This is a genomic window from Mycolicibacterium grossiae, assembly GCF_008329645.1.
Classification (GTDB): domain Bacteria; phylum Actinomycetota; class Actinomycetes; order Mycobacteriales; family Mycobacteriaceae; genus Mycobacterium; species Mycobacterium grossiae.
Map to the genome: position 1 here is coordinate 57,672 of NZ_CP043474.1, position 915,281 is coordinate 972,952.

The following is a 915,281-nucleotide window of genomic DNA, read 5'->3' on the forward strand; positions in this document are numbered from 1 at the left end:
GGATGGAGGAGAGTCACATGACCACCACGAGTGCCACGAACGGCGCCGACGCCACCGCCGCGAGCGGCGCCAGCAAGACCGCTCGGCGGCCGCGCCACACCGCGCTGCATTGGACACTCGTCCTGCTCACACTGCCCGGCGCCCTGGCCGTCGTCGCCTTCGCCTACCTGCAGGTGCTGGGTTCAGCCGGCTGCACTGCGGCGACGTGTTCGGGACTCGGGCCCAACGAGACGGTGTTCGGGCTCATCCTCTACGGCACGCCGGCCATCCCGATCGTCGCGATCGTGGCGTCACTGCTGGGCGCGCGACGACGTCGGGGCCTGCTCGTCCCGGCGGTGGCCTGGGCGCTGCTCGTCCTCGCTGCCGTGACGCTGGTGGTCACCTTCTAAGCAGCGCCTTGTCGTTCTCGGCAGCGCCCCGCTACTGGTTCGGCGCGTCACGCGCGGCGTTGGCCGCGGCCGCGCTGCGTGCGCTGTCGACGTCGGCTCGATGCCGGGCCGCTTCCCGCTCGGCATTCGCCGTGTCCCGCTGGACGTCCTGCTGACCATCCCGTTGCGCGTCGTCCGGCGTCGACATCGTCTGCTCCCTCGCTCGACTCGCGCCCCGGCTTCCCGCCGTGCCGTCGGATAAACCGGCGCCAGCCCTCGTCGTAGACCTGATGGGGACGGCCCGCCGGTTTCGCCCGACCGGCATGGGGAACCCCGCCGTCCATGGCCGAACCCGCGGTGCTCTTCGACATCGACGGCACGCTCGTCGACACCAACTACCTCCACGTGCACGCGTGGCTGCGGGCGTTCGCGGACGTCGACCTCGACGTCGAGGCATGGCGCATCCACCACCGCATCGGAATGGACGGCTCGACGCTGCTCGACGAGTTGGTGCCCGACGACGCCGAGGACCTCGCACCCCGGGTGAAGGAACTGCACACCAAGTACTACCGGGAGACCACCGGCCTCATCCGGCCGCTGGCAGCCGGTCGCGATCTGCTCGACGCCGTCGCCGACATGGGACTGCAGGTGGTGCTCGCCACCTCGGCCCCCGAAGACGAGCTGAAGATCCTGCGCGAGGTGCTGGACCGCGAGGACGTGGTGTCCACGGTGACGTCGTCGGAGGACGTGGAGACCGCGAAGCCGAAGCCCGACATCGTGGAGGTCGCCCTCGAACGGGCCGGCGTGACTGCCGAGCGCGCCGTCTTCCTCGGTGACACGGTGTGGGACGTGCGCGCGGCCTCGCGTGCGGGCGTCGCCTGCATCGGGCTGCGCAGTGGCGGCATCGGCCAGCGGGAGTTGGAGGCCGAGGGCGCCGTGGCGATCTACGAGGACCCCCGGGATCTGTTGAATCAGCTGCGGGACAGCCCGATCGGTCGGTTGGCCGCCGAGCGCTGAGCCCGACCTGCAAGGCTAAGACGTCGCGTAGGGCAGCGTGGATCCGATGAAGTACGCCACGACGAGCGAGATGACGACGACCAACAGCACCGTGGCCGACACCGCTGCCGCCATCGAGGCCATCCCGTCGCCGCGGGACTGACGCACGCGATACTTCGCTTCCACCGTCGTTCTCTTCCTGCAATACCGCCGTTATCGGTGCGCAACGTGTACCCACGGTCCCGTCGGCGAAAACGCCGAGGTTTGCCGGAGCCACGAAATCGGTGGATCGCCATGTGCCGCGCGTCCCGCAGCGCACCCGAACTAGCACGTCCGACGCCCGTTCATCAGCGGTTTCGACCTTTCTCGGCGGCCATTGTGCGGCCACGGGATCCGTATTAGCCTCAGCACAGGTTGAGATCCCCGCCGTGGGACACGTCATCGACGCCCGGCCATCACCGAGCGGCGGCTTTAAGGCAACAGAGCCATTCCCTGACGGAACCCCAGTCACGATCGGCACCGACTGATGGAGTTGCCCGTGTCCTCTGCACTGGCCGCCGGACCGGCCCTACGTCACCCCGCCACGGCGTTGCGCCTCACCACGTTTCGCCTCGATCCGGCCATCGCCGTCGTCGAGGCGACCGGCGAACTGGACGCCGCGAACGCACGCGAACTCGTCGACCACGTCGTCGCCCTGCGCGACCACACCGCCCTGGTGCTCAACCTGTCGGACCTCGCCTTCTTCGGCACCGAAGGACTGTGGGCGCTCAACCGCGTGAACGGCGCCTGCGCCAAGCGGCGGGCGATCGCCGCCATCGTCGCCGGCCGCGAGGTGCATCGCCTGTTGCGGATCTGCGACCCGCACGGAGGTCTGCGGGTGCACGCGTCGATGGAGCAGGCCGTGGCCGTCGCGCGCCGGCGCCCGCACCATCTCACTGCGCCGCCGCTGTAGCGCCCGGTCGGTCACCGGGCCCCGGGGACACCGGTCCGGACCGCCACCGATCGTGCCTCCCCGACGGTGTACACCGCCACGACGACGTCGTCGTCGAGGTACCCGGCCAGCCGGTGCAGAGCCGGTGTGTCCGCGACGATCCGGGTGACGGCGTCACCGGTGAGGGGATAGTCCTCGACCGGGTGCCGCCAATGGGCCGTGACCACGGTCGTTCCCGCACGCAGTCGGGGTACCTCACGCTCGAGAACGCTGCGCAGCGCCGCCGCATCGAGGTAGTACAGCAGTTCGGACAGCACGACGAGGTCGACGTCGTCCGGCCAGCCGCCGTCGATCGAGGCCTTCCGAAGCTCCACGCGGTCGAGAGCGCCGGCGTCGGCCAGACGGCGTCGGGTCGCGGTCAAGGCCCCGTCGGCGACGTCGGTGGCGGTCACCCGGTCGCAGCGCCGGGCCAGCGCCTCGGTCAGCACGCCCACCGAGCAGCCTGGTTCGAACGCGTGGCCGTACCGCTCGTCGGGGAGCACCGCCAGGGTGATGGCGTACTTGCGCCGTTCGTACCACCTCTCGGCCAGCTGCCAGGGGTCGGCGGCGGCCTCGTACATCGCGTCGAAGTAGTCGTCGGGCAGCCGCGGGCTCACGCGAACACCACCTCACCCACGGCCTCGAGGCGACGCAGCACGAACGACGGCAGCACCGGATCGGCGCCCGGCGCCGGCGGGTCGATCTGACTCGCGAACGACGCCACCGCCTCCCGCTTGCGCTGGGCGAGCACGTCGTCGATCGGGCAGCGGCGCAACGCGTGCCACGGCACGGCCGGGTCGCCGGGCCGCGCCCAGTGCCACGTCCACACCGGGAACTCGAGCAGGCGCGCCCCGGTGCGCGCGCACGCCGCCGCGGCCGCACGACCGACCGCCTCGTGATCGGGGTGGCCGTCACCGCGCCAGGTGGCCGCGCACCACGCGCCGCGCGGACCGGCGGCGAGGATGTCGGTGAGCCGCGCCGTCAGCTCCGCCTCCGCCGCTGCCACGCCGCCGTCGGGCAGGCCGAGGAACGTCGGTTCGTCCAGTCCCAGCTGCCGCGCGGCCCGACGCGTCTCCTCGCGCCGCCGCCGCTCGAGTGCGGGCCGGTCCCGGTCGGGCAGCGTGGGGTGCGCGGCGCCGCCGTCGGTCACCGTGATCACGCGCACCGGCGCTCCGCCGACGCGGATGGCGGATGCGGTCGCGCCGAAGCCGAGCGTTTCGTCGTCGGGGTGCGGCGCGACGACGGTGAGCGCGGGGCAGCCGGACGGCGCGAACTCCGGGAAGTCCCGCAGCCACTCGATCCAGTCCGCCGCGGGGGTGCCGCCCGCGGCGACCGGGCGGTCGGCGAAGCGTCGGCCGTTGCCCACCGCGGTCATCGCGCCGCCAGGAGGCCGAGCACGGCCAGGTCCCGCTCGGCGTGGCTCTGCCGGACGTAGAGCGTCAGGTCCGCGACGCGCTGAGCGTGGGTTCGGTCCAGAGCGAGCGGCGCCGGTCCCAGCGCGCGGCCGGTGCGGACGATCGCCTCGTCGACGGCGTGCTCGACGACGGCCCGGACGCGGCGCGCCAGCAGTTCGGCGCCCGGACCGTGCGGATCGTCGTCGATGGTCCGTGCCGACGCGTCGAGGACTGCACGACCGGCGGCGAGTGCCGCGTCGACGGCGCCGAGGTGGGCGTGCGCGTGCGGATCGGTCGACGCTCGGGCGTCGTCGTCGGCGACGGCGACGTAGAGTCGCCGCGCGACCGCACGGGCCCCGCCGAGCCAGCACGCGGCGACGCCGATGGCGCCGTGCCAGAATCCGGGTCGCGTCAGATACGCCTGCGGCGCGCCGACCGCCGTCGCCGCGACGTCGGTGAAGCGCACGGTGCGGGTGTCGCTTGCCGACATGCCCACGTGCTGCCACGTCGGTGCCATGGCCTCGACGCCGTCGGACGACAGGTCCACCGCGTAGGTGCCGCGGCGGCCGTCGGCGAGGCGGGCCGTGACGAGCGCGTGGGTGCAGACCGTCGCGCCGGAGCACCATGCCTTCGCGCCGTCGAGCCGGACGCCGTCCGGACCGTCGGTCGCGGCGAGGACGGCGTCGGGCGCCTCGGCGGCCCATACGCCCCACAGTTCACCGGCACCGCAGCCGCGGCCGCTCAGTTCGACGAGGATGGCCGCCGCGTCGGCATGCGCTTCGGCCAATCGTCCTGCTGCGACATCGATTTCGGTGAGCGACTCGAGCCGGGACCACCGCACCGCCGTGTCGCCGCCGCCGGGCACGGGCAGGTCCAGTGCGCCGTCTGCGAGCCAGCGTCGCACGAGGTCGGCACTCACGCCGGCTCCTCCTCCGCGGGGCGCTCGAGGGACTGCAGGTGGGTGGCGAACCCGCCGGCGGCGCGGCCCACCGGTCGTGCCGACGTCGCGACGGCGATGTCCACGGTGCGCGCGATGCGCGCCCCGACGGCGTCGAAGCGGTGCACGAGGTCGACGTCCTCGTGGACGGGCAGCGCGGCGAAACCACCGACGTTCCAATAGGCGTCGGCGCGGAAGCCCATGTTGGCGCCGTGCACGTGATCGTGTCCGCGACCGTCGGCGCGGAATTTCGCCCGGTAGGCCGCGAGGTAGCGGCGGAGCACCTCGGCCGGCATGCGGCGCCGGTCGCGGATGCGGACCACGCCGAGGACGACGTCGGCGTCCGCGTCCAGTTGCCGCCGCAGCCAGGAGCGGTCCACCGTGCTGTCCGCGTCGGTGGTGGCGAACCAGACCTGCGCGTCGCCCCAGCCGCGTTCCCGGTAGTTCTCGCGTGCACGCCGAAAACCCGCTGCGCGGGCGGCCCCGACGCACCGCACGTCCACCTCGACCGCGAGGACGTCCGCGCCGAATTCGTCGAGGACGGCGGCGGATCCGTCGGTGCACGCGTCGAGGACCACGACCACGGTCACGGGCACCGCGACGTCGCCGGCTGCCGTCAGCACCGAGCGCACGCACCGCGCGATGGTCGCCGCCTCGTCGTGGGCGGGGATGACCACCGCAATGCCGAGGATGCCCTGGGTCGTCACCCGGCGGCGCCGATGCAGAACCGTAGGGGCGTCACCAGGGCGGACTACCCCGCGCGTCCACCGCCGCAAACGTGCCGCGGCGCAGGCCGCCGGTTACGACCGTCCCGGCACGGGTACCGCTGCGGCGTCGGCCGAGCAGCGCCGGCACGACGACGAGAGGGAGCCGATGAGCCCACGAGACATCGAGCAGAGCGAAACCGACGTGGACGACGATCCGAAGGTCGCCTCCACACGTGCCAACGAGAACGACGACGGCGAGTACGTGGGCCGCACGACGGCCGACGACGACTTCGACGCCGGGGAGTCGGGCGCGGAGGCCCGGAGCGGGGATTCCTAGAGCGCGAACGCGTCAGCGCTTGGACTCGCGTCAGCGTTTGGACTTGGCCACCCGGGTGATCAACTTCCGGGTGGCCTTCTCCACGATGTTCTGGGCTTCGGCCATGTCGTCGATGCGCTCGGCCTTCTTCGCGGCCTTGGCGATCGTCAGCCCCTGCTCGTAGCCCTGCACCACGCGGGGGTCGACGTAGGAGGCCCGGGCGACGGCCGGCGTGTTGCCCAGCCCCTCGGAAACCTCCTTCATGACCGCGGATTCGACGCGCTTGATCACCTTCTTCGACACCGGCGGGTCGGCGTCGACGAAGGCCTCCGCGGCCAGCACGGTGCCGTGCCAGGTGCGCAGGTCCTTGACCGAGTAGTCCCGGCCCACCATCTCCTTGAAGCGGGCGTTGAGATCGTCGGCGTGGATGTCCGCCCACCCATTGACGGTGCGGCACACCAGGAAGCGCTCCGCGCTCCCCTCCCGGCGCAGCAGCGCCTTCGACGCCCGGACGATCTCGGGGTCCTCGATCTCCAGGGTGCGACGCACACCGCTCTTGGCGGGATAGTCGAATTCGACGGCGTCCTTGCGGACCTTGACGTGGTCGCACAGCAGCGTCGCGATGCCGTAGGACTCGTTCTCGGTGGCGTACTGCTCACCCCCGGCACGGAAGTACCCGCGGTCCAGCAGGTGCAGGGCGAGCGCTAGCACCCGGTCGCGTTCGAGTCCCTTGCCGCGCAGGTCCTCGGCGACGTGCGCCCGCCATTCGGGCAGACGCGTGGACATCCGCAGGACGCGGTCGAACTTCTCCTCCGCCCGCTCCTCCTGCCACTGCTGGTGGTAGAGGTACTGCCGCCGTCCGGCGGCATCGGTGCCGACGGCCTGGATGTGCCCGTTGCGGTGCGGGCTGATCCACACCTTCTTCCAGGCCGGCGGAATCACCAATTCCTTGATGCGGGTGAGGTCCTCGTCGGCGATCGGCTCGCCCTTCGGGCCGCGGTAGGAGAATCCCTTACCCGCACGTTTGCGCGTGATGCCCGGTGTGGTCACCACGCTGCGACGCAGTTTCACCCAACTCCTACTTCTTCTTCAGGGCACCCGGCTTGTGGACGGCGTCGTTGCCACTCTTCTCGCTCTTGACCCGGTACTGGGGGTCGTCGGAGCTGGCCTTCACCGTGCGTCCGGCCGCCTCGGTGTCCTTGGTGATCTTCTCCTCCACGGTGCCCTTCGCGGTGCTGCCGTGGCTCTTCCACTCGACGTGGTCGCCCTTCTTGAATTCCTTGTCACTCATGGCGCTCCTAGTACCCACTGTCGCGGAGAACGAACGCGCTCAGAGGCACTTCGCCGCCTCGGTCAGCTCGGTGTTCATGTTGCGCCCCATCATCCTCAGCGCAGCGTCCCCGAGGTCGTCGTAGATGTGGGCCACCGCGTCGGGCGGGACGATCATGTCGAGGTGCCGGATGTACCCGTCGAGCGCGCTGTAGAGGATGCACTGCTCGGTGACCTGACCGGTCAGGATCACGCACTTGGTCTCCAAGCGGCCCAGCAGGTAGCCCAGCGGCGTCGCATAGAAGGCGCTGTGGCGCACCTTGGTCAGGAAGGTGCAGTCTTCGCTCGGGGCGATCGGCTCGATGAGGTCGGGGCGCGCGCCGTCGAGCGCCTGGCGAACCAGGTCACCGCGGTCGGCGGTGAAGTCGCCCCGGTTGTCGTTGACGTAGATGAGGTCGACGTCCGGCCGCTCCCGTGCGCGTCGGATGAGGTCCGCCATCGGGTCGACGATCTTGGCGACGTTGTCGGCCAGCGGCTCGGCGTCGGGATGGTCGTAGGTGTTCAACATGTCGATGACGAGTAGCGCGGTCTTGCTCATGGACCAGCAGGTACCCGCCGTTCGACGACTCATGCCCCTGTCGCGTCGGGTCGCGCGTGGCCGGTGCGGGACCGGCGACGGCGGTGCGGCGTAACGCACCGAGCCCGACGATCACGGCAACGGCCCGGGGTGGGTAACGTCACACCGGTGGACTTCATCTCGCCGACCGACTCGCTGTTCCTCGTGGGCGAGACACGGGAGCACCCGATGCACGTCGCGGGGCTGCAGCTGTTCGAACCGCCGGCCGACGCGGGTCCCGACTACGTCCGCGACCTCCACCGGACGATGGTCGAGAACGACGATTTCCAGCCAACTTTCAGGAAGCACCCGGGCCGGTTGCTGGGAGCGGTGTCGAATCTGACGTGGGCCTACGACGACGACGTCGACCTCGACTACCACCTGCGCCGCTCGGCGCTGCCCCGCCCCGGACGCATTCGCGAACTCCTCGAGCTGACCTCGCGCATGCACGGCACGCTGCTCGACCGGCACCGGCCGCTGTGGGAAACCCACGTCATCGAAGGGCTCGCCGACGGGCGGTTCGCGCTCTACGTCAAGTTCCATCACTCGCTGATCGACGGCGTATCGGCGCAACGCCTGCTGATGCGTTCACTCACCCCGGACGCCGACGACCGCAATCCCCAGATCGCCTGGACGTTGAAGCCGCGCAAGCGCACCTCGACTGAGGTGCAACGCGTTTCGCCGTTGCGTGCCGTCGCGGGTACCGCCGGCTCGATGCTGTCCCTGGCACCGACCAGCGTCGCGCTGGCTCGGGCCGCGCTGCTGGAGCAGCAGCTGACGCTGCCCTTCCGGGCGCCGCGCACCATGTTCAACGTGCCGATCGGCGGTGCCCGCCGCGTCGCCGCGCAGTCCTGGCCGCTGGCCCGCATCCGCGGCGTGAAGGCCGCGACGGGCGCCACGATCAACGACGTCGTCCTGGCGATGTGCGCGGGCGCCCTGCGCGCCTACCTCAGCGAGCAGGACGCGCTGCCCGACGCGCCGCTGGTGGCCATGGTGCCGGTCAGCCTGCGGGGCGAGGACGAGCAGGACGCCGGCGGCAACATGGTGGGCACCATCCTGTGCAACCTCGCGACGCACCTGGAGGATCCCGCCCGGCGCCTCGACGCGATCAGCACCTCGATGCGCGACAACAAGCGGGTGTTCGCCGAACTGCCGCGCACCCAGGCACTCGCCCTGTCGGCGTTCCTGGTCTCCGGCATCGCCCTGAACCTGGTGCCGGGCTTCGTCTCGTCGGCCCCACCGCCGTTCAACATCGTGATCTCGAACGTGCCGGGCGCGCGGGAACCCATGTACTGGAACGGCGCCCGGCTGGACGGCAACTACCCGTTCTCCATCGCCCTGGACGGTCAGGCGCTGAACATCACGTTGACCAACAACGCCGACAACCTCGACTTCGGGCTGGTCGGCTGCCGGCGCAGCGTGCCGCACCTGCAGCGACTGCTCGGGCACCTCGAGGACTCCCTGGCTGCGCTCGAAGTGGCGGTCGGCGCCTGAGCGGGGCGGCCCGGTGAGTCACGGCCTCTACGACCGGTGCGAATGCGGCCACCGGCATCCGGAACACTCGCTGTTCGGCATCTGCCACGGCTGCCTCGACTGTCCGGTCGAGGTCCACCCCATGGACGACGAGCCGACCGCCGAAGACCCCGACGACCCCGAAGACGGCCACCCCGGGGACGACGCCGAGGACGAGGACGAGCCCGAAGACGAGCACCCCTACCGGCCGTGCGCCTGCACGCGCTTCCGTCTCGTCGAGACCGACGAGACGGAAGGCACGCCGGCACCCTGAGGGTCGGTGCGGCTAGGCCTTGCCGAATGCCAGCGCCACGTTGTGGCCGCCGAAGCCGAAACTGGTGCTCACCGCATGGCGGTAGTCGCCGCGGCGCGGCTCGCCGGCCACGACGTCGAGGTCGACGCGGTCGTCGAGGTGGCGCAGGTTCAGCGTCGGTGGGACGACGCCGTCGCGCAGCGCGAGCACGGTGAGCGCCGCCTCGATGGCCCCGGAGCCGCCCAGCGCGTGACCGAGCGCGGCCTTCGACGCGTACACCGCCGGGCGGTGGCTGCCGAACACCTTCCCCAGGGCCGTCGCCTCGGTGAGATCGCCCTCGACGGTGCCCGCGGCGTGGGCGTTGACGTGGTCGACGTCGGTCGGCGCCAGGCCGGCCATCTCCAGCGTGCGGGTGATGGCGTAGGCCTGCTGTTCGGCGTCGGGGTTGGCGCGGAAGGCGTCGTAGCCGTCCGACGTCATCGCCCCACCGAGCACCCGGGCGAGCACTCGCGCCCCGCGGGCCTTCGCGTGCTGCTCGGTCTCCATGATGAGGATGGCGCCACCCTCGCCGAGCACCATGCCGGTGCGGTCGCGGTCGAACGGCTTGCACGCCGCGGCCGGATCGGCGTCGTCGGTGGCCAGCACGCCGTCGAGCTGGCCGTAGGCGGAGATGGGGACGCCCTCGAGTTTGGCCTCCACCCCACCGCACACCACGACGTCGGCGTCGCCGAAGGCGATGTTGCGCCACGCCTGCGCGATGGCGGCCGCGCCCGAGGAGTCACCGGTGAGCGGCGCCGTCACCCCGGCCCGCGCGCCGCGCTCCAGGCCGACCGCAGCCGCGGGACCGTTCGGCATGAACATCTGCACGGCCAGCGGCGAGACCGCCTTGAGGCCCCGCTGCCGCATCTCGTGATAGGCGATGATGATGTCCTCGGTGGAGCCGAGACCGGTCCCCACCGTGACGCCGAGGCGGGCGGTGTCCACCTCGGGCGACCCGCAGTCCGCCCAGGCCCGGCGACTCAGCACCACGGCCATCTTCTGCAGGAACGACAGCCGGCGGAGTTCGACGCGCGTCAGGTCGGCCTCGACGTCCTCCACCAGCTGACCGCCGATCCGCGACGGCAGTTCCAGCCCGTCGAGGTTGTCGGCTTCCAACGGACGGATGCCGCTGCGGCCGTCCAGCAGCGCGGTCCAGGTGTCCTCGGCCTGCGCGGCGAGCGACGTCGTCATCGCGACACCGGTGATGACGACATCGGGCAGTGGGCCCAGCATCTCGGAACCGCCTCTCTGCTGTTCGCGACTCGTCCGACGATGTGGCGATTCTAGTGTCGGGCCTGACGGCGGCGACGGCCACGTCGGTGCGGACGCGGGCCGCAACCGCGTCACATATGACTTCGCTGTGCGTTTCCGGCACGCCCCACCGACCCTCACTATGTTGGATCGCAGGCGCAGCCCCCGCCTTCCCACAGCCCGTGCAACCCCCGCCAGAAGGGTGCTTGCCATGCCAGCTTCCTCGCCCCAGCCCGTAGATCGACCGGACGTCGAACCCACGGCCCGGTCCCTGCCGCATCTGAATCGCCGCACCTTCGTCGGCGCCTCCGTCGCCGCCGGCGGCGCCGTCACCGTCCTGCCGCTGCTCGGCGGGTGCGCCGACGACGCTCCCGAGGCCGCGTCGACCACCACCAGGGTGCGAATGCGGATCAATGGCACCGACCGCGAGATCGACGTCGACAACCGGACGTCACTGATCGACATGCTCCGCGAGCGCGCCGGACTGACCGGCACCAAGAAGGGCTGCGACCAGGGCGCGTGCGGCGCGTGCACCATCCACGTCGACGGGCGCCGGGTGAACGCCTGCCTGACGCTCGCGGTGATGCACGACGGCGCGGAGATCACCACGGTCGAGGGCCTGGAGCGCAACGGCAGGCTGCACCCCCTGCAGCAGGCGTTCATCGACCGCGACGCCATGCAGTGCGGCTACTGCACCCCCGGGCAGATCATGTCCGGGATCGGGTGCATCCGCGAACAGCGCGCCTCCTCGCCCGAGGAGATCCGGGAGTGGATGAGCGGCAACATCTGTCGCTGCGGCGCCTACACCAACATCGTCGCCGCCATCGGCAGCGTCGCCGCCACCGGCGAGCAGGGCGCCTGAGCCGTGTTCCCCTTCACCTTCCACCGCGCCGCCGACGAGGCCGACGCCATGGCAGCCGGCCGCGCCGGCGGCCGCTTCGTGGCCGGCGGCACCACGCTGATCGACCTCATGCGGGAGACCGTCGAGCGGCCCGAGCGGGTCGTCGACATCAACGCCCTGCCCTATGGCGACGTCGACGTGACGCCTCGACGGCTGCGCGTCGGGGCGTTGGTGCGCATGGCCGACCTCGCCGCGCACCCCGACGTCCGCCGCGACTACCCGGTGATCAGTCAGGCGCTCGAGCTGAGCGCCTCGGCGCAGCTGCGCAACATGGCCTCGATCGGCGGCAACCTGATGCAGCGGCCGCGCTGCCTGTACTTCCGCGACGTCACCGCCGCGTGCAACCGCCGCGACCCGGGCAGCGGCTGCCCCGCCATCGACGGACGCAACCGGACCCACGCCATCCTGGGCACCAGCTCGTCGTGCATCGCCACGCACCCGTCGGACCTGGCGGTCGCCCTGGTGGCCCTCGACGCGAGCGTCATCACGCGCGACGGCGACGGTGAGCGCACGACGCCGGTCGCGGCCTTCTTCCGGCTGCCCGGCGACACCCCCGACCGCGAACACGACCTCGCGCCGGGTGCGCTCATCACGGCGATCGAGGTGCCCCGCGTGGCGGGCCGGTCCGGCTACCTCAAGGTGCGCGACCGGGAGTCCTACGAGTTCGCGATCGCCTCGGCCGCGGCGGCGCTCGACGTGCGTGGTGGCGTCATCGCCTCGGCACGGGTCGCCGCCGGTGGGGTCGGCACCGTCCCGTGGCGGCTGCCGGCCGTGGAACGGGCCCTCACCGGCAAGCCCGCCACCGCCGAGGTGATCCGCGCGGCGTCGGCCCGGGCCGCCGACGGTGCCCGGCCGGCGTCGGAGAACGGGTTCAAGGTGGAGTTGCTCCGGCGCACCGTGGAACGGCAACTCGCGATCCTGGCGGGGCTGGCGTGACCGGGCCCGTGAAGACGGCCGTGACGGCCGGGCAGGCCGTCACCCGCGTGGACGGGCGGCTCAAGGTGACCGGGCAGGCGCGTTACGCCGCCGACGCGCAGGTGCCCGACGTGACGTTCGCCGCGCTCGTCGGGTCCACCGTCGCGCGTGGCAGCGTCGACCGGGTCGACGCGGCGGCCGCGCGGCGGCAGCCCGGCGTCGTCGACGTCATCACCGACTTCGGCGGGGTCACCCTGCCCTTCGACCCCCGCCGGGTCGCGGCGTTCGGCCAGGCCGTCGCCGTCGTGGTGGCCACCTCGCTCGAGGAGGCGCAGCACGCCGCCTCCCTCGTCGAGGTCTCCTACGGCGCCGCACCGCACGTCACCGATCTGGACTCGCCCGAGGCCACGGTCCGTCCCGGCACCCGCACCAAGGACTACGCGCGCGGTGACGCCGACGCTGCGCTGCGGAGCGCCGCGGTGGTCAGCGACCTGAACTACTCGATCGAGCGCAACAACCACAACCCCATGGAGATCAGCGCCACCGTGGCCCGCTGGGACGGCGGCCGGCTGACGGTGTGGGACAAGGTGCAGTCGGTCAGCGGGGCCCGCACGTCCTACGCCAAGGCCCTCGGCGTCGATCCCGGTGCCGTGCAGGTGATCTCGCCGTTCGTCGGCGGTGCCTTCGGCAACGCCGGCCAGACCTGGCCCCACCAGCTGTTGACCGCGTACGCGGCGCGGCGCGTCAACCGTCCGGTGAAGCTGGTGCTGAGCCGCAGGCAGCTGTATGCGATGACCGGCTACCGGCCCGCGAGCCGACAGCGCCTGGCGATCGGCGCCGACCGGTCCGGCCGCATCACCGCGATCGTGCACGAGGGCCGCGTCGAAGGGTCGCGGTACGACCCCTACGAGGACAACGTCACCGGGCCGGCGCGCTTCATGTACGGCTCACCGAACATGCGCTCGACGTTCCGGGTGGCCGAACTCGACGTCAATCCCGGCACGTACATGCGCGGGCCGGGAGCGACGTCCGGGGCCTTCGCGCTCGAGTCGGCGATGGACGACCTGGCTCACCGGCTGGGCATGGACCCGATCGAGCTGCGGCTGCGCAACGAACCCGTGCGCGACCTGGAGGAGGACCTGCCGTTCTCGACGCGACAGCTGACCGAGTGCTTCCGTAGCGGCTCCGCCACCTTCGGCTGGTCACGTCGCAACCCGACACCCCGGGCGGTGCGCGAGGGTTCGCGGCTCATCGGTGTCGGCACGGCCGGCGCGTCGTTCCACACGCTCGTCAGCGCGTGCGCGGCGTCGGCACGAATCGGCGCCGACGGCGTCGCCGAGGTGCGCTGCGGCACCAGCGACATGGGACCCGGTACCTACACCGCGATGACGCAGGTCGCCGCCGATGCCCTGGGACTTCCGCTGAACCGGGTGCGGTTTCTGTTGGGCGACAGCAGTTTTCCGAAGGCGCCGTCGCATTCCGGCTCGCGGACGATGGCCAGCGTCGGCTCGTCGGTGCGCAACGTCGGGGCGATGCTGCGCGACCGCTTCATCCGTACCGCGGTCACCGACCCCGGGTCGCCGCTGCACAACGCCTCCCCCGCCGACGTCGACGTGGTCGACGGGCGGATGGTCCTGCGCGGTGACCGCACCCGCGGCGAGTGGTACGCCGATCTGTTGAAGCGGCGTGGACTCGACGGCCTGGACGCCGAACAGGACTGGCAGCCCGCCGATTCGAAGGGGCTGTCGATGTATGCCTACGGGGCGGTCTTCGCCGAGGTGGCCGTCGACGAGGCCCTCGGCACGGTGCGGGTGCGACGGGTGTTCGCGAGCTACGACGCGGGCCGCATCGTCAACCCGATGCTGGCGCACAGCCAGGCCATCGGCGGCATGGTCGGCGGCATCGGCATGGCGCTGCTCGAAGGGACGCACCTGGACCACCGCGACGGCCGCATCGTCAACGCCAACCTCGCCGACTACCTGGTGCCGGTCAACGCCGACATCACCGCCCTGGACGCTCGATTCGTGCCCGGCGAGGACCTCGCGGCCGATCCGCTCGGCGTCAAGGGACTCGGCGAACTCGTCATCGTCGGCATCCCCGCGGCCATCGCCAACGCCGTCTTCAACGCCACCGGGCGACGGGTCACCGACCTGCCGATCACCATCGACAAGCTGCTGTAGCCGTCTCGTGGCCTCGATCACGGGCGCGGCGACGTCGCGACGCGTTTGAGCGACGACCGAGCGGGCACCCTTCACGCGCGGAACGCGAGTGCGACGACGCTTCGCCGCCGCACCTCCGTCGACTCCCGAAGGAAGGGCATCATGCCGCGCGGCCAGGGCATCTACGACAACACCGACGAGCCGGACGAGAACAGCCGTCGCGAGAAGGTCTCCAACAGCGGTGACGTGGACACCGAGCGCGACACCCCCGACGTCATGACCACCGACGAGGACGCCGAGCCGACGAGTTGACGGCTAGCCGCCAATTCCCATCGCCGGCACGCTCAACGTCACCAGGGCGAGGCTGAGCAGAAACCATCCCGCGCCCTGCCAGATCGGCCACGTCCGCCCGACTCGCCAGTCCCGGTAGGTCTTGACCAGAGCACCGACCGCCCCGACGAACAGGACGGCCGGCGTGGCCACCGCGCGCGCCACGTCGTACTGGCTGCCGGTGGCATACCAGACGAAGGCGGCGGCGGCGATGAGCACCACCACGGCGACGTAGCCGACGGCCGAGCGCAACGCACGCGGGTCACCCCAACGCTTTTCGACGTCGTCGACGTTCGGGTTCCGTCGTGCGGTCGGGTCCGTGGTCCTTCGCATGGCTCCCACATTCCCGGCCGCGTGGCCGCGAAACGGCCCCCGTTTCGGCGGTGCCGCGCCGGGTAGGTCCGCATCGACATTGTCTGCGACGACGAAGGGAAACACCGTGCCCACCGACCGCTTCCGCAGCCTGCTCGACCGTCGTGGACCGTTCGCCACGGCCTACTTCGACGATTCGCACGACACCGCCGACGCCGATGCGCAACTCGACGTCCGTTGGCGCGACCTCACCGCCCAACTGCACGCCCAGGGCGCGCCGGGCGACGTCACCGATGCCATGCGGGCCGCCATCGACGCGCGTCGCCCCGCCGTCGGGCGCAGCGGCCGCTGCCTGATCGCCACGTCCGACGGCGTCGTGCTCGACGAGCGCGTCGACCGCGTCCCGGAAAACTCCGTCACGCGCTACTCCGAGTTGCCCTATCTGGTGCCCCTCATCGAGCACGGCGGCCGGACGCCGTCGCACGTCATCGTCACCGTCGACCACGAGGGCGCCGACGTCGAGGTCCGCACCGCCGCGGGCACCCGCACCCACACCGTCGACGGAGGCGGCCATCCCGTGCACAAGGCGTCCGGTGCGGAGACTGCCGGCTACGGCGACCCGCAGCAGCGGACCGATGAGGCGGCCCGCAAGAACGTCCGCGCCGTGGTCGACGACGTCACGGCTCTGGTCGACGAACTCTCCCCGGCGGCCGTGTTCGTCAATGGAGAAGTGCGCTCGCGCAAGGACTTCACCTCGGCTGCACCACAGCGCGTCGCCGACCTCGTCGTGGAGGTCAATGCGGGCGCCCGGCACAGCGTCGACGAGGCCGCCCTCGACGCCGACGTCACCGCCTGGCTGCGCGACGCCGCCCGGGCCGAGGTCCGGCGTGCGGCCGAGCAGCTCGCCGCCGAACTCGGGCGCGCGTCCGGGCTGGCGACCGAGGGCTTGCACGGCGTCTGTGCGGCACTGCGCGAGGGCGCCGTCGAGACGCTCATCGTCGGCGACACCGGCGGCGCCACCGTGGTGTTCGGCGACGCCGTCACCACCGTGGCGCCCGACCCCAGCGTCCTCAGTGAACTCGGCGTCTCCCCCGACCACATCGGTCCGGCCGACGAGGTCCTGCCCCTGGCCGCCGTGGCCACCGACGCGGTCATCGTCGGCGCCGATGACGAGCTGGCCCCGCGTGACGGCGTCGCCGCCGTGCTGCGCTACGCACCCGCGACGTTGCAGCGCTGAGCGGACCGCGCGGTCGAAAAGAATGTTCGCCAAACGGCTCACCGCCGACGCTTGAGGGACCACCGTCCGGGGTATGACGGGCTGTCACGGAATCCGATGCCCCTGATCGGCCACTGGTGGGATACCGTGCGCATCGCATGATTGACGCCGACGACAGTCGGTAGGCAGTGACCACGACGCCGCAACGGCGCCGGTACGGACGAGGAGGGTCGGGGGAAGGGAGTCGGCATGACCGAGCGTGTGATGCCCACCGACGGCCGCCGAGGATTGATCCGTGACATCGCCTTCACGGTGCGCGCCATGCTGAGCGAGTCCGACCGGCTGTCACAGGCCTTCGCCAGCGCACACGGCATGTCGGTGAGCGACTTCCGTGCGTTGCTGCACGTGGTCGTCGCCGAGAACGAGGGCACGCCGCTCGCCGCAAGCGATCTACGGCGGCGGCTCAACGTCTCCGCCGGCGCCGTCACCTACATCATCGACCGCCTGGTGCGCTCGGGACACGTGCACCGTGAGGCACACCCCGCGGACCGCCGCAAGGTCATCCTGCGGTACTCCGAGCAGGGTTTTCAGCTGGCGCAGACCTATTTCGCACCGATCGGCGAGCAGTACCGCGACGCCCTGTCCGACCTACCGGACGACGACCTGAACTGCGCCGAACGCGTCCTGGGCGCATTACTCGACGCGATGCGCGGACCGGGCACGCCGGCTGCCAACAGCGGTCCTTCCGACGAACGTGCCGTCCAGTAACCGAATCATTTCCGCGTTTCACCAGTTCAGACTTTGAAGGGGTTTCGTCCGTCCGAAGAACCGCGTAGCGTGGTCGACAGGTCGAGACACGGCCTTCACACCGTTTAGTGACGAGCGGGACCAGTCAGCCGCTGGGGACTCCACGACGGAGCCGCGCTGAGGACACAACGCCTTTCCGGGTTTCACCCAGTGTTTGAGTACTTCTATCCGCCTTCGCGGATGCGATGCAGCTCGCCGCTGCATGCGGAAAGGGAGGTTCACTCCCATGAACGCCACGCTGACCCTGACCCACGAGCCCACCCACGACGTGATCGACGTAGATCTCACTGATGGGCAGGCCGAACCGACCCTTCCCACGACGGCCACCTCGGCACCGCGCGGCACGACGACGTCGCGCCGCCGCGACGACTACGCCGACGTGCTCGAAATGTTTCAGCACCTCGCCACGCTCGAGGTAGGCACCACGGCGCATCAGCGCCACCGTGACCGCATCATCGAGCGGTGCATGCCGATGGCCGATCACGTTGCGCTGCACTTCGATCGGCGCGGCGAGGCGCTCGACGATCTGATCCAGGTGGCACGCGTCGGGCTGCTGAACGCGGTGCGACGGTTCGACCCCGCCCTGGGCTCGCCGTTCATCGCCTTCGCCATTCCCACCATGATGGGCGAGGTGCGCCGGCACTTCCGCGACCACGCGTGGACGATGCACGTCCCGCGACGGATCCGCGATCTGCACGTGCAAATCAGCCGCGCCACAACGGATCTCACCCAGGTGCTGGGGCACGCCCCGACGCCTACCGAACTCGCCAAGTACCTCGACACCGACCGCGACGTCGTCGTGGAGTGCCTGGTCTCGGCCGAGGCGTACAACTTGCGCTCGCTGGACGCGCCGATCGGCGACGAGGGCGGCCGGCCGCGGATGGTGGCCGACGTGGTGGGACAGAATGACGAGCGCCTCGAGCACGTCACCAATCGGGAGGCGTTGCGCCCGTTGCTTGCCGCGTTGCCGCAGCGCGACCGCGACGTCCTGGAGATGCGCTTCTTCGAGTCGATGACGCAGAGCCAGATCGCCGAGAAGATCGGCACGTCGCAGATGCAGGTGTCGCGGATCCTCTCGCGCATTCTCGGCGAACTCCGCGAGCAGCTGCGGTAGGTGTGACGCACCTCAACCGCGCGCGAGGTTAATCCTCGGGTCGCGGAGGGCATCTAGGAAGTTCAGCCGATCGGACCAGTGAAGGAGGAATCATGGCCGCATCGACTCGACGCACCGGAGAACCCCGGTACACGGGCAACTACGTCACCCGCCGCACCGTCGTGCTCCCCGGTTCCAAGGGAACGATCTCGGGTACCGCGATCAACGACTGGCTCGACGAGAACGGCGACCCCATCTACGGACGCGACGAAGCCGACGAGCCCGTGGAGAGCACGCGCTGCTGAGCATCGAGCAGCCCTGACGCTTCGAGACTGCGGGGAGAACGCGATCCACACCGGATCCGCGATCTCCCCGCAGTGTCGTGTGTGGGGAACGCGGTGGTGTCGGCGTCAGGACGAGAGTCCAGAAGTGGAGCTATGGGGAATCGAACCCCAGACCTACTCGATGCGAACGAGTCGCGCTACCAACTGCGCCATAGCCCCTAGTGCCGGTACAGGCTATCAGCCCTGCGGCCGTGGGAGAAAACGCGAGGTCATCGGGCGGTTCACTGCCCCGCGGCGAGCGGCAGATCGTAGGTGCGGGAGAACGGCACGTAGTCGAGGTGCTCGAAGACCGGGTCCTCGTCGTCGATTTCCAACACGACCGATCCGGGCCGGCGCAGCCGCTCCGGAACCACCTCGAACTCCGGGTCGTCGGTGTTCTCCACCCCCAGCCGCGACCGGGAGAGCCGCTGCGCACGGCGCCGCCGCAACTGCTCCTCGATGCGGGTCTGCCGGCGCAGGTAGGCCAGGTACAGCACCGTGACGGCACCGACCGCGCCGCAGACGTACCACAGCGCACCGGAGACGAAGAATGCCGCGACGCCGCTGAGCAGCACCAGGGTGCCCATCGCCAGCAGCATGCGCTTGCGGAAGGCGAACTTGCGCTCCCGCACGGCGGCGGCGGTCTTGGACTCGAAGCGGTCGCGTCGCGGTGCCGCCGGACGGCCCAGGCGCGCGTCGTCCTCGCCGTCGTCGGGCGTCTCGAGGCCCGACGAGTCGTCGACGTACTCGTAATCGTGGTCGGTCCCGTCGCGGTCGGTTCCGTCCTGCGCGGTCCGACCGGCGACCGCCGCGGCGGGCTCGGCGGCCGGCGCCTCCGCAACGGGCGCGGCCGTCTTCCCGGCCGTCTCCTCTGCCGTGTCGGAGTCGGCGTCGGAGAAGTCGGCGTCGGCGGGGGTCCGGATGGCCGCGGTGACGGGACCGGCCTCGACCACCGGTTCAGGTGCGGTGCGCGGCGCGTCGAAGTCGAGCGGCAGCTGCGGATCCTCACGGCGGGGCTGGGTGGCCCCCACCGGCAGCGCCCCGGAGTCCATCTCCACGACGTCGACGTCGAGGTACTCGGACTCCTCGGACTCACTGCTGGCGGCCAGCACGATCGTCTTGCGCGGCGCCGTGACGCCGTCGTCGCCCTCGAAGTCGTCCTCGGCCTCGTCCGACGGCTGCCAGTGCGGATCGCTGTAGTGTCCGGCGGCCGGTCCGCGGCGGCGCAGCAGGCGGGCGCTGCGGCCGGTGTTGAGGACGCGGGTGGCGAGCGCGACGTCACTCGTACGGCGCACGGTGTCGCGCTTGCTGATCAGCATCGGCACGAGCACGAAGAGCCACAGCACGACGAGGGAGATCCAGAGCAGGGATTGGGGGATGCTTGGCATGGTGGCCGGCTCCTTTCCCCTTCAGGCTAGGTCTGCTGACCAGCGCATCGAGGGGAGACGCGCCGAGGACAATTACACACCTGTGATTCGTCGTTTCCAAGCACATTCGTCACTCAAGTCACAACTGCAACAGTTCACGCCCAGTCGGCCCGCCCGGCCCGCACCAGCGCGGACGTCGCCGACGTCTGCATCTCCTCGACCGTGAGCGCCACCAGCAGATGATCGCGCCACGCACCGTCGACCTCGAGATAGCGGCGCAGCAGCCCCTCCTCGCGGAACCCGGTCTTGGCCAGCACGCGGCGGCTCGGCGCGTTCTCGGGTCGTACCGTGGCCTCGATGCGGTGCAGCATCACCGGCCCGAACCCGTGATCCAGACCAAGGGCGAGTGCCGCGGTCGCCACTCCCCCGCCGGTCACCGCGCGCGCCACCCAATAGCCGATCCATGCCGACCGCAGCGCCCCGTGGGTGACGTTGCCCAAGGTCAGCTGGCCGCAGAACTCGCCGTCGAGTTCGATCGCGAACGGCAGCATGCGCCCCTTGCGCGCCTCGGCCCGCAACCCCGAGCAGATCGACGGCCACGACGTCACCGAATGCCGTGTCTCCCAGTCCACTTCGGCCACCGGCTCCCAGGGCTCGAGATGTGCGCGGTCGGTGAGCCGGATGCGGCTCCACACCGCGCCGTCGCGCAGCCGGACCGGGCGCAACCGCACCAGCCCGGCGGGGACGCGCAACGGCCCCGCCGGCCGCGGCCAGCCGGGATGCATCGCACTCGAGCGGAACACGTCGCGGTCCGGGGTCGGTCAGCCGCGCTGCGCCAGGAAGGCGACGTCGACGATCTCGCCGGTGCGGACCTCCTCGGTCTCGCTGGGCACCGTGACCAGGCAGTTGGCCTCCGCCAGCGTCGCCAGCAGGTGCGACGAGGCCCCGGGCGCGCCACCGAGCGCCTGCACCAGGTACTCGCCGGTGTCCTGGTCGCGCATCAGCTGCCCGCGCAGGAAGCCCTTGCGTCCCGCGACCGACGTGATCGGCGACAGCGCGCGGGCCTGCACGACGCGACGCATCGGCTGCCGCTTGCCCAGCGACATCCGGATCAGCGGACGCACCATCACCTCGAACACCACCAGGGCGCTCACCGGGTTGGCCGGCAGCAGGAACACCGGCACGCCGTCGCGGCCCAACTGCCCGAAGCCCTGCACGGAGCCGGGATGCATCGCGATGCGGGCCACCTCCATGTCGCCCATCTCGCCGAGCACCGTGCGGACGCTCTCGGCGGCCGCGCCGCCCACGGCGCCGGCGATCACCACGATCTCGGCCCGGTTCACCTGCCCCTCGACGACGTCGCGCAGCGTCTTGGGATCGGTGTCGACGATGCCGACGCGATTGACCTCGGCACCAGCGTCGCGGGCCGCCGCCGCGAGGGCGTAGGAGTTGACGTCGTAGACCTGTCCGTTGCCGGGCGTGCGGGAGATGTCGACCAGTTCCCCGCCGACGCACAGCACCGAGAGCCGCGGCCGCGGGTGCACCAGCACCCGCTCGCGACCCACCGCCGCCAGCAGCCCCACCTGCGCGGCGCCGATGATCGTGCCGGCGCGCACCGCGACGTCACCCGGTTGCACGTCGTCTCCGGTGCGCCGAACGTACGCGCCCGAGCGGACGCTGCGCAGCACGCGCACCCGCGCGTCGCCGCCGTCGGTCCAGCGCAGCGGCAGCACCGCGTCGGCGAGCGTCGGCATGGGCGCACCGGTCTGCACGCGCGCAGCCTGGCGTGGCTGCAGCCTGCTCGGGGTGCGCGCGCCCGCCTCGATCAGCCCCATCACGGGCAGCACGATCTCCTGCACGCGCGCCGGGCCGCCATCGTCGGCGGTGTCGCCGATCGGTTCTGCGCCCAACACGTCGACGCTGCGCACCGCGTAGCCATCGATCGCGGCCTGGTCGAAGCCGGGTAGCGGCCGTTCGGTGACGACCTCCTCGGCGCACATCAATCCCTGCGCCTCGGCGATCGCCACGCGCACCGGCCGCGGCGCCACCGCCGCCGACGCCACGCGAGCCTGCTGCTCCTCCACCGAACGCACAGTGCGCCTTTCTGCTCTACCGAGGCCCGCCGTGCACTCCTGCGCGTCGCGTCAGCGTTCGGCGAGACCCAATCGCTCGACCAGCCAGCGCCTCAGGTCGGGGCCGTAGTCGTCGCGTTCCAACGCAAAGTCAACCGCAGCCTTGAGGTAGCCGCCGGGATTTCCCAAGTCGTGTCGAGAACCGCGGTGCACCACCACGTGGACCGGATGGCCCTCCTCGATCAGCAGGGCGATGGCGTCGGTCAGCTGGATCTCGCCGCCGACGCCCTTCTGCACCCGGCGCAGCGCGTCGAAGATCGCCCGGTCGAGCACGTAGCGACCGGCGGCCGCGTACGGCGACGGTGCGTCCTCGACCTTGGGCTTCTCGACCATGCCGTTGACCTTGAGCACGTTCGGATTGGCGGCGTCGGGCACCACCTCGACGTCGAACACGCCGTATGCGCTGATCTCGTCGGGCGGCACCTCGATCGCGCACAGCACCGACCCGCCGCGCTTGGCACGCACCTTCGACATGGTCTCCAGCACGCCGGTCGGCAGCACCAGGTCATCCGGCAGCAGCACCGCGATCGCGTCCTCGTCGGGCGAGAGCTTCTCCTCGACGCAGCCGACGGCGTGCCCGAGGCCCAGCGGCTGAGCCTGAACCACCGACTCGACCTTGATCAGCGCGGGCGCGCGCCGCACCTTCTCGAGCATCACCTGCTTGCCGCGTGCCTCGAGCGTGCCCTCGAGGATGAGGTCCTCGACGAAGTGCGCGACGACGCCGTCCTTGCCCTCCGAGGTCACGATGATCAGCCGCTCGCCACCGGCCTCCGCAGCCTCGGCCGCGACGAGTTCGATGCCGGGCGTGTCGACCACCGGCAGCAACTCCTTGGGCACCGTCTTGGTCGCGGGAAGGAAACGCGTACCCAGCCCAGCGGCGGGAACGACCGCGGTGCGCGGAATCGGCACCCGAGCCTGTGTCGTCATCGGGAACACCATAACGTCATCGGCTGCATACAACCCCCTAAGCGTCGAGTTCACACCGCAGGTGACATGGTTAGCCACGTGCAACCGGGTCAAACGGCGAAGGCACGCCTCCGCGAGGCCATCCTGCACGCCCGCCGCGCCGTCGACGGTGACCGACGCCGTGCCGAGGCGGCCGCCGTCGCGACCACACTGCGCGAACTCGTGGCCGAGGGTGCCACGATCTGCGCGTACGTCCCGGTCGGTTCCGAGCCCGGGTCTCTCGACGCCCTCGACGCACTGGTCGGACGAGGGGTCCGGGTGCTCCTGCCCGTCGCCCGCGAGACGTCCGACGGACCCGCGCCGCTGCAGTGGGGCGAATACCGGGCCGGCCGCCTGGTCGCGGCGCCGTACGGATTGCACGAGCCGGCGCCGCCGCACCTGCCGCCGGAGGCGATCGCGGAGGCCACCCTGGTCCTGGTGCCGGCGCTGGCGGTGGACCGCCAGGGCGCGCGGCTGGGGCGTGGCGCCGGGTTCTACGACAGAACGCTGCCCCTGGCGGCGGCGGGGGCGCGCCTGGTGGCCGTCGTCCGCGACGACGAGGTGCTCGACGAGATTCCCGCCGAACCTCACGACGTCCCGATGACCCACGTGGTGACACCGGGCCGGGGGCTTCAGCCGCTCGGGAAGTGACCGCGCCACCACCGCAGGGGAATTCACCGACCCGCGTGGCGGTTCTAGCACTTGCACCGGTAGAGTGCTAAGCAGTCTTGACCGTCTTCGGAGGTTCCCGTGCCCACCTATTCCTACGCGTGCACCGAATGCGACAACCGCTTCGACGTGGTGCAGGCGTTCACCGACGACGCGCTGACCACGTGCCCCAAGTGCAACGGCCGGCTGCGCAAGCTGTTCGGCAAGGTGGGCGTGGTGTTCAAGGGCAGCGGCTTCTACCGCACCGACAGTCGCGACTCGTCGTCGAAGTCCTCGTCCTCGGGTGAGTCGAAGAGCAGCGACTCGTCCTCCTCGTCCTCGTCGGACTCCTCGTCGAGCACCGGCTCGAACGGCTCGTCGGGGTCTTCGGGCTCCTCGGGGTCGGGTTCCTCCGGCTCGGGTTCATCGGGCTCGAGCAGCCCGGCGGCCGCGTCGTCGAGCAGTTCCACCAGCTCCAGTTAGGAGTTGTCCACAGGCCGCGCCCCGACCGCTGTTCGCCGTCGGCGGCGCTGGCTAGCGTGACGGTGTGGGGGAAGCGCTCGATCCGACGCCGTGGCACCGCATGCTCGCACTGCGGCCGGACTGGACCAGGACGGTCGCCGCACGGCGGGCCGTGGCGGGCGCCCTGGTCCTCCTCGCCGCCGCGGCGGCACTGCGTCCCAACCCGGCCGACGGACGCGTGGACGTCGTCGTCGCCGCCCGCGACCTCAACGCCGGTAGCGCGCTGACCGCTGACGACGTCCGGCTCGAACGCCATTCGGCGGCAACGACTCCCGATGGCGCACAACACGACCCTTCGGCTCTGGTCGGCATCACCCTGGCCGGGCCAGCACGCCGCGGCGAGGTGCTCACCGACGTCCGCGTCCTCAGTCCACGCCTGACCGGTGCCGCCGCCGGACCGGACGCCCGCATCGTCGCGCTGGATCTGGCCGATGCGGCGCTGCTCGACCTGTTGCGCGCAGGGGACGTCGTCGACGTCCTCGCGACGGCGCCCGTGCCACCCGGGGACGGTGCGGCGCCCGTTCCTCGGATCCTCGCCGCCGACGCCGTCGTGGTGACCGTCTCGGAGCGGTCGACGTCTCCCACGTCGGGCAGCCAACGCGTCGTACTGGTCGCGCTGCCGGCGCGTGCCGCCACCGAGGTGGCGGGGGCTTCCCTGACCCAGGCGATCACGCTGACGCTGCGCTGAACCCCGCCGTGATTCGAGACGCCGCGTCTGGCCGGCGGTACTAACGTGACTCGCCGGGGGGAGCCACCCACCCAACCACCGATGGGAAGGATCAGCACGTGCTCAAGGGTTTCAAGGAGTTCCTCGCTCGCGGCAACATCGTCGACCTGTCGGTGGCCGTGGTCATCGGCACCGCGTTCACCGCCTTGGTCAAGTCGTTCACCGACAGCATCATCACGCCGCTGACCAGTCGAATCGGCGCGAGCGGCACCGACGTCGGCATCCTGAAGATCAGCATCGGCGGTGGCCAGACGATCGACCTGAACGTGCTGGTGTCGGCGACCATCAACTTCGTCCTGGTGGCCGCGGTGGTGTACTTCCTGGTGGTCACGCCGTACAACCGGCTGCGCCGCAAGGGCGAGGTAGAGCAGGCCCAGGACACCGAGCTGAGCATCCTCACCGAGATCCGCGACCTGCTCGCGAACGGCGCGGCCGGCACGCCTGCGGTCACGGGGCCCGGCACCGGCCCGAGCCCGGACACGGCCAAGGTCACCAGCGCCGACAAGGACTGAGCCGCGCGTAGCGCACTGGACGGCACGCGCCCCGAAGACGACACAGCCCCCCGGCCGGAAGCCGGGGGGCTGTCTCGTTCAACCGAGGATCAGTTCATGTTCCAGGGCTCGCCGTAGGTCGTGACCGAGTCACCCGTGCTCGAGATGAGCCGGGCGAACGGACGCAGCAGCACACCACCGGCGGCACCGGTCACCGTGCCGTGCGCGTTGGACACCGCGACCGCACCCGAAGCACCCGAGACGTCGACGGAGAACGTGGCGACTTCCTGGATGCCGGGGCCGTTGCCCAGGTCAGCGCTGAAGGACACACCCGGGAACAGGTTCGGGGTGATGACCGACTCCAGGCCGAACGGCGGCTGGGTGATGTTGCCGTCGTCGATCAGGATGTTCGGCGTGGTGTAGGAGAAGTTGATGCCCACGCCCAGCGACCAGGGGAAGCCGATCTGGTAGCCCAGCTCCAGCGTGCCCTCGAACTCGTCGGCACCGGGGCCGGCGACGATGTACTTGGCCTTGCCGGAGTGGAACCACTCACGGGTCAGGCGGTTGCGGTCCAGCGGGAACACGCCGTTGAGGAACGTGTCCCACTGCTGGATGGTCAGCGTGCGGTCCTTGCCGTCAACGAGGCTCAGCTCGTTGTCGAGGCCTGCGTGAGAGGTGCCCGTGCTCGCGAACAACGCGGCTACGGCCGCGACCAGCGCAACCAGCACCCGACTGATTGCCTTCATGTTCTCCCTTTGCGTCGAAGGTGATCCGGCAGGCTCACCGCTGCTGTTCGGTGTGGGCTTACGGGTAAACCACACACCTCGAAAGAGGTCCATGTGGCCTGAATTAGAAAGCCCACATGTTGCTCTTACGAATTGCTCATCGTTGACAGCAGAAACATAACGGGGAGGCATCCCCCCGGCAACGCAAGGGTGTGGCGCGCTCTCAGCGAGACTTCAGGCGGGTCCGGCTTTGCTGGATTTCGACCGGCCGAAACGGAGGACTCGGCACGACCGCCCACCACTCGGACATCGGTGCCGGTCGCGTACCGAAGGTATGCGGCCGCGTCGGTACCCGGGGCGAAGGGGGCGCGCTTCGCTCGGTGGATCGGTGCTGGTCAGCCGTGGTGCGGCGGCACGTTGTCGCGCAGCCAGCGATCGCGTTCGGCGTCGTCGGCGGGGTGGCTGTCGTCACGCTCGTCACTGGTGATATTGGGAATCGATTCGCCGAAAATCTTGTTAACTGCATCCCTCGATGGGCGGTCACCTTCGCTCACGGGACCCCTTTCGTGTGATGAACATCACAATTGGTGCGGTGTGCGGGTTCATCTGGTGTTAACGCAGGACATCAGAGTGACGCACGTGGTGCGGACAGCACGACGCCGACGGACCCGGATCGGGGCCGCCGGCGTCGGGCGATGCTTCTCAGATCTCCAGGCTGGACAGCTGGCCGATGATCTGGCCAGCCAACGGGCCCAGTGTGGCCATGCCGTCACGCACGGCGCCGCGCGAGCCGGCGATGTTCACGACCAGCGTGCTGCCCGAGACACCGGCCAGTCCCCGGGAGACGCCGGCGTCGATGATGCCGGCCGACAGCCCGGACGCCCGCAGCGCCTCGGAGATGCCGAGCAATTCGCGGTCGAGGATCGTGCGCGTGGCCTCCGGTGTGACGTCGCGGGGCGTGACGCCCGTGCCGCCCACCGAGATCACCAGGTCGACGCCTCCGATGACGGCGGTGTTCAACGCGTTGCGGATCTCGATCTCGTCGGCGGACACGACCACGACGCCGTCCACCACGAATCCGGCCTCGCCCAGCAGCTCGGTGACCAGCGGACCGCTGTGGTCCTCTTCCCCGTGTGCGGTGCGATCGTCCACGACCACGACCAGAGCGCGGCCCACCAACTCCGACGGCTGTTCCATGATGCCAACCGTATATGCCGCCAGTGACGGCGGTGCGACCATCCTGAGCCCGGGCGTTCCCGGCGCGATCGTCACTGCTGCGCCTTGCCGAGCGTCACCTGCACGGTCTGCGGCTTGCCCGACGGATCGAGGTAGGTGAGCGTCACCTGCTCACCCGGGGCCTTGGAGCGCACGGCCGCGACGAGGGCGTCGGCGCTGCCGATTGCACGGTCGTCCACCTTGGTGACGGTGACGCCGGTGGGCAGCCCCGCCGCCGCGGCGGCGCCGCCGGCCGTGACGTCGACGATCTTCGCGCCGTCGACCGTCGCGTCGTTGCCCACCTGCACGCCGAGGGAGGCGTGCGATGCGGTGCCGCTCTTGATGAGTTCGTCGGCGATCCGCTTGGCCTGGTCCACCGGGATGGCGAAGCCGAGGCCGATCGAGCCGCTCTGCGACTGACCCGCGGAGTCGCCGCCCAGGGTGGCGATCGCGGAGTTCACGCCGACCAGCTCGCCGTTCATGTTGACCAGCGCTCCACCGGAGTTGCCGGGGTTGATCGCGGCGTCGGTCTGGATGGCGTCGAGCACGGTGTTCTGGTTCTTGGCGTCACCGCCTGCCGCCACCGGGCGGTTGAGCGCGCTGACGATGCCCGTGGTCACCGTGCCCTCCAGCCCGAGCGGCGAGCCGATGGCGACGACGTCCTGGCCCACCCGAAGGTTGGCCGACGAGCCGAGGGTGATCGGCGTCAGGCCCGAGGCGCCGTCGGCGCGCACCACGGCGATGTCGCTGCTGGGGTCGGTACCCACGACGGTGAACGACGTGGTGTTGCCGTTGGAGAACGTCACCTTGGTCTGCACGGCGCCGCCGCCGGGGCCACCGTCCTTCGCGGCCGCGACGACGTGGTTGTTGGTCAGGATCAGGCCGTCGGAGGACAGGATGATGCCGGAGCCCTCCTCGGAGGCACGGCCCATGTCGGTCTCGAGCTTCACGACGCTGGGCACCACCTTGGCGGCCACCTGCTCGACCGAACCGGCGGGCAGGCTCGCGGCGGGCTCGCTGGGCGCCGCACCGCCGAGCGACGACGACAGCGACGGCCGATCGGGCTGCACCAGCGTGGCGACACCGCCGCCGATGCCGGCGGAGACGAGCGCGATGGCGAGCGCACCGACCGTCAACGCTCCTGCGCGCGAACGCTTCCGCGGTTCCTGCGTGCCCGGCATGACGCGGGTCTGCGGGCCGGCGGCATAGGGGTCGTGCGGACCCCGATAGGCGTGCTGCTGGGTACCGTGCTGCTGGGTCGCGTGCTGTTGGGTCGCGTAGCGCCAGTCGTAGCCAGGAGGTGGCGACGTGGGGCGCGCCGGGTAGCCGGCGTTCGCGGAATCGTAGGCACCGGGACGACTGCCCGGAGGCGGCGGCGGGGGTGTGTACCTCGGGTGGTTCGTCATCTGCTTCTCGGCGCTCTTCCTTCGAGTCGGTGCGTGGGTCGAACGGTGTTACACGTGGTGAACGATTCGCCGAACCCGACAGTGCCCGCCGGGGCTGAGAATCGACTTAGAGATCAATAGGCATCGCCACGGAGTTCCCCCCTCACCGCCGTCGTGGACACCGCCGGTGAGATCACCCATTCTCGGTGCCGTGGCCGACGGCGTCCACCGCTGCGTCCGCGCGTGTCGCCACGGGTCGGCCGGGAAGCACCACGTGGATGGCCGCGCCCGGATTCGGCTGGCCCGGCGCCGTGTCCTCGATCCACAGCGTCCCACCATGTTTGAGGACGACCTGCTTGACGATCGCGAGGCCCAGCCCCGAGCCGGGCATGGCGCGCGCGGGCATCGAGCGGTAGAAGCGCTCGAACACCAGGCCCCGCTCCTCGGGCGGGATGCCCGGACCACGGTCGGCGACCACCAGCTGCGCATTCACGGGATCGACCTGGATCAGCCGCACACTCACCGTCGCACCCGGAGGACTCCACTTGGCGGCGTTGTCGAGCAGGTTGAGCACCGCGCGCGACAGGCCGGCCTGGTCGCCGTACACCTGCCAGCCCTCCGCGACGACGTCGAAGTCGATGTCGTTGCGCCGGCGGCGGGCCCGCTCGAGGCTGTTGTCGATCACCACGGACATGTCGACCGGCTCGTGCACGGCGACGCCCTCGTCGTCACGCGTGAGGTCCACCAGGTCACCCACCAGCGTGGAGAGTTCCTCGATCTGGGCGATGACGTCGGCGCGCAGTCCGGCCATCTCCTCGTCGGGCAGCCGTGGCGCCCCCGGCGCCATGGCGGCCATGAGCAGCTCGACGTTGGTGCGCAGCGACGTCAGCGGCGTCCGGAGTTCGTGGCCGGCGTCGGAGACCAGCCGCGCCTGGCGCTCCCGGGACTCGGCGAGCGCACGCAACATCATGTTGAACGCCTCGGTCAGGCGCGCGAGTTCGTCGCTGCCGTGCACGGGGATCGGCCGGAGGTCGTCGGTGCGCGCGACGCGTTCGGCCGCCTGGGTGAGGCGCGCGACCGGCCGTAGTCCGGTGCGGGCCACCGTCCCGCCGGCGATCGCCGCCACCGCCATGCCGAGGCCGCCGACGATGAGCAGGATGGTGCCCAGCCGTTTGAGCACCTTGCTGGTCGGTTCCATGCTCTTGGAGATCAGCAGCGAGCTGCCGTTGTTCAAGTGATAGGCCAGTACGCGCTGGAAGTTGACCGAGCGCAGCGACATGAGGAGTTTGCCCTCGATGACGTCGCGCTCGGGTTGGCCCAGCGGCAGCGTCTGGCCCTCCTGATTGGCCGTGTAGATGGAGCGCCCCGGGTTGACCAGCATGGCGTTGACGTCGGAGTAGGCGGTGCCCTCGATCGCCTTGCCCGGATCGGCGGCCAGCGAGCCGCTCTCGATCAGCAGCCGCGCGCGGCTCTGCAGCTGGGTGTCGACCTCCTGGTACAGCGCCCGCGACACCACCACGTACACCGCGACGGCCATCAGCACGACGACCATCGCGACCATCGACATCGCGAGCAGCATCACCCGCCAGCGCAGCGAGACCGAGCTGGCGTCGTGCAGGGAGTCGCCGTGCTCGGCCGGGGTGGGCAGTCCGAGGCCGAACCGCCGCCGCGAGGTCTTCACACCCATCAGGGCGGCGTCTCGCGCAGCACGTAACCCACGCCGCGCACGGTGTGGATCAGGCGCGGCTCCCCTTCGGCCTCGGTTTTACGACGCAGGTATCCGACGTAGACCTCGAGCGCGTTGCCCGACGTCGGGAAGTCGAAGCCCCAGACCTCCTCGAGGATGCGGCTGCGGGTGAGCACGCGGCGGGGATTGGCGATCAGCATCTCCAGCAGCGAGAACTCGGTGCGGGTCAGGCTGATCGGGCGTTCGCCGCGCATGACCTCACGGGTCACCGGGTCGAGGCTGAGGTCGGAGAACCGCAGGGCCACCGACTCGGACGGCTCGTCGGGCGAGGTGCGGCGCAGCAGCGCCCGCATCCGGGCGAGCAACTCCTCCAGGGCGAACGGCTTGGGAAGGTAGTCGTCGGCGCCGGCGTCGAGGCCGGCGACGCGCTCGGACACCGAGTCGCGGGCGGTCAGCACCAGGATCGGCAGGTCGTCACCCGTGCTGCGGAGTCGGCGACAGACTTCGAGGCCGTCGAGACGCGGCATCATCACGTCGAGGACCACCGCATCCGGGCGGTCGTTGGTGATGGATTCGAGGGCTTCGACGCCGTCCTGCGCCAGGTCGACGGAGTAGCCGTTGAACGACAGCGACCGGCGCAGGGATTCGCGCACGGCGCGGTCGTCGTCGACAACCAGTATTCGCACAGGCACAGTCTCAACCCCTCGTCTGAGAGGGGGCTGAGAGGCGCGCCGCGGGAATGGTTAGCGGCGGTCCAGGTCGATCAGGCCCAGACGGGCGGCCTTGAGCAGGCGACGCGGCACCTTGTGCTGCTGGCCGGCGACCGACACGCTGACGAGACCGGTTTCCTTGGCCTTCCACTGCGCGCGCCGGCTACGGGTGTTCGCGCGCGACATCCTGCGCTTGGGCACAGCCATGACGAGCATCTCCTTGATCAGGGGTGTTGCCGCGTACACGACAGCGGCCAACGGTTGCGTCTCAGGATAGCGGTGAGCAGCGTCGTCGCCAAAACCGGCGCCGTCGGCCACGGGCGCTGCCCGACGGCGCCGACACTCCCGCGACACCCCTTGACTCGTTACCGGTGGTATCGGCTAACGTACCGCCCTACCGGTTGGTTGAACCGTCGACGTCGATGGGAGCGTGGGTGTCCGCAGGGCAGAACGGCACCGGGGCACGTCCCGGACCAGTGCGGATCGGCAATTGCTCGGGCTTCTACGGCGACCGGCACGCCGCGATGCGCGAGATGCTCTCCGGCGGCGAGCTGGACTACCTGACCGGCGACTACCTCGCCGAGCTGACCATGCTCATCCTCGCCCGCGACCGCGCCAAGTCCCCCGACCGCGGCTACGCCAAGACGTTCCTCACCCAGCTCGAGGACGCGCTCGGGCTGGCGCTCGAGCGCGGCGTCCGGATCGTGGCCAACGCCGGCGGACTCAACTCCGCCGGGCTCGCGACCGCGGTGCGCGCGCTGGCCGAGCGGCTGGGCCTCGACGTCACCGTGGCGCACGTCGAGGGCGACGACCTCGTCGCGCGGGCGGACGAGCTGGGCTTCGGTCCGGTCCTCGCCGCCAACGCCTACCTGGGCGCCTGGGGCATCGTCGACTGCCTGAACGCCGGAGCCGACGTGGTCGTCACGGGCCGCGTCACCGACGCGTCGGTGATCGTCGGTCCCGCCGCCCACCACTTCGGCTGGTCGGCCACCGACTACGACGCACTGGCCGGCGCCGTCGCGGCGGGCCACGTGATCGAGTGCGGCACCCAGGCCACCGGCGGCAACTTCGCGTTCTTCACCGAGGTGCCCGACCTGCTGCACGCCGGGTTCCCGTTCGCCGAGATCGACGCCGACGGATCGTCGGTGATCACCAAGCACCCCGGCACCGGCGGGCTGGTCGACGTCGACACCGTCACCGCGCAGCTGCTCTACGAGATCGGCGGCGCGCGCTACGCGAATCCCGACGTGACGCTGCGCCTCGACAGCGTGGCCCTGAGCCAGGAGGGCCCCGACCGGGTGCGGATCGGCGGCGTCCGGGGCGAGGCGCCGCCGCCGACGCTGAAGGTCTCGCTGAACTTTGTCGGCGGGTTCCGCAACGCGATGACCTTCGTGCTCACCGGCCTCGACGTCGACGCGAAGGCCGACCTGGTGCGGCGCCAGCTCGAGGCGTCGCTGCGCACCCGTCCCGCCGAGCTGGAGTGGACGCTGGCCCGCACCGACCATCCCGACGCGGACACCGAGGAGGCCGCCAGCGCACTGCTGCGCTGCGTGGTGCGCGACGCCGATCCCGCGGTGGTGGGACGCCAGTTCTCCTCCGCCGCCGTCGAACTCGCGCTGGCCAGCTACCCCGGCTTCACCACCACGGCGCCACCCGCCGACGGCCAGGTGTACGGCGTGTTCACGCCCGGCTGGGTCGACGCAGCCGCGGTGCCGCACGTCGCGGTGCATCCCGACGGCACCCGCGTCGACGTGCCGCCGGCCGCCGACACGCGCGCGCTCGCACCGGTCGACGAACCCGACCTGCCGCCCGCGCCGCCGGCCGGGCCCACCCGCCGGGTGCCGCTGGGCACCATCGCCGGCGCACGCAGTGGCGACAAGGGCGGTGATGCCAACGTCGGCGTGTGGGTCCGCGAGCCGGAGCACTGGCCGTGGCTGGTGCACGCACTGACCGTCGACCGGCTGCGCGAACTGCTGCCGGAGACCGCGGATCTCACCATCACCCGGCACGTGCTGCCCAACCTGCGCGCCGTCAACTTCGTCATCGAGGGCATCCTCGGGCGCGGCGTGGCCCATCAGGCGCGCTTCGACCCGCAAGCCAAGGGGCTCGGCGAATGGCTGCGCGCCCGACACGTCGACGTCCCGGAAGGACTGTTTCGGACATGAGCATCTGGACCACCCCCGAACGCGAGTCGCTGCGCAAGACGGTGCGCACCTTCGCCGAACGCGAGATCCTCCCCCACGTCGACGAGTGGGAGCGCGCCGGCGAACTGCCGCGCTCGCTGCACGTCGCGGCCGGCGAGGCCGGGCTGCTGGGCGCCAACCACCCCGAGGAGGTCGGCGGCGGGGGCGGCGACGGCGCGGACGCCGTGGTGATCTGCGAGGAGCTGCATCAGGCCGGCGTGCCCGGCGGCGTCTTCGCCTCGCTGTTCACCTGTGGCATCGCGCTGCCGCACATGATCGCCTCCGGCGACGAGCGGCTGATCGACACCTATGTGCGACCCACGCTGCGCGGCGAGAAGATCGGCTCGCTGGCCATCACCGAACCGGGCGGCGGCTCCGACGTCGGGCACCTCACCACCCGCGCCGACCGCGACGGCGACCACTTCGTCCTCAACGGCGCCAAGACCTACATCACCTCCGGCGTGCGGGCCGACTTCGTGGTGACCGCCGTCCGCACCGGCGGCCCCGGCGCGGCCGGGGTGTCGCTCGTCGTGGTCGACAAGGGCACGCCCGGCTTCACGGTGAGCCGCAAGCTGGAGAAGATGGGCTGGCGGTCCTCGGACACCGCCGAGCTGTCCTACGTCGACGTCCGCGTGCCGGTCGAGAACCTCGTCGGCGCGGAGAACAGCGGCTTCTTCCAGATCGCCAGCGCCTTCGTCTCCGAGCGCGTCGGTCTGGCCGCGCAGGCGTACGCCAGCGCGAAACGCTGCCTGGACATCACCGTGCAGTGGTGCCGTGACCGGGAGACCTTCGGCCGGCCGCTGATCTCACGGCAGTCGGTGCAGAACACCCTCGCCGAGATGGCCCGCCGGATCGACGTCGCCCGCGTCTACACCCACGCCCTGGTCGAACGTCAGCTCGCCGGCGAGACCAACCTCATCACCGAGGTGTGCTTCGCCAAGAACACCGCCGTCGAGGCCGGCGAGTGGGTGGCCAACCAGGCCGTCCAGTTGTTCGGCGGCATGGGGTACATGGCCGAATCCGAGGTCGAGCGGCAGTACCGCGACATGCGCATCATCGGCATCGGCGGCGGCACCACCGAGATCATGACCGCGCTGGCGGCCAAGACGCTGGGGTACCAGGCGTGACCGCGCTGCGGTCGGTGCTCGACACCGCCTCCCCCGCCTTCACCGAGGCCGCCGAGGTGATGGCGGCCAAGCTGGCCGACCTGGAGACCGAACACGCCAAGGCGCTGGCCGGCGGCGGCGCCAAGTACGTCGACCGGCACCACGCGCGCGGCAAGCTGACCGCCCGGGAACGCGTCGAGCTGCTCGTCGACCCGGACTCCCCATTCCTCGAGCTGAGCCCGCTGGCGGCGTGGGGCAGCGACTTCACCGTCGGCGCCAGCGTCGTCGTCGGCATCGGCGTGGTCGAGGGCGTCGAGTGCCTGATCGTGTCGAACGACCCGACGGTCAAGGGCGGCACCAGCAATCCGTGGACGCTCAAGAAGATCCTGCGCGGCAACCAGATCGCCCGGGAGAACCGCCTTCCGGTGATCTCGCTCGTCGAATCCGGCGGTGCGGACCTGCCGACGCAGAAGGAGATCTTCATCCCGGGCGGCCGGATGTTCCGCGACCTGACGCAACTGTCGGCGGCCGGCATCCCGACCATCGCGCTGGTGTTCGGCAACTCCACCGCGGGTGGCGCCTACATCCCCGGCATGAGCGACCACGTCGTGATGATCAAGGAACGCTCCAAGGTGTTCCTGGCCGGACCCCCACTGGTCAAGATGGCCACCGGCGAGGAGTCCGACGACGAGTCGCTCGGCGGCGCCGAGATGCACGCGCGCGTCTCGGGTCTCGGTGACTACTTCGCCGTCGACGAACTCGACGCGATCCGCATCGGCCGGCGCATCGTCGCACGGCTGAACTGGCACAAGCAGGGGCCGACGCCGGCGCCGGTGCGCGCGCCGCTGTTCGATCCCGAGGAACTGATCGGCATCGTGCCCGCCGACCTGCGCATCCCGTTCGACCCCCGCGACGTCATCGCCCGGATCGTCGACGGGTCGGATTTCGACGAGTTCAAGCCGCTCTACGGCGGCTCGCTGGTGACCGGGTGGGCGCGATTGCACGGGTATCCGATCGGCATCCTGGCCAACGCCCGCGGGGTGCTGTTCAGCGAGGAGTCGCAGAAGGCCACCCAGTTCATCCAGCTGGCGAACCGCTCGGACACACCACTGTTGTTCCTGCACAACACCACCGGCTACATGGTGGGCCGCCAGTACGAGGAAGGCGGCATGATCAAGCACGGCTCGATGATGATCAACGCCGTCTCGAACTCGACGGTGCCGCACATCTCGCTGCTGATCGGCGCCTCCTACGGCGCGGGCCACTACGGCATGTGCGGCCGGGCCTACGACCCGCGATTCCTGTTCGCCTGGCCGAGTTCGAAGTCGGCGGTCATGGGCGGCACGCAGCTCGCGGGCGTGCTGTCGATCGTCAGCCGGGCGGCCGCCGAGGCGCGCGGGCAGGAAGTCGACGAGGACGCCGACGCCGCACTGCGCGCGGCCGTCGAGGCACAGATCGAAGCCGAGTCGCTGCCGACGTTCCTGTCCGGCCGGCTCTACGACGACGGCGTGATCGACCCGCGCGACACCCGGACGGTGCTCGGCCTGTGCCTGTCCGCCATCGCCAGCGGTCCGATCGAAGGGACGTCGAACTTCGGCGTCTTCCGGATGTGAGTGCCCCGGTGATTTCGGCGCGCTTTCATTCGGTCAGCGGCGGTTACCGCGCCGAAATCGCGAGAAAGGTGACCCGATGATCGCCAAGGTGTTGGTGGCGAACCGCGGCGAGATCGCCCGCCGCGTGTTCAGCACGTGCCGCCGGCTCGGCATCGGCACGGTCGCGGTGTACACCGAGCCCGATGCGGCCAGCCCGCACGTGGCCGAGGCCGACGACCGCGTCCGGCTCGAGGGCCGCAACGGCTACCTCGACGCAGCGCAGCTGATCGCCGCGGCGACGGCCGCCGGGGCCGACGCGGTACATCCCGGCTACGGATTCCTCTCGGAGAACGCCGAATTCGCGGCGGCGGTGCAGGCCGCGGGGTTGACCTGGATCGGCCCGCCCGTGCCGGCCGTCCAGGCCATGGGCAGCAAGATCGAGGCCAAGAAGATGATGGCCGCGGCCGACGTGCCGGTGCTCGCCGAACTGGACCCCGAGACCGTCACCGCCGACCAGCTGCCGGTGCTCATCAAGGCCTCGGCGGGCGGCGGCGGACGCGGCATGCGCGTGGTGCACGACCTCGCCGAACTGCCCGGGCAGGTCGAGGCCGCACGCCGCGAGGCGCAGTCGGCGTTCGGAGACCCGACGGTGTTCTGCGAGCGGTACCTCGCGGCGGGTCACCACGTCGAGGTGCAGGTGATGGCCGACGCGCACGGCACGGTGTGGGCCGTCGGCGAGCGCGAGTGCTCGATTCAGCGCCGCCACCAGAAGATCGTCGAGGAGGCGCCGTCGCCGCTCGTCGAGCGCACCCTCGGCATGCGCGAGAAGCTGTTCGAGGCGGCACGGCTGGCGGCCCGGGCGATCGACTACACCGGTGCGGGCACCGTCGAGTTCATGGCCTCCGACTCGGGGGACTTCTTCTTCCTGGAGATGAACACCCGGCTGCAGGTCGAACACCCGGTCACCGAGGAGACCACCGGCCTGGACCTCGTCGCGCTGCAACTCGAGGTCGCCGACGGCGCCCGCCTGGCCCCCGAACCGCCTCCGGCGCACGGCCATTCGATCGAGGTCCGGCTGTACGCCGAGGATCCCGCGAAGGACTGGCAGCCCCAGGCCGGTCCGGTGCATCGCTTCGACGTCCCCACGGCCCGGGCGGAGTTCACCACCCTGGGGACCGTGGGCGTGCGCGTCGACACCGGCGTGGTCGACGGGTCGGAGGTGTCGATCTTCTACGACCCGATGCTGGCCAAGGTCATCTCCTACGCGCCGACCCGCCGGCAGGCCGCGGCGGTGCTGGCCGACGCGCTGACGCGTACCCGGCTTCACGGCATCACCACCAATCGCGACCTGCTGGTGAACGTGCTGCGCCACCCGGCGTTCCTCGACGGCGCGACCGACACCGCCTTCTTCGACACGCACGGGCTGGCGACGCTCGCGGCGCCGGTGGCCGCCCCGAACGCGACGCGACTGGCCGCGGTGGCCGCGGCACTGGCCGACGCCGCGCACAACCGTGGCAGCGCAACGGCACTCGGCGGCCTGCCGAGCGGCTGGCGCAATCTCGCGTCGGGGTATCAGGTGAAGCGCTATGCCGACGCGTCGGGTGACGACGTCGAGGTCCGGTATCGCTTCACCCGCGGTCGCCTCGACCTGCCCGACGATCCCGACGTCACCCTGGTGCACGCGTCGCCGCAGACGGTGGTGCTCGCCGTCGGCGGCGTCGAGCGCGCATTCCACGTCGCGACCTACGGCGCGACGTCCTTCGTCGACGGTCCGCTGGGGGCGGTGCGCCTCGCGGTGCAGCCGCGCTTCGGCGATCCGGACGCGGCCGTGGCGCAGGGTTCGCTGCTGGCGCCGATGCCGGGGTCGGTGGTCCGCGTCGGCGCCGCCGTCGGCGACCGCGTGACGGCGGGCCAGCCGCTCATCTGGCTGGAGGCCATGAAGATGGAGCACACCATCGCCGCGCCGGGTGACGGCGTGCTCGCCGAACTGAACGTCGGCGCCGGCCAGCAGGTCGACGTCGGCACCGTCCTCGCCCGCGTCGAGGACGCGTGACCCCCACACCCGAACCACACCTGAACCCGTACCCGAACACACGCCTGAACCACGAGGAGAAACGATGAGCTTCGTCGAAACCGAGGAACAGAAGGAACTGCGCAAGGCGGTGTCGCAGTTCGCGGCGGCCTACGGCCAGGACTACTACCTGGAGAAGGCGCGCGCCGGGCAGCACACCGACGAACTGTGGAGCGAGGCGGGCAAACTCGGCTTCATCGGTGTCAACCTGCCCGAGGAGTACGGCGGCGGCGGCGCCGGCATGTACGAGCTGAGCCTCGTCATGGAGGAGATGGCCGCCGCCGGTTCGGCGCTGCTGATGATGGTGGTGTCGCCGGCGATCAACGGCACGATCATCAGCAAGTACGGCACCGAGGAGCAGAAGCGGCGCTGGATCCCCGGCATCGCCGACGGCACCATCACGATGGCCTTCGCGATCACCGAACCGGACGCCGGCTCGAACTCGCACCGCATCACCACGACCGCGCGCCGCGACGGCAGCGACTGGATCCTCTCCGGCCAGAAGGTGTACATCTCCGGCGTCGACCAGGCGCAGGCCATCCTGGTCGTCGGCCGCACCGAGGAAGCCAAGACCGGCAACCTCAAGCCCGCCCTCTTCGTCGTGCCGACCGATACCCCCGGACTCAGCTGGACGAAGATCGACATGGAGATCGTCAGCCCGGAGTTCCAGTTCCAGGTGTTCCTCGACGAGGTGCGGCTGCCGTCCAACGCGCTGGTCGGCTCGGAGGACGCGGCGATCGCGCAGCTGTTCGCCGGGCTGAACCCCGAGCGCATCATGGGCGCGGCGAGCGCCGTCGGCATGGGTCGCTTCGCGCTCCACAAGGCCACCGAGTACGTCAAGACGCGGCAGGTGTGGAAGACGCCCATCGGCGCGCACCAGGGCATCTCGCATCCGTTGGCGCAGAACCACATCGAGGTGGAGCTGGCCAAGCTGATGATGCAGAAGGCCGCGGCGCTGTACGACCTCGGCGACGACGGCGGCGCCGCCGAGGCGGCCAACATGGCGAAGTACGCGGCAGGTGAGGCGTCGGTGCGCGCCGTCGACCAGGCAGTGCAGTCGCTCGGCGGCAACGGTCTGACCAAGGAGTACGGCATCGCGTCGGTACTCACGGCCTCGCGCCTGGCCCGCATCGCACCGGTCAGCCGGGAGATGATCCTCAACTTCGTCGCGCAGACGTCGCTGGGCCTCCCCCGGTCGTACTGATGAGCACCCTGGTCCGGTACGCGGCGGAGTCGGGCGTCGCCCGCCTGACGCTCGACTCGCCGCACAACCGCAACGCGCTGTCGAGCGCCCTGGTCGCGCAACTGCACGACGGGTTGTCCCGGGCCGCGGCCGATCCCGACGTGCGCTGCGTGGTCCTGGGCCACGAGGGCGGCACGTTCTGTGCGGGAGCGGATCTCAGCGAGGCGGCCGGTCGCGATCCTGGCGAACTCGCCGTCGACCGCGCGCGGGAGATGACGCGGACGCTGCGGGCGATCCTCGAGCTGCCGGTGCCGGTGATCGGTGCGATCGACGGACACGTGCGCGCCGGAGGTCTGGGGCTGGTGGGCGCCTGTGACGTCGTCGTGGCCGGGCCGTCGAGCACGTTCGCGCTGACCGAGGCGCGCATCGGGGTGGCGCCGTCGATCATCTCGTTGACGCTGTTGCCGAAGATGACGGCGCGGGCGGCGGGCCGCTACTTCGTCACCGGGGAGAAGTTCGGCGCCGCCGAGGCCGAGGCGATCGGTGTCGTGACGCTGGCGTCCGACGACGTCGCGGGCACCGTCGCCGCACTCGCCGCCAACGTCGCCAAGGGGTCGCCGCAGGGCCTCGCCGAGTCGAAGGCGCTGACGACCGCCGCGGTACTGGAGTCGTTCGACCGGCACGCCGAAACGCTGACCCGACGGTCCGCCGAGCTGTTCACCTCCGACGAGGCGCGGGAGGGAATGATGGCGTTCCTGGAGAAGCGGCCGCCGCGGTGGACACCGGCCTGAGCCCACTGCCAGCAAAAACATAGCTGATCTAAGGTTTGTCGCGGAGGCTTTGCGGCAACGCTTCGCGCATGGATTCCATGAAGGTTTCCGCCCGCCCCTTGCATGTCACGAGGTTCGTCGTAGGCTCGACGTTGATGAGCACACCAGCGTCGCGCAACGGGTCGATGCGCGTTGCCGACACCGACCGGATCCACGTTGCTCAGCTGCTGACCGAAGCCGCCTCCCAGGGCCGGCTGGACATGCCCGAGTACGAGCAGCGCTTGACGAAGGCGTACGCCGCGCAGACCTACGGCGAGCTGGAACGCCTGAGCCAGGACCTTCCGGACGTCGCCACGCCGACGCGCAGCGGCGGCGCCTGTCACCCCGCCCCCTCGACGGTGCTGCTCGCGATCATGAGCGGCTTCGAGCGGCGCGGCCGGTGGAACGTGCCGAAGCGGTTGACGTCCTTCGCGTTGTTCGGCGGCGGTGTCATCGATCTGCGCTACGCCGACTTCACCTCCCCCGACGTGGAGATCCACTCGTATTCGATCTTCGGCGGGCAGACCATCCTGCTGCCGCCCGAGGTGAACGTCGACGTCCACGGCATCGGCGTGATGGGCGCCTTCGATCACGTCGGCGAGACCGGCTCGCCCGGTGCGCCGTGCGTGACCATCCGCGGCTTCTCGCTGTGGGGCAGCGTCGGCATCAAGCGCAAGAAGCGCAAGGCCGCCTGACCCGGCACACTCCTCGAGCCCTTGACGAACATCGGCCCCTTCCGTTTCGGAAGGGGCCGATGTGCGTCTGGTGGGTTACTCCCCGCCGCCGCTGCTGCCGGAGCCGCCGCTGCTGCTGGATCCGCTGCCGGAGCCGCCGGTGCTGCCGCTGTCCGTGCCGCCACCGGAGGTGGCGCCGGCACCGGCCGCACCGCCGCCGGTCACGTGATTGACCACGGCCTGCGCGATGTCGCCGAGGATGCCCCAGCTGCCGGAGCCGTTGTTGCCGCCACCCCCACCCGGGATGATGATCTCCGGCTCGACCTTGTTACCGCTCTTGACGTTGGTCTCCTCGGCCGCCGGCTCCGCCTCCTTCGTCTTGGTAGACGACGTGGACTTCGCGGGCTCGGGAGCCGGGGCGGGCGCCGGGGCCGACACGGCCTCAGCCGGAGCCGACGAGCCAGACGTAGAGGTCGTCGTCGATGCCGGCGCCGGGGTCGATGCCGGTTCGGCAGCAACTTCCTGGACCGGGGCCGTCTGGACCGGGGCTTCGACCTTGGCCGACCTGGCCGCGACCTGAGTGGTCACCTCGGGGGTCTTCTCCTCGGCCTTCGGCTCGGTGGACGCCACCCGAAGGGTGGCCGTGGGCTCCTCGTCGTCCGGCGGCGGCGACACCGGGTCGCCCTCCTCCTCCGGCACCGGGCCGGCGAGCAGGTAGCGCACGACCCCGGAGATGCCGTTGTCGAAGAACTCGTTGATGATGTTCGTCTGATTCGGATCACCGGCGGCCCCGGCGAGCAGGCGCGTACGAACGACCTGCGAGATGCCGCCCCCGAAGAAGTCGTTGATGGTCTGCTTCTGCGTCGGGTCCGCCGTGCTGTCGACGAGCCGCACCCGGGCGATCTCGGAGAAGCCACCGTCGTAGAGCTGGTCGAGCGTGGCCTGCTGGTCCGGGCTGATGCCGGTGCCGACGATCTGGTTTGTAGAGGACGCCGAAGGCGCCGCGACGGGCGGGGTTCGAGTTGCCGACCAGAACCGGCGGGCTGTCCGGGTCCTCCGGATCGCTGAGGATCGGGTCGCCGTTCTCATCGACGGCCACGACGGCCTGCGAGTTGTAGATCGTCGGCGCGTTGAAGAACGTGTCGATGATGCGGCGCTGGTCGATGCTCAGGCCGGTGCCGACGATGAAGTTGTAGGCCAGGCCGGAGAAGCCGTTCTGGCTGATGTTCGCCCCACCGTCGTCATTGACCGACTGGCCGAACAACGTGTTGATGAAGAACCGCTGCTGCGGGTCGCCGTTGAACGCCAGCAGCCGGTAGCGCACCAGCTCGCTGAGGCCCTGGTTGAAGAAGATGTTGATCTGCGCGTTCGTCACGGGGTCCGCGCCGTAGCGGGTCAGGAAGATCCGGGCGACCTCGGAGAAGCCCGACCCGAACAGCCCGTCGATGACCTCGAGCGCCTGCGGATCGTTGACGTTCGCGTTCTGCAGCAGCTGCTGCACGACGCCGGCGACGCCGGTGGTGCCCGAGTTGTCCGGGTCGCCGGGGAACTGGCCGAAGAACGTGTTGATCAGATCGCGGGTGTCCGCCGTCAGCGCCAGCTTCTCCTCGGTCTTCTGCGCGACGCGCACCTCTCCCGGCGACATCGGCGGCGCGATGGCCACCGTGGCCGCGACGGCGCCGGCTGCAGCAAAGGCGACACCAGCGGTGACGAACGGGCGAAGTGCCATGTGAATCCCCCTCGGAACGGAAAGCGGCGTGGGTGGTGGCTATCCGGCGCGCAGAGCATCTGAGAGCAACCTGAGAAGACAATAAACCCTCGCGCAGAATTTTGCCACGGCTCCGTCAAAACTCGGTTCCGAAATGGTTGCGCAGCACGATGGGCCACTCGTCCGGCGATGGGGACGAATAGTGGCGTAGTTCCGAACCCTTCGGATGAATGCCAGTACAGCGCGCGTTTAGCGGCCGCAGGGCATACCCGGCGACGGTCTTCTTCAACCCATCGACGTACGCACGGAGCAATTGCCGAAAACGGCTCGCCCGAAATGTTGCCCGCAGCTAACGAAAGTTAACTGGCGGAAATGGCAATCGTGCCGTCACCGACGGCGTCGGGACCTCAGATAGTCGCTCACCACGGCCGCGCCCAGCCCGTCCAGTTCGGGCACCACGACGCGGCCCTGCACCCGGCGCGCCACCTGGTCGATGAACCGCGCCAGGCCCGGGTCGCTGCCGAGCCGGAAGATCGTCACCTGCGCACCCATCCGCGCCACCTCGTCGAACCCTCGTACGGTGTGCGCGATGGTCCGCGGATGCGGCGGGTAGTCGAAGAACACCCCGGCACCGTCGCCGTCACCCCAGTCCTCGAGGTGCGCCGTCGGTTCGCCGTCGGTGACCACCAGGACCGTCGGCTGCGCGTTCGGGTGGCGGCGCAGGTGGCGCGTGGCCAAAGCCAGCGCGTGGTGCAGGTTGGTGCCCTGCTCGTAGACGCCCTCGAGCCCGGTCAGCTCGGCCGCCGACACCGTCCGCGCGTAGCGGCCGAACGCGATGATCTGCAGCGCGTCGGAGCGGAAGCGCGTGCTCACCAAATGGTGCAGCGCCAGGGCCGTCCGCTTCATCGGCAGCCAGCGGTTCTCCATCACCATCGAGAATGACGTATCGACCAGCAGGGCCACCGCGGCCTGCGTCCGCGTCTCGGTCTCGGAGACCTCCACGTCGTCGACGGAGATGCGCAGCGGGCGCTCCGCGGTGCCGGTGCCGGCGCTGCGCAGGACCGCGTTGGTCAGCGTGCGGGTGACGTTCCACGGTTCGGTGTCGCCGAACTGCCACGGCCGCGTCGCACCGGTCAGCTCCCCCGCCGCGCCCGCGCGACGCGTCTCGCGTTCGCCGTGCCGTCCGGACAGCTGCTGGGCGACGTCGCGCAGTGCCGCCTGACCGAGCTGGCGCATGGCCTTCGGCGACAGCCGCCACTGCCCGTCCGAGCCGCGATCCAGGAAGCCCTGGTTCATCAGCGCCCGCTCCAGGTCGGCGAGCGTCCGCGCGTCGACCGCCGCGTCCTCACCGAGCTGACGCGCCAGCATGTCGAGGTCGACGTCGTCCATCTGAGCGCCGGCATAACTCTGCGACAGCTGATCGGCGAGCTGCTCGAGTTCGGCGATGTCCGCCATCGCCTGGGCGCCCTCGCCCATGCCCATCGGGTCGTCGCCGGAGAAGTTCTCGCTTCCCGACCAGTCCTCGCCCGGCCGAGCCGCCTGCAGGTGCGAGTCCAGCCGGTTGAGCGCGTTCATCAGCGACGGCGATCCGAAGGCCTGCTGCGCCAGCGCGTCGAGTTCGGCGCGCTGCTCCTCGGTGAGGCTGTTGCGGAAGCGCTGCGCGGCCGCGGCGCGCTTGGCCAGCGAATCCAGCAGTTCGTCGATGTTGCGCGGGTTCTCCGGGAAGTACTCGCCGTGCTTGGCCATGAACTCGTCGAAGTCCTGCTGCGAGTCTTGACCGGCGGCATGCTTGTCCAACAGCTCGTTGAGGTCGTCGAGCATGTCGTTGACCCGTTGCCGGTCCTCGTCGGTCGCGTTCTCCAGCGCCTGCTTCATGCCCGCGAAGCGCTGATCGAGCATCTCGCGACCCATGAGGTCCTTGATCTGCTCGTACTTCTGCCGCGCCTCGTCGCTGCGCCACTGGTACTCCGCGAGTTCCTGCACGGCCTTCGCCGGGGACGGCGAGAGCGACTCCATCTGCAGCTCGCCGAAGCGGGCATCGTCGTCGAGCGCGCGCGCCAGTTCCTTGCGCTCGGCGAGCACGGCCTCGTCGAGCAGCTTCTTGATGTCCTGCAGCGTGCCATCGAGGTTGTTGCGCTGCAACAACTTCCGGCGCTTGCTGTTGGCCTCGGCGGCCAGCCGGTCGGCACCGCGCATGTTCTGCATGCCGCGCCGCATCAACTCCTGCAGTGCCCGGCGCGGCGAGCTGCCCTCCATGACGTCCTGGCCGATCTGCTCGAGCGCCTCGCGCAGGTCCACCGGGGGCGCCAGCGGATCGGGTCCGCCGGTGTAGCGGGAGTAGCGGGAGGACCGCCCGTGCCCCTGGTTAGCCATAGACGGTTTCGCCCTCGCCCGAGACCTTGTCGATGCGCTTGGCGAGGTACAGCGCCTCCAGCGCGAGTTCCAGTGCCGCCGCGCGCTCGCCGTCGCTCTGCGCCTTCAGCCGCGTCGCGATCTCGTCGACGACGGGCAGGTCCGGCAGCGCCGCCAACACGTCCTTGGCCGAGACGCGCTCACCCGTGGTGACGGGCGCGCCCTCCTCGACGGCGGCGACCAGCGGGCCGACGTCCAGACCGCCGAGCAGCCGCTGCGCGGTGTCCGCGGTGGCCCGCCGCAGCAGGTGCTCGAGCACCGCCTGCTCGCGGCCCTCCTCACCGGACTCGAATTCGAGCTTGCCGCGCAGCACGTCGGTCACGGTGCCCAGGTCCACGACCCGCGACACCGGGTCCTGCTCGCCGAGGATGGTGGATCGGTGCCGGGCCGCCGCGGCGACCGTCTCGGCGGCGGCGATGGCGAAGCGCGCCGAGACACCCGACCGCTGATCGATCGACTGCGACTCGCGCAGGCCGCGGGCGAAGCGGCCGAGGATCTGCAGCAGGTAGTCGGGAACCTCCGCGGCGAGGTGCGCCTCCTGGCGGATCACGGCCACCTCGGCGTCGAGCTGCTGCGGGTAGTGCGTCCGGATCTCCGCGCCGAAGCGGTCCTTCAGCGGGGTGATGATGCGGCCGCGATTGGTGTAGTCCTCGGGGTTCGCACTGGCGACGACGAGCACGTCGAGCGGTAACCGCAGCGTGTAACCGCGGACCTGGATGTCGCGCTCCTCCATCACGTTGAGCATGGCGACCTGGATGCGCTCGGCGAGGTCGGGCAGCTCGTTGACCGCCACGATGCCGCGGTGCGCCCGCGGGATCAGGCCGTAGGCGATGGTCTCCGGGTCCCCGAGGCTGCGACCCTCGGCCACCTTGATCGGGTCGATGTCGCCGACGAGGTCGGCGACGCTGGTGTCGGGCGTGGCGAGCTTCTCGGTGTAGCGCTCGCTGCGGTGCTTCCACGCGATCGGCAGGTCGTCGCCCGAGGTGGCGACGCGCCGGATGGACTCCGGGGTGATCGGGCTGTAGGGGTGCTCGCCCAGCTCGGAGCCCTCGATGACGGGAGTCCACTCGTCGAGCAGACCGGTCAGGGCGCGCAGCAGACGCGTCTTGCCTTGCCCGCGCTCGCCGAGCAACACCATGTCGTGGCCGGCGATCAGCGCCCGCTCCAGCTGCGGCAGGACGGTGTCCTCGAAGCCGAAGATCCCCGGCCAGCTGTCGCGACCCTCCGCCAGCGCCGCGAGCAGGTTCTCCCTGATCTCGTCCTTGACGCTGCGTTCGCGGTGACCCGAGGAGCGCAGTTCGCCGACGGTACGGGGGAGATCGTTAGGTGACGTCACCACTCCACGCTACGACTGCTGCCGACATTCGGCACCGGTCCCCGGCCGGATTGCGCCGAGAGCGCATCCGGGCCGCCCCGGGAAGGTGGTCTCCGACGGGCCTGGTCAGTGTGCGAAGTGGCGGGCGCCGGTGAGGTAGAGCGTGACGCCGGCAGCGGCCGCGGCCTCGGTCACCAGATCGTCACGCATAGAGCCGCCGGGGTGGACGACGGCGCGCACGCCGGCATTGGTCAGCGTCTCCAGACCGTCCGGGAACGGGAAGAACGCGTCGGAGGCGGCGACCGCTCCGCGGACGCGGTCCCCGCCGCGCTCGACGGCCAACCGCGCCGCGTCGACGCGATTGACCTGCCCCATGCCGACGCCGACGGTGGCGCCGTCCTTGACCACGACGATGGCGTTCGACTTGACCGCGCGGCAGGCCCGCCACGCGAAGACGAGTTCGGCCAGCGTCTCGGGGTCGGCGGGGTCGCCGGTCGCCAACGTCCAGTTCGCCGGGTCGTCGCCCTCGGCGTCCAGTGCGTCGCGCTGCTGCACCAGCAGGCCGCCGCTGACCGCGCGGAACTCGGTGCCCCCGGGCTGCGGCTCGGCGGCCACCAGCACGCGGATGTTCTTCTTGCGCGTGAGGATCTCCACGGCGCCCTCGTCGTAGGCCGGCGCGATGATCACCTCGGTGAAGATGTCGGCGACGGTCTCGGCCATCTCGACGCTCACCGACGTGTTGGCCGCGATGACCCCGCCGAACGCGCTGAGCGGGTCGCACTCGTGCGCCTTGCGGTGCGCATCGGCGACCGACTCCGCCGACACCGCGATGCCGCACGGGTTGGCGTGCTTGATGATCGCGACGCACGTCTGGTCGTGGTCGAACGCGGCCCGCCACGCCGCGTCGGCGTCGGTGTAGTTGTTGTAGGACATCTCCTTGCCGTGCAGCTGCTCGGCCTGCGCCAGACCGGGCCACCCCGCGTCGTCGAGGTACAGCGCCGCCTGCTGGTGCGGGTTCTCGCCGTACCGCAGCACTGCGCTGCGCCGCCAGGTGCCGGCGTACCACTGCGGCAGCACGCCCGCGCCCTCCTCGGGCGCGAGCGTCTCGGCCATCCAGCCGGCGACCGCGACGTCGTACTCGGCGGTGTGCCGGAAGGCCAACGCCGCCAGGCGCTTCCGCTCGGCGAGCGTGAACCCGCCGGACCGCACCGCGGCCAGCACGCCGTCGTAGCCCAGCGGGTCCACGACCACGGCCACGCTGGGGTGGTTCTTCGCGGCGGCGCGCACCATCGACGGTCCACCGATGTCGATCTGCTCGACGCACTCGTCCACACCGGCGCCCGAGGCCACCGTCTCGCTGAACGGGTAGAGGTTGACGACCACCAATTCGAAGGCCTCGACGCCCAATTCGTCGAGCGCCGTCACGTGCTCGGGCTTGCGGGTGTCGGCCAGCAGCCCCGCGTGCACCCGCGGATGCAGCGTCTTCACCCGACCATCGAGCACCTCGGGGAAGCCCGTGACGTCTTCGACCGGCGTCACCGGAATGCCCTCGGCCGCAATGGTCTTCGCGGTCGACCCGGTCGAGACGATCGCGACGCCCGCGTCGTGCAGGCCGCGCGCCAGGGCGGCGAGCCCGGTCTTGTCGTACACGCTGATCAGCGCGCGCCGCACCGGGCGCCTGCCCGCATCCGCATCCGTCACCGTCGTCGTGCTCCCTGTCATTTACCTGCTCCTCGCGTCCGCGTCATCGTCTCTGCTCCTCGCGTCCGCGTCATAGTCTCTGCTCCTCGCGTCCGCGTCATCCCAGCGACGCCCTTCGCCCCGTCCACGTCACACCTCGCGTCGCCATCGCCGCGAGCACCTCCACCAACAAGCGCCGTTCGACGACCTTGATGCGCTCGTGCAGCGTCCCCTCGTCGTCGTCCTCGTGCACCGGCACCGCCTCCTGCGCCAGGATCGGCCCGGTGTCGACGCCGGCGTCGACCAGGTGCACGCTGCATCCCGTGACGCGCACGCCGTAGGCCAGCGCGTCGGGCACCGCGTGCGCACCGGGGAAGGCCGGGAGCAGCGCGGGATGGGTGTTGACGACGCGGCCGGCGAAGCGCGAGAGGAACTGCGGACCAAGGATCTTCATGAAGCCGGCCGAGACCACCAGATCGGGCTGGTGCTCGGCGGTGGCCGCCGTGATCGCGGTGTCCCACGCGTCGCGGTCGGCGTGGTCGCCGAGGCGCGTGGTGTAGCCGGGCACTCCGGCGTCGGACGCCACCTGCAGCGCGCGGCACGGGCGGTCGGTTCCGACGGCGACGACGCGCGCGGGGTAGTCGCCCACGGCGGCCCGAAGCAGCGATTCCAGCAGCGAGCCCGTCCCCGATGCGAGGACCACGAGTCGCGCGGGCGCACTCGGGGGGACGCGGAGCGGGGGCTGCACGCGAAGCAGCCTAATCGGCCGGTCGCCGGTCCTCTCCGCTGGTGCGCCTGGGCCAGCCCGTATCCCCGTCGTCGTCGACGACGAAGTGGGCCTCGGGGTCCTCGTCCGGGTCGAAGGCCATCGGTTCGCGCGGTGTGAAGGGCGGCGGAGGCGGTGGCGGCTCGAGGTAGTGGCCGACGTCGATCGGCTCGGGGTCGGGCTCCGGCTCTGGATCGGGCTGCGGCTCGGGTTCCGCTGGACGCCGGCGCGGAGGCGAAGCGAACACCGGCTGGGTCGCCGGCTCGTCGTCGAGGTCGGTCGCGAACGGGTCGCCGTCGGACGGGCCTGCGGCGGCCTGCAACGCCGGCGCGTCGAGGCCAGGCGCCGGCGCACGCTTGGGCGCGCGCAACCGGCTGACGCCGCCGGTCATGGCGACCGTCAACCCGCCGATGCCAAGGAACCACAGCAGGATCGCAGGCGCGAACGTCGTCTGGTCGACGCCCACGTCACCGAAGTTGCCGAGCCGGCCGCCACCGGCGTGGGCCAGCAGCGCGAGGACTGCGGCCGCCAGCACCGACGCGACGACGAGCTTCGCGGCGGCCGCGGCGAGCGGCAGAGGTCGCCGTGCGGACTGCTGGCCCACGGCGACCGCCGACGCCGCCGCGACGATGAGCAACGCCACCCAGATCGGCCCCAACGGGGGCGTCGGCAAAGCGGCCAGCACCGGTACGGCGGGAATGTCACCGCCAAGCACCGTGAACGCGCTGAACGTGGCCAGACCGACGTGCGCGCTGGAGCCGACGGCCACCGCGGCCGTGCCGATCAGCACGTTGGGGATGTAGAGCACCGACAGCAGCGTGAGGCTGAACTGCCCGAAGACCGAGTCGGTGATGCCGTACAGGTCGTGCATCGTGCTCCAGTGCACGACCATCGACCCGACCGCGACCACGCCGGACAGCCCGAGCAGCGTCAGCACGCCCGCGGCGGCGGCACGCCCGGCCTCGGGCAGCCAGCCAGGCACCCAGCGCAGCGCCGTCAACCGGCGTTCGGTGCGCAACCACACCCCGATCAGCGCTCCCGCGGCGTGAACGGCGAGGACGCCGCCGAAGGCGCGCAGCGCGCTGGGCGTCTGCAGTTCGGTGAGCACCGACGACGCGTCGTGGATGACCGCCAGCGCCAGCGCCGCGATCAGCAGCGGGCCGCCCAGCGCCGAGGCCACGACCCAGCGGATGACGAACCACGATGCCTGCGGCGCAATGGCCGCGGACGTGGTCCGCGCCGTTCCCCACACCATCGCGAGCATCGGCAGCAGCGGCATGACGCCCAGCTCGCGGCCGCCGATGGACACCGGCACCTGGTGCACGCCGAGCCACATGCTGGCGATGGCCCCGAACGTGCCGGTCATGTCGCTGTTGGCGATGACCAGCTGCAGCAGGACGACGGCCGCGATGACCACCAACGCCACCACCGACGGCCCGAACGCGACCCTCAGCAGGTCGCGGGCCTGGCGGGTGCCGACGGGGCGGTTGGTCACTGGACGGGTCACTCCTCGCGCGGCCGGGTGCACGCGCGATGCGGATGCGCGCCGCTAGAGACTACGACGACGAAGGACCGCCCTGGGACGACGCGCCCTGCTGTGTCTGCGGCTGGCTCGACTGCTGCGTCGGCGGTGCGTGCGTGGCCTGCGGACCCGTGTCGGCCGAGTCGCCCGGGGGCTGCGGCGGGCTGTACGCCGGGAAGCCGGTGGGCGGAGTCGGCGGGCCATTGTGCTGGCCGGGCTGTCCGGGCTGTCCCTGCTGACCGGGCTGGCCCTGCTGCCCGAGCTGGCCCTGCTGCCCGAGCTGGCCGCTCTGCGGCGCGGCGCCGAAGCCGCCGGTGTGCTGCTGGCCGTAGCCGTACTGCGGAGGGTAGCCACCGGGACGCTGCTGCTGGCCGGTGTGCTGCTGCTGGCCGGGAGCGCCGTAGTACTGCGGCGCGCCGTAGCCGCCGTAGGGCTGCTGCTGGTCGTAGCGCTGCTTGGGCTCCGGGGCGGTGATGATGCCGGAGTCCAGCAGCAGGTTGCTGATGGCGGCGGCGGCCTGCAGGAACGCCAGCACCGCGATGGTGATCAGCGCCCATCCGGCCGACGTGCCCGAGGCGGTGCCGACGAGCTGCAGCAGCAGCGCGAGGAAGCCGAACACCGAGAGCACGGCGACGATCGCGTGCCGCGGCTTCTGCCGGGGCAGCGCACCGACGCCGGCGATCAGCGCGCCGAGCAGCAGCGCCACCAGCGCCAGTCCACCGCCGGACGTGAACACGGCACCGCCGGTCAGCTTCTGCGTCGGGAGGTTGAACGCCTCCTGCGGCAGGCCGGGGAACTCCCCGATCGCGCTGGACAGGTTGATGGTGAAGATGGGGCCGAAGCTGACCAGGTACGCCGCGAGGCCGAAGACGGCGACCGCGATGCTCAAGTACAGCGGCAGCTTGCTCGATCCGGTCGCTGCCGGGTCGGCCGGCTTGGCGAATTGCTGCGTAGGCGCCGAGAACTGCGTCGTCGGCGCGGGCGGGTAACCGGGGTTACCGGGCGGGTAGCTCATGACCTCTCCTGTGCTCCTCGATTCGGCTACCCACGCTAGCGCACGACCCTGGCGGCTCCGCCGGCCTCGGTGGGTGGCCCACTCCCCTCGCGCCTCGGTGGGTGACCCACTTCCCTCCGCGCCGACGACCGCCGAGTCACGCCGGGACGAGCACCGGGCGGTCGTTCGAATCCTCCTCGGCTGCCTCGATGTCGCGCACCAGCGGCAGCACGCGCTGCCCGAAGTACTCGATCTCCTCCTGGAAGTGCAGGAAGCCGCCGAGGATCAGGTCGACGCCGCGCTTGCGGTAGGCCGCGATGCGCTCGGCGATCTGCTCGGGCGTGCCGATGAGCTGCGTGCGGAAGCCGTCGTTGTACTGCACCAGGTCCTCGAACGAGGAGTCCGCCCACATGCCCTTCTTGTCGGCGGTCGAGGCCCCGGCCTGCTGGACGGCGCCGCGGAAGCCTTCGACGGCCGGCCGGTTGGCCTTCGCGATGATCTCGCGCAGCGTCTCGCGGGCCTCCTTCTCGGTGTCGCGGGCGATGATGAAGCCGTTGAGCCCGACCTTCACCTCGCGGTCCACGCTGCGGGCGTGGTCGCGCACGTCGACCACCTGCTCGGTGATCCCGTCGAAGTCCTTGCCGTTGGAGAAGTACCAGTCGGCATACAGGCCGCCGTTGCGCCGCGCAGCGGTGGAGTTGCCGCCCTGGAAGATCTCCGGGTTGGGCCGCTCGGGCGAATTGGCGGGCTTGGGCTTCAGGGTGAAGTCGTGGATGCGGTAGAAGTCGCCGCGGAAGTCGACGTCGTCCTCGGTCCAGATCTTGCGGAGCACCTGCAGGAATTCGGCGCTGCGGCGGTAGCGCTCGTCGTGTTCGAGCCACGGCTCGCCGAGGTGGGTGAACTCGTCCTTGAACCAGCCCGAGACGACGTTCACCGCGAAGCGCCCGCCCGAGAGCTGGTCGGCGGTCGCACCGAGCTTGGCCAGCACTCCGGGCTGCCACAGCCCGGGGTGCACCGCGGCGATCACCTTGAGCCGCTCTGTCGCGAGCAGCAGCGCGAGGCTGAAGCTCGTCGACTCGTGCTGGTATTCGGCGCCGTAGCTGGCCTCGTAGCGCACCTGGCTCAGGGCGTACTCGAAGCCGTTGTTCTCGGCGGTCTGCGCGAGTTTGCGGTTGTAGTCGTAGTTCCAGTCGGTGCGCTGCTCGATGTCGCTCGTCACCAGGCCGCCGCTGACGTTGGGCACCCAGTAGGCGAAGGACACGTGGTCGGCGATGCGTTCGGTCGTCATGGTGGCCATCCCAGCAATCGCCACCAGGGCCGTCACGGGAAACGATCTGACGGATCGTAATGACGCGACCGGGTCGCACCCCGGGTGCCGAGGCGTTCAACTTCGCCGCAGCACGCCCGCGCTCACCTGCGCGGCACCTTGCGCTCGATGACTGAAACACGTTCTAATTCAGCGCATGGACTACGGGCTCGTTCTCTTCACCAGCGACCGCGGGATCGCACCGGCGTCGGCCGCCAAGCTCGCCGACGACCACGGCTTCACCACGTTCTACGTGCCCGAGCACACGCACATCCCGATCAAGCGGGAGGCCGCGCACCCGACCACCGGTGACGAGACGCTGCCCGACGACCGCTACATGCGGACGCTGGACCCCTGGGTGTCGCTGGGTGCGGCGTCGGCCGTGACGACCCGCGTGCGGCTGTCCACGGCCGTCGCCCTGCCCGTCGAGCACGACTGCATCACGCTGGCCAAGTCGATCGCCACGCTCGACCACCTCTCCGGCGGTCGGGTGTCCCTCGGCGTCGGCTTCGGCTGGAACACCGACGAGCTGGCCGATCACAACGTGCCGCCGGGCCGGCGCCGCACGATGCTGCGCGAGTACCTCGAGGCGATGCGGGCGCTGTGGACGCAGGAGGAGGCGGAGTACCACGGCGAGTTCGTGAACTTCGGCCCGTCCTGGGCGTGGCCGAAGCCGGTGCAGGCGCACGTGCCCGTCCTCGTCGGCGCCGCCGGCACGGAGAAGAACTTCAAGTGGATCGCGAAGTCCGCCGACGGGTGGATCACCACGCCGCGTGACTTCGACATCGACGCACCCGTGAAGCTGCTGCAGGACACCTGGTCGGACGCCGGGCGCGACGGCGCACCGCAGATCGTCGCGCTCGACTTCAAGCCCGATCCCGACAAGCTCGCCCGCTGGGCGGATCTCGGTGTCACCGAGGTGCTGTTCGGGCTGCCGGACAAGTCCGAGGCCGACGTCGCCGCCTACGTCGAGCGGCTCGCCGGCAAGCTCGCCGCGCTGGTCTGACGCCTTCTCGCCGAGCCTGCTGCGAGATCGCGTTTCGGCGGCGCGGCGCGATCTGGCAGCAGTCTCGGCACCGGGGGCGGGCGCCCCGCTAGGCGAGCGTCGCGCGGTTGATGCCGTCCTCGTGCGACGTGACGGCGATGGCCGCGCCGAGCGGGTCGCCGTCGGTCAGCAACGACACCAGCGCGGCGTCGGTGCCCAGCGCCATGAAGCGGGTGCCGTCGGCGTCGAGCCGGCCGATGATGACCCCCGTGGTCTCTGGCCAGTCGTAGCGCACTGAATACGTCTCGATCGTTCCCGTGCCCACGGCGTGCCGGGTGACGCCGACGGTGGGCAGCGCGGCGATGTCGGCCTGCAGCTCCCTGCTGCGGTCGGCGGTCCAGCCGGTGGGCGTGGTCGAGTACACGCCGACGGAGTACTTGCTCATGACGCCGCCGTTGGCGCCGACGAGGCCGTAGGCGCCGGGGGCGTCGCGCATCGCGGCGACGGTCTCGGCGATGCCGTGCAGCGAGTAGCTGTTCCCCGGGCCGCCGAAGTAGGGCAGGCCGCCGGTCAGGGTGAGGCCACGCGGATCGTCGGGGGCGAGACCGAACTCGTCGCACACCGCGAACACCGGGAACGGAAAGCAGCTGTACAGGTCGAAGGTCGCGACGTCGTCGATGCCGATGCCGGCTACGCGCAGCGCCTCGGCCACCGCCTGGCGCGCCGAGACACTGATGCTCAGATCGACGCGGTCGAGCAGGTCCTGCTCGGTCTGATCGGCGTGCCCGTGGAGGAACACCCACTTCTCCTCGGGCACCCCGAGCCGACGGGCGGCCGCGACCGATGCGACGAGCACCGCGGCGCCCTGGTTGACGGTGTCGCGCGCCACCAGCAGCCGCGGGTACGGGTCGCAGATCATGCGGTTGTCGTCGGTGACCGTGACGATCTCCTCGACCGAACGCTCCACCGGCGACGACGAATACGGGTTCTTCGCCGCGACCTTGGAGAACGGCGCGAACAGCTCCGCCATCCGGCGGCGGTACTCCGCGACGCCGAGGCCGAGACGCGCACGACGGGCGTTGTCCAGCAGCCCGTACTGCACCGGCGCGCCGGTCAGCCCGTGCGACGCGGTGTAGTCGCTCATGTACTGCTCGAAGCCGTAGCCGCGGTCCTCGAGCTGGCCGCCGACCGTCTCGCCGTGATCGGGCTTGTCACTCGCCTGGGCACGGCTGAAGGTCTTGAGCGTCGAGCCGTTCTCCGAGCCGAGGATCAGCGCGACGTCGACGTCGCCGCGGGCGATCTCGCCGGCGAACTCCGTCGTCACCTTCTGCGAGCCGTTCCCGCCGATGGGTTCCAGCACCGCCCGCGCCGGGTCGGCGCCGATGCGTCCCGCGACCGACCGCACGTAGTTGTCCGAGGCGCCGAGTGGCGGATCGGTGAAGGGCGTGCAGATCTCGAACTGGCGCAGACCGACCATGACCTCGACGGCTGCGGCGACGTCGGCGGCCGGTGCGCCGGTGTCGGACAGCGCGGCGCGCGCGGCCTCGGTCGCGAGGTCCACCGCGGACATCCCCCGGTAACCGGGGTCGTCGAGCCGCTCGGTGAACTGACCGACGCCGATGATGACGGGGGTGTGCGGGTCGACCTGCATGACGAGCCTCCTGACGTTGCTTCGTCAGGCTAATGGAACGTGTTCTCGTTTTCCCACCGGCATCCGATGTACGCCTGATCTGACGTACAACATCACTGGTGTACGTCAGACCGGTTGAGTATCTTGTGCTCATGTGGCCGCCCCGTCCGATGTCGCTGGTGGTGGGCGGCATCGTCCCGCCGGAGGACGTCGTGGGCCGGGTTCGCGAGGCCGAGGAGGTGCTCGCCTCGCTGACGGCCTCGGGCGCGGTGCTCGTCGGTGACCGCAGGCACGGCAAGACATCGCTGTCCCGGCTGGTACAGCGGATGGCCGCCGACCGCGGCGCCGTGGTCGTGGCCGTCAGCGCCGAACGCGCCACCTACGCCGACTTCGTCGCGGCGCTCACCACCGAGCTGGCCCGGCTCGATCCGTCGTGGGCCCAGGAGCTGGCCCGCATCCGGGTGTCGATCACCGCGGGCCCGGTGCGGCTCGAGCGCGACGTCCGCGCCGCCGCCGCGTTCGACGACCTCGTCGACCGGGCCGTTCGCCGCGCCAAGGACCGGCTGCTCGTCCTGTTCATCGACGAGGTCAGCGTGCTGGCCCGCAACCTCGAGCGCACGGACGCCGGCAGCGGCGACGCGTTCCTGCACGTGCTGCGCCGGTTGTGGCAGGAGAACCCGGGCCGGATCGCGACGGTGCTGTCCGGCTCGATCGGCTTCCACCACGTCTCCGGGGACGCGCCGAGCACCGTCAACGACATCGCGAAGATCGCCGTCGGGCCAATCCGCGCCGACCACGCGACCTATCTCGCCGAGTGCCTCCTGCTGGGCAGCGGCACCGCGACCACCGACCGGCCGGCGGTCGCCGCCGCGATCGCCGCGGCCGCCGAGAACGTTCCCTACTACATCCAGCACCTCGTCGCGTCGGCACGGAACTCCTGGCACGCCACGGGTGTGCCGCCGACGCCGGACATCGTCGACCGCCTCGTCGACGAGGCGGTCGACAGCCCCTACGACCCGTGGGACCTGCGGCACTACCGCGACCGGCTGCCGCACTACTACGGCGACGACGCGCCGGCCATCGCCAAGCTGCTCGACGTCTACGCCCACGCCGAGGGGCCGTTGGAGGTGGACGTCGCGCTGCAGCGGCTGCGCAGCGAGGGCAGTTCCATCACCGACCGCGACGCACTGGTCTCGGCTCTCGAGCGCCTCGAGCTGGACCACTACCTCGTCCGCACCGGCACCGCCGACCGGTTCGCCTCGGCGCTGGTGCGGCGGGCGTGGACGGCGATGCGGCGATGAGCGCTTGCGCGAAGAGCAGAGGGCACGTGAGCGCTTGCGCGAAGAGCAGAGGGCAGCGATGAGCGCCGTTCCCGCCTTCACTCCGAACGCCGCGGATCCCGCGGCGCTGGAGGACGCGACGGTCGGGCGGGCGCAGCTCCTCGACACACTGGTGGCGCGGATCCGGTCGGCGGCCCGCGACGGGTCGCGCCCGCACACGCTGCTGCTCGCGCCGCAGGGCAGCGGCAAGACCCACGCCCTGCACGTCGCGGTGCATCGGGCCCTCGCCGACCCCGACACCGCGGGCCGGGTGGTGCCGGCGCTCCTGCCCGAGGGCGTGCTGCCGGTGGGGTCCTACCTCGACCTGCTGACCGAGATCGCGCGGTGCGTCGGGCCGGACGTGCACGACACCGCGCGGGCGTTGCGCCGCGCACGCGACCCGATCGGCATCGAGGCCGCCGTCGGCGCCGCGGCAGCCGGGCGGATGCTGCTGCTGGCGGTCGAGAATCTCGACCGCGTCTTCGACCGCCTCGGCGAGACCGGACAGGGCAGCCTGCGCGCCTGGGTGGAGACGTCGACCGACGTGCTCGTCGTCGGTACGGCGCCCACGCTGTTCCCGGGCGTCTCGTCGCGGACCATGCCCTGGTACGGGTCGTTCATCGTCGACGCGCTGCCGCCGCTGGCTCTGGACGACTGCCTGACGTTGTTCGGCGCGGCGTGTGTGCGGCGCGGACGGCCCGACCTGACGTCGTTCGCCGCGTCCGTTCGCGGTCGCGGGCGGCTCGCGGTCGTGCACCGACTGATCGGCGGGGCGCCTCGGTCGTGGCTGACGCTGGCCGATGCCGCCGACCTCGACGCGCTGGACGCCGTCACGCCGGCGGTGGAAGTGGTGCTGGATCGGGTGGCGCCGCAGTATCAGCACCGCCTGTGGGAGCTGGCCGCCGGCGAACAGCGGCTGGTGGTCGAACTGGCCCGCAGCGCCGGTGCCCGTACGGTCGGCGACCTGGCCGATGCCGTGGGCGTGTCCAATCAGTCCGCGGCCACCGCACTCGGCCGGCTGGCCGACGCACACTGGGTGACGTCGTCGAAGGCGCCGGACGGCGACCGCCGCACCACCTGGTACGACCTCGCCGATCCACTGCTGCGGCTCGTCGTCCACTTTCGCGACGGCGACCGCGACGCCCTGCACCGCGCCGTCGCCGCGGCGTCGGAGTGAACCCGCATCGGCTGGAACGCCGAACCGGGGTCGGACCGCCGTCGGTCCGACCCCGGTTCTGCGGAGGTGCTACAGGCTCTCGAGGATCTCGCGGGCCAGCTTCGCCGTCTCCGACGGGGTCTTGCCGACCTTGACGCCGGCGGCCTCGAGGGCTTCCTTCTTGCCCTGCGCGGTACCTGCACCGGAGGTCACGATGGCGCCGGCGTGGCCCATGGTCTTGCCCTCCGGCGCGGTGAAGCCCGCGACGTAGCCGACGACGGGCTTGGACACGTTGGCCTTGATGTAGTCGCCGGCGCGCTCCTCGGCGTCGCCGCCGATCTCGCCGATCATGACGATGATCTTGGTGTCGGGGTCGTTCTCGAACGCCTCGATCGCGTCGATGTGCGTGGTGCCGATGACGGGGTCGCCGCCGATGCCGATGGCGGTCGAGAAGCCGAGGTCGCGCAGCTCGTACATCATCTGGTAGGTCAGCGTGCCGGACTTCGAGACCAGGCCGATCGGACCCTTGCCGGTGATGTTGTTCGGCGTGATGCCGACCAGCGACTCACCGGGGGTGATGATGCCGGGGCAGTTGGGGCCGATGATCCGGGTCTTCTTGCCCTTGTCCTCGTTGTACGCCCACGCGTAGGCGCTGTCCTGCACCGGGATTCCCTCGGTGATGACCACCAGCAGCGGGATCTCGGCGTCGATGGCCTCGATGATGGCGTCCTTCGAGAAGGCCGGCGGCACGAAGGCGATCGACACGTCCGCGCCGGTCTCCTTCATGGCCTCGGCCACGCTGCCGAACACCGGCAACTCGACGTCGTTGCCATCCTTGTCCTGGTGCGTGACCGTCGTGCCGGCCTTGCGGGCGTTGACGCCGCCGACGACCTTGGTGCCGGCCTTGAGCATCAGCTTCGTGTGCTTGGTGCCCTCGCCGCCGGTGATGCCCTGGACGATGACCTTGCTGTTGGCGTTCAGGAAAATCGACATTGTGCGTGCCCCTTACTTGTTCGCCAGCTCGGCGGCCTTGTCGGCACCGGAGTCCATGGTGTCGGCCTGGATGACCAGCGGGTGGTTGGCCTCGGCGAGGATGCGCCGGCCCTCCTCGACGTTGTTGCCGTCGAGACGCACGACCAGCGGCTTGTTGGCCTCGTCACCCAGCTTCTTCAGGGCGCCGACGATGCCGTTGGCGACCGCGTCGCAGGCGGTGATGCCGCCGAAGACGTTCACGAAGACGCTCTTGACCTGCTCGTCGTTCAGGATGACGTCCAAACCGTTGGCCATCACCTCGGCCGACGCGCCACCACCGATGTCGAGGAAGTTGGCCGGCTTCACGCCGCCGTGCTTCTCGCCGGCGTAGGCGACGACGTCGAGCGTGGACATCACCAGGCCCGCGCCGTTGCCGATGATGCCGACCTCGCCGTCGAGCTTGACGTAGTTGAGGTCGTTCTCCTTGGCCTTGAGTTCGAGCGGATCGGTCGCGTCGCGGTCCTCGAACTCGGCGTGACCCTCCTGGCGGAAGTCGGCGTTCGCGTCCAGGGTGACCTTGCCGTCGAGGGCGAGGATCTGGTCGTCGGGCGTGCGCACCAGCGGGTTGACCTCGACCAGCGTCGCGTCCTCCTTGGTGAACACCTCCCACAGCTTCTGGATCGTCACGGCCGCGGCATCGAGGACCTCGGCGGGCAGGTGGCCCTGCTCGGCGATCGAGCGCGCGAAGTCGAGGTCGACGCCCTTCACGGCGTCCACCGGCACCTTGGCCAGGCGCTCGGGCTTGGTGGCGGCCACCTCTTCGATCTCCATGCCGCCCTCGACCGAGCACATGGCCAGGTAGGTGCGGTTGGAGCGGTCGAGCAGGAAGGAGATGTAGTACTCCTCGGCGATGTCGCTGGCCTCGGCGACGAGCAGCTTCTTGACGATGTGGCCCTTGATGTCGAGGCCGAGGATGTTCTGTGCGTGGGTGAACGCGTCATCGGGGGTGGCGGCGTACTTCACGCCACCGGCCTTCCCGCGTCCACCGACCTTGACCTGCGCCTTCACCATGACGGGCTTGCCGATCTCCTCGGCGATCGCCTTGGCATCCTCGGCGGTGTCGGTCACCCGGCCGGGCGTGGTCGGAACGTTGTGCTTGGCGAACAGTTCCTTCGCCTGGTATTCGAAAAGATCCATTGCGCTGTCCCAGGAATCCTGTCTGTCTGCGTTGACGATCGTCGTTCGTGAGGTCGCCGATGTGGTGCTGGGTTCGAACCAGTGGAACTTTATCTACACGCGACGGAGGCCCTTGCACCGCCTGCCACTCATGTGGCACATCTCACCGGGGTGGGGAAAGTGATACGGATCACAATCCGTCGGGGAACAAGGCCTCGGGTTGCCACCAACATGGGATTTTGGTTAACGTGCCTGGGGTCTCGATAACGTTACGGTTACGGCGCTAAGGATTTTCGGTTGGCAGAGCACAGGTCGTCCCGATCCCGACAAGGGATGCAGACGAGCCACTTTGACGCCGACGTCACTGACATCATCCCCTTCAACGAGTTCGGCGATCTGTCCGACTGGGATGACGACCACGGCTTCAGCAACACCTCCGCTTTCGATCGCGAGGCTCGCGTGATCCGCGCGCCCGAACTCGACGATCTCCACGACACCGACGATCTGGTGCCGCTGCGCCTCGTCGTCCCCCAGCAGTTCCAGGCCACTGCAGACGGTGAGCGCCGCAATTCCCGCGCCTACCGTGAGAGCTACACCGACACCAGCGACGGCATGGCCGCGACCGACGTCATCGACATGTCGGGTCCGCGCCGCGGAGCGCACCGCAAACTCGACAGTGGTCACGTCAAGGGCCGCCTGGTGGCCGCGGCGATGGCCGCCGGTGCCACCGCCGCCGCCGCGTACTCGGTGGCCAACGCCTCCGAGACCCCCGCCGCGGAGACCATGCTGGCCGCGGGGCAGAACGCCTTCGTCGACGGCGCCCAGATCTCCGGCTCGACCGACGGCATGCAGATCGTCTCGGTGCAGCCGATTGCCAGTGCCTCGGTGCACAGCGAGGAGCTGGCCAACGGCGCCGCCTTCGCGCAGGAGCGCGCCGAGCGCGAGGCCCGGCTGGCACGGCCGATGTTCGTGATGCCGACCAAGGGCGTGTGGACGTCGGGCTTCGGCTACCGCTGGGGCGTGCTGCACGGCGGCATCGACATCGCCAACTCGATCGGCACCCCGATCCTCGCGGCCTCCGACGGCGTCGTCGTCGACGTGGGTCCGACCGCCGGCTACGGCGCATGGGTCAAGCTGCGGCACTCCGACGGCACCGTCACGCTGTACGGCCACATCAACACCTGGAACGTCAGCGTCGGCGAACGCGTCATGGCCGGCGACCAGATCGCCACCATGGGCAACCGCGGCAACTCGACCGGCCCGCACCTGCACTTCGAGGTCCTCGTCGGCGGGTCCAACCGGATCGACCCGGTGCCGTGGCTCGCACAACGTGGCCTATCCCCGGGTGGTTACGTAGGCTGATCGGGTGACTGACCGGACGACCTCGCAGGGACCGTCCTCAGACCGCACCCGCATCATCCGCCGGCAGCCGGACTCGCCGTCGCTGGAGTCGCTGGACTCCGCCCCGCAGACCGGCATCATCCGGCGCACCCCCACCGGACCCGTGCCGACCGTCGATCCGCCGACCACCTTCGTGCCGCGCTCATCGGACGACGCCCGCACGACGTTCGTGCCGCGCCTCACCGACGACGCACACACCACGGTGGTCCCCCGCGTCGGCGTCGACCAGCTGGACGACGGCGATCCCCGCACCACCTACGTCCCGCGTCCCACACCGTCGGCCATCGGACCGTCGGTCCCCGCCCACGCCGACCCCAAGGCCGCGTCGGCCACGGCCACCGTCGCGATCATCAGCGGCTGGGCCACCGCCGTCATCGCCACGTCGCTGATCACCAACTGGTGGAAGACCGACGAATTGTTCTGCATCGCCATCGGTTTCCTCACCACGGTGTCCGCAGCGGCCACCATCGGCGGGCTCATCGCACTGCTGCTGCGGCGACGGATCGGACGCCTGCTGCTGGGCGTCGGTGCCATCGTCGCGCTGATGATCTTCGCCGGGTTGTTCGTCGCGGGCGCCGCCCTGCCGGCGATCGTCTATTTCATTCCGGCGCTGCCGGTCGCGACGATCGGGTTGGCGCTGCTGCCCGCCACCGCGCGCTGGTGCCGCTGACTACAGCTTCTGCACCGGCGCGTGGTTGTGCATCAGCTTGACCCGGCCCGCGCTGCCGAAGTCGATCAGCGACATCGCCGACTCCCCGACCCCCGCCACCTCCTCGACGCGGCCCAGACCGTACTTGTCGTGCGTGACTCGGTCGCCGGGCTCCAGCACGATGAGCGGCCGGTTGCGGTTGGCGGCCGGACGGCTCGGTGACGGCCGACGGCTCTCCGGCGGGCCGAACCGACCGGCACCGCTGACCGGCGCGCTGAACGCCGATGCCGGCGCCTCGACGCGCCGCCAGTCGATGAGTTCCTGCGGAATCTCGCGCAGGAAGCGCGATTCCGGGTTCAGCATCGGCTGTCCCCAGGACGAGCGCACCTTCGCCCGGCTGAGGTAGAGCCGTTGCCGGGCGCGGGTGATGCCGACGTACGCCAGCCGGCGTTCCTCGGACAGCTCGGTGGGATCGCCCAGGGCCCGCATGTGCGGGAACATGCCGTCCTCCCAGCCGGTGACGAACACGACCGGGAACTCGAGGCCCTTGGCGGTGTGCAGGGTCATCATCGTCACCACCCCGGCGCCGTGCTCGGGGATGCCGTCGGCGTCGGCGACCAGCGACACCCGCTCGAGGAATTGCGCGAGGACACCGGTGTCGGGCACGTCCTCGTCGACCGGCTCGCCCTCCTCCTCGCGCAGCGCGGCGGCGTTGGCCATGTCGATGCTGAATTCGTGGGCGACGCTCACCAATTCGTTGAGGTTGTCCAGCCGGGCCAGGTCCTGCGGATCGTTGGACGCCTCGAGTTCGCGGCGGTAACCGGTGCGCTCCAGCACGTTCTCGACCAACTCGCCGAGTTCGCCGGCCAGCCCGCCGCGCAATTCGTCGAGCATCGCGACGAATCCGGCGATCGCCTTCTCGGAGCGGGTGTTCAGCATCGGCACGCGCCCCTCGGCCGCGGCCTGCAGGGCGTCGTTGAAGCTGGCGCCGGTATTCTCGGCGTACACCGCGACGCACGCCTCGGCGCGGTCGCCGATGCCGCGCCGCGGGGTGTTGAGGATGCGTCGCATGCTGACGGCGTCCCCGGGGTTGTCCAGCACGCGCAGGTAGGCGACGATGTCGCGAATCTCCTTGCGCTCGTAGAACCGAACGCCGCCGACCACCTTGTACGGGATGCCCGCGCGGATGAACACGTCCTCCAGCGCACGGGAGTTGTTGTTCGTGCGGTAGAACACCGCGACGTCGTTGTAGGAGAAGCCGTGCCGGTCGCTGAGCGCGTCGATCTCCTCGGCGACGAAGCGGGCCTCGTCGTGCTCGTTGTCGGCGACGTAGCCGACGATCAGCTCGCCCTCGCCCTGATCGGTCCACAACCGCTTCTCGCGCCGGCCGGCGTTGCGGGCGATCACCGCGTTGGCGGCCGAGAGGATGTTCTGCGTCGAGCGGTAGTTCTGTTCGAGCAGGATCGTCGTCGCGTTCGGGTAGTCCCGCTCGAAGTCCTCGATGTTGCGGATGGTGGCGCCGCGGAAGGCGTAGATCGACTGGTCGGCGTCACCCACCACGCACAACTCCGCGGGCGGCACCTCGCCGTCGGTGAGGTCGTGGCCCACCAGTTCGCGCACCAGCATGTACTGCGCGTGGTTGGTGTCCTGGTACTCGTCGACGAGGATGTGCCGGAAGCGCCGGCGGTAGTACTGCGCGATCTGCGGGAAGGCCTGCAGCACGGCGACGGTCTCGCCGATGAGGTCGTCGAAGTCCAGCGCGTTGGCCGCCCGCAGCCGCTTCTGGTACTCGGCATACACCTCGGCGACGATGCGGGTCAGTTCGTCGGTGCCGTCGGTGAGCGCCGCCGCCGCCCCGTCGGGGTCGATCAGCTCGTTCTTCAGGTTCGAGATCGCATTGGCGAGCAGGCGCGGCGAGTACTTCTTGGTGTCGAGGCCCATGTCCTTGGCGATCATCATGAGCAGCCGCCGCGAGTCGTCGGCGTCGTAGATCGAGAAGTTCGAATTCAGCCCCGGCAGCAGCGACGCCTGGTTGCGCAGGATCCGCACGCACGTCGAGTGGAACGTCGACACCCACATCGCCCGCGCCCGCGGACCGATCAGGCCCGCGACGCGCTCGCGCATCTCCGCGGCAGCCTTGTTGGTGAAGGTGATGGCCAGCACCTGGCCGACGCCGACGTCGCGCGCGGCGAGCAGGTAGGCGATGCGGCGGGTCAGCACGGCCGTCTTGCCCGACCCGGCGCCCGCGACGATCAGCAGTGGGGTGCCCTCGTGCAGGACGGCCTGGCGCTGCTGCGGGTTGAGGCCGTCGAGGAGGTGATCGGTGTCGGTGGCAAGCGAAGTCATGACTCATCGAATCTACCGCCGACCGGGGACACGCGGCGCATCCGCGCAGCGGCGGCCTTTGCGTCGACTCGACCGCGGGTGGCACACTGCGAACGTTCCGGATCAGCAGCGACGATCCGACGTCGGGTGCCGGTTCACGGTGCCCGCGGTCGAGTCGGCATCCGACCGAGCCCGCGGTCCGCGCCATCGACCGGGGCTCGCGCGCGGCCCGCGTCGGACGAGGCCGCAGTCCCCCGCGCATCACCGAGGAGTCATCCATGAGCATCGAAGCCGACGGGACGCCGAACATCGACGACCTGCGCCTCGAGATCGACCGGCTCGACGCCGAGATCATCGCCGCGGTCGCCCGGCGCACGGAGGTGTCGAAGTTGATCGGCAAGGCTCGCATGGCCTCCGGCGGCACCCGGCTGGTGCACAGCCGCGAGATGAAGGTGATCGAGCGCTACAGCACGCTCGGCCCGGAGGGCAAGGACCTCGCGATGCTGTTGCTGCGCCTGGGCCGCGGCCGCCTCGGCCACTAGGCAATCGAGCCGCCTCGGCCACTAGGCAGGCCACGGGGCTCGAGCCGTCAGGGGGCGCCGAAGCCCGCCTGCCGGAGCACCTGCTGTCCCGCCGGGCCGGTGACGAAGTCGACGAAGTCGCGCGCCCGCTCGGCGTTTGCCGCGTCCTGCAACGTCGCGATCGGGTACGTGTTCACCGCGCCGGCGGACTCCGGGAAGTCGACGGCGGTCGAGGAGCCGCCCGCACCGGCGACGTCGGTGACGTAGACGACTCCCGCGTCGGCCTGGCCCGACGACACCTTGTTGAGCACGTCGGTGACCGACGACTCCTCGCTGACCGGCGCGAGCGTGACACCGGTGGACCGTTCGACCTTCTGGGTCGCCGAGCCGCACGGCACCTGCGGCGCGCACGTGACGACGGTGAGCCCGGGCCGGGTGAGGTCGCGAAAGGACGTCACGGCCTTCGGGTTTCCCGGCGCGACGGCGATCGTCAGCACGTTGGAGGCGAAGTTCACCGGCGAGCCGTCGAGCAGTCCGGCGTCGGCCGCCTTCTGCATGTTCGTCGCATCGGCGGAGGCGAACACGTCCGCCGACGCACCCTGGGTGAGTTGCGTGACGAGGTCCGACGAACCGGCGAACGAGAACTCGACCGTCGTCCCCGGGTGGTCGCCCTCGAACTGGTTGCCGAGCTGGGTGAAGGACTGCTTGAGCGACGCCGCGGCGAACACCGTCACGGACTCCCCCGACGGTGCGTCCGACCCGCACCCGGTGAGCAGCGCCGCGGCCAGTACGCCGGTGGCGGTCAGCGCGACGAGCCGCCTCACGACGCACCGCCGGGGGTCTCGACGATCACGGTGGTGGCCTTCACGACCGCGACCGCGATGCTGCCCGGTTCGAGGTCGAGTTCGCGCACGGCGTCGCTGCTCATCAGCGACACGACGGTGAACGGCCCGCACTTCATCTCCACCTGGGCCATCACGGTGTCGGTGGTGACCTTGGTGACCAGGCCCGCGAACCGGTTGCGCGCCGAGCTGGCGACGTCGACCGGGTCCTGCGGCGCCCGCCCGCCGTGGGTGCGGACGAACTCGGCCAGCGCCGCCCCGCCGACCACCTTGCGTCCGGCGTCGTCGGTGCCGGCGGTCAGGCTCCCGTCGTCGATCCAGCGGCGGACGGTGTCGTCGCTGACGCCGAGCAGCTCGGCGGCGTCACGGATCCGAATGTTCGGCGGCATGGACGGATCCTAGCCGCAGCTGCGGCTGAATCCGTCCAAGGTGGAGTCAGTTGGTAAGCGCGATGTACTTCGTGTCGAGGTACTCGTCGATGCCCTCGGTACCGCCTTCGCGCCCGAACCCGGACTCCTTGATGCCGCCGAACGGCGCCGCGGCGTCGGAGATGACGCCGCGGTTGACGCCGACCATGCCCGACTCGATGGACTCCGCGACGCGCAGCGCCCGGTCGAGGGACTTCGTGTAGACGTACGCCGCGAGGCCGTACTCGGTGTCGTTGGCCGCGGCGATGCCCTCCTCCTCGGTGTCGAAGCCGGCGATCGGCGCGACCGGCCCGAACACCTCCTCGGCCAGGATGCGGGCGTCGGCGGGCACGTCGGCCAGCACCGTCGCCGGGTAGAAGTTGCCCGGCCCCTCCGGCGCGACGCCACCGACGGCCACCGTGGCGCCGCGCGACACCGCGTCGGAGACCAACTCGGTCACCTTGTCGAGCTGCTTCTGGTTGATCAGCGGGCCCAGCGTCGCCGACTCGTCCAGCCCGTCGCCGAGGGTGAACTCGCTCATCCGCTTCACCAGCTTCTCGGTGAACTCCTCGCGGACGGAGTTGGCGACGTGGAAGCGGTTGGCCGCCGTGCAGGCCTCGCCGCCGTTGCGCATCTTGGCCAGGATCGCGCCGTCGACGGCCGCGTCCACGTCGGCGTCGTCGAACACGATGAACGGCGCGTTGCCGCCGAGTTCCATCGACGTCCGCAGCAGCTTGTCCGCCGACTGCTTCACCAGCGCCTTGCCGACGCCGGTGGAGCCGGTGAAGGTGAGCTTGCGCAGCCGGCCGTCGTCGATCAGCGCGGCGGTCACGTCGCCGGGGCGGCTCGTCGGGAGCACCGACAGCACGCCCTTGGGCAGGCCGGCCTCGTCCATCAGCTTGGCGAGCAGCAGCATGGTCAGCGGCGTCTCCTGCGCCGGCTTGACGATCATCGTGCAGCCCGCGGCGAACGCCGGACCCATCTTGCGGGTGCCCATCGCCAGCGGGAAGTTCCACGGCGTGATGGCGTAGCACGGTCCGACGGCCTGCTTGGTGACGACGATGCGCCCGGTGCCGGCGGGGCTCGGCGTGTACCGGCCGCCGATCCGCACGGCCTCCTCGGAGAACCAGCGGAAGAACTCGGCGCCGTAGGTCACCTCACCTTTGCTCTCGGCGACCACCTTGCCCATCTCCAGCGTCATGAGGGCGGCGATGTCGTCGGCGCTGGCGGTGATGGTCTCGAACACCGAGCGCAGGATCTCCCCGCGCTTGCGCGGCGCCGTCCCGGCCCACTCGGCCTGCACCGCGCTCGCCGCGTCCAGCGCGGCCACGGCGTCGTCGGCGCCGGCGTCGGCCACCGTCGTGATGACCTCGTCGGTGGCGGGATTCAGCACGTCGAACGTCGACGTGCCGGCACGCTCCTCACCGCCGATCCACAGACCGGTCGGAACGGAGCTCAACAGCTTGGCGGTGTCCATACATCCATCATTTACACCTTCGTTCAGCCGTGCGCACTAGGGTCGTGGGAATGACCGACATCGTGGATATCTCGTCGACTCCGGCCTGGAACGCACTCGTCCGTCACCACGACGAGATCGGCGGTCGGCACCTGCGCGACCTGTTCGACGAGGACCCCGCACGCGGCCGGGAACTGGTGCTCACCGTCGGCGATCTGTACGTCGACTACAGCAAGCACCGGGTCACCCGCGAGACGCTCGGACTGCTCGTCGATCTGGCGCGCGCCGCCGGGCTGGAGGCCAAGCGCGACGCGATGTTCGCCGGCGAGCACATCAACACCTCCGAGGACCGCGCGGTGCTGCACACCGCGCTGCGTCTGCCCCGCGACGCGTCGCTGACGGTCGACGGGCAGGACGTCGTCGCCGACGTGCACGAGGTGCTGGACCGGATGGGCGATTTCACCGATCGCCTGCGCAGCGGCGAGTGGACCGGCGCGACCGGCGAACGCATCCGGACGGTCGTCAACATCGGCATCGGCGGCTCGGACCTCGGGCCGGTCATGGTCTACCAGGCGCTGCGGCACTACGCCGACGCCGGTGTCTCGGCGCGCTTCGTCTCCAACGTCGACCCGGCCGACCTCGTCGCCAAGCTCGACGGACTCGACCCCGCGACCACGCTGTTCATCGTCGCCTCGAAGACGTTCTCCACCCTGGAGACCCTGACCAACGCGACGGCGGCGCGACGCTGGCTGACCGACGCCCTCGGCGACGCCGCGGTGGCCAAACACTTCGTCGCAGTATCGACGAACCAGCGGCTCGTCGACGAGTTCGGCATCGACACCGCCAACATGTTCGGCTTCTGGGACTGGGTCGGCGGCCGCTACTCCGTCGACAGCGCCATCGGTCTGAGCGTCATGGCGGTGATCGGCAAGGAGCGCTTCGCCGAGTTCCTGGCCGGCTTCCACCTGATCGACGAGCACTTCCGCACGACGCCGCTGGAGGCGAATGCGCCTGTGCTGCTTGGCCTCATCGGCCTCTGGTACAACGAGTTCTTCGGCGCGCAGTCCCGCGCGGTGCTGCCGTATTCGAATGACCTGGCCCGCTTCGCGGCGTACCTGCAGCAGCTGACCATGGAGTCCAACGGCAAGTCGGTGCGCGCCGACGGTTCGCCGGCGACCACCGAGACCGGCGAGATCTACTGGGGCGAGCCAGGAACCAACGGACAGCACGCCTTCTATCAGCTGCTACACCAGGGCACCCGGCTCATCCCGGCCGACTTCCTCGGGTTCTCCGAGCCCACCGACGACCTGCCGACCGCCGACGGCACCGGCAGCATGCACGACCTGCTCATGAGCAACTTCTTCGCGCAGACCCAGGTGCTGGCATTCGGCAAGACGGCCGAAGAGATCGCCGAGGAAGGCACTCCCGCCGAGGTCGTGCCGCACAAGGTGATGCCCGGAAACCGGCCCAGCACATCGATTCTCGCAACGAAGCTGACTCCGTCGGTCGTCGGGCAGCTCATCGCGCTCTACGAGCACCAGGTGTTCACCGAGGGCGTGGTGTGGGGTATCGATTCGTTCGACCAGTGGGGCGTGGAACTGGGCAAGACCCAGGCGAAGGCGCTGCTGCCGGTGCTCACCGGCGACGACTCGCCCGCCGAGCAGACCGACAGCTCGACCGACGCGCTCGTCCGCCGCTACCGCACCGAGCGCGGCCGCCAAGCCTGAGCGATTCACGAGCGCTTTCGTTCGCTCACCGAACGTGAGCGCTCACAAATCACGGGGAAAGTCAGGCGAAGCGATCCATGAAGCGGTTGGGCAGCAGCTTGATGACCTCGACCAGCGGCCACCACGGCCAGCCCGGGACGACGGCGCGGCCCTTCTCCTTCTCGATGGCGTCGACCATGGCCCGCACGCCGGTCTCGTTGTCGACCATGAGCAACGTCTGCCCGGCCTTGGCGGTCATCTCCGACTCGATGTAGCCGGGCTCGAGCGTCGTGATCTTGATCGGTCCGGTGCGGTATTCGGCACGCAGCGACTCACCGAGCGACGTGACGCCGGCCTTGCTGGCGGCGTAGGCGGCCTTGACGCCGGGGACGCCGCGGTTGCCGAGCACCGACGACACCAGCACCAGGTGGCCGCGCCCGGCGGCCTTGAACATCGCCAGGGCGGTCTCGATCTGCACCAGTGCCGCCACCAGGTTCGTCTCGATCGTGGCCTTGTTGGCCCACGGCTTGCCGCCGCCGAGCGGGTAGCCCTTGCCGATGCCGGCGTTGACGATGACGCAGTCGACGCCGCCGATCGCCTCGGACAGTTCCTCGAACACCTTCGGCACCTGCTCGTGGTCGTTGACGTCGAGCGACGCCACCGCCACGGTGATGTTCGGATGCCTCGCCAGCAGCTCGGCCTTCAGCTCCTCCAGATTCTCGGTGCGCCGTGCGCACAGCGCCAGGTCGCGGCCCTTGGCGGCGAACTGGCGGGCCATGCCGGCACCGAGGCCCGAGCTGGCGCCGGTGATGAGGATCTTCTGCCGAGTCATGCGAGCAGGATAACCGGACTCGACAGCCGTCAAGTCGCCGGTCGAGGCGACCCGTGGGCGATGATGGGGCCGTGAGGCTCACCGTCGTCCTTCTCGCCGTCCTGTCTCTCGCTCTACCGCCCGTCGCGCACGCCGACGACCGTCCGCCGCTGTACGCCCTCGTCGACGCGGCCGCGCAGCGGCTCGGCACGGCCGACGGCGTCGCCGCGTTCAAGTGGCTCACCGGCGGATCGATCGAGGACGCGCCGCGGGTGCGGCAGGTGCTCGACGGCGTCGGCGACGACGCGCGCCGGCGCGGGCTGGACGAGGACTACGCCCGCACGGCCTTCGCCGACCAGATCCACGCCACCGAGGGCGTCGAGTACATCCGCTTCGGGCAGTGGAAGTTCGACCCCGCCTCGGCCCCGACCACCGCGCCCGACCTGGCGGCGTCGCGCGCCGCGATCGACGGGTTCAACCGCACGATGGTGGCCGAGATGGCCCGGCAGTGGCCGCTGCTCGCCGGGCCCGGATGCCGGCCGGCGCTCGACGAGGCCCGTGCGGCAGTCACCCGCGACCGCGGGCTCGACCCGCTGTACGTCGACGCGCTCGGCGCCGCGACGCGGTCCTACTGCCGCTGATCGGTCACTTGAGCAGCTTCGACATCCGCCGGTCGGCGAGCACCTTGCCGCTGGTCTGACAGGTCGCGCAGTACTGGAAGGACTTGTCCGCGAAGGACACCTCGCGCACGGTGTCACCACACACCGGGCAGGGCAGTCCGGTACGGGCGTGCACGCGCATGCCAGACCGCTTCTCCCCCTTGAGCGTGGCGGCCTGCTGGCCGACCGAGCGGGTCACCGCGTCGGTGAGGACGGTGATCATCGCGTCGTGCAACGCGTTGAGTTGCCCCTCGGTCAGCTTGCCCGCGGTCGCGAACGGCGACAGCCGTGCGACGTGCAGGATCTCGTCGCTGTAGGCGTTGCCGATGCCGGCGATCACCTTCTGGTCGGTGATGACGCTCTTGATGCGGCCGGTGTTGCCCTTGAGCGCGGCGGCCAGCCCCTCGAGGTCGAGCGTCAGCGCATCCGGCCCGAGGACGGCGATGCCGGGCACCTTGGCGGGGTCGTCGACGAGCCAGACCGCCAGCCGCTTCTGCGTGCCGGCCTCGGTGAGGTCGAATCCCGCTCCCTCGCCCGGGGTTCCGAGGTGCACGCGCAACGCGATGGGGCCCTTGCCGGGCTTGAGCGGGGCCGCCGACAGCTTGTCCGACCAGCGCAGCCAGCCGGCGCGGGACAGATGCGTGATGAGGTGCAGATCGCCGACCTGCAGGCCGAGGTACTTGGCCCAGCGGTTCGCGCCGGTCACCTCGCGCCCGTGCAGCGCGGTGGTGGGCGGATCGAACGTCTTGAGCACCGACAGCGCCGCGACGTCGACGCGGCCGACGGTCAGACCGACGGCGTGGCGGCGCAGGTGATCGGCCAGCGCCTCGACTTCGGGCAGTTCGGGCATGTCATCCAGTGTGCCGCATGACCGTCACACCCCGGGGGTGATGAGCGACAGCGCCCAGCCGACGATCGAGAGCACGATCGCAGCCCAGATCGCGGTCCACCAGAAGTCGTCGATGTAGAGGCCCCAGTGCGTGGTGTTCTCGGTGATGCGCGAGGTGATCCACAGCATCAGCGCGTTCACGACGACGTGGAACAGCCCGAGGGTGACGACGTAGAGCGGAATCGAGAGCAGCTGCACGATCGGCTTCACGACGGCGTTCACCACACCGAAGATCACGGCGACGACGAACACGATGCCGGCCCGCTGCAGCGCGTCCTCACCACCGACGAACGAGATGCCGTCGACCAGCCGCGTGACGATCCACAGCGCGACGCCGGTGACGGCCGCGCGCAGCAAGAACCGACTCATGCCGCGATCCTAGGGTCAGGCGTCGCGTCCGCGGGTGTGGCGCAGCCGCCGGCCGCGGGCCACGTCCTTCTCGATCGCCTTCTCGGTCTTCTCGATGACGCGGGTGTCGCGTGGCGGGAGCTGCAGCTCGCGCTCGGCGGGCAGCCCGGCCTGCAGTTGCCTGCCGCGTTCCAGCTCGGCGTCGAGTTCGGCGCCGAACAGCAACGCCAGGTTGGTGATCCACAACCACAGCAGGAACACGATGACGCCGCCCAACGCGCCGTAGGTCTTGTTGTAGCTGCTGAAGTTCGAGACGTAGACGGCGAAGGCCACCGACGCCAGGACCCACGTCAGGATCGCCAGGAACGCACCGATGCTGATCCAGCGGAACTTCGGCTGCTCGACGTTGGGGCTGGCGTAGTACAGGATCGCGACGGCGACGATGACGGCGAGCAGGATCAGCGGCCAGCGCACGATGTTCCAGGTGGTGAGCGCCGCGTCGCTGAGGCCGATGGTGTCCCCGACCGCGCGGGCGACGGGTCCGCTGACGGCCAGGACGACGGCGACCAGGGCCGCCATCACCAGCCCGCCGAGGGTCAGCAGCAGCTGCAGCGGGCGCAGCTTCCACACCGGCCGGCCCTCGTCGATCTCGTAGATCCGGTTCATCGCCCGGCCGAAGGCCCCGATGTACCCCGAGGCCGACCACAGCGCGCTGCCGAGGCCGATGACGAGCGCCAGGCCGGCCGACGGGGTGGCGACGAGCTGCTCAATGGTGGGCCGCAGCGTGTCCACCACGGAACTGGGCACGACGTCGTCGGCCACGTCGAGCACCGCGTCGGTGGTGCGCTTGCCCTGGCCGAACACACCGAGCAGCGACACCAGCGCGAGCAGCGCCGGGAACAGCGAGAGCACGGCGTAATAGGTCAGCGCCGCAGCCAGATCCGTGCACTGGTCGTGACTGAATTCCCGGGCCGTCTTGCGCAGCACGTAGAGCAGCGACGGCTTGGTCAGGTCGTCGGGCGAGTCGGGCTTGCGCGGGTCGTCGGGATCGGGTGCCTGCTCGCGCTCGGGCTCGTCCGCACGCCGGTCGGCCGCACGCGTGGACACGTCCCAGCGCCAGTCTTCGCGTCGGTCGTTCTCGGAATCGGTTCGGCCGGCCATGCGTCGGCGTTACCCCGCTCGGCCCCCGCGAAACCCGGCCGGGGCGTTACCGAAAGTATCCGGTACCCGGGGTATTGACATGAGTTCGCCGCGCTCCCTACCGTGATGCTCACTACGAAGGGACGTCGACGATGACTGCCTCCACTCACCCCCGCACCGCCGCCCCCACGCGCGGGGAGTTCTCCGCCCGCCTGCTCAAGGGCTCGGTGAAGAAGTCCTACGCTCCCGTGGTCGACATCGACTGGGACGCAACGCTGGACCCGGACAAGTTCTTCCTGCCGCCCCGGGTGGTCTCGCTCTACGGCACGCCGCTGTGGGACGCGATGTCGCGCGCCGAGCGCATCGAGCTGTCGCGCCAGGAGCTGGTCAACACGCTCTCGGCCGGCATCTGGTTCGAGAACATCCTCAACCAGGCGCTGCTGCGCGACCTGATGCACGCCGATCCCACCGCCAACGCGACCCACTACGCGCTCACCGAGATGGGTGACGAGACGCGGCACATGGTGATGTTCGGCAAGGCCATCGAGCGCCTCGGCGCGAAACCGATTGCGCCACGGCGGTATCAGCGCATCATCATCAACGGCCTCCCGCTGATCTTCAAGGGTTCACTGCTCTGGGTCGCCGCCCTGGTGGGCGAGGAGATCTTCGACTCGCTGCAACGGCAGATGATGGACGACCCCGAGCTGCAGCCCATGGTGCAGCGCCTCATGCGCATCCACGTCACCGAAGAGGCCCGGCACATCTCGTTCGCCCGTGACGGCGTCCGCAGGCACGTCGGCGCGATGCCCCGGCTGAACCGGTGGTGGGTCGCGAACCTCAACGGCGTCGGCGGACCCTTCTTCCAGTTCCTCTTCACCAACCCGGTGCAGTACCGCCGAGTGGGCCTACCGGCCCGGGCGGCCCGCCGGATGGCGCGCAGCAGTCCCCACCGGCACCGCGTGCAGGAGCAGGGCTTCGCCCCGCTGGCGGCATTCCTCGAGGAGGTCGGGCTCATGGGTCCGATCGCACGCCGACTCTGGCGGCGCGCGCACTTCCTTCCGGGTTCGGCCACCACCCCCGAGGCCCCCCAGGCCACCCCGGCCGCCGATGACGCCGACGCGAATCACGAGGTCTACGACGGCCCCGCCACGCTGCGGGTCGGCGACGCCGACCACGCGGTGCACGCCCGGCTGACCGGGCACCTCGACCCCGTCGACGGCCGATACCACTGGCGCGGAACGGTTTCCGGCGACCTTCCCGCCGACGTGCTGCGCCGCCCGGAGGTGCTGTTGACGGCGGTGGGCCGCACCGCCGCGGCCCGGGTCGCCGAGCGCACCCCGCAGGGCGGGTGGTCGGTCACCGGGATGGGCACCCCGCCGTTCCCGATCTGACCCTCGACGGAAACGCACCGTTTCACGCCACCGAACTAGAACGTGTTCTAGTATCGGCGTTCATGCGGTTCACCTATGCGGAGGCCATGACCGACCCGAAGTACTACATCCCGTTGGCGAAGGCTGCCGACGAGGCCGGCTACCACGCGATGACCATCCCGGACAGCATCGCCTACCCCTTCGAGTCGGACTCGACGTATCCCTACACCGAGGACGGCAACCGGGAGTTCCTCGACGGCAAGGCGTTCATCGAGTCCTTTGCGCTGATCGGCGCGCTCTCGGCGGTGACCACCCGGCTGCACTTCAACATCTTCGTGCTCAAGCTGCCGATCCGGCCTCCGGCGCTGGTGGCCAAGCAGGCGGGCTCCCTGGCAGCGCTGTTCGACAACCGGCTGGGCCTCGGCGTCGGCACCAGCCCGTGGCCGGAGGACTACGACGTCATGGGCGTTCCGTTCGCCCGGCGGGGCAAGCGCATGGACGAGTGCATCGACGTCATCCGCGGACTCACCACCGGCGAGTACTTCGAGTACCACGGCGAGTTCTACGACATCCCGAAGACCAAGATGACCCCGGCCCCCACGAAGCCGGTGCCCATCCTGGTCGGCGGTCACGCCGACGCGGCCCTGCGCCGCGCGGCCCGCAACGACGGCTGGATGCACGGCGGCGGTGACCCCGAGGAACTCGACCCGCTGCTGGCCAAGCTGGCGAAGTTCCGCGAGGAAGAGGAGCGCATCGGCGCAGCCGACGAGTTCGAGATCCACGTCATCTCGATCGACGGCTTCACCCTCGACGGCATCAAGCGCCTCGAGGACAAGGGCGTCACCGACGTCATCGTCGGCTTCCGCATCCCCTACATCATGGGCCCGGACACCGAGCCGCTCGACGACAAGATCCGCAACCTGGAGTGGTTCGCGGAGAACGTCATCGCGAAGGCCGGGTAGCCACCAGTGCGTCGACGGCCGGCGCGCTGAGCACCTCGTCGAGCACCATGGCCGCGGTGCCCAGCACCGCCGAGTGGTCGCCGTGTGCGGCGGGGACCACCTCGAGTTCGCGCGTCGCCATCGCCGTGGCGTTGCGGTACAACGACTCTCGCAGCCCGGCGACGAACACGTCGTAGGCGGCGGCCATGTCCCCGGCCACCACGAGGACGGCCGGGTTGAGCAGGTTGACCGCCGCGGCGATCACCTCGCCGACGTGGCGTCCGCTGGCACGCACCATGCCGCGGGCCTCCGGGTCGCCGGCGTGGACGAGTTCGACCACGTCGCGCATGTGCCGCACGTCGCGACCGGCCTGCTGCAGCCGGTGGACCAGCGCCCAGCCGCCGGCCACCGCCTCCAGGCAGCCGGTGTCCCCGCAGCGGCATCGCAGCCCCTCGGCGGCCGGGGTCTTGTCGTGCCCGAATTCGCCGGCGGCCTGCGACGCCCCGCGCTGCAGGACCCCGCCGGCGATGATGCCCGCACCCAGACCCGTCGAGGCCTTGAGCACCAGCAGGTCGTCGAGCCGCTGCAGCTCGCCACCCCGCTCCCCCAGCGCGATCGCGTTGGCGTCGTTGTCGAGCAGGATCGGCACGCCGAGACCGAGGTCGTCGAAGTACGGGCGCAGCTCGACGCGATCCCAGCCGCGCAGGATCGGCGAGTCACGGCTGCAGCCGCGGTCCCGGTCCACCGGACCGGGCAGGCTGAGCCCGATGCCGTACACCGGCACGTCGCGAACGTCCTGCAACAGGACGTCGAGCCGCTTCACCACGTCGGGCATCAGGTCGTCGGGCCCGAGGGCGACCTCCTGATCGATGTCGCTGGTGGCGATCGGTTCGCCGGCGAGGTTGCACACCGCGATCCGAGTCCGGCTGATGCCGATGGCGACGCACAGCACCACGCCGGCGTCCGCGTCGAAGGTCAGCATGGTCGCCGGTCGGCCACCGGTCGAGGGCGCCGGCACGCTCTCGGCCACCAGCCCGATCTCGACGAGGGCGGCGACGCGCGCGGCGACGGCGGTCCGGGACGCGCCGGTCAGCTGCCCGAGTTCGGCGCGGGTGGTGTCGCGCAACTCCCGGATCAAGGTGAACACGTCGCCAACGCTGGCCATGCATCGATTGAACAGGATCGACGTAAGCTGCGCCACTTTTGTCCTTTAGGTGCAGAAGTCACTTTGCGGATGAGCGTAAGTCGCCCTACCGTGAAACCCGTGACCCGCGCCGCGACCCGACCCACCCGGCCCAGCTCCGTCGTCGCCCCCGATCCGACGATCCGGTGGCTGGCGGTGTTCGCATTGGCGCTGGGCGGTTTCGGCATCGGCACCACGGAGTTCGTGGCGATGGGCCTGCTGCCCGACATCGCCGCCACCATGGGCATCACCGAACCGACCGCCGGCCACGTCATCTCCGCCTACGCGCTCGGCGTCGTGGTCGGCGCACCGACCATCGCCGCACTCACGGCGCGCCTGCCGCGCAAGACCCTGCTGTTGGCCTTGATGACGGTGTTCACCCTGGGCAACGTGGCGTCGGCACTCGCCCCGAGCTACGGCACCCTGATGGCGGCCCGCTTCGTCGCGGGCCTGCCGCACGGCGCCTTCTTCGGCATCGCCGCGCTGGTCGCAGCCCACCTGATGGGACCGCAGAACCGTGCCAAGGCCGTCGCCCACGTCCTGACCGGACTGACGGTCGCCACGGTGATCGGCGTGCCGGTGGCGTCCTGGCTGGGCCAGCACTTCGGCTGGCGCAGCGCCTTCGGCCTCGTGGTCGGCGTCGGCCTGCTGACGCTGACGGCGATCTGGTTCTGGCTGCCGGACATGCGCGGCATGCACGTCAGCAGCCCGCTGACCGAACTCGGGGCGCTCAAGCGCCTGCAGGTCTGGCTGGCGCTGCTGGTCGGCATGGTCGGCTTCGGCGGCATGTTCGCGGTCTACACCTACGTCAGCACGACGCTGACCGACGTCGCCGGACTCCCCCGCGCGCTGATTCCGCTCGGCCTCATGGCGTTCGGGCTCGGCATGGTGATCGGCAACCTGGTCGGCGGGCGGATGGCCGACGTGTCGGTGATCCGCGGCCTGTACGCGTCGATCGTCGCGCTGGGCCTGGTGCTCGCGCTCTTCGTCGCCGCGGCGCATCATCCCTGGAGCGCGCTGCTCGGACTGTTCCTCATCGGCGCCACCGGCGCGTCGATCGGCCCGGCGCTGCAGACGCGCCTCATGGACGTCGCGCAGGACGCGCAGACGCTGGCCGCCGCCCTCAACCACTCGGCGCTCAACATCGCCAACGCCGCGGGCGCCTGGATCGGTGGCCTCGTCATCGCCGCGGGTCACGGCTACACCGCGCCCGCGGCCGCCGGTGCCGTGCTGGCCGCAGCCGGTCTCGTGGTGCTCACGGTGTCGGTGACGCTGCAGCGCCACCACGCCCGCCGCTGACGGGCGACCGCGTCCTCAGCGGTGGACGTCGGTCACGGTGACGCCGATCGGCACCTCGTCGTCGCGGCCGAGCACGTCGGCCACGACCGCCGCGCAGCGCGCCCGCAGCCGCTGCGCGACCCCGGCGACGTCGGCCAGGTAGCGACAGCTCACCTCGAGCGAAACCTCCTGCAGCACACCATCTTCGCCGTGCGCTGCGACGTCGAGGACCACCACGTCGCGCTCGCCGCGCAGCGCGACGCTCAGCAGGTGGGTCAGCACCAGGTCGGTGACCCGCAGAACGCCGGGCGCCGATCCGGGAGCGGGGTCGACGACGTCGAGCGGCCAGCCGCCGCGGGGGGTCGCCCGGACCGCCGCCAGCACGCCGCGCTCGATCGCCTGCCATCCCGGTTCGGGCACCGCACGCAGGAGAGTTGCCGCGCGCCCGATGATCTCGTAATCGCCTATCGCCATTGCCGAAGCCTCTGTTGGAGTGTGGCACGGGCCCGGTGGTGATGGCCTCGCGCTCCGTCCGCGCTCATCTCGAGGATGGTCCCGATCTGAGGAAACGTCAACTGCTCCACTTCTCGTAGCGTCCACACCGCGCGCTGTCGCGGCGGCAATTCCGCCAGCGCCGCCTCCATGGCTTCGAGGAACGCGGTGTTCGAGGCGACCGCGAACGGGTTGCTGTCCACGTCCTGGCTGACGGGCTCGATGAGGCGGTCGTCGATGGGCACCGCCCGCTTGACGCGGTGCGAATCCACCACCTTGCGCGAGCAGATCGTGAACAGCCAGGTCCGCACACCGGAGTCGCCGCGGAACGTGGCGATCTGCCGCCACGCCGCCACGAAGGTCTCCTGCACGACGTCGTTGACGGCGTCGCCGTCGCGCATCATGCGCCGCGCGAAGCGGTACAGGCTGGGGCCGTGCCGGCGCACCAGCTCCTCGAATGCCTCGACGTCGCCGGCCCGCGCCGCGGCGGCCAGACCCCGGTCGTCGACCGGGTCCGCGTCGACGAGCACCTCGTCGACACCGCGTTCGCCCGACACATCCGCCCTCTCCGGCCGCGCTCGTCGCGGACACCCTCTGTATTCGGAGCGGATACCCCCTCGGATTGTGTTGCACGACACATCAGCGGGCATGTTCGGTTCAGACGTGGTGCGCCGTCATACCTGGCGTACCGATCAGCCAAACGAAGAAGGGATGCCCGACATGGCCACCACCGCCCAGGGTCCGACCACCACCGGTTCGACCACCAGCACCGCCGCCCCGGCTGCGGCCGCCAACGGCCCGCTGTCCACCAGCCACGGCCGCACCACGATCGCCGACGTCGTCGTGTCGAAGATCGCCGGACTCGCCGCACGCGAGGTCAACGGCGTACACGACCTGGGCGGCAACGCCACCCGCGCCGTCGGCGCGCTGCGCGAGCGGATCCCGGGCGCCTCGACCAACTACTCGCAGGGCGTATCCGTCGAGGTGGGCGAGAAGCAGGCCGCCGTGGACATCGACATCGTTGCCGAGTACGGCGTCTCCATCTCCGACCTGGCCTCCGGCATCCGCCGCAACGTCATCGCCGCCCTCGAGCGCATGACCGGCCTCGAGGTCGTCGAGGTCAACATCACCGTCCACGACGTGTTCGTCGCCACCGCCGACGACGACGCCGTCGAGAGCAACCACCTCACCCGGGTCGAGTGAGTACTCCCGACCACGGTTCGGCAGCCGACACGGTCGCGGGCATCGCCCGCGCCGTGCCCGGCGTCGCCGGTCTGCACCCCGGCATGTTCGGCGAGGTCGCCACGTACCTGCCCGGACGCCGCGTGACCGGCGTCCGCATCACCGACGAGCGCGTCGACCTGCACATCACGGTGTCCGCCGACGCACCCATCCGACGGACCGCCGCCGCGGTGCGCGAGGCGGTCGCCGCGGCGCTTCCCGGCCTCGCCGTCGACGTCACCGTCGAGGACGTAGCCACCGGGCCACGCCCCACCCCCACCACCGAACCCGTTGTCCCCATGGAGGATTGAGATGACCACCGCTACCGCAGGCATGCTCGCCGGAGTACTGCTCGGCGTCGCCGCCGCCGCCGGCGGGTTCACCGGCTTCCTGCTCGCCCTCGTCCTCGGCGTCATCGGCTACGTCGTCGGCGGACACCGCGACGGCGAATTCGACGCCACCACTTGGCTCCGGGGCCGGGGCCGTGGCTGAGATCGGCCCCGACGTCGACCCCGGAGAGCGGGGCCGGCTCACCGTCCGCAACCGCGCGGTCGAGCGCATCACCGAGGCCGCCGCGCTCCATGCGCCCGGCGTGCACCGGCACGGCTCCGGCCTCGGCCGGCTCGCCGGCCGGGAACTGCCCCGGATCGACGTCGACGTCGCCGGTGACCGGGTGCGCGCCGACGTCGAGGTGGCCGTCGAATGGGGTCGCCCGCTCGCCGACACCGCCGCCGCCGTGCGGCGTGAGATCACCGACGCGCTCACCCACCACGGCGGGCTCGTCGTCGACGGCGTCCGCGTACACGTCGCCGCCGTCATCCCGCCGTCGGCCCAACCGCAGAGGAGCGTGACTTGACCGCCACCCAGGTACCGGCGCCCGACGCCGCGCGCGCCCGTAGCGCCCCCTCGCCCGTCGCGGCCGCGGGTGCCAGCATCGTCGGCGTCCTGCTGGCCCTGGTGCTGATCGCCGCCGGTGCGATCGCCGTGCGCGACGCCGCACTGGCGGCCGGGCTGCTCCACGGCCGGCCGTGGTTGCCGGCCGCCATCGACGCCGTCGACGTCGTCTCGCCTGCCACCTGGATGCTGCCCGCCGGCGTCGTGGTCACGCTGCTCGGCATGGCGCTCGTCGTCGTCGCGTTCCTGCCGCGCCGCGCCACGGCGACCGCTCTGGCCGCCGACACGTCGGTGTACGTCCGCCACGGTGACGTCGCCACCGTCGCGACGGCGGCAGCGCTGGACGTCCCCGGCGTGCTCGACGCCCGCAGCACCGCCACGCGCCGCAAGGTCACCGTGCGGTGCCGCGTCACCGGCGACGCCGCCGAGGTCCGCACCCTGGTCGCCGACGCCGTCGCCGACGCACTCCGCCCCCTGCACCGCGCCCCGCGCCTTGCGGTGCACACCCGAGAGGACCGCTCGTGACCCGCACCGCCCTCGGCGTCGACCGCCTCGTCACCCTCCTCGCCGGCATCGGCCTCGTCGTCCTCGGACTGGGCGCCGTGGCGTGGGAACGTGGCGCATTGGTCGGTGGCCGCAGCGTGTCCTTCGACGTCGCCCACCGCACCGCGGCCGCCGACTGGTGGCCCTGGGCCGCAGGCGGAGTCGGCCTGCTCCTGATCCTGCTGGGTCTGCGCTGGCTGTTCGCGCACCGCCCCGCACACCGGGCGTCACGCGTCGCCCTCGGCACCTCCGACGGGCCCGACCGCTCGCCCAGTACCGCCGACGCCGCCTCGGTCGCCTCGGCTGCCGCCGTGTCCCTCGGCCGAAACCCCGCCGTACTCAAGGCGTCCGGCGCCGCGACCCTGGAGAAGGGCACGCCCACCGTGACGCTCACCGCGACGGTGCTCGCGTGGAACGGCCTTCGGGCCGGCGCGCGCGCCGCCGACGACACCGCGCGGGAGGTCGCCGAGATGCTCGGCGACACCGTCGCCGTCCGCACCGTGTTGCGCGTCGACGCCAAGCGCCGCCACGGCACGGTCGCCTGAGCGTGTTCTCAGCGTCGCTTCACTAGGCTCGGCGCCACCCATCACGAACCCCAAGGAGTGACGAGGCGCTTGACCGCCGAACCGCGAAAACCCGTCCCACCCCGGCCTGACGCGACGACGGATCGGCCGGAGGTGGGCTCGTGCTGACGGCGGTCGGCGCCGTCGCACTCGGCATCGTCGTCGTCCTCTTCATCACCGCGCTGACGGGGTACTTCGTCGCGCAGGAATTCGCCTACATGGCGGTCGACCGCTCCCGGCTGAAGGCCCGCGCCGAGGCCGGCGACGGCGCCTCCGAGCGGGCCCTGTCGGTGACGCGCCGAACGTCCTTCATGCTCTCCGGCGCCCAGCTCGGCATTACCGTGACCGGTCTGCTCGTCGGGTACGTCGCCGAGCCGCTGATTGGCGAGGGCGTCGGTACGCTGCTGGGCGGGGTCAGCGTGCCGACCGGCGTCGGCGTGGCGATCGGCGCCACCGCGGCGATCGTCTTCTCCACCTTCGTACAGATGCTGTTCGGCGAGCTGTTCCCCAAGAATCTCGCCATCGCCCGGCCCGAGCCCGTGGCGCGCCGCCTGGCCCGGTCGACCACCTGGTACCTGCGCCTGTTCGGCTGGCTCATCTGGCTGTTCGACCAGAGTTCGAACCTCCTGCTCCGAGCACTGCGCATCGACCCGGTGCACGACGTCGAGCACTCGGCCACCGCCCGCGACCTCGAGCACATCGTCGCCGCGTCCCGCGACGTCGGCGAGCTACCCGTGGAGCTGTCGACGCTGCTCGACCGCACCCTCGACTTCCCCACGCGCACCGTCGAACACGCCATGGTCCCGCGCTCGCGGGTCGACGTCGTGACCGCGGACGTGCCGGCCGGGACGGTGCTCGCCCTGATGTCCACCGGCCACACCCGCTACCCGGTCTGCGGCGACGACGTGGACGATCTGCGCGGCGTCGTGCACCTGCTGGACCTCCTCGATTCCGGCGCGAGCGGCGGGACGGCCGGATCGCGGTGCCGGCCGGCCGTCGTCGTTCCGACCACGATGCCGCTGCCCACCGCACTGTCCGCGCTGCGCGACACCGGCGAGGAGATGGCGCTCGTCATCGACGAGTACGGGGGCTTCGCCGGCGTCGTGACCGTCGAGGACATGGCGGAGGAACTGATCGGCGACATCGACGACGAGCACGACGCGCCGGGCCGTCTCGGCGCCGCCGCCGAGGCCGATGGCTGGTCGCTGCCCGGCGACACCCCGCTCGACGAGGTGCACCGTCTGCTCGACGTGCCGCTGCCCGACGGCGACTACGAGACGCTGGCGGGCCTGGCCATCGCCGCGTTCGGCGCGCTGCCCGCCGTCGGCGACCTCGTGGTCATCCCCCTGCCGCCGGAGGCCGCCGACCTGGTGGCCGACGAGCCACCGCCGCTGCGCGACCTCGTCCTCGAGGTCCGTGAGGTCGACAGGCGCGTGCCCGCACGGCTCTTCGTGGCGGTCCGCACGGAGGTGAGGTCATGACCAACCCGTGGACGCTCACCGTCGTCACGGTGGCGCTCATCGCCGCCAGCGCGTTCTTCGTCGCCGTCGAGTTCGCGCTGATCGCCGCGCGCCGGCATCGCCTCGAGGATGCCGCTGGGCGCAGCCGCTCGGCCCGCGCGGCGCTGCGCAGCACCACCGAACTGTCCGTGTTGCTGGCCGGTTCGCAACTGGGCATCACGGTCTGCACCCTCGCGCTCGGCGCGATCACGAAACCCGCTGTGCACGATCAGATCTCGCCACTCCTCACGTCGTGGGGCGCACCCGGCTGGGTGGCCGACGCGGGCGGCTTCGTGCTCGCCCTGCTCATCGTGACGTTCCTGCACCTGGTGGTCGGCGAGATGGCGCCGAAGTCGTGGGCGATCGCCCACCCGGAGCGCTCGGCCATCCTGCTGGCGCTGCCGATGCGGGCCTACATGGTGCTCACCCGACCGCTGCTGCTGGTGCTGAACCGCGCCGCCAACTGGTGTCTGCGCAGGGTCGGCGTGACACCGGTCGACGAGGTGGCCTCCGCGCAGGACCCCGACGCGCTGCGGCACCTCGTCGAACACTCCACGACGGCGGGCACGCTCGACGAGCGCTCCGGCGCCACCCTGATAAGCGCCCTGGAGCTGCAGGCGCTGACGGTGGGTGACGTCGTGTCGGCCGAGGCGCCGCGCGGCGTGCCGGCATCGGCCGATGCGTCGGCGATTCAGGCGATCTCGCGCGACACGGGCCACCTCCGACTCCTCGTGCTCGCCGACGACGGCGCCGTGTCGGGCGTGCTGCACGTCCGCGACAGCCTGTCCGCGGCACCGGGAACCACGGCCCGCGAGCTGGCCCGCCCGGCGCTGACGCTCGACGCCTCCCGGCCGGTGTACGAGGCGCTGCGCACCATGCGGGAGACCCGTGGACATCTGGCGGTGGTCACCGACGTGCACGGCGTCGTGGGCCTGGTGACCCTGACCGACGTCCTCGACCGGTTGATGCCGCGGGCCGCCGCCTGACCCCGCGCTAGGCTCGCCGCATCACCGAGCAGCTCTCCGTCGCGACCCTCGACGTCGCCGACCCGACCGATGCGTGGACGCACGCCGGCTTCACCGTCGCCGCGGACGGGAGCTGCCACGTGGGCGGCGTGCGCATCCGGCTGGTGGGCCGGGAAGCCGGTACCGGCATCGTCGGTTGGGCCCTGCGGGGCCACCGGGAGTTCGGCGGCGACCTCGACGGCATTCCGACCACGTCGGCACCGGACGCGGTCGAACCGGGCGAGCGGGCGCCGCAGCCCAACGGCGTCACCGGGATCGACCACGTCGTGCTGCTGACGCCGGACCTCGCGCGGACCGTCGCGGCGCTCGGCGCGGCCGGCGTCGCACCGCGGCGCGAACGCGACGCCCGGATGGCCGGCCGGGCGATCCGTCAGGTGTTCTTCCGGCTCGGCGAGGTGATCGTCGAGGTCGTGGGCTCCCCCGACGTGGCCGACGACGGTCCGTCGACGCTGTGGGGCATCACCTACGTCGTCACGGACCTCGACGCCACGGCCGCACGCTTCGGCGACCGGACCGGCCCGGTGAAGGACGCCGTGCAACCGGGACGCCGAATCACCACGCTGCGGCACGAGGCGTTCGGGATGTCGGTCCGCACGGCGCTCATCTCGGCGCGCCAGTGAGACCGTCGCCGGTCGGGACGCTCTATCCTCAGCGCGTGCACGAGGCAGGCGAGGACCCGGTGGTCATCCACACCGACGGCGGTTGCCGTCCCAACCCGGGACCCGGCGGCTGGGGCGCGGTGCTGCGGCAGCGCCACCACGTCCGCGAACTGTGCGGCGGCGAGCCCGGCGCCACCAGCAACAACCGCATGGAACTGACCGCCCCGATCATGGCGCTCGAGGCGCTCACCCGGCCCGGCGTCGTGGTGCACCTGTACACCGACAGCACCTACGTCCGCAACGGCATCACGAAGTGGGTGAACGGCTGGGAGCGCAACGGGTGGCTGACCGCCGCCAAGCAACCCGTGAAGAACGTCGACCTGTGGCAGCGCCTGCAGACGGCCTGCGCCCGGCACCACGTCGAGTGGTTCTGGGTCAAGGGGCACTCGGGCGTCGCCGACAACGAACTCGCCGACCAGCTCGCGACGCGCGGACTGCACGAGGCGCTCGGCGCCTCGCGCTGAAGCGCGGGACGCTACCGACGCCCGGCATCCCGATCGTCCGTAGGATCGACCGATGGCACGTCCGCCCGTGTTCGACCGTGCACAGGCCTTGGTGAGGGCCTTGCACCTGTTCTGGGAGAAGGGGTACGAGCGCACGACCGTGCGCGACCTCACCCAGGTCATGGAGATCTCGGCGCCGAGTCTCTACAACGCCTTCGGCGGCAAGCAGCAGCTCTTCGACGAGGCCGTGGCCGCCTACACGAATTCACCGAGCCGCGTCGTCCCGCCCGGTCTCGGTGAACGGACGTCGCGTGCGGTGTTCGCCAAGATCCTGGAGATCGCCGTCCGCGAGTACAGCAGCGACGTCCAACCCCGCGGCTGCTTCGTCATCTCCGATCCCGTGCTGCGGGAGGAACGCCAGCTGGGGCGCAACGCGATTCGGGAGCGCCTGCAGCAGGCGCACGACGACGGGGACCTTCCCGCCGACGCGGACGTGGCGGCCCTGACCGACTACATCGACATCGTGTTGCGCGGCCTGTCATCGGTGGCGCGCGACGGTGCCGACGCCGACGCGATGCAGGCCGCAGCGGACGTGGCGCTGCGCGCGTGGCCGGCACGGCCGCGCCGTAGGTGACCGAGGATCGTCGCCCGGGTTGCCGCGAGGACCCCGGTCGTGTTTTATCTACTCTGTTACAAAACTCCGTCGGAGAGGTGCAGGTCACCCATCCCCAGGAACGAAGGAGAGCCCGTGCCCTCACCCATCGCACAGCTGATGCACGACAACCTGATGGCGGTCTTCGACGAACGCGACGACGCGAGGCGCCGCGCGGCCATCCGCGAGACGTACGCCGCCGACGTGCGGTGGACCGACGCCGAAGGGGTCACCACGGGCACTGACGGCTTGGAGGCAAAGTGCGTCGCCCTGCAGTCCGGTCTCGGAGCGCTTCGGTTCGAGCCGGTCGGTTCGGTTCACGAACTGCCTGGCTTCGGCTACCTCGCGTGGCGGCTCGTCGATCCCGACGGCGGCGTCCCGATGACGGGTTTCGACGCCGCCGTCGTTGCCGGCAAAGTGATCACGGACCTGTGGACCGTCCTGATCCCGCCGGCGTCGTGACGACCTCTGCCGCAGCAGACGTCGTCCGCCGCAACGTCGACGCCGTGCAGAACGGCGGCGACCTCGCGGCCTGAGCGCCTGACCGGCAGCAGGTAAGGGTCGTTCGATCCGCCGCATCAGGGGAAGGCAGGCGCGACGAAGCGACGGATCGCCTCCCGTTCGTCGCCGTGCTCTGCCATCGGCCACTGGGCGAAGGACATCACGACCCGGACGATCCACTGCGCAGCTGCCGGGTCGTCCTCGGTCACGCCGGTGAGTTCGGCTGCCAGGTGCCCGAGCAGTGGTGAAGCGTGCAACTCGGCGAGGTTGGCGGAGTTGTGCGGCCGAAAGATCATCGAACGCAACGGGTTCGATCGTATGCGGTCCAGCGCCACGACGACCGCCGTGACCACCCGCTCCGTGCCGCCCATCCCGTTCACCGCGCGACGCACGTCGTCGACGACCGCCGCGGCCAGTCGCAGCAGGACGGCGTCGCGAATCTCCTTCTTTCCGCCGGCGTAGCGGTAGACGGTGGCGCGCGAGCAGTGCACGTGCGCAGCCAACGTGTCCACGTCGAACGCGTCGAGACCGTGACGAAGGATGAGTTCGGTGGCGGCGTCGAGGATCCGTTCGGTGCCCGCTCGGCGTCGATCCGTTCCCATCACCCAGTCCATGCGCCCACCTCCCGATCTCGCTCGACGATCTTCTCAGCTCTGAGACGATGTTTCCACGGCGTAGCGACGTCACCCCAGGTCAGACGCACTCACTGAGACGCTGGTGCCGTGTCCGTCATCGAACGCGTTGCGACTTCTCCCGGCGCCGTTGACGGACCACCGGACGCCGCCGCACCTTGGGTCCATGACCTCGTGTGACGGAGAGCTCGGGCTGGCCCTCTTCGACGACGCCAACATCCAACATCCGTACGAGCTCTACGCGCGCATGCACGACACCGGCCCCGTACACCGGATCGGCACGTCGACGTTCTACGCCGTCAGTGGTCGCGCGGCGGTCGACGAGGCGGTGTCGCGGTGCGCCGACTTCTCCTCGAATCTGACGGCGACGATGACGTATCAGCCCGGGGTCGGCGTGTCCCCGTTTCCCGTCGCCGACCTCGGCTCCCCCATTCACGCGCTCGCCACGGCCGACGACCCGTTGCACTCCGTCCACCGGAAGGCGTTGCTGCCGCATCTGAGTCCGCGCCGTGTCCGGTCGTTCGAACCCCTCGTCGCCCAGACCTACGAGCGACTCTGGGCGCCCGGTGCTGACGGAACGCTCGAGTGGATGACCATCGCGAACGCCCTGCCGATGATGATCGTCGCGCGCATCATCGGCGTACCCGACGACGACGTCGAACGCCTCACGCGGTGGGGGTATTCGGCGACCCAGGTCGTCGAGGGTCTGGTGACCCCGAGCGATCTCGAGGCGGCCGGCGCCGCCGTCATGGAACTCGGTGCGTACGTCACCGAGCGGTTCGCCCTCGCTGCCGCCGATCCGGGCGACGACCTGCTCGGCGACCTCGCCGGCGCGTGCGCCGGCGGCGACATCGACGATGTCGCGGCACTGACCATGATGATCACGTTGTTCAGCGCCGGCGGTGAGTCGACGGCGTCACTTCTCGGATCGGCCGCATGGATCCTCGCGACGCATCGCGACGTGCACGACGCGGTCCGCTCCGATCCCGAACTGATCGGCCCCTTCCTGGAGGAGGTGCTCCGCGTCGAGCCGCCGTTCCGCGGGCACTATCGGCACGTCGTCGCCGACACCACCCTGTGCGGTGTCGACCTGCCTGCCGGCGCACGACTGCTGCTGCTGTGGGGCGCCGCCAACCGGGATCCCAGCCACGTCGACGATCCGGCGGAGTTCCGCCTCGACCGGCCGGCGAGAACGGGTCACATCGCATTTGGCCGGGGCGTGCACTTCTGCGTCGGTGCTGCGCTGGCCCGGCTGGAGGCTCGCGTCGTCATCGGCGGCCTGCTCGAACGCAGCGCACGCATCGATGCGGTGCGGGTCGGCCGGTGGCTGCCGAGCCTGCTCGTCCGGCGGCTCGACGACCTACGCCTGGCCGTGTCGTGAGCACTGGGACGACGGCCTACTCCCAGACCACCTCGGCCGGCGTCTTGTCGTCGCGCAGCCCACGCCAACTCGGTTGTCGCAGGCGGCCATCGGAGGTGCGCTCGCTGTAGCGGACCTCGCCCACCAGCTCGGGCCGGACGAACGTCACGCCCTTGGCGTCGGGGCCGGTGAGCCGCTTCGTAAAGGGCGATGCGTCGGTGTGCAACGGTGCGAGGGTCTTCTTGAGATTGGCCAGGTCCTTGTCGGTGAAGCCGGTGCCCACGCGGCCCGCGAACTGCAGCCCGCCGCCGTCGGGGTCGGGAACGCCGACGAGCAACGCACCGATGCCGCTGCTGCGGCCGCCTTCCCCGGCGCGCCAGCCGCCGATCACGACCTCCTGGGTGAGCCACAGCTTGTCCTTGATCCACGACGACGACCGCCGCCCCGCCTGGTAGGTCGAGTCGCGTCGCTTGGCGACGACGCCCTCCCACCGGTTCGCCCGTGCGTGCGCCATGGCCTCCGGACCGTCGCCCGGCAACTGCTCGGGGACGATCAGCCCGCCGCCGTCGGCGAGCGCCTCGAGGATGCGCCTCCGGTCGGAGTACTTGGCGCGCATCAGGGATCGGCCGTCGAGCGCCAGCACGTCGAACGCCCAGAACTCGATGCGCGTGCTCCGGGCGCGGTTCTGCATCAGCCCGAAGTTCGGTACCCCGTCCTCGTCGAGCGCGACCACCTCCCCATCGAGCACCACGTGGTGGTCGGCGAGGTCGGCGGCCAGGGCCCGCAGCGCCGGATACTCGTGCGTGACGTCGCGGCCGCTGCGCGAACGCAGTTGCAACGCACCGTGATCGGCGTCGACGAGCAGACGGTAGCCGTCCCACTTGCCCTCGAACGCCCATACTGCACGAGTCAGCTTCGCCACCGAGCCGTGCGTGGCGAGCATCGGCGCCATGTCCTTCTCGGTGAGGGTGTGCTGCTCCTTCATCCGGTGCGCCAGCCAGTTCTTGCCGCCGGTCTGGATCAGTGCGTAGCGGCCGCTGACCTTCGAGCCGGTGAGCGTGACGATCACCTCGCCGCCCTTGTCCGGACCGTCCGGTGGGTGGTCGTTGAACTTCTCCGCCTCGTAGGTGCCGGTGTCCCAGATGAAGACCTCACCGCCGCCGTACTCGCCCTTGGGGATCGTGCCGGCGAAGGTCGCGTACTCCAGAGGGTGGTCCTCGGTGTGCACGGCCAAGTGGTTGACCGCCGGGGTGTCGGGCAGGTTCTTCGGGATGGCCCACGACACCAGGACGCCTCCGCGCTCCAGCCGGAAGTCGTAGTGCAACCGGCGTGCGTGGTGTTCCTGGATGACGAACGTGTCGTCGTTGCCGAGCGCGGGCGCCTTCTGCGGTACCGGCTCGGGGGTCTTGCTGGCGTCGCGCATCGTGCGGTACGTCGTCAGCTTGTCCGCCAACGGGACTCGCTCGTCGAGCCCGTCGAGCAGGTCGCCGTGGCTCGCGACGCGCTCGAGCACCTCGTCGAAGCGCAGGTGTCGCAGTCCCGGGTCTTCGATCTCCTCCCAGGTGCGCGGCGCCGCCACGGTCGGCTGATCGCGCCCGCGCAGCGAGTACGGCGCGATGGTGGTCTTCGCGGCGCTGTTTTGGCTCCAGTCGAGGAAGACCTTGCCGGCGCGCAGGCTCTTGGTCATCGTCGCGGTGACGCGCTTCGGCATGCTCTTCTCGAGCTGCTGGGCGATGCGCTTCGCCAGCACCGAGGCGCCCTGGGAACTCACCGGCTCGGCCAGCGGGACGTACAGGTGCAGGCCCTTGCTGCCGCTCGTCAGGGGGTACGCCGTCAGCCCGATGTCCTCGACGTAGCTGCGCACCTCGTGCGCCACCTCGCAGAGCTGGCGGAAGGTGACGCCCTCGCCGGGGTCGAGGTCGAAGACGATGCGCGTGGCAGGCCCGGGGTCGAGCCGGTCACCCTGGGCGACGAACCGCCACTGCGGCACGTGGACCTCGAGCGACGCCTGCTGCGCGATCCAGGCGAGACCCTCCCGGCTGTCGATCAGGGGGTAGGTGGTGGTGCCGCTGCGGTGGGTCACCGAGCCGCGCGCCATCCAGTCCGGCGCCGACGACGCCAGCTGCTTCTCGAAGAAATCGGGCTCGCCGACGCCGTTGGGCCAGCGCTTGCGGGTGACGGGCCGTCCGGCGATGTGCGGCACCATCACGTCGGCGATCTGCACGTAGTAGTCGAAGATCTCCGCCTTGGTGGTGCCCGCGGCGGGATACAGCACCTTGTCGGGGTTGGTCAGCTTCACCCGCCCGCAGCGATCCACCATGCCACGCTATTACCCGCTGTACCGTTGACCTAGTGACTCTCGGGTGGGCTTCCCGATGCGCCGCGTGCGCCGCGACGTGCGCGGCCGCCGCGGCGATTCTCGCGGCGGCGCCGCCGGCTGCCGCCGATCCCCAGGACCTGGTGCCGTACTGCTCGGGCGACCAGACGCCGATGGACTCCGCCTGCCGCGTTGCGCCCTCGCAGGTGTTCACCCACCCCGAGTCGGGCAGGTCCGGCGTCAGCCCCGACCTCCCCTACGGCCTCAACCCCGGCGAGCAGCCGGCGATCTGAGGGCGGCCGCCGAGCGCGGGGCCCTCAGTCCTCGTCGCGCAGCACGGCGAACGGCGCCGTCGGAACCTCGGCGACCGCGAGGCGCGCGGCCGAGTCGGCCGGGATGACGTCGCGGTTCAGCGCAGCCAGCGCCTTGTTGGTCCCGACGTCGCGGCCGGCCTGCTCGCTGAGCAGCCAGCGGACCTCCAGCAGATCGCAATACGCCTGGATCGGCGTGCCCGCGCCGTGCACGGCCTGGTGGGCCAGCATCTCGTAGGGCGTCAGCACCTCCATCACCCACAGTCGCGCCGCGGTCGGCTCGTCGACGTCGTGCCCGGCCTCGCGGCACAGCTGCGCCTGGTAGGCGTGCAGGTCGCCGAGCAGGATCTCCGCCTGGCCCTCGCCGACGTCCAACCCGGTCAGCTCCTGCAGATGCTGTGCGTGATATCGCTTGTCGCCGACCACGACGTGCACCCGCAACCGGGTCGGGTCGGCGCTGTCGGGCTGCAGCGACAGCTCGTCGACGGCGAAGCCGAGGTCGTTGAGCCGCCGGATGGTGCCCTCGACGCGGTAGCGGTCGGTGAAGCCGAACACCGGCTCGGCGTGCAGCACGTCCCAGAGTTCGTCGTAGCGGGTGCGCACCTGCTCGGCCTCGGCGATCAACCGCTCCTCCAGGTCGGCGGTCGTGCCGAGCCGCTCGGCGAGGTCCAGCATGCCCATCGCGACGTTCTCCACCATGATGTCGAGGTCGTGCGTGCGCTGTCCGCGGCTCAGCGACGGGTGCACCTCCGAGGTCTCGGCGTCGACGAGGTGCGCCGCCAGCATCTGCCCGTCGCGGGAGAACAGCGTGTTGGCCAGCGAGCAGTCGCCCCAGAACACGCCGTGGCGGTGCAGCTCGACCAACAGCCCGGCCATCGCGCCGAGCAGCCGCGTCCGGTGCTTGCCCTCCTCGAGAGGCAACCGCATGAACAGCCGCCGGTACTGCCAGGATCCCTCGAGGTACCGGGTCACCAGGATCGCCGAGTCGACGTCCGGCTGCAGCACCAGCCCGGCGGGACGCACCGCGGGCAGGCCCATCTCCTCGAGCCGGCGCAGCACCTCGTACTCCTTGGCGGCGACCCGAGGCGGCATGTCCTTCACCGCCCAGAGCGCACCGTCGGCGTCGACGAACTTCACCAGGTGCCTGCTGGGCCCAACGGCGATGTCGCGCAACGGAACGTCGGGCACGTTCCATTGCCGCAGCGGGAGGTCCCAGGGCAGCGCCAGCAGACCCGGCGTCGGTGCGCGGAGCCGAATCTCCGGCGCCGGCATGCTAGTTCAGACGTTCGCCCGACTGCGGGTGGAACAGGTGCACCGCCCCGTCGGGATGCCGCCGGAGCCGCACCGTGTCCGCCAGCCTCGGCGCGGTGCGCGGGTTGCAGCGCGCCACCAGCTCGACGCCCGAACTCGCGTGGGTGTAGACGTAGGCCTCGCTGCCGAGGTCCTCGACGAGGTCCACTACGACCTCCACCCCATCGGAGTCGCTGATCTCGAGCTGCTCGGGCCGGATGCCGAAGGTCACCTCGGACAGGTTGGCCTGGCTGAGGGTGCTCAGGGTGTCGCGCTCGAGTTCGAGCGTCGAGTCGCCGACCTTCACCCCGTCGGGCGCCACCGGCAGCGTCACCAGGTTCATCGCCGGAGAGCCGATGAAGCCGGCGACGAACGCGTTGGCAGGACGGTCGTACAGCTCGTTGGGCGACGCGAACTGCTGCAGCTTGCCGAAGCGCAGCACGGCGACCCGGTCCCCCATCGTCATGGCCTCCACCTGGTCATGGGTGACGTAGACGGTGGTGGTGCCCAGCCGCCGCTGCAGCGCCGCGATCTGCGTGCGCGTCTGCACGCGCAGCTTCGCGTCGAGGTTGGAGAGCGGCTCGTCCATGCAGAACACCTGCGGCTCACGGACGATGGCGCGGCCCATCGCCACGCGCTGGCGTTGACCGCCGGAGAGCTTGGCGGGCTTGCGGTCCAGGAACTCGGTGAGGTCGAGGATCTTCGCGGCCTCCTCGACCTTGCGGCGCCGCTCCTCGGCCGAGACACCCCGCAGCTTGAGCGCGAAACCCATGTTCTCGGCAACGGTCTTGTTCGGGTACAGCGCGTAGTTCTGGAACACCATCGCGATGTCGCGGTCCTTGGACGGCACGCCGACCATGTTCTTGCCGCCGATCTCGATGGTGCCCTCGTCGATCTCCTCCAGCCCGGCGAGCATCCGCAGCGCGGTGCTCTTGCCCGAACCGGACGGACCGACCAGCACCACGAACTCGCCGTCGGCGATGTCGAGGTTCAGCGAGTCGACTGCCAGCTTGTCGGAGCCCTCGTAGATGCACGAGGCGTTGTTGTACGTGATCGATGCCATTGCTCCCCTTACCTTGAAATGGACTGCGCTCTACTTGATTGCGCCGAACGAGAGCCCGCGCACCAACTTGTTCTGGGCGAACCACCCGCAGAGGATGACCGGCAGTGCGGCCATCGTGGCCGCCGCCGAGAGCACCGCCCAGTACTGCCCCTCACCCGCGATGAACCCGACGAGGTAGACGGGCATGGTCTGGGCGTTCACCGCGGTCAGGTTCACCGCGAAGAAGAATTCGTTCCACGCGAAGATCACGCAGATCAACGCGGTTGCCGCGATGCCGGGCGACACCAGCGGCAGGATCACCTCACGCACGGAGCGCCACAGGCTCGCACCGTCGAGGCTCGCCGCCTCGAGCAGTTCACCCGGCACCTCGAGGAAGAACGACCGCATCATCCACACCGCGATGGGCAGGTTCATCGCGGTGTAGAGGATGACCAGCGCCCAGATGTTGTCCAGCAGGCCCACGTTGGAGACGATGACGTACAGCGGCAGGATGACGGCCACCACCGGCAGCATCTTGGTGCTCATGAAGAAGAACAGCGCATCCTGGGTCTTGCGCACCGGCCGCAGTGACAACGCGAACGCGGCGGGGACGCCGAGCAGCAGGACGATGATCGTCGACAGTCCGGTGGCGAAGATCGAGTTGAGCATCGCCGGCCCGATGCCTTGATCGAAGACCGCGCCGTACTGCTCGAGGGTCGGTGAGAAGAGGAGTTTCGGCGGCGTCGTGGCCGCGTCGCCCTCCTGCTTGAACGACGTCAGGATCATCCAGAACACCGGGAAGAAGAACCCCAGGGCGACGAGCCACGCCACCAGACCCCAGGGGCTGAATGTGCGGGTCTTCTTCTTGGCCGTCACGGCGGATTCGCCCGTCACGCGGCCCCGGTCGGTGCTGTCCAGTGCTGATCCGGTGGTCATGTCAGATCCCTCACTCTTGGCGCGAGCGCTCATCGTCAGGCCGCCTCTTCCTTGCCCGAGAACGATTTGAAGATCAACCGCAGCGCGAAGTTCGCGATGATGATCGTGAAGATCACCACGACCACGCCCATCGCCGCCGCCTGGCCGATGTCGAAGCCGAGGAACGCGCGCTGGTAGATGTAGAACGGCAGGTTCGCACTCGCGATGCCGGGGCCACCCTGGGTCATCATGTAGATGGCGTCGAAGGTGTTCACCAGGTAGATCGCGCCGAGCACCACCCCCAGTTCGATGAACCGTCGCAGGTGCGGCAGCGTCAGCTCGCGGAAGAGCTGGAACGCACCCGCTCCGTCGACTCGGCCGGCCTCCAGGATGTCGCGAGGCATCGACTGGAGGCCGGCGAGGATCAGCAGCATCATGAACGGCGTCCACTGCCAGATCAGTTCGACCATGACCATCGTCAGCGGGAACTGGCCGATCCAGTCGACGCGGCCGATGCCGACCAGCGACAGTGCCCAGTTCAAGATGCCGTTGTTCGGGTCGAGGATCGTCGTCTTCCAGATCAGCGCCGCCGCGACGGGTGTGACGAGGAAGGGCGTGATGAGCAGGGTCCGGACGACGCCGCGGCCGAGGAACGCCCGGTCCAGGAGCAGGGCCAACAGGAGCCCGAACGCCGCCGAGATGATGACCACGCCGACGATGAGCACCACGGTGTTCAGTGCCACCGACCAGAACTGGCTGTCCTTGACCACCGCGATGTAGTTGTCGAAGCCGACGAACTGACGCGACCCCGGCCGCACCAGGTTCCATGACAGCGTCGAGTAGTACAGCGTGAAGACGAACGGGATCTGGGTGACCACGATCATGAAGATCAGCGCGGGGAGCAACGGCCCCCGGCGCCGCCAGCCCTCGGCGCGGCTGACGCCGATGCCCTGGTTCGCCTTGATCTTCCGGACCCGTTCGGCGACGTCGTTCTCGCCGGCCTCGGCGCCGGTCTGCGCGGTAACGGTCATCACTTCTCCTGGTAGGTGCGGCCGACGACCTCGGCGTACTCCTGGGACTGAGTCAGCGCGTCATCGACCGACTTCTGGCCGGCGATGGCCGCGCTGATCTGCTGGCTGACCCGGGTACCGAGGTCCTGGAACTCGGGGATGCCGACGAACTGGATGCCGGTGTACGGAACCGGTTGCACCGTCGGCCGATTGGGCGTCGCGTTCTCGATGGACCGCAACGTCAACGGACCGTAGGACTTCGAGATCGCCTCGTACTCCGGCAGATCGGTGTAGGTGGAGGTGCGGCTACCCGGTGGGACCCGAGCCCAGCCGAGTTTCTCCCCGACCAGCTTCATGTAGTCCTTGCTCGTCATCCAGGAGATGAACTTCCAGGCACCGTCGGGATTCTTCGCAGCCTTGGGGATGCCCAACGCCCAGGTGTAGAGCCATCCCGCGTTCGGCTTCTCCACGATCGGCGCGGGCAGGTACCCGATCTTGCCGACCAGGTCGGGGTACTCCTTGGGATCCTCGAGCACCGAGACCGCCGACGTCGCGTCGTACCACATCGCGGTCTGCCCCTGGCCGAACAGGTTGGCGCACTCCTGGAACCCGGTGGAGGCGGCGCCGAGTTCACCCGAGCGCTTGACCAGGTCGACGTAGAAGTTGACGGCCTGCCGGACCTGCGGGCTGCTCAGCTGCGCGTTCCACTGCTCGTCGAACCAGCGCCCGCCGAAGGTGTTGATGACGGTGTCCAGCGGCGCGAGCACCTCACCCCAACCGGGCTTGCCGCGCAGGCAGATTCCGGCCCGGTCCCCGGTCTTGAGCGCGTCCGCCCACTGACCCACCTCCTGCCAGGTGGGCTGGTAGTTGGGATCCTGCGGCACCTGGATGCCGGCTTGGGCGAACAGATCCTTGCGGTACATCAGGAACGAGGACTCGCCGTAGAACGGGACGGCGTACATGTTGCCCTCGTAGGACAGCGACTCCCGCAGCGACGAGATGAAGTCGTTCTCGTCGTAGCCCGGCGTCTGGCGCGCGTACTCGCTGAGGTTGCGCAACCAGCCGTCGCGCGCCCACTGCGGCGTCTCGAAGTTGCTGATCATCGCGACGTCGAACTCGCTGCCACCCATGGCCGTCGACATCGTGATCTTCGCGCGCGCCTGGTTCTCCGACAGCGTGATGAACTTGAGCTTGGTGCCGGGGTTCTGGGCCTCGAACTCACTCGACAGCTTCTGCGCATCGGTCATCTGCGAGTTGGACACCAGCGCGATGGTCACCTCGTCGTCGGACGCGCCGAGGCTGCCCGCCCCGGCGCACCCCGCGGTGAACGTCACGCCGAGGGCAGCGGTACACGCCACCAGCTTGCGGAGTACTCGTCGTCGAGTCGTCACGCCTGACCACCTTCCGGTCGGTTGCTCACTGCTCCAACAGCCAACGTGCGCAGTCGATGTCGCACACCAGCAGCTTCGCCAAACCGCCGCGCAGGGCGGCGTGCGTGGCGAGGTACTTCTCGGGTCCGCTGCACACCAGGATCGTCTTGGCGCAGCTGCGGACGTCCTCGAGCGGGACCGACACCGCGCGGTGGGCGAGTTCGGTGTCCACCGACGCGCCGTCGGCGTCGAAGAAGCGGCCGCCGATCTCGCCGACGGCGCCGCGGCTCACCAGTTCGTCGAGCATCCGCACGTCGAGGAAGCTGCCCTCGAACAACGTGGTCGACGTGGATACCGACCCCACGCCGAACAGCATGGTGTCCGCCCGGCGGCCGGCCTCCAGCGTCCGCGAGATCACCGAGTCACTGCGCAGCGAGACCACGGTCGAGGCGTCGGCGTACAGCGGTGCGGGCAGCCGCATCGCGTTGGCGCGCAGCATGTCCGCGCTGCGGCTGAGGATGAATTCCATGCCGGTCTGGTAGGAGGCGGTCGACATGGCGCCGTCGAGCTGCACCACCACGCGGCAGCTCGCCACCCCCGGGCTCAGCGCCGAGACCGCGGCCACCTGCTCGGGACCCCAGGTGAAGCCCAGGACGTCGTCCTGGTGCAGCCGGCGCATCAGCAGCGCGCCCGACGCCCGGCCGAGGTGTCCGGTGACAACCGCCTCGGTCAGGCCGTAGCGCTCCTCGAGGCGACGCTCCTCCTCGGCGTGCAGATCGTCCTTCAGCGTCGGCGGCACGACGACCTCGATGCGCACCAGCCCGTGGGCCTTGGCCCGCGCGATGAGCCGGCCCGCCGTCGGTCGGGAGACGCCGAGCTTGGCGGCGATCTCCGCCTGGGTGAGGCCGTCGAGGTAGTAGAGCGTCGCCGCGCGCAGTGCCAGCCGGAGATCCTCCGGGGTGGCGACGTGCTCCATCGTGCCGTTCACGCGCCCATTGGACCGACCGCTCGGCACCGTGGGGGCGACGGCGTCCGAAGGCGACATGGCCACGATGTGCACTCCACCTTCCTCGTCGAGGGTGAGAATCTGCTCATGGGTGCGAGTAGATGCTCATCACGCTAACATCCGTGTGTGACCTACACAACACCCCCGTGCCACCCGCTCGACGACGTCGCCGCCAGTACCCGTCGCGGCCGGTCCAACCGGCACGTGGCGCCGGGTAGCGTCGAGCGCGTGGTGACCGCGTCATGAAACTGAGCACCGAGACCCTCGCCGAGATCCCGATCGCCACCCCGAGTTACGACCGCAGCGCGGTCGGCGTCGGCATCGTGCACTTCGGCGTCGGCGGGTTCCACCGCGCCCACCAGGCGATGTACGTCGATCGGTTGCTCGAACGCGGCCTCGCGACGGACTGGGGCATCTGCGGCGTCGGCGTACTGCCCGCCGACCGGAAGATGGCCGACGTCATGGCCGCTCAGGACGGGCTCTACACCCTCATCGCGATGAACCCCGACGGCTCGCGCGAGGCCCGCGTCATCGGATCGATCGTCGACTACCGCTACGCGCCCGACGACCCCGAGGCCGTCATCGAGCTGATCGCCGCGCCGACGACGCGCATCGTGTCGCTGACCATCACCGAGGGCGGCTACTCGATCGCCGACGCGGGACCGGACAGCGTGTTCGGGCTCGTCACCGCCGCGCTCGAGCGGCGCCGCGACCGCGGCCTCGGGTCGCCCACCATTGTGTCGTGCGACAACATCGAGGGCAACGGCCACGTGGCGCGCGAGGCGTTCACGTCGTTCGCGCGCGACCATCACCCCGGCCTGGCCGAGTGGATGGACGAGCACACCAGGTTCCCGAACTCCATGGTCGACCGCATCACGCCGGCCACCGCACCCGACGTCGTCGACGCGCTCGCCACGGAGTTCGGCGTGGAGGATCAGTGGCCGGTCGCGGCGGAGCCGTTCACCGCGTGGGTGCTCGAGGACGACTTCTCCGACGGCAGACCGCCGTTCGAGGAGGTCGACGTGCTGCTCGTCGACGACGTCACGCCGTATGAGTTGATGAAGCTGCGGCTGCTCAACGCCAGCCACCAGGCGCTGTGCTACTTCGCCTACCTCGCCGGCTACCGGCTGGTGCACGACGCCGCGGGCGATCCGCTGTTCGCGAGGTTCCTCCGCCGGTACATGGACGAGGAGGGCACGCCGACACTGCTGCCCGTGCCGGGCATCGACCTGCCGGAGTACAAGCAGACCCTCATCGAGCGATTCGCCAATCCCGGTGTGCGGGACACGATCGTGCGGCTGTGCTTCGCCTCCTCCGACCGCATCCCGAAGTGGCTTCTGCCCGTGATCCGGGAGAACTTGCGCACCGGCGCACCGATCGCCATGGCCACCGCCACGGTCGCGAGCTGGGCGCGCTACGCCGAGGGGGTCGACGAGGAGGGCGAGCCGATCGACGTGCAGGACCCGCTCGCCGACACATTGGTGCCGATCGCCCAGCGTCAGCGCGAGGCGCCGCTGGCGTTCGTGGAGAACACCGACGTGTTCGGCGACCTCGCACAGCAGCCGCGCTTCGCCGAGGAGTACCTCGCCACGTTGGAATCGTTGCACGCCAACGGTTCTCGCGCGACACTCGAACGACTGGTCGGGTCGTGAGTGCCGCGTCTCCCGACAGCGCCCTGGTGATCGGCGAGGCGTTGATCGACGTCGTCGAGCGGGATGGACGGACACTCGGCGAGCACGTCGGCGGCAGCCCGCTCAACGTCGCCGTCGGATTGAGCCGGCTCGGCCGCGACGTCGACTTCCTCACCCACGTCGGCGATGACGACCGCGGCCGGCGCATCGTGGACTACGTCGAACAGTCCGCGGTCCGGTTGGTGGCCGGCAGCACCGACGCCGACCGCACGCCGACGGCGCTGGCGCGGCTCGACGCCTCCGGTGCGGCGACCTACGAGTTCGACATCGTCTGGGAGACGGCCGGCACGCCGGAGGTGTCGCCGCCGCTGGTGGTGCACACCGGTTCGATCGCGGCGTTCCTCGCGCCCGGCTGCCTGGCGACCGCGGCCCTGCTCGACGCGTACCGCACCTCGGCGACCGTCAGCTACGACCCCAACGTGCGGCCGGCGCTGATCGACGACCGCGAGCAGGCGATCGACCGCATCAGCCGGCTGGTGGCGAAGGCCGACCTGGTGAAGGCGTCCGACGAGGACCTGCACTGGATCGACCCGGACCGCCCCGCCGAGGAGGTGGCGCGGACGTGGCAGGAACTCGGCCCCGCCGTCGTCGTCGTCACCCGCGGCGCGGATGGCGCGTTCGCCGTGTCCGATGCCGGCACCGTCACGATCGAGGCACCGCCGGTCGAGGTCGTGGACACCGTCGGCGCAGGTGATGCCTTCATGGCCGGACTCGTCGACGCGCTGTGGAGCCGCGACCTGCTCGGCCGGACCCGCCGTGACGCGCTCGCCGGCATCGGCGAGGCGACGCTCGGCGAGGTGCTGCGCGAGGCGGCCCGGGTGTCGGCGTACGTCGTCGCCCGGGCGGGGGCGGATCTGCCGCGCCGCGCCGATCTGCGTCAGGACTAGCAGGATGGGCAATACTGGGGCATGCGGTCCATCTGGAAGGGTTCGGTCTCGTTCGGGCTGGTGAACGTGCCGGTCAAGGTCTACAGCGCGACCGAAGACCACGACATCAAGTTCCACCAGGTGCACGCCAAGGACCACGGGCGGATCCGCTACAAGCGGGTGTGCGAGATCTGCGGCGAGGTGGTCGAGTACCGCGACATCGCGAAGTCCTACGAGGCCGAGGACGGCCAGACCGTCATCATCACCGACGAGGACGTCGCGACGATGCCCGAGGAGCGCAGCCGCGAGATCGAGGTCCTCGAGTTCGTGCCCGCCGAACAGATCGACCCGATGCTCTACGACAAGAGCTATTTCCTGGAGCCGGATTCGAAGTCGTCGAAGTCCTACGTGCTCTTGGCCAAGACGCTGGCCGACACCGACCGCATCGCGATCGTGCACTTCACGCTGCGCAACAAGACACGGCTGGCGGCGTTGCGCGTCAAGGACTTCAGCAAGCGCGACGTGATGATGGTGCACACGCTGCTGTGGCCCGACGAGATCCGCGACCCCGACTTCCCGGTGCTGGACAAGGAGGTCGACGTCAAGCCGGCCGAGCTGAAGATGGCCGGACAGGTCGTCGAGTCCATGACCGACGACTTCCATCCCGACCAGTTCCGCGACACCTACCGCGAAGAGATGATGGAGCTGATCCAGGCGAAGATCGAGGGCGGTGAGGCCTTCACCACCGAGGACGCCGAACCCGAGAACCTCGACGAGACCGACGACGTCTCCGATCTGCTCGCCAAGCTGGAGGCCAGCGTCAAGGCGCGCAAGGGATCGAGTGCGAGTTCGGACTCCGGCTCGGACTCCGGCAAGGACACCGACTCCGACGACGACGACTCCGACGAGAAGCCCGCCCGCTCCGCCGCGAAGAAGGCCCCCGCCAAGAAGGCCGCGCAGAAGGCACCGGCGAAGAAGACCACCGGCACCGCAGCCAAGAAGACCACCGGCGCGGCCGCCAAGAAGTCGCCGGCGAAGAAGACCGCGGCCAAGAAGGCCTGACGCGTCCGCTGGCCCGTTCCTGGCTCCGCCGCGTCGAGATCCGACTTTTGCAGACCCGCACTCGCACTTCTTCGCCAAAACCCGGATCTCACGGCGCGGGCCCCACCTGACCCCACCCGCGCCACCCGCGCCCTCGGCGCACATGAAGTAGAACGTGTTCCAGAAACCTCCCCCACGGCGGCGGCCGGCTTGTTAGCGTGACCGCGCGAGGGAAGTGAGGGCACGTGATTCTCGACAGGTTCAGGCTCGACGGCAAGGTTGCCGTCGTCACCGGCGCAGGCCGCGGACTGGGTGCGGCGATGGCGCTCGCATTCGCGGAAGCCGGTGCAGACGTGCTGATCGCAGCGCGGACTCGGTCTCAGCTGGAGGAGGTCGCGCAGCAGGTCGAGGCCACCGGGCGACGCGCGCACGTCGTGGTGGCCGACCTCGCGCGGCCCGAGGACACCGCAGCCCTCGCCGCGACGGCCGTCGAGGCCTTCGGCAAACTAGACGTCGTCGTGAACAACGTCGGCGGCACCATGCCGAACGCCTTGCTCAGCACGTCGACGAAGGACCTGCGCGACGCCTTCACCTTCAACGTGGCCACCGCGCACGCGCTCACGACGGCCGCGGTCCCGCTGATGCTGGAGCATTCCGGCGGCGGCAGCATCATCAACGTCACCTCGACGATGGCGCGGGCCTCCGGGCGCGGTTTCGCCGCCTACGGCACGGCGAAGGCCGCCCTCGCGCACTACACCCGGCTGTCGGCCTTCGACCTGGCCCCGCGGATCCGCGTCAACGCGATCGCGCCCGGCTCGATCCTGACCTCGGCGCTGGAGATCGTGGCGAGCAACGACGAGCTGCGCGACCCCATGGAGCAGGCCACCCCGCTGCGACGGCTCGGCGACCCGCAGGACATCGCCGCGGCCGCGGTGTACCTCGCCTCCCCCGCCGGCAGCTATCTCACCGGCAAGACGCTCGAGGTCGACGGCGGACTCACCACGCCGAACCTCGACATGCCCATCCCCGATCTGTAGAGAGGCACACCCGTGACCATTCGCGTCGCCGCCGTCGGCACCGGCAACGTCGGCAAGCCCGCCCTCGCCCACCTCATCGGCGACGACCGGTTCGATCTCACCGCCGTCTGGGTGTCCTCGGAGGCCAAGGCCGGCAGGGACGCGGGTGAGTTGGCGGGTCTCGGCGTCACCACCGGCGTCGCGGCGACCACCGACCTCGACGCCGTGCTGGCCACCGCGCCGGAGTGCGTCGTCTACACCGCACTGGCCGACAACCGGTTGACCGAGGCGCTCGAGGACTACCGCCGCATCCTGGCCGCCGGCATCAACGTCGTCGGCAGCAGTGCGGTCTTCCTGCAGTACCCGTGGCAGACGCTGCCCCAGGAGATGATCAGCCCCATCGAAGAGGCTGCAGCGCAGGGCAATTCGAGCCTGTTCGTCGGCGGCATCGATCCCGGGTTCGCCAACGACCTGGTGCCCCTGGCGCTCGCCGGCACCTGTCAGAGCATCGAGCAGGTGCGCTGCATGGAGATCATCAACTACGACACCTACGACAGCGCGGCGGTGATGTTCGACGTGATGGGCTTCGGCCGGTCTCTCGACGACGTGCCGATGCTGCTACAGCCGGGAGTGCTGAGCCTCGCATGGGGGTCGGTGGTGCGCCAGCTGGCCGCGGGTCTGGGCATCGACCTCGACGAGGTGAAGGAGACCTACGTCCGCGAGCCCGCACCGGAGGCATTCGACATCGCGTCCGGCCACATCGAGAAGGGCACCGCCGCCGCGCTGCGCTTCGAGGTGCAGGGCATCAAGGACGGCGCCGTCGCGGTGGTGCTCGAGCACGTCACCCGGCTGCGCGACGACCTCCGCCCGGACTGGCCGCAGCCCGCGCAGGAGGGTGGCTCGTACCGCATCGAGATCACCGGCGAACCCTCCTATGCCGTCGACCTGTGCCTCTCCAGCCCGAACGGCGACCACAACCACGCCGGCCTGGTCGCGACCGCGGCGCGGGTGGTCAATGCGATCCCCGACGTCGTCGCCGCTCCGGCCGGAATCCGCACCACCCTCGACCTGCCCCTCGTGACCGGCCGCGGGTTGTACGCTGGCAGCCGTCCGTGACCCCGAGCCAAGGGATGCGACCATGCGGCCCTCCACGCGCCACCTCGTGACCCTGCTCGCCGCCGGAGGCATGGGCCTCGCCACCGCGACCCTCACCGCGGCCGGCGCGGCGGCCGAACCCGGACAGCAGTCCTGCCAGACCACCCCGGGCGGCACCTACACCGGGACCGGCGAGACCGAGTGCCAATCGCCGGGCAACGTCCAGATCGACGCCACCGCACCTGCCCCGGTCTATCCCTATCCGTGGGACGACGAGTTCTACGGGTCCGCGCTCATCATCGGTGGCCCCTGGGGCCCGCATGGCGGCGGCACGGCCGGCGGCGGCGGTGGTGGCGGGCACCGCTGAGCGGCTATTCCCGGCGCCGAGGAGATCATTTTCACCCGTTCTGACCTGCCCGGACGGGCGTAGACTCGGTCCGTAGATCGGAGCAGGTCATGAGCAAGAAATCACTTCGCACGTCCCTTTCGGTGGCGCCCGCCCTGGCCGCACTGGCCGTCGGCGGCATCCTCTTCGCCGCCCCCGCGTCGGCAGCGCCGCAGTGCGTCGACACCGCGCCGCGCACCACGATGTGCACCACCAACGGCAGTGCCCAGCTGACGACGTCCCCGCCCGCGCAGAGCTTCGGGCCGTTCTACGGCGGCTTCCCGTTCGGCGGGTTCGGCTTCGGCATCGGTTGGTGACTATTCGTCCCCGCTCGGCCGGGTAACACCGGTTCGGGCGGCGTTGTCGCGTCGCCGAGGTTCCGGTTAACCTAACTTTTTCGTTGGGCCGATCGGAATGGGCGGGGGACGTGGCCGTAGTACCAAGGACGAAGCCGGGTGCGGGCCTGATGCTGCTCGGACCCGCCTTCGTCGCGGCCATCGCCTACGTCGACCCCGGCAACGTCGCGGCCAACGTCAGCGCCGGTGCCCAGTACGGCTTCCTGCTGGTCTGGGTCATCCTCGTCGCCAACGTGATGGCGGGCCTGGTGCAGTACCTCTCGGCCAAACTCGGCCTCGTCACCGGCCGCACACTGCCGGAGTCCGTCGCCGACCGCACCCGCGCGCCCACCCGGATCGCGTACTGGGTACAGGCCGAACTCGTCGCCATGGCAACGGATCTCGCCGAAGTGGTCGGCGGCGCCATCGCGTTGTACCTGCTGTTCGACCTGCCGCTGCTGGTGGGCGGTGCCATCACCGGCGGCGTCTCCCTCGTGCTGCTGTCGGTGCAGAACCGGCGCGGTCAGCGGGTCTTCGAACGGGTCATCAGCGGTCTGCTGCTCGTCATCGCGATCGGCTTCCTCACCAGCCTGTTCGTCGCTCCGCCGTCCGCGTCCGACGTCGCCGGCGGGCTCGTCCCGCGCTTCGACGGTGCCGAGAGCATCCTGCTCGCCACCGCGATGCTCGGCGCGACCGTGATGCCCCACGCCGTGTACCTGCACTCGGGTCTGGCCCGCGACCGGCACGGCCGGCCCGATGCGGGCGCACCGCGACGCCGCCTGCTGCGCATCACCCGCTACGACGTCGCGCTCGCGATGCTCGTCGCCGGCGCGGTGAACCTCGCCATGCTGCTGGTGGCCGCCACCAACCTGCAGGGCATCGACGACACCGACTCGATCGAAGGCGCCTACTCCGCCGTGCAGGGCGCCCTCGGCCACACCGTCGCCCTGTTCTTCGCGATCGGCCTGCTGGCATCCGGACTCGCCTCGACGTCGGTCGGCGCCTACGCCGGCGCGATGATCATGCAGGGGCTGCTGCACCGCCGCTATCCGCTGCTGCTGCGCCGCCTCGTCACGCTGGTGCCGGCGCTGGTCATCCTCGGCATCGGCGTGGACCCCAGCCGCGCGCTGGTGCTCTCCCAGGTGGTGCTGTCGTTCGGCATCCCCTTCGCGCTGATCCCCCTGGTGCGGATGACCGGCGACCGCACGCTCATGGGCGACGACGTCAACCACCGCCTCACCACGGCGTGTGGCTGGCTGGTGGCCGCGGTGATTAGTGTGCTGAACGTGGTGCTCATCTATCTCACCGTCACGGGCTGAATGGACCGGCACGCCTACTTCGCCTACGGGTCGAACCTCAACGTCGCGCAGATGGCGCAACGCTGCCCCGACGCGACCCGGCCCGTCCCGGCGACGTTGGCCGATCACGACTGGCTGATCAACGAGCGCGGCGTCGCGACGGTCGAGCCGTCCGACGGCGCCGAGGTGCACGGCGTCCTCTGGCAGATCAGCGACCGCGACCTCGACGTCCTGGACAGCGCCGAGGGCGTTCCCGTCCGCTACCGCCGCGACCGGCTCGTCGTCGCCACCTCCGCCGGCCCGCGGGACGCGTGGGTCTACATCGACCACCGCACGGAGGCCGGGGCGCCCCGGCCTGGTTACCTGGAGCGGATCATCGAAGGCGCTGCGCACCACGGGCTTCCGCAGCGGTGGCTCGACTTCCTGCACCGCTGGGATCCGGAGCACTGGCCCCGTGCCCTCGCACCGACCGACGTGCCCGGGCCCCAGACGCTCACGGCGCTGCTCGCCGACCCGGAGGTCACCGAACAGTCGACGCTGCGGTCCACGTTCGGGTTCCTGGCCATCCACGGCGGCGGCCTGGAACGCATGACCGACGTCATCGCCGAGCGCGCCGCCACCGCGGCGGACGCGTCGCTCTACGTCGTCCGCCACCCGGTGAACTACCCGCACCACCTGCGCTCGGCGGCCTACCTGCCCGAGGAGTCCGAGCGTCTCGCCGCCTTCCTCGACCACGTCGACCACGTCGTCTCGCTGCACGGGTACGGCCGCGTCGGCCGCAGCACCCAGGTGCTGGCCGGTGGGGCGAACCGCGACCTCGCCGAGCACGTCGCGCGGCACCTCGACGTGCCCGGCCACGAGGTGATCACCGACCTCGACGCGATCCCGCGCGAGCTGCGCGGTCTGCACCCCGACAACCCGGTGAACCGGCCCCGCGGGGGCGGCACGCAACTGGAGCTGAGTCCGCGGGTGCGTGGAATCAGCCCGCGCAGCGGCCCGTTCGGCGAGGACGGGTTGAGCCGGCCCACGTCGGCGCTGCTGCGGGGACTGGTCACCGCCGCGCGCACGTGGCGCTGACTACTCCTGCATCTCCAGCACCGGCGTGGGCCGGCGGAAGCCGCGGGTCACGACGGCGAGCCAGACGACGCCGAGCGCCAGCCACAGCAGTCCGATCTTCAGGGCGTCGCCGGACAGGCTCGTCCACAGCCACACCGTCAGCGCGAAGCCGATGAGCGGCAGCACCAGGTTGTTGAGCACGTTCTTCTCGCCGGCGTCGACGAAGTAGTGCTTGATCACCGTGAGGTTGACCGCCGAGAACGCTACCAGCGCACCGAAGCTCACCACCGACGCGAGGATCGCCAGGTCGATGACGATGGCCAGCAGCGAGACCACCGAGATGACGAGGATGGCCCACGTCGGCGTGCTGAACCGGACGGACACGTGCCCGAACACCTTGCGCGGCAGCACGCCGTCACGTCCCATCGCGTAGAGGATGCGCGCCACCGACGCCTGCGACGTCAGCGCCGACCCGAGCGCGCCCGCCACGTACGCGGCGGTGAAGAACGCGGCCAGGAACGCGCCGCCGGCGGCCTTCATGACGTCCAGCGACCCGGAGTCGACGTCGGCGAAGGCGTTCGACGGGAAGACCAGCTGCGAGACGTAGGACAGCACGATGAAGAGCACGCCGCAGATGACGGTGGCGAGCATGATGGCGCGCGGCACGTCGCGGCGGGCGTCCTTGGCCTCCTCGGACAGCGTCGAGACGGCGTCGAAGCCGAGGAACGACAGGCACAGGATGGCGGCGCCCGCCAGCACCGGGCCCATTCCGCCGGCGCTGCCGTCCCCGCGGAACGGTGCCATGACGTCGACGCTGCCGGCGCCGGAGATGGCAGCCACCGCCATCACCAGGAACACGACGATGAAGACCGCCTGGATGGCGATGATGACCAGGTTGGCGCGCGCCACCGAGACGATGCCGACGATGTTGAGCACCGTGACGATCGCGATCGTCACGACGACGATGACCCACTGCGGGATCGCCGGCACCGCGGCGTTCAGGTAGAGGCCGATGACGAGGTAGTTGAGCATCGGCAGGAAGAGGTAGTCCAGCAGCAGCGACCAGCCGGCGAGGAAGCCGACCGGTGCGCCGAACGCCTTCTGCGTGTACGCATACGCCGAGCCGGCGACCGGGAGGGCGGCGGCCATCCGCGCATACGACCGCGCGGTGAAGATCATCGCCGCGAGCGTCACGACGTAGGACAGCGGCACCCGGCCACCGGACTCCACCGTCACGATGCCGTAGGTGGTGTACACGGTGAGCGGCACCATGTACACCAGGCCGAACAGCACCAGCGACGGCACGCCGAGCGCCCGCTTCAGGGTCCCCTCGTGGGGGTCGGCCGAGACCCCGGCCAACGGCTCTGTCGACATGGACGTTCCCTTCTAACGAGCGGTGAACGCGGGCGCACCCTGCAGGTACGTCGCGCGGATCCCGATGCCGGGCAGGTCCCGGGGCGGGGTGCTGCGGGGGTCGCGGTCCAACCACACCAGATCGGCGCTCGCGCCGGGGGCGATTCGGCCCCAGACCTGCTCGGCGAACGCCTGTTTCGCGACGCCACCGGTGTAGGCCCCCAGTGCCCGCTCGACGGCGAGGATCTCCTCGGGCGTCCAGCCGCCGGCGGGCACGCCGTCAGCGGTCTGACGCGAGACGCCGATCGCGATGCCGTCCAGCGGCGCCCCCGAGGACACCGGCCAGTCCGATCCGAACGCCAGCGGCGCGCCGGAGTCGTCGAGCGTGCGCATCCGGTACTGCTTGTCGGCGCGCTCCGGCCCGAGCCGCGGCACCGTGAGCACCGTCATCAGCGCGTCCATCTGCGCCCACAGCGGCTGCATGTTCGGGATGACGTTCAGCGCGGCGAACCGCGCGAGGTCGGCGTCGTCGACGAGTTGTACGTGCGCGATCACCGGCCGGCGGTCGCGCGGGCCGTTCGTGGCGACCGCGTACTCGATCGCGTCGAGGGCCTGGCGCACGGCGGCATCGCCGATGGCGTGGATGTGGATCTGGAAGCCCAGCTCGTCCACCCGGCGGCAGGCCTGGGCGAGGCTGTCGCCCTCCCACACCGTCATGCCGTGCTGGTGCAGGCCCGAGCAGTACGGCTGGATGAGCGCTCCGGTCTCGTTCTCGACCACTCCGTCGGCGAAGAACTTGACGGTGTTGGCCGTGAGGAACGGCGAGTCGACGATCTCCACCCGCTGCCGGGACGCGAGGAACCCCTCGAGCTGGATGTCGAAGTGTCGCGGGTCGGCGTAGAAGGCGAGGTTGAAGCGGATGCGCAGCGCGTCGCGCCGGGCGGCCTCCACGTAGGTGTCGACGTCCGGCGGCTCCACCCACGCGTCCTGCACCCAGGTGACGCCGCGCTGCAGGTAGTAGTCCGCCGCGGTGCCCAGCGCCGCGATCCGGACCTCCTCGTCGCGCGGCGGCATCACCGCGGTGACCAGGTCGACCGCGCCCCACTCGCGCAACGTGCCGAGCACCGAGCCGTCCTCGCGGTGCGGGATCTCCCCCAGCACCGGATCCGGGGTCTCGGCGGTGATGCCGGCCCGCTCCAGCGCCACCGTGTTGCACCACACCGTGTGGTAGTCCCAGGCGCGCAGCACAACCGGCCGGTCGTCGACGGCCTCGTCGAGCCAACGCGCGTCGAACAACCCACCCTCGGCGAGGCTGCCGTCGTAGGACGCCCCGACGATCCACTCCTCGTCGGGATTGTCCTTGGCATAGCGCCGCACCGCCTCGACGATCTCGTCGATCGACGAGCAGGGCCGCACCGCGGGACCCACGAACTCCAGCCCGCCGAGCAGCGGGTGGGCGTGGCCGTCGCCGAACGACGGCATCAGGAAGCCCCCGCCGAGATCCACCTCGACGACGCCGGGCTGCCCGGCCGTCCGCGCGATCGCGTCGGCGCCGAGCGCCGTGATCACCCCGTCGGTCACCAGGAGCGCCTCGGTCGTCGGGGTCTGCGCATCGGACCACACGGTTCCGTTGCGAAACAGCGTCATCGCCACGGATTGGCACCTTACGCGCGGCTAACGGTTTCGCAATCCGAATGCCACCCATCCATTCCCCGCGCGGCGACGAATATCTGACGTGACACTTCGAGACGACGCCGGACGGGTGGTGGGCCCGACGGTCACCGCTGCCGACAGCGGAGTCGGGGCGGCTCCCGCCATCTACCGCACGCGCATCACCCACCTGCGCCGGTCCCCCGTCAAGCACTACTTCGAACACACCGGTTACTCCTGGTACGTCGACCTCGACGCGCTGCCCCGGCTGCCCCGCTGGCTACGCCCCTTCGCCGGTTTCGTTGCCGGCGACCACTTCTCGGGTCCGCCGGCGAACGGCGTCGACGACACCCTGCGCCACCGCGTCGACGCGTTCCTGGCCGGGCACGGCATCGCGCTGCCGGGCGGCACGGTGACCGCGCTGCTGCAGGCCCGCGTCCTGGGCTACGTCTACAACCCGCTGAGCATCTACTGGTGCCACGACGCCGACGGCGTCCTGCGCCACGTGGTCGCCGAGGTGCACAACGTGCAGGGCGAACGGCACGCGTACCTGCTCCCGCCGACCGGAGATGCCGCGGCCGCGGTGAAGAAGGCGCTGTACGCCTCGCCGTTCAACGACCTCGACGGCTACTACCTGGTGCGCGCGCCGCGCCCGGACACGTCACTCGACGTCTCCATCTCCCTGCACCGCGAGCACGTGCCGTCCTTCGTCGCGACGCTGTGTGGAACGCGACGCCGCGCCGGGGTGGTGCAGCTGCTCGCCCTGCAGTTGGTGGCGCCGGTCGCGCCGCTGATGGGCGCACTGTGGATCCGGCTGCACGGCGTGACGCTGTGGGCCCGCCGGGTCCCGCTGGTGCCCCGGGAATCGCGGGGCCTGCTCGTCAAGGCCGCGCCCGCGGGGTTGCCGTGACCGCCCCCGTCATCGACAGGCCGCCCGTCGAGAGGCCGCCCGTCGACCTGCGTCCGGTGAACCGCTCGATGATCACCGTGCGCGAGAGCGGCTTTAGTAGTATGCGCTCCGTGACGGCTGACCTCGACGCGTTGCTGCGCCGGGTGGCTCAACGTGACGTCGAGGCCTTCGCCGCCCTCTACGACCACACCCGTGCGCGGGTGTTCGGTCTGGTGAGCCGGGTGCTGCGGGATCCCGGTTACAGCGAAGAGACCACGCAGGACGTGTACCTGCAGGTGTGGAACAACGCCGCCAAGTACGACCCCGCCGCGGGCACCCCGCTGTCCTGGCTGATGACGCTGGCGCACCGCCGCGCCGTGGACCGCGTGCGGTCCGAGCAGGCCGCCAGCCAGCGCGAGTCGCGGTACGGCGCCGCCAACGTCGAACCGCCCGCCGACCGCGTCGCGGAGGCCGTGATCGGCTCCGACGAGCGCCGCCAGGTGACGGTGTGCCTGGACTCGCTGACCGACCCGCAGCGCGAGTGCATCCAGCTCGCCTATTACGAGGGTCTGACCTACGCGCAGGTCTCCGAGCGCCTGACGACGAACCTTGCCACCATCAAGTCGCGGATGCGCGATGCGCTCCGCGGTCTCCGCAACTGCCTGGGGGTGTCGTGAGCGAGCCGACACAGGACGACGTGATGTCCCTGGCCACGCCGTATGCCCTGCACGCCGTGACCGCCGACGAGGAGCGGTCCATCGAGCGGCAGGTCGCCGCCGCGCCGGAACTCGTGGCGCGCGCGTTCGCCGAGGAGGTGCGGTCGGTCCGCGAGACCATGGCCGTCGTCTCGGCGACCACCGCCGCCGAACCGCCCGTCGCCCTGCGGAAACGGCTGCTGGCCGCGGTCGCACAGGACGCGCCCGCCGCGCCTGCCGCACCCTCGTCCAGCGGCCGCTGGCGGACGCTGCTGCTCGCAGCCGCCGCAGTGGTCGTCGTCGCGGGCGTCGCGCTCGGAGCGGGCATCGCGCTGCGCCCGGCGCCAAAGCCCTCGGCCGCCGAGCAGATCTTCGACGCACCCGACGTACGGACGGTGTCCGGCGACATCCCGACCGGCGGAACCGCCACGCTCGTCTTCTCCCGTGAGCGCGATTCCGCGGTGCTGGTGATGAACAACGTGACCCCGCCCGAGCAGGGCTTCGTCTACCAGATGTGGCTCGTCGGCAACGACGGTGCGCACTCGGCGGGCACCATGGACGCGGGCGCCGTGTCGCCGTCGACCACCGCGGTGCTGCCGGACCTCGGCGATTCTCAGGCGCTGGCCTTCACGGTCGAGCCGGGCAGCGGGTCGACGCAGCCGACCACGCCGATCTTCGCCGAACTCCCGCTGGTCTGACGCCGCGGGTCTACAGGCCCTCGAGCGTCGCGTCGGCGACCTGCTCCACGACGTCGGCGACGTCATGGCGCCTGCGGTAGGCCTGCCGCTGCCGGGTGGCGCCGTTGCCGGTGGTCTCCAGCCGTGCCAGCTCGGTGCGGACGAAGTCGGCGTCGCCGACGGCGTCGAGCGCGGGGGTGATGCGGTCGACGAACGTCGCGAGCAATCGCTGCGCCGGCACCGTGGCGTGGGTGTCGAGCAGGTCGACGCCGTCGCCGTCGAGGCCGTCGCGCGCAGCCTTCCAATATGCGGCCCGCAGCGCGTGGGCGGTCAACGGCAGGACCGGCTCGCCGCGCTCGCGCTCGTCGAGCGCCGTCATCACCGCAGCGCGGATCAGTGCCGCCAGCAGAGCCGTCTGCGCGGCGGTCGCCGGGACGTCCGCGACCCGCACCTCGACGGTCGGGAAGTTGGCCGATGGCCGTACGTCCCAATAGACCATGCCGTCGTCGAGCATCGCCCCGGCGTCCTGCATCATCGCGACGACGGCGTCGTAGTCCTCGACGGAGTCGAAGTGCGGCGGCGGACCGGCGCTGGGCCAGCGCGCCCACAGCACGCTGCGCCAACTGGCGTGCCGGGTATCGGAGTTCCGGTAGATCGCCGAGTTGGCGCTGACCGCGAGCAGCGTCGGCAGCCAGGGCCGCAGCCGGTTGCCGACGTCCACCGCGGCCTCCCGCGACGGCACCGACACGTGCACGTGGCAGCCGCAGATCCCCTGCTCGCTGGCGATCATGCCGAACTTCTCGGAGATCTCGCGATAGCGCGGGGTGTCGGTGATCGGGAACTCGTGCGGCACGGTCGGCGGCAGACCCGCCGCGAGCAGCCGGGCACCCGCGGCGGCCGCGGACTCGGCGACCACCCGCCGCAGCCGGCGCAGCTCGTCGTGCATCTCGGCGGCGCTGGACCGGACCTCCGACGCGGTCTCGACCTGGCAGCTGGTCAGTTCGAGTTGCAGGTCGACGCCGCGCGTCGACGCCTGATCGGCGGTGTCGCGGTTGAGGGGAACGGGCTCCCCGGTCTCCGGGTCGACGAGCAGGAACTCCTCCTCGACGCCCATCGTGGGGTGGTCCACGAGTTCCTCCTCCGGTGGTGAAAGACCGATCCGGCCCGTCGGATGCGCACGACGAGCCGGATCGCGGGGAATGGTTCACGGCCGGCGGCAGGCGCCCCGGCCGGGAGAAGATGCCCTCGGCCTCGGCGGTCCAAACGTGAGCGCGGCCACGGCCCCCTAAGCTCGAGACGTGGCCAGGGATTTCCGGTTCGGTTTCGGTCTGCACGCGGCACGGCGACTCTCTGCGGTCCAGGACTGGGCCCGCAAGGCCGAGGACCTCGGCTACGACGTGCTGCACGTCCCCGACCACCTCGGCGCGCCGGCCCCTTTTCCCACGTTGACGGCCGCGGCCGCCGCCACCGAGCGGCTGCACCTCGGCACGTTCGTGCTCAACGCCGGGTTCTACAAGGCCGCCCTCCTGGCGCGTGACGTCGCCGAACTGCGGGACCTCAGTGCGGGACGCTTCGAGCTGGGTCTCGGCGCGGGGTACGTGCGCGAGGAGTTCGAGGCCGCCGAGATCCCGTTCCCCACCGCGCGGGAGCGCGTCGACCATCTGCGCCACGTCGTCGAGTACGTGGGCGAGCACCTGCCGGACGTCCCGATGCTGCTGGCCGGCAACGGCGACCGCCTCCTGACGATCGCCGCCGAACGGGCAGCCATCATCGGCCTCACCGGCGGCGATCCCGCAGGCGCGGACGGCGACCCGCTCGCTGAGCGCATCGCCTTCATCCGCAACACCGCCGGGCAGCGATTCGACGAACTCGAACTCAACATCGCGATCACCGCGATGCCGATCGACGACTCCGGCGTGCCCGACCTGTCGATCACGCGCCGCTTCCTGCCGGAACTGTCCGACGAACAACTCCTGCGGACACCTGGCGTGCTGTCCGGGTCGACGGACGAGATCGCCGAGACCGTCCGCGGCTACCGGGACACCTACGGTGTCTCCTACATCATCGTGCAGCAGCCGCACGCCGAGGCATTCGCGAAGGTGATCGCCGAACTGCGCTGATTCGCGGGCGCCAGCGGCCCATGCGGCACGACTGTGAATCTGGCGACGCAAAGCCCGGGATTCGCGTCGTCAGATTCACACTCGCCGGCTCAGCGGCCGCGGACGGCCTGCTTGAGCCGCTCGCCGGTCAGCTTCACGCGGGCCTTGGCCTCGTCGACGGCGCCCTCGTTGCGCAGCCGGGCGTCACCGGTCGCGCGCCCGATCCGCTGCTTGGCCCGGCCCGTGAGGCGGTCGATGGTGTGGCGTGCCTTCTTCGCAGTGCTCATGCCGTCGGGTAGCCCACCGGGCGTGGCCGGAAACGCGGACTCCGGCGCCATGCCGGTAAGCTTCGGGCGCCGCCCCCGTAGCTCAGGGGATAGAGCACGGCTCTCCTAAAGCCGGTGTCGCAGGTTCGAATCCTGCCGGGGGCACCAAAGTAGTCATATTCAAACCTGCGCCACCTGGCGCAGGTTTTGTTTGGTCGTCTTCCCGTGGCGAGGATGGCCTGTCCCCAGCGGTTCGGTCGCCGCGTGCTACCGCCAATAGAGTCTTGAAGGGCTCGGCTACCTCTGCTTCGATCTCTTCGTCGACGATTTCGATCCTGGTGTAGAACGCTTGATTGATCATTCGTCGCTCGTTCGGGCCCGCCTGCAGATACATCTTGTGGCAATTGGAAGCGAGGTCCAGCGCCGCCTTGAGCGTCCGCTCGAGCTTGTCGAGGTCGATCGCCGCGGCCTTGAGACGACTCTCTGTCGTTGTCAGCTCCCGCGCAATGCGACTTTGCTCCGTCTTGAGCACGTCGAGCGGCACGGCGCCGTCGTAGTACGCCTGCATCAACCGCAAGCGTTCTTTCTCGAGGCGCTGCTTCTCGCCAGACGCTTGCCGCGTCGTCGTCTCGGCGGCCGAGCGAAGCTCGCCCAACTCTTCGAGCAAGATCGACCCGACCCTCGTTCGTTGCTCTGGGGTGAGTTGCTCCGTGGCGTAATGGTCCTCGACCTTCTCCTCAATCTTCGAAATCAGCAGCGCGCGCTGCACGCAGTCGGTTGTCTTCTGATGCCGCCCGAGGCAGATGAAGTAGGGGTAGACAGTGCCCGAGCGGTTCTTGGCCATTGTGATGATGAGACGACTGCTGCACTTGCCGCAGAAGACGCTCGACTTCAAGTAGTGGGGATGCGCGCGCTGCTTCTCGCCCGTCGCGTGAGCGGACAGAACGTCCTGCACCGTCATCCAGGTGGCTTCGTCGATCAGCGCTTCGTGCCGGCCCGGGTACCGCACGCCGCGGTACGTGACTTCACCCATGTAGTACGGCGTGGTCAGAATCTTGTGCAGTGAGTTCTGCTTGATCGCGCGGCCCGGCGTCTTGGGCGTCTTGCGGGTGCGAAGCCCCCGCTGTTCCAGTTCGTCGACCATGCGGCTGAGGGTCCACTCACCTGTTGCGTAGGCCTGGAAGGCCCACGTGATGTGCGGCGCGCGTACAGGGTCGACCTGCACCGTCCGCAGTTCCCGGCCGTCGTCGGTCACGACCCGTACATTCTGGTAGCCGAGCGGCGCCTTGCCGGGCGTACCACCGGTCTTTGCCTTTTGCTCCATGCCCTTGACGACCTCGTTGGCGAGGTTGCGGCTGTAGAACTCGGCGATCGAACTCATGATGCCGTGCAGCAGCATGCCGCTTGGCGTCTCGTCGATGTTCTCGGTGGCCGAGACCAGCTCAGCCCCCGACTGCTTGATTACCATGTGAATCTGGGCGTCGTCGAGACGATTCCGCGCGAGGCGATCGACCTTGTGCACGATGACATAGTCGACCGGCGTTGCCTGTAGGTAGGCGAGCATCCGCTGCAACTCCGGTCGGGTGTCGGCAAACTTGGCCGACTCACCGCGTTCGATGAATTCCTCAACGACGATGGCACCCTTGCTCTCCGCCTTGCGGCGGTTGGCTTCGAGTTGCGCCGGCAGCGAGTAACCGTCGGGATCACCGTCGCGCTCGGCCTGTTCTTTCGTCGAGACGCGGACGTAGGACACCGCGAGCTTCTGCGGCAGGGCGAGCGCTTCGCTCATGATTCACCACACCTTTCCGACAGTCGCGTGACGCGCGACCTCGTCGACCAATCCACATTGGCGCAGCCGCACGCCGATTGCTTGTTCACTTACCTGGAAGTGCCGTGCGAGATCGGCGGTCCGCTGCATGCCGCTGCCCCACGCACGCTTGAGAAGACGACGCGGCACCAGGAGGCAACCGGCGAAGTAGTCAGCGGCATGCTCGGCCTGCACGGCGGCCGACGTTCGACGTGTGCCGCGGTAGAGCCACTGCTGCCGTCCGTGATCGATGATGTGCTTGTACTCATGCGCCAGCGTGAAGCGGCGCCGTTGCCATGAGTCAGCGCGAGATAGCTCGATGACCCAGCTCTGTAAGTGCTTGTCCCAGTAGCTTGCGCCGGAGACGAGCCTCGCGCCGTAGCGGATGGTGAGCTTCGGCAGCTCGGTGATGAGTTCGCGCGGCACCGGGGCTTCTGTGACGCGGTGCCGTTCAAGTAGCTTGTTCGCCTGCAGCTCGGCGACGCGCAGTGCTTCAGCGAAGGTCACTTGGTCGTGCGTCGGGATGACGGCGCGAAGACTCGCGAGCACGCTGGGTGTTGATTGATGAGTGGTGAGTTGATGCATGGCGGTCTCCTTTCCGTCTTAGGTGTGTCGTTACTCGTCTTCGCCGTCGCGCGGTCCGGCGTCGGTGTCAAAGCTGATGCCGTGCTTCTTCGCGATGGCGTCGAATTCGGCTTCGATTTCGGCGACCGCACTCGGCGGCAGGTCGCGGTACTTGGTGCGCAGGTACGGCCGGATGGTCGGCAACTCCTTCGGCGGCATCCAGCCAACGGTGGCGAAGAGGTCGCTGGCCGAGATACCGAGCACCTCGCCGATCGCTTGGAGGTTCTCGGCCCTCGGGCTTGCGATCATGCCCTGCTCGATCCGCCAGAGCGTCCCTCGATCGACACCAGCGCGGCGGCTCACTTCAGGCACGCTGAGGCCGAGTGCTTGGCGCTTATTTACTAGTAACGTAACGAGTTGTGATGCTTGTTCAGGCGTCATTTAATGTATCTCCCTTACCATTCAATTGTAATGCGAAAAGTTGAATTCGTTCAACGGCATTAGACAATTTAACAACGCATTTGGGTCGAGTGAGTAAGCGTCTTCTTCGTGCAGCGTTAGTCATTGCCGTGAAACAGCCAGACGCCGCCATCGGGCGCATGCGCGACGGACATGTCCCCGCCGGCCTCGAGATCACGGGCCATTTGGGCGTAGTCGATCGACACATACGTGCGCATCGATTCAGGCAGCTTCTCGAGTTCGGCGTGAAAGCCGAAGTCGTCGGCGATCTGGTAGGCATAGGTGTCCACCGACGCATAGTGGCCGAGATAGGCCGCCTCGAATTTGTCGAAGCGTTCTGGGTCCGCTTCGTTGGCGTCAGCCCACGCGGCGAAGGCGAGACCGTGCTGCGCGATGCCGCGGGCAATCTTGGCCACCAGGTCGATAGAGTCGTATTCGTCGACGCGCCAGGCGCCGAACTCGTCAAAATCATGGATCGCGAACTCTTCGGCATCCGGCTCCTGCGAACTCGCCAGCATGGCGGCGATGTCGGCGCGGATGGCGCTTGGCTCACGGGCGGCGTCGAGCCATACCCCGTGGAGTCGGCCGTTGTTGTAGTCCGCGAGACTCGCGACATAGATGCGCGGCTGTGGTCCGGGCTGCGGTTCGTGCTCAGGCGCGTGGTCTGCCTCGGCGTCGGCCGGCGCGGGGTTCTGTGGTTGATGTTCATGCATAGTCACCTCCTTTGGTTCATATCTTGTTGATGAGTGCCGGACGGGAGACAGCGAGCGCAGATGCGCTCGAGCTGCTCCCGCCCGGCTGGGCGGCTGGTACTCAGCCGTCCGAGGCGGCATCACCTGCTTTCTGGGTCCGGCGACCACGCCCCGTGGTCGACTCGGTGGAACCACCGAGTGCGAACAGGGTGGCGATCGCCTCCTGGCGGGCCGCGGCTTCGCGCTCCATCTCGGCGCGAACCGCGTCTGCCTTGCCCTTGAGATCCGGGTCGTTTCCCGCCGCCTGGATGTGGCTGACGATGGCGGTCTGGATCTCGTCGGTAATGCTGCCCCCGCGCAGTTGAGCGATGAAGCTCAGCTGGGCGTGAATGTCCGGCTTGAGCCGGATGCCAAGGGTCTTAACTCCCCTGGCGGTGTCGTCCGGATAGGACATTGCGACCTCCTCGGTGCGCTGCGGCCGGTCTGTGCTGAGTGCACAGACGATGACGGCCGCATGACACCGACGAGGCGCACGCCTCATGCGGCACGCTCCCGTGTGGTGGGCGGACAACCGCGAGCAGACGCGATGCGCTCGCTCGCAAGCGCGGCGAAGTCGTCGTTGAGTTCGATGCCCAGCCAGTCGCGGTGCAGCCGCTCGGCGGCGACAGCAGTCGTGCCGCTACCCAGAAACGGGTCAAGCACCAGTCCCGGCTCGTGCGGCGCGTCACACTCACAAGTTGATGCGAGGGCCGTGCGCAGTGCCGTCCCACCGAGCTGGCGGATGACGCGGCGGCGCCATGGCAGCCGACAGACGCTGCAGCGCGCTTCGGGGCATCCAGCAGTGATCGCCCGCGCCGCGAGGTCAAGCGGAAAGACCGCGTGGTGGGCGCCGCGGTAGCCGGCCGTCGCAATCGTCCAGACGTCGCCCGGGTTTTTGCCAAGCGGGTGACCGACCCGTCCGGCAGCCTTCAAGGCATCAAGACCGGTCGCGGTGTCGCTGTTGGGTCCGCGCCAGTCCTCCCTCCCCCGCTTTGCGGTGTACGAGCGGCCGCGGACAGAACGGTGCGGCACGCGGACGGCATCGAGGTCAAAGAAGTAGCGCGGCTGCTGCGCCAGGACGTAGACGACCTCGTAGGTCGCAGCCAGGCGATCGGTGACGCTGATCGGCATCGGGTTGGGCTTGGCCCAGATCAGCTTGTTGCGGATGATCCAGCCAGCGTCCTGCAGCCGCAGCGCCAGGCGCTCCGGCGCGAGTAGCAAACTCTTGCGGGATGCGCCCTGGGACGGATGGGTGGCGTACGTGTCACCGAGGTTGAGCCACAGCGTGCCCGTCGGGACGAGAACACGCCGGACTTCGTTCATGACGCCCCCGAGCCGATCGACCCAGTCGTTGACGCTCGCCTCGAGGCCGATCTGCTCGTTATGGCCGTAGTTGCGCAGCCGGAAGTACGGCGGGCTGGTCAGCACCATGTCGACCGATGCGTCCGGCAGCTTGCGGAGGCGTTCGAGCGCGTCGCCGACGATGATCTCGCGGCGCGGGATATCGGGTCGGCTCATAGCTGCCCTCCGCCGACGAGCAGCGCCGTGAGTTGCTGCGGCGCGATGACGCGGAACAGTTGTGGCGGCAGGCTGCGGTCGCTTGCGATGGCCTTTTCAAGCGCGACGCGGCGATCCGCGGCTTTCTGCTGGCTGCGGTGCGTCACGCTCCACACGACGATCGGGAAGCCGCCCGCCTGCTCCTGTTCGGTGCCGGTGCGGCGGTAGGCCTCGAAGTCGCGGCACTTCTTTAGCAGCGTCGGGATGCTTTCGGTGCCAAGGTCCACCTCAATGAACCAGGCGTGGCTGAGGTCGTCGCCCGCGCCCGTCTCGGCGTAGAGATCGGCCTTGAGCGTCAGGCGGGCACCGCCGGGCCCGGTGTAGGACCGCCAGGCGGCGGGTTCGACGACGCAGTCGATTAGGTCGACGGCGGCGTCTCGATGAGCACGGACGAGGGCAAGGTGCGCGTCGGCGACGGCCAATCGGTGCGCCACAAAACGGGCACTCGGCTCGCGGGACCGCCTGGCGGTGCGACCGGAGCGACCGCGCAGCAGCTGGTCCCCGACCACATCGACGTAGTGGATAAGTCCCTCGCTGCCGGCACGGATCCCGCCGACCCGTCGTTCGAGCGCTCCGAGGACGCGCAGGGCTCGTAGCCGCGCCAGGACGCGCCGCGCGATGCGCGGGCCGGACGCCGGTGCGTGGTCATGGAAGTGAAAGGCGGCAATCTGGAGGCCGGTCAGGAACTGATGTTCAGCGACCGACCGGATGACCGCCCAGTCGCGGTCACTGAGACGCTCACGAATGGCGTCCAGATCGGCCGTACGGACCCGGCGGCGCACGGGTGTGGTGCCCGGATGGGCACCATCATTCGCCGCCCCTGATTGGCTGGGGACGCCGCTGACCAGGCGGGACGATGGCCACGAGGACGCGCCGATCGGGCCAGCGATTGGGTGGCCGTCTGAATGCGTCTGACTGGGGCGCGGCGGTCGGGTGAAGGATGCGCTCATGGCTGCGTCCTCCGCCGACGCGGCGCGCCGATGTCGCTGACGTCGTCGCTGCCCGCGTGCAGCAGCTCGGCGAAGCCCGCCTCGATGTCGCTCAGCGCTTGGCCGTAGCGCTGGCTACTGAGCCGCCGGATCTCTTCTGGGTCGCTGACGATCGGCGGCGCCGGCCGGGTGCGTCCGGAGGCCCAGGGCTGCGCGTTGTCGCGGATGAGGCTGGCGTAAATGGAATGCGCCGGCAGCGCCGTGAAGTCCTCGGGCGAAAGCACGCTCTGGCCGGCGGCCATGTCGCGGGCGTCGCCCGCCGGCAGCTGAAAGCAGATGCGCGAGCGGGCATTGGAGCGAAAGGCCTCGAGCATGGCGGGCGGCAGCTGCTTCTCGTACTGGTGCGCCAGGTGGAAGCCCGCACCAAGACTTCTGGCCGTGGCGAGCGCGTCGGCGAGGTCGGTCGGCAGCCGCAGGTAATCCTGCGCCTCATCGATGTAGACCATGACCGGCTCGCGGCTCGACTCCGGTACTGCGGCGCGCTCGCGGATGGCCTGCCACAGTTCGGCGATGACGAGCGCAGCCAGCAGCTGGGCGCTTTCGGGTCCGAGCACGCCCTTCTGCAGCGGCACCAGCAGCACCTTCTTTTCGCGCAGCACCTGACGGATGTTGAACTGCGGTGTTCGCTGCGCCAGGACGCGCCGAAGCTGTTTGCCAAGCAGCGGCCTCAGCTTGTTGCTGAGCGGTGCGACGGTGGTACTGATGGCCTCCGGCGAGAGCGTGTCGAACCACTGCCAGAACGGGCCGGCGGCGAAGGGATCGTCGCGGATGGCCGACTGGGTGAGCGAGCGGCGAAAGCCGGGATTGGTGAGCAGCAGTGGCAGCATGACGAGCGAGGCGTCGTCACGGCGCGCCAGCACCTCGAGACAGTTTCGCAGGATGTCTGAACTGCGCGGGCCGAGGCCGTCGCCGTAGAGCGCCTTGAAGGTGCCAAACAGGCTGTCAGCAATCACCTCCGGCGGCTGATCCTGCCGAAAGCGGCGATCGAGCGGGTTGATGCCGACGGGCCGCTCCGACAGCGGGTCGAGCACGACGATGTCGTCTCGGCGGGGTGCCGGGATACGCGCCAGCACGTCGGCGATGAGGTCCTTTGGCTCGATGACGACCACCGGCCGCCCGGCTTCGAGATCCTGGACGACGAGGTTCAGCAGCAGCGTCGACTTGCCGACGCCGTTTGGCCCGAGGATCCAGCTATGGCGAAGGGCGTCTTTGACGTCGTAACCGAGCGTCGCCTCGCTGCCTGGCGCGGTCGCCTCGGCGATGACCCGCGCACCCGTCTGCAGAGCGGGACTCGGCCGCACGGGACGGGGGTGCCGCGGCGGCTGACCCGGAAACGGCTCGTCGCTATCGGCGATCGGCCACCCCGATAAGGACGCAACCTCCGTAACGGTCAGCGGCTGCGACGGTAAGAACGCCGACCACTGCGAGCGCGGCTGATTGAGGCGGCACGGCTTCTCGGTGGAAAGCTTCAGCCGTACCCCTGGCGCCTCGACCGTCGCGATTGCGGCAGCCAGCCCGAGCAGCAGCACCCGGCGACGCTCGGACGTGCCGGCGTGGACACCGAGGCGCACGGCACCTGCGAAGCCGAACGCGCCGAGCTTGCGGCCGAGCGCTTGCCGAGCGTCAGCGGACGGCTCGGGCAGCACGCCGCGCAGCACCTTCGAGAGCGCCGGCTGATCGGCGCGGTGTGGCAGATGCGGGGTGGGTTTCGGATGCCGGCGTGGACCAAGGACGATCTGCAGCGACAACCGCTCCCCTTTTTGCACGGCGGTCAGCGCGTGGAGGATGGAGCGCTCGGACGCGACGGCGTCGCTCGGTTCGAGCGGCCGGGCGGTGGTCGAGAGACGAAGGCGCCTGGCGGTCGTGATGTCCTGGCGTTCCTCCGGCTCGGTCCCCGTCACGATGGCACCCGAGACGAGCTGCTCGACCGCCCGGCGGACGCCGGCCGCATGGCGCAGCTGACTGCCGACCAGGTACTCGACGCCTGTGACGTCGGCGCGCGCCTCGAGGATCAGCTGCGGCGCGTGCGCCTGCGCTGCCCAGTGCCGCAGCAGGCCGAGGGCCGGCGCTTCGTGTAGCGGCTGCGGCCAAAACAATCGCTGCCATACAAGGGTGTCTGCCGACAGTGTTCGCTGTTCATTTGTCGTCATGAGCGACCTCCGGAAGACATCCCTCGATGGGATGAGCCCGCGGGACGAACCGATGACAACGTCGCGTCGTGCTGCATTTCCTTCAAGGCGATAGCGAGCAGCGCCCGGCTGAGCTTGCGCAGATCCGGCTCGTCGCGCGGAATAGCGCGAACGCTGATATGACGCGCGGCTTTTGGCACCCCGCGGTTTCCGCGACGATGATTGATGCGACCAGTTTTAGACATAGCTCTCCTCCATTTCGAATTACTTGAGTGATTGAGACGTTGAATTAATGCAACGTCGTGCGATTTACTATGCGTTGAATGTATTCAACATTCAATAGCATTGGCGCATTACACAACACCGAAAGGAACATTGGCACCGCCAGTCGGAAGCTACACCTTTACCAGCGCTCTTTCCACGTCCGGAGCACGACGACACTGCCGATAACAAGTCCGATGAGCCCAAGGACGCCGACGATCACGAGCAGCGTGGGAAGCACGGCTTCGATAAGCCGGACGGCGCAGTAGAGGGCGAAGGCGGCGACGAGCACACCAACCGCTGCACCGACGAGGCGGTCAATCAGCCCGCCGCCACCTCCCCCACTCATGGCTGCCCGTCCCGCCGCAGCTCGCGCAGCAGCCCGTGCTCGAAGACACCCGAGACGCAACCCCGGACGAAACGCCGCTGATCCCCGGGAAAGCGCTGCGCGAAGGCTTGGACGTACACCTGCCCCGTGAGGTCCGCGTGCAGCAACCGCCAGACAAGTGAGCCAGGCGGGTGCCCGGCGTGCTCCAGCTCGCTGAGGTGCCACAGCGACAGTTCAAGTTCGTCGACGAGACCAAAGTCGAGGTCGCGTCGCACATGGTTCACGTCGTGCCAGAAGCGCAAATCGGCGTTAATCCGCGGCGAGCCGTAGATGATGTCGTCGCTGTTCTCCGGTGAGATGGGCAGTGCTCGCCCAGTCCTCATACTCTCTTGGACAGCAGAGACAAGGTCGGCGTAGGTGTTCGGCGCGGCCGCCTCAAGGACGTAGCCGAAGCCGACCTCCTCGGCCGTCCGCCGAGCCGCCCCGGCAATGAAGTCGCCGAGCACAACAGTGGCTTCGACGACGTCGTCGTAGACCGCCTCATGGAATGTCGGGTCGATGATCGTCACCGTCGTGCTCCTTTTCTAGCATTGGCCTCATCTCGTATCAGCTGCTGCGCCGCCAGGAAGGCGACGCCGATTCGGTTGATGGCCGCGGTCCGTTCGGCGGCAAGCCTGGCAAGCGCATCGCGTTCCCGCTGCTGGCGCGCCCGGCGCCGAGCGAACCTCTGAAGGAGTCCATCGACGCCGAGCAGCAGCACCCCATAACCGATGAAGACCGCCAGCCACCAGCATGCGACGTTGATCAGCACGTCGATTAGCTCGCCGCTCATGACGGCCACTCGCCAATCCAGTCCAAAAACGTCCGCGCCAGAGCTTCTTGGAGGACGAGAACATGCGCCGCGGCGGCCGGCGCATCGTGCGCGTGATATCCCGCAATGGCTTCGAGTGCCGAGGATGATAAATCCGCGAGTGCCAGAATGGCGGTCAGCGCGTCACTTACAGCGCGCGCTTCGCCGCCTTCGCGCGTTCGACGAGTTGGCTGCACATCCCGACGCTGACGAACGTCTTCGTGGTTCATCTCGGCATCACAATCCGAAGCGAGCGACTTCATTGCCAGCGATACAGGCGAATTGGTCGACAATGTAATTGAGCCGATTCATGACGGCCGGATCGCCATCCGCTTGGAATTGCGCCTCACGACTTAGCATGCCGACACATTGGATACCGACGCTGGCCGTGAGCGCCGCCGCCTGCACACGGGTTGCGGCGACTATTCCGCGCGTCACTTCCGCATTCTGCCGCCGAAGAAGTTCTTTTTCCTCATGGCGAGTGAAGCCATCGGGAACTTCCACGGGGACAGGACGCGCACTTTGTCGATTCATAGGGACAGCCATCATGATTCCTTTCAAAAATGGTTCTGCTTTTGCAGGACCTTGCTTCATTTGACCAACCCTGACGGGTGGCTGTAGGCCTGCCGCTATAGGTCGCCGTGCGCCGCGAGAGAGGCCGCGAAGGGCGTCAGCGCTTCCGCAACGCGGTGTGGCGGGTCGAGCACCAGGGGCACAGGCTCTAGGCCGGTCGACATGAGCGGTCCGGGCATCCCGTGCGGTCCATCCCCCATCTCGCCTCGGCGGCAGACACGGTCACCAATGCTCGAACAGCGGCATGAAGCGCAGAGGCCACGGGTGCGACGAGTGGAGGCGGCAGTCTCGACTACGGGGATGTTATTGGTGGTGGTCATGGGCGCTCCTTGCTAACGGGATGACACCACAGTGACACACTAAACAGCCTCTGAACTGGCCTGATAGCCGCCAACTGGTTGGCAAGCGGCTCCGATCGGTTGGTATGAGCTGCCAAACGATCGTCCGGATGGAAGAGAGACAGCTAGACGTCATGCACCAGAGCCAACCGGCGGTGACGGTTGGCAAGGTCACGTTTCGATAACAAAAAAATGGCCCCCATGGTGAACGGGGGCCTGGCGGCGCGCAGATGGACGGGGCTGGCTCACATGGGGCGGGTCAGCGGCTTTTCGGGATCGTCGTAGAGCGTGTGCTCATACGAAAACCGCGGTGTCACGATGTGCTTCTTTGGCCAATCTTCGCTGTCATCGAGGATTAATTCGAAGGGCGCGCGATCTGAACCATTCTCCAGAAGCTTAGGGACGGGACGAGGTTTCTTCGGTAGGTTCTCGTTCCACGGGTGCCCTTCAAAATCGAGTAGCGCCGGGTTCGCCGTCAAGCGATGAGCCGCCAGCATGAAGACGAACAACACCATGGGCCCGAAATCGTAATGCCAACCAACCTCGTAGACATCGTGCTGAAAGTCGGTCCGCTTGAGATTTGTAATCCATGCATCGAGAAGCACCTCGAGAGAAAGATCTATTTCTTCTCGGCCGATTAGATTGAGTTCTTCGTCGGATCTCTTTCGACAAAAGCTGATGAAATCGTCGACCAGCTTTAGGATGCGGTCTTGGAAATCGATCATGTACGCACGGCGGAACTCGCCTCGATCGTTGTAGAAAACCGGCGACAGCTGCAGCGTTCTAAAGTTAAAGCTCATGTGCATTGACTCCTTCAAAGACAATGCGCGCCGTAGCTATTTATGCATAATTGCACAACAATGTCAACACTGTTTTGCTATAGTCGTTGCACCCGTCGGTAGAACTGGAGGCAACGTGGGGACCACCCCAGTAAGACGTGATGACGCAGTCGCGTCGTTAGTGCAGTTCATGAATGGGAGCCGCTACCCTAATGGTGCCATTGCCAAAAACCGTGGACCGAAGAGCACAGCCAACTTCAATGTCGATGTGGTTGCACTCGTTGTTTACCTACAGGCAACCTACAAGTATTACCCGCAACTCGACGACATACGCAGAGTATTCGCTGAGTCACTGTCGCCGCTTGACGGTGACATCAGGAATCTCCTCGCCTCAAAGGAAAAAATTAAAAGCCCGACACCGCTTCAATGTGCGATAGCCGGCGCGCTATACGTGGGCCATGGCCCAGACGGCGCATACCTTCCCACAGCCGCGATTGACGCGTTGTTTGCAACGAGGCCGCGCGATGAACGGAAGGTCGAATTCGCCGAGGCCTTGCTCGCTGTGCTCGAGGATCACCTCGCCGCCAAGGTCGATGAGAAGGAAAACGATTCTCCGCAGTCACACTGGCCGACGCCTGTAACGGCGCCGTCAGAAGCCGCGTTCGATGTGCGGCCGTCGCGACCGCTCAGTGTCCAGGAAACCCACTTTAACCGCTCTAACAGCAAGCGCGCACCAGTATTGGCCGCGGCGCTCGGCCTGGTAGTAGTGCTCGGCACCGTGGGCATCGTAGTCACGACAGAATCCTCTGACTCGCGTGCATCTCTATCGACCACTAGCCGAACGCCGTCCTCAGAGATCGAGACGACACTGTCAACCACCTCATCTACCTCGACGCCGACGTCTTCCTTCCGGGTAGATCCCTACCATCGGTGCCTCAATCCGAACCCCTCGACCGAGGCCCCTGATCGTCCCGAACTCTGCGTCATCGCCTGGTGCACTGGCAAACCTCTGAACGCTGACGGTACGGAAAATGAACAGACCTCGTTTATCAAAATGCGGCCACGCATCGTCAATACCTCAAGCAAGCCGCTCGACCTGAATATCACCGGTGTTTCGGCGATGCGCCTGCTCGTCCGCCAGTCGGACATGCCTGGGTCGTGGCAGCCGCCTCCGGTGACCGCAGCCGCGGGTGACCGCCCGCTGCTTGTCGAGTGGGAACGCATCAAGTACTGGGCCGTCCCGCCGAACCTGCCGAACGAGCCGATCGCGAAAATTCCGGTCGGCCCTGGCTTGGTGCAGTATCAGCGGTTCGCCACGTTCTGGGATGCAGACGTGATCGCGGTCGGCGGATCGTACGTCCGTCCCATTGTTCAGCGCTCATCGAATCCGCAGGACGTGATTCAAGAGGCCGATCTGGTCTTCGAGTTCCCAAGCGACTCGGACATTTTCGCGATTGCGATTGTCGATCGGAGCGATCCGACGAATGTGCTGACCGTCTTCGAGGCTGGCAAGAATGGCGAGTTGTGGGGTCCGACCCGTATGCCGTCCACATTCTGATGCGAATCGGCGTCTGACTACCCGACCATACAATATGGCAGTAGCCCCGACGCCTCAGACGCATCTGAAGGCCGTGCAGGACCGGTTGAATCACAGACGGTCGAGTCGATTAATAGCAGCCAGGCTCGAAGTAGTGAAACAAGTTTGTTGAAATAAGTGCATGGGGCGCAATTATTATCAAGGCGGCGCCGAACAAAGATACCATCTTTCGGCCGGCGTTCTGGCCGTCGACAAAGACGGCCTTCTCGGCGTGCATCATTTGCCTCGAAATGGCGAGGACTTCGAACGTTACGAATTCCTACATGAAACAGTCGAACTCGGCGAAACACTTGAGGCGGCCGCGCTGCGCGGCCTCCGCGAGGAGTTTGGCGCCGAAGCTCGTATAATCGGTTATTTGGGTTGCTTACTGACTACATTCAATTCGCATTGCGCAGCGATTGAGAAGGCTACTGAGTACTTGGTGGCGCACGTAGAAACGTGGAACGAATCGCGCCGTAAGACTGACGATAATACGGTTGGCAGTCGTATAGAGTGGTTCACAAGTGACCGCTTGCTATCCCTAATGCACGATCAGGCCGACCGTGACTCTACGCCCGATCTCGACGAAACCACGATACTCCGAAGGTACATTGAACAACTGAAACCTCAGTAGCCGGTCGTCGAAGTAGTATCGCATCATATGCTGACTGAAGGATGCGCATATACCCGCCGGACCGTTTCGACGACGACCAGCGGTCATAAAGCTTCAAGAAGCGCGTTTCTTCATTATAATTGGAGTAGCTTATGTCGTCTATCACTGATAGGAAGCGCCCGTCACTACTCCGGTATGGAGTCGCGGCGCAATGACGACTCTTGCAAACAGATTCCATTTCACCTCACTCGACGATTTCGAGCCCGATGACAATCTGCGACTTTTCGAACAAGCGGAGAAGATGCGTAACGGACTTGAAGCTAAGAAGGTCGAGCCAACTCTGCGGAATCTGGTCGTGGCCCTTTTTTTCGCCGAGCCGAGTACGCGTATCGCTCTAAGCTTTCAAGCTGCGACGCAGCGCTTAGGCGGATCAACGATTTCCAATCCAGTTACATCGCTGGTAAAGGGCGAGACCCTTACTCACACGCTACGTATAATTCCTGGATACGCCGATATTATCGTCTTAAGGCACTCGCTCGAGAATACACACGAACTCGTACAGGATGTGCGCGTTCCCGTAATAAATTCCGGAGCCGTGGCAACGAACATCCTACTCAAGCTTTGATCGATCTCTTTACTATCCAACAACGAGTCGGACGTCTCGACAACTTGCGGATCGGCGTCGGCTTCGACCCGCTACATTCTCGATCAATAAGGTCCTTTTGTCTCGCATTGAGCAAATTCCCTAACAACGGAATTGTTGTTGTTTCACCCGAGCAATGCGCCATGCCTAAAAATCAAGTCACTGATCTTCAGAGTCGCGGACTTACCGTTGGTGAATCTTCGGATAAGGATGCGATGCTGGATCGTGAAGTGTTGTACGTGAACCGCTTCCAGAAGGAGCGTTTTGCGGATGCGTCGATGGTCGACCAGTTCATTAAAGAATTCGTCATCACTTCGCAGGATCTTATCGAGCATGACGCCGTCAAGCATGTTCTGGATCCGCTGCCCCGAGTTGGCGAATTGGACACGAAGATCGACTCAATGAAGCAGGCCGCGTACTTCGAGCAATCGGATCAACGGCGTACCGGTGAGGATGACCCTTCTCCATTCGTTCGCAAAACGTGCGTAGCCTTAAGTAGTACGCCGATGTCCGGTCTTCCGGTGACGAAGTAACGGAAGCTAGCCGTCGCCGGCCCTGCGTTCAGACTTGCGCGCAGCAGACGACGAAGAACTCGACGTCGACGAGGTCAAAAGGATCGGTGTCGCTACAGTGTCCGCGGCCACCGACACCATGTCTCGAAGGACGCGCCATCCACTCAAGGACTACCGTAGTGGCCCTGCGCGCGCTTGTTCGATCGTGCCACGATTGCGGCCCCCTTTACGCCATGACATCGCAAAACTCATCTTGAGCAGTCCCGTCATACGAGTGTCGCTAGGACGCAAACCCGTCTACTTTCCGCTACCACTGACGTGAGTTCGAAGCAGTCCATCAGACGACATGACAGACAGCATGCGAAACAAGCGATCATGCGTGTTCGTACAGCAGCCGACACCACACTATCGTTCGTTCGAGGACAGGCGGTAAAGCGAGGCATTCATGGCGATCCACCCGCACGACATTGCCGGCAGGCGCGCGCTTGAGAAGCAACTTGGCGCTAACCTGCGCGAACTCACGGCGGAAGCGAACAGGCTATCACGTGTCTTCGCAGAGCAACACGACATATCAGCAAACGAATTTCGAGCCTTGTTGTTCGTCATGATCGCCGAAACGTCGCATCGTCCTTTGACGGCAGGACAACTGCGAGAACGTATGGGCATGTCGGGTGCCGCCATCACGTACATCGTGGATCGCATGGTGGCGGCCGGACACCTACGGCGTGACGCCGACCTGACGGACCGGCGCCGCGTGTATCTGCACTATGGCGACGAAGGCATGAGGGTTGCGCAGAAGTTTTTCTCACGGCTCGCCGCACAACAACACACTGCGCTCAGTGAGATGAGCGATGGGGAGCTCACAGTCGCAAACCGGGTTTTTGACGCAATGGTGTTCGGCATGCGGTCCTTTCGGGCAGAGGTGCCCGTTCGCCCACGGCACTAGGATCGCCACTCATCGCTCCGAGTGCCCGAGCTCCGCACGGTCACATGCAGACACTTGCTAACGCTGCCCTTCTCAACAGAGTTGCCGCCAATAAATACGACTTGAGTGGGTACGCCGACTATGTGGAAGACGACCTTGCGGCAGTTGGAGACCGTGCATTGAGGCTCGAGGTTGTCGCTCGTCCAGAACAACTCGGCCAGCTTCGCGAGCAACTGACGAATTGGCTCTCGAGTGTCGGCGTCCTTGACGGCGTCGGTACTGATGTCCTACTCGCTGTCAACGAAGCGTGTACCAACTGCATTGAACATGCATATCGCGGTGCGGTGCCCGGCCTGCTCAGCATCGATGCCATCCGTCGGCATTCTTACTTGCGGGTCGTGGTCTCGGATCACGGCAAGTGGCAGGAGCCGGTGCCGCGGCTTTCTACCAGCATTCGCGGTCGCGGCATTCCGATGATGTCGGCTCTCAGCGATCGGGTGACGGTCAAACCCTCGCTACACGGGACTACCGTCACCTTGATCTACGCCCTACAAACCAATTGATCAACATCAAGTCCGATCACGACGACCGAGGCCTCGATTGCTCACTACTACCCGTGAGAAGACGAAGAGCGGGCAGTCGTCCCTTCTTGCGAACCGCCGATGTACCGTTACGAAGTGCGGCACCAACTCAAGGAATCGAACACTAACTCTTTGTGGGCCTGCGAGGAGGCTTGGATGGCGGCATAGTGCCTATCGCTTCAGATCGCTTCTACTGGCTGACCGCGTTCCTGGCCGCGCGCGGTCTGCAACGCTTAACGACCAGACTCGTCGCGGCGAGCATCATCTGTCTCGCCGCGATGCCGCCCCTTCTACTCGTCAGTCCTTACGGTGCCCATGGGCGGGTTAGCGTCCTGACTGTTCTCGCGGTGGCCGCCGCGGCATTTGGAATAGCGTGTCTATGGCTGCGCAAACAGTGGCCAAAGCGTTGGCAGTCGCAAACGTGCGTCATCGCCGGCGCACTCTGTATCTCGGCTGCTGCTTCGACTGCCCAACTGCCGGCGCTTGGGTTGATTGGCTGTGGAGGGTTCGTTGTTCTGTCCGCTTTCACGGCATGTTTTCATTCGCTGCGTCTCGTGCAGCTCGTTTGGCTCATTGCGCTCGTCACGCTCATACCACTCGCCGTTCGGGCGGCGGCCGACGACGTGGCTCTGGCAGTAGCGACCGCAGCGTTATGCATACTGACGAACATCTTCGTCGTATTCATATGCTGGTTGTTACTTGGGATGATTGACCACGAACACCACGAAGACATTGAACCCCTTACCGGCCTCCTGACGCGCGCGGCCTTCAATGATCGGGTCTCGACGCTCATTCATGCACGCGAGCGAGACGACGATCGATTTCTCGCGATACTGGCCGTGTCGCTCGACGGCTTCGCCGTACTTGCAGCCACGTCAAGCGTCGCGGATACAGCTCTTGCGCGAGTAGCGATCAGTCAACGACTCCGTGAAACCGTTCGGTCGAACGCGATCGTGGCAAACGTCGGCGAATCCGACTACCTCGTCGCTGACGTATTCACAACGCCCGATGTAGCACCGCTTGCCGAGCGCATCTGCAACTGTGTTGCCACAGCTCCGCACCGCCTCGAGGCCAGTGTCGGCGCTGTCAGTACACCACTGCGACCATTGTATGAACACGCCGATGATGGTGTCTGTGAGGAACTGATAGCGCTGGCATCAATGAGCATGCACGATGCTCGTCGCGCCGGCGGCAACCAGGCTCACTATGCCGTCTGTCCGCCCTTGAAGACACTGCAAAAAGACGACTAGATGTCGCGTCGCTTTTGGTTAACGCGTCGGTTCGCTTAGAAGCCGTACACCTCGCCTGCGTTGTTGCCGGGCATCGGAGGGCCGTCGAAGGGGCCGGGCGGTTGCGGCGGGATGGTGTTGCTCGGCGGGTATGGGCCGTCGCTTACCGGACCTCCGCTCTGCTGTCCGGGGAGCGGACCTTGAGGCTGCATCGAACCGTCCATGACCGGACCTCCAGTGTCCCGGCCTGGCACCGGCGGCAGTTCGATGGGCGGCTGCGGTTCCCACGGCGACGGGAAGGGCTGCCACGGAGGCGGAAAATGCTGCCACGGGGGCGGTGGTGGCGGCGGAAAGTAGTCAGGAACAGGAGGTAGGTCATCAGGATTTGTGTAATCCGTCGGGCCGTTCTGAATCGGCCCCTGCGTAGGATCTTGCATAGGATCCCCGATCGGAACACCAGGCGGCGGCGGCGGAAGCGGTTCCGCCGAAACGGCTGGCGCTAAGCCCACGGCGCTTAAACCGATTCCTACAGACGCGAGCGCGAGCGCAACACTTCGCATGAACTCCCCCTTTGCCGAGACATCACCGTGACGCCATCACGCAGTCTTACCGATTGACGGCAGTCTGGGTGTGACATTCGAGCTTTTCGAGTCGGTAAGCCGTCCCAGCTTCGAATGACACAAACAGACGACAGCACGACCCCGCCGGTCCGATGTAGTCGACGATGGCCCCTTCTTGCACGGGGCACACTCGCGAGCAACGCGCACGGTGAACACGCGGACACTGGTACGGACTCACATGTGGCAGACGGCAGTCTGCACACGATAACGGTCGAAACAAGCAAACTTGACAACCTAGCCGACCAAAGTACCATGCTGCTCAAAAGTACTGCAGGAGGCATCGTGGCAAAGAAGCGCATTCTGTTAATGCTTGATGACGTGGACCCGTCAGAGACGGCGGACGAGACAGTGTCGTTTGGCCTTGATGGTGTCGAGTACGAGGCTGACCTGTCGAAGGGAAACGCCGCCGAACTACGTAAGACGCTCAGGATGTGGATCGCATGTAGCCGTCGCGTTCCGACCCGACGGGATCGTTCGCAGTACTTCGAAGCATCAACGAGCACTGCGATTCGTTCATGGGCCAGGGAGAATGGCTACGACGTTGGCAGCCGCGGCCGCGTGGCGAAGCACATTCTTGAGGCGTACAACGGCTCCGCCGCCACGGCTTCCCGCCGCTAAGCGGTCAGCGCTCTCCGCAGAAGGCGAACCCGTCTTCGCTTCGGGCGCCCTAATCTCGGGCATTCGCAATCGCGACCACATACAGATCGGAGTGCTGGACCTATCGGCGATACGGGAGTCGACCAGACGTACGTGGGTAGCTAGCGGATCAGTCGGTCGAGGAGTGCTGCTGATCGCGTCCGAGGCGATCAGAAGCCGGAACCCAGACAACGGCGTCATGCGCCGTCAGTTCCGCAACCACGCGACCCATCTCTCGGAAAACCTCATCCTGCAACGTCGGATCGGTTACACCAATCCGCTCTAGGCGCTGTCGCTCCAGCCCGTCAACCTGTATGCGCGCCGTCGGGCCGGCATCAAAACTTTCTAGCATTTCTGACCTCCTCTCTAATTCCATCCTAGTATGACACGCCGACAAAAGTAGAGCAATATACCACGTGCCTCGCTTATGTGTCAAATGGCTCCGTGATCTCGGCATCCAGTATTGAAGACGTTTGGACACTGCGCTCCACCCCCGCTGACGACACGCCATCATGATGTGCCGGGTAGGCGTGTCTTGAGAATGTCTGCTGGCGTAGCCGAACCCGGCGGCGGGAACCCGATGACGCAAGCTGGAATAGCGGGGAGCAGCCGGTTGCGTCCACCAAGGTGGTGTACGAGTCGGACCTGATCAGCGGTACCGGCGTGTCGTAGCCGAATGATTGAAGGTCATCGCGTGATTCTTCGAGAGACCGACCAAAGTTTCTCGAGCAAAGGAACCGACGCGATGACCACTGCCCACAATATCGACCTGCCCACCGTGCTGGCCGAACGACTCACCACCGCCCATCCCGACGTGCTGCGCGAGCTGCTCGCCACATTCATCCACACCCTGATGGGCGCTGAGGCCGACGCCCTGTGCGGCGCCGGATACGGCGAACGCAGCACCGAGCGCACCAACTCCCGCAACGGCTACCGGCACCGCCAATTCGACACCCGCGCAGGCTCATTGGATCTCGCGATCCCGAAGCTGCGCCACGGCTCCTACTTCCCGGACTGGCTGCTGGAACGCCGCAAACGCGCCGAACGGGCTCTGACCACGGTAGTCGCGACCTGCTACCTGCTGGGGGTCTCGACGCGGCGGATGGACAAGCTGGTGGAGACCCTGGGGATCACGTCGCTGTCGAAGTCCCAGGTCAGCGTGATGGCTAAGGAACTCGACGCCGCCGTCGAAGCCTTCCGCACCCGGCCCTTGGACGCCGGCCCGTACACGTTCGTGGCCGCCGACGCCCTGGTGCTCAAGGTCCGCGAGGGCGGGCGGGTGGTCAACGTGCACGCCCTGATCGCGGTCGGGGTCAACGCCGAGGGCCATCGCGAAATCCTGGGTATTGACGTCAGTACCGCCGAGGACGGAGCGGGCTGGTTGACGTTCTGGCGGTCGCTGACCGCCCGCGGCCTGTCCGGGGTCAAATTGGTCACCAGCGACGCCCATGCCGGGCTGGTAGCGGCCATTGGGGCGACGCTGCCCGGGGCGGCCTGGCAGCGGTGCAGAACGCATTACACGACCAACCTGATGGCCGTCACTCCCAAGTCGTCGTGGCCGTGGGTCCGGACATTGTTGCATTCGGTGTTCGATCAACCAGACGCTGAATCGGTTGCTGCGCAATATGATCGGATCATCGAGGCCCTCGCGGACAAGCTCCCCAAGGTCGCCGACCACCTGGAAGAAGCCCGGGCGGACCTGCTGGCGTTCACTGCGTTTCCCAAGCAGATCTGGCGCCAGATCTGGAGCAACAACCCCCAGGAACGCCTCAACAAGGAGATCCGCCGACGCACCGACGTCGTCGGCATCTTCCCCGACCGAAACGCTCTGATCCGCCTCGTCGGCGCCGTCCTGGCCGAACAACACGACGAATGGGCAGAATCGCGGCGCTACCTCGGCCTCGACGTCCTCAGCAAATCACGCACCGTCAACGACACACCGACAGAACAGGAGGCCACCCCAGCGGCACTGACCGCCTGACCCAACTACCTCGAAGAATCACACGACGACGTCGTACACCACGTCCCTGGACTTGACCGAGCAGCCTCCGTTCGCTGGACACCCTTGCGTCCGTGTCACGGAAGGAAAAGTGCTTTACCCTTCGAGCCGCGTCATGCCGAACGTGCGCGAGTAACAGCGGAGTACCTCTCTGCGCAGATCCGCGGATCGCTCGATTCCCATCGGGACTATGTGAATGTTTTGCGGACAAGGTCGGCCCTGACGTGGATCGCGAGAAAACTCGCGGTCAACGCCAACCGGACGCCAGGCGGGAGAAAGACAGCGAAGGCGGCCATGGCGAAGATTGCGACCATTACCCACGCACGGATGAAGTGCACACGCTGGGCGAGCCGTTGCGCCGGCGAGCTAAAGCCCTGTCGAAACGTTTCATGCATCAGCAATATGTAAGTCAGTTCGACAAATAAAAACACCGCTGAGTAGACCGTCTGCGGAAAGGCGGCGACGCGACTCGACGACAACCACGCCGTCGTGAACGGGATTAGCGAGATCGCGAACAGGTCGCGAAGTTCGAGAAAGCAAGCACGTTGGTCAACTTTGTCGCGTATCCGAAGACATGGTGGTGGTTTAGCCACACCACCGCAATAAAGAGGTAGCTCACCGTGTAGCTGGTGACTTCGGGCCACATGTGAAGGAGCGCTTGAAGGTCATGGTCCTCCGGTGGTCGGAGGTCGAGGACCATAATGGTAATGATCACGGCGAAGATGCCGTCCGATAATGCGGCGAAGCGATCGAGGCCGGGTAGTTGGTCGCTCATCGCACGCTATTCTGCCCCACTGCAAGGCGTCGGCGGTCGCTAGACTGTGGCCTCACCCGCAGAAGAGCAGAGTAGACCCAGCCGTTGCGCGGCCGTTGAGGATGGGTGTCCCACAATCTTCCCTCCGTTCCGAGGGCGATTCGTGGCGCTTGTCGGCCCTCACAGAGCCCAACGGCGTTCACAGGAAAGCGGAGTAGTTTCGCAGTAAGCGGTTCGGCACCCCTCGTCGGACCGACTAGGTCGGACCGTAGTCGCACCCCCTACGACTGCGGTCCGACCGCTTACTGGCTTGTACCGAATGCATGAGACGCTTCTGTACTGCCATTCGAACCCAATTTGCCTTCACCCTGCCGATTCGGTGATGACGAGCACTTCTGTATACGAGAGGCCACAAATAAGCAGCGCGCATGGGCGCCGTTCTATACTTGAGTCTCGACGTGGTCCCGCCGTTACTCGGTGGAACGCTGCTGCCAACGATTCAAGCTACAGCGGCGCCGGTCAGCTAATGCGCTTCCTCGAACGCTTGTACGACTTCCGCCTTCAATCGGCCACGATCCGACACCTCATGACCGTTCTTGCGCGCCCACTCTCGTATGGCGGCAAGCTGCTCGCGTGACGGCCCGGTCTTCGCTGCCGACTTGCGCGAACTACGCCGACTACCACCAACTTTGGTGGCTGCCTCGACGAACGGCTTCAACGCTTTGTCGAGCTTCGCTACGTTCGCCTTGGTCAGGTCAATCTGGTAGGTGACGCCACGAAGCGCGAACTCGACCTGTTCGCCGCTTCCCTCTGCAATCTCGGTTCCGTCCATGTCATCGACGAGTTGGCGGACGATTCGTTCTGCCACGAAGGCACTCCTTAAATACTTTTGGACCCCGTGCTCGCATACTGTACGCCGCGGGTACTAAATGCAAGTTACGAGCGACACGAACCTATCAGTTTCTGCGGTAGTTCAACTTCATAAAACTTTCACCTGCGTAAATCGGCGTCCACACCGATACCGCAGTGCATCACCGCCGTAAATGGGTGTCCAAAGCCCCACGCGTCTCGATTCGAGCGTTGCGGCGCCGGCCTCATCGTCCGTATCCGCTGACTCGGTTCGCGGCGAACAGCCGTTGGCTAGTGGAAGGCTCGCGATGCGCTCATCCCGCGATCTGTAGCGGCGACGGTGTGTTGAGACGGGACGACGGGCGTGTGTACGGTCCCTTAGTCGCGAGTCGGCCGATTACGCTGACACACGGGTTAGGTTCGGACCAGACACTGTGAGAGCCCGTCGTTGATTGCTCGGTGATTAGTACCGTGTCGTACTGTTTGACCATATCGGCTCGGGAACGGCTACCACCCCACCGCGTTAAAGCGCCGACGGTTATGCTCCGCTCTACGGGTACGCGGTTGATGTCCACTAGATCGACGCAATGGGCCCCAGCGCGGTACCTTCGTTGGCTATTCGGTCGTGAGATCCGTGTCCTCGCCTATCGCCGAGCGACACTCGCCTCCCCCTGGTGACAAGCGTCGGCCCCGCTACATTGGTGACGATGACTACCGCGGCGGGGGTACACGACGCGACTTCGACGCCTTACTCGACTCGCTTGAAAGCAACTACCTCGCATGGACGCGTAAGGGGCGCCTGTTGGAGGGGCGCTGCGGGGCCACCGGGTCTGTACGACAGCTCGCCGGGAGCGTCTGCCGAACGGAACCGCTGCGCGTCTGCGTGACCATACGAGGGACATCTTTGAAGACGATTGCAGCGATCCGCCGCGCGCGTCGGTGCGAAGGCTCATCATCGACTGCGAAGGCGACGTGAACGTACCCGACAGTCGGACGCTATCTAACATGAGCACGTCGTGAACAGCCGCCCTGTCACCATCAAACGAATGGACACTGCCCTCACGTGAGCACCCCCCGACTAGCTCCAACGCGATCGCGGCATCTCTGAGCCGATAGTGAGTGATGAACCCTCGCCGCCGAGAGACTTCGAGCGGCTCTTCGATGAAGCGCCATGTGGCTACATCGTGACAACCTCAGACCGACGCATCCGACGCGCCAACGCGACGGTCGCACAGTGGCTCGGCATGCAACCGTATGAGTTGACTGGTCTGCAACTAACCGACCTGATGACTGTCGGTAGCCGGATCCACTTCGAGACGCACTTCGCATCGCTGATTGAGGTGAATCCGACAATGGCCGGAGTAGCCGTCGACCTTCGCCACGCCGACGGTGACGCCTTTCCGGTGTACCTCGCAGCGGCTGGGAGTCGGGACAGCTTCGACCACATCGTTGAACTACGCTTCACACTCGACGATGCGCGCGACCGTCGGTCGTACGAACGTGAGCTGCTGGAGGCGCAGCGTCGTGCGGATGATGAACGTCGCCAAGTCGAGCTGCTGGCTGGAACGCTGCGCCGCTCGCTTGTACCGTCGGCGTTGTGCCCACCTGCCGGTCTCGAGGCAAGTGCCTACTTTCACGCCGCGTCCACAGCGGATGTCGGGGGTGACTTGGTCAAGTCCAGGGACGTGGTGTACGACGTCGTCGTGTGATTCTTCGAGGTAGTTGGGTCAGGCGGTCAGTGCCGCTGGGGTGGCCTCCTGTTCTGTCGGTGTGTCGTTGACGGTGCGTGATTTGCTGAGGACGTCGAGGCCGAGGTAGCGCCGCGATTCTGCCCATTCGTCGTGTTGTTCGGCCAGGACGGCGCCGACGAGGCGGATCAGAGCGTTTCGGTCGGGGAAGATGCCGACGACGTCGGTGCGTCGGCGGATCTCCTTGTTGAGGCGTTCCTGGGGGTTGTTGCTCCAGATCTGGCGCCAGATCTGCTTGGGAAACGCAGTGAACGCCAGCAGGTCCGCCCGGGCTTCTTCCAGGTGGTCGGCGACCTTGGGGAGCTTGTCCGCGAGGGCCTCGATGATCCGATCATATTGCGCAGCAACCGATTCAGCGTCTGGTTGATCGAACACCGAATGCAACAATGTCCGGACCCACGGCCACGACGACTTGGGAGTGACGGCCATCAGGTTGGTCGTGTAATGCGTTCTGCACCGCTGCCAGGCCGCCCCGGGCAGCGTCGCCCCAATGGCCGCTACCAGCCCGGCATGGGCGTCGCTGGTGACCAATTTGACCCCGGACAGGCCGCGGGCGGTCAGCGACCGCCAGAACGTCAACCAGCCCGCTCCGTCCTCGGCGGTACTGACGTCAATACCCAGGATTTCGCGATGGCCCTCGGCGTTGACCCCGACCGCGATCAGGGCGTGCACGTTGACCACCCGCCCGCCCTCGCGGACCTTGAGCACCAGGGCGTCGGCGGCCACGAACGTGTACGGGCCGGCGTCCAAGGGCCGGGTGCGGAAGGCTTCGACGGCGGCGTCGAGTTCCTTAGCCATCACGCTGACCTGGGACTTCGACAGCGACGTGATCCCCAGGGTCTCCACCAGCTTGTCCATCCGCCGCGTCGAGACCCCCAGCAGGTAGCAGGTCGCGACTACCGTGGTCAGAGCCCGTTCGGCGCGTTTGCGGCGTTCCAGCAGCCAGTCCGGGAAGTAGGAGCCGTGGCGCAGCTTCGGGATCGCGAGATCCAATGAGCCTGCGCGGGTGTCGAATTGGCGGTGCCGGTAGCCGTTGCGGGAGTTGGTGCGCTCGGTGCTGCGTTCGCCGTATCCGGCGCCGCACAGGGCGTCGGCCTCAGCGCCCATCAGGGTGTGGATGAATGTGGCGAGCAGCTCGCGCAGCACGTCGGGATGGGCGGTGGTGAGTCGTTCGGCCAGCACGGTGGGCAGGTCGATATTGTGGGCAGTGGTCATCGCGTCGGTTCCTTTGCTCGAGAAACTTTGGTCGGTCTCTCGAAGAATCACGCGATGACCTTCAATCATTCGGCTACGACACGCCGGTACCGCTGATCAGGTCCGACTCGTACACCACCTTGGTGGACGCAACCGGTGACTTCTATGACTTGTTCCCGTTGAGTGACGACTGCTGGGAGTTCTTTCTTGGCGACGTTTGCGGCAAGGGCGCTGCAGCTGCGGCGGTGACGTCGTTAACACGTTATTCGCTTCGTGCTGCCGCCGTTTTCAATGACGAGCCCGTGCAAGTGCTGCACAACCTCAACAGCGTCTGCATGCATGAGTACCTCGGACAGCAAGCCACTTTCTGCACAGTGGTTTTCGGTGTCCTCACGCGAGCTGCCGATGGTTTTGACGTCACGATGACCACGGGTGGCCACTTGCCACCGATATTGCTCCGGCGGGCAGGGACGGCAAGTCAGTTGTCGGCTCTGCGCGGGAATGCTGTCGGCATTGCCTCCGATCCCCAGTTCGGTTCGCTTCAACTCATCTAAGTCCTGGCGATACACTTCTTTTGTATACAGACGGCCTCACAGAGGCTCGTACGGGCAACGGCCGGCACCGCTTCGACGAAGACGGCACAGAACTCATTGCGTTCACCAGAGCGCACGGGCCAGCTTCCGCCGCGCAAATCGTGGACTCACTTCGCCGGTTGCTTGATGGTTTTGGGGACGGCGTCGATGACAACGTTGCGGTCCTCGCGCTGGGAGTCTCTTAACGCACTCCTGCGGCAGCCGCGTCGTCAGACTCCTTCGAAAGAAGCGCTCGGTCGCGCGCGTAGAAGTCGAACGATCACCTCAAGGACCACTCACTCTGCGTTGAGCGATGGACGACGCTGCGTTCGTGAATCGCTTAAGGGCCCGGCGACTACGCGGTGAGTTGAGGAGCATTCGGTCATGGGCCAAGGAACTGACTTCGAGCGAGTCGAGCGCAAGATCGACGATTCGCCAATCTTCGTCACCTGCGAGTAGAAAACGAACGCCGCTGATTACCTTCAAGCAAGCTGTCGTCAGACTACATTCCCATGGCACTTGAGCCCGCACATTCGCTTCTGCGATCGCGACCGATGCTGTAGCCAATCGGCAAATGTCGATTGAATCGCGGATAGTGCTCGCGACGTCTGGCAAGTGATGGGGAGCCTGCGCATACCACGGTAGCAAAGCAGCCTGGCGCTTTATGTGGCGGCAAGCCCCAGTGATTGGTCCGACTACGGTCTCACGGTGCAGTAGTGAATAGTCAGTCGCATACTCTGCTCGCAGAAACATCATTTCGACGTCATCGCACAGCTGCAAATGGTGCCGCCGTAGCGCAGCGAATTTTGCAACCATCAAGTCGTAACTGCCCTTGCGTGGCTGCAACTCCTACCTCCTACTCAAGTTACGTCCGCTTACTTCGGGTTGACGACTGTTTGCCCGGAGCATCACACCGCCAAACGCTGAGTAATCATGATGAGACTCGAGATTTAGTTGCGCGCCACATAGTTGTGAACTACCAGATCGACTCATCCGGTGTAACACCTGCGACGGACTCCAACGATGGAAGCGGGATGAGTCTACATCTCTAGCAAACTTCAGCGAACCGGTTTTGCTATAGTCAGCGAGACATTGCCCGTCCGCTGTTGAGGCTGAAAGGCTACGTCTTGTGCGGTCGATTCAACGGTGGTGGAGCCAACCGGACCACTTCGGGTGGTTGACCCAGTACCTCATCGAGCGCCGGACATTGCGTACGACTCATGTCTCGATCGGCGCGATCGTCACCTTGTTCTCCTCGGTGGCTGGTGCAATGCTCCTGAGCCCGTCTGGTCCCCAGATGCCATTACCTCGCGCCATCGAATGCGTGGCCGCATTGATAGGTCTAGCCATGGGGTTCTGGTGGATGATCGCGTGGCCACCCCGCCTCGCATCCCGCATCTTCGTCGTCGCCGCTAACGGATGCGTGTCTGGCTGTTGTCTCGCACAAGCGAATCCAAACATCGGCTTGACAGGATGCTTTACGTTCGTGGTGCTCGCTTGCTTCAGCGCCGTCTTCCACTGCGCCAAAGCCGTGACGATGACCGTCTTGGCAGCCTTCATCGTCAGCCTGTCGCTTGTCGCAGAGATCTATCACAGGGACGGTGACGTCGTCCTGGCGGGCTGTCAGCTCGCAGCACTGGTGGCGCTCGGCTGCGGAGCGCCGCTCGCGCTTGGGGTCATGTTGCGCTTGATGGCTACGGACATCGTTCATTCAGATCTCGATCCGTTGACCGACCTTTTGAACAGACGCGGCTTCCACCGCTACTCTCGGCGTCGGCTCGAGGAAGCTGGCAAGCACCTGAACGGGTACTTCGTCGTGACGATGGTGGACCTCGACGACTTCAAGTCTGTGAACGACAACCACGGTCACGCCGCGGGCGATCGAGCGTTGGTCGACGTCGGCCAAGCCCTTCGCCGATGCGCCGGAAACGACATCATCGCTGCTCGTTCTGGAGGAGAGGAATTCCTCCTCGCGGAGGTCTCTCATTCACCTGAGTCGGCCCTCGCCTCGAGCATCCGCGCGGCAGTGTCGGACACGCCTCACGGTCTCACAGCGAGTATCGGTGTTGCGAGCATGCCACTAGCTGCCCTAGACGGCCAAGACCGCGGGCAGTTGATCGACGCGCTCGTCGCAAAAGCGGACTCTGCCATGTACGTCGCCAAAGCAGCCGGTGGCGACATAGTGATGAACTTCGACGAGGCCGCTCATCGACGCTAAGTCGCTCGCTGCGCGGCCACACAGCAACGTCGGCCACCACTCGGGTTGCCGACGCTGAACCCGAGTGCTTAGTCAACTGCTGATCGCGCGTTCTTCGCGGCTGAAGCACTTGCGACTAGCCCCGTCACCGGGCCTCAGCGCGCACGGCCAGAGCATGCGTTTCGTGGCAACAACACGCTTCCGCCCGAATGAAGGCGAACCGACCTGGTACGTCGCGCCAGTCCACGGATGACGACAACGCCACACCGCCATCGGGTTGACGCTGCCGTCAGCATCACATTGAGCTGATCGGCATCACGATGCATACTAAGTCCCGACTTCAAAGCTGCCAGTCAGCTGCTTCGTCCTTCCGTAACGCGCTGGAGCAACTCGGCGCGCACGTAGCGCTGCGTGCAGATGGCCGCGGCCCAATAATCCACATGGAGTCTTTCTTTGCTCGACGCCGCCAGGCCGGGTTTCCACGGGCCTCTTGTCATGACCTTCGCAGCCACCACTTCAGGCCTTCGAAGGGCACGTTCGCTCATGGCTGCTGTGGCAAGGACGGTTGGTCTTGACGACATCGCTGCGACAGACCTTCAACTCGTTGTTGCGGAGACGTGCGCCGCACTCAAATTGTCGGCAGCCGTCGACGATCCTCCCATTCGGCTCTCGTTGCTCGACCATGGCGATCGAATTGAGATCGACGTGCACACCCGAGGCCACTTCGATGGCTCCCTTTTGAGTGAAAGATCCGTCGCGTGGCACCTACTCACGGCGCTCACCGAAACCCTGGCCGAATACCACCGCACCACGCTCACCGGCCCCCATCGTGGTTTCATGGTCATCTTTTCGAAGCGACGATGAACATGACCGCCTCTGAAGACAGTGACATTCCTTATAGCGATGTCCCCGACATGTTCCGCATACTGCAGGAGCACGTGCCGGGTACCGCCGCCCATAAGCGGCAACGCGACAAAATCATCGAACGTTGCATGCCAATCGCGCGCAACATCGCGCGCCGTTACCGAAATCGCGGCGAATCCGATGACGATCTGCTGCAGACGGCCCACATTGGACTGGTCAACGCCGTGAATCGGTATGACGTAAATTCCGGCACTCCGTTCCTTGCTTTCGCAGTACCGACGATCATGGGTGAACTTCGCCGCCACTTTCGCGACCGCGGATGGGCTGTTAAAGTACCTCGCCGTTTGAAGGATCTCAGTGTCCGATTGCGCATGGCCGAGCAGGACTTGACGCTCGAGCTAAACCGAGCACCTACACCGAGCGAGATCGCCGCATACACTGACATCGATCGTCAAGAGGTCGTTGAAGGTCTCGTGGCAATGCGGGCATACCGATCACTGTCCGCTGAACAACCGATGGGGACAGACGATGACGGCCAAACCATTGGTGAAACCTTGGGCTTCGAAGATAGCCGCTACGAGCGGATTCTTGACGTTGAGACGGTCCGCCCGCTCATCGCGGCGCTACCGGAGAAAGACAAGGCCATCTTGTTGATGCGCTTCTTCGACAACATGACGCAGTCCCAGATTGCCCAACGTATCGGTGTATCGCAAATGCAAGTGTCGCGGCTCCTGTCTCGGACACTTGCAACGCTGCGTGAGCAACTCTAGCGCTCGCTGAACGCAAGCCGCTCCCCCGTTTGAAGTCGAATTTGCCCTTGTTCGGGCCGAGCAGCAATGTCGGCGTGCGGCGTCGACATTGGCGATCTAACCCGCTCGTACAACGGCGGATCATCGACGTCGCTTCTGGCGACTCCAAACCACACCACCGATCTCGGCTTCCTCCGTGCGCATTTCTCAATCGGTGTTGCCATGACGTCGTGGCAGTCTTGCAGCCAAGGGCTCGACAGTCGACGCCGGGCCGATGAGGGGGATCGAGCCGACGAGCGCAGTTCTGGCTATATTGCCGCCGCTGCCGCGGCAATGCAACTGATCGTTCGCCACGTATCGCCTCGAATGTGTGCGGAGCAGCTCATCTAAGCGTACCGTCGTTCGGTATCCATATGTAGTAACTGCACGTGTAGTTGCTAACTCCGCTTGATAGCGACGAATCGGTAGTTGCCGGTCTTGGCGCGCCCTGCGTCGCGACGCAATGCACGGTTGAGTCGTCGGAGAACCGTTGTTCCTCGAAGGTGGTGACGACCACGATGAAGGCGACACACGACTCACATGGCCACTCCAATGCAAGCGGCCGGCGTCGACGTCGTACCTCAGGCGGCGAGGATAGCCGGACGACGAGACAGAAGATCATCGACAGCGCACGTCAATGCATCGTTGAACGAGTAATCCTCGGAGCCACCAACCAGCTGATCGCTGAACGAAGCGGCGTCTCGCGTCCGGCCGTGAGGTATACATTTCCGCACAAGCCTGACCTGTACGAAGCAGTTCAGATTGACAGCATCTCCCTTTTGCAGTCTCTGATCGAAGAGAGTTCCGCCAACGAGAATCGGACGCTGCAGGACGTCATCACAACTTTCGTTCGAGCGCTCGAGGAAAGAACCAACGATCGAGACGCTGTTAAGTGTCTGTTGACGGCCGTTATCGAGAACCAGCGACAGCCTGACCTTTTCCCTAGAAGCGAATCGGTTCTGAGATTGCTTCGGACTTTCACTTACCAGCACTCGCAAGACGCCCTCATGAGAAGTGAGATAGCGAATGTCGACGCTTTACCCGTCGAAGCTCTTTGCTTCGTCCTATGCGTCACTAGCTTCTATATCGCGTCGCTCGACGATCCGCAAGCTCCCGGTGTCGGCGCTGCGCTAAGCAAGTTGCTCGGCGGCACCCTGTGGAGCATGTAGGACTTGGCTCCTTCGCAAGACGAGGCACCATGATCTCCGAATGAAAGTCGGGAGCTCACGTCCAAAGGCGTTCACGCCATCTCCACACGGTTTCGTCGAGGAACTGATACATGGACGTCGCTTCCCGCCCGAGGAGCACTTCGATGTCAGCGCTGATCGTGGCGTTTAAGCCGAGGCGCGTCAGAGTATAAACAGCCGCCATGAAAGCGATAACGTCCGTGCCGACGCCGCGCCGGCGTAGGCGTCGTGCGAATCGTACGACTCCTGGCTTCGTGTAACGGACTGGCTTGCCAAGCGCAATTGTCAGCAGCTGTGCGACTTCTGTCATGGTGAGCGCCTCGCGTCCGGTTAACGTGTAAATGACGTCTTGGTGCTTGTCAGGCTTCGTCAGCACCGATGCTGCCACCTCAGCTACATCCCGCGCGTCTAGAAAAGTAGTACGACCATTCCCGGCTGGCACGAATAGCTTGCCGGTGACGACGATGTCAAAGCCGTGGGTGGAAATCGAGCGATGCAGATTCTGCATGAAAAAACCACACCGCAGAACTGTCCACGTCATGGTGCTGTCTCTTAAGGCTACTTCGACTTGGTCATGAGGAAGAAACCTGGCCTTCTCTGCGCCTATGACAGAGATGTAGGCGACGTAAGTGCAGCCCGACCGTTCGGCCGCCTGAACGAAAGGGATGATCGCCTCGCGAGCATCCCGATTGTTCGGAAGCGGGAACAGCAAGAATAACGACGTAACACCTCGTAGCGCCTCTAACCACGTAGCTCTGTCGCGAAAATCGAAAGTGACAGCCTCGACGCTTCTTGCTCTGACGAATTCAAGCTTCTCTGGATGGCGCGCAGCCACTCGGATCGGCATGTCTGAGTTACGGACGAGCACCTCAACCAGGTGTCGACCAACGTTGCCCGAAGGACCAGTGATGAGAAGCAAGAGACGCCCTCCTAGAGAGCAACCGCAGTTTGCCGTCGAGTCATTAGGCTACGCCTGCTCGCCTCGCCGCTACTCTCAGCCTCCTTGCGTCTCGGCTGCCAGCTGCCGACCTGCCCTGGCGGGAAGTGACACGGCGTCGAACCAAATGATCCCGCCTTGGCAAAGACACGCGTAGGCAACGACGATTGCGGGTACGGTGGCCGCCACGATGACGCAGCAACGACTCCGCGTTCAACGACCCGAGCGCGATTCTTCCATCAGCGGCGCGAAAACCGGCGCATGTCGGGAGGTTGTCGGCGTTGCAGTGACGGCGCTGTCAGTCGCCTTTGCGCTGATCGAAGAGCGAGGTGGCATTACGACGGTCATCGCACGCGACCTTTTGAACGTTGAGCCGGCCGAGGGGATCAGCCGTGTGCTGCGCGCCCTCTCTACGGCTCTGAGGCGCTACAACCATTCACTTACATCATTGACCCACGTTTCAGTGACGTGGACGCCCGAGGGCGCAGAGCAAGGACGGCGCCTGGCCAACGCGTTGAGACTCGAGGGCATCAATGCGACAGTCGTGCAAGCCGAAGAAGCGGCCAGCGTGGCTCTGTACGGCGAACATCGCGACGTCACACTGTGTCCGGTCTTCCCCGACGATTCGCCTGACAGCTCGGGCACGAACGACGGCTTTGGTTGCCGCGCGTGTGACCACGTCAGCGAATCACACAAAGTCGCTCACCGCCATGACACGACCAGGAGCCCGATTGCCGTCACCGTTCATGATGCAGCCAAGTCCGACATCATTAGCCGCAAGACGCATCTAGAGGACGCGTCTGGTTGTCACGTACTGAGCCATTCCGAGGCAGCTGTCACGCTTGCGCGTGGCGCCGCACTCAGATCGGTTGCAAACGATGACACAACCTCAACCTCGAGGAGTCTGAAGAGACTGAGTGCCGCCGTCTTTGCAATCGCTGTAGTGGCCGCGACCACATTGTCGCTGAAGACCTCTGACGGTGTCGAACCGACGTCAGAAACAGATCCATCTACAACTGTCTTCTCGGCGTCGTCGACCGCTGCTCGCCAATCAAACGTGCCGCCGGTTGCATCGTTGGAGCGGGCGACCTCAAGCACAATCGCCGCTCGCTCTTTGGTACCGACGCCCGAAGGCACCCCATCATCAGTGACCCCGTCTCGTGGAGGAAGGACATCCCAAGTGGCAGTCCAATCACCGCAAGCCGTTTCGTCGACACCACAGGCGGCCGAGGACCCCGCGACGACGGTCGATTCACCGGCGCCTGCGACAACCGAGGCTCCGCTCGATGGTGCCATTCCCCCACAGTCGACACCGGCTATGCCAAGTACAGAAGCTCCGTCTGTCGAGCCAGTAGCGCCCAGCCCGCCGTCGGAATCGTCGACAGAGGTCGCTTCACCGCCGCCACCACCTTCCGAGGTGCCAACATCGGAAGTGTCCCCACCGCCGGCGCCGTAATCGGCGACCTGGCGCTCACCCACAAGAGGACGAGGACGCGCCTCGTTTGCTTCGCTCTCAGCCCAAATGGGTATGCGCGAGCGCATGAGCGGAACGAGCATGTCGAAGGCGCGGCGAGTGCTCGCCAGCGCATACTTCCTCAAAGAAGGAATGGACAAGTCGGCGATGGCTTTGCTTCTTCTTGCGGTCGTCGCACTCATCACGACTGCCGTCGGCTTTCTTGAACATCAGCCGCCCCTCGGCACGGCGGGGCTGAGCACGACCCTTTTGGCATGGGGTGCCGCATTGGCGTGCGCGATCGACCGCATCACTCGACGCCAGCGTGTTGTTCGCGGCTCCACTCGTGCATTATTTGTGCAGACGTAAAACAGCGACGACGCGTTAGGTCTATCACGGCCTTGAAAGCGGACTCCGCTTCAAAAAGCGCTTAGTTCACGCGCTGGCGTCGTACGGTTACACTATGGCCAGCGCTGGTATCGCATACGGGGCCCAATGAACGGGTCTGTTCAGTTGACGCGTGCGGCAGCAGGCGACGGCCTCTCGATAGTGTTCCAACCGATCGTATCGTTGCCCGATGAGTGCGTGATTGGCTACGAGGCCCTCGCGCGCTGGCCGGCGTTCGACGGTGTCAACCCGACGTCGGTCATTCAGCGCGCGAGTGAACTCGATACCGTCGACGGATTCGACAGGGCGTGCATTGAAGGAGCCGTGAACGCCGCGGTGAACGCATTGCCTGAAGGGTCGGTGCTGTCGATTAACACCGAGGCCTGTACTTCGCCGGTCACAACACGCAACAATCCACTGCTAGCCTCCGCCGCTGAGCGTTACCGCATCATGTTCGAGATCACTGAGCGCAGTCTCTTAAAGAACCCGCGGGCCCTCGTCGCCAAGATCGATTCTTTCCGCGCTGACGGATTCGCCCTGGCACTCGATGCCGTTGGCGCCGAACGGGACTCGTGCTCCTTACTGGATATCGTTCAACCGGATATCATCAAACTTGACCTGCGGTTAATTCAGCGGCTTCCGAATATCGAGCAAGCGCGGACGCTGACAGCGGTGCTTGCTTACCGCGAACGCTCCGATGTCGTCCTGCTTGCTGAGGGTATAGAAACATCTGAACAGCTGAACCGGGCTCTCGCCATCGGAGCAGATCTCGGCCAGGGCTATTTCTTTGGCACGCCGCAACCTTCTGTGACTACTTCGACGTCAACGGACTGGATCATGCCAGTACGGCCCAGGAGTGACGTCGGGCAAGCGGTGACGCCTTTCGACTGTGTCAGCTCAAGTTCGCTTGTGCGCGCCACAGAAAAACAGCTGCTCCTAGCATTTTCTCGCGCCGTAGAGAAGAACATTTTGTGCGCCTCTGACGCGTTCATCGTCTTCGCCGGTGTGCAGCATGATCGATTTTTTACAGGCCGCACAATGGAAAACTACTCTGCGCTTGCCCGAACATGCCCCATGGTGGCAGTCTTTGGCGAATCGCTACGAGTGTCCGATTCCGCACTGCGCGGGGTGGAACTCTGCGCGGGCGATCCCCTCACTCGCGAGTGGATTGTCATAGCTATCGGTGGACATACCTCCTCAGCGATTCTCGCACGTGAAGTCGAAACGACGTTTGAGTCGGACGATAAGCGCATGTTCGACTTCGCCGTTACGCACGACCGGTCCATCATCTCTTCAGCGGCTCGGCTACTAATGCAACGCATCGGATAGCGCGGACAGCCCTATCCTTGAAACACATTGCTCAATCCGCGAATGACAAGATTTCTCGTTATCACCGTTGAAAGCACTGCCGATCATCTCGACGCGCCGTGTCCTCCGCCGCGCTTGATCGAGCGAATCACGAACACGCCGTCGTCTCGACCACACAGTGCCTTGCACCGGTAATGGTCACCGGTCGTCATGCAGCAGTTCAAGCGGATCCACTCCCATGAACTCGGCGAGACGTTCGAGGGTCCTCAAGGTTAGGTTGCGCTCGCCGCGTTCGACGGCGCCCATGTATGTGCGATGCACGCCCATGTGATCGGCGAAGGCCTCCTGGCTGAACCCACGCTCCAGTCGATAGCGGCGCAGGTTGCGACCGACGATCTTCTGTAGCTGGCCTTCCATAACGCAACAAGACGTTGCCGGTCCGCTACTTGACGGTCTACAGACTTATATGTAGCTGCCATGCGCGCCGCAAGGAGGCATGGACGTCGCGTGATTGTGCCGGAAGCATCCGCGCCATGGGGGATTTGGCGAACTGTATCCACACCATTCGACACCAATGACGCTGGCTTCCTCACCCTGTCCACCACGCGAGCTTTCCTACCGTCCGCTCAAGCATTCGGTGTACGATCAAATCGTACTCGTTGAATTGCATCAAGTGATATGATCGACACGAACAAGCAAATATGTATATAATTCAATATGAAAGAACGTTATGAAGAAGACACTTATCCATGGCCAACGGTCGGCGCACCCGCCATCGAGCGCGCGCCGCCGCCGAATACTCATGTACGAGCCACTGGTCGCTTGGGCCTGTTGATGTCAAAGATACGGGCACCTAAGAGTTCTGAGGCTTCCGCCAGAATGGTGAAGGTACGTGGTGAAGCACTCGTCGTGTCAAACGGAGCACGACTTCGTCCAGTTGAACACTATCTTCATATGGCTGAGAAGGCGAAGGCTCGACGCCTCGCCAGAGAGCAACAGCGACGAGACTGAATTCGTCCGAGAAGTTTCATTTTTACGTATCCTTGGACAGTACTTCAAGGCGTTGCGTGACGGGAGCTTCAGTTGGCTAGATCGTCGCATCGACACGATCGAGATACTTAACTCGAGCGCCAAGATCACCGAGGCCAGGACAAGCCTCACAATAGACGGTCACGCATTGAAAGCGCTCAGGTCGTCAATAGGAATAGAACCTTCGTCCGAGGTTCACCTGCCTCTTCCCGCGGTACCGAAGCAGCTGCTCGGCGACTTCGATGCAGAATTCAATACGCATCCGCTGCCCGTCCTTTCTAGTTTGGATAATGTGCATGCGGCGATGGGCGTTATGGTCGTACAGCTGATCGAACTCGGATTGCCGATCGAGACAATCGAGCCGAGCGTCGTTGATACGCTTTATACGGTCGCTTCATGCAAGAGACATAGCGCACTCCACAGCGCTCTATGGCAGGAGCTGAATCGAAACACGCACGACCAAACCCTTGAATTGGACAGCTTCGTAACGGACGATGTTGAAGCGGCAGTGGACGGCCTCTACGACGTGATCAACAAGTTGGTGACGTCAGCTACTTCACATGAGGTCGCAGTGTTCTGCCAGATAGCGAGCGACTATCTCGACAATTTTGTTGCGATAACAGTATTCAATCCTGTCCCTCTTGCTTCTAGCCACGTCATAAAGACACGCATGGTGCTTACCGCAGCCGAGCCCATCGCCGATGATTCATACTTCCTTCAGAGTGGCCAACAACCTGGGTCGCGAAAATTGTGGTCAACCGTCGTGGTCTGCGGCCTGACGTCAATCTTCTTGAACGTTAACGACGCGGTAGCGACTGCTGTGTCAGCCGTGGCGATCTACGGAATTTATATCGTATCGACGGTAGGTTATCGCAATAGGCGTAACAGGAACAGATTCTTAGGCGGCGTGGCTTACGCAAGCTATCAAGATATCGTGGGCCGATCAGCACGGCTTCAATTGTCGGGATGCTACCGACTCATCTCCACGAACACGAACCTCGGCCTGTTCGGCAGTCAACACTACCGGCTGGCAATTCCCGAAGGAGCCAGAGCGCTCCCACACACAATTACCATTGATGGCAACCTCGAAGCACCAGAAGCTGTCACTCAAGTTGTCGACAACTGGGTCGCCGGCTACGTGAATAACCAGACAGATAACGAAGCCGCCATGAGCGTTGGTGTCCGTGTTCTCCCGAGCAGCCAGTCGTTTCTCAAGCAGGCTTTCTATGCGGCGCTTCTGACTATGGGCTTGCTGCTCACGGGCATCGCCAGCCACTTCATAGGTCTCGCCACGGCCAGATCATCGGGACAAGACAGTGAATACGGTTTGATCGACCTGGCAGCTCGGTCATCGGGATCGATCGTCACGATCATCATGATTGCGCCGTCCGTATATACGTTGATACTCCTTCAACAGAACGAGCACCAATTTGTGTCTCGTCTGCTGAGAAACCTCCGTGCAATAGTGGGAGGTTGCGCCGTAGTGTCTGCTAGTAGCGCCGTTCCCATCGGCTTAGCCTTATCGACAACGGTCACCGTCACCTGGTGGCTTGCAGCCTTTGTCGTGTCGCTCTTCTCATGCTGGCACATCGCTGCTACGCGCTACTATCATGGCGTGATAGCTATGGCTAGCGGAGATCCTGAATAGCCGGATACTGGTGAAAACCAGCAGCGCTAAAGAGATCCTTTGTTCCCTTCTTCAACTGAGGGAGGTTGGAAAGATGGAACCAATCGTGACCGAGTATCTCAATGCGCCCCAGGAGCTTGGTCGGACGCCGCAGCTTTAAGCTATCGCTTGGGCGATCCGACTCGTAAACGAACACAAAGGTGACGTTCTTCGCCGATCTCTCTAAATGGGCGACGCTATTCTTCGCATCTAGGCTTAGCAACAGGCCAGTTTCTTCGAATAGTTCTCGTTCTGCGCAGCGTTTCACGTCTTCGCGCCGATGCAGAAACCCACCGGGAAGACCCCATCCTGATTGATAGGAGTTGCGCACAAGTAAGACATATCCGTCCGACGTCATGACAATGATCACCGCACCGACAGTACGGCTTCCATTTCGAAGTCGATTCCATCCTCGGTAGGCGGGGACGATGAATCGACTGGCACGCCGCTTCGCCGACACTAAGAACGGCCTCTGAACTTCGTTCACATATCGACCATACCGACGCCGTACTTGGGACCAGACGAACGCCAGCGACTGCACGGGATGGCTGTTTCGGCAACCCGAGTGAAAAATCAATCCGCGGGCGACATCAGCTCCAACGCATCCACGTCGAGGTAATCAGCGATGCGCTCGAGAGTCCTTAGTGTCAGATTGCGCTCGCCGCGTTCGACGGCGCCCATGTATGTGCGATGCACGCCCATGTGATCGGCGAAGGCCTCCTGGCTGAACCCACGCTCCAGTCGATAGCGGCGCAGACTGCGGCCGACGATCTTCTGTAGCTGGCCTTCCATAACGCAACAAGACGTTGCCGGTCCGCTACTTGACGGTCTACAGACTTATATGTAGCGTCCCAGGTCTTATTGCGGCGACCATGAGAGGAATTGCATGAGCGGCGGCGAGTAGGTTTGGATGGGTTAGGTCAGGCTGCCTCGCGACGTTCGTCGCGGGGCAGTTCTGTCTTCAGCGTCCAAGTGAAGGCAAAGCCGGTCTTCGAAAGCAACCAACCGGGCGACTCGACCGAGATGACGCGTCCGGGCACGTTGGCCGGCAGTTGCGTCACCTGAGGCGGCGTCAAGGCGCCCACGGTATCGCTCACGCGCATAGAGGCGATGTCGGTGTTGGTGTAGTCGAGCGTCAACGACACGTTACGGCCTGGCTGCGGCAGCTCAAAGAAGAGTCGATGGCCCCACGTCGGCGTCACGGTACGAAACACCTGCCGGATGCGCACAGGGCGTCCCGTTAGCGCAGCCGAGCCGAGGTGCACCGTATACGTTTGTCCAGTCTTGCGAGCCGTGCGCTTGACGGCCTGCGACTCGCCATCGACGGACAGTTCGAGCAACTCGTAGAATTCACGACTGCTTGCATCCATCCCGGGTCGGGGCAACATGAGCCAGGTTGACGTCGCCGGAACATCCTGTCTTAAGTCGTTGTACTCGTCTCGATCCGACACGCAGGCGAAGCGACGGATCGGACCGGACGGGATCGTGGTGTACTCCCACTCGACGACCACATCGAAGAGCGGTGTCGCCGCGCTGTTTCGTGTCGGCGCGTCGGACAGACGGACTCGAACTTCAACGTCATGCCACCGCTCCGCGGCGTGGATTGCTTGATCGCGGACGTCCCGGTAAATCTCACTCGCGAATTGCTCGTCGCCGAGGCGCAAGGCCATGACGTTCGATGCGATGTCATCAAGGAGCTGCGGGTTGGCAACTCGCTTGAGATCTTCAGGATGAATGGCGAAGCCTTCGATCACAGCATCGCGCATGGCTGGGGCCTGTTCACGAATGATGGCGCGGAACTGCTCAACGGTCGCCGCTTCTTGATCTTTGCGAAAGCTGTACTCGAAGAGCGTCCCAAGAAAGCCGGCGCCAAATAGGGTACCGCCAAGTTCGCCGAGCGGAACAACGTGCAACCAGGACCACGCGCCGAGACCGAGACCGGAGAGCCAGCCGTTCGCCATGATGAGGAGGATTCCAGCTAGTATCAGACCTACCGCAAGCAACGCCGCCTTTGTTTTGCGAAGCCGAAACGCCAATGATGTTGTGTTGTTGATAGCCACTGCTTATGGCTAGTTTAACAAAATACGAGCTAGGCGCCTATAGCGACGGCTCAACTGCGCGCGGCCGTAAGCGCGAGAACGTGCATGTCGAGACGTCTCCCGCCGCACAAGTAACGCTTACGCAGTAGGCCCTCTTCAATGAATCCCATCTTGTTGAAGAGCGCAAGCGATTGATCGTTACCCGCGACAACCCACGCTTCAAGACGGACCAAACCGAGGAAATTCAAGCCCCAGTTGACGGCATGCTCGACCGCGGCGCGGCCGTACCCTCGTTGACGATCGGCCGGGCGCCAGATGCAGACGCCGACCTGTGCGAAGCCATTTCTCCAGTCGATGCCGTGCAGCGAGCACTCCCCGACAACGCGTTCGCTGCACTCGAGGACGAAGGTGTACTCAGTAGCGGGCTGCGGACCGGCAGTTGCTGCTACTTTTCGACGAAGCTCCGCCGCGCTCCGGGGTCGCCAAAACGGCGGCCCGTACGGCGCCAGTTCTGACCAATCCGCACATGCCGCGATAATTTGCGGCACGTCAGAATCCGCCAACGCCCTGATGCTAAGTGACCGATTCGTTGTTTTGGCGTTCTCCATAGTTGCGGCGATGCTACGCATGCGGCTGTCTACATACAAGTAGCGCAGCTTGTTAGATTCGATGAAGCCCTACTGCCTGAGCGCAGAACATCTTCTGCAAGGACTCTTTAGGAAAGCAACATTTCTCGGAGACGCAGGCTCTCGGCTGCCCAAAACACTGCGGGGTACGTTGCCGTAAAAGCGAAAAGGAACAAATTGAGGCCCATCGTATACGCGATTGAGACGTGCAACACGACACCGGCGGAGATATACAGCAGAGCCAAATTCGGAGACACTATGGCCAGGGCGAAGCTCGCTTCGAAGACGATCACGAACCAGTTAGCCAACAAAGCAACATTTCGATGCTTGCTTAGGAGCCGGCCGAACGCGGGCAGGCCGTGACTGTGCGTGGATAGGACAGCCGGCAGAGCAGATCCCGACCGCCAGATTGGCGAGATGAGTTTTGCTATACCCGACGTGGTGTAGGACAGCACGGCCTGCAGGACGATGAATGCAAGACACACTTTAGCGGCAAGAGGCGACGCAAAGGCGTTGCCGCCGAGCAGTAGCGCGATTGCGATGATCGCGAACATCTGATCGGAACCTTCGGTGCCCATGGATGATCTGTACGACTGGTACAGCATCGCCACTGTAAGAACCGCAATGCTCGCTGTGAAGTAGCTAGTGAAGGGAGACACCAGCATCATGCCCCCCGAAGCAACTACTCGCGCAGCTGCCACCGTAATGATCATTTTTGGTCTATATAGCGCGTCGAGAACGAGAGTGCGAGAACTTGCTTCTCCGAGAGAGCCGCTTCGCACTCGTAAGCGCACAATCCGCCAAGGAAGATATCGCTCAACTCGACCGCTGGCGTGCAGGAAGAGTACTTCCGCAGACGCAACAAGTTGACCGAGACCGAAGACAACCGCAGTCGAATGGTAAACGCCAGCGACGTCAGACATGGACGGTGTTGTCCGGATCGCATGAGAAAAGCGGTGAGCACAGCGCCACCGTGATGGCGTCGTCGTCGCGTCCGCCTAACCTTTCCGCTATGACGAATTGACGAAATGCGTCTGCTTCTGGTGCTTGCTCGGATGCGTTCAAGACGATATTGAGCAGCACAAGGTAAGGAATGGAGATGAGGAGATGTTCACTCAGCTCGTACTCTGGCGTATCGGGACGGCTAGCCTGAAGTCGCTCCAGTTGATGTGCTAGCGAATTGACGCTGTCAATGACGACCTTTGCCCTACGTCGCCCAGGATTCCACAGGCCATGGCTCAGCTGACGGCGGCTGACGATGGGTACTTCAGTCCAACCGCTGACGCCGATCTTGGGCGTCACTTCTCGGTACAGTAGATGGTAATCGCTTCGGCCTGGCCGAGGCGCAAAGAACGTCCACTTGGGGATCAGGTTGAGCGGATCATGACGATGAATTGCGTCGTTAATTCGTTGATTGTCGACCTGATTCAAGACCGTGAGAACAGTCCAGCACGTGAAGACGACGATCAATGCCGCCTCCATCGTTCGGCTTAGCCGCGCGTGCTGCGCTGAAGAATCGCGCTCCGCAGACGAAGTAGTCCTTCGAGCGATGTCTGCGTGTTGGCAGCGATTTTCGGCAAGGCCTCCGACGGCAGTGTCTCTGGTTCGGTTTCCGGTTCGGAGCCGAAGACGTGATGCCACGCTGCACGACCAGCGTCGTATCCGTTTTGGACTGTCTGTGCGAACCAGTCCCAGGCAGACGCTACGGGACGCGTTGACATAATGAGGGACCGAGCAGGTCCTTTGACGCGTGGCTTCTGCCCATTGGCGACGTAGTTGGCTGCGGCAGCTCTTACTTCGTCGTCCGTCGCGCCGGCGGCTCGTTGCATGCTGTCAACACTTGCTTCGACCCGTTCGATGGCAGCTGCACTCAATGTTGCGTTCGACATCCCCCACCGCTTTCCACGCGACATCGCTTGCGACCACGGTGTGATCACTCGGTCGAGCGTGAGGCGAAAATACCACCTTCGGTTTTCATGCGCCAGAGATTCTTTTTCTCGTCTCTGCACATCAGATTGATTGACGCGAACCTGAGCGAGGAGTAGCAATTCACAGGGTATCTCGTCGGCAACTACAAGCTAGCTAAGCTCAGAAATGTTCGACGGAAACGTCGTTCGACAGTTGTCGTGTCGCTATGTCAGCGGCTTCAGCTTGAAGACGTCGCAGACCGATCTCTCGCGCATCGTATCCGAGGTATGTCACGCCGATGAGCGTGAGCCATGAACTTGATAAATGACACGGCGACCGATGGCGACCGCATGGTCAGCGAATCGCTCGTAGTAGCGTCCGAGCAATGTGACGTCGACCGCTGCGGCAACACCATGGCCCCACTCCGCTGCCAGCACCACCTCAAACAAGTGGGAGCGCATATCGTCGAGCGCGTCATCCTGCTGCCGTAAGTGAGTCGCACGACGTGGGTCGACCGAAAGCAGGACATCACCCGCTGCCGTGCTTACGCTCGTCGCCAATCGTCCCATCTCGGCGAAAACAGGCTCCACTTCGATGGGGACGGCGTGGGTGGGGTGACGACGTCTTGCGATCTTCGCGACATGGATTGCCAATGCCGCCATTCGATCAACATCGGCGCAGTTCTGCATGGTCGCAATCACTGCACGTAGGTCACTCGCTACTGGTGCCTGCAACGCCATGAGGAGGAAGGCCTTCTCTTCTGCCTCGGCGATCACAGCTTTGAAATCGTCAACCCGCCCTATGACATCTTCGGCGCGTAGGAGGTCGGCCGTAAGCAGCGCGGTCGTCGCCTCCTGCATTGCGTCGCCCGCAAGATTGCAAGCTGCCGCCACTTGTGCGGTCAGCGCTTCCAAGTCTGCTCGGAAGTTTTTGCGCATCAACCGACGATACGGATGCGCATCATGAGCTGGCGGACTTCGGATGTGAACGGTTCGTGAACGCAAGCTGTGAGATCATGGCGAAAGCCCTGCTCACGATGATCTTCAAGACATCGGTACAGTCGCCGCTTCCGAGGTACTCCGACGGCGTTCGCAGAAACAGGTCAAACTCCATTCGTTCTGCCAAAGCTGGTGCGCGCTCTCGCAGCTGACAGACACCAGCCGCCTTCTCCGGCCGCATGTCACGGAACTTTGACCGCTCACCGATGACCCATTGCTTCCATTGACTTCCAAGTCGAACGTTTCAGTTGTGCTCTGGGCGGGCACGTTGCCTGCGCGGTCGGACGAGTTGGTTGCGCTCCATGTCGCGATCGCAGGCGAATGCATGTGGCAACCCCGATTGTTCAGAAGCGAGCAGGCACATGCGTTCGCCGCTTCGCTCAAGTGAGCCATGGTGTGTCAGAAGAAGCGACGCCCTCGAGTTTCTGACCGTTCGTCGTCGACGACGTTCCTGAGAGGTATTGCGTCTCGCTGCGGCGCAGTGATTAAGCGTAGAAATCACGTATATAAGCGAGCTGCAGTCTTAACGACTCAGCCTGTTGACGCAACCGACGTGCCCGTTCGATAGCGCGTTGGAGCTTGACACTTGAGTCGTGCGCTTGGAACAACGCTTCCACACCAACGCCGGTCAAAGCCGGCGATGAGGCATACACCGTCGCCCTGTACCGCGTCGCAGCGATCTCAAACCTCCCAGCGGGCTAAGAATGCGATTGTCCGCTTCACGCAGGGTCAGTCGCCGCTGGAGCCGGCCCCGCCCGACGAACCGGTGCTGCTCGATCCGGCGCCACCGGCCGAGTTCGTGCCCGAGCCACCCGCGTCCTGGCCGCCGGCCGACGCGGATCCGCTCGGAGCCGTGGAGCGCGCCCCGGTGAGGGCGCCGATCCCGTTGGAGATCATGTCGTTGACCCCCTTGAACGGGTCGAACGGCTTGCTGGCGCCCGTGCTCGACGACGCGGACGTCGACGGCTTGGCCAGCGGCGCTCCGTTGACGCCGGGAATGACCGGCTTGGGCTTCTCGGTGGTCGCCCGGGTGGTGCTCGCCGAGGCGGCAGGCGCCTCGGCCGGCGCCTCGACCACGGTCGCGACCCGAGCGGCGGGCTCGGCGACCTCCGGCTCGGTCGCCGCCGCGACGAGGACGGCCGGCGCGGCAGGAGCGACGGGAGCCGGGGCAGGAGCGACGGGAGCAACGGGGGCGGGCGCGGGCAGCGGAGCCGTCACGGCGGGCGGGACGACCAGGCCGCCGAACGGCTGGACGATGCCCGGCGTGGGTGGGGTGCTCGGCAGGAACGGCGTGTTCACCGCCGTCATGTCCGGCGCCAGCCCGAAGGACAGCGTCGGCGGCAGCAGCAGACCCGTGCTGATGAAGGGCAGCAGGCCGACGTCGAAGGTCTGCGAACCGATCTGCGTGCTGGTCTGCAGGCCGGCCACCCGGTAGTCGAAGAACGGCCCGTTGGCGAAGTCCTGGTAGGTGACGAATCCGGTCGTTCCCGAATTCATGATCACCCCGGGAATTCCGGCGGACCAGCGTCCGATGTCGACGGAACTGAAGTTGTCGGGCTGGCCGTTGACGCCCGTCTGGCCGGTCGGAGCCTGAGTGAATCCGATCGCCTTGAGAACGTTCAGATTGAATACCGCCGGACCGAATTGATTGGCGGTCTGCAGGACACCGGCATGGGTGGCGACGTAGGGGTCGTAGGACACGCCATTCTCGGTGAAGCCCAGCGCACCCCGGCTGCTGGCGAGACCGGTGATGCCGGCGACCCACTGATCCATGCTGGTGATGTTGGCCGTGCCGGCGGTGCTGCCGGCCGGCGGCAAGTGCGCATCGCCGTAACGCACCGAGTCCAGAGCCAGACTCGCGGGACCGAATTGATTGAGCGACCGCAAGGTTCCGCGCACCGTCGCCGAGACGTCGTCGACGACGGTCGCCACCGAGCCGACGCCCACGCTGCTCGTCGACGGCGTGGGAGCCACCGCGAACGGAAAGAGGCGGGCGAACGAGAAGTTGGCCGTCGGCTGCACGTCGCGCTGCACGGGTGCCGGGAGCGATTCCGCGGGCAATGAGCCGTATCCGGCGATGAGCAATGCCCCCGCACCGAGCGTGGTGAGTCCGATTCCTCCGTAACGGCAAACTGCCTTGAACATCGAATTCCTCTATCGCTCGCCGAAATGGGGTGCCAATAGCGAACACCATTCGATGCAATCAGGTCAAGGTAGGACTACATCACAGCTAACCGGAACGCCCGTCGGCAACGTTGCTGGCAGCAAAGACGTCACGCCAGAGCTTCTGTAGACGGCGGCGCAGTTCAGCGTGTCTCGCGGTCGATGTTCAGTGCAACGCGCCTAACGCCGACGCCGAACTCGCTGGGCCAAATGCCAGACTGACTGGCAAGAACAATGGCGCGCCAACATGCGCATGTGAGCGCCACGTCGCACGTGCGAGCACCCGTCGGCGACAAGCGGCGCGCCTGCAGCTCGCAGTCCGCAGTTGCGGCTCGCTCCCCCTCACAATCCCGGCGGCCATTGTGTGCCCGTTGAGGATCGGTGCCCAGCAGCGCCGCCGGCACTTCGTCAGCCGTGGTGGTGTCCGAGCTTTCGATGGATGGTGCACGGCGAAGTGCTCGCTTAATCGCACTGCAGTACGTGGTAGCCGTCTGGCGCGGGACTTATGACGGTGTCAATGTTCGCGGTCGTTCCTGCTCACGACTAGCACAGCGACTCAAACGAGAGGCGCACTAAGTCGGCAGGCATGGGTGAAAAAAGATTAGGGACGATACTTCAAAGCCGTCATCACCTCAACCGCCATGATGAGAAAGTAGCACCTTTTGGCGCCGAATGCCGCTTCGCCGAGAGTCAGATCATTTCTATGCGACATGGTCGTGGGAAGTCGCAACGTTCTCAGGGATTCGGACTGACGGCGACATCTTGTGGTGCCGGGTTCTCGTAGCCTGGAGGCTTGTCGTCGCCAGCGCCCGTCGAAGTCGGCTCGATCGGGCGACGGGCAAGCAATGCGACGACCACGACGACAAGTACGACCGCGACTACGATCTGACCCCTACTCACCGCCGCCCTCACCATCCGAACTAGAATCAAGCCGGTCAACAACTACGAGTTTGCGTTCGTGTTGGACGCGCTGGTCTAAATCTTCCTCGCTTATGTGTTTAGACAACTTGGCATGTTCGCGGTGGTCGGGATGCGTCTGCTCAGTCGGCAGCATCGGCTGCTCCCCGAGGTTCGAAGTGTCATCTGCGCTCACGACACGCTGGTACCCACATCTGCCGCATGTCATACGAACGAAAGCGCCGCGGTTCTCCATTCGTTTCAACGAACTGCTGCGACAGCGGGCGAGAACCCCTCGCAGCAGTCGCCGAAGCGCGCTCCCTCCGACCTTCAGTCCTCCCTAGGCGAGCGCTGCACGTCATTGCTGTTCGAGTCAATCCGAACCCTTCTCGCAGGCTGACTAACCTCGAGTGTGAGAGGCTTGATGCGCCACAACTGACGCACCGCGTCAGGAACATGACCCAAAGGGATGGGATGCGGACGTGACGCACACCTTTTCGGCCCGTTTGAATAGGTTGTTCGACTTGGTTCATCCACCGGGCCGCTGGCCTCACACGAGCGCCGAGGTTGTGGGTGCGCTTCGCGATCAGGGCGTTCACATATCCGCGCCATACATGTCTCAGCTACGCTCGGGGACGCGAACCAACCCGTCCAAGGACACGATCGAGACGCTGGCGAAATTTTTCAGAATTGACGCCGCGTACTTCACCGACGATGTCTATTTCACAAAGATCAATCGGGAACTGGAAGTGCTCGCAGCCCTTCGGGACGAACAGGTGCGCAGCATCGCCGCACGGACGGTTGGCATGTCTTGGCATGCAAAGCAAATATTGTTCGATTCAATCGATGAGGCGCGCCAGCGAGAACGTCTCGTCTGATGACCTTGCAGTCCCCCGTTTGCCTTGCACGATCGAGACGCTACGACTCATTGTCTTGCCTCGCTCCATCGCCTTCTTACACTCACGCGGTTAGCTTCACTGCGAGAATTCGGCGCGCTACACCCTTGCACGCTGCATCGCTTACTTCACGGCGCGCATCAGCAGCTAGGAGGCTTGGCCGGCCAATGACGAGGCGTCTCTTTAGGGGAAGCCGCTAAAGATTGCCTCACACCGATCCTTTTCGGAGGTTTTCGTTCGACAAGTCGCCATCGGCGCTATCTTCGCTGAAGAGAGACGTGAGGTGGTCCCCATGTTGCTGCGTACAGCTTTCGTTGCGGCTTGTGCCATTGTGGCGTCATCGGCGCTGCTTCAAGTAAAACCCGCGGCCGCCGAACCGCAGATCATCGCGCTGGACGGGCTGTTCGAAGTGGAGCTGAATGGCCCCCTAGTGACTGTCAATGGGCAACCGCAGCCGCAGAATCCTCAAGCAGGGCAATACGCGGTACGGATGAGCTGCATACCCGGCAGATGCGGGGCGACGGGCGTACCGCTCACCGATTCCGGTAATCGCGGAAGGATGAACCCAGATAACTACACGTACGACTTTAGTACCACCGTCTGGACAGGTGTTAGCTCTCAGTACCTGCCGTGCGATGACACCATGTCGTCGAATTACAGCGACGTTCGTTCGACTTTCAGTATCCAGCCGTACAACGACGGCACGTTTCGCGGGACGCTCACGCAGCAGTTCCTAACGGTCTGTCCGCACACGTGGCAAGCGCCCGCTACATTTAGTCGACTCGGCGACTTTCCGCCGAACGTGTCTTTGACTTGAGCCGTGACTCTAGGATCGTTACCACAGTTACTCCCGTGAGAAAATCGCCGACGTTTAATCAAGCGTATCTCTCTATTAGCAACCGCCGTGACAGTCTCCTAGCTCCGCAGTATCTCGTTACACGTTGGGTACCCGTACCAGGTAGAATCTGTCGACCTGCATCGCCGGCCGATCACCTGGCGCTACTCTGCCGACGGCTGTCGCAAATTGCATGCTCGAACGGCTTACTTGGCATGAGTTGAGCGATGCCACAACCTGGGATGCGGACCTGAACAGTCGCCCGGCGACGCACAAGTTGTACCCGCTATTGGGACACCCGCGCGCATTCACGATGCCCTGCGCCTGGATGGAACTCGGCCGAAACACCGACGAGCTGTACGTGCAGGCGCTTGCAGCGGCAAGGGGTGGCGAAATCACCGCCGCACTCGCCATGACGGCGGTGAGCGCGCCAGTAGCGATCACGGCACAACCCCGATTGGACAGTCGATTCATACGTTCCCCCCTGATTTGCGTGTCATCTCAGCATATGACGTCCGACTAAGGTTGTTGGACTATTCGTGAAATCGTCATCGAGGAAGCTTCTGGTACGCCCGCACGACTTTCATCGTCGTGATGAAGGCCATCATCGGGTCCTTTCAAAGGAGGTTTACCAAAACCGTCCGGAGTATTGTCGGCGGAGGTAGCGTGCACCAACAGTCCGAAACAACTCTGGGGGAAGTCATGTGGAGTCGAAACGCAACTAGAAGGACCTCGGCCGCCGTGGCGGGGACAATCGCCATCAGTTGTTGCGGTCTAATTGCTCCAGGCGTCGCAGCGGCGAATCCACTCGACGAACTGCTCAACATCATCCGCCAGCAAAGTAAGAACCTGCATGTCCCAGCAGACGAAGTCGTCGAGCGCAGCCGGTTGACACTTGGACCGGCGGCGTCATCGGCTAACGAAGATAGCTCGCAGTTTTTGCAGTTGCGGCGTGCCGCGTGCCGCGTCAACGACCTTCAACATCAAGGTCTCAGCATCGATGCGACGATGCGACAATTCCCCTGGTATCAGCGGCAAGCCATCTGGAATCAGGTCGAGGAGTTCGACCAATTGCAGCGGTATGACGACAATGGTTACTCAATTGTGAAGCTTATCTGCAACCTTTCACGTTGAGGTAGCTGTAACGCCGGCCTAACCACCTTTGAAAAATCCTGCGATCGGTCCAAAATTGGCCGTCGCGAAACCAGCCAGCTTCTTGGTTGCGGCGAACAATTCATTTCGCATCTCCCTTGACGCCAGCGCGGCGAAGTCCATGCGCCGACTCGATACTTCATGGTGCAGTGCTGCGGCGGCGGCCTCGACGCGATGGAAGGCGTCGATGAGCCGCGTCTCGTCTTCGCTCACAGCGAGATTTAGATTCGCTACGACTGTCAGGACGAACCACTTATCGGAGATATCGTCTGGATCTTGCATCGTGCACAGCGCCGTGCCTGAGTAACGGCTCGCCCAACCATCTTCAAAGAGTCGCTTCGTGGTCGGCCACGCACTCTGCATGGACGACATCCATGCATCCTTCGTCGCATCGGACCTCGCCATCGCCTGCTGTAAGGGCGTGAACCATTGGTCGAAACAAGCGCACACAACAACGACGTCCCCGGATAGTGGACGAAGATGAACGACATGGTAGGTACCGTCGCTGCTAATACTTTCGACTTCTGTATAAGCTGCCGTCTGACGGGTCCGGCGATGTTGCTTCGTCGTCTCGTAGGACCCCACGGCCGGATAGTCCTGAGCAAAAAAGCGCATGTGTCCCCCTGCCTTCGCTTCATCGAGCGTGACACAACAACACAACCCCCGTGCCGCTTTGGCAGAACCAAGCGGTCACACCATGGTGCGCCCGGGTACAGGGCGACGCGCAGCCCGACCTCTTTTCAAGGTAGCTGGACGCGAGACGGACGGCGAAGGCGACGAAGCCGGTCCTGTGGACGTCGTGTTCCATTCCGCGGCACCCGATCGCGGGCCAAGCCGTCGCCTCGATCATCTTTCGCGCAGCGAGCACCGATGCACCGTCACACAAGACCCCGACACGTCGGGCATCGTCGCAAAACGTTCGCTAAACCGCTGTCGTCGGCGTTCTTGATGAAGCCGGGCCAACTATTGCCGTGTTCATAGTTGGAGCCGTGCGGCTGAAGGTACTGAGATGCGAAGATCTGCGAGTTGTGTCGTCAAATGGATGACACGTGTCGGCTGCGTCCTCCCGCGATGCGGTTCGCCATGCCAGAATCACCTGGTCGGCTCCTAACCCCGACGGGGGGCTGGCCAAGAGTTCCGATGCCCCGTGTCGTGTCCGGGGCATCGGAACGGGCACTCGAAGTTATTTGGGCCGCCCACAACGACTCGGCGTTGCGCTCGAGCAGCGTCGCGCCGATCGCTGCCGAAGCTTCGCACGTCAGCCACTAATGTGTGCGGAATGCGCTTACTGCGCCTTCTCGATCGCCACTAACGCAGCAGCGAGTGAGAAGAACTTGTTGGATCCGAGATCGCGCACCGTCTTGATGTTCAGCGCAGCCTTCAGCGCTGCGGCATCATCGTCGGTCACGCCAGCGAGGGCCGATGGCGAAGCGTCGAGCACTTCTTTCAAGGGCTTGTCCTCGTACGCCTTGTCGAGAGCCTTCGCCAGATCGCTGCTTACCGACATCTCAGTCCTCCGTTGTTGTTGGTGATTTGCGATCGTACTCGGCGCCCGCACGAACGGCTCATACCAGCGCAGCGCTGTCTCTGCGCCTTCACTCACAGTTCTCGCTGCCCTCCTGCGAGTCACTTGTCGAGCGACGCCAAGAACTCTCGAGCAACCACTTTGAGCTTGACATTGCGGTCCTGGGAGGACTTGACGAGCCGCTGGAACGCTTCCTCAGCGGTACCGCCGTGGATTGCGCGAAGTGCACCTTTGGCTTGGTCTATGTCCGACCTTGACGTCAGCGCCGCAGTCAATTGCTGGATGGTTTCGCGGGAGCGCTGCCATTGACGCGCGTTCGTGATTGCGGCGCCGGCTATCGCGGTATACAGACGCATCAACGTTTCGTCGAACGGGTCGAAGGCCGATGCATGCCGGCTATAGATGTTGAGAGAACCGATCAGCTCCGGATCCTGGTCCACACGTTCCGCAAGCAGCGGCACCGACAACGTGGCACGGATATGGCTGCGCCGAGCAGCTGCAACAAACTCCGGCCATCGCTGGCCTTCGACGGACACGACCACCCGCACCGGACGGCGCGTCTCCGCCGCCTCCAAGCACGGCCCACGCCGAGTTGAGTACTGCTCGTCGTCGAGAGCGAGGACCCATTGGTCTGTGTACGCGGCCGTGCGTCGTCCTGTCCCAGTCAAGACGCTCACAGACACCGCGTCGGCATCGGGAATGGCACTCACAGCGGACTGCGCGACGCGGGCGAGAACATCGTCGAGCGGTTCCGTTGAAGCGAACAGTTCTTGCAACGACTCGATGGCATCTGATGCCGATTCGAGCCGGTCAAGCTCGTTAGGACGCGCGTCTGTCACCCGTATCCGCCTCAAAAGGATCCAGCTTGGCCGTGGCTGGACCAAAGCGACTACGGCGTGAGCTTAACCGAATCTGAACACGACGAGAAAACGGTCTCCGTACGCACTCCATCGCAGGCCACGCAACGAGGCACAATCATCCGGAAGGTAGCACATGGAGCCGGTACCGCTCTGCTAAGTGCTGCCGGCAGATCATCAGTCCAACCCGGCTTGAGCGCCTACGGCTACATACGCACGCGTCTAGTCATCGGCCACACCATCGGCCGAACCCCGGCCGTAGCGTCGGTCAGCGCCAGCGGTCCCTCCACCGAAACCTCCGACTGTTGTTTCTTGTGCCATTCAGCATGTTTCCCAAGCCGTCGAATGCTTGATCGATACCATCATGCACCATCTCGACGTTATTGATTCTCTCAACCAAATCTTCGTTGCGATTCCGATCCCGCTCGGTCACTCGCCGCCAGAAGCTCATTAACCAGTCCCTCCCCGTCGCGTATCAGCCGATGCTATCCGGCTGTCCGAACTGCCGCAGACGATTCGACGCTCTTAGTGCACAGCTCAGGCATGTGTAGCGTGAGCGGAACTACAGGTCTCGAGGCCTCTGGCTAAAGCCCATGGTTCGCGACCGGCGCTACGCTTGATCCCGTCTCCACACGGAGATGTTTGCGCCAAGTTTGTCGTTCCAGTTCACACGCGCGAAAGCCGTCAAGATGTCGATCCGGGAGCCGCGAATACATTGAGAGTTTCTAGCGATGACTTGGTTACCCCGAAGCAAGCGCAAGTCAGCACAAGTTGTGACGGCAGTAGTGCACACCCCTACTCCCAACGCACGTGCCGATGCTCCTGCGCTTGCGCGCTCTACACGAGTGGAGTAGTTGCAAGAAGGATACGCCTCTGCCTCCCACCCAACTCCATCAAAATAGGTCAGACACGTACAAAGAGCAGCGATGAAACCGATCGCAACAATGCGAAAACTGTAAAGACTTTGTAGCAATTGGCACGGCTTAGCTACCCACCGTGCGCCAGTTAGTCGAATCACCACGAACTCCCCCCGCCGACCAGGCTTTGCCTCGACGAGGGCCACGATAGCGAACATCAGGTTGCCACGTCCCATTTCGAACGAATCGCTTCTCCCAGCGTTTGATGCCGACTCGCGAACCAACAGAGCGCGACTCGGCGGAAGGATTGGGGTCAACGTAAACGGTATGGAACGCAGTTGCGTCACTCCTGTGCCAGACTCGAGGCATGGGGGAAGAGTCAGGCACAGAGGTGCCACCTGCGGATAGCAACCCGACGCTAGGTGAAGGCACTGCTTCGAGGTCATCTGGCGGCCGAAGCAGCGACTGGAAGCTCGCTCTACTTAGCGCAGGAGCAGCTCTACTGGGGTCGCTTATTGGAGGCGGTATATCCTATGCGCTTGCGCTCTCCGGCCAAGAATTTCAAGGAGAAAGCGATCTTCTTGCCCGGCGTGAAGCCGACTATGCGACCTATCTTTCCTCTCAGCCCAAGTTGCAAGGTATTGAGAACACGCTCAGAAACTACATACAAGAGAATGATCCGGACATCTCGGCGATTAATGAGTGGTCCGGCAAGTATTATGAAGCCGTAGATGCGGCCGTCAGCGCAGATTACGTTGTCGCGCTTAGTTGCTCACCAGAGGTTGACGAATTGCGTACGGCCATCGTGGACGCTCAAACTGACATCGACACAGCGATCCACTCGCTAGCGAATGACTCTCGTTACGGTCGCCCGTACAATCGTGAAACGCTCGATGACCTTTCGAACAGCCTTGATAGATTACCCGGTTTGCACGGAGATTTCGCTGGCGCCGCACGTTATTACGATTTGCGAATCCCTGACTGATCTCGCGTACATAGGTCTGTCTCAAAACTGAACAAGGTCCCAATGAGTTGGAGGTGAGTGTCAGCTTCCCAGAAATGAATTGTCCAGATGCCTCGGACGACCTCATAGAGATCGTCAGTGCGTTCACCCAAGCAGGTCTTTACCGAGTAGCAGCACTGCCCATCCTGCTTGCACGACGGCCCTCGCCAATATGAACACAGCTTTGGCAGTTGTATTCACAGCAACGCGAGACTCTGAAGTTACTTCACGTCGCCTTCAGCCCCTTTACAGCGGAGCTCCAGCGGCTCCGAGTTAGCTTGGCGACGCAAGACGATGCGATCCTCCGCCCCTATGACGTCGAAGCGTGTCGGTCCAACTATCTGCAGGTCGGCAGCAAACCCCGCTGTCACTTCGAGAAGAACTTCGTATCGTCCACCGTTGGGCCGATCGTCGGGTTGTTGTTCGACCCACCAGCGCCCGCCGGCAGCTGCCGCTACCAAATCGTCATAGCGGACCCAATCGAAACGACCATCAGTTTCAAGTCGAAGGTTGATCTCGCTGGTCGCACTCGATTGCCCCGCCGGCCGTCCCACGTAGCGACCCGCGAGCTTAGGAAACCTCATTGTCCCTCCTAACGCATTGGTCACTGTTGCGGATGTGAGAGAGTCGTTCTTGAGGTCAACCTTGACACGGCCCGCCGTTTGGCGGCAGCCAATCTAGAAAGGTGGCGTCTGCTCGACACACTGCCTGCCACGCAAGTCAACATTTGCCACGCGCAACGACGGCGGTCTCAACGCGGTTGCGTCCACCAAGGTGGTGTACGAGTCGGACCTGATCAGCGGTACCGGCGTGTCGTAGCCGAATGATTGAAGGTCATCGCGTGATTCTTCGAGAGACCGACCAAAGTTTCTCGAGCAAAGGAACCGACGCGATGACCACTGCCCACAATATCGACCTGCCCACCGTGCTGGCCGAACGACTCACCACCGCCCATCCCGACGTGCTGCGCGAGCTGCTCGCCACATTCATCCACACCCTGATGGGCGCTGAGGCCGACGCCCTGTGCGGCGCCGGATACGGCGAACGCAGCACCGAGCGCACCAACTCCCGCAACGGCTACCGGCACCGCCAATTCGACACCCGCGCAGGCTCATTGGATCTCGCGATCCCGAAGCTGCGCCACGGCTCCTACTTCCCGGACTGGCTGCTGGAACGCCGCAAACGCGCCGAACGGGCTCTGACCACGGTAGTCGCGACCTGCTACCTGCTGGGGGTCTCGACGCGGCGGATGGACAAGCTGGTGGAGACCCTGGGGATCACGTCGCTGTCGAAGTCCCAGGTCAGCGTGATGGCTAAGGAACTCGACGCCGCCGTCGAAGCCTTCCGCACCCGGCCCTTGGACGCCGGCCCGTACACGTTCGTGGCCGCCGACGCCCTGGTGCTCAAGGTCCGCGAGGGCGGGCGGGTGGTCAACGTGCACGCCCTGATCGCGGTCGGGGTCAACGCCGAGGGCCATCGCGAAATCCTGGGTATTGACGTCAGTACCGCCGAGGACGGAGCGGGCTGGTTGACGTTCTGGCGGTCGCTGACCGCCCGCGGCCTGTCCGGGGTCAAATTGGTCACCAGCGACGCCCATGCCGGGCTGGTAGCGGCCATTGGGGCGACGCTGCCCGGGGCGGCCTGGCAGCGGTGCAGAACGCATTACACGACCAACCTGATGGCCGTCACTCCCAAGTCGTCGTGGCCGTGGGTCCGGACATTGTTGCATTCGGTGTTCGATCAACCAGACGCTGAATCGGTTGCTGCGCAATATGATCGGATCATCGAGGCCCTCGCGGACAAGCTCCCCAAGGTCGCCGACCACCTGGAAGAAGCCCGGGCGGACCTGCTGGCGTTCACTGCGTTTCCCAAGCAGATCTGGCGCCAGATCTGGAGCAACAACCCCCAGGAACGCCTCAACAAGGAGATCCGCCGACGCACCGACGTCGTCGGCATCTTCCCCGACCGAAACGCTCTGATCCGCCTCGTCGGCGCCGTCCTGGCCGAACAACACGACGAATGGGCAGAATCGCGGCGCTACCTCGGCCTCGACGTCCTCAGCAAATCACGCACCGTCAACGACACACCGACAGAACAGGAGGCCACCCCAGCGGCACTGACCGCCTGACCCAACTACCTCGAAGAATCACACGACGACGTCGTACACCACGTCCCTGGACTTGACCCTCAACGCATCGAACGCCTCCGAGGCGGGGGCACACCCGAACGGCCTCCACGAAGTCGAGCCGGCATCCCCGGCATCACTTTGGTGCACCGCAGGCCAAGCCGCGACGTCCTAAGTCGCGGGGCACGAATAGTGCCTCATTAAGACTCGTCGCGCGGTGAGGTCCGCGAACAAAAGTTCGACAACCCCGAAGTTATGGGTTCTTACTTCGAGCACTGCAGCGCCGCTACACGTCCGCCTGGCAGTCTCGAGCTGGCGGCCATGACGGCTTCGGCTGAGGTAACGCCGTTGCCGCCCTGAAACGAAGATGATGTCAGAACGATGGCAACGCAGCCGTTATGCATCTCGGCAGCCACCTGGCAGCCGGCCCCGGAGGCAGCCACACACTCCGCATTTGCTATTCCGTCGGCGCGACCTTGCGTATTTGCTGTTCCCCAGCCGATCTGAGCGGTGACCGGCGAGATGGCGAGCGCGACATATTGATCGTCGCCGCCAGTCGCGATCAACTGCGAGGGGTCCTGAGCTGGGAGTGCAGCCACTGGCAGTGGTGTCGCCGGCGGGGGTGCACCACACGGACACCACTGCGCCACCCCACCGTGGCGAGAGCACGTACCGGACCGCGTCTGCGAATGCGACGCGGTGCCGTCTTGACAGATTGCCGAGGCGCCGGCGTACGACCCATTGGGGCTCTCGACGCAGTCCCCGCTCGCAGCCTCGTAGGTGCCAGCCGGACATGCCGCGGCGGGAGGCGCGACGACAACGGCGACGAGCACATTGAACGTCAGCAGGACGACAGCACTCACCGACGTCAGCAGTCGCCCGCTCCGGCGAAACACCCCAAACCTCCGGCGCACGCGTGACCTAGTACGACCCGTCGGCACACCCGGCCGGCGGATTGGACGTCGAGCACGGATGCGGTTCGTTGCTCGCAGGCAGCCGAGTCTGCACCTTGTTTTGGATCTGCTGCTGATGCGCCCGCACCGCCGGCCAGATGTCGGGGCACATGGTGTTGGCGGCCCCCACGACGATAACGGCCCGTTCCGCGTTCGACGTATAACCGTTTAGCGTCAGACCAGCGATTGCTTGGTCGACAGCGAAGCTACTCTGGCCGTTTCTGATGGTGCGGCAAACGGCCTTGCCGACGTCGATGATGTCAAGGATGCTGTCGTAGTAGACACCGTTGTTGCGAGGAAGCTAACAAAGTCGTACTGGTCGGCGTGCGCAGGCGGCGCTGTCATCACAACTGCCGTGCAGACTGCGACGGACGCCGCGAGCGCAATGCAGTGAGCCTTTGTCACGACTCGCATCCCACACCGTCGCGGTCCTTATCGAGCCACGGACCATAGTTGGGAGAATCGGACGGAATGTCAGTGTCGCCGTTAGCGCGAGCCTCCGAGCAGTTCTTGTAAGGGGCGTCCGCTGATGCAGCCAGTGCGGAGCCTAAAGCAACCGCGCTCGAAGCGGCGAAGACGACAACAGCACGAAGAAGCATGACTCCACCCCGAAACGTTTGTGGCGACTAGGCCCCCTAGCCACTCCCGTAATCCTAGGGCACGCTCGGCCATGATCACAAACAGATGAGCAAACTATTGAATCCGTCAATGCCTCAGCAGCCGCCGGCTGGTCATTGCAGTCTGACGCCCCTGTCAGGCAAATAGTGCGACCGACGGCACGGACACCGAAAGGTTGGTCTAGCGGATGACGAGAATCCATTGCTGCCTCTTGGGCTCAGATTTTGAAGGGGGTGCGCATGAGCGCCTCGAACGCGAGAGGCGTGGCAAATCGTCGTCATGCAAGTCCCGAGCAACGGCGTCCCCCCGGGTGCGGCAAAGACCGACCCGCGGCACTGAACCCGGCCCTTAAGACTCGCCATCCTCACAGACCCATACAGCGGGGTTGACTCACCAACATCTGTCGCGTCCTCGGGGCCGCCCACTGGTCGGTTGACCTCTCTTCGGTACGAGCAGCGGCGCGGCGCGACTCGCGCCTGCTATCTCTTACTCGCGCATACCCTGTCCGACAGCTTGATTAGTCCCCCAATGTCGCCCACCGGCACAGGCTGGCGCTGTCCGTTGATTTCGATGTAGCCCGTCAGACGCTTCTCCGCCACGATCTCCTTCACGTCTGGGTAACCGCCGAACCTGATGGCAGTCTGATTGAGTCCGTACTCCGCGCCGCCGGCAGGAAGGTGACCATGCTGTCTTCGACGTAGCACTTGATCACGCCTTTCGAAAACGAGCAGCGGCCATTTCCCGTCGGTCCATGTCGCCTCGCTGATCGGCCCGCTGGTTTGCGCAGGTGTGAGCGTGGAGGGTGGTGGCGTGCCGGGGTCAGTGTCACTCAATCGCGCTCATTGCTGGTGCGAGCAGGCAGCCGCGTTTCGCCGGGCCGTCTGTCCGCACGCGTACAGGTGCCGAGCGCAGTCGGACATCGTTTAGCTCCGGTCGCGCGGCGCCGTCGTGAGCGAACCGCCTCGAGCACGGCTAGCTGAATCTCACATGCAAGCGGTCGAGCACCTAATCACAGAGCTCAACCGGCGGTTCGACGCCCATCGGGCTGAGCGCAGCATGGCAGCGGAAGAGATGAATCAAACCGGCGCTACGTAACCTCTATGAGTTCCGGCTGAACATTGGATGGCCGCGAGGCTTGTGACGCCTCCAACGGGTTCATGATCGTTCTTAAACATGCCGTCAGCTAATGCGGAGTCGCGCGGACGCTGCTCGAAGCCGAACCATCCGACGACCACGCCATCGACGGGCATTGGCAGACGGCGAACTTCACGCTCGTTTCCATGGCCAGCTTACGTGTGGAAACGCACGTCAAATACCGTTTCTAGCATTGGCCGCTATCGCTCAGATCGCAGCAATAGCTTGACTTGCGCAGTTTCGCACAAAAGATGATCGCTCGCGGCGTGGTAGGCGACATGCGGGACAAGTGACTACGTCAAGCGCAGGCCCGCCACCTCAGCGAACTCGAACCGATTCGTCGCCGTCAAGTACTTTGCGCGAGCCGTCGCCTTGCGCATGCATGTCTGCATCGGCCTGCCACACCTTTGTGAGGTAGGCGCGAACCCTGTCCTCGTCGACCGGCTGGCCCCACCGCTTAATGAACGTCCGTCTCACGTCATCGTCGATCGGTATTGGCACATCGATTGAAGGCATCGCGCCTGGGGCATAGATATAAATATCGTGTTCGTCCGGCGGCGGACTCTCCGTCAATTTATCCATCGTGTCGAACACCAACTTCAGCACTGTGTGCGAGAGGCCGTGAATTGCCTTCGCCATAGCGCTTTCCTGCCGATCGTTACGTTCTTCTGTCGCCTTTTCCACTTCTACTTTCATCATACCACTTCTGACTTCTCGAATCTACGTCTAATGCCTGAAGCGATGTAGACCGATTTGAACCATCCGGACACGCATCTGGCCAAGATGACAAGGTATACCGGAATAACCAGGCTGAAAAAGTAGTCGGTGAGGCTTACATGTCCTTCTTGTTCCGCTACAAAGAACAACACTATCCACATCGGCAAGACAGCAACGACGAAGCGGCGCACTCGTTGACGCTCACTTAGATAACCCCATCGACGCCTTGTACTCCGCAGCACAAGCAATCCTGCAACGACGATTGCGGTACCCAAGAGTCCATGAAGGAAACACGACACGATGGCCCTGTCCTTCATCGTCGCGAGATCGATGCCGAAGCCTTGCGTCGCAAGCAACAGTGCAACATAGGCCGACATCGCGGAACTCGTCCACAGGGCGATGCGTGCAGTAAGTGGAGTGCGTATAGCAGTGGTTGGTTCGTTTCGCAGAGGCAACAGCGAGGCCACAACCGCCGGCCCGCCGGCGATGAGCGCAATCGCTCCCGTCGCTTGCACCTTCCCCGTGTCCGAATCTATGAACCATCCGTGGGATAGCGCCATCATCAGAACGAACAAGATGACGCTCGTTACCAATCCGATGACCGCGGTGTATCCCTGGCTGCCCGGCGGGGCTTCGAAGCAGTCGATGAAAATCAGGTAGCGATTTGATACGGACGCATGTGCGCCGCGCTGGTCGTACGGCACGTAGATGTGGCCGTCGGGAGTTCCTTGACCATTGAACGTGTACCTCGGTTCATGATCGTGTCCTTTCGGCCGGACCGAGATATCCTTCAGGATGTAACCGTCCGGTACCTCAAAGTGGAAGTGGTAACTGGCTGCGAAGTGCAACAAGTCACTCTCGAACCGGAAGCGGTTCTGCCGCCATCCCATTGCTAGCCGCCAGGCGGCTAAGTTGTCGCGCGTCGCTTCGTCGTGACGGAATCGGTTCGTGTATTCCATTGTCACAACGTCTCCGAGGCAGGCTTCAATCTCTGCGAATTGTAAGTAGCGTGTTTCCAATTCACGGGCGAGCGTTTCGGCCGCCGCAACGAAGTACGGACTGCTCGCTTCACCGTCAGCTCCGATCAAACGATCGAGTATTCGAAGGGTGAAAGCGTCGCCATCAGTGAAATTGAGGATATTGATCGGTGCGTGCGAACTGTCAACAGCAAGTCCCGAAAGCAGCGTGCCTTTCTTCAAGAAAGCGACTGGGACGTACAGACGACATTTCTGGCCGGGCGCAGGCAAGTCGCTTCGCGCCAACATCAGCCGTGCAAGCTCTTCGGCGTTTGGAATCCTCACCTCATGTTTTACTTCTCTTGAGAGGTGACGTTGGTGCGGCGTCAGCGTCTCACTGAGGCGGAGGTTCCAGCGCGGCAGGTCGCTGATCATGGCCGTCGCAACGGCCTCTTGTATGCGGACCTCGCGTTGCCTCGATTCGGTGTGCAGCAACGCATTCGCGTCGTCGGCTGCAATCCGACTTCGTCGACCGAAGATCTTTCCAATGAACGCATCTGCGTCCCTGTGGCTTGGTGGCATTACCGTCCCTCAACAAGCTGCGGATTCCCATCACAACCAGTCAACTACAAATCGGCGGCGCGCCTGCCTCACTTACTCCAAGTGCCGCCATCAAGTCGCAAGCCTCCGCAACAGCCTCTCCGTTCTCGTAAGCGAAAAGCCGATGCACGCGTCCGAACTTTACATCCATGATGTGCACGCCATCATTGCGATACACCGGGCCTCGCGCAGGGGTCACGTGAGCCGTCCATTCGGCCGCCACCGTCATACGCCACGGCCACCCAGAGACCGTGACGCCATGTACCTCGAACGCCATCTTTGGGCACAAGCGATGCAGCCGCTCGAACCACCGCTGCACGGTGAGTCTGTCGTGCCGAGTGCCGCCGAGGGCATGACTGCCGGCGAACCAATGATGGACGTCGGGCGCCATTGCGGCGAGCACCTTGGCATGGTCGCCACGACCGACGGAGGCGAACATACCCCGCACATAGCGGCCAACGATCCACGACAGCACTTCTAGTCCGCCCTTAATCTGTCGGTAAATGTGCTTGCATCAAACCTGCCATTGCGTCTGAAGCACAACTCTCCAACATGTGCGTGCTCCGCGCCGAGGGACCGGATTCGGAAAAAATACAGTGATCAACGCGTTGGTGTCCTAACGTCGCGGTCATGAGGGGAACATACGTCTTTGCGCTGTGCTCTACCGTCGTGGCACTAAGTGCCTGCAGCTCAACGGAAACCGCTCAAACGACTGTTACTGCGCAGCCGTCGACGGTTACCGTCCGCGAAACAACCACCGCCGCTGCACCCACGCCTGCCGAATCAGCAGCCCAGGCGGCCAACGCTGGTCCCTGGATAATGCCAGACTTGATCGGACAGGACCTCCAGGCGGCTCAGAACTCGGTACAAGCGCTGACCGATTACAACGTGTTCTTCAGCGGCTCGAAAGACCTCACCGGCCAGGGACGGATGCAGATCAACGATCGAAACTGGACGGTCTGCACGTCGACGCCGCCGGCTGGCACGTCCTTTACGAAGCAAACCGCCGTAGAGTTCGGCGTCGTCAAGACCGATGGACCGTGCCCCTGACGGCCCCTGAGTGAAGACTCTCGCGGGTGTCCGCGGAACTGGTCGTCTAATTGCGGGCCACACCCGACTGTGCGATCGTTTTGCGTTTCGCTATGAGCGGACTGCGACTCAGATGCGAAGACCACGCTGGTCAACGTCGGTAGAACGCAAAGACGGTCTCCAAGAGGTGTGTCGCTTGGCTAGGGCGGCGAGGGTGACCGCACCTGAACCGTTACCGGCGTGGAGGTACCGATGGGCGATCCTGGCGGCGGCTCTTGCCGAAGGATCGTCTCGGGGGGCGTATCGCCGTCACTTGCGTCAAGCAGCTTGACGATTTCACCGACCCAACCGAAGCTTGTCATCAGCTGGCGGAAGTCGTTAAAGGTGAGGCCCGTGACATCGGGCATGACGAGCACCTCCGGTACAAAGGCCGTCGGACTCGTGCTGCGAGGAAATTCCGTCGCCGATGTCGCCGGCGTCGGCCGCGTGGGGCTCGCCGCGTTGTTGGACTGTCCTCCACACCCAATCAGCAACAGAGACGCCACTATCGTGGCGGCGAAGCGAAGAGATCGCCGGCGCATTTCGACGTAGCCCGTCAAACGCTTATCTGCGACGATCTCCTGAATGTCCGGGTATCCGCCGAACCTGATGGCCGTCTGGTTAAGTCCGTACTCCACACTGCCGGCAGTGAAGGTGACCATGCTGTCTTCGAGGCAGCACTTGATCACGCCTTCCGAGACGAGCAGCGGCCATTTCCCGTCGCTCCACGTCGCCTCAGTAATCGGCCCGCTGGTCTCCACGGGCGTGAGAATAGAGCTTGGCGGCGCTGCGGTGTCACGTGCAGCGCAGGCCGAAGCCCACACCACAACTTCGAAGCAAGCAAGAGCCTGCAGATAGTGCGTGCGAGCAATGCTGAACCCCGTCCATGAGGCGTATACCAGTACCGGTAACAACCCATGCAGGTCAGTAGCACATATGCGTTCTCTTACTCCGAAGCTAAAGCACTCACGTCATATGTCGGCGTTTAATTCCGAAATTGCTCTGCGGCCGAGCATTCGGTCGACCAAGACCGAGTAGTCCTCGAGAGCTTGTATTTTGACCCTCTCGTCGTCCGAGTCCAGCCTATCGAGTAGGCCTTTGTCGAAGAGTTCAGTTACCACTTCTCTAACTTCAGAAAGTCCTCGTCGGGCGAGTTCGGCGATCCGGTCGCAAGCGCTTCGTGTGCATCCGCAATTGCAGACGTTCCAAACGCCCAGTTTTCAGTGAGAACTGCGTCTTGCCTTTCGAGCCGGGTGAAAACTCGTTCGAACATTACTGATGGTTCATCGGACCCGTGATGCGCGTCCAATTACTTTCCCCCTTCTCCAGACATTATAACTTATCACTCGCCTAACCGTCGGATTCTGGCTTGATGCTCAATACCGGCGTGCGTGCGCCATGAAATGGCTAGGCGGTACCACAGATATACGGCGGCGACGGTCAGGAACGCTTGTATCGACAGACCAATCCTAATGTTCTTCAATATTTGTCCGACGTCGGCTGTCGTATCTGGCCGAAGCGGATAAGGCCTGTTCGGACTCGAAGCCAACCAGAATACGAAAAATAGGGTCGCGACCGTACCTAAAAGAGCAATGAGCCGAGGCGCCACAGCTGGGTTTTTGATATCCATCAATGGATAAATTATTGTGACAATGCTGGCCACGATTGACAGCACCGCCACAATCGGCGCCGTGTACTGCCGAAGTGGATCTTGGCGGAACGCCACGAAGTACAACGGCCATGGTAACGAAGATCGCTTGCATGGTCGTGGCCGCGGCGCCGTACAGCAGTGTTCCCGGCGGAGTCTCGTACAGAAAAGTGTAAATATACAGTCGGTTGCGTTCGTGGTAACCGTCTTCGAGGAAAAATTGCGCGCGTTGAGTCGTCGTTTCGGTTTTGCGGTACCGATCCTCAGGTAAGCGAGTCATCCTCCTCTCCAGAGAATCGCGTTTAGTAGCGCCCCAGGTCCGGTGCGAGGCGTCCGTATCCCTCGCCGACCACGTGTCGGTTACCAGGACGCTCTCTTTGAATCTCATACCAGTTGGCGCTGTCATTGTTGCGTTATAGTGACGTGAACGTTTAGCGAGCGGAGCGTGTATCTTGAATTCGAACGGTGCCCCACCCATCGACTTCCGCAACCTCGCGCGAATACTTGGTAATCGCTCTTCGTATGGCGAACAATAGGAGTACCTAAACCGCATTGCGTTTCCAGCATCGGGAGTTGGCACTCGCACTATCGTCAGCCAGCGTTCAGCTAGCAACTGACACAGATTGTACAGACTGACGGTCTGATCGTGGTCTACATTCCAGTCGGCAAGTACTCGCAATTTACCGGAAGCGTCGAAGAGGTCATTGACTTCTCGCTTTGCTTCGTCGATCGACTGCTGGCTGGGAAGCCGACGCAACCTCGCCAACACCTCTGCGGTCTCAGCAATTGGGAGTTCAAGCTGTTCGGGTACAACGCTGCCAGAAGGACGCCTCGACTCAGGGCGCCAGGCACTTCGAAGGAGAGCATGGAACCGCGTGATGATGAGCTTGACCGAAATTGCGAGGTGTTCTTCGTGGGTCAACTGCTGATATTTCGTCCGGCCATCGAGCGAACTAGCATCTACACGGAAGTCGATTCCTTTACGTGGATCCACGGCGACGAAGAGGAAATCTTCGTCGCCGGACAGTTGAGGTCGAATGTCTACTTCAATGTTGCGCTGCAACTCGTCATCAGCGTCATCGAACGATTCGTCCACGCGATGGACAAACTTGATAGGCGAAACCAGGTATTGAAGAAGTGTCTCTATCTGTGTCTGACTAGCTTGCCAAGCCGGAGCCAAGTCATTGTCCGTCTTCAACAATCAAGATCCGATCATTCGACGCGTCTGGGTGTAACAACTCTTTCGCCTCATGAAGCCGCGAGGGCAAGGCGGCGTGCAGCAGGCTACAAGCGTTGCGCCGACGCGCGTTGAGCCCTCGCCTCTATTACGACGGTCATCACCAGGACGACCGCCACGACGGTCGCGGCCGTCCGCGTCAGAAGGGCGTGCTCCGGTCCGGACCCTTCAGCGAAGGGGCGTTCGCGTTAGTGGATGAATCCGTCGCCTTCTCGTCCCTTCAGAACGGAATGTAGAGTATAGGCTTCGGCGTCGGACAGTCCTGACAAGAAATCAATGAGTCCTCGTACAACGCACTGACGCTCGGTGTAGTGCGAGTCTTGCCGAAAGGCGAAGCTGATAGCCCGCGTGAGGGCATACGGCAACGTACGTTTTTCGCGCTCCGACGGCTCAGTCGCCAGACCGATCTTGTAGATGGACTCGACCATCGGGAGGAGATCTTCGAAAATATCCCGCAAAACGCGTCGCTGGCCCCGCTGAATTGCGCTCAATCGAGGCTCGTCTATGACGTGGTACCAAACAAATTGCTTCATCACGGCATTGACTTGTTGAGGCAAGTCGTCAGGTTTGATTCTGCCTTCCACCAGGCGTGTTGCCGAGATAAACGCCTCCAAGTAACGATTTCGCATCCTGTCGAGCGCGCTCAAGTCCTCTGGCCGCCCTAAGTACCGACTACGAGGCAGGTATGTGAAGTAATTTGGCAGTGCCGCCTTACAATCCGCCGACAGCGCACCTAGCGCATCCGGAGATTCCACGTATTCCAGAAACTCCTCATACCGATCGTTCGAAACGGTGGGGGTAACCCTCGCGTAATTCTCGAGTGGCACGTGGCCAGTCCGGTAAAAGTCCTCAAGATCGTGCACAGCGTAGGATATGTCGTCGGCCCAGTCCATAATCGCCGATGCCACGTTTTGATCCTGGTCGTCGGAACCAAAGACCCATGTGAGGATGGACGCGTCGCAATCATACGCCCCCCACTTTTTGGCTTTTCTGCCCGCTGCGCCCCTCGTCCAGGGATACTTCGAGACGGCGGCGAGCGTTGCCCGCGTCAGGTCCAGGCCGAGCGGGCGGTCCTCCGAATCTGGTCAAGTCCAGGGACGTGGTGTACGACGTCGTCGTGTGATTCTTCGAGGTAGTTGGGTCAGGCGGTCAGTGCCGCTGGGGTGGCCTCCTGTTCTGTCGGTGTGTCGTTGACGGTGCGTGATTTGCTGAGGACGTCGAGGCCGAGGTAGCGCCGCGATTCTGCCCATTCGTCGTGTTGTTCGGCCAGGACGGCGCCGACGAGGCGGATCAGAGCGTTTCGGTCGGGGAAGATGCCGACGACGTCGGTGCGTCGGCGGATCTCCTTGTTGAGGCGTTCCTGGGGGTTGTTGCTCCAGATCTGGCGCCAGATCTGCTTGGGAAACGCAGTGAACGCCAGCAGGTCCGCCCGGGCTTCTTCCAGGTGGTCGGCGACCTTGGGGAGCTTGTCCGCGAGGGCCTCGATGATCCGATCATATTGCGCAGCAACCGATTCAGCGTCTGGTTGATCGAACACCGAATGCAACAATGTCCGGACCCACGGCCACGACGACTTGGGAGTGACGGCCATCAGGTTGGTCGTGTAATGCGTTCTGCACCGCTGCCAGGCCGCCCCGGGCAGCGTCGCCCCAATGGCCGCTACCAGCCCGGCATGGGCGTCGCTGGTGACCAATTTGACCCCGGACAGGCCGCGGGCGGTCAGCGACCGCCAGAACGTCAACCAGCCCGCTCCGTCCTCGGCGGTACTGACGTCAATACCCAGGATTTCGCGATGGCCCTCGGCGTTGACCCCGACCGCGATCAGGGCGTGCACGTTGACCACCCGCCCGCCCTCGCGGACCTTGAGCACCAGGGCGTCGGCGGCCACGAACGTGTACGGGCCGGCGTCCAAGGGCCGGGTGCGGAAGGCTTCGACGGCGGCGTCGAGTTCCTTAGCCATCACGCTGACCTGGGACTTCGACAGCGACGTGATCCCCAGGGTCTCCACCAGCTTGTCCATCCGCCGCGTCGAGACCCCCAGCAGGTAGCAGGTCGCGACTACCGTGGTCAGAGCCCGTTCGGCGCGTTTGCGGCGTTCCAGCAGCCAGTCCGGGAAGTAGGAGCCGTGGCGCAGCTTCGGGATCGCGAGATCCAATGAGCCTGCGCGGGTGTCGAATTGGCGGTGCCGGTAGCCGTTGCGGGAGTTGGTGCGCTCGGTGCTGCGTTCGCCGTATCCGGCGCCGCACAGGGCGTCGGCCTCAGCGCCCATCAGGGTGTGGATGAATGTGGCGAGCAGCTCGCGCAGCACGTCGGGATGGGCGGTGGTGAGTCGTTCGGCCAGCACGGTGGGCAGGTCGATATTGTGGGCAGTGGTCATCGCGTCGGTTCCTTTGCTCGAGAAACTTTGGTCGGTCTCTCGAAGAATCACGCGATGACCTTCAATCATTCGGCTACGACACGCCGGTACCGCTGATCAGGTCCGACTCGTACACCACCTTGGTGGACGCAACCCCGAATCTCGATGAACTGCCAATATTGCCAGAATTCGAAAAGACTGCGCATTGCCCTCGAAACCGTCCTCCAAGAGACACTTATCGCAGGGATCCTTCAATCGATCGCGTAAGGGGCGGACGAGTGTCTGATGCTTCTCACAGACGAGTAGCTCTTGTAGCTCCATCTCGCCGGCATGCCCGAAGGGCGGATGGCCGATGTCATGGCCCAGGCATGCGGCCTCGACCTCATGGACACTCACCTTCTCAGCGAGCGTCTCGTCGCGGGAGGATAAGACTTAGTGAATCGCCGCGCCGACTTGTTCAACTTTCAACGAGTGCGTAAGCCGATTATGTAGCTGTAACGCTGGATCGCCCAAGGCGACCTGAGTGACGCCGCCTCGCTGTCGTGACCCGGCAGGTTGTTGACGGCGTGCCTGCTTGAAATTGGGAGGACCTCCTGACGGAGTGGATGTGTCTGGCATTCACCCGTAGGAGGTCCTCGTGTCCCACGCTAACGCCCGTACCAACGTGTTCGCTCGTCGCCTGATCGTCGAGCGTGTCGCCGCTGGCTGGCCACCCGCTCACGTCGCTGAACAGCTGGGTATCTCTCGTGCGACGGTCTACAAGTGGCTGCGCCGCTACGACGAAGGCGGCGATGCGGCCCTGTCGGACCGGTCCTCGCGACCGATCAGGACCCCGGCGCGCACCAGCGCCAAAGTGGAGCACGAAGTGCTCGCTGCCCGGCGCCGCCGCAAGCGCGGTGCTGTCGTGCTGGCTGCCGAGCTCGGCCTGAACCCATCGACGGTCGGACGGATCCTGGCCCGCCACCAGGTGCCCCACCTGGCAGCGCTCGACCCGATCACCGGCGAGCCAGTGCGCTCGTCTCGTCGCAGCCCCAACCGCTACGAACACCGCACCCCGGGTTCGCTGGTCCACATCGATGTCAAAAAGCTCGGACGCATCCCCGCCGGCGGCGGATGGCGTCTGCACGGACGTGACGCTGCGGTCTCAGTGGCCAACCGCCACAAGAAGACCCGCATCGGCTACGACTACGTCCACACTGCCATCGACGACTACAGCCGACTGGCCTACACCGAAGTCCTGTCCGACGAAAAGGACCTCACCTGCGCAGGATTCCTGCACCGCGCGATGGCTTGGTTCGCCGCCCACGGCGTACGCGTGCGACGGCTGCTGACCGACAACGCCCTGGTCTACCGGCAGGGCACCAACTGGGGTTGGGTATGCACGGCCTGGCAGCTCAAACGTCGGTTCACCAAGCCCGGCTGCCCCTGGACCAACGGCAAAGCAGAACGCTTCAACCGAACTCTGCTCAACGAATGGGCCTACGCCCGAGCCTGGACATCCAACAGCCTGCGCACACGAGCACTTGACCGATTCCTCCGCCTATACAACACTCGACGCGGCCACTCCGCCCTCGGCGGAAAACCACCCATCAGCCGGCTCGCCGCCTGACAACAACGTCTCAGGTCACGACACCTAGCCGTCGAAAAGAATCCGAATAAAGGATACGGTCCCTGTCGCGCCGCGTTGGCAGTCGGGCTGAGCCATCAGTCGTCTCATTGCTCGAGCGACGCTCAAAAGGCTGCAAGGCATCCGACTTTCGCGCTTAGGCGATTTTGGTAGTTGGAACGAGTTCGAATCGCTCGTTTAGTACGAAGTAGCCGTCGTCTATAGCCTCATCTATACAAACAAGCGCTTGTTCTTCGGTGTAGTCCCCACCGTGAAGAAGCACCTCTATAGCCGATGACATCGGCAGCGTCTTGTTTTCGCTCTTTGCAATTGCGTCGAACAGGTCCGGGAGGTCTGCCGCTTCCGCAAGCATCTCCGCACGGTGCAACAAACCAGCCGAATTCATGATCAAACCGCTCCCTGCTCTTGTCTTGCCTTCTATGTCGTGCGTTACCCGCTGGTTGCCAGTCCAAGCCTCCATGCGAAGCTCCTATTTAGTTTTGCTATCTAAATAGTATCGCATCGCCGGCCGATCGAGTGCCGTAGAAACTACAACAGTGTAACTCTCCACATACGCATGCTACTCAACCTCCGGCTTCGCCAGCTGCGCCTCGCCGGTAGAGACGGGCTGACGCCACTAGCGACCAACGACTCCGCGCGACTGACTGGAGGGTACCTCCTCGAAGCCTCGGGAACGCACCAGAGTCAGCAATCCGATTTTCGGCAGCTCAGACCGTCGCTGACCGCCTGCGAGCTGCACGGGCCAGGTAGCGATGGAGGCGAGCGCCGCAGCGATTTCGTCTCGATCGATCACTGGAGACAGAAGCCGAGCTACAGAAGCCGACCGGCACCCGCATCTTCGTGCCGATCCTGCAATTCACTTTGCGGAGCCACTGCTCGAAATTTCTCTAAAGTGCCGTCGGAGGACGGCCCGCCGAGTGTTTAAGCCGAACCAAGCACTTGCGCGATGCAGGCGCAATGGCGCTGGCGGCTTTCATCTGGCGCCGCGCGCGTCACAGCGCGGGCCGAGTCGACCCGTCACCTTCTGGACAAGTCAGTTGACTTCGACGACCAGCGAGGCGGTATCGAGGACTGGCGGTCCTCGCCATCGATCTGCATGGCAGTGTCCCGGTGGCCGACGAGAGCCCGTCGACCGTCTTGACGGACCGTCGCTGGTGATGCAGCCCCGCACCGAGCCGTCCAGTTAGCCTTCGCAGTCAGGAGACCATCCCATAGTGCCCCAGTAGTACGGTCCCAAGTCGCTCTGCTGACGGCGCGGTTTGCTTCCCCTACGGATGGTGATGTGAGACATCTCGTCGATGGGTCGACCAGCATTGTGCCGACGGATGGCCATGACTGCACTCGAAAGCCGGTCATGACCACACGTCATCAACGCAAGAAGACTGAGCGCGTCGATCCCGAGGTCTCGCAACATTGAAGCTTGGAAAGCTTCGGGAAGTCCGCGCCAGCAGCGCAAGATCTCTGAACATGCTTCGCTAACAGCGAGGTCGTCATACCCTGCGTCCATAGGAGCCTCCTGGGAGTCAAGGATACCCGAGCAGTTGGCAACCTGGATATGCTCACAAGGCGATGCGGACGGCAGGTGAAGTGTTATTCGCTTCGATGCTCCGGCAGTAGAAGATGATCGATATCGCTGGTGTCGAACTGCATGACTTGCGCTTTTTCTACAACCGCGTCGGCACCCATCAGGCCGGCGACGCCCTCGGCGAAGCGACGGACGACGACGGCGTTGTCGCGAGCGGCGCTTTCGAGAGCGAACTCGACGAAGATCCGCTCGCCATCCGTGGCCGCCATCGGGTTGCGCCCGAGGAGGTGGTCACTCACAATTCGCAAGATTCCGCGGTGGAGGGTGACGCCCTCCGCGCCGGCCACGGCGATGGAGCCGAAGATGCGAGAACGGAGCAATCTGCGTCGAGTTTCGTCGGTAACGCAGAGATTCTCCAGCGCGGCTGCATGCGGTGCTGAACTGGAAGATACGAGGATCTGGCGGTCGACACGACGGCCACCAAAATTGCCTCGGAGGACCGAGGCGGTCACGGCGTCGCCGCCAGGGTGGAGTGCGTCATCGCGTTCCATCTACTACTCATTGTAGCAGAGCCTCCTGCGGCCGAAGCCCATATTGCCTGTTCAGAGGCGGTTGGCTGACGCTCCTCGCTGCTACGCGGGGGGTCTCAACTATGTCCGCCGCCAGACATCTTTCTCTGGACGCTGAAGTTTTGCAAACTTTCGATTCTGACAGCAGAGGACCGGCAGGCAGCCACGACACGCCCGCCGACAGCCCTCCCGTTTGCATGGAACCTGCGAATCCGAGATCCATATAACGAGTATTCCGTATTGTGGCACTGTGTCAACGACCGACGCGGCGGCGCTCCGCAGACGGTCGCGTGTCGCCTTTGGGCAGGATTATCAACTCGAAGTGATGCTTCTCGTTGCAGATGCCGAAGGTGTCGTCCATCAGAAGGCCGTTGCCGCTGAATTAGGCCTCAGCCCGAGCAACGTCCAGACGCCTTGGGATCGTCTTGTCGATCTTGGCCTGCTGACGTTCGAGTTGAGGGACAAGGGGCGCCACAAGTGCTTCAAGCGCGCGAGAAGCTCGGGTTGGGAGTACGCGCGCGAACTTGCCGGGAGCCTATGGCAGTCACATCCCACATATTGGCAGGCCGAGATATGACCGAGCATGCCGCGATCGCGCCGATGTCGAACAGCACCCCTTCGCGCTCAAAAACGCGCCATCAGCTTGAGTGCGGAAGTTGCGCGCCAAAGGGTCACCCGTCACCTCAAATCTGGGTCTTAGGCATGCCGGTTATTCATCGATAAACATCACCCTGAATGCTATAGTAAAAAAGTACACATGCAACAAATCTGGAGCCAAATGCAATATGGTAAAAAAATCCGCCCAACCGCCTCCCCCGTTACTTCCAATGCCGACGTTCTCGGCCGACACTGAGGCTCTGGCGAAGGAGATTAGTCGCATACATGAGAGTGTCGCCTGGAGTGCGCAAATTCAGTTCGAGCAGCTGAAGTTGTGGCGTGCGATGAACATGCTGCTCGGTGTCCCTGCGGCGGTGCTCGCTGCGATTTCCGGCGGCACCGGATTAACGCATCCAGAAGCCGCAACCGTTCCCGCCATCCTCGCACTGCTCGCTGCTGGTTTTGGAGCTGCGGTGACCACCTTGAACCCCTCCAGACGGGTTGCGCAAGCACAAGCTGCAGCCAATGCCTGCCTCGAGATACAAACAGCCGCCCGCCAGTTGCTACTCGTCGACTTAGCGACGTCCAGCCGAGACGAGGCGCGCGACAAATTAAGCGAGCTTACAGTGCGACGCGACGAAGTGAATAGGACTGCTGATCCGCCCGGACGGTATGCCTATTGGCGCGCGACTCGCAACTTCACCAAGGGCCGACAGTCGTACGAAGCAGATTCGAGAGTGCAGTAAGTGGCACGGACAGTTGACCAAGGATTTGAAGAGTTTCTTCGACGTCTGGTACCAACACAGGCTCAACGCGATACCGGCGCGAGCCACCGCTTGAGCGTTGAAGGAGCATTGGAGTCTCGTCTGAACGTAAGCACCTTCTTCGAGACTGGCTCATTCACGCACGGCACCGGTGTCCGCCATCGAAGTGATATCGACGTGCTTGTAAGCCTCGGCGGGACGAAGCCAATTTCCTCCTACACGGCGCTCACATGGGTGAAAGACGCTCTTGAGGTGAGCCCTTCGTAGTGGTCCAGTCGTTGTGCGACTCTGTTGCCCGGTCTGCGGGCAAGGAAGAATCAACAACGACATGGCATCGAACAAGCGCCGGCGGCACACCCCGGACCAGATCATCCGCAAGCTCGCCGAGGGCAACAAGCTCCTTGCAGCGGGCCAGGAACTGAGCGAGGTGTGCCGACACCTAGAGATCGCGGAGTCGACGTGGCATCGCTGGCTTGCCCAGTACGGCGGCATGAAGGCCAACGACGCCAAGCGTCTCAAAGAACTCGAAGCCGAGAACGCCCGGCTCAAGAAGATGGTCGCCAACCAGGCCCTCGACATCGACATGCTCAAGGAGATCTCGGCGGGAAACTTCTGACCCCGAACCGCAAGCGCAGCGCCGTCACGGTGCTGCGCGAGCGGTTCGGGGTGTCTGAACGCCGCGCCTGCACGGTCGTGGGTCTGCACCGCTCCACGATGCGCCTGACGCCGGCGCCGATCGCCACCGAGGAGGCCGAGCTGCGGGCTTGGTTGCGCCGGTTCTCCACCGATCGACCTCGCTGGGGGTGGCGACGGGCAGCCAAGATGGCCCGCAAGGCCGGCTGGAAAGCCAACAACAAGCGCATCCGCCGGCTGTGGCGTGAAGAGGGCTTGCGGGTCCCACAGCGCCGCCGCAAGAAGCGGCTGACCGGCATCGGTGTCGCCGTGGGTGCGATGTCACCGATCCGCCCGAACGTGATCTGGGCGATGGACTTCCAGTTCGACACGACCGCCGATGGCCGCATCCTCAAGATGCTCAACGTCATCGACGAGTTCACCCGCGAAGCACTCGCGATTGAGGTCGACCGCGCCATCAACGCCGACGGCGTCGTCGACGTCTTGGATCGCCTGGCCCTCACCCACGGGGCGCCGCACTACGTGCGCTTCGACAACGGGCCCGAGTTCGTGGCCCACGCCGTGAGCGATTGGTGCCGATTCAACAGTGCCGGTTCCCTTTTCATTGATCCCGGCTCGCCGTGGCAGAACGCCTGGATCGAATCCTTCAACGGCCGCCTGCGTGATGAACTGCTCAACTCGTGGCGCTTCGACTCGCTTCTGGAGGCCCGGGTGATCATCGAGGACTGGCGCTGCGATTACAACGCCAACCGACCCCACTCCGCCCACGGCGAACTTACCCCAGCGGAGTTCGCTCTACAGTGGACCACGACCCACCAACCCCAAGTCGCATAGCGACTGGACCACCAAACGGGTCCCCCTCACTCTCGGAAAGCGATTTCCACATACGACAGTGCGCATCCGTCGCCCAGCCGTTCAGGTTCTATTCGGTGGTGGATATGAGACTTGGGAGGTAATCCCCGGGTTCATCACAGCACGAGGCGGTGAAAACGTACTGGTGTACGACATCCCATCGCCGGTTGTGAATGGAGGGTGGATCGACGCTGCGCCGAGAGAACATCTTGCTTACGTCAATGAATGCAATGCGAAACCTCATAAGGGCGACGCGAAAGATCTCACCCGCCTAATCAAAGCATGGAAGTACTACTGCGACGTTCCGATATCGTCGTTCTACCTTGAGATGAGAGCGGCCCAACACGTCAAGACACAAGAAACGTACATTCATGTGTGGGACGTTTGCCAGCTGCTCGAGAAGCTGAACCGACACCAGCTTGCTGACATGAATGATCCGAAGGGTGCATCCGGCCGGTTCGGCTCGACGTCGAGCGATAGCACTCGCACGGAAGCGCTCTCAAAGTTGAACACTGCAGCTGTCCGCGCACGCAAAGCTTTGAACGCAGAACAAGATAACGACGCCGCTACGGCTTTCTACTATCTCGATCTTCTGTTCGGTGGCAATTTTCCCCTTCGTTGAATGTTCTGCGCCGCACTCGATCAGCACAACTTTGAATCGGCGGTCAAGCCACCACCTATCGGCCACGCGTAGACAAAGGTGACACCGCCCGCTTTAGGCCCTTGCAAGTTGTACGGGCCTCGAAACACAGGAGCCGGCCGATTTCCTCGAGAGGTCGATCTCCGTCGTCCAGCTCAACCGACTGGGTAATCATCTTGTGTATCATCTTGGGCCGCGGACCCGGCGTACGCTCGGCCCGTTCAAACTATAGGCGACGGACTCGAACTTCCCTATTAGTTGAACGTAAGTGACGCGGCTCCGTGAATGGCGAGCACAATCTCATTCCGTCCGAAGAAGGTAGCGGTTGACGCCGCTCGAACCGATTGCAAACCCCGTAGTCCGTGCTTCCATTCACTCAGATGTCCGGACGACATACTGTGAGGAATCAATCCTCTCGCGAATCGGTTCTTGACTGAGGCAGCGACACAGTCCTGACCGCTTGTCGAAGCTTTACGTCACCCGCGGACTTGTCGGCGAGCAGTGGTAGAACCGCAGTGTGGCGCAAAGGCGCTGTAGGAGGGGTTTCACATGTCCGTTCGAGTCACGCATCGCCGCATGTCCCCCGGCGGCTGGTCGAATCAACACATCACAGACGTTAAGTGGGTGGGCGAGCAAGACGGTGAGGTCGGCCAAAGCTCCCGAGAGATCATGGTCGAGTGGATCAGCGGAGGCGGCGCCGCATTCGTACAGGGTCCGCACTCGCGTGTGCGAGTTGGAGTGGTCGATGCGTCGCCCCCATACTTGCGGACCTACGCAAATGGCGAATGGGACGACAACTTGCTCTCACTTCCCACCTTTTGATCGGGAACTGGCTGCCGGGTAGTCGCCATGTGACCAGTGATTAGTGCTGGATCTGACGTCGAGCGTAACGCTGTATCCCCGCTGTGAGCCGGTGATTGCCCTGTCGTTCCGGGGCCTGTCTGGCTAGATGGACTTAAGCGCGACGTCGTGGCCCGCATTGACTGCGAGACGTCAATCACCAGCATCACGACGGCGCACTTGCGTGAGTTGCGGACGTCGTGCGTCGGCGCCGCCAGGGTGACTATCGACAGCAACATCGACACAATGTCGAAGCCGTCCGGCAATCTGCCCCTCGCCGAAGCTGCCGACGATAACGCGACCAAATCTCGCACGTACTAGCTATTCGCGTGACGCTGTGCTGACGGGGATCCACGCGACGACTTCTGTTTGGGCAGCAGCGTCGTCACTCCATACCTTCTCTAGTTGCAGTACCCGGCTCCCTTTTGTAACGGGCGAGGCGTTCCGGTCGGCCAGGCCTGTCTTGCCGATCATCCTCCGAGTTGCCAGTTGATCCCGAACGGTGTCCGCGCGTTGAGGGAGTCGTGGGGTCGAAGGCGAGCGAGGGTGGTACCGCTCCGACGGGCGCGCCTCGCGTACCGAGTCGGACCGCGGCCTCACCCGCGATCAGCGCGGTGGCGCCGTGAGGTCTTCTTCCGACACATGGCCCCGCGCTGTGCCAAACTGAGATCCGAGGACCAGGCGGCTTGGCCTACCCACGCGTGGTCCTAAAGTTCATCGGATGACCATGAGCCGCGATTGTCGTCGTGCTACGTTCCGGTTCTTACAATTGAAAGGACTGCATTATGCCCACGACCTTGACACTTCGGCCGCTGTCAGCACAAGCGCTCGGAACCTGTCGCTGTGTGTGTCCAGACTGCAAGAGCGGCCGACATTGTTACGACCGTGCGAACAACTGCGGAAAAGTTGGTTAGATCACCACTCAACTAACTAAAGAGTCGCTCGACCTAGCGTGTGCTTCAATTTCGATGTTGATTTACGATGACATCTTCCCCATAGTAAGTGTTGATGGCACCGTCGGATTCAGAACAATTCACTCCCGAACCATCAGAATGGGTCGCTGTCGATAGGCAGTGGTTCAAGACACTCGCATCTACAACTGAGTTCACGGTTGGGGAGAAGGTGCATCTAGCACGACTAGCGATCCAGCAGCAATTGGTCTGCGATGTAACCAATACATCGACGAAGCGTCAGTTACTCAAGCGGCTCGGCCTCCACTGCACAGCCGCCCCGAGCGGGTTCATGCTTGTATCGGGTAATTCTTTGCTCGCACAGTACATCGATTTCCGAACGCGTCAGCTTACTGCCATGGAAAAGGGCGTTCTGTATGGCTACCCACAAACCGCAATTCTAGCTTTTTCTCGACTCATACCACTGAGTTCGCCACAGCCGTGGCCGGAAACGTGTGCTGGCTATTTCCTCGGAGGCGCATACTCGCGGGACCACACCAAGCAAGAGTGTGAGTTCTTTGCGAATCAATGGATAGAGCTGAGAAGGCAGGCACCCGATGTATGCACCCAGGCAGAGCGCGAGTTCGAATCTATTCGAACACTACGAATGAGCCGGCGCGCGGCTTGATGCCGACACATCAAGCCACCTCCGCTGCGGTTCCGGGTGGCGGCCGTGTTTCAGTTCGTCCCATCGTGCGGCCAGAGATTGATCTGCGCATGCTCGCCAAGGCACTGCTTTACACCGCGATGGACCAAGAAAAGCGTCGCGCGGAAGAGGACGAAGCAGCCTGACGTCCTCACCCGCCACTCACTCGACGCCGCTGCGGCCGGAGCGTGCCGCCGGCCGCACGCACGGCGCGGTTGACGGTGCTGGCTTGGACGCTGAGCATCTCCGCGACCTGGTCGAGGGAGTTACCCCGCTCGTACAGTTCTAGGGCGCGAGCGTTGAACTCAAGCGTGCGGATCTGCTGCTCACGTAGCTCGACGCCCGCCTTCCTCAGCTGCCGCGCGATGGTTTGGCGATGGCATTCAAACTTCTCAGCCAGTTTCGGCATCGATTCGCCGGCCTCATACAGCTCAATGACAGCTTTCAAATCACTGTCCGAAAGTTTGCGGTTCATACGATATGACTGCACATGACCACTGATCATCTGTGGCAACGCGACGTCCGGCATAGCTGAGATGCCATGCCGAACCAGTTTCGCGAACGCTGGGTCACGACTTGAAAGCGCTTCGCGTAGGAGCACCACAGTAGAACATATGTTCGAGCGTTGAACTAGATCGCCAGAGGTCAGCACCGTTTGTGCTGGCCTTTTGCGTGACTATCGGTACATGTCGGTACACGGACCTACACTGCCGAAATATGCTTTGACCTCTGGGGAGGGGGTTTGAATCACCTTAGGATGGTTGGGTCATCGGTACTCAAATACGTAGCTACGAGCACAACAGCCTGACCTCTGTTTCGATGTACCGATGAAATGGCAAGCTAGAAAAATACTATCGTCCTCGCGTCGTGATGCTCAACCCATCACGCTTAATCTTGCTAAAAGGAAATAGCTAACTCATAATCTAACCCATAGCACCTAGAATCTTGAAGGAGCGGTATGAAGCTAGTAGCTTTTAGGGTAAATAAATTCAGAAACATAGTCGATTCGGAAAGAGTGACCGTACAGCCAGACGTCACTAACTTAGTAGGTAAAAACGAGTCGGGTAAAACAGCGGCTCTTAACGCACTGTATCGCCTCAATCCTGCATATGGCGAGAAGTTTTCGGTATCTGAGCACTACCCTCGCTGGCTGAAGACTTCCGATCAGAAGCAGGGAGTCATCGACGATGTCGATACTATAACTGGATACTTCGAGTTAGATGACCGCGACGTACAGGCGGCTGAGGGCCGATTCGGCAAAGGAATCCTCAAAGACCGGGAGTTTGCCTACACGCAGGGCTATCGAAGCACCCGTGCGGTATTGGCAATAGATGAGTCTGTTGGCATTGCGACCATTATGTCACACAGTAGTGCACCACAATCAACCTTGGACCTATTCCAGCAAGATACGAAGCTCAGCACTCTGCGCAGATCAGTTGCTACAAAAATTTCTGAGCTACAGAGTTCCGGCGATGAGTCCGGCCAGTTACCCGATCTGCAGGCTCTCCAAGCTGAGATTACTGTCCTAATCGGTGAAAAGCTAACTCTCTGGCAATCTGTCGTAGCTCTACTTCGAGCACGCATGCCTAAATTCTTCTACTTTAGTCAATATCAAAATCTTCCTGGTCGGATCAATCTCGAGGATGTCGACGAAGAATCAGAAGGACCGGCTGCGACGGGTATGCAAACGGCGCGAGCACTACTCAAGCTGGCGGACACAACTACCGACTCTCTTTCCGACGATGATTTCGAAGATCGAACTGCTGAGCTGGAAGCCGTCTCCAATGAACTAACAGATCAAGTGTTCAAATATTGGTCGCAGAACGAAAAGCTCGAAGTGCAGATGGCCGTTGACCCCAAGACCGAGCCTCACCCGAGCGGCAACGGCCAGCATGTCGTAGTCAGGTATCTCGACGTGCGCGTTAAGGATCGTCGACATAATTACTCGAGCAATTTCTCACAGCGGTCAGCCGGTTTTCAATGGTTCTTCTCCTTCCTTGCCGCATTCAGTGAGTTCGAGGATAAGGATGAAGACATCGTAGTACTACTTGACGAACCAGGGCTCGCTCTTCATGCAAAGGCGCAGGCTGACTTTCTTAGATTCATAGATGAAAGACTCGCCCCCAAGGTGCAAGTCATCTACACCACTCATTCTCCCTTTATGGTGGCAGCCGACAAGCTCGAACGCGTTCGTGTGGTGGAAGACAAAGGGGCGAAGAAGGGCACAGTCATCTCAGGTGAAGTGCTGTCTGTCGACAACGACACTTTATTTCCACTTCAAGCGGCACTCGGCTACGATATCGCTCAAAACTTATTCGTCGGTCCAGATAATCTCATCGTGGAAGGGACGTCTGACTTCACTTACCTCACTATTATAAGCGACCATTTGAAGGCACTTGGACGAGAATCGCTTAATGAATCTTGGCGGATTCTTCCAGCCGGCAGCGTTGCAAACATCCCATCGTTTGTCGCTCTCATGGGACGACAGCTTGATGTGACCGTATTTGTCGATAGTGGCGCAAGTGGCCTGCAACGTCTGAATCATCTTGCTACTCAAGGTTTGCTGAAATCGAAGCGCCTAATCACGGTTGATCAAATAGTCAGTGTGAAGAACGCCGACATCGAGGATTTATTCAAGCCTCTCGATTATCTCAAGCTCTTGTACAACCCAGCCTTTGGCATCAATCTCACTATTGGCAAGCTTGCCGCAGGTGACCGCATAATTGACAGGATCGGGCGAACCCAAGGGTCTCCCTTCATTCTGCACGGTAAGCCTGCAGATTATTTACTCCGGAACCGCGACAAGGTACTCGACAAGCTGTCGCCGGACACGCTAGACAACTTCGAGAATGCAATAAAAAGGATCAACGGTACCAGCACGTCTTAAATTCTGACATGCTGGCTCTCCCTCTTGCTCTTGGTTGGAGATAGCTGGGCATAATGTCACGCCAGCACATGCCAAGACTTAATACGCCCACCTACCTTCATCACCATCATCAACTCAAAGAGCTGTGGGTCGTCGACATGTCGGCGTTTTTGTACCTCACCTTTCGAGACCAAGTCGACCTGCACACGTACTTCCAGTTCGCATCGGACAAGACCGAGGCTGAATTGATCGAGCATCGCCGCAACGTGCACGCGCTCGATCGCTCACTTCCCCACCGCGCCGGCCGTGCGTACGCCAGACTGATACGTGGTGAACGAGCACCTGCCACCTCCTCTGCGCTATCGGATGGCAGCCGTATTTCAGTTCGTGCCATCGTGCGGCCAGAGATAGATTTTCGGATGCTCGCCAAGGCGCTGCTCTACACCGCGATGGACCAAGAGAAGCGTCGGTCCGACGAAGAAGACCAAGCAGCCTGACGTCCCTACTCGTTACGCGCCCGACGTCGCTGCGGTCGTAGGCTTCCGCCGGCCGCACGCACGGCGCGATTGATGGTGCTGGCTTGGACGCTGAGCATCTCCGCGACCTGATCGAGGGAGTTGCCCTGCTCGTACAGCGTCCGAGCGTGAGCATTGAACTCAGGCGTACGTATCTGCTGTTCGCGGAGCGTGACGCCCGCCTTCCTCAGCTGCCGAGCGATGGTCTGGCGATGGCATTCAAACTTTTCGGCCAGCTTTGGCATCGATTCGCCTGCCTCATACAACTCAATGACAGCTTTCAAATCGCTGTTTGAAAGTTTGCGGTTCATGCGATATGCACGGCGCTGAGCAGCGTATACATGCGTCGACCGTGCGTCGCTCGGCATAGCTGAGATGCCATGCCGAACCAGTTTCGCGAACGCTGAGTCACGACTTGAAAGCGCTTCGCGTAGGAGCACATCGCGCCGCACTACGGCAGCGGCAGCGGCGGCTGCTTCATCAGCTCGTCGAGCGCGCCGTCGCCCTCCTCCGGCGGAGCCGGGCGGGTGGGCATGTAGATTACCGGCCGGTAGTCCGGCGCCGGGTTGACGACCGCTGCGACGCAACCGATCCCGTAGGTCGTGAGGGTCGGGGTCCCGGCCTGGTCGACGCAGCAGCTGGTGGCGATGGCGTCGTAGTTGGCGTCCGGCGGCGGGACGGCCGTCGACGTGCACGTCGAGAAGGCGACGTCGTCGAACGCCGACGCGGTAGCGATGCCGAGCTGGCCCAGCCCGGCGACCAGCACGGCACATCCCGCGATCGTTCTGCGCACGTCACGTCCCCCGGGTCTCGATGACGCGCTGTGCGACGTCGATCAGCTTGGTGTTGGTGTCCTGCGAGAGCCGCCGCAGCATCGCGAACGCCTGTACGTCGTCGATGTTGAAGCGCTCCATGATGATGCCCTTGGCCTGACCGATGCGGTCACGCGTCGACAGTGCCGACTGCAGCTGGTCGCCTTCCCGGCTGGCCATGATGGCCGCGGCGGCGTGCGCGGCGAGCACCATGCCGACGGTCTCCGCCTCGCCGTCCCAGCGGTTGGGCGCGTGCCCGAACAGGTTCAACGCGCCGGCCGTCCGGTCGGCGGTGTACAGCTTGAACGACAACCCGCTGCGGATACCCCGTTCGACGAGGGCCGGCGAATACGTCGGCCAGCGCTCCTCGTGGGCGAAGTCGACGGTGCGGACCACGACCTCGTCGAGCGCGGCTTCGATGCAGGGACCTTCCTGCATCTCCATCTGGATCTTGTCGAGTTCGTACATGAGGTCGGTGGTGGGGGCCCGCGTCTCGAACGACTCCCCCTTGCCCACCAGTAGCACTCCGGCCAGATCCACCCCGGGGATCAGTTCCCGGGCCGCCGATGTGACGTCCCGAAGCACTTCGTCCACGCTGCGGGGCATCGCGGTCGATCGCGCCAGCTCCGCCATCCGCATGGCGAGGTCCTGATTGTGCAGCGTCATCGTCCTTCTTTTTCTCCCTGTGCCTCCCGCCCGGCCAAATCATGCCAAATGGGAGCCGTGCCCAGTATCGGACTGATCGCGAAACCCGACAAACCCGCTCGGCGGGGCGGCGCCGGCGCCTGCCGGACTCGCCCAGAAAATCTGTGAAACCATCTGGCACTCTCCGGCATCGAGTGCTAATTTTGGTGTCGCACAGTGATTGGCTGCCCCGCCAGGGTGGCGGGCTTTCGACAGACGTAGGAGGTGGATTGCTGTGCTTCGTTTCGATCCCTTCAGCGACATCAACGCCGAGGTTTCGGCCTTGACCCGGGGACTGCTGAACAGCCAGACCGGATCGTCTCGTAGTCCGCGGTTCATGCCGATGGACCTGTGCAAGGTCGACGACCACTACCTGCTCACGGCCGACCTGCCCGGTGTCGATCCGGGCTCGGTCGACGTCGACGTCGACAACGGCACGCTCACCATCTCGGCGCGGCGCACGCCGCGCGGCGAGGACGGCGTGCAGTGGCTCGCGAGCGAGCGCTTCTTCGGCACCTACCGACGGCAGCTCTCACTCGGCGACGGCATCGACACCGCGGGCATCGCCGCCTCGTACGAGAACGGCGTCCTCACCATCACGATCCCCCTCGCGGAGCGCGCCAAGGCCCGCAAGGTGGAGATCGCCCACAGCGGCGGTCAGAAGTCCATCCAGCCGACGACCGTCGACGCCTGATTCCGTCGGTGGGTGGCGGCGCGCGCGTGCGCCGTCACCCACCGAGCCGGAACCGCAGGTTGTTGCGCACCGCCGGCCACTCCACGTCCAGGATGGAATAGACGACGGTGTCGCGGCGCGACCCGTCGGGCAGCAGCATATGACTGCGCAGCACGCCGTCGCGCTTGGCGCCGAGCCGTTCGATGGCCGCCCGGCTGGTGGTGTTCATGAAGTGCGTCCGGAATTCGACTGCGACGCAACTCAATGCCTCGAAGGCGTGGGTCAGCATCAGCAGTTTCGCCTCGGTGTTCACCGCCGTGCGGCGCACCGACGCCGAGAACCACGTGGCACCGATCTCCAGCCGTCGATTGGGCCCGTCGACGTTGAGGTAGCTCGACGATCCGATGACCGGGCCGCCGGGCCGCCGTGCGACGAACGTCAACCCCGTGTCGGGATGCTGCCGGGCCAACCGCGCGGCCACCCACTCCTCGGCGGTGTCCGGCGAGGGCGCCATCGTGAACCAGAGTCGCCCGGGATCGCCGTCGGCGCTCGCGGTGGCGATGTCCGCGGTGTCCTCGACCCGCAGCGGGTCCAGCGTCACCGCGGTGCCGGCGAGGGAGACGGGTGCGACGAAGCCAGTCATGCTCGCCGCGCCGAAAGACCACGCGCGGCCCGTGACCAGGCCGCCACCATCGTCAGCACCGATAGCGCGACGGCCAGCGCGGTCACCGCCGCGCCGACGTAGAGTCCGTACCCCGGCGCCACCGGCGGCGATGCGTACAGCCGGTAGTACCACAGCACCAGCACGGCGATGCACACCGAAATGGCAAGCGCCGCAGTCGAAGCCAGCCGCGCCGAGAGACCGCGCGCGGCCATCGCCGCCGCCACCACCAGGGTGGCGGACAGCAGCACGATCAGCTGGCCGACGCCGAACCCGGCCGGCGGCACCCCGATGCTGCCCACCTGACCACCGATCGCCGTGGCCCGGCCACCCCCGTCGGCGGTGGTGGTCAACCACGGCAGCCACGTGCTGACCAGGAGCACCGCGGCGCACAGCACGACGATCCAGCCGGCGCGCAGGGAACCCATGCGCCCGAGGGTATCGGGTGACCGGCGGTCTGCGACGTAGGCTGCCAGCATGACGGACCTGCCCGGCTGGGCGCACGGCCTGGACCTGTCACCGCACCCGGAGGGTGGCTGGTTCCGCGAGACGTGGCGCAGCGACGTCACCATCGCGCCGTCGGCGCTGCCGCCCGACTACGCCGGCCCGCGCAACGCCGGAACGGCAATCCTGTTCCTGCTCTTGGCCGGTCAGCAGTCCGCCTGGCACACGGTGCGCAGCGCCGAGCTGTGGCTGTTCCACCGCGGCAGTCCCCTGCTGCTCGAGGTCGGTGCCGAACGCGACCGCGCCGCGACGCTCGTCCTCGGCACCGACGTCGAGGCCGGCGAGCACCCGCAGGTCCTGGTACCGCCCGGGCACTGGCAGCGGGCCCGGCCCCGCGACGACGAGCCGAGCCTGGTGAGCTGCGTCGTCGTCCCCGGCTTCGACTTCGCCGACTTCGCGCTGCACGCACCTACCGACTGAGCAGCTCCACCGCCGCCGCCACCAGCGCGCCGTTGTCCGGGGCGGCCGTGCCGTCGGGCTGCAGCAGCGTGTCCTCCAAGCCGATGCGCGTCTGCACACCGCACTCGCCGGCGTGCCGCAGGAGCGGCCAACAACTCTCGTCGAGTCCGTGCAGCAGTACCGGGGCCGGCGTACCCGTCGCCCGTACCCGCGCCAGCAGGTCGTCGGCGACGGCGACGTCCTCGTGCCCTTGCAGCTCGATCAGCACCCGCATCGCGTGCTCCACCATCGCCGAATCCGCCCAGGCCGCTGCGGCTTCGGCGTGGAAGAGGCCGATCTCCACGCCGATCCCGCGGCCGTGCAGCACGTCGGCCAGCTCCGCCGCCCCGGGCTCGTGCCAGTTGACCGACGCGAAGTCCGGCAGCACCGTCCAGCCCTCGACCGCGCGGCGACGCGCTGCCGCGTCGGGCAGCGCCCAGAAGCCAGTCGTCACGCCGAGCGGCAGACCGGGCACCGCCTCGCGCACTGCCGCCACGGCGGCGGCCACCACGTCGGGCGCCAGCGAGTCCGTGCCGTCGGTCGCCTTCGGGTGCAGGTGCACCGCCTGCGCACCCGCCCGGTGCGCCTGCAGCGCCGCCGCGGCGAGCTGCTCGGGCGTCACCGGCAGGGCCGGGTGCTCGTCGGGCGTGCGGGCGCCGTTGATGCAGGCCTTGACGTAGGGGACGGGCATGCGCCGATTGTCGCTCGCCGCGCGGTCAGCGCGCCAACCACTCCGCGCGGTCAGCCTGCCAGCGATGCCAGGTTGAACGCCGCGCCGGTCGGGTCGGTGGCCGCGGCCAACCGGCCGTACGGGGTGTCCTCCGCCCCGCGCACGACGGTGCCGCCGTGGCGGACGACGACGTCGAGCGTGGCGTCGACGTCCTCGGCGCCCAGGAACGTCGTCCAGGTCGACGGGCCGTCGGGCAACACTGCTCCGTCCATGACGCCGAGCAGCGGCTCACCGGCGAAGAGGGCGTTGGTGTAGCGGAAGTCGTCGGCGTCGGCCTCGACCTTCAGCTGCCAGTCGAACACCGCACGGTAGAAGTCCAGCGCGCGGGCGTAGTCGCGGGTCGTCAGCTGGTGCCACACCGGGGCGCCGGCGTCGCCGACGACCTCGAAGCCGTGGTGGCCGGCGGGCTGCCACAGCCCGACGACGGCGCCGGCGGGATCGCCGACCATTGCCATCCGGCCCTTGGCGGGCACGTCCATGGCGCCGCCGCACGACGCGCCGCCGTTGGCCACCACGCGTTCCAGCGCGGCGTCGACGTCGTCGACGTGCAGGTAGACCGTCCAGCCGTCGGGCATGTCCCACTGCGGGTCGTTGGGCATCAGCCCGGCCACAGGCGAGCCGCCGACGAACGCGTTGACGTAGCCGCCGTAACCGGGCCCGGGGCGCTCGAACGTCCAGCCGAACACCGCACCGTAGAACTCACTCGCGCGGTCGAGGTCGGAGGTGGTCAGGTCGATCCAGGTGGGTGCGCCGACGGGTGCGCGGTAGCCGGTGGTCACGGTGTGCTCCTCGGTGGGTCGGGACGTGCGTACCCGTGTCGACCGGCGGTGTGCGCGAAACTCATCGCGCGGGGCCTCAGCGCGTCACGCCGAGGACCCGTAGGGCGTTCTCCTTGTAGACCAGCGGCGCGATCGCCGGATCGAGGTCGAGCGCGGCGAAATCGCGCTGCCAGCGGTCGAACTGGACGTAGGGGTGGTCGGTGCCGAACAGCGCCTTGGTGCGCAGCGGGCGGGCGAGCGCACGCACCAGTTGCGGCGGGAAGTACTTCGGCGAGTAGCCCGACAGGTCGACGTAGACGTTCGCCTTGTGAGTGGCGATCGCGATCTGCGCGTCCACCCACGGCACCGCGGGATGCGCCATGACGATCGTCAGGCCGGGAAAGTCGGCGGCCACGTCGTCGAGCAGCATCGGGTCGCTGTAGCGCAGCTTGATGCCGTGCCCGCCGGGCATGCCGGAGCCGAGGCCGGTCTGTCCGGTGTGGAACAGCGCGGGCACGCCGGCCGCGGCGATCGCCTCGTAGATCGGGTAGTAGCGGCGGTCGTTGGGCTCGAAGGACTGCACGCTCGGGTGGAACTTGAACCCGCGCACCCCGAGCGCGAGCTGCTCGGCGACGCGGTCCGGCGCACCGTCGGCCAGCGGGTCGACGCTGCCGAACGGGATCAGCACGTCGGCGTTGCGGGCGGCTCCCGCCACCAGGTCGGCGATCGAGTTCGGTGGGTGCCCGGTGGCCGTGGCGGCGTCGATCGTGAACACCACCGCCGCGGCCCGCCGCGCCCGGTAGTGCTCGGCGAGGTCGTCGACGGTGGCGGCGGCCGCGTCGGTCATCCGGAAGTAGTCGCGGGTGGCGCTGACCAGCTCGTCGTCGTAGGCGTTGTGCCCGTGGCAGTCGACCTCGACGTGGGTGTGCACGTCGATCGCGACGACGGCGTCGAAGTCGACCGCGCAGGCGTACGGCGTCACGCGAACGTCGACTTGAACTTCTCCAGCGACTCCTTGATGTCGCCCTTCAACCCGCCGGCCACCACCATGCCGATCGGACCGAAGAGCGCGGGGCCGCCAAGATGCACGTCGAACGTCACCACCGAACTCGACGGGTCGGTCTCCGACGGCCGGATCTTGCCCATGAGCTTCACCTTGACGCCGCCCTTGCCCTCACCGTTGAGCGTCATCGACTGCGGGGGCTTCCAGTTCACGATGGTCCACTTGATCCGGTTCGCCATGCCCATCACCTCCATGATGGACGTGATCTGGGTGCCCTTGCCGAGCGTCTCGGGCAGCTTGTCGCGCCACACCCGGTGGACGGTGAGCCACTCCTTGTACCGCGACAGGTCGGAGGCGGCTTCCCACGCCTTCTCTGGCGGCAGCGGGATCTCGACCGATTCGGAGAGCTTGGCCATGGCTACGACTGGGGCGGGGTGGGCGCCTGCGGCGGCTGCTGCTGCGGGGGCTGCTGGCCGACGGGCGGCTGGCCCGGCTGGCGGGCGGCCTGCTCGCGGGCGGCCTTCTTCGCGGCCTCCTGCACCTTGTCCACGGCGCCGGCGTACTTGTTCTGCGTCTTCTTGTCGACGATGTCGCCGACCTTGTCGATCGCGGTGTCGACCTTGTCGCCGTTCTTCGCCACCAGGTCCTTCACCTTGTCCAGGAATCCCATGCGACCAGCCTATCGCCAGCGGTCAGTCGGCCGTCCGCCACAACCGGCGGGGTTCGCCGAGAATCCGGCCCTGAACCCACCACAGCACCTCGATCAGCGCCGCACCGACCGCGCCGACGCCGAGCGCGATCGCGGTGGTCCGTGCATTCGACGGATCGAGGAGGAACAGGTCGCGGGCGAACGGGATGGCGAAGATGACGACGTAGGCCAGCGCCGACACCGCCACCAGCGCGACGCGCCACCACTCGTAGGGCCGCGCCACCACGGCCAGCACCCACAGCGCGCTGACGAGCAGCGTGATCAGCGCCGCGGTGGACGCCTGATTCTGCTCGACCGTCGACGCCGCCCGGCCCTGGTAGGCCAACAGGTAGGAGACGAAGGTGGCGATGCCGACCACCGTCCCGCTGGGCAGCGCCGAGGTCATCACGCGGCGCACGAAGCCCGAACGCGCGCGCTCGTGGTTCGGCGCCAGCGACAGCACGAACGCCGGGATGCCGATGGTGAACCACGCGGCGATCGTGACGTGGATCGGCTGGAACGGGAACGGCAGCGAATCGGTGCCGAACACCTTCGACGCGAGACCCGCCAGCCCGACCGCGACGGCCAGCAGCACCGAGTACACGGTCTTGGTGAGGAACAGGTTGGAGACCCGTTCGATGTTGCCGATCACCCGTCGGCCCTCGGCGACGACGTAGGGCAGGGTGGCGAACCTGTTGTCCAGCAAGACGATCTGCGCGACGGCGCGCGACGCCGAGGACCCCGAGCCCATCGCGACGCCGATGTCGGCGTCCTTCAGCGCGAGCACGTCGTTCACGCCGTCGCCCGTCATGGCCACGGTGTGCCCGCGCGACTGCAGGGCGTGCACCATGGCCCGCTTCTGGTCCGGGCGCACCCGGCCGAACGTGGTGCACTCCTCCAGCGCGGCGGCGAGGCGGTCGGGCTCCTCGGGCAGCGTGCGCGCGTCCCTCGTCTCGCCGTGCAGGCCGAGCGTTCCCGCCACCGCACCGACCGACACCGCGTTGTCGCCGCTGATCACCTTGACGGTCACCTTCTGCGCGGCGAAGTAGTCCAGGGTGTCGCGGGCGTCGGGCCGGACGCGTTGCTCGAGCACCACCAGGGCCACCGGCGTCACCCGGCCCGGCGCGTCGGGCGCGTCGACGGAGCGGTCGGTGGCGCCGAGCAGCAGCACGCGCAGGCCCCGGGCACCGATCCGCTCGGCCAGCTCGGCCTGCTCGGACGACGGGTCGAGCAGCACGTCGGGCGCGCCGATGACCCAGTTGCCGTGCTCGCCGTAGGACGTGCCGCTCCACTTGGTGGCGGACTTGAACGGGGCGACGGCGGTGGCCGTCCAGCCCGGCGGATCGGCGTAGGCCTCGGCGATCGCCTGCATGCTCGCGTTGGGCCGGGCGTCGTCGGCGGCGAGCTGGGCCAGCACGTCGGCCACCCGGCCGTCGGCGCCCGAGGGATCCAGCGGCTGGGTCTCGGCGAGTCGCATGCCGTTCTCGGTGAGGGTGCCGGTCTTGTCCGCGCACACGACGTCGACGCGGGCCAGGCCCTCGATCGCCGGCAACTCCTGCACCAGGCACTGGCGCCGGCCGAGCCGCACCACCCCGACCGCGAACGCGATCGACGTCATGAGGACCAGGCCCTCGGGCACCATCGGCACCAGCGCGCCGACCATCCGCAGCACCGACTGCCGCCACCCCGCATCGGTGGTGAACAGCTGGGTGTAGATGACGAGCAGACCCGCCGGCACCAACAGGTAGGTGATGAAGCGCAGGATCTCGTTGATGCCGGTCCGCAGCTCCGAACGCACCAGCGTGAACTTGCTGGCCTCCTCGGCGAGCTTCGCCGCGTAGGCCTCGCGACCGACCTTCGTCGCGCGGTAGGCGCCACTGCCGGCCACCACGAAGCTGCCCGACATCACCGCGTCGCCGATGCCCTTGACGATCGGGTCCGCCTCGCCGGTGAGCAGCGACTCGTCGACCTCGAGGTTGGTGGCCTCGAGCACCTCGCCGTCGACGACGATCTGGTCACCCGGGCCGAGTTCGATGACGTCGTCGAGCACCACCTCGTCGGGCGGGCGTTCGGCCGTACCGGAGCGGCGGCGCACCGTGGGGCGCGCCTGCCCGACGATCGCGAGGTCGTCGAGCGTCTTCTTGGCGCGTAGCTCCTGGATGATGCCGATCGCGCTGTTGGCGACGATCAGCAGCCCGAAGAGCCCGTTGATCAGCGAGCCCGTCGCCACCACGATGCAGAACAGCACGCCGAGGATGGCGTTGATGCGCGTGAGGACGTTGGCGCGCACGATCTCGCCGACGCTGCGGGCGGCGCGGGCCGGGACGTCGTTGGTCTTGCCCTCGGCGACCCGCTGGGCGACCTCGGCGTCCGAGAGTCCCTCGGTGGCGTCAGGCACGGGTGAAGACCCCGAGGCCGTCCTCGTTCCAGTACTCGAGCGTGAGCGTGTCACCGTCGAACGTCGCCGACGTCACGGTGCCCGGGTTCGAATTCTCCGCGACGAAGCTCACGGAGAACACGTTGCCGTCCCAGTGCTTCAACGGCACCGTGAACGTCGGCCCCAACGCGAGTTGCAGACCGCCGTCGACCTCGGTGATCCTGGCCGGGCCGTACAACGGGTTGGCGTAGTCGCCCACGTACGACGACAGCGGCGCGGGCGGTGCGGGCGTGGCCGGCGGCTGCTTGCCGGCCAGCGATCCGGTCGGCGTCTCCATCTGCAGGAACGCGTCGTGATAGGCCGACCACCAGTCGTCGCGGACCTTGCCGTACTGCACGAGGTCGGCGAATTCGGCCGTCAGCGTCTCGGGCGCCCCCGACGGCGTCGCGTTCGTGAGCGCGACGATCGCGACGTCGGCGGCCGGCAGGAACAGGACGTTGGTGGCAGCCCCGAGTTCGAAGGCTCCGGAATGGCTGAACTGCTGGCGACCGGTCGACGTCGTGCTGACGTCGAACCCGTAGCCGTAGAAGCCCGAGCGCATGGCCGGCTCGGTGCCACGATTCGTGACCATCTGCGGTGTCACTGCCGGCAGGAGCGCCGCTGGGTCGACGATCTGCTTGCCTTGGTAGGAGCCGTTGCCGAGGACCATCGCCATCCAGTGCGTCATGTCGTCGACCGAGCTGCTCGCCCCGCCCGCCGGCGACTGGGCCTGTGCGTCGCGCACGTAATCCGGCGCATAGCGGTCGCCGAGATGGATGTGCCCGATGGCCCGGTTGGGGCGACTCTCGTACGCGTCGAACCGGGAACTCGTCGAGGTCATGCCGAGCGGGCCGTAGAGCACCTCCTGGCTGAGGTCCTCCCAGGACTTGCCGGCTCCGGCGGCAGCCGCCTCTGCGCCGGTCGTGAAACCGAAATTGGTGTAGGCGTACGACGTTCGGAACGGATCCAGCGGATAGTCGCGCAGCTTGTCCAGGATGTACGGCCGGTCGTAGCCGAGTTCCTCGAGGAGGTCGCCGGCATGATCGGGCAGGCCGGAGCGGTGCGCGAGCATGTCGCCGACCGTGACCATCCGGGTGACGGCGGGATCGGCGAGCGCGAAGCGCGGCAGCTTCTCCGTGATGGGGGTGTCCCAGCTGAGTGCCCGTTGGCCGACCTGGTGGGCGACCACCGTGGCGGTCAGCGACTTCGACACCGACGCCAGCTGGAAGACGGTGTCGGGGTCGACGCGATTCGCCGGATCGTCCGCGGGCCTGCGGTTGTCCTTGACGCCGAAACCCTTCGCGTAAACCGTCTTTCCGCCGTGCACGACCGCGACCGCCATGCCGGGCAGACCCGACTTCCGCATGACGTCATCGGCCAGGCCATCGATCTTCGCCACGGCGTTCTCGACGGCGTCGTCGGGCAACGGCATCGCCGCGACCAACGGCGGGGGCACGTCGGAGGTCGAGGACGGCGCGGGTGACGTCGGCGAGGCCGACGTCGCGGACGACGAGGAGTCTCTCGTCGAGCCGCATCCGGTGAGGAGTGCCAGGACCGCGACGGGCACGACGAACCGGCGGATCAAGATCGCGAAGCGCACACGTGCACGCTATCGGGTCACTGCCGCCACCACGCGTCCAATGACGCGTCCGTCACCCGTTCGACGCGTTCCCCGGGCCGCGGCGTCGCGATCGGGACGCTCTCACCGGCAGCTGCGGTGACCAGTCGCTCGACCGGTTCGGACCACGGGTGCGGCGCCAGGCGGAACGTCGCCCAGTGGATCGGCACCAGCAGGCCGTCGTCGGTGACGTCGCGGTGCGCGCGGACGGCCTCCTCCGGGTTCATGTGGATGTCTGGCCAGCCCGGGTGGTAGGCGCCGATGGGCATCAGCGTGAGGTCGAACGGACCGTGCTCGGCGCCGATGTCGGCGAAGATGCGGCCGTAACCGGTGTCGCCGCCGAAGAATGCGCGGTGCCGCGGGCCCTTGATGGCCCACGACGCCCACAGCGTCACGTCGCGGTTGACGAAGCGGCCCGAGAAGTGCCGTGCCGGCGTGCAGACCAGCGTCAGATCGTCGAGCGTCGCGCTCTCGTTCCAGTCGAGTTCGACGATGCGATGGGCGGGGACGTGCCAGGTGCGCAGATGCGCGCCGATGCCGAGCGGCACGTAGAACTTGGCGCGCTGGGTGCGCACCAGCCGCTTGACGGTGTCGACGTCGAGGTGGTCGTAGTGGTCGTGGCTGATGACGATGGCGTCGACGGCGGGCAGCGCCTCGATCGGGGCGGGCACCGGGTGCAGCCGGTGCGGCCCGACCGCGCGCGACGGCGAGCACCGGTCGCTCCAAATCGGATCGGCGAGGATGCGATAGCCGTCCACCTCGATGACGGCCGACGAGTGGCCGAACCACGTCGCGGCGAGGTCGGCGGCGGGGACGCCCGTCGTGGGCGTGACGAGCGGGACGTCGAACGGGGGCCGCTGTTCGTCGCCGTTGCCGAGCACGTCGCGCAGCAGGATGAACTGCTCCTGGCGGCTGAGGCTGGTCTCCGAGGCGGGCTCGAGGTTGACGAAGACGCCGTCGTGGAAGTGCGGTGACCGCTTGGCCACCGCGCCGATCTCCACGGGCGAGGCGCCCAGCGCGGACGGCGCTCCCTGCAGCGCCCGCAGCGCCCAGCCGCCGCCGACGATCGCCGCCGTGCCGCCGATGAGCCGGACCGCCTCGCCGAGCATCAGGCGCCCTTGAAATTCGGCGGCCGCTTCTCGATGCGGGCCACCTGCGCCTCGATGATGTCCTGGCTGGACCACGCCCGGTCGAACAGTTCCTGGTGGGCGGGCCACGGGTCCTCGTAGGCACCGTCGTCGTTGAGCACCCGCTTGGCGTGCTGCAGGGCCAGCGGCGCGAAGCCGGCGATCTCCTGCGCCCAGGCCTGGGCGTCGGCGAGCGTGCCGATGCGGTTGGCCATGCCGGTGTGCAGCGCGGCCTCGGCCGTGAGCCGCTCGGCCGCCAGCAGCATGCCGCGGGCCCGGCCCGCACCGACCAGCGACGTCAGCCGCCGGATGCTCCAGTTGTCCAGCGCGATACCGTATTTCGCGACCGGGAACTGGAAGTAGGCCTCCGGCGCGACGACCCGCAGGTCGCAGATCATCGACAGGATGACCCCGGCGCCGATCGCGGGGCCGTTGATGGCGCCGATGACGGGGAAGGGCGCCTGGTCGATCGCGATGTTGAGGGCCTTGGCCTTGTCGGGCAGCTCGTCGGCGACGCCCTGCCCGCCGGAGAGGTCGGCACCCGAGGAGAAGACGTGCCCGCCGCCGGTGAGCACCACCGCGCGGACGTCCTGGGTGGCGGCCTTCTCGATGGTCTCGCGCAGGCCGTCGACCAGCTCGGCGTTGAGTGCGTTGCGTCGTTCGGGCCGCTGCATCTCCAGGGTGAGCACGGCACCGTCACGGGTCTCGCCAATCATGCCGCCAGCCTATATAGCCTGCTGGTGTGAGTCGGATCGGTGCCCTCGAGCTGCGCGACGCCGTGTTGGACGACGGGTCGTTCCTCAGCTGGGACGGCCCGCCGCTCGACGTCGGGGCGAGCGCGGCCTACCGCCGCGAGCTGGCCGACGCCGCGGCGAAGACGGGTCTCGACGAAGCCGTGCTGACCGGCGAGGGCACCGTGCACGGCCGCCGCGTCGCGGTGGTGGCCTGCGAGTTCGATTTTCTGGCCGGGTCGATCGGCGTGGCGGCGGCCGAGCGAATCACCGCGGCCATCGAACGCGCGACCGCCGAGCGGCTGCCGCTGGTGGCCTCCCCCAGCTCCGGCGGCACCCGCATGCAGGAGGGCACGGTCGCGTTCCTGCAGATGGTCAAGATCGCCGCAGCGGTCGAATTGCACAAGCGCGCCCACCTGCCGTATCTGGTCTACCTGCGGCACCCCACCACCGGCGGGGTGTTCGCGTCGTGGGGCTCGCTGGGCCACGTGACGGCCGCCGAGCCGGGCGCGCTGATCGGCTTCCTCGGCCCGCGGGTCTACGAGCACCTGTACGGCGAGCCGTTCCCGGAGGGCGTGCAGACCGCGGAGAACCTGCACCGGCACGGCGTCATCGACGGCGTCGTGCCGCTGGCGTTGCTGCGCTCGACGCTCGACCGTGCGCTGACGGTGCTCGCCGACGCGCCGGGCGATCTGCCCGAGCCGCCCACCCCTGAGCCGGTGCCCGACGTCCCGGCGTGGGAGTCGGTGGTGTCGTCGCGGCGCCCGGACCGCCCCGGCGTGCGGTACCTGCTTGAGCACGGCACCACCGAGCGGGTGCTGCTGTCCGGCACGGGCGGCGAGGGCGAGGGCGCGACGACGCTGCTGGCGCTCGCCCGATTCGGCGGCCAGCCGGCGGTGGTGGTGGGACAGCAGCGCGGCCGGGGCGGCGGTCTGGTCGGCCCGCGGGCGCTGCGCGAGGCGCGTCGCGGCATGGCGCTGGCGGCGAGCGTACGGCTGCCGCTGGTCCTGATGATCGACACCGTCGGTCCGGCGCTGTCGACCGAGGCCGAGGAGGGCGGCCTGGCCGGCGAGATCGCGCTCTGCCTGGCCGAACTCGTCACGCTGGACACCCCGACGGTGTCGGTGCTGCTCGGCCAGGGCAGCGGCGGTCCCGCGCTGGCGATGGTGCCGGCCGACCGCGTGCTCGCCGCGCTGCACGGCTGGCTGGCGCCGCTGCCACCCGAGGGCGCGAGCGCCATCGTGTACCGCGACGTCGACCACGCACCGGAACTGGCTGCTGCACAGGGCATTCGGTCGACCGACCTGCTGCGGGCCGGCATCGTCGACGCCGTCGTGCCCGAACTCGGCGACGCCGCGGACACGCCGCTGGACTTCACCGGCCGGTTGTCGGCGACGGTGGCACGCGAACTCAGCGCGTTGCGCTACCTGGCCGACGACGAACGGATGGCCCGGCGGTTGGAGCGCTACCGCCGGATCGGGTTGCCGTCCTAGCGCCTGCGGAACAATTCGGCCGGCCTGCCCCGGCCCGACGTGACGGTGTGGCCCGTCTCGACCAGGTACGGAGCCATTCGTCGCTTGAAGGTGTCCGGCTGCAGCGTCGTTCCCGCCACGGCCTCGTGCAGGCGGCGCAGTTCGCGCAGCGTGAAGGCGTTGCCCCAGGCGGCTACGTCGTCGGCGGTGTCGTCGGCGGTGTCGCCGTCGCCGTCGGCCAGGAGCCCGTACGGATCGGGCCGCGCGCGGTGCTCGTCCTCGAGCCTGACGCGCGCCAGGTCGATGATGTCCGCGTGGTCGCGCCACATCCGGCCCGGGCGGTGCACGGGTGTCAGCCGGGTCGCGGGTAGGCGGTCGGCGAGCCGGTCGAGCCGCACCACCGCCATGTGCGCCACCGCGAGCACGCGGCCACGGTCGTCGCGGTCGAGGGCGTCGAAGACGTGGAGCTGACGCGGGACGACACCGGTGACGCCGGCCTTGTCGCGCAGCGAGCGGGCGACGGCGTCGGCGAGCAGTTCGTCGATGTGCATGAAAGTGCCGGGCAGTGCCCACCCGGGCCCATCGGGTCGGCGTACCTGGAGCACCAGGATCTCGGCGCGAACCGGATCGTAGGTGAGCGCGGCCGTGTCGACGGCCACCGAGGGCTGCGGATACTCGTCGAGCATGGACGTGTCGGGCCCCTTCGCTATGGTGAACGTATAAACGCAGTATCGCGTAAATTGCGCGGGCGAGGGGGAACGGCATGGCATTGACCACGGTTCAGTTGGATCGGGCGGTCGGCGTCCTGGTGGCGACAGCGGCGGGGGACGCGCTCGGCGCGCCGTACGAGTTCGAGCCGCCGCGCGGCCCGGAGCAGGAGGTCGCGATGGTGGGCGGCGGCTCGTTCGGCTGGGCGCCCGGCGAGTGGACCGACGACACGTCGATGGCGCTTGCCATCGCCGAGGTGGCCGCGACCGGTGCGGATTTGCGCGACGAGGCCGCCCAGACGGCGATCGTCGAGCGCTGGTACGGCTGGTCGCGCACGGCGACCGACGTGGGCAATCAGACCCGTGCCGTGTTGGACGCCACCGGCCGCGCGGGCCTCTCGGCGGCGAACGCGCTGGCGGCGTCGCGCGCGCTGCACGAGCGCAGCGGACACACCGCGGGTAACGGGTCGCTCATGCGGACCGCGCCCGTCGCGCTGGCGTACCTGGACGACGAGGACGGGCTGGTCGAGGCGGCGCGCAGCATCAGCTCGCTGACCCATTACGACCCGGACGCCGGGGACGCGTGCGTGCTGTGGTGTCTCGCGATGCGCCATGCCGTGCTGACCGGCGAACTGGACGTGCGAGTCGGGCTGCGCCGCCTGCCCACCGGCCGGCAGGCGCTGTGGGCCGAGCGCCTGGACGTCGCGGAGCATTCGGTGCCGGCCGACTTCTCCCGCAATGGCTGGGTCGTGGAGGCGCTGCAGGCCGCGTGGTCGGCGATCGCCACTACGCCGGTGCCGGCCGCGGATCCGGCGGCCCGGACGTTCCCGGCCGACCACCTGCGGCGCGCACTCGACGCTGCGGTGCGCTCGGGCAACGACACCGACACCGTGGCCGCGATCGCGGGCGGCATGCTGGGCGCCCGGTGGGGCGCGTCGGCAGTGCCCGCCTCCTGGCGCCGGCTGCTGCACGGCTGGCCGGGCATCACCTGCCGGGACCTAGTCGCGCTTGCGACGCGGATCGTGGGTGCTGATGCGCCGTGGGGCAATCGCGTCATTCCCATGGCACCGTCGCAGCACCCACGCGACGCCGGAGTGTGGCTGGGCGACCTCGCGACGCTCGGTGCGCTGCCGGACGGGGTGGACGCCGTGGTGTCGTTGTGCCGGGTGAAGGACGAGGACCTACCGCGCGGTGTCGAGCAGGTGGACGTTCGGCTGATCGACATCGTCGGCGCCAACGCGCATCTCGACTTCGTCCTGACCGACACGGTTCGTCTGCTGCAGCAGTTGCGCGCAGAGGGACGCACGGTATTGCTGCACTGCGTGGCGGCGCAGAGCCGCACGCCCACGGTGGCGGCGCTGTACGGCGCCTGGACCGCCGGCATCGACGGCAGACAAGCGCTGGCCGAGGTGAGCGCGTTGCTCCCCGACGCGTACCCCAATCCGGAGTTCCGCGAAGCCCTGGACCGCCTCGCGCCGTGACATCCTCGATGGCGTGGACGCGCTGCTGCACTTCGCCGGGAACTACTGGTGGTTGATCTTCCCGCTGAGCGGTGTCATCGGCGGCGGCGTGCGGGCGGTCTCCGCGGCGAATGAGCGGCGTGCCGAGCGTCGCCTCGAGCGCTATCGCATCAAGCAGCAGACGAAGGTCGCCATGGCGGAGGCCTCGGGACGGGGCCGGACGGACGAGGAGTCGGCGCGGCGTGAGGTGTCCCGGGTCGTGGCGCGGCACGACGAGACCGACGCCCGCTGGCTGGAGTACGAACTCGACGTCGCGAAGCTGCTCGACTTCCCCGTCATGACCGACATGCGCGAGCCGTTGACCGCCGCCTTCCACCGGGCGCGCAGCCGGGCCGACCTGCTGCGGCCGGCCCGTACCGACGACCTCGTCGCCGATCGTGACGCGCTGGCCGAGTACCGCGATGCCGTGCACGACTACGCCGCCGCCTTCGACGTCGCCGAGGCCGAGGCGCGACGGCGCCGACGCAGCGACTTCTCCAGCGACGACCGCGAGCGCCTCGAGCGCGCCCAGCACCTGTTGGGCATCGCGTCCGACGATGCGGCCACCGTCGCCGAACGACGGAGCGCGTATGCGCGGGCGCAGCGCGAACTCGACGGCCTGCTCGTGCTGCCCGCCGCGACGCAGGCAGCCTTGGAGCGTCGTGTCGCCGGGGAGTTGGAGGCGTAGGGCGCTCGGCGTCCGCGCCGGGCGTCGCGCCGGGGGGCCTGCGTCGCGCCGGGCGCGGCGGCGCCGGGAAGTGATTCTCATTGCCCACCTCTGAGCGACAATTCGCGACAACGCTGGGCCCGGAGGCCTACCACGAGGCGCCGACGAAAGTCGGCCCCGCACAACACTTGTCCACAGACGCGCCTTCGTGCACAGGCTGAAGATCATCGCTTCGATCCGTCGGCACTCGCACGTATGTTCGAAGCATGTTCGACGACTTGGTCACCGCGACAGCCCACGCGACGGGCAGCACGGCGGTCGGCACGTGGGCACGGGTCGAGAACGCCGCCTGCGCGCGCCGACTCTCCGCGATGGCGGACATGCTCGCCGAACGGTATGCCGCCGACGGGTCCGCCGAACGGGAGCAGTGGTATCTCGACAACTGGGCCGCGGTGTCCGCCCACATCGGCGCGGCCATGCACGTCACGGCGGGTACGGCGTCGCATCAACTGATCGTGGCCAGCGCGCTACGCGACCGCCTGCCGCTCGTCGGCGAGGCGTTCGCCGAGGGACTGCTCACCTATCAGGTGGTCAGGTTGATCGTCACCCGTGCCGGGTTGGTGTCCGATCGCGACGCGCAGCGCGCCGTCGACACCGAGATCGCCGAAGCGCTGCGGCACTGGGAACCCATGCCGGTCGCGAAGGCCGAGGCCGCTGTCGACGACATCATCGCTCGGCATGACCCGCTCGCGGTCCGACGTACGCAGGCCCGCGCGAAGGGCCGTCGCGTCGAGGTCTTCATCGACGACGGCGACGGCATGTCGACGGTGTGGGCCACGCTGTTCGCGCCGGACGCCAAGGCGATGGACTCTCGGCTGGACACGTTGGCGCACAGCGTCTGTGAGAACGACCCGCGCACCCGTGACCAACGCCGAGCGGACGCCTTCGGGGCGGTCGCGCGCGGCGAGGATCGGCTGCACTGCGGGTGCGGCCGCGACGACTGCACCGCCGCGGCGGGCCCCGCGCCGGCCGGCAGCAGCGTCGTCTACGTGATCGTGAACGATGACACCCTCGCCGACACTGGTGCGGCGGCAGCGGCTCAGGACGCCGAACTGGACGGCGTCACGCGACGTCACTCGACCAAGCCGCTCTTCCAGATGACGCTCGTCGAAGCCCTGACGCCGCCGCCCGGCGAGTCGGCCGCAACGCGACCCGGCGCCGTGATGGGCGGGCACTTCCTGCCGGGTGCGGTCGCGCGGCGAATGGCACGCTCGGCGACGCAGCGCCGGGTCGTCCACCCGAGGGACAGGCCGCCCGAGCCGCGCTACACCCCATCGCGTGCGTTGGCCGACTTCGTGCGGTGCCGCGACATGACATGCCGCTTCCCCGGGTGTGCGGTCCCGGCGAGCGCGTGCGACATCGACCACACGATTCCGCACCCGTCGGGGCCGACGTGCGCCTCGAACCTGAAGGCACTGTGCCGTCGACACCACCTGCTCAAGACGTTTTGGAGCGGTACGCCGGGCTGGCGCGAGCAGCAAGGTCCCGACGGCACGGTCGACTGGACCGCCCCCGACGGCGCGACGTACCGGACGGCGCCCGGCAGCCGGGTGCTCTTCCCGAGCCTGTCCGTACCCACGGCGCCGGTGACCACGAGCGGCGACGTTCCGGCCAGCGCGGCCGCCGGCCTGACGATGCCGCGGCGGGCACGGACGCGGCGCGAGGAGCGCGCGCGACGCGTCGAGGACGAGCGCCTCGCGAATGCGCCATGGGTGGCATGGGAGGTGGCCCGATCGGTACCGACGTTCTAGACCGCACCGACCGCGTAGCGCTGCAGCGTGGGCCCGAGCCACGCGATCAGTTCGTCACGGCTAAACCCGGCGACGGGTGGCAGCCGCAGGACGAACCGGCAGAGGGCCATGCCGAGGACCTGGGTGGCGATCAGACCGGCCCGGCGCGGGGCCTCATCGGGGACGAACTTCGCGATGGCCGGCAGCAGCTGGCCGGCGAAGATGTCGGTCATGCGTTGCGCCGCGTCACCGTTCGTCGTGGCCGAGCGGAGCAGCACGACGAGCGCCTCGTCACCCTCCCACCGCTCGAGGAAGTGCGTGACCAGGACCTCGCCGAGGCGTTCCGGGGCGACGTCGGAGAGATCCGGGAAACGCAGGTCGAACTCGGCGGCGGCCGCGAAGAGCTGGTCCTTGCTGCCGAAGTAGCGCATCACCATCGAGGGGTCGATGCCCGCGTCGGCGGCGATGGCACGGATGGTCGCACCCTCGTAGCCCGACTCCGCGAAGCGCTCGCGCGCGGCAGCGAGGATCACCGCCCTTGTCCGGTCGCCCTTCGTGCCCACGCCGCCAATCTATGCCAACAGATGTTGACTTTTCTGACGGACGGGCACAAGCTGCAGAAGTCAACGCGTGTTGGCAATTTTGAGGAGGCACCATGTACGACACCGATGTCCTGGTCGTCGGGGCCGGTCCGACCGGCCTCGCGCTCACCGCCGCCCTGTCGTCTGCGGGCGTCGGGGTGACGCTCGTCGACGCACAGGCCGAAGGGGCGAACACGTCGCGCGCCGCCGGCATCAACGCCCGCACACTCGAGGTGCTCAACGACCTCGACGTCACGCGTCGCCTACGGAAGGAGGGCATCGAGGCGCCACGGTTCAGCGTCCGCGACGGCGAACGCGTACTGGTGTCGATCGACTTCAGCACGCTCGACACGGACTATCCGTTCACGCTGCTGGTACCGCAGTACGTCACCGAGCGGGTCCTGCTGGCGCGGGTCCGGGAACTCGGCGGCGACGTCATCCGCCCGCAGCGGCTCGAACGGCTGCGACAGGACACCGACAGCGTCACCGCGACCTTCGCCGACGGTCGCGTGCTGCGGGCCCGCTACGCCGTCGGGGCCGATGGCATGCACAGCACCGTCCGCCAGGAGGCGGGCATCGGCTTCGGGGGCGGCTCGTATGCGCAGTCCTTCGTCCTCGCCGACGCCCGCCTCGACGGCGATGTCCCGAGTGACGAGGTGCGGTTGTTCTGGGCGGCACAGGGCCTGACCGTCCTCGCGCCGCTACCCGACGGCACCGTCCGCATCGTCGCGCCGGTGACCGACGCCCCCGAGCAGCCGGCGGCGCCGTTCCTGCAGCAGCTGCTCGACTCCCGTGGGCCCGGCGGCATCGCCGTCACCGACGTCGCGTGGGGCTCGCGGTTCCGCATCCACCACCGCGTCGCCGCCAGTTACCGCGCCGGCCGCATCCTGCTCGCGGGCGACGCCGCCCACGTGCACAGCCCGGCGGGCGGCCAGGGCATGAACCTCGGCGTGCAGGACGCCCTCGCACTCGCCGATGCACTGACCGAGGCGCTGACCGGCGCCGAGGCGGCCCTCGACGGCTACGCGCGCGCCCGGCGACCGATCGCCCAGCAGGTGATCGCGCTGACCGACCGCTTGACCCGGCTGGCGACCGCGCCGCGCGCGTTGCGGCCGGTACGCAACCTGGCCATCGGCGCGGCAGGCCACAGCCCGGCGTTCCGTCGCGGCCTCGCCATGCGCCTGTCGGGGCTCGTCTACCGTTGAGCACCCCGGCTGGCAAGCTGTCGGCATGCAGACGCTCGAAGCCGATTACCTGGTCGTCGGCGCCGGCGCCATGGGCATGGCGTTCGTCGACACGCTGATCACCGAGACCGACGCGACGGTCGTCCTGGTCGACCGCAACGACGCCCCCGGCGGCCACTGGCTCAGCGCCTACCCCTACGTGCGTCTCCACCAACCGTCGGCCTACTACGGCGTGAACTCCCGCCGGCTGGGCACCGACTCCATCGACGCGAGCGGGTGGAACCAGGGCTTCTTCGAGCTGGCCCCGGGCAGCGAGGTGGTCTCCTACTACGACACCGTCATGCGCCAGCACCTGCTGCCCAGCGGACGGCTGTCCTACTTCCCGATGAGCGACTACCGCGGCGACGGCACCTTCGTCACCCTCGGCGGCGAGCAGTACCGCGTGGAACCGCGCCGGCGCACCGTCGACGCCACCTATCTCAGCGTCGTCGTCCCGTCGATGCGGCCACCGGCGTACGACGTCGCCGAGGGCGTCACGTGCATCCCGCCCAACGGGATCGCCCGCCAGCCCGCGTACGACCAGTACGTCATCGTCGGCGCCGGCAAGACGTCGATGGACACCTGCTCGTGGCTGCTGCGCCACGGCATCGCGCCGGAGAAGATCACCTGGATCAAGCCGCGGGAGTCCTGGGTGCTCGACCGCGCCGCCGTCCAGCCCGGGCCGGAGTTCGCCCGCCGGGTCATGGCCGACTTCTCCGCCCAGTCGCGCGCCATCAAGAAGGCCACCTCGGTCGACGACCTCTACCTGCAGCTCGAGAAGCTCGGCTGCCTGATGCGCATCGACCAGTCGGTCACGCCGACGATGTACCGCTGCGCCATCCTCTCGCAGATCGAACTCGCCAACCTGCGCACGATCTCCGACGTCGTGCGCCTGGGCTACGTGCAGCGCATCGAGCCCGGCCGGGTGGTCCTCGACGGCGGCACCATCGACACGCACCCCAACACCCTCTACGTCGACTGCACGGGCGACGGCATCGGCCAGAAGCCGCCGACGCCGGTCTACTCCCCCGGTGCCATCACCCTGCAGTCGGTGCGGACGTGCCAGCCCGCGTTCAGCGCCTCGGTCATCGCGCACGTGGAGGCGATGGACGTCGACGACGACGTCCGCAACGCCTACTGCCGCCCGGTACCGCACCCGACGGTGCCGCAGGATTGGCTGACGATGACGATCGCGTTCAACGACAACCAGCTCCACTGGTTCACCGACGCCGAGATGATGCGCTGGCTCAACGCCGCGCGCCTCAACGCGGTCAGTCACATGCAGACCACCGACGACGAGGCCGCCCAGGGTGCGGCCATGATCGCCCCGCGCCTGCGTGCCGCGAACGAGAAGCTCGCCGAACTACTCGCCGCCGACGTTCCGACCTAGACCCAGGATCTCGACGCTGCGCTCGCGCATCTCGACCTTGCGGATCTTGCCCGTCACCGTCATCGGGAACTCGTCGGCGACGTGCACGTACCGCGGGATCTTGTAGTGCGCCAACCGTCCCGCGGCGAAGGCCTGCACGGCGGGGGCGTCCAGCGGAGGCCGCCCCGGCTTCATCCGGATCCAGGCGCAGACCTCCTCGCCGTACGTCGGATCGGGCACGCCGATCACCTGCGCGTCCTCGACGTCGGGATGGGTGTAGAGGAACTCCTCGATCTCCCGGGGATACACGTTCTCCCCGCCGCGGATCACCATGTCCTTGATGCGGCCCACGACGGTGCAGTAGCCGTCGTCGCGCATCACCGCGAGGTCGCCGGTGTGCATCCACCCATCGGGATCGATGGCCTCGGCGGTCTTCTCGGGGTCGTTCCAGTAGCCGAGCATCACCGAGTAGCCGCGCGTGCAGAACTCCCCGGGCGTGCCGCGCGGGACGGTCTCGCCGGTGTCGGGATCGACGATCGCGATCTCGACGTGCGGGTGCGCGCGGCCGATCGAGGAGGTCCGGCGTTCCAGGTCGTCGTCGATCAACGTCTGGCACGACACCGGAGACGTCTCGGTCATCCCGTAGGCGATCGCCACCTCGGTCATGTGCATGTCGTTGACGCAGCGCTTCATCACCTCGACCGGACACACCGACCCGGCCATGATTCCCGTCCGCAGCGACGACAGGTCGCGTGCCGCGAAGTCCGGGTGATTCTGCATCGCGATGAACATCGTCGGCACGCCGTAGAGGCCGGTGCACCGTTCCCGCTCGACGACGTCGAGGGTCCGCCCGGCGTCGAACGCCGGCGCCGGAATCACCATCGTCGCAGCGTGACTGGTGCAGCCGAGGTTGCCCATCACCATGCCGAAGCAGTGATAGAAGGGCACCGGAATGCACAACCGGTCGGCCGGCCCCAGCCGGATCAGCTCGGTGACGAAGTAGCCGTTGTTGAGGATGTTGCGGTGCGACAGCGTCGCGCCCTTCGGGAATCCGGTGGTGCCCGAGGTGTATTGAATGTTGATCGGATCGGTGTCGCGCAGGCCGGCCTGCCGCTCGGCGAGCGCCGCGGCGGACACCGGGCCCGCCCCGGCGCGCAGCGCGTCCCAGCCGTCCCCGTCGAGCAGGACGACGTCGCGTAGCGCCGGGAGATCCGGCCGCACCTCGTCGACCATCGCCGCGTAGTCCGACGACTTGAACGTCCGCGCCGCGATCAGCATCCGCGCGCCGGACTGCTCGAGCACGTAGGACAGTTCGTGGGTGCGGTAGGCGGGGTTGACGTTGACCAGGATCGCGCCGATCTTCGCCGTCGCGTACTGCGTCACCGCCCACTCCGCCCGGTTCGGCGCCCACAGCGCCACGCGGTCGCCCGCGGCGATGCCCCGCGCCATCAGGGCGCGCGCCACCACGTCGGTCTCGGCGTCGAACTCGGCGTAGGTGTACCGGACACCGGACGCGACGTCGACGAGCGCCTCCACCTCGGGGTGCGCGGCGGCGATGCGGGTGAGGTTGGCGCCGATCGTCTCGGTCAGGATGGGGACGTCGGTGGGGCCGGCGTCGCGGCTCGGCAGGGGGTTCATGACAGCAGGTCCTCGTAGCGGTGTTCGGTGGCGATGGGTGTGCCCGACCGGTGCGCATCCTCCTCGCGGCGGCGAAGCTCCACCCGGCGGATCTTGCCCGAGATGGTCTTGGGCAGCTCGAAGAACTCGATGCGGCGCACCTTGAGGTACGGCGCGAGGTGCTCGCGGGCGTGGGCCATGATCGCCCGCGCGGTGTCGGCGTCGGCCGGCCAGCCGTCGGCCACCGCGACGTAGGCCTTGGGCACCGCCAGCCGGGTGTCGTCGGGCTGCGGCACGACCGCGGCCTCGACCACCGCCGGGTGCTCGATGAGCACGCTCTCCAGTTCGAACGGCGACACCTTGTAGTCCGAGGATTTGAACACGTCGTCGGTGCGGCCGACGTAGGTGATGTAGCCGTCGGCGTCGCGGCTCGCGACGTCGCCGGTGTGGTAGTAACCGCCGGCCATGACCTGCGCGTTGCGCTGCGGATCGCCGAGGTAGCCGGTCATGAGGTTGAGCGGCCGCGCGGACAGGTTGAGGCAGATCTCCCCCTCGTCGGCCTCGGCACCGGTGACGGGGTCGACGAGCACCACCGGCACGCCGGGCATCGGTCGCCCCATGGAACCGGGCTTCACCGGCTGGCCGGGGGTGTTGCCGACCGCCAGCGTCGTCTCGGTCTGGCCGAAGCCGTCCCGGATCGTCAGGCCCCACGCCCGCTCCACGGCGGCGATGACCTCCGGGTTGAGTGGCTCACCCGCGCCGAGGATCTCGCGCAGACCGGCAGGCCGTGCACCGAGATCGGCTTGAATCAGCATGCGCCACACCGTCGGTGGCGCGCAGAACGTATTGACCTCGGCGCGGCGGAGCACCGCCAGCAGCGACGCCGCGTCGAACCTGCCATAGTTCAGCACGAAGATCGTCGCCTCGGCGATCCACGGCGCGAAGAAGCAACTCCAGGCGTGCTTCGCCCACCCCGGCGAGCTGATCGCCAGGTGCACGTCGCCCGGACGCACGCCGATCCACGCCATCGTCGTCAGGTGCCCGACCGGATAGGACACCTGCGAGTGCTCGACGAGCTTCGGTCGGCTGGTGGTACCCGAGGTGAAGTACACCAGCAGCGGGTCGGTGGCGTCGGTGCGCGCGGTGAAGGGCCCGACCGACGCCTCCCGGTGGGCGTCGCCGTAGCAGTGCCACCCGTCGACGGGGGCGCCGACGGCGATGCGCACGTAGTCCCCCGGGACGTCGGCGAACTTCGCCGCGTCGGCGGCCGCGGCGATGACGAACCCCGCCCCGCCGCGCGCGACCCGGTCCGCCAGGTCTGCTGACCCCAGCGCAGCGGTCGTCGGCATGACGACGGCGCCGAGCTTGGCGACCGCCAGCATCGCCTCCCACAGTTCGACCTGATTTCCCAGCATCAGGATCACCCGGTCACCGCGGCCGACCCCGCGGCGTTCCAGCCAGGTCGCCACCCGGTCGGAGCGGTCGGCCATCTCGGCGAAGGTCACCCGTTCCTCGGCACCGTCCTCGGCGACGATCCACAGCGCCGTCCTTTCGGCTGCCGACCCGCGGGCGACGACGTCGAACCAGTCGGTCGCCCAGTTGAACCGGCCCTCGATCCGCGGCCAGGCGAACGTCTCGACGGCCTCCTCGTACTCGCCGATCACCGACGCCAGCTGGTCGCGGGCCGCGCGGTACCGCTCGGTGTTGCTCGTCATGGCGACTAGGATCCAGGTCACAGTCAGCCCTTCGCTACCCCCCGAAGGAGGGTGGTCATGCTCCGGCCGCGCGACGCCGACGTCCTGCGCTCCGAGCTGCGTCGGGTGGCCGCCGAAGCGCGGGTGCCGGTGCTGTTCGGCGGCGAGGTTCATGGCGACGGACTGCTGCTCAGCGAGTTCATCGGCACGCGGACCGGGCTGCTGCGCGGCCTGGTGGTGCGGGCGAGCTCGGGTCTGGGCGGGGCCAGCATGGTGGCCGGACGGCCCCTCTCGGTGGCCGACTACCGCAGCGCCGGGTCGATCACCCACGACTACGACACCCCGGTGCTCGGCGAGGGCATCCGCTCGGTGCTCGCGGTGCCGGTGGTGGTCGACGGCGTCGCCCGTGCGGTGCTGTACGGCGCCTACCGCGCCAGCGCCCCGGTGGGTGGGCGCGCCGCCGACGTCATGGTGCGCTCGGCGCGGCGGATTTCCGACGAACTCCGCATCCGCGACGAGGTCGACCGGCGGCTGCGACTGACCGAGGCGCGCGCCGCCGCGACCGTGGTGCCCGAACGGGTCCGCGAGGTGCACGCCGGGTTGCGTCGGCTCGCCGCGAGCGCCGATGGCGCCCTGCGGGCCGAGTTGCACGCACTCGCCAACCGGTTGACCGGCGGACCCGACGCCGACGTGGCGTTGACCGCGCGCGAACTCGACGTCCTGGCCCAGGTGGCGCTCGGTTGCACGAACCTCGAAGCAGCCGAACGACTCTCGCTGAAGCCGCAGACCGTCAAGAGCTATCTGCGCAGCGCGTCGGCCAAGCTCGGCGCCCACGGCCGGCACCAGGCGGTGTCCCGGGCGCGCAGCCGCGGCCTGATCCCCTAGCTCTCCACCGGCGCGACCCGACCGGCGAACGTGACCGCCTCGACACCGTGGTCACGCGAATCCGCCTCGGCCTTCGCGGTTTCCGCGGCCAGGTCCAGCGAGCGGGCCATCAGCACGTAGGCCACCGCGGAGGCCAGCAGCCCGACGAACAGCGCGACGTCGACGTCACCGAGCGCCGCCGCGACGGGACCGGTGTACCAGACCGTCACCACGAACGGGACCATCGCGACGATGCCGACGGCGTAGGCGGCCAGACCGCGCCACCCCCACGAGCCGTAGACGCCGCCCTCGGGGACGAAGATCTCGCGGATGGCGTACCGCCCGCGCCGCACGAAGTAGTAGTCGACGAGGTTCACCGACGTCCACGGCACCAGCAGGTACAGCAGCACCACCAGGAAGCTGCTGAAGTTGGCGAGGAACTCCCCCGAGGACAGGATCGCGCCGAGCAGACCGGCCGCGGCGATCACGATGCACGACACGATCCGCAGCCGGCGGGTGGGGCGGACGGCCTTGAACGAGTCGATCATCGTGATCAGTTCGAGCGACGCCGCGTAGACGTTGACGGTGATGACCGTGACGAGGCCGGGCAGAGCGGCGACCAGCAGCCAGGTCCCGGAGCCGGGCAGCACGCCGTCGGCTGCGCTGCGGACGGCCTCCAGCGGTGAGGCGTCGGCGAACAGCGCGGCCACCAGCGCCCCGAGCGCCATCAGCCACACGGCGCCGACGAAGACGCCGGAGTAGGTGAACCACAGCGCCTTTCGCGGGCTGGTCTGCGGCGGGAGGTAGCGCGAGTAGTCCGACACGTACGGCGCCCAGCCCAGCGCGTAGGCCGCCGCGGCGCCGAACTGCACGAGGAAGCCGGCCCACGTGAAGCCGCCGAAGCCGAACTGGCCCGCCGGAACGTCGAGCCAGATCAGCGCCGCGACGGTGAACACGCCGAAGGTCGCGAGGAAGAGCCACGTCAGCCAGGTCTGGAAGCGGTGGATCCAGTGGTAGCCGTAGATCGCCAGCGTGAGCGCGCAGGCGGTGATGAGGACGAACCACAGGTCGCGCAGGTCGGTGCCGGTCGCCAGCGTCAGGACGTCGGCAGCGAGGATCTGGTTGAAGACGTTGAACCCGACGATGCTGAACACCACCACCGCGCAGATGACGACGACGCCGCGGTAACCGAACTGCGCCCGCGACTGGATCATCTGCGGCAGGCCCAGCTGCGGACCCTGGGCGGAGTGAAACGCCGTGAACACCGTGCCGACGGCCGCGCCGAGCACGATTGCCACCAACGACGTCACCAACGATGCGCCGAGGGCCGCGCCGACCATGCCGGTGGCCAGCGTCGTCAGGTTGGCGTTCGACATGAACCACAGCGGGAACAGCGTCGACGGCTTGCCCCGCCGTTCGTCCAGCGGAACCCAGTCGATGGACTTCGATTCGATCGCAGGTGTCTCAGGCATGGATGCTCCGCTCGAGGATCGGGTGGTACAAATCGGGCCGGCGGTCGGCGAACAGGTCGTTGTGGCGGCCGATCGTCTTGTCGTCGTCGACGGTGAGGACCGCCGACGCGACGCCGTCTGCATCGGGGGTGGCGCACACCCATCCGTCGGGTGAGATCACCGCCGTCCCCCCGGTCCACGTCACGCCGCGTTCGGCGCCGTGCCGGTCGGCGATCACGGTCGGTAACCGGGAGGACCGCGCCGCGGCCATCGCCTGGATCGTCTCCGGTGGCAATGCGCCGTCCGGTCGGTCGACCAGGGGCCAGCACACCGGCAGCGCGAGCACGCGGGCACCGAGCAGCGCCAATCGTCGCGGCAGCTCCGGGAATTCGTTGTCGTAGCAGATGGCGACGCCGATCCGGCCGACCGGGCTGTCGACCACCGCACCGGCCTCGTCGCCCGCGGTGAAGACGTCGTACTCGGCGTCCCACAGGTGCGACTTGCGGTAGGTGCCGAGCGCGCCGCCGCGTCCGATCACCAACGCCGAGTTGTACAGCCGGTCACCGGCGCCCTCGCAGAAGCCGACCACCGCCACGGCGCCCTCGGGGACGGCGTCGGCCAGCGCGAGCAGTCGGGGATCGTCGGCGGCGAGGGCGAGCGCTCGGGCCTCGGCGGCGTCGGTGAGGACGTAGCCGCTGGTGGCCAGTTCCGGCAGCACGATCAGGTGCGGCCCCGGCTCCGCCCGCAGCAGGGCGCTGCGGATGGCAGCCAGGTTCGCGTCGACGTCGCCGATGGTGACCGGCAGCGCGACGGCCGTCACCCGGATCGTCGCCATCAGCGGCCCCGGTTCACCGCGGGCGTGCCGTCGAACGCGCCGGAGTGGCGGCCGATCTCGTCGATGCGGATGGTCGCGGTCGCCTCGTGCGCGGCCAGTCCCTCGAAGGCGGAGATCCGCTCGACGGCCGGGGCGAGCGCCGCAGTCGCCTCACGCTGCGCGCGCTGGTAGGTCAGCGGCTTGAGGAACCGCGACACCGACAGTCCGGCGTTGTACCGCGCCGTCTTGCCGGTCGGCAGCACGTGATTCGTTCCGGCGATGCCCTTGTCGGAGTACGCGACGGTGCTCCACGGACCGAGGAACAGCGAGCCGTAGCTGCGCAGCTCCTTGAGGAAGAAGTCGTCGTCGTCAGTCTGCACCTCGAGGTGTTCCGGGCCCAGCACGTCGGAGATGGCCGCCGCCTGAGCGCGGTCCTGGGCCACGACCACCGAACCGTAATCGCGCCAGGCCGCGCCGGCGATCTCGCGCGTGGCGAGCGTCTCGAGCTGACGCGCGATGGCGTCGATCACGTTGCGTCCCAGCGTCTCGGACGTGGTGATGAGCGCCGCGGGCGAGTTGGGTCCGTGCTCGGCCTGGCCCAGCAGGTCGGCCGCCACCCACTCGGGGTTGGCGGAGTCGTCGGCCAGGACCGCCACCTCCGACGGCCCGGCGAGCAGGTCGATGCCGACGCGGCCGAACAGCTGCCGCTTCGCCTCGGTGACGAAGGCGTTGCCGGCGCCGACCAGCATGTCGACCGGTGCGTCGTCCAGCAGGCCGAAGGCCATGGCTCCGAGGGCCTGCACGCCGCCGATCGCGAAGACGCGGTCGGCGCGCGACAGGTACGCGCCGTAGAGCACGGCCGGGTGGGCGCCGTGCTCGCCCGACGGCGGGGTGCACGCCAGCACCGTGGGGACGCCGGCGGCCTTCGCGACGCCGACCGTCATGAACGCGCTCGCCAGCAGCGGGAACCGGCCGGCGGGCAGGTAGGCGCCGACGCGGGTGACCGGGACGTACTGGACGCCGCCCACGACGCCGGGCGCCAGGTCGACCTCGAAGTCCGACAGGTGTGCGCGGGTGGCGGTGGCGAAGCGGTTGGTGCGCTCGTAACCGAGGTCGAGTGCCGCCCGCACGTCGGCGGGCAGGGCGTCGCCGCTGCGGCGCAATTCGTCGGCGCCGACCTCCAGCTCGCCGGTGTGGCCGTCGAGTTCGCGGGCGTAGCGGCGGACGGCGTCGAGGCCGTTGCGTTCGATGTCGGACAGCATCTCCGAGACCCGCTCGACGACCTTCGGGTCGCGCTGCGCCGGCGGTCCGTCGACGGCGGGCTTCTTCAGCCAGGTGAACGGTCCGAGGGCACGGGCTTCGTCAGCGGTGATCTGCATGGCGGCGACGCTAGGCCGGTTTCCGCCGAAGGACTAGAGGGGTGACTCCTGCGGCTGCCACAGGACTTGCCTATGGCGTGATGTTCGTGCAGCTCAGACCCGGCGATGGTCGATCAGCGGCACGGCATGGCGGCCGGAATCCTCGTCGGAGGGCGGGACGACGGGCAGGTCGCGCACGGTGTCCTCGGCGAGGCGGGCAAACTCCTTGGTGGCGTTCGACAGCGGCCGGCCGCGGTGTTGGGCGAGCGCGATGGTGTCGTACAGCGGTTCGGCGAACGGGGCGACGTGCAAGCCGGACGGGAACGCGCCGCTGGCGATGACGGCACCGCTGACGATGGTGTCGCCGACGTGCGCCGCGACGAGCTTGAGCGCGGACTCGACGTGTTCGATCTCGATCTCCGGGTCGAGGCGGAGCCCGGCCAGTTGCGCCCGTTCGGCGAGCTGGCGGCGGGTCGGGTCCTTCCAGCCGTAGTGCGCGTCGTAGAGGACGAGCGTCGCGGCGGCGAATCGACCGATGGTGACGGGCTTCTCGGTGTGCGTCGGGTCGGCGCTGACGTAGAAGACCTCGTCGCGCAGCAACGGCCGGACGGTGAGGTCCTCGTCGTCGATGGGCAGGATCAGCATGCCCGCCTCGATCTCGCCGGCCTGGATCGCCGCCGCGGTCTCCGCCGAGTTCTGCCCGACCAGGCGCACCCGCACCGAGGGATAGCGCATGTGGAAGGTCTGCACCAGATGCGAGAGCAGGTAGTAGTCGGCGTTGCGCGGGACGCCGAAGGTGGCGGTGCCACCACCGAGCGAGCCGACCGAGCGCACGGCCTGGACGCCGCCGTCGGCGGCGTGGACGGCCTGCTGGGCGTAGGAGAGGAGTTCCTGGCCGGCGGCGGTGAGCGCGAGGCGACGGCTGCCGCGGACGAAGAGCTGCGCGCCGAGTTCGACCTCTAGGCGACGCACCAGCTCGCTGACGGAGGCCTGCGCCACCTGCATGGCGTCCGCGGCGGCGGTGAACGAGCCGAGCCGTTCAGCTTCGACGAACGCCCGCAGCTGGTTGAGCGTCATGCCGGGTGACCCTATGCGCGGGCGGATACGAGCGCCACGGGGTGGGTGCGCGCGTCCCGAACTCGTCGCCCCCGGTCGGGAGAGGCGCGCTGCGCGACCGTGGGCCAGGGGGCCGGGTCCGCGAGCCGCGGGCTGGGGGCCTGGGTCCGTGAGCCGCGAGCCGCGGACCGTGCGCCGCGAGCCGCGAGCCGCGAGCCGCGAGCCGCGAGCCGCGGAAAGTGTTTCTCGGATGCCCACCTCTCAGCGACAACTCGCGACAACGGGCGGCTTCGGGCTCGCCCGCGGTCGAGTGGCGCGCTGCGCGACCGCGGCCTGCCCGGGGGAAGTGTTTCTCGAATGCCCACCTCTCAGCGACAACTCGCGACAACGGGCGGCTTCGGACTCGCCCGCGGTCGAGTGGCGCGCTGCGCGACCGCGGCCTGCCCGGGGAAGTGTTTCTCGAATGCCCACCTCTCAGCGACAACTCGCGACAACGGGAGGCGTGGGTCCATCCACAGTGCCGACTTCGTGCACAGCCCCTCTGTCGCGAGAAGGATCGGCGTCGGTGTCGCGGGCGAGGCTTCGGTCATGACGGAGCCCTTGCCGATCCGCGGCATCGAATTGCGGTACATCCTGACGAACTACCTGTCGCTGCATGGCGAATGCACGATCGACGAACTGATTCGCGCGGTCCGCCGGATGGGGTTCGGGGTGCCGGGCCGGCCCTCGAAGGCGATCTCCGACGCGTTGCGGTGGGAGGTCCGACTCGGACGGGTGGTCCGACGGGGCCGCGCGATGTACGGCCCGGGTTACGTACCGCGGGCCACCGAGTACCGGATCGAGAATCGCGTGTGGGCGCTGCGGGAGCGTGCGTTGCCGCACCGTCCCGATGCCCTCCCGCGCTTCCCGACGTGGCCCTTCGACTGATGTCTGGCCGAATGTCGCGAGTTGTCGCTCAGAGGTGGGCATCTGAAATGGACTCCCGCCTGGGGACGGGCGGGAATCGCGCACGACCGACGGAAACGCGCCGCGATTGTCGCGAATTGTCGCTCAGAGGTGGGCATCTGAAGTGGACTCCCGCCTGGGGACGGGCCGCCGTCGCGCACGGCCGCGGGGAACCGCGCACGACAGACGAGGGCTGCGCTTCGCCAACCCCGGCGCCGCGGTGTCGCGACTTGTCGCTCAGAGGTGGGCAATCGAAAAGCACTCCGGCGGGCGAGGTGGGCGGTCCACGGGCCGGAGCCGGACCGCCCCCTGGCCGCCCCGAGCGCCGGACCGGCTCGGACCGCCCGGGCGCGCCGGCACGGTCCGGGCCCGCCCGCTCAGGCCAGGGAGTCGAGCCAGGCTCGGTGCAGCGCGGCGTACCGGCCGTCGTCGGCGACCAGCTCGTCTGGTGGGCCGTCCTCGACCACCTGGCCGTGTTCGAGGACCAGCACGCGGTCGGCGATCCGCACCGTCGACAGCCGATGCGCGATCACCAGCGCGGTCCGGTCGGCGAGCACCGTCTCCAGCGCCCGCTGCACCAGCCGCTCGCTGGGGATGTCCAACGACGACGTCGCCTCGTCGAGGATGAGCACGGCAGGGTCGGCGAGGAACGCCCGCGCGAACGCGATCAGCTGTCGCTGCCCCGCCGACAGCCGCCCGCCGCGCTTGGCGACGTCGGTGTCGTAACCCTGCGGCAGCCCGGCGATGAACCGGTCCGCACCGACCGCCTCCGCCGCGGCGCGCACCTCGGCGTCGGTCGCCTCGGGCCTGCCGAACCGGATGTTGTCCGCGACGGTCCCCTCGAAGACCACGTTCTCCTGGGTCACCATCACGACGTGCCGGCGCAACTCGCTCTGCCGCAGATCGCGCAGGTCGACGCCGTCGAGGGTCACCGCGCCGGACGTCGGGTCGTAGAAGCGCGCGATCAGCTTGGCGATCGTCGTCTTGCCCGCGCCGGTGGTACCGACGAGCGCGACCGTCTGCCCGGCGGGGACGTCCAGCGTCAGCCCGGGCAGCACCGGGCGGTCCGGGACGTAGGAGAACGCGACGTCGTGGAAGGCGATGTGCCCGTCGACAGATTTCAGCGCGACGGGTTCGGCCGGGTCCTCGATGGCCGGCCGCTGCGCCAGCACACCGGCGATCTTCTCCAGCGCGGCGGCGGCCGACTGGAAGGTGTTGAAGAACTGCGAGATCTCCTGCATGGGCTCGAAGAACATCCGCAGGTAGAGCAGGAACGCGGCCAACGTGCCGATCGTCATCTCGCCGTGTAGCACCCGGTAGCCGCCGTACAGCAGCACCAGCCCGGTCGTCACGTTGCCGACGAGCTTCACGCCCGGCATGAAGATCGCCAACAGCTTGAACGCCCGCTCGTTGACGTCGCGGTACTGGTCGGCGACGTCGCCGAAGATCTCCTGGTTGCGCGGCTCGCGGCGGTAGGCCTGCACGGCCTTGATGCCCGTCATCGTCTCGACGAACTGCACGATCACCAGCGCCGCGCTCTCCCGCACCCGCAGGTAGACCTTCCCCGACTGGGTACGGAACCACCAGATGAGCCCCACCAGGATGGGGAAGGCCGCGAGGCACACCAGCCCGAGGTGCACGTCGAGCACGATGAGCAGCACCGCGGTGCCGCCGAGCGTCAGCACCGCGGTGATCAGACCGTCGAACCCGGTCTGCAGCATGTCCTGGATCGCCTCGACGTCGTTGGTCGACCGGCTGACGACCCGCCCGGAGGTGTAGCGGTCGTGGAACGCGACGTCCAACCGCTGAAAGTGTCGGTAGATCCGCTGCCGCAACGTCAGCAGCACCCGCTGCCCGAGCCGTCCGGACCGGCGCAGGAAGAACATCCGGCTGGTGGCCTGCAGCGCGACGACGCCGCACAGGGCCCCGACGATCAACAGCAGTTCGCGCGCCGGGCCGCCGTCGACGATCGGCGGGATGCCGTGGTCGATGCCGCGCTGCACCAGCAGCGGCACCGACAACCGCGCCGCGTTCTCCACGACGACCACCAGCGCCAGCAGCGCGACCGCCCCGCGGTAGGGCCGCAGGAGCGAGCCGAGCAGCGTGCGCGCCTCGCGCCGCCGCGACACCGACTCGTCGATGGGCAGGTCGTCGGTCTGCTCGGTGACCGCCTGACCGCGCCAGTCCGTCACGCTCATCAGGCCCTCGCCTCCGCGAGGTCCTCGTCGGCCGCCAACAGGTCCCGGTACGCCGGCACCTCGTCGAGCATCTCCGCGTGCGTCCCGACGTGGGTGATCGTGCCGTCCTGCAGCAGCGCGACGCGGTCGGCCAGCAGCACCGTCGACGCCCGGTGCGCGACGACGACGCCGGTGACCCCGGCCAGCACCCGGCGGAGCGCCTCGGTCACCCGGGCCTCGGTGTGCACGTCGAGCGCCGACAGCGTGTCGTCGAGCACCAGGATCGATGGTGTCGCGAGGATGGCGCGTGCGAGCGAAAGCCGTTGCCGCTGACCGCCGGACAGGCTCATGCCCTGCTCGCCGATCCGGGTGTCCAGGCCGAACGGCAGGTCGTAGACGAAGCCGGCGGCCGCGACGTCGACGGCGTCGGCGAGCTGCTGATCGGTGGCGTCCGGGTTGCCCAGCCGCAGGTTCTCCGCGACCGACATCGAGAACAGCGTCGGGTCCTCGAACGCCGTCGCGACGGCACGACGCAGTGCGGGCAGCGACAGGTCCCGGACGTCGTGGCCGTCGACGAGGATCCGTCCCTCGGAGACGTCGTGCAGCCGCGACAGCAGCGACGCCAGCACCGACTTGCCCGACCCGGTGGCGCCGACGAGGGCCAGCGTCTCCCCCGGCTCGACGGTCACGTTCACGTGCCGCAGCGCCCAGTCCCGCGTGTCGGGGAACCGGAACCCCACGTCGACGAGTTCCAGGCGACCCCCGCGCGGGGCGGCGTCGACCGGGCCGTCGGTGATCTCGCGGGGCGCGTCGAAGATCTCGGCGACGCGGTCGGCCGCGGTGAACGCCTCCTGCGTCATCGACAGCAGGAAACCCAGCGAGGCGACCGGCCAGACCAGCGACAGCATCATGGTGATGAAGGCGACCAGCGTGCCGAGCGTCACCTGGCCGTGGCCGGCGGCGTAGGCGCCGAAGCCGAGGACAAGGATCAGCGTAATGTTCGGGATCACCTCGAGCAGCGTCCAGAACTTCGCCGACACTCCGACCTTGTTCACCTCGGTCTCGTACAGCGCCTCGGCCTTGGCGGAGAACCGCTCGTAGGCGTAGTCCTCGCGGCCGAACGACTTGATGACCCGCATGCCGAGCGCGGACTCCTCGACATCGGTGGCGACGTGGCCGGCCTGGTCCTGCGACAACCGCGACAGCTTGGTGAACTTCCGCTGGAAGTGCAGCACGGTCAGCGTGATCGGCACGACCGACATGACCACGACGACGCCGAGCGGCCAGTACATCGACAGCAGGATGCACGTGACGATGACGATCTGAATGCCGTTGAGCACGAGGAAGAGCAGCCCGAACGACATGAACTGGCGGATGGTCGACAGGTCGTTCATCACCCGCGACAGCAGCTGGCCGGACTGCCACCGGCCGTGGAACGACATCGGCAGCACCTGCAGCCGCGCGTAGAGGTCCTTGCGGATGTCGGCCTCGACGCCGAGCGTGGCGCGGGCGACGAGCCAGCGCCGGATGAACCACATCACCGCCTCGGTGATGCCGACACCCAGGGCCGCCGCGCCGAGGACCCACAGCCCCTGCTGATCCTGGCGGCGCACCGGCCCGTCGATCACGGCCTTGGTCATCAGCGGGATCGCGACCGTGGCGCCGAGGCTCGCGACGGCGACCAGCGACATGATCAGCCACCGCCACTTGTAGGGCAGCAGGTACGGCAGCAGCCGCGCCAGTGACGACGAGGCGCGCGGCCGCGCGGGCGGGGCGGCGATCGCCGGCGTGCGGAACATCTCCGTCATGCGGCGACCGTCGCATCCCGGAACTGCGTCTCGTACAGCTCCGAGTACCGGCCGCGCCGGGCCAACAGCTGAGCGTGCGTGCCGCGCTCGACGATCTGGCCGTCCTCGACGACCAGGATCAGATCGGCGGCCCGGATCGTGGACAGCCGGTGCGCGATGACGATCGACGTGCGCCCCGCCAATGCCTCGGCCAGCGCCTGCTGCACGGCGGCCTCGGACTCGGAGTCCAGCGACGCCGTCGCCTCGTCGAGCACCACGACCCGCGACCGGCCGAGCAGCAGCCGCGCGATGGTGAGGCGCTGCCGCTGACCACCGGACAGGCGGTAGCCGCGCTCCCCGACGATCGTGTCCAGCCCGTCGGGCATCTCGGCCACGACGTCGGCGAGCCGGGCGCGGCGCAGCGCCTCCCACAACCGCTCGTCGGACACTTCGCCGTCGGCAGCGCCGTCGGCCTCCTCATCGGAACCGAGGGTCAGGTTCGCGCGGATCGATTCGTGGAAGAGGTGCCCGTCCTGGGTGACGACGCCGACGGCGGCCTGCAGCGACGCGAAGTCGACGTCGCGCACGTCGGTCCCGCCGAGGCGCACCGCGCCGGAGCCGACGTCGTAGAGCCGGGCCACCAGCGACGCGATGGTCGACTTGCCGGCGCCCGACGACCCGACGAGCGCGACCATCTGGCCGGGCTCGGCGGTGAACGAGATGCCGTGCAGCACCTCGTCGCCGCCGCGGTCGTCCAGCACGGCGACCTCCTCGAGCGACGCGAGCGACACCTGCGCCGCCGAGGGATAGGCGAAGCGGACGTCGTCGAACTCGACCCCGAGCGGGCCGTCCGGCACGGGGCGCGCGTCCTCGCGCTCGCGGATCAGCGGCACCAGGTCCAGCACCTCGAACACCCGCTCGAAACTGACCAGCGCGCTGGCGATCTCGACGCGCGCGTTCGCCAGCGCGGTCAGCGGCGCGTAGAGCCGGGTGAGCAGCAGCGCCAGCGACACGATGGCGCCGGCCTGCAGGTGCCCGCCGATCGCGAGCACGCCGCCGAGACCGTAGACCAGGGCCAGCGCGAGCGCCGACATCAACGTCAGCGAGTTCATGAACGTCGCCTGCAGCATGGACGTGCGCACCCCGATGTCGCGGACCCGGCCGGCGCGCACCGCGAACTCGCGCGACTCGCGCGCCGGGTTGCCGAACAGCTTGACCAGGGTGGCGCCGGGCGCGGAGAAGCGCTCGGTCATTTGGGTGTTCATCGTGGCGTTGTGGATCGCGGACTCGCGGCTCAGCGTCGCCATAGTGCGTCCCATCCGGCGGGCGGGCAGCAGGAACAGCGGCGTCAACAGCAGCGACAGCACGGTGATCTGCCAGGAGATGCCGAGCATGACGGCCAGCGTCAGGGTCAGGGTGACGGCGTTGGAGACCACGCCGGACAGGGTGTCGGAGAACGCGCGCTGCGCGCCGATGACGTCATTGCCGAGCCGGCTGACCAGCGCACCGGTGCGGGTGCGGGTGAAGAACGCGACCGGCATGCGCTGCACGTGGTCGAACACCGCGGTGCGCAGGTCGAGGATGAGCCCTTCGCCGATGGTCGAGGACAGGAACCGCGTCAGCATGGTCACCGCGGTCTCGGCGATCGCGACCACCGCGATGAGGACGGCGATCAGCACCACCGTCGACGGCGCACCGCCGTGCACGATGGCGTCGACCACCCGGCCGGCCAGTAGCGGCGTCGCCACCGCGAGCAGAGCACCCACCACGCTCAGCGCGACGAACCCGCCCAACCGGCGGTGGTGCCGCGCGGCGAAGCGCCAGATGCGCGTCAGCAGGCCGCGGTTGGCCAGCTCGCGCAGGTCGCCACCGCGGGCACGCGTCTGCCGGTACAGCGTCTGGCGCGCTACCGTCTCCAAGCTCATGTCATCACCGTAAGACCTCAACAATGGATGAGGTCCAGTCATTTCCGGCCCCACCGCTCGACCCTCCGGACTACCCCGCCGGGGCCGATTTCAAGACCCGCCGACGTATCGGGTCGATGACGATCCCGGGCGCACGGCGACCTCCCAGCCTCCCCCACCCGACCGGGGCCATCGGGCAAGATGAACGCCATGGACAGCGGAGCAGCTCCCCGGTTGCTGGTGGTCGACGACGATCCCGACGTGCTGGCGTCGCTGGAGCGCGGGCTGCGGCTGTCCGGCTTCGAGGTGTTCACCGCCGTCGACGGCGCCGAGGCACTACGCAGCGCCACCGAGACCCGCCCCGACGCCATCGTCCTCGACATCAACATGCCGGTGCTCGACGGCGTCAGCGTCGTCACCGCCCTGCGCGCCATGGACAACGACGTGCCGGTGTGCGTGCTCAGCGCCCGCAGCTCGGTCGACGACCGGGTGGCGGGCCTGGAGGCCGGGGCCGACGACTACCTGGTGAAGCCGTTCGTGCTGGCGGAGCTGGTGGCCCGGGTCAAGGCGCTGCTGCGCCGCCGCGGTGCGACCGCCACGTTCTCCTCGGAGACCATCACGGTAGGGCCGCTCGAGGTCGACATCCCCGGCCGCCGCGCCCGCGTCAACGGCACCGACGTCGACCTGACCAAACGCGAGTTCGACCTGTTGGCGGTGCTCGCCGAGCACAAGACCGCCGTGCTGTCCCGCGCGCAGCTCCTCGAGCTGGTATGGGGCTACGACTTCGCGGCCGACACCAACGTCGTAGACGTGTTCATCGGCTACCTGCGCCGCAAGCTCGAGGCCAACGGCGCGCCGCGACTGCTGCACACCGTCCGCGGCGTGGGCTTCGTCTTGAGACAGCAGTAAGCACGTGTTGACCAGGGTCTTCCGGCGCACCCCGTCGCTACGGACCCGCGTCGCGTTCGCGACGGCGATCGCCGCCGCCATCGTGGTCGGCATCGTCGGCACGATCGTGTGGATCGGCATCACCAACGACCGCAAGGAGCGCCTCGACCGCCGGCTCGACGAGGCCGCGGGATTCGCCATCCCGTTCCTGCCACGCGGCCTCGACGAGATCCCCCGCTCCCCGAGCGACCAGGACGCCGTCATCACCGTCCGCAGCGCCGGGGACGTGACGTCGAACAAGACGGTGGTGCTGCCTCAGCTCCAACCCGGCTACGAGGACACCGACGTCGACGGCGTGCGGTACCGGGTACGGACCGTCGAAATCCGGGTGCCCGAACCGATGTCGGTGGCCGTCGGCGCCACCTACGACGCGACGATCGCCGACACCAACAACCTGCACCGACGGGTGATCATCATCTGCTCGTTCGCGATCGGCGCCGCGGCGGTGGCCGGCTGGCTGCTCGCGGCGTTCGCCGTGCGGCCGCTCAAGCGCCTCGCCCAGCAGACCCGCGCGATCGACGTGGGCGGCGACGCCCCCGAGGTCGAGGTCCGCGGCGCGACCGAGGCCGTCGAGATCGGCGAGGCCGTCAACGGCCTGGTGCAGCGCATCTGGGAGGAGCAGGACCGCACGAAGTCCGCGCTGGCGTCGGCGCGCGACTTCGCCGCGGTGTCGTCGCACGAGCTGCGGACACCGCTGACGGCGATGCGGACCAATCTCGAAGTGCTGGCGACGCTCGACATGCCCGAGGAGCAGCGCAAGGAGGTGCTGCACGACGTCGTGCGCACGCAGTCGCGCATCGAGGCGACGCTCGCCGCGTTGGAGCGCCTCGCCCAGGGCCAGCTCTCGACGGCCGACGACCACGTCCCCGTCGACATCACCGAACTGCTCGACCGCGCCGCGCACGACGCGATGCGGGTCTATCCCGACCTCGACGTCTCGCTGGTACCCGCACCGACGGTGATCATCGTCGGCCTGCCGGTGGGCCTGCGGCTGGCGGTCGACAACGCGATCGCCAACGCCGTCAAGCACGGCGGCGCGACGCGGGTGCAGCTGTCGGCGGTCAGTTCGCGCGACGGCGTCGAGATCGCCGTCGACGACGACGGCGTCGGCGTCCCCGAGGCCGAACGCACGGTGGTGTTCGACCGGTTCTCCCGAGGCTCGACGGCCTCGCATTCCGGTTCCGGGCTCGGGCTCGCCCTGGTGGCGCAGCAGGCCGAATTGCACGGCGGCACCGCGACACTGGAGTCCAGTCCGCTGGGCGGCGCCCGGCTGCTGCTGCGGCTGCCCGGACCGTCCTAGCGCTCGGTCGGCTCGTCCGGGCGCGGCGGCACCGCGTCGTCGAGCATCTGGGCGCCCGCGCTCTTGCGCTCCTCGTACACCGGCACCTCGCGGCGCACGCGACCCAGTAGCGCGACCGTCGTCACCCCGGCGCCCAGCACGAAGGACAGCACCAGCAGCCAGACGTTCACGGCCCGCCCACCTCCCGCGCGCCGGGCATGCTCTCGAGCGCCTCCTCGACGCTGGTGTGCACGACGACCGCGCGGACGGCCAGCCACGCCGCCAGCGCACCGAGCAGGTACGCCAGCAGATACCAGAACCACTGCAGCACGACGTCCACGGCGCCTCCCTAACCGACCCGAATGTCGTTGACCAGCCGCGTGTTCGGCCACGCCGCGGCGGCGGATTCGCCCGCGGCGTCGCGCGCCTTGGCGTCCCGAGTCGTCCCCGTCAGCGTCAGGGTGGTGCCGTCGAAGCGCAGGCTGAAGTCGTCGACGTCGGGGATGGTGCTGAACACCCCGCCGAGCGCGGCGAAGTCCGGTCCCCGCACCGCCGGGTTCACGGTCAGCTGGTCGGTGAGCGACGCCCCCGGCATGATCAGCCCGAGCGACGAGATCAGCGACGACTTCTCCGCCGCGTCGGGCATCTCGCCGGCGAGCGTGTAGCCGGTGCCGGCCCGCACGATCGAGAAGCGGCCCAGCGGCTTGGCCGGCGCACTGCTCGTCGGCGACGGGGACGCGCTAGGCGACGCGGGCGCCGCACTCGACGCAGGCGCCCTAACCGGTGGCGCCGTCTCGACGTCCGTGGTCGCCCGGTCGATGCCGGCCAGCAGCAGCGGCACCGCGATCAGCGCCGCCACCCAACCGATGCCCGGCCGCCGGCGGTAGAACCGCGACGCGGGTCGCCACTCGGCGACGGCACGGTCCTGGGGTGGCCCGGCCACGCGTCAGCGCACGCCGAGCAGATCGATGACGAAGATCAGCGTCTTGCCGGACAGGCGGTGACCGGACCCTGCCGGACCGTAGGCCTGCTCGGGCGGGATGACGAGCTTGCGGCGGCCGCCGACGCGCATGCCGGGGATGCCGTCCTGCCAGCCCGCGATCAGGCCGCGCAGCGGGAACTCGATCGAGGCGCCGCGGTTCCAGGAGCTGTCGAACTCCTCGCCGGTGTCGTACTCGACGCCGACGTAGTGCACCTCGACGTTGCCACCGGGCACCGCCTCGGCGCCCTCGCCGACGACGACGTCGGTGATCTGCAGCTCGGTCGGCGCGGGGCCGTCGGGGAATTCGATCTCGGGTTTCTGGTCGCTCGCCACGCCCTCACCGTAGTCGGGCAGACTGAGGGCATGGACAAGGACCGTGACATTCTGAGCCGGGTCGACGAGCTGGTCGCCGAGGAGCGCGACCTGCGCGCCAAGCTGCAGCACCACGACATCGACGAAACCGAGGAGCACCAGCGACTGCGGTCCGTCGAGGCGCAGCTCGACCAGTGCTGGGACCTGCTGCGGCAGCGTCGCGCGCTGCGCGACAGCGGCCAGGATCCCGACCAGGCCAGCGCCCGGCCGACCGATCAGGTCGAAGGCTACTTGAACTGACCACCGACGACCGGTTCGACGCCGTCGTCGTCGGCGGCGGTCACAACGGTCTGGTGGCCGCCGCCTACCTCGCCCGCGCCGGCCGGCGGGTGCGCGTGCTGGAACGCCTCGACCACGTGGGCGGGGCGGCGGTGTCGGCACGCGCCTTCGACGGCGTCGACGCGCGGCTGTCGCGCTACTCCTACCTGGTGAGCCTGTTGCCGCGGCAGATCCTCGACGACCTCGGCGCACCGGTGCGGCTGACGAAGCGCCGCTACTCGTCGTACACCCCGAACCCCGCCGACGGCGGCCGCACCGGCCTGCTGGTCTCCGCGGACGGCACGTTCTCCGGCATGCCGGTCGACGCGGCGGGGTTCGCGGACTTCTACCGGCGCTGCGGCGCGATCAGCGCACGGTTGTGGCCGACCCTGCTGGAGCCGCTGCGCACCCGCGACGAGGCCCGCGCGCTGGCGGTCGACGGCGGCGACGCCGGGGCCGTCGCGACGTGGGAGGCGATGACCGAGCGGCCGATCGGTGCGGCGATCTCCGCGGCCGTGGACGACGACCTGGTGCGCGGCGTCATGGCCACCGATGCGCTGATCGGCACGTTCGCCCGTACCGACGATCCGGCGCTCGCCCAGAACGTGTGCTTCCTGTACCACCTGATCGGCGGCGGCACCGGCGACTGGGACGTCCCGATCGGCGGGATGGGCGCGGTGACCGGTGCGCTGGCCGCCGCGGCGACCGGCTTCGGCGCCGAGATCGTCACGGGCGCCGACGTGTACGCCGTCACCGGCGACGGTGAGGTGAGCTACCGCACCGCCGACGGAGAACACCGCGTGCACGGCGACGTGGTGCTGGCCAACGTCACCCCGACCGTGCTGGCCGGCCTGCTGGGCGAGCCCGCGCCGGACGCGGCGGATGGTTCCCAGGTCAAGGTCAACCTGATGCTGCGCCGACTGCCCCGGCTGCGCGACGACGCGGTGACCCCGGAGCAGGCCTTCGGCGGCACCTTCCACGTCAACGAGATGCTCTCGCAACTGGATTCGGCCCACGACGCGGCCGCGGCCGGCCAAGTACCCCGGCCGCTGCCGTGCGAGATCTACTGCCACTCACTCGCCGACCCGTCGATCCTGTCGGAGGATTTGCGCCGCGCCGGTGCCCACACGCTCACGGTGTTCGGGCTGCACGCGCCGCACCGGCTGGTGACCTCACTCGGCACGGACGCCGCCCGCGCGGCGCTCACCGATGCCGTGCTGGCGTCGCTGAATTCCGTGCTGGCCGAACCGATCACCGACGTCGTCATGACCGACGCGCACGGCGAGCCCTGCATCGAGACCAAGACCACCGCCGACCTGCAGGATGCGCTGGCCATGACGGCCGGGCACATCTTCCACGGCGGCCTGTCCTGGCCGTTCGCCGACGACGACCCGCTCGACACCCCGGCGCGGCGCTGGGGCGTGGCGACCGGACACGACCGAATCCTGCTGTGCGGGTCGGGTTCCCGACGCGGCGGAGCGGTATCGGGGATCGGCGGGCACAACGCCGCGATGGCGGTCCTGGAGCGCTAGCTTCCGCCCGCGGTGAGCTTGGCCAGCACGTCGCGCAGCGCGCGCAGGTCGGCGTCGTCGAGCGCATCGAACACCGGGGGTGCCGGGTCGCGCAGCGTCTCGATGTGCGCGACGGCCGCGCGGCCCGCGTCGGTCAGCGACACCAGCTTGCAGCGCCGGTCCGACGGCGCCGCCGTGCGGACCACCAAGCCGCGGTGCTCGAGGTCGTTGATGGCGACGGTCGTGGCGGGCGCGTCCATGGTGGCCGCCTCGGCGATCTCCTTGGGCGACATCGGACGGCGCGCCAACCGGCGCAGCACCCGGATGCGGCTGAACGGCAGTCCGGACTGCTCGACGACGTCGCGCCGCCACCCGTCGCGGTGCTCGAAGACCACCGCGGCCATGGTGCGCCAGACGTCGTCGGCGAGGTCAGACACGGACAGCCCCCACCGGGCCGGTCCCCTCGATCAGCGGCACCAGGCGCTCGGCGGAGCGCTGCGCGCGGGGCGACGTGGACGCGAACGCGAGCACCGTGATGACGATGCCGAGGCCCACGCAGACGAACCACAGCGGGCGCGCCGCCGCGGCGAAGTCCGCGCCGATCCGGTTGAGCGCCGACCCCGTCACCGACCCGCACAGCGCGACGCCGATGCTGACGCCGACCTGCCGGCTCGTCGACGTCACGGCCGACGCGGCACCGGCGCGGTCGAGCGGCATGCCGCTCACCGCGGCGTTCGTGATGGGCGCGTTGACCATCGAGAAGCCCACGCCGAACACCGTGAACAGCACGACGAGCTGCCACACCGGCGTGGTGGCGGTGAGGAACGTCAGCAGCACCGAGGCAGCCGTGATGAAGATGCCCGCGGTCACCAGGGACGGCCGCGCGCCGTAGCGGCCGACGAGCCGGCCGGACAGCGGCGAGAACAGCAGCGCGCCGATGGCGATGGGCAGGTAGATGAGGCCGGTCTGCATGGCCGAGTAGTGCCGCTCGGCCTGCAGGTAGAGCGACATCATGAACAGGAAGGCACCCCACGCGGCGAACGCGCTGATGGCGGTCACGGTGGCCGCGGCGAACGGGATGCTGCGGAAGAAGCGCAGGTCGATGAACGGGTCGCGGCGGCGCGACTCCCAGCGCAGGAAGGCCGCCAGCGCCGCCAGCGCCGCGACGGCGATGCCGATGACCGCCGGGTTCGTCCAGCCCAGCCCGGGCCCCTCGATGAGGGCGAACACGATGCCGAAGAGGAACAGGACGGCCAGGCCCTGCCCGACTGGATCGAGCGTCCGCATGGTCGACGACTTGGTCTCCGGCACGAAGATCGCGGTGAGCGCGATCGCCGCGGCGCAGATGGGCAGGTTGATCCAGAACACCGAGCGCCAGCTCACGTACTCGATGAGCAGGCCGCCCACCGTCGGACCGAGCGCCATCGCGATGCCGACCACTGCGCCCCACACCCCGAGCGCCCGTGCCCGCTCGACGCGGCCGGTGAAGATCTGCGAGATGATGCTCAGCGCAACGGGATTCATCATCGAGCCGCCGATGGCCTGGACGAAGCGGGCCGCGATGAGCAGTTCGACGTTCGGCGCGAGGCTGCACAGCAGCGAGCCGAAGGCGAAGACGGTGAGACCGATCTGGAAGACGCGGCGGCGGCCCAGCCGGTCACCGGTGGCACCGGCGAGCATCAGCAGCGACGCGAGCACCAGGGTGTACACGTCGATGACCCACTGCAGCTGCGACGCCGACGCATCGAGGTCGGCGCGGATCGCGGGAATCGCGACGTTCACGATGGTGGCGTCCATCGAGACGATGAGCAGGCTCAGGCAGCAGGAGACGAGGATGATCGCCTTGCGGCGCGTGCTCATTCCGGCTGTGTTCACCCAACCATTGTGAAACTACAACCTTTACCGAAGCAAACGACCTTTCGGTGACGTTGCTCGCAGTGGATCTCGGGTCAGCGCGCGCCGAGGTCGGCGTAGTCCCGCTCGGTGTAGCCGGTGTAGATCTGGCGCGGGCGGCCGATCTTGCTCGGCTCGCCGTTCATCTCCCGCCAGTGCGCGATCCAGCCGGGGAGCCGGCCGAGCGCGAACAGCACGGTGAACATGCGGGTCGGGAAGCCCATGGCCCGGTAGATGACGCCGGTGTAGTAGTCGACGTTCGGGTACAGCTTGCGCTCGATGAAGAAGTCGTCGGTGAGGGCGATCTCCTCGAGTTCCTTGGCGATGTCGAGCAGGTCGTCGTCGCCGCCGAGCTTGCTGAGGATCTTGTCGGCCTGCTCCTTGACGATGCGCGCCCGCGGGTCGTAGTTCTTGTAGACCCGATGGCCGAAGCCCATCAGCTTGACGCCGTCTTCCTTGTTCTTGACCTTCTTGACGAAGGTGGCCACGTCGTCGTCGCCGGCGCGGATCTTCTCCAGCATCTCCAGCACCGCCTGGTTGGCGCCGCCGTGCAGCGGGCCCCACAGCGCGTTGATGCCGCCGGAGATCGACGTGAACAGGTTGGCCTGCGAGCTGCCGACGAGGCGCACCGTCGACGTCGAGCAGTTCTGCTCGTGGTCGGCGTGCAGGATCAGCAGCATGTCGAGGGCGCGGACGATCTCGGGATCCACCTCGTAGGGCTCGGCCGGGAAGCCGAACGTCATCCGCAGGAAGTTCTCCACCAGGGTCAGTGAGTTGTCCGGGTAGAGGAACGGCTGGCCGACCGACTTCTTGTACGCGTACGCCGCGATGGTCGGCATCTTGGCCAGCAGGCGGATGGTGGACAGCTCCACCTGCTCGGAGTCGTTGGGCTCCAGCGAATCCTGGTAGTAGGCGCTCAGCGCGTTGACCGCACTGGAGAGCACCGGCATCGGGTGCGCGTTGCGCGGGAAGCCGTCGAAGAACCGCTTGAGGTCCTCGTGCAGCAGCGTGTGCCGCTGAATCTGGGTGGTGAACTTCTGCAGCTGCTCGGCGGTCGGCAGCTCACCGTAGATGAGCAGGTAGCTGACCTCGATGAAGGTCGACTTCTCGGCCAGCTGCTCGATCGGGTACCCGCGGTAGCGCAGGATGCCCGCGTCGCCGTCGATGTAGGTGATGGCGCTCTTGGTGGAGGCGGTGTTGACGAAGCCGCCGTCGAACGTGGTGTATCCGGTCTTCGCGAGCAGCGAGCCCAGCGCGATGCCGTCGGACCCCTCGGTCGCCGACACGACGTCGAGGTCGATCTCGCCCCCCGGGTAGTGGAGCGTGGCTACCTGGTCGGACTTGGACTGTTCGGGCACGTGAACCCCTTCTGCGATCGACGACCGGATCTAGGTGTACGTCATAGATGAAAGTAGTCGCTAGTCCTCGGCGGCGCGCGTGTGGGGTTCGGTTGTGCCCGACGACACGTCCACCGTCGCAGCCGGCGTCCAGGTCCGGCGGAACAGCGCGACCGTGGCGGTCAGCCGCTCGCACACCACCCGCGGGTCGATCGGCGGGTGGCCGGGCCGGCCGAGGCCGACGAAGGAGTCGGTGAACAGCAGCGCCCACACGTCGGTCACCAGCGTCACGGCCCGGTCCCCCACCGGCACGCCCATCCGCCGCGCCATCACCCGCATCGTCGCGCCCTCGGCGACGTCGTGCCGCAGGCCGAGCGCCGAGGCGCGGAACGACGACGAGCCGTTGATGATCTCGATCAGCACCGCCAGGCGCCGGAACCCGGGCGTCCCCGACCCGGTGCGGCCGCCGAGCACCTCCACCGAGGCGGCCAGCAGCGCCTCGTATTCGGTGATGTCGGTGGGCAGCCGGTCCAATGCGACCGCGATCAGCTCGTCGAGGTCGTCGGTGACCGCGGCGACCACCGATTCCTTGTTGGGGAAGTACCGGCTGAAGGTGCGCGGCGCGACGTCGGCGGCTGCGGCGATCTGCTCGACGGTGGTGTTGTCGTATCCCTTGCGCAGGCAGAGGTCGGCGGCGGCGTCGATCAGCGCGGCGCGGGTGCGGCGCTTCTTGCGCTCCCGCAGACCGTCGACGAGGACCTCAGACACGAGAGGCCGCCGTCGGCCGCGGCAGATCGGCGGTGACGAGCGCCACCTGGCCGAACGCGTCGTTCAGCCGCTCGATCATCACGCCCGGACCGAGCCGGATGGTGTCGGTGTCGGCGATCAGGTCGCCACACGCGGTGACGATGATCGACGCGAACACCGAACTGACCAACCGGCGCCGCCGGTCGTCGACGTCGACGCCCATCCGCTTGGCGATGGCCACCTCGGTCAGGTCGTGCCGGTACTCGAACGCGGCCTGCTTCAGTGCGTCGGAGGCGTTGATGATGCGCAGCATCAGGACGACCCGGTCGGTGGTGAGGCGGCCGATCTGGCGGGTGGCCACCCGCTCGAGGACGGCGACGTGCGCCTGCCGCATCGCCTCCAGCGGACCGCATTCCGCCGGCACCGTCTCGAGTTCGAGGGCCACCTCGTGCGAGTAGTCCTCGATGAGGGTGAGGAAGACGGCGTCCTTGGTGGCGAAGTACCGGCTGAACGTCCGCGGCGAGACGTCGGCGGCCGCGGCGATCTGCTCGACCGTCGTCGCCTCGTACCCGTGCTTCAGACACAGGTCCATCGCCGCGTCGATCAGTGTGGCGCGCGTGCGCAGCTTCTTGCGCTCGCGCAGGCCGGGGACGGTGTCCTCCGGTGCATCAGCCACGCGCGTGATGCTAACTGCGGATGATGAGAAAAGCTTAAGTCGCGGCGACCCGGTAGCGGACGAACGCGGGCACCGCGGCGGCCGCCAGTAGCACGCCCACCACCACCAGTCCGCCGCCGCCCGCCGCCGCGATCGTGGTGCCCACCGCTGCGGCCGCCACCCCGTGCAGCGCGTCGGCCACGCGCGGTCCGCCCGCGACGACGACGATGAAGACGCCCTGCAGGCGGCCACGGAGTTCGTCGGACGCCGCCTGCTGCAGGATCGTGTTGCGGAACGCCGAGGACACCATGTCCGCCGCGCCGCCCACCGCGAGGAACGCCAGCGCCACCCACAGCAGCGCGCCCGCATGGCCGCCCGCCCCGCCGCACGCCAGACCGAAGCCGACCATCGCGGCGCCCCACACCACGATCGCCACCACGACGGCGAGACCCTGACGGCGCACGCGCGGCAGCCAGCCGGAGAACACTCCGCCGGCGACCGCGCCGATCGACATCGCGGCGGCCAGCAGCGCCATCGTCGTGCCGCCGTCGACCGGACCGCCGAAGCTCTGGTGAGCGAGTTGCGGGAACAGCGCCCGCGGCATCCCGAAGATCATCGCGATCAGGTCGACGACGAACGACATCAGCACCACGGTGTTGCCGGCCAGGTAGCGGAAGCCCTCGAGCACCGCGCCGAGACCCCAGCGCGCCGACCCGCGTTCGGCCGACGACGCGGGGATGGGCCGCAGCCGCAGCGTCGCCCATATCGGCAGCAGGCACGTGGCCGCGTCGATGAGGTACAGCGTCGACAGGTCGACCCACCGCAGCAGCACGCCGGCCAGCAGCGGGCCGACGATCGACCCGAACTGCGTCACGGTCATGTTCAGCGCGTTGGCGGCGGGCAGCTGCTCGCCGGGCAGGATGCGCGGGATCGCCGCCGCCCGCGTCGGCGAGTTGACGGCGTAGAAGGCCTGCTGGAAGGCGAGCAGGCAGAGCACCAGCCACACGTTGTTCAGGCCCAGGGCGGCCTGCACCCACAGCAGCACCGAGGCGACGGCGAGGCCGCAGGAGGCGATGACGAGCAGCAGCCGCCGGTCCATCGCGTCGGCCAGCGCGCCGCCCCACAGCCCGAACACCACCAGCGGCACCAGGGCGAAGACGCCGGCCAGTCCGACGTAGGCCGAATTCTGCGTGATGGCGTACAGCTGAACCGGCACCGCGAACAGCGTCAGCCCCGCGCCGATCACCGTGGGAATGCCGGCCCACCACAGGCGCGCGAAGTCGGCGTTGCGCAGCGGCGTGGTGTCGGCGAAGAGGCTAGCCACCGGTCACGGCTGAAGCCGTTCGACGCGGGCGTCGGCGCCGAGGTGCACCAGGATCCGGTTGTGCACCCGGTTCTCCCGGCCCTGCCAGAACTCGACCTCGTCGGGCGTGATGAGGTACCCGCCCCAGTGCGGCGGGACCGGGACCTCGGCGTCGTCGGCGAAGCGTTCGGTGACCTCGGCGAGCTGCTGGCGCAACGCCTCCCGGGAGGCGACGGGCCGCGACTGCGCGGACGCCCACGCGCCGAGTTGGGAGCCGCGCGGCCGGTGCGCCCAGTACGCAGCGGTCGTCTCCGGGCTGACCTTGGCGACCGCGCCGCGGACGTGCACCTGGCGGCCGAGTCCGAACCACGCGAACGTCGCCGACGCGTACGGGGTGTCGGCGAGCTGCCTGCCCTTGGCGGACTCGTAGTTGGTGTAGAAGACGATGCCCGTGGACTCGACGCCCTTGCACAGCACGGTGCGCGTGACGGGCCGCCGGGCGGCGTCGACGGTCCCGACGATCATGGCGTTCGGTTCGGCCAGCCCGGCCGCCTCGGCATCGCCGATCCACGTGCGCAGCAACGTCGTCCAGCCGGTACGGACGTCCGGGCCGAGCCAGTCGGCGTCGAGGTCCGCGCTGCCGTCCTTCTCCACCGAGCCGTACTCGACGCGCATGCGCACCAGGTGGTCCTGCTGGGGATCGGCCATGCCACGAGACGCTACGCCGCGAAGCCCCGCACACGCCTACCGGCCGGTAGCACGGGGCCCGGTCGCGGGTGCGAGAATTCGCGCATGAGTGGCATGGCCGACGCGTCCGCCGCGGCAGAGGGTTTCGTGGCGGGCCTGGAGGGCGTCGTCGCCTTCCACACCGAGATCGCCGAACCGGACAAGGACGGCGGCGCGCTGCGCTACCGCGGCGTCGACGTCACCGAACTCGTCGAGCGCCGCGTCACCTTCGGCGACGTGTGGGCGCTGCTGGTCGACGGTGAGTTCGGCAACGCCCTGCGGCCCGCCGAGCCGTTCCCGCTGCCGATCCACAGCGGCGACGTGCGCGTCGACGTGCAGGCCGGCCTGGCGATGCTCGCCCCGATCTGGGGATACGGGCCGCTGCTCGACATCGACGACGCGACTGCCCGCGAGCACCTGGCCCGCGCCTCGGTGATGGCGCTGTCGTACGTGGCCCAGTCCGCCCGCGGCATCCACCAGCCGGCGGTGCCGCAGCGCACCATCGACGCGCAGGCCTCGGTGACGGCGCGCTTCATGACCCGCTGGAAGGGCGACCCGGACCCGCGGCACGTCGAGGCGATCGACGCCTACTGGGTGACCGCCGCCGAACACGGCATGAATGCCTCGACGTTCACCGCCCGGGTGATCGCGTCGACCGGCGCCGACGTCGCGGCGGCACTGTCCGGCGCCGTCGGCGCCATGAGCGGACCGCTGCACGGCGGCGCGCCCGCCCGCGTGCTGCCGATGATCACCGAGGCCGAGGACACCGGCGACGCACGCGCGGTGGTCACGGGGATCCTCGACCGCAAGGACAAGCTGATGGGATTCGGGCACCGGGTGTACCGCGCCGAGGATCCCCGCGCGCGCGTGCTCCGCGCGACCGCCGAGCGGCTGGGCGCACCGCGCTACGAGGTGGCCCGTGCACTCGAGGAGGCCGCGCTGGCCGAACTCCGCGAACGCCGGCCGGACCGGGCGATCGAGACCAACGTCGAATTCTGGGCGGCGGTGATCCTCGACTTCGCCGGCGTGCCGCCGACGATGATGCCCGCCATGTTCACCTGCGGCCGCACCGCCGGCTGGTGCGCGCACATCCTCGAGCAGAAGCGGCTCGGCAAGCTGGTGCGCCCCGCGGCGCTCTACGTCGGCCCGGGCCCGCGCAGCGTCACCGAGGTGCCCGGCTGGGACGCCGTCGCCGCGGAGTGACGCGTGGACGCCGCACGGACCTACTCGGCCGCCGCCCACGCCTTCTGCGAGCTGGCCCGGCGGATCCCGCCGGACGCCTGGGACGGCCCCGGCCTCGGTGACTGGGACCTGCGGTCGCTGGTCGGTCACGCGTCGCGGTCCTTCGTCACGGTGTCGACCTACCTGCGCACCACCGCCGCCCGCGAGGACGTGACGGACGCCGTCGACTACTACGTGCGCATGCGCGACTACGCCGCCGGTCTCGGCGCGGCCGACGTCGCCGAGCGGGGCCGCAAGGCCGGCCGCGACCTCGGCGACGACCCGGTGACCGCGCTGACGGAGTTGATGGTCCGGGCGCTCGACGACGTCGCCGCGGCCGGCGATCCGGTGATCGAGGTGATCGGCGGGCTGGGCATCCGGTTGAGCGGCTACCTGCCGACCCGCACCTTCGAACTCGCCGTGCACGGGCTGGACGTGGCGCGCGCGGCCGGGCTGACGTTCGAGCTGCCCACCGAGGTGCTGGCCGAGGTCACCGCGCTGGCGGCCCGGATCGCCGTCGGGCTCGGCGACGGCGAGGCCGTCCTGCTGGCCCTGACCGGCCGCGAGCCGCTGCCGCCGGGATTCTCCGCGGTCTGAGGGCTTGAGCCCGGCCGCAGTGGGCATACCAGCGGCCATGACGATCACGAGTGACGACGTCCGCTCGCTGCTGGACGCCGATGCCGATGCCGTGCTGGTGCTGCTGGAGGGACGCGCGCAGGTCGTGGCCGGGGGCGACCTCGACGACGAGGCGCACCGCGGCGCCCTCCAGGTGATCTCGCGGGCCGATCTCGTCGAGCGCACCGGCGGCACCGACCTGTCGGAGCACGAACTCGCCGAGCAGGCGGGCACGCTCGACGCGACGGTCGCGGAACTGGGCGGCTGAGGTCGCCGCTGCTGCGTCCCTGGGTTCCTCCGGCGGCGATGACTTTTCCGCCGCGCGGTGGTCTGTCGTGGTGACCGTTCCGTCCGAGAGGAGCACGCCATGACCGAACCCACTCCCCCGACCGCCAACTTCATCGCCCCGCACCTGGTGGTCGACGACGCCGCGGCCGCCATCGACTTCTACGTCGCGGCCTTCGGCGCCGTCGAGTACGGCCGGTTGCCCGGCCCGGACGGCAAGCTCGTCCACGCCGCGCTCGACATCAACGGGTCGATGGTCATGCTCAATGACGACTTCCCGGAGATGAGCGGCGGGAAGTCCATGACGCCGACGTCGCTCGGCGGCAGCCCGGTGACCATCCACCTGCAGTTCACCGACGACGTCGACGCGCACTTCCAGCGCGCGCTCGACGCGGGCGCGACGGTGATCGCCCCGCTCGAGGAGCAGTTCTGGGGCGACCGCTACGGCGCCGTGCGCGATCCGTTCGGCCACCAGTGGTCGCTGGGACAGAACGTCCGCACCGTCACCATGGACGAGATGGCCGAGGCGATGAAGGGCTAGGCGATGAAGGGCTAGCCGCCCAGCGTGGCCAGGAGCCGTTGCCGCAGCGAGGGTTTCGGTGCGTCCGCCGCGGCGGTCAGCATGTCGCCGATCGACGTGAACTTCACCCGCGGCCGGTCGTCGCCGCCCCGCGCGACCTCCGCGGCGTCGATGGCCTTCCAGCCGGCGACGTCGACGAGGTCGGGCTGCCGGCGGCGGACCAGCCGGTCGAGGTCACCGCGGCGCGCGGACGGTGTGCGCAGGGCACCCGCGTTGTAGTCGGCCACCAGTTCGTGCACGGTCTGGGCGGCGCACGACTTGTTGGTGCCGATGAAGCCCGTCGGACCACGCTTGATCCACCCGGCGACGTAGGTGCCGGGTGCACCGGTCACCCGGCCGCGCTCGTTGGGCACCACGCCGGCTGCATCGTCGAACGGCACGTCGCGAATGGCCTTGCCGCGGTAGCCGATCGAGGTCAGCACCAAGCCGGCCGCGAGCCGGCGGCGCTCGGTGCTGCCGGTGACGGTGAATTCGATGCCGTCGACGCGATCGGTGCCGAGCAGGCGGTGCGGCGTCGACTGGTAGGCCAGCCGGATCCGCGGCCGGGTAGCCGGGGCCTCCGCGGTGCCGAGCTTGGCGAGGATCTCCAGCTTGTTGCGGGTCAACGCGTCGGTCGCATGCGCGAGGTCCTGCTGCACCAGCTCGTGGTCGGCGGCGTCGAGCACCACCTCGTGGGTGGCGGTCAAGCCGATCAGCTCGGGCAGGGTGAACGCCGAGTCCGCGGGACGGCGGCGGGCGGCTATCTCGACCTCGCGAACCTTCGAGTCGCGCAGCGCGGCGAGTGCGTGGTCCGAGACGTCGGTGCGGGCCAGCGCGTCCGGGTCGGTGGTCAGGATGCGCGCCACGTCGAGGGCGACGTTGCCGTTGCCGACGATCACGGCGCGCTCGTGGTCGAGAGCGACCGGTAGATCGGTGAAGTCCGGGTGCCCGTTGAACCACGCGACGACCTCGGTGGCCGTGCCGCTGCCCGGTAGGCCCATGCCCTCGACGTCGAGCCGGCGGTCGTTGGGCGCGCCGACGGCGTAGAGCACGGCATGGTGGTGGTCGAGCAGGTCGGCGTGGCTGACGTGGGTGCCCACCTCGACGTTGAGGTAGAAGCCGAAGCCGCGCTTTCGGGTGATGCGGTCGAACAGCGTCGTCACCCGCTTGGTGGTCTGGTGGTCGGGCGCCACGCCCGCGCGGACCAGCCCGTAGGGGGTCGGCAACTTCTCGAAGACGTTGACCTCCACCCCCTCCTGCGTCAGCAGCTCGTCGGCGGCGTACATCGCCGCCGGGCCCGAGCCGACGATCGCCACGCGCAACGGCCCGTCCGGCCGGGAGTGCACGACGGGCGCATCCAGCACCGGCGCCAACTTCGACGTCGGCGGCAGCTTGCCCTCGTACTTCGGGTAGAAGGCCGCGTTCAGCTCGATGAAGGGCAGCTGCTTGGACTCGAGGCGGCTGTCGGGGGCGATGGCCCCCACCGGGCACGCCGACACGCAGGCGCCGCAGTCGACGCACGCCTGCGGGTCGATGTACAGCATCTCCGCGGTCGCGAAACCCGGCTCATCCGGCGACGGATGGATGCAGTTCACCGGGCACGCGTAGACACAGGACCCGTCGCTGCAACACGACTGGGTGATGACGTGGGGCACCGGTCCCCCTACGCCGCCGTGGTGGCGTGCTGGCGCTGCGGCTCGCTGCGGTAGCGGCTCGGCTTGCCGTAGATGCGGCAGACCTTCCACATCAGCTTCGCGAACGGGTTCATCAGGCCGGTGTCGTAGCAGAGCATCCTTACGTCGCCGAACATGTCGCGCAGGAACTGCTTGGCCTCCGGAGTGCCGAAGAAGATCTCCTTCTTCACCGACTTCGGGATGTCGAATTCCTTCCAGAACGCCTTCGGCGGCACCACGATCGCCTGGCACAGCACCCGCATGACCACCGGCACGTACAGCGACAGGAAGAAGCGCTGCCGGCGGTTGAGGTGCGGCACCCGCTTGTGCAGGTACTCGTGAGCGAAGGAGATGTGCCGCGCCTCCTCGGCCACGTGAATGGCCATGACGCGCTCCATGATCGGGTGCAGCGACCTGCCCTCGCGCAGCACGTTCTTCTGCGTGTGGTCGATGGGCTCCTCGCCGGCGAGCACGCCGAAGAAGAACGGCACGGGCAGCGGTCCGGCGACCAACGGGATGAACTGCGACAGCCACTTCAGCATGCGCGGCATGCCGGGGACGTCGGCGCCGATGCGGTTGACCATCTCCTGGAACATCAGGGTGTGGTTGCACTCCTCGACCGACTCGTGGAGGCAGTACCGGTACTCGGGCGAGCCGTTGGGTACCCAGAACGCGTAGTTCATCAGACCGCGGATGAGGATCGACTCGAAGTGCAGACCCACCTTGGCGACGTTGGCCTGGCGCCACATGCCGATCTCGATCTGCCGCTCGCGAGACTGGGCCTGATACCACGGATGCTTGCCGAACGGGTCGGTCGCCGGCAGGATCCAGCGGTCGTCGTTCGGGGTGACGGCGAACTCGGGCGAGTCCCAGTCGATGTCGGTGTAGGGGTTGAAGTTGCGCCGCACCGACCCCTCGGAGAGGGTCTGCAGGGTCTCGACGTACGTCGCGTCGTCGAAGACGTCCATGTTCTTGCGCCAGCGCCGGATCAGCCGGGTGCGGGCCTTCTTCGGCTCTGCCGTGGGCGCCTTGGCGCCGCTCGTGGTGGGTTGATCGATGACAGCCATACTGAGCCTCCGTTGCCTCGAGTGAGGTTTACATTTGATTGCTCGCTGTCTAAGTACAGTACCCGCGGTCCCAGGAACTAACCAGGGGGTTTTCGCGAATGTGCCCCAGCCGGGTTGCGTAGGTCACATGTGATGCACGTCACTGACGGGCCGCCGTCGGATGCCCGTCGGGACGCGACTTAGGCTTGGCGACATGGCCGACACGACGTCCCTGACCATCCCCGCCGACCTCAAGCCCGCCGACGGCCGGTTCGGGTGCGGTCCGTCGAAGGTGCGTCCCGAGCAGATCAACGCACTCGCCGCCGCGGCACACTTGTTCGGCACCTCGCACCGGCAGGCGCCGGTCAAGGACCTCGTCGGCCGCGTCCGCGACGGCATCCGCGCCCTGTTCTCGGTGCCCGACGGCTACGAGGTGGTCCTGGGCAACGGCGGGTCGACGGCGTTCTGGGACGCCGCGGCGTTCGGGCTGATCGACCAGCGCTCGCTGCACCTCACCTACGGGGAGTTCAGTGCCAAGTTCGCCTCCGCGGTGAAGGGCAACCCCTTCGTCGGCGACCCCATCGTCGTCACCGCCGACCCGGGCGGCGCCCCGCAGCCGCAGAGCGACCCGTCGGTGGACGTCGTGGCGTGGGCGCACAACGAGACCTCGACCGGCGTCGCAGTGCCGGTGCAGCGGCCCGACGGCGACGCGCTGGTCGTCATCGACGCCACCTCGGCCGCCGGCGGGCTGCCCGTCGACATCCGCGACGCCGACGCCTACTACTTCGCCCCGCAGAAGAACTTCGCGGCCGACGGCGGGCTGTGGTTCGCCGTGCTGAGCCCCGCGGCGCTGGCCCGGATCGACGCCATCAAGGCGTCCGGCCGGTGGGTGCCCGACTTCCTGTCGCTGCCCATCGCCGTCGACAACAGCCTGAAGAACCAGACGTACAACACCCCCGCGATCGGCACCCTGGTGCTGATGGCCGAGCAGCTCGACTGGCTCAATGGCAACGGCGGGCTGGACTGGGCCGTCGGCCGGACCGCCGACTCGTCGCAGCGGCTCTACTCCTGGGCCGAGGCGACGTCGTTCACGACGCCGTTCGTCGCCGATCCGGCGCTGCGGTCGCAGGTGGTCGGCACCGTCGACTTCGACGACGCGGTGGACGCCGCGGCCGTCGCCAAGACGCTGCGGGCGAACGGCATCGTCGACACCGAGCCGTACCGCAAGCTGGGCCGCAACCAGCTGCGCATCGGCATGTTCCCGGCCGTGGACCCCGACGACGTCAGCGCGTTGACGGCCTGCGTGGACTGGGTCGTCGAACGGCTGTAGACCTCGTGGGTAACAGTGGTCACGAGCAGCGTGTCCGCGCGGTTACGGCTCGATAACGCAGTAGGGTGACGCCTTAGCCCCTAGGAGGTGTCAGATGCGCGAGATCAACGTCGTCGGACTCGACGTCGACGGCAAGACCATCATCTGCGAATCCGCCGATTCGGGCGAGAAGTTCCTGCTGCTTCCCGACGGCCGCCTGCACGCTGCGCTGCGCGGCGACCGCGTCGGCTCCCGCAAACCCAAGGTCGAGGTCGAGGTGTCGAACGTGCTGCGCCCCAAGGATATTCAGGCTCGCATCCGCGCCGGCGCATCCGTCGAGCAGGTCGCCGAAGCCGCCGGGGTGGACGTCGGCCGCGTCGAGCGCTTCGCGCACCCGGTCCTGCTGGAGCGCTCCCGCGCCGCCGAGCTGGCCACCGCCGCGCACCCCGTGCTCGCCGACGGGCCGACTGTCATGACGCTGCTGGAGACCGTCACCGCGACGCTGGTGGGTCGTGGCCTCGATCCCGACGACACCACGTGGGACGCCTGGCGCAACGAGGACGGCCGCTGGACCGTGCAGCTGGCGTGGAAGGCCGGCCGCAGCGACAACGTCGCGCACTTCCGCTTCAGCCCGGGCTCGCACGGCGGGACCGTGACGCCGTTCGACGATTCGGCCGCCGAACTCGTCGACCCGGAGTTCCGCCGCCCGCCGCTGCGGTCGGTCGCCCCCGTCGTGTCCGCGCCGTCGGCCCCCGAAGCCGCGCAGGTCGCTCAGCCGGCGCCGGTGCTTCCCCCGCCGCCCGTCGAGACCGACGAGCCGCAGTTGCCGCTCAACGTCGACCCCGAGCCCGAGCAGGACGAGCCGGCACCCGCCCCCAAGCCACGGACCCGCAAGCGCAAGGTCGAGGTCCCGGCCTGGGAGGACGTGCTGCTCGGCGTCCGCTCCGGCACCCAGCCGTAGCTGCGGGCGCGGGTCTCGGGGCGGTAGGCCTCGCACCGACCGCACGCTTGTTGACGGGCCTACTTGCGAAATGCGTCCATCAACCGTGCACTCGGCGAATCACCCCTCGCCGAGACTTCAGAAGATGACGCCAAACGGCCGAATCCCGTCAGCAAGTGAAGTCTGGGCGCAGAGAACTAGCCGCCGGCGGCCATGCCGAGGAGCACCAGCCAGCCGACCGCGACGCCGAAGCCGCTGCCGAGCACGAACCACCGCCACACCGGGCGGGTCCGCCAGCCCCAGACCGTGGGTGCGAGACCGCCGACCGCGACGACGTTGAGCCCGACCGCCAGCAGCGGGTGCACCCGCACCAGACCGAGGCTCAGCACGACGATCGCGGCGCCGACGACCGCCGCGACGAACGCGGCCACCGTCAGGCCCGTGCCCCAGGGAACGGCATCGTCGCTCACCCGGCCACCCTAGCCCGCTCGTAGAAGGCCAGCGCCGCAGCGGTGGCGACGTTCAGCGAATCGGTACCGCGCGACATGGGGATGCGCACGCGCTCGTCGCTGGCACGCATGGTGCGCTCATTCAGGCCCGGCCCCTCGGCGCCGACCAGCACCGCGACGCGGTCGTCGACGAGCCCCGCCATTGCCTCGGCCAGTGTGCGCGCGGCCGGGTTGGGCGTCATCGCCAGCACCCGAAAGCCGTTGTCGCGCATCAGGTCCAATTCACTCGGCCACGACGGCGCCCAGGCGTACGGCACCAGCAGGGCATGACCCATCGACACCCGGACGGCGCGCCGGTACAGCGGGTCGGCGCACCCCGTCCCGAACACGACGGCGTCGACCGCGAGGCCTGCGGCGTTGCGGAAGATCGAGCCGAGGTTCTCGTGGTCGTTGACGCCCTCGAGCACCGCGACGGTCCGCGCGCCGGCCAGCACCTCGTCGACCGTCAGCTCGCGGGGCCGTGGCGCCGCTCCGAGCACGCCGCGGTTGAGGTGGAAGCCCACCACCTCGGCCATCACCTCGGCGCTCGCCCGGTAGTAGGGCGCCGACGTGACGGTGAGGTCGTCGGCCAGCTCGCGCAACCGGCGGTCGGTCCCCAGGAAGGATCTCGGGGTGAACCGCGACGCGAGCATCCGCTGCACCACCAGGACGCCCTCGGCGATGACGAGTCCCTTGCCGCTGGGCAGGTCGGGCCGGCGGTCGATGCTGTTGAGGTCGCGGAAGTCGTCCAGCCGGGGATCGGCCGGGTCGTCGACGTCCACGACGTGCGGGGCGGTCACGCGCCTTCGTCGACCAGCGCCGACATGAGGTCGGCCGCCTCGAGTAGGACCCCCCGCTGCTCGGCGGTGAGCGCAGCGAGGCGCTGCTGCAACCACTCTCGGCTGGCGCGGCGCTCCACCTCGATCAGTTCGGCGCCGGCGCGGGACACCGCCACCAGCACCTGCCTGCCGTCATCGGGGTGCGCGCTGCGGTCGACCAGGCCGAGATCCACCAGCGAGGCGATCACCCGGGTCATCGACGGTGGGCGGACCCGCTCGCGGACGGCGAGCGCGCCGGGCGTCATCGGGCCCTCCTTGGCGAGGGTCGCCAGCGCCGACAACTGCGACAACGACACCGGCGAGTCCGGCCTGCGGAACCGCAGCTGCCGCGCCAGGCGCACGGTGGCCAACGACAAGTCGCTGGCCAGGCGTGCGTCGGCGTCGCTCACGAGGCAACAGACTACCGACAGCCGATTCCCAGCGGCGGCAACGACGCAGCGTGGATCGACTAGGTTGATCGGTGATGGAGCATCCCGAGTCGCCTCAACCGCCTCCGCTGCCCGCGGCGCTGCTGCAGCCGACGCCGGTGATCGTCGTCATCGCGGTGGGCTGGCTGGTGGCGGTGGTGCTCGCCTTCACGGTGCCCGCCCTACACGACTGGCGGCCCACCACCGTGGCGGGCCTGGGCGTGGGAGTCCTTGGCACGTCGATCTTTCTGTGGCAACGTGCCGCGGTACGGCGCGGCGCACGTGGCGCCCAGACCGGCCTGGACTGACCTGGAGGACCCGAGTGGCACAACCGCTGTTGCAAGCCGAGATCGACATCGCCGCACCGCCGGCCACGGTGTGGGCGCTGGTCTCCGACCTGCGGCTGATGCCCCGCTGGAGCCCGCAGTGCCGCTACACGAAGGTGTTCGGTCCGCTGCGCCAGGGCGCCAAGTTCGTCAACGTGAACCGTCGCGGCCGGCTGTTCTGGCCGACGACGAGCCAGATCACCGAGTTCGTCCCGGAGCAGAAGGTCGCCTTCCGGGTCAACGAGAACAACACGGTGTGGTCCTACGAGCTGGAGGCGACGCCGACCGGGACGCGGCTCGTCGAGAGCCGGCACGCGGAGAACGGCGTCAAGGCCGTGTCGAACGTGCTCGTCAACGCCGTCATGGGTGGCGTGCCCAGCTTCGAGAACGAGTTGCTGCAGGGCATGAACGACTCGCTAACCAAGATCAAGGCCGCCGCCGAAGGCGCCTAGACGTCAGGAATCGGTGAGGTCGATGACGCCGTCGTCGAACGGATCGAACATCGGCGACCCGATCTGCGCGGGCTGCGGCGTGTCCGAATGCGCGCCGCACCCGTAGTCGACCGCGACGACGTGGCCGTCGGCCGACATCTCGTTGGCGCAGACGCCGAACAGCGTGCCCAGTGAGCCCGACAGCGGCAGGTAGAAGCCGCAGTCGCAGCAGGACCGGCGCGTCGAGCGGGCCATCGGCGAGTTGGGCCCGTAGTCGCCGTCGTACCAGCGCTGCGCTGCGTCGGCGCGGCCCCACGGACCGAGCACCTGCTTGCGGCCCAGGCCGACTTCGCCGGCCAGTTCGTCGAGTTCGGCGTCTCCGGAGGACTGGTACCCCGGGACCAGCCGGGGATCGTTGGGCGCGGGCGCCAACAGGTCGCCGGGGCTGAGGTCGCCGGGTTGGACGCGTTCGTGCCACGGCACCCACGCCGGCGCCAGCAGCGCGGTGGGTCCCGGCACCAGCACGACCTCGCTCACCGTGGCGTGCTCGGCACCCGGATGGGCGGCGACGACGACGGCCCACTGCCAGCCCTGATAGCCGGGCATGACTGCGAGGAACCGATGCGTGGCCGCGCTCGGGTCGTCGATGCTGGCGCCGAGGTACTCGCCGACGTGCGCGTCGAGTTCGTCGTCGCCCTCGACGATCGCCGCCCGTGCGATGTCGACCGCTCCGAGCAGGATGGCGGCGAGTTCGGCCGACGGCGCCGCGGGCGCCTCGGGCTCGGGCGACGCAGCGCCCTCCGTCGGCGCAGGCCCCTCGTGTGACGCAGCAGCATCGGTCGGCGCAGCCTCGTCGGGCGACGCGGCCTCGTCGTGCTCGGCGGGTTCGGTCATGCTGTCCATCGCCCCCAATACTGCCTGACACCTGCGGAGCAAAGCCACACCGACTGCCCTACGGGCGACTGTCCGACGCATGGGGAATGATTGGCGTCGTGAGCGGACCACGTCGCGACCCCGGGTCGGACACCGACCCGCGCGACCGTCGGTACTACCCGCCGCGGCCCCCCGCCGACGACTACCGTCGCCCCGACGCCGAGCACCCCGGCATGGCGAACTATCCGAGTGACGAGCAGCGGCGCCGTCCGCGCAGCACCTCGGAGAACCCGAGCGCCAACCGCTGGCTGCCGCCTCTCGACGACGCCGCGCACCGCAGCGCCTACGGGTCCACCCCGCCGCCGCATCGGGATCGGCACACCGGGGAGCGGGTCACCGTGACGCGCGCCGCCGCGCAGCGCAGCCGCGAGATGGGCTCGCGGATGTACGGCCTGTTCCACCGCGCCGCCACTGCCGACGGGGCCGACAAGTCCGGGCTCACCGCGCTGACCTATCCCGTGATGGCCAACTTCGCCGCCGACTCCGCGATGGCCGTGGCCCTGGCCAACACGCTGTTCTTCGCCGCCGCGTCCGGGGAGAGCAAGAGCAAGGTGGCGCTCTACCTGCTGATCACCATCGCGCCGTTCGCGGTGATCGCGCCGCTGATCGGCCCTGCGCTGGACCGGCTGCAGCACGGTCGCCGCGTCGCGCTGGCGATGTCCTTCGGGCTGCGCACCGTGCTGGCGGTGGTCCTGATCGCCAACTACGACGGCGCCAACGGCAGCTTCCCGTCCTGGGTGCTGTACCCGTGTGCACTCGGAGCGATGGTGCTCTCGAAGTCCTTCAGCGTGCTACGCAGCGCGATGACGCCACGCGTCCTGCCACCGACCATCGACCTGGTGCGGGTGAATTCGCGGCTCACCGTGTTCGGTCTGCTGGGCGGCACGATGGCCGGCGGCGCCGTCGCCGCCGGTTTCGAATACCTCCTCAACATGGTTCACCTACCGGGCGCGCTGTACGTCATGGTGGCGGTCACCGCGGGCGGCGCACTGCTGGCGATGCGGATCCCGAAGTGGGTGGAGGTCACCGAGGGCGAGGTGCCCGCCACCCTCACCTACCACGGCCCCACGCAGCAGCCGGTCCGCCCGAACAAGGCCACCCGGCAGCCGCTGGGACGCAACATCATCACCTCGCTGTGGGGCAACGTCACCATCAAGGTGATGGTGGGCTTCCTCTTCCTATATCCCGCATTCGTGGCGAAGTCGCACGACGCCAGCGGCTGGGAGCAGCTGCGCATCCTCGGTCTGATCGGGGCGGCCGCCGCGATCGGCAACTTCGTCGGGAACTTCTCGAGCGCGCGCCTGACGCTCGGGCACCCGGCGCGGCTGGTGGTGCGCGCCACGATCGCGGTGACGGCGCTCGCGGTCGCCGCCGCGGTGCTGGGCAATCTGTACGTGGCGGCGCTCGCGACACTGGTCACCTCGGGTGCGAGTGCGGTCGCGAAGGCGTCGTTGGACGCGTCGCTGCAGGACGACCTGCCCGAGGAGTCGCGGGCGTCGGCGTTCGGACGGTCCGAGTCGCTGCTGCAGCTCGGCTGGGTGGCCGGCGGCGCGATGGGCGTCCTGATCTACACCGAACTGTGGGTGGGCTTCACCGCGATCAGCGCGCTGCTCATCATCGGACTGGCGCAGACGCTGGTCAGCTACAACGGTGACTCGCTGATCCCCGGCTTCGGTGGCAACCGGCCGGTGTTCGCGCGTCAGGAGGGCGGAGCCATGCAACCGGTGACCGGAACGTGAGGAAGGGCGGCGCGGTGCGGGGGATTGCGATCCTCGTCGCGCTGACCGTGCTGTCCGCGGCGGGCACCGGGTACTTCATCTGGCGGTCGATGTCCGCCGACCGCGGTCCGCACCACCCCGAGATCAGCGTCTACAGCCACGGTCAGCTGGTCCGGGTGGGCCCGTACCGATTCTGCGACGTCTACGACATCACCGACTGCGACGAGTCCGGCGCCAGCGGCCGGCTGCGGGTCGATCCGCGCGATCAGATCCAGCTCTCGGTACCGACCGACATCGCCCGCGCCCCGTGGGTGCTGCTGCGCTCCTACGAGGACGGCGGGCCCGAGGCGGTCGAGGAGTTCCGGCCGGAGAGCCGTCTGGCGGTCACCATCCCGCCCGTCGACCCGCGACGCGGCAAGCTGACCGGTTTCGCGGTCATGCTGCCGACGCTGGTGCGCGACGAGGCCGGCAACGAATTCCCGTGGCCGCACGCCGAGTGGTCGATCGAGACGGTCTGGAGCTAGCCCGCACCGTGCCCGTCGGGCACCCGCTCGCCCTCGGGCGTCGGGCCGGGCGGCGTCCCGTCGCCGAACGGCCTGCCGCCGAGGTCCTCGCGGCCGTGCGGCGTCAGCCAGTTGGCGAGATCGGGTCCCTTCGGCACCACGCCCGTGGGGTTGATGTCGCTGTGCACGACGTAGTAGTGCTTCTTGATCTGGACGAAGTCGATGGTGTCCCCGAAGCCCGGCGTCTGGAACAGGTCGCGGGCGTACGCCCACAGCACCGGCATCTCGGACAGCTTGCTGCGGTTGCACTTGAAGTGGCCGTGGTAGACGGGGTCGAAGCGCGCCAGCGTCGTGAACAGCCGGACGTCGGCCTCGGTGATGGTGTCTCCCACCAGGTAGCGGCGCTCCCCCAGCCGGTCGGTCAGCCAGTCCAGTGCGGTGAACAGCCGGTCGTAGGCCTTCTCGTACGCGTCCTGCGAGCCGGCGAACCCGCAGCGGTACACGCCGTTGTTCACCTCGGTGTAGATGCGCTGGGCGACCTCGTCGATCTCGTCGCGCAGCGCCTCCGGGTACAGGTCCGGCGCGCCGTCGCGGTGGTGCGCCGTCCACTCGGTGCTGAAGTCGAGGGTGATCTGGGGAAAGTCGTTCGTGACGACCTGCCCGGTCGGCACGTCGACGACGGCGGGCACGGTGATGCCCTTCTCGTAGTCGGGGAAGCGCGCGAGGTAGGCGTCCCGTAGCCGCGGGATCCGCAGCACGGGGTCGACGCCGTCGGGGTCGAGGTCGAACGTCCAGCTGCGCTGATCGTGGGTGGGTCCGCAGAACCCGATGGACAGCGCGTCTTCGAGGCCGAGGAGCCGACGCACGATGATCGCGCGGTTGGCCCACGGACACGCCCGTGCCACCACCAACCGGTAGCGGCCGGGTTCGACGGGGTAGCCGTCCCGGCCGTCGGCGGTGATGCGGGTGGGGATGTACTCGGTGTCGCGGTCGAACTCGCCCTTGGGGTTCACGTAGCTCACGGCTGACGTGTTCCCACCCGGGGCCCGTTTCAGGCGTCGAGTTCGCGGGCGACGGCCTTGACGACCTCGGAGACCCGGCGGGCGGTCTTGCGGTCGGGGTAGCGACCCTTGCGCAGCTCGGGCTGCACCGCGCCCTCGAGCAGCGTGATCATGTCCTCGACCATGCCGTGCAGCTCGTCGGGGGTGTGCTTGTGCTCGGGCCGTTCGGCCTCGCGCCGCGTACGGGACAGGCTGGGCGGCGGCTCGACGACCTTGAGGCTGAGCGCCTGCGGACCGCGTCGGCCGGCGGCGATGCCGAACTCGACCTTCTGGCCCGCCTTCAGCTCGGAGACGCCCGACGGCAGGGCCGACGAGCCGACGTACACGTCCTCGCCGTCCTCCTGGGACACGAATCCGAAGCCCTTCTCGGCGCTGTACCACTTCACCTTGCCGGTAGGCACTCGTCTCACCCGCTCGTCATATCGCTGGACATCGAACACACAAGTGAAGCGTCCCGCCTGCGCAGGACGCCACTGGCACCGATCCTACTCGGACACCGCCACGACCAGCGAACCCTTTGGCCGGTAGCCTGGGAACCACCGCTGGAGGAGACACATGCGCCTGATCCTGAACGTCATCTGGTTGATCTTCGGCGGGCTGTGGCTGGCACTCGGCTACTTCCTCGCCGGCATCATCTGCTTCGTCCTCATCATCACGATCCCGTTCGGCTTCGCCGCGTTCCGGATCGGGCTGTACGCGCTGTGGCCGTTCGGCCAGACCGTCGTCGACAAACCGGGCGCCCGGCCCGGCGCGCTCATCGGAAACGTCATCTGGGTGATCGTGGCCGGCATCTGGCTGGCCATCGGGCACGTGCTGAGTGCGATCGCCATGGCGATCACGATCATCGGCATCCCGCTGGCCATCGCGAACCTCAAGCTCATCCCGGTGTCGCTGCTGCCGCTGGGCAAGGAGATCGTTCCGGTCGACGACGCCCGTGGCGGGTACGTGGTGTCCCGGTGACGCCGACCGACCTCGGCGTGCCGATGCCGCGCCGCATCGCCTCGCCCGGCATGCCGGCCGAGGGCCCGCTGGTGGACACCTACGGCCGCGCCGCCACCGATCTGCGCGTGTCGCTCACCGACCGGTGCAATCTGCGGTGCACCTACTGCATGCCCGCGGAGGGGTTGAACTGGCTGCCCGGCGAGGCGCTGCTCACCGCGGCCGAACTGGCCCGGTTGCTGACGATCGCCGTCACCCGGCTCGGGATCACCAGCGTGCGCTTCACCGGCGGCGAGCCGCTGGTCTCCCCGCACCTGGAGGAGGTCATCGCCGCCGCGGCCGCATTGACACCCCGCCCGGAGATCGCGCTGACCACGAACGGGGTGGCGCTGGCCGCCCGGGCGGCCGGCCTGCGCGCGGCCGGGCTGGACCGGGTCAACGTCTCGCTCGACACCGTCGACGCCGCCCGCTTCGCCCGCATCACGCGACGCGACCGGCTCGACGACGTGCTGGCCGGCCTGTCGGCCGCGGCGGCGGCCGGGCTCGCTCCGGTCAAGGTCAACGCGGTGCTCGACCCGGCGACCGGACTCGACGACGCCGTGACGCTGCTGGAGTTCTGCTTGCGGCACGGTTATCAGCTCCGCATCATCGAGCAGATGCCGCTGGACGCCGAGCACCACTGGCGCCGCGAGGACACGTTGAGTGCCAACGACATCCTGGGCGCGCTGCGACGCCGGTTCGACCTACGGCCCGATCCGGCGCCGCGCGGATCGGCACCCGCGCAGCTGTGGCGCGTCGACGGCGGTACCGCGACTGTCGGTGTCATCGCATCCGTCTCGGAGGCCTTCTGCGCGGCCTGCGACCGCACCCGGCTCACCGCGGACGGTCAGGTGCGTAGCTGCCTGTTCGCGCGCGAGGAGACCGATCTGCGAGCCCTCCTGCGGTCCGGCGCCGACGACGCGGCCATCGAGGCCACCTGGCGGGCCGCCATGTGGGGCAAGCCCGCCGGGCATGGAATCAACGACCCCGGCTTCGTGCAGCCGTTGCGTCCGATGAGTGCGATCGGCGGCTGAGTGACGCCACCGGACGTTCGGGTGACGGTCCGCTACTTCGCCGCGGCCCGCGCCGCGGCGGGCGTGGACGACGAAATCCTCTGTCTCCCCGACGGAGTCACGCTCGACGGACTCGTCGAGGTGTTGCGTGCCCGCGGTGCGGATCTCGACCGGGTGCTGCCGCGGTGTTCGTTCCTGCGGGACGGCGTGGCGGTCCGCGACCGCGGCGTGCGGTTGTCAACGCACGAAATCATCGATGTCTTACCGCCGTTCGCCGGCGGTTAGGTGATTTGCATCACATCACGGTTACGTCACGAACTGGCCGCGCCCCTCGCGTGCCCACTTTCGCTCCTGCGGAAACACCAAGAATTCCTGCGGCTTTAAGATCCTCATAATATTTGCTGGCTGTGAAAACGCCGAGGTCGGCCTGAGGTGACGGGATCGCCGCCACCCGTTACGGTCTGATTCCAAGCCGCATGACCCTCATCACGTGGCCCGCTGCGCCCGATAGCGCCGAGTTCCATCCATCGGACGCAGCCCGACGATCCACCTGGATGGAGCGGGGGACCCACCGGTCCGCCGAAGGACCTTGGAGCCGCCCGCGGCTCCTCGGGGTGAAGCCGACATCCGTGCCGGCCGGGCAACCTCTCTCGCCCGAACCCGACAGCTGACCTCGTAGGCGCAGACGAGAGGAATTCCTGCACTGATGAGTGGACGGCACCGCAAGCCCACTACTTCCGCACCAGCAGCAACCGTCGCCAAGGTCGCCTTCACGGGCGCCGTGATCGGTGGCGGCGGTCTCGCCCTCGCCGGTCACGCCGGCGCCGCGACCGACGGCGAATGGGACCGCGTCGCGTCCTGCGAGTCGGGCGGCAACTGGGCGATCAACACCGGCAACGGCTACCAGGGCGGCCTGCAGTTCTCGCCTGGTACCTGGTCGGGCCACGGCGGCGGCGAGTACGCCCCGTCCGCCCATCTCGCCACCAAGGACGAGCAGATCGCCGTGGCCGAGCGCGTGCTCGCCTCCCAGGGCAAGGGCGCCTGGCCGGTCTGCGGCAAGGGCCTGTCCTTCTCGACGCCCCGCAACGTCCTCGCCGACGCCCCGCAGCCCCTCGACAACCCCGAGCTGAACGGCGAACTGCCGCCTCCGCCGCCGCCGTTCGATCCGCTCGCCGCGCCGGTGCCGCCTCCCCCGCCGGGCCCCGAACTCCTTCCGCCGCCCCCTCCGGCCGACGCCGCGCCGCTCGATGCGCCGCTGCCCCCGCCGGCCGATGCGCCGCTGCCCCCGCCGGCACCCGAGGCCGCCGCGCCGCTGGACGCCCCGCTGCCGGCCGATCCGGCCGTGACCGTCGCTCCCGTCGCCCTGGACGTGCCCGCCGACGCCCCGCTGCCCGCACCCCCAGCCGATGCGCCGGCGCCGGGACCGCTGATGCTGGGCGCGCCCGACGCCATCCCGGCGCCCGCCGCTCCGCCGGCACCCGACGCGCCGATCGAGGCCGTGCAGGCCGCCAACTGGGACGTCGCTCCCGCGCCTGCCGACCAGCCGCAGGTCTGGTCACTGGGCCGTGGCGATCTGCCGCTCGAGCCGGCACCGCTGCCCGCTCCCGCACCGGCTCCGGCCGCCCCGGCTCCTGCGCCGGCCGCGCCGGCCGGTGACCCGCTCGCCCCGCTGAACGCCGTCAACGTGCCGGCGCCCGCCTACGACCTGGCCAACCAGGCGATCAGCGGCGACCTGCCGGTGCCTCCTGCCGCGGGCACGCCGCATCTGGCGAGCCCCGACGCACTGCCGCCCGGCTCCACGATGGATCCTGCGGCCGCGGGCACCGAGGGTGCCAACGCCAGCTACCTCAAGGATCTGTGGCACGCCGTGCAGAACCAGGAGATCAGCGGCAAGGAGGCGCTCATCATGGGTCTCGCGCAGCGCGGCATGAACACGCCGTACCCGCAGCAGGCCGCCGGGCCGAACGTGCCGCTGACGCCGGCCAACCAGGCCGTCGCGCCGCCGGCGCCCGGCGCTCCGGTGCCGCCGCCCGCCGACGCACCCGCGCCTGCGCCCGCGTCGGGCCCGCTGATGCTGGCTCCCGGCGCGTAAGCGCCGGCCCGGCACAGCCGGCTCGGCACAGGCTGCTCGGTTCGGGCGGCTCGGCGCAGCCGCAGCGGTTCAGGCTGAGCCGACCCACTCCTCGGAGCCGTCGGCGAAGAACTGGTGCTTCCAGACCGGGAGGCGCTCCTTGACGGTGTCGACCAGCAGTGCGCAGGTCTCGAATGCCGCCCGGCGATGGTCGGCCGCCACGGCGGCCACCAGGGCGGCGTCACCGATCGCCAACGCACCCACCCGGTGACTCACCGCGATCGCGCGGACGCCCTGCGCCGAGCGCGCGACCTCCTCGGCGACCTCGGCCAGTACGTCGTGTGCCGACGGGTGCGACGAGTACTCGAGCCGCGTCACGCCGCGGCCGCCGTCGTGGTCGCGGACCACGCCGGCGAAGCTCACCACCGCACCCGCGGCCTCGTGGGCGACGAGCGCCTCGTGTTCGGTCAGGTCGATCGGGGCGTCGGTGACGGCGACGCGCACCACGGCGGTCATCGCGTGTGGTCCCTTCCGGCGAGCTGGTCCAGGGCGTGCTCGAGGACGTCGTCCAGCACGCCGAGCCCGTCGCGTACGCCGCCCGTCGAGCCGGGCAGGTTGACGATCAGCGTGCGGCCACGCACCCCGCAGACCCCGCGGGACAGCACCGAGGTCGGCACGTGCGGCAGTCCGGAGCGCCGGATGGCATCGGCCAGCCCGGGAATCTGATAGTCGACGAGGGCGGCCGTCGCGTCGGCGGTCTGGTCGGTCGGCGAGATGCCGGTGCCCCCCGAGGTGAGGATGACGTCCACCCCGTCCCCCACCGCCGCGAACAGGGCGCGCGACACGTCGGCGCCGTCGGGCACCACGACGGGCTCGGCGACGTCGTAGCCGCGGGCGGCGAGCCACTCGACGACGATGGGTCCGCTGCGGTCGGCGTAGACGCCCGCGGCGGCGCGGGTGGACGCGACGACGACGCGGGCGGTCCTGGCCATCAGCGCTCCCAGTTCCCGGTCTTGCCGCCCTCCTTGCGCACGACGGCGACGCCGTCGATGCTGGCGGCGGGGTCGACGGCCTTGATCATGTCGTAGACGGTGAGCGCGGCGACGCTGACGGCGGTGAGCGCCTCCATCTCCACGCCGGTGCGGTCGGTGGTGCGGACCGTCGCGGTGACGCCCACGGTGTCGGCGCCGATCGAGAAGTCGACGTCCACGCCGGTGAGGGCGAGCTGGTGGCACAGCGGGATGAGGTCGCTGGTGCGCTTGGCGGCGAGGATGCCCGCCACCCGCGCGGTGGCCAGGGCGTCACCCTTCGGCAGGCCCTTGGCGGCGATCAGCTCCACCACGTCGGCGCGGGTGCGCACCGTGCCCGTCGCGACGGCGGTGCGCCGGGTGGCGTCCTTGGCGGTGACGTCGACCATGTGCGCCGCACCCTCGTCGTCGAGGTGCGACAGCCGATCGGCCACTACTTGTTGACGACGGTGACCGGGTGCGTGTACGGCAGCGTGTCGGCCGGCAGCGGAAAGGTCACGTCGCCGAACGGCGACAGTGCGCCGGTGCGGTCCGCGGCGAGTTCGCTGACGGCGTGCTCGCCGTCCTCGGTGACGGGCCAGCCGTTGTCGACGTACTGCTTCTTCTTCTTCTCAGCCACGTCCCCCATCATGGCAGGCCAAGCGGTGACTGGCGATACCGGTGGGCTGGCCTACGCTGGTGGGGATGTCCGATTCCGGGTCCGGGTCCACGCAGACCGTGCCGCTGGGCGCCTGGTTGGCCGGCCTGCCCGACGAGCAGCTGATCCGGCTGCTCGAACTGCGCCCCGACCTCACGCAGCCCCCGCCGGGCTCGCTGTCGGCGCTGGCCGCCCGCGCGCAGTCCCGGCAGTCGGTGAAGGCCGCGACCGACGACCTCGACTTCCTGCGGCTGGCGGTGCTCGACGGGCTCCTGCTGCTGCAGGCCGATGCGGCCGCCGTGCCGCTGGCCAAGCTGCTGGAACTGTTCGACGGCGACGCGCACGTCGCCGCGGCGGTCGACGACCTGCGCGAGCGGGCGCTGGTGTGGGGCGAGTCGACCATCCGGGTCACCGCCGAGGCGGCCACGGGACTGCCCTGGTACCCCGGGCAGGCCACCGTCGAGTCCACCGACCTCGACGCGGCGGCCATCACCGAGCGACTGGCCGATCTCGACGCTCCGCAGCGCGATCTGCTCGACCGGCTGGTCGAGGGATCCCCGATCGGCAGGACGCGCGACGCCGCGCCCGGCACCCCGCCGGACCGGCCGGTGCAGCGCCTGCTGGCCGCCGGGCTGCTGCGCCAGGTCGACGACGACACCGTGATCCTGCCCCGCCTGGTCGGCCAGGTGCTGCGCGGGCAGCTGCCGGGGCCGACCGGCACCACTCCCCCCGACCCGGTGGTCTCCTCGTCGACGGCGGCCGACGTCGACGCCGCCGCGGCCGGCTCCGCGATCGACCTGCTCCGCGAGGTCGAGGTCGTCATCGAGGCGCTCTCGGCCGCTCCCGTCCCGGAGCTGCGCAACGGCGGGCTCGGCGTACGGGAGATGAAGAAGCTCGCCAAGACCACCGGCATCGGCGAGCCACGGCTCGGCCTCGTCCTGGAGGTCGCCGCGTCCGCGGGGCTGGTGGCGCCCGGGATCCCCGAGCCCGAACCCGCCGACGGGTCCGGCCCGTTCTGGGCGCCGACACCGGCGGCCGACCGGTTCGTCGAGTCGTCGGCTGCCAGCCGCTGGTACGTGCTGGCGTCGACGTGGTTGGACCTGACGGCGCGACCCAGCCTGATCGGCGACCGCGGACCCGACGGCAAACCCTATGCCGCACTGTCGGATTCGCTGTTCTCGACCGCCGCTCCGCTGGACCGCAGACTGCTGCTCGGCATGCTCGCCGACCTGCCGCGCGGGTCGGGCGTCGACGCCACCCGCGCCGCGGCCGCCCTGCTCTGGCGGCGGCCGCGCTGGGCGGCGCGGCTGCAGCCGAAGCCCGTCGAGGCGCTGCTGACCGAGGCCGACGCCGTCGGCGCGGTGGGGCGCGGCGGGCTGCCCGGCCCGATCCGCCTGCTGCTCGACGGCGCCGGCGAGGACGCCGTCATCGCGGCGATGGACAAGGCGCTGCCCACGCCCATCGACCACTTCCTGCTGCAGGCCGACCTGACGGTGGTGGTCCCGGGTCCGCTCGAACGCGATCTCGCCGAACGGCTGTCGGCCGTCGCCACGGTGGAGTCGGCGGGCGCGGCGATGGTGTACCGCATCAGCGAGGCCTCGATCCGCCGCGCGCTGGACACCGGGTGCACGGCCAGCGAGCTGCACGCCCTGTTCGAGCGGCACTCGCGCACGCCGGTACCGCAGGGGCTGACCTACCTCATCGACGACGTCGCCCGGCGGCACGGGCAGCTGCGCGTGGGCATGGCCGCGTCGTTCGTGCGGTGCGAGGACCCGGCGCTGCTCGCCCAGGCGGTCGCCGCCCCGGCGATGGCCGGGGTGGAGATGCGCACCCTCGCCCCGACGGTGGCGGTGTCGGTCGCGCCGATCGGCGACGTGCTCGCCGGGCTGCGCGCGGCCGGCTTCGCACCGGCCGCCGAGGACTGGTCGGGCACCATCGTCGACATCCGTTCCCGGGGGTCCCGCGTGCCCTCGCCGGGCCGCCGGCGCGGTTACCGCCCGGTGTCCGCGCCGACGCCGCAGACCCTCGGCGCCATCGTCGCGGTGCTGCGCAAGGTCGGCGCCGCGCACGTGACGGGTGCGCGGCTGGACCCCGCCGAGGCCATGGCGCAGCTGCAGTCCGCCGCGCACCGGCAGGCCTCGGTGGTGATCGGCTACGTCGACCCCGCCGGCGTCGCGACGCAGCGGGTGGTGGCGCCGATCAACGTCCGCGGCGGCCAGCTGACCGCCTACGATCCCGCCGCGGGCCGGGTCCGTGACTTCGCCATCCACCGCGTGACCTCGGTGGTGTCGGCGGAGTCGGGATAATGGGTGAGATGAACTCAGTCCGTACGGGGGGTCGCGCATGACCGACGGACCCCTGATCGTGCAGTCCGACAAGACGGTGCTGCTCGAGGTCGACCACGAGGAGGCCGGCGCCGCGCGCGCCGCCATCGCTCCCTTCGCCGAATTGGAGCGTGCTCCCGAGCACGTCCACACCTACCGCATCACGCCGCTGGCCCTGTGGAACGCCCGCGCTGCGGGCCACGACGCCGAGCAGGTCGTCGACGCCCTGGTGTCGTTCTCCCGCTACGCGGTGCCGCAGCCGCTGCTCGTCGACATCGTCGACACCATGGCCCGCTACGGGCGGTTGCAGCTGGTCAAGCACCCGGCGCACGGGTTGACGCTGGTCAGCCTCGACCGCGCCGTGCTCGAGGAGGTGCTGCGGCACAAGAAGATCGCCCCGATGCTCGGGGACCGCCTCGACGACGACACCGTCATCGTGCACCCGAGCGAGCGCGGCCGGGTCAAGCAGATGCTGCTGAAGATCGGCTGGCCCGCCGAGGACCTCGCCGGTTACGTCGACGGCGAGGCGCACCGCATCGATCTGCAGCAGGACGGCTGGGAGCTGCGCGACTACCAGGAGATGGCCGCGGACTCGTTCTGGGCGGGCGGCTCGGGCGTCGTCGTGCTGCCGTGCGGGGCGGGCAAGACGCTCGTCGGCGCGGCGGCCATGGCCAAGGCCGGCGCCACCACGCTGATCCTGGTGACCAACACCGTCGCCGGCAGGCAGTGGAAGCGCGAGCTCATCGCCCGCACGTCGCTGACCGAGAACGAGATCGGCGAGTACTCCGGTGAACGCAAGGAGATCCGGCCGGTCACCATCGCCACCTACCAGGTGATCACCCGCCGCACCAAGGGCGAGTACCGCCATCTCGAGCTGTTCGACAGCCGGGACTGGGGTCTGATCATCTACGACGAGGTGCACCTGCTGCCGGCTCCGGTGTTCCGCATGACGGCCGACCTGCAGTCCCGCCGCCGGCTCGGGCTGACGGCAACGCTGATCCGCGAGGACGGGCGCGAGGGCGACGTGTTCAGCCTCATCGGACCGAAGCGCTACGACGCACCGTGGAAGGACATCGAGGCCCAGGGCTGGATCGCACCGGCCGAATGCATCGAGGTGCGGGTCACGATGACCGACAACGAGCGGATGCTGTACGCCACCGCCGAGCCGGAGGAGCGCTACAAGCTGTGCTCGACGGCGCACACGAAGATCGCCGTGGTGAAGTCGATCCTGGACCGCCATCCCGGCGAGCCGACGCTGGTGATCGGCGCGTATCTCGACCAGCTCGACGAACTGGGGCAGGAACTGAACGCCCCGGTGATCCAGGGCTCGACGAAGAACGCCGAGCGCGAGGTGCTGTTCGACCAGTTCCGCCGCGGCGAGATCCGCACGCTGGTGGTGTCGAAGGTGGCGAACTTCTCCATCGACCTGCCCGAGGCGAGCGTCGCGGTACAGGTGTCGGGCACGTTCGGGTCGCGCCAGGAGGAAGCCCAGCGCCTGGGCCGGCTGCTGCGGCCCAAAGCCGACGGCGGCGGCGCGGTGTTCTACTCGGTGGTGTCCCGCGACAGCCTGGACGCCGAGTACGCCGCGCACCGGCAGCGCTTCCTCGCCGAGCAGGGCTACGGCTACGTCATCAAGGACGCCGACGACCTGCTCGGCCCGGCCATCTAGACGTGCGGGCCGACGGCCTTCATCACGGTCAGCAGCACCGCTGAGTCCTCGTCGGCGTGCAGGGCGTGCCGCGCGGCGGGGATCGCGAGGTGGTCGCCCGCGCTGCCCTCGAGTGCGGAGTCGCCGCTGACCAGACGCACGCGGCCCTGCAGGACCTGCAGCGTCGCCTCTTCGGGCGCTTCGTGCTCGTCGAGGTCGTGCCCGGCGGCCAGCGCGATCAGCGTCTGCCGCAGCGAGTGCTCGTGACCGCCGAAGACGGTGTGGGCGCTGCGGCCGCTGTTGCTGGTGCGTGCGGTCTCGAGGTGCTCGCGGGCCAGGTCGGTCAACGAGACCTTGGTGTCGGCGGTCATGCGCGTCCCCTTCTGCTGGATTGGCTGACTGGTCGCGCAGGTGCATACCCGCTGTCGGCGGCTTGCACCGTGTGTGACGGATGTGGCCGGTGACCACGCACGGGGGCCGCCGACCGGCTAGCCTGCATACCCATGACCGGACCTCAGCGCGCTCGCCGCGCGTCGACGCTCGCTGCCAAGGTGATGGTGGCCGGTGCCGCCGTCGGCTTCGGCGCTCTCGGCTTCGCCGGCGTCGCCGCCGCCGAGCCGGTGCTCCCCGTGCCCGGCGACCCGGCGGCCCCGCCCGTCCCGGGCCAGCCCGTGGCGATGGCGCCGGAGGACCTGCAGGCCGCACCGCCCGCGCCGCCGCCCCCGGCCGGACCGCCGCCCGTCCCCGAGATCCAGGACCCGCGCTACGGCTCGCGGAACAACTCCGGCGCCCTCGGCTTCCTGCGCGACGCCTGGCACCAGGCCAAGGACCCGTACAACATGGAGGCCAATCCCGACGGCCTGCCCGCCGCACCGCCGCCAGGCGCTGGACCGGCGCCGCAGCTGCCGCCCGGCTACAAGTCGATCAACGCGCCGGGCTCGGAGGGGCCGCCGCCCGCACCGCGCACGGAGAGCGGCCCGCCGCTGCCCCCGGGCTACTACCCGCTGAACGGACCCCCACCGCCCGGGTACGCCGACGGCACCGCGCCGTCCGCGCCGGTGCCGCCGGCGCCGGACGCCTACATCCCGCGCCACTCGCCGCCCCCGCCGCCGCTGCTCCCGCCGGACTCGCCGCCCCCGCCGCTGCTGCTGCCGTAGGTCTGCGAGGCCGCGCCTCGCAGCTGTGAGCACGCCGGTCGTGGCGTCGGTCCGGGCGCCGCGCCGACGATGACGGGATGCACTGGCATCATCCGCACGTCCACGTCGCCCGGGGCGCCGCCGCGCTCGCCGCCGCCATGGGGATCGGGCGGTTCGTCTACACCCCGATCCTGCCGTTGATGACGGCACAGGCCGGGCTGTCCCCCGCCGCCGCGGGCGGCCTCGCGACCGCCAACTACGCCGGCTACCTCGCCGGCGCGGTGGCCGGCGTGCTCGCGCCGCGGCTGGTGCGCACGACCCGCACCTGGCGGATCGCGCTGCTACTGATCGTCGGCAGCCTGGCCGCGATGCCGCTCACCCACAGCGTCGGCGCGTGGCTCGTCATCCGCACCGTCGCCGGCGTTGCGAGCGCCGTGCTGTTCGTCATCGCCGTCGACTGGATGCTCGACCACGCCCGCGGCCGCTCGGCGCAGCTGCCGGGCTGGGGCTTCGCGGGTGTCGGCGTCGGCATCGCGGCGTCCGGCGCCATCGTGCTCGCGCTGCCCACCGCGGGGTGGCGGACGACGTGGTGGGTGGCCGCCGCGGTGGCCGCGGTGGTCGCCGCCGTGGCCTGGCACATGCGTCCCGCCGCGCCCACCGACGCGGGGCACGCCGACGCTCCCGCGACCCGGCCGGCGTCGCGGCGGTGGTTCGGCGTCCTGCTGGCGTGTTACACGCTGGAGGGCGTCGGCTACATCATCGCGGGCACCTTTCTGGTAGTGGCCGTGGGGCATGACGGCCCGGCATGGCTGGGCAGCGGCGCCTGGGTGGTGGTGGGTCTGGCGGCCGCGCCGTCGGCCGCCCTGTGGGCGTGGGCGGCCACCCGGTGGTCGCGGCCCGCGCTGCTGGTCGCCGCGCTGCTGCTGCAGGCCGCCGGCGTCGCGCTTCCGGCGTTGGCGGGCGGCGCCGCAGCCGCGCTGGCCGGGGCGGTGCTGTTCGGTGGCACGTTCATCGGGATCAGCACGCTGGCACTGGCGGCCGGGCGCGGGCTCGGGTCCGCGAGCGCGGTCGCGCTGCTCACGGCCGGTTACTCGGCGGGTCAGATGGTCGGCCCACTGGTCGTGACACCGTTGCTGCACAACGGATTTCACGATGCGCTGCTGACCTCCGCCGGGATCGTCACCGCGGCGGCGGTCACCGCCGTCTGGTTGCTGACGGGGCTCAGGCGCGATGCGGATCGTCCGCGGGCAGCCACGCATCCGGGGCGTTCAGCCGAGAGCGGTCGATCCCCGCGGTGAGGGCGTCGACGACCGCCAGCACCACCGGGTTGCGTTCGTCGCGGCGCCACACCAGCGACCACGTCCACATCGGCGTCGGGCCAACGATCGGCCGCCGCGTGAATCCCGTGGGGAGCGGGTCGTTCTGCCCCTTGGGATTGTTCACCACCGGGCGGCCGACGCGTCGCACGTGCTCGACGAACGTGGGCCCGGTGACGCCGCCGTCGTCGACGCGCAGCAGACCGGCGCCCGTCGCGCGGACGAACTCCTCGGCGTACCGGTTCCACGACGACCAGCTGGCCTCGTCGCCGTCCACGCACACGGTGACGCGTCCCGCCGGCACCGGTGACGCGTCCTGCCCCACCGTGAGCGCGTGCAGCTCGTCGACGCCGATCAGCCTCGCCCGCAGCGCGAGTGCCGCGAGGTCGGTGGTGCGCACCCAGCAGATCGCGACGTCGAGGCTGCCGTCGGCCACCCGTGCCGCCTGGGTATGGGACGGCATGACCCAGGTGTCGACGCGCAGCTGTGCGACGCCGGCGGCACGTTCGGCCCAGTCGGTGGGACACCACTGCACGTAGCCGATCCGGACCGGCTCGGTAGACGCGAGCCCGAGCGCCTGGCGGCGCAGGTCGTCGGCCTGGCCGAGCAGCGCCCGGGCGCGGGGAAGCAGCGCCGAGCCCGCGGCCGTCAACGCCACCGAGCGGCGGTCGCGATCGAAGAGCCGCACCTTGAGATCGCGTTCGAGCGCCTTGATCTGTTGCGAGAGCGAGGGTCCCGCGATGCGCAGCCGTTCAGCGGCCCGGCCGAAGTTCAGTTCGTCGGCGACCGTCACGAAGTAGCGCAGCTGTCGCAGCTCCATCACACGCCAGCGTAGTGGACTGGGAGGCTGCGCCTATCACGACGGAGCATTCCGGTCCCGCCGCCGCGGAGTGCGGCGCACCTCCGGTGGCGTTGACCGGATCAGCAGATGCCGACCACGGCGTCGATGACGAAGGAGGACACTATGAACGACACGACGCGGGTCGCTCTGATCACCGGTGCGTCGCAAGGCATCGGCGCCGGGTTGGTCGAGGGTTACCGCCGGCTGGGGTGGGCCGTCGCCGCCAACTCCCGCACGGTGACCGACGGTGCGGACCCCATGGTGTTCGCCGTCGCGGGCGACGTGTCCGCCCCGGGCGTCGGCGGGCGGGTCGTCGCGGCGACCCTCGAGCGCTTCGGCCGCGTCGACACCGTGGTGAACAATGCGGGCATCTACCTGCCCAAGCCGTTCGTCGACTACACCGACGAGGACTTCGACGCCATCACCGGGGTTAATCTGCGCGGCTTCTTCGAGGTGTCGCGCGCCGCGGTGGCGGCCATGCTGGCGCGCGGCGAGGGCGGGCACCTCGTCACCATCTCGACGACGCTGGTCGAGCACGCCCGCTCGGACGCGCCGTCGGCGCTGTCGTCGCTGACGAAGGGCGGTCTGAACGCGGCGACACGGGCGCTCGCCGTCGAGTACGCCGCCCGCGGCATTCGCTCGAATGCGTTGTCGCTGGGCGTCATTCGCACCCCGATGCACGACGAGTCCTCCTACGGCGCGCTGGCCGCGCTGCACCCGGTGGGTCGGGTCGGCGAGGTGGCCGACGTGGTGAACGCGGTGCTCTACCTCGAGCAGGCGCCGTTCGTCACCGGCGAGATCCTGCACGTCGACGGCGGCCAGAGCGCGGGGCACTGACGTGGACGCCTCGACCGTCGTCGCGGACGTGATGAACACCTGGCGCGCCGGGATCGACGCCGGCGATCCCGGCCGGGTCGCGGCGGCCTTCACCGCCGACGCCGTGTTCCAGGGCCTGCGCCCCTACGGCGTCGGACGTGACGCCGTACGCGCCTACTACGCCGCCCAGCCCGCCGGCATGACCGTCGGCTACGACATCCTCGAATCACGTCGTCTCGCCGAGGGCGTCGTCACGGGCTACCTGCGGGCGACGTTCGCCTACCGCGACCGCGACGCCGTGACCGTGCACATCGGGGTCGTGCTCGTCCGCGGCGCCGACGGCTGGGCCGTCGCGCAGTACCAGGCGGCGGACGTCCGTTAGAGCACGCTGACGATCGTGATCGTCATCTTGGCGTCGGCGCTGCTGACGTTCTGCTGGTCCCGGGTGGCGAAGGTGAACGTCCACGTGCCGAGGCTGACGAGCCCGGTGATGTCCCACTTCACGCTCTGCAGCGCGGTTTGGTAATCGGCCGTCGATGCCGTCCCCGACAAGGTCAGCGTCCGGGTCGACGAACTCCACGCCGCGGTGATGCCGCTGCCCGCGGGGATCGTCACCGTCAGATTGTCCGAGGCGCCGACGAGCACTCCCCCGGTCACCTTCACCGTCGCCTGGGTGAGCTTGCTCGAGTCGTCGGCGATCGTCAGCTGCGGGTCGAGCGTCTTCGGAAGGGCGCTGCCCGCGAGGGAGATGCTGAGGCTCGACGGCGACAGCGACAGCAGCGGCGCGGCATTGCCGATCACCGAGGCGGTGAACGGTAGCGACGTCCCGGTCAGGTTCTGCTGGTCGGTCACGTCCATCGTGAACGTCCGCAGCCCGAGGAGCGCCGACGTCGTCGTCGCGAACGTGACCGATCGCAGCGCCTGCTGGTACTGCTCGACGGTGGCGGTTCCGGTCAGCGTGAGCACCCCGGTGGCCGCGTCGTAGCTGCCGGTGATGCCGTTGGCCGCCGTGAACGCCAGCGCGTCGCCGGTCTGCCGGCCGCTGGTGATCCGGACCGTCGCCCCCTTGATCTGCGAGGAGTCGTCGGCCACGACGACGAACCGGTCGAGCACCACCGGGTCGTTGCCCGCGACGTACGGAATCGCGTTGAGCAGCGACCCGACGACGAGGGGTGTCTGGTTCGCCAGCACGCTGACCGCCACGGTGCCCGGTAGGCTCGCCGCGCCCTGGACGTCGGTGACCACCACCGTGACCACCCGGATGCCCTGCGTCGCAGCCGAACCCGTGCCGAACGTCACCGCCCGCAGCGCGGCCTGGTAGTCGGCGGCGCTCGCGCTGCCGCTGAGGGTGAGCGTCCCGGTGGCGGCGTCCCAGCTGGCGCCGATGCCGGCCACCGATCCGGTGTAGGCGAGCGTGTCGGCGGCGGTCCGGCCGGTGCCGATGGTCACGGTGGCCCCGGACATCGTGGCCGACGTCAGGTCCGCGACGGTGAGCGTCGGGTCGAGGGCGATCGCCGTCGTCCCGGCATTGTAGGTCCGTCCGAGCGACGTCGTCACCAGCGGCGGCACGTTGACGATCGGCGGCAACGCCACCACGGTGATGGCGACGACGCCGGGCACGCTCGCGACGCCGTCGGCGACGACGGCGATCGTGGCCGACCGCAGACCGGCCAGCGCGGTCGACGACGACGCGAACGTCACCGATCGCAACGCACTCTGGTAGTCCGCGATGCCGGCGGCGCCCGTCAGGGTGAGCGTGCCGGTCGCCGCGTTCCACTGCGACGCGATCCCGGGCACGGTTCCGGTGTAGGCCAGGACGTCGCGGGCGGGGTCGAAGCCGACGCCGCCGAGTGTGACCGTGGCGCTGGTGACCGTCGTCGAGTCGACGTCGACCACCGTCAGCACCGGGTCGAGGACGATGGCGCTCCCCCCCGCGGTGTACAGCTTGACCGCCGACGTGGCGACCACCGACGGCACGTTGCCCGAGGCCGGTATGGACGCCACCGTCACGGTCACGACGCCGGGCAGGCTGGCGGCACCGTCGGCGGTCAGGACGACCGTCACGGTCTTGACGCCCGCGGTCGCGGTGGAGGCGAACGTCACCGACCGCAGCGCGGCCTGGTACTGCGCGACGGTCGCCGCTCCGGTGAGGGTCAGCGTTCCCGTCGCGGCATCCCACGCCGACGTGAGCGGACCCGAGTAGGCGAGGCTGTCGGCCCCGTTGGCATAGCCGGTGCCGATGGTGAGCGTGGCCTTCGTCGCCGTGGTGGAGTCGGCGTCGATGATCGTCATCGCGCCGTCGAGGGTTACCGGTGTGCCGCCGGAGACGTAGAGCTTGACCGGCGTGGTCGCCACGACGGACGGCGCACTGGTGGGTACCGGCAGCGACGCGACGGTGACGGCGACGACGCCGGGCGTGCTCGGAATTCCGTTGGCGGTCAGGACGATCGACACCGTCTTGGCGCCCGCGAGCGCGTCGGAGGCGAACGTGACCGACCGCAGCGCCGCCTGGTAGTCCGCGATCGACGCCGTGCCGCTCAGCACGAGCGTGCCGGTCGCCGCGTCCCAGGTACCGGTGATCGACCCGCTGTCCGCGAACGCCAACCGGTCGGCGCCCTGCACGTAGGTCGGCGAGTCGACGCGGACCGTCGCACCGGTGGCCGTGGTCGAATCCGCGTCGACGATCACGAGATTCGCGTCCAGCGTCACCGGCGAACCCCCGGCGGTGTAGAGCTTGACCGGCGTCGCGGCGACGACCGACGGCACGTTGCCGGACACCGGCAGCGCGGCGACGGTCACGGCCACCGCACCCGGCACGCTGTCGACTCCGTCGGCGGTCACGACGATCGACACGGTCTTCAGGCCGGCCGGCGCCGTGGACGCGAACGTGACGGCGCGCAGCGCCGCCTGGTAGTCCGCGACCGTGCCGGCGCCGGTCAGCGTCAAGGTGCCCGTCGCGGCGTCCCAGCTCTTCGTCAGCGGGCCCGAATAGTTCAGCGCGTCCACGCCGTTGGCGTAGCCGGCGCCGATCGTCACGGTCGCCTTCGTGACGCCCGTGGAGTCGACGTCGATGATCGTCACCGCGCCGTCGAGCACGACCGGTGTCCCGCCGGCGGTGTAGAGCTTCACCTGCGTCGTGGCCACCACGCCCGGCGCGCTCGACGGCGTCGGCAGGGCCAGCACCGTCACGGCCACCGCGCCCGAAACGCTGTCGATGCCGTCCGCGGTGACGACGATCGAGACGGTCTTCAGTCCGGCCGGCGCGGTCGAGGAGAACGTCACCGATCGCAGGGCCGCCTGGTATTCGGTCACCGTGCCGGCACCGGTCAGCGTCAACGTTCCCGTCGCAGCGTCCCAGCTCTTCGTCAGCGGTCCCGAGTAGTTCAGCACGTCGACGCCGTTGGCGTAGCCGGCGCCGATCGTCACGGTCGCCTTCGTGACGCCCGTCGAGTCGACGTCCACGATCGTCACGGTGGCGTCCAGCACCACCGGCGACCCGCCCGAGGTGTACAGCTTCACCGGCGTCGTCGCCACCACACCCGGCGCACTCGTGACCACGGGCAAGGACGCGATGGTCACCGCGACCAGGCCCGGGGCGCTCGCGACGCCGTTGGCGGTCACGACGATCGAGACCGTGCGGACGCCGGCCACCGCGTCGGAGGCGAAGGTCACCGACCGCAGCGCGGCCTGGTAGTCGGCCAGCGACGCGGTGCCGGTGAGCGTCAGGACGCCCGTCTGGGCGTTCCACGATCCGGTGATCGTCGCGGTGTCCGCGAACTGCAGCCGATCGCGCACGGCGTCGTAGGTCGCCGCATCGATGGTGACGGTCGCCGCGGTCGCGGTCGTCGAATCCGCATCGACCAGCGTCACGTTCGCGTCGAGGACCGACGGGGCGCCACCGGAGGTGTACAGCTTCACCGGGGTCGTCGCGACGACCCCGGGCAGGTTGCCCGACACCGGCAGCGCCGCGACGGTCACCGCGACCGCACCCGGCAGGCTGTCGACGCCGTCGGCCGTCACCACGATCGCCACGCTCTTCACCCCGGCCGGGGCGGTCGACGAGAACGTCACCGACCGCAGTGCGGCCTGGTAGTCCGCGACGGTGCCGGCGCCGGTCAGCGTCAGCGTGCCGGTCGTCGCATCCCAGGTCTTCGTCAACGGACCCGAATAATTCAGCACGTCAACGCCATTGGCGTAGCCGGTGCCGATCGTCACCGTGGCCTTGGTGACACCGGTCGAGTCGACGTCGACGATCGTCACCGTGCCGTCGAGCACGACCGGCTGGCCACCGGAGGCGTAGAGCTTCACCGGCGTCGTGGCGATCACGCCGGGTGCGCTCGAGGGCGCCGGAAGGGCTGCCACGGTGACGGCCACCAGACCGGGCGCACTCGGGACGCCGTCGGCGGTCACGACGATCGACACGGTGCGCACACCGGCCGGCGCGGTCGAGGAGAACGTCACCGACCGCAGGGCCGCCTGGTAGTCGGCCACCGTGCCGGCACCGGTCAGCGTCAACGTGCCGGTCGCGGCATCCCAGGTCTTCGTCAACGGACCCCAGTAGTCCAGCACGTCAACGCCGTTGGCGTAGCCGGCGCCGATCGTCACGGTCGCCGTGGTGACCCCCGTCGAGTCGACGTCGATGATCGTCACCGCGCCGTCGAGCACCGTCGGCGTGCCGCCGGACGTGTACAGCTTGACCGGCGTCGTCGCCACGACCGACGGAGCGCTACCGGGCACGGGCAGGGATGCGACGGTGACGGCCACGACGCCGGGAAGGCTGGGCACGCCGTTCGCGGTCAGCACGATCGTCACGGTCTTCAGACCGGCGAGCGCGTCCGAGGCGAACGTCACCGACCGCAGCGCAGCCTGGTAGTCGGCCAGCGACGCCGTGCCGGTCAGCGTCAGCACGCCGGTCGCCGCGTCCCAGGTGCCGGTGATCGCGGCGGTATCCGCGAAGGCCAGCCGGTCGGTCGCGGCGTCGTAGCCGTCGATGCGCACGGTGGCACCGCCGGCCGTCGCCGAATCGGCGTCCACCACGGTGACGTTGGCGTCCAGGGCCACCGGCGCACCGCCGCCGGTGTACAGCTTCACCGGGGTGGTCGCCACGACCGACGGCAGGTTCGCCGCGGCGGGCAGCGTCGCCACCGTGACCGCCACCAGCCCCGGCACGCTGGTCATGCCGTCGGCGGTCACGGTGATGGACACCGTCTTCACGCCGGTGGACGCCTCGGAGGCGAACGTCACCGAGCGCAGGGCGGCCTGGTACTCGGCTACCGAAGCCGTGCCGCTCAACGTGAGCGTCCCGGTCGCCGCATCCCACGTCCCGGTGAGCGGTCCGGTGTAGGCCAGTACGTCGTCGCCGGCGACGTAGCCGCCGATGGTGAGCGTCGCCTTCGTCACGGTGTCGGAGTCGACGTCGACGATCAGGACGGAGCCGTCCAGCACCACGGGCGCACCACCGGAGGTGTACAGCTTCACCGGCGTCGTCGCGACGAGCGATGGGGTGTTCGCGGGCACCGGCAACGACGCGACGGTCACCGCGACCGCACCCGGCAGGCTGTCGACGCCGTCGGCCGTCACGACGATCGTCACGGTCTTCAGCCCAGCCGGCGCCGTCGAGGAGAACGTGACGGTGCGCAGCGCCGCTTGGTAGTCCGCGACGGTGCCGGCGCCGGTCAGCGTCAGCGTGCCGGTCCCGGCGTCCCATGTTCCGGTCAGCGGACCCGAATACGTCAGCACGTCAACGCCGGTCGCGTACCCAGCGCCGATCGTCATCGTGGCCTTGGTGACGCCGGTGGAATCGGCGTCGACGAGGGTGACCGTGCCGTCGAGCACGACCGGCTGGCCTCCGGCGGTGTAGAGCTTCACCGGCGTCGTCGCGACGATCGTCGCCAGGTTGCCGGTCGCCGGCAGCGAGGCCACCGTGACCGCGACGACGCCCATGGTGCTGCCGACGCCGTCGGCGCGCACCTCGATGGCCACGGTCTTGGCCCCGGCAAGCGCATCGGAGGCGAAGGTCACCGTCCGCAGCGCCGCCTGATACTGCGCGATCGTGGCCGCGCCGCTGAGCGTCAGGACGCCGGTCTGGGCGTCCCAACTGCCGGTGATCGACCCGGTGTCGGCGAAGGCCAGCCGGTCCCGGGTCGGGTCGTAACCCGCCGTGACGGTCACCGTCGCACCGGTCGCGGTCGTCGAATCCGCATCGACCAGCGTCACGTTCGCGTCGAGGACCGACGGGGCACCACCGGAGGTGTACAGCTTCACCGGGGTCGTCGCGACGACCCCGGGCAGGTTGCCCGACACCGGCAGCGCCGCGACGGTCACCGCCACGACACCCGGCAGGCTGTCGACGCCGTCGGCCGTCACCACGATCGCCACGCTCTTCACCCCGGCCGGGGCCGTCGACGAGAACGTCACCGACCGCAGGGCCGCCTGGTAGTCCGCAACGGTGCCGGCACCGGTCAGCGTCAGCGTGCCGGTCGTCGCATCCCAGGTCTTCGTCAACGGACCCGAATAATTCAGCACGTCAGAACCATTGGCGTATCCCGTGCCGATCGTCACCGTGGCCTTGGTGACACCGGTCGAGTCGACGTCGACGATCGTCACCGTGCCGTCGAGCACGACCGGCTGGCCACCGGAGGTGTAGAGCTTCACCGGCGTGGTCGCGACGACACCCGGCGCGCTGGTGAGAGCGGGCAGCGTCGCGACCGTCACCGCGACGACGCCGGCCGCGCTGGCGGCGCCGCCGGCGGTCACCACGATCGACACCGTCTTGGCTGCGGCGAGCGCATCGGAGGCGAACGTCACCGACCGCAGCGCCGCCTGATACTCGGCGATCGTGGCCGTGCCGCTGAGCGTCAGGACGCCGGTCTGCGCGTCCCAACTGCCGGTGATCGACCCGGTGTCGGTGAACGCCAGCGCGTCCCGGGCCGGGTCGTAACCCGCCGTGACGGTCACCGTCGCCTTCGTCGCCGTCGGCGAATCCGCATCGAGGACCGTGACGTTGGCGTCGAGGACGACGGGCGCGCCGCCCGCGGTGTAGAGCTTCACGGGGGTGGTGGCGACCACGGGCGGTGCGGTGGTCGGGACCGGCAGGGCGGCCACCGTCACCGCGATGGCGCCGGCGGCACTGTCGACGCCGTCGGCCGTGAGGACGATCGTCACCGTCCTCACCCCGACGAGGGCCGTCGAGCTGAGCGTGACGGAACGCAGCGCCGCCTGATACTCGGCGACGGACGCGGTGCCGGTAAGGGTGAGGACGCCGGCTTGCCCGTTCCAGGTGCCGCTGATCGACGCGGTGTCGACGAAGGACAGCCGGTCGGTCAGTTGGCTGTAGGTGAGCGGATCGAAGCGGACGATCGCACCCGTCGCGGTGGTCGAGTCCGCGTCGACGATGGTGACGTTCGCGTCCAGCGTCACGGGCGCGCCGCCGCCGGTGTACAGCTTCACCGGCGTCGTCGCCACGACCGACGGCAGATTCCCCGACACCGGCAGTGCGGCGACCGTCACCGCCACCAGACCGGGTGCGCTGTCGACGCCGTCGGCGGTCACCACGATCGACACCGTCTTGACACCCACCGACGCCGTCGAGGCGAAGGTCACCGACCGCAGCGCCGCCTGGTAGTCGGCCAGCGTTCCCGCGCCCGTCAGCGTCAGGGTGCCGGTCTGGGCATCCCACGCCTTGGTCAGCGGCCCGGAATAAGCAAGCGTGTCAACGCCGTTCGAATAGCCGGCGATGGTCACGGTCGCCTTGGTGACCGACGTCGAGTCGACGTCGACGATCGTCACCGTGCCGTCGAGCACGACCGGCTGGCCACCGGAGGTGTAGAGCTTCACCGGCGTCGTGGCGACCACGCCCGGCGCGCTCGAGGGCACCGGAAGGGCCGCCACGGTGACGGCCACCAGACCGGGCGCACTCGGGACGCCGTCGGCGGTCACGACGATCGACACGGTGCGCACACCGGCAGGGGCGTCGGAGGCGAACGTCACCGACCGCAGCGCGGCCTGATAGTCGGCGACCGTTCCAGCGCCGGTCAACGTCAACGTGCCGCTCGCGGCATCCCACGTGCCGGTCAGCGGACCCGTGTAGCCCAGCCTGTCGACGCCGGCGACGTAGCCACCGATGGTCATCGCGGCCTGCGAGACGGTGGTCGAGTCGGCGTCGACGATGGTGACGTTTCCGTCCAGCGTCACCGGCGCACCACCTGCGGTGTACAGCTTCACCGGGGTCGTCGCCACGACCGACGGCAAATTCCCCGACATCGGCAATGCGGCGACCGTCACTGCCACCAGACCGGGCGCACTCTGCACGCCGTCGGCCGTCACCACGATCGACACCGTCTTGACACCCACCGACGCCGTCGAGGCGAACGTCACCGACCGCAGCGCCGCCTGGTAGTCCGCCAGCGTTCCCGCGCCCGTCAGCGTCAGGGTGCCGGTCTGGGCATCCCACGTCTTCGTCAGCGGCCCCGAATAGTTCAGCGCATCATCGCCGTTGACGTATCCGCCGATCGTCACCGTCGCCTTGGTCACGGTCCCGGAGTCGACGTCGATTAGCGTCACCGTGCCGTCGAGCACGACCGGCTGGCCACCGGAGGTGTACAGCTTCACCGGCGTCGTCGCCACCACCGACGGCGCACTCGACGGCACCGGAAGCGCGGCCACCGTCACCGCGACGAGGCCGGGCACACTGGTTTCCCCGTCGGCGGTGACGGTGATCGACACCGTCTTGACCCCGGCCAGGGCGTCGGAGGCGAACGTCACCGACCGCAGCGCGGCCTGGTACTCGGCAAGGGACGCGGTACCGCTCAAGGTCAAGGTCCCGGTGGCCGCATCCCACGTCCCGGTGATGGTGGCCGTGTCCGAGAACGCCAGCCGGTCGGTCACCCCGTCGTAGCCACCGATGCGCAGCGTCGCACCACTGGCCGTGGTCGAATCCGCGTCGGCCAGGACGAGGTTGGCGTCGAGGACCGCGGGCGTGCCACCGCTGGTGTAGAGCTTCACCGGCGTCGTGGCGACCACCGGGCGCAGATTGCCCAGGACGGGCAGTGCGGCCACGGTGACGGCGATGACGCCGGCGAGGCTGGTGACGCCGTCCGCGGCCACGGTCATCGACACGGTCTTCACGCCGACGAGCGCGTCCGAGGCGAACGTCACCGACCGCAGCGCGGCCTGGTACTCCGCGAGGGACGCGTCCCCGATCAGCGTCAGGGTGCCGGTGGCCACGTCCCAGGTCCCGGTGATGGCGGCGGTGTTCGCGAAGGCCAGCCGGTCCGTCGCGGCGTCGTAGCCGTCGATGCGCACGGTCGCACCGCCGGCCGTGGTCGAATCCGGGTCGAGGAGTGTGACGTTCGCATCGAGGACCACCGGCGTGCCGCCGGCGGTGTACAGCTTCACCGGCGTCGTCGCCACCACCGACGGCAGGTTGCCGGGTACCGGTAGCGCCGCGACCGTGACGGCGACCAGTCCGGGGAGGCTGGTCTGCCCGTCGGCGGTGACGGTGATCGACACCGTCTTGACCCCGGCCAGGGCGTCGGAGGCGAACGTCACCGACCGCAGCGCGGCCTGGTACTCGGCAAGGGACGCGGTACCGCTCAAGGTCAAGGTCCCGGTGGCCGCATCCCACGTCCCGGTGATGGTGGCCGTGTCCGAGAACGCCAGCCGGTCGGTCACCGCGTCGTAGCCACCGATGCGCAGCGTCGCACCACTGGCCGTGGTCGAATCCGCGTCGGCCAGGACGAGGTTGGCGTCGAGGACCGCGGGCGTGCCACCGCTGGTGTAGAGCTTCACCGGCGTCGTGGCGACCACCGGGCGCAGATTGCCCAGGACGGGCAGTGCGGCCACGGTGACGGCGATGACGCCGGCGAGGCTGGTGACGCCGTCCGCGGCCACGGTCATCGACACGGTCTTCACGCCGACGAGCGCGTCCGAGGCGAACGTCACCGACCGCAGCGCGGCCTGGTACTCCGCGAGGGACGCGTCCCCGATCAGCGTCAGGGTGCCGGTGGCCACGTCCCAGGTCCCGGTGATGGCGGCGGTGTTCGCGAAGGCCAGCCGGTCCGTCGCGGCGTCGTAGCCGTCGATGCGCACGGTCGCACCGCCGGCCGTGGTCGAATCCGGGTCGAGGAGTGTGACGTTCGCATCGAGGACCACCGGCGTGCCGCCGGCGGTGTACAGCTTCACCGGCGTCGTGGCCACCACGCCCGGCGCACTCGACGGCACCGGCAGCGCGGCCACCGTGACGCCGATCAGTCCGGGCAGGCTGGTGACGCCGTCGGCGGTCAGCACGATCGACACCGTCCGCACTCCCGCGAGCGCGTCGGACGCGAACGTCACCGACCGCAGCGCGGCCTGGTACTCCGCGAGTGACGCGTCCCCGGTCAGCGTCAAGGTGCCGGTGGCCGCATCCCACGTCCCGCTGATGGTTGCCGTGTTCGCGAACGCCAACCGGTCGGTCACCGCGTCGTAGCCGCCGATGCGCACCGTCGCACCGGTCGCGGCGGTCGAATCCGCATCCACCAGCGTCACGTTGGCGTCGAGGACCGACGGCGTCCCGCCACCGGTGTAGAGCTTCACCGGGGTCGTCGCCACCACCGCGGGTAGGTTCCCGTTCCCCGGAAGCGCGGCGATCGTCACCGCGACGAGCCCGGGCACGCTCGGCACGTCGTCGGCGGTCACCACGATCGACACCGTCCGCAGCCCCACCGGCGACGTCGAGGCGAACGTCACCGAGCGCAGCGCCGCCTGATACTGGGCGACCGACGCGGTTCCGCTCAGCGTCAGCACGCCCGTGGCCGCGTCCCAGGACGACTGCAGCGGACCCGAATACGCCAGCGTGTCAGCGTCGTTGACGTAACCGCCGATCGTGACGGTCGCCTTCGTGGCGTTCGCCGAGTCGACGTCGACGATCGTCACCGCGGCGTCCAACACCACCGCCGTCCCGCCCGAGGTGTACAGCTTCACCGGCGTCGTGGCCACCACCGACGGCGCACTCGACGGCACCGGCAGCGCGGCCACCGTCACGCCGATCAGTCCGGGCAGGCTGGTGACGCCGTCGGCGGTCACGGTGATCGACACCGTCTTGACCCCGATCGGCGCATCCGAGGCGAACGTCACGGACCGCAGCGCCGCCTGGTACGCGGCGATCGATGCAGCCCCGGTGAGGGTGAGCGTGCCGGTGGTCGCATTCCACGTCCCGGTGATCGTCGCGGTGTCGGCGAAGGCCAGCCGATCGGAGCCGGGCGCGTAGCCGAGTGCGTCGATGCGCACCGTGGCACCGGTCGCCGTGAGCGAATCCGCGTCCACCAGCGTCACGTTCGCGTCGAGGACCACCGGAGTCCCGCCGGCGGTGTAGAGCTTCACCGGCGTGGTGGCCACGACCGACGGGAGATTCGTCGGTACCGGCAGCGACGCCACCGTCACCGCGACCAGACCCGGCAGGCTGGTGACGCCGTCGGCGGTCACGGTGACCGAGACCGTCTTGACCCCGACGAGCGCGTCGGAGGCGAACGTCACCGACCGCAGCGCCGCCTGGTACGCGGCGACCGACGCGACGCCCGTCAGCGTCAGGGTGCCGGCCTGGGCGTCCCACGATCCGGTGATCGCCGCGGTGTCCGCGAACGCCAGCCGGTCGGTGCCTGCCACGTAGGTCAGCGGGTCCAGGCGCAGTACGGCCTTCGTCGCAGTGGTCGAGTCCGCGTCCACGATGGTCAGATTGGCGTCCAGCACCACCGGCGTTCCGCCCGCGGTGTACAGCTTCACCGGCGTCGTCGCGACCACCGACGGGATGCTCCCGGGCAATCCGAGGACGGTGACGGCCACCAGCCCGGGCAGGCTCGTCCCGTCGAGCGCGTCGGTCGCGGTGATGGACACCGTCCGCAGGCCGATGAGCGCCGTCGACGATGTGCCGAACGTGACGGCTCGCAGCGCCGCCTGGTACTGGGCGACGGTGGCTTCGCCCGAGAGGGTGAGCGTGCCGGTCGCGGCGTCGTAGGCCGCCACGATCGGATTGCCCGTCAGCGGCGCGTAGGACAGCGTGTCCCCGGGCGTGAAGCCGGCGCCGATCGTCACGGTGGCGCCCGTGAGGGTCGACGAGTCGAGGTCGACCACGGTGAGCAGCGGGTTGAGCGGGTTCGGTGGGCTCCCCGCGGTGACGACGGGGCCCACCGGAACGGTGACGACGAGCGGTGGCGCGTTGACGCCCAGCATCGTGACGGCGACGAGCGCGGGCAGGCTGGTCAGGTTCTGCTTGTCCGTGACGGCGATGAGGACGGCCTTGGCGCCGACGAGCGTCGCGGCGGTGGACGCGAACGTCACCGAGCGCAGTGCGGCCTGGTACTGCGCGGCGGTCGCCTCGCCGGACAGCACGAGCACGCCGTTGGTGGCATCCCACGTGGCCGTGATCGGGTTGCCCGCGATGGGGGTGTACGCGAGGACGTCACCCTGGGTGTAGCCGACGCCGATCTTCACCGTCGCGCCGGACATGGTGGGTGAGTCGACGTCGGTGACGAGGAGACCGGAGTCGAGGACGACGGGTCCACTGTTCGGCGTCACGACCGGTCCGACCACCGTCGTCACGACCACGGGCGGTAGGCCGATCGCCGATCCGACGACCGTCACCGGCACGGTCTTGACGATGGTGTCGGGCTGCGCGAGCCCGACGAAGCGGGCGATGCACTCGAACACGTTCTGCACCAGGCCGAAGATGCCGGGGAGGTGCATGTCCGGCCCGTCGGTGATGGTGATCTGGAACGAGTCGACGATGCCGCCGGCCGGAACGGGCGCGTTGGGCGTGTAGGTGTAGGTGCCGTTGCCGTTGATCACGACGGTGCCGAACTGGCCCTGCGTGGTCACCGTGGCAGTCAACGGGTCGCCGTTGGGGTCGATGGCGTTCAGGTTGCCGGTGACGACGCCGGTGAGCGATTGCCCCGTCTGCACCGGGACGGCGACCGGGCTGCGGTTGAAGAAGGTGTGGGTGATCTCGCGGCGGACCCACGCCAGGACGGCCCACAGGCTCGGCAGCTGCGCCGGGGCGCCCGGCCCGGGGTAGAGGAACGGCGACAGCAGCGATCCCACGAATCCGGTGAACATGTTGACCACCGCGCCGGGAACCGCGAGCAGCGCCGAGATGGGGTCGGTGGGCAGCGCGGGCACGGCCTGCGGGGTGACGGCGGTGCTCAGCGCGAACGTCGTGGGCGCCGATCCCGTGGCCGCCATGTCCGTGGCCGTAGATCTCGTGGCCGCATGGGCGGCCGGCTCATCGGCTCTGTTCACAGCGGTCGGCGAAACCGATTGCGGCGCAGCCGTATCGACGTGTTCGGGCGTGGCCGTGGCCTGGGGCGGACCGTCGGAGCCGTGGGTCGCCGGCTGCGGCGAGGTGACCTCGGTCGACGCGACCGGCGCGTCGACGGGCTCCGCCGGGGTATCGGTCGCCGGCTCGACCGGCGTCTCGGTCACCGGCTCGACCGGCGCCGCCTCGGCGGACGCCGGATCGACGGCGTCGGCCGGGTCCGCAGACGTCCCCGACGTGCCGCCGGTGGTCGGCCCCGCGCTCGCCGCACCGTCGGTGGCCGCACCGGCGGCGCCGGTTCCGTGAGTGGAGGTGTGTGCTCCGCCCGAACTGCTGACGTTCATGGCGGGAACGTCGTTCGAGCCCACCGCCGAACCGTCCGCCGACGACCCACCCGATGCGCTCGACGATGACGTGCCGACGGACGCCGTGGCGGTCGACGTCTGCGACGTCGACGCCGTTCCTCCTGCCGACGTCGGGCCCGTGACCGTCGAGTCCTTGCCCGCACCGGTGGCGCTACCGCCGGACGCGCCGCTCGACGCCGCCGTGCCGCCGGAGGAGTCCGAATCCGCATCGGTGTCGGCGTGGGCGAGGCCGGGGTTGGTGGCGATCGCCATGCCGACGCCGAGTGACACCGCGAGCGCGCCGACGCGACCAACGTAGCGGGCGTAGCTGGTCGTCACCTTGATGGCGTGCCGGCGCCGTTCGGCTCCGGGCGGCCCGTCGTCGAGCAATTCCCTGGCCGCCCAGACGCCGGGGCGGGCCCCGGTGCTTAGCGCATGGTTCACGCGATGGGTGTTGGCGCACATGTCGTTCGTCCCCGGCTGTCGTCTCCGGATACGGCGCACGTGCTGCTCCGAAGGTGCTCCTTCCGCCGGATCCACTCGTTGCTGAATGACGCCGACAGGCACTGATTGTCGCGAGCGTAAACGGGAGAGGGCCGGCCGCCCGATATTTTCGCCAACGTCAGCATATTTTCCTTGCATACGCAACGAACATGCAAAGTCAGCCACGGCGGCATGGACCGCGATGCCAGGTGAAAGCGTTTTTGACGGTGACGACGGTTACCGTAGAGGGACCACCTTTACCCGATGGGGCGGCGCCGGGCGTCGGCGGCGTGGGCGATGTGGCGGCCGCGAAGGCGTAACCCCGACCGCTTCGTACCCATCCGGTCGGCGATGCCGGAAGGCGACCGACGGCGTTGCTCGACGACCGCGCGCGTCAGCTCAGCGCGGGGATGACCTCGCGGGCGAACAGGTCGATTCCCGAGCGGTCGTAGGCCGCCTCGGGGAAGTAGAGGATGGCGTAGTCGCATCCGAGATCACGCAGGCGCGTCAGCCGCTCGACGACCTGCTCGGGTGTCCCGCTGGCCGAGTCCGGCGACGTTGCGGTGGCGAGCATGCCGTCGACCGCGGCCGGGTCCGCCTTCGCGGACTGACGCGCCCGGATGCGCTCGACGCGGTCGCGGACCTCGTCCTCCGTGGTCGCGAGAATCGAGTTGAGGTTGGCCGATCGCACGATTGCGTCGAAGTCGGTCCCGACGTCGCGGCAGTGCGAGGCGAGTACCTCGGACTTGTGCCGGAAGCCCTCCGGCTCGGCCGTGAAGTTCGTGTACTGCGCGTACTTGGCGGCGATCTTCAGCGTCACCTTCTCGCCGCCGCCGGCAATCCACAGCGGAGGTCCACCGTCCTGCAACGGCTTCGGCGCGACGATGGCGTCCTTCACCTGGTAGTACCTACCGTCCAGAGTGGCCCGGCCGGCACGCCAGGCGTCCCGCATGATCTGGACGCCCTCGTCGAGGCGGCCGAGGCGCTCTCCGGCCGAGGGGAAGCCGTAGCCGTAGGCCTCCCACTCGTGCTGGTACCAGCCGCCGCCGATGCCCATCTGGACTCGACCGCCGGAGATGACGTCCGCCGTTGCCGCCACCTTGGCCAGGTAGGCGGGGTTGCGGTAGCCCATCGCGGTGCACATCTGCCCCAGCTTCACTCGGGAGGTCACCGCCGCGTAGGCCGACATCAGGGACCACGCCTCGTGGGTCGCCTCGTCGGTGGGCACCGGCACGGTGTGGAAGTGGTCGTACACCCACACCGAATCCCAGGGGCCGTCGTCGGCGTACTGCGCGAGACCGCGCATGACCTGCCACTGCTCGGCCGGCGGAATGTCGACGAGGTCGAGCCGCCACCCCTGCGGGATGAAGAGTCCGAAGCGCACGGAGAGCCACTCTAGGCCGGTCGGCGGCCGGCCGTCGATGCCTCGCACAGGCGCCGTCCAGGGTCGCTCGATCCCCGCATCGGGGCCGGCGGCGGGCAATCATCCCTTTCGGACGAATGTTGGCTGGCGGGCCGAAGTGGGCCACACTTGGTTACACTCATGTCGATTCACCGCTGCACCCGGCTGCACCCAATCTTTCGAGGATTCCTATGACCGTTCGCGTCAGGCGACTCGTGCTGGGGCTGATCTCCGGATCCGCCATGGCCATCGCCCCTCTCGCGTTGTCGACGGTGGTCGTCCCCGCGACGGCAAACGCCGACCAATGCACCAGCGCCCAGCGTTCCGGCGCCGAGCCCAAGAACGGCTGCGACAACCGCGGCGACGCGAAGCCCCAGGGCGTCACGTGCAAGGACGGCCAGATCGTCGACGAGCAGAACGGCAAGTGCGTCGCCCTGCTCGACGGCATCAGCAAGCAGCTGCAGGCGCTGCCTCCCCCACCGGCCCTGGCTGGTGGCGGCGGGGGTGGCCTCGGCGGCATCCCGTCCCTGGGCGCGATTCCCTCCCTCGGCACGGTGACCCCGACCCTGGTGCTGCCGAGCGTCGGCCTCGACGTCGTGCCGGACCTGAGCATCAACCCCGACCTGGGCCTCGGCGGTCTGGCTGCCGCCGGTGCCGCGGGCGCGGTCGGCAATGCGCTGCCGGCGATCGGCGCGCCCTCGCTGCCGGCGCCGCCCGCCATCAATCCCCTCAACCCGCTGGGGCTCCCGCCCCCACCGGATCTGACCCCGGGCATTCCGTTCATCTGAGCGGCGACCGACGACGAAGCGGCGGCGACCATGTGGTCGCCGCCGCTTCGTCGTCGTGGGGGCCGTGTCGTCGTCGGGGCCGTGTCGAGGCGTGCCCTCGACGGTGCACTACGCCACCAGCGGCACCGCCGGCCGGCAGCGCGACATCGCCGCATGCAGCAGCGCGTCGTGCACCGCGAGCGCCGACAGCACATGTCGCACGCCTTGCCATCCGCACGTGCAGGAGCCATGGGAGCGGAGACGTCCGCGGGTGACGACGGCCAGACCGCGGTGATGCTCGCGCGCACCGTTGCGACGCAGCGCATGGACGCCTCGGTGGCCGACGCGCTGCATGTTCGCGTCGAGCAGGGGGCCGGGGCGACCGACGTTAGCCACGTTCAGCATGGTTGCCAAAAGTAGCAGTGGTGTCCCGGAATTGGGACGCAACGCTGCATTCGTCATTTTCTCTCGGAGGTTACGGAACGCGCAGATGGCAAAGGAGGAGACGTTCGCTACGCACCCGACAATGGAAAGCCGTGCCGCCGCTCGGTTTTCGGCGGACGTGCTCGATCAATGACCACCGTCGCAGCTCCGTTCGCGAAAAGACCATCGTCGCGTCGCACTTCGCCCGAGACCGCGACGTGGACGTGCGCGAAGGGCATTTCCTGCAATTCGGGGAAAGGGTATGCGGCTTTGCTACGCCGCACGGATTCGTCCCCGCACACACGCGCCGGTAGCGTGCCGTGGGTGGCGCGCTCACTCGATCTCACCGCCGAATCCCCGCATCCCATCGAGCGGATCCGCGCGGCCTTCGACGACGAGGGGTACTGGCAGTACCGGTTGCACGCCTTCGGCATCGGCGCACCGACTCTCGACGAACTCGCCGTGACCGCCACCGGCACGGCCGTCGCCATGACGATGCGGTTCACCGCCGATCAACTTCCCGGGCCCGTGCAGAAGTTGCGCCTGGGCGGCATCCACGTGGTGCAGCGCGAGCAGTGGACCCCCGTCGCAGGCGGCCGCGCGCGGGGTGACATCACCGTCGATGCACTCAAGACGCCGATCGCGGGACACGGATTCGTCGATCTGGCAGCGGCCGGCGACGGCACCCACCTCTCGGGCACCGCGCGCGTGAATGTCTCGGTGCCGCTCGTCGGCGGCGCCATCGCCGGGTTCCTCGCGGGCCAGCTCGCCAACGGCATCCTCGACATCGTCCGCGTCACCGATAGCTGGTTGTCGGGCACCTGAACCCGTCACCGGCCGGCGCTACCGTGGCGCCATGGCACTCCCCCTCGCAGACCGCGAAGAATTCCTCGCCGAACCCCACGTCGCCGCCCTTTCCGTGGCGGCAGGCGCCGACCGTGCACCGCTGACGGTGCCCATCTGGTATCAATACTCGCCCGGCGGCCAGCCGTGGGTGCTCACCGGAACCGGCTCGCGCAAGCACCGGCTGATCGAGGCGGCGGGCCGCTTCACGCTGATGGTCGAACGGGTGGAACCGACCACGCGCTACGTGTCCGTGTCGGGCGACGTCAGCCGCATCGAGCCGGGCACCGACGCGCACCTGGAGGAGATGACGCGCCGCTACCTCTCCGGTGACGCCGCCGACCGCTACCTCGCCTTCGCCCGGGAGCACCTCGGGGAGCACGTCGTCATCGCTCTCGAGCCGCAGCAGTGGCTGTCAGCGGACATGGGCGCGTTCTGATTCAGGCGACGCCCATGCCGGATCCGCTCGGTCTCGTCCCAGGATGTGGACGCCAGGAAATCGTCGCGCGCTCGTCCCGCGGGACGCCGTGGACACCGCAACCCGAGACGCGTCCGAAGGTTGCCGTGCCGGATCGATCAAGATCATCGTCCGGGCATTCTTCCGTCACGAACCGCGCACAGGGCGTTAACCAGCGGCTTTCAGTGCGTTGATCTTGATCGAGTGCAGCAACTACAGGAAACCGCAAAGTGGCAGCCACTGCCTCGTGGCGCCATGAGCCACTTCGCCGAAACGGCTCGAGTCGCGAACTTACCCATGGGTAAGTTGCCGCTGCCCGGGGGACCGTTGAAGTGAAGGGATGTCGAACCGACCATGTCCATGCAACTGGCCTTGAGGCCGTACGTCACTGCAGGCGTCGCGATCGTCGGCGCGAGCGTCATCGCCGTGACGCCCATCGCGCCGCACCCGACGATGCCGGACCTGCGGCTGACCGCAGCCATCGACAATCCGGTCGCGGTGTTCGCGCCCGTCGTGTCCGCGGCGGGCAGCTGGCTGGACGGCGTGGTCAGGGCCGAGGTCGCCGACCCCTTTCCGATCCTCGCGCAGATCTTCCGCAATCAGCAGTACACCGTCGGCCAGATCGTCGCGTCGTTGAACGGCGCACGCGAAGGACTCCAGGGCATCGCCACGGGCCTGCCCGCGACGCTGCAGGCCGCGGGCGCACTGATCGCCGCGGGCGACATCAACGGCGCGATCAACAAGGTCATGAGTGACGGTCTGGCCCCCATCACGGCGCTCATCTTCAACACGTGGACTCCGCTGCAACCTGCGCTGCAGCGGCCCTTCGCCGTCCTCCAGGCCATGGTGCCGGCCCTCTTCGACGCCGGCCTCGCCCTGGTGCTCGGCACGATCAGCTCGACCGTGGGGCTCGGCTTCGTCTTCGGCGCACCGCCGTTCGTGCAACAACTGGTGACCGCCACGCAGAACGTGCTGGGCGCCATCGCCACGCTCGACCCGGTCAACGTCATCAACGCCATTCAGCACGGGATCGCCGACATTGCGCAGAACGCGATCGACCAGCTGCACACTTTCACCGACGTCGGCGGCACCATCGACGCCATCCGCAACGCCATCCTCAACGCGCTGCAGACCCCTGCCGCCGGCGCCGTGGTCACCGCCGCAGCGGGCAGCGCGGCCATCGCCGCGGTCCCCGACGTCTCGGCAACCCTCGTCGGCGTCTCCACGCCCGACGCGCCCGCCCGGGACGCCGCAGCCCCGGGGGCCGAGTCACCCCTCGCCGCGACTCCGTCCGCACCGGACGCCGTGACGGACGACGCCGCCACCGGAGAACCGGAGACCACCGCGACCGACCCGGTCGCCACGGAGGTTCCGCTCGCCGCCGACGCGCCGACCGAGGCGGTGGGCGCCGAGAGTCCGGTAGCCGACGGGGCCACCAGGGAGGAGGCCGGCGCGAGCGACGCGACGAGCGCGCCGAAGGGCTCCACCACGGTGGTCCGCGACAGCACCAAGGCCGTACCCGGCGCCGCGAACCCGGGTGTCGCGACGAACCCGACGACGGGCCACACCGGTGCGTCGACCACCGCCGGTGCCTCGAGCACGGACACGACGGACGCCGGCGACACCAGCGACGGCCCAGCCAAGGACCCGGGCGCCAAGGACCCGGGCGCCAAGGACTCGGGCACCGGGGGCGCCGAGGCCGCCTGACGCCGCGTCGCCCCGGGACCCTCGGGTTCCGGGGCGACGTCGCGTGAGCTAACCGTCCAGCCCCAGAGCGGCCAGCGCGCCGTCGACGGCCGCCGCCCGCAACCGGTCACGCGCTGCGTCCGGGAATTGCAGACAGCAGTCCTGCAGTCCGCCGAACGCGATGACGGCGCGCGTCGACTGCTCGAGCGTCGGCCTGCCGCCGAACACCAGTCGGGTGAGCCGCTCGCGCCAGGCGAGCAGGGAATCGATGAGGCCGAGATCGGCGAGGGTCGTCAACTCGGCAACCACCAGCACCAGGTCCGCCCGGTGCTTGTAGTGGAAGTCGAACCAGCCCTCGAGCAGTTCGCGGGGCGTGGCGCGGGACGCCCGCCGCCTGCGCTCCTGGGCCGCGACGAAGATCTCCCCCTCCTCCATCAGCGGTGTCAGGATGCTGCGGACGAGTTCGTCGCGGGACCCGAAGTGGTAGTACAGCGCGGGCTTGGTGATGCCGAGGCGGTCGGCGATGTCCTGCAGGCTGGTGCGCTGCACGCCCTTCTCGGTGAACAGTTCGCGTGCCACGGATTGAATGCGCTGCTTGGTGTCCGACGCCGGCTTGGCCACGGAGGCACCCTATCCGACTTAACGGTCGGTAAGCTGACCCGGAGTCACTTACCGACCGTTAAGTAAGGAGCGACATGGACGTACTGATCTCCGGCGCCAGCATCGCCGGCCCGGTCCTTGCCTACTGGCTCGCCGAGTACGGCGCCCGCGTCACGGTGGTGGAACGGGCCCCTGCGCTGCGTAAGACCGGCGGCCACGCCATCGACCTGTTCCGGCCCGCCATGGTGATCGCCGAGCGCATGGGCGTGCTGCCGCGCGTCGAGGCCCGCGCCACGGGCACCACCACCCTCACCGCCCACCGGCCGTGGACGTCCCGTCCGGTGCGGATGGACTACGTCAAGGTCGTCGGCGCCATGTCCGACCGGCACGTCGAGATCATGCGAGACGACCTCGGCGAGATCTTCTACGACGCGGGCGCCGACGGCGTCGACTACCGCTTCGGCGACCAGATCACCGAGATCGGCGACGACGGTGCGGTGACGTTCGCCGCCGGCGACACCCGCCGGTTCGACCTGATCGTCGGCGCCGACGGATTGCATTCCGGTGTCCGCAGGCTGGTCTTCGGCGAGGTCGTCGAGCGCTACCTCGGCAGCCACCTGGCGGTCGTCTCGGTGCCCAAGCACGTCGCCCACGACGGCGACCTCACCGGTTACTACGAACCGAACCGCGTGGCGATGGTCTATACCGCCGATCACCTCGACGATGCGCGGGCGGTCTTCCTGTTCCGGCCGAACACTCCACTGCACGTCCACCACCGCGACGTCGACGCTCAGAAGCGCGCACTCGCCGCGGCCTACGCCGGGGCGCCTTCGGAGGTCGGGCGCTGGCTCGCCGAGTTGAAGCACACGCCGGCCTTCTACTTCGACGCGATCACCCAGCTCGAGATGCCCAGCTGGTCGCGCGGTCGCGTCACGCTCGTCGGCGACGCGGGCTACTGCCCGGGACCCGCCGTCGGCGGGAGCACCAGCCTCGCGGTGTACGGCGCCTACGTGCTGGCGTGTGAAATCGCCCGTGCCGACGGTGATCCGGCGCGCGCCTTCGCCGCCTACGAGGCGCTCCTCAAGCCGTCGGTCCTCGGCAGCCGCGCGCTGGCACGCGTCAACGCGAAGGCCCTGCTCCCCGGGAGCCGGTGGGGCGTCGACGCCCTCGTCACCGCCGGACGCACCCTGTCGCTGCTGCCGCGGGCCGTCACCGGACCGCTGATCCGCCTCAACGACAAGGGCATTCGGCTGTACGACACCATGCCGCTGCCCGAGCCGGTGCTCACCCGGTGACACGACCCCGTCGAACGAGAAAGACGCCCGGGACGTCACCGTCCCGGGCGCCTGAATCGTCAGCGCTCGACTACGAGGTCAGCGACGCCGGCGGGGTGAAGCGCTCGCCGTACCGCTCGGCGAGCTGCTTCGCACGGGCCACGAAGGCCTCCTTGCCCACGCCGAGTTCGCCTTCGTAGCCGACGATGAACTGCGCGCTGCCACCGGTGTACGGCGGGAAGCCGATGCCCATGATGGAGCCGATGTTCGCGTCCGCGGTCGAGGTCAGCACGCCCTCGTCGAGGCACTTCTGCGTCTCGAGCGCCTCGGCGAACAGCATGCGGTCGATCATGTCCTGCAGCGGGATCTCGGTCGTGCCCGAAGAGAAGGTGTCGGCGAGTCCCTCCCACAGCCCGACGCGCTTGCCGTCGACGTACTCGTAGAAGCCCGCACCCTTGAGGCGCGACGGGCGGCCGATCTCGATCATCTTCTCGACCACCGACTCCGCGGGGTGCGGCTCGTAGGTGCCGCCCTCGTCCTCGACGCCCTTGCGCGAGGCGACCGCGATCTTGTGCATCAGCTCGAGGTTGAGTTCGTCGGACAGCTGCAGCGGCGGCGCCGGGTAGCCGGCCTGCGAACCCGCCTGCTCGATGCTGGCCGGGGCCACGCCCTCGCCCAGCATTGCCAGCGCCTCGTTGACGAAGGTGCCGATGACGCGGCTGGTGAAGAAGCCGCGGCTGTCGTTCACGACGATCGGCGTCTTGCCGATGGCCAAGGTGTAGTCGAACACCCGGGCCAGTGCCTCGTCGGAGGTCTTCTCGCCCTTGATGATCTCGACCAGCGGCATCTTGTCGACGGGTGAGAAGAAGTGGATGCCGATGAAGTCCTCCTGGCGCTTCACGCCGGTCGCGAGACCGGTGATCGGCAGCGTGGAGGTGTTGGAACCGAGCAGCGCGTTCGGCTCGACGATGTCCTCGATCTCCTGGAACACCTGGTGCTTGAGTTCCTGGCTCTCGAAGACGGCCTCGATGACGAAGTCGACGCCGGCGAAGTCGGCCGGGTCGGCGGTCGGGGTGATGCGGGCCAGCAGCGCGTCGGAGCGCTCCTGGGTGGTGCGCCCGCGCTCGAGGGCCTTCGCCTCGATCTTCTCCGAGTAGCCCTTGCCCTTCTGGGCGGCCTCGATGCTGACGTCCTTCAGCACGACGTCGAAGCCGGCCTTGGCCGACACGTAGGCGATGCCCGCGCCCATCATGCCCGCGCCCAGGACGCCGATCTTGCGGATCTCCTGCTTGGCGATGCCGTCCGGCCGCGAGCCGCCGGAGTTGATGTACTGCAGGTCCAGGAAGAACGCCTGGATCATGTTCTTGGCGACCTGGCCGGTGACCAGCTGGGTGAAGTACCGGCTCTCGATGCGGCTGGCGGTGTCGAAGTCGACCTGCGCGCCCTCGACGGCGGCGTCGAGGATCGCGCGCGGCGCCGGCATCGGCGCGCCCTTGAGCTGCTTGCGCAGCAGCGCCGGGAACGAGGGCAGGATCGCCGCCAGCGCCGGGTGCGACGGGGTGCCGCCGGGCATCTTGTAGCCCTTGGCGTCCCACGGCTGGGTGTGGCTGTCCGGGTTGGCCTTGATCCACGCCTTCGCGGCCGGGACGAGTTCCTCGACGCTGCCGACGAGTTCGTCGACCAGGCCGATCTCCTTGGCCTTGCCCGGCTTGAAGCGCGTGCCCTGGCTCAGGATCTCCATGAAGGCCTTCTGGATGCCGAACATGCGCACGGTGCGCGCCACGCCGCCGCCACCGGGCAGCAGACCGAGGGTGACCTCGGGCAGACCAATCTGCACGCCCTTGACGTCGGCGGCGATGCGGTGGTGGGTGGCCAGCGCGATCTCCAGGCCGCCGCCGAGGGCGGCGCCGTTGATGGCGGCGACGACGGGCTTGCCCAGCGTCTCCAGCTTGCGAAGGTCGGCCTTGATGCTCTCGACCTCTTCGAACGCCTCGGCGGCGTTGTCCGGGCCGACGTTGATCATGCCCTTGAGGTCACCACCGGCGAAGAAGGTCTTCTTCGCGCTGGTGATGACGACGCCAGTGACCGAATCCTGTTCGGCCAGCAGGCGTTCGACGGTGTCGTGCATCGACTGCTTGTAGTGCTCGTTCATCACGTTGGCCGACCCGGTCGGGTCGTCCAGCGTCAGCGTGACGATGCCGTCGGCGTCCTTGTCCCACTGAATGGTGTTCTCTGCCATGTTCGTTGCTGTCCTCTGGTCGGTGGGTCCGGCGCTCAGACGCGCTCGATGATGGTGGCCACGCCCATGCCGCCGCCGATGCACAGCGTGATCAGCGCACGCCGCGCGCCGCGGCGCTCGAGTTCGTCGACCATGGTGCCGGTGATCATGGCGCCGGTGGCGCCCAGCGGGTGACCCATGGCGATGGCGCCGCCGTTGACGTTGAGCTTCTCGTCGGGGATGTTCAGGTCCTTCTGGAACTTGAGGACCACCGAGGCGAACGCCTCGTTCAGCTCGAACAGGTCGATGTCCTCGGTCGACAGTCCGGCACGGTCGAGCACCTTGCGGGTGGCGGGCGTCGGGCCGGTGAGCATGATGACCGGGTCGGCGCCGCTGGTGGCGGTCGCGACGATGCGGGCACGCGGGGTCAGCCCGTTGGCCGCGCCGGCCTTCTCGGAGCCGACCAGCACCAGCGCCGCGCCGTCGACGATGCCGGAGCTGTTGCCGCCGGTGTGGACGTGATTGATCTTCTCCACCGAGTGGTACTTCTGCAGCGCGACGTCGTCGAAGCCGCCCATCGCGCCCACGCCGTCGAACGCGGTCCGCAGCTTGGCCAGGCCCTCGGGCGTGGTGTCGGGGCGCATGTGCTCGTCGTGGTCCAGGACGATGAGGCCGTTCTGGTCGCGGACCGGGATGACCGACTTCGCGAAGTAGCCGCCCGACCACGCCTCGGCGGCCCGCTGCTGGCTGCGCAGCGCGTAGGCGTCGACGTCCTCGCGGGAGAAGCCCTCGATGGTGGCGATCAGGTCGGCGCCGATGCCCTGCGGGACGAAGCCGATGCGGTAGTTGGTCTCGGGGTCGCTGGCCCAGGCGCCGCCGTCGGAGCCCATCGGCACGCGGCTCATGGACTCGACGCCGCCGGCGAGCACCAGGTCGTCCCAGCCGGAGCGGACCTTCTGCGCGGCGGTATTCACGGCCTCCAGGCCGGAGGCGCAGAAGCGGTTCAGCTGGAAGCCGCCGGTGGTCTCGGGCAGCTTGGCCACCAGCGCGGCGGTGCGGGCGATGTCGCCGCCCTGGTCGCCGACCGGCGAGACGACGCCGAGGATGACGTCGCTGATCTGGTTCTCGTCCAGGTCGGGGTAGCGCGACCGGATCTCGTCGATCAGTCCGACGACGAGGTTGACGGGCTTGATCTCGTGCAGCGCGCCGTTCTTCTGCTTGCCGCGCGGCGTGCGGATCGCCTCGTAGATGAAGGCTTCTTCGGACATGTCTGACTCTCCAGGTCCTAGTGGGGTCGTGGCTCCGCCCTGAGGAACACAGGGGCGAACCCGCGTGGAGGTGAGTCCTCGCGAGCGCGAGCCTAGCAGCCTCGCCCAACCCGTTGGTTGGGCAGTCGCCCGACCGGGCGTGACGTCCGCGACACGACGCAGCCCCAGCGTGACACTGGCGTCACGCCGGGGCTGCGGCGGGTCGGCCCGCGAGCCGAATGGAGCGATGCGTCAGGCGGATTCGACCGCGACCGAATCGGCGAGCGTCGGGTAGTCCACGTAACCGGCCGGGCCGGGCGCGTAGAACGTCGCGACGTCGGGGGTGTTGAGGTCGGCACCGAGCAGCAACCGGTCGATCAGGTCCGGGTTGGCCAGGAACGGACGGCCGACCGCCGCGGCGGTGATCGCACCCCACTCGGCGAGCGTCTCGAGCTGGCAGAAGTCGGTCTCGCGGTCACGACCGGTGTTCAGCACCAGCGTGCCGGACCACAGCGCACGCAGCGCGCCGAAGGTCCGCGTGCTCGGGTCGATCAGCACGTGCAGGTACGCGATGTTCAGCGGGGCGATGCGCTCGATCAGGGCCTCGTAGGCGCTGACGGTGTCCACCTCGTTCATGTCGCCGGCGACGCCCCCGGGGGAGATGCGCACGCCCACCCGGCCGGCGCCGATCTCGTCGGCCACCGCCTCGACGACCTCGGCGGTGAACCGGGCGCGGTTCTCCGGCGATCCGCCGTAGGCGTCGGTCCGCTGGTTCACCACGTCGGAGAGGAACTCGTGCAGCAGGTAGCCGTTGGCCGAGTGGATCTCGACGCCGTCCATCCCGGCGTCGACGGCGCGGCGGGCGGCCCGGCGGAACTGTTCGACGATGCCGCTGATTTCGTCGGTCTCCAGCGCGCGCGGCACGGGCAACGGCTTCTTGCCCGACGGGGTGTGGGTGAGCATGTCCGCGGCGATGGCCGACGGTGCGACGGTCTCGGTGCCGCTGATTTCGGGGTGGCCCATGCGTCCGACGTGCCACAGCTGCATGAACATCCGGCCACCGCCCTCGTGCACGGCCGCCGCGATCTCCGCCCACTTGGCCTGATGGCCGTCGGTGTAGTTGCCCGGGGTGTTCATGTAGGCGCCGTTCGCCTCCGCGGAGATCGCGGTCGCCTCGGTGATGATGAGCCCGGCGGCGGCACGCTGTGCGTAGTAGCGCACCGCGAGGTCGGACGGCGTGCCGTCGGACTGTGCGCGCGATCGGGTCAACGGCGCCATGAAGATTCGGTTGGTGACGGGGGTGTCACCGATCACGGCGGGACGCAGGAGCGCGGCGTCGGAGGCGAGCGTGAAGGTCATGCCGCCCACAGCACCGTTTCCCGCCGTTTCATTCCCCGGCCTCGCCGCGCGGCGGGGCGTCACGCGTGCAGCCGCAGCCCTCGACGATCTTGTCGACGGTCCTACGCTCACCGCTTCTTTGACGTGGCTTCCGAAGCATTGAGAATGCGCAGCGCGAATGCCGTTACGTGCGCCGCCTCTTTTTGATCGAATGCGACTACGCGCGCCGCCGAGCGGGTTACTAAGTCTGCCGCACTCAACCTTCTTGCCGATTTCTTAACCAAAGTCTCGAATTCTTCCTTGTCAAGGACCGGAAGGTCGAAAGCGTTTACGGACGGTACCAGCGCAGAATTCTCGCCATATCCGATCCCATGCAACCGCTCAAATTCCAGAGTGGCTGATCCAGTCAAGTCATCCTCTAGTTCCTCTGGCAACTCCGTCTCCGACGACAGGAGCGTCGAATCCTCGTCCATAACTCCTCCTTGTTTCCTAGTACGATTTGAATCTAATCGAGTAACGCGGCCCGTCGTCTCCACGCTAGTAACCGAACTGAGGCCCTTCCGTCGTCGCCATGTACCTTTTGATGTTCGCAATAAGCGCTATAAAGCACCAGGCCGCAGCGACGCCTATCAGCCATTCCGTCGCCAGAAGGATCATCCTTATGTCGCCTGGTATCGACGTGTTGCAACCGGGTGTCCCAGAACAACCACCTCTCGATGAGATCCAGCTGACTATTGCGAGCGTGGCAACGATCGACGCGACTGCTGCAAGTATCGCTCCAAGGCGCGCTGATATGGGGGCCGCTAGTTCGCCCGCTCCTGCATTGATGAGAGACGACATACCAAGCGCACCAGGAAGGGCGACGAGCAAAGCTGGGACTAAAGACGCTTGTGTCCCAATAAGACCTTCGACCATGAACGAAGCAGCAGTGATGGCTAACAAAACGGCTAAGAGCCGCACAAGTGCGCCAGCTAGCTGGCCGAGTGGCGTTTCATCGAAGACAACGCTCGCTGCTAGCCGACGCGGCCGGTTGCGCGCCGTCGACAAGTTTTGCGTATACAGATGTGCGAGGTTATCCATGTCCTTGACCCGATAATCGCAACGCGCGACCCCGCCGGCTGGTTTAAACTGCCGCAATTCCCAGTCTTTCATCGAGTGCGGGCTTTGCGTAACGCCGAGAAACGTCGCTAGAACCGTAAAGCTTCGAACGTAGTGGCGGGCGGGCCCGCGCATTCGCAGGTGATAACTCTGCGCCGCTAGAGCTAGCGGGATCTCAATCCGATAATTATATGGCGCCAATCCCAACGCACGCCTTGTACGTTCAAAGGCTCCGTGCCCTCGGTACCGTGATTGCCCGATGCTGGTGCGGTAAGTCACCTTGAAGAAGACTCGTTCCGACGTGCATGGAACAAGAAGCAACTGATGAAGCCTAAAAAAACTAAAAAGGGCAAAGAAGGTTCTGTCTCGCGCCAACCTTACTGACTTCTCGTACCCTGGCGCTGCCTTGACATCGTCCCTCCGGAATCTTCGAAGCGCATTGAATAGATTGGATGAGTCTTCCGACTTCATCTGAGCAACCTCGAGGTACGGTTCCACTTCGGGATCGGTGGGGTCGAGACCTACCTTTTCGATCGCGCGGGCCATAATGACTCGTATCACCGTAAGAGTGTCTATGCGCCCTAGAATTGAGTTCTGCACACCATCGGAAGCTTCGACCTCAAGCGTGTCAATTAACGCCCCCCGCAGGGGTTGGGCTATTGGGACGAAGTGCGCAACACCACCCGAAGACAGTTCCATCTTGGTCACGCGCTGCAGATAGCTACCTTTGTCGTCTAGCGACTCTGTGGCGCGCACAATGTATTGGGATGGCTGAGTGAGTAGCGCGATTAGACGCTCCTGGCCATCGTCCTTCAGATAATCTACAAGCCGGGAAGCCGAGCCTGCGCTTCGTCGCTCAACGTGAGGCACTCGAGCGGACTTCGTCGAAGGACGCCTCGTCACGCTCACAACTCAAATCCTCTGACGGACTTCATCAGATCGAGGGCATGCAAAGCCTCTGAGGTAAGCCGTATATCGTGTTCTACATTTCGGATATTGCGCCACGAACACTCCCCGATCTCTAGACGACTCATCCAATTTTGCGGCCTGGGCTCGGCGCAACTGGTCGTCGATACATCGGTGCGAAAGATGTGATCATAGTGAGGCTTGTCCGATTGCCGATATTGGCCAACTTCATGCAGATCGTGAGATATGTCGAGACCAGTCTCTTCGCGTACCTCACGAATTGCAGCGTCTCGCGGGTCCTTGCCTCGCCTATGGAAACCACCGGGAAGTGTCCACAATTTAGAGAAGCGATTGCGTACAAGTAGCACATGCCCGTGCTCGTTTTGCACGTATACCATCGACCCGGCCGTGTAGGTCGGTGTCTTGACCCGAATGAACGCTCGGACAACTCCACTGCGCGCCACTTTACGCCCTCCCCTGTCATCTCCCGTTAGAGTTGTAGATTACGGCTCGTCGCTCAAGCAACCGCGCCGTCCTGTCCAGGCGATGGTGACGGTTCGCCTGCGCCCGCAGTCCCGCCAGATCGTCCAGGGCTTCCGCGACTTCGTCGCCCAACTCCCCGAGACGCTGCAGGTCTTCGTCACGACCGGCGCCGAGGACGTACTCGTCCACGTCGCGGTCGCCTCCACCGAGGCGCTGCGGGACTTCGTGCTCGACGCGCTCACCACCCGGCGGGAGGTCGCCGGCGTCCGCACCGACGTCGTGTTCGACCACGTGCGCAACCACGTCCTGCCACCCGCCTAGGCTCGGTACGCATGACGGTCGAACGCCTCCGGCCCTACGCCGTGACGATCTTCGCCGAGATGTCCGCCCGCGCCGCGCGCATCGGCGCGGTGAACCTCGGGCAGGGCTTCCCCGACGAGGACGGACCCGCCGACATGCTGACGACCGCTCGGGAGGCGATCGCCGACGGCGTCAACCAGTACCCGCCGGGGCTCGGCATCGCACCGCTGCGCGAGGCGATCGCCCGGCAACGGCAGCGGCTCTACGGCGTCACCTACGACCCGGAGACCGAGATCCTGGTGACCGTCGGGGCGACGGAGGCCATCGCGGCGTCGGTGCTCGGGCTCGTCGAACCCGGTTCCGAGGTCATCCTCGTCGAGCCGTTCTACGACTCCTACTCCCCCGTGCTCGCCATGGCCGGGTGCCACCGCGTGCCCGTGCCGCTGGTTCCCGACGGCCGGGGTTTTGCCATCGACGTCGACGCGCTGCGCGCGGCCGTCACGCCCCGCACGCGGGCGCTGATCGTCAACACGCCGCACAACCCGACCGGCATGGTGGCCTCCGACGCGGAACTGGCGGCCATCGCCGAGATCGCCGTGGCGGCCGACCTCCTGGTGATCACCGACGAGGTGTACGAGGCCCTGACGTTCGACGGCCGGCACCACCTGCCGCTGGCGTCCTACCCCGGCATGGCCGAACGCACGATCACCATCTCCAGCGCCGCGAAGATGTTCAACGTCACCGGCTGGAAGATCGGCTGGGCGTGCGGCCCGCGCGACCTGATCAACGGGGTGCGCGCCGCCAAGCAGTACCTCAGCTACGTCGGCGGGGCGCCGTTCCAGCCCGCGGTGGCCCGCGCCCTGGACGACGAGGACGGCTGGGTGGCGACGCTGCGCGCCACGTTCCAGGCACGCCGCGACACCCTGGCCGCGGCGCTCACCGACATCGGCTTCGGCGTGCACGCGAGCGGCGGCACCTACTTCCTGTGCGCCGACCCGCGTCCCCTCGGCTACGCCGACAGCGCCACCTTCTGCGACGAACTCCCGGAGCGGGCAGGCGTGGCGGCCATCCCGATGTCGGCGTTCTGCGACCCGCACTCGGCATACCTCACCGAGTGGAATCATCTGGTGCGCTTCGCCTTCTGCAAGCGCGACGACACGATGGCCGAGGCCGTCCGCCGGCTCCAGGTGCTCAAGGCCTGACCGGGCCACCTGACAGGGGGCGGCGCCGCCTCACAACCCGGCGGCGACCTCCCACACCGGCTCCAGCGCCGCGAGCCCGGTGCGCACCAGCGGGCTCAGCACCACGTCGGTGGCGCCCGCATCGCGGTAGCGCCGCAGCTGCCGGCTCACGTCCGCGACCGTGCCGACGGCGGCGAGGTCGACCACGGAGTCGACGCCCTCGCGCGCGATGACCTTGGCATAGGACGGGATGCCCGCGTAGAACTCGAGCACCTCGGCGGCGGCGTCGCGACCCGCCGTCACGTCGTCGGTCACCAGCACCGGCACCGCGGCGACCACCTTCGGCACCGGGCGGCCGGCCGCCTCGGCGGCCGCGGTGATCGTGGGCACGATGAACTCGCTCAGCGTGCGCGGCCCGGCGAGGTAGGGCAGGGTGCCGTCGGCGAGTTCGCCGGTCACGCGCAGCGCCTGCGGACCCATGGCCGCCACGTACACCGGGATCGGACTGCCGCCCGCGACGGTCACGGGCCAGTCCGGACGCGCAGTCAGCTGGTCACCGGCGAAGTCCACCGCGCCGGTGTCCAGGATCGAACGCAGCACCGTGAGATGGTCGCGCAGCCGTCCGATGGTGTGCGCGTAGTCGGTGCCGAACGCCTTCGCCTCCGGCGCGTGGGCGCCGAGCCCCAGGCCGAGGCTGAAGTTCCCGTGCGTGGCGGCCTGGGCGGTCTGCGCCTGCGACGCCACGATGAGCGGGTGCCGGGGATTGATCGGCACGACGAAGGTGCCGACGCCGAGTCCGGGGACGGCGGCACCGACGTGACCGGCGAGGCCGATCGCGTCATGGTCGAACTGTTGGGCGATCCACACCTGGCGCACGCCGGCGTCGTAGGCGCGGCGCGCCTGGTCGATGCTGGCGTCGACGTGGTTGGCGGCATTGCGGTCGGGGTCGAGCACTACTCCTGTGGCCATGCGAGGCACAGCAGCGCGCGGGCGCCCGGCATTCCGTTCCGCTCGGCACGAGTCCTTCGTGGCCCTCAGCCGTGGTTGCGCGTCACCCGACAGCGCAGCCGGTCGACCGCCACGTCGAGCACCATCTTCGTCGCCCGGTTGAGCAGGAACCCCGGCACCGGTGCCGCGAGATCGATGATGATGTCGAACCGCACCCGCGTCTTGTCGCCCTCGCGCACCAAATTGTATTCGCCGTGTTGGCCGCGCTGCTGCAACGTCTCGGCGGCATCCCACACCACCCAGTCGTCACCCCAGTGGTACTCGAGCACCTCCCGGTCGGTGATGCCCATGATCCGCAGCGTCGCTTTGACGTGATGTGGGCGGCCGTCCGGATGCCGGTCGATCACCTCGACGGACCGGTGCAGCGTCGACCACGTCGGCACCTCGTCGACGTCGGCGAGCGCATCGAGGATCGCCTCCGGCGAGGCGTCGAAGAGCAGCTCCCTCGACGCTTTGACGGCCATGGCCGCAGTCTAGGGACGACCCGCCCGGCGCCGCAGGAGATCCACCATGGCTCCCGGTGGTCAGCCCTTCTTCTTCTCCAGCACGCGCTTGCGCAGACCCTTGGTGGCGGTGTCCATCAGCCCGTTGGCGCCCTTCTTGATCAGGAAGCCCGGCACCGGGACCACGGGATCGACGGTGAGGTCGAAACGCACCCGGGTGGCGTCGCCGTCCGGGGTCAGCGTGTAGCGACCCTCTTGTGCGCGTTGCGCTTTCGACTCCAGCAGCGTCCACCCGACGCCGTCGTCGTACACCGTGTACGCGAGCAGCTGCTCGTCGCTGATGCCGACGATCTTCACGGTCTGGCGGGACGTACTCGGACGTCCCTGCTCATCGCGTTCGAGGACCTCGACCTTCTGGTGCGCCGAGGACCACTCGGTGAGGGATTCGAGATCGACGAGCACGTCCATGATCTCGTCCGGGGTGGCTTCGATGGTGACTTCGCGGGATTCCTGCACGGCCATGGAGTGACTTTAGCCATCCGGTGCCCTGCCGAAACGACGAACTCAGGCCTTGCCCTTGCGCACCTTCAGCACCTGCTTGCGCAAACCGTCGGTGGCGGCTTCCAGCCCGCCCTTCATCGCGCGCTTCAGGACGAACCCGGGGATGGGCACCGACGGGTCGACGGTGATCTCGAACCGCACCCGGGTCTTGCCGCCCTCGTCGGTCAGCGTGTAGCTGGCGTCCTGCGTCTTGAGCTGGCTCGAGCTGACCAACGTCCAGCTCGCGGTGGTGTCGGTCCAGCTGTACCGGACCACCTGCTCGTCGGAGATCCCCATGGTCTTGAGCTTGATCCGCACCGTGCCGGGGCGGCCGTCGGGCGTCTCCTCGAGGATCTCGGCGCCCTGGTGCTGCGAGGACCAATCGGGTGCGGACCGTACGTCGGCGATGACGTCCATGACCTCTTCGGGCGTTGCTTCGATGACGACCTCACGCGAATCGCTGACTGCCATGCCAGCGACAGTAGCCAGGCCCGTCCCCCCGGTGGGGAATTTCGCCACTGCATCGGTCGTGCATCGTTCACCCACGAGTGGAAGCATCGCGGGCGTGAGCACCCAGAAGCCGCAAACGATCGCCTACCCCGCCCCGGGCGCGCGTCCGCACCGCCGCGACGACGCCGCGCTGGCACCGCACGTCATCGTGCTGTTCGGCGCCACCGGCGACCTGGCCAAGCGCAAGCTGATCCCCGGCATGGCCTACCTCGACCAATCCGAGCTGGCCCCCGACATCCAGGTGGTGGGCACCTCGCTGGAGGACCTCAGCACCGATGAGTTCCGCGCCCTGGCGAAGGAGGCGATCGACACCTACGGAACGCACAAGCTGACCGACGAGCAGTGGGCCGACTTCGCCAAGATCCTCACCTACGTGCCGCAGGGCGCCGGTCCGGAGGCGCTGGCGGCGGCCGTTGCCGAGGCGGAGACCACCCTCGCCGGCGACGCGGGCGCCGAGGTGCAGCGGTTGCACTACCTCTCGGTGCCACCCAAGGCGGCGCGGGCGGTGATCACGATGTTGCGCGACGCCGATCTCGTCGACCGGTCGCGGGTGGTGATGGAGAAGCCCTTCGGCACCGATCTCGCGAGTGCGGTCGAACTCAACGACTTCGTCCACGAGACGTTCCGGGAACGCCAGATCTTCCGCATCGACCACTTCCTGGGTAAGGAGGCGGCGCAGAACATCCTCGCGTTCCGCTTCGCCAACGGGCTGTTCGAGCCCATCTGGAACCGGAACTTCATCGACCACATCCAGATCGACATCCCCGAGCAGCTCGGGCTCGACCAGCGCGCCGGCTTCTACGAGAGCACCGGCGCCTACAAGGACATGGTGGTGACGCACCTGTTCCAGGTGATGGCGTTCGTCGTCATGGAGCCGCCCACGGCGCTGGAACCCCGGGCGATCAGCGAGGAGAAGAACAAGGTCTTCCGCTCGATGCTGCCCATCCGGTGCTCGGACGTGGTGCGCGGCCAGTTCGCCGGCTATCGCGAACTCGACGGCGTCGCATGCGATTCCGACACCGAGACGTTCATCGCGTTGAAGGTCGGCATCGACAACTGGCGGTGGGCGGGTGTGCCGATCTACCTGCGGACCGGCAAGCAGCTGGCCGAGGGCATGCGGATCATCTCGATCGCCTTCAAGGAGGCGCCGCGCACGATGTTCCCGACCGGCTCGGGCGTCGGCGCGCAGGGCCCCGACCACCTGACGTTCGACCTGGCCGACGCGTCGAAGGTGTCGCTGTCGTTCTACGGCAAGCGTCCGGGCCCGGGGATGAAGCTCGACAAGATGTCGATGCAGTTCTCCACCCAGGAGACCGAACAGGTCGCCGACGTGCTCGAGGCCTACGAGCGCCTGATCCTCGACGCCATGCGGGGCGACCACACGCTGTTCACCACCGCCGAGGGCATCGAATCGCTGTGGGAGCGCAGCACTACGCTGCTGGAGGATCCGCCCCCGGCCAAGCTGTACCAGCCGGGAACGTGGGGCCCGAACTCGATCCATCAGCTGATCGCCCCCAACGCGTGGCGGCTGCCCTTCGAGCGGGCGTGGCGCGAGAAGAAGTGAGCCTGGCGCGGAGTGGTCAGCGGCCCGGCGGCACCAGCATCGACTGCCACGTCTTCGTCGTCGGGTTGGCGAGATCGGCCTGGGTGTAGCGCTTTCCGTCCGGACCGACGTAGTCACCGGTGGCCGGGTCGTAGGGAACCAGCGCCACCGGCGGCGGCGCCTCGGGCAGCGCGGCGCCCGGCGGCGGCGCGTCGGGCGCGGGCGCGAGCGGCGGCGCGGGCCAGGCCGCGGCCTCCGGTCCGGTGACCCCGGGTGGGTACTGCGGCACGGCCTGACCGGACAGCGTCGCGTTCGGGTCGCCCTTCCAGTTGAAGCCGTCGTTGAGCGGCACGTACTGCTCGTCGCTCTCGCAGAGTTCGACCGTCGGCGCCCGCTTGGCGGGGTTGCCCTCGCACGGGATGTTGCGCACGCCACGGACGTTGAGCGTCGAGTCCTGCGGGACACGGCAGTACAGCTCGCCGGCGGGACGCTCGGGGGCATCCTCGTCGGACGGCGAACGCTGCTGTCGGACCGGCAGGAAGCCGGTGTTGCACGGCGGCGGCAGGTTGAGGTTCAGGTTGAAGTCGAGGTAGATGCCCCGGTAGTCCTGCTTGGTGTTCGCGTTGGGCAGCGCGATCGCGGACATCACCGCGGTGCCCTGTGGGAAGAGCACCAGCAGCTGCTCGATGTCGGAGCGGTAGGTGATGGCGATCTGGCCGAGGCTCACCATGTTGGCGAGGAGCACGGGCAGCGACGGCCCGACGCGGTCGAACAGCGCCCGACCCTCGTCGAGCGCGGGCCCGCTCTTCTCCAGGAGACCGGCCAACGCCGGATCGTTGGCCTTCAGCTGACCGGTGATGGCGGCGAGCCGGTGGGCCCAGGTCTCGATCGAATCGGTCGTGCGCACCTGCGAGTCCAGCACGGCGGGCGACTGGTCGATCAGCGTGGTGAGCGGCTCGACGGTCTTGCCGCCCTCGATCGCCAGCGCGGTGGAGCCGTCGACGATGCGCGCGAGTTCCGGACCGAGCCCGGCGACGGCGGTCGAGGCTTCGTCGACGACGGTCTTCAGGTCGTCGCGCGGGATCGCCTGCACCGCGGTGTTGGTGGCGTCCAGGAGCGTCCCGATGTCAGGCGGCACCCGGACGTCGGTGGCGGCGATGACGGCGCCGTCGGCGAGCAGCGGCCCGTCGGTGCTGCTGCCCGCGGCCGGGGTCAGTTCCAGGAACTGCTCCCCGACGGCCGAGCGGCTGTGCACCGCGGCGGTGACGTCGGCGGGAATCTCGGTGTCGGAGTTCAGCTTCAAATCCGCGGTGACGCCGGTCCGGGTGACGTCGACTTTCGTGACGCGACCGATCTCGCTGCCCCGGTAGGTCACCACGGACGTCGGGTAGAGGCCGCCGGTCGTCGGGAGTTCCACGGTCACGTGATACCGCCCGATGCCGAGCAGTGCCGGCACGTTGATGAAGCCGAAGGCCATGACGCCACAGGCGATCACGGTGACCGCCGACAGGATGGCCAGCTGGGTCCAGGTGGCACGGGACAGGCGCAGCACGTCAGTACCCGCCCCAGTGGTACGGGGCGATCAGCGGGTTGCCCGCGGTGTACGGGCTCGGCATCTGGCCGATGGTGCGGCCCCACTGCATCTCGAGTTCGGTGAGGTTGCCCTCCCACCGCGTGCCGGTGAACAGGCTGCTGTCCAGGCGACTCAACGTCAGGTCGACGACGAGCGAGATGTTCGCGAAGTCACCGCGAAACCAGTTGGCCAGCGTGCTCTTGACCCAGGGGTAGGTCGACAGGAAGTCGAGGCCCTTGGTGAGCGCCGTTCCGGCGTCGGCGAGTTCGCGGAACACCGGGGCGATGTTGCGCAGGTTGGCGATCAGCGACTCCTTGGTCTGCTGAACGGTCGACGTCGCGATCGCCCCGAACTTGCCGAGGGCGTCCACGGCGTCGGCGATCTTCGTGCGCTGCTCGGCGAGCACGGCGAGCGCCTGCGGGATGGTGGTCAGGGCCCTGTCCACCACGTCGTCCCGCGCCGCCACCTGCCCGGCCAGAGCGTTGAGTTTGTCCGTGGCCGTGATGATGTCGTCGGTCTGGCCGTTGAGCTGACCGATGAACAGGTCCAGCTGTTCGAGCAGGCTGCGCAGGTCGGCCTCCCGCCCCGCCATCGCCGTGGCGAAGGTCTGGTTGATCTCCTGCAGTTGCGCCAGGCCGCCGCCGTTGAGCAGGATCGACACCGACGCCAGGGTCTGCTCGGTGGTCGGATAGGTGCCGGCCGAGGACAGCGGGATCACCGAACCGTCGTGGAGTTCGCCCTCGGGCGGAACGTCGGTGGGCGGGGCCAGTTCGATGTGCATCGACCCGAGCAGGCTGGTCTGCCCGACCTTGGCGGTGGCGTTGGCCGGCAGGTGGACGTCGCCGTCGATGCGCATCGTGACCAGCGCGTGCCAGTCCTGGACCTCGATCTTGGTGACGTTGCCGACGTTGACGTCGGCGACCCGCACCCGGGTGTTCTGTTGGATCACCACGACGTCGGGGAGTTGCGCCTGGATGGTGTAGGAGCCGTCGCCGTCGCCCGCCGTGCCGGGGAGGGACAGGCTGTTGAGGCCGCGCCAGTCCGCGCATCCGGTGAGCGTCACGAGGCTGGCGGCCGCGAGCACGCCCGCGAGCAGTCGCCTCACGGCGTACCACCCGGAACCATCAGTCCCGGCAACCCCTGGCTGGGATCGGTGGGGGTTGCCGGCAGCGGCGCCTCGGCAGCCAACGGACCGGCCGGGTCGACCGGCAGCGGCGCGGGGATGGGGGCCGCCGCAGGCGGCGAGAGGTTGGGATTCAGCCGGTCCTCGCTGTAGGTGAGTTCATTCGGCCGCGCCGACGCGCCGACGAAGGGGTTCACCCCCAGCGGTGGAAAGTTGTACTGCCGGTTTTTGATGATCGGCGCCAGGTACTGCACGCACAACTTCGCCGACTGTTCGTACCCGCGCCGCGACGCGGCTTGGATGGCGCTGCAGATGAATTGCACGGTGTCGGCGAAGTTGACCGGCGCGAGGATGCCGGTGACCGCACTCTGCGCGGGCTGGTAGATGTTCATGAAGTTCTGGAACACCGTGGGCGTGATGTGCAGGACCTGCTTGACGTCGCCGCGGCTGTCGTTCAACGCCGTCGTGATGGCGGTGAGTCGGTCGAAGGCCGTGCCGAGACCCTCGCGATTCTCGGCGACGAAGCCGCGCAGGTCGCCGACGGCGGCGTCGAGTCCCCGGGCGGCGTCGGCCACTTCGTCGGGCGTGTTCGACAGCACGGTGGTGATGTCGGCGAGGTTGGTGTTGAACGCAGCGAGCAGGTCACTGCTCGAGGACAGCGCCGACACCAGCAGCTGCAGGTTGCGCACGGTGCTGAAGATGTCGGTGCTGTGGTCACCGAGCGCCGAGACCGCCTTTGAGAGCGCGACGATGGTGTCCCGAGCCGTCGCACCCTGCCCGCGCAGGTTGGCTGCGGCGGTGCTGACGAATGCGCCGACGGAGCTGGTGCCGCCGGGCGTCGTCGGTTGCAGTGCCGCCGTGAGTTTCTCGAGCTGTGCGCGGAAGTCGTCCCATTCGACGGGGACCGCGGTGCGTTCGTTCGGGATGGCGGCGCCCGGCGCGAGCGTGGGACCGCCCGAGTAGGCAGGGACGAGCTGGATGGCACGCGCGCTGACGAGCGACGGGGACAGCACGGCGGCCTTCACGTCGGCGGGCACCGGGTACTGGGCCTCGACGGAGAAGGTCACCTTGCTCGCGTCGGGGCCGGGCTCGATCCGATCGACAGTGCCGACCGGGACTCCGAGGATGCGCACCTCGTCGCCGGTGTACAGGCCGTTGGTGTTCGCGAAGTACGCCACGTAGGTGGTGGTGGCGACGTGCCTCCACCAGGGCGTGGCGACGACCGTGACTGCCACGCCGAGGATGAACACCAGCGCCGAGGCCAGCACGATCCGCGCGGTGCGCACCGTCGGTCGCTGCCGACCGGACCTGGGGAGCCGACCGAATCTACGAAGGAAAGGCATCGTCACGGTCCTCCGGGCGCGGCGACGGGCCCGGGCCCGACGTAGGGGGTGGGGATCTCCGGCGCGGGAGCCGGCGGCCCAGGCGGCGGACCGCCCGGCGCGGGCGCCGGCTCCGGCGCGCGCTGCGGATAGCAGCCCGGCCCCGGCAGCGGGAGGCCCGGGGGGCCGCAGGGCTGGTCGGTGGGATTGCCGGTGATGGCGTCGGGCAGCGTGAGCCGCGGGTCACCGGCCTGGCCGGTCCGCGGGTACGGCATCGGCAGCGGCGGTGTGCCGGGCTGACCGATCGGCGGGTCGACGAGGTCGGACGGCAGCTTCACGTTGGGGTCCAGGCCGAGGTCGGCGAAGGCCGCGTCGATGAACGGCTGGGTGAATTGGCCGGGGAGCAGGTTGACCAAGGACGCCTTGAAGAACGGACCCGACCCCAGCACCTCACCGAAGGACATGGCGTAGCGACGCAGGAGGTAGAGCGTGCGCTGCAGACCCTGCTTGTGGTCGTCAAGGATCTTCAGCACGCCGTTCAGCTTGTCCACCGCGGGACGCAGCTGCGTGCGGTTGTCGGCCACCAGGCCCGAGATCTGCCGGGACACCGCGGCGATGTTCGTCATCAGCGCGTCGATCGAATCACGTTGCGCCAGAACTTCGGTGAGCAGTGCGTTGGCGTTCGCCACCAGCGCGGCGATCTGGTCGCTGCGCTTGGCGAGGACGCCGGTCACCTGGTTGGCGTCGGCCAGCAGGTGGCGCAGCTGCGCGTCGCGTGCGTTGAGGGTGTCGGAGAAGCGGGCCACCCCGTCGAGCGCCGGCTTCAGTTCCGGTGGCGTGTCGCGGAACGTGTCGGCCAGCGTCGTCAGCGCCGAGGACAGTTGATGGGTGTCCAGCCCGCTGATGGTGGTGGTGAGATCGCCCAGCGCGCTGGGCAGGTCGTACGGCGACGTGGTGCGCTCGAGCGGGATGGTGCCGTCGAGTTCACCATCGCCGCGTGCGGTGAGTTCGAGCATCTTGGTGCCCAGCACGGTCTCGGTCTTGATGGCTGCCTCGGTGCGGTCGCCGAGGGCGACGTCGTCGTCGACGGTGAAGTCGACGCGTACCTTGGTCCCCTCGAGCGTCGTGCTCTCCACCCGTCCGACCGACATCCCGGACACACGGACGTCGCTGCCGCTCTTGATGCCACCCGCGTCGGCGAAGTAGGCCGAATGGTCGGAGGTCCCCTTGATGACGGGGATTTCGTCGTAGGAGAAGGATGCGACGACGATCGCGATGACGATGACGATGCCGACGGCACCGACGGCCAACCGGTTGCGTTCGGCGAGCGGCGTGAACGTGGGTCGCTTCACTTGGGTGTGCACCGTCCCGTCGGTTGGCCCGCCACCTTGACGAACACGGGTTGTCCGCCCTTGCCGTTGACCTTGAGCACGGCGTCGCACAGATAGAAGCCGAAGTAGTCGCCGTAGAGGCCCTGCCGGGCGAGCACCTGATAGGCGTCGGGGAGGGTCCGCACGAGGTCGTCGACGTACTGGTGGTCGGCCTCGATCTGGCCGGCGAACCGGTCGGTCTGGGTGACCGCCTCCTTGATGGGTTCCCGGGCGTCGGCGAGTAGGTCGGCCACCGATCCCGCGGCCGCGTCGATGTAGGCGGTCCCGGTGGCGATGTCCGACTTGCGGTCCGAGAGCCCCTGGACGAGGCTGCTGAGCTGGTCCAGCCCCTCGGCGAACTCGCCGTCGCGCCGGGCGAAGGTGTCCAGCACCGTGTTCAGGTTGGTGATGACCTCGCCGATCAACTGGTCGCGCCCGGCCAGCGTGGAGGTGAGTGCCGACGTCTGCGACAGCACCGAGGCGATGGTGCCGCCCTGCCCCTGGAACACCTGCAGCAGTTGACCCGACAGCGCGTTCACCTGGTCGGGGTCGAGCGCCCGAAAGAGCGGACGGAAACCGCCGATGAGGACGTCCACGTCCAGGGCGGGCGCCGTGCGGGCCAACGGAATGGTCTGTCCTGGTTGCAGTTTCCGTCCCGACGCGGCGCCTTCCTCGAGGGCGAGGTACCGGTCGCCGATCAGGTTCTCGTAGCGCACGACGGCACGGGTGCCCTCGGTCAGGGTGATGGACCGGTCGACGTCGAACTCGAGCGACACGGTGCCGTCGCGGTTGAGCGACATCGACGTCACCTTGCCGACCTCGACCCCGGCGATGCGCACGAAGTTGCCGCCTTTGAGACCGGACACGTTGGCGAACTCGGCACGGTAGCCGTTCGTCGTGTCGAAGCGGAACTGTCCGAACACCGTCACCAGCGCGAACATGAAGACGAAGCACATTCCGGTGAACAGCGCGACGCGGGCGATCGCGCGCAGCGTCCCCTTCTTCCTCATGGCCCCTCCCCTGGTGCGGGTGATGCGACGGGCGCGCCGTAGGGCGGTGCGCCGGGATACGGGGGCGCCGGGCCGGGCGCCGGACCCCCGGGGTAGCGGATCCGGGGCGGTTCCGGCACCGCCTTGGTCACCGGGAAGTAGTTGGCCAGACCGGGGAAGCCGATGCCCGGGTTCGGCCGCAGATCCAGCCCGGTGCCGAAGCCGGTGTCGGTGACCAGGTACTTGACCGGGAAGTTCTTGCTGACGTCGGGCAGCGATCCACAGCTCGGCCGGCCCCCGGGACCGCCGCGGGCGTTGACGACCGGAAGGTTGTCGGGATAGCGGTAGGGATCGTCACCCATCAGCAGCGCCGCGTCCATGATCACCGATTTGCCGTTGCCGCCCAGCGCATCTCGGCCGCCGTTGTCGAGGAACCATTGAGCACCCTGGAACAGGCAGGTGTAGGTCGGCGAGTAGGCGTCCAGCAGGCCGGTGGTCGGCTCCAGGAGGTCGAGCGATCGGACCAGGTTCGGTTGGTTGCCACCGACGACGTTGATGCCCGACTGGGAGAATCCGACCGCCGACAGCAGCGCACCGGACAGCGCGGCTTGATGGTCGGTAATCGTCGCGCTCGTGGTCGTGAACGCGTCGAAGGTGGACAGCAGGTCCTGCGCGGCGGACGAGTAGGCGTCGACGGTCTGACCGAACAGCTGCCAGTCCCGTTGCACGGTCGACATTCTCGGGTTGACGGCCAGCAGGACGCGATTGGCGTCGGTGATGGCGTGTCCGATGGTCTCGCCCTTGCCGCGCAGCGCCTCGGCGAAGGCCGACAGCACCGAGTTCAGTTTCGCCGGGTCGACGGCCCGCACCACCGACTGCAGGTTCTCGAACACCGTGTTGACCTCGACGGTGACGTTGCGGCTCTGCAGTACCGCGCCGGGCGCGATGGGCCGGAACGGCCCGCTGCTCTGCGGCGCGGTGAGTTCGACGTACTTGGCACCGAAGGCGGTGCTGGCCTTGATCTCCGCGCGCACGTCGGCGGGGATGTCGCCGAACGCGGCGCGGTCGATCTTCAGGCGCAGTTTGGAGTAGGCGTCCGCGTGCGTGGCGTCGGCGCCGATCGAGGCGACCTCGCCGATCTGCACGCCGCGCAGCTTCACCTTCGCGCCGTTCTCCATGACCAGGCCCGACCGGTCGGACACCAGGGTGAGCGGCACCGTGGGCCGCAGACTGCCGGTGAACAGCAGGGCGGTCACCGCGACGAGTGCGATGACGACGACGACGAGCACCGGCGCGTACCAGATGGGGTCGATGCCGCTGCGGCGCGGCGAGTTCTCGGGCGTCACTGCGTCATCCGGAGAGGTGGAAGTTGCCGGACTGTCCGTAGACCGACAGCGTGATGGTGAGCAGGATGAAGACACCCGCGGTGATCGACGTGCGCACGGCCTTGCCGACCGCCTCCCCCACTCCGGCGGGCCCGCCGGTGGCGGTGAACCCGTAGTAGGTGTGCACCGCCATCACCGCCGCGGCCATCGCCAGCGCTTCGGCGAACGACCACAGCAGGTCGGTCGGCTGCAGGAACGTCGAGAAGTAGTGGTCGTACACGCCGCGCGACTGGCCGTAGACGATCGTCGTTCCGAAGCGCGTGGCGAGGAAGGACATCAGGACCGCGACCGTGTAGATCGGGATGACGGCGATCACGCCGGCCACGATCCGGGTCGAGGCGAGGTAGGTGACGGCGCGGATGCCCATCACCTCCAGCGCGTCGATTTCCTCGTTGATGCGCATGGCGCCCAGTTGTGCGGTGGCGCCGGCACCGATGGTCGCGGCCAGGGCCACGCCGGCAGTGGCAGGAGCGATGAACCGGACGTTGAGGAACGCGCCCAGAAACCCGGTCAGCGCCTCGATGCCGACGTTGGACAACGTGTTGTACCCCTGCACCGCGATGAGCGCGCCGGTGGACAGGGTGAGGAAGCCGACGATGACGACGGTTCCGCCGATGACGGCCAGCGCACCGGTACCCAGCCCCATGGTGGCGATCAAGCGCAGCACCTCGCCCGGGTAGCGCCGGACGGCATCCGGCGTCGCGCCGAGCGCCTGGCCGTAGAAGGCGGTCTGCGTCCCGAAGCGTCGGGTGGCCTCGACGGCGTCGCTCCGCATCGTCGATCGGGTCGCGAGTTCCCCTGTCACGGCGCCACCTTCACGCCGAACGCGGTCGCCAGGATGTTGATGAGGAACAGTGCCATGAAAGCGAATACGACGGTCTCGTTGACCGCGTTGCCGACGGCGGTCGGGCCGCCACCCACGGAGAGGCCCTTGTAGCAGGCGATCAGCCCCGCGGAGAGGCCGAACAGCAGTGCCTTCACCAGGGAGACGACCACCTGCGGCAGACCGGTGAGCAAGGTGAGTCCGAACACGAACGCGCCCGGGGTGACGTCCTGGACGTAGACGACGAAGAAGTAGCTGCCCGCCAGCCCGACGACCGCGACCACCGAGTACAACATCAGCGCGACGAACGTCGCGGCGATCACCCGTGGAACCACGAGCGCCTGTACCGGATCGACGCCGATGACCTTCAGCGCGTCGATCTCCTCGCGGATGGTGCGGGCGCCGAGGTCGGCGCACATCGCGGTCGCGGCCGCGCCGGACACCACGATGGCGGTGACGACCGGTCCGACTTGGGTGACCGAGGCCAGCGCCGCCCCGGCACCGGACAGGTCGCCGGCGCCCACCTCGATGAGGACGATGTTCAGCGTGAAGACGATCAGCACCGTGTAGGGGATGGACAGCACCAGCGTCGGGACGATGGACACCCGCGCCACGAACCAGATCTGCTCGAGCAGTTCGCGCCAGGCGAACGGACGGCGGAACAGCGCGCCGAACGTCTCGCCCGCCAGGACCACGAAGTCGCCGACGGCCACTGCCGGTCTGGTCCAGGTGGTCGTCACGAACCATCCCATCGTCGTCGGGGTACGGCGGGACGCTAGGCAAGCTCCGGTTAGCCGTCAAAGGGAGCGTCACCGGTCCGCCGCACGTCAAAGCCAAAAAGTGCAGGTATCGATGCCGTCGCCGGTTTTGCTCATCCTGATCGCATTCCGGTGAGCCAAACGGTTGCGGGTGCGTGGCGCCCGGCCGCGGTTAGGCTGCTGCGCATGAGCGACGCCGTCGATCCCACCGTCCCGCCGAGCGGTGCCGGATGCGTCGAGTGCGACGCGGCCGGCGGCTGGTGGGTGCACCTGCGGCGGTGCGCGGCGTGCGGGCACGTCGGCTGCTGCGACGACTCGCTGGCCCGGCACGCGGCCGCGCACTGGCGCAGCACGGGCCATCCCGTCATCCAGTCGTTCGAACCCGGTGAGGACTGGTTCTGGGACTACTCGGCCGACGCCTACTACGAGGGCCCGGAACTCGCGGCGCCGGACAGCCATCCCGAGGATCAGCCGGTTCCGGGGCCCCGCAGCCGGGTACCGGGTGACTGGATGACGCAGTTGCGTCACCGCTCCGACTAGACCTTCTGGGGGTCCGCCCGTGGTGAAACCGCAAGGCGAGAGCACGCTCACCGTCGTGGTCGCCTTCGCGGCGAATCTGGCGATCGCCATCGCGAAGACCGTCGCCGCCGCGGTGTCGGGATCGGCGTCGATGAGCGCCGAGGCGGCACACTCCTGGGCCGACACCGGCAACGAGATATTCCTGCTGATCGCCAACCGGCGCGGGCAGCGCGCGGCCGACGAACGGCGGCCTCTGGGCTACGGCCGCGAGGCCTACGTATGGTCGCTCCTCGCGGCGGTCGGGTTGTTCGTGGTCGGCGCCGCGGTGTCGCTGTGGCGCGGCGTGACCGAGCTGCTGCACGGATCCGAGGGCGCCGAGAACTATCTGCTGGCCTACGTCGTGCTGGCCGTTGCGTTCGTCCTGGAGGGCACGTCCTTGGCTCAGGCCACGCGCCAGTTGCGCCGCGAGGCAACGAAGTTGGACAGCGACCTCCTCGACTACGCGATGCGCACCTCGGATCCGACCGTGCGCGCGGTGTTCGCCGAGGACAGCGCCGCGCTGATCGGCATCGTGATCGCGTTCCTCGGCATCCTGTTGCACGAATTGACCGGCTCGGTGGTGTGGGACGGCATCGGCTCGATCCTCGTCGGCGTCCTGCTGGGCGTGGTGGCGGTGGTGTTGATCAGCCGCAACATCCAGTTCCTCACCGGTGAGCCCGGGTCACCGCGCATCAAGCAGGGACTCGTCGACAAGCTGGCCGCCTACCCCGAGGTGGCCGAGGTGCGGTTCCTCCGCCCGGAGTTCATCGGCCCGAAGCGGGTGCTCGTCATCGCCAGCGTGGACCTCGTCGGCGATGCCGTGGAGTCGTCCATCGCGAAGAGCCTGCGCGACCTCGAGCACCGACTCGAGCGCGAACCCTACGTCGCCGAGGCGATCCTCACGGTGTCCGAACCCGACCGCGCCGGCTAGCGGGTTGACCGTCCGCGCGGGCGGGTATGTCGGAGCGATGACGTCGTCTGATGCTCCGTCCGATTCGTCCCCCGATCCGAAGACCACCGACTCCGACGCCGGCCCCGAGGGCCGCGAGGACGTGCTGAGCGACCCCGCCGAGGGCGCCGAGGGCAGGTCCGACTGGAGCGACGAGGGCGGTGCGACCCAGGAGGGCCCGGCCAACGATTAGTGGTCGGCCAGCACGGCTTTCGCGGCGTTGTATCCCGGCACGAAGGTGATGCCCGGCCCGCCGTGACATCCGGCGCTGCCGAGGTACAGCCCGGCCACCGGCAGTGGTTGATCGACGTAGCCGCGCGGTCCGGGCCGATGCTGACCGATCTGGTCTGGGTGGATCAGTCCGTGGCAGTAGTCGCCGCCCGGCGCACCGAACATCGTGCCCATGTGCCGGGGCGTGAACGTGGTGTGGCGGACGATCTTCGAGGCGAAGTCCGGTGCGAGGCGGGTGATCTTCTCGATCACCCGGCGGCCCATTTCGACCTTCATGTCGCCATAGCTCGCCTCGCCGGCCTCGACGGGGAACCACAGCGAGAATGCCGACGCTGCATGTCGTCCCGGCGGCGCGAGGTTCCGATCGTGTACCGAGGGGATCTGCAACGCGATGGCGGGGTCGGCGGGGACGATGCCGCGGCGGCAGTCCTCCCACTGCCGTTGCAGCTCCTCGGGGGTGCTGAAGATGCCGATGTTCGACTGCAGCGCAGGGTCGTTGAGCATGCCGTAGGGATCGGCGAAGGTGGGGATCCCGTCGAGCGCGAAGTGCATCTGCAGGTAACTGCCGCGGTGGTCGACCCGCGTGTAGCGGTCCCGCACGTCGGTCGGGAGCGCCCCGGCGTCGAGCAGTGTGGTGACCGTCAGATCGGGCGCCACGGCCGAGACCACCGTGGGCGCCGACACCGTGCAGCCGTCGCGCAGCCGGACACCGGTGACGCGGCCGTCCGTGACGAGGATGTCCTCGACGCGGCTGCGTAGCCGCAGTTCGCCCCCTGCGGTGACGAATTCGTTCCGAAGGTGTGCGGTGAGCGCGCCGATGCCGCCACGGAGCTTCTTCACCAGCAGCGCGTTCTCATCGGGCACCGCGAACCCGTAGGCGAGTGCGGCCGCGGTGCCCGGCGTCTCAGGGCCGCGGTAGGTGGTGTTGACCGCCAGCAGGGCCAGCATGCCGCGCAGCGCGCCGTACTTCTCCCGGTCCGGGAAGTAGCGGTCGAGGACGTCGGTCACCGAACCGAACAGCATGTCGGTGATCGTCGAACGCTCGAATTCATTCGTCGCGCAGGCGTACATCTCGTCGATCGTCTTCGGCGGCTGCTCCGCGTCGAACCGTCCGAGCGCCCGGGTCGGGGCCTGACACCACGCGAGCAGCCCGGCCATGCCGATCATCGCGTCGGCACCGTGCACCTCGTCGACGTGAGCCAGCAGCCGCGCGGGATCGGTGTAGTAGACGAAGGGTTCGTCACCGACGCCGCGCAGCGACACCGACATCACGTCGAGGTCCACCGTCGGTAGCCGGTCCAGGCCGAGGTCACGGCTGACCCGGGCCGACGTCGGAATCTGCACCGAACCGGCGATCTCGAACCGGTAGCCGTCGAAGAGTTCGACCGTGGAGGCCATGCCGCCGGCGTAGCGCTGGGCGTCAAGGCACAGCGTGCGCACCCCGGCTCGCTGCAGCAGCGTCGCGGCGGTGAGTCCGTTGTGTCCGGCGCCGACCACGATCGCGTCGAAGTCCGTCATGCGACGAATCTGGCACCGCACCCTAGTTTTGTCAATATTGACGAAACTGCCTCAGGCGGCCGGGTCCAGCCCCGCCGCCACCGCCTCGAGCGCCGTCCGGGTCAGCCGAGCCAATTCCGGCAGTGACCGGTCCGGGTCGAGCATCCACACCTCCATTGCGCCGAACACCGCGGCGGCGACGCAGCGCGCCGTCACCGTCAGACGCAGCCGTTCGTCGGTACCCGGACGGCCCGCGCCACCCGTGCGGGCGAGGTATTCCTCGACGGCCTCGGCGAAGTCCGCCTCGACCTGGCGGACGTGGCGGACGATTCGGCCGGCGTCGAGTTCCCGGGCACGCAGCTCGGCGATCTTCGCGACGGCGTCGACGTCGTACGGGGCGGCCATCACCGCGGCATGCACGGAATCGATGAGCGTCTGCTCGCCCGACTGCTCGGCGAGCGCGGCGCGGAACCACTGCAGACCGGCGTCGTAGTCGGCGAACAGCAGGTCGTGCTTGGACGAGAAGTGCCGGTAGAAGGTGCGCAGCGACACCCCGGCGTCGGCGGCGATCTGCTCGGCGGACGTCTCCTCGACGCCCTGGCCGAGGAACCGGACGAGCGCGGCCTGCCGCAGTGCTTCGCGCGTGCGCTCGCTGCGCGCGGTCTGCGCAGGCCGAATCATGGGACGACCGTACTCCTTGGCCGGTCGGCGTCCCGCCCTACGCGCTCCGCCCGCGCGGGGCCGACCGTGTCGCAGATCACAACGGGTTTCATCGCCCCGCACGGAGGAAGACTCCCAGCAACACCGTCACCCACCACCGAGGGAGGAGCTTCATGACCGACGACAGCACCGCCGGCGAGGCCCGCAAGGGTCTCCTCGACACCGTGAAGGGCAAGGCCAAGGAGGTCGCGGGCGCCGTGACCGGCAACGACTCCCTGACCGCCGAGGGCCAGCTGGAGCAGGAGCAGGCCAAGCAGCGCCGGGAGGCGAACAGCGCCGAGGCCGTCGCCCAGGCCGAGGCCGAGCAGGCGCGTGAACAGGCCGCCGAAGCGCAGGCCGAGTCGTTCGCCGAGCGGCGCCAGGTCGACGCCGAGACGTCCGCCATCAAGGGCCAGGCCCGCGCGGAGAGCCTCGAGCAGAAGCAGGCGGCGGAGGCCGCCGGCCAGCGTGACGCCGCCGCCCAGAAGGCGCAGGCCGAGACCGACGCGCAGCGCCAAGCCGCCCGGGCCGAGGCCGAGGAGCGCAACCGGCTCGCGACGGCCGCCGACGTCGTCGAGGAGGCAACCGAGGAGCACCAGCTGGCCGCCCGCGATGCCGCCGAACCGCACGTCGAGGCCCAGCGGCTGCGCCGCGAGGCCGATGCCCTGACCGACCAGGAAGACCTGCCCTGACCGGGGCACCACCGGAGGAGAATCGATGAAGATCACCGACATTCCGTTTGCCGTCCTGCGCTTCCAGTATTCGATCGCGCGGTTGCCCCTGCAGTTGATCGAGGACCGCGTCGTGTCCCGCTGGGACAGCGAGGCGCCGGCGCGGCTCATCTACGAGCGGTCGTTCGGCACGCTCGACGCGACCATCGGCACCGCGCTCGGCGATGCGGACCTCGCGGCGCGTGGCTCGGCACTCGCCGAGCGCAGCGACACGCTGGCCCGCGCCGCCGAACTCGACGCGCAGGCCGAGGCAGAACGCCGCCAGGCCGATCAGCGTCTCGAGACAGTGCGCGACAGCGCGCTGGAGGAGATGGAGGACGCCCGCGAGGACCGCGCCCGCAACGTGGCGCAGGCCCGCTCGGACGCCACCGAGCGAAAGCAGGCCGCGGCCACGTCGGCGGCGAAGCGCACGGCCGCCGCGAAGCAGCGCGCCGACGAGCAGGCCGAGAAGCGGATCCAGACCGCGGAGAGTGCCCGGCGTGCCGAGCAGTCGACCATCCGGGCCCAGGAGAAGGCCGCGACCGCGGCGGCCGAGGCCAAGCGCGACGAGGCCCGGGAGAAGCAGACCGAGGCCGTCGAGAAGCGCGTCGAGGCCAACAAGGTCGAGGACCTGGCGGACGCCGAGAAGGAGAAGCGTCAGGCGGAGCGCAACGGCGCCGAGTGACGTGACTGCGTGGACTCCCCGGCCTACCGGTCGGGGAGTTTTCGCGTCTGCGATCGAGGTGGCCAGGGCCGGGATCGAACCGGCGACCTTCCGCTTTTCAGGCGGACGCTCGTACCAACTGAGCTACCTGGCCGGAAGGCACCCAACACCGAAGTGCCTCGCCAATGATGGCGACCCTGACGGGACTCGAACCCGCGACCTCCGCCGTGACAGGGCGGCGCGCTAACCAACTGCGCCACAGGGCCTTGCTCTTCCTGCGTTACTGCTGCGCTCCGGCGTCTCCGCCGTCGCACCGTACCCCCTACGGGATTCGAACCCGCGCTACCGCCTTGAAAGGGCGGCGTCCTAGGCCGCTAAACGAAGGGGGCCAAGCCGAATCTCTTCGGGGTTGCCCCCGCCGCGTCGCGGTGGGAGCTTCGATAGCTTAGGTGACGGACACCCAGATCCCCAAACCGGGTGTGCCAGTATCCTGTTTCATCGCGCCCCTATAGCTCAGTCGGTAGAGCTACGGACTTTTAATCCGCAGGTCCCAGGTTCGAGCCCTGGTGGGGGCACCACCTATCCATCACCCGTCGTGGCCATCACCCGTCGTCGCCCTTGCGGGGCTTGTCCGGCTTCCCCTCGTTGCCGCGCCCGGGCCGTTCGCGCGGCGGTGGCGGCGGCTGGAACGGCTGCGTCGTCGTGGTGGTCGTCGTCGTGGTCGTCGTCGTGGTCGTCGTCGTGGTGATCGGAGTCGTGGTGGTGGTCGACGACGTCGTCGGCGTGGGGGTGCCCCCGCCGCCCCCATCCGACGTCATGGCCTCGGCGATGGCGAGGACGAGTGCGAGCAGCACCGCGAGCGCCGCCGCGGCGACGATCAGCAGTCGCCGTCGTTGGCTCGGCGGTGGCGGCGGCGGGACGGCTCCGGTCAGCGGAAGCGGTCCGACGGGTGGGGCGCCGAGCACCCGGGTGGGCGGGCGCACCGCGCGGAGGGCGTCGCGCATCGCGGCGGCCGAGGCGAACCGCACGGCCGGGTCCGGAGCCATCGCCCGCTCGATCACCCCGGCGAGGACGGGGTCGACGTCGGGTCGGGCGACCGACAGCGGCACGACCGGTCGAGTCGGCGTCCTGCCGGTCAGCGCCTCGTAGCTCATGACGCCGACGGCGTACAGGTCGTCGGCCGGCGTGGCGGGCGCTCCGGCGATCCGTTCGGGGCTCAGATACGCCAGCGTGCCGATCACCTGACCGACCTGGGTCAGATCGCGCGCGGTCGACTTGGCGATGCCGAAGTCGGCGAGCTTCGCCTCGCCGGTCGGGCCGAACAACACGTTGGAGGGCTTGACGTCGCGGTGCAGGATGCCGGCGGCGTGCGCGGCGCTCAGACCGGCCAGCACGTCGCCGAGCACCGCACGCACGCGGTCGACCTGCAGGGGGCCGCGGGCGATGACCTCGGCCAGCGACGTGCCGGGCAGCTGCTCCATCACGAGGTACGGGACCCCGCCGGGCCCGGGGTGCTCGCCACTGTCGTGCACGACGACGATGTTCGGGTGGCTCAGCGCCGCGGCCGCCTGGGCCTCAAACGCGAACCGTGCCCGGGAGTCACGGTCGGCGAGCAGGGTGCGGTGCAGGAGTTTGACCGCGACCGGACGGTTGAGCCGCACGTCCCAGCCGGCGTGCACCTCGGCCATGCCCCCGGTGCCGAGCAGGCCGCGGAGCTGGTATCGCCCCCCGAGCAGTTCCGGGTCCGCCATCCGTCACAGGCTAGACGGTGCGCCCACGGTCAGACGTGGGGGCAGTCGCTCTGGGCCTTGGGGGCAGTCGCTCAGACGTGGGGGCAGTAGTGCATGGGGTTTCCACGCTCCTCGACCGGCGGCAGGTTGCGGGCCGGCGTCTCCGGCAGCGCCGCGTCGGCGCCGGCGCGGCCGGTCACCCGATCCCAGCCGGCGCGGGCGCGCGGATGCATGCGTGCCCGTTGAGGCAGCACGCTGAACACCGCACCGACGAGACGGCCGAGCCGGCGGTGGACCCACTCGTCGCGGTCCGACCAGCCGTAGCCCATCAGCTCCCGCACGGGCGGGTCGTACAGCCCCACGGTGAACCACACGAAGAAGCGTGCCAGCAGCGGACGCTGCAAAGCCCACACCCAGTCCGGCAGCGCTCCGGCGAACGGCGGCTTCGGCAGGGCGTGCAGGTCGAGCACGGCGCGCGCGGCGTAATTGTTCTCCAGGACGTGACGGCACATGTGGTCCCAGTAGGCCTGGAAGTCCTCCCAGGTCTGCGGTACCGGCCGCGTGCTGGTGCCGTACATCGCGTACCAGGTCTTGTGCTCGGCGAAGAGCTGGCGCTTCTCGTCCTCGGTGATGCCGCCGCAGAAGCGCTCGGCGACGATCAGCGTGCCGACGAAGAACGTCGCGTGCGCCCAGTAGAAGACGTCGGGGTTCAGCGCGTGGTAGCGGCGGCCCTGCGCGTCGACGCCCTTGATGTCGACGTGGTAGTCGCGGACCTGGGCGCCGGTGCGCGGCGCGCGGTCGGTGTCGAAGACGACGCCGCCGATCGGGTAGAGCGACCGCAGCAGCCGCTGCCAACGCTCGCGGAAGAACGTCGAGTGCTCCTCGACGGCCGCTCCGAGTTGCGGGTGCATGTTCTGCATCGAGCCCGCCCACGGTCCCTGCAGCATCCCGCGCCAGTCACCGAAGTACTTCCAGGTGAGTGAATCGGGGCCGAGCGGCGCGGGCGGCGCGTCGTACCCGCCGGGTGCGACGGGGCAGCCGACCGCGAGGGCGGCATCGCTGGTGACGGGGCAGTCCGGGGACGTATCTTGTGTCACTGGTGATGATCTCCTGCCCGTCGGGCGCGACTTTGACTACATGCGTTGTCACCCGAGCCTAGGAGGGATGTGACGTCCGGTCAACGGCGAAGTCAGTGGTCGGGCGTTCCCCTGCGCGATCGGCAGGTGCTGCGCCGCGACAAGCTGATTGCCGCGGGCGTGGATCTCCTCGGAGACGCCGGCGGTCCGGCGCTGACCGTGCGCGCCGCCTGCCGGGCGGCCGGACTGACCGAGCGTTACTTCTACGAGAGCTTCGGCGATCGTGACGAGTTCGTCGGCGCCGTGTACGACCACGTGTGCAGCACCGCGATGTCGGCCCTGACGTCGTCGGCCACGCCGCGGGACGCCGTCGAGCGGTTCGTGACGCTGATGGTCGACGACCCCGCGCGCGGCCGGGTGCTCCTGATCGCGCCGCAGCGCGAACCGGTGCTCGCGCGCTCCGGCGCCGCGTGGATGCCGTCGTTCATCGACCTGCTTCAGCACAAGCTGACCCGCATCACCGATCCGGCCGTCCAGGCGATGGCGGCCACCGGTCTCATCGGCGCCTTGACGGCGCTGTTCACCGCCTACTTGAACGGACGGCTGGACGCCACCCGCGAACAGTTCATCGACTACTGCGTCGAGATGCTGCTCAGCCGGGCGGCAACGGCCTGACCTACGCGGTCTTCACTACGCGGCCCGAACCGCGCGACGGCTACTCGTCGGGCGTGCTGACGGCCTCGAGTTCCTGCTGCTGCTGAGCGGCGGCCTCTTCCTGGGCGGCCTTGGCCTCGCGGCCCTCGGGGCTGGCGAGCGAGGGACCCGGCGTGGTCGCCGACGCGACGCCGCCGTTGCAGTTCAAGTAGAACTGCACGGTGTTCTCGGTAGCCGCCCCGTCGATGGCGCTGGTGAAGGGTGCCGATTGAGAACGGGTCACGACGCAGTCGTCCTGGCTCACCTTGTCGCCGACCCGCGCGGCCACGACGACGGTCTGGCCGGCGTCGCTGGCCGCCGACGACGCGTCGGCATAGGTCTGCCCGGCGTAGTCGTCGGCCGCGGCGATGCCGGTGCCGAGGAACGCCGAGACGGCGAACGCGCACGCAGCGCCGGAGCCAATGACGATGAGCTTGTTCACGAGAGCCCTATCCATGGTCGAAACAGCCTTGCCCGAGACGGGGATAGTACCGCTGCCCGTCTCGGTGTGCACGACTAGTTCGAGGGCAGCTCAGGGGGTTCACAGCAGGTGTTCACGGGACGTTCAGCCCGCGGCCGACGACCGGTCGGCGAATGCGGCGGGCGTCAGCCGTTGCCCTCGAGTTCGGCGGCCTCGGCCTGCTCCTGCGCCGCCCGGGCCTGGGCCTCGCGCTGCTCCTTTGCTGCCATGTCGGCTTCCCACATCTTGCGACCGGTGGGGCTCTGCAGCGAGTAACCGGGCCACAGCGCGGTTCCGTACTTTGCGTAGCAATTGAGGTTGACCTTCATGACGCCGCCGCTCTGGCCGCCGAAGCCGTCGAGGCCGGACGCCGGGGTGGCGCTGCTGACGATGCACTCGTCCCAGTTCTTGCGGTCGCCAACCGTGGTGGCGACCTGCGCGGACATCCCACGCTGACTCAGTGCCGCCTTGGCGTCGGCGAAGGTCTGGCCGACGACGGCGTCCTCGGCGTTGGCGACGCCCGCACCCAGCAAACCGAGGGTCGCGGCCGCGATCCCGCACGCGCCGACACCGAGCACCATGGTCTTCTTCACGTCGCCTGCGGCCTTTCGTCGAGCCCGTCGGGGCTGGGGTTTTGCTGGACGAACCCTGTCAATCACGGATCGTACCGCGCCGCGTGTCGGTACGGAGTCCGTCGTGCAACACCCGTCACACTCGGATCACGGAACTTGAATGTCACCGAGGTACACAGATATTCTGAGTGCAACCACCAGGTACAGATAAATCGGAGGCCCGATGTCGGATCAGCGCAACGAACGGCCGGACATCCAGCTGCTGCGCGAGCTGGAGCCGGTCGTCGAGGAGAACATCAACCGGCACCTGCGCATGCGCAAGGACTGGAACCCGCACGACTACATCCCGTGGTCGGACGGCAAGAACTTCTATGCGCTGGGCGGCAAGGAGTGGAGCCCCGAGGAGTCCAAGCTCTCCGAGGTGGCGCAGACCGCGATGGTGCAGAACCTCCTCACCGAGGACAACCTGCCCTCCTACCACCGCGAGATCGCCATGAACTTCACGATGGACGGGCCGTGGGGCTGGTGGGTCAACCGGTGGACCGCCGAGGAGAACCGCCACGGCATCGCGCTGCGCGACTACCTGCTGGTGACCCGTGCGATCGACCCCGTCGAGCTGGAGACGGTGCGGCTCGAGCAGGTCACCCGCGGCTTCTCCCCCGGCCAGAACCAGCAGGGCGACCTGTTCGCCGAAAGCCTCTTCGACTCCGTCATCTACGTGACGTTCCAGGAGCTGGCGACCCGCGTCTCGCACCGCAACACCGGCAAGGCCTGCAACGAGTCGGTCGCCGATCAGCTGCTCGGCCGCATCTCCGCCGACGAGAACCTGCACATGATCTTCTACCGGGACATCTCGGCCGCCGGCATCGACATCGCCCCCAACCAGGCGATGCACTCGCTGCACCGGGTGCTGCGCAACTTCAAGATGCCCGGGTTCACCGTGCCCGAGTTCCGCCGCAAGGCCGTAATCATCGCCGTCGGCGGCGTCTACGACCCGCGCATCCACCTCGACGACGTCGTGATGCCGGTGCTCAAGAAGTGGCGCATCTTCGAGCGCGAGGACTTCACCGGCGAGGCCGCGCGGCTGCGTGACGACCTCGGCGCGCTGGTCGAGGAACTCGAGGAGGCCTGCGTGAAGTTCGAGGTGGCCAAGGAACGCCGCCTCGAGCGCGAGCGCCAGGTCGCCGAGAAGAAGGCCCGCAAGAACCTGCTGGTCTCCTCCTCGGCCGCGGGATGACCCTCGCGCCGAGCGCGCCGACGGCCCGGTCTGCCCTGCAGATCGGGCCGATCGCGTTGCGCAGCCCCGTCGTCCTGGCGCCGATGGCCGGCGTCACGAACGTCGCGTTCCGCACGCTGTGCCGGGAACTCGAACTCGCCCGCGAGGGCACGGTCAGCGGCCTCTACGTCTGCGAGATGGTCACCGCCCGCGCGCTCGTCGAGCGCCACCCGGTCACCATGCACATGACGACGTTCGCGCCCGAGGAGTCGCCGCGGTCACTGCAGCTCTACACCGTCGACCCGGCCAACACCTACGCGGCGGCCAAGATGATCGTCGACGAGGATTTCGCCGACCACATCGACATGAACTTCGGCTGCCCGGTCCCGAAGGTGACCCGGCGCGGCGGCGGAGCGGCGCTGCCGTACAAGCGCGCGCTCTTCGGCCAGATCGTCGCCGCGGCCGTGCGCGCCACCGAGGGCACCGACGTTCCCGTCACGGTCAAGTTCCGCGTCGGCATCGACGACGACCACCACACCCACCTCGACGCCGGCCGCATCGCCGCGGCCGAGGGTGCCGCCGCCGTCGCGCTGCACGCGCGCACTGCCTCGCAGCGGTACTCCGGCACGGCCGACTGGAGCCAGATCGCCGCCCTCAAGGACCACGTCACCTCGGTGCCCGTGCTCGGCAACGGCGACATCTTCGACGCCGACGACGCCCTGCGGATGATGGCCGTCACGGGCTGCGACGGCGTCGTCATCGGCCGCGGCTGCCTGGGCAGGCCTTGGCTGTTCGCCGAACTGTCCGCCGCCTTCGGCGGACGTCCGGTCAAGACCCCGCCGACGCTGGGCGAGGTGGCCCGCATCATCCGTCGACACGGCGAGCTGCTCGCCGCGCACTTCGGCGAGGACAAGGGCATGCGGGACATCCGCAAGCACGTCGCCTGGTACCTGCACGGCTTCCCCGCCGGGGCCGACCTGCGCCGGGCGCTGGCCCTGGTGAAGACGCTCGCCGAACTCGACGACCTGCTGGCCCGGCTCGATTCGGACGTGCCGTTTCCGCGAGCGGCCGAGGGCCCGCGCGGGCGGCAGGGGTCGGCGGGTTCGGTGGCACTACCCGAGGGCTGGCTCGACGACCCCGACGACTGCACGGTCCCCGCCGCGGCCGACGTCATGAATTCGGGCGGCTGAGCGGACCGTCGTCGCGACGCCGAGACGCGTTCGAGACAGCACCGACACATCAGCTGACTGGCTCAGACTCAGGATGTCTCGATACGATGAGGATTCGTGCGACGAACGGTCGCGATCGGCTCCAGTTGGCGGAGCCCCCGCCGTGCTGCTAGAAGGACTAGCAACACGTAAGCAACGAAATGTGCGCCCACGGGCGAAGTCGGAGGCCATCAGGACATGAGTGACGGTGACGACGCCACTCCTGGCCGTCGGCGCTCGGACTCGTCCGGCGACGACAACCAATGGCTTACCCGATCCCCGCGCCGAGCGCGAGGCGCCGCGCCGTGGGAGCGCGGATCGACCTCGGATCGCTTCAGTGCCGCCCGATCAACGGGCCCCGACGACCGCACGAATGACGCATCAGACGATTCCGCCGTCGGCGACTCCGCTGTCGGTGACGCCGCTGTCGATGACTCCGCAATCGATGACGCGCCGGCGGGCAACCACACCGACGGCGTCACCGTCGCCGATCTGATCGCCAAGCTCGCCGGCACCGCCGGCCCGGGATCCCGTGCCGAGCGCGCCCGGCACCGCAGCCGCGACGAGCACGAGACCGACGCGGCGCCCGAACCGGAACCGACACCCGAGCCCGAGCGCACCCCGGTGCCGCCGTTCTCGGCGTGGCCCATCGCCGCTGCGCCCGTGGGGGACCCGGAGACCGACGTCTTCCCGGCGCTGCCCGCGCACGCCGACGAGCTGCCGGTGCTCAGCGGTACCCCGCGCCCGGCCGCGACACCGGAGCGCACCGACGAGACCACGGTGCTGCCCGCGGTCCGCGGCCGCCGCACCCGCAGATCCGCCCGCGTGGCGGGCCGCATCGCAGCGGCCATGGTGGCGGTCGTCGCCCTCGGCTCGACGGGCGCGGCCTGGCAGTGGCAGTCGATGAAGAACCAGAGCCTCAACAAGGTCGCCGCGCTCGACCCCAACTCGCGCGACATCCTCGATCCGAACGCCCAGTTCGGTGACGAGAACTTCCTCATCGTCGGCACCGACACCCGCCTCGGCGCCAACAGCGACATGGGAGCGGGCACCACCGACGACGCCGCCGGCGCCCGCTCGGACACGGTGATGCTGGTGAACATCCCCGCCAACCGCAAACGCGTGGTCGCGGTGTCGTTCCCCCGCGATCTGTCGATCAAGCCGCAGGAGTGCGAGCCGTGGGATCCGCAGACCCGCGCCTACGGCCCGATCACCGACGAAGAGTCGCCGATGTACGGCATGGAGAAGGTGTACACCGAGACCAAGCTGAACTCGGCATACGCCGTCGGTGGTCCGAAGTGCCTGGTCAAGGTGATCCAGAAGCTCTCCGGCCTGTCGGTCAACCGCTTCATGGCCGTGGACTTCGCCGGCTTCCAGACCATGGTGGACGCACTCGGCGGCGTCGAGGTGTGCAGCACCACGCCGCTCGAGGACTACGAGCTGGGCACCGTGCTGCCCACCGCCGGGCGGCAGATCGTCGACGGGCACACCGCACTGCAGTACGTGCGCGCCCGCCAGGTGACCACCGAGACCAACGGTGACTACGGCCGCATCAAACGCCAGCAGCTGTTCCTGTCGTCCCTGCTGCGCTCGCTGATCAGCAAGGACACGTTCTTCTCGCTGAGCAAGCTGAACAACGTCGTCAACATGTTCATCGCCGACAGCTACGTCGACAACATCAACACCAAGGATCTCGTCGACCTCGGCCAGTCCGTGCAGGGCGTCAACGCCGGCCGCATCACGTTCGTCACCGTCCCGACGGTGGGCTACGCCGACGAGTACGGCAACGAGGTGCCCCGCACCGACGACATGCGCGCGCTGTTCGACGCGATCATCAACGACGACCCGCTGCCCGAGGAGCGCAACGCCGACGACACACCGGTTCCGGGCGCGCCGCCCAGCGCCGAGCAGGCCGCGCCCGATGCGCACGGCGAGATGGTCGCCGCCGTCACCACCGACCCCGGCACGGTGACGGTGCGGGTGTCGAATTCGACCGGCGAGGACGGCCTCGCGTCGACGGCGGCCAGCGAGCTGAAGGCGCACGGGTTCAACGTCGTCGAGCCGGACGACTACCCCGGCCCGCTCGACCACACGACGGTGTTCTTCTCCGCCGGCAACGAGGAGGCCGCCGCGACGGTCGCCTCGTCCTTCGCCAACCCCACGATCGAGCGGGTGTCCGGCATGGGTGACGAGATCCGCGTCGTGCTGGGATCGGACTTCTCCACGGTCGCCGCGCCCTCCCCCAGCGGCTCGCCGGTGCAGGTACAGGTCGTCAAGGGCACCAGCAGCGAGCCGACGCAGCTGCCGGAGGATCTCACGGTGACCAACGCGGCGGACACCAGCTGCGAGGGCTGAGACCGGACGGTCGACCGGCGGGCGGCATTCACCGTCCGTTCACCTGCGACGTCATGACGGCTCGGGGACGCAGAACGTAGGCTTTCGTCCATGCGTACCGCCTACCACGAACAGCTGGCCGACCTGTCGGACCTCCTCGGCGAGATGTGCGGGCTTGCCGGCGTTGCGATGGAGCGGTCCACCCAGGCCCTGCTGCAGGCCGACCTGGTGCTCGCCGAGCAGGTCATCACCGACCACGAGCACATCACCGCCCTGAGCGTGCGCGCCGAGGAGGCGGCCTTCGTGCTGCTGGCGCTGCAGGCGCCGGTGGCCGGTGACCTCCGGGCGATCGTCAGCTCCATCCAGATCGTCGCCGACATCGACCGCATGGGTGCGCTCGCGCTGCACGTCGCCAAGATCGCCCGCCGCCGGCACCCCGCGCATGCCCTGCCCGAGGAGGTCAACGGCTACTTCGCCGAAATGGGCCGCGTCGCCGTCGAACTCGGCAACAGCGCGCAGGAGGTGCTGCTGACCCGCGACCCCGAGAAGGCCGCCGCCATCCGCGAGGAAGACGACGCGATGGACGACCTGCACCGACACCTGTTCAACGTGCTGATGGACCGGGAGTGGAAGCACGGCGTCACCGCCGCCGTCGACGTCACGCTGCTGAGCCGGTTCTACGAGCGCTTCGCCGATCACGCCGTCGAGGTCGCCCGCCGCGTCATCTTCCAGGTCACCGGCCACTTCCCCGACGAGGCCGAGCTGCCCACCCCCAGCTAGGCCCTGCCGAGCCCGCGGGCGCGTGCGGCCAGCAGGTCACGCAACACCGTCTCGATCACCTCGAGATCGGCTACGCGGTAACGGCTCAGGAATGCGCGCATGCCGGCCGCCATCTCGGCGTGCAGGGCGTCGTGCGCGCGTTCGACGAGAGCGCCATCGGCGGTCAGGCGCAGCTCCACCTCCTTGCGGTTGCCCGGCACCGGCGTGCGTTCCACCAGCCCCGCCTCCACCAGGCGCTGCACGTGCTTGGACACCGTGCCCTTGAGCTGACCCGAGCGGGCGGCCAGACCGACCACGCTCACCGGGCCGTCGGCGATCCCGGCGAGCAGGTGCAGTGACAGCGTGGGCAGCGTGCGTGCCAGAGGTTCGAGGCGCTCCGGGCACCGCTCGACCAGGAAGTCCCGCTCGGCGTCGCCGTCGCCGTCACCACCGAACTCGATGCCGAGCGCCCCCATCAGGCCGTCGATCTCGGCGATCAGCGACGACTTGGTTTTCATGGAAACCATCTTGCCACCGCCATCCGGGCGACGTACATTGTTTCCATAGAAACCATCTACCGCGAAACCAAGGAGCGACCGATGCACGCCGCCGTCGTCCATGCCTGGGGCACGCCCCCGACCTACACCGAGGTGCCCGACCCCGAACCGCGCGACGGCACCGTCGTCGCCACGGTCGAGGCGTCGGCACTGACCAACCTGACCCGCGGCATCGTGTCCGGAAAGCACTACGCCAGCAGGGAAATCGGGCTTCCGGCCATCCCCGGGGTGGACGGCGTCGCGCGGCTCGAGGACGGCCGCCGCGTCTACGCCAGCGCGATCAGCGCCCACGGCATGATGGCCGAGCGGACGGCGATCGATCCGGCCGGCACCGTCGAGATCCCGGCCGGCGTCGACTCGGTGACCGCCGCCGCGCTACCCAACCCCGGCACGTCGGCATGGATGGCGCTCGCACACGGCGCCGCGATCCGGCCGGGCCAGCGCATCCTGGTCCTGGGAGCCACCGGCGTCACCGGCGCCACCGCGGTGCAACTGGCCACGTCCATGTTCGGCGCCGGGCACGTGACGGTCGCCGGACGCGACGCCGAGCGGCTGAACTGGTTACTCGGCGTGGGCGCCGACGACGCCATCGCGATGCGCGACGAAGACCTCGCGACGCGCGTCGGCGAACTGCACGCCGCCGAACCCTTCGACGCCGTCCTGGACTACCTGTGGGGCGAGCCCGCGGCCGTCACCCTGCGCGCCCTGGCCGCCAGCCACCCGTCCACGCACTATCACCCGACCCGGTGGGTGCAGATCGGCTCGATGGCCGGAGACGAGATCGCGCTGCCGGCCGGCGTCCTGCGTGGCACCGCGATCACGGTGTCCGGCATCGGTTTCGGCAGCATCCCGCCCGAGGTGATCGCGCGTTCGCGCACCGAGGCTCTGCCGCTGCTGTTCGACATGGTCGCCGACGGGCGGCTGCACCTGGCCACCGCCGAGCGGCCGCTGGCCGACGTCGAGCGGGTGTGGACCACCCCGGAGCCGTCCGGCACCCGCGTCGTCCTCGTCCCCTAGTGATTTCGGCGCGCTGACGTTCGCTCAGCGACGGTCAGCGCGCCGAAATCGCTAACCGAAGCGGCCGGAGATGTAGTCCTCGGTGGCCTTCTGCGTCGGGTTCGAGAAGATCTTCTCGGTGTCGTCGATCTCGATGAGCTTGCCGGGCTTGCCGGTCGCCTCGAGGTTGAAGAACGCCGTCTGGTCGCTCACGCGCGCAGCCTGCTGCATGTTGTGCGTGACGATGACGATGGTGAAGTCCTGCTTCAGCTCCGAGATCAGATCCTCGATGGCCAGCGTCGAGATCGGGTCCAGCGCCGAGCACGGCTCGTCCATCAGCAGCACGTCGGGCTGCACGGCGATCGCACGGGCGATGCACAGCCGCTGCTGCTGACCACCGGAGAGGCCGCCACCCGGCTTCTCCAGGCGGTCCTTGACCTCGTTCCACAGGTTGGCGCCCTTGAGCGACCGCTCGGCGACCTCGTCGAGCGTCTTCTTGCTCCGCACGCCCTGCAGCTTCAGGCCGGCCACCACGTTGTCGCGAATGCTCATGGTGGGGAACGGGTTCGGGCGCTGGAACACCATGCCGATGGTCTTGCGGACGCCCACCGGGTCGACACCGGCACCGTAGATGTCGTCGCCGTCGAGCAGCACCGAGCCCTCGACGCGGGCGCCGGGGATCACCTCGTGCATGCGGTTGAGCGTGCGCAGCACCGTCGACTTGCCACAGCCCGACGGACCGATGAAGGCCGTCACGCTGCGCGGCTCCACCGACAGGCTGACGCCCGACACGGCGTGGAAGGCGCCGTAGTAGATGTTGACGTCCTTGAGATCGAGGCGCTTGGCCATGAGGTGCTCCTATACCTTCTTCGGGGCGAAGATCTTGGCGACCAGACGGGCCGCGACGTTCAGGATCGCGATGAGCAGGATCAGCGTGAGGGCGGCGCCCCACAGCCGGTCCGTCGGTACGGGATTGGCGCCGGCACCGGCCGAGATCTGGTCGAACATCATGCCGGGCAGCGATCCCATGAAGCCGCCGAACATGTCGAAGTTCATCGCCTGGGCGTAACCGACCAGGATCAGCAGCGGCGCCGTCTCACCCATGACGCGAGCCAGGGCCAGCATGACGCCGGTGACGATGCCGGACAGCGCCGTCGGGATGACGATGCGCACGATCGTCTTCCACTTCGGCACGCCCAGTGCGTAACTCGCCTCGCGCAGATCCATCGGGACGATGCGCAGCATCTCCTCGGTGGCGCGCACGATGACGGGGATCATCAGCAGCACCAGCGACAGCGACACCGCGAAGCCGGAGCGCTCGAAGCCCAGCGTCGCCACCCACAGGGCGTAGATGAACAGCGCCGCGACGATCGAGGGCACACCGGTGAGGATGTCGACCATGAACGTGGTGACCTTGCCCAGCCGCGTGCCGCCGCCGTACTCGACGAGGTAGACCGCGACCAGCACGCCGATCGGGATCGAGATGATCGAGCAGACGATGCCCTGCAGCAGTGTGCCGACCAATGCGTGGTAGACGCCGCCGCCGGCGGCGAAGGCCGTCATGCCGGCCTGGGAGTTGGTGAACCACGTCGCCTGCGTGATGGCCGTCAGGCCCTTGGTGATCACCGAGTACAGCACCCACAGCAGCGGCACCAGCGCGACGAGCACCGAGGCGGTCACCAGGACGGTGGCGATGTTGTTGGTCAGCTTCCGGCGTCCGCTGACACCCTGGAACGTGGGCTGCTTGACCGGGCGGTCCAGGGTCGAGGTCACTTGGCGCCCCTTCCGGCGACGGCGGCGCGCGCCGCCGAGTTCACCACGAACGTGAGGATGAAGAGCACCAGGCCGGCGGCGATGTACGCGCCCGCCTTGTACTGGTCGTTGAATTCGCTCGCCGTGGCGGCGATCTTGCTGGCGAAGGTGTAGCCGCCGTCGAACAGCGACCAGCTGAACGCGGTCTGCGTACCGCGCAGGATGATCAGCAGGGCGATGGTCTCACCGAGCGCGCGGCCGAGGCCGAGCATCGCGCCGCTGATGTAGCCCGACAGGCCGAACGGCAGCACCGTGGTGCGCACGACCTCCCAGCGCGTCGCGCCGAGGGCCAGGGCGGCCTCGATCTGGCCGCGCGGGGTCTGCACGAACACCTCGCGGGTCACCGCGGTGATGATCGGCAGGATCATCACGGCCAGCACGATCCCTGCCGTGAAGATCGTGCCGCCACCGGCGACCGAGGCGTTGCCCGTCTTGAACAGGAACAGCCAGGACAGGTTCTCGTTGAGGAACACCGCGAACGGCTTGAGCACCGGCGCCAGGACGTAGAGGCCCCACACGCCGTAGACGATCGACGGCACCGCGGCCAGCAGGTCCACCATGTAGGCCAGCGGACCGGAGAGACGCTTCGGCGAGTACTGGGTCAGGAAGATCGCGATGCCCAGCGCGATCGGCATCGCCAGCAGCAGGGCGAAGACCGACACGAACACCGTCACCTGCAGCAGGTCGAGGATGCCGAACGTCATCGCCGACGTGTCGGTGGTGATCCAGTTGCCGCCGTAGGTGAAGAAGTTCACCTCGTTGCGGGCGAGCGCCGGAATGGCGCGCATCAGGAGGAACACCCCGATCGCGCCGATGAGGACGACGATCAGGATGCCGGCGCCCTCGGACAGACCGCGGAAGACGCGGTCCCCCAGGCGGACCTTGCCGCCCTTGTTCGGATTGGTGGAGATGGGGTCCGGCTCGGGGATGGGCGCGGCAAGTGCCTCGCCCGACCCCGCTCCGGTCGGATCTGGTGTCGTCACTGTCATCCCGTCGGAGACCCTGTCGGTCATTTGGTACCGGACCCCATCCTCATCTCAATCCTGCCGTTGCGCGAGTGGTCAGGCGATCGCGTTGATCGACGTGACCAGACGCTCCTTGAAGGCGTCCGGCAGCGGCACGTAGCCGGCGGCGGCGAGGTTGGCCTGGCCGTCGTTGGCGGCCACGGTCAGGAACGACTTCACCGCGGCGGCGGTGTCGGCGTCGTAGCCCTTCGAGCACACGATCTCGTAGGTGGCGAGGACCAGCGGGTAGGCGCCGGACTCCTTGGTGCCGTAGATCGAGTTCAGGTCGAGCGCCAGGTCGTTGCCCTCGGCCGCGAACTTGGCGGCGTCGATGGCCTTCTTGGCGGTGTCGTCGGTCAGCTCGACCGCGCCGGCGCCGTTGTCGATCTGGGCCATCTTCAGGCCGGCCTGCTGGGCGAAGCCCTTCTCGACGTAGCCGATGGCGCCCGGGGTGGCCTGCACGGCCTGCACGACACCCGAGGACTTCTGCGCGCCCTCGCCGGCGCCGCCCTGGAACTCACTGCCCGCGCCCTTGGTCCACGACTGCGGAGCGGCCGCGCCCAGGTACTTCTGGAAGTTGTCGGTGGTGCCCGACGAGTCCGAGCGATAGACCGGCTTGATGTCGGTGTCCGGCAGGGAGGCACCGCTGTTCAGCGCGGCGATGGCCGGGTCGTTCCACTTGGTGATCTGACCCTGGAAGATCTTGGCCAGCACGTCGCCGTTGACGACCAGCTTGTCCACGCCGTCGACGTTGTAGGCCATCGCGACCGGGCCGAAGACAAGCGGCAGGTTCCACGCCGGGTTGCCGCCGCAGCGGTCGGCGGCCTGCTGGATCTGCTCCTTGCTCAGCGCGGAGTCCGAGCCGGCGAAGTCGACCTGCTTGGCGATGAACTGCTCACGGCCGGCGCCCGAGCCGGTGGGGTTGTAGGACAGGTTCTTGCCGGAGCAGACCTGGCCCCACACCTTGTTGAACTCGGCGATGGCGTTCTGCTGTGCCGTCGAACCCTCGGCGGTCAGCGAGGCCTTGCCCGCGCAGTCGGCCGACGAGGCGGACGCGCTACCCGACGAGGAGCCCCCGGACGAAGAGCTGCCCGAGTTGTTGTCGCTGCCACATGCAGTCAGCAGCAGGGCGGTGGCGGCGGTCATCGTGAGTGCCGTTCCCATGCCCTTGCCGATGCGATTGAGCTTCACTGATCCCACTTTCCGTTGACGGCTTCGAACCCTCCGGCAACGTATGTGGCCGTCATGGACGGCTCGGGGATGGAAGGTGAACGAACCGTGAACTCGCTCAGCGATCTCACAGCTGGCGGGCTAACGGAAGGTGTACGCGACGTCCGCGTTGAACACCTCGAAACCGAGCCGTTGATACGTCCGGACGGCCTGCGAGTTATCTGCTTCGACGTAAAGCATGACGGTCCCCGACGGGCCGAGTTCGTCGCGCAGATGATGCAGTCCGACGAGCGTCAACGTGGCGCCCAGGCCCCTGCCCTGTTCGGCCGGATCGACGCCGACGACGTAGACCTCGCCGAGGGGTGGGGGGTCACCGTCGCCCGACCCGCGCGAGTGGATCTTCGTCCAGTGGAAGCCGACGAGGCGGTCGCCGTCGACGGCCAGGAACAGACCGGCCGGGTCGAACCACGGCTCGGCCCGGCGCTCGGCGACGTCGGCCTCGGTCCAGCCGCCCTGCTCCGGATGCCAGGAGAAGGCGGCGTTGTTCACCCGCAGCAGCTCGGCGTCGTCGGCCGGGCCGGCGTAGGTCCGCAGCACGACGCCGGGCGCCACCGTCACCGGCGGGAGGTCGGCGAGCGACCGGTGCATCTGCCACAGTTCGCGCGCGCTGACCAGACCCAGCGTCGCGGCCACCGCCCGCGCCGGCGCGAGGTTGCCGTGCGCCCACACCCGGGCGCCGTCGCCGCCCGCGGCGAGGCCGGTGCGGAGGAGTTCCGCGCCGATGCCCCGGCGGCGCGCCCCGGGGTGCACGACGGCCTCGGCCATCGCGGGCGCCTCGTCCGTCGCCGCGGCGAGATTGAGGTAGCCGACGATCCGGTCGTCCTCGGTGGCCACGAGGTGGCGGGTGCGGGCGTGCGGCAGCTCGCGCAGGACTCCGTCGCCGACCGGGGCGATGCCGTCGTGTGCCGTCGCGGCGTCGACGACGTCACGGACGTGACGCTGCTCGGCGTCGCTCAGCGCGTCACGCCAGTCGATGGCTCGGCTCACTGCGTGCGCAGCGGGTCGACGAACGGGTCGGACAGTCCGTCGACGGCGTCGTAGTCCTCGTCGTCGACGTCGTCGCCCAGCTCGACGCCCGGCGCGGGCGGGCGGCCGCGCGCGGGGCGGACGGCCTTGTAGCCCACGTTGCGGACGGTGCCGATCAGCGACTCGTACTCCGGTCCGAGCTTCGCGCGCAGGCGTCGGACGTGCACGTCGACGGTGCGGGTGCCACCGAAGAAGTCGTACCCCCAGACCTCCTGGAGCAGCTGGGCGCGGGTGAACACCCGCCCGGCGTGCTGTGCCAGGTACTTCAGCAGCTCGAACTCCTTGTAGGTGAGGTCGAGCGGCTTGCCCTTCAGCCGGGCGGTGTAGGTGCCCTCGTCGATGACCAGCTCGCCGAGGCTGACCTTGCCGACGCTCTCCTGGTCGGCGCTGCCGCCGCGGCGGCCGACGAGCAGGCGCAGCCGCGCGTCGATCTCGGCGGGCCCGGTGCTGGGCAGCAGGATCTCGTCGAGACCCCATTCGACGTTGACGGCCACCAGGCCACCCTCGTTGACCACGGCGACGACGGGGACCGACGTCCCGGTGCTGCCGAGCAGCCGGCACAGCCCGCGGGCGGCGGCGAGGTCGGTGCGGGCGTCGACGATCGCGACGTCGGCGGTGCCGGCTTCCAACAGCGAGGACACCTCGGTGGGCGCCGACCGCACGTTGTGGGCCAGCAGCGCGAGCGAGGGCAGGACCGATTCGGGTTGCGGGTCGACGGTCAGTAGCAATAGATCCAACGGGTCCTCCCACATGCCTCCGGGACCATCCCGGCGTCCGTCCACGGCGACAGCGACGCCGACGAAGCCCGGTCACAGCCCAGATTCATGGCTGACACGTGGCCGTTACCGGCCAGCGATCGTCCCACGATAGCGTGCCACCTGCGGTTTGGCCGCGCTGAGCGCCGGGGCCGGTGATCGATGGTCCAGAATGTCCGGGTGCGCAGGCTGCTGATCGTGCTCGTCGCGACGGTGACGTCGCTGCTGGTGGCAGCCGTCGGCGTCGACTTCGGCGGCGCCATCTACGCCGAATACCGCTGGTCGCGGGTTTTGCGCGCCGCCAACGGGCTGACTGCCGACCCCTGGGTGGGCATCCTCGGCTTCCCCTTCGCCACCCAGGCCGCCGATCGCCGCTTCCGCGAGGTCGAGGTGCGGGCCAGCGGCGTCGACCACCCCGTGGTGGGCACGACGTCGCTGGAGGCGACGCTGCACACCGTCAGCGTGCCGGAGTCCAGCTGGCTGATCACCGCGGGTGAGTCGCTCGGCGTCGGCAAGGTGGAGAGCCGCATCATCGTCGACTCCACCCACCTCGGCCGCTACATGGGCATCGACGACCTGCTGGTCGAGGCGCCGTCGCGGGAGACCAACGACGCCACCGGCGGGACCACCGAATCGGGCATCTCGGACAGCCGCGGGCTGGTCTTCACCGGCACGCCCAGCGCCAGCGGCTTCGACGAGAAGGTGAGCATCGCGGTGGACCTGACGATCGTCGGCGCCGACCGGACCACGGTCGTGCTCACCCCGACCGGGGTGCTCACCGGACCGAACACCGCCGACCAGGAGGTGCCCGACGATGTCCTGCCCGCGGTGCTCGCGGCCTTCACCACCACGCTGCCGGGGATGAAGCTGCCGTTCGGGATCGCACCGACCAGTGGTGGCGCGCGCGGTTCCGACGTCATCGTGGAAGGCATCGCGGAGGGAGTAAGCGTGCCGGTCGACGGGTTCAGACAGTCATGAGTTCCTCGGTGATCGTCGTCGTGGCCGTGCTGGTCGCCGCGCTGGGCGTGGCGTACGTGATCGGCCGACTGATCACGCTGCGGGCGGGCATGATCCGCGACGCCGCGAAGGCCGCCGACGTGGACACCTCCGGCCTGGGTCTGTCGACCACCGACCCGACGGTGCTGCACTTCACCGCGACGTGGTGCGGGCCGTGCGCAGCCGTGCGACGGGTGGTCGACCAGGTCGTCGCCGACCTCGCCCGCGACGGCAGCACGGTCGCGCACGTGGAGATCGACATGGACGAGAACCCGGAGGCCGCGAAGCGCCTTTCGGTGCTCTCGTTGCCGACGACCATCGTGTTCGACGCCTCCGGGCGGCCCCAGTTCCGCATCAACGGCGTGCCGAAGGCCGCTGACCTGCGGTCGGCGCTCCAACCGTTATTGGCCTGACGCGCACGTCGTTGGGTAGGCTGTCGGTCGTGTCACCCCGCCTCGAGCCGTTGCTCACCAAGCGCCGCGCAGTCGACCTGTGCCGCGTCGCGGGTTGTTGCTGTTGTTGTCGTAGCTGCTGAGTAGCCGCGCGTCGTCCGTGCCGCACTCCGAGCAGGCCGTCGCGGCATGCCCGCGAAACCCGATGACAAGAGCACCTCGAGGAGCACCTCCATGTCGGACCAGAACATCGCACAGGTCGACGTCCGGGGTCCCCGCTTCACCGCGTGGGTGACCACGGTCGTCATCGTCGCCACCCTGGCCCTGTCCGCCGTCAGCCCCGTCGCGGCCGCGGTCCTGCTGGGGCTGCAGGCCGTGGTCTTCGCCGTCGGCGCCGTCGGCGGGCCGCGCCGGCACCCCTACGGTCGGATCTTCGCCACCCTGATCGCCCCGCGGCTCGGCCCGGTGCGGGCCACCGAGCCGGTGCCGCCGCTGAAGTTCGCGCAGGCGGTCGGGTTCGCCTTCGCCGTCGTCGGCACCCTGGGCTTCGCCACCGGCCTCATCGGCCTCGGCCTCGGCGCCACCGCGCTTGCGCTCGTCGCGGCCTTCCTCAACGCTGCCTTCGGCATCTGCCTGGGCTGCCAGTTGTACCCGCTCGTCGCTCGTCTGCGCCGGGCACCCGCCCCATCGTCGTAAGAGACACCCACACGCAACCGAAAGGATTCCCCTCCATGGCACGTTCCGACGTCCTGGTCTCCGCCGAGTGGGCGGAGAACAACCTCGACGCCCCCAACACGGTGTTCGTCGAGGTCGACGAGGACACCAGCGCCTACGACGACGGCCACATCGCCGGCGCGGTGCGGCTGGACTGGAAGACCGACCTGCAGGATCCCGTGCGCCGTGACTTCGTCGACCAGCAACAGTTCTCCAAGCTGCTCAGCGACAAGGGCATCGCCAACGACGACACCGTGATCCTCTACGGCGGCAACAACAACTGGTTCGCCGCCTACGCCTACTGGTACTTCAAGCTCTACGGCCACGAGGACGTCAAGCTCCTCGACGGCGGCCGCAAGAAGTGGGAACTCGACGGCCGCCCGCTGGTGAAGGACGCGCCGGACCGGCCGGCCACGTCGTACACCGCCAAGGCGCCGAACAACGACATCCGCGCCTTCCGCGACGAGGTCATCGCCGCGATCAACGAGAAGAACCTGGTGGACGTCCGCTCCCCCGACGAGTTCTCCGGCAAGATCCTTGCGCCCGCGCACCTGCCGCAGGAGCAGAGCCAGCGTCCCGGCCACATCCCCGGCGCGATCAACGTCCCGTGGAGCAAGGCGGCCAACGAGGACGGCACGTTCAAGTCCGACGATGACCTGGCCAAGCTGTACGCCGACGCCGGCCTCGACGGCGAGAAGCAGACCATCGCCTACTGCCGCATCGGCGAGCGCTCGTCGCACACCTGGTTCGTGCTGCAGGAGCTGCTCGGCCACAGGAATGTCAAGAACTACGACGGTAGTTGGACGGAATACGGCTCCCTGGTGGGTGCCCCGATCGAGTTGGGAAACTGATATGTGCTCTGCCCCCAAGCAAGGACTGACGCTGCCCGCCGGTGTCGACCTAGAGAAGGAAACGGTGATCACCGGCCGCGTCGTCGACGGCTCCGGCCAGACGGTCGGCGGGGCGTTCGTGCGTCTGCTGGACTCGAGCGACGAGTTCACCGCCGAGGTCGTCGCCTCGGCCACCGGTGACTTCCGGTTCTTCGCCGCGCCCGGCACCTGGACCCTGCGCGCCCTGTCGAAGGTCGGCAACGGCGACGCCACCGTCGCCCCGTCCGGCGCCGGCATCCACGAGGTCGACGTCAAGGTCGCCTGATCCGGCCGACGGGCCGTCCTGCGCGCGATTCACTCGTGAGAAATCACGCACGCGCGCGGGGCGGTACCTGGTCGTTTCGGGTGTCCGCGACGTTCTAGACTGACGTCCGTGGTCCTGTTCTTCGAGATCCTGCTGGTGGTGGCCGTCGTGGTCATCACCTGGTTCGCGCTGTACGCCATCTACCGGCTCATCACCGACGAGGCGTGACTTCCGACGATCCGACCCCCGTGACGCCGGGGTCCGGCGATCGCGCGGTGGCCGCTGCCGCCGAGCGCGCCAAGCAGACCGCGGCCCGCAACGTGCCGGCGTTCGACGACCTCCCGGTGCCCGCCGACACCGCCAACCTGCGCGAGGGCGTCGAGTTCAACGACGCACTGCTGGCGCTGCTTCCCCTGGTCGGCGTGTGGCGCGGTGAGGGGTCCGGCCACGACGCCGACGGCGACTACCGCTTCGGACAGCAGATCGTGGTGTCCCACGACGGCGGCGAGTACCTCAACTGGGAGTCGCGGTCGTGGCGACTGTCCGACACCGGGGAGTACGGCGGCCCGGACCTCCGCGAGACCGGGTACTGGCGCTTCGTGCACGACCCGGCCGACCCCGCCGAGTCGCAGGCGATCGAACTCCTGCTCGCGCACTCCGCCGGCTACATCGAACTGTTCTACGGCACGCCGCTGAACCAGGCGTCCTGGGAATTGGCCACCGACGCGCTGGCCCGCAGCAAGTCCGGCGTCCTCGTCGGCGGCGCCAAGCGGCTGTACGGAATCATCGAGGGCGGCGATCTGGCCTACGTCGAGGAGCGGGTCGACGCCGACGGCGGGCTGGTGCCGCACCTGTCCGCCCGCCTGTCCCGGTACGTCGGCTAGTGCGGCGCACCGCCGTCGCGGGCGCCGCCCTGGTCCTCGCTCTGACGGCATGTTCGTCCAGCACTGATCCGCAGCCGGCCCCCAGCTCGCCCGGTTCCGAGCACGGCTCCTACGCCAACTGCCTCAGCGCGCACGGTGTCTCGTCGCCGCCCGCCGGCCCCGCCGCGCCTCCCGGCGTCGACCCCGCCACCTGGGCAGCGGCGCAGGAGGCGTGCGCCGACATGGCCCCCGGACCCGCGAACTAGGTCGTGCCCGGCAGCTCGCCGACCAACGGGTCAGCCGAGCACCCGCCGCAGGAACGGCGTCGAGTCGCCCAGCGAGGCGAGCACCGTGCCGCTGTGGTCCTGGTCGGGGTAGACGTGCAACTCGACGGGCTGCTCGTGCGCCCGCAGGGCGTCGGCGAGCCGCAGCGACGACGACGGCGGCACGTCGCGGTCCCGAAGGCCCACGCCGAGGAACAGTGGCCGGTCGTAGCCGGTGACGGGGATCCCGAGGTACGCGGTCAACGCGTCCCGTACGCCCGGCACGGACGCCAACGGCGCACGGAACAACTCGTCGGGCGTCACGCCGTCGAGGCTCGCGGCCAGATCCGCGGTGCAGAGCCGCTCGGCACGGTCGACCGCATCCCGACCCGCCGGGGACAGCGTCGCGTCGACGTCGAGGTCCGGTCGTGCGTCCCGGAAGCCGGCCAGGATGTAGGCCGAGTACGCCGTGGCGATCGGACCGAGGCCCGGCGGCAGCGCGAGGTCCGGACCCGCCCCGGCGACGAGGTCCTCGAGGAACGCCGGCGTGCCGGTGGCGACGGCCCCGCGGTAGTCCAGCCCGCTGTCGGCCGCGAACTCCGTCGCGTACCGCGCGGTGGCCACGGCACCGGCGCCACCCTGTGACTGGCCGACGACCACCCACCGCGGCGACAGCGCGACGGACTCGGCGCGGGCGAGGTCGTGGAGGCCACGTACCGAGTCGACGACGGCGTGCGCGGTCGCCGTGGTGCTGAGGTAGCTCATCAGGCCCGGTGTCCCGAGACCGGTGTAGTCACTGGCGACCACGGCGTACCCCTGCGCGAGCCAGTGGTCGAGGTACTCGGCGTCGCGCTCCCCGCGCGGATGCGCCGAGGGGGTGCAGTCGTCGCCGAGGCCCACGGTGCCGTGCGCCCAGGCGAGCACCGGCCACCCGTCGGGAGGCGGCGTGCCCGGCGGCAGGAACACCGCGGCGGTGCTGACGGCCGGTTGCCCGCGCACGTCGGTGGTGGCGTAGCGGAAGCGGAACGCCCGGTCGGCGCCGGGCAGGCTCAGTGCCGCCGCGAGCGGCTCGGACGCGAGCAGCGTGCCGGGAGCGGGGATGTCGCCGGCGGCCGGTGCCGGAGGGGTGGCGGTGCATCCCGAGAGCAGGGCGGTGCACCCCGAGAGGAGGACCGCGAGGAGCGGCAGGACGAGTCGACGCACCCCTGCCACGGTAGGCCCCGGACATGGAGCGGCCCCCGAGCCGTGGTTCCTTGGCGGACGGGCCGAGGGGCTCGGGGGCCGGGTGACTGCCGGGAATTCGCTAGCGCGCGCAGGTGCATCGAGCGCGTGGGGCACCGATCGGGCCCCGTGACACGAACCTCCCGGTGCTGCTAGCGGGCAGCCACCTCACATGTCCATAAGTCACTCAATTTGACGGACCACCTCCCTTCCTGTGTACGAGCGACCGTACTCCCGAAGTCGCACGCCGACAACCGGATTTCGCGGAGCGCGATCACGCGGTGGCCGCCTCCACGACGAGCCGGGCGACGTCGCCGCCGGCGTCCCCCGCATGCAGCGTCACGCCGTCGAGCGTGTGGACGCGCGCCGCCAGCGTGACGCTCGACAGCAGCCAAACCTGCTGCGCGGACACGAGATCGGCGACGCGCACCGGCCCGCTGCGTAGCCGCCAGCCGCGGCGCGCCGCCTCGATGAGCGTCGCGCGGGCGGTGATGCTGGGCAGGACCGGCGCGGCCGGCCCGATGGTGAGCAGCTCGCCGGGTGTGGGCACCAGCAGGACCGCCGCGCGCGCTCCCTCGAGGACGTAGCCGTCCGAGGACACCAGCACGGCGTCCTGGGCACCGGCTCGCCGGGCATGCTGCTGTGCCGCGGTGCACAGCGCGTAGGACATCGACTTCACCGTCGCCACCGACCACGGTCCCGGCGGATCGGCCGGCACGCCGCGGTCGACGGTCACCGCGGCCACGCCGTCCCGGCGCGCGTCGCCGACCCGCGCGGGCAGCGCCGACACCGTGACGAACCCCCGCGGTCCGTGACGACCCGCGCCGTAGAGCACGCGCAGCATGGCCTCGCCGCCCGGCCACCGGCGCAGCGCCGCGGTCACGGCCACCTCGGCGTCCCGGGGTGCGGGCAGCCCGACGGTCGCCGCGGATGCGGCCAGCCGCGCCAGGTGCGCGTCGAGCAGGCAGGCGCGGCCCTCGCGCACCAGCAGCGTCTCGAACACCCCCGCGCCGCGCGCCGCCATCGGCTCGTCCGCGCGCAGCACCGCCCGGTGCGGATCCACCTCCCCGATCGATTTGGGAAGGGCGCCGTCCCAGGAGACGGCCACCGTCCGCACACTCGCCTGCGGACCGTCTGCCATGGGCGACGACGATAGCCAGCAGGCTCGTAGAGTTGAGTCATGTCCGCCGTTCCCGCACCCGAGTCCGGACCCGATGCCGGCGCCACGTGGCACTTCGGCGATCCCCTCGGCGAGCAGCGGTCGGCCACCGACGCCGTCGTCGTCGTGGACCGCTCGCCGCGCGCCGTGCTGACACTGTCCGGCAAGGACCGCCTGACCTGGTTGCACACGATCTCCAGCCAGCACGTGAGCGCGCTCGGCGAGGGTGTCGTGACCGAGAACTCCAGTCTCGACGGCCAGGGTCGTGTGGAGGATCACTGGCTGCAGGTCGACCTCGACGGCGTCACGTACCTCGACACCGAGGCCACCCGCGCCCAGCCCCTCGCGGCGTTCCTCACCAAGATGGTCTTCTGGTCGGAGGTGACGGTCGGCACCGCCGACCTGACGGTGCTGTCGCTGCTCGGACCGGGCGTCGAGGAGGCACCGCTGCTGGAGACCCTCGGTATGCCTGCGCTGCCCGACCCGTGGTCGGCGACGCCGCTGCCCGGCGGTGGGTTCCTGCGCCGCCTCGGCCTCCGGGAGGTCGATCTCGTCGTTCCGCGCGACACCGCCGCCGACTGGCACGGCCGACTCACCGACGTGGGCGTGCGACCAGCGGGGATGTGGGCCTATGAAGCGCTGCGCGTCGCGGCGCTGAGACCGCGCCTCGGCGTCGACACCGATGAGCGCACCATCCCGCACGAGGTCGGCTGGATCGGGGGGCCCGGCGAGGGTGCCGTACACCTCGACAAGGGCTGCTACCGCGGCCAGGAGACCGTCGCGCGGGTGCACAACCTGGGCAAACCTCCTCGCATGCTGGTGCTGCTGCACCTCGACGGCGATACCGATCGGCCGTCGCCAGGCGACCCGGTGCTCGCGGGCGGGCGGGCGGTGGGCCGGCTGGGCACCGTGGTCGACCACGTCGACGAGGGCCCGATCGCGCTGGCGCTGCTCAAACGCGGACTGCCCGCCGACACCGCGCTGACGACCGGCGGCGAGGTGGCCGTCGCAGCGACGATCGACCCCGATTCGCTGCCCGGTCCCGACCAGGGCGGTGCCGGACGGCTCGCCGTGGAACGTCTACGCGGCCGCGCGCGTTGACTCCGAAAGGCCCGGCGACGCTGCAGGGCCGGGCCTGCCAGCGCAGAACCTTTGCGCACGGTAAGGTGTCGTCAGGACGATAAATACACTCAGATCGGAGCCGCCTGAACTTCGGGCCGCTCCGTTATTGCGCGAGGGGGTCCCCCATGGGCCGCGGCCGAGCAAAGGCAAAGCAGACCAAGGTCGCTCGCGAGCTGAAGTACAGCTCGCCGCAGACCGATTTCGGGCAGCTCCAACGCGAGCTGTCGAACGCCCCCGTAGACACGAACGGTCGTGCCTTCGACGACGTCGACGGTGATCTGACGGATCGCTGGGCCGACGAGGACGACTGGCGCCGCTAGCCGCCCGTCCGGAACCTCCGCCCGCAGCCCGACCGCGCCGCGTCAGAACCGCGGGTGCTGTCCGACCAGCTGGGCGCGCGCTTCTCCCTTGGCACCCTTCTTGACCGTGCCGAGCGTCCAGCAGTCGATGTGCCTCGCCGTCAGGATCGCCAATGCGCGGTCGGTGTCCTCTGGCGCGACGACGGCCACCATGCCGACGCCCATGTTGAAGGTCTTGTCCATCTCCTCGCGGTCGACACGGCCGCGCTGGGCGATCATGCCGAACACCGGGGCCGGCGTCCACGTGCCGCGGTCGATCTCGGCCATCAGCCCGTTGGGCACGACGCGTTCCAGATTGCCCGCGAGTCCGCCGCCCGTGACGTGGCAGAACGTGCGGACCTGCGTCTCCGCGGCGAGCGCCAGGCAGTCCTTGGCGTAGATGCGGGTGGGCTCGAGCAGCTCCTCGCCCAGCGTGCGACCGAATTCCTCCACGTGTCCGGCGAGGTCCATCCGGTCGATCTCGAGCAGCACCCGGCGCGCCAGCGAGTAGCCGTTGGAGTGCAGGCCGCTGGAGGCCATGGCGATGATCACGTCGCCCGGTTTGACCCGGTCCGGGCCCAGCACGTCGTCGGCCTCCACCACGCCGACACCGGTCGCGGACAGGTCGTAGTGGTCCGGCGACATCAGACCCGGGTGTTCGGCGGTCTCGCCGCCCAGCAGCGCGCAGCCGGCGATCACGCAGCCGTTGGCGATGCCGGAGACGATCTCGGCGACCCGCTCGGGCACCGTGCGTCCCACCGCGATGTAGTCCTGCAGGAACAGCGGTTCGGCGCCGCATACGACGAGGTCGTCGACCACCATCGCCACCAGGTCGAGGCCGACGGTGTCGTGCTTGTCGATGGCCTGGGCCACGGCGAGCTTCGTGCCGACGCCGTCGGTCGAGGACGCCAGCAGCGGCTCGCGGTAGTCGTTGCGCAGCGCGAAGAGGCCCGCGAAGCCGCCGAGGCCGCCCCGCACCTCGGGGCGCGTGGCCCGCTTGGCCAGCGGCTTGAAGAGTTCGACGGCGCGATCGCCCGCCTCGATGTCCACCCCGGCCGCTGCGTAGGAGGCCCCGTCACTGTCGGCGGACCGACCCTTGCTCGTCATCGCGCCCAAGGTTACCGGTCGTGCCTGCGCGGGCGAAGCCGTGCCGTGTGACACGCTGCCACGATGACGCGACGTCCGCACCCGACGACGGCACTGCTGGCCGCGGCCCTGCTGCCCCTGGCGCTCGCGACGCCGGCCGCCGCGACGCCCGCCAGCGGGGTGACGGCGAGGACGCTGGCGCAGGCCACGGTCGACGGCGTCGACTACGTGACCCGGGAGTTGACCATCGCGCCGGGCGGCAGCACGGGCTGGCACTGGCACGCGGGCCAGGTGTACGGCGTCGTGCGCGCCGGGACGCTCACGCACTACGGACCGGACTGCCAGACCGACGGCGTGTATCCCGTCGGGGCGCCGATCACCGAGGAGACCGGCCCCGCCTACACCCACATCGGCCGCAATCTCGGCCCGGATCCGTTGGTGATGTGGGTGGGCTACATCGTACCGGCCGGGCAACCCCTGGCGACCGATGCGCCGAACCCCGGCTGCCCGTTTGAGTGACCCCCGCAGCGGTCATATCCCTACCCGACGAACGGAGATCGGGTGTCGGAAACTCAGACTCGCCGCTGCCTGGTGACGGGCGCGACGGGCTACATCGGTGGCAACCTCGTGCCCGCACTGCTCGGCCGCGGCCACACCGTCCGTGCGTTGGCCCGCACCCCGAGCAAACTGGACGACGCCGAGTGGCGGGACCGCATCGAGGTGGCCAAGGGCGATCTCGGCGACGCGGATTCGCTGGCCGCGGCGTTCGAAGGCGTCGACGTCGTCTACTACCTGGTGCACTCGATGGGCACGTCGACGGACTTCGAGCGCGAGGAGGCCCGCTCGGCGGACAACGTCGTGACGGCCGCCAAGAAGGCCGGCGTGGCCCGCATCGTCTACCTGTCCGGGCTGCACCCGCCGAACGTCGCCGAACTGTCGCGGCACCTGCGGTCGCGCACCAAGGTGGGCGAGACGCTGATCGCGTCCGGCATCGAGTCGATCGTGCTGCAGGCCGGCATCGTGGTCGGCGCCGGCTCGGCGTCGTACGAGATGATCCGCCACCTCACCGACCGGCTGCCGGTGATGACGGCGCCCAAGTGGGTGCACAACAAGATCCAGCCGATCGCGATCGACGACGTCCTGCACTACCTGGTCGAGTCCGCGACGGCCACCGTGCCGGAGTCGCGCACGTGGGATGTCGGCTGCCCCGACGTGCTGGAGTACGGCGACGCGATGCAGGTCTACGCCGACGCCGCCGGCCTGCGCCGCCGCCTCATCCTCGGCGTGCCGTTCCTGACGCCGGCGATCGCGAGCATGTGGGTCGGCCTGGTCACGCCGATCCCGGCCGGCCTCGCGCGGCCGCTGGTCGAGTCCCTGGAGTGCGACGCGATCATGCACGAACACGACATCGACGGCGTCATCCCGCCGCCGTCGGGTGGCCTCATCGGCTACGAGCAGTCCGTGCGCAATGCGCTGGCCCACAACGGTCCGGCGAGCACCGGCCGACGCTCGCTGATCCGGTTCGGCGCGGCGACGCCGTAGCAGCCGGGGTCGTCAGGGGCGGCGCAGCGCGGAGGCGTTGTCGTTCTGCGTCTGCAGCGGGATGCCGCTGCGCGCAGCAGTCGCCAGCATGTGCTCGATGACGTTCTTGCCGAGCGCGGTCTCGCCGGGCAGTTCGATCGGGTAGTTCCCGTCGAAGCACGCCATGCACAGCCGCGTCGCGGGCTGCTCGGTCGCGGCCACCATGCCCTGCAGGCTGATGTAGCCGAGCGTGTCGGCGCCGATCGCGCGTCGGACGCCCTCGAGCATGTCCTCCTCGCCGTCCTCGGTGCTCGCCGCGTTCGCGATGAGCTCGGCAGGGGTGGCGAAGTCGATGCCGTAGAAGCACGGCCACTTCACCGGCGGCGACGCGATCCGGACGTGCACCTCCAGCGCCCCGGCCTCGCGCAGCATGCGGATCAGGGCGCGCTGGGTGTTGCCGCGGACGATCGAGTCGTCGACGACGATTAGCCGCTTGCCGCGGATGACCTCGCGCAGCGGGTTCAGCTTGAGCCGGATGCCGAGCTGACGGATGGTCTGCGACGGCTGGATGAAGGTGCGGCCGACGTAGGCGTTCTTCATCAGGCCCTGGCCGTAGGGGATGCCCGAGCCCTGCGCGTACCCGACGGCGGCCGGCGTGCCGGACTCCGGGACGCCGATCACCAGGTCGGCGTCGACGGGCTTCTCCGAGGCGAGCCGGCGGCCGATCTCGACGCGGGTGGCGTGCACCGACCGTCCGCCGATGACGCTGTCGGGCCGGGCCAGGTACACGTACTCGAAGACGCATCCCTTGGGCGTGGGGTTGGCGAAGCGGGTGGAGCGCACGCCGTCGGCGTCGATGGCGAGCAGTTCGCCCGGCTCGATGTCGCGGACGAAGGATGCGCCGACGATGTCCAGGGCGGCGGTCTCCGAGGCGACCACCCAGCCCCGGTCGAGCCGGCCCAGGGACAGCGGCCGCACGCCGTGCGGGTCCCGCGCCGCGTAGAGGGTGTTCTCGTCCATGAACGTCAGGCAGAACGCGCCGCGCACCGTCGGCAGCAGTTCGAGGGCGGCCTGCTCCAGCGAGGAGTCGGCGGCACCGTGGGCCAGCAGCGCGCCGAGGATGTCCGAGTCGGTGGTGGACTTGGCGGCGCCGCGGGTGTTGGTGAGCCCGGCGTCGCGGGCACGCCCGGCGAGTTCGGTGGTGTTCACCAGGTTGCCGTTGTGGCCAAGTGCGACGCCGGTGCCGGCGGCGGTGTTGCGGAACACCGGCTGGGCGTTCTCCCAGGTGGTCGATCCGGTGGTCGAGTACCGGCAGTGCCCGATGGCGACGTGGCCCTCCATGGCGGCCAGCGTCTGCTCGTCGAACACCTGGCTCACCAGGCCGAGATCCTTGAAGACCAGCACCTGCGAACCGTCCGCGACGGCGATGCCGGCGGCCTCCTGGCCCCTGTGCTGCAACGCATACAACCCGTAGTACGTGAGCTTCGCCACGTCTTCGCCGGGAGCCCAGACGCCGAAGACGCCACACTCCTCGCGGGGTTCGTTCTCGTCTGGCACGGGCTGCTCGGCGGTCACGATGTGGCTGCTCCCTGGGGGCTGGGGGTGACGGGGCCCAGTCTACGGTCACCGGGCGGCGAACGCGGAATTCAGGCTGATGTCGGCGCTGGCGTCAACGGCTGCGCGGCGCTGGTCATTCCCCGTCGGGAGCGAAGGCGGTGAACGTCACCGCGCGGCGAGCGGCACTAGCGGCAGCCAGTCGGCCACCTCGCCGGCCCGCGACCCGGAGGCCAGCACGGCGCCCGCCGCGACCGCCTCGGCCATGGTCCACAGGCCGGTCGCCAGCAGCAGCCAGGTCCGCGCGTCGGTCTCGACCACGTTGGGCGGATTGCCGCGGGTGTGCCGGGGACCCGAGATGCATTGCACCGCAACGAACGGCGGCACCCGCACCTCGACGCTGGCACCGGGTGCGGCGGCCGCCAGCGTGCGTGCGGTCAGCCGCACCGCCTCCGCCAGCGCCGGGCGTGGCGGTGCCGCGGCGGTCGCGTCGTGCAGCCACGACGCGAGCGCGGCGACGGCCTCGCGGGTCTTCGTCGGGTCCGCGGTCTGACGGGCGGGCATGACGCCATTGTCCCCCCGCCCGGTCACCCCCCTGCCGACTCCCCGCCGGCCCCTACGCTCGCGACCGGGCGACCGGTCTAGCCGCCCGGCCGACGAGCAGCGCGGCGAGTGCCCCGGCCTCGTTGACGGCGAGGTGCGCCAGCAGTGGGGCCGCGAGGCTGCCGGTGTGGGCGTACAGCCGGCCGAAGACCCACCCGGCGATGCCGGTCACCGCGACCGTGCCGAGCACCGGTTCGCCGGCAGCGCGCGCGTCGACGACGTGCGACAGGCCGAACGCCACGGCTTGGGCGACCGGGCCGCCCCGCGGGCCGAACGCGTCGACGCACCAGGTGCCGAGTGCGGCGCGGTAGGCGGTCTCCTCGCTCCACACCGTGCCCACCGGAATGCCGAGGAGCAGCCACTCCCGCGCGGCGGCGGGCAGCGCGCGCGCCGCCATGCCGCGCCGCACCGGGCCGATCGCCGTCGCGGCGGCCACCGCGGCGGAGACCGACGCGGCCGCGGCCAGGCCCACGCGGACGCCGCCGAGGAGGGCGGGCGGACGCAGTCCCAGCGGGGCGCCGACGCGGTGGGCCAGCCAGCCGCCGAGCACGGCCTGCGCCGCGATGCGCACGCGCGCCGGCAGCCGCTGCGCCACCCAGTGACTCCACGCCGTCAGCGCGAGCGCCAGCACCACAGCGCGAATTCGATTCGGCGACATCACGTCTCGGGACCGACCTGCCGCAGCGCAGTGCGTACGCGCTCGGTGTCGTCGGTGGTCCATCCGTCGGGAGGGACGACCGCGGCCCAGCCGTCGAGCACCGCGTCGCCGTAATCGTGACCGTGTCCGCCCGGGACACCGGAGGCATTGGTCATGTCGGCGCTCACCTGCCAAAACGTGACGATCGGGTACCAGCGCATCGAGGCGGTGCGATCCGAGCCGGGCGGCTCGACGAGCCAATCCGGCCGGGAGAACAGCAGTTTCGGCGACCACCAGATGATCGGGTCGGACGCGTGCTGCAGGAACAGCACCCGGGTGCCCTCCCACGGCGGCGCGGCGATGCGGGCGATGTCCTCGGCGTCGGCGGCCTGGGTGAAGCGCACCGTGCGGCCGCCGTCGTAGCGCGGTTGGACCTCGGGGCTGCCGGGGTCGCGGCGGGCCACCAGGCCGCTCCACAGCGGGCTCTCGTGCGGCGGTCCCACCCACAGCACGGCGGAGAAGTCCATCCCGGCGATGTCGGGCAACCAGCCGAACGCACCCTGACCGGCCATCGACCCGAGACTCTCGCCGTAGAGCACCAGCTTCGGCCTGCGGTCGGTGGGCAGGGTGCACCACCAGTCGTGGACGGCGCCGATGAGCATGCGGCCCGCGTCGATGGACGTCTCGCGGTCGGCCAGAAAGGAGATCCAGCTCGGCAGGTAGGAGTACTGCACGCCCACCAGCGCGGTGTCGCCGCCATACATGGTCTCGATGGCGCGCGCGGCGACGGGATTCACCCACCCGGTACCGGTGGTGGGGATGACGACCAGCACGCTGCGGTCGGCGGCGCCCGTGCGCTCGAGTTCGCGGACCACCACGTCCATCCGCGCCGCGGCGGTGTCCGCGGTCTGCAGGCCGGCGTAGACGCGGATCGGTTCCTTGGCCGGCCTGCCGTTCACCCGGACGAGGTCGTCGACGTCCGGACCGGTGCCGACGAACGTCCGGCCCTGGTAGCCCAGGGTGTCCCACGGCGCGAACGAGTCCGGGCTGCCCGACCTCTCGGGTGCCGTCGGTGGCTCGACGCCGTCTGCCGTGGTCAAATTCTGGGGCTGGAACGCCACGCTCGCGCCGGCGAGGAAGCCGCGGTAGAGCACGCCGTTGACCAGCAGCACCAGCAGCGCGACGACGATCGTCGTGCCGACGAACGTCGCGACCTCGTGGTGCAGCCGAAAGCGCCGGATGAACAGGCGTGCCAGCACCTTGCCGAGGTCGAGCACGACGCGCGCGGCGCCCACCCAGGCCCCGCCGACGAGCAGGGAGATGAGCAGCGTGCGCAGGTACGCCGGGGTGTCCGGGCCCTCGATGCCCATCAGCGCCGACACCTGCCGTTGCCAGCGGGCGGCGGGCACCAGCGCGAGCAGCGACGCCGCGATCGCCCCGACGACGACCGCGGCCTCGAGCGCACGGAGGATTCGCGCCGGCGGCGGCCACCAGGAGCGGTGGCGCAGCACGAGGCGATGCAGTGCCGCGCTGAGAAGCACCCCGAGCGCGTAGCCGATGGCGGCGTTCGTGCCGCCGATGATGCCGCCGAACAGCCAGTCGCGCGGCAGCAGTGACGGCGTGAGGGACAGGCAGAAGAACAGGGCGCCGACGGCGACGCCGACGACGTTCAGGCGGACCAGGCCCCACGCCCAGACCAGGAGGGGATGGCGCGTGGGGGCCGGCGCCCTCACCCGAACAGTGCGGGCAACACGCCCTCCGAGGTTCGCCGCAGCTCGTCGAGCGTGACGGTGAACTGGCCCTGCACCTCGACCGCATCGCTGCCGTCGTCGACGACGCCGATGCGCACGGCCGGCAGCCCGCGGGCCTCGCACATCGCGCGGAATCGGCTCTCCTCGGTGCGCGGCACCGCCACCAGCACCCGGCCGGCGGACTCGGAGAACAGCGTCACGAACGGGTCGGCGTCCTCGGGAAGGAGGACGCGACATCCGGTTTCGCCTGCCAGCGCGGCCTCGACCACGGCCTGCATCAGGCCGCCCTCGCTGAGGTCGTGCGCCGCGGAGACCAGGCCGTCGCGCGACGCCGCGACCAGGACCTCGCCGAGCAGCTTCTCGCGTTCGAGGTCGACCCGCGGCGGCAACCCGCCGAGGTGGTCGGCGGTCACCTGCGCCCAGATGGACCCGTCGAACTCGTCGTGGGTGTCCCCGAGCAGCATCAGCGTCTCGCCGGGTTCGGTGCCGAGGCCGGTCGGGATGCGGCGCTTCACGTCGTCGATGACGCCGAGCACGCCGACCACCGGCGTCGGGTGGATCGCCGTCGTGCCGGTCTGGTTGTAGAAGCTGACGTTGCCGCCGGTGACCGGAATGCCCAGTGCCGCACAGCCGTCCGCGAGGCCGCGCACGGCCTGGGAGAACTGCCACATGACGCCCGGATCCTCCGGGGAGCCGAAGTTCAGGCAGTTGGTGACCGCGACCGGCGTCGCCCCGGTGACCGCGACGTTGCGGTACGCCTCGGCCAGCGCCAGCTGGGCACCGGTGTAGGGGTCGAGCGCCGTGTAGCGCCCCGACGCGTCGGTGGCGACGGCGATGCCGCGGCCGGTCGCCTCGTCGATGCGCAGCACGCCGCCGTCGGCGTGCTCGGCCAGCACGGTGTTGCCGCGCACGTAGCGGTCGTACTGCTCGGTGATGAAGGCACGGCTGCACAGGTGCGGGCTGCCGAGCAGGGCCAGCAGCGTCGCGCGCAGTTCGTCGCCGGTGGCGGGCCGCGGCAACCCCGCGGTCGTGTCGGCGTTCAATGCGTCCTGGGTGTCGGGGCGCTGCACGGGCCGCTCGTAGACCGGGCCCTCGTGGGCGACGGTGCGCGGCGGCACGTCGACGACCGTCTCGCCGTGCCAGGTGATCTCGAGCCGGTCGCCCTCGGTGACCTCGCCGATGACGGTGGCGAGCACCTCCCACTTACGGCACACCGCCAGGAACGCGTCGACGTTCTCCGGGGCGACGACCGCGCACATGCGCTCCTGCGACTCGCTGGAGAGCACCTCGGCGGGCGTCATGAACTTCGCCCGTAGCGGCACCTTGTCGAGCTCGATCGCCATGCCGCCGTCACCCGCCGACGCGAGTTCGGACGTGGCGCAGGACAGCCCGGCGCCACCGAGGTCCTGAATGCCAATCACCAGGCCCGCGGCGTACAGCTCGAGGCAGCACTCGATGAGCACCTTCTCCATGAACGGGTCGCCCACCTGCACGCTCGGCAGCTTCTTGCGGCCCGCTCCGGACTCGTCGCCGCCGAAGGTCTCCGACGCGAGCACCGACACGCCGCCGATGCCGTCGAGGCCCGTCCGCGCGCCGAACAGGATGATCTTGTTGCCCGCACCCGAGGCGAAGGCCAGGTGCAGGTCCTCGGTGCGCAGCGCGCCGACGCAGAGCGCGTTGACCAGTGGGTTGCCGGCATAGCAGGCGTCGAACACCGTCTCGCCGCCGATGTTCGGCAGGCCCAGCGAGTTGCCGTACCCGCCGACGCCGCGGATGACGCCGTCGAGGACGCGCCGGGTGTCCGGGGCGTCGGCCGCGCCGAACCGCAGCTGGTCCATCACGGCGACGGGGCGGGCGCCCATGGCCATGATGTCGCGCACGATGCCCCCGACCCCGGTGGCCGCGCCCTGGTAGGGCTCGACGTAGGACGGGTGATTGTGCGATTCGACCTTGAAGGTGACGGCCCAGCCGTCGCCGATGTCGACGACGCCGGCGTTCTCGCCGATGCCCGCCAGCATCGACTGCCGCATGGCCTCGGTGGTGGTCTCGCCGAAGTACCGCAGGTGCACCTTGGAGGACTTGTAGGAGCAGTGCTCGCTCCACATCACCGAGTACATCGCCAGTTCGGCGTCGGTGGGGCGGCGGCCGAGGATCTCCCGGATGCGCTCGTACTCGTCGTCCTTGAGGCCGAGTTCGCGGAAGGGCTGGGGTTGATCGGGCGTCTCGGCGGCGCGCTGCACGGAGTCAACGGCGGGGACTTCACTCGTCACGGAGGAGAGTTTATTGCCTCTTCAGCCCTGGTTCCGACCTGGCGGCGGCCCGAGCGCTACGCCGTGCGAGGAACGGACCCTCCCCGGAACGCCCCACGAGGAACGGCCCGAGCAGTCCGTGCAGCAGCACGCTGCCCAGCACCACCACGATCGCGGCCTCCATCAGGCGTTCGCCGGGTTCGTCGGGGAGCACGGTGTAGGCGAGCAGGGCCAGGGCGATGCTCGCGGTGCCGCGCGGGCCGAGGGTCGCGAGGAGGACGCGCTCCGACCGATCCAGTGACGTGCCCAGCATCGCGACGCCCACCCCGGCGGCGCGCGCCAGGATCAGCACCAGCAGGCTGAACAGCACCAGCCCGATCGCAACGCCGTCCTGCAGGACGTACCAGGCGACGGCGCCGAAGGCGAACCACACGATGCCGGCGAGCAGGAACGCGACGTCGTCGACGAGTTCCTGTTCGCGTTCGGCGTCGACGTAGGAGCGCACCGCGTTGTAGGCGATGCCGCAGACGAACGCCGCGACGAAGCCGTTGCCGCCCACCCCGACGTTGAGCGTGTAGGTCAGCACCGGCGCTGCGACCATCAGCAGTCGCCGGGACTGATCGGTCATGGCGCCCCGCCGGTCGGCGGCGTTGGCGCACCACGCGAGCCCCGATCCCAGCGCCCACCCGAGCACGACGGCGACGACGAGGTGCGGGATCCCCTCCTCCAGGGCGTGCAGCACGCCCTCGGCCTTGGTCTGCTCTCCGCCGGTGATCGCCAGGGCGAACAGGAACACCGGGGCGATGACGCCGTCGGAGTAGCCCTCCTCGACGTTGAACAGCCCGCGCACGCGGTCGGGGATGCGCTCGTCGTGCAGGAACGACGTCACCGGCGCGAAGTCGATGGGGACGACCACGCAGGCGATCACCAGCAGTGCCGACCACGGCAGTCCGCCGATGAGCCCGAGTCCGAGGAGGACGGCCACCGCCAGGCCGATGGGCATGGCGACGAACAGCAGGCGCAGCACCAGGGCGGCCTGCCCGCCGAAGAAGCCGCCGCGGACGTTGGCGGCGTGCTCAAACAGCACGATCGCCAGCACCGTCTCGATGACCGGTTCGACGACGTGGGCCTCGATGCCCGAGGCGAGTGCGTCGTGCGTCGCGACGCCGACCACGGCGCCGGTCAGCACCAACGCCATCACCGGCGTGATGCGCCACCGTTCGAGGCGCCGGGCCAGCAGCGACCAGACGACGAGTACCGCGGCGAGACCGACGACCGACCACAACACCGGACGATCATCTACCCCCGCGTCAACCGCACGCCATGCAGCAGGCGCCGCCCTCGGATTCTCACTCGCCTTCCCACGGGTCCGGCACGGCGATTGAACCGGCCGTCGCCGGGCATGCAGGCGCCATGAGCGTCGTGGTGATCGGCCAGATCGGACGCGACATGGTGCTGCGCACCGACGGGCTGCCGAAGCCGAACGGGTCCACGCCGGTCCTCGAACGCCGTGAGTTGCTCGGCGGCAAGGGCGCCAACCAGGCGGTCGCGCTGACGCAGTTGGGCGTGCCCACTGCGCTGATCGGCGTGGTGGGCCAGGACATCGAGGGAGCGGCCGTGCTGCGGCAGGCCGACCGGGACCGCATCGACGTCGGCTGCGTGGTCCGGCGGGGACGTACCGCGCTGCTCGTCGACCTGGTCGACGCCGACGGCACCCGGCGGCTGTTCGAGGACGTTCCCGACGAGTCGCTGGTGACGCTCGACGACCTGGACCGGTGCGGCACCCTCTTCCAGCCGGCGGGCGTCGTCTCGATCCAGCTGCAGCAGCCGCCGCAGACCACGCTGGCCGCCGCGCGGCACGCCCGGCGGATGGGCGCCCGCGTCGTCGCCGACGGTCTACCGGACGCCGCGGTGCGTGACGACCTGCTGGCGTCGGTGGACGTGCTGCGCGCCGATGCCGAGGAGGCCGCGCTGCTGGCCGGGGGCGAGCTGCGGTCGGTCGACGACGCGGTGGCGGTGGCCCGTCGGCTGTCGCTGGCCGGGCCGCGGTGGGTCGCGCTGGCGGTGCCGGGCGTCGGCGACGTGCTGGTGTGGGAGCAGGACGCGACGGTGTTCCCGCACGCCGACGTCCACGTCGTCGACCGGACCGGGGCGGGCGACGCCTTCGTGGCCGGCCTGGTCGCGGGCGTGCACCGTGGTGTCGGACCACGCGCCGCAGGCGAACTCGCCGCCGCCGCGGCGGCCTCGCAGGTGCAGCACCTGGGCGGTCGCCCCCACCTGGCCGAGCTATCCGGGTGAGAGGAACGCCTGCAGCGCAGCCGAATACGCGCTCACGTCGTCGGCGCCCATGAGTTCGCGGGCGGAGTGCATCGCCAGCTGTGCCGCGCCGACGTCGACGGTGGGGATGCCGGTCCGTGCGGCGGTCATGGGCCCGATCGTCGAGCCGCACGGCAGATCGGCCCGGTGCTCGTAGCGCTGCAGCGGCACGCCGGCCTGTTCGCACGCCAGCGCGAACGCCGCGGCGGTACGGCCGTCGGTGGCGTACCGCAGGTTGGGCTGCACCTTGAGCACCGGCCCGGCGTTGATCTCGATGAGGTGACCGGGCTCGTGCCGTTCCGGGTAGTTGGGGTGCGTGGCGTGCGCCATGTCCCCCGACGCGACCAGGGAACCGGGCACGCGGCGCAGGAAGTCCTCGCGAGTCCCGCCCGCGGCCAACGTGATTCGCTCGAGCACCGTCAGCAGCAGTTCGGACTGTGCGCCGTGGTCGGAGGTCGAGCCGACCTCCTCGTGGTCGAACAGCGCGAGCACCGGCAGGTGTCCCGCCGGCTTCGCGGCGAGGAACGCCTCCAGGCCCGCGTAGCACGTGCCCTGGTTGTCCAGCCGCGGCGCGCTGACCAACTCCCGGTCCGCACCCACCAGGGTCGACGGCGTCAGGTCGTGCGTCATCAGGTCGGCGGCGAGGACGTCGCCGGGGTCGACGTCGGCGCGGCGGGCGACGTAGCCGACGACGTCGCCGATCCCGTCGCCGACGCCCCAGACGGCGTTGACGTGCCGCTGCGGGTCGAGCGTCACGCCCTTGCGGTCGTCGGAGAGGTGGATCGCCAGCTGGGGCACCCGCAGGAGCGGCTCGTCGATGCGGACCAGGCGGTGCTCGACGGTGCCGCCGCGGCGGAACGACAGCCGTCCGCTCAGGCCGAGGTCGCGGTCGAGCCAGGAGTTGAGCCACGCGCCGCCGTAGGGCTCCAGGGCCACCACGCGCCAGCCAGCGACGACGCGGTCCGGATGCTGCTTGACCCGCAGGTTCGGGCTGTCGGTGTGCCCGCCGACGATGCGGAACGGACTGCCGGCGTCCGCGGTCTGCCAGGCCACCAGGGACCCGGCCCGCACGGTGAAGTACCGCCCCTCGGCGTCGGGCCACGCGTCGGCCTCGGCGAGTTCGGTGAAGCCCGCGCCGCGCAGCCGCGCCGCCGCGGTCGCGCACACGTGGAACGGTGACGGCGACGCGTCGATGAAGTCGCACAGGCTCTGGGGGCTAGCTGCCATCTTTTCATCTTGACGGGTCCGGGCGCCGCGAGTCGCGCTAGGGTCGGCGCTGTGCCTGATCTTGATCCGCAGCCGGTGCTGGCGCCGCTCACCCCGGCCGCCATGTTCCTGGTCGCCACCATCGCCGAGGGTGGCGAGCAGACCGTGCACGACGCGCTCGCCGACCTGTCGGGACTGGTGCGCGCCATCGGCTTTCGCGACCCGGCCAAGCACCTGTCGATGGTCACCTCGATCGGCTCGGACGCCTGGGACCGGCTGTTCACCGGACCGCGCCCGGCCGAACTGCACCCCTTCATCCCGCTCACCGGCCTGCGGCATCACGCGCCGTCCACCCCGGGGGATCTGCTGTTCCACATCCGCGCCGAGTTCCTGGACGTGTGCTTCGAACTCGCCACCAAGGTCGTCGGCGCGCTGGCGGGCGCGATCACCGTCGTCGACGAGGTACACGGCTTCAAGTTCTTCGACAACCGCGACCTGATGGGCTTCGTCGACGGCACCGAGAACCCCGGCGGCCCACTGGCCGTGAGCGCCACCCAGATCGGCGCGGAGGACCCCGACTTCGCCGGCGGGTGCTACGTGCACGTCCAGCGCTACCTGCACGACATGGGCGCCTGGAACGCCCTGACGACCGAGGAGCAGGAACGGGTGATCGGCCGAACCAAGCTCGACGACATCGAACTCGACGACGAGACCAAACCGCCCGACTCGCACCTCGCCCTCAACGTCATCACCGACGACGCCGGCAACGAGCTGAAGATCCTGCGGCACAACATGCCGTTCGGGGAGGTCGGCAAGGGCGAGTTCGGTACCTACTACATCGGCTACTCGCGCTCCGCCGCGGTCACCGAGCGCATGCTGCGCAACATGTTCCTGGGCGACCCGCCCGGCATCACCGACCGGATCCTCGACTTCTCCACGGCCGTCACCGGTTCGGCGTTCTTCACCCCCACCGTCGACTTCCTCGACGACCCGCCGCCCCCGCCCGGCGCGGCGCACATCTCCGGCGGCTCGCTGGCCATCGGCAGCCTGAAAGGACGACCGTGACGAACGACCTGTACCGCGAACTCGCCCCCGTCACCGACGCGGCCTGGGCCGCGATCGAGCAGGAGGCCACCCGCACGTTCACGCGGCACGTCGCGGGGCGGCGGGTGGTCGACACCAGCGATCCCGCCGGCCCGACGGCGGCCGCGGTCGGCACCGGTCACCTGCTCGACGTGAGCGCGCCGGCCGACGGGGTGGTCGCCCACCTGCGCGAGGCGCGGCCGCTGGTCCGGTTGCGCGTGCCGTTCACGCTGTCCCGGGAAGCGGTCGACGACGTCGAACGCGGCGCCCAGGACTCGGACTGGGATCCGGTGAAGGACGCCGCGCGCACGCTGGCCTTCGCCGAGGACCGCGCGATCTTCGAGGGCTATCCCGCCGCGTCGATCACCGGCATCCGCGCCGGCAGTTCCCATCCGGCGCTGACCCTGCCCGCCGACACCCGGCAGATCCCGGACGCGATCGCCACGGCGCTGTCGACGCTGCGCCTGGCGGGGGTGGACGGCCCGTACTCGGTTCTGCTGTCGGCGGAGGTCTACACCGCGGTCAGCGAGACCACCGAGCACGGCTATCCGCTGCTCGAACACCTCAACCGGCTCGTCGACGGCGACATCATCTGGGCACCGGCCATCGACGGCGCGTACGTGCTGTCCACCCGCGGCGGGGACTTCGACCTCCGGCTGGGCACGGACGTGGCCATCGGTTACCTGTCCCACGACGCCGCCACCGTGACGCTGTACCTCCAGGAGACACTGACCTTCCTGATGTACACGGCGGAGGCCGCGGTGGCGCTGACGCCCTGACCAGCGGCGCTGACGCCGCCGTCAGGAGAGCATCCCGGCGGCGAAGTCAACGGTTGTCCGGCCCGGCCCGGTACCGTACTGTCAACCTGCTTGACATACCGTCAGCGCCGGCGCCACGGCCCGTGGCCGTCCGTGCGTAGCTCCGCTCGTCGAAAGGGCAACGGATGCAGCGGGTTTCGATCGGGCGACTACTCGCGCGCCGATGGATGGTGCTCGTCGCCATCGTCGTGGTGGCCATCGCGGGCTTCGCCGTCTACCGCCTCAACGGCATCTTCGGGTCCAAGGACGTCACGTCCACCCCGGACAACAGCGCCAACGACACCAAGCCGTTCAACCCCAAGCACGTGGTCCTCGAGGTCTTCGGGTCGTCCGGTAGCTCGGCGACCATCACGTACCTGGACATCAACGCCCAACCCCAGCACGTCGACGGCGCGCAGCTGCCCTGGACGTACGACACCACCACCACGCAGCCCGCCGTCTTCGTCAACGTGCAGGCCCAGGGCGACGGCGACTCGATCGGCTGCCGGATCACGATCGACGACGCCGTGAAGGACGAGAGGTCGAGCACCACCCTGAACCCCTACACCTTCTGCCTGGACAAGTCGGGATGACGGTCGAGCCGACGACGGAGCCCATCCCCGCGCAGACGGCCACCCCCGCACAGCGCCCCAGCCGCATCGCCCGGTCGATCCGGGTGCTGTGCGTGCCCATCGTGCTGTTCTGGCTGGCGGTCGCGGCGCTCACCAACGCGCTGGTCCCGCAACTCGAGGCGGTCGGCGCCGAGCACAACGTGGCGCTGAGTTCGCCGGACTCGCCCTCGCTGCAGGCGTTCAAGCACATCGGCGAGAAGTTCGGCGAGTTCGACACCGACAGCGCGGCGATGATCGTGCTGGAGGGCGACCAGCCACTCGGCGTCGAGGCCCACCGGTACTACGACGAGATCGTCAGACGCGTCTCGGCGGACACCGTGCACGTGCAGCACGTGCAGGACTTCTGGGGCGATCCGCTGACCGCCGCCGGGTCGCAGAGTCCCGACGGCAAGGCCGCCTACGTGCAGGTCTTCCTGTCTGGCAACCAGGGCGAGGCGCTGTCGCTGGCGTCGGTCGACGCGGTGCGCGGCATCGTCGACGGCACGCCCGCGCCGCCGGGCGTGAAGGCCTACGTCACCGGTGCGGCCGCTCAGATCGCCGACCAGTTCGAGGTCGGCAACGACAGCACCGAACTCGTCACGGCCCTCACCGTCGGCGTGATCGCGGTGATGCTGCTGATCGTCTACCGGTCGTTCGTCACCATGCTGCTCGCGCTGGTCACGGTGCTCGTCGAGATGGCCGCCGCCCGCGGCGTGGTGTCGTTCCTCGCCGACCAGGGACTGATCGGCCTGTCGACGTACTCGACGAACATCCTCACGCTGCTGGTGATCGCCGCGGGCACCGATTACGTGATCTTCCTGCTCGGGCGCTACCACGAGGCCCGTGGCCGCGGCGATGACCGGCCCGTCGCCTGGCACGACATGTACCGCGGCACGACGCACGTCATCCTCGGCTCGGGCCTCACGATCGCCGGCGCGGTGTTCTGCCTCTACTTCACCCGACTGCCGTACTTCCAGAGCCTCGGCATCCCGGCCGCCATCGGCGTACTCGTCGCGCTCGCGGCCTCGTTGACCCTGGCGCCCGCGGTCATCGTCATCGGCGGGCGGTTCGGCCTGCTCGACCCGAAGCGCACCACCAAGAAGTACGGCTGGCGCCGCATCGGGACGGCGATCGTGCGCTGGCCCGGCCCCATCCTCGTCGCCACCCTCGCCGTCGCGGCGATCGGCCTGCTCGCCCTGCCGGGGTACCAGACCAGCTACGACGACAGCAACTACATGCCCGACACGGTGCCGTCAAACGTCGGTTACGCGGCCGCCGAGCGGCACTTCACCAAGGCCCGGCTCAACCCCGAGCTGCTGATGCTCGAGTCGGATCACGACCTGCGGAACCCGACCGACATGATCCTGTTGGAACGCGTCGCGAAGGCGGTCTTCCACACCGACGGCATCGCGCAGGTGCAATCGATCACCCGGCCGCTGGGCACGCCGCTCGACCACACCTCGATCCCGTTCCAGATCAGCGCGTCGAGTGCCTCGCAGCTGCAGAACCTGCCCTACCAGCAGGCCCGCGCCGACGATCTCACCAAGCAGGTGGGCGTCATCGACGACACCATCACCGTGCTGCGCCAGCAGATGGTGCTGCAGCAGCAGTCGAGCGACGTCACGCACGAGCAGAGCGAGGCGTTCGCCCAGACCGTGGCGACCGCACAGGACCTGCGCAACAAGATCGCCGACTTCGACGACTTCTTCCGGCCGATCCGCAACTACTTCTACTTCGAGCCGCACTGCTACGACATCCCGGTGTGCCACGCCCTGCGGTCGCTGTTCGATTCGCTCGACGGCATCAACGAACTCACCGACCAGCTGGCCAACGTCTCCGGCAGCATCGCGAAACTCGATGAGCTGCAACCGAAGTTGCTCGCGCTGATCCCGCCGCAGATCGCCAACCAGCAGACCAACCGCGATCTGACGATGACCAACTACGCCACCACGGCGGGCATCTACGACCAGAGCGCCGCGGCGCTGCAGAACTCCACGGCGCTCGGCCAGGCCTACGACGCGTCCAAGACCGACGATTCGTTCTACCTGCCGCCGGAGGCCTTCACCAACCCCGAGTTCGTGCGGGGACTGAAGCTGTTCCTGTCACCCGACGGCACCGCCGCCCGCATGATCATCACCCACGACGTCGACCCCGCCACCCCGGAGGGCATCGCGCACGTCGAGGCCATCCGGCATGCCGCCGCCGAGGCGGTGAAGGGCACCCCGCTGGCCGGATCGAAGATCTACCTCGGTGGCGTGGCGTCGACGTACGCCGACATCGCCGAGATGTCGCACTACGACCTGATCATCGCCGGTATCGCCTCACTCAGCCTGATCCTGCTGATCATGATGTTCATCACGCGCAGCATCGTCGCCGCACTGGTGATCGTCGGCACGGTCGCGTTGTCGCTGGGTGCGTCGTTCGGCCTGTCGGTCCTGGTGTGGCAGTACATCTTCGGCGTCCCGCTGTACTGGGTGGTGCTGGCGCTCGCCGTCATCCTGCTGCTGGCGGTCGGTTCGGACTACAACCTGCTGCTGGTCTCCCGGTTCCAGGAGGAGATCGGCGCCGGGTTGAACACCGGCATCATCCGCGCGATGGCCGGCAGCGGTTCGGTGGTCACCGCCGCCGGACTGGTCTTCGCCTTCACGATGGCGTCGTTCATCGTCAGCGACCTGGTGGTGCTGGGCCAGATCGGGACGACCATCGCTCTGGGCCTGCTGTTCGACACGCTGATCGTGCGGTCGTTCATGACGCCGTCCATCGCGGCGTTGCTCGGCCGGTGGTTCTGGTGGCCGGTCGTGGTCCGGCAGCGGCCGGTGCCGCAGAAGTTCGGCTCCGGCGCCGGAGGGCAGCAGCTGACGCTGTTCTAGGCGCCGGGGTTCGGAAGCGTCAGGCGGTCAGGACGGCGTCGAGCGCCGACAGGAAGATGCCCAGACCGTCATCCGACGGGCCGGTGAGCGCCTCGGTGGCGTGCTCGGGATGCGGCATCAGACCGACGACACGGCCGTTGGCCGAGGAGATGCCGGCGATGCCGCGCTGCGAGCCGTTGGGGTTGTCGCGGTAGCGGAACACCACGCGACCCTCCCCCTCGAGTTCGTCGAGAACCTCCTGCGACGCCTGGAAGCGACCCTCGCCGGACTTCAGCGGCACCAGGATGTCGGCACCGGCGTCGTAGCGGCTGCTCCACGCCGACGCATTCGACGCCACCTCCAGCCAGATGTCCCGGCAGACGAAGTGCAGGCCCGCGTTGCGGGTGAGTGCACCGGGCAGCAGACCTGCCTCGCACAGCACCTGGAAGCCGTTGCAGATGCCGAGCACCGGCATCCCGCCCTCGGCCGCGTCGACCACCTCGCTCATCACCGGCGCGAACTTCGCGATCGCGCCCGCGCGGAGGTAGTCGCCGTAGGAGAAGCCGCCGGGCACGATGACGGCGTCGACGTCCTTGAGGTCGGCGTCGGCGTGCCACAGGGCCACCGGTTCGGCCCCGGCGAGACGGACCGCGCGCGCCGCGTCGACGTCGTCGAGCGAGCCGGGGAAGGTGATGACGCCGATCCGGGGACTCACTTGCCCTCCCGGGTGACCTCGAACTCCTCGATGACGGTGTTCGCGAGCAGCGACTCGGCGATCTCGGCCAGCGCGTCGTCGCTGACGGCGTCGTCGACCTCGAGTTCGAACCGCTTGCCCTGCCGCACTTCCGAGATGCCGGTGTGGCCGAGCCGACCCAACGCGCCGACGATGGCCTGCCCCTGCGGGTCGAGGATCTCCGCCTTGGGCATGACGTGCACTACGACCCGGGCCACGGGCTGCTCCTTCTCGCGAAACGTTCGGCGACCACTCTACCGGCGGCATGATGAAGGCATGCAACTGACGCATTTCGGCCATTCCTGCCTGCTGGCGGGATTCGGCGACACCACGGTGCTGTTCGACCCGGGCACGTTCTCCCACGGTTTCGAGGGCATCACCGGCCTGTCGGCGATCCTCATCACCCACCAGCACCCCGACCACGCCGACGTCGAGCGGCTGCCCGCCCTGCTGGAGGCGAACCCGGGGGCTGCGCTGTACGCCGACCCGATGACCGCAGCCCAGCTGGGCGACGCGTGGACGGCCGTGCACGCGGGCGACGCCTTCGAGATCGGGGATCTAACGGTGCGCGGCGTCGGCGGGACGCACGCCGTGATCCATCCGGAGATCCCGGTCATCGACAACATCTCCTACCTCGTCGGCGACGGCGACCATCCGGCGCGGCTCATGCATCCGGGCGACGCGCTGTTCGCGCCGGGCGAACCGGTGGACGTCCTGGCCACGCCGGCCGCCGCACCGTGGATGAAGCTCTCCGAGGCCGTCGAGTACCTGCGCGCGGTGGCCCCCGCCCGCGCGGTGCCGATCCATCAGGCCGTCGTCGCCAAGGAGGCCCGCGGCATCTACTACGGCAGGCTCTCGGAGATGACCGACACCGACTTCCAGGTGCTCGACGAGGAGAAGGGTACCGAGTTTTGACCGCTGACCGGCTCGTCTTCACCGGTCACATCGCGGGTTTCGGCACCGGGTCGGGCGTCCGGATGGTGGTCGGCTCGTGGCGCGAGTCGCCGTTCGGGCGCTTCGCCGACGTCATGGTGGAGACCGCCGACGGCACCCGCACGCTGCTCGCGCCCAACGACGAGGTCGCCGAATTCGTCTCCGGCACTTATTCGTTCGACCGCGTCGTGCTCGGCGACGTGACCGTCGTGCACCACGTCGACGGATTCACCGTCGCCGCCCCGGAACTCGAGGTGCGCGCGACGCTCGGCGGTCCCGCGCCGTTCGACTGGCTGCTTCGGCTGGTGCCGCCACGGTTGTCCCGGGAACCGTGGTGGCTACGGGCCATCGATCCGGTCGCCGCCCGGCTGGTCGCCGGCGTGCGGACCGCGGGCAGCGCGGGTAACGGCCGCCGCGAGTACTACGGGGTGCGCCGTACCCGACGCATCGCTGCGGTCGCCGGCAGCTTCCGTGGTGCACCGCTGGGCGGCGTCGCACGGCTGGATCCGCCGGTGCGCTTCGGCTTCTCCTCGGCGCCGCCGACGCCGCAGCTGGTCTCGGTCACCACGACCATCGACATGCCCCGCTAGGCGGGACGGTCAGGCGGTGTCGCGGGCGGCCGCCCGACCGGCGGCGCGGCCGGAGAACACGCAGCCGCCGAGGAACGTGCCCTCCAGCGACCGGTAGCCGTGTACGCCGCCCCCGCCGAAACCGGCCGCCTCCCCGGCGGCGTACAGGCCCGGCAGCGCCGACCCGTCGGCCGTCAGCACCCGGGAGTCGAGGTCGGTCTCCAGCCCGCCCAACGACTTTCGCGTCAGGATGTGCAGCTTCACGGCGATCAACGGCCCCGCCTTGGGGTCGGTCAGCCGGTGCGGCGCGACGACGCGGCTGATCCGGTCGGCGAGGTAGTTGCGCGCCCCGCGGATCGCGGTGATCTGACTGTCCTTGGTGTAGGAGTTCGCCACCTCGCGGTCACGGGCGGTGACCTCCTCGGCGACGACGGCGTAGTCGAGCGGCAGCACGTCGGGCACCGCGTTCATCTTCGCGACCAGCTCGGTCAGCGTCGTCGCACTGACGAAGTCGATGCCCTCGTCGACGAACCGCTGCACCGGTGGCGGCGCGCCTTTGCGGATGCGGCCGGCCAGGTCACGGAGGCTGCGGCCGGTCAGGTCCGGGTTCTGCTCCTGCCCGGAGAGGCCGAACTCCTTGGCGATGATGCGGGCGTTCAGCACGAACCACGTGTAGTCCTGGCCGGTCCGGGCGATGTGCTCGAGCGTGCCCAGGGTGTCGAACCCGGGGAACAGCGGCGCGGGCAGCCGCCGGCCGTGCGCGTCCAGCCACAGCGAGGACGGGCCCGGCAGGATGCGGATGCCGTGCCGCGGCCAGATCGGGTCGTAGTTGGTGATGCCCTCGGTGTAGTGCCACATGCGGTCGGCGTTGATGAGCCGACCGCCCGCCGCCTGGCTGATGCCGAGCATCCTGCCGTCGACGTGGGCGGGCACCCCGGAGAGCAGCTGCTCGGGCACCCGGCCCATCCGCGCCGGCCAGTTCTGCCGGACGAGATCGTGATTGCCGCCGATGCCGCCGCTCGCGACGATCACCGCCTGCGCGCTGAGGTCGAAGTCCCCGACGACGGTTCGCGACGACGCGACGCCACGCGCCACCGAGGTCGGTTCGAGGACGGCGCCACGCACGCCGGTCACGGTTCCGTCGGTCACCACCACCTCGTCGACGCGGTGCCGGTAGGCGAATCGCACACGCGGGTGGTTCCGGAGCCGGCGGGCGAAGATCTCGACGATCGCGGGGCCGGTGCCCCAGGTGATGTGGAACCGCGGCACCGAGTTGCCGTGCCCGCGGGCGCCGTAGCCGCCGCGCTCGGCCCACCCGACGAGCGCGAACGTCTGCAAGCCCCGCTCGCGGAGGTAGCTGCGCTTCTCGCCGGCGGCGAAGTCGACGTAGGCGTGCGCCCACTGCCGCGGCCAGTGATCCTCGGGCCGGTCGAAGTCGGCCGCGCCCAACCAGTCCTGCAGCGCCAGCTCGTGGCTGTCCTTGATGCCCAGCCGGCGCTGCTCGGGGCTGTCGACGAAGAACAACCCGCCGAACGACCAGTACGCCTGCGCACCGACGTTCTGCTCGTTCTCCTGGTCGACGATCAGGACCGACCGGCCACGCTCGGCCGCTTCGCAGGCGGCGACCAGACCGGCCAGCCCGGCGCCCACCACGATGACATCAACGTCCGCCATGGACGCCACGGTAGACCCCGGAGGTCAGGCGGCGTCTGTGAGAGCGCGCATGGGCGCCCACCGGTACACCGCGGGTGTGCAGCGGTGCACGAGCGCCAGGTCGACGGCGTCGAGGACGGCCTGCCGCGGGCCCGGCCGCTTCAGCTGGCTCGCGGCAACCGCGATGCGTACGGTGCCCGGCCGGCGGGCGGTGCGGTCGGCGGCGAGCACCAGGGTGCGGCACCACCACGGCTCGGTGAGGAAGCCCTCGCCGATGCCGAGCACGCGAGCACGCAGCGTCGACTCGCGCACCAGGTCGGTGATGCCGCTGTCACCGGCCAGCAGCCGGAAACCATTGCGGGGCAGGGCCGTGACGACGCCGTGGGACACCGTCCAGCCGGGTGCGGCGAACACCCGGGTGCGCAGCCCGAGGTGTTCCATGACCCGGTCGGCGCCCATCAGACGCAGGTTCGCCTCGTGCGCGGGCAGGCTCGCGAACTCGCCGCGGCGCTTCTTGGTCGCCGCCTCGTCGTAGCCGTGCAGCACCACCGCGTCGCCGTCGTCGCGGCGTCGGGTCAGCCAGTCGACGGCGGTCGGGTCGGCATCGAGGCGGTAGTCGCCCTTGAGGCGCGGCGCCACCAGGTAGGACACCGGGACGCGTCGCCGTTCGAGTTCGGCGCGGAAGTCCGCGACGTCGCTCAACGTGCGGTCCCTGATCCCGGAGATCGAGACGATCAGTTCTCCAGCCACGAACCGAGTATGGCAACGCCAGGTGTCCCCCGGGTTGCGGACACGTGGGGTTCAGTTGACGTCTTGGCCGACTCAGTCCGGCAGCACGGCCTCGATGGCCTCGATCACCTCGGCGGCGTCCGGTTCGGTGCGCGGCCGGAACCGGTTGACCACCTCGCCGTCGGGGCTGACCAGGAACTTCTCGAAGTTCCACTGCACGTCGCCGGCCTCGCCCGCGGCGTCGGGCGCCTTGGTCAGCTCCGCGAAGAGCGGGTGCCGGTCGGCGCCGTTGACGTCGGTCTTCTCCAACAGCGGGAACGTCACCCCGTAGGTGGAGGAGCAGAATTCGGCGATCTCGTCGGCCGTCCCGGGCTCCTGGCCCATGAACTGGTTGCACGGGACGCCGACGACCGTGAGTCCGCGCCCGCGGTAGTCCTCGGCCAGCTTCTCCAGGGCGGTGTACTGCGGGGTCAGCCCGCACTTGGACGCGACGTTCACGACGAGCGTTGCGCCGGCGGCCAATTCGCTCAGCGACGTGGGCTTGCCGTCGAGTGTGTTCAGGGGGATGTCGCGGATGCCGGACGAGGTCACGCCGTCGACGCTAACACCGGTCGGCCCCGGGCGCGGCCGGTTGCGCCTCAGGCGGGCGACGTCCCGTCGAGGTCGCCGGTCTGCCCGCGTCCGTAGTGGTCGGGGTCGGCGGTCGCCAGAACCCACGCATACTGGAACGCCGCTTCCCGCCACCGCTCGTAGCGCCCGCTGATGCCCCCGTGACCGGCCACCATCTCCGTCTTCAGCAGCACCGGGTCGACACCGGCGTGCCGCAGCGCGGCGACCCACTTCGCGGGCTCCACGTAATACACCCGGGTGTCGTTGAGCGACGTCATCGCGAGGATCGCGGGATACCGCTTGGCCTCCACGTTCTCGTACGGTGAATAGGACTTCATGTAGTGGTAGACGTCCTCGTCGGCCAGCGGGTTGCCCCACTCGTCCCATTCGGTGACCGTCAACGGCAGCGACGGGTCGAGGATCGTCGTCAGCGCGTCCACGAACGGCACCTGCGCGAGGATCCCCGCGAACGCCTCGGGTGCCATGTTGGCCACCGCGCCCATCAGCAGACCGCCGGCGCTGCCGCCGAGGGCCACCAGATTCTCCGCGCGGGTGACCCCGTCGTCGACGAGATGGGTTGCCACGTCGATGAAGTCGGTGAAGGTGTTCTTCTTGTTCAGCAGCTTGCCCTGCTCGTACCACGGCCTGCCGAGTTCACCGCCGCCGCGCACGTGCGCGACGGCGAACACCATGCCGCGGTCGAGCAGCGACAGCCGGGCGATCGAGAAGCGCGGGTCCTCGCAGGATTCGTAGGCGCCGTAGCCGTAGAGCAACGCCGGCGCCGGGAACGCGAGCCCGGCACGGTGGATGATCGACACCGGGATCCGGGCGCCGTCGGCCGCGACGGCCCAGTCGCGGCGCTCGACGTAGTCCTCCGGCCGGTAGTCACCGAGAACGGGCTGCTCGCGCAACAGGATTCGCTCGCCGGTCGTGAGGTCGAGGTCGTAGACGCGCAGCGGCACGACGAACGACGTCGTCGCCACCCGCAGCCGCGGCGCCGACCAGTTCGGGTTGCCCGCCAGTCCCGAGGAGGTCAGCTCGGTGTCGAACTCGACCTCCTCCGGGCGCCCGTACTCGCCGTCGCCGACGATCGGCCACAGCTGGATCTTCGGCAGCGCCTCGCTGCGGTAGCTGACCACCAGCAGGTTCTCGAACGCGTCGACGGCGTCGAGCCGGACGTCGTCGCGGTGCTCGATGAGCGTGCGGAAGGCGGTCGGATCGCTGACCGGCGCCTCCACCAGCGTGAAGTTCTCGGCGCCGTCGTTGTGCAGGATGAGGAACCGGTCCTCGCCGCCGATCACGGCGTGTTCGGCGGAGTACTCGACCAGCTCGCGGCGCGGCAGGACCGGCGTGAACGTGGCTTCCGGGTCCGCGGCGTCGCCGTAGAGCATCTCCGAGGTGACCGAACTGCCCGCGGCGATGAACACGTACCGGTTGCTGCGCGACCGGCCGACGCCGATCCAGAAGCGCTCGTCGGGTTCGTGGTAGACCCGCTCCCCCGGCTGGCCCGCCCCGAGCCGGTGTCGCCACACCGTGTCGGGACGCCAGGCGTCGTCCACGGTGACGTAGTAGACGGTGCGGTTGTCGGCCGCCCACGTCACCCCGGCGCCGATGCCGGTGAGGGTGTCGTCGTAGACCTCGCCGGTGCGCAGGTCCTTGAACCTCAGCGTGTACCGCTCGTCGCCCGTGACGTCCACCGACCAGGCGAGCGTGTGCCCGTCGAGGCTCACCGACGCCGCGCCGAGGGAGAAGAACTCGTGGCCCTCGGCCTCGACGTTCTCGTCGAGCAGCACCTGCTCACCGGGGATCTCGGTGATCTCGTCGAAACGCGGCGGCGTCCAGTCGTCCGGGTCGGTCACCGGGCAGCGGCACTGCACGCCGTACTGCTTGCCCTCGAAGCTGCGGCCGTAGTACCACCAGTCGCCGCGGCGGGTGGGCACCGAGAGGTCGGTCTCCTTGGTGCGGGCCTTGATCTCGTCGAAAATCTTCTGCCGCAACGGTTCCAGGGCGGCTGTCTGCGCCTCGGTGAACGCGTTCTCCGCCTCCAGGTAGGAGATCACCTCGGGGTTGGTCTTCTCCCGCAGCCACTCGTAGGGGTCGACGAAGACGTCCCCGTGGTGTTCGCGGCGGTGCTCGACGCGCTTGGCGACCGGCGGCGTGGCAGTCGACTCGGTCACGCGGCACCCAGCCAATCGGCGAAGGAGAGACCCGAGATGCGTTCGTAGGCCTCGACGTAGCGGGCACGGGTGGCCGCGACGATGTCCGGGGGCAGCGGCGGCGGTGGCGCCTCGCCGTGACGGTCCCAGCCGGAGTCCGGGCCGGTGAGCCAGTTGCGGACGAACTGCTTGTCGAAGCTCGGCTGCACCTCCCCCTCGGCGTAGGTGTCGGCGGGCCAGTAGCGCGACGAGTCGGGCGTGAACACCTCGTCGGCCAGCACCAGCGTGCCCGCGTCGTCGGTGCCGAACTCGAACTTGGTGTCGGCGATGATGATCCCCTTGGTCAGTGCGTGGTCGGCGGCGCGGCGGTAGACGTCGAGGGTCGCCTCGCGCAGCTGCGCCGCGCGCTCGGCGCCCACCATGTCGACCACCCGCTCGAAGCTGATGTTCTCGTCGTGGTCGCCGAGTTCGGCCTTCGTGGCGGGGGTGAACAGCGGCTCGTCGAACTTGCTCGCCTCGGTCAGGCCGTCGGGCAGCGGGATGCCGCAGACGGCACCGGTGGCGCGGTAGTCGATGATGCCCGAGCCCGTCAGGTAGCCGCGTGCGACGCATTCGACGGGCAGCATGTCCAGGCGGCGCACCACCAGCGCCCGGCCGAGCACCTCGGCGGGGATCCGCTCGTCGTCCGGCGGTCCGGCGAGGTGGTTCGGCACGTCGAGCAGGTCGAAGAAGAACACGCTCATCGCGGTCAGGATGCGACCCTTGTCGGGGATCTCGCTGTCGAGGACGAAGTCGAACGCCGAGATGCGATTGCTCGCCACGAACAGCAGGTGATCGGCGTCGATGCGGTAGATCTCGCGGACCTTCCCGCTGGCCACGTACTGGTAGTCGCTCAGAGCCGGGCGCATCCGGCAACACTATCTGCTGGGATCGAGCCATGAGTTCTCGCTACGTGCCGTACGCCACCACGCCCGGCCGCCTCCTCGTCCAGCTGCTCAGCGACGTCGTGGTCCTGCTCTGGTCGGCCGCGTGGCTGTTCGTCGGGGTGGCGGTGCACTCCGCGGTCGCGACCATCGCCGAGGTGGGCCGTCAGGTCAACGACGGCGCCAACGGCGTCGCGAACAACCTCAGTTCGGCGGGCGACAACGCCGACGACTTCCCCTTGGTCGGCGACGCCCTCGCCAAACCCCTGCGGGCCGCCAGCGAGGCGGCGCTCGGCATCGCCGGCGCGGGGCAGAACCTCGACAGCACCGCCACCTGGCTGGCGGTCGTGCTGGCGCTCGCGGTCGCCGCGCCGCCGATCCTGTTCGTCGCGATGCCGTGGCTGTACCTGCGGGTGCGGTTCCTCCGCCGGAAGTGGACGGTCGTCACGCTGGCGGCCACCCCGGCCGGCGAGCAGCTGCTCGCGCTGCGCGCCCTCGCCAACCGCCCGCTGCGCAAGCTCGTCGACGTCAGCATCGACCCCGTCGGCGCCTGGCGCCGCGACGACGCCATCGCCGTCCGCGGCCTCGCCAACCTCGAGCTGCGCAGCGCAGGCGTCCGCCGCCTCCCCCGCGATTCGTGAGCGCTTTCGCTCGCTCACCGAACGTTTCCGCTCGTGAATCGCACCAATTGCGTCGATGGGGAACCGCTCCCCCGCCGTCGGCGTCCAACGGAACGTGCTCGACGACTACCTCCGCCGCCACGATGGCGTCATCACGCTCGCTCAGGCGCGAGCCGCCGGGCTGAGCGATCAGGCCGTGCGACGGCGGGTGGCGGCCGGCGCTTGGCGACGCTGCAGTGCGGGCGTCTACTTCGTCGACGACCGACCCTTCACCGATGCCGCACGCATCCGGGCTGCGGTGTGGGGCTACGGCCGTCATGCCACGGCCTGGGGACTGACGGCGGCCTGGTGGCTGCACGTGACGACCTTCGCGCCGGACGTCGTCGAAGTCACCGTCCCGCTCAGCAGTCACGGGCGGCGGCGCGTCGGCTCGCGGCTGCGGCGGCGGGACCTCGACCCCGCCGACGTGGTCGAGCACCGCGGGCTCCGGGTGACCGCCGTGCCGTTGACCGTCGTCGAGGCAGCGGTCCGTCGACGTGGCGGCGCCCAGCTGATGGACCAGGCGCTGCAGCGGCACGCAGAACTGCCCGCCCTGTGGACCGCCCACCTCCGCAACAAGGGCCGGCACGGGTCACCCGCGGCACGTCAGCTCCTCTTCGCCGCTGACGACGGCGCACGGTCAGAGGCCGAACGATTGATGGTCCGCGTGCTCCGCGCCGCCAAGATCACCGGGTGGCGGACCAATCAACGCGTCGCCGGCTACGAGGTCGACGTACTCTTCCGCGACGCCCGAGTCGCCATCGAGGTCGACGGCTTCGCCTTTCACACCGACGCGGAGACGTTCCAACGGGACCGCACGAAGCAGAACGCCTCGCCCTGGCCGGCTACCAGGTCCTGCGCTTCACCTGGCTGGACCTCACCGAGTACCCGCAACGGGTCGTCGTGGAGGTCCGCCGCGTAATTTCTGAGCGCTCGCGTTCGCTGAGCGACTGAAAGCGCTCAGAAATCGCAGGAGAGCTCGACCACCAGGTGCCGGATACCGGTGTGCCGGTTGCTGCGGGTCCACTCGACGGGCTGCACCAGCCGCGCCGAGGAGAACCGCGTCAGCAGCTCCTCGAACAGCACGCGCAGCTCCAGCCGCGCCAGGTTGGCGCCCAGGCAGTAGTGCACGCCCTGCCCGAAACCGAGGTGCGGGTTGGGTTTTCGCGTGATGTCGAAGACATCGGCGTCGTCGAACGCGAGGGGATCCCGGTTCGCCGAGCCCTCCCAGATCTGCACCTTGTCCCCGGCGGCGATGTCGCAGCCGCCGAGGGCGACGTCGCGGGTGGCGGTACGGCGCTTCGACGGTGACGGCGAGGTCCATCGCACCATCTCCTCGATGGCGACGGGCAGCGCGTCGAGGTCCGCCCGCACCGCCCGCAGCGCACCGGGGTTCTCGATCAGCGCCAGCAGACCGCCGGCCACCGCGTTGCGGGTGGTCTCGGCTCCGGCGCTGAACAGCAGGCTGAAGAAGAGGTACAGCTCGAGGTCCGACAACGCGGACTCACCGGTGGCGTTGGCGACGATCGACAGCATGTCGTCGGTCGGTTCGGCGCGCTTGGCCGCGATCAGCTCCTGCCCGTAGGCGTACATGCGCGCACCGGCCTCCTCGGCCGAGACGTGCCCGAGCGCCGAGACGTGCCCGACCGCCGACGCGTGCCCGGGTGCCGCGATCTGACCGACCGTCGCCGAGCGCGATCCGCCGAAGTCGAACTGCGGCTCGATCGCGCGAAACAGCCAGTGCCGCTCGGTCTCCGGCACGCCGAGCAGGATGCAGATCATCTGCATCGGCAGTTCGGCGGCGACGTCGACGAGGAAGTCGAACGGCTCCCCCGGCGTCACCGCGTCGAGCAGCGTCCGGGTGCGCGCACGCAGGTCGTCCTCGACGCGGCGGATCATCCGCGGCGTGAGCCCGGAGCTGACCAGCCGCCGAATCCGGGCGTGACGTGGATCGTCCATCATGTTGAGCACCTGACCGGCGATCGCCAGGTCCTGCAGCAGCGTGCCGCCGAACGGCCGGGTACCGCCGGTCACCGAGGAGAAGGTCTCCGGGTCGCGCAGCACCGCGAGCGTCTCGGCGTGAGTGGCGACCGACCAGAAGCCCTCGCCGTCAGGCGTGTGCTCGGTCGGCTGGTGCCAGTACACCGGCGCCTCGCGGCGGTGCACCGCGAACAGGTGGTGCGGGAAGCCCGACGCGAACTCGTCCAGATCGGTGAAGTCGATCTCGGCGAGTCGGCGGCCTCCCGCAGCCATCAGAGGATGTCGCCCGAGGTGTACGCGGCCGCCTCGGGGTAGCGGCCGACGAGGTCCTCGACTGCGGCGACCACCGAATCCACCTGCGCCGCAGCCGCTCCCGTGAACGCCGCACGGTCAGCGAGCGCGGCGTCCAGAGCGGCACGATCCAACGGCAGCCGCGGATCGGCGGCCAGCCGATCGAGCAGGTCGGGTTCGCGGCCCTCCTCGCGCATGGCCAGGGCGACGGCCACGGCGTGTTCCTTGATGACCTCGTGGGCGGTCTCGCGACCGACGCCGGCGCGCACGGCGGCGATGAGGATCTTGGTGGTGGCGAGGAACGGCAGGTAGCGGTCGAGTTCCCGCTGGATCACCGCGGGATAGGCGCCGAACTCGTCGAGCACGGTCAGGAACGTCTCGATCTGGCCGTCGACGGCGAAGAAGGCGTCGGGCAGCGCGACGCGTCGCACCACCGAGCAGAACACGTCGCCCTCGTTCCATTGCGCGCCGGCGAGTTCGGCGGCCATGGACCCGTACCCGCGCAGCACCACCTGCAGCCCGTTCACCCGCTCGCAGGAGCGGGTGTTCATCTTGTGCGGCATGGCCGACGACCCGACCTGCCCGGGAGCGAAGCCCTCGGTAACGAGTTCGTGGCCCGCCATGAGCCGGATGGTGTGCGCGAGCGACGACGGTCCGGCACCGAACTGCACCAGGGCCGAGACCACCTCGTGGTCCAGCGAGCGCGGGTAGACCTGGCCGACGCTGGTGAACACCTCCGAGAAGCCCAGGAACTCGGCCACCCGTCGTTCCAGCTCCGCGAGCCGCGAGGTGTCGCCGTCGAAGAGGTCGAGCATGTCCTGTGCGGTGCCCATCGGCCCCTTGATGCCGCGCAGCGGGTACCGGTCGATCAGTTCGGCCAGCCGGGTCAGCGCCAGCATGGTCTCCTCGGCGGCCGAGGCGAACCGCTTGCCCAGCGTGGTGGCCTGCGCGGCGACGTTGTGCGAGCGCCCGGCCATGACGACGTCGCGGTACTCGGCCGCCCGGGCGGCCAGCCGCGCGGCGACGGCGACGCCGTGTGCGTGCACCACCTCCAGTGAGCGGCGGATCTGCAGCTGCTCGACGTTCTCGGTGAGGTCGCGGCTCGTCATGCCCTTGTGCACGTGCTCGTGGCCGGCGAGGGCGTTGAACTCCTCGATGCGGGCCTTCACGTCGTGCCGCGTCACGCGCTCGCGGGCGGCGATGGAGGCCAGGTCGACGGTCTCGAGCACCCGCTCGTAGTCGGCGACCACGCCGTCGGGCACCGGTACGCCCAGCTCGGACTGCGCGCGCAGCACCGCCAGCCACAGCCGTCGCTCGGCGACGATCTTCGCCTCGGGCGACCAGATCGCGCGCATCTCCTCGCTGGCGTAGCGGTTGGCCAGGACGTTCGGGATGGTCACGGACACACAGCTTACGACGGGCTAGCCGGGCCCCTCGCCGAGATGCGTCGGGTCGGTGATGTGCTGCCCGCGGATGCCCAACTGCCGGTTGATCAGCGCGGTGATGCCGTACAGCACGACGCCGACGATGATCAGCGCGCCCGCCAACAGGTACTGCGACGCCGGGCGACCGGAGAACGGCAGCACCAGGTACGCCGAGGCCAGTGCGCCGAGCACCGGGAGCACGGTCGGCGTGCGGAAGTGCCCGCCGGTCGCGCGCACGTCGCGCCGCAGCACCAGCACGGCGATGTTGACCACGGTGAACACCATGAGCAGCAGCAGTGACGTGGTGCCGCCGAGCACCGACACCGCGGACTTGCTGGCGAAGGCCGACACGTACAGGATCAGCCCGAAGGCGATCACCGTGGTGAACAGGATCGCCACCCAGGGCGTCCGCCGGGTGCGGTGCACGGCGCCCAGCACCGGCGGCAGCACGTGCTGGCGGGCCATGCCGTAGATGAGCCGGCTGGCCATCAGCATGTTGATCAGCGCGGTGTTGGACACCGCGAACATCGTGATGAACGGGAAGATCTCGTCGATCGGCAGCCCCGGCGCGGCGGCCTCGACGACGTCGACCAGCGGCGTCGAACTGGCCTGCAGCGCGTCGAGCGGAACCAGGGCCACCGCGATGATCGACACCAGCACGTAGACGACACCGGCAATGCCCAACCCGCTCAACAGGACTCGCGGGAAGGTGCGCACCGGGTCCTTGGTCTCCTCGGCCATGTTCGCCGAGTCCTCGAAGCCGACCATCGCGAAGAACGCCAGCGACGTCGCCGCGGTGACGGCGACGAACGTACTGCGCTCGTCCTCGCTCTCGAACACCATCGTGCGGGAGAGGTCGAAGTCGCCGCCCTGGGTGAAGGCCCACAGGCCGACGAGGATCACCACGCCCAGACCGGTGATCTCGACGATGGTCAGCACCACGTTGAGCTTCACGCTCTCGCTGACGCCGCGGAAGTTGATGGCGGCCAGCACGGCCATGAAGGCCAGCGCGATGGCCGCGACGGCGAGCTTCTCCTCACCGAGGTCGAAGCCCTTGAGGAAGTTCGACGCGAAGGCCTGCGACGCCGTGGAGGCCGACGTGATGCCCGAGCACATCACCACGAACGCCACGATGAAGGTGAAGAAGTGGATGCCGAACGCCTTGTGCGCGTACAGCGCAGCGCCCGCCGCCTGGGGGTACTTGGTCACCAGTTCGAGGTAGGAGAACGCGGTGACGGTCGCGATGAGGAACGCCACCAGGAACGGAAGCCACGCCGCCCCACCGACTTCCCCGGCCACCTGACCGGTCAGCGCGTAGACGCCGGTGCCGAGGATGTCGCCCACGACGAACAGCAGCAGCAGCCCGGGCCCCATGACCCGCTTGAGCTGTGGCTGCTCGGTGACGGTGGTGGACTCGCTCATGGCACCTCACACTCCGGCGGTGTCGAACGGCGCGAGCACGTCGATCACCTCGATCAGCGTCGCCCGTGCCGTCGCGCGGGGGCCGTCCCCGACGCCGACCAGGGACGCTACTACGGCGCCGTCGACGGCGCAGACGAGTGCGGTCACCAGGTCCTCGCGCACCGCGCGGCCGGACCGCTCGACCACCTCGACGACGGCGTCGGCGCGTTGCTTCATCATGCGGCGCTGGACGTCGCGCAGCCCGGGATGGCGCGCGCACGCCACGTACCGCTCGTAGCGCGAGATGAGTTCCTCGGAGTCCGAGCTCCCGAGCCCGTCGCCGACGAGCAGGTCGACGAGGACGTCGGCGGTCGACTCGGCGCCACGCCGACGCCGGGACAGCGCGGCGACGCGGTGCGTGAGCTTCTCGGCCTCGCGGCTGCCGACGTGTTCGACGGCCTTGGCGATGAGGTCGTCGAGCGACGAGAAGTAGTACGTCGTCGAGGCCAGCGGCAGGCCGGCGCGACGCGCCACGGCACGGTGCCGGACGGCGTCGAAGCCGCCCTCGCACAGCAGGTCGGCGGCCGCGCTGACGAGCGCGTACCGTCGCCTCTCACCCTTGGGGGTGACCGCTGCCGTCACGCCTTGCATGCTGCCAGTCACCGGCACCGGACATGAGGCTTTCGGCCAATCATCAGGTGCGGTCCGGTGATTCGATTTCGGCGCCGCGGCTTGGCATGATGGCCGTCGTGTCCGAGCTGAGCCGTCGCGCCGTCCTGCGCCTGGGCATGGGTGCGGCGCTGGGCGCGGCGGGCGCCTACGCGATCACCACCGTGCCGACCCGGCCGACGGTTCCAGCGCCGCCGGTGTCGATGACGGGGGTCGGTGCACCGCTGGCCCCGCCCCCGCCGCCGGCGCCCGCCGCGACGCCCGCCCCGACCTACGTCACGGGGTCGTTCACGTCAGCGGCGCGCGGTGGCGTGCAGACCAACTGGGCCATCGCCCGCCCGCCGGGCCAGACCACTCCGCTGCGGCCCGTCATCGCGCTGCACGGCAAGGGCAGTGACGCCGCCACCGTCATGGCGGGCGGCGTGGAACAGGGGCTCGCCCAGGCGGTGGCGGCCGGGCTCCCGCCGTTCGCGGTGGTCGCCGTCGACGGCGGCGGCAGCTACTGGCATCGCCGCGCCTCGGGCGAGGACGCCGGTGCGATGGTGCTCGACGAACTGTTGCCGATGCTCGCCGGCGAGGGGCTCGACACCTCGCGCGTCGGCTTCCTCGGGTGGTCCATGGGCGGTTACGGCGCCCTGCTGCTCGGCGGCCGGCTGGGCCCGGCGCGCACCGCGGCGATCTGCGCGATGAGCCCCGCACTGTGGACGTCGGCCGGAGCGACGGCGCCGGGCGCGTTCGACGGCGCCGAGGACTTCGCCGCCAACAGCGTGTGGGGTCTGCCCGGCCTGGCCTCGGTGCCGATCCGGATCGACTGCGGCACCTCCGATCCGTTCGCCTCGGCGACGCGCCAGTTCATCGCGCAGCTGCCCGCACCTCCGGCGGGCGGGTTCTCCCCCGGCGGGCACGACAGTGCGTTCTGGAACGCCCAACTGCCCGCCGAGATCGAATGGCTGGCACCGCTGCTGGTGGCCTGAGCAACCGCTAGGCGCCGACGCGGCCCTCGGCTGCGGCCAGGCCGATATCGGTGCGAAAGTGCGCGCCGGGCAACCGGATCGAGCCGATCAGCGCGTACGCGGCGTCGCGCGCGGCGGCGAGATCCGCCCCCGTGCCGACGACCGACAGCACGCGACCGCCGGAGGAGACGATCGCTCCGTCGTCGCGGCGGGCCGTGCCCGCGTGCAGCACGCCCTCGGCCTCGGCGCCGGTGATCGCGTCGCCGACGCGCGGCCGGCCGGGATAGTTCTCGGCCGCCAGCACGACCGTGACGGCGGCGCCCGGCTGCCACGCGAGCGGCGGCAGGTCGGCGAGCGTGCCGGTCGCGGCGGCGTGCAGCAGCCCGCCGAGCGGGCTGTCGAGCAGCGCGAGCACTGCCTGGGTCTCCGGGTCGCCGAATCGGCAGTTGAACTCGACGACGGCCGGTCCGGCCGAGGTCATCGCGAGGCCGGCGTAGAGCAGGCCGGAGAACGGATTGCCGCGCGCGACGAGTTCGGCGGCGACGGGGGCGACGACCTCGTCGACGATGCGGCCGACCGCCTCGTCGGGCAGCCACGGTAGCGGCGCGTAGGCGCCCATGCCGCCGGTGTTGGGACCGGTGTCGCCGTCGCCGACGCGCTTGAAGTCCTGCGCCGGCACCAGCGGGACGACGGTCTCGCCGTCGACCACGCAGAACAGGCTGACCTCGGGGCCGTCGAGGAACGACTCGAGCAGCACCGGGTGCCCCGCGTCGAGCAGGCCTGCGGCGTGCGCCCGGGCGACGTCGCGGTCGGAGGTGACGACGACGCCCTTGCCCGCCGCGAGGCCGTCGTCCTTGACCACCCAGGCGCGGTCCCCCGACGGCGGCCCGAACCGGTTCAGCGCCGCGTCGAGATGCGCGGGGTTGTCCACGATCTCGCTGCGCGCGGTGCGCACGCCTGCTGCGTCCATCACGTCCTTGGCGAAGGCCTTGGAGCCCTCGATCCGCGCGGCGTCCCGGGTGGGGCCGAAGCAGGCGATGCCCGCAGCGCGCACGGCGTCGGCGACGCCCAGCACGAGGGGCACCTCGGGACCGATGACGACGAGGTCGGCGCCCACCTTCTCGGCGAGCGCGACGACGGCTTCCGCGGAGGTGATGTCGACGTCGTACTGGTCGGCGACCGTCGCCGTGCCGGCATTGCCCGGTCCGACCGACAGGCCGGTGACCCCGGGGTCGCGCCGCAGCGCCAGCAGCAGGGCGTGTTCGCGGGCACCGGATCCGATGACGAGGACGTGCACGGAGCACCACCCTAGCCCCCGCCGTGCGGCCATACACGTTGCGGATAGGTGTATGGTCGGGGGTGGAAAGTGCCGCACGTCACACGAAGGGTCACCATGACGACCAGCCCGCTCCTGCCCCCGGGTTACGACTTCACCGATCCCGACGTCCTTCTCGAGGGCATCCCCGTCGACGAGTTCGCCGCCCTGCGCCGGACGGCGCCGGTGTGGTGGAACGCCCAGGGCGAATCGATCTTCGACGACGGCGGTTACTGGGTCATCACCAAGCACGAGGACGTCAAGTCGATCTCCCGCAACGGCGAGCTGTGGTCCACCAACCGCAAGGGCGCGGTGATGCGCCTGCCCGACGGCGTCACCGGTGAGCAGCTCGAGCTGACCAAGGCGCTGCTGATCAACCACGACGCCCCCGAGCACACCCGGTTGCGCAAGATCGTCTCGCGGCTGTTCACCCCGCGTGCAGTGCAGACGCTGGAGGAGAAGCTGGCCGTCGCCGCCCGCAGCATCGTCGCGGCCGCCGCCGAGAAGGACAGCGGCAACTTCGTCGACGACATCGCGACCAACCTCCCGCTGCAGGCGATCGCCGACCTCATCGGCGTCCCCGAGGCCGACCGGCAGAAGCTCTTCGGCTGGACCAACAGCATCATGAACACCGACGATCCCGACTTCGACTCCGATCCGACCACGGCGAACGCCGAACTCATGGGCTACGCCTACGCGATGGCCGAGGAACGCCGCCGCCATCCCGCCGACGACATCGTCACCCGGCTCATCGAAGCCGACGTCGACGGCGAGGCGATGGGCGAGGTGGAGTTCGCCTTCTTCGTCATCCTGCTGGCCGTCGCGGGCAACGAGACGACCCGCAACGCGATGACGCACGGCATGAACGCGTTCTTCGACCACCCCGAGCAATGGGAGCGCTACAAGCGGGACCGGCCGGCGACGGCGGTCGACGAGATCATCCGGTGGGCCACGCCCGTGCACTGCTTTCAGCGGACGGCGCTGACCGACGTCGAGATCGGGGGCGTGACGGTCCGCGAAGGACAGCGCGTCGGCCTCTTCTACAGCTCGGCGAACTTCGACGAGGACGTCTTCACGCGCCCGTTCGACTTCGACATCCTCCGAAACCCCAACCCACATCTGGCCTTCGGCGGCAACGGCGCGCACTTCTGCATCGGCGCCAACCTCGCCCGCATGGAGATCCGGTTGATCTTCGACGAGATCGCCACCCAGCTTCCCGACATCGCCAAGCTCGCCGAGCCGCAGCGGCTGCGGTCGGGCTGGATCAACGGCGTCAAGGACTTGGCGGTCTCCTACCACGGCTGAGCGCCGGGCGCCGCGTAGCATGCGCGCATGCGCACCCACGGCTGGTCGGGCTCGGCCCCGGCGAGCGACGAGGAGGCGGTCGCCCGCATCCTGGCCGCCGCCGGCAAGGCCGTCGACGAGCGCGGCGCGGAGATCTCGATCGCCGACGTGGCCCGCACGCTGGGGGTCACCCGGCAGACCGTCTACCGGTACTTCCCCAGCACCGAGGCGCTGCTGGTGGCCGCCGCCGTCCGCGCCGCCGACGACTTCCTCGAGCGGGTGGCCGACCACCTGCGCGGCATCCACGACCCCGTCGACGCCGTGACCGAGGCCATCGCGACGGCGCTGGAATGGCTACCGAAGGACAAGCACATCGGCCTGCTGGTGGTGCCGGGCCGCGCCGACGCGCACACCGAGGGAGTGACGTCCGACGTGGCGCACCGCTTCGCCAACGCCATGGTCCGCCGCTTCGACGTCGACTGGGCCGGCCTCGGCTTCACCGACCGCGACCTCGACGAGCTGGCCGAGCACCTGCTGCGCACCATCCAGTCGTTCGTCATCGACCCGGGCCGTCCGCCGCGCACCGGCCAGGCGCTGCGCGACTACATGCGCCGGTGGGTGGCCGGGTCGGTGGTGCCGCGGTCGAGCGATACCGCGACGGCCTGAGCCTCAGACGACGGTCAACGGCAGCGAGGTCCGGTCGCCGAACTCCCACGACGCGCCGCGGGACACCTTGCACACGGCGACCTCGGAGAACTCCTTGGCCGCGGTGTCGGTCTCGACGACCCGCACCGTCCAATCCGCCTGCGTCCCGGCGAGTTCGGCGCGCAGGTGCGGGTCGACGGCGGCGACGATCGCCTGGATCGGGCGGTCGGCGACCGGCGAGCACAACGAGATCCAGGCACCGTCCTCGTGGGCGGGAGACGGGCGCACGTGCAGCACGTCGGCGTCGACGTCCACCGCCACGTAGGCGGCCGGGTTCAGCAGCGGGTGCAGCTCGAGGACGCGCAGGGCACCGGCCGTGCCGCCGGGCAGGCGCAGCGCGCGGTGGATGCGCTCGGCGGCCACGCCGGCGATGCCCGTCAGCGCGCGGTAGCGGATCGACTCCTCCAGTGCCGCATCGCCGTTGGCGCGCTGCCGGACCGCCAGGGTGAACGACAGCACCAGCAGGTGCATCTGCAGGCACACCTCGTCGGCGATGCGGACCAGGGCCGAGTGGGAGAACGCGCCGAAGTCGACGTCCGACAGCAGCGGCCCGGAATAGTCGGCGAGGCCCTCGTCGTCGGGATCGATGGGGTCCAGCTCGGTGTGGTACGCGCGGCTGGCGCCCACCACGTCGAGCTGCGGGATGAAGTCCACCTCGGGGTGGGAGTCGTCGATGACGACCGTCCACGCGCAGTGCGGGTGACGGTCCGCCGGCAGGCGGGGCGGACGGTGGATCGGGCGGACCTGGCAGCGCCGGTTGGTCGCCAGCGCGGTCGCGTCGAAGGTGGGATCCTCGATGTCGTGGCACATGCCGCGCACGTAGTCCTCGCCCATCGGCTCGACGTCGAGTAGCGCGCCGCAGTGGTCGAGGTGGAACTCGCCGTGCCACCGGTCGTGGACGGTGTAGCGGAAGTCCATGAACTGCGGTGGGGCACCGATGTCGAGCTGCAGTCCCTTGAAGATCGTGACGACGTCGACGCCCTCGTAGCGCAACGCGCGCTGCATCCGCCTGGTGTAGAGCGGGCTGGATCCCGCCCACTCCTCGATGGCGATCTGGAGCATCTCCTCGCGGCCGAATTCCGAGATGCACCACGCCATTCCGGCGCGGTCGATGAGCTGGCCGATCAGCAGCAACTCCGGGACCAGCGTGGCGAGGTCCGCGCGGGACAGCGCGGCATACCTACTCATCATCGAGGGCCGACCCCGTGTTCATCTTGACCGCGGCGCTGACGTTGGCCTTGCGGTCCTCGGCGAGCCCCTTCTCGGCGGCCTTGCGCCGCTTGGCCGCCACCTTCGAGACCGTGCCGTTCAACCCGCAGCCGAGCGGGAAGCCGACGTACTGGGTCAGGAAGATCGCGACCTCCTTCAGCTCGTCCTCGGTGAACTCCTCGTTGAGCAGCGCCGCGTTGACCTGCACCTCGCCCAGGTCCTGCAGGCCCAGCGCCGTCACCACCGACAGCGTCATCAGCCGTTTCTCGCGCATCGACAGGCCCGGCTTGGTCCAGATCTCGCCGAACAGGTGGTCGACGGTGAGGTCGAAGTACGGGTCGCCCTCGATGTTCGGCATCTCCCAGCCGTACACCTCGTTCATCTTCTCGAGGCCACGGCGGCGTCGTTCGTCCATGCGCTCACTCCCTCTCGTGCGGGACGCCGAGACCGGCGGCCAGGTTGCGGTAGGCGATCTCGGCGAGCGGCAGGTCCACGCCGGTCCGTTCACCCAGGGCCAGCGCGAGGCTCAGGTCCTTCTCTCCCAGCCCGCGGGTGTGGGTGAACGCGCCGTAGAGCCAGTGGTCGGCAGGCAGCGGCGCCATGTCCTCGCGCACGATGATGGAGCCCGGGCCGCCGCTCTGCGCGTCGCTGTGCCGCACCACCCGACCGAGCGCCTGCAGGCTCAGCCCGGACGCCTCGGCGAGTCGCATCGCCTCGCACGCCGCGGTGAAGGACACGAAGGTCAGCATGTTGCGCGCGATCTTCATGCGCGTGCCGGCCCCCGGCTCGCCGGCGTGGATGACCAGCGACGCCCACTGCTTGAAGACCGGCTTGATGCGCTCGTACACCTCGCGGTCGGCGCCGACCATGACCGCCAGCTCGCCCTTGTCGGCGGCCGCACCGCCGCCGGAGACCGGGGCGTCGATGACGTGCACGTCGCGGGGCCGCAGTTCGTCGGCGAGTTCGACCGCCGTCTCGGGGCTGATGGTCGAGTGGATCGCGATCACCGTGCCGGGTTTGGCGTGGCTCGCCAGCTCGGCGACCACGTCGCGCACCTGGGCGTCGTTCAGCACGGTGACGCTGATGACGTCGGCCGCCGCGACGTCGGCCACCGAATCGGCGAGCGACGCACCGGCTTCGGCGAGCGGCGTCATCGCGTCGGCACGGACGTCGAACACCGTGACGCCGCCGGGCCACGAGACCAGACGCTTGGCCATGGGCGCGCCCATGTTGCCCAGCCCGATGTAGCCGAGCCGCACCTCCTCGGGAGCCGTCACGAGCCGCGTCCGATCCTCTTCGCGCGAGCGCTCATCGGGAACATGCTCTTCGCGCGAGCGCTCATCGGGAACATGCTCTTCGCGCGAGCGCTCATTGGGAACATGCTCTTCGCGCGAGCGCTCATCGGATGATCTGTCCGCCGTCGACGTTGAAGATCTGCCCGGTCACCCACTTCGCCTGGTCCGAGAGCAGGAACAGCAGCATGCCGACGAGGTCCTCGGGCTGGCCCATCCGCGAGAGCGGAATGCCCTTGACGATGTCGGCGACCATCTCCTGCGGCGTCGTGGTCCGGTTGGCCTCGGTGTCGATGGGGCCGGGCGCGATGGCGTTGACGCGGATGTTCTGGCCGCCGAGTTCGGTGGCGAGCTGCTGCGTGAGACCGTTGATGCCGACCTTGGCCAGGCCGTAGAAGTTGGAGTACAGCCAGGCCGCCGTGGACGACTGATTGACGATTGCCCCGCCGCCGCGCTTGGCCATCTTGCGGTAGACGGCGCGGGTGCAGACCAGCGCGCCATCGAGGTTCACGCTCATGAACTTCTTGTAGTAGTCCCAGTCGACGGTGATGAGGAAGTCGAGTTTCATCCCGCCGAAGATGGCGGCGTTGTTCACCAGGTAGTCGATGCCACCGAACTCCGAGAGCGCCTGGGCTGCCATGTCCTTCGCCGAGTCCGGGTCGCTGACGTCGACGCGCACGGCGAGCGCGTTGCCGCCCTCACCGGTGATGCCGTCGGCGACCTTGCGGGCGCCCTCGGTGTTGATGTCGGCGACGACGACCGCCGCCCCCTCACGGGCGAGCGCCTCGGCGTAGGCCTGCCCGATGCCGCCACCGGCCCCGGTGACGATGGCGACCTTGTCCGTGAACTGGTCTCCGTACAACCCCATCTGGGTCTCCTCGTATGCTGTGGTCGGATTACTGCGCTGCCGTGGCGATCGCCTTGATCTCGAGGTACTCCTCGAAACCGGCGAGTCCCATCTCCCGGCCGATGCCGGACTGCTTGTAGCCACCGAACGGCATGTCGGCGGAGTACCAGACGCCGCCGTTGACGTTGACCGTGCCGACCCGCAGCCGCGCTGCCACCGCGGCGGCCCGTTCGTCGTCACCGGAGAACACGGTCCCCGACAGTCCGTAGGGCGAGTCGTTGGCGATCCGGACCGCGTCGGCGTCACCGTCGTGGGCGATGACGGTGAGGACAGGGCCGAAGATCTCCTCGCGCGCCACCGTGGCACCGTTGTCGAGACCGGCGATGACCGTGGGCTCGATGAAGAACCCGGTGTCGCGGTCGGCGGGTCGACCGCCGCCGCAGGCGAACCGGCCCCCTTCGTCGGCCGCGGACCGCAGGAAGCCCTCGATGCGGTCGCGCTGCCGCGCCGAGATGACCGGGCCGCAGATGGTGCTCGACTTCGTCGGGTCGCCCGGGGCCAGGCCACCCATGGTCGCGGCCGCCGCCTCGACCGCCTCGTCGTAGCGCTCGCGCGGTACCACCAGCCGGGTGGTGATGGCGCAGCCCTGACCGGCGTGCATCGACGCGGTGAACGCGGCCATCGAGCAGGCGCCGGCGAGGTCGGCGTCGTCGAGCACCAGGAAGGCGGACTTGCCGCCGAGTTCGAGGAAGACCTTCTTGAGGGTCGCGGCGCCGTCGGACATCACGGCACGTCCGGTGGTGGTGGACCCGGTGAAGGACACCATGTCGACGCGCGGGTCCTTCGACAGCAGCGCCCCGACCGCGTGGTCGTCGGACGTGACGATGTTGACCACACCGGGGGGGAAGTCGGTGTGCTCGACGACCAGCTCACCGAGAACGGCCGCGGCCCAGGGGGTGTCGGGTGCCGGCTTGAGGACGACCGTGTTGCCCGCGGCGAGTGCGGGACCCAGTTTGGCGAGGTTGATCTGATGCGGGAAGTTCCACGGGGTGATGGCACCGACGACCCCGACGGCCTCGCGGGCGACGGTGCGGTGGGTCTTGATGCCCATGGGCGCCGCGATGCCGAGATCGGTGGTCCAGGCGTAGGACTCGGCGGTGTCGGCGCAGAAGCTGAGGTCCTCGACCGGACCCTCGAGCTGCGCGGCGGCGGTCAGCATGCGCGGTGCGCCCACCTCGGCGATGGTGAGTTCCCGCAGTTCGTCGGCGTGGTCGCGCATCGCCTGCTGCAGCTGACGGATGCAGCGCACGCGGAGTTCGGTGTCGGTCGACCAGCCGGTGTCGTCGAACGCGCGGCGCGCAGCACCGATCGCGGCGTCCATGTCGTCGGCCGTGGCGTCGGCGGCGACGCCGAGGGTCTCCTCGGTGGCCGGGTTCAGCGTGGCGAACGTGCCGCCCGCGCCGGCGACCAGCTTCCCGTCGACGAGCAGTCGGCTCTCGCGATCGCCCAGCAGTGCCATCCGTTTCCCCTCACCGTGTCCACTGATGCTGGACAACTGTCCGGTCCTGTCCGGTCGAACCATAGCCCCGGCCGGCGGGCGGAGGCAAGGGTGCCGTCCTGACGCGCACCTCCGGATGCGTTATTCGAGCAGTACAGAACGTATTTGGCGGCGAAGGCTTGCCAGTGCCGACCGCGGTCGGATAACTTGGACATGTGTCCAGCGATGCGGTGATGGCGACGACGGGTGGGGCGGGTGCCGAGCCCGGCGACACGCCGCGCAACCGGCGTCAGGAGGAGACCTTCCGCAAGGTTCTCACCGCGGGCATCCAGATGTTGCGGGAATCGTCGTACGCCGACCTGACCGTGCGTGCCGTCGCCGCGCGGGCCAAGGTCGCGCCGGCCACCGCCTACACGTACTTCTCGTCGAAGAACCACCTGATCGCCGAGGTCTACCTCGACCTGATGAAGCAGGTGCCGTACTTCACCGACGTCAACGAGCCGATGCCGGTGCGGGTGGAGCAGGCGCTGCGCGCCATGGCGCTGACCGTCGCCGACGAGCCCGAGGTGGCCGCCGCGTGCACCACCGCACTGCTCACCGGCACCGACCCGACGGTCCGCAAGGTCCGCGATCGCATCGGCGGTGAGATCCACCGTCGCATCCGCTCGGCCGTGGGCCCGGACGCCGATCCGCGCGTGGTGTCCGCGCTGGAGATGACGTTCTTCGGGGCGCTCGTCAACGCCGGCAGCGGCGCCTTCACCTACCACCAGATCGCCGACCGGTTGTCCTACGTCGTAGGACTCATCCTGGGCGACGATCGACACCCGAGCCTGGGAGAAGACACGTGACGCTCGAGGTCTCCGACATCGTGCTGGACCCGTACGACTACGACTTCCACGAGGATCCGTATCCGTACTACCAGCGCCTGCGCGACGAGGCTCCCCTCTACCGCAACGAGGAACTCGGCTTCTGGGCGCTGTCACGCCACGCCGACGTGCTCGCCGGGTTCCGCAACAGCACCACGCTGTCGAACAAGTTCGGCGTCTCGCTGGATCCCGCCTCGCGCGGGCCGCACGCGAGCAAGACCATGAGCTTCCTCGCGATGGACGATCCAGCGCACCTGCGGCTGCGCACGCTGGTCTCCAAGGGCTTCACGCCACGGCGCATCCGCGAACTGGAGCCGCGGGTCACCGAGATCGCGGTCCGGCACCTCGACACGATGCTCGAGCTGGCCTCCTCCGGTGCGACGGTCGACTACGTCGACGAGTTCGCGGGGAAGCTGCCCATGGACGTCATCTCGGAACTGATGGGCGTCCCCGAGGCCGACCGCGTTCAGGTGCGGGCCTGGGCGGACGGTGTGATGCACCGCGAGGAGGGTGTCACCGACGTGCCGCCGGAAGCGATCGAGGCGTCGTTGAACCTCATCGTCTACTACCAGGAGATGGTGGCCGAGCGGCGCCGCACGCCCGCCGACGACCTGACCACGGCGCTGCTCGAGGCCGAGATCGACGGTGACCGTCTCACCGACGACGAGGTGCTCGGCTTCATGTTCCTGATGGTGATCGCCGGCAACGAGACCACCACCAAACTGCTTGCCAACGCCGCGTTCTGGGGTCACCGCAACCCCGATCAGCTGGCTCCGGTGTACGCGGACACCGGCCTCGTCCCGGCCTGGGTCGAGGAGACGCTGCGCTACGACACGTCCAGTCAGATCCTCGCGCGCACCGTCGCGGACGACCTCACGTTGTACGACACCACGATTCCCGACGGCGACGTCGTGTTGCTCCTCCCCGGGTCGGCGCATCGCGACGAGCGGGTGTTCACCGATCCCGACGCCTACGTCATCGGCCGCGACATCGGGTCCAAGCTGATGAGTTTCGGCTCCGGCGCGCACTTCTGCCTGGGCGCACACCTCGCCCGCATGGAGGCCAGGGTGGCGCTCGCCGAGCTGTTCACGCGCATCCGCGGATACGAGGTGAACGAGGACGACGCCGTCCGCGTCCACTCGAGCAACGTCCGCGGCTTCGCCCACCTGCCCATCACCGTCCAGACCCGCTGAAGGCCGCACATGCCCCGTTTCGCACCCCTGCCCGAACGCCGCCCGGTGATCGTCGCGGGCGCCTCGTCCGGTATCGGCGAGGCCACCGCCATCGAGCTGGCATCCCGAGGATTCCCCGTCGCGCTCGGGGCGCGGCGCGTCGAGAAGCTCACCGACCTGGTGGGCAAGATCCAGGCCGACGGCGGCGAGGCCGTCGGGTTCCACCTCGACGTCACCGATCCGAACTCGGTCAAGGCGTTCGTCGCCCAGTCCACCGCCGCCCTCGGCGACATCGAGGTGCTGGTGGCCGGCGCCGGCGACACGTACTTCGGCAAGCTCGCGGAGATCACCACCGACGAGTTCGAGTCCCAGTTGCAGATTCACCTGGTGGGCGCCAACCGGCTGGCGTCGGCGGTGCTGCCCGGCATGCTCGACCGGCAGCGCGGCGACCTGATCTTCGTCGGGTCCGACGTCTCGCTGCGGCAGCGCCCTCACATGGGTGCCTACGGCGCGGCCAAGGCCGCGCTGGTCGCCATGGTGAACAACTATCAGATGGAACTCGAGGGCACCGGCGTGCGCGCCTCGATCGTGCACCCCGGGCCGACCAAGACGTCGATGGGATGGAGTCTTCCCGCGGAGAAGATCGGTCCGGCGCTGGAGGATTGGGCCAAGTGGGGTCAGGCGCGCCACGACTACTTCCTGCGCGCCGCCGATCTGGCGCGCGCCATCACCTTCGTCGCCGAGACGCCTCGCGGCGGCTTCATCGCGAACATGGAGCTGCAGCCCGAGGCACCCCTGGCGACGACGACCGACCGCCAGAAACTGGCCCTGGGTGAAGAAGGGATGCCGAACCAGTGACCGCCACCATCGTGCCCCGCGTCTCCGGCGGGGAAGAGGAACACGGCCACCTCGAGGAGTTCCGTACCGACCCCATCGGTCTGATGACGCGGATCCGGGAGGAGTGCGGGGACGTCGGCTGGTTCCAGCTCGCCGACAAGCACGTGATCCTGCTGTCCGGCGCGGAGGCCAACGAGTTCTTCTTCCGCAGCTCCGACAATGAACTCAACCAGGCCGAGGCCTACCCGTTCATGACGCCGATCTTCGGCGAGGGCGTCGTGTTCGACGCCGACCCCGAGCGGCGCGCGGAGATGCTGCACAACACCGCGCTGCGCGGCGAGCAGATGAAGGGCCACGCCGCCACCATCGAGAACGAAGTCAAGAAGATGATCGCCGACTGGGGACCCCAGGGCGAGATCGAGCTGCTCGACTTCTTCTCCGAACTCACGATCTACACCTCCACCGCCTGTCTGATCGGGCTGAAGTTCCGCGAGCAGCTCGACAGTCGGTTCGCGCACTACTACCACCAACTGGAGCGCGGCACCGATCCGCTCTGCTACGTCGACCCCTACCTGGACATCGAGAGCTTCCGCATCCGCGACGAATCACGGGTCAAGCTGGTCGAACTGGTCCAGGAGATCATGGACGGCCGCCTCGCGAACCCGCCGAAGGACAAGTCCGACAGGGACCTGCTCGACGTGCTGGTCTCGATCACGGGCGAGGACGGCACCCCCCGCTTCACGGCGAACGAGGTGACCGGGATGTTCATCTCGCTCATGTTCGCCGGCCACCACACCAGCTCGGGTACGTCGGCGTGGACGCTCATCGAGTTGATTCGCCACGCCGACACCTACGCGGAGGTGCGCGCCGAACTCGACGACCTCTACGCCGACGGCCAGGAGGTGAGCTTCCACGCACTGCGCCAAATCCCGAAGCTGGACAACGTGGTCAAGGAGACGCTGCGGCTGCATCCGCCGCTCATCATCCTGATGCGCGTCGCCCAGGACGACTTCGAGGTGAAGGGCCTGCCGATCCGCAAGGGCGACTTCGTCGCCGCGTCCCCGGCGATCTCCAACCGGATCGCCGAGGACTTCCCCGACCCGGACGCCTTCACCCCGAGCCGCTACGAGAAGCCCGAGCAGGCCGACGTGGCGAACCGGTGGACGTGGATTCCCTTCGGTGCGGGCAAGCACCGGTGCGTGGGTGCGGCGTTCGCCCAGATGCAGATCAAGGCGATCTTCTCGGTCCTGTTGCGCGAGTACGAGTTCGAGATGGCGCAGCCTCCGGAGAGCTACCACAACGACCACTCGAAGATGGTCGTGCAGCTCGCACAGCCGGCGAAGGTCCGTTACCGCAGGCGCGGCAGCGGCGACGGCCAGGGCTGAGATGGGTTGCTACCGCGTCGAACTCGACGCAGACCTCTGCCAGGGGCACGCGATGTGCGAACTGGAGGCGCCCGACGTCTTCTCGGTGCCCAAGCGCGGGGTCGTCGACATCCTCGATCCCGAACCACCCGACGACCTCCGCGACGCCGTGGAGCTGGCAGTGGACATGTGCCCCACCCGGGCGCTATCGATCACGGAAGAGGACTGAATCATGGCATCACGCGAGCAGCTCGAGGACTGGGTGCAGCGCTGGCTGCAGGCCAACCGGGACGCCGAGGCGGCCGGCGATTGGAAGCCGCTGGCGGAGTTCTACACCCCGGAGGCCACCTACGGCTGGAACATCGGCCCCAAGGAAGACGTCATGTGCGTCGGCAAGGACGAGATCCGCGACGTTGCACTCGGTTTGGAGATGGAGGGCCTGGAGAACTGGGTGTACGAATACCAGAAGGTGCTCATCGACGACGCGCAGAACGAGATCGTCGGGTTCTGGAAGCAGATCGCCAACAAGTCCGACGGCACCCGCGACGAGATCTACGGCATCGGGGGCAGCTGGTTCCGGCTGAACGACCAGCTGCTCATCGAATGGCAACGCGACTTCTTCGACTTCGGGCACGTGCAGAAGGCGTTCCTCAAGCTCATCGAATCCGGCGACCTGACGCCCACCATGCAGAAGCGCATCGAGCGCAGCATGGCCGGCGAGAAGCTCCCCGGCTACTACCCCCTGGGCGAGAGCCCGGTCCCGATCTGGTGACGGGTTCCCGGCCAAGCAGTTGCTTGGGGGTGCGTGTGACGCACTTAACTAATGCCTCTAGTCTGTGGTCACCGGCTCTAGCGGAAGGCACGTTCGGATGAAGACAAAGGGCGCTCTCATCTGGGAGTTCAATCAGCCATGGTCGATCGAGGAGATCGAGATCGGCGACCCCGTCAAGGACGAGGTCAAGATCCAGATGGAAGCCTCCGGCATGTGCCACTCGGATCACCACCTGGTGACCGGGGACATCCCGATGGCCGGCTTCCCGGTGCTCGGCGGCCACGAGGGCGCCGGCATCGTCACCGAGGTCGGCCCCGGCGTCGAGCACATCGCTCCCGGCGACCACGTCGTGCTGTCGTTCATCCCGTCGTGTGGCGAGTGTCCGGCCTGCCAGGAGGGTCTGCGCAACCTGTGCGACCTCGGCGCCGGCCTGCTCGCGGGCACGGCGGTCTCCGACGGCACCTACCGCATCCACGCGGCGAAGAACGGCCAACCCGTCATCCCGATGACGCTGCTCGGCACGTTCAGCCCGTACATGGTCGTTCACAAGAGTTCCGTGGTGAAGATCGACCCGTCCATCCCGTTCGAGGTGGCCTGCCTGGTGGGCTGCGGCGTCACCACCGGCTACGGCTCGGCCGTGCGCAGCGGTGACGTGCGTCCCGGCGACGACGTGGTCATCGTCGGTGTCGGCGGCGTCGGCACGGGCGCGCTGCAGGGTGCGCTGAATGCCGGCGCGCGCAACGTCTTCGCCGTCGACCCGGTCGAGTTCAAGCGCGACAACGCGCTCAAGTTCGGCGCGACGCACGCCTACCCCGACATCTTCACCGCGATGGCCGGTGTCGCCGAGGTCACCCAGGGCCGGATGGCGCACAAGACGATCGTCACCGTCGGTGAACTCAAGGGCGAGGACATCGACCACTACATGAACATCACCGCCAAGGGCGGCACCGTGGTGGCGACCGCGGTCGCCAACATGGCCGAGAGCGACGTGAAGCTCAACCTGTCGATGCTGACGCTGCTGCAGAAGCGCCTGCAGGGCACCATCTTCGGCGGCGGCAACCCGCATCACGACATCCCGCAGCTGCTGTCGATGTACAAGGCCGGCCGGCTGAACCTCGACGACATGGTGACCCGGCAGTACCGGCTCGAGCAGCTCAACGACGGGTACCGCGACATGCTCGAGGGCCGGAACATCCGCGGCGTCATCCGCTACACCGACGCCGACCGGTAGACGACCGTGGCCGCGGAGAGCACGGACACCGTCCTCGAGAGCCCCGTCGTTGCCGCCTCCCAGGCGTCGTGGCGGTGCGTGCAGTCCGGTGACCGCGAGGGGTGGCTGGCCCTGATGGCCGACGACGTCGTCATCGAGGATCCGATCGGTGAGGCCGTCACCAACCCGGACGGCACCGGGGTGCGCGGCAAGGAGGCCGTCGCGGCGTTCTACGACGCCAACATCGGTCCGAACACGCTGACGGTCACGCGGGAGGCGACGTTCCCGTCGAGTTCGCCGCAGGAGATCGCCTACATCCTGGTGCTGCACACCGAGTTTCCGAACGGCTTCACCGCGACGGTCCGCGGCGTGTTCACCTACCTCGTCGACGACGCCGGGCTGATCACCAACCTGCGGGGCTACTGGAACATGGACGCGATGACCTTCGGGTCGACGGGCGAGGCGGGGAGCTGACCGGCGCCGTCGTCGTCGGCGGTTCCCGCGGCGTCGGCCTGGCGGTCGCAGGACTCCTCGCCCGTCAGGGCTTCGGCGTCGTGGTCAACGGCCGCGACGCCGGCGCCGTCGACGAGGCGGCCGAACGGGTCGGTGGGATCGGCGTCGCCGGATCCCCCGCCGACCCGGACGTGGCCGACGGACTGATCACGCGGTGCGTCGACGAGTTCGGCAGCATCGACGCCCTGGTCAACTGCGCGGGCACCGCGGAGCCCGTCGGCTCGTCGATCCTCACCGTCACCTCCGGGCAGTTCCGCGACCTGCTCGACGCACACCTGCTGACGACGTTCGAGACCTGTCGCGCGGCGGCGCCGCACATGGTGGCCCAGGGCGGCGGCGCCATCGTCAACACCAGCTCCTTCGCCTTCCTGGGCGACTACGGCGGCACCGGCTATCCGGCGGGCAAGGGCGGCGTCAACGGCCTCACCCTGGCGATCGCCGCGGAGCTGCGCGAGCACGGCGTGCGGGCCAACGTCGTCTGCCCGGGTGCCAAGACGCGGCTGTCGACGGGCGACGAGTACGAGGCGCACATCGCCGACCTGAACCGCCGTGGCCTGCTGGACGACGTCAGCATGGCCGGTGCTCTGGACGCCGCGCCGCCGGAGTACGCGGCACCGACGTACGCATATCTCGCGAGCCCGCGCGCCGCCGACGTCACCGGCGCGATCTTCATCGCCGCAGGCAATTTCGTCGGCCGCTTCGACCGGCCGCAGCCGGCGATCCTCGCCTACCGCGGCCACGACGGCGAACCGCCGTGGACCCTCGAGGAACTCGACGGGTTCATCCGTCGCTGACGTGGGCGGGTCTGGCATGCTCGGGTCATGGCGTCCGTCTTCACGAAGATCATCAACGGGGAACTGCCCGGCCGGTTCGTCTACACCGACGACGAGGTGGTCGCCTTCCTCACCATCGCGCCGATCACCCAGGGCCACACGCTCGTCGTGCCGCGCGCCGAGATCGACGACTGGCAGGACCTCGACCCCGCGGTGTTCGGTCGGGTGATGCAGGTGGCGCAGCTGATCGGCAAGGCCGTCGTCACGGCGTTCCCCGCCGAGCGGGCCGGCATGATCATCGCGGGCCTCGAGGTGCCCCACCTGCACGTGCACGTCTTCCCCACCAGCGACCTCGCCGACTTCGGCTTCGCGAACGCGGACCCGAACGCCTCGCAGGAGTCCCTCGACGAGGCTCAGGCCAAGATCACCGAGGCGCTGGCTCGGCTGGGATAGCCGCCGGCACCGCCACGTCGGCGATGCGCGGCAGGCACACCCGGAACCGGCAGCCCATGCCGGGCGCCGTCGTCACGCTCACGGTGCCGCCGTGGGCGTACACCAGCGAGTCGACGATCGACAAGCCCAGCCCGGTGCCGCCGCTGGCACGGGCGCGCGACGAGTCGGTCCGGTAGAAGCGCTCGAAGACTCGCTGCGCGTCCTCGGCGCTCATGCCGGGCCCTTCGTCGCAGACCTCGAGCACGGCGTGGTCGTCGTCGGTGCCGACCCGGACCGCGATGCCGGCGGTTTCCGGGGTGTGCTGCAGCGCGTTGGCGACCAGGTTGCCCAGCACCTGCCGCAGCCGGGCCTCGTCGCCCAGCACCTCGGGCGTACCCGGACCGTCGAAGACGTCCATCGTCACCGATCGCTTGGGCGCCACCGAGCGGGCGTCGTGCACCGCGTCGCTGGCGAGCGACAGCAGGTCGACGCGCTTGCGCTCCAACGGCCGCTGCGCGTCGAGGCGGGCGAGCAGCAGCAGATCCTCGACGAGCAGGCCCATCCGCTGGGCCTCGCTCTCGATGCGGTTCATCAGTAGCTCGATGTCGCGGGCGGCGCCCTGCCGGTACAGCTCGGCGAAGCCGCGGATGGTGGTGAGCGGCGTCCGCAACTCGTGGCTGGCGTCGGTGATGAAGCGGCGCATCCGGTCCTCCGACGTCCGCGCCCTAGCCGCCGAGGACTCCGAGGACGCCACCGCCCGCTGGATCTGGGCGAGCATGCCGTTGAGCGCCAACGACAGTCGCCCCACCTCGGTCCGGGGGTCGCGCTGCGGGATGCGTCGGTCCAGCTGACCATCGGCGATCGCGGCGGCCGTCTGCTCGACCTCCACCAGCGGCCGGAGGCTGCGGTGCACCACGGCGTACCCGGCGATGCCGATCACCAGCAGCACCGCCGCGCCGAGGCCGACCTGCGACCACGTCAGCGCGCGCACCGTCGACTGCACCTCGGAGAGGTCGATCGCCACGGTCGTCAGCTCGCCGCGCAGGCCGCGCACCGTCATCGCGCGCCACTCGACACCGGAGTGGTTGATGGACCCAACGGTCACCGGGACCGGTCCGACGTCGTTGCTCTCCGGCAGCAGCGGTTCGGCCTCGCGGTCGTTGACCGCCATCCAGACTCGTCCGTCGGGATCGATGCCGCGGACGAAGAAGTCCGACGGAGGACGGCCCGGGTTCGGCCCCTCCAACGGCGTCGCCGGTACCCGCCGCGGCGCCTGCGCCCAGCCGCGCGAGGCGTCCAGCAGCGTCTGGTCGACGCGGTTGATCAGGCTGTGCCGCATGATCGAGGTGACGGCGATGCCCGACGCGAGCAGTCCGAGCGCGACCAGGACCAGCGTCGCCGCCACCAGTCCCACCCGCAGGGGGATGCCTCTACCGCCCAGTGTCGCCACTCCCCTAGTCTGGCCCGGTCAGCGCGGTTCGCGGAGCACGTAGCCCACTCCGCGCAGGGTGTGCAAGAGGCGCTTCTCGCCGGTGTCGATCTTGCGCCGCAGGTAGGAGACGTAGGACTCGACGACGTTCACGTCGCCGCCGAAGTCGTACCGCCACACGTGGTCGAGGATCTTCGGCTTCGACAGCACGGTCCCGGCGTTGATGATGAAGTAGCGCAGCAGCGTGAACTCCGTCGGCGACAGCGAGACGGGCTCGCCGGCCTTCCACACCTCGTGGGTGTCCTCGTCGAGTTCGATGTCGGCGAACGAGAGCCGGGCGCTGCGCTGCTCCTCGACGCCCCGGCCCGAGCGACGCAGGATGACGCGCAGCCGGGCCACGACCTCCTCCAGGCTGAAGGGCTTGGTGACGTAGTCGTCGCCGCCGAGGGTGAGGCCGGCGATCTTGTCCTGCAGCGTGTCGCGCGCGGTGAGGAACAGCGCGGGAGCATCGATGCCGTCGGCGCGGAGCCGGCGCAGCACGCCGAAGCCGTCCATGCCGGGCATCATCACGTCGAGGATCACGGCGTCGGGCCGGATCTCGCGGGCCTTGTCGAGCGCGGCGGGACCACTCGAGGCGGTATGGACCTCGAACCCCTGGAATTTGAGGCTCACCGACAGCAGCTCGACGATGTTGGTCTCGTCGTCGACCACCAGGACCCTGGCTTCGGGCACGGACTCGGTATACGCGGGCATCGCCATGCAATCAATGTCCTCCGTATTGGTGGAAAAGGAACTGCACAGCCACTGTGAGCTTCCTGTGAATCCTCTCAGGCGATGCTGTTGCCTCGTCGGCCACGCCCTGGCACGACGCTGTGACCGCGGTCATAGACTGGCGGTCATGAGCTTCGGCAAGAGCCTGTTCGACCTGGCCACGGCCCCTGCGCGGATCGGCCTGGCCGTGGCCGACGCCGGGCTCGGCGTCGCGGGCGCGACCATCCACGCCGTCCAGCGCGGTCTGAGCGACGCGTCGGCGCCGATCGGCGGTACCACGTCGATGGCCAAGGTGCTGGGCCTCGACGACGCGGTCGAGCGCGCCAACCGGCTCGCCCGACTGATGGACGACGACGCTCCCCTCGGCCGCGCGCTCGCGCCGAACGGCCCGCTGAACCGACTCCTGCGACCCGGCGGCGTCGTCGACCAGGTCACTGCCGAGGGCGGCCTACTCGACCGGCTGACCGCCGAGAACGGCGCCGTATCCCGCGCGCTGGCCCCCGGCGGCCTGGTCGACCAGATCACCGCCGAGGGCGGCCTGCTCGACCGGCTGACCACCGACGACGGCGCACTGTCCCGCGTCATCGCCCCGGGCGGGCTGGCCGATCAGCTGCTGGCCAACGACGGCCTCATCGAGCGGGTGCTGCGCGAGGACGGCGTGGCCGACAAGCTGCTCGCCGAGGGTGGGCTGCTCGACACGCTCACCGCCACCGATGGGCCGTTGCTGAAGCTCGCCGACGTCGCCGACACGCTCAACCGCCTGGCGCCGGGGCTCGAGGCGCTGGCCCCGACGATCGACGCGCTTCACGAGGCGGTGATCACGCTGAGTCAGGTGGTCAACCCGTTGAGCACCATCGCCGACCGCATTCCGTTGCCGGGCCGGCGTGCGGGGCGGCGCGGCGGCACGCCGCGACCCATCGTGTCCCAGCGGGTCATCGATCACGAGGACTGACGCCGGGGGCGGGGCGACCCGATAGGCTTGCCCCGCACGCCTCCTTAGCTCAGTGGTAGAGCACTCGCCTTGTAAGCGAGCGGTCGTCAGTTCAATCCTGACAGGGGGCTCCACCCGGCGGAGCCGCCCGTCTTCAGAAGATCAGGCCCTGCGCCTTGCTGGTGGCCGCGGCGAAGCGGTCCTGCACGTCGGCCCAGTTGACCACGTTCCAGAACGCCTTGACGTAGTCGGCCTTCACGTTCTTGTACTGCAGGTAGTACGCGTGCTCCCACATGTCGACCTGCAGCAGCGGAATGATGCCGAGCGGCACGTTGGCCTGCTGGTCGTAGAGCTGGAAGGTGAGCAGCCGCTGTCCCAGCGTGTCGTAGCCCAGTACCGCCCAACCGGAGCCCTGCAGGCCGTTGGCCGCCGCGGTGAACTGCGCCTGGAATTTGTCGAACGAGCCGAACTGGTCGTCGATGGCGGCGCCGAGGTCACCGGTCGGCTTGTCACCGCCGTTGGGCGACAGGTTCTTCCACCAAATGGTGTGATTGACGTGGCCGCCGAGGTGGAAGGCCAGGTTCTTCTCGTTGAGGAAGATCGCGGCGTGGTCGCCGGTGGCCCTCGCCTCCTCCAGCTTGGCGACGGCGTCGTTGACGCCCTTCACGTACGTCGCGTGGTGCTTGCCGTGGTGAATCTCGTTGATCTGTCCCGAGATGTGCGGCTCCAGCGCGCCGTAGTCGTAGTCCAGATCGGGCAGGGTGTACTCGGCCATGCGTTCCTCTCTTCGGTCCCATCGCAGCCTATGGCCGCCGGCTTTTATCTGTCCACCTGTTCAGATGTTCAGAGTTTGTGTATCGTCGGCCTCAGCGGACGGTCGTGTGCGGCGTCGATGCAGCACATCACGTAGCAGGGTCCCCGATGGGCCGTTGCCATGCCACGGCCGTCCGCATCGAATCACGACGATCCGAAACCCCTGCAGCCCAACGAAAGACGCTCGCTGTCGACACGGGCTCGGTCAGACCGTCACACGTGCCGAATGTCGCTGGGCGCGTTGCCCGTTCGGCCCAATGCCAGGCCGAGGCCGATCATGCCCACGGCTAGACCGAGGTGCAGCCAGTTGTCGGCGGTGTTCACCGGAATGAAGTTCGCCGCGCTGTGGTGGTCGATCACCAGGCCGTAGACGAACAGCAGCGCGTAGACGATGCCACCGCCGACCAGGAAGTTGCGAGCGCCGGTGAACGTCCTCGCCAGGGCGAGGCCGAGAACGCCGAACAGCAGGTGCACGACGTTGTGCAGACCCGAGACGTTGAACAGTCCGAGCAGCTTCGCCTCGCTGTGGTGCCCGGCGAACGTCAGTGCGTCGTAGTTCGTGGTGATCCCCGGGATGAACCCGAGGATGCCGACGAGGAGGAAGACGGCGCCGACGACGATCGAGGCGTACTGCACCGGGGAGCGACCAGCAGTCGGCGCGGCAGACGGTGAACCTTGTGTACCTGGGGTAGCCATGGCTGCCAGATAACCGCCCGGAACGACGTCAAACGACGAATGTCAGTTCTCGTCGGAGACCTGGTGCCGGCTCTGCTGCAGACCCGGACCCTGGGGATCCTCACCCTGGCGGTCCAGTTCGTCCTGGAGTTCGCGCTGTTCCTCGGTCGCCTTGGTCGCGTCCTCGGGTGTGGGCGGCGGGGTCTTCTGCTGTTCCATGCCGACCGGGTCTCCGCTGGAGCCTGACGCTAAACGCCACGCACCAGAATCAGAACCCGTATGCGTCCTCGACGCTGACGAACAGCCCGTGGCGGTGGTGTCGTCATGGCGGCGGCGCCGGATCGAGCATCTCGACGTGGTCGCCCGTCCAGTGGAAGCGCACGGGATGGACGGCCGCCGGAGCGCACGCGTTGCACGCGCCCGCCACCTTGTAATCGAGCACCACCGTGTCGTCGGTCGTGCGCGCCGCGTTCAACGTCGTGAAGCCGCGCGCCACCGACGTCGCGGTACCGAGATACTGCCCGCGATGAAACATCAGGGCAGTGATCGGGGAGCTACCCGTTGCACCCTCGACCGTGACGAGGGCCGTCGACAGCGTCGCGCAGCGGTCGAAGTTGCCTTCGACCGAACTCGGTTGTGCCGTCCACTGCCAGTCGGTGCCCGGATAGGGCGGCACGTTGGCGGCCGCGGCCGAGATCTCCGGTGCTGCGAGGTCCACTCCGCAAGCTGGAGCAGCGTTGCCCACCGGGGCGCTCACCACGAGCCCCGCCGTCGTCAACAGCACCGCGGCTGCGGCGCTCGACCATTGCCTCCCCATGCCCGCCTCCCGACTTACACCACTACCCCACTAGCCGCCGGCCTACCGACCGATCGCGGTTTTCGCCATTCCGGTTGCAGACAACCGGTCAAGGACACACACTGACGGTCACCAACGGTCATAGATCCACAGTTCCACCAAGCAGTGAGGTCCCACGTGCTCCCCGTCGCCCGGCACGACGCCATCGTCGACCTGGTCAACGGTGCCCATGCCGTCAGCACCGACGAACTGGTCACGCGGCTCGGCGTCTCCGCGGAGACCGTGCGGCGCGACCTCGCGCTGCTCGAGGAGCGCGGCGCGTTGCGGCGCGTGCACGGCGGCGCCGCCAGCGTGCAGCGACGCGGCACCGGAGAGGAGCCGTCGTTCTCCGAGCGCAGCGCGATCCGCCACGAGGCCAAGGCGCAGATCGCCCGGCTGGCCGTCGACCTGCTCGCCCCCGGACAGACCGTCATCATCGACATCGGCACCACCGCGGTCGCCGTGGCGCGGGCGATCCCGCCGACGTTCCGCGGCACCGTCGTCACGCCATCGCTGCTCGTCGCCATCGAACTCGCCGGCCGTCGGGGCGTCGACGTCCTGGTCTCCGGCGGACGGGTACGCAGCGGTGACCTGGCCTGCAGCAATGCCCACGCCCGCACGCTGTTCGCGGACGTCTACGCCGACATCGCCTTCATCGGCTCCGGCGGCGTCGACGCCTCCGCCGGCCTGACCGACTACCACCTGGACGAGGTCGACGTGCGGCGCACGATGATCGCCAACAGCGCCGCGAGCTACGTCCTCGCGGACTCGTCGAAGCTCGGCCGGATCGGGCCCCACCGGGTATGCCCGCTGACCGCCGTCACCGGACTGATCACCGAGGAGTGCACGTCGCCGGCCGTCGCCGCGGCCGTCCGCGAGGCAGGGGGTGTGGTCCTGTCAGCGTGACGGACCGGACATGGGTGCGGGCGGTGTTGCAGCACCGCCCGCGCGGATCGACACAGTCAACACTCACGTCAGAAAGCACGATCCATGACACATGATTCCACACCGGCCGCCGCGTCCAGCGTGACGCGATTCGGCTACACCCAGGCCATGGAGCGCAGTACCGGGCGCTTCGCGTCGTTCGCCGTCGCGTTCGCCTTCGTCTCCATCGCCACCGGCATCTTCACCACCTACGGCAGCGTCCTGAATTCCTCCGGACCGCTGGGCATCTGGACGTGGCCCATCGTCGTGGTAGGCCAGCTGGCGGTCGCGCTGCTGCTCGGCGCCCTGGCCGCGCGCATCCCCGTCACCGGCTACGCCTACCAGTGGGTGTCGCGGCTGGCCAATCCGGTCTTCGGCTGGATCACCGGATGGATCTCCTTCACGTTCCTCGCAATCGTCGTGATTGCGGTCGACTACACCGTCGCCTCCACCGTGGTGCCCGCGCTGTTCGCCTTCGAGGGCACGGCCGCAACGGCTTTCGCGATCACCGCGGTGGTCCTGGTGCTGCAGGCCCTGCTCATCGGCCTCTCGACGCGCTGGACCGAGCGCGTCAACAACTTCGCCGTCACCGCCGAACTCGTCGGCATGGTCGCCCTCGTCGCACTGCTGCTGATCGTCGGCGTCATCACCCACCGGCTCAGCACCGACAACCTGTTCTCCCACGGCGCGGTGCCGACCGAGGACTACTGGAGCTTCGGCGACGCCACCGCCGCCGGTCCGTGGATGCTGGCCTTCCTGCTGGGCGCCTTCACGATCGTCGGCTTCGAATCCGCCGCCAACCTCGCCGAGGAGACCAAGCGGCCCGAGGTCGTGGTCCCCCGCGCGATGTGGCAGGCCGTGCTCGCCTCGGGCGTCCTGGGCTTCCTGTTCCTGCTCGTGGTCACCGCCGCGGTCGACGACCCGGTGGCCCTCGCCGAATCGGGCACGCCGATCGCCGACGTGATCGTCGACGTCCTCGGCACGTTCGTCGGCACCGCACTGCTCGTCCTCGTCGCCGTCGCCATCTTCGCCTGCGGCCTGGTCATCCTGCTCACGGGTGTCCGGCTGGTCTGGGCGATGTCGCGCGACGAGCGCTTCCCGGCCTGGCAGCTGCTCGGCAGGATCTCGCCGCGCACCAAAACCCCGCTCAACGCGACGGTCGCCATGACGCTCATTTCGGCGGTGATCCTCGGGCTGTTCTCCACCAGCACGGACGCCCTGTTCAAGCTGTTCGGCGCTGCCACGCTGCTCCCGGCGATCATCTACGCCATCACGGTCGGCCTGTACATCGCCAAGCGGCGCTCGCTCCCGGCCAGCGCCGGCTTCGACCTCGGGCGCTGGGAGTGGCCGATCATCGCGGTCGCCGTGGTCTGGCTGGTGTTCGAATTGTCCCTGTTCCGCGACGCGTCCTTCCGGGATCCTTGGCTGTACCTCGCCGTCATGGTCGCGATCGGCGCGGCGTACCTCGGCTACCTCCTCGCCACGCGCGGCCGGGAGGGACTGCGGATGCCCGACATGCGCTCGATCGACGCCGAACTCGAGGTCTCGTGACGGTCCTCGCCATCGATCAGGGCACCTCGGGCACCAAGGCCATCGTCGTCGATCCCGCGGACGGGGTGGTCGGGGTCGCCGAGATCCCCATTCGCCCGCGCTATCTCGACGGCGGCGGGGTCGAGCAGGATCCCGCCGAGCTGCTCGATTCCGTGCTCGACGCCGGTCGCGCGGCGCTCGCCCAGGCCGCGCGACCGGTGGACGCCGTCTCGCTGGCCAATCAGGGCGAGACCGTGCTGGCGTGGGATCCGGACACCGGGGCGGCACTCACCCCGGCCATCGGGTGGCAGGACCGCCGCTCCGAGTCGGTGTGCGCGACGCTCACCGACCACGCCGACGAACTGGCCGCCCGCACGGGTCTCGTCCTCGACCCGTACTTCTCCGCCCCGAAGATGGCCTGGCTGCGGCGCACCGTCGAACCGGGCGGCGTCGTCACCACTTCGGACAGCTGGTTGCTGCACCAGCTCACCGGCGAGTTCGTCACCGACGCGACCACCGCCAGTCGCTCGCTGCTGACCGACCTCGGCGGCGCCGGGTGGAGCGACGACCTGCTGGCCCTCTTCGGCCTGGCCGACGAACGGCTGCCTGCCATCGTCGCCAACGACGCCGTCGTCGGCGGCACGACTGCCTTCGGCACTGCGGCGTCCGGTGGCGCCGAGATACCGGTCGGCGGTGTCGTCGTCGATCAACAGGCCGCTCTGCTGGCCCAGTCGTGCCTCGACGCCGGCACCGCCAAGTGCACGTTCGGCACCGGGGCCTTCCTACTCGCCAACGTGGGCACCACCCCGCTGCGATCGACGGCGGGACTGACCACCTCGGTGGCGTGGCGGGTGGCCGGCACCGATGCCTACTGCGTCGACGGCCAGGTCTACACCGCGGCCGCTGCCGTGCGATGGCTGGTGTCGCTCGGCGTCATCGCCGACGCCCGCGACCTGGACGCCGTCGCCGCGGTCGACAGCAACGGCGTGCTGTGCGTGCCCGCGCTGGCCGGCCTCGCCGCCCCGTGGTGGCAGTCCGGAGCGACCGCGGCGATGTCGGGCATGACGCTGTCGACCGAGCGCGGCCACGTCGTGCTCGCCGTCCTGCAGGGCATCGCCGCACAGCTCGGCGAACTGGTGGCCGCGGTACAGTCCGACACCGCCTCCGGCGCCCGGTGGGAACGGCTGCGCGTGGACGGCGGACTCACCCGGTCGGCGGTGCTGATGCAGGCCGTCGCCGACGTGCTGCAGGTGCCCGTCGACGTCTACCCCTCCCCGCACGCCACGGCGCTCGGCGCCGCCGCCCTCGCCGAGCTGAGCCGGCGTCCCGGCACGCCACTGTGCGACGTGGTGCCGCGCTGGGCGCCCGCCGCCTGCTACGAACCGGCGTGGGACCGCGGCCGCGCCGACGAGTTCCGCTCGGCGTGGCGCCAGCTCGCCGAGACGACCTACCCCGCCAGGAAGGCACCGTGACCCCTTACGACGTCATCGTCATCGGCGCCGGCATCGTCGGCTCCGCCATCGCCCGCGACCTCGCCGGCCAACGACTGTCGGTGGCACTGCTCGATGCCCGCGCCGACGTCGGCGACGGCACCAGCAAGGCCAACACCGCCATCCTGCACACCGGCTTCGACGCCACCCCCGGCACGCTCGAGTCGGCCATGGTCCGCCGCGGCTATGCCCTGCTGTCGGAGTACGCCTTCCACACCGGCATCCCGATCGAGCGCACCGGTGCCATCCTGGTCGCCTGGGACGACGAACAGCTCGCGGCGCTGCCGGCGCTACGGGACAAGGCCCGTGCCAACGGCTACGACCACTGCGAGATCGTGGACGCCGCAACGGTGTACGCGCAGGTGCCCGATCTCGGTGACGGCGTCCTGGGCGGCCTTACCGTGCCCGGCGAGTCCATCATCTGCACCTGGACGGTCAATCTCGCGCTCGCCACCGACGCCGTCAACCGCGGCGCCGCCCTGCACACCGGACACCGCGTCACCGCCATCGAGGTGGGCACCGACGCGACGACGCTGCACACCTCCGCGGGACCCGTGCGCGGACGGTGGATCGTCAACGCCGCCGGGCTGGGCGCCGACCACGTGGACGCCCTGTTCGGCCACGAGCGCTTCACCGTGACGCCCCGGCGCGGGGAGCTGATCGTCTACGACAAGCTGGCCCGCCCATTGGTCAACCGGATCGTGCTGCCCGTGCCGACGGCACGCGGCAAGGGCGTCCTGGTGAGCCCGACCATCTACGGCAACGTGATGCTCGGTCCGACGTCGGAGGACATCGAGGACCGCTCGGCCACCGGCACCACCGAGCACGGCCTCGAGTTCTTGCTCGAGAAGGGCCGCCGGCTGCTGCCGCGTCTGCTCGACGAGGAGGTCACCGCCACCTACACGGGGCTGCGCGCCGCCATCGACCATGGCGACTTCCTCATCGAACCCGATGCAGCGCAACGGTATCTGCTCGTCGGCGGCATCCGTTCGACGGGCCTGACCGCCGGCATGGCGATCGCCGAACACGTGCACGGCGTCCTCGCCGAGGCCGGTCTGCCGCTGCGGGCCCGCACCGACCTGCCCGCGCCGCCCGTGATGCCCAACCTCGGCGAGGCGTTCATCCGGCCCTACCAGGACGCCGACCGCATCGCCGCGGACCCGCAGTACGGCAGCATCGTCTGCTTCTGCGAACGCGTCACCGTCGGAGAGCTGCGCGACGCCTGCCGCTCGGTGATTCCGCCCGCAGGCCTCGAGGGACTGCGGCGGCGCACCCGCGTCATGAACGGCCGATGCCAGGGCTTCTTCTGCGGCGCCGAGGTGCAGGACATCCTGGAGCGCGAGGGGGCGGGGCGATGAGGACCGACTACGACGTCGCGATCGTCGGCGGCGGGCCCGCAGGCCTGACCGCCGCAGCGGAGCTGTCCCGGGAGTACGACGTCGTCGTCCTCGAACGGGAGGCCGAGGCGGGCGGAATCCCCCGGCACAGCGACCATCTCGGGTACGGCATGCGCGACATGCGGACCTTCACGAGCGGTCCGGCGTACGCGCGCCGGCTCGTCGCCCGGGCGACCGCCGCCGGCGCCGAACTGCGCACCCGCGCGATGGTGACCGGGTGGTCGGGCGGCACGTCGGTGGACGTCACGTCGCCTGCGGGCCGCCAGCGGATTGACGCGCGCGCCGTCATCCTCGCGACCGGAGCGCGGGAACGTCCCCGGTCGGCGCGGTTGATCCCCGGGGACCGCGGCGCCGGGGTGTACACCACCGGGCACCTGCAGAACGTCGTGCACCTCCAGGGGCGCACGGTGGGGCGGCGGGCCGTGGTCGTCGGCGCCGAACTGGTCTCCTACTCGGCGGTGCTCACGCTGCGGCACGCCGGCTGCGAGACGGCGCTCGTGACGACGACGCATCGGTCGCCGGAGTCCTACGCGGCGTTCAACGCCGTGGCTCGCACACCACTGCTGGGCGTCCGGATCGCCACCCGGACGCGGCTCACCCGGATCATCGGCACCCCGACGCTGCGGGCCGTCGAGATCGAGGACATCGACACCGGATCCCGGCGGGTCGTCGAGTGCGACACGCTCGTGCTCACCGGCGACTGGATCCCCGACCACGAACTCGCCCGCGCGGCGGGCCTCGACATGGATGCCGCGACGGTCGGCCCGCTCACTGACACGGCGCTGCGCACCAGTCGCGACGGCGTCTTCGCGATCGGCAACCTGCTGCACCCCGTCGACACCGCGGACGTCGCCGCCCTGGACGGTCGCCACGTCGCGACGGCGGTCCGCGCTCGGCTGCGCGGGGAACACCCGGCGACCGCGGGAGTGCGGCTGCGAGTCGAGGCGCCGCTGCGCTGGATCACGCCGGGCGTGCTGCGGCCCGGGGACACTGCACCCGCGCGCCACCGGTTGCTGCTGTGGACCGAGGATCTGGTCCGCGTCCCGCGGGTGGTGGCACGTCAGGACGGCCGGGTGGTCGGCCGTCGCACGCTGCCCTGGCCGGCGTCCCCAGGCCGCGTCTTCCGGGTGCCCTCGTCGATCCTGGCGGGAGTCGACCCCAAGGGCGGGCCGGTCACGGTGTCGCTGCGGTGAGCGCCGCCTCGTGGTCGGCGACCAATGTCTTGGCGACGTCGACGAGGCGCACGTTGGTTTCCTGCGACGCCCGGGTGAGGACGGTGAAGGCCTGCAACCCGGTCAGCCGGTCCCGCTGCATGAGGATGCCCTTCGCCTGGCCGATCACGTCGCGGTTCGCAACGGCGTTCTGTAGCTGCTCCTCGGCGACGGCACCGGCCATCGCGACCGCGGCGTGCTGCGCGAGTACCTCGCCGGTCGCCACCGCGTCCTCGGAGAACGCACCGGACTCCGCGGCGTAGATGTTCAGCACGCCCAGCGTTTCGTTGGTGATGTACAGCCGGTAGGACAGCATGCTGCGCACGCCCAGTCGGACCGCCACCGTCGAGAACCGCGGCCAGCGTTCGTCGGCGGCGAGATCGTCGATGTGGACCGTCTGCCGATCGTGCAATGCGCTGAGAGCGGGACCCTCACCGAGGTCGGTCTGCAATTGGTCGAGGCGTGCCGCCACGTCGTCGGTCGGGACGGCGGGCCGAATCTTGCGTCGGGACACGACCGCGAGGCCCGCCCAGCTCGAGCCAGGGACGGTGTCGACGGTCGCGGCGACGATGGCGGCGAGCACGGCCTGCGGGTCACGGAGACCGCGCATCTGCACGGCGAGATCGCCGAGGGTGCGCACCAGCGTGCGGGGCGTCTGGGTCGAATCATCACGGGAAGAAGACATGCGGCATCAACTCGCTTCGAGGGAGGAGTGCGTGTCGTCCGGCGCGGTGGCGGACCCGAGGGCTATGGGACCGGCGCCGGCGGTGAGGAGCAGTTCAGGGTGTGGGGCGACCGCCCGCCCTGCTTGCTGGCTGCAGAGCGTTCATCGGCCTCATCTCCTGGTTTGCTGTCTCGGTGGGTTAACCGCGTGATGGTTCTGTACCCCGCTGCGGCAGATCTTGAAACTCGGGCGCGGTGTGGGTCACAGCCGCCGGGATAGGTTCTAGGCGAAGGAGGCTGCCATGTCTGAGGCTGGAATCTGGGTTGCGTGGGGCATTCCCGCCCGCGGCCGCGAGCAGGAAGCGCTCGCCCTGTTGGAGAAGACCACCACCGGTTACCTGGAGACGCTGCGTCGGGAAGGCCGCATCGAACGTTTCGACACCGCGATCCTGCGGCCGCAGAGCACCGAGCTGGGCGGCTTCATCCTCATCCAGGGCACTAAGGCGCAGGTCGAGGCGTTGCGCACCGACCACGGATTCGAGGTGTGGGTGACCGAGGTGCAGCTGGTCGCCGACCGCGTGGGCATCGTCGATGCCTGGGTCAACGAGGGCCTCACCGATGCCGTGGGCCTGTATCGCGAAGCGCTGCGCGAATTGGGCTAGTGACCGGCGTAACACCGGCTACGTTCCAGACGAAGGACAACGCGAGTAACGGCTGGAATACGAGGGGTCGGCATGGGCGCTGCGCACTACATCGGACGAGTGGGCGGTCTTGCCGTCGCGCTGGGCGTCGGCACCGCCGTCGTCACCGGCCACGGCGTGGCCTACGCCGACGATGGGGGGTCCGACTCGTCGAGCGCGTCGGGGTCCTCCGCGAACTCCAGTACGTCGACCGGCACCACGAACTCGGGGACGACCTCGGGGACGACGACCGGCACCACGACCTCGGGAACGACCACCGGCAATACGACCTCGGGAACGACGACCTCGGGAACGACGACCTCGGGGACGACGTCGTCGGGAACGGCGAGCGGGACCAAGGACACCGATTCCACGGACGGTGCGAAGGACGCCGGCGGCACGAAGCCCGCCGAACCGGGCACCGTCAGCGCGCAGACCAACACCGGGTCGTCGGGTAGCACCAAGGCCGCCGAACCGAGCCCCGCCACGGAGCCCACCGTGCCCACGGCGCCTATGGAGCCAACCGCGCCCACGGAGCCCACGGAGCCCACCGCGCCCACCGCGTCCCCGGAGCCCACGACCCCGCCGACCCCGGCGGTGAACTCCGGAGGCTCCGACACCAAGGCCACCGACGGCGGGGCCACCGCCAGCAAGGCCCCGACGACCGCCACCGCTCCCACGACTGCGGTCAAGGACGCGAAGGACGTGCGGGACGCGACGAACGCGGGGGGCGCGAAGACCGCCCGCACGCTCGCCGCCACGACCACCAACGACACCCTCACCTCGGCCGCCATCTCCTCGGGCGCCGTCTCCTCGGCCGCCGTGTCCTCGGCCGCCGTGTCCTCGGCCGCCGTCATCGCGCCGAGCCCGACCCCCGCCGCGCCGGCGGCGCTCACGCCCGCACAGACGATCGGGTCGCTCGTCACCGGCGTTGCGAGCGTCGTGTCCAACGTCATCGGCTGGGTGATGGGACCGCTCGCGGGCAGCGCACCCGCCGCCCCGGCCGAGCCTCCGCTGGCGTGGACGCTGCTCGCCTTCGCGCGCCGTGAGATCGACCAGTTCGTCGCCACGGTCAACGGTGCGCTCGGGCTGACGTCACCCGTCGCCGCCCAGACCACGGTCCTCGACCAGAGCGAGTCCCTCGCGCAGACCGCGAACCTCGCACTCGCCGCCCCGTTCGCCGCGGCCCTCGCGGCCGCCGCGGTGCCCGCGCGGCCGGCCTTCCCCGCCCCGGGCCAGGCGGTCAGCGGGTCGACGACCTTCGTCGACTGGGTGACCGGGAACTTCCAGCCCAACGACACCTACGCCCGGTACGGCATCTGGGGCACCGACATCGGCACCATGTGGGATAACGGCATCGCCGACGACCCCACCACCCCGATCAACGAGCACCAGATCCTCATGGCGTTCGGCGACACCTTCGGCGGGCCGAACATGACGGGCACCTGGCGGCTCAACACGCTGTTCCGCAGCTCCGACCTCGCCCTCGCCGACGGGCTCAGCGTCCCGAACGGACAGTGGTTGAACGGCAACATGTTCGGCGGCTCGCCGCTGTGGGAGCCGACCTACGCACGGCAGATCATCCTCCCCGAGCGGCTGCCGGCGGGCCTGCCGGCAGGCGTCACGCTGATCCCGACCGCCGGCATCTCGGTGCCCACCCCCGGCACCCAGTTCGGTGCCACCCAGTACCTCAGCTTCATGTCGGTCAAGCAGTGGGGCGCGGCCGGCCAGTGGACCACCAACTACTCGGCCATCGCCTACTCCACCGACAACGGTGAGAACTGGTACGTCGCACCGTCATCGGTGCGGATGAACGACCCGTGGAGCGGCAACGCCAACTTCCAGCAGGCGGCGTTCGTCCGCCCCGGCGACGGCTACGTCTACTCCTACGGCACCCCGAACGGCCGGCAGGGCGCGGCCTACCTGTCCCGGGTGGCGGAGAAGGACATCCTCGACGTCTCGAAGTACGAGTACTACAGCAAGGGCACCGCCGGCGGCTGGTTCGGCTGGGGCGCCACCCCCGCCGGCTGGTACAAGGGTCAGCCCGCGAAGGCGACCGCCGTGTTCGGCGGCACCGAGCAGGGCGCGTGCGGTTCGGTCAAGGCCGGTAGCCAGGTCAGCGAGTTCTCCGTGCAGTACAACAAGACCCTCAACAAGTACGTGACGCTGTACGGCGATCAGTTCAACAACATCGTGATGCGCACGTCGGACACCCCGCAGGGCACGTGGTCGGACGCCAAGGTGCTGATGGCTCAGCAGCCGGGCGGCATCTACGCGCCGATGATGCACCCGTGGTCGCCGTCGACGATGGGCACCGGCACCGACCTGTACTGGAACCTGTCGCTGTGGTCGGAGTACAACGTCATGCTGATGAAGACCGACCTGACGAAGGTGTAGGCGCACCGTGTTTCGTCGGCGCACCGTGTTTCGTCGGCGCACCGTGTTTCGTCGGCGCACCGAGTTTCGTCGGCGCACCGAGTCCCACTGGTCCGCCGTGCTGGTCGCCGCCGCCACGGCCCTGCTGACCGGCTCCGCGGTGGTGGTGCTGAACGGCCCCGCCGTCGCGACCGCCGCACCCGACGCCGCGGCCTGCTCGGACGTCACCGACGGCGCGCTGACGTGGCCGGTGGCCGCCGCAGCGCCGCAGCGCTGCACCGCAGGCCGCTGGCAGCCGGTCACCGATCCGTACCCGTTCAGCGACCGCTGGGTGAGCCCCGGCCCGTCGATGGCACTGCGCGGCGGCGCCCGACCGAATCCGGCCATCGAGCCGGGCACGTGGACGGCCACGCCCCTCGATCCCGCCGCACGGTGCCGCGCCGAACAGGTGTCGGTGACCTACGGCAAGGTCGACGGACCGCCGCGGGTCGACGAGAGCGCTCCCGGCCGCCCGCTGACGTTCGACGTCATCCCGCGGCTGTTCGAGATCGACATGAGCGGGACGTGCCTGTGGCAGAAGGTCGGCGACTGACCGTCGCTCAGCGCCGCGCCATCGCGCGTTCCAGTTCGGTGGCGATGTCGAGCCACGTCCGCCGCACGATGTCCGACGCCGGGAGCAGATCGACGATGCGCGACGACACCTGGCCCGTGTTGGCGACGCTCGCCTCCACGTCGCCACCGAAGTACAGCTCGTCGATGCGGCCCAGCAGCGCCGCGTGCTGATCACCGGCGACCACGCGCGCCGCCAGCCCGGTGTGCAGGACCCGCATCGTCGGGTTCCCGGGCACCTCGAGCAGCACCGTGCCCGCGTCGTCGGCCGCCAGGATCGCCGCCTTGAAGTCTGCATGCACGGCGGCCTCGACGCTGGCCAGCATCCGCGTGCCCATCTGCACGCCCTCCGCGCCGAGCACCAGAGCGGCTGCGGCCGAACGGGAGTCGCACATGCCACCGGCGGCGATGATCGGCAGGTCCACGTGGTCGGCGATCAGCGGCAGCAGCACCATGGTCGACGCCCCCTGCGCCGACTTGAAGCCGCCGCCCTCGACGCCCTCCACCACGAGCGCGTCCACGCCGGCGTCGGCGGCCTTGCGGGCCGCCTTGAGTGAGCCCACGACGTGCACCACCGTCATCCCGGCGTCGTGCAGTCGCCCGGTGAACAGCGCGGGGTCCCCTGCCGACGTGAACACGTGGCGTACCTCGGCGTCGGCGAGCACGTCGACGATGGACGGGTCACGCTTCCACCCCTGGATCATCAGGTTGGCGGCCACCGGCTGATCGGTCAGATCGCGGACCCGGACCAGGTCGGCGCGACCCTCGGGCGTCAGCGTCTCGAGCATCCCCAGACCGCCGGCTTCCGACACCGCGGCGGCCAGCTCGGCGCGGGCGATGTAGGTCATGGGCGCCTGCACCACGGGGAAGCGCACACCGAGCAGTGTCTGAATCCGATTGGGCACGAACGTCACTCCGCGAACGACATGGACGTCGCGGAGCATCCGGTCACGTCCCGGCCGCGCGGGAAGTCGGCCGGGTCGGCGCCGGCGATCGGCGTCCGCTGGTAGAAGGCGCGGCGTGCGTCGGCCGAGCAGTCGAAGTTGCGATTCAGCACGCGGAACGTCGCGGGCTCGGCGCCGTCGATCACCTCGCCCATCCAGTACACGTGCCGCGCGTCGGCGGCGAACGAGCCCTCCCGCACCGCGAACGTCGCGCGGTCGACATCGGCGATGCGCCGGGTGAAGTAGAAGGCGCTGCGATCGTCGACGGCGTAGGCGCCCTCGAGGACCCGGAAGGTGGCCGGGTCGGCACCGTCGATCGGTTCGCCGTTGACGTGCACCGTGCGGGCGTCCTTGGTGAACAGGTAGTGGTCCTCGACGGAGATGATCGCGAAGTTCCGGGGATCGTCGGACAGCACCCGGCCGTCGCTCCAGTAGACCGCTCCGCCGTCCCTGCTCAGGTCACCGTCGAGGAGTTCGAAGTGCGCGGGGTCGTCGCTGAGCACCTCGCCCCAGCGGTAGACGTGCCGGGCGTCCTTGGCGTACGGCGGGCGGTCGAGGACCTCGAACGTGCCGGGGTCGGCGTCGGCGATCTGCTTGCCATCGACGTAGACGCGCGCCCCGTCACGGGCGTAGCCGCGGTCGAGCGGATCGAACGAGCCGGGGTCGGCGCCCTCGATTTCGACGGCCTTGCCGGGAAAGGCGTTGAGATAGTACACCTTGTCGCCCCGCACGTGGTAGCCGGCGTCCTCGAACATCGAATTCGGCGGGTCGTCGCGACTGCAGGCGGGCAGGACCAGCAGTGCCGCCAGGCACAGCCCCGCGATCACCCGTCCCCGCATGTCACAACCGTAGCGGTCGCGACGGACGGGCGGATCGGTCTCAGCGACGCAGCATGCTGGGGAACGGCAGGGCGGCCTCGGCGGCCTCGATCCGGCGGCCGTCCACCACGAAGCACAGCAGGCTGGCGCTGAAGCTCAGCAGCGCGGCGACCATCGCGAGCGTCGCAAAGCCGACCGAGCCCATGCCGAAGGCGGCGATTCCCATCACGAACGCGATCACCGCGCCGAACATCAGCAGCAGACCGGTGGAGGACATGAACTCGCTCACCGGGCCGTCGGTCACGTCGGCGTCGCCGGGCTTCCTCACAGTGTCGGTCCTCTCGCTCGTTGGGGCGAGAGCTTGATACCCATGGCCCGAAAGCGCGAAACGCGCTTTCGGCAAACTCGAGCCGACGACTCGGCCGACTACATGGGGAGGCGACGGTTGATGACCACCGCCGAGACGGCGGCCACGGCCAGCACCAGGGCCCCCAGGCGCAGCCACCCGCTGCTGGCGTCGCCGCGCACCGTCTCGTAGCCGATCTGGTCCTGCAGCGAGCGGTACACCTGGTTGAGTTCGGCGAGGTCCTCGGCACGGTAGAAGGTGCCGCCGGACAGGTTGGCGACCTCCTTCATCGTGGAGTCGTCCACCGGCACGTCGACCGACGAGCCGTCGACCTCGACCTTGCCGTCGGGCGTGCCGAACGCGATGGTGCTGATCGGGATGCCCTGGTCCTTCGCTGCCCGCGCCGCGGTGAAGGCGCCGCGCGGGTTGTTCGGGTTGTTCGGGGTGGTCTCCTTGCCGTCGGAGAACAGCACGATGCGCGCCGGCGGCGGCCCCTCACCGCCGCCGATCACCGCGCCGACGGTGGAGATCGCCTGCAGCGCGGCGAAGATCGCCTCGCCGGTCGCGGTGCGCTCGGCCACCTGCATCTTGTCGATCGCGACCTTGGTGGCGTCGTGGTTGGTGGTCGGCGAACTCAGCATCGTGGGGTTGGCGGCGTAGGAGATGAGCCCGAGGTTGACGCCGGGGGTCAGTTCGTCGGCGAACTGCTTGGCGGCGGTCTGCGCCGCCTGCATGCGCGTGGGCGGCACGTCCTTGGCGTTCATCGACGTGGAGACGTCCATCACCAGCATCACGACGGCACGGTTGCGCGGGATCTTGCGATCCAGCGACGGGCCGGCCATCGCGACGGTGAAGAGCACCAGGGCCACCGCGACCAGCGCCGGCGGGAGGTGGCGCCACCGGCTCTGCGGTTTCGGCGCGACGCTGCCCATCATCGAGCTGTCGGCGAAGCGCGCCAGGCGCCGCGCGCGGCTGCGCTGGATCGCGAAGTACAGCACCACCAGTCCTGCGACGACCACGAGGAACAGGAAGAACCACACGTGCGCGAAGCCCGACAGCGGCAACTCGCCCAACACGGGCAGATTCACGGGCGCTTCCCTTCGACTGATTCACGCGGACCCCAGACCGAGAGTACAAAGCCGCCGCATCCGACCCGAGCCCGTGCGAGCGGCACCGACGCTGTGCACCCGCTCAGGTCCGCCCGCCACCGTCGGACCGCGCACATACACTCACGCTGTGCGTGACGTGTTGGACGACCTGCTCGCGGTCTGGCGGACCGGTCAGACCGCAGGGCTCGCGACCGTGGTGCGCACCATCCGCTCCGCGCCGCGGGCGCCCGGAGCGGCCATGATGGTCGCGCCCGACGCCACGGTCGCCGGCTCGGTTTCCGGCGGCTGCGTGGAGGGGGCGGTCTACGAGCTGGCCGGCGCGGTCGTCGAGGCGGGACGCCCGGAGCTGCAGCGCTACGGCATCACCGACGACGACGCCTTCGCCGTCGGCCTCACGTGCGGCGGCATCATCGACGTCTTCGTCGAACCCGTGTCGCGCAACACCTTTCCGCAACTCGAGGCCGTCGCCGACGACATCGCGGCGCACCGGCCGGTGGCGGTCGCGACGGTCATCGCGCACCCCGACGCCGGGTGGGTGGGCCGCCGGCTGGTGCTCGGCGCCGACTCCGCCGAGGGCTCGCTCGGGTCCGACCGCGCCGATGCGGCGGTGGCCGACGACGCGCGCGGCCTGCTGGCGGCGGGACGCACCGACGTCCTCACCTACGGGCCCGACGGCGAGCGGCAGGGCGAGGGCATGGAGGTGTTCGTCGCCAGCCATGCGCCGCGACCACGGATGTTGGTGTTCGGTGCGATCGACTTCGCCGCCGCGCTCACGCGGCAGGCCGCACTGCTGGGCTACCGCATCACCGTCTGCGACGCCCGCGCGGTCTTCGCGACGCCGGCGCGCTTCCCCGCCGCCGACGAGGTGGTCGTCGACTGGCCGCACCGCTATCTGGCCGCCCAGGCCGCGGCCGGCGAACTCGACCACCGCACCGCGATCTGCGTCCTCACCCACGATCCCAAGTTCGACGTCCCGGTCCTCGAGGTGGCGCTGCGACTCGACGTCGGCTACGTGGGCGCCATGGGGTCCCGGCCCACCCACGACGACCGCCTCGCCCGGCTGCGCGAGGCCGGGCTCTCCGACGCCGAGCTGAATCGGTTGTCCAGCCCGATCGGGCTGGACCTCGGCGCCCGCACGCCGGAGGAGACCGCGGTCTCGATCATCGGCGAGATCATCGCCCGGCGCTGGCACGGTACCGGCCAACCGCTGGCCGACGTCGCCGGCCGCATCCACCACGACGGCCGACTGAGTGCCGATCACCAGCGGTAACGCCACTCTCTCTTTTTGCTACTTGGCTTCTCTTGTACGATAACGATGCTGTCAGCCATTGTGATGCGTACCACTCAGCCGCAGAAGTGAACAGGGGGCCGCCGTGACGACGACCGAACGGGACGCCGCCGAGGAGACGGTCGCCACCCGCTACGCCGGCACCCGCGTGCCGCGCGTCGAGGACGCCCGACTGCTCACCGGCAAGGGCACGTTCGTCGACGACGTGCAACGTCCCGGAATGCTGCACGCGTGCTTCGTGCGCAGTCCCTTCGCCCACGCGACCATCGGGAGCATCGACGCGACGGCAGCCCTCGCGTTGCCCGGCGTGCGTGCGGTGTTCACGGCGGCCGACCTCAACGGCGACGTCGTCGAGGCCTGGCACGCGGTGGCCGGCAAGGACGTCCCCGACACCCCGCGGCCGCCACTGGCCGAGGGCGAGGTGAAGTTCGTCGGCGACCCCGTCGCCCTCGTCGTGGCCGAGAACCGTTACGTGGCCGAGGACGCCGCCGACCTCGTCGACGTCGACTACGAGCCCCTCCCCGCCGTCGCCGACTTCCGCCGCGCGGTGGGCGGCGCCGAGTCGGGCGCCCCAGTCGTGCACGACGCCTACCCCGACAACGTCGCCGGCGGCATGGGCGGCATGCCGCCGGACGAGGAGCTGTTCGCCACCGCACCGCACGTCGTCAGCGAGCGCATCTACCAGCAGATGTACGTCCCGGTACCGATGGAGACCCGCGGCATGGTGGCCGAATGGGTCTCGGCCACCGGAGAACTCACCATTTGGGCGTCCACGCAGACGCCTCACGAACTGCGCGCGTTCGCCGCGAGACTGCTCGGCATCCCCGCGCAGGGCGTGCGCGTCATCATGCGCGACACCGGCGGCGGCTTCGGCCAGAAGGTCGTGCCGATGCGCGAGGACATGTGCATCCTGCTCGCCGCCCGCAGGCTGCCGTCCGCGGCGTCGGACGCGCGATCGGGCGTGGCGCTCAAGTGGATCGAGGACCGCCGGGAGAACTTGATGTCGGCCGGTCAGTCCCGGCACGTCGACGGCACCGTGCGGATGGCCCTCGACGACGACGGCAGGATCCTCGCCGCCGACATCGACTTCCTTCAGGACGTCGGCTCCTACCCCACCCCGTATCCGGTGCTCACCACCGCCGCCATCGGCATGTTCTTCCCCGGCCCCTACCGGGTGCCGAAGGCCAGCTTCAACTACAAGACGGTGTTCTCCAACACCCCGGGCCTGCACGCCTACCGCGGCCCGTGGCAGTACGAGACGCTGAGCCGGGAGATCCTCCTCGATTGCGCCGCACGCAAGATCGGCATGGACCCGGTGGAGCTGCGCCGCATCAACATCCTGCGCGGCGACGAGATGCCGTACTTCAACCCCAACGGCATGCCGTACGACAACTGCGCGCCGGCCGACACGTTCGAGCAGGCGGTGAAGATCCTCGACCACGAGGGCTTCCGCAAGGAGCAGGCCGAGGCGCTCGCGCAGGGCCGCTACCTCGGGCTCGGATTCTCCGCCTACATCGAGCCCACCGGCGCCGCCACCGGTCACCTCGCGACCGAGGGCGCCACCGTGCGGATGGAGTCGACCGGCAAGATCAACGTCTACGTCAACGGCGGGTCGGCGGGCAACAGCATCGAGACCACCGTCGTGCAGCTCACCGCCGACGCAGTGGGCGCCGCCATCGCCGACGTCGCCAGCATCCAGGGCGACACCGCCGTCACCCCCTACGGTGCGGGCACGCAGGGCAGCCGCAGCGGACCCATGACGGCGGGCGCCGTGCACGAGGCCGGCAGCATCCTGCGCGGCCAGATCGTCGCGATCGCCGCACAGATGCTGGGAGTCCAGGCGGACGAGATCGTCCTCGCCGACTCGCGGGCCAGTGTGCGCAGCGATCCGGACCGCAGCGTCGGCTTCGCCGACATCGCCTACCGCTCCTACTACGACCCCGCGCAACTCGGTGGGGTCGCCGCGACGCTGGAGGCCACCGCCCGGTTCACCTCGCAGGCGATGATCCACTGGGCCAACGCCACCCACGTCTGCACGTGCGAGGTCGACATCGAGACGGGACACGTGACGCTCACCCGCTACATCGTCAGCGAGGACGTCGGCCCGATGATCAACCCGAACGTGGTCGAGGGCCAAGTCGCCGGCGGCACCGTGCAGGGCATCGGCGGAGCGCTGCTGGAGAAGCTGGCCTACGACGAGGCGGGCAACCCGATCGCCTCGACGTTCGTCGACTACCTGCTGCCCACCGCCACCGAGGTGCCGCCCATCGAGTTCGGGCACGTCGAGATCCCCGGCCCCGGTGTGGGCGGCTACAAGGGTGCGGGCGAGGGCGGCGCGATCGGTTCGCCGCCCGCGGTCGTCAACGCGATCAACGACGCGCTGGCCCCTCTCGGCGTCACGCTGACCGAACTGCCGGCCACACCGGCCACCATCGTCGACCTCATCGAACGCGCGCGGAAGGACCACTGAGGTGGAACTGAACAACGAATTCCGGGTGGCGGTCCCCGCCGCCGAGGTCTGGGACGTCTTCACCGACGTGCAGCGCGTCGCACCGTGCCTGCCCGGCGCCACGCTGCTGTCCGTCGACGGCGACGAGTTCACCGGCGCCGTCAAGGTCAAGGTGGGCCCGATCACGGTGTCCTACAAGGGTGTTGCCTCGTACAAGGAGAAGGACACCGACGCCCGACGTCTGGTGCTGCGCGCCGAGGGCAAGGAGACCCGCGGCAACGGCACCGCCGCGGCCACCGTGACCGCGCAGCTCACCGAGGACGGCCCCCGCGGCACGCACGTCGCCATCTCCACCGACCTCGCGATCTCCGGCAAGGCCGCACAGTTCGGCCGCGGCGTCCTCGCCGACGTGTCGAGCAACCTCATCGCCCAGTTCGCTCGCAGCCTCGAGGCCGAGCTGCTGGGCGGCGGTTCCCCGGACTCCGCCGCGGCGTCCGGCGTCACGGCAGCACCCACCACGGCGGCGCCCACCACGGAAAGGCTCACGGCGGCAGCGCAACCCGCCGACTCCGTCGACCTGCTCAAGGTGGTCGCCCTGCCGCTGGCCAAGCGCGCCGCCCCCGTCGCTGCCGGCCTCGCCGCGGGCGTCGCCGTCGGCATCCTGTTCGGCCGCCGCCGGCGGACCCCGACGCACCCCGCGGCGATCACGGCCGACGACCTGCTCGCCGCGCTGTCGAAGCTGGTGTCGTGAAGGCCGCGCCGTTCGCCTACCACCGACCGGACTCCGTCGAAGAGGCGGTCGGGTTGCTCGCCGAGTACGGCGACGAGGCGAAGATCCTCGCGGGCGGGCAGAGCTTGGTCCCGATGCTCGCCATGCGGCTCACCCACTTCGACAACCTGGTCGACGTCTCCCGGGTCACCGAACTGTGCGGCATCGACCTCGTCGACGACGACGTCGTGATCGGCGCGGCCACCCCGCATGCCCTCGTCGGCATGGACGACGAGGTGGCCGAGTCGGTTCCGCTGCTGACGCTCGCGACCCCGCACATCGGCCACTTCCAGATCCGCACCCGCGGCACCCTGGGCGGCGCGGTGGCCCACGCCGACCCGGCCGCGGAGTACGCCGCAGCCGCGCTCGCGCTCGACGCCACCATCGAGGCCACGTCGCGGCGCGGTGACCGCCAGATCCCCGCCGGGGAGTTCTTCACGGGCCTGTGGGAGAACGCGCTGGAGCCCGACGAGATGCTGCGCGCCGTGCGCTTTCCGGTATGGCCGGGTCGCACGGGATACGCGGTCCGCGAATTCGCCCGACGCCACGGCGACTTCGCGATCGCCGGCGCCACGGTGGCCGTCGCCCTCGACGACGACGACCGGGTGACGCGCTGCGGGATCGGCCTGCTCGGTCTCGGCTCGACACCGCTGCGCGCCACCGCGGCCGAGGACGCCGTCACCGGACGTGGTCTCGCCGAACTGTCGGCCGAGGACATCGGCGCGCTGGCCATGTCCGGGCTCACCGACGTCCCGTCCGACCTGCAGGGGTCGGCGTCCTACCGGACCCGCGTCGGGGCCGCGATGGTCGCGCGGGCCTGGAACGAAGCGACGGGCCAGGCCGGCACCGACCGGCCCGGCGTCCTGACCGGAACCGCGAAGACGGAGGCGTCCCATGCATGAACTTCCCGTCGAACTCCGAGTGAACGGCACCCCGCACGGCGGCGTCGTCGAACCCCGCGTCACGCTGGCCGACTTCCTGCGCGAACGGTGCGGGCTGACCGGCACCCACCTCGGGTGCGAGCACGGCGCCTGCGGGGCGTGCACGGTCCTGCTCGACGGTCAGGCCGTGCGGTCCTGCCTGGTGTTCGCCGTTCAGGTCGACGGCCAGGAGGTGACGACGGTGGAGGGCATCGCGTCACCGGACGGCGAACTGTCCCCGGTGCAGGCCGCCATGCGCGCCTGTCACGGACTGCAGTGCGGCTTCTGCACGCCGGGCTTCGTCACGTCCATCACGGCGCTGCTCCGGGACAACCCCAGCCCGACCGACGAGGAGATCCGCGAGGGCCTCTCCGGCAACTTCTGCCGCTGCACCGGTTACCAGGGAATCGTCAACGCCGTGCGCCAGGCCGCCGAGGCGCAGGCGTAACGGTCGTCCCGGTGCGCTCGATACACCGGCGGGGGCGTGCCCACGTAGGGTGGGCCCGACACCGACTCGGGAAGACTGGTGACATGAGATCGATGCACGCCGCCGCGGCGGTCCTGGTCGCTGCCGGGGCAGCGCTCACCTCGCTGACCTCGATCGCGCCGGCCTCCGCCGAACCGAGCGACGCTCAGGTCGACGACGTGTTCACCAAGGCCGTCCGCGACAAGGGCCTGCGGATCACCGCCAAGGACGCCATCGACCTCGCGCACTCGACGTGCGACGTGCTCGCCCGCGGCGGCGACGTGGAGGCGGCTCTGCACCACGTCAAGAACGCCACCGAGTGGACGAAGATCGACGACATCACGACGTTCGGCAGCCTCGCCGTGCAGGGCTACTGCCCGGGGCTCAACCCCAACGCCTGACGCCGGGACCCCCGGCGGTCACGACACCGCGCCGCGCAGCCCGTCGGCGCCGAACACCGGCTCCAGCATCGATGACATGTCCGGCCCACGGCGCAGGCCGTGGCCGCCGTCGACGTTGAGCACCTGACCGGTGATCCACTCGGCGGCGTCGCTCAGCAGGAACACCGCCGCGTTGGCGACGTCGGTGACCTCACCCGGCCGCGGCAGCGGCGTGCAGCTGGCGTAGTCGGCGCTGATCGCCGGCGAATCCAGGATCGGCGCCACCATGTCGGTGCGGATGAGACCGGGCCGGATGCCGTTGACCCGCACCCACGACGGGCCGAGTTCGTCGGCGGCCAGCATCATCAGATGGTCCAGCGCGGCCTTGCTCGGGCCGTAGGCCGCGAACCAACGGTGCGTATTGCTCGAGGCGATCGACGAGATGCCGACGAACGACCCGCCGCCGCCGCGCACCATCTCGCGCGCACTGTGCTTCAGCACGTACATCGTCCCGTTGACGTTGAGGTCGACCGTGTTGCGCCAGCCCTCCGAATCGACCTGCGTCAGTGGGCCGATGGTCAACGAGCCGCCCGCGGAGTGCACCACGCCGTGCAGCCGGCCGTGCCACGCGGCGGCGGCGTCCACGACGTGGGCGACCTCGTCCTCGTTGGTGACGTCGGCCGGTTCGTAGCGCACCTCGCCGGCTCCCTCGCCGGCCGCGGCGCCGATCTCCTCCACCGCTGTCGCCAGCTTGTCGGCGTTGCGGCCCACCAGCATTGCGTTGCCGCCCGATGCGACGACCGCGGCGGCCACCCCCTTGCCGATGCCGCTGCCGCCGCCCGTGACCAGAATGGTCCTGTCCACCAACGACAGCTGCATTGCTGCTCCTCCCGCGTCCCCTGGCGGGGAGAACTAGAACACGTTCTCGTCATCGAACCACGCGGTGTGCACGCGGGGAAGCGAAACGCCGCACGGCGATCCGGCAGTCACGCCACAGCCGACTGGCAGACCGTTCACAGGAATGGCACGCCCGCACCACTTCTTGGCGCCATCACCCCCGCACGACGGCGTGACGGGCGTATCGTCTCCCGCACGGACACCGCCGCAGGCGTCCCGCCCGACGACAAGAAAGCACGACCATGGCGACCTTGAGATTCGACGCCCGACGCCTCCTGCTCGCCGGGGGATTCGCCGTGGCGGCGGCTGCCGCGCCCGCGGTCGCCGTCCTCGCCGCACCGACGTCGGTGGAGCCGTCGGTGGCCGCCTGCCCCAGCGGTGAGACCGAGGACACCTTCACCACGGTCTGCACCCCCGACCTGGTGCCGAATTCGCCGGTCTTTCAGAGTAGTTCACCTGACAGCCTGCCCTCGGTCGGCGGCATCCCCTGCAGTGGAGCCAATTCCGGTCAGTGCATCGGCCTGTCCGAGGAGCAGCAGTCCGAAGGGCCGGTGCCCGTGCCGCGCTCGTCGGTCAGCTCGAGCCCCTAGTACCGGCCCGACGCCGCGCCGGGCCCCGCCCGGCGGCGTCGCGTCGCGCCGTCCGTCACGGCCGTCCGTCACGACCCCTCGCAGGGAACTCGTGGAATGTGTGCAGATTCCTGGCAGCTTCCATAGACTCACCCCGACGACACGGTCAATAACGACAGAAAGCGTGACGATGGCGAACCCTGTTCTGAGTGCTCCCCGGCGGTTCATCCTGGCGGGCGGGTTCGCGCTCGCCGTCGCCGCGGCTCCCGCGGTCGCCGCGCTCGCCGGCGTCGACGCGTTCCCGGCCAACCCGCTGGCGTGCCCGGGCGGTGAGGAAGAGGATCAGTTCACTGGCATCTGCATCCCCCACACCGTGCCGAACTCTCCGTTCAGCTCGATCCCGGGCAACCCCGACCTGCCGGCCGTCGACGGCATCCCGTGCACCGGCGCCAACAGCGGCCAGTGCATCGGCCTCGCCGAGAACGCCCCGGCCTACGTGCCGCCGACCTCGTCGATCGGCAGCAGCCCGACCGTCACCGGCGTCTCCTGAGCATGCCTCGGCCCGAACTCTGGGCGGCTCGCCGAGTCGCCTAGAGTTGGGTCATGGCAGCTTCACCTGACCCCACCGAGATCGACGACGTCGAGCCGCTCGCCGACAGCACCGCGCGGCAGGCGCGCCGCGTCGTCGCGGCGTACGCCACCGACGCCGACGAGTGCCGCGTCTTCCTGTCCATGCTCGGCATCGGACCCGCGAAGCTCGACGCCTAGTGAGCCCCGGCCCGGCGACCGAGCCCGACGTCGGCACCGCCGACTTCGTCGTCGTGGCCAACCGGCTGCCGATCGACATGGAGCGCCGCGCCGACGGCGAGATCTCCTACAAGCGCAGCCCCGGCGGCCTGGTCACTGCGCTGGAACCGCTGCTGCGCAAACGCCATGGCGCCTGGATCGGTTGGGCCGGCATCCCCGACAGCCCCGAGGACCCGATCGAGGACGACGGGCTGCAGCTCTTCCCGGTGGCGCTGTCTGCCGAGGACGTCGCCACGTACTACGAGGGCTTCTCCAACGCCACGCTGTGGCCGCTCTACCACGACGTCATCGTCAAGCCGATCTACCACCGCGCCTGGTGGGAACGCTATGTCGAGGTGAACCGCCGCTTCGCCGAGGCGACCGCCCGGGCCGCCGCCGACGGCGCCACCGTCTGGGTGCAGGACTACCAGTTGCAGCTCGTCCCCAAGATGCTGCGCATGCTCCGCCCCGACCTCACCATCGGGTTCTTCCTGCACATCCCCTTCCCGCCGATCGAACTGTTCATGCAGATGCCGTGGCGTACCGAGATCATCGAGGGTCTGCTGGGCGCCGACCTCGTCGGCTTCCACCTCCCGGGCGGGGCGCAGAACTTCCTCTACCTGGCTCGCCGTCTGGTCGGTGCCGACACCTCCCGGGCGACCGTCGGCGTGCGGTCCCGGTTCGGCGAGGTGCGCGTCGGTTTTCGCACCGTGAAGGTGGGCGCGTTCCCCATCTCCATCGATTCGGCGGAACTCGACGCCAAGGCCCGCGACCGAGCGGTGCGCCAGCGTGCCCGCGCCATCCGCGCCGAACTCGGCAACCCGCGCAAGGTCATGCTGGGCGTCGACCGGCTGGACTACACCAAGGGCATCGACGTGCGGCTCAACGCCTTCACCGAACTGCTCGAGGACGGCCGCGTCGACGGCAGTGACACCGTGCTCGTCCAGCTCGCCACGCCGAGTCGCGAGCGGGTGGAGAGCTACAAGGTGATGCGCGAGGACATCGAACGGCAGGTCGGCCACATCAACGGCGAGTTCGGCGAGGTCGGCCACCCGGTGGTGCACTACCTGCACAAGCCGATCCCCCGTGACGAACTCGTCGCGTTCTTCGTCGCCGCCGACGTCATGCTGGTGACCCCGTTGCGCGACGGGATGAACCTGGTGGCCAAGGAGTACGTGGCGTGCCGCAGCGACCTCGGCGGCGCGCTGGTCTTGAGCGAATTCACCGGCGCCGCAGCCGAATTGCGACAGGCGTACCTGGCCAACCCGCACCACGTCGACGACGTCAAGGACGCGATCGAGGCGGCCCTGACGCAGTCACCGGAGGAGGGCCGGCGCCGCATGCGGGCGCTGCGCCGTCAGGTCCTCGCCCACGACGTCGACCGGTGGGCCCGCGCCTTCCTCGATGCGCTGTCCTCGACCGAGGACCACACCGGTACCAGGAGCGAGACCGGCTCTAGACCGGAGTGATGAAGTTGATCTTCCACTGCCCGTCGATCTTCTCGTAGTCGACGCGCAACCGGCTCCCGTCGTACACCGGCTGCTTGGACTTGTCGGTGACGGTCCGGTTCATGAACACCAGCACGCTGGCCGAATCGCGGTGCGCGTCCAGCACTCCCGTCCCGACGACGTTGGCCTGCGAGATCACCTGCCGGTCACGGGCCTGCGGGATGATGTCCTGGTTCGCGCGTTCCTCGAACTCGCGGCGGTAGGCCGGGGTCAGCAGCTGGTAGGCGTCGGTGAGGCTGCGCTCGACCGTCTGGAAGTCGTAGCCGAAGACCAGCGGGATCTGCTGGGCGGCGAGGTCGCAGTTCGGTGGCTGGCGGTCGCCGGTGCAGGGACCGAGTTCCTCGCGGGTCTGCTGTTCGGCCGCGAGCTGGTCGCGGTCCCACCACATGTACCCGCCGAAGGCGCTCAACCCGACGAAGCCGACCGCCAGCAGCACGCCGAGCGCGAGCGCCAGGCGGGTCGTCCACCGACCCATCAGTTGCCCCCGTCGGGGTACTTGAGGTCGTAGCCGGTCATGTGGCCGTTGTCGTCCTCGTGCACGACGATCCGCAGCCGGTAGGGCTGCGACGGCTTGTTGACGCCGTCGAGGTCGGTGACCGTGACGCGTGCGGCGACCAACACGTTGGCGTTCTTGGCGGTCTCGTCGACGCGCTCGAGCGCCGCGCCGGTGATGACGGCCTCGCTGCTGGCCTGCGTGTCCCGGAAGATGGCCTTGAGGTTCTCGACGTTGGTGCCCTGGCTGAGCATGTCGCGCAGCGGGCCGCTGGTGCCGTTGACGAAGCGGTTCACGCTCTCGTCGATGGTGTTCTGGTCGTAGCTGAACATGTTGACCACCGTCTGGGTCGCGGTGTCGACGAAGCGCTGGTCGCGGTCGAGCGCGGCGTCGGTCTCCGCCCGTCCGGCAGCTGCCCAGGCGGTCAGCCCGCCGACGACCGCGACGAGCACCGCGCAGACGGCGATGCCCACCGCCGCCACCAGCGTGCGGTGCGGCTGCCGGCGCGGTGGCGGCCCGACCGGTCGCGACACCCTGACGCGCGGCGTGGCGGCGGTCGCCGATACGCCCAGCGCGGGTTCGGCGGTGACGGTGCCCGCGGCCGGTCCCGCGGCACGCGAGGCGCGGCGGCGGACGGCCTTGGGCGCCGGCCCGGACGTCTCGGTCGAGGACTCACCGGCGGCCGTGTCCTGCTCTGTCATTCCCGTCGTGGATCCATCATCAAATCGGCCCACGTCTCCGCGGGGGCGAACTTCGTCGAACCGGAGGCCAGCACGCCGGTTCCCCCGGAGGGGTCGGCGAACACACCGGTCCTCGAATCGTACGTCGTCGACGTCGGAGCGCTGGCCACCGGCGGTGCGTCCTGCGGCACGGCCTGTGCGGGCAGCAGCGGACCCTGGCCCGGCGGCGGGGGCACCGCGGGGGCGGGTGCCGGGGCCGGGGCCTCCGCGGGCAGCGGACCGGGTGCCGGAGCCCCGGGTGCCGAGCGGCCGTACGGCGGCACGATCTGGTCGGGCGGCGCGTAGAACGGCAGCGGTGGCGGCGGTGGGCCGGGATCGCTCGGCGGAACCGGCAGTGGGAACGGCGCATTGGGCGCGGGACCGGGTCCCGGCACCACACCGGGCGGCAACTGCACCGACGGCGGCCCCGGGTCGTAGTCCGCCGAGGGCGGGATGTTGGGGAACTTGTTCGCCGGGGTGATGTTGCGCGGATCGGTGATCGGCGTGCTGCCGTACGGGATCGGCGGGCCACGCCACGGATTGCTGCCGATCGGCACGTAGCCGCGCGGGTCGCGGCACAGCTGAATGGTGGGTGCCCGCTTGCCGGGGAACTCCTGGCACGGGTAGTTGCGCGCGCCGCGCACGACGGTCGGATCGCTCTGCGCCGTCTTGCAGTACAGGTCGGTCGGCAGGTCGCGCAGGGTGGTGTCGGCAGGCGTGCGGATCTGCGTCGGCGGGATGAAGCCCACCGAGCACGGGGGCGGATCACCGAGGTCGACCTTGAAGTCGAGCTTGCCGCCCTCGTCGGCCGGCAGACCGCCGCCCACGGTGATGAGCGCGGCCATCAGCGCCGGGAAGATGACCAGTGCCTGCTCGATCGACTTGTTGTAAATGACGCCGATGCGGCCGACGTTGGCGAGGTTGGCGGCCAGCATCGGAAAGTTCGGGCGGATGCCGTCGAACGTCGTGTTGGCGGCCTGGGCCGCGCCCGGCACGGTCCGAAGCACCGACCGCAGCTGCGGGTCGGCATTCGCCGCCTCGGTGGTGAAGCGCGCCAGTCCGTCGGCGAGCGACCGGATGTCGTCTCCGCTGGCGATCTCGGCGTCCAGGAACGGACCGGCCTGGTCGATCAGCTGGCTGGTCTGGCCGTAGTTCGCGTTCGCCTCGTCGACCAGGGCGCGGCCGGACTGGATCAGCCGCGCCAGCTCGGGTCCGGAGCCGTTGAACGCCTTGAACGTCTCGCGCAGCAGATCCTGGATGCGGCTGTCGCCGATGCTGTTCACCAGCGAGTCGGCCTGGGTGAGCAGGCTCGCGATGTCCTGACCGATCGCGGTGCGGCTCACCGGGATCACGGCGTCGTGGCCGAGCATGCGGTCGGAGGGGTCGTCGGGCGGCACCAGGTCGATGTACTGCTCGCCGACCGCCGAGACGCTCTTCACCGTCGCGGTGACGTTGTCCGGCACCGGGGTGTCGGTGTTGAGCCGCATGTCGGCGACCACGCCGTCGTCGCTCAGACCCACCGACTCGACGCGTCCGATGGTCACGCCGCGGTAGGTGACGTTGGCGTTCTCGTACAGGCCGCCGCCGGCGACGAAGTTGGCCCGGACGTCGTAGGTGCCGATGCCCATGGCGGCGGGCACGTGCAGATAGAACGCGGAGATCGCGCCCACGCACAGCACCGTCACGATCGCGAAGATCGACAGCTGGATGCGCGTCAACCGGTCGAGCATCAGGGCACCGCCTCGGTGTGCTGGGTGGCCGTCCCCGGCGGGATCTGGAACGGATCCGCCGCCTGCCCCGAGAGATTCGCCATCGCCCCGGTCAGGAAGTCCGGCGGGTTGATGACCTCGTCGAGGTGCTTCATGTTGGGGTCGAGGCCCTTCGACGTGGTGAACACCGACTCACCGGTGCGGCGCACCGTCAGGTCGAACGTCACGAACACGTTGAGGTAGTCGCCCCGCACCGCGTTGCGCAGGTACTTGTAGTGGAACGGGAAGGTCGGCAGCAGCTCCAGGTCGGAGATGAAGTCGTCGGCGTTGTCGTTGAACGCCTTCACCACCGGATAGAGATCCTTGAAGTCGGCGGCGAAGTCGTCGCGGATGCCGGTCAGCACCCGCGAGGCCACCCCGGAGAACGTCCGCAGGGCGGTGAACGCGTCGACGAGGTTCGTCCGGTTGGCGTTGAGCACCTCGAGCGCCGCGGGCAGCGTGTCGAGCGTGCGACCCAGGTCGTCGCGGCTGCGGGCCAGGATGCCGGCGAACCGGTTGAGCCCGTCGGCGGCGGCAATGATGTCCGCGGTCTGCCGGTCCAGCGATCCGGTCAGCTCGGCCAGGCGCGGGATGAGGTCGGCGAACGACCCGGCGCGACCGGCGACGGCGGCGTACGTCTCGTTCGTGATGTCCTGCAGCGCACCGAGATTGCCCTTGTTCACCACCACGCCGAGCGAGGACAGCACCTCTTCGGTGGTCGGGTAGCGCCCGGTGTGGGCCAGCGGAATCGTCGATCCCTCGGTCAGCCGGCCCTGGGGCGGCTCGCCCGTGGGGTCGGCGAGCGCCACGTGCTGCGATCCGAGCAGCGACGTCTGGGCCACCGTCGCGGTCGCATTGGCGGGCAGTTCGACGTTGCCGTCGAGCGAGAGCTTCACCGCCGCGAAGAACGTGCCGTCGGGCCGTTGTACCGCGTCGATGCCCGAGACGCTCCCCACCGTGATGTCGTCGACCAACACCGGCGAGTTCTGCGGCAGGGTCGCCACGTCGGGCAGTTCGACGTTGATCGTGTACGAGTCCTTGCCGTGCCCGGCGGTGCCCGGCATGTCGAGGGAGTTCAGTCCCCCGAACGAACATCCGGCGAGCAGCACGGCGCCCGAGGACACCGCGACGGCCGCGCGGCCGCTCCGTACTGCCCTGCGGCGCAGGGCGATGCGCGTCGGCACGGCTATCCACCTCCGGCTTCGGCGGGCAGGGGCGCTGGATCGGGTGCGGGTCCGGGCAACGGTCCCGTCCCCGTCGGCGCGGGCGGCGGGACCGGGCCGGCAGGCGACACCTGCCCGGGCTCCGCGGGCGGAGGCAGGATGAGGTCGCTCAGCATGCCGTCCGGACTGGGCGTCGGCGGCGTCACGCCGGGCGCCGGGTTCCACTGCAGGTAGGGCACCGGCGTCTGCGCCTTCGCCTCGGTGGCCGGGGTGTCGTAGAGGATCTGACCCTTGTAGGCGGTGATGCTGTTGATCGGGTGGAACAGCACCGGCGGGTAGTTGACCGCGAGCCGCTTGACCACCGGTCCCATGCGCTGACGGCAGATCTCGGCGCGCTTGAAGTTGTCCGGCGAGGCGCCCACGTCGAACGTGCCACCGCAGATGAACTGCACGGGGTTCGCGAAGTTCGGCAGCGACAGCAGACCACCGACGGTGCCCTGCGCGGGGTTGTAGATGTTGTAGAAGTTGGCCAGGCCGTTGGGCGTGATGTGCAGGGCCTGCTCGATGTCGTCGCTGTGCTCGGTGAGGATGTTGGTGAAGTCGGTCAGCTTGTTGACCTGCCCGATGAGCGCCGAGTTGTTGTCGTTCAGGAGGCCCTTCACGTCCGACAGCGCCTGGTTGAGCGTGCCCAGCGTCTGGTCGAGATCCTTCGAGCTGTCGGCCAATACCTGCGACACCGAGGCGACGTGGTTGGAGAACTGCACGATCTGTTCGTTGCTGTTGGACAGCGCGTCGACCAGCACCTGCAGGTTGCGTACCGTGCCGAACAGGTCGGTGCGAGAGTCGCCGAGCCGTCCGGCGGTCGCCGACAGCTCGCGCAGCGCCCGGCGGAACGAGTCGCCGTTGCCGTCGAAGGTGTCCGCGGCCTGGTTCACGAACTCCGCCAGCGGGCCCTGCACGGAACCCTGCTGCGGGCCGAGCTGGGCGCTCAGCGCGGTCAGCTGCTCCTTGACCTCGTCCCACTCGACCGGCACGCCGGTGCGGTCGAGGCCGATCTCCGCGCCGTCGGCCAGCTCGGGACCCTCGGTGTAGGCCGGGGTCAACTGGACGGAGCGCGCGGACACCAGGTTCGGTGCGATGACGATGGCGCGGGCGTCGGCGGGCAGGCGCACGCCGTCGTCGATGGTCATCGTGACCTTGACGTCGCGGGCCCTCGGCTCGATGGCATCGATGGTGCCGACCGGGACGCCGACGACGCGCACGTCGTCACCGGGGTAGAGCCCGACGGCGGTCGGGAAGTACGCCACCACGCGGTGCGCGGCACGCGTGGGCCACACGACGTACACGGCGCCGAGCAGCAGAGCCACCAGGGCGACCGCCAGCAGGCCGCGCACCCAACGCGGCTTCGAGGGACGGGAATCGTGGTGCGTCATGGCGACTTCGGCCTGATGATGAGGCGTTCGGAGATGAACCCGCGCAGGTAGTCGGCGAGGCTGTCGGGCAGCTTGCCGGGCTGGAAGTAGGTGTCCAGCAGGACCTCCGACAGCGCGGCCGGCGGCAGGCCGTACAGGTTGATCTGGAAGCCGGGGCCCGACCCGACGACCTCGCCGAGGGTGGTCGCGTACGGCGGCAGCCGGCGCAGCGCCTCGCCGATGTGCTCCCGCCGCTCGAGCAGGTTGTCCATCACCAGGTTCAGCTTCTCTAGCGCGGGCCCGAATTCGCGACGGTTGTCCGCCACGAAGCCCGAGAGTTGCCGGGACACGTCGTCGATGCCGGAGATGAGATTGCTCAGCGCCTGGCGGCGCTCGTCGAGCGCGGCGAACAGCATGTTGCCGTCGGTGATCAGCTGGTTCACCTGCCCGGCGCGCTGGGCCAGGGTGTCGGAGACATTCTTCGCGTGCGACAGCAGCTGTTCGAGCGCCTCGTCGCGGGCGTTGAGGCTGCGGGAGAGGTTCGCGATGCCGTCCAGCGCGCCCCGCAGTTGCGGCGTGGCGTCGCGCAGCGTGGCGGTCAGTGTCTGCAGCGCCTGCTCGAAGCGCGGCTTGTCCAATTCGCTGGAGTTCTCGCCGAGGTCCTGCAGCGCAATGCTCAGGGTGTAGGGCGTCGTCGTGCGACCCAACGGGATCACGGTCACGTTGCCGGTGCCGCCGGGGGTGACGGCGAGGGACTTCTGGCCGAGCACGGTGTCGGTCTTGATCGCGACCAGCGACTGGTCGCCGACCTTGATCTTGCGGTCCACGGTGAACGCGACCTTGGCGGCGTCGCCGGCGAGTTCGACGGAGCTGACCTTGCCGACCTGGATGCCGGACACCGAGACGTCGTTGCCGGGCGTGATGCCGCCGGCGTCGGTGAAGTACGCCTCGTAGTTCTTGCCCTGCGGCCAGAACGGGAGGCTGGTGTAGCCGAACGACACCAGCACCAGGCACGTCACCAGGACGATGCCGAAGATGCCGGTGCGGAGCGGGTTTCCGCCGTCGGGCCTAGCCATTCTCCGAGCACCTCCCCTTCGACGGATCGGGCGGGCCACCGAACGGGATCAGGATGTCGCTGCCCGCGGGGCCGTTGATCTTCATCCGGATCGAGCAGTAGTAGATGTTGAAGAAGGACCCGTAGGCGCCGAGGGCGTTGAGCCTCAGGTAGTTCTCGGCCAGCGGTTCGATGACCTTGTTGAGGTCGCCCTTGCGCTCGTCGAGCCGCTGCGCCAGCGGGCGGACGTTCTCGATCACGCCCTGCACCGGGCGCCGGCTCTTCTCCAGCAGCGTCGTCAGGTCGTTCGTCGCGGACGCGAGGGGCGGGATGGCGCCGGCGATCGGATCCCGGTTCTGCGCCAGTCCGGTGATCAGCTGCTGGAGCTGGTCGACGCTCGCGTCGAACTGCGCGCCCTTCTCGTCGACTGTGCCGAGCACCGTGTTGAGGTTGTTGATCACGTCGCCGACGAGCTGGTCGCGGTCGGCGATCTGCTGGGTGAAGGAACTCGTCGAGGCGAGCATGCTCGACAGCGCGCCGCCCTGGCCCTGCAGCAGCTCGATGACGGCGTTGCTCACCTCGTTGACCTTGTTGCCGTCCAGACCCTTGAGCACCGGGCGCAGCCCGCCGAGCAACGCGTCGAGGTCGAGGGCGGGCTGGGTGTTCTCCTTGGCGATGGTGGCGCCGGCCGGCAACTTGCGCAGGTCGCCGGGTCCCGAGGTGATCTCGAGGTACCGGTCGCCGACGAGGTTCTCGTAGCGCACCGCGGCCCGGGTCGAGGTGTACAGCTGGTAGCGGTCGGCGACGTCGAACTCGACGTCGACGGTGTTGTCCGGGTTCAGGCTGACCTTCTTGACCGAGCCGACGGGCACACCCGCGATGCGGACGTCCTGTCCGGACTTGAGCCGGGACGCCTCGGCGAACGTGGCGTGGAAGGTGTTGCCCGACGCGAAGCGGAACTGGCCGAACACCACGACCAGTCCGGCTGCCACCAGCAGCATCGCGGCCGTGAAGACCGCGACGCTGACGACCGTCCTGTCCGACTTCATCAGTAGTCGTCCCGTTCTGCGAAGGCCCCGTGGAACAGGAACTGCAGCGTGGACGGTGCGTCGAACTGCAACTCGGTGTTCGGCTGGAACGGAATGTACGCGTTGTCCGTGACCAGGAAGGGCGGGTGGTACCAGGACCCGCCGTACTGCTTGGTCGGAACGTCCGGCAGGCCACGGCAGTTCGGGCCGCCCGAGGCGTTCACCATCGGCAGGCTCTCGGGGTAGGTGTAGGCGGGGGCGCCGGGCAGGAAACTCGACGCGACGAACAGGCCGGGACGGACGCCACCGATCACCGGGGCGAAGGTGTCGAGCGCCTTCTTCGTGCCGCGGATGACGCAGCCGAGTTCGGGCGAGTACTCACCGAGCACCTTCAGCGGCGCTCGCAGCCGCTGGATCGTGGCGATGAGGTCGTCGGCGGCCGGCTCCAGCGTGGCGGTGCCGTTGTTGGCCAGACCGGTCGCGGCGAGCAGGGCGGCGTTGAGGTTGTCCTGCTCGTCGACGACGGTCTTGCTGATCGACGGCACGTTGCCGAGCACGGTCGCCAGGTCGGGCGCGGCATCGCCGTAGATCCCCGTGACGACCGCTGTCTTCTGGAAGTCCTGCTGCACTGTGGGGAGCTTCGGGTTGAGTTGCGCCAGATAGGCACTGGTTCCCGCGAGCGCCGCGCCGAGGTCGTCGCCGTTGCCGCGCAGCCCCTCGCCGAGTGCGGTGATGGTGGCGTTGAGGTTGATCGGATCGACCTTCTTCAGCACGTCGGTCAGCGTCTGGAAGAGGGTGTTGACCTCGAGCTGCACGCTGCCCGCCGGCACCGCCGCGCCCGGGCGCAGCGACTCGCCGCTGGGCTGGTCCGGCGGCAGGAACTCGACCGACTTCGCGCCGAACACCGTGGTGCCGCCGATCTTCACGGTCGCATTCGACGGGATGTACCGCATGGAGCTGCGGTCGATGTCGAGCGTCAGCTTCGCCTCGTTGCCGGCGTACTGGATGTCGGAGACCTTGCCGATCTGGACGCCGCGGTACTTCACCTTGGCGTCGCGCTCCATCACCAGGCCGGCCCGTTCGGAGGTCACCGTGACGGTGTCCACCGGGGTGAAGGCGGCGGTGTAGGAGAGGTAGGTGAACACGACGGCGATGGCCACGACGGCAGCGAGGATCGCCGCAGCGATCCGCACGTGGCTGCGCTTCGCGTCGCCGATGGCCATGGCCGTGCTCTCCTATCCGGACAGGTTGAAGTTGCCCGACGCGCCGTAGACGGCCAGGGAGATGAACAGGACGATGGTGACGACGACGATGAGCGACGTGCGGACGGCCTGTCCGACGGCGATGCCGACGCCGACGGGGCCGCCGGAGGCGTTGTAGCCGTAGTAGGTGTGCACCAGCATCACGGCCACCGACATGACGATGGCCTGCAGGAACGACCACAGCAGGTCGCTGGGTACGAGGAACGTGTTGAAGTAGTGGTCGTACAGGCCGGCCGACTGCCCGTTGATGAACACCGTGGTGAACCGTGCTGCGAAGAACGCGGCCAGCACCGACAGCGCGTACAGCGGCACGATGGCGATGAGGCCGGCGATGATGCGCGTCGACACCAGGTAGGACACCGAGTGCACCGCCATGGATTCGACGGCGTCGATCTCCTCGGCCACGCGCATGGCCCCGAGTTGCGCGGTGGTGCCGGCACCGATCGTCGCGGCCAGGGCGATGCCGGCGATCACCGGCGCGACGATGCGCACGTTGAGGAACGCCGACAGGAAGCCGGTGAGCGCCTCGATGCCGATGTTGCCCAGCGACGAGTAGCCTTGCACCGCGATGACACCGCCGGAGGCGAGCGTCATGAACGCCGCGACGCCGACCGTGCCGCCGATCATCACCAGCGCACCGGTGCCCATGGTCATCTCGGCGATGAGCCGGATGGTCTCGCGGCGGTAGCGGGTGAGCGCGTTCGGGATGTAGCGCACCGACTCGCCGTAGAAGAGCGCCTGCTCCCCCACGGTGTCGACGAGCTTCGGTACGCCGCGGAAGAAGCGGCGCAGGCGCAGGGTGGCGTCGTAGCTCATGGTCGTTCCGCCGCTAGCGTTCCAGGACCCGCACGCCGACGGCGGTCATGATCACGTTGATGACGAACAGGCAGATGAAGGCGTAGACGACGGTCTCGTTCACGGCGATCCCGACTCCCTTGGGCCCGCCCTGCACGGTCAGACCGCGGTAGCAGCCCACCAGGCCGGCGAAGACACCGAAGAGCAGGGCCTTGAACATCGCCAGCACGAGTTCGCCGAGACCCGTCAGGATGGTCAGACCGTTGATGAAGGCGCCGGGGTTGACGCCCTGCAGGAACACCGAGAAGACGTAGCCGCCGGACAGGCCGATCGCGCAGACCAGGCCGTTGAGCAGCAGCGCCACGAACGTCGACGCCAGGACGCGGGGCACGACCAGACGCTGGATGGGGTCGATGCCCAGCACACGCATCGCGTCGATCTCCTCGCGGATGGTGCGCGCGCCGAGGTCGGCGCAGATCGCCGTCGCGCCGGCACCGGCGACGACGAGCACCGTCACGACCGGGCCGAGCTGCGTGATGGTGCCGAAGGCCGTGCCCGCACCGGAGAGGTCGGCAGCGCCGATCTCGCGCAGCAGGATGTTGAGCGTGAACGCCACCAGCACCGTGAACGGAATGGCCACCAGGAGGGTCGGGATCAGCGAGACGCGCGCGATCATCCACGTCTGCTCGAGGAATTCGCGGAACTGAAACGGCCTACGCCAGATCTTGACGAACGTCTCGATCGACATCTCGACGAACCCGCCCACGGCCCGAGCCGGAGCCGCAAGCTGTTCGATCAATCTCGGCTCCGTTCCTTCTGCGAGGGAGGCTCGGGCATCGTGGCGAAGCGTGTCCTACGCGCCGCCGCGGTGCCCCCACCGCCCTGGGGTTGAGCGCCGCTCTTAGTGAGCCGGCTCATATTAACTAGAACAAGTTCGCAGTGTCAAAGAACGGTCAAACTCATGGGTTTGGCCCCAAAGCCGCTGGTCAGAGCCACTGTGACCCAGGTCATTCTAGAACGTGTTCTAGCGCTTCTCGGGACGTGACAACCGAGACTGTCAGTCTCCCGCGGCCATCAGCGCAGTGGCCGAGAAACCGAGATCCGGATCGCGATCAGCAAAGTACTTCCTCAGCGTCGAATCCAGGTCGGCCGCGGTCCACGCCGACGCGTCGGCGGTGAACTGCCGTTCCACCGACGGCGCCGCGACCAGCGTCACGGTAGGACCGTAGACGATGAAGAGCTGTCCGTTGACCGCTTCCGACGCCGGCGAGGCCAGGAACCGGACGAGGTTGACGACGTGCTCGGGTGACAGTGCGTCGACCTCGCCGTCGGCCAGCTGCGGCGCCTCGCCGAACACGTCGGCGGTCATGGCGGTGCGCGCACGCGGCGCGATGGCGTTCGCCCGCACGCCGTAGCGGCTCAACCCGCGCGCGGCGGTCAGCGTCAGCGCGGTGATCCCCGCCTTGGCGGCGCCGTAGTTCGCCTGCCCGACCGGCCCGGCCAGCCCCGCCTCCGAGGACGTGTTGACGATGCGCCCGTACACCGTCCCGCCGTTGGCCTTCGCCTTGTCCCGCCAGTAGGTGGCGGCGTTGCGGGTCAGCAGGAAGTGCCCGCGCAGGTGCACGGCGATCACCGCGTCCCAGTCCTCGTCGGACATGTTGAACAGCATCTTGTCGCGCGTGATGCCGGCGTTGTTCACCACGATGGCCAGTCCGCCGAGCCCGTCGGCGGTCGCGACCATCTCGTCGGCCGTAGACCGCTGGCTGACGTCGCCGGCCACCGCGACGCCCTTGGCGCCCGCGGCGGCGATCTCGTCGAGCACGTCGGACTTCTCGAGCGCTCCGGCCATGTCGTTGACGACGACCGTCGCGCCCTGGCGGGCCAGCCCGATCGCCTCCGCGCGGCCCAGTCCTGCGGCCGCACCGGTCACCACGGCGACCAGACCGGACAGGTCGGCCGACTCAGCGGGGGAAGTCATTTATGAATACCTCTAGTCTCTGCGGCTCAGCGCCGCGCGCGGGCACTCGGCGATGGATTGCTCGGCCAGACCCTCCTGGTCGGCGGGCACCGGATCGGCCTTGACGATGGCGTAGTCGTCGTCGTCCAAATCGAACAGGTCCGGAGCGATGCCCAGGCACACCGCGTTTCCCTCGCAGCGATCCCGGTCAACTTCAACGTGCATGACAGCCTCCTCGTAGCCGCGGTGGCGACGGTGCGCCGACGATAACGGGTCACGATACGGCCCGGTTCGGCCGATGGCAGTAAAGCATGCCCTGGATTCGGAGACTAGAACGTGTTACAACCGGGAGTGATCGGCAGCCCGTCGTCGGCCGCCGAACCCGTCCCGCGACAGTGAGGAAACGCCATGCGGATCGGCTACACGCCCGAGCAGGAGGAGCTGCGCCGCGAATTGCGGTCGTACTTCGCCGAGCTCATGACGCCAGAGCGCGCGGAGGCCCTGGCCTCGGGCGAGGGCGAGGTGGGCCGCGGCAACGTCTACCGCGAGACGGTCGCGCAGATGGGCAAGGACGGCTGGCTCACCCTGTCCTGGCCCACCGAGTACGGCGGCCACGCCCGCCCGCCGATGGACGGGCTGATCTTCAATGACGAGGCCGCGCTCGCCAACGTCCCGGTGCCCTTCCTGACGATCAACAGCGTCGCGCCGACGATCATGCACTTCGGCACCGACGAGCAGAAGTCGTTCTTCCTGCCCCGCATCGCCAAGGGCGACCTGCACTTCTCGATCGGCTACTCCGAGCCCGGCGCCGGAACCGATCTCGCGGCGCTGCGCACCACCGCGGTGCGCGACGGCGACGACTACGTGATCAATGGCCAGAAGATGTGGACGAGCCTCATCGCGTACGCCGACTACGTCTGGCTCGCCGTCCGCACCAACACCGAGGCCAAGAAGCACCGGGGCATCTCGATGCTGATCGTGCCGACCACGGCCGAGGGCTTCTCCTGGACGCCCGTGCACACCATGAGTGGCGTCGACACCAGCGCCACGTACTACCAGGACGTCCGCGTCCCGACGTCGGCGCTCGTCGGCGAGGAGAACGCCGGCTGGAAGCTCGTCACCAACCAGCTGAACCACGAGCGCGTGGCACTGGTGTCCGCCCAGCCGATCTATCTCGCGCTCAACGGCGTTCGCGAGTGGGCGCAGAACACCAAGGACGTGCACGGCAAGCGGCTGATCGACTCGGAGTGGGTGCAGCTGAACCTCGCGCGCGTGCACGCCAAGGCCGAGGTCCTCAAGCTCATCAACTGGGAGCTGGCGTCGGCCAGCGACGCGGCGCCGTCCCCCGCGGACGCCTCGGCGGCCAAGGTGTACGGCACCGAACTGGCCACCGAGGCCTACCGGCTGCTCATGGAGGTGCTCGGTACCGCGGCGACGCTGCGCTCGGACACCCCCGGTGCGCTCCTGCGTGGCCGGATCGAGCGCATGCACCGGTCGTGCCTCATCCTCACGTTCGGCGGCGGCACCAACGAGATCCAGCGCGACATCATCGGCATGGTGGCCCTCGGGCTGCCCCGGGTCAATCGGTAGGGACGACATGGACTTCACGACGACGGAAGCCTCCGAGGATCTCGGCGGGCTGGTCCGCACCATTGCCGACACGGTGTGCACCCCCGAGCGCCAGCGCGAACTCGACGGCGCCACCGAGCGTTTCGACGACACGCTGTGGGCCAAGCTCAAGGACGCCGACGTGCTGTCGACGACGGCGCCGGAGTCTCTGGGCGGCGGCGGTTTCGGCGCGCTCGAGCAGGTGGCGGTCCTCGTCGCCCTCGGCAGGCAGATGGCCGCGGTGCCCTACCTGGAGTCCGCGGTGCTCGCCGCAGGCGCCATCGCCGAGTTCGGCTCCGAGGAGTTGCGCCGGGACTGGGCGACCCCGGCGGTCGACGGCGAGAAGATCCTCACCATCGCGCTCGACGCGGAGATGGGCCAGGGTCCGGTGCAGGCCACCGGCGGTGGTGACGGTCACCGGCTGACCGGCACCCGGGCGCTGGTGCCCTTCGGGCCCATCGCCGATGCGTTCCTGGTGCCGGCGGACACCGACGCCGGAGTGACCGTGTTCCTCGTCGCCGCGGACGACCCCGGCGTGACGGTGACGTCGCTGAACACCACCGGTCACGGCAGCGTCGGACTCCTCGACCTGCAGGGCGCGGAGATCCCCGCCGGCCGGGCGATCGGCGGGTCGGAGGTCGTCGACTGGCTGGCGATCCGAACCACGCTCGGCCGCAGTGCGTTCCAGATCGGCGTACTCGAGCGTGCGCTCGAATTGACCGCCCAGTACGCGCGCGAACGCGAACAGTTCGAACGGCCGATCGGCAGCTTCCAGGCCGTCTCGTCGCGCCTCGCCGACGGCTACATCGACCTCAAGGGACTGCGGCTCACGGTGACGCAGGCCGCCTGGCGGGTCTCCGAGGGCCTGCCCGCGCAGCTCGAGGTGGACTCGGCGGCGTTCTGGGCCGCCGAGGCCGGCCACCGCGTGGCGCACACCGCCGTCCACGTGCACGGCGGCGTCGGCATCGACACCGACCATCCGGTGCACCGCTACTTCCTGGCGGCCAAGCAGACGGAGTTCGCCGTCGGCGGGGCGACGGGCTCGCTGCTGCGCATCGGACGCGAGCTGGCCGAGACCCCGGCCTGACCCCTGCGGTGAGCGACCCCGATCCGACCGTCACCGACCTGCTGGTGCCGCTCGCGGAGGTCACCGACCGCGGCGTGCGCGAGGAGGACGCCTTCGTCAGTTGGGCCGATCACCTCGTGGCGGCCGCCGCGCTGGCGTCCGCCGTCCGCGCCCGGCTGGACCCCGCGAAGCCGCCGCACGTCGGGGTCCTGCTCGGCAACACCACCTTCTTCTCCAGCGTGCTGGTGGCGGCCGGGCTTAGCGGCCTGGTCCCGGTGGGGCTGAACCCGACCCGACGCGGCGCCGCGCTCGCCCGCGACGTCGCCCACGCCGACTGTCAGCTGGTGCTCACCGACGACCCCTCGGCACTGTCCGGCGCGGACCTCGACGTCGCGGTGATCGACGTCGGATCCGACTCGTGGGCAACCGAACTCGCGGCGAACGACGGGACGGCGGTGACGTTCGCCGACGTCTCCCCCGACGACCTGTTCATGCTCATCTTCACCTCGGGCACCAGTGGCGAGCCGAAGGCCGTGCGGGTCACCCACGCCAAGGTGGCGTTCCCCGGCGCCATGCTGGCACAGCGGTTCGCCCTCGGGCCCGCCGACGTGTTCTACCTGTCGATGCCGCTGTTCCACTCCAACGCCGTGATGGCCGGGTGGGCGGTCGCCGTCGCCGCGGGTGGCTCGATCGCGCTGCGGCGCAGGTTCTCCGCGTCCGGGTTCCTCCCCGACGTACGACGCTACGGCGCCACCTACGCCAACTACGTCGGCAAGCCGCTGTCCTACGTCCTCGCGACACCACCGCGCGACGACGACGCCGACAACCCGCTGCGGATCCTGTACGGCAACGAGGGCGCGCCGCGCGACGTCGTGCGGTTCGCCGAGCGCTTCGACGTCCTGGTGGTCGACGGGTTCGGTTCGACCGAGGGCGGCATCGCCATCGCCCGTACGCCGGATACGCCCGAGGGTGCGCTCGGCCCGCTGACCGACGAGGTCGCCATCGTCGACGTCGACACCGGCGAGCCGTGTCCGCCGGGCCAAATCGGCGAACTGGTGAACCCGACGGGCCCGGGGTGGTTCCGCGGCTACTACGGCGATCGCGGGGCCGAGGACGAGCGCATGGCGGGCGGTGTCTACCACTCCGGCGACCTCGCGTACGCCGACGAGGCCGGCTACGCGTACTTCGCGGGTCGACTGGGCGACTGGATGCGCGTCGACGGCGAGAACCTCGGCACCGCACCGATCGAGCGCGTCCTGCTGCGTCATCCCGACGTCGTCGAGGTGGCCGTCTTCCCGGTCCCCGACCCGGCGGTCGGCGACCGGGTGATGGCGGCGCTGGTACTGAGCGACGGCGCGGAGTTCGACGCCGTCGCGTTCGAGGACTTCCTCGCCGCGCAGGCCGATCTCGGCCCGAAGCAGTGGCCCGTGCTGGTCCGCGTCGCCGCGTCGCTGCCCCGCACTGCGACGTTCAAGGTGCTCAAGCGCGTGCTCTCCGCCGAGGCCACCGACTGCGCCGACCCGGTGCACGAGATCCGCCGCCGCTAGGGACGGTCAGCGGATCGGCCGTGCTCGAACGGCCCGGCAAAGAACGCGCCGCCTCAGCCCTCGCGGATGCCGTCCAGCCGCCGGGTGGCGTCGGCGAAGCCGTCGACGAGTTCGGCGATGATGTCGGCCACCGGCCGGATCTCGTTCATCCGGCCGACGATCTGACCCACCGGCATCGCGACGGTCGTCGGGTCGGTCGACTCGCTCATCCGCTGGTGCGCTTCGCTGACGAGGATGTTCTGCAGCGGCATGGGCAGCGGTTCGGGCGCGTTCTCGGCGTCCCAGGCGTCGGTCCACCGGCTCTTGAGCAGCCGGGCGGGTTTTCCGGTGTAGATGCGGCGCCGCACGGTGTCGCTCGACCCCGCGGCCAGCAGCGCCTGCTGGATCACCGACGCGCCGCCCTCGGTGCGCACGCCGAGGTCGTACTCGGCGGCGGTGAGGAACGCCGACCCCATCCACACGCCCTGCGCGCCGAGCGCCAGCGCCGCCGCGACCTGCCGCCCGGAACCGATGCCGCCCGCGGCCAGCACTGCGGCGTCGCTGCCGGACGCAGCCAGCGCATCGACGACCTCCGGCACCAGCACCATGGACGCGATCTCACCGGTGTGACCGCCGGCCTCGTGGCCCTGCGCGATCACGATGTCGACGCCGTTCTCGGCGTGCCGCTGCGCATGCTTGGCGCTGCCCGCGAGTGCCGCCACCGGAACACCCGCGGCGTGCACCTGGTCGATGACGTCCTTCGGCGGCGATCCGAGCGCGTTGGCGATCAGCTTGATGGGGTGCTTGAGGGCCACCTCGACGTGGCTGCGCGCCACCGAGTGCAGCCAGCCGAGCACGCCCTCGGAGCGCTCCTCGTCCTCCGGCAGCGGCGGCACACCGAGGTCGGCGAGCGTCTTGTCGACGAACTCGCGGTGCGTCTGCGGGATGAGCTTGTTGATGTCGACGCTGGTGCCCTCGGTCGGGACCTTGGCCGGCATGACGATGTCCACGCCGTACGGCTTGCCGTCGGTGTTGGCGTCCATCCACTGCAGGACGTTCTCGAGGTCGTCGGCGGCGTTGAACCGCACGCAGCCGAGTACGCCGAGGCCGCCGGCGCGGGTGACCGCGGCGGCCACCTTCTCCGACGGCGTGAACACGAAGATCGGGTAGTCGATGCCGAAGCGTTCGCAGAGTTCGGTTCTCACGGGTGTTCTCCTCGCCTCGTCGCTACTAGCTCTGTGCCGCAGCGTGTTTGGCGTGCACGTCGTCGGCGGCACGTTCCTCGGTCACGTCCTTGGCCCAGCGGTAGTCGGGCTTGCCCGCCGGGGAGCGCTTCACCTCGTCGACGAGCCAGAGGCTGCGCGGCACCTTGTATCCCGCAATCTCCTGGCGCACGAACGCATCCAGGTCCGCCAGCGTCGGCCGGGCGCCCTCCCGCGGATGCACCACGGCGGCGACGTGCTGGCCGAACCGCGGGTCGGGGACGCCCACCACGAGCGCGTCGAAGACGTCGGGATGCCCCTTGAGCGCGGCCTCCACCTCTTCGGGGTAGATCTTCTCGCCGCCGGAGTTGATCGACACCGATCCCCGACCCAGCATCGTCACCGTGCCGTCGGCCTCGACTTCGGCGTAGTCGCCGGGGATCGCGTACCGCACGCCGTTGATGGTGCGAAACGTCTCGGCGGTCTTCTTCTCGTCCTTGAAGTAGCCGACCGGAATGTGGCCGCACTTGGCGATGATGCCGCGCGTACCCGAGCCCGGCACCACCTCGTTGCCGTCCTCGTCGAGCACCTTGGTGTTCTTGTCGATGGTCACGCGCGGGCCACCGGTGTGCGACTGTCCCTTGGCGACCACGCTGGTGCCGCCGAAGCCGGTCTCCGAGGACCCGATCGAGTCGGTGATGATGCGGTTGGGCAACAACTCGAGGAACTTCTCCTTGATGCTGGTGGAGAACAGCGCCGCGGTGCTGGCGAGCAGGAACAGGCTCGACAGGTCGTAGGTGTTACCGGCGTCCTGGTGGGCGAGCAGCGCATCGAGCAGCGGCCGCGCCATCGCGTCACCGGTGAAGAACAGCAGGTTGACGCCGTGCTTCTCGATGGTGCGCCACACCTCGTCGGCGTCGAATTCCGGCACCAGCACCACGGTCTGGCCGGAGAAGAGCGACATCCAGGTGGCGGACTGCGTGGCGCCGTGGATCATCGGCGGGATCGGGTAGCGGACCATCGGTGCATTGGCCGCGGCCTGCTTGGCGAGGTCGTACTCGTCGGCGATGGGCTCGCCGGTCGCGAAGTCCGTGCCGCCGAACAGGACTCGGTAGATGTCCTCGTGGCGCCACATCACGCCCTTGGGGAATCCCGTGGTTCCGCCGGTGTACAGCAGGTAGATGTCGTCGGCGCTGCGCGGCCCGAAGTCGCGCTCGGGTGCGCCCTGCTCGAGAGCGGCCCCGAACTCCACGCCGCCGTAGCGCTGGTAGTCGTCGTCGGACCCGTCCTCGACGACCAGGATCGTCCTGACGTTGGGCGTCTCGGGCAGGACGTTGGCCACCCGGTCGGCGTACCGGCGCTCGTGGACGAGCGCCACCATGTCGGAGTTGTCGAAGAGGTACTTCAGCTCGCCCTCGACGTAGCGGAAGTTGACGTTGACGAGGATCGCGCCGGCCTTGACCGTGCCCAGCATCGCGATGACGATCTCGATGCGGTTGCGGCAGTACAGGCCGACCTTGTCGTCCTTTCGGACACCCTGGTCGATGAGGTAGTGGGCGAAGCGGTTCGCCTTCTGCTCCAACTGGGCGTAGGTGAGCGTCTCGTCCCCGGAGATGAGGGCGATGCGGTCAGGCACGGCGTCGATGGCGTGCTCGGCGAGATCGGCGATGTTCAGGGCCACGGCTCTAAACTAGAACGTGTTACATTTCGAGACAAGTCGCTGTCTTCGACGATGAAAGGCGGACATCCGTGAGCACACCCGACAAAGGTCCCGACGCCCTCGTCGAACAGCGAGGACACACCCTCATCGTCACGCTCAACCGACCCGAGGCGCGCAATGCGCTGTCGGGCGAGATGCTCTCGATCATGGTCGAGGCCTGGGACCGCGTCGACTCCGATCCCGAGATCCGCACCTGCGTCCTGACCGGTGCCGGGGGGTACTTCTGCGCGGGCATGGACCTCAAGGCCGCGAGCGCGAAGCCGCCGGGTGACTCGTTCGCCGATGGCAGCTACGACCCGTCGCGCATCGACGGGCTGCTGAAGGGTCGTCGTCTCACCAAGCCGCTGATTGCCGCCGTCGAGGGGCCCGCGATCGCCGGCGGCACCGAGATCCTGCAGGGCACCGACATCCGCATCGCGGGCGAGAGCGCGAAGTTCGGCATCTCCGAGGCCAAGTGGAGCCTGTACCCGATGGGCGGCTCGGCCGTGCGCCTGGTGCGCCAGATCCCCTACACGATCGCCTGCGACCTGCTGCTGACCGGACGGCACATCACCGCCGCCGAGGCGCTGTCCTACGGGCTGATCGGCTACGTCGTGCCCGACGGCAGCGCCCTGGACAAGGCACTCGAGATCGCCGAGGTGATCAACGGCAACGGGCCGCTGGCGGTGCAGGCGATCCTCAAGACCATCCGCGAGACGGAGGGCATGCACGAGGAGGCGGCCTTCAAGCCGGACACGGCCAACGGCATCCCGGTGTTCCTGAGCGAGGACGCCAAGGAGGGCCCGCGGGCGTTCAAGGAGAAGCGGGCGCCGAACTTCCAGATGAAGTAACCGTTCCGCCGCAAGCGTGCGGCGTCATCCGCGACGCGCCACGTCGAGCGCACGTATCCGCACGCTCGACGCTGGGCGGTGTCAGGGGTGTCAGGACACGCGCGCGGTCGGCGTGAAGACCACCGGCATGGACTCCAACCCGCTGACGAAGTTCGCCGGGCGCAGCGGCAGCATGTCCTCGTCGGCCAGGCGCAGATCCGGCAGGCGCTGCAACACCCTGGTCAGCATGATGCGCAGCTCGAGGCGCGCCAGCTGGTTGCCCAGGCAGAAGTGCGTGCCGAACCCGAAGGCGACGTGGTTGTTGGGGCTGCGGTCGATGCGGAAGTTCTCCGGGTCGCCGAAGACCGCCTCGTCGAAGTTGGCCGACTCGAACATCAGCATGAGCTTCTCGCCGGCGGTCAGCGACGTGCCGTGGAACTCGGTGTCCGCGGTGAGCGTGCGGCACATGTTCTTCACCGGCGAGGTCCAGCGCAGCATCTCCTCGATCGCTCCGGGCAGCAGGTCCTGATCCGCTGCCAGCCGGTCCCACTGATCCCGGTGGCGCAGCGCCTGTTCCGTGCCGCCGGACAGGGTGTGCCGGGTGGTCTCGTCGCCGCCGATGAGGATCAGCAGCGTCTCGAAGACGATCTCCTCGTCGGCCATCCGCTGTCCCTCGACCTCGGCGTTCACCAGGATCGAGAACAGGTCGTCGGTCGGCTCCGCCCGCCGCTTGGCGATGACGTCCATGGTGAACGCCGTGTAGGCGGCGAAGGTGTCCATGAGCTTCTGGATGGCCTGCTCGTCGACGGTCGAACTGAGCCCACACACCAGGTCGTCGGACCACCGCAGCAGCATGTCGCGTTCCTGGGGCAGCACGCCCAGCATGTCGCCGATGACGGCCATCGGCAGCGGTGCGGCGATGTCGCGGACGAAGTCGCACTCGCCGCGCTCGCACACCGCGTCGATCAGGGTGTCGCACAGCCGCTCGATCGACGGCAGCTTGTCCATCACGCGCTTGCGGGTGAAGCCGGAGTTGACGAGCTTGCGGCGCAACAGGTGTGCGGGATCGTCCATGTCGATCATGTAGGGCATGCCCGGCTGGTCGGGCCGGATGCCGCCGGTCGACGAGAACAGCTCGGGGTTGCGTTCGGCGTCCAGCACGGCGGCGTGCGTCGTCGCCGCGGCGAGGCCGTTGCGGTCACGGAACACCGGCGAGTTGGCGCGCATCCACGCGTAGGCCTCGCGGGCGCCACGGTCGGCGTAGAAGTTTCCGTCGGCGAGGTCGACGTCGAGGGCGGTGGTGGTCACGGGATCTCCTTGGCGTCGGCGAAGGTCATTTCGACGTTGGTGGCGGAGCCCGAGAACAGGGCCCGCTTCGGGAAGCCGAGTGCGGCGAGTTCGCGGGCGTACGGGTGGTTGCCGAGCCGGACGGTGGCACCGCCGGGCCGGTAGCGCACGCCGCTCAGCGCCATGTGGCCCGCGGTTTCGCGGGTGACCCCGTCGAGGTGCGAGTAGGTGGAATGCACCCGGGGCGCCGAGGTGAATCGCGACGGCACGGGGATGCCGGGCGCGAAGTCCATGCCGACGGCGAACCGTCCATCGATGGTGGTGTCGAACGAGAAGCGTCGCCCATCACGAACGGTGAACTCCGCCAGCACCTTCGGGTATCCCCAGATGGTCCGGCCGGCCTCGAGGGTGAAGGACTGATCGACCGGCAGGTGATGGATGAAGGCGCCCGCGGACTGAAACGCCCGCAGGCCGCTCGCGTCCGACCCGGGCGGATTCACCATGACGTTGGTGCCGTACTCGAGGTAGCGGCCGAGGTCGCCGTCGACGTACTCCATGAGCATGAGCACCGCGACGGCCCGATGCGGCCGCAGGCGGCACACCCGCAACCCGCTGTAGTCGATCATGCGCTGCGCCGCGTCCGCGTCGACGGAGAACATCGCCACGTGCTGGGTGGCAGTGCGGATGCGGACGGGCATCGTCACGGTCTGGCCGGCGATGCGGTATTCCGACGGCGGCGCGGCGGGTGTGGGCTGGCTCACGCCCCAAATCTAGAACGCGTTCTAGACACCTGGCAAGGAAGTGTCTAGTCGCGTGTCAGACGAGTGCAGCCAGGTCGCGGATCTGCTCGGACGAGCGCGCCCCGACCACCATCATCGTGACGCCGGACGCCTCCCACGCCTTGATCTGTTCCTTGACGAACTCGAGGTCGCCCACGATGGCGGAGTCGTCGACGAGTTCGTCCGGGATCACCGCTGCCGCCTGGTCCTTGCGGTCGCTGCGGAACAGCGCGGTCACCTCGTCGACCACCTCGGAGTAGCCCATCCGGCGGTAGACGTCGGCATGGAAGTTGGTGTCCTCGGCGCCCATGCCGCCCATGTAGAGCGCGAGGTGCGGCTTCATTAGCTCCATCACGCCGGCCCGGTCGTCGGTGACCACCACCTGGGCCGTCGCACAGATCTCGAACGTCTCGCGCGTGCGGCGTGCGCCCGGGCGGGCGAACCCCTCGTCGAGCCACTCGTTGTACATGTCGGCGATGCGCGGCGAGTAGAAGATGGGCAGCCAGCCGTCGCAGATCTCGGCGGCCAGCGCGACGTTCTTGGGACCCTCCGCGCCCAGCATGACGGGGATGTCGGCGCGCAGCGGGTGGGTGATGGGCTTGAGGTTCTTGCCGAGACCGGTGGTGCCCTCACCGGAGCGCGGCAACGGGTAGTGCGGGCCGTCGCTGCGCACCGGGGCTTCGCGCGCCCACACCTGACGCAGGATGTCGACGTACTCGCGCGTGCGGGCCAGCGGCTTCGGGAACGTCTGGCCGTACCAGCCCTCCACCACCTGCGGCCCGGAGACGCCGAGGCCGAGGACGTGCCTGCCGCCGGACAGGTGGTCGAGCGTCAGTGCCGCCATCGCGCACGCCGTCGGGGTGCGCGCGGAGAGCTGGATGACCGACGTGCCGAGGCGCATGCGGGTGGTCTCGCGCCCCCACCACGCCAGCGGGGTATAGGCGTCCGAACCCCACGCCTCGGCGGTGAAGACGGTGTCGAAGCCGACCTCCTCGGCGGTCGCGACGAGTTCCGCGTGGTTGGTCGGTGGCTGTGCGCCCCAGTACCCGAGCTGCAGACCGAGCTTCATCGACGCCTACTTTCCCGGGCACCAGGACCCGTGGTTGCCACGATTCTTAGAACCTGTTCTACTCGATGCCGTGAGTGCCAGCCAAAGCAGCCCGGCCAGTATCGATGAGCATCAGCCGCCCCTTTCGGCCCCGCTGAAACTGTCTTTCGACTACACCCGTTCAGTAGGTCCCGTCCTTGGCCGCTTCTTCACCGAACTCCGCGGACGACGCGTCGTCGGCGTGCGCGGCTCGGACGGCCGAGTCCTCGTGCCGCCTGCCGAATTCGATCCGGTCACCTACGAGCGGCTGACGGAGATCGTACCGGTGGACAGCGTCGGCACGGTGCTGTCGTGGACGTGGCAGCCGGAGCCGCTGGAGGGCCAACCGCTGCAGCGCCCGTTCGCGTGGGCGCTCATCCGGCTCGACGGCGCGGACACCCCGCTGCTGCACGCCGTGGACGCCGGCTCGGCCGAGGAGATCAGCACCGGTGCACGCGTGCGCGTGCACTGGGCCGACGAACCGGTCGGCGCCATCACCGACATCGCGTACTTCACGCTGGGCGACACCGCCGAGGACGTGCCCGATGCGACGGCCGACGAGCGCGACCCGGTCACCATGCTGGTGGTGCCGACGTGGATCGAGATCCAGCACACCGCGTCGCTGCCGGAGAGCACGTTCCTGCGGGGGCTCGAGCAGGGCAAGCTACTGGGGGCGCGCACCGCCCGTGGCCGCGACGGACAGCCCGGCAAGGTGTACTTCCCGCCGAAGGAGGCCGATCCGGCCACCGGGCTCGCACTCGACGAGTTCGTCGAGCTGCCGGACAAGGGCACCGTCACGACGTTCGCGATCATCAACATTCCATTCGCCGGGCAGCGCATCAAGCCGCCCTACGTCGCCGCCTACGTGCTCCTCGACGGCGCCGACATCCCGTTCCTGCACCTGGTCACCGAAATCGAGGCCACCGAGGTGCGGATGGGCATGCGGGTCGAGGCGGTGTGGAAGCCCCAGGAGGAGTGGGGTCTCGGCATCGACAACATCGACCACTTCCGGCCCACCGGCGAACCCGACGCCGACTACGAGACCTACCGCCACCACCTGTAGAGGAATGACTGTGACCGATCGCGATGTCGCGGTGGTGGGGTTCGCCCGCGCCCCGCACGTGCGCCGCACCGATGGCACCACCAACGGCGTCGAGATGCTGATGCCGTGCTTTCACCAGCTGTACTCCGAACTCGGCCTGAAGCAGACCGACATCGGCTTCTGGTGCTCCGGGTCGTCGGACTACCTTGCCGGCCGGGCCTTCTCGTTCATCTCGGCCATCGACTCGATCGGCGCGGTGCCGCCGATCAACGAGTCGCACGTCGAGATGGACGCGGCATGGGCGCTGTACGAGGCCTACATCAAGATCCTCACCGGCCAGGTGGACACCGCGCTGGTGTACGGCTTCGGCAAGTCGAGTGCGGGCGTGCTGCGCCGCATCCTGGCGCTGCAGACCGACCCCTACACCGTCGCGCCGCTGTGGCCGGACTCGGTGTCCCAAGCCGGCCTGCAGGCGCGCTTCGGGCTCGACGCCGGGAAGTGGACCGCCGAGGACATGGCGCAGGTGGCGCTCGACTCCTTCGCCGTGGCCGAGCGCACCGACCGGGAGCCGCCGGCCAGCAGCATCGACGAGTTGCTCGACCGGCCGTACTTCGCGGATCCGTTGCGCCGTCACGACATCGCGCCGATCACCGACGGCGCGGCGGCGATCGTGCTGGCCGCCGGCGACCGCGCCCGCGAGCTGCGGGAGCGACCGGCGTGGATCTCCGGGATCGAGCACCGCATCGAGACGCCGGTGCTGGGCGCACGCGACCTGACGACGTCCACGTCGACCGCGGCATCGGCCGCGGCGGCCACCGGTGGCGACGCCGGCTCGATCGAGGTGGCCGAACTGCACGCGCCGTTCACCCACCAGCAGCTGATCCTCACCGAGGCCATCGGCCTGGGCGGTGACACCCGGGTGAACCCCTCCGGTGGCGCGCTCGCGGCCAACCCGATGTTCGTCGCGGGCCTGGAGCGGATCGGCTTCGCCGCGCAGCACGTCTTCGACGGCTCGGCGCAGCGGGTGCTCGCCCACGCCACCAGTGGTGCTGCGCTGCAACAGAATCTCGTCGCCGTGCTGGAAGGAAAGTAGTCATGGCTGGACGCAACGCCGCCGTCCTCGGGACGGGTCAGACGAAGTACGTCGCCAAGCGACTCGACGTGTCGATGAACGGCCTGGTGCGCGAGGCGATCGACAAGGCGCTCGCGGACTCCGGCTCGACGTTCGACGACATCGACGCCGTCGTCGTCGGCAAGGCACCGGACTTCTTCGAGGGCGTCATGATGCCCGAGCTGTTCATGACCGACGCCGTCGGCGCCACGAACAAGCCGCTGATCCGCGTGCACACCGCCGGATCCGTGGGTGGGTCGACGGCCGTCGTCGCGGCGTCGCTGGTGCAGTCCGGCAAGTACCGCCGCGTGCTGGCGATGGCATGGGAGAAGCAGTCCGAATCCAATGCCATGTGGGCGTTGAGCATCCCGGTGCCCTTCACCAAGCCGGTCGGCGCCGGAGCGGGTGGCTACTTCGCCCCGCACGTGCGCGCATACATCCGCCGCTCCGGCGCCCCCAACCACATCGGCGCGATGGTGGCGGTGAAGGATCGGCAGAACGGCGCGAAGAACCCGTTGGCACACCTGCACCAGCCGGACATCACGCTGGAGAAGGTGATGGCGTCGCAGATGCTGTGGGATCCGATTCGGTTCGACGAGACCTGCCCGTCGTCCGACGGTGCGGCGGCCATCGTCATCGGCGACGAGCAGGCCGCCGACGCCCGCGTCGCCGAGGGACATCCCGTGGCGTGGATCCACGCGACGGCGCTGCGCACCGAACCGCTCGCGTACTCCGGTCGCGACCAAGTGAATCCGCAGGCCGGGCGCGACGCTGCCGCGGCGCTGTGGCGTGACGCCGGGATCACCTCCCCGATCGACGAGATCGACGTCGGCGAGGTCTACGTCCCATTCTCCTGGTTCGAGCCGATGTGGCTGGAGAACCTGGGCTTCGCCGCCGAGGGCGAGGGCTGGAAGTTGACCGAGGCCGGCGAGACGGCGATCGGTGGCCGGATCCCGTTCAATCCGTCCGGCGGCGTGCTGTCGTCCAATCCGATCGGCGCGTCGGGCATGATCCGGTTCGCCGAGTCGGCCATCCAGGTGATGGGCAAGGCCGGCGACCACCAGGTGCCCAATGCCCGCAAGGCACTCGGCCACGCGTACGGCGGCGGGTCGCAGTACTACTCGATGTGGGTCGTCGGGGCCGACAAGCCGGGGGCCTGAGCCCCGCCGTACTCGTCACACTCGGGGCGGCGGAGGCGTCGGGGGCCTTCGCCGCTCCGCTCAGTCGCCGAGGATGTTGTCCCGCAGCGTCTTTCCCGGGTACCGCGTGCGGTAGCGGCCCCGGCGCTGCAGTTCGGGCACCACCAGGTCGACGAACTCCTCGAAGCAGCCCGGCGTGTAGGTGGCGAGCAGCATGAACCCGTCCGCGCCGCCGTCGTCGAGGAACTCCTCGAGCTGGTCGGCGACACTCGTCGGGGCGCCGATCACCTGCGGCATCGAGAAGCGGAAGGCGTAGGTGTCTGCGGCCTCGGCGATGGTGACCGCATCGCCGGCGCCGGAGGCCACCAGCGCGTCCTTGACGCCCTGGATACCCGGTACCGGGATCTCGTCGAGCGGCGTGCGCGGGTCGAACGTCGAGAAGTCGACGCCGAGCTGACCGGATAGCATCGCCAGCGACGCTTCCGGTCGCAACAGCGACCGCAGGTACTCCGCCTTCTCGTGCGCCTCGGAATCCGTCGAGCCGACGATCACCTGAGCGCCGTAGTAGAGCTTCACCGTCTCCGGATCGCGGCCGGCCTCGCCGACGCGCCGACGGATGTCGTCGGAGTAGGCGCGCATCGACTCGACCGTCGGCTGGATCGCGAAGACGGCCTCGGCGATCGACGCGGCGAACGCCCGGCCCTGCTCGCTGGCGCCCGCCTGCCACAGCACCGGCCGGCCCTGCGGTGATGGCGCCACGAAGTGCCGCCCGCGACAGCGGAAGTGCTTGCCCTCGAACACCACTTCGCGGATCTTCTCCGGGTGCGCGTACACCCCGGTGGCGCGGTCGGCGACGATCGCGTCGGGCTGCCACGAGTCCCAGAGTTGGCAGCACAGGTCGACGTACTCGGCGATGCGCTCGTAGCGGACGGAGCGGTCGGGCATCTCCTGGCCGTAGGCGGCGAACTCCGACGGCGAATAGGAGCCGACGATGTTCCAGGCGATGCGGCCGCCGGAGAGGTGGTCGAACGTCGACAGCCGCCGCGCCATCGAATAGGGATGCTCGAACGCCGTCGAGAGCGTGATGCCGACCCCCAGATGCGTCGTCGCACCCGTGATGATCGGCGTCAGCGCGGCCGGCTCGTGCGTCGGGGCCTGCACCGCGTAGCGCATCGTGGCGTCCGAGGAGTCCTCGAACGAGTTGTACGGCGCCAGTTCGTCGGCGAGGAACACCGCGTCGAAGAGTCCGCGCTCCAGCGTCCGGGCCAGGTGCTCCCAGTACGCCGGCGCGGCGTAGTCCCAGCCGACCTTGTCGAGCGGGTGACGCCACATGCCCACCGAGTGACTACTCACCCCGTGCTGCATGAACGCCAGGAAGTGTGCCTGCCGCGTCAGCTCAGTACTCCTGGAGGCTTTCCCGGAGCGTCGTGCCGGGGTAACGGGTGCGGAAGCGGCCGCGGCGCTGCAGTTCGGGCACCAGCAGCTCGGTCATGTCGTTGAAGCAACCCGGCGTGTCGGTCGCCAGCATCATGAATCCGTTGCAGCCACCCTCGTCGACGTACTGCTCCATCTGGTCGGCCACGTCTGCCGGCGTGCCGACCGCGACCGGCGCGCCCATCGACACCCCGTAGATCTGGGCGGCCTCGCGCACCGTCACCGGAGCGCCGTCCTTCGCCTCGAGGATCGCGTCGAACAGGCCGCGGATGCCCTGCACGTCGGCATCGACGACGTTGTCGTCGAGATCCAGGGTGGAGAAGTCGAACCCGGTGTGGCCGGAGAGGATTCCCAGCGCGCTCTCGATCTGGACCTTCTCGACGAACTCGGCGTAGCGGTCGTTGGCGCGCCCCTTGTCGCGGTCGATGATGGTCTGCAGCCCGTAGATCAGCTTCACCGACTCCGGATCGCGGCCGGCGTCGCTGGCCCGGGTGCGGATGTCGTCGGCATAGGCCCGCATGCTCTTGGGCGTCGGGAAGATCCCGAACACGGATTCGGCGTGCTTGGCGGCGAATTCGCGGCCCTGCTCCGACGATCCGGCCTGCCACAGCACCGGTCGCTTCTGCGGTGACGGGGCGACGAAGTGGCGGCCCTTGGACTGGAAGAACTCGCCCTGGAAGTCGACCTCGCGCACCTTGGCCGGATCGGCGAAGACCCCGTTCTCCCGGTCGTAGACGATGGCGTCGTCATCCCAGGAGTCCCACAGCTGATACAGCAGCTGCATGTACTCCTCGACCACCTCGTAGCGCTTGTCGCGCGGGGTCAGGTTCTCCTTGCCCATCGCCTGGAACTCGCTCTTGGAGTAGGACGTGACGATGTTCCAGCCGACCCGGCCGCCGGTGAGGTGATCCAGCGTCGAGAGTTGCCGGGCCATCATGTACGGCGGCACGAACGAGGTCGACAGCGTGATGCCGATGCCGAGGTGCTGGGTGAAGGCGCCGACGATCGGCACGACGCTGGCCGGTTCGTGCACCGGACACTGCCCGGCGAACTTCACGACGGGATCGGAGTTGCCCTTGTAGGTGGTGTACGGCGCCAACTCGTCGGCGATGAACATCGCATCGAACAGGCCGCGTTCCATGGTGCGGCCGAGATCGCGCCAGTACTCCGGGCGCGACCAGTGGTAGCCGACCTTGTCGCGGGGGTGGGCCCACATCGTGGACGCGTGGTTCATCACGCCGTGCTGGACGAACCCCAGCAGGTGCATCTTCGTCTTGTCGGTCATGTGGTGCTCCTGCGGTCGATGAGGAAGGCGGTGGCTACGGCCACCGCGGAACCGATCGCGAGAACCGCGGGGATGTACCAGAACACGCTGCTCACCCCCAGCAGCGCGATCACTGCGGTGGACACCGCGACGGCGCCGAGCGCCTTCCAGGTGAAGGTGTTCGCGTCGCCGATCTCGTCGGTCGACAGGTCGTCGGGCCGACCGGATTCGGCGAGCGCGAGTACGTCGCGGCGCACCCGGAAGAACGCCTGCACGCCGAGCGTGACGTAGGCGGCGCCGACGACGACGCCGACCACGACCGCGATCCAGAACGCGATCATCGGACCGGATCCGGATCGCCGGCGCGCGCCTCGGCCACCTCGGCCGGCGCCTCGGTCAACGCCTCGCCGCGTCCCCGCAGTGACGCGAAATCGAATGTCTGCCTGGACAACAGGCTGATGCCGACCGCGGTCACGAGTGAGATGGCCTCCAGGGTGACGATTCCTTGCAGTTCCCCGACGTACTGGCGCACGGGGTAGCCGACGGCGATGGCCAGTACCAGGCTGGTCACGAATGCCGTGGCGGTCATGCGGCGCCAGAAGATGGCCAGCGCCAGCGGGATGATGAGCGCCGCCTTGAGGAAGTACACGGTGTTCACCAGCTCGACGTAGTCGATTCCGGAACTGACGACGATGCCGCCGATGACGCCGGCGATGATGATCGAACTCTTCGTCCAGCGAAACAGCGACTTCTGCGCGATGTCGGGCTTGGCCCGCTTGAGGATGTCGACGGCCACCACCGACGACAGGGCGGAGAACGCCCCATCGATCGAGGAGTAGCAGGCGTTGAGGATGATCAGCACGTACAGCGCCACCAGGATGATCGGCAGCCCCAGGTGGCTGACGACGTACGGGCCGATGCCGCCGGGGCCGGCGCTGCCGAGGTCGTCGACGTCGACGCCGAAGCCCAGCCCGACCAGGCCGAGCAGGCCCAGCACGATCGGGATCGGGTAGAACCACATGCCCGCCCATACGAAGGTGCGGCCCATGGTCGCGGGCTTGAGCGCCCACGCCTTCTGCCAGAACGTCTGATCGGCCATCGTCGAGGCGAGCAGGCCCAGCGACAGCGAGATACCGAACCCGGCCGCGGCCTGACCGTCGAACGCGTTCAGGGTGTTCGGGCCCGCCTCACCGACCTTCTGGAACACCAGTTCGGGTCCGCCGACCTTGGCCAGGACGTAGAGCACGACGATCGCCGCGGGCACCGTGATGAGCAGGGTGTTGAACGTCGCGGTGATCGCCGAGGTCCACAGGCCGCCGAAGTAGGAGTAGACGGTGACGGTGGCCAGCGTGATGACCAGGACGACGGTCGGGTTGATGCCGAAGACGACGCCCATCACCAGCACCACGCCGAACAGGTTGATGAAGATCTCGGCGAGCAGCCCCAGCAGCATCGCGATCAGCGCGATGGTGGTGGCCGGCTTGTTCTGGAAGCGCTCGCGGATGAACTCGACGATCGTGTAGCCGGCGGGCATCTGCCGGCGCAGCCGCAGGGCGAACGGCACCATCACCATCACGGCCAGGCCGTTGGGCACGACGAACCAGATCAGCCCCGAGGTGCCGAAGGAGAAGGCCTGCGCCGAACTCATCATCACTGCCATCGACCAGGTCCACACGGCGATGACGGAGCCCACGCCGAAGCCGAAGCCGATGCGGCGGTCGGCGATCACGAAGTCGTGGGTGTTCTTGACCATCGAGCGGACGGTGAAGGCCACGGCGAACATGAAGGCGCCCAACCCGAGCATGAGGACGAAGCCCAGTACGGGAGAGAGATTGGATGGGTGGAACACACGGCCTCCTGCGACCACGACGAGCGCGAGCGGCCTCGCGCGCGCACGGCAGCGCATCGTCGCGGCTGCCGGACCGCGAAAGCCTGGCATCGCACCGACGTGGCAGGAAGCCTTCGGATCACCACGAGTCCAGCAGTGGCGGTCGCGCGCCGAAAGCCGCTAGGCGCCGCTCCCCGACGCCCCGTCAGGGCTGCTGGATCTCTCCCAGCCCGGCACGGTACCGGTCGGCGAGGCCCTGATAGGTCGCCGACGACATGTTCACCCAACGCTCGGCGCCGGTGCCGGCGATGGGGCCGCGGACGGTCGCGGGCGAGCCCGCGACGAACACCTCGTCGGGGATCTTGGTCTCTCCGGTGACCAGTGAGTGCGCTGCGATCAGGCTGCGTCGTCCGATCACGGCGCCGTCGAGGACGGTAGCGCCGTTGGCGACGACCGCCTCCTTGCCGATGTGCGCGCCGTGGATGACGCAGCAGTGCGCGACCGTGGCGCCCGGTCCGACGTCGGTGGGGATGCCGGGTGGGGCGTGCAGCACGCTGCCGTCCTGCACGTTCGCGCCCTCGCGGATGATGATCGGGGCGAAGTCGGCACGCAGCACGGTGTTGAACCACACCGAGGCACCGGCCTCCACGTGCACGTCACCGATCAGCGTGGCAGTCGGTGCGACGAAGGCCTCCGGGCTCACCACCGGCGAGCGGCCCTCGAAGGAATAGAGCGGCATCGTCCGGTTATACCGCAGCGAGGTGGCCCGCGTTGCGCCGTCGGGGGCTAAAACTGTAACGTGTTCTAGTTAGAAGCCAAGGAACGGGAGGCCCACCGTGACTACCGATACCGCTGGAGTCCGCGAGATCGACACCGGCGCGCTGCCGGACCGGTTCGCGCGCGGCTGGCACTGCCTCGGTCCGGTCAAGGACTACCTCGACGGGGAACCGCACGGCGTCGAGATCTTCGGCACGATGCTGGTGGTCTTCGCCGACTCGAACGGCGACCTGAAGGTGCTCGACGGCTACTGCCGGCACATGGGCGGAAACCTCGCCCAGGGCACCATCAAGGGCGACGAGGTGGCGTGCCCGTTCCACGACTGGCGCTGGGGCGGCGACGGCAAGTGCAAGCTCGTCCCCTACGCCAAGCGCACGCCGCGGCTCGCCCGCACCCGCGCGTGGCACACCGACGTCCGCGGCGGTCTGCTGTTCGTCTGGCACGACCACGAGGGCAACCCGCCCCAGCCCGAGGTGCGGATCCCCGAGATCCCCGAGTTCGGCGATGACGGCTGGACCGAGTGGCGCTGGAACACGATGCTCATCGAGGGCAGCAACTGCCGCGAGATCATCGACAACGTCACCGACATGGCGCACTTCTTCTACATCCACTATGGCCTGCCGACGTACTTCAAGAACGTCTTCGAGGGCCACATCGCCAGCCAGTACCTGCACAACGTGGGCCGCCCCGACGTCAACGACATGGGCACCACCTACGGCGAGGCGCACCTGGACTCCGAGGCTTCCTACTTCGGCCCGTCCTTCATGATCAACTGGCTGCACAACAACTACGGCGGCTTCAAGGCCGAGTCCATCCTGATCAACTGCCACTACCCGGTGACGCAGGATTCGTTCGTGCTGCAGTGGGGCGTCATCGTCGAGAAGCCCAAGGGCCTCGATGAGAAGACGACCGACAAGCTCGCCCGCGTGTTCACCGAGGGTGTCAGCAAGGGCTTCCTGCAGGACGTCGAGATCTGGAAGCACAAGACCCGCATCGACAATCCGCTGCTGGTCGAGGAGGACGGCGCGGTCTACCAGATGCGCCGCTGGTACCAGCAGTTCTACGTCGACGCCGCCGACGTGACCCCCGACATGACCGACCGCTTCGAGATCGAGGTCGACACCACGGCCGCCAACGAGAAGTGGCACGTCGAGGTCGAGGAGAACCTCAAGCGTCGCGAGGCCGAGAAGGACGCCGAGAAGGAAGAGCAGCCGACTCAGGCGTGACGTCATGACCGCGAGCGACGAACGAACCGACGCGCCCGACGTCGATCGGCTGGCGAAGTCCATGCTGCAGCTCAGCGGCCACGACGACGAGGACGGCGACCATCCTGCCTCGGAGCCCCCGCGCAGTACCGGCGCCTGGTCGAAGGCTCCGGACTTCGCGGCCGACCCGGAGCGCGCCGCGGCGGTCCGCGAGGCGAGCAGACGGGACCGGGAGCGCTACCTGACGGCCGGCCTGGTGCCGGTCGACTGCCGGTTCTGCCACTCGACGGTCGCGGTGAAGAAGCTCGGCCCCGAACACACCGCCGTGCAGTGGAATTCGGCGGCCACCGAGCGGTGCGCCGTCTTCGCAGAGGTGCGGGCATCCGGCGGCGACCCCAGCCGCAGCCGGTCCTGTCCGAAGCTCGCCGACAGCATCAGGCACGCCGTGGCCGAGGGGTGCCTCGAGGAGGCCTCCAGCGCCCCCTCCCCCGGCGACGGCTAGTCAGACCGCCGCCGGATCCGCCTGCGTCAGAGCCCTGCGAAGCGCTCCTTGACCTGCTCGTCGGTGAGGCCGTAGTCGGCCAGTGAGTAGGTGTGCTTGGGCGCCCGCGGCCCCTGCCTGCTGGCCTCGTGGGTGGCGGTCATCGCCGCGCGCGCCTCGTCGGTGACCTCGATGCCGAAGTGGTCGTAGACCGCCTGCACCGCGCCCACCGGATCCTTGACGAGGTCGACGTAGTCGAGGTCGTAGAACTGGGCCGCATCGTGGCGCGCCCGTTCGGCGTTGAACAGCTCGAGCCCCCGCGACCAGGTCTCCATCGAGTCGGCACCGATCACCTCGCCGGTGAAGGTGTTCGACCAGCCCTCGGTGGTGTGCTGCGCCAGCGAGCACATCGACGCCATGATCGTCTCCACCGGACGGTGGCACTGGATCACCAGCGCATCCGGATAGGTGTTGAACAGCGCGTCGAGCGCGAAGAGGTGGCTCGGGTTCTTCAGCACCCAGCGCTTCTCGGGCTCGTTCAACCCGATCAGCTGCAGGTTCTTTCGGTGTCGCGCATAGGATTTGGTCCAGTCGCGCTGCGCCAGCCACCGCGAGTACGTCGGAATGTGCGCCAGGGTCTCGTAGGACACCGAGTGCAGCGACTGCCGCAGCAGCTGCCAGCACTCCTCCACCTCGTCGGGCGTCATGTAGTGCAGCCCGGTGTAGTCCGGGTTCTCTGCGTGCGCCTTCGCGAACTGGGCGTCCAGTTGCGCGAACACCGGGTTGTCGGACCACGTCTCACGCGGCGGGCGGGGCTGCGGGAACTCGGCGAGCCACAGCTCCAGGCCCTGGTGGCGCGGATCGGCGGCCAGCAACCGGTGGATCGCGGTCGTGCCGGTGCGCGGCAGGCCGGTCACGAAGATCGGCCGTTCGATCGGGACGTTCGCGTGTTCGGGGTACTGCGTGAAGGCCGCCTCCGACACCAGCCGGGCCACCAGCGCGTTGCGCACGAAGAAGCGCTGCATCTTGCTGCCGAACTCGGTGAGATCGGCATCGCGCTGATACGACTCCAGCAGCACGCCCAGCGCCTCGCGGTAGTCGTCGTCGTCGCTGCCGAAATCGCTCAGGCCGCACGCCTTCGTGGCCGATGCATGCAGGTCGTCGACGGTGCCGACATTGGTGCGGGTCATGCCTTGTACTCCCCGCAGTTGACGTCCAGCGCCTGGCCGGTGATGCCGCTCGACAGGTCGCTGGCCATGAACAGGATCGCCGAGGCCACCTCGTCCTCGGTGGGCAGGCGCTTGAGGTCGGACGCCGCCGCGGTGGCCTGGTAGATCTGGTCGACCGTGGTGCCGTACTTGCCGGCCTGGTGGGTGAAGTAGCTCTCCAGCGTCCCGCCCCAGATGTAGCCCGGCAGAATGGAATTGACCCGGATGCCCTGCTCGCCCAGTTCGGTGGCCAGCGACTGCGACATCGCCAGCAGCGCCGACTTCGCCATCTTGTAGGCGCCGTACTTGGCTTGCGAATGCCGCACCACCATGGAGTTGACGTTGACCACCGAGCCCTTGGCCTCGGCCAGCGCCGGTGTGAAGCCCTGGATGAGGCGCAGCGCGCCGAAGACCGTCAGTTCGATGGCCTCGCGCATGTGGTCAAACGTGGTGTTGGCCAACGGCTTCATCGACGGCACCCGGAATGCGTTGTTGATCAGCACGTCGACCCGGCCGTACGCCTCGAGCGCCTGCGCGACGAGGTTGTCGACCTGCGCGTCGTCGGTGATGTCGGTGCCGATCGACACCGCACGCCGGCCCATGTCGGTCACCGTCTTCGCGACGTCCTCGAGCCGCTCGACGGTGCGGGCGGCCAACACCAGGTCGGCGCCCTCGCCCGCACAGCGGCGCGCCAAGGTCGTTCCCAGTGCCGGACCGACGCCACTGATGACGACGACCTTCCCCGCCAGGAGATCACCCACGGTCAACCCACCATCCTCTCGCCGATCAGTCTCTGCCGCAGGGCGATGCGTGCACGCCAGTCGTCCTCGGAGATCTCGTTGGAGTCGTAGTACGGCAGCACCGACGCCACCTGGTCCACGCCGACGATCTCGGCGGTCGGGCCGTCCTCGGCGGTCAGTTCGCGCGACACCCGCTGCCAACGGAACTGCAGGTAGCCCCGGCGGTGGTCGAGGGTCTCGCACCAGTTGGTCACGCCGGGGTTGGCGTCGGACACCACGATGCGGATCTTGCCGTCCGGGTCCGCCTGGGCCTGCGTGCCGTTGAGCGACGTCTGATGGTTGATGTAGTCCAGGGAGATGTACCAGAGGCTGCCGAGCTGGAAGCCGAAGTACGGCGCGTCGGACACCGGCACGGTGATCACCATCGCCTCGTCCGGCGCGAGGTCGAAGTGCCCGACGGCCGAGTATTGGGTGGCCAGGCCACCCGGTGTGAGGCGCGGCCCGACGAGGGTGTTCACCGGCAGGTCGTCGTAGAACCACTGCGGGAACTGCAGCCAGGTCTTCACCCGCTGCACCAGTTGCTTGCCGGCGACGGCGTAGCGCTTCTCGATCGTCTCGCGGGTCAGCGGCGGCGGCGCGGTGCCCGCGGTGTCGGTGCGCGCGATGGCGAAGGTGCCGCGCTGAGCGCTCCAGTCGTTGAACACCTCGCGAATGACCAACTGCGACGGCACCTTCGGAGTGAAGCGCCACTCGAACGTGCCGTCCTCGGCGATGTCGAGCCGCCGGTCGTCGAACGCGGTCTCGCTGTCGGGAACGTTCTCGTCGGTGTACTCGCCGCCGAGGAGCTGGAAGCTGACGTCGGTCGTCGTGCCGCGCCAACCGGTCACGACGTATTCGTGGTCCGGCTGGACCCGCGTCCCGAAGTACATGGTGTCCGGGTTGTCGAGGCCCATCTTGGTGAACGGGCCGGTCCCGCTGTGCAGGAACGGATGGTCGCGGTCGTAGTCGAAGGCGACGTGCGTGCAGGCGGCGACGCAGCCGGCGAGGTACTGCAACCCCTCCAGCAGGTCGGCCTCCGAGGAGATGAATGGTGCCGCGGCGACGAGGCTCTCGGCCTCGGCGATCGCCTCGGCGAGGGGCTGGGAGTACACGGGCGAACCTTCCGTGGTCGAGTATTCGACCGAGCTGGTAGAGTTTCCGACCTGAGACTAGAACGTGTTCCAATTCGAGTCAACGGCGAGGAGGCACCCCCGTGACCGCCGCCTCGCCGCCGACGCACCGCGTCGTCGCGATCCTCGACTTCCTGGCCCGGCACCCGCACGACCGGTTCGGGATCTCCGAACTGGCCCGCCGCGTCGGGCAGAGCAAGCCGACCTGCCTCGGCATCGTCGCGACCCTGGCCGAGGCCGGCTACCTGGTCCGAGACCCGGAGGAGAAGACCTACCAGCTGGGCCCGTCACTGATCGCGCTGGGACAGATGGCAGCCGAATCGCTGCGCATCGGCCCCCCGGCGCGCGACGAACTGCGGCGACTGTCCGCCGAATTCGGGACGACCGCGGCGTTGGCCGCCGTGGTGGACGACCGCATCACGCTGCTCGACCTGGTGGGTCCGCAGGGCGCCGACGTCGGCGTCCGCGTCGGCCAGTCCTATCCGTTCGCCCCGCCGGTCGGCCTGATGTTCGTGCTGTGGGACGACGACGCACTGCGTGACTGGCTCGCCCGGGAGCCGACCATCCCGCTGCGCACCGACGGCCGGCGCCTCGACCGCGTCATCGCCGAGTGCCGGTCGTCGGGCTATCTGGTAGAGCGCCTCACGCCGGGCGGCCGCCGGCTGTACGCGCTGATGGCGGGCATGTCCGCGACGCTGCCCGACGAGTTGCGGGCTCTGCTCGGCGAACTGATCTCCGACATCGGGGAGCGGGTGTACCTGCCGGGCGAGGACTCCGCGACGAACACCCGTCACGACATCAGCGTCATCTCGGCACCGGTGTTCGACCACTACGGCAGGCAGGCGATGGTGGTCTCGCTCCAGATCGGCCGGGCACTGACCGACGCCGAGATCGCCCGTCACGCACGGGGAGTGACGTCCACCGCGGCTGCGCTGACCGCCACCCTGGCCGGTCGCGCGCCCGGCATCAGCTGACGGCGGCCACCGCGAACGGCAGCACGGCCGGAGCGCCCGACCCGCGCAGCACCCGTGCCGCCATGGTGGCCGTCCACCCCGGGTCGGTGAGGTCGTCCACGAGCAGCACCGGGCCGTCGAGCGCGGGCAGGTCGGGCGCCTCGAACGCCCCCGCGAGGGCCGCGACGCGGTAGGCCGAGTTGGCGGCCGTCACCGGTCGCCGCTCGGGCGCGTATCGCAGGACGCCCAGATCGGTCAGCCGGCCGAGGTCCGCGAGCCGGGCGGCGAGCGACGCGATCAACCGCGGGTGCCGCTCGGAGTCGAGCGCCATCACCGCGACCGGACGCGCGTCCCACGTCCACGCGGCGAGCACGTCGACCGCCGCGCGCACCAGATCGTCGGGAGCCTCCGCGTCGGGCGCGTCGAGGACCGCCCGCAGCCGCGCTCCCCACCCCAGATCGGTGAGCCGTCCGATGACGCGGCCGGGTAGCGGACCGTCGGCGATCTTGCCGCTCAGGTCGACGCCGAGCTTCGCCAGACCGGACGGCCACTGCTTGCGCGGTGCGACCTCGACGCCCGGCCGCATGAGCCGCTCCTGGGTGGCGGCGACGGCGGCCTCGTCGACGTCGGCCTCGTAGTGGGCGCCGGTGCAGTTGTCGCAGCGCCCGCACCGCTCGCCCTCGACGAGTTCGGGATCGTTGAGTTGTCGCCGCAGAAACGCCATCCGGCATTCGTCGGTGTCCAGGTAGTCGAGCATCGCCTGCTGCTCGCGCTGCCGCGCCTCGTCGAGCGTGCGGTAGCGCGCCTCGTCGTAGGTCCACGGCTCACCGGTGGCGACCCAGCCGCCCTTCACGCGCCGCACGGCCCCGTCGACGTCGAGCACCTTGAGCACCATCTCGAGCCGGGTGCGGTTGAGGTCCACCAGCGGCTCGAGCGCCGGCGTCGACTGCGGCCGGTCCCGCTCCAGGGCGTCGATTACCTTGCGCACCAGCGCTTCCGACGGAAAGGCCACCGAGGCGAAGTACCGCCACACCTCGCGGTCCTCGGCGCCGGGAAGCAGCACCACCTCCGCGCTGTCGGTCGAGCGGCCGGCACGTCCCACCTGCTGGTAGTAGGCGATCGGGGACGCCGGCGCGCCGAGGTGCACCACGAAGCCGAGGTCGGGTTTGTCGAAGCCCATGCCCAGCGCCGACGTGGCGACCAGCGCCTTGACCCGGTTGTCCAACAGATCGCGTTCCAGTTGTTCGCGCTCGGCGGCCTCGGTGGCACCCGTGTAGGCCGCGACGGCGTGGCCGCGCTCGGCCAGCATCGCCGCGACGTCGCGCGCTTGGGCGACGGTGAGGGTGTAGACGATGCCGGAACCGGGCAGCGCGTCGAGGTGGTCGGCCAGCCACGCCGTGCGCCGGGCGGGGCTGCCGACCTTCACCACCGCCAGCCGGAGCGACTCCCGGTCGAGGCCACCGCGCAACACCAGCGTGTCGGTGCCCGGCCCACCGACCCCGAGCTGCGCCCGCACGTCCTCGACGACGCGGTCGTTGGCGGTGGCCGTGGTGGCGAGCACCGGGATGTCACTGCCCAATTCGGCGATCAGCGTCCGGATGCGCCGATAGTCGGGGCGGAAGTCGTGTCCCCAGTCCGAGACGCAGTGCGCCTCGTCGATGACGACGAGGCCGGCGTCGCGGGCGAGGGCGGGCAGGACGTCGTCGCGGAAGTCCGGGTTGTTCAGCCGTTCCGGGCTGACGAGTAGCACGTCGACCTCACCCGCGTCGACGGCCCGGTGCACGTCGGCCCAGTCGGCGACGTTGCTCGAATTGATGGTGGCCGCCCGCACCCCGGCGCGTTCGGCGGCCTGGACCTGGTTGCGCATGAGCGCCAGCAGCGGCGACACGATCACCGTGGCACCGCGGCCCTCCTGCCGCAGCAGCTTGGCGGCGATGAAGTACACCGCGGATTTGCCCCACCCGGTCCGTTGCACCACCAGCGCACGCTTGCGCTGCGCCACCAGCGCCTCGATGGCGGTCCACTGGTCGTCCCGCAGCACGGCGTTCGGTCCGGCCAGCTGCTCCAGGAGGTCCTGCGCCCGTTCCCGCGTCACCATGCCGGCTCCCCTACTCCCTCGTCGGTCGCCCCCATCCTGCCGGGCGGCTCCGACGAGCCGGGAGTCAGCGCTCGACGAGGTGTCGGCGAAGGACGCGTCGGCGTCCGTCGTCAGTAGGCGTAGGTGTTCTTGGGCTCGTCGATGTGCGTCACCGCGTCGGCGGACACCGTCGGGATGAAGTCGTTCTCGGCACGCGCCGATCCCGGTTCGACGCGGCCACGGACCTCCACCCACGTCTGCTCTCCGAACGCGGCGGCCGATCCGGCGGCGGGGCCGGCGAGGCGGACGCGGGCGAGCTGCGCGTCGGCAGCGCAGCAGACGATCACGACGCGGGCGAGGTACACGCCGTCCGGGTAGTGCAGGGTGAAGCCCGACATCGTGATCGTGCGACCGTCGAGGCTCTTCGCCGGATCGGCGGCCGCGCGCATGACGACCTCGGGCACCGGCACCGTCGGCGCCGGGCCGGGCGGCAGCGGCGGGAACGCCCGCGGGCTCGGCGCGGTGGCCGACGGCGGGGCGGCGGTGGCGCCGCGCGCGTCCAGGGGCGGCGGGACGACGAACGCGATCAGCGCGATCGGGAGCAGCAGTAGCCAGACCAGCCGACCGCGCTGTCCGTGACCGTGCCCGTGCCCGTCGTCGACGTGCGTCGTACCGCGCACGTCGCGGTACAGCGCGGCGGCGCCCAGGACGATCAGCACCGCGGCGGCGATCGCGAGCCACGGCAGCAGCGCCGGCTTCACGTAGTTCAGGTAGGTGCCCTTGACGAGCATCACCGCGACGCTTGCGCCGACCAGGACCAAGACGAGGTGCTGCACGAAGCGGTTCACGACGCACCGCCCAGGGCGACCAGACCGACGACGGTGGCCAGGACCGTGGCGACGACGAACGTCGCCGGCGCGAACGCGACGGCGAAGCGCCGGCCGAACATGCCGGCGTGCATCGCGACGAGTTTCGCGTCGACGGCCGGACCGACGACGAGGAACACCAGGCGTGGCACCAGCGGCACCATGGTGAGGCTCGCGGCGACGAACGCGTCGGCCTCCGAACACAACGCCAGCACGACCGCCAGCGCGGCCATCACCAGCACCCCGAGCAGCAGGTGACCCGCGAGATGGTCGAACATCCACGGCGGCACCGCGACGCGCAGCGCCGCCGCAGCCGCCGCCCCGAGCACCAGGAACGACGCGGCCTGCAGGAAGTCCTCGCGGGCGGCGTCACCGAACACCGTCCAGCGCGAGCCACCGGCGGTGCGCTCGGGTCGTAGGCGGGACACCGTCACCCAGCCGTCGCGCCCGAACCTCGACCACAGCAGACCCATCACCACGGCGGTGAGCAGGGAGGCCACGCAGCGCGCCGCCACCATCGCGGGCTGGCCCGGGAAGGCGACAGCCGTCGCGACCAGCACCACGGGATTGATGGCCGGCGCCGAGAGCATGAAGGTCAACGCCGCGGCGCCCAACCGCCCCGGCGCGTACAGGCGGCGCGCCACCGGTACCGAGCCGCACTCGCACCCGGGAAGGGCCGCACCCGCCACGCCCGCGACGGCCACCGCCGCGGCCGGTCGGCGGGGCAGCCAGGACGCCAACCGCTCGGCGTCGACGAAGGCGGCGATCAGGCCGCTCACCACCACGCCGAGCACCAGGAACGGCAGGGCTTGGACGAAGACGCCGCTGAACACGGTGGCCGCGGTCCCGAGCAGCGGCCGATCGACGACCACGCCCCGCAGCCAGGAGGCGCTGAGTGCGAGGACCGCCAACCCGATGAGCAGGACCTCGAGCGAGCCGGCACGACGGTGCCGCGCCGTGGGCGGGGCCGGGGCCGGATCCATCCGGCCATCATGCCCGTGCCGGCTGGCAGATCCCCGCCAGCTGCGGGGTCAGTCGCCGCTGGAGCCGGCCCCGCCCGACGAACCGGTGCTGCTCGATCCTGCGCCACCGGCCGAGCTCGTACCCGAGCCACCCGCGTCCTGGCCGCCGGCCGACGCGGATCCGCTCGGAGCCGTGGAGCGCGCCCCGGTGAGGGCGCCGATCCCGTTGGAGATCATGTCGTTGACCCCCTTGAACGGGTCGAACGGCTTGCTGGCGCCCGTGCTCGACGACGCGGACGTCGACGGCTTGGCCAGCGGCGCTCCGTTGACGCCGGGAATGACCGGCTTGGGCTTCTCGGTGGTCGCCCGGGTGGTGCTCGCCGAGGCGGCAGGCGCCTCGGCCGGCGCCTCGGCCACGGTCGCGACCCGAGCGGCGGGCTCGGCGACCTCCGGCTCGGTCGCCGCCGCGGCGACCACGACCGGCGCGGCAGGAGCGACGGGAGCCGGGGCAGGAGCGACGGGAGCAACGGGGGCGGGCGCGGGCAGCGGAGCCGTCACGGCGGGCGGGACGACCAGGCCGCCGAACGGCTGGACGATGCCCGGCGTGGGTGGGGTGCTGGGCAGGAACGGCGTGTTCACCGCCGTCATGTTCGGCGCCAGCCCGAAGGACAGCGTCGGCGGCAGCAGTAGACCCGTGCTGATGAAGGGCAGCAGGCCGACGTCGAAGGTCTGCGAACCGATCTGCGTGCTGGTCTGCAGGCCGGCCACCCGGTAGTCGAAGAACGGCCCGTTGGCGAAGTCCTGGTAGGTGACGAATCCGGTCGTTCCCGAATTCATGATCACCCCGGGAATTCCGGCGGACCAGCGTCCGATGTCGACGGAACTGAAGTTGTCGGGCTGGCCGTTGACGCCCGTCTGGCCGGTCGGAGCCTGAGTGAATCCGATCGCCTTGAGAACGTTCAGATTGAATACCGCCGGACCGAATTGATTGGCGGTCTGCAGGACACCGGCATGGGTGGCGACGTAGGGGTCGTAGGACACGCCGTTCTCGGTGAAGCCCAGCGCACCCCGGCTACTGGCGAGGCCGGTGATGCCGGCGACCCACTGATCCATGCTGGTGATGTTGGCCGTGCCGGCGGTGCTGCCGGCCGGCGGCAGGTGCGCATCGCCGTAACGCACCGAGTCCAGAGCCAGGCTCGCGGGACCGAATTGATTGAGCGACCGCAAGGTTCCGCGCACCGTCGCCGAGACGTCGTCGACGACGGTCGACACCGAGCCGACGCCCACGCTGCTCGTCGACGGCGTGGGAGCCACCGCGAACGGAAAGAGGCGGGCGAACGAGAAGTTGGCCGTCGGCTGCACGTCGCGCTGCACGGGTGCCGGAAGCGATTCTGCGGGCAGTGAGCCGTATCCGGCGATGAGCAATGCCCCCGCACCGAGCGTAGTGAGTCCGATTCCTCCGTAACGGCAAACTGCCTTGAACATCGAATTCCTCTATCGCTCGCCGAAATGGGGTGCCAATAGCGAACACCATTCGATGCAATCAGGTCAAGACGGAAACGCGTCACAGCTAATTCGAATTCCGATCCGGCCGTTTGCTAACAGCAATCTCCGGGCGAGTTCTGAGGCGCATCGGTCGGTGATCCGTGCAGGTCACGCTGCTGCGGTACGGCAGCGCGCGGGCCCCGATCGGCCGTAGCGCGTCGGCTCGCTAGTGCACGACCAGCCAGATCGCGACGAAGTGGCACGTGGCCGCCGCAGCTACGCAGGCGTGGAAGAACTCGTGGTGACCGAAGGTCGTGGGCCACGGATTCGGCCACCGCGCCCCGTAGAAGACCGCGCCGATGCTGTACAGCACGGCACCCGCGACGAGCAGTGCGACGACCGTGACGCCCGCACCGGCCAACAGTGTCTCGGTGAACCAGACCGCCACGTAGCCCAGCAGGAGGTACAGCGGGACGCCGACCCAGCGCGGCGCGTGCGGCCACAGCATCTTGACCGCGACGCCGGCCGAGGCGCCGAGCCACACGATGCCGAGCACGCGGGCACCGACGTCCGGTGGCATGGCCAGGACCGCGAACGGCGTGTAGGTCGCGGCGATGAACAGGAAGATCGCCGAGTGGTCGAGTCGCCGCATCCACTTCTCGGCTCCCGCCGAGCCCCACTGCACGCGGTGGTAGGCGGCGCTGATGCCGAACATGCCGATGACGCCGATGACGTAGACCAGGATCGCCCAGCCCGCGCGCGCTCCGACGAGCCACGCCGCCCACAGCAGCGCCGAACCCGCTACCGCCGCAACGGCAGTCGACACCAGGTGAATCCATCCCCGTGCGCGGGGACGGTTGAGCGGCTCGCCGATGTCGTCGACGTCGACGAGTCCGAGGGGGTGGCGTACCGGCGGGACGTCGGTCAGGGCAACTCCGATGCTCGGATGTCGAGGAGGCGCCGCCGACATTACCGCCCGCGCGGCGACCGCCGCCGCCGCGCGCGCATCAATTCACACTTTCGCTATGCCGACGACGCTTCCTGCTCACGCTTGATCTCGAGGGCGATGTCGATGAGTTGGTCTTCCTGGCCGCCGATGAGTTTGCGTTGCCCGGCGCGGTGGAGCAGTTGGTGGGCGGGCACGCCGTAGCGTTCGGATTGGCGGATGGCGTGCTTGAGGAAGCTGGAGTACACCCCGGAGTAGCCCATGATGAGGGCGTTGCGGTCGAGCAGGCACTCGGCGGGCATGGCGGGGGCGACGACTTCTTCGGCGGCGTCGGCGATGTCGAAGAAGTCGATGCCGGTCTTGACGCCGATCTTGTCGAACACCCCGATGAGCGCCTCGACCGGGGCGTTGCCCGCGCCGGCGCCGAAGCGGCGGCACGACCCGTCGATCTGCTTGGCTCCGGCCCGCACCGCCTCGATGGAGTTGGCGACCCCCAGGCCGAGGTTCTCGTGGCCGTGGAACCCGACCTGGGCGTCGTCGCCGAGTTCGGCGACCAGTGCCGCGACCCGGTCGCGGACGCCTTCGAGGACCAGCGCACCGGCCGAGTCGACGACGTAGACGCATTGGCAGCCGGCGTCGGCCATGATGCGGGCCTGGGCGGCGAGCTTCTCCGGAGGGATGGTGTGGCTCATCATCAGGAACCCGACGGTCTCCAACCCCAGTTCACGGGCCAGGCCGAAGTGCTGGATCGACACGTCGGCCTCGGTGCAGTGGGTGGCGATCCGGCAGATCGAGCCGCCGTTGTTCTGGGCCTCCTTGATGTCCTCCTTGGTGCCCACCCCGGGCAGCATCAGGAAGGCGATCTTGGCGTTCTTCGCGGTCTGGGCGGCCAGGGCGATGAGTTCCTGCTCGGGGGTCTTGGAGAACCCGTAGTTGAAGCTCGACCCGCCCAGCCCGTCACCGTGGGTGACCTCGATGACCGGCACCCCGGCGGTGTCCAGGGCGGCGACGATCGCGCCCACTTCGTCTGTGGTGAACTGGTGGCGCTTGTGATGACTGCCGTCGCGCAGCGACGTGTCGGTCATCCGGATGTCCCACATCGGGTCGAAGTAGATGCCGCTCATGCGTGACCTCCTGAGATCGTCTGCTCTTCGCGCGAGCGCTCATCGCGGGTGGCTGCCGCCCTATCCTTGGCGATCTCCTCGCCGACCTTCGTGGCGGCGGCGGTCATGATGTCGAGGTTGCCGGCATAGGGGGGTAGGTAGTCCCCCGCTCCCTCGACTTCGATGAACGTCGTCACCAACGCCTGCCCGCCGGAGTTGATCGACGGATCGTCGAACTGCGGCTCGTTGAGCAACCGGTAGCCCGGCACGTAGGTCTGCACCTCGGCCACCACGTCGCGGATCGACGCCGCGATCGCGTCGCGGTCGGCGTCCTCGGGGATCGCGCAGAAGATGGTGTCGCGCATGATCATCGGCGGATCGGCCGGGTTGAGGATGATGATCGCCTTGCCCCGCGCCGCGCCGCCGATGTCACGCACGCCCGCGCTGGTGGTCTTGGTGAACTCGTCGATGTTGGCCCGCGTCCCCGGCCCGGCCGACGCCGAGGACACCGACGCCACGATCTCGCCGTAGGGCACCTCCACCACGCGGGAGACGGCGTGCACGATCGGGATCGTGGCCTGCCCACCACAGGTCACCATGTTCACGTTCGGGGCGTCCAGGTGCTCGCGCAGATTCGCCGGCGGAATCACCCCCGGCCCCACCGCGGCCGGGGTCAGATCGATCGCACGGATACCGGCCTCGGCGTAGCGCGGCGCCGCGTCGCGGTGCACGTAGGCGCTGGTGGCCTCGAACACCATGTCCGGCTTCTCATCTAGCGCCAGGAGCCAGTCCACACCCTCGTGCGACGTCTCCAACCCCAGCGTGCGAGCCCGGGCCAACCCCTCACTGTCCGGATCGATCCCGATCATCCAGCGCGGCTCCAACCACTCCGAACGCAGCAACTTGTACAACAAATCGGTACTGATGTTGCCCGACCCGACGATCGCCACGGACGCCTTGTTAGCGCTGTCTGCCATTGCGGCTCCTATTCGAAACTGAGGTGAACTGAACCTAGACCGTCGAAATCGGCTACGAAATCGTCACCGGGACGTGCATCTATCGCACGCGTGCACGATCCCGGCAGCACGATGTCACCGGCCCGGAGGCGCACGCCGAACTGATCCACCTTGCGCGCCAACCACGCCACCGACGTGACCGGATTGCCGAGTACCGCATCACTGCGCCCCTCGGCGACCACCTCGCCGTTGCGCCGCAACACCGCGTCGATGGCGCGGATGTCGATGTCCTTCGGCGACACGCGTTCGGCGCCCAGCACCCAACCCGCCGACGACGCGTTGTCGGCGATGGTGTCGCACAGCTTGATCTTCCAGTCGGTGATGCGGGTGTCGATGAGTTCGATGGACGGGGCGTACGCCGCCGTCGCCGCCAGCACGTCGTCCTCGGTGCAGCCCTCCCCGGGCAGGTCGTCGGCGAGGATGAAGCCGACCTCCACCTCCACCCGCGGATAGAGGAACCGACCGGCGGCCACCGGCTGGTCCTCGAACACCTCCATCTCGTCGAGGAGGTGGCCGTAGTCGGGCTCGTCGACGTTCATCATCTTCTGCATGGCCTCCGAGGAGAGGCCCACCTTGTGGCCGATGACGCGCGCGCCCTCGGCCACCCGCTGCCGGATGTTGATGAGCTGGATCTCGTAGGCGTCGACCACGTCGATGTCGGGCTGGCCGTCGGTCAACGGCGTGATGGGCTGCCGGCTGCGCTCGGCCTGGGCGAGGTCGGCGGCGAGCTTCTCGCGCACCTGGGCGGGCAACATTGAGCGAAGTCCCCTCGTTGGTTTGACCGGCACTGTTGTTCGAAGGCCGGGCCATTCTATAACGTGTTCTACATGACAGAGCAGGAGTACGACGTCATCGTGGTCGGCAGCGGTGCCGCCGGCATGGTCGCCGCCCTCACCGCCGCCCACCAGGGCCTCTCGACAGTAGTCCTCGAGAAGGCCCCGCACTATGGCGGATCGACCGCCCGCTCCGGCGGCGGCGTGTGGATCCCGAACAACGAAGTACTCAAGCGCGACGGCGTGAAGGACACGGCGGAGGCGGCCCGCACGTACCTGCACGCGATCATCGGCGACGTGGTGCCCGCCGAGAAGATCGACACCTACCTCGAGCGCGGACCCGAGATGCTGTCGTTCGTCCTCGAGCACTCGCCGCTGAAGCTGTGCTGGGTGCCGGGCTACTCGGACTACTACCCGGAGACCGCCGGCGGCAAGCCGACCGGGCGGTCGGTGGAGCCGAAGCCGTTCGACGCCAAGCGACTCGGGCCCGACGAGAAGGGCCTCGAACCGCCCTACGGCAAGGTGCCGCTCAACATGGTGGTACTGCAGCAGGACTACGTGCGCCTCAACCAGCTCAAGCGGCATCCCCGCGGCGTGCTGCGCAGCATCAAGGTCGGCGTCCGCACGGTGTGGGCGAACGCCACCCGCAAGAACCTCGTCGGCATGGGCCGTGCGTTGATCGCACCGCTGCGAATCGGCCTGCGCGAGGCCGGTGTTCCCGTCCTGCTGAACACCGCCCTGACCGATCTGTACGTCGAGGACGGCGTCGTGCGTGGCGTCTACGTCCGCGACACGACCGAACCGGAGAGCGCCGAACCGCGCCTCATCCGCGCCCGGCGCGGCGTCATCCTCGGCAGTGGCGGCTTCGAGCACAACGAGCAGATGCGCGTGAAGTACCAGCGGGCACCGATCACCACCGAGTGGACCGTCGGCGCCAAGGCGAACACCGGCGACGGCATCGTCGCGGCCGAGAAGCTGGGCGCCGCACTGGAGTTGATGGAGGACGCCTGGTGGGGTCCGACCGTGCCGCTGGTCGATTCACCGTGGTTCGCCCTGAGTGAGCGCAACTCGCCGGGGTCGATCATCGTCAACACCTCTGGCAAGCGCTTCATGAACGAATCGATGCCCTACGTCGAGGCCTGCCACCACATGTACGGCGGCGAGTACGGCCAGGGCCCCGGCCCGGGCGAGAACGTGCCGGCATGGCTCGTCTTCGACCAGCAGTACCGCGACCGGTACATCTTCGCGGGACTGCAACCGGGACAGCGCATTCCGAAGAAGTGGCTCGAGTCCGGCGTCATCGTCACGGCCGACACGCTGGAGGAGTTGGCGGAGCGGACGGGGTTGCCGGTCGCCGACTTCACCGCGACCGTCGAGCGGTTCAACGGCTTCGCCCGCAGCGGCGTCGACCAGGACTTCAAGCGCGGCGAGAGCGCCTACGACCGGTACTACGGCGACCCGACGAACAAGCCGAACCCGAACCTCGGCGAGATCGCCCACGGCCCCTGCTACGCGGCCAAGCTGGTGCCGGGCGACCTCGGCACCAAGGGTGGCGTGCGCACCGACGTGCACGGTCGCGCGCTGCGCGACGACGGCTCGGTGATCGACGGCCTGTACGCGGCCGGCAACGTGAGTTCGCCGGTGATGGGGCACACCTACCCCGGGCCGGGCGGCACCATCGGACCCGCGATGACGTTCGGCTACCTCGCAGCGCTGCACCTGGCGGGCAAGGCCTGACGATGCCGATCGACCTCGCCGTCGCCCTCGGCGCCGAACTGCCGCCCGTCGAATTCTCCTGGAGCAGCAGCGACGTCCAGCTCTACCACCTGGGCCTCGGCGCGGGCACCGACCCGCTGGATCCCCGAGAACTGCGCTACCTCACCGACGGCACGCCGCAGGTGCTGCCGACCTTCGCCAACGTGGCGCAGAGCTTCCACATGACCGAGGCGCCCACCGTCCGCTTCCCCGGCATCGACATCGAGTTGAGCCGGGTGCTGCACGCCAGCGAGGCGGTCACCGTCCCGGGTCCGATCCCGCCGTCCGGGACGGGCGTCGCGGTCACCCGGTTCACCGACATCTGGGACAAGGGCAAGGCCGCCGTCATCTGGTCCGAGACGGCGGTGACCGCACCCGACGGCACCCCGCTGTGGACGCAGCGCAGGTCGATCTTCGCCCGCGGTGAGGGCGGATTCGGCGGCGAACGCGGCCCCTCAACCTCGGCCGAACCGCCGCAGCGCGAGCCCGACCACGTCCTCACCGTCCCGGTGTCGCCGCAGCAGGCGCTGCTCTACCGCATGTGCGGCGACCGCAACCCGTTGCATTCGGACCCCGAATTCGCCTCCGCCGCAGGTTTTCCGAAGCCGATCCTGCACGGCCTGTGCACCTACGGCATGACGGCGAAGGCGCTGACCGACCTACTGCTCGACGGTGACGCGACGCGCGTCGGCGGGTACGGCGCCCGCTTCGCCGGCGTGGTGTTCCCCGGCGAGACGCTGAGGGTGAGCGTCTGGGCGGGCGAGGGCGAGGGTCCTGCCTACCGGGCCGTCGTCACCGTCCCCGAGCGCGAGGACGCGGTGGCCCTGTCCGGGGTCGAATTCACCCCGGCCTGACCCCCGGCCGAAGCATCGGCGGCCGGCGGGTCAGTACCACTCCTCCCAGTCCGCGTAGGCGCCGGCGAGCGCGCGCCGGAAGACGAGGCCGTGGTCCCACCGCGTGACGAACGTCCGCGCGACCGTCCCCGGGAACCGGGTGTTCTCCGCCTGGGCGTAGACCCGCGCGTAGCCGGCGTCGCGGGCGGCCGAGGCGGCGACGTCCGTCCAGTCCCGGGACTGGCCCATCGGGATGGCGAAGTCGGAGACCTCCACACCCAGCCGGGATTCGATGACGCGGCGCGACTCCTCGAGTTCGTAGGCGGTCTCTCCGGAGTCGAGGTGGCCGAAGTTCGGGTGCGTCACCGAGTGGCTGCCGATGCGGACGCCCCCGGCGGCGAGGCGCTCGACGTCGGCCCAGTCCATGAGCATGTCCCCGGCCCAGTCCCGCGCGGCGCCGTCCGCCCAGCTGCTGACCACGAACAGCGTCCACGGGATGCCGAGGTCGGCGAGCACGGGCGCCGCCGTCGTCGCGGCGCTGCGGATGCCGTCGTCGAACGTGACGGCCAGCGACTTCGCCGGTGCCCGCCCGTCGGCGATCTCGTCGGCGTGGACGAAGCGGTAGCCCGCCGCGAGGGCCGACTCGAGGTGGTGCCGGAAGCGCTGCGGCGCGAGGTCGTTGTTGCCGACGTAGGGCGTGCCGACCGCGTGGTAGGCCAGGATCCGCGGCGTGCCGTCGGCCGGTCGGCGGCGCAGCGCGAGCACGTTGCGTTCGCAGCACATCCGCGCTGCGGCCAGGTGAGTGCGCCGGATGCGCGCACGGCCCAGGACGCGTCGCCAGGTGGCCACGTCAGCGTGTGCAGACCCGCGCGAGCACGTCGGCCACGCGTTCCTGCTCTGCCGGGGTCAGGTGCGGGTGCAGCGGTAGCGAGAGGATCCGTTCGGCTGCGGCCTCGGCGACGGGGAACGCACTGGGGCCGTAGCCGAGGTGAGCGTACGCGCCGGTCAGGTGGATCGGCGTCGGATAGTGCACGCCCGCACCGATGTCCGCGTCGTTCAGCGCGGCGAGCACGCGATCGCGCTCGTCGACCCGGACGACGAACAGGTGCCACACGTCCTCGTTGTCCGGGTCGGTGACCGGCAGGCGGATCCCGGGCACGTCGGCGAGCAGCTCGACGTAGCGGGCCGCGGCGAGGCGGCGCGCGGTGTTCCAGGTCGCGAGCCGGCGCAGCTTGGCCGACAGCACCACGGCCTGGATGGCATCGAGCCGGGAGTTGAACCCGACCACGTCGTGCGCGTACTTGCGGGCGCTGCCGTGGGCGGCGATGACCCGGACCCGTGCGGCCAGTTCCTGGTCGTCGGTGAGCACGGCGCCCGCGTCCCCGGCCGCGCCCAGGTTCTTGCCGGGGTAGAAGCTCGTCGCCGACGCCGTGCCGAAGGTGCCGGCCGAGCGTCCCGACTGCCGTGCGCCGTGGGCCTGCGCCGCGTCTTCGACGAGCGGCACGCCGTACTCCTCGGACAGCTTCGCCAGCGGCTGCATGGGCGCCGTCTGGCCGAAGAGGTGCACCGGGACGATCGCCGCCGTGCGCGCGGTGATCGCCCGTTCCACCTGCAGGTGGTCGATCAGCAGCAGGTCGGGGTCGACGTCCACCAGCACGGGCCGGGCGCCGATGCGGCTGACCGCCTCCGCCGTCGCGATGAAGCTGTTGGCCGGCAGGATGACCTCTCCGCCCGCCGTGACGCCAGCCCCGCGCAGGGCGAGTTCGAGCGCATCGGTGCCGTTGGCGACGCCGACGACGTGCCGCACGCCGATGAACTCCGCGTACGCCTGCTCGAACTCGGCGACGGCTCCGCCGCCGATGAACGCGGCGGACGCCATGACCTCGAGGAGCCGGGGCGTGACCTCGTCGGCGATCTCGCGGTGCTGCGCGACGAGGTCGACCAGTGGAATCCTCACGACTGCCGCACCTCGTCGACGACCCGCCGCTGCTCGTCGTCGGTCATCTCGTGGAACAACGGCAGGATCAGCGTGTGGTCGGTGAGCCGCTCGGTCACGGCGAGGTCGGCGCTGCCGAAGTCCCGATCGGCGTACGCCGGGTGGCGGTGCGCGGCCATGATGCCCCGCCGCGCCGAGACGTCCGCCGCGGCGAGCTTCTCCAGCAGCTGGTCGCGCTCCATCGGGTAGTCGGGTCCGACCTCGACCCAGAACGACTGAAAGTTGCCGGTGCCATGGGCCGGATCGCCGACGCAGCGCAGACCCGGTACCGCGGCCAGCTGCTCCTGGTACACCGCGGCCAGCGCCCGTCGCCGTGCGATCACGGTGTCGAGCTTGCGCAGCTGGACCAGACCGACAGCCGCCTGCAGGTCGGTCATCCGGTAGTTGTAGCCGACCTCCACATAGCGTTCGGCGACCGGCAGCGTGCTGCGATGACGTTCGGCCGCACCGACGTTCATCCCGTGCTCGCGCAGACGCCGGACCCGCTCGGCCCACTCGGGGCGGTTCGTGGTCAGCATGCCGCCCTCACCGGTGGTGAGGATCTTGCGCGGGTGGAACGACCACACCGCGACGTCCGCCCCGACGCCGACCGGCCTTCCGCGGTAGCGGGAGCCGGCGCCGCACGCGGCATCCTCGACCAGCACGGCGCCGGTCCGGTCGCACAGCGCTCGGATCGGATCGAGGTCGACGGGCACACCGCCCTGGTCGACGGCGATGACCGCCCGGGTGGCCGGCGTCCACGCCGCCTCGATCGACGCGGCGGTGACGTTCCCCGTGATCGGCTCGACGTCGGCGAAGACCGGCCGCGCCCCGACGTACACCACGGCGTTGGCCGTGGCGACGAACGACAGCGAGGGCACCACGACGTCGTCGCCGGGGCCGATGCCGGCCACGACGAGCGCGAGGTGCAGCGCGGCCGTGCAACTCGACAGCGCCACTGCGTGATCCACCGACATCGATCGGGCGAAGGCCGCCTCGAACTCCGCCACCCGCGGCCCTTGCGCGATCCACCCACTGCGCAGGGCGTCCGCCACGGCGTCGATCTCCTCGGCGCCGAGCCACGGCTTCATGACGTTGATGCGCTCCACTAGACGCGCGCCGACCGCTCGAGCGCGATGACGTCGCGCAGCGGGGCCCACCACTCGACGAGCCGGCGCAGACCCTCCTCCAACGGCACCTCGGCGGTGAAGCCGAGATCGCGCCGAGCGGCCGAGGTGTCGGCCAGACGGCGGACGACCCCGTTGACCGCGCGCGGGGGGTGGTACTCGATCGGCAGCGACGACCCCATGACGCGCAGCAGCGCCGCGGCGAGATCGTTCAGGCTCGTCTCCACCTGGCTCGCGACGTTGTAGACGCCCTCGGTCACGTCGCCGGCCGCCGCCAGGACGTTGGCACGCGCGATGTCCTCGGTGTAGGCGAAGTCCATGGTCTGTCGACCGTCGCCGAAGATGAGCGGCGGCAGCCCGTCGGCAATGCGCTCCATCCACCGGACGAGCACCTCGGTGTAGAGACCGTGCACGTCCATGCGCGGTCCGTAGACGTTGAAGTACCGCAGCGCAACGTAATCCAGGCCGTGCATCGCGCGGAAGCTGCGCAGCATGCCCTCGTTGAAGCTCTTCGCCGCGCCGTAGAAGGTGTCGTTGTTGTGGTGATGGTGGCGCTCGCCGGTCGGGAACTGCTCGGCCATGCCGTAGACCGACGCCGACGACGCGGCGACCACCTTGTCGACGCCGTGCTGGGCAGCCGCCTCCAGTACGGTGAAGGTCCCGTCGACCAGCACCTCGAGGGCGAGGCGCGGCTCCTCGGCGCACTGCGTGATGCGGATGGCGGCCTGGTGGAACACCAGGTCGGACCCCATCGTGGCGTCGTGCACCAGGTCGACGTCGCGGAGGTCGCCGACGATCAGTTCGGTCCTGGGATCACCCAGGGCGGCGGCCAGGTTCTCCCGTCGCCCCCGCACCAGGTTGTCGAGGATGCGCACGCGGCCGACGCCGGCGGCGAGGAGCTGATCGACGAGCGTCGACCCGATGGTGCCCGCTCCGCCGGTGACGAGGACCGACGCTCCGCTGAGCGCGCTCATACCAGCGCTCCGTGAAGCAGTCGGTCGGCGTCGGTGGGCTCGACCGGCGTGCCGTGGCCGGCCAGGCTCTGCGAGATGGCCTCCAGCACCGAGAGCACGCGCAGCCCTGCCACGCCGTCGGTGCGCGGCGGCCGCTGCTCGCGGATGGCGGCGGCGAATTCGGTGACCATGGAGGACAACGCCTCGGTCTCGGGAAGGGCCGGAACCGTGATGTCGCCCAACCGGTAGGACACCGCTGCCGCACGGCGCTTGTCGACGTCGCCGACGTCGCGGCTGGCGGCGAGGTCGATCCCACGGTCGTGGATGGCGACGCGCTGCTGCGGATTGAGGTCGTCCCAGACCAGCGTGCGGTGGCTGCCGCCGATGACCATCCGGCGAATCTTGGTCGGCGACATCCAGTTCACGTTGACGTGCGCCACTCCTCGGCCGCCCAGACCCATCGTCGCGTAGCCGACGCAGGCCTTTCCCGCGTTCAACGGGTCGGCACCGGTGGCGGACACCCGGTCCGGGGTCAGCCGGCCGGGCAGCGCGTAGTCCAGGATCGCCAGGTCGTGCGGGGCGAGATCCCAGAACACGTCGACGTCGGGCTGCACCAGCCCGAGGTTGATGCGCGTGGAGTCGACGTACAGGATGTGCCCGAGGATGCCCTTGGCGATGATGTCGTGGATGTACTCGACCGCTGGTGTGTAGCAATAGGTGTGGTCGACCATGAGGACCAGGCCCGCTGCCGCACCGGCCTCGATCATCAGCGCCGCCTCGGCCGACGTGGGCGCCAAGGGCTTCTCCACGACGACGTGCTTGCCCGCGTCGAACGCGGCGAGCGCCAGAGCGGCATGACTCTCCGCCGGGGTGGCGATCGCCACGGCGTCGATGTCGTCGCGGGCGAGCAGGCGCTCCACCGACGTCTCGACGTGCACCGTGGACCGGTCACCCACGACCCGACGGGCGCGTCCCTCGTCGAGATCGCACACCGCCACCAGGTCCCAGTCGGGCGAACTACGAAAGTTCCGCACCAACTTGGGTCCCCAGTACCCTGCACCGATCACTGCGACGCGAAATTGCCGCCTCATGCTCTGCCCCCGTTCACATCGATCACCTCGATGTTCGCTAGATTCGCTCCTTGGCGTCGAGTCACCGTAGGCGTCGACGAGAGGATATGCTAACACCAATCCGGTGTAAGCGCCTCTCAGCTGCTCAAACCGTTCACCACGCAAGGAGTACGACATGCAGTACGCAGCGACGACCGGCGTCTACTGCCACCCCCTTGGACTTTGCGAAAGTCGCACCGTCGGGGACGGAACGCGAATCTGGGCGTGGGCTCACGTGTTGCCAGGCGCTCGCGTGGGCCGCGACTGCAACGTGTGCGACCACGCCTACGTGGAGTACGGCGTGACCGTCGGCGACCGCGTGACGATCAAGAATCGGGTGTTGCTCTTCGAGGGCGTGACGATCGAGGACGACGTCTTCCTGGGGCCCGGTGTGATCTTCACCAACGACCATCGCCCGCGCGCGGCGATCACGCGCACGGGCGACGCACTGCTGCCAACCGTCGTGCGGCGAGGCGCGACGCTGGGCGCGGGGACGATCGTCGTGTGCGGCAGCACGATTGGAGAGTTCGCCTTCACCGGCGCCGGAGCGGTGGTGACCAAGGACGTGCCGGCACACGCACTGGTGGTCGGCAATCCCGCCCGCGTCGTGGGGTGGGTGTGCGAGTGCGGCGAGCGCCTGCCCGACGAACTGCGGTGTGCCTGCGGGTTGGCGTACGAGACGTCGGAAGCGGGTGTGCGCCGGGCGCTTCGGCACGCTCCGGGGGACGACGGTTCCGATGGAGGAATTCGCTAGATTTGCATCACAGCGACACGTTGCATCAACGTTCGATCTTGACTTGCACAGTCGCTTGGTGGTTTGAACTGCACTTTTGATTGCGTTCGGGGATGCTTCGGCGTCGACATTGCGACGTCGCTGTCGGCCCCTTAGAATTGGCTGTGCCGAACGCCGGGGGGCTCGGCATCCAACCGAGGGAGAAGATCGTGGCGGCACCCGTGCAGACCCGAACCATCGGCCGTGGCTCGCCGACCGACGCCGCCCCGCATCAGCGCGGGGACGTCGCGCCGGATGCGTCACCGTCCAGGATGACCGTCACGGTGTGCATCCCGGTCTTCAACAGCGTCGACACCATCGGCCGCAGCATCGAGAGCGTGCTCGCCCAAACGCACGCCGACTTCGACTGCCTCGTCCTCGACGATCACTCGACCGACGGCACCGCCGAGGTCGCCGCGTCCTATGCCGACGATCCGCGCGTCACCGTCATCCGCAACGAGCGCAACCTCGGCATGGTGGGAAACCACAACCGGGCACTCGACCTCGCCCGCGGAGACCTCGTGCAGTTCGTCGGTGGCGATGACTGGCTACTGCCCACGTGCCTCGAGCGCCTGCTGCCAGTGTTCGCCTCACCGAGTGTGGGATTGGCCTTCGCACGGCGACGGGTGGTGACGACCAACGCGGGGTGGAGCGATCGCTACGCGGTGCTCGACGGCCCGCTGCAACCCCTCGAGCCGACGAATCGCGGACACGATCTGGTGCGCCGGTACCTCGACGCCGGCGGCAACGGCAATCCCATCGGCGAGCCGACGGCGGTCATGTTGCGTCGCGAGACGGTGCTGCGCGCCGGCGGCTTTCCGGCCGAGGTGCCGCAGTTGTCGGACATCGACACCTGGATGCGCGTGCTGTGCCGCAGCCAGGCGGCGTTCGTCGAGGAGGAACTGTCGGTGCGCTGGCATCACGAGGGTTCCGCGACCGACCAGTTCTCGGGCACGACCAACCTCGACAAACTGTGGCTGCTGTCGAGCCTGGTTCGCGCCGACGATCTGGACCCCGCACTGCGCCGCAGGGCGTTGAGGATGTGGTTCCGCACCGCGGCCGCCATCCCGAAGCTCGTTGCCGCGACACCGCCCGGGCGCCGCCGCACGCGCATCCGGAGTTTCGGTGCGAACCTTCGGCACCTGACGACCGGTCGTCGGGTCTCGTGACCGTCCACTCCTCGCAGGGCCTGCACGCCGATCCGGCCGGCGAGCCGTACGCCGACGTCTGGGAGCATCCCGACGCCGAAGCGACGAAGGCGAGCGCCGAGATGGCGGTGTACCGCTCGATGCTCGTCGTCGACGGCCTGAGCATGCGCGAATCGATCCTGCGCGAATTGTCCGAGTACCACGGCTACCCGCCCGACGAGTGCCTCCGGCGGTGCCTGCACTGGGAGGACTGGAGCGTCGAGGAGTGGAACTCGGCGGACCGTTCGACCTCGGCGGGCGTCGCGGACTTCTACCAGTCCGTGCAGTCCTGGGCCTTCGACCTCATGTGGTACGCCTACCTGCAGGCCACTGGCCACGGCTTCCCGGCGTCGGTGCTCGCCGCGCGCTTCGCAGCCGAGCACGCCACGGGGCCGGACCATCTCGACTTCGGTTCCGGCACGGGCACCACCGCCCAGTTGTTCACACGGCTCGGCTTCCGCAGTGCGATGGCCGACGTCTCCGAGCCGCTGCTGCGCTTCGCCGGATGGCGCCTGGCACGCCACGGTGACCACGCCGCCCAGATCGATCTGACGACGAGCGCACTGCCCACGGCGGCCTACGACTTCATCACCGCGCTCGACGCGCTGGTGCACGTGACCGACTTCGACGCGACGGCGCGCGACCTGCGCCGCGCGATCCGCACCGGCGGGCACCTGTTGGCCAACTTCGACGTTCGCGAGCCCGACGACCACGGCAGCCAGTGGCACCTGCAGACCGACGCGGTCGGCCTCGACTACCGGTTGCGGGCTGCGGGCTTCGTGCGGACGGACACGCTCGGCGGCGTGACGCACTGCTACCGCGCCGTCGACCCGACGCGGCCGGGGTTCCGCCTGGGCATGGCCGCCGACCGGCTCCTCCTGCCGGTGCGGCGTCAGCGGATGCGCGCACGGCGTCGGGTGCGCGCGCTGGCGCGCCGCCTCACGACGCGCTGAGCCGCCGCGTGACCGCCGCCATGGCGATCAGCAACCACATGAGCGTCCAGATCTGCAGGAAGCCGGCGGTGTCGAGGAAGATGCTGACCACCGCGTAGGCGGCCAGCGCGGCCGCGACACCGAGGAACAACTGCGCCCGAGGATCGGTGGCGCCCGTCCGGGATCGGTTGCGGGCCCGCGCGAACGCGCGGTAGGCCAGTACCGTCGCCGTGCCGATGAGCGCAACGTAGGCCGTCACTCCGAACACGCCCGTCTCCGACAGCGCCTTGAGGTACTGGTCGTCGAGCGTCGGCACGTCGACACCGGGAGATGGCGTCCCCGTGACCCGGGCGTACATCCCGAACGGCGTGATGTCGAAGGGCAGGGCGCTCGTCACGGCGGCGCGCTGCTCGACCGAGCTGTCCGCGGTGAAGATCGTCAGATAGGAGCCGAGGAAGGGCACGTCCAGCAGGACCGCGAGCGTGATGGTGGCGGCGAGCGCGGCGAGCGCGGCGAGCGTCCGGCGGATCGGCCAGTAGGCGGCCAACACCGCCAGGCCCACCAGCAGGCCGATCACACCCGAACGTGCCAGCGTCACGGCGATGCCCGCGACGATGACGGCCGACGCGACGGCCCAGGGCCACCACCGTCGCCCGGCGGCACGCATGCTCAGCGCGAGCGCGAGTGCCAGTGGGAACAGCATCGTGAGCACGCACGCCAACTCCAGCGGGTGCGACGCGCCGCCCTGCGCCCGCACCATCCCGCCGCGGAAGACGTCGTCGATCGTGAACGGGATACCGGCACCGTCGACCAAACCCGGAAGCCGCACGTGCACGGCAGTTCCCGAGCCGGCGACGTTCTGCTGCAGTGCGAGCAGAGCGCTCACCACACCTCCGGCGACCAGACCCTTGATGACGCGCACCAGGCCCGCGACGTCGTGGATCACCGTCACCACGAACGGCACGACGAGGATCATCAGAAGGTCGACCACGAGGAGCGCGTCGAGGCTCGGCGCATTCGTCGGCCGGGTCATCTGGGTCGCATACGCCGACAGGAGCGCCAGCGCATAGAGCGCGAGCATCGCGCCCAACGCGCCGAGACGGTACGGGGAGCGCTGTCCGAACAACCGCGTCAGCACCCACAGGCAGGCGCCCACCACCAGGACGAAGCGCGCCGGGCTCAATCCGAGCGGCACGAACGGCAGGATGTCGGTCTGCCGCAACGCAACGACCCCGAACGCCGCGACGGCGAGGATCCACGAACCGACGTCGCGACCGCGGGCACCTTCGGCAGACGACGCCGGCAGCGGACCGCCGTCGTACGCCGCGCGGGCACCGGGTGCGGTCGTGGACACGGACATGGTCAGGGCGTGCGGTGCGTCGGGCCGGCCGAGGACAGCTCCGCGTGCCGCCCGGTCCACTCCTCGGTGGCCGCGTCGCCGTCCGCGGGCTCCGCGACGCCCCGTCGGCGACGCGCCCGGCGCCGCTCGAGGACGACGTCGATGGCCAGGCACAGCAGGATTCCGGCGAGTAGCACGGCTGCGGCGAAGGCGGCCGCGGCGCGCACCTGCTGCTTGCCGAGAGCGGACACCGTCTCCTCCGGCGGAACGACCACCTGCAGCTTGGCCATGTCCGTCGGCTGCCCCACGGCCGCCTCGATCTGCATGGCGGTCAGCACCTGACCCGCCTTGACGACGAGCCGCTCGGCGCCGGCATGCGCCGTCTGCTGATCCGGCCCGGTCACGACGACCTGGATGACCGACGTGGGCTCCGGGAAGCGGAGGTTGTCGCGCAGGTTGGTCACCGTGTATCCGGTGGCGCCGGCACCGTCGACGAAGGCCGCCGTGTCCCTGCCCTGCAGCGCAACGACCAGCGTGCTTGCCAGCTGGGTCGTCCGCTCGGTCAGGTTGAGCATCGGGTTCGGCATCTTCTCGTCTTCGAGGTACCACGGCGGCACCACCAGCATCGACACCTCGCTCTGCGCTTCACCACTCGCGCTGTGGTAGCCGAAGTACCCGGCGAGAGCTGCGCAGACGACGACGAGGGCCAGGATGATGCGTCGCCGCACCAGCCGACGCCACAACGTATCGAGACTCATGGTCCTCCAGTACGACGATCGACGCGGCCTCCCCGCCGCGACCCGACGATAACACGCCAGACTGGAGCTAGCCAGTTTGCTGTAGTCGACATAGCAAGCACGTGATCCTGGTCAACGGCTGTGACCACGCACTCCGCCGGGTTGGCTGTCGGCACGTCGGAGCAGCCGCCGCCACGAGCGGCGCCGGTGCGTCAGGGTCTGGTGAGGACGGTGAAGCGCGAGCCGCGCTCGGTGCCGTGACGCGCCGCCCACGCGGCGGCCTGCGCGATGGTCTGCGGCTGGCCGAACTGCATGAGAGTGCCCGCGTCGAGCCGAATGTCGTTGTCCGCGAACACCCATCCCTCGGGATCACCGATCTCCGGGGCGAAGTACGCGTACGCGCCGTGGGCCCGTGTGATCCGATTGTCGGTCAGCAGGATGTCCGCGGGCAGGTCCCACCCGTAGGACGTGAACTGCGAGAGGTTGGCCCGGTCGGGACGGACCGTGGCACCCCATCCGCCGCCGCCGTCGTCGAACCGGTTGTGGTCGATCAGGACGCGCCGGAAACCGTTGCCCGGCGCCTCCGACCAGAACTCGATGGTGTGCGAATTCTGCCAGAAGTGGTTCTCCGTCACCCGGATGTCCGACCAGGTGCCGGAGCCCTGGCAGGTGAAGGCGGTGTCGTACACGTCGTGCACCTCGTTGCCCCACACCAGCCAGTTCGCACTCGAATCGAAGCACTCGACGGCGTTGCCGTACCGCACGCGGTCGTTGGCGTACCCGATGAGGAACGACCCGCCGATCCGGTGGATCTCGTTGTCCACCACGTGGACGTTCCGCACGGGCGGGCCCGCACCGCGGATCGCGTGGCCGCCGCAGTCCGTCAGTTCCAGTCCGCCGATCTCGGTGTTGGAGTGCGCGCTGATCAGTACGGCGTTCGGCGCGGCGCGCAGATCGGGCGCGAGCACGCTGGGATTGCCGTTCGACCGCACGAAGAGCGCCCGGCCGTCGTCGAAGAAGTCCCACGGTGACCGCAGGTCCCTCGGCGACGCCTTCTTGGCGCCGTGGATCGCGTCGCCGGTGCGCAGGAAGCCGATGTTGGCCGTCCGCGACGTCCAGCCGCCGTGCGAGGCCGGGTCCGACAGGTCCAGGCGCCACACACCGCGTGACGTCTGGCGCCACGCCGACGGGTTCCGCAGCACGTAGGCGTTGGTGAGGACGGGCCGCGGACCCTCGCCGTAGGCGCCGATGTACAGGCGGCGCGCACCGTTCGGGACCGGCGTGGTGTCGATGGTGCCGAAGTACTCCCCGCCACGCTGGAACAGCAGCTGGTCGCCTGCCACGTAGCGCTGCTTCATGGCCCGGTCGATCGAGCGCCACGGTCTGGTGAGCGTGCCGGGGCCGGCATCGTCCCCCCGCGGGGACACGAAGAAGGCCCTGCGGCCCACCGGCAGCGCCGGGGGCCGCGGGGCGGGTGCCGCGAACCCCGGCGCAGCGGGCTCGGGGCTGCGCGTCATGCCGACGACGACCAGGACGCCACCGAGCGCGATCACCGCGGCGAGCGCCATCGCGACAGCGCGCCGACGCGTGCGGGAGCGCGAGGTGAGGGAGAAGGGCATGCGTCCATCCGTCGTGCCGGGGAGAAGGGGCGGACGGGGCTGGGCCTGCCGTCGCCGACATTGTCCTCGATCAGGGTCGGCTGGTCACGTCCTGGAGGATTTCCAGCAGGCGGCCGGCGGCGCGGCGGGGGTCACAGACCTCGTCGTGGTGTTCCCTGGCGGCCTTGCCCTGCAACGCAGCCTCTTCGGGAGTGGCCAGCTGGTCGAAGACCCGCGTCAGGCCGGCGACGTCGTCGACGCCGGTGACCGCGACGCCGGGCGGCTGGTATTCGGGCAGGCCGCCCGAGTCGGAGACCACCGTCGGGACGCCGAGCTGCATCGCCAGCACCTGTACGCCGCTCTGCGATGCGCTCCGGCAGTGCGCGACGGCGCCCTTGGCGCGGGCGATCTCACCGACGATGTCCGAGTACCGGAACTCGTCGCGGACCCACCGGGCGTGCGGCGGCAGCGCCACCTCGATCTCGCCGTCGCCCAGCAGGACCAGTTCGTCACCCTGCCAGGCGGGTCCGCGTACGTGCGCCTCCCAGGCGGCGAACACGACGGCGTGATTCTTGTACGGCTTCTGCCTGCCGATGAGCAGGAAGTTCCGCCGCGAAGATGCGGGCACCACGTCGGGGACCAGGTCCGGGTCGAGGTCGCTGATCAGCGGAGCCACGTGGATCGGGCGGGCGTCGCGGTGCTGGGCCGCCAGGCTCGCGGCGACGTACCGGCTGAACACGATTGTTGCGTCCGCCTTCTCGTCCCAGCGGTCGAAGAACCAGCGGTTCCACCACGGGGCGACGTGCGTGGCGTCGTGCGGCCTGTCGTCGTGCACCATCCGGACGCGCGGCGCCAGCCGGGCCAGGAGTCGCCACCGCGGATCGCGGAGCATCTCGGTGATCACGACGTCCGGCGCGAACCGCCTCGCCTCGCGGTAGGCCGCGAACCAGGACCGCCAGCCCGCCCACGGGATGGGCCTGCCGAGCAGCACGGTCTCGTACGGTCGTGCCGCGTCGGATTCGAAGTGCAGGTCGCTCGTGACGAGCCGGACGTCGGCGCTGAGTGCGCGCAGGTTCTCGGCGTGCACGCGCGCGATGGGCCGCAGCCACGGCGACAGGTAGAGGACCCGCATCAGATGGCCTCCAGGTCTCGTGCGTCGACGTCGTGCAGCGCGCGCAGGACGCCGTCGACGCCGCCGTCGGCGTGCGCGGCTGCCGCACGGCGACCGACGCGGTAGAGGCGGGCGAAGCGCGCCTCGCGGCGCGACGTTCCGGTCACCAGCACGGCCGTGCGGTCCCCCGGCCACGTGCGCGCCCACCACCACGGCCGGCGCAGCAGGCGGACCGACGGCGGAAGATCGCGGGGCAGCGTGCCGAGCCGCTCCATCGATACGACCGTCACCGCCCGGCCACCATCCGCCAGCCGGCCCGCGAGTGCCACCACCGCGGCCGTCGACGGCGACCGTGCGTCGTCGACGGTGAGCACGACGTCCGACGGTGCGCCGTGGCCGCGACGGCGGCCGAGCAGCGCCTTGACCGCGGCGATGACATGGCAGCCCGCCAGGAACACCTCGGCCACGAGGTGTCCCCGGCGCCGCTCGAGTTGTAGCGCGAAGCTCGCCGTCACCAGGTCCCAGGACCGTTGCGATGCCGCGGTGTCACCGGCGACGGTCCCGCGCGCGGAGTGCCGGATGCCGATCTCGTCCACCAATCGCACCCGCCGGCCCGCCGCGATGGCGCGGCCCTGCCAGTCCGCCTCCTCGCCGTAGAGGAAGAACTCCTCGTCGAACGGTCCGAGGGAATCCCAGGCGTCGCGGCGGATGGCGAGGCACGCACCCGTCAGGTAGCCATCGACGTCGTCGGGCCGGTGACGGTAGAGGTTAGACAGCGGGGTGCCGCGGGTGCGCTCGGCGGCGATGGCCATCTCGCCGAGCGAATTGACCAGCGTGCGACGCCGGTGCGCAACGTCCCACGGACGGTGCGCCCGCGAGCTGTCGAGTGGCGGCTCCGACGTCATCGGCGCCGCGGCGGCGACCCGGGGATCGAGCAGCGCCGTACGGGTTCCGGTCAGCGGTCCCAGCAGCTCGGCGTCCGGGTTCAGCAGGAGCAGATCGCGTCCGGGCACCTGGGAAGCCAGCGCGTTGACCGCTGCAGCGAAGCCGATGTTGTCACCGCCGAGGTACCAGTGCACCGCGGGCATCCGGCGCGCCAGCCCCCGCACGGCGTCGTGGCCGGGACCGGAGTTGTCCCAGACGTGGACCTCGGCGTCCGGCAGGTACCGCTCGACGGACGTCAGGCAGGTCTCGAGCAGGTCGGCCGAGCGGTAGGCGACCACGAGGACCGCCCAGGGTGTCGAATCCATCAGCGGTGGCGGCCGAAGATCTCGAGATGCCGGTCGACCGCAGTGTCCCAACTGAATTCGCGGGCGACGTGGCGGGATCCCTCGGCCGCGCGTTGCGCCAACAGCTCGGGTTCGTCGAGCGTCCACCGCAGCGCGGCGGTGAGTTCATCGACGTCGCCCGTCGCGAAGTAGGTGCCGTGCTCGGCGATGCCGTAGCGGTTCTGCGGGATGTCGCTGCACACGATGGGCGCGCCGACGAAGCTGGCCTCGAGGATCACCGGCGAGAGTCCCTCGATCGCCGAGGGCTGAACGTAGGCGTGCGCATGGCGCATCAGCGCATGCACCTCGGGGCCGTAGAGGAAGCCCGCGAACACGATGCGCGGATCGGTGGTGCTCTTGATCTCCGCCTCGTAACTCGACGGATTGGGCGACCCGCCGACGAGGACCAGCTTCTTGTCGGTGGCGAGCGCTTCGAAGGCGGGGACGAGCCAGTGCAGACCCTTGTCCACGATGAAGCGGCCGACGAAGAGGAAGTACTCCCCGCGCTGCAGGCCCAGCCGCTCGAGCACGCGCTCGGCGTCCTCGTCGTACTTGACGTCGGCACCGAAGGGGACGAAGTCGTACTTCTTGCCGAACCGCGTCTCGAAGGCCTGCCGGGCATAGACGTTGTCGAAGATGACGGCGCTGTGCACGTGCGCTGTCAGCATCGACGACAGCCAGAGGTACAGCTTGGCGTACCACGGCCACTTCTCGCGCTCCCAGTCCAGGCCGTCCTGGCTGAGGAACGTCTTCTTGCCGAACATCCGGAGGATGGCGCCGAAGATGCTGTTGCCGCCGTTCTGGATGTGGACGACGTCGGCACGGTCGTGCCGGATGATGTCGTACGTCACCTGGGCCGAGTGCAGGACGGTGTCGAACCCGCTGCGCGCCGTCGTGCGGAAGGAGCGCACCTCGACGCCGTCGATCGAGGTCTCCGGGTTCTCCGCCATTCCCGGATAGAGCCGCTCGTAGGCGATGACCTCGTGACCGCGCGCGGCGAGGCGGGGCAGGAGTTCGTACGCGAACTTGTCCGCACCCGCGCTCCCCTCGCGCGGCGGGTAGCTGCGGAAGCCGAACGCAGCGATGCGCAGGGGTCTCATCAGCTCGCCTTGAGTCCCACCCGGTACGCGGGCGCGAACGACGCGGCGTAGTCGGCGTAGTAGTCGGAGACGTAGTCCTCGAGGGCGACGCGCCAGTCCCGCATCTGGTTGAGGCCCCGCAGGTTCAGCTTGTTGTTCACCAGGCGCTCGCACGGCGGCCGGGGCGCGAAGTAGTCGCGGGCGAAGAAGTCCGAACTGACCGCGCGGACCTCGACGACGTCCTCGAGTCCGAGGATCGAGACCAACTCCTGCGCCACCTCGAAGCGGCCCGTCTCGCCGCCGCACACCATGTTGTACAGACCGTAGTACTCGGTGCCGATCAGGGTCTCGAGGTTGCGGGCGAAGTCGACGGTGTAGGTGGGCGTACCGAGCTTGTCGTCGACGACGTTGAGCACCTCCGCACCAGATGCCAACTGCCGCATCAGCTTCCCGATGAACTTCTTGTCCTTGGCCGGTCCCCCGCCCATCATCCAGCCGGCACGGCAGATGAAGTGCCGGTCGACGCGGCGCTGCACGAGGATCTCGCCGAGGTGCTTGCTGCGGGCGTAGACACCGAGCGGTGCGGGGGTGTCCCAGTCATCGTAGAGCTGCTTCTCGCCGTCGAAGATGCCGGCGGTCGAAATGTAGACGAGCGGGATGCCGTGGGCGTTGGCGAGCGTCGCCGCGTGCTCGACCGCCAGGGTGTTGGTCCGGTAGGCGTCGTCGGCGTTGCGTTCGCAGTACTCGAGATCGGTGTGCGCGCCGAGATGGAACAGCATGTCCGGCGCGAAGCGCTCGACCGACTCCTTGTAGCCGGCGAAGTCGCGGAAGTCGCAGTAGTCGAGCCACGGTGCATTCAGGTCGATGTCCGTGCAGGCGACCTCGTGGCGCGCCGAGAGGACGCGATGCATCGCTTCCCCGAGCATTCCGCCGCTGCCGGCGATGTAGATCCTCATCCGTTTCCCTCCATTGTCGTGGTTCTCGTCGGCATCCCCGTCGACGACGTCGTCGTCGGGACGCCCAGCCGTTGGTAGAGCGCTGACACGCGCTCGACGTAGGTGTGCGGGTCGAAGCGCTGTCGAACCAGTTCGCGTGCAGCCCTGCCGCGTTCGGCGATGACGGCGTCCGGGGTGGCGTCGACCCGAGACAGCACGTCCGCGAGGTCGGCGACGTCGCCGGAGGCGAAGGTCCAGCCGTTGACGTCCTCGACGATGGTCTCCGGGATGCCGCCGATCCGGGCTCCGATCAGCGGCTTGCCCATGGCGAAGCCCTCCAGCGCACTCAGCGGCGCGTTCTCGTACCACTCCGACGGCAGCACCACGGCACGCGATCCGCGAACGAGGTCGTGCAGGGCGTCACCGGTGCGGAAGCCGACGAACGTGACGTCACCGCCCAATCGGGTGGCCAGGGAACGCAGCTCGTCCTCGGCGGGACCGGTTCCGGCGACGACGAGGCGCACGCCGGCCGAGGCGGCGGCGCGCAGCAGCGTCGCCACCCCCTTCTCGTCGGCCAGCCGGCCGAAGTAGAGGAAGTAGTCACCCGGTTCGTACCCGGGGGTGAACCACGACGCATCGATGAAGTTGGGGATGTGCACCAGACGTTCACGGGGCCAGCCCCATTCGACGAACTTCTCGACGTAGAAGCGGCTGGGCACGATGACCGCGGCCACGTTCCGCCGGTAGGTCTGCATGGAGCGTTGCAGCGCGCTCTCGGCCGCGACCACCACGCTAGCCGCCAGCGAGTTCTGCACGCAGCGCCGCCGGACGACGTTGATGACCGAACCGGTCTTGCAGCGTTCGCAGATGCCCTCGCGGTCGAGCATCTTGTAGTTGGGGCAGGCGATCTTCAGGTCGTGGGCCGTGAGCACGGTGGGGATCTCGTGCTCGGTGAGCACCGAGAGGATCGACGGCGAGAGGTGGTGATAGACGTTGTGCAGGTGCGCGACGTCGGGGCGCGCGTCGGACAGCAGCGACCGCAGCTTGCGCTGCGCCTCGAAGGAGTAGACCGCCTTGGCCGCCATCTTCATCCGCTGCGCCGGCGGGTAGTCGCCGCGAAATTCGAGTTCGTCGACGAAGTACCTGCTCCACGGCGTCGGCTCGTTGCGGGCGTGCCGCATCGAGAAGTAGCCGCAGCGCCAGCCTGCCCGTTCCATCAGGGCCGCGTGGTCGAGGTATACGCCGTCCGCGCCGCCACCGCGGAAGTGATAGTTGTTGACGTTCAACAACATCGGCGCCTGTCGCCGGAACGTGCCTGTGCGGGGTTCGGTGAGGAGAGTGTCGTCAACGCGCCGCATCGAGCACCTCCTCCCGTGCGGCCCCGTTCGCCGCGTCGTCGGTCCCCGCACGGGGTGTGCCGCGCCGCAGGAGCGCGCGAAGGCGTCCGGTGGGCAGGTAGCCGAACCACGGCGATGCCCCGAGGTAGACGAGACAGAAGACGACGGCCGACGCGAGGAACGGCAACACGGCGTCGGCGCGGTCGGCCGGTGCGGTGAGGACGCCGATCGGCAGGGCGATTGCCACCGCGACGAGCCCCACCGCGAACGGGCCCAGGGTCGCGCGGAAGAAGGACCTCATCGGAATGTCGACGCGAGACTGCAGGAACCAGACCCCCAGCACGTTGCCGAGCGGGATCCAGCACGCGTACGCGGTGACCAGACCGGTGAAGCCGAACGCCATGGTGAGCGGGATCGCCACCGCAACCGACGATCCCGCGTACCCGGCGCCCCACAGGCCGATCAGTCCCGGCCGGCCGATGGCGTACATGATCGCGCTGGTCACTGCCGTCGCCACGTTGACGGCGATGCCGACGGCCAACATGCCGGCCACCGCCAGCACCTCACCGTGACCGCCGTCGAGCCAGAGCGGGACCGCGGAGAACGCCGTCGCCGCGAGGAGCAGGGGCGGGAACATCACGACGGCCGCACAGGTGCGGGACAGCCGGTCGTACTGGCTGCGGATCCCCGCCATGCCGTCGGTGGCGTAGATGCGTGTCAGGTGGGTGTTGATCGCGACCGCGACCGCTCCGCCGAAGGCCTGCACACCCTGAATCAGGCGGATGCCGAGGTCGTACGCTCCGGCGGCGGCGGGTCCGAGGACGACGCCCGCGATCAACTTCCCGGACTGGAACAGGACGACGTCGGTGGCGCCGGCCAGTTGACTGTGCACGCCGAAGGCGATGACCTCCCGCGCGAGTGCCCGCCGCGGACGGCCGATCGTGAGCCCGCCTTCGTCCACCACGATGATCAGCACGACGGCGCACAGCCCGACGGCGGCGCCGATGACGGCACCGATCGCGTAGTGGTACAGCGACGGTGAGACGATGAGCGCGATGACACCGCCGAGTACCTGCGTCACGCCCAGGACGGCCAAGCCGATGTTGGGCGGCAGCTGACGTCCGCGCCCGAAGGAGGCGCCGGCCAGCACCCGGGCCAGCAGCCCGCAGGTCAGGATCGCCGTGGAGCACAGGAGCAGTGTTCGGACCAGGTTCTGATCACCCGTGCGCAGGACGTGCTCGGCGGGCCCGACGGTCAGCAGCGCGACCGCGGTGAGGACCGCACCGAGTCCCACGGCGACGGCGACGCAGATGCCGACGACGGTGCGTTCGCGTTCGGCGTCGCCCCGCGCGTGGAACAGCGCGACGAAGCGATTGGCGGCACGCGCGGCCCCGAGGTCGAGGAGCGTCGCGTACTGCGCGATCGCGCCGGTCATCGCCCACACGCCGAAGTCCCGTAGGCCCAGCTGGCTGACGACGAAGGGCGTGGCCAGCAGGTTGATTCCGTAGCTGACCGCGAGCGGCAGGACCTGCGCCCCTGCGCCGACGCGCAGTGACTGGACTTTCCGTTCGGGCTGCGCGGAGCGCTTGGCCCGGTGGGCTCCGCCCCTCGGCGGCGTCGCGTGACCACGCTCATCGGTACCGGTCACGTGCATCGGAACCTCGGGTTGCGACAAGACTGGGTATGGAATTTGCGAAAAGCGCACGACCATGCACGGTGGGCGCATTCTCGCTGCGTCGTGTGCACGATGGCCTTCCTCGGAAACGTCGGCATCTCCGAGGACCAAGCCTTGCCTCAACTGGATGCGGTGATCATTATGCGATGGTTAGCCGCCAAGGGCAAGCGCAAAGTGTTTGGTTGGCGCAATTAGCACTGTGAACTGCGGTTTCCGTATTGCGTTTTTGTTATAGGCAATGGCGTCAACATCGCTAAGAGGACGTCTGGACGGGCTGCCAAGGTCCCACATCCAGGGAATCACGCGGCACTGGGTCGACTACCTCCGCGGTGCGGTGCGCGGAGGGACCGGATTGCCCATTGAGCATGCCGTCATGTTTGCCGAGCCAACCCGTCGAGCGACGCACGACGCGTCGGGCGCCGTGCGTGCACGCATACTGCTGGGCCGCGGGGCAGGCACCGAACGCAGCGACCACGCGCGCCGGGCGGTTCGATGCGCGCTGCTAGGGAATACACGAGTGTTCCCAAGCCGGAGCAGCCGACTGTTACTTTCGGCGACGTGACCATCCCGTCGGGGGATGCCGCCAATCGATGAGCGATGTAGGAGGGCACGACACGTGAAGACCATCAACGCCAGGACGACCGTCACCAGGCTGGCCGCAGCGGCCATGGCCGCAGGAGCGATCGCGGTTGCAGGCGCCGGTATCGCCGCCGCCGAGGACGCCACGACGCAACCCATCGGCTCGCAGGGAAAGCTGGTCGACGGCAACGTCGTCCAGGGCTGGACGGTCAGTGGACTGAAGCAGAGTTCGGACACCATCCCCTACCCCGTCGCCGGGACGCTATGGGAGGTCACCGCGACCGACGAGGCCATCCAGGGCGGCGTGACGCCCATCGTGTCGAACTTCAACGCCCGGGCCGCGGACGGCGAGACCTACCGCGCGCTGTTCGGCGTCGCGACGCCGCAGGGCGTCAATCCGTCGACGCTGCAGCAGGGTCAGACGACCAGCGGCAAGATCTACTTCGACGTGACCGGCGCGCAGCCGGACAGCGTCGTCTACAACGCCGGCGGCACCGATCTGCTGGTGTGGACCCCTGCTCCGCCGCCGCGGTCGAGCGGCACCGGATCATCGTCGTCCTACCCGTCGTCGCGCGGCGGCCAGACCTCGGCAGCGCCGGCCTCGACCCCGGCGGCGTCCGCGACCGACGCCGAGGTTCCGCCGGCAGCACCGGCTGCGGTGCCCGCGGGTACGCCGTCGGCCACCGAGGGCGCACCGCTGCCCGCCAGCACCAACCGCGTGCCCGGGGCACCGCTGCCCGAAGGCAGCTCGGGCACGCCGCTGCCGGAGGGCAGCTCGGGCACGCCGCTGCCCGAGGGCAGCTCGGGCACGCCGCTGCCCGCAGGCAGCGCCGGTACGCCACTGCCCGCGGGAAGCGCGGGCACTCCGGTGGCCACGCCGGTCGCGCCGCAGCCGGCCGCCGTTCCGGCCACTGCGGCACCGGCCGCGCCGCCGGCGGGTGCCACCGGCACACCGGTGTCGGCGGGCACGCCGGTCGATCCGGCCGCACCGACGACCACGGTGATCGCGCCGCCACCGCCGCGCTGACGTGACAACGGTTCGAGGGCCGTCGACCGAGGGTCGGCGGCCCTCGTCACGTCCGGGGGTGCGGTCCGGTCAGGAGTGCGAGGACCACCAGCGGTACAACTGCTCGAGGTTGGGACCCGTCGCGTCACCGCGGACGGCGCTGACGACGCGTTCGGCGTCGTTGGTCCATGCCACGGTCGGCAGGTCGCGCTGGTATCCGCAGAAGAGCGTGCCTGCCACCACGTCGGGCGTGGCGTTGCGCCGCCACGGACCGGGCGACTGGATGTTCCCGGGACAGGTGACCACCGTCGACGCCTTCACGACGTCGTCGAACGCCCGCGTCACGGCCGCGTCGTCCGGCAGCAGCGTGTACGTGGCCAGGGGCGGTCCGCCCGGATCGGCGTTGCGTTCACAGCCGAACTTCGCGACCGCGCCCTTCGGGGTCGACACGGCCTCGCACGCCGCGTCCGAGTACCCGGGCGGGAGAAGGCCGCGCAGCGTGGCACGCGCGTCGGCCTCCGACGGCGCGGCGGTCGTCGGGGCGGGTTCGCCCGGCGGCGCGGCGCCGTCCGAGGCGCTCAGCGCCCACCAGCCGAGCCCGCCGACCACGAGGACGACGGCCGCTCCGATCGCCATGGCCCGCAACGGAAGTCGCGGGGTCGCCCGCACGGGCCGCTGCCGCGGAATCACCGGCGGTGGCGCGAAACCGCCCGACCACGGGCCCTCGTCGTGCTGCTCGACCGGGCGGAACGGCCCGGACGGATGCTCGGCGGGTGCGGCCTCGGCGGGCGGTGGCGTCGGAACGCGCAGCGGTCCGGTGTAGTTGGGATGCACGTCGTTGGGGCGTGCGCCGTCGTTGGGTTGTCCGTCGGTGGGATGCAGGCCGTCGTTGGGTTGTCCGTCGGTGGGATGCACATCGTTGTGGGGATGCACGTCGTTGTTGGGATGCACGTCGTTGCGCCCGTCCTCGGGGGTCGGCCCCGTGGTGTCGCTGGCGGTCACGTCGCTGCTCCTGACTCGTCGCAGTCCCTCACGAGCCGCGTCGGCACGTCGAGGTTGCCCCAACGAGCGTAGTGGTCAAGGGCATCCGGCGCGGCCACGTTCCCGCCGGACGTGCCGCTGCGGCACTACATCCGGCGGGCGAGGTCCTCGGCGCCGTCGCGGAGGTGGTGGGGCGGTCCCACCGGCGCCGTGCCGGTCTGCGCGCCAGAGGCGGGTCCTGCTGCGGCCGCCGGTGGCGGCGCCGCCAGCGGCGCGCGTTCGCCGTCCCGGCGTTCGTCCTCCCGGCGCTCGCGCTCCTCGCGGCCGCGGTCCTCACCCTCCGGGGCCCGGACGTCCTCCACACGGCGTTCTCCGGGCGCAGCCGCGGGGCCGCCACCGGATTGGGAGCTGCCAGGCTGGGCGCCGCCAGGCTGCGCACCACCGGCCTGTGCGGCGGGTTGAGCGGCGCCGTGCTGGGCGCCGCCCGTCTGCGCAGCGATGCCCTGTACCTGCTGCACGCCCTGCATGGCCTGCTGCATCAGTTGCCCGAAACCGCCGCCGCCTCCGCCTCCACCGCCCGCAGCACCGGCCGCCTGCTGTCCGGCCTGCTGCGCCATTTGCCCCATCTGCGAGAGCATGCCGCCGATCTGGCCCACGGACTGGCCCCCGGAGTCGTCGGCGTTCTGGTAGGCCGCCTGCGCGGCGCCGACCTTCCCGGAGAACGTCGACTCCTTCGCCTGCAGCGAGGCGACGCTCGCGGCCAGCGGTGCCGCCAGCGTCGGCAGCACGGCGGCGATGGTCATGCTCATCGCATCCGCGCCCGGCGGCAGCGTGGGAACGGGCGGCATCTCGACCGTCGCAGGGTTCCAGCTGATGCCCTCCGGCTTCTCCAACGTCATCGCGGGCCCACCTCGCCGCCCGTAGGCGCGCGGCCCGAATCACCAGTCGTCATCGTCGTCCTCCCCCAGGTCGTACTCCAGATCGGGTGGCGGCGCGAGGGACGCGGCGGTCCCGCCACCGGTCTCGCCCCGGTGCGGCATCATCCCCATGCCGCTGCCACCCATGCCCGCCGCCACCGGCGCGACGCCACCCATCGCCGCACTCGCGGCGCCACCGGCCGTCGCGGACGGCTGCGGGGAGGCGCGCACCAGCGCCGCCATCAGCGGAGTCTGCGCCCCGACACCGCCCGAGCCCGGCAGCGAGGCCGCCTTGACCAGACCGGCTCCGCTGCCCGCGCCGGAACCACCGGCGAGCGGATGGTTGGAGAATGCGGCGAAGGGCATCGTCCCCAGTCCGCCGGCGCCACCCTTGCCGCCGCCGAACATCGACGTGAGCTGCTGCAGCGGCTGGGCGAGCTGCTGCAGCGGCTGCATCAACTGCTGCGGCGCCTGGGTCACCATGCCGGCGAGCTGCTGCGGGAGCTGGGCCGCCATGGACGCCAGCTGCATCATCATCTGCATGGCCTGCTGCGATCCCTGACCGCCGCTCGCGGCCTGGCCGGCTGTCTGCGACGCCAGCGTCGGCTGCGTGCCGAGGTTGCCGGCCAGCTCGGTCGCGTTCGCGTTGACGTAGGCGGTGTTCTGCGCCAGCCCCATCTTGAGCCGGCTCTGAATCAGCTCCGCGGTGTTGCTCACCGGCATCGCCTGAATCGCCTCGCATTCGCGCTGCGTCTCCATCGCCGTCGCGTTCACCAAGGCCTTGGTCCTGGCGACGGCGACCTCCATGCTGCGCAGCTTCAGTGCTATCGCCGCCGCCTGGGCGGCATTGGCCTCGTGCCCGCCGATGATGCTGGTGGCCTCCCCCGCGGCGGCGGTCGCTCCCCCGCCGGTCCACTTCTCCGACAGCGATGCGAGCTGGCTCTGCTGCAGCGGCACCACCGAGCCGGTCAGCTTGGTGGCGAACGCCTCGTACTGGGCCGCCGCGGCAGCCAACGCGTCCTCGTCGACGTTGGGCCAGGCCGGCCCCATCACCGTCTGCGAGCCGTACGGGCTCACGTCGGGCTGCAGTCCCATGACACGTCCCCCTCGTCGTCTCCGGTCGAGATTACCGCCGGTCGACGGGGCGGAACAGCACCTTCTCGAGGCGCCCGCCGCGGTGGTCAGCCCAGGATCAGCCCGGACGTGGGCACGCCCGTCCCCGCCGTGACGAGGACGTGCTCGACGTCGGGCACCTGGTTGACCGACGTCCCGCGCAGCTGACGGACGCCCTCGGCGATGCCGTTCATGCCATGGATGTACGCCTCGCCGAGCTGCCCGCCGTGGGTGTTGATCGGCAACCGGCCACCGATCTCGATCGCCCCGTCGGCGATGAAGTCCTTGGCCTCGCCCCGGCCGCAGAAGCCGAGTTCCTCGAGCTGGATCAAGGTGTACGGGGTGAAGTGGTCGTAGAGCACCGCGGTCTGGATGTCCGCGGGCGTCAACCCGCTCTGGTCCCAGAGCTGCCGGCCCACCAGCCCCATCTCGGGCAACCCGAGTTCCTCGCGATAGTAGGAATACATGGTGAACTGGTCGGCGCCGGCGGCCTGGGCGGCTCCCTCGATGACGGCCGGCCGGTGCTTGAGGTCCTTGGCGCGCTCCGGCGTGGTGACCACGATCGCGACCCCGCCGTCGGTCTCCTGACAGCAATCCAGCAGCCGCAGCGGCTCGGCGATCCACCGCGAGTTCTGATGGTCGTCGATCGTGATGGGCTTCTCGTAGAAGTAGGCCTTGGGGTTCTTCGCGGCGTGCTTGCGGTCGGCCACCGAGATGGCGCCAAAATCTTTACTGGTCGCACCATATTCGTGCATGTAGCGCTGGGCGATCATCGCCACCGAGGCCGCGGGCGTGCTCAGCCCATGCGGGTAGGACCAGCTGTACTCGACGCCGCGCGAGTCCGCATTGACGGTGAGGCCGGTCATCACCTGCCCGAATCGGTGCCCGGAGCGCTCGTTGAAGGCCCGGTACGCCACCACCACGCTGGCCACGCCGGTGGCGACGGCAAGGGCGGCCTGCTGCACGGTGGCCGCTGCGGCGCCGCCGCCGTAGCCGATCTGGCTGAAGAACGTCAGGTCGCCGATCCCGGTCGAACGGGCCACGGCCGTCTCGAGATTCGAGTCCATCGAGAACGTCACCAGGCCGTCGACGTCGGACGGCGCCAGGCCGGCGTCGTCCAGCGCGTCGAGCACGGCCTCGGCGGCGAGGCGCAGCTCGCTGCGGCCGGAGTCCTTGGAGAAATCCGTGGCGCCGATGCCCGCGATCGCGGCCTTTCCGGAGAGCATCACCGATCCCCCAATTCCACAGTGGCCGTAGCGATGACGTGATTGCCGAGACCGTTCGCACCGACGACCTTCACGGTGGCGACACCGTCGTCGAGGGCGGTCACCTCGCCGGTGAACCTGATCGTGTCGTAGGCATACCACGGCACGCCGAGGCGCAGTCCGATCGACTTGATCCGCGCCGCGGGGCCCGCCCAGTCGGTCAGGTAGCGCTGCACCAGACCGGTGTCGGTGAGGATGTTGACGAAGATGTCCTTCGACCCCTTCGCCTGCGCCTTGTCCCGGTCGTGGTGGACGTCCTGGTAGTCGCGGGTGGCGATCGCCGTCGAGACGATGAACGTCGGGTCACCGTAGATCTCGAGTTCGGGCAGCTGGGTGCCCACCCCGATGCTCGGCGCGCTCACCGTGCCGCCTCCCACGCGTACAGCGTCCAGGCCGGGCTGACGTCACTGTCCGGGAAGTCGAGATAGGTTGCGCGCACCGGCATGCCGATCGTCACGTCGCCGGGTTCGACACCGCGTAGCTCGCCGAGCATCCGTACGCCCTCCTCCAGTTCGACCAGTGCAACGACGAACGGCAGGCTGCGGCCCGGGACCTTCGGCGCGTGATGCACGACGTAGCTGAACACGGTCCCGGTGCCGGAGGACACGACGTAGTCGATCGGTGCCTGGCTGTCCTGCCAGACCGCGGGAACCGGCGGGTGTTGCAGCGTTCCGTCGGAGCGGCGTTGGATCCGCAGTTCGTGGGCGTTGACGCCATCCCAGAAGAACTGGGTGTCCTTCGACGAGGCCGGACGCATCAGCAGGTCGGGATCGAGGTCGTCGGGCACCTCCGGTTTCGCCGCCGCACGCGGAGCGAACTTCATGATGCGCCAATTCATCTCGGCGACGGTCTCACCCTCGTCGACCGTCCAGGTGATCAGTTGGTTGATGAAGTAACCCTCGCCCAGCGCCGTCTGCTTCGGCCCCACCACGTCGGTGATCTCGGCGTGGATGGTCAGTTCCTCGCCCGGCTGCAGATACCGGTGGTAGGTCTGCTCGCAGTTGGTGGCCACGACGCCCACGTAACCGGCGTCGTCGAACAACTGCATCATCTTCGACAACGGATCGTCGTCCGATCGCCCCTCACCGAGACCGCCCATCGTCCACACCTGGATCATCGCCGGCGGTGCGACGATGCCCGGATGCCCTGCGGCGCGGGCCGCCTCCTCGTCGACGTAGATCGGGTTGCGGTCACCGAGGGCGTCGACCCAGTGGTGGATCATCGGGCGGTTGACCGGGTCGCGGCCGGTGCGCGGCGCGCTCCTGCCCTCGGCGGTGATCTTCTCGATGTCCGGCCGCAGATCCGCGGCGGAAGAGGCGGTCACCGCGGCACCCTCGGCACCTTCAGGCCCGCCGCGGCGATCATCTCCCGCATCACCTCGTTGACGCCGCCACCGAAGGTGATGACGAGGTTGCGCTTGGTCTGACTGTCCAGCCACTCCAGCAGTTCGGCGGTCTCGGGCTCGGCCGGATTGCCGTACTTGCCGACGACCTCCTCGGCGAGACGGCCGACCTTCTGGATCCGCTCGGTGCCGAACACCTTGGTGGCGGCCGCATCCGCGACGTTGATCTCCTCGCCGCCCGCAGCGACCTGCCAGTTGAGCAGCTCGTTGATCCGCCAGATCGCCTTGATCTCGCCGAGCAGGCGCTTCACGTCGTCGTGGTCGAGCGGTGTGACGCCGTCACCGCCGGGCTTGGACGCCCAGGCGTGCACGCGGTCGTACACGCTGGCCACCTTGCCTGCCGGGCCCAGCATGACGCGCTCGTGGTTGAGCTGCGTGGTGATCAGCCGCCATCCGCCGTTCTCCTCGCCCACCAGCATGTCGGCGGGGACGCGGACGTCGTTGAAGTAGGTGGCGTTGGTGTGGTGGGCGCCGTCGGACAGGATGATCGGCGTCCAGGAGTAGCCGGGGTCGGTGGTGTCGACGATGAGGATCGAGATGCCCTTGTGCTTGACGGCTTCCGGATCCGTCCGCACGGCGAGCCACAGGTAATCGGCGTCGTGGCCGCCGGTGGTCCAGATCTTCTGGCCGTTGACTACGTAATACTCGCCGGCCTCATCGCTTCGCCGAACGGCGCTGGTGCGCAACGACGCGAGATCGGTACCGGCCTCCGGTTCGGAGTAGCCGATCGCGAAGTGGATCTCACCGGCGAGGATCCCCGGCAGGAACTTCTTCTTCTGCAGTTCCGTGCCGTAGACCTGCAGGGTGGGTCCGACGGTCTGCAACGTCACGGCGGGCAGCGGCACGTCGGCGCGCGCGGCCTCGTTGACGAAGATCTGCTGCTCGATGGGACCGAAGCCCAGGCCGCCGAACTTCTTCGGCCAGCCGACGCCCAGCTTGCCGTCGGACCCCATCCGCTTGATGATCGCCCGGTAGGCCTTGCCGTGCCGGTCGACCTCCATCTCCTTCGCCTCCTCGGGCGAGATGAGGGTCGAGAAGTACTGCCGCAGTTCGGCTTGCAGTTGCCGCTGCTCCGGAGTCAGTTCGATGAACACGTGACCTATCTCCCGTCGCTTCGCTCGCCCAGTGAGAGTTCCTCGGGGCTCTCCCCGCCCAGCGCCGACCCCACCAGATCGAGGCGATGCGACGGGCCGCCCAGCAGTCGGGTCAGGTCCTTGATGGACGAGTAATACCGGTTCATGGGATAGGTGATGTCCATGCCCATGCCGCCGTGCAGGTGGTGGCACGTCTGCATCACCGGGGGCGCCTGCGAGGTGAGCCAGTAGCCGAGCACGTCGAGATCGGCGTCGGCGTCCCATCCCTCGGCAAGCCGCCACGCGACCGAGGTCGCCGCCAGCGTCAGGGTGCGGGAGGCGATGTAGACCTCGGCGAGTTGCGCCGCGACGGTCTGGAACGTCGACAGGGGCCGGCCGAACTGGTGGCGGTTGGACACGTAGTCGGCCGTCAGCCGCAACGCGCCCGCCACCAACCCCGCGGCGAAGGCGCCGGTCGCCGCCAGCGCGAGCCGGTTGACGCGGCGCACGGCGTCGTCACCGGCGATCACGTCCGCGTCGGATACCGCGACGTCGTCGAAGGTCACCACGTATTCCTCGGACCCGTTGGCCGTCGGTGTCTTGGTGAGCGTCACGCCCTCGGCCGTCGGCGCCACCACGGCCACGCCGGCGGCCGTCGTCACCACCAGGTAGGCGGCTTGCTCGGCATACGGCACGCCGACCTTCGTCCCGGTGAGGCGGCCCTCGCTCAGCGACGTCGCGGGACGGTCGGGCAGCGAGCTGCCCGGTTCGTTGAGCGCAGCGCTCAGCGCACCGCCGGAGCCGACGCCGGCGAGGTAGCGGTCCTGCTGGTCGGCGGAGGCGACGTCGAGCAGGGGAAGCAACGCCAGGCCGAGGGTCGCCAGGGCGGGACTGACGGTCCCGTGGCGGCCGATCTCCATCAGCGCCGTGGTGATCTCGGGCAGCCCGAGACCGTCGCCGCCGAGGCGCTCGGGAACCCCGAACCCGAGGACACCGCCATCGATCAGGCCCTGCCAGCTGTTCTCCCGGCCGAGCGCCGACGTCACCACGTCGGCGACGGCCAGCTGTCCTTCGTCTGGGCTGAAGTCCACTCGAATCCTCCTTGATCCGCCGGTGTCTCGACCTGGGTCCGACCTACGCGGTGACCGCGCCCTTGCCGGTGTAGTCCACCTGCCAGTGCTTGATGCCGTTGAGCCAGCCGGACTTCAACCGCTCGGGCTCGCCGATTGGCTTCAGGTCGGGCATCGCGTCCGCCACGGCGTTGAAGATGAGGTTGATCGTCATGCGCGCCAGGTTGGCGCCGATGCAGTAGTGCGCGCCCGTGCCGCCGAACCCGACGTGCGGGTTGGGGCTGCGCAGGATGTCGAACTGGTGCGGCTCGTCGAAGACCTCTTCGTCGAAGTTCGCCGAGCGGTAGGACATCACGACGCGCTGGCCCTTCGAGATGCGGACGCCGCCGAGGTCGACGTCCTCGAGCGCGGTGCGCTGGAAGGCCGACACCGGCGTCGCCCAGCGGACGATCTCGTCGGCCGCCGTGCCGGGCCGCTCCTTCTTGTACAGCTCCCACTGCTCGGGGAACTGCGAGAAGGCGATCATGCCGTGCGTGATGGAGTTGCGGGTGGTCTCGTTGCCCGCCACCGCGAGCATCACGACGAAGAAGCCGAACTCGTCGTCGGAGAGCTTCTCGCCCTCCACGTCGGCCTCGATGAGCTGCGTGACGATGTCGTCGGTCGGGTTCTTGGACCGCTCCTCGGCCATCTTCATCGCATAGGTGATGAGTTCGAACGACGACATCGCGGGATCCACGTCGGCGTATTCGGGATCCTCGCCGGCGGTCATCTCGTTCGACCAGCGGAACAGCTTGTCGCGGTCCTCCTGCGGCACGCCCAGTAGGCCGGCGATGGCCTGCAGCGGCAGCTCGCAGGACACCTGCTCGACGAAGTCGCCGGTGCCCTCCGCGGCCGCGGTCTCGGCGATCCGCTGGGCGCGGCTGCGCAGTTCCTCCTCCAGCCGTCCGACCGCACGCGGGGTGAACCCGCGGGAGATGATCTTCCGCAGCCGGGTGTGCTGGGGGGCGTCCATGTTCAACAGCACGGCCTTCTGCAGGTCGATCGCGTCGCGCGTCATGTCCTGCGGCCACGTCGGGATCGCACCGTCGGGCGAGCTGCCGAACACGTCGTTGCGCTTCGACACCTCCTTGACGTCCGCGTGCTTGGTCACCAGCCAGTAGCCCTTGTCGCCGAAACCGCCGGTCCCACCGGGCACGTCGACCCAGTGGATCGGCTCGGACGCGCGCAGCTCCGCCAGTTCCTCGACGGGCAGCCGCTCGAGGTTGAGTGTCGCGTCCAGGAAGTCGAAGTCAGAGGGGATCATGTGGGTGGTCGCCCTTCCGGCGGGCACCGCGGCCCGCCTCGATTTGCAACGTGTTCTAGTCACAGTAAAACACGGCTTCTGGGCTGATGAAAGGCAGGTCATCACCCTTGCTTGTCAGAGTAATGAAACGTGTTCTAGCCTGACGGAATGGGTAACCCTGTCATCGTCGAAGCCACCCGCAGCCCCATCGGCAAGCGCAACGGATGGTTGTCCGGCCTGCACGCCACGGAGCTGCTGGGAGCCACTCAGCGGGGCCTCGTCGAGAGGGCCGGCATCGACCCCGCCGAGGTGGAACAGGTCGTCGGCGGCTGCGTCACGCAGTTCGGCGAGCAGTCCAACAACATCACCCGCGTCGGGTGGCTGGTGGCCGGTCTGCCCGAACACGTCGGCGCGATGACGGTGGACTGCCAGTGCGGCAGCGGACAGCAGGCCAACGGCGTGGTCGCCGGATTGATCGCCGCCGGCGCCATCGACGTCGGCATCGCCTGCGGCATCGAGGCGATGAGCCGCGTGGGGCTCGGCGCCAACGCCGGTCCGGACCGCAGCATCATCCGCCCGGCGTCGTGGGACATCGATCTGCCCGACCAGTTCACGGCGGCCGAGCGCATCGCCAAGCGGCGCGGCATCACCCGCGAGGAGATCGACCAGTTCGGCCTCGACTCGCAGCGCAAGGCCGCCCAGGCCTGGGCCGAGGGCCGCTTCGACCGCGAGATCAGCGGCATCGAGGCACCGGTCCTCGACGAGAACAAGCAGCCGACCAGTGACCGTCACGTGGTCACCAAGGACCAGGGCTTGCGCGACACCACGCTCGAGGGGTTGGCGTCGCTCAAGCCGGTCATCGAGGGCGGCATCCACACCGCGGGGACCTCGTCGCAGATCTCCGACGGCGCCGCCGCGGTGCTCTGGATGGACGAGGACAAGGCCCGCGCGCTGGGATTGCGTCCGCGTGCCCGGATCGTCAGCCAGGCGCTCGTCGGCGCCGAGCCCTACTACCACCTCGACGGTCCGGTGCAGTCGACCACGAAGGTGCTCGAGAAGGCCGGCATGAAGATGGGCGACATCGACGTCGTCGAGATCAACGAGGCGTTCGCATCGGTCGTGCTGTCCTGGGCCCGCGTGCACGAGCCCGACATGGACATCGTCAACGTCAACGGCGGCGCCATCGCCCTCGGCCATCCGGTGGGGAGCACCGGCAGCCGGCTGATCACCACGGCCCTGCACGAACTCGAGCGCACCGACAAGTCCACCGCGCTCATCACGATGTGCGCCGGCGGAGCCCTCTCGACGGGCACGATCATCGAGCGGATCTAGGGTCGGATGCCCACCGTCACCGACGCGCAGCTCGTCGACGCGGCGCGTGCCTACGTCCGCGCGCTGGCCGACCACCGTGCCGACGACGTGCCGTTCGCCCCGGACTGCACCCGCGTCGAACTCGGGCTGAAGACGGGTTTCTCCGCGAAACACCTGCGTCGCAGCCTCAATCGCGGTGTGCAGTACCGGGTCATCGCCGCGACCACGGATCCGGACTGCACCGTCACCGACGGTGCGGTGCGTGCCCGCTTCGACGTCATCACCAAGCCGACGCTGGCGGGGCGGCGGGTGTGCGCACACGTCGACGAGACGTTCACGTTCACCGCGGACGGCCGCATCCAGCACATCCGCGCCGACATCCGCCCCTTCGTCCAGCGATGGGTTCGCCCCATGGCAGAAGCGTCTCGGCCCCTGAGCCCCAAGCAGATCCAGAGCCTCAACTCGGCGAAGGTCGGCACCGCCATCAAGTGGATGTCGAAGGCGCAGACCTGGATCTTCAAGAAGTCGAACGGCAAGCTCGGCAACACGTTCCTCCGCGGTACCGAGGTCGGCATCCTCACCACGACCGGGCGGAAGTCCGGTGAGCCCCGGGACAGCCCGCTGCTGTTCCTACAGGAGGGCGAACGCATCGTGTTGGTCGCCTCGCAGGGCGGCCGCGCCACCGACCCGATGTGGTACCTCAACCTGAAGGCCAACCCGCGCATCACCTTTCAGACCAAGCGCGGCCGCTACGCACTGACAGCACGCGATGCCACGGACGCCGAGCGCGACGAGTACTGGCCCAAGCTCGACGCCATGTATCCCGACTTCGCGAACTACCGGTCCTACACCGACCGCAAGATCCCGATCGTCATCTGCGACCCCTAGCCCCACCGCCTAGGAGGCGCCGAGCGTCACCACCGTGACGTCCGGCGGTGCACCGACCCGCACGGGCGGACCCCAGAAGCCGGCGCCCCGGGACACGTAGAGCTGCGTACCGTCGACCGTGGACAATCCGGCCAGCGACGGCTGCACCAGCCGCACCACCTCGTGAAACGGCCACATCTGCCCACCGTGGGTGTGCCCGGACAGCTGGAGGTCGACGCCGTGCGCGGCCGCGTCGGACACCTGGACGGGCTGGTGAGCGAGCAGCACCGTCGGGCGTGCCGAGTCGGTCGCGGCGAGCGCGCGGTCGAAGTCCGGTCCGTCGCCGATCCGTGCGCCGCCGATGTCGTTGACGCCGGCGAGGTCGAAGGCCGCACTGCCGCGCCGGATCACGGTGCTCTCGTTGCGCAGCGGCTGCACTCCCAATCGCTCGAGTCCGCGCAGCCATTCGGCGGTGTCGTCGACGAAGTACTCGTGGTTGCCGGTGACGAAGAAGGCGCCGTCGCGCGACGACAGATCGCGCAGTGGCGCCGCGGCGCCGCCCAGCTCGCCGACCGAGCCGTCGACCAGGTCACCGACCACCGCGACCAGATCGGCGTCGGCCGAGTTGATCACCTCGACGATGCGTTCGGTGTGGGCGCGTCCGGCGAGCGGGCCGAGGTGGATGTCGCTCACCACCGCGATGCGGTAGCCCTCGAACGCAGGGTCCAGTCGGCGCAGGCGTACCGGGACGCGCAGGAGGTTCGGCGGACCGAGCGCGGTGGCAGCGCCGTAGCCGACCAGACCGACCGAGGCCGCGCCCGCGGCGGCGGCCGTGGCGCGAGCGATGAAGACGCGGCGGTTGACGCCCGGCTCCGGGGCGTCGGGGGACGCCGGCGTCGAGCGCTTCGCCCATGGCCGCAGCAGGAGCCGGATCGGCTCGGCCACCAGTGCGGCCAGGAGCAGATAGGCGACGACGGCGAGCCAGAGATAGCCGGGCCATGCCAGCCACGGCGGCTCGGCGACGTCGAGCATCCGGGGCACCACCAGCGTCCCGAACAGCAACAGGCCCAGCAGCACCAGCACCGCCGTGACGATGCGGCGCCCACGCCCGGGAGCCATGGTGCCCCGGACCAAGCGCCACCAGAGGTAGAGATGCCCCACTCCCAGCACGGCGGCCAGGATGACGATGAACATGCGGTCCTCCACGGGTCGGCGGACTGCCCAGCCTAGTTTTCGGTGCGGGCCGCCGGTTTGCCACCTGCGACGGCGGGCTAATCCGGCCGCATGAGCGACGGCGCCAACCCGATCCGCAACTCCGGACTGACGGCCTGGTTGCTGAAGAACTTCTCCCGTGCGCACATCTGGGCCTATCAGCACACCGACGGACTGATCGGCTCCCGGCTGCTGTGGTTGCCCGCAGCGCTCATCACCACGACCGGCCGACGCAGCGGCAAGGAGCGCACGACGGCGACGCTGTGCCTGATCGACGGCGACCGCGTGGTCCTGCCCGCGTCCTACGGCGGTCGCGACCACGACCCGGCGTGGTACCTCAACCTCAAGGAGCATCCCCGGGTCGAGGTGCAGTACGGCTCGCGCACCCGCGCGATGACGGCACGCGACGCGACGGACGACGAGCGGACGTCCTACTGGCCGCGCCTGACCCGGATGTACCCGCCCTACCGCAGCTACCGGGAGGCCGCCGACCGCGTCATCCCGCTCGTGGTCTGCGAACCCTAGGCGCCGAACACCGGCAGCGGGGTGCGGGAGGACGCGAGCAGGTCGGTCACCACCGGGCCGAGTTCGGCCGGGTCCCAACGGTTGCCCTTGTCGGCCTCGGCGCCCCGGGACCAACCCTCGGCCACGCGGATGATGCCGCCCTCGACCTCGAACACGCGGCCGGTGACCTCCCGCGACTCGACGCTGCCGAGCCAGACCACCAGCGGCGAGACGTTCTCCGGCGCCATGGCGTCGAACGCCGCATCCTGCGTCGACATCATGTCCGCGAAGACCGTCTCGGTCATCCTGGTACGCGCCGACGGGGCGATCGCGTTCACGGTGACGCCGTAGCGCCCCATCTCGGCGGCGGCGACCAGCGTGAGCGCAGCGATGCCGGCCTTGGCGGCGCTGTAGTTGGCCTGTCCGACGCTTCCCTGCAGTCCCGCACCGGAACTGGTGTTGACGATGCGGGCGTCGCGGGTGTTGCCGGCCTTCGACTCCGCACGCCAGTAGGCGGCGGCGTGCCGCATGGTGGCGAAGTGGCCCTTGAGGTGGACGGCGGTGACGGCGTCGAACTCCTCCTCGGAGGTGTTGGCGAACATGCGGTCTCGCACGATGCCGGCATTGTTCACCAGGACGTCGAGCGCGCCGAAGGCATCGATGGCCGTCTGGATCAGCCCCTCGGCCTGAGCCCAGTCGGCGACGTTGGCGCCGCTGGTGACGGCTTGCCCTCCGGCAGCGGTGATCTCGTCCACGACCGACTGGGCGGCACTGCCGCCTCCCGCGGGCGAGCCGTCGAGGCCGACGCCGATGTCGTTGACCACGACCCGCGCTCCCTCCGCGGCGAAGGCCAGCGCGTGCGCCCGGCCGATGCCGCCGCCGGCGCCCGTGACGATGACCGCGCGGCCGTCGAGCAATCCCATGTCGTCTCCTACTTGATGTCTGCGGTGGTGGTGGACAGGTAGTGCGGCGGCTCTCCCCCGCCGTGCACCTCGAGCGAGGCGCCACTGATGTACGACGCGGCATCCGAGGCGAGGAACGCCGTCGCCCAACCGATGTCGTCGGGCTTCGCGAGTCGGCCGAGCGGCACGTTGCGGGAGATCGCGGCGATGGATTCGGCGTCGCCGTAGAAGAGTTCGGACTGCTCGGTCTCGACCATGCCGACCACGACGGTGTTGACCCGCACCTTCGGCGCCCACTCGACGGCGAGCGTGGTCGTCATGTTCTCCACGCCGGCCTTGGCGGCGCCGTAGGCGACCGTGCCGGGCGTGGGCCGCCGGCCGCTGACCGACGAGACGTTGACGATGACCCCACCCGAATCCTGCTGCTGCATCACCGCATTGGCGTGCGTCGACACCGACAGGACGCCGAGGAGGTTGAGTTCGATGATCTTCGTGCTGAAGCGCGCCGACGCCTCGGCGGCGGGGACGTACGGAGAGCCACCGGCATTGTTGACCACCACGTCCAGGCGACCGTGGTCGCCGGCGATGCCCTCGACGAGGGCCTCGACGGCGTCGTCGTCGCGGATGTCGCACGGCCGGAACTCCCAGGGGCTGCCGTCGACGGGACGCCGCGCGCACGTCACGACGGTGGCGCCTTGAGCTGCGAAGACGCTGCTGATGCCGGCTCCGACGCCGCGCACGCCGCCGGTCACCAGCACCACGCGGCCCTGCAGTCGAAGATCCATTCCGGCGAGGTCGCTCACTGTGCTAGCGTACCAAGCAAGTGCTTGCTTAGGTAGTGACCCCACCATCGACCGCTGGGAGGCGTCGTGACCATCACGACCAAGACCGTGGAGCCGGGCATCGTCTCCGTGACCGTCGACTATCCGCCCGTCAACGCGATTCCGTCGCGGGGATGGTTCGACCTCGGCGACGCCATCACCGCGGCCGGCCGCGAGCGCGATACGCACGTCGTCGTCCTGCGCGCCGAGGGACGCGGCTTCAACGCCGGCGTCGACATCAAGGAAATGCAGAACACCGAGGGGTTCACGGCGTTGATCGACGCCAATCGCGGGTGCTATCACGCCTTCCGGGCGGTCTACGAGTGCGAGGTCCCGGTGGTCGCCGCGGTCAACGGCTTCTGCGTGGGCGGCGGCATCGGCCTGGTCGGCAACGCCGACGTCATCGTCGCCTCCGACGACGCGAAGTTCGGGCTGCCGGAAGTCGAGCGCGGCGCGCTCGGCGCGGCGACGCACCTGTCCCGGCTGGTGCCGCAGCACATGATGCGACGCCTCTTCTTCACCGCGGCCACCGTCGACGCGGCCACGCTGCACCACTTCGGCTCGGTCCACGAGGTGGTGCCGCGCGCCGACCTCGACGAGGCCGCCCTGCGGGTGGCGCGCGACATCGCCGCCAAGGACACCCGCGTCATTCGCGCCGCGAAGGAGGCGCTCAACCTCATCGACGTGCAGCGGGTCAACTCGAGTTACCGCATGGAGCAGGGGTTCACGTTCGAATTGAACCTGGCGGGCGTGGCCGACGAGCACCGCGACGCGTTCGCGGGCACCGCGAAGGGCAAGCAGTGATGAGGCGGGCACCAGCGACGCGAGCGGGGATCTGATGGCGGACAAGCGCACCACCCTCGACGACGCCGTCGCGTCCATCGAGAGCGGCATGACGATCGGCATCGGCGGCTGGGGTTCGCGGCGCAAGCCGATGGCCCTGGTTCGCGCGCTGCTGCGCACCGACGTCACCGACCTCACCGTCGTCACCTACGGCGGACCCGACCTGGGCCTGCTGTGCTCGGCGGGCAAGGTCAAGCGGGTCTACTACGGCTTCGTGTCCCTCGACTCGCCGCCGTTCTACGACCCGTGGTTCGCCAAGGCCCGCACCACCGGCGCCATCGAGGCGCGCGAGATGGACGAGGGCATGCTGCGGTGTGGCTTGCAGGCTGCGGCGCAACGACTTCCGTTCCTTCCGATCCGCGCCGGCCTCGGCAGCGACGTCCGCACGTTCTGGGGCGACGAACTCAAGACCGTCACCTCCCCCTACCCCACGGGCGACGGCCACGAGGAGCTGATCGCCATGCCGGCGCTGAACCTCGACGCCGCGTTGGTGCACCTGAACGTCGGGGACGCCGCCGGCAACGCCGCCTACACCGGCATCGACCCGTACTTCGACGACCTCTTCCTGATGTCCGCACGACGTCGACTGATGTCGGTGGAACGCATCGTCGCCACCGAGGAGCTGGTGACGTCCGTTCCGCCGCAAGCACTCCTGGTCAATCGGATGATGGTCGACGCCGTCGTCGAAGCGCCCAACGGCGCGCACTTCACGACCGCGGAGCCGGACTACCGGCGCGATGAGAAGTTCCAGCGGCACTACGCCGAGGCCGCCGGCTCCGAGGAGGGCTGGGCGACGTTCGTCGCCACGTACCTCTCCGGCAGCGAGGACGACTATCAGGCTGCGGTGCAGGCGTTCACGAAGGAGCAGGCATGACCGAGCCGACCCGTGCCGAGATCTGCGCCGTCGCGTGCGCCGAACTGTTCCGCGACGCCGGCGAGATCATGGTCAGCCCCATGGCCAACATGGTCTCCGTCGGCGCGCGGCTGGCGCGCCTCACGTTCTCGCCGGACATCCTGCTGACCGACGGCGAGGCGCGCCTGCTGGCCGACACGCCCGCACTCGGCGCGACCGGCGCCATCGAGGGCTGGATGCCGTTCGGCCGCGTCTTCGAGACGCTGTCCTGGGGACGGCGCCACGTCGTGATGGGCGCCAACCAGATCGATCGCTACGGCAATCAGAACCTGTCGGCGTTCGGACCGATCCAGCATCCGAAGCGGCAGATGTTCGGCGTGCGCGGCGCTCCCGGCAACACCATCAATCACGCCACCAGCTACTGGGTCGGCGGTCACAGCACCCGCGTGTTCGGCACCAGCGTCGACATCGTGTCCGGGATCGGCTGGGACAAGGTCGATCCAAACAACCCGGCCTTCCGCTTCGCCAACGTCTACCGCGTGGTGAGCAATCTCGGTGTGTTCGACTTCGGTGGTCCGGACCGCCAGATGCGGGCCGTGTCGCTGCATCCGGGTGTCGACGCCCAGGAGGTCGCCGACAACACCGGGTTCGAGGTGCACGGCCTGGACGCCGCCGAACCGACCCGCCTACCGTCGGACGAGGAACTGCGCCTCATCCGCGACGTGATCGACCCGAAGGGGCTGCGCGACCGGGAGATCCGGTCGTGACTCACCTCGAGACGGCGTTGACGCGCCTGGTGGGTATCCAGCATCCCGTCGTCCAGACCGGCATGGGGTGGGTGGCGGGCGCCCGGCTGGTGGCGGCCACGTCGAATGCCGGCGGGCTCGGCATCCTCGCGTCGGCCACCATGACGCTCGACGAACTCGCGACCGCCGTGACCAAGGTCAAGGCCGCCACCGACAAACCGTTCGGCATCAACATTCGCGCCGACGCCGGCGACGCCCAGCAGCGCGTCGACCTCCTGATCCGCGAAGGAGTCAAAGTCGCCTCCTTCGCCCTGGCTCCCAAGCCCGACCTGATCGCCAAACTCAAGGACGCCGGCGTCGTCGTCATCCCGTCCGTCGGGTTGGCCAAGCACGCGAAGAAGGTCGCCGGCTGGGGTGCCGACGCCGTGATCGTGCAGGGCGGCGAGGGCGGCGGGCACACCGGCCCGATCGCCACGACGCTGCTGTTGCCCTCGGTCCTCGACGCCGTGGCCGACACCGGGATGCCGGTGATCGCGGCGGGCGGCTTCTTCGACGGCCGTGGCCTGGCGGCGGCGCTGTCCTACGGGGCGGCCGGCGTGGCGATGGGCACGCGCTTCCTGCTGACGTCGGACTCCACGGTCCCCGACGCGGTGAAGCAGCGCTACCTGTCGGCGGCACTGGACGGCACGGTGGTCTCGACGCGCGTCGACGGCATGCCGCACCGCGTGCTGCGCACCGGGCTGGTCGAGAAGCTGGAAAGCGGTTCGCCGGTGCGGGGTCTCGCCGCCGCGGTGGCCAACGCGCAGAAGTTCAAGAAGATGTCCGGGATGACCTGGAAGTCGATGGTCACCGACGGGTTGGCGATGCGGCACGGCAAGGACCTGACGTGGTCGCAGGTCGTCATGGCGGCCAACACCCCGATGCTGCTGAAGGCCGGCCTGGTCGAGGGCAACACCGACGCCGGTGTGCTGGCGTCCGGTCAGGTGGCCGGCATCCTCGCCGACCTGCCGTCCTGTGCGGAACTCGTGCCGGCGATCGTCGACGACGCGGTCAGCCACCTGCGCGGCGCGGCCCGCTACATCGTCGACTGACCCTGGCCGTTCGCTGGACGGTGGCTGCGGACTCGCTGCCGAGGCGTTGCGGGCGTGGCGGTTTCGGGTAGCGTCTCCGCGTCACGACGACGCGGCGGGAGTCCGGCACATGACCGACGGCAGGGGTCTCGCGGCATACCAGCGGCTGGCCCGCGCCCGCCGGCTGCGTCCGCTCGCGGCGATCGCCGCCCGGTTCACCGAGATCGAGGGCGGCACGCTCGGCGCCATGGTGTCGGTGCAGCTGTTCACCACCGTCATCCCGCTGATGATCATGGGGTTCGCGTACCTGCGCGGGTTCGCCGACAACGCCAGCCCCGGCACGTTGATCATCCGCGAACTCGGGCTGGCGCACCCGGCCGCCGACAACGTCCGCGCCGCCTTCGGGCACTCGTCGGCGCTGCGGTCGAGCTGGAGCTTCGTCGGACTGGCGGGCTTCTTGGTGTGGGGCGTCCCGATGGGCATCATGATCGCCGGCATCTTCGCGAAGGCTTGGCGACGTGAGCCGTTCGGCCTCGCGGGCAGGCTGTGGCGGGGCGTGGCGTGGTTCGTGCTCTACCTGGTGATGATCGGCGTGCGCGACCGCATTGCCTTCGGCGGCGACCATCACGCCGGGATGCGGATGGTGCGGTTCGTCGTGTCGCTGCTGCCGGTGTGGGCGTTCTGGTCGGTGACGCCGGCGCTGCTCGTCCGCGACGGCGGCCGCGGCCGGGCGTACCTGGCGCTCGCCGGGCTGGCCGGCGTCGTCATCGACGGCGTCGTGCTGCCGCTCGGGTCCCGCATCTTCTTCCCGCCGGTCCTCGACGGCTGGGACGAACTCGGCCCGATCGGCGTCGCGATGGCGCTGCTGACGTGGTGCGGCGCGGTCGGCACGGGCTGGGTCGTGACCGCCTGCGTCGGCGCGGTGCTGTGGGAGCGCAACGCCCCCTCGCGCACCGTCGTCGAGGCCCAGGCCGAGGGCGTGCCGGTGTAGGTCCGGTGCGCCGAGTGTGAATCTGGCGACGCTCCACCTGCGTTTCGCGTCGTGAGATTCTCACTCGTCACCAGACGACGCCGCGGTCGCGCAGCGCCTGCTCGACCCGTGCGACGTACGTCGGTCGGCGGTAGCGCAGCAGGTCCCGGCTGACGCGGATGACGGTCCAGTCGAGTGCGGTCAGTTCGAAGAGCCGGTCGATGTCGCGCTGCCGCGCCGCAGGGTCCGTCCAGTGCTGCGCGCCGTCGTACTCGATGCCGACGTGAACATCGGGGTAGGCCATGTCGAGCCGGGCGATGAATTCACCGAATCGGCCGAACACGTCGACTTGCGTCTCGGGCCGCGGCAGTCCGGCGTCGGCGAGGGCCAGTCGGGCGGCGGTCTCCTGCGGGGATTCCGCTCCCCCGTCGACGAGGGGCAACACCGATCGCAGCCGCGCCAGCCCGCGTACTCCCGGGTGCGCGGCGGCGACCGCCTCGAGGTCGTCGACGGTGACCGACGTCCGGTGGGACAGCGCGTCGAGTCGCTGCACGGCCGTGAGCCGGCTCACGGTATGCCGACCGAGGTCGAACCCCGTCCGCGCCGGCGTGGTCACCGGGATCCCTCCCACGTCGCGGATTTCCACCGGGAGCAGCGTGTCCGCACGCACCGTGATGAGCGGCGGCGGACGGCGATTGTCGTGGATCAACTCCGCGGGGGCTCGCCCGTCGACCCACTTGGCTCCCAGCATCGCGGCGGCGGACTGGCCGGCGACGATGCTGCGCCGCTTCGACCAGAGCCACGCTGCCAAGGCGCGCTCGCGTGCCGAGGGATCTCGTCCCGCGGGCAGGTACACCCCGGGATAGATCATCTGATGGGATGCGCGCATCGCGCGTTCGGAGATCGCTCCGGTGGCGAGCACCTCGGACCCGATGAACGGCGATCGCAGCGCTGTCATGGCCGCATGCTGCGCGCACTCCGACGAATCAGTGCCCAGACCGGGGCTTCATCCACAGGTCGCGACGCGCGAGTGTGCATCTGACGACGTAGATCGCAGGTGAAGCGTCGTCAGATTCACATTCGAGGCGCGGTGGGGCGCCCGGACGCGCCGGACCCGCCCGGACCCCTAGAGCCGCTCGATGATCGTCACGTTGGCGGTGCCGCCGCCCTCGCACATGGTCTGCAGGCCGTAACGGCCGCCGGTGCGCTCCAACGTGTTCAGCATCGTGGCGAACAGTTTGGCGCCGGTCGCTCCGAGCGGGTGACCGAGCGCGATGGCGCCGCCGGAGGGGTTGACCTTGGCGGGGTCGGCGCCGGTCTCCTTGAGCCACGCCATCACGACGGGGGCGAAGGCCTCGTTGATCTCGACGGTGTCGATGTCGTCGATCGACAGTCCGGTCTTGCGCAGCGCGTACTCGGTCGCCGGGATGGGACCGGTGAGCATGAACACCGGGTCGGCACCGCGGGCACTGATGTGGTGGATGCGGGCTCGCGGCGTCAGGCCGTGGTCCTTGACGGCCTGCTCGGAGGCCAGCAGCACCGCGCTGGCTCCGTCGGAGATCTGGCTGGCCATCGCCGCGGTGAGGCGCCCGCCCTCGACGAGGGTCTTCAGCCCGGCCATCTTCTCCAGCGAGGTCTCGCGCGGCCCTTCGTCGGTGACGAAGCCCGCCCCGTCGACCTGGACGGGGATGATCTCGTTCTCGAAGTACCCCGACCGGATGGCCTCCTGCGCGCGATGGTGGCTCGTCAGCGCGTACTGCTCCATCTCCTCGCGCGACAGGCTCCACTTCTCGGCGATGAGTTCGGAGCCGCGGAACTGCGAGATCTCCTGGTCGCCGTAGCGGTGCAGCCAGCTCTTCGACTCGTTGGTGGGCGACGTGTACCCGAACTGCTCGCCGACGATCATCGCCGAGCTGATCGGGATCTGGCTCATGTTCTGCACGCCGCCCGCGACGATGACGTCCGCGGTGCCGGCCATGATGGCCTGCGCGCCGAAGGAGATGGCCTGCTGGCTCGACCCGCACTGCCGGTCGACGGTGACACCAGGGACCTCCTCGGGGAATCCCGCCGCGAGCCACGACAGCCGGGCGATGTTGCCGGCCTGCGCGCCGACCGCGTCGACGCAGCCGGCGATCACGTCGTCGACCGCGCTGGGGTCGATGTCGGTGCGGTCGAACAGGCCACGCCACGCGGTCGCGCCGAGGTCGACGGGGTGCTGACCTGCGAGCGACCCGTTGCGCTTTCCGACGGCGGTGCGGACGGCGTCGACGACGTACGCTTCCTGAGCCATGGCTACGTTCCTTTCGTTATGCCACCGAGCACGATGGCGAGGTACTGCCTTCCGACCTCTTCGGCCGTGAGTGGTCCGCCGGGCTGATACCACCGCACCGAGACCCACGTGGTGTCGCGGATGAAGCGGTAGACGAGGTCGACGTCGAGGTCGGGCCGGAAGCGACCTTCGGCGATGCCTTGCTTGAGGACGTCCACCCACATCGTCCGCTGCTCGCGGTTGCGCTCCTCCACGAACGCGAACTGCGGCAGCCCCGAGAGTCGCTTGGCCTCGTCCTGGTAGATGACGACCTGCGCGTGCCGGTGCTCGATGGCCTCGAACGACGTCATGAAGAGGCCCTCGACGCGGGCCAGCGGATCGGTCTCGGACTCGACGATCTCGCGGTAGCGGTCGAACAGCCAGTCCAGGAAGGTGCGCAGCACCTCCTCGACCATCTGCTCCTTGGACTTGAAGTGGTGGTAGAGACTGCCGGACAGGATGCCGGCGGAGTCGGCGATGTCGCGGACGGTGGTGGCCCGAAGTCCCCGTTCGGCGAACATCGCCGCGGCGAGCACCAGCAGCTCGTCACGGCGGGTCGGCAGGGCCTTGTCCACGGGTCGAGGATACCTACCAAGCACTTGCTTGGCTAGCGGGCGCGTCAGGACAGGCTGCCGATGGACGCGTCCCCTCGGTTCTCGGGTTCGCAGGCCTCGACCAGACGCAGCCGGGTGTTGATGACGTCGGTCGTCGACGCGTTGCGCCCGTTGCGTTCCTTGAGCAGCTTGGCGACGGTGGCGTCCCGGTCCTCGGTGCGCATCGCCAGGAACTCGGTGCACGAGGTGGCGCCACCGGAGTTGCTGGCGCCCGAACACCCGGCCAGCACCGCGACGGCACAGACGGCGAGGACGAGACGCTTCACCCGGCCAGCGTACTGAGCCGCTTCAGGCCCGCTGACTCGACACGGAGATGACCTCGCCGGTCAGGTAGCTGGAGTAGTCGCTGGCCAGGAAGGCGATCGTCGTGGCGACCTCCCACGGCTCGGCAGCCCGGCCGAAGGCCTCGCCTTCGGACAGCCGGTCCAGGAGGTCGGCCGACGACGTCTTCTCCAGGAACCTGTGCCGGGCGATGCTCGGGGACACGGCGTTGATGCGGACGCCGTAGTCGACCGCCTCGATCGCGCTGCACCGGGTCAGTGCCATCACGCCGGCCTTGGCCGCGGCGTAGTGCGACTGCGAATGCTGTGCGCGCCAACCCAAGACGCTCGCGTTGTTGACGATGACGCCGCCGTGCTCGACGTCGCGGAAGTAGCGCAGGGCAGCGCGGGTGGCCCGCATGACCGAGGTCAGCGTGACGTTGAGGACGCGGTCCCATTCGTCGTCGGTCATGTCGATGACCGGGGTCTGCCCGCCGAGGCCGGCGTTGTTGACCAGCACGTCGAGCCGCCCGGCCGCCTCGACCGACCGCGCGATGAGCGCGTCGACCGCCTCGGTGGAGGTCACGTCGCAGACCACGGCGTGCACCTGGCCGAGGCCCAGGCCCGCCAGCTCGTCGCGGGTCTCGTTCAGGCGCCGCTCGTGGTAGTCCGACACCACCACGTCGGCGCCCTCGAGCAGGGCGCGGCGAGCCGTCGTCGAGCCGATTCCCGTGCCCGCGGCGGCGGTGACGAGCACCGTCTTGCCGGTCAGCAGGCCGTGGCCCTCGATCTCGGTGGGCGCTTGCGCGAGGTTCATCCCTTGGCCTCTCGGGGCAGGCCGAGCACGCGCTCGGCGATGATGTTCCGCTGGATCTCGTTGGAGCCGCCGTAGATGGTGTCCGAGCGGGAGAACAGGAACAGCCGCTGCCACTCGTCGAACTGCCCGTCGTCGAGCACCAGTCCGGCCATCCCCCGGACGTCCATCGCGATCTCGCCGAGTTCGCGATGCCAGTTGGCCCACAACAGCTTCGATACGTTGTCCTTGCCCGGGGCGCTGTCCTTGCCCGGGGAACTGCCCTTGCCCGAGCCGTTCCGTCCGGACCCGTCGACGTCCATCGTCGCCAGCGCGTAGGACCGCATCGCCCGCAGGCCGACCCAGGATCGGGTGAGACGCTCGCGGATCACCGGGTCGTCGATCACGCCGGTGCTCCGGGCCACGTCCACCAGGCCGAGCAGTTCGCGGCGGTAGCGGATCTGCTGGCCCAGCGTCGACACCCCGCGCTCGAAGGTCAGCAGGCCCATGGCGACCCGCCAGCCGTCACCGGGTTCGCCCACCACCAGCGAGGCATCGGTGCGGGCGTCGTCGAAGAAGACCTCGTTGAACTCCGAGTCACCGGTGAGCTGGATGATCGGCCGGATCTGCACGCCCGGCTGCTCCAGCGGCACCAGCAGGAAGGACAGCCCGGCGTGCCGCTTGGACCCCTTCTCCGTGCGCGCGACCACGAAGCACCACTGCGCCCAGTGCGCGAGCGACGTCCAGACCTTCTGTCCGTTGATGATCCACTGGTCACCGTCCAGCTCGGCGGACGTCGCCACGTTCGCCAGGTCGCTGCCGGCGCCGGGCTCGGAGTAGCCCTGCGACCACAGCTCGGTGACGTCGAGGATCTTCGGCAGGAACCGCTGCTGCTGCTCCGGTGTGCCGTAGGCGATCAGAGTGGGGCCGAGCAGTTCCTCGCCGAGGTGGTTGACCTTGTCCGGGGCGTCGGCCTTGGCGTACTCCTCGTAGAACGCCACGCGGTGGGCGACGGTGAGGCCGCGGCCCCCGTGCTCGACGGGCCAGCCCAGGCACGTCAGCCCTGCCTTGGCCAGGTGCTGGTTCCACGCCAGCCGCTCTTCGAAGGCCTCGTGTTCGCGCCCGGGCCCGCCGAGCCCCTTGAGCGCCGCGAATTCGCCGACCAGGTTGTCGGCCAGCCACTGGCGGACCTCGGCCCGGAACTCCTCGACTGCCACCATGGAAGTAGGCTAACCTACCAAGCACTTGCTTTGTTGGCCGGTCGACGACGAAAGCCGTCGGGCGAGTGAATCTCCCAAAAGGAGCATCGATGACGACGCCCCAGGGGCTGGTGCGCGCGGACTCCGAGGCGTCGCGGCCGAGGACCATCCCGGGGATGCTCGACTGGATCGCCGAACGCTTCGCCGACCACGATGCCGTCGTCACCGAGAGCCGCACTCTCACCTACGCCGCACTGCGCGACGAGGTCCGGCGGGCGGCGGCGGCCCTGATCGCCCACGACGTGCGCGCAGGTGACCGGGTGGCCATCTGGTCGCCCAACACCTGGCACTGGGTGGTCGCCGCGCTGGCCACCACCTACGCCGGCGCCGTCGTCGTCCCGCTCAACACCCGGTACACCGCCAGCGAGGCCACCGACATCCTGGCGCGCACCGAGGCGCCGGTGCTGTTCGGCATGGGCCGCTTCCTCGGCGCCTCTCGCGTCGACGACCTGAGCCGCGCCGCCCTTCCCGCGCTGCGGCACGTCGTCCGCGTCCCGATCGAGGACGACGACGCCGCGGCCGAGGCGTCGTGGGGCGAGTTCGTCGCGCGTGGCATCGATCTCGATGCCGCCGATGCCCGCGCGGCCGCCGTGATGCCCGACGACGTCGCCGACATCCTCTTCACCTCCGGCACGACGGGCCGCAGCAAGGGCGTGCTGTGCGCCCACCGGCAGTCCCTGGAAGCGCCGGCGGCCTGGGCGGCGTGCGGGCAGCTGACCAGCGCCGACCGCTACCTCTGCATCAACCCGTTCTTCCACAACTTCGGCTACAAGGCCGGCATCCTCGCCTGCCTGCAGCAGGCCGCGACCCTCGTCCCGCAACTCGTCTTCGATCCCGAGCGGGCGATGCGCGCGGTCGCCGAACACCGCATCACCGTGCTGCCCGGGCCACCGACCATCTACCAGACGCTGCTCGATCACCCCCGCCGCGGCGAGCACGACCTGACGTCGCTGCGCTTCGCGGTCACCGGTGCCGCGACGATCCCCGTCGTGCTGATCGAACGGATGCAGTCCGAACTCGACATCGACATCGTGCTCACGGCCTACGGGCTCACCGAGGCAGCGGGTTTCGGCACGATGTGCCGGGCCGACGACGACGCCGTCACCGTCGCGACCACCAGCGGCAGGCCCATCGCCGGATTCGACCTGCGGATCGACGCCGCGGCGGGTTCCGACACCGGTGAAGTGCTGCTGCGCGGACCCAACGTGATGCTCGGCTACCTCGACGACCCGGCGGCCACCGCCGCCGCGATCGACGCCGACGGATGGCTGCACACCGGCGACATCGGCAGCGTGGACGAGGCGGGCAATCTGCGGATCACCGACCGCCTCAAGGACATGTACATCTGCGGCGGCTTCAACGTCTACCCCGCCGAGATCGAGCAGGTGCTCGCCCGGCTCGACGGCGTCGCCGAGGTGGCGGTGATCGGCGTGCCCGACGAACGACTCGGCGAGGTCGGCAAGGCCTTCGTCGTCGCCAAGTCCGGCGCAGACCTCGACGAGGCCGCGGTGATCGGGTTCGCCCGTACCCACCTGGCCAACTTCAAGGCGCCCCGCACGGTGGCGTTCCTCGACGCCCTGCCCCGCAATCCCGGTGGCAAAGTCGTCAAACCTCAACTGCGAGAGATGAACTGATGGACCTCACGATCGACGACGAGACCGAGGAGTTCCGGGCGGAGGTCCGCGACTTCCTGCGGGCCAACACCGGGCACTTCCCGACGAAGTCCTACGACACCGCCGAGGGCTTCGCGCAGCACCGCGCCTGGGACAAGGTGCTCTACGACGCCGGCCTGTCGGTGATCGCCTGGCCGAAGGAGTACGGCGGCCGCGACGCCACGCTGCTGCAGTGGGTGGTGTTCGAGGAGGAGTACTTCCGGGCAGGCGCCCCGGGCCGGGCGAGCGCCAACGGCACCTCGATGCTGGCACCGACGCTGTTCGCCCACGGCACTCCCGAGCAGCAGGCGCGCATCCTGCCGAAGATGGCCAGCGGCGAGGAGATCTGGGCGCAGGCGTGGTCGGAACCCGAGTCCGGCAGTGACCTCGCGTCGCTGCGCTCCACCGCGACGCGCACCGACGGCGGCTGGCGGCTCAACGGGCAGAAGATCTGGAGTTCGCGAGCGGTGTTCGGCGAGCGAGCCTTCGGGCTGTTCCGCTCCGATCCCGAGGCGCAGCGGCACAAGGGTCTGACCTACGTCATGTTCGACCTGCACGCCGAGGGCGTCACCGTGCGGCCCATCGAACAGCTCGGCGGTGACACCGGATTCGGCGAGGTGTTCCTCGACGACGTCTTCGTCCCGGACGAGGACGTGATTGGCGGCGTGCACGACGGCTGGCGGGCGGCGATGAGCACGTCGAGCAACGAGCGCGGTATGTCGTTGCGCAGCCCGGCGCGGTTCCTCGCCCCGGCCGAGCGGCTCGTCGCGGCGTGGGCGGAGCAGCGCGATCCGGCGTACGCCGAGCGAGTGGCCGACGCCTGGATCAAGGCGCAGGCCTACCGGCTGCACACCTTCGGCACGGTGTCGCGGCTGGCCCGCGGTGGTGAACTCGGTGCGGAATCGTCGGTCACCAAGGTGTTCTGGTCCGACCTCGACGTTGCGCTGCACCAGACCGCCCTGGATCTCCGCGGCGCCGACGCCGAGGTCAAGGACCGCTGGACCGAGGGGCTGCTGTTCGCACTCGGTGGCCCGATCTACGCCGGCACGAATGAGATTCAGCGCAACATCATCGCCGAACGGTTGCTCGGCCTGCCGCGGGAGGCGAAGTGACGTGAACTTCGAACTGGACGAATCGCAGCGCGACTTCGCCGCCAGCATCGACGCGGCCCTCGGGGCGGCGAAGGTGCCCGCGGCGGTGCGCGCCTGGGCCAAGGGCAACCCCGAGCCGGGCCGCACGGTGTGGACCACCCTCGCCGAGCTGGGCGTGACGGCGCTGGCCGTACCCGAGGAGTTCGACGGGATCGGCGCGCACCCGGTGGACCTGGTGGTGGCGGTCGAGCGCTTGGGCTACTGGGCCGTCCCCGGCCCGGTGGCCGAGTCCGTCGCCGTCGCCCCGGTCCTGCTGGCCGCCGACGAGCGGGTCGCGGGGCTGGCGTCCGGGGAGCTGCTGGCGACCGTGGCACAGCCGCCGCTCGTCCCGCGCGCCGTCGACGCCGACCGGGCGGACCTGATCTTGCTGGCCGGTGACGGCGACGTGCGCGACGGCACGGCCGGCGAGGTGCACGCGTCGGTGGATCCGGCGCGCACCCTCGTCGACGTCACGGCCGCCGGCGACGCCCGCCCGGCGGATGCGTCGAGGGCGTTCGAGTTCGGCGCGCTGGCCACCGCGGCGCAGCTAGTGGGCGCGGGCCAGGCGATGCTCGACGCGTCGGTCGCCTACGCCAAGCAGCGCACGCAGTTCGGCCGGGTCATCGGCTCGTACCAGGCCATCAAGCACGCGCTGGCCGACGTGCTCATCGCCGTCGAGCTGGCCCGGCCGCTGCTGTACGCCGCCGCGCTGTCGCTGGCCGAGGATTCGCCGGACGCCGCGCGCGACGTCAGCGCTGCGAAGGTCGCCGCGGCCGACGCCGCCCTGCTGGCGGCCCGGACCTCGCTGCAGACCCACGGGGCGATCGGCTACACCCAGGAGCACGACCTCTCGCTGCTCTTGGTGCGCGTGCAGGCGCTGCGCTCGGCATGGGGCGACCCGACGTGGCACCGCACCCGGGTGCTGGAGGTGCTGGCGTCGTGACCGCGAGTGACGAGCGGAATTTGTTGCGCGAGACGGTGTCCGCTCTCGTCGAACGGCATGCGTCACCCGAGGCGGTCCGCGCGGCGATGGACTCCGAGCGCGGATACGACGAGAAGCTGTGGACGCTGCTGTGCGAGCAGGTCGGCGCGGCCGCGCTGGTGGTGCCCGAGGACCTGGGCGGCGCGGGCGGCGCGCTGGGTGACGCCGCGGTGGTGCTCGAGGTGCTGGCCCGGAACCTGGTGCCGACTCCGCTGCTCGGCACCACGCTCGCCGAACTGGCGCTGCTCGCCGCCGACGCCCCCGACGAGGAGGTCCTCGGGGCGCTGGCGGAGGGCGCCTCGATCGGGACGGTGGTCTTCGATCCCGGCTTCGTGGTCAACGGCGACGTAGCCGACGTGGTCATCGGCACCGACGGCGCGACCACCACCCGGGCGACGACCTTCGACGCGCGGCCCCTGGTCGCGATGGACCCGACCCGCCGGCTCGCCGCGGTCGAGGTGACGGCGTCCGAGCCGCTCGGGCCCGACCCGGGGCTGGCCGATCTGGCCGCCATCCTCGTCGCAGCCGAACAGGTCGGCGCCGCGAGCCGCTGCCTGGACCTGACCGTCGCCTACACCAAGGACCGCGTGCAGTTCGGTCGGCCGATCGGCAGCTTCCAGGCGCTCAAGCACCGGATGGCGGACATGTACGTCGTCGTGCAGTCGGCGCGTGCGCTCGTCGACGACGCGATCGCGGACCCGTCGCCGACGTCGGCGGCCCTGGCGCGCGTGACGGCGTCCGAGGCGTTCACCGCGGTGGCCGCCGAGGCCGTGCAGATGCACGGCGGCATCGCCATCACGTGGGAGCACGACATGCAGCTCTACTTCAAGCGCGCGCACGGCAGCGCGCAGCTGCTCGGGCCACCGCGCGAGCATTTGCGCCGGCTCGAGGCCGAACTGCTCTAGGGCGTGCGCAGCGACACCGCGTCGGCGGTGACGGCCTCGGCGGTACGGCCCGGCGCGGCCTGGTGGGACCAGTAGAGGTTGGTGTGGGCGATGACCCGTTCCGGTGACGGCGCACCCCATGCGGTGAGGTCGGTGGTGGTGTGCGCGTCGGTGACGAGCGTGACGTCGTAACCGCGGGTGAAGCCGCCGTGCAGGGTACTTCGCACGCACTGGTCGGTGCAGGCACCGGCGATCACCAGCCGCCCGATGCGGCGCCGGGCCAGCTCGGCCTCCAGCGCCGTGTCCTCGAACGCGTCGCCGTAGCGCTTGTCGACCACCGGCTCGCCGTCGGCGGGGACGAGTTCGGGCACGATCTGCCACGCGTCGCTGCCCTTAGCCAGTCGCTCGTCGGCGTGGCGCACCCACACCACGGGGACGCCCTGGATGCGGGCGCGCTCGACGAGGCGGTCGATGGTGGCGACGACGGCGTCGCGTTCGTGGGCCTCGGCGACGACACCCACCTGGACGTCGACGACGAGCAGGGCGCTGTCGGTCCGGTTCTCCAACGTGGTCATGTCTGCCAGAGGCTAGCGTGGCAGCGGTGAACGATCACGTGAGCGTGCGTGCCGGCATCCCGCCGTTCTACGTGATGGACGTGTGGCTGGCCGCCGCCGAACGGCAGCGCTCGCACGGCGACCTCGTCAACCTGTCGGCCGGCCAGCCGAGCGCGAAGGCGCCGGCCCCGGTGCGCGCCGCGGCCGCCGCGGCTCTGGCCGAGGACAATCTTGGCTACACCGTCGCCCTGGGCATCCCGGAACTGCGCGAGGGCATCGCCGCGTCGTACGGCACCCGGTACGGCGTCGCCGTCGAGCCCGACGACGTGGTGATCACCACCGGCTCGACGGGCGGCTTCCTGCTGGCGTTCCTCGCGGCATTCGATGCCGGCGACCGCGTGGCCGTCACCAGCCCGGGTTATCCCTGCTACCGCAACATCCTCTCGGCGTTGGGCTGCGAGGTGGTCGAGGTGCCGTGCGGCCCCGACACCCGCTTCCAGCCGACCGTCGAGATGCTCGAGGCCCTCGACCCGCCGGTGCGCGGCGTGGTGATCGCCAGCCCGGCCAATCCGACCGGCACCGTGCTGCCGCCCGCGCAGCTGGCGGCCATCGCGGCGTGGTGCGAGCGGACCGGCGTGCGGCTGGTCAGCGACGAGATCTACCACGGACTGGTGTATCCCGGTGCGCCGCAGACCAGTTGCGCGTGGGAGACGTCGCGGGACGCCATCGTCGTGAACAGCTTCTCGAAGTACTTCGCGATGACGGGGTGGCGGCTGGGCTGGCTCCTGGTGCCGCGGCCGCTGCTGCGCGCCGTGGACCGGCTGACCGGCAACTTCTCGATCTGCCCGCCGACGCTGCCGCAGAAGGCCGCCGTCGCGGCGTTCGACGCGGCGGCCATCACCGAGGCCGACGCGCTCGTCGGCGACTACGCGGTCAACCGCGAACTACTGCTGAACGGTCTGCCGGAGATCGGGCTGCCGCGCCTGGCGCCCGCCGACGGCGCGTTCTACGTCTACGCCGATGTCTCCGACTTCTCCACCGATTCACTCGCGTTCTGCGCGAAGCTGTTGCGCGACACGGGCGTCGCGATCGCGCCGGGTGTCGACTTCGACACCGTGGCGGGCGGGGCCTACGTCCGACTGTCGTTCGCCGGGGCCGCCACCGACGTCACCGAGGCGCTGCGTCGGATGGGTCCCTGGCTGGCGAGCCACGGCTGACCCGCCGAGACGGCAACCACGGTGCTCAGGCGGCGCGCCTGGGCACGGGGAACGTCATTTCGGCGGGACGGGGTCGGCCGGGGTCAGCGCGCCGACCAGCCGCCGTCCATCGTGTACGAGGCGCCGGTGACCATGCCGGCGTCCGGACCGGCGAGCCAGCCGACGAGCGCGGCCACCTCCTCGGGTTCGACGAGCCGCTTGACCGCGCTCTCGGTGAGCAGCACCCGCATCAGCACCTCGTCCTCGCTGATGCCGTGGGTGCGTGCCTGATCGGCGATCTGCTTGGTCACCAGGGGCGTTCGCACGTACCCGGGGTTGACGCAGTTGCTGGTGACGCCGTGCGGCCCGCCCTCCAGCGCGGTCACCTTGGACAACCCCTCCAGTCCGTGCTTGGCGGTCACGTAGGCGACCTTGAACGCCGACGCCCGCAGGCCGTGGATCGAGGACACGTTGACGATGCGGCCGAACCCACCGGCCTGCATGTGCGGCAGTGCTGCCCGAATGAGCAGGAACGGCGCCTCGACCATGAGCGCCTGCATCGACCGGAACCGGGCCGGGTCGAAGTCGGGGATCGGATCGATGGTCTGCACGCCGGCGTTGTTGACCAGGACGTCGACCTCCAGCCGCAGGTCCTCGAGCGCCGCGACGTCGAGCAGGTCGACCGCCCACGCCGTGCCGCCGATCTCGTCGGCGAGGGACCGGGCGGCCGCCTCGTCGACGTCGGCGACCGTCACCTTCGCCCCGCGGCGGGCCAATTCCCGGGCGCACGCCGCGCCGATGCCGCCGGCCCCACCCGTGACGAGCGCGGTGCGCCCGGACAGGTCGCTCATCGCACCGCCGCCCCGCCGCGCTCGGCGGCGAGTTCCTCGGTGTCGACGGCGTCCAGCGACGCGAGGTCCAGACCGCTGGTCTCGCGGGCGACCACCACGGCGAGCAGCGTGACGACGCAGGCGATCGCCAAGTAGATGGAGATGGACACCGACGTGTCGTAGACCTCCAGCAGCTTCACCGCGATGATCGGCGCCAGCGAACCGGCGACGATCGAGGTCACCTGATAACCCAGCGACACACCGGAATACCGCATCCGGGTCGGGAACATCTCGGCCATGAGCGCCGGCTGCGGGGCGTACATGACGGCGTGGATCACCAGGCCCAGCGTGATGGCGCCGGTGACCAGGGCGTAGTTGCCGCTGTCCATCATCGGAAAGGCGAAGAAGCCCCAGCACGCCCCGGCGACCGCGCCGACGGCGTAGACGGGCCTGCGGCCGAAGCGGTCGGAGAGCCCGCCGACGAGCGGAATGACGCAGAAGTGCACGGCGTGCGCCACCAGCAGGTACCAGAGGATCGAGCTGGTGTCCGCCCCGACCTGCACCTTCAGATAGGTGATGGAGAACGTGACGACCAGGTAGTACATGATGTTCTCGCCGAAGCGCAGACCCATCGCAGTGAACACGCCCCGCGGGTAGCGCTTGAGCACCTCGACGACCGACAGCGAGCCGGCCTTCATCCGCTCGGCCTCCTGCTGCGCCTCGACGAAGATCGGCGCGTCGGTGACCTTGGTGCGGATGTAGTACCCGACGAGGACCACCACTGCCGACAACCAGAACGCCACCCGCCAGCCCCAGGACAGGAACGCCGCGTCGGACAGCGTGGCGGTGAGGACCAGCAGGACGACGGTGGCGAGCATGTTGCCGGCGGGCACCCCGGCCTGCGGCCAGCTGGCCCAGAAGCCGCGGCTGCGGTTGGGGCTGTGCTCGGCGACGAGCAGCACCGCACCGCCCCATTCGCCGCCGACCGCGAAGCCCTGCAGGAAGCGCAGCACCACCAGCAGGGTCGGCGCCCAGTACCCGATCTGGCCGAAGGTCGGCAGGCAGCCCATGAGGAACGTCGAGATGCCGACGAGGATCAGCGAGAACTGCAGCAGCTTCTTGCGGCCGTACTTGTCGCCGAAGTGACCGAACACGACGCCGCCCAGCGGGCGGGCGGCGAACCCGACCGCATAGGTGATGAAGGCCGCGAGGATGCCGTCGAGTTCGGAGCCGGTCTGGGCGAAGAAGACCTTGCTGAACACCAGCGTCGCCGCGGTGCCGTAGAGGAAGAACTCGTACCACTCGACGACGGTGCCCGCCATCGAGGCGGCCACCACCCGCTTCAGACCCGTCGACAACGGCGCGCTCATCGCCTGCCCTCCTCGTCTCGGTGTGACCCGGCACACATCGTGGTCTGAGTATTCCTGCAGACCGACGTCGGCCGCAATGGACGTCCGCGCACCCGGCATCTGCGAAACTGCAGACGTGTCCCGGCCCGCCCCCAAGCCGAGCGCCGACGACCTGCTCGTGCTGCTGGCCGTCGGGCGCTCGGGCCGCTTCGTCTCGGCCGCTGACGAACTGGGCCGCAATCACACCACCGTCTCGCGCCGGATCGCCGCGCTGGAGGAGGCACTCGGCGGTCGTCTGCTGGTCCGCGTGGCCGGAGGTTGGGAACTCACCGAGCTGGGCCGCGACGCACTGGCCGCCGCGGAGGGCGTCGAGGCGGCGGTGCGGAGCCTGGCGGCCGGAACCGACGGCGACCGCGCGCTGAACGGCGTCGTCCGCATCTCGGCGACCGACGGCTTCTCCGCCTACGTCGCCGCACCCGCCGCCGCCGACGTCCGACGTCGCCACCCGGGCGTGGCGGTGGAGCTGGTCGCCACGACGCGCCGCGCCACTCAGCAGCGCTCCGGCGTCGACGTCGAGGTGGTGGTGGGCGAACCGCAGGTGCACCGGGCACAGGCCCGGGCGCTGGGCGACTACTGCCTCGGGCTGTACGCGTCGCGCGAGTACCTGCGCCGGCACGGCGAACCCGCCACGCGCGCGGCGCTGGCCGGACATCCGCTGGTCTACTTCATCGACTCCATGCTGCAGGTCGACGACCTGGACCTCGCCCGCGAGGTGGCACCCGGCATGCGCGAATCCGTCACCTCCACCAACGTCTTCGTCCACGTCGAGGCGACCCGCGCCGCAGCAGGCATCGGCCTGCTGCCCTGCTTCATGGCCGACCGCCACGACGACCTCGTCCGGATACTTGGCGGCGGTCCGGACGGTGTCACGCTGCGCCTCACCTACTGGCTGGTGACCCGCACCGAGACGCTGCGCCGACCGGAGGTCGCTGCCGTGGTCGAGGCGATCGACCGCCGGATGAGCGACCTGCGCGACGTGCTGCTCGGGACGGCGCGTCAGCCTTCCGTCTGATTCCCTGCCCTGACGGCGGGGTAGCCGCACGGCGTGCACGCGACCACCACCGGAACCGGCAAGCCACTGCTCCTCGTCCACGGCATCTCGAACCTGCACAACTGGGACCTCGTCGTCCCTCCGCTGGCCCAGCACCGGGCGGTGTACGCCGTCGACCTTCCCGGATTCGGCGAGAGCGCACCGCTCGATCACGAGGTGACGATCGCGACGCTCACCGACGCCGTCGAGCGCTTCATCGCCGAGCACGGCCTCGGCGACGTCGACGTCGTCGGCAGTTCCATGGGGGCGCGCATGGCGCTCGAGATGGCGCGTCGCGGCCACCGCGGCACCGTCGTCGCCCTCGACCCCGGCGGCTTCTGGACCGACACCGAGTTGCGAATCTTCGCCGCGACGGTGCGGCCGTCGATCGCGCTCGTCCGGCGCATCGGCCCCCTGCTGCCCGCGCTGAGCCGCAGCCGCATCGGCCGCACCGCGCTGCTGCTGCAGTTCTCCGCCGCGCCGTGGCGGCTGCCACCGGCACTGGTCCTCGGCGAACTCCGCAACTTCGACCGCTCGCCGAGCCTCGACGACGCGCTCGACGCCCTGGTGCACGGCCCGAAACAGCAGGGGCCGCCCGATGGTTCGACGCCGGGTCGCGTCGTGATCGGCTGGGGCCGCAACGACCGGGTCACCGCGCCGGCGCAGGCCGAACGCGCCGCGGCGGCGTTTCCCGACGCCCGGCTGCACTGGTTCGACCGGTGTGGCCACTTCCCGCACTGGGATCAGCCGGACGACACCGTCCGGCTGATCCTCGACGCGACGGCCGGGTAGACGAGCCACCGGCTGGCGCGAGACGGATCGGCCCGCGTGTCCTAACGTCGAACCCATGCCGTTCCTCGACACCGACGACGCCCTCGGCGGCCGCGCCTACTACCGGCACTGGGCCGCCGAGGATCCCCGATCAGCCGTGGTCTTCCTGCACGGCTTCGGCGAGCACACCGGCGTCTACCACCGCTACGCCTTCGCCTTGAACGCCCGTGGCATCGACGTATGGGCCGTCGACCAACTGGGACACGGACTCTCACCCGGCGAGCGCGGCGACGTGGGGTCGATCGAGGCCTCGTCGACACTCGCCGACGCGCTGACCGACGTCGTCGCCGAGGCCCGACCCGGCCTCCCACTCGTCGCCGCCGGACACTCGTTCGGCGCAGTCGTCACGCTGTTCCGCGTCCTCGCCACACCGGACCGCTACCGCGCTGCGGTGATCTCGGGCGCGCCGCTGGCCCCGGTCGCGGAGCTGCTCGACGCGGACAGCTCGTTCGGGCTCGATCCCGGCTGGCTGTCGGCCGACCCGTTCTACCTCGACGCCTTGGAGAACGACCCACTGGCCTTCGTCGACGCCGACGGCGCGACGCTGACCCGCGAACTCGACCGGGCGTGGGACCGCTTCGGCGCCGAACTCCCGACCCTGGCCGTGCCCACTCGCGGTGCACGGCACCGACGACCCCATCGCCGACGTCGGGGCGGTACGCGCCTACGCCGAGCAGATCGAACCGCTGTCGCTCGTCGAGATCGACGGCGGCCGGCACGACGTGCTCAACGACGTCAACCACCGCACGGTGGCTGCGGCGGTCGCCGACTTCGTCGACGAGCACACCGGGGCGTGACTACAGCCAGGTGTCGGCGGTCGTCGTGGTGAGGAACGCCTCGAGATCGTCCCGCCACTGCGCGGGCGTGTTCTTGTCGGGTTCGATGCCGGTGTACTCGCCGCGGTAGAACAGCAGCGGCCGGGGCTTCAGTTTCGGCACCTCCGAGAGCGAGTGCACCGCACCGAAGACCACGAAGTGATCGCCGCCGTCGTGCACCGAGGCCACCGTGCAGTCGATGTGGGCCAGCGTGTCGGCGATGATCGGCGAGCCCAGGGGCGATGTACGCCAGTCGATGCCGGCGAACTTGTCGGGCTCGCGCGACCCGAAGCGGGCGGAGACGTGCTGCTGCTTCTCGTGCAGCACGTTCACGCAGAACCTGCCGCTCGCCTCGATGGCCTGCCACGACCGCGATTGCTTGGTCGGGCAGAACAGCACCAGCGGCGGATCGAGCGACAGCGCCGCGAACGACTGGCACGCGAAGCCGACCGGCACGACACCCGAGGCATCCTCGGACGTCGTGGTGATGATGGTGATGCCCGTGCAGAACTGACCGAGCACGTGGCGGAACGTCCGCGGGTCGATGGTGCCCTCGGCGGTCGGCTGCGGATCGGCCACGGTCGCTACTTGAACCCGATGCTGAAGTCGTGGCCCCACAGGCTGACCGCGGTGCTCTCCCGAGCCACCCAGTCGTGGTCCTCGACTTCGAGCCCCTCGCAACCGAATTCGACGTCGAAGCCGCCCGGGGTCTTCATGTAGAACGACAGCATCTTGTCGTTGACGTGCCTGCCGAGCGTCGCCGACATCGGCACCTTGCGGCGCAGCGCCCGGTCGAGGCACAGTCCGACGTCGTCGGCGTTCTCGACCTCCATCATGAGGTGCACGATGCCGCTGGGCGTTTCGCCCGGCATGAACGCCAGGCTGTGGTGGCGCGGGTTGACACCGAAGAAGCGCAGCCAGGCCGGCGCTCCGTCCGCGGGCCGGCCGACGAGCTGCGGGGGCAGCCGCATCGAGTCGCGCAGCCGGAAGCCGAGCACGTCGCGGTAGAAGTGCAGCGACTCCTCGTCGTCGCGGGTGGTGAGGACGACGTGCCCGAGGCCCTGCTCCTCGGTGACGAAGCGGTGGCCGTAGGGGCTGACGACGCGGCGGTGCTCGAGTGCGACGCCGTGGAACACCTCCAGCGTGTTGCCCGACGGGTCGTCGAAGGTGATCATCTCGTACACCCGGCGCTCGGCCAGTTCGGCGGCCGTGCCCTCCTTGTACGGGGTGCCCTCGACGTCGAGCGCTGCGCGGATCTCCTGCAGCGCCGCGGCATTGGCGGTCTCCCAGCCCGACACCAGCAGCCGGTCGCGATCGCCGGGAACGATGACGAGGCGCGCCGGGTGTTCGTCCATGCGCAGGTACAGCGCGCCGTCGGTGGGTCCGGACCCCTCGACCATGCCGAGGACCTTCAGACCGTACTCGCGCCAGGCGGCCATGTCGGTGGCCTCGATGCGCAGGTACCCCAGGCTCTTGATGCTCATGTCCTACCCCCTTTCGAGGAAGTCGATGGTGAGCGTGTTGAACTCGTCGAACTTCTCCAGCTGCGCCCAGTGCCCGCACTGTCCGAAGACGTGCAGCTGGACCCGCGGAATCTGCTTGAGCGCGACCAGTGCACCGTCGAGCGGGTTCACGCGGTCCTCGCGGCCCCAGATGAGCAGCACGGGCTGGCGCAACTTGTAGACCTCGCGCCACATCATGCCCAGCTCGAAGTCCGCGCCCGCGAACGAGGCTCCCATCGCCTTGGCCGCAGCGAGCGATTCGGGCCTGCTGGCGATCTCGAAGCGTTCGTCGATCAGCTCGTCGGTGACGAGGCTCTGGTCGTAGACCATGATGCGGAGGAACTTCGCCATGTTCTCGCGCGTGGGGTCGACGGTGAACTTGCCGAGCAGCTTCACGCCCTCGGTGGGATCCGGGGCGAAGAGATTGACGCTCAGCCCGCCCGGGCCCATCAGGACGAGGCGCCCGGCCCGCTTGGGGTGATCCAGAGCGAAGCGCACCGCGGTCCCGCCGCCGAGCGAATTGCCCACCAGTGCTGCGCGTTCGATGCCGAGGTGGTCGAACAGGCCCAGCAGCGCCGATGCGCTGAAGCGGTTGTACTGCTCGTGCTCGGTGAGCTTGTCGGACTGCCCGTAGCCGGGTTGGTCGACGGCCAGCACGTGGAAGTGACGCGCCAGCACCGCGATGTTCTTCGAGAAGTTCGACCAGCTCGACGCGCCGGGTCCGCCACCGTGCAGCAGCACCACGGTCTCCGAATTGCCCACGCCCGCTTCGTGGTAATGCAGCGTCAGGTCACGTTCGCCGGTGACGTTGCCCGCCACGTCGGTCACCGCGGCACGCACCGTAGCCGTACGCGAGGTCGATGCGAACGTGACCTCGACCTGCTGCTCGGTCTCCTGGATGTAGGACGTCATCTCGGCCGTCAGACCATCGTGTCCTGCGGCGGCAGGCCGAAGGCCTCGTTGCCGAAGATCATGTACGCGCGCTCGGGCTCGTTGGCGGCGTGCACCCGGCCGGCGTGGGCGTCGCGCCAGAACCGCTGCACGGGTTTGTCGGTCTCGAGCGCGGTGGCACCGGAGGCCTCGAACAGCAGATCGATCGAGGCGATCGCCCGGGCGGTGGCCCGCACCTGGTCGCGGCGGGCCCGCGCGCGCAGCTCGAAGGGGATGTCCCGGCCCGCCTGCAGCAGGGCGTACTCGTCGCCGACGTTGCCGATCAGCTGGCGCCACCCCGCGTCGATGTCACTGGCGGCCTCGGCGATGCGCACCTTGGCGAACGGATCGTCCTTCGACTTCTCGCCGGCGAACGCCGCCCGCACGCGCTTGCCCTGGTGCTCGACGTGCGCCTCGTAGGCGCCGTAGGCCATGCCCATGATCGGCGCGGTGATCGTCGTGGGATGCATGGTGCCCCAGGGCATCTTGTACACCGGGGCGGTGTTGTTCTCCAGGCCGCCCGCAGTCTTGTCGTTCATCGCCTTGTAGGACAGGAAGCGGTGCCGCGGCACGAACACGTCCTTGACGACGACGGTGTTGCTGCCGGTGCCCTTCAGGCCGACGACGTGCCAGACGTCGTCGATGCGGTACTCCGAGCGTGGGATGAGGAAGCTGCCGAAGTCGACGGGCTTGCCGTCCTTGATCACCGGGCCACCCAGGAAGGCCCACGTGGCGTGACCCGAGCCCGACGACCACTGCCAGGCACCGCTCACCAGGTAGCCGCCGTCGACCACGACGCCGGCGCCCATCGGCGCGTAGGACGACGACACCCGCACCGTCGGGTCGTCGCCCCAGACCTCGTCCTGCGCCCTCTGGTCGAACAGCGCGAGATGCCAGTTGTGCACGCCGATGATCGAACTCACCCAGCCGGTCGATCCGCAGGCGCTGCCGAGCCGCCGGACGGCCTCGTAGAAGAGCGTCGGGTCGGACTCCAGGCCGCCCCACTGCGCGGGCTGGAGGAGCTTGAAGAAACCGACCTCGTCGAGTTCGGCGATGGTCTCCTCGGGGATCTGCCGCTGGTCCTCTGCGAGCTGGGCGCGCTTGGCGATCCGGGGCAGCAGATCGTCGATGCCGTCGAGGACCGACTGCGCGTCGCGTTGTTCAATGGTGGTCACTGCATGCCTCCAGTGGGTGCGGGCCCGTGCTCGATGTAGTCCGAGATTAGAACACGTTACGATTCGTGTCGAGTAAGGCATTCCTACGGTCGCTGGACCTGCGGAAGTCCGTTTTTGTAACATGTTCTAGTTCCGTCCGCTCCGGCGGGACGCGAAGGAGGCGCAGCGTGACCGACGACGCGCTCGGCAGCCACGTGCTGGAACTCGAGCTGGCCGAGGTGATCGAGGAGACCGCCGACGCGCGTTCACTGGTCTTCAAGGTGCCCGACGGCCACGACGTGCCCGCCGAACGACTGCGCTACCAACCCGGCCAATTCCTCACCCTGCGCGTGCCCAGCGACCGGACCGGCTCGGTGGCGCGGTGCTACTCGCTGTGCACCTCGCCGCACACCGACTCGGCGCTCGCGGTCACGGTCAAGCGCACCGACGGTGGATACGCCTCGCACTGGCTGTGCGACAACGCCGAGGCCGGCATGCGCATCCACGTCCTGGCGCCGTCGGGCACGTTCGTGCCGCGCACGCTGGACGCCGACTTCCTGCTGCTCGCCGCCGGCAGCGGCATCACCCCGATGATGGCGATCGCCAAGTCGGCGCTCGCCGAGGGCAGCGGCCGCGTGGTGCTCGTCTACGCCAACCGCGACGAGACCTCGGTGATCTTCGCCGGTGCGCTGCGCGACCTCGCGGCCAAGCACCCGGACCGCCTGACGGTGGTGCACTGGCTCGAGTCGGTGCAGGGTCTCCCGTCGGTCGCCGCGCTCGGCGGGCTCATCGCGCCCTTCACCGCCCACGACGCCTTCGTCTGCGGGCCGGGTCCGTTCATGGCCGCCGCCGAGGAGGCGCTCAAGGCCGCGGGCACGGCACCCGAGCGCATCCACGTCGAGGTGTTCAAGTCCCTCGACTCCGACCCGTTCGCCGCCGTGACCATCGCCGAGGACGACGACTCCGACCGGGGACCCGCGACCGCCGTCGTCACCCTGGACGGCGAGACGCACGAGGTGCGCTGGCCGCGCAGCGCGACGTTGCTCGACGTTCTGCTCGACAAGGGTCTCGACGCACCCTTCTCCTGCCGCGAGGGCCACTGCGGCGCCTGCGCCGTGCTGATGAAGACCGGCGAGGTCGACATGGCGGTCAACGACGTGCTGGAACCGGCCGACCTCGAGGAGGGACTCATCCTCGGTTGCCAGGCCACCCCGCGGTCGGATTCGGTCGAAGTCACCTATGACGAGTGAGCGCCGGGCTACCGTGGGCCCGACCGGCACGGCGGTGAGGAGCACGAGCATGAGACGGACGGCCACCTTCGCCGCCGCCCTCCTGACGATCTGGCTGACGCTCGCCATGGTCACGCCGACGGCGACGTCGTCGGCGGCGCAGGACACCGCGACGTCGTCGATCCCCGTCGACCCCGCCGTCACGCTCGAGATGCACGCGACGGCCAATTGCGTTCTGGCCGACCGGCAGTGCTACTTCACCACCACCGCGAACCTGCGTGGACCGGACGGCCCGATCCCGTTCCCCGGCGACTTCTACGGCAGGCAGAGCACCACCGTGCGCTCCATGGACCGCATGGTCTACATGGACTCCGACTTCAACGCGCCCAACACCCGCATGTTCAAGTCGATCACCGACACCGAGTACGCGACGGTGTACTTCGGCAGCGGTCCGCCGGAGAAGTTCACGCTGAACGGCAACAGCCGCACCGTCGACTGGGCGACCGGCCAGCCGAAGACCGACGCCGACTACATCGTGTGCGCGCACATCCAGGCCGTGTACGCCGGCGTGAACCTCACGACGCCGGACGCCTGCGCGCAGACCCGGTACTGACCGCGCAGGCGGTACCCGGGCCGGCTACCGCGGCAGGCCCAGCAGTCGCTCACCCGCGAGGGTCAGCAGGATCTGCTCCGTTCCGCCCGCGATGGACAGGCACCGCGTGTTGAGGAAGTAGCGCACGTCGGGTGAGTCCACGATGCCGGCACCCGGGTGCGCGTCCATGATCGTCTCGGCGAGCGCCTGCCGGTAGCGCACGCCGACCAGCTTGCGCACGCTCGACGGGGCGCCCGGATCGTGGCCGCCCACCGCCATCTTCGCGATCAGCTGGTCGAGCAGCGCACCGACCTGCGCGGCGACGATGAGCGATCCGACCCGGTCGACCTCGGCGGGGTCGACCTCGGCGTCGCCCAGCACGTCGAGCAGGTGGACCATGCCCTTGTCGAGCGCACCGCCCGTCGCGATCGCCACGCGCTCGTTGGCCAGCGTGGTGCGGGCCAACGGCCAGCCGCCGTCGACGGGGCCGACCACCATCTCGTCGGGCACGTAGAGATCTTCGAAGAAGACCTCGTTGAACAGCGCCTCGCCGGTGATCTCGCGCAACGGACGGATGTCGATACCCGGCGAGCGCATGTCGACCAGGAAGTACGTGATCCCCTTGTGCTTCGGCGCATCCGGGTTCGTCCGCGCCAGGCAGATGCCCCAGTCGGCACGGTGCGCGCTCGACGTCCACACCTTCTGACCGGTGAGCAGCCAGCCGGTGTCCTCGGGATTGCGCACCGCCTTGGTGCGCAACGCCGCCAGGTCCGACCCGGCGCCGGGCTCGCTGAACAGCTGGCACCAGTAGACGTCGCCGTTGAGCGTGCCGGGGATGAACCGCTCGATCTGCTCCGGTGTCCCGCTGGCGAGAATGGTCGGCGCCGCCCACCAGCCGATCGAGATGTCGGGCCGCACCACCCCGGCGGCCTCGAGTTCCTGGTCGATGACGAGCTGTTCGGCGGGCGAGGCATCCCTGCCGTACGGGCGGGGCCAGTGCGGTGCCATCAGGCCGGACTCGGCGAGCGCGGCCTGCCGCTGCTCTTCGGGCAACGCGGCGATGTCGGCGACGACGCCGGCGATCTCGGCGCGGATGTCCTCGCCGTCGGTCACGTCGACGTGCAGCTGACGGCGTACGCCGGACCGGGTCAGCTCGACGGCGCGTCGCAGCCACCGCGTCCTGCCGCCGAGGAACTGCCCGAGGGCGTAGGCGCGCCGGAGGTAGAGGTGCGCATCGTGCTCCCACGTGAAGCCGATGCCACCGAGCACCTGGATGCAGTCGCGGGCGTTGGCCTTCGCAGCCTCGATGCCCGCCGCGGCCGCCACCGCGACCGCGATCGACAGCTGCGACTCGTCCGGGTCGTCGACCGCCGCGGCGGCGTCGGCGGCCGTCACCGCGATCTGTTGCGAACGCACCAGCATCTCCGCGCACATGTGCTTGACGGCCTGGAAGCTGCCGATCGGCTTGCCGAACTGCTCGCGCACCTTGGCGTACTCCGTGGCGGTCTCCAGCGTCCAGCGCGCCAGTCCCGCGGCCTCCGCGGCCAGCAGCGTCGCCGCGAGTTCGGTGAGGCGTTGGCCGCCGACGGTCAGCGGCGCCACCCGCGCCGAGGCGAGCGTGACGCGGGCGAGTGGGCGGGAGAAGTCGGTGGCCACGAGCGGTTCGACGGTCACGCCGGTCGCGGTCCCGTCGACGACGACCCAACGCTCGCCCGCGGGGAGCACGAACACCCCGGACGGTTCGGCGCCGAGCACGAATTCGGCCGTGCCGGAGGCCGTCTCGCCGTCGAGGACGAGATCGGAGCGCAGAGCGACGCCGGCGGTCCGCTCCCCCGCGACGAGCGCCTCCAGCAGCTCCCGATCCGTGACGACCAGCGTGGCGAGCGCCGTGCTGGCCACCGGGCCGGGCACCAGTGCGGCGGCGGCCTCCTCGAGCATGGCGCACAGGTCGGCGATGCTCGCCCCCGCGCCGCCGAGGTCCTCGGGCACCGCGACGCCGAACAGGCCCAGATCCGCCAACCGGCGGTACGGTGCGCGCCAGGCGTCGGGGTCGCCCTGCTCGACGGCACGGGTGGCGGCGATCGATCCAGAGGACCCGGCCCAGTCGCGCACCAGTTCCCGGACGGCAAACCGATCGTCGGCGACGGGCGCGGCTCCCACCGCAGCGGATCCAGCCATCTCGAGGCCTCCTAGCCTAGGGCGAGAACGCGGTGCTTCTCACTAGAACGTGTTCTAATGGTGACAGCGTTCGAACGTCAAGTCGACCGCCATCACAGCAGCACACGTAATGTGACCCGGGCGCCCGGAGGTGAGCAATCGACGAGCGGCATGCGTATCGTTTTCACTTCGAGCGCAAGGAGAAGGAGCTGACCGCCGCATGTCTGGGTCGTCTGCAGTGTCGGGGCAAGCAGCTACGGGTTCCGGGTCCGACGGGGCCGCGGGCCCGCGCCAGGTGATGAACGTGGCCGTCCTCGCCGAGTCCGAACTCGGGTCCGAAGCCCAGCGGGAGCGCCGCAAGCGCATCCTGGACGCGACGCTCGCCATCGCCTCCAAGGGCGGGTACGAAGCCGTGCAGATGCGCGCGGTCGCCGAGCGCGCGGACGTCGCCGTCGGCACGCTGTACCGCTACTTCCCCTCCAAGGTGCACCTGCTGGTGTCCGCCCTCGGCCGCGAGTTCGAGCGCATCGACGCCAAGACCGACCGCGCGTCGTTGACCGGCGGGACGCCGTACCAGCGGCTCAACATCATGGTCGGCAAGCTCAACCGTTCGATGCAGCGCAACCCGCTGCTGACCGAGGCGATGACGCGGGCGTTCGTCTTCGCCGACGCCTCGGCCGCCGGTGAGGTCGATCACGTCGGCAAGCTGATGGACTCCATGTTCGCCCGCGCGATGAGCGACGGCGAGCCCACCGAGGACCAGTACCACATCGCCCGCGTCATCTCCGACGTGTGGCTGTCGAACCTGCTCGCCTGGCTGACGCGCCGGGCCTCGGCCACCGACGTCAGCAAACGGCTCGACCTGGCCGTGCGACTGCTGATCGGCGACGGCGAGCACCCCAAGATCTGACCCGGCGGCGCCGCTGCGCAAGGATGGTCGGCGTGACCCTGCCGGCAGATCTTCGGTCCGCACTCGACGACGCCGCGGCGACGCCGCGCCTGCTGGTCGTCTCCGACTTCGACGGCACCCTGTCGCCCATCGTGACCGACCCGTCCACGGCGCGGGCCCTGCCCGCCGCGGCCGCTGCGCTCACCGCACTGGCAGCGCTGCCGGAAACCACGGTCGCACTGGTGTCCGGCCGCGCACTCGCCGTCCTGCGTGACCTGACCGGAGCGGACCTGCCCCCGACGGTCCACCTCGTCGGCAGTCACGGAGCCGAGTTCGACGCGGGCTTCGCCGATCTCGTCGACACCGAACTGCTCGCGCGCATCGTGGCGGAACTACGCGAGATCGCGGCGGACCTGCCGGGCGTGACGGTGGAGACCAAGCCCGCCAGCGCGGCACTGCACGTGCGCAACGCCAGTGCGGCCGACGGCGAGCGTGCACTGGCCGCGGCCCGCCGGGCCGCCGAGGGTTGGGGCGCGCACGAGACCGCGGGCAAGGCCGTGCTCGAATTCGCCGTCGTGGACACCGACAAGGGCGCGGCGCTCGAGGCGCTACGCGAGCAGAGCGCCGCCACCGCCGTGGTGTTCCTCGGCGACGACGTCACCGACGAGAAGGCCTTCCGGCGGCTGCGTGACGGCGACGTGGGCGTCAAGGTGGGACCCGGAGAGAGCCTGGCGCGCTACCGGGTGGACGACCCCGACGACGTCGCCGCCACACTGGACCGGATCGCCGCCGCGCGGCGCTGAAAAGCGTTCGACGCGGCCGTCTCCGACCGCAACACTGGGGCTCGTGCCCACCGACGCCGACCCCGCCGACCGCACCGCCCGCGCCGTGACGGCGGCGACCGCGGCGGGCCGCGCGCTCGGCCTGCGGGTCGAGGACCCCCGCGTCCTGCACGACGCCTTCTCCGTCGTCGTCCACCTGGCCCCAGCCCCCGTGGTGGTGCGGGTACCCACCGTGCTCCCGGACTACCTCCACTCCGAAGCCCAACTCGCACAGCAGCGTTCGGAGCTGGCGGTCACCGAATGGCTGGCCGACGGCGGACATCCCGTGGTGCCGCCCAGCCCGCTGGTGCCGCGGGAACCCGTCCGGCGCGACGGGTTCTCGATGACGTTCTGGCAGTTCGTCCCTGAGGTGGGCAACGGCGAAGAGGGGGACGGCGAAGAGGGTGATGCTGCGCCCGACTACGCCGCCCGCATTGCGCGGACCGCCCGGCTGCACGCGGCGCTACGGGACCATCCTGGCGCGGGACTCGGTTTCTTGACCGCGACGCGCGCGTTCGTCCCGACGGGCCTGTCGGCGCTCGAGCGCCGTCCCGGCCCGTTGACCGTTGCGGATCTCGATCGCGCACAGCGGGAGTGGTACGTGCTGGCGGGACCGTTGGCGTCCCGGGAGGCGTTCGAGACGGCGTTTCCCGGTGTGAGTGTGCAGCCCATCCACGGCGACGCACCGTTCCACAACACGATCGTCACCGCGGCGGGCGAATTGTGGTCGGACTTCGAACTCGTGACCACCGGGCCCGTCGAGTACGACGTCACGGTCGCCGACGCTCGTGCGGTGGCGGGCTACGACGCCACCGCGCGGCAGCTCGGGCTGCGGCCGCTCGACGCGCGCGTGCGGCGGGTGGTGAACGCGGCCGCGGCCCTGTCGGCCGTCGCGGCGCTGTCCATGGCGCGCCGGCTGCCGATGCTCACCGACGCGCTGGCTCCCGCTCTGGCCGCCTGGCGATCGACGCCCGAGGTCACCGCACCCTAGGCGGGCGGCCCCGACGTCCGGCCGCGAATGAGTTCGGTCGGGAGCATCTCCACGACGGGCAGGCCGGATCTCGGCGGCTCGTGCAGGAGGCGCCCGGCGCGGCGCCCCTTGTCCTGGCTCGGCTGACGCACGGTGGTCAGGCCGCGCGCCAAGGCGTCGGGCACGCCGTCGAATCCGGTGACGGTCATCTGCCCGGGCACGTAGATACCGCGCGCGCGGAGGTGGTCCATGGCCGACAGTGCCAGCACGTCGGCCGTGCACATCAGCGCCGTGATGCGCGAATCCGCCTGCAGCGCAACCTCGGCGGCGGCACCGCCGGCCGTCGGCGAATGCTCGAAGCTCTCGACCACGGTCAACCCGTCGGGGTCCAGGCCGGCGGCCGCCAACGCGTCGCGCACGCCGCCCAACCGCTCGCGCTGCACCCCGAAGCACGGCGTCGTCACCCGTTCGGCGTCGGCGAGCGCCGCCGGCGCGGAACCGTGCGGCCACTCACGGCCGAGTTTCATGGTGAGCAGCCCGATCTGGCGATGACCCAACCCGAGCACGTACTCGGCCATGCCCCGCATCGCCGCCCGGTCGTCGATGCCGATCACCGAGGCGCCGGGCACGTGCTTGGGCTGGTCCACCACCACCAGCGGCATGCCGCGCTGCTGCACCACCGGCAGATACGGGTCGTCGTCGGAGGCCGAGTAGACGACGAATCCGTCGACGCCCGCGGCCAGCACCGCCGCGGTGCCCTCGGCGACCGAACGGTTGGGACCGATGGCCACCAGCAGCAGCCCCTGCCCTGCGACTTCACACGACTCCGCGAGACCGGCGACGAAGTCCAGGGCGGCCGGATCCTTGAACGAGTAGTTGAGCGGTTCGGTGATCATCAGGCCCACCGCGCCCGCTCGGCGGGTGCGCAGTGACCGCGCCAAGGGGTCCGGGCCCGGGTAACCCATGCGCTTCGCCGTCGCCAGCACGCGCTCGCGCAGATCGGCCGACAACTGGTCGGGCCGGTTGTAGGCGTTGGAGATCGTGGTGCGCGAAACCTTGAGTTCGGCGGCCAGCGAGGCCAGCGTCGCCCGCCGTCGGGGCGTCGGACCTCGGGACATGCTCCATGAGGCTAGCGGGTTCGTTCAGGGCCCGTCACCGCCAGGGGAACCGACGACGCCGACCCCTCACCGTCGCCGTCTTCCCGTCGGCCCCGTGCACCATCTCCCCCGGGCACCGGCGGTGGGTCACCCTCGCTCGGCCGACGACCCTGAACGTCCGCCGCGTCCGATGGTGACAGCAGGCGCGGCGGCGGCGAATCGGGGAAAGCCCTACCCGTGGACGCCGTGCGGCAACGGCGTCGACGCGGGCCTGCGGCGGCGGTCGGCCAGCCACGTCGCGAACCAGATGGTGCTGACGAGCGTGGTGATGACGAAGCTGGGTGGCACGTTGAACATCGCCGAGACCACCAGCCCGCCCCACACCGACAGCAGCGCGATGCCGGTGGCGACGGCGATCGCCACGCCCGGGCGAGCCGTCAGCATGATCGCCGTCGCAGCCGGGGTGACGACGAGCGCGAACAGCAGCAGCGTGCCGACGGCCTGCACCGCCATCGTGATCGACAGCCCGAGCAGCGCCATGAAGATCACCGACAGTGCACGCACCGGGACGCCGCGGGCCTCGGCGACCTCGGGGTTGACCGACGCGAACAGCAAGGGGCGGTAGACGAACGCGATCACCGCGACGATCACGCCGAGCACCACGCCGAAGGTCACCAGCTGCTCGTCGGTTACGGCCAGCAGGTTGCCGAACAGGACGTTGGTGACCGTGCTGCTGCTCTTGGTGGCGAGCGAACTGAAGAACAGCCCGAGTCCGGTCGCGGCGGCCAGGATGGTGCCCGTCGCGACTTCGCGTTCGTCGGCCCGCTTGCCCAGCGCGCCGATGGCCAGCGCCCCGCCCACGCAGAACACGCCCAGGCCGATCGAGACCGGCAGGCCGAGCAGGACGGCTCCGGTCGCCCCGGGAAAGCCGATGTGCGCCAACGCATGCGCGGCGAACGCGCTGCTGCGCACGATGATGAAGTACCCGATGATGCCGGCTGCCAGCGCGACGACGGAGCCGCCGAGGATGGCGTTGCGCATGAACGACGACTCCAGGATGTGCACCCAGTTGTCCTGGTAGCCGAGTGCGACGACCGCGACCATCAGATGCTCCGCACGTACAGCTCGCCCTGCGGGGTGTGCACCACCTGCACCGACGTGCCGTACAGGTGCGTCAGCAGCGCCCCGTCGACGACGTCCTCGGTGGCGTCGTAGTGGGGGTGCCCGTCGAGCAGGTAGATGGCGCCGTCGAGGATCGGCAGCAGCGGGTTCAGATCGTGGGCGACGACCACGATGGTCACGCCGAACTCCTCCTTCACCCGGGCGAGGAGGCCGACGATGCCGCGCTGGTTGCGGATGTCGAGCGACGTGAGCGGCTCGTCGAGGATCAGCAGACGCGGCCGGCTGACGAGGGCCTCGGCGATGGCGATGCGCTGACGCTGCCCACCGGAGAGCTGGGAGAGGCGCTGCCCCGCGAAGTCGGTGGCGTCGACGGCCGCGAGCACCTCGTCCACGCGCTGCCGCTCGGCCCGGCTCGCGCGGCCGAAACCCCAGCGGCGTCCGGTCGATCCGAGCAGGACGGCGTCGCACGCGCGGATCGCGTTGCCCGCTGCGGCCGCGTAGTTCTGCGGCACGTAGCCGATGGCGCCGGTGACCGCACCGGGCCGCTCGCCCAGTACCCGGATCTCCCCCGAGGCGACCGGCAGGGTGCCGAGTATGGCGTGCAGGAGCGTCGTCTTGCCCGAGCCGCTGGAGCCGATGACGGCGACGATGCCGCCCGAGGGGACGGTGAAGGTGCCTTCCGACCAGATCAGGCGTCCGCCGCGGACGACGCTGACGTCCTCGAAGACCAGTGCCGGTGCTCCTGGGTCAGACGGCGACACCGAGCGCCTTGGCGAGGGAGTTCAGTTGGTTCACCTGCCAAGCTTCGAACGAATCGACCCCCGGCGGCACGGTTTCGGTGACTTCGACGACCGGCACGCCCGCCGATTCGGCCGCGGCGCGCACCTGTTGCGGCACGGAGCCCTCGGTCTGGGTGTTGTAGATCAGCACGTCGACGCCCTTGTCGCGCAGCAGGGCGAGCATGGCGTCGAGGTCGGCTGGCGACGGATCGGTCTCGTTGCTCGACGCGGCCTGATAGCCCGGCGGCGTCCTGTTCTGCAGGCCGACCGCGGCGGCCATGTCGTCGAAGACGCTCTCGGTGGCGGCGTACCCCTTGCCCGGGGCCTGTGCCTTGATCTTGGCGATGACGTCGTCGTAGGGCTCGAGCTGCGTCGCGAAGTCGGCGCGGCGTTCGGCGAAGTACTGACCGGCGTCCGGGGACAGCGCGGTCAGCCGGGCGGTGACGGCGTCGGCGACGGCGGTGACCGCCGTCGGGCTGTACCAGACGTGCGGGTTGGCCCCGCCGTGATCGTGGCCGTCGGCGTCCTGGCCGTGCGGCTGCGCCCCGTGATCGGGATCGGTCCCGTGATCGTGATCGGCTCCGTGGTCGTGATCGGCGGCCTCGCCGCCGCTGGTCAGCAGGGCGTCGACGATCGGCGCATCGGGCGCGGACCCGGCGGCGAGCTTGGCCGCCCACTCGTCGTAGTGCCCGCCGTTGACGACCACGAGCTGGGCGCCCTCGAACTTCGCGGCATCGGCCGGCGACGGTTCGTAGTCGTGCGGGTCGACCGACGAACTGGCCAGCAGCGTGGTCACGGTGGCGCAGGCACCGCCGAGGTCGCTGACGACGTCGCCCCACTGGTCGACGCTGACCACGACGTTCACCGGGGTGGTCGGGCACGCGGGCGCGTCGGCCGCGACGGTGGTCGACGAGGCCTCGTCGCCGCTCCCGGAGCAGGCGGCGAGGACGAGTGGTGCCGCGAGGAGCGCGGCAGCCGCGAGGCGGCGGTGGGCGATCGACATGCGATAACGATAACCGTTTGCATCTGTCGGCGCCGCACGGGGGCCCCGGTTATCGACAATCGTTGTCATCTGGCGGCGTCATCTCGTAGCGGATGAGCCGCGAGCTGTTGGCCACCACGGCGACCGACGACGCGTTGTGCAGGACGGCCGCCAGCACCGGGGACAGCCCGCCGCCCGCACCGAGCAGCAACCCGAAGGCGTTGACGGCAATGGACATCGCGTAGTTCTGCCGGATGACCTCGACCGCACGGCCACCCAGGTCGCGCACGTCCAGTAGCCGGCGCAGGTCGTCGCCCGCCAGCGCGACGTCGGCGGTCTCGACCGCGACGTCGGTGCCGCCGAGACCCATGGCGATCCCGATGTCGGCGGCTGCGAGCGCCGGTGCGTCGTTGATGCCGTCGCCCACCATCGCCACCACGTAGCCCTCGTCGCGCAGCGCGCGCACTACGTCGAGCTTCTCCTCGGGCAGCACCTCCGCGCGCCACTCGGTGATGCCCAGCGCCGCCGCGACGGCGCGGGCGGTCTGCGGGTGGTCGCCGGTGAGCATCACGATGCGCCGTACGCCGACGTCGCGCAACGCCCGCAGTACCTCGCCGGCCTCCGCACGCACCTCGTCGCGCAGGCTGATCAGACCGGCCAACTCGCCGTTGACCGCCAGCAGCAGCGGCGTCTCCGCCTCGGCCCGCAGCCGGGTGACCCACCGGGCAGCGTCCTCGGCGACGTGCACGCCCTCCCGCTGCAGCAGCGCCGGGCTGCCCAGCAGCAGCGTCTGCCCGTCCGCACGGGTGCGCATGCCGAGCCCGACGAGCACCTCGCACTCCTCGTGCGGCGGTATCGTGATGTGCCGCTCCTCGGTCGAGCGGATCACCGCCTCTGCCAACGGATGTCGGGAGTGGATCTCCGAACTCGCGGCATAGGCGAGTACGCGTTCCGGCGGCCAGTCGTCGTGGAAGCTGACGATGTTGGTGACCACCGGACGGCCGCGGGTGAGAGTGCCGGTCTTGTCGAACACCACCGCGTCGACGCGGCCGGCCTCCTCGAGGTGCGCGCCTCCCTTGATGAGGATGCCGCGCCGGGCGCCGTTGCCGATGGCCGCGCTGATGGCCGTCGGCGTCGCCAGGCCCACCGCGCACGGGCAGGCCACCAGCAGCATGGTCATGGCGCGGCGCACGTCGCCGGTGAGGACGAGGGTCGCCGCCGAGACGACGAACGACAGCGGCACGAATCGGCGGGAGAAGTTCTCACCGACGGTCTGGATCGGCGCGCGCGAGTGCTGCGCCTCCTCGACGCGGGCCACGATGCGGCCGATCGTGGTGTCCCGACCCACAGCCGACGCCCGCACCACCAGACGGCCGCGAACGACCACCGACCCGGCGTGCACGCGCGCGCCCGCAGCGATGGTGACGGGCAGCGTCTCTCCGGTGATCGCGGACTGGTCGACGATGGCCTCGCCCTCCACGACCTCGCCGTCGACGGGTATGGCGACCTGCTCGTGCACCACGACGTGGTCGCCGACGCCGACGCCGTCGAGCGCCACCTGCACCTCGGTGCCGTCCGGGAGCACGGTCCACGCGGTGTCCTGGTTGCCCTGCAACAGGTTCGCGATCGCGCGGCGGGTGCGACCCAGGGTGAGATCCTGCAGGTACTCGCCGATGTTGAGCAGCCACAGCACGGTGAGCGCGACGACGTTCTCGCGCAGCACGAGGCTCGCCACCGTCGCCGCCGAGACCAGCAGGTCGGTGCCCGCCGACGTCCCGCCCCGCAACGAGCGCAGCGCGCCGCGCAGGAACGGATAGCCGGTGACGATCGTGGCACCGGTGGCGAGCGTGCGCGACGTGGGGCCGAGCAGCGGCGGCCGGCGCAATCCGTAGCGCCGCACGCCGAGCAGCACGAGCGCCAGCCCGCCGACGGCGATGCGCAGCAGGTCGGCATTGCTGACGTCCGCCGAACGCGGGACCAGCGCCGAGGACACCGGCGTCGCGTGCCGGGCGTCCGCGATGGCGGCGAGCACGGCGGCCGTGTCACATCGTGCCGGCGAATACCACACCACGACGGACCCGGTGCGCGGGTAGGCGTGCGTCATGCGGACGCCGCCCACGAGGTCGACGGCGTCCTCGATGGCCACTGCCCGCACCGTGTCGGCGCGCAGCCACGGCACGCGGACCCGGAGGCGTCCAGCGGCGTCGGACAGGACCGTCAGCTGGTCGGCCACGGCTCAGTGGTCGTGGACGTGAGCGTCCCCGACCGCCGGCGGGACGGCCTCCTCGCCGATGCGCTCGCGCGCCTCGGCCACCACGTCGGCGATCTTCAGCCGGGCGTTCTCGGCGCCCTCCTCGGCCTTGCGGGCGCCCTTGAGCGCGACGGCGGTACTCGCCACCGCGGCTTCCCGCAGCGGCGCCTTGGCCAGCGTCTTGCGCAACGCCTCGTAGGCGGCGACGCCGACCACGCCCGTGACCACCGTGCCCGCGGCCTTGGCCAGCACACCTGACAGCACCATCGCCGAACCTCCGTCGCCCCCGCTACCGACCCCGTGTCGCGCCCAGACTAGCCGCCGGTCGCGACGGGACGGTTCGCTTCACCACACCACTGGGACCACGAGCCCGGGAAGAGCGGCAGTGACCGGCCGGTCGCCGCCGACGCTGCGACCACCACCGCCGCCGTGACGCCCGACCCGCAGTACGCGCCGGTCGCATCGCCCAGTGCCCCGGAAAGGTCGTTCTGCGAACGGAATTCACCGTCCGCGGTGAGCAGCGCGGTGCTCGGCACGTTGCGTGCGCCGGGGACGTGCCCGGCGACGGGGTCGACCGGCTCGACGTCGCCGCGGAACCGCTCCGGGGCGCGGGCGTCGACGAGGCCGGCGCCCAGCGCCGCGGCGTCGTCGGCGGTCAGGGTGGGCAGCGCACCGGCGTACAGGTCGTCGTGCGCGACGGCGACGTCGCCGGGCGCGGCGGTGACCGGACCGGTCTCGAGGGCACCGCCGGCCGCCCGCCACGCGGCCAGTCCACCGTCGAGGATGCGCACGCCGTCGATGCCGGCCGCGGTGAGGACCCACCAGGCGCGCGCCGAGCCCGCCCGGTTCCAGTCGTCGTACTAGACCACCGGCACCCCGGCCCGCACCCCCCAGCGCCGCGCGGCCTCCCCCACCGCCGCGCCGCGGGGCAGCGGATGACGGCCGCGTCCGGGCACCGCGTGATCGGACAGCTCGTCCTCGAGCGAGACGTACACCGCGCCCGGCAGGTGCTCCGCCGCGTGAGCAGCGCGGCCGTCGGGTGCACCGAGCTGCCACCGCACGTCGAGCAGCGTGACCGGCGTGCCGTCATCGAGCAGCGCACGCAGCTCGGCGGCGGAGATCAGGACGTCGGCACGGTGATCGCTCATCCCACGATGCTGCCACCGGGCTCCCAGCCACCCGCCGTAGGCTGACCCGCGTGCCCGCCGCCAGCATCGACCTGAACGCCGACCTCGGCGAGGGCTTCGGCGCCTGGAAACTCGGCGACGACGAGGCGATGCTCGACGTCGTCACCAGCGCCAACGTCGCCTGCGGGTTCCACGCGGGGGATCCCGCCGGGCTGGCCCGCACCTGTCGTGCGGCCGCCGCGCGCGGCGTCCGGGTCGGCGCACAGGTCGGCTACCGCGACCTCGCGGGGTTCGGCAGGCGCTTCATCGACGTCGCGCACGACGACCTGGTGGCCGACGTCGTCTATCAGATCGGCGCCCTGCAGGCGCTGGCGCACACCGTCGGGACCACCGTCGAGTACGTCAAACCCCATGGCGCGCTGTACAACACGATCGTCGGACACGAGGAGCAGGCCGCCGCCGTGGCCGAGGCCGTGCACGCGGTGGACCCCACGCTGCCGGTGCTGGGGCTCGCCGGGTCCGCGTTCTTCGCCGCCGCCGAGCGGCTAAGCGTGCCGACGGTTCCGGAGGCGTTCGCCGACCGCGGCTACCGGGGCGACGGCACGCTCGTCCCGCGGCGCGAGCCCGGGGCGGTGCTGCACGATCCCGACGAGATCGCGACACGGGTCGCGCGGATGGTCGCCGAGGGACGGGTCACGGCCGTCGACGGCACCGACGTCACCGTCGACGCGAGATCGGTGTGCGTGCACGGGGATTCACCCGGTGCGGTGAACATCGCCCACGCCGTGCGCGACCGGCTGCTGGCCGATGGCGTCACGCTGCGGAGCTTCCTCTGATGCGGCTCGTGCTCGGCAGGCCGGACCTGGCCCGCTACGCCCGGTACTTCGATGCCCCCGAGGCCGCCGCGGACGCTGCGGTCACCGTGACGTGGGCGGGCGTGACGACGCTGCTGATCGACGACGGCGACAGCGCGGTGCTCACCGACGGCTTCTTCTCCCTGCCCGGCCTGCTGACCGTCGGAACCCGTTCGCTGGCACCGTCGCTCGCACGCATCGACGGGTGCCTGGCCCGCCTCGGGGTGAACCGGCTGGCCGGCGTGCTGCCGGTGCACACCCACTTCGACCACGCCATGGACAGCGCCGTCGTCGCGGCGCGCACCGGCGCTGTGCTGGTGGGCGGTGTCTCGGCCGCCAACGTCGGCCGCGGCGGCGGGTTGCCCGAGGACCGCATCGTCGTCGCCGAACCCGGCACGGCCGTCGGGCTCGGCGCCTTCGACGTCACACTGGTCGTGGGCGACCACTGCCCGCCGGACCGCTTCCCCGGCACCATCACCGCGCCCGTGCGGCCTCCGGTCCGGGCCGCTGCCTACCGGTGCGGCGAAGCCTGGTCGACACTCGTCCGGCACCGCGAGACCGGCCGGGGCCTGCTGATCGTCGGCAGCGCCGGCTTCGTGCCCGGCGCGCTGCGCGGACACCGCGCCGACGTGGTGTACCTCGGCGTCGGACAGCTGGGGTTGCAGCCGCAGCGCTACCTCGTCGACTACTGGACCGAGACGGTGCGGACCGTCGGCGCCCGCCGGGTGGTCCTCATCCACTGGGACGACTTCTTCCGCCCGCTGCACCAACCGCTGCGGGCGCTGCCCTACGCCGCCGACGACCTCGACGCGTCGATGCGGGTGCTCTCGGCGCTCGCCCGCGAGGACGGCGTGCCACTGCACCTCCCGACGCTCTGGCAGCGCTGCGATCCGTGGCGCTGACCCTCGCGCTGCTGGCACTGGCGGCGGTGCTGGCGTTCGCGCTCATCCGACCCCGCGGGCTGCCCGAGGCCGTCGCCGCCGTTCCCGCCGCCGCCCTGCTGGTGCTGTGCGGCGTCGTGACGCCGCAGCAGGCGTGGACCGAGACGCTGCGATTGCTGCCGGTCGTCGGCTTCCTGGCGGCGGTGCTGGTGCTCGCCAAGCTGTGCGACGACGAGGGACTGTTCCACGCCGCGGGCGTCGCGATGGCGCGGCGATCCGGCGGGGATCCGCGCCGCCTGCTGGTCACCGTGTTCGTCATCGCGGCCGTCACGACGGCCGTGCTGAGCCTCGACGCGACCGTCGTGCTGCTGACGCCGGTCGTGCTCGCCACCGCCCGCACGCTCGGGGTGCCCTCACGGCCGCACGCCTACGCCACCGCGCACCTGGCGAACAGCGCGTCGCTGCTGATGCCGGTGTCCAACCTGACCAACCTGCTGGCCTTCGGGGCCGCGGGCCTCACCTTCGCCCACTTCACGGCGGTCATGACGCTGCCGTGGCTGCTGGTGATCGCCGGGGAGTTCCTGGTGCTGCGCGTGCTGTTCCGGCGGGAACTCGTCCGCCCGGCCGACGCGGAGTCCGTGCCGCCGCCCGCCGAGACGCCGGTGTTCGTGCTGGTGGTGCTGGGGCTCGTGCTGGTCGGCTTCGCGGTGACCTCGCTGCTCGACGTGGCACCGGCGTGGGCGGCGTTGGCCGGTGCGGTGGTGCTGGGCGTGCGCGCGCTGGTGCGGCGACACAGCAGCGTCCGCGACATCGCGGTATCGGCCAACGTCCCGTTCCTGGCGTTCGTGCCGTGCCTGGGCGTGGTGGTGGCGGGCGTCATGCATCACGGTCTCGACGGCGCGATGCGCTCGGTGCTGCCCGGCGGCACCTCGTTCGTCGCGCTGCTCGGCATCGCGGCGGTGGCCGCCGCGCTGTCGAACGTGGTGAACAATCTGCCCGCCGTGCTCGTACTGCTACCCCTGGTGGCGGGGCTGGGCCCGGCCGCGGTCCTGGCCGTGCTGATCGGCGTCAACGTCGGCCCGAACCTGACCTATCCCGGATCGCTGTCGAACCTGCTGTGGCGCAACGTCGTCCAGGGCGAGCGGATCTCCGCGCCGTTCGTCGAATTCAGCCGGGTGGGGGTGTGCACGGTGCCGTTGACGGTGCTCCTCGGCGTCGCCGGGCTGTGGGTCTCGGTGCGGTTCCTGGGCGTCTGAGCGCGGTCAGCGGCGGTAGGCGGGCGGCAGCGGCATCCCGAGGTCGGCGAGTACCCGCCGCAGCCGGGTCGGGTAGTCGGTGATGATGCCGTCGGCGCCGGCCTCGATCTGCGCGCGCATGGCGCCCGGGTCGTCGATGGTCCACGGGATCACCCGCAGGCCACGGGCATGGGCGCGGTCGACGAACGCGCGGTCGGCGACGAGCGCGAAGCCCGGATCGGCCGGCGTCAGCCCGTAGGGCACGGAGTAGCCAGGCGACAGGACGTTCGCGCCCACCATCGTCGCCGCGGTGATCGGATCGCCGACGACCGCCGGATCGATGCCGGCCAGCCACGGCGACCCGGGCACGAACGTGGTGTCGTCCCACAGCGCCACCAGGGGGATGCCCGGCTCGGCGGCGCGCACCATCGGCAGCGTGCGCCAGTCGAAGCTCTGCACGTCGACGCGGTCGGTCTTGCCGGCCGCGCGCACCGCCGCCAGGATCGCGTCGACGAACTGCTCGGGCGGCGCGGACGCCCCCGGCTCGGCCGCCTCCACCTTTGTCTCGATGTTGAACCGCACGTCGGCACGGTGCGCGTCGGCCACGGCGAACACCTCGGGCAGGGTGGCGATCTGGTTGCCGCGCACCACCTCCGCGTCGGGGAAGCCGGCGAGCAGCGTGCCGCAATCCAGCGTGCGCAGCTGCGCGAGATCGAGGTCGTGCACCAGCTTCCCGACGTAGGGGAACTGGGGATCGCCGGGGAAGGCGGGCGCGGTGTCGGAGCACTTGTCGGCATGGATCACCGGGTCGTGCCACACCATCGGCTGGCCGTCGCGGGAGATGACCACGTCGAGTTCGAGTGTGGTGACGCCCAATTCGAGGGACTTGGCGAAGGCCCGCAGCGACTCCTCGGTGGTCTCCCCCCGCCCGCCGCGATGCGACTGCAGGTCGAAGCCGTCGGGCGCCGCCGACGCCGACGGCGTCTGGGTGGCGACGACGAGGGCGGCGGCCGCGACGGCGGCGGCGGTGGTCCGTGTCATGCGGCGACCGTATCGGCGCGGCGGCCTCGCGGCGCGCTCGCCGCCGGACACGCACGCGGGACGTCACCGAATGTTCGGCGGCGCGTCACGTGCCGGCCGCGCAGCTCCTCAGGTGCGGCGCTGGCGGGCGATCTCGGCAAGGACGACGCCGGCGGCGACCGACGCGTTGAGTGATTCGGTGGGCCCTGCCATCGGGATCGACACGACGGCGTCGCAGTTCTCCCGCACCAGCCGCGACAGTCCCTTGCCCTCGGAACCGACGACGAGCACCGTCGGACCGCTGCCGTCGAGGTCGTCGAGCAGCGTGTCACCGCCGGCATCCAGGCCGACCACCTGCACGCCCTCGTCGGCCCAGCTCTTGAGCGTCCGGGTGAGGTTGGTGGCACGGGCGACCGGCAGCCGCGCCGCGGCGCCGGCACTGGTCCGCCAGGCCACCGCGGTGACCGACGCCGATCGGCGCTGCGGGATCACCACCCCGTGCCCGCCGAACGCCGCCGTGGACCGCACGATGGCGCCGAGGTTGCGCGGATCGGAGATGTTGTCGAGCGCCACCAACAGTGCCGGAGCCACGTCGCCCGTCGCAGAGGCGAGCAGATCGTCGGGGTGCGCATACTCGTACGGCGGCACCTGCAACGCGATGCCCTGGTGCAGTCCGTTGGCGCTCAACCGGTCGAGGTCGTGGCGCTGCACCTCGAGGATCGCGATCCCGGCGTCGGCGGCGCGGGTCACGGATTCGGTCAGCCGCTCGTCGGACTCGGTGCCGAGCACCACGTAGAGCGCCGTGGCCGGCACACCGGCGCGCAGGCACTCCACCACGGGGTTGCGGCCGAGGACGACCTCGGTGTCGTCGGTCTTGCGGTGCCGTCCCTGCGCCTGCCGGGCCGCCTTCGCCGCACGCTTGGCCGCCGGGTGGTTGGGCCGGGCGTGTGCGGGCGGCGTCGCGCCCCTGCCCTCGAGGCCACGGCGGCGCTGGCCGCCGGAGCCGACGACCGCGCCCTTCTTCGTGCCCTCCTTGCGGATCGCTCCGCGGCGCTGCGAATTGCCGGCCATCTAGGTTCCCTGTCCCATCGTCACTTCTCGCTCCCGTCGAGCAGCGCCCACTGCGGGCCGTCGGCGGTGTCGGTGACCTCGATGCCCGCCGCCTTCAACCGGTCGCGAATCTCGTCGGCCTGGGCCCAGTCGCGGTTGGCGCGCGCTTCCTGCCGGTTGACCAGCGCCCACTGCACCAGCTCGTCGATCGCGGCCAGCGCTGCCGAGGTCTCGTCGCGCGACTCCCAGCGCTCGTCGAGTGGATCGCAGCCCAGGATGCCCATCATCGCCCGGATCGCCCGGGCGTGCGCCATGGCGGTCTCGTGGTCGCCGGAGTCGAGCGCCCGATTCCCCTCGGCGCGCGCGGCATGCACCTCGGCCAGCGCCGCCGGCACCGCCAGATCGTCGTCGAGGGCCGCGGCGAACCGCACGGTCGGCTCGGACGGGACCACCGCGCCGACCCGGTTGCGGACGCGGTGCAGCAGGTCCTCGATCCCGGTGTAGGCCTTGACCGCGTCCTGCAGCGCGGTCTCGGAGAACTCGAGCATGGACCGGTAGTGCGCGCTGCCCAGGTAGTAGCGCAGCTCGGCCGGCCGAACCCGTTGCAGCACAGCCGGAATGGAGAGAACGTTGCCCAGCGACTTGCTCATCTTCTCGCCGCCGAGGGTCACCCAACCGTTGTGCAGCCAGAAGCGGGCGAAGCCGTCCCCCGCGGCGTGCGCCTGGGCGATCTCGTTCTCGTGGTGTGGGAACACCAGATCCATGCCGCCGGCGTGGATGTCGAACTCCGCGCCGAGGTATGCCTCGCACATCGCCACGCACTCGGTGTGCCAGCCGGGCCGGCCCGCACCCCACGGCGTCGGCCACGACGGCTCGCCGGGCTTCGCGCCCTTCCACAGCGTGAAGTCACGGGGGTCGCGCTTGCCCTGGCCGGCGCCCTCGCCCTGATGGACGTCGTCGATGCGGTGCCCGGACAGCGCGCCGTAGTCGGGCACGCTCAGCACGTCGAAGTACACGTCGCCCCCGCTGGCGTAGGCGTGGCCGCGCTCGATCAGCCGGTCGATGAGTTCGACCATCTGCGTGATGTGTCCGGTGGCGCGCGGCTCCGCCGACGGCGGCAGCACGCCGAGCGCGTCGTAGGCCGCGGCGAAGGCACGCTCGTAGGTGGCAGCCCACTCCCACCAGGGCCGGCCGGCGTCGGCGGCCTTGACGAGGATCTTGTCGTCGATGTCGGTGACGTTGCGGATGAACGCGACGTCGTAGCCCTTGGCGGTGAGCCAGCGGCGCAGCACGTCGAACGCGACGCCGCTGCGGACGTGGCCGATGTGCGGCAGACCCTGCACGGTCGCGCCGCACAGGTAGATGGACACGTGACCCTCGCGCAGCGGCACGAAGTCCCGCACGCCACCGGTCAGGGTGTCGTGGAGACGCATCACCTCGGCTCGTCCGCCGGCGCGTTCAGTCACGACGTGCCAGCTTACCGTTCTGAGCGGCGAAGACCCTCATCGTCGTCACCGCCGGACTCGCCGTGCGCGCCGTCGGCGTAGAGCAGGGCCGTCGCGATCGCCGCCAGGCCCTCCCCGCGCCCGGTCAGCCCGAGCCCGTCGGTGGTGGTGGCCGACACCGACACCGGAGCGTCGAGCAGCGCCGAGAGCACCTGCTGGGCCTCGGCGCGGCGGGGTCCGACCTTCGGCCGGTTGCCGATGACCTGCACGGCGGCGTTGCCGACGCGCCAGCCGCCGTCGCGCAGCAGGGAGTGCACGTGCCGGAGCATGTCGGCGCCGGTGACCCCGCGCCACTCCGGGCGGTCGGTGCCGAACACCGACCCGAGATCACCCAGGCCCGCGGCACTGAGCAGCGCATCGCACAGGGCGTGCGCAGCGACGTCCCCATCGGAGTGGCCGGCGCAGCCGTCGGCGTCGTCGAACGACAGACACAGCAGCCAGCAGCGCCGGCCCACTTCGATGGGATGGACGTCGGTACCGAGGCCGATCCGCGGCAGTGCCGTCATGACCGGACCCCGCGTGCGTCAGGACGCGGCAGCCAGCGCCTCGTCGAGGATGATGGTCGCCTTCTCGTCATCGGTGTTCTCGGCGAGCGCCAGCTCACCGACGAGGATCTGGCGGGCCTTGGCGAGCATGCGCTTCTCGCCGGCGGACAGACCGCGCTCCTGATCGCGACGCCACAGGTCGCGAACCACCTCGGCGACCTTGTTCACGTCACCGGACGCCAGCTTCTCCAGGTTCGCCTTGTACCGGCGCGACCAGTTGGTCGGCTCCTCGGTATGCGGGGCACGCAGCACCTGGAACACCTTGTCGAGGCCCTCCTGGCCCACCACGTCGCGCACACCCACGTATTCGGCGTTGTCTGCAGGAACTCGGACGGTCAGATCGCCCTGCGCAACCTTCAGAACGAGGTATTCCTTCTGCTCGCCCTTGATGGTCCGGGTTTCGATCGCCTCGATCAACGCGGCACCGTGGTGTGGATAGACGACGGTGTCTCCGACCTTGAAAATCATCAGATTAGAGCCCCTTTCACGACTCCATGCTAACACGGCGCCGAGGGGCACCTGCATCAACTGTGCAGGTCAGGGGCACCGCCGGTGAAGACTAGGGGTTGACAGCGTGACGAATACGTGCCATCGGTCACCCTTTCGGCAAAGCCTCCCAACGCCGTCCGAACGCCCGTGCGGCGGGCGGTGCGGCGCCGTTTCGCCTCCCGTTCCGACGCTTTCGCGACCCGTGGGCGACGCCGCCGGCGCCCGCGGCGCGGGCGACCGAGGACCTCGGCTACCGCGGCCACGGGCCACCTACTACTCTGCATAGTCGAAGCGCCGGACGACCGTCCCGGGGCATGCCGTCCCCCGAGCAGGAGGCTTTCAGTGGACCGCTCCCGATCGCGCACGTTCGCCGTCCGATCCGGTCTGGCCGCCTGCGGCCTGGCCGCCGCGGTGGTCCTCTCCGGGTGCGGCGCCGGCCAGATCTCGCAGACCGCCATGCAGATGCCCGCCGTCAACGGCACCAACGCCTGGGTGGGCCAGCCGAACTACGGCATCGCGCTGCGCAACCTGCACCTGCGCGCACCGCAGCAGGGCGACGTCGTCGCGCCCGGCAGCACCGCCGATCTGATCTTCGTCGCGGTCAACGGTTCGGCCGACGCGCCGGACCGGCTGGTCTCGATCACGTCCGACTACGGCCGGGTGACCTTGACCGGCAACGGCGCGGTCCCCGCGGGCGGCACGCTGGTCGTCGGTACCCCCGACGGACAGATCAGCCCGCTGGAGGCCGTCGAGGCCGCCAGCACCGTCGAGGCGCGCGTGACCCTCACCAAGCCGATCTCCAACGGCCTGAACTACGACTTCACCTTCACCTTCGAGCGGGCCGGTTCGTCGACCGTGGCCGTGCCGATCTCCGCCGGCGAGGCCCAGCGCCGCGATCCCGAGCCCGCCGACGCCGGCCTCGGCGACGAGCAGGGCGTCGACGGCGGCGGACACTAGCCCCACTTCCGCCGTTCTGTCGGTGACGCCCGCTAGCGTCACGCCCGTGGTGAAGAGCGGGGCCAAGGCCCGAACGCAGTACCGCTGCTCGGAATGCAGCCACGTCATGGCCAAGTGGGTCGGCCGCTGCCCGGAGTGCGGCACGTGGGGCACGGTCGACGAGGTGCCCGTGCTGGCCACCGTCGGCGGTGGCGCCGCCCGTTCGGTGGCCCCCGCCTCCCCCGCCGTCTCGATCGCCTCCATCGCGCCCGACGCGACGCGGCACGTCCCGACCGGCATCGAGGAACTCGACCGCGTGCTGGGCGGCGGCATCGTCCCGGGCTCGGTGACGCTGCTGGCCGGTGATCCCGGGGTCGGCAAGTCGACGCTGCTGCTTGAGGCCGTCCACCGCTGGGCGGCCGCCGGCCGGCGCGCGCTCTACCTGTCCGGCGAGGAGTCGGCCGGACAGATCCGCATGCGGGCCGAGCGCACCGGCTGCACGCACCCCGAGGTGTTCCTGGCCGCCGAGTCCGACCTGCAGACCGCACTCGGCCACGTCGACGCGGTGCGTCCGACGCTGGTCGTGGTCGACTCGGTGCAGACGATGTCGAGCAGTGCGACCGACGGGGTCACCGGCGGCGTCACGCAGGTGCGCGCCGTCACCACCGCGCTGACCATGGCGGCGAAGACCACCGGCATCGCGATGATCCTCGTCGGGCACGTCACCAAGGACGGTGCCATCGCGGGACCGCGATCGCTCGAGCACCTCGTCGACGTGGTGCTGCACTTCGAGGGCGACCGGGCGTCGGCGCTGCGCATGGTGCGCGGCATCAAGAACCGATTCGGCGCCGCCGACGAAGTGGGCTGTTTCCTGTTGCACGACAACGGGATCGAGGGCGTCGCCGATCCGTCCGGGCTGTTCCGCGACCAGCGGCCCGCGCCCGTCCCCGGCACCGCGGTCACCGTCACGCTCGACGGCAAGCGGCCGCTCATCGGCGAGGTGCAGGCACTGGTGGCGGAGTCGTCGGCGAGCATGCCGCGCCGCGCCACCAGCGGCATCGACTCGTCGCGCGCGGCGATGATCCTCGCAGTCCTCGAGAAGCGCGCCAAGCTGCCGCTGGGCCGGTCCGACGTGTACCTGTCCACCGTCGGCGGGATGCGCCTGACCGATCCGTCCTCGGACCTGGCGCTGGCGGCGGCCATCGCGTCGGCCGCCCGCGACGTGCCGATGCCCGCCGACGCCGTGTTCCTCGGCGAGGTGGGCCTGGCGGGCGACATCCGGCGGGTCACCGGCACCGATCGCCGGCTCGCCGAGGCGGCACGGTTGGGCTTCCGGTTCGCGATGGTGCCGCCGGGCGTGGGCCGCGCACCGACGGGCCTGCGGCTCATCACCATCGAGGACATCGGACGGCTGTTGCACGGGGTGAACCGCATCGCCCACAATGAGCGCTGATCCGAGGAGGCGCCCATGGCCGTGAAGCCCGGCGGCAGGGCCGCAGCCCGCACGACGAGCAACGTGGTGCCGCTGGCACGTCCCACGCTGCGCGAGACGCTCGGCAGGCTCGCCCCCGGCACGCCGCTGCGGGACGGCCTCGAACGCATCCTGCGCGGCCGCACGGGCGCGTTGATCGTGCTGGGCTACGACGAGAGCGTCGAGGCGATCTGCGACGGCGGCTTTTCCCTCGACGTGCGCTACGCCCCGACCCGCCTGCGCGAGCTGTCGAAGATGGACGGCGCCGTGGTGCTGTCCAGCGACGGCACGCACATCCTGCGCGCCAACGTCCAGCTCGTCCCCGACCCGTCGATCCCGACCGACGAATCCGGCACGCGGCACCGGTCGGCCGAGCGCACCGCCGTGCAGACCGGCTTCCCGGTGATCTCGGTGAGCCACTCGATGAGCATCGTGACGGTTTACGTGGCCGGGGAGCGGCACGTGGTGCCCGACACCCCGACCATCCTGTCGCGCGCCAACCAGACCATCGCGACGCTGGAGCGCTACAAGCTGCGGCTCGACGAGGTCAACCGGCAGCTGTCCACGGCCGAGATCGAGGACTTCGTGACGCTGCGCGACGTGATGACCGTGGTGCAGCGCCTCGAGATGGTGCGCCGCATCAGCCTCGAGATCGACGCCGACGTCGTCGAACTCGGCACCGACGGCCGGCAGCTCAAGCTGCAGCTCGAGGAACTCGTCGGCGACAACGACACCGCACGCGAGTTGATCGTGCGCGATTACCACGCCAACCCGGACCCGCCGTCGCCGGCGCAGGTGGGTGCGACGCTCGAGGAACTCGACGCGCTCTCGGACAACGAGCTGCTCGACTTCACCGCTCTGGCCCGGGTGTTCGGCTACCCGTCGACGCTCGAGGCGCAGGATTCGGCCATGAGTTCGCGCGGCTACCGGGCGATGGCGGGCATCCCGCGCCTGCAGTTCGCGCACGTCGACCTGCTGGTGCGGTCGTTCGGCTCACTGCAGGGCGTGCTCGCGGCCAGCGCGAGCGACCTGCAGTCGGTCGACGGCATCGGCTCGATGTGGGCGCGCCACATCCGGGAGGGCCTGTCCGCGCTCGCCGAGTCGACGATCGCCGACCAGCTGGCCTGACGGCCCCCGCAGCGTCAGCCGACGGGAGCGGGCACCTCACCGCCGGGTGCCGCCGGAGCGGGCTCGGCGGGCGCCTCACCGGGCGCGGCCGGGGCGGCCTCGGCGAGGGCGAACGGCACCGATGCCGAGCGCAGATTGCCGAGCTGGACGACGAGGTTGTAGGTCCCCGGCCCGATGGGCTGCCGCGGCAGCGGGCAGTTCGGGGCCGATCCCATGCCGGTCCAGGTCACCTCGGTGGTCACCTGCTCGCCGGGGTTGAACGTCTTGACCAGCGTCTCGTTCGACGGGGCGCAGTCGAGGTTCGACCACAGCCGCTGGTTGTCGAGCGAGTACACGTACGCCGCGAGCACGGCGGCGCCCACGTCGCGCTGGCAGGCGACGAGACCGATGTTGGTGACGACCATCGTGAACTTCGGCTGGTCGCCCACGACGTAGTTGGGCTGGCTGGTGATGCCCTTGACGGCGAGCGTCGAGTCGGGGCAGTCGTCGCCCTCCTTGAGCACCGGCGGCGGTATCACGGCCGCGGTGGGAGTGGCCGTCGGCGGCGGCGCCTGGGCGGCCGGCGGTTGCACCGGCGTCTTCACCTCGGGGTTCTCCCCCGGCAGCGGCGTGGGCGCCGCACTCGAGGCGCCCTCGTTCGCCGCGGGCTGCGGGTCACCCGTCGCGTTCGACGCGACGACGAACACGATGGCCACGACGATGGCGATGACGACGGCGGCTACCCCGATCGCGAGGAAGCGGCGTCGCCGGTAGATCTCCGGCGGAAGCGGGCCATGCGGTTCGGTATCCAGCACATACCAACGGTAGAACCAGGTAGCGCGCGGTTGGCCGACCTCTTACGGCGTGTCGCGGTCAGGCTTCGCCGATGTCACCGATGTGGTCACGCAGTTCGGTGCGTCCGTCGGCCAGGTGATACGTCGCACCGACCACCGCGACGGTGCCGGCATCGATCGCGTCGCGGATGGACGTGGAGCGGTCGCGAAGCTGCTGCACGGTCTCGTTGACGTGCTTGGTCTCGAACTCGTCGATGCGCGACAGGCCCTCGCGGCGGCCCAGCAGGATCGACGGCGTCACGCGCTCGACCACGTCGCGCACGTAACCGCCCGGCACGGAGCCGTCCTCGATGGCCGACACCGTGGCCTTCACCGCGCCGCAGCTGTCGTGGCCGAGCACGACGATCAGCGGCACGCCCAGCACGTTGATCGCGAACTCGATCGATCCCAGCACGGCGGAGTCGATGACGTGGCCCGCCGTGCGCACCACGAACATGTCGCCGAGGCCCTGGTCGAAGATGATCTCGGCGGCGACGCGGCTGTCGGAGCACCCGAACACCACGGCCGTCGGCTTCTGGCCCTCGACGAGCCGCTCCCGGTCGGCGATGCCCTGGCTCGGATGTTGCGGGGTGCCGCTGACGAAGCGGTCGTTACCCTCGCGTAGTGCCTTCCATGCGCTCACGGGATTCGAGTTCGGCATGGGCCTCATCTAACCCGAGACCGACTGAGGAATCACTGTGAGCCTCGCCGCCGACGAGTTGCTCGCGTGGTACGACCGCGCCCAGCGCGACCTGCCGTGGCGCCGTCGGGGGGTCAGCGCGTGGCAGATCCTGGTCAGCGAGTTCATGCTGCAGCAGACCCCCGTCGCCCGGGTGGAGCCAATCTGGCTCGACTGGGTCGCCCGGTGGCCGACGCCGTCGGCGACCGCCGCGGCGTCCGCGGCCGACGTGCTGCGGGCCTGGGGCAAGCTCGGGTATCCGCGCCGCGCGAAGCGCCTGCACGAGTGCGCGACGGTAATCGCCACCGAACACGGCGACGTGGTGCCCGATGACGTGGAGACGTTGCTGACGTTGCCCGGCGTCGGCGCCTACACCGCCCGCGCCGTCGCCTGCTTCGCCTACGGCAAGCGAGTGCCCGTGGTGGACACCAACGTTCGTCGCGTCGTCGCCCGCGTGGTGCACGGCCGCGCCGACTCACCGGCCAGCGTGCGCGATCTCGCCGACGTCGAGGCGCTGTTGCCCGACGACGACCGTGCGCCGCGGTTCAGCGTGGCGGTCATGGAACTCGGTGCGACGGTGTGCACGGCCCGCAGCCCCCGTTGCGGCCTGTGCCCGCTGGGGTCGTGCGCATGGCGGGCGGCCGGTTTCCCGCCGGCCGCCGAACCCGCCCGGCGGCCGCAGCGCTACGCGGGCACCGACCGGCAGGTGCGCGGCCGGCTGCTCGACGTGCTGCGGGCGCGCGCCGCGCCGGTCCCCCGCGCCGACCTCGACGTCGTCTGGCTCACCGACACCGTGCAGCGCGACCGCGCGCTGCTGTCGCTGCTGACCGACGGCCTGGTGGAACAGACCGCCGACGGCCGGTTCGCGTTGGCCGGTGAGGGCGGTGCGCATCTCGATCCCGGGGCGGGCCCGCTCGACTAGCCTTGGCGCGTGGCCGGACGTTCGGGTGCGCCGCGGACCCACTACGCCTCGCGCGGCGATCTCGACATCGCCTATCAGGTGCTGGGCAGTGGTCCGCTCGACCTCGTCGTGATGCCGGGTCCGTTCGTCCCCATCGATGCGATCGACGCCGAACCCGCGATGTACCGCTTCTACCGCAGGCTGTCCGGGTTCTGCCGGGTGATCCGCTTCGATCACCGGGGCATGGGCATGAGTTCGCGCATCGGGTCGGCCGAGACCGTCACGCCGTCGTGCTGGGCCGAGGACGCCGTGTCGGTGCTCGACGCGGTGGGCAGCGAGCGCGCCGCGGTGCTGGGATCGGGCTTCACCGCCGTGAGCGCCCTGCTGCTGGCCGCCGACCACCCCGAGCGCGTCAGCCACCTGGTGCTCGTCAACGCCAGCGCGCGGGCGCTGTGGGCGCCGGACTACGAGGCGGGCACCCGGCCGGGCGGCGCCGAGCCGTTCACCACCGTCGCGCTCGAACCCGACGCCGTGGAACGGGGCTTCGACGTGCTGCGGATGGTCGCGCCGTCGGTCGCCGGGGACCGCGCCTTCCGCAGCTGGTGGGACCACGCCGGGAACCGGGCCGCGTCACCCAGCATGGCCCGCATGGCCAACGACGTGCTGACCAATGCCGATGTGCGACATCGCCTTCCGTCGATCGGCGCACCGGCGCTGGTGCTGCACCGCGACCGGGCGGGCTTCGTCGGCGCGGCGCACGGCCGCTATCTGGCCGAGCACCTCCCCGGCGCACGCTACGTCGAACTGCCCGGCGCGGACACGCTGTACTGGACCGGCGACGCGCTGCCGATACTCGACGAGATCGAGCAGTTCGTGACGGGCACGCGTGGCGACGCCGACCCCGAGCGCGTGCTGACCACCATCGTGTTCACCGACATCGTCGGGTCCACCCAGCGTGCTTCCGAGCTGGGCGACGAGCGCTGGCGCGATCTGCTCGACCACCACGATGCCGCGGTGCGCGCGGAGTTCGAGCGGTTCCGCGGTCGCGAGGTCAACACCGCCGGTGACGGATTCCTCGCGACGTTCGGCAGCGTCAGCGCCGCCCTGGATTGCGCGGAGTGCATCGTCGAGGCCGTCCGGACACTGGACCTCGAGGTGCGCGTGGGCGTGCACGCCGGGGAGGTGGAGGTGCGCGGCGACGACGTCGCGGGCATGGCCGTGCACATCGGCGCCCGCGTCGCGGCCCTCGCCGGACCCGGTGAGGTACTGGTGTCCTCGACGGTGCGCGAGATCGTCGCCGGCTCCCGCCGTGCGTCCATCCCGCGCGGGGAACACGACCTCAAGGGCGTCCCGGGCCGCTGGCAGCTCTACGGGCTGTGACGCGTCAGGCCGTGGCGGCGCAGTCGGTGCAGGAGAACTGACGCCGGTAGTCCGACGGCGTCACGCCGATGACGCGCCGGAAGTGATGGCGCAGCAGCGTGGCCGTGCCGAAGCCCGACCGGTCGGCGACGTGGTCGATGTCGAGGTCGGTCTCCTCGAGCAGCCGCCGCGCGTAGAGCACCCGCTGGTCGGTCACCCACTGCATCGGCGTGCGGCCGGTCTCCTCGACGAAGCGGCGGGCGAACGTCCGCGCCGACATGCTGGCCCGCTTGGCGAGGGTGTTGACGGTGTGCGGCTTCTCCAGGTTCGCCAGGATCCAGTCCAGTTGCGGTGCAAAGCCTTCCGAGCAACGCACGGGGATCGGCTGGTCGATGTACTGGCGCTGGCCGCCGTCGCGGTGCGGCGGCACCACCATGCGGCGGGCGATGACGTTGGTGACCTCGCTGCCGAGTTCGCGCCGCACCAGATGCAGGCAGGCGTCGATGCCCGCGGCGGTGCCCGCGCTGGTGATGAGGTTCCCGTCGTCGACGTAGAGGACGTTGCGGTCGACCTTCGCGGTCGGGTACATCGCGGCGAGTTCGTCGGCGTGCATCCAGTGCGTGGTGCAGGCACGGCCGTCGAGCAGACCCGCCGCCCCCGCGACGAAGGCGCCCGAGCACACGGTGAGGATCGTCGACCCCGATGCGGCGGCCCGACGGATGGCCTCGAGCGCCTCTTCCGGGTAGTTCCCACCGGCGATCGCGGGGATGGCCACCAGGTCGGCGCCGATCAACGCGTCGAAACCGTGGTCCGGGGTCAGCGACGCCCCGACCGTGGTGCGCAGCGCCCGCCCCGGCTCGGGTCCGCAGATCTTGAAGTCGAAGTTGGGGACCCCGTCGGCGGAGCGGTCGATGCCGAACACCTCGCACACCACGCCGAACTCGAAGACGGCCAGGCCGTCCAGCACCAGCGCTGAGACGCTCTTCAACATGGCAGCATCTTATCCTCGCTCGTCAGTCCTGCCACTGTTGGCGGGATCTCTCGGGTCGAACGATTGCTGCCATGGACATCGTGCTGACCTTCCTCATCCTCTCCGCCCCGTTCGCGCTGGCCGCGCTGCTCAGCTGGTCGGCCCATCGCGGCGACGCGGTGCGCGCCTACCTCTCCGGCGTCACCGACGATCCCGACTGGTACCGCATCCAGCACGACGCCGACGCCGCCCGCACCCGGTTCGAGGACAGCCCGTCGTGGCCCGCCTCAGGCGCGGTCGGCGAACGTCGTTAGGAACCGCTCGACGACGCGCCGGTATTCCCCCGGTGCGTCGTCGTGCACCAGGTGACCGGCACCGGGCACGAAGACGTACTCGGTCCGTGCGCCGACCTCGTGCATCCGTCGCATCTGGCCCGGTGGCGTCACCGAGTCGGCGGCCTCGATCAGCAGCGTCGGGGCCGTCACCGCCTCCCACTGCGCCCAGTAGTCGCGCCGGCCCCACTCCGCGGCGATCTCGATCCAGCGCTCGGTGTGCCCGTGCAGTCGCCAGCCGGTGGGCGTCCGATCGAAGGCCTTCGCGAAGTACCGCCCCGCCACGTCGCCGAACGCGGCGTGGATCTCCTCGAGTGAGCCGAACTCCTCCGGCAGCGCCAGGATCCACGGCTCCCACGGTCCCGTCGTGCGGCCGCGGAAGTCCGGCGCCATGTCCTCCACCACCAGCGCTCGCACCAGATCCGGCCGCGCCGCCGCCACGCACCAGGCGTGCAGTCCGCCCATCGAATGGCCGATCAGCGTCGCCGGCCCGCCCAGCTCCGTCACCGCCGCGGCGAGGTCCGCGGTGAACCGCTCGGTGTGGATCGGGTGCGGATCGGCGACGTCGCGACCGCGATGCCACGGCGCGTCGTAGGTGTACACGTGCCCGAGCGCAGTCAACCAGGGCAGCTGGCGCGACCACGTGCTGCCTCGGCCCATCAGCCCGTGCACCAGCACCACCGGCGCACCCGAGCCACCCCGGTCGGTCAACGCGTGGGTCCGCATGGGCTTAGATACTGCACGCCGCGCGGGGCGGTAACCTGAGCCGCATGCCCGTCGTGAAGATCAACGCGATCGAAGTCCCGCCCGACGCCGGCCCGGAGCTGGAGAAGCGGTTCGCCAACCGCGCCCACGCCGTCGACGGCCAGCCCGGCTTCCTGGGCTTCCAGCTGCTCCGTCCCATCAAGGGCGAAGACCGCTACTTCGTGGTGACGCAGTGGGAGTCCGAGGAGGCGTTCCAGGCGTGGGCCAGCGGTCCGGCCGTGGAGGCGCACGCCGGCCAGCGGGCCAAGCCGGTGGCCACCGGCGCATCGCTGCTCGAGTTCGAGGTCGTGCTTGACGTCCAGCGGACCGACGGCGCGTCGTAACGCGGGCCGGCTGCGACGCCGGGCGGTCGGACTGACGGTCGCCACCTCCCTCGTCGCCGCGGTCAGCTGCGGGTGCGCGCACACCAGCCCCGCGCCCGCCGAAGCCGCCTACGGCACGCACATCGACACCAACACCCCGCAGGGGCTGCGCGCCAAGCAGCTCCTCGACATGGTCAACTCCGACTGGCCGATCGGCACGGTCACCGTCGGCACGCTGGCCGCACCCGAGATCATCGAACCGGTCGCGCGCGACATGGACCGGCTGTGGGCCGACCGCCCGATCACGGTCACCGGCATCGACGTGGGCGCCGGCATGGCACGGCTGCACCTGCGCACGTCCTACGCCATCGACCAGGAGGTCGAGCTGCGCACCGACGACGCCGGCCTGGTGGACCGGTTCGAGGTGACGGTCGACAAGCCGCGCATCGCCTCGTGGAGCGACGTCGACGCCGAGCTGACCAAGTCCGGCGCCCGGTACTCCTACGCCGCGTCCAAGGTGACCAACCGGACCTGCACTCCGGTCGCCGGCACCCACGTCGACGAACCGCTGCCGCTCGCATCGATCTTCAAGCTGTACGTGCTGCTGGCCGTCGGCCAGGCCGCCAACGCCGGAACGCTGGGCTGGGACGACCCGCTGCTGATCACCAAGGCGGACAAGGACGTCGGGTCCGCGGGCTTCGACAAGCTGCCGCCGGGGTCGCACGTCTCGGTGCGCGAGGCCGCGCAGCAGATGATCTCCGCCAGCGACAACATGGCGACCGACCTGCTGATGACGCGCGTCGGCCCGGACGCCATGCACCGTGCCCTGGTGTCCGCCGGGCACCACGACCCGGCGGCGATGACGCCGTTCCCCACCGCCCACGAACTCTTCTCGATCGGCTGGGGCCGCCCCGACGTCCGCGACGAGTGGCGTTCGGCCACCCCCGCGCACCGCGCCGAGATGCTGGTGCGCGCCAACCACATTCCCTACGACCCCGACCCGGAGCGCACCCGCACGCCCGCCTCGCCGTACGGCATCGAGTGGTACGGCACCGCCATGGACGTCTGCCGGGTGCATGCCGCCCTGCAGTCCGAGGCGACCGGGCGCGCCGCGCCCATCCGCGACATCCTGTCCGCCACGCCGGGCATCGACCTCGACGGCGAGAAGTGGCCGTACATCGCGGCCAAGGGCGGCAACCTGCCCGGTGACATCTCGTTCAGCTGGTACGCCCGCGACCGCACCGGCCAGGGTTGGGTGGTGAGCTTCCAGCTCAACTGGCCGAAGTACCGCAGCCTCGCCGCCGCGACGTGGCTGCTGTCGGTCGCCACGGCCGGTTTCGGCATGCTGCCGGTCGGGGTCCCTAGCCGGTAGCGCCGCTCGTCGAGCGCAGCGTCCAGGCCTGCCCACGCAGGTACAGCACCGTACGGCTCACCGGCCCGACGTCGACGCGCCAGAACGACTTCGGCGGCGCGTCGAGCGCCACCAGCACGGCCGCGCGGACCACGGCCGGGTGCGTCACCGCCACCAGCCGGCCACGCCGGGAGCCGAGCGACGCGAGCCAGTCCCGGACCCGCGCCATCAGGTCGACGACCGACTCGCCGCCGTGCGGAGCCTGTGACGCGTCGGTCAACCAGATCGCCATCTCGGCCGGCGCCACCCCGCCCAGCACCTGGCCGCGCCAGGTGCCGCAGTCGAGGTCGGCGAGCGCGTCGTCGACCTCGGCCCGCAGCCCGAGCAGCTCGGCGGTCTGCCGCGTGCGCTTCTCCGGGCCGCACGTGGCGGCGTCGACCGGGCCGAGTTCGACGGTCGCGTCGAGCTGCCGCAGCCCGCGCGCGTTGAGCGGTTCGTCGATCGGGAAGCGTCCGGCTGCCATGGCGTCGGTCATGGCGTGCGACACCAGGGTCAGCCGGACGACCTCACTCACCCAGCCAGCGCCTCGTGCCGCTTCCCGTCGAGCAGCTTCGACACCAGCGCCGCGAACGTCAGCCCGATGGTCGCGTAGACGACCACCTGCGTGCCGAGCGCGTAGAGCCGGAAGTCGTAGAGCACGTCGGCCGGGAAGCCCTCGTAGACGATGTCACCCGCGGCGTCGCGCAGCGGGCCCGGCGTCTCGTCGATCGTCGGCAGCACCAGCATCAGCACCGCGATGCCGACGACGTACGCGCCGGCCGCGGCCACGGTGGCGTTCCAGGTGCCGAGCCGTGCCGTCAGCCGCCGGCCGAGGTAGACCGCCGCGACGAACAGCGCCGCCGACAGCACCAGCATCAGCAGGTACAGCAGCGTGCGCTGCCGGATCGTCTCGTCGAGACTGAGCGCCGGCGGGCTCGCCGGGTACTTCAGCGACGGCACCACGTAGAGGCTCAGCAGCATGCCGCCGGCCACGTAGAGCGACAGCAGCCGCGCGGACACCGCACCGACGCGGCCGTAGGCGACGGCGAACACCACCGCGAACAGCGCGCCGATCGCGACGCTGAACGCCAGCACGCCGAAGCCCATGCCGATGTTCTCCTGCACGGCGCGGGAGAATCCGCCGCCCGCGTGGTCGTGGCTGTGTCCTGCCATCCCGGCCGCCGCCTCGGTGGCCTCGTGCGCGGCGCCGACGCCGTCCTCGTAGGCGATCGCCGTCGCGATCACCGGCTCGACGAAGAGCCGCGCGAAGAGGAACGCCAGCACACCGGCGAGAGCGCCGGCCACGAGGCCGCGCCCGATGATCTGCTTCTCCATGTTCGGTTGTCCTCCTGCCGGATCGGTCAGTGGCAGGGGAAGCCGAGGAGGTGGCGGGCGTCGTGGATGAACTCGTGGATGACGGTGTTGTCGGCGCCGAAGACCGAGGTCGCACCCTGGTCCATGCCGACGAAGTAGAGCACCAGCAGCGCGAGGAACGCCGTCGCGGACAGCCACACCGCCGCGCGGGTCGCGGACAGGTCCAGGGCGGGGGCGGCGTTCGTGCGGGCGTCGGATCGAGCAGTCATGATGTGGTCCTTTCGGGATGTCGCGTCCCTCGACGAAGTGACGAACCTCGGGTCTGACTGTTCACAGTGGCGCGACCGTTCTGGATTCTCACCAGATTCCTCGGCTCGTCGGGTACAGCAGCATCGTAGACCCTGCCGTCGCCGGCCGGGCCGGGACGGCGCGCACGGGCGCCTCCTGACGCACGAACGCCCCCGACTCGCGTCGGGGGCGTCCGTGGTGAGGACCTACTCGGCTGCGGTCGCGCCTGCCGCACCGGCGGCGCCGGCTCCGGCCAGGTCGGCCTCGGCCGACTTGTGGGCGCCGTGGAACGTGAACACGGCGTCCTCGGTCTTGTTGCTCTCGCCGTCCCAGTTCTCGACGTCGACCGTGACGTGCTGACCGGGTCCGACCTCCTCGAAGAGGATCTTCTCGCTCAGCGCGTCCTCGATCTCGCGCTGGATGGTGCGCCGCAGCGGGCGCGCACCCAGCACCGGATCGAAGCCACGCTTGGCCAGCAGGGCCTTCGCCTTCGGCGTCAGGTCCATCGTCATGTCCTTGGCCGCCAGCTGCTTGGAGACCCGGCCGATCATCAGGTCGACCATCTGGATGATCTCGTCCTGCGTCAGCTGGTGGAACACGATGATGTCGTCGATGCGGTTGAGGAACTCCGGACGGAAGTGCTTCTTCAGTTCGTCGTGAACCTTCTGCTTCATCCGCTCGTAGTTGTTCTCGCCGCCACCCTGGGTGAAGCCGAGGCCGACCGCCTTGCTGATGTCGCTCGTCCCGAGGTTCGAGGTGAAGATCAGCACCGTGTTCTTGAAGTCGACGGTGCGACCCTGGCCGTCGGTCAGGCGACCGTCCTCGAGCACCTGCAGGAGGCTGTTGTAGATCTCCTGGTGGGCCTTCTCGATCTCGTCGAACAGCACGACGCTGAACGGCTTCCGGCGCACCTTCTCGGTGAGCTGGCCGCCCTCCTCGTAGCCGACGTACCCCGGAGGTGCACCGAACAGCCGCGACGCGGTGAAGCGGTCGTGGAACTCGCCCATGTCGATCTGGATGAGCGCGTCGTCGTCGCCGAACAGGAATTCCGCGAGCGCCTTGGACAGCTCGGTCTTACCGACACCGGACGGGCCGGCGAAGATGAACGAACCGGACGGACGCTTCGGGTCCTTCAGGCCGGCACGGGTGCGCCGGATCGCCTTGCTGACGGCCTTGACGGCGTCGACCTGGCCGATGATCCGCTTGTGCAGCTCGTCCTCCATGCGCAGCAGGCGCGTGGTCTCGGCCTCGGTCAGCTTGAACACGGGGATGCCGGTCCAGTTGCCCAGCACCTCGGCAATCTGCTCGTCGTCGACCTCGGCGACCACGTCGAGGTCACCGGAGCGCCACTGCTTCTCGCGCTCGGCACGCTGCGCGACGAGCTGCTTCTCCTTGTCGCGCAGGCTGGCCGCCTTCTCGAAGTCCTGCGCGTCGATCGCGGACTCCTTCTCCCGGCGCGCGTCGGCGATCTTCTCGTCGAACTCGCGCAGGTCTGGCGGAGCGGTCATCCGGCGGATGCGCATCCGGGCGCCGGCCTCGTCGATCAGGTCGATCGCCTTGTCCGGCAGGAAGCGGTCGTTGATGTAGCGGTCGGCGAGGGTCGCCGCGGCGACCAGCGCCGGATCGGTGATCGAGACGCGGTGGTGCGCCTCGTAGCGATCCCGCAGACCCTTGAGGATCTCGATGGTGTGCTCGACGGTCGGCTCGCCCACCTGCACCGGCTGGAAGCGGCGTTCCAGCGCGGCGTCCTTCTCGATGTACTTGCGGTACTCGTCGAGAGTGGTCGCGCCGATGGTCTGCAGCTCACCGCGGGCCAGCTTCGGCTTGAGGATGCTGGCGGCATCGATCGCGCCCTCGGCGGCACCCGCACCCACGAGCGTGTGCAGCTCGTCGATGAACAGGATGATGTCGCCGCGGGTGTTGATCTCCTTGAGCACCTTCTTCAGGCGCTCCTCGAAGTCACCGCGGTACCGGCTGCCCGCGACCAGCGACCCGAGGTCGAGGGTGTAGAGCTGCTTGTCCTTGAGCGTCTCGGGAACCTCGCCGTGCACGATGGCCTGCGCCAGGCCTTCGACGACGGCGGTCTTGCCGACGCCGGGCTCGCCGATCAGCACCGGGTTGTTCTTGGTGCGGCGGCTCAGCACCTGCATGACCCGCTCGATTTCCTTCTCGCGGCCGATGACCGGATCGAGCTTGCCCTCCATGGCGGCCGCGGTGAGGTTGCGGCCGAACTGGTCGAGCACCAGCGACGTCGACGGGTTGCCGGACTCGCCGCCGCGGCCGCCGGTGCCGGCCTCCGCGGTCTCCTTGCCCTGGTAGCCGCTCAGCAGCTGGATGACCTGCTGACGCACGCGCGTCAGCTCGGCGCCGAGCTTGACCAGCACCTGGGCGGCGACGCCCTCGCCCTCGCGGATCAGCCCGAGCAGGATGTGCTCGGTGCCGATGTAGTTGTGGCCGAGTTGCAGCGCCTCGCGCAGGCTCAGCTCGAGCACCTTCTTGGCGCGCGGCGTGAACGGGATGTGGCCGGACGGCGCCTGCTGGCCTTGGCCGATGATCTCCTCGACCTGGCTGCGCACGCCCTCCAGGGAGATGCCGAGCGACTCCAGCGACTTGGCGGCGACGCCTTCGCCCTCGTGGATGAGTCCGAGAAGGATGTGCTCGGTGCCGATGTAGTTGTGGTTCAGCATCCGGGCCTCTTCCTGGGCCAGGACGACGACGCGGCGAGCGCGGTCGGTAAAGCGTTCGAACATCGGTGGTTACCTGCTCTCCATCTAATAGGGCAGCGCTGTGGAGAATCCCCTACGCGGCGCGCCGCGCTCTGCACCTGCCACCACTGTAGTTGGCGGTTCTCCGTGGTGCCGTGCCTGTCTCCGCATCACTGCGATGCACTTCTGCAACGCCGCAGGTACCCGGATCGTTTCCGAGCACGCACCGGGAGGGCTTCGCCGCTAGCGAACGGTCCGCGACGGCGCCGAACGGGGTCGGCGACCGACGCCGGCAACGTCGGGTTGGCTTGCCGCGTCGGCTCAGCTGGCCGCGTGGAAGGCGTCGATGACGTCGGCGGGGATGCGGCCGCGCGTCGACACGTTGTGCCCGTTGCGACGCGCCCACTCCCGGATCGCGGCGCTCTGCTCGCGGTCGATCGCGGCGCGGCCCCGACCGGTGCCCGCCGACCGGCCGCGGCGGCGGCCGCCGACGCGACGCCCGGCCTCCACCCACTGCTTGAGGTCGTTGCGCAGCTTTGCCGCATTCTTCGCGGAAAGGTCGATCTCGTAGTTGACGCCGTCGAGCGCGAATTCGACGGTTTCGTCCGCTGCATTCTGCCCGTCGAAATCATCGACGAGAGTGACGGTCACCTTCTTCGCCATTCGTCCACACTGACCCTTCTTCGACGGCACTCGACGGGTTCAGTGCGAACCCCGGTCTACATGCTGACACGGAAATGGAAATCATTCAACGAGTATGATAACCGAACGTTCGCTTTTCCCGATACGGCACTTTCACCCGCCGTGCGGCCGTATCAGCCTCCGTGCGGACATACTTTCACCCGCCATGCCGCCGCACGATGGGGAACAGAACGGTCTCCCTAATCGACAAGCCCGTCAGGGCCATCAGCAGTCGATCGAGCCCCATTCCGGTTCCGGTCGTCGGCGGCATGCCGTACTCCAAAGCGGCGAGGAAGTCCTCGTCGAGCAGCATCGCCTCGTCGTCGCCCGCGGCGGCCGCGCGAGCCTGGTCCTCGAAACGCCGACGCTGAACCACCGGGTCGATCAGTTCGGAATAACCGGTCGCCAATTCGAACTTGCGGACGTAGAGATCCCATTTCTCGGTGACGCCCGGAATGCTCCGGTGCGCCCGGGTCAGCGGCGTCGTCTCCACCGGGAAGTCACGCACGAACGTCGGCGCCCACAGCGTGTCCCCGACGGTGTGCTCCCACAGCTCCTCGACCAGCTTGCCGTGACCGTAACCGCGGTCGCGGGCCACCTCGACGCCCAGCTGGTCGGCGATGGCCCACAGCCGGTCCGCGGGCGTCTCGGGGGTGATCTCCTCACCCAGAGCCCGCGACAACGACGGATACATTTCGACCGACGCCCATTCACCATCGAGGTCGTAGGTCGAGCCGTCGGCCAGCAGCACGTTGCGCGTTCCGAGCGCCTCGTCGGCCACTTCTTGAATCACCTCGCGCGTCACGCGCGCGGAATCGTCGTAGGTGCCGTAGGCCTGATAAGTCTCGAGCATCGCGAATTCCGGCGAATGCGTCGAATCGGCGCCTTCGTTGCGAAAGTTCCGATTCAACTCGAAGACCTTCTCGAAACCTCCGACGAGCGCCCGCTTGAGGAACAACTCGGGCGCGATCCGGAGGTACAGGTCGGCGTCGAGCGCATTGGAGTGCGTCACGAATGGCCGCGCGGTCGCACCACCGGCGAGGGTCTGCAGCATCGGCGTTTCGACTTCCAGGAAGCCACGCCGTTCCAGTGCCGACCGCAGAGCGCGCACGACCGCCACCCGCTGCCGCGCGATCGTCCTGGCCTCCGGCCGCACGATCAGGTCGACGTAACGCTGCCGCACGCGCGATTCCTCGCTCATCTCCTTGTGCGCGACGGGAAGCGGCCGCAGCGCCTTGGAAACGATTTGCCAGGAATCGGCGAGCACAGAGAGTTCCCCGCGCCGCGAGCTGATCACCTCGCCGTGGACGAACACGATGTCACCGAGGTCGACGTCGGCCTTCCACGCGTCGATCGACTCCTGGCCCACCTCGGCGAGGCTGATCATCGCCTGCAGCTGCGTGCCGTCGCCCTCCTGCAGCGTGGCAAAGCACAGCTTCCCCGAATTGCGGGCGAACACGACGCGGCCGGCGATGCCCACCTGCTGTCCGGTCGCCTGGTCGGGCTCGAGATCGGCGTGCGCGGCCCGCACCTCGGCGAGCGTGTGCGTGCGCGGCACCTCGACCGGGTAGGGGTCGCGCCCCTCGGCGAGCAACCGCTCCCTTTTGGCCTGCCGGATCCGGAACTGCTCGGGAACGTCGGACGCCTCGGGAAGATCAGCACTGCTCACGACGTGCCAGCTTAAATGAACGCGTGACCCACCCGTCCCGGCCGAACGGCGACGCGGTCGCAGCGATCGACGCCGCCGCCGTCGCCGCACTGCGCGACGAACCGCTGGCATGGCACGCCAAGGGGCTGCCGACCAGCTGGCACGGGTGCACCCCGGCCAACCTCGTCGGCGCCGACCCGTTCGCCGACGGCGCCGTCGGTCCGCTGTGCGTGTTGGACGATGCCGCGCTGCGGCACGATGCCGCGACGATGGCCGACTGGTGCACCCGACGCGGCGTGCTGCTCGCCCCGCACGGCAAGACGCACATGTCGCCGCAGCTGCTGGCGCGGCAGTTCGACGCCGGCGCCTGGGCGGTGACGGCCGCGACCGTCGGCCAGGTGCGGGTGTTCCGGCGCTTCGGCGTGCGCCGCGTCGTGCTGGCCAACGAGGTGGCCGACGCCGCGGGCCTGGCGTGGCTGGCCGCCGAACTCGACGCCGACCCCGCCTTCGAGCTGGTGTGCTGGGTGGACTCGACGGCGGGCGTCGCGCTGATGACCGCGGCGCTCACCGCCGCCGGGGCGCGACGGCCGCTGGACGTGTGCGTCGAGGTCGGCATGGCCGGCGGCCGGACCGGGTGCCGCACCGCCGGCCAGACCGACGCGGTGGCCCGCGCCGTCACCGCGTCCGACCGGTTGCGACTGGTGGGCGTGGCGGGTTACGAGGCCGCCCGCGGGCACGACGTCGACCCGGCGTCGTGCGACCGGGTGCGCGCCTACCTGGGCGAGGTGCGCGCGGCGGTTCGGCGGCTGAGGTTCGAGACCGACGACGTCCTGGTCACCGCGGGCGGCAGCACCTATCTCGACGTGGTGGCCGACGAGCTGACCGGTGGCTGGCCGGCCGGGCTGCGCGTCCGGACCGTGCTGCGCAGCGGCTGCTACCTCACCCACGACGACGGCCTGTACCGGCGCACCTCACCGCTGCCGCTGCGTCCCGCGCTGACGGTGTGGGCGCACGTGCTGTCCCGACCGGAGCCCGACCTGGCCCTGGTGTCGATGGGCCGGCGCGACGTCTCACACGACCAGGGGCTGCCGGTGCCGCGTGGCCTGCCGCACGGTCGCGTCGAGGCACTGCACGATCAGCACGCCTTCCTGCGTCTGGGCGGCGGTGACGACGCCCGCGTCGGAGACTGGCTCGCGTTCGGGGTCTCGCACCCGTGCACGACGTTCGACAAGTGGCAGGCGATCCCGGTGCTCGACGAGGCGGGCCGCGTCGTCGACGTCGTCCGCACGTACTTCTAGACCCCCGGGCGTCCTCAGCGCGCGGTCCGCGTCCTGGTCCGCTCCAGCCGGTTGCGCTCGTACACCAGGCGCAGGCCGTCGAGGGTGAGGTGGCGGTCGTAGTGCTCGACGGTCCGCAGGTCGTCGAGGATCAGCGGTGCGCTGTGCCCGGTGGCCACGACGGCGACGTCGTCGCCGCCGAACCCCTCGACGTCGGAACGGATCCGGGTGACGAGACCGTCGACGAGGCTCGCGAAGCCGAACACCGCGCCGGCCTGCATGCACTCGACGGTGTTCTTCCCGATCACCGAGCGCGGCCGGGTCAGCTCGACCCGCCGCAGCGCCGCCGAGCGGGCGGCGGCCGCGTCGGAGGACACCTGGATGCCCGGTGCGATGGCACCGCCGAGGAACTCACCCTTGCGTGACACCACATCGACGCAGATCGACGAACCGAAGTCGACGACGATCGCGGCACCGTGGAACCTCTGGTAGGCGGCCAGGCAGTTGACGATGCGGTCGGCGCCCACCTCCTTCGGGTTGTCCACCAGCAGCGGGATGCCGGTCCGCACACCGGGTTCGATCAGCACGTGCGGCACCGCGGGCCAGTACTGCTCGAGCATGACGCGGATCTCGTGCAGCACCGAGGGCACCGTGGACAGGCCGGTGGCCCCGGTGAGCCGCTCGGAGTCCTCACCGATGAGACCGTCGATCGTCAGCGCGAGTTCATCGGCGGTGACCTCGGATTCGGTGCGGATGCGCCAGTGGTGGGCCACCTTCGCGTGGTGACCGGAGCCGGAGATGAGCCCGACGACGGTGTGGGTGTTGCGGACGTCGATCGCGAGGAGCATCGGCGCTACCGCGGGGACAGTAGGCCGGCGGCGTCGGCCGGCACGAAGGCGGGGTCCGAGCCGACGTCGACCGGACGGTTCGCGCCGTCGACGAAGACGACGCGCGGGGTGAACGAGCGGGCGTCGGCGTCGCTCATCATGCCGTAGGCGATGATGATGACGAGGTCGCCGGGGTGGACGAGATGCGCTGCGGCACCGTTGATGCCGATGACTCCGCTGCCGCGCGCACCGGTGATGGCGTACGTCTCCAACCGATGGCCGTTGTCGATGTCGACGATCGTCACCTGCTCGCCCTCGAGCAGGTCGGCGGCGTCCATCAGCTCGGCGTCGATGGTCACCGAACCGACGTAGTGCAGGTCGGCCTGCGTCACCGTCGCGCGGTGGATCTTCGACGTCATCATGGTGCGGAACACTCAATTCCTCCAGGGCAGTTCGTGGTTCGCCGCATCGCCCACCCGCGGGTGGCCGTCGACGCCGGCGCTGGCACCGACGTCGATGGCGATGTTGTCGAGCAGCCGGGTACGGCCCAGGCGCGCCGCGACGAGCATCCGGGCGGCGCCCTCGGCCGGCGCGGGCCCGAGCCAGGTGTCGCGGACCTCGAGGTAGTCGACCTCCAGCGCCGGCACCTCGGCGAGCACGGCCCGGGCCGCGGCCAGCGCCTCGTCGACCCCGCGCGCGGCGCCGTACATGCCGGCCAGCAGGGCCGCCGACAGCGCGCCGGCCTGTTCGCGCTGCACCTCGTCGAGGTAGACGTTGCGCGACGACATCGCCAGGCCGTCCGGCTCGCGGACGATCGGCACGCCGACGATCCGGGTGGGGAGGTTGAGGTCGTCGGCCATCTGGCGCACCAGCACCAGCTGCTGGTAGTCCTTCTCGCCGAAGAAGGCGCGGTCGGGTGCGACGATGTTGAGCAGCTTGAGCACCACGGTGAGCATGCCCGCGAAATGAGTGGGGCGCGAACCACCTTCGAGATCAGCCCCCAGCGGACCGGGCAGCACGGTGGTCCGGCGCCCGGCCGGGTAGACGTCCTCCTCGGTGGGGGTGAAGGCGATGTCGACGCCCTCCGCGCGCAGCACCGCGAGATCGTCCTCCAGCGGGCGGGGGTAGGCCGCGAGGTCCTCGTTCGCGCCGAACTGGAGGGGGTTGACGAAGATCGAGACCACCACCACCGACCCGGGCACGCGCTTGGCCGAACGGATCAGTGACACGTGGCCGTCGTGCAGCGCCCCCATCGTCGGCACCAGCATCACGCGCCGCCCGGTGGTGCGCAGCGCCCGAGTGACGTCGGAGACGTCGGCGGGGCGGCTGAAGACGTTCAGTTCACCGGGTGCGTACTTCGGCGGTCTGCGGTTCACGGTCGTCCTCCAGGGTCGGGGGTCAGGACGGCGAAGACGTCGGCGGGCGCGTGCGCGCGCTGCGCAGTGCGCAGGGACACCGCCCGATACGCCTCGGCCAGTTCGGGATTCACCTCGGCCAGCGCCTGCAGGTGGCCGGCGACGGCGGCGGCGTCACCGCGGGCGACCGGACCGGTCAGCGCCGACTGACCGCGTTGCAGCGCGTTCTCCAGGGACGCCCGCGCGAGCGGCGCGATGATGCGCTCGGCGATGCCGCCCGGGCCGTCGGCCACCAGCTCCTGGCCGAGCAACTCCTGGCCTGCGATCGCCGCGCGGAGGGCGTCGACCGCATCGAGCAGCACGGTGATGACGTGGTTGCCCGCGTGCGCCAGCGCCGCGTGGTACAGCGTGCGGGCGTCCTCGCGCACCCGGAACGGCTCACCGCCGATCTCGAGCACCAGCGACTGGGCGATCGCATAGCCGACCTCGTCGCCCGCGGTGATCCCGAAGCACGTCTCCGACAGCCGGGCGACGTCCTCGTCGGACCCGGTGAAGGTCATGGCCGGATGGATCGCGAGCGGGATGCAGCCGAGATCGGTCAGCGGCGCCAGGACGCCGATGCCGTTGGCGCCCGAGGTGTGCACCACGATCGTGCCCGGCCGCACCGCGCCGGTACTCGCGAGGCCGGCGACCAGGGCGGAGAGTTCGGCATCGGGGACGGCCAGCAGGAGGAGTTCAGCGCGTGCCGCGACATCGGGCACGGGGAGCACCGGAGTCTCGGGGAGGCGTTGCTCGGCGCGGCGTCGCGAGTCGTGCGAGATGGCGCTGACGGCGGCCACCACGTGCTCGGCGCGTTCGAGTGCCACGCCCAGTGCGGTGCCGACCCGGCCTGCGGAGATGATGCCGACGGTCAGGCGCGCCGGACGGAATCCACCGGGGGTGCCCACGTAGCCGACCTCGCTGACGTCGTGTTCGTTCCGGTCCTGCCGAGCAGGTACCGGACGGCCGCCACGAGATTAGCTCATCGGTGTTGCGGTCCGGTCGAGCCCCTCACCGCCCGGCTAGTCCTCGCGGCGGCGGCGGCGCCCGCCGCCGGTGCTGCCGACCTGCAGCCGGGCCAGCAGCTCGGAGGCCGGTTGGCCGCCGCTGTGCTGACCGCCGGCGTCCTCGTCCTCCTGCGGGCCGCGGTGCCGCGCGGCGGCGGGCTCGCCGGCCGGCGGAGTGGCCGGCGGAGCAGTGGCCAACGTCGGTGCCGGCCCCTTGCCCGGGTCGACGCCGGGCGCGTAGTGCCGGGCACGGCGAGCGGGTTCCTCGGCCTCGGCGTCGGCGTTCGCATGCCGGCCGCCGCGGCGCTCCCCGGCGGGCTGCGGCGGCGCCGGGATCGGCTCGGCCGGACCGGATGCCGCCGGCTCGTATGCCGGCTCGGGTGCGGCCGGCTCGGCAGCCGCCGGATCGATGACGGGAGCGGGGGGTTCGGCAGGGGGCTCGTCGACCGGGGCGACCCAGTTGCTGCCCGGCGCACCCGCGGGGATGAACTCGCCCTCGGCCGGCGCGGGCGTCCATTCGCCGGGGTCGGCGGGCCCGGCGGTGTGCCGGCCCGGGCGTTCGGGCTCCTGCCACGGCGAGCGGCCGGCGGGCGTCTCGGCGGGCGCTGCAGGTGCGGGCGGTGGCGGGACCGGCGGGACCGGCGCGGCGACGTAGGCGGGCGGCGGGGGCGGCTGCTGCGGCGCCTGCTGGGCCGTGACCGGCGGCTGCCAGGGCCGGCGTTCGGGCTCGGGACGGCGGACAGGCTCCGGACGGGGCGGCGTGAAGGGTTGCGGCACAGCACCATTCGACGGAGTGCTCTCCGATACCGGCGGCTGCTGCCGGCCCGCGTCGGCACCGAGACGGTGCGAGCCGCCCACACCGGGCGACACCTGCGCCGGCTCCGGTGGGTGCGGCTCCACCGGCACGTCGATGATCGGGCTCTCCTCGGTGTTGGGCTCGGGGTCGTCGACGTCCTCGGCGTCGATGCGGCTGCTGACCACGCGGCCGGGGCTGCTCGGCCGGTTGGCCATGGCGTCGTCGACGCGGTCCCAGTCCGGGAACCGGTGCACGGTGGTGCGTTCGGTCTCGATCGCCGGCCGGTGTGACAGGTCGGCATCGAACAGGATCTCGAGATTGGCGCGCAGCGTGGCCAATTCGGCGCGGAGGCTGGCGACCTCGTCGGCCGACTGCGCGCGCAACTCGGCGCTCAGCTCACGGCGCAGCTGGCTCTCGAGGCCGAGTTCGTACTCGCGGCGCGCGGAGATCTCCCGGTCGAGTTGGAGGTCGTACACCAGCTTGAGGTCGCGGGCACGCGCCGAGTCGACGTCGGCCTGCCTGCGGTAGATGAACGAGACGAAGGCGGCGACCACCGCCGCCCACAGCGCCACCACGACGGCGAGCTTCAGCAGCTCCACCCGGTTGGTGAAGACCAGCACCGAACTCGCCACGATCGCCAAGACCAGCAACGCCGTGAGCAGCGCACCGCCCGGCCTGCGGCCGGCGCGCCGGGGGCGCACCGCGCGGGTCGGATCGGTCATGGGGCGACTGTACCGTCGCACGGTCGGATCGCGTGGCGACCGTCGCGGCGATTCGGCGCCCCGGCACCGGCGCTGGTCACTCGGTCAATCCGTCGCGATCCTCCGGCGGATCCTCCGGTGAGCGGCAGCAATGTTGCAGCCACATCGCGGCGATCACCAGCGCCGCCGCACTCGCCCCCGCGACCACCGCACCGGCGGTGTCCTGCTCGGCGACGCGCAGCACGCCGCGGCGCGGCAGCAGGTAGACCACGACGCCGATCCACCAGCCGAGGACCACCGCCCCCATCCACGCCGAGGCCTTGGCGACCATCACCGAGCGCGCTACCGACAGCGGGTGCAACCGCCCGCCGCCGACGCCGATCTCCCCCGCACCGATCTTCGAGCGGACGTAGAAGGCCCAGCCGCCCTCGGCGGCGGCGACGGCGAGCAGCGACAGCCCGGTCCACACCGTCAGTGGCGGGAAGAAGCGGTACAGACCGTGCACCAGCACGTAGCCGACGACGGCGGTGAATGCGGTGGCGGCCAGCAGGTCGCGTCTGCGGGTCGGTCCCATCAGTGGGTCAACGCCAGGTCGGTGCGGCGCACGCCGGCGCGCTCGGCCGGGTCGAGCCGGCCGAGCAGCTCCGCGACCGGCGTCGCGGTTCCGGCGACCGTCAGGGTGGCGCCCGGGTCGGCGGCCAGCCACGGCACCAGGACGAAGGCGCGCTCGTGGGCGTGCGGGTGCGGCAGCACCAGCACCGGGTCGTCCGACGTCACCTCGGCGACGCCGTCGTGGCACGTGACGACGTCGACGTCGAGCGTGCGCGGTCCCCAGTGCACCTCGCGGACGCGGTCGGCGGCGCGCTCGAGCGCCTGCCCGCGGTGCAGCCAGCCGCGGCAGTCGAGGTCCGCGTCGTCGGCGACGAGGACGGCGTTGAGGAACGGGCCCTGCTCGACGCCGCCCCACGCGTCGGTCTCGTACACCGGCGAGACGGCGCGCACGGCGCCGCCCACGCCGTCCACCACCGACTGCAGGTGTGCGAGGCGGTCACCGAGGTTGGAGCCGATGGACAGCACGACGCGGCTCACGGGGTGCTCCGATGCGCGTCGCTCACTGTCCCCGGCCACCCCGCCGCGACCGGCGCGCGACCACGGCGACGTCGCTGAACGTCAGCGGGATCGGCGCCGACGGCTTGTGGACGACGACCTCGACGGCGTGCACGCGTTCGTCACCCATGACGTCCTCGGCGATCTCGGCGGCCACGGTCTCGATGAGGTTGCGCGGCGGTCCGCCGACGATGTCCGCCGCCCGCTGCGCCAGCGCGCCGTAGTCGAGGGTGTCGGCGAGGTCGTCGCTCGCGGCGGCAGCGGCCAGATCGACCCAGACCGTCAGGTCGACGACGAAGTCCTGACCGTCGACCCGCTCGTGGTCGAAGACCCCGTGGTTGCCGCGCACGGTCAGCCCGCGCAGCTCGATCCGGTCAGCCATCCGCCGTGTCCTCCTCGTGTCCGCCCTCCCAGGCCGCGACGACCTTGACCGCGTCGACCGAGGCCCGCACGTCGTGCACCCGGACGCCCCAGGCGCCGTGCCGGGCGGCGAGCGCGGAGACCACCGCGGTGGCGGTCTCCCGGCCGTCGGGCGGGCGGGGCGTGCCGTCGCGGTCGGCGAGCAGAGTGCCGAGGAAGCGCTTGCGCGACGCTCCGACGAGCACCGGGACGCCAGTGGCCACCAGGTCCGGCAACGCCCGCAGCAGCGCCCAGTTGTGCTCGGCGTTCTTCGCGAAGCCCAGGCCCGGGTCGATGATCACGTCGTCGGCGTCGACGCCGGCGGCGACCGCGGCGTCGACGCACGTCAGCAGCTCGGTGCGGACGTCGGTCGCGACGTCGGCGTAGTCGGGCACGCGGTGCGGGTGCGCGGGGTCGACGCGCCGCCAGTGCATGAGCACCCACGGCACGCCGGCTTCGGCGAGCAGCGGGGCCATCCGCGGGTCGGCCTGCCCGCCGGATACGTCGTTGACGATGTGCGCGCCGTGCGCGAGCGCGGCGCCGGCGACGTCGGCGTGCATGGTGTCGATGCTGACGGTGACGCCCTCGGCGGCGAGCGCCGCGACGACGGGCAGCACCCGGGAGGTCTCCACGTGGGCGTCGATCCGGACCGCGCCCGGACGGGTCGACTCGCCGCCGACGTCGATGATCGACGCGCCGTCGGCGACCAGTTCGAGGGCATGGGCGATCGCCGCGTCGCGGTCGAGGAACAGCCCGCCGTCGGAGAACGAATCGTCGGTGACGTTGACGACGCCCATCACCACGGTGGCCGGGGCGTCGGCGATGGAACGGGACCGGCTCACGTGCGCAGGATCAGGTCCAGCGCCTCGGCACGCGATGCCTTGTCGGTCTTGAACTGGCCGCGGACGGCCGAGGTGGTGGTACTCGCGCCAGGCTTGCGGATGCCGCGCATCGCCATGCAGAGGTGCTCCGCCTCGATCACGACGATGACGCCGCGGGGGTTGAGCTTGCGCATCAGCGCGTCGGCGATCTGCGCGGTCAGCCGCTCCTGCACCTGCGGGCGCTTGGCGTAGAGGTCGACGACGCGGGCGAGCTTCGACAACCCGGTCACCCGGCCGTCGATGCCCGGGATGTAGCCGACGTGCGCCACGCCGTGGAACGACACCAGGTGGTGCTCGCACGTCGAGTACATCGGGATGTCCTTGACCAGGACGAGTTCGTCGTGCTGCTCGTCGAACGTCGTGTTGAGCACGTCGTCCGGGTCGGTGTAGAGGCCCGCGAAGATCTCCTTGTAGGCCCGGGCGACCCGGGCCGGGGTGTCGATCAGGCCGTGCCGGTCCGGGTCCTCGCCGACCGCGATCAGCAGTTCGCGGACGGCGGCCTCGGCACGCTCCTGGTCGAACTCCGGGATGTCGTCGCGCAGGATCGGGTCGATCTCCGACCGCGTCATCGAGGTCTCCGTTCTGCTCAGCCGGGTGGCGTCGGCCGGTCGTCGGACCGGTCACCGCCCTCGGATTCGTCGTGTGGGGTCGGCGCCGCTGCGCCGCCCTGCCCAACGGGTCCGGGCTGAGGATACGGCGGGTGCTGCGGGTACGGGGCCTGCGCACCGGGGTACTGCGGCCAGCCCGACTGCTGCTGCGGCGGTGGGTACCAGTAGCCCTGCTGCTGCGGCGGCGGATAGTTGCCCTGCGGCTGCGGGTAGGGCGGCTGTCCGGGGCGCGGCGGCCAGCCCGGGGCGTGCCAGTTGGCCGGCGCGCCGTAGTCGGGCTGGGTGGCGTTGGCGGGCGAACCGTTGGCGCCGCGTCCGTTGCCGTTTCCGTTGCCGTTCCCGTGACCGTTCGAGCCGTTTCCGTTGCCGTTCCCGTGACCGTTCGAGCCGTTGCCGTTGACGCCGTGGCCGTTCGACCCGTTGGTGCCCGCGGCGGCCTCGGCGGCCCTCGTGGCGGCGGCGATGGCAGCCTTGAAGGCGGGTTCCGGTGCGGGTCGCGGCCATTCCTCGCCGCGCTCGATGGCGAGTTCTCCCGGGGTCTTGATCGGCGGCTTGTCCGACGGCACGCGGCCACCGAAGTCGTCGAACATCGTCAGACGCGGCCGCTTCTCGACGGCGCCGAAGATCGCCTCGAGTTCGGTGCGGTGCAGCGTCTCCTTCTCCAGCAGCTCGCCGGCGAGGACGTCCAGCACGTCGCGGTACTCGGTGAGGATCTCCCACGCCTCGGTGTGCGCGGCCTCGATGAGCTTGCGCACCTCGTCGTCGATGATCTGGGCGACCTCGTGGCTGTAGTCGGCCTGCGTGCCCATCGTCCGGCCGAGGAACGGGTCGCCGTGCTCGGTGCCGTACCGAACCGCGCCGAGCTTGCTGCTCATGCCGTACTCGGTGACCATCGCGCGGGCGATCTTCGTGGCCTGTTCGATGTCGGACACCGCGCCGGTGGTGGGCTCGCGGAACACCAGTTCCTCCGCGGCGCGGCCACCCATCGCGAAGACCAGGCGCGCGATCATCTCCGACCGCGTCATGAGGCCCTTGTCGTCCTCGGGGACCGCCACGGCGTGCCCGCCGGTGCGGCCGCGGGCCAGGATCGTCACCTTGTAGATCGGCTCGATGTCGGGCATCGCCCACGCCGCCAGGGTGTGACCGCCTTCGTGGTAGGCGGTGATCTTCTTCTCCTGCTCGCTGATGATGCGACCCTTGCGCCGCGGGCCGCCGACGACGCGGTCGACCGCCTCCTCCAGCGCGGGGCCGGTGATGATCGTGCCGTTCTCGCGGGCGGTCAGCAGCGCGGCCTCGTTGATGACGTTGGCGAGGTCGGCACCCGACATGCCGACGGTGCGCTTGGCGAGTCCGTCGAGATCGGCGTCGGGCGCGATCGGCTTGCCCTGCGAGTGCACCTTGAGCACCGCGCGGCGGCCGGCGAGATCGGGGTTCGACACCGGGATCTGGCGGTCGAAGCGGCCGGGGCGCAGCAGCGCCGGGTCGAGGATGTCGGGCCGGTTGGTCGCGGCGATGAGGATGACGCCCTGGCGGTCGCCGAACCCGTCCATCTCGACGAGCAGCTGGTTCAGCGTCTGCTCGCGCTCGTCGTGGCCGCCGCCCAGGCCGGCGCCCCGCTGGCGGCCGACGGCGTCGATCTCGTCGACGAAGATGATGCAGGGGCTGTTCTGCTTGGCCTGCTCGAAGAGGTCGCGCACGCGGGACGCGCCGACGCCCACGAACATCTCGACGAAGTCCGAGCCGGAGATCGTGAAGAACGGCACCTCGGCCTCGCCGGCGACGGCGCGGGCCAGCAGCGTCTTGCCGGTGCCGGGCGGGCCGTAGAGCAGCACGCCGCGCGGGATCTTGGCGCCGAGCGCCTGGTACCGCGACGGGTTCTGCAGGAAGTCCTTGATCTCGTAGAGCTCCTCGACCGCCTCGTCGACGCCGGCGACGTCGGCGAAGGTGGTCTTGGGCATGTCCTTGGAGAGCTGCTTGGCGCGCGACTTGCCGAAGCCGAAGCCCATCCGGCCGCCGGTCTGCATGCGGGAGAACATGACGAACAAGCCGACGAGCAGCAGCAGCGGCAGCAGGTAGATCAGCAGTGACCCCAGGATGCTGCCCTGGTTCACCACGGTGTTGACCTTGGCGTTCTTGGCCTGCAGCGCCTCGAACAGCTGCACCCCGTAGTTGGTGGGGTACTTGGTGATGATCTTGTTGCTGTTCTCGGTGTCGCCGTTGCCGTTCTTCAGGTCCAGGCGCACCTGCTGCTCGCGGTCGTCGATCTGCGCGCTGTTGACGTTGTCGCCGTTGATCTGGGCGATCGCCACCGACGTGTCGACGGGCTTGTATCCGCGGGTGTCGTCACTGAAGTAGAAGAAGGACCAGCCGAGCAGCAGGATCACCGCGATGGCGGTGAGGGTCCGGATGACGTTCTTTCGATTCATCGTTTATCTCGGCCATCGGTCGACGACGTCCGGCCAGGTCCTTCCGATACGCACAGGTGAGTTGATTCAGGCTACCGCTAGACCAACGAACGATGGTTCCCGACGGCGCGCCCGGCTTTCCGGCGCCGATCCGGACGCCGAGTGTGTTGTTTCGTCCGCGACGCGCCGGGGTCGGCGGATCGATCGGCCCACTCGGCGAGGGACGCCACGTCGGTAGGGTGCCAGCCATGCGCACCTGGGCCACGCGGCCGACCCGAGTCCTCGCCACGGCGGGCGTCGCCGCCGCCCTCCTCGCCGCCTGCGATGCGACGCCCGCGGGAACCGTTGCGGGCCCCGACGGGCCGGTGCCGCGGCAGGTCACCGTGGTCGGCGAGGGCAAGGTGCAGGGCACCCCGGACACCGTGACCGTCGACGCCTCCATCCAGTCGGTCGCGCCGGACGCGACCACCGCGATGAACCAGACCAACGAGCGCATGACGGCGGTGATCGACGCCGTCGCCGCGCAGGGCATCGACCGCAAGGACGTCAGCACCACGCAGGTGAACCTCCAGCCGCAGTACGGCGAGAACTCCGTCATCACCGGCTACCAGGCGAGCAATTCGATCGCCGTGAAGGTCCGGAAGGTCGACGCCGCGTCACCCACGATCACGGCCATCCAGACCGCCGGCGCCAACGCGACCCGCATCGATTCGGTGAGCTTCGCCATCGAGGACGATTCGCAGCTGGTGAAGGACGCCCGCGCCCGCGCGTTCGACGACGCCAAGGACCGCGCCCAGCAGTACGCCGAGCTGTCCGGTCTGGATCTGGGCAAGGTGGTGTCGATCTCGGAGAACGGCGCCGCTCCCCCGCCGCCGCAGCCGATGCCGCGCTACGGCGCGATGGAGGCCGCCGTGCCGCTGCAGCCCGGGCGGCAGACCGTCGGGTTCTCCGTGACGGTCGTGTGGGAGCTGGGCTGACTCAGCAGGGGGCGAGCTGCACCGGGATGCCGTTGAGCACTGCGGTGCCCGACAGCGGGTCGATCGTCGAGCCGTCGTTGAGCTGATTGACGTTCACCCCCGGCTGGGTGGCGGCGACGGTCTGCTGCGTCCCCGCGTGCCCCCAGCCGTGCGGCAGCGACACCACGCCGCGCCGCATCGCGTCGGTGATCTCCACGGGCGCCTCGAGTTCCCCGCCCGGACCCTTGATGCGCGCCCGGTCGGTGATGCCGAGGTCCGCAGCGTCGTCGGGGTGGATGTGCAGCGTGCACCGGTTCGATCCGCCGGCCAGTGCGGGCAGGTTGTGCATCCAGCTGTTGTTGGAGCGCAGGTGCCGCCGGCCGATGAGGACGAAGTCGTCGTCGGTGCGGCCCAGCGCGGCGGCGAGCCGGGCGACGTCGGCCACCAGCGGCTCCGGGGCCAGCTCGACCTTGCCCGACGGGGTGCGCAGCACCTCGCCGAGGCGCGGCCGCAGCGCACCGAGGTCGATGCCGTGCGGTGCGTCCACGAGCCGGGCCAGCGTCAGCCCGTCGGGCCGCGCGCCGAACCAGTCGCCGTAGGGACCGAGCCGCAGCATCAGGTCCAGCCGGCGTTCGTAGCCACGGCCGGGCGCGAGCATGCCGACGAGTTCGGCCGCGTCGCGGCCCGCGACCGGTGACTCGGGGTCTGCGGTCTCCTTGGCCAGCGTGCCGGCGATGACCTGTTCGTCGACGAGCGCCGGGTCGGCGAACGGGCCGAGGCCGTAGAGGATCAGCGCGATGCGGCACAGGATCTCCGGCTCGTCCGGGCGGCCGGGTGGCAGGTCGACGGCGGGTGGCGAGTAGCGGGCGTTGTTGCGGATCGGCGTGGCGCTCAGAGCGACGTCGAAGTGCGCGCTTTGCGAGGGCGGCGGTGGCGGCAGGATGACGTCGGCGTGCCGGGTCGTCTCGTTGAGGTAGGGGTCGACGCTGACCATGAAGTCGACGCCGTCCAGCGCGCGGCCGAGCCGCTCGCCGTCGGGAGCGGACAGCACGGGGTTGCCGGCGATCGTGATGATCGCCTTCGCCTGCCCGTCCCCCGGGGTCTCGAGTTCCTCGGCGAGGGCGGTGGCGGGCAGTTCGGAGAGCACCTCGGGGTGGCCGGACACCCGGCTGTGCCAGCGTCCGGTGCGGAATCCGCGGCCCGGCTTGGGCGGTCGCGGTGCGGACGAGACCGGCGACTGCGGGAACATCGCGCCACCCGGACGGTCGAGGTTTCCGGTGAGGACGTTGACGACGTCGACGAGCCAGCTGCCCAGCGAGCCGAACTCGACCGTCGAGGTGCCCATCCGGCCGTAGACCGCGGCCGACGGCGCGGCGGCGATGCCGCGGGCCAGTACGCGGATCTCCTCTGCGTCGATGCCGCAGTGCCCGGCGACGGTCTCGGGCGCGAAGTCCGCCGCGACGGCCCGTACCTCCTCGACGCCGACGACGTGGTCGGCCAGTGCGCCGAGGTCGACGAGGTCCTCGTCGAACAGCGTGTGCACGACGCCGAGCAGCAGCGCCGCGTCGGTGCCCGGTCGGGGGGCGAGGTGGCGGTCGGCGAGCGCAGCGGTGCGGGTGCGGGCGGGGTCGATCACCACCAGCCGGCCGCCGCGTTTGCGCAGCGCCTTGAGCTTGCCGCCGAAGTCGGCGACGGTGGCGAGGCTGCCGTTGGACACCAGCGGGTTGGCGCCGATCACCACCAGGTAGTCGGTGCGGTCGACGTCGGGCACCGTGAAGGCCAGCGGATTACCGAACATCAGGCCCAGCGACAGGTGCTTGGGCATCTGGTCGAGCGTGCTCGCCGAGAACGTCAGCCGGGTGCCGAGGCCCTTGATCACGACGGGCACGTACAGCCCGCCGGCGATGGTGTGGGCATTCGGGTTGCCGGCGTAGACGGCGACCGACGGGCCGCCGTGCTCGGCGATCACCGCGCCGAGTCCGTCGGCGACGGCCTGGAAGGCCTCGTCCCACGTGGTCTCGACGAGTTCTCCGTTCCGGCGGACCAGCGGAGCGACGAGCCGGTCGGGGTCGCCGTCGAGTTCACCGAAGCTGGCGCCCTTGGGGCAGATGAAGCCGGCGCTGAACACGTCGTCGCGGTCGCCGCGCGCGGCGGTGACCTGGCCGGCGTCGATGGTGAGCGTCAGCCCGCAGGTCGCCTCGCAGAACGGGCAGATGCGCAGGGCGGTGTGAGCGGTGTGGGTGGAGCTGCCGGCAACCGGGGCCTCGGTCACGTCGCGCCTCCTTCTCCCTAGTGGTTCTCGTACACCTTCGGTTCGAGGGTGCCGATGTACGGCAGGTCGCGGTAGCGCTCGGCGTAGTCGAGGCCGTAGCCGACGACGAACTCGTTGGGGATGTCGAAGCCGACGTAGTCGATGGCGACGTCGGTGCGGACGGCGTCGGGCTTGCGCAGCAGCGTGCACACGCCCAGTGAGCGCGGGTGCCGGGTCGCCAGGTTGCGCATCAGCCAGGTCAGGGTCAGGCCGGAGTCGACGATGTCCTCGACGATCAGCACGTCGCGGTCGTTGATGTCGCGGTCGAGGTCCTTGAGGATGCGCACGACGCCGGACGACGACGTCGACGAGCCGTAGGAGCTGACGGCCATGAACTCGAGCTGGGTGGGCAGCGGGATGGACCGGGAGAGGTCGGTGACGAACATGACGGCGCCCTTGAGCACCGTCACCAGCAGCAGGTCCTGTCCGTCGGTGCCGATGGCCTCGCGGTAGCGGTCGGCGATCTGCGCGCCGAGTTCGGCCGTGCGCGCCTTGATCTGGTCCTCGGAGAGCAGCACCGACTTGATGTCACCCGGATAGAGGTCGGCGGCACTATGCGCTGGCACCCGGACAGCGTGCCACGTTCGCCTGCCCGCGACCAACAGGTGGTCTCTCAGACGGGTTCGGCGTAGAGCACCAGCCTGCCGTCGCGGCGCGCCGCGAACAGCCGGTGCCCGGGCATCGTCGAACCGACCGCGATGCCGCCCTGGCCGCGCCATGCGGTGAGCAGCGCGTCGACGCCGCGAATCTGCTTGTCGGTCAGGCCGGTCGCGCCGCCGGCGAGGAGCCAGCCGCGGATCACCCGGCGGCGCAGCGCACCGGGCAGCGCGGTCAGCCGATCGGCGTCCAGCCCTTCCCCGGCGGCCAGCGCGGCTCCGTCGGCGCGCGCCTGGGCGTCGAGGAGGTCGGTGTCCTCGCGCACCGCCGCGGCGGTGCGGGCCAGCGCCTCGGCGACGCCGCCACCGAGGACGTCCTCGAGCAGCGGCAGCACCTCGCGGCGCAGCCGGACCCGGGTGAAGCGCGCATCGTCGTTGTGCGGGTCCTGCCACGGCTCGAGTCCCAGTTCGGCGCAGGCGGCGCGGGTGACATCGTGGCGGATCCCGAGCAGCGGCCGGCCCCAGGGCGGGTCCCACGGCCGCATGCCGGCGATGGAGCGCGGTCCCGATCCCCGGCCGAGGCCGAGCAGCACGGTCTCGGCCTGGTCGTCGAGGGTGTGCCCGAGCAGTACCGCCGCGCCGGCGCGGGCGGCGTCCAGCGCGGCGTAGCGGGCGGTGCGGGCGGCGGCCTCCGGGCCCCCGGCCGTGCCGACGGTCACGGTGCACACCGTGGCGTCGACGCAACCGAGGTCGAGCGCCCGCTCGCGCGCGGCGGCGGCGATCGCGTCGGACTCCGGTTGCAGGCCGTGGTCGACGACGAGCGCCGTCGTGGGCCGTACCGCGGCGGCGGCCGCGGTCAGGGCCAGCGAGTCCGCGCCGCCGGACAGCGCGACGCACCAGTGTGCGAGATCGACTGTGCGCGCGAAGGATTCGATCTCGCGACGCAGGGTGGTCAGAGGACCCGGTCGATCCATCGCTGAGGTTCGTCGATCTCGTCCGGACGCGGCAGGGTCTCGGCGTCGGTCCACACCGCGTTGAACCGCGTCATGCCGACGGTGCCGACGACGTGGTCGACGAAGGCCTTGCCGCGGGTGTACTGGCTGATCTTGGCGTCGACGCCGAGCAGCGCCCGCAGGACGCGCTGCAGCGGCGGTTGCTTGCGGTGCCTGCGATCGTTGAAGCGGCGGCGGATGGTGGCCACCGACGGGATCACCGCGGGACCGACGGCGTCCATCACGTGGTCGGCGTGGCCCTCGAGCAGCGTGCCGAGCACCAGCAGCCGGTCGAGTGCGGCACGCTGCGGCTCGGACTGCACCGCGCGCATCAGCCCGAGGACGCCCTGGGAATTCGCATCGCCGGCAACGCCACTCGCGCCGGACCGGCGGTCGCGCACGAACTCGCCGAGTCGACCGATCATCGCGCCGACGTCCTGGCCGGATTCATCGGTGAGCACCGCCAGCGCCGACGTCATGTGGCCGGCGAGCCAGGGGTTGGCGTGGAACTGCACCCGGTGAGTGACCTCGTGCAGACACACCCACAGCCGGAAGTCGGCGGGCAGCACGCGCAGCTGCCGCTCCACCGCGATGACGTTCGGGTAGACCAGCAGCAGCTCGCCGCCGTCGGTGCCGAACGGGTCGTACTGCCCGAGGATGCCCGAGGAGATGAAGGCGAGCACGGCGCCGGTCTGCGCGCCCGTCATGCGGCGGGTGATCAAGCCGGTGCCCGGCCCGGTGGCCTCGCCGTCGCCGCCGGTCATCGCGCGCATGGAACGTGCTGCGGCAGCGACCCATTCGCCGCGGTCGACGATCCGCGCCTCGGCGACGGTCGCGCCCTCGTCGAGCCCGGTGACCTCGCGGACCGGCAGCTCTGCGCGGCGCGCGGCCTCGGCGAGTTCGGCGATGGCCTGATCGCGGGTGTAGGCGGTGGTGGGCGGTGCGGAGCGCACCAGCTTGCGCCCGACGGTGGCGGCGAATTCCCAGTCGACGGTGCGGCCCACGGAGGGTCGTTCGGCGGTCGTCATGCGCTGCACCCGCAGGAGCGCAGCGCCGCAGCGAGCGCGTCGATGGCGGTACGTCCGGTGGGACCCGCGTCGTTGGACAGGAACGTGAAGGTGAGCACCCGCTCGTCGCGGTCGGTGACGAAGCCGGCCAGCGCGTTGGTCCCGGTGAGCGAGCCGGTCTTGGCGCGCAGGTAGCCCGCCGCCTCACGCCCGGCGGCCGTGTCGAGGTACCGGTTGGACAGGGTGCCGCTGCCGCCGGCGATCGGCAGCAGGTCCACCAGCGGGCGCAGTCGAGGATGGTCGTCGGCGGCGGCCGCGGTGATCACCTCGTCGAGCGTCTCGGCGGTGAGCCGGTCGTCGACCGACAGACCGCTGGAGTCCTTGAGCACCGCGCCGGACGTGTCGATGCCCGCGCGGCCGATCTCGTCGAGCACGGCGCGGGCCGCGCCGTCGAAGCTGGCGGTCCGGTCCAGCGCCACGGCCACCTCGCGGCCGATGCTCTCGGCCATCACGTTGTCGGACTGATTCATCATCTCCCGCAGTCTCTCAACGAGCGGCGGCGACGCCACCTCGGCGATCTGCCGCCCGTCGCGCAGCGGTGCGCGCAGCACGGTCACGGTGACGGGGTCGACGCCGAGCGACGACGCGAGCGCCCGTCCGGCGTCCAGCCCGGGTGTGGTCGACCGCCGCGAGTCGACGCTCACCGGCTGGGTGCGGCCGCCGTCGAGCATGACCGGCTCCATCGGTGCGATGTCGCCGTTCTGGATGTCCAGCGGATCCCAGCCCGGCGCCAGCGTCGGCCCGCCGTACGCGCTCAGGTCGACCGCGACCTCGGTGACGGCCGCCCCGGACCGGCGGACCTGGGCGGCGAGGTCGCCGATGCGCGCCGCGCCGCGGTACCACGTCGGCGTCGTCGGGCCGGCCGCCGACAGCGTCGGGTCGCCGCCGCCCTTCAGCACGACCCGTCCCGGCGCGCCCGGATCGGCGAGCACCGTCGTCCGCAGCGTCGCGTCCCGGTCGAGCGCGAGCAGGGCGGCTGCGGCGGTCAGCACCTTGTTGGTGGACGCCGGCTGCATCGGCACCCCGGCGCCCTGCGCCCACAGCTCCGCGCCGGTCGCGGCGTCGGTGATCCGTCCGGTGAGCCGTCCGAGGTTGGGGTCGGCGACCAACGGCGCGATGGTCGCGGCGAGCCGCGCGGCCACGGGTTCGGCGGCCGCGTCGCTCAGCGGCAGGACGGCGGGATGGGCCGCGGCCGCGGTGGGACGGGCCCGCACCGTCGGGCCGTCGGTGGAGCTGCCGCTCGCGGTGACCATGGCGCCCACGCCCACCAGCACGGCGACCAGCAGCAGCACCGCGACGCCGACGAGGACGTGGGTGGACCGACGCCACCGGGTGGGCCGCATGGACTCTCCTGGTTCCGGGGCGGCCGGCGGACATTCGGACCGAACGCCGCCGGGTGCTGCCCCAAAACGACAGCGTATCGCTCGTCTATGGTTGACCCGCGCCGCGAACGGACGAGCACGTCGGGCGTAGACGTCACAGAACGACAGACAGGAGCCGCGACCGTGGAGTTCGAGGTCGTCATCGAGATCCCGAAGGGTTCGCGCAACAAGTACGAGGTCGATCACGAGACCGGCAAGGTGAAGCTGGATCGCTACCTCTACACCGCGTTCGGCTACCCGACCGACTACGGCTTCATCGAGGACACCCTCGGCGAGGACGGCGATCCGCTGGACGCGCTGGTGCTGCTCCCGGAGTCGCTGTTCCCCGGCGCCGCGATGGACGCCCGCCCGATCGGCATGTTCCAGATGACCGACGAGAAGGGCGGCGACGACAAGGTGCTGTGCGTGCCCGCCGGCGATCCGCGCTGGGACCACGTCCAGGACATCGGCGACGTCGACGACTTCGAGCTGAAGGCCATCGAGCACTTCTTCGTGCACTACAAGGACCTCGAGCCCGGCAAGTTCGTGAAGGGCTCGACCTGGGTCGGTCGCGAGGAGGCCGAGGCCGAGGTCAACCGGTCCATCGAGCGGTTCAAGTCCGCGGGGCACTAGACCCGTCGGCGAATTTGCATCGCCGTAACACGGGGTAACCCGGCCGTGGCACGAGCCTCACATCATGGGGTGCGTGTTCATGCATCAGGGAATCGGCCTCGCCGCGTTCAACGACATGCCGGAACGCAAGGCCGTCCATGCGCTGTACGAGTGCTGCAACAGCGTCACGCTGGCGCGCGATCTGGCCCGCGGTCGGCCGTACGCCGATCACGCCGCGCTCTTCCGGCGGGCCGACGCCCTGCTGTTCTCGATGTCCGAGGCGTGCATCGACCGGATCCTGGAGGCGTGCCCGGACGTCGGCCGCCGGCCCCGGAGCGCGCGCTCGCGCGCCGAGCAGTGCGCGGTGTGGGACGACGACCCGGCGGTGAACGACGCCCTGTCCGGCGCGGCACGCGGCTACGCGGACCGCTTCGGTTTCGGGTTCGTCATGCACGTCGGCGGCGTCGGCGCGCCCGCCGTGCTGGCGGCCATCGACGACCGCATGCACAACGACGTCGAGACCGAACGCAAGGTGGTGCGCAACGAACTGGCGCGCATCAACCGCTCGCGGCTGGAGCGCATGCTGGGCCCCGAGGGCGGCTACCAGAACTGGTGACCGCCCGGGTGGTCAGGACCGCGGCGCGGTCGAACCGGCCGGCGCCAGCTCCGGATCCGCGGGGTTGGCGACCTTCTTCTTCTTGCGCAACCCCTTGGCCCACTTCATGACCGGCTTCTCGACGCCGTAGTACGTGAGCGAGGCGACCGCGATGGTCACCGCGAGCAGCAACACCACGTTGCGCCACATGCCCCACGCGGTGTCGCCCGCCATGAGGCCGAGCTTGCCGAGCACCAGGATCATCGGGAAGTGCCACAGGTAGGCCGACAGCGAGATCTCCCCGACGTAGCGGATCGGGCGGGCGTCGAGCCAGACGGCGAGCCTGGTCTTGCGGCCCCGAGCCAACGGCGCCACGATGACGAGGATCATCAGGGCGGCCACGACCGCGACGCCCGCGGTGGTGAACTGGTTGGCGACCACCAGCAGGACCGCCGAGACGGCGAGCATCGGCAGGATCGCGAGCGCCGAGATCGTCCGGACCCGCTTGCCGATGCCCTCGCGCAGGGCACCACGTTCGAGGGCGACGAACACCACCGCGGCGAACATGCCCAGCGCGAAGTTGTCGGCGTTGGTCAGGAAGCTCTTCGTGAAGACGGCGGCCCAGTTGGGGCCCCAGTTGAGCACCATGAAGTCCGTGGTGCCGGCGTGGGAGAAGACGACCGGGATGAGGGCGCGGCCCGCGAGGCCGATGACGAGCAGAGCCAACGGGGCGAGCGCCGCGAGCACCAGCGGGTTGATGTTGAGGCGCTTGCGCAGCGCGAACAGGAGCATGCCGAGGAACGGCAGCGAGGCGTAGAACGCGTACTCGAGGGTCAGCGACCAGGACGGGTTGATGCCGGTCTGGATGTACTGCGGGAAGTACGACTGCGTCAGCGTCAGGTTGGTCAGCAGCATGCCCGGATCGGTGATCATCCCGGTGCCCTGCTCGGTGCCGATCGGCTGCAGCACGGGGTTCTCGACGTACGCGACCTGGAGCACGTAGTTGACGATCAGGAAGATCACCAGGTAGCAGGGCATGATGCGCGCGACGCGGTGCAGCGCGTAGTCCCGCGTGCTGGGCAGCGCCGCCGCGGCGCGGGCCTCGGTGAGGTTGCGGACGTACGGCAGGAAGAGCAGGAAGCCGCTCAGCACGAAGAAGTACACCAGCGAGAAGCCGAGCAGGCTCGTCATCCAGGTCTCGGCCGTCTTCGGCGAGTAGTGCGTGGTGACGTGGGTGATGGCGATCGACAGGCAGAGGATGCCGCGCACGCCGTCCAGGCCGATGATCCGCGCCCGAATCCGGCGGGCGGGCGTCGCCGGCGGCGCGGCGGGCGCGCCGCCCGACTCGTGGGCCGTTTCGGTCATCGCAGGGACCTTCCTGAAGTGATGCCGCACACACGAAATCTCGAATTTGAAGCGCGTCGCCTTATGCCTCCGTCGTCGGCGTCAATCGCGCGATTCGTACGAATAGTCGTGAATTACCTGACCGAAATCTGGTAATTGTTTGCTGTTCACGTCGAGCCATTGGGCGAGATGCCTGACACGCACGTCAACGCTGATTTTCGAGGGCCGCACAACGATAGCTGATGATGGTGCCGAACGCAGAAACTCGACGTGGGCACCGATGCCGACGATGGTCGCGAATATTCGCTAGCCGTACTCGACAATGCCATTCCGCAACGCCGCATCGAATTCGAATCTGGCTTTCTGCGTGCACGAATCGTCGAGGGCGTCAATGAGTGGCTAAGTCCTGACCGGGACCGGCACGACGTGGCCCGCGAAGGTCAGCCCCGGACGAGGTCGTGGAGCCGCTCGCCGCGGGCGAGCCGCCCGATGTTGGCCGCGACGTCGTCGGCGCGGCGCCGGAAGGTGTCGGTGGTGATGCCCGACGAGTGCGGGGTCATCAGCACGTTCGTGAGTTCGGCGAAGGGCAGGTCGCTCGGTGTAGCAGGCTCACCGCGGGCGGCCGGATAGCGGTACCAGACGTCGATGGCGGCGGCCTTGACGACCCGTCCGGCGAGCGCGTCGTACAGCGCTCGCTCGTCGACGAGCGGACCGCGCCCGACGTTGATCAACACCCCGTCCCCGCCGAGGGCCGCGAGTTGGCGCGCGCCGATGAGCCCCGTCGTCGCCGGGGTCAGCGGCGCTGACACCACGACCACGTCGCTGTCGGCCATCAGGTCGTCGAGCCGCGACACGTCGGCGGCCCACGCGAGGCCGTGCTCGGCGGCGTCGAGCCGACCCGATCCGGTCACCGCCGCACCGGTGCATCCGAAGGCACGGAACGCCTCCCACACCCGCGCGCCGATGTGCCCGAACCCGACCAGGCCGACTCGGCCGTCCCGGAGGGCGTGCAGCTGGGCGATGGCGCCGTCGTAGACGGAGGTGGCCCATACGCCGCGGCGCAGGGCGCGGTCCTGGTCGAGGACGTCGCGGCGCAGCACGATGGCCGCCGCCAGCACGTACTCGGCGATCGATCGCTCGTGGCCGAACGCATTGGCGACGAGCACCCCGTCGGGAAGCGCGTCGAAGTCGATGCGGTCGGTGCCCGCACCGAAGACGTGCACCAGGCGCAATCGGCCGGCGGTCTCGGCCATGTCGGCCGTGAAGCGGCCGCCGACGAAGACGTCCGCGGACGGCAGGGCGGCCGCCACGGCGTCGGGCGCACCGGCGCACCACGCGACGTCCGCACCGTCGGGGAGCGCCGCGGTGAAGCGGTCGCGGTGCGGTGCGAGGTTGGCGTCGGCGACGACGATCCTCATGGCGTGCGCTGCAGCGCGGGCCGCTTGGGATCGAACGTCCAGCCCGGAATCAGATACTGCATGGCCACCGCGTCGTCGCGCGCGCCGAGCCCCTCGGCGAGGTACAGCGCGTGCGCGGCGGCCACGGCGTCCTCGTCCAGTTCGACGCCCAGACCCGGCGCGTCCGGCACGTCGAGATAGCCGTCCACGATCGGGTACGGCCGGGTGGTGATGCGCTGGCCGTCCTGCCAGATCCAGTGCGTGTCGATCGCGGTGACGTCGCCCGGCGCCGCTGCGGCGACGTGGGTGAACATCGCCAGCGAGACGTCGAAGTGGTTGTTGGAGTGCGATCCCCACGTCAGACCCCACGCGTCGCACAGCTGCGCGACGCGCACCGACCCGCCCATGGTCCAGAAGTGCGGATCGGCCAGCGGGATGTCGACGGCGCCGGAGCGGATGGCGTGGCCCATCTCGCGCCAGTCCGTGGCGATCATGTTGGTGGCGGTCGGCAGTCCGGTGGCGCGCTTGAACTCGGCCATCACCTCGCGGCCGGAGAAGCCGCCCTCCGGACCGACGGGGTCCTCGGCGTACGCGAGCACGTCGCGCAATTCGCGGCACGTGGTCACCGCGTCGGCGAGCAGCCAGCCGCCGTTGGGATCGAGCGTGATGCGGGCGTCGGGGAATCGGTCGGCGAGGGCGATCACGGCCTTGGCCTCATCGGCCGCGGGCAGCACGCCGCCCTTGAGCTTGAAGTCGCGGAAGCCGTAGCGGTCGCGCGCCGCCTCGGCGAGCCGGACCACCGCCTCCGGGCTGAGCGCCTCCTCGTGGCGCACGCGGAACCACTCGTCGGCGTCGGGGGCCTCGTCGGCCGCACTGCGATAGGCGAGATCGGTCCGGGTGCGGTCGCCGACGAAGAACAGGTAGCCCAGCGCCTGCACCCGGGTGCGCTGCTGGCCGTCGCCGAGCAGCGCTGCGACCGGCACGTCGAGGTGCTGACCGAGCAGGTCGAGCAGTGCGGACTCGATGGCGGTGACGGCGTGCACCGTCACCCGCAGGTCGAAGGTCTGGGCACCGCGGCCGCCGGCGTCCCGGTCGCCGAACGCGCGCCGGACGTCGCCGAGGACGGCGTGATACTCACCGACGCTGCGGCGCTCGACGATCGCGCGGGCATCGGACAGCGTGCGCGTGATGGCCTCGCCGCCGGGTACCTCGCCGACGCCGGTGCGGCCGTCGGAATCCCGCAGGATCACCAGGTTGCGGGTGAAGAACGGGCCGTGCGCACCGCTGAGGTTGAGCAGCATGTCGTCGTGCCCGGCGATGGGCACCACCTGCATCTCGGTGACGATCGGAGTGCGGTGCGCAGCGCTCATGCGGTCACCCTACGATCGCTCGACGATGCACGTCCAACACCCAAATGGCATGGATTGATGCACATCGGGAATGTTCGGTGTCGCGTCGTGCCGACGACCGTCACTGGCCGAACCACTTGTCGCCGTTGGCAACCGGACGCAGCACGCGGGTCACCTTGTCACCCACGGCGCACAACGCCTCGACGATCTCGCGCTCCCGCTGCGGCGTCAGCCGGGACACGGGCACCGAGGCGCTGATCGCGTCCTGCGCAGGCCGGGTGTAGGGCAGGGCGACCGCGAAGCAGCGCACACCCGGGGTGTTCTCCTCGTCGTCGACGGCGTAGCCACGCACCAGTGCGGTCTCCAGCGAGGCGTCCAGCGCGGCGCGGTCGGTGACGGTGCGCGGGGTCAGGGCGACGAAGTCGTCCGGCACGTGCCGATCGCGTTCGGCGCCGAAGCGGTCGGCGAGCAACGCCTTGCCCAGCGCAGTCGCGTAGGCGGGCAGGCGCCGTCCGACGCGGCTCGCGGTGCGCTGGTACTGCCGCGATTCGCGGGTGGCCAGATAGACCACGTCGCCGCCGTCGAGCCGACCGAGGTGGAACGTCTCGTCCAGGTCGCGCCGCAGGTCGTCGAGGAACGGCGTGATGATCGGCAGGTATGGGTCGCTGTCGAGGTAACTGGTCCCCACCAGCAGCGCCCGGATGCCGATGCCGTACCGGGTGCCCGTCTCGTCGGTGCGGACCCAGCCCTCGGCGGTCAGCGTGCGCAGCAGGGCGTGCGCGCTACTGCGCGGCATGTCCAGGGCCTCGCTCACCTCGCGGATGCGCGCCGGATCGTCCTGCCGGCCCGCGAGGTACTCCAGCAGCGCCACGGTGCGCATCGCGGACTTGACCCCGGACCGCGCCGCGGATCCGGGGATGCTGCGCACCGCGGGTGCGTCCGGCGCCGAGGTCATCGGCCCTCCTCGTCGTCGGTGCGCCGGCCGGTCACGGCAGACCGACCTGCTGGGCGATCAGCAGTGCCGCGCCCAGCGCCGACATGGTGATCGCGGTACAGCGCTGACGCCGCGGCGTGAGTAATCGGTTCGCCCAACGGGATACGGCGTAGCCGGCGACGCAGACGGGCGTCAGCAGGACGAACCCGCGCAGCGTGTCGGCATGGACGGCGCCCGTGACCGTCAGCATCGCGAGCGACAGCAGCGAGCCGACGAGGAAGAAGCCGGCCATCGTGCCGCGCAGTTCGGGACCGGAGCGGCCTTGCCACACCAGCGCCATCGGCGGTCCGCCGATCGCGGTCGCCGTGCCGAGCAGCCCCGACGTCGCGCCCGCGAGCACCAGGGTGCGGCGCCTCGGCGTCGGGATCCAGCCCACCCCGGTCAGCACCACCCCGCCGAGCACCACCGCGGCGATCGTCAGTGCCAGCGCGCGCTCCGGCAGGGCTGCCAGCAGCAGGGCGCCGGCGACCGTGCCCGGGATGCGGCCGAGCAGCGCCCAGCCCGCACCCGACAGGTCGATCGCCGTCCGCTCGCGGAGCACCACCAGCAGTGTCACCAGGGTGGCCAGCATGATGAGCGTGCCGGGGATCAGCGCCGGGTCGACGAGCGCCACCACGGGTGCGGCGAGCATCCCCATGCCGAAGCCGATCGACGCCTGCAGACAGGACGCCACCAGGATGGCCGCTGCGAGGACGGCGTACGCCCCGACGCTCATCGGCCGCGGCCTCCCCCTCCGGTCGCGTCATGCACTGCGGGAGAACGTCGCCGGGTCACCGGTCAGCGGGTGGTGGCACTCGGCGGCGTGGCCGACCACCGTCGGGTCCGGCGCCGTCGGCGGGCGCTCCTGCGCGCAGACGTCGGTGGCCCGCCAGCAGCGGGTGCGGAACCGGCAGCCCGAGGGCGGGTCGATGGGCGAGGGAACCTCCCCCGTCAGCAGGATGCGCTCCCCCCGTTGTGCCGCATCGAGTTTGGGCGCGGCCGACATCAGCGCCGCGGCGTACGGATGACCGGGACGGTCGAAGACCGCGTCGGTCGGTCCCGCCTCGACGATCCGGCCGAGGTACATGACGGCGACGCGGTCGGCGACGTGGCGCACCACCGACAGGTCGTGGCTGATGAACACGTACGAGATGCCCAGTTCGGTCTGCAGGTCGTTGAGCAGGTTGAGGACCTGTGCCTGCACCGAGAGGTCGAGCGCCGACACCGGCTCGTCGCAGATGACGACGTCGGGGTTCAGTGCCAGGGCGCGCGCGATGCCGATCCGCTGGCGATGACCGCCGGAGAACTCCTGCGGGTACTTGCCCGCCGCCTTCGCGCCGAGGCCCACCATGTCGAGCAGACCGCGTACGCGCAGGTCGCGGTCGGCCTTCGTGCGGTACAGCGTGCGGTGGGTGCGCCACGGTTCGGCGATGATCTCGCCGGCCGTCATCCGCGCGTTGAGCGAGGCGTAGGGATCCTGGAACACCATCTGAACGCGGCGGCGGAACCGCAGCAGGTCCTTGCCGCGCAGCGCGAACGGGTCGATGCCGTCGAAGTCGACCGTGCCGGCGTCGGGGCGCTCGAGCATCAACAGCGTGCGTGCCAGAGTCGACTTGCCGCAACCGGATTCGCCGACCAGGCCCAGTGTCTCGCCGCGGCGCAGATCGAGGTCGATGCCGTCCAGCGCCGCCAGCCGGCCACCGGGCACCCGGAACGACTTGCTCAGCCCGCGCACCGTCAGCAGGGACTCAGTCATGGGTGACCTCCTCGGAGAAGTGGCACGCGGCCGCGCGGCGCTCGCCGACGGGACGGAGAGCAGGCCGCGTCGTGCGACACACCTCGGCGGCCAGCGGGCAGCGGGCCTGGTACACGCAGCCCTGGGGAATGGAGTGCAGGTCCGGCGGGGCGCCACCGATCGACGCGAGGTGGGCGCCGCGTTCGGCGTGCACCGGCACCGAATCGAGCAGACCGCGGGTGTAGGGGTGTCTGGGGTCGGCGAAGACGTCGGCGACCACACCGGTTTCGACGACGGTCCCGGCGTACATCACCGCCACCCGGTCGGCCTCCTCGGCGACGAGCGCGAGGTCGTGGGTGATCAGCACGACGGCCATGTCGTATTCGGTGCGCAGGCTCTTCAGCAGGGCCATGATCTGGGCCTGCACGGTGACGTCGAGCGCCGTGGTCGGCTCGTCGGCGATCAGGACGCGCGGGTTGAGCGCCACGGCCATCGCGATCAACAGGCGTTGCCGCATGCCGCCGGAGAACTGGTGCGGATAGCTGTCGAGGCGCTCCTCGGGCTGCGGGATGCCCACGCGCACCATCAGTTCGACGGCCTTGCGCTTGGCCTCCCTGGCCTTCATCCCGTGATGGATGCGGAACGGCTCGGCGAGCTGGGTGCCGACGGTGTAGAGCGGGTTCAGGGCGGTCAACGCGTCCTGGAAGACGATCGCCAGTTCCGTGCCGGCGACCTGCCTGCGCTTCTTGCGGTCGACCGACAGCAGGTCGAGCGTCTCCTTGCGTCCGGCGAGGTCGGCCCGGCCGTCGGTGACCTCGGCGACCGGCTCGAGCAGACCGACGAGCGCGGTGGCGGTCATCGACTTGCCGCAGCCGGATTCCCCGAGAAGCGCCAGGGTTTCACCGCGGTGCGCCGCGAACGATACGTGGTCGACGGCGCGCACGGTGCCGGTGACGGTGCGGATGTCGACGGTCAGGCCCTCGACCCGCAACGCCGGATCGGCGTCGACGTGGTGGCTGTCGGATCGTTCGGCGACGGCGGTCATGGTCGTGCCTTTCGCAGCGGTGGACTCCAGCGCGGGCATCAGATCGCCCTGCCGGACTTGGCGAAGCGGGACAGGCGCTTCTGCGGGACGGTGAGCCGCCAGCGCTGCGCGGGGTCGGTGGCGATGCGGGCCCACGCCGCGAGGATGGTGGCCGACACCGTGGTGATGACGATCGCCAGGCCCGGGAAGAACGAGAGCCACCACGCGGAGTGCAGGTACGTGCGGCCCTGGGCAACCATCAGGCCCCAGCTGACGTCGGGCGGCTGGATGCCGATGCCCAGGAAGCTCAGAGATGATTCCGCGAGCATCACGTAGCAGAAGTCGAGCGTCGCGACGGTCAGCAGGGTGGGCAGCACGATCGGCACGACGTGGCGGCCGATGATCGCGCGGCCGCCGGCGCCGAAGGTGCGGGCGGCGTCGACGAACACCCGGCTCGACAGTTCGGCCGACTCGGCCCGGGCGGTGCGCAGGTACACCGGGATGCGCGTGAGTGCCAGCACCGCAACGATGTTGGCGGCGCTCGGCGAGAAGACGTAGAGCACCACGACGGCGAGCAACAGCGACGGGAAACTCATGATGACGTCCGCGACGCGCATGGCCAGGGTCTCCCGCCAGCCGCGGTAGTAGCCGGCCCACATGCCGATCAGCGAGCCGATCACGCCGGAGATGACGACCGCGGGAATGGCGACCGAGAGCGTCGTCTGGCAGGCGACCACGAGCCGTGCCAGCATGCTGCGACCCAGCGGGTCGGTGCCCAGGACGTTGGCCCAGCCGTGCACCAGCGTGAACGGCGCTTGATTGGAGTTGTCCAGGTCGATGCGGGTGGCGAGGTCGCCCATCAGCCACGGCCCGAGCAGCGCGGTGAGTGCCACCAGGGCCAGCACCACGGCGGCGGCCGCGGCCACCCGGTCGTTGATCAGGAGCCGCCACCAGATCGAGCGGCGCGACGTGGCGGGGGTGGCGTCGTCGGTGTCGCCCGGCTCGCCGACGATGGCGGTGGTGGGCTTGACCGGTACCAGGTCGATGTGGGTACTCACGGGGGTCCTCTCGTCCTAGACCGTGGCCGGTTCCCGGACGCGGGCGTCCAGCAGCGCGTAGCAGGCGTCGATGAAGATGTTGAGCAGGAAGATGCTGACGGCGGTGAGCAGGACCGCCGCCTGCAGGACGGCGAAGTCGCGCTGCAGGATGGCGTCGATCATCAGCTTGCCGATGCCGGGCCAGCCGAAGATGGCCTCCACCACCACCGCGCCGTTGATGAGCCCCACCGCCAGGTCGCCGGCGACCGTCAGCGCCGGGGCCGCGGCGTTGCGCAGCGCGTGGTGGCTGACGACGCGGAAGTCGCTGGCGCCCTTGCTGCGGGCGAGCCGGACGTAGGGCGCCGACAGCGCCGAGACCATGGCGCCCCGGACCACCTGGGTGAGGACGCCGAGCGGCCGGATCATCAGCGTGGCGATCGGCAGGATCCACGACAGTGCACCGGCCTCGGTGCCCGACGTGGGCAGCCAGCCGAGCAGCACCGCGAACAGCCAGACGCCGGTGATCGCGAACCAGAAGTCCGGGATGCTGGCGGCGGTCATGGACAGCAGGCTGGAGAACCGGTCGGCCAGCGAGTTGGGCCGGTAGGCGGCCCAGCAGCCGATCACGACGGCGCCGACGATCGCGAGCAGCATGGTGGCAAGGGCCAGCTGCAGCGTCGCCGGGAAGGCACGCAGTGCCATCTCCGAAGCGGATTGTCCGGTGCGCAGCGAGGTTCCGAAGTCGAGGTGCACGACACCGCGGAAGTAGTCGCTTAGCTGGGTGAGCATCGGCTGGTCGAAGCCGTTCTTCGCGGCGAACGCCTCGCGCTGCGCCTCGGTCGCGGACTCCGGCAGGTAGAGGCTGGTCGGATCACCGGTGAGCCGGGCGAGCAGGAACACCCCGAGCAGGACGATGATCAACGGGATGGCGCTGGTGTACATCCGGCGCCGGACGAACGAGAACATGGACTGGTGTCTCCTCGCGGGTTAGGAGGCGGCGGCCGGGTCGCCCTGGCCGGTCGAGGACATGGTCATCTCGGAGAGCCGCATCTCGTCGCCGGTGGCGGAGTTGGGCGTGTAGTCGACGCGCGCGGACTTGCCGAGGATGCCCTTCATGTGGGCGATGTAGGCCATCTGCATGATGTCGCGTGGTTCCTCGGCGAACAGCCGAGCGAAGGCGTCCTGGCGGGCCTGGCCGGTGAGGGCCTCCGCGGCGCGGATCCTTCCGTCGAATTCGGTTGTGCCGTAGGCGCTCTGCGGTCCGTCGCTCAACATGTACTGGTCCATGGTGAAGGCCGCGTCACCCGCCTGGTTGCCGTGCATGATCATCAGCAGGTACGGGCCCGTGTTCGCCGGGAAGGGCCGCAGCTGGTACTGCAGCTGCCCGGCGGTGTCCATCATCTCGATCTTCACGTTGAGGCCGATCTCGGCGAACTCGCTCTGCAGCACCTCGACGGTCTCGGCGATCTTCGGGAACTGCGCGGTCCGGGCGATCAGCCGGATCTGCCGGTCGGTGGGTACGCCGTCGGCCTTCGCCTCGGCGATGAGCTGCTTGGCCTTGTCGACGTCGTGCGGCCACAGCGGCAGCTGGTCGTTGTAGCCGACGACGCCGGACGGGATGAGCTGGCTGGCCGGATCGCCCAGCCCCCGGAACAGCGCCTTGACGATGCCGGTGCGGTTGACGGCGTAGTTGACGGCCTGCCGCACGCGGATGTCGTTCAGCGGCGCCTCTGTCGCCTGCATGCGCAGCGCAGTGGTCTCGTTGTTCTGGAACGGCACGCCCAGATCGCCGGCGCCGTCCTCGGGCCCGAGTCCGGTGGCGATGTCCGCCTCGTCGTTGGTGATCATCGCGGCACGCACGCTGCCCTCGCTGCGCCATTGATATTCGGCCCGGGCGAAGGCGGGAGCGGCGCCCCAGTAGGTGGGGTTGCGGGCCAGGACGAGCTTCTGCCCGTACTCCCAGTCGGCGATCGCGTAGGGGCCGGTGCCGATGGGTTCGCGGACCTTCTCGGTCATGCTGGTGCCGCGCGGCACCATCTCCACGAACGACAACCGCAGCGGCAGAATGGGATCCGGCGACTCGGTGGCGACGGTGAGCGTGGTGTCGGTCGGTGCGGCGATCCGCAGCTTCTCGTCGCCGAAGACGTACCCGTCGACGTTGCACTGCAGATCGGAGTTGACGGCCCGGTCCACGGCGTAGGCCGCGTCGGCGGCGGTGAACGGCGCGCCGTTGGAGAACGTCACGCCGGGGCGCACGTCGAACGTCCACTCCGTCGGCGACGTCTGCCGCCACGCGGTGGACAGCAGCGGCCGCAGGTCGCCGGAGGTGGGGTCGCGTTCGATCAGCGGCTCGGTGATGTTGGAGCGGACGACGATGCCGGTGGAGGTCAGCGAACTCTCGCACGGCTCCAGCGTCGGCGGCTCCTGCTGCAGGACGATGCGCAACGTGTTCGGGTCGTAACCGCCATGTCCGGAGTTGGCGACGGTGCAGCCGGTGGCGACGAGGCAGGCTCCGGTCACCGCGAGTGCGGCGGTCGCGGCACGGCGGAGCCGGCGGGGCGTCGCCGAGGGCTGGGCCATGGATTCCTCCGATTGGGATGTGACGTCCACGTATGTGGATGCCGTCTGTGACGGTAGACACACCGTAGGAGCGGTCCGGAAAACGCGTCAACCCACCCCGAGCGGGCCGAATCGGCGCCCACGGGGCGCCGTGGCGAGGTGGACGTGCAGGCGAAAACCCGTCGTGAACTGCGGCGATGCGCGGGACCCCGCACCGTCGATACCCGTCCGCCGGCCGCGCGAGCTTTATCATGCAGGTTCGGTATCAACCCATGCTATTTCCGAGTTGGACATGTATTCGCAGCTCTCCCTACGTTGAAGACGGATCTCGAGAGGCCACTCGAGCCGCCACGAGGAGGCACCGCATCCCATGACATCCCGCGCCGAGCATCGCGTCCTTCAGGTCGGACCGCTCAAGCCGTCGCTCGCGCAGACCCTGCGCACCGATTACGACGCGGTGGAACTCCCCGCCGACGAGCCGGACCGCTCGGCCTTCTTGGCCGAGCACGCCGCCGCGGTCACCGCCGTGGTGACCTCCGGCCGCACCGGCGTCGACGCCGCCCTGATGGCCGCGCTGCCCCAGCTGGGAGCCGTCGTCAACTTCGGCGTCGGCTACGACACCACCGACGTCGACGCCGCCGCCGAACGCGGCATCGGCGTGAGCAACACCCCCGACGTCCTGACCGACTGCGTGGCCGACACGGCCGTCGGGCTGCTGATCGACGTGCTGCGGCAGTTCAGCGCCGCCGATCGCTTCCTGCGTGCCGGACGCTGGCCGGTCGACGGCAATTACCCGCTGACCCGGCAGGTGTCCGGTCGCCGCGTCGGCATCCTCGGCCTCGGCCGCATCGGCAGCGCCATCGCCGCGCGCCTCGGCGCCTTCGGCTGCTCCATCGCCTACCACAACCGACACCGCGTCGAGGCCAGCCCGTACGCCTACGTCGGCTCGGCGGTCGAATTGGCGGCCGGCGTCGACGTGCTGGTCGTCGCGGCAGCCGGGGGCAGCGGCACCCGCAGGCTCGTCGACGCCGACGTGCTCGACGCGCTCGGAGCCGACGGCTACCTGATCAACGTCGCGCGCGGCAGCGTCGTCGACGAAGCAGCGCTCGTCGAGCGCCTCGCCGACGGACGGCTGGCCGGCGCGGGCCTCGACGTGTTCGCCGCCGAACCCACCGTGCCGGCCGAACTGCTGGGCCTGGACAACGTGGTGCTGCTGCCGCACGTCGGTAGCGGCACGGTGGAGACGCGCGCTGCGATGGAGGCGCTGACGCTGCGCAACCTCGACGAGTTCCTGAGCACCGGGCGGCTCGTCACCCCGGTCCTGCAGCCGGCCGTCCGGGTGTAGCCCCGGGACTTCTTGGGATCGGTAGGCGCCTGCCGACGGTGTGATCGACGCATCGACGAACCCGACCGGGTTCGCCCAGCGAAGGAGATCACCCATGAAGCGCACCACTCGACTCGCCCTCCGAGGGGCCGCCGCCGGCGCCATCGGCCTCGCCGCGCTGACCGCCGGCACGGGCGCCGCGCTGATCGCCGGCACGGGTACCGCCCAGGCCGGCCCGTACACCGCACCGACCACCGAGTGGTGCCCCGGACAAGCGCTGCCGTTCCAGGAGATCCGCTGGGACATGTCGCGGTGCCACGTCTGGTTCGGCGTTCCCTTCGGGCAGGGCAACGTCTCGATGGTGTATCCGGACGGGACCGCGGCCGACAGCTTCATCTCCGCCGACGTGCCGCCCCCGGAACTCACCCCGTCGCGGCCGCAGCCGCTGCCCCCGGGCACCCCGTTCTGCAGCCCGCGCGGCTCACTGTTCATCATCGGGCCGATCTGCGACGAGATCGGCGTCGACATGCCGCCCGGGTCGGTGCGCCGCTAGCCCGAGACGAATCCGTCGATGAGGTCGTCGGTGGTCCACTCCCGGGGCGGCAGCACGTCCCGCAGGAGCCGCAGCAGCGCCGGATTGGTGCTGTCGCTACGCCAGACCGCGTCGAGTTCGACGGGTCGCTCGCGGAACGCGCCGATGGTCCGGAACTCGACGCCCTCGGGGTGCAGCGTGGCGGCCGACGCCGGCACCAGTGCGATGCCGATACCGGAGCGCACCAGCACCAGCATGGTGTGCACCTGGGTCACCGTCTGCACGTAGCGCGGGGTGGCGCCGGCGATGGTGAACGTGCTGATGAGCAGCTCGTGGAAGTAGCGCGCCTGCACCGGCGAGTACATGACCACGTCCTGGCCGTCGAGGTCGTTGAGCGTCAGCTGCCGCTCCAGCGACGCCAGCGGATGCCCGGTCGGCAGCGCCGCGATGAGCTGCTCGTGCAGCAGCGGCCGCGACACCAGACCGGGCCGCTTGAGCGGCGGGCGCGCCATGCCGAGGTCCAGCTCGCCGGTCATCAGGCCTTCGATCTGGGCGGCGGTCACCATCTCGCGCAGGTCGAGTTTCACGTCGGGCAGCTTCTCCCGGGTGGCGTCGAGCAGCGGCGGGAGCACGGCGTGCGCCGAGGCCGCGGTGAAGCCGATGACGACGGTGCCGAGGTCGCCGGCCGGGACGCGGCGCACGGTCTGTGCGGCTCCCTCGGCGAGCTGCAGGATGCGCCGCGCGTCGGGCAGGAACGCCACGCCGGCCGGCGTCAGGGTGACCGTCCGGGTGGTGCGGTCGATCAGCTGGACGCCGAGTTCGGCTTCGAGCTGCTGGATCTGCCGGCTCAGCGGCGGCTGCGTCATGTGCAGCCGCTCCGCGGCGCGGCCGAAGTGCAGTTCCTCGGCGACGGCGATGAAGCAGCCCAGTCGCGCCAACGAGAACACGCCCACTCCCATGCACGTCCGGCATCAACGGACCCGCCAGGATGGCGGTCGAGCATCAGTGTAGGTGGGCAGTCCTCACCAGCGCGGGCTGATCGCCGCGAACGTGGGGTCCACGCTGCGCATGTAGCCGGTGTCGTCGCGGTCGCGGATGCCGCACCGCAGGTACTGCTCGTGCAGGGCGGCGAGCGCGTCGTCGTCGATCTCGACGCCGAGCCCCGGGGTGGTCGGGACGGCCACCGCACCGTCGCGGATGGCGAGGACGCCGGGCTTGACGACGTCGTTCACCGCGGCCGCCTCCTTCCACGGCCAGTGCGTGTCGCAGGCGTAGGTGAGATTGGGCGTCGCGCCGGCGAGGTGCACCATGGCCGCGAGGCTGATGCCGAGGTGGGAGTTGGAGTGCATCGACAGGCCGAGGCCGAAGGTGTCGCAGATGCCGCCGAGCAGCTTCGAGCGCTGCAGACCACCCCAGTAGTGGTGATCGGACAGCACGACCCGCACCGAGTCCCGACGCACTGCCGGCTCGAGGTGGTCGAAGGCGACCACGCACATGTTGGTGGCCAACGGCATCGGCGACTGCGCGGCGACCTCGGCCATGCCGTCCAGCCCGGGCGTCGGATCCTCCAGGTACTCGAGGATGCCGGCGAGTCCGGAGGCGACCTTGATGGCGGTCTGCGGAGTCCACGCGGCGTTGGGGTCCAGCCGCAGCGGCACGCCGGGGAACGCGGCCGCCAGCGCCTCGATGGCCGCCATCTCCTCCTCGGGCGGGAACACCCCGCCCTTGAGCTTGATGGCGCCGAACCCGTAGTCGCCGACGATGCGCCGTGCCTGCGCGACGATCCCGTCGGGGTCGAGCGCCTCCCCGAATTCGTCGGGCTCCGCGCCGGGGTGCGCGGCCCACTTGTAGAACAGGTACGCACTGAACGGCACGGCGTCGCGCACCGCGCCGCCAAGCAGGTCGGACACCGGGCGGCCGAGGACGTGGCCCTGGACGTCGAGGCAGGCCACCTCGAACGGGGACAGCACCTGGTCGACGGCGCTGGCCGACGTGATCATGCCCGCCGTGCCCACCGCGGCGTCGTCGCCGCGCAGCCGCTCGGCGATCGCCGCGCGAATGGCGTTGAGCGCGAACACGTCCAGGCCCGTGATGGCCTCGGCCGCGGCGTGCAACCGGGCCAGGTGCCGAGTGTCGGCGTACGTCTCGCCGAGCCCGACCAACCCCGCGTCGGTGTTCAGCTGGACGATTGCGCGCAGCGCGTACGGCTGGTGCACGCCAACGGTATTGAGCAGCGGCGGGTCGGCGAAGGCGACGGGCGTGATGCGCGCGCCGGTGATGCGGATGGGCGCCGGCATCAGCGCACGGCCGCCAACTCGTCGGCGATCACGGCCCGCCCGGCGGCGATGATGCGGGTCAGTTCGGCGAGGTCCTCCGGCGTCGGCATGATCAGCGGCGGCCGCACCGGACCCGCCGCGATGCCCTCCATCGTCACGCCGGCCTTGATCAGCGACACGGCGTAGCCGGGCACGGTGTCGCGCAGCCGGACCAGCGGATGGAAGAACTCCCGCAGCAGCGCGGCCACCTGCGTCTCGTCGCTGCGTTCCAGGGCACCGTAGAAGGCCAGCGCCAGCTCGGGGGCGAACGCGAACGTCGCCGACGAGTAGAGGGTCACGCCGATGGCGCGGTAGGCCTGCTGCGACACCTCGGCGGTCGGCAGGCCGTTGAAGAACTGGAACGGCTTGCCCGAGGGCGCCAGGGCGTCGGTGACCGCGCGGACGATGCGGGCCACCTGGTCGACGTCCCCGGTGCCGTCCTTGAAGCCGACGACGGTGGGGATGTGGGCGACCTCGACGGCCGAGGCCTCGGTGTAGCGGGCATTGGCGCGGTTGTAGACGATCACCGGCAGGTCGGTGGCCGACGCGACCTCGCGGGTGTAGGCCACCAGCCCGGCGGCGGGCATGGTGACGAGGTACGGCGGCAGCAGCAGCAGCCCGTCGGCTCCGGCGTCGGCCGCCGCGCGCGCGAAGGCCTTGGCCTGCGCGACGGACCCGCCCGCCCCGGCGTACACCGGCACGCGGCCGCCGGTGGCCTCGACCGCGGTGCGCACCACGCCCGCGAATTCGCGGACCTCCAGCGCGTGGAATTCGCCGGTGCCACAGGCGATGAACACGCCGCCGGGGCCGGCGTCGACGCCCTTGGCGACGTGCTCGGCGAGCGCGGTCAGGTCGACGTCACCGTCCTCGGTGAAGGGCGTGACGGGAAAGAACAGGACTCCATCCAGGGATGCAGCGGGCACGGCGGGCTCCTCGGTTCGTATGGGTGATGGGACGCCGGCGATGCGGCGTCGGGGGGTGGTTCGGACTCAGTCCCGGGTGAGTTCGCCGTCGACGCGGCGCCAGATGCCGTCCGGGTTGCCGTCGGCAATCGCGCTGGGCAACAACGACGTCGGCACGTCCTGATAGGCGACGGGACGCAGGAACCGCTCGATGGCGCGTCCGCCCACCGAGGTGGTGCGCGAGTCGGACGTCGCGGGGAACGGCCCGCCGTGCACCATGGCGTGGCCGACCTCGACGCCGGTGGGCCAGCCGTTGAACAGGATTCGGCCCGCCTTCGTCTCCAGCGTCGGCAGCAGTTGGCGGGCGGCGTCGTGATCGGCCTCGTCGGCGTGGACGGTGGCGGTGAGCTGACCCTCGAGACCGGCGGCGACGCGGCTCATCTCGTCGACGTCCGCGCACCGCACGACGAGGCTGGAGGAGCCGAAGACCTCGGCCTGCAGCACCTCCGAGGTCGCGAACGTCGAGGCATCGGTGGTGAACAGGGCCGCCTGGCAGGCCGTCGCATTGCCGGCCAGGCCGCGCACCACCAGCTCCGCCCGTTCGGACAAAGCGGTGACGCCGGCGGCGTAGCTCTCGGCGATGGTCGGCGTCAGCATCGGCGTGGCGGCGGCCGCACCGAGCGCCTCGCGGGCGGAGGCGAGGAAGGCGTCCAGTCCGGGCCCGTCCACGGCGATGATCAGCCCGGGGTTGGTGCAGAACTGGCCCGACCCCATGGTGAGCGAGCCGACGAAGGCCCGTCCCAGGTCGGCGCCGCGCGACGCGAGCGCGGCGTCGAGCAGGAACACCGGGTTGATCGAACTCATCTCGGCGTACACCGGGATCGGCTCGGGACGCGTGGCCGCCGCGGCCACCAGCGCGAGTCCGCCGGAGCGGCTGCCGGTGAAGCCGACAGCGGCGATCCGCGGGTCGGTGACGAGTGCGGTGCCCAGTCCGGGGCCGGAGCCGAACAGCATCGAGAACGTACCCGGCGGCAGTCCCTCGGCGGTGACGGCGTCGGCGATGGCGCGGGCCACCAGTTCGGACGTCCCGGGGTGGGCGTCGTGCGCCTTGACCACGACGGGGCACCCCGCGGCGAGCGCCGACGCGGTGTCACCGCCGGCGACCGAGAAGGCCAGCGGAAAGTTGCTCGCGCCGAAGACGGCGACCGGGCCCAGCGGTACGGCGCGCTGCCGGATGTCGGGTCGCGGCAACGGGGTGCGGTCGGGCAGGGCGGGGTCGATGCGTGCACCGGTCCAACTGCCCTCGCGCAGCACCGCGGCGAAGAGGCGGAGTTGTCCGGTGGTGCGGCCGACCTCACCGGTGAGCCGCGCCTCGGGCAGGCCGGTCTCGGCGTGGGCGCGGGCGACGACGGTCTCGGCGATGGCTTCCAGGTTGGCGGCGATCGACTCGAGGAAGCGGGCGCGCTGCTCGGCGGTGGTGGCCCGGTAGGCGGCGAACGCCTCGGCGGCCGCGGCGCACGCGGCCGCGACGTGCGTGTCGTCGCCGTAGCGGTAGCCGGGCTCCAGCGTTTGGCCGGTGGCCGGGTCGTAGCCGCGGATCTCGGTGCCGGTGCCCGAGACGAGCGCGCCGGCGATCAGCATCTGTCCGGTCAGGTGGGTGGTGTCGGCGATCGTCGAGGTCACACCGGCAACGCTAGGGTGCCGACCAATACATGTCCAAGACCGATTTGGCCTCGACTAATGCAGTGGCTGCATCAGTTCGGTCAGGCGCTCTTCGGTTCCCGGTCGGCGAGCAGGCGCAGCACGTCGTGGCCGAGCTGGCGCAGTTCGGCCGGTGACGCGCCGGCGGTGGGGATGAGCGCGACGCCGTCGGCCACGCCCGCGGAGTCGATGTCGGCGATCAGACCCGTCAGCCCGGCCACGGTGCCCGCGTAGTGCACGGTGTGCGACGCCGCAGCGGCGCGGTAGTCCCCCGGCACCGACACGGCCACGTCGAGGACGACGGCCACGTCGCGGCCGTCGGCGTGGATGCGGGCCGTTCCGCGCTTGGCACGCTGCAGGTCCGGCGCCGAGAGCCGCACCACCGGGCTGCCGCCCGCCGTCAGCTCGCTGAGCGCATCGCCCCGCGCACCGTCACCATCGGTCTGATCTGCCACGAAGAGCCGCACGTCGGCGAGGGTAGGCGCACGACCCGGGCGCGGCGAGGGTTCCGATCACCGCGAATCCTGGGGAAGAACCCGGTCGGCCGACGGTGCCGGACCCGCGCGGCACCACGGGGACGCCGGTCGGAGATCAGTAGTTTGTACCCCGTGACAGCGGACCAGGGCGCCGAGCAGCCGAGCGCCGAGCACCACGTTCCCGGCATCCCGCCGCAGTACCTGCTGTCGGAGTCCGCACCACCGCCGCGCACCCTGATCGACGTCCTCTACGACACCGCCCGGCGCCATCCCGACTCCCCGGCGATCGACGACGGCGAGGTGCAGCTGACCTACGCGGAGCTGATCGCCGACGTCGAGGAGAGCGTCGCGTGGCTCGCGGCCCGTGGCATCGGACGCGGTGACCGGATCGGCATCCGGATGCCGTCGGGCAGCTATGCGCTGTACGTGGCGATCCTGTCGGCGCTGGCGGCCGGCGCCGCCTACGTGCCGGTGGACGCCGACGACCCCGACGAGCGGGCGGCGCTGGTGTTCGGAGAGGCGGGCGTGGTCGGCGTGATCACCGAGCAGGGCCTGGTCCGCGGGCACGGCTCGTCGAGGGGCTGGCGCGCCGGGCCGCCGATGCTGCGCGACGACGCGTGGATCATCTTCACCTCCGGCTCGACCGGCACGCCGAAGGGCGTCGCCGTCACGCACCGCAACGCAGCGGCGTTCGTCGACGCCGAGGCCCAGATCTTCCTTCGCGGCAACCCGCTGGGCCCCAACGACCGCGTGCTGGCCGGGTTGTCGGTCGCCTTCGACGCCTCCTGCGAGGAGATGTGGCTGGCCTGGCGGCACGGCGCCTGCCTGGTGCCCGCGCCGCGGTCGTTGGTGCGCAGCGGCATGGACCTCGGGCCCTGGTTGGTGTCCCGGGACATCACCGTCGTCTCGACGGTGCCAACGCTCGCCGCACTGTGGCCGGCCGAGGCGCTGGAGGCGGTGCGGCTGCTGATCTTCGGCGGCGAGGCCTGCCCGCCGGAGCTGGCCGAACGGCTGGCGGTCGACGGGCGCGAGGTGTGGAACACCTACGGCCCCACCGAGGCGACCGTGGTCGCGTGCCTCGCACCGCTGCGCGGCAACGCGCCGGTCAGCATCGGCCTGCCGCTGCCCGGCTGGGACCTCGCGGTGGTCGACCGCGACGGGCTGCCGGTGGCCCTCGGCGAGGTCGGCGAACTCGTGATCGGCGGCGTCGGGCTGGCCCGCTACCTGGACCCGGAGAAGGACGCCGAGAAGTACGCGCCGATGTCCACCCTGGGCTGGGCGCGGGCCTACCGCAGCGGCGACCTGGTCCGGCTGGAGGCGGACGGCCTCTACTTCCAGGGCCGCGCCGACGATCAGGTCAAGGTCGGCGGTCGCCGCATCGAACTCGGCGAGGTCGACGCGGCGCTGGTCAACCTGCCGGGAGTCAGCGGCGCCGCCGCCGCCGTGCGCCGCACCGCGAGCGGCACCCCCCTGCTGGTGGGGTACGTGGCGAGCGCCGATCCGGCGTTCGACCTCGGCGCCGCCCGCGCCGCGCTCGCCGAATCGCTGCCGGCGGCGCTGGTGCCGCGGCTCGTCCTCGTCGACGAACTGCCGACCCGCACGTCGGGCAAGGTGGACCGCAACGCGCTGCCGTGGCCGGTCGACGGCGCCGGCGGCGACGACGAGCCCGACCTCGGCGGCACGATGGGGTGGCTCGCCCAGCTGTGGCGCGACGTGCTGGCCGCGCCGATCGACGGACCGGAGGCCGATTTCTTCGCCGTCGGCGGCGGCTCGCTGTCCGCGGCGCAACTGGTCGCCGCACTGCGCACCCGCTATCCGCAGGTCACCGTCGCCGACCTGTACGACCACCCCCGGCTCGGCTCGCTGGCGGGCTACCTCGACGAACTCGACCCGCCGCCCGTGGTGGAGCCCCGCACGGTGGCGCCGGTCCCGCGGTTGACGCAGCTGGTCCAGGTGGCGCTGTCACTGCCGCTGGCGACGCTCGCGGGCATGCAGTGGGTGGTGTGGCTGGCGTTGCTCAACGACGTTGCCGCGAGTCTCGACCTGGTCGCATGGGCCCGCCCCATCGGCTGGTGGTGGGTGCTGGCCGGCTTCCTGCTCTTCGTCACGCCGATCGGCCGGATGGGCATCGCCGTGCTGGGCGCCCGCATGCTGATCGGCGCGTTGGAGCCGGGCACGTACCGCCGCGGCGGGTCGGTGCACCTGCGGGTGTGGCTGGCCGAGCGGCTCGCCGAGGCCAGCGGCGCGGAGAACCAGGCGGGCGCACCGTGGCTCGTTTACTACGCGCGCGCCCTGGGAAACAGGGTCGGCAAGGGCGTCGACCTGCACTCGGCACCGCCCGTCACCGGAATGCTCACCCTCGGTCACCGGTGTTCGATCGAGCCGGAGGTGGATCTGACCGGGCACTGGATCGACGGCGACCTCTTCCACGTCGGCCGCATCGAGGTCGGCAACGACGCCACCATCGGCGCGCGCACCACGCTGCTGCCAGGTGCCGTGGTCGGCAAGAACGCCGACGTCGCGGCCGGGGCCGGCGTGGTGGGCAAGGTCAAGGCCGGGCAGTACTGGAAGGGGTCGCCGGCGGGCAAGTCCGGCAAGGCACGCCACCCCTGGCCCGACGAGCGGCCGCCGCGCGCGCCGGTGTGGATCGCGATGTACGGGCTGACGTCGGTGCTGCTGGGTGGCGTTCCGCTGGCCGCGATCGCCGCCGGGCTGGCGGTCATCGGCTGGGCCGTGCAGGACACCGCGACGCTCGCCGACGCGATCCTCCCGGGGATCCTGTGGACGCCGGTCGCGACGCTGGCCGCCGTCGTCGTCTACGCCGCGGTGACCGTCGCGGGAGTGCGCCTACTCTCGATCGGCCTGCGCGAGGGCTACCACCCGGTGCGCAGCCGGGTCGGCTGGCAGCTGTGGGCCACCGAGCGGCTGATGGACGCCGCCCGCAACTACCTGTTCCCCATCTACGCGAGCCTGCTGACACCGTGGTGGCTGCGGCTGCTGGGCGCGAAGGTGGGCAGGGACACCGAGATCTCCACCGCGCTGCTCACGCCGAAGTTCACCGAGGTGGCCGACGGCGCGTTCCTGGCCGACGACACCATGGTCGCGTCCTACGAACTGGGTGGCGGCTGGATCCACGTGGCGAAGGCGACCGTCGGCAAGCGGGCGTTCCTCGGCAACTCCGGCATCACGCAGCCCGGCCGGCGGGTGCCCGACGACGGCCTGGTCGCGGTGCTCAGCGCGACGCCGCACAAGGCCAAGGCCGGCTCGTCGTGGCTGGGCAGCCCGCCGATCCGGCTGCGCAGGCAGCCCACGGCCGCGGACGCGCTGCGCACCTTTGCGCCCTCTACGCGCCTGAAGGTGCTGCGGGGCCTGGTCGAGACGGGCCGCGTCGTCCCGTTGATGGTGACGTTCGCGATCGGGGTCGGCGTCCTCGCGACGTTGCAGTGGCTGGCCGAGTTCTCCTATGCAGCAGCCGCTCTCGGGTCCGGGGTGGTGCTGCTGCTCGCCGGTGCGCTCGCCGGCGCCATCGCGGTGGTGGCGAAGTGGGCGGTGATCGGCCGCATCGACGCCGTCGAGCACCCGCTGTGGTCGTCGTTCGTGTGGCGCAACGAGGTGTCGGACACCTTCGTCGAGACCGTGGCGGCGCCGTGGTTCGCGCGCGCCGCGAGCGGCACGCCGGTGATGAACGTCTGGCTGCGCGGGCTGGGCGCGTCGATCGGGCGCGGCGTCTGGTGCGAGACGTACTGGCTACCCGAAGCAGACCTCGTCACGCTCGGCGACGGCGCCACCGTCAACCGCGGCTGCGTGGTGCAGACACACCTGTTCCACGACCGGATCATGCGGATGGACACCGTGGTCCTCGAGGACGGCGCCACACTGGGACCGCACTGCGTGGCGCTGCCCGCCGCCCGGCTCGGCGCTGGGGCCACGGTCGGACCGGCGTCGCTCGTCATGCGGGGCGACGAGGTCCCGGCGTCGACGCGCTGGCAGGGCAACCCGATCGCGCCCTGGGGCGCCAAGCGCAAGAAGCGGGCGCGGGTGGAGAAACCGAAGAAGTCCGCCGCGTGACCCGATCCAAGAAGCGCACGCCGCCGGTCATCGATCCGTACCTGCCGAAGAACGGCAACTTCGGCTACCGGGTATCGCGCTACGAGCTGGACCTCGAATACAAGGTCAGCTCCAACCGGCTCACCGGCACGGCGGCCATCACGGCCACCACGCTGGCGTCGCTGCGGACCTTCACCCTCGACCTCTCGCACGCCCTGTCGGTGTCGAAGGTGACGGTCAACGGCAAGCGTCCCGAGTCGTTCCGGACGTCGCACGACAAGCTGCACGTTGCGTTGGCCTCCGCGCTGCCGGCGGGCGCGGCGCTGACCGTCGTCGTGCGCTACGCCGGCAACCCGCGACCCATCCGATCGCTGTGGGGCAGCGTCGGTTTCGAGGAACTCACCAACGGGGCGCTGGTCGCCGGGCAGCCCAACGGGGCGGCGTCGTGGTTCCCGTGCGACGACCACCCGAGCAGCAAGGCGAGCTACCGCATCGCGATCGCCACCGACAGTCCGTACTACGCGATCGCCAACGGCGCGTTGACCACTCGACGCACCCGCGCGTCGATGACGACCTGGACCTACGAGCAGGTCGAGCCCACCTCGACCTACCTCGTCACGTTGCAGATCGGGATGTACGGCACCCACCGGCTGGCCAAGTCGCCGGTGTTGATGAACGCGGTGCTGCCCGACCGCCTGCGGCACGACTTCGACCACGACTTCGGCAGGCAGCCGCAGATGATGAAGCTGTTCGTCAAGCTGTTCGGCCCCTATCCCCTGGCGAACGGCTACACCGTGGTCGTGACCGACGACGACCTCGAGATCCCGCTGGAGGCGCAGGGCATCTCCATCTTCGGCGCGAATCATTGTGACGGCAGCCGACGTTCGGAGCGGCTGATCGCCCACGAACTCGCCCATCAGTGGTTCGGCAACTCGGTGACCGCGCGGCGCTGGCGCGACATCTGGCTGCACGAGGGCTTCGCCTGCTACGCCGAGTGGCTGTGGTCGGAGGAGTCCGGCGGGCGCAGCGCCGACGAGTGGGCGCGGCACTATCACCACCGGCTCGCATCGTCGCCGCAGAACCTGCTGCTGTCCGATCCGGGCCCCAAGGACATGTTCGACGACCGCGTCTACAAGCGCGGTGCCGTGGCACTGCACGCGTTGCGGCTGACGATCGGCGACCGCAACTTCTTCGCGCTCCTGCGGGCGTGGACCGAGCGCCACCGGCACGCCACCGCGGTCACCGACGACTTCACCGGCCTGGCCGCGCAGTACGCCGACGCGTCGCTGCGGCCGCTGTGGCGCGCGTGGCTCTACGCCGAGCCGCTGCCCGACCTGCCTGCCGCGTCGTGACCGACGGCGCCTCCGCGGTGGCGACGCAGGGCCCGACCACGCGGCGCAGCGTCGCCACGGTCGGCTCGGCGACGATCATCAGCGCGCTGTGCGGTTACGCCGTGCTCTACCTCGCCGCCCGCAACCTCGAACCGGCCGGGTTCTCGGTGTTCGCCGTGTTCTGGGGTGCGTTCGGGCTGCTGGCCGGCGCGGCCAACGGGCTGCTGCAGGAGTCCACCCGCGAGGTGCGCGAGGCCCAGGTGGTCGGCGTCGTGGCGGGACCGCGCACCCGGCCGGTCCGGGCGGCGGTCCTGGTCAGCGTCGTCGCCGCCGCGGCCGTTGCCGGCACCGCACCGCTGTGGTCGGGCCACGTCTTCGCCGAGGCCCGGTGGCTCAGCGTCGGACTGCTCGCGGCGGGCATCGCCGGGTTCTGCCTGCACGCGACGCTGCTCGGCGTGCTGGCCGGGGTGAACCGGTGGGGGCAGTACGGCACGCTGATCGTCGGCGACGCCATCGGCCGCGTTGCGGTGGCGTCGGCGACGTTCCTGGTCGGCTGGGGTCTGGTCGGCTACCTGTGGGCGACGGTGGCCGGGTCGGTCGCGTGGCTGCTGCTGCTGCTCGCCTCACCCGCCACCCGGGAGGCCGCCCGGCTGTGGACGCCCGGCACGGTGGGCACGTTCCTGCGCGGCGCGTCGCACTCGATCGCGGCGGCCGGCGCCAGCGCGATCCTCGTCATGGGCTTCCCCGTCCTGCTGAAGGCCACGTCCGCCGACCTCGGCGCGGCCGGCGGCGTCGTGATCCTCGCGGTGACGCTGACCCGCGCTCCGCTGCTCGTCCCGCTGACCGCCATGCAGGGAAATCTCATCGCGCACTTCGTCGACAAGCGGGCATCGCGACTGCGGGCGCTGATCGCGCCGACGCTCGTCGTGCTCGGCCTCGGTGGGCTGGCGGTGGCGGTTGCGGGGCTGGCCGGACCGTGGCTGCTGCGGGTGGCGTTCGGGCCGCAGTACGTGGCCGGTGGCGGGCTGCTCGCATGGTTCACCACGGCGGCCATCGCGATCGCGCTGCTGACGCTGACCGGCGCCGCGGCGGTGGCCGCGGCGCTGCACCGTGCGTATGCGGCCGGGTGGATCGGCGCGACGCTGGCGTCGGCGCTCCTGCTGCTCCTGCCGCTGCCGCTGGAGACGAGGACCATCGTCGCGCTGCTCTGCGGACCGGTCGTCGGCATCGTCGTGCACCTGCTCGCGCTACGCAGGGCGTCACGAGGCTGACCGTGTAATTTGTTCGGCATCACCATCCCAGAGAGCCCCTATCGCGACGTGTGGATCGTCGTGCCGGCGTACACCGAGGCGACCGTGATCGCCGACGTGGTCGCCGACATCCGCGCGGTGTTCCCCAACGTCGTGTGCGTCGACGACGGCAGCCCCGACGACACCGGCGACCGGGCACTCGCCGCCGGCGCGCACGTCGTGCGGCACCCGGTGAACCTCGGCCAGGGCGCGGCGATCCAGACCGGCGTCGAGTACGCGCGCAGCAGGCCGGGGGCGGCGGTGTTCGCGACGTTCGACGCCGACGGTCAGCACCGCGTCAAGGACGTCGTCCGGATGATCGACCGGCTGACCACCGAGGACCTCGACATCGTCGTCGGCACGCGGTTCGGCGGGCAGGTGTCCCAGCGGATGCCACCGCTGCGGCGGCTGTTGTTCCCGCTCATCGCGAAGCTCAGCCCGGCCAGCCGCCGGTTGCGACTCACCGACGCGCACAACGGGTTGCGGGTGTTCAACCGCACCGTCGCCGACGGGCTGAACCTCACGATGAACGGCATGAGCCACGCCAGCGAGTTCATCGCGGTGATCGTCGAGAACGGCTGGCGCGTCGCCGAGGAGCCGGTGGAGATCCTCTACACCGACTACTCGATGTCGAAGGGTCAGCCGCTCGTCAACGGCGTCAACATCGTCTTCGACGGACTCATGCGCAGGAGGATGCGGCGGTGAACTGGATCCAGGTACTGCTGATCGTCGCCATCGTCACGCTGCTGATGTACCTGCTGCGGTCGCGGCGCAGCGCGCAGGCACGGGCGTGGGTCAAGGTCGGCTACGTCCTGTTCGTCATCGCCGCGGTGTACGCGATCGTGCGGCCCGACGACACGACGGTCCTCGCCAATTGGCTCGGCGTCGACCGTGGTTCGGACCTGCTGGGCTACGCCCTGATCATCGCGTTCCTGTTCACCACCATCAGCACCTACATGCGGTTCAAGGACCTGGAACTCAAGTACGCCCAACTGGCGCGCGCCGTCGCGCTGGAGAGCGCGCGCACCCCCGAGGACTAGGCGTACCGCAACTAGGCCGTCCGGAAGAAGTCGACCGTGCGGGCGACGCCCTCGGCCAGCTCCACCTTCGGCGTCCAGCCGAGCACGTCGCGGGCGCGGGAGATGTCGAGCTGCGAACGCTTGAGGTCGCCGAGGCGCGGCGGGTGCATCTCGGGTTCGTCGGGCGTGCCCGCGGCCGCGGCGATGGCGGTGTGCATCTCGCGCGTCGAGGTCTCCACGCCGGTGCCGACGTTGAAGCGCTGCCCACTGCCGGCCTCGCCGCCGGCACGGACGAAGGCGTCGACGACGTCGTCGACGAAGACGTAGTCGCGGGTGTCGGTGCCGTCGCCGAAGATCTTGGTCGGCCTGCCGGCCAGCAGCGCCTGGGCGAAGATCGCGACGACGCCGGCCTCGCCGTGCGGGTCCTGCCGCGGGCCGTACACGTTGGCCGGGGCGATGTGGCTGCAGTCGAGACCGTAGAGGTTGCGGAACATCTCGAGGTACACCTCGCCGCAGACCTTGCTGGCGGCGTACGGCGAGGACGGGTCGACGGGCATTTCCTCCGACGTCGGGTAGCCGGGCGGGTTCTTGCCGTAGATGGAGCCGCCGGAGGAGGTGTGCACCACCTTGCGCACGCCGGCCTTGCGGGCGGCTTCGGCGAGGCGCACGGTGCCGACGACGTTGACCGACGAGTCGAACGCCGGGTCGTCGACGGAGAGCTTGACCGAGATCTGCGCGGCGAGGTGGAACACCACCTCGGGGCGCACGTCGGCGAGCAGCGCCACGAGGTCGGCGTCGACGATGTCGGCCTTGGCGAACTCGAAGGCGTCACTCTGCTCGGCCGAGGTGATGTTGGTGCTGCGTCCCGAGCTGAGGTCGTCGACCCCGACGACGCTGTGCCCGTCGGCCAGGAGCCGATCTACCAGCGTCGATCCGATGAAACCCGCTGCTCCTGTCACGAGTGTGCGCATTGGGTCACCATACCGAGGGCTGCTGGCCGTTACGTACAGTCGGCGAACGTGACCTGGGTCCGCAACGCCGCCGTCGCGCTGATCGCGCTGCAGCTGGTGGTGCGGGCCGTCATCGCGTTCCACGGCTACTTCTACTGGGACGACCTCATCCTCACCGGTCGGGCCGGGACGCAGGGCCTGCTCTCGCCGTCCTACCTGTTCGACGATCACGACGGCCACGTCATGCCCGCGGCGTTCCTGGTGGCGGGCGGCATCACGCGGTTGGCGCCGCTGAACTGGCTGGGCCCGGCGGTGAGCCTGGTGCTGCTGCAGCTGGTGGCGTCGCTGGCGTTGCTGCGTGCGCTGCGGGTGCTTCTCGGCTGGCGGCCGGTGCTGCTGGTGCCGCTGACCTTCGCGCTGTTCACCCCGCTCGGCCTGCCGGCGTTCGCGTGGTGGGCGGCGGCGCTCAATGCGCTGCCGATGACGGCGGCGCTCGCGTGGGTGTGCGCCGATGTGATCCTGTTGTCGCGCACCGGCAATCAGCGCTACGCGGTGACCGGCGTGCTGGCGTACGTCGGCGGTCTGCTGTTCTTCGAGAAGGCCGCCGTCATCCCGTTCGCGGCGTTCGCGATCGCGGCGCTCCTCGCCTACGTCGGCGGGGACCGTGCGGCGCTGGTGACGACGTGGCGGCGGGGGCAGCGGCTCTGGCTGGGCTGCCTCGCGGTGACCGTCGGGTGGGTGGGCGTCTACCTGTTGGTGGTCGACCAGCAGCGGTGGAGCTTCGACCCGGGGATGACGTGGGACCTGCTGGTGCGCTCGGTGACGCACGGCATCGTTCCGGGCCTGGCGGGCGGGCCGTGGGAGTGGCAGCGGTGGGCGCCGGCCTCGCCGTGGGCGACGCCGCCGGTGACGGTGATGGTGCTGGGTTGGTTGGCGCTGGCCGCGGTGGTGGCGGTCAGCGTGGCGCGCAAGCGGCGGATCGGCGCGGTCTGGGCCGTCGCCGTCGGCTACGTCGCCGCGTGCCAGGTGCCGATCTACCTGATGCGGTCGTCGCAGTTCACCGCCCTGGAACTCGCGCAGGCGCTGCGCTACCTACCCGACCTGGTGGTGGTGCTGGCGCTGCTGGCCGCCGTGGGTCTGTGCGCACCGAACCGGGAGTCGGCATGGCTGGACCGGTCGCGGGCGCGGGCCGCCGTGGTCGGGGGCGGGGCGACGCTGTTCGTGGCGAGCAGTCTCTACTCGACGGCCACGTTCGACGCGATCTGGCAGGACAACCCGACCGAGGCGTACCTGCGGACCGGTGAGGCGTCGCTGGCGCGGGCCGCTGCGCAGTCGGACGCGCCGATGCTCGACCAGGAGGTCGACCCGCTGATCCTGCAGCGGATTCAATGGCCGGAGAACCTGGCCAGTCACGTGTTCGCGCTGACGCGCGGGCGGCCGGAGTTCGCGTCGAGCACATCCGATCTGCGGATGCTGGACATGTCGGGGCGACTGCTCGATGCGAAGGTGACGTGGGTGCGGTCGATGCGGCAGGGGCCGCTGCCGAACTGCGGCTACCTCGTGCAGCCCGACGCGCCGGTGCGCATCCCGCTCGACGGGCCGCTGCTGCCCGCGGACTGGACCGCCGAGGTGAACTATCTGGCGAACAGCGACGGGTCGATCATGGTGGGCCTGTCGGAGGGCGACGAGGTGAAGGTGCCGGTGCGGCCCGGGCTCAACCGGGTGTTCGTGCGGCTGCCCGGGGCGGGGGACGCGCTCACCGTGCGGGCGAACACGTCGGCGCTGTCGGTGTGCGTGGCGTCGGGACCCGTCGGATTCGTGGCCCCGAGGTAGTACTGCGTCGGGGATAATCGACGTGCAACGGTGACGAGGCCGTGCGTGGAAACGTGTGGGGGTTTCGGTGGGCGCGCTCGACGGGTTCTACTCGACGTGGTCGCAGGCTCGGCAGACGTACGGCGAGGGACCGCCGGCGAGCGGTGAGCGCTTCGATGCCAGCAGCACCCTGAACCAGCTGAAGTCCGACATGGACGCGGCCAAGCCCGAGGGTCGGTGGTCGGGCAAGGCCTCCGAGGCGTACGGCACCGCCAACGCGCAGCACCAGCAAGTCATCGGCAGGATCGGCGAGCTGGACCAGAAGCTCGCCGCGCAGGTGAACAACGCCGCGGCGCTGGTGAGCAACGGCCGCACCCAGCTCGACGAGTTGAGGACCTGGGTGACCAGCGCCGCTGCCAGCACCACCAACGACCAGGCCGGCCGCACCGTCCAGATGCAGATCGCCAAGCAGGGCCTCGCCCGGCTCACCGAGATCATGACCGGCACGCACGGCGAGATGCAGACGGTGAAGGGGAACATCACCACCATCCAGGCCGGCTACGACGAGCTGAAGCAGGACATGCGGTTCGCCAAGGAGGACAAGGGCGACGCGGACCCGTTGAAGGAGGACGAGGAGAAGCCCCCGGAAATGCATGCCCTCCCTCCGGAGGAGCAGGCCCGTCGCGACGTCGAGGATGCCCTCGCGGGCGACCAGGGCGCGGCCGGTCGCGTCGAGGAAACGCTCTCGTCGATCAAGCCCGGCCAGGATCTATCGCCCCAGCAGGATGCCTACCTGTCCCAGATGCAGTCACAGCAGAAGGGCATGAGCGTCGACGAGTTGACCACCGCGGAGCAGCGTCTCGGTGACCACAAGAACGTGATCGCCGATTCCTGGCAGCTGATGAGCAATGACGACGTGAAGTTCTCCGGGTCGGACGGCAAGCCCGGGTCGGCGGCGATGCTGCCGGACAGTGTGCAGAAGGCATTGAACGATGCAGGCTCGACCGTGCCGATCTCGCAGCAGTTCGAGAAGCTGAAGTACGGCGATGACCTGCAGGCGATCTCCCAAATCGTTCAGGACGGAAATCCCGAGTTGCAGACGGGCACCGAACTCGATCGCAAATTGATCGTGGCGTCCGACGCCGTCATGGACACCCAGGACAATGCTCGGCCGGCGATGGGCATGCAGGAGACAGCCCAGAGTCTCTTCCAAGCCGTTGACGACGACCACCAGATCATCAACGACCACCTGATGGGCCGAAACGGCGTGGACGTCAACGACTTCCTTCATGACGTCAACACGACCGAATGGACTGACGACGGCAGGTCCGCCGGACATCTCTTCAGCTGGACGAACGAGGAGAGTTCGGGACCGGAGGCTTGGATTGCGTCGGAGACAGCAGAGAAATACGCAAACTACATTGGGTCACACAAGGATGACTTGATGGGTATGAACGGACAGACGCTTGGCGAAGTGAATCCGGAACTGGTTCGCGGATACGCCCACGGGCTGACGCCGTATATTCCTGACATGGCTGGCTTGTCGACCGCCAATACAACCGACGCGTTCGACAATCTTGATGTCGACAACCCCATCGACCAACCACTCACCAAGGGTGTTTTCTCCGTTCTTAGTACCGACGGCGACTCATTCAACGAGTTTCACAGCGCGGCGGACGCTCAGGTGATTGCTGCCAGTCATGCATGGGCCGAAGACGTAAAGAATGGGATTCCCGTCGATAACAACGACGCGAGGATGCTTGATGCGCAAACTCTTCGAGGTCTGACAGCGGTCGGAACTCACGAGGCAGCGGAAGCTCTTGGCAGGAACGCAAGCGAGATGTACGAGCAGCAGAAGGCTGCGTACGAACGGTCGCTAGCAATCATCTCCGCGGGTTCCAGTGTGATTCCGGGTTATGGACAGTTTCTGTCCCCAGGCGTTGACGTGTTCGGCGCCACTATGCAGGATGCAATACTCGGGAAAGAGCCGACGAGCGTCGACTACACGATTACTCCCCTCAGCCAGGGAGAGTCTGCACGCTTTGCCCTAAATGCGCTCTTGGCCGCCGACGTGCCGTTGCAATCTGATGGAACCGATCTGAATGCCAACTACTTTGAACAGGTTGGCCCCGATGAAAGGCCTCTCATCCGAGACCTGAGCGATCTTGCGCGCGACAGCATTGGGCCGAACAAGGCGGAAGCGGTTCTGACAGACGTCTTGCAGAACACCGTCACTGAGCAGGGCGACCCAACGATTGCCATGAAGGACAAGTACGGAGACACCGTGGCGAATCCGAACCCCACACCGCCGAAAGCACCCGGCCAGTGAAGGCAACGAGGGCTATCGCCCTGAGTTTCGCCCTGATCGGCCTTGTCGCTTGTGCCGAAAGTGACGTTACGCCGCCGCAAGACGGTCACTGGTCGGGCGTCCTGGCCGACGTGCGGGTGCAGTGGAGTGCCGCGGAGGGCATCGATCTCACGACAGGCCCCGCCGTAGCCGTTCGCGCGTACCTCGAGTCGTACAACCTCGTCCAGTTGAGCGGGTCCTTCGCGAAGGCGTACGACGGGTTCGAGTCTGCTGTGCCCGAGAACGAGCCACCGGATGACGTCGCCAATCCCGCTGCCTTTGACCGTCGTCCGACTACCGACGTACCGGTGTCTGCTCCCCTGAGCGGCAACATCAAGTTCCGTGTCCAATCCGAGTCCGTAGCACCGGACACGGCGAACGTCGTCGTGTGCAGTTTCACCTACGGACTCGGCGAGAAACAGGGAGACGGCCAGTACGAGAGCGTAGCCACCGGCGGTCCCCTTGACTCACGCGGCATTGCGGGCATCCGACTCGATCTCGAACCACCCGCTGATGCCCCACCGATCGAACAACCCCAGGCCGGGGCCGCTCTGAGCCCGGCATCGAATGTCTTCGGCGGGTGGAAGATTGTCGGCCGTCTCGACTCCAAGTCGGCGGGCCAGGAATGGCCGGAAGCTGAAGCAGTGCAGAAGGCTTGCATCGCCGAGGCGCCGGACCCCCTTCCTATCCGAAACAACCTCTTGCAGGGCCCACGACCCCTTGAAGGCAACTTCGAGGGCAATTCTCCGGCTCCGGGATGGCCCGAGGCCCCGTCGAACAAGTGAGTAGGCGCTCCATCTCGCCGCCTTGGAAAGAGTCCACAGGCGTGCCACGTCCACTTGCGTAGATGACGCCCACCACGATCCAATGCCAGACTCGTAAGCATGTCTAACTTGCGAGCCGATGGCCTGGGCGTGTTCCGCGAACTGCTGCCGGGCGTGATCCCCGACGACGACGCGGAGGTCGACTTCGGCCACGGCTTCGCTCCGGAGCTGATGGACATCGGGATCGAGGGCATCTTCGGCCGGCTGTGGGCGCGCGACGGGCTGAGCCGCCGCGACCGCAGCCTCGTCACGCTCGGGATCCTCATCGCGCTGCGCGCCACCGACGAGCTGCACGCGCACTTCCAGATCGCCCGCACCAACGGGCTCTCCGACGAGGAACTGGCCGAGGTGGTGTATCACGCCAGCGGCTACGCCGGCTTCCCCGCCGCCAACACCGCTCGCGTCGTCGCCGAGGAGGCCCTCGCCAAGCCGGAGGAGCGTCGAATGTGACGCCAGCGTCCCGGTAGGCCGCATCGGTGACTCCAGCGTCCCGCTCGAAGCCCCACGCGCTCGAAGCCCCAAGGCCACTCGAAGCGCCAGGATGAGGAAGAAGAGAGCCGCCTGGGGGAATCGAACCCCCGACCTATTCATTACGAGTGAATCGCTCTACCGACTGAGCTAAGGCGGCGTGCCCGCTCACGCAGGCGCAGCAGAGTCTACGTCAGCACCTGCCGCGGACCCAATTCAGCTCCGCAGCGCCTGCCCGACCGTGGCCACCATCGCGTCGACCGCGAACTTCGGCTTCACGTTGATCGCCAGGGCCTCGCGGCACTCGAGCACCGCCTCGATGCACCGCAGCAGCCGGTCGGGTGGGACGTGGGCCGCCATCGCCGCGGCCTTGTCCGCCATGTCCGGGTGGTTGGCCTGCAGTCCGCCGGCCCCGGCCGACACCACCAGCGCGTCGCGGAAGTACGTCGCCAGGTCGATCAGCGCGCGGTCCAGCGCGTCGCGCGACGCTCGGGTCTGTCGGGACTTCTGCCGCTTCTCCAGGGCGTTCAGCGCGCCGACCGCACCGCGGATGGCGCCCGCGGCGCCCTTGCCGGTGCCGCCCGCCCCGAGCGCGGTACGCAGCTCCTCGGTCTCCACCTCGTTGCGTTCGACGTTGAGCGCCTTGGCCTCCGCCTCGGCGGTCACGACGAGCTCCTCGGCGGCCGCGTACGCGCGCGACGGGGTGGCGGCGTCGCGCGCGAGTCCCAGCGCCCGCTCACGGCGCCGACGCGCCTCCTCGTCGGTCGCCAGCCGGCGCGCCCGGCCGACGTGCCCACCGCTCACCGACGCCGCCCACCGGGCCTCGGTCTCGGGCAGGCCGTCGCGCTCGATCAGCACCCGGGCGATCGCGTCGAGCGGCGGCGTCACCAGCGCGACGTGCCGGCAGCGGGACTTCAGCGTGATCGCGATGTCCTCCGGGTCCACCGACGGCGCGCACAGCAGGAAGACCGTCGACGGCGGCGGCTCCTCCACGACCTTGAGCAGCGCGTTGGCCGCGCCCTCGGTCAGCCGGTCGGCGTCCTCCACCACGACCACCTGCCAGCGCCCGGTACCCGGCCGCCGTGACGCGACCTGCACGATCTCGCGCATCTCGGCCACGCTGATCGACAGGCCCTCCGGGACGACGCGCCGGACGTCGGCGTGCGTACCCGCCATCGTCGTCGTGCAGGCACGACACTCGCCGCACCCGGGCACCCCGTCCGACGTGCACTGCAGCGCCGCAGCGAAGCACAGCGCGGCGATCGACCGGCCCGATCCGGGCGGCCCAGTGATCAGCCAGGCGTGCGTCATGGTGCCCGTCGACGTGGGCATGTCCGCCCTGTGAACCGCGTCACCGCGCGCGGCGACGGCGGCGGCCACCAGTTCCGCCTCGACGGCGTCCTGGCCCACCAAACGCGAGAAAACACCGCTCATCGGCACCAACCCTAACCGGATCGCCGACACGAACCTCAGCAACAGCGTCGCTGCAGGTCGGGTACGACCGTTACGGTTGTCGGGTGACCACGCGGGCGACACCGATGGGGCGAATCAGCGCATTCGTCCACTGGGTCGCGCGTACCCCCTGGCCGGTGTTCACCCTCGGCATGCTGCAGGCCGACATCATCGGCGCCCTGTTCGTCCTCGGCTTCCTACGGTTCGGCCTACCGCCGGAGGACCGCATCCAGCTGCAGGACCTGCCGGCGTTCAACCTCGCGGTGTTCCTCGGCTACCTGTTCATCTCGTTCACCGTCGGCGCCTACCTCACCCTGCGGATGCTGCTCCCGGTCATCCGCTGGCAGCGACGCGACACGCTGATGACCGACGGCGACCCCGCCGTCACCGAGCTGGCGCGGGTCCGCGCCCTGCGGATGCCCTGGTACCGCTCGGTGATCAGCGTCTCCAACTGGTGTCTCGGCTCGATCGTCTTCATCGCCGCCAGCTGGCCGGTGGCCAGCCAGTCCGCGCCGGTCGTCGCCGTCGCCTCCGCGCTGGGCGCCACCGCGACGGCGATCATCGGCTACCTGCAGTCCGAGCGCGTGCTGCGGCCCGTCGCGGTGGCGGCGCTGCGGGGTGGCGCACCGGCCAACTTCAACGCGCCGGGCGTGATCCTGCGCCAGGTCCTCACCTGGGTGCTCTCCACCGGCGTGCCGATCCTCGCGATCGTGCTGGCGCTGGTCGCCAGCCGCTTCGAGATCCTCACCGCGCCCGCCGAGCGGCTCAACACCCCGATCCTGCTGCTGGCGATCGCCGCACTGGTCATCGGGCTGGCGGGCACGGTGCTGGTCGCCATGTCGATCGCCGACCCGCTGCGCCAGCTGCGCTGGGCGCTCGGCGAGGTGCAGCGTGGCAACTACAACGCCCACATGCAGATCTACGACGCCAGCGAGCTGGGCCTGCTGCAGGCCGGCTTCAACGACATGGTGCGCGATCTCGCCGAACGGCAACGGCTGCGCGACCTGTTCGGCCGCTACGTCGGCGAGGACGTCGCCCGCCGCGCCCTGGAGCGCGGCACCGAACTCGGCGGCCAGGAGCGCGACGTCGCCGTCCTGTTCGTCGACCTCGTCGGGTCGACGCAGCTCGCCGCCACCCGGCCCGCCGCCGAGGTGGTCAGCCTGCTCAACGAGTTCTTCCGCGTCGTCGTCGACTCGGTGAACCGGCACGGCGGCTTCGTCAACAAGTTTCAGGGCGACGCCGCGCTGGCGATCTTCGGCGCACCCATCGAACATCCCGACGCCTGCGGCGCGGCGCTGGCGGCTTCCCGGGAACTGCACGACGACCTCATCCAGGTCCTCGGCCAGACCGAGTTCGGCATCGGCGTCTCCGCCGGACGTGCGATCGCCGGCCACATCGGCGCGCAGGCCCGCTTCGAGTACACCGTGATCGGCGACCCCGTGAACGAGGCCGCGCGCCTCACCGAATTGGCCAAGCTCGAAGAGGGTCACGTGCTGGCGTCGGCCATCGCGGTCAGCGGTGCGCTGGACGCCGAGGCGCTCTGCTGGGACGTCGGCGAGATCGTCGAGCTGCGCGGGCGCATCGCCCCGACCCAGCTGGCCCGGCCCGTCCGGCTGCTCTCCCCCGACGCGGTCCCCACCGACGGAGCCCTCCGCCTCGACGGGGCGGCGCGGCCCGACGAGCGAGCCGCCAACGACGGGGCTGCCACCAACGGCGGGTCCGTACCGACCGACGTGCGCAGCGAGTACTCGCCGCGCACCTGACGCCGTCAGGCCTTCTTCGCCGCGGCCTTCTTGGCGGGCGACTTCTTCGCCACCGTCTTCTTCGCGGCGGTCTTCTTGGCCGGCGTCTTCTTGGCGGCCTTCTTCTTCACCGGCCCGCGGGCACGACGATCGGCGAGCAGCTCGGAGGCCCGCGCATCGGTGATCGACATGACGTCGTCGCCCTTGCGCAGACTGGCGTTGGTCTCACCGTCGGTGACGTACGGACCGAACCGGCCGTCCTTGATGACCATCGGCTTCTCCGACACCGGGTCGACGCCGAGTTCGCGTAGCGGCGGGGTCGCCGCTGCCTGCCGGCCGCGCCGCTTGGGCTCGGCGTAGATCTTGAGCGCCTCCTCGAGCGTGATGTCGAACATCTGCTCTTCGGTGGCCAGAGAGCGAGAGTCCGTGCCGCGCTTGAGGTATGGGCCGTAGCGGCCGTTCTGGGCGGTGATCTCCTCGTTGCTCTGCGGGTCGACGCCGACGACGCGCGGCAGCGAGAGCAGACGCAGCGCATCCTCCAACGTCACCGTCTCGAGGTCCATCGAGCGCAGCAGCGACCCGGTGCGCGGCTTCGGCCCGGTCGGCTTCTTGCCCTTCTTGGCGCCCACGCCGTCTTCCGGTTCGTCCGGCGGCGCCGGCAACACCTCGGTGACGTACGGCCCGTACCGGCCGTCCTTGGCGACGATCTCGTGCCCGGTCTCCGGGTCGACGCCGAGCGAGCGCCCCTCCTGCGGTGTGGCGAAGAGCTTCTCGGCGAGTTCCAGCGTCAGCTCGTCGGGCGTCAGCTCGTCCTTGAGGTTGGCACGCTGCGGCTTGAGTTCGCCCGGGTTGTCCGGGTCCTCGACCATGCGCTCGAGGTAGGCGCCGTTGCGGCCGACGCGCACGTTGATGGCGCGCCCCTGCTCGTCGTCGAACAGCTTGATGGAGTTGACTTCTCGGGCGTCGATCTCCTCGAGGTTGCCACCCACCAGCTTCTTGAGGCCGCCCGCCCGGGCGATTGACCCGTCGACGCCGTGCTCGCCGCCGAAGTAGAAGTTGTTGAGCCAGTTGCTCCGTCGCTCGTTGCCGGAGGCGATGGCGTCGAGTTCGTCCTCCATGGCGGCGGTGAAGTCGTAGTCCACCAGGCGGCCGAAGTGCTGCTCCAGCAACCCGATCACGGCGAACGCCACCCAGGACGGCACCAGGGCGCTGCCCTTCTTGTGCACGTAGCCGCGGTCCTGAATCGTCTTGATGATCGACGAGTACGTCGACGGCCGGCCGATGCCCAGCTCCTCGAGCGCCTTGATCAGCGACGCCTCGGTGTAGCGGGCCGGCGGGCTGGTCATGTGCCCGTCGGCGGTGAGGTCGGCGGCGTCGACGCGCTGGCCCTGCGTCAGGTTCGGCAGGCGGCTCTCGGCGTCGTCGGCCTCGCCACCGGCCTGCTCGTCGAGGCTCTCCACGTAGGCCTTGAGGAAGCCGGCGAACGTGATGGTGCGGCCGGACGCGTTGAACACGACCTGCTCACCGGTACGGGCGGCGCCCGAGATGCGCAGCGAGAGCGTCGTACCGCGGGCGTCGGCCATCTGCGAGGCGACGGTGCGCTGCCAGATCAGCTCGTAGAGCCGGAATTCGTCGGTGTCGAGCTGGGCGTGCAGCTGGCCCGGGGTCTGGAACACGTCGCCCGCGGGCCGGATGGCCTCGTGGGCCTCCTGCGCGTTCTTCACCTTGCGGGTGTACTGCCGCGCCGTGGGATGCACGTACTCCTCGCCGTACAGCTGGCGGGCCTGGTTGCGCGCGGCGTTGATCGCCGACTCCGACAGCGTCGTGGAGTCGGTACGCATGTAGGTGATGTAGCCGTTCTCGTACAGCCGCTGCGCGATGCTCATGGTGCGCTCGGAGGAGAAGCGCAGCTTGCGGCCCGCCTCCTGCTGCAGCGTCGACGTCATGAACGGCGCGTAGGGCCGGCGGGTGTAGGGCTTCTGCTCGACCGAGGACACCGCGAGCTGCGCGCCGCGCAGCCCACCGACCAGACCGGTCGCCGAGGCCTCGTCGAGCACCAGCACCTCGTCGGGCTTGCGCACCCGCCCCAGCGAGTCGAAGTCGCGGCCGCTGGCCACGCGGCGGCCGTCGACGGTGTTGAGCTTGGCGGTGAACGTCGGCGGGGCCGCTTGCGCATCGGAGACGCTCGCGTCGAGTTCGGCGGTGACGTCCCAGTAGCCGGCGCTGCGGAACGCCATGCGCTCGCGTTCGCGCTGCACGATGATGCGGGTCGCCACCGACTGCACGCGGCCCGCCGACAGCTTCGGCGCGACCTTCTTCCACAACACCGGCGAGACCTCGTAGCCGTACAGCCGGTCGAGGATGCGGCGCGTCTCCTGGGCGTCGACGAGGTCGATGTCGAGGTCACGGGGGCTCTCGGCGGCCGCCCGGATGGCCGGCTCGGTGATCTCGTGGAACACCATCCGCTTGACCGGGATGCGCGGCTTCAGCGTCTCTAGCAGGTGCCAGGCGATCGCCTCGCCCTCGCGGTCGCCGTCCGTCGCGAGATAGAGTTCGTCGACGTCCTTGAGCAGGCCCTTCAGCTCGGTGACGGTGTTCTTCTTCTCCGGGCTGACGATGTAGAGCGGTTCGAAGTCCGCGTCGACGTTGACCCCGAGGCGGGCCCACGGTTCGGACTTGTACTTGGCCGGCACGTCGGCCGCCGCGCGCGGCAGGTCGCGGATGTGGCCGCGGGACGATTCGACGACGTAGTTGGAGCCGAGGTAACCCGCGATCTTGCGCGCCTTGGTCGGCGACTCGACTATGACGAGTCGCCGCACCCTCCCGTTGCCGCTGCCACCATTCTGGTCAGCCAAGCTCGTAACACTCCACTTCTATGTCGCACGGGCGTCCGGAATCGGGATGTCCTCCCCGCTCCAGGCCCCCGGCAACTCACAATTTCGCATTCCGCGGCAGCCTACGCAAACCGGCTCTTCCCGGGGAAGGCTTTATCCACAGCTCATGAATGCGGCCACATCGAGAACGCCTCGGTGTCGCCGGGCGGTTCCCCGACGTTCTCCACCAGGCGCAACAGGCGCCGGCGGCCGCTGATCCGCAGCGCCGGGCGCGTCCCCCTGGTCCCGATGAGCGTCGGGGCGATGCCCACCCGCATCAGCGCCGATGCCAGTGCGGAATGCGTATCCGGCGCGTGCGGATCCAAACCCAACAGGTAGCGGTCGGCCTCGGGGCTGCCCGCGGCCAGCGTCCAGGCCCGCAGCTCGCGCGGCCCGGGAAGCCAGGCGGGCGGCACCGTCTTCACCGCGCCGCGGGTCCACTCCGCGGCGATCGGCAGCAGCCGCGCGTCCACGGCGGTGCGCACCAGCGGCGTGTTCTCGTCGGTCCGGGAGATCTCCGGCGTCAGCCCGGCCTCGTCGATCAGCGCGGCCAGCGCCTCGGCGCGCCAGGCCCGGTCCACGACCACCGAGATGCGGGCGCCCTTCGGTCCGTCCGGTCCGCTGCCCACCACCAGCACCTGCCCCGCGGCGGCGAGGAGCCCGGTGAGGTCGGCGACCGCGGGCGGCACCGCCTCAGCCGAGAAGAAGGACAGCTGGCTCACGACCCCGACCCTAGGCCAGCGCGCGACGAAACCGGGCCCGCTGCGCCGACGCGCCGTCGGGCGACGTGCTGCGCGCGCACCCGCCGAGAGCAAACCCCCGCAGTTCCGTTGCCGGATCTACGGGGGTGCTGGGTGGACCTGGGGGTCGATCAGAGGGTGCGGACGCTGAGCGCCTGCGGGCCCTTGGGGCTCTGCTCGATCTCGAACTCGACCTTCTGGTTCTCTTCGAGAGTGCGGAATCCGTTGGACTGGATCTGCTTGTAGTGCACGAAGACGTCGCCGCCGCCATCTTCCTGCTCGATGAACCCGTAGCCCTTCTCCGGGTTGAACCACTTGACCGTTCCCTGTGGCATCTTCGTGCTTCTTTCCTTCTACTACATCGGGTGCGCTTCGTCGGGCTTCGACGAACCGAGCGCTCTCCGACCGCCCCAAGTCAATCACGATCAGGGCTGGTGCGACAGTCTCGTAGCCATCACGTGGCCAACTATTAACCTGGGGTGATCGGGCAACTCCAGGCCTGTCGAGAACCCGTCACGACGAGCGAGAAGAGGGGGCGTCGGGTGTCGGGTCGCGCATCGGACTTCGGCCGCGAACTGCTCGACAGTGCGGTCGCGGGTGCGGAATCCGACGACCACCCGCTGCGGCACGTGGCCGACCTCGCGCCGCGCGGCGCGCACCGGCGCCCGTGGCCGCACTGGACGCCGCCCGACGTCGTCGACGCATTCGTCGAGTGCGGCATCGCCGAGCCGTGGACGCACCAGGTGGTGGCCGCCGATCTCGCGCACTCCGGCCGCCACGTCGTGCTGAGCACCGGCACGGCGTCGGGCAAGTCGCTGGCCTACCAGCTCCCCATCCTCAGCGCGCTCGCCGACGAACCGCGCGCCCGCGCGCTGTACCTGTCGCCGACCAAGGCACTCGGCCACGACCAGTTGCGGGCCGCGCAGGCGTTCACCGACGTCATCGACCGGCTCAACGACGTCGGGCCCTGCTCCTACGACGGCGACAGCACCACCGAGGCACGGCAGTACGCGCGGGAGCGGTCGCGCTGGATCTTCTCCAACCCGGACATGGTGCACCTGTCGTTGCTGCGCAACCACGCGCGCTGGGCGGTGTTCCTGCGGAACCTGCGCTTCATCGTCGTCGACGAGTGTCACCACTACCGCGGCATCTTCGGCTCCAACGTCGCCATGGTGCTGCGCCGCCTGACCCGGCTGTGCGCCAAGTACTCCCCCGACAGCCGCGTGCCGACGGTGATCTTCGCCAGCGCCACCACCGCCGCACCGGCCGAGACGGCGTCGGAGCTGCTGGGCCAGACGGTCGTCGAGGTGACCGAGGACGGCTCCCCGCACGGCGGCCGCACCGTCGCGCTGTGGGAGCCGGCGCTGCGCGAGGACCTGGTGGGCGAACACGGCGCCCCGGTGCGACGATCCGCGGGCGCCGAAGCCGCCCGGGTGATGGCCGACCTGATGGCGGAGGGGGCCCGGACGCTGACGTTCGTCCGGTCCCGGCGCGGCGCCGAACTGACCGCGCTCGGTGCCCGGGCCCGGCTGGAGACGGTGGCGCCGGAACTGGTCGAGCAGGTGGCGTCCTACCGCGCCGGGTACCTGGCCGAGGAGCGCCGCGCGCTGGAGGCCGCGCTGAGCGACGGCCGGCTCCGCGGGCTGGCCACCACCAACGCGCTGGAACTCGGCATCGACATCGCCGGCCTGGACGCGGTGGTGCTGGCGGGTTTCCCCGGCACGGTCGCGTCGTTCTGGCAGCAGGCCGGCCGGGCCGGGCGGCGGGGGCAGACTGCGCTGATCGTCATGATCGCCCGCGACGATCCCCTGGACACCTACCTGGTGCACCACCCGGCGGCACTGCTGGACAAGCCGATCGAACGCGTCGTCATCGACCCGACCAACCCGTACGTGCTGGGGCCGCATCTGCTCTGTGCGGCAACGGAACTGCCGTTGACCGATGCGGAGGTGCGGACCTGGAACGCCGAGGCCGTCGCCGCGACGCTCGTCGACGACGGTCTGCTGCGCCGCAGACCCAGCGGCTACTTCCCCGCACCCGGCCTGGAACCCCATCCGGCGGTGGACATCCGTGGCTCGTCGGGCGGCCAGATCGCGATCCTGGAGGCCGAGACCGGACGGATGCTCGGCACGACCGGCGCGGGACAGGCGCCGTCGTCCATCCACCCCGGTGCGGTGTACCTGCTCCGCGGCGAGACCTACGTGGTCGACACGCTGGACTTCGAGGCCGGAATCGCCTTCGTGCACGCCGAGGATCCCGGCTACACCACCTCGGCACGCGAGGTCACCGACATCGTGGTCACCGGACGTGGCGAACGCCGCCGCCACGGCGACGTGACGATCGGCCTGGTGCCGGTGTCGGTGTCGCACACGGTGGTGAGCTATCTGCGACGCCGGCTCAACGGCGAGGTGATCGACTCCATCGAACTCGACATGCCGACGCAGACGCTGGACACCATCGCGGTGATGTGCACGATCACGCCGGAGGCCTTGCTGCGCAACGGGATCGAGCCGACGCGCTTTCCCGGGTCGTTGCACGCCGCCGAACATGCGTCGATCGGCCTGCTTCCGCTGGTGGCGAGCTGCGACCGCGGTGACATCGGCGGGGTGTCGACGGCGATCGGGCCCGAGGACGGGCTGCCGTCGATCTTCGTCTACGACGGGCATCCGGGCGGGGCGGGCTTCGCCGACCGCGGGTTCCGGCAGCTCAGCACGTGGTGGTCGGCGACGGCGGAGGCGATCGAGGCGTGCGAGTGCCCGATGGGCTGTCCGTCGTGCGTGCATTCACCCAAGTGCGGCAACGGCAACGACCCGTTGGACAAGGCCGGCGCGATCAGCGTGCTGCGACTCGTCCTCGGCGAGCTGACGAAGCCCCCGTCGTGACCCCACCCGTGGTGACGACCCACCCCTCGATGGTCGTCGGCCACGGATCCCCGACGCGCTCACCGGCCGCTCCGGAGCAGTGGCGCGGCAGTGGTGACAACCATTGGCACAACGCGATCCGTCACGGTTCCCGACGAGCGGGGTACGGCGGGGAAAATACTCCGTGACGAGGTCCGCCGCAAGGCGTTTCCGTGGCCGCGAGCGCCATGCGGGCGGCCGCGAGCGGCCGCGTCCTTCGAATTTCGTACCATCGCCGATCAACCGGAACGGCCAGCCGACGACGGTAGGATGCCGCCATGGCGCACGACTGGCTCCTAGTGGAGACACTCGGCACCGAACCGGTCGTGGTCGCCCACGGCGCGGAGACCAAGGACATGGTGCCGATCAGCACCTACCTGCGTCGCGACCCCGGCCTGATGGCGATCCAGACCGCGATCGGCGAGACCGTCCGCGGCGGGCAGCCACTGAGCAGCATCACCCCCAAGCACGACCGCGTGATCCGCACCGAAGTGGTGCAGATGACCGACGGCGTCATCCACGGCGTGCACGTGTGGACCGGGCCGCCGGACGCGCAGCCGCCCGAACGAGCGCTGCCCGGGCCGCTGAAGTGGGACCTCACCAACCGGATCGCCACCGACACCCCCGAATCGTTGTTCAACGGCGGGCGCGACCCGTCGGTGGAGGCCACCCACGGCCGCGCCTTCGCCGAGGACCTGCCGACCCGCGACCTCAACGCCCGCGAGGCGCATGCACTCTCGGCGGCGATCAAGCCCGAACCCGGCATCGTCTACTGCACCACCTGGGACCTCACCGACCACCGTGGTGAACCGATCACCGTCGGCTTCGTCGCCCGGATCATGCAGGAGAGCGACGGCGGTCCCGACGTGACGATCTGCCGCGCGATGAACTGGCGGACCGTGCGCGACGAGAACACCGTCACCCCAGCCGGTTTGGCCCAGGACGTGCTCGACGGCTCCGCGCAGACCGGTGTGCACCGCGCGCTGGTCGACCTGCAGTCGTGGGCGCTGCTGAAGTGGCTCGACGACCCGTGCCCGTTCTACGACTGGCGCGCCCGCTCCGACGACGCACCCCTCACCCACCCCGATGACGCCGACGAGATCGCGGGCATGACGGCCGAATTCGAGACCGCCGGCACGTCACGCGTGCTGCGATTGCGTGCCAACGGCGGCGGGTGGGTGCCGATTCACGTCACCATCCACCGCATCGAACTCGACGGCGGGGTATGGGCGGGCCTGCTGTCGCTGCGGCTGCCCACCGAGCACGAACTCGCCGGCTTCGCCGCTCGGACGCGGCCGTGGCGGGCGGCGTTGCGCGGCGGAGCCGCACGCACCTAAGCCGCCTCCACCGGGCCCGCCCGCGCCGCCGCCACCGCCGTGCCCAGCGACCAATCGCCCCACCGCGCCGCGACGTTCACCGTGACCACCACGTCGAGCGCCTCGACGACGCAGGCGGTGACCGTGGCGCCGCCGGCTCCCGCGATCGACTCGGCGCGCCGGCACGCCGCCTCGGCACCGAGACCGACGCGGTAGGCGGCGGCCAGCGCAGCCAGGTCCGCTGCCGACTGCGCGCGATGGCGCGCCGCCACCGCCACGCCCACGGCGGCGCCGCCGATGCCCACCGCCACCAGCACCGCGACCAGGGCCGCCGCCAGCACCGTCGCGAAACCATCGTCATCGCACACCCGGTTCCACCGCTGCCACCGCCTCCGCGGCGACCACCAGGCCCGGCAGCAGCGGCGAGGTCGCGCTGACCCGGACCAGCACCTCATCGGCCCGCCGATCCACCCGGACCGTGGCCCCCGAGGGCCGCGGCACTCCCGCGGCGTCCTCCCCGCGGGCCGCCAACCGCGCGGCCTCGCGCGCCGCGTCGACGCACCGCACGTGGGTGACCACCGCCGCGAGCCCGCCGACGCAGACCAGCAGCACCGCCGCCAGCGTGGCGACCGCAATCGCGGCCTCCACCGTGACGCTGCCCGCATCGCCGCTCAGACGTTGGTGGTCAGTGCCCGGCTGATCAGATTGGTCAGCGCGCCGACGATCGAATCGCCGGTGACCACCGAGTACAGGATTGCGCCGAATGCGGCCGCCGCGATCGTCCCGATGGCGTATTCCACCGTGCTCATGCCGGTCTCGTCGACGATCAGCAGCGCCCACCGTGCCCTGACACCTCGCGCCCTTGCCCTGAGCCCCCGAATCACGTTCTTCGACAACGTCGTTCCCCTCTCCGATGATGCCGGCGGACCGTCCGCCGGCATCGTGGTTCACCACAGTCCCGTCTCGAGGACGTCGCCCGCCAGTCCGACGACGACGGGCACGATGCCCAGGCACAGGAAGGCGGGCAGGAAGCACAGGCCGAGCGGCCCGGCGATCAGCACCGCGGCGCGTTCGGATGCGGCCTTCGCGGCATCGGCCGCGTCCTGGCGCGACTGGTCGGCCAGTTCGGCGACGCCCTGCGCCAGCGCGGTTCCCGATGACGCCGACTGGCGCGCGAGCCGCAGCAGCGCCGCGACCGCGACCGGGTCGCCGGGCGTGTCGGCCCACGCCCGCGCCGGCTCGGCACCCAGCGTCAGCAGTCCGGCCGCCCGGCTCAGCACCGGCGCGAGGACCCGCGGCGCGGACTGCGCAGCCGCCGTGGCGGCGTCGGCCACCGTCAGCCCCGCGTGCAGGCAGGCCGCGAAGACGTCGAGGCTCGACGCCAGCGCCAGCGGATCGTCATCGCGTCGCGCGCCTGACGCCGGCGCCGGCCGGGCGGGTGCAGTCAGCCGATGGGTGCTCGGCCCGCCCAGCAGCACCGCCACCGCGAGCAGCACCGCGGCCGCCGTCACGGCAGCACCTGGGCGACGATGCGGTCCGACCACGTCAGACCCAGGCAGACGAGCACCGTGCCCGCGCACAGCAGCCAGCCTCCCCAGCCGTCGGACAGCAGCAGGCTCAACGGCTCGGCGCCGATGAGGTGGCCGAGACCGATGCCCAGCACGGGAAGCCCGGCCAGGATCACCGCCGTGGCCCGGGCGCCGGCCATGCCGGCCCGCACCCGCGACGCGAAGCGCTCCCGCTCGGTGATGTCGCGCTCCGCGGTGCGCAGCAAGGCGCCGACGGCCAACCCGTACTCCGAGGCCAGACGCCAGCTCTCCGCGAGCCGTTGCCAGTACGCGCCCGCCGATGATCCGACGGCCACCGCGCCCAATCCGACGCCCACGTCGGCGCCGAGGCGTGCACGGGCCGCCACCTCCGCCAGGGCGGAACCGACCGTTCCGCGCGACTCGCGGGCCGCCGCCGCGACGGCGAGCACCGGGTGCGCGCCGATCCGCAGTTCGCCGATCAGGATGGCCAAACCGCCCTGCAACTCCACCGCCTCGGCGGTCCGCGCCCGTGCCGACGCAGCAGAGCGCCGCCGCGACCACAGCGTCCCGGCCGCCACGCCGGCCGCCGCGGCGACTCCCGCAGGCAACACGACCGCACACGTCGCCGCCCCGGCCACGACGCCGAGGAGTGCTGCGCGGCGCCCTCCGCGGCGACGTCGCGGACGTGCCGCGACGAGGCGGCGGCGGGGCGTGGCCGGCAGGACGAGCACCGCGGCGGCCAGTGCCAGCGCCGCGACGGTCATCGACGTCCCCGACCGTCGAGTAGCGAGCGCAACCGCGGCAGACCGACGCCCTCGCCGTCACGGACGTTCCAGGCGGTCTCGACCACCACGCAGCCATTCGGATCGCCTGTCAGCACCGCGATCTCGTCGAGGCGTCGACGCCCCGACGCGTCGCGCGCGACGTGCAGCACCACCTGCACGGCCGCGGCCAGTTGACTGTGCAACGCCGCCCGGTCCAAGCCGCCGACGGCGGCCAACGCCTCCAACCGCGCCGGGATCTCGGCGGGGCTGTTGGCGTGCACCGTGCCCGCGCCCCCGTCGTGTCCGGTGTTGAGCGCGGCCAGCAGGTCGACCACCTCGCCGCCGCGGACCTCGCCGACGACGATGCGGTCGGGTCGCATCCGCAGTGCCTGTCGCACCAGGTCGCGCACCGTGACCTCGCCGACGCCCTCGACGTTCGCCGGCCGCGCCACCAGCTTCACCAGGTGCGGATGACGGGGTGACAGCTCCGAGGCGTCCTCGACGCACACGATGCGCTCGTCCGCGGCGACCGCACCGAGCGCCGCCGACAGCAGCGTCGTCTTGCCCGCACCGGTGCCACCGGACACCAGGAAGGCCAGCCGCGCCCCGATGATCTCGCCGAGTAGCGGGGCCGCGGCGGGGGCGAGCGCACCGCCGGCCGCGAGCGCCGCCAGGTCCTGGGTCGCGGGCCGCAGCACGCGCAGCGAAAGGCACGTACCGTGCTCGGCGACCGGCGGCAGCACGGCGTGCAGGCGCACCGCGAACACGCCGAACCCCTGCAGCTGCCCGTCGACCCACGGTTGGGCGTCGTCGAGGCGGCGACCGACCAGCAGTGCCAACCGCTGCGCCAGCCGGCGGACCGCCGCGTCGTCGTCGAAGCGAACGCTGCTGCGGCGCAATCCCGTTCCGTCGTCGACCCAGACGGCGTCGGGCGCCGTCACCAAGACGTCGGTGGTGCCCGGCGCGCGCAGCAGCGGCTCCAGGATGCCCGCGCCGGACAGTTCGGTCTGCATGACGCGCAGCTCGTCGAGCACCTCGGTGTCGCCCAGCACGCCACCCGACTCGGCGCGGATCGCGGCAGCCACCGCCGCAGGTCGCAACCCGCCCGGGTCGGCCGCCAACCGCTCGCGGACCCGGTCGACCAGCGACGCGCTCATGCGACGCGCTCGTGCTGCGGGTGCCCGCGCAGCACCCCGAGCACACGCTGCGCCGCCATCGCGAGCGGCGACCGCGGCCGCACGGCCAGGCCGCCGTGTTCGAGTGCGTACGCCAGCCGGGGCTGCGGACGCATGGTCGCCAGCAGCGGCAGACCGCCAATCTCGGCGACGTCGGTACCGCGCAGGCCACCGGGCGACGGACCCCGCACGACGAGGCCCACGTTGGCATTCCGCTCGGCCGCCCAGCCGGCGACCGCCGCCGTCGAGGCGCACGCCCGCAGGTCGGCGCACGCGATCACCACGACGAGGTCGGCCGCGTCGAGCACCACCTCGATCGCCTCGGACGGCCGGCGTGCGAGGTCGCACACCACGGTGGCACCGCCACGGCTGCCCGCGTCGAGGACGGCGCTCGCGGCGCGCCCGTCGATCTCGCGCGCCACCCGTCCCGCCGACAGCACGCCGACGTCGCCGCACCGCGGCAGCGCATCGCGCAGCGCCCGGTAACCGAGCCGACCGCCACCGAGCGTGAGATCCGGCCAGCGCAAACCACTCTCGGCCTCGCCGCCCATGATGAGGTCGAGACCACCGCCCCACGGATCGAGGTCCACCAGCAGCGCCTCCCCGGCGCCCATGGCGAGCGCGGCGGCGAACACCGATGCGCCGGCCCCGCCGCGTCCGCCCAGCACCGCCACGACCGCACCCCGGCCCCGTGCCGATGGTGACTCCCCCGCATCGGACAGCGCCGCGACGAGGTCGGCCTCCTCATCCGGCAGCCGCACGATGCGCTCCACGCCGAGCGACATCGCCCGCTGCCACTGCGCGGGCGACGGGTCCGCGGCCGTCACCAGGTGCACCCCACCACGGCGGGGAAGGCCGAGTGGCAGACAGCGCGCGAGGGCATCGTCGTCGAGGACGACCGCGGCCGCCGACGTCCACACCTTGTGACTCGACGGCTCGTCGGCATGCACTACCCGGGCGCCGACGGCGGCGGCGACGCGGTCCACGTCGCCGCGCAGACCGTCGTCACCGACGAGGATCAGGACTCCCGTGCTCATGGAACTCACTGTGCGGCGCGCGGCCGACACCGGACTGTCCGCCGGGGCGGTCCTGTGGATGAAGACGCGTCTGTGGATGGTTCGCGGGGCCTGCCACTCCCGTGCGGACCGGCGCCCGGGGAAGCCCGCCGCGACACGTGAGCGTGCGGTTTCGGCGAACATCACCGGCATCGAAACGATCTTGAACTGCGGCGACACCGCGCATCGGACGGCGCGCGCGGCGGCCGGAGGAAACCACCCCCAGAAAAGGGACGACCCCCGCCAGGGGGGGAGGAGGCGGAGGTCGTCGTGTATCAGCCCCGGGGGGTCGGGCTGATCCACACCCGGCCATAAGCCGAGTAATGCTCACTATACACACGCCACGAGGGCAGGGCGCAAGTCCTGTTTGACAACGAAATCACCTCGTGACCTCGATAGTTGCAGCGACCCGCAGCTGGCCCGATCTGCCACTTGATCGCCCACCCCCGAGGCACACCGGTCCCGGGACCCCGGCGACACGGCGGTCGCGGCACCTATGCTGAGACACGTGACCGCCACCGACGCGGCCGCGGACGGCACCGCAGCCGCGGTTCCCGCCGCCGACGCCGAAGTTCCCGTGCGCACCGCCGCGTTCTTCGACCTGGACAAGACCGTGATCGCCAAGTCGAGCACGCTCGCCTTCAGCAAACCCTTCTTCGATCAGGGGCTGATCAATCGGCGGACCGTGCTCAAGTCGGCTTACGCCCAGTTCCTGTTCCTCATGTCGGGCGCCGACCACGAGCAGATGGACCGCATGCGGAGCTACATCACCACCATGTGCACCGGGTGGGACGTCGAGCAGATTACGTCGATCGTCGGCGAGACGCTGCACGACATCGTCGACCCGCTGGTCTTCGCCGAGGCCGCCAATCTCATCGCCGACCACAAGCTGTGCGGTCGCGACGTGGTGGTGGTGTCGGCGTCCGGCGAGGAGATCGTCGCGCCCATCGCCCGGGCCATCGGCGCCACGCACGCGATGGCGACGCGCATGGTGGTCGAGGACGGCAAGTACACCGGCGAGGTCGCGTTCTACTGCTACGGCCAGGGCAAGGTCGATGCGATCCGCGAACTCGCTGCGCGCGAGGGCTACTCGCTGGAGCACTGCTATGCGTACTCGGACTCCATCACCGACCTGCCGATGCTGGAGTCGGTAGGCCATCCCACCGTGGTGAACCCCGACCGTGCGCTGCGCAAGGAAGCCGGCGCGCGGGGCTGGCCGGTGCGCACGTTCTCCCGTCCCGTCCCGCTGCGGGACCGTCTGCCCGCGCCGTCCGGGGCCGCGGTGGCCACCACCGTGGCGGTCGGCGCCAGCGCTCTCGCGGCCGGCGCACTGACGTATTCGTTGCTGCGCAGATTCGCGTTCTGACCCCTACCGGGGAGTAGCTGGACAGAGGACGTCACATTCCGGCGACGCGCGGGATTCCCCCCTTGATGTGATGGCGGTCACGTAGTACAAAGGAGGCACGGACGCGAGGAGAGGCCAAGGCCGAGCCGGAAGAGAAGGCTCGATCTCCCGAACCGAGCGGCCCAGCACGGATACGGGCACCCACGCGGAGCACATGCCGCGATAGAGGCAGAAGCGTTGCGGGCCTGCGGAATTGCGAACAGCGGACGGACGTGCGACCTCTTGGGCGGGGTCGTCGCCGGGGCGCAGCGCAAGAACGCCGAGGCCGACCCACGCAACCCATACAGCACGCTTGGTAACCGGTATCCGTGCTAGCGGGCGGCGAGCCGAGACACATCACCCGATGTGCATCGGATCGTCGCCCGCTTCGATTTGCTGGCGTTACTCGCTCATGGCCTGGGCGATGCTCAACGCCTCGCGCGCGCCGGCGTGCAATCCCCGCGCACTGTTGACCAACCAGGCCGTCAGGCCGTCGGGCGTGCCCGAGGCGAAGCCGCGCGCGGCGGCGCGGTAGTCGCCGGACTGCCGCATCCAGTACATCTCGGGCACGCCGAGCCCGTGCGGGTCCAGACCGCTGCTGATGGTGATGAGCCGCGAGACCGCGCGCGCCACCACGCCGTCGGCCGTGCCGAACGGCGCCAGCGTCAACAGTTCCCCGTGTGCGACGGCGGCGAGGACGTGCGCCGGCACGCGCGTACCGCCGGTGACGATGTCGCCGAGCAGCTCGAGCCGGCGGCCCACGTCGGCGTCGGAGCGGGGTCGGCCCAGGTGGTCGTCGTCGGTGAGGTCCGAGGCGGCCAGCGCGTGCAGCCGGGCGATGGCCTGCAGCGGTGCCCGCTGCCAGACCCCCACGAGCGAGGTGGCCCCACCCTCGAGCGCCTCGGCCACCCGCAAGGCCCCGGACAGGATGGGGTCGGACTCGCCGGCGTTGGCGAGCACCAGCGTGCCGCCGTCGAGCACCGACGACGCCCGCGCCGCGCGGACCGACGCCTCGGCGGCCGACGCAGGCCAGCCGCGCAGGTTGATGCGGTGCCGGTGAGCCCGGCCGAGTGCCTCCCGCGCCTCGTCGCCGGCAGCGGCGACACCGGGCAGCTCGGCCAGCGGGGCGAGGGGATCGGAGGCAGCCACGCCTGCACACGGTAGTGCCTGCCCTGGGCGTCCCGGCACGACCGCGGGGACCGCTGGGCTCGTCAGCACGCTCGTTCGTCGCGTTCGGGGCGCCGCCCGCAGCCGTCGGTGTGAGTTCTCGGTGGTGCGTCGCACGCCGGTGACTACGCTCACATCCATGACCGAGTCGCACACCGAAGCCCCGTCCTCGTACGCGCCGTCGGCGGAGTTCGCGGCCACCGCCAATGCCACGTCCGACCTCTACGATCGGGCCGAGGCCGACCGGCTGGCGTTCTGGGGCGAGCAGGCGAACCGATTGGCCTGGGAGACACCATTCTCCGACGTCCTCGACTGGTCGGAGGCGCCGTTCGCCAAGTGGTTCGTCGGCGGCCGGCTGAACGTCGCCTACAACTGCGTGGACCGCCACGTCGAGGCCGGCAACGGCGACCGCGTCGCCATCCACTGGGTGGGCGAGCCGGTCGACGACCAGCGCACCATCACCTACGCCCAGCTCAAGGACGAGGTGTGCAAGGCCGCCAACGCCTTCACCGAACTGGGACTGACGGCCGGTGACCGCGTCGCGATCTACATGCCGATGGTGCCCGAGGCGATCGTCTCGATGCTCGCGTGCGCGCGGCTGGGCGTCATGCACAGCGTCGTGTTCGCCGGCTTCTCCGCCTCCGCGCTGCGCGCCCGCATCGAGGACGCCGAGGCGAAGATGGTCATCACCACCGACGGCCAGTACCGCCGCGGCAAGGCCGCCTCGCTCAAGGAGGCCGTCGACGAGGCGGTGGGCGGGCTCACGACCGCCGAGGGAGGTCCCGTCGAGCACGTCGTGGTGGTGCGGCGCACCGGCATCGACACCCCGTGGACCGAGGGCCGCGACATGTGGTGGCACGACGCGGTCGACGCGGCGTCACCCGACCACGAACCCGAGGCCTTCGACGCCGAGCAGCCGCTGTTCCTGCTGTACACGTCCGGCACGACCGGCAAGCCGAAGGGCATCGTGCACACCAGCGGCGGCTACTTGGTGCAGTCCAGCTACACCCACTACAACGTGTTCGACGTCAAGCCGGAGTCGGACGTGTACTGGTGCACCGCCGACATCGGCTGGGTGACCGGCCACACCTACATCGTCTACGGACCGCTGTCGAACGGTGTCACCCAGGTGGTCTACGAGGGCACGCCCAGCTCGCCCGACGAACATCGGCACTTCCAGATCATCGAGTCGCTCGGCGTGACGATCTACTACACCGCGCCGACGCTGATCCGCACGTTCATGAAGTGGGGCCGCCAGATCGCGGGCGAGCACGACCTGTCCAGCCTGCGCCTGCTCGGCTCGGTCGGCGAACCCATCAACCCCGAGGCATGGCGCTGGTACCGCACGGTGTTCGGCGCCGACGCGACGCCGATCGTCGACACGTGGTGGCAGACCGAGACCGGCTCGATCATGATCTCCCCGCTGCCCGGCGTCACCCACGCCAAGCCCGGCTCGGCGATGACGCCGCTGCCCGGCATCTCGGCGATGATCGTCGACGACGACGGCAACCAGCTGACACCGGGGACCGACCACGGCGAACAGACCAGCGGCTACCTCGTGCTTGACAAGCCGTGGCCGTCCATGCTGCGCGGCATCTGGGGTGACCCGGAGCGCTTCAAGGAGACCTACTGGTCGCGCTTCGCCCAGCAGGGGTGGTACTTCGCCGGCGACGGCGCCCGCTACGGCAGCGACGGCGAGATCTGGGTCCTGGGCCGCATCGACGACGTGATGAACGTATCGGGGCACCGCATCTCGACCGCCGAGGTGGAGTCCGCACTCGTCGGGCACTCCGGTGTCGCCGAGGCCGCGGTGGTCGGTGCGAGCGACGATCAGACCGGCCAGGCGATCTGCGCGTTCGTGATCCTCAAGTCCAGCGCCCACGGCGGCTCCGAGGGGATGGTCGAGGAACTGCGCGCCGAGGTGGCCAAGGAGATCTCCCCGATCGCCAAGCCGCGCGAAATCCACGTCGTACCAGAGCTTCCCAAGACCCGCAGCGGCAAGATCATGCGGCGGCTGCTGCGCGACGTCGCCGAGGGTCGCGAACTCGGCGACACCTCAACGCTGGTCGATCCCAGTGTGTTCGAGGCGATCCGGGCCAGCAAGTAGCGGCGCCAGACGGCTGCCGGCGACTCAGGCGGCCGGCGACTCAGGCAGCCGGCGAGGAGCCGACCGGGACGAAGCCCGAACCCGGTCGGTTTTTCGCGGTGATGTCGGCGAGCACCGCGTTGATCGACATGGTGACCGCCGGGGTGTGCAGCGGGACGTACTTCACGACGCAGGTCGGCAGTTCCTGGCTGAACGCGCCGTGGATCATGCCGACGAGTCGGTTGTTCACCGTCACCGGGGCGCCGGAGTCCCCGGGCTGACCGCAGACCTGGTTGACGATCGTCCCCGGCTCCTTGCCCGGCCCCCACGTGACGCCGCAGGAGTAGCCCGTGGTGCGGCCCAGCTTGCAGGCGACCTCGCCGAAGGACGGGTCGGGACCGATGCCGTCGATCTGGAAGCCGTCGACGTTGTCGACCGGCGCCACCAGTGCGCGGTCGAACTGGATGACGGCGTAGTCGAGGCCGTCGTTGCCGGCCACCATCGTGCCGAGGACGCCGCGGTCCTCGGCGGCTTCCGCCGAGACCTGTGCGCCCGGTCCGCCGCAGTGCGCGGACGTGAAGCCGATGAGGTTGCCGCGGTCGTCGTTGCCGATCGCGGTCAGCGTGCAGAAGGTGTCGCCGTTGACGACGATGCCCGATCCCCCGCCGAGCGGGACGGGGTCGGCGGCCTGGGCGGGAACGGCGAGGACGACGGTCGCGACCATCATCACCAGTGCCGACGCGACGGCGCCGAGGGTCTTTCGTGCAGCGGCGTACCAGCGGTGTGTCAACTGCATCCCCAATGTCTGCCCCGACGGGCGTTTCGCGAAACTCGGCCAGTCTATCGTCGGCCGGAATCGTTGAGCCGGTCACGACATGGCAACATGATCCGCAGTGACGACCCGACCGCGGGAGGACGTGCCCCATGAGTAGTGCCGACCGGAAGAACGGCGTGCCGACGACGGTGGCGTCGATCCCGCTGGTGGATCCGCATGCCCCGAAGGCGGACCCGTCGATCGGCGACCTGGTCAAGGACGCGACGGCGCAGGTGTCGACGCTGGTGCGCGCCGAGGTCGAACTGGCCAAGGCCGAGATCACCCGCGACGTCAAGAAGGGGCTCACCGGCAGCGTCTTCTTCATCCTCGCGCTGGTGGTGCTGTTCTACTCGACGTTCTTCTTCTTCTTCTTCATCGGCGAGCTGCTCGACCTGTGGCTGGTGAAGTGGGCGGCGTACCTGATCGTGTTCGGGCTGATGGTGCTGACCACGGCGCTGTTCGCGTTCCTCGGCTACCTGAAGGTGCGCAAGATCCGCGGGCCGCGGGAGACCATCGCCTCGGTCAAGGAGACCAAGGAGGCGCTGACCCCGGGCGGGGACAAGCCCCGCTCGGCCATCGCGGGCCCGCCGGCGTCGACGACTGATCCGTCGGGCTGGTAGTGGCCCGGGGCCGCGGCGGCGACCGTCGACCGCCGCCCGACCCGTCGATCACCCGCATCGACGGTCCCTGGCGTCATCTCGAGGTGCACGCCAACGGAATTCGCTTCCACGTCGTAGAAGCGAACAGGGTCGAAGCACACCCGGTCGAAGCACACTCCACCGGCGCACCCCTGCGCACCGCCGACGGTGAGCGTCCCCTGGTCATCCTGCTGCACGGCTTCGCGTCGTTCTGGTGGTCCTGGCGGCATCAGCTGCGTGGGCTGCGCGGCGCGCGGGTGGTGGCGATCGACCTGCGCGGCTACGGCGGCAGCGACAAACCGCCCCGCGGCTACGACGGCTGGACCCTGGCCGGTGACACCGCCGGTCTGGTCCGCGCGCTCGGGCACGACAAGGCGACGCTGATCGGCCACGCCGACGGCGGGCTGGTGTGCTGGGCGACCTCCGTGCTGCATCCGCGCGTGGTGCGGTCCATCGCGCTGGTGAGTTCGCCGCACCCGGCGGCCCTGCGCGCGTCGACGCTGCGTCGGCGCGACCAGGGCCGCGCACTGCTGCCGTGGATGCTGCGCTACCAGGTGCCGTTCTGGCCGGAGCGGCGGCTGGTCCGCGACGACGGTGCCGAACTCGAGACGCTGGTGCGTGCCCGGTCCAGCACGACATGGCAAGGCTCCGAAGACTTCTCGGCGTCGATGCGACACCTGCGCCGGGCCATCCAGATCCCGTTCGCGGCGCACTCGGCGCTGGAGTATCAGCGCTGGGCGGTGCGCGGGCAGCTGCGCAGCGAGGGACACCGCTTCATGAGGTCGATGAAGCAGCCGCTCACCGTGCCGGTGCTGCACCTGCGCGGCGACGCCGACCCCTACGTCCTGGCCGATCCGGTGATCCGGACGCAGCGCTGGGCGCCGCACGGGCGGTACGTGTCGATCGCGGGCGCCGGGCACTTCGCCCACGAGGAGGCGCCGGAGGCCGTCAACGCACAGTTCGGCCGGTTCCTCGACGGCGTGTACGGCGCCTAGGAGATGCAGGCGCCCGTCGGGACGGGTGTCGAGCTGCCGACGCGGGCCATCTGCTTGGCCACCTCGTTGGCGGTGAGCACGAATCCGGTGTCGGCGTCGTCGACGGCCGCGCCGAACACGACCCCCAACACGCGCCCGTCGCGGTCGATCAGCGGGCCGCCCGAATTGCCCTGCCGCACGGTGCCTCTGATGGTGTAGACCTCGCGGGTCACCGTCGTGGTGTGGTAGATGTCGGGCCCGTTGAGCTGGATGATCTCTCGGATCCGGGCCGGGGTGGACGTGAAGTCGCCGCCACCGGGATAGCCGAGCACGACGGCGTCGGTGCCGGACTGCGCCTCCACCATGTCGAAGGTCAACGGCGGCGAGGGCAGGTTCGGCACGTCCAGGATCGAGATGTCGGCGTTGGGGTCGTAGGACACCACGGTCGCGTCGTAGCTCTGTCCGTCCGCCTCCACGGTCACGGTTTCCGAGCCGGCGACGACGTGCGCATTCGACATCACGCGGTTCGGCGCGACGACGAATCCGCTGCCCTCGAGCACCTTCTGGCAGCTGTTGGCGACACCGCGGATCTTCAGCACCGACGGGCGGGTGTTGGCGACCACCGGGTCGGTGGCGAGCCCGGCGTCCGGGACGTCGACGTTGGCGATCGGGGTCCGGCCGAAGGGCTGCAGGACGTCCGGCAGACCGGAGGTGTCCAGCAGCGCCGAGAGCCGGGTCGGCACGCGCTGCAGCCACGCCGGCGCGACGTCGTTCACCTGGGCCAGCACCCGCGAACCCCGCACGGCAGCAGCCAGATTCGGCTGGTCCGACGAGGTGAGCGGGGTGGCGAGCAGCCACGCGGCGATGAGCACGGCCACCAGTTGCAGGGCCACGCCGACGACGGAGTCGAACACCCGCAGCGTCCCGTTGCGGATCGCGCCGCGCACGGCCCGCCCGAGGACCACGCCGGCGATCTCGCCGATGACCACCAGGCCGAGGATGAGGAACAGCGTGACGAACAGCTTGGTGCGCGCCCCGTCCACGTGGCTCACCACGTGCGGCGCCAGCAGGATGCCGGCCACCGCGCCGAGGATCACCCCGACGAAGGACAGCAACGAGCCCAACGCCCCCGACCGCCAGCCGGAGACGGCGGCGACGAAGGCGACGGCGAGTACGGCCGCGTCCAGCCACTGAGAGGAAGTCATCGTTGGTCCTCACCGTAGCCGCTGGTGGCCCGGACGAGCGCCATTGCGCCGTCCAGTTCGCGTACGTCGTCGGTGTCCCACGGCCGTGCCCATCCCGCGACGTCGAGCAGGGCGGAGATGACCTGCCCGGTGAAACCCCACACCAGCATCTGGTTGAGCAGGAAGGCCGGACCGGCGTACCGACGTGACCGCTCCTTGCGGTACACCATCAGCCGGTTCTCCGGGTTGGTGAAGGCGCGCACCGGCACCCGCGCCACGATGGCGGTCTCGCCGGGGCTGACGACGCCGACCGGTCCGGGGTCGGGCGAGTAGGCGAGGACGGGGACGACGTGGAACCCGGACGGCGGGATGAAGATGCGGTCGAGGACGGCCAGCGGGGTCAGCCGGGTGACGTCGATCCCCGTCTCCTCCTCGGCCTCGCGCAACGCGGTGGCCACCGGCCCGGTGTCCTCGGGGTCACTGGCACCGCCGGGGAACGCGGCCTGCCCGGCATGGTTGCGCAGTGTCGACGCCCGCACGGTCAGCAGCAGGTCGGCGTCGTCGGGCAGGCCGTCCCCGGCGGCGTCGCGCGGCCCGGAGAACAGCACCAGGACCGATGCGTCGCGGCGGGTGCCCGCCACGGTGGCCGCGGTGCTCGCGACCCGGAACGCGGCCCGCACGTCGGCGGGGACGTGCCGGTACTGCGCGGCCGAGACCTCGTCGACGCCGTCGAGAAGAGGACGCAGCCAGGCCGGCGCCGCGTCGGGGACCAAGCGGTCCGCGTCGGGTTCCGCGCTCAACCGGGTGCTCCGATCCGTGGATTCACCGCCTCCGCGACCTCGTCGGCAGTGGCGAACGACCGGGGCAGGATCTCGGCAACGCTACCGTCCGCGCGCAGGACGACCGTCGCGGGCATCACGTTGGGGACCCGCAGTGCGGCGGCCACCAGGCGGCGGCCGTCCTGCAGTGTCGGGAGGTGCACGCCCAGCTCGGCGAGCCGCAGCAGCGCCGCGGTCTCGTTCTCGTCCTGGTGCACCGTCAGCACGCTGACCGCCGAGCCCATGCGGCGCTGGTACTCCGCCATGGCGGGCAGCTCGTCGGCGCACGGTCCGCACCAGTAGGCCCAGAGGTTCAGCACCGTCGCCCGGCCCGCCACCGCCCGTGCGACGTCGACGGGCGACCCGTCCCCCGCGCACTCCAGGGTGATGCCGCTCAGCGGGGCCGGACCTCCGCCGGTGCCGGGTGCCGGGCAGGGCGTCAGTGCGGCGTCGGCCCGAGGTCCGGCGAGTGCCTGCGGGGTGTCGGCGTCGCGGTGGTCGCGAGCGACGTCCGCCGATGCCGGACCAGTCACCGGGTCGGGGGTGTCGAGTTCGCGCCAGAAGGCGAAGCCGAGCCCGAGGAAGACCACCAGGACCACCACGGTCCACCGGGCGGTGGTGGTCATGCCTCCAGCCCGGCCAGCGCCAGCAGGTGCTCGGTCTCCGGACCCTTGACGAGCACGGCCGCGGTGGCCGGGTCGGTGGGCCCGGCGCCGAAGGACGGGCAGTCCTTGGCCAGCACGCACACTCCGCACGCGGGCTTGCGCGCGTGACACACCCGACGGCCGTGGAAGATGACGCGGTGGCTGAGCACGGTCCATTCCTTGCGCTCGATCAGCTCGCCGACCGCGTGCTCCACCTTCACCGGATCCTCCAGCTCGGTCCACCGCCAGCGGCGGACCAGCCGACCGAAGTGGGTGTCGACGGTGATCCCGGGGATGTCGAAGGCGTTGCCCAGCACGACGTTGGCGGTCTTGCGGCCGATCCCGGGCAGCGTGACGAGTTCGTCCAGGGTGCGCGGGACCTCGCCGTCGAAGCGCTCCACCAGTTCCTGGCCGAGCCGCATCAGCGACGTGGCCTTGTTGCGGTAGAAGCCCGTGGGCCGGATCAGCTCCTCGAGTTCGGCACGGTCGGCGCCGGCGTAGTCGACCGCGGTGCGGTAGCGCGCGAACAACGCCGGCGTCGTCAGGTTGACCCGCTTGTCGGTGCTCTGCGCCGACAGGATGGTCGCCACGGTGAGTTCGAGCGGGTTGGTGAAGTCGAGTTCGCAGTAGACGTGTGGAAACGCCTGTGCGAGTGTGCGGTTCATGCGTCGGGCGCGCCGGGTCAAGCCCAGGTGCGTCTCGGTCGACCACTTCTTCTCCGGCGCCGCCTTGCTCGCCGTCGCACGTGCTGCCACGCAGTTCAGCGTACTGATGGGGACCGACGATCGACGTGGCGGACCGGTGGCATTTCGTGATCCCGCTGAGACCTTGGCCGTGTTTACTTCAGCGTTGTGTCGTGGTTGCTCGTCGCCCTCATCCCAGCATTGCTGATGCTGGCGACCTTCGGGCTCGACCGCCTCGAGGCGGGCCTGGTCGACGACGCCGTCTCCCCGGCCGACGTGGCCGCCGCGCTGGAGCAGGCGCGGGCCGACTGCGCGAAGCCGCCGGCGCCGCGGGCCGACGGCGCGCACCACGGTGTGGGCGACGACGGGGACGACCTCGACTACGACGACTTCGAGCCCTTCTCCGGCCGGTTCACCGAGTACGCGATGAGCGATTCGGCGTCGGCTCTGCCCACGCGGATCTACGTCCATCACCGGACGAATCCCGAATTTCGGCCGACTCGGCACGCCGATCGTGTGTAGCGTTGGCTCGTTGCGAAACGGCCAACGACTAGACTGAATTCGCTGTTCGGCCCGCTGGGCCTGCGCGTGTCATATCACCCAAGAACATAAGGGGAAACGTGGACGAGATCCTGGCGAGGGCCGGAATCATCCAGGGAGTCGAACCAGCTGCGGTCTCCGCGCTGACCAAGGAACTCCAACCCGTCGACTTTCCGCGTGGGCACACGGTGTTCGCCGAAGGCGAGCCCGGCGACCGGCTGTACATCATCATCTCCGGCAAGGTGAAGATCGGGCGGCGCTCGCCCGACGGCCGGGAGAACCTGCTGACCATCATGGGTCCGTCGGACATGTTCGGCGAGCTGTCGATCTTCGATCCCGGGCCGCGGACGTCGAGCGCGACCACCATCACCGAGGTGCGCGCGGTCGCGATGAACCGCGACGCGCTCAAGGCGTGGATCAAGGACCGCCCCGAGATCGCCGACCAGCTGCTGCGCGTGCTGGCTCGCCGGCTCCGCCGCACCAACAACAACCTGGCCGACCTCATCTTCACCGACGTGCCCGGCCGCGTCGCCAAGCAGCTGCTGCAGCTGGCTCAGCGCTTCGGCACCCAGGAGGGCGGCTCGCTGCGCGTGACGCACGACCTGACCCAGGAGGAGATCGCCCAGCTCGTCGGCGCCTCGCGCGAGACGGTGAACAAGGCGCTCGCCGACTTCGCCCACCGCGGCTGGATCCGGCTCGAGGGCAAGAGCGTGCTGATCAGCGACTCCGAGCGCCTGGCCCGCCGCGCCCGCTAGCGATTTCGGCGCGCAGTCGTTCGCTGAGCGACGGTTACCGCGCCGAAATCACCCGCGCAGGTAGTTCAGCTGCGCCTGTACCGACCACTCCGCGTGGTCCCAGAGCTTCTCGTCGACGTCGGTGTAGACGTCCTCGACGATCTGCCGCGCGGTGGCGTCCTCACCGAGCCGGCGCAGCGCGTCGCGCACCTGCTCGAGCCGTTCCTCGCGGTGTGCGAGATAGGTGGCCGTGACCGCGGCCAGATCCGGCAGGTCGGGGCCGTGCCCGGGCAGCACCCGGCGGTCCCCGAGTCCCTGGAGCCGGCGCAGCGATTCGAGGTAGTCGCGCAGGCTGCCGTCCTCGTTGTCGATGACGGTGGTGCCGCGGCCCAGGACGGTGTCGGCGGTCAGCACCGCGTCGGGCAGCACGAACGACAGCGAGTCCGCGGTGTGCCCGGGTGTCGCGAGCACCGTGATGCGCAGACCGGCGGCGTCGATCACCTCGCCGTCGGTGAGCGGACCGCCGAGACCTCGCAGGAAGCCGCTGCCCACGGCGCGCACGACCGCTCCAGTGCGGTCGACGAGGGCGTCGATGCCGTCGGTGTGGTCACCGTGCTTGTGGCTGATCAGCACCAGCGCGATCCTGCCGAGCGCGGCGATCCGGTCGACGTGCGCGACGTCGTCGGGACCGGGGTCGACGATCACCAGCTCGTCGCTGCCCGGCGCCCGCAGCACCCAAGTGTTGGTGCCCTCGAGGGTCATCATGCCGGGGTTGTCGCACAGCAGCACCGAGGCCGTCTCGGTCACCCGGCGCACGGTGCCGTACGCGGGATGCTCGAGCGCCCCGGCCGAGGTCACGAGACCTCTACCTGATCGTCGCTCACGCGACCTCGACGACGATCTCGACCTCCACCGGCGCGTTGCGCGGCAGCTCGGACACCCCGACCGCCGACCGGGCGTGCGCGCCCGCATCGCCGAAGACCTCGCCGAACAGTTCCGACGCCCCGTTGATCACGTCGGGCTGACCGCCGAAGCCGGGCGCGGACGCCACGAAGCCGACGACCTTGACCACGCGGACCACCGCGTCGATGCCGACGAGCGCGTGCACGGCCGCCAGGGCGTTCAGACCGCACGTCCGCGCCAGCGCCTTCGCCTCCTCGGCGTCGACGTCCGCGCCGACCTTCCCGGTGGCCACCAGTTCGCCGCCGACGATCGGCAGCTGCCCCGCGGTGTACACCAAATCGCCGGTCCGCACGGCGGGCACGTAGGCCGCCAGCGGCGCCACCACCTCGGGGAGCTCGATGCCGAGGTCGGCGAGCCGCTCCGACCAGCTGCTGGGCGCCGGGCCCCCGGTCACTTCGGTCGCTTGAGGTACGCGACGTGCTGCTCGCCGGTGGGGCCGGGCAGCACCGACACCAGCTCCCAGCCGTCCTCGCCCCACTGGTCGAGAATCTGCTTCGTCGCGTGGGTCAGCAGCGGCACCGTCGAGTACTCCCATTTGGTCACGTCGCTCATGCGCCCGAGCTTATCGGGCACCGGATCCCGTGTGGCTAGCATGCAGGAGTGACCACAGAGCCGTCGTCCACCAGCAATCGCAGCGCGGTCGGCTGGCCCGCCCGGCTGACCAAGGCCCGCCTGCACTTCGTCACCGGCAAGGGCGGCACCGGCAAGTCGACCATCGCCGCGGCGCTCGCACTCGCGCTGGCCGCGGGCGGACGCAAGGTGCTGCTGGTCGAGGTGGAGGGCCGGCAGGGCATCGCCCAGCTCTTCGACGTGCCGCCGCTGCCCTACGAAGAGGTCAAGATCGCCACCGCCGAGGGCGGCGGCCAGGTGAACGCGCTGGCGATCGACACCGAGGCGGCGTTCCTCGAATACCTCGACATGTTCTACAACCTGGGCCTCGCCGGCCGGGCGATGCGCCGCATCGGCGCCGTCGAGTTCGCCACCACCATCGCGCCGGGTCTGCGCGACGTGCTGCTGACGGGCAAGATCCGCGAGATCGTCACGCGCGGCGACAAGCCGGACAAGACCGGCAAGCACCCCCGCTACGACGCCGTGGTGGTCGACTCCCCACCCACCGGCCGCATCGCCCGGTTCCTCGACGTGACGAAGGCCGTCTCCGACCTCGCCAAGGGCGGCCCCGTCCACGGCCAGGCCGAGAGCGTCGTCAAGGTGCTGCACTCCGACCTGACCGCCATCCACCTCGTCACGCTGCTCGAGGCGCTGCCCATCCAGGAGACCGTCGAGGCCATCGACGAACTGCGCGAACTCGACCTGCCCATCGGCAGCGTCATCGTCAACCGCAACATCCCGGCCTACCTCGACGCCGACGACCTCACCAAGGCCGCCGACGGCGTCGTCGACGCCGACGCCGTCCGCGTCGGCCTCCAGAAGGCCGGAATCACGTTGTCCGACACTGATTTCGCGGGTCTGCTGACCGAGACGATCCAGCACGCGACGCGCATCGCGGCCCGCGCCGAGAGCGCCGAGCAACTCGACCGGATCGACGTGCCGCGGCTCGCGCTGCCGGCGCTGCGTGACGGCGTCGATCTGGGCAGCCTCTACGAACTCGCCGAAGAACTCACCCAGCAGGGAGTCCGATGATGAGCACCGCCCCGCGCGCGCTGGACATGCACGCGATCCTCTCCGACCGCTCCAACCGCGTCGTGGTGTGTTGCGGCGCAGGCGGTGTCGGCAAGACGACCACCGCCGCGGCGATGGCGTTGCGGGCCGCGGAGTACGGCCGCACCGTGGTGGTGCTGACGATCGACCCGGCCAAGCGGCTCGCGCAGGCGCTCGGCATCCAGAGCCTCGGCAACACTCCGCAGCGGGTGCCGCTGGCACCGGAGGTGCCCGGCGAACTGCACGCGATGATGCTCGACATGCGTCGCACGTTCGACGAGATGGTGGTGCAGTACTCCGGCCCCGAGCGGGCCGACGCCATCCTGGAGAACCAGTTCTACCAAACCGTGGCCACGTCCCTCGCCGGCACGCAGGAGTACATGGCCATGGAGAAGCTGGGTCAGCTGCTGGGTGAGGACAAGTGGGACCTGGTGGTGGTCGACACGCCGCCGTCGCGCAATGCCCTGGACTTCCTCGACGCCCCCAAGCGGCTCGGCAGCTTCATGGACAGCCGGCTGTGGAAGCTGCTGCTGGCGCCCGGGCGTGGCATCGGCAAGCTGGTGACCGGCGCCGTGGGCCTGGCGATGAAGGCGATGTCGACCGTGCTCGGTTCGCAGATGCTGTCCGACGCAGCGGGATTCGTCCAGTCGCTGGACGCGACCTTCGGCGGTTTCCGGGAGAAGGCCGACCGCACCTACGAGCTGCTCAAGCGCCGCGGCACCCAGTTCGTCGTGGTGTCGGCGGCCGAACCGGACGCGCTGCGCGAGGCATCGTTCTTCGTCGACCGGCTCTCCCAGGAACGGATGCCGCTCGCGGGTCTGATCCTCAACCGCACGCACCCGATGCTGTCCGACCTGACGCCGGATCGCGCCCGCGACGCCGCGGACGGCGCGGCATCCGGCGACCCGCTCACCGCGGCGGTGCTGCGGATCCACGCGGACCGGGCGATGACCGCCAAGCGCGAGGTGCGGCTGCTGTCGCGGTTCACCGGCGCGAACCCGAGCGTCGCCATCGTGGGCGTGCCGTCACTGCCGTTCGACGTCTCCGACCTCGAGGCGCTGCGCGCCATTGCCGATCAGATCACCGGCGACACCGACGCCGCCTGAGGCGGTGCCGCGCTCAGACCGCGCTGCGGTGCTTGCGCTGCGTCGTGAAGAACTCGGCCCAGGAGACGACCTCGGGATGCTGCTTGAGCAGGGCCCGGCGCTGACGCTCGGTCATGCCACCCCACACGCCGAACTCCACGCGGTTGTCGAGCGCATCGGCGCCACACTCCGCGATCACGGGGCAGTGCCGGCAGATGACGGCCGCCTTGCGCTGGGCGGCGCCGCGGACGAACAACTCATCGGGATCTGCCTGCCGGCATCTGGCCTGGGACACCCAGGCGATGCGGGCCTCGGCCTCGGCACCCTGGATGACTCCAGCGACCGGGGAACAAGTGGTGGTCTTACGCGCCGCGGGCCGAGTTGCTGACACCTGCGATCCCTCCGTCCAGCCGCCGTTGCTTCGACGGGCCTTCTCAGGTGTAGAAAGCTTGTGCGATCTACGCCACATTGCGTCCAGTAGTGTTATCTAGATCGCACTGTGTGTCCAAGCTAGGTGGTCACAGGGGTTTTGCGCAACAGTCAAATCACGATTTTCTGGGACGACCGTGCCGTCAATCGGCCTCTGCCGCCGCACCGCGTCGCGCAGCCCGTCCCACCGGCGTCGATTCGCCACGACACCGCGTGATTGCCACACCCCCGCCGCGGTGCGGCAGCGGGCTCCCGCCGTCGTGGCAGTCCGGCCTTGGCGACCTCGCTAGTCTGTAACCCATGCCCGAGCACCCGCCGACACGACCGCCGACTGCGGTCACGGTGATCAAGCTGGCCTGGTGCTGCCTTCTGGCCAGCGTCATCGCGGCGGCACTGATGTTCCCCGTCATCGGCGGGATCGGCCTCGCGTCGAACCGCGCGTCCGACGTCGTCGCCAACGGATCGGCACAGCTCGTCGAGGGCGAGGTACCCGCCGTCTCGACCATGACCGACGCCGCGGGCAACCCGATCGCATGGCTCTACAACCAGCGCCGCTTCGAGGTGCCCAGCGAGCAGATCGCCAACACCATGAAGCTCGCGATCGTCTCCATCGAGGACAAGCGCTTCGCCGACCACAACGGCGTCGACTGGCAAGGCACCCTGACCGGCCTGTCCGGCTACCTGTCCGGCGCCGCCGACACCCGCGGCGGATCGACCATCGAGCAGCAGTACATCAAGAACTATCAGCTGCTGGTGGTCGCCCAGACCGAGGCGGAGAAACGCGCGGCGATCGAGACGACGCCCGCGCGCAAGCTGCGCGAGATCCGCATGGCGCTGACGCTCGACAAGACGTTCACCAAGCCCGAGATCCTCACGCGCTACCTGAACCTGGTGTCGTTCGGCAACGGGGCCTTCGGCGTCCAGGACGCCGCCCAGACCTACTTCGGCATCGACGCCTCGGCGCTGAACTGGCAGCAGGCCGCCCTGCTCGCCGGCATGGTGCAATCCACCAGCACCCTGAACCCGTACACCAACCCCGACGGCGCCCTGGCCCGGCGGAACCTGGTCCTCGACACGATGATTCAGAACGTTCCGCAGGAGGCCGAGGCGCTTCGGGCGGCCAAGGAGCAGCCGCTGGGCGTGCTGCCGCAGCCGCAGGAACTGCCGCGCGGCTGCATCGCCGCCGGTGACCGCGCCTTCTTCTGCGACTACGTGCTCGAGTACCTGGCCCGCGCCGGCATCAGCAAGGAGCAGGTCGCCAAGGGTGGCTACCTGATCCGCACCACGCTCGACCCGAACGTGCAGGCGCAGGTCAAGTCGTCGATCGACGGCATCGCCGCGCCCGACCTCGACGGCGTGGCCAGCGTGATGAGCGTGATCAAGCCCGGCAAGACGTCGCACCCCGTGGTCGCGATGGCGAGCAACCGCACCTACGGCCTCAACCTCGATGCCGGCGAGACCATGCAGCCGCAGCCGTTCTCCCTCGTCGGTGACGGCGCCGGTTCGATCTTCAAGGTCTTCACGGTCGCGGCGGCGCTCGACATGGGCATGGGCATCAACGCCCAGCTCGACGCCCCCGGCCGTTTCGAGGCGAAGGGCCTGGGCAGCGGCGGCGCGAAGGGCTGCCCACCCGCCACCTGGTGCGTGCAGAACGCCGGCAACTACCGCGGCCAGATGAGCGTGACCGACGCGTTGGCCACCTCCCCCAACACGGCGTTCGCGAAGCTGATCTCCCAGATCGGGGTGCAGCGGACCGTCGACATGGCCGTCAAGCTCGGGCTGCGCTCCTACGCGCTGCCCGGCACCGCCCGCGACTACGACCCGCAGAGCAACGAGAGCCTCGCCGACTTCGTCAAGCGGCAGAACCTCGGCTCCTTCACCCTCGGCCCCATCGAGGTCAACGCGCTGGAGCTGTCCAACGTCGCCGCCACGCTCGGATCGAACGGGGTCTGGTGCCCGCCGAACCCGATCGACAAGGTCTTCGACCGCCGCGGCCAAGAGGTGTCGGTGACCACCGAGACCTGTGAGCAGGTGGTCCCCGAAGGTCTCGCCAACACTCTGGCCAACGCCATGAGCAAGGACGACACCGGCTCCGGCACCGCGGCCGGCTCGGCGGGCTCGGTGGGCTGGACGCTGCCGATGTCGGGCAAGACGGGGACCACCGAGGCGCACCGCTCGTCGGGCTTCCTCGGCTTCACCAACGAGTTCGCCGCAGCCAACTACATCTACGACGACTCGACCAGCCCCGGTGAGCTGTGCTCGTTCCCGCTGCGTCAGTGCGGATCCGGCGACCTGTTCGGCGGCAACGAGCCGGCGCGGACGTGGTTCACGGCGATGAAGCCGATCACGCCGGACACCGTGGCGCTGCCCCCGACCGATCCCCGTTACGTCGACGGCTCGCCCGGCTCGAGGGTGCCCAGCATCGCGGGCATGTCCGAGGGTCTGGCGCGGCAGCGCCTGCGCGAGGCCGGGTTCCAGGTCGCCGACCAGTCCACCCCGGTGAACAGCTCGTCGTCGGCGGGCACGGTCGTCGGGACGTCGCCGTCCGGCCAGACCATCCCGGGCGCCATCATCACGATCCAGGTGAGCAACGGCATCGCGCCGCCGCCCCCGCCACCGCCGGCGGGCATCCCGATTCCGGGGCTGGACCCGAACGCCCCGCCGCCCGAGGTCGGGTCGACGGTGGTGAACATCCCGGGCCTGCCGCCGATCACCGTGCCGGTGCTCGGCCCCCCGCCGCCTCCCCCGCCGCCGTGACGGTCCCCTCGGTGGTGACGCCGCAATCCCGCAGTGGTGACGGCGCTGCAATGGTGACGGCATTGCAATGGTGACGGCACTGCCGGATTGGTGACGCCCCGCTCGGAGAAGCGGTCAGCGTCCGGCTGCCGCAGTAAGCTGCGTACATGTCCGCCTCCACCTCGGTCATGAAGACGTCGGTCAGGAAGAATTCGGCCGTGCTGAACTCGGCCGTGGCCGCCGCAGGCACGCTGGTCGCGGGGCTCGCCTACGGCTCGCTCATCGAACGCAACGCCTACGTCGTGCGCGAGGTGACGATGCCGGTGCTCACCCCCGGGTCGTCGCCGCTGCGCGTCCTGCACCTGTCCGACTTCCACATGCGCCCGGGTCAGCGTCGCAAGCAGGGGTGGCTGCGGGACCTCGCGCGGTGGAGCCCCGACCTGGTGGTCAACACCGGCGACAACCTCGCCCACCCGAAGGCCGTGCCCGCGGTCGTGCAGGCCATGGGTGACCTGCTGTCGGTACCCGGGCTCTTCGTGTTCGGCAGCAACGACTACTTCGGGCCCAAGCCGAAGAACCCGACGAGCTACCTGTTCGACAAGTCCAAGCGCGTCACGGGTGCACCGCTGCCGTGGCAGGACCTGCGCGCGGCGTTCACCGAGCGCGGCTGGCTGGACATGACGCACACCCGCCGGGAGATCGACGTCAACGGCCTGGTGATCGCCGCGGCCGGCGTCGACGATCCGCACCTGGTCCGCGACCGCTACGACACCATCGCGGGACGACCCAACCCGGCCGCCAACCTCTCCCTCGGCATCACCCACGCGCCGTACGTGCGCGTGCTGGACCGGTTCGCCGCCGACGGCTACCAGCTCGTGATGGCCGGGCACACCCACGGCGGGCAGCTGTGCCTGCCGTTCCGCGGCGCCGTGGTGACCAACTGCGACCTCGACCCGTCGCGCGCCAAGGGGGCGTCGCGGTGGGGCTCCTCGATGCAATTGCACGTGTCGGCCGGCATCGGCACCTCGCCGTACGCCCCGGTGCGGTTCTGCTGCCGCCCCGAGGCCACCCTGCTGACCCTCGTCGCGGCGCCCACCGGCGGCGGACGCGCAGGAAGCAAGGCGGGCGTCTCGCAGCCCACCGTCTCGGCGCGGTGACGGCACGCGGGTCGATCGCCTCGCGTTCCCGGCCACGCGCCTGGGTGGACGACGCCATCCGGCTGATCGAGGCCGACGCCCGCCGCAGCGCGGACACGCACCTGCTGCGGTATCCGCTGCCGTCGGCGTGGAGCGGTCCCGACGCCGACGTACAGCTGTACCTCAAGGACGAGACCACGCACATCACCGGCAGCCTCAAGCACCGGTTGGCGCGGTCGCTGTTCCTCTACGGGCTCTGCAACGGCTGGATCGACGAGAACACCACCGTCATCGAAGCGTCGTCCGGGTCGACGGCGGTGTCCGAGGCGTACTTCGCCGCCATGCTCGACCTGCCGTTCATCGCGGTCATGCCGTCATCGACCAGCGCGACGAAGATCGCGCTCATCGAATCCCAAGGCGGGCGGTGCCACTTCGTCGCCGACGCCGCGCAGGTCTACGCGGAGGCCGAGCGTCTCGCCGAGGAGACCGGCGGCCACTACCTCGATCAATTCACCAACGCCGAGCGGGCCACCGACTGGCGCGGCAACAATAACATCGCCGAGTCGATCTACGACCAGATGCGCTACGAGACCCACCCCTGCCCGGACTGGATCGTGGTCGGTGCGGGTACCGGCGGCACCAGCGCGACGATCGGCCGCTTCATCCGCTACCGGCGCCATCGGACCCAGCTGTGCGTCGTGGATCCGGAGAACTCCGCGTTCTTCCCGTCCTACGCCCAGGGCCGCGACGTCAACGGGTCGTCGTCGCGCATCGAGGGGATCGGGCGGCCGCGCGTCGAGCCGTCGTTCCTGCCCGAGGTGGTCGACCGCATGGTCCAGGTGCCCGATCGGGCGTCCGTCGCCGCCGCCCACCACGTCAGCGCGGTGTTGGGCCGACGCGTCGGACCCTCGACGGGCACCAACGTATGGGGCGCCTTTGGGCTGATTGCCGAGATGGTGGCGGCGGGACGTAGCGGATCGGTCGTCACGCTGATCGCCGACAGCGGCGATCGCTACGCCGACACCTACTTCGACGCCGCGTGGCTCACCAGTTCCGGGCTGGATCCGTCGGAGTCGTTGGCAACGCTCGCCGCGTTCGAGACGTCCGGCGCCTGGCCGTCGTAGCCGCCGTCGGCCTCGTACTTCCTGTCCTGCTTGCGCCCCACGGCGTCCGAGGTCAGGAACAACCACAGCGCCGCAAGGCCGAAGAAACCACCGTAGAGAGCCGCTCCCAAGCCGGTCATCGAAGTTCTCCTCTTCCGCAACGTGCGGTGTGCACGTCTTCGTTGATCATCCGAACGTCGCCGACGGTCTCGTTTCATCCCACGCCGCGCGGTGATCGAATGGTGACCTGCCGCATCTGACGTCTCCGCCGGCTCGTCGCGCGTCCGCGTCGATGCCTACGGTTACCCGTTGCGTCCTGCAGGTACACGCCCGCGAGGAGGCGTTTGGCTTCCGATGCCCCCGGTGCGATACGCTGTCGTGGCTTTCAGCGGGGTGTGGCGCAGCTTGGTAGCGCGCTTCGTTCGGGACGAAGAGGTCGTGGGTTCGAATCCCGCCACCCCGACTCGTGTGATCGCAGGTGAGAGGCCCTGACCGGTTATCCGGTTCAGGGCCTTCATCCTCTCCAGTCCGCAGCTGGTCCGCAGCAGCCCAGAGAGACTTACTTCTGGCGGCATCCAAAGCCGTAGAAACCTGCTCGAGGTCGTCCGGGAACAAGTCCGCGTACGTGTCCAGCGTGAGGACCGCCGAAGCGATCGTCCAGGGGGTGGTTCATGACTGGCCTGACTATGGGTGGTCAGGTGCTCTGCAGGCTGCCATCAAACGCTGGTATCTGACCGGGGCTCGCTTTCCCGCCGACGTGGCCACGGGACCGGTGTGAGGAGTTCGCGGCGAGCCACGCGGACGAGGACGCCCTCCTTCTCACAACCTCATTGGATGATCTTGCCGACACCGTCGCAGATCGCTACGTGCGCGACCACGGAGTTCTTCCGCATCGTGACGACGCGAAGTCCTTGCTTGCGGCAGCGCGACGAGACGTGCTCGACGAGCTGGAGCTCCGCTTCGCGGTCGACCTTCCCGCAGAGATTGCCGCGTTGACAGCACACGCATTGGGCAGGGCAGACGGCAGTCTCACCGCGTGCAGGCCGACACAGCGGCGCCAGGGCAGCCCGCTGCGCCACCACCGCGCCAGGTGACGCTGAACGGGTTCAGGTGCGATACGGATCGACAGCTCTGGCGAGATCACGCGCCGCCGTCAGGGTGGGTCGGTCGAGGTCTTTACGTTGCGCCCGCTCCGTGAGCCTCGCCAACACCAGGCGCAGCGCTTGTTCGTCCCGACACGCGATGTCGGCGGCGTCGAGCCCGGTTACCGGCACGGGTTCATCCGATTGCAACGCTTCACATGCGGCGGCTGAAACGGCTCGCGGGACCTCGATGACGTGGATGGGCGTGCCATGGCGCTCAGCGGCCATGCGGGCCGCAGACGAGTCACGCCGGCACGTGTCCGAGCAGTAGAGCCGGCGGCGTCCGCGACGTGGTCGGTCTTCAGGATCCAGCATCAGCGCATTGCATCGCACACACCGCGGCCATTCCGTGCCTGCGCGGTCGCCGCCCGTATGCGCCTGCGAAGCATCTGGTTTCACAACGTTGCCGCGTAGCAGCGCGCGCAGCTTCCTGACGTCGACGCCGACCAGTTCCGCGATCGCCGCCAGCGTCTCGCCGCGATCTCGCATCGCCGTGATCGACGTGCGTGCATCCGCGAAGTAGCGGCCGCGTCTGCTCTGTGCCTCTGTCTTCACTTGTTGACGTGCCTGCGCGATGCGACGGCTTTCCCATTCGGTTGCGTCCACCAAGGTGGTGTACGAGTCGGACCTGATCAGCGGTACCGGCGTGTCGTAGCCGAATGATTGAAGGTCATCGCGTGATTCTTCGAGAGACCGACCAAAGTTTCTCGAGCAAAGGAACCGACGCGATGACCACTGCCCACAATATCGACCTGCCCACCGTGCTGGCCGAACGACTCACCACCGCCCATCCCGACGTGCTGCGCGAGCTGCTCGCCACATTCATCCACACCCTGATGGGCGCTGAGGCCGACGCCCTGTGCGGCGCCGGATACGGCGAACGCAGCACCGAGCGCACCAACTCCCGCAACGGCTACCGGCACCGCCAATTCGACACCCGCGCAGGCTCATTGGATCTCGCGATCCCGAAGCTGCGCCACGGCTCCTACTTCCCGGACTGGCTGCTGGAACGCCGCAAACGCGCCGAACGGGCTCTGACCACGGTAGTCGCGACCTGCTACCTGCTGGGGGTCTCGACGCGGCGGATGGACAAGCTGGTGGAGACCCTGGGGATCACGTCGCTGTCGAAGTCCCAGGTCAGCGTGATGGCTAAGGAACTCGACGCCGCCGTCGAAGCCTTCCGCACCCGGCCCTTGGACGCCGGCCCGTACACGTTCGTGGCCGCCGACGCCCTGGTGCTCAAGGTCCGCGAGGGCGGGCGGGTGGTCAACGTGCACGCCCTGATCGCGGTCGGGGTCAACGCCGAGGGCCATCGCGAAATCCTGGGTATTGACGTCAGTACCGCCGAGGACGGAGCGGGCTGGTTGACGTTCTGGCGGTCGCTGACCGCCCGCGGCCTGTCCGGGGTCAAATTGGTCACCAGCGACGCCCATGCCGGGCTGGTAGCGGCCATTGGGGCGACGCTGCCCGGGGCGGCCTGGCAGCGGTGCAGAACGCATTACACGACCAACCTGATGGCCGTCACTCCCAAGTCGTCGTGGCCGTGGGTCCGGACATTGTTGCATTCGGTGTTCGATCAACCAGACGCTGAATCGGTTGCTGCGCAATATGATCGGATCATCGAGGCCCTCGCGGACAAGCTCCCCAAGGTCGCCGACCACCTGGAAGAAGCCCGGGCGGACCTGCTGGCGTTCACTGCGTTTCCCAAGCAGATCTGGCGCCAGATCTGGAGCAACAACCCCCAGGAACGCCTCAACAAGGAGATCCGCCGACGCACCGACGTCGTCGGCATCTTCCCCGACCGAAACGCTCTGATCCGCCTCGTCGGCGCCGTCCTGGCCGAACAACACGACGAATGGGCAGAATCGCGGCGCTACCTCGGCCTCGACGTCCTCAGCAAATCACGCACCGTCAACGACACACCGACAGAACAGGAGGCCACCCCAGCGGCACTGACCGCCTGACCCAACTACCTCGAAGAATCACACGACGACGTCGTACACCACGTCCCTGGACTTGACCTCCCATTCGTCCACATCCTGCAAGCGTCCGATCAGTGCTCGAATCGCCGTCGGGTCATCACTATCGGCGAGGTCCCGTCGTGCGCGCGTTTCATTGGCTCTGCGTTGCCCTCACTTGTTCTTCGGCCAAGGGCCCAGCCAGACCATTATCTGCGTACATAAGCAGATAAAAGAGTGCCGGCGCTTGAACGCCAAGATTTGTCGCGGGCCCCTTATGGCCATCTTCGCCCGCCAGTGGCCAGTCCTCCGCATCCTGGATATGTGCGCTGTCCTGGGGGCCGCTGCAGCACTGGCCGGCTGTCCGTGTCTTCAGCACCTTTCGCGCCGACTGGACGCTGCTTGGTTCAGCGGGAAGGAGTGGCGATGAGGCGGCATCTAGCGCGGAACTTTGTTGCGGTGCTCTGCGCCGCGTTGGCGAGCTGTTCGAGCCCACCGCAGTCCGACGGCGACCTTCCGCTGCGGCGTGTCGGCGAGACCGCTCTGACCGGCGGCACGGTCCGATTCGACTACATGGCACTCGACGTCGGGCGGAGTCGACTGTTCATCGCCCACATGGGTGCCGGCGAAGTCATCGACGTCGACCTGCGGAGCAAGGCGGTGGTGAGGACCATCCCGGGGCTGCCCGACATGCACGGCGTCATCGCCGTCCCCAGTGCACATCGGGTCTATGCCACCGCGACCGGCGCTAACCAGCTCGTCGCCCTCGACCAGGACACCGGCCACGTGGTGTTCCGCGCTACCACCGGCACCTATCTCGACGGTTTGGCCTTCGACCCGATACGGAACACCGTCTGGACAACCAACGAAAGCGCGGGCAGTGAATCGGTGATCGATGCCAACACTGGGCGGTCCGCACCACCATCGCGCTCGGCGGCGAGGTGGGCAATGTCGTCTACGACGGTTTCCTCGACCAAATGGTCGTCGCGGTGCAGGGCCGAAACGAACTCGCCGTCGTCGACCCCGACGCCTACACCGTCACCGAACGAATCCCGACCCCGGGCTGCGACCATCCGCACGGACAGGCGCTCGACAACGCCGAGCAAGTAACGTTCGTCGGCTGTGAGTCCAATGCCACCGTGGTCACCGTCGGCTTGGTCAACCGGGCGGTGGTCGACCGCCGGAAGGTTGGCGAGGCACCGGATGTTCTGGTGAACGACGCCACCGCCCACCGCGTCTACGTCGCCGCCGAGAGCGGCTGGGTGAACGTCTTCGACTACGACCGCGGTCATCTCACACCGCGAGGGTCGGCGCACCTGGCCGACGGCGCCCACACACTCGCCCTCGACCCCACCGACCACCACACGTACTTCCCCGTCCCAAGGGCCTCAGCGGCCCACCCGAGCTATGGGAATTCGAACCCACGACGTGACGATCATCGAGATCACTCGCACGTTGCGGCTTCAGCTATTGGCGGGCGTTGCGCAGCAGCGCGTCGTAACTCAGTGGCGAGGATGGGCTCCTCCCGGCTGAGACACCCGCACCGCAAGAGCGATGTTGCCGCGCGAACTTCCGAAGTGCATGAGTACGTTAACCGCACTCATTCACAGTTCCCGAGATACGGCCGTAGTAGCGCGCTTGGGTGAAGAATCGGCAGGTCGCGCAGACCGTAAAAAGCTCGATACGGGTCAACGAGGCGACGCCTCGGCTTCGCTTCTCGGCTTCAGCCCGCCGTCCAGCAAGCTGGGTCGTGACGGTCTAGCGACCAATCAAATCAACCGATGCCGGTACTGTGCTGCGGCCCTGAGCCCCTTCGGTCGTCTGACACCGACGTGGTTTGTTGTGACGCAGCGTCTATGACCTCAGTGAGAAGATGACGCAGACGCGGTTCGGCTTCCTGTCCGAGGTAGCAGTCCAGCCAGCTGGCGGTGGTGGCCGCTAGGTCTTCGCTCAGGCGAACGTGATTGCGCGCGATGGCGGTGATGAGGGCGTCGATTGCGGCGAACGTCTCGCCGATGCCCAGGGTATATAGATTCGGTCGGCGTCGACTCTGCTCAAGTATGGGCGCGTAATGGCCGCCAGCTCCCAAGCCAAAGCGGCATCGTTAGGAGCCATTCGCACTGGCGTTCTGCGGGGTGTGGACACCTGGCCTCCCCTTCGTCGGCGATCTGCGCTGACTCCAACGGTAAAGCGTGGTCAGGCCTGGCGCGCGGGGTTGCGTCCACCAAGGTGGTGTACGAGTCGGACCTGATCAGCGGTACCGGCGTGTCGTAGCCGAATGATTGAAGGTCATCGCGTGATTCTTCGAGAGACCGACCAAAGTTTCTCGAGCAAAGGAACCGACGCGATGACCACTGCCCACAATATCGACCTGCCCACCGTGCTGGCCGAACGACTCACCACCGCCCATCCCGACGTGCTGCGCGAGCTGCTCGCCACATTCATCCACACCCTGATGGGCGCTGAGGCCGACGCCCTGTGCGGCGCCGGATACGGCGAACGCAGCACCGAGCGCACCAACTCCCGCAACGGCTACCGGCACCGCCAATTCGACACCCGCGCAGGCTCATTGGATCTCGCGATCCCGAAGCTGCGCCACGGCTCCTACTTCCCGGACTGGCTGCTGGAACGCCGCAAACGCGCCGAACGGGCTCTGACCACGGTAGTCGCGACCTGCTACCTGCTGGGGGTCTCGACGCGGCGGATGGACAAGCTGGTGGAGACCCTGGGGATCACGTCGCTGTCGAAGTCCCAGGTCAGCGTGATGGCTAAGGAACTCGACGCCGCCGTCGAAGCCTTCCGCACCCGGCCCTTGGACGCCGGCCCGTACACGTTCGTGGCCGCCGACGCCCTGGTGCTCAAGGTCCGCGAGGGCGGGCGGGTGGTCAACGTGCACGCCCTGATCGCGGTCGGGGTCAACGCCGAGGGCCATCGCGAAATCCTGGGTATTGACGTCAGTACCGCCGAGGACGGAGCGGGCTGGTTGACGTTCTGGCGGTCGCTGACCGCCCGCGGCCTGTCCGGGGTCAAATTGGTCACCAGCGACGCCCATGCCGGGCTGGTAGCGGCCATTGGGGCGACGCTGCCCGGGGCGGCCTGGCAGCGGTGCAGAACGCATTACACGACCAACCTGATGGCCGTCACTCCCAAGTCGTCGTGGCCGTGGGTCCGGACATTGTTGCATTCGGTGTTCGATCAACCAGACGCTGAATCGGTTGCTGCGCAATATGATCGGATCATCGAGGCCCTCGCGGACAAGCTCCCCAAGGTCGCCGACCACCTGGAAGAAGCCCGGGCGGACCTGCTGGCGTTCACTGCGTTTCCCAAGCAGATCTGGCGCCAGATCTGGAGCAACAACCCCCAGGAACGCCTCAACAAGGAGATCCGCCGACGCACCGACGTCGTCGGCATCTTCCCCGACCGAAACGCTCTGATCCGCCTCGTCGGCGCCGTCCTGGCCGAACAACACGACGAATGGGCAGAATCGCGGCGCTACCTCGGCCTCGACGTCCTCAGCAAATCACGCACCGTCAACGACACACCGACAGAACAGGAGGCCACCCCAGCGGCACTGACCGCCTGACCCAACTACCTCGAAGAATCACACGACGACGTCGTACACCACGTCCCTGGACTTGACCTCCCATTCGTCCACATCCTGCAAGCGTCCGATCAGTGCTCGAATCGCCGTCGGGTCATCACTATCGGCGAGGTCCCGTCGTGCGCGCGTTTCATTGGCTCTGCGTTGCCCTCACTTGTTCTTCGGCCAAGGGCCCAGCCAGACCATTATCTGCGTACATAAGCAGATAAAAGAGTGCCGGCGCTTGAACGCCAAGATTTGTCGCGGGCCCCTTATGGCCATCTTCGCCCGCCAGTGGCCAGTCCTCCGCATCCTGGATATGTGCGCTGTCCTGGGGGCCGCTGCAGCACTGGCCGGCTGTCCGTGTCTTCAGCACCTTTCGCGCCGACTGGACGCTGCTTGGTTCAGCGGGAAGGAGTGGCGATGAGGCGGCATCTAGCGCGGAACTTTGTTGCGGTGCTCTGCGCCGCGTTGGCGAGCTGTTCGAGCCCACCGCAGTCCGACGGCGACCTTCCGCTGCGGCGTGTCGGCGAGACCGCTCTGACCGGCGGCACGGTCCGATTCGACTACATGGCACTCGACGTCGGGCGGAGTCGACTGTTCATCGCCCACATGGGTGCCGGCGAAGTCATCGACGTCGACCTGCGGAGCAAGGCGGTGGTGAGGACCATCCCGGGGCTGCCCGACATGCACGGCGTCATCGCCGTCCCCAGTGCACATCGGGTCTATGCCACCGCGACCGGCGCTAACCAGCTCGTCGCCCTCGACCAGGACACCGGCCACGTGGTGTTCCGCGCTACCACCGGCACCTATCTCGACGGTTTGGCCTTCGACCCGATACGGAACACCGTCTGGACAACCAACGAAAGCGCGGGCAGTGAATCGGTGATCGATGCCAACACTGGGCGGTCCGCACCACCATCGCGCTCGGCGGCGAGGTGGGCAATGTCGTCTACGACGGTTTCCTCGACCAAATGGTCGTCGCGGTGCAGGGCCGAAACGAACTCGCCGTCGTCGACCCCGACGCCTACACCGTCACCGAACGAATCCCGACCCCGGGCTGCGACCATCCGCACGGACAGGCGCTCGACAACGCCGAGCAAGTAACGTTCGTCGGCTGTGAGTCCAATGCCACCGTGGTCACCGTCGGCTTGGTCAACCGGGCGGTGGTCGACCGCCGGAAGGTTGGCGAGGCACCGGATGTTCTGGTGAACGACGCCACCGCCCACCGCGTCTACGTCGCCGCCGAGAGCGGCTGGGTGAACGTCTTCGACTACGACCGCGGTCATCTCACACCGCGAGGGTCGGCGCACCTGGCCGACGGCGCCCACACACTCGCCCTCGACCCCACCGACCACCACACGTACTTCCCCGTCCCAAGGGCCTCAGCGGCCCACCCGAGCTATGGGAATTCGAACCCACGACGTGACGATCATCGAGATCACTCGCACGTTGCGGCTTCAGCTATTGGCGGGCGTTGCGCAGCAGCGCGTCGTAACTCAGTGGCGAGGATGGGCTCCTCCCGGCTGAGACACCCGCACCGCAAGAGCGATGTTGCCGCGCGAACTTCCGAAGTGCATGAGTACGTTAACCGCACTCATTCACAGTTCCCGAGATACGGCCGTAGTAGCGCGCTTGGGTGAAGAATCGGCAGGTCGCGCAGACCGTAAAAAGCTCGATACGGGTCAACGAGGCGACGCCTCGGCTTCGCTTCTCGGCTTCAGCCCGCCGTCCAGCAAGCTGGGTCGTGACGGTCTAGCGACCAATCAAATCAACCGATGCCGGTACTGTGCTGCGGCCCTGAGCCCCTTCGGTCGTCTGACACCGACGTGGTTTGTTGTGACGCAGCGTCTATGACCTCAGTGAGAAGATGACGCAGACGCGGTTCGGCTTCCTGTCCGAGGTAGCAGTCCAGCCAGCTGGCGGTGGTGGCCGCTAGGTCTTCGCTCAGGCGAACGTGATTGCGCGCGATGGCGGTGATGAGGGCGTCGATTGCGGCGAACGTCTCGCCGATGCCCAGGGTATATAGATTCGGTCGGCGTCGACTCTGCTCAAGTATGGGCGCGTAATGGCCGCCAGCTCCCAAGCCAAAGCGGCATCGTTAGGAGCCATTCGCACTGGCGTTCTGCGGGGTGTGGACACCTGGCCTCCCCTTCGTCGGCGATCTGCGCTGACTCCAACGGTAAAGCGTGGTCAGGCCTGGCGCGCGGGGTTGCGTCCACCAAGGTGGTGTACGAGTCGGACCTGATCAGCGGTACCGGCGTGTCGTAGCCGAATGATTGAAGGTCATCGCGTGATTCTTCGAGAGACCGACCAAAGTTTCTCGAGCAAAGGAACCGACGCGATGACCACTGCCCACAATATCGACCTGCCCACCGTGCTGGCCGAACGACTCACCACCGCCCATCCCGACGTGCTGCGCGAGCTGCTCGCCACATTCATCCACACCCTGATGGGCGCTGAGGCCGACGCCCTGTGCGGCGCCGGATACGGCGAACGCAGCACCGAGCGCACCAACTCCCGCAACGGCTACCGGCACCGCCAATTCGACACCCGCGCAGGCTCATTGGATCTCGCGATCCCGAAGCTGCGCCACGGCTCCTACTTCCCGGACTGGCTGCTGGAACGCCGCAAACGCGCCGAACGGGCTCTGACCACGGTAGTCGCGACCTGCTACCTGCTGGGGGTCTCGACGCGGCGGATGGACAAGCTGGTGGAGACCCTGGGGATCACGTCGCTGTCGAAGTCCCAGGTCAGCGTGATGGCTAAGGAACTCGACGCCGCCGTCGAAGCCTTCCGCACCCGGCCCTTGGACGCCGGCCCGTACACGTTCGTGGCCGCCGACGCCCTGGTGCTCAAGGTCCGCGAGGGCGGGCGGGTGGTCAACGTGCACGCCCTGATCGCGGTCGGGGTCAACGCCGAGGGCCATCGCGAAATCCTGGGTATTGACGTCAGTACCGCCGAGGACGGAGCGGGCTGGTTGACGTTCTGGCGGTCGCTGACCGCCCGCGGCCTGTCCGGGGTCAAATTGGTCACCAGCGACGCCCATGCCGGGCTGGTAGCGGCCATTGGGGCGACGCTGCCCGGGGCGGCCTGGCAGCGGTGCAGAACGCATTACACGACCAACCTGATGGCCGTCACTCCCAAGTCGTCGTGGCCGTGGGTCCGGACATTGTTGCATTCGGTGTTCGATCAACCAGACGCTGAATCGGTTGCTGCGCAATATGATCGGATCATCGAGGCCCTCGCGGACAAGCTCCCCAAGGTCGCCGACCACCTGGAAGAAGCCCGGGCGGACCTGCTGGCGTTCACTGCGTTTCCCAAGCAGATCTGGCGCCAGATCTGGAGCAACAACCCCCAGGAACGCCTCAACAAGGAGATCCGCCGACGCACCGACGTCGTCGGCATCTTCCCCGACCGAAACGCTCTGATCCGCCTCGTCGGCGCCGTCCTGGCCGAACAACACGACGAATGGGCAGAATCGCGGCGCTACCTCGGCCTCGACGTCCTCAGCAAATCACGCACCGTCAACGACACACCGACAGAACAGGAGGCCACCCCAGCGGCACTGACCGCCTGACCCAACTACCTCGAAGAATCACACGACGACGTCGTACACCACGTCCCTGGACTTGACCGCGCGCGGTGGTCGACCCCCACGGGTAAGCGCCCCGGTCAGGAACACCCCCTGAGGCACGCCGAAACGTTCTCGACCCGTTCACTTGCTGTCGGGTTGGCCAGCTCTGCAGATTGCGAGTGCGTAACCCAGCGTTTCTCATTTCTAGAGGAATGACACGCTCACCAGAGGGGCCGCGCCCCATCGTGTAAGCCCAGGTCGCGGCCTCTCGTTTCCTGTCTCACACCATGTTCGGTACGAATCTCCGTCTGACCTTCCTGGTAGTGATTGTCATCATGGACTTGGTCAAGTCCAGGGACGTGGTGTACGACGTCGTCGTGTGATTCTTCGAGGTAGTTGGGTCAGGCGGTCAGTGCCGCTGGGGTGGCCTCCTGTTCTGTCGGTGTGTCGTTGACGGTGCGTGATTTGCTGAGGACGTCGAGGCCGAGGTAGCGCCGCGATTCTGCCCATTCGTCGTGTTGTTCGGCCAGGACGGCGCCGACGAGGCGGATCAGAGCGTTTCGGTCGGGGAAGATGCCGACGACGTCGGTGCGTCGGCGGATCTCCTTGTTGAGGCGTTCCTGGGGGTTGTTGCTCCAGATCTGGCGCCAGATCTGCTTGGGAAACGCAGTGAACGCCAGCAGGTCCGCCCGGGCTTCTTCCAGGTGGTCGGCGACCTTGGGGAGCTTGTCCGCGAGGGCCTCGATGATCCGATCATATTGCGCAGCAACCGATTCAGCGTCTGGTTGATCGAACACCGAATGCAACAATGTCCGGACCCACGGCCACGACGACTTGGGAGTGACGGCCATCAGGTTGGTCGTGTAATGCGTTCTGCACCGCTGCCAGGCCGCCCCGGGCAGCGTCGCCCCAATGGCCGCTACCAGCCCGGCATGGGCGTCGCTGGTGACCAATTTGACCCCGGACAGGCCGCGGGCGGTCAGCGACCGCCAGAACGTCAACCAGCCCGCTCCGTCCTCGGCGGTACTGACGTCAATACCCAGGATTTCGCGATGGCCCTCGGCGTTGACCCCGACCGCGATCAGGGCGTGCACGTTGACCACCCGCCCGCCCTCGCGGACCTTGAGCACCAGGGCGTCGGCGGCCACGAACGTGTACGGGCCGGCGTCCAAGGGCCGGGTGCGGAAGGCTTCGACGGCGGCGTCGAGTTCCTTAGCCATCACGCTGACCTGGGACTTCGACAGCGACGTGATCCCCAGGGTCTCCACCAGCTTGTCCATCCGCCGCGTCGAGACCCCCAGCAGGTAGCAGGTCGCGACTACCGTGGTCAGAGCCCGTTCGGCGCGTTTGCGGCGTTCCAGCAGCCAGTCCGGGAAGTAGGAGCCGTGGCGCAGCTTCGGGATCGCGAGATCCAATGAGCCTGCGCGGGTGTCGAATTGGCGGTGCCGGTAGCCGTTGCGGGAGTTGGTGCGCTCGGTGCTGCGTTCGCCGTATCCGGCGCCGCACAGGGCGTCGGCCTCAGCGCCCATCAGGGTGTGGATGAATGTGGCGAGCAGCTCGCGCAGCACGTCGGGATGGGCGGTGGTGAGTCGTTCGGCCAGCACGGTGGGCAGGTCGATATTGTGGGCAGTGGTCATCGCGTCGGTTCCTTTGCTCGAGAAACTTTGGTCGGTCTCTCGAAGAATCACGCGATGACCTTCAATCATTCGGCTACGACACGCCGGTACCGCTGATCAGGTCCGACTCGTACACCACCTTGGTGGACGCAACCATGGACTTTGATGTGGACAGCGAGATCCGCCGAGAACTGGCTCTGGTGCTGGAATGCGGTGCTCTGGTGCGGGAGCGGCCAGACGGCCACGCTGAACCCGGCAGTGATCTCGCCGAAGACGAAGGCAGGTTTCCTGAAATCTGGGCGACGTCGGTGGCTCGGCGCGGTTTAGGTCAAGCCGTCGAGTGCGTGGATGCGGCGTGCGCACTGGTGCTCAGCGGTAGTTGGATGACTCCGCAGTTCGCACTGCTGCGCGCCGTCTATGAGTCTGCCGGATCCGCAGTGTGGCTATTGGCGCCCGAGGACGTCGACACACGGCTCGCGCGCCTGCTTGTCCAGCATCGCGAGTCGTGGCGCTACTCCGCGAAGGCGTTCAGCGGAACACCGCTTGACGACGGTGGGGAGCACGACGAGCGACAGCAATGGGCGACCAACGCCGCGGCGAGGGTGGGCATCGATCCGGCAAAGGGAAAGGCTGGTGGGTTCGAGGCGCTGATCGAGTCAATCGACGATCTTCCGGGACATCCCGAGTCATTGCTGACTGCGTGGCGAGTCTGTGCGGGTGTCAGCCATGCAAAGACGTGGGCGCTGCAGACAATCATCACGGAAGTCGACAGCATTGATGTCTATGAACACGGCAGGATGAGTGCCGTGGTACCGGACCGGGGGTTGTTCTTGTCCAATCTTCGCGTGGCCCGTCGGACGGTGCAGCAAGCGTGGTGCCTCTACCGGATCCGTGTTGCGGTCCGGCCGCACTCGATGAGGTTAGGGCTCGTTCGGAAGGATACCAACGGGAATGCGGTGCGCAGCTGAGCTCGGCGCGCCAAGCCCGCACGGCGGGCAACTCCTCCTTCACGGAGGGGTGGGGCGGATACCGGCGATGCTTGGGACGCAATTACGTAAGGCGCACGTATGAACGCCCTCGACCCCAGACCGCAGCAGCGATTTAAATCAATTGCCGCGCTTCGAGCCACTCGTCGCGCCATTTGTGAAAATCGACGGCGAAGGGTGAGCAGCGCTCCAACTCCTGGAGAATCGCATCCTGCTTCTTCTTGGAGGCATGCTGCCGAACAGAAGTCGGGCCGCAAAGGACAGACATCGTCTTGGGATATTTCTCCCACCTGGCTACGAGGCGCGAAGCGACGAAGCCGGTGATGCCGGCAGAAGTTGGACCTGCAATGTTGACTTCGCTTGGGGAGGGTGTCCGGCCGGAGTGAATCACGCTGTTGCGCACGTAAACAATATGTTTGAGCCATCGCGCTATCGGGCCCGTGCCTTCAAGTGACCAGTTTCCTAGGAGTCGCGTTGCGTAAAGGCGTTTGACGCGAACTGTGATGGAGCTGTGATCTGCCCATATCTTGGCGGCCTCTTCGACTGACTTCCCTTCCTCCCACAGCATCGCGGCCAGGACGCTGTCCAGCATGAGTTCGCAGGCGATCGCTGAGCTCAAAATACTTGCCCGACTGTCCCCAGCGACTTGTTCGGCCCACGCCCGACACATGTGATCCCGGATTAGGGCGCTGATGCTGCCGCGCGTGAGCTGGCCGAAGATCTGCCCGACCGTGTCGTGGTTAGTTGTGTGTTGATTCCCGCCACCAAGTCGGTTCGGTAAATGGTCCAATAGCAGTGCATATTGCCCTCCGAACTGCATTTCGTCGAAGTTTGGGCCGGCGCCGAACGCGACGGGGACGATCGGGCTCAGGGCCGGGTAGTGCAGGTCTGGCAGTGGGGCCCATGACTCGATCCGCAACGACCGGGCGACGTCGGCAATCAGCCAGTGCGCGACGGTCAAAGGGTCAACCTTGCCGTCGTGCGGTGGTGCGAAACCGGCGGCTCGGGTCTTTACCGGGACCATGACCACAGCGACCGATCGATCATGGCTGGTCCCGGCGTCGGAAAGCGGCTTATCCGGTGGTTCGTGGCCGGTGAGGGTGCTGAGCACCGAAGATGCGAGCACTGAATCAACTAGAACAGGGTTGGGTTCGGTTTTTTGGATGACCCATCGGGTCAGACAATTGAATGGTGTCTGCATCCACTTGTGATCGAAGTCTTGAGGTGATGCTCCGCGCTGGCTCAGGTACTCGTCTTCGATGACGAGCAGGTTGTATCCAGCCAATGGAAGCGCGTACGGCAGGGCGAACGAAAAAGCCATGACTCCCTCGAACACGTCCGGGTCGTACCACAAGGGCCTGGGCTGCTGTGCCATGTAACGACCTTAAGCTGCGCGGGTTTCCCGCCACGATAAAACATGGGCGTACGCCGGACGTTGGATGCGAAAGTCGGTTCCTGCGGTGATGAGGCGGTAGGAGGTGAGCTTCACGGGTCTACCGCAACCGGTCGTTTGTGAGACGGCACCATGGGAGACTGATGATCCTCACATGATGGGGGCGGAGGTTGGATGGGATGAGTTGTTCCAGGGGGCCGATTGAATAGGGCCGGGACAACGAAATGGCCGACGCGCCACCCGCCTGCAGTCAAACCCGGAGGGGTTTCAAATGCCTTCCGTAATTTCGGGCGCCTCACCAAGATCCTGATCTGGGTCATGCTGGGGTTCGGCCTGATGCTCTTCGCCGTGTGTCTACAAGCGGACCTGACCGGCGCCAAGTGGATGGAAACCTATGCTTACATACCTAACATCCTCGCGGGCTTGACTGGCTTCCTCATTGGTGTGCCATTCGCGCTCGTTGTACTCGCTACGCTTGCTAGCGAACGCGACGACAAGGCCGCAGCAGACCGGGTCAATGCGGTTTCGCAGATTGCTTGGAACCAGTTTCGCGATGCGATCACCACCCTGTGCGGCCCGCAGCGGATTGACGCGATGAGGACATGCAGCGAGCGAATTCAGGCCGTCCACGATGAGACGTGGCAAGGCATCAACAGGTATGGCACCGAACTAACGCCCGACGAGTTCCAAGAACTTATTGCGTTCGTGCAGGGCCAGTCCAGTGTTTGGAGCGACGCACTTCAGGACATGATGCGACAGGTTGGCGAGGCTTCCGACCTACGACTGCAATGGCTTGCAGCGGTTCGGGATTGGAACACTCTGGACCAGTACGTCCGGCTGCAACGCTTGGAGCGGGGATTGCCCTGGTTTCACCGCGAGCTGGATTCACTTCTGCAAGAACGGATGGTTTCGGACAAACATCCAATGCGCCGATTCTTCGAGATGCACGACGGCGACTATGGGCACGAACCCGGTCAACCGGATGACATGGGTTCAGCCTGGCGACGAGTCAATGACCTCGGCCAACTTGGATATAGCCAAGACACCTTTAATCAGGTCCGCCTGCAGAGTGGAGCGCATTTCCCAACCACCCGTGTTGAGGGCTACCTCTACACCGCGACAGACGTTGGACACCACATGGGCATGCTCTACGCCTTTGTACGGCAGATTGATCGCAGCGGTTGGCCTGCTGTCGCACCCGAGGATCCGCCCTTGGCGTCCTAGGACTCCGCTTCATAGGTGTCCAGGGCCTGCGGGCGCCGACACCGAATGGGCTTGCCACTCCCCCGCCGTCCCCAAAACCTTCGTTTTCGGGACAAGTGGGGCTGACTCTGCCTGACGTCCCCGGCGGGAATGTTGCAAAGCGAACTTCTGAGAGTGCGGTCTCTTGGTTGAGAAGGTCACGCATGTCGTGGCGGTGGCGGGCGGGCTGCAGCAAAACCTCGAGCGAGGCCGCTGAGCACGGTGGTGTTTTGGAGGGCTCTCCACGCCCTGGGCGATGGGCTTTCTAGGCCCCGCTCACCGGAAAGGCCAATGGCGCAGCACTTTGATGTCCGCTTGATCCACGCCGACCGGCCAGCCCTGAATTCCAGATCTGTAACTTAGAGGTTACCGCGTCAACCTTGAAAACTCGTCGCCGGTTTTCAAGGTTCACTGGCATCGGCTATCACGGTTCCCACCGGCCCGGACTAGTGCGTGCGACCGCTAGGGCCCGCCACAAATCGTGACCAGTCCGCAGTCAGTCCGCAGCTCGTCTCCGTTTCGTCGGTCCAGGCCAACGACTCCAACGCTTTGACCTGCACTTTCTCGCCGTAACCAACACACCCAACTCAATCAAAAGCCTAGGTGTCGTGGTTCGGGACGAAGAGGTCGTGGGTTCGAATCCCGCCACCCCGACTCACTGCAGATCAGGGCCCCGGGTGCACGTGCACCCGGGGCCCTGATCGTCGTCGGCCGTCATGCCATGTCAGACGGTGCCGCCGGCACCTCCCGCTCCGCCGGTACCGCCGGCGCCGCCACTCGTGCTGCCAGACGACGGATTCGATCCGGCGGCACCCGCCGAGCCCGCGCTGCCCGGCGAGGGCGTTCCGGCGCCCGACGCCCCGCCGGTTCCCCCGGTGCCACCCCGTCCGCCGGTGCCCGGCGTTCCCGTCGAGCCGGCCGTACCGTTGGTGCCGGTCCGGCCGAAGGTCGACGTCCCGGCCGATCCGGCTGCTCCGCCCGTGCCGGCGTCGCCACCCGCCCCACCGGTTCCGCCCTGTCCTCCGGAAGCGCCCGGACTGGCGATGCGCACGGGGCTGCTCGGGACGAAGGATCCCTGACCGCCGGTGCCGCCAGCGCCACCCTGCGCGCCGTTCCCGCCGTTGCCGCCGCTTCCGCCGGCGCCTGCTGCGCCGCCGTCTCCGAAGAGGCCCCCACGGCCGCCGGCACCGCCGGCGCCGCCGTTGGTGCCGCTCTCGCCGACCGCACCGGTTCCGCCCGTCCCACCATCGCCGGACGCCCCTGCGGTGCGCGTCGATCCGCTGTAGCCATACGCGAAGCCGCCCTGCCCGCCGGTCCCGCCGGTGCCGCCGGCGTCGCCGCCGTCTCCACCCCGCCCACCCGCGCCGCCGGCGACGACGGTGGTGAAGCCGGGGAAGACCGAGCTGGTGTCGCCGTAGCCGCCGTGACCGCCCGTGCCGCCGGCGCCGCCACCGGACCCCTTGCCTCCCGCGCCGCCGGCGCCACCCGTGGCGGAGATGACGGGCGGCGGCGTGCTCCCGGGATTGACCAGCGTGTGCGAGGCGATGCCGCCGTTGACGCCGCCGCCGCCGGAGGCATCGGTTCCCGCTGCGGCGTCCTCACCCGGGGCGCCGTCATCGCCGACCACGACACCGGTACCGACGGTGAAGCCGCCGCCCCCTCCGGCTCCCGGCTGCGTGGCCGGACTCCGGTTGACGCCGTCCTTTCCGCTGTAGCCGGCACCACCGGTGCCGCCGCTTCCGCCGCCACCGAACCACGACGCGTCGCCGCCGCTGCCGCCCGCACCGCCGGCGACACCCAGCGCGCCGTCGGCACCGCGACCGCCGTTGCCGCCGCTGCCGAAGAGCGACAGGAGACCGGCGCTTCCTCCGGCGCCGCCGGCCTGTCCCGGCGTCACGCCATTTCCGCCACTACCGCCGTTGCCGAAGAACAGACCACCATTGCCGCCGCGACCACCGTTCGCTCCTGCGCCGCCGCTGCCGAAGAACAAGCCGCCATTGCCGCCATTGCATGCCGCGCCGACGCAATCAGCGGCCGCATCGACCCCGTTGCCGAACAGCCCGAAAAGCGGGCCGCCGACGGAGGCACCGATCGTGGGTACCGCGACGACGGCTCGAGGGGTCACCGACGCAGCGACGACGTTGCCGGGGCCCGCCAGACAGGACGGAACCGTGGCCGAGCAGGACGCGCCGAGGTCGGGGGCGGCGTGCGCCGTCGCCGACGGTCCGAAGATCAGCGCCCCGCCGGCCGCGAGTCCGGCGGCGAGAACGGCGACCCCGCCGGTGTGCTGTCGAACGGTCATGAGTCTCCTTTGAAGGGCAACCGCGACAACCTTTGCCAGCGGTACGGAACGAGGCTACTTTCTGCGGCTACGTCAATAGTAAATATCGAAGAATCCGGCAGGTGTCGCCGAGGCGCAACACTCTGATCCGACGTCAGCCGGGCACGACCCACCGAGGTTCGGCCTTTGCCGAACCTCTCGACCGCTCAGTTGCGAAACACCACGGGCCGACTCGGCCGTCCCGAGTATCGCCAGGGTCGGTGCCGTGCGCGAGGCCGTCGACTACTGCAATCCGGTCGGCTGTCAGCCCGCGACTACTGCACTGCCGACCGCCTCCCAGATGCCGCCGCTATCGTCGCGGTCGGGAATGAACGTGACCCACTCGCAAACGGAGGCGTCGTGACCGGTCACACGGGAGCACTGAACACCGCGGCGGCGGTCCGTCGCTGGCAGCTCGACGACGTCACCTTCACCTACGTCGTCGACGGCGCGATGTCGATGCTTCCCGCCGCCTTCCTGCCCGCCGTCCCCGCCGATTATTGGCGCGCCCACCCCGACGAGGTCGACGCCGCGGGCCACGTGGCGATGTCGACCGGTGGTCTGCTGGTGCAACGCGACGGTCACACCCTGCTCGTCGACACGGGTTTCGGCGCCGTCCAGATGGAATCGCCCTTCGGCCGGGTCGACTGCGGAGCGCTCCTCGACACCCTCGCGTCGCTCGGGGTCGCGCCCGACGACGTCGACGTCGTCGCGCTGACGCACCTGCACCCGGACCACACGGGGTGGATGTTCACCGCGGATGCCGGCGACCCCGTCTTTCCCCGGGCCACCTACGTGCTCGCCGAGGCCGAGTGGTCGCCCCTGGCGGGCGGCGCACCGGACGCCGACGCGGGCATCGCCGCGATCGTGTCCGGGCTGCAGCGCCACCCCCTGCTGCGGCTGGTCGCCGACGGCGAGGACGTGGTGCCGGGGGTCACGGCGCTCGTCACACCGGGGCACAGCAGCGGGCATGCGTCGTACGTGGTGAGGACGGCGCGGGGCGCTCGGGTCGTGGCGTTCGGCGACGCCTTCCACGCCCCCGCCCAGCTCGGTCATCCGGAGTGGCGGTCGGCACCGGACGCGGAGCCTGCCCGCGTCCCCGAGGCGCGACGGCGCATCGTCGACGTACTACTCGCCCCCGATACGTACGGCTTCGCCGTCCACTTCGGCGATCAGCCCTTCGGACGCGTCACCTCCGATGGCGGCGTACCGCAGTGGCAGCCCGTGGCGGCCCCCGTCATTGCACCGCCACCGGGAACTACCCGATCGGCTAGGTAAGGATGGCGTCGTCGTCGTGTTCGTGAACCTTGGCGTAGGCCGCAAAGGATCCGAATTCGGCGGCACCGATGAGCAGCAACGGCCACATTGCGCCGGCGGCGAGGCTCAGCAACATGCGGTGCGGTACGGGTCGCAGGCCGGCGTTCATGCGCACGCTCAGCGCGAACACGATGACGGCGCTCGCCAGACCGACCACGCCGTAGGCGTACAACAGAGTCCAGGCCACAATGCCCCCTCGTGGATTGGCTACTGCGCGGCCTATTCCCAGCTTGGTAGAACCTCAAACGTGGCAAAGCAACGCGCCGTCAGCCCACCTTCGCGCGCAACGCCTCCAACAGCGGGCCGGCGGCCTCGTCGAGGAAGCGGCCCTGCGCCTCGTCGCCGACCTGCACCAGGGCGACGTCGGTGAAGCCGGCGTCGGCATACTCCTGAACCGCCTCGACGATGGCGTCCACATCCGGACCGCACGGGATCGACGAGGCGGTGTCCTCGGGCCGCACGAACTGCGTCGCCCCGGCGAAGCCCGCCGTCGTCGGCAGATCCGCATTGACCGCCCACCCGCCGGCGAACCAGCGGAACTGGTCATGGGCGCGGGCCACCGCCGCGTCCCGGTCCGGATCCCAGCTGATGGGCAGCTGACCGATCACGCGCACGTCGCCCGGCAGCCCCGTCGCGCGCCGCGCATCGTGCCACTTGTCGACGAGGTCCTTGTTGGGTTCGACGGCGATCAGATGGTCGGCCAGCGGCGCGAAGGTCTCGACCGACCGGTCACCGGACACCGCCGCGGCGATCTTCACGGGGACGTCCGGGAGGTCCCACAGCCGTGCCGAATCGACCTCGAAGTACTCTCCCTTCCAGTCGACCATCTCGCCGCCGAACAGCTCGCGGATGATCTGGATCGCCTCGCGCAGCATCTCCTGCCTGCGAGTGACCGTCGGCCATCCCTTGCCCACGACGTGCTCGTTGAGGTTCTCGCCGCTGCCGACGCCGAGCGTGAAGCGGCCGTCGGCCAGGATCTGCAAGGTCGCCGCCTGCTGCGCCACGATCGCCGGGTGGTAGCGGACGGTCGGACACGTCACGTAGGTCATCAGCTCCACCGAGCTGGTGGCCTGCGCGACGGCGCCGAGCATGGTCCACGCATTCGGTGCGTGCCCCTGCGAACTGAGCCACGGCGAGAAGTGATCGCTGCTGACCTCGAAGTCGAATCCCGCGCGCTCTGCCGAAACCGCATAGTCCACAAGCTGTTTCGGGCCGCTCTGCTCGGTCATCAAGGTGTATCCGAAACGCGTCATGGCCGCCGGGTACCCGGGCGGCCCCCGCGGAAACCGCCCGTCAGCGGTTCGTCACGGCTAGAGCCGGTCCTTCACCGCCGCCGACAGTCGCGCGCCGTCGGCCTGCCCGGCCGCGATCGCCGTGGCCGCCTTCATCACCAGACCCATGTGCTTCTTGCCGGGCCGCTCGCCGAGTTCTTCGGCCACCTGCGCCATGGCGGTGTTAACGACGTTGGCCACCTCGTCGTCGTTGAGCTGCGCGGGCAGGTACTCGTCGATGACGCTCGCCTCGGCGCGCTCGTTGGCCGCGAGTTCGCCACGACCGTTCTGCACGTAGATCGTCGCCGCCTCACCGCGTTTGCGTGATTCCCGGGTCAGCACCTTCAGCACGTCGTCGTCGGACAGCTCGCGCGCGGCCTTACCCGAGACCTCCTCGGCCTGGATCGCGGCCAGCAGCATGCGCAGCGTCGCGGTGCGCAAGGTGTCCCGTGCCTTCATGGCCGCGGTCAGGTCCTTCCGCAGCCGTTCCTTGAGTTCCGCCATGAAGGGAACGCTACGCCCGGCTGCGGTCGCCGTGGCAGGCTCGTTGCCGATGGCCGACGCGGTCGACAGGATGGTGATCATGAGCAACGACGCGGGTGGGGCCGGCCCGCCGGGTTACGGTCCTCCACCAGGCTTCGGTCCCCCGCCGAGTTACGGCCCACCGTTGAGCTACGGGCCCCCGCCCGGATACGGTCCCCCGCCGGGCTACGGCTCACCGCCGGGTTACGGTCCCCCGCCAGGCTATGGCCCACCGCCGAGCTACGGGCCCCCACCGGGCTACGGTCCACCGCCCGGATACGGCTATCCGCCCCCGGGCGGTTTCGGTCCGGGTGGCTACCCCGGCTTCCCGGGGCAACCGCCGGCGCTCAAGCCCGGCATCATCCCGCTGCGGCCGCTGACGATCTCCGACGTCTTCAACGGCGCGTTCTCCTACGTGCGCAGCAACCCCAAGGCGTCGCTCGGCCTGACCGCCGCCGTCATCGTCCTCGCACAACTCCTCGTCCTCGTCCTGCAGGTCGGGTCGTTCGCCGGACTGGCGGCCACCGATCCCTCGAGCGGTGACGACGTCTCCGTCGCGACCATCGTCGGGCTGTCGTTGTCGGGGATCCTCGGCGGCGTGGTCACCGTCGTGTCGACGATCGTGCTCAGCGGGCTGCTGACCGTCGTCGTGGGCCGCGCCGTGTTCGGCGCGGGCATCTCCATCGGCGAGGCGTGGCGCCGGGTGCGCGGGCGCGTGCTCGCCCTGCTGGGCGTCGTCGGCATCGAGATCCTCGGCCTGGTGTTGATCGTCGGCGTCGTCATCGGGGTGGTCGTCACGGTCGGCTACATACTCGGCGACGTCGCGGCCGTCCTCCTCGGCATCCTGCTCGGACTGCTCGTCCTGGTCGGCCTCGCCTACCTCGGCACCATCCTGCTGTTCGCCCCGACCCTGGTGGTGCTCGAGCGCCTGCCGGTGATGGCCGCGTTCCGGCGGTCCATCGCCCTGGTCCGGCGCGACTTCTGGCGCGTGCTCGGCATCTGGTTGCTCGGCCAGTTGCTGGCCGCGATCATCTCCGGCGCGGTGTCACTGCCCTTCAGCCTGGTGGGCCAAATCCTGGCGGGCAGCGGTGCGTCGGGAGGACCACTGATCCTGGCGATGGTGCTGCTGGCCATCGGCTCGGCCATCGGTCAGATCGTCACCGCACCCTTCACCGCCGGCGTGGTGGTGCTGCTCTACACCGACCGCCGTATCCGCGCCGAGGCCTTCGATCTCGTGCTGCAGACCGGCGTCGGCATCCCGCCGGGCGCGCCGTCCGACTCCACCGACCACCTCTGGCTCACCGCGCCGCAGGCCGCCCGCTACTGAGGTGCCGACGCTGGACATCGACCGGGACGCCGCCCACGACGCCGCGCAACGCGAACTCTCGAAGCCCATCTATCCGCGGGCATCGCTCACCGACCGCATCACCGACTGGCTCGACGACCTGATCTACCGGATCACCGTGGAAGGCGCGTCCATCCCCGGCGGCTGGCTCACGCTCTCGGTGCTGCTGATCCTCGTCGTGATCGCGGTCGTCGTCGCCATACGTCTCGCGCGGCGGACCATGCGTACGCAGCGCGCCCGCGACGCCGCGGTGTTCGCCGGGCACGACCGGACCGCCGCCGAGCACCGGGCCGCCGCCGAGGAGAGCGCCGCCCGCGGCGACTGGTCCGCGGCCATCCGGCACCGGCTGCGCGCCGTGGCACGCCACCTGGAGGACACCGGGGTCCTGCTGCCCGTGCCCGGCCGTACCGCCACCGAACTCGCGCGCGACACCGCCGCGGCACTACCCGCCCTCACCGACGAGATGCGCCGCGCCGCCGAGGCATTCAACGACGTCACCTACGGCGCCCGTCCCGGCACCGAGGCGGCGTACCGCGTCGTCGCCGACCTCGACGACCACCTGCGGACCAGGCCGTCGGGCCCGGGCGGCGCAGCGGCGGCGGGGTCCACCCAGGGCTGGGCGGAGGTCCGATGACGGGCATTACCGCCGTCGGACCGACCGTCGGGCAGCGCTGGGGGACGGTGAAGTGGGTGCTGGTCGCCCTGCTCGCGATCACCGCCGTCTCGCTGCTGAGCACCTGGCTCACCGCGCCGCGCCCGGGTGCGCCGCTGGCCGCCGACTCCACCTCCCCCGACGGGGCCCGCGCCCTGGTGACGCTGCTGCGCGACGAGGGTGTGACCGTCGTCGAGGCGCGCTCGCTCGCCGACGTCGCGCGCGAGGCACGGCCCGACACGCTGCTCGTCGTCGCGCAGACCTACTTCCTCGTCGACGACGACGGGCTCGACGCCCTCGCCGACCTGCCGGGCGACCGGCTGCTGGTGGCCCCGGTGTCGCGGGCCCGCGAGGTGCTGGCACCCGATCTCGCCGAGGGCGAGGACCTCAGCATGGGCGGCGACCCGGACTGCGACCTGCCTGCCGCCCGGCGGGCCGGCCGCGTCCAACTCGACGGCAGCGCCACCTACGGTCGCGCCGACGGCGCCGGCGACGTCACCGTCACCCGGTGTTACGACGGGGCGCTCGCCCAGTACCGCGCGGACGGCCGCACCGTGACCGCCGTCGGGGACGCGTCGTTCCTCACCAACGCCGGGCTGCCGAAGGAGGGCAACGCCGCGTTGGCGATGAACCTCGTCGGGAGCCGCGAGCGCGTCATCTGGTACGTCCCCACGTTCGTCGAGGGCGAGTCCGACGCGTCGGCGTCGATCACCGACCTCATTCCGGACCGGGTCACGTGGCTGGTCCTGCAGCTGTGCCTCGTCGTCGCGCTCGTCGCGGTGTGGCGCAGCCGCCGGGTCGGTCCGCTGGTCGCCGAGGACCTCCCCGTGGTGGTGCGCGCCTCGGAGACCGTCGAGGGTCGCGGTCGGCTGTACCGGGCGCACCGTGCCCGCGACCGCGCGGCCGACGCACTGCGCACCGGCACCCTGCAGCGCATGCTGCCGCGCCTCGGACTGTCGGCCGGCGCCGCTCCGGCCGCCGTCGCTCAGGCGGTCGCGGGCCGCATCGGCGGCGACCCGGACACCCACCATCACCGACTGTTCGGACCACCGCCGGCCACCGACGACGGGCTGGTCACCCTCGCCCGCCATCTGGACGACATCGAAAGGCAGGTCACGCACTCGTGACGACTTCCCCCGCGGACGGCGACGCCGCCCGCCAGGCCCTGCTGGCCCTGCGCGCCGAGATCGGCAAGGCCGTCGTCGGCCAGGACGCCGTGATCAGCGGGCTGGTCATCGCATTGCTGTGCCGCGGTCACGTGCTGCTCGAAGGCGTTCCGGGCGTGGCGAAGACGCTGCTGGTCCGCACACTCGCGGCGACGCTGCGGCTGGAGTTCAAGCGCGTGCAGTTCACGCCCGACCTGATGCCCGGGGACATCACCGGTTCGCTGATCTACGACACCCACACCGCCGCATTCGCGTTCCGCGCCGGACCGGTGTTCACCAACCTGCTGCTGGCCGACGAGATCAACCGGACGCCGCCCAAGACCCAGGCGGCGCTGCTGGAGGCGATGGAGGAGCGCCAGGTCAGCGTCGAGGGCGAGGCGCGCCCGCTGCCCGACCCGTTCATCGTCGCCGCGACGCAGAACCCGATCGAGTACGAGGGCACCTACCAGCTGCCCGAGGCGCAGCTCGACCGCTTCCTGCTCAAGCTCACGGTGCCGCTGCCGCCGCGGGACCAGGAGGTGGCGATCCTCTCGCGGCACGCCCGCGGATTCGACCCGCGCAACCTCGACGACGTGCGACCCGTTGCGGGTCCGGCCGAACTCGCCGCGGGCCGGGCCGCGGTGCGCCAGGTCCTCGTCGGCGACGAGGTGCTCGGCTACATCGTCGACATCGCCGGTGCCACACGGCATTCCCCGGCGCTGCAGCTCGGCGTCTCACCGCGCGGCGCCACCGCCCTGCTGGCCACGGCGCGGGCATGGGCGTGGTTGTCCGGTCGGGGCTACGTGACGCCCGATGACGTCAAGGCCATGGCGCGGCCGACGCTGCGGCACCGCATCGCGCTGCGGCCCGAGGCCGAGTTGGAGGGTGCGACGCCCGACGGCGTGCTGGACGGCATCCTCGCCGCGGTACCGGTGCCGCGCTAGTGTTCCTGACCGGACGCAGCGGCCTGGTGGCGCTCGTCTGCGCGCTGCCGATCGTCGTATCCCCATGGCCGGCAGCGACCTTCGCAGTACTGCTGGTGCTGCTGGTCCTGGCCGTTTCCGTCGACGTCGCGCTGGCGGCCGGCGTGCGCTCGCTGCGCTTCGAACGCAGCGGGGACACCACGGCACGTCTCGGCGAGTCCGTGGACGCGGTGCTGACCGTCGGCAACGACGGCGGTCGCCGATTTCGGGGCGTCGTGCGCGACGCGTGGCCGCCGTCGGCACGCGCCGCACCGCGCCTGCACCCCGTCGACGTCGCGGCGGGCCAGCGGGTCCGGGTGGTGACGACGCTGCGACCCAACCGGCGCGGCGACCAGCGAGCCGCGGTCGTCACGGCGCGTTCCCGCGGTCCGCTCGGGCTCGCCGGCAGGCAGGGCTCGCACCGCGTGCCGTGGCAGGTGCGCGTGCTGCCGCCGTTCCTCTCGCGCAAGCACCTGCCGTCGCGGCTGGCCCGGCTGCGCGAACTCGACGGCATGATCCCGGTGTTGATCCGCGGGCAGGGCACCGAGTTCGACTCGCTGCGCGAGTACGTCGCCGGCGACGACGTCCGGTCCATCGACTGGCGCGCGACCGCCCGGCGCTCGGACGTCGTTGTGCGGACGTGGCGGCCGGAACGCGACCGTCGGATCGTGCTGGTGCTCGACACCGGACGCACCTCCGCCGGACGCGTCGGCGTCGACCCGACCGCCGGCGACCCCGGTGGATGGCCGCGGCTCGACTGGTCCATGGACGCCGCACTGCTGTTGGCGGCGTTGGCATCTCGCGCGGGCGACCACGTCGATTTCATCGCCTGTGACCGCGTCGTGCGCGCCGGTGTGCACGGCGCATCGCGTACCGAACTGCTGGCACAGCTGGTGACGGCGATGGCGCCGCTGCAGCCGGCACTGCTCGAGTCCGACGCGACGGCGATGGTGGCGGCCGTCAACCGTCGCGCCCGGCGTCGTGCTCTGGTGGTGCTGCTGACCGAGTTGAACGCCTCGGCACTCGACGAAGGGCTGCTGACCGTGCTGCCGCAGCTCGCCGGGCGGCACCAGGTGCTGGTGGCGTCCGTGGCCGATCCGCGCGTCGACGCGCTGGCGGCCGGACGCGCCGACGCGGCCCAGGTGTACGACGCCGCGGCCGCCGAACGGTCCCGCAACGAGCGGCTCGCGCTCGCCGCTCGGCTGCGCCGCCATGGCGTCGACGTCGTGGACGCCGAACCCGAGGACCTGGCGCCCGCGCTGGCCGACCGCTACCTGGCGATGAAGGCGACGGGACGGCTGTGAGCGTTCACCCGGTCGGCAGCAGATCGGGCGCGTCGTCGAGGTCCCCGGTCTCGCCCGCGCGCACGGCCCTGCGGCCGAAGTGCACGACGTAGGCCAGGAACGCGACCTCGGCGGCCACGCCGATCGCCACCCGGGCGACCGTCGGCAGCGGTGACGGCGTGACGAGGGCTTCGATGAGCCCCGACACCAGCAGCACCACCGCGAGCCCGATCGCCACCGACACCACGGCGCGGCCCTGTTCGGCGAGCACCTGGCCGCGCGGCCGGTCACCCGGCGCGATCGCCGACCACCCCAGCCGCATGCCGGCCGCCGCGGCGAGGAACACCGCCGTCAGCTCCAGCAGCCCGTGCGGCGCCAGCAGCCCGAGGAACACGTCGCCGCGTCCGGCGTCGAACATCAATCCGCCCGAAACGCCGACGTTGGCGGCGTTTTGGAACAGCAGGTACGGGATGGGGATGCCGAGGAGGATCGCGAACGCGATGCACTGCGCCGCCACCCAGGAGTTGTTGACCCACACCCGGAATGCGAAGGAGCCCGCGGGGTTCTCGCTGTAGTAGGCGGCGAACTGGTGATCGACGAGGTGCGCGATGTCCGCGGGCGTCCCGATCGTCGACTGCACCTCCGGGTCGCGCGCCACCCAGACGCCGATGACGATCGCCACGACGAAGAAGCTCACCGCCGAACCGAGCCACCACCGCCACGTGCGATAGGCCACCACCGGGAACGACACCGTCCAGAACCGCGCGAACTCGCGCCAGAGCGGGGCGTGCGCGCTGGTGACCGCGGACCGGGCACGCGCCACCACGCCGGACAGGCGGCCCACCAGCACCGGATCGGCGGACGCCGACCGCACCATCGACAGGTGCGTGGAGACCCGCTGGTACAGGTCGACGAGTTCGTCGACCTCGGCTCCGGAGAGTGAGCGCCGCCGCTTGACCAGCTGTTCGAGGCGGTCCCACGTCGCGCGGTGCGCCAGCACGAACGCGTCGGTGTCCACGTCCGGATCCTACGTGCGCGGCCCTAGTAGCGTGGGTGGCCATGGTGGCCCACCCCGAACCGTTGGTGACCGGTGACGCCGTGGTGCTCGACGTGCAGATCGCGCAGCTTCCGGTGCGCGCGCTGTCGGTGCTGATCGACGTGATCGTCGTGTTCATCGGCTACCTGCTCGGCATCTTCCTGTGGGCCGTTACGCTGGCCGACACCGATCCGGCGTTCTCCGCCGCGGTCCTCATCGTGTTCACCGTGCTGGCGCTGGTCGGTTATCCGGTCGTGCTCGAGACCGCCACCCGCGGCCGGTCGCTGGGGAAGATGGCACTGGGCTTGCGGGTGGTGTCCGACGACGGCGGCCCGGAACGGTTCCGCCAGGCCCTGTTTCGCGCGCTCGCCGGCTTCGTCGAGATCTGGATGCTGGCCGGCGGACCCGCGGTGATCTGCTCGCTGGTCTCGCCGCGCGGCAAGCGCATCGGCGACGTGTTCGCAGGCACCATGGTCATCAGTGAGCGGGCGCCACGGCTGGCCCCACCGCCGCCGATGCCGCCTCAGCTCGCCTGGTGGGCGGCGACGCTGCAGCTGTCCGGTCTGCAGCCGGCGACGGCCGAGCGGGCCCGGCAGTTCCTCTCCCGCGCCGGCGACCTACAGCCCGTGCTGCGCGACCGCATCGCACACCAGATCGTCACGGAGGTGGCGGCGCAGGTCGCGCCGCCTCCGCCGAACGGCACCCCGGCGCAGTTCGTGCTGGCCGCAGTGCTCGCCGAACGGCATCGCCGCGAACTCGAACGGCTGCGGCCACCGGCTCCCGGGTACCCGCCACCGCCCTACCCCGGGCCGGGTCATCCCGCGCCGATGTACCCCCGGCCCGCGCCGCCCCCGGCCGGGTACCCAGCGGCCGCACCGCCCGCGTCGGGTCCCGGCGGGTTCGCGCCGCCCGAGTAACCGTCGTCGACGTCGAACGTGACGCCAGCGTCCCGCCGGGCACGCGTGGTGACGCTGGGGTCGCGCTCGGCGCGCGTCGCACCGTCACCATCGCTCGATGAGACACGACTGTCTCATTTTGATGGACTAGTGCTACATTGGGCGACATGGCTTCCCCCGAATCGAACGAAGGCGGCGCGCGTTCGCGTACCCGCCGGGCGATCCTGGACGCCGCAAGCACCGTCTTCGCCCAGCGACCCAACGCGTCGCTGGGCGACGTGGCCGCGGCGGCCGAGGTCGGGCGCAGCACGCTGCACCGCTACTTTCCCGAGCGCTCCGACCTGCTACGCGCACTCGCGCTGCACGTCCACGCGATCAGCAACACCGCGATCGCCCACGCCGAGCCCGATTGCGGGCCGGCGCTCGAGGCGCTGCGCCGGGTCGTGGAGTGCCAACTGGATCTCGGGCCGATCATCCCGTTCGTCTACAGCAACCCGGCGTTCTACGGCGACGAGGAACTGGCCGCGATCCTCGACACCGGCGACGAGGTGATCGTCGACGTCCTCGACCGCGTCGCCACGCAGGGCACCGCCGGACCGCCGAGCTGGCCGCGACTGGTGTTCTGGGCCCTGCTCAACGCCGGCTATCAGGCCGTGGCGGACGGAACGCCGCGCGTGCAGGTGGTCGACGCCATCATGGCCAGTCTCACTCAGGGCACCATCAAGCCCGAATGATCAACTCCCACAATCACTTCGAGGAACCGAGGTAGGAATGTCCCCCGACACGGCGGCTGCCGTGACGCCGCGACGCGCGTGGTTGGCGCTCGCGGTGTTGCTGCTGCCGGTCATGTTGATCGCCGTCGACAACACCATCCTGGCCTTCGCGCTGCCGAGCATCGCGCAGGACTTCCGTCCGCCGGCGACGACGCAGCTGTGGATCGTCGACGTCTACTCCCTGGTGCTGGCGACGCTGCTGGTGGCGATGGGCAGCCTCGGCGACCGGATCGGCCGCCGCCGGATACTGCTGATCGGTGCCGCCGGCTTCGCCGTCGTGTCGGTCGCGGCCGCCTTCGCCCCGAGCGCCGAGGCGCTGGTCGCGGCGCGTGCCGTCCTCGGCTTCTTCGGCGCCATGCTCATGCCGTCGACGCTCTCGCTGATCCGCAACATCTTCACCGACGCCTCGACCCGCCGCCTCGCCATCGCGATCTGGGCATCGTTCTTCACCGCCGGGTCAGCGCTGGGACCGATCGTCGGCGGCGTGCTGCTCGAGCACTTCCACTGGGGCGCGGTGTTCCTGGTTGCCGTGCCGATCCTGCTGCCGCTGCTGATCCTCGCCCCGCGACTGGTGCCCGAATCGCGCGATCCGAGCCCTGGCCCGGTCGACCCGATCAGCGTGCTGCTGTCGCTGACCACCATGCTGCCGCTGGTGTGGGCCGTGAAGACCGCCGCCCACGACGGCCCGTCCTGGCCGGTCGGGCTGGCGCTCGCGGTGACCGCCGCGTCCGCCGTCCTGTTCGTGCGCCGTCAGAAACGCAGCGCCACACCGATGATCGACGTCTCGCTGTTCGGCTACGCACCGTTCGCGTCGTCGATCCTCGCCAACTTCCTGTCGATCGTCGGGCTCATCGGCTTCATCTTCTTCGTCTCGCAGCACCTGCAGTTGGTGCTCGGCCTCAGCCCGCTGGCGGCAGGTCTCGTGACGCTGCCGGGCGCGGCGCTGTCCATGGTGGCCGGCATCGGGGTGGTGCGGTTCGTGCGGTGGTTCGCCCCGCACCACCTGACGATGGTCGGACTGGTCCTGATCGCGGTCGGCTTCTTCATGATCCTGGCGTTCCGCCACGACCTGTCGGTGACGGCCGTGGTGGCGTCGTTCATCGTGCTCGAGATCGGCGTCGGCATCTCGCAGACCATCACCAACGACACGATCGTCGCCTCCGTCCCCGCCGCGAAGTCGGGTGCCGCCTCGGCGGTGTCGGAGACCGCCTACGAGTTGGGGGCGGTGGTCGGCACCGCCAGCCTCGGCACGATCTTCACGGCGTTCTACCGCGCGAACGTCGAGGTGCCGCAGAGTCTGTCGGCCACACAGCTGAGCGACGCCGGCGAGAGCATCGGCGGCGCGGTCGCCGTGGCCGCCCAGCTGCCGGCTGCCGCGGGCGAGCGGCTGCTGGCCTCGGCGCGCAGCGCGTTCGACTCCGGCATCGCGCCGACGGCCACCATCGCCGGGGTGCTGGTGCTGGTGGCCGCCGTGGTGGTCGGCCTTGCCTTCCGCAGGAGCAACGATGCCGCCGTCGACCCGGACTCCGCCCAGGTGGACCGCGCGGCGGCAGCGCCGATGCCGGCAGCCACGCCGCGGTCCGGACGGAGTGCCACGCCGTCGTCGACCCCGGGACCGCGCGCTGATCGCGGAACGCGCCGGCCGCCGTCGACGCGGCCGGATCGAGCGCGTCGCGCCGATCATCCGGTGGAACGGTGACCGCGCGCCTACCGGGTCGATGCGCGGGCGGTCTGACGTCGCCGCGCCAGCGCCCCGGCCGCCGTCGTGACCGCGATGGTCAGCAGGGCGCCCAGGATCAGCGCGGCCGGCTCGCCCGGACGTAGCAGCCCCTGCTCGGTCCCGAGCGTGGCAGCGGCCACCGGCACCCCAAGTTGCGCCGCCGCCATGGCCGCCAGCGGCAGCGGCTGTCCGGTGAACCGCCCGACCGCGTGCGCCAGCACCGCCCCGGCGCCGAGCGCGAGGCCCAGCCCGATGAAGGCGGGATGGTCGAGCAGTTCGCGCACCTGGAGCGAAGCCCCGAGCCAGACGAAGAACAGCGGTCCGAAGAAGCCCTCGGTGACGCCGAGCAGTTGGCGCGCCAGGCGTTTGGGCTCTCCGATGCCGTTGACCACCAGACCCAGGGCGAAGCCGGCCAGCATGATCGAGACGTGCGTGCTGAGCGCCAGCGCCGACAGCGCGAAGAGCAGGATGAGGCTGAGCCGCAGCTCGAGCGCCAGCCCGTGCCGCTTCGAATAGGCCCGGACGCGACGACGGGTGCCGTTGCGCTCGAAGTGCCGTAGGACGACGAAGATCAGGGCGGCGCAGCCGGCGATGGCGAGGGCGCCGAGCGCCGCACGCGGGGCGCGCTGCGGGTCGATCGCCAGCGGTAGCGACACGATCGATGCGGCGTCGGCGATGGCGATCTGCGCCTTCAGCGAGAGCACCGGCGGCCCGTCGAGACCGAGGTCGTCGAGCACGGGCAGTGCCACTGCGGCCGAGGAGGACGCCAGGAGCACGGCGTACAGCGCGGCGTGCCCGGTGCCGAACGCCGCGGCGAGCCCGACGCCGACGACGGCCGCCACCACGCCGACGAGCGCTGCGCGCCCGACGGCCGCGCCGAGTCCGGATCGCAGCGCGGGATCGCGGATCGGCACGTGCGTCCCGACGACGAACATCACCAGCGCGAAGCCGATGTTGGCCAGCAGCGTGAACGTCGGGTCGGTGGTGTCGACGACGTCGAAACCCGTGCGGCCGATGACCATTCCGGCGATCAGCTCGCCGATGATGGCGGGGATCGCCAGCCGTGGGACGGCGGCCAGCAGCGGACCCGACATCCCCACGACGACCAGCAGTGCCAGCGTGTGGAACCCGAAGCCGGACACGTCAGCGGGTCACGCGTGCCACGTGACGAGGCGACACGGGATCGCGGTGTTCTCGTCGGTCAGGTAGCTGGCGCACACGCGGTGATAGCCGTCGGCCACCTGCAGCGGCGTGCCCGAACGAAAGTCACCGCGCACCAGCAGGATCGGGGACAGCTTCTTGCCGTCGGCGATCTTGCCGAGGTCGGTGCGGACGTGCTCGTTGGACGCCGGCAGCAGGGTGAGCCCGGCTGCGCGCAGGATGTCCTTGGCCTTGCGCAGCGTCGGCGCCGCCGTGCGCAACGCGTCGACGGTGGCCGCCACCGCGGCGGCGTCGGCGCCGAGGCTCAGGTAGTCGGCGGCGGCGTCGTAGTCGTGCGCCTCGGGATCGTCCATCCACCTGACTGCCATCCGATCACGATAGACGCCGACCGCTGGGCGCCGGCGTCAGTTCGCGATCCAGTTGCCGTGGAAGCCGTAGGGCACGCGCTGCGGCAGCAGGATTCGCGCGATGGGCTCGCCGCCGAAGTCCGAGGCGTCCAGGATCACCAGGTCGCTGCCGTTGCGGGCCGGGTCGTAGACGTAGCCGAGGTAGTAGCCCTCGGTCTCGGATCCCGAGGTTCCCGACGGGACGAAGACCGCCTCGCCGGGGCCACCGTCGCCGAGGTCGTGGGTGACCGCACTGCCGCTTTCGAGGTCGTGACGCACCCAGCCGCGCTTGCCCACCGACACCGCGTAGCGGGCGGCGAGGCCCGCCAGCCGGTCGTCGATGCGAGGGAACTCGATGCCCCGGTCGTCGAGCTGGTGTTCGGTGACGCGGCCGCTCGCGAGGTCGATGGTCCACGTCCACAGCACGCCCTCGGTGTCGAAACCGCCGCTGTCGCGCCAGAGTTCGGGATAGCGGACGGCCTGCAGGACGATGCCCCTGCCGTCCGCGGTGTCGTGGGCGTTGGCGACGTGGAAGACGTAGCAGGGGTCGATCTCGAACCAGCGCACCTCGCCGAACGGATCGTCGCGGCGCAGCACGCCGAGCCGGGCGCCGTAGTCGTCGCTCCACCGAAAGGGCATGTCGCCGCTGGCCGCCGCGTCGGCGTCGAACACGACTGGCAGGTCCATGAACACGACGTGGGACGCCGTCATGGCGAAGTCGTGCATCATCGTCAACGCCCCGACCTCGAGGGGCCGGTCGATCACGAGTTCGCCGGAGGCGTCCGCGCGGTGGTAGGTGACGTGCGGCTCGAAGAGATTGCCGTAGCCGAAGAAGTGCAGTTCGCCCGTCGTGGGGCAGATCTTCGGGTGCGCGGTCATCGAGTCGACCAGCTTGCCGCCGAAGTCGTAGGCGCCGACCGTCTCCAGGTCGTTGGTCACCTGGTACGGCAGCGACGACTCAACCAGCGCGAGGGTCTTGCCCGCGTGGTTGACGACGTGCGTATTCGCCACCGCCGCACGAAGATTGCGGGTGCCGTCGGCATTGTAGAGCGGGAAGGGGTCGACGAAGCTGTCGGTGCGCACCCAGCGGTTGCGGTACCACTTCGCCGCGCCGCCCTCGATGCGGACCCCGTGGATCATGCCGTCGCCGGTGAACCAGTGCCCGGTGGCCTCGCGCGGGTTGGGGCCGTTGCGCAGATACCAGCCGTCGAGGTCCGGCGGGATCGCGCCGACGACGGCGAGGTCGTACTCGGTCAGTTCGTCGGGCACGGGCGCGTAGTTCCCGACGGCGAAGATCTGCCCATCGTTGGGCAGGCCGGCGTCGGTGCGGTCCTGGGTCTCGGTCACGGCGGTCTCCTCCGGTTGGTTCCAGCCTGCCACCACACTGACATTCCATTACTGACATGTCAATGATGACTTGTCCGCGTTCTCCGGCCGTCGAGCGCCACGGACTGCTGACGCCAGCGCAATGGCGCCGAAACACGACGTGACTACCGTCCCCTCATCGCTTCAGGAGGGGAATGCACATGACCGACACCCGAGACCTGCCGCCCGGCGCCGTCGTCGGCGCGGCCGACGTCGTCGAAGCCTCCGGCCACCCGGTCGGCGGCGGGGTGATCAAGGAGCACTACGACCCCGCGCTCACCAACGAGGATCTCGCGCCGCTGGGCAGGCAGACCTGGTCGTCGTACAACATCTTCGCGTTCTGGATGTCCGACGTGCACAGCGTCGGCGGCTACGTCACCGCGGGCAGCCTGTTCGCCCTCGGGCTCGCGAGCTGGCAGGTGCTCATCGCCCTGCTCGTCGGCATCGTCATCGTCAACCTGCTGTGCAACCTGGTGGCCCGGCCCAGCCAGGTCGCCGGCGTCCCCTACCCCGTCGTCTGCCGCAGCTCGTTCGGCGTGCTGGGCGCCAACATCCCGGCCATCATCCGCGGGCTGATCGCGGTGGCCTGGTACGGCATCCAGACCTACCTCGCGTCGGCGGCGCTGGACGTGGTGCTGCTAAAGCTCTTTCCGGGCCTCGCGCCGTACGCCGACGTCGACCAGTACGGCTTCACCGGTTTGTCTCTCCTCGGCTGGTGCAGCTTCATGCTGCTGTGGGTGCTGCAGGCGTGCGTGTTCTGGCGCGGCATGGAGTCGATCCGCAAGTTCATCGACTTCTGCGGCCCGGCCGTCTACGTCGTCATGTTCATCCTGTGCGGCTATCTGCTGTGGAAGTCGGGCTGGCACGTGAGCCTGAGCCTCGGCGGGGAGAAGCAGGGCAACACGCTCGTCGTCATGCTCGGCGCCATCGCACTGGTGGTGTCCTACTTCTCCGGCCCCATGCTGAACTTCGGCGACTTCGCCCGCTACGGCAAGAGCTTCGACGCGGTGAAGAAGGGCAACTTCCTGGGCTTGCCGGTGAACTTCCTGGTCTTCTCGCTCCTGGTAGTCGTGACCGCGGCGGCCACCGTCCCGGTGTTCGGCGAACTGCTGACCGACCCCGTCGAGACCGTTGCCCGCATCGACAGCACCACCGCGATCGTGTTGGGCGCGTTGACGTTCACCATCGCCACCATCGGCATCAACATCGTCGCGAACTTCATCAGCCCGGCCTTCGACTTCTCGAACGTCAGCCCGCAGCGGATCAGTTGGCGCATGGGCGGCATGATCGCCGCGGTCGGCTCCATCCTGCTGACGCCGTGGAACCTGTACGGCAACCCCGAGGTCATCCACTACACGCTGGAGACGCTCGGCGCGTTCATCGGTCCGCTGTTCGGCGTCCTCATCGCCGACTTCTATCTGGTGCGCAAGCAGAAGATCGTCGTCGACGACCTGTTCACCATGTCGAAGACGGCCAACTACTGGTACAGCAAGGGCTACAACCCGGCCGCGGTGGTCGCCACGCTCGTCGGCGCCGTGCTCGCCGTCATCCCGGTCCTGCTGGGCGGCTACGTCGCGGGCATGACGACCGCGGCGCAGTACAGCTGGTTCATCGGCTGCGGCGTGGCGTTCGGGCTGTTCTACCTGCTCGCGACCCGAGGACCGTGGCGCATGACGGCACTGCGCCTGGCCGAGGGGGCCACCCTCGCGTCCTGACCGACACGACGGCGCGGACCTGTCAGAAGTGACAGGTCCGCGCCGTACCATCAAGCGGTGAGTTTGCGATACGCCGCCCTGGGCCTGCTCGCCCAACACCCCGGCAGTGGCTACGACCTGCTGAAGCGCTTCGAGGCGTCGATGGCCAACGTGTGGCCGGCCACCCAGAGCCAGCTGTACGGCGAGCTGAACAAGCTCGCCGACGCCGGTCTGATCGAGGTCACCGACGTCGGACCCCGCGGGCGGAAGGCCTACCGGGTCACCGACGCCGGCCGCGCCGACCTGGTCCGCTGGATCACCCACCCGGCCGACGACCCGCCGTACCGCAGCGCGCCACTGCTGCGCGTGTTCCTGCTCGACCAGGTGCCGACCGACCAGGCGCGCTCCTACCTCGAACAGCTCGCTGCGCACGCCGACGACGAGCTGGCCCGCTACGAGCGCATCCGCGACGAGACGGCCTGGGACGACGGCGCCGACGGGGACTTCTACGGCCGCGCGGCCCTGGAATACGGGCTGCGAACTGCGGCGATGGAAGCCGAGTGGGCGCGCTGGGCGGCCCGTCAGGCCGCGGCTCGGCACGAGGTGGGTGCCCGCTGAGGAATGTCTCGTTGCATCTCGATAGTTTTCGATATATCGTCAACGTATCGGAAGCACAGACGGTGCTTCCTTCCCGAAAGGACACCCACCCATGAACACCCCCTTCCCCACCCCCGACGGCCCCTTCGGCCACCGCCCCGGCTTCGGCTTCGGATTCGGACCCCAGGACCGGCGTGCGCTGCACGAGCACCGGCGTCAGGCCCGTCGCGAGTTCCGCGACCACGTCCGCGAACACCGCGGCGATGCGGGCTTCGGCGGCTTCGGACCCGGCTTCGGCGGACCCGGCTTCGGCCCGGGCTTCGGCGGTCCCGGCTTCGGCTTCGGACCGGGCGGACGCCGCGGCGGCCCGCGTGGCGGTCGCGGCAAGCGCGGTGACGTCCGCGCCGCGATCCTCGTGCTGCTGACCGAGCGGCCGATGCACGGCTACGAGATGATCCAGGAGATCGCCCAGCGCAGTCAGCAGCTGTGGAAGCCGAGCCCCGGCTCGGTCTACCCGACGCTGCAGCTCCTCGTCGACGAGGGCCTGCTGGTCGCCACCGAGGACGGCAGCAAGAAGCTGTTCGAACTCACCGCCGACGGTCGCGCCGCAGCCGAGAAGGTCGAGACCGCCCCCTGGGACGAGATCACCGAGGGCGCCGACCCCACCGCGATGAACCTGCGCAGCGCCGTCGGCCAGCTGATGGGCGCCGTCGCCCAGTCCGCGCACGCCGCCGGCCCCGAGCAGCAGCAGCGCATCGTCGAGATCGTGAACACCGCCCGCCGCGAGATCTACCAGATCCTCGGCGAGGACTAACCCGCTAGCGATTCACGAGCGGTTTCGTTCGCACAGCGGATGAAATCGCTCGTGAATCGCGTAGTACTGGTGCATGACGACTTTCCACATCGGCTCCTACGAGGTGCACCGCGTCGGCTTCGGTGCCATGCAGCTGCCCGGCCCGGGCGTCTTCGGCCCGCCACGTGACCACGACCAGGCGCTCGCCGTCCTCCGGCGCGCCGTCGAACTCGGCGTCGACCACATCGACACCGCGCAGTTCTATGGCCCCGACGTCGCCAACGCGCTGATCCGCGAAGCGCTGCATCCCTACCCGGAGAAGCTGGCGCTGGTCAGCAAGGTCGGCGCCCGCCGCGACGACGAGGGCAACTGGACCGCCGCCCAGGAACCCGACGACCTGCGCGCCGACATCGAACAGAACCTCACCTCGCTCGGCGTCGACCGCCTCGCCGCGGTCAACCTGCGCCTGCACTCCGGTGACCCGAACAGCGTCGGCCCGCTCGACCGCGACCTCTTCGACCGTCAGCTCACCGCGATGATCGCCGCGCGCGACGAGGGCTTGATCGGAGGCATCGGGCTCAGCAGCGTCTCGGTCGAGCACCTCGAGTTCGCGCTCGAGCGCACCGAGATCGTCACCGTGCAGAACGCCTACAACCTCGTCGACAAGAGTTCGCAGCCGGTGCTCGATCTGTGCACCGCCAAGGGCATCTCGTTCGTGCCGTTCTTCCCGCTCGGCTCGGGCTTCAACGCCGACAACCCGGTCCTCGGCAATGCGGCGGTGAAGAAGGCCGCCGCCGACCTGGGTCGCACGCCGGCACAGATCGCGCTCGCCTGGACGCTGTCGGTCGCCCCCAACGTGCTGCTGATCCCGGGCACGTCGTCGGTCGCGCACCTCGAGGAGAACCTCGCCGTCGCCGACATCGAACTGCCGGCGGACTTCACCCCCTGACTCGGGCGATTTCGGCGCGCTTGCGTTCGCTCAGCGAGCGAACGCGCGCCGAAATCACTCGACGTCGACCCAGTCGAGGGTTCGGTCCACGGCCTTGCGCCACCCGGCGTACCCGGCGGCGCGCTGATCGTCGTTCCACGACGGGGTCCAGCGCCGGTCCTCCTGCCAGTTGGCGCGCAGGTCGTCGGGGCCGGACCAGAAGCCGGTCGCGAGCCCGGCCGCGTAGGCCGCCCCCAGCGCCGTGGTCTCGGCGACGACGGGCTTGACCACGTCGACGCCCAGCACGTCGGACTGGATCTGCATGCACAGGTCGTTGGCGGTGATGCCGCCGTCGACCTTGAGCACCTCGAGGTGCACACCCGAGTCGGCCTCCATGGCGTCGACGACGTCGCGGCTCTGATAGCAGATCGCCTCGAGCGTCGCGCGGGCCACGTGGGCGTTGGTGTTGTACCGCGACAGGCCGACGATCGCGCCGCGGGCGTCCGAACGCCAGTACGGCGCGAACAGTCCGGAGAACGCGGGCACGAAGTAGACGCCGCCGTTGTCGGCGACCTGCCGGGCCAGTGACTCGCTCTGCGACGCACCGCTGATGATGCCCAGCTGATCGCGCAGCCACTGCACCGCCGACCCTGTGACGGCGATCGAACCCTCCAGTGCGTACACGGGTTTCGCGTCGCCGAACTGGTAGCACACCGTGGTCAGCAGCCCGTTGGACGACCGCACGATCTTCTCGCCCGTGTTCAGCAGCAGGAAGTTGCCGGTGCCGTAGGTGTTCTTCGCCTCGCCGGCGTCCAGGCACACCTGCCCGACCATCGCGGCCTGCTGATCGCCGAGGATGCCGTTGAGCGGGATCTCCCCGCCGACCGGCCCGTCGGCCAGCGTGGTGCCGTAGGGCTCGGGGCACGACGAGGGCTTGATCTCCGGCAGCATCGCCCGCGGAATCCCGAAGAACGACAACAGCTCGTCGTCCCAGTCGAGGGTCTCCAAGTTCATGAGCATGGTGCGGCTGGCGTTGGTGACGTCGGTGACGTGGACGCCGCCGCGCGGCCCGCCGGTGAGGTTCCACAGCACCCAGGTGTCGGCGGTGCCGAAGACCGCGTCACCCTTCTCGGCCGCCTCGCGCACCCCGTCGACGTTGTCGAGGATCCACTGCACCTTGCCCGCGGAGAAGTAGGTGGCGGGCGGCAGCCCGGCCTTGGCGCGGATGACGTCACCGCGGCCGTCGCGGTCCAGCGCCGAGGCGATGCGGTCGGTGCGGGTGTCCTGCCAGACGATCGCGTTGTAGTACGGCCGGCCGGTGCGCTTGTTCCACACCAGCGCCGTCTCGCGCTGGTTGGTGATGCCGAGCGACACCAGGTCCTCGGCGGCCAGATTCGTGCGGTTGAGCGCGGTCTGGATGACCGACGCCGTGCGCTCCCAGATCTCGACGGGGTTGTGCTCCACCCAGCCCGCCTGCGGCAGGATCTGCTCGTGCTCGAGTTGGTGACGGCCCACCTCGGCGCCATCGTGGTCGAAGATCATGCACCGCGTACTCGTGGTGCCCTGATCGATGGCTGCGACGAACTCTTGGGATCCGGCCACCGACCCATCATGCCGAACGCCGCGTCGGCGCACGGCGGCAACGCTAGAGTCCTCGTGGTGCCGGTCATCAACGCCCTCACGACGTGCGCCGTCGCCGCCCTCGCCGCCGCCGCGCTGTCGGGTGCGGTGGCCCACGCCGACCCCGACGTGCCCGCGGTCGATCCGAAGGCGCAGTGCGAGTCGCCGGAGGTCGGCGGGCTGTTCCTCGCCGAGCCGTCGCCGGACGCGGTGACGCGCTCGGTCTGCCAGTACATCGTCGACAGCTACTTCTACTACGACACCTACGACGACGGCGCCTACACCGGCACGCTGGTCTACCGCGACGGCGCGAAGGTGCCGACGGAACGGCCCGTGATCCCCGGGTTGCTCAACCTGCCCACGGGCCGGGGACCTCTGCTGCTGATCGGCCCGCCTTCCTGACGCGCGTGGACATCGACCGCATGCCCCGCGGCGGCCCACGCGCGTCGTGCCTGGACCGCCTGTTGCAGACCGACCGACTGTAGTACCTCGACCGGGACGCATCCGGTGACCCCGGCCTGCTGGCCCGCAAGCGCAGCGTGGTGCGGGCGCTGGAGAGGACCGGCGAGTTCTTCGGCCATCACGAGCGGTTCGCCGCGATCGCGTTGCGCGAGGTCGCCGACGTGCCGGATCCCCGCATCCTGGAACTCGGTTCGGGCCACCGCGGCCTGTCGGCGAAGCTGCTCGAGATGCACCCCACCGCGCACGTCACGGTGACCGACGTGGAGCCCGCATCGGTCGACGCGATCGCCGCGGGGGACCTCGGCCGCGATCCCCGTGCCACGGTCCGGGTCATGGACGCCACGGCCATCGACGCGCCCGACGACCACTACGACCTGGCGGTGTTCGCGCTGTCGTTCCACCACCTGCCGCCCGCGGCGGCGTCGCGGGTGTTCGCCGAGGGCACCCGGGTGGCGACGACGCTGCTCGTCATCGACCTGCCCCGCCCGCCGGCTCCGCTGCACCTCGTCCGGCTCGCGACCATGCTGCCGTTCGCGCCGTTCGTCCCGTTCGTGCACGACGGGATGATCAGTTCGCTGCGCTGCTACAGCGGCTCGGCGCTACGGGCGCTGGCGGCACACGCCGATCCGGCGATCCGGGTCGATTCACGCAACGGGTTGACGACTCCGCAGGTCGTGCTGGCCACCCGCCACTAGGCTCGCGTCGTGGGCGAGGAGGTAACGCAGACCGAGTTCAGCCGAGCGCACCGGCAGGAGTACCGGCGCAAGGTGCAGCTGTGCCTCGACGTGTTCGAGACGATGCTGGCGCAGTCGAGCTTCGACGTGGAGCGCCCGCTCACCGGCATGGAGATCGAGTGCAACCTCGTCGACGACGGCTACCAGCCCGCCATGACCAACGCCGACGTGCTGACCTCGATCGCCGACCCGGCCTACCAGACCGAACTGGGCGCCTACAACATCGAATTCAACGTCCCGCCGCGGCCGCTGCCGGGGCGCTCGGCGCTCGACCTCGAGGCCGATGTACGGGCGAGCCTCAACGAGGCGGAGAGCAAGGCCGGCAGGTTCGGGTCGCACATCGTGATGATCGGCATCCTGCCGACGCTGATGCCCGAGCACCTGGCCGGGGACTGGATGAGCGAGTCGACGCGCTACCAGGCGCTCAACGACTCCATCTTCACCGCACGCGGCGAGGACATCCTGATCGACATCGGCGGCCCGGAGCGCCTCAGCCTGCACGCCGCCACCATCGCACCCGAATCCGCCTGCACCAGCATGCAATTGCATCTCCAGGTCTCCCCGGGTGACTTCGCCACCAACTGGAACGCCGCGCAGGTGATCGCCGGCCCGCAGCTGGCGCTGGGCGCCAACTCGCCGTTCTTCTTCGGCCACGAGCTGTGGTCGGAGACGCGCATCGAGCTGTTCACCCAGGCCACCGACACCCGACCCGAGGAACTCAAGACCCAGGGCGTGCGGCCGCGGGTCTGGTTCGGCGAACGCTGGATCACGTCGATCTTCGACCTGTTCGAGGAGAACGTGCGCTACTTCCCGTCGCTGCTCCCGGAGCTGTCCGACGAGGACCCGGTGGCCGAGCTGGCCGCGGGTCGCACCCCGAAACTGTCGGAGCTGCGGTTGCACAACGGCACCATCTACCGGTGGAACCGGCCGGTGTACGACGTCGTGGGCGGCCGCCCGCACCTGCGGGTGGAGAACCGGGTACTGCCGGCCGGCCCGACGGTGCTCGACATGCTGGCCAACTCCGCGTTCTACTACGGGCTACTGCGGGCGCTGGCCGACGACGACCGCCCGATCTGGACCAAGCTGAGTTTCGCTGCGGCAGAACGCAACTTCCGCGCCGCGGCGCAGTACGGCATCGACGCGCGGCTGTACTGGCCCGGCTACGGCGAGGTGACGGCCGACGAGCTGGTGCTGCGCGAGCTGCTGCCACTGGCGCACGAGGGTCTGCGGCAGTGGGGCGTGGCCGCCGAGGTCCGGGACCGCTTCCTCGGCGTCGTCGAGGGCCGCGCGAAGGCCGGCCGCAACGGCGCCACCTGGCAGGTGGCGACGGTGCGGGCGCTGCAGGAGCGCGGCGCGACGCGTCCGGAGGCGCTCGCGGAGATGCTGCGCCTGTACTGCGAACGCATGCACGCCAACGCACCGGTGCACACCTGGGACGGGCCTGCCTGATGCCGCGCCGGGCGTACGTTGGATGCCATGAGCGACGCCATGAATTCCGAGGTGATGGATTGGGACAGCGCCTACCGCGAGGGCGGTGAGTTCCCCGGGCCGCCGCCGTGGAACATCGGTGAGCCGCAGCCGGAGTTGGCCGCCCTGATCCGCGACGGCAAGGTGCGCAGCGACGTGCTCGACGCCGGGTGCGGGCATGCCGAACTCTCGCTGTCCCTGGCCGCCGACGGCTACACCGTCGTCGGCATCGACCTCTCCCCGACGGCCGTGGCCGCCGCCACGGCGGCTGCCGAGGAGCGCGGGCTGTCCGACCGGGCGACGTTCGTCGCCGACGACATCACGGCCTTCACCGGGTTCGACGGCCGGTTCAGCACGGTCATGGACTCCACGCTCTTCCACTCGCTGCCGGTGGCCGGTCGCGACGGCTATCTGCAGTCCATCCTGCGGGCGGCTGCCCCGGGCGCCACCTACTTCATCCTGGTGTTCGCCAAGGGCGCGTTCCCGGCCGCGTGGGAGACCAAGCCCAACGAGGTCGACGAGATCGAATTGCGCGACACCGTCGGCAAGTACTGGGCGGTGGCCGACGTGCGGCCGGCGTTCATCCACGCCAACCCGATGGGCACCCCTCCGGGGACCGACCTGCCCGCCCCGGCCCATCCGCTCGACGACCGCGGCCGGATGAAGTTCCCCGCCTTCCTGCTCACCGCCCACAAGCCGGGCTAGCGGTCCTCCCGCTCGACCACGGCGAAGCGGCGCAGCGCCAGCGCCGGGTTCGTGCGGCGAACCCGCGCGATGCGTGCACCGTCGAGGACGGCCGTCGCGCAGCCCTCCTCCTCGCCGAGCGAGGCCAGCACGATGCCCATGGGGTCGACGATCATGCTGCGACCCGCCCCCGAGCTGCCGCACTGGTCGGCAGCGAGGACGTAGGCGGTGTTCTCGATGGCGCGGGCGCGCACCAGCGTCGTCCAGTGGTCCTCCTTGAGTGGCCCCGGCACCCACTCGGCCGGGACCACCACGGCGTCGGCGCCGGCGTCGACGAGGCGGCGCGTCACCTCCGGGAACCGCAGGTCGTAGCAGGTCTGCAGGCCGAAGGTCATGCCGCCGACGGTGAAAGTCTCCGGGGCGGTGATGGCGCCGGGCTCGACCAGGCTGGACTCGGTGTAGCCGAAGGCGTCGTAGAGGTGCAGCTTGCGGTACGCCGCTGCGATCTTCCCGTCGCCGTCGATGGCCAGCAGCGTGTTGTGGATGCGGTCGGCACCGGCGGTCTCGTTGATGCCGCACACCAGCGCGATCCCGGTGCGTCGTGCCAGGTCCCGCAGGGCGGAGACGAAGGCGCCGTCGACCGGTTCCGCCGACGCGACGAAGCGCGCGTCCATCGTGGGCACGGTGAACATCGCGTACTCGGGGAACACGACGAGGGCGGCACCCCGGTCTCGGGCGGCGGTCGCGAAGCCGGTGATGGCCTCGAGGTTCGCGGCCTTGTCCTCACCGGGCGCGAACTGCACGACGGCGGCGGTGGTTTGGGTCATGGGTGGGCCTCTCGGTGTCGGGCGTGCGGGGTCATACCGGTGCGGGCATGCGTTCCATGCGGCCCAGCACCAGGGTGTAGCAGACGATGCCGCCGAGCAGGATGACCCCCGTGGCGAGGAACGCGCCGGCGAAGGATCCGGTGCGGTCGACCACCATGCCGGTCACGATGGGCGCGGCGATGCCGATCAGGTTGGCGACGAAGTTGACGATGCCACCGAGCGAGCCGGTGTAGCCGTCCGGCGCGATGAGCGACACGATGCTCGCGCCGGCGGGCACGGTGACCGCCAGCCCGGCCGCGCCGATCGACAGGAACACCAGCGCCACGCCGATCGAATCGGCGTAGGCCGCGCCGGTGACGGCCAGGGAGGCCAGCATGCTGACGACGAGGACGATGCGGCGGACGCGCGTCACGTCGCCGGTGCGCGCGGTCCACCGGTCGAGCAGGACGCCGGCGATGAGGAACTGCGCGATGACCGCGACGAGCCACGGGATCATCGTGTAGATGCCGCCCTTGAGCAGGTTCACGCCGAATTGGTGCTCGAGGTAGCCGGGCAGCCAGGTCAGCAGGACGTAGTAGGCGTAGGTGTAGGACGCGTACCCCAGGGCCAGGCCCCACGTCTTGCGGCGCCGCAGCAGGTAGCCGACGCCCCGCAGTGAGCCGCTCGGCGCGGCGGTCTCGTCCTCGGCGCCGCCGTCGCGCACGTAGGCCAGTTCGTCGTTGCTCATCCGGCCTTCGGCCACGGCGACCGCCGGGGAGCGGTACAGCAGCCACCACGCCACCAGGTACGCGACGCTCAGCGCCCCGGTGAACAGGAACGCGGCATGCCAGCTGAACGTCGACACCAGGAACGCCATGATGGGGATGCCGACGACGTTCGAGATCTTCGCGCAGCCGTCGAAGATCGCCGTCGCCGTACCTCGTTCGTGCTTGGGGAACCACTGCCCGATGGCCTTCCAGCCGGCGGGCACGGTCGGCGCCTCGCCGACGCCGAGCAGCAGGCGGGCGACCAGCAGCAGCCCGAGCCCACCCGCGGCCGCGGACAGGAACGACGCAACGGCCCACAGGAAGACGCCGACGCGATTGACCCACGGGACGCCGATCCGGTCGATGATGGTGCCGATCGGCATCTGCAGCAGGGCGTAGGTCCACAGGAACGCCGAGGCGACCACGCCCATCTGGGTGGCCGAGATGTCGAAGTCGGCCATGATGGCCGGCGTCGCGACCGAGAGGTTCACCCGGTCGATGTAGTTGACGAACATTCCGGCGCCGAGCAGTCCGCCGACGTACCACCGGGTACGGCCGGGCGACGGAACGCGATCCGCGGGGGCCACCGCGCCGTGGTCCCGGGTGGGCTGCGGGGCGCTCACGGCGCGGCCTGCGCGAACGCCGGTGCCCGGTCGAGGGCCGCGACCTCGTCACGGGCGGCGGCGAAGCCGGCGAGCAGCGCGCCGTGCTCCATGGTGATGGCGAGCTGGTCGGCGCCGTGCTCGACGGCGAAGCGCTTCTCCTCCGACGACCACGCCGGCAGCAGCCACGGCTTGCCCGCCGCGCGTGCGGCCGCGGCGAGCAGCGCCAGGTCGGCGAAGTCGCCGTCGGTGCGGGCGTACGCGCCCCGGTTGCGGCGCAGGGACAGGTCGGACGGGCCGACGAAGATGCCGTCGACCGTCGGCAGGGCGAGGATCTCCTCGACCTGCTCGATGGCGCCCGCATCCTCGATCATCGGATAGCACCGCGTGCGGGCGTCCTGCTCGCGTACCCAGTCATCGGTGAAGCCACCGTAGGACGACGTACGGCCGCCGGCGAAGCTGCGGTCGCCCAGCGGCGGGAACTTGGCGAAGGCGGTGACGGCGCGGGCGTGCGCCGCGTTCTCGACGTGCGGGATCGCGACGACGTCGGCGCCGAAGTCGAGTGCCTGCTGGATCGGTCCGCGTTCCGGGCCCAGCACCTTGGCGATGACCTCGAGGCCGATGGCCTTGGCCAGGGGGATGAACCGCTCGAGGGCGGCGAGGTCGAAGGTGCCGTGCTCGATGTCGAGGACGACGGCCCCGCAGCCCACCTGACGGGCGATCTCGGCGGCGGCCACGTTGGGTCCGGACAGCCAGATGGCGTACCGGCGGTCGGGCGTGACGGTCATGGTGCCTCCTGTCGTGTGGCACGCGCCACAGTCATCGTACATTCTGTGTATACACGTCGTGTACGAGTTGTGTCCAGTAGTCTCGGCCATGCCAGCAGGATGCGCAACGGGAAGGGCCGGACCGGTGTCGATCAGTACGGTGAGCGACGCGGACTCGCCCCGTTCGGCACGCGACCGCGTGTACGAGTGGGTGCGGGACGAGATCATCCGCGGCGCGCTGCCCGGGGGCCGCTTCCTCGACGAAGTGTGGGTGTCCGAGCTGGTGGGCACCTCCCGCACGCCGGTGCGCGAGGCGTTCCACCGGCTGAATTCGGAGAGGTTCATCGACCTGCTGCCGCGACGCGGCGCCCAGGTGCGCAACGTGACCGCGCGCGAACTCGAGGAGGTCTACGCCGCACGTCGGCTGATCGAGGGGCACGCCGCGCGGGCACTGTGCCAGGCGGGGGCCGGGGCGCCCGCCGACCTCGACGACCTCGCCGAGGCCATGGAAGTGGCGGGCCGCGAACAGGACTGGTTCACCGTGGCGCGACTGGACCGGGACTTCCACCGCGCCATCGTCGGCGCCCACGGCAACACCGTGCTCGCCGAGCTGTACGACGCGCTACGGTCGCGCCAGCAACGGGTCGCCGTGCGCGCGTTGCAGATTCGCCCGCAACGGGTCCCGGAGATCGACGCTCAGCACCGCGCGATCATCGCCGCACTGGCCGCGAACGACGAGGACCGCGCCGCCGCCCTGCTCGACGAGCACCTGCGGCCCATCCAGGAGATCATCTCCGCCCTGGGTTGACGCGCTCAGGACAGCGTGACGAGCGCCCGCGCGATGGCGTCGAGGTCGTTGTCGGTGAGGTCGACGTGCGGTGAGACCCGCAGCGCCGGCCTGGTCATCTCGCCGGGCGCCCGTTCGACGCCCAGGTACGTCGTGACGATGCGGTGCTCGGCGATCAACCGCGCCCGCACCTCGGCCGCGTCGACGCCGTCGGGCGGCCGCAGCGTCGTGATGGCGCTCGGTTCGTCGTCGCGCTCGATGACCTGCCAGCCCGCGACACCGGCGAGCGCGGTTCGGGTCACGGTGCCCACCTCGGCCAACCGCTGTCGAATGCGATCCGGTCCGGCCGCGACGTATTCGCCCAGTGCCACCGAAAGCCCCACGCGAGCCGCCACGTTCGCCTCGGCGTGGCCGATCCGCAGCAGTGTCTCCTCGCTCAGCAGGCCGGGACGGGTCGCGACCCATCCCACTCCCCGCGGGCCCGCGGTCCACTTCCGCGACGCCGTGTACACCGCGTCAGCGCCGATGCCCGCGCCGATGCCGACGCCGTCGAGCTGCCCGAATGCCTGCGCCGCGTCGACGAGCAGCGGGACGCCGTGCGAGCGGCACGCCGCCGCAACCGCCGCCGTCGGCTGCACCACACCGCTGTGGCTGCCCAGGACGGTCAGGTGCACCAGCCCGGGCGGATCGGCGGCCAGCGCCGCCGCAGCGGCGTCCGGGTCCAATCGCCCGGCGCCGTCGGTCGGGAGGTGCCGCACCGCGTACCCGTGCCGGGCCATGGTGAGCAGGTTGGGTCCGAATTCGCCGGGCAGGCACGCCAGTGTCCGCGGGCCGCGCCAATCGTCGAGCAGCAGGTCCAGCGCGGCGCCCGCGCCGGTGGTGAACACCACGTCGTCGGCCGCGAACCCGGTCAGCGCGCCGATCGCCGCGCGGCCCGCGTCGAGCACGGGTGCGGCGGCCTCGGCCGCGACGTATCCGCCGACCTCGGCCTCGTGCCGCGCGTGCTGGGCCGTCGCCTCGATGACGGCGTGGCTCTGCCGCGAGCACGCAGCGCTGTCGACGTGCACCCCCGCCGGCGCCGGCCGTGCGGCGCGCCACCGCTCGCCGAGCGTCGATCCGCCTGCCGTCACGGTGTCGACAGTGACAGGCCGAAGTCCCCGGCCTCGTCGGTCCACCACTGCGTGACGGTCAGCCCGGCCGCGGCGAGCTGCGACCGCACGCCCTCGGGCCGGAACTTGCACGACACCTCGGTGAGCATCTCCTCGCCCGCGGCGAAGTCCACGTCGAGGTCGAGTGCGGCGACGCGCACGCGCTGCGCGGTCCGGGCGCGCAGCCACATCTCGATGCGCTCCTCGTCGGCGTTCCACCGGGCGACGTGCTCGAAGGCCGACGCGTCGAAGTCGGCCCCGAGTTCGCGGTTGACCACCGACAAGACGTTCAGGTTGAAGCGCGCGGTCACCCCCGCCGCGTCGTCGTACGCCCGGACGAGCCGGGCGGGATCCTTGACCAGATCGGTTCCGAGCAGCAGCGCATCCCCCGGCGCCAGCGTGGCCGCCAGCGACGCGAGGAACTCCGCCCGCGGCGCCGCGGTCAGATTGCCGATGGTCGAGCCCAGGAAGATGACCAGCCGGCGGCCGTCGGTGGGGATCTTGCCGAGGTGTTCCTCGAAGTCGCCGCACACCGCGTCGACGTCCACGCCGGGATACTCGGCCGCCACGGCGCCGCCGGCAGCCTCGAGCACCGACCCGTCGACGTCGAACGGGACGAACCGCCGCAACGAGCCGGCGTCGCGCATCGCGGTCAGCAGGATGCGCGTCTTCTCCGACGTGCCGCTGCCCAGCTCGACGAGCGTGTCGGCGCCGGAGGCCGCGACGACGTCCGCGGCGTGGGTGACCAGGATCTCGGCCTCGGCGCGGGTCGGGTAGTACTCGGGCAGCCGGGTGATCTGGTCGAACAGGTCGCTGCCCGTGGCGTCGTAGAACCACTTCGGCGGCAACGACTTCGGCGTACCGGTCAGCCCGGACTGCACGTCGCGGCGTAGCGCGTGCGCGGCGGCGTCGGCGGCCAGGTAGTTCGACAGCGTGATGCTCATCGGTGTCCTCTCAGGGCGGTCAGCGTGATCTCGCCGGCCTCCACGGCGACGAGGTGCCGGTCGGGCACCTCCTGCCAGGCCGGATCGTCGTCGTACGGTTCGCTCGCCACCGCGACGCCGTCGGGGCGGCGCAGCACCGACAGGGTGTCGCCCCAGGTGGTCGCCAGCAGGCGAGACCCGTTGGCGGCCAACACGTTCAGCCGGGCGTTCGGGTCGGCGCCGCCCACCTCGGCGACCGTGTCGCCGAGCGCGTCGAGGCCCCGATCGAAGATCAGCGCGGCCAGCAGCGCGCTGTCGACCGTCGACTCGGCGGCCGCCGACGGCGGCAGCACCGCGCGGTCGACGACGCCGTTGTGCGACAGCAGCCAGTGCCCGTCGCTGAACGGTGCGGACGCCGACGGCTCGATCGGCATCCCGATGGTCGCCGAGCGCACGGCGGCCACCACGCAGTGGCTACGCAGGGCGGGCGCGACCGAGGCGAACGAGACGTCGCCCCACAGCGGAGCGGCGCTGCGCCACCGCCGCGGCGTGGCGCCGTCGAAGAAGCCCGCTCCCCAGCCGTCGGCGTTCATCAGGCCGTTCTTCTGCCGCCGCGGGGCGTACGACTGCACCAGCAGACCCTGCGGGGGATCGAGGACGAGCGCCGCTACCGTCGTCGGCTCCCCCAGCCACCCGAGGTGTCTACACATCCCACGCCAGCCGGACGCCGGAGAAGATCTGCCGCCGGATGGGGTGGTCCCAGTTGCGGAAGCTCGGCCGCAGGATGCTCGGCGCCACTGCCCACGAACCGCCCCGCAACACGCGGTAGTCCCCGCCGAAGAACGGCGCGGTGTACTGCTCGTAGAGCATCGGCGTGAAGCCCGGCCACGGCCGGATCGCCGAGGTGGTCCACTCCCACACGTCGCCCAGCATCTGTTCGGCGCCGTAGGCCGAGGCGCCGGCCGGGTATGCCCCCACCGGCGCGGGGCGCAGCGCGTCGCCGCCCAGGTTGGCCAGTGCGGACGTCGGTTCCGAACTGCCCCAGGGGAAGCGGCGACGTCGCCCGGCCGCGGGATCCCAGGCGCAGGCCTTCTCCCACTCCTCCTCGGTCGGCAGGCGGGCACCCGCCCACGCGGCGTACGCCTGCGCCTCGAAGAACGTGACGTGTTGCACGGGCTCGTCGCCGGGGAGGTCCTCGACGTGCCCGAAGCGCGTGCGCGTGCCGTCCGGGCCCCAGAAGCCGGGGGCCGTCAGCCCGGCCTGCTCGCGATGCTGCCAGCCACGCTCGGACCACCAGCGCCGGTCGCGGTACCCGCCGTCGGCGACGAACTCGCGCCACTCGGCATTGGTCACCGGCACGGTGCCGATGCGGAAGGCGGGCACGTCGACGACGTGCGCGTCACGCTCGTTGTCGAGGGACAGCGGCTCGCTGACGGCGTCGACGCCCAGCACGAACGGACCACCGGGCACCAGGACCGACGTGCCGGCCACCCCCGGCCGGCCAACGGGCAGCGGGGCGCCGGCGTCCAGCAGCGCGGGACCGGAGCGCAGGTTCAGCGCCTGCAGCATGGTCTCGTCGTGCTGGTTCTCGTGGCTGACCACCAGGCCGAACTCGAAGTCGTCCGCGTCGGCGGGCAGGGCGTCGAGCCGGTCGAGGACCTTGTCGCGAACCGTCGCGCAGTAGGTGCGGGCCTCGCCGGGAGGCAGCAGCGGCAGGTCGACGCGGCTGGCGCGGGAGTTCTGGAAGGCGTCGTAGCAGCGTTCGACGCTCGGCTCCAGCATGCCGGGGCGAGCGGGGTCGTTGCCGCGCAGCAGCCAGAGTTCCTCCTGCCAACCGATGTGCGCGAGGTCCCACACCAGCGGGCTCATCAGCGGGTCGTACTGGCGGTGCAGTTCGACGTCGTCCAGGTCGACCAGCCGCAACGTCCGTTCCCGCGCATGCAGCATGTCGCGTGCCAGCGCCTCGCGTGCGCTCACGTGCCCTCCTCGGTCAGTGCGGTGACGGCGGCGCGCAGGCCGCGGGCGACGACGAGGTCGGCGACGTCGTCGCCGGGGCTGCGGCCCCGTTCGACCCGCTCGACCAGCCGTGCCATGCCCGCGGACAGTTCGGCGGGCGCCCGCTCGGCCGCTGCGGTGACGCAGCGGATCGCCGCGGCCTGCAGTCGGGGCTCGGCGAGCCCGTGCTGGGCGGCGCGGTCCCACCACGTGGCGACGGGCGCGGTGGCCTCCGCGGCGATCTCGGCGGCGGCCGGATCGTCGAGCAGGGTCACGATGGTGAACACCACCTCAGGCCACACGTCGTCGGGGACGCTGTCGAGATATCGGATCTCGAGGAATCCCCGCGGGCGCACCGGCGGGAACAGGGTGGTGAGGTGGTAGTCGACGTCGGCTTCGGTGGGTCGCCGGCCGCCGAGCAGCGTGCGCCCATCGGCCCAGTCGGCGAACGGCACCCAGTCGGTGACCGGCTCCGCCTCTTCTCCGTTGACGAGCATGACCGGCGCCTTGAGCGCGTAACGCGCCCAGTCGTTGACCGGGTCGTCCTCGCCGCTGGCGAGGATGGGGCCGCAGCGTGCGGCGTCGAGTTGGCTCCACACCCGCTGGCGCGTGCTGCGCCAACCGGTGAACTCCGCGCCGAGCAGCGGCGAATTGGCGGTGATCGCGATCAGCGTCGGCCCCAGCGCGTGCGTCAGCCGGACCCGCTCGGCCCAGCCGTCGCGCGGCCCGGCATCGACGTTGACCTGCACCGAGGCCGTCGACGTCATCATCGCCGCACCGGCCGCCGCCGTGCCGCTGGCGGCGAAGAAGGCCTCCATCGCGCGGTAGCGGGCGCCGGGGTTCACCCGTTCGGCGGGCCGCAGCGGGTCGGCGCCGAGCAGCACGAGCCCGAGGCCGCGCGCGGCGAAGGCGGCCGAAAGCACGCGCCGGTCGGCCTGCATTGCGCTGATGGCGAGCACCGGGCCCGCCAGCGGCGGACCGGAGAGTTCGATGGCGCCGCCGGGCTCGACGGTGATGGCGCTGCCCCCGGGCAGATCGGGCACCGAGGCGATGACGTCCTGCAGTTCGTCCCAGCCCGGGCGACGCAGCGGATCGGCGACGTCGAAGCAGTGCGCCTCGATCTCGAGGCCGACGGTGCCGACGGGCCCGTCGCGCAGGCAGTCCCCGCCGATGTGCAGCGCCGCCGCGTAGACGTCGTCGATCGGCCGTCCGGCCCGGTGGGTGTCCGGGTCGGGCAGCTCGGCCTCGGTGGTCCTCACGCCGACCACCGCCGCGGGGACGTCCGCCGCGAAGACGTGGACAGGGCACATCGCTCGACCGCCGCCATGGAGTCCATCGTGAAGGAGGACACTGACAAAGGCGTGAGAATTCCCGTCTCCCAGGTTCGCATCGGGGCGCGCGCGGCGCCGGAGGTCACTGCCCGAGCGCGTTCTGCATGGCGCCGGCCAGCACGTTCACGGCCGGTCCGCCGTTGCCGGACTGGCAGACCTTCGCTTGCAGCAGAACGTTCTCGCGCAACCGGGACTGCACGAAGCACCGTCGGTCGGTCCCCGCCTCCTGCTTCACCCATGCCGCGTCGGTGGCGGTCGGCGGGCCACCGGTGAACGTCCACGTCTCGGTAGCGAGGTTCTCCAGGTGCATGGCGGTGGTCTGACCGTCGCAGCCGCGGGTCCGGTCGGTGAGCCGGGCGAAGGCCCGCGTCGCGGCGTCGGTGGTCGCGAAGACGCCGACGGCCTGCTTGACCAGGTGCGAGTCGTCGTCGGCCGCGCGTTGGGCGACGCTGCCGTTGAAGGACGCGAGGTCGGGGTCGGCGTAGACGTCCGGCAGCCCGACGTCGGCCCAGTCGTTGCACGGCGGCGCGTCGACGTAGAAGGCCTGGAACGGCGCGGTGAAGGACGACTCCCAGCCCATCCGCGCCCCCACCACGTTGCCGACCGATCCCTTGCCGAGCACGGCGTAGTTCACCACGCCGGGATCCGACGGCTTCGCCTGCGCCGGTACCGCCGCTGCCAGGGCCAGCAGCGTCGCCGCGGCCGCCACTGTCGGTGCGGCGCCACGCATGGTCAGACCTTCGCCGACAGCGTGACGTCGACGTTGCCGCGGGTGGCCTTGGAGTACGGGCACACCTCGTGGGCCTTCTCCATGAGTTCTTGGGCTGCGCTCGATTCGAGGCCGGGCAGGTAGCCGATCAGATGCGCGGTCAGCCCGAAACCGCCCTCGGAGTCCTTGCCGAAGCCGATCTGGGCGGTGATGCCGCTGGCATCGTCGAGGGACACCTTCTCGTTGCGGGCGACGAGGCGCAGCGCGCCGAGGAAGCACGCCGACCAACCGGCCGAGAACAGCAGTTCCGGGTTGACGCCGTCGCCGCTGCCGCCCATCTCCTTCGGCGGCCGCGTGTCGAGGTCGATCTTGCCGTCGGTGGACTTCACGTGCCCGTCGCGTCCGCCTCCGGTGGCGGTCGACTCTGCGGTGTAGACGACGTCGATGCTCATGGGTCGATCATGCCGAGTTCGTCGGTCATGCGAAAGCGCGGCCCCGCGATGGTCAGAAGATGGTCAGCGTGCAGTACGTCCGCGCGGGCGAGGGGTAGGGCCAGGCGTACTGGCCCGCCGCGGTGGGGCACGCCCGCTGATCACGGACGTCGAGGCGCTGGGTCACCTGGACCAGCAGCCCCTGCTGGTTGCGGTCGGTGCAGTCGGCGCGTTCCACCACGCCGACGGGCAGTTCCATCACGTAGCAGTGGCTGGCGACGAGGTTGGGCACCAGGCACAGTCGCGACGTCGTCGGGTCGACGTAGTCCGCGGCGAGGTGCTGGTACTCCTTGCTGGGGCAGGCTCCGGCGTCGTTCGCCGTGGCGCCGACGGTGTAGCTCGGATCCTGGGCGCACGACACCTCCTCGGCGCGCAACGTGCCGGGATCGCCCGGCGTGGTCGGCGGCAGTGCCACGCAGTCGCCGACCTCGAAGACGTCCATCGTCGCCCGTTGCACCGGCTCGGGCCGGGCGCCGCAGCCGGCCATCGTCAGGATCACCGCGACGGCAGCCACGACCGTCGCCCACCGTGCGTGTCGCCTCATGTCGGCGAATCTTCCACGAATGGCGATGCCGCACCACACCAACCACAAAGTTCTCAATGGTCCCACAGAGCACAGCGAAAGTTACGTAGGTGGGATTCGATCGGCGTGTCGACGGGCCGCCTCGCGCGCCGATCGCGCGAGGCGGCCCAGGACGTCAGCCCTCGCCGGAGCGCACGCCCTCCTCGACCTTCTTGCCCAGATCGGGGTCGACGTTGCGCCAGTACTCGAAGACGCGGGAGAGGACCGGCTCCTTCACCCCGTCGGAGACGTGCCCGATGATGTTGTGCGCCAGGCGGTCCCGCTGCTCGTCGGTCAGCACCTCGCGCACCAGCGTTCCCGCCTGGGTCCAATCGTCGTCCTCCGGACGCAAGGCGTAGGCCGTGCGCACCATGTCGCCGTCGGACGTCCAGTGCGCCTCGGCGACGCGACGCGGATCGTCGGCCACCGGACCACCCATGGAGTTCGGCGCGTACACCGGATCCGGCGCGTTGCGGATCCGCATCGCGCCGTCCTTGGAGTAGGCGTTGACCTCCACCTTGGGTTCGTTGACCGGGATCTGCTTGTAGTTCACGCCGAGCCGGTGCCGGTGGGCGTCGGCGTAGGAGAAGCCGCGGGCCAGCAGCATCTTGTCCGGGCTCAGCCCGGTGCCGGGCACGATGTTGTTCGGCTCGAACGCGGCCTGCTCGATCTGGGTGTGGTAGTCGACGACGTTGCGGTTCAGCGTCATCGTCCCGACGTCGATCAGGGGGTAGTCGGCGTGCGGCCACACCTTGGTGAGGTCGAAGGGGTTGATGCGGTAGGTCTTGGCATCGTCGAACGGCATGATCTGCATCTTCAGCGTCCAGGACGGGAAGTCACCGTTCTCGATCGAGTCGAAGAGGTCGCGCTGGTGGTAGTCGGCATCCTCGCCCGCGAGCCGGTCGGCATCCTCCTGGGTGAGGAAGTCGATGCCCTGGTCGGTCTTGAAGTGGTACTTGACCCAGAACATCTCACCGGCGGCGTTGATCCAGCTGTAGGTGTGACTGGAGTAGCCGTTCATGTGGCGCCAGGTCTTCGGTATGCCGCGGTCGCCCATCAGCCAGGTGACCTGGTGTGCCGACTCGGGCACCAGCGTCCAGTAGTCCCACTGCATGTTGTGGTCGCGAAGGTTGTTGGCGGCCATGCGCTTCTGGCTGCGGATGAAGTGCTGGAACTTCATCGGGTCGCGCACGAAGAACACCGGGGTGTTGTTGCCGACCATGTCGAAGTTGCCCTCGGAGGTGTAGAACTTCAGCGAGAAGCCCCGCGGGTCGCGCCAGGTGTCTGGGCTCCCCCGCTCGCCGGCAACGGTGGAGAACCGCGCCAGCATCTCGGTCTTGGTGCCGGGCTGGAACACCGCGGCCTTGGTGTACTGGCTGACGTCGTGGGTCACCTCGAAGGTGCCGAAGGCACCGCCCCCCTTGGCGTGCGGTTGCCGCTCCGGGATGCGCTCGCGGTTGAAGTTGGCCATCTGCTCGATCAGGTAGTGGTCCTGGAGCAGGATCGGCCCGTCCGGGCCCACCGAGAGCGAATGCTCCAGGCTGGGGACCGGCGCACCGCCATCGGTCGTGGCGATCTTCTCGGTCATGCCATCTCCTCACTGTGGCTCGCGCGGCGCCGGGCTGTGCCGCGCGGACCGTGGAGTACCCCCGAGGGGCCTCGGCGTACCCCGGCGCGCGAAGCCGTCACCGGCCGGGCGTGGGCACGGTGCTCGGCGACGGGTTCGTGCCGTCACCCGGACCGAACGGCGCGCCCGGACCGAGCTGACCCCCCGGGCCCTCGGGGAACACGAAACCCGGCCCCGGCCGCAGCATCGGGCCCATCGGGAACATCGGCGGCGGACCCTGCCGGTGCAGCATCGCCTCGCCGCCGTCCGGGCGGCCGTCGTGGCCACGGTGACCGCCGCCGGAGTGCGCGCCCAGCATGAACCCCGTGCCGAAGATGATGGCCACGATGAAGACCACGCCCGCGACGATGCCCACCCAGGCCGCCACCATCGGGACGCGCGAGGGCCGGCGCGGCGGTGCGGGGGCGTAGCCGTAGGGCGGTTGCGGGTACGGGCCCTGCGGTGAGTACGGGCCATCCTGCGGCTGCCCCTGCGGCGGCGGCCGGTGCTCGTCGGCCGTGGCGATGGGGCCGGTGGCGGGTTCGGCGGGTGCGGCACCGGCGTGGGGAGGCGTCGTCTCCGGCTGTGGCGAGGCGGGATCACTCATGGGCTCGATGGTCGTCGCCGGCGCCTCGAAGGGGTTCGGAAACGGCCATGAATTCGCTGTGTGAACGCCGCGTGATCACACCGAGATAGTGGTTACCGACAGGTAGTTACTGACGATCTTGATTGTTGGAGCAGCTCAGGACTGTCGCGGACGTCACATCGGCAAAACATACTCTTTTCCTGAATTAGGCTAGCCGAACCGTCTTCCGGTCTGTAACGTTCTGGACCATGCGACGACGGCCCCCGCCCCTCCCCGATCCGGTGGAGGACGACGTGCCGGATTTCGACGCCCGGTGCGACTGCGGACACCGGGAGGCCGAGCACTCGATGTTCGGTCCGTGCCACGGCTGCGACGGGTGCGCGCCCGACGACGACCCCAACGCCGAGCACACGCACCCCTACGACCGTTGCTCCTGCACCGACTTCCGCCTCGCCGCGGACGTCGAGGCGTCGACGGACTTCGCACTGACCGGTTAGTCCAGTTTCTCCCCTCACCAGTTAGACGTGACGCGGCCCGGGTAAGGCTGTCCTCAGCGGGGGCGCGGGAGTGGTTGCGCCAGCCCTCGTCAGGTGACCGCCCGGTAGCAACTGCGCGTTGAGACCCGAGCGCCGGGGACGGGCGGTCACCGCCCCACTCAGCGCCGGAACGGGTTCACCGCGAACTGGATGACGCGGTAGGGCGCGTTGTCTCCGCCGGGCGCGGTGTTCCACTGGCTGACGAAGATGCGGACCTCGTCGAGCGTCGAGCCGGGCGAGATGTAGCCGCCGTAGGGCTGGGCCAGCCGATTGTCCTGAGGTGGGGGCAGCGTCTCGGCGGGCACCGGCCAGTCGGCGGCCACCACCACGGTCGTCACCGGCGCACTACCCAACCCGGTCGGATCGTCGGCCACCCGCATCTCCATGTTGCCGGTGGTCGCGTTGAAGTAACTGAGCACCGTCTTGCCGTCGATCTGCCGAATGCTCATCTCCCCGACCGCGTCCGGCCACAGCGGCGTCGGCGGCCTTCCCCAGCCACCACCGGGTCCCGACAGGCCCGACCACGCCTGCCAGCTGCTGCGGTCGGTGAAGGACTGCGGCGTCGCCCGATACAGCTCGACGGGTCCGCTGCGATCGAAGTCGTTGGCCACCACGTACACCCAACCGCGCTCGGAGTCCGGGCGCGGAATCGGGTCGTAGTAGCCACTGATCTGCGACTGACGTCCTCGCGCCCACGCCGCGTCGCGCACCGAGCCCGCCACCGTGGGCCACCCGCCTCGCGAGGGCAGGGCGCGCACCAGCCGCGAACTGGCCGGCACCAGGTTCTTCGTCGTGGTGACGAGCAGGTAGTTCTCCCGGTTGATCGACACGATCCCGGCGGGCAGCTGCGACGTGCCCGGCGCCGACCGGTCGGCGAGCAGCGGATCGCCGATGCCCGTGACGCCGTCGTAGCGGACGCCGTCGGGGTCGTCGATCGAGTCGGTCTCCACGTGCAACGCGATCGGCGAATACCAGCCACCGAAGCCGACTCCCTGGCCGGCGAAGCTGTCGCCGCACACCTGCAGGATGCCGCTCGGGAACTCCATGAACTCGCACAGATCCGTGGCACCGATGCCGTAGTCGCGGGTGGGGGTACCCGTGCCCGCGGTGGGACCGATGCGGACGACCTGCCCGGGAGCCAGCGGCGACAGCGCCGGCGCCGGGACGGGCGCGGGCGGGTCCGCCCGCGCGTGCGGCGCGGCCACGAACACCGTCACGCCGACGAGCGCCGCCGCCGCGGCACGGATCACGACTGGGCGGCGAGCAGCTCGGCGATCTGAATCGTGTTGAGCGCGGCGCCCTTTCGAAGATTGTCCCCGGAGACGAACAGCGCGAGGCCGCGCCCGTCCGGCACCCCCGGGTCCTGCCGGATGCGTCCGACGAGTGAATCGTCGATGCCCGCGGCGGCCAACGGCGTCGGCACGTCGACGTAGGTCACGCCCGGCGCGTCGAGCAGCAGTTCGCGAGCACGGTCGGGGCTGATGGACCGCTCGAACTCCGCGTTGATCGACAGCGAGTGGCCGGTGTAGACCGGCACCCGCACGCACGTCCCGCTGACCGCGAGGTCGGGGATGCCGAGGATCTTGCGGCTCTCGTGGCGCAGCTTCTGGTCCTCGTCGGTCTCCCCTGAGCCGTCGCTCACCAGCGACCCGGCCAACGGCACGACGTTGAAGGCGATGGGCGCCACGTACTTCACCGGCGGCGGAAAGGTCAGCGCCGACCCGTCGTGCACCAGCGCGCGGCTCTCGGCCACCACCGCGTCGGCTTGGGTGAACAGTTCCTCGACGCCGGCCAGGCCACTGCCCGAGACCGCCTGGTAGGTCGAGGCGATCATGCGCGTGAGGCCGGCCTCCTCGTGCAGCACCTTGAGCACCGGCATGGCGGCCATGGTCGTGCAGTTGGGGTTGGCGATGATGCCCTTGGGGCGGTTGCCGGCGTCGCGTTCGAAGTTCACCTCCGACACGACCAGCGGGACCTCGGGGTCCTTGCGCCACGCCGACGAGTTGTCCACCACGACGGCACCGGCCGCCGCGAACCGAGGGGCCTGCACGCGGGACATGGTGGCGCCCGCGGAGAACAGGGCGATGTCGATGCCGCGCGGGTCGGCGGTCTCGGAGTCCTCGACCTCGATCTCCTGGCCGCGGAACGGGAGCTTCGTGCCCGCCGAGCGCGACGAGGCGAAGAAGCGGATGTCGGTGACGGGAAAGTCGCGTTCCTCGAGCAGCTTTCGCATCACCTGGCCGACCTGACCGGTCGCGCCGACCACACCGAGCGACACCATCTCTAGATCCCGCTTCCGGCGTACACGATGGCCTCCTCGTCGCCACCGAGGCCGAACGCCTCGTGCAGCGCGGAGACCGCCTTGTCCAGCTCGGTGTCCTTGACCAGCACCGAGATCCGGATCTCCGAGGTGGAGATCAGGTCGATGTTGACGCCCACGGCGGCGAGCGCCTCGCAGAACGTGGCGGTGACCCCGGGGTGGCTGCGCATGCCGGCGCCGATCAGCGACACCTTGCCGATGTGGTCGTCGTAGAGCACCGCGGAGAACCCGATCTCGTCTTTCAGCGAGGCCAGCTTCTCCACCGCTCCCGGACCGCTCTCGCGCGAGCAGGTGAAGGTGATGTCGGTCTTGCCGTCCTCGATCTTGCTGATGTTCTGCAGCACCATGTCGATGTTCACGTCGGCGTCGGCGACCGCGCGGAACACCTGGGCGGCGTAGCCCGGGACGTCGGGCAGGCCGACGACGGTGACCTTCGCCTCGCCGCGGTCGTGGGCCACCCCGGTGAGAATGGCGTCTTCCATGGGGATGTCCTCCATCGATCCTTTGACGAGCGTGCCCGGCTTGTCGGAGTACGACGAGCGGACGTGAATCGGAACGTCGTAGCGGCGGGCGTATTCCACGCAGCGCAGCATGAGCACCTTCGCACCGGCGGCGGCCATCTCGAGCATCTCCTCGAACGACACGGTGTCGAGGTGCCGGGCGTTGGGCACGATGCGCGGGTCGGCGGTGAAGATGCCGTCGACGTCGGTGTAGATCTCGCAGACGTCGGCGTCGAGCGCGGCGGCCAGCGCAACGGCCGTGGTGTCCGAGCCGCCGCGGCCGAGCGTGGTGACGTCCTTGCTGTCCTGGCTGACGCCCTGGAAGCCGGCGACCAGGACGATAAGGCCCTCGTCGAGCGCTTCGCGCAGCCGCCCCGGGGTCACGTCGATGATCTTCGCGTTGCCGTGAGTGCTGGTGGTGATGACGCCGGCCTGCGAGCCGGTGAACGAGCGCGCCTCGGCGCCCAGCGAGGAGATCGCCATCGCGACGAGCGCATTCGAGATGCGCTCCCCGGAGGTGAGCAGCATGTCCATCTCGCGCGCGGGCGGTGCCGGGCTCACCTGGCGGGCGAGGTCGAGCAGGTCGTCGGTGGTGTCGCCCATGGCCGAGACGACCACGACGACGTCGTTGCCTGCCTTCTTGGTCTCGACGATGCGCTCGGCGACGCGCCGGATCCGGTCGGCATCTGCGACCGACGATCCGCCATATTTCTGGACGACGAGCGCCACCATTCACCCTTCCTGGGAACCACCGGAGTTCGGTATAGAGGATAAGGGGTGATCGCACCCGATATTTCCCCTCGTCGCCGGGCCCGCCACCGACGGTAGGTTGGACCGCCATGGACGACCGGATCGCGCGCACCCGGGTACCGATTCATCCCGACGTCGCCGCCCGCTGGAGCCCGCGGGTCCTGGATCCGGATGCCGACGTTTCCGCAGCACAACTCACCGCGCTGCTCGAGGCGGCGCGGTGGGCCGCGACGTGGGGCGGCCGCCAGCCGGTGCGCTTCGTGGTCGGGCGGCGCGGCGACGAGACGTTCACCACGTTGGCCGGCACGCTGCGCCGGGGCAATTCGTGGGCCACGGCCGCCTCGGCGCTGATCCTGGTGTGCGCCGACGAGGGCGACGACGACCGCACCGCCCGATACGCCGCCGTCGACGCCGGCGCCGCGATGGCCAACCTCAGCATCGAGGCGGTGTCCCGCGACCTGGTGGTGCACCCGATGGCGGGCTTCGACACCGACGCGGCCCAGCAGGCGTTCGCCGTCCCGGCCGGCGTGCGCGCGCTGGCGATCGTCGCCGTCGGCAGACTGGGCGACGCCACCGCGGCCGCACCCGAGGTCGCCGAACGCGACGCCCGCCCGCGGGAACGGCTCCCCGTGGACGAGATCGCGTTCGCTCGGACGTGGGGCTCCCCCGCCGACCTGGCGGGCGGTGACTAGGAGCAGGCGTCGTGCAGGCGGCTCAGCTTGTCGGCGATGCGGGCGTTGACCGCCTCGAGCTGATACACCTCCGGCGGCGTCGGCGCCCCGGGCGCCCGTGACTCCGCCTGCGCCCGCAGCGTCGGCAGCGAGCGGGTGAACTCGTCGGCCAGGATGGCGAGGTCGGTGCTCAGCGCGGCCAGTTCCGGCGAGGTGACGTTGTGCGCGCGTTCGGCCAGCCCGTCCGCCCACGCCTGGTAGGCCAGGTCGTCGGCGGGTGTCGGCAGGCCCTCGTTGCCCTCGATGCGGGAGGCGATGTGCTCGTTCTGCTGATCGTTGAACGCCAGGATGTCCCGAACCGGACGGCACTCTTCGCTCGGCCCGCTGAAGAACGTCCGCGACACCACCACGACGACCAGCGCGGTCACCGCCACGCCGATCGCGATCCACCACCGCCGGTCCAGAGTCATCGGCTTCGACTCTATCGACCGACGTCGTCGCCGTAGTCGGGCGTCGAGTGCAGTAGTCGATTACGGACTCACGGCGGGGCAGCGACGCCATAATCAGCGTCGAGCGGCGACATCCACGTCATCGCCTTCGCGGCCGCCGTCGGCGGCCGTGCCTGCCACCCCCGAGGATCGGACCTGGCTGATGACGGCTGAGAGCATCTCGGCGTCCCCCACTGCATCGACGAACACGTCGACGACGAACGAACCCCCCGCACTGACCGGACGCGTCGTCCGGCCCGGTGACGACGGGTACCCCGCCGCGCGCGCGGGCTGGAATCGGCTCTTCGAGCACGAACCGGCGGCGATCGTGTTCGCGCAGCACACCGACGACGTCGTCCGCGCCGTCGCGTGGGCGCGACACCACGACGTCGACGTCCGCGTGCGGAGCGGTCGGCACTGCCTGCAGGGCTGGTCGAACGTCGACGGCGGCCTCGTCATCGACGTGAGCGAGCTGAAGTCGGTGACCGTGGACGCCGCGTCCTGCACGGCGACGGTCGGGGCGGGACTCACCCAGCTCGAGGCCGTGACGGCGCTGGGCGCCGCCGGCGTCGTGGCCCCCACCGGCACCGAGGGCACGGTCGGGCTGGTCGGCGCCACCCTCGGCGGCGGCTTCGGTCTGTTGACCCGCGCCTTCGGCATGGCGTCGGACCACCTGCTGGCGGTCGAGATCGTCGTCGCGTCCGGCGACGGGGGCGCCCGGGCGATCGTCGTCGACGACCGCGACGGCGCCAACCTGTTGTGGGCACTGCGCGGTGCGGGCAACGGCAACTTCGGCGTCGTCACCGCGTTGACCTACCGCGTGCATCCGCTGTCGCGGACCGGCTACCTCACGGCGACCTGGCCCGGGCTCGATCGCCTGGCCCCGGTCTTCGAGACGTGGCAGCGCACCGCCCCGCACGTCGACGACCGGCTGACCAGCCAGCTCGAGATCACCCGCGACCAGATCGCGCTGACCGCCGTCCTCGTCGACGGTGCCGCCGACGAGGCCCGGCAGCTGCTCGCGCCGCTATTGGAGATCGGCGACCCCGACCTCGTCACGACCGACGACACCTGGGCACGGACCTATGCTGCCTTCCAGATCCCGACGGACCACGAGCCGTCGAACTGGAGGTTCGAGTCGCAATTCGTCGAGGAACCGTTCGGCGCGGAGGCGATCGAGGTGATCGGCGCGTTCCTGGCGACGGCGCCCACCGCGCACTGCAACTACTTCACCAATGCGTTCGGCGGCGCGGTGGCTCGCAGCGCACCGGCCGGCGGATCGGTGTTCGCCCACCGGGATGCGCTGTTCTACGCCGAACCCGGGGCCGGCTGGGGCACGCGGGGCGACGGCGTCCCCGCCGCGGACGACCCCCTCACGGACCCGTGCCTGACGTGGATCGCCGACTTCGCCGACGCCCTGTCGCCCTGGGTCGGCGGCGCCTACGTCAACGTCCCGAACGCGGGCCTCGAGGACTGGCCGACCGCGTACTGGGGCGCCGGCGTGGACCGGTTGCGTGCCATCAAGGCGATCTACGATCCGTCGGACGTGTTCCGGCACGAGCAGAGCGTGCCGCTCCCATGACGCAGACGGCGCACGGCGACGAGACCGCCGACGAGGTCTGCCGGGACTGCGGCTACGAGCCCGAGCTGAAGCGGACGCTCAACGGCTTCCAGATGTTCGCCATCGCGTTCGCGTCGGTGTCGGTGGTGATGGGCATCTTCTCCACCTACGACGACGTCCTGCGCGACTCCGGGCCCGTCGGCATCTGGCTGTTCCCCGCGATCGGTGTCGGGCAACTCCTGGTGGCCCTCGTCTACGCCCAGTTCGCCGCGCGGTTGCCGCTCAGCGGTGGCGCGTACGCGTGGGCGTCGCGGCTGGCGAACCCGAAGGTGGGCTGGGCATTCGGGTGGATGGCGTTCCTCAATGCCGTCACCGCCCCGGTGGCCATCGACAATGCCCTCGCGACGCAGTGCCTCATGCCGCTGCTGGGCATGGCACCGGACGAGACCACCGGACGGGCGATCACCGTCGGGCTCCTCGTGGTGCAGGCCGGGCTAGCGATCGCGGCGACCCGCATCGTCGGCTGGGTGAACTCGCTGTCCGTGGGCGTCGAGATCGGCATCCTCGTCGTCCTGGGAGCGGCCTTCGCCGTCGCCGCGTTCCTGCTGAGCCACGACTCGGCGGGCATCCTGTTCACCCGCGGCGAGGCGGCCGCCGATCCGCACTACTTCGCGCTCGGCGGCGGCCTGATGGCCGCCATGCTGATGGGGCTGAGCACGCTGGTGGGCTTCGAGACCGCCGCCAACATGGCCGAGGAGGCCGAGAACGCCACGCGCACCGTGCCGCGCGCCATCATCGGCGCGGTGGTGGCGTCGGCGACGCTGGGTCTGGTGTTCCTCGTCGTGCTGACCGTCGCCATCAAGGACCTGCCGGCGGCCTCGCACAGCGAGTCGCCCGTCGCCGAGGTGATGCGCCAGCAGTTCGGGCCCGCCCTGGAACGACCGTTCCTGGCGGCCATCGCCGTCGCGTTCTTCGGTGCGGCGCTGGTGGCGGTGGCCTCGACGTCGCGCTACGTGTACGCCATGGCGCGCGACGGCCGCTTCCCCGGCCACCGGGTGATGGGGCGGGTCAACCCGCGCACCCAGACGCCCATCCCCGCGACCCTCCTCGTCCTGGTGGTCGGGGCCGCCCTGATGGTCGTGCTGCCGGGCGCGGCACTCAACCAGCTGATCGCCGCAGGCGCCGTCGTGGGCGTCTCGCTGTACCTGATGACGATCGTGCTCTACCTGGCCGTTCGGCGTCGGATGATCTCGGGGACAGGGGGTTTCGACCTCGGCCGCTTCGACGTTCCGGTCGCCGTCGCGGCGGCGGTCTGGTTGGTCGCCGCACTCGTGGCCATCCTGTCCGCATCCATCACGGTGGCGGCCCTGATCATCGTCGTAGGACAGCTCGTCGCCGGGCTGGCGTACTTCCTCTACATGTGGCGGTTCAACCGCGAGGTACTCGAGAGCGAGGCGTAGTTCGTTCGAGTGCCCTTCGGGCCCGCGTGCTCCCGTTACGCATCCGCAACACGCCGACACCGCCCGTGTAACAGAAACATTGGTTACTGCCAGTGAACGGCCCGGCGGGACGGCCGCACCACACCGAGGAGCACACGATGAACGGACTTCCCACGACGGCGGCGGACGGGGGCCCGGGGTGGATGTAGTGGACACGGGCACCACGGCGTTCATGCTGTGCTGCATCATCGGCCTGACGCTCATGATCCCCGGGCTCGCCCTGTTCTACGGCGGCATGGTCTCAGTGAAGAGTTCGACCAACATGATGATGATGACGTTCGGCGCCGTCGCGATCGTGGGTCTGCTCTGGGTGCTGTTCGGCTTCTCGATGGTGTTCGGCACGTCCTACGGCGGATTCGTCGGCAGCCTCACCGAATTCGCCGGCATGACCGACCTGCTGGAGACCCAGACCACCATCTCCGGACTGCCGGTCAGCCTCTTCGCCGTGTTCCAGGCGCTGTTCGCGGCCATCACCGTCGCCCTCATCTCCGGCGCGGTGGCCGACCGGATGAAGTTCGGCGCCTGGATGCTGTTCGCCACCCTGTGGGCGGTGCTGGTGTACTTCCCGGTCGCGCACTGGGTGTTCGCATTCGACGGCGTGGTCACCGAGAACTCGGTCGGCGGCTGGATCGCCAACAACCTGAAGGCCATCGACTTCGCCGGTGGCACCGCGGTGCACATCAACGCCGGCGCCGCGGCGCTCGCGGTGGCGATCGTGCTCGGCAAGTCGGCGATGTTCGGCCAGCTGCGCAAGCCGCACAACGTGCCGCTGACGCTGCTCGGCGCGGGTCTGCTGTGGGCCGGCTGGTACGCCTTCAACGGCGGTTCGGCTCTGGCCGCGGGCAATTCGGCCGCGATCGTCATGGTCACGACCTTCGTCGCCACTTGCGCGGCCACGCTCGCCTGGCTGGCCGTCGAGAAGATCAAGGACGGCCACGTCACCGGCGTCGGCGCGGCCTCGGGGGCGATCACCGGCCTGGTGGCCATCACCCCGGCGTGCGGTGCGGTCACCCCGGTCGGCGCGATCTTCGTCGGCGCCATCGCCGGTGCCATCTGCGTCTACGCGGTGGGCCTGAAGTCGCGCTTCGGCTACGACGACTCGCTGGACGTGGTGGGCGTGCACCTGGTCGGTGGCGTCGTCGGCACCCTGCTGATCGGCTTCTTCGCCAGCGAGGGCATGCCGAACGCCACCAACGGCCTGTTCTACGGGGGCGGCTTGGAGCAGCTCTGGAAGCAGGCGGTGGCCGCCGGTGCGGTGATGGCCTACTCGTTCATCGTCGCCTACGTCATCGCCTTCGCCCTGAAGAAGACGATGGGCATCCGCATCTCGCCGGACGAGGAGGAGGCGGGCATCGACACCGCCTTCCACCGCGAGTCGTCCTACGACATGGCGTCGGCCTGATGGCCGACTGACCGGCGGAGTCCCCGGCCGGCTGCGGCGCCCGCCCAGCCGGCCGGGGTTTCCTCGCGCTGCACGTCGTTTCTTCTGCTGATACTGTGATTCACGACAAGAGACAAGGACCCTGCGCCATGGCCACCGATCTGCAGACGCTCGCGACGGACGCGGGCACCCGGTTCATCCTCGCGCTGTTCGTCGACCTGCGCGGAAAGCCCTGCGCCAAGCTGGTTCCCGTCGAAGCGGTCGATCAGCTCGCCACCGAGGGCGTCGGCTTCGCGGGCTACGCCGTGGGCGCCATGGGGCAGGAACCCAAGGATCCCGACCTGATGGCGATGCCGGATCCGTCGTCCTTCACGCCCATCCCCTTCGTCAAGGAGGGACTCGCCATCGTGCACTGCGATCCGCACGTCGAGGGGTCGCCCTGGCCGTATGCGCCGCGCATCATCCTCAAGTCGCTGATCGCCGCGGCCGCCGACGCGGGCTTCGAGCCGTGGGTCGGGGCGGAGGTCGAGTACTTCCTGCTCAGGCGGGAGGCCGACGGCAGCCTCGGTACCGCCGACGCCGACGACACCGCCAGCCAGCCGTGCTACGACGCCCGCGGCGTCACCCGGATGTACGACCACCTCACCACCGTCTCCGCGGCGATGAACGCCCTCGGCTGGTCCAACTACGCCAACGACCACGAGGACGGCAACGGACAGTTCGAGCAGAACTTCCAGTTCGCCGACGCACTCACCACCGCCGACCGCGTCGTCACCCTGCGCTACCTGCTCTCGGTCCTGGCCGCCGAACGCGGCATGATCGCCACCTTCATGCCCAAGCCGTTCAGCGATCGCACCGGAAGTGGCCTGCACCTGCACCTCTCGCTGACCAGCGCCGGCACCCCGGTGTTCCCCGACGACACCGACGAGCGCGGTTTGGGGCTGTCGCCGACGGCGTACGCCTTCGTCGGCGGCATCCTCGACCATGCCTGCGCGCTGCAGGCGCTGATCGGGCCGACGGTCAACTCCTACAAGCGGACCGGCGCGCTCACCACGGCGTCCGGCGCGTCGTGGGCGCCGCGGACGCCGACCTACGGCGGCAACGACCGCACGCACTACGTCCGCATCCCCGACGATCAGCGCATCGAGCTGCGCGGCGGCGACGGCTCGGCCAACCCCTACCTCGCCATCGCCGCGGCCCTGGGCGCCGGCATCGACGGCATCAAGCGCAGCCTCGATCCCGGCGCACTCGGCGGCGGTTCCGGCCGCACGCTGCCCCCGACGCTGCTGCACGCCGTCGAGGAACTCGAACTCGACCCCGTCATCGCCGGCGTCCTCGACACCCGCGGCGACGGCGTCTGCCGCTACTTCGCCGACCTCAAGCGCCGCGAGTTCTTCGACTACCACAGCGCCGTCAGCGCCTGGGAGGTCGAGCAGTACCTCACCGCCTTCTAACCGCCTTCTAGCGATTTCGGCGCGCCAACCGTCGCTGGGGCACGGATAGCGCGCCGAAATCACCACGAGAGGAGCACCACCCACCATGTGCGGCATCATCGGGTTGCACCTGCGCAACCCGGACCTCCACCCCCGCCTCGGCGAGCTGCTCACCGGCATGCTGTGCGAGATGTCGGACCGGGGCAGCGATTCCGCCGGCGTGGCGGTCTACGGCGACCCGTCCTGGTCGCCCGCCGGGCACGCGGGCGTGTCGGTGCTCCAGACGTCGGCGACCACCGCCGACGTCGAGTCGACGCTCACCGCGCACCTCGGCACCGCGGTGAGCGCCCGCGACCTCGGCGACACCCGGCTGATCACCGCGGCGGTGGGCGCCGAGGCGCTGCGCGCGGCCGTCGCGGCCGCATATCCCGACGACCTCATCGCCGGGTTCGGCACCGACGTCACCGTGCTCAAGGGCGTCGGGCAACCGCGGACGCTCGCCGCGTCGTGGGACCTTGCCTCGGCCCAGGGCTGGCAGGGCGTCGGGCACACCCGCATGGCGACCGAGTCCGCAGTGACGCCGTCGGGCGCCCATCCCTACGCCGTCGGGCCCGATCAGTGCCTGGTGCACAACGGCTCGTTCGCCAACCACGCGACCATCCGCCGCGACCTGCGCGCCGCCGGCGTGCACTTCGACAGCGAGAACGACACCGAGGTCGGCGCCCGCTTCGTCGCCGACCAGCTCGCCCGCGGCCGCGACGTCGAGACCGCGCTCAAGGAACTGTGCGCCACGTTCGACGGCTTCTACACGCTGCTGGTCTCCAATACCGACTCCTTCGCCGTCGTGCGCGACGCCATCGCCTGCAAGCCCGCCGTCATCGCCGAGACGGCCGACTGGGTGGCCATGGCCAGCGAGTACCGCGCCCTGGCCGGCCTGCCCGGCGTCGAGCGGGCCGCCATTTGGGAGCCCGAGCCCGAGGTGGTGTACGCATGGGCGCGCTGACACCCACCGAATTCGACCTGCGCAGCATGCCGCTGCGCGACGTCAACGCGGCACTGCACCGCCCGGATCTGCACGGCGAGTTCGTCATTCGGCATCCCGCCGGTGCGCACAACGTCGCGGTCGGTCTGAACGCCCCCGTCACGGTGACCGTCGACGGGCACGTCGGCTACTACGCCGCGGGCATGAACCAGCAGGCCGACGTCACCATCGACGGCAACGCCGGCACGGGCGTCGGCGAGAACATGATGAGCGGCACCGTCTGGGTGCGTGGCAACGCCTCGCAGTCCGCCGGTGCCACCGCCCACGGCGGGCTGCTCGTCATCGAGGGCAATGCCGCTGCGCGGTGCGGCATCTCGATGAAGGGCGTCGACATCGTGGTCGGCGGCGACATCGGCCACATGAGCGCCTTCATGGCCCAGGCCGGCACCCTGGTGGTGCGCGGCAACGCCGGTGAGGCGCTGGGCGATTCGCTGTACGAGGCGCGGCTCTACGTCCGCGGCGACGTCGCCTCGCTGGGTGCGGACTGCGTGGCCAAGCCCATGCGCGACGAGCACCACGAGGAACTCGCCCGACTGCTCAAGGCGGCAGGCTACGGCGACGACGACACGTCCGCCTACACCCGCTACGGCTCCGCCCGCACGCTCTACCACTTCCACGTCGACAACGCAGCGAGCTACTGATGACACACGACCGCGCCGCCCTGCGCGAATCCGCCACCTTCGACCGCGCCACGATCGCCGGCATCCAGCGTGCCGCCGAGACCGGCATCTACGACATCCGCGGCTGGGGCGCCAAACGCAGCCTGCCGCACTTCGACGACCTGCTGTTCCTGGGGGCGTCGATGTCGCGCTACCCGCTCGAGGGCTACCGCGAGCGCTGCGACACCGACGTGGTGCTGGGTGCCCGGCACGCGAAACACCCGCTGCACCTCGACATCCCGGTGACGATCGCCGGCATGAGCTTCGGCGCGCTGTCCGGCCCGGCCAAGGAGGCGCTCGGCCGCGGCGCCAGCGAGGCCGGCACCTCGACCACCACCGGCGACGGCGGCATGACGCCCGAGGAGCGCGGCCAGAGCAAGCATCTTGTCTACCAGTACCTGCCGTCGCGGTATGGCATGAACCCCGACGACCTGCGCAAGGCCGACGCCATCGAGGTGGTGCTCGGCCAGGGCGCCAAGCCCGGCGGCGGCGGGATGTTGCTGGGACAGAAGATCTCCGACCGCGTCGCCGGGATGCGGACGCTCCCGGCCGGCATCGACCAGCGGTCGGCCTGCCGGCACCCGGACTGGACCGGTCCGGACGACCTCACCATCAAGATCAACGAACTGCGTGAGATCACCGACTGGGAGAAGCCGATCTACGTCAAGGTCGGCGCCACCCGCACCTACTACGACGTCAAGCTCGCCGTGCACGCCGGCGCCGACGTCGTGGTGGTCGACGGCATGCAGGGCGGCACGGCCGCCACCCAGGAGGTGTTCATCGAACACGTCGGCGTGCCGACGCTCGCCGCGGTGCCGCAGGCCGTGCGGGCGCTCGCCGAACTGGGCGTGCACCGCAGGGACGGTGGCGAGGGCGTGCAGCTCATCGTGTCCGGCGGCATCCGCACCGGCGCCGACGTCGCCAAGGCGATGGCACTGGGCGCCGACGCCGTCGCGATCGGCACCGCGGCGCTGATCGCCCTGGGCGACAACCATCCGCGCTACGCCGCGGAGTACGAGAAGCTCGGTAGCGCAGCGGGTTTCTACGACGACTTCCAGGACGGCCGCGATCCCGCCGGCATCAGCACCCAGGATCCGGAACTCGCGGCGCGTTTCGATCCGGCCGAGGGCGGCCGGCGGCTGGCCAACTACCTGCGGGTGTTGACGATGGAGGCGCAGACCATCGCCCGCGCCTGCGGCAAGGCCCACCTGCGCCACCTCGAACCCGAGGATCTGGTGGCGGTGTCCATCGAGGCGGCCGCCATGGCGCGGGTGCCGCTGGCCGGTACGGACTGGATCCCGGGGACGTGAGCACGGCGACCGCCGACGTCGTCGTCGTGGGCGGCGGGCTCGAGGGCGCCGCGGCGGCGTGGGCACTGAGCCGGCGGGGCGTCACCGACGTCGTCGTCGCCGAGCGGCACACCGTCGGCTCCGGCATGACCGGCAAGTCGAGCGGCATCGTGCGCTGCCACTACGGCATCAGCTCGCTGGCCGCGATGGCCGCCTACGGGCTGGAGGTCTTCGAGAACCCCCGGGATTTCCTGGGAGAGGACGCATCCGACATCGGCTTTCGGCAGAGCGGCTACGTCGTGGGCGTCGGGCAGGCGAACGTCGACGCCATGCGGCAGAGCATGGCCGCGCAGCGCCGCGTCGGCGTTCGGACCGAGGAGATCGACGCCGCCGAGGTCGCCCGCCTGTGGCCGTCCGCGGACCTCACGCCGTTCGCCGCGTTCGGCTGGGAGGCCCGCGGCGGGTACGGCGACGCCTACCGGACCGCGCAGGCGTTCGCAGCCGCCGCACGCGCCGCGGGGGTGCGTGTGCGCCAGGGCTGTCCGGTGGCCGGGTTGCTCGTCGACGGCGACCGCGTCACCGGTGTGCGACTCGGCGACGGCAGCGAGATCCTCGCGCCCACGGTCGTCGTCGCGACCGGGGTGTGGACCGCGCCGTTCCTCGCGCCCTACGGCGTCGACGTCCCGATCCGGGTGCACCGCGAGCAGATCGTCATGGTGAAGCCGGGCGCCGACGTGACGGGGGCGCCGGTGTTCTCCGATCTGGTGTCGCTGCAGTACATCCGGCCCGAACCGAACGGCGAACTGCTGTTCGGCAACTCCGACCTGGTGTCGCTCGATATCGCCGACCCGGACCGCTACTCCAATCGCGCCGACGAGGCGTTCGTCGACCTGACCGTCGACAAGATCGGCACCCGCTTCCCGGGCCTCACCGACGCGGCGATCGCGAGCAGCTACGCCGGCTGCTACGACGTGACACCGGACTGGAACCCGGTGATCTCGACGACCGGCCTCGACGGGCTCATCGTGGCGGCCGGCTTCAGCGGCCACGGCTTCAAGATCGCGCCGGCGGTGGGACGGCTGGTCGCCGACCTGGTGATCGACGGCGACAGCAGCGACCCGAACGTCCCGGCGAGCGACTTCCGGCTGTCCCGCTTCGCCGAGGGCGACCTGCTCACCACGCCCTACCCGTACGTCGGTGCGGGCGAGATGCGCTAGACAGTCACACGTGAGTGCCCCCGACGATCACGCCCCGCTGCTGCGCAACCGGTCCGGCAGCGCCCGCGACCGGCTGCCCGAACAGCCGGTCGACGAGCTGGAGATCGAGGCGGCCATCGGGCAGAACGTGCGCGCGCTGCGCCAGCAGCACGGCCTGACGGTCGCGGACATGGCGACGCGCGTCGGCATCTCCAAGGCCATGCTGAGCAAGATTGAGAACGCCCAGACGTCGTGCAGCCTCTCGACGCTGGCGCTGCTGGCCAAGGGCTTCGACGTCCCGGTGACCAGCCTGTTCCGCGGCGCGGACGTCGAACGGCCCGCCGCCTACGTCAAGGCAGGCACCGGCGCCCGCATCGTGCGCGAAGGCACCCGCGAGGGCCACGAGTACCAGCTGCTCGGGTCGCTGCGCGGTGAGCACAAGCGGCTGGAGTGCCTGCACGTCACGCTGTCGGAGAAGAGTTCGACCTACCCGCTCTTCCAGCACCCCGGCACGGAGTTCCTCTTCATGCTCGAGGGCGTCATGGACTACGGCCACAGCAGGCAGGTGTACCGCCTGGAGCCCGGCGACTCGCTGCAGCTCGACGGCGAGGGCGCGCACGGCCCCGTCGACCTCGTCGAGGTCCCCATCCGCTTCCTGTCGGTCATCGCCTTTCCCGACGCGCAGGTCTGAGGCGTCCGACGCGCGTTTTGCCCTCCGGCGGGGCGGGAGTAAGGTCGACGCCGTGCAGCGTGTGCTCCTCCTCGGACGCCGCGACGGGGTCTGACTCAGACTGGCTCTCCGTCGCGGGTGTTCGCGATGCGCCGGTCTGACGATCAACCAGACGAACCCGGAGCCCTTCTCATGACCACCACTTCCGAGTCGCCCGACTCGTTCACCTCCGCCCGCGCCATCTCCACCCCCGCCGGGCCGCCCCACCCCGACCAGCCCGCCTGGAACACCCAGCGTGCGACGCAGATGCCGGTCGGCCGGTACCGCAGCTTCGCCGACGAGGTCGAGCCGATCCGCCTGCCCGACCGCACCTGGCCGGACACCGTCATCGCCACCGCCCCGATGTGGTGCGCGGTGGACCTGCGCGACGGCAACCAGGCGCTGATCGACCCGATGAGCCCGCAGCGCAAGCGCCGCATGTTCGACCTGCTGGTCCGCATGGGCTACAAGGAGATCGAGGTCGGCTTCCCCTCGGCCAGCCAGACCGACTTCGACTTCGTCCGCGAGATCATCACCGAGGGCGCCATCCCCGACGACGTCACCATCCAGGTGCTGACGCAGTGCCGGCCGGAGCTGATCGAACGCACCTTCGTCGCGTGCGAGGGCGCCCCGCGCGTCATCGTGCACTTCTACAACTCGACGTCGATCCTGCAGCGCCGGGTCGTGTTCAAGGCCGACCGCGAGGCGGTCAAGAAGATCGCCACCGACGGCGCCCGGATGTGCGTCGCGGAGGCGAAGAAGTACCCCGACACCGCGTGGCGCTTCGAGTACTCCCCGGAGTCCTACACCGGCACCGAGCTGGAGTACGCCGTCGACGTCTGCAATGCGGTCGCCGCGATCGTCGAGCCCACCCCCGAGGTACCGCTGATCGTCAACCTGCCCGCCACCGTGGAGATGGCGACGCCCAACGTGTACGCCGACTCGATCGAGTGGATGCACCGGCACCTGACGCCGCGCGATGCGATCATCCTGAGCCTGCACCCGCACAACGACCGCGGAACAGCCGTCGCCGCAGCCGAATTGGGCTATGCCGCGGGTGCCGACCGGATCGAGGGCTGCCTGTTCGGCAACGGCGAGCGCACCGGCAACGTGTGCCTGGTGACGCTGGGTCTGAACCTGTTCACCCGCGGCGTCGACCCGCAGATCGACTTCTCGAACATCGACGAGATCCGCCGCACGGTCGAGTACTGCAACCAGCTGCCGGTGCACGAGCGTCACCCCTACGGCGGCGACCTGGTCTACACGGCGTTCTCCGGTAGCCACCAAGACGCCATCAACAAGGGCCTGGACGCGATGAAGGTCGACGCCGACGCCGCGGATGCCGACGTCGACGACATCCTGTGGCAGGTGCCCTACCTGCCGATCGACCCGAAGGACGTCGGCCGCACCTACGAGGCCGTGATCCGGGTGAACTCGCAGTCCGGCAAGGGCGGCGTCGCCTACATCATGAAGGCCGACCACGGGCTGGCGCTGCCGCGGCGGCTGCAGATCGAGTTCAGCCAGGCCATCCAGAAGATCACCGACGGCGAGGGCGGCGAGGTGTCGCCCAAGGAGATGTGGGACGTCTTCGCCGAGGAGTACCTGTCCCCGATCCGGCCGCTGGAGCGCATCCGCCAGCGCGTCGATGCCGCGGAGGTCGACGGCGGCACCGACACGATCACCGCGGTGGTCAAGGTGGATGGCGAGGAGCGCGAGATCGTCGGCGCGGGCAACGGCCCGCTGGCCGCGTTCTGCGACGCGCTGGGCGCCGTGGGCTACGACGTCTCGGTGCTGGACTACTCCGAGCACGCCCTCTCGGCGGGCGAGGAGGCTCAGGCGGCGGCGTACGTCGAGGCGTCCATCGGCGGCACCACCGTGTGGGGCGTCGGCATCGCCACGTCGATCACCACCGCCTCGCTGCGGGCCGTGGTTTCCGCGGTGAACCGCGCCGCCCGTAGCTAGGACCTCAGAACAGGGCCATCTGGTCGCCGGTGGCCGTGGCGTCGACGAACCGTTCGACCTCGCGGCCACCGACGACGCGGTCCAGCCGCACCATGAACTCCTCGTCGCCGAGCAGCGGGATGCCGAGTTCGCCGGCCTGGAAGCCCTTGCCCTGCTCCGGGGCGACCTCGTTGCACAGCACCACCGAGGTCTGCCGGTCGACGGTCTCGGTGAACGCCAGCCCGGCGTGCAGCATCCGCTCGATCAGTTCCTCGTAGGTGTGCGCCACCTCGTGCGACAGCGCCACCCGCATGCCCTGCACCAGCGGCCGGCCCGGCACGAACCGGCCCGGGTTCTGGAACGGGCACGCCAGCCGCGCGGCGGTCGACTTGAGCGGCAGCAGTTCGTCGTGCGTGACGCGGCCGTTGGGCCACGTGCGCCGCGACACCGACCGCACCGGCAGCCACGCGCCGCGCTCGTGGGCACCGGCCAGCGCGGGCTTGAGCAGCTGCGCCAGCACCAGCGCGTCGTCGAGCGCGTCGTGCGGCTTCAGCTGCGTGACGCCGAAGTGCGTCGCCAGCGTCTCCAGCCGCAGGTTCTCGGTGCCCAGGCGCAGCCGGCGAGCCAGCTCGACGGTGCACATCACCGAGTCGACCGGCAGCACCGCGTCGACCAGTTCCGCCTCGGCGGCCAGGAACGCGTAGTCGAAGCCCACGTTGTGCGCGACGAGCGTGCGGCCCCGCAGGATGTCGCTGAGCGGCGCGACGACGTCGGCGAAGGTGGGCTGCCCGGCGAGCATCTCCGCCGTCAGGCCGTGCACGTGGGTCGGTCCGGGGTCGCAGCCCGGGTTCAGCAGGCTCGCGAAGCTGGTCTCGACGTTGCCGTCGTCGCCGAGCGCCAGGGCGGCCACGCTGACGACGCGGGCCTGACCGGGGCGGAAGCCGGACGTCTCGACGTCGACCACGGCCCAGCCCGCACCGGTCTCGGTGACCGGTCGACCCCAGCAGTGGCTCACGAATTCGAGAATGTCACGGCGGCCCGACAAGCCCCGGACGGTGACGCCGCGTGTCGCGCCACCGCTCGCCGCTTCCTACACTCACGGGCGATGAGGACGAACCCGCGATGAGCCGCGCACCCGACGCACGGGCCCGCTCGCTGACCCCGCGCGGCCGCCTCGCGCTGGGCGCGGGCGCGGCGGCCCGGTGGGCGTCGCGGGTCAGCGGCCGCGGCGCGGGCGCGATGATCGGCGGCCTGGTCGCGATGACGCTCGACCGGTCGATCCTCGGCCAGCTCGGCCGTGACCGCCGGTCGGTGGTCGTGACCGGCACGAACGGCAAGTCGACGACCACCAGGATGACCGCCGCCGCGCTCGCGACGCTGGGCCCGGTGGCCACCAACGCCGAGGGCGCGAACATGGACGCCGGCCTGATCGCCGCGCTGGCCGCCGCCCGCACCGCGCGCCTGGCGGCCCTCGAGGTCGACGAGATGCACGTGCCGCACGTGTCCGACGCCGTCGACCCCGCCGTGGTCGTCCTGCTGAACCTGTCGCGCGACCAGCTCGACCGGGTGGGTGAGATCAACCACATCGAGCGGACGCTGCGCGCCGGGCTGGCGCGGCACCCCGACACCCTCGTCGTCGCCAACTGCGACGACGTCCTGATGACCTCGGCGGCGTACGACAGCCCGCGCGTCGTGTGGGTCGCCGCGGGCGGCGGGTGGGCCAACGACTCGGTGAGCTGCCCGCGCAGCGGTGAGGTGATCGTGCGCGACGGCGCGGACTGGCACTCCACCGGCGCGGACTTCCGGCGCCCGGAGCCGCAGTGGTGGTTCGACGACACCCACGTCCACGGCCCGGACGGGCTGACGCTGCCGATGGCGCTGGCCCTGCCGGGCACCGTGAACCGCGGCAATGCGACGCAGGCGATCGCGGCGGCGGTGACGCTGGGCGCCGACCCCGAGGCCGCCGTGCGGGCCGTCGAGGGCGTTGACGAGGTCGCCGGGCGGTACACCACGGTGCGGCTCGGCACCCACACCGTGCGCCTGCTGCTGGCCAAGAACCCCGCCGGCTGGCAGGAGGCGCTGTCGATGGTCGACACCGCCGCCGGGTCGGTGGTGATCGCGGTCAACGGTCAGGTCCCCGACGGCGAGGACCTGTCGTGGCTGTGGGACGTGAACTTCGAGCACTTCGTCGACGAGCAGGTGGTGGCTGCCGGCGAGCGCGGCACCGACCTCGCGGTGCGCCTGGGCTACGCCGGCGTCGCGCACACGCTGGTCCACGACACGGTCGCCGCGATCGAGTCCTGCCCGCCGGGGCACGTCGAGGTGGTCGCGAACTACACGGCGTTCCTGGCGCTCAACCGCGTGCTGGCGCGGGGACGGGAGCAGCGTGTCTGAGTCCACGGTCCGCATCGGGCTGGTGCTGCCCGACGTGATGGGCACCTACGGCGACGGCGGCAACGCGGTGGTGCTGCGGCAGCGACTGCGGCTGCGCGGCATCGACGCCGAGATCGTCGAGACCACGCTCGCAGACCCGGTCCCGGCCGAACTGGACCTGTACACGCTCGGCGGCGCGGAGGACTTCGCCCAGCGCCTGGCGACCCGGCACCTGCAGCGCCACCCCGGACTGCAGCAGGCCGCGGCGCGCGGTGCGCCGGTGCTGGCGATCTGCGCCGCGATCCAGGTGCTCGGGCACTGGTACGAGACCTCGGCGGGCGAACGCGTCGACGGGGTCGGCCTGCTCGACGTCACCACGTCGCCGCAGCCCACCAGGACCATCGGCGAGGTGGTGTCGCAACCGCTGCTCCCCGGGGTCACCCAACGGCTCACCGGCTTCGAGAATCACCGCGGCGGAACGGTTCTCGGACCCGACGCCGCGCCGCTGGCCACCGTCGTCACCGGTGCCGGCAACCGCGAGGGCGACGGCATCGACGGCGCCGTGCAGGGCAGCGTGGTCGCGACGTACCTGCACGGGCCGTGCCTGGCCCGCAACCCGGAGCTGGCCGACCACCTGTTGAGCCGGGTGGTCGGCGAGCTGCCGCCGCTGGACCTCGCCGAGGTCGACCAGTTGCGTCGCGAGCGGCTGGTCGCCCCGCGCCGCGCCTAGCTCGCCGGCCGGGTGGGAGCGGGGGTCTCGGACTCCAGTGCGCCCTCGGTGACGGCCTCGCCGCGCTTCTCGTCGCTGTAGACCATCAGCGTCGAGCCGACCAGTGCCAGCACCATGCCGATCCCGCCGTAGGGCGACGGCAGCGTCTGGTAGGCCACCAGCGAGACGATGATCGTCAGCGTCGGCGCGAGCGCGTTGGTCGTGGGGGCGACGATGCTCGCCTTGCCGCGGCTGAGCGCCATCACCAGGAACAGCGCGCCGACGGCGTTGAGCAACTGGGTGCCTGCGGTCAACGCCGGTGCCTGCCAACCGAATCCGGTCGGGATGCCGCCCATCATCACGATGGCGACGGGGATCAGCAGCAGCGCGGTGATCACCATCCAGCCGAACGTCGTCGCGTCGTTGACGCCGATCGTCGCGGCCTTGCGCATGAAGTAGGCCTGCACGCCCCAGGCGGCGCACACGACGATGGCGAGGATCAGCCACGGGCCCGACGCCCCGTCGGAGCTGCCGCTGCTGATGCTGAACAGCACGATCGCGGCGAGGGCGGCGATGAGGCCCACCGTCGCCAGCGGCGAGATGCGTTCGCGCAGCAGCGCCATGGCCATCAGCACGGTGATCGCCGGCGAGATCGACACGATCGGGAAGATCAGATAGGCCGGTCCCATGGTGAGCGCCTGGAACAGCACCAGCTGCCCACCGGCACCGGTGAGCCCGATGATGAGACCGTAGATCGTCGCCTGCGGCCGGCGGTCGAAGCGCTGGCCGCGCAGCACGAACGCGGCGGGGATGATCATGGTCAGCGCCCAGATGCTGTAGATCATCTCGTCGGGATAGCCGTACCAGTTGGCGGGCAGCGCCGAGAAGGCGCCCCAGACGCCCCAGAACAGGATGAGCAGCGCGGCGTAGAAGATCCAGCTGCGTGAGCGCGTGACGGACGGTGTTGCCGTCGCATCGATTTGGGACTCGGACAAGGCCCTCACCTCTCTTCGGGGACTGCCAGCGCAGCCAGTGCTTCGGCATCCAGCGGATGGCCGCTTCGTTTCGCCGCGTAGATGGCGGCCCCCAGCGCCGGGTCGAGAACCGGCCGGCGCAGGTCGTACTTCGCCGGGCGACGTCGCAGCGCGGCGCGGAAGCGGCCCTCGAAGCCGTCGGCGCCGAACATCCCGCCCGAGTAGGACACCGGCACGGGGTCGCCGTCGCCGAATCCGATGAGGGTCCTGGTGGCGTCCACCAGGATGGCCAGTTCCTCGGTCGCCTCGTCGAGGATGGCCGAGGCCGCGGCGTCGCCCGCAGCCGCGGCCGCGCACACCGTCCTGGCGAGGTCGGCGATCGCGCTGCGGCTGCCGCCCCACTGCTCGATGACCAGGCTCACCGCGTCGAGATCGCTGCCGAGCGCCAGCCGTTCGCGGAGCAGGTCGGCCAACGGTCCGGGTGCGGCACGGCCGTCGCTCATCCGGCTAAAGGCGTTCAGACCGCGCACGGCGATCCAGTACGCCGAGCCCTCGTCGCCGAACAGCTCGCCCCAGCCGCCGACGCGGTGGCCGACGCCGGCCCTCTCGCCGTAGGTCATCGATCCGGTGCCGGCGATGACGTTGATGCCGTCCTCGCCGAGCAGCGATCCCGCCCAGCCGCACACCATGTCGTTGTCGCAGGAGTAGCGATCGTGGCCGAGGATGCGGCCGGGCAGCGCGTCGAGCAGCGGCAGGTCGGTGCTGGATTCGCCGTAGCCGGGCAGCCCGAAGAACGCGGCGGCGACGTCGGCGGCGGTGATGCCCGCGGCGCGGCAGACCTCGTCGACGCCCTCGGCGAGCGTGCGCTCGACCGCCTCGAGGCCCTCGCTGAAGTAGTACGACGTCGCGGTGTGGGCGCGGGCGAGCACTCCCCCGGCGTGGTCGATCAGCGCGAAGGCCGTCTTCGAGCCGCCGCCGTCGACGCCGAGGTAGAGCGTCACGCGTCGCGCCCGTCGAACGGGTGGATCGTGACGCCCTTGACCACGCGGGACACCTCGCCGCCGGGGAAGGGGTTGTCCGGCGTCTTGCCCCACTGCAGGGCGGTGTAGAGCGCGAGGTACTGGGCGATCACCAGGTAGGCCTGTGCGACGTGCGCGTCGTCGAGCCCGTCGAGCCCGGGCAGCACCCACGTCGTCGCGCCGTCGGCGTCGTCGGTCCCGATGACGACGACGTGATCGTCGCCGAGCTGAGCGCGGACCTCGGCGACGAGGTCGAGGTCGTAGCGGCGGGTGTACGGGTCGGTGGACAGGTAGACCACCACCAGGGTGTCGGCGTCGAGCACCGACTTCGGCCCGTGCCGGAAGCCCAGCGGGGAGTCGAAGTAGGTGACCACCTCGCCGGCGGTGAGTTCGAGGAGCTTCAAGGCGGATTCGCGGGCCAGGCCCTCCAGCGCGCCGCTGCCGAGGTAGACGAACCGGGTGCGCTTGGCCCCGGCGAGCGCGCGCACCTCGTCGCGCCGGGCGATGACGTGTTCGGCGGCGGCGGCCAGCGCCTCGGGAGCGTCCGGTGTCGACGGGCCGAGCAGCAGCAGGCTGGCCAGCATCATCGAGGTGAGGCTCGAGGTCATGGCGAAGCCGGTGTCGTTGGTGCGCTCGGGCATGACCACGACGTGCGAGCGGTCCCGCCCGGCGTGTGCGGTGGCCAGGGCCCCGCTGCCGTCGCAGGTGAGCACCAGATGCCAGACGTGGGTGACGAATTCGTCGGCGGCGGCGGTGGCGGCAACGCTCTCCGGGCTGTTGCCGGAGCGCGCGAACGACACCACCAGCGTGGGGGTGTCGCGTTCCAGATGGTCGGTCGGGTTGGCCACGATGCTGGTGGTGGGGATCGCCGCGACGCGCAGCCCGAGCGCACGGCGCAGCGCCGGCGCGACGACCTGTCCGGCGAACGCGGAACTGCCCGCGCCGGTGAGGATCACCCGCAACGAGGGAACGTTGACGACGTGCGCGAGGAACTCGCGTGCCGCGGCGTGATCCCGCGACGCCAGCTCGCGCCAGGCGTCGGGCTGCTGACCGATCTCGAGAATCGTTGCGCCGCCCTCGCTCTGGGCCGGAGTGGTGGGTGCGTCAGACATGGCTTCCTTCGTTCGTCTCGGGATGGCAGGCCGCGGCGTAGTCGCGGAGCACGTCGCGGACGCGGTCGACGACCAGCGCGCGCGGCGTCGGAGCCAGCGCCCCGGCCCGCACACGGGCGTACTGCGCGGGCAGGTACTGGCTCAGCAGGGGCTCCGGAATGCCGGTGCGGTCGAGGTTGGCGTACAGCGTTGCGCACGCCGCATCGATCGCCGGATCGGGCCAGTAGTAGCGCAGCCGGTCGCTGTAGCTGTAGCGGCGGGCGATGCGCTGCTCGGTGGCGTCACCGCCGTAGTACCCCTGCCAGTAGCCGGGTTCGGCGAGCATGCGCTGCTCGACGACGTCCGGCAGGTGCGACCGGGCCGCGTCGTCGACGAGTTCGGCTTCGATGGCGGCCAGCGCGAACAGCGCCTCCCGCAGGGCGAACGTCAGGCCGGGCCCAACCTTGAGGATCGCCCAGTGGTCCTCGACGAGCGCCCGCAGCGCCTCGGGCCGCTGGTAGTCGGTGGAGTGCGCCTCGAACACCAGCATCGGCTCGTCGTCGATCACCCGGCGCAGGGCGGCGGTGCCGGACCTGCGGTAGTCGACGACCTTGAGGTGGTCGAACTCGACGCCGGGCTGCACCACCAGGGCGATGACGCGGTCCCACGCGTCGGCGACGCCGTGCGCGGCGAACGCGTCGCGGTGGGCGGCGATGGTGCGCCGGGCCGCCTCGGGCGCGGTCGGCGTGACGCCGTCGAGCGTCTCGTGCGCGCCGCCGGGCACCGGCACCTCGGTGCCGATGACGTAGCAGGGACGGGTGCCGGCGCGGCGGGCGGCGTCCTCGGCGATGCGCAGCAACCGGGCGGTGCGCTCGGCGACCAGGTCGTCGCCGAGGACGGCGGGATCGTCGGCGCACGACATGCTGCAGTCGAGGTGGATCTTGCTGAACCCCGCCTCGACGTAGGCGGCCACCAGGGCGTCGGCGTTGGCCATCGCCTCGGCGGCGGGCCGCCCCTGCCAGCGGTTGGGGCCCAGGTGGTCACCGCCGAGCACGACGCGCTCGCGATCGAACCCGCGGTCGTCGGCGATGCGGTGCACCAGGTCGCGGAAGTCGGCCGGGCGCATGCCGGTGTAGCCGCCGAACTGGTCGACCTGGTTGGAGGTGGCCTCGATCAGGGTCGGTGTGCCGTCCGCGTCGGCCTGCGCGATCGCGGCGTCGATGACGACGGGGTGCGCCGAGCACACGGAGTAGATGCCGACCGCGTCACCCGTCTCGTGCGCGCGGATCAGGTCGGTCAGATCGGCGGTGCGCAGTGCGGCGGTGCTCATCGGGCCACCTCCGCGGCCAGCGCACGGCACCGTTCGGCGACGACGTCGGCGATGGCGGCGCGGCCGGCGTCGAGGTAGCGCCGCGGGTCGGTGACCGACGGGTCGGCGGCGAGCGCGTGCCGGACGGCCTCGGTGAATGCGACGTTCAGGGCGGTGCCGACGTTCAGCTTGCGCATGCCGGCGGCGACGGCGTGGCGCACGACGGCGTCGGGCACGCCGGAGCCGCCGTGCAGGACCAGCGGCACGGGCACCGCGGCGGCCAGCCTGCGGACCAGGTCGACGTCGATCTCGGCGTCGCGGCGGGTCATCGCGTGCGCGCTGCCGACGGCGACGGCGAGCGCGTCGACGCCGGTCGCCGCGACGAACGCGGCCGCCTCCGCCGGGTCGGTCCGCACGCCGGGGGCGTGTGCGCCGTCCTTGCCGCCGATCTCGCCGAGTTCGGCCTCCACCCACAGGCCCACGGCGTGGGCGCGTTCGGCGAAGGCGCGGGTCTGGGCGACGTTGTCGTCATAGGGCAGGTGCGCGGCGTCGATCATGACCGATCCGACGTGCAGGTCCGCGGCGCAGGACAGGGCCGTCTCCAGCAGTGCCGCGTCCCGCACGTGGTCGAGGTGGATCGCCAGCGGTGCGCTGCTCGCCACCGCGACCCGCGCGCATGCGGCAGCCAGCGGTTCCAGCCGGCCGCCGTGATACCGGATCGCGTTCTCGCTGATCTGCAGGATCGCCGCGCCGCGCGTGCGCTCGACGCCGGCGGCGATGCCCTCGGCGTGTTCGAGGGTGACGACGTTGAAGGCGAGCGCCGCTCCCCCGGCCGTGACGGCCGCGGTGACCAGATCGCCGCTGCCGACCAGCGTCACCGGTGCGCCGATGTGAAGTGCGTCATGTCTCGATGATCGAAAGATCGCTCAGAACACGCAATGAATGTCGCCCAAACGATCAATTAAATTGAGCGCATGTCGACCCGGCGCAACGACCGCATGCGGAAGGTGTTGTCGCTGTTGCGCCACCGTGGGCAGCTGTCGTCGGCCGAACTGCGTGCCGCGCTCGACGTGTCGGCGGCGACGTTGCGGCGCGATCTCGCCGACCTGGAGGAGCAGGGCCTGCTGCTGCGTACGCACGGCGGCGCGCGCACCACGGATCCGTCGGACAGCGAGATCCCGGTGCGGCTGCGCGACCACCGGCTGGTGGCGATCAAGCGGCGCATCGCGCAGCACGCCGCCGCGCTGGTGCCGTCCGGGCCGCAGGCCGTTGCGCTCACCGGTGGGGTGACCACCGCCGAGGTGGCCAAGTCACTCAAGGGCAGGCCGGACCTCACCGTCGTCACCAATTCCCTGGTGATCGCCGCGGACTGCGCCGTCGACGTGCACACCCGGGTGTTCATCACCGGGGGCCGGGTGCGCGCCAACACGATGGAGGCCGTCGGGCCCATGAGCGAGTACGCCTTTCAGGCCATCACGGTCGGCACGGCGATCCTCGGCGCCGATGGCATGTCCGCCGAGCGCGGCGCCACCACCTACGACGAATCCGAGGCCCGGACCGCGATCGCCATGGCCGGCAACGCCCAACGCGTCGTCGTCGCGGTGGACGGCAGCAAGATCGGCAAGATCACGCTCGCGAAGATGGTGGAGCTGAACCAGATTCACCATCTGGTCACCGATCGCAGCGCCGACGCGGCACAGCTGCGCGCGATCGCCGCGGCCGGCGTGCAGGTGCACGTCGTCGACCCCGGGGCGTGACGCTCAGGCGGCGCAGCGCCGGACGACGCGGTGGACCTCGGTGAGCTGGAGTTCGCACCCGCGCTCGCGGAGCGCGGCCTCGGCGCGGGCGAGCCACTGCGACGGCCGGTCCTCGGCGATCACCCGGATCACCGTCCAGCCGAGGTCGGTGAGCATCCGCAGCCGGGTGAGGTCGCGGACGTACTGTCGGCGGTCGGCACGGTGCTGATCGCCGTCGTACTCCACGGCGACCGAGAATTCCTCCCAGCCCATGTCGAGGTAGGCCATGCCGGTGGCCAGCGGTACCGGGATCTGCGTCTCGGGCCGGGGGAAGCCGGTGTCCAGCAGCCACAGTCGGGTCCGGCTCTCCCGCGGTGACGCGGCACCGCCGTCGACCAGCGGCAGCAGCTCGCGCAGCTGCCGCAACCCGCGGCTGCGGGGGTACCGCTCGCCCAATTCCAGGACGGCATCGACGTCGAAGCGCTGATTCCACATCAACGCATCGAGCCGGGCGAGGGCCTCCGGCCGGGCCTGGTGCCTGCCGAGGTCGAAGGCAGTGCGCACCCGCGTGGCCACCGGAAGCCCGTGCAGCCGGCGCACCTCGTCGGGTTCGAGGCGCTCCAGCCGCGGCACGAGCCCCGGCTGCGGCGTGCACTTGGCGCCGAGCACCTCGATCGGGTGCTGCGAGTCCACCCAGGGCGCGCCATGCAGGCCGGCCGCGGCCACCCCGGTGATCACCCCCCGGCGCCCCGTAGCCAGCCAGGCGCCGATGGCACGATCCCGCAGCGACGCCTCGGCGTCCTTGGCGACGTACACGCCGCGGTAGATCGGTTGGTACCAGCGGCGCAATTCGTGTCGCGTCATGCGGCCCGCCGCGACCGCCTCGCCCCCCAGGAACACCTCGCCCATGGGCGCATCGTGCCGAGGACCACCGACAGTTCGGCACCCGGCTCGCGAGATCCGGGTTCTGGCGGGGAAGTGCGAGTGGAGCCCGCCAAAAGTCGGATCTCACGGGCGCGGTGGGGGTTGCGGGGGCCTCGGGTCGCGAGATCCGGGTTTTGGTGAAGAAGTGCGAGTGGAGCCCACCAAAAGTCGGATCTCACGGGGACGGCAGGGGTGGCTTGGGGGCGTTCGGCACCCGGCTCGCGGGATCCGAATTTTGGCGGAGAAGTGCGAGTGCAGCCCACCAAAAGTCGGATCTCACGGGGGACGAGGGCCCCGCGCGGGCGCTACAGCCCGAGGTCGCGGAGGAACTCGGGCTTGTAGGCCTCGAGGATGACGTAGCTCGGGTCGGGGACGGGGGCGTCGGGGACGTCCTCGTCGACGACGTCGCCGTCGGCCACGTCGACCCACGCCTGCGCGGCGCCGTCCCAGCGTGCGACGGTGAACGCGGCGGGCACCTCGTCGAAGGCCACCAGTCCGCGAGCGGTGCGCTCGGCCTCGCGGGCGTCGGTCAGCGTGTGGGTGTACAGCTGGATGCGGTTGCCGTCGCGGGTGACGGTGACGCGGGAGCCGAGGCGCTTGCGCGCGTCGTCGTCGAGGTCCAGGCTCCGGAGCTTCTCCCAGAAGGTGAGCCCGTGCTCGTCGGTGCCCAGCTCGACCTCGACCTTGAATTCGTCGTCCGCCACGACGGCCAACCTATGCCATCGCGGCGGCGCCGCGCATCAGGCCATCGCCCGGCGCCCGGCCAGCGCCCGCCCGAGGGTCAGTTCGTCGGCGAACTCGAGGTCGCCGCCCATCGGCAGGCCCGACGCGATGCGGGTGACGGTGAGCCCGGGGATGTCGCGCAGCATCCGCACCAGGTAGGTGGCGGTGGCCTCGCCTTCGGTGTTGGGGTCGGTGGCGATGATGACCTCGGCGACGTCGACGCCGTCGACGCGCTCGCCGATGCGGTTCAGCAGCTCGCGGATGCGCAGCTGGTCCGGTCCGATGCCGGACAGCGGGTCCAGCGCGCCGCCGAGGACGTGGTAGCGGCCGCGGAACTCCCGGGTGCGCTCGACGGCCTGCACGTCCTTGGGTTCCTCGACGACGCAGACCAGCGACGCGTCCCGGCGCGGGTCACTGCAGATGCGGCAGCGCTCGTGGTCGGACACGTTGCCGCACACCGCGCAGAACGTCGCGCCCTCGCGCACGCGGTTGAGCACGGCGGTCAGCCGGTCGATGTCCGGCGGCTCCACCGACAGCAGGTGGAATGCGATGCGCTGCGCGCTCTTCGGGCCGATGCCCGGCAGCTTGCCCAGTTCGTCGATCAGGTCCTGAACGGGCCCCTCAAACATGGCGCTTCAAACGTCAGGCTCCCGGCAGGCCCATGCCGCCCAGGCCGCTGGCCAGCGGACCCAGCTTGGACTGGGCGAGCAGCGTCACCTGCTGCGCGGCGTCCTTGACGGCGCCCACGACGAGGTCCTGCAGCGTCTCGACGTCCTCGGGGTCGACGACCTTGGGGTCGATCGCGACGCCGATCACCTCGCCGCTGCCCTTCATGGTGACCTGCACCAGGCCGCCGCCGGCCTGGCCGTGCACCTCGGCGTCGGCCAGCGCCGCCTGCGCCTCCATCAGCTGCTGCTGCACCTGCTGCGCCTGTGCCAGGAGCGCTGACATGTCGGGCTGTTGACCGGGTTGCATCGACGTGTCCCCTCGGGTTGATCGCGGCTCGTTGATCGCGGGTTGGTCTCGATGTGGTTGCGCATCCGGCGCACGACCCCATTTGGGGTTCAAGACTAGTCGCCCCCCGGGCTAGCGTGACGCCGTGCCAGTTCATGCCAGCCTGCGTGTCGGCGCGGCGGCCGCGGTCGGCCTGCTCGTCGCCGCCTCGTCCGCGGCGGCACCGCACGCCGCGGCGGCCCCCACCAGCATCGCCGGGATGATCGTCTTCCTCGATCCCGGCCACCAGGGCGCCAACCCCGCCTCGATCAGCAATCAAGTGCCCACCGGGCGCGGCGGGACCAAGGACTGCCAGGCCAGCGGGACGTCGGCGAACGACGGCTACCCGGAGCACTCCTTCACCTGGGAGACCACGCTGCGCATCCGTCAGGAGCTGACGCAGCTGGGCGTGCGCACGGCGATGTCGCGTGGCGACGACACCGGACCCGGTCCGTGCGTCGACCAGCGGGCCGCGATGGCCAATGCACTCAAGCCCGACGCGATCGTGTCGATCCACGCCGACGGCGCCGCCGAGGGCGGCCGCGGCTTCCACGTCAACTACTCCGACCCGCCGCTCAACACCGCGCAGGCCGGTCCGGCGGTCCAGTTCGCCCGCACGATGCGCGACCAGCTGCAGGCCGCCGGCCTGGTCCCGGCCAACTACATCGGCCAGGGCGGCCTGCTGCCCCGGTCGGACATCGCCGGTCTGAACCTCGCCCAGTACCCGTCGATCCTGGTCGAGCTGGGCAACATGAAGAACCGCGCGGACGCCTCGCTCATCGAGACTCCCGAGGGCCGGCAGAAGTACGCCGACGCCGTGGTCCGCGGCATCGCCGGCTTCCTGGCCACCCGGCCGCAGCGCAGCGCTTAGCGCTCGAGTTCGGCCTTCAGGTTTTCCAGGACCTGGGCCTGGATCTTGCGCAGCCCGAGCGGCGCGAACGTCTTCTCGAAGAAGCCGCCGATGCCGCCGGCGCCCTGCCACGACGTCTTGACCGTGACGGTCGATCCGGTGCCGGCCGGGGCGACGGTGTAGTTGGTCACCAGAGTGGAGTTGGCGTCCTTCTCGATGACGGCGTGGCCGGCGACGTCCACGGTCGCCTTGACCTCGCGCACGCGCGACTTGGTGGCCTGCAGCTTCCACGTGGCCACGGTGCCGGCGCCCTGACCGCCCTCGAGCACCCGGTAGTCGCGGTAGTGCTCGGAGAGGATCTTCGGCCGGACGGTCTGGTAGTCGGCGACCGCGGCGAACACCGCGTCGGGCGCCGCGTTGATCAAGACGGTGCTGGTTGCGCTGACCTGTCCCATCGTTGAAGACTCCTCGTCGATTCGGTGTCGGTGCCGTGTCCACCCCCGGTGCGGTCGCACCGGCATTCACCGGGGACTAGCGTATATGCGTGACTGTTGCATCCATCCGCGCGCAGTCGGCGCACGAGGCAGGCGTGCAGCGGCTGCTGGCGAGCTACCGTGCGATACCTCCCACCGCGACGGTCCGGTTGTCCAAGCCCACGTCGAACCTGTTCCGCGCGCGTGCCGAGACGACCACCAAGGGCCTCGACGTCTCCGGCCTGACGAGCGTCGTCGCCGTCGATCCCGACGCCCGCACCGCCGACGTGGCCGGCATGTGCACCTACGAGGACCTGGTGGCGGCGACGCTGCCGTACGGCTTGTCGCCGTTGGTGGTGCCGCAGCTCAAGACCATCACCCTGGGCGGCGCGGTGACCGGCCTGGGCATCGAGTCGGCGTCATTCCGCAACGGGTTGCCACACGAGTCGGTGCTGGAGATGGACGTGCTCACCGGCGCCGGCGACATCGTCACCGCGTCGCGTGACCAGCACGCGGACCTCTTCCGCGCCTTCCCCAATTCCTATGGCACGCTCGGCTACTCGGTGCGGCTGAAGATCGAGCTGGAGCCGGTGAAGCCGTTCGTGGCGCTGCGGCATCTGCGCTTCAACTCGGTGTCCGCACTCGTCGCGGCGATGGACCGCATCGTGACGAGCGGCGAGCACGACGGCACGCCCGTCGACTACCTGGACGGCGTGGTGTTCAGCGCCGACGAGGGCTATCTGAGCCTCGGACTGCGCACCGGCACACCGGGTCCGGTGAGCGACTACACCGGGCAGCGGGTGTACTACCGCTCGCTGCAGCACGACGGTCCCGACGGCGCCGTGACGACCGACCGCCTGACGATTCACGACTACCTGTGGCGCTGGGACACCGACTGGTTCTGGTGCTCCCGGGCGTTCGGCACGCAGAACCCGACCATCCGGCGGTTCTGGCCGCGGCGCTACCGGCGCAGCAGCGTGTACTGGAAGCTCGTCGCCTACGACCGCAAGTTCGACGTCGCCGACCGCATCGAGAAGCGCAACGGGCGCCCGCCGCGCGAGCGCGTGGTGCAGGACGTCGAACTGCCGATCGAGCGCACCGCCGAGTTCGTCGAATGGTTCCTGGACACCGTGCCGATCGAGCCGATCTGGTTGTGTCCGTTGCGGTTGCGTGGCGACGAGGGTTGGCCGTTGTATCCGATCCGGCCGCGGCACACCTACGTCAACGTCGGCTTCTGGTCGTCGGTGCCGGTCGGCGCCGAGGAGGGCGCGACCAACAAGTTGATCGAGAAGCGCGTCAGCGAACTGGACGGGCACAAGTCCCTGTACTCCGACGCCTACTACGCGCCGGACGAGTTCAGCGATCTCTACGGCGGCGCGGCCTACGAGACCGTCAAGAAGACCTACGACCCCGATTCTCGTCTCCTCGACCTTTATTCGAAGGCGGTACAGCGCAAGTGACGACGTTCAAGGATCAGACCGGACCGCGGACGGGACGGCTCACGCTCGCCGAGATCCTCGAGATCGTGGTGGCCGGCGACGAACTGCCGCTGAAGTTCACCGCCTACGACGGCAGCACGGCGGGTCCCGACGACGCGGCGGTGGGGCTCGACCTGCTGACCCCGCGCGGCACCACTTACCTGGCGACGGCGCCGGGCGACCTCGGACTGGCGCGCGCGTACGTCGCGGGCGACCTCGAGCCGCGCGGCGTGCATCCCGGCGACCCGTACGATCTGCTGCGCGCCTTGGCCGACAAGCTCAACTTCAAGCTCCCGTCGGCGCGCATGCTGGCCACCATCATCCGCTCCATCGGCGTCGAGCACCTGGTGCCGATCGCACCGCCGCCGCAGGAGGCGCTGCCGCGGTGGCGTCGCGTCGTGGAGGGGTTGCGGCACAGCAAGACCCGCGACGCCGAGGCGATCCATCACCACTACGACGTGTCGAATGCGTTCTACGAGTGGGTGCTCGGCCCGTCGATGACGTACACCTGCGCGTGCTATCCGGACGCCGACGCCACCCTGGAGGAGGCGCAGGAGAACAAGTACCGGCTGGTGTTCGACAAGCTGCGGCTGCAGCCCGGTGACCGTCTGCTCGACGTGGGCTGCGGCTGGGGCGGCATGGTGCGCTACGCCGCCCGGCACGGGGTGCGCGCGATCGGCGTGACGCTGTCCAAGCAGCAGGCCGAGTGGGCGCAGAAGGCCATCGTCGAGGAGGGCCTCGCCGATCTGGCCGAGGTGCGGCACAGCGATTACCGCGACGTCCGCGAGTCGGGGTTCGACGCGGTGTCCTCGATTGGGCTGACCGAGCACATCGGCGTGCAGAACTACCCCGCGTACTTCCGCTTCCTGCAGTCGAAGATGCGCGTCGGCGCACTGATGCTCAACCACTGCATCACCCGGCCGGACAACCGCGCCGGCGCGGCGGCCGGCGGGTTCATCGACCGCTACGTGTTCCCCGACGGTGAACTCACCGGCTCGGGCCGCATCATCACCGAGGCACAGAACGTCGGCCTCGAGGTGCTGCACGAGGAGAACCTGCGCCTGCACTACGCCATGACGCTGCGCGACTGGTGCCGCAATCTGGTGGAGCACTGGGACGAGGCGGTCGCGGAGGTCGGCCTGGCCACCGCCAAGGTGTGGGGGCTCTACATGGCCGGCTCGCGGCTGGGCTTCGAGACCAATGTCGTGCAGCTGCACCAGGTTCTGGCCGTCAAGCTGGACGACAAGGGCAACGACGGCGGCCTGCCGCTGCGCCCGTGGTGGTCGGCCTAGCGCTCGAGCGGTCGGGCGCCGAGTTCGTTCTGCAGGAGTTCGAGCGCCACTTCCTCCGGGTCGCGCCGGGGTGCCGGGTCCTCCCGCTGCGCCTCGGCGAGCATGCTCTCCTCGTCGTCCACGTCCGGCGGGGGCGGCGCGGCCATGGGTGCCGCGGCCGGCTGGGCACGCTGCTCGGGAGCGGCGGCGACGGGCGTGCCCGCCTCGCAACGGATGTTCCAGTTCACCCCGAGCGCGTCCTTGAGCGCGTCGCGGATGATCTCCACGTTGCGCGGCTCGTTGATCCGCTTGGCCAGCGGTGCCGAGACGTGGCTGAGCACCAAGGTGTCGCGCTCCACGGCGACGACGATCGCCCCGTCGAGCATGACGTCGGTGGGGCGGCGGCGTTCACGCACCTTCTCGCGCACGGTGCTCCACAGGCTGCGCACCGTGGCGGCGTCGGGTTGCGCGGTGGCCGTGTGTGTTTCGGCAGCGGGCTGCGGGGCGGGTCGCGGCGCCGGAGGCTCGGGGCGGGCGGGCGGCGCGGGCGGCATGGCGCGCGGCGGCGCGGGTTCGGGCGGCGCGGATGTGGGTTCGGGCCGCGCGGGCGCAGGGTTGGCCACCGCGGGTGACGGCGGTGCGGCGGGCTCGGGCGGCGGTGCGGCCGGGGTCGGCGGCGCGGGAGCCGGGACGGGGGTCGGGGCCGACGGGGCGGGTGCCGGGGCGGGTGCGGCAGCGGCGTCGGGTTCCGGAGCGGACTGGCTGCGGCGGGTGAACTGCTTGGTGGGCGGACCGGCGTGGATGGCCGCCGCTTGGGCGGCCTCGTCGGCCGGGATCGACACGTCGAGCCGCTTCTCGATGCGCTCGATGCGTTGCAGCAGTGCGGCTTCGGTGTCGCTGGCCGACGGGAGCAGCAGCCGGGCGCAGACCACCTCGAGCAGCAGCCGCGGTGCGGTGGCGCCGCGCATCTCGCCGAGCCCGGCGTGCACCACTTCGGCGTAGCGGGTCAGCGTCGCGGTGCCGAGGCGGTCGGCCTGGCCGCGCATCCGCTCGAGCACGTCGGCGGGCGCGTCGACGACGCCGCGGGCGGCCGCGTCGGGCACGGCCTGCAGCACGATGAGGTCGCGGAACCGCTCGAGCAGGTCGGTGGCGAAGCGCCGTGGATCGTGCCCGGCGTCGATCACGGATTCCACCGCACCGAACAGTGCGGCGGCGTCGCCGGCGACCAGCGCGTCGACCGAGTCGTCGATGAGCGCCATGTCGGTGGCACCGAGCAGCGACAGCGCGCTGGCGTAGTCGACGCGGTTGCCGTCGGCGCCGGCCAACAGCTGGTCCAGCACCGACAGGGTGTCGCGCGGTGAGCCGCCGCCGGCGCGGATCACCAGCGGGAACACCGCGTCGTCGACGACGACGTCCTCCTGGGCGCAGATCCGCTCCACCAGGCCGCGCATGGTCTTCGGCGCCAGCAGCCGGAAGGGGTAGTGGTGCGTGCGGGACCGGATGGTGGTCAGCACCTTCTCCGGCTCGGTGGTCGCGAAGACGAAGATGAGGTGTTCCGGCGGCTCCTCGACGATCTTGAGCAGCGCGTTGAACGCCTGCGGCGTCACCATGTGCGCCTCGTCGATGATGAAGATGCGGTAGCGCGATTCGGCCGGGGCGTAGAACGCCCGGTCGCGTAGTTCGCGTGCGTCGTCGACGCCGTTGTGGCTCGCGGCGTCCAGCTCGGTGACGTCGAGGTTGCCCGGACCGTTGGGCGCCAGCGCCACGCAGGACCCGCAGACGCCGCACGGCGTCGGGGTGGGACCGGCCTCGCAGTTCAGCGAGCGGGCCATGATGCGCGCCGACGACGTCTTGCCGCAGCCGCGCGGGCCGGAGAACAGGTAGGCGTGGTTGATCCGGCCGGCGGTCAGGGCGTTCGACAGCGGCTCGGTGACGTGTTCCTGCCCCACCACCTCGGCGAACGAGGCGGGGCGGTACTTGCGGTAGAGAGCCACGGAAGAAGGCTACCGAGGAGGGCGGACGCGGGCCGAAATCAGGCGCGGGCCAGCAACGCCTCGGTGGCGGCGAGCAGCGCGCACGTCGACAGGCCGTCGATGGCCTCCCGCAGGTCGGACAGCGAGGGGAACGTCGGCGCAATGCGAATGTTCGTGTCCTCGGGGTCCTTTCGGTACGGGAAGGACGCCCCGGCCTCGGTCACCGCGATACCCGCGTCCTTGGCCAGCGCCACCGTGCGCTTGGCGGTGCCGGGCCACACGTCGAGGCTGACGAAGTAGCCGCCCTTGGGGTCGGTCCAGGAGGCGATCTTCGACTCGCCCAGGCGGTCGGCGAGGATCTCCGCGACCAGCGCGAACTTGGGCGCCAGCAGCTCCTGGTGGCGCTGCATCTGCAAGCGCACGCCGTCGGCGTCGCCGAAGAAGCGCAGGTGTCGCAGCTGGTTGAGCTTGTCGGGGCCGATCGTCTTCTTGCCGGCGTGCTGCAGGTACCAGGCCACGTTCCCCAACGAGCCGCCGAAGAAGCTGACCCCGGCGCCGGCGAAGGTGATCTTCGACGTGGACGCGAAGATCAGCGGACGGTTCTGGTTGCCGGCCGCCTCGGCGAGACCGAGGACGTCGACCTGCCGGGTGAACTCCCGGGTCAGCGTGTGTACGGCGTAGGCGTTGTCCCAGAACAGGCGGAAGTCCGGTGCCGCGGTCCGCATCTGCACCAGGCGCCGCACCACCTCCCAGGAGTAGGTGGTGCCGGTCGGGTTGGAGAAGACCGGCACGCACCACATGCCCTTGATGGCGGCGTCGCCGGCGACGAGTTCCTCGATGAGGTCGACGTCGGGTCCGTCCTCGCGCATCGGCACCGGGATCATCTCGATGCCGAAGCTCTCGGTGATGGCGAAGTGCCGGTCGTAGCCCGGCGACGGGCAGAGGAACTTGAGGCCGCCCTCGCGCTGGGCGTCGAGCCACGGCCGGGGCGAGTCGGGGCCGCCGTGCAGCAGCGAGAACACGACGACGTCGTGCATCATCTCCAGGCTGGCGTTGTTGCCCGCGATCAGGTTCGGCACCGGGACGCCGAGCAGCTCGCCGAAGATCGCCCGCAGTTCCGGCAGACCGTGCAGCCCGCCGTAGTTGCGGGTGTCGGTGCCCTGCCCGTCGCGGTAGTCCTCGCCGGGCAGCGTCAGCAGCGCGTTCGAGAGGTCGAGCTGCGCAGGCGACGGCTTGCCGCGGGTGAGGTCCAGACCGAGGCCCTTGGCCTGGAGTTCGGCGTAGTTGCGGCGCTGCGCGTCGTGCTGCGCCTGCAGTTCGTCGCGGCCGAGGGATTCAAACGACACGGCGCGCCTTTCACCGCTGGACATGAAGGGGACCCCGCGCACCCGCCAGAGCCCATTGACCCTTGCTGCCTTCCGGCCCTGGGGGAGTTCACAGGATGGACGCCGCGCGGGGTCCGAGACGAGTGTAATACCCAGCCGCGGCCCGCCCGGCCACGGCCGGGTGGCGTCACGGTGGTGAAAGGTCCCCGCCCGGTCGGCTACCATGGCCCGCGGAGGATTCGCCTAGTGGCCTATGGCGCTCGCCTGGAACGCGGGTTGGGTTAACAGCCCTCAGGGGTTCAAATCCCCTATCCTCCGCACTCGGGTTCGGGGTGTGGCTCGGCGCAGACGTGCCGGCCACCCCCGGCCCCCGCGGCCAAACGACTCGAGGAGGAGCATGCGGCGCTGGATTGCGATCCTGTGGCACGCATCGTTCCTGGTCCTCGCCGGCGGCCTGTACTTCTTCTTCGTCCTGCCCCGCTGGTACGAGCTTCTCGGGCAGTGGTCCCCCACCCCCGGCACCGCGATGCGCGTCGTGTGCGGCGTGCTCATCGCGGCTGCCGCGCTGCCGGTGCTGTTCACCTGGCTGCGGTCGCGCAAGCCGGAGTACGGCACGCCGGCCCTCGCGCTGCGGTTGCGCGTGCTCTCGATCGTGCTGCAGGTGCTCGCCGGCGTGCTCGTCATCGGCGCCGCGGTCAGTGAGATCTGGCTGTCGCTCGACGACGCCGGTCGGTGGCTGTTCGCCGTCTACGGCGCGGCCGCCGCGCTGACGCTACTCGGGGCGCTGTCGTTCTACCTCGCCTACGCGGCCGAACTGCCGCCCCCGCCGCCGCGACCGCTGAAGCCGAAGAAGCGGACCCGGCGCCGGGGCCGCACGGCGACCGAGGTCGACGGGGTCACCGAGGTCGACGGGGTCACCGAGGTCGACGGGGTCACCGAGGCCGCCGGGGTCACCGAGGCGACCGAGCCTGTCGAACCGGCCGGTGACGACGCCGCCGAGGCGGTCGAGGGTGACGAACCACCCGCCGAGGCGGTCACCGACGAGACGCCCTCCGACAGCTCGGACGAGACGCCCTCCGACAGCTCCGACGAGACGCCCGCCGGTAACGCCGACGCGGCGGCCGACGATGAACCCACCGACGAGTCCGCCGGACGGCTGCGCAACCGCCGCCCAGCAGGCAAGTCGTCGTCGCGACTGTTTCGCCGCAACCGCGGTGGGGTAGCTCTCGACGACTGACCGGCGTCGACGATCCGTCGACAGCCGGACGTCTCGCAGTCACCATTGGGGGACGGTTCTCGGCAAGGTGAGGCGGCGCATGCGCAGGGTGTTCTCCGACTGGCGGATCGTCGTCGGTCTACTGGTCGCGTTGGTGACGGCGCTCGTCGCGCCCGCCCCGGCCGGCGCCGCGCCGTCGGACCTCTCCACGGCCATCGCGACGGTGGAACCCGCAGTGGCCCGCATCGACACCACCATCGACTACCAGCACGCGATCGGCAGTGGTACCGGCGTCGTCATCGACCCGGGCGGCGCCGTGCTGACGAACTACCACGTGGTGGCCGGCGCGGACACGATCAGCGCGATGGTCGCAGGACAGAGCTACACCGCCGACCTGGTCGGCTTCAGCCGTTCCCGCGACATCGCGGTGCTGCAATTGCGTGGCGCGGCCGGCCTGCCCACCGCCCCGATCGGCGACTCGTCGACGCTGAGCGAGGGCGACGCCGTCGTGGCCCTCGGCAACGCCCGGGGTTCGGGCAACCCGCTGACCAACGAGGCCGGGACGGTGACCGGCTTCGGCCGCACCATCAACGCCAAGGACGAATTGACCGGCAGCTCCGAGCAGATGACCGGTCTCATCGAGTTCGCCGCGCCGGTGCGCCCCGGTGATTCCGGCGGCCCGCTCGTCACCGACGGCGGCCGCGTCGTCGGCGTCACGACGGCCGCGACGGTCACCTTCCGCATGGGTCCCGGCGGGGCGGGCTTCGCGATCCCGATCAACGATGCGATGGGCGTGGCCGGGCAGATCCGCTCGGGCGTGCGCTCGGACACCGTCCACATCGGCCCGCCGACCCTGCTCGGCGTCGGCGTCAGCAGCGGTGACCAGGACCCGTCGGTGCCCGGTGTGATCCTCCGCGAGGTGCTGAGCGGCGGGCCCGCGCAGCAGGCGGGACTGCTCAACGGCGACGTGCTGGTGAGCATCGACGGCGTCACGCTGGATTCGGCGACCGCACTCACCAACGTGCTGGACCGGCACTACCCCGGCGACGTCGTCGACCTGGTGTGGGTCGACCGGGCCGGGCGCACGATGAACGGCAAGGCGACGCTCGCCTCCTGACGTCGTTTCCCGGCGCACTACTGGGATCGCGGCCCACCCCACTGCGCCTCGACATCGACGGATTCCACGCGTCCGCGCGTCGCCGCGTCCCTATGCTGAGCGAGTGCCAAACAACACTCCCCTCCGCGTCGTCCAATGGACGACGGGCAATGTCGGCAAGAGTTCCGTCGCGGCCATCGCGGCCAACCCCAACCTCGACCTCGTCGGCCTCTATGCGTGGTCACCCGAGAAGGTCGGCCGCGACGCCGGTGAACTCGCCGGGATCGCGCCGCTGGGCGTGACCGCCACCAACGACGTCGACGCTTTGCTGGCCCTGAAGCCGGACTGCGTCGTCTACAACCCGATGTGGATCGACGTCGACGAACTCGTCACCATCCTGTCGGCGGGCGTCAACGTGGTCGCGACGGCATCGTTCATCACCGGACACAACCAGGGCGAGGGCCGCGATCGGATCGCCGAGGCCTGCCAGCGAGGCAATGCGACGATGTTCGGGTCGGGAATCAGCCCCGGCTACATCAACTTGCTGGCGATTCTCGCGGCAAGCATCTGCGACCGGGTCGACAAGGTCACGGTGAACGAGGCCGCGGACACCACCTTCTACGACTCGCCCGCCACCGAGAAGCCCGTCGGCTTCGGCCGCCCGATCGACGACCCCGAGCTGCAGTCGATGACGGCGCACGGTACCGGTGTATTCGGGGAGGCGGTTCGGCTCATCGGCGACGCCCTGGGCGTCGATCTCGACGAGGTGCGCTGCGAGGCGGAGTACGCCCAGACGACCGAGGACCTCGACCTGGGGTCGTGGACCATCCCCGCCGGGTGCGTGGCCGGGGTGGCCGCCAGCTGGCAGGGCATCGTCGCTGGCAAGACGGTCGTGGAGATCAACGTCCGCTGGCGCAAGGGACAGACGCTGGAGCCGGACTGGCAGATCGAGCAGGACGGCTGGGTGCTGCAGGTCGACGGCCGGCCGACGGTGAAGAACGTGATCAGCTTCCTGCCGCCGCCCGACTTCGAGGCCACCACGCTCGAGGAGTTCATGGTGCTCGGCCACATCATGACGGCCATGCCGGCGATCAACGCCATCGCCGCCGTGGTGGCCGCGCCGCCGGGCATTGCGACCTACGTCGACCTGCCCCTGACGCTGCCCCGCGGCGTGACACCGGTCAGCAAATGATTCGCCCATAGCGGTTCGATTTGCCCTGCATCCGGGCCGCGGCGCGCCGGGACGAAGGGCTTGTTAGCTGCCAGCAAACGGGGTTAGGGTCTGGGGAGACGTAGATCACTCTCGAAGGGACCTCACGTGATGGCGACGTGGCTACTGGCCTACCTGGGCGGTTGGGCGGTGACGACCGCCGTGGCCTTCGTCGCGGCCCGGACCATGGCCCCGCGCTTCTCCTGCGGCGGCGGATCCTTTGCCCTCAGCGTATTGGCCGGCGCGGTATGGCCGCTCATGCTCCTCGGCGCCCTGGAGTTCGCATCGGTAGCGATGTGGTCGACGGTCCGGTCGTGGCGCAAACCGGTCGAGATCCCGGAGTCGTGGTTGATGCGCACGCCCGAGCGGGTGCTCGTCCTGCACTGAGTTCATCGGTGCACTGAGTCAGCGCCGATTTCCGTCGTCGTCCCAGTGCGCGGCGACCTTCTTGCTCGGCTGCACGCGCGGCGGTTCGCCCGGCATCTTCGGGTAGCTCGGCGGGTAGGGCAGGTCGCCCAGGCCCCGCTCCTCCTCGTCGGCGCGGACCATCTCCAGCAGCGGCTCGAGCGAGTGCGCGCGGGCGTCGATGTCGGCCCACGGGTCCGGCCGTCCCGCGACGACGCCGGGCACCGTGGCGATCGTGTAGTCATCGGGTTCGGCGTCGGCCAACTCCTCCCAGGACAGCGGGGTGGAGACCGTGGCGATCGGCGTCCGGCGCACCGAGTACGCCGAGGCGAAGGTGCGGTCGCGGGCGTTCTGGTTGTAGTCGATGAACAGCCGCTCGCCGCGCTCCTCCTTCCACCACGACGTCGTCACCGCGTCCGGCGCGCGCCGCTCCACCTCGCGCGCCAGGGCGATGCCCGCACGGCGGACCGCGACGAAGTCCCACTCCGGGGCGATACGGATGAACACGTGCACGCCCCGCCCGCCGGAGGTCTTCGGATAGCCGGTCAGTCCCAGCTCGTCGAGCAGCGGCTTGAGCACCCCGACGGCGACCTCGCGCGCGTCGGTGAAGTCGGTTCCCGGCTGCGGGTCGAGGTCGACGCGCAACTCGTCGGGATGTTCGGTGTCCGGGCAGCGCACCTGCCACGGGTGCAGCGTGACGGTGCCCATCTGCGCCGCCCAGATCAGCGCCGCCGGGTGCGTCACCATCAGCGTGTCCGCCGTCCGCCCGGAGGGGAAGGTCACCGTGCAGGACTCCAGATAGTCGGGCCGCTTCACCGGCAGCCGCTTCTGGTAGATCTCCTCGCCGTCGATGCCGTCGGGAAAGCGCTGCAGGTGCGTCGGACGGTTGCGCAGCAGCGCGACCATCGGCTCGGCCACCGCGCGGTAGTAGTCCACCAGCGCACCCTTGGTGCCCGCCGTCCCGAGGGCCGGAAAGTACGGCTTGTCCGGGTTGGTCAGGCGCACCTTCACGCCGTCGACGTCGATCTCGGTGGCGACGCTCTTCGCGGCCATCACTGTCCTTCCAGTACGTCGAACAGGTCGTAGTTCAGCGGAACGTCGAGCTGGTCGAACGTGCAGCTCGCCGGATCGCGGTCGGGGCGCCACCGGACGAACGTCACGGCGTGCCGGAACCGTTGGCCGGCGTCGGTGTTGCCCTCCATCTGGTCGTAGGCCACCTCGCAGACCCGCTCCGGCCGCACCGGGATCCAGCGTTTGTCGGCCGCGGAGTTCCACCGCGACGGCTCGCCGTCGTTGACCTGGTCGCCCTCGCGCAGCGGCTCGAGTTCGGCGAGCATCTTCGTGCGGGCGGCGACGCTGAACGATGCCGCACCGCCGACCATGCGGAGGTCACCGCCGGCGTCGTAGAGGCCCAGCAGCACCGAGCCGACGCCCTCGCCGCTCTTGTGGATGCGGTACCCCATCACGACGCAGTCGGCGTCGCGGGCGTGCTTGACCTTCACCATCTCCCGCTTGCCGGGCAGGTACGGACCGTCGAGCCGCTTGGCGATCACGCCGTCCAGACCGGCGCCCTCGAACGTGGTGAGCCAGTGGGTGGCCTGGTCGGCATCGGACGTGGTGCGGGTGACGTGACACCACTGCTTCTCCGCGACGGCGTCGAGCAGCGCCTCGCGCCGGACGCGGAACGGCTCGCGCAGCAGCGGGCGGTCGCCGGTGGCCAACGCGTCGAATCCGATGAAGTGGGCGGGCGTCTCGGCGGAGAGCTTGCGGATCCGGCTCTCGGCAGGATGGATCCGCTGGCTCAGCGACTCCCAGTCCAGCCGGGTCCGGCCGTCGATCTCGCGGGGCACCACCACCTCGCCGTCCAGGACGCAGCGGTCGGCGAGTTCGTCGCGCAGCGCATCGAGCAGCTCCGGGAAGTAGCGGCCCAGGTCCTTGCCGCTGCGCGAGATCGCCGACACCTCGTCGCCGTCGCGGAACACCAGGGCGCGGAAGCCGTCCCACTTGGGTTCGTAGGACCACGCGCCCGGCTCGGTGGGGACCTTCGCCGCGGCCTTAGCGAGCATGGGGTCGACGGGCGGCAGCACGGGAAGGTCCACGGTCTCCATCCTGGGTCATCGGTCAACGACGTTCGGGTGGACTGACTACCCGTCGCCGCCGGACTCATCGCGGTCGCTCCGGATCGGTACCGTCGCAAGAGATGCCCGAGACCCCCTTCGCCGCCGCCGTCGACGAGGTCCGGCGTGGCGACACGAGCGCCGACGACGCGGCCGCCGCACTGGCCGACCTGCTCACCGACGACGAGCTGCTGTGGCTGCTCGACGGTGACCGCACGCTGCTCGAGACCTTCCGTGGCGCCGGGTCCGGCTTCCCCGCCGTGACGGCCGGGCGCATCGACCGCGTCGGCATCCCCGGCCTGCGCTTCACCGACGGCCCGCGCGGCGTGGCGATCGGCCCGTCGACGAGCTTCCCGGTCGCCATCGCCCGCGCCGCCACGTGGGACGTCGACGTGGAGCGCCGGGTCGCCGCCGCCATCGGCGCGGAGGCGCGGGCGCTCGGCGCCACCCTGTGGGGTGGGCTGTGCGTCAACGTCGCCCCGTTCCCCGGCTGGGGTCGCGCTCAGGAGTCCTACGGTGAGGACCCGCTGCTGCTGGGCGAGATGGGTGCCGCCGCGACCACGGGTGCCCGCCCGTGGGTCATCACCAGCGTCAAGCACTTCGCGCTCAACTCGATGGAGGAGGCGCGCTTCACGGTCGACGTCCGCGTCGCCGAGGACGTGCTGCACGAGCGCTATCTGCCGCACTTCCGCCGCACCGTCGAGGCCGGCGTCGACTCTGTGATGAGCGCGTACAACTCGGTCAACGGCGCGTGGGCCGGCGAGAACCGCCACCTGCTCACCGAGGTGCTGCGCGGGCTGTGGGGCTTCCGCGGCTTCGTGCACACCGACTGGGTGTGGGGCCTGCGCCATCCGGTCGCGTCGGTCGCCGCCGGGCAGGACGTCGAGATGCCGGCCCGCCAGCAGCGCGCCGCGACGCTGCCCGCCGCGCTGCGCTCGGGCGCGTTGGCGCGCGCGGACGTGCGCCGCGCCGCAGTGCGGATCCTGCGCACGCAGCTCGACTTCACCGCCCGCGCCCGGCCGACGCCGCCGCGCAGCGTGGTCGCCGGCGCCGAGCACCGTACGTTGGCCCGCGAGGTCGCCCACCGTGCGACGGTGCTGCTGCGCAACGATCGGGTCGACGGCACCCCGCTGCTGCCGCTCGGTGCGGACACCACGCGCATCGCGGTGCTGGGTCGGCTGGCCGACGAGGCCAACCTCGGCGACACCGGCTCGTCCCGGGTGCGCGCGCCGTCCACCGCATCGGTGCTCGACGGGTTGCGGGAGCGGCTCGGGGAACGCGTCGTCACCGCACCGGCGGACGCCTCCCCGACCCGCGCCGCCGCACTCGCCCGCGACGCCGACGTCGCCGTGGTCGTCGTGGGACTGACACCGAAGGACGAGGGCGAGGCGCTCATCGCGCCCGGCGCCGACACCATGCGGCTGCTGGGCGGCGTGCTGCGCTGGCCGCTCGTCGCGCGCGCCGCGAGCGCGCTGTTCGACGTCTCGCAACGCTGGTGGACGTTCGGCGGCGACCGGTCGGATCTGCGGCTGCACGACGAGGACGTGGCGGTGATCCGCGCGGTCGCCTCCGCGAACCCGCGCACCGTCGTCGTCGTCATCGGCGGCGGCACGGTGGTGGTCGACCCCTGGGACCGCGACGTCGCCGCGCTGCTGCTGGCGTGGTACCCGGGCATGGAGGGCGGCCGGGCGCTGGCCGACGTACTGTTCGGTGACGCCGAGCCCGCGGGACGGCTGCCCGTCGTCGTCCCCCGTCGACAAGCTCATGTGCCGCAGCCGAATTGGCGCGCGACGACGGTCGACTACGACCGCTGGTGGGGGCAGCGCAAGCTCGACCACGACGGTGTGGCAGCGGCCTATCCCCTGGGCTTCGGCCTCGGCTACACGACGTTCGCGGTCGATGACCTGAGCCTCGGTGACGTCGACGGCGAGCGCGTCGACGCAACGGTCACCGTCACCAATACCGGCGGACGCGCCGGCCGGCACGTCGTCCAGCTCTACGCAGTGCGCGACGTCGACGGTCGGCCGGTGCACCACCTCGTCGGCTTCACCTCCGTCGCCCTCGCGGCGGGCGAGCGCGCGACCGTCACGGTGGGCTGCTCACTGCGCCCGCTGCAACGCTGGACGCCGGACGGGTTCGTGCTCCCCGCCGGCGAGGTCACCGTGGCGGCCGGGGGCCACGCCGGCGACCCCGGCGCGGTGCGGCGCCCCCTGTCCCTGTAGACGTCATCTCCGTCGACGTGTGGTGTCGGCGGCTCGGGGTATGGCGGCCGCGGACAGCGCCGACGAGAGGGCCGAGATGACGAACTACAGGAGTGCCGTGGGCACGGCGGCAGCCGTGAGCGTGGTGGCGGCGGGGCTGCTGACCGGCGGTGCGCACGACCGACGGCAGGAGGCCGTCCCGGAGCCGGCGATGCTCCGCACGGCGGCCGTCGCCCCGCTGCTGCCGACGGTGTCGCTCGAACCGTCGACCGGCCGTGCGGCATCGGCGTCCCCCGCCACCGCCCGGGTGACCGCGCCGCCGGCCGCGGTGGCGGACGCATCGTCGGGCGCCGTCGTCGAGTCCTTCTCGGCGGCGGTGTCGGCGGCGTCGGCCATTACCGCACGCCGCGCAGCACCGTCCCCGGTGGCCATGCCGCGCCTGGTGCCGATCCTGCCGTCGCCCGGCGGCGGGCACGACCCGGATCGAGCCGTGCCCGGCATCTCGGCCGCCGCGCTGGCGGCCGTCGGCGCTCCGGCGGTCGCCGTGGTGGCGCCGACGGGCGCGTTCCTCGGCCTGATCGGCCCCGGCGGGCTGCTGATCGGTGACGGCGTCCTGCCAGGGCAGAACGGCGGCCTGTTCTTCGGCAACGGCGCCGACGGTCAGCTCGACGGCGTGGCCGGCGGCAACGGCGGGCTCTTCTTCGGCAATGGCGGCACCGGTGGTGCCGGCGCCTCGGGCGGCAACGCCGGATTGATCGGCCGCGGCGGTGACGGCGGTGCGGCCACCGCACTCGGTCTGGCCGGCGGCGCGGGCGGCGCGGGCGGCGCGCTGTTCGGCAACGGCGGCAACGGGGGCAGCAGCGTCACGGGGACGGGCGGTACCGGCGGCAGCGCCGGGGCCATCGCCGGCAGCGGTGGCAACGGCGGCGCCAGCACGTCGGGCACCGGTGGCGACGGCGGCGACGCGGCGACGATGTTCGGCAACGGCGGCAGCGGCGGCAGTTCCGCGCTCGGCGGCGACGGCGGCGACGGCGGCGACGGCGCCTCGCTCGCCGGCAACGGCGGCGCAGGCGGCAACGGCGGCGCCGCGGTGGCGGGTGGCCGTGCGGGCAACGGCGGCGCAGGCGGCAACGGCGGCGCCGCGGTGGCGGGTGGCCGTGCGGGCAACGGCGGAAACGGCGGCGCGGGAGCCGACTTCGGCAGTGGTGGTGCCGGAGGCAACGGCGGTGACGACCGCACCGGCGTCACCGGGGCGATCGGTGGCGACGGCGGCAACGGCGGCAACTCGGTGATCGGCAACGCGGGCAACGCCGGCAACGGCGGTACCGCCGTCACCGTCGGCGGCACGGCCGTCGGCGGGCGCGGCGGGAGCGGCGGCAGCTCGGCCGGCTCGGGCACCGGCGGCGCCGGTGGGCGCGGCGGCGACGCGACGTCGGCGACGGGAAATGCCACCGGAGGTCAGGGGGGCCGGGGCGGCACCGGCGGTCTGACCGGCAACGGCGGCAACGGTGGGCGCGGCGGCAGCGCCACCGCGGGCGGCGTCGCGGTCGGCGGGGCGGGCGGCGCCGGCAACACCGGCGGCCTGGTGGCGCCCGGCGGGTTCGGCGGCGACGGCGGCTCCGCGGTCGGCGGCGCGTCGGGCACCGGCGGCAACGGCGGTGCGGGCGGCAACGGCTTCGGCGACGCCGACGGCGCGGGCGGGCGCGGCGGCGTGGGCAGCACGACGAACGGTACCGACGGCGCCGACGGGTAGCGCCGGGCGGGGAGAATGGCGGCGTGCACCTTCCCGTCATGCCGCCGGTCGCGCCGATGCTGGCGAAGCTGGTCCCCGAGATCCCGCCGGACGCCAGCTACGAGCCGAAGTTCGACGGGTTCCGCTCGATCTGCTTCCGTGACGGCGACGAGGTCGAGTTCGGCAGCCGCAACGAGCGGCCGCTGACCCGCTACTTCCCCGAACTGGTCGCCGCGGCGCTGGCCGAGCTGCCACAGCGATGCGTGGTCGACGGGGAGATCGTCGTCGCGGGCGCCGGCGGCCTCGACTTCGACGCGCTGCAGCTGCGCATGCACCCCGCGGCGTCCCGGGTGCGGATGCTGTCGACGAAGACCCCAGCGGCGTTCATCGCGTTCGACCTGCTCGCGCTCGGCGACGACGACCTCACCGCCCGCCCGTTCGCCGCGCGCCGCGCCGCACTGGTCGAGGCGATGTCCGGCGCGGGGCGGTCCTTCCACCTCACGCCGACGACCACCGACCCCGACGTGGCACGGCGCTGGTTCACCGACTTCGAGGGCGCCGGACTCGACGGCATCATCGCCAAGCCGCTCGACGTCCGCTACGTGCCGGACAAGCGGGTCATGTTCAAGGTCAAGCACGCCCGCACGGCAGACTGCGTGGTGGCCGGCTACCGCGTGCACAAGTCGGGATCCGACGCCATCGGTTCACTGCTGCTCGGTCTCTACACCGACGAGGGCGATCTCGCGTCGGTCGGCGTCGTCGGCGCGTTCCCCATGGCGACGCGGCGCACGCTGTTCACCGAACTGCAGCCGTTGGTCACGTCGTTCGAGGGCCACCCGTGGAACTGGGGCGCACGGATGGACGCGGCGGCGGTGCGGAACGTGGGCGGGTCCCGGTGGAACGCCGGCAAGGACCTGTCCTTCGTCCCGCTGCGCCCCGAGCGGGTCGTCGAGGTCCGCTACGACTACATGGAGGGCTCGCGGTTCCGCCACCTCGCGCAGTTCAACCGGTGGCGCCCGGACCGCGATCCCCGCAGCTGCACCTACGCCCAGCTCGAGCAGCCGCCGGGCGTCGACCTCGCCGACGTCATCCCGGGGTTGTCGCCGTAGCCCGCGCGGCGTACAGGTGCACCAGCCCGCTGGCGACCGCGAACCGCGGCCCGTGCGCACCGTCGACGTCGGCCCGCCCCACCGCGACCGGGACGCTGCGCAACGTCTCGGCGACCGAGCGCAGGAGTTCGTCGTCGAGCGCTCCGCCACCGGCCAGCACCAGCGCCGTCGGCGGGTGGTCGAAGGCCCGCAGGCAGCGAGCGATGTTGGCGGCCACCGTCTCCCGCTTGATGGCGAGCCGCAGACTGCGCCACTCCTCGGCGGCGAGCCTGCTGGAGAACGGCACCAGTCCACCGCTGCCGCGGACGCACAACCGCCCGATGGCGTCGGACGCGGCGGGGGCGTCGAGGAACACCCGGCGGCCGTCCTCCTCGTGCGCCACGTGCGGTCCCTCCACCCGGATCGCGGGGGTGCGCTTCACGCGTTCGGCCAGCGCCCGCGGGATGCCGAGGACGCGGGACACGGCCACGGTGATGGTCTCCCCCGCGCCCGCGGCGATCACCGTGCGGTCGGCACCGATGACGTCGACGGTGCCGCCGCCGACGTCGCACACCAGCGCGTCCGGCGGCAGGCCCGGTGTGGTCCGGGCACCGGCCGCCGCCGCCTCGGGTTCGGTCGCCAGCGTGCGGGCCGGCCGCCCGGTGAGCGCGGCGAGCACGTCGGCGGCGTCGGCCACGTCGTCGGCGGCCAGCAGCGCCACGACGGTGCCGTGGGCGTCGGCGACGCCGCGCCGGAGCCACGCCCCGTCGTCGATGGTGGCCAGGTCGGTGAAGAACGCGTCGTGCACGTCCAGGCCGTCCGCGGCGGTGGGCACGGCGGCGAGCCGGACCCGCCGCACCAACCCCGGCGGCGTCAGCCGCAGCACGCCGTGGGCCGCAGCGGGCGTGTGGCGCACCATGATTCCGTCGTCGAGGCAGTCGACGTAGTCGTCGCTCTCGGCGGGCGGTGGCACCGGTGCGGTGCGCCGCGTGACGGCGATGGCCGCGGCATCGGACAGCTCGCGGCAGAATTCGGCGACGTCGGTGATGGCGTCGTGGCCCAGATCGAGCGCCGCCGACAGCGCGATCGGGTCGGCCATGGCCCGGTAGGCGCGGCCCTCGGCCACCACCTCCACGGCGATCAGCTCGCCGGGCGCCACGTCGACGTCGGCCTCGTCGACCACGGGGACGTCGACGGGGATGCGGTTGCGGATCAGCACGGCGTCGTCCTGCGCGGCGACGACGCCGACGACGCGCCACCCGCGCTCGATGGCCGCGGTGATGCCACGCGCGGCGACCTCGAAGTCGGTGTCGGCGTCCACCGACACGACCACCGGACCGTCGCTCGCCGCCGCCTCCAGGTCGGTCAACCGGACGTGGCGGCCGACGCCGAACCCCGCGCCGGCCGGCGTGCTGGCGTCGGGGCGGCGCAGGCTGCGCACCGGTGCGCGCGGCGACGTCGCGGCGGGCAACGGCGCGGTCGCGGTGTCGACCGGCCGCAGTGCGGACAGCACGATCTCGTCGACCGGGCAGTCGTGTTCGACCTCCGCGCGGTGCAGCAGAGCCGCTGCACCCTCGAGGGATTCGCGCGAGCCCTTGCGGCCGCGCGTCGGCGCCTGGGCGTGCGCCAGCGGTGTCACGGCGCCACCGTCGACGCGGGCCAGCACGATCTCGGTGGTGTGGTTGCCGACGTCGATGCCGGCCACGACCGCCACGGCGGTGCCCCGGCGGGTCAACGCAGCAGGCCCCGCCGGGCGTAGACCACGGCGGCCTGCCGGACCAGTTCGGCGCAGCGCGGCGCGCCCTGGTGTTCCAGCGCCACGCGCAGCGACTCCAGGTCGTCGGCGGTGGAGCGGTGCGGGCGCAGCGCCTCGTACAGCGCGATCACCTGCTCGTCGTCGACGACCGCCAGTTCGGCGGCGCGCAGGAAGTTCTCGGCGAGTTGCGGGTTGCCGCCCTCGGCGGCGACCACGGCCTGGTGGGCGAGGACGGTGGGGTCCATCCGCAGGTCCGGCAGGCCCAGCTTGCCGTCGACGGCGTTGGCGACGGTGATCTCGGGGCGCTCGCTCACGGTCGGCGCACCTCGACGGTGACGGGCGGCAGGCCCGGCGTGCAGGCGGCGCGTTCCAGGGCGACCAGCGCGACGGCGCGCGCGTGATAGCGGGCGGAGATGGATTCGTCGGTGCCACCGGTGAAGATCGGCACCGGCGCCATGCCCTTGGCGTGCCGTGCGGCGTTCTTCCCGAGGTCGCGGTACATGCGCGCGGTGAGCAGTGGTGCCACGCTGAACAATTCGAGGTTGGCGAGCGGTGCGAGGTCGCGACGGTGGATCAGCGACGTGCCCTTTCCCTGCAGCCCGATGCCGATGCCGGAGCCCGACAGCCGCGCGGCGGTGAGGCCGATGAGACCGACGTCGATCGTGGAGCGCACCTTCACCAGCCGCGGTACGCAGCCCTCTTCCTCCAGGCCGGCGGAGATCTGGCGGAGCACCTCGCCGACGGTCAAGCCGCACAGCGTCAGCCACACCGTGTCACCCCAGGCCGGCGACAGGCCGATGCACACCTCGCGCGGGTCGCTCCCCTGGCGGGCCTGCTCCACCTCGGTGACGGTCACGTGGCCCCGGTGCTCGGCCTGGTCGGCGGTGAGTTCGTCGGCGCTGCGCGCCTGCCGGATGCCGTCGATCTCCGCGCGGCGCGCCGCGGTGGGCGCGTAACCCGTTCCGGGACCGGCGTAGTCGTTGGGGTCGGTGAGCTTCGACAGCACCCGGAAGCGCTCGTCGAAGATCGCCGAGGTCTGCAGCTGGTCGCCGCGCATCCGCTCGCGCGTCAGGCGGGTGATCGCCTCGGCCTCGTCGGTGAACCCGGTCCGGTGCAGGGCGGCGATCACGTCGAACACCGTCAGCTGACGCGCCTCGATCGACGCCGCCGCCTCGGCGACCAGCTTGGGATGCCCGGCGGGCAGGTCGCGCGAGCCGTTGGCCGCGACCACCTGCTCGACGCGGGCGTCGTCGTAGTCGGCGAGGCCGAGGTCGCGGTAGACGGCCTGCACGGCCTGCGCGCCGCGCCGCCGGACCGCCTCGAGGTGCTCCGGTGACACCGTGCGCAGGCCGCCGTCGGCACCCCAGTCGCGCTGCAGCACCAGGAAGTCGTCCATGTCGTCGGCGTTGAAGTTCGACAGCGCAAAGGCGTTGTCGTAGCGCGGGATCGACCCGAAGCCGGAGAAGATGAAGTCGGCGCCGGCCAGCAGCACCGGCAGGGTGTGGGCGCTGCGGCGGATGTCGGACTCGGAGATCAGGTTGTCGTTGCCGGCGCACGACTCGAGGTCGCGCATCATCACCATGAGGTTCTCGGCGAGCAGTTCCTTCATGCCCTCGGGCACCGAGGCGACGACGCCGACGCCGTCGATGCCGCCGTTCTGCACACCCTGGCTGCCGAGTGCCCGGGCCAGGGAGACGCACCGCGACTCGAGGTAGAGGATGGAGCACCGCTCGGCAGCACCCATCAGGACCTCGGCGCCGCCGCCGCTGGTGACGCGCATCTTCAGGCCGCGGGACGCGTACGCCGACGTGAGGATCGCCTTGCTGAACGGGGTGTCGTCACCGTCGACGAACACCTGCTCGGTGCCGTAGATGGAGATGGTCTCGGCGTAACTGGTCAGCCCCCGCAGACCCAACCGGAGTTCGAGGGCCTCCTCGATGGAGCACTGCGCCATGGCGCCGGGTGTACCGACCTGGCTGCCGATCAGCAGCGCGATGGCGTTGGACGGGGCGTCGCCGAGGACCGGGACGGTGGTCTCGACCTCGCGGAACCCGTAGGCGACCGCGCTGGCCGCATCGGCGGCGATCAGCAGCGGGTCGTCGAGTTGATTGGTGACGTGCGCCTGGTTGCTCGGGGTGCGCCGGGCCCGCAGCTTGGCCATCGCCATCTGCATCTCGACCGGGCTCATGAGCGCGACGACGCGGGCGAGCTTGGCGGGGGTGGTGCCGCCGATCAGCCGCACCACCTCCGCCCGCGGCACGTTGACGTCGACGGCCCTGCGTGCCAACTCGGCGTCGTCGAGGGCCATCGCCTCCTCGGCGACCTCGAGGTCGATGCCGAAGCGGGCGATGAACTCGTCGATGACGTCGAACTGGTCGGCCTCCTTGCCGTCCAGTGTTACGACCTCCCCGTCGCGGATGGTCAGCGACGGGGAGGGGTCATGGGGACTGTGCATGGCGACCAGGCCGAGATCGGCGTCGGTGACGCTGAACCCGTCGAGGTTGACCGGCTTGGCATCGAGGACGCGCATGCGTCCCAACTCGGTCACCGGGTGGTCCTCCTCCTGATCGCCATGCACGGGATGGGTTAGTCGCGGACTTCGCTGTCCTCGTAGATGATCCGACCGATCAGCTCGTAGCGGGCCGGGTCGCGGTACTTGAAGTACAGCGCCATGGCCGCGCCGAACGCGAACAGACCGACCACGATCCACGGTGTCAGCTTGAACAGCAGCGTGCCCGACGCCGCACCGGCGGCCGCGTCCTTGTGCTGCCACAGCAAGAACACCACGTAGAGCATTCCGATGCCGCCGAGCAGCGGCGCGAGGAACGTCTTGAACCAGTGCGCGCTGGACGGGTGGTTCTTGTGGAAGTGGAAGTACGCGATGACCGCGAAGGCGCACAGCGACTGCACGATCATGATCGCCATCGTGCCGAGGATCGCCAGCAGCCCGTAGAGGTGGACGTAGGGATCCATCCCGGCGAAGAAGAAGGCGAGGATCAGCACCAGCGTGATGCCGGTCTGGACGAACGACGCGATGTGCGGCGAGCCGTGCGTGGGGTGCGTTGCACCGATCGTCTTCTGCAGGCCCTTCGACAGGCCCTCACGGCCCAGGGCGTACAGGTAGCGCGACGCGCAGTTGTGGAACGCCATGCCGCAGGCGAAGGAGCCGGTCACCAGCAGCAGCTTGAACACCGTGATGGCCCAGGCGCCGTAGGTGGATTCCACCGGGTCGAAGAAGATGTTGCCCGCGGTCGCGGAGTCCTGCGCGAGTTCCACCGACTTCGCGGGGCCGGTGCCCGCGATGGCCATCCAGGAGATGAAGACGTAGAACAGGCCGACGCCCAGGACGGCGATCATCGTGGCGCGCGGGATGATCCGCTTGGGGTCCTTGGACTCCTCGCCGTACATGGCGGTCGACTCGAAGCCCACCCAGGACCAGAAGGCGAAGAAGAGTCCCAATCCGGCGCTGGCGCCGACGATGCCGGCGGCCGGGGTGAAGGCGCCGACGGGGTTGAGCGTCTCGGCGACGGCGAAACCGGTCTCGGGGTTGCCGCCGCGGAACAGCACGGCCAGCGCGCCGAGGGACAGCATGATGATCTCGGTGATGAGGAAGACACCGAGCACCTTGGCGGTGAGGTTCACGTCGAAGTAGGTGAGGACGCAGTTGAGGACCAGCATCAGCAGCGCCGGGATGAGCCAGTTGACGGTGATGCCGAACACCGACGAGGCGAAGTCGGCGAAGAAGTAGGAGAAGATGCCGATCAGCGAGCCCTCGAACACGATGTAGGCCATCGTGATGATGAGGCCGCTGGCCATGCCGAGCACCTTGCCGAGGCCGTGCGAGATGTAGCCGTAGAAGGCGCCCGTGGCGGTGATGTGCTTCGCCATGGTCGCGTAGCCGATGGCGAACAGGCCCAGCACGATGGTGGCGACCAGGTAGCCAGCCGGCGCGTGCGAACCATTTCCGAAGCCAACCGCGATCGGGACGTTGCCGACCATGGCGGTGATGGGCGCGGCGGTGGCGACCGCCATGAAGATGACCCCGACGGTTCCGACGGCGTTGCGCTTGAGCCGTTGGACGGAGTCACCTGTGTTTTCGTCGCGCGACACGACTTGATCGGTCATAGAGCGGGAACCTTCCAGGCGAACGGTGAGAGCCCGGTGTGGCATCTGCCACACTGCGGAACCTCCGTATATTGGCACTACCAATAGGGCCCTGCAACCGGAACGGCAACCATTGACACAAATGGTTGACCATTCCTAGGGTGACTGGCGTCGCAGCACGACGCCCCACCCGACCTAGGAGACGGATGCACGACTACGGCACGTTCTCGTTCGAGTCGAAGGCGCAGGTCCTCGAACTCGCCAAGCGGTACTGGAATCCGGACAAGACCCAGTTCTGGACCGACGCCGGCGTCGACCTCGTCATCGACCGCCGGGAGGACTACTTCCTGTGGGACGTGGACGGTCGGCGCCTGATCGACATGCACCTCAACGGCGGCACCTACAACCTCGGCCACCGCAACCCGGAGATCGTCGCGGCGCTCATCGACGCGATGGGCCGGTTCGACGTCGGCAACCACCACTTCCCGTCGGTGGCCCGCACGGCGCTGGCGCAGCGGCTCGTGGAATCCGCGCCGGCGTCGATCTCCAAGGTGGCCTTCGGTTCCGGCGGCGGCGAGGCCATCGACATCGCCCTCAAGAGCGCCCGGCACGCCACCCAGCGCCGCAAGATCGTCTCGATCGTCAAGGCGTACCACGGCCACACCGGCCTGGCGGTCGCCACCGGCGACGACCGATTCTCCAAGCTCTTCCTCGCCGACCGCCCCGACGAATTCGTGCAGGTGCCGTTCGGCGACGTCGACGCGATGGAGCAGGCGCTGCGCGGCGGTGACGTGGCCGCGGTCATCATGGAGACGATTCCCGCCACGTACGGATTCCCGCTTCCCCCAGCCGGTTACCTCGAGGCCACCAAGCAGCTGTGCGAGCGCTACGACGCGCTCTACATCGCCGACGAGGTGCAGACCGGTCTGATGCGGACCGGCGAGATGTGGGGCATCACCAAGCACGGCATCGAACCGGACATCCTGGTGACCGGCAAGGGCCTGTCCGGCGGCATGTATCCCATCACCGCCGCCCTGCTCGGCGACCGTGCCGCGCAGTGGCTGGATCAGGACGGCTTCGCCCACATCTCGACGTTCGGCGGCGCCGAACTCGGCTGCGTGGCGGCCATCAAGACCCTGGAGATCACCAGTCGGCCCGAGGTCCGCGAGTCGGTGCACCGCATCACCGACTTCTTCGCCGACGGCCTGGCCCGCATCCAGGCCGATCAGCCGGACTGGTTCGTCGGCATCCGGCAGAACGGCGTGGTGATCGGGCTGGAGTTCGACCATCCCGAGGGCGCGAAGTTCGTGATGCGCGAGCTGTACGAGAACGGCGTCTGGGCGATCTTCTCCACGCTCGATCCCCGTGTGCTGCAATTCAAGCCGGGCCTGCTGCTGAGCCAGGAACTGTGCGCCGACGTGCTCGACCGGGTGGCCACCGCCGTCGCGCGGGCCCGCACCGCGGTGCCGTCGGGGGTCTGACGTGCGCGCCGCCCGAGGAGAAGGCAAGGTGGATCCGTGTCCGACGTGAAGACTCCGTTCGTCGCCGACGACGTCGCGGTCGCCGAGGCCGCGCTGACGTCCTACGACCTCTCGCCCGATTCGACGCTGCGGCTGCTGAACCTCTCGGAGAACGCCACCTACGAGGTGATCGAGCCCGGCGGTGACCGGTCGATCCTGCGGGTGCACCGCCGGGATTACCACCGCCCACACGAGATCGCCGCCGAACTCGACTGGCTCGACGCCCTGCGTCGCGACAGCGACGTCACCGTGCCGACGGTGCGCCCCGCGCGCGACGGGCGGCGCCTGGTGACCGTCGAGCACGACGGCGTACCCCGCCACGTCGTGCACTTCGACTGCGTCACCGGAAGTGAGCCCGACGAGGGCAGCCTGACCGCCGACGACTTCCACACCCTCGGGCGCATCACCGCGGCGCTGCACGACCACGCGCGGTCCTGGTCCCGGCCGGACGGCTTCGGCCGCTTCGCGTGGGACTGGCGCCACAGCCTCGGTGACGAACCGCGTTGGGGCCGTTGGCAGGACGCGCACGGCGTCGGCGAGTCCGAACGCGTCGTCCTCGACCGCGCCGTCGAACTGCTCGGCCGCAAGCTGGCCGACTACGGCAGCGGACCGGACGTCTTCGGCCTGGTGCACGCCGACCTACGGCTGGCCAACCTGCTGGTCGACGGAACCGGGCCGGATCGGACCATCACCGTCATCGACTTCGACGACTGCGGATTCGGCTGGTACTTCTACGACTTCGGCACGGCGGTGTCGTTCTTCGAAGACGATCCGGCGGTACCCGAGTGGCAGGACGCCTGGGTCACCGGCTACCGCACGCGCCGGCCGCTGCCCGCGTCCGACGAGGCGATGCTGCCGTCGTTCGTCCTGCTGCGCCGCATGCTGCTCCTCGCATGGATGGGCACGCACAGCCACTCCCGCGAATCCCAGGCGATGGCGGTGTCGTACGCCGAGGGCAGCTGCGCGCTGGCCGAGCGCTATCTCACCTTCGACGGCCAACGGCTGGCCTGAGAACGCCGACATCCTCGACAGGAAGGCACCACCGAAGTGTTCACGTCTCTGCAGGGCCGCTCGGCGGTCGTCACCGGCGGCAGCAAGGGCATCGGCCGCGGCATCGCCGAGGTGTTCGCCTCGGCGGGCGTCGACGTCGTCGTCACCGGCCGCAACCAGGCCGACCTCGATGCGTGCGTCGAGGCCCTCGCCGGCCTGCCCGGCACGGTGTCGGGCGTCGCCGCGGACGTGGCGAGTCCCGAGGACTGCCGCCGCGTCGTCGAGACCGCCGTCGAACGGCACGGCGGCCTCGACGTCGTCTGCGCCAACGCGGGCATCTTCCCGTTCGGCCGCCTGGCGGACCTGACGCCCGACGACCTCGAGCAGGTGCTCGGCGTCAACTTCAAGGGCACCGTCTACATCGTGCAGGCGGCGCTGGACGCGCTGGCCGCCAGCGGACACGGCCGCGTGATCGTCACGTCGTCGATCACCGGCCCGGTGACCGGCTACCCCGGGTGGTCGCACTACGGCGCCAGCAAGGCCGCCCAGCTGGGCTTCATCCGGACCGCGGCGATGGAACTGGCGCCCAAGAACATCACCGTGAACGCGGTGCTGCCCGGCAACATCCTCACCGAGGGATTGCTGGGAAATGGCCAGGATTACCTCGACCAAATGGCGAAGTCCATTCCGGCGGGCCGGCTCGGCAGCGCGGCCGACATCGGCAACGCCGCCCTGTTCTTCGCCACCGACGAGGCCGCCTACGTCACCGGTCAGACGCTGATCGTCGACGGTGGGCAGATCCTGCCGGAGTCGCCGGACGCGCTCGCCGAGATGTGACGGCCGGCACGTCGGCTGCACTAGAATTGGTCATACCAAATGACGCGCACCGGGGAGGACGACGTGGCCACGCCATCGGAGGAGTTGCGGCGCCAGATCGTCGACGACGTGAACGCCGGTGTGGCCGGAACCAAGCTGGGCAGTGAGCGCGAACTCGCCGAGCGCTACGGCACCAGCCGGTCCAGCCTCCGGCAGGTGCTGGCCGCGCTCGAGGAGGCCGGCCTCGTCGATCGCGTGATCGGCCGCGCGGGCGGGATCTTCATCAGCCACGCGCAGGTGCAGCGCAGCCTCTCCGACGTCGTCGGCGTGCCCGCCTTCCTGGCCAACCAGGGCTACGTCGCGGGCACCCGGGTGCTGTCGACGAAGCTGACGGCGCCGAATCGCGCCACCCAGCAGGCGTTGCGGATCGGCGCCGAGGACGTCGTCGTCGAGATCCAGCGCCTCCGCCTCGCCGACGGGTCGCCGATCTCGTTGGAACTGGCGTCCTTTCCCGCCGAGAGGTTCCCCGGTCTGCTCGAGCAGCAGCTCGGCGGGTCGATCTACGAGATCCTCGAGAGCCGGTACGGATTGGTGACCTCGCGGGCCGACGAACACATCGAGGCGGTCAATGCGACGCCGGAGGAGGCGACGCTGCTCGGCGTCAAGCAGCGCTCCGCCCTGTTGCTCATCACCCGGATCGCCTACGACCAGCACGGGACGCCGTGCGAGTACTCGCGGGATCTGTTCCGCGGTGACCGCACTCGGCTGGCGGTCACCGTGCAGGGTCGCGGTCTAGGCGTGCAGGCTGCGGTGGACACCGCGTCGGTGGCGTTGCAGAGCCAGACCAAGGCCAGCTGAGCGGCGGCCCGGGTGACCCAGGGCGCGGGCAGGTTCGCCCCCAGTCCCTCGGCGGACCTGCACATCGGCAACCTGCGCACGGCCGTGCTGGCGTGGTTGTTCGCCCGCTCGACGGGCCGTCGCTTCCTGGTCCGCGTCGAGGACCTCGACGACCGTACGTCCAACGACGTCGCGGACCGCCAGCTCGCCGCCCTCGCGGCGATCGGGCTGACGTGGGACGCTCCGCCGGAGTACCAGAGCGCGCACGCGCAGCGGTACGCCGCCGTGGTGGCCGACCTCGATGCACGCGGCCTGGTATTCGAATGCTTCTGCAGCAGAAGGGACATCCTCGCCGCGCCGCGGGCACCGCATGCTCCCGAGGGGGCCTACCCGGGGACCTGCCGCCTGCTCACCGCCGAACAGCGCGCCGAACGTGCCGCGGCGGGCCGCCCACCCGCACTGCGGCTGCGCTCGGCCGTCGACTCCGCGACGGTCACCGACGTCCTGCACGGCCCGTACACCGGAGTCGTCGACGACTTCGTGCTGCGCCGCGGAGACGGCGTCTACGCCTACAACCTCGCCGTCGTGGTCGACGACGCCGCCCAGGGCATCGACCAGGTGGTCCGCGGGGACGACCTGCTCCCCTCCTCGCCACGGCAGGCGTACCTGGCAACGCTGCTCGGCCACCGGCCACCGGTCTACGCGCACGTGCCGCTCGCGCTCAACGCCGAGGGCAAGCGGCTGGCCAAGCGCGACGGCGCCGTCACGCTGGCCGACCTCGGCGTCGAGCGGACGCTGCACCTCATCGCCACGTCACTCGGCTTCTCCAGCCGCACGGTCGCGGGCATGCTCGACGAATTCGATCCCGCCGCGTTGCCGCGCGAGAGCTGGGTATATCGCCCCGCGTGAGCAGAACGCTGTGCCGCCGCCCGGATCCTTGCTAGCGTCCGCCGGTGCGCCTACGAAGATCGCTGCTCGCCGTCCTGGTGGTCGCCCTGCTCGCGGGGTGCGGCTCCTCCGGGAGCGGCAGCGAGGACCCGATCGCCTCGGCCGGGGTGCTGCGCGTCGGCACCGAGGGCGTCTACGCGCCGTTCAGCTATCACGATCCCGCGTCCGGCCAGCTCGTCGGCTACGACGTCGACGTGGCCAGGGCCGTCGGCGAGAAGCTGGGCGTCCGCGTCGATTTCGTCGAAACCCCGTGGGACTCCATGTTCGCCGCCCTGGAGGCCAACCGGTTCGACGTCGTCGCCAACCAGGTGACCATCAACCCCGAGCGGCAGGCGAAGTACGACCTTTCGCAGCCCTACACCGTCGGGGAAGGGGTGATCGTCACCCGCGCCGACGACGACTCCATCACGAACCTGGCCGACGTCAAGGGCAAGACCGCCGCCGAGAACGCCACCAGCAACTGGTCGCAGATCGCCCGTGACGCCGGCGCCCGCGTCGAGGCCGTGGAGGGCTTCACCCAGGCGATCACCCTGCTGAACCAGGGCCGCGTCGACGTCGTGATCAACGACAGCATCGCCGTCTACGCCTACCTCGCCGAGACCGGCGACACCAGCGTCAAGATCGCCGGTCAGGTGGGCGAGAAGAGCGAGCAGGGGTTCGCGGCCCGCAAGGACAGCGGCTACCTCCCCGAACTGAACCGCGCCCTGGACGAGCTGCGCGCCGACGGGACGCTGACGTCGATCTCCCAGAAGTACCTGCGCGCCGACGCCACCGGCGGTGCACCGCAGGCCGGCGGCCCACCGCAGGCCGGTCCCGGCCCGCCGGGCGGGGCACAGGAGCCGCCTGCGGTGCGCTCGGCGTGGCAGCTGATCGCCGACAACCTGTGGCCGCTGGCCAAGGCCGCGTTGACGATGACGATCCCGCTCACCGTCATCAGTTTCGTCGTGGGCCTGGTGATCGCGCTCGCCGTGGCGCTGGCGCGGCTGTCGTCCAACGTCGTGCTCAGCAACGTCGCCCGTTTCTACATCTCGATCATCCGCGGGACGCCGCTGCTGGTGCAGCTGTTCATCGTGTTCTTCGCACTCCCGGAGTTCGGGGTGCGTATCGACCCGTTCCCCGCCGCGGTGATCGCGTTCAGCCTCAACGTCGGCGGCTATGCCGCGGAGATCATCCGCTCGGCGATCCTCAGCATCCCGAAGGGTCAGTGGGAAGCCGCGGAGACCATCGGCTACCACTACGTCGGTGCGCTGCGGCGCATCATCCTGCCGCAGGCCGCCCGCGTGGCGGTGCCGCCGCTCTCCAACACCCTGATCTCGCTGGTGAAGGACACCTCGTTGGCATCGACGATCCTCGTCACCGAACTCCTACGACAGGCGCAGATCGTGGCGGCGCCGACCTTCGAGTTCTTCGCGCTCTACGGCACGGCGGCGATCTACTACTGGGTGATCTGCCTGGTGCTGTCCTTCGGGCAGGCCCGCGTGGAGCACCGACTGGAAAGGTACGTGGCGAAGTGAGCGACGGCGACGGCACCGAGGCCGCCCAGGCCACCGACTACCGCGTCACGGCCGAGGGCGTGGAGAAGGCGTTCGGCGACAACCGCGTCCTGAAGGGCGTCTCCTTCCGGGTGGCCCGCGGCACGGCGACCACCATCATCGGCCCGTCCGGCTCGGGCAAGACGACGCTGCTGCGTACGCTCAACGCCCTGGACCGGGCCGACGCCGGCGTGATCCGGGTCGACGACGTCGAGATCGACTTCGGTACGCCCACACCAAAATCCGAGGTGCGCCGGTTCCAGTCGCGCAGCGGCTTCGTCTTTCAGGGCCACAACCTCTTCCCGCACAAGACGGTGCTGCAGAACGTGGTCGAGGGTCCGGTCTACGTGCAGAAGCGGCCGCGCGACGAGGTGGAGGCCGAGGCGCTCGACCTCCTCGAGCAGGTGGGGTTGGCCGAGAAGCGCGACCAGTACCCGTTCCAACTGTCCGGCGGTCAACAGCAGCGCGTCGGCATCGCCCGGGCGCTGGCACTCAAGCCCAAGCTCGTGCTGTTCGACGAGCCGACGTCCGCGCTGGACCCAGAACTCGTCGGCGAGGTGCTGTCGGTCATCAAGGACCTCGCGGTGCAGGGGTGGACCCTGGTGATCGTCACCCACGAGATCCAGTTCGCCCGGCAGGTGTCCCAGCAGGTGCTGTTCACCGACCAGGGCGTGATCCTGGAGCAGGGCACCCCGGAGGCGGTGCTCGGCGATCCTCGGGAGGAGCGCACCCGGCAGTTCCTGCGGCGAATCCTCAACCCGCTGTAGGCATTACGTCGTAGGCACTACCTCGAAGGGGTCACGCGACCGGCGAGCGGCCGTGCGCGGCACGGGCCGCGGCGGCCAGCAGGTCGTCGCGGAACCGCGGGTGTGCGACGGCGGCCAGGGCCTCGCCGCGCTCGCGCACCGTCTTGCCCTCCAGCTCGGCGGCGCCGTACTCGGTGACGATCACGTCGACCTGATGGCGCGGCGTCGTGATCACCGCGCCCGGACCGAACCACGGCACGATCCGCGACCTCGGCTCGCCGTCGGCGGTGGAGTAGGTCGAGGGCAGGCAGATCAGCGACCGGTCGGACAGTTCCATGCCGGCTCCGGCGACGAAGTCCTCGGCGCCGCCGATGCCGCTGAACTGGCCGCCGTCGATGGTGTCGGCGACCACCTGGCCGTGCAGGTCGACGGCGAGCGCGCCGTTGATGGTGACCATCGTGTCGTTGGCACCGATGACCTCCGGCGCGTTGACGATCTCCACCGGCAGGAACGCGACGTCGCGATTGTCGTCCAGCCAGGCATACAGGTCGTCGGAGCCGAACGCGAACGTCGTGACGCTGATGCCGTCGTACTGACCCTTGCGGGCGTTGGTCACCTTCCCTGCGCGGTGCAGGCGCATGCATCCGTCGGTGAACATCTCGCTGTGCAGTCCGTAGTCGCCGCCGTCGCCCTCGGCGAGCAAGGTGGCGATCTGATTGGGGATCGACCCGATGCCGGTCTGCAGCGTGGCGCCGGACGGGACGTAGGCCACGGTGTGCTCGGCGATCGCCTCGTCGACGTCCGACGGTGCGGCGTCCCCGCCCGGCAGGGCCAGCGGCGGTTCCGTCGAGCGCACCAGCACGTCGATGTCGTCGACGTGCAGCGCGTGCCGGTACCCGCCGTGACCGTACGTGCGGGGATACGCCTCGGACGCCTCCACGACCAGCAGCCGATCCGGATCGGTTGCTGCGCGCCGCAATTCGGCCACGGTACCGCCGGCGTGCAGCGAGAGCGAACACCAGCCGTCGGCGTCCGGGGCCGCTGCCACGGTCGTCACGACGCGCGGCGCTTGGCGCTGCAGCAGCGGACCGAACCGGCGGAAGTCCGCCGGGGTGAATTCGACGTCGGCGTCCGCGTCGCGCAGTGCCCGCTCCAGCGGCCCGTAGAAGCCGGACGTGTAGCGCACGCCGGGGCGGGTGAACAGCTCGGTGAGGACGGCGAGCAGCGCGCCGTAGACCCGCAGGTCGGTCCAGTCGGTGCGCTCGCCGAGCGCCCGCAGGAAGGCCGGCGGCTGTCCCGGCCCGAGCGGGATGCCGAGGGTGTCGGACGGGTGGAGCAGTGCGGCGGCCTGCTCGGCGCTGAGCTCTTCGGGCACGGGCGTGACGCTACAGCTCCCGCTGCCCCCACGGGGACCCGTAGGCGGTGAGCAGGTCGAGGAACGGCTGCGCGGGGAACGCCTCGGGTCCGAGGACGCCGCTGCCGGACCAGGTGCCGTCGGCGAGCAGCTCCATTGCGACGACGGGGTTCACGGCCGTCTGCCACACCACGCACTGGTGGCCGTACTCCGCCATCGACCAGGCGTTGTCGACGACGTGGTACAGGTACGTCGAGCGCGGGTTGCCGTCCGTGCCGGTGCCGGTGACCCACAGCCCGGCGCACGTCTTGCCGGTCATCTTCGGCCCGAGCGTCGCGGGGTTCGGCAGGCACGCGGCCACGACGTCGCGTGGACTGACCTCGACCCCGGCGACCGACACCTTCTCGGTGCGGTCCAGCCCCAGCTTGTGCAGCGTCTTGAGCACGTCGATGAACTCCTCGCCGAGCCCGTACTTGAACGTCGCGCGCTTGCAGTCGATCCACCGCGGCATGAGCAGCACTTCCTCGTGCTCCACGTTGACGCACTCGACCGGGCCGATGCCCTCGGGGAAGTCGAACACCTCGGGCTCGCTGAAGGGCTCGGTGACGAACCAGCCGCGGCCGGCCTCCCAGATCACCGGCGGGTTAAGGCACTCCTCGATGGTGGTCCAGATGGAGAAGGACGGGGCGAAGTCGTAGCCCTCGACCCGAAGGTTGGCGCCGTCGCGGGTGCCCAGTTCGTCGATCTCGGAGAACAGCTCGTCCGCGGCGTAGCGCGCGAACACGTCCGACAGCCCCGGCTCGACGCCCATGCCGACGAGCGCCAGCCGCCCGGCGTCGCGCCAGGAGTCCTCGGCGGCGAACTGCTCGTCGCCGAGCTTGACGCCGACCTCCTCGTAGGGCTTGTCCGGGTGGCGCCGGGACAGGCTCATCGCCATGTCGAGGTAGTCCGCACCGCCGGCCAGCGCGCCCTCGAACAGCGGCATGACGAAGCGGGGGTCGACGGCGTTCATCACGTGGGTGATGCGGTGCTCCCGGACCAGCGCGGCCACCGCGTCGGACGACGTGGCGTCCACCCGGTCGGCGGTGAAGCGGGGATCCCGTACGGCGTCGGCGGCCTGCCGGGCGCGGGCGGCGTCGTAGTCGCAGACGACCACCGCCTCGAAGAAGCTCCGCCGCGCCGCGATGGCGCAGAACGCGGACCCGACACCGCCGGCACCCACCAGGAGTATGCGCATGGCGGCGATCCTAGTGCGATTTCGGCGCGCAAACGTTCGTTCAGCGAACGTTTCCGCGCCGAAATCACCGGATGGCGACCGAAAGCGAAGACATGCCGCGCAACGTCAGGTTCGGCTTGTAGACCGGTTCACCGGCCAGCCGGGCGGCCGGGAAGCGCGCCGCGGCCGCCGACAACGCCACCGCGGCCTCCAGCCGGGCGAGCGGCGCACCGAGGCAGAAGTGCGGCCCCTTGCCGAAGCCGAGGTGCCGGATGGCGCCGCGGTCGGGGTCGAAGACGTCGGGTTCGTCGTGCGCCGCCGGGTCGCGGTGCGCGGCGGCGAGCAGCAGCATCATGGTGTCGCCCCGGGGCACGTCGACGCCGCCGACCGTCATGTCCTCGCCCGCGATGCGCATCGCCAGCTGCACCGGCGGATCGAAGCGCATGGTCTCCTCGACCACCGCCGACACCCGCCCGGGATCCTCGGCCAGGGCCTGCCACCGCCGGGGCTGACGCAGCATGGCCAGCATGCCGTTGGCGATGAGGTTCACCGTCGTCTCGTGCCCCGCGATCAGCAGCAGGTTGCACGTCGCGACGATCTCCTCCTCGGTCAGCTGGTCGCCGGCCTCCTCGGCGGCGATGAGCCCGGAGATCAGGTCGTCGCGCGGCGCCGCCCGGCGCCGGTCGACGAGATCGCCCAGGTAATCGCGCAGCCACTGCCCGGCCTGCAACCGTTCCTCGACGCCGCCCGGCGCCTCGCCGGTGACGGTGATGAACGGGTCGAGCGCCTGCGCCAGGATCGCCGACGCCCGGCTGAACTCCGGTTCGTCCTCCAGCGGGACGCCGAGGAGGCGGCAGATCACCGCGACGGGAAGCGGGTACGCGAGATCGGCGACGACGTCGAGGGAGCCGCGCGCGGCGGCCGCGTCGAGCAGGGCGTCGACCATCGAGGCGATGTCCGGTTCGAGCGCCTTGACCACCTTGGGCACGAAGGCCTTGCTGACGAGCTTGCGCAGCCGCGTGTGGTCCGGCGGGTCGAGGAACAGGAAGCCCGGCGTCCCCAGCGGTCGCACGACCTCGCCGTCGGCCATGCGGCGCTGCACCAGGGTCGACTTCGTCCCGTCGCTGGCCGACGCCGGGTGGCGCAGCACGTCGTCGCAGTGGGCGAACGACGAGAACACCACGAGGTGCCCCTCGGGCAGGAGCAGCGGCCCGCTCTCGCGGATCTCCCGGTACACCGCATACGGGTCGGCGCGGTTGGCCGGGTCCAGCAGCCGCCCGAGCATCGTCTGCGCCTCGGCAGTGGTCGTCATCCCGCTATTGTGCACGCGTTCAACGAGGGTCCGCATCGCTCCTAGTGGCGTGCGTAGTACCGGCCCAGCACCTCGTCGCGGAGGTCGTCGAAGCTGCCGGCGGTGATCGCCTCGCGGATGCGGTCCACCAGATGGATCACGAAGCGCTCGTTGTGAATCGTGCACAGCGTCGAGGCCAGCATCTCCTTGGCCTTGAACAGGTGGTGCACGTAGGCGCGGGTGTAGTGCGCGCACGTGTAGCAGTCGCATTCCGGGTCCAGCGGTGCCCAGTCACGCTTGTACCGCGCGCCCGTTATGTTGTAGCGACCGTCGGCCGAGTAGACCGCTGCGTTGCGGGCCACCCGCGACGGCGACACGCAGTCGAACGTGTCGGCGCCCGCCGCGACGGCGGCGAAGAGATCGTCGGGCTCGCTGATGCCGAGCAGATGCCGCGGCTTGTCCTCGGGCAGTTCGTCGGTCACCCACCCGACGATCGTGGCGAGGTTCTGCTTCTCCAGCGCACCGCCGATGCCGTAGCCGTCGAACCCGTTGCCGTCGGCGTCGCGGATCTCGGTCAGCCCGCGGGCGGCGCGCCGACGCAGGTCCTCGTACTGCGCACCCTGCACGACGCCGAACAGCGCCTGGTACGGCCGGTGCGCCCGGGCGCGGGTCTGGCGGCGGTGCTCGGCGAGGCAGCGCACGGCCCACTCGTGCGTCCGCTGCACCGACGTCTCCTGATAGGCACGGGTATTCACCAGCGTCGTCAGCTCGTCGAAGGCGAAGATGACGTCGGCCCCCAGCTGATGCTGGATCCCGATCGAGACCTCCGGGGTGAAGCGGTGCGTCGACCCGTCGAGGTGCGACCGGAACGTCACCCCGTCGTCGTCGACGTGGGCCAGCCGCTCCTTGCCCTCGGCGATGACGTCGTCGGCGCGGACCCGCTCGGTGTCCATCGCGAGCACCTTCTTGAAGCCCACGCCCAACGACATCACCTGGAAGCCACCGCTGTCGGTGTAGGTGGGTCCGGGCCAGTTCATGAACGCACCGAGGCCGCCCGCCTCGTCGACGACGTCCGGTCCCGGCTGCAGGTAGAGGTGGTAGGCGTTGGCCAGGACCGCCTGAGCGCCGGCGGCCTGCATCGCTTCCGGCAGCACCGCCTTCACCGTGGCCTGGGTGCCCACCGCGACGAAGGCGGGGGTGTGCACGTCGCCGTGCGGGGTGTGGATGACGCCGACGCGACCGGCACGGTCGGGCAGCTGCGCCGACACCTCGAAGAACGGACGGGCGGGGGCGTTCACCGCGCTACGTTCTCACATCCCCGATCGGACCGGCGAACCCCGAGGCCGAAGGGCATTTTGGCGATTCGTCCGGTCTCGCCTCGACCGTGCCGCCATAGTCATGGGGACGGCCCGTTGATCTTGATGGGTCGCACTAACAAGGGAGAACGGTTGTGAAGCGTGGTGTGCTGATTGCCGCCAGCAGTGGGGTGCTCCTCATCGCCGGCCTGTCCGGATGTTCCTCGGGCGACTCGTCCTCGAGTGGGTCGTCGTCGGAGAGTTCCTCGTCCTCGTCCTCGTCCTCGTCCTCGTCCTCGGCGTCGTCGTCGGCGTCCGGCGGCGCCACCAAGGTGACGGTCGACGGCCAGGAGCAGCAGGTGAACGGGCAGGTGGTGTGCGGGACGATGGGCGGCAACGTGAACATCGCCATCGGCCAGGGCACCACCGGCATCGCCGCCGTCCTCGGCGACGGCGACAACCCCACGGTGACCTCCGTCGGCCTCGGCAACGTCAACGGCGTCACCCTGGCGGTGGGGGCCGGCGTCGGCGACGCCACGGCCGTCAAGGACGGCAAGAACTACAAGATCACCGGCAACGCCTCCGGGGTGGACATGTCCAACCCCATGGCCGGCGCGGTGACCAAGCCCTTCGAGATCGACGTCACCTGCCCCTGACCGCAGGTCAGGGCATTGATCGAGACGGCGGCGACGCAGCGGGGAAGCGTCGCCGCCGTTTCACGTCCGGGCCGCGCCACCCAGGCGTAGCGTGCACCTCGAGCAACGTCGCTCGACGGTATCGGGGGATGCGTGGTGGGCAAGCACACGAACAGCGGGGCCCGACGGACGGGGACGCGCGCCGCCGCGGCACTCGGAGCCGTCGCACTGTCCTCGGCGCTGGTCCTCGGCCACGCCGGCGGTCCCGAGATCGTCGATGCGACGGTGCGGTTGACCAACGCGGTGATCGGCGCCGGTGGCCGTGACGACGGCACGGGCGCCCGCCTCCTGGCAAAGCTGCAGGGCAAGGCCAGCCCCGCCGGCTACGACTACGACCCGATCACCTACCCCGCCACGATCAACCTCGCCTACAGCCGCGACGTCGGCGTGCCCGTCATGCGCGATGCCATCACCGCGCACGCCGCCGAGCCGTCGATCGTCGTCCTCGGCTACTCCGAGGGCGCCCTGGTGGCCGAGCGGGTGCGCGAGCAGCTGCAGTCACTCCCGGTCGGTACGGGTGGCGCACCATCGGAGCACCAACTCACCTTCGTCCTGATCGGGGCGCCGTTCGCACCGAACGGCGGTGTGTACGACCGCTTTCCGGGATTGTCCCTCCCGTTCGTCATCGACCCGATGCGCCCGGCGGCCCCCACCCGCTACGACACCGTCTACCACGCCATCGAATACGACCCGTACGCCGACTTCCCGGCCTACTTCAACCCGCTGTCACTTCTGAATGCCGCACTCGGCGTGCGGTATTCGCACTCCGACGCCGCCTACGACCAGATCGATCCGGCGTCGACGCCGAGCACCACGACGACGGTGACCAACACCGCGGGCGGTCACGACACCTACGTGCTCTACCGCAGTGCGACGCTGCCCCTGCTCGGGCCGATCCGGGAGGTCGCCACGCTCCTCGGCCTGACGCCGTTCACCGAGCCGCTGCTGCGCGCCGTCGAACCCCTGCTGCGACTGGCCGTCGACATGGGCTACACCGACCGCACCCACGCGACCGTCGCGACCCCCACGCCGTTCTCCTTCGTCACCCCGCCCGGCAGGGTGATCGAGACGCTCCTCGGCGTGCCGGAGGCGCTTCGGGAAGGGGTGCGCAATCTCGTCGGTGGCAGCCCCGCCCCGGCGCCCCCGGTGACGACCGCCCGAACGCCCGTCCCATCGCCGGACGCGACCACGTCGGCCTCCGATACCGACGTCGAAACGCGTTCTGCGACAACTTCTTCAGTCGATGGCCCGCCCGCCGGACGGCGGCACCCGACGCTGGTCGCCGACGGCAACAAGGTCACCCCGGACGGTGCGCCCGCGGCACCGGCCAGCCACGTCGGGACGGCTGGTCCCGGCGACGCGCCGGCCGCACTGGAGCAGGAGCCGGCCGCCGGTGGCCACGGCGACGACGTCCCGTCCGGAGACGACGCCGATGCGCCGGGCACGGCCCCGACCAACACCGCTCCGACGAACACCGATCCTTCCGGCACCGGTGCCCCCGACGGAGAGGGCGACGCCGGGCAGGAGGCCGCCTGACGGCACGTGCACTACGGTCGGCGCCATGACCCAGCCGGAGCTGCGGCGTGCCACCACCGCGGACCTGGCGGCGGTGACCGCTCTGGTGCACGCGTCCTTCGCCGGCTACGTCGAGCGGATCGGCAAGCCGCCGGCGCCGATGCTGGCCGATTACGCCGCGGTCCTGCGCGACGGACGGATCTGGGTGCTCGATGGGCCCGACGGCCTCGTCGGGATGCTGGCGACGCTGCCGCGCGCCGACCACCTGCTCCTCGACGTCGTCGCCGTGGCGCCCGAAGCCCAGGGCGCAGGCCACGGCGCCCGCCTGCTGGCCCGGGCCGAGCGCGACGCCGCCGAGCGCGGCCTGGCCGAGATACGGCTCGTCACCAACGAGGCGATGACGGAGAACATCGCCTACTACCCACGGCGGGGCTACACCGAGACCGGCCGTGGCGTCGAGGACGGCTACCGCCGGGTGTTCTTCCGCAAGCGGCTCCCGCAATCACCGCCCGCTGGCGGCGTGCTGCCGGGCACCGCGCGGACGGCGGCCCAGCACCGCATCCTGGACGCCGCGATGGACCTCGTCGGCGAGCACGGTGTCGGCGGGACGTCGCTGCAGATGATCGCCGACGCGGTCGGCGTCACCAAGGCCGCCGTCTACCACCAGTTCAATACGAAGAACGAGATCGTCATCGCGATGACGGAGCGCGAGCTCGCCTCGCTCGTGGAGCCGCTGGCTGACGCCGAGGCCGAGCCGGACCGCACGCGTGCCAGGACGGTGCTGCTCCTGCGCGTCATCGACGTGGCGGTGGCCCGGCGCCGGTGGATCGGCACGCTCACCAACGACCCGGTGGTCGTCCGTCTGCTGAGCGAGCATCCGCCGTTCACGGCGTTCGTCGGCCGGTTGTACGGCGTGCTGCTCGGCGAACGGGACGACGCCGGAGCCAACGAGGCGGGCGCCGACGACACGGAGGACCGTGTCGCAGCGGCCGTCGTGTCCGCGGCCATCGCCGGGTCGGTGGTCAACCCGGTGGTGTCCGACGTGGACGACGACACGCTGCGCACGGTCCTCGGTCGGATCATCCGGCGCGTCCTCGATCTGCCCGGCTGACACTCACTGCGCGCTGGCGGCCGGCCGTACGACGATCTCGTTGACGTCGACCTCGCGGGGCTGGCCCACGGCATAGGCGATGGCCGCTGCGATGGCCGACGCCGGGATGGCCGCTGCCCGGTAGGCCTTCATCGCCTCCCGCGCACCGGGATCCGTGATCGATTCCGCCAGTTCGGATTCGGTGACACCGGGCGAGACGAGCGTGACCCGCAGATCACCAGAGGAGGACTCCTGCCGCAGGCCCTCGGTGATGGCACGCACCGCGAACTTCGTGGCGCTGTACACCGCCGAGGTGGGCACCACCTCGTAGGCGCCCACCGAGGCGACGTTCACCACGTGTCCGCTGCCCTGTTCGGTCATGACGGGAAGGACGGCGTTGATGCCGTGCAGCACGCCGCGCACGTTGACGTCGATCATGCGGTTCCACTCGTCGACCTTGCGCGCCGCCAGCGGCGACAGCGGCATGACGCCCGCATTGTTGACGAGGACGTCGACCCGGCCGAAGCGGTCACGTGCCGCGTGGACGAAGCGTTCCACGTCGGCCGCGTCGGTGACGTCGAGGCCGGCGAACGCCGCTTCGCCGCCGTCGGCCGCAATGCGCTCGACGAGGGCCTGCAGTCGGTCGGTGCGGCGCGCGCCGAGGAACACGCGGTGTCCGTCGGCGGCGAGCCGCAGTGCGGTGGCCTCCCCGATGCCGCTGCTGGCGCCGGTGATGAGGACGACCAGGGTGCTGGTCTCGTGGATGTCGGACATGTCGATCTCCCTTCCGCCTGACGGCGGTTCTCAGATGGCCTGCTCGGTCGGCAGGATGGTCACTTCGGTGAGGTTCACGTGCCGCGGCACCGATGCGATGAACGCGACGGTCTCGGCGACGTCGGCCGGGCGCAGGACGTCGATCTCCGCGATGAGGTCGGCCATGAGCTTGGTCGCGTCCGGGTCGGTGACGTGGTCGGGCAGCTCGGTGTCGACCATGCCGGGCTCGACGGTGGCGACGCGCACCCGCTTGCGCCCGAGTTCGACCCGCAGCAGTCGGGTGAGCTGGCTGAGGTAGGCCTTGGTCCCGGAGTACACGGAGAACTTCTCGAGCACCCGGGTGGCGGCGATCGACGACGTGGTGACCAGGTCGGCGGCGCCGCCGTCGGCCGCAGCGGCCACCAGGTGCGGCACGAAGGCGCCGATCGTGTTCATCACCCCGGAGACGTTGAGGTCGATCTGGCGCTGCCAGTCGTCGGTCCGCAGCTCGTCGATCGCGGAGACGAGCTGGACGCCGGCGTTGGCGAAGACCAGGTCGGGGCGACCGAGGTTGGCGGACACCCGCTCGGCCGCCGCCGCGACGGCGTCACGGTCGGTGACGTCGAGCGCGAGCGGCAGCGCCGTGCCGCCCGCGGCGGTGATGCGGCCGGCCAGCTCCTCGAGCCGGTCCGCGCGCCGTGCGGCCACGGCGACGGCGGCGCCGAGTTCGGCGAGCCGCAGGGCGGTCGCCTGCCCGATGCCGCTCGAGGCGCCGGTGACGACGGCGGTGCGGCCGGCCAGCGGCGCGCCGGCGATGACGGTGGTCGTGGACATGTCGTACTCCTCTCGGATGTGATGTGCCTGCGGTCGACACAACCAGTTCCGAGGCCCTCGACGGAGGCTCAGACCTGCCCATCCGATCGGGGGAAGGAATGGGCCACCTTCGCCCGCTGCGGACGCCGCTTCGGGCCGTCACACTGGGTCGCGTGAGCCAGAACCGTTCCGAACTCGCCGAGTTCTTGAGCACCCGTCGGGCGCGACTGCGGCCGGAGGACGCGGGCCTGAGCGGCGAGGTGGCCCGCCGGCGCGTGCCCGGTCTGCGACGGGAGGAACTCGCTCGACTGGCCGGGGTGAGCGTCGACTACTACACGCGCCTGGAGCAGGGTCGCAGCCGCAGCGCCTCGGTCGACGTCCTCGATGCGCTCGCCACCGCGCTGCGGTTGAACGACGCCGAACGCGCGCACCTGCATCGGCTCGGGCGTCCGCAGCCGGCGGCACGACGCACCCGGGTCCGGCCCCAGCACGTCGATCCCACGACGCTGGACCTGTTGGCGCGGTTGGACGAGGCCTCCTCGCCGGCATTCGTGCTCGGCCGGCGGCTCGACGTGCTGGCGCACAACCGGCTGGCGGGTGCGCTGATCACCGACTTCGGCCGGCTTCCCGCTGCGCAGCGCAACATGGCGCGGTTCGTCTTCCTCGACGCGCACGCCCGGGAGCTGTACGCGGACTGGCGGGAGGTGGCCATGGACACGGTGGCGATGCTGCGCGACGACGTCGGCCGGCACCCCGAGGACCCCAAACTCTCGGGGCTCATCGGCGATCTGTCGATCCACTCCGAGGAGTTCCGCCGGTGGTGGCCGCGGCACGAGGTGCACCGCCGGACCACCGGCAGCAAGGGCTACCACCACCCCGTCGTGGGCAGCTTCGAGGTGCGCTACCAGGCGCTCAACCCCGGCGGAGACGAGGATCAGACGCTGATCGTCTACACCACCGCGCCGGGGTCGGCGGCCGATACCGCGCTGCGGCTACTGGCCACCTGGCACGAGCCGGCCGGCTCGGCCGCCGGCGAGCCGTCGCCGACCACGGCGGCCGACCGGTGAGCCGAATCCCTCAGGTGCCGTCCGGCGACCAGTAGGCGAGCATCTCGGCGAAGGTGTCGAAGGCCGGCTTGGAGACGCCGTAGGTGGCCTCGAAGTGAATGCTCAGCGGGAAGCCCAGGTCCGCGACGCCGTCGACCACGCGCTTGTACAGGTCCACCATCTCGGCACGCTTGTCGGCGGGCTCCATCGTCGACAGGCGCTTGACGAAGTCCTGCTCTGCGGCCACCGCGGCGTTCCCCGGATCCTGGATGAGCCACTTGATCAAGCCGACGCCGTCCTCGATCTTCGGGACGAATCCGAAGGACAGCAGGATCTCGGGTCGGTGGTCGGTCTCCTTGGCGAAGTCGCGCAGGAAGCCGACGATGGCGTCGGAGTAGAGCAGTTGGGTGAGCCCATACGTCGCGCCCTGCTTGCACTTGAAGCCGAAGCGACCCGGCTCGCCGTCGCGGGTGGGGATGAGGATCGCGCCGCGGTTGGGGATCAGGTCCTCGTAGAGCGACAGCGCGTCGGTCGGTGCGACACCGCCGCCCTCGCCGTCGCTCATGGACCGCGGCACGCCGACGAAGGCGATGCCGTCGAAGCCCGCCGCACCCAGCGTGGTCAGACGGTCCCGCAGGGCGTCCGGCTCGAGGAACGAGGTCACCTGGGTGCACAGCCCGCGGACGCCGGGCAGTTCGGGCGCGATCAACGACCAGTACTCGAGGACGTCCATCTTGGGCTTCATGTCGATGGGCCGACCGTCGTCCTCGTCGATCATGCCCGGGATCATCACGTGACCGATGCGGCCGTCGATGCCCGCGGCGGCGGACAAGGCCACCACCTTGCGCGCCTCGTCGACGGGGTACTCCGGTCCGCGCTCGACGTTCGAGGGGACGAGTTCGAGCGCAATGGTGTTCAAGGCCACGTGGCCGCTCCTAGACATCGGGCACACCGCCGTCGCGGCGGCGGGGGCGCGGTGGCCACCTCGTCGTGACCGGCGCCGGATCGCGTTTCACCCTGCGGGCGGCGGCCTGTGCCGCCACCGGGCTGAACGCCATTGTCGCAGCTGATCGGCCCGGCCCGCGCAGGGCCCGTGACGTGGGCCGATGACCGGTCACGGCTCGGAGTGATCCAGGCAACACTGGAGCAACGATTAGGCCTCGACGGGGCCCGGGTAGCCAACTGAACGAGGCGCACCGTCGCGTCGAGAAACAACCAACACACGAACGGGGATGAATTCTGATGTCCACCAAGGACACCACCACCTTGCTCGCACAGTTGCGTACCGTGCTCGAGCTGACGAACACCGAGATCCAGGTCGCCGAGACCCGTGTCGCTCAGGCCCGCACCGAGGCCGTGCAGCAGGAACTCACCGAGAACGCCCGCCACGGCCGTGAGCGTGCCCTGAAGGTCGAGGCCGCGATTCGCGCGCTCGGCGGCTACCCGGACGTCGTGGCGCCGTTCCTGGGCCGCGCGACCGCCGCGGTCAAGGCCCTGGCCGAACGGGCGCAGCCGTTCGACGAGGCGCTGCTGGGTGATCTGATCCTGGAGCACCAGCTCCTCGACCGGGCCCGCTACCTGAAGGCGCTGGCCGTGGGTGCCGGCGAGAAGGACGTCGAGGCGCTCGCCGCCGAGCTGATCACCGCGCACTCTGCGACGGTCGAGTGGCTTACCACCGTGCTCGCCGAGGACGCGCTGGGCGGTCCGGCCGCGCTGCGTCGCACCCCGGTGCAGGCCGCAGCCGGTCTCGCGGTCAAGCTGGCGAATCTGCCGCTCACCTGGTCGGCGCGCGGCATCGACCGTGTGCTGGACGCGATCCGCAACACGCAGCCGACGCTCGAGGAGCTGGCCGACCGTGCAGCGGCCGCCGGCGACGTCGCCACCAAAGCGTTCACCGCCTCGCGCGACGCGGCCCTGGAGACCGCCGAGAAGGTCACCCGTGACGCCGGCGCTGACGACGCCGCAGACGTCCTGCACTCGCTGCGCACCGCCGCGGGCGTCGTGCAGCCCGAGGAGCTGCCGATCCCGGACTACGACGAGTTGAACGTCAGCTCGGCCGTGGCCGCGATCAAGGAGCTGACCGAGCCGGCCGAGGTCCGGGCGGTCATCGCCTACGAGGAGCAGCACCGCAATCGGTCGAGCGTCATCTCGGCCGCCCAGGTGCGGGTCGCCGAGATCGCCCGCGAGGTGGTCGGCGTCTGAGCCCCACGCCCTGATACGACGAAACCCCGGCCACCGAGGTGGCCGGAGTTTCGCGTACTTCAGGTCAGCCGCGTCCGGTGGAGGACTGCAGCTCGTCGATCATCTCGGACGCCTGCGCCTTGGTTAGGTCGTCGGGGACCTCGCGCTGCGCCTCTTGCGCCAGCGTGTGCAGGTAGCTGCGCTGGGCGCCGGTCATCGGCTCGTCGCCGGTGACCCAGTCGGACGGATCCTTCTCGGCGTTCTCATTCGGTGCCTGGGTGGTCGATTCCTGGTCATTGCTCGAGTCGTTGCTCATCTCTTACCTCCTGCGCACACAGATACCCAGGCGAACACGCGTTCGAAACCTGCCGACTCGCTCACACCCAGGCGCCGCCGTCGACGCGCAGGATGGCGCCGGTGACGAAGGAGGCGCGGTCGCTGAGCAGCCAGGCCGCGGCCTCGGCCACCTCGACCGGTTCGGCGCCGCGCCGCAGCGGCGTGCCGGCCACCAGCCGGTCGATCACCCCGGGACTCGCCGACTCCCACTCGCGGATCATCTCGGTGAGCGTGGTGCCCGGGGCGATGGCGTTCACCCGGATGTTCTCCGGGCCATAGGTGACGGCCGCCGACTCAGTGAGACTGTTGACGGCGCGCTTCATGGCGCCGTACGAGGGCAGCTCGGGATTCGCCTTGAGGCTGCCGACGCTCGAGGTGTTGACGATCGCCCCCGACCGCGCGGTCGCACGGATGGCCGCGACCTCCGCGGCCATGGCGGTGTACACACCCTTCAGGTTGACCTCGTACACGCGGTCGAAGTCGTCCTCGGCGACCTGGTCGAGCGGGCCCGGCGGCACGATGGTCGCCCCGTTGTTGAACGCCGCGTCCAGGCGTCCGTACACCTCGACCGTGCGATCGACGGCGGCCCGCACCGCAGCGCCGTCGGCGAGGTCGCACACCACGTACTCGGCGGCACCCCCCGCATCGCGAACCGTCGCGGCGACGGCGGCCAGTTGGTCCTCGGACCGGGCGGCCAGCATGACCCGGGCGCCCTCGCGGGCGAAGAGCGCTGCGGCGGCGGCACCGATGCCCCGGCCGGCGCCGCTGATGAAGACGACCTTGTCGGTGAGCAGCCCGGCGTGCGTGGTGGTTGTCATGGATGTCATGGGTCGAGTCTGCGAGCGCCCTCGGCTGGCTAGCCAGGTACTCGCCGTACCTGGCTGGGCGTCGCGCCGACCGCCGCGGACGCGGATGATGGGTCGGGTGAACACGCGCGAACTGGGCGCCTTCCTACGCAGCCGCCGAGAGCGGATCGCGCCCGCCGACGTCGGTCTGCCGTCGGGTGCCCGACGCCGGACCCCGGGGCTGCGCCGCGACGAGGTTGCGCGGCTCGCATACATCTCCACCGAGTACTACACCCGCCTGGAGCAGGCGCGGGCCGCGCATCCTTCGCGTGAGGTCGTCACCGCCCTCGCCCGGGCGTTGCGGCTCAACGACGCCGAGCGGGCATATCTGCACCACCTCGCGGGCGTGCCGCCGACCCTGCCGCCGGGACCGCCACGCGAGGTACGCCAGAGCCTGCTCGACCTGATGCGCCGTCTCCCCCGCGCCGCCGCCATCGTGGTGTCGGCAACCTACGAGGTGATCGCGTGGAACGACCTCGCCTGCGCGCTGATGGAGGACTTCTCCGCGCTGTCCCGCCGCGACCGCAACCTTGCCCGTCGGGCCTTCCTCGGCCCACGTCCACCCCAGGGGCGGCTCTACGGCCTCACGGACGTCGACGACTTCGCGCGCACCTGCGCCTTGCACCTGCGCGCCACGGTCGCGCGCTATCCCGATGATTCGGAGACGACGACGTTGATTGACGAACTCCGCAACAGTAGTGCCGAATTCGCCGCGCTCTGGGACGACCACGACGTCACCGCGCGCACGGCGCTGTGCAAGACCTTCACCCACCCTGCCGTCGGCCCGGTCACCGTCGCCTGCGACGTCCTCGACATCGCCGACGCCGATCAGCGCATGGTCATCTACACCGCCGAACCTGGGTCGCCGTCCGAGGACGCGCTACGCCTGCTCGCGGTGCTCGGTACGCAGCGCCTCGAGGTTGCGGGCTGACGTCCGAGGCCCGCCGGGGTTTCGACGACGTCGTCAACCGCCCGATCCGCGCGCAGCGGCGCAGCAACGCCGTACATTGTCTCCATGGCGGAGTTCTCCAGCGTCGACGAGCAGCTCGACCGGGCGCTGCGCAGCCAGGCCGCCCGCGCGGGCGTCTCGGTGGACGTCTACGTACAGCGGGCCGTGGCCGAGCGGCTGCTGCGCGACCTCCAGACCTCCGACGACCCGGAATCGGCCGAGTTGGTGGACGTGCTGTCCCGCATCGACTTCGGCGCCGAGGCCGGCGGTCTCGCCCGCACCGGCCTACACCCCGTCCTCGACGATCCGGCACGGCTCAAGGTCCTGCGGGACACGGGCCTGCTCGACTCCGAGCCCGAGCCCTCCTACGACCGGATCGTCACGATGGCAGTGGAGGCGCTCGGCGTGGAAGCGGCCGCCATCTCGCTGGTCGACGATCATCGCCAGTTCTTCAAGGCCGTGCTCGGACTGCCCGAGGGTGTCCGGGAGACCACGCTGGACCGTTCGGTGTGCCGCTACGCCGTCTCGCTCGGCGAGCCGCTCGTCGTCGAGGACGCCCGCACCGATCCGGTGCTGCACGACCACCCCGCCGTCACGGACGGCACGCTCGTCTCGTATGCCGGTGTCCCGCTGATCGATCCCACCGGACATGCCGTCGGCACGCTGTGCGTGTGGGACACCAAGCCCCGCCAGTGGAGCACCGGCCACGTGCAGATCCTCGACGATCTCGCGCACGTCGTCAGTGATCGCGTCTTCGCTGCGAATTAGGCAACACTTCCCTTCCGCTGACGCCCGCGATGAATGGCGCGAAGATCATTTCGCCCGTCGCCGACGGCCTTTCGTGAATTGCACCGGCAAACTCGTGTCGGGGTACGCCGGATCGGGTAACTTGGAATTCGTGACAGGCGGTGTGAAGTAGATCACCATGGCAGCTCCGGTGATCTCATCCCAGGCAGGGCAACGACTTTCGACGTCGGTGCCCGGCACGCCGACGCCTTCTCGCTCGCTCGCCGACCGGCTGCGTCGCGACCCGCTGCACACCGTCGTGACCATCACCTTGGACGCTGCGGCTGCGGCGCTCGCTGTCGGCGTCGCCATGGCGCTCGCCGGCGACAGTCCGGCATGGGCCGCGGTGGGCTGGCAACCGTGGCTGTTCGTGCCACTGGTCGTGCTGGTCATGGGCTCGCGGGCGCTGTACCGCCGGCACCTGCGGCGTAACTTCCTCGACGAGATCGGCCCGCTGGAGACCTCGATCGCGCTGGCGGCGCTGTTCCTGCTGACGGTGATCCTGCTGGCCGGTTCCGGTGGTCGGCCCGGCGAGGTGGTGGCAGGGATCTGGGTGTGCGCGGCCATCCTGCTGCCGGCCACCCGCCTCGCCCGCGCGGTCGTGCAACGGGTCCTGCGGCAGCGCTTCCGGTCGGCCGCGCCGACCTTGGTGATCGGCGACGGCCCCATTTCGCACCAGATCATCACGCGAATGCAGCAAATGCCCGAGTACGGTTTGCTGCCAGTCGGCATTCTCCGCGCAAACTCCCAGACTTCGGGCCTGAACGCCATGGTTCCCGATTTCCTGGACGTGCCGCACCTGGGCTCGCCGACCGAGTTCGACACGATCGCAGAGGCCACCGGTGCCGAGGAGTTGATCGTCGGGTTCTGCAACGACGTGCCCTTCGAGGACATCGTCACCGCCGTCCGCGCCGCCCAGCGTCGCGGCCTGCGGGTGTGGGTGGTGCCCCGGCTCCACGACGCCGTCGGCGAGCGGGCGCGCGTCGAGCACCTCGGCGGGCTGCCCCTGCTGGTCCTCCCGCACGTCAACCCGCTCGGCTGGCAGTTCTGGATGAAGGGCTTCCTCGACCGCGTCCTGACCACGCTCGGGCTGATCGTCATCTCGCCGGTGTTCCTCACCCTCGCGCTGCTGGTGCGGTTGAGTTCGCCCGGCCCGATCCTGTTCAAGCAGAAGCGCGTCGGACGTGACGGGAAACCGTTCGACTGCTACAAGTTCCGCTCGATGCGGCCACCGCGGGAGTCCGACGCACAGTTCGAACTGAAGGCGGGCTCGGCCCCGGGCGGCGTCGAGGGCGTCGACCGGCGGACCCGCATCGGCAAGATCATGCGTCAGACGTCACTCGACGAACTGCCCCAGCTGCTCAACGTCATCAAGGGCGACATGAGCCTCGTCGGGCCGCGGCCCGAGCGGCCGGAGTTCGTCGAGCTGTTCGAGGCGCAGATCCGCCGCTACGGCGAGCGGCACCGGGTGAAGGCCGGCGTAACCGGGTGGGCGCAGGTGCACGGGCTGCGCGGGCAGACCTCGATCGCCGACCGCGCCGAGTGGGACAACTACTACATCGAGAACTGGTCGATCTGGCTCGACGTCAAGATCCTGTTCCTCACCGTGCGCGCGGTGTTGAAGCGCGCCGAGGACTGACGCGGCGCGATGACCACGCTGGCCCTCGCCGGACTGGGCGCCATTGCGGCCGCGGCGGCCCTCGCCCTCATCGTCGCCGTTGTCGTCTACGTCTATCGCCGACCGCAACGCGGCGTGCTGCTGCTCGCGGCGTTCACGCCCCTGCACGGGCTACTCCCCCTGCTGCCCCTGCCCGGTGTGGCCACCGCCTGGAAGGAGGGGCTGCTGCTGCTCACCGCGATCTGCGCCTATCTGCGTCGCTCGCGGGCGCCGCACTGGCGCAGGCAGCCGCCGCTGCACATGCCGTACTGGCCGGCCGTCGCCATCTGGATGGTGTTCGGCAGCGTCTCGGCGATCGTGGTGTACGGCATGCTGGGCGTGCTGGCCATCAAGGTGACGTTCTTCTTCGTCTCACTGCTCGCCATCCTGTGGTTCGCCCCGTTCGATGCGCGCGACCGCGACCACTTCGTCAGCATCCTCATGGGAATGGCGGCCCTGGCGTCCTTCGTCGGCATCGGCCAGCTGATCGTGGGGCCGAGCTTCCTGGTGTCGATCGGCTACGAGTACGGCCGCGAGGTCCGCACGTCCGGAGGCCTGCTCCGCACGTTCAGCACCTTCGTCCAACCCTTCCCGTTCGGTCTCTACGTGATGCTGGCGCTGCTCGTCGGCGGTGCGGTGGCGCTGGCCGAACCCCGACGCCGCCGCAACGTCGTCTTCCTGTGCCTGTCGCCGATCATGGCCGTCGCCATGGCGACGTCGATCGTGCGCGCCGCCATCCTCGGGCTGGTGCTCGGCATGCTGTGGCTCGCCGTGCTGCGGTACCGGTCGCTGTTCCTGCCCCTGGCGATCGGTGCGGCCACCATCGCGGTGGTCTTCCCGTTGGTGCCGAGCATCTCCCGGGTGTTCCTGTCCTCCAGCAGCCTCGGCGAGCGGGGCGCCGGCTGGAACGACATCATCAGCAGCATCCTGGTGCACCCCGTCGGCCTCGGGCTCGGCTCGAGCGGCTCGGCGGCCGACCGCATGTCGACGGCGCAGGGCGTCACGTTCTCCGGCGTCTCGACCAACTACCAGCCGGACAACTACTACGTGAAGATGGCGCTGGAACTCGGTCCCGTCGGGCTGTGGTTGATTCTCGCGCTCTTCGGCACCGCACTGCTGTGGACCACGCGCCTGGCGTGGACCCTGACCGGCCGCGACGCAGCGCTCGCTCTCGGTGTCAGCGCCTCGCTGGTCGCCGGCATGGTGGCGAGCCTCGTCGCCACCTACCTCGAGATCTTCCCCATCGACGTCTATTTCTGGCTCTTCCTAGGAGTGGTTGGATGCGCCGCAGCACAACACGATTCGTCTACGGGGCACTCGCCCTACGACCCGGTGGCAGCGGCGTCCAGACCTACATCCGCGAGTACCTGAAGGCTCTGCCCGCGCTCGCTCCCGACGGTGCCGACCTCGCCGCCCTGGTTCAGGCCGACGCCGTCGGCGACCTCCCCGCCGGGGTGCGGCCGCTGACGCGACCGGTGTCCTCGGGCGTGGTCCGCGCGGTGCTCGGCGCCCTGCCGACATGGTCGTGCGACGTGTTCCACGCGCTCGACGTCGACCTGCCGGTGGCCACGTCGGCCGTGACCGTGGCGACCGTGCACGATCTCTCGGTGTTCGACATGCCCACGGCCAGCAGCCGTTTCCGCGCGGCCGGTGAGCAGCGGCTCGTCGGCCACGCGCTGCGCAAGGCCGACCTCCTGCTGGCGGTGTCGGAATTCACGGCCGAGCGCATCCGCGCGATCAGTGGCCGCGAGTCGACGGTCGTCGAACTGGCCCCGGCTTCCTGGGCGCGACCGCCGGTCGCCGACGCCGTGCCCCGGGTGCGCGCCAAGTACGGGCTGCCCGAGCGCTTCGTGCTGCAGGTCGGCACCGTCGAGCCGCGCAAGGACGTCGCGCTGGTGGCCGACGCCGCACGGGAACTCGACGTGCCGTGCGTCCTCGCCGGGGCGGGGTCGACCGGTCCGGACAAGCCGGCGTCGGCCATCGGCCTCGGCTACGTCGACGTCGAGGACCTGCCCGCGCTGTATCGGACCGCCACCATCACCGCGTACGCCTCGCGCTACGAGGGCTTCGGACTGCCCCCGGTGGAGGCGATGGCCTGTGGCGCAGCCGTGGTCGCCAGCGCCGTGGGAGCGCTTCCCCAGGTGGTCGGCGACGGTGCGGTGCTGGTTCGGTCCGGCCGGGTGGACGACTGGGTGGCCGCCATGCGCCCGCTGCTCGCCGATCCGGCGGCGCGCGACGACCTGCGCGCCAACGCCCTGACGGCGTCGGCGGCGATGACGTGGGAGAACACCGTCGCCCGGTCGATCGACGCGTGCCGCGCCGCGGGGGTGACGACGTGACCGACGACTTCGCCTCCGACGGAGCCGAACCCGTCACCGACTACCGCGAGGTGGCCGCCGATTCCCGCGCCGCCGCACGAGCCACCCTCGCGATCCTCGCCAGCCGCGTCGTCGTCGCCGCGCTCGGGTGGGCGGGCAGCGTCGTCATCGCCCGCTCACTGTCGTCGGAGGAGTGGGGTCAATTCAGCTTCGTCTTCGCCCTGCTGGGCGTCATGTCGATCGTCACCGACCTGGGCGTGGGCCGGGTAGTGCTGGCGGACCTGATCGGCGCGGACCGCGACGAGATCGCGCGCACCGCATCGTCGTTCCTCGCGCTGCGGACGGTGCTCGGCATCGTCGGCTACGTCTGCGCGCTCGGGTACGTCATGCTGCTGCGCTACCCCGGCGAAGTGGTGGTCGCCACCGCCGTCGCCGGTGTGGTGGTCATCCTGGCCACCCCGAGCCACGCCCTGACGGTGCTGTACCAGAGCCGGCACCGCATGTTGGGCGTGGCGGTCGCCGAGAGTCTGGGCCAGGTCCTGCAACTCGCCCTCACCGTGGCGGCGGCCCTGTTCGCACCCATGCTGCTGCTCTTCATCCTCCCGGTGGTGGCCAACGAGGCGTTCAAGCTCATCGTCAAGGGGCTCGGAATCACGCGTCCGTCGGTCGGCATCCATCCGGCCCGCCAGGTCGGCGTCCACCGGTGGAAGCCGATGCTCGTGGAGGCGATTCCGCTGGCCATCGGCTTCGCCCTCACCGTCGCGACGATGAAGATCGACATCCTCATGCTGAGCCTGCTGGACACCTACGACGCGGTGGGCCTCTACTCGATCGGCTACAAGTTCTCCGACATCATCGACACGTTCGCGCTCGCGGCCGCCGCGCCCATCAGCACGCTGCTGGTAGCCGCCTGGCCGGCCGAACCGACCGTCTTCCGGGACCGCACCCGCATGGCGGCCGTGCTGTTCGGCCTCGGTGGGGCGGTGTGCGTCGTAGCGTTCTGGCCGTCGGCGGAACCGCTGATCCGGCTGCTCTACGGGGACCGGTTCGCGCCCTCGGCGTCGGCGGCACGCCTACTGGTGGTCGGGGCGGCGTTGACGGCGCTCATCATCCTCGGCATCTTCCTGCTGACCGCCGCGGGCAAGCAGCGCAGCTATCCGTGGGTGGCGATCACGGGCCTCGCGGTCAACGTCGGGCTCAACCTCGTCCTCATCCCCCGCATGTCCTATGACGGTGCGGCCATCTCGACGGTCGCCACGTGGGCGGTGTCGGTGACACTGCTGTGGATCGTCATCGCGCGCGTCATGCCGATCGACGGCCTCCTGCCGCTGTCCCGGCTGGCGGGATTGACCGTCATCACGGTGATCCTCTGCGCTGCAGGGTCGTTCACCGTCGACGCGGTTCCGGGCCTGTGGCCGGTGGTGTCGGTCGCCGGGGTCGTCCTGCTCGTCGGAGCGGCGTATGCGTCAAGGCTGCTGGACGGCCTGCCCCTGCCGCGGGGACGGAGGCGCACGCCATGACCGCACCGGTGTTGTTCGTCGCCCACACCGGCAACGTGTCCGGTGCGGAGAAGGTGCTGCTCGACCTCGTCGGCCAGGCGCTGGCGGAGGGACGGACGGTCGGTGTCGCCTGCCCCGTCGGTCCGCTGCGCGACGCCCTGCCCGCCGGCGTCACGCACGTCACGCTCCCCCCGCTCGGTCTCGGCGGCGAGTCCGGGGTCGCGCGCCTGCTCGGCGCCGGACGGCTTGCCGGCCGGTGGCTCCGGGCGGCCGCGGTGCTGCGCCGGGCGATGCGGCGGCCCGGCACGGTCACCGTGGTGAACTCGCTGTTCGCCCTGCCGGCCGTCCGGCTGGGCGGGGGCCGCGGGGCGGCCTCCTGGCTGGTGCACGACACCGTGACGAGCGGCAAGCAGCGCGCGGTCGCGAGCATCGGCAGAGCGGGGGTGCGCCGCGCGGTCGCGGTGTCGGAGGCGACGGCGGCGCCGTTGCGCGCCATGGGTTTCGACGTCGTCGTCGCCCACAACGGCGTCCGGTGGCCGGTGGCACGGCTGGGTGGTGCGCTGCACGACCCACCGGTGGTCGGCATGCTCGCGCTGCTCACCCCGTGGAAGGGCCACGGCGTGCTGCTCGACGCGATCGCCCGACTGCCCGGAGTACGGCTCGAGTTGGCCGGCGGCAGCTTCCCCGGCGACGTCGCGTACGTCGAGGAGCTGAAGGCCCGCGCCGACCGCGACGACCTGGCCGGCCGGGTGCGGTTCCTCGGCTACGTCGACCCGGCGGCGGCGATGGCGGGCTGGGACGTCGTCGTGTCGGCGAGCGTGCTGCCCGAGGCGGGCCCGCTCAACGTGCTGGAGGCCATGTCGCACGGGCTGCCGGTCGTCGGCAGCGACCACGGCGGCACCAGCGAGTTCCTGGCCGGCGGCGCCGGCCTGCTCTACCCGCCCGGCGACGCCGACGCGTTGGCCGCCGGCATCCGCCGCGTGCTCGACGACGCCGACCTCCGGCGCTCGCTCGGCGACACCGCACGCGAGTACGTCGCCACCCACCATGACATCTCCACGACGATCCCGGCGATGCTGCGTGCGCTGGCGACCTAGGACACCCGGGAGGAGGCGGACGGTGGCAGCTCTGCTGGCCATGGCCGTGCTGGCGTCGGCGTCGACCGCCGCGCCGGTCGGTCACGCCGCGCCGGACGCCGACTGCGATGCCGCGAACGGCAAGGGGCGCACCGGCGCGTCGCAGGGCGCCGACATCCTCACCATGTCCGACGGCGACCTCGCGACGCTGCTGGACCGGATGCGCGAGGCGGGTATGTGGTCGCTGCGCGTCGACCTGGACTGGACGCGCATCGAACCGCAACGCGGACAACGCGACTGGTCGTCGGTGGACCGCATCGTCGCGGCCGCCACGGCACGCGGACTGTGCCCCCTCGGCCTGGTCACCTACGCCCCGGACTGGGCGGCCGATCACCCGGACGCCACCGGCGGGTACTTCGCGCCGAGCGATCCTGCGCTGTTCGCCGACTTCGCCGGCGCGGCGGCGGCGCGCTACGGCTCGCGCATCGCGGTGTGGGAGGTCTGGAACGAACCCAACACCGTCAACTACTTCAAGCCGCGGCCGGACCCGGCGCGCTACGGCCAGCTGCTGGCGGCCGCGTCGCGGGCGATCAAGGCGGCCGACCCCGATGCGACGGTGCTCTCCGGCGGACTGGCGCCAGCCGAGGACAACGGCAGCGACATCGCGCCCCTGACCTTCCTGCGCGGCATGTACGCCAACGGCGCCAACCGCTCCTTCGACGGCTTCGCCATCCACCCGTACACCTATCCCGCGCTGCCCGACGACCCGACGACGTCGGACTGGAACACCGCGCAACGCATGTGGCTGATGCGCGACGTCATGGTGGGCGGCGGCGACGCCGGCAAGAAGATGTGGATCACCGAGTGCGGCGCACCGACGGGGACCAACCGCCGCGCGGTCAGCGAGGGCAAGCAGGCGGACACGCTGCGGATGATGCTCGCGACCGCCGAGAACACGCCGTGGCTCGGCCCGGCGTTCGTCTACGCCATGCGCGACAGCGGAACCGACACCGCCGACAGCGAGCAGAATTTCGGGATCCTGCGGCACGACTTCACGCCCAAGCCGGCGTACGAGGTCGTCGCCCGGTTCGGGGAGCCCGGCTGATGAACGAGCGCAACGATGGAGAACCGGACTGCATCAGGCAGTCCGGGCAACCGAAGGGATCCGGTTGGTGACTGTGGACGATCCGGTGCACCGGGGGAACGTGCCTCCACCCGTGGACCTCGCCGGGCACCTACGTGAATTCGGGCGGGCGTTGCTGCCCGCGCTGGTGGTCGCGCTCGTGGTGGGCGGGCTCGTCTTCGGCCTGCGGACGCTGCTGGCGCCCAAGGAGTACGCCGCGACGCTCGTCACGCAGATCACGACGACGCAGGAACTCGTGCCGGGTGACGCCTTCGTCGAGCAGCTGCGGGCGCCGTTCATGGCGCTTGCGCAGGACGCCAACGTCCTCAACCAGGTCCTCTCCGAGGTCGACACCGACTGGAACGCCGAGGAGTTCGGCGAGCACATCGAGCTGTCGAAGGGACCGGCCCCGCAGATCCTGGTCTTCCAGGTACGGGCGTCGTCACAGGACCTCGCCGAGCAGCTCGCCCGCTCCCTGGTCACCACCGTCGCCCAGGCCTCGTTCGCCAACCACAGCCGCGACGTCGCCCGCCAGGTGGACCAGGTGCAGGCGGCGATCACCGCCGAACAGGCGCGCAACGCGACGCTGGCACCCGACGACCCCGGCAAGGCCGAGTCCGACGGCGAATTGCAGGCCTTGCGTGCACAGTTGACGACGCTGCAGAGTTCGGGCGGCGACCAGCTGAGCGTGCTGGCGGCTCCGGACGAGGACCCCTCGCCCGTGTCGCCGAAGCCGGTGTCCGAGGCGCTGGTGGCCGCACTCGTCACGCTACTGGTGGTCGCCGAGCTGATCGTGCTGCTGCGGGGCCGCCTCGGCAAGCGGCCCAATCGCACCTGGGCTCGGCGCATCTCGCGCAAGCACGGTGCGCACTTCGATGCCTCGGCGACCGCGCCGGGCGAATTCGACCCGCTGACGTCGGCCAAGCTGGTGCAGGCCCTGCGGGACGGCAGGCCTGCGCTGCTGCTGATCGGCGATCGGGCGTCCGCGCCGCCGTCGCTCTCGGCCGCCCGCGATCCCGATCGCAGCCGGTTCCGCACGCTGGTCGAGGCGCCGCTGAGCAGTCACTGGTGGCAGCGCGTCAACGCCGGCGCGGCGAGCCTCGCGGTGGTCGTCGTGTCCACCGCCGGAACCGACCGCGCCGCCGCCGAACGCTCGCTGCGGCAACTCGCCGACCTCGGCGTGCACCGCACCCTGGTCCTGCAACGCTCCGACCGTCGTCCGCGGCGCCGAAACGCCGCGGCGCCGCAGACCGCAGCGGACGCACCGGCGACGGCGGAGACCGAGGGCCTGGAACCGAATGGAGGTGGCCGCCATGGCCGGTGAACGCGTCGCGATCGTCCACGAGCGGTTCACCGAGGTGGCCGGCTCCGAGCACGTCATCGAGCAGCTGGCGCTGCAGTGGCCGGACGCCGAGGTCTACGGCACCGTCGTCCGGCCCGAGGGCGTCTCGCCCGGTCTGCGTCGGCCGCCGCACGCCACCTGGCTCAACCCGCTGTACCACCGGGTACTCAAGCAGAAGTCCTACGCGCCGCTGATGCCGTTGATGCCCTCGGCCTTCCGGCACCTGCCGATCCGCGACGCGCAGGTGGTGATCGCCAGCCACCACGCCTTCGCCACGCAATCGGTGTTCGCCACCGACGCACCGGTGATCGGCTACGTGCACAGCCCGGCGCGGTGGGCGTGGGACGCGTCGCTGCGCGCCGGGGAGGGCGGCGGGGCCGCGGGCGCGGCGATCCTCACCGCGCTCGCCGCCATCGCGCGCCGCGGCGAGACGAAGGCCGCTCCGCGGCTGCGCACCATCGTCGCCAACTCCTCGGCGGTCGCCGAGCGCATCGCGCAGTGGTGGGGCCGGGAGGCCGTCGTCGTGCACCCGCCGGTGGACACCGATGGCTTCACGCCCGACCCGTCGGTGGCCCGCGAGGACTTCTTCCTCCTCGCCGGTCGCCTGGTGCCGTACAAGCGGCCCGACCTCGCCATCGAGGCGGCGCGGCGCGCCGACGTGCCGCTGGTGGTGGCCGGTGACGGCCGGGCCATGAAGGCCTGCCGCGAGATCGCCGGCCCGAAGACGACGTTCCTGGGCCGGGTGCCGCACGACGAGCTGCTGAGCCTGCACCGCCGCGCCCGCGCGCTGCTGATGCCCGGCATCGAGGACTTCGGCATCGTCCCCGTCGAGTCGATGGCGACGGGCACGCCCGTGATCGCCCTCGGCGAGGGCGGCGCGGTGGACACCGTGGTGCCCGGCGTCACCGGTCTGCACGTCGACGCCGACACCGACGACCGAATCGCCGACGGATTCGCCGATGCCATGCGAAGTTTCGACGCCGGACGCTTCGATGGTGACCGCATCCGCGAGTGGGCGCTCGGCTTCTCCCGGGCCACGTTCCGGCAGCGCATGCAGGAGGTCGTCGATGCCTGCGTCTGAGCCGCGGTACCGGTCCTCGGTGCTCGACCGGGCGCTGACGCCGAGCCGCACCGTCGCCGCGGTCGGCCCCGTCGGCGACCTCGAGGTCACCCGTGCCGCGGCGGTCCTAGCGGCCGCGGCGCGACATCCCGCGCCGCACCTCGCCCTGGAACCCCGCGCCGACGAGACGCATTGGCACTACCGCACCGGCATCGACCGGCAGGTCACGCGTCGTGACGACATCCCGACCGCCGACATCGGCGCGCTGCTGACGAGCATCCGTCGCGAGACGCCGCGGCGGCCGCTCGGGGCCACGCTGTGCGGTGACTACGTGGCCGTCGACTACTCGCACGGCGTCGGCGACGGCCAACTCGGCTTGTCCCTGCTCGCCGCACTCAGTGGCGACGTCGACGAGCAGCGCTGCCGCACACTGGCACTCGGCCTGCCCGAGCACGCGGTGCGTAGTGCAGCGTGGCGGCACTTCCGGCGTCATCCGCGGGCGGTGCGCGACGTGGTCGCCCTGCGCTCCCGCCACAAGGCCGACGGCGCCGGGCAGCGGCCGACCACGGAGATCGCCGGCTGGCAGGAGCACAACCTCACGCTGACGGGCTACATGCCGCCCGAGGCGGTCGGTGCCTTGCGCGCGTGGGCGAAGGCGAACACCCCGGGGGCCACCACCGCCTCGGTCACGGTGGCCCACTGGATGGCAGCGCTGCGCGACGCGGGCGCCGACGTCGACGACCACGTGCAAATCTTGATGAACTGCCGCCGCTACCTCGACGCGAGACACCATCTCGCCCAGGGCAACTTCGCCGTCGCGATGCCGATGCTGTTGCCGCCGTCCGGATCACCCGCCGACGTCGCCGCCCTCACCCGCCGGGTGTTCGACTCCGGCTGGCCCCTCACGGTGCTGCTGGCCGCCGAGGTGAAGGCGTTGCTGGGCCGCGGGGGCGCGGTCGGCGACACGGCCGCGCCCGGCCGTTACGACGCCGCGGGCCGGATCCGGGTGTCGGTCAGCGACCTCGGCCGGCTCACGATGTTCGAGCACTCCTCCTGGGTGCCCGGCGGGCCGCCGCCGCAACTGGCCGCCTACCTGGAACCGGACGGTCCCGACGCGGTGACGCTGCTGGTCTCCGAACTGGCCGGCGGCCGCACGTTCACTGCGACGTTCTGCGCTGCCGTCGTCGACCCCGACCTCGTCGGCCGGGCGTTGCACCGCATGTGCTCCGATCCGCTCGCCACGCTGCCCGCGCACTGACATGGCCGGCGTCGGGAGGTCACGCGGCCGGACGGTGACGGCCGCCGCGGTGACGGTGCTGAGCCTGCTGCTGGCGTCCTGCAGCGCCCCCTCCGCCGGTCCCGCCGCCGCACCGGACGTGGCGAACGGCGCACTGCTCGACGCCCCAACCGACCTCTCGGTGTATCCCAGCCTGCAGGGCCTCACCCAGCGGAGCCTCAAGATCCGCTACCGGTCGACCTCGGGCATCGACGGTGCGCCGACCACGGTGTCGGGAACCCTGCTGGTGCCCAAGGGCGACCCGCCGCCGGGCGGCTGGCGCATCGCGTCGATCGGGCATCCCACCTCCGGGTTGAACAGCAGCTGCGCGCCGTCGACGCGGCCCGGGCTGATGGGCACAGCGGGCGAGATCGGAGCCTTCCTCTCCTACGGCTACCTGGTCGTGATGAGCGACTACCAGGGCCTGGGCACACCGGGTCCGCACCCGTACCTGGAGCCGAAGACGGCGGCGCGCAACGTGATCGACGCGGTGCGGGCGGCGCGCGAGGCGGTCCCGGAGGCATCGAACCGGTTCGTGGCATACGGCGTCTCCCAGGGTGGGCAGGCGGTCTGGGCGGCCAACGAGGCCATGGGCGAGTACGGCGCCGGGCTCGACATGGTGGGGTCCATCAGCATCGCCGCGCCGACCGACCTGCGGCCGCTGGTGGACGCCATGGAGAACGGCACGCTGACGGTGCAGCAGCGGGTGCTGATGCCGACGATCCTCGCGGGTCTGGCGGTGTCGCACCCGGAGTTGCACGTCGACGACTACCTGCGCGGGGAGATGCGCGACCGCATGGACGTCTTCCTCGGATGCGCCGACGAGAACTCGGAACTCCGCGGGAGGATCGCGTCCGGTGCGCCGCCGGAGGACTTTCGTCCGTCGAGCCGCCAGGCCGCCGACGCGTTGCGCCGCGCATTGGGCGAGGACGCGCTACCCGCCCAGCGGGCCGCCGCACCGATGCTGGTGGCCTACGGCGACGAGGATCCGGTGGTGCTTCCGGAGTGGACCGCCGCCGCGGTGGGCCGGGCGTGCAGCCTGGGCGACGTCGTGGCCGTGGTCGTGGCCCCAGGTCAGGGGCACGGCGTGCTGGACATCGGCGCGGCGCCGGCGGAGTGGACGACCGGCCGGTTCGACGGGCAGCCGCCGCCGACCGCGTGCCCGCCGGCCTAGACGGCAGTGCCAGGTAAGGCAAACCTTCACCGGCGTCTAGGGTGTCGGGGAGGAAGCGCCAGCGACGCCGAGGACGGTCGAACAGTGAGTGGTCAAAACGCCGGATTGCGATTGCTCGTGGTGGGAGCCTCCTCCGGGATCGGATACGCGGTCGCGACGAGCGCCGCGGCGCTGGGCGCGAAGGTCGCCGTGGCGGCCCGCCGGATGGACCGGCTCGACGAACTGGCCGCGGCCATCGACGGCTTCGCCTTCGAACTGGACGTCGCGGACCCCGCGGCGATCACCGACGTGGTGGCCGACGCCGTGGCCGCGCTCGGCGGTCTGGACGCCGTCGTGTTCACGAGCACGGTGATCCCCTTCGCCCACATCGAGGACACCGACGTCGAGACCTGGCTGCACGCCTTCGGCGTCAACGCGATCGGCGCCAACAACGTGCTGCGGGCGGCGCTGCCGCACCTCTCGGAGAACGGCGTGGTGCTCGTCGCGTCGAACAACGACGTGGGCCGGCCGCGTGCCGGCGTAGCCGCCTACGGCGCGAGCAAGGCCGCGCTCGACGAGATCCTGCGGGCCTGGCGCAACGAGCATCCGGAGCTGTCGATCGTGCGGGTCGGCGTGGGCCCCACTCAGGACACCGAGATCCTGCGTGGTGCCGACCGGGATCTGCTGTCCGAGCTGTTCGAATCATGGGTGGCGCATGGGCAGTTGCCCGCGCAGATGTCCGAGCTGCAGGACGTGGCCAACACGATGGTGGCACTGGTGACGGCTGCGGTCGCCAATCCCAGCGTGGTGCCCGAAGTGGTGCAGCTGGCGCCCCGCATCCGCAAGGGCCGCAAGGCTACCTCGGCGTAACGTGTCGGCGTGACCCGATTCCAGTCGGTTCCCGTAGCCGGTCTCGACGTCTTCTACCGCGAGTCCGGACCCGCCGACGCCCCCATCGTGCTGGCGCTGCACGGCTTTCCGTCGTCGTCGCGCATGTGGCAACCGCTGTTGGACCGGCTCGGTGACCGGTACCGCGTCATCGCCCCCGACCTTCCCGGTTTCGGGCACAGCTCCGCACCGGCCGCCGGTGCGTTCGACTACACCTTCGAGCGCCTGACCGACGCCGTGGAGGCCTTCACCGAAGCCCTCGGCATGACGCGGTACACGCTGCTGGTGCAGGACTACGGCGGACCGGTCGGCATGCGTCTGGCCCTGCGGCACCCGGAGCGGCTCAGCGCCCTGATCGTGCAGAACGCGGTGTGCCACGACGAGGGTCTCGGACCGCTGTGGGACACCCGCCGTGCATTCTGGGCCGACCGCGAGGCGCACGAGGCGGCACTGCGGGAGAACTTCTTCTCCCCCGCTGCCACGCGCCTGCGCCACGTCGGCACCAGCCCGCATCCGGAGCACTACGACCCGGACCTGTGGACCGACGAACAGGCCTTCCTCGATCGGCCCGGACAGCGCGACATCCAGACCGACCTGTTCTTCGACTACCAGACCAACGTGGCGAGCTATTCGGCGTGGCAGCAGTGGCTCCGAACGTACCGGCCCCCGCTGCTCGTGATCTGGGGCCGCTACGACCCGTCGTTCCGCGTCGAGGGGGCATCGGCCTACCGGCGCGACGTCCCGGACGCCGAGGTGCACGTGCTCGACGCCGGGCACTTCGCCCTCGACGAGAAGCCCGACGAGGTCGCCGCGCTCGTCGGCGACTTCCTCTCCCGGCAGCGCTGACTACCTGCTGGCCGCCATCGCGATGTGGTGGCTGGCCGTGACGACGCCGCGGCGCGTTCGCGACAGGATCGAGGTGTCGTCTCACGGCACGCCGATCGGGCGTCGAGCAGAGGAGCATCACATGAGGAATCGTTGGCTGGCAATGACGTTGGGCGCCGGACTGATCGGCGCGCTGGTGTCGATCGCGCCGGTGAGCACGGTCGCGACCCTGGCGGACGGTCCGGTGTCGACCGCCGCGAGCGATCCGGTCGGACCGATCTCCGCGGACAGTGGGGCACCGCTCGGCGACGAGGGCACCGGCACCGACCCGCTGATCCCCTACGGCACCGATCCGCAGAGCCCGGTGCGGCTGGGCTACGTCGACCGCAATCACGACGAGGGCGTCACGACCAACGGCGAGATCGATACGCCCTTCTGACCGACGGCTAAGACACCGTCGTTGGCTGCCGATGCGGTGCCGGTCGTCCGGCACCGAGCGCGCGGTGCACGGCGCGGGCGGATCGGACTCTCCCCGACCGGCCCGCGCCGCGCCGCGACGGCAACGCGATCGCGCCACACCGCGAACGCGTCGAGATAGCTCATGAGGTAGCCCACATCCGATCTTGACGCTGAGGTAAGTTCATCGCCCGGTGCGACACGGCTTCCAGCGACGCCCTCGCTACCTGCATCGACGGTGGTCGAACGGCATTTAGGGTCCGGTACGACGGGCGACTGAGGACGCACTTAGTTAGGCAAGCCGAACCTATTGTCTCTTAGGAGAGCCTCAGCTAATGTTCAGGGGCCATACAGGCAGCCACCTGCATTACAGGAGAGACCGTGCCCCTTGCCCTTCAGGCCGATTCGTCGGCCGTCGCCTACTCGCCGAGCCGTCCCGCGACGCGCCGCAGCACCAAGCATCTGGTAGCTGGCATCGCGGTGGCGAGTGCCGGCGTCATCGCCGTCAACCCGGTGACGCCGTCCCTGCCGGACATTCAGCAGCGCGCGGTCGAACTCGCCGCCGTCGCGAACCCGCTGGTGACGCTGCAGCAGACGCTCACCAACACCTTCAACAACCTGAGTTCCTTCGGGACGGCCTTCTCCGGCGCCACCAACACCACGGCGCAGGCGCTGACCAACCCGGCCGTCTACGCCGCGCTGACCAACTTCATCACGGCCAACGTGACGAACCCCGGTCCGCTGCTGAACCAGCTCGCCAACTTCCAGGCGACCTACGGTGCCCAGATCGGTGCGGCCAACGCGGCGTCCAATGCGGCGCTGCAGACCGCGCTCAACAACCTGCCCGCGACGCTGACCAACACGTTCAACTTCCTGACGTCGGGCCAGTTCGTGGAGGCGTTCAGCGAGCTGAACATCTACTTCCTGGTGCAGCTCATCGAGCGTCCGGGCAACCCGCTGGTGCCGCTGCTGAACATCCCGGGTGACGTCCTCGCTGCGCTCCCCGGCGGGCAGGTGGCCGCGAACGTCGTGGATGCACTGCTCACCCGCGGCGTCTTCTCCGGTCTGACCCGGGCGCTGTTCGTCGCGCCGATCACCGCCACCCTGCAGACCGCGGAGATCCTCGACGCCGTGCGCGCCGCGGTCGTCGTCGGCGACTTCGGCACCGCGATCAACGAGCTGATCAACATGCCGATCCGGGTGGCCAACGCCTTCATCAACGGCTACGTGCCGAACTTCCCGACGCGGTCCCTGTTCCAGGGTCTGCTGAGCCCGAACGGCCCGCTGGACTACTTCCTGGTGGACCTGCCGAACGCCATCTTCGGTGCGCTGAACGCCTCGGTGGCGCCCCCGGTGACCGCGCCGGTCGCGCTGGCCGCGGCCAGCTCCGCCGCGAGCGTGGCGTCGACCGACCTGTCGCTCACGGGCACCACCCTGTCGCTGACCGAGACGGCGTCCGACGCCGCCCCGGCCACCCCGGCCGCCGAAGGGGCCGCCACCGGCACACCGGCCACGGCGGAGACCCCGGCCGACCCGGCGCCGGAGACCCCCGCCGCCGCGCCGGTCGCCGAGGAGACCACCCCGGCGCCGACCACCCCGGCGGAGACCTCCGCCGAGGAGACCGCTGCCGAGGGCACCGCCACCGAGGGAACCGCGGACACCGCGACGGGCTCGACCGGCACCACCGGTCCGACCGGATCGACCGGCAGCAACAAGCCCACCAGCACCTGGGGCAGCGGCTCGGCCGGCAGCGGTTCCAGCACCGTCGGTTCGAGCACCGAGACCTCCGGCACGACCGGCAGCTCGACCACGGGCTCGTCGACCGGGAGCTCGAGCACGGGCGGCTCCGCCTCGGGCAGCGCATCCGAGAGCACGGGCAGCGCGTCCGGCAGCAGCACCTCGACCGCGAGCAGCGGTGCGTCCGAGGGCGGTTCGTCGGCCGGCGGCTCGACCGGCGGCAGCGACTCGGGCAGCTCCGGCGGCGGCGAGTAGTCACCCCTTCGCAGCTGACCACCCCTGACGGCGACGGCCCCCTCGGCGACGAGGGGGCCGTTGTCGTTCGCGCTCAGGACTCCAACCGGGACCGGACCGCGTCGAGGCGGTCACGCAGTTCGGCCTCGCCGATGACGCCGCGGGCGACCAGCGAGTGGGCGAGCGAGACGAGCTGGCTCTCCGGGTAGGGCAGGTCGGCGTAGACCGTGGCGGACAGGACGTCCTCCTCGCCGCGGCGTTCCTCGAGGGTCGGGACGTCGGTCGAGCAGGCGGCGTGGTCGAGGGCGTCGCACAGTCCGTCCAGGCTCGTCTTCCACGGCGGCACCGGGTTATCGACGCCCCACTTCGCGGCCATCCGCGGCCAGACCTGATTGCGTTCGACGATCCGATCGAGCGGCGGGAGGGGGCGGGACGCGTCGGTGCTCATGATTCCGGAATCGGGTGCAGCGCGGGGCGGGTGTCGACGATGACGTTGGTGGTCACGCCTGGCTTGGGCAGCGCGACACCGATGAGGCAGTCGCGCGTGACGATCTCGGCCAGCTGGTCCTCGGTCCAGCCGTCGGTCCCCTCCGGCCGCATCGGCAACACCATGAACCGGTGCTTCTGATTGGAGTCCTGCACGCGGACCTCCACGTCGTCGGGCAGGTAGAGACCGAACTCGGCGAGCACCTGGCGGGGCCACCGCACCAGCCGGCGGCGGTAGTTCGGGGTGCGGTACCACTCGGGTGAGTTGCCGAGGATGGGCCGCGGGTAGCAGGAGCACAATGCGCACACGATGACGTGGTGCAGCCCGGGCTCGTCGGCGAGGATCTGGAAGGCGGTGAAGTCGCTCGGCGTGCCGAATCCCGTGGGTTCTAACCAGTCGACGCCGACCTCCTTGCTGGCGGTCATCGGCTCGGCGAGCGCCAGCGCCCGGAACTCCGGGTCGAGCCACGCCTTCGCCACCAGGCGGGCCGCGGGGGTCGGGCCGATCTGCTCGGCGAACTCGGTGAAGCGGCGATGCTCCTCGGCGGTGAAGATGCCCTTCTCGATGCACAGCTCGCGCAGCGCGATCTCGAGGACCTCGAAGTCGGTGATCTCGTCCACCATCGGCTTCACGGTGCGGTCGTGATCGTGATCGTGGGAGTGGTCGTGCGACAACGTGTTTCCTTCCAGGAGTCAGCCGGCGACCTCGAGCCACCGTTCGGGGATCTCGGTCCGCAGCGTGTCGGCCGCCGTTCCGGTGTAGCCGTCCCACAGGTCGGCCTGGGTGAACTCGACGACGTAGAACCACTCGGGCTTGGCGTCCGGACGGTCCCAGGTCTCGTCCTCGGCAGCCGGGCTCTCGTAGGAGACGGCGGCGATCCGCCCGGTCGCCCCGCGGACGTATTCGGGGGTGCGGGTGTAGAAGACGACCGGCAGGTCGCGGACGGTCACGGCGTCGCCGACCGCGAACTTCGGCGGGCCGGCCTGGCCCGCGTAGACGCCGGGGTCGCCCTTGCCGACGGCGTGGCGATGGTGAGTGTTGCGCCGGACGTTCGCACCGTCGCCCTCGTGCTTGGGGCGGGCCTCCAGCGGCCGGCCATCCAGACCGCCCGCGTAGCGGGCGTGCACCTCGGCCATCCGCTCGCTCAGCTCGCCGAGTGCGATGTGGTGCTTCTCCACCAGCACGCGCGCGACGGCGAGCAGCCAGCGACCGTAGTACGGGAGGCCGAGGTACTCGGTGCGGCCGACGTCGACGTTGCCCATCCGGCGACGCTCCTCGGAGACCCAGATGCCGCGCCAGGCCAGCACCTCGCAGATGACGTAGGTCATCTCCTCCCAGTACTCGTACTGCTTGTTCTGGTACGTCATCGGTGCGTCCGGTTCGCCGCCGACGTCGTGAACGGGCTTGAGATACGCGGTGATTCGCGCGTGGTCGAGTTGATCCGGGGTGGGCGCGTCGGGCAGTTCGGGGAAGGCCGACCGCAGCCGCGCGACGAGGGCGAGTTGGGCGGCGCGTTCCGCGGCTGTGCTCATCGCTGGCCTCCGATCGTCCGATCGACAGCGCACAAGATACCGCCACGGACGGCCCGTCGTGCGGGAATCGACCGCGAAGGCGACCACGCGCGGGGGCGGCGCGATCTGCTGCGTCGATGCCGCCGCGCACGGGCTTACGATCAGCGGGTGGGGGCAGGTGTGCGCGTCGACCCGGATCGTGTGACGTCCGCCGCGTCGGCGCAGTCCGGGGTGGCAGCGTTCCTGGGCGGAATGCAGCCGAGGGCGTCGATGGCGGCCGCCGCCGGCGCCCTGCCGGGGTTTCGGACCTCGCAGGCGTGTGACGTCGTGGGTTCGGTGTTCGACGCCGCGGTGAGCACCGTGTCACGGGAACTCGCCGATCACGCCGCCAAGCTCTCGACCGCAGCCGACCGCTACCGCGCGCTCGACGAGGAGCTGGGCCGCCGACTACGCACCTTCGCCGAGCAGTGATGCCGTGCCGGTGACCCTGGATCAGGTGGCGGCGTCTCGCCCCGAGGACGTGTGTCGATCGGCAACCGCGATCGGTCACGAAGCGGCCGAGCTGTCAGAGCGAATCGCCGGCCAACGGGCCATCATCGAGACGCTTCGGGATCGCTGGCAGGGCTCCGCGTCCGAGGCTGCCGTCCGCGAGGCCGAGCCGACCGTGCACCGGATGCAGCAGATCCACGACGCCCTCGACCGCGCGCAGCGCGTATTGCACCGCGGCGCAGCCGAACTGTCCCGGACCAAGGCCTCGTTGACCGAGTCGGTGGCTCAGCTGACGGGTCGCGGATGGCAGATCGCACCCGACGGGAATGTGTCCGTCCGTCCCGGAAGCACTCTCGAACAGTGGGCGACGACGAGCCCCGCGACCGCGATGACGCTTCGGCAGCTCGCGGCGTCCCACACCACTGAGGTGCAGACGCTCCTCGCGAGGTTCGACACCTCGGACCGTCGAATCAGCCAGGATCTCCGCGGTGCCGTGGCCGGGTTGGACTTCGCGCCGGCCACCGTCGGTCCCGGCGGCGCTGCCCTGCCCGAGTCGCCGCCGTACGACGACGGCTCCCAGATCCCCGTGGCCGAGGCCCCCCGGCAGGTCAACGATTGGTGGAAGTCCCTCTCGCCGGACGAGCGGCGACGATTGCTTCACGACTGGCCGGACAGGCTCGGCAATCTGGATGGGATACCGGTCGACGATCGCAGCACCGCCAACACGACGATCATGCAGCAGGATCTCGACCGCCCTGCCGAGGTGGCGAAGGCCCGTGGCGTGACCACCGACGAGGTGCTGGCGCACCCCGAGAAGTACGGGATGGCCGGCGAGATGATGAACCGCTACGACAACGCCATGAAGGTGGACCAGGCCTTGACGCGGGCCGCCAACAGAACGGGCGCTCCGACGTTTCTGCAGGTCTACGAACCCGAGAAATTCGGCGGCGATGGGCGAGCGGCCGTGGCGATCGGCGACCCCGACCACGCGCCGAACACCGCCGTCGTCGTTCCCGGCACCGGCAACGACGTCGGGTCGGGATGGCTGGGCTCCGACAACGCGACGGATCTGTACATCGAGGCCAAGGCCGCCGATCCGAACAACCCCACGGCCGTCGTGGCGTGGATGGGCTACGACGCACCCGACTCGCCGCTCGATCCGCGCATCGGGACCACCGCACTCGCTCGCGAGGGCGGCGAATTGCTCGCCGCGGACGTCAATGCGCTGAACGCGACCCACGAAGGGGACGGGCACATGACGGTGCTCGGACACTCCTACGGGTCGACCACCGTCGCCGACGCCGCAGCCGGCTTCGGCATGAACACCGACGACGTCGTCCTCGTCGGGTGCCCCGGCACCGACATGGCGCACAGCGCCGCGGACTTCCACCTCGACGACGGTGGCCACCTCTACGTCGGCGCCACGTCGAGTGATCCCGTCACGCACCTGAGCCAGATCCCTCAGATCCCCATCCCGGGAACGGGTTTCACCGCCGCACTCGGCGACGACCCCGCGATGGGCGACTACGGCTCCACCCGCTTCAAGGCCGAGGTCCCCGGCATCACGTTTCCGTTCAGCGATCACAGCCAGTACTACGCACCGGGCAGCGAATCCCTGTTCAGCATGTCCGACATCGTCTCCGGCCACGGCGACGACCTCGAGCGCGACGGGATGACCGCGCCGCACCGCAACGACGTCTTGCGCGACCTGGGTCTACCGACCAGTCTGACCGACCCGGAGGCGTTGCGGCCGGGCACGTCGGGACACACTCATCAGTGAGGATGAACCTCGTGAAGCGAACGGCGCCGCGGTCGAAGATCCGACTGTCGACGATGCTGGCTGCCGTCGCGGTGGCCCTGACCTCGGGATGTGATGCAGTGGGCGCACTCGGCAATGACGGCGTCTCTGACCCGCTGACGCCCGAGCAGGCCAAGTCGCAGGTGATCGACGCCGCGAGAAGCGCCGTGACCGCGCTCGACCTGCAGCCGATCAAGGCCGTCCTCTGGCTCGCCTCGTGCAACGACCAGGGCGATGCGCCGTTCCGGGGCCGCATGAGGATCAGCTATCCCCTCGCCGCCACTCCCGACGCATCCGGCACGCAGATCGCCGAGATGGTTCGACGCTTGCAGGACGCCGGGTGGAGCACGCCCACGGACTTCGCCACGCACGGCTCGGCTCTACGGAAGGACGGCGTCGTGCTGGCCTTCGAGCCGCAGAGTGTCGCGGACACCACTCGAGGGATTCAGGTCTACGGCGAATGCCGGGACGTCACGACCACGAAGGGCAACGAAGGGCCGGACGAAGACGTCGCGTTGACGCCACGCTAGCGCCGCGTCGACGCGGTCCGGGCAGCATCAACCAGCCCTCGAGGACTGGAAGATGTGGCGGTGGCGGAGGGATTTGAACCCTCGGACGGGGGTTACCCGTCACACGCTTTCGAGGCGTGCTCCTTAGGCCGCTCGGACACGCCACCGTGTGGCAGCTTACCGGCACCGGGCCGCTGGCCATAATCGCGGCCGGCCTCACCGCTGGCGGGCGAAGAAGTCCTCCAACAGCAGCGCGCACTCGTCGGCGAGCACCCCGCCACGGACCTGCGGCCGGTGGGTCAACCGCCGGTCGCGCACGACGTCCCACAGCGAGCCCACCGCGCCGGTCTTCGGCTCCCACGCCCCGAAGACCAGCAGCTCCACCCGCGCCATGACCAGCGCGCCGGCGCACATCGTGCACGGCTCGACGGTCACCGCCAGCGTGGTGCCCGCCAACCGCCAGCCATCGCCCAGGACGGTGGCCGCGCGGCGCAGGGCCAGGATCTCGGCGTGGGCGGTCGGGTCCCCGAGTTCCTCACGGGCGTTGGCGGCGGCGGCGAGTTCGCTGCCGTCCGGGGCGAATACCACCGCGCCGATCGGGACGTCGGCCGGGCCCACCGTCGCCGCCGCGGCCAGCGCCCGCCGGATGGCGTCCTCCGGACTCACCGATCCAGTTTGTCGAGCACGGCGGCCATCTGGTCGCCGAACCCCATCTCCTGCGCGATGCGGGTCAACTGCTCGTCGGCGTAGTCGTCGTCGTCCAGGATGATGCTCAGCACGCCCTCGGACAGACCCAGGTCGGACAGCACGCCGAGGTCGCCCTCGGCGAACGGGTCCTCGTCCTCGAGGTCGTCCAGGTCGACGTCGGCGTCGAGCTTCTCGAGCACTTCCTCGGCGATGTCGTAGTCGAGCGCGGCGGTCGCGTCGGAGATCAGCAGACGGGTGCCCGACGGCGCCGGACGGACGATGACGAAGAACTCGTCGTCGACGTCGAGCAACCCGAAAACCGCGCCCGCACTGCGCAACTCCCGCAATTCCGTCTCGGCGGCAGACAGGTTGTTCAAGACTCCGGGACGCATCGGCGTGCACCGCCACGTGCCGTCCTCACGGACGACGGCAACGCCGAAGCCCTCGGGGAGATCCGCGGCCTGGTCCTTGGCCTGTGCTCGCTGTGCTCCCATGCCGCTAGACGCTAGTCGCGAACACACCGGTTGACCAGCGGTCCGAGCTGTGAGCGAGACGCATGATGTGCCAACCTTGAAGCCGTGGGGACACCGGTGTGCGTGCTCGGTCTCGGACTGATCGGCGGGTCGCTGCTGCGGGCCGCAACCGCAGCGGGTTGGCGGGCCTACGGCTACAACAGGTCGGTCGAGGGCGTCGAGGCGGCGCGCTTCGACGGCTTCGACGCCGACCACTCGCTCGACGACGTCCTGCGGCGCGCCGCCGCCGACGACGCGCTGATCGTCTTGGCGGTGCCGATGCCGGCGCTGCCGATCATGCTCGACCACGTCCGGCGCATCGCGCCGAACGCACCGCTGACCGACGTCACCAGCGTCAAGGGCGCCGTCCTGACCGCCGTGCGCAGGCACGGCCTCGCCGAGCGCTTCGTCGGCGGCCATCCGATGACCGGCACCGCGCACTCCGGCTGGGCCGCCGGTGACGCGCGCCTGTTCGTCGACGCACCGTGGGTGCTCAGCGTCGACGACGACGTCGACCCCAGTGTGTGGGCGACGGTCATGCACCTGGCCCTGGCCTGCGGGGCCTTCGTCGTGCCCGCCCGATCCGACGAACACGACGCGGCCGCGGCGGCCATCTCGCATCTGCCGCACCTGTTCGCCGAGGCCCTGGCCGACGGGGCGGGCGACGTTCCGCTGGCGTTCGCGCTCGCCGCGGGCTCCTTCCGGGACGGCACCCGGGTGGCCGCCACCGCTCCGGACCTGGTGCGGGCGATGTGCGAGGCGAACGCTGGCCAGCTGCTGGGGTCGCTGGACCGGGCGATCGCGACGCTGACCGCGGCCCGCGACCGCCTCGCCGACACCGGTTCGGTGGCCGACCTGGTGGAGTCCGGGCACGCCGCGCGGATGCGCTACGACAGCTTCAGCCGCCCGCAGATCCTCACCACGACGATCGGCGCACCGGACTGGCGGGCCGAACTGGCCGCGGCCGGGCGCGCGGGCGGTGTCGTCAGATCCGCGTTGCCAGTCCTGGGTAGTCGAGGATGAAGCCGTCGCCATCGACGGTCACCACGGTGTCGGCGATCGGCGACACCAGCGTCACCCCGTCCTCGCCGCCGGCGTAGCTCAGGGTCTCGAGGTCGACCGCCAGATCGGGCAGGCGGACGTAGACCACCGGCACCTCGACGGTCTCTGTGGTGCTCGCGATGCCGGCGCGCCGGATCGGCAGCGCGTTGAAGAACGGGCTGAAGACGACGTCGACGTCGAGTGCGCCCTCGAACGTCGACCGCTTCGTCTGGTTCTGGTGATCCTGCACCAGCCACATGCCCTCTTCGTCCCGGGCGATGGACAGCTGGCGCTCGCGCTCGGCGAGGGTGACGGTGAGTGACAGGCGCTTGGTGGCGCCGGCCTCGTTGGTCACCAGGTCGTACGACGCGCTGAACGCGGGATGGGCATCGGTGGCCGCCGCGACGATGCGGCCGTAGGCCTTGATGCGGTTGCCGGACAACTGGACCCGGACGGATTCCATCCGCGACGCGTCATGCGCGCGCCAGGTCAAGACGGCCGGCCACGTACCTTCGATGTCCTCCGAGCGGGCTGCTGCACTCACCCCTCTACCGTAGGCGACGGACGCTGCGCTTCGTAGCGGGTGGCCGAACTCGGACCGGATCGTGACGTCGCGGCCGCCGGCGAGGCGCTCTCGAGGGCGACCTCGTCGCCGAGGAACGGCTGCGGCATGCGGCGCAGCCGGAACCGGTCGGTGCCCGGTTCGGACGCCCACACGGCGAGCGCGAGCAGCGCGTCGAGGACGAGCGCCAGCGCCGTGACCATCAGCGCGCCGACGAGCGCCAGGTAGAACTCCCGGATCTTTATGCCGTCGATGAGGTAGCGGCCCAGCCCACCGAGACTGGCGTACGCCGCGACGGTCGCGGTCGCCACGATCTGCAGCGTCGCGGTCCGCAGCCCGCCGAGGATCAGCGGCAGCGCGTTGGGCACCTCGACGCGCAGCAGCACGCGCCGCTCCGTCATGCCCATCGACCGCGCCGCGTCGACGACGAGGCGGTCGACGTTGGCGATGCCCGAGTACGTGCCCGCCAGCAGCGGCGGGATGCCGAGCAGCATGAGCGCCACCGTCGGCGGTACCAGGCCCAGCCCCCACAGCAGCACGCCGAGCAGCAGGACGCCCAGGGTGGGCAGCGCGCGCAGCGCATTCACCCCGCTGACCACCAGGAACGTGCCCCGACCGGTGTGCCCGATCACCATGCCGATCGGCACGGCGATCAGCGCCGAGAAGACGACCGCCACCACGGTGTACTGCAGGTGCTCGACGATGCGCATGCCGAGGCCCGCGGGCCCGCTCCAGTTCGCGGCGGTGAAGATGAAGCCGAGCGCGTCGGTGAGGAAATTCATCGCGCACCCGCCTTCGCAGCACGCCTCGGCGCATTGCCCGCGCGCACCCAGGGGGTGGCGAGCTTGCCGAGCAGCATGATGAGCGTGTCGATGACGAGCGCCAGCACGAAGATCGCGATGATGCCCGCGATGATCTGGTCGCTCTTGTCGGACTGGTAGCCGTCGGTGAACCAGGTGCCCAGCCCGCCGATGCCGATCACCGAGCCCACCGACACCATCGAGATGTTGGTGACGGCGACCACCCGCAGGCTCGCGACGAGCACCGGGATCGCCAGCGGCAGTTCGACTTTGAGTACGCGCGTGAGCGGCCGGTAGCCGATCGCGGTGGCGGCGTCCAGCACGGCGGGCGGCACGGCGTCGAGCGCCTCGGGCACCGCGCGCACCAGCAGCGCCACGGTGTACAGCGTCAGCGCGACGATGACGTTGGCGGGCGAGAGGATGCTGGTCGGAATGACCAGCGGCAGCACGACGAACAGCGCGAGCGACGGGATGGTGAACACGATGCTGGCGACGACGGTGGTGAGCCGGCGCAACACCCGGGTGCGCTGCACCAGCGCCCCCACCGGCACGGCGATCACCAGCCCGAGCGCCAGCGGCAGCAGCGACAGCCACAGGTGGACGACCGTCAGCTCCCACGCGTCGTCGAGGTGGGTGAGCAGGTAGTTCACGCGGTCTGCTCACCCCAGGGATCGCGCGGCCGGGCCGCGAGCGCCGCCAGCACGTCGTCGGCCTTCACACCGCCGATCACCTGCCGGTGGGCGTCGACCGCGACGCCCAGCCCGGACGGCGAGGACAGTGCCGCGTCGAGCGCCAACCGCAGCGTGCCGTCCGGGCTGAACAGCGAGCCACCCGCGATCGTGCTGTCGTACAGCGACTTTCCGTCGCGGTGCAGGGCGACGCCGGAGCGGTCGATCCACGCGTACGGCGAGCCGTCGGGCCGCAGGACGAGTGCCCACTCTCCCTCGGCGAGGTCGAGCGCGTCGATGGCGGACTCCTGCGTGGTCCGGATGTCGTGCAGCGGAAGACCGCTGGCGGAGGTGAACTGCAGCCCGCGGTAACCGCGGTCGGCGCCGATGAAACCCGCGACGAAGTCGTTGGCCGGATTCGACAGCAGCCGCGGGGGCGGGTCGTACTGCTGCAGCACGCCGCCGCGCCCGAACACGGCGACCTTGTCGCCGAGCTTCAGCGCTTCGTCGATGTCGTGGGTCACGAACACGATGGTCTTGCGCAGGTCGTTCTGCAGCCGCACGATCTCGGTCTGCAACTCCTCGCGGACCACCGGGTCGACGGCGCTGAACGGCTCGTCCATCAGCAGGATGGGCGGATCGGCGGCCAGTGCCCGGGCGACGCCGACGCGCTGCTGCTGACCGCCGGACAGCTGGGCGGGGTAGCGGTTGGCGAGCTTGGGGTCCAGGCCCACGCGCTCCAGCACGCCGAGCGCGGCCTTGCGGGCGGCGCGGCGCGACTCGCCCTTGAGCACGGGGACGGTGGCCACGTTGTCGACCACGCGCAGGTGCGGCATCAGCCCGGCGCTCTGGATGACGTAGCCGATGCCCAGCCGCAGCTTCACCGGGTCGACGGAGGTGACGTCCTCGCCGTCGACCGTCAGCCGGCCCGACGACGGGTCGATCATCCGATTGATCATCCGCATCGACGTGGTCTTGCCGCAGCCCGACGGCCCGACGAACACCGCGAGGGTGCCCTCGGGGACGTCCAGGGTGAGGTCGTCGACGGCGACGGTCCCGTCCGGGTAGCGCTTGGTGACGTTCTCGAACGTGATCATCTGTCAGCCCCCGTTGATCGGTTGGTCGAAGCCGTTGTCCTTGACCCACTTCTCGGCGGCCTCGTCGGGGTCGATGCCGCCGTTGCCCGAGGTCTCGGTGTTCATCTCGATGAGCGCCTCGGTCGTGAGCTTGGCCGACACCGCGTTGAGCACCGTCTTGAGCTGGTCGGACATCTTCTGCGACGCCACCAGCGGCACCACGTTGGCGGCCAGGAAGTTGTTCTTCGGGTCCTCGAGGACCACCAGCCGGTTCTGCGGGATGGCGGGCGAGGTGCTGAAGATGTCTGCGGCGGTCACGGTGCCGTCGACCAGGGCCCGGACCGTCGCCGGGCCGCCGCCGTCGCTGATCGCGACGAAGTTCGACTGCGGCACGTCGAGGCCGTACTTCTCCTTCAGGCCCGGCAGTCCCTCCTTGCGGTTGATGAACTCCGACGGGCCGCCGAACTTCACCTCGGCCGAGTGCCGGGCCAGGTCGCCGATGGTCTTGAGGTTCCACCGCTGCGCGGTCTCCGAGGTGACCGCGACGGTGTCCTGGTCGTTGGCCGGTGACGGGGTGAGGATCGACAGATCCCCGGGCAGCGCGTCGTAGAGCGCCAGCAGCACGGCGTCCGGGTCGGTGGCCGTGGTGTTCTTGTCGAAATACTGCAGCAGGTTGCCGGTGTACTCGGGGATGAGATCGATCGAGTGGTCCTTGACCGCGGGCACGTACGTCTCGCGGCTGCCGATGCCGTACTGGCGGCTGATGTCGAAGCCGTTGGCCTCCAACGCCTGTGCGTAGATCTCGGCGATGATGCGCGACTCCGGGAAGTCCGCCGAGCCCACCTTGATGGTCTTGAGGTCTCCGGAGATCTGCCCGCCGCCGAGCGGATTGGAGCTGCCGCACGCCGCGAGGACGCCGATCAGCAGGACCGCGATCACCGCCAGCGCGCGCGACCGTACGGCCCGGTGTGCCGATTCCATGCGAACGTCCCTTCGACGTCGAGTGCGATGGCCAGAAGGCGACAGTAACGGCCATCGCGCGACGTCGCCCGGGTTTGGCTCGTGCGCGACGTTGGGCGCGCGGCCGAACGGTTACCCCGCGCGAAGTTGTTTCATTCGCATGTCAGAGGGGCAATGATGAACCCATGAGCACCGATCCGCACGTCCCGGCCCACGATCCGGGGAACCCCGGCTCCCTGGATCCGGCCGTGCCGGACCCCACTCTGGGCGCCCCCAACGTGGACCCCGCGCCCGCGCCGAATCCGCCGCCCCCGGCCAGCGCCGTGAAGTTCACCCGCGCCGGCGCCCTGTGGTCGGCGCTGATCGTCGGGTTCCTGGTCCTGATCGTCCTGCTGATCTTCATCGCCCAGAACACCGAGTCGGTCATCCTGCACTTCCTCGGCTGGGAGTGGAGCCTGCCACTGGGCGTCTCGATGCTGGCCGCGGCGGTGCTGGGTGGCCTCATCACCGTGCTGGCCGGCGCCGCGCGCATCTTCCAGCTGCGGCGGGCGGCGAAGAAGAACTACAAGGCCGCCATCCGCTAGCGGATCGACGCTCAGCGGATCGATACGACGTCGTGCACGGAGTCGACCGGTAGGTCGCCGTCCACCACGGCCGTGACGGTGGCGGAGTTCAGCGTGAGCGAGCCGCCGTGGTTGTCGAGGAAGGCCGTGTCCGCGGCGTCGCGACCGGTGGCGATGCGCACCAGCGACTGGCGTGGCGCGAGGCACGTCGCGTCCACCGCCCGCCAATGCCCGTCGACGAGGGCCTCCGCCACGGCGTGGAAATCCATCGGATGGCAGCCCGGCGCATAGACCGCGACGAGCCGCGCCGGGACGTTGACCGCCCGGAGCAGGGCGACCACCAGATGGGCGTAATCACGGCACACGCCCTTGCCGGACAGCAGGGTGTCGGCGGCGCCGTCGATGGGGTCCGACGAACCGGGGACGTACTGCAGGCGCCTGCCCACCCAGGCCGACACCTTCTCCAGCAGCGTCGCCGAATCGGTGTACGCGCCGAACTCGGTGGCGGCGAAGCCGAAGAACTTGTCGGCCTCGGCATACCGGCTGGGCCGCAGGTACGTCGACGGATCCAGGTCGGTGACCGCCGGCGGCTCGGCGCGGCCGACGACCGTCGCCCGGTAGTCGGCGATCAGCGTGCCCACCCCGACGTCGAACTTGTGGATCCGGTTGCGGTGCTCCCCGGTGATCTCGGCGGCCTCGATCTCCTTGCCGTCCAACGTGAACGACAGCGACTCGGTGACCGTGGCGCCCGGGTGCGGCGCGACGGCGATCTGCCATTCGACGGTGGTCGGCGCGTCGATGGACACGTCGAGGTGGGCGCCGACCTCGCGCCGCAGCTCGCTCGGGGATTCCGACGGCATGGCGACCGCCTTCCTGTTGGTGGGGGCGAGGGTCTCTACCCCACCACGATTCGCGCCAAACCGCGCGGCGGGTCAGCCGAGTTCGGCCAGCCCCATGGCGATGCACGGGGCGACCGCGGCGCCCACCTTCTCACCCATCTCGGTGCCCGACCCGATCTCGCCGCCCGCGGCGTGGCTACCCATCCGCTCGCGGAACTGGATGCCCGCGGCGATGATGCCGAGCTTGAAGTAGGCGAGCGCCATGTAGAAGTCCCAGTGCGCGAGATCCTGGCCCGAGGCGACCGAATAACGTTGTGCGAGTTGATCGGCGGGCGGGACGAGGTCGGACGCCCACGCCGCGTCGGCGTGCACGCTGTTAAAGGTGGGGTGCCGGTAGACGCACATCAGTGCCGCGTCGGAGAGCGGGTCGCCGAGGGTCGACATCTCCCAGTCGAGGACCGCACGCACGACGGTGGCGTCCTCGGCGTCGAGCATGGTGTTGTCGATGCGGTAGTCGCCGTGCACGATCGCGCTGCGCGTCTCGGCCGGGATGCGCTCGCCCAGCTTGGCATGCAGCAGCCGGACGTCGGCGTCGCGCGGGTCGTCGTCGGTCTTCACCAGGTCCCACTGCGAACCCCAGCGTCGCACTTGGCGTTCCAGGTAGCCCACGGGCCGACCGAAGCCGCCGAGACCGACCGACTCCGGGTCGACGGCGTGCAGCCGGGCCAGCACGTCGATGAGGGAGCCCACGCAGGCATCGATCGTGGCCTGGTCGCCGAGCGCCGCGAGTTCGTCGGTGTGCCGGACCACCCGGCCGGGCACGTACTCGACCATCTGGAAGGTGGTGCCGATCGCGGTGTCGTCGTCGGCCATCGCGACCGCCCGGGCGACGGGGACGTCCGTACCGGCGAGCGCGGCCACCACCGTGTACTCGCGCGCCATGTCGTGGGCCGACGGCGTCAGACCGTGCAGCGGCGGGCGGCGCAGCACCCACTGGGAGGCGTCGTCGGCGACCAGGAAGGTCAGGTTGGACCGACCGCCGGCGATCAGTTCGGCGCGCAATTCGCCGGTGCGCGGCACCCCGATGTCACGTAGGTGGCGGTCGAGGGCGGTGAGGTCGAGTCCGTCCGTGGTCACGGGACTTGTTCTACCACCGCGGCGACGGGCACCGTCGCGGGGCGCTCACCAGCGCTGGTTCCGCGGCAGTAGATCCCACACGTGCTCGACGGCGTTCACGCCGGCGACGCCGAGCTTCCCGGTGCGCGACGCCAGCAGTCGCGTGACGCCGGCGTAGTCGACCTGCACGCAGAGCAGCCGTGGCGACTGCACCGCGTCGGCCACCAGCGCGTTGATGACGCCGCCGTGGCTGAACACCGCCACCGTGTCCTCGTGCGCGGCCGCGGTCACCACGTCGTCGCGGGCCGCCAGGACGCGCGCCACGAAGGCATCCTCATCCACCCCGCCGGGCAGGTGGCCGTCGATGAGCCGCTGGATGTCCTCCTGCGAGGCCTCCTCGATGGGCACGTACTGCGCGAGGTCCCGGTCGTACTCGGCGAAGCGATCGTCGACGTCCACGGGCAGGCCCAGCGCGTCGGCGACCGGCTGGGCGGTCTGCAGGGCGCGGCGCTGCGGGCTGCTGACGAGGCGGGTGATCGGGAAGCGGGCCAGCGCATCCGGCAGCCGCTTGGCCTGTTCGACGCCGTCGGGCGCCAGGTCCGGGTCCGCGCCCTGACCGGGCTCGCTGCGCAACGGCAAGGCATGCCGGATGACGAGCAATTGCATGTCCGCTTCTCCCTTTTCCCCTGCCCCACCCTAGGGCCCGTGCGAGCATCACTGTCGACCGCGACCGGGGCAGGAGGGTGCATGGGCTACGCCGACGACCTGTTCGATCTCACCGACCGCGTCGTCCTGGTCACCGGCGGCAGCCGTGGGTTGGGCCGGGAGATGGCCTTCGCCGCGGCCGAGTGTGGCGCGGACGTGGTGATCGCCAGCCGCGACCTCGAGTCCTGCGTCATGACGTCGGAGGAGATCGCCGCGTCGACGGGCCGCACGGCGTTCCCCTACCAGGTGCACGTCGGGCGCTGGGAGCAGCTCGACGGACTCGTCGACGCCGCCTACGACCGCTTCGGCAAGGTCGACGTCCTGATCAACAACGCCGGGATGAGTCCCCTCTACGACGGGCTCACCGGCGTCACCGAGAAGCTGTTCGACGCCGTGCTCAACCTGAACCTCAAGGGCCCGTTCCGGTTGTCATCCCTTCTCGGCGAGCGGATGGTGGCCGACGGTGGCGGGTCGATCATCAACGTCAGCTCGACGGGATCACTGCGGCCAGACCCGCACATGCTGCCCTATGCCGCCGCGAAGGCCGGCCTGAATGCGCTGACCGAGGGTCTCGCCAAGGCCTACGGCCCGACCGTGCGGGTCAACACGTTGATGGCCGGGCCGTTCCTCACCGACGTCAGCAAGGCGTGGGGACTGGAGGACGACGAGGTGAACCGCTTCGCGGGCTCGGCGCTTCGACGTCCCGGCCAGCCCAGCGAGATCGTCGGCGCTGCCTTGTATCTCGCCTCCGACGCGTCGAGCTTCACCACCGGGTCGACCTTGCGGGCCGACGGCGGCATCCCCTAGGGGGTGACGATGTCGAACGCCGGGTCGGGCCGGTCGAGCACCGCGACGAGCGATGCGAAGGCCGTGGCGTCGCCGTCGACGTCCGCCCCGGGCGAGGTCTGATCACCCGCGGCCAGGGCGAGTAGGCGCAGCTTGTTCACCAGGCGCAGCGTCGCGTGCGCGGTCCCGGGATCGGCGGCGGCCTTGCGGTAGATCAGCACGCCGTTGCGCAGCGTGAGTCGGTAGTTGTCACCCGTGTCGAGGAACGTGACGTCCAGCGCGAGGTCGAGGTCCCAGGCGGCGGGCCCGTTGACGCTGATGGCCAGGACGTCGAACATCTGCTCCGGCGAGAGCTGTCCGGCCATCGTCGAGGACGTCGTGGTGGGGGTGCCGAAGTTGCCGTCCCGCAGTTCGGTGGCGCCGGCGAGGTAGAAGTTGCGCCAGGTGGCGTTCTCCGCACCGTAGGCGAGCTGTTCGAGCGTGTCGGCGTAGAGCCCACGCGCTGCGGCGTGGTCGGCGTCGGTGAACATCGCGTGGTCGAGCAACGTTGCGGCCCAGCGGAAGTCACCGCCGTCGAAGGCCTCGCGGGCAAGTTCGACCACGCGGTCGAGGCCACCCATGGCGGCGACGTAGCGCGGGCCGATGGCCTCCGGAGGGTGCGGCCACAACCGGCCCGGGTTGCCGTCGAACCATCCCATGTAGCGCTGGTAGACGGCCTTGACGTTGTGGTTGACCGATCCGTAGTACCCGTGCGCGTGCCACGCTGCCTCCAGTGCCGGGGGCAGCGGGAAGTCCTCGGCGATCTCGACGCCGGTGAACCCCTGGTTGAGCTGGCGCAGCGTCTGGTCGTGCAGGTAGGCGTACAGGTCGCGCTGTAGCGAGACGAACTCGACGATGTCCTCGCGGCCCCACGTCGGCCAGTGGTGCGAGGCGAACACGACGTCGGCGCGGTCGGCGAAGGCGTCGATGGCCTCGGTGAGGTAGCCGGCCCAGCCGTGCGGGTCGCGGACCAGAGCGCCGCGCAGCGTCAGCAGGTTGTGCAGGTTGTGCGTGGCGTTCTCGGCCATGCACAGCGCACGGAACTGCGGGAAGTAGAAGTGCATCTCGGCGGGCGCCTCGGTGCCGGGGGCCATCTGAAACTCGATCTCGACGCCATCGATGGTGTGCGTCTCGCCGGTCGAGCGAATGTCGATGGTGGGGACGATGATCGCCACCTCGCCGGTGGACGGCGTCTGACCGAGCCCGCAGCCGACCTGTCCCTGAGGTCCCCGCGCGAGCACGGTGCCGTACATGTACCCCGCCCTGCGCGTCATCGCCGTGCCCGCGTAGACGTTCTCCTGCACGGCGTGAGCGGTGAAGCCCTCGGGTGCCAGGACGGCAACCGCGCCGGCGTCGACGTCGGCCTGCGTGGTTACCCCGAGCACGCCGCCGAAGTGGTCGACGTGGCTGTGGGTGTAGATCACCGCCACGACCGGCCGGTCGCCGCGATGCTCGCGGTACAGACCCAGTGCCGCGGCCGCGGTCTCGGTGCAGACCAGCGGATCGATGACGATGACCCCGGTGTCCCCCTCCACGAACGTGACGTTGGAGAGGTCGAGGCCGCGTACCTGGTAGATGCCCGCTGCATCGTCTCCCGTCGCTCCGCTCGCCCTGGTCACCTCGTAGAGACCCTGCTTGGCGCACAACTGGGACTGTCGCCACAGGCTGGGATGCACGGATTCCGGCGGTTCCCCGGCGAGGAAGTCGTAGACGTCGTTGTTCCACACCACCCGGCCATCGGCCGCGGTGACCACGCAGGGCTCGAGTGCCGCGATGAAGCCACGGTCGGCGGCCGCGAGGTCGCGGGTGTCGTCGAAGGGAAGCCGGCCGAGGTGGTCGGCGTGGGCGGCGGTGATGGTGGCGGTCGGGGGCTTCTGCTCCATGCCGACGAGGCTGCCACCGTCGCGGCCGGCGGGGGCGGTTATCGCGCTTGATTGCGGTGTCGTACCCCCCGCGTAGCATCGAACACATGTTCGATTCATTGGCGCCGATGCCGACCGATGCCGACGAGGCCGCGCTGGCCGAACGGGTGGCGGCCCTGGAACGGCTGAAGTCGGCGGCGGCCGCCGAGCAGGCGCGCGTGACGGCACTGTGGGACGAACGGCGCCGCCGCGCCGAGGCGGAACTCGGCCTGCCCGCCGCACGACGCGGGCGCGGCTTGGCCGCGGAAGTTGCCCTCGCGCGCCGGGATTCGCCGAACCGCGGTGGCAGGCACCTGGGCTTCGCGCGGGCGCTCGTCCACGAGATGCCCCACACGTACGCCGCACTGCGCAGCGGCGTGCTCAGCGAGTGGCGCGCGACGCTCATCGTGCGCGAGTCGGCGTGCCTAGACCTCGAGGACCGGCGCGCTCTCGACGCCGAGATGTGCGGTCGGCCCGCGGATCTCGAGGGCCTCGGCGATGCGCGCATCGCGGCGCGGGCGAAGGAGATCGCCTACCGCCTCGACCCGCGGGCCGTCGTCGACCGCGCCGTGCGCGCCGAGCAGGACCGCACAGTGACGATTCGCCCCGCTCCCGATGCCATGACCTACGTGACCGCGCTGCTGCCCATGCCGCAGGGGGTGTCGGTGTACGCGGCGCTGACGAAGGCCGCCGACGCCCGCGCCGACGGCCGCGGCCGCGGGCAGACCATGGCGGACACGCTCGTCGAGCGCGTCACCGGACGCGCGGCCGACGTCCCGGTACCGGTGGCGGTCAACGTGGTGCTCAGTGACCGGTCCCTGCTCGACGGCGCCGACGAACCGGCGCGAGTGACCGGGTACGGACCGATGCCGGCCGGTCTGGCGCGCCGGCTGATCCGCCGCGCCCTCGACGACGAGCGGTCGCGCGCGACGCTGCGCCGGCTCTACGCCGAGCCGCGCAGTGGTGCGCTGGTGGCGATGGAGTCCAGGTCTCGGTTGTTCCCCAAGGCGCTGGGCCGCTTCCTCGAGGTGCGCGACGACACGTGCCGAACACCGTTCTGTGACGCGCCGATCCGGCACCGCGATCACGCGACGCCGGTCCGTCGCGGTGGCGCCACGTCGGCTACCAACGGGATCGGGCTGTGCGAGGCGTGCAACTACGCCAAGGAGGCCCCCGGGTGGGTGACCGACGCCGGCCACGACGGCCACGGGCGGCACGTCGTGCACGTCACGACGCCCACCGGGATGCGTCGCCGGTCGGTGGCGCCACCGCTACCCGGCTGCGACCGGCTCGACTGGAGCGAGGTCGAACTGCGGATCGGCGTGGACGTCACCGGGCACGCGGCCTGATCTCGGAGGCCTGATCCATGTGGCCTGATCTCAGAGGCGGTGCAACTCGACGTCGCTGAGCACCCCGTCGGACACGGTGGCGGTCATGTAGGTGCAGTGCGGCTGGCGGCGGCGGTCGGTGGGCGACCCGGGGTTCAGCAGGCGCAGACCGGTGTCGGCGGTGGTGTCCCACGGGATGTGGCTGTGCCCGAAGACGAGCACGTCGGTGTCCGGGTAGAGCCGCGCCATGCGCGCGTCCCGGCCGCCCGACGCACCCGTCTCGTGGACGACCGTCATCCGCACGCCCTCGAGCGTCACGTCGGCCCGCTCGGGCAGCCGGCGCCGCAGTTCCTCACCGTCGTTGTTGCCCCAGCAGGCGACGAGCCGCCGCGACCGGCGTTCGAGGTCGTCGAGCAGTCCGGGTTCCACCCAGTCGCCGGCGTGCACCACCACGTCCGCCCGCGCCACCTCGTCCCACACTCGAGCCGGCAGGTCGCGCGCCCGCTTGGGCACGTGGGTGTCGGCGATCAGCAGGAGGCGCATCGGATGCACCGTAGCAAGGCCGCTTTCGGGTGTTCCTCGATGCCCAATAGTTGCTGGTTCAACGACCCGTCACGGGGTACGCCGAGGCAGCCCTTTCTTGACATCCTCTGCCAAATATCGAACGATGGCCGAGAACTGGGAGTTTGACGTGCTCACAATGAAGGTCAGGCTGCTCATAGGTGCAGCTGCGCTCGCGCTGGTGGCGTTTGCCACGGTACTCGCCGCCGGGCGGGGCGGTCCGGACGTGGTCCGTGTCGTCGGCGATCTCGGGTCACCACTGTTCAGTGCCTTCGCGTGTGCCTCGGCGGCGTGGGCGGCCCACCGAACCCGCGGACGCCGTCGCCGCGCCTGGTCGCTCCTGGCGGTCGGGCTGGCCGGCTGGGTCGTCGGTGACCTGATCTGGGCGTACTACTCACTGGCCAAGGACTCAGCACCGGTGGCGCCGTCGTTCGCCGACGCCGCATACCTGATCCTTCCGGTCACGGTGCTGGCCGCACTGCTCGTCACCGCGTCCGCGCGCCGCCTCACCGGTCTGCGGCCCGTGCTGGACGGCGTCATCATCACCTCGGCGATCTTCCTCGTCTCGTGGGTTCTCGTCCTGCGCGACGTCTTCGCCAGCAGTCGGCAAGATCTCGCGACGCTCGTCGTGGCGCTGGCGTACCCGATCTCCGACGTGCTGGTCGTGTCGATCTGCGCACTGGTGCTCACCACGGCGCTGCCGAGCCAGCGTCCCGTCCTCGGTTTCGTGACCGCCGGCCTCACCACGATGGCGGTCACCGACAGCGCGCTCGTGCAGTACAGCGCAACGGGCAAGACCGCGGACGACGTCCTGGTGATCGGCTGGGCTCTGGGGCTGGTCCTGCTGAGCGTCGGGGCGCTGCTCGGCGCGTACACCCCGCGCTACGAGACCGTTCCGCACGAGGAGCCGTCGCGGCTGGCCTCCTGGCTTCCCTTCGTCCCGCTCTCGATCGCCGTCGTTGCCGGGCTGACCGACCTCTGGTCCTCGTCGGCCGCGCGACCCATCCTCATCTCGGGTGGGATCCTGGTGATCGCGGCGATCCTGCGCCAGATGGCGTTCGTGGCGGACAATCGGCAGCTGCTGCGCACCGTCGCGGACCAGGCGCTGCGGGATCCGCTGACGGGGCTGGCCAATCGCCTGCTCTTCGCCGATCGGCTCAAGCACGCCATGCAGATGCGCGGCCGTGACGGGCGGCGGGTCGCCGTGCTGTCGCTGGACCTCGACGAGTTCAAGCTCGTCAACGACCATCTCGGCCATCCGAGCGGCGACGCCATGCTGCGCGCCGTCGCGGAACGGCTCATCAGCGTCGTCCCCACCGGCGACACCATCGCACGGTTCGGCGGCGACGAGTTCGCCGTGCTCATGGAGGACGGGCCCGAGCCGCCGGACGACATCGCCCAGCGCGTCGTGGAGGTCTTCGACAAGCCGTTCTTCCTCGACGGCGAGGAGATCTACATGCATCCCAGCGTGGGACTCGCCGTGACGCCGCCGCTCGACGGCGCGGACCTCACCGCCGACGAACTGCTCCGCCGCGCGGACGTCGCGATGTACGCGGCCAAGCGCACCGGCGTCGGCGGCGTGCAGACCTTCACCGCGGACATGCGCCACGTCGACCGTGCCGAGCTGCGCACCAACTGGCAATCCGCCGGGAAGCGACGGAAGCAGCCCGTCGCCGGCATCCAGCTCCTCGGTCAGCTGCGCCGGGCCATCGATGACGACGAGCTGGACCTGGTGTACCAGCCGAAGATCAGCCTCTCGACGGGGTCGACCGTCGGCGTGGAGGCACTGGTGCGCTGGCCGCATCCCGAGCACGGCGTGCTGACGCCCAACCAGTTCCTGCCGCTGGTGCGCAAGAACGGGCTGATGGGCGCCGTGACCGACGTCGTGCTGAAGCGCGCCGTCCGCGACGCCGCCACCTGGTTCGCGGCCCCCAGCTGCGACGTGCCGGTGGCCATCAACCTCTTCGCGCCCTCGCTGAACGATCTCGATCTGCCCGACCACATCGCCGCCGCCCTCGCCGCGGCGGAACTCCCGGCGGCCGCGCTTTCGGTCGAGATCACCGAGCACCTGCTCCTGGCCAATATCCGGCGCGCCGGCAACGTCATCAAGCGGTTGCGCGACAACGGCATTCGCATCGCCATCGACGACTTCGGGAGCGGCTACGCCACGATGAGCTACCTACGGGAACTGCCCATCGACGAACTCAAACTCGACCGGCAGTTCATCGCGCCGGTCCTGCACAGCGACCGCGCGGCAGCGATCGTCCGGTCCGTGATCGACCTGGCGCACGCGCTGGGCGTGGCGTGCGTCGCCGAAGGCGTCGAGGACCGCGCCACCGCCGACCGGCTGCGCGACTACGGCTGCGACGTCGCGCAGGGTCACTACTTCGCCAAGCCCATGCACGCGACGGCGCTGCGGGAGCAGTGTCAGCTGGGGGCCAGCAGCTCGGCCATCTTTCCCATCACCAGCTGAAGGCCCTTGAACGGGCGGAGCATGACCTTGAACTCGATGATTTCGTCGTCGTCGTTCCACTGGATCATGTCGACGCCGTTGACGTACGTGCCGTCGACGGTCGCCGCGAACTCGAGCACCGCCGACCGCTCCCCGATCCACTGTTTCTCGTAGTGGAAGTCGGTGTCGCCGAACAGCTTCGCGGCCGCCCTCAGGTACATGGCGGTCTTCTCCCGGCCCTTCTGCGGCGAGAAGATCGCGGGCGAGTAGAACACCGCGTCCTCGGCGAGCAGGTCGATGAGAACGTCGGGGTCGTGACCGCCGTCGATGAAGGCGTGCCAGCGGTCGATCACGGAGGAGGTCATGCACACATCCTCGCAACCGCGAGGCGCGCCGCCTAGGGCCGCCTGCGCATCCGGCGCACGAACAGGAAGCCGAACGCCGCGGCGGCGATGCTGACGGGCTGGTTCACCACCGTGTAGCCGAGGTCGCGCAGGATGCCCAGCTCCACCGGGCTGAGGACGCGCACGCCCAGGCCCGTGTCGGTCTGGGCGTTCATCAGCTTCTGCTGATCACCGGTGAAGGTGGCGTCGTCGATGTGGTGCATCGAGCTGCCGGACTCCCACGGGTTCGGCGTGTAGATCGGCACCAGCGCTCCGCCGTAGCCCGCCACCGCCCCCAGTCCGCCCAGGAACAGGCCGCCGTTGCCGCCCGTCACGTTGGCATCGAACGCCGTGTCGAACGAGTAGTCCCCACGGATGACCCGGGTGCCGTTCTGGTCGACGACGAAGCCGTCGTAGATCGTCCAGGTGCGGCCGGTGTTCTCGCCCGCCTGGCCGATGTAGGACAGGAACCCGAACGAGTGGAGCAGCTCGTGCATCACCGTCGAGGTGAAGTCGTAGGCGCCGGCAGGCACCGTGTCGCCGAGTGCCCAGGTGTAATTCGCCCAGTTCCAATTGATCTGGCCGTCGGCGGCGCCGGCGTTGGAATCGATGCCGCTGAGCAACTTGTTCTGCACGATCGTCCGGAAGAAGCCGGCCGCGTCGCTGATCAGGTCGCTGCCCGCACTGGCGAGGCTGGTGGGGCTGGCGCTCGAGGTGACGTCGTAGTCCAGCGTCACCGGCGTCGTCACCACGAAGTGGTTGGCGAGATCGTGTGCCACCACCAGCAGCCGCTCGCGTGCCTCGGGTGTCCACGCCTCGTCGCCGACGGCGTAGTGGAACGCGAAGGTGATCGCGCCCTGATTCATCAGGACCGCGGCGTCGGTCGCGCGCCGGAACGGGTCGAAGAGGTTCAGGTGCAGGCCGGTGTCCTGCGCGGCGATCGCGAAGCTGTCGACCCCCGCGAAACCCGCTCCCGGCGTGTAGACGTAGCTGCCGTCATCGGCGAGCGCGACGGTGCCGAACTTCGGCCCCGTCACCAGTCGGTAGACGATCGCGTCGCCCTCGGGGTCGGTCGCATCGACCCGGCCGCTGACCGGGTCGCCGGACTGACCGGTGAGTTGCACCGCCGCCACCGACGGCGCCAGGTTGAGGAACGAGCGGCGCACGGCCCAGAACGCGCCCTCGACGTGCCACTTCAGTTCCGGCGGCAACGGCAGCGCCGAGACGAGTGCGTGGACGAATTGGGTGAGGCCCGTGACGGAGTCGGTCACGAACTGCTGCGGACCGTTGACCGCACTGACGGTCTGGGTGACCCACGGGCTCGTCGACGTCGCCGAGGGTGCGGCGGCGGGGGCGACCGGCGTCGCGGCGGGGGCGACGAACGCGGCCGGGATGGCGGCGGGGCTCGTATCGGCGGGCGACGAGTCCGGCGACGGGGCCGGCGACGATGACGCGGCCGTCACGGTGCGGCCCACGGGCTGGGCCGACGCGGACTGCTCGTTCGCGATCGTCGTGGCGGCGGAGTCCTTGGGCTTCTCGGTGGCCTTCTCGGAGGCCTCGTCGTCGGCGGCCTTCTCGTCGGCGGCCTTCTCGGTGGCCGTGCCGGTGTTGGTCTGCGCGCTGACGGTGGTGCGCGGCGCGTCGGGGTTCGTGGACGCCGACCCGCCGGCCGTCGAACCGCCGCTGCTCGCCGACTCGCCCGCAGGCGTCGCGGCATCGGTACCCGAGTTCGTGGCCGTGGAGCCCGACGACTCGCCGGACGACGACTGGTTCGACGAACTCGCCGACGATGAAGAGCCCGACGACGAAGAGCCCGACGACGAAGACCCCGACGACGAACTCTCCGACGACGACGAACCCGACGATGACCCCGCGTCGTCGGCGAGGGCGACCGCCGGCGCGACGGCCGACAGCCCGAGCAGTGCCGCGCCGACGCCCGCCGATGCGGCGCCCGCGGCGATCCAGCGGCGGACGGCGAAGTCCTCTGCGCGACGGTGCCGTCCGCGAGTCGTGGTTCCAGCCATGCTTACCCCCTCGTCAATATTTCGGGGGTCACGTTATACCGAGCGGGCCGTGCCGTGCGCGAAATGACGTACGCGAGTGGTCACGCGTCGCGGCAGAAGATGTGGCAGTGGTTCTCCCGCGAGAGATGCGGGGAACGTCGAGTGCGCCCGAAGGGATTCGAACCCCTAACCTTCTGATCCGTAGTCAGATGCTCTATCCGTTGAGCTACGGGCGCCGTGCTATTCACTTGTTCACTCTGGCGGGTGCCAGTGTGGCGGAGGCGAGAGGATTTGAACCTCCGGTCCCCTGTAAGGGGGACAACTCATTAGCAGTGAGTCCCATTCGGCCGCTCTGGCACGCCTCCCGAACGATCCGAGGGGCAAGCGTACACAGGCCGCCCGAGAGAAGGCAAAAGCCGGGAGGCGGGGCTGAATCGGGCGGACCCTAGACTGGCCCGGTGACCGCCCGTCTCCGTCCCGAGTTGGCCGACATCCCCGCCTACACTCCGGGCCGCACCGTGCCGGGCGCTATCAAGATCGCGAGCAACGAGACCGTGAACGGTCCGCTGCCCAGCGTGCGTGCCGCGATCGCCGCCGCGACCGACACCATCAACCGCTATCCCGACAACGGCTACGTCGAACTGCGCGAGTGCCTCGCCAAGTCCCTGGACGGCGGCCGCTTCGCTCCCGAACAGATCGCCGTCGGGTGCGGCTCGGTGAGCCTGTGCCAGCAGCTCATCCAAATCACGTCGTCCGTCGGTGACGAGGTGCTCTTCGGCTGGCGCAGCTTCGAGATCTACCCGCTGCAGGTCCGCACCGCGGGGGCGACGCCGGTTCAGGTACCGCTGCGCGACCACGTCTTCGACCTCGACGCCATGCTCGCGGCGATCACCGACCGCACTCGCCTGATCTTCGTCTGCAATCCGAACAACCCGACGTCGACCGTCGTCGACCCCGACGCGCTGGCGCGTTTCGTCGCCGCGGTGCCGCCGCACGTCCTCGTCGTCCTCGACGAGGCATACGTCGAATACATCCGCGACGGCATGGCCCCGGACAGCTTCGGCCTGGTGCGCGAGCACGCGAACGTCGTCGTGCTGCGCACGTTCTCGAAGGCCTACGGACTGGCCGGCCTCCGCGTCGGCTATGCCGTCGCCGACCCCGAGATCATCACCGCGCTCGGCAAGGTGTATGTCCCGTTCACCGCGACCAGCGTCTCGCAGGCGGCGGCCATCGCGTCGATCGAGGCCTCCGACGAGTTGCTCGCCCGCACCGACCAGGTCGTCGCCGAGCGCGCCCGCGTCACCACCGCGCTGCGCGAGGTCGGCTTCATCGTGCCACCGTCGCAGGCCAACTTCGTCTGGCTGCCGCTCGCCGAGCGCACCGAGAACTTCGTCAACGCCGCCGCGGACGACCGGCTGCTGGTCCGCCCCTACGGTCAGGACGGCGTGCGGGTGACCGTGGCCGCGGTGCACGAGAACGACGCCTTCCTCCGCTTCGCCACCCGATGGATTGGATGACCATGGATTCGACGACCACGGCCCGCGCCGCCTTCGACGACCTCGTCGCGCGCACCGACCCGCTCACCGACGCCGAACTCGACGCCTTCTGGGCGACGCTGCAGCCGACGACGGTCGACTTCATGATCGGCGAGTGGAAGGGCGGCGAGTTCCAGACCGGCCACCGCGCCAACGGATTCATGAACCGGCTCAACTGGTTCGGCAAGACCTTCGTCTCGCCGTCGGACGCCAAGCCGCTCGTCTGCCTCGACGCCGACGGCAACCGGTTCTCCAACACCGAGGCCATGAACGGCGAGGCCAGCCTGTGGGCCGAGGAGTTCCGCGGCGAGGTGGTCGCGACGATGGTGTACGACGGCAAGCCCGTGCACGACCACTTCAAGAAGGTCGACGAGAACACCGTCATCGGCATCATGAACGGCAAGGGCGCGCTCGACACCTCCTCGGGCACGCCGCGCTTCCTGTACTTCTACCTCCAACGGGTCTAGCGCCTACTGTGGCGGTCATGGACAAGCGTGTCGCGGTGGCGGCGGCGATGCTGGCCGTCGGCGTGACGGCCGGGTGCAGCCAGACCGTCACCGGGACCGTCGCGATGACCACCGAACCGGGGTTCTCCGCGCCCGACTCGACGCGGTCACCCCGGACGTCGTCACCGCGGACCACGTCGCCGCGGACGCCGCGCACCTCGCCCGGAACCCCGCCGTCGGGGGACGCCGCCACGCTGACGTGCGAGCAGTACCAGGCCCTGACCCCGGAGGAGCAGTCCGCCGCGGTCCAGGAGATCCTCGCCGGCCAGTTCGGCGATCTGACCGACCTCGGCGAGCTGGGACCGATCCTCGGCGGCGAGGGTGCCGACGGCATGCGCCTGGTCGCCGACGCGCTGTGCCAGATGGTGCCGCCCGACGTGGTGCTCAGCGAGGTGCTCCTGGGCGGCTCGCCGCCGTAGCGCATGGGCGGCTCGCCGCCGTAGCCCCAAGGTCGGCCCGCTAGCCTCTCCTCCCATGGGCGACACGTACGAATCCCTCACCGTCGACGTCGACGGCCAGGTCGCGCAGGTGACGCTGACCGGCCCCGGCAAGGGCAATGCGATGGGCCCGGCCTTCTGGGCCGAGCTGCCGGTCGCGTTCGCCGCGCTCGACGCCGACCCGGCCGTCCGCGCGATCGTGCTGACCGGCTCCGGACGCAACTTCAGCTACGGCCTGGACCTCGCGGCGATGGGCGACACCCTCGGCCCGATGATGGCCGACGGCGCACTGGCCAAGCCGCGCGCCGACTTCCATGCCCGGCTCAAGACCATGCAGCAGTCGATCACCGCGGTCGCCGACTGCCGCACGCCGGTGATCGCCGCCATCGCAGGCTGGTGCATCGGCGGCGGGGTCGACCTGATCTCCGCGGTCGACATCCGGTACGCCAGCGCCGACGCGAAGTTCTCGGTGCGCGAGGTCAAGCTCGCCATCGTCGCCGACGTCGGCTCCCTGGCGCGGCTGCCACTGATCCTGTCCGACGGGCATCTGCGCGAACTGGCCCTGACGGGCAAGGACATCGACGCCACGCGCGCCGAGAAGATCGGTCTGGTCAACGACGTCTTCGCCGACGCCGAGGCGACGCTGGCCGCCGCGCACGACACCGCACGCGAGATCGCCGCCAACCCTCCGCTCGTCGTGCAGGGTGTGAAGGACGTCCTCGACGAGCAGCGCACCGCCGCCGTTGCGGCGAGCCTGCGGTACGTCGCGGCGTGGAACTCCGCGTTCCTGCCGAGCAAGGACCTCACCGAGGGCATCACCGCGATGTTCGCCAAGCGGCCGCCGGAGTTCACCGGCGAGTAGCCGCCATTCCCGGGACGCCGTGCTGTGCACATGCTTAGCATCACGGCGTGACGGTTCAGCCCGCGGCATTCCTGCGCACCACGCTGCCGCTGGACCTCGACGTCCTGGCCCGCCTCGACGACGGCCGCTACCACTCGGTGTGGCTGCCCGACCACATGGTGAGCTTCTGGCCCGACTCGATCTGGACGCCGGAGTTCACCGACCTCGCGACTGCGTCGCCATCGCCGCACCGCCATCTCGACGGGATGGCCGTCGCGGCGGCCGCCGCCGCGCTCACCCACACCGTGCCGCTCGCCACCAGCGTCGTGGACACCGTGCGCCGCCACCCGGCGATGCTCGCGCAGTCCGCACTGACCATCGACCACCTCGCCCGTGGCCGCTTCATCCTCGGACTCGGCAGCGGCGAGACCGAGAACGTGGTGCCCTACGGCTTCGACTTCACCTCACCCGTCAGCCGTTTCGAGGAGGCGCTGCACGTGATCCGGCTGCTGTGGCGCTCCGACGGGCCGGTCGACTTCGCCGGCCGCTTCTACCGGCTCGACGGTGCCCGGCTGGACACCGAACCCTACGGCGGGTCTCCCCCGCCAATCTGGATCGGCGCCAGCGGGCCCCGGATGCTCGAGATCACCGGACGCCACGCCGACGGCTGGTGGCCCGCCGGTGCGTGGACGCCCGAGCACTACGCCGACATGCTCGCCGTGGTGCGCACGTCGGCCGAACGGGCCGGGCGCGACCCGCTGGCGATCACGCCGTGCTTCATCCAGGTGTGCCTGCTGGCCCCCGACGACGACGCACTCGCCGAGGTGGTCGCCGCCCCACTGGTCAAGGCGTTCCTGCTGCAGGTCTCGGCGAAGACGCTGGCAGACTTCGGCTTCGACCATCCCCTGGGCGACCGGTGGCGCGGCTTCCAGGACATCGACCCCGCCGTGCTGACCCGCGAGCGCATCGTCGACTTCCTCGACCGCACCGACCCGGAGGCCGTGCTGGCCGTCGTGCCGCACGGCACGCCCCGGCAGGTGGCGCGGCGCATCAAGGAATTCGTCGACGCGGGGCTTCGGGTGCCGAAGATCCTCGACTACGGCGCCATGGCGGGCCTGCGCCACGCCGCAGCGTCGGCGGACCTGGTCCGCGAGACCGAAGACGAACTGCTGCGCCTCTGCGAGGCCCCGTGAGCACGCCGCTGGACGCCGCCGCCCTGCTGGCCGCCGCGCGCGCCGCCACGGGACTCGACGACTTCGGCGATCCCACTCTGTCGCAGCGGTTCTCGGTGGCCGTGGACCACTTGAGCGCACTGGGCATGGACGACGACGGGCAGGCGCGAGCCGCCGAGGTGTGCCTGGGCCTGCTCACCTCGCGGCTCGAGTTCTTCGCCGACCGGCAGCGGTACGGCACGGCCGACGAGGTGATCGACCGCCCGATGTTCGCCACCGGGGAGCCCCGCTCGGGCACCACGCTGATGCACGCGCTGATGTCGGTGGACCCGGAGTCGCGCGCACTGCGGTTCTGGGAGGTAATGTACCCGTCGCCGCCGCCCGGTGCGGCCGAGCCCGACGACCCGCGCCGCGCCCGCGCCGACGCCGACTGGCGGGAGATCAACGCCAAACTGCCGAAGTGGCTGCACAGCCACCCGTACAACGACATGCTCGGTGACGGCCTGCCCGAGGACGAACGCACCTGGGCCTTCGACTTCCGCGTCATGACCCCGACGGCGTGGTGGCGCGTCCCGATGCCCACCGTGGTCGGCGGGCTGCCCACCGACGCGGCCGCGCAGTACGCCATCCACCGGGCGATGCTGCAGCAGCTCCAGTACGGCCGACCGCCGAAGCGCTGGGTGCTCAAGGGATTCCACGGCTTCCGGCTCGCGGAATTCTTCGACGCCTACCCCGATGCCACGCTCGTCTGGCTGCACCGCGACCCCGTCCAGGTGGCCGCGTCGCGCACCATGATGATGGCCGACATCCTCGACGGCATCGTCGGCCCGGTCGACCTGCGGGCCGAGGCCCGCAACCACCTGGCGATGACTCGCGCCGGCGTGACCAACACCATGACCAACCCGATGGTCGACGACCCGCGAATCCTGCACGTGCGGTACGTCGACTTCGTCGCCGACCCGGTCGGCACGGTGGCCCGCTTCTACGACTTCAGCGGTCGCACGCTGACCGACGACGCTGCCGCCGCCATGCGCACCTACCTCGCCGAGAACCCCGGCGACCGGCACGGCAAGTTCCGTTACTCGACGTCCGTGCTGACCGACATCGGCGAGGACCTCGACGCCCTGCACGCCGAGTTCCGACCCTTCCGGGAACGCTTCGGCGTCCCGATCGAGAACCGTGGCTGACCGCCTCGCGGTGCACGCCGTCGGCATGCTCGGCGCCCCGCTGTCCGACTACGACGCGGCGTGGCAGGACCTCGGACTGACCCGGCTGAGCCTGATCGACGCACAGCTCGAGGATCCCGCACTGGGTCCGCTGGTGGCACGGCGCGGCTACGTCGTCGACACCGTCTACCACCTCTTCGGCGGCGGATCGCTGCCGCGCACGCCACGGGCAGCGGCTGCGGCCCGCGCCGCGCTGAACGACGTCGTCGACGCCGCCGCGCTGCTCGGCGCGCGATGCGTGTACATGCTGACCGGCGGCCGCGGGAACATGACCTGGGAGCAGGCCGCCGAGGCGTTCGCCGCTGCCGTCGCACCCTGCCGGGAGCGAGCCGCCGATGCGGGGGTCGCGCTGGCCATCGAGAACGCCTCGGCGCTCTACGCCGACCTGCACATCGCCCACACGCTGCGCGACACCGCCACGCTCGCCGACCTCGCGGGACTCGACGTCTGCATCGACCTGTTCCACTGCTGGGCCGAGGCCGGCGTCACCGATCTGATCGAGAACCTGCTGCCGCGAACGCAATCCGTCCAGCTGAGCGATTACGTCCTCGGCGACCGCGCGCTGCCCGCGCGAGCGGTCCCGGGGGACGGGGCGATCCCCATCGAACCGCTCGTCGCCACCGTGTTGGCGGGCGGCTACCGGCACGGCTTCGACCTCGAACTCATCGGCCCGCGCATCGACGCCGAGGGCACACTGCCCGCGGCGCGGCGTGCCCGCGACGCCGTCGCGGCGATGCTCGAGCGCGCCGGCGAGGACGGCCGGTGACGTTCGGCGACGGCGCCGACGACGCCGCACTGCGCGACGCGTGGGGCGATTTCTGCGATCGGCTCAAGGCCGCGGGCGACGCCGCCTTCAAGGACGCCAACCCCGACTCGCAGCGCGCGGACGCCTTCCGCTTCCTCACCCAGAACTTGGGCCAGGCCTTCGATCTCGCCCTGGAGACCCGCGACACCCGGTATCCGATGATCCACCCGTTCTGCGGGCCGACCCGCAAGCTCGGCGGCGACTGCGCCGACTTCACCTACCACCAGGCGTGGATCGACGGCTCGTCCACCTACCGCATCACCGGCACGCGCGGCACCGCCCCCTTCCTCAACGTCACCGTGCAGGGCGCGCGGCCCGACGGCCCCGGCGTGCTGCACGAACCCTTCGGCGACGTCCCCGAGGCCAACCTGTTCGGCCACCAGCTCTCGACGTCCCCCGACGGCACCGTCGAGCTGTTCGTCGGTGGGCCGCCGCGCGCGACGGACTGGCTGCCCACCACACCGGAAAGCCGAAAGCTGTTCATTCGTCAGGGTTTCGACCGCTGGGACGAGACGCCGGCCCGGCTGTCGATCGAGCGGGTCGACATGGCCGCGCCGCGCCCGCTGCCGGACCCCGACGCGCTGATCGACGCGATGGCATGGGCCGGCGACTTCGTCACCGGTCTGATGACGGACTGGCCGGAGTTCCCCTTCACCCACGGCGGCGTCGACGCCGAGCATCCGAACGCCTTCCCCGCGCTGACCGACGCCGCGGGTGACGCCCGGCGCGGCCGTGCCGCGGTGAACATGCACTGGGTGCTGCGCCCCGACGAGGCGCTCGTCGTGGAGTTCGACGCACACGACGGGCTGTGGAACCTGACGAACATGGGTGCGTTCTTCACCAGCATGGATTACCTGTACCGGCCGGTGAGCTACACGCCGAGCCGGACCGCCGTCGACGGCGACGGCCGGGTGCGGATGGTGCTTGCCCACACCGACCCCGGCGTCGCCAACTGGCTGGACACCCAGGGCTTAGAGCGCGGCAACCTCACCTATCGGCACATGCTGGCGGGTCACCCGGTGCCGCTGACGACCCGGCTGGTGCGGCACGCCGAGCTGGACGCGGCACTGCCCGCCCACACCGCGCGCGTGACACCGGCCGAGCGCACGGCACGAATGTGGGAGCGCTACAACGGTATTCGCCAGCGGTACGGAATCTGACTGGCGGTGGCGGAGGGATTTGAACCCCCGGACGGTGTTAGCCGTCTCTCGCTTTCAAGGCGAGTGCATTAGGCCGCTCTGCCACGCCACCGTCGACCAGCCTAGGGCGTCTAGACCCGGCCGAGCCTCGCGGGTGCGCCGTCGGCGCGCAGGCCCTCGCCGATCCGGCGGCAGTTCTCCCCCATGGCCGCGATCTGGGTGCGCGACAGCTTGGCGAGGAAGTGGGCCCGCACCCCGTCGCCGTAGGTCGCCAACGCCTCCTGCAGCCGGGCGCGGCCCTGCGGCGTGATGGTCGCCAGCACGCCGCGTCCATCGTCCGGACTCAAACAGCGCCGCACCAGCTCCTGAGACTCGAGCCGGTGGATCTGCCGCGTCACCCTGCTCGGCAACGACATCAGCTCGTCGGCCAGGTCCCCCATCCTGGCGCACCCCTGGTCGGACTTGTCCAGGATGTCGAGCAGTCGGACGTCGTTGAGCGTCAGGTGGTGCGTCTCCACCAGGGATTTGTTGAGCGTCGCGTACAGCCGCAGCGCGGCGTCGAGAAAGTTTTGCCACGATCGTTGTTCGGCGATGTCGAGCCCGGGCGTGGCACTCGCGGTTCGCCCTGCAATCATCCCCTCCATGGCGCCATATTAGGCCCGTGAGCTGCACGGAGTAGCGTTATGGACCATGCGTGCCATCGTCGTCGAATCCCCGTCTGACCTGCGCTGGCAGGACGTCGGAGATGTCGCAGCTCAGTCCGGCCAGGTGGTGATCGAGGTCGTCGCCGCCGGCGTGAACCGCGCCGATCTGCTGCAGGCCGCAGGCAACTATCCGCCCCCGAAGGGGGCCAGCGAGGTGCTGGGCCTGGAGGTCTCCGGGCGCATCGCCGAGGTGGGCCCGGACGTTGCCGGCTGGACGGTGGGCCAACCGGTGTGCGCGTTGCTGGCCGGCGGCGGGTACGCCGAGCGGGTGGCGGTGCCCGCCGCGCAGGTGATGCCGGTGCCCGACGGCGTCGAGCTGCACCAGGCCGCGGCGCTGCCCGAGGTGGCCTGCACGGTGTGGTCCAACCTCGTGATGACCGCCGGTCTGCGCGAGGGGCACCTACTGCTGGTGCACGGCGGCGCCAGCGGGATCGGCACGCATGCCGTGCAGGTCGCGCACGCACTCGGCTGCCGCGTGGCGGTCACCGCCGGATCGGCCGAGAAGCTCGCGCTGTGCCGCGATCTCGGCGCCGACCTCACCATCAACTACCGCGACGAGGACTTCGTGGCGCGGATCGCCGAGGCCGGCGGCGCCGACGTCGTCCTCGACATCATGGGAGCGTCCTACCTCGACCGCAACGTCGACGCGCTCGCACCCGACGGCCGCCTGGTGATCATCGGCTTCCAGGGTGGGATCAAGGCCGAACTCAACATCGGCAAGCTGCTCGCCAAGCGCGCCGGCGTCATCGCCACGGGGCTGCGGATGCGGCCGGTCGACGGGCCGTCGGGCAAGGGCGCCATCGTCGACGAGGTGGTCGAGCGGGTGTGGCCGATGGTCGCCGACGGTCGGGTGCGTCCCATCGTCGGCGCGGACGTGCCGATCACCGACGCCGCCGAGGCGCACCGCATGCTCGACGCCGGCGAGGTCGCCGGGAAGATCCTGCTGCACATCGCCGACTGACGACCGGCTGGAGCGGCGTCAGCCGAAGGACGCCAGCGCGCGGACCAGCTGGTCCACCTCGGCCATCGTCGTGTAGTGCGCGAGACCGATGGTGACCGCGCCGCCGATGTCGTTGACGCCGATGACGTCGAGCACCCGCGAGGTCGTGTTCTCCACGGCCAGCACGCCGTTGTCGGCGAGCCGCTGGATGACGCGCTCGGCGGGGACGCCGTGCACGGCCAGGCTCAGCACCGGGATGCGGTCCTCGGGCTGGCCGATCACCATCACCAGCGGCAGCGAGCGCAGCGCCGCCAGCAGGTAGTCGAACAGCCGGTCCATGTACGCCGCCGCCGAGCGCATCGACACCGCCAGGCGCTCGCGCCGGGTACCGACCGCCGTCTCGTCCAGGTTGGCCAGGTACTCGATGCTGGCCACGACGCCGGCGAGCATGCCGTACTGGTGGGCGCCTACCTCGAGCCGTGCGGCGCCGGTGGCGAGCGGATCGAGCGCGACCGAACCGAAGCCGTTGATGAGCGCCGGGTCGCGGAACACCAGCGCGCCGATCGGCGGGCCGCCCCACGCGACGGCGTTGACGGCCACCACGTCGGCCTCGACCTCGTCGACGTCCAGCAGCCGGTAGGGCGCGGCGGCGGAGTGGTCGACGACCACCAGCCCGCTGTTCTCGTGCACCAGTTTGGTGACGGCCCGGAGATCGGTGACCGTGCCGAGCGACGACGACGCCGACGTGATGGCCACCATGCGGGTCGGCTTGGAGACCAGGCTCTCCCACTGCCAGGTGGGCAGCTCGCCGGTCTCGATGTCGACCTCGGCCCACTTCACCTTCGCGCCGTAACGGTTCGCGGCGCGCAGCCACGGCGCGATGTTGGCCTCGTCGTCGAGCCGGGTGACCACCACCTCGTACCCGAGGCCCACCCGCGACGACGCCGCGTCGGCCAGCGACGTCAGCAGGATCGCACGGTCGGCGCCGAGCACCACCCCGCGCGGGTCCCCGCCGACGAGGTCGGCGACGGCCTGGCGCGCTGCGGCGAGGACCGCGGCGCTGCGCTTGGCGGCGGGATGCGGGCCGATGTCGGTGGTCATCGAGCCGCGGAAGGCGGTCGAGACCGTCGTCGCCACCGAGTCCGGCAGCAACATTCCATAGGGCGCGTCGAAGTGCACCCATCCATCGCCCAGCGACGGGTGCAGGCCACGCACCCGGGCGACGTCGTATGCCATGCCAGCCACCTTCGAGCGATTGAGTGCCGCTACCCATGGCGATGTCGTGGACGACCCTTGACGCCCACGCCTCGCCGATCCGGGTTACCTGGGCAGCCATACTAGTGCAGTGACCTTGGCGGCCGGAGTGCTAGTGGCATGGCTGTTGCTGGTGCTCCCGGGGACCATCGTGGCCCGTGCGGCGCAGCTAACCTGGCCAGTCGCAATCGCCGTGGCACCCCCACTGACCTACGGCGTGGTGGCCTTCGCCGTCCTTCCCTTCGGCGCCCTCGGCGTGCCGTGGAACGGGTGGACCGCGCTGGCCGCGCTGCTCGTCGTCGTGATCGTGGTCACAGCACTGCAACTGCTGCTGGCTCGCGTGACGGTGCGCGACGTCGCCGACCGGGCGATGCGGCGCGGCCCCGCACTGGTCGTCGCGGCCGGCGTGGCGCTCGGCGCACTGCTGATCGGCGTGGCAGCACTCCACGGCGTGCAGAACTGGCAAAGCGTCCCCAGCAACTGGGACTCCGTCTGGCACGCCAACACCGTCCGGTTCATCGTCGAGACCGGACAGGCCTCGCCGACACACATGGGCGAGCTGCGCAACGTCGAGACGCACGACGCCCTGTACTACCCATCGGTCTTCCACGCGCTCGCCGCCCTGCAGTGCCAGCTGACCGGCGCGGCCGCCACGACGGCGTACACGCTGGCCTCGTTGATCGCGGCGGTGTGGCTCTTCCCGGTGAGCGCGGCCGCGCTCACCTGGCACCTGCTGCGCCCGCGCCTGGACGACCAATGGCGCGTCGCGGGCAGCGCCGCGGCCGCCGCGGCGCTCGCGGCGTCGTTCACCGCGCTGCCCTACGTCGAGTTCGACACCGCGTCCATGCCGAACCTGGTGGCCTACGGCATCGCCGTTCCGGCCATGGTGCTGATCGCGTCGGCGGTGCGGCACCGCAACCGCATCCCGTTGGCCGTGCTCGCGCTGCTCGGCGTCTTCTCGGTGCACATCACCGGAGGCGTCGTCGCCGTGACGTTCGTGGTGGCCTGGTGGCTCTGCGAGGGCCTGTGGCGCCCGGCGTTCGGCCGGGTGCGGGACTTCGTCAGCCTGGCGCTCATCGCCGTGCCGACCGTGGTGCTGCTGCTGCCCCAGTTCGTCGGCGTGCTGGCCCAAGCCGAGATCATCGCCGGTCACGCCTTCGTCACCCACGAGGGCAAGAAGCGCGCGCTGTTCGACGCCGTGGTCCAGCACACCCGCCACCTCAACGACTTCCCGATCCAGAACGCGTTGATCCTGCTGGCCGGACTCGGCGGGGCCTACCTGCTGGTCCGCCGCATCTGGTGGCCGCTGGCGGTGTGGGCGCTGCTGGTCGTGTCGATCGTGCACTCCTCGGCGCCGTTCGGCGGCCCGCTCGGCACCATCACCGGGACCTACAGCGACCTGTTCTACAGCGATCCCCGCCGGCTCTCCGCGGTGGTGACCATGCTGCTGGCGCCGATGGCCGGGACCGCGCTGTACCTGGGCACGGCGTTCGTCGTCGACCGGGCGAGACGCCGGCTGCCGGACGTCGGTCCCCGGGTGTGGACCGGCGCGACGGCCGCCGTGCTCATCGTCGTCACCGTCGGGCTGGCCTGGCACTATCTGCCGCGCAACCGGTACCTGTTCTTCGAGAAGTACGACCGGGTGATCGTCGACGCCAAGGACCTCGACGCGTTCGCGTACCTGGCGACGCTGCCGGACGCCCGCGACACCCTGATCGGCAACGCCAACACCGACGGCACCGCCTGGATGTACGCCGTGGCGGGGCTGCATCCGCTGTGGACGCACTACGACTACCCGCAGCAGCAGGGCCCGGGGTATCACCGCTTCGTCTTCTGGGCCTACGCCGACGACGCCGACACCGACCCGCGGGTGGCCGAGGCGGTGCGCGCGCTGAACATCCGGTACGTGCTGACCAGCACGCCGGTGGTGCGAGGGTTCGTCATGCCCGACGGGTTAGTGTCGCTAGACCGGTCGCGGTCGTGGAAGAAGATCTACGACAACGGCGAGGACCGCATCTACGAGTGGCAGGGGACGAATGCCCCGGCGGCTCGTTAGCACGCCTTTCGAGAGGGAATGCCGAGAGCCATGACAACCGACGACAACGACTTCGAGGTCATCAGCGACGTCCCAGCCGAGCAGCGCGACGAGGACGGCAAGTCCCTGACCGACCTCGTCGAACAGCCGGCGAAGGTGATGCGCATCGGCACCATGATCAAGCAGCTGCTCGAGGAGGTGCGCGCCGCTCCGCTCGACGAGGCGAGCCGGCACCGGCTGCGCGACATCCACCGCACCAGCATCCGCGAACTCGAGGACGGCCTGGCCCCGGAGCTGCGCGACGAACTCGAACGGCTGACGCTGCCGTTCGCCGAGGAGACCGTGCCGTCCGACGCCGAGCTGCGGATCGCGCAGGCGCAGCTGGTCGGCTGGCTCGAAGGTCTGTTCCACGGCATCCAGACCGCGCTGTTCGCCCAGCAGATGGCCGCGCGCCAGCAGCTCGAGCAGATGCGCCAGGGTGCGCTGCCGCCCGGGATGGCCGCACCCGGTCGCGGGCCCGGCGGGCCCGCCAGCGGGACCGGTCAGTACCTGTAGGCGTCATCGGTGGAGCCACACATCTCGACCCAGAACGCGTGGGTGGAGTTCCCGATCTTCGACGCGAAGTCGCGGTCGCTGAAGAAGGCGTTCCTCGGCAAGGCGGGCGGCACCATCGGCCGCAACACGTCCAACGTCGTCGTCATCGAGGCCCTGCGCGACATCACCATGTCGCTGAAGATGGGTGACCGCGTCGGGCTCGTCGGCCACAACGGCGCCGGCAAGTCGACGCTGCTGCGCCTGCTGTCGGGCATCTACGAGCCGACGCGCGGCTCGGCCACCGTGCACGGCCGGGTGGCGCCGGTGTTCGACCTCGGCGTCGGGATGGACCCGGAGATCTCGGGTTTCGAGAACATCATCATCCGGGGGCTGTTCCTCGGGCAGACGCGCAAGCAGATGCTGGCCAAGGTCGACGAGATCGCCGAGTTCACCGAACTCGGCGAGTACCTGTCGATGCCGCTGCGCACGTATTCCACCGGCATGCGGGTGCGGCTCGCGATGGGCGTGGTCACCAGCATCGACCCGGAGATCCTGCTGCTCGACGAGGGCATCGGCGCCGTCGACGCCGAGTTCATGAAGAAGGCGCGCACCCGGCTGCAGGATCTGGTGGCCCGGTCGGGGATCCTGGTGTTCGCCAGCCACTCCAACGAATTCCTCGCCCAGCTGTGCGACACCGCGATGTGGGTGGACCACGGCACCATCAAGATGACCGGCGGCATCGAGGAGATCGTCCGCGCGTACGAGGGCGAGGACGCGGCCCGCCACGTCCGCGAGGTGATCGAGGAGAACAGTCGGTGGGACGCGCCGCGTGGCTAATGTCATCGCGGTGGTGGTCACCCACCGACGGGTGGAGCTGCTGGCGCGGTCGCTCGCGGCGGTGTGCGGTCAGGACCGCGCCCCCGACCACCTGATCGTCGTCGACAACGACGCCGACCCCGCCGTCGCCGACCTCGTTGCGGCGCAGTCGGTTCCGAGCACGTACGTCGGGTCGCAGCGCAACCTCGGCGGTGCCGGCGGCTTCGCGCTGGGCATGCTGCACGCGCTCGCGCTCGGCGCGGACTGGGTGTGGTTGGCCGACGACGACGGCCGGCCGGCCGACGCGTCGGTGCTCGGCACGCTGCTGGGCTGCGCGGACCGGCACGGGTTGGCTCAGGTGTCGCCGATGGTGTGCGACATGGACGACCCGACGCGGCTGGCGTTTCCACTGCGCCGCGGGCTGGTGTGGCGGCGGCGCGTCGCGGAGCTGCGTGTGGAGGGCACGACGGCGAGCCGTCAATCGGGCACCGGCGATCTGCTGCCGGGGATCGCGTCGCTGTTCAACGGGGCGCTGTTCCGCGCGTCGACGGTGGATGCCGTTGGCGTGCCGGACATCCGGTTGTTCGTGCGCGGTGACGAGGTGGACGTGCACCGCCGGCTGGTGCTGTCCGGGCTGCCGTTCGGCACGTGCCTGGACGCGGTGTACCTGCACCCGCAGGGAAGTGACGAGTTCAAGCCGATCCTCGGCGGGCGCATGCACACGCAGTACCCGGCCGACGACACCAAGCGGTACTTCACCTACCGCAACCGCGGCTATCTGCAGGCGCAGCGCGGCATGCGACGGCTGGTGCCCCAGGAGTGGCTGCGGTTCGGGTGGTTCTTCCTGGTGACGCAGCGCGACCCGGCCGGCTTCGCCGAGTGGATCCGGTTGCGGCGCTTGGGACGACGCGAGAAGTTCGGGAGTAGGACGACATGACGATCATCGACGCCGCCGCACAGTCCAAGACGATGGCGCGGGCGTGGGGCGACCTGACCGAGGGGTTCGGCAAGCGCGAGCTGTGGCTGCACCTGGGGTGGCAGGACATCAAGCAGCGCTACCGCCGCTCGGTGCTCGGGCCGATCTGGATCACCATCGCGACCGGCACCATGGCCGTCGCACTGGGTGGCCTGTACTCCAAGCTGTTCCACCTCGAACTCGCCGAGCACCTGCCCTACGTCACGCTCGGGCTGATCATCTGGAACCTGATCAACGCCGCGATCCTCGAGGGCGCCGACGTGTTCGTCGCCAACGAGGGACTGATCAAGCAGCTGCCGACGCCACTGTCGGTGCACGTTTACCGGCTGGTGTGGCGGCAGGTGATCCTGTTCGCGCACAACATCATCATCTTCGTCGTGATCGCCATCATCTTCCCGCAGCCGTGGAAGTGGACCGACCTCGCGGTGATCCCGGCGCTCGCGCTGCTCGTGCTGAACTGCGTGTGGGTGGCGCTGTGCTTCGGCATCCTCGCCACGCGGTACCGCGACATCAGCCCGCTGCTGTTCAGCCTGGTGCAGCTGCTCTTCTACATGACGCCGATCATCTGGAACGACCAGACGCTGCGCAGCCAGGGCGCCGGCGGGTGGGCCAAGGTCATCGAGTTCAACCCGCTGCTGCACTACGTCGACATCGTCCGGGCACCACTGCTCGGCGACGACCAGGAGCTGCACCACTGGGTGGTGGTGATCGCGCTGACCGTCATCGGCTGGACCGTCACGGCGTTCGCCATGCGGCAGTACCGGGCGCGCGTGCCGTACTGGGTGTAGCCGATGTGTCGGAGGTTCGACATAGAATCGAACACGTGTTCGATGGCATTCAGGGGCTCGGCGACGCGGAGTTGATCGCGTCGCTCGGCGAGGCACTGCGCGACGAACGACGCGCTGCCTCCCGCCGATTGATTGCCGCGGGCGTGTTCGCCATGCGGCGAGACGCTTCTGCCGACCCACGCAGCGCGATCTGGTGCGTCGACGCCGTCGACTCGGCTGCCGCAGAAGTGGGTGCCGAACTCGGAATCAGTCGATTTCGTGCCGCGGCGGACATGCGCCTGGGCATTACGCTCGTCGCGCGCTTCCCCCTGCTGGCCGAACGCTGCCTTGCCGGCGACGTCGACCAGCGCGTCATCGCGAGCATCGACGACCGGACTGCATTGGTCGGTGACCCGGAAATCCTCGCTCGACTCGACGTCACGTTGGCACGCTCAGCGCCGGGCTGGAACGGCCTTTCCCGCCGCAAGCTCGAGTGGGTGCTCGATTGGCTCGTGTTGGACGTCGACCCGGAGGCCGTGCGCCTCGCGAAGGAACGAGAGGCAACCCGCTACGTCACCGTCACTTCGGACGACGCGGGAACGAGCAGGCTCGATGGCCGCCTTCCGGTCACGGACGGAGACATCGTCGACCGTCGACTCGATGCGATGGCCTCGGCGGTGTGTGACGCCGATCCGCGAACGAAGGACCAGCGTCGCGCCGATGCGCTCGTCCGATTGGCCGAGGGGTTCACGACGTTGGCGTGCCGGTGCGGGACCGAGGCGTGCTCGTCGGACGACTCGTCGGTCGGGTCGAGTCAGATCGTCGTGCACGTCCTCGCCGAGGCCGCCACCGTCGTCGGTGAGTCCAGCCGGTCGGGCTTCGTCGTCGGCCGCGGTCCCGTGCGGGGCGGGGCGGTCGAGGAGATGGTCCGGTCCGGCCGGGCGAAGGTCCGGCCAGTCGCCGCATCGAAGGACCTCGGTGCGGTCGTCGGCTACCGCCCCACACGCGCGGCGGCGGAGTTCGTCCTGTGCCGCGACCTGACCTGCCGGTGGCCGGGCTGCGACCGCCCCGCGGACCGGTGCGATGACGACCACACGATTCCGTGGCCGTACGGGCCGACTCACCCGTCGAATCTCAAGGCGTACTGCCGTCATCACCACCTGCTCAAAACGTTCTGGACCGGGCCCGGCGGATGGTCCGACGCGCAGCGACCCGACGGCACCGTCGTCGTCACCTCGCCGACGGGCAGGACGTACGCCTCCACGCCGCTGGGAGCACTGTTCTTCCCGCATCTCGCGGTGCCGACCGGGTCCGTCGTCGCCCGACCGGTCCCGCCGGCGGCGGAAGCACGGCAGCTGACCATGCCCCGTCGCCGACGTACCCGCGCCGAGGACGTGGCCGCACGCATCGAGGGTGAACGCGCGGTGAATCGAGCGGAGATCCTCGCTCATCCCCCGCCCTTCTAGCGTCAGCGGCGTGGAGCCTTCATCCGCGTCGCGACGTTGAACCGGTTCCAGGCGTTGATGGTCACGGCCATCGCGATGACCTGTGCGAGTTCCTTCTCACTGAACACCGCGGCCGCCGCGGCGTAGACCTCGTCGGAGACGTGGCCGTGGTGCAGTTCGGTGATGGCCTCGGTCAGCTGCAGGGCCGCGCGCTCGCGCTCGGTGAACAGGTCGCCGGCCTCCTCCCACGCCGCGACCAGCGCCAGCCGCTGCTCGGTTTCGCCCTGCTTGCGGGCGTCGGCCACGTGCATGTCGAGGCAGAACGCGCAGTGGTTGATCTGGCTGGCACGGATCTTCACCAGCTCGCCGATCGTGGGGTCGACGTCCTTCGCAGACGCCGCGGACAGCTTCATCATGGCGTCGTAGATCTCGGGCGAGACCTTGTAGATGGCGAGCCGGTCGATGGCGGTCGGGTGGTCGAGTGTCTGGGTCATGACACTGACGCTAAGCCCACATTGCCCCGTCGACGTGGGTCAATCGAGCACCAGTCCGATGGGCCAATCCCCAGGACTCAGCCGCCGCTGCCGGCTACGTGATCGAGCGCCTCGTCCAGGCCGGGATAGAGCGCGATGACGTCGGTGATCCCGGCGATCTTCAGCGGCCGGCTGGTCGCCGGTCCGTCGGCCACCACGGCGTAGCCGACATTCGGGCCGAGCATCCGCAGCGTCGTCACCAGGACCTGCATGCCCGCCGACGCCACCAGATCGACCTCGCTGAAGTCGAACACGAACCCGGCCGGCTTCTTCTGCACTGCGACGGCGGCGGCGTTGTACAACCACGGTGCCGTCATGCTGTCGATCGTCCCCGTCGCAGTCACGATCACCACCCGGTCACACCAGGTCTCGGTGACGCTGAATTCGGCGATCGGAACTCCTGGAGCCAGGTGGGCGACGGTTTCGATCGAGTGTTCCAGAATCGGTCCGGCGCGTAATGCCGCACACGTCAATCGGGACCGTACGGTGACACGCCCGCGACCCGCGCGCGTGCTTGAATTCCCCGGTGACCTCCCGGGCCGAACCGGGTGCGCGCGACCTGCACCTGGAGCTGCGCGACGCCATCACGCCGGGTGCGCGGGGCGCCCGCGAGCTGCTGCTCGCGGCACTGCGCGACGCCGTGCGCAGCGGACGGCTGACGTCGGGCACCGTGCTGCCGCCGTCGCGCACGCTGGCTGCCGACCTGGGCCTGGCCCGCAACACCGTCGCCGAGGCCTACGCCGAACTGGTCGCCGAGGGCTGGCTCGGCTCACGCCAGGGCGCAGGCACCTGGGTGCTCGACGTCTCGGCGCCACCGCTGCCGGCCCGACCGCGCGGCACCACCGGCCTGCCGGTGCACGACCTGATGCCGGGCACCCCCGACGTCTCCGCGTTCCCGCGCAACGCCTGGCTCGCCTCGACCCGGCGCGTGCTCGCGACGGCACCGCACGACGCGTTGCGGATGGGCGACCCGCGCGGGCGGATCGAGCTGCGCCAGGCGCTCGCCGACTACCTCGGCCGCGCCCGCGGCGTCCGCACGTCGCCCGACCGCATCGTCGTCACCGCGGGCACGCGGCACGCCGTCGAGGTGCTCGGCCGCGTCCTCGGCGGCCCCGTCGCCGTCGAGGCGTACGGCCTGTTCCTGTTCCGCGACGCCCTCGCCGGCGTCGGCGCGTCGACGGTGCCCATCGGTCTCGACGAGTACGGCGCCGTCATCGACGACCTCGACCGCACGCCGGCGACCGCGGCGCTGCTGACCCCGGCGCACCACTTCCCGCACGGCGTCCCGCTGCACCCCACCCGCCGCGCCGCCGTCCTGCAGTGGGCGCACCGCACCGACGGCTACCTGCTCGAGGACGACTACGACGGCGAGTTCCGCTACGACCGGCAACCGATCGGCGCGGTGCAGGGCCGTGACCCCGACCGCGTCGTGTACCTCGGCTCGGCGAGCAAGAGCATGTCGCCGGTGCTGCGTCTCGGGTGGATGGCGCTACCCGACCACCTGGTCGACCGCGCGCTGGCCGCGCTGGGCGGCCAGCAGTTCTACGTCAACGGCATCGCCCAGCTCACGATGGCCGACGTCATCGCCCGCGGCGAGTACGACCGGCACATCCGCCGGATGCGGCTGGCCTACCGGCGCCGCCGCGACCGGCTGCTCGACGCACTGGAACCGTTCGACGTCGGCATCGGCGGCCTCGCCGCAGGCCTGCACCTGCTCCTGACCCTGCGCGACGGCTCCGAGGCGGAGGTGGTGCGGCGGGCGGGCGAGGCCGGCGTCGGCCTGTCCGGTCTCGCGCTGCTGCGCCATCCCGACGCCGGGCCGGAGGTTCCCCGCCCCGACGGCATCGTCGTCAACTTCGGCGCCCCCGCCGAGCATGCCTTCGCCTCCGCGGTCGACGCGCTGTGCGGCGTGCTGGCCGACGCCGGTCACCGCCGCGCGCGGTAGCTGCCCGGCGGGCTGCCGGTCCACCGCCGGAATGCGCGGCGGAACGCACTCGACTCGGAGAACCCCAGCCGCGCCGACAGCTCCTCGACCGACTCCTGGCCGCGGACCAGGCTCGCGATCGCGTCGTCGCGCAGCACCTGATCGCGGATGGCCCGGAACGTGGTGCCCTCGTCGCGCAGCAGCCGACGCAGGTGCTGGGCGCTGATGCCGAGCGGCGCCGCGACGTCCTCGACGGTGACCGCCTCGGCAGCGCGCCGCTCGATCAGCTTGCGCACGCGGCTCGCGGTCGTCGGCTGGTAGTCCTGCCGGGCCAGCAGGCCGTGCGGCTGGTGGCGGACGAACTCCAGCAGGTCGTCCTCGCTGCGCACCAGCGGCGCGCGCAGATGCCGGCTCGGGAACGCGAGCGCCGCGACGGGCGCCCCGAACGTCGGCTCCACGCCGAACACCGGCAGCAGCTCGGCGGCGTGCACCGGCACGGCGCCCGGCAGGTCGACCGACGTCAACGCGATCTGCTCGCCGATCAGCCAGTTGGCCAACCGGTGACCGACCGCCATGCCGATCGCGAGGACGAGCTGGCTGCGGGCATCGGCCTCCCCGGGGCCGAACGTCAGCCGCGTCGTCTCGCCGTCGTCGGTCATCGCAGCGACGTCGACGCCCATGCCGATGCCGGCGAACTCGATGAGCCGATGCAGGGCGGTGTCGAGGTCGCGGGCGTGCACCAGGCCGAGCGTCGCCATGAGGAACGTGCCGCGCGGCAGGGGCCGCTCGGGCAGACCGATCAGCTCGTCGTCGGTGAGCGCCCACAGCGACCGGATCAGCGCCGCGGCCTGCGCACGGGTGACGCGGGCGCCGTCGCAGTCGAGCAGGTCGGCGGAGATGCCGGACTCGCGCAGCGCGACGCCGACGTCAATTCCGCGTTCCTTCGCCGGGACCAGGGCGGCACGAATGAACTGGATCGCCACCGTACCCCCCGCCACATGCAGAAACTACCCCACGGACGCGCGGTTCGGTCATGAATTCCGCTACGAAGAGTCATTAACCAGATTCGCATCGGTTCGTACGGTGGACCTCTATTCAACGACCACCACCCGCCTTCGAGGGGTAGCGCGGGTGGTGGTCGCTGCGCTGGCTAAGCTGCGCGGGTGGCCGAGCCCCCCATGCCGCCGAACCTGAGCCTCGGCACTCAGGCCTTCCGGTTCGTCGTCACCGGCGGGCTGTCGGCCGTCGTCGACTTCGGCCTCTACGTGCTGCTCTACCGCGTGGCCGGCATGCAACCCGACCTCGCCAAGACCCTCGGCTGGGTCGCGGGAACGACCACCGCCTACCTGCTCAACCGCCGGTGGACGTTCCAGGCGCCGCCGAGCCGCGCCCGGCTGGTTGCGGTGTGGGCGCTCTACATCACCACCTTCGTGGTGCAGGTCGGGCTCAACCACCTGTTCCTGCGCCTGCTCGACTACACCCCCACCGCGGTGGTCCTGGCGTTCGTCATCGCCCAGGGCACCGCGACCGTCATCAACTTCGTGGTGCAGCGCGCGGTGATCTTCCGGCTGCACTGAGGGCGGTACCCTCGTCTCGATGTCTACGACCTCCGGACTGACCACTACGCGGCTGATGGGCTGGGCGCGCACCGCGCCGACCGTCGCCCGGGTGCTGTCCACCCCCGACCCCGGCGCCGTCGTCGACGCCGTCCGCACCGCCGGCGAGCGCGGCGTCATCGCCCGCGGGCTCGGCCGCTCCTACGGCGACAACGCCCAGAACGGCGGCGGCCTCGTCATCGACATGCCGGCGCTGAACCGCATCCACTCGATCGACCGCGACACCCACGTCGTCGACGTCGATGCCGGCGTCAACCTCGACCAGCTGATGCGCGCGGCGCTGCCGCTCGGCCTGTGGGTGCCCGTCCTGCCCGGCACCCGGCAGGTCACCGTCGGCGGCGCCATCGCCTGCGACATCCACGGCAAGAACCACCACAGCGCAGGCAGCTTCGGCAACCACGTGCTGTCCATGGACCTGCTGACCGCCGACGGCAACGTCCGCACCCTCACCCCCGGGGGCGACGAGTCCGAGCTGTTCTGGGCCACCGTCGGCGGCAACGGACTCACCGGCATCATCCTGCGCGCCACGATCGCGATGACGCCCACCGAGACGGCCTACTTCATCGCCGACGGCGACGTCACCGCGAGCCTCGACGAGACCATCGAATTCCACAGCGACGGCAGCGAATCCAACTACACCTACTCCTCGGGCTGGTTCGACGCGATGAGCGCGCCGCCCAAGCTCGGCCGCGCCGTCATCTCGCGCGGCTCGCTGGCCACCATCGACCAGCTGCCACCGAAGCTGGCGAAGGATCCGTTGAAATTCGATGCGCCGCAGTTCTTCACCGCACCCGACCTGTTCCCGAACGGGCTGGCCAACAAGTACACGTTCGGACCGATGACCGAACTCTGGTACCGCATGGGCAAGACCTACCGCGGCAAGACGCAGAACCTGACGCAGTTCTACCACCCGCTCGACATGGTCGGTGAATGGAACCGCGCCTACGGCTCGGACGGATTCGCGCAGTACCAGTTCGTCGTCCCGGTGGAGGCCGTCGAGGAGTTCAAGCGCATCCTCGTCGACATCCAGGCGAGCGGCCACGTCTCGTTCCTCAACGTGTTCAAGCTGTTCGGGCCCGGCAACCGTGCTCCGCTAAGCTTCCCGATCCCCGGATGGAACGTCTGCGTCGACTTCCCCATCCGGCCCGGGCTGAACGAACTGCTCAACGGGCTGGACCGTCGGGTGCTGGAGTTCGGCGGACGGCTCTACACCGCGAAGGACAACCGCACCACCGCCAGCATGTTCCATGCCATGTACCCGCGCATCGACGAGTGGATCGCGGTGCGCCGCAAGGTGGATCCCGACGGCGTCTTCGTCTCGGACATGGCCCGACGTTTGGAGCTCGTCTAGATGGTCTTCGATGCGACCGGCAACCCCCAGACCATCCTGCTGCTCGGCGGCACCAGCGAGATCGGGCTGGCGATCTGCGAGCGCTACCTGCGCAACGCGGCCGCCCGCGTGGTGCTGGCCGACCTGCCCGACCATCCGCGCAAGGCCGACGCCATCGCCGCCATGACCGCGGCCGGCGCCAAGGCCGTGGAATGGGTGGACTTCGACGGCACCCGTAGCGACACCCACCCCGACGTCATCGACCGGGCCTGGGCGGGCGGCGACGTCGACGTGGCCATCGTCGCCTTCGGGCTGCTGGGCGACGCCGAGGAACTCTGGCAGAACCAGCGCAAGGCCGTGCAGATCGCCGAGATCAACTACACCGCCGCCGTGTCGGTCGGCGTGCTGGTCGGCGAGCGCATGCGCGCGCAGGGCTACGGCCGCATCATCGCGATGAGTTCGGCCGCCGGTGAGCGCGTGCGCCGCTCGAACTTCGTCTACGGCTCCACCAAGGCCGGTCTCGACGGCTTCTACCTCGGCCTCGGAGAAGCGTTGCGCGAGCACGGCGTTCGCGTGCTGGTGATCCGCCCGGGCCAGGTCCGCACGTCGACGACCATCGCGCACTGGAATGCCACCGGCGCCAAGGAGGCGCCGTTCACCGTCGACAAGGAGTACGTCGCCGACCTCGCGGTGACGGCGTCGGCGAAGGGCAAGGACCTGGTGTGGGCACCGGGCGTCTTCCGCTACGTGATGATGGTGCTGCGGCACGTCCCGCGCCCGATCTTCCGCAAGCTCCCCATCTGACGTGACACTCCGGACAGCCGGCCAGATGCTGGCCGCGGCCGTCGCCGCCGCACTGCTGTCAGTGGTCGCGCTGCTGGCGATCGGTCGCGTCGAGTGGCCCGCGTTCAACTCGAGCAACCAGTTGCACGCCCTCACCACGGTCGGCCAGTTCGCCGCCCTGGCCGGCCTCGGCGCGGCGGGCTGGCTGTGGCGCCGCGGCCGCCGGTGGCTCGCCCGGGCCGCCGGCGTCGCCTTCCTCACCGCGTTCACCGTGGTGACCCTCGGGATGCCGCTCGGCGCCACCAAGCTCTACCTCTTCGGCGTCTCGGTGGACCAGCAGTTCCGCACCGAGTACCTGACCCGCCTCACCGACTCGGCCGTGCCGCACGACATGACCTACATCGGCCTGCCGCCCTACTACCCGCCGGGCTGGTTCTGGCTGGGCGGCCGGTTCGCCGCGCTGAGCGGCATGCCGGCGTGGGAGGCGTTCAAGCCGTGGGCGATCATCTCGATCGCCGTCGCCGTCGCGCTGGCCTTCGCGCTGTGGGCAGCGCTGATCCGCTTCGAGCTGGCGCTGATCGTCACCACCGCCACCGCCGCGACGACGCTCGCCTATTCGTCGGCCGAGCCCTACGCCGCGATCATCACCGTGCTGCTGCCGCCGATCTTCGTGCTGGCCTGGTCGGGACTGCGCGCCGGTAGGACCGCGGGCCGCTCCGGCTGGGCCGCCGTCCTCGCCGTCGGCCTGTTCCTCGGCGTCGCGGCGCTGTTCTACACGCTGCTGCTGGCCTACGCCGCCTTCACCATCGTGCTGATGGCCCTGTGCGTCGCGGCCACCCGCCGGCACTGGTTCCCGCTGCTGCGCCTCGGGGTCATCGCCGTCGTCTCCGGCCTCATCGCGCTCCTCGGCTGGGGCCCGTACCTGCTGGCCGCCGCGCGCGGCCGGCCCGCCGACACCGGCACGGCCCAGCACTACCTGCCCGCCGACGGGGCGCAGCTCACCTTTCCCATGCTGTCCTTCACCCTGCTCGGCGCACTGTGCCTCGTCGGCACCGTGTGGCTCGTCGTCATGGCACGGCACTCGACGAGGGCCGGCGCGCTGGCGATCGCGGTCGTCGCGGTCTACGCCTGGTCGCTGCTGTCGATGGTCACGACGCTGGCCGGCACCACGCTGCTGAGCTTCCGGCTGCAGCCGACGCTGTCGGTGCTGCTCACCGCCGCCGGCGTCTTCGGCTTCGTGCACGCCACCACCGCGCTCGCGGCGCGGCGCACCCCGGTCACCGGGCGGCGCATCGTGGTGAGCGCCACGGTGCTCGGCGCGATCGGCGCCATGACGTTCAGCCAGGACATCCCCGACGTGCTGCGCCCCGACATCGCGGTGGCCTACACCGACACCGACGGCTCCGGCCAGCGTGCCGACCGCCGCCCGCCCGGCGCCGAGCGGTACTACGCCGACATCGATGCCAGGATCACCGCCGCCACTGGGCGCCCGCGCCACGAGACGGTGGTGATGACCGCCGACTACGGCTTCCTGGCCTTCTACCCGTACTACGGCTTTCAGGGCCTGACGTCGCACTACGCCAACCCGCTGGCGCAGTTCACCGAACGGTCCGCCGTCATCGAGGGCTGGGCGACGATGACCCGGCCCGACGACCTCATCGCCTCCCTCGACGGGATGCCCTGGCCGCCGCCCACGGTGTTCCTCATGCGGCACGGCGCCAACGACACCTACACGCTGCGGCTCGCCAGCGACGTCTACCCCAATCAGCCCAACGTCCGGCGCTACCAGGTGGCCCTCGACGCGGCGCTGTTCGACGACCCGCGGTGGAGCGTCACCGACGTCGGTCCGTTCGTCCTGGCGATCCGCAGGTGACCGGCGAGGTCCCACCGCACGTCGGGTCATTAACATCTACGCCCGTGAGCCGAGAGGGTGCCGCGTTGCCAGCCAACCACCGGACCGCGCGCCTCATCGCCATCGTCTCCGGGCTGCTCGGCGCGCTGCTCGCGATCGCCACCCCGCTGCTGCCCGTCACGCAGACCACCGCCCAGATCAACTGGCCGCAGAACGGCGTGCTCGCCAGCGTCGACGCCCCGCTGATCGGTTACGTGCCGACCAGCATGGAGCTGACCATCCCGTGCAGCGCCGCGGCCGCCCTGCAGGGCCAGCGCACCGTGCTGCTGTCGACGGTCCCCAAGCAGGCACCCAAGGCCGTGGACCGCGGCCTGCTGATCGAGCGCGTCGGCGGCGACGTGCTGATGATCGTCCGCAACACCCCGGTGGTCACCGCGCCGCTCGCCGACGTGCTGAGCCCGGCGTGTCAGCGGATCACCTTCACCGCGCACGCCGACAAGGTCACCGGCGAATTCGTCGGGCTGACCAAGGAACCGGAGCCCGGCGAGGAATCCGACGGCGGGCAGCCGCTGCGCGGCGAGCGCAGCGGCTACGACTTCCGCCCGCAGATCGTCGGCGTGTTCACCGACCTGTCCGGCCCGGCGCCGGAGGGACTGACCTTCTCGGCCACCATCGACTCCCGCTACAGCACCTCCCCGACGCTGCTGAAGACGCTGGCGATGGTGTTCGGCGTGGCGCTCACCGTCGTCGCCCTGATCGCCCTGCACCGCCTCGACGTCGCCGACGGCGTGCGGCACCGCCGCGTCCTGCCGCCGCGCTGGTGGTCGCTGTCGCCGCTGGACGGCCTGGTGACCGCGGTGATGGTGTGGTGGCACGTCGTGGGTGCCAACACCGCCGACGACGGCTACATCCTCACGATGGCCCGGGTGTCCGAACACGCCGGCTACATGGCGAACTACTACCGCTGGTTCGGCACGCCCGAGGCGCCGTTCGGCTGGTACTACGACCTGCTGGCGCTGTGGGCGCACGTCAGCACCGCCAGCGTCTGGATGCGGCTGCCGACGCTGCTGATGGGGCTGGCGTGCTGGTGGGTCATCAGCCGCGAGGTGATCCCCCGGCTCGGCCACGCCGTCAAGCACAGCCGTGCGGCGGCGTGGACCGCCGCGGGCATGTTCCTTGCTTTCTGGCTGCCGCTCAACAACGGCCTGCGCCCCGAGCCGATCATCGCGCTCGGCATCCTGCTCACCTGGTGCTCGGTCGAGCGCGGCGTCGCGACGAGCCGGCTGCTGCCCGTCGCGATCGCCGTCATCATCGGCGCGCTGACGCTGTTCTCCGGTCCCACCGGCATCGCCGCGGTCGGCGCCCTGCTGGTGGCCATCGGCCCGCTGAAGACCATCGTCGGACAACACGTCTCGCGCTTCGGCTACCTCGCGCTGCTCGCGCCCGTGCTCGCCGCGGGCACCGTCGCGATCATCCTCATCTTCCGCGACCAGACGCTGGCCGCCGCGGTGCAGGCGAGTTCGTTCAAGTCCGACGTGGGTCCCAGCCTGGCCTGGTTCGACGAGCACATCCGCTACGAGCGGCTGTTCACCACCAGCCCCGACGGCTCGGTCGCGCGCCGCTTCGCGGTGCTGACGCTGCTGCTGGCGTTGGCCGTCTCGGTCGCGATGTCGTTGCGCAAGGGCCGGATTCCCGGCACCGCGCTCGGCCCGAGCCGGCGCATCGTCGGCATCACCATCATCTCGTTCCTCGCCATGATGTTCACGCCCACCAAGTGGACGCACCACTTCGGGGTGTTCGCCGGGCTGGCCGGCTCGCTGGGCGCGCTCGCCGCCGTCGCCGTAGCGGCCACCGCGATGAAGTCACGCCGCAACCGCACCGTGTTCACCGCGATCGTGTTGTTCGTGACCGCACTGTCGTTCGCGACCGTGAACGGCTGGTGGTACGTCTCGAACTTCGGCGTGCCGTGGTCGAATTCGTTCCCGGAGTTCAAGTTCGGCTTCACCACCGTGCTGCTCGGGCTGTCGGTCCTGGCGCTGCTGGTCGCGGCGTGGCTGCACTTCAGCGGACGCGCCGACCGGCTGCCGAGCAAGCCGCGACGCTGGTCGCGCGTCGCCCAGGCACCGCTGGCGGTGATCCTCTGGCTGGTGATCGCCTTCGAGGTGGCCTCGCTGACCCTGGCGATGATCTCGCAGTACCCCGCCTGGTCGGTCGGTCGCTCGAACCTCGACGCGCTCACCGGCAAGACGTGCGGCCTCGCCACCGACGTCATGGTGGAACTCGACCCCAACGCCGGGCTGCTGTCCCCGGTCGGCGTCCCGGTGGCCGCCGCGCTCGGCGCCGCCACCACACAGGGCTTCGGCGCCAACGGGATTCCCGCCGACGTCTCGGCCGACCCCGTCATGGAACCGCAGGGCAGCGGCAACTTCGCCGACACCGACGGCTCGGTGGTGACCGGCAGCGAGCCCGGCACCGAGGGCGGCACCACCGCGGCCGCCGGCGTCAACGGCTCGCGTGCCCGCCTCCCCTACGACCTCGACCCCGCCCGCGTCCCCGTCATGGGCAGCTGGCGCTCGGGCACCCAGCAGCCCGCCCTGCTGCGCTCCGCGTGGTACCGGCTGCCGCCCGCCGACCAGCGCGGCCCGCTACTCGCCGTCACCGCGGCCGGCCGCTTCGACGCCGGCGAGGTCACCGTGCAGTGGGCCACCGACGCCCAGGCCGCCCGCAACGAGCCCGGCGGCGGGCTCGGCCTGGCCGACGTCGGCGCCACCCCCGCCTGGCGGAACCTGCGCGCACCCATGACGGCCATCCCCGCCGAGGCCACCCAGATCCGCATCGTCGCCAGCGACGACGACCTGGCACCGCAGCACTGGATCGCCGTCACCCCGCCGCGCATCCCGCAGCTGCGCACGCTGCAGGAGGTCGTCGGCTCCAGCGACCCGGTGCTGCTGGACTGGCTCGTCGGGCTCGCGTTCCCGTGCCAGCGGCCGTTCGGCCACAACGACGGCGTCACCGAGGTGCCGAAGTGGCGGATCCTGCCGGACCGCTTCGGTGCCGAGGCCAACTCGCCGGTGATGGACTACCTCGGCGGCGGCCCGCTCGGCATCACCGAGCTGCTGCTGCGCGCCACCCCCGTACCGACCTACCTGCGCGACGACTGGTTCCGCGACTGGGGCTCGCTGCAGCAGCTGACGCCGTGGTACCCGAACGCCGAGCCGGCCCGCCTCGATCTGGGCACCGCGACGCGCAGCGGGCTGTGGAGTCCGGGACCGCTGCGGTTGTCCTAGGCGCGACGTCTCCGGCCGCACCGCATGGCGACGCAGGTCTCACGAGTCCTTCCCTTACCCTTGAGCCTCGTGCCTGCCCGGACCATTCGACTCGTCGCGATCATCGCGGGCGTCGCCGGGCTTCTGCTCTGCGCCCTCACCCCGCTGCTTCCCGTGCGCCAGACCACCGCGACCATCCTGTGGCCGCAGGCCCCGGGGGCGAACGGCTTCGTCACCGACGTGACGGCCCCGCTGGTGTCCGGCGCGCCGCGGGCGCTCGACGTGACCATCCCCTGCGTCACCGTCGCCTCGCTGCCGCGCGACGGCGGCGTCGTGTTCTCCACCAACCCGGCCGGCGGCATCGAGGCCGGCCGCAACGGCATGTTCGTCCGCGCCAACGCCGACGTCGTCTACGTCGCCTTCCGCGACACCGTCGCGGCCGTCGCCCCGCGCGCCGCCGTCGACTCCGGCGCCTGCAGCCAGATCCACGTGTGGGCCAACGTCGGCGCGGTCGGCGCGGACTTCGTCGGCATCCCCGGCGCCACCGGGACGCTGCCGGTGGACAAGCGGCCCCAGGTGGCCGGCCTGTTCACCGACCTCGAAGTGGCGCCGCAGCCCGGACTCGGCGCCCGCGTCGACGTCGACACCCGCTTCATCACCGCCCCCACCGCGCTGAAGACCGCCGCGATGGTCCTCGGCGTGCTGTGCGTCCTCGCGTCGATCGTCGCCCTGGTCCTGCTGGACCGCGTCGCCGGCCGGCGACCGCCACGCATCCGCCGCCGCGCGGGGCTCTGGACGTGGCTGACCGACGCCGGCGTGATCGGCGGCCTGCTGATCTGGCACGTCGTGGGCGCGCTGTCGACCGACGACGGCTACAACCTCACCATCGCCCGGGTGTCCGGCCAGGCCGGGTACAGCGCCAACTACTACCGCTTCTTCGGGGCCACCGAGGCGCCGTTCGACTGGTATCAGAGCGTGCTGGCGCACCTCGCCGCGGTCAGCACGGACAGCGTGTGGATGCGGCTGCCCGCGACCGCCGCCGCGATCGGCACGTGGCTCATCGTCAGCCGCTGCGTCCTGCCCCGCATCGGCAGGCGGGTGGCCGCCAACCGCGTCACCGTGCTCACCGCCGGCGCGGTGTTCCTCGCCGCGTGGCTGCCCTTCAACAACGGCCTGCGCCCCGAGCCGCTCATCGCGTTCGCCACCGTCGCGGCATGGATCCTCGTCGAGAACGCGATCGGGACCCGCCGGCTGTGGCCCGCCGCGGTCGCCATCGTCGTCGCGGCGTTCTCGGTCACCCTCGCCCCGCAGGGACTCATCGCGCTGGCGCCGCTGCTGGTCGGCGGCCGGGCCATCGGCCGCATCGTCGTGCACCGGCGACGCGCGGGTGGCGGCATGCTCGCCTCGCTCGCGCCGCTGGCCGCGGCGCTGTCGCTGGTGTTCGTCATCGCGTTCCGCGACCAGACGCTGGCCACCGTCGCCGAGTCGGTGCGCATCAAGTACGTCGTCGGCCCGACCATCCCCTGGTACCAGGAGTTCCTGCGGTACTACTTCCTCACGGTCGAGGAGAGCGTGGACGGCTCGCTGACCCGCCGCTTCGCGGTGCTGGTGCTGCTGCTGTGCCTGTTCGGGCTGATCATGGTGCTGCTGCGGCGCGGCCGGGTGCCCGGTGCGGTGAGCGGGCCGGTGTGGCGGCTGGCCGGCTCCACCGCCGTCGGGCTGCTGCTGCTGACGCTGACCCCGACGAAGTGGGCCGTGCAGTTCGGCGCCTTCGCCGGGTTGGCCGCCGCGCTGGGCGCCGTCACGGCCTTCGCGTTCGCGCGGGTCGGTCTGCACAGCCGACGCAACCTCGCGCTGTACGTCACCGCACTGCTGTTCATCCTGGCCTGGGCCACCTCGGGCATCAACGGCTGGTTCTACGTCGGCAACTACGGGGTGCCGTGGTTCGACAAGCAGCCGGTGATCGTCGGCTACCCGGTGACGACCATCTTCCTGGTGCTGGCCATCGCGTGCGGTCTGCTGGCCGGGTGGCTGCACTTCCGCATGGACTACGCCGGTCACACCGAGGTCGCCGACACCGGGCGCAACCGCGCGATCGCGTCGACGCCGCTGCTGGTCGTCGCCACGATCATGGTGGTGCTCGAGCTGGGCTCGATGCTCAAGGCCGCCGCGGGCCGCTACCCCGTCTACACCACCGGCGCGGCCAACCTCGCGGCGCTGCGGTCGGGGCTGTCCGACGCCAGCTGCGGGGAGGCCGACGCCGTGCTGGTGGAGGCCGACACCAACGCCGGCATGCTGCAGCCCGCGCCCGGGCAGCGCGTGGGCCGGTACGGACCGCTCGGCGGCGAGAACCCCGTCGGCTTCACGCCCAACGGCGTCAGCGACACCCTCGAACCGCCCAAGCCGACGGTCGCCAACCCCGGCACCGTGAACTCCGACGGCCCGAACGACAAGCCCAACATCGGCGTCGGCTACGCGGCCGGCACCGGCGGCGGCTACGGCCCCGAAGGCGTCAACGGGTCGCGGGTGTTCCTGCCGTTCGGCCTCGACCCCAAGCGCACCCCGGTGATGGGCAGCTACGCCGAGGCCGGATCGGACCAGGCCGGCATCGCCGCCAAGGCCACCTCGGCCTGGTACGAGCTGCCGCCGCGCACGCCGGACCGGCCGCTGGTGAGCGTCGCCGCGGCGGGCGCCATCTGGTACTACAACGAGGACGGCTCGTTCAACTACGGCCAGTCGCTCAAGCTGCAGTGGGGCGTGCGCCGCCCGGACGGCACGTTCCAGGCGCTCAACGAGGTGCAGCCGATCGACATCTTCGCCCAGCGGGCCTGGCGCAACCTGCGCTTCCCGCTGACCACCGCGCCGCCGGAGGCCAACGTCGCGCGCATCGTCGCCGACGACCCCAACCTCTCCACCGACCAGTGGTTCGCGTTCACGCCGCCGCGCGTGCCGGTGCTGCAGACCGCCCAGCAGTTCCTGGGCAGCGAGACGCCGGTGCTGATGGACATCGCCACCGCGGCCAACTTCCCGTGCCAGCGGCCGTTCGCCGAACACCTCGGCGTCGCCGAGCTGCCCGAATACCGCATCATCCCGGACTTCAAGCAGATGGTCGTCTCGTCGAACAAGTGGCAGGCCGCCGAGGACGGTGGGCCGTTCCTGTTCATCCAGGCGCTGCTGCGCACCGAGGCCATCCCGACCTACCTGCGCGACGACTGGTACCGCGACTGGGGCTCGCTCGAGCGCTACACCCGGGTGGTGCCGTCCGACCAGGCGCCCGACGCCGTCATCGAGGAAGGATCCACGCGAGTGTTCGGCTGGAGCCGAGGCGGACCGATCAGGGCACTGCCGTGAGCGGCAACAGACCAGCCGGGGCCGTGAGCGGCAAGAGGGCAGCCGGGGCCGTGAGCGATGATGCCAAGGTGGCGCGCTGGGTCGCCACGATCGCCGGGCTGCTGGGGTTCGTGCTGGCGGTCGCCACCCCGCTGCTGCCGGTCACCCAGACCACCGCGACGCTGAACTGGCCGGAGCAGGGGCGCTTCTCCGACGTCACCGCACCGCTGCTGTCGCAGGCGCCGGTGGAGCTCTCGGCCACCATTCCCTGCGCGATCGTGCGGGACATGCCGCCCGCCGGCGGTCTGGTGCTGGGCACCGCGCCGGCGCAGGGCCGCGACGCCGCGCTGAACGCGATGCTCGTCAACGTCACGCAGTCGCGCGTCGACGTCATCGTCCGCAACGTGGTGGTCGCCAGCGTCGCGCGGGACCGGGTCGCCGGACCCGCGTGCCAGCGCATCGAGATCACGTCCTCGCTCGACGGCACGTACGCCGACTTCGTCGGTCTGCGCCAGCCGGACGGCTCGCCGCAGCGCACCGGCTACGCCGACCCGAACCTGCGCCCGGCCATCGTCGGCGTCTTCACCGACCTCACCGGCGCTGCGCCACAGAACCTTTCGTTCTCGGCGACCATCGACACCCGCTTCACCACGCACCCGACGCCGCTGAAGCTCGCCGCGATGCTCCTGGCGATCCTGTCGACGGTGCTGGCGCTGCTCGCGCTGTGGCAGCTCGACCGGCTCGACGGGCGGCGCATGCACCGCCTGATTCCGACGCGATGGCGGATGCTGACCCCGGTCGACGGGGCCGTCGTCGGCGGCTTCGCGCTCTGGTACGTGATCGGCGCCAACTCCTCGGACGACGGCTACATCCTGCAGATGGCCCGCGTCGCCGATCACGGCGGCTACATGGCCAACTACTTCCGGTGGTTCGGCAGCCCCGAGGACCCCTTCGGCTGGTACTACAACCTGCTGGCGCTGATGACGAAGGTCAGCGACGCCAGCATCTGGATCCGCCTGCCCGACCTCGTCTGCGCGCTGGTCTGCTGGCTGCTGCTGTCGCGCGAGGTGCTGCCCCGGCTGGGGCCCGCCGTCGCGGGCAGTCGCGCCGCGATGTGGGCGGCCGGACTGGTGCTGCTGGGCGCGTGGATGCCGTTCAACAACGGTCTGCGACCCGAGGGGCAAATCGCCACCGGCGCCCTGATCACCTACGTGCTGATCGAGCGGGCCGTCACGTCGGGCCGGCTCACCCCGGCTGCACTCGGGATCACCACCGCGGCGTTCACGCTCGGCATCCAGCCGACCGGACTGATCGCCGTGGCCGCACTGCTCGCCGGCGGCCGCCCGATCCTGCGCATCGTCATGCGCCGCCGCGGCGCCGTCGGAACGTGGGCGCTGGTCGCGCCGCTGCTGGCGGCGGGCACCGTGATCCTGCCCGTCGTGTTCGCCGACCAGACGCTCGCGACGGTGCTGGAGGCCACCAGGATCCGCACCGCCATCGGACCCAGCCAGGAGTGGTGGACGGAGAACCTGCGCTACTACTACCTGATCCTGCCGACCACCGACGGCGCGATCTCGCGGCGCGTGGCGTTCGTGTTCACCGCGATGTGCCTGTTCCCGTCGCTGTTCATGATGCTGCGCCGCAAGCGGGTGCCCGGGGTCGCCCGCGGTCCGGTGTGGCGGCTGATGGGCATCATCTTCGCGACGGTGTTCTTCCTGATGTTCACGCCCACCAAGTGGATCCACCACTTCGGCCTGTTCGCCGCGGTAGGCGGTGCGATGGCCGCGGTGGCCACCGTCCTGGTGTCGCCGGTGGTGCTGCGCTCCGCGCGCAACCGGATGACGTTCCTGGCGCTGGTGTTCTTCGTCCTGGCGTTCTGCTTCGCCTCCACCAACGGGTGGTGGTACGTGTCGAACTTCGGTGCGCCGTTCAACAATTCAGTGCCGAAGATCGGCGGCGTCACCGTCAGCACGGTGTTCTTCGCGCTGACCGCCGTCGCGGTGCTGTGGGCGTTCTGGCTGCACCTGACGCAGCGCGGTGAGTCGCGGATCGTCGACCGTCTGACCGCGGCGCCCATCCCGTTGGCCGCCGGGTTCATGGTCCTGGTCATGCTGGCGTCGATGGCGATCGGCGTGGTGCGTCAGTACCCGACGTACTCCAACGGGTGGGCCAACGTGCGTGCGTTCGCCGGTGGCTGCGGCCTGGCCGACGACGTGCTCGTCGAACCGGACTCGAACGCCGGCTTCCTGCGGGCGCTGCCGGGGAACTACGGGCCGCTCGGGCCGCTCGGCGGAACGTCGCCGGCGGGCTTCTCCCCCAACGGCGTTCCGGACCGCATCATCGCCGAGGCCATCCGGTTGAACAACCCGCAGCCGGGCACGGACTACGACTGGAACCGCCCGGTGAAGCTGTCGCGCCCGGGCGTCAACGGCTCGACCGTGCCGCTGCCCTACGGTCTGGACCCGGCGCGGGTGCCGGTCGCGGGAACGTATTCGACTGGCGCGCAACAGGAGAGCACACTCGCGTCGGCGTGGTACGAGCTGCCCGCCGCCGACGACGCGCACCCGCTGGTGACCATCACCGCAGCGGGCACGATCACCGGCAAGAGCGTCGCCAACGGGTTGACCACCGGGCAGACCGTCGACCTCGAGTACGCGCGCCGCGGTCCGGACGGGGCTCCCGTGCCCGCCGGACGGGTGACGCCGTTCGACGTCGGACCGACGCCGTCCTGGCGCAACCTGCGCTACCCGCGCGCCGAGATCCCCGCCGACGCCATCGCCGTGCGCGTGGTCGCCGAGGACCTGTCGCTGAGCCAGGGCGACTGGGTGGCCGTCACCCCGCCGCGCGTGCCGGAGGTGCGTTCGGTGCAGGAGTACGTCGGCTCCCAGCAGCCGGTGCTCATGGACTGGGCCGTCGGTTTGGCGTTCCCGTGCCAGCAGCCGATGCTGCACGCCAACGGGGTCACCGAGGTGCCGAAATTCCGCATCTCGCCCGACTACTACGCCAAGCTGCAGAGCACCGACACCTGGCAGGACGGCCTCAACGGTGGCCTGCTCGGGATCACGGACCTGCTGCTGCGAGCGTCGGTGATGTCGACGTACCTGTCGAAGGACTGGGGTCAGGACTGGGGTTCGCTGCGGCGCTTCGACACGATCGTCGACGCCCAGCCCGCGCAGATCGACCTCGGCGAGTCCACCCACAGCGGGCTGTACAGCCCGGGCCGGATCCGCATCCAGCCGTAGGGGTGCGGGGCGCTGGCGCCGAGCGTGACGCTGAAGTCGCGCGCGGCAGGCTAATGGTCTTGCGGGCGGGTCGCGCGAGCACGGCCCGGGGGAAGTGCATTCCGATTGCCCGCCTCTGAGCGACAAGTCGCGACAACCGGCGGACGGCATCGGCGGCTAGCGCCGAGCGTGACGCTATAGTCGCGCGCGGAGTCGAGCGTGACGCTGGAGTGCCGCGGGCGGGTCGCGGCGGGTGGGTCGCGGCGCCCCGCGTCCGGGGTTTGCACTTGAGATTGCCCGCCTCCTAGCGACAAGTCGCGACAACATCGACCACCGGCACGCCCGCGATTGTCGCGAGTTGTCGCTCAGAGGCGGGCATTTCGCAAACGACTTCGCCGGCGCCGCGCCACCCGGCTCCGCAGGCGCGTCAGGCCGTCGGCGGGGTGGTGTCGTTGGCGGCGGGGTCGGCGTTCTCTCGGGCGATGTCGCTGCGGCAGTCGCTCTGGGAGCCGCCGGTCTGCTCCATGCACACCAGCACCGGCGGGTCGGCGGACGGGGCGCCCGCCGCGGTCGTCACGGTGGGCGCGTTGATCTGCCCCTCCTGCAACGACCACATGTCGACATCGGCGGCCTGCAGGTGCGCGCAGTAGGCCGGCGCGCCCTTCTCGGTGACGCCGGCGGCGCCGAGCGTCGCGCAGTCCGCACCGACGACCACCACGGGCACCGCGACGCCAGCCGCCGGCTGGGCGACGTCCCGCCGGCCACCGAACACGTCGAATGCCAGCAATCCGGCCACGACGACGGCCACCAGCACCGCCGAGGCGGCCAGCGCCAGCCACACCGGCTTGCGACGGCCGCTCGGCGCGGGCTGCGGCTTGGCGTGCCGGGGACCGCTGGGCGCCGCGGCACCGGCCCGCATGGTGGACTCGCAGTCCTCGGGCGCCGCCACCCCGGCCGACGTGGCGCAGTGGCCCAGCGCGCGGGCGAAGTCGACGCACCGGTCGTAGCGATCGGCCGGCGACTTCGCCAGGGCACGGTCGAACACCGGCCCCAACCCGGCCAGCTCGGGCCGCCGCGATCCGATCGGCGGCGGGCTGCCGGTCAGGTGCTGGCTGATGACGACCGCCGGGTTCGAGTGCTGGAACGGCGGCGCACCGGTCAGCAGTTGATACGCCGTCGCGGCCAGCGCGTACTGGTCGGCACGACCGTCGACCTTCTCACCGGTCAGCTGCTCGGGCGCCGCGTAGGCCACCGTGCCGACCGTCATGTTGGTGCCTGTCAGGTTGCTGGTGTCGTCCGCGCGGCGCGCAATGCCGAAGTCGGCGAGCAGGATTCGCTCACCCGGTCCGTCGGGGTTGGCGATCAGCAGGTTGGCGGGCTTCACGTCGCGGTGCGTCAGCCCCTTGCCGTGGGCGTAGTCGAGCGCCTCGGCGACCGCGGTGACCATCCGGACGGCCAACGCCGGCGGCATGCCGCCCGGGTACTGGCCGAGCAGCTCTCCCGCGTCGGTGCCGTCGACGTAGTCCATCGCGATCCACAGCTGACCGTCGACGTCGCCGCGGTCGTGGATCTCGACGATGTGCGGATGCCACAGCGTCGCCGCGATCTCGGCCTCGCGGTTGAACCGCTCGCGGTACTCGCCGTCCGCGCACACCGTGGCGGCGAGCACCTTCAGCGCGTCGTAGCGGGGCAGGCGCGGGTGCTGGACGAGGTAGACCTCGCCCATGCCTCCCGCCCCGAGTGAGCGCACGACGGTGTACCCGGCGAGCTCCTGGCCTTCGGCGAGCGGCATGGGGCGAATCCTCGCCGTCGGATCAGATCGGCGTCAAGCCGTGCTTGCGCTGCACGCGCGAGATCTGCTTGTCGGCGAGCAGCCGGATGGCGCTGCGCAGCAGCAGCCGGGTCTCGTGCGGCTCGATGACGCCGTCGATGTAACCGCGCTCGGCGGCGATCCACGGCACCGCGAGGTTGGCGTTGTAGCCCTCGATGAAGTCGGCGCGGATCTTCTGCACCTCCGGTGCCGTCGGATCCGGGAAGCGCTTCACCAGCAGCTGCGCCGCGCCCTCGGCGCCGATCACCGCGATGCGGGCGGTCGGCCAGGCGAAGTTCAGGTCGGCGGTCAGCTGCTTGGAGCCCATCACCGCGTACGCGCCGCCGTAGGACTTGCGGACCGTGATGGTCACCTTCGGCACGTCGGCCTCGACGACCGCGTTGAGGAAGCGGCCGCCGCGCTTGATGATGGCGCCCTTCTCCTGCTCGACGCCCGGCATGAACCCCGGGGTGTCCACGACGAAGACCAGCGGCGTGTTGAACGAGTCGCAGAACCGGATGAAGCGGGCGGCCTTGTCGGACGCCTCGTTGTCGATGGCGCCGGACATGTACATCGGCTGGTTGGCGATCACGCCCACCGGGCGGCCACCCACGCGCGCGAACGCCGTGATGATCGCCGGGCCGGCCTGCTCGGCCACCTCGAAGACATCGCCGTCGTCGAAGATCCGCAGCAGGATCTCGTGCATGTCGTAGGCCTGGTTGTCCGAGTCCGGGACGATCGTGTCGAGGTCGTAGTCGTACGACGTCAGCTCCGGCTCCAGCCCCGGGTTGACGATCGGCGCGTCGTCGAAGGTGTTGGCCGGCAGGAAGCTCAGGTAGTCGCGGACGTACTGGAACGCGGCGGCCTCGGACTCCACCACCTGGTGGATGTTGCCGTAGCGGGCCTGGGCGTCGGCGCCGCCGAGTTCGTCGAGAGAGACGTCCTCGCCGGTCACGTCCTTGATGACGTCGGGGCCGGTGACGAACATGTAGCCCTGGTCGCGGACGGCGACCACCAGGTCGGTCTGGATCGGCGAGTACACCGCACCGCCGGCGCACTTGCCGAAGATGAGCGAGATCTCGGGCACCAGGCCGCGCAGCAGTTCGTGCCGGCGGCCGAGTTCGGCGTACCAGGCCAGCGACGTCGCGGTGTCCTGGATGCGGGCGCCCGCCGAGTCGTTGATGCCGATGATCGGGCAGCCGACCATGGCCACCCACTCCATCAGCTTGGCGACCTTGCGGCCGAACATCTCGCCGACCGAGCCCTGGAACACCGTCTGGTCGTGGCTGAACACGCCGACCGGACGACCGTTGATCATGCCGTGGCCGGTGACGACGCCGTCGCCGTAGTAGGCGTTGGGGTCACCCGGGGTGCGGGCCAGCGCGCCGGTCTCGAAGAAGGTGCCCGGATCGAGGAGCGCGTGGATCCGTGCCCGCGCCGACGGGATGCCCTTCTTGTCGCGCCGGGCCTTCGCCTTCTCGTCGCCGGGATCCTGCGCCAGCTGCAGCTTCTCGCGCAGCTCGGCGAGCTTCTCGGCCGTGGTGTGGGCCCGGCTGACGGGCGTCGCGGCTTCTGACACGTCTACTCGCTCTCGCCCTCGATCTGGTTGACCGCCGCGCTCATGTGCGCGCCGACCTTCGCAATGTACGGCTCGTCGATCGCCTGGATGTGCTCGCCCCCGATGGGCACGATCTCCAGGTCCTCGACGAATTCGCCCCAGCCGCCGTCGGGCTGCCGGATGGCGTAGCGCGGCTCGAAGAAGATCGCGTCATCGTGGTAGCGGTCGGCCATGTACAGGGTGACGTGACCGTCGTAGGGCTGGATCTCCGCCGTCTCGAGCAGGCGGTTGTCCAGGTAGGACGTGCGCTGGTGCTCGATGATGCCGCCGGGGATGTCGACGCCGGCCTCCTTCACCGCGTCCAGGACGAACCGCACCTGGCCCTCGTCGTCGAGCGCTTCGAGGTCCTCGTAGGGGATCTCCGGGATCTCGACGTTGAAGGTGCGCTGCGCGAACAGGGCGTAGCGGTCCCACCGGGCCCGCGTCTCCTCCTTGGTCTGCGGCACCTCCTCGCCGGGGCGCACCATGTCGATCAGCCCGACGAAGCGGACGTCGGCGCCCGCGCGCTTGAGGCCGATGGCACAGGCGTAGGCCAGGGCGCCGCCCAGCGACCAGCCGACCAGCACATACGGACCGTTGCCCTGGATCTCCATCAGCTTCGGCAGGTACGCCGCCGCGCGCTCCTCGACGGTGCCCTCGACGCGCTCGAACCCGTACATCGGGGTGTCGGCGGGCAGCCGCTTGAGCAGCGGCTCGTACACCGTGGTGGAACCGCCTGCCGGGTGGAACACGAACACCGGCACCCGGTTGGAGCCCTCGGGCCTGGCCCGGATGGTGCGGACGAAGCCGTCGAGTTCGCCGGCGTCCATCTGCTCGCGCACCGGGGTGGCCAGGTCCTGGATGGTGCGGGCGGCCTGCACCTGCTCGGCGGTGATGATGCCGTCGGCACGCTCGGACAGGCGCTGCGCCATCTTCTCGGCGGCGGCGTCGTCGATCGCGGGCAGCTCGTTGAAGATGCCGCCCGGGGACTTGCCGGTGACGATGGCCCACGTCGCGAACGTGACGCGCTCGGCGGCGTCACGCGGCGGCACGTCGGCACCCAGTGCCTCGGTGACGGCCTCCTGCGTCAGCACCGAGGCCGCCGCCTTGGCGGCGTTCTGCTTGGCTTCCACGGAGGGTCCGGCGGGATTCGTCGGCGGCGGGGGAACGCCGGGACCCAACGGGTCGCTCGGGGGCGGCGGAGGCGCCCCGGCGCCGACATTCGGCGGGGGCACCAGCGCGGCGTCGGTGGCGACGGAGTCGGGCGTGATCTCCTGTGCCGGAGCGACCTTCGACGGGTCGTCGGCAGCCCGATCGCCGAGCGGGTGACCCGCCTCGGCGAGCTTGGCCTCCAGTTCGGCGACCGTGGTGGCGCCGCCCATGAGTTCGGCCTGCGCCGCGGCGATCTCCTCGGCGGTCTGCCCCTTCTGCGCCTCGGCCAGTTCGCCGACCTCGTCGCGGTGCTCGATCGCGTACTGAATCAGCTTCTCCACCGCGTACAGGTTGGCGTCGCGCACGGCGGTCAGCTGGATCGGCGGCAGGTCGAAGTCGTACTCGACGCGGTTCTTGATGCGCACGGCCATCAGCGAATCCAGGCCCAGCTCGATGAGCGGCACCTCCCACGGCAGGTCCTCGGGCTCGTACCCCATGGCGCTACCGACGATGGTGCCGAGCCGCTGCCCGATGGTCTCACCGGAGTCGGGCGACCACTTCGCGAAGTTCGCCGCCAGGCCGGCGCCCGCGGTCAGGTTGTCCTGCAGGATCGCCGCGTCGTCCTCCGGCTCCTCCTCGACCGGCGCCGGGGCGGCCTCGGTGGCGGTGGCCGCCGGGACGGCGATCGCCGCGCCGACGGGAGCGGCCGTCGGCAGCGTGCTGGCCTGGCCGCCACGGGTGACGATCGCGTCGTACACCAGCGTGAAGGACTCCTCGATGCGCGCGTGCACCTGCACCGTCGCGCCGCCGGGGTGCCGGGTCAGCGTGGTGACAAGCTGAGCGCCCTCGGTCGGCAGCGCCCGCTGCTCGTAGGCGGTGAGCGCCGCGTCCGGAAGCACCTGTGCCGCAGCGGCCTTCACCAGCGCGGCCAACGCCTTCGCGTCGACGGCGCCGCGCGGGTGGTACTCCCACACGTGGCGGCCGTCGGGCGTCGCGACGTGGTTGCCGGGCACCACGCCCGAGCTGTCGCCGGTGAAGCGGGCGTCGAGCCAGTGCGGCTTGCGCTTGAACCGCGTCGGCGGGATGTTCGCGAACGCGGTCGCGCGGTCGCGCTCGTCGTCGGCCCCCAGCGGGAACAGGGTGCGGACGTCGAGGTCGTGGCCGTAGACGAACAGGTTCGCCATGGCCGTGGTCATCGAGTCGACCTCGTCCTGCTTGCGCGCGAGCGTCGCGATGAGCTGACCGTCGTGCAGCCCGGCGCTGGCCGTGGTGAGCCCGACCTGCATGAGCGCCACCGGGTTCGGGGCCAGCTCGAGGAACGTCGTGTGCCCGTTGTCGACGGCGTTGCGGATGCCGTGCGTGAAGTACACGCTGTGCCGCAAGCCCTTCTTCCAGTAGTCCACGTCGTGGATGGGGTCGGCGCCGGCCCGGACCAGCATGCCCTCGTGCACCGTGGAGTAGTACGCCGTCCGCAGCGGATGCGGCTCGATGCCCTGGATCTCGGCCGAGAGTTCGCCCAGCAGCGGGTCCATCTGCTGAGTGTGGCTGGCGCCCTTGGTCTGCAGCTTGCGGGCGAACTTGCCCTCGGACTCGGCGCGAGCGACGATCGCGTCGATCTGCTCGGGCGGACCGCCGATGACGGTCTGGGTGGGGGCGGCGTAGACGCACACCTCCAGTCCCGGGTAGTCCGAGAACACGGTCTTGATCTCGTCGGCCGAGTACTCGACGAGCGCCATCAGCCGGATGTACTCGCCGAACAGCATGGCCTCGCCCTCGCCCATCAGGTGGGCACGCGAGCAGATGGTGCGGGTGGCGTCCTCCAGCGACAGGCCGCCGGAGAAGTACGCCGCCGCGGCCTCGCCGAGCGACTGGCCCACCACCGCACCGGGATTGGCGCCGTGGTGCTTGAGCAGCTCACCCAGGGCGATCTGGATGGCGAAGATGACCGTCTGAACGACCTCGATGGGGTATTCGCAGGTCTCGTTGGTGTAGTCGATGGCGTCGTCGAGGATCAGTTCGACGACGGAGTAGCCACGCTCGTCCTGGATGAGCGCGTCGACCTTGTTGATCCACTCCGCGAAGACCTCGTTGCGCAGGTAGAGGTCCTTGCCCATCTTGCGGTGCTGCGCACCGAAACCGGCGAGCACCCACACCGGGCCGTTGGTCACCGGACCGTCGGCCGAGATCACCAGTGGGCTCTGCTTGCCCTCGGCGATGGCCCGCAGACCCTTGACCGCCTCGGCGTGATCGTGCGCCAGCACGACGGCGCGCGAGCGGCCGTGGTTGCGCCGCGACAGCGAGCGGCCGATCGCCTCCAGCGACGACGCCTGCCCCTCTGGGGATTCGATCCAGTCCGCCAGTTCGGCCGCCGTCGACCGCTTGCGCGAGGTGAGGAAGCCCGAAACGGCCAGCGGCACGATCGGTTTCGGCGGATTCTCCGCGTGGGCGGCCGCCAGCTTCTCGCGCGCGGTCTCCAGCAGGCGCAGCGCCTCGTCGGTCAGGCCCGGCAGCTCGGGCTCGTCGACCGCGGCCGCTGCGGGCCGGTCGAGATCGTCGTCGGCGTCGTCGGTGATGAACTCGCCGTACTCGTCCATCCGGACGCCCCCGACGTACACCGCCTGCGCGTCCCCGTTGGCCGGGGTGACGACCGCGACGTCGGCCTCGGTCTCCGGCTCGACCAGGTCGGTGGGCAGCACCTCGCGCAACACCAGGTGCGCGTTGGCACCACCGAAGCCGAAGCCGGACACGCCCGCGATCGCATGGCCGCTGTAGCGCGGCCAGTCACTGACGACGTCGTTGACCTTGAGGTGTTCGCGGTCGAAGTCGATGTACGGGTTGGGGCCCGCGTAGTTGATCGACGGCGGCAGCTTGTCGTTCTTCAGCGCCAGCGCCATCTTCGCCAGGCTCGCCGCGCCGGCGGCCGACTCGAGGTGGCCGACGTTGGACTTCACCGCGCCCAGCAGCGCCGGGCGGTCGGCGGCGCGGCCACGGCCGATGACGCGCCCGAGCGCGTCGGCCTCGATCGGGTCGCCGAGGATCGTGCCGGTGCCGTGCGCCTCGACGTAGTCGACGGTCGTGGGGTCGATGCCAGCGTCCTTGTAGGCCTTGCGGAGCACCGCCTCCTGCGCGTCGGGATTGGGCGCCAGCATGCCGTTGGAGCGACCGTCGTGATTGACTGCGCCACCGGCGATCACGGCCAGGATGTCGTCGCCGTCGCGGCGGGCGTCCTCGAGGCGCTTGAGCACCACCATGCCGCCGCCCTCGGAGCGGGCGTACCCGTCGGCGTCCGAGGAGAAGCTCTTGATCCGGCCGTCGGGCGCGAGCACGCCGCCGACCTCGTCGAAGCCCAGCGTCACCAGCGGGGTGATCAGCGCGTTGACGCCACCGGCCAGCACCACGTCTGCGTCACCGGCGCGCAGCGCCTTGATGCCCTCGTGCACGGCCACGAGCGACGACGAGCACGCGGTGTCGATGGCCATCGACGGCCCGCGGAAGTCGTAGAAGTAGGAGACCCGGTTGGCGATCACGGCGCTCGAGTTGCCGGTGATGGCGTACGGGTGCGCGACGGCCGGATCGGCGACCGACATGAACATGTAGTCGTTCACCGAGCTGCCGATGAAGACGCCGACATTGGCCCCGCGCAGGCTCGACGCCGGAATCCGGGCGTGCTCCAACGCCTCCCAGGTCAGCTCGAGCGCCATCCGCTGCTGCGGATCGATGTTGTCGGCCTCCATCTTCGACAGCGCGAAGAACTCGGCGTCGAAGCCCTTGATGTCGCTGAGGTAGCCGCCGCGGACACGGGCCTTGGCGACGCGCTCGGCGACGCGCGGCTCGGCCAGGAACTCCGACCAGCGTCCCTCGGGCAGGTCGGTGATGGCGTCGCGCCCCTCCAGGAGGGCCTGCCACATCTCGTCGGGAGTGTTCATGTCCCCGGGGAACCGGGTGCCGACGCCGACGATCGCGATGTTGGTCCGGCCCTCGTCGACCTCGCGCGACCAGTCCTCGTCGGCGGCCTTCTCCTCCTCGGGCTCACCCTCGACGATGACCGTCGCGAGCGCCTCGATGGTGGGGTGCCGGAACGCCATCGTGGCAGTGACGGTGACGCCGCAGTAGTCCTCGATGTCGCTGGCCATCGCGACCGCGTCGCGCGACGCGAGGCCCAGCTCGATCAGCGGCGCGTTCTCGTTGATCGCGTCCGGCGACTGTCCGGTCGCGTTGGCCACCCAGTTGCGCAGCCACTCGCGCATCTCGGGCACCGAGACGTCGGTGCGGTTGGGCTGCTCGGCGTCCGCGGCGACGGCCTCGGAGAGGACGGGCGACGGTTCCTGCGGTTCGGTCATGATCAGTGATTCACTTTCGCCGTCGTGCGGCCGGGGTGGGCTGCGAGCTAGTCGGTGGCGTCGGGGAAGTCGTTGGCGATCTTCCCGGCGCGCAGGCTGCCGTCGAGGTACGCGGCGCGGCAGGCACGCCGGCCGATCTTGCCGCTGGAGGTGCGCGGGATCGCGCCGGCCGGGGTGAGCAGCACGTCGCGCACCGTCACGCCGTGACGCACGGCGATCGCGGCACGGATGTCGTCGATCACCGGGCCCGGATCGAGCTTGTGCGCGCCGGGTGCCCGCTCGCCGACGATGACCAGCTGCTCGCTGGTGTCGTCGGGATCGCGCTTGAGGCCGGCGTGGGCGTTGTCGAACACCTCGTCGGGCAGCTGGTTGGCCGGCACCGAGAACGCCGCGACGTACCCGGTGCGCAGCGCCTTGGTGCTCTCCTGCGCGGAGTACTCGAGGTCCTGTGGGTAGTGGTTGCGGCCGTCGATGATGACGAGGTCCTTCACGCGGCCGGTGATGAACAGCTCGTCGTCGTGGAAGGCGCCGTAGTCACCGGTGCGCACCCAGGTCGCGTCGTCGGGCGCGCCCTCGGCGTGCGACGGGTTGGTGCGCGACTTCAGGATGTTCTGGAACGTCTCGACGGTCTCCTGCGGCTTGCCCCAGTAGCCGGTGCCCATGTTCTGCCCGCTGATCCAGATCTCGCCGATCTGGCCGTCGGGCAGCTCGGACGCCGACTCGGCGTCGACGATCACGGCCCATTCGGCGATCCCGACCTTGCCCGCGCCGGCCTGCGCGACGGCGGTCGGCGCGTCGTCGGGCACCTCGACGAAGGTGCCGGTGTTGAGCGCCTCGCGGTCGACGGAGATGATCCGCGGCTCGGCGTTCATCGGGGTGGTCGACACGAACAGCGTCGCCTCGGCCAAGCCGTAGGACGGCTTGATCGCCTCCGGCTTGAAGCCGAAGGGACGGAAGGCCTCGTTGAAGCGGCGCACGGTGGCGGCCGAGATCGGCTCGCTGCCGTTGAGGATGCCCTTCACCTTGGACAGGTCCAGGGGCGGCTCGTCGCCCTTCGGCACACCGCGTGCGGCGGCGTGGTCGAACGCGAAGTTCGGCGCCACCGAGATGATGCCGCCGGTGTCCTCGGGCCGGGCCGACAGCTCGCGCAGCCAGCGGCTGGGCCGGCGCACGAACGCCGCGGGGGTCATGAACGTGAAGTAGTGCCCGATCATCGGCGCGAGCAGCGCCGTGATGAGGCCCATGTCGTGGAAGAACGGCAGCCAGGAGCAGCCGCGGTCGCCCTCCTCGCCGTCGAGCGCCTCGATCACCTGCACCACGTTCGTGGCGAGGTTGAGGTGGGTGATCTGCACGCCGGTCGGGATGCGGGTCGAGCCCGACGTGTACTGCAGGTAGGCGATGGTGTCCTCGTCGACCGGCACCGGCTCCCAGGTGCTGCCGACCTCGACGGGGACGGCGTCGACGGCGATGACGCGGGGACGCTCCTTGGCGGGGCGGCTGCGGAAGAACTTGCGGACGCCCTCGGCCGACTCGGTGGTGGTGAGGATCGCCGACGGCTGGCAGTCGTCCAGGACCGCGTGCAGCCGGCCGACGTGGCCGGGTTCGGACGGGTCGAACAGCGGCACCGCGATGCGGCCGGAGTAGAGCGTCCCGAAGAAGGCGACGATGTACTCCAGGTTCTGCGGGCACAGGATGGCGACCCGGTCACCGGGCTGGGTGACCTGCTGCAGCCGCGCACCGACGGCGCGGTTGCGGGCGCCGAAGTCGGCCCAGTGCAGGTCGCGGGCAACGCCGTCGCGCTCGGTGGAGAAGTCGAGGAAGCGGTAGGCGAGCTTGTCGCCGCGCACCTTCGCCCACTTCTCGACGTGCTTGACCAAGCTGCCGTTGTCGGGGAACTTGATCAGACCGTCCTTGAGGAACGGGTTGTGGAATCCCATCGAACTCTCCTGTCAGCGACACGCGGCCCGCGAAGCACCGTGTCCCGCGGTGGTCCCGGCGGCTCTCGAACTCCCCCCGGAGCGAGCGCCGCACCCTCCGATGCCAAACCTCATGAATCCTACCGGGCGGTACCGGCACCCTCCGGGATCACGGGATCGACACCCCGACCAGCGGTCGAACGGTCGAATCTTACTTTTCTCTTAATGTTAGGCGACCGGCTTCGGGGCGGCCAAATCCCACCCCGAAACCCACCGAAGGTGACACCCGTTCGTGACCTCAGCCGTGCTTCGGCCGCGGCGCGCCGTCGATGAGACCGCGCGTCCAGTTCTGCGTCCACTGCGTGGCGGTCTGCCCGTCGAGTGCCCAGAACTGCGGGGTGTTGTACATCGCGTGCACCGGTTGGCCGGCGCCGCCCGACAGCGTCGCGAGGGTCTGCGGCAGGTTCGCGATCGAGAACGCCCCCTCGGGCGCCGCACAGATCAGGTCGCCCTTGGCGCAGATCTGATTGGTGCGGTCGTTGAGCAGCCCGAAGCCGCCCGGGCGCGGACCGGTCATCTCCAGGCCGAGCTGCTTGAGCATCGGCACCTCGGCGAGGGTGATCTCGGCCCCCTGACCCGGCGGATTGGGCCCGATGTCCTGCCCGACGGAGTCCTGCCGGCGGCCGTCGGCGATCAGCGTCACGCCCAACACCAGGTCCTGGTCCACCGGACCGCGGCCATTGCCGATGTCGCTGGCGATGTCCCCGGCGATCACCGCGCCCTGCGAGAAGCCCACCAGCACGTAGCTCGTCAGTGGGCAGGCCTCGTTCATGCGCTTGAGTTCGTCGACCGCCTTGCGGGTGCCCTCCGCGCGGCTGTCGTTGTAGGACATCTGCTTGTCCGCGGAGAACGGATTGTGGAACTGCGCGGTGTACGGGACGGTGTAGATCTGCAGCCGGCCGCCGTCGAACGCGCCCCGGATCGGGTTGGTGACGTTGAGCAGCAGGGCGATCGGGAACTGCGTCGGGTTCAGCGGGTCCAGCTGCGGCGACGACTCCCAGGTGCCCGGGATCGACATCAGCTCCACGTCCGGGCAGTCCGCACTCTGGAATTCCGGGCGCGGCTTCGACTGGCCCGGCGCCAGGCTCGTCGGCGGGACGGCCGACGGCGGCACCGCCGACGGTGGGGTGTCGGGCTGGCGCAGCCACACGACCACGGCGGCGACGACGACCGCCACCAGCACGGCGACGGCACCGGCCGCCGCCACGGCGAGGATGCGGTGGCGTTTGCGTCGACTGTTGGTGGCCATGGCGGGTGTCGGTCTCCTAGTGACAGAGTCGGTCGGTGGCGATGCGAATGTAGTCGGCCGTCACGGAGTTGACCTCGCCCGCCGCGGGCGCCTCGTCACCGGGGCTGGCGTCGCGGACGTCGTCGCGCACCATCGGCACCACGAAGTCCCACACCGCCTGGTCGCTCTGGTGGGCCGCGTGGGCCTGGCAGACATACGAGCCGATGGACAGCGCCAGCAGTTCGCTGGAGGGGCGCACCCCGGCGACGCGGAGCGCATCGAGGTAGCCGCGCTGCTGCGGCGTCACCTGCATGGCACCGGCCATCCCGCCGTCGCGGGACGCCGGCAGCTGGCCCATCGGATGTCCGTCGGATCCCGTCGCCGCCGTCTCCGACGACGGCATTCCCATGGTGGCCATGACGTCCTCGCCGCTCATGCCGCAGCCACTGACGGACGCCGCCACGATGGGGGCAGCCACCATCAGGCAGAGCGGAAGCGCGGCACGCACGATTTCCACGGTACCGGCTCGCTCGCCGGGCTCCCGGCGAGTACTTTGCCGGCCCGCACCCGCGGCGGCTACTTGATGGTGGCGACCAGCTCGCCCGACATGGCCGCCAGCTGCGGCGCCCACGAACTCCAGTCGTGCTGTCCGCTGGGCGGGAAGTCGAAGTGCGCGTTGTGGCCGCCGGCGCCGCGGTAGCTCTGGTAGAAGAACCGGTTGGTGCCCTGCGCCTGGTCGCAGAAGCCGATCATCGCGGCCGGGTCGCTGCACTCCGTGGTGGCCGGGCTGAAGATCCACAGCCGGGTGTTGTTGTCCGCCAGCAGCTGCGCGTGCACGTTCGGCGAGTGCCACTTCCACCGGCCCAGCTGCGGCAGACCCCACATGTTGCGGATGTCGACGCCGCCGTACTGCGCCAGCCCCGCGGTGATCGCCCCGTCGACGCCGGTGCGCTCCGGCGCGAGGTAGCCCGACAGCGAGCCCGCGTAGCGGTACCGGTCCGGGTGGAAGGTCGCCATGGCCAGGGCGCCGAAGCCGCCCTGCGCCGCGCCGACGATGCCGTGGCCGCTGGGGGCCAGGCCCTTGTTGGCGGCCAGCCAGTTCGGCAGCTCGTCGGCCAGGAAGGTCTCCCACTGGCGGCTGCCGTCCTGCTCCCAGTTGGTGTACATGCTCCAGGCGCCACCGGCCGGCGCCGCGACCGAGATGCCCTTGCCCGCCAGGGTGTTCATGGCGTTGCCCGCCGTTACCCAGTTGCTGACGTCGGGAGCGGCGTTGAAGGCGTCGAGCAGGACCACGGCGTGCGGACCGCCGCCCTGGAAGGCCACCGGGATGTCGCGCCCCATCGCCGCCGACGGCACCATGAGCATCTCGACGCCGTCGGCCGAGGCGGTGTGCGGCGTCGCCACCCACAGCCCGGCGGCCAGCACCAGGGCGCTCATCACGCGGAACAGGACCGAAATCACCTTCGTGGCCACGTGCAGTAGTGAATCACATCACGGCACGGGCCGGGCGGGGGTTAGCTCGCACGGACGTCTCCGCCGGTCAGGGACCGGTCGGCGGCATCCCGCCGTACACCGGCTGTTTGGGCGGCGGCACCGGCAGCCCGCACCGCGCCAGCTCGTAGAGCGGCACCCGGTCGATGCGGTAGGAGTTCAGCTGCGCGGCGTGGACGAGGTTGCTGAGGAAGCGCCGCGGCCCCATCGGCGCACGGACCGCGTTGAGCAGTGCGTCGGTGGCCGGGCACTTCAGCGCGGCCTCGGCCTGGGCGATCCAGTCCTCGTCGAGGTAGGTCGGGATCCACGGCGGTTCCTTGAGGAACGGCCCCTCGGCGACGGCCCAGTCCGGGAACAGGTTCTTGTCGTGGCCGATGCGGCCGTCCTCGATGCGCGCGGTGTGCGCGGCGAGCGGGTTCGCCAGCCCGATCTGGTCGATGACGCGGACGTCGAGGCCCACGTTCATGCCGAGCATGCCGAGGTTGGTGAAGAAGACGGTGTGCGGCCCCCGGTAGTTCGGGTCGCGCGGCAGTGGCGGCGGCAGCGCGGGCACCACGTCCCACTGGTCGAAGTTGCCCGACGGCAGCAGCAGGGCGCCGTCCGGGGTGTTGTCGATCGCCACCAGCACGGCGCGCATGCGCGGGTAGTCGAGGTAGTCCGCGGCGGTCAGGGGATGCGGGTTGCCGGTGGCCTGAGAGTAGAAGCGGCGCTCGTCGACGATCCCCGACGCGGTGACGCGGGTGGCGTCGTAGCCCAGACCCGGCGAATTGGCCGCCCACAGCGACCATCCCGCGATCGCCAGCCACATCGCGGTGGTCGAGCCCGCGAGCAGGTAGCCGCCGACGCGGGTGAATCGGGTGCCGTCGGGAAGCACCACGGGGATGACCGAGATGGGGACCAGCACGCAGAACAGCGGCGTCAGCAGCACGCGGCCGTGCATGAAGTCACCGCCCTGACGCGTCCAGTACACCGCCTGCAGCACGCCGGACAGCACCATGAAGGCGACGACCGCCGGCGGGCTCTGCACCGTGCGCGCGAACCGGCTCACGCCCGGCGGCGGCCGGTGGGTGCTCCACCACGGCATGGTGCGGGTCGCGAAGAGCACCAGCCCCACCGCGGCGAGCAGCATCAGCGGAATCCACAGCAGGTACGGCTGATTGAAGTTGGCCAGATACGTGAAGCCCTGCTCCCACTTGCTGCCCGTCGCGTCCTTGGCGATCGCGGTGCCCGGCACCAGCAAGCCGTAGTACCCCATCCGGAAGATCTGGTAGGCCACCGGCAGCAGACCGCCGGCGACGACGAGCACCGCCCGGCGCCGCCACCCCGGCGTGGCGATCAACAGCATCACCAGCGCCACGCCGCCGATCAGGGCGAGTTCCGGGCGCACCAGCACGCTGAGGCCCGCGACGCCGGCCAGGACGATGACGAACGGCTGGTTGGCGACCGGCCGCGGCGACGCGCGCAGGGCCTGCGACCAGCACACCATCATCCACCACAGCAGCCCGAGATAGGCCAGCACCAAACCGTTCTCGAGCCCGGACGTGGCGAAGTCGCGGGCCGGCGGCACCGCGACGTAGACGAGCACGCCGGCCGGCAGCAGCACCGCGCGCTTGCCCCGCAGCCCCGGCGCGTAGAGCCGCCCGGTGCCCAGCATGGCGAACACGACGCCGGCGACGCTGAGCACCAGGGTCAGCGTCAGCGCGACGTATTCGAGCTGGATGGACCCGCCCAGCCAGGCGAAGAACGTGATCAGGTACGTCCACACGGTGGAGGTGTTGGCCTCGACCCGCTCTCCGACGTTGAACACCGGGCCGTTGCCCGCCAACAGGTTCCGCACCGTACGCAGCACGATGAGTCCGTCGTCGGCGATCCAGCGCCGCTGCCACGCGCCCCAGCCGAACAGCGCCGCCGTGACGACGACGCTCACCCACAGGCTGACCCGCACCCCCGTCCCGAACGGGAACGACGGTGGCCGGGTCAGCCGGCGCACCACCGCGGCGCTGCGCGAGCCGCGGGCGGCAGAGCCGCGCGGATCAGCTGAAGATGACTGCGGCACTGATCGTTCCGATCCACGCCAGGGCCAGCAGCTGCAGCACCCGGTCGCCGAACGCGATCTCCTCGGGCTCGCCGGCCTGACCGCCGTCGACGTCGACGGCGTAGCGCAGGATCGCGATGGTGAAGGGGATCATCGACACCGCGAACCAGGAGCCGCCCGCCGGGCCGTCACGGTAGAACGCCCACAGCCCGTAGCAGACGACGACGGCCGTCGCCGACAGCGTCCACACGAAGCGCAAGTAGGAACTGGTGTAGCTCTCCAGCGACTTGCGGATCTTGGCGCCGGTGCGCTCGGCGAGCTGCAGTTCGGCGTAGCGCTTGCCCGCGGCCATGAAAAGTGAGCCGAAGGCCATCATCAGCAGGAACCACTGCGACAGCGGGATGTTCGCCGCCACCCCACCGGCGATGGCACGGATGAGAAAGCCCGACGAGACGATGCAGATGTCGAGCACGGCCTGGTGCTTGAGGCCGAAGCAGTAGGCGAGCTGGATCCCGATGTAGATGGCCATGACGACGGCCAGGTTCGGGGTGGCAAGCAGGGAGATCGCCAGTGACCCCGCGGCGAGCACGATGGCCAGACCGTAGGCCAGTCCGACCGGGACCACGCCCGCGGCGATCGGCCGGAAGCGCTTGGTCGGGTGGGCGCGGTCGGCCTCGACGTCGCGGGCGTCGTTGACGAGGTAGATCGACGACGCCGCGAGGCTGAACGCGACGAAGGCGATGCCGACGTTGCGCAGCACGTGCGCGAAGTCGAGCTGCACGTCGACGCCCAGGGCCGCCAGCGGTGCGGCGAGCACCAGCAGGTTCTTGACCCACTGGCGTGGCCGCACGGCCTTGACGATCCCGCTGGCGAGGTTCTTCGGCGCACCGCCGACCTGCTGGACTTCCTCGCTCACCTGACCGTCTCCTTCGACACCGTCCGGACCGACACCGTCTCCACCGCGCGGGCCACCACGGTTCCGACCGCGACACCGGTCAGCACGTCCGACGGGTAGTGCACGCCGAGCACCAGGCGCGACAGCGCCATCGGCGGTACCAGCAGCCACGGCAGGGGCAGGCCGCTGGCCCGGGCCAGAAGGATGGCCGCCGCCGTGGTGGACGTCGCGTGCGCCGACGGGAAGCTCAGCGAGCTGGGCGTGCCGACGTTGACGGCGATGTCGGGATGGTCCGGGCGGGTGCGCCGGACGACGCGCTTGACGAGCACGGCCGCGGCGTGCGCGGCGAAGGCGCCCACCGATGCGGTCAGCCAGGCCCGACGGCGCTGCGGCGCCAGCGCGGCACCGGCGAGGCCCACGGCCACCCAGCCCGCGCTGTGCTCGCCGAAGTGCGACAGCGTCCGCGCCCCGCGCAGCACGCCGGGACGTCCCGCGATCGCGTGCTGAACCGCGACCAGGATCGCGTCCTCCCCGTGCGGCGCCCGGTAGGCGTCGTGGCTCATCGCGCGGGGTGTGCTTCTGCGGTGGGCAGCAGCACGCTTTCCCAGTTCTGCTTGCTGGCGAGCACCGGTGCCGCCTCACGGTAGACGCGGCGCATCTTGTTGAACTTGCGGGTGAGCGTGATCTGCCGCTTGACCGACTCGCGGAACAGCTCGAACATCTTCTCCCGGTCGCGCTGCCGGTACACGACGCCGCGGCCGTCGGCGGTGGTGACGGTGACGCCGTCCACGACGCACAGCGAGAACCACCGGGCGTCCTGGGTCGCCACGTTGATCTGCGGCCGGCGGTGATGCTCGGGATCGTGCGCCGTCAGCTGGTGCAGCACGCCGCGCGTGAGGCGGACGCCGATCGCGAGCGGACCGGTGGGGATCTTCACCTTGCGGCGCCAGCGCTTGTCCGACGGCGTCGGCAGCGACGTCGCGCTCGGCAGGACCACGGCGTCGGGATAGGCCTGCCGCATCGCCCGCACGTCGGGCAGCGCCGACTCGAGGATCGAGAAGATGTGGTCGGGCCCGGCGAGGAAGTCGTCCATCGCCTTGTTCTGGATCGCGACGGTCGAGTACTCCAGGCACAGCAGGTGCTTGGCCGTCGCCTTGAGGTGGCTGGCCACCAGGCCGCGGATGTTGCCGTCCCAGTGCATGGCGGCGACGACGAGGCGGTTGCGCAGGTGGAAGTACGCCTGCCAGTCGATGGCGTCGTCCTTGTCGCTCCACGCCATGTGCCAGATCGCCGCACCCGGCAGCGTCACCGTCGGGTAGCCGTGTTCGCCTGCGCGCAAGCCGTATTCGGCGTCGTCCCACTTGATGAACAGCGGCAGCGGCTGTCCCAGCTCCTCGGCCACCGCCCGCGGGATCATGCACATCCACCAGCCGTTGTAGTCGACGTCGACGCGCCGGTGCAGCAGGCGGCTGCGGTAGGACTCCTCGTCGTTGAGGGGGTACTTCGCGAAGTTGTGGTCGTACTCGGTGTTGATCGCGTTGGTCCACATGAAGTTCTCGGCCGCGACCATCTCGCCCATGACGTGCAGGTGGCTGGGCTCCTGCAGGTTGAGCATCTGGCCGCCGACGAGCGTGGGGACCTTGGCGAAGCGGCTGAGTGCGAGAGCCCGCAGGATGGAGTCCGGCTCGACGCGGATGTCGTCGTCCATGAACAGGATCTGTTCGCAGTCGGTGTTCTTCAGCGCCTCGTACATCACCCGGCTGTAGCCGCCGGAACCGCCGAGGTTCGGCTGATCGTGGATGGTGAGCCGGGCGCCGAGACCCGCTGCCGCAGCGGCGAAGTCGGGATGGTCCTTGGCCTTCTTCGTGCCCTGGTCGGACACGATGACCGCGCTGATCACCGAGTCCACCAACGGGTCCGACGTCAGCGCGGCGAGGGCGTTGACGCAGTCCGACGGCCGGTTGAAGGTCGGGATGCCGATGGCGACGTTGGCCCGGCCGGGCGCCTCGACGGGCGCGTACCAGCCGGCGCCGTGCACCGTGACCGTCGAATCGGTGGTGACGTCGAACCAGATCCAGCCGCCGTCCTCGAACGGGTCGAGACCGATCTCGAACTCGACGACCGCCGGGGTGTCGGCGTCGACGCTGGAGGCCGCGGTGCCGCCGACGGTGATGCGGGCGCCGGTGGACTTGGAGCGGTAGACGTCGACGCGGGCGGTGCCGGTGAGTTCGACGCGCAGCACCACGGACTCCAGCACCGACCACCGCCGCCAGTAGCTGGCGGGGAAGGCGTTGAAGTAGGTGGCGAACGAGACCTCGGACTCCGCACCGATCTCCAGCGTGGTGCGCGACGGCGCGTGCGCGCGCCGGGCGTTGGTGTCGGACTCCTCGATGTAGAGCTTGCGGACGTCGAGGGGTTCGCCCGGCCGGGGCAGGATCACCCGCGACAGTAGGCTGACCGCCTTCGAGGTTCCGGCGGCGAGTGCGCCGGACGGGATCTCACTCATGCTGAACTGCTTTCGTCTGACACCAGCGGACTGCCGTCTCTCAGGTGCGGCGCGAGGGTGTTGTCGTACATGTTGAGCGCACTGGCGATGGCCATGTGCATGTCGAGGTACTGATAGGTGCCCAGCCGGCCGCCGAAGAGCACCTTGCCCGTCGCGGTCTCGGCGCGCGCCCGGCCCCGGTACGCCGCCAGCGTGGTGCGGTCGGTCTCGGTGTTGATCGGGTAGTACGGCTCGTCGTCGTCGGCGGCGAAGCGCGAGAACTCGCGCATGATGACGGTCTTGTCGGTCGGGTACGCCCGCTCCGGGTGGAAGTGCCGGAACTCGTGGATGCGGGTGTAGGGCACGTCGGCGTCGTTGTAGTTCATGACGGGCGTGCCCTGGTAGTCGCCGGTCGACAGGACCTCGAGTTCGAAGTCCAGCGTCCGCCAGCCCAGCCGGCCCTCGGCGTAGTCGAAGTAGCGGTCCACCGGGCCGGTGTAGACCACCGGCGCGTCCGGCGACGCGGCGCGCAGCTCGTCGCGCACGTCGAACCAGTCGGTGTCCAGGCGCACGTCGATGCGGTCGTCCGCGGCCATGTTCTCCAGCCAGGCGGTGTAGCCGTCGACGGGCAGGCCCTCGTAGGTGTCGTTGAAGTAGCGGTTGTCGAAGGTGTACCGCACCGGCAGCCGGGTGATGTTGGCCGCGGGCAGCTCCTTGGGGTCGGTCTGCCACTGCTTGGCGGTGTAGTGCTTGACGAACGCCTCGTACAGCGGGCGGCCGATCAGGCTGATCGCCTTCTCCTCGAGGTTCTGCGCGTCGGCGGTGGAGATCTCGGCGGCCTGCTCGGCGATCAGCGCACGGGCCTCGTCCGGGGTGAAGTACCGGCCGAAGAACTGGCTGACCAGACCGAGGCCCATCGGGAACTGGTAGGCCTGGCCGTCGTGCATCGCGAACACCCGGTGCTGGTAGCCGGTGAACTCGGTGAACTGATGCACGTAGTCCCACACCCGCTGGTTGGAGGTGTGGAAGAGGTGTGCGCCGTAGCGGTGCACCTCGATACCGGTGGTGGGCTCGGCCTCGGAGTACGCGTTGCCGCCGATGTGCGGCCGTTTCTCGACCACGAGGACGCGCTTGTCGAGTTGGGTGGCGACGCGCTCGGCGACCGTCAGGCCGAAGAAGCCGGAGCCGACGACGAAGAGGTCGTAAGCAGGGGTGGTCATCGGCAGTCAGGGTATCCGACCGGGCCGATCGAGCCCGAATTCGCCCGCGCGCCGGGCGCGGTCGGGCAGGTCGCGATTCGCTCACGATTCCGCATCGTCACTTCAGTCTCGTCTGTCACATCCGTACCGTCGACCACGTCGGTATCGATGGCCGCATCCGACCCGGATGGCCTGGCATCGAGCCGGCGGGGCACACCCGAGACCTGAAACGCTCGAAACATTGAGGAGACTTCCGTGCCGAACCGACGTCGACGCAAGCTCTCGACAGCCATGAGCGCGGTCGCCGCCCTGGCCGTCGCAAGTCCTGTCGCCATGGTCGCCATGAACGGCCTGAACACCACAGACGAACCGCAGCACCGTGAGTTCACCCAGGCGTCGCTGGTGACCGACCTGCCGAACGAACTGATGTCCGCGCTGAGCCAGGGGCTCTCGCAGTTCGGCGTCAACCTGCCGCCGCTGCCGACCGGCCTGCTCACCGGCTCGGGCGCGCCGGCCGCGTCCGCGCTGTCGCCGGGCCTCGGGGGGCTGACGTCCCCGGGCCTGACCGCGCCGGGCCTCACCCCGGGACTGGGCGCCCCCGGCCTGACCGCTCCCGGGCTGACCGCTCCGGGTCTGCCGGGCGCGCCCGCGCTGACACCGCCGAGCGGCGCGGGCCTGCCGGGCGCGACGCCCGGACTGACCACCCCGGGCCTGACGACGCCCGGCCTGACGGCGCCCGGCCTGACCACGCCCGGACTGACCGATCCCGGGCTCACCAACCCGGCGCTCACCAGCCCGGCCGGCGCGACACCTGGTCTGACCACTCCCGGACTCACGACGCCGGGCCTGACCTCGCCCGGCCTCACCTCCCCCGGGCTCACGTCTCCCGGACTGACGACGCCAGGGCTGACGACCCCGATCTCGAACAGCGTCGGCCTCCCGGGCACCGGTGAGATCCCCATCGGCGCCCCGGTCGGCCTCGATCCGGCGGCAGGCACCTACCCGATCCTCGGCGATCCGTCACTCGGCCTCCCGGCCGCCGCGCCGGCCGCGGGCAGCGGAGGGTTGCTGGGCGATCTGTCCAGCGCCGCCAGCACCCTGGGCGCCGGCCAGGCCATCGACCTGCTCAAGGGCATGGTGATGCCGGCGATCATGTCCGCGGTGCAGTCCGCCGGACCGGCTGCCGCAGCAGCCGCGCCCGCCGCCGCACCCATCCCCTAGACCTGCGACGAAACGGCACCGCAGAAGCAACGATGCTCTGCGGTGCCGTTGCGCGCGGCCGTCGAAAATCCGTCGGCGTGTTTAGTGTGTCGAAACACTGGTAACACCCGACCCATACGTAACATCGGGCCGTGCCGAGTCCCCGGGCCCTTCCGTCGCTGCTGTTCTCCGCAGTGCTCGCGTCGGTCGTCATGCTGCCCATGGCACTCGACGGTTTGCCCGACGGAACCAGTGACCGCGAGGTCGACCCCCTCATCCTGGTGGAGAAACCCCTCGACGGCGTCGGCGGCGGCGAGACCGTCCGCGACGTCACCCAGGACACCCCGTTCTCCGTGGTCGCGCTGACCGGCACCGACATGACCGGCACGTCGGCCAAGGTGCGCGCCAAGGAGGCCGACGGCTCCTGGGGCCCGTGGTACGAGGCCGACCGCGTCGACGGCGGCGGCGACGGCCCGTCGGCCACCGACGGCACCGAACCGGTGTTCGTCGGCAAGACCACCCACGTCCAGATCGCCGTGACCCGTCCGGTCGACGCCCCCACGGGCGCCACCGGCACGCATCCCGGCCCGGGCAAGGGCCTCGGGTACCTGCCGGCCACCGTCGAGCAGCCGACGGCGCCCACCTTCAACGCCGTCCTCATCAGCCCGCCCACCGCACCGGTCGACGTGCAGTTCGAGCCGCCGGCCGCGGTGAGCGCCCCCGGGCAGGCGCCGGCCATCATCGACCGCGCGCACTGGGGCGCCGACGAGCGACTGAAGTGTGGAAACACGGTGTACGACAACGGCGTTCGGGCCGGCGTGGTGCACCACACCGCAGGAAGCAACGACTACTCGCCGGAGGATTCGGCCGGCATCGTCCGGTCGATCTACGAGTACCACACCCGCACGCTGGGCTGGTGCGACATGGCGTACAACGCCCTGGTCGACAAGTACGGCCAGGTGTTCGAGGGCCGCGCGGGCGGCATCACGCGACCCGTGCAGGGCGCCCACACCGGCGGCTTCAACGCCAATACCTGGGGCGTGGCGATGATGGGCGACTTCGAGACGGTGCCGCCCACGCCGATCCAACTCCGCACCACCGGCCGGCTGCTCGGCTGGCGCCTCGGCATGGACCACGTCGACCCCAAGGGCACCGTGGTGCTCACCTCTGCGGGCGGGGACTTCACCCACTTCCCGCGCGGTGCGGCGCCGACGCTGCCCACGATCTTCGCCCACCGCGACGTCGGCAACACCGAATGCCCTGGCAACGCCGCCTACGCCGAGATGGACCTGCTGCGCGACACCGCCGCGAAGTTCAGCACGCCACCCGGGCCGCAGACCCTCGCCGACGCGCTGCGCGGCGGCGCCATCTTCGCCAAGTGGGCGTCTCAGGGTGGCGAGGCCAGCCCGCTCGGTGCGCCGCTGTCACCGGAGGCCGCCGGTGAGGGTGACGCCCGCTACGTCAACTTCCGCAACGGCGCCATGTACTGGTCGCCGGTGAGCGGGGCGCAGCCGGTGACCGGGGTCATCTACGACGCCTGGGCGACCCTCGGCTTCGAGCGCGGCGCGCTCGGTCTGCCCACCAGCGGCGAGATCCAGGAACCGCTGTGGATCGTGCAGAACTTCCAGCACGGCACGCTGAACTTCGACCGGGAGAAGGGCACCGTCACCCGCGTGATCGACGGCGTCCCGCTCGAGCTACCCAAGCCCGCCAACCCCGGCAAGCCGGTGCAGCTGGAGCGGTTCACGCCCATCGACCTGGCCAGCGCCAGCCGCTAGAGCCACCACCGTTCCAGGACGCGGGCCAGCCCGTCGTCGGTGTTGGGTGCCGTCACCTCGTCGGCGGCGGCGATCGCCTCCGGATGCGCGTTGCCCATCGCCACGCCGAGGCCCGCCCAACGCAGCATCGGCACGTCGTTGGGCATGTCGCCGAACGCGACGACGTCCTCGGCGGTGATGCCCCACGGCTCGGCGACCTCGGCCACCCCGCTGGCCTTGCTGATGCCCAGCGGGACGACCTCGATGAGACCGTTGTTGGTCGAGTAGGTCAGGTCGCCGACCAGACCCACGTGCGGGGCCAGCACCTCCTGCATCGCCGCGCTGGTGGCACCGGACTTGCGGATCAACAGCTTCACCGCCGGTGCGCCCAGCAGATCGGCGAGCGAGACCTCGGTGTTGTCCGGATTGAGCCAGGCGTGCTCGTAGCCCGGGGAACTGACGAACTGCGGGGTGGCCGCGTCGTGGGCGGTGCGGCCGACCCGTTCGACCGCCAGCCCGGCGAACGGGATGAGTCGGGTCGCCAGTTCGGCCAGTTCGGCGAGCTGGTCGGGGGACAGCGTGCGCGCCGACACGATGCGGTCGTTGGCCGCGTCGTAGAGCACGGCGCCGTTGGCGCACACCGCCATCGGGGCGAAGCCGAGACCGTCGACCACCGGGGCGATCCACCGCGGCGGCCGTCCGGTGGCGAGGATGAACCGCGTCCCCGCCGCGACGGCGGCACCCACCGCCGCACGGGTGCGGGGGGTGACGTGCTCCTCGTCGTCGAGCAACGTGCCGTCCACGTCGGTGGCGATCAGGGCAGGCAACATCAGCGCTTCTCCGCTCGTCTGCGCGCGCGTTCGGCGAGTTCGGCCGCATCCATCGCGCGGGCCTCCTCCGGGGTGGGCGCCGATCCGCCGAGCCGGCGCGGCACCCAGTACGCCCCCGCCGGATGCGGGTACTTCTCCGAGACCCGGTAGAGGATCGCGGTCATCCGCTCGCGGAGTTCGGCGAGCACGTCGGGCACCGAACCCGTCGCCCGCATGGGCGTGCCCGTCGCGACGGTGACCGGAATCTTCCTGCGGCCGAGACGCTTCGGGTGGTCCTTGGTCCAGATGCGCTGCGCACCCCAGACGATGAGCGGGACGATCGGCACCTGTGCCTCGAGCGCCATCCGCGCGGCGCCGCTCTTGAACTCCTTGAGTTCGAAGCTGCGACTGATGGTCGCCTCGGGGTACACGCCCACCAGCTCGCCTGCTCGAAGTCGTTCCACGGCAACGGGATACGCGTCGCCGCCGGCGCGGCGGTCGACCGGGATCGTGCCGGAGTGCTTGATCAGGTAGTCGACCACCCGTACGTCCTGCATCTCGGCCTTGATCATGAACCGCATCCGCCGCTTGCGGGCCGTCGCGGCGAGCGCCGCGGGCAGGAAGTCGACGTAACTGGTGTGGTTGATCGCGATGACCGCCGGCCCCTCGGCGGGGATGTTCTCCACGCCCTCGAAGGTGATGCGGGTGCCGGTGGCTCGCACCGCCGTCCGGCCCGCGATCTCCAGACTGCGGAAGACCGGTTCCATGTTCAGTCCTGCCCCAGCTCCTCGCCAGGCTCCTCGCGCTGCGCCCGTCGCGCGGCCTTCTCGGCCGCCTCGTCGGCGTCGAGCTGGTCGGCCTCGGCCAGCGTCGGGGCGCCGCCGCCGAGGCGGTGCGGCACCCAGTACTCGCCGGCGGGATGCGGGCCGTAGGCCTCCTGCGTGCGCTCCAGCAGGTCCTGCATGCGGGTGTGCAGCAGCGCCGTCAGTTCGGCCGCGGGCAGCGTCGGCTGGATCGGCTCCCCCACCGTCACGAAGATCGGCACCTTGGGCCGCCGCATGTTCTTGGGATGCCCCTTGGTCCACACGCGCTGGGCACCCCACACGATGTGCGGGACGATCGGCACGTCCGCCGCGATCGCCATCCGCGCCGCACCGGACTTGAAGCCCTTGATCTCGAAGCTGCGGCTGATGGTGGCCTCCGGGTAGACCCCGACGAGGTCGCCCTCCTTCAGCCGGCGGCAGGCCTCCTCGAACGACGCCGCGCCGCTGTCCCGGTCGACCGGGATGTGCCGCAGGCTGCGCATGATGGGTCCGGAGACCTTGCTGTCGAAGACCTCCTTCTTCGCCATGAAGCGGACCTTGCGGCCGCGCCCCTGCAGGTAGGCGGGCAGCCCGGCGAAGGTGAAGTCGAAGTAGCTGGTGTGGTTGATGGCGATCACCGCGCCGCCGGTCACCGGGAGGTGCTCGACGCCGGTGACCGTGAACTTCAGCCCCTGGGCGCGCCACACCAGGCGTGCGACCTGGATGACGGTGCCGTATACGGGTTCCACGCCGGTCAGCCTAGTCGGACGCCGTCGATGAGGGACCAGGGCCGTCGGCGGGCTAGACTCGACCCGAGCAGACACACCGCAGGGAAGGCGATAAGTGCAGGTCACAAGCGTCGGACACGCCGGATTCCGGATCGACACCGCGGCCGGGAGCATCCTGTGCGACCCGTGGGTCAACCCGGCGTACTTCGCGTCGTGGTTCCCGTTCCCCGACAACAGCCGGCTCGACTGGGACGCCCTCGGTGACGTCGACTACCTGTACGTCAGCCACCTGCACAAGGACCACTTCGACCCGGCCCACCTGCGCGCCCACGTCAACAAGGACGCCACGGTGCTGCTGCCCGACTATCCCGTGCCGGACCTGCGCCGCGCGTTGGAGGCGCTGGGCTTCCACCGGTTCTTCGAGACCACCGACTCGGTGAAGCACCGCGTCAGCGGGCCCAAGGGCGATCTGGACGTCATGATCATCGCGCTGCGCGCTCCCGCCGACGGACCGATCGGCGACTCCGGTCTGGTGGTCTCCGACGGCGAGACCGTCGCGTTCAACATGAACGACGCCCGGCCCATCGACCTCGACGTGCTCGGCGAGTTCGGCCACGTCGACGTGCACATGCTGCAGTACTCGGGCGCCATCTGGTATCCGATGGTCTACGACATGCCCGCCCGCGCCAAGGAGGCGTTCGGCACCCAGAAGCGGCAACGCCAGATGGACCGCTGCCGGCAGTACATCGCACAGGTCGACGCCACCTGGGTGGTGCCGTCCGCCGGTCCGCCGTGCTTCCTGGACCCCGATCTGCGCGACCTGAACGACGACCACGGCGACCCGGCCAACATCTTCCCCGACCAGGTGGTGTTCCTCGAGCAGCTGCGCGCCGCCGGCCACGACGGCGGCCTGCTGATGATCCCCGGCACGGTCGCCGACTTCACCGGCTCGACGCTGCACGGGCTCACCCATCCGGTGCCCGACGACGAAGCCGAGGCCATCTTCACCACCGGCAAGGCCGACTACATCGAGGCCTACGCGCAGCGCATGGCCCCGGTGCTGGCGGCGGAGAAGGCGTCCTGGGCGCACGCCGAGGGCGAGTCGCTGCTGGAACCGCTGCGCGCGAAGTTCGAGCCGATCATGCTCCAGACCGACCAGATCTGCGACGGCATCGGCTATCCGGTGGAGCTGCGCCTCGGACCGGCCGGGCGCGGCGAGACGGTGGTGCTCGACTTCCCGAAACGGACGGTGCGTGAGCCGGTTCCGGACGAGAAGTTCCGGTACGGCTTCGAGATTCCCGCCGAACTGGTGCGCACCGTGCTGCGCGACGACGAGCCGGACTGGGTCAACACTATCTTCCTGTCGACGCGCTTCCGCGCCTGGCGGGTGGGCGGGTACAACGAGTACCTCTACACCTTCTTCAAGTGCCTCACCGACGAGCGGATCGCCTACGCCGACGGCTGGTTCGCCGAGGCGCACGACGATTCCGCGTCGATCACGCTGGACGGCTGGGAGATTCAGCGCCGCTGCCCGCACCTCAAGGCCGACCTGTCGAAGTTCGGGGTCGTCGAGGGCACCACGGTGACGTGCAACCTGCACGGCTGGCAGTGGAATCTCGAGAACGGGCGCTGCCTGACGAGCAAGGGCCACGAGCTGCGGTCCCGCCGGCTGGACGGGAGCGCCGGGGCGTGACCGGCGCGGCGCGGCAGTACGACGACGGTCTGGTGCAGCTGGACCGCCACGCATTGACGTTGCGCCGCTACCACTTTCCGTCCGGCACGTCGAAGGTCATCCCGGTGCCCGCCATCCGCGGCTACCGCACCGAGCCGCTCGGGCTGGCGATGAACCGGTTCCGGCTGTGGGGCAGTTCGGATCTGCGGCGGTGGCTGCCGCTGGACGTCGGCCGGCCGCTGAAGTCGACGCTGGTGACCCTCGACGTGCCGGGCACCCGTCCGAGTCCCGCCTTCACCCCGGCGCGGGTGCGGGAGTTCCTCACCCTGCTCGACGAGGTACTCGCCGACTAGGTCCGCTCGTCGGCCCGCCGACTAGGTCCGGCCGCGCAGCACGGTGTTCTCGAGCAGCCGCTGCACGCCGCGCGTCGCCGTCTTACTCGCTGCGTCGAGCGTCCGTCGAACCACGTTGGGCGACACCGGAAGTCGCACCTCGACGGCATCACCCACCCGGATCGTGCCCGGTGTGGTCACGTCGGCGTAGACACCCAGGAAGCGGTCGGTGCGTTCGGCCAAATTCCTGGTGATCCGGCGGTCGAGGTCGAGACCCGGCTGCGGGCGGGTCGGCACGACGCAGCGGATGGTCGGCTGCGTGACGTGCAGGGTGGCGCCACCGACGCGGACGTCGCCACCGGCCCAGGCGGATTCGGGGAACTCATGCCCCGACGCGGCGTCGACGAGCACGTTGGGCCGGAAGCGGCGGACGTCGTAGCCGTCGCCGTCCGGGGACAGCGAGCGCAGGCTGGCGGTGCTCAGCAGGTGCACCGGGCTGAGGTCGACGAAGGTGCCCGGCGGCGTCGTGTAACGCGCCAGCGTGATGATCTGGCGGGTGGTGAACACCGAGGTGTCCGGCAGCGCCTCGGTGTCGTCGAGACCGAAGTCCTTGCGCACCTGGGTCGCCGAGAAGCTGGCCATCGAGTCGGACATGGTCATGCGGTGCTGGCTGGTGTCCGCGCGCGGCGGCAGGGCCACCAGCCGCATCTCCCGGCCGACCAGTTCCGACAGCGCGACGTGCACGGCCGGATCGTCGTCGGTCAGTTCCCGGCCGTCGGGAAAGGCGATCACGACGCCGGGCACGTTGCCCGGTCCGGCGTCGTCGGCCGGCTCGGTGCGGTACCGCGCGGAACAGCCGAGCAGGACCGGCACCCGGCGGGCGGAGACCGTGGCCTTCTTCTCGACGTCGCGGACTGCCCACAGCCGGTCGGCGTGCACGCCGCGGCGGTCGACGCGGACCCGTTGGACCTGGGTGCCGCCCATCGACTTCACCGGGAAGCGCCAGAGCTGCGTCACCGTGGCGTCGGCCATGTGGACCTCCTAGCGGGCGGACACCGTCTGCCGCAGTTCAGAGTAGGCATCGCTGGCCGTGTCGTACACCCGCACGATGGCCTGGTCGCCGGGCTGCAGGTAGGTCGACTCGCCGAGTTCGGTGTACCGGGTGGCGCCGATGCCGATCAGCACGTGCTCCGGCCTACCGGCCGCCACCATCAGCGCGCCGACGTCCTCCAGCGGCGTGTCGGGCGAGCCCTTCTGATTCGCGAGGCGCTCGGTGATCCAGTCGAGCAGCACCTCGCCGTAGTACGAGTAGCCGAGCAGCGGGCTGTCGACGCCGTACTCGTGCTCCTGGCCGTCGGCGGTGCGCAGGTGGCACACCAGCCGCAGGGTGGCCGTCGGGCCGTCCGGCGTGAGGTCGGAGACGTCGAAGAACCGGGCGGCGACGCCCTTGGACGCGCGGCCCCAGTTCTTCTTGTGACTGATCTTCGGCGCGTTGGGCCTGCGGATCGAGCAGTCGTTGAACGCTCCCAGGGCGAACGGCTGCAGCGTCACGACGGTGTCGCCGTCCCACACCACGCGGCAGGCCAGGCCGACCTCGGGTTCGATCTGCAGGTTCAGCGGGGTGTCGCTGGCGGGCAGCGTGATGGCGTCGTGGCTCAGCGGGAACTCGCCGAGGAACGTGTCCGAACCGGGCGCGTACCAGGGGAAGATGCCCTTCGGCGCCGTGCCCTCGCTGGAGACGTTGACGAAGTCGACCGCCTCGCCGGCCTGCTCGAGGTGGCCGGCGAAGTTGCCGGCGACGCCGAAGCCGAACCAGCCCTTCAGCTCGTCGAGGTCGAGGTCGAGCATCCGTAGTTCCGTCATGGCTGGAGCACCGACCTTCCGACGTAGGGCACCAGCGCCTCGGGCACGCGCACGCTGCCGTCGGGCTGCTGGTGGTTCTCGAGAATGGCCACCAGCCACCGGGTGGTGGCCAGCGTGCCGTTGAGCGTCGCGGCGATCTGCGGCTTGCCGTTCTCGTCGCGGTAGCGCGTCGCCAGCCGACGCGCCTGGAACGTCGTGCAATTCGACGTCGACGTGAGTTCGCGATAGGTGCCCTGCGTGGGAACCCATGCCTCGCAATCGAACTTGCGTGCCGCCGACGAACCGAGATCGCCCGCGGCCACGTCGATCACCCGGTAGGGCACCTCGATGGCGGCGAGCATCTGCCGCTCCAGGCCCAGGAGCCGCTGATGCTCGGCCTCGGCGTCCTCGGGCTTGCAGTAGACGAAGCCCTCGACTTTGTCGAACTGGTGCACGCGGATGATGCCGCGGGTGTCCTTGCCGTAGCTGCCGGCCTCGCGGCGAAAGCACGACGACCACCCGGCGTAGCGCACCGGGCCGTTCGACAGATCGATGATCTCGTCGGAGTGGTACCCCGCCAGCGGCACCTCCGACGTGCCGACGAGATACATGTCGTCGGCCTCGAGGCGGTAGATCTCGTCGGAGTGCGCGCCGAGGAAGCCGGTCCCCGACATCACCTCCGGACGCACCAGCACCGGCGGGATCATCAGCGTGAAGCCGTGCTCGGTGGCCGTGCGGACGGCGAGCTGCATGATGCCGAGCTGCAGCAGCGCGCCGACGCCGGTGAGGAAGTAGAAGCGCGAGCCGGACACCTTCGCGCCGCGGTTCATGTCGAGCAGACCCAGCGCCTCGCCGAGTTCCAGGTGATCCTTGGGGTTCTCGATGGCGGGCGGCTCGCCGACGGTCTCGAGCACCACGAAGTCGTCCTCGCCGCCGGGCGGCACGCCGTCGAGGATGACGTTGCCGATCGCCATGTGGGCGGCGGCGAAGCGCTGCTCGGCGTCGGCCTGCTCGCTCTCGGCGGTCTTCACCCGGTCGGCCAGTTCCTTCGCGCGTGCCAGCAGCGCCGGGCGCTCCTCGGGCGAGGCCTTGCCGACCGACTTGCTCGCGGACTTCTGCTCGGCCCGCAGGTTGTCGGCGGCGGAGATGGCCGCACGCCGGGCAGCGTCGGCGTCGAGCAGCGCATCGACGAGCGCGGGATCCTCCCCGCGGGCCCGCTGCGATGCGCGTACCCGGTCCGGGTCGTCGCGCAGGAGCTTGAGGTCGATCACGGGCGTCACCCTACTTTCGTGCGGCCGCGAGGGACATCCCGGTCCGTGGGTGGTCGGTGCGGGGCGACTGTGAAACCCACGACGCCTCACCTGCCATCTGCGCCGCCAGATGCACAATCGGAACGGGTCTCAGGACCTGGCCGGACCGGGGTCAAGGCACAGCCACATAACGTTACATCCGCAACTCTTGTCACAGCCCTCGACGCGCCTGTCACAATGGACCGGATGTCGGAAGCACCACCCATCGAGGACTACCCCGCCGACGACGGCACGCCGTCGCCGGCGCGCCCTGCGTGGTGGCGCAGTCTGCAGTCCAACGGGACCCGCCGTGGCCTGCTGCTCACCGCCCTCGGCGGCCTGCTGATCGCCGGGGTGATCACCGCCCTGCCGGTCGGCGCGGGCGACGGGCCGATCGGGTTGACGGGCACCGCGCTCGGCGGCGCGCGCAGCACCGACACCTTCGACCAGGCCAAGCGCGGCGACTGCCTCGACTGGCCGGAGCGCACGCCTGACAGCGCCAAGATCGTCGACTGCGCCAACGATCACCGCTTCGAGGTGGCCGAGGCCATCGACATGAGCACCTTCCCGGGCAGCGAGTACGGCCCGGACGCCGCGCCGCCGTCGCCGGCGCGCATCCAGCAGATCAGCCAGGAGCAGTGCAGCGCGGCCGCACGCAACTACCTGGGCCCGAAGTTCGACCCCAACGGCAAGTTCACCGTCAGCCTGCTGTGGTCGGGTGACCGCGCGTGGCGCCAGCAGGGCGAGCGCCGCATGCTCTGCGGTCTGCAACTGCCCGGCCCCAACAATCAGCAGCTCTCGTTCAAGGGCAAGGTCGCCACCCTGGACCAGTCGCAGGTCTGGTCGGCGGGCACGTGCCTGGGCATCGACCCGGCCACCAACCAGCCCACCGACATCCCCGTCGACTGCGCGGCGCCACACGCCATGGAGGTCACCGGCTCGGTGAACCTCGCCGAGAAGTTCCCCGGCCCGCTGCCCGCCGAGGCCGACCAGGACGCCTTCATCAAGGACGAGTGCACTCGGCTCACCGATGCCTACCTCGCCCCGGTGCAGTTGCGCAGCACCACGCTGACGCTCATCTACGGCACCATCTCGCTGCCGAGCTGGTCGGCAGGCAGCCACCAGGTGTCGTGCAGCATCGGCGCGACACTCGGCAACGGCGGCTGGTCGACGCTGCTGAACAGCGCCAAGGGCCCGCTGGTCATCAACGGCCGCCCGCCGGTGCCGCCGCCGGACATCCCCGAGGAGCGGCTCAACCTGCCGCCCATCCCGATGCCGGACACGTCGAGCCAGATGACCTCCGAGATCGACCTGAGCGATCAGTCGTCGTCCTCGTCGTCGTCGTCCTCCTCCACCTCGACGTCCACGCGCCAGGACCCCAACCAGCACCTGCCGGGCCAGTCGTCGACGGCGAACACCACCGAGCAGCAGGCACCGCCGCAGGGCAACACGTTCCTCAACGGGCCGCCCCCGCCGCCGGGAGCGCCGCCGGCGGACGCCCCGCCGCAGGACGCGCTGCCCCCGCCGGGCGATCCGGCCGCACCGCCGCCCCCGGCACCGGTCGATCCTGCCGCGCCGCCGGCCGGGCCGGCCCCGGGACCGCTGCAGCTTCCGCCGCCGCCACCGGCCTGATCGCCTCGTGCCGGTACGGGTCGACTCCCGCCGCTTCGAGGAGCTGGTCTCCGACGCGCTCGACACCATCCCGCCGGCGCTGATCGGCGCGCTCGACAACGTCGTCGTCCTCGTCGAGGCGCGGCATCCGGACGATCCCGACGTGCTCGGCATCTACGAGGGCGTGGCGCTCACCGAGCGCGACTCGTTCTACGCGGGGTCGCTGCCGGACGCCATCACGATCTTCCGCGACGCGCTGCTCGACATGTGCGACAGCGAGGAAGAGCTCGTCGAGGAGGTCGCCATCACGGTGGTGCACGAGATCGCCCACCACTTCGGCATCGATGACGAGCGCCTGCACGAACTCGGCTGGGGTTGACCGACGTCACCGCGTCCCGCACCGCGCGGCACCGACCGGACGTCACCGGTCGGTGGGATCATCGACGGATGACCGACTGCCGATACTGCGCGGGCGACGTGGCGCACTGCCACGGCACCGTCATCGTCCACGTGAGCGCGCGCCCGGAATGCACCGAGCCCGACTGCGAGACGCCGGAGGTGGCGCACGCGTTCACCGTCGACTGCATCGCCGTGGGCTGCGCGTGCGACGACGTGACACCGGGCCGGCGCATCGCGATCTAGCGGCGTCAGCCCATCGGGTCGGCGCTCTCCAGGTCCTGATCGGGCTGCGGGTCCGGCTCCGGCGCGAACGGCGGCAGCTCGCGGCCCCACTGCAGGCAGCTCCAGCGGCCGTCGGTGATGGGGCTCAACACGACGCACTCGGTGTTGGCCAGGTGGTGCTCCAGCGCGAAGCCGCCGTCGACCCCGCCGAGCACCGCGCCGACGAGCCGGATGGCGGCACCGTGGCTGACCACCACGACGTCTCCGCGCCACGCGTCGTCGTCGAGGTAGCGCACCCGCAGCTCCTTGACGACCGGCAAATACCGGTCGAGCACTTCGGCGCCCGACTCGCCGCCGGGCACCCGCTCCTCGAGGTGGCCGAGCTGCCAGCGCTCGTAGACCGCGTGGAACGCATCGATGGCGGGTTCGTCGTTGCGATTCTCGTAGTCGCCCGCCTGCACCTCGTGGATGCCCTGCAGCTCGGTGGTCGGCAGCCCGAGTTGGGCGCCGATCTCACCGGCGGTCTGCACTGCCCGCTGCGCCACCGAGTGGGCGAGCAGCCCGACCGGGTGCTCCCAGGTGCGGGCGAAGATGCGCGCCTGCTCCAGCCCGAGTTCGGTCAGCGGCGCACCCGGCGGGCGGGTGTCGAGGCGACGGTCGACGTTCGCGTGCGACTGGCCGTGCCGCACCAGCACCAGCCGGCCCGTCATCGGCTCGTGCCGTTCGGGCCCGCACGCAGGCCGTCGAGCCATCGAGTCGCCTCGTCGCTGGGCGGCGGGACCGCCCCCGCTGCCGTACCGGTGGGCCAGGATCCGAGATATCGCACGTCCCTACAACGACGGTGCAGCGCCTTGAGTGCCTCGGCCACCGGATCGTCGTCGACGTGGCCGACGCAGTCGAGGAAGAAGAGGTACGTGCCGAGTTCGGTCCGGGTGGGCCGGGACTCGATGCGGGTGAGGTCGATGTCGCGGATCGCGAACTCGTTCATCGCCGCGACCAACGCGCCGGGAACGTTCTCCAGGCGCAGCACCACCGACGTGCGGTCGGTGCCGGTACGCGGCGGCGGCGGGCCCGGTCGCCCGGCGAGGACGAAGCGGGTGCGCGCGTTCGGTTCGTCGACGACGCCATCGGCCAGCGCGTCGAGGCGCCAGCGGGTGGCGGCCAGCGCGGTACTCACCCCGGCGTCCGCGACGCCGTTGGCGACGTCGCGGGCGGCCGCGGCATTCGAGTTGGCGGGGACGGGCGTCGCCGTGGGCAGGTGGTCGGCCAGCCAGCGCTTGACCTGGGCCAACGCCACCGGGAACGCGGCAACGGTGCGCACGTCGGCGGCCGTCGTGCCCGGCCGGACCACGATGGAGAAGGCGACGTCGAGGGTGTGTTCGGCGTACACCCGCAGCGGCTCGCCCGTCGCGAGCCCGTCGAGGGTCGGCAGCACCGATCCCTCGATGGAGTTCTCGAACGGCACGCAGGCGAAGTCCGCGGCACCGCCGCGGACCGCGTCGAGGGCGGCGGTCGGGGAATCGGTGGGCATCGGGTCGACCTCGTCGGCCGGCAGTGCGCCGGTGGCGACCATCTGCCACAGCGCCGCCTCGGTGAAGGTCCCCTCCGGTCCGAGGTAGGCGACGCGCGGCACGTGCCAACACTATCGGCTCCGGGAAGCCTTGCACGATTCGGTGAGGCTAGCCTAAGTTAGGCTTACCTCATCAACGGAAGGCTCCTCGATGACCACCTCGAAGGCACCTGCAGTGGCACCGACGACCGCCGAGCGCATCCGCAGCGCCTGCGCCCGCGCGGGCGGCGCGATGCTGGCCGTCGAGGGCGTCGAGCCGACGCCCACCCCGGTCCACCACCTCCTCGAGGACGGCTCGTTCGCGATCACCGTCCCGGCCACCGGCCCGCTCGCCGGCATGGTCGTCGCGTCGGGCGCAGGCGGCATGCAGGCGGTGCTCGAGATGACCGACTACGCGCCGCTGCCGCTGCGCGAACCGGTGCGCTCACTGGTGTGGCTGAGCGGCCGGCTGCATCACGTTCCGGAGCGCGACGTGGCGGGGCTGCTCGACCTCATCGCCGAGGAGAACCCGAATCCCGCACTGCTGCAGGTGAATACCGGTAGCTCGGAGGCCGAGACCGGGGACACCCCGTACGCCCTGATGCGGCTGGAGATCGACTCCGTGGTGGTCGCCGACTCCACCGGCGCCGAATCCGTCGGCCTGGGCACGCTGCTCGAGGCGCAACCCGATCCGTTCTGCACACTCGAGTCGTGCTGGCTGCAGCACCTCGACTCCGCGCACCGCGACGTCGTCGACCGGCTGGCCGAGCGGCTGCCGACGCCGCTGCGTCGCGGCCGCGTCCGCCCGCTCGGCCTGGACCGCTACGGCGTGCGGCTGCGCGTCGAGGACGCCGACGGCGACCACGACGTCCGGCTGCCGTTCGCCAAACCGGTGGACGACGTGACCGGCCTGAGCCAGGCCATCCGCGTGCTCATGGGCTGCCCCTTCCTCAACGGCTTGCGCGCACGACGCATCTAGGGCGCCGCCCGCTACCGTGGCTCCGGTGACCGAGCCGTCGGACGACTTCACCGCCCTGCCGCGCCGGACGATCCGCCTCGAGATCGCCGTCGTCCTGGCGGTCACGTTCGGCCTCTCGGCCTACACCGCGCTGCTGCGTCTCACCGAGGCCGTCGTCCTCGGCCTGTCCGGGCGCACGGTGGCGCTCAACCCGCGGCGCTCGCCGATCGACCTCGTCGACCTCGGCCTCAACCTCGCCTCGGTCTTCCAGCTGCTGGCCTGGGGTGCACTCGGGCTGTACCTGTTGTGGCGCAGCGGCATTCGGCCGGCCGACGTCGGACTGGGCCGCATCCGCGCGACGCCGGACGTGCTCGGCGGCCTGGGCCTGGCCGCCCTGATCGGCCTGCCCGGCCTCGGCCTGTACGTCGTCGGCCGGATGCTCGGCATCGGCGTCGCGGTCGAGCCCGCGGAACTCAACGACACCTGGTGGCGCATCCCCGTCCTGCTGGCCATGGCGTTCGCGAACGGCTGGGCCGAGGAGATCATCGTGGTCGGCTTCCTGATGACGCGGTTGCGACAGCTCGCCTACGGACCGGTCGTCGTGCTCGTCGCGGCCAGCGTGCTGCGCGGGCTCTACCACCTCTATCAGGGGTTCGGCGCCGGCCTCGGCAACGTCGTCATGGGCCTGGTGTTCGGCTACGTCTGGCAGCGCACCGGTCGGCTGTGGCCGCTGATCGTCGCGCACGGCGTGATCGACGCCGTCGCCTTCGTCGGCTACGCGCTCGCCGCCGGCCACCTGGGCTGGCTGCGCTGAGACGGCGCCGCGCCGACGTACATTGACGACGTGACCCGACCTCCCGACCCGCACCGGCGCCCGCCGCCGCGCGAGCCGTCCCAGGTCATCCGCCGCGACCCGCGGCAGCCTCCTCCCCCGCCGCACAGGCCGGCGCCCCCGCCGCGCCAAGGGCCCCCGCCCCACCAGGCACCGCCCCTGCGTCAGGCGCCGCCCCGTCAGACGCCGGCCCGCCAGGCACCGCCTCCGCTGCAGCGCCGCCCGCCCGTGCCGCCGCCGCAGCGACGCCCGCCACCGCCCGCGCCGCCTGCACCGCCCCGCCGCACGCCGCCGCCGGCAGCGGTGTCCCGTCCGCCCCGCCGCCGCCGGCGCTGGGGCCGCATCCTCGCGGTGTGCCTGCTGGTCCTCGTCGCCGCGGTGGTCGGCACCGGCGTCTGGGTCGACACCAGCCTGCACCGCATCCCCGCGCTCGCGGACTACGCCGACCGGCCGGCGGCCGGGCGCGGGACGACCTGGCTGCTCGTCGGATCCGACAGCCGCCAGCAGCTGACCCCCGAACAGCAGGCCGAGCTGACCACCGGCGGCGACGTCGGCAACGGCCGCACCGACACCATCCTGCTGGTGCACGTACCGGGACTCGGCTCGAGCGCGCCGACGACCATGGTGTCGCTGCCCCGCGACTCCTACGTCAGCATCCCGGACTACGGCGAGGACAAGATCAACGCCGCCTTCGCGGTCGGCGGCGCACCGCTGCTGGCACGCACCGTCGAGGAGGCCACCGGGCTGAGGTTGGACCACTACGCGGAGATCGGCTTCGACGGGTTCGCCGAGCTGGTCGACGCCGTCGGCGGCGTCACGATGTGCCCGGCCGAGCCGATCAGCGATCCGCTCGCCGGCATCGACCTGCCTGCCGGCTGCCAGGAACTGGACGGGCGCACCGCGCTGGGCTTCGTCCGCACCCGCGCGACGCCGCGAGCCGACCTCGACCGCATGGTCAATCAGCGGGCGTTCATGTCGACGCTGATGCACCGGGCCAGCAGCCCGGCGGTGCTCGCCAACCCGCTGCGGTGGTATCCGATGGCGCACGCCGCGTCCGGCGCCGTGACCGTCGACGAGGGTGCGCACGTGTGGGACCTGGCGCGGCTGGCGTGGGCGCTGCACGGCCAGGTCACCACCACGACGGTGCCGATCGGCGAGTTCACCAGTAGCGACTCCGGGTCGGTCGTCGTGTGGGACGACGACGCGTCGCAGCGCCTCTTCAAGGCGCTGGCCGCCGACGCGGCGGTGCCGCAGGACGTGCTGGACGCCGCGGCGGCGGACGGCTGAGCAAATAGACGCCGACGACAGTCGAGGGCACGGCCGACTTAGGCAACGCTGACCTCATTAAGGCATACCTTTGATGACAGCGGCGTCTGACCAGCACTATCGTGGCGGACATGACGGACGCACTGACCCTCGACACCAAGTTCCACCATCTGCTGACCGAGCAGATCCGGATCGAGTTCACCGCGTCGCAGCAATACGTGGCCATCGCCGTGCACTTCGACGGTGACGATCTACCGCAGCTCGCCAAGCTCTTCTACGCCCAGGCCGTCGAGGAGCGCAACCACGCCATGATGCTGGTCCGCTACCTGCTGGACCGCGACGTCGCCGTGGAGATCCCCGGCACCGATCCGGTCCGCAACGCCTTCGACTCGCCGGCCGACGCGCTGCGGCTGGCGCTGGCCCAGGAGCGCGCCGTCACCGAGCAGATCAGCCGGCTCGCCGCGGTCGCGCGCGACGAGGGCGACTACCTCGGCGAGCAGTTCATGCAGTGGTTCCTCAAGGAGCAGGTCGAGGAGGTCGCGACGATGACCACGCTGCTGCGCGTCGCCGAGCGCGCCGGGCACGACGTGTTCCACCTCGAGGACTTCGTCGCCCGGGAGATCACCCCGGCCGGCGCGGACCCCACCGCCCCCAAGGCGGCCGGCGGCAACCTGTAGGTCAGCCCTCGGGCTGGTCGCGGCCGGCGCCGGTGAGTCCCGACTTCAGCCACTCCTTGGTCCGTCCGGGGTGGTTGGTCGCCACCCACGCCACGCCGAGTTCGCCGCAGAAACGCACGTCCTCGTAGTGGTCGACGGTCCAGCAGTACAGCGCACGTCCGTTGGCGGCCGCCTTGTCGACCAGCTCGGGGTGCTCGCGCAACGTCCCGATCGACGGACCCACCGCGGTGGCTCCGACCGTCGTCGCCGCGCTGCCGCCCAGATAGCGCGACGTGTCCCCGAGCAGCACGGTCGGCAGCATGGGCGCCGCCCGGCGGATCCGCCACACCGCCGCGGCGGAGAAGGACATCACGACGGCGCGGGACATGTCGGCAGACGCCGGCGACGCGATGCCGTAGCGGTGCAGCAGCGCCAGCACCTTGCTCTCGACCAGCGCGCCGTAGCGCACCGGATGCTTGGTCTCGATGAACATCTTCACCGGCCGCTGCCAGTCCAGGACCATCGACACCAGGCCGTCGAGCGTCAGTAGGCCGGTGTCCCCGGCGCCGCCACCGGGATGCCAGGCGCCGTAGTCGAGGTCGCGCAGTTCGGCCAGCGTCATCTCGCTGACCAGTCCGGTGCCGTTCGACGTGCGGTCCACCTTGCGGTCGTGCACGCACACCAGGTGGCCGTCGCGGGTGAGCCGCACGTCGCACTCGACGCCGTCGGCGCCCTCGCGCAGCGCCAGGTCGTACGCGGCGACCGTGTGCTCGGGACGGTCGGCGGACGCGCCGCGGTGCGCGACCACGAAGGGGTGGCCACCGAGCGTGCCGTCGCCCGAGTTCATGAGGCTATGCTGCCGGTTCCCGTTGCTCGGTCTCAACCGGAGCGGGCGAACTCACCGATTCGCCCTCGTCGGGGACCATCACCCAGCGCCGCGCCGGGCGGTCCACCGGGTTGCTTTCGAAGCCCTGGAAGACCCGGAACGCCAGCACCAGCGCCGCCAGCCCGACGAGGTAGGCGAGGATCGTCGTGACGGTGTTGTCCGCGATGCCCTGCGGGTCCCGGGTGAAGCTCGTCGCGAAGGCCCAGACCAGCAGTGCGTAGCCGACCACCCAGGCACACCACCACGCGACGACGGCGCCGCGCAGCCGCGCGGTGCGGTGCTCGACGCGCGCCAACTCCAGGACGAACACCGGCGCCCACACCAGGTTGAGGAACGGGACGAGGCAGCCGGCGCGCAGTTCCCAGGTGCTGCGGGGATCCTCGACGCCGCCCGCGGCGTAGGCCGCCGCCCGCCGGGCGATGAGCCAGTTGGTCAGCAGCACGAAGCTGGCGACCACCGCGAAGAGCACCAGCGCGCTCAGCGCGACGCCGATCCACGTCACCGCCCCGGCGATGAACGGGTGCAGCAGCACCGAGCGGTTGACGAGCAGCAGCGCGTAGCGCACGACGTGCGCGAAGACCGCGGCGCCGACGAGGATCGCCGTCGCGACGAGCGCCAGGCGCACCGTGGCGGGCTGCGGCCCCCGCCGCGCGGCGGCCTGGTCGGGCTGCTCGTCCGGGGCGTCGAAGTGCTCGACGAGGCCCCAGCGCGGCACGGTGGCGTAGCGCGGCGTCGGCCCGAGCGGGCGAGCGCCGCGACGCGGCGGCGGCGCGGCACCGGGACGGACCGCGATCCAGCGGTAGCCGGGCGGCAGCTTCGGCGCGCCGCCCGCGGCATCGGTGGTGGGCCGTTGGCCCCACCCGGGTTCGACGGGGTCGGGCGAGGGCGCCAGCAGCGTGCCCTGGCATCGCGGACACCAGCTGCGCTGACGGTCGCGGACGTTCCACCGCGTCCCGCACCGCGAACAGACCTGGATCACCCGACCAGCCTACGACGCTCAGACCGTGCCGACGCCGCCGTCGTCGGTGACCACCGGCCGGCCGGCCTCGGCCCACGCCAGCATGCCGCCGGTGACGTTGATCGGCTCGAAGCCGTTGCGCGAGAGGTACTGGGCGACGCGCTGCGACCGGCCGCCCGCATGGCAGACGACGTAGAGCGTGGCGTCGGCGTCCAGTTCGCCCATGCGCGCCGGTACGTCGCCCATCGGGATGTGCACCGCGCCCTCGGCGTGCCCGCGCTGCCATTCGTCGTCCTCGCGGACGTCGAGGAGTACGACGGCGTCCCCGAACGTCTGCGGAACGTCCCCGATGTCGGCCTGACCGACCTGCTGCCCGTCATCCATCACGCCTCCATGCTGGCACGCGGGCCCCGGCGACCGCGACGGCCACGCGCCGACGCCGCGACTATCCACAGTTTCCACAGGTCTATCCACAGGCCGTGATCAGCGCGAAGGCGCTCTGAGCCGCACAGTCTGGCAGTCAGCTGACCGGCGTTGGGGATGAACCGAGCGGCTTACCCACACGCGGCGGTGACGAAACCTCGCGATCCGAGCGAATGGTGACGGCGGGCAGTAACGCGGCGGCCCCCGAGGCCGATTTCCCCGGTAGCTCGCGGGGGTCTATCATCGTCGTCACGTTGCGCTGTGACAGATCTCACTGGGGGAGCATCTTCAGTCGTGCAGGTCAGGAGTTGGTGATGGCATCACATCCCGTCGGCCCCATGCCGCCGTCCGAGTGGAATCACTCGACCAACCTCTACACGCGCAGTCAAATGATGGCCCTTTTGCGCGCCGGCGTCATCGCGCTGGCGCTGCTGGGCGTCCTCGCCCTCATCGTGCTCGCCTGACGGCACGTCTCGCCCGACCGCCCGTACCAACGGCCGGACACGAGAAAGGGCCCGCTCGACGTCGTCGAGCGGGCCCCTTCGTCGGTGTGTCAGGAGGGCGGGTAGACGCCCATCTGCTTGCCCTTGTCGGTCTGCCAGAAGATGTCGGCGATCTCGTCGATGGTCTTCAGCAGCTTCTCCGCGACGGCGGCGTCAAGCGACTTCTTCACGTCGCCGGCACCGTGCACGCCGTCCCAGAACAGCTGGTGCAGGTTCGGGAACTGCTCGAAGTGGTCCTTGGTGAAGAAGTCGGCCCACAGCACCATCAGGTGATGCTTGACCTCTTCGGCCTGGCGCTCCTTGATGATGATGGCGCGGGCCTTGAAGTGGTCGTCATCGGAGTCGTGGTACTTCTGGATCGTCTTGAGGCAGGACAGCGCCTCGATCTTGGCCTGCGCGGGGTCGTAGACACCGCAGTACAGATCGCAGTGCGCGTGGGCGGGGGTGGCGTTGGAGAAGAGTCGATGCAGCATGGGCTCAACTTACCCTTAGCCCATGCGCGGTAACCATCCCCCGAGGCGTCCTCGGGTGCGGCGTTGGCCCGTGCGGCTGTTCCGCGTCGAGGACGATTCGATGCGGCCGACGCTGACGCCGGGCGACGGCCTCGTCGCGGTGCGCGGGCGTACGCCGCGGCGCGGCGAGCTGCGGGTGTTCCGGCATCCGCACCGGTCGACGCTGTGGCTCGTCAAGCGCGTCGGGGACGTCCTCCCGTCGTCGTCGGGCGCCGTGTTCGAGGCGCTGTCCGACGACCCGGTCGCCGCCGGGGCCGGCGACTCGCGCACCTTCGGTCCGGTGCCCGCCGCCGGTTCCTACCGCGTGCTGTGGACCGTCCGCGCGCCGGCGCACTGACGCCGCGGGCGAACCGGTTTCCCGCTGGCAGTCGTGTCCTCTTGCGTGCCAGGGCGACGCTGCCGCATCCTGACCTGATCGACCCACAGCCGTGTCGGGCCAGGGCCACTGGTGCCGAGGACGGAGGCGACATGGACGGACTGTCCCCACGGGGATCCGGCGAGGACCACAACAGGGCCGTGGAGATCGCGCCCTTCCATGCGGGCGGCTCACTCAAGGGGTTCGTCGTGTCGGGCCGCTGGCCGGATTCCACCAAGGAGTGGGCGCAGCTGCTGATGGTCGCCGTCCGCGTCGCGTCGCTTCCGGGTCTGCTGTCCACGACGACGATCTTCGGCGTGCGCGAGGAACTCCCCGAGTCGCCCGCGCCCGGCACCGTCGGGTTGGTCCTCGCCGAGGGCCCGGTGGTCGGCGAGGCGGCGGTGCCGCCCGGGCACTTCGCCGACCGACTGCCGCCGGCCCTGCTGATGCTGCACCCGCCGTCGGAGACGACGCCATCGCTACCCGAGTGCACGGGTGCCGCGTCGGGATGCGTACTGCTGCCCGGCCTCCCACACCTCGGACTCGAACACCGGGCCGCCTGGGTGGAGGCGGAGTCGGACGGCACCGTCACGTCGATGGTCAGCCGCGTCGGGGTCGACCCGATCAGCCATCCCGACACCGCCATCCTGGCGATGCTTCTCGCGGCCTGACCCGCGCCGCGCCTCCCCCGTCGCGCACCCCCTACGCGAATCGTCGCCAGTTTCGGCCTTCGAGGCCACTGGCTACCCGGCGATGCCCGACGTGACCGGCGTCTCACCCACCCGATCGCGCGACACCCCTGCCCGGGGAGGCGAAGTCAGCTATCCGGGTGTTCAATGCTTCAGTGGGTGAGCAAATGACGAACTTCGTATACCGCTCCTACCTGCTCGGTAGCCGGGAGTGAACGATGGGAAAGCTGTGGCGGTACCCCCGGCACTCGTCATCTCGGCAAAACAACGCAACCGTTAGTATTTGCTTCGCCAGAACAGGCCCTGATGGGGCCCGGTATGGGCGGAACACCAGCTAGGAGCCGTGCACGGGTCCGCGGGCGGCGGGTAGAGTCGAGATTCCGGTGGTTTGCACTTGGCTCTCGTCAGATCAATCGCTACGATGATCAGCAAATACGACGACTGCAACGCCGCCCCGTAACGCGTAGTGGAGGATGAATCGATGAGCATGACGTTCTCGGCCCGGTTGAACCGGCTGTTCGACACGGTCTACCCGCCAGGACGTGGCCCGCATACGTCTGCCGAAGTCATTGCGGCCCTCAAGGCGGAGGGTGTCACCATGTCGGCGCCGTACCTGTCGCAGCTGCGCTCAGGCAACCGGACCAACCCCTCGGTGGCGACCATGGCCGCACTTGCCAACTTCTTCCGCATCAAGCCCGCGTACTTCACCGATGACGAGTACTACGAGAAGCTCGACAAGGAGCTGACGTGGCTCGCGAGCATGCGGGACGAGGGCATCCGCCGTATTGCGGCGAGGACGGTCGGCCTGTCGCCCGAGGCCAAGCAGGACCTGGTCGAGAAGGCCGACGAGCTGCGCCGCCAGGAACACCTCGACGA

General features: G+C 69.7%; 874 protein-coding genes, 14 tRNA genes, 1 other RNA gene, 8 pseudogenes and 1 riboswitch (1 of these 898 only partly in view). Of the genes and pseudogenes, 409 read left to right on the top strand and 488 right to left on the bottom strand.

The window, feature by feature from the left end; all coding sequences use genetic code 11:
- Positions 1-17: 17 nt before the first annotated feature.
- Positions 18-389: a hypothetical protein gene (locus tag FZ046_RS00295; RefSeq protein WP_070351240.1), complete on the top strand. Its 372-nt coding sequence runs from the start codon at positions 18-20 to the stop codon at positions 387-389.
- A gap of 31 nt (positions 390-420) precedes the next feature.
- Here FZ046_RS00295 and FZ046_RS27175 read toward each other — a convergent pair whose 3' ends face one another.
- Positions 421-576: a hypothetical protein gene (locus FZ046_RS27175; RefSeq protein ID WP_170292372.1), complete on the bottom strand. Its 156-nt coding sequence runs from the start codon at positions 574-576 to the stop codon at positions 421-423.
- 134 nt (positions 577-710) lie between these two features.
- On the opposite strand from FZ046_RS27175, the gene FZ046_RS00300 reads away from it, so the two are divergent.
- On the top strand, positions 711-1,385 hold the full coding sequence (locus tag FZ046_RS00300) for an HAD family hydrolase (protein WP_070351163.1): 675 nt from the start codon (positions 711-713) through the stop codon (positions 1,383-1,385).
- Positions 1,386-1,400: 15 nt separating this feature from the next.
- On the opposite strand, the gene FZ046_RS28105 is transcribed toward FZ046_RS00300, so the two are convergent.
- Positions 1,401-1,532, bottom strand: coding sequence for a hypothetical protein (locus FZ046_RS28105; protein ID WP_256277756.1), 132 nt, complete (start codon positions 1,530-1,532; stop codon positions 1,401-1,403).
- Between the two features lie 370 nt (positions 1,533-1,902).
- Here FZ046_RS28105 and FZ046_RS00305 point away from each other — a divergent pair, with 370 nt between their 5' ends.
- On the top strand, positions 1,903-2,316 hold the full coding sequence (locus tag FZ046_RS00305; RefSeq protein WP_125939638.1) for an STAS domain-containing protein: 414 nt from the start codon (positions 1,903-1,905) through the stop codon (positions 2,314-2,316).
- A gap of 11 nt (positions 2,317-2,327) precedes the next feature.
- On the opposite strand, the gene FZ046_RS00310 is transcribed toward FZ046_RS00305, so the two are convergent.
- Genes FZ046_RS00310 through FZ046_RS00325 form a run of 4 tightly spaced genes read right to left on the bottom strand, consistent with a single transcriptional unit; the run spans position 2,328 to position 5,372 of the window.
- Positions 2,328-2,951 carry an SAM-dependent methyltransferase gene (locus FZ046_RS00310; RefSeq protein WP_099045787.1) on the bottom strand — a complete coding sequence of 208 codons (624 nt, stop codon included), beginning with the start codon at positions 2,949-2,951 and terminating at the stop codon, positions 2,328-2,330.
- Positions 2,948-3,709, bottom strand: coding sequence for a PIG-L deacetylase family protein (locus tag FZ046_RS00315; protein WP_070351162.1), 762 nt, complete (start codon positions 3,707-3,709; stop codon positions 2,948-2,950). The genes FZ046_RS00310 and FZ046_RS00315 overlap by 4 nt, the downstream gene beginning before the upstream one ends.
- Complete coding sequence (locus tag FZ046_RS00320; protein ID WP_070351161.1) at positions 3,706-4,647, bottom strand: acyl-CoA dehydrogenase family protein; 942 nt, start codon at positions 4,645-4,647, stop codon at positions 3,706-3,708. The genes FZ046_RS00315 and FZ046_RS00320 overlap by 4 nt, the downstream gene beginning before the upstream one ends.
- Positions 4,644-5,372, bottom strand: a complete 729-nt coding sequence (locus FZ046_RS00325; RefSeq protein WP_246182870.1) for a glycosyltransferase family 2 protein — start codon at positions 5,370-5,372, stop codon at positions 4,644-4,646. Before FZ046_RS00325 ends, FZ046_RS00320 begins: the two co-directional genes overlap by 4 nt.
- A gap of 166 nt (positions 5,373-5,538) precedes the next feature.
- Between FZ046_RS00325 and FZ046_RS27180 the strand changes: the two genes are divergently transcribed.
- A complete protein-coding gene (locus FZ046_RS27180) occupies positions 5,539-5,709 on the top strand; it encodes a hypothetical protein (protein WP_099045786.1) in 171 nt (56 codons plus the stop codon).
- Between the two features lie 30 nt (positions 5,710-5,739).
- On the opposite strand, the gene FZ046_RS00330 is transcribed toward FZ046_RS27180, so the two are convergent.
- Genes FZ046_RS00330 through FZ046_RS00340 form a run of 3 tightly spaced genes read right to left on the bottom strand, consistent with a single transcriptional unit; the run spans position 5,740 to position 7,555 of the window.
- Positions 5,740-6,759, bottom strand: a complete 1,020-nt coding sequence (locus FZ046_RS00330; protein ID WP_070351160.1) for a DNA topoisomerase IB — start codon at positions 6,757-6,759, stop codon at positions 5,740-5,742.
- Between the two features lie 7 nt (positions 6,760-6,766).
- Entirely contained in the window at positions 6,767-6,979 is a 213-nt protein-coding gene (locus FZ046_RS00335) for a hypervirulence associated TUDOR domain-containing protein (RefSeq protein ID WP_070351159.1), read from the bottom strand.
- 39 nt (positions 6,980-7,018) lie between these two features.
- Positions 7,019-7,555 carry a cysteine hydrolase family protein gene (locus FZ046_RS00340; protein ID WP_070351158.1) on the bottom strand — a complete coding sequence of 179 codons (537 nt, stop codon included), beginning with the start codon at positions 7,553-7,555 and terminating at the stop codon, positions 7,019-7,021.
- A gap of 147 nt (positions 7,556-7,702) precedes the next feature.
- On the opposite strand from FZ046_RS00340, the gene FZ046_RS00345 reads away from it, so the two are divergent.
- Together FZ046_RS00345 and FZ046_RS27185 are read left to right on the top strand one after the other, a co-directional pair.
- Positions 7,703-9,067, top strand: coding sequence for a WS/DGAT/MGAT family O-acyltransferase (locus tag FZ046_RS00345; protein ID WP_083297938.1), 1,365 nt, complete (start codon positions 7,703-7,705; stop codon positions 9,065-9,067).
- Positions 9,068-9,188: 121 nt separating this feature from the next.
- Positions 9,189-9,359: a hypothetical protein gene (locus FZ046_RS27185; RefSeq protein ID WP_170292373.1), complete on the top strand. Its 171-nt coding sequence runs from the start codon at positions 9,189-9,191 to the stop codon at positions 9,357-9,359.
- A gap of 12 nt (positions 9,360-9,371) precedes the next feature.
- On the opposite strand, the gene FZ046_RS00350 is transcribed toward FZ046_RS27185, so the two are convergent.
- On the bottom strand, positions 9,372-10,610 hold the full coding sequence (locus FZ046_RS00350) for a KasA/KasB family beta-ketoacyl-ACP synthase (protein WP_070351156.1): 1,239 nt from the start codon (positions 10,608-10,610) through the stop codon (positions 9,372-9,374).
- A gap of 229 nt (positions 10,611-10,839) precedes the next feature.
- Between FZ046_RS00350 and FZ046_RS00355 the strand changes: the two genes are divergently transcribed.
- The 4 genes from FZ046_RS00355 to FZ046_RS27190 all read left to right on the top strand — a co-directional run bounded on the left by FZ046_RS00355 (position 10,840) and on the right by FZ046_RS27190 (position 14,915).
- On the top strand, positions 10,840-11,490 hold the full coding sequence (locus FZ046_RS00355; protein ID WP_083297937.1) for a (2Fe-2S)-binding protein: 651 nt from the start codon (positions 10,840-10,842) through the stop codon (positions 11,488-11,490).
- Positions 11,491-11,493: 3 nt separating this feature from the next.
- Positions 11,494-12,465 carry an FAD binding domain-containing protein gene (locus FZ046_RS00360; RefSeq protein WP_070351155.1) on the top strand — a complete coding sequence of 324 codons (972 nt, stop codon included), beginning with the start codon at positions 11,494-11,496 and terminating at the stop codon, positions 12,463-12,465.
- Positions 12,462-14,624, top strand: coding sequence for a xanthine dehydrogenase family protein molybdopterin-binding subunit (locus tag FZ046_RS00365; protein ID WP_070351154.1), 2,163 nt, complete (start codon positions 12,462-12,464; stop codon positions 14,622-14,624). The genes FZ046_RS00360 and FZ046_RS00365 overlap by 4 nt, the downstream gene beginning before the upstream one ends.
- A 141-nt stretch (positions 14,625-14,765) precedes the next feature.
- Positions 14,766-14,915: a hypothetical protein gene (locus FZ046_RS27190; protein ID WP_170292374.1), complete on the top strand. Its 150-nt coding sequence runs from the start codon at positions 14,766-14,768 to the stop codon at positions 14,913-14,915.
- A gap of 3 nt (positions 14,916-14,918) precedes the next feature.
- Here the strand turns inward: FZ046_RS27190 and FZ046_RS00370 are convergent, their stop codons facing one another.
- A complete protein-coding gene (locus FZ046_RS00370; RefSeq protein WP_070351153.1) occupies positions 14,919-15,266 on the bottom strand; it encodes a hypothetical protein in 348 nt (115 codons plus the stop codon).
- 106 nt (positions 15,267-15,372) lie between these two features.
- Here FZ046_RS00370 and FZ046_RS00375 point away from each other — a divergent pair, with 106 nt between their 5' ends.
- The 4 genes from FZ046_RS00375 (at position 15,373) to FZ046_RS00390 (ending at position 18,666) form a co-directional block, all read left to right on the top strand.
- Entirely contained in the window at positions 15,373-16,482 is a 1,110-nt protein-coding gene (locus FZ046_RS00375) for an Rv2629 family ribosome hibernation factor (RefSeq protein ID WP_070351152.1), read from the top strand.
- 228 nt (positions 16,483-16,710) lie between these two features.
- Complete coding sequence (locus FZ046_RS00380) at positions 16,711-17,229, top strand: MarR family winged helix-turn-helix transcriptional regulator (protein WP_246182871.1); 519 nt, start codon at positions 16,711-16,713, stop codon at positions 17,227-17,229.
- Between the two features lie 265 nt (positions 17,230-17,494).
- Positions 17,495-18,382 carry a SigB/SigF/SigG family RNA polymerase sigma factor gene (locus tag FZ046_RS00385; protein ID WP_083297936.1) on the top strand — a complete coding sequence of 296 codons (888 nt, stop codon included), beginning with the start codon at positions 17,495-17,497 and terminating at the stop codon, positions 18,380-18,382.
- 92 nt (positions 18,383-18,474) lie between these two features.
- Entirely contained in the window at positions 18,475-18,666 is a 192-nt protein-coding gene (locus tag FZ046_RS00390) for a hypothetical protein (RefSeq protein WP_070351151.1), read from the top strand.
- Between the two features lie 125 nt (positions 18,667-18,791).
- On the opposite strand, the gene FZ046_RS00395 is transcribed toward FZ046_RS00390, so the two are convergent.
- The 5 genes from FZ046_RS00395 to FZ046_RS00415 form a co-directional block, all read right to left on the bottom strand.
- Positions 18,792-18,864: transfer RNA gene (locus FZ046_RS00395), tRNA-Ala, on the bottom strand.
- 62 nt (positions 18,865-18,926) lie between these two features.
- A complete protein-coding gene (gene sepX / locus FZ046_RS00400) occupies positions 18,927-20,072 on the bottom strand; it encodes a divisome protein SepX/GlpR (protein WP_070351150.1) in 1,146 nt (381 codons plus the stop codon).
- 134 nt (positions 20,073-20,206) lie between these two features.
- Positions 20,207-20,836 carry a GNAT family N-acetyltransferase gene (locus tag FZ046_RS00405; RefSeq protein ID WP_070351232.1) on the bottom strand — a complete coding sequence of 210 codons (630 nt, stop codon included), beginning with the start codon at positions 20,834-20,836 and terminating at the stop codon, positions 20,207-20,209.
- A 36-nt stretch (positions 20,837-20,872) separates the two neighbouring features.
- Positions 20,873-22,144, bottom strand: a complete 1,272-nt coding sequence (gene glp / locus FZ046_RS00410; RefSeq protein WP_070351149.1) for a molybdotransferase-like divisome protein Glp — start codon at positions 22,142-22,144, stop codon at positions 20,873-20,875.
- Positions 22,145-22,195: 51 nt separating this feature from the next.
- A complete protein-coding gene (locus FZ046_RS00415) occupies positions 22,196-23,110 on the bottom strand; it encodes a UTP--glucose-1-phosphate uridylyltransferase (RefSeq protein ID WP_070351231.1) in 915 nt (304 codons plus the stop codon).
- Between the two features lie 66 nt (positions 23,111-23,176).
- Between FZ046_RS00415 and FZ046_RS00420 the strand changes: the two genes are divergently transcribed.
- The 4 genes from FZ046_RS00420 to mscL all read left to right on the top strand — a co-directional run bounded on the left by FZ046_RS00420 (position 23,177) and on the right by mscL (position 25,537).
- Positions 23,177-23,779, top strand: a complete 603-nt coding sequence (locus FZ046_RS00420; RefSeq protein WP_070351148.1) for a 5-formyltetrahydrofolate cyclo-ligase — start codon at positions 23,177-23,179, stop codon at positions 23,777-23,779.
- A 99-nt stretch (positions 23,780-23,878) separates the two neighbouring features.
- Entirely contained in the window at positions 23,879-24,259 is a 381-nt protein-coding gene (locus tag FZ046_RS00425) for an FmdB family zinc ribbon protein (RefSeq protein ID WP_083297934.1), read from the top strand.
- Between the two features lie 64 nt (positions 24,260-24,323).
- The gene (locus FZ046_RS00430) at positions 24,324-24,986 is read left to right on the top strand and encodes an SAF domain-containing protein (protein WP_070351146.1); all 663 of its coding nucleotides are present in this window, start codon (positions 24,324-24,326) and stop codon (positions 24,984-24,986) included.
- A 98-nt stretch (positions 24,987-25,084) separates the two neighbouring features.
- Positions 25,085-25,537 carry a large-conductance mechanosensitive channel protein MscL gene (gene mscL / locus FZ046_RS00435; RefSeq protein WP_070351145.1) on the top strand — a complete coding sequence of 151 codons (453 nt, stop codon included), beginning with the start codon at positions 25,085-25,087 and terminating at the stop codon, positions 25,535-25,537.
- 89 nt (positions 25,538-25,626) lie between these two features.
- Here the strand turns inward: mscL and FZ046_RS00440 are convergent, their stop codons facing one another.
- The 7 genes from FZ046_RS00440 to rpmF form a co-directional block, all read right to left on the bottom strand.
- A complete protein-coding gene (locus tag FZ046_RS00440; protein WP_070351144.1) occupies positions 25,627-26,262 on the bottom strand; it encodes a porin MspA in 636 nt (211 codons plus the stop codon).
- Between the two features lie 374 nt (positions 26,263-26,636).
- Positions 26,637-26,795 carry a hypothetical protein gene (locus FZ046_RS27195; RefSeq protein WP_099045785.1) on the bottom strand — a complete coding sequence of 53 codons (159 nt, stop codon included), beginning with the start codon at positions 26,793-26,795 and terminating at the stop codon, positions 26,637-26,639.
- Between the two features lie 148 nt (positions 26,796-26,943).
- On the bottom strand, positions 26,944-27,480 hold the full coding sequence (locus FZ046_RS00445; RefSeq protein WP_083297933.1) for a MogA/MoaB family molybdenum cofactor biosynthesis protein: 537 nt from the start codon (positions 27,478-27,480) through the stop codon (positions 26,944-26,946).
- 29 nt (positions 27,481-27,509) lie between these two features.
- On the bottom strand, positions 27,510-28,862 hold the full coding sequence (locus FZ046_RS00450) for a S1C family serine protease (RefSeq protein WP_070351143.1): 1,353 nt from the start codon (positions 28,860-28,862) through the stop codon (positions 27,510-27,512).
- Between the two features lie 172 nt (positions 28,863-29,034).
- Positions 29,035-30,528, bottom strand: coding sequence for a HAMP domain-containing sensor histidine kinase (locus tag FZ046_RS00455; protein ID WP_083297932.1), 1,494 nt, complete (start codon positions 30,526-30,528; stop codon positions 29,035-29,037).
- Positions 30,528-31,214, bottom strand: a complete 687-nt coding sequence (locus FZ046_RS00460; protein ID WP_070351142.1) for a response regulator transcription factor — start codon at positions 31,212-31,214, stop codon at positions 30,528-30,530. Before FZ046_RS00460 ends, FZ046_RS00455 begins: the two co-directional genes overlap by 1 nt.
- Before the next feature lie 57 nt (positions 31,215-31,271).
- Positions 31,272-31,445 (bottom strand): 50S ribosomal protein L32, encoded by a 174-nt coding sequence (gene rpmF / locus FZ046_RS00465; protein ID WP_070351228.1) that lies wholly within the window; start codon positions 31,443-31,445, stop codon positions 31,272-31,274.
- Between the two features lie 317 nt (positions 31,446-31,762).
- Here rpmF and FZ046_RS00470 point away from each other — a divergent pair, with 317 nt between their 5' ends.
- The 7 genes from FZ046_RS00470 (at position 31,763) to FZ046_RS00500 (ending at position 40,877) form a co-directional block, all read left to right on the top strand.
- Positions 31,763-33,403 (top strand): acyclic terpene utilization AtuA family protein, encoded by a 1,641-nt coding sequence (locus FZ046_RS00470; protein ID WP_328514934.1) that lies wholly within the window; start codon positions 31,763-31,765, stop codon positions 33,401-33,403.
- The gene (locus tag FZ046_RS00475) at positions 33,400-34,548 is read left to right on the top strand and encodes an acyl-CoA dehydrogenase family protein (protein WP_070351140.1); all 1,149 of its coding nucleotides are present in this window, start codon (positions 33,400-33,402) and stop codon (positions 34,546-34,548) included. Before FZ046_RS00470 ends, FZ046_RS00475 begins: the two co-directional genes overlap by 4 nt.
- Positions 34,545-36,140 (top strand): acyl-CoA carboxylase subunit beta, encoded by a 1,596-nt coding sequence (locus FZ046_RS00480; protein ID WP_070351139.1) that lies wholly within the window; start codon positions 34,545-34,547, stop codon positions 36,138-36,140. The genes FZ046_RS00475 and FZ046_RS00480 overlap by 4 nt, the downstream gene beginning before the upstream one ends.
- A 76-nt stretch (positions 36,141-36,216) precedes the next feature.
- Positions 36,217-38,172, top strand: a complete 1,956-nt coding sequence (locus FZ046_RS00485; protein ID WP_070351138.1) for an ATP-binding protein — start codon at positions 36,217-36,219, stop codon at positions 38,170-38,172.
- Positions 38,173-38,236: 64 nt separating this feature from the next.
- The gene (locus FZ046_RS00490) at positions 38,237-39,394 is read left to right on the top strand and encodes an acyl-CoA dehydrogenase family protein (RefSeq protein ID WP_070351137.1); all 1,158 of its coding nucleotides are present in this window, start codon (positions 38,237-38,239) and stop codon (positions 39,392-39,394) included.
- Entirely contained in the window at positions 39,394-40,164 is a 771-nt protein-coding gene (locus tag FZ046_RS00495) for an enoyl-CoA hydratase family protein (protein WP_070351136.1), read from the top strand. Before FZ046_RS00490 ends, FZ046_RS00495 begins: the two co-directional genes overlap by 1 nt.
- Before the next feature lie 134 nt (positions 40,165-40,298).
- Positions 40,299-40,877 (top strand): DUF1707 SHOCT-like domain-containing protein, encoded by a 579-nt coding sequence (locus FZ046_RS00500; RefSeq protein ID WP_070351135.1) that lies wholly within the window; start codon positions 40,299-40,301, stop codon positions 40,875-40,877.
- A gap of 75 nt (positions 40,878-40,952) precedes the next feature.
- Here FZ046_RS00500 and FZ046_RS00505 read toward each other — a convergent pair whose 3' ends face one another.
- The 9 genes from FZ046_RS00505 to sfnG form a co-directional block, all read right to left on the bottom strand.
- Positions 40,953-41,750, bottom strand: coding sequence for a hypothetical protein (locus tag FZ046_RS00505; RefSeq protein ID WP_125939637.1), 798 nt, complete (start codon positions 41,748-41,750; stop codon positions 40,953-40,955).
- Positions 41,635-42,585 (bottom strand): hypothetical protein, encoded by a 951-nt coding sequence (locus FZ046_RS00510; protein WP_070351134.1) that lies wholly within the window; start codon positions 42,583-42,585, stop codon positions 41,635-41,637. The genes FZ046_RS00505 and FZ046_RS00510 overlap by 116 nt, the downstream gene beginning before the upstream one ends.
- A gap of 366 nt (positions 42,586-42,951) precedes the next feature.
- Positions 42,952-44,937 (bottom strand): VWA domain-containing protein, encoded by a 1,986-nt coding sequence (locus FZ046_RS00515; RefSeq protein ID WP_070351133.1) that lies wholly within the window; start codon positions 44,935-44,937, stop codon positions 42,952-42,954.
- A complete protein-coding gene (locus FZ046_RS00520; RefSeq protein ID WP_070351227.1) occupies positions 44,930-46,312 on the bottom strand; it encodes a sigma 54-interacting transcriptional regulator in 1,383 nt (460 codons plus the stop codon). Before FZ046_RS00520 ends, FZ046_RS00515 begins: the two co-directional genes overlap by 8 nt.
- Positions 46,313-46,417: 105 nt before the next feature.
- Complete coding sequence (purH, locus tag FZ046_RS00525) at positions 46,418-48,013, bottom strand: bifunctional phosphoribosylaminoimidazolecarboxamide formyltransferase/IMP cyclohydrolase (RefSeq protein ID WP_070351132.1); 1,596 nt, start codon at positions 48,011-48,013, stop codon at positions 46,418-46,420.
- Positions 48,014-48,089: 76 nt separating this feature from the next.
- Positions 48,090-48,719 carry a phosphoribosylglycinamide formyltransferase gene (gene purN / locus FZ046_RS00530; RefSeq protein WP_070351131.1) on the bottom strand — a complete coding sequence of 210 codons (630 nt, stop codon included), beginning with the start codon at positions 48,717-48,719 and terminating at the stop codon, positions 48,090-48,092.
- Between the two features lie 10 nt (positions 48,720-48,729).
- The gene (locus FZ046_RS00535; RefSeq protein ID WP_070351130.1) at positions 48,730-50,232 is read right to left on the bottom strand and encodes a cell division protein PerM; all 1,503 of its coding nucleotides are present in this window, start codon (positions 50,230-50,232) and stop codon (positions 48,730-48,732) included.
- A gap of 61 nt (positions 50,233-50,293) precedes the next feature.
- Positions 50,294-51,274: a DUF5336 domain-containing protein gene (locus tag FZ046_RS00540; RefSeq protein WP_070351129.1), complete on the bottom strand. Its 981-nt coding sequence runs from the start codon at positions 51,272-51,274 to the stop codon at positions 50,294-50,296.
- 136 nt (positions 51,275-51,410) lie between these two features.
- Positions 51,411-52,541 (bottom strand): dimethylsulfone monooxygenase SfnG, encoded by a 1,131-nt coding sequence (gene sfnG / locus FZ046_RS00545; protein WP_070351226.1) that lies wholly within the window; start codon positions 52,539-52,541, stop codon positions 51,411-51,413.
- Between the two features lie 175 nt (positions 52,542-52,716).
- Between sfnG and FZ046_RS00550 the strand changes: the two genes are divergently transcribed.
- Positions 52,717-53,565, top strand: a complete 849-nt coding sequence (locus FZ046_RS00550) for an LLM class F420-dependent oxidoreductase (RefSeq protein WP_070351128.1) — start codon at positions 52,717-52,719, stop codon at positions 53,563-53,565.
- Positions 53,566-53,653: 88 nt separating this feature from the next.
- On the opposite strand, the gene FZ046_RS00555 is transcribed toward FZ046_RS00550, so the two are convergent.
- Positions 53,654-55,195 carry an acetyl-CoA acetyltransferase gene (locus FZ046_RS00555; RefSeq protein ID WP_070351127.1) on the bottom strand — a complete coding sequence of 514 codons (1,542 nt, stop codon included), beginning with the start codon at positions 55,193-55,195 and terminating at the stop codon, positions 53,654-53,656.
- A 149-nt stretch (positions 55,196-55,344) separates the two neighbouring features.
- Here FZ046_RS00555 and FZ046_RS00560 point away from each other — a divergent pair, with 149 nt between their 5' ends.
- Together FZ046_RS00560 and FZ046_RS00565 are read left to right on the top strand one after the other, a co-directional pair.
- Positions 55,345-56,475 (top strand): ATP-binding protein, encoded by a 1,131-nt coding sequence (locus FZ046_RS00560; protein ID WP_070351225.1) that lies wholly within the window; start codon positions 55,345-55,347, stop codon positions 56,473-56,475.
- A 58-nt stretch (positions 56,476-56,533) separates the two neighbouring features.
- Positions 56,534-57,670: a MarR family transcriptional regulator gene (locus FZ046_RS00565; RefSeq protein WP_070351126.1), complete on the top strand. Its 1,137-nt coding sequence runs from the start codon at positions 56,534-56,536 to the stop codon at positions 57,668-57,670.
- 69 nt (positions 57,671-57,739) lie between these two features.
- Here the strand turns inward: FZ046_RS00565 and sucD are convergent, their stop codons facing one another.
- On the bottom strand, positions 57,740-58,642 hold the full coding sequence (sucD, locus tag FZ046_RS00570) for a succinate--CoA ligase subunit alpha (RefSeq protein WP_070351125.1): 903 nt from the start codon (positions 58,640-58,642) through the stop codon (positions 57,740-57,742).
- Positions 58,643-58,654: 12 nt separating this feature from the next.
- Positions 58,655-59,818 (bottom strand): ADP-forming succinate--CoA ligase subunit beta, encoded by a 1,164-nt coding sequence (gene sucC / locus FZ046_RS00575; protein WP_070351124.1) that lies wholly within the window; start codon positions 59,816-59,818, stop codon positions 58,655-58,657.
- Positions 59,819-60,094: 276 nt separating this feature from the next.
- Between sucC and FZ046_RS00580 the strand changes: the two genes are divergently transcribed.
- Together FZ046_RS00580 and FZ046_RS00585 are read left to right on the top strand one after the other, a co-directional pair.
- Positions 60,095-61,159 carry a M23 family metallopeptidase gene (locus FZ046_RS00580; RefSeq protein WP_070351123.1) on the top strand — a complete coding sequence of 355 codons (1,065 nt, stop codon included), beginning with the start codon at positions 60,095-60,097 and terminating at the stop codon, positions 61,157-61,159.
- Positions 61,160-61,163: 4 nt separating this feature from the next.
- Positions 61,164-61,868, top strand: a complete 705-nt coding sequence (locus FZ046_RS00585; RefSeq protein ID WP_070351122.1) for a hypothetical protein — start codon at positions 61,164-61,166, stop codon at positions 61,866-61,868.
- On the opposite strand, the gene pcrA is transcribed toward FZ046_RS00585, so the two are convergent.
- The gene (pcrA, locus tag FZ046_RS00590; RefSeq protein WP_070351121.1) at positions 61,869-64,193 is read right to left on the bottom strand and encodes a DNA helicase PcrA; all 2,325 of its coding nucleotides are present in this window, start codon (positions 64,191-64,193) and stop codon (positions 61,869-61,871) included.
- Positions 64,194-64,450: 257 nt separating this feature from the next.
- Here pcrA and FZ046_RS00595 point away from each other — a divergent pair, with 257 nt between their 5' ends.
- On the top strand, positions 64,451-64,714 hold the full coding sequence (locus tag FZ046_RS00595) for a chorismate mutase (protein ID WP_070351120.1): 264 nt from the start codon (positions 64,451-64,453) through the stop codon (positions 64,712-64,714).
- A 47-nt stretch (positions 64,715-64,761) separates the two neighbouring features.
- Here the strand turns inward: FZ046_RS00595 and modA are convergent, their stop codons facing one another.
- From modA to FZ046_RS00610, 3 genes are read right to left on the bottom strand one after another with little or no spacing between them, the layout of a single operon-like run.
- Complete coding sequence (gene modA, locus FZ046_RS00600) at positions 64,762-65,517, bottom strand: molybdate ABC transporter substrate-binding protein (RefSeq protein WP_070351119.1); 756 nt, start codon at positions 65,515-65,517, stop codon at positions 64,762-64,764.
- Complete coding sequence (locus FZ046_RS00605; RefSeq protein ID WP_070351118.1) at positions 65,514-65,924, bottom strand: TOBE domain-containing protein; 411 nt, start codon at positions 65,922-65,924, stop codon at positions 65,514-65,516. The genes modA and FZ046_RS00605 overlap by 4 nt, the downstream gene beginning before the upstream one ends.
- Positions 65,925-65,970: 46 nt before the next feature.
- Positions 65,971-67,419: an NAD-dependent succinate-semialdehyde dehydrogenase gene (locus FZ046_RS00610; RefSeq protein ID WP_070351117.1), complete on the bottom strand. Its 1,449-nt coding sequence runs from the start codon at positions 67,417-67,419 to the stop codon at positions 65,971-65,973.
- Between the two features lie 50 nt (positions 67,420-67,469).
- On the opposite strand from FZ046_RS00610, the gene pgi reads away from it, so the two are divergent.
- A complete protein-coding gene (pgi, locus tag FZ046_RS00615; protein ID WP_070351116.1) occupies positions 67,470-69,125 on the top strand; it encodes a glucose-6-phosphate isomerase in 1,656 nt (551 codons plus the stop codon).
- Positions 69,126-69,186: 61 nt separating this feature from the next.
- On the opposite strand, the gene FZ046_RS00620 is transcribed toward pgi, so the two are convergent.
- The gene (locus FZ046_RS00620) at positions 69,187-69,936 is read right to left on the bottom strand and encodes an SDR family oxidoreductase (RefSeq protein WP_070351115.1); all 750 of its coding nucleotides are present in this window, start codon (positions 69,934-69,936) and stop codon (positions 69,187-69,189) included.
- A gap of 71 nt (positions 69,937-70,007) precedes the next feature.
- On the opposite strand from FZ046_RS00620, the gene FZ046_RS00625 reads away from it, so the two are divergent.
- Positions 70,008-70,556, top strand: a complete 549-nt coding sequence (locus FZ046_RS00625) for a chorismate mutase (RefSeq protein WP_070351114.1) — start codon at positions 70,008-70,010, stop codon at positions 70,554-70,556.
- 4 nt (positions 70,557-70,560) lie between these two features.
- Here FZ046_RS00625 and FZ046_RS28215 read toward each other — a convergent pair whose 3' ends face one another.
- The 3 genes from FZ046_RS28215 to FZ046_RS00640 are packed head-to-tail and all read right to left on the bottom strand — an operon-like array spanning position 70,561 to position 72,972.
- Positions 70,561-71,424 carry an Fpg/Nei family DNA glycosylase gene (locus FZ046_RS28215; RefSeq protein ID WP_070351113.1) on the bottom strand — a complete coding sequence of 288 codons (864 nt, stop codon included), beginning with the start codon at positions 71,422-71,424 and terminating at the stop codon, positions 70,561-70,563.
- 24 nt (positions 71,425-71,448) lie between these two features.
- A complete protein-coding gene (locus tag FZ046_RS00635) occupies positions 71,449-71,832 on the bottom strand; it encodes a phage holin family protein (RefSeq protein WP_070351112.1) in 384 nt (127 codons plus the stop codon).
- Between the two features lie 15 nt (positions 71,833-71,847).
- The gene (locus tag FZ046_RS00640; RefSeq protein ID WP_083297929.1) at positions 71,848-72,972 is read right to left on the bottom strand and encodes a YihY/virulence factor BrkB family protein; all 1,125 of its coding nucleotides are present in this window, start codon (positions 72,970-72,972) and stop codon (positions 71,848-71,850) included.
- Positions 72,973-73,103: 131 nt separating this feature from the next.
- Between FZ046_RS00640 and FZ046_RS00645 the strand changes: the two genes are divergently transcribed.
- Both FZ046_RS00645 and FZ046_RS00650 read left to right on the top strand, forming a co-directional pair.
- Positions 73,104-74,342: a diiron oxygenase gene (locus FZ046_RS00645; RefSeq protein WP_149484166.1), complete on the top strand. Its 1,239-nt coding sequence runs from the start codon at positions 73,104-73,106 to the stop codon at positions 74,340-74,342.
- A 62-nt stretch (positions 74,343-74,404) separates the two neighbouring features.
- Entirely contained in the window at positions 74,405-75,283 is an 879-nt protein-coding gene (locus FZ046_RS00650) for an LLM class flavin-dependent oxidoreductase (RefSeq protein ID WP_070351110.1), read from the top strand.
- Here FZ046_RS00650 and FZ046_RS00655 read toward each other — a convergent pair.
- Positions 75,264-76,427, bottom strand: a complete 1,164-nt coding sequence (locus FZ046_RS00655; RefSeq protein ID WP_070351109.1) for an ROK family protein — start codon at positions 76,425-76,427, stop codon at positions 75,264-75,266. The two genes, FZ046_RS00650 and FZ046_RS00655, sit on opposite strands and share 20 nt — an antisense overlap.
- Before the next feature lie 69 nt (positions 76,428-76,496).
- Between FZ046_RS00655 and FZ046_RS00660 the strand changes: the two genes are divergently transcribed.
- The gene (locus FZ046_RS00660) at positions 76,497-77,744 is read left to right on the top strand and encodes an MFS transporter (RefSeq protein WP_099045783.1); all 1,248 of its coding nucleotides are present in this window, start codon (positions 76,497-76,499) and stop codon (positions 77,742-77,744) included.
- 15 nt (positions 77,745-77,759) lie between these two features.
- On the opposite strand, the gene FZ046_RS00665 is transcribed toward FZ046_RS00660, so the two are convergent.
- Both FZ046_RS00665 and FZ046_RS00670 read right to left on the bottom strand, forming a co-directional pair.
- On the bottom strand, positions 77,760-78,197 hold the full coding sequence (locus FZ046_RS00665; protein WP_070351107.1) for a hypothetical protein: 438 nt from the start codon (positions 78,195-78,197) through the stop codon (positions 77,760-77,762).
- The gene (locus FZ046_RS00670; protein WP_246182873.1) at positions 78,188-78,772 is read right to left on the bottom strand and encodes an RNA polymerase sigma factor; all 585 of its coding nucleotides are present in this window, start codon (positions 78,770-78,772) and stop codon (positions 78,188-78,190) included. Before FZ046_RS00670 ends, FZ046_RS00665 begins: the two co-directional genes overlap by 10 nt.
- A gap of 163 nt (positions 78,773-78,935) precedes the next feature.
- Here FZ046_RS00670 and FZ046_RS00675 point away from each other — a divergent pair, with 163 nt between their 5' ends.
- From FZ046_RS00675 to FZ046_RS00730, 12 genes are all read left to right on the top strand, one after another.
- On the top strand, positions 78,936-79,418 hold the full coding sequence (locus FZ046_RS00675; RefSeq protein ID WP_070351222.1) for an Asp23/Gls24 family envelope stress response protein: 483 nt from the start codon (positions 78,936-78,938) through the stop codon (positions 79,416-79,418).
- Positions 79,415-79,747, top strand: coding sequence for an Asp23/Gls24 family envelope stress response protein (locus FZ046_RS00680; RefSeq protein WP_070351106.1), 333 nt, complete (start codon positions 79,415-79,417; stop codon positions 79,745-79,747). Before FZ046_RS00675 ends, FZ046_RS00680 begins: the two co-directional genes overlap by 4 nt.
- A gap of 1 nt (position 79,748) precedes the next feature.
- On the top strand, positions 79,749-79,928 hold the full coding sequence (locus tag FZ046_RS00685; protein WP_048635377.1) for a hypothetical protein: 180 nt from the start codon (positions 79,749-79,751) through the stop codon (positions 79,926-79,928).
- Positions 79,921-80,292, top strand: coding sequence for an Asp23/Gls24 family envelope stress response protein (locus tag FZ046_RS00690; RefSeq protein ID WP_070351105.1), 372 nt, complete (start codon positions 79,921-79,923; stop codon positions 80,290-80,292). The genes FZ046_RS00685 and FZ046_RS00690 overlap by 8 nt, the downstream gene beginning before the upstream one ends.
- On the top strand, positions 80,289-80,855 hold the full coding sequence (locus tag FZ046_RS00695) for a DUF6286 domain-containing protein (protein ID WP_070351104.1): 567 nt from the start codon (positions 80,289-80,291) through the stop codon (positions 80,853-80,855). The genes FZ046_RS00690 and FZ046_RS00695 overlap by 4 nt, the downstream gene beginning before the upstream one ends.
- Positions 80,852-81,418 (top strand): hypothetical protein, encoded by a 567-nt coding sequence (locus FZ046_RS00700; protein WP_070351103.1) that lies wholly within the window; start codon positions 80,852-80,854, stop codon positions 81,416-81,418. The genes FZ046_RS00695 and FZ046_RS00700 overlap by 4 nt, the downstream gene beginning before the upstream one ends.
- A 140-nt stretch (positions 81,419-81,558) precedes the next feature.
- Positions 81,559-82,917: a hemolysin family protein gene (locus tag FZ046_RS00705; RefSeq protein ID WP_070351102.1), complete on the top strand. Its 1,359-nt coding sequence runs from the start codon at positions 81,559-81,561 to the stop codon at positions 82,915-82,917.
- Positions 82,914-83,921 carry a hemolysin family protein gene (locus FZ046_RS00710; RefSeq protein ID WP_070351101.1) on the top strand — a complete coding sequence of 336 codons (1,008 nt, stop codon included), beginning with the start codon at positions 82,914-82,916 and terminating at the stop codon, positions 83,919-83,921. The genes FZ046_RS00705 and FZ046_RS00710 overlap by 4 nt, the downstream gene beginning before the upstream one ends.
- 20 nt (positions 83,922-83,941) lie before the next feature.
- The gene (locus FZ046_RS00715; protein ID WP_070351100.1) at positions 83,942-84,580 is read left to right on the top strand and encodes a VOC family protein; all 639 of its coding nucleotides are present in this window, start codon (positions 83,942-83,944) and stop codon (positions 84,578-84,580) included.
- A 35-nt stretch (positions 84,581-84,615) separates the two neighbouring features.
- A complete protein-coding gene (gene rnhA, locus FZ046_RS00720) occupies positions 84,616-85,083 on the top strand; it encodes a ribonuclease HI (protein WP_070351099.1) in 468 nt (155 codons plus the stop codon).
- A 52-nt stretch (positions 85,084-85,135) separates the two neighbouring features.
- Entirely contained in the window at positions 85,136-85,696 is a 561-nt protein-coding gene (locus tag FZ046_RS00725; protein ID WP_070351098.1) for a TetR/AcrR family transcriptional regulator, read from the top strand.
- A gap of 114 nt (positions 85,697-85,810) precedes the next feature.
- A complete protein-coding gene (locus FZ046_RS00730) occupies positions 85,811-86,176 on the top strand; it encodes a hypothetical protein (protein WP_099045782.1) in 366 nt (121 codons plus the stop codon).
- Positions 86,177-86,292: 116 nt separating this feature from the next.
- On the opposite strand, the gene FZ046_RS00735 is transcribed toward FZ046_RS00730, so the two are convergent.
- Positions 86,293-86,829: a TetR/AcrR family transcriptional regulator gene (locus tag FZ046_RS00735; protein WP_070351096.1), complete on the bottom strand. Its 537-nt coding sequence runs from the start codon at positions 86,827-86,829 to the stop codon at positions 86,293-86,295.
- A 184-nt stretch (positions 86,830-87,013) separates the two neighbouring features.
- On the opposite strand from FZ046_RS00735, the gene FZ046_RS00740 reads away from it, so the two are divergent.
- Positions 87,014-88,228 carry a cytochrome P450 gene (locus tag FZ046_RS00740; RefSeq protein WP_070351095.1) on the top strand — a complete coding sequence of 405 codons (1,215 nt, stop codon included), beginning with the start codon at positions 87,014-87,016 and terminating at the stop codon, positions 88,226-88,228.
- A 16-nt stretch (positions 88,229-88,244) separates the two neighbouring features.
- Here the strand turns inward: FZ046_RS00740 and FZ046_RS00745 are convergent, their stop codons facing one another.
- A complete protein-coding gene (locus tag FZ046_RS00745) occupies positions 88,245-90,527 on the bottom strand; it encodes an ATP-dependent DNA ligase (RefSeq protein WP_070351094.1) in 2,283 nt (760 codons plus the stop codon).
- A 32-nt stretch (positions 90,528-90,559) separates the two neighbouring features.
- Between FZ046_RS00745 and FZ046_RS00750 the strand changes: the two genes are divergently transcribed.
- Positions 90,560-90,817: a hypothetical protein gene (locus FZ046_RS00750; protein WP_070351093.1), complete on the top strand. Its 258-nt coding sequence runs from the start codon at positions 90,560-90,562 to the stop codon at positions 90,815-90,817.
- A gap of 24 nt (positions 90,818-90,841) precedes the next feature.
- Here FZ046_RS00750 and FZ046_RS00755 read toward each other — a convergent pair whose 3' ends face one another.
- Genes FZ046_RS00755 through FZ046_RS00780 form a run of 6 tightly spaced genes read right to left on the bottom strand, consistent with a single transcriptional unit; the run spans position 90,842 to position 97,438 of the window.
- Positions 90,842-92,107 carry a DUF4032 domain-containing protein gene (locus FZ046_RS00755; protein ID WP_070351092.1) on the bottom strand — a complete coding sequence of 422 codons (1,266 nt, stop codon included), beginning with the start codon at positions 92,105-92,107 and terminating at the stop codon, positions 90,842-90,844.
- 1 nt (position 92,108) lies between these two features.
- Positions 92,109-93,188 (bottom strand): ABC transporter ATP-binding protein, encoded by a 1,080-nt coding sequence (locus tag FZ046_RS00760; protein WP_070351091.1) that lies wholly within the window; start codon positions 93,186-93,188, stop codon positions 92,109-92,111.
- A gap of 30 nt (positions 93,189-93,218) precedes the next feature.
- Positions 93,219-94,103 (bottom strand): carbohydrate ABC transporter permease, encoded by an 885-nt coding sequence (locus FZ046_RS00765; RefSeq protein WP_246182874.1) that lies wholly within the window; start codon positions 94,101-94,103, stop codon positions 93,219-93,221.
- Positions 94,104-94,138: 35 nt separating this feature from the next.
- Entirely contained in the window at positions 94,139-95,113 is a 975-nt protein-coding gene (locus tag FZ046_RS00770; RefSeq protein WP_070351090.1) for a carbohydrate ABC transporter permease, read from the bottom strand.
- On the bottom strand, positions 95,113-96,483 hold the full coding sequence (locus FZ046_RS00775; protein WP_070351089.1) for an ABC transporter substrate-binding protein: 1,371 nt from the start codon (positions 96,481-96,483) through the stop codon (positions 95,113-95,115). The genes FZ046_RS00770 and FZ046_RS00775 overlap by 1 nt, the downstream gene beginning before the upstream one ends.
- A 25-nt stretch (positions 96,484-96,508) precedes the next feature.
- A complete protein-coding gene (locus tag FZ046_RS00780; RefSeq protein WP_149484349.1) occupies positions 96,509-97,438 on the bottom strand; it encodes a sugar-binding transcriptional regulator in 930 nt (309 codons plus the stop codon).
- Between the two features lie 272 nt (positions 97,439-97,710).
- Here FZ046_RS00780 and FZ046_RS00785 point away from each other — a divergent pair, with 272 nt between their 5' ends.
- From FZ046_RS00785 to FZ046_RS00825, 9 genes are all read left to right on the top strand, one after another.
- Positions 97,711-99,120 carry a mannitol dehydrogenase family protein gene (locus FZ046_RS00785; protein ID WP_070351088.1) on the top strand — a complete coding sequence of 470 codons (1,410 nt, stop codon included), beginning with the start codon at positions 97,711-97,713 and terminating at the stop codon, positions 99,118-99,120.
- Positions 99,117-100,046 (top strand): carbohydrate kinase family protein, encoded by a 930-nt coding sequence (locus tag FZ046_RS00790; RefSeq protein ID WP_070351087.1) that lies wholly within the window; start codon positions 99,117-99,119, stop codon positions 100,044-100,046. The genes FZ046_RS00785 and FZ046_RS00790 overlap by 4 nt, the downstream gene beginning before the upstream one ends.
- 21 nt (positions 100,047-100,067) lie before the next feature.
- Positions 100,068-101,087 (top strand): non-homologous end joining protein Ku, encoded by a 1,020-nt coding sequence (gene ku / locus FZ046_RS00795; RefSeq protein ID WP_070351086.1) that lies wholly within the window; start codon positions 100,068-100,070, stop codon positions 101,085-101,087.
- A gap of 224 nt (positions 101,088-101,311) precedes the next feature.
- Positions 101,312-102,103, top strand: coding sequence for an SDR family oxidoreductase (locus FZ046_RS00800; RefSeq protein ID WP_070351085.1), 792 nt, complete (start codon positions 101,312-101,314; stop codon positions 102,101-102,103).
- A 12-nt stretch (positions 102,104-102,115) separates the two neighbouring features.
- Complete coding sequence (locus FZ046_RS00805; RefSeq protein ID WP_070351084.1) at positions 102,116-103,198, top strand: NAD(P)H-dependent amine dehydrogenase family protein; 1,083 nt, start codon at positions 102,116-102,118, stop codon at positions 103,196-103,198.
- Between the two features lie 22 nt (positions 103,199-103,220).
- On the top strand, positions 103,221-103,544 hold the full coding sequence (locus FZ046_RS00810) for a hypothetical protein (protein ID WP_070351083.1): 324 nt from the start codon (positions 103,221-103,223) through the stop codon (positions 103,542-103,544).
- Between the two features lie 89 nt (positions 103,545-103,633).
- On the top strand, positions 103,634-103,879 hold the full coding sequence (locus FZ046_RS00815; RefSeq protein ID WP_070351082.1) for a hypothetical protein: 246 nt from the start codon (positions 103,634-103,636) through the stop codon (positions 103,877-103,879).
- 149 nt (positions 103,880-104,028) lie between these two features.
- Positions 104,029-105,216 (top strand): Nramp family divalent metal transporter, encoded by a 1,188-nt coding sequence (locus FZ046_RS00820; protein ID WP_070351081.1) that lies wholly within the window; start codon positions 104,029-104,031, stop codon positions 105,214-105,216.
- Entirely contained in the window at positions 105,217-106,272 is a 1,056-nt protein-coding gene (locus FZ046_RS00825) for a poly-gamma-glutamate hydrolase family protein (protein ID WP_070351080.1), read from the top strand. It abuts the gene before it with no gap.
- On the opposite strand, the gene FZ046_RS00830 is transcribed toward FZ046_RS00825, so the two are convergent.
- On the bottom strand, positions 106,273-107,625 hold the full coding sequence (locus tag FZ046_RS00830) for an APC family permease (RefSeq protein WP_070351079.1): 1,353 nt from the start codon (positions 107,623-107,625) through the stop codon (positions 106,273-106,275).
- A 12-nt stretch (positions 107,626-107,637) separates the two neighbouring features.
- Entirely contained in the window at positions 107,638-109,251 is a 1,614-nt protein-coding gene (locus tag FZ046_RS00835; protein ID WP_099045781.1) for an amidohydrolase, read from the bottom strand.
- 118 nt (positions 109,252-109,369) lie between these two features.
- Here FZ046_RS00835 and FZ046_RS00840 point away from each other — a divergent pair, with 118 nt between their 5' ends.
- From FZ046_RS00840 to FZ046_RS00850, 3 genes are all read left to right on the top strand, one after another.
- The gene (locus FZ046_RS00840; protein ID WP_070351077.1) at positions 109,370-110,164 is read left to right on the top strand and encodes a DUF1365 domain-containing protein; all 795 of its coding nucleotides are present in this window, start codon (positions 109,370-109,372) and stop codon (positions 110,162-110,164) included.
- Positions 110,165-110,265: 101 nt separating this feature from the next.
- A complete protein-coding gene (locus FZ046_RS00845) occupies positions 110,266-110,820 on the top strand; it encodes a sigma-70 family RNA polymerase sigma factor (protein WP_099045790.1) in 555 nt (184 codons plus the stop codon).
- Positions 110,817-111,536: an anti-sigma factor gene (locus tag FZ046_RS00850; protein WP_070351076.1), complete on the top strand. Its 720-nt coding sequence runs from the start codon at positions 110,817-110,819 to the stop codon at positions 111,534-111,536. Before FZ046_RS00845 ends, FZ046_RS00850 begins: the two co-directional genes overlap by 4 nt.
- 10 nt (positions 111,537-111,546) lie before the next feature.
- Here the strand turns inward: FZ046_RS00850 and FZ046_RS00855 are convergent, their stop codons facing one another.
- Positions 111,547-112,629, bottom strand: a complete 1,083-nt coding sequence (locus tag FZ046_RS00855; RefSeq protein ID WP_070351218.1) for a glutamate--cysteine ligase — start codon at positions 112,627-112,629, stop codon at positions 111,547-111,549.
- 184 nt (positions 112,630-112,813) lie between these two features.
- Here FZ046_RS00855 and FZ046_RS00860 point away from each other — a divergent pair, with 184 nt between their 5' ends.
- The gene (locus FZ046_RS00860) at positions 112,814-113,635 is read left to right on the top strand and encodes an LLM class F420-dependent oxidoreductase (RefSeq protein WP_070351075.1); all 822 of its coding nucleotides are present in this window, start codon (positions 112,814-112,816) and stop codon (positions 113,633-113,635) included.
- Between the two features lie 89 nt (positions 113,636-113,724).
- Here FZ046_RS00860 and FZ046_RS00865 read toward each other — a convergent pair whose 3' ends face one another.
- Complete coding sequence (locus FZ046_RS00865) at positions 113,725-113,952, bottom strand: CsbD family protein (protein ID WP_070351074.1); 228 nt, start codon at positions 113,950-113,952, stop codon at positions 113,725-113,727.
- 20 nt (positions 113,953-113,972) lie between these two features.
- On the opposite strand from FZ046_RS00865, the gene FZ046_RS00870 reads away from it, so the two are divergent.
- Positions 113,973-114,048: transfer RNA gene (locus tag FZ046_RS00870), tRNA-Arg, on the top strand.
- Positions 114,049-114,655: 607 nt separating this feature from the next.
- Here FZ046_RS00870 and FZ046_RS28245 read toward each other — a convergent pair.
- The 14 genes and pseudogenes from FZ046_RS28245 to FZ046_RS00945 form a co-directional block, all read right to left on the bottom strand.
- Positions 114,656-115,669: pseudogene (locus FZ046_RS28245) on the bottom strand (recombinase family protein); the annotation flags it as partial.
- Between the two features lie 3 nt (positions 115,670-115,672).
- Positions 115,673-116,272, bottom strand: coding sequence for an ImmA/IrrE family metallo-endopeptidase (locus tag FZ046_RS00885; protein WP_070351073.1), 600 nt, complete (start codon positions 116,270-116,272; stop codon positions 115,673-115,675).
- 30 nt (positions 116,273-116,302) lie between these two features.
- Complete coding sequence (locus tag FZ046_RS00890; RefSeq protein ID WP_070351072.1) at positions 116,303-116,692, bottom strand: helix-turn-helix domain-containing protein; 390 nt, start codon at positions 116,690-116,692, stop codon at positions 116,303-116,305.
- Between the two features lie 116 nt (positions 116,693-116,808).
- Entirely contained in the window at positions 116,809-117,423 is a 615-nt protein-coding gene (locus FZ046_RS00895; protein ID WP_070351071.1) for an antirestriction protein ArdA, read from the bottom strand.
- A 100-nt stretch (positions 117,424-117,523) separates the two neighbouring features.
- Positions 117,524-117,856, bottom strand: a complete 333-nt coding sequence (locus FZ046_RS00900; protein ID WP_070351070.1) for a hypothetical protein — start codon at positions 117,854-117,856, stop codon at positions 117,524-117,526.
- An 83-nt stretch (positions 117,857-117,939) separates the two neighbouring features.
- Positions 117,940-118,959 (bottom strand): DNA-methyltransferase, encoded by a 1,020-nt coding sequence (locus FZ046_RS00905; RefSeq protein ID WP_070351069.1) that lies wholly within the window; start codon positions 118,957-118,959, stop codon positions 117,940-117,942.
- Complete coding sequence (locus FZ046_RS00910; RefSeq protein WP_070351068.1) at positions 118,956-119,948, bottom strand: replication-relaxation family protein; 993 nt, start codon at positions 119,946-119,948, stop codon at positions 118,956-118,958. Before FZ046_RS00910 ends, FZ046_RS00905 begins: the two co-directional genes overlap by 4 nt.
- Positions 119,945-122,137 carry a type IV secretory system conjugative DNA transfer family protein gene (locus FZ046_RS00915; RefSeq protein ID WP_149484167.1) on the bottom strand — a complete coding sequence of 731 codons (2,193 nt, stop codon included), beginning with the start codon at positions 122,135-122,137 and terminating at the stop codon, positions 119,945-119,947. The genes FZ046_RS00910 and FZ046_RS00915 overlap by 4 nt, the downstream gene beginning before the upstream one ends.
- Positions 122,138-122,519: 382 nt before the next feature.
- Entirely contained in the window at positions 122,520-122,726 is a 207-nt protein-coding gene (locus FZ046_RS00920; RefSeq protein WP_070356203.1) for a hypothetical protein, read from the bottom strand.
- Positions 122,723-123,274: a hypothetical protein gene (locus FZ046_RS00925; RefSeq protein WP_070356202.1), complete on the bottom strand. Its 552-nt coding sequence runs from the start codon at positions 123,272-123,274 to the stop codon at positions 122,723-122,725. Before FZ046_RS00925 ends, FZ046_RS00920 begins: the two co-directional genes overlap by 4 nt.
- Positions 123,271-123,546 (bottom strand): hypothetical protein, encoded by a 276-nt coding sequence (locus tag FZ046_RS00930; protein WP_070356201.1) that lies wholly within the window; start codon positions 123,544-123,546, stop codon positions 123,271-123,273. Before FZ046_RS00930 ends, FZ046_RS00925 begins: the two co-directional genes overlap by 4 nt.
- Complete coding sequence (locus FZ046_RS00935; protein WP_125939860.1) at positions 123,534-123,785, bottom strand: hypothetical protein; 252 nt, start codon at positions 123,783-123,785, stop codon at positions 123,534-123,536. Before FZ046_RS00935 ends, FZ046_RS00930 begins: the two co-directional genes overlap by 13 nt.
- A 7-nt stretch (positions 123,786-123,792) precedes the next feature.
- A complete protein-coding gene (locus FZ046_RS00940; protein WP_246182876.1) occupies positions 123,793-124,149 on the bottom strand; it encodes a hypothetical protein in 357 nt (118 codons plus the stop codon).
- A gap of 562 nt (positions 124,150-124,711) precedes the next feature.
- Positions 124,712-125,266: a hypothetical protein gene (locus FZ046_RS00945; protein ID WP_125939859.1), complete on the bottom strand. Its 555-nt coding sequence runs from the start codon at positions 125,264-125,266 to the stop codon at positions 124,712-124,714.
- A 160-nt stretch (positions 125,267-125,426) separates the two neighbouring features.
- Between FZ046_RS00945 and FZ046_RS00950 the strand changes: the two genes are divergently transcribed.
- The 10 genes from FZ046_RS00950 to FZ046_RS00990 all read left to right on the top strand — a co-directional run bounded on the left by FZ046_RS00950 (position 125,427) and on the right by FZ046_RS00990 (position 134,561).
- Positions 125,427-126,803: a hypothetical protein gene (locus FZ046_RS00950; protein ID WP_125939858.1), complete on the top strand. Its 1,377-nt coding sequence runs from the start codon at positions 125,427-125,429 to the stop codon at positions 126,801-126,803.
- A 160-nt stretch (positions 126,804-126,963) separates the two neighbouring features.
- Positions 126,964-127,455 carry an NUDIX hydrolase gene (locus FZ046_RS00955; protein WP_083298604.1) on the top strand — a complete coding sequence of 164 codons (492 nt, stop codon included), beginning with the start codon at positions 126,964-126,966 and terminating at the stop codon, positions 127,453-127,455.
- A 190-nt stretch (positions 127,456-127,645) separates the two neighbouring features.
- Complete coding sequence (locus tag FZ046_RS28250) at positions 127,646-128,059, top strand: aspartate carbamoyltransferase (protein WP_083298603.1); 414 nt, start codon at positions 127,646-127,648, stop codon at positions 128,057-128,059.
- Positions 128,060-128,166: 107 nt separating this feature from the next.
- Entirely contained in the window at positions 128,167-128,610 is a 444-nt protein-coding gene (locus FZ046_RS00965; protein ID WP_246182877.1) for a hypothetical protein, read from the top strand.
- Positions 128,611-129,034: 424 nt separating this feature from the next.
- Positions 129,035-129,535 (top strand): MarR family winged helix-turn-helix transcriptional regulator, encoded by a 501-nt coding sequence (locus FZ046_RS00970; RefSeq protein WP_070356198.1) that lies wholly within the window; start codon positions 129,035-129,037, stop codon positions 129,533-129,535.
- Between the two features lie 44 nt (positions 129,536-129,579).
- On the top strand, positions 129,580-130,077 hold the full coding sequence (locus FZ046_RS00975; RefSeq protein ID WP_083298601.1) for an ATP-binding protein: 498 nt from the start codon (positions 129,580-129,582) through the stop codon (positions 130,075-130,077).
- A gap of 170 nt (positions 130,078-130,247) precedes the next feature.
- Positions 130,248-131,345 carry a GGDEF domain-containing protein gene (locus FZ046_RS00980; protein ID WP_125939856.1) on the top strand — a complete coding sequence of 366 codons (1,098 nt, stop codon included), beginning with the start codon at positions 130,248-130,250 and terminating at the stop codon, positions 131,343-131,345.
- Between the two features lie 881 nt (positions 131,346-132,226).
- Positions 132,227-132,562 carry a histone-like nucleoid-structuring protein Lsr2 gene (locus tag FZ046_RS00985; RefSeq protein WP_149484168.1) on the top strand — a complete coding sequence of 112 codons (336 nt, stop codon included), beginning with the start codon at positions 132,227-132,229 and terminating at the stop codon, positions 132,560-132,562.
- A 163-nt stretch (positions 132,563-132,725) separates the two neighbouring features.
- Complete coding sequence (locus FZ046_RS27200) at positions 132,726-132,866, top strand: hypothetical protein (RefSeq protein WP_170292376.1); 141 nt, start codon at positions 132,726-132,728, stop codon at positions 132,864-132,866.
- Positions 132,867-133,325: 459 nt separating this feature from the next.
- Positions 133,326-134,561 carry an IS256 family transposase gene (locus FZ046_RS00990; RefSeq protein WP_070356446.1) on the top strand — a complete coding sequence of 412 codons (1,236 nt, stop codon included), beginning with the start codon at positions 133,326-133,328 and terminating at the stop codon, positions 134,559-134,561.
- Positions 134,562-135,078: 517 nt separating this feature from the next.
- Here the strand turns inward: FZ046_RS00990 and FZ046_RS27590 are convergent.
- The gene (locus tag FZ046_RS27590) at positions 135,079-135,354 is read right to left on the bottom strand and encodes a TMEM175 family protein (RefSeq protein WP_211372260.1); all 276 of its coding nucleotides are present in this window, start codon (positions 135,352-135,354) and stop codon (positions 135,079-135,081) included.
- Between the two features lie 502 nt (positions 135,355-135,856).
- The gene (locus FZ046_RS01000; protein WP_083298647.1) at positions 135,857-136,201 is read right to left on the bottom strand and encodes a histone-like nucleoid-structuring protein Lsr2; all 345 of its coding nucleotides are present in this window, start codon (positions 136,199-136,201) and stop codon (positions 135,857-135,859) included.
- A gap of 1,096 nt (positions 136,202-137,297) precedes the next feature.
- Here FZ046_RS01000 and FZ046_RS01005 point away from each other — a divergent pair.
- Positions 137,298-137,891, top strand: a complete 594-nt coding sequence (locus FZ046_RS01005) for a PAS domain S-box protein (RefSeq protein ID WP_170292377.1) — start codon at positions 137,298-137,300, stop codon at positions 137,889-137,891.
- 18 nt (positions 137,892-137,909) lie between these two features.
- Here the strand turns inward: FZ046_RS01005 and FZ046_RS01010 are convergent, their stop codons facing one another.
- The gene (locus tag FZ046_RS01010) at positions 137,910-139,145 is read right to left on the bottom strand and encodes an IS256 family transposase (RefSeq protein ID WP_070356446.1); all 1,236 of its coding nucleotides are present in this window, start codon (positions 139,143-139,145) and stop codon (positions 137,910-137,912) included.
- A 224-nt stretch (positions 139,146-139,369) separates the two neighbouring features.
- On the opposite strand from FZ046_RS01010, the pseudogene FZ046_RS28255 reads away from it, so the two are divergent.
- The 5 genes and pseudogenes from FZ046_RS28255 (at position 139,370) to FZ046_RS01040 (ending at position 144,714) form a co-directional block, all read left to right on the top strand.
- A pseudogene (locus FZ046_RS28255) lies at positions 139,370-139,902 on the top strand (PP2C family protein-serine/threonine phosphatase).
- A gap of 971 nt (positions 139,903-140,873) precedes the next feature.
- Entirely contained in the window at positions 140,874-141,914 is a 1,041-nt protein-coding gene (locus FZ046_RS01025; RefSeq protein WP_125939894.1) for a GGDEF domain-containing protein, read from the top strand.
- A gap of 522 nt (positions 141,915-142,436) precedes the next feature.
- On the top strand, positions 142,437-142,757 hold the full coding sequence (locus FZ046_RS01030) for a hypothetical protein (protein WP_070356413.1): 321 nt from the start codon (positions 142,437-142,439) through the stop codon (positions 142,755-142,757).
- The gene (locus tag FZ046_RS01035) at positions 142,754-143,527 is read left to right on the top strand and encodes a SigB/SigF/SigG family RNA polymerase sigma factor (RefSeq protein WP_070356412.1); all 774 of its coding nucleotides are present in this window, start codon (positions 142,754-142,756) and stop codon (positions 143,525-143,527) included. The genes FZ046_RS01030 and FZ046_RS01035 overlap by 4 nt, the downstream gene beginning before the upstream one ends.
- Positions 143,528-144,051: 524 nt before the next feature.
- Complete coding sequence (locus FZ046_RS01040) at positions 144,052-144,714, top strand: TetR/AcrR family transcriptional regulator (RefSeq protein ID WP_083298592.1); 663 nt, start codon at positions 144,052-144,054, stop codon at positions 144,712-144,714.
- 55 nt (positions 144,715-144,769) lie between these two features.
- Here FZ046_RS01040 and FZ046_RS01045 read toward each other — a convergent pair whose 3' ends face one another.
- Entirely contained in the window at positions 144,770-145,651 is an 882-nt protein-coding gene (locus FZ046_RS01045; RefSeq protein ID WP_083298593.1) for an NmrA family NAD(P)-binding protein, read from the bottom strand.
- Between the two features lie 1,558 nt (positions 145,652-147,209).
- Here FZ046_RS01045 and FZ046_RS01050 point away from each other — a divergent pair.
- Entirely contained in the window at positions 147,210-147,491 is a 282-nt protein-coding gene (locus tag FZ046_RS01050; protein WP_125939851.1) for a hypothetical protein, read from the top strand.
- A gap of 126 nt (positions 147,492-147,617) precedes the next feature.
- Entirely contained in the window at positions 147,618-148,838 is a 1,221-nt protein-coding gene (locus FZ046_RS01055; RefSeq protein WP_083298594.1) for a sensor domain-containing phosphodiesterase, read from the top strand.
- A gap of 177 nt (positions 148,839-149,015) precedes the next feature.
- Here the strand turns inward: FZ046_RS01055 and FZ046_RS01060 are convergent, their stop codons facing one another.
- The gene (locus FZ046_RS01060) at positions 149,016-149,234 is read right to left on the bottom strand and encodes a helix-turn-helix domain-containing protein (RefSeq protein ID WP_070356172.1); all 219 of its coding nucleotides are present in this window, start codon (positions 149,232-149,234) and stop codon (positions 149,016-149,018) included.
- Positions 149,235-149,709: 475 nt separating this feature from the next.
- Between FZ046_RS01060 and FZ046_RS01065 the strand changes: the two genes are divergently transcribed.
- Positions 149,710-151,494, top strand: coding sequence for a hypothetical protein (locus tag FZ046_RS01065; protein ID WP_125939852.1), 1,785 nt, complete (start codon positions 149,710-149,712; stop codon positions 151,492-151,494).
- On the opposite strand, the gene FZ046_RS01070 is transcribed toward FZ046_RS01065, so the two are convergent.
- The 8 genes from FZ046_RS01070 to FZ046_RS27595 all read right to left on the bottom strand — a co-directional run bounded on the left by FZ046_RS01070 (position 151,475) and on the right by FZ046_RS27595 (position 159,228).
- On the bottom strand, positions 151,475-151,999 hold the full coding sequence (locus FZ046_RS01070) for an NUDIX hydrolase (protein ID WP_125939853.1): 525 nt from the start codon (positions 151,997-151,999) through the stop codon (positions 151,475-151,477). The genes FZ046_RS01065 and FZ046_RS01070 overlap by 20 nt on opposite strands.
- Before the next feature lie 86 nt (positions 152,000-152,085).
- Positions 152,086-152,304 carry a helix-turn-helix domain-containing protein gene (locus tag FZ046_RS01075; protein ID WP_070356173.1) on the bottom strand — a complete coding sequence of 73 codons (219 nt, stop codon included), beginning with the start codon at positions 152,302-152,304 and terminating at the stop codon, positions 152,086-152,088.
- A 128-nt stretch (positions 152,305-152,432) separates the two neighbouring features.
- Positions 152,433-153,572: a hypothetical protein gene (locus FZ046_RS01080; protein ID WP_070356174.1), complete on the bottom strand. Its 1,140-nt coding sequence runs from the start codon at positions 153,570-153,572 to the stop codon at positions 152,433-152,435.
- 50 nt (positions 153,573-153,622) lie between these two features.
- Positions 153,623-154,114 carry a GNAT family N-acetyltransferase gene (locus tag FZ046_RS01085; protein WP_246182878.1) on the bottom strand — a complete coding sequence of 164 codons (492 nt, stop codon included), beginning with the start codon at positions 154,112-154,114 and terminating at the stop codon, positions 153,623-153,625.
- Between the two features lie 152 nt (positions 154,115-154,266).
- Positions 154,267-154,878, bottom strand: a complete 612-nt coding sequence (locus FZ046_RS01090) for an HTTM domain-containing protein (RefSeq protein WP_125939854.1) — start codon at positions 154,876-154,878, stop codon at positions 154,267-154,269.
- A gap of 214 nt (positions 154,879-155,092) precedes the next feature.
- A complete protein-coding gene (locus FZ046_RS01095) occupies positions 155,093-155,659 on the bottom strand; it encodes a hypothetical protein (RefSeq protein ID WP_125939855.1) in 567 nt (188 codons plus the stop codon).
- 716 nt (positions 155,660-156,375) lie between these two features.
- Positions 156,376-157,023, bottom strand: a complete 648-nt coding sequence (gene phoU, locus FZ046_RS01100) for a phosphate signaling complex protein PhoU (protein ID WP_083298596.1) — start codon at positions 157,021-157,023, stop codon at positions 156,376-156,378.
- Positions 157,024-157,812: 789 nt separating this feature from the next.
- Positions 157,813-159,228 carry a hypothetical protein gene (locus FZ046_RS27595; RefSeq protein WP_149484169.1) on the bottom strand — a complete coding sequence of 472 codons (1,416 nt, stop codon included), beginning with the start codon at positions 159,226-159,228 and terminating at the stop codon, positions 157,813-157,815.
- Between the two features lie 1,397 nt (positions 159,229-160,625).
- Between FZ046_RS27595 and FZ046_RS01110 the strand changes: the two genes are divergently transcribed.
- The 3 genes from FZ046_RS01110 to FZ046_RS01120 all read left to right on the top strand — a co-directional run bounded on the left by FZ046_RS01110 (position 160,626) and on the right by FZ046_RS01120 (position 163,008).
- The gene (locus FZ046_RS01110; RefSeq protein WP_070356297.1) at positions 160,626-161,021 is read left to right on the top strand and encodes a helix-turn-helix domain-containing protein; all 396 of its coding nucleotides are present in this window, start codon (positions 160,626-160,628) and stop codon (positions 161,019-161,021) included.
- 310 nt (positions 161,022-161,331) lie between these two features.
- Positions 161,332-161,856 (top strand): Rv2253/PknI dimerization domain-containing protein, encoded by a 525-nt coding sequence (locus tag FZ046_RS01115; protein WP_125939876.1) that lies wholly within the window; start codon positions 161,332-161,334, stop codon positions 161,854-161,856.
- Positions 161,857-162,468: 612 nt separating this feature from the next.
- Entirely contained in the window at positions 162,469-163,008 is a 540-nt protein-coding gene (locus tag FZ046_RS01120) for a hypothetical protein (protein ID WP_125939877.1), read from the top strand.
- Between the two features lie 18 nt (positions 163,009-163,026).
- Here the strand turns inward: FZ046_RS01120 and FZ046_RS01125 are convergent, their stop codons facing one another.
- From FZ046_RS01125 to FZ046_RS01135, 3 genes are all read right to left on the bottom strand, one after another.
- On the bottom strand, positions 163,027-163,641 hold the full coding sequence (locus tag FZ046_RS01125; protein ID WP_149484170.1) for a hypothetical protein: 615 nt from the start codon (positions 163,639-163,641) through the stop codon (positions 163,027-163,029).
- 670 nt (positions 163,642-164,311) lie between these two features.
- Positions 164,312-164,533 carry a hypothetical protein gene (locus FZ046_RS01130; protein WP_070356298.1) on the bottom strand — a complete coding sequence of 74 codons (222 nt, stop codon included), beginning with the start codon at positions 164,531-164,533 and terminating at the stop codon, positions 164,312-164,314.
- A 119-nt stretch (positions 164,534-164,652) separates the two neighbouring features.
- Positions 164,653-165,390, bottom strand: coding sequence for a GAF and ANTAR domain-containing protein (locus FZ046_RS01135; RefSeq protein WP_070356299.1), 738 nt, complete (start codon positions 165,388-165,390; stop codon positions 164,653-164,655).
- Positions 165,391-166,632: 1,242 nt separating this feature from the next.
- Here FZ046_RS01135 and FZ046_RS01140 point away from each other — a divergent pair.
- Positions 166,633-167,250 (top strand): hypothetical protein, encoded by a 618-nt coding sequence (locus tag FZ046_RS01140; RefSeq protein WP_125939879.1) that lies wholly within the window; start codon positions 166,633-166,635, stop codon positions 167,248-167,250.
- Positions 167,251-167,489: 239 nt separating this feature from the next.
- Here the strand turns inward: FZ046_RS01140 and FZ046_RS01145 are convergent, their stop codons facing one another.
- Complete coding sequence (locus FZ046_RS01145; protein WP_125939880.1) at positions 167,490-167,852, bottom strand: hypothetical protein; 363 nt, start codon at positions 167,850-167,852, stop codon at positions 167,490-167,492.
- A gap of 308 nt (positions 167,853-168,160) precedes the next feature.
- On the opposite strand from FZ046_RS01145, the gene FZ046_RS01150 reads away from it, so the two are divergent.
- Positions 168,161-169,396, top strand: coding sequence for an IS256 family transposase (locus FZ046_RS01150; RefSeq protein WP_070356446.1), 1,236 nt, complete (start codon positions 168,161-168,163; stop codon positions 169,394-169,396).
- A gap of 260 nt (positions 169,397-169,656) precedes the next feature.
- On the opposite strand, the gene FZ046_RS01155 is transcribed toward FZ046_RS01150, so the two are convergent.
- The 6 genes from FZ046_RS01155 to FZ046_RS28260 all read right to left on the bottom strand — a co-directional run bounded on the left by FZ046_RS01155 (position 169,657) and on the right by FZ046_RS28260 (position 174,810).
- Positions 169,657-170,334: a DUF3761 domain-containing protein gene (locus FZ046_RS01155; protein ID WP_328514430.1), complete on the bottom strand. Its 678-nt coding sequence runs from the start codon at positions 170,332-170,334 to the stop codon at positions 169,657-169,659.
- Complete coding sequence (locus FZ046_RS27740) at positions 170,315-170,614, bottom strand: DUF732 domain-containing protein (protein WP_328514431.1); 300 nt, start codon at positions 170,612-170,614, stop codon at positions 170,315-170,317. Before FZ046_RS27740 ends, FZ046_RS01155 begins: the two co-directional genes overlap by 20 nt.
- Before the next feature lie 133 nt (positions 170,615-170,747).
- Entirely contained in the window at positions 170,748-170,945 is a 198-nt protein-coding gene (locus FZ046_RS01165) for an excalibur calcium-binding domain-containing protein (protein WP_083298618.1), read from the bottom strand.
- Between the two features lie 1,471 nt (positions 170,946-172,416).
- On the bottom strand, positions 172,417-172,794 hold the full coding sequence (locus FZ046_RS01170) for a hypothetical protein (protein WP_125939870.1): 378 nt from the start codon (positions 172,792-172,794) through the stop codon (positions 172,417-172,419).
- Positions 172,794-174,206 carry a hypothetical protein gene (locus FZ046_RS01175; protein WP_125939871.1) on the bottom strand — a complete coding sequence of 471 codons (1,413 nt, stop codon included), beginning with the start codon at positions 174,204-174,206 and terminating at the stop codon, positions 172,794-172,796. Before FZ046_RS01175 ends, FZ046_RS01170 begins: the two co-directional genes overlap by 1 nt.
- Positions 174,207-174,393: 187 nt before the next feature.
- Entirely contained in the window at positions 174,394-174,810 is a 417-nt protein-coding gene (locus FZ046_RS28260) for a nuclear transport factor 2 family protein (protein ID WP_125939872.1), read from the bottom strand.
- A gap of 380 nt (positions 174,811-175,190) precedes the next feature.
- Here FZ046_RS28260 and FZ046_RS01185 point away from each other — a divergent pair, with 380 nt between their 5' ends.
- Positions 175,191-175,421 carry a hypothetical protein gene (locus FZ046_RS01185; protein WP_070356284.1) on the top strand — a complete coding sequence of 77 codons (231 nt, stop codon included), beginning with the start codon at positions 175,191-175,193 and terminating at the stop codon, positions 175,419-175,421.
- A 179-nt stretch (positions 175,422-175,600) separates the two neighbouring features.
- Here the strand turns inward: FZ046_RS01185 and FZ046_RS01190 are convergent, their stop codons facing one another.
- The 5 genes and pseudogenes from FZ046_RS01190 to FZ046_RS27600 form a co-directional block, all read right to left on the bottom strand.
- Entirely contained in the window at positions 175,601-176,200 is a 600-nt protein-coding gene (locus FZ046_RS01190) for a PASTA domain-containing protein (RefSeq protein WP_070356285.1), read from the bottom strand.
- Positions 176,201-176,908: 708 nt separating this feature from the next.
- On the bottom strand, positions 176,909-178,288 hold the full coding sequence (locus FZ046_RS01195; protein ID WP_125939873.1) for a hypothetical protein: 1,380 nt from the start codon (positions 178,286-178,288) through the stop codon (positions 176,909-176,911).
- 224 nt (positions 178,289-178,512) lie between these two features.
- Positions 178,513-179,232, bottom strand: a complete 720-nt coding sequence (locus tag FZ046_RS01200) for a hypothetical protein (RefSeq protein ID WP_125939874.1) — start codon at positions 179,230-179,232, stop codon at positions 178,513-178,515.
- A 233-nt stretch (positions 179,233-179,465) separates the two neighbouring features.
- Positions 179,466-180,701, bottom strand: a complete 1,236-nt coding sequence (locus FZ046_RS01205; RefSeq protein WP_070356446.1) for an IS256 family transposase — start codon at positions 180,699-180,701, stop codon at positions 179,466-179,468.
- Between the two features lie 153 nt (positions 180,702-180,854).
- Positions 180,855-181,061: pseudogene (locus FZ046_RS27600) on the bottom strand (hypothetical protein); the annotation flags it as partial.
- Between the two features lie 256 nt (positions 181,062-181,317).
- Between FZ046_RS27600 and FZ046_RS01215 the strand changes: the two are divergent.
- Positions 181,318-182,289 (top strand): IS481 family transposase, encoded by a 972-nt coding sequence (locus FZ046_RS01215; RefSeq protein WP_070356453.1) that lies wholly within the window; start codon positions 181,318-181,320, stop codon positions 182,287-182,289.
- A 154-nt stretch (positions 182,290-182,443) separates the two neighbouring features.
- Here the strand turns inward: FZ046_RS01215 and FZ046_RS01220 are convergent, their stop codons facing one another.
- Both FZ046_RS01220 and FZ046_RS01225 read right to left on the bottom strand, forming a co-directional pair.
- Positions 182,444-182,767 carry a hypothetical protein gene (locus FZ046_RS01220; RefSeq protein ID WP_125939725.1) on the bottom strand — a complete coding sequence of 108 codons (324 nt, stop codon included), beginning with the start codon at positions 182,765-182,767 and terminating at the stop codon, positions 182,444-182,446.
- A gap of 1,130 nt (positions 182,768-183,897) precedes the next feature.
- Positions 183,898-184,383 (bottom strand): hypothetical protein, encoded by a 486-nt coding sequence (locus tag FZ046_RS01225; RefSeq protein ID WP_125939724.1) that lies wholly within the window; start codon positions 184,381-184,383, stop codon positions 183,898-183,900.
- Between the two features lie 268 nt (positions 184,384-184,651).
- Here FZ046_RS01225 and FZ046_RS01230 point away from each other — a divergent pair, with 268 nt between their 5' ends.
- The 5 genes from FZ046_RS01230 (at position 184,652) to FZ046_RS01260 (ending at position 188,709) form a co-directional block, all read left to right on the top strand.
- Positions 184,652-184,978 carry a MarR family transcriptional regulator gene (locus FZ046_RS01230; RefSeq protein WP_125939723.1) on the top strand — a complete coding sequence of 109 codons (327 nt, stop codon included), beginning with the start codon at positions 184,652-184,654 and terminating at the stop codon, positions 184,976-184,978.
- Positions 184,979-185,228: 250 nt separating this feature from the next.
- Positions 185,229-185,744, top strand: coding sequence for an SLATT domain-containing protein (locus FZ046_RS01235; RefSeq protein WP_083298255.1), 516 nt, complete (start codon positions 185,229-185,231; stop codon positions 185,742-185,744).
- A gap of 346 nt (positions 185,745-186,090) precedes the next feature.
- A protein-coding gene (locus FZ046_RS01250) for an IS3 family transposase (protein WP_095762103.1) occupies positions 186,091-187,229 on the top strand; the annotation gives its coding sequence in 2 pieces (ribosomal slippage) (positions 186,091-186,361 and positions 186,361-187,229; 1,140 coding nt in all).
- Between the two features lie 163 nt (positions 187,230-187,392).
- Complete coding sequence (locus FZ046_RS01255) at positions 187,393-187,869, top strand: hypothetical protein (RefSeq protein WP_211372261.1); 477 nt, start codon at positions 187,393-187,395, stop codon at positions 187,867-187,869.
- A 594-nt stretch (positions 187,870-188,463) separates the two neighbouring features.
- The gene (locus FZ046_RS01260; protein WP_211372281.1) at positions 188,464-188,709 is read left to right on the top strand and encodes a DUF3892 domain-containing protein; all 246 of its coding nucleotides are present in this window, start codon (positions 188,464-188,466) and stop codon (positions 188,707-188,709) included.
- Positions 188,710-188,855: 146 nt separating this feature from the next.
- On the opposite strand, the pseudogene FZ046_RS27750 reads toward FZ046_RS01260, so the two are convergent.
- Positions 188,856-188,942, bottom strand: a pseudogene (locus FZ046_RS27750) (hypothetical protein); the annotation flags it as partial.
- A 1,532-nt stretch (positions 188,943-190,474) separates the two neighbouring features.
- Entirely contained in the window at positions 190,475-190,852 is a 378-nt protein-coding gene (locus tag FZ046_RS01265; RefSeq protein WP_125939722.1) for a helix-turn-helix domain-containing protein, read from the bottom strand.
- Positions 190,853-191,281: 429 nt separating this feature from the next.
- On the opposite strand from FZ046_RS01265, the gene FZ046_RS01270 reads away from it, so the two are divergent.
- Together FZ046_RS01270 and FZ046_RS01275 are read left to right on the top strand one after the other, a co-directional pair.
- Positions 191,282-193,210, top strand: a complete 1,929-nt coding sequence (locus FZ046_RS01270; RefSeq protein ID WP_083298252.1) for an AAA family ATPase — start codon at positions 191,282-191,284, stop codon at positions 193,208-193,210.
- 53 nt (positions 193,211-193,263) lie between these two features.
- A complete protein-coding gene (locus tag FZ046_RS01275; RefSeq protein ID WP_125939721.1) occupies positions 193,264-193,686 on the top strand; it encodes a hypothetical protein in 423 nt (140 codons plus the stop codon).
- A gap of 5 nt (positions 193,687-193,691) precedes the next feature.
- Here the strand turns inward: FZ046_RS01275 and FZ046_RS01280 are convergent, their stop codons facing one another.
- From FZ046_RS01280 to FZ046_RS01290, 3 genes are all read right to left on the bottom strand, one after another.
- Positions 193,692-194,015 (bottom strand): helix-turn-helix domain-containing protein, encoded by a 324-nt coding sequence (locus FZ046_RS01280; protein ID WP_125939720.1) that lies wholly within the window; start codon positions 194,013-194,015, stop codon positions 193,692-193,694.
- A gap of 140 nt (positions 194,016-194,155) precedes the next feature.
- Complete coding sequence (locus tag FZ046_RS01285) at positions 194,156-194,497, bottom strand: hypothetical protein (RefSeq protein WP_125939719.1); 342 nt, start codon at positions 194,495-194,497, stop codon at positions 194,156-194,158.
- 1 nt (position 194,498) lies between these two features.
- Complete coding sequence (locus FZ046_RS01290; protein WP_070353517.1) at positions 194,499-195,182, bottom strand: GAF and ANTAR domain-containing protein; 684 nt, start codon at positions 195,180-195,182, stop codon at positions 194,499-194,501.
- Positions 195,183-195,435: 253 nt separating this feature from the next.
- Between FZ046_RS01290 and FZ046_RS01295 the strand changes: the two genes are divergently transcribed.
- The gene (locus tag FZ046_RS01295) at positions 195,436-195,894 is read left to right on the top strand and encodes an Hsp20/alpha crystallin family protein (protein WP_070353516.1); all 459 of its coding nucleotides are present in this window, start codon (positions 195,436-195,438) and stop codon (positions 195,892-195,894) included.
- 34 nt (positions 195,895-195,928) lie between these two features.
- Here the strand turns inward: FZ046_RS01295 and FZ046_RS01300 are convergent, their stop codons facing one another.
- Together FZ046_RS01300 and FZ046_RS01305 are read right to left on the bottom strand one after the other, a co-directional pair.
- Complete coding sequence (locus FZ046_RS01300; RefSeq protein ID WP_070353515.1) at positions 195,929-196,516, bottom strand: GNAT family N-acetyltransferase; 588 nt, start codon at positions 196,514-196,516, stop codon at positions 195,929-195,931.
- On the bottom strand, positions 196,513-196,962 hold the full coding sequence (locus FZ046_RS01305) for a hypothetical protein (protein ID WP_070353514.1): 450 nt from the start codon (positions 196,960-196,962) through the stop codon (positions 196,513-196,515). The genes FZ046_RS01300 and FZ046_RS01305 overlap by 4 nt, the downstream gene beginning before the upstream one ends.
- A 49-nt stretch (positions 196,963-197,011) precedes the next feature.
- Between FZ046_RS01305 and FZ046_RS01310 the strand changes: the two genes are divergently transcribed.
- Positions 197,012-197,458 (top strand): cupin domain-containing protein, encoded by a 447-nt coding sequence (locus tag FZ046_RS01310; protein ID WP_070353513.1) that lies wholly within the window; start codon positions 197,012-197,014, stop codon positions 197,456-197,458.
- Here FZ046_RS01310 and FZ046_RS01315 read toward each other — a convergent pair.
- From FZ046_RS01315 to FZ046_RS01355, 9 genes are all read right to left on the bottom strand, one after another.
- The gene (locus FZ046_RS01315; RefSeq protein WP_070353512.1) at positions 197,448-198,167 is read right to left on the bottom strand and encodes a 3-keto-5-aminohexanoate cleavage protein; all 720 of its coding nucleotides are present in this window, start codon (positions 198,165-198,167) and stop codon (positions 197,448-197,450) included. The two genes, FZ046_RS01310 and FZ046_RS01315, sit on opposite strands and share 11 nt — an antisense overlap.
- Positions 198,168-198,217: 50 nt before the next feature.
- Complete coding sequence (locus tag FZ046_RS01320; RefSeq protein ID WP_070353511.1) at positions 198,218-198,985, bottom strand: VOC family protein; 768 nt, start codon at positions 198,983-198,985, stop codon at positions 198,218-198,220.
- A 76-nt stretch (positions 198,986-199,061) separates the two neighbouring features.
- On the bottom strand, positions 199,062-199,946 hold the full coding sequence (locus FZ046_RS01325) for an amidohydrolase family protein (RefSeq protein ID WP_070353510.1): 885 nt from the start codon (positions 199,944-199,946) through the stop codon (positions 199,062-199,064).
- Positions 199,943-200,383 (bottom strand): type II toxin-antitoxin system Rv0910 family toxin, encoded by a 441-nt coding sequence (locus FZ046_RS01330; RefSeq protein WP_070353509.1) that lies wholly within the window; start codon positions 200,381-200,383, stop codon positions 199,943-199,945. Before FZ046_RS01330 ends, FZ046_RS01325 begins: the two co-directional genes overlap by 4 nt.
- Before the next feature lie 2 nt (positions 200,384-200,385).
- A complete protein-coding gene (locus tag FZ046_RS01335; protein WP_070353508.1) occupies positions 200,386-200,637 on the bottom strand; it encodes an antitoxin in 252 nt (83 codons plus the stop codon).
- A 22-nt stretch (positions 200,638-200,659) separates the two neighbouring features.
- Positions 200,660-203,053, bottom strand: a complete 2,394-nt coding sequence (locus FZ046_RS01340; protein ID WP_070353507.1) for a cation-translocating P-type ATPase — start codon at positions 203,051-203,053, stop codon at positions 200,660-200,662.
- Positions 203,046-204,671, bottom strand: a complete 1,626-nt coding sequence (locus FZ046_RS01345; RefSeq protein WP_246182880.1) for a serine hydrolase — start codon at positions 204,669-204,671, stop codon at positions 203,046-203,048. The genes FZ046_RS01340 and FZ046_RS01345 overlap by 8 nt, the downstream gene beginning before the upstream one ends.
- Positions 204,672-204,688: 17 nt before the next feature.
- On the bottom strand, positions 204,689-205,798 hold the full coding sequence (locus FZ046_RS01350) for an MBL fold metallo-hydrolase (protein WP_070353506.1): 1,110 nt from the start codon (positions 205,796-205,798) through the stop codon (positions 204,689-204,691).
- On the bottom strand, positions 205,798-206,532 hold the full coding sequence (locus FZ046_RS01355; protein ID WP_070353505.1) for an enoyl-CoA hydratase: 735 nt from the start codon (positions 206,530-206,532) through the stop codon (positions 205,798-205,800). Before FZ046_RS01355 ends, FZ046_RS01350 begins: the two co-directional genes overlap by 1 nt.
- 26 nt (positions 206,533-206,558) lie before the next feature.
- On the opposite strand from FZ046_RS01355, the gene FZ046_RS01360 reads away from it, so the two are divergent.
- Positions 206,559-208,040 (top strand): carboxyl transferase domain-containing protein, encoded by a 1,482-nt coding sequence (locus tag FZ046_RS01360; protein WP_070353504.1) that lies wholly within the window; start codon positions 206,559-206,561, stop codon positions 208,038-208,040.
- On the opposite strand, the gene FZ046_RS01365 is transcribed toward FZ046_RS01360, so the two are convergent.
- Positions 208,037-208,705, bottom strand: coding sequence for an NUDIX hydrolase (locus tag FZ046_RS01365; RefSeq protein ID WP_070353503.1), 669 nt, complete (start codon positions 208,703-208,705; stop codon positions 208,037-208,039). The genes FZ046_RS01360 and FZ046_RS01365 overlap by 4 nt on opposite strands.
- Positions 208,706-208,782: 77 nt before the next feature.
- On the opposite strand from FZ046_RS01365, the gene FZ046_RS01370 reads away from it, so the two are divergent.
- The 3 genes from FZ046_RS01370 (at position 208,783) to FZ046_RS01380 (ending at position 212,703) form a co-directional block, all read left to right on the top strand.
- Entirely contained in the window at positions 208,783-210,207 is a 1,425-nt protein-coding gene (locus FZ046_RS01370; RefSeq protein WP_070353502.1) for an ADP-ribosylglycohydrolase family protein, read from the top strand.
- Positions 210,208-210,220: 13 nt separating this feature from the next.
- On the top strand, positions 210,221-210,913 hold the full coding sequence (locus FZ046_RS01375) for a hypothetical protein (protein ID WP_070353501.1): 693 nt from the start codon (positions 210,221-210,223) through the stop codon (positions 210,911-210,913).
- A 245-nt stretch (positions 210,914-211,158) separates the two neighbouring features.
- Positions 211,159-212,703 (top strand): HNH endonuclease signature motif containing protein, encoded by a 1,545-nt coding sequence (locus FZ046_RS01380; RefSeq protein WP_070353500.1) that lies wholly within the window; start codon positions 211,159-211,161, stop codon positions 212,701-212,703.
- Here FZ046_RS01380 and FZ046_RS01385 read toward each other — a convergent pair.
- The gene (locus tag FZ046_RS01385) at positions 212,700-213,245 is read right to left on the bottom strand and encodes a TetR/AcrR family transcriptional regulator (RefSeq protein WP_070353499.1); all 546 of its coding nucleotides are present in this window, start codon (positions 213,243-213,245) and stop codon (positions 212,700-212,702) included. The genes FZ046_RS01380 and FZ046_RS01385 overlap by 4 nt on opposite strands.
- Positions 213,246-213,337: 92 nt before the next feature.
- Between FZ046_RS01385 and FZ046_RS01390 the strand changes: the two genes are divergently transcribed.
- A complete protein-coding gene (locus tag FZ046_RS01390) occupies positions 213,338-214,468 on the top strand; it encodes an FAD-dependent oxidoreductase (protein ID WP_070353498.1) in 1,131 nt (376 codons plus the stop codon).
- Positions 214,469-214,493: 25 nt separating this feature from the next.
- Entirely contained in the window at positions 214,494-215,876 is a 1,383-nt protein-coding gene (locus FZ046_RS01395; protein ID WP_070353497.1) for an NAD(P)-binding protein, read from the top strand.
- Here the strand turns inward: FZ046_RS01395 and FZ046_RS01400 are convergent.
- Entirely contained in the window at positions 215,850-217,484 is a 1,635-nt protein-coding gene (locus FZ046_RS01400; protein ID WP_070353531.1) for an AMP-binding protein, read from the bottom strand. The two genes, FZ046_RS01395 and FZ046_RS01400, sit on opposite strands and share 27 nt — an antisense overlap.
- Before the next feature lie 5 nt (positions 217,485-217,489).
- Positions 217,490-219,187 carry an AMP-binding protein gene (locus FZ046_RS01405; RefSeq protein WP_070353530.1) on the bottom strand — a complete coding sequence of 566 codons (1,698 nt, stop codon included), beginning with the start codon at positions 219,185-219,187 and terminating at the stop codon, positions 217,490-217,492.
- 57 nt (positions 219,188-219,244) lie between these two features.
- Here FZ046_RS01405 and FZ046_RS01410 point away from each other — a divergent pair, with 57 nt between their 5' ends.
- A complete protein-coding gene (locus tag FZ046_RS01410; RefSeq protein WP_070353496.1) occupies positions 219,245-220,051 on the top strand; it encodes a helix-turn-helix transcriptional regulator in 807 nt (268 codons plus the stop codon).
- Here the strand turns inward: FZ046_RS01410 and FZ046_RS01415 are convergent.
- The 4 genes from FZ046_RS01415 to FZ046_RS01430 form a co-directional block, all read right to left on the bottom strand.
- Positions 220,048-221,502, bottom strand: coding sequence for a purine-cytosine permease family protein (locus FZ046_RS01415; protein WP_070353495.1), 1,455 nt, complete (start codon positions 221,500-221,502; stop codon positions 220,048-220,050). The two genes, FZ046_RS01410 and FZ046_RS01415, sit on opposite strands and share 4 nt — an antisense overlap.
- Entirely contained in the window at positions 221,495-222,316 is an 822-nt protein-coding gene (locus FZ046_RS01420) for a nitrilase-related carbon-nitrogen hydrolase (RefSeq protein WP_070353494.1), read from the bottom strand. Before FZ046_RS01420 ends, FZ046_RS01415 begins: the two co-directional genes overlap by 8 nt.
- Positions 222,316-223,674 carry a histidinol dehydrogenase gene (hisD, locus tag FZ046_RS01425; RefSeq protein ID WP_070353493.1) on the bottom strand — a complete coding sequence of 453 codons (1,359 nt, stop codon included), beginning with the start codon at positions 223,672-223,674 and terminating at the stop codon, positions 222,316-222,318. The genes FZ046_RS01420 and hisD overlap by 1 nt, the downstream gene beginning before the upstream one ends.
- A gap of 93 nt (positions 223,675-223,767) precedes the next feature.
- Entirely contained in the window at positions 223,768-224,730 is a 963-nt protein-coding gene (locus FZ046_RS01430) for a LysR family transcriptional regulator (RefSeq protein ID WP_083298250.1), read from the bottom strand.
- 567 nt (positions 224,731-225,297) lie between these two features.
- Between FZ046_RS01430 and FZ046_RS01440 the strand changes: the two genes are divergently transcribed.
- Complete coding sequence (locus tag FZ046_RS01440; protein ID WP_070353492.1) at positions 225,298-225,636, top strand: hypothetical protein; 339 nt, start codon at positions 225,298-225,300, stop codon at positions 225,634-225,636.
- A gap of 395 nt (positions 225,637-226,031) precedes the next feature.
- Here FZ046_RS01440 and FZ046_RS01445 read toward each other — a convergent pair whose 3' ends face one another.
- From FZ046_RS01445 to FZ046_RS01455, 3 genes are read right to left on the bottom strand one after another with little or no spacing between them, the layout of a single operon-like run.
- Positions 226,032-227,852, bottom strand: a complete 1,821-nt coding sequence (locus FZ046_RS01445; protein WP_070353491.1) for an ABC transporter ATP-binding protein — start codon at positions 227,850-227,852, stop codon at positions 226,032-226,034.
- A complete protein-coding gene (locus tag FZ046_RS01450) occupies positions 227,852-229,639 on the bottom strand; it encodes an ABC transporter ATP-binding protein (RefSeq protein WP_070353490.1) in 1,788 nt (595 codons plus the stop codon). Before FZ046_RS01450 ends, FZ046_RS01445 begins: the two co-directional genes overlap by 1 nt.
- Positions 229,636-231,543: an ABC transporter ATP-binding protein gene (locus FZ046_RS01455; protein ID WP_070353489.1), complete on the bottom strand. Its 1,908-nt coding sequence runs from the start codon at positions 231,541-231,543 to the stop codon at positions 229,636-229,638. The genes FZ046_RS01450 and FZ046_RS01455 overlap by 4 nt, the downstream gene beginning before the upstream one ends.
- A gap of 189 nt (positions 231,544-231,732) precedes the next feature.
- Here FZ046_RS01455 and FZ046_RS01460 point away from each other — a divergent pair, with 189 nt between their 5' ends.
- Positions 231,733-232,431, top strand: coding sequence for a response regulator transcription factor (locus FZ046_RS01460; protein ID WP_070353529.1), 699 nt, complete (start codon positions 231,733-231,735; stop codon positions 232,429-232,431).
- 4 nt (positions 232,432-232,435) lie between these two features.
- Positions 232,436-233,770 carry a sensor histidine kinase gene (locus FZ046_RS01465; protein WP_070353488.1) on the top strand — a complete coding sequence of 445 codons (1,335 nt, stop codon included), beginning with the start codon at positions 232,436-232,438 and terminating at the stop codon, positions 233,768-233,770.
- On the opposite strand, the gene arfC is transcribed toward FZ046_RS01465, so the two are convergent.
- From arfC to FZ046_RS01475, 4 genes are read right to left on the bottom strand one after another with little or no spacing between them, the layout of a single operon-like run.
- Positions 233,767-233,940, bottom strand: a complete 174-nt coding sequence (arfC, locus tag FZ046_RS27210) for a channel accessory protein ArfC (protein ID WP_170292379.1) — start codon at positions 233,938-233,940, stop codon at positions 233,767-233,769. The genes FZ046_RS01465 and arfC overlap by 4 nt on opposite strands.
- Positions 233,937-234,089: a channel accessory protein ArfB gene (gene arfB, locus FZ046_RS27215; RefSeq protein WP_099045925.1), complete on the bottom strand. Its 153-nt coding sequence runs from the start codon at positions 234,087-234,089 to the stop codon at positions 233,937-233,939. Before arfB ends, arfC begins: the two co-directional genes overlap by 4 nt.
- Before the next feature lie 9 nt (positions 234,090-234,098).
- Positions 234,099-234,692, bottom strand: coding sequence for a channel-forming protein ArfA/OmpATb (arfA, locus tag FZ046_RS01470; RefSeq protein ID WP_070353487.1), 594 nt, complete (start codon positions 234,690-234,692; stop codon positions 234,099-234,101).
- A 3-nt stretch (positions 234,693-234,695) separates the two neighbouring features.
- A complete protein-coding gene (locus FZ046_RS01475) occupies positions 234,696-235,064 on the bottom strand; it encodes an FKBP-type peptidyl-prolyl cis-trans isomerase (protein ID WP_070353486.1) in 369 nt (122 codons plus the stop codon).
- Between the two features lie 30 nt (positions 235,065-235,094).
- Here FZ046_RS01475 and FZ046_RS01480 point away from each other — a divergent pair, with 30 nt between their 5' ends.
- Together FZ046_RS01480 and FZ046_RS01485 are read left to right on the top strand one after the other, a co-directional pair.
- Entirely contained in the window at positions 235,095-235,343 is a 249-nt protein-coding gene (locus tag FZ046_RS01480) for a DUF2630 family protein (RefSeq protein ID WP_070353485.1), read from the top strand.
- Positions 235,340-236,893 (top strand): phytoene desaturase family protein, encoded by a 1,554-nt coding sequence (locus tag FZ046_RS01485; protein WP_083298258.1) that lies wholly within the window; start codon positions 235,340-235,342, stop codon positions 236,891-236,893. Before FZ046_RS01480 ends, FZ046_RS01485 begins: the two co-directional genes overlap by 4 nt.
- On the opposite strand, the gene FZ046_RS01490 is transcribed toward FZ046_RS01485, so the two are convergent.
- From FZ046_RS01490 to pdxH, 7 genes are all read right to left on the bottom strand, one after another.
- Complete coding sequence (locus FZ046_RS01490; RefSeq protein ID WP_099045924.1) at positions 236,890-237,315, bottom strand: MarR family winged helix-turn-helix transcriptional regulator; 426 nt, start codon at positions 237,313-237,315, stop codon at positions 236,890-236,892. The two genes, FZ046_RS01485 and FZ046_RS01490, sit on opposite strands and share 4 nt — an antisense overlap.
- Positions 237,302-238,732 (bottom strand): MFS transporter, encoded by a 1,431-nt coding sequence (locus FZ046_RS01495; protein ID WP_070353483.1) that lies wholly within the window; start codon positions 238,730-238,732, stop codon positions 237,302-237,304. The genes FZ046_RS01490 and FZ046_RS01495 overlap by 14 nt, the downstream gene beginning before the upstream one ends.
- Positions 238,733-238,821: 89 nt before the next feature.
- The gene (locus tag FZ046_RS01500) at positions 238,822-240,123 is read right to left on the bottom strand and encodes a citrate synthase (protein ID WP_083298249.1); all 1,302 of its coding nucleotides are present in this window, start codon (positions 240,121-240,123) and stop codon (positions 238,822-238,824) included.
- A 60-nt stretch (positions 240,124-240,183) separates the two neighbouring features.
- Positions 240,184-240,870: a TetR/AcrR family transcriptional regulator gene (locus FZ046_RS27605; RefSeq protein WP_070353482.1), complete on the bottom strand. Its 687-nt coding sequence runs from the start codon at positions 240,868-240,870 to the stop codon at positions 240,184-240,186.
- A complete protein-coding gene (locus FZ046_RS01510; RefSeq protein WP_070353481.1) occupies positions 240,863-241,525 on the bottom strand; it encodes a TetR/AcrR family transcriptional regulator in 663 nt (220 codons plus the stop codon). Before FZ046_RS01510 ends, FZ046_RS27605 begins: the two co-directional genes overlap by 8 nt.
- Before the next feature lie 34 nt (positions 241,526-241,559).
- A complete protein-coding gene (locus FZ046_RS01515; RefSeq protein WP_070353480.1) occupies positions 241,560-242,828 on the bottom strand; it encodes an MFS transporter in 1,269 nt (422 codons plus the stop codon).
- 3 nt (positions 242,829-242,831) lie between these two features.
- Positions 242,832-243,515 carry a pyridoxamine 5'-phosphate oxidase gene (pdxH, locus tag FZ046_RS01520; RefSeq protein ID WP_070353479.1) on the bottom strand — a complete coding sequence of 228 codons (684 nt, stop codon included), beginning with the start codon at positions 243,513-243,515 and terminating at the stop codon, positions 242,832-242,834.
- 93 nt (positions 243,516-243,608) lie between these two features.
- On the opposite strand from pdxH, the gene FZ046_RS01525 reads away from it, so the two are divergent.
- The 4 genes from FZ046_RS01525 to FZ046_RS01540 all read left to right on the top strand — a co-directional run bounded on the left by FZ046_RS01525 (position 243,609) and on the right by FZ046_RS01540 (position 246,195).
- Positions 243,609-244,736: a citrate synthase 2 gene (locus tag FZ046_RS01525; protein WP_070353478.1), complete on the top strand. Its 1,128-nt coding sequence runs from the start codon at positions 243,609-243,611 to the stop codon at positions 244,734-244,736.
- Positions 244,737-244,739: 3 nt separating this feature from the next.
- Positions 244,740-245,351, top strand: coding sequence for a maleylpyruvate isomerase family mycothiol-dependent enzyme (locus tag FZ046_RS01530; RefSeq protein ID WP_070353477.1), 612 nt, complete (start codon positions 244,740-244,742; stop codon positions 245,349-245,351).
- A gap of 37 nt (positions 245,352-245,388) precedes the next feature.
- On the top strand, positions 245,389-245,637 hold the full coding sequence (locus FZ046_RS01535; protein ID WP_070353476.1) for a hypothetical protein: 249 nt from the start codon (positions 245,389-245,391) through the stop codon (positions 245,635-245,637).
- Between the two features lie 99 nt (positions 245,638-245,736).
- Entirely contained in the window at positions 245,737-246,195 is a 459-nt protein-coding gene (locus tag FZ046_RS01540; protein WP_070353475.1) for a VOC family protein, read from the top strand.
- Positions 246,196-246,206: 11 nt separating this feature from the next.
- Here the strand turns inward: FZ046_RS01540 and FZ046_RS01545 are convergent, their stop codons facing one another.
- Both FZ046_RS01545 and FZ046_RS01550 read right to left on the bottom strand, forming a co-directional pair.
- Complete coding sequence (locus FZ046_RS01545) at positions 246,207-247,868, bottom strand: FAD-dependent oxidoreductase (RefSeq protein ID WP_070353474.1); 1,662 nt, start codon at positions 247,866-247,868, stop codon at positions 246,207-246,209.
- 8 nt (positions 247,869-247,876) lie between these two features.
- Positions 247,877-248,854, bottom strand: a complete 978-nt coding sequence (locus FZ046_RS01550; protein WP_070353526.1) for an AurF N-oxygenase family protein — start codon at positions 248,852-248,854, stop codon at positions 247,877-247,879.
- A 292-nt stretch (positions 248,855-249,146) separates the two neighbouring features.
- Here FZ046_RS01550 and serC point away from each other — a divergent pair, with 292 nt between their 5' ends.
- Together serC and sepH are read left to right on the top strand one after the other, a co-directional pair.
- A complete protein-coding gene (serC, locus tag FZ046_RS01555; RefSeq protein ID WP_070353473.1) occupies positions 249,147-250,262 on the top strand; it encodes a phosphoserine transaminase in 1,116 nt (371 codons plus the stop codon).
- Positions 250,263-250,356: 94 nt separating this feature from the next.
- Positions 250,357-251,202: a septation protein SepH gene (sepH, locus tag FZ046_RS01560; protein WP_070353472.1), complete on the top strand. Its 846-nt coding sequence runs from the start codon at positions 250,357-250,359 to the stop codon at positions 251,200-251,202.
- Positions 251,203-251,378: 176 nt separating this feature from the next.
- Here sepH and FZ046_RS01565 read toward each other — a convergent pair whose 3' ends face one another.
- Genes FZ046_RS01565 through FZ046_RS01575 form a run of 3 tightly spaced genes read right to left on the bottom strand, consistent with a single transcriptional unit; the run spans position 251,379 to position 252,897 of the window.
- Positions 251,379-251,651, bottom strand: a complete 273-nt coding sequence (locus FZ046_RS01565) for a DUF2537 domain-containing protein (protein ID WP_070353471.1) — start codon at positions 251,649-251,651, stop codon at positions 251,379-251,381.
- On the bottom strand, positions 251,648-252,469 hold the full coding sequence (locus FZ046_RS01570) for a TrmH family RNA methyltransferase (RefSeq protein ID WP_070353470.1): 822 nt from the start codon (positions 252,467-252,469) through the stop codon (positions 251,648-251,650). The genes FZ046_RS01565 and FZ046_RS01570 overlap by 4 nt, the downstream gene beginning before the upstream one ends.
- Positions 252,466-252,897 (bottom strand): Rv0880 family HTH-type transcriptional regulator, encoded by a 432-nt coding sequence (locus tag FZ046_RS01575; RefSeq protein WP_070353469.1) that lies wholly within the window; start codon positions 252,895-252,897, stop codon positions 252,466-252,468. Before FZ046_RS01575 ends, FZ046_RS01570 begins: the two co-directional genes overlap by 4 nt.
- A gap of 74 nt (positions 252,898-252,971) precedes the next feature.
- Here FZ046_RS01575 and FZ046_RS01580 point away from each other — a divergent pair, with 74 nt between their 5' ends.
- Together FZ046_RS01580 and FZ046_RS01585 are read left to right on the top strand one after the other, a co-directional pair.
- The gene (locus FZ046_RS01580; protein WP_070353468.1) at positions 252,972-253,223 is read left to right on the top strand and encodes a DUF2530 domain-containing protein; all 252 of its coding nucleotides are present in this window, start codon (positions 252,972-252,974) and stop codon (positions 253,221-253,223) included.
- A 14-nt stretch (positions 253,224-253,237) separates the two neighbouring features.
- Positions 253,238-253,693, top strand: a complete 456-nt coding sequence (locus FZ046_RS01585; RefSeq protein WP_070353467.1) for an SRPBCC family protein — start codon at positions 253,238-253,240, stop codon at positions 253,691-253,693.
- A 3-nt stretch (positions 253,694-253,696) separates the two neighbouring features.
- Here FZ046_RS01585 and FZ046_RS01590 read toward each other — a convergent pair whose 3' ends face one another.
- Positions 253,697-254,575 (bottom strand): DUF3027 domain-containing protein, encoded by an 879-nt coding sequence (locus FZ046_RS01590; RefSeq protein WP_083298246.1) that lies wholly within the window; start codon positions 254,573-254,575, stop codon positions 253,697-253,699.
- Positions 254,576-254,664: 89 nt separating this feature from the next.
- Here FZ046_RS01590 and FZ046_RS01595 point away from each other — a divergent pair, with 89 nt between their 5' ends.
- Positions 254,665-256,344 carry an MFS transporter gene (locus tag FZ046_RS01595; RefSeq protein ID WP_407664438.1) on the top strand — a complete coding sequence of 560 codons (1,680 nt, stop codon included), beginning with the start codon at positions 254,665-254,667 and terminating at the stop codon, positions 256,342-256,344.
- 14 nt (positions 256,345-256,358) lie between these two features.
- Complete coding sequence (locus FZ046_RS01600; RefSeq protein WP_070353524.1) at positions 256,359-256,847, top strand: DUF2771 domain-containing protein; 489 nt, start codon at positions 256,359-256,361, stop codon at positions 256,845-256,847.
- On the opposite strand, the gene FZ046_RS01605 is transcribed toward FZ046_RS01600, so the two are convergent.
- Complete coding sequence (locus FZ046_RS01605) at positions 256,844-257,848, bottom strand: glutathione S-transferase family protein (RefSeq protein ID WP_070353465.1); 1,005 nt, start codon at positions 257,846-257,848, stop codon at positions 256,844-256,846. The genes FZ046_RS01600 and FZ046_RS01605 overlap by 4 nt on opposite strands.
- 29 nt (positions 257,849-257,877) lie before the next feature.
- Complete coding sequence (locus FZ046_RS01610) at positions 257,878-258,288, bottom strand: cold-shock protein (RefSeq protein WP_070353464.1); 411 nt, start codon at positions 258,286-258,288, stop codon at positions 257,878-257,880.
- Between the two features lie 154 nt (positions 258,289-258,442).
- Here FZ046_RS01610 and FZ046_RS01615 point away from each other — a divergent pair, with 154 nt between their 5' ends.
- The 4 genes from FZ046_RS01615 to FZ046_RS01630 all read left to right on the top strand — a co-directional run bounded on the left by FZ046_RS01615 (position 258,443) and on the right by FZ046_RS01630 (position 261,970).
- Positions 258,443-258,847, top strand: a complete 405-nt coding sequence (locus FZ046_RS01615; RefSeq protein ID WP_070353463.1) for a YccF domain-containing protein — start codon at positions 258,443-258,445, stop codon at positions 258,845-258,847.
- The gene (gene moaA, locus FZ046_RS01620) at positions 258,844-259,899 is read left to right on the top strand and encodes a GTP 3',8-cyclase MoaA (protein ID WP_070353462.1); all 1,056 of its coding nucleotides are present in this window, start codon (positions 258,844-258,846) and stop codon (positions 259,897-259,899) included. The genes FZ046_RS01615 and moaA overlap by 4 nt, the downstream gene beginning before the upstream one ends.
- Complete coding sequence (locus tag FZ046_RS01625; protein WP_070353461.1) at positions 259,900-260,163, top strand: MoaD/ThiS family protein; 264 nt, start codon at positions 259,900-259,902, stop codon at positions 260,161-260,163.
- Positions 260,164-260,403: 240 nt separating this feature from the next.
- Positions 260,404-260,575: riboswitch (cyclic di-AMP (ydaO/yuaA leader) on the top strand.
- Between the two features lie 9 nt (positions 260,576-260,584).
- On the top strand, positions 260,585-261,970 hold the full coding sequence (locus FZ046_RS01630; protein WP_149484171.1) for a transglycosylase family protein: 1,386 nt from the start codon (positions 260,585-260,587) through the stop codon (positions 261,968-261,970).
- 69 nt (positions 261,971-262,039) lie between these two features.
- Here the strand turns inward: FZ046_RS01630 and FZ046_RS01635 are convergent, their stop codons facing one another.
- The 4 genes from FZ046_RS01635 to FZ046_RS01650 are packed head-to-tail and all read right to left on the bottom strand — an operon-like array spanning position 262,040 to position 263,605.
- The gene (locus FZ046_RS01635; RefSeq protein ID WP_070354756.1) at positions 262,040-262,465 is read right to left on the bottom strand and encodes a molybdenum cofactor biosynthesis protein MoaE; all 426 of its coding nucleotides are present in this window, start codon (positions 262,463-262,465) and stop codon (positions 262,040-262,042) included.
- The gene (locus tag FZ046_RS01640) at positions 262,462-262,941 is read right to left on the bottom strand and encodes a MogA/MoaB family molybdenum cofactor biosynthesis protein (RefSeq protein ID WP_070354757.1); all 480 of its coding nucleotides are present in this window, start codon (positions 262,939-262,941) and stop codon (positions 262,462-262,464) included. Before FZ046_RS01640 ends, FZ046_RS01635 begins: the two co-directional genes overlap by 4 nt.
- Positions 262,941-263,366 (bottom strand): cyclic pyranopterin monophosphate synthase MoaC, encoded by a 426-nt coding sequence (gene moaC, locus FZ046_RS01645; protein WP_070354780.1) that lies wholly within the window; start codon positions 263,364-263,366, stop codon positions 262,941-262,943. The genes FZ046_RS01640 and moaC overlap by 1 nt, the downstream gene beginning before the upstream one ends.
- A gap of 44 nt (positions 263,367-263,410) precedes the next feature.
- Positions 263,411-263,605: a hypothetical protein gene (locus FZ046_RS01650; RefSeq protein ID WP_070354781.1), complete on the bottom strand. Its 195-nt coding sequence runs from the start codon at positions 263,603-263,605 to the stop codon at positions 263,411-263,413.
- A 56-nt stretch (positions 263,606-263,661) separates the two neighbouring features.
- Between FZ046_RS01650 and FZ046_RS01655 the strand changes: the two genes are divergently transcribed.
- Both FZ046_RS01655 and FZ046_RS01660 read left to right on the top strand, forming a co-directional pair.
- Entirely contained in the window at positions 263,662-265,920 is a 2,259-nt protein-coding gene (locus tag FZ046_RS01655; RefSeq protein WP_070354758.1) for a helicase-associated domain-containing protein, read from the top strand.
- 37 nt (positions 265,921-265,957) lie between these two features.
- Positions 265,958-267,607, top strand: a complete 1,650-nt coding sequence (locus tag FZ046_RS01660; protein WP_070354759.1) for a DNA repair helicase XPB — start codon at positions 265,958-265,960, stop codon at positions 267,605-267,607.
- On the opposite strand, the gene FZ046_RS01665 is transcribed toward FZ046_RS01660, so the two are convergent.
- Complete coding sequence (locus FZ046_RS01665) at positions 267,604-267,957, bottom strand: cupin domain-containing protein (protein WP_070354760.1); 354 nt, start codon at positions 267,955-267,957, stop codon at positions 267,604-267,606. The two genes, FZ046_RS01660 and FZ046_RS01665, sit on opposite strands and share 4 nt — an antisense overlap.
- 132 nt (positions 267,958-268,089) lie before the next feature.
- Between FZ046_RS01665 and FZ046_RS01670 the strand changes: the two genes are divergently transcribed.
- Both FZ046_RS01670 and FZ046_RS01675 read left to right on the top strand, forming a co-directional pair.
- On the top strand, positions 268,090-268,743 hold the full coding sequence (locus FZ046_RS01670) for a hypothetical protein (protein ID WP_070354761.1): 654 nt from the start codon (positions 268,090-268,092) through the stop codon (positions 268,741-268,743).
- 77 nt (positions 268,744-268,820) lie between these two features.
- Positions 268,821-270,020: a YbfB/YjiJ family MFS transporter gene (locus tag FZ046_RS01675; RefSeq protein WP_246182881.1), complete on the top strand. Its 1,200-nt coding sequence runs from the start codon at positions 268,821-268,823 to the stop codon at positions 270,018-270,020.
- Here FZ046_RS01675 and FZ046_RS01680 read toward each other — a convergent pair.
- Positions 269,944-270,858 carry a LysR family transcriptional regulator gene (locus FZ046_RS01680; RefSeq protein ID WP_149484172.1) on the bottom strand — a complete coding sequence of 305 codons (915 nt, stop codon included), beginning with the start codon at positions 270,856-270,858 and terminating at the stop codon, positions 269,944-269,946. The two genes, FZ046_RS01675 and FZ046_RS01680, sit on opposite strands and share 77 nt — an antisense overlap.
- 144 nt (positions 270,859-271,002) lie before the next feature.
- Here FZ046_RS01680 and FZ046_RS01685 point away from each other — a divergent pair, with 144 nt between their 5' ends.
- On the top strand, positions 271,003-271,716 hold the full coding sequence (locus FZ046_RS01685) for an SDR family NAD(P)-dependent oxidoreductase (protein WP_070354784.1): 714 nt from the start codon (positions 271,003-271,005) through the stop codon (positions 271,714-271,716).
- Position 271,717: 1 nt separating this feature from the next.
- On the top strand, positions 271,718-272,077 hold the full coding sequence (locus FZ046_RS01690; protein WP_125939802.1) for a Cif family virulence factor: 360 nt from the start codon (positions 271,718-271,720) through the stop codon (positions 272,075-272,077).
- On the opposite strand, the gene FZ046_RS01695 is transcribed toward FZ046_RS01690, so the two are convergent.
- Both FZ046_RS01695 and FZ046_RS01700 read right to left on the bottom strand, forming a co-directional pair.
- On the bottom strand, positions 272,074-285,771 hold the full coding sequence (locus tag FZ046_RS01695; protein WP_149484173.1) for a cadherin-like domain-containing protein: 13,698 nt from the start codon (positions 285,769-285,771) through the stop codon (positions 272,074-272,076). The two genes, FZ046_RS01690 and FZ046_RS01695, sit on opposite strands and share 4 nt — an antisense overlap.
- 433 nt (positions 285,772-286,204) lie before the next feature.
- Positions 286,205-287,194 carry an LLM class F420-dependent oxidoreductase gene (locus FZ046_RS01700; RefSeq protein ID WP_070354765.1) on the bottom strand — a complete coding sequence of 330 codons (990 nt, stop codon included), beginning with the start codon at positions 287,192-287,194 and terminating at the stop codon, positions 286,205-286,207.
- Positions 287,195-287,403: 209 nt separating this feature from the next.
- On the opposite strand from FZ046_RS01700, the gene FZ046_RS01705 reads away from it, so the two are divergent.
- Positions 287,404-288,000: a hypothetical protein gene (locus FZ046_RS01705; RefSeq protein WP_125939804.1), complete on the top strand. Its 597-nt coding sequence runs from the start codon at positions 287,404-287,406 to the stop codon at positions 287,998-288,000.
- Positions 288,001-288,108: 108 nt separating this feature from the next.
- Here FZ046_RS01705 and FZ046_RS01710 read toward each other — a convergent pair whose 3' ends face one another.
- Positions 288,109-288,384 carry a hypothetical protein gene (locus FZ046_RS01710; RefSeq protein ID WP_125939805.1) on the bottom strand — a complete coding sequence of 92 codons (276 nt, stop codon included), beginning with the start codon at positions 288,382-288,384 and terminating at the stop codon, positions 288,109-288,111.
- Positions 288,385-288,726: 342 nt separating this feature from the next.
- On the opposite strand from FZ046_RS01710, the gene FZ046_RS01715 reads away from it, so the two are divergent.
- The 3 genes from FZ046_RS01715 (at position 288,727) to FZ046_RS01725 (ending at position 291,409) form a co-directional block, all read left to right on the top strand.
- Positions 288,727-289,227 carry a DUF2505 domain-containing protein gene (locus FZ046_RS01715; RefSeq protein WP_070354786.1) on the top strand — a complete coding sequence of 167 codons (501 nt, stop codon included), beginning with the start codon at positions 288,727-288,729 and terminating at the stop codon, positions 289,225-289,227.
- A gap of 31 nt (positions 289,228-289,258) precedes the next feature.
- Entirely contained in the window at positions 289,259-289,684 is a 426-nt protein-coding gene (locus tag FZ046_RS01720; protein ID WP_070354767.1) for a pyridoxamine 5'-phosphate oxidase family protein, read from the top strand.
- Positions 289,685-290,056: 372 nt separating this feature from the next.
- A complete protein-coding gene (locus FZ046_RS01725) occupies positions 290,057-291,409 on the top strand; it encodes a hypothetical protein (protein WP_070354768.1) in 1,353 nt (450 codons plus the stop codon).
- A gap of 48 nt (positions 291,410-291,457) precedes the next feature.
- Here the strand turns inward: FZ046_RS01725 and FZ046_RS01730 are convergent, their stop codons facing one another.
- On the bottom strand, positions 291,458-292,009 hold the full coding sequence (locus FZ046_RS01730; protein ID WP_070354769.1) for a TetR/AcrR family transcriptional regulator: 552 nt from the start codon (positions 292,007-292,009) through the stop codon (positions 291,458-291,460).
- A gap of 74 nt (positions 292,010-292,083) precedes the next feature.
- Between FZ046_RS01730 and FZ046_RS01735 the strand changes: the two genes are divergently transcribed.
- Positions 292,084-293,283, top strand: coding sequence for an FAD-dependent monooxygenase (locus FZ046_RS01735; RefSeq protein WP_070354770.1), 1,200 nt, complete (start codon positions 292,084-292,086; stop codon positions 293,281-293,283).
- A gap of 70 nt (positions 293,284-293,353) precedes the next feature.
- On the opposite strand, the gene FZ046_RS01740 is transcribed toward FZ046_RS01735, so the two are convergent.
- The 6 genes from FZ046_RS01740 to FZ046_RS28265 all read right to left on the bottom strand — a co-directional run bounded on the left by FZ046_RS01740 (position 293,354) and on the right by FZ046_RS28265 (position 300,467).
- Positions 293,354-295,501 (bottom strand): 3-hydroxyacyl-CoA dehydrogenase NAD-binding domain-containing protein, encoded by a 2,148-nt coding sequence (locus FZ046_RS01740; RefSeq protein ID WP_070354771.1) that lies wholly within the window; start codon positions 295,499-295,501, stop codon positions 293,354-293,356.
- Between the two features lie 35 nt (positions 295,502-295,536).
- The gene (locus FZ046_RS01745; protein WP_070354772.1) at positions 295,537-296,748 is read right to left on the bottom strand and encodes an acetyl-CoA C-acetyltransferase; all 1,212 of its coding nucleotides are present in this window, start codon (positions 296,746-296,748) and stop codon (positions 295,537-295,539) included.
- 231 nt (positions 296,749-296,979) lie between these two features.
- Positions 296,980-298,086, bottom strand: coding sequence for an alkene reductase (locus tag FZ046_RS01750; protein WP_070354787.1), 1,107 nt, complete (start codon positions 298,084-298,086; stop codon positions 296,980-296,982).
- Between the two features lie 107 nt (positions 298,087-298,193).
- Positions 298,194-298,538 (bottom strand): hypothetical protein, encoded by a 345-nt coding sequence (locus FZ046_RS01755; protein WP_125939806.1) that lies wholly within the window; start codon positions 298,536-298,538, stop codon positions 298,194-298,196.
- Between the two features lie 64 nt (positions 298,539-298,602).
- Positions 298,603-299,871, bottom strand: coding sequence for a hypothetical protein (locus FZ046_RS01760; protein WP_125939807.1), 1,269 nt, complete (start codon positions 299,869-299,871; stop codon positions 298,603-298,605).
- 197 nt (positions 299,872-300,068) lie between these two features.
- On the bottom strand, positions 300,069-300,467 hold the full coding sequence (locus tag FZ046_RS28265; RefSeq protein ID WP_083298425.1) for an NUDIX domain-containing protein: 399 nt from the start codon (positions 300,465-300,467) through the stop codon (positions 300,069-300,071).
- A 148-nt stretch (positions 300,468-300,615) separates the two neighbouring features.
- On the opposite strand from FZ046_RS28265, the gene FZ046_RS01770 reads away from it, so the two are divergent.
- Positions 300,616-300,873 (top strand): Lrp/AsnC family transcriptional regulator, encoded by a 258-nt coding sequence (locus FZ046_RS01770; protein ID WP_246182882.1) that lies wholly within the window; start codon positions 300,616-300,618, stop codon positions 300,871-300,873.
- An 11-nt stretch (positions 300,874-300,884) separates the two neighbouring features.
- Complete coding sequence (locus tag FZ046_RS01775) at positions 300,885-302,054, top strand: pyridoxal phosphate-dependent aminotransferase (RefSeq protein ID WP_070354774.1); 1,170 nt, start codon at positions 300,885-300,887, stop codon at positions 302,052-302,054.
- 30 nt (positions 302,055-302,084) lie between these two features.
- Here FZ046_RS01775 and FZ046_RS01780 read toward each other — a convergent pair whose 3' ends face one another.
- The 4 genes from FZ046_RS01780 to FZ046_RS01795 form a co-directional block, all read right to left on the bottom strand.
- Positions 302,085-303,002, bottom strand: coding sequence for a TIGR03564 family F420-dependent LLM class oxidoreductase (locus FZ046_RS01780; RefSeq protein WP_070354775.1), 918 nt, complete (start codon positions 303,000-303,002; stop codon positions 302,085-302,087).
- Between the two features lie 65 nt (positions 303,003-303,067).
- Positions 303,068-303,505 (bottom strand): SRPBCC family protein, encoded by a 438-nt coding sequence (locus tag FZ046_RS01785; RefSeq protein WP_070354776.1) that lies wholly within the window; start codon positions 303,503-303,505, stop codon positions 303,068-303,070.
- 60 nt (positions 303,506-303,565) lie between these two features.
- Positions 303,566-304,006, bottom strand: coding sequence for an SRPBCC family protein (locus FZ046_RS01790; RefSeq protein WP_070354777.1), 441 nt, complete (start codon positions 304,004-304,006; stop codon positions 303,566-303,568).
- Between the two features lie 42 nt (positions 304,007-304,048).
- Positions 304,049-304,495, bottom strand: a complete 447-nt coding sequence (locus FZ046_RS01795) for an SRPBCC family protein (protein ID WP_070354778.1) — start codon at positions 304,493-304,495, stop codon at positions 304,049-304,051.
- A gap of 94 nt (positions 304,496-304,589) precedes the next feature.
- Between FZ046_RS01795 and zwf the strand changes: the two genes are divergently transcribed.
- Complete coding sequence (zwf, locus tag FZ046_RS01800; RefSeq protein ID WP_070354779.1) at positions 304,590-306,098, top strand: glucose-6-phosphate dehydrogenase; 1,509 nt, start codon at positions 304,590-304,592, stop codon at positions 306,096-306,098.
- Between the two features lie 16 nt (positions 306,099-306,114).
- On the opposite strand, the gene FZ046_RS01805 is transcribed toward zwf, so the two are convergent.
- From FZ046_RS01805 to FZ046_RS01840, 8 genes are read right to left on the bottom strand one after another with little or no spacing between them, the layout of a single operon-like run.
- Positions 306,115-307,629, bottom strand: coding sequence for an MCE family protein (locus FZ046_RS01805; protein ID WP_149484174.1), 1,515 nt, complete (start codon positions 307,627-307,629; stop codon positions 306,115-306,117).
- Position 307,630: 1 nt separating this feature from the next.
- Positions 307,631-308,755, bottom strand: coding sequence for an MCE family protein (locus FZ046_RS01810; RefSeq protein ID WP_070355094.1), 1,125 nt, complete (start codon positions 308,753-308,755; stop codon positions 307,631-307,633).
- A complete protein-coding gene (locus tag FZ046_RS01815; protein ID WP_083298457.1) occupies positions 308,752-310,116 on the bottom strand; it encodes an MCE family protein in 1,365 nt (454 codons plus the stop codon). Before FZ046_RS01815 ends, FZ046_RS01810 begins: the two co-directional genes overlap by 4 nt.
- A 2-nt stretch (positions 310,117-310,118) precedes the next feature.
- Positions 310,119-311,447, bottom strand: a complete 1,329-nt coding sequence (locus tag FZ046_RS01820; protein WP_099046023.1) for an MCE family protein — start codon at positions 311,445-311,447, stop codon at positions 310,119-310,121.
- Complete coding sequence (locus FZ046_RS01825; protein WP_070355092.1) at positions 311,444-312,475, bottom strand: MCE family protein; 1,032 nt, start codon at positions 312,473-312,475, stop codon at positions 311,444-311,446. The genes FZ046_RS01820 and FZ046_RS01825 overlap by 4 nt, the downstream gene beginning before the upstream one ends.
- Positions 312,472-313,800, bottom strand: coding sequence for an MCE family protein (locus FZ046_RS01830; protein WP_125939813.1), 1,329 nt, complete (start codon positions 313,798-313,800; stop codon positions 312,472-312,474). The genes FZ046_RS01825 and FZ046_RS01830 overlap by 4 nt, the downstream gene beginning before the upstream one ends.
- A gap of 4 nt (positions 313,801-313,804) precedes the next feature.
- The gene (locus FZ046_RS01835; RefSeq protein WP_070355091.1) at positions 313,805-314,614 is read right to left on the bottom strand and encodes an ABC transporter permease; all 810 of its coding nucleotides are present in this window, start codon (positions 314,612-314,614) and stop codon (positions 313,805-313,807) included.
- A 26-nt stretch (positions 314,615-314,640) separates the two neighbouring features.
- The gene (locus tag FZ046_RS01840; RefSeq protein ID WP_246182884.1) at positions 314,641-315,402 is read right to left on the bottom strand and encodes an MlaE family ABC transporter permease; all 762 of its coding nucleotides are present in this window, start codon (positions 315,400-315,402) and stop codon (positions 314,641-314,643) included.
- A 204-nt stretch (positions 315,403-315,606) separates the two neighbouring features.
- Here FZ046_RS01840 and FZ046_RS01845 point away from each other — a divergent pair, with 204 nt between their 5' ends.
- From FZ046_RS01845 to FZ046_RS27220, 3 genes are read left to right on the top strand one after another with little or no spacing between them, the layout of a single operon-like run.
- Positions 315,607-315,960, top strand: coding sequence for a UBP-type zinc finger domain-containing protein (locus FZ046_RS01845; protein WP_070355089.1), 354 nt, complete (start codon positions 315,607-315,609; stop codon positions 315,958-315,960).
- 19 nt (positions 315,961-315,979) lie between these two features.
- A complete protein-coding gene (locus FZ046_RS01850; protein WP_070355088.1) occupies positions 315,980-316,909 on the top strand; it encodes a cation diffusion facilitator family transporter in 930 nt (309 codons plus the stop codon).
- Positions 316,910-316,946: 37 nt separating this feature from the next.
- On the top strand, positions 316,947-317,120 hold the full coding sequence (locus tag FZ046_RS27220; protein WP_170292381.1) for a hypothetical protein: 174 nt from the start codon (positions 316,947-316,949) through the stop codon (positions 317,118-317,120).
- Here the strand turns inward: FZ046_RS27220 and FZ046_RS01855 are convergent.
- Both FZ046_RS01855 and FZ046_RS01860 read right to left on the bottom strand, forming a co-directional pair.
- Positions 317,117-318,676 carry a phytoene desaturase family protein gene (locus FZ046_RS01855; RefSeq protein WP_070355087.1) on the bottom strand — a complete coding sequence of 520 codons (1,560 nt, stop codon included), beginning with the start codon at positions 318,674-318,676 and terminating at the stop codon, positions 317,117-317,119. The two genes, FZ046_RS27220 and FZ046_RS01855, sit on opposite strands and share 4 nt — an antisense overlap.
- Before the next feature lie 51 nt (positions 318,677-318,727).
- Entirely contained in the window at positions 318,728-319,336 is a 609-nt protein-coding gene (locus FZ046_RS01860; protein ID WP_070355086.1) for a TetR/AcrR family transcriptional regulator, read from the bottom strand.
- Positions 319,337-319,488: 152 nt separating this feature from the next.
- On the opposite strand from FZ046_RS01860, the gene FZ046_RS01865 reads away from it, so the two are divergent.
- The gene (locus tag FZ046_RS01865) at positions 319,489-320,046 is read left to right on the top strand and encodes a CsbD family protein (protein WP_070355085.1); all 558 of its coding nucleotides are present in this window, start codon (positions 319,489-319,491) and stop codon (positions 320,044-320,046) included.
- 25 nt (positions 320,047-320,071) lie between these two features.
- Complete coding sequence (locus FZ046_RS01870; protein ID WP_070355084.1) at positions 320,072-320,749, top strand: IF2 family translation initiation factor; 678 nt, start codon at positions 320,072-320,074, stop codon at positions 320,747-320,749.
- A gap of 59 nt (positions 320,750-320,808) precedes the next feature.
- Here the strand turns inward: FZ046_RS01870 and FZ046_RS01875 are convergent.
- From FZ046_RS01875 to FZ046_RS01885, 3 genes are all read right to left on the bottom strand, one after another.
- Positions 320,809-320,882 (bottom strand) — tRNA-Phe (locus FZ046_RS01875).
- A gap of 35 nt (positions 320,883-320,917) precedes the next feature.
- Positions 320,918-320,994: transfer RNA gene (locus tag FZ046_RS01880), tRNA-Asp, on the bottom strand.
- Positions 320,995-321,044: 50 nt separating this feature from the next.
- A tRNA-Glu gene (locus FZ046_RS01885) sits at positions 321,045-321,117 on the bottom strand.
- Positions 321,118-321,230: 113 nt separating this feature from the next.
- On the opposite strand from FZ046_RS01885, the gene FZ046_RS01890 reads away from it, so the two are divergent.
- Positions 321,231-321,306 (top strand) — tRNA-Lys (locus FZ046_RS01890).
- A 24-nt stretch (positions 321,307-321,330) separates the two neighbouring features.
- Here FZ046_RS01890 and FZ046_RS01895 read toward each other — a convergent pair.
- Both FZ046_RS01895 and FZ046_RS01900 read right to left on the bottom strand, forming a co-directional pair.
- The gene (locus FZ046_RS01895) at positions 321,331-322,479 is read right to left on the bottom strand and encodes a serine/threonine-protein kinase (RefSeq protein WP_070355083.1); all 1,149 of its coding nucleotides are present in this window, start codon (positions 322,477-322,479) and stop codon (positions 321,331-321,333) included.
- Between the two features lie 71 nt (positions 322,480-322,550).
- Entirely contained in the window at positions 322,551-323,555 is a 1,005-nt protein-coding gene (locus FZ046_RS01900) for an oxygenase MpaB family protein (RefSeq protein ID WP_070355082.1), read from the bottom strand.
- 69 nt (positions 323,556-323,624) lie between these two features.
- Between FZ046_RS01900 and FZ046_RS01905 the strand changes: the two genes are divergently transcribed.
- Positions 323,625-324,209 (top strand): TetR/AcrR family transcriptional regulator, encoded by a 585-nt coding sequence (locus FZ046_RS01905; protein ID WP_070355081.1) that lies wholly within the window; start codon positions 323,625-323,627, stop codon positions 324,207-324,209.
- A gap of 40 nt (positions 324,210-324,249) precedes the next feature.
- On the opposite strand, the gene FZ046_RS01910 is transcribed toward FZ046_RS01905, so the two are convergent.
- Both FZ046_RS01910 and FZ046_RS01915 read right to left on the bottom strand, forming a co-directional pair.
- Positions 324,250-324,684, bottom strand: a complete 435-nt coding sequence (locus FZ046_RS01910) for a hypothetical protein (protein WP_246182885.1) — start codon at positions 324,682-324,684, stop codon at positions 324,250-324,252.
- 149 nt (positions 324,685-324,833) lie between these two features.
- On the bottom strand, positions 324,834-325,280 hold the full coding sequence (locus tag FZ046_RS01915) for a hypothetical protein (protein WP_083298451.1): 447 nt from the start codon (positions 325,278-325,280) through the stop codon (positions 324,834-324,836).
- A 202-nt stretch (positions 325,281-325,482) separates the two neighbouring features.
- Here FZ046_RS01915 and FZ046_RS01920 point away from each other — a divergent pair, with 202 nt between their 5' ends.
- From FZ046_RS01920 to phoU (FZ046_RS01935), 4 genes are all read left to right on the top strand, one after another.
- Positions 325,483-326,496 (top strand): acyl-ACP desaturase, encoded by a 1,014-nt coding sequence (locus FZ046_RS01920; RefSeq protein WP_070355079.1) that lies wholly within the window; start codon positions 325,483-325,485, stop codon positions 326,494-326,496.
- A 35-nt stretch (positions 326,497-326,531) separates the two neighbouring features.
- The gene (gene dusB, locus FZ046_RS01925) at positions 326,532-327,665 is read left to right on the top strand and encodes a tRNA dihydrouridine synthase DusB (protein WP_328514417.1); all 1,134 of its coding nucleotides are present in this window, start codon (positions 326,532-326,534) and stop codon (positions 327,663-327,665) included.
- 216 nt (positions 327,666-327,881) lie between these two features.
- Complete coding sequence (locus FZ046_RS01930) at positions 327,882-330,038, top strand: LCP family protein (RefSeq protein ID WP_070355077.1); 2,157 nt, start codon at positions 327,882-327,884, stop codon at positions 330,036-330,038.
- Positions 330,039-330,128: 90 nt separating this feature from the next.
- Entirely contained in the window at positions 330,129-330,797 is a 669-nt protein-coding gene (gene phoU, locus FZ046_RS01935) for a phosphate signaling complex protein PhoU (protein ID WP_070355076.1), read from the top strand.
- Here the strand turns inward: phoU (FZ046_RS01935) and FZ046_RS01940 are convergent.
- Positions 330,794-331,294, bottom strand: a complete 501-nt coding sequence (locus FZ046_RS01940) for a MarR family winged helix-turn-helix transcriptional regulator (protein WP_070355075.1) — start codon at positions 331,292-331,294, stop codon at positions 330,794-330,796. The two genes, phoU (FZ046_RS01935) and FZ046_RS01940, sit on opposite strands and share 4 nt — an antisense overlap.
- A gap of 81 nt (positions 331,295-331,375) precedes the next feature.
- On the opposite strand from FZ046_RS01940, the gene FZ046_RS01945 reads away from it, so the two are divergent.
- Positions 331,376-332,350 carry a quinone oxidoreductase family protein gene (locus tag FZ046_RS01945; RefSeq protein WP_070355074.1) on the top strand — a complete coding sequence of 325 codons (975 nt, stop codon included), beginning with the start codon at positions 331,376-331,378 and terminating at the stop codon, positions 332,348-332,350.
- 51 nt (positions 332,351-332,401) lie between these two features.
- On the opposite strand, the gene pstB is transcribed toward FZ046_RS01945, so the two are convergent.
- The 6 genes from pstB to FZ046_RS01975 form a co-directional block, all read right to left on the bottom strand.
- Entirely contained in the window at positions 332,402-333,178 is a 777-nt protein-coding gene (gene pstB / locus FZ046_RS01950; protein ID WP_070355073.1) for a phosphate ABC transporter ATP-binding protein PstB, read from the bottom strand.
- 9 nt (positions 333,179-333,187) lie between these two features.
- A complete protein-coding gene (gene pstA, locus FZ046_RS01955) occupies positions 333,188-334,102 on the bottom strand; it encodes a phosphate ABC transporter permease PstA (protein ID WP_070355072.1) in 915 nt (304 codons plus the stop codon).
- Entirely contained in the window at positions 334,099-335,154 is a 1,056-nt protein-coding gene (gene pstC / locus FZ046_RS01960) for a phosphate ABC transporter permease subunit PstC (protein ID WP_070355071.1), read from the bottom strand. Before pstC ends, pstA begins: the two co-directional genes overlap by 4 nt.
- Before the next feature lie 48 nt (positions 335,155-335,202).
- Positions 335,203-336,336: a phosphate ABC transporter substrate-binding protein PstS gene (gene pstS, locus FZ046_RS01965; protein ID WP_070355070.1), complete on the bottom strand. Its 1,134-nt coding sequence runs from the start codon at positions 336,334-336,336 to the stop codon at positions 335,203-335,205.
- Positions 336,337-336,456: 120 nt separating this feature from the next.
- Entirely contained in the window at positions 336,457-337,362 is a 906-nt protein-coding gene (gene mshD, locus FZ046_RS01970; protein WP_070355069.1) for a mycothiol synthase, read from the bottom strand.
- Positions 337,359-338,138, bottom strand: coding sequence for a winged helix-turn-helix transcriptional regulator (locus FZ046_RS01975; protein ID WP_070355096.1), 780 nt, complete (start codon positions 338,136-338,138; stop codon positions 337,359-337,361). Before FZ046_RS01975 ends, mshD begins: the two co-directional genes overlap by 4 nt.
- Positions 338,139-338,318: 180 nt before the next feature.
- Between FZ046_RS01975 and lmeA the strand changes: the two genes are divergently transcribed.
- From lmeA to FZ046_RS02010, 8 genes are all read left to right on the top strand, one after another.
- Entirely contained in the window at positions 338,319-339,134 is an 816-nt protein-coding gene (gene lmeA, locus FZ046_RS01980; RefSeq protein WP_070355068.1) for a mannan chain length control protein LmeA, read from the top strand.
- Positions 339,131-339,565 (top strand): thioredoxin family protein, encoded by a 435-nt coding sequence (locus tag FZ046_RS01985; RefSeq protein WP_070355067.1) that lies wholly within the window; start codon positions 339,131-339,133, stop codon positions 339,563-339,565. The genes lmeA and FZ046_RS01985 overlap by 4 nt, the downstream gene beginning before the upstream one ends.
- A 29-nt stretch (positions 339,566-339,594) precedes the next feature.
- Positions 339,595-339,687 (top strand): Ms5788A family Cys-rich leader peptide, encoded by a 93-nt coding sequence (locus FZ046_RS28270; RefSeq protein WP_407664439.1) that lies wholly within the window; start codon positions 339,595-339,597, stop codon positions 339,685-339,687.
- A gap of 91 nt (positions 339,688-339,778) precedes the next feature.
- The gene (locus FZ046_RS01990; RefSeq protein WP_070355066.1) at positions 339,779-340,240 is read left to right on the top strand and encodes a DUF4395 domain-containing protein; all 462 of its coding nucleotides are present in this window, start codon (positions 339,779-339,781) and stop codon (positions 340,238-340,240) included.
- 35 nt (positions 340,241-340,275) lie between these two features.
- Entirely contained in the window at positions 340,276-341,109 is an 834-nt protein-coding gene (locus FZ046_RS01995; RefSeq protein WP_070355065.1) for a sulfurtransferase, read from the top strand.
- Between the two features lies 1 nt (position 341,110).
- Entirely contained in the window at positions 341,111-341,413 is a 303-nt protein-coding gene (locus tag FZ046_RS02000) for a DUF1416 domain-containing protein (RefSeq protein WP_070355064.1), read from the top strand.
- A 203-nt stretch (positions 341,414-341,616) separates the two neighbouring features.
- Positions 341,617-342,276: a heme-binding beta-barrel domain-containing protein gene (locus FZ046_RS02005; protein ID WP_070355063.1), complete on the top strand. Its 660-nt coding sequence runs from the start codon at positions 341,617-341,619 to the stop codon at positions 342,274-342,276.
- A complete protein-coding gene (locus tag FZ046_RS02010; protein ID WP_070355062.1) occupies positions 342,276-342,521 on the top strand; it encodes a hypothetical protein in 246 nt (81 codons plus the stop codon). Before FZ046_RS02005 ends, FZ046_RS02010 begins: the two co-directional genes overlap by 1 nt.
- Before the next feature lie 30 nt (positions 342,522-342,551).
- On the opposite strand, the gene FZ046_RS02015 is transcribed toward FZ046_RS02010, so the two are convergent.
- Both FZ046_RS02015 and FZ046_RS02020 read right to left on the bottom strand, forming a co-directional pair.
- Entirely contained in the window at positions 342,552-343,667 is a 1,116-nt protein-coding gene (locus FZ046_RS02015) for an alpha/beta hydrolase family protein (RefSeq protein ID WP_246182994.1), read from the bottom strand.
- A gap of 346 nt (positions 343,668-344,013) precedes the next feature.
- Positions 344,014-344,880 (bottom strand): aminotransferase class IV, encoded by an 867-nt coding sequence (locus tag FZ046_RS02020; protein ID WP_149484175.1) that lies wholly within the window; start codon positions 344,878-344,880, stop codon positions 344,014-344,016.
- 39 nt (positions 344,881-344,919) lie between these two features.
- Between FZ046_RS02020 and ygfZ the strand changes: the two genes are divergently transcribed.
- Both ygfZ and FZ046_RS02030 read left to right on the top strand, forming a co-directional pair.
- Entirely contained in the window at positions 344,920-345,999 is a 1,080-nt protein-coding gene (gene ygfZ, locus FZ046_RS02025; protein WP_070356378.1) for a CAF17-like 4Fe-4S cluster assembly/insertion protein YgfZ, read from the top strand.
- A 146-nt stretch (positions 346,000-346,145) separates the two neighbouring features.
- Positions 346,146-346,340 (top strand): DUF3073 domain-containing protein, encoded by a 195-nt coding sequence (locus FZ046_RS02030; protein WP_070356379.1) that lies wholly within the window; start codon positions 346,146-346,148, stop codon positions 346,338-346,340.
- A 42-nt stretch (positions 346,341-346,382) separates the two neighbouring features.
- On the opposite strand, the gene purM is transcribed toward FZ046_RS02030, so the two are convergent.
- A complete protein-coding gene (gene purM / locus FZ046_RS02035) occupies positions 346,383-347,465 on the bottom strand; it encodes a phosphoribosylformylglycinamidine cyclo-ligase (RefSeq protein ID WP_070356380.1) in 1,083 nt (360 codons plus the stop codon).
- A 63-nt stretch (positions 347,466-347,528) separates the two neighbouring features.
- Here purM and FZ046_RS02040 point away from each other — a divergent pair, with 63 nt between their 5' ends.
- Both FZ046_RS02040 and FZ046_RS02045 read left to right on the top strand, forming a co-directional pair.
- Complete coding sequence (locus FZ046_RS02040) at positions 347,529-347,963, top strand: cupin domain-containing protein (RefSeq protein WP_070356381.1); 435 nt, start codon at positions 347,529-347,531, stop codon at positions 347,961-347,963.
- Positions 347,964-348,005: 42 nt separating this feature from the next.
- Entirely contained in the window at positions 348,006-348,986 is a 981-nt protein-coding gene (locus FZ046_RS02045; RefSeq protein ID WP_070356382.1) for an NAD(P)H-binding protein, read from the top strand.
- Between the two features lie 12 nt (positions 348,987-348,998).
- Here the strand turns inward: FZ046_RS02045 and purF are convergent, their stop codons facing one another.
- The 6 genes from purF to FZ046_RS02075 all read right to left on the bottom strand — a co-directional run bounded on the left by purF (position 348,999) and on the right by FZ046_RS02075 (position 357,047).
- Positions 348,999-350,540 (bottom strand): amidophosphoribosyltransferase, encoded by a 1,542-nt coding sequence (purF, locus tag FZ046_RS02050; protein WP_070356383.1) that lies wholly within the window; start codon positions 350,538-350,540, stop codon positions 348,999-349,001.
- Between the two features lie 147 nt (positions 350,541-350,687).
- A complete protein-coding gene (locus FZ046_RS02055) occupies positions 350,688-351,083 on the bottom strand; it encodes a sterol carrier family protein (protein ID WP_070356384.1) in 396 nt (131 codons plus the stop codon).
- Between the two features lie 52 nt (positions 351,084-351,135).
- Positions 351,136-351,780 (bottom strand): Rv0804 family intramembrane glutamic endopeptidase, encoded by a 645-nt coding sequence (locus tag FZ046_RS02060; RefSeq protein WP_149484176.1) that lies wholly within the window; start codon positions 351,778-351,780, stop codon positions 351,136-351,138.
- The gene (locus tag FZ046_RS02065; protein ID WP_070353610.1) at positions 351,780-353,492 is read right to left on the bottom strand and encodes an alpha/beta hydrolase; all 1,713 of its coding nucleotides are present in this window, start codon (positions 353,490-353,492) and stop codon (positions 351,780-351,782) included. The genes FZ046_RS02060 and FZ046_RS02065 overlap by 1 nt, the downstream gene beginning before the upstream one ends.
- Positions 353,489-355,780 carry a phosphoribosylformylglycinamidine synthase subunit PurL gene (gene purL, locus FZ046_RS02070; RefSeq protein WP_070353611.1) on the bottom strand — a complete coding sequence of 764 codons (2,292 nt, stop codon included), beginning with the start codon at positions 355,778-355,780 and terminating at the stop codon, positions 353,489-353,491. The genes FZ046_RS02065 and purL overlap by 4 nt, the downstream gene beginning before the upstream one ends.
- A 10-nt stretch (positions 355,781-355,790) precedes the next feature.
- Positions 355,791-357,047, bottom strand: coding sequence for a cation:proton antiporter domain-containing protein (locus FZ046_RS02075; protein WP_070353612.1), 1,257 nt, complete (start codon positions 357,045-357,047; stop codon positions 355,791-355,793).
- 125 nt (positions 357,048-357,172) lie between these two features.
- On the opposite strand from FZ046_RS02075, the gene FZ046_RS02080 reads away from it, so the two are divergent.
- The gene (locus tag FZ046_RS02080; RefSeq protein WP_070353613.1) at positions 357,173-358,057 is read left to right on the top strand and encodes a PfkB family carbohydrate kinase; all 885 of its coding nucleotides are present in this window, start codon (positions 357,173-357,175) and stop codon (positions 358,055-358,057) included.
- On the opposite strand, the gene FZ046_RS02085 is transcribed toward FZ046_RS02080, so the two are convergent.
- Positions 358,046-359,302: a M18 family aminopeptidase gene (locus FZ046_RS02085; RefSeq protein ID WP_070353614.1), complete on the bottom strand. Its 1,257-nt coding sequence runs from the start codon at positions 359,300-359,302 to the stop codon at positions 358,046-358,048. The genes FZ046_RS02080 and FZ046_RS02085 overlap by 12 nt on opposite strands.
- A 51-nt stretch (positions 359,303-359,353) precedes the next feature.
- Here FZ046_RS02085 and FZ046_RS02090 point away from each other — a divergent pair, with 51 nt between their 5' ends.
- The 4 genes from FZ046_RS02090 to FZ046_RS02105 all read left to right on the top strand — a co-directional run bounded on the left by FZ046_RS02090 (position 359,354) and on the right by FZ046_RS02105 (position 364,642).
- The gene (locus FZ046_RS02090) at positions 359,354-360,346 is read left to right on the top strand and encodes a Dyp-type peroxidase (RefSeq protein ID WP_070353615.1); all 993 of its coding nucleotides are present in this window, start codon (positions 359,354-359,356) and stop codon (positions 360,344-360,346) included.
- Positions 360,343-361,143 carry a family 1 encapsulin nanocompartment shell protein gene (locus FZ046_RS02095; protein ID WP_070353616.1) on the top strand — a complete coding sequence of 267 codons (801 nt, stop codon included), beginning with the start codon at positions 360,343-360,345 and terminating at the stop codon, positions 361,141-361,143. Before FZ046_RS02090 ends, FZ046_RS02095 begins: the two co-directional genes overlap by 4 nt.
- Positions 361,144-361,307: 164 nt before the next feature.
- Entirely contained in the window at positions 361,308-361,754 is a 447-nt protein-coding gene (locus tag FZ046_RS02100; RefSeq protein ID WP_099045938.1) for an MmpS family transport accessory protein, read from the top strand.
- Positions 361,751-364,642, top strand: a complete 2,892-nt coding sequence (locus FZ046_RS02105) for an MMPL/RND family transporter (RefSeq protein WP_083298276.1) — start codon at positions 361,751-361,753, stop codon at positions 364,640-364,642. Before FZ046_RS02100 ends, FZ046_RS02105 begins: the two co-directional genes overlap by 4 nt.
- Positions 364,643-364,661: 19 nt before the next feature.
- Here the strand turns inward: FZ046_RS02105 and purQ are convergent, their stop codons facing one another.
- On the bottom strand, positions 364,662-365,336 hold the full coding sequence (gene purQ / locus FZ046_RS02110) for a phosphoribosylformylglycinamidine synthase subunit PurQ (protein ID WP_070353618.1): 675 nt from the start codon (positions 365,334-365,336) through the stop codon (positions 364,662-364,664).
- Complete coding sequence (gene purS / locus FZ046_RS02115; protein ID WP_070353619.1) at positions 365,333-365,572, bottom strand: phosphoribosylformylglycinamidine synthase subunit PurS; 240 nt, start codon at positions 365,570-365,572, stop codon at positions 365,333-365,335. Before purS ends, purQ begins: the two co-directional genes overlap by 4 nt.
- Before the next feature lie 58 nt (positions 365,573-365,630).
- On the opposite strand from purS, the gene FZ046_RS02120 reads away from it, so the two are divergent.
- Both FZ046_RS02120 and FZ046_RS02125 read left to right on the top strand, forming a co-directional pair.
- Entirely contained in the window at positions 365,631-366,269 is a 639-nt protein-coding gene (locus FZ046_RS02120; RefSeq protein ID WP_149484177.1) for an MBL fold metallo-hydrolase, read from the top strand.
- A complete protein-coding gene (locus FZ046_RS02125) occupies positions 366,266-366,877 on the top strand; it encodes a hypothetical protein (RefSeq protein WP_246182886.1) in 612 nt (203 codons plus the stop codon). The genes FZ046_RS02120 and FZ046_RS02125 overlap by 4 nt, the downstream gene beginning before the upstream one ends.
- Before the next feature lie 9 nt (positions 366,878-366,886).
- On the opposite strand, the gene FZ046_RS02130 is transcribed toward FZ046_RS02125, so the two are convergent.
- From FZ046_RS02130 to FZ046_RS02150, 5 genes are all read right to left on the bottom strand, one after another.
- Positions 366,887-368,530, bottom strand: coding sequence for an FAD-binding dehydrogenase (locus FZ046_RS02130; RefSeq protein ID WP_070353620.1), 1,644 nt, complete (start codon positions 368,528-368,530; stop codon positions 366,887-366,889).
- Between the two features lie 24 nt (positions 368,531-368,554).
- A complete protein-coding gene (locus FZ046_RS02135) occupies positions 368,555-369,259 on the bottom strand; it encodes a DUF2334 domain-containing protein (protein WP_070353621.1) in 705 nt (234 codons plus the stop codon).
- Between the two features lie 72 nt (positions 369,260-369,331).
- Complete coding sequence (locus FZ046_RS02140) at positions 369,332-369,814, bottom strand: glutathione peroxidase (protein WP_407664465.1); 483 nt, start codon at positions 369,812-369,814, stop codon at positions 369,332-369,334.
- 62 nt (positions 369,815-369,876) lie between these two features.
- On the bottom strand, positions 369,877-372,024 hold the full coding sequence (locus FZ046_RS02145; RefSeq protein WP_070353623.1) for a S9 family peptidase: 2,148 nt from the start codon (positions 372,022-372,024) through the stop codon (positions 369,877-369,879).
- The gene (locus FZ046_RS02150; protein WP_070353624.1) at positions 372,021-372,911 is read right to left on the bottom strand and encodes a phosphoribosylaminoimidazolesuccinocarboxamide synthase; all 891 of its coding nucleotides are present in this window, start codon (positions 372,909-372,911) and stop codon (positions 372,021-372,023) included. Before FZ046_RS02150 ends, FZ046_RS02145 begins: the two co-directional genes overlap by 4 nt.
- 29 nt (positions 372,912-372,940) lie before the next feature.
- Between FZ046_RS02150 and FZ046_RS02155 the strand changes: the two genes are divergently transcribed.
- Together FZ046_RS02155 and FZ046_RS02160 are read left to right on the top strand one after the other, a co-directional pair.
- On the top strand, positions 372,941-373,567 hold the full coding sequence (locus FZ046_RS02155; protein WP_070353625.1) for a hypothetical protein: 627 nt from the start codon (positions 372,941-372,943) through the stop codon (positions 373,565-373,567).
- A gap of 94 nt (positions 373,568-373,661) precedes the next feature.
- A pseudogene (locus FZ046_RS02160) lies at positions 373,662-374,539 on the top strand (DUF559 domain-containing protein).
- 6 nt (positions 374,540-374,545) lie between these two features.
- Here the strand turns inward: FZ046_RS02160 and FZ046_RS02165 are convergent.
- Genes FZ046_RS02165 through FZ046_RS02180 form a run of 4 tightly spaced genes read right to left on the bottom strand, consistent with a single transcriptional unit; the run spans position 374,546 to position 379,332 of the window.
- Positions 374,546-375,838 (bottom strand): cytochrome P450, encoded by a 1,293-nt coding sequence (locus FZ046_RS02165; RefSeq protein ID WP_070353626.1) that lies wholly within the window; start codon positions 375,836-375,838, stop codon positions 374,546-374,548.
- A complete protein-coding gene (purB, locus tag FZ046_RS02170; RefSeq protein WP_070353675.1) occupies positions 375,838-377,256 on the bottom strand; it encodes an adenylosuccinate lyase in 1,419 nt (472 codons plus the stop codon). The genes FZ046_RS02165 and purB overlap by 1 nt, the downstream gene beginning before the upstream one ends.
- 21 nt (positions 377,257-377,277) lie before the next feature.
- Positions 377,278-378,702: an APC family permease gene (locus FZ046_RS02175; protein ID WP_070353627.1), complete on the bottom strand. Its 1,425-nt coding sequence runs from the start codon at positions 378,700-378,702 to the stop codon at positions 377,278-377,280.
- Positions 378,703-378,708: 6 nt separating this feature from the next.
- Entirely contained in the window at positions 378,709-379,332 is a 624-nt protein-coding gene (locus FZ046_RS02180) for a TetR/AcrR family transcriptional regulator (protein WP_070353628.1), read from the bottom strand.
- Between the two features lie 86 nt (positions 379,333-379,418).
- On the opposite strand from FZ046_RS02180, the gene FZ046_RS02185 reads away from it, so the two are divergent.
- Entirely contained in the window at positions 379,419-380,324 is a 906-nt protein-coding gene (locus tag FZ046_RS02185) for an alpha/beta hydrolase-fold protein (protein ID WP_070353629.1), read from the top strand.
- Positions 380,325-380,331: 7 nt separating this feature from the next.
- Here FZ046_RS02185 and purD read toward each other — a convergent pair whose 3' ends face one another.
- On the bottom strand, positions 380,332-381,600 hold the full coding sequence (purD, locus tag FZ046_RS02190) for a phosphoribosylamine--glycine ligase (RefSeq protein ID WP_070353630.1): 1,269 nt from the start codon (positions 381,598-381,600) through the stop codon (positions 380,332-380,334).
- 96 nt (positions 381,601-381,696) lie between these two features.
- Here purD and FZ046_RS02195 point away from each other — a divergent pair, with 96 nt between their 5' ends.
- Both FZ046_RS02195 and FZ046_RS02200 read left to right on the top strand, forming a co-directional pair.
- On the top strand, positions 381,697-382,923 hold the full coding sequence (locus FZ046_RS02195; protein WP_070353631.1) for a cytochrome P450: 1,227 nt from the start codon (positions 381,697-381,699) through the stop codon (positions 382,921-382,923).
- A 27-nt stretch (positions 382,924-382,950) separates the two neighbouring features.
- Entirely contained in the window at positions 382,951-383,568 is a 618-nt protein-coding gene (locus FZ046_RS02200; RefSeq protein ID WP_070353632.1) for a TetR/AcrR family transcriptional regulator, read from the top strand.
- Positions 383,569-383,571: 3 nt separating this feature from the next.
- Here FZ046_RS02200 and FZ046_RS02205 read toward each other — a convergent pair whose 3' ends face one another.
- The 5 genes from FZ046_RS02205 to FZ046_RS02225 form a co-directional block, all read right to left on the bottom strand.
- Positions 383,572-384,798, bottom strand: a complete 1,227-nt coding sequence (locus FZ046_RS02205) for a hypothetical protein (RefSeq protein WP_070353633.1) — start codon at positions 384,796-384,798, stop codon at positions 383,572-383,574.
- Positions 384,788-385,231, bottom strand: a complete 444-nt coding sequence (locus FZ046_RS02210) for a carboxymuconolactone decarboxylase family protein (protein WP_070353634.1) — start codon at positions 385,229-385,231, stop codon at positions 384,788-384,790. Before FZ046_RS02210 ends, FZ046_RS02205 begins: the two co-directional genes overlap by 11 nt.
- 4 nt (positions 385,232-385,235) lie before the next feature.
- Positions 385,236-386,045, bottom strand: a complete 810-nt coding sequence (locus FZ046_RS02215; protein ID WP_070353676.1) for an NAD(P)-dependent oxidoreductase — start codon at positions 386,043-386,045, stop codon at positions 385,236-385,238.
- A 169-nt stretch (positions 386,046-386,214) separates the two neighbouring features.
- Positions 386,215-386,976, bottom strand: a complete 762-nt coding sequence (locus FZ046_RS02220; RefSeq protein WP_070353635.1) for an SDR family oxidoreductase — start codon at positions 386,974-386,976, stop codon at positions 386,215-386,217.
- 28 nt (positions 386,977-387,004) lie between these two features.
- Positions 387,005-388,474 (bottom strand): aldehyde dehydrogenase, encoded by a 1,470-nt coding sequence (locus FZ046_RS02225; protein WP_070353636.1) that lies wholly within the window; start codon positions 388,472-388,474, stop codon positions 387,005-387,007.
- 194 nt (positions 388,475-388,668) lie between these two features.
- On the opposite strand from FZ046_RS02225, the gene FZ046_RS02230 reads away from it, so the two are divergent.
- The 10 genes from FZ046_RS02230 to FZ046_RS02275 all read left to right on the top strand — a co-directional run bounded on the left by FZ046_RS02230 (position 388,669) and on the right by FZ046_RS02275 (position 396,413).
- On the top strand, positions 388,669-389,301 hold the full coding sequence (locus tag FZ046_RS02230) for a TetR family transcriptional regulator (RefSeq protein ID WP_070353637.1): 633 nt from the start codon (positions 388,669-388,671) through the stop codon (positions 389,299-389,301).
- Positions 389,298-390,512: a cytochrome P450 gene (locus FZ046_RS02235; protein WP_070353638.1), complete on the top strand. Its 1,215-nt coding sequence runs from the start codon at positions 389,298-389,300 to the stop codon at positions 390,510-390,512. The genes FZ046_RS02230 and FZ046_RS02235 overlap by 4 nt, the downstream gene beginning before the upstream one ends.
- A gap of 9 nt (positions 390,513-390,521) precedes the next feature.
- Complete coding sequence (locus FZ046_RS02240) at positions 390,522-391,349, top strand: SDR family oxidoreductase (protein WP_070353639.1); 828 nt, start codon at positions 390,522-390,524, stop codon at positions 391,347-391,349.
- Positions 391,346-392,713: a lanosterol 14-alpha demethylase gene (locus FZ046_RS02245; protein WP_070353640.1), complete on the top strand. Its 1,368-nt coding sequence runs from the start codon at positions 391,346-391,348 to the stop codon at positions 392,711-392,713. Before FZ046_RS02240 ends, FZ046_RS02245 begins: the two co-directional genes overlap by 4 nt.
- A 1-nt stretch (position 392,714) precedes the next feature.
- Positions 392,715-392,921, top strand: a complete 207-nt coding sequence (locus FZ046_RS02250; protein WP_070353641.1) for a ferredoxin — start codon at positions 392,715-392,717, stop codon at positions 392,919-392,921.
- Positions 392,922-392,924: 3 nt separating this feature from the next.
- Positions 392,925-393,464 carry a nuclear transport factor 2 family protein gene (locus FZ046_RS02255; protein ID WP_070353642.1) on the top strand — a complete coding sequence of 180 codons (540 nt, stop codon included), beginning with the start codon at positions 392,925-392,927 and terminating at the stop codon, positions 393,462-393,464.
- 97 nt (positions 393,465-393,561) lie between these two features.
- Positions 393,562-394,695: an NDMA-dependent alcohol dehydrogenase gene (locus FZ046_RS02260; protein WP_070353643.1), complete on the top strand. Its 1,134-nt coding sequence runs from the start codon at positions 393,562-393,564 to the stop codon at positions 394,693-394,695.
- Positions 394,696-394,701: 6 nt separating this feature from the next.
- Complete coding sequence (locus FZ046_RS02265; protein WP_070353644.1) at positions 394,702-395,148, top strand: nuclear transport factor 2 family protein; 447 nt, start codon at positions 394,702-394,704, stop codon at positions 395,146-395,148.
- Positions 395,145-395,981: an SDR family NAD(P)-dependent oxidoreductase gene (locus tag FZ046_RS02270; protein ID WP_070353645.1), complete on the top strand. Its 837-nt coding sequence runs from the start codon at positions 395,145-395,147 to the stop codon at positions 395,979-395,981. The genes FZ046_RS02265 and FZ046_RS02270 overlap by 4 nt, the downstream gene beginning before the upstream one ends.
- 27 nt (positions 395,982-396,008) lie before the next feature.
- The gene (locus FZ046_RS02275; protein WP_070353646.1) at positions 396,009-396,413 is read left to right on the top strand and encodes an HIT family protein; all 405 of its coding nucleotides are present in this window, start codon (positions 396,009-396,011) and stop codon (positions 396,411-396,413) included.
- Here the strand turns inward: FZ046_RS02275 and FZ046_RS02280 are convergent.
- The gene (locus tag FZ046_RS02280) at positions 396,385-397,842 is read right to left on the bottom strand and encodes a sensor histidine kinase (RefSeq protein ID WP_407664440.1); all 1,458 of its coding nucleotides are present in this window, start codon (positions 397,840-397,842) and stop codon (positions 396,385-396,387) included. The genes FZ046_RS02275 and FZ046_RS02280 overlap by 29 nt on opposite strands.
- Positions 397,843-397,860: 18 nt before the next feature.
- The gene (locus FZ046_RS02285; protein WP_070353647.1) at positions 397,861-398,580 is read right to left on the bottom strand and encodes a response regulator transcription factor; all 720 of its coding nucleotides are present in this window, start codon (positions 398,578-398,580) and stop codon (positions 397,861-397,863) included.
- A gap of 139 nt (positions 398,581-398,719) precedes the next feature.
- Here FZ046_RS02285 and FZ046_RS02290 point away from each other — a divergent pair, with 139 nt between their 5' ends.
- Positions 398,720-399,544: a hypothetical protein gene (locus FZ046_RS02290; RefSeq protein ID WP_070353648.1), complete on the top strand. Its 825-nt coding sequence runs from the start codon at positions 398,720-398,722 to the stop codon at positions 399,542-399,544.
- 38 nt (positions 399,545-399,582) lie between these two features.
- Positions 399,583-399,657: transfer RNA gene (locus tag FZ046_RS02295), tRNA-Thr, on the top strand.
- Between the two features lie 20 nt (positions 399,658-399,677).
- Here FZ046_RS02295 and FZ046_RS02300 read toward each other — a convergent pair.
- From FZ046_RS02300 to FZ046_RS02310, 4 genes are all read right to left on the bottom strand, one after another.
- Positions 399,678-400,298 carry a superoxide dismutase gene (locus tag FZ046_RS02300; protein WP_070353649.1) on the bottom strand — a complete coding sequence of 207 codons (621 nt, stop codon included), beginning with the start codon at positions 400,296-400,298 and terminating at the stop codon, positions 399,678-399,680.
- Between the two features lie 251 nt (positions 400,299-400,549).
- The gene (locus tag FZ046_RS02305) at positions 400,550-401,032 is read right to left on the bottom strand and encodes a DUF4383 domain-containing protein (RefSeq protein ID WP_070353650.1); all 483 of its coding nucleotides are present in this window, start codon (positions 401,030-401,032) and stop codon (positions 400,550-400,552) included.
- A gap of 42 nt (positions 401,033-401,074) precedes the next feature.
- Positions 401,075-401,230, bottom strand: coding sequence for a hypothetical protein (locus FZ046_RS27225; protein ID WP_170292383.1), 156 nt, complete (start codon positions 401,228-401,230; stop codon positions 401,075-401,077).
- A 103-nt stretch (positions 401,231-401,333) separates the two neighbouring features.
- The gene (locus tag FZ046_RS02310) at positions 401,334-401,828 is read right to left on the bottom strand and encodes an LppP/LprE family lipoprotein (RefSeq protein WP_083298277.1); all 495 of its coding nucleotides are present in this window, start codon (positions 401,826-401,828) and stop codon (positions 401,334-401,336) included.
- Positions 401,829-401,984: 156 nt separating this feature from the next.
- On the opposite strand from FZ046_RS02310, the gene FZ046_RS02315 reads away from it, so the two are divergent.
- From FZ046_RS02315 to FZ046_RS02335, 5 genes are all read left to right on the top strand, one after another.
- Entirely contained in the window at positions 401,985-402,752 is a 768-nt protein-coding gene (locus FZ046_RS02315; protein ID WP_070353678.1) for a DeoR/GlpR family DNA-binding transcription regulator, read from the top strand.
- An 84-nt stretch (positions 402,753-402,836) separates the two neighbouring features.
- Positions 402,837-404,321: an amino acid permease gene (locus tag FZ046_RS02320; protein WP_070353652.1), complete on the top strand. Its 1,485-nt coding sequence runs from the start codon at positions 402,837-402,839 to the stop codon at positions 404,319-404,321.
- Positions 404,318-405,772, top strand: a complete 1,455-nt coding sequence (locus tag FZ046_RS02325) for an FGGY family carbohydrate kinase (protein ID WP_070353653.1) — start codon at positions 404,318-404,320, stop codon at positions 405,770-405,772. Before FZ046_RS02320 ends, FZ046_RS02325 begins: the two co-directional genes overlap by 4 nt.
- The gene (locus FZ046_RS02330; protein WP_070353654.1) at positions 405,769-407,148 is read left to right on the top strand and encodes an NAD(P)/FAD-dependent oxidoreductase; all 1,380 of its coding nucleotides are present in this window, start codon (positions 405,769-405,771) and stop codon (positions 407,146-407,148) included. Before FZ046_RS02325 ends, FZ046_RS02330 begins: the two co-directional genes overlap by 4 nt.
- Positions 407,145-408,380 (top strand): NAD(P)/FAD-dependent oxidoreductase, encoded by a 1,236-nt coding sequence (locus FZ046_RS02335; protein WP_070353655.1) that lies wholly within the window; start codon positions 407,145-407,147, stop codon positions 408,378-408,380. The genes FZ046_RS02330 and FZ046_RS02335 overlap by 4 nt, the downstream gene beginning before the upstream one ends.
- Here FZ046_RS02335 and FZ046_RS02340 read toward each other — a convergent pair.
- Positions 408,361-409,083, bottom strand: coding sequence for a GAF and ANTAR domain-containing protein (locus FZ046_RS02340; RefSeq protein WP_083298278.1), 723 nt, complete (start codon positions 409,081-409,083; stop codon positions 408,361-408,363). The genes FZ046_RS02335 and FZ046_RS02340 overlap by 20 nt on opposite strands.
- 280 nt (positions 409,084-409,363) lie before the next feature.
- Here FZ046_RS02340 and FZ046_RS02345 point away from each other — a divergent pair, with 280 nt between their 5' ends.
- The 3 genes from FZ046_RS02345 (at position 409,364) to FZ046_RS02355 (ending at position 412,709) form a co-directional block, all read left to right on the top strand.
- Positions 409,364-409,723: a hypothetical protein gene (locus FZ046_RS02345; protein ID WP_070353656.1), complete on the top strand. Its 360-nt coding sequence runs from the start codon at positions 409,364-409,366 to the stop codon at positions 409,721-409,723.
- A gap of 72 nt (positions 409,724-409,795) precedes the next feature.
- On the top strand, positions 409,796-412,138 hold the full coding sequence (locus FZ046_RS02350) for a glycoside hydrolase family 183 protein (protein ID WP_070353657.1): 2,343 nt from the start codon (positions 409,796-409,798) through the stop codon (positions 412,136-412,138).
- A 97-nt stretch (positions 412,139-412,235) separates the two neighbouring features.
- Positions 412,236-412,709, top strand: coding sequence for a hypothetical protein (locus FZ046_RS02355; protein WP_070353680.1), 474 nt, complete (start codon positions 412,236-412,238; stop codon positions 412,707-412,709).
- A 7-nt stretch (positions 412,710-412,716) separates the two neighbouring features.
- Here FZ046_RS02355 and FZ046_RS02360 read toward each other — a convergent pair whose 3' ends face one another.
- The 4 genes from FZ046_RS02360 to FZ046_RS02375 form a co-directional block, all read right to left on the bottom strand.
- Positions 412,717-413,631 carry an NAD(P)H-dependent flavin oxidoreductase gene (locus tag FZ046_RS02360; RefSeq protein WP_070353681.1) on the bottom strand — a complete coding sequence of 305 codons (915 nt, stop codon included), beginning with the start codon at positions 413,629-413,631 and terminating at the stop codon, positions 412,717-412,719.
- 5 nt (positions 413,632-413,636) lie between these two features.
- Positions 413,637-414,509 (bottom strand): DKNYY domain-containing protein, encoded by an 873-nt coding sequence (locus tag FZ046_RS02365; protein WP_070353658.1) that lies wholly within the window; start codon positions 414,507-414,509, stop codon positions 413,637-413,639.
- Positions 414,510-414,549: 40 nt separating this feature from the next.
- Positions 414,550-414,816, bottom strand: coding sequence for a hypothetical protein (locus tag FZ046_RS02370; RefSeq protein WP_070353659.1), 267 nt, complete (start codon positions 414,814-414,816; stop codon positions 414,550-414,552).
- Positions 414,817-414,914: 98 nt separating this feature from the next.
- Positions 414,915-415,922: a VWA domain-containing protein gene (locus FZ046_RS02375; RefSeq protein ID WP_070353660.1), complete on the bottom strand. Its 1,008-nt coding sequence runs from the start codon at positions 415,920-415,922 to the stop codon at positions 414,915-414,917.
- A gap of 148 nt (positions 415,923-416,070) precedes the next feature.
- Here FZ046_RS02375 and FZ046_RS02380 point away from each other — a divergent pair, with 148 nt between their 5' ends.
- The 6 genes from FZ046_RS02380 (at position 416,071) to FZ046_RS02405 (ending at position 422,236) form a co-directional block, all read left to right on the top strand.
- On the top strand, positions 416,071-417,213 hold the full coding sequence (locus FZ046_RS02380; protein WP_070353661.1) for an XdhC family protein: 1,143 nt from the start codon (positions 416,071-416,073) through the stop codon (positions 417,211-417,213).
- A 103-nt stretch (positions 417,214-417,316) separates the two neighbouring features.
- On the top strand, positions 417,317-419,701 hold the full coding sequence (locus FZ046_RS02385) for a xanthine dehydrogenase family protein molybdopterin-binding subunit (protein WP_070353662.1): 2,385 nt from the start codon (positions 417,317-417,319) through the stop codon (positions 419,699-419,701).
- Position 419,702: 1 nt separating this feature from the next.
- Positions 419,703-420,431: an SRPBCC family protein gene (locus tag FZ046_RS02390; RefSeq protein ID WP_070353663.1), complete on the top strand. Its 729-nt coding sequence runs from the start codon at positions 419,703-419,705 to the stop codon at positions 420,429-420,431.
- Positions 420,428-421,351 (top strand): FAD binding domain-containing protein, encoded by a 924-nt coding sequence (locus FZ046_RS02395; RefSeq protein ID WP_070353664.1) that lies wholly within the window; start codon positions 420,428-420,430, stop codon positions 421,349-421,351. The genes FZ046_RS02390 and FZ046_RS02395 overlap by 4 nt, the downstream gene beginning before the upstream one ends.
- Positions 421,344-421,817 carry a (2Fe-2S)-binding protein gene (locus tag FZ046_RS02400; RefSeq protein ID WP_070353665.1) on the top strand — a complete coding sequence of 158 codons (474 nt, stop codon included), beginning with the start codon at positions 421,344-421,346 and terminating at the stop codon, positions 421,815-421,817. Before FZ046_RS02395 ends, FZ046_RS02400 begins: the two co-directional genes overlap by 8 nt.
- Positions 421,818-421,900: 83 nt before the next feature.
- Positions 421,901-422,236 (top strand): DUF732 domain-containing protein, encoded by a 336-nt coding sequence (locus FZ046_RS02405; protein ID WP_083298280.1) that lies wholly within the window; start codon positions 421,901-421,903, stop codon positions 422,234-422,236.
- Between the two features lie 18 nt (positions 422,237-422,254).
- Here the strand turns inward: FZ046_RS02405 and FZ046_RS02410 are convergent, their stop codons facing one another.
- Positions 422,255-423,094, bottom strand: a complete 840-nt coding sequence (locus FZ046_RS02410) for an SDR family oxidoreductase (RefSeq protein ID WP_070353667.1) — start codon at positions 423,092-423,094, stop codon at positions 422,255-422,257.
- Between the two features lie 260 nt (positions 423,095-423,354).
- Between FZ046_RS02410 and FZ046_RS02415 the strand changes: the two genes are divergently transcribed.
- From FZ046_RS02415 to FZ046_RS02425, 4 genes are all read left to right on the top strand, one after another.
- Positions 423,355-423,702, top strand: a complete 348-nt coding sequence (locus tag FZ046_RS02415) for an intersectin-EH binding protein Ibp1 (protein ID WP_070353668.1) — start codon at positions 423,355-423,357, stop codon at positions 423,700-423,702.
- Positions 423,703-423,871: 169 nt separating this feature from the next.
- Complete coding sequence (locus tag FZ046_RS02420; protein ID WP_070353669.1) at positions 423,872-424,231, top strand: intersectin-EH binding protein Ibp1; 360 nt, start codon at positions 423,872-423,874, stop codon at positions 424,229-424,231.
- Between the two features lie 53 nt (positions 424,232-424,284).
- On the top strand, positions 424,285-424,449 hold the full coding sequence (locus FZ046_RS27230; protein ID WP_099045939.1) for a hypothetical protein: 165 nt from the start codon (positions 424,285-424,287) through the stop codon (positions 424,447-424,449).
- On the top strand, positions 424,449-425,936 hold the full coding sequence (locus FZ046_RS02425) for an alpha,alpha-trehalose-phosphate synthase (UDP-forming) (RefSeq protein ID WP_070353670.1): 1,488 nt from the start codon (positions 424,449-424,451) through the stop codon (positions 425,934-425,936). Before FZ046_RS27230 ends, FZ046_RS02425 begins: the two co-directional genes overlap by 1 nt.
- Here the strand turns inward: FZ046_RS02425 and FZ046_RS02430 are convergent.
- From FZ046_RS02430 to FZ046_RS02485, 12 genes are all read right to left on the bottom strand, one after another.
- Positions 425,923-426,450 carry a mammalian cell entry protein gene (locus tag FZ046_RS02430; RefSeq protein ID WP_070353671.1) on the bottom strand — a complete coding sequence of 176 codons (528 nt, stop codon included), beginning with the start codon at positions 426,448-426,450 and terminating at the stop codon, positions 425,923-425,925. The two genes, FZ046_RS02425 and FZ046_RS02430, sit on opposite strands and share 14 nt — an antisense overlap.
- Complete coding sequence (locus FZ046_RS02435) at positions 426,450-427,169, bottom strand: Rv1363c family protein (RefSeq protein WP_070353672.1); 720 nt, start codon at positions 427,167-427,169, stop codon at positions 426,450-426,452. The genes FZ046_RS02430 and FZ046_RS02435 overlap by 1 nt, the downstream gene beginning before the upstream one ends.
- Positions 427,166-428,917 carry an MCE family protein gene (locus FZ046_RS02440; protein WP_149484178.1) on the bottom strand — a complete coding sequence of 584 codons (1,752 nt, stop codon included), beginning with the start codon at positions 428,915-428,917 and terminating at the stop codon, positions 427,166-427,168. Before FZ046_RS02440 ends, FZ046_RS02435 begins: the two co-directional genes overlap by 4 nt.
- Entirely contained in the window at positions 428,917-430,107 is a 1,191-nt protein-coding gene (locus tag FZ046_RS02445) for an MCE family protein (RefSeq protein ID WP_070354263.1), read from the bottom strand. Before FZ046_RS02445 ends, FZ046_RS02440 begins: the two co-directional genes overlap by 1 nt.
- Positions 430,108-430,121: 14 nt before the next feature.
- Entirely contained in the window at positions 430,122-431,531 is a 1,410-nt protein-coding gene (locus FZ046_RS02450; protein ID WP_070354209.1) for an MCE family protein, read from the bottom strand.
- The gene (locus FZ046_RS02455) at positions 431,528-432,586 is read right to left on the bottom strand and encodes an MCE family protein (protein ID WP_070354210.1); all 1,059 of its coding nucleotides are present in this window, start codon (positions 432,584-432,586) and stop codon (positions 431,528-431,530) included. Before FZ046_RS02455 ends, FZ046_RS02450 begins: the two co-directional genes overlap by 4 nt.
- Positions 432,579-433,613 carry an MCE family protein gene (locus tag FZ046_RS02460; protein ID WP_070354211.1) on the bottom strand — a complete coding sequence of 345 codons (1,035 nt, stop codon included), beginning with the start codon at positions 433,611-433,613 and terminating at the stop codon, positions 432,579-432,581. The genes FZ046_RS02455 and FZ046_RS02460 overlap by 8 nt, the downstream gene beginning before the upstream one ends.
- Positions 433,613-434,815, bottom strand: a complete 1,203-nt coding sequence (locus tag FZ046_RS02465; protein ID WP_070354212.1) for an MCE family protein — start codon at positions 434,813-434,815, stop codon at positions 433,613-433,615. Before FZ046_RS02465 ends, FZ046_RS02460 begins: the two co-directional genes overlap by 1 nt.
- A 12-nt stretch (positions 434,816-434,827) precedes the next feature.
- Complete coding sequence (locus FZ046_RS02470; protein ID WP_070354213.1) at positions 434,828-435,670, bottom strand: MlaE family ABC transporter permease; 843 nt, start codon at positions 435,668-435,670, stop codon at positions 434,828-434,830.
- 13 nt (positions 435,671-435,683) lie between these two features.
- Positions 435,684-436,448, bottom strand: a complete 765-nt coding sequence (locus tag FZ046_RS02475) for an MlaE family ABC transporter permease (RefSeq protein ID WP_070354214.1) — start codon at positions 436,446-436,448, stop codon at positions 435,684-435,686.
- Positions 436,449-436,706: 258 nt separating this feature from the next.
- A complete protein-coding gene (locus FZ046_RS02480) occupies positions 436,707-437,627 on the bottom strand; it encodes a 3-oxoacyl-ACP reductase (RefSeq protein ID WP_070354215.1) in 921 nt (306 codons plus the stop codon).
- Positions 437,628-437,639: 12 nt separating this feature from the next.
- Entirely contained in the window at positions 437,640-437,831 is a 192-nt protein-coding gene (locus tag FZ046_RS02485; RefSeq protein WP_070354216.1) for a ferredoxin, read from the bottom strand.
- A gap of 183 nt (positions 437,832-438,014) precedes the next feature.
- On the opposite strand from FZ046_RS02485, the gene FZ046_RS02490 reads away from it, so the two are divergent.
- Genes FZ046_RS02490 through fadD17 form a run of 3 tightly spaced genes read left to right on the top strand, consistent with a single transcriptional unit; the run spans position 438,015 to position 441,827 of the window.
- Entirely contained in the window at positions 438,015-439,196 is a 1,182-nt protein-coding gene (locus tag FZ046_RS02490) for an acyl-CoA dehydrogenase family protein (RefSeq protein WP_070354217.1), read from the top strand.
- A gap of 7 nt (positions 439,197-439,203) precedes the next feature.
- Positions 439,204-440,301 (top strand): acyl-CoA dehydrogenase family protein, encoded by a 1,098-nt coding sequence (locus tag FZ046_RS02495; RefSeq protein ID WP_070354218.1) that lies wholly within the window; start codon positions 439,204-439,206, stop codon positions 440,299-440,301.
- Complete coding sequence (gene fadD17, locus FZ046_RS02500; RefSeq protein WP_070354219.1) at positions 440,298-441,827, top strand: long-chain-fatty-acid--CoA ligase FadD17; 1,530 nt, start codon at positions 440,298-440,300, stop codon at positions 441,825-441,827. The genes FZ046_RS02495 and fadD17 overlap by 4 nt, the downstream gene beginning before the upstream one ends.
- A gap of 53 nt (positions 441,828-441,880) precedes the next feature.
- On the opposite strand, the gene FZ046_RS02505 is transcribed toward fadD17, so the two are convergent.
- Entirely contained in the window at positions 441,881-443,011 is a 1,131-nt protein-coding gene (locus FZ046_RS02505) for an NAD(P)H-dependent flavin oxidoreductase (protein ID WP_070354220.1), read from the bottom strand.
- Positions 443,012-443,036: 25 nt separating this feature from the next.
- Complete coding sequence (locus FZ046_RS02510; protein ID WP_070354221.1) at positions 443,037-444,689, bottom strand: medium/long-chain-fatty-acid--CoA/3-oxocholest-4-en-26-oate--CoA ligase; 1,653 nt, start codon at positions 444,687-444,689, stop codon at positions 443,037-443,039.
- Between the two features lie 68 nt (positions 444,690-444,757).
- Here FZ046_RS02510 and FZ046_RS02515 point away from each other — a divergent pair, with 68 nt between their 5' ends.
- A complete protein-coding gene (locus FZ046_RS02515; RefSeq protein ID WP_070354222.1) occupies positions 444,758-445,558 on the top strand; it encodes a crotonase/enoyl-CoA hydratase family protein in 801 nt (266 codons plus the stop codon).
- A 90-nt stretch (positions 445,559-445,648) separates the two neighbouring features.
- On the opposite strand, the gene FZ046_RS02520 is transcribed toward FZ046_RS02515, so the two are convergent.
- The 3 genes from FZ046_RS02520 to FZ046_RS02530 all read right to left on the bottom strand — a co-directional run bounded on the left by FZ046_RS02520 (position 445,649) and on the right by FZ046_RS02530 (position 448,672).
- Positions 445,649-446,845 carry a cytochrome P450 gene (locus tag FZ046_RS02520; RefSeq protein ID WP_070354223.1) on the bottom strand — a complete coding sequence of 399 codons (1,197 nt, stop codon included), beginning with the start codon at positions 446,843-446,845 and terminating at the stop codon, positions 445,649-445,651.
- On the bottom strand, positions 446,842-447,522 hold the full coding sequence (locus tag FZ046_RS02525; protein WP_070354264.1) for an acetoacetate decarboxylase family protein: 681 nt from the start codon (positions 447,520-447,522) through the stop codon (positions 446,842-446,844). The genes FZ046_RS02520 and FZ046_RS02525 overlap by 4 nt, the downstream gene beginning before the upstream one ends.
- Positions 447,523-447,640: 118 nt before the next feature.
- Positions 447,641-448,672 carry an LLM class F420-dependent oxidoreductase gene (locus tag FZ046_RS02530; RefSeq protein ID WP_070354224.1) on the bottom strand — a complete coding sequence of 344 codons (1,032 nt, stop codon included), beginning with the start codon at positions 448,670-448,672 and terminating at the stop codon, positions 447,641-447,643.
- Between the two features lie 70 nt (positions 448,673-448,742).
- Here FZ046_RS02530 and FZ046_RS02535 point away from each other — a divergent pair, with 70 nt between their 5' ends.
- From FZ046_RS02535 to FZ046_RS02545, 3 genes are read left to right on the top strand one after another with little or no spacing between them, the layout of a single operon-like run.
- Positions 448,743-449,753: a Zn-ribbon domain-containing OB-fold protein gene (locus tag FZ046_RS02535; RefSeq protein ID WP_070354225.1), complete on the top strand. Its 1,011-nt coding sequence runs from the start codon at positions 448,743-448,745 to the stop codon at positions 449,751-449,753.
- A 4-nt stretch (positions 449,754-449,757) separates the two neighbouring features.
- Entirely contained in the window at positions 449,758-450,825 is a 1,068-nt protein-coding gene (locus tag FZ046_RS02540; RefSeq protein ID WP_070354226.1) for a thiolase family protein, read from the top strand.
- 2 nt (positions 450,826-450,827) lie between these two features.
- Complete coding sequence (locus tag FZ046_RS02545; protein ID WP_070354227.1) at positions 450,828-452,003, top strand: thiolase family protein; 1,176 nt, start codon at positions 450,828-450,830, stop codon at positions 452,001-452,003.
- Positions 452,004-452,063: 60 nt separating this feature from the next.
- Here FZ046_RS02545 and FZ046_RS02550 read toward each other — a convergent pair whose 3' ends face one another.
- The 5 genes from FZ046_RS02550 to FZ046_RS02570 all read right to left on the bottom strand — a co-directional run bounded on the left by FZ046_RS02550 (position 452,064) and on the right by FZ046_RS02570 (position 457,247).
- Positions 452,064-453,347 (bottom strand): LLM class flavin-dependent oxidoreductase, encoded by a 1,284-nt coding sequence (locus tag FZ046_RS02550; protein ID WP_070354228.1) that lies wholly within the window; start codon positions 453,345-453,347, stop codon positions 452,064-452,066.
- Positions 453,348-453,378: 31 nt separating this feature from the next.
- Positions 453,379-454,701 carry an LLM class flavin-dependent oxidoreductase gene (locus FZ046_RS02555; RefSeq protein WP_070354229.1) on the bottom strand — a complete coding sequence of 441 codons (1,323 nt, stop codon included), beginning with the start codon at positions 454,699-454,701 and terminating at the stop codon, positions 453,379-453,381.
- Complete coding sequence (locus FZ046_RS02560; protein WP_070354230.1) at positions 454,698-455,021, bottom strand: hypothetical protein; 324 nt, start codon at positions 455,019-455,021, stop codon at positions 454,698-454,700. Before FZ046_RS02560 ends, FZ046_RS02555 begins: the two co-directional genes overlap by 4 nt.
- Positions 455,018-456,529 (bottom strand): sodium:solute symporter family protein, encoded by a 1,512-nt coding sequence (locus FZ046_RS02565; protein ID WP_176749593.1) that lies wholly within the window; start codon positions 456,527-456,529, stop codon positions 455,018-455,020. Before FZ046_RS02565 ends, FZ046_RS02560 begins: the two co-directional genes overlap by 4 nt.
- 184 nt (positions 456,530-456,713) lie before the next feature.
- Positions 456,714-457,247 carry a gamma carbonic anhydrase family protein gene (locus FZ046_RS02570; protein ID WP_070354232.1) on the bottom strand — a complete coding sequence of 178 codons (534 nt, stop codon included), beginning with the start codon at positions 457,245-457,247 and terminating at the stop codon, positions 456,714-456,716.
- Between the two features lie 97 nt (positions 457,248-457,344).
- Here FZ046_RS02570 and FZ046_RS02575 point away from each other — a divergent pair, with 97 nt between their 5' ends.
- Together FZ046_RS02575 and FZ046_RS02580 are read left to right on the top strand one after the other, a co-directional pair.
- Positions 457,345-458,511: a 3-ketosteroid-9-alpha-monooxygenase, oxygenase component gene (locus FZ046_RS02575; RefSeq protein ID WP_070354233.1), complete on the top strand. Its 1,167-nt coding sequence runs from the start codon at positions 457,345-457,347 to the stop codon at positions 458,509-458,511.
- A gap of 4 nt (positions 458,512-458,515) precedes the next feature.
- Positions 458,516-458,992, top strand: coding sequence for a hypothetical protein (locus FZ046_RS02580; RefSeq protein WP_070354234.1), 477 nt, complete (start codon positions 458,516-458,518; stop codon positions 458,990-458,992).
- Positions 458,993-459,018: 26 nt separating this feature from the next.
- On the opposite strand, the gene FZ046_RS02585 is transcribed toward FZ046_RS02580, so the two are convergent.
- The 3 genes from FZ046_RS02585 to FZ046_RS02595 are packed head-to-tail and all read right to left on the bottom strand — an operon-like array spanning position 459,019 to position 462,070.
- Positions 459,019-460,161: a sulfotransferase family protein gene (locus FZ046_RS02585; protein WP_070354235.1), complete on the bottom strand. Its 1,143-nt coding sequence runs from the start codon at positions 460,159-460,161 to the stop codon at positions 459,019-459,021.
- Entirely contained in the window at positions 460,158-460,940 is a 783-nt protein-coding gene (locus FZ046_RS02590; RefSeq protein WP_099045974.1) for an SDR family oxidoreductase, read from the bottom strand. The genes FZ046_RS02585 and FZ046_RS02590 overlap by 4 nt, the downstream gene beginning before the upstream one ends.
- Before the next feature lie 2 nt (positions 460,941-460,942).
- The gene (locus FZ046_RS02595; protein ID WP_070354237.1) at positions 460,943-462,070 is read right to left on the bottom strand and encodes a hypothetical protein; all 1,128 of its coding nucleotides are present in this window, start codon (positions 462,068-462,070) and stop codon (positions 460,943-460,945) included.
- A gap of 101 nt (positions 462,071-462,171) precedes the next feature.
- Here FZ046_RS02595 and FZ046_RS02600 point away from each other — a divergent pair, with 101 nt between their 5' ends.
- On the top strand, positions 462,172-463,062 hold the full coding sequence (locus FZ046_RS02600) for an IclR family transcriptional regulator (protein ID WP_070354238.1): 891 nt from the start codon (positions 462,172-462,174) through the stop codon (positions 463,060-463,062).
- On the opposite strand, the gene FZ046_RS02605 is transcribed toward FZ046_RS02600, so the two are convergent.
- The 8 genes from FZ046_RS02605 to FZ046_RS02640 all read right to left on the bottom strand — a co-directional run bounded on the left by FZ046_RS02605 (position 463,055) and on the right by FZ046_RS02640 (position 472,251).
- Complete coding sequence (locus FZ046_RS02605; protein ID WP_070354239.1) at positions 463,055-465,139, bottom strand: RecQ family ATP-dependent DNA helicase; 2,085 nt, start codon at positions 465,137-465,139, stop codon at positions 463,055-463,057. The two genes, FZ046_RS02600 and FZ046_RS02605, sit on opposite strands and share 8 nt — an antisense overlap.
- A 110-nt stretch (positions 465,140-465,249) precedes the next feature.
- Positions 465,250-465,966: a TIGR03943 family putative permease subunit gene (locus FZ046_RS02610; protein ID WP_070354240.1), complete on the bottom strand. Its 717-nt coding sequence runs from the start codon at positions 465,964-465,966 to the stop codon at positions 465,250-465,252.
- On the bottom strand, positions 465,963-466,967 hold the full coding sequence (locus FZ046_RS02615) for a permease (RefSeq protein WP_070354241.1): 1,005 nt from the start codon (positions 466,965-466,967) through the stop codon (positions 465,963-465,965). Before FZ046_RS02615 ends, FZ046_RS02610 begins: the two co-directional genes overlap by 4 nt.
- A gap of 48 nt (positions 466,968-467,015) precedes the next feature.
- Positions 467,016-468,371 carry a hypothetical protein gene (locus FZ046_RS02620; protein ID WP_149484179.1) on the bottom strand — a complete coding sequence of 452 codons (1,356 nt, stop codon included), beginning with the start codon at positions 468,369-468,371 and terminating at the stop codon, positions 467,016-467,018.
- Positions 468,372-468,657: 286 nt separating this feature from the next.
- Positions 468,658-469,401: a PAQR family membrane homeostasis protein TrhA gene (gene trhA / locus FZ046_RS02625; protein ID WP_083298338.1), complete on the bottom strand. Its 744-nt coding sequence runs from the start codon at positions 469,399-469,401 to the stop codon at positions 468,658-468,660.
- A 53-nt stretch (positions 469,402-469,454) separates the two neighbouring features.
- Positions 469,455-470,501, bottom strand: coding sequence for a 4-hydroxy-2-oxovalerate aldolase (dmpG, locus tag FZ046_RS02630; RefSeq protein WP_070354243.1), 1,047 nt, complete (start codon positions 470,499-470,501; stop codon positions 469,455-469,457).
- Positions 470,498-471,457, bottom strand: a complete 960-nt coding sequence (locus FZ046_RS02635; RefSeq protein WP_070354244.1) for an acetaldehyde dehydrogenase (acetylating) — start codon at positions 471,455-471,457, stop codon at positions 470,498-470,500. The genes dmpG and FZ046_RS02635 overlap by 4 nt, the downstream gene beginning before the upstream one ends.
- Positions 471,458-471,465: 8 nt before the next feature.
- Positions 471,466-472,251, bottom strand: coding sequence for a 2-keto-4-pentenoate hydratase (locus tag FZ046_RS02640; protein ID WP_070354245.1), 786 nt, complete (start codon positions 472,249-472,251; stop codon positions 471,466-471,468).
- A gap of 72 nt (positions 472,252-472,323) precedes the next feature.
- On the opposite strand from FZ046_RS02640, the gene kstD reads away from it, so the two are divergent.
- The gene (kstD, locus tag FZ046_RS02645; RefSeq protein ID WP_070354266.1) at positions 472,324-474,006 is read left to right on the top strand and encodes a 3-oxosteroid 1-dehydrogenase; all 1,683 of its coding nucleotides are present in this window, start codon (positions 472,324-472,326) and stop codon (positions 474,004-474,006) included.
- Positions 474,007-474,008: 2 nt separating this feature from the next.
- Positions 474,009-474,878, top strand: coding sequence for an enoyl-CoA hydratase ChsH3 (locus FZ046_RS02650; protein ID WP_070354246.1), 870 nt, complete (start codon positions 474,009-474,011; stop codon positions 474,876-474,878).
- 30 nt (positions 474,879-474,908) lie between these two features.
- Here FZ046_RS02650 and FZ046_RS02655 read toward each other — a convergent pair whose 3' ends face one another.
- Genes FZ046_RS02655 through FZ046_RS02675 form a run of 5 tightly spaced genes read right to left on the bottom strand, consistent with a single transcriptional unit; the run spans position 474,909 to position 479,946 of the window.
- Entirely contained in the window at positions 474,909-475,706 is a 798-nt protein-coding gene (locus FZ046_RS02655) for a polysaccharide deacetylase family protein (RefSeq protein ID WP_070354247.1), read from the bottom strand.
- Between the two features lies 1 nt (position 475,707).
- Positions 475,708-476,814 carry a DegT/DnrJ/EryC1/StrS family aminotransferase gene (locus tag FZ046_RS02660; protein WP_070354248.1) on the bottom strand — a complete coding sequence of 369 codons (1,107 nt, stop codon included), beginning with the start codon at positions 476,812-476,814 and terminating at the stop codon, positions 475,708-475,710.
- The gene (locus FZ046_RS02665) at positions 476,811-477,923 is read right to left on the bottom strand and encodes a DegT/DnrJ/EryC1/StrS family aminotransferase (RefSeq protein WP_070354267.1); all 1,113 of its coding nucleotides are present in this window, start codon (positions 477,921-477,923) and stop codon (positions 476,811-476,813) included. The genes FZ046_RS02660 and FZ046_RS02665 overlap by 4 nt, the downstream gene beginning before the upstream one ends.
- A 17-nt stretch (positions 477,924-477,940) precedes the next feature.
- The gene (locus FZ046_RS02670) at positions 477,941-478,933 is read right to left on the bottom strand and encodes an NAD-dependent epimerase/dehydratase family protein (protein WP_070354249.1); all 993 of its coding nucleotides are present in this window, start codon (positions 478,931-478,933) and stop codon (positions 477,941-477,943) included.
- Positions 478,930-479,946 carry a Gfo/Idh/MocA family protein gene (locus FZ046_RS02675; protein WP_246182890.1) on the bottom strand — a complete coding sequence of 339 codons (1,017 nt, stop codon included), beginning with the start codon at positions 479,944-479,946 and terminating at the stop codon, positions 478,930-478,932. Before FZ046_RS02675 ends, FZ046_RS02670 begins: the two co-directional genes overlap by 4 nt.
- A 328-nt stretch (positions 479,947-480,274) precedes the next feature.
- Here FZ046_RS02675 and FZ046_RS02680 point away from each other — a divergent pair, with 328 nt between their 5' ends.
- The 3 genes from FZ046_RS02680 to FZ046_RS02690 all read left to right on the top strand — a co-directional run bounded on the left by FZ046_RS02680 (position 480,275) and on the right by FZ046_RS02690 (position 482,933).
- Complete coding sequence (locus FZ046_RS02680) at positions 480,275-480,775, top strand: acyltransferase (protein ID WP_328514407.1); 501 nt, start codon at positions 480,275-480,277, stop codon at positions 480,773-480,775.
- A 92-nt stretch (positions 480,776-480,867) separates the two neighbouring features.
- A complete protein-coding gene (locus FZ046_RS02685; protein ID WP_083298339.1) occupies positions 480,868-481,962 on the top strand; it encodes a glycosyltransferase family 2 protein in 1,095 nt (364 codons plus the stop codon).
- Positions 481,959-482,933, top strand: coding sequence for a class I SAM-dependent methyltransferase (locus tag FZ046_RS02690; protein ID WP_070354253.1), 975 nt, complete (start codon positions 481,959-481,961; stop codon positions 482,931-482,933). Before FZ046_RS02685 ends, FZ046_RS02690 begins: the two co-directional genes overlap by 4 nt.
- Here FZ046_RS02690 and FZ046_RS02695 read toward each other — a convergent pair.
- The 9 genes from FZ046_RS02695 to FZ046_RS02735 all read right to left on the bottom strand — a co-directional run bounded on the left by FZ046_RS02695 (position 482,920) and on the right by FZ046_RS02735 (position 493,964).
- Complete coding sequence (locus tag FZ046_RS02695) at positions 482,920-484,272, bottom strand: O-antigen ligase family protein (protein WP_125939740.1); 1,353 nt, start codon at positions 484,270-484,272, stop codon at positions 482,920-482,922. The two genes, FZ046_RS02690 and FZ046_RS02695, sit on opposite strands and share 14 nt — an antisense overlap.
- A 2-nt stretch (positions 484,273-484,274) precedes the next feature.
- Entirely contained in the window at positions 484,275-485,009 is a 735-nt protein-coding gene (locus FZ046_RS02700; protein ID WP_070354255.1) for a hypothetical protein, read from the bottom strand.
- 191 nt (positions 485,010-485,200) lie between these two features.
- Positions 485,201-486,607 carry a right-handed parallel beta-helix repeat-containing protein gene (locus FZ046_RS02705; protein WP_125939741.1) on the bottom strand — a complete coding sequence of 469 codons (1,407 nt, stop codon included), beginning with the start codon at positions 486,605-486,607 and terminating at the stop codon, positions 485,201-485,203.
- A 70-nt stretch (positions 486,608-486,677) separates the two neighbouring features.
- On the bottom strand, positions 486,678-487,718 hold the full coding sequence (locus tag FZ046_RS02710) for a glycosyltransferase family 4 protein (protein WP_070354257.1): 1,041 nt from the start codon (positions 487,716-487,718) through the stop codon (positions 486,678-486,680).
- The gene (locus tag FZ046_RS02715; RefSeq protein ID WP_070354258.1) at positions 487,718-488,947 is read right to left on the bottom strand and encodes a glycosyltransferase family protein; all 1,230 of its coding nucleotides are present in this window, start codon (positions 488,945-488,947) and stop codon (positions 487,718-487,720) included. The genes FZ046_RS02710 and FZ046_RS02715 overlap by 1 nt, the downstream gene beginning before the upstream one ends.
- Positions 488,947-490,065 carry a glycosyltransferase family 4 protein gene (locus FZ046_RS02720; protein ID WP_070354259.1) on the bottom strand — a complete coding sequence of 373 codons (1,119 nt, stop codon included), beginning with the start codon at positions 490,063-490,065 and terminating at the stop codon, positions 488,947-488,949. The genes FZ046_RS02715 and FZ046_RS02720 overlap by 1 nt, the downstream gene beginning before the upstream one ends.
- A complete protein-coding gene (locus tag FZ046_RS02725) occupies positions 490,065-491,000 on the bottom strand; it encodes an SDR family oxidoreductase (protein WP_070354260.1) in 936 nt (311 codons plus the stop codon). Before FZ046_RS02725 ends, FZ046_RS02720 begins: the two co-directional genes overlap by 1 nt.
- Complete coding sequence (locus FZ046_RS02730; protein ID WP_083298340.1) at positions 490,997-492,337, bottom strand: glycosyltransferase family 4 protein; 1,341 nt, start codon at positions 492,335-492,337, stop codon at positions 490,997-490,999. The genes FZ046_RS02725 and FZ046_RS02730 overlap by 4 nt, the downstream gene beginning before the upstream one ends.
- Entirely contained in the window at positions 492,324-493,964 is a 1,641-nt protein-coding gene (locus FZ046_RS02735; RefSeq protein ID WP_170292385.1) for a lipopolysaccharide biosynthesis protein, read from the bottom strand. Before FZ046_RS02735 ends, FZ046_RS02730 begins: the two co-directional genes overlap by 14 nt.
- Before the next feature lie 694 nt (positions 493,965-494,658).
- On the opposite strand from FZ046_RS02735, the gene FZ046_RS02740 reads away from it, so the two are divergent.
- Positions 494,659-495,597 (top strand): MPT63 family protein, encoded by a 939-nt coding sequence (locus tag FZ046_RS02740; RefSeq protein WP_246182995.1) that lies wholly within the window; start codon positions 494,659-494,661, stop codon positions 495,595-495,597.
- Positions 495,598-495,666: 69 nt separating this feature from the next.
- Here FZ046_RS02740 and FZ046_RS02745 read toward each other — a convergent pair whose 3' ends face one another.
- From FZ046_RS02745 to FZ046_RS02785, 9 genes are all read right to left on the bottom strand, one after another.
- Positions 495,667-496,578, bottom strand: coding sequence for a DUF4175 domain-containing protein (locus tag FZ046_RS02745; RefSeq protein ID WP_149484181.1), 912 nt, complete (start codon positions 496,576-496,578; stop codon positions 495,667-495,669).
- Between the two features lie 125 nt (positions 496,579-496,703).
- On the bottom strand, positions 496,704-497,456 hold the full coding sequence (locus tag FZ046_RS02750) for a PE domain-containing protein (protein WP_070353152.1): 753 nt from the start codon (positions 497,454-497,456) through the stop codon (positions 496,704-496,706).
- 39 nt (positions 497,457-497,495) lie between these two features.
- A complete protein-coding gene (locus FZ046_RS02755) occupies positions 497,496-498,569 on the bottom strand; it encodes a hypothetical protein (protein ID WP_070353151.1) in 1,074 nt (357 codons plus the stop codon).
- A gap of 86 nt (positions 498,570-498,655) precedes the next feature.
- Positions 498,656-499,813 carry a 17-hydroxy-3-oxo-4-pregnene-20-carboxyl-CoA lyase gene (locus FZ046_RS02760; protein ID WP_070353150.1) on the bottom strand — a complete coding sequence of 386 codons (1,158 nt, stop codon included), beginning with the start codon at positions 499,811-499,813 and terminating at the stop codon, positions 498,656-498,658.
- Positions 499,813-500,214 carry a MaoC family dehydratase gene (locus FZ046_RS02765; protein ID WP_070353160.1) on the bottom strand — a complete coding sequence of 134 codons (402 nt, stop codon included), beginning with the start codon at positions 500,212-500,214 and terminating at the stop codon, positions 499,813-499,815. The genes FZ046_RS02760 and FZ046_RS02765 overlap by 1 nt, the downstream gene beginning before the upstream one ends.
- Positions 500,211-501,176 carry a bifunctional MaoC family dehydratase N-terminal/OB-fold nucleic acid binding domain-containing protein gene (locus FZ046_RS02770; RefSeq protein ID WP_070353149.1) on the bottom strand — a complete coding sequence of 322 codons (966 nt, stop codon included), beginning with the start codon at positions 501,174-501,176 and terminating at the stop codon, positions 500,211-500,213. The genes FZ046_RS02765 and FZ046_RS02770 overlap by 4 nt, the downstream gene beginning before the upstream one ends.
- On the bottom strand, positions 501,173-502,348 hold the full coding sequence (fadE29, locus tag FZ046_RS02775; RefSeq protein ID WP_070353148.1) for an acyl-CoA dehydrogenase FadE29: 1,176 nt from the start codon (positions 502,346-502,348) through the stop codon (positions 501,173-501,175). The genes FZ046_RS02770 and fadE29 overlap by 4 nt, the downstream gene beginning before the upstream one ends.
- Positions 502,349-502,353: 5 nt before the next feature.
- Positions 502,354-503,418, bottom strand: coding sequence for an acyl-CoA dehydrogenase family protein (locus tag FZ046_RS02780; RefSeq protein WP_070353147.1), 1,065 nt, complete (start codon positions 503,416-503,418; stop codon positions 502,354-502,356).
- A gap of 43 nt (positions 503,419-503,461) precedes the next feature.
- Positions 503,462-504,700 carry a cytochrome P450 gene (locus tag FZ046_RS02785; protein ID WP_070353146.1) on the bottom strand — a complete coding sequence of 413 codons (1,239 nt, stop codon included), beginning with the start codon at positions 504,698-504,700 and terminating at the stop codon, positions 503,462-503,464.
- Positions 504,701-504,847: 147 nt separating this feature from the next.
- Between FZ046_RS02785 and FZ046_RS02790 the strand changes: the two genes are divergently transcribed.
- Together FZ046_RS02790 and FZ046_RS02800 are read left to right on the top strand one after the other, a co-directional pair.
- Entirely contained in the window at positions 504,848-506,011 is a 1,164-nt protein-coding gene (locus tag FZ046_RS02790) for a steroid 3-ketoacyl-CoA thiolase (RefSeq protein WP_070353145.1), read from the top strand.
- Between the two features lie 390 nt (positions 506,012-506,401).
- A complete protein-coding gene (locus FZ046_RS02800; protein ID WP_070353159.1) occupies positions 506,402-506,878 on the top strand; it encodes a nitroreductase family deazaflavin-dependent oxidoreductase in 477 nt (158 codons plus the stop codon).
- A 9-nt stretch (positions 506,879-506,887) separates the two neighbouring features.
- Here the strand turns inward: FZ046_RS02800 and FZ046_RS02805 are convergent, their stop codons facing one another.
- The gene (locus FZ046_RS02805; RefSeq protein WP_070353158.1) at positions 506,888-508,051 is read right to left on the bottom strand and encodes a metallophosphoesterase; all 1,164 of its coding nucleotides are present in this window, start codon (positions 508,049-508,051) and stop codon (positions 506,888-506,890) included.
- 90 nt (positions 508,052-508,141) lie between these two features.
- Here FZ046_RS02805 and FZ046_RS02810 point away from each other — a divergent pair, with 90 nt between their 5' ends.
- On the top strand, positions 508,142-508,594 hold the full coding sequence (locus FZ046_RS02810) for a nitroreductase family deazaflavin-dependent oxidoreductase (protein ID WP_070353144.1): 453 nt from the start codon (positions 508,142-508,144) through the stop codon (positions 508,592-508,594).
- Here FZ046_RS02810 and FZ046_RS02815 read toward each other — a convergent pair.
- Together FZ046_RS02815 and FZ046_RS02820 are read right to left on the bottom strand one after the other, a co-directional pair.
- A complete protein-coding gene (locus FZ046_RS02815; RefSeq protein ID WP_070353143.1) occupies positions 508,591-509,496 on the bottom strand; it encodes an SDR family oxidoreductase in 906 nt (301 codons plus the stop codon). The genes FZ046_RS02810 and FZ046_RS02815 overlap by 4 nt on opposite strands.
- Positions 509,497-509,504: 8 nt before the next feature.
- Complete coding sequence (locus FZ046_RS02820; RefSeq protein WP_070353142.1) at positions 509,505-510,260, bottom strand: SDR family oxidoreductase; 756 nt, start codon at positions 510,258-510,260, stop codon at positions 509,505-509,507.
- Positions 510,261-510,344: 84 nt separating this feature from the next.
- Here FZ046_RS02820 and echA20 point away from each other — a divergent pair, with 84 nt between their 5' ends.
- The 5 genes from echA20 (at position 510,345) to FZ046_RS02845 (ending at position 514,799) form a co-directional block, all read left to right on the top strand.
- Positions 510,345-511,100, top strand: coding sequence for a (7aS)-7a-methyl-1,5-dioxo-2,3,5,6,7,7a-hexahydro-1H-indene-carboxyl-CoA hydrolase (gene echA20 / locus FZ046_RS02825; protein WP_070353141.1), 756 nt, complete (start codon positions 510,345-510,347; stop codon positions 511,098-511,100).
- Positions 511,101-511,134: 34 nt separating this feature from the next.
- Entirely contained in the window at positions 511,135-512,013 is an 879-nt protein-coding gene (gene ipdA, locus FZ046_RS02830; RefSeq protein ID WP_070353140.1) for a cholesterol ring-cleaving hydrolase subunit IpdA, read from the top strand.
- Positions 512,010-512,759, top strand: a complete 750-nt coding sequence (gene ipdB, locus FZ046_RS02835) for a cholesterol ring-cleaving hydrolase subunit IpdB (protein WP_070353139.1) — start codon at positions 512,010-512,012, stop codon at positions 512,757-512,759. Before ipdA ends, ipdB begins: the two co-directional genes overlap by 4 nt.
- A complete protein-coding gene (gene ipdC / locus FZ046_RS02840; protein ID WP_070353138.1) occupies positions 512,756-513,829 on the top strand; it encodes a (3aS,4S,5R,7aS)-5-hydroxy-7a-methyl-1-oxo-octahydro-1H-indene-4-carboxyl-CoA dehydrogenase in 1,074 nt (357 codons plus the stop codon). The genes ipdB and ipdC overlap by 4 nt, the downstream gene beginning before the upstream one ends.
- A 109-nt stretch (positions 513,830-513,938) precedes the next feature.
- On the top strand, positions 513,939-514,799 hold the full coding sequence (locus FZ046_RS02845; protein WP_070353137.1) for a hypothetical protein: 861 nt from the start codon (positions 513,939-513,941) through the stop codon (positions 514,797-514,799).
- Positions 514,800-514,866: 67 nt separating this feature from the next.
- On the opposite strand, the gene FZ046_RS02850 is transcribed toward FZ046_RS02845, so the two are convergent.
- The 6 genes from FZ046_RS02850 to ipdE1 all read right to left on the bottom strand — a co-directional run bounded on the left by FZ046_RS02850 (position 514,867) and on the right by ipdE1 (position 519,973).
- Positions 514,867-515,736: a type IV toxin-antitoxin system AbiEi family antitoxin gene (locus FZ046_RS02850; RefSeq protein ID WP_070353136.1), complete on the bottom strand. Its 870-nt coding sequence runs from the start codon at positions 515,734-515,736 to the stop codon at positions 514,867-514,869.
- Between the two features lie 168 nt (positions 515,737-515,904).
- Positions 515,905-517,068 carry a steroid 3-ketoacyl-CoA thiolase FadA6 gene (gene fadA6 / locus FZ046_RS02855; RefSeq protein ID WP_070353135.1) on the bottom strand — a complete coding sequence of 388 codons (1,164 nt, stop codon included), beginning with the start codon at positions 517,066-517,068 and terminating at the stop codon, positions 515,905-515,907.
- 2 nt (positions 517,069-517,070) lie between these two features.
- A complete protein-coding gene (locus FZ046_RS02860) occupies positions 517,071-517,607 on the bottom strand; it encodes a TetR/AcrR family transcriptional regulator (protein WP_246182997.1) in 537 nt (178 codons plus the stop codon).
- Positions 517,608-517,705: 98 nt separating this feature from the next.
- Positions 517,706-517,966, bottom strand: coding sequence for a lipoprotein (locus FZ046_RS02865; RefSeq protein ID WP_070353133.1), 261 nt, complete (start codon positions 517,964-517,966; stop codon positions 517,706-517,708).
- Positions 517,967-517,988: 22 nt separating this feature from the next.
- Positions 517,989-518,777 carry a (5R,7aS)-5-hydroxy-7a-methyl-1-oxo-2,3,5,6,7,7a-hexahydro-1H-indene-carboxyl-CoA reductase gene (gene ipdF / locus FZ046_RS02870; protein ID WP_070353132.1) on the bottom strand — a complete coding sequence of 263 codons (789 nt, stop codon included), beginning with the start codon at positions 518,775-518,777 and terminating at the stop codon, positions 517,989-517,991.
- The gene (ipdE1, locus tag FZ046_RS02875; protein WP_070353131.1) at positions 518,774-519,973 is read right to left on the bottom strand and encodes an acyl-CoA dehydrogenase IpdE1; all 1,200 of its coding nucleotides are present in this window, start codon (positions 519,971-519,973) and stop codon (positions 518,774-518,776) included. Before ipdE1 ends, ipdF begins: the two co-directional genes overlap by 4 nt.
- 89 nt (positions 519,974-520,062) lie before the next feature.
- Between ipdE1 and fadD3 the strand changes: the two genes are divergently transcribed.
- From fadD3 to ipdE2, 4 genes are read left to right on the top strand one after another with little or no spacing between them, the layout of a single operon-like run.
- Positions 520,063-521,646: a 3-((3aS,4S,7aS)-7a-methyl-1,5-dioxo-octahydro-1H-inden-4-yl)propanoate--CoA ligase FadD3 gene (fadD3, locus tag FZ046_RS02880; RefSeq protein ID WP_070353130.1), complete on the top strand. Its 1,584-nt coding sequence runs from the start codon at positions 520,063-520,065 to the stop codon at positions 521,644-521,646.
- The gene (locus FZ046_RS02885) at positions 521,646-522,776 is read left to right on the top strand and encodes an acyl-CoA dehydrogenase family protein (protein WP_070353129.1); all 1,131 of its coding nucleotides are present in this window, start codon (positions 521,646-521,648) and stop codon (positions 522,774-522,776) included. The genes fadD3 and FZ046_RS02885 overlap by 1 nt, the downstream gene beginning before the upstream one ends.
- A gap of 1 nt (position 522,777) precedes the next feature.
- Positions 522,778-523,737: an acyl-CoA dehydrogenase family protein gene (locus FZ046_RS02890; protein ID WP_070353128.1), complete on the top strand. Its 960-nt coding sequence runs from the start codon at positions 522,778-522,780 to the stop codon at positions 523,735-523,737.
- The gene (gene ipdE2, locus FZ046_RS02895; protein WP_407664441.1) at positions 523,734-524,681 is read left to right on the top strand and encodes an acyl-CoA dehydrogenase IpdE2; all 948 of its coding nucleotides are present in this window, start codon (positions 523,734-523,736) and stop codon (positions 524,679-524,681) included. Before FZ046_RS02890 ends, ipdE2 begins: the two co-directional genes overlap by 4 nt.
- On the opposite strand, the gene FZ046_RS02900 is transcribed toward ipdE2, so the two are convergent.
- Positions 524,678-525,235 (bottom strand): isochorismatase family protein, encoded by a 558-nt coding sequence (locus FZ046_RS02900; protein ID WP_070353126.1) that lies wholly within the window; start codon positions 525,233-525,235, stop codon positions 524,678-524,680. The two genes, ipdE2 and FZ046_RS02900, sit on opposite strands and share 4 nt — an antisense overlap.
- A 26-nt stretch (positions 525,236-525,261) precedes the next feature.
- Between FZ046_RS02900 and FZ046_RS02905 the strand changes: the two genes are divergently transcribed.
- Positions 525,262-526,431, top strand: a complete 1,170-nt coding sequence (locus FZ046_RS02905) for a pyridoxal phosphate-dependent aminotransferase (RefSeq protein WP_083298216.1) — start codon at positions 525,262-525,264, stop codon at positions 526,429-526,431.
- A gap of 83 nt (positions 526,432-526,514) precedes the next feature.
- On the opposite strand, the gene FZ046_RS02910 is transcribed toward FZ046_RS02905, so the two are convergent.
- Positions 526,515-527,261 carry a 3-hydroxybutyrate dehydrogenase gene (locus tag FZ046_RS02910; protein WP_070353125.1) on the bottom strand — a complete coding sequence of 249 codons (747 nt, stop codon included), beginning with the start codon at positions 527,259-527,261 and terminating at the stop codon, positions 526,515-526,517.
- Entirely contained in the window at positions 527,258-528,610 is a 1,353-nt protein-coding gene (locus FZ046_RS02915; RefSeq protein WP_070353124.1) for an MFS transporter, read from the bottom strand. The genes FZ046_RS02910 and FZ046_RS02915 overlap by 4 nt, the downstream gene beginning before the upstream one ends.
- Positions 528,611-528,686: 76 nt before the next feature.
- Between FZ046_RS02915 and FZ046_RS02920 the strand changes: the two genes are divergently transcribed.
- Genes FZ046_RS02920 through FZ046_RS02930 form a run of 3 tightly spaced genes read left to right on the top strand, consistent with a single transcriptional unit; the run spans position 528,687 to position 531,339 of the window.
- Entirely contained in the window at positions 528,687-529,661 is a 975-nt protein-coding gene (locus FZ046_RS02920; protein WP_070353123.1) for a LysR family transcriptional regulator, read from the top strand.
- Positions 529,662-529,694: 33 nt separating this feature from the next.
- Positions 529,695-530,471: an alpha/beta fold hydrolase gene (locus tag FZ046_RS02925; RefSeq protein ID WP_070353122.1), complete on the top strand. Its 777-nt coding sequence runs from the start codon at positions 529,695-529,697 to the stop codon at positions 530,469-530,471.
- Positions 530,472-530,526: 55 nt separating this feature from the next.
- A complete protein-coding gene (locus FZ046_RS02930) occupies positions 530,527-531,339 on the top strand; it encodes an alpha/beta fold hydrolase (RefSeq protein ID WP_246182891.1) in 813 nt (270 codons plus the stop codon).
- On the opposite strand, the gene hsaB is transcribed toward FZ046_RS02930, so the two are convergent.
- Genes hsaB through hsaA form a run of 4 tightly spaced genes read right to left on the bottom strand, consistent with a single transcriptional unit; the run spans position 531,308 to position 534,932 of the window.
- Complete coding sequence (gene hsaB / locus FZ046_RS02935; protein ID WP_070353121.1) at positions 531,308-531,904, bottom strand: 3-hydroxy-9,10-secoandrosta-1,3,5(10)-triene-9,17-dione monooxygenase reductase subunit; 597 nt, start codon at positions 531,902-531,904, stop codon at positions 531,308-531,310. The genes FZ046_RS02930 and hsaB overlap by 32 nt on opposite strands.
- A gap of 5 nt (positions 531,905-531,909) precedes the next feature.
- Positions 531,910-532,809 (bottom strand): iron-dependent extradiol dioxygenase HsaC, encoded by a 900-nt coding sequence (gene hsaC / locus FZ046_RS02940; protein WP_070353120.1) that lies wholly within the window; start codon positions 532,807-532,809, stop codon positions 531,910-531,912.
- 3 nt (positions 532,810-532,812) lie between these two features.
- Entirely contained in the window at positions 532,813-533,739 is a 927-nt protein-coding gene (hsaD, locus tag FZ046_RS02945; RefSeq protein ID WP_070353119.1) for a 4,5:9,10-diseco-3-hydroxy-5,9,17-trioxoandrosta-1(10),2-diene-4-oate hydrolase, read from the bottom strand.
- 8 nt (positions 533,740-533,747) lie between these two features.
- On the bottom strand, positions 533,748-534,932 hold the full coding sequence (hsaA, locus tag FZ046_RS02950; RefSeq protein ID WP_070353118.1) for a 3-hydroxy-9,10-secoandrosta-1,3,5(10)-triene-9,17-dione monooxygenase oxygenase subunit: 1,185 nt from the start codon (positions 534,930-534,932) through the stop codon (positions 533,748-533,750).
- Between the two features lie 167 nt (positions 534,933-535,099).
- On the opposite strand from hsaA, the gene FZ046_RS02955 reads away from it, so the two are divergent.
- Together FZ046_RS02955 and FZ046_RS02960 are read left to right on the top strand one after the other, a co-directional pair.
- Complete coding sequence (locus FZ046_RS02955) at positions 535,100-536,161, top strand: ferredoxin--NADP reductase (protein ID WP_070353117.1); 1,062 nt, start codon at positions 535,100-535,102, stop codon at positions 536,159-536,161.
- Between the two features lie 49 nt (positions 536,162-536,210).
- Entirely contained in the window at positions 536,211-536,753 is a 543-nt protein-coding gene (locus FZ046_RS02960) for a hypothetical protein (RefSeq protein ID WP_070353156.1), read from the top strand.
- Positions 536,754-536,777: 24 nt separating this feature from the next.
- On the opposite strand, the gene FZ046_RS02965 is transcribed toward FZ046_RS02960, so the two are convergent.
- Entirely contained in the window at positions 536,778-538,910 is a 2,133-nt protein-coding gene (locus FZ046_RS02965) for an acyl-CoA dehydrogenase family protein (RefSeq protein WP_070353116.1), read from the bottom strand.
- Positions 538,911-539,109: 199 nt separating this feature from the next.
- On the opposite strand from FZ046_RS02965, the gene kstR reads away from it, so the two are divergent.
- The 3 genes from kstR to FZ046_RS02980 are packed head-to-tail and all read left to right on the top strand — an operon-like array spanning position 539,110 to position 541,590.
- Positions 539,110-539,799 carry a cholesterol catabolism transcriptional regulator KstR gene (gene kstR, locus FZ046_RS02970; RefSeq protein WP_070353115.1) on the top strand — a complete coding sequence of 230 codons (690 nt, stop codon included), beginning with the start codon at positions 539,110-539,112 and terminating at the stop codon, positions 539,797-539,799.
- A 23-nt stretch (positions 539,800-539,822) separates the two neighbouring features.
- Positions 539,823-540,581 (top strand): trehalose-phosphatase, encoded by a 759-nt coding sequence (otsB, locus tag FZ046_RS02975; RefSeq protein ID WP_070353114.1) that lies wholly within the window; start codon positions 539,823-539,825, stop codon positions 540,579-540,581.
- Positions 540,582-540,624: 43 nt separating this feature from the next.
- Positions 540,625-541,590, top strand: coding sequence for a phosphotransferase (locus FZ046_RS02980; RefSeq protein ID WP_070353113.1), 966 nt, complete (start codon positions 540,625-540,627; stop codon positions 541,588-541,590).
- On the opposite strand, the gene FZ046_RS02985 is transcribed toward FZ046_RS02980, so the two are convergent.
- The 7 genes and pseudogenes from FZ046_RS02985 to FZ046_RS03015 all read right to left on the bottom strand — a co-directional run bounded on the left by FZ046_RS02985 (position 541,587) and on the right by FZ046_RS03015 (position 548,948).
- Positions 541,587-542,687, bottom strand: coding sequence for an Rv3575c family transcriptional regulator (locus FZ046_RS02985; protein ID WP_070353112.1), 1,101 nt, complete (start codon positions 542,685-542,687; stop codon positions 541,587-541,589). The genes FZ046_RS02980 and FZ046_RS02985 overlap by 4 nt on opposite strands.
- A 210-nt stretch (positions 542,688-542,897) precedes the next feature.
- Positions 542,898-543,770, bottom strand: coding sequence for a metal ABC transporter permease (locus FZ046_RS02990; RefSeq protein WP_070353111.1), 873 nt, complete (start codon positions 543,768-543,770; stop codon positions 542,898-542,900).
- Positions 543,770-544,549, bottom strand: a complete 780-nt coding sequence (locus FZ046_RS02995; protein WP_070353110.1) for a metal ABC transporter ATP-binding protein — start codon at positions 544,547-544,549, stop codon at positions 543,770-543,772. Before FZ046_RS02995 ends, FZ046_RS02990 begins: the two co-directional genes overlap by 1 nt.
- Positions 544,536-545,570, bottom strand: coding sequence for a metal ABC transporter solute-binding protein, Zn/Mn family (locus FZ046_RS03000; protein ID WP_070353109.1), 1,035 nt, complete (start codon positions 545,568-545,570; stop codon positions 544,536-544,538). Before FZ046_RS03000 ends, FZ046_RS02995 begins: the two co-directional genes overlap by 14 nt.
- Before the next feature lie 49 nt (positions 545,571-545,619).
- Entirely contained in the window at positions 545,620-547,782 is a 2,163-nt protein-coding gene (locus FZ046_RS03005) for a heavy metal translocating P-type ATPase (protein ID WP_070353108.1), read from the bottom strand.
- Positions 547,783-547,785: 3 nt separating this feature from the next.
- The gene (locus tag FZ046_RS03010; RefSeq protein WP_070353107.1) at positions 547,786-548,067 is read right to left on the bottom strand and encodes a DUF1490 family protein; all 282 of its coding nucleotides are present in this window, start codon (positions 548,065-548,067) and stop codon (positions 547,786-547,788) included.
- A gap of 47 nt (positions 548,068-548,114) precedes the next feature.
- Positions 548,115-548,948, bottom strand: a pseudogene (locus FZ046_RS03015) (sulfurtransferase).
- 50 nt (positions 548,949-548,998) lie between these two features.
- Between FZ046_RS03015 and FZ046_RS03020 the strand changes: the two are divergent.
- The 3 genes from FZ046_RS03020 to FZ046_RS27765 are packed head-to-tail and all read left to right on the top strand — an operon-like array spanning position 548,999 to position 551,918.
- Positions 548,999-549,763, top strand: a complete 765-nt coding sequence (locus tag FZ046_RS03020; protein WP_070353106.1) for a LamB/YcsF family protein — start codon at positions 548,999-549,001, stop codon at positions 549,761-549,763.
- A complete protein-coding gene (locus tag FZ046_RS27760) occupies positions 549,763-550,683 on the top strand; it encodes an MBL fold metallo-hydrolase (protein ID WP_070353105.1) in 921 nt (306 codons plus the stop codon). Before FZ046_RS03020 ends, FZ046_RS27760 begins: the two co-directional genes overlap by 1 nt.
- Entirely contained in the window at positions 550,680-551,918 is a 1,239-nt protein-coding gene (locus tag FZ046_RS27765) for an SLC13 family permease (protein WP_070353155.1), read from the top strand. The genes FZ046_RS27760 and FZ046_RS27765 overlap by 4 nt, the downstream gene beginning before the upstream one ends.
- A 6-nt stretch (positions 551,919-551,924) precedes the next feature.
- Here FZ046_RS27765 and FZ046_RS03030 read toward each other — a convergent pair whose 3' ends face one another.
- The 5 genes from FZ046_RS03030 to carD all read right to left on the bottom strand — a co-directional run bounded on the left by FZ046_RS03030 (position 551,925) and on the right by carD (position 556,485).
- The gene (locus FZ046_RS03030) at positions 551,925-552,938 is read right to left on the bottom strand and encodes a glycerophosphodiester phosphodiesterase family protein (protein ID WP_070353104.1); all 1,014 of its coding nucleotides are present in this window, start codon (positions 552,936-552,938) and stop codon (positions 551,925-551,927) included.
- Positions 552,939-553,046: 108 nt separating this feature from the next.
- The gene (gene rlmB, locus FZ046_RS03035) at positions 553,047-553,988 is read right to left on the bottom strand and encodes a 23S rRNA (guanosine(2251)-2'-O)-methyltransferase RlmB (RefSeq protein ID WP_070353103.1); all 942 of its coding nucleotides are present in this window, start codon (positions 553,986-553,988) and stop codon (positions 553,047-553,049) included.
- A 20-nt stretch (positions 553,989-554,008) separates the two neighbouring features.
- Positions 554,009-555,400 carry a cysteine--tRNA ligase gene (cysS, locus tag FZ046_RS03040; protein ID WP_070353154.1) on the bottom strand — a complete coding sequence of 464 codons (1,392 nt, stop codon included), beginning with the start codon at positions 555,398-555,400 and terminating at the stop codon, positions 554,009-554,011.
- A 44-nt stretch (positions 555,401-555,444) separates the two neighbouring features.
- The gene (gene ispF, locus FZ046_RS03045) at positions 555,445-555,978 is read right to left on the bottom strand and encodes a 2-C-methyl-D-erythritol 2,4-cyclodiphosphate synthase (protein WP_070353102.1); all 534 of its coding nucleotides are present in this window, start codon (positions 555,976-555,978) and stop codon (positions 555,445-555,447) included.
- An 18-nt stretch (positions 555,979-555,996) separates the two neighbouring features.
- Complete coding sequence (gene carD, locus FZ046_RS03050) at positions 555,997-556,485, bottom strand: RNA polymerase-binding transcription factor CarD (RefSeq protein ID WP_059093232.1); 489 nt, start codon at positions 556,483-556,485, stop codon at positions 555,997-555,999.
- Between the two features lie 363 nt (positions 556,486-556,848).
- Here carD and FZ046_RS03055 point away from each other — a divergent pair, with 363 nt between their 5' ends.
- The 3 genes from FZ046_RS03055 to disA are packed head-to-tail and all read left to right on the top strand — an operon-like array spanning position 556,849 to position 560,041.
- Positions 556,849-557,463 (top strand): copper chaperone PCu(A)C domain-containing protein, encoded by a 615-nt coding sequence (locus FZ046_RS03055; RefSeq protein ID WP_070353101.1) that lies wholly within the window; start codon positions 556,849-556,851, stop codon positions 557,461-557,463.
- A 46-nt stretch (positions 557,464-557,509) separates the two neighbouring features.
- On the top strand, positions 557,510-558,895 hold the full coding sequence (gene radA, locus FZ046_RS03060; protein ID WP_070353100.1) for a DNA repair protein RadA: 1,386 nt from the start codon (positions 557,510-557,512) through the stop codon (positions 558,893-558,895).
- A 15-nt stretch (positions 558,896-558,910) separates the two neighbouring features.
- The gene (gene disA, locus FZ046_RS03065) at positions 558,911-560,041 is read left to right on the top strand and encodes a DNA integrity scanning diadenylate cyclase DisA (protein WP_070353099.1); all 1,131 of its coding nucleotides are present in this window, start codon (positions 558,911-558,913) and stop codon (positions 560,039-560,041) included.
- A gap of 14 nt (positions 560,042-560,055) precedes the next feature.
- On the opposite strand, the gene FZ046_RS03070 is transcribed toward disA, so the two are convergent.
- Positions 560,056-560,835: a hypothetical protein gene (locus FZ046_RS03070; protein ID WP_070353098.1), complete on the bottom strand. Its 780-nt coding sequence runs from the start codon at positions 560,833-560,835 to the stop codon at positions 560,056-560,058.
- Between the two features lie 58 nt (positions 560,836-560,893).
- Positions 560,894-561,514, bottom strand: coding sequence for a carbonic anhydrase (locus FZ046_RS03075; RefSeq protein WP_070353097.1), 621 nt, complete (start codon positions 561,512-561,514; stop codon positions 560,894-560,896).
- A gap of 37 nt (positions 561,515-561,551) precedes the next feature.
- Here FZ046_RS03075 and FZ046_RS03080 point away from each other — a divergent pair, with 37 nt between their 5' ends.
- Both FZ046_RS03080 and FZ046_RS03085 read left to right on the top strand, forming a co-directional pair.
- Positions 561,552-562,454, top strand: coding sequence for an iron-sulfur binding domain-containing protein (locus tag FZ046_RS03080; RefSeq protein WP_070353096.1), 903 nt, complete (start codon positions 561,552-561,554; stop codon positions 562,452-562,454).
- 9 nt (positions 562,455-562,463) lie between these two features.
- Positions 562,464-563,813: a bifunctional lipase/adenylate cyclase LipJ gene (locus tag FZ046_RS03085; RefSeq protein WP_070353095.1), complete on the top strand. Its 1,350-nt coding sequence runs from the start codon at positions 562,464-562,466 to the stop codon at positions 563,811-563,813.
- Positions 563,814-563,817: 4 nt separating this feature from the next.
- Here FZ046_RS03085 and FZ046_RS03090 read toward each other — a convergent pair whose 3' ends face one another.
- On the bottom strand, positions 563,818-564,783 hold the full coding sequence (locus FZ046_RS03090; RefSeq protein ID WP_070353094.1) for a helix-turn-helix domain-containing protein: 966 nt from the start codon (positions 564,781-564,783) through the stop codon (positions 563,818-563,820).
- Positions 564,784-564,854: 71 nt separating this feature from the next.
- Here FZ046_RS03090 and FZ046_RS03095 point away from each other — a divergent pair, with 71 nt between their 5' ends.
- Positions 564,855-565,076 (top strand): hypothetical protein, encoded by a 222-nt coding sequence (locus tag FZ046_RS03095; RefSeq protein ID WP_070353093.1) that lies wholly within the window; start codon positions 564,855-564,857, stop codon positions 565,074-565,076.
- On the opposite strand, the gene FZ046_RS03100 is transcribed toward FZ046_RS03095, so the two are convergent.
- On the bottom strand, positions 565,050-565,820 hold the full coding sequence (locus FZ046_RS03100; protein ID WP_070353092.1) for an alpha/beta fold hydrolase: 771 nt from the start codon (positions 565,818-565,820) through the stop codon (positions 565,050-565,052). The genes FZ046_RS03095 and FZ046_RS03100 overlap by 27 nt on opposite strands.
- A gap of 44 nt (positions 565,821-565,864) precedes the next feature.
- On the opposite strand from FZ046_RS03100, the gene mhuD reads away from it, so the two are divergent.
- Positions 565,865-566,182: a mycobilin-forming heme oxygenase MhuD gene (gene mhuD, locus FZ046_RS03105; protein WP_070353091.1), complete on the top strand. Its 318-nt coding sequence runs from the start codon at positions 565,865-565,867 to the stop codon at positions 566,180-566,182.
- Complete coding sequence (locus FZ046_RS03110) at positions 566,151-567,533, top strand: serine hydrolase (RefSeq protein WP_246182892.1); 1,383 nt, start codon at positions 566,151-566,153, stop codon at positions 567,531-567,533. Before mhuD ends, FZ046_RS03110 begins: the two co-directional genes overlap by 32 nt.
- On the opposite strand, the gene FZ046_RS03115 is transcribed toward FZ046_RS03110, so the two are convergent.
- The 6 genes from FZ046_RS03115 to lysS form a co-directional block, all read right to left on the bottom strand.
- Positions 567,523-568,086, bottom strand: a complete 564-nt coding sequence (locus tag FZ046_RS03115) for a histidine phosphatase family protein (protein WP_070353090.1) — start codon at positions 568,084-568,086, stop codon at positions 567,523-567,525. The two genes, FZ046_RS03110 and FZ046_RS03115, sit on opposite strands and share 11 nt — an antisense overlap.
- On the bottom strand, positions 568,083-568,886 hold the full coding sequence (locus tag FZ046_RS03120; RefSeq protein ID WP_070353089.1) for a CbtA family protein: 804 nt from the start codon (positions 568,884-568,886) through the stop codon (positions 568,083-568,085). Before FZ046_RS03120 ends, FZ046_RS03115 begins: the two co-directional genes overlap by 4 nt.
- 26 nt (positions 568,887-568,912) lie before the next feature.
- Complete coding sequence (locus tag FZ046_RS03125; RefSeq protein ID WP_070353088.1) at positions 568,913-569,134, bottom strand: CbtB domain-containing protein; 222 nt, start codon at positions 569,132-569,134, stop codon at positions 568,913-568,915.
- A 225-nt stretch (positions 569,135-569,359) separates the two neighbouring features.
- Positions 569,360-571,903: an ATP-dependent protease ATP-binding subunit ClpC gene (gene clpC1, locus FZ046_RS03130; RefSeq protein ID WP_070353087.1), complete on the bottom strand. Its 2,544-nt coding sequence runs from the start codon at positions 571,901-571,903 to the stop codon at positions 569,360-569,362.
- Between the two features lie 276 nt (positions 571,904-572,179).
- Positions 572,180-572,521: a histone-like nucleoid-structuring protein Lsr2 gene (gene lsr2 / locus FZ046_RS03135; protein ID WP_070353086.1), complete on the bottom strand. Its 342-nt coding sequence runs from the start codon at positions 572,519-572,521 to the stop codon at positions 572,180-572,182.
- Positions 572,522-572,696: 175 nt separating this feature from the next.
- Complete coding sequence (lysS, locus tag FZ046_RS03140) at positions 572,697-574,208, bottom strand: lysine--tRNA ligase (RefSeq protein WP_070353085.1); 1,512 nt, start codon at positions 574,206-574,208, stop codon at positions 572,697-572,699.
- A 23-nt stretch (positions 574,209-574,231) separates the two neighbouring features.
- Between lysS and FZ046_RS03145 the strand changes: the two genes are divergently transcribed.
- Positions 574,232-575,485: an alanine racemase gene (locus FZ046_RS03145; RefSeq protein ID WP_070353084.1), complete on the top strand. Its 1,254-nt coding sequence runs from the start codon at positions 574,232-574,234 to the stop codon at positions 575,483-575,485.
- Between the two features lie 14 nt (positions 575,486-575,499).
- On the opposite strand, the gene FZ046_RS03150 is transcribed toward FZ046_RS03145, so the two are convergent.
- The 11 genes from FZ046_RS03150 to ftsH all read right to left on the bottom strand — a co-directional run bounded on the left by FZ046_RS03150 (position 575,500) and on the right by ftsH (position 585,610).
- Positions 575,500-576,312 carry a type III pantothenate kinase gene (locus FZ046_RS03150; protein WP_070353083.1) on the bottom strand — a complete coding sequence of 271 codons (813 nt, stop codon included), beginning with the start codon at positions 576,310-576,312 and terminating at the stop codon, positions 575,500-575,502.
- A 5-nt stretch (positions 576,313-576,317) separates the two neighbouring features.
- Positions 576,318-576,725: an aspartate 1-decarboxylase gene (gene panD / locus FZ046_RS03155; protein WP_070353082.1), complete on the bottom strand. Its 408-nt coding sequence runs from the start codon at positions 576,723-576,725 to the stop codon at positions 576,318-576,320.
- Positions 576,726-577,667 (bottom strand): pantoate--beta-alanine ligase, encoded by a 942-nt coding sequence (gene panC / locus FZ046_RS03160; protein ID WP_070353081.1) that lies wholly within the window; start codon positions 577,665-577,667, stop codon positions 576,726-576,728.
- Entirely contained in the window at positions 577,664-578,593 is a 930-nt protein-coding gene (locus FZ046_RS03165) for a Rossmann-like and DUF2520 domain-containing protein (RefSeq protein WP_070353080.1), read from the bottom strand. The genes panC and FZ046_RS03165 overlap by 4 nt, the downstream gene beginning before the upstream one ends.
- Positions 578,594-578,707: 114 nt before the next feature.
- On the bottom strand, positions 578,708-580,210 hold the full coding sequence (locus tag FZ046_RS03170; protein WP_149484182.1) for a DUF6779 domain-containing protein: 1,503 nt from the start codon (positions 580,208-580,210) through the stop codon (positions 578,708-578,710).
- 76 nt (positions 580,211-580,286) lie between these two features.
- Positions 580,287-580,763 (bottom strand): DUF3180 domain-containing protein, encoded by a 477-nt coding sequence (locus tag FZ046_RS03175; protein ID WP_070353006.1) that lies wholly within the window; start codon positions 580,761-580,763, stop codon positions 580,287-580,289.
- Positions 580,763-581,278 (bottom strand): 2-amino-4-hydroxy-6-hydroxymethyldihydropteridine diphosphokinase, encoded by a 516-nt coding sequence (folK, locus tag FZ046_RS03180; RefSeq protein WP_070353007.1) that lies wholly within the window; start codon positions 581,276-581,278, stop codon positions 580,763-580,765. The genes FZ046_RS03175 and folK overlap by 1 nt, the downstream gene beginning before the upstream one ends.
- 22 nt (positions 581,279-581,300) lie before the next feature.
- Positions 581,301-581,678 (bottom strand): dihydroneopterin aldolase, encoded by a 378-nt coding sequence (folB, locus tag FZ046_RS03185; protein WP_070353008.1) that lies wholly within the window; start codon positions 581,676-581,678, stop codon positions 581,301-581,303.
- Positions 581,671-582,492, bottom strand: coding sequence for a dihydropteroate synthase (gene folP, locus FZ046_RS03190; RefSeq protein WP_070353061.1), 822 nt, complete (start codon positions 582,490-582,492; stop codon positions 581,671-581,673). The genes folB and folP overlap by 8 nt, the downstream gene beginning before the upstream one ends.
- Before the next feature lie 41 nt (positions 582,493-582,533).
- Positions 582,534-583,145, bottom strand: a complete 612-nt coding sequence (gene folE / locus FZ046_RS03195; RefSeq protein WP_070353009.1) for a GTP cyclohydrolase I FolE — start codon at positions 583,143-583,145, stop codon at positions 582,534-582,536.
- Between the two features lie 17 nt (positions 583,146-583,162).
- Positions 583,163-585,610 (bottom strand): ATP-dependent zinc metalloprotease FtsH, encoded by a 2,448-nt coding sequence (ftsH, locus tag FZ046_RS03200; protein WP_070353010.1) that lies wholly within the window; start codon positions 585,608-585,610, stop codon positions 583,163-583,165.
- Between the two features lie 227 nt (positions 585,611-585,837).
- Here ftsH and FZ046_RS03205 point away from each other — a divergent pair, with 227 nt between their 5' ends.
- Positions 585,838-586,566 carry an SIMPL domain-containing protein gene (locus FZ046_RS03205; RefSeq protein WP_070353011.1) on the top strand — a complete coding sequence of 243 codons (729 nt, stop codon included), beginning with the start codon at positions 585,838-585,840 and terminating at the stop codon, positions 586,564-586,566.
- Between the two features lies 1 nt (position 586,567).
- Here the strand turns inward: FZ046_RS03205 and FZ046_RS03210 are convergent, their stop codons facing one another.
- From FZ046_RS03210 to dacB, 5 genes are read right to left on the bottom strand one after another with little or no spacing between them, the layout of a single operon-like run.
- Positions 586,568-588,817 (bottom strand): molybdopterin-dependent oxidoreductase, encoded by a 2,250-nt coding sequence (locus FZ046_RS03210; protein WP_070353012.1) that lies wholly within the window; start codon positions 588,815-588,817, stop codon positions 586,568-586,570.
- 17 nt (positions 588,818-588,834) lie between these two features.
- Positions 588,835-589,458, bottom strand: a complete 624-nt coding sequence (gene hpt / locus FZ046_RS03215) for a hypoxanthine phosphoribosyltransferase (RefSeq protein WP_070353013.1) — start codon at positions 589,456-589,458, stop codon at positions 588,835-588,837.
- 11 nt (positions 589,459-589,469) lie between these two features.
- Positions 589,470-590,426 (bottom strand): tRNA lysidine(34) synthetase TilS, encoded by a 957-nt coding sequence (gene tilS, locus FZ046_RS03220; RefSeq protein WP_070353014.1) that lies wholly within the window; start codon positions 590,424-590,426, stop codon positions 589,470-589,472.
- Positions 590,405-591,472: an Rv3626c family coenzyme F420 biosynthesis-associated protein gene (locus tag FZ046_RS03225; protein ID WP_070353062.1), complete on the bottom strand. Its 1,068-nt coding sequence runs from the start codon at positions 591,470-591,472 to the stop codon at positions 590,405-590,407. The genes tilS and FZ046_RS03225 overlap by 22 nt, the downstream gene beginning before the upstream one ends.
- Positions 591,469-592,854 carry a D-alanyl-D-alanine carboxypeptidase/D-alanyl-D-alanine endopeptidase gene (dacB, locus tag FZ046_RS03230; protein ID WP_070353015.1) on the bottom strand — a complete coding sequence of 462 codons (1,386 nt, stop codon included), beginning with the start codon at positions 592,852-592,854 and terminating at the stop codon, positions 591,469-591,471. Before dacB ends, FZ046_RS03225 begins: the two co-directional genes overlap by 4 nt.
- Positions 592,855-593,016: 162 nt before the next feature.
- Between dacB and FZ046_RS03235 the strand changes: the two genes are divergently transcribed.
- Positions 593,017-593,505, top strand: coding sequence for an inorganic diphosphatase (locus tag FZ046_RS03235; RefSeq protein ID WP_070353016.1), 489 nt, complete (start codon positions 593,017-593,019; stop codon positions 593,503-593,505).
- 79 nt (positions 593,506-593,584) lie between these two features.
- Positions 593,585-594,100: a 2-oxo-4-hydroxy-4-carboxy-5-ureidoimidazoline decarboxylase gene (locus FZ046_RS03240; RefSeq protein WP_070353063.1), complete on the top strand. Its 516-nt coding sequence runs from the start codon at positions 593,585-593,587 to the stop codon at positions 594,098-594,100.
- A gap of 12 nt (positions 594,101-594,112) precedes the next feature.
- Here FZ046_RS03240 and FZ046_RS03245 read toward each other — a convergent pair whose 3' ends face one another.
- The 10 genes from FZ046_RS03245 to FZ046_RS03290 all read right to left on the bottom strand — a co-directional run bounded on the left by FZ046_RS03245 (position 594,113) and on the right by FZ046_RS03290 (position 605,518).
- Positions 594,113-595,444, bottom strand: a complete 1,332-nt coding sequence (locus FZ046_RS03245) for an acyltransferase family protein (protein ID WP_070353017.1) — start codon at positions 595,442-595,444, stop codon at positions 594,113-594,115.
- A 419-nt stretch (positions 595,445-595,863) separates the two neighbouring features.
- On the bottom strand, positions 595,864-596,841 hold the full coding sequence (locus FZ046_RS03250; protein ID WP_070353018.1) for a 2-hydroxyacid dehydrogenase: 978 nt from the start codon (positions 596,839-596,841) through the stop codon (positions 595,864-595,866).
- Positions 596,838-598,190, bottom strand: a complete 1,353-nt coding sequence (locus FZ046_RS03255; RefSeq protein ID WP_070353019.1) for an enolase C-terminal domain-like protein — start codon at positions 598,188-598,190, stop codon at positions 596,838-596,840. Before FZ046_RS03255 ends, FZ046_RS03250 begins: the two co-directional genes overlap by 4 nt.
- Positions 598,191-598,290: 100 nt before the next feature.
- Complete coding sequence (locus FZ046_RS03260; RefSeq protein WP_083298204.1) at positions 598,291-599,124, bottom strand: IclR family transcriptional regulator; 834 nt, start codon at positions 599,122-599,124, stop codon at positions 598,291-598,293.
- A gap of 31 nt (positions 599,125-599,155) precedes the next feature.
- A complete protein-coding gene (locus FZ046_RS03265) occupies positions 599,156-599,878 on the bottom strand; it encodes a sulfite exporter TauE/SafE family protein (RefSeq protein ID WP_070353020.1) in 723 nt (240 codons plus the stop codon).
- A gap of 27 nt (positions 599,879-599,905) precedes the next feature.
- The gene (locus FZ046_RS03270; RefSeq protein ID WP_070353021.1) at positions 599,906-600,898 is read right to left on the bottom strand and encodes an ABC transporter ATP-binding protein; all 993 of its coding nucleotides are present in this window, start codon (positions 600,896-600,898) and stop codon (positions 599,906-599,908) included.
- Complete coding sequence (locus FZ046_RS03275; RefSeq protein ID WP_070353065.1) at positions 600,891-601,922, bottom strand: ABC transporter ATP-binding protein; 1,032 nt, start codon at positions 601,920-601,922, stop codon at positions 600,891-600,893. The genes FZ046_RS03270 and FZ046_RS03275 overlap by 8 nt, the downstream gene beginning before the upstream one ends.
- Positions 601,923-601,960: 38 nt before the next feature.
- Positions 601,961-602,959 carry an ABC transporter permease gene (locus FZ046_RS03280; RefSeq protein ID WP_070353022.1) on the bottom strand — a complete coding sequence of 333 codons (999 nt, stop codon included), beginning with the start codon at positions 602,957-602,959 and terminating at the stop codon, positions 601,961-601,963.
- 15 nt (positions 602,960-602,974) lie between these two features.
- Entirely contained in the window at positions 602,975-603,904 is a 930-nt protein-coding gene (locus FZ046_RS03285) for an ABC transporter permease (RefSeq protein WP_070353023.1), read from the bottom strand.
- A 21-nt stretch (positions 603,905-603,925) separates the two neighbouring features.
- Positions 603,926-605,518, bottom strand: a complete 1,593-nt coding sequence (locus FZ046_RS03290; protein ID WP_083298205.1) for an ABC transporter substrate-binding protein — start codon at positions 605,516-605,518, stop codon at positions 603,926-603,928.
- Positions 605,519-605,867: 349 nt separating this feature from the next.
- Here FZ046_RS03290 and FZ046_RS03295 point away from each other — a divergent pair, with 349 nt between their 5' ends.
- Together FZ046_RS03295 and FZ046_RS03300 are read left to right on the top strand one after the other, a co-directional pair.
- On the top strand, positions 605,868-606,842 hold the full coding sequence (locus FZ046_RS03295; protein WP_070353024.1) for a 2-hydroxyacid dehydrogenase: 975 nt from the start codon (positions 605,868-605,870) through the stop codon (positions 606,840-606,842).
- Positions 606,843-606,936: 94 nt separating this feature from the next.
- Positions 606,937-607,374 (top strand): hypothetical protein, encoded by a 438-nt coding sequence (locus tag FZ046_RS03300; protein WP_070353025.1) that lies wholly within the window; start codon positions 606,937-606,939, stop codon positions 607,372-607,374.
- Here the strand turns inward: FZ046_RS03300 and FZ046_RS03305 are convergent.
- From FZ046_RS03305 to FZ046_RS03325, 5 genes are all read right to left on the bottom strand, one after another.
- Complete coding sequence (locus FZ046_RS03305) at positions 607,371-608,300, bottom strand: LysR family transcriptional regulator (RefSeq protein ID WP_070353067.1); 930 nt, start codon at positions 608,298-608,300, stop codon at positions 607,371-607,373. The genes FZ046_RS03300 and FZ046_RS03305 overlap by 4 nt on opposite strands.
- Before the next feature lie 75 nt (positions 608,301-608,375).
- Positions 608,376-609,653, bottom strand: a complete 1,278-nt coding sequence (locus tag FZ046_RS03310) for an enolase C-terminal domain-like protein (RefSeq protein ID WP_176749555.1) — start codon at positions 609,651-609,653, stop codon at positions 608,376-608,378.
- On the bottom strand, positions 609,650-610,591 hold the full coding sequence (locus FZ046_RS03315; RefSeq protein WP_246182893.1) for a 5-dehydro-4-deoxyglucarate dehydratase: 942 nt from the start codon (positions 610,589-610,591) through the stop codon (positions 609,650-609,652). Before FZ046_RS03315 ends, FZ046_RS03310 begins: the two co-directional genes overlap by 4 nt.
- A 66-nt stretch (positions 610,592-610,657) precedes the next feature.
- Positions 610,658-612,211, bottom strand: a complete 1,554-nt coding sequence (locus FZ046_RS03320; RefSeq protein ID WP_070353069.1) for an aldehyde dehydrogenase (NADP(+)) — start codon at positions 612,209-612,211, stop codon at positions 610,658-610,660.
- A gap of 122 nt (positions 612,212-612,333) precedes the next feature.
- Positions 612,334-612,738 (bottom strand): hypothetical protein, encoded by a 405-nt coding sequence (locus FZ046_RS03325; RefSeq protein ID WP_070353027.1) that lies wholly within the window; start codon positions 612,736-612,738, stop codon positions 612,334-612,336.
- Between the two features lie 141 nt (positions 612,739-612,879).
- Between FZ046_RS03325 and FZ046_RS03330 the strand changes: the two genes are divergently transcribed.
- The 5 genes from FZ046_RS03330 to FZ046_RS03350 are packed head-to-tail and all read left to right on the top strand — an operon-like array spanning position 612,880 to position 620,454.
- Positions 612,880-616,815 (top strand): Pls/PosA family non-ribosomal peptide synthetase, encoded by a 3,936-nt coding sequence (locus tag FZ046_RS03330; protein WP_070353028.1) that lies wholly within the window; start codon positions 612,880-612,882, stop codon positions 616,813-616,815.
- Positions 616,812-618,146, top strand: a complete 1,335-nt coding sequence (locus FZ046_RS03335; protein WP_070353029.1) for a M1 family metallopeptidase — start codon at positions 616,812-616,814, stop codon at positions 618,144-618,146. Before FZ046_RS03330 ends, FZ046_RS03335 begins: the two co-directional genes overlap by 4 nt.
- Positions 618,143-619,396, top strand: a complete 1,254-nt coding sequence (locus FZ046_RS03340; RefSeq protein ID WP_070353030.1) for a hypothetical protein — start codon at positions 618,143-618,145, stop codon at positions 619,394-619,396. Before FZ046_RS03335 ends, FZ046_RS03340 begins: the two co-directional genes overlap by 4 nt.
- A 48-nt stretch (positions 619,397-619,444) precedes the next feature.
- Complete coding sequence (locus FZ046_RS03345; RefSeq protein ID WP_246182894.1) at positions 619,445-620,119, top strand: polyprenyl-phospho-N-acetylgalactosaminyl synthase PpgS; 675 nt, start codon at positions 619,445-619,447, stop codon at positions 620,117-620,119.
- Positions 620,116-620,454 (top strand): DUF2304 domain-containing protein, encoded by a 339-nt coding sequence (locus tag FZ046_RS03350; protein WP_070353031.1) that lies wholly within the window; start codon positions 620,116-620,118, stop codon positions 620,452-620,454. The genes FZ046_RS03345 and FZ046_RS03350 overlap by 4 nt, the downstream gene beginning before the upstream one ends.
- 11 nt (positions 620,455-620,465) lie before the next feature.
- On the opposite strand, the gene FZ046_RS03355 is transcribed toward FZ046_RS03350, so the two are convergent.
- Positions 620,466-621,404, bottom strand: a complete 939-nt coding sequence (locus FZ046_RS03355; protein WP_070353032.1) for an NAD-dependent epimerase/dehydratase family protein — start codon at positions 621,402-621,404, stop codon at positions 620,466-620,468.
- 48 nt (positions 621,405-621,452) lie between these two features.
- On the opposite strand from FZ046_RS03355, the gene FZ046_RS03360 reads away from it, so the two are divergent.
- The 4 genes from FZ046_RS03360 (at position 621,453) to FZ046_RS03375 (ending at position 626,816) form a co-directional block, all read left to right on the top strand.
- Positions 621,453-623,216, top strand: coding sequence for a hypothetical protein (locus FZ046_RS03360; protein WP_211372263.1), 1,764 nt, complete (start codon positions 621,453-621,455; stop codon positions 623,214-623,216).
- A 67-nt stretch (positions 623,217-623,283) separates the two neighbouring features.
- Complete coding sequence (locus FZ046_RS03365) at positions 623,284-625,524, top strand: TPR repeat domain-containing protein (protein WP_125939708.1); 2,241 nt, start codon at positions 623,284-623,286, stop codon at positions 625,522-625,524.
- Complete coding sequence (locus FZ046_RS03370; protein WP_125939709.1) at positions 625,521-626,327, top strand: hypothetical protein; 807 nt, start codon at positions 625,521-625,523, stop codon at positions 626,325-626,327. Before FZ046_RS03365 ends, FZ046_RS03370 begins: the two co-directional genes overlap by 4 nt.
- 99 nt (positions 626,328-626,426) lie before the next feature.
- Positions 626,427-626,816, top strand: a complete 390-nt coding sequence (locus tag FZ046_RS03375) for a carboxymuconolactone decarboxylase family protein (protein ID WP_083298206.1) — start codon at positions 626,427-626,429, stop codon at positions 626,814-626,816.
- A 105-nt stretch (positions 626,817-626,921) separates the two neighbouring features.
- On the opposite strand, the gene FZ046_RS03380 is transcribed toward FZ046_RS03375, so the two are convergent.
- Positions 626,922-626,994, bottom strand: a tRNA-Thr gene (locus FZ046_RS03380).
- Between the two features lie 56 nt (positions 626,995-627,050).
- On the bottom strand, positions 627,051-628,268 hold the full coding sequence (locus FZ046_RS03385; RefSeq protein ID WP_070353035.1) for a DNA polymerase III subunit delta': 1,218 nt from the start codon (positions 628,266-628,268) through the stop codon (positions 627,051-627,053).
- A 104-nt stretch (positions 628,269-628,372) separates the two neighbouring features.
- Here FZ046_RS03385 and FZ046_RS03390 point away from each other — a divergent pair, with 104 nt between their 5' ends.
- Positions 628,373-630,049 carry an adenylate/guanylate cyclase domain-containing protein gene (locus tag FZ046_RS03390; protein WP_083298207.1) on the top strand — a complete coding sequence of 559 codons (1,677 nt, stop codon included), beginning with the start codon at positions 628,373-628,375 and terminating at the stop codon, positions 630,047-630,049.
- 5 nt (positions 630,050-630,054) lie between these two features.
- Here FZ046_RS03390 and topA read toward each other — a convergent pair whose 3' ends face one another.
- From topA to FZ046_RS03405, 3 genes are all read right to left on the bottom strand, one after another.
- Positions 630,055-632,883, bottom strand: a complete 2,829-nt coding sequence (topA, locus tag FZ046_RS03395; RefSeq protein ID WP_070353036.1) for a type I DNA topoisomerase — start codon at positions 632,881-632,883, stop codon at positions 630,055-630,057.
- Between the two features lie 143 nt (positions 632,884-633,026).
- Positions 633,027-633,623, bottom strand: coding sequence for a hypothetical protein (locus tag FZ046_RS03400; protein ID WP_070353037.1), 597 nt, complete (start codon positions 633,621-633,623; stop codon positions 633,027-633,029).
- Between the two features lie 149 nt (positions 633,624-633,772).
- Positions 633,773-633,976, bottom strand: coding sequence for a cold-shock protein (locus FZ046_RS03405; RefSeq protein ID WP_070353038.1), 204 nt, complete (start codon positions 633,974-633,976; stop codon positions 633,773-633,775).
- A gap of 207 nt (positions 633,977-634,183) precedes the next feature.
- On the opposite strand from FZ046_RS03405, the gene FZ046_RS03410 reads away from it, so the two are divergent.
- Positions 634,184-636,523, top strand: coding sequence for a DNA 3'-5' helicase SftH (locus FZ046_RS03410; RefSeq protein WP_070353039.1), 2,340 nt, complete (start codon positions 634,184-634,186; stop codon positions 636,521-636,523).
- A 296-nt stretch (positions 636,524-636,819) separates the two neighbouring features.
- Entirely contained in the window at positions 636,820-637,878 is a 1,059-nt protein-coding gene (locus FZ046_RS03415) for a PAS domain-containing protein (RefSeq protein ID WP_070353040.1), read from the top strand.
- Here FZ046_RS03415 and FZ046_RS03420 read toward each other — a convergent pair.
- The 7 genes from FZ046_RS03420 to ssd are packed head-to-tail and all read right to left on the bottom strand — an operon-like array spanning position 637,875 to position 642,362.
- Positions 637,875-638,225 carry an Rv3654c family TadE-like protein gene (locus FZ046_RS03420; RefSeq protein ID WP_246182895.1) on the bottom strand — a complete coding sequence of 117 codons (351 nt, stop codon included), beginning with the start codon at positions 638,223-638,225 and terminating at the stop codon, positions 637,875-637,877. The genes FZ046_RS03415 and FZ046_RS03420 overlap by 4 nt on opposite strands.
- Complete coding sequence (locus FZ046_RS03425) at positions 638,215-638,505, bottom strand: TadE family type IV pilus minor pilin (RefSeq protein WP_070353041.1); 291 nt, start codon at positions 638,503-638,505, stop codon at positions 638,215-638,217. The genes FZ046_RS03420 and FZ046_RS03425 overlap by 11 nt, the downstream gene beginning before the upstream one ends.
- Positions 638,506-638,528: 23 nt before the next feature.
- Complete coding sequence (locus FZ046_RS27770; protein WP_407664442.1) at positions 638,529-638,753, bottom strand: DUF4244 domain-containing protein; 225 nt, start codon at positions 638,751-638,753, stop codon at positions 638,529-638,531.
- 51 nt (positions 638,754-638,804) lie between these two features.
- Positions 638,805-639,368 (bottom strand): type II secretion system F family protein, encoded by a 564-nt coding sequence (locus tag FZ046_RS03435; protein WP_070353042.1) that lies wholly within the window; start codon positions 639,366-639,368, stop codon positions 638,805-638,807.
- On the bottom strand, positions 639,365-640,150 hold the full coding sequence (locus FZ046_RS03440) for a type II secretion system F family protein (RefSeq protein ID WP_070353043.1): 786 nt from the start codon (positions 640,148-640,150) through the stop codon (positions 639,365-639,367). Before FZ046_RS03440 ends, FZ046_RS03435 begins: the two co-directional genes overlap by 4 nt.
- Positions 640,147-641,307, bottom strand: coding sequence for a TadA family conjugal transfer-associated ATPase (locus tag FZ046_RS03445; RefSeq protein WP_070353044.1), 1,161 nt, complete (start codon positions 641,305-641,307; stop codon positions 640,147-640,149). Before FZ046_RS03445 ends, FZ046_RS03440 begins: the two co-directional genes overlap by 4 nt.
- Positions 641,304-642,362, bottom strand: coding sequence for a septum site-determining protein Ssd (ssd, locus tag FZ046_RS03450; protein WP_070353074.1), 1,059 nt, complete (start codon positions 642,360-642,362; stop codon positions 641,304-641,306). Before ssd ends, FZ046_RS03445 begins: the two co-directional genes overlap by 4 nt.
- A 514-nt stretch (positions 642,363-642,876) precedes the next feature.
- Here ssd and FZ046_RS03455 point away from each other — a divergent pair.
- Positions 642,877-643,746 carry an HAD-IB family hydrolase gene (locus FZ046_RS03455; RefSeq protein ID WP_083298210.1) on the top strand — a complete coding sequence of 290 codons (870 nt, stop codon included), beginning with the start codon at positions 642,877-642,879 and terminating at the stop codon, positions 643,744-643,746.
- 420 nt (positions 643,747-644,166) lie between these two features.
- Here FZ046_RS03455 and FZ046_RS03465 read toward each other — a convergent pair whose 3' ends face one another.
- Complete coding sequence (locus FZ046_RS03465) at positions 644,167-644,913, bottom strand: Fic family protein (RefSeq protein WP_070353046.1); 747 nt, start codon at positions 644,911-644,913, stop codon at positions 644,167-644,169.
- 157 nt (positions 644,914-645,070) lie between these two features.
- On the opposite strand from FZ046_RS03465, the gene acs reads away from it, so the two are divergent.
- Entirely contained in the window at positions 645,071-647,038 is a 1,968-nt protein-coding gene (acs, locus tag FZ046_RS03470; RefSeq protein ID WP_149484183.1) for an acetate--CoA ligase, read from the top strand.
- 40 nt (positions 647,039-647,078) lie between these two features.
- On the opposite strand, the gene FZ046_RS03475 is transcribed toward acs, so the two are convergent.
- Positions 647,079-647,744, bottom strand: coding sequence for a chymotrypsin family serine protease (locus tag FZ046_RS03475; protein WP_070353075.1), 666 nt, complete (start codon positions 647,742-647,744; stop codon positions 647,079-647,081).
- A 197-nt stretch (positions 647,745-647,941) separates the two neighbouring features.
- Here FZ046_RS03475 and FZ046_RS03480 point away from each other — a divergent pair, with 197 nt between their 5' ends.
- Positions 647,942-648,451: a phage holin family protein gene (locus tag FZ046_RS03480; protein WP_070353048.1), complete on the top strand. Its 510-nt coding sequence runs from the start codon at positions 647,942-647,944 to the stop codon at positions 648,449-648,451.
- A complete protein-coding gene (locus tag FZ046_RS03485; RefSeq protein ID WP_070353049.1) occupies positions 648,451-649,464 on the top strand; it encodes an alpha/beta fold hydrolase in 1,014 nt (337 codons plus the stop codon). The genes FZ046_RS03480 and FZ046_RS03485 overlap by 1 nt, the downstream gene beginning before the upstream one ends.
- On the opposite strand, the gene marP is transcribed toward FZ046_RS03485, so the two are convergent.
- Genes marP through nth form a run of 4 tightly spaced genes read right to left on the bottom strand, consistent with a single transcriptional unit; the run spans position 649,461 to position 652,853 of the window.
- Positions 649,461-650,648 carry an acid resistance serine protease MarP gene (gene marP, locus FZ046_RS03490; RefSeq protein ID WP_070353050.1) on the bottom strand — a complete coding sequence of 396 codons (1,188 nt, stop codon included), beginning with the start codon at positions 650,646-650,648 and terminating at the stop codon, positions 649,461-649,463. The two genes, FZ046_RS03485 and marP, sit on opposite strands and share 4 nt — an antisense overlap.
- A complete protein-coding gene (locus FZ046_RS03495) occupies positions 650,645-651,427 on the bottom strand; it encodes an NUDIX hydrolase (protein WP_070353051.1) in 783 nt (260 codons plus the stop codon). Before FZ046_RS03495 ends, marP begins: the two co-directional genes overlap by 4 nt.
- Positions 651,424-652,071, bottom strand: coding sequence for a TlpA family protein disulfide reductase (locus FZ046_RS03500; protein WP_070353052.1), 648 nt, complete (start codon positions 652,069-652,071; stop codon positions 651,424-651,426). Before FZ046_RS03500 ends, FZ046_RS03495 begins: the two co-directional genes overlap by 4 nt.
- Complete coding sequence (gene nth / locus FZ046_RS03505; protein WP_070353076.1) at positions 652,068-652,853, bottom strand: endonuclease III; 786 nt, start codon at positions 652,851-652,853, stop codon at positions 652,068-652,070. The genes FZ046_RS03500 and nth overlap by 4 nt, the downstream gene beginning before the upstream one ends.
- Positions 652,854-652,940: 87 nt before the next feature.
- Here nth and FZ046_RS03510 point away from each other — a divergent pair, with 87 nt between their 5' ends.
- Positions 652,941-653,294, top strand: coding sequence for a hypothetical protein (locus FZ046_RS03510; RefSeq protein WP_070353077.1), 354 nt, complete (start codon positions 652,941-652,943; stop codon positions 653,292-653,294).
- 98 nt (positions 653,295-653,392) lie between these two features.
- Positions 653,393-654,067, top strand: a complete 675-nt coding sequence (locus FZ046_RS03515) for a Crp/Fnr family transcriptional regulator (protein WP_149484184.1) — start codon at positions 653,393-653,395, stop codon at positions 654,065-654,067.
- Positions 654,068-654,115: 48 nt separating this feature from the next.
- On the opposite strand, the gene FZ046_RS03520 is transcribed toward FZ046_RS03515, so the two are convergent.
- Genes FZ046_RS03520 through FZ046_RS03530 form a run of 3 tightly spaced genes read right to left on the bottom strand, consistent with a single transcriptional unit; the run spans position 654,116 to position 655,561 of the window.
- The gene (locus tag FZ046_RS03520) at positions 654,116-654,904 is read right to left on the bottom strand and encodes an MBL fold metallo-hydrolase (protein WP_070353054.1); all 789 of its coding nucleotides are present in this window, start codon (positions 654,902-654,904) and stop codon (positions 654,116-654,118) included.
- Positions 654,905-654,926: 22 nt separating this feature from the next.
- Positions 654,927-655,403 (bottom strand): RidA family protein, encoded by a 477-nt coding sequence (locus FZ046_RS03525; RefSeq protein WP_070353055.1) that lies wholly within the window; start codon positions 655,401-655,403, stop codon positions 654,927-654,929.
- The gene (locus FZ046_RS03530) at positions 655,400-655,561 is read right to left on the bottom strand and encodes a Sp36 family protein (protein ID WP_099045897.1); all 162 of its coding nucleotides are present in this window, start codon (positions 655,559-655,561) and stop codon (positions 655,400-655,402) included. The genes FZ046_RS03525 and FZ046_RS03530 overlap by 4 nt, the downstream gene beginning before the upstream one ends.
- A gap of 48 nt (positions 655,562-655,609) precedes the next feature.
- Between FZ046_RS03530 and FZ046_RS03535 the strand changes: the two genes are divergently transcribed.
- Together FZ046_RS03535 and FZ046_RS03540 are read left to right on the top strand one after the other, a co-directional pair.
- Entirely contained in the window at positions 655,610-656,650 is a 1,041-nt protein-coding gene (locus tag FZ046_RS03535) for an ATPase BagA (protein ID WP_070353056.1), read from the top strand.
- Entirely contained in the window at positions 656,650-657,774 is a 1,125-nt protein-coding gene (locus FZ046_RS03540; RefSeq protein ID WP_070353078.1) for an ATPase BagB, read from the top strand. The genes FZ046_RS03535 and FZ046_RS03540 overlap by 1 nt, the downstream gene beginning before the upstream one ends.
- A 13-nt stretch (positions 657,775-657,787) precedes the next feature.
- Here FZ046_RS03540 and FZ046_RS03545 read toward each other — a convergent pair whose 3' ends face one another.
- The gene (locus FZ046_RS03545; protein WP_070353057.1) at positions 657,788-658,144 is read right to left on the bottom strand and encodes a WhiB family transcriptional regulator; all 357 of its coding nucleotides are present in this window, start codon (positions 658,142-658,144) and stop codon (positions 657,788-657,790) included.
- A gap of 338 nt (positions 658,145-658,482) precedes the next feature.
- Here FZ046_RS03545 and ponA2 point away from each other — a divergent pair, with 338 nt between their 5' ends.
- The 4 genes from ponA2 to FZ046_RS03570 all read left to right on the top strand — a co-directional run bounded on the left by ponA2 (position 658,483) and on the right by FZ046_RS03570 (position 663,620).
- Entirely contained in the window at positions 658,483-660,939 is a 2,457-nt protein-coding gene (ponA2, locus tag FZ046_RS03550) for a transglycosylase/D,D-transpeptidase PonA2 (protein ID WP_070353058.1), read from the top strand.
- Positions 660,940-661,106: 167 nt separating this feature from the next.
- Positions 661,107-662,075: a metallophosphoesterase gene (locus FZ046_RS03555; protein WP_070353079.1), complete on the top strand. Its 969-nt coding sequence runs from the start codon at positions 661,107-661,109 to the stop codon at positions 662,073-662,075.
- A complete protein-coding gene (gene cds1, locus FZ046_RS03560; protein ID WP_070353059.1) occupies positions 662,072-663,178 on the top strand; it encodes an L-cysteine desulfhydrase Cds1 in 1,107 nt (368 codons plus the stop codon). Before FZ046_RS03555 ends, cds1 begins: the two co-directional genes overlap by 4 nt.
- Positions 663,179-663,546: 368 nt before the next feature.
- Positions 663,547-663,620: transfer RNA gene (locus FZ046_RS03570), tRNA-Pro, on the top strand.
- Between the two features lie 643 nt (positions 663,621-664,263).
- Here the strand turns inward: FZ046_RS03570 and FZ046_RS03575 are convergent.
- Positions 664,264-664,905, bottom strand: coding sequence for a hypothetical protein (locus FZ046_RS03575; RefSeq protein WP_149484185.1), 642 nt, complete (start codon positions 664,903-664,905; stop codon positions 664,264-664,266).
- Positions 664,906-665,027: 122 nt separating this feature from the next.
- On the opposite strand from FZ046_RS03575, the gene FZ046_RS03580 reads away from it, so the two are divergent.
- The 5 genes from FZ046_RS03580 to FZ046_RS03600 all read left to right on the top strand — a co-directional run bounded on the left by FZ046_RS03580 (position 665,028) and on the right by FZ046_RS03600 (position 673,417).
- On the top strand, positions 665,028-666,263 hold the full coding sequence (locus FZ046_RS03580; protein ID WP_070356446.1) for an IS256 family transposase: 1,236 nt from the start codon (positions 665,028-665,030) through the stop codon (positions 666,261-666,263).
- Positions 666,264-667,198: 935 nt separating this feature from the next.
- Positions 667,199-667,903, top strand: coding sequence for a YncE family protein (locus FZ046_RS27615; protein WP_211372264.1), 705 nt, complete (start codon positions 667,199-667,201; stop codon positions 667,901-667,903).
- Positions 667,904-668,604: 701 nt separating this feature from the next.
- On the top strand, positions 668,605-669,840 hold the full coding sequence (locus FZ046_RS03590; protein ID WP_070356446.1) for an IS256 family transposase: 1,236 nt from the start codon (positions 668,605-668,607) through the stop codon (positions 669,838-669,840).
- A gap of 935 nt (positions 669,841-670,775) precedes the next feature.
- On the top strand, positions 670,776-671,480 hold the full coding sequence (locus FZ046_RS27620; RefSeq protein ID WP_211372264.1) for a YncE family protein: 705 nt from the start codon (positions 670,776-670,778) through the stop codon (positions 671,478-671,480).
- Between the two features lie 701 nt (positions 671,481-672,181).
- Positions 672,182-673,417, top strand: coding sequence for an IS256 family transposase (locus FZ046_RS03600; RefSeq protein ID WP_070356446.1), 1,236 nt, complete (start codon positions 672,182-672,184; stop codon positions 673,415-673,417).
- Between the two features lie 398 nt (positions 673,418-673,815).
- Here the strand turns inward: FZ046_RS03600 and FZ046_RS03605 are convergent, their stop codons facing one another.
- Positions 673,816-675,051: an IS256 family transposase gene (locus FZ046_RS03605; protein ID WP_070356446.1), complete on the bottom strand. Its 1,236-nt coding sequence runs from the start codon at positions 675,049-675,051 to the stop codon at positions 673,816-673,818.
- A gap of 122 nt (positions 675,052-675,173) precedes the next feature.
- On the opposite strand from FZ046_RS03605, the gene FZ046_RS03610 reads away from it, so the two are divergent.
- The gene (locus tag FZ046_RS03610) at positions 675,174-675,998 is read left to right on the top strand and encodes a hypothetical protein (RefSeq protein ID WP_149484186.1); all 825 of its coding nucleotides are present in this window, start codon (positions 675,174-675,176) and stop codon (positions 675,996-675,998) included.
- Between the two features lie 133 nt (positions 675,999-676,131).
- Here the strand turns inward: FZ046_RS03610 and FZ046_RS03615 are convergent, their stop codons facing one another.
- Positions 676,132-677,391 (bottom strand): hypothetical protein, encoded by a 1,260-nt coding sequence (locus FZ046_RS03615; protein WP_125939718.1) that lies wholly within the window; start codon positions 677,389-677,391, stop codon positions 676,132-676,134.
- Positions 677,392-677,727: 336 nt separating this feature from the next.
- Here FZ046_RS03615 and FZ046_RS03620 point away from each other — a divergent pair, with 336 nt between their 5' ends.
- Complete coding sequence (locus FZ046_RS03620) at positions 677,728-678,633, top strand: hypothetical protein (RefSeq protein ID WP_070353375.1); 906 nt, start codon at positions 677,728-677,730, stop codon at positions 678,631-678,633.
- Positions 678,634-679,375: 742 nt separating this feature from the next.
- Here FZ046_RS03620 and FZ046_RS28110 read toward each other — a convergent pair.
- The gene (locus tag FZ046_RS28110) at positions 679,376-680,953 is read right to left on the bottom strand and encodes a hypothetical protein (protein WP_070353374.1); all 1,578 of its coding nucleotides are present in this window, start codon (positions 680,951-680,953) and stop codon (positions 679,376-679,378) included.
- Positions 680,954-681,331: 378 nt separating this feature from the next.
- Here FZ046_RS28110 and FZ046_RS03635 point away from each other — a divergent pair, with 378 nt between their 5' ends.
- A complete protein-coding gene (locus FZ046_RS03635; RefSeq protein ID WP_070353373.1) occupies positions 681,332-682,249 on the top strand; it encodes an MBL fold metallo-hydrolase in 918 nt (305 codons plus the stop codon).
- Here the strand turns inward: FZ046_RS03635 and FZ046_RS03640 are convergent.
- The 3 genes from FZ046_RS03640 to FZ046_RS03650 form a co-directional block, all read right to left on the bottom strand.
- Positions 682,242-682,460, bottom strand: coding sequence for a hypothetical protein (locus FZ046_RS03640; RefSeq protein ID WP_070353372.1), 219 nt, complete (start codon positions 682,458-682,460; stop codon positions 682,242-682,244). The genes FZ046_RS03635 and FZ046_RS03640 overlap by 8 nt on opposite strands.
- Positions 682,461-682,554: 94 nt before the next feature.
- Positions 682,555-683,541, bottom strand: coding sequence for an LLM class F420-dependent oxidoreductase (locus FZ046_RS03645; RefSeq protein ID WP_070353371.1), 987 nt, complete (start codon positions 683,539-683,541; stop codon positions 682,555-682,557).
- Between the two features lie 57 nt (positions 683,542-683,598).
- The gene (locus FZ046_RS03650) at positions 683,599-684,063 is read right to left on the bottom strand and encodes a GatB/YqeY domain-containing protein (protein ID WP_070353390.1); all 465 of its coding nucleotides are present in this window, start codon (positions 684,061-684,063) and stop codon (positions 683,599-683,601) included.
- 70 nt (positions 684,064-684,133) lie between these two features.
- On the opposite strand from FZ046_RS03650, the gene FZ046_RS03655 reads away from it, so the two are divergent.
- Genes FZ046_RS03655 through FZ046_RS03675 form a run of 5 tightly spaced genes read left to right on the top strand, consistent with a single transcriptional unit; the run spans position 684,134 to position 689,489 of the window.
- Entirely contained in the window at positions 684,134-685,408 is a 1,275-nt protein-coding gene (locus FZ046_RS03655; RefSeq protein WP_070353370.1) for a DUF7847 domain-containing protein, read from the top strand.
- A gap of 1 nt (position 685,409) precedes the next feature.
- Positions 685,410-686,060 (top strand): DUF4129 domain-containing protein, encoded by a 651-nt coding sequence (locus tag FZ046_RS03660; protein ID WP_070353369.1) that lies wholly within the window; start codon positions 685,410-685,412, stop codon positions 686,058-686,060.
- Positions 686,057-687,205, top strand: coding sequence for a DUF4350 domain-containing protein (locus FZ046_RS03665; RefSeq protein ID WP_083298234.1), 1,149 nt, complete (start codon positions 686,057-686,059; stop codon positions 687,203-687,205). The genes FZ046_RS03660 and FZ046_RS03665 overlap by 4 nt, the downstream gene beginning before the upstream one ends.
- A complete protein-coding gene (locus FZ046_RS03670) occupies positions 687,202-688,167 on the top strand; it encodes an AAA family ATPase (protein ID WP_070353368.1) in 966 nt (321 codons plus the stop codon). Before FZ046_RS03665 ends, FZ046_RS03670 begins: the two co-directional genes overlap by 4 nt.
- A complete protein-coding gene (locus FZ046_RS03675) occupies positions 688,167-689,489 on the top strand; it encodes a DUF58 domain-containing protein (RefSeq protein ID WP_070353367.1) in 1,323 nt (440 codons plus the stop codon). Before FZ046_RS03670 ends, FZ046_RS03675 begins: the two co-directional genes overlap by 1 nt.
- 4 nt (positions 689,490-689,493) lie before the next feature.
- On the opposite strand, the gene FZ046_RS03680 is transcribed toward FZ046_RS03675, so the two are convergent.
- Entirely contained in the window at positions 689,494-690,486 is a 993-nt protein-coding gene (locus tag FZ046_RS03680) for a stage II sporulation protein M (protein WP_070353366.1), read from the bottom strand.
- Between the two features lie 41 nt (positions 690,487-690,527).
- Here FZ046_RS03680 and FZ046_RS03685 point away from each other — a divergent pair, with 41 nt between their 5' ends.
- From FZ046_RS03685 to lfrA, 3 genes are all read left to right on the top strand, one after another.
- The gene (locus FZ046_RS03685; RefSeq protein WP_070353388.1) at positions 690,528-691,421 is read left to right on the top strand and encodes an RDD family protein; all 894 of its coding nucleotides are present in this window, start codon (positions 690,528-690,530) and stop codon (positions 691,419-691,421) included.
- Between the two features lie 146 nt (positions 691,422-691,567).
- Positions 691,568-692,134 (top strand): TetR/AcrR family transcriptional regulator, encoded by a 567-nt coding sequence (locus FZ046_RS03690; RefSeq protein ID WP_070353365.1) that lies wholly within the window; start codon positions 691,568-691,570, stop codon positions 692,132-692,134.
- 37 nt (positions 692,135-692,171) lie between these two features.
- Entirely contained in the window at positions 692,172-693,872 is a 1,701-nt protein-coding gene (gene lfrA / locus FZ046_RS03695) for an efflux MFS transporter LfrA (protein WP_083298233.1), read from the top strand.
- 8 nt (positions 693,873-693,880) lie between these two features.
- Here lfrA and FZ046_RS03700 read toward each other — a convergent pair whose 3' ends face one another.
- Genes FZ046_RS03700 through FZ046_RS03710 form a run of 3 tightly spaced genes read right to left on the bottom strand, consistent with a single transcriptional unit; the run spans position 693,881 to position 696,787 of the window.
- Positions 693,881-694,987: a cation:proton antiporter gene (locus FZ046_RS03700; protein WP_083298237.1), complete on the bottom strand. Its 1,107-nt coding sequence runs from the start codon at positions 694,985-694,987 to the stop codon at positions 693,881-693,883.
- 57 nt (positions 694,988-695,044) lie between these two features.
- Complete coding sequence (locus FZ046_RS03705; RefSeq protein ID WP_070353363.1) at positions 695,045-695,422, bottom strand: hypothetical protein; 378 nt, start codon at positions 695,420-695,422, stop codon at positions 695,045-695,047.
- 36 nt (positions 695,423-695,458) lie between these two features.
- Entirely contained in the window at positions 695,459-696,787 is a 1,329-nt protein-coding gene (locus FZ046_RS03710; protein WP_070353387.1) for a carotenoid oxygenase family protein, read from the bottom strand.
- Positions 696,788-696,966: 179 nt separating this feature from the next.
- Here FZ046_RS03710 and FZ046_RS03715 point away from each other — a divergent pair, with 179 nt between their 5' ends.
- From FZ046_RS03715 to FZ046_RS03730, 4 genes are all read left to right on the top strand, one after another.
- The gene (locus tag FZ046_RS03715) at positions 696,967-698,520 is read left to right on the top strand and encodes an NCS1 family nucleobase:cation symporter-1 (protein ID WP_070353386.1); all 1,554 of its coding nucleotides are present in this window, start codon (positions 696,967-696,969) and stop codon (positions 698,518-698,520) included.
- Between the two features lie 57 nt (positions 698,521-698,577).
- A complete protein-coding gene (locus FZ046_RS03720; protein ID WP_070353362.1) occupies positions 698,578-699,117 on the top strand; it encodes a PadR family transcriptional regulator in 540 nt (179 codons plus the stop codon).
- Between the two features lie 91 nt (positions 699,118-699,208).
- Positions 699,209-699,910, top strand: a complete 702-nt coding sequence (locus tag FZ046_RS03725; protein ID WP_070353361.1) for a PadR family transcriptional regulator — start codon at positions 699,209-699,211, stop codon at positions 699,908-699,910.
- Positions 699,911-699,983: 73 nt separating this feature from the next.
- A complete protein-coding gene (locus FZ046_RS03730) occupies positions 699,984-700,838 on the top strand; it encodes an oxidoreductase (protein ID WP_070353360.1) in 855 nt (284 codons plus the stop codon).
- A 54-nt stretch (positions 700,839-700,892) separates the two neighbouring features.
- Here the strand turns inward: FZ046_RS03730 and glpK are convergent, their stop codons facing one another.
- The gene (gene glpK / locus FZ046_RS03735; RefSeq protein ID WP_070353359.1) at positions 700,893-702,359 is read right to left on the bottom strand and encodes a glycerol kinase GlpK; all 1,467 of its coding nucleotides are present in this window, start codon (positions 702,357-702,359) and stop codon (positions 700,893-700,895) included.
- 117 nt (positions 702,360-702,476) lie between these two features.
- Between glpK and FZ046_RS03740 the strand changes: the two genes are divergently transcribed.
- The 4 genes and pseudogenes from FZ046_RS03740 to FZ046_RS03755 all read left to right on the top strand — a co-directional run bounded on the left by FZ046_RS03740 (position 702,477) and on the right by FZ046_RS03755 (position 705,805).
- Positions 702,477-702,839, top strand: coding sequence for a hypothetical protein (locus FZ046_RS03740; protein WP_246182896.1), 363 nt, complete (start codon positions 702,477-702,479; stop codon positions 702,837-702,839).
- 20 nt (positions 702,840-702,859) lie between these two features.
- Positions 702,860-703,594: pseudogene (locus FZ046_RS03745) on the top strand (class I SAM-dependent methyltransferase).
- Positions 703,595-703,603: 9 nt separating this feature from the next.
- Positions 703,604-705,082, top strand: a complete 1,479-nt coding sequence (locus FZ046_RS03750) for a glutamate-cysteine ligase family protein (protein WP_070353358.1) — start codon at positions 703,604-703,606, stop codon at positions 705,080-705,082.
- A gap of 39 nt (positions 705,083-705,121) precedes the next feature.
- Entirely contained in the window at positions 705,122-705,805 is a 684-nt protein-coding gene (locus FZ046_RS03755; protein WP_070353384.1) for an SAM-dependent methyltransferase, read from the top strand.
- Here the strand turns inward: FZ046_RS03755 and FZ046_RS03760 are convergent.
- Genes FZ046_RS03760 through FZ046_RS03770 form a run of 3 tightly spaced genes read right to left on the bottom strand, consistent with a single transcriptional unit; the run spans position 705,802 to position 708,747 of the window.
- The gene (locus FZ046_RS03760) at positions 705,802-706,611 is read right to left on the bottom strand and encodes a carbon-nitrogen hydrolase family protein (protein ID WP_070353357.1); all 810 of its coding nucleotides are present in this window, start codon (positions 706,609-706,611) and stop codon (positions 705,802-705,804) included. The two genes, FZ046_RS03755 and FZ046_RS03760, sit on opposite strands and share 4 nt — an antisense overlap.
- Positions 706,612-706,642: 31 nt before the next feature.
- Positions 706,643-707,980, bottom strand: coding sequence for an MFS transporter (locus FZ046_RS03765; RefSeq protein ID WP_083298231.1), 1,338 nt, complete (start codon positions 707,978-707,980; stop codon positions 706,643-706,645).
- On the bottom strand, positions 707,977-708,747 hold the full coding sequence (locus FZ046_RS03770; protein WP_070353356.1) for an HpcH/HpaI aldolase family protein: 771 nt from the start codon (positions 708,745-708,747) through the stop codon (positions 707,977-707,979). Before FZ046_RS03770 ends, FZ046_RS03765 begins: the two co-directional genes overlap by 4 nt.
- 124 nt (positions 708,748-708,871) lie before the next feature.
- Here FZ046_RS03770 and FZ046_RS03775 point away from each other — a divergent pair, with 124 nt between their 5' ends.
- The gene (locus FZ046_RS03775; protein ID WP_070353355.1) at positions 708,872-709,534 is read left to right on the top strand and encodes a GntR family transcriptional regulator; all 663 of its coding nucleotides are present in this window, start codon (positions 708,872-708,874) and stop codon (positions 709,532-709,534) included.
- A gap of 5 nt (positions 709,535-709,539) precedes the next feature.
- Here the strand turns inward: FZ046_RS03775 and egtE are convergent, their stop codons facing one another.
- The 10 genes from egtE to FZ046_RS03825 all read right to left on the bottom strand — a co-directional run bounded on the left by egtE (position 709,540) and on the right by FZ046_RS03825 (position 718,885).
- On the bottom strand, positions 709,540-710,643 hold the full coding sequence (egtE, locus tag FZ046_RS03780; protein ID WP_070353354.1) for an ergothioneine biosynthesis PLP-dependent enzyme EgtE: 1,104 nt from the start codon (positions 710,641-710,643) through the stop codon (positions 709,540-709,542).
- Complete coding sequence (egtD, locus tag FZ046_RS03785) at positions 710,640-711,605, bottom strand: L-histidine N(alpha)-methyltransferase (RefSeq protein WP_070353353.1); 966 nt, start codon at positions 711,603-711,605, stop codon at positions 710,640-710,642. The genes egtE and egtD overlap by 4 nt, the downstream gene beginning before the upstream one ends.
- The gene (gene egtC / locus FZ046_RS03790) at positions 711,602-712,294 is read right to left on the bottom strand and encodes an ergothioneine biosynthesis protein EgtC (protein WP_070353352.1); all 693 of its coding nucleotides are present in this window, start codon (positions 712,292-712,294) and stop codon (positions 711,602-711,604) included. The genes egtD and egtC overlap by 4 nt, the downstream gene beginning before the upstream one ends.
- On the bottom strand, positions 712,287-713,561 hold the full coding sequence (egtB, locus tag FZ046_RS03795) for an ergothioneine biosynthesis protein EgtB (RefSeq protein WP_070353351.1): 1,275 nt from the start codon (positions 713,559-713,561) through the stop codon (positions 712,287-712,289). Before egtB ends, egtC begins: the two co-directional genes overlap by 8 nt.
- On the bottom strand, positions 713,558-714,889 hold the full coding sequence (egtA, locus tag FZ046_RS03800) for an ergothioneine biosynthesis glutamate--cysteine ligase EgtA (RefSeq protein WP_083298229.1): 1,332 nt from the start codon (positions 714,887-714,889) through the stop codon (positions 713,558-713,560). Before egtA ends, egtB begins: the two co-directional genes overlap by 4 nt.
- Before the next feature lie 103 nt (positions 714,890-714,992).
- Positions 714,993-715,640, bottom strand: a complete 648-nt coding sequence (locus FZ046_RS03805) for a sensor domain-containing protein (RefSeq protein WP_070353350.1) — start codon at positions 715,638-715,640, stop codon at positions 714,993-714,995.
- Between the two features lie 2 nt (positions 715,641-715,642).
- On the bottom strand, positions 715,643-716,071 hold the full coding sequence (locus tag FZ046_RS03810; RefSeq protein WP_070353349.1) for an organic hydroperoxide resistance protein: 429 nt from the start codon (positions 716,069-716,071) through the stop codon (positions 715,643-715,645).
- 52 nt (positions 716,072-716,123) lie between these two features.
- Positions 716,124-716,654, bottom strand: a complete 531-nt coding sequence (locus FZ046_RS03815; protein WP_070353348.1) for a hypothetical protein — start codon at positions 716,652-716,654, stop codon at positions 716,124-716,126.
- A gap of 154 nt (positions 716,655-716,808) precedes the next feature.
- The gene (locus FZ046_RS03820; protein ID WP_070353347.1) at positions 716,809-718,260 is read right to left on the bottom strand and encodes a catalase; all 1,452 of its coding nucleotides are present in this window, start codon (positions 718,258-718,260) and stop codon (positions 716,809-716,811) included.
- A gap of 97 nt (positions 718,261-718,357) precedes the next feature.
- Entirely contained in the window at positions 718,358-718,885 is a 528-nt protein-coding gene (locus FZ046_RS03825) for a hypothetical protein (RefSeq protein ID WP_070353346.1), read from the bottom strand.
- A gap of 227 nt (positions 718,886-719,112) precedes the next feature.
- Here FZ046_RS03825 and FZ046_RS03830 point away from each other — a divergent pair, with 227 nt between their 5' ends.
- Positions 719,113-719,361 (top strand): hypothetical protein, encoded by a 249-nt coding sequence (locus FZ046_RS03830; RefSeq protein ID WP_125939715.1) that lies wholly within the window; start codon positions 719,113-719,115, stop codon positions 719,359-719,361.
- Between the two features lie 158 nt (positions 719,362-719,519).
- Here FZ046_RS03830 and FZ046_RS03835 read toward each other — a convergent pair whose 3' ends face one another.
- Genes FZ046_RS03835 through FZ046_RS03845 form a run of 3 tightly spaced genes read right to left on the bottom strand, consistent with a single transcriptional unit; the run spans position 719,520 to position 722,949 of the window.
- Complete coding sequence (locus FZ046_RS03835; protein ID WP_149484350.1) at positions 719,520-720,647, bottom strand: DUF4185 domain-containing protein; 1,128 nt, start codon at positions 720,645-720,647, stop codon at positions 719,520-719,522.
- Entirely contained in the window at positions 720,647-721,681 is a 1,035-nt protein-coding gene (locus FZ046_RS03840; protein WP_070353344.1) for an aspartate-semialdehyde dehydrogenase, read from the bottom strand. Before FZ046_RS03840 ends, FZ046_RS03835 begins: the two co-directional genes overlap by 1 nt.
- A 2-nt stretch (positions 721,682-721,683) precedes the next feature.
- A complete protein-coding gene (locus FZ046_RS03845) occupies positions 721,684-722,949 on the bottom strand; it encodes an aspartate kinase (RefSeq protein WP_070353381.1) in 1,266 nt (421 codons plus the stop codon).
- Between the two features lie 110 nt (positions 722,950-723,059).
- On the opposite strand from FZ046_RS03845, the gene FZ046_RS03850 reads away from it, so the two are divergent.
- The gene (locus tag FZ046_RS03850) at positions 723,060-723,662 is read left to right on the top strand and encodes a nitroreductase family protein (RefSeq protein WP_070353343.1); all 603 of its coding nucleotides are present in this window, start codon (positions 723,060-723,062) and stop codon (positions 723,660-723,662) included.
- On the opposite strand, the gene FZ046_RS03855 is transcribed toward FZ046_RS03850, so the two are convergent.
- A complete protein-coding gene (locus FZ046_RS03855) occupies positions 723,659-724,111 on the bottom strand; it encodes a hypothetical protein (protein WP_070353342.1) in 453 nt (150 codons plus the stop codon). The two genes, FZ046_RS03850 and FZ046_RS03855, sit on opposite strands and share 4 nt — an antisense overlap.
- A 181-nt stretch (positions 724,112-724,292) precedes the next feature.
- Between FZ046_RS03855 and FZ046_RS03860 the strand changes: the two genes are divergently transcribed.
- From FZ046_RS03860 to leuA, 10 genes are all read left to right on the top strand, one after another.
- Positions 724,293-725,711: an FAD-binding oxidoreductase gene (locus tag FZ046_RS03860; RefSeq protein ID WP_083298235.1), complete on the top strand. Its 1,419-nt coding sequence runs from the start codon at positions 724,293-724,295 to the stop codon at positions 725,709-725,711.
- Positions 725,708-727,150 carry an APC family permease gene (locus FZ046_RS03865; RefSeq protein WP_070353341.1) on the top strand — a complete coding sequence of 481 codons (1,443 nt, stop codon included), beginning with the start codon at positions 725,708-725,710 and terminating at the stop codon, positions 727,148-727,150. The genes FZ046_RS03860 and FZ046_RS03865 overlap by 4 nt, the downstream gene beginning before the upstream one ends.
- Positions 727,151-727,337: 187 nt before the next feature.
- Positions 727,338-728,591 (top strand): ammonium transporter, encoded by a 1,254-nt coding sequence (locus FZ046_RS03870; RefSeq protein WP_070353340.1) that lies wholly within the window; start codon positions 727,338-727,340, stop codon positions 728,589-728,591.
- A gap of 128 nt (positions 728,592-728,719) precedes the next feature.
- Positions 728,720-730,024 carry a type III glutamate--ammonia ligase gene (glnT, locus tag FZ046_RS03875; protein WP_070353339.1) on the top strand — a complete coding sequence of 435 codons (1,305 nt, stop codon included), beginning with the start codon at positions 728,720-728,722 and terminating at the stop codon, positions 730,022-730,024.
- Between the two features lie 85 nt (positions 730,025-730,109).
- Entirely contained in the window at positions 730,110-731,006 is an 897-nt protein-coding gene (locus tag FZ046_RS03880; protein ID WP_070353338.1) for a class II glutamine amidotransferase domain-containing protein, read from the top strand.
- Entirely contained in the window at positions 730,994-731,686 is a 693-nt protein-coding gene (locus FZ046_RS03885; protein WP_070353337.1) for a GltB/FmdC/FwdC-like GXGXG domain-containing protein, read from the top strand. Before FZ046_RS03880 ends, FZ046_RS03885 begins: the two co-directional genes overlap by 13 nt.
- Positions 731,686-733,014: an FMN-binding glutamate synthase family protein gene (locus FZ046_RS03890; RefSeq protein ID WP_070353336.1), complete on the top strand. Its 1,329-nt coding sequence runs from the start codon at positions 731,686-731,688 to the stop codon at positions 733,012-733,014. Before FZ046_RS03885 ends, FZ046_RS03890 begins: the two co-directional genes overlap by 1 nt.
- The gene (locus FZ046_RS03895) at positions 733,011-734,210 is read left to right on the top strand and encodes an NAD(P)/FAD-dependent oxidoreductase (RefSeq protein WP_070353335.1); all 1,200 of its coding nucleotides are present in this window, start codon (positions 733,011-733,013) and stop codon (positions 734,208-734,210) included. The genes FZ046_RS03890 and FZ046_RS03895 overlap by 4 nt, the downstream gene beginning before the upstream one ends.
- A gap of 10 nt (positions 734,211-734,220) precedes the next feature.
- A complete protein-coding gene (locus tag FZ046_RS03900; RefSeq protein WP_070353334.1) occupies positions 734,221-734,880 on the top strand; it encodes a type II toxin-antitoxin system RelB family anti-toxin in 660 nt (219 codons plus the stop codon).
- A gap of 171 nt (positions 734,881-735,051) precedes the next feature.
- The gene (gene leuA, locus FZ046_RS03905) at positions 735,052-736,860 is read left to right on the top strand and encodes a 2-isopropylmalate synthase (protein WP_070353333.1); all 1,809 of its coding nucleotides are present in this window, start codon (positions 735,052-735,054) and stop codon (positions 736,858-736,860) included.
- 4 nt (positions 736,861-736,864) lie between these two features.
- Here the strand turns inward: leuA and FZ046_RS03910 are convergent, their stop codons facing one another.
- Positions 736,865-737,854 (bottom strand): DEDDh family exonuclease, encoded by a 990-nt coding sequence (locus tag FZ046_RS03910; protein ID WP_070353379.1) that lies wholly within the window; start codon positions 737,852-737,854, stop codon positions 736,865-736,867.
- 107 nt (positions 737,855-737,961) lie between these two features.
- Here FZ046_RS03910 and FZ046_RS03915 point away from each other — a divergent pair, with 107 nt between their 5' ends.
- Positions 737,962-739,233 (top strand): Mur ligase family protein, encoded by a 1,272-nt coding sequence (locus FZ046_RS03915; protein WP_070353332.1) that lies wholly within the window; start codon positions 737,962-737,964, stop codon positions 739,231-739,233.
- Complete coding sequence (locus FZ046_RS03920; protein WP_070353331.1) at positions 739,226-739,942, top strand: type 1 glutamine amidotransferase; 717 nt, start codon at positions 739,226-739,228, stop codon at positions 739,940-739,942. The genes FZ046_RS03915 and FZ046_RS03920 overlap by 8 nt, the downstream gene beginning before the upstream one ends.
- Here FZ046_RS03920 and FZ046_RS03925 read toward each other — a convergent pair.
- From FZ046_RS03925 to FZ046_RS03945, 5 genes are read right to left on the bottom strand one after another with little or no spacing between them, the layout of a single operon-like run.
- Positions 739,939-740,916, bottom strand: coding sequence for a DMT family transporter (locus tag FZ046_RS03925; protein ID WP_070353378.1), 978 nt, complete (start codon positions 740,914-740,916; stop codon positions 739,939-739,941). The two genes, FZ046_RS03920 and FZ046_RS03925, sit on opposite strands and share 4 nt — an antisense overlap.
- A gap of 5 nt (positions 740,917-740,921) precedes the next feature.
- The gene (locus FZ046_RS03930; RefSeq protein ID WP_070353330.1) at positions 740,922-741,896 is read right to left on the bottom strand and encodes an N-acetylglucosamine kinase; all 975 of its coding nucleotides are present in this window, start codon (positions 741,894-741,896) and stop codon (positions 740,922-740,924) included.
- A complete protein-coding gene (locus FZ046_RS03935) occupies positions 741,893-743,026 on the bottom strand; it encodes an SIS domain-containing protein (RefSeq protein ID WP_070353329.1) in 1,134 nt (377 codons plus the stop codon). Before FZ046_RS03935 ends, FZ046_RS03930 begins: the two co-directional genes overlap by 4 nt.
- The gene (locus tag FZ046_RS03940; RefSeq protein ID WP_099045916.1) at positions 743,019-744,335 is read right to left on the bottom strand and encodes a D-tagatose-bisphosphate aldolase, class II, non-catalytic subunit; all 1,317 of its coding nucleotides are present in this window, start codon (positions 744,333-744,335) and stop codon (positions 743,019-743,021) included. The genes FZ046_RS03935 and FZ046_RS03940 overlap by 8 nt, the downstream gene beginning before the upstream one ends.
- Positions 744,332-745,192, bottom strand: a complete 861-nt coding sequence (locus FZ046_RS03945) for a class II fructose-bisphosphate aldolase (protein WP_070353328.1) — start codon at positions 745,190-745,192, stop codon at positions 744,332-744,334. Before FZ046_RS03945 ends, FZ046_RS03940 begins: the two co-directional genes overlap by 4 nt.
- Before the next feature lie 96 nt (positions 745,193-745,288).
- On the opposite strand from FZ046_RS03945, the gene FZ046_RS03950 reads away from it, so the two are divergent.
- Entirely contained in the window at positions 745,289-746,071 is a 783-nt protein-coding gene (locus FZ046_RS03950) for a DeoR/GlpR family DNA-binding transcription regulator (RefSeq protein WP_070353327.1), read from the top strand.
- A 3-nt stretch (positions 746,072-746,074) separates the two neighbouring features.
- Here FZ046_RS03950 and FZ046_RS03955 read toward each other — a convergent pair whose 3' ends face one another.
- The 4 genes from FZ046_RS03955 to FZ046_RS03970 all read right to left on the bottom strand — a co-directional run bounded on the left by FZ046_RS03955 (position 746,075) and on the right by FZ046_RS03970 (position 748,672).
- Positions 746,075-746,959 carry a hypothetical protein gene (locus tag FZ046_RS03955; protein ID WP_070353326.1) on the bottom strand — a complete coding sequence of 295 codons (885 nt, stop codon included), beginning with the start codon at positions 746,957-746,959 and terminating at the stop codon, positions 746,075-746,077.
- Between the two features lie 320 nt (positions 746,960-747,279).
- Entirely contained in the window at positions 747,280-747,678 is a 399-nt protein-coding gene (locus FZ046_RS03960; RefSeq protein WP_070353325.1) for a hypothetical protein, read from the bottom strand.
- A gap of 36 nt (positions 747,679-747,714) precedes the next feature.
- Positions 747,715-748,326 carry a recombination mediator RecR gene (recR, locus tag FZ046_RS03965; RefSeq protein ID WP_070353324.1) on the bottom strand — a complete coding sequence of 204 codons (612 nt, stop codon included), beginning with the start codon at positions 748,324-748,326 and terminating at the stop codon, positions 747,715-747,717.
- Positions 748,327-748,339: 13 nt separating this feature from the next.
- Positions 748,340-748,672 carry a YbaB/EbfC family nucleoid-associated protein gene (locus tag FZ046_RS03970; RefSeq protein WP_070353323.1) on the bottom strand — a complete coding sequence of 111 codons (333 nt, stop codon included), beginning with the start codon at positions 748,670-748,672 and terminating at the stop codon, positions 748,340-748,342.
- 124 nt (positions 748,673-748,796) lie between these two features.
- Between FZ046_RS03970 and FZ046_RS03975 the strand changes: the two genes are divergently transcribed.
- Positions 748,797-749,561 carry an Rv3717 family N-acetylmuramoyl-L-alanine amidase gene (locus FZ046_RS03975; RefSeq protein ID WP_070353322.1) on the top strand — a complete coding sequence of 255 codons (765 nt, stop codon included), beginning with the start codon at positions 748,797-748,799 and terminating at the stop codon, positions 749,559-749,561.
- Here FZ046_RS03975 and FZ046_RS03980 read toward each other — a convergent pair.
- Positions 749,558-749,995 (bottom strand): SRPBCC family protein, encoded by a 438-nt coding sequence (locus tag FZ046_RS03980; RefSeq protein WP_070353321.1) that lies wholly within the window; start codon positions 749,993-749,995, stop codon positions 749,558-749,560. The genes FZ046_RS03975 and FZ046_RS03980 overlap by 4 nt on opposite strands.
- An 89-nt stretch (positions 749,996-750,084) precedes the next feature.
- On the opposite strand from FZ046_RS03980, the gene FZ046_RS03985 reads away from it, so the two are divergent.
- A complete protein-coding gene (locus tag FZ046_RS03985) occupies positions 750,085-751,473 on the top strand; it encodes an FAD-binding oxidoreductase (protein WP_070353320.1) in 1,389 nt (462 codons plus the stop codon).
- Positions 751,470-752,783: a class I SAM-dependent methyltransferase gene (locus FZ046_RS03990; protein ID WP_070353319.1), complete on the top strand. Its 1,314-nt coding sequence runs from the start codon at positions 751,470-751,472 to the stop codon at positions 752,781-752,783. Before FZ046_RS03985 ends, FZ046_RS03990 begins: the two co-directional genes overlap by 4 nt.
- On the opposite strand, the gene FZ046_RS03995 is transcribed toward FZ046_RS03990, so the two are convergent.
- From FZ046_RS03995 to ffs, 3 genes are all read right to left on the bottom strand, one after another.
- Complete coding sequence (locus FZ046_RS03995; RefSeq protein ID WP_149484187.1) at positions 752,780-754,756, bottom strand: DNA polymerase III subunits gamma/tau; 1,977 nt, start codon at positions 754,754-754,756, stop codon at positions 752,780-752,782. The two genes, FZ046_RS03990 and FZ046_RS03995, sit on opposite strands and share 4 nt — an antisense overlap.
- A gap of 38 nt (positions 754,757-754,794) precedes the next feature.
- Positions 754,795-756,081 carry an aspartate aminotransferase type Ic gene (locus FZ046_RS04000; protein ID WP_070356234.1) on the bottom strand — a complete coding sequence of 429 codons (1,287 nt, stop codon included), beginning with the start codon at positions 756,079-756,081 and terminating at the stop codon, positions 754,795-754,797.
- Positions 756,082-756,103: 22 nt separating this feature from the next.
- An RNA gene (gene ffs, locus FZ046_RS04005) (signal recognition particle sRNA small type) lies at positions 756,104-756,200 on the bottom strand.
- Between the two features lie 92 nt (positions 756,201-756,292).
- Here ffs and FZ046_RS04010 point away from each other — a divergent pair.
- The 5 genes from FZ046_RS04010 to FZ046_RS04030 all read left to right on the top strand — a co-directional run bounded on the left by FZ046_RS04010 (position 756,293) and on the right by FZ046_RS04030 (position 759,969).
- A tRNA-Ser gene (locus tag FZ046_RS04010) sits at positions 756,293-756,378 on the top strand.
- A gap of 79 nt (positions 756,379-756,457) precedes the next feature.
- Positions 756,458-757,297 (top strand): lipid uptake coordinator LucA, encoded by an 840-nt coding sequence (locus FZ046_RS04015; RefSeq protein ID WP_070356226.1) that lies wholly within the window; start codon positions 756,458-756,460, stop codon positions 757,295-757,297.
- A 79-nt stretch (positions 757,298-757,376) separates the two neighbouring features.
- On the top strand, positions 757,377-758,393 hold the full coding sequence (locus tag FZ046_RS04020) for a S1C family serine protease (protein ID WP_070356227.1): 1,017 nt from the start codon (positions 757,377-757,379) through the stop codon (positions 758,391-758,393).
- Between the two features lie 103 nt (positions 758,394-758,496).
- Positions 758,497-759,564, top strand: a complete 1,068-nt coding sequence (locus tag FZ046_RS04025; protein ID WP_070356228.1) for an NAD(P)H-dependent amine dehydrogenase family protein — start codon at positions 758,497-758,499, stop codon at positions 759,562-759,564.
- A 126-nt stretch (positions 759,565-759,690) separates the two neighbouring features.
- Positions 759,691-759,969, top strand: a complete 279-nt coding sequence (locus FZ046_RS04030) for a hypothetical protein (protein WP_149484188.1) — start codon at positions 759,691-759,693, stop codon at positions 759,967-759,969.
- A gap of 18 nt (positions 759,970-759,987) precedes the next feature.
- Here FZ046_RS04030 and ligD read toward each other — a convergent pair whose 3' ends face one another.
- On the bottom strand, positions 759,988-761,040 hold the full coding sequence (ligD, locus tag FZ046_RS04035; RefSeq protein ID WP_070356230.1) for a non-homologous end-joining DNA ligase: 1,053 nt from the start codon (positions 761,038-761,040) through the stop codon (positions 759,988-759,990).
- Positions 761,040-762,095 carry an ATP-dependent DNA ligase gene (locus FZ046_RS04040; RefSeq protein ID WP_070356231.1) on the bottom strand — a complete coding sequence of 352 codons (1,056 nt, stop codon included), beginning with the start codon at positions 762,093-762,095 and terminating at the stop codon, positions 761,040-761,042. Before FZ046_RS04040 ends, ligD begins: the two co-directional genes overlap by 1 nt.
- 92 nt (positions 762,096-762,187) lie before the next feature.
- Between FZ046_RS04040 and FZ046_RS04045 the strand changes: the two genes are divergently transcribed.
- The 3 genes from FZ046_RS04045 to FZ046_RS04055 all read left to right on the top strand — a co-directional run bounded on the left by FZ046_RS04045 (position 762,188) and on the right by FZ046_RS04055 (position 767,146).
- A complete protein-coding gene (locus tag FZ046_RS04045) occupies positions 762,188-764,326 on the top strand; it encodes a beta-glucosidase family protein (RefSeq protein ID WP_070356232.1) in 2,139 nt (712 codons plus the stop codon).
- A 76-nt stretch (positions 764,327-764,402) separates the two neighbouring features.
- Positions 764,403-766,058, top strand: a complete 1,656-nt coding sequence (locus FZ046_RS28115; protein ID WP_170292387.1) for a hypothetical protein — start codon at positions 764,403-764,405, stop codon at positions 766,056-766,058.
- Between the two features lie 23 nt (positions 766,059-766,081).
- Entirely contained in the window at positions 766,082-767,146 is a 1,065-nt protein-coding gene (locus FZ046_RS04055) for an ATP-dependent DNA ligase (RefSeq protein WP_070356441.1), read from the top strand.
- Here the strand turns inward: FZ046_RS04055 and FZ046_RS04060 are convergent.
- From FZ046_RS04060 to FZ046_RS04075, 4 genes are read right to left on the bottom strand one after another with little or no spacing between them, the layout of a single operon-like run.
- On the bottom strand, positions 767,124-768,839 hold the full coding sequence (locus FZ046_RS04060) for a diol dehydratase reactivase ATPase-like domain-containing protein (protein ID WP_149484189.1): 1,716 nt from the start codon (positions 768,837-768,839) through the stop codon (positions 767,124-767,126). The two genes, FZ046_RS04055 and FZ046_RS04060, sit on opposite strands and share 23 nt — an antisense overlap.
- A 17-nt stretch (positions 768,840-768,856) precedes the next feature.
- On the bottom strand, positions 768,857-769,195 hold the full coding sequence (locus tag FZ046_RS04065; protein WP_070355795.1) for a diol dehydratase small subunit: 339 nt from the start codon (positions 769,193-769,195) through the stop codon (positions 768,857-768,859).
- Positions 769,192-771,411, bottom strand: coding sequence for a propanediol/glycerol family dehydratase large subunit (locus FZ046_RS04070; RefSeq protein ID WP_070355801.1), 2,220 nt, complete (start codon positions 771,409-771,411; stop codon positions 769,192-769,194). The genes FZ046_RS04065 and FZ046_RS04070 overlap by 4 nt, the downstream gene beginning before the upstream one ends.
- A 56-nt stretch (positions 771,412-771,467) precedes the next feature.
- Positions 771,468-773,006, bottom strand: a complete 1,539-nt coding sequence (locus FZ046_RS04075) for an APC family permease (protein WP_070355794.1) — start codon at positions 773,004-773,006, stop codon at positions 771,468-771,470.
- Between the two features lie 185 nt (positions 773,007-773,191).
- On the opposite strand from FZ046_RS04075, the gene FZ046_RS04080 reads away from it, so the two are divergent.
- The 7 genes from FZ046_RS04080 to FZ046_RS04110 all read left to right on the top strand — a co-directional run bounded on the left by FZ046_RS04080 (position 773,192) and on the right by FZ046_RS04110 (position 780,395).
- On the top strand, positions 773,192-774,466 hold the full coding sequence (locus FZ046_RS04080; protein WP_070355793.1) for a class-III pyridoxal-phosphate-dependent aminotransferase: 1,275 nt from the start codon (positions 773,192-773,194) through the stop codon (positions 774,464-774,466).
- Positions 774,467-774,502: 36 nt separating this feature from the next.
- A complete protein-coding gene (locus FZ046_RS04085; RefSeq protein ID WP_246182898.1) occupies positions 774,503-775,516 on the top strand; it encodes a phosphotransferase enzyme family protein in 1,014 nt (337 codons plus the stop codon).
- Positions 775,517-775,552: 36 nt separating this feature from the next.
- Positions 775,553-776,332 (top strand): 3-oxoacyl-ACP reductase FabG, encoded by a 780-nt coding sequence (gene fabG, locus FZ046_RS04090; protein ID WP_070355792.1) that lies wholly within the window; start codon positions 775,553-775,555, stop codon positions 776,330-776,332.
- A 63-nt stretch (positions 776,333-776,395) separates the two neighbouring features.
- Positions 776,396-777,169, top strand: coding sequence for a GntR family transcriptional regulator (locus tag FZ046_RS04095; RefSeq protein ID WP_070355799.1), 774 nt, complete (start codon positions 776,396-776,398; stop codon positions 777,167-777,169).
- 12 nt (positions 777,170-777,181) lie between these two features.
- Positions 777,182-778,057, top strand: a complete 876-nt coding sequence (gene gluQRS, locus FZ046_RS04100) for a tRNA glutamyl-Q(34) synthetase GluQRS (protein WP_070355791.1) — start codon at positions 777,182-777,184, stop codon at positions 778,055-778,057.
- A gap of 44 nt (positions 778,058-778,101) precedes the next feature.
- Positions 778,102-779,610, top strand: a complete 1,509-nt coding sequence (locus FZ046_RS04105; RefSeq protein ID WP_083298541.1) for an ABC transporter permease subunit — start codon at positions 778,102-778,104, stop codon at positions 779,608-779,610.
- Positions 779,607-780,395: an amino acid ABC transporter ATP-binding protein gene (locus tag FZ046_RS04110; RefSeq protein ID WP_070355790.1), complete on the top strand. Its 789-nt coding sequence runs from the start codon at positions 779,607-779,609 to the stop codon at positions 780,393-780,395. Before FZ046_RS04105 ends, FZ046_RS04110 begins: the two co-directional genes overlap by 4 nt.
- A 31-nt stretch (positions 780,396-780,426) precedes the next feature.
- On the opposite strand, the gene FZ046_RS04115 is transcribed toward FZ046_RS04110, so the two are convergent.
- The 4 genes from FZ046_RS04115 to tgt all read right to left on the bottom strand — a co-directional run bounded on the left by FZ046_RS04115 (position 780,427) and on the right by tgt (position 785,503).
- Entirely contained in the window at positions 780,427-781,749 is a 1,323-nt protein-coding gene (locus FZ046_RS04115) for an acetyl-CoA hydrolase/transferase family protein (RefSeq protein ID WP_070355789.1), read from the bottom strand.
- Positions 781,750-781,759: 10 nt separating this feature from the next.
- Complete coding sequence (locus FZ046_RS04120; RefSeq protein ID WP_070355788.1) at positions 781,760-782,965, bottom strand: saccharopine dehydrogenase family protein; 1,206 nt, start codon at positions 782,963-782,965, stop codon at positions 781,760-781,762.
- Between the two features lie 64 nt (positions 782,966-783,029).
- Positions 783,030-784,256 carry a cytochrome P450 gene (locus tag FZ046_RS04125; RefSeq protein ID WP_070355787.1) on the bottom strand — a complete coding sequence of 409 codons (1,227 nt, stop codon included), beginning with the start codon at positions 784,254-784,256 and terminating at the stop codon, positions 783,030-783,032.
- 41 nt (positions 784,257-784,297) lie between these two features.
- Entirely contained in the window at positions 784,298-785,503 is a 1,206-nt protein-coding gene (tgt, locus tag FZ046_RS04130) for a tRNA guanosine(34) transglycosylase Tgt (protein ID WP_070355797.1), read from the bottom strand.
- A 182-nt stretch (positions 785,504-785,685) separates the two neighbouring features.
- Between tgt and FZ046_RS04135 the strand changes: the two genes are divergently transcribed.
- The 4 genes and pseudogenes from FZ046_RS04135 to FZ046_RS04145 all read left to right on the top strand — a co-directional run bounded on the left by FZ046_RS04135 (position 785,686) and on the right by FZ046_RS04145 (position 788,851).
- Positions 785,686-786,186: a lipoprotein LpqH gene (locus tag FZ046_RS04135; protein ID WP_070355786.1), complete on the top strand. Its 501-nt coding sequence runs from the start codon at positions 785,686-785,688 to the stop codon at positions 786,184-786,186.
- Positions 786,187-786,321: 135 nt separating this feature from the next.
- Positions 786,322-787,761, top strand: a complete 1,440-nt coding sequence (locus FZ046_RS04140) for a PE-PPE domain-containing protein (RefSeq protein WP_125939833.1) — start codon at positions 786,322-786,324, stop codon at positions 787,759-787,761.
- Positions 787,762-787,900: 139 nt separating this feature from the next.
- Positions 787,901-788,143, top strand: a pseudogene (locus FZ046_RS27785) (GNAT family N-acetyltransferase); the annotation flags it as partial.
- A gap of 171 nt (positions 788,144-788,314) precedes the next feature.
- Entirely contained in the window at positions 788,315-788,851 is a 537-nt protein-coding gene (locus tag FZ046_RS04145) for a TetR/AcrR family transcriptional regulator (RefSeq protein WP_246183004.1), read from the top strand.
- 3 nt (positions 788,852-788,854) lie between these two features.
- On the opposite strand, the gene FZ046_RS04150 is transcribed toward FZ046_RS04145, so the two are convergent.
- Both FZ046_RS04150 and FZ046_RS04155 read right to left on the bottom strand, forming a co-directional pair.
- Complete coding sequence (locus FZ046_RS04150) at positions 788,855-789,604, bottom strand: SDR family oxidoreductase (protein ID WP_070355784.1); 750 nt, start codon at positions 789,602-789,604, stop codon at positions 788,855-788,857.
- A 30-nt stretch (positions 789,605-789,634) separates the two neighbouring features.
- Complete coding sequence (locus FZ046_RS04155) at positions 789,635-790,417, bottom strand: SDR family oxidoreductase (RefSeq protein ID WP_149484190.1); 783 nt, start codon at positions 790,415-790,417, stop codon at positions 789,635-789,637.
- Between the two features lie 152 nt (positions 790,418-790,569).
- Here FZ046_RS04155 and FZ046_RS04160 point away from each other — a divergent pair, with 152 nt between their 5' ends.
- The gene (locus FZ046_RS04160) at positions 790,570-791,463 is read left to right on the top strand and encodes a helix-turn-helix domain-containing protein (protein WP_070356222.1); all 894 of its coding nucleotides are present in this window, start codon (positions 790,570-790,572) and stop codon (positions 791,461-791,463) included.
- Between the two features lie 10 nt (positions 791,464-791,473).
- Here the strand turns inward: FZ046_RS04160 and FZ046_RS04165 are convergent, their stop codons facing one another.
- A complete protein-coding gene (locus FZ046_RS04165) occupies positions 791,474-792,367 on the bottom strand; it encodes a mycobacterial-type methylenetetrahydrofolate reductase (protein ID WP_070356214.1) in 894 nt (297 codons plus the stop codon).
- A 317-nt stretch (positions 792,368-792,684) separates the two neighbouring features.
- On the opposite strand from FZ046_RS04165, the gene FZ046_RS04170 reads away from it, so the two are divergent.
- Positions 792,685-793,644, top strand: a complete 960-nt coding sequence (locus FZ046_RS04170) for a DUF8129 domain-containing protein (protein ID WP_070356215.1) — start codon at positions 792,685-792,687, stop codon at positions 793,642-793,644.
- 64 nt (positions 793,645-793,708) lie between these two features.
- On the opposite strand, the gene FZ046_RS04175 is transcribed toward FZ046_RS04170, so the two are convergent.
- Entirely contained in the window at positions 793,709-793,939 is a 231-nt protein-coding gene (locus FZ046_RS04175) for a DUF3072 domain-containing protein (protein WP_070356216.1), read from the bottom strand.
- Between the two features lie 61 nt (positions 793,940-794,000).
- On the bottom strand, positions 794,001-794,786 hold the full coding sequence (locus tag FZ046_RS04180; protein ID WP_070356217.1) for an SDR family NAD(P)-dependent oxidoreductase: 786 nt from the start codon (positions 794,784-794,786) through the stop codon (positions 794,001-794,003).
- 88 nt (positions 794,787-794,874) lie between these two features.
- Between FZ046_RS04180 and FZ046_RS04185 the strand changes: the two genes are divergently transcribed.
- From FZ046_RS04185 to FZ046_RS04260, 16 genes are all read left to right on the top strand, one after another.
- Positions 794,875-795,735, top strand: coding sequence for a helix-turn-helix transcriptional regulator (locus tag FZ046_RS04185; RefSeq protein ID WP_407664443.1), 861 nt, complete (start codon positions 794,875-794,877; stop codon positions 795,733-795,735).
- 84 nt (positions 795,736-795,819) lie between these two features.
- Positions 795,820-796,521, top strand: coding sequence for a GAF domain-containing protein (locus FZ046_RS04190; RefSeq protein ID WP_070356218.1), 702 nt, complete (start codon positions 795,820-795,822; stop codon positions 796,519-796,521).
- A 157-nt stretch (positions 796,522-796,678) separates the two neighbouring features.
- Complete coding sequence (locus tag FZ046_RS04195; protein ID WP_070356219.1) at positions 796,679-798,178, top strand: sugar transferase; 1,500 nt, start codon at positions 796,679-796,681, stop codon at positions 798,176-798,178.
- Positions 798,179-798,187: 9 nt separating this feature from the next.
- A complete protein-coding gene (locus tag FZ046_RS04200; RefSeq protein WP_070356220.1) occupies positions 798,188-799,567 on the top strand; it encodes an O-antigen ligase family protein in 1,380 nt (459 codons plus the stop codon).
- On the top strand, positions 799,477-800,535 hold the full coding sequence (locus FZ046_RS04205; RefSeq protein ID WP_070356221.1) for a glycosyltransferase family 4 protein: 1,059 nt from the start codon (positions 799,477-799,479) through the stop codon (positions 800,533-800,535). The genes FZ046_RS04200 and FZ046_RS04205 overlap by 91 nt, the downstream gene beginning before the upstream one ends.
- The gene (locus FZ046_RS04210) at positions 800,532-802,034 is read left to right on the top strand and encodes a flippase (protein WP_070356224.1); all 1,503 of its coding nucleotides are present in this window, start codon (positions 800,532-800,534) and stop codon (positions 802,032-802,034) included. The genes FZ046_RS04205 and FZ046_RS04210 overlap by 4 nt, the downstream gene beginning before the upstream one ends.
- The gene (locus FZ046_RS04215) at positions 802,031-803,110 is read left to right on the top strand and encodes a glycosyltransferase family 4 protein (RefSeq protein ID WP_149484191.1); all 1,080 of its coding nucleotides are present in this window, start codon (positions 802,031-802,033) and stop codon (positions 803,108-803,110) included. The genes FZ046_RS04210 and FZ046_RS04215 overlap by 4 nt, the downstream gene beginning before the upstream one ends.
- Before the next feature lie 22 nt (positions 803,111-803,132).
- A complete protein-coding gene (locus tag FZ046_RS04220; protein WP_246182899.1) occupies positions 803,133-804,194 on the top strand; it encodes a glycoside hydrolase 5 family protein in 1,062 nt (353 codons plus the stop codon).
- Between the two features lie 67 nt (positions 804,195-804,261).
- The gene (locus tag FZ046_RS04225; RefSeq protein ID WP_246182900.1) at positions 804,262-805,536 is read left to right on the top strand and encodes a YveK family protein; all 1,275 of its coding nucleotides are present in this window, start codon (positions 804,262-804,264) and stop codon (positions 805,534-805,536) included.
- On the top strand, positions 805,526-806,635 hold the full coding sequence (locus FZ046_RS04230; RefSeq protein ID WP_070356272.1) for a glycosyltransferase: 1,110 nt from the start codon (positions 805,526-805,528) through the stop codon (positions 806,633-806,635). The genes FZ046_RS04225 and FZ046_RS04230 overlap by 11 nt, the downstream gene beginning before the upstream one ends.
- Positions 806,622-807,872, top strand: coding sequence for a hypothetical protein (locus FZ046_RS04235; RefSeq protein ID WP_070356266.1), 1,251 nt, complete (start codon positions 806,622-806,624; stop codon positions 807,870-807,872). The genes FZ046_RS04230 and FZ046_RS04235 overlap by 14 nt, the downstream gene beginning before the upstream one ends.
- 1 nt (position 807,873) lies before the next feature.
- Positions 807,874-809,064 carry a lipase family protein gene (locus tag FZ046_RS04240; RefSeq protein ID WP_070356267.1) on the top strand — a complete coding sequence of 397 codons (1,191 nt, stop codon included), beginning with the start codon at positions 807,874-807,876 and terminating at the stop codon, positions 809,062-809,064.
- 117 nt (positions 809,065-809,181) lie between these two features.
- Positions 809,182-809,913: an SDR family oxidoreductase gene (locus FZ046_RS04245; RefSeq protein WP_407664444.1), complete on the top strand. Its 732-nt coding sequence runs from the start codon at positions 809,182-809,184 to the stop codon at positions 809,911-809,913.
- Between the two features lie 9 nt (positions 809,914-809,922).
- Positions 809,923-810,777 (top strand): alpha/beta fold hydrolase, encoded by an 855-nt coding sequence (locus FZ046_RS04250; protein ID WP_070356269.1) that lies wholly within the window; start codon positions 809,923-809,925, stop codon positions 810,775-810,777.
- A 121-nt stretch (positions 810,778-810,898) separates the two neighbouring features.
- Positions 810,899-811,195: a hypothetical protein gene (locus tag FZ046_RS04255; RefSeq protein WP_125939864.1), complete on the top strand. Its 297-nt coding sequence runs from the start codon at positions 810,899-810,901 to the stop codon at positions 811,193-811,195.
- A gap of 398 nt (positions 811,196-811,593) precedes the next feature.
- Complete coding sequence (locus FZ046_RS04260) at positions 811,594-813,204, top strand: hypothetical protein (RefSeq protein WP_149484192.1); 1,611 nt, start codon at positions 811,594-811,596, stop codon at positions 813,202-813,204.
- Between the two features lie 73 nt (positions 813,205-813,277).
- On the opposite strand, the gene FZ046_RS04265 is transcribed toward FZ046_RS04260, so the two are convergent.
- The 3 genes from FZ046_RS04265 to FZ046_RS04275 form a co-directional block, all read right to left on the bottom strand.
- Positions 813,278-813,631 (bottom strand): thiocyanate hydrolase, encoded by a 354-nt coding sequence (locus FZ046_RS04265; protein ID WP_070352921.1) that lies wholly within the window; start codon positions 813,629-813,631, stop codon positions 813,278-813,280.
- On the bottom strand, positions 813,628-814,293 hold the full coding sequence (gene scnC / locus FZ046_RS04270) for a thiocyanate hydrolase subunit gamma (RefSeq protein ID WP_246182901.1): 666 nt from the start codon (positions 814,291-814,293) through the stop codon (positions 813,628-813,630). The genes FZ046_RS04265 and scnC overlap by 4 nt, the downstream gene beginning before the upstream one ends.
- Positions 814,294-814,362: 69 nt before the next feature.
- Positions 814,363-815,202 carry an SH3-like domain-containing protein gene (locus FZ046_RS04275; protein WP_070352919.1) on the bottom strand — a complete coding sequence of 280 codons (840 nt, stop codon included), beginning with the start codon at positions 815,200-815,202 and terminating at the stop codon, positions 814,363-814,365.
- A gap of 147 nt (positions 815,203-815,349) precedes the next feature.
- Here FZ046_RS04275 and FZ046_RS27265 point away from each other — a divergent pair, with 147 nt between their 5' ends.
- The 3 genes from FZ046_RS27265 (at position 815,350) to FZ046_RS04290 (ending at position 817,998) form a co-directional block, all read left to right on the top strand.
- Complete coding sequence (locus tag FZ046_RS27265) at positions 815,350-815,652, top strand: type VII secretion target (RefSeq protein WP_070352918.1); 303 nt, start codon at positions 815,350-815,352, stop codon at positions 815,650-815,652.
- A gap of 4 nt (positions 815,653-815,656) precedes the next feature.
- Positions 815,657-817,450, top strand: a complete 1,794-nt coding sequence (locus FZ046_RS04285; RefSeq protein ID WP_246182902.1) for an alpha/beta hydrolase — start codon at positions 815,657-815,659, stop codon at positions 817,448-817,450.
- 98 nt (positions 817,451-817,548) lie between these two features.
- Positions 817,549-817,998: a lipoprotein LppJ family protein gene (locus tag FZ046_RS04290; protein WP_070352931.1), complete on the top strand. Its 450-nt coding sequence runs from the start codon at positions 817,549-817,551 to the stop codon at positions 817,996-817,998.
- A gap of 55 nt (positions 817,999-818,053) precedes the next feature.
- Here FZ046_RS04290 and FZ046_RS04295 read toward each other — a convergent pair.
- From FZ046_RS04295 to FZ046_RS04305, 3 genes are all read right to left on the bottom strand, one after another.
- Positions 818,054-818,144: transfer RNA gene (locus FZ046_RS04295), tRNA-Ser, on the bottom strand.
- Positions 818,145-818,193: 49 nt separating this feature from the next.
- Complete coding sequence (locus tag FZ046_RS04300; protein WP_070352917.1) at positions 818,194-818,643, bottom strand: nucleoside deaminase; 450 nt, start codon at positions 818,641-818,643, stop codon at positions 818,194-818,196.
- Positions 818,640-819,158, bottom strand: coding sequence for a tRNA adenosine deaminase-associated protein (locus FZ046_RS04305; RefSeq protein ID WP_070352916.1), 519 nt, complete (start codon positions 819,156-819,158; stop codon positions 818,640-818,642). Before FZ046_RS04305 ends, FZ046_RS04300 begins: the two co-directional genes overlap by 4 nt.
- 96 nt (positions 819,159-819,254) lie before the next feature.
- Between FZ046_RS04305 and FZ046_RS04310 the strand changes: the two genes are divergently transcribed.
- Positions 819,255-820,199: a prephenate dehydrogenase gene (locus FZ046_RS04310; protein WP_070352915.1), complete on the top strand. Its 945-nt coding sequence runs from the start codon at positions 819,255-819,257 to the stop codon at positions 820,197-820,199.
- Here the strand turns inward: FZ046_RS04310 and FZ046_RS04315 are convergent.
- The 5 genes from FZ046_RS04315 to FZ046_RS04335 are packed head-to-tail and all read right to left on the bottom strand — an operon-like array spanning position 820,162 to position 824,304.
- On the bottom strand, positions 820,162-820,761 hold the full coding sequence (locus FZ046_RS04315; protein ID WP_070352914.1) for a putative glycolipid-binding domain-containing protein: 600 nt from the start codon (positions 820,759-820,761) through the stop codon (positions 820,162-820,164). The genes FZ046_RS04310 and FZ046_RS04315 overlap by 38 nt on opposite strands.
- On the bottom strand, positions 820,758-821,561 hold the full coding sequence (locus FZ046_RS04320; protein ID WP_070352913.1) for an ABC transporter permease: 804 nt from the start codon (positions 821,559-821,561) through the stop codon (positions 820,758-820,760). The genes FZ046_RS04315 and FZ046_RS04320 overlap by 4 nt, the downstream gene beginning before the upstream one ends.
- Positions 821,558-822,229 carry an ABC transporter permease gene (locus tag FZ046_RS04325; protein ID WP_070352912.1) on the bottom strand — a complete coding sequence of 224 codons (672 nt, stop codon included), beginning with the start codon at positions 822,227-822,229 and terminating at the stop codon, positions 821,558-821,560. Before FZ046_RS04325 ends, FZ046_RS04320 begins: the two co-directional genes overlap by 4 nt.
- Positions 822,226-823,344, bottom strand: coding sequence for an ABC transporter ATP-binding protein (locus FZ046_RS04330; RefSeq protein ID WP_070352911.1), 1,119 nt, complete (start codon positions 823,342-823,344; stop codon positions 822,226-822,228). The genes FZ046_RS04325 and FZ046_RS04330 overlap by 4 nt, the downstream gene beginning before the upstream one ends.
- 3 nt (positions 823,345-823,347) lie before the next feature.
- Positions 823,348-824,304, bottom strand: coding sequence for a glycine betaine ABC transporter substrate-binding protein (locus FZ046_RS04335; RefSeq protein WP_070352910.1), 957 nt, complete (start codon positions 824,302-824,304; stop codon positions 823,348-823,350).
- Between the two features lie 164 nt (positions 824,305-824,468).
- Here FZ046_RS04335 and FZ046_RS04340 point away from each other — a divergent pair, with 164 nt between their 5' ends.
- A complete protein-coding gene (locus FZ046_RS04340; RefSeq protein ID WP_070352909.1) occupies positions 824,469-824,867 on the top strand; it encodes a LapA family protein in 399 nt (132 codons plus the stop codon).
- Positions 824,868-824,878: 11 nt separating this feature from the next.
- Here FZ046_RS04340 and FZ046_RS04345 read toward each other — a convergent pair whose 3' ends face one another.
- The 3 genes from FZ046_RS04345 to FZ046_RS04355 form a co-directional block, all read right to left on the bottom strand.
- Positions 824,879-825,706: a transglutaminase-like domain-containing protein gene (locus FZ046_RS04345; RefSeq protein WP_070352908.1), complete on the bottom strand. Its 828-nt coding sequence runs from the start codon at positions 825,704-825,706 to the stop codon at positions 824,879-824,881.
- Positions 825,707-825,778: 72 nt separating this feature from the next.
- Entirely contained in the window at positions 825,779-826,822 is a 1,044-nt protein-coding gene (locus tag FZ046_RS04350) for a phosphotransferase family protein (protein WP_070352907.1), read from the bottom strand.
- 45 nt (positions 826,823-826,867) lie between these two features.
- A complete protein-coding gene (locus FZ046_RS04355; protein ID WP_070352906.1) occupies positions 826,868-827,467 on the bottom strand; it encodes a histidine phosphatase family protein in 600 nt (199 codons plus the stop codon).
- 81 nt (positions 827,468-827,548) lie between these two features.
- On the opposite strand from FZ046_RS04355, the gene FZ046_RS04360 reads away from it, so the two are divergent.
- Positions 827,549-828,313 (top strand): SDR family NAD(P)-dependent oxidoreductase, encoded by a 765-nt coding sequence (locus FZ046_RS04360; RefSeq protein WP_070352905.1) that lies wholly within the window; start codon positions 827,549-827,551, stop codon positions 828,311-828,313.
- Here FZ046_RS04360 and FZ046_RS04365 read toward each other — a convergent pair.
- A complete protein-coding gene (locus FZ046_RS04365; RefSeq protein ID WP_070352904.1) occupies positions 828,310-830,214 on the bottom strand; it encodes an alkyl/aryl-sulfatase in 1,905 nt (634 codons plus the stop codon). The genes FZ046_RS04360 and FZ046_RS04365 overlap by 4 nt on opposite strands.
- Before the next feature lie 86 nt (positions 830,215-830,300).
- On the opposite strand from FZ046_RS04365, the gene FZ046_RS04370 reads away from it, so the two are divergent.
- Positions 830,301-831,581 (top strand): HNH endonuclease, encoded by a 1,281-nt coding sequence (locus FZ046_RS04370; RefSeq protein WP_070352903.1) that lies wholly within the window; start codon positions 830,301-830,303, stop codon positions 831,579-831,581.
- Between the two features lie 30 nt (positions 831,582-831,611).
- On the opposite strand, the gene FZ046_RS04375 is transcribed toward FZ046_RS04370, so the two are convergent.
- Positions 831,612-832,103 (bottom strand): metallophosphoesterase family protein, encoded by a 492-nt coding sequence (locus FZ046_RS04375; protein WP_070352930.1) that lies wholly within the window; start codon positions 832,101-832,103, stop codon positions 831,612-831,614.
- 157 nt (positions 832,104-832,260) lie between these two features.
- On the opposite strand from FZ046_RS04375, the gene FZ046_RS04380 reads away from it, so the two are divergent.
- Complete coding sequence (locus FZ046_RS04380) at positions 832,261-834,594, top strand: putative bifunctional diguanylate cyclase/phosphodiesterase (RefSeq protein ID WP_141755435.1); 2,334 nt, start codon at positions 832,261-832,263, stop codon at positions 834,592-834,594.
- On the opposite strand, the gene FZ046_RS04385 is transcribed toward FZ046_RS04380, so the two are convergent.
- From FZ046_RS04385 to FZ046_RS04400, 4 genes are all read right to left on the bottom strand, one after another.
- Positions 834,549-834,938 carry a nuclear transport factor 2 family protein gene (locus FZ046_RS04385; protein WP_070352901.1) on the bottom strand — a complete coding sequence of 130 codons (390 nt, stop codon included), beginning with the start codon at positions 834,936-834,938 and terminating at the stop codon, positions 834,549-834,551. The two genes, FZ046_RS04380 and FZ046_RS04385, sit on opposite strands and share 46 nt — an antisense overlap.
- Positions 834,939-834,970: 32 nt before the next feature.
- Positions 834,971-836,980 (bottom strand): Ig-like domain-containing protein, encoded by a 2,010-nt coding sequence (locus FZ046_RS04390; RefSeq protein WP_125939706.1) that lies wholly within the window; start codon positions 836,978-836,980, stop codon positions 834,971-834,973.
- A 142-nt stretch (positions 836,981-837,122) separates the two neighbouring features.
- Positions 837,123-837,195 (bottom strand) — tRNA-Arg (locus FZ046_RS04395).
- A 37-nt stretch (positions 837,196-837,232) separates the two neighbouring features.
- Positions 837,233-837,324, bottom strand: a tRNA-Ser gene (locus FZ046_RS04400).
- Positions 837,325-837,417: 93 nt separating this feature from the next.
- Between FZ046_RS04400 and FZ046_RS04405 the strand changes: the two genes are divergently transcribed.
- From FZ046_RS04405 to FZ046_RS04440, 8 genes are read left to right on the top strand one after another with little or no spacing between them, the layout of a single operon-like run.
- A complete protein-coding gene (locus FZ046_RS04405) occupies positions 837,418-838,476 on the top strand; it encodes a pyridoxal phosphate-dependent aminotransferase (RefSeq protein WP_070352898.1) in 1,059 nt (352 codons plus the stop codon).
- A gap of 2 nt (positions 838,477-838,478) precedes the next feature.
- Positions 838,479-838,961: a DUF4334 domain-containing protein gene (locus tag FZ046_RS04410; protein ID WP_070352929.1), complete on the top strand. Its 483-nt coding sequence runs from the start codon at positions 838,479-838,481 to the stop codon at positions 838,959-838,961.
- A 17-nt stretch (positions 838,962-838,978) separates the two neighbouring features.
- Positions 838,979-839,419, top strand: coding sequence for a hypothetical protein (locus FZ046_RS04415; protein ID WP_125939705.1), 441 nt, complete (start codon positions 838,979-838,981; stop codon positions 839,417-839,419).
- A 55-nt stretch (positions 839,420-839,474) separates the two neighbouring features.
- Positions 839,475-840,299, top strand: coding sequence for a crotonase/enoyl-CoA hydratase family protein (locus FZ046_RS04420; protein ID WP_070352896.1), 825 nt, complete (start codon positions 839,475-839,477; stop codon positions 840,297-840,299).
- Between the two features lie 47 nt (positions 840,300-840,346).
- Complete coding sequence (locus tag FZ046_RS04425; RefSeq protein ID WP_070352895.1) at positions 840,347-841,471, top strand: LLM class flavin-dependent oxidoreductase; 1,125 nt, start codon at positions 840,347-840,349, stop codon at positions 841,469-841,471.
- Positions 841,468-842,637 carry a sulfotransferase family protein gene (locus tag FZ046_RS04430; RefSeq protein WP_070352894.1) on the top strand — a complete coding sequence of 390 codons (1,170 nt, stop codon included), beginning with the start codon at positions 841,468-841,470 and terminating at the stop codon, positions 842,635-842,637. Before FZ046_RS04425 ends, FZ046_RS04430 begins: the two co-directional genes overlap by 4 nt.
- Positions 842,638-842,662: 25 nt before the next feature.
- The gene (locus FZ046_RS04435) at positions 842,663-843,442 is read left to right on the top strand and encodes a sugar phosphate isomerase/epimerase family protein (protein ID WP_070352928.1); all 780 of its coding nucleotides are present in this window, start codon (positions 842,663-842,665) and stop codon (positions 843,440-843,442) included.
- Positions 843,439-844,641, top strand: coding sequence for a hypothetical protein (locus FZ046_RS04440; protein ID WP_070352893.1), 1,203 nt, complete (start codon positions 843,439-843,441; stop codon positions 844,639-844,641). Before FZ046_RS04435 ends, FZ046_RS04440 begins: the two co-directional genes overlap by 4 nt.
- 1 nt (position 844,642) lies before the next feature.
- Here the strand turns inward: FZ046_RS04440 and FZ046_RS04445 are convergent.
- Positions 844,643-844,732 (bottom strand) — tRNA-Ser (locus FZ046_RS04445).
- Between the two features lie 19 nt (positions 844,733-844,751).
- Positions 844,752-845,264 carry a MarR family winged helix-turn-helix transcriptional regulator gene (locus FZ046_RS04450; RefSeq protein ID WP_070352892.1) on the bottom strand — a complete coding sequence of 171 codons (513 nt, stop codon included), beginning with the start codon at positions 845,262-845,264 and terminating at the stop codon, positions 844,752-844,754.
- A 46-nt stretch (positions 845,265-845,310) separates the two neighbouring features.
- Between FZ046_RS04450 and FZ046_RS04455 the strand changes: the two genes are divergently transcribed.
- Complete coding sequence (locus FZ046_RS04455; RefSeq protein WP_070352891.1) at positions 845,311-846,285, top strand: NAD(P)H-quinone oxidoreductase; 975 nt, start codon at positions 845,311-845,313, stop codon at positions 846,283-846,285.
- Between the two features lie 18 nt (positions 846,286-846,303).
- Here FZ046_RS04455 and FZ046_RS04460 read toward each other — a convergent pair whose 3' ends face one another.
- Positions 846,304-847,500 carry a cysteine desulfurase-like protein gene (locus FZ046_RS04460; RefSeq protein ID WP_070352890.1) on the bottom strand — a complete coding sequence of 399 codons (1,197 nt, stop codon included), beginning with the start codon at positions 847,498-847,500 and terminating at the stop codon, positions 846,304-846,306.
- 109 nt (positions 847,501-847,609) lie between these two features.
- Between FZ046_RS04460 and FZ046_RS04465 the strand changes: the two genes are divergently transcribed.
- Genes FZ046_RS04465 through FZ046_RS04490 form a run of 6 tightly spaced genes read left to right on the top strand, consistent with a single transcriptional unit; the run spans position 847,610 to position 854,112 of the window.
- The gene (locus FZ046_RS04465) at positions 847,610-849,574 is read left to right on the top strand and encodes a DUF6541 family protein (protein WP_070352889.1); all 1,965 of its coding nucleotides are present in this window, start codon (positions 847,610-847,612) and stop codon (positions 849,572-849,574) included.
- A 30-nt stretch (positions 849,575-849,604) separates the two neighbouring features.
- On the top strand, positions 849,605-850,108 hold the full coding sequence (locus FZ046_RS04470; RefSeq protein ID WP_070352888.1) for a bacterial proteasome activator family protein: 504 nt from the start codon (positions 849,605-849,607) through the stop codon (positions 850,106-850,108).
- 42 nt (positions 850,109-850,150) lie between these two features.
- On the top strand, positions 850,151-850,924 hold the full coding sequence (gene wzt / locus FZ046_RS04475; RefSeq protein ID WP_456093938.1) for a galactan export ABC transporter ATP-binding subunit Wzt/RfbE: 774 nt from the start codon (positions 850,151-850,153) through the stop codon (positions 850,922-850,924).
- Positions 850,917-851,840, top strand: coding sequence for a galactofuranosyltransferase GlfT1 (gene glfT1, locus FZ046_RS04480; protein ID WP_070352886.1), 924 nt, complete (start codon positions 850,917-850,919; stop codon positions 851,838-851,840). Before wzt ends, glfT1 begins: the two co-directional genes overlap by 8 nt.
- Positions 851,837-852,667, top strand: coding sequence for a galactan export ABC transporter permease subunit Wzm/RfbD (gene wzm / locus FZ046_RS04485; RefSeq protein ID WP_070352885.1), 831 nt, complete (start codon positions 851,837-851,839; stop codon positions 852,665-852,667). The genes glfT1 and wzm overlap by 4 nt, the downstream gene beginning before the upstream one ends.
- 5 nt (positions 852,668-852,672) lie before the next feature.
- A complete protein-coding gene (locus tag FZ046_RS04490; protein WP_246182903.1) occupies positions 852,673-854,112 on the top strand; it encodes an HNH endonuclease signature motif containing protein in 1,440 nt (479 codons plus the stop codon).
- Between the two features lie 2 nt (positions 854,113-854,114).
- Here the strand turns inward: FZ046_RS04490 and FZ046_RS04495 are convergent, their stop codons facing one another.
- Both FZ046_RS04495 and FZ046_RS04500 read right to left on the bottom strand, forming a co-directional pair.
- Positions 854,115-854,585, bottom strand: coding sequence for a carboxymuconolactone decarboxylase family protein (locus FZ046_RS04495; RefSeq protein ID WP_070352884.1), 471 nt, complete (start codon positions 854,583-854,585; stop codon positions 854,115-854,117).
- Positions 854,586-854,662: 77 nt separating this feature from the next.
- A complete protein-coding gene (locus FZ046_RS04500; protein ID WP_328514930.1) occupies positions 854,663-854,941 on the bottom strand; it encodes an STAS domain-containing protein in 279 nt (92 codons plus the stop codon).
- 209 nt (positions 854,942-855,150) lie between these two features.
- Between FZ046_RS04500 and pdxR the strand changes: the two genes are divergently transcribed.
- Complete coding sequence (gene pdxR, locus FZ046_RS04505) at positions 855,151-856,569, top strand: MocR-like pyridoxine biosynthesis transcription factor PdxR (RefSeq protein WP_070352883.1); 1,419 nt, start codon at positions 855,151-855,153, stop codon at positions 856,567-856,569.
- Here the strand turns inward: pdxR and FZ046_RS04510 are convergent.
- Entirely contained in the window at positions 856,551-857,531 is a 981-nt protein-coding gene (locus FZ046_RS04510) for an AraC family transcriptional regulator (protein WP_149484193.1), read from the bottom strand. The two genes, pdxR and FZ046_RS04510, sit on opposite strands and share 19 nt — an antisense overlap.
- A 195-nt stretch (positions 857,532-857,726) precedes the next feature.
- Between FZ046_RS04510 and FZ046_RS04515 the strand changes: the two genes are divergently transcribed.
- The 7 genes from FZ046_RS04515 to FZ046_RS04545 all read left to right on the top strand — a co-directional run bounded on the left by FZ046_RS04515 (position 857,727) and on the right by FZ046_RS04545 (position 871,967).
- Complete coding sequence (locus FZ046_RS04515; RefSeq protein WP_070352881.1) at positions 857,727-858,125, top strand: GtrA family protein; 399 nt, start codon at positions 857,727-857,729, stop codon at positions 858,123-858,125.
- 19 nt (positions 858,126-858,144) lie between these two features.
- Positions 858,145-859,515: a decaprenylphosphoryl-beta-D-ribose oxidase gene (locus tag FZ046_RS04520; RefSeq protein ID WP_070352880.1), complete on the top strand. Its 1,371-nt coding sequence runs from the start codon at positions 858,145-858,147 to the stop codon at positions 859,513-859,515.
- Positions 859,516-860,298, top strand: a complete 783-nt coding sequence (locus FZ046_RS04525; protein ID WP_070352879.1) for a decaprenylphospho-beta-D-erythro-pentofuranosid-2-ulose 2-reductase — start codon at positions 859,516-859,518, stop codon at positions 860,296-860,298.
- A 25-nt stretch (positions 860,299-860,323) separates the two neighbouring features.
- Complete coding sequence (locus tag FZ046_RS04530; protein WP_070352925.1) at positions 860,324-862,150, top strand: galactan 5-O-arabinofuranosyltransferase; 1,827 nt, start codon at positions 860,324-860,326, stop codon at positions 862,148-862,150.
- Positions 862,147-865,416 carry an arabinosyltransferase domain-containing protein gene (locus tag FZ046_RS04535; RefSeq protein ID WP_407664445.1) on the top strand — a complete coding sequence of 1,090 codons (3,270 nt, stop codon included), beginning with the start codon at positions 862,147-862,149 and terminating at the stop codon, positions 865,414-865,416. The genes FZ046_RS04530 and FZ046_RS04535 overlap by 4 nt, the downstream gene beginning before the upstream one ends.
- A 69-nt stretch (positions 865,417-865,485) precedes the next feature.
- Positions 865,486-868,746 (top strand): arabinosyltransferase domain-containing protein, encoded by a 3,261-nt coding sequence (locus tag FZ046_RS04540; RefSeq protein ID WP_070352877.1) that lies wholly within the window; start codon positions 865,486-865,488, stop codon positions 868,744-868,746.
- A 50-nt stretch (positions 868,747-868,796) separates the two neighbouring features.
- Complete coding sequence (locus tag FZ046_RS04545; protein WP_281288510.1) at positions 868,797-871,967, top strand: arabinosyltransferase domain-containing protein; 3,171 nt, start codon at positions 868,797-868,799, stop codon at positions 871,965-871,967.
- 406 nt (positions 871,968-872,373) lie between these two features.
- Here the strand turns inward: FZ046_RS04545 and FZ046_RS04550 are convergent, their stop codons facing one another.
- The 12 genes from FZ046_RS04550 to glf all read right to left on the bottom strand — a co-directional run bounded on the left by FZ046_RS04550 (position 872,374) and on the right by glf (position 892,175).
- The gene (locus tag FZ046_RS04550; protein ID WP_070352876.1) at positions 872,374-873,738 is read right to left on the bottom strand and encodes a serine/threonine-protein kinase; all 1,365 of its coding nucleotides are present in this window, start codon (positions 873,736-873,738) and stop codon (positions 872,374-872,376) included.
- A gap of 22 nt (positions 873,739-873,760) precedes the next feature.
- Complete coding sequence (locus tag FZ046_RS04555) at positions 873,761-875,335, bottom strand: acyl-CoA carboxylase subunit beta (protein WP_070352875.1); 1,575 nt, start codon at positions 875,333-875,335, stop codon at positions 873,761-873,763.
- Between the two features lie 2 nt (positions 875,336-875,337).
- Entirely contained in the window at positions 875,338-880,752 is a 5,415-nt protein-coding gene (gene pks13 / locus FZ046_RS04560; protein WP_246183005.1) for a polyketide synthase Pks13, read from the bottom strand.
- Positions 880,753-880,892: 140 nt separating this feature from the next.
- Entirely contained in the window at positions 880,893-882,782 is a 1,890-nt protein-coding gene (gene fadD32, locus FZ046_RS04565; protein ID WP_070352873.1) for a long-chain-fatty-acid--AMP ligase FadD32, read from the bottom strand.
- Between the two features lie 277 nt (positions 882,783-883,059).
- A complete protein-coding gene (gene culp6, locus FZ046_RS04570; protein WP_070352872.1) occupies positions 883,060-884,070 on the bottom strand; it encodes a carboxylesterase Culp6 in 1,011 nt (336 codons plus the stop codon).
- Positions 884,071-884,086: 16 nt separating this feature from the next.
- Positions 884,087-884,557, bottom strand: coding sequence for a DUF732 domain-containing protein (locus FZ046_RS04575; protein WP_246182904.1), 471 nt, complete (start codon positions 884,555-884,557; stop codon positions 884,087-884,089).
- A gap of 68 nt (positions 884,558-884,625) precedes the next feature.
- The gene (locus FZ046_RS04580; RefSeq protein WP_083298187.1) at positions 884,626-885,486 is read right to left on the bottom strand and encodes an alpha/beta hydrolase-fold protein; all 861 of its coding nucleotides are present in this window, start codon (positions 885,484-885,486) and stop codon (positions 884,626-884,628) included.
- A gap of 103 nt (positions 885,487-885,589) precedes the next feature.
- Positions 885,590-887,596 (bottom strand): terminal beta-(1->2)-arabinofuranosyltransferase, encoded by a 2,007-nt coding sequence (gene zomB / locus FZ046_RS04585; protein ID WP_070352871.1) that lies wholly within the window; start codon positions 887,594-887,596, stop codon positions 885,590-885,592.
- Positions 887,574-888,491 (bottom strand): decaprenyl-phosphate phosphoribosyltransferase, encoded by a 918-nt coding sequence (locus FZ046_RS04590; protein WP_070352870.1) that lies wholly within the window; start codon positions 888,489-888,491, stop codon positions 887,574-887,576. The genes zomB and FZ046_RS04590 overlap by 23 nt, the downstream gene beginning before the upstream one ends.
- Positions 888,488-889,033: a phosphatase PAP2 family protein gene (locus tag FZ046_RS04595; protein ID WP_070352869.1), complete on the bottom strand. Its 546-nt coding sequence runs from the start codon at positions 889,031-889,033 to the stop codon at positions 888,488-888,490. Before FZ046_RS04595 ends, FZ046_RS04590 begins: the two co-directional genes overlap by 4 nt.
- A complete protein-coding gene (locus FZ046_RS04600; protein ID WP_070352868.1) occupies positions 889,030-890,976 on the bottom strand; it encodes a glycosyltransferase in 1,947 nt (648 codons plus the stop codon). The genes FZ046_RS04595 and FZ046_RS04600 overlap by 4 nt, the downstream gene beginning before the upstream one ends.
- Positions 890,973-892,175 carry a UDP-galactopyranose mutase gene (glf, locus tag FZ046_RS04605; RefSeq protein WP_070352867.1) on the bottom strand — a complete coding sequence of 401 codons (1,203 nt, stop codon included), beginning with the start codon at positions 892,173-892,175 and terminating at the stop codon, positions 890,973-890,975. Before glf ends, FZ046_RS04600 begins: the two co-directional genes overlap by 4 nt.
- 234 nt (positions 892,176-892,409) lie before the next feature.
- On the opposite strand from glf, the gene FZ046_RS04610 reads away from it, so the two are divergent.
- Together FZ046_RS04610 and FZ046_RS04615 are read left to right on the top strand one after the other, a co-directional pair.
- Entirely contained in the window at positions 892,410-893,375 is a 966-nt protein-coding gene (locus tag FZ046_RS04610; RefSeq protein WP_070352866.1) for a hypothetical protein, read from the top strand.
- Positions 893,376-893,566: 191 nt separating this feature from the next.
- The gene (locus tag FZ046_RS04615) at positions 893,567-895,132 is read left to right on the top strand and encodes an N-acetylmuramoyl-L-alanine amidase (RefSeq protein ID WP_099045889.1); all 1,566 of its coding nucleotides are present in this window, start codon (positions 893,567-893,569) and stop codon (positions 895,130-895,132) included.
- Here the strand turns inward: FZ046_RS04615 and FZ046_RS04620 are convergent.
- From FZ046_RS04620 to FZ046_RS04630, 3 genes are read right to left on the bottom strand one after another with little or no spacing between them, the layout of a single operon-like run.
- Complete coding sequence (locus tag FZ046_RS04620) at positions 895,129-895,941, bottom strand: HAD family hydrolase (RefSeq protein ID WP_170292389.1); 813 nt, start codon at positions 895,939-895,941, stop codon at positions 895,129-895,131. The genes FZ046_RS04615 and FZ046_RS04620 overlap by 4 nt on opposite strands.
- Positions 895,941-896,687 (bottom strand): lysophospholipid acyltransferase family protein, encoded by a 747-nt coding sequence (locus FZ046_RS04625; RefSeq protein WP_070352863.1) that lies wholly within the window; start codon positions 896,685-896,687, stop codon positions 895,941-895,943. The genes FZ046_RS04620 and FZ046_RS04625 overlap by 1 nt, the downstream gene beginning before the upstream one ends.
- A 2-nt stretch (positions 896,688-896,689) precedes the next feature.
- Positions 896,690-897,472, bottom strand: a complete 783-nt coding sequence (locus FZ046_RS04630) for a lysophospholipid acyltransferase family protein (protein WP_070352862.1) — start codon at positions 897,470-897,472, stop codon at positions 896,690-896,692.
- Between the two features lie 94 nt (positions 897,473-897,566).
- On the opposite strand from FZ046_RS04630, the gene FZ046_RS04635 reads away from it, so the two are divergent.
- Both FZ046_RS04635 and FZ046_RS04640 read left to right on the top strand, forming a co-directional pair.
- Positions 897,567-899,144, top strand: coding sequence for an MBL fold metallo-hydrolase (locus FZ046_RS04635; RefSeq protein ID WP_070352861.1), 1,578 nt, complete (start codon positions 897,567-897,569; stop codon positions 899,142-899,144).
- Positions 899,141-899,476 carry a hypothetical protein gene (locus FZ046_RS04640; RefSeq protein WP_070352860.1) on the top strand — a complete coding sequence of 112 codons (336 nt, stop codon included), beginning with the start codon at positions 899,141-899,143 and terminating at the stop codon, positions 899,474-899,476. Before FZ046_RS04635 ends, FZ046_RS04640 begins: the two co-directional genes overlap by 4 nt.
- 21 nt (positions 899,477-899,497) lie before the next feature.
- Here FZ046_RS04640 and FZ046_RS04645 read toward each other — a convergent pair whose 3' ends face one another.
- From FZ046_RS04645 to serS, 3 genes are read right to left on the bottom strand one after another with little or no spacing between them, the layout of a single operon-like run.
- Positions 899,498-900,487, bottom strand: a complete 990-nt coding sequence (locus FZ046_RS04645; protein ID WP_070352859.1) for an MOSC domain-containing protein — start codon at positions 900,485-900,487, stop codon at positions 899,498-899,500.
- Positions 900,488-900,496: 9 nt separating this feature from the next.
- A complete protein-coding gene (locus tag FZ046_RS04650; protein ID WP_070352858.1) occupies positions 900,497-901,303 on the bottom strand; it encodes a DUF5718 family protein in 807 nt (268 codons plus the stop codon).
- 11 nt (positions 901,304-901,314) lie between these two features.
- Positions 901,315-902,568, bottom strand: a complete 1,254-nt coding sequence (gene serS / locus FZ046_RS04655) for a serine--tRNA ligase (RefSeq protein ID WP_070352857.1) — start codon at positions 902,566-902,568, stop codon at positions 901,315-901,317.
- A 216-nt stretch (positions 902,569-902,784) separates the two neighbouring features.
- On the opposite strand from serS, the gene FZ046_RS04660 reads away from it, so the two are divergent.
- The 3 genes from FZ046_RS04660 (at position 902,785) to FZ046_RS04670 (ending at position 904,839) form a co-directional block, all read left to right on the top strand.
- Positions 902,785-904,218: a septum formation family protein gene (locus FZ046_RS04660; protein WP_149484194.1), complete on the top strand. Its 1,434-nt coding sequence runs from the start codon at positions 902,785-902,787 to the stop codon at positions 904,216-904,218.
- A gap of 7 nt (positions 904,219-904,225) precedes the next feature.
- Positions 904,226-904,576: a metallopeptidase family protein gene (locus FZ046_RS04665; protein WP_070355445.1), complete on the top strand. Its 351-nt coding sequence runs from the start codon at positions 904,226-904,228 to the stop codon at positions 904,574-904,576.
- Between the two features lie 68 nt (positions 904,577-904,644).
- Positions 904,645-904,839 (top strand): hypothetical protein, encoded by a 195-nt coding sequence (locus tag FZ046_RS04670; protein ID WP_070355467.1) that lies wholly within the window; start codon positions 904,645-904,647, stop codon positions 904,837-904,839.
- Positions 904,840-904,844: 5 nt separating this feature from the next.
- Here the strand turns inward: FZ046_RS04670 and FZ046_RS04675 are convergent, their stop codons facing one another.
- The gene (locus tag FZ046_RS04675) at positions 904,845-905,528 is read right to left on the bottom strand and encodes a histidine phosphatase family protein (RefSeq protein ID WP_070355446.1); all 684 of its coding nucleotides are present in this window, start codon (positions 905,526-905,528) and stop codon (positions 904,845-904,847) included.
- Positions 905,525-906,451 carry a prephenate dehydratase gene (pheA, locus tag FZ046_RS04680; RefSeq protein ID WP_070355447.1) on the bottom strand — a complete coding sequence of 309 codons (927 nt, stop codon included), beginning with the start codon at positions 906,449-906,451 and terminating at the stop codon, positions 905,525-905,527. Before pheA ends, FZ046_RS04675 begins: the two co-directional genes overlap by 4 nt.
- A gap of 88 nt (positions 906,452-906,539) precedes the next feature.
- On the opposite strand from pheA, the gene FZ046_RS04685 reads away from it, so the two are divergent.
- The 4 genes from FZ046_RS04685 (at position 906,540) to FZ046_RS04705 (ending at position 910,100) form a co-directional block, all read left to right on the top strand.
- The gene (locus FZ046_RS04685) at positions 906,540-907,346 is read left to right on the top strand and encodes a DUF2470 domain-containing protein (RefSeq protein WP_070355448.1); all 807 of its coding nucleotides are present in this window, start codon (positions 906,540-906,542) and stop codon (positions 907,344-907,346) included.
- Between the two features lie 25 nt (positions 907,347-907,371).
- The gene (locus FZ046_RS04690; protein WP_070355449.1) at positions 907,372-908,139 is read left to right on the top strand and encodes a CPBP family intramembrane glutamic endopeptidase; all 768 of its coding nucleotides are present in this window, start codon (positions 907,372-907,374) and stop codon (positions 908,137-908,139) included.
- Positions 908,140-908,169: 30 nt separating this feature from the next.
- Positions 908,170-909,444 carry an LCP family protein gene (locus tag FZ046_RS04700; RefSeq protein ID WP_407664446.1) on the top strand — a complete coding sequence of 425 codons (1,275 nt, stop codon included), beginning with the start codon at positions 908,170-908,172 and terminating at the stop codon, positions 909,442-909,444.
- Positions 909,445-909,554: 110 nt separating this feature from the next.
- The gene (locus FZ046_RS04705) at positions 909,555-910,100 is read left to right on the top strand and encodes a ferritin (protein ID WP_070356434.1); all 546 of its coding nucleotides are present in this window, start codon (positions 909,555-909,557) and stop codon (positions 910,098-910,100) included.
- Between the two features lies 1 nt (position 910,101).
- Here FZ046_RS04705 and FZ046_RS04710 read toward each other — a convergent pair whose 3' ends face one another.
- The 3 genes from FZ046_RS04710 to FZ046_RS04720 are packed head-to-tail and all read right to left on the bottom strand — an operon-like array spanning position 910,102 to position 912,307.
- Complete coding sequence (locus tag FZ046_RS04710; RefSeq protein WP_070356432.1) at positions 910,102-910,926, bottom strand: glycerophosphodiester phosphodiesterase; 825 nt, start codon at positions 910,924-910,926, stop codon at positions 910,102-910,104.
- Positions 910,927-910,930: 4 nt separating this feature from the next.
- Positions 910,931-911,944 (bottom strand): DUF4328 domain-containing protein, encoded by a 1,014-nt coding sequence (locus tag FZ046_RS04715; protein ID WP_149484195.1) that lies wholly within the window; start codon positions 911,942-911,944, stop codon positions 910,931-910,933.
- 18 nt (positions 911,945-911,962) lie between these two features.
- A complete protein-coding gene (locus FZ046_RS04720; RefSeq protein ID WP_070356338.1) occupies positions 911,963-912,307 on the bottom strand; it encodes a rhodanese-like domain-containing protein in 345 nt (114 codons plus the stop codon).
- A 353-nt stretch (positions 912,308-912,660) separates the two neighbouring features.
- On the opposite strand from FZ046_RS04720, the gene FZ046_RS27270 reads away from it, so the two are divergent.
- A complete protein-coding gene (locus FZ046_RS27270; RefSeq protein WP_170292390.1) occupies positions 912,661-912,810 on the top strand; it encodes a hypothetical protein in 150 nt (49 codons plus the stop codon).
- 89 nt (positions 912,811-912,899) lie between these two features.
- Here FZ046_RS27270 and sodN read toward each other — a convergent pair whose 3' ends face one another.
- Positions 912,900-913,322, bottom strand: a complete 423-nt coding sequence (sodN, locus tag FZ046_RS04725) for a superoxide dismutase, Ni (RefSeq protein ID WP_070356340.1) — start codon at positions 913,320-913,322, stop codon at positions 912,900-912,902.
- A 55-nt stretch (positions 913,323-913,377) separates the two neighbouring features.
- Here sodN and FZ046_RS04730 point away from each other — a divergent pair, with 55 nt between their 5' ends.
- The 3 genes from FZ046_RS04730 to FZ046_RS04740 form a co-directional block, all read left to right on the top strand.
- Positions 913,378-913,698: a S26 family signal peptidase gene (locus tag FZ046_RS04730; RefSeq protein ID WP_407664447.1), complete on the top strand. Its 321-nt coding sequence runs from the start codon at positions 913,378-913,380 to the stop codon at positions 913,696-913,698.
- A 131-nt stretch (positions 913,699-913,829) separates the two neighbouring features.
- A complete protein-coding gene (locus FZ046_RS04735) occupies positions 913,830-914,387 on the top strand; it encodes a peptidase (RefSeq protein ID WP_070356342.1) in 558 nt (185 codons plus the stop codon).
- Positions 914,388-914,886: 499 nt separating this feature from the next.
- A protein-coding gene (locus FZ046_RS04740; RefSeq protein ID WP_070356347.1) for a helix-turn-helix domain-containing protein crosses the window boundary here: on the top strand, positions 914,887-915,281 show its 5' portion. The gene runs 4 nt beyond the window's last position; the window shows 395 of its 399 coding nt (coding positions 1-395); the start codon lies at positions 914,887-914,889; its stop codon lies beyond the right edge, outside the window.

Coding starts and splice junctions, on each gene's coding strand:
- FZ046_RS04145 (WP_246183004.1), top strand. CDS start 788,315: ATGGACCTCGTCGGCGAGCACGGTGTCGGCGGGACGTCGCTGCAGATG.
- FZ046_RS00665 (WP_070351107.1), bottom strand. CDS start 78,197: ATGGCGATAGGCGATTACGAGATCATCGGGCGCGCGGCAACTCTCCTG.
- acs (WP_149484183.1), top strand. CDS start 645,071: ATGACCGAGTCGCACACCGAAGCCCCGTCCTCGTACGCGCCGTCGGCG.
- FZ046_RS04040 (WP_070356231.1), bottom strand. CDS start 762,095: ATGGAGACCGTGGACCTTCCCGTGCTGCCGCCCGTCGACCCCATGCTC.
- FZ046_RS03730 (WP_070353360.1), top strand. CDS start 699,984: ATGACGACTTTCCACATCGGCTCCTACGAGGTGCACCGCGTCGGCTTC.
- FZ046_RS03275 (WP_070353065.1), bottom strand. CDS start 601,922: ATGACCGCCGTCGCCGAACGATCCGACAGCCACCACGTCGACGCCGAT.
- FZ046_RS00970 (WP_070356198.1), top strand. CDS start 129,035: ATGGCGATCCACCCGCACGACATTGCCGGCAGGCGCGCGCTTGAGAAG.
- FZ046_RS02455 (WP_070354210.1), bottom strand. CDS start 432,586: ATGGCTAGGCCCGACGGCGGAAACCCGCTCCGCACCGGCATCTTCGGC.
- FZ046_RS01235 (WP_083298255.1), top strand. CDS start 185,229: ATGCCGACGTTCTCGGCCGACACTGAGGCTCTGGCGAAGGAGATTAGT.
- FZ046_RS01150 (WP_070356446.1), top strand. CDS start 168,161: ATGACCACTGCCCACAATATCGACCTGCCCACCGTGCTGGCCGAACGA.
- FZ046_RS01660 (WP_070354759.1), top strand. CDS start 265,958: ATGACCGACGGACCCCTGATCGTGCAGTCCGACAAGACGGTGCTGCTC.
- FZ046_RS04460 (WP_070352890.1), bottom strand. CDS start 847,500: ATGGCATACGACGTCGCCCGGGTGCGTGGCCTGCACCCGTCGCTGGGC.
- FZ046_RS04180 (WP_070356217.1), bottom strand. CDS start 794,786: ATGACATCCATGACAACCACCACGCACGCCGGGCTGCTCACCGACAAG.
- FZ046_RS03385 (WP_070353035.1), bottom strand. CDS start 628,268: ATGAGCGGTGTTTTCTCGCGTTTGGTGGGCCAGGACGCCGTCGAGGCG.
- leuA (WP_070353333.1), top strand. CDS start 735,052: ATGACCACCACTTCCGAGTCGCCCGACTCGTTCACCTCCGCCCGCGCC.
- FZ046_RS04600 (WP_070352868.1), bottom strand. CDS start 890,976: ATGAGTGAGATCCCGTCCGGCGCACTCGCCGCCGGAACCTCGAAGGCG.
- FZ046_RS04345 (WP_070352908.1), bottom strand. CDS start 825,706: ATGCCGTCGGAATCCCCGAGCGAGCTGCGGCGCGAGGTCGGCGCCCAC.
- FZ046_RS02720 (WP_070354259.1), bottom strand. CDS start 490,065: ATGAGACCCCTGCGCATCGCTGCGTTCGGCTTCCGCAGCTACCCGCCG.
- FZ046_RS02220 (WP_070353635.1), bottom strand. CDS start 386,976: ATGGGGTTGTACGGAGACCAGTTCACGGACAAGGTCGCCATCGTCACC.
- FZ046_RS02910 (WP_070353125.1), bottom strand. CDS start 527,261: ATGAGCGACCTGTCCGGGCGCACCGCGCTCGTCACGGGTGGGGCCGGC.
- FZ046_RS00420 (WP_070351148.1), top strand. CDS start 23,177: ATGGTTAGCCACGTGCAACCGGGTCAAACGGCGAAGGCACGCCTCCGC.
- FZ046_RS01315 (WP_070353512.1), bottom strand. CDS start 198,167: ATGCCCGTCCCCTACGTCAAGGCCTGCATCAACGGCGCCCGCACGCCC.
- FZ046_RS00865 (WP_070351074.1), bottom strand. CDS start 113,952: ATGGCGCCGGAGTCCGCGTTTCCGGCCACGCCCGGTGGGCTACCCGAC.
- FZ046_RS04365 (WP_070352904.1), bottom strand. CDS start 830,214: ATGGAGCAGAAGCCCCCGACCGCCACCATCACCGCCGCCCACGCCGAC.
- FZ046_RS03685 (WP_070353388.1), top strand. CDS start 690,528: ATGGTGGCCCACCCCGAACCGTTGGTGACCGGTGACGCCGTGGTGCTC.
- FZ046_RS03940 (WP_099045916.1), bottom strand. CDS start 744,335: ATGAGCACCGCCGCACTGCGCACCGCCGATCTGACCGACCTGATCCGC.
- hsaC (WP_070353120.1), bottom strand. CDS start 532,809: ATGAGCATCAAGAGCCTGGGGTACCTGCGCATCGAGGCCACCGACATG.
- FZ046_RS00920 (WP_070356203.1), bottom strand. CDS start 122,726: ATGAGTGGGGGAGGTGGCGGCGGGCTGATTGACCGCCTCGTCGGTGCA.
- FZ046_RS01170 (WP_125939870.1), bottom strand. CDS start 172,794: ATGAAAGTAGAAGTGGAAAAGGCGACAGAAGAACGTAACGATCGGCAG.
- FZ046_RS04265 (WP_070352921.1), bottom strand. CDS start 813,631: ATGAGCACCGACGCGTCCCGCCCCCTCCCGCCGCTCGATCGGATCGTC.
- FZ046_RS01115 (WP_125939876.1), top strand. CDS start 161,332: ATGTTGCTGCGTACAGCTTTCGTTGCGGCTTGTGCCATTGTGGCGTCA.
- FZ046_RS01940 (WP_070355075.1), bottom strand. CDS start 331,294: ATGAAAACCAAGTCGTCGCTGATCGCCGAGATCGACGGCCTGATGGGG.
- FZ046_RS02640 (WP_070354245.1), bottom strand. CDS start 472,251: ATGTTGCCCGCCCAGGTGCGCGAGAAGCTCGCCGCCGACCTCGCCCAG.
- FZ046_RS02105 (WP_083298276.1), top strand. CDS start 361,751: ATGACGGTCGAGCCGACGACGGAGCCCATCCCCGCGCAGACGGCCACC.
- FZ046_RS00450 (WP_070351143.1), bottom strand. CDS start 28,862: ATGACGAACCACCCGAGGTACACACCCCCGCCGCCGCCTCCGGGCAGT.
- FZ046_RS02185 (WP_070353629.1), top strand. CDS start 379,419: ATGATGGCCGTCGTGTCCGAGCTGAGCCGTCGCGCCGTCCTGCGCCTG.
- ipdF (WP_070353132.1), bottom strand. CDS start 518,777: ATGAACCTCGCGCAAGCGCCCACCGAGATCGAGGGCCACGGCCTGCTG.
- FZ046_RS01580 (WP_070353468.1), top strand. CDS start 252,972: ATGGAGCATCCCGAGTCGCCTCAACCGCCTCCGCTGCCCGCGGCGCTG.
- FZ046_RS03000 (WP_070353109.1), bottom strand. CDS start 545,570: ATGTCGATCGCCCACCGCCGCCTCGCGGCTGCCGCGCTCCTCGCGGCA.
- FZ046_RS01050 (WP_125939851.1), top strand. CDS start 147,210: ATGAGCGGAACGAGCATGTCGAAGGCGCGGCGAGTGCTCGCCAGCGCA.
- FZ046_RS27230 (WP_099045939.1), top strand. CDS start 424,285: ATGGCAGCTTCACCTGACCCCACCGAGATCGACGACGTCGAGCCGCTC.
- FZ046_RS00380 (WP_246182871.1), top strand. CDS start 16,711: ATGACCGAGCGTGTGATGCCCACCGACGGCCGCCGAGGATTGATCCGT.
- FZ046_RS01460 (WP_070353529.1), top strand. CDS start 231,733: ATGGACAGCGGAGCAGCTCCCCGGTTGCTGGTGGTCGACGACGATCCC.
- marP (WP_070353050.1), bottom strand. CDS start 650,648: ATGACTTCCTCTCAGTGGCTGGACGCGGCCGTACTCGCCGTCGCCTTC.
- FZ046_RS00725 (WP_070351098.1), top strand. CDS start 85,136: ATGGCACGTCCGCCCGTGTTCGACCGTGCACAGGCCTTGGTGAGGGCC.
- rpmF (WP_070351228.1), bottom strand. CDS start 31,445: ATGGCTGTGCCCAAGCGCAGGATGTCGCGCGCGAACACCCGTAGCCGG.
- FZ046_RS02845 (WP_070353137.1), top strand. CDS start 513,939: ATGACCGACGGCAGGGGTCTCGCGGCATACCAGCGGCTGGCCCGCGCC.
- FZ046_RS02410 (WP_070353667.1), bottom strand. CDS start 423,094: ATGCAGCTGTCGTTGGTGGACAGGACCATTCTGGTCACGGGCGGCGGC.
- FZ046_RS01380 (WP_070353500.1), top strand. CDS start 211,159: ATGTTCGACGACTTGGTCACCGCGACAGCCCACGCGACGGGCAGCACG.
- FZ046_RS01590 (WP_083298246.1), bottom strand. CDS start 254,575: ATGGACAGCATGACCGAACCCGCCGAGCACGACGAGGCCGCGTCGCCC.
- FZ046_RS04525 (WP_070352879.1), top strand. CDS start 859,516: ATGGTCTTCGATGCGACCGGCAACCCCCAGACCATCCTGCTGCTCGGC.
- FZ046_RS00940 (WP_246182876.1), bottom strand. CDS start 124,149: ATGAAGCAAGGTCCTGCAAAAGCAGAACCATTTTTGAAAGGAATCATG.
- FZ046_RS04230 (WP_070356272.1), top strand. CDS start 805,526: ATGGCCGGTGAACGCGTCGCGATCGTCCACGAGCGGTTCACCGAGGTG.
- FZ046_RS04175 (WP_070356216.1), bottom strand. CDS start 793,939: ATGAGCAACGACTCGAGCAATGACCAGGAATCGACCACCCAGGCACCG.
- FZ046_RS02150 (WP_070353624.1), bottom strand. CDS start 372,911: ATGCGCCCGGCTCTGAGCGACTACCAGTACGTGGCCAGCGGGAAGGTC.
- FZ046_RS03890 (WP_070353336.1), top strand. CDS start 731,686: ATGACACACGACCGCGCCGCCCTGCGCGAATCCGCCACCTTCGACCGC.
- FZ046_RS03240 (WP_070353063.1), top strand. CDS start 593,585: ATGCATCAGGGAATCGGCCTCGCCGCGTTCAACGACATGCCGGAACGC.
- mhuD (WP_070353091.1), top strand. CDS start 565,865: ATGCCCGTCGTGAAGATCAACGCGATCGAAGTCCCGCCCGACGCCGGC.
- FZ046_RS02310 (WP_083298277.1), bottom strand. CDS start 401,828: ATGGGGAGGCAATGGTCGAGCGCCGCAGCCGCGGTGCTGTTGACGACG.
- FZ046_RS03935 (WP_070353329.1), bottom strand. CDS start 743,026: ATGTCTGACGCACCCACCACTCCGGCCCAGAGCGAGGGCGGCGCAACG.
- FZ046_RS00565 (WP_070351126.1), top strand. CDS start 56,534: ATGAGCGCCGTTCCCGCCTTCACTCCGAACGCCGCGGATCCCGCGGCG.
- FZ046_RS00555 (WP_070351127.1), bottom strand. CDS start 55,195: ATGCAGGTCGACCCGCACACCCCCGTCATCATCGGCGTCGGTCAGTTC.
- FZ046_RS04170 (WP_070356215.1), top strand. CDS start 792,685: ATGTCCACCAAGGACACCACCACCTTGCTCGCACAGTTGCGTACCGTG.
- folE (WP_070353009.1), bottom strand. CDS start 583,145: ATGACGCGGTCGGAGATCGACCCGATCCTGCGCGACGACATCCCGGAG.
- FZ046_RS02320 (WP_070353652.1), top strand. CDS start 402,837: ATGACACATGATTCCACACCGGCCGCCGCGTCCAGCGTGACGCGATTC.
- FZ046_RS03770 (WP_070353356.1), bottom strand. CDS start 708,747: ATGACCGTCACGCCCGACCGCCGGTACGCCATCTGGCTGTCCGGACCC.
- FZ046_RS00885 (WP_070351073.1), bottom strand. CDS start 116,272: ATGCATCAACTCACCACTCATCAATCAACACCCAGCGTGCTCGCGAGT.
- FZ046_RS01270 (WP_083298252.1), top strand. CDS start 191,282: ATGAAGCTAGTAGCTTTTAGGGTAAATAAATTCAGAAACATAGTCGAT.
- FZ046_RS01275 (WP_125939721.1), top strand. CDS start 193,264: ATGTCACGCCAGCACATGCCAAGACTTAATACGCCCACCTACCTTCAT.
- FZ046_RS00475 (WP_070351140.1), top strand. CDS start 33,400: ATGAGCATCTGGACCACCCCCGAACGCGAGTCGCTGCGCAAGACGGTG.
- FZ046_RS01770 (WP_246182882.1), top strand. CDS start 300,616: ATGGTGACGGTTCGCCTGCGCCCGCAGTCCCGCCAGATCGTCCAGGGC.
- FZ046_RS01300 (WP_070353515.1), bottom strand. CDS start 196,516: ATGACTGGCTTCGTCGCACCCGTCTCCCTCGCCGGCACCGCGGTGACG.
- FZ046_RS02665 (WP_070354267.1), bottom strand. CDS start 477,923: ATGAAGCCGTGGCTCGGCGCCGAGGAGATCGACGCCGTGGCGGACGCC.
- FZ046_RS03725 (WP_070353361.1), top strand. CDS start 699,209: ATGAACACCCCCTTCCCCACCCCCGACGGCCCCTTCGGCCACCGCCCC.
- FZ046_RS04530 (WP_070352925.1), top strand. CDS start 860,324: ATGCTGGCCGCGGCCGTCGCCGCCGCACTGCTGTCAGTGGTCGCGCTG.
- FZ046_RS01790 (WP_070354777.1), bottom strand. CDS start 304,006: ATGGCCGTGCAGGAATCCCGCGAAGTCACCATCGAAGCCACCCCGGAC.
- FZ046_RS03390 (WP_083298207.1), top strand. CDS start 628,373: ATGGGGCGAATCAGCGCATTCGTCCACTGGGTCGCGCGTACCCCCTGG.
- FZ046_RS02495 (WP_070354218.1), top strand. CDS start 439,204: ATGGACTTCACGACGACGGAAGCCTCCGAGGATCTCGGCGGGCTGGTC.
- FZ046_RS04155 (WP_149484190.1), bottom strand. CDS start 790,417: ATGTCCACGACCACCGTCATCGCCGGCGCGCCGCTGGCCGGCCGCACC.
- FZ046_RS00900 (WP_070351070.1), bottom strand. CDS start 117,856: ATGTCCTATCCGGACGACACCGCCAGGGGAGTTAAGACCCTTGGCATC.
- FZ046_RS04320 (WP_070352913.1), bottom strand. CDS start 821,561: ATGAATTTCCTCACCGACGCGCTCGGCTTCATCTTCACCGCCGCGAAC.
- FZ046_RS03270 (WP_070353021.1), bottom strand. CDS start 600,898: ATGACTGAGTCCCTGCTGACGGTGCGCGGGCTGAGCAAGTCGTTCCGG.
- FZ046_RS01615 (WP_070353463.1), top strand. CDS start 258,443: ATGCGCCTGATCCTGAACGTCATCTGGTTGATCTTCGGCGGGCTGTGG.
- FZ046_RS01350 (WP_070353506.1), bottom strand. CDS start 205,798: ATGCTCGGCGAGGCGGTCCGGCTCATCGGCGGCACGGCGGCGATCGTC.
- FZ046_RS01355 (WP_070353505.1), bottom strand. CDS start 206,532: ATGATTGGCGAGACCCGTGACGGTGCCGTGCTCACCCTGGAGATGCAG.
- FZ046_RS02545 (WP_070354227.1), top strand. CDS start 450,828: ATGGCTGGACGCAACGCCGCCGTCCTCGGGACGGGTCAGACGAAGTAC.
- FZ046_RS01130 (WP_070356298.1), bottom strand. CDS start 164,533: ATGTCGGTAAGCAGCGATCTGGCGAAGGCTCTCGACAAGGCGTACGAG.
- FZ046_RS02550 (WP_070354228.1), bottom strand. CDS start 453,347: ATGCAGCACGGGGTGAGTAGTCACTCGGTGGGCATGTGGCGTCACCCG.
- FZ046_RS02440 (WP_149484178.1), bottom strand. CDS start 428,917: ATGCTCGACCGGTTGACGCGCATCCAGCTGTCGATCTTCGCGATCGTG.
- FZ046_RS04675 (WP_070355446.1), bottom strand. CDS start 905,528: ATGACGGGCCGGCTGGTGCTGGTGCGGCACGGCCAGTCGCACGCGAAC.
- FZ046_RS03980 (WP_070353321.1), bottom strand. CDS start 749,995: ATGGGACAGGTCAGCGCAACCAGCACCGTCTTGATCAACGCGGCGCCC.
- disA (WP_070353099.1), top strand. CDS start 558,911: ATGGCCGTGAAGCCCGGCGGCAGGGCCGCAGCCCGCACGACGAGCAAC.
- FZ046_RS03955 (WP_070353326.1), bottom strand. CDS start 746,959: ATGGGCGAGGTGTTCCTGGGGGGCGAGGCGGTCGCGGCGGGCCGCATG.
- FZ046_RS04360 (WP_070352905.1), top strand. CDS start 827,549: ATGGGCTACGCCGACGACCTGTTCGATCTCACCGACCGCGTCGTCCTG.
- FZ046_RS01330 (WP_070353509.1), bottom strand. CDS start 200,383: ATGGCCAAGCTCTCCGAATCGGTCGAGATCCCGCTGCCGCCAGAGAAG.
- FZ046_RS02730 (WP_083298340.1), bottom strand. CDS start 492,337: ATGCGGCGCGTTGACGACACTCTCCTCACCGAACCCCGCACAGGCACG.
- FZ046_RS00295 (WP_070351240.1), top strand. CDS start 18: ATGACCACCACGAGTGCCACGAACGGCGCCGACGCCACCGCCGCGAGC.
- FZ046_RS01410 (WP_070353496.1), top strand. CDS start 219,245: ATGCTCCGGCCGCGCGACGCCGACGTCCTGCGCTCCGAGCTGCGTCGG.
- FZ046_RS04370 (WP_070352903.1), top strand. CDS start 830,301: ATGTTCGATTCATTGGCGCCGATGCCGACCGATGCCGACGAGGCCGCG.
- fadD32 (WP_070352873.1), bottom strand. CDS start 882,782: ATGGGATTCCACAACCCGTTCCTCAAGGACGGTCTGATCAAGTTCCCC.
- FZ046_RS27590 (WP_211372260.1), bottom strand. CDS start 135,354: ATGAGCGACCAACTACCCGGCCTCGATCGCTTCGCCGCATTATCGGAC.
- pgi (WP_070351116.1), top strand. CDS start 67,470: ATGACCGACATCGTGGATATCTCGTCGACTCCGGCCTGGAACGCACTC.
- ipdA (WP_070353140.1), top strand. CDS start 511,135: ATGGCGGACAAGCGCACCACCCTCGACGACGCCGTCGCGTCCATCGAG.
- FZ046_RS00785 (WP_070351088.1), top strand. CDS start 97,711: ATGAAACTGAGCACCGAGACCCTCGCCGAGATCCCGATCGCCACCCCG.
- FZ046_RS03415 (WP_070353040.1), top strand. CDS start 636,820: ATGGCGCACGACTGGCTCCTAGTGGAGACACTCGGCACCGAACCGGTC.
- FZ046_RS00835 (WP_099045781.1), bottom strand. CDS start 109,251: ATGACGCTGTTTCGCAACGGAACCGTGTGGTCCGATGCGCAGACCCCG.
- FZ046_RS03100 (WP_070353092.1), bottom strand. CDS start 565,820: ATGCGGACCCACGCGTTGACCGACCGGGGTGGCTCGGGTGCGCCGGTG.
- FZ046_RS01710 (WP_125939805.1), bottom strand. CDS start 288,384: ATGCTGAACGTGGCTAACGTCGGTCGCCCCGGCCCCCTGCTCGACGCG.
- FZ046_RS03285 (WP_070353023.1), bottom strand. CDS start 603,904: ATGTTCTCGTTCGTCCGGCGCCGGATGTACACCAGCGCCATCCCGTTG.
- FZ046_RS04495 (WP_070352884.1), bottom strand. CDS start 854,585: ATGACCCAGACACTCGACCACCCGACCGCCATCGACCGGCTCGCCATC.
- FZ046_RS03590 (WP_070356446.1), top strand. CDS start 668,605: ATGACCACTGCCCACAATATCGACCTGCCCACCGTGCTGGCCGAACGA.
- FZ046_RS04335 (WP_070352910.1), bottom strand. CDS start 824,304: ATGGAATCGGCACACCGGGCCGTACGGTCGCGCGCGCTGGCGGTGATC.
- FZ046_RS02180 (WP_070353628.1), bottom strand. CDS start 379,332: ATGCAAGGCGTGACGGCAGCGGTCACCCCCAAGGGTGAGAGGCGACGG.
- FZ046_RS01430 (WP_083298250.1), bottom strand. CDS start 224,730: ATGACGCTCAACCAGCTGCGGGCGTTCGTCGAAGCTGAACGGCTCGGC.
- FZ046_RS04020 (WP_070356227.1), top strand. CDS start 757,377: ATGCGCAGGGTGTTCTCCGACTGGCGGATCGTCGTCGGTCTACTGGTC.
- serC (WP_070353473.1), top strand. CDS start 249,147: ATGGCCGACACGACGTCCCTGACCATCCCCGCCGACCTCAAGCCCGCC.
- FZ046_RS03600 (WP_070356446.1), top strand. CDS start 672,182: ATGACCACTGCCCACAATATCGACCTGCCCACCGTGCTGGCCGAACGA.
- FZ046_RS27270 (WP_170292390.1), top strand. CDS start 912,661: ATGGCATCACATCCCGTCGGCCCCATGCCGCCGTCCGAGTGGAATCAC.
- FZ046_RS01030 (WP_070356413.1), top strand. CDS start 142,437: ATGGCTGCTGTGGCAAGGACGGTTGGTCTTGACGACATCGCTGCGACA.
- recR (WP_070353324.1), bottom strand. CDS start 748,326: ATGTTTGAGGGGCCCGTTCAGGACCTGATCGACGAACTGGGCAAGCTG.
- FZ046_RS02335 (WP_070353655.1), top strand. CDS start 407,145: ATGAGGACCGACTACGACGTCGCGATCGTCGGCGGCGGGCCCGCAGGC.
- FZ046_RS04645 (WP_070352859.1), bottom strand. CDS start 900,487: ATGGCCGACGCCACGGTGACGCAGCTCTGGCGCTTCCCGGTGAAGTCG.
- FZ046_RS28110 (WP_070353374.1), bottom strand. CDS start 680,953: ATGACCGTTCGACAGCACACCGGCGGGGTCGCCGTTCTCGCCGCCGGA.
- FZ046_RS03650 (WP_070353390.1), bottom strand. CDS start 684,063: ATGGCGGAACTCAAGGAACGGCTGCGGAAGGACCTGACCGCGGCCATG.
- pks13 (WP_246183005.1), bottom strand. CDS start 880,752: ATGCGCGAGTGGCTGCGCAACTGGGTGGCCAACGCGACCGGACAGTCG.
- FZ046_RS01780 (WP_070354775.1), bottom strand. CDS start 303,002: ATGGCCACAGGAGTAGTGCTCGACCCCGACCGCAATGCCGCCAACCAC.
- FZ046_RS03245 (WP_070353017.1), bottom strand. CDS start 595,444: ATGACCGAAACGGCCCACGAGTCGGGCGGCGCGCCCGCCGCGCCGCCG.
- FZ046_RS00945 (WP_125939859.1), bottom strand. CDS start 125,266: ATGAGCTTTAACTTTAGAACGCTGCAGCTGTCGCCGGTTTTCTACAAC.
- FZ046_RS03225 (WP_070353062.1), bottom strand. CDS start 591,472: ATGACGACCGCCGAACGACCCTCCGTGGGCCGCACCGTCGACTGGGAA.
- moaC (WP_070354780.1), bottom strand. CDS start 263,366: ATGGTCGACGTCACCGCCAAGGACGCCACCCGGCGCACCGCCGTCGCG.
- FZ046_RS03440 (WP_070353043.1), bottom strand. CDS start 640,150: ATGACCGTCGCGGCGCTGGCACTGGCCGCCGCGGTGCTCGTCCTGCCG.
- FZ046_RS01655 (WP_070354758.1), top strand. CDS start 263,662: ATGTCCGATTCCGGGTCCGGGTCCACGCAGACCGTGCCGCTGGGCGCC.
- FZ046_RS02705 (WP_125939741.1), bottom strand. CDS start 486,607: ATGCCCTTCTCCCTCACCTCGCGCTCCCGCACGCGTCGGCGCGCTGTC.
- wzm (WP_070352885.1), top strand. CDS start 851,837: ATGACGATCATCGACGCCGCCGCACAGTCCAAGACGATGGCGCGGGCG.
- FZ046_RS02305 (WP_070353650.1), bottom strand. CDS start 401,032: ATGGCTACCCCAGGTACACAAGGTTCACCGTCTGCCGCGCCGACTGCT.
- kstR (WP_070353115.1), top strand. CDS start 539,110: ATGTCTGGGTCGTCTGCAGTGTCGGGGCAAGCAGCTACGGGTTCCGGG.
- FZ046_RS01725 (WP_070354768.1), top strand. CDS start 290,057: ATGTCCATGCAACTGGCCTTGAGGCCGTACGTCACTGCAGGCGTCGCG.
- FZ046_RS01755 (WP_125939806.1), bottom strand. CDS start 298,538: ATGGACGAGGATTCGACGCTCCTGTCGTCGGAGACGGAGTTGCCAGAG.
- FZ046_RS03445 (WP_070353044.1), bottom strand. CDS start 641,307: ATGAGCGCGTCGCTGGTCGACCGGGTCCGCGAGCGGTTGGCGGCCGAC.
- FZ046_RS02580 (WP_070354234.1), top strand. CDS start 458,516: ATGACCGCGAGCGACGAACGAACCGACGCGCCCGACGTCGATCGGCTG.
- FZ046_RS03690 (WP_070353365.1), top strand. CDS start 691,568: ATGGCTTCCCCCGAATCGAACGAAGGCGGCGCGCGTTCGCGTACCCGC.
- FZ046_RS00645 (WP_149484166.1), top strand. CDS start 73,104: ATGACTGCCTCCACTCACCCCCGCACCGCCGCCCCCACGCGCGGGGAG.
- FZ046_RS00415 (WP_070351231.1), bottom strand. CDS start 23,110: ATGACGACACAGGCTCGGGTGCCGATTCCGCGCACCGCGGTCGTTCCC.
- carD (WP_059093232.1), bottom strand. CDS start 556,485: ATGATTTTCAAGGTCGGAGACACCGTCGTCTATCCACACCACGGTGCC.
- FZ046_RS01845 (WP_070355089.1), top strand. CDS start 315,607: ATGAGCGACGCCGTCGATCCCACCGTCCCGCCGAGCGGTGCCGGATGC.
- FZ046_RS27225 (WP_170292383.1), bottom strand. CDS start 401,230: ATGGAACAGCAGAAGACCCCGCCGCCCACACCCGAGGACGCGACCAAG.
- FZ046_RS02920 (WP_070353123.1), top strand. CDS start 528,687: ATGGACGTCCGCGCACCCGGCATCTGCGAAACTGCAGACGTGTCCCGG.
- glf (WP_070352867.1), bottom strand. CDS start 892,175: ATGACCACCCCTGCTTACGACCTCTTCGTCGTCGGCTCCGGCTTCTTC.
- culp6 (WP_070352872.1), bottom strand. CDS start 884,070: ATGGCCACCAACAGTCGACGCAAACGCCACCGCATCCTCGCCGTGGCG.
- FZ046_RS01535 (WP_070353476.1), top strand. CDS start 245,389: ATGACGATCACGAGTGACGACGTCCGCTCGCTGCTGGACGCCGATGCC.
- FZ046_RS01260 (WP_211372281.1), top strand. CDS start 188,464: ATGTCCCCCGGCGGCTGGTCGAATCAACACATCACAGACGTTAAGTGG.
- FZ046_RS01185 (WP_070356284.1), top strand. CDS start 175,191: ATGCCAGACTTGATCGGACAGGACCTCCAGGCGGCTCAGAACTCGGTA.
- FZ046_RS02260 (WP_070353643.1), top strand. CDS start 393,562: ATGAAGACAAAGGGCGCTCTCATCTGGGAGTTCAATCAGCCATGGTCG.
- FZ046_RS04080 (WP_070355793.1), top strand. CDS start 773,192: ATGCACGACTACGGCACGTTCTCGTTCGAGTCGAAGGCGCAGGTCCTC.
- FZ046_RS00445 (WP_083297933.1), bottom strand. CDS start 27,480: ATGGTCGCACCGCCGTCACTGGCGGCATATACGGTTGGCATCATGGAA.
- FZ046_RS00635 (WP_070351112.1), bottom strand. CDS start 71,832: ATGAGTCGGTTCTTGCTGCGCGCGGCCGTCACCGGCGTCGCGCTGTGG.
- FZ046_RS04420 (WP_070352896.1), top strand. CDS start 839,475: ATGGGCGACACGTACGAATCCCTCACCGTCGACGTCGACGGCCAGGTC.
- FZ046_RS02790 (WP_070353145.1), top strand. CDS start 504,848: ATGGGTAACCCTGTCATCGTCGAAGCCACCCGCAGCCCCATCGGCAAG.
- FZ046_RS01945 (WP_070355074.1), top strand. CDS start 331,376: ATGCACGCCGCCGTCGTCCATGCCTGGGGCACGCCCCCGACCTACACC.
- FZ046_RS02415 (WP_070353668.1), top strand. CDS start 423,355: ATGGCGACCTTGAGATTCGACGCCCGACGCCTCCTGCTCGCCGGGGGA.
- FZ046_RS02175 (WP_070353627.1), bottom strand. CDS start 378,702: ATGAGCGAGTCCACCACCGTCACCGAGCAGCCACAGCTCAAGCGGGTC.
- FZ046_RS01395 (WP_070353497.1), top strand. CDS start 214,494: ATGCAGACGCTCGAAGCCGATTACCTGGTCGTCGGCGCCGGCGCCATG.
- FZ046_RS03205 (WP_070353011.1), top strand. CDS start 585,838: ATGCGCACCTGGGCCACGCGGCCGACCCGAGTCCTCGCCACGGCGGGC.
- FZ046_RS03645 (WP_070353371.1), bottom strand. CDS start 683,541: ATGACGCGTTTCGGATACACCTTGATGACCGAGCAGAGCGGCCCGAAA.
- FZ046_RS02430 (WP_070353671.1), bottom strand. CDS start 426,450: ATGGGTCGGTGGACGACCCGCCTGGCGCTCGCGCTCGGCGTGCTGCTG.
- FZ046_RS02215 (WP_070353676.1), bottom strand. CDS start 386,045: ATGGGCGCGCCCATGGCCAAGCGTCTGGTCTCGTGGCCCGGCGGCGTC.
- FZ046_RS02740 (WP_246182995.1), top strand. CDS start 494,659: ATGGCCGCAGGAGCGATCGCGGTTGCAGGCGCCGGTATCGCCGCCGCC.
- FZ046_RS01125 (WP_149484170.1), bottom strand. CDS start 163,641: ATGCGCTTTTTTGCTCAGGACTATCCGGCCGTGGGGTCCTACGAGACG.
- FZ046_RS01540 (WP_070353475.1), top strand. CDS start 245,737: ATGACCGAACCCACTCCCCCGACCGCCAACTTCATCGCCCCGCACCTG.
- lsr2 (WP_070353086.1), bottom strand. CDS start 572,521: ATGGCGAAGAAGGTGACCGTCACTCTCGTCGATGATTTCGACGGGCAG.
- FZ046_RS00915 (WP_149484167.1), bottom strand. CDS start 122,137: ATGACGACAAATGAACAGCGAACACTGTCGGCAGACACCCTTGTATGG.
- FZ046_RS03810 (WP_070353349.1), bottom strand. CDS start 716,071: ATGAGCATCGACGTCGTCTACACCGCAGAGTCGACCGCCACCGGAGGC.
- FZ046_RS01060 (WP_070356172.1), bottom strand. CDS start 149,234: ATGGAAGGCCAGCTACAGAAGATCGTCGGTCGCAACCTGCGCCGCTAT.
- FZ046_RS02990 (WP_070353111.1), bottom strand. CDS start 543,770: ATGGTCGCGGTCGTCGCACTCGGCTACCAGGACAACTGGGTGCACATC.
- FZ046_RS03075 (WP_070353097.1), bottom strand. CDS start 561,514: ATGCCGAACTCGAATCCCGTGAGCGCATGGAAGGCACTACGCGAGGGT.
- dacB (WP_070353015.1), bottom strand. CDS start 592,854: ATGCGGCCCACCCGGTGGCGTCGGTCCACCCACGTCCTCGTCGGCGTC.
- FZ046_RS01550 (WP_070353526.1), bottom strand. CDS start 248,854: ATGGACGTCTTCGACGACGCGACGTACGTCGAGACCCTGCAGACCCTC.
- FZ046_RS04390 (WP_125939706.1), bottom strand. CDS start 836,980: ATGGCTGGAACCACGACTCGCGGACGGCACCGTCGCGCAGAGGACTTC.
- FZ046_RS00760 (WP_070351091.1), bottom strand. CDS start 93,188: ATGGCATCGATCACGTACAACAACGCCTCGTGCATCTACGAGGGCTCC.
- ipdB (WP_070353139.1), top strand. CDS start 512,010: ATGACCGAGCCGACCCGTGCCGAGATCTGCGCCGTCGCGTGCGCCGAA.
- FZ046_RS02715 (WP_070354258.1), bottom strand. CDS start 488,947: ATGGATTCGACACCCTGGGCGGTCCTCGTGGTCGCCTACCGCTCGGCC.
- ftsH (WP_070353010.1), bottom strand. CDS start 585,610: ATGAATCGAAAGAACGTCATCCGGACCCTCACCGCCATCGCGGTGATC.
- FZ046_RS00820 (WP_070351081.1), top strand. CDS start 104,029: ATGCTGCTCGGACCCGCCTTCGTCGCGGCCATCGCCTACGTCGACCCC.
- dmpG (WP_070354243.1), bottom strand. CDS start 470,501: ATGAGCGGCATCTACTTCGACCCGATGTGGGACATCCGGATGACCGAC.
- FZ046_RS02100 (WP_099045938.1), top strand. CDS start 361,308: ATGCAGCGGGTTTCGATCGGGCGACTACTCGCGCGCCGATGGATGGTG.
- FZ046_RS04120 (WP_070355788.1), bottom strand. CDS start 782,965: ATGCGCATACTCCTGGTGGGTGCCGGCGGTGTCGGGTCCGCGTTCTGC.
- FZ046_RS04580 (WP_083298187.1), bottom strand. CDS start 885,486: ATGAGCGCCCTGGTGCTGGCCGCCGGGCTGTGGGTGGCGACGCCGCAC.
- FZ046_RS02985 (WP_070353112.1), bottom strand. CDS start 542,687: ATGTCCCGAGGTCCGACGCCCCGACGGCGGGCGACGCTGGCCTCGCTG.
- FZ046_RS04190 (WP_070356218.1), top strand. CDS start 795,820: ATGGCGGAGTTCTCCAGCGTCGACGAGCAGCTCGACCGGGCGCTGCGC.
- FZ046_RS02635 (WP_070354244.1), bottom strand. CDS start 471,457: ATGGCAGACAGCGCTAACAAGGCGTCCGTGGCGATCGTCGGGTCGGGC.
- FZ046_RS01095 (WP_125939855.1), bottom strand. CDS start 155,659: ATGGAGGCGGCATTGATCGTCGTCTTCACGTGCTGGACTGTTCTCACG.
- FZ046_RS01860 (WP_070355086.1), bottom strand. CDS start 319,336: ATGATTCGGCCTGCGCAGACCGCGCGCAGCGAGCGCACGCGCGAAGCA.
- FZ046_RS00500 (WP_070351135.1), top strand. CDS start 40,299: ATGAGCACACCAGCGTCGCGCAACGGGTCGATGCGCGTTGCCGACACC.
- FZ046_RS00810 (WP_070351083.1), top strand. CDS start 103,221: ATGCGGCCCTCCACGCGCCACCTCGTGACCCTGCTCGCCGCCGGAGGC.
- FZ046_RS01740 (WP_070354771.1), bottom strand. CDS start 295,501: ATGGCAGAGAACACCATTCAGTGGGACAAGGACGCCGACGGCATCGTC.
- FZ046_RS00440 (WP_070351144.1), bottom strand. CDS start 26,262: ATGAAGGCAATCAGTCGGGTGCTGGTTGCGCTGGTCGCGGCCGTAGCC.
- FZ046_RS01705 (WP_125939804.1), top strand. CDS start 287,404: ATGACCGTTCGCGTCAGGCGACTCGTGCTGGGGCTGATCTCCGGATCC.
- FZ046_RS04735 (WP_070356342.1), top strand. CDS start 913,830: ATGGACGGACTGTCCCCACGGGGATCCGGCGAGGACCACAACAGGGCC.
- FZ046_RS02560 (WP_070354230.1), bottom strand. CDS start 455,021: ATGATCGCGTTCTGGATCGCGGTCGTGGTCGGCGTCGTCGTCGGCGCC.
- FZ046_RS04070 (WP_070355801.1), bottom strand. CDS start 771,411: ATGCGCGTCCTCGATGCCAAGCCGGTCAACCTCGACGGGTTCAGCGTC.
- FZ046_RS02965 (WP_070353116.1), bottom strand. CDS start 538,910: ATGGCTGGATCCGCTGCGGTGGGAGCCGCGCCCGTCGCCGACGATCGG.
- FZ046_RS02210 (WP_070353634.1), bottom strand. CDS start 385,231: ATGGACGAACGACGCCGCCGTGGCCTCGAGAAGATGAACGAGGTGTAC.
- pstB (WP_070355073.1), bottom strand. CDS start 333,178: ATGGCCAAGCGCCTCGATCTCAAGGACGTCAACATCTACTACGGCGCC.
- FZ046_RS01650 (WP_070354781.1), bottom strand. CDS start 263,605: ATGGGGGACGTGGCTGAGAAGAAGAAGAAGCAGTACGTCGACAACGGC.
- FZ046_RS02250 (WP_070353641.1), top strand. CDS start 392,715: ATGGGTTGCTACCGCGTCGAACTCGACGCAGACCTCTGCCAGGGGCAC.
- FZ046_RS00390 (WP_070351151.1), top strand. CDS start 18,475: ATGGCCGCATCGACTCGACGCACCGGAGAACCCCGGTACACGGGCAAC.
- FZ046_RS03320 (WP_070353069.1), bottom strand. CDS start 612,211: ATGCTGATCGCCGGCGCGCTCGTCTCGGGCACCGGCACCGAGATCCGC.
- FZ046_RS01455 (WP_070353489.1), bottom strand. CDS start 231,543: ATGAGCTTGGAGACGGTAGCGCGCCAGACGCTGTACCGGCAGACGCGT.
- FZ046_RS04355 (WP_070352906.1), bottom strand. CDS start 827,467: ATGCAATTGCTCGTCATCCGGCATGCCTTGCCGTTGCGCAGCGAGCCC.
- FZ046_RS04670 (WP_070355467.1), top strand. CDS start 904,645: ATGACCGACTGCCGATACTGCGCGGGCGACGTGGCGCACTGCCACGGC.
- purH (WP_070351132.1), bottom strand. CDS start 48,013: ATGACAGGGAGCACGACGACGGTGACGGATGCGGATGCGGGCAGGCGC.
- FZ046_RS00370 (WP_070351153.1), bottom strand. CDS start 15,266: ATGCGAAGGACCACGGACCCGACCGCACGACGGAACCCGAACGTCGAC.
- FZ046_RS00770 (WP_070351090.1), bottom strand. CDS start 95,113: ATGACCGTTACCGCGCAGACCGGCGCCGAGGCCGGCGAGAACGACGTC.
- FZ046_RS00595 (WP_070351120.1), top strand. CDS start 64,451: ATGAGCATCGAAGCCGACGGGACGCCGAACATCGACGACCTGCGCCTC.
- FZ046_RS03260 (WP_083298204.1), bottom strand. CDS start 599,124: ATGACCTCGGCGCCGGACGCACCCGCGGTGCGCAGCATCCCCGGATCC.
- FZ046_RS01865 (WP_070355085.1), top strand. CDS start 319,489: ATGACCGACGACAGCACCGCCGGCGAGGCCCGCAAGGGTCTCCTCGAC.
- FZ046_RS04470 (WP_070352888.1), top strand. CDS start 849,605: ATGACAACCGACGACAACGACTTCGAGGTCATCAGCGACGTCCCAGCC.
- FZ046_RS04200 (WP_070356220.1), top strand. CDS start 798,188: ATGACCACGCTGGCCCTCGCCGGACTGGGCGCCATTGCGGCCGCGGCG.
- purM (WP_070356380.1), bottom strand. CDS start 347,465: ATGACGAGCAAGGGTCGGTCCGCCGACAGTGACGGGGCCTCCTACGCA.
- FZ046_RS04125 (WP_070355787.1), bottom strand. CDS start 784,256: ATGACGACCACTGCCGAGGCGCAGACGATGCTCGGGCGGCTGCTGGAC.
- FZ046_RS03815 (WP_070353348.1), bottom strand. CDS start 716,654: ATGAGGCGACACGCACGGTGGGCGACGGTCGTGGCTGCCGTCGCGGTG.
- egtD (WP_070353353.1), bottom strand. CDS start 711,605: ATGAGCATCACGCTGTCGAACTACCTGGCCGCCGACGCCGCCGCGCAC.
- fadD3 (WP_070353130.1), top strand. CDS start 520,063: ATGACGACGCCCCAGGGGCTGGTGCGCGCGGACTCCGAGGCGTCGCGG.
- FZ046_RS03620 (WP_070353375.1), top strand. CDS start 677,728: ATGCTGGGGTTCGGCCTGATGCTCTTCGCCGTGTGTCTACAAGCGGAC.
- egtA (WP_083298229.1), bottom strand. CDS start 714,889: ATGTGCCCTGTCCACGTCTTCGCGGCGGACGTCCCCGCGGCGGTGGTC.
- FZ046_RS03880 (WP_070353338.1), top strand. CDS start 730,110: ATGTGCGGCATCATCGGGTTGCACCTGCGCAACCCGGACCTCCACCCC.
- FZ046_RS02195 (WP_070353631.1), top strand. CDS start 381,697: ATGACGACCAGCCCGCTCCTGCCCCCGGGTTACGACTTCACCGATCCC.
- FZ046_RS04650 (WP_070352858.1), bottom strand. CDS start 901,303: ATGCTCGACCTCGACCTCGACGAGCTGAAGGGCTGGTTCGGCTTCGGC.
- FZ046_RS00485 (WP_070351138.1), top strand. CDS start 36,217: ATGATCGCCAAGGTGTTGGTGGCGAACCGCGGCGAGATCGCCCGCCGC.
- FZ046_RS03540 (WP_070353078.1), top strand. CDS start 656,650: ATGAGCACCGCCCCGCGCGCGCTGGACATGCACGCGATCCTCTCCGAC.
- FZ046_RS01480 (WP_070353485.1), top strand. CDS start 235,095: ATGGACAAGGACCGTGACATTCTGAGCCGGGTCGACGAGCTGGTCGCC.
- FZ046_RS01280 (WP_125939720.1), bottom strand. CDS start 194,015: ATGAACCGCAAACTTTCAAACAGCGATTTGAAAGCTGTCATTGAGTTG.
- FZ046_RS02490 (WP_070354217.1), top strand. CDS start 438,015: ATGCGGATCGGCTACACGCCCGAGCAGGAGGAGCTGCGCCGCGAATTG.
- FZ046_RS01635 (WP_070354756.1), bottom strand. CDS start 262,465: ATGACCGCCGTGGTGCGCGTCGCCGTCACCGACGCCCCGATCGACCTG.
- FZ046_RS03030 (WP_070353104.1), bottom strand. CDS start 552,938: ATGACACGGACCACCGCCGCCGCCGTCGCGGCCGCCGCCCTCGTCGTC.
- FZ046_RS01525 (WP_070353478.1), top strand. CDS start 243,609: ATGGCCGACGCGTCCGCCGCGGCAGAGGGTTTCGTGGCGGGCCTGGAG.
- FZ046_RS00350 (WP_070351156.1), bottom strand. CDS start 10,610: ATGCTGGGCCCACTGCCCGATGTCGTCATCACCGGTGTCGCGATGACG.
- FZ046_RS27175 (WP_170292372.1), bottom strand. CDS start 576: ATGTCGACGCCGGACGACGCGCAACGGGATGGTCAGCAGGACGTCCAG.
- sepH (WP_070353472.1), top strand. CDS start 250,357: ATGCGCGAGATCAACGTCGTCGGACTCGACGTCGACGGCAAGACCATC.
- FZ046_RS04075 (WP_070355794.1), bottom strand. CDS start 773,006: ATGACCGATCAAGTCGTGTCGCGCGACGAAAACACAGGTGACTCCGTC.
- FZ046_RS01335 (WP_070353508.1), bottom strand. CDS start 200,637: ATGGGATTCCTGGACAAGGTGAAGGACCTGGTGGCGAAGAACGGCGAC.
- FZ046_RS01985 (WP_070355067.1), top strand. CDS start 339,131: ATGAGTTCCTCGGTGATCGTCGTCGTGGCCGTGCTGGTCGCCGCGCTG.
- FZ046_RS00735 (WP_070351096.1), bottom strand. CDS start 86,829: ATGGACTGGGTGATGGGAACGGATCGACGCCGAGCGGGCACCGAACGG.
- FZ046_RS04240 (WP_070356267.1), top strand. CDS start 807,874: ATGGCCGGCGTCGGGAGGTCACGCGGCCGGACGGTGACGGCCGCCGCG.
- FZ046_RS03125 (WP_070353088.1), bottom strand. CDS start 569,134: ATGACTGCTCGATCCGACGCCCGCACGAACGCCGCCCCCGCCCTGGAC.
- hsaD (WP_070353119.1), bottom strand. CDS start 533,739: ATGACGTCCTACATCCAGGAGACCGAGCAGCAGGTCGAGGTCACGTTC.
- FZ046_RS04660 (WP_149484194.1), top strand. CDS start 902,785: ATGGACCGGATGTCGGAAGCACCACCCATCGAGGACTACCCCGCCGAC.
- FZ046_RS03175 (WP_070353006.1), bottom strand. CDS start 580,763: ATGGGACCGACCCGCAGACGCGACCTGCTGGCCGCCACCGCATTCACC.
- FZ046_RS02750 (WP_070353152.1), bottom strand. CDS start 497,456: ATGACGTTGGAGAAGCCGGAGGGCATCAGCTGGAACCCTGCGACGGTC.
- FZ046_RS02555 (WP_070354229.1), bottom strand. CDS start 454,701: ATGACCGACAAGACGAAGATGCACCTGCTGGGGTTCGTCCAGCACGGC.
- FZ046_RS02080 (WP_070353613.1), top strand. CDS start 357,173: ATGAGCGTCGTGGTGATCGGCCAGATCGGACGCGACATGGTGCTGCGC.
- FZ046_RS00675 (WP_070351222.1), top strand. CDS start 78,936: ATGGCCACCACCGCCCAGGGTCCGACCACCACCGGTTCGACCACCAGC.
- FZ046_RS01815 (WP_083298457.1), bottom strand. CDS start 310,116: ATGCCTTTCCTTCGTAGATTCGGTCGGCTCCCCAGGTCCGGTCGGCAG.
- FZ046_RS02805 (WP_070353158.1), bottom strand. CDS start 508,051: ATGTTCATCGTCATCCTGGCCGCCGTGCTGGGAGTGGGGCATCTCTAC.
- lmeA (WP_070355068.1), top strand. CDS start 338,319: ATGGTCCAGAATGTCCGGGTGCGCAGGCTGCTGATCGTGCTCGTCGCG.
- FZ046_RS03700 (WP_083298237.1), bottom strand. CDS start 694,987: ATGTCGGGTCCGCTGCTGGCCGCCGTCCCACGGCTGGCGATCCCCGCC.
- FZ046_RS03150 (WP_070353083.1), bottom strand. CDS start 576,312: ATGCTCCTCGCGATCGACGTCCGCAACACCCACACCGTCGTCGGGCTC.
- FZ046_RS01835 (WP_070355091.1), bottom strand. CDS start 314,614: ATGCGGAGCGACGCCGTCGAGGCCACCCGACGCTTCGGGACGCAGACC.
- FZ046_RS04205 (WP_070356221.1), top strand. CDS start 799,477: ATGCGCCGCAGCACAACACGATTCGTCTACGGGGCACTCGCCCTACGA.
- FZ046_RS03855 (WP_070353342.1), bottom strand. CDS start 724,111: ATGACTCTGGACCGGCGGTGGTGGATCGCGATCGGCGTGGCGGTGACC.
- FZ046_RS00845 (WP_099045790.1), top strand. CDS start 110,266: ATGCGCTCCGTGACGGCTGACCTCGACGCGTTGCTGCGCCGGGTGGCT.
- FZ046_RS00560 (WP_070351225.1), top strand. CDS start 55,345: ATGTCGCTGGTGGTGGGCGGCATCGTCCCGCCGGAGGACGTCGTGGGC.
- FZ046_RS04720 (WP_070356338.1), bottom strand. CDS start 912,307: ATGGATGACGGGCAGCAGGTCGGTCAGGCCGACATCGGGGACGTTCCG.
- FZ046_RS03605 (WP_070356446.1), bottom strand. CDS start 675,051: ATGACCACTGCCCACAATATCGACCTGCCCACCGTGCTGGCCGAACGA.
- FZ046_RS01035 (WP_070356412.1), top strand. CDS start 142,754: ATGAACATGACCGCCTCTGAAGACAGTGACATTCCTTATAGCGATGTC.
- FZ046_RS04375 (WP_070352930.1), bottom strand. CDS start 832,103: ATGCGCCTCCTGCTGATCGCCGACACCCACGTGCCCAAGCGGGCGCGC.
- sucC (WP_070351124.1), bottom strand. CDS start 59,818: ATGGATCTTTTCGAATACCAGGCGAAGGAACTGTTCGCCAAGCACAAC.
- otsB (WP_070353114.1), top strand. CDS start 539,823: ATGGTCGGCGTGACCCTGCCGGCAGATCTTCGGTCCGCACTCGACGAC.
- FZ046_RS04330 (WP_070352911.1), bottom strand. CDS start 823,344: ATGATCACGTTCGAGAACGTCACCAAGCGCTACCCGGACGGGACCGTC.
- trhA (WP_083298338.1), bottom strand. CDS start 469,401: ATGTCGGCGGCGCCTCCTCGACATCCGAGCATCGGAGTTGCCCTGACC.
- FZ046_RS02540 (WP_070354226.1), top strand. CDS start 449,758: ATGACTGTGACCGATCGCGATGTCGCGGTGGTGGGGTTCGCCCGCGCC.
- FZ046_RS03705 (WP_070353363.1), bottom strand. CDS start 695,422: ATGGCAGTCAGGTGGATGGACGATCCCGAGGCGCACGACTACGACGCC.
- FZ046_RS01140 (WP_125939879.1), top strand. CDS start 166,633: ATGGGGGAAGAGTCAGGCACAGAGGTGCCACCTGCGGATAGCAACCCG.
- FZ046_RS01390 (WP_070353498.1), top strand. CDS start 213,338: ATGTACGACACCGATGTCCTGGTCGTCGGGGCCGGTCCGACCGGCCTC.
- phoU (WP_070355076.1), top strand. CDS start 330,129: ATGCGTACCGCCTACCACGAACAGCTGGCCGACCTGTCGGACCTCCTC.
- ku (WP_070351086.1), top strand. CDS start 100,068: ATGCGGTCCATCTGGAAGGGTTCGGTCTCGTTCGGGCTGGTGAACGTG.
- FZ046_RS01745 (WP_070354772.1), bottom strand. CDS start 296,748: ATGTCCGAAGAAGCCTTCATCTACGAGGCGATCCGCACGCCGCGCGGC.
- FZ046_RS02400 (WP_070353665.1), top strand. CDS start 421,344: ATGCATGAACTTCCCGTCGAACTCCGAGTGAACGGCACCCCGCACGGC.
- FZ046_RS28260 (WP_125939872.1), bottom strand. CDS start 174,810: ATGTTCGCCTCCGTCGGTCGTGGCGACCATGCCAAGGTGCTCGCCGCA.
- FZ046_RS01405 (WP_070353530.1), bottom strand. CDS start 219,187: ATGACGAGCAACACCGAGCGGTACCGCGCGGCCCGCGACCAGCTGGCG.
- FZ046_RS01145 (WP_125939880.1), bottom strand. CDS start 167,852: ATGAGGTTTCCTAAGCTCGCGGGTCGCTACGTGGGACGGCCGGCGGGG.
- FZ046_RS03615 (WP_125939718.1), bottom strand. CDS start 677,391: ATGGCACAGCAGCCCAGGCCCTTGTGGTACGACCCGGACGTGTTCGAG.
- FZ046_RS02915 (WP_070353124.1), bottom strand. CDS start 528,610: ATGAGCGCGCCGTTGTCGACGGGTCTGAAGCGGGTGGTGGCCGCCTCG.
- FZ046_RS01870 (WP_070355084.1), top strand. CDS start 320,072: ATGAAGATCACCGACATTCCGTTTGCCGTCCTGCGCTTCCAGTATTCG.
- FZ046_RS01665 (WP_070354760.1), bottom strand. CDS start 267,957: ATGACCGCCGACACCAAGGTCTCGTTGACCGACCTGGCCCGCGAGCAC.
- FZ046_RS01920 (WP_070355079.1), top strand. CDS start 325,483: ATGTCGGATCAGCGCAACGAACGGCCGGACATCCAGCTGCTGCGCGAG.
- FZ046_RS04685 (WP_070355448.1), top strand. CDS start 906,540: ATGACCACCTCGAAGGCACCTGCAGTGGCACCGACGACCGCCGAGCGC.
- FZ046_RS00955 (WP_083298604.1), top strand. CDS start 126,964: ATGGGGCGCAATTATTATCAAGGCGGCGCCGAACAAAGATACCATCTT.
- FZ046_RS02465 (WP_070354212.1), bottom strand. CDS start 434,815: ATGGCCATCGGCGACGCGAAGCGCAGCCACGTGCGGATCGCTGCGGCG.
- FZ046_RS03865 (WP_070353341.1), top strand. CDS start 725,708: ATGACGCAGACGGCGCACGGCGACGAGACCGCCGACGAGGTCTGCCGG.
- FZ046_RS01995 (WP_070355065.1), top strand. CDS start 340,276: ATGGCACGTTCCGACGTCCTGGTCTCCGCCGAGTGGGCGGAGAACAAC.
- FZ046_RS02605 (WP_070354239.1), bottom strand. CDS start 465,139: ATGGTGACGCGGGAACGGGCGCAGGACCTCCTGGAGCAGCTGGCCGGA.
- FZ046_RS00765 (WP_246182874.1), bottom strand. CDS start 94,103: ATGACCACCGGATCAGCACTGGACAGCACCGACCGGGGCCGCGTGACG.
- FZ046_RS02530 (WP_070354224.1), bottom strand. CDS start 448,672: ATGAAGCTCGGTCTGCAGCTCGGGTACTGGGGCGCACAGCCACCGACC.
- FZ046_RS01310 (WP_070353513.1), top strand. CDS start 197,012: ATGACGGACCTGCCCGGCTGGGCGCACGGCCTGGACCTGTCACCGCAC.
- FZ046_RS02860 (WP_246182997.1), bottom strand. CDS start 517,607: ATGTTCGCCGAACGGGGACTTCGGGCCACCACCGTCCGCGACATCGCC.
- FZ046_RS02200 (WP_070353632.1), top strand. CDS start 382,951: ATGCGCACCCACGGCTGGTCGGGCTCGGCCCCGGCGAGCGACGAGGAG.
- FZ046_RS04275 (WP_070352919.1), bottom strand. CDS start 815,202: ATGAGCACAGCCGCGGAACGCGCCGCCCAACTCGCCCTCGTCGCGCGG.
- FZ046_RS02120 (WP_149484177.1), top strand. CDS start 365,631: ATGCAACTGACGCATTTCGGCCATTCCTGCCTGCTGGCGGGATTCGGC.
- FZ046_RS03295 (WP_070353024.1), top strand. CDS start 605,868: ATGACATCCCGCGCCGAGCATCGCGTCCTTCAGGTCGGACCGCTCAAG.
- FZ046_RS00405 (WP_070351232.1), bottom strand. CDS start 20,836: ATGCATCCCGGCTGGCCGCGGCCGGCGGGGCCGTTGCGCGTCCCCGCC.
- FZ046_RS00660 (WP_099045783.1), top strand. CDS start 76,497: ATGAGCGTAAGTCGCCCTACCGTGAAACCCGTGACCCGCGCCGCGACC.
- FZ046_RS28250 (WP_083298603.1), top strand. CDS start 127,646: ATGACGACTCTTGCAAACAGATTCCATTTCACCTCACTCGACGATTTC.
- FZ046_RS02930 (WP_246182891.1), top strand. CDS start 530,527: ATGCCGTTCCTCGACACCGACGACGCCCTCGGCGGCCGCGCCTACTAC.
- FZ046_RS02275 (WP_070353646.1), top strand. CDS start 396,009: ATGGCGTCCGTCTTCACGAAGATCATCAACGGGGAACTGCCCGGCCGG.
- FZ046_RS02810 (WP_070353144.1), top strand. CDS start 508,142: ATGAGCGACGGCGCCAACCCGATCCGCAACTCCGGACTGACGGCCTGG.
- FZ046_RS00685 (WP_048635377.1), top strand. CDS start 79,749: ATGACCACCGCTACCGCAGGCATGCTCGCCGGAGTACTGCTCGGCGTC.
- FZ046_RS03820 (WP_070353347.1), bottom strand. CDS start 718,260: ATGACCGAGAAGATCGCCACGACCGATGGCGGTGCGCCGGTCCCCAGC.
- FZ046_RS00620 (WP_070351115.1), bottom strand. CDS start 69,936: ATGACTCGGCAGAAGATCCTCATCACCGGCGCCAGCTCGGGCCTCGGT.
- FZ046_RS02240 (WP_070353639.1), top strand. CDS start 390,522: ATGCCCCGTTTCGCACCCCTGCCCGAACGCCGCCCGGTGATCGTCGCG.
- FZ046_RS01225 (WP_125939724.1), bottom strand. CDS start 184,383: ATGGAACGCGATGACGCACTCCACCCTGGCGGCGACGCCGTGACCGCC.
- FZ046_RS01445 (WP_070353491.1), bottom strand. CDS start 227,852: ATGAGCGTGACGGACTGGCGCGGTCAGGCGGTCACCGAGCAGACCGAC.
- FZ046_RS03405 (WP_070353038.1), bottom strand. CDS start 633,976: ATGCCACAGGGAACGGTCAAGTGGTTCAACCCGGAGAAGGGCTACGGG.
- FZ046_RS27595 (WP_149484169.1), bottom strand. CDS start 159,228: ATGTTCAAGGCAGTTTGCCGTTACGGAGGAATCGGACTCACCACGCTC.
- FZ046_RS01305 (WP_070353514.1), bottom strand. CDS start 196,962: ATGGGTTCCCTGCGCGCCGGCTGGATCGTCGTGCTGTGCGCCGCGGTG.
- FZ046_RS00895 (WP_070351071.1), bottom strand. CDS start 117,423: ATGCATGAACATCAACCACAGAACCCCGCGCCGGCCGACGCCGAGGCA.
- FZ046_RS00355 (WP_083297937.1), top strand. CDS start 10,840: ATGCCAGCTTCCTCGCCCCAGCCCGTAGATCGACCGGACGTCGAACCC.
- pcrA (WP_070351121.1), bottom strand. CDS start 64,193: ATGACTTCGCTTGCCACCGACACCGATCACCTCCTCGACGGCCTCAAC.
- FZ046_RS02450 (WP_070354209.1), bottom strand. CDS start 431,531: ATGACGCACCACGATTCCCGTCCCTCGAAGCCGCGTTGGGTGCGCGGC.
- glpK (WP_070353359.1), bottom strand. CDS start 702,359: ATGATCTTCGACCACGATGGCGCCGAGGTGGGCCGTCACCAACTCGAG.
- FZ046_RS02345 (WP_070353656.1), top strand. CDS start 409,364: ATGTCTGAGGCTGGAATCTGGGTTGCGTGGGGCATTCCCGCCCGCGGC.
- pdxH (WP_070353479.1), bottom strand. CDS start 243,515: ATGGCCGATCCCCAGCAGGACCACCTGGTGCGCATGCGCGTCGAGTAC.
- FZ046_RS02650 (WP_070354246.1), top strand. CDS start 474,009: ATGCCGATCGACCTCGCCGTCGCCCTCGGCGCCGAACTGCCGCCCGTC.
- FZ046_RS03250 (WP_070353018.1), bottom strand. CDS start 596,841: ATGAGGATCGTCGTCGCCGACGCCAACCTCGCACCGCACCGCGACCGC.
- ponA2 (WP_070353058.1), top strand. CDS start 658,483: ATGCCCGAGCACCCGCCGACACGACCGCCGACTGCGGTCACGGTGATC.
- FZ046_RS03555 (WP_070353079.1), top strand. CDS start 661,107: ATGAAGACGTCGGTCAGGAAGAATTCGGCCGTGCTGAACTCGGCCGTG.
- FZ046_RS02700 (WP_070354255.1), bottom strand. CDS start 485,009: ATGAGTCTCGATACGTTGTGGCGTCGGCTGGTGCGGCGACGCATCATC.
- FZ046_RS27185 (WP_170292373.1), top strand. CDS start 9,189: ATGGACGACGAGCCGACCGCCGAAGACCCCGACGACCCCGAAGACGGC.
- FZ046_RS04235 (WP_070356266.1), top strand. CDS start 806,622: ATGCCTGCGTCTGAGCCGCGGTACCGGTCCTCGGTGCTCGACCGGGCG.
- FZ046_RS02340 (WP_083298278.1), bottom strand. CDS start 409,083: ATGTCTTCTTCCCGTGATGATTCGACCCAGACGCCCCGCACGCTGGTG.
- FZ046_RS02525 (WP_070354264.1), bottom strand. CDS start 447,522: ATGCCCGTCCGCATCCGCACTGCCACCCAGCACGTGGCGATGTTCTCC.
- FZ046_RS04435 (WP_070352928.1), top strand. CDS start 842,663: ATGCTCGGCGCCCCGCTGTCCGACTACGACGCGGCGTGGCAGGACCTC.
- FZ046_RS01630 (WP_149484171.1), top strand. CDS start 260,585: ATGAGTGGACGGCACCGCAAGCCCACTACTTCCGCACCAGCAGCAACC.
- FZ046_RS03375 (WP_083298206.1), top strand. CDS start 626,427: ATGTCTAACTTGCGAGCCGATGGCCTGGGCGTGTTCCGCGAACTGCTG.
- FZ046_RS02060 (WP_149484176.1), bottom strand. CDS start 351,780: ATGTCGCCGAATCGAATTCGCGCTGTGGTGCTGGCGCTCGCGCTGACG.
- FZ046_RS01675 (WP_246182881.1), top strand. CDS start 268,821: ATGCACTGGCATCATCCGCACGTCCACGTCGCCCGGGGCGCCGCCGCG.
- FZ046_RS04410 (WP_070352929.1), top strand. CDS start 838,479: ATGGATTCGACGACCACGGCCCGCGCCGCCTTCGACGACCTCGTCGCG.
- sucD (WP_070351125.1), bottom strand. CDS start 58,642: ATGTCGATTTTCCTGAACGCCAACAGCAAGGTCATCGTCCAGGGCATC.
- tilS (WP_070353014.1), bottom strand. CDS start 590,426: ATGGATCGACCGGGTCCTCTGACCACCCTGCGTCGCGAGATCGAATCC.
- FZ046_RS02725 (WP_070354260.1), bottom strand. CDS start 491,000: ATGAGGATCTACATCGCCGGCAGCGGCGGAATGCTCGGGGAAGCGATG.
- FZ046_RS00745 (WP_070351094.1), bottom strand. CDS start 90,527: ATGGTGGATCGCTGCGGGCGGGTGAAGCTGACCAACCCCGACAAGGTG.
- FZ046_RS00815 (WP_070351082.1), top strand. CDS start 103,634: ATGAGCAAGAAATCACTTCGCACGTCCCTTTCGGTGGCGCCCGCCCTG.
- FZ046_RS01750 (WP_070354787.1), bottom strand. CDS start 298,086: ATGACCTTCACGCTCGCCTCCGACGCCGCGCTCCTGCGTCCCGCCGTG.
- FZ046_RS02055 (WP_070356384.1), bottom strand. CDS start 351,083: ATGCCCGCCCGTCAGACCGCGGACCCGACGAAGACCCGCGAGGCCGTC.
- FZ046_RS04450 (WP_070352892.1), bottom strand. CDS start 845,264: ATGGAGGGGATGATTGCAGGGCGAACCGCGAGTGCCACGCCCGGGCTC.
- FZ046_RS02960 (WP_070353156.1), top strand. CDS start 536,211: ATGAGACGGACGGCCACCTTCGCCGCCGCCCTCCTGACGATCTGGCTG.
- FZ046_RS02710 (WP_070354257.1), bottom strand. CDS start 487,718: ATGCGGGTCCTCTACCTGTCGCCGTGGCTGCGGCCCATCGCGCGCGTG.
- rlmB (WP_070353103.1), bottom strand. CDS start 553,988: ATGGCCGGCAATTCGCAGCGCCGCGGAGCGATCCGCAAGGAGGGCACG.
- FZ046_RS00855 (WP_070351218.1), bottom strand. CDS start 112,629: ATGGGCGTCGAGGAGGAGTTCCTGCTCGTCGACCCGGAGACCGGGGAG.
- FZ046_RS01370 (WP_070353502.1), top strand. CDS start 208,783: ATGGCATTGACCACGGTTCAGTTGGATCGGGCGGTCGGCGTCCTGGTG.
- FZ046_RS04710 (WP_070356432.1), bottom strand. CDS start 910,926: ATGAACTCGGGCGACGGCACGCTCGGTGGCCACCCCTTCGTGGTCGCG.
- FZ046_RS02685 (WP_083298339.1), top strand. CDS start 480,868: ATGCTTCGGCGTCGACATTGCGACGTCGCTGTCGGCCCCTTAGAATTG.
- FZ046_RS02470 (WP_070354213.1), bottom strand. CDS start 435,670: ATGAGCTACGACGCCACCCTGCGCCTGCGCCGCTTCTTCCGCGGCGTA.
- egtC (WP_070353352.1), bottom strand. CDS start 712,294: ATGTGTAGACACCTCGGGTGGCTGGGGGAGCCGACGACGGTAGCGGCG.
- FZ046_RS03915 (WP_070353332.1), top strand. CDS start 737,962: ATGAGCCGCGCACCCGACGCACGGGCCCGCTCGCTGACCCCGCGCGGC.
- FZ046_RS27180 (WP_099045786.1), top strand. CDS start 5,539: ATGAGCCCACGAGACATCGAGCAGAGCGAAACCGACGTGGACGACGAT.
- FZ046_RS02205 (WP_070353633.1), bottom strand. CDS start 384,798: ATGATGAGTAGGTATGCCGCGCTGTCCCGCGCGGACCTCGCCACGCTG.
- FZ046_RS02290 (WP_070353648.1), top strand. CDS start 398,720: ATGAGCTTCGGCAAGAGCCTGTTCGACCTGGCCACGGCCCCTGCGCGG.
- sfnG (WP_070351226.1), bottom strand. CDS start 52,541: ATGACGACCGAACGCATCGCCGACCACGTGTCCTTCGCCTACTGGGTG.
- FZ046_RS28265 (WP_083298425.1), bottom strand. CDS start 300,467: ATGGTATACGTGCAAAACGAGCACGGGCATGTGCTACTTGTACGCAAT.
- FZ046_RS01420 (WP_070353494.1), bottom strand. CDS start 222,316: ATGGCGACGATCCGGGTGACGGCCGTCGCGCTGCCGGTCACCATCGGC.
- FZ046_RS03255 (WP_070353019.1), bottom strand. CDS start 598,190: ATGAGCGCTGCGCACCGCACTCCGATCGTCACCGAGATGCAGGTGGTG.
- FZ046_RS27220 (WP_170292381.1), top strand. CDS start 316,947: ATGACGTCGTCTGATGCTCCGTCCGATTCGTCCCCCGATCCGAAGACC.
- FZ046_RS02850 (WP_070353136.1), bottom strand. CDS start 515,736: ATGACAGCGCTGCGATCGCCGTTCATCGGGTCCGAGGTGCTCGCCACC.
- FZ046_RS03840 (WP_070353344.1), bottom strand. CDS start 721,681: ATGGTGTCGCTCGGTGTGGTCGGCGCGACCGGTCAGGTCGGCCAGGTG.
- FZ046_RS03860 (WP_083298235.1), top strand. CDS start 724,293: ATGACGGCTGAGAGCATCTCGGCGTCCCCCACTGCATCGACGAACACG.
- folP (WP_070353061.1), bottom strand. CDS start 582,492: ATGGGCGTCGTCAACGTCACCGACGATTCGTTCTCCGACGGCGGGCTG.
- FZ046_RS01415 (WP_070353495.1), bottom strand. CDS start 221,502: ATGCCTGAGACACCTGCGATCGAATCGAAGTCCATCGACTGGGTTCCG.
- FZ046_RS02885 (WP_070353129.1), top strand. CDS start 521,646: ATGGACCTCACGATCGACGACGAGACCGAGGAGTTCCGGGCGGAGGTC.
- FZ046_RS01290 (WP_070353517.1), bottom strand. CDS start 195,182: ATGACGCTGCACAATCAGGACCTCGCCATGCGGATGGCGGAGCTGGCG.
- FZ046_RS00935 (WP_125939860.1), bottom strand. CDS start 123,785: ATGAACCACGAAGACGTTCGTCAGCGTCGGGATGTGCAGCCAACTCGT.
- FZ046_RS01450 (WP_070353490.1), bottom strand. CDS start 229,639: ATGACGGAGATGTTCCGCACGCCGGCGATCGCCGCCCCGCCCGCGCGG.
- FZ046_RS02900 (WP_070353126.1), bottom strand. CDS start 525,235: ATGACCACGTTGGAGAACCGGACCGACAGCGCCCTGCTCGTCGTCGAC.
- FZ046_RS02020 (WP_149484175.1), bottom strand. CDS start 344,880: ATGGCAGACGGTCCGCAGGCGAGTGTGCGGACGGTGGCCGTCTCCTGG.
- FZ046_RS03755 (WP_070353384.1), top strand. CDS start 705,122: ATGAATTCCGAGGTGATGGATTGGGACAGCGCCTACCGCGAGGGCGGT.
- FZ046_RS01685 (WP_070354784.1), top strand. CDS start 271,003: ATGAACGACACGACGCGGGTCGCTCTGATCACCGGTGCGTCGCAAGGC.
- FZ046_RS02405 (WP_083298280.1), top strand. CDS start 421,901: ATGAGATCGATGCACGCCGCCGCGGCGGTCCTGGTCGCTGCCGGGGCA.
- FZ046_RS02670 (WP_070354249.1), bottom strand. CDS start 478,933: ATGAGCGCGCTCAGCGGAGCGTCGGTCCTCGTCACCGGCGGAGCGGGC.
- FZ046_RS28115 (WP_170292387.1), top strand. CDS start 764,403: ATGACGAACTACAGGAGTGCCGTGGGCACGGCGGCAGCCGTGAGCGTG.
- cysS (WP_070353154.1), bottom strand. CDS start 555,400: ATGCGTCTCCACGACACCCTGACCGGTGGCGTGCGGGACTTCGTGCCG.
- FZ046_RS02030 (WP_070356379.1), top strand. CDS start 346,146: ATGGGCCGCGGCCGAGCAAAGGCAAAGCAGACCAAGGTCGCTCGCGAG.
- FZ046_RS27190 (WP_170292374.1), top strand. CDS start 14,766: ATGCCGCGCGGCCAGGGCATCTACGACAACACCGACGAGCCGGACGAG.
- FZ046_RS00495 (WP_070351136.1), top strand. CDS start 39,394: ATGAGCACCCTGGTCCGGTACGCGGCGGAGTCGGGCGTCGCCCGCCTG.
- FZ046_RS02755 (WP_070353151.1), bottom strand. CDS start 498,569: ATGGGACTGCAGCCCGACGTGAGCCCGTACGGCTCGCAGACGGTGATG.
- FZ046_RS00640 (WP_083297929.1), bottom strand. CDS start 72,972: ATGGCCGGCCGAACCGATTCCGAGAACGACCGACGCGAAGACTGGCGC.
- FZ046_RS01265 (WP_125939722.1), bottom strand. CDS start 190,852: ATGCCGGACGTCGCGTTGCCACAGATGATCAGTGGTCATGTGCAGTCA.
- FZ046_RS02695 (WP_125939740.1), bottom strand. CDS start 484,272: ATGTCCGTGTCCACGACCGCACCCGGTGCCCGCGCGGCGTACGACGGC.
- FZ046_RS03885 (WP_070353337.1), top strand. CDS start 730,994: ATGGGCGCGCTGACACCCACCGAATTCGACCTGCGCAGCATGCCGCTG.
- FZ046_RS00610 (WP_070351117.1), bottom strand. CDS start 67,419: ATGGACACCGCCAAGCTGTTGAGCTCCGTTCCGACCGGTCTGTGGATC.
- sepX (WP_070351150.1), bottom strand. CDS start 20,072: ATGCCAAGCATCCCCCAATCCCTGCTCTGGATCTCCCTCGTCGTGCTG.
- FZ046_RS01785 (WP_070354776.1), bottom strand. CDS start 303,505: ATGGCCGTCAAAGCGTCGAGGGAGCTGCTCTTCGACGCCTCGCCGGAG.
- FZ046_RS04015 (WP_070356226.1), top strand. CDS start 756,458: ATGCGGCGCTGGATTGCGATCCTGTGGCACGCATCGTTCCTGGTCCTC.
- FZ046_RS02350 (WP_070353657.1), top strand. CDS start 409,796: ATGGGCGCTGCGCACTACATCGGACGAGTGGGCGGTCTTGCCGTCGCG.
- FZ046_RS01990 (WP_070355066.1), top strand. CDS start 339,779: ATGTCGGACCAGAACATCGCACAGGTCGACGTCCGGGGTCCCCGCTTC.
- FZ046_RS03665 (WP_083298234.1), top strand. CDS start 686,057: ATGACGGGCATTACCGCCGTCGGACCGACCGTCGGGCAGCGCTGGGGG.
- FZ046_RS03760 (WP_070353357.1), bottom strand. CDS start 706,611: ATGACCCAAACCACCGCCGCCGTCGTGCAGTTCGCGCCCGGTGAGGAC.
- FZ046_RS04380 (WP_141755435.1), top strand. CDS start 832,261: ATGAAGGTCAGGCTGCTCATAGGTGCAGCTGCGCTCGCGCTGGTGGCG.
- FZ046_RS00315 (WP_070351162.1), bottom strand. CDS start 3,709: ATGACCGCGGTGGGCAACGGCCGACGCTTCGCCGACCGCCCGGTCGCC.
- FZ046_RS02585 (WP_070354235.1), bottom strand. CDS start 460,161: ATGACCCGCACCAATGTCGGCACCGTCGACGACCTGCATGCATCGGCC.
- FZ046_RS02040 (WP_070356381.1), top strand. CDS start 347,529: ATGACGCGACGTCCGCACCCGACGACGGCACTGCTGGCCGCGGCCCTG.
- FZ046_RS01795 (WP_070354778.1), bottom strand. CDS start 304,495: ATGGCAGTCAGCGATTCGCGTGAGGTCGTCATCGAAGCAACGCCCGAA.
- FZ046_RS03090 (WP_070353094.1), bottom strand. CDS start 564,783: ATGTTGAAGAGCGTCTCAGCGCTGGTGCTGGACGGCCTGGCCGTCTTC.
- FZ046_RS03480 (WP_070353048.1), top strand. CDS start 647,942: ATGAGTAGTGCCGACCGGAAGAACGGCGTGCCGACGACGGTGGCGTCG.
- FZ046_RS04615 (WP_099045889.1), top strand. CDS start 893,567: ATGCTGCCCATGGCACTCGACGGTTTGCCCGACGGAACCAGTGACCGC.
- FZ046_RS00550 (WP_070351128.1), top strand. CDS start 52,717: ATGGACTACGGGCTCGTTCTCTTCACCAGCGACCGCGGGATCGCACCG.
- FZ046_RS01175 (WP_125939871.1), bottom strand. CDS start 174,206: ATGATCAGCGACCTGCCGCGCTGGAACCTCCGCCTCAGTGAGACGCTG.
- FZ046_RS27760 (WP_070353105.1), top strand. CDS start 549,763: ATGCGGCTCGTGCTCGGCAGGCCGGACCTGGCCCGCTACGCCCGGTAC.
- FZ046_RS03580 (WP_070356446.1), top strand. CDS start 665,028: ATGACCACTGCCCACAATATCGACCTGCCCACCGTGCTGGCCGAACGA.
- FZ046_RS00825 (WP_070351080.1), top strand. CDS start 105,217: ATGGACCGGCACGCCTACTTCGCCTACGGGTCGAACCTCAACGTCGCG.
- FZ046_RS01075 (WP_070356173.1), bottom strand. CDS start 152,304: ATGGAAGGCCAGCTACAGAAGATCGTCGGCCGCAGTCTGCGCCGCTAT.
- FZ046_RS03825 (WP_070353346.1), bottom strand. CDS start 718,885: ATGAGTGATCCCGCCTCGCCACAGCCGGAGACGACGCCTCCCCACGCC.
- FZ046_RS00605 (WP_070351118.1), bottom strand. CDS start 65,924: ATGCCGCCGAACATTCGGATCCGTGACGCCGCCGAGCTGCTCGGCGTC.
- FZ046_RS00510 (WP_070351134.1), bottom strand. CDS start 42,585: ATGGCACTTCGCCCGTTCGTCACCGCTGGTGTCGCCTTTGCTGCAGCC.
- FZ046_RS04340 (WP_070352909.1), top strand. CDS start 824,469: ATGAGCACCGATCCGCACGTCCCGGCCCACGATCCGGGGAACCCCGGC.
- FZ046_RS02155 (WP_070353625.1), top strand. CDS start 372,941: ATGAGTTCTCGCTACGTGCCGTACGCCACCACGCCCGGCCGCCTCCTC.
- FZ046_RS01670 (WP_070354761.1), top strand. CDS start 268,090: ATGACCGGACCTCAGCGCGCTCGCCGCGCGTCGACGCTCGCTGCCAAG.
- lfrA (WP_083298233.1), top strand. CDS start 692,172: ATGTCCCCCGACACGGCGGCTGCCGTGACGCCGCGACGCGCGTGGTTG.
- FZ046_RS04045 (WP_070356232.1), top strand. CDS start 762,188: ATGCCCGAGACCCCCTTCGCCGCCGCCGTCGACGAGGTCCGGCGTGGC.
- FZ046_RS02460 (WP_070354211.1), bottom strand. CDS start 433,613: ATGAAGTCGGACAGGACGGTCGTCAGCGTCGCGGTCTTCACGGCCGCG.
- FZ046_RS03950 (WP_070353327.1), top strand. CDS start 745,289: ATGTCGACCCGGCGCAACGACCGCATGCGGAAGGTGTTGTCGCTGTTG.
- FZ046_RS00905 (WP_070351069.1), bottom strand. CDS start 118,959: ATGAGCCGACCCGATATCCCGCGCCGCGAGATCATCGTCGGCGACGCG.
- FZ046_RS00910 (WP_070351068.1), bottom strand. CDS start 119,948: ATGAGCGCATCCTTCACCCGACCGCCGCGCCCCAGTCAGACGCATTCA.
- FZ046_RS01120 (WP_125939877.1), top strand. CDS start 162,469: ATGAAGGCCATCATCGGGTCCTTTCAAAGGAGGTTTACCAAAACCGTC.
- FZ046_RS00385 (WP_083297936.1), top strand. CDS start 17,495: ATGAACGCCACGCTGACCCTGACCCACGAGCCCACCCACGACGTGATC.
- FZ046_RS04305 (WP_070352916.1), bottom strand. CDS start 819,158: ATGGGAGCACAGCGAGCACAGGCCAAGGACCAGGCCGCGGATCTCCCC.
- FZ046_RS01910 (WP_246182885.1), bottom strand. CDS start 324,684: ATGGATAGGGCTCTCGTGAACAAGCTCATCGTCATTGGCTCCGGCGCT.
- FZ046_RS02165 (WP_070353626.1), bottom strand. CDS start 375,838: ATGGCTGCGGGAGGCCGCCGACTCGCCGAGATCGACTTCACCGATCTG.
- FZ046_RS01775 (WP_070354774.1), top strand. CDS start 300,885: ATGACGGTCGAACGCCTCCGGCCCTACGCCGTGACGATCTTCGCCGAG.
- FZ046_RS03805 (WP_070353350.1), bottom strand. CDS start 715,640: ATGCGTGGCGCCGCACCGACAGTGGCGGCCGCGGCGACGCTGCTGGCC.
- FZ046_RS03095 (WP_070353093.1), top strand. CDS start 564,855: ATGGACATCGTGCTGACCTTCCTCATCCTCTCCGCCCCGTTCGCGCTG.
- FZ046_RS04415 (WP_125939705.1), top strand. CDS start 838,979: ATGGACAAGCGTGTCGCGGTGGCGGCGGCGATGCTGGCCGTCGGCGTG.
- fadA6 (WP_070353135.1), bottom strand. CDS start 517,068: ATGGCTCAGGAAGCGTACGTCGTCGACGCCGTCCGCACCGCCGTCGGA.
- sodN (WP_070356340.1), bottom strand. CDS start 913,322: ATGCTGCATCGACTCTTCTCCAACGCCACCCCCGCCCACGCGCACTGC.
- FZ046_RS01165 (WP_083298618.1), bottom strand. CDS start 170,945: ATGCTTCTTCGTGCTGTTGTCGTCTTCGCCGCTTCGAGCGCGGTTGCT.
- FZ046_RS04215 (WP_149484191.1), top strand. CDS start 802,031: ATGACCGCACCGGTGTTGTTCGTCGCCCACACCGGCAACGTGTCCGGT.
- FZ046_RS01825 (WP_070355092.1), bottom strand. CDS start 312,475: ATGAGGAAGAAGGGGACGCTGCGCGCGATCGCCCGCGTCGCGCTGTTC.
- FZ046_RS01055 (WP_083298594.1), top strand. CDS start 147,618: ATGAACGGGTCTGTTCAGTTGACGCGTGCGGCAGCAGGCGACGGCCTC.
- FZ046_RS02225 (WP_070353636.1), bottom strand. CDS start 388,474: ATGGCACTGCTGGGCGATCGCGAGAGCCGACTGCTCGTCGACGGGAAG.
- FZ046_RS02760 (WP_070353150.1), bottom strand. CDS start 499,813: ATGCTCTCCGGAAAGGCCGCGATCGCGGGCATCGGCGCCACGGATTTC.
- ygfZ (WP_070356378.1), top strand. CDS start 344,920: ATGTCCGCCGTTCCCGCACCCGAGTCCGGACCCGATGCCGGCGCCACG.
- FZ046_RS00740 (WP_070351095.1), top strand. CDS start 87,014: ATGACCTCGTGTGACGGAGAGCTCGGGCTGGCCCTCTTCGACGACGCC.
- FZ046_RS01720 (WP_070354767.1), top strand. CDS start 289,259: ATGGCACTCCCCCTCGCAGACCGCGAAGAATTCCTCGCCGAACCCCAC.
- FZ046_RS00755 (WP_070351092.1), bottom strand. CDS start 92,107: ATGCCGGCGCCGGAGATTCGGCTCCGCGCACCGACGCCGGGTCTGCTG.
- FZ046_RS00490 (WP_070351137.1), top strand. CDS start 38,237: ATGAGCTTCGTCGAAACCGAGGAACAGAAGGAACTGCGCAAGGCGGTG.
- FZ046_RS00990 (WP_070356446.1), top strand. CDS start 133,326: ATGACCACTGCCCACAATATCGACCTGCCCACCGTGCTGGCCGAACGA.
- FZ046_RS04255 (WP_125939864.1), top strand. CDS start 810,899: ATGAGGAATCGTTGGCTGGCAATGACGTTGGGCGCCGGACTGATCGGC.
- ligD (WP_070356230.1), bottom strand. CDS start 761,040: ATGGCCGCGAAGAGCGTCGCCACCGAGATCGACGTCGACGGCGTGAAG.
- FZ046_RS04515 (WP_070352881.1), top strand. CDS start 857,727: ATGCCGCCGAACCTGAGCCTCGGCACTCAGGCCTTCCGGTTCGTCGTC.
- FZ046_RS02800 (WP_070353159.1), top strand. CDS start 506,402: ATGGCAGAAGCGTCTCGGCCCCTGAGCCCCAAGCAGATCCAGAGCCTC.
- FZ046_RS02815 (WP_070353143.1), bottom strand. CDS start 509,496: ATGGGATTGCTCGACGGCCGCGCGGTCATCGTCACGGGCGCCGGCGGC.
- FZ046_RS03300 (WP_070353025.1), top strand. CDS start 606,937: ATGAAGCGCACCACTCGACTCGCCCTCCGAGGGGCCGCCGCCGGCGCC.
- FZ046_RS02085 (WP_070353614.1), bottom strand. CDS start 359,302: ATGGCAGCTAGCCCCCAGAGCCTGTGCGACTTCATCGACGCGTCGCCG.
- FZ046_RS02615 (WP_070354241.1), bottom strand. CDS start 466,967: ATGGATCCGGCCCCGGCCCCGCCCACGGCGCGGCACCGTCGTGCCGGC.
- FZ046_RS00890 (WP_070351072.1), bottom strand. CDS start 116,692: ATGACGCCTGAACAAGCATCACAACTCGTTACGTTACTAGTAAATAAG.
- FZ046_RS02435 (WP_070353672.1), bottom strand. CDS start 427,169: ATGACAGAGCAGGACACGGCCGCCGGTGAGTCCTCGACCGAGACGTCC.
- FZ046_RS00455 (WP_083297932.1), bottom strand. CDS start 30,528: ATGGGTGTGAAGACCTCGCGGCGGCGGTTCGGCCTCGGACTGCCCACC.
- FZ046_RS03530 (WP_099045897.1), bottom strand. CDS start 655,561: ATGAGCGACGTGACCAAATGGGAGTACTCGACGGTGCCGCTGCTGACC.
- FZ046_RS02480 (WP_070354215.1), bottom strand. CDS start 437,627: ATGACTTCCCCCGCTGAGTCGGCCGACCTGTCCGGTCTGGTCGCCGTG.
- FZ046_RS00340 (WP_070351158.1), bottom strand. CDS start 7,555: ATGAGCAAGACCGCGCTACTCGTCATCGACATGTTGAACACCTACGAC.
- FZ046_RS01205 (WP_070356446.1), bottom strand. CDS start 180,701: ATGACCACTGCCCACAATATCGACCTGCCCACCGTGCTGGCCGAACGA.
- FZ046_RS02285 (WP_070353647.1), bottom strand. CDS start 398,580: ATGGCGATGCCCGCGTATACCGAGTCCGTGCCCGAAGCCAGGGTCCTG.
- FZ046_RS03830 (WP_125939715.1), top strand. CDS start 719,113: ATGCGACGACGGCCCCCGCCCCTCCCCGATCCGGTGGAGGACGACGTG.
- FZ046_RS00830 (WP_070351079.1), bottom strand. CDS start 107,625: ATGTCGACAGAGCCGTTGGCCGGGGTCTCGGCCGACCCCCACGAGGGG.
- FZ046_RS04705 (WP_070356434.1), top strand. CDS start 909,555: ATGACGGACGCACTGACCCTCGACACCAAGTTCCACCATCTGCTGACC.
- FZ046_RS01735 (WP_070354770.1), top strand. CDS start 292,084: ATGGACGTACTGATCTCCGGCGCCAGCATCGCCGGCCCGGTCCTTGCC.
- glnT (WP_070353339.1), top strand. CDS start 728,720: ATGGCCACCGATCTGCAGACGCTCGCGACGGACGCGGGCACCCGGTTC.
- FZ046_RS00710 (WP_070351101.1), top strand. CDS start 82,914: ATGACCAACCCGTGGACGCTCACCGTCGTCACGGTGGCGCTCATCGCC.
- clpC1 (WP_070353087.1), bottom strand. CDS start 571,903: ATGTTCGAACGCTTTACCGACCGCGCTCGCCGCGTCGTCGTCCTGGCC.
- FZ046_RS00655 (WP_070351109.1), bottom strand. CDS start 76,427: ATGGCCAGCGTTGGCGACGTGTTCACCTTGATCCGGGAGTTGCGCGAC.
- FZ046_RS03120 (WP_070353089.1), bottom strand. CDS start 568,886: ATGGAGAAGCAGATCATCGGGCGCGGCCTCGTGGCCGGCGCTCTCGCC.
- FZ046_RS03500 (WP_070353052.1), bottom strand. CDS start 652,071: ATGACCACCACCGCCCGGTGGACCGTGGTGGTCCTGGTGGTCTTCCTC.
- FZ046_RS00540 (WP_070351129.1), bottom strand. CDS start 51,274: ATGAGCTACCCGCCCGGTAACCCCGGTTACCCGCCCGCGCCGACGACG.
- kstD (WP_070354266.1), top strand. CDS start 472,324: ATGACAGAGCAGGAGTACGACGTCATCGTGGTCGGCAGCGGTGCCGCC.
- FZ046_RS03655 (WP_070353370.1), top strand. CDS start 684,134: ATGGTGATCATGAGCAACGACGCGGGTGGGGCCGGCCCGCCGGGTTAC.
- scnC (WP_246182901.1), bottom strand. CDS start 814,293: ATGGTGGACGAGATCACCGACTTCGAGGTCCTCGAGATCGCGCTGCGC.
- FZ046_RS04595 (WP_070352869.1), bottom strand. CDS start 889,033: ATGAGCCACGACGCCTACCGGGCGCCGCACGGGGAGGACGCGATCCTG.
- FZ046_RS02485 (WP_070354216.1), bottom strand. CDS start 437,831: ATGCACGTTGAAGTTGACCGGGATCGCTGCGAGGGAAACGCGGTGTGC.
- FZ046_RS00470 (WP_328514934.1), top strand. CDS start 31,763: ATGCGCGAGATGCTCTCCGGCGGCGAGCTGGACTACCTGACCGGCGAC.
- FZ046_RS04500 (WP_328514930.1), bottom strand. CDS start 854,941: ATGACGGCACCGTGGTTGTACAACGCCGCCGCCGTCGCAGTGCAGAAG.
- FZ046_RS03355 (WP_070353032.1), bottom strand. CDS start 621,404: ATGCGCACACTCGTGACAGGAGCAGCGGGTTTCATCGGATCGACGCTG.
- FZ046_RS00975 (WP_083298601.1), top strand. CDS start 129,580: ATGCAGACACTTGCTAACGCTGCCCTTCTCAACAGAGTTGCCGCCAAT.
- FZ046_RS03475 (WP_070353075.1), bottom strand. CDS start 647,744: ATGATGGTCGCGACCGTCGTCCTCGCCGTTCCCGCCCAGGCCGCCGAC.
- FZ046_RS01440 (WP_070353492.1), top strand. CDS start 225,298: ATGACGGAGCCCTTGCCGATCCGCGGCATCGAATTGCGGTACATCCTG.
- FZ046_RS04620 (WP_170292389.1), bottom strand. CDS start 895,941: ATGTTGCCTGCCCTGATCGCCACCGACGTGGACGGCACGTTGCTCGAC.
- FZ046_RS04625 (WP_070352863.1), bottom strand. CDS start 896,687: ATGGAACCGGTCTTCCGCAGTCTGGAGATCGCGGGCCGGACGGCGGTG.
- FZ046_RS04550 (WP_070352876.1), bottom strand. CDS start 873,738: ATGCCGCTCGCCGAAGGCCAGGAGCTCGCCGGGTACACCGTCGTGCGC.
- FZ046_RS01640 (WP_070354757.1), bottom strand. CDS start 262,941: ATGGCCAGGACCGCCCGCGTCGTCGTCGCGTCCACCCGCGCCGCCGCG.
- FZ046_RS03290 (WP_083298205.1), bottom strand. CDS start 605,518: ATGGCCCAGCCCTCGGCGACGCCCCGCCGGCTCCGCCGTGCCGCGACC.
- FZ046_RS02820 (WP_070353142.1), bottom strand. CDS start 510,260: ATGGATCTTCGACTGCAGGGCCGCGTGGTGCTGGTGACCGGCGGCGTG.
- FZ046_RS04195 (WP_070356219.1), top strand. CDS start 796,679: ATGGCAGCTCCGGTGATCTCATCCCAGGCAGGGCAACGACTTTCGACG.
- FZ046_RS00780 (WP_149484349.1), bottom strand. CDS start 97,438: ATGGAGCACGTCGCCACCCCGGAGGATCTCCGGCTGGCACTGCGCGCG.
- FZ046_RS01010 (WP_070356446.1), bottom strand. CDS start 139,145: ATGACCACTGCCCACAATATCGACCTGCCCACCGTGCTGGCCGAACGA.
- FZ046_RS01680 (WP_149484172.1), bottom strand. CDS start 270,858: ATGGAGCTGCGACAGCTGCGCTACTTCGTGACGGTCGCCGACGAACTG.
- FZ046_RS03265 (WP_070353020.1), bottom strand. CDS start 599,878: ATGAGCGTCGGGGCGTACGCCGTCCTCGCAGCGGCCATCCTGGTGGCG.
- ispF (WP_070353102.1), bottom strand. CDS start 555,978: ATGACGGCACTGCCGCGGATCGGCCTCGGTACCGACGTCCATCCCATC.
- FZ046_RS00650 (WP_070351110.1), top strand. CDS start 74,405: ATGCGGTTCACCTATGCGGAGGCCATGACCGACCCGAAGTACTACATC.
- ipdE1 (WP_070353131.1), bottom strand. CDS start 519,973: ATGGTGGCAGTCGAGGAGTTCCGGGCCGAGGTCCGCCAGTGGCTGGCC.
- FZ046_RS00300 (WP_070351163.1), top strand. CDS start 711: ATGGCCGAACCCGCGGTGCTCTTCGACATCGACGGCACGCTCGTCGAC.
- FZ046_RS04520 (WP_070352880.1), top strand. CDS start 858,145: ATGTCTACGACCTCCGGACTGACCACTACGCGGCTGATGGGCTGGGCG.
- FZ046_RS00515 (WP_070351133.1), bottom strand. CDS start 44,937: ATGGCTAACCAGGGGCACGGGCGGTCCTCCCGCTACTCCCGCTACACC.
- folB (WP_070353008.1), bottom strand. CDS start 581,678: ATGGCTGACCGGATCGAGCTGCGCGGGCTGACCGTGCGCGGCAACCAC.
- FZ046_RS03455 (WP_083298210.1), top strand. CDS start 642,877: ATGCTGAGACACGTGACCGCCACCGACGCGGCCGCGGACGGCACCGCA.
- FZ046_RS00335 (WP_070351159.1), bottom strand. CDS start 6,979: ATGAGTGACAAGGAATTCAAGAAGGGCGACCACGTCGAGTGGAAGAGC.
- FZ046_RS01930 (WP_070355077.1), top strand. CDS start 327,882: ATGAGTGACGGTGACGACGCCACTCCTGGCCGTCGGCGCTCGGACTCG.
- phoU (WP_083298596.1), bottom strand. CDS start 157,023: ATGCGCAAAAACTTCCGAGCAGACTTGGAAGCGCTGACCGCACAAGTG.
- FZ046_RS01365 (WP_070353503.1), bottom strand. CDS start 208,705: ATGCTCGACGAGTATCCGCAGCCCTCGGTGGCCGTCGACACGGCCGCG.
- FZ046_RS28215 (WP_070351113.1), bottom strand. CDS start 71,424: ATGCCCGAACTGCCCGAAGTCGAGGCGCTGGCCGATCACCTGCGCCGC.
- FZ046_RS02785 (WP_070353146.1), bottom strand. CDS start 504,700: ATGATCCCCTCTGACTTCGACTTCCTGGACGCGACACTCAACCTCGAG.
- pstC (WP_070355071.1), bottom strand. CDS start 335,154: ATGACCGACAGGGTCTCCGACGGGATGACAGTGACGACACCAGATCCG.
- FZ046_RS02000 (WP_070355064.1), top strand. CDS start 341,111: ATGTGCTCTGCCCCCAAGCAAGGACTGACGCTGCCCGCCGGTGTCGAC.
- FZ046_RS03010 (WP_070353107.1), bottom strand. CDS start 548,067: ATGGTGCTGTCAGGTGTGCTGGCCAAGGCCGCGGGCACGGTGGTCACG.
- FZ046_RS04150 (WP_070355784.1), bottom strand. CDS start 789,604: ATGTCCGACATCCACGAGACCAGCACCCTGGTCGTCCTCATCACCGGC.
- FZ046_RS03850 (WP_070353343.1), top strand. CDS start 723,060: ATGGACGACCGGATCGCGCGCACCCGGGTACCGATTCATCCCGACGTC.
- FZ046_RS01855 (WP_070355087.1), bottom strand. CDS start 318,676: ATGACGGACTTCGACGCGATCGTGGTCGGCGCCGGACACAACGGACTC.
- FZ046_RS01220 (WP_125939725.1), bottom strand. CDS start 182,767: ATGGAGGCTTGGACTGGCAACCAGCGGGTAACGCACGACATAGAAGGC.
- FZ046_RS03170 (WP_149484182.1), bottom strand. CDS start 580,210: ATGACCGATCCGACCCGCGCGGTGCGCCCCCGGCGCGCCGGCCGCAGG.
- hisD (WP_070353493.1), bottom strand. CDS start 223,674: ATGCAGATCACCGCTGACGAAGCCCGTGCCCTCGGACCGTTCACCTGG.
- ssd (WP_070353074.1), bottom strand. CDS start 642,362: ATGAGCACGGGAGTCCTGATCCTCGTCGGTGACGACGGTCTGCGCGGC.
- FZ046_RS04455 (WP_070352891.1), top strand. CDS start 845,311: ATGCGTGCCATCGTCGTCGAATCCCCGTCTGACCTGCGCTGGCAGGAC.
- FZ046_RS02365 (WP_070353658.1), bottom strand. CDS start 414,509: ATGCGGGGACGGGTGATCGCGGGGCTGTGCCTGGCGGCACTGCTGGTC.
- FZ046_RS03715 (WP_070353386.1), top strand. CDS start 696,967: ATGACCGACACCCGAGACCTGCCGCCCGGCGCCGTCGTCGGCGCGGCC.
- FZ046_RS02300 (WP_070353649.1), bottom strand. CDS start 400,298: ATGGCCGAGTACACCCTGCCCGATCTGGACTACGACTACGGCGCGCTG.
- FZ046_RS04385 (WP_070352901.1), bottom strand. CDS start 834,938: ATGACCTCCTCCGTGATCGACCGCTGGCACGCCTTCATCGACGGCGGT.
- FZ046_RS02570 (WP_070354232.1), bottom strand. CDS start 457,247: ATGCCGCTCTATTCCTTCGAGGGCCGCTCGCCGGTGGTGAGCCCGGAG.
- FZ046_RS03970 (WP_070353323.1), bottom strand. CDS start 748,672: ATGCAACCCGGTCAACAGCCCGACATGTCAGCGCTCCTGGCACAGGCG.
- FZ046_RS02255 (WP_070353642.1), top strand. CDS start 392,925: ATGGCATCACGCGAGCAGCTCGAGGACTGGGTGCAGCGCTGGCTGCAG.
- FZ046_RS01495 (WP_070353483.1), bottom strand. CDS start 238,732: ATGAGCACGCGCCGCAAGGCGATCATCCTCGTCTCCTGCTGCCTGAGC.
- FZ046_RS01895 (WP_070355083.1), bottom strand. CDS start 322,479: ATGGCGGACCCGGAACTGCTCGGGGGGCGATACCAGCTCCGCGGCCTG.
- FZ046_RS02420 (WP_070353669.1), top strand. CDS start 423,872: ATGGCGAACCCTGTTCTGAGTGCTCCCCGGCGGTTCATCCTGGCGGGC.
- FZ046_RS02130 (WP_070353620.1), bottom strand. CDS start 368,530: ATGGCGGACGTTGATGTCATCGTGGTGGGCGCCGGGCTGGCCGGTCTG.
- FZ046_RS04185 (WP_407664443.1), top strand. CDS start 794,875: ATGGGTCGGGTGAACACGCGCGAACTGGGCGCCTTCCTACGCAGCCGC.